The organism is Mycetocola sp. TRD_SC_2 (assembly GCF_055361225.1).
The window spans coordinates 1,756,126-2,675,370 of the sequence record NZ_CM143954.1 but is presented as its reverse complement, the minus strand read 5'-3'; the positions used below and the strand labels follow the sequence as shown (position 1 = coordinate 2,675,370).

The window sequence follows — 919,245 nt, the reverse complement described above, 5'->3', positions numbered from 1 at the left end:
TTCCGGCTCGGCTCCGACGAGGCATACGCCGCAGGATTCGCGGCGGGCACCGAGCGGTCGGTCTAGGTCGTGTCGAACGCGATCAACGGGCGCCCGGTCCGTGGGTGCTCGAGCACATCGGCTCGCACTCCGTAGACGTCGCTGATCAGGTCACCGGTGAGAACGGATGCCGCGGGCCCGGCAGCGACGACGGCACCCGCCTTGAGCACGATCACGGAGTCGGCGTACGCCGCCGCGATGTTGAGATCGTGGAGCGCGGCAAGCGCGGTGATCCCTGCCGCGGTCTGGGCACGGACGAGCGACAGCAGGCTGAGCTGGGCGCGCACGTCGAGGTGATTGGTCGGCTCGTCGAGGAGCAGGAGCCGGGGCTCCTGGGCGAGTGCACGAGCGAGGTGCACCCGCTGGCGTTCGCCGCCGGAGAGGGTGTCGAACGGGCGGTGCGAGAACTCCGTCATGCCGACGGCCGCCAGCGCGTCCGCAACGATTTGCCGGTCGACCGGCCCCTCTGACGCCCAGCGGGGAATATGCGGGGTCCTGCCGAGGAGTACGACGTCTGTCACCCGCAGACCCGTGTCACCGTCGCCGTGCTGTTCGCTGAGGGCGACGAGCCTTGCCCGGTCGCGTCGCTTCATCGCGAGCAGATCGTCGCCGTCGAACAGCACGGCGCCGGAATCCGCGGGGAGGGTTCCGACGAGCAGCTGGAGGAGCGTCGACTTGCCGGCACCGTTGGGCCCAATCACCGCACCGAACGACCCGACCGGCAGCGACACGTCGATACCGTCGATGACGAGCTTTCCGTCTCGCGCGAAGGTCAACCTGTTCGCGGTGAGAGCATCCTGCCCGGGGGCGGAGAGCGCGTCGCCGATCCCGGCGGCGGGGTTCGTCGTCGTCATCGAATCCTCCGGGCTTTCAGCAGCAACAGCGCGAAAACGGGCGCCCCGACGACGGCGGTGAGGATGCCGACGGGCAATTCGCGCGGATCGAACAGGGTGCGGGCCCCGGTGTCGATCCAGATCAGGAAGATGGCACCGGCGAGAGCGGACAGCGGGAGCACAACCCGGTTCCGCTGCCCGGCGACGAGCCGAACCGCGTGCGGCAGGATCAACCCGACGAAACCGATCGACCCGGAGACCGACACCATCGCCCCGGTGAGCAGCGCCGTCGCACTGAGCATCAGCCAACGGGTCGAATTCACCCCAACACCGAGAGCGGATGCTGCGTTGTCACCGAACGCGAACGCGTCGAGCGTGCGGCCGGTGAGCATGAGCGGGATCCCGACCAGCAGCAGCGCACCGAGCGCGATCGCGACGGCGGGCCAGCGCGCACCGCTCAGGGAGCCGAGCAGCCAACTGAGGATCTCGCGGTAGGTGTCACCGGTCGCCGACCAGAAGATGACGAGGCTCGTCAGCGCTCCCAGGAATGACGACACGGCGAGGCCGGCCAGAACGGTGCGGGTAGGGGTCAGCGCGCCGGCGGCTCCCGCAAGCAGGAGAGTCGCGAGCAGAGCGACAAGCGCGCCCGCAAACGCCGCGACGGGCAGGAGGACTCCGACGCTGAGAATGATGACCGCGACAGCACCGAGGGACGCTCCCGATGACAGTCCGAGGAGGTACGGGTCGGCGAGCGGGTTTCGGGTGATCGCCTGCATCACGGTGCCAGAGAGGGCGAGGCCCGCGCCGACCGCGGCGGCGGTGAGGATCCGTGGCATCCGCAGTTCCCAGATGATGCCGTCACGCAGCGGCGACAGTACGTTCCCGCCGAGCAGCGTTGGGTCGAATCCCAGGTGCCCGAGGATCGAACCCCAGACCTCGGCGGGGCGAATGTCTGCCGGGCCGAGCGTGACACTGAAGACGATCGACAGCAGCAGGATGCCGGAGAGCACGAGGACGAGCGCGACGGTGGGCACGCGCCCGCGCTCCCGCCGGGCGGATGCCGCCTCGGGTGCGCTCGTCGCCATCGTCACCGTCACAGTCCGAGTGCCTCCAGTTGTTCGACAAGAGCCTGTGCAGCTTCGACATTGCGGACGCCAGCCTCGGTCGCCGCGAACGGCACAGTGATGAACCGTTCGTTCACGACAGCGTCGAGCTTCGCCGTCGCCGGGTTCGACTGAAGCACGCCGATCTTCTTCTCAGCGCTGCCCCAATCCGACACGACGAGGATGATGACGTCGGGGTTCGCGTCGACGACGGCCTCCCAATTGAACGAGGTCCACGATTCGGGTACGTCAGCGGCGATGTTCTCGATACCGACGGCATCCATGATCATCTGTGGGGCCCCAGCGCCGGCACCGACATACGGGGTGTCGGAGCCGCTCGAGTACCACAGCGCGCTCGTTCCGGCAGCGGTGGTCAGTTCGCCCAGGGCGGCCCGCTGTTCGGCGACGAGTGTCGTGGCGGCGTCTTCCACGCCGAAGATCGAGCCGACCTCGGCGATCTGGTCGAAGACATCCTCGAACCGCAACTTGGCGGGTTTCCCTTCCGACTGGCAGGCGGCAGGGGAGACATAGGTGTTCACACCGAGGTCGGCGAGGGACTCACGATCGCCGGCACCGTCCGCCGAGAAGTTCGACTCCCAGCCCGCAAAAATGAAGTCGGGTTCGAGGGTCAGTACAGCTTCCTGCCCGGGCACCTTGTCGCTCACAACGGGAACGTCCTCACCGCCGAGATCTTCCGGGGTCGGACCGTCCGGGAACGCCTGGCCGATGAGCCGGTCTTCGAGGCCGAGTGCGAGCAGCATTTCCGTCGACGTGGACTTGATCGTCAGCACGCGCTCGGGCGCCTTCTCGATCGTGACCTCTGTGCCGCAATTGTCGACGGTGAGAGGATACGCGGATGCCGTCGGCGCGCGCGATTCGGTCGGCTCGGGGACCGGGCCGGCGGTGCATCCGGTCAGCGCGACGAGGCCGGCCAGAACGCCGGTGGCCGCCAGAGTACGACGGCGGGGCAGCATACGGCGGGGAGAAACGGGGGAACGGGAGATCGTCATGAGGCCTCGGATGGGGAGAAGTGGGCAGGGTGCAGCGCGAGATGCGGTACGACCTGCCACCCAAATCCGGGCAAGCTCACCCGGTCACAACCGACCGGTGGTCAGGTTCGAGAGTACACCTGTCGTGTTACGAGAGGATGTCCTTCGTCGTGAATCTGCTGTACGCCAGTGCGAAGAACACCACCGCATAGCCACCCTGCAGCAGCGCATTCGCGCCGAACGCGCTCGCGTCCATCGGCTGGCTCAGCAATCCGGCGAAGTCGAGCCAGGTGTCGGTGAACAGCCACGGATGCAGCCACTCCAGCTGAGGGAGGGCACCGAGAATCTGGGACACCACAGACACGACAACGGTCGCAGCCATCGCTCCGACAGGAACCGATGTCAGCGACGAGATGAACAGCCCGATCGCGCTGAGTCCGATCAGGGAGAGGCTGACGTACGCGGCGACGAGGAGGGCCCGAACCGCCGACTCGGGAACGCTGATCACGTCTCCGGAGAGCAGCGTCACCGGACCGATCGGAAACAGGAGAGCCCCGATGATCGTTCCCGCGAGCACGAGCGTGAGGGTGGCGACGATACAGAACGCGATGGCCCCGGCGAACTTCACGATCAGCAGGCGAAGCCGCCCTGCCGGGGCGACGAGCAGGTACCGCAGCGTGCCATGTGACGCCTCACCGGCGAGGGTGTCGCCGGCGACGACGCCGACGGTGAGCGGAAGGAACAGGGGGATCGCGACCACCATCGCGGTGAAGCTCACGAACAGGCCGTTCTGGGTCACCCGGTCGAGAAACGGTGGGCCCTGCCCCGGCTCGACACCGGCCGAGGTCAGCCGCAGCGCAACGGCGAGCAGGATCGGAATGAGCGCAACGGCGGCGAGCATCGCCCAGGTCCGGCGCCGGCCGAAGAGGATCCGAAGCTCGGAGGCGAGAAGTGAGAGCCCGGCGACTTGCCTCACTTTCGGTTCAACGGACGACATCGAAGCCCTCCCCGGTGAGGTCGACGAAGCGATCCTCGAGGCTCGGCTCCTCGATGGCGAATCCAGTAACGCGAACGTCCGCTGCGACCAGCGCGGCGACGATGTCGTTCGACGCGGCAAACCCGGGCGGGAGCAGGGCGGTGACGTCTGCGCTGGAGGCGTCATAGTCCTGTGAAGAGGGGTCGAGACCGAAACCGGCGAGGACGGATGCCGCGGGGCCGGGATCCGCTGTGCGCACGCGGACGTGCCGCTTCCCCGCGCCACGGAGCTCATCGAGTGAGCCCTGCGCGACGAGGGAACCGGCGCTCATGATCGCGGCGTGCGTGCACACCTGTTCCACCTCGGCGAGCAGGTGACTCGAGACGAACACCGTCGTGCCCTCGGCGGCGAAGGACCGGACGAGTGCGCGGACCTCCCGCGTTCCCTGCGGGTCGAGGCCGTTCGTCGGTTCATCGAGCACGAGGAGTTCTCGCGGCTGGAGGAGGGCGTTGGCGATCCCGAGGCGCTGCTTCATTCCGAGCGAATACGCCCCGGCCTTCTTTTTCGCCGCCGCGGTGAGGCCGACCCGCTCCAGCGCGCGGCGGACGCGCTCGGTGCGCGTGCGGGGCGAGGCGTGCCGGTCGGCGCTGTCGAGCCGTCGGAGATTGTCTTCACCGGAGAGAAACGGGTAGAAAGCGGGGCCCTCGACGAGAGCACCGACGCGAGGCAGGACGTCGAGGATCCGGCGGGGCATCGATTCGCCGAGAACCGACATGTCGCCGCTCGTGGCATCCGCGAGACCGAGGAGCATCCGGATGCTCGTCGTCTTGCCTGACCCGTTCGGCCCGAGGAACCCGAACACTGACCCGCGCGGCACCGCGAGGTCGATCCCCTGCACGGCCCTTTGGCGGCCGAAGTTCTTTGTCAGCGCCCGGGTTTCGATCGCGAGGTCAGGAGCGGTCATCCCTCGGCGGCCGCGGCCTGCAGTCGTTCGAGTGGAACGGACCCGGCCAGCACGCGGCCGTCATCGGTAAGCAGAACGGTGATGAGCGCGGTCGAGAACATGCGGCCCCCGTCGACCTTCGTGGTCAGCTGGTCGAGGAGCGGATCGGTTGTGGCGTCGCCGCTCGCGGTTTCCATGCTCACTTCGACGATGGCATCCCAGCCGGTTCCGATCACGCGAGGCTTCTCGCCGGAATCCACGTCCTCGGAATGCTTGTCGGAATGGTCCTTGTCGCTCGGCGCTGAGGGGAACGGCTTCTCTTCGACCGTGACTCCGTCGCCGGGGGTGAAAGTGAACAGGTCTGCAGACGGCTCGGCCAGATCGATCGAGGTGAAACCGACCGAGAACGCGGCGTCCTCCTGGCCATCCGCATGCACGGATACCCGGAGCGGAAGGCCGGTTTCGGAATCCACGGCGATCGACACGGACTCGGCGAGGGTCTCCGATGCCTTCGGTGTCAGCACGAGCTCGTACACCGTGCGGCCCGCCACCGTGGCATCCGTTCCGACGGAGAAGTTGGTGCTCGGCCCGAGTTCGTCGAGGAACCTGTCGGCAAGTTCGGCCGGGGTCGCCGTGTTCGCTGCACCCGTGAGCTTGTCGCGCATGGCGTCGCGGGCGTCGGCGGGAATCGCGACGTGTGTGGCGACGTTGGTTTCGGAGTCGTACAGCCAGGCATCCGTGGTGTTCATGATGGCGTTGCGTTCGGCAAGCTGGTCGGTGATCTGAACCCGGACGTTCTCCGAGCCGTTCACGAAGACACGCGCCTCGTGCGAGCCGCTCAGCATCTCGAAGGCGGAGCCGACGGTGTCGCCTGCGCCGGGCATTCCCTCCGGAAGCGTCGGCAGGCCGAGGTCAGCGTTTTTCTCGACCGTTCCCGAGAAGGAGTCTTCTGTGCTGGAGGCGATGAGCTCGAGAACCTCGTCAGCGGTCTTGTCCGGCAGATCGACGGATGCGCCGGCCGACAGCGGAACGAGGGCTATTCCTCCCACGACGAGGGCAGGAACAACGATGGCTGGGAGCCACTTACGGGATGAGCGCGACACGAGACATCCTTTGCCTGGAACGGATGCTGTCGATGCTACGCCGCGAAACCGCAAATGACACCCGGGTACGGCAAAGCCTCAGCGTCCCGGAGCTACGGTCGAGAGCGCCGCGGCGACGTCCGTCTGGCCCTCGCGGAGCATCCCGACCGTGACTCTGACGAACTGGCGCTCATCCGGCGCCGAGAGGTACGGCGTTCCACCCGTGACCCGGATGCCTGATGCGGCGAGCTGGACGAGGGCGTGGCGTTCGTCATCGACCTCGACCCAGGTGTTGAGGCCGTCCGTCTCGGCCGCAGGGCGGCCAATATCACGCATGGCCTCGGCGAACATTCGCTGCCGTGAGTAGTAGACGCTCCGGGCGGCAGACACGGTGCTCATGGCGTCGGAGCTCGTGAGCAGTTCGACGAGGATGGTCTGCACCATCCGGCTGGTCCAACCAGGGCCGAGCATCCGGCGGGCGACGACCTGGTTGATGAGGGCAACAGGACCGCCCAGGGCGGCAATCCGGAGATCGGGCCCATGTGACTTCGAATAACTGCGGATGTGGAGTACCCGCTCGGGGATCCACCGGCCGAGGCTGATCTCCGTCGACGCACTGATCCCCGCGGAGTGATCGTCCTCGATCACGATGAGCCCGCTCGCCTGGCGGCTGGCGGCGATGATGCGCGCGAGTTCCTTGCCGCGTTCGACGCTCATCGATATCCCGGTCGGGTTCTGGGCGCGCGGCTGAAGGAGCAGGGCGGCTGGACCGAGCTTCAGTGCCTGGTGGAGTGCAGCGGGCTCGAGGCCGTTCGCATCGACGGGAACCGGAATCCTGACAGCGCCGAGTTGGTCGAGAAGGTCGAAGAACGGCGGGAACGACGGATCCTCGACGATGACGCGGTCGCCGAACCGGATGACCTGCTCGAGCGACCGGGAGAGTCCGTCGAGTGCGCCGTCGACGACGGTGATCGCCTCGACGTCGTATGGCCACACCGTCTGCAGGTGTTTCAGCAGCGGCGAAATCACCGGTAACTCCTGATAGCTGAAGGTTCCGGCGTACTCGGAGACCCGGGAAAGTGCCAGGGTGAGATCGGGGAGAAGCAGCGGGTCCGGAGCCCCGCGGGAGAGATCGAGCCTCGCATCACCGAGATGCCCGGCCATGGACTGCACCCGCGGCGTCAGCCACGGCACCGGTGCGGACCGCACGAAGCTCCCGCTGCGGCCCTTTGAGATGATGAGCCCGACGCTGCCCATCGCCTGCCAGGCCTGGCTGACGGTCGCTGGGCTGACGCCGAGTTCCGCCCCGAGTTCTCGCACGGTCGGCAGCCGGTCGCCCGGCGCGAGGGTGCCCGCGGTGATGAGTCTCGCGATGGCCGCTGCGATTCCCTTGGGGGAGCGGTCGTCGATGATTTCTCCGTACGCCAGATCCATAAATCTGCCTTCCGCCCAAACTGGGTATTTACTCACGCGTCACGAAGGGAAACAATAGAGAAATGTTCAACTCAAATAATAACAAATGAGCGGAACAGTAAAACAGTCCCCGGACCGGGGTTTACCACTTCGGTAAGAGGACGCCACATCAGGCGTAATGCGCCCACCGCTCAATGACGATACGGAGGCTAGAGATGACGGTAGTTCGCGCCGCAATCACCCAGACAACCTGGACCGGCGACAAAGAATCCATGATCGCGAAACATGAACAGTTCGCCCGGGACGCTGCTGCTCAGGGAGCGCAGATCATTTGCTTCCAGGAGCTTTTCTACGGCCCATACTTCGGAATCACCGAAGACAAGAAGTACTACGAATTCGCAGAACCGGCCGACGGGCCCATCGTCCAGCGCTTCGCCACGCTCGCGAAGGAACTCAACCTCGTGATGGTTCTTCCCATTTACGAGGAAGACATGCCCGGTGTGTATTACAACACCGCCGTTGTCGTCGACAACGACGGAACCATCCTCGGCAAGTACCGCAAGCACCACATCCCCCACCTCGAGAAGTTCTACGAGAAGTTCTACTTCCGCCCCGGAAACATGGGGTACCCGGTGTTCGACACCGCTGTCGGCCCCGTCGGCGTCTACATCTGTTACGACCGCCACTTCCCGGAGGGCTGGCGTGAACTCGGACTCAACGGCGCGCAGATCGTCTTCAACCCGAACGCAACGAAGCCGGGTCTCTCCAACCGGTTGTGGGACCTCGAGCAGGCGACAGCAGCCGCGGCAAACGGCTACTTCGTCGCCGCGCCCAACCGCGTCGGCACGGAGGACAACGAATACGGCGACCTCGCCGTCACGTTCTACGGCACGAGCCAGTTCGCGGATCCCCAGGGCAACTTCGTCGGCGAACGCGGCAGTTCGGAACACGAGGACATCGTCATCCGCGACCTCGACCTCGACATGATCAAGAAAGTCCGCGACGACTGGCAGTTCTACCGCGACCGTCGCCCCGAGTCATACACGTCGATCCCCAAGCCATAACCGGTCGGTACTGAGAGGACAACCATGAAAACCCTCATCAAGAACGGCACCGTTGTGAACTCGACCGGCTCAGCCCCGGCCGACGTGCTCATCGACGGTGAAACGATCGCCGCCGTCCTCGCTCCCGGGTCGAACCTGCTCGGGTTCGACGTCGAGAACAACGTCGACACCGTGATCGACGCCGCCGGCAAGTACGTCATCCCCGGCGGGATCGACGCACACACCCACATGGAGATGCCGTTCGGCGGCACCTTCGCGAGCGACACCTTCGAAACCGGAACCCGCGCGGCTGCGCACGGCGGAACGACGAGCATCGTCGACTTCGTCGTGCAGTACGCCGGCGAGAACGTGCTCGACCAGTTCTCGCTCTGGCACGAGAAGGCACGCAGCAATTGCGCCATCGACTACGGGTTCCACCAGATCCTCAGCGACGTGCAGGATTCGTCGCTGACGGCGATGGACGAACTCGTCCGGGAGGGTGTGTCGAGCTTCAAGCTCTTCATGGCCTACAAGGGCGTATTCCTCTCCGACGACGGCCAGATCGTCAAGGCGATGCAGAGGGCGAGTGACAACGGCTCGATGATCATGATGCACGCCGAGAACGGCAGCGTCATCGACCTCCTCGTGCAGCAGTCCCTTCAAGCCGGCAACACAACGCCGTACTACCACGGCATGACGCGGCCCTGGCAGGCAGAAGAGGAAGCCACTCACCGGGCGATCATGCTCGCGAACCTCACCGGCGCTCCGCTCTACGTCGTTCACGTCAGTGCGAAGCAAGCGGTCGAACAAATCGCCCAGGCGAGGGACAACGGCCAGAACGTGTTCGGCGAGACCTGCCCGCAGTACCTCTACCTGTCGCTTGAAGACCAACTCGGTGCGTCGAGTGAGGAGTGGGGTGACTTCGAGGGTGCCAAGTGGGTGTGTTCGACGCCGCTTCGCTCGAAGCACGAGGGGCACCAGCACCACATGTGGCAAAGCCTCCGCACCAACGACATCCAGATGGTGTCGACCGACCACTGCCCGTTCTGCATGAAGGGGCAGAAGGACATGGGCCTCGGCGACTTCTCCAAGATCCCCAACGGGATCGGGAGCGTCGAGCACCGGATGGACCTGCTCTACCAGGGCGTCGTCGACAAGAAGATCTCGCTCGAACGCTGGGTCGAAATCACCTCGACGACTCCTGCCCGTATGTTCGGCATGTACGGCAAGAAGGGCGTGCTCCAGCCGGGTGCGGACGGCGACGTCGTCATCTACGACCCGAACGGCCACACCTCCATCGGAGTCGGCAAGACGCATCACATGAACATGGACTACTCCGCCTGGGAGGGGTACGAGATCGACGGCCACGTCGACACCGTGCTCTCGCGCGGCAAGGTCATCGTCGACGACAACCAGTACCTGGGAACGAAGGGTGACGGCAAGTACGTCCACCGCGGCCTCAGCCAGTACCTGATCTAAGGGCATCCATGGACTTCGGAGCAGTAATCCAAACCAACCCGCCCGCCTCGAGAACCGTCCACCTTGCCAAGCTTGCCGAGCAGTACGGCTTCAGCCACGTCTGGACGTTCGACTCTCACCTGCTGTGGCAGGAACCGTACGTCATCTACAGCCAGATCCTCAACGAAACGAAGAGGATCACTGTCGGCCCCATGGTCACGAACCCTGCCACCAGGGACTGGACGGTGACGGCATCCACCTACGCCACTCTCAACGAGATGTATGGCAACCGCACCATCTGTGGCATCGGCCGGGGCGATTCGGCGGTGCGCACCACCAATGGCGCACCGACGACGCTCAAGACACTGCGCGAATCGATCCACGTCATCCGCGAGCTCGGAAATTCCCGGCCGGTGGAGTACAACGGTGCCACCGTGCAGTTCCCGTGGAGCGTCGGGTCGACGCTCGACGTGTGGGTGGCGGCATACGGGCCGCTCGCCCTCAAGCTGACCGGTGAGGTCGGCGACGGTTTCATCCTGCAGCTCGCCGACATCGACATCGCCAAATGGATGATTCAGACGGTCCGGGATGCCGCGGAGAAGGTCGGTCGCGACCCGATGTCGATCAAATTCTGCGTCGCAGCGCCCATGTACATCGGCGATGACTGGGAGCACATGCGCGACCAGTGCCGGTGGTTCGGCGGCATGGTGGGAAACCACGTCGCCGACATCGTGGCGAAGTACGGCACGGGCGGGGCGATCCCCCAGGCCCTGACCGACTACATCAAAGGCCGGGAGTCGTACGACTACAACGAGCACGGAAAAGCCGGCAACACCCACGCGGCATTCGTCCCGGACGAGATCGTCGAACGGTTCTGCGTGATGGGCACGGCGAGCGACCACATCGCCAAGCTCGAAGAGCTCAAGAGCATCGGCGTCGACCAGTTCGCCGGCTACCTGCAGCACGACAACAAGGAAGAAACGCTGAGGGTCTACGGCGAGACCGTGATCCCAGCGCTCCGGGAAAAGATCGTGGCGACGGCATGACCGCTGAAACCCTGGCCCCAGCGATCCGGCGGCGCCGTGGTGCGCCCGCCCGGGAGCTGGCGCGCTGGGCGTACGGGGTGCTGGGCATCCTCGTTCTCGCGGCGGCCTGGGAGCTCTACAAGTTCCTCGGCCCGTCAGACGGGGTCGTGATTGGTGATGCCAGGATCCTTCCGCGAACCACCGATCTCGCGATGCCTCACACCTGGGAGATGCTCGCACGGCTGTTCGACCCGGTCACCCGTTCGGCGACGGCGAACCCGCTGTGGCTCGAAGTGGCGCTCGCCGCTCTCGTGACCCTCGGTATCGCTGCCGTCGGCTGGCTCGTCGGCATCGTCGTCGGGTTCGCGCTCGCGTTGATCATGCAGCGGTGGCGCCTCGCGGAGTGGGGACTCCTGCCCTGGATCATCCTCAGCCAGACCGTACCGCTCATTGCATTCGCCCCGGTCGTTCGCAGCTGGGGGTCCCGCATCGAGATCGGCGCATTCGAGTGGCAGGACTGGATGAGTGTCGCGGTCATCGCGTCATACCTTGCGTTCTTCCCGATCGCTGTCGGAGCTCTCAAGGGACTCCAGTCTCCCGACACCATCCACACCGAACTCATGCGAACGTACGGTGTCGGCTGGTGGAAGACCCTCGTCAAGCTGCGGGTCCCGGCATCCGTTCCCTACCTGCTCCCGGCTCTCCGCCTCGGTGCCGCGAACGCCGTCATCGGTGCCGTCGTCGCCGAAGTCTCGACCGGCATGCAGGGCGGAATCGGCCGCATCCTCATCCAGTACGCCGGCCAGGCCAGCGGCGACCCGGCGAAAGCATGGGGACCCATCTTCGGATCCATCGTGCTCGGCCTGGCAGCGGCAGGCTCGGTCGCCATCCTCGGCGCCATCCTCAGGAACTACCGACGTGTGGAGATCAACGCGTGACTCAGCTACCCGAAACCTCAGCAAGCCCGGCCCGAGCGGCCGACGCCGTCACCGTGACCGGTGTCGACAAAACCTTCGACACCCGCTCCGGCTCGGTCGACGCGCTCACCGGCATCGACCTCACCGTCTCGGCGGGAGAATTCATCTCGCTCATCGGCCCGTCCGGCTGCGGCAAGTCCACGCTGATGCGACTCATCGCCGACCTCGACCAGCCGACGGTGGGATCCGTGACGGTGTTCGGCAAGTCGGCGAAGCAAGCGCGACTCGACCAGGACTACGGCATCGCGTTCCAGCAGGCGGGTCTGCTGCCGTGGCGCACCGTCGCCGCGAACGTCGGGCTCCCACTCGAACTCCACGGGGCATCCGCTCGTGACAGGACCGCGAGGGTCGGTGAGCTCCTCGACATGGTCGGGCTGACTGACTTTGCCGACCGGTACCCCGACCAGCTCTCCGGTGGAATGCAGCAGCGCGTCGCCATCGCCCGAGCGCTCGCCGAGAAGCCCGATCTGCTGCTCATGGATGAACCGTTCGGGGCGCTCGACGAAATGACACGAGAGCGGATGCAGACCGAATTGCTGCGGATCTGTGCCGAAACCGGCGCAGCCGTTGTCTTCGTTACCCACTCGATTCCCGAGGCGGTCTACCTCTCCGACCGGGTCGTCGTCATGTCACCGCGACCAGGCCGCATCCAGGAGATCGTTCCGATGGCGCTCAACCGGGACCCGGCACACGCCGAAGCCCTCCGCGAGGAACGAGCGTTCTTCGACGGAGTGACCGCCGTGCGCGAAGCCCTGCACACCGGATCCCCGGTTCCTGCCGGGGCACGGGGAGTGGAGAACCGCTGATGGCCCTCACGCTTTCACCTCGATCGGCTCCCTCCGCCAAAACCGAGACGACACTGCGGATCGTCGCTCCTGTCGCCGTCGGTGTGTTCGTGCTCGGGGTGTGGCAGTTCCTCGTGAGCGTCGCCGGTGTCAGCGATTACCTGCTGCCGAGTCCCGCCGCGATCGTGGGCCAATTCGTCGAGTTCTTCCCGTCGATGGTTTCCGCGACCGCGATCACGGGACTCAACTCATTGCTGGGTCTCGTGATCGGGTCGATCCTCGGCATCCTGATCGCGGCGCTCGCGGCCGGCTGGCGCCCGATCGACCAGATGAGCGCCCCCATCGTCGCGTCTCTCGCGGTCATCCCGATCGTCGCCCTCGCCCCGGTACTGAACTCGATGTTCGGCGCGGACAGTCAGTTCGGCCGGCAGGCGATCGCCGGGCTCGCGTCGTTCGTGCCCGTCTTCATCAACACTCTCCGCGGGTTCCGGCAGACGCTGCCGGTGCACCGTGACCTCATGAAGGTCTACGCGGCGTCATCCGGACAGATCGTCCGGACCGTGACGCTGCCGACGGCGATCCCGTTCGTCTTCACCGGCATCCGTATCGCCTCCTCGCTTGCGGTGATCTCCGCGCTCGTCGCGGAATACTTCGGCGGCCCCCGCGGTGGCCTCGGTGGTCTCATCTCGACCTCTGCGGCATCGAGCGCATATCCGAGGGCGTGGGCGTACGTGCTCGCGTCAATCGCGCTCGGGCTGATTTTCTTCCTCGCCACTCTCGCCCTGGAACGCCTCGCAACGCGCGGCAGACAGAGCACATGAATGTCCCCGGCCCACCCGGACCGACGGTCAAACCCTCACCACGCACTCGCATGAAAGGACAGACCATGAAACACAGCACACGTCGCTTCGCGACAGTCGGTGCGCTCGCCGTCTCGGCAGCGCTCGTACTCTCCGCATGTTCAGGACCAGCCGACAACGGGTCAGGATCAAACACCGGTGGGGGTGACGACGAGCTCACCGAGGTGAAGCTGCAGTTGCAGTGGCTGCCCCAGGGTCAGTTCGCCGGCTACTTCGCCGCCCTCGACCAGGGCTACTTCGAAGAGGAGGGCCTCGACGTCGAAATCATCCCGTCCGGTGGTGACATCGTTCCGCAGGACGCCCTCGCCAACGGCGACGTCGACTACGCGATCGCCTGGGTTCCAAAGGTGCTCGGGTCGATCGAGGCCGGCGCGAACGTCACGAACATCGCGCAGATCTTCCAGCGGTCAGGAACTCTCCAGGTGTCGTGGGCCGATTCAGGTATCGACAGCGTCGCCGACTTCGAGGGCAAGAAAATCGGTTCCTGGGGTTTCGGTAACGAGTGGGAGATCTTCGCCGCCATGGCAGAAGAGGGTCTCGACTCCTCCACCGTTGAAATCATCACGCAGGACTTCAACATGAATGCGTTCCTGCAGGGCGACATCGACGCGGCACAGGCGATGACGTACAACGAATACGCGCAACTGCTCGAGACGGTGGACCCGGACACGGGTGAGCTGTACACCGAAGACGACTTCAACGTGATCAGCTACGAAGACACCGTTGGCGCCATGCTGCAGGATGCCATCTGGGCCGACTCCGAGAAGCTCGAGGGTGATGAGGACTACCAGGAGACCACCGTCTCGTTCCTCAAGGCCGTCATCAAAGGCTGGATCTTCGCGGCAGAGAACCCCGAAGATGCTGCCGAGATCACACTCGCCGAAGGCTCCGGCTGGGGCCCCAGCCACGAACTGTGGATGGTGAACGAAACGAACAAGCTCATCTGGCCGGCCGAGAACGGCATCGGCTTCATCGACCAGGCAGCCTTCGAGCGCACCGTCGCCGGCGCCCTCTCCGCCGTGAACGAAAGCGGCGCTGCCCTCATCACCGAAGAACCGCCAGCTGGCGTCTGGACGAACGACTACATCCAGCAGGCTCTCGATGCACTGGAGGAAGAGGGTGTCGACGTGACCGGCGAGAACTTCGAGCCCATCGAGGTCACCCTCAACGAGGGCGGCCAGTAGTTTCCCCCGGGTGGGCGGATACCGTTCGCCCACCCGGGATCCCATCGGTAACACGCAACAAAGGAGATGTCGTGGCACTTCCGCTCACGTCAGGCAACAATCAGCACACCCTCGACCTCGATCGCGCGCACGTCTTTCATTCCTGGTCAGCGCAGGGCTCGCTCAAACCGCTGGTCATCGCCGGTGGTCTCGGAACGAGGGTGTGGGACTTCGAGGGCACCGAGTACCTCGACTTCTCCAGCCAGCTGGTCAATCTGAATATCGGTCACCAACATCCGGCCGTCATCGCGGCCATCAAGGAGCAGGCAGATCAGCTCACCACCATCGCCCCGTCGACGGCGAACCTTACCCGCGGGGAAGCGGCGAAGCGCGTTACCGATCGCGCACCCGATGGCTTCAACAAGGTCTTCTTCACCAACGGCGGTGCGGATGCCAACGAAAACGCGATCCGGATGGCTCGCCTCCACACCGGGCGCGACAAGGTCCTGTCGACCTACCGTTCGTATCACGGCAACACCGGCGCGGCGATCGTCGCGACGGGGGACTGGCGCCGGCTGCCCAACGAATACGCACGCGGGCACGTGCACTTCTTCGGTCCGTACCTCTACCGTTCCGAGTTCTGGGCGACGACGCCCGAACAGGAGACCGAGCGCGCGCTGCACCACCTCGACCGGGTGATCCAGGGCGAGGGTGCGGCGACCATCGCGGCGATCCTGCTCGAGTCCGTTCCTGGGACCGCAGGCATCCTCGTGCCGCCACCCGGCTACCTCGCGGGCGTCCGCGCGCTCTGCGACCGTTACGGCATCGTGCTCATCCTCGACGAGGTGATGGCGGGGTTCGGGCGCACCGGTCGCTGGTTCGCGTTCGACGGGTACGACGTCGTTCCCGACCTCATCACCTTCGCGAAGGGTGTCAACTCCGGGTATGTGCCGGCTGGCGGCGTGGTCATCTCCGACCCGATCGCGGCGGACTTCGACGAAACGGTGTTCCCGGGCGGACTGACGTACTCGGGGCATCCGCTCGCCATGGCGTCGATTATCGGCGCCCTCGATGCCATGGCCGATGAGGGCATCATCGAGAACGCCGCGCGGATCGGCCGGGAGGCGATCGGCCCCGGCCTGGCCGCTCTCGCTGACAGGTACGACATCATCGGCGACGTGCGCGGTGAAGGCGTGTTCTGGGCGATGGAACTCGTCGCAGATCGAAGCACCCGCGAACCGCTTCCGGCGGCGACGATGGGGCAGATCAAGGCGGCCCTCGTCGGGCGCGGCCTGCTGCCGTTTGTGCAGGACAACAGAATTCACGTGGTGCCGCCGTGCACCGTCACCGACGACGAGGTAGCCGAGGCTCTGGCCGCCTACGACGCCGTCTTCACCACCGTCCAGGGAGGACACGCATGACCACATACATCGACCACTTCATCGGCGGATCGGCAACCAAGGGGAACTCCTCCCGCACGGCCCCCGTCTTCAACCCGGCGACGGGAGTCATCGAGAAGGAGGTGCGCCTCGGCAGCGTCGCCGATGTCGACAGCGCGGTTCAGGCTGCAGCCGCCGCCTTCCCGGCGTGGAGCGACGCGTCGCTGTCGAAGCGGCAGGCCGTCCTCTTCAACTTCCGTGAGCTCCTGAACTCCCGCAAGGGTGAGCTCGCCGAAATCCTCACCTCCGAGCACGGCAAGGTTCTGTCGGATGCCGGCGGGGAGATCGCGCGCGGCCTCGAAGTCGTGGACTTTGCCACCGGCATCCCTCACCTCCTCAAGGGCGAGTACTCCGAAAACGTCTCCACCGGCGTCGACGTGTACACGCTCAAGCAGGCGCTCGGTGTCGTCGGCATCATCAGCCCGTTCAACTTTCCGGCCATGGTGCCGCTGTGGTTCTTCCCGATCGCGATCGCAGCAGGAAACACCGTCGTGCTGAAGCCGAGCGAGAAGGACCCGTCCGCGGCCATCTGGATGGCCGAACTGCTCAAGGAGGCCGGGCTCCCTGATGGCGTGTTCAACGTCGTGCACGGCGACAAGGAAGCGGTGGATGCGCTGCTCGAGCACCCCGTTGTGCAGTCGATCTCGTTCGTCGGGTCGACCCCGATCGCCCGCTACATCTACGAGACAGCCGCCCACCACGGCAAGCGTGTCCAGGCCCTCGGCGGTGCGAAGAACCACATGCTCGTACTGCCAGATGCCGACCTCGACCTCGCGGCCGACGCGGCCGTCAACGCCGGCTTCGGTTCGGCGGGGGAGCGGTGCATGGCGATCAGCGTGCTGCTCGCCGTCGACACCATCGCAGACGACCTCGTCGCCCGCATTCAGGAACGGATGTCGTCACTCAGGACGGGAGACGGACGCCGCGGCTGCGACATGGGACCGCTCATCACCGAGGTGCACCGCGACAAGGTGGCGTCGTACGTCGATGTCGCGACAGCCGACGGCGCCACCGTCGTCGTCGATGGACGGAACCCGGAGGTCGACGGTGAGGACGGCGGCTTCTGGTTCGGCCCGACCCTGATCGACAACGTGCCGACATCATCGACGGTATACAGCGACGAGATCTTCGGTCCGATCCTGTCCGTCGTGCGCGTGTCGAGCTACGCAGAAGGACTCGGGATCATCAACGACAGCCAGTACGGCAACGGAACGGCGATCTTCACGAACGACGGTGGCGCCGCTCGCCGGTTCCAGCGTGAGGTGACCGTCGGCATGGTCGGCATCAACGTGCCGATCCCTGTTCCCGTCGCGTACCACTCGTTCGGTGGCTGGAAGAACTCGATGTTCGGTGACGCGAAGGCGTACGGACCGCACGGTGTCGAGTTCTACACGCGCGAGAAGGCGGTGACCAGCCGCTGGCTCGACCCGAGCCACGGTGGAATCAACCTCGGATTCCCCGAGCACGACTGATCGCTTGCTCGAGTTGCCCGGTTTCGCGGGTGTCCGGCGTTCCGGACCCGCGAAACCGGGCAACTCGCGTTTTTAGGTCCAGCGCGGTGACGTGAACGGCGCTGGATCTTCGACTGGGGCGTGTGCCCGCTGCAGCGCTGTCGCCTCGCGCTGCAGGGCTTCGGCGACCGTGCGCACGGCAAGGCGTTCGGCTTTGTCCGGCCGCATCAGCGCGACGATATGCCTCGACATATCGACACCGGTGAGCGGGCGAGTCACGATGCCGCGTTCGGGTCCGGATGCCGTGTAGCGCGGAATCATGCTGATCCCGATCCCGGCGGCAACGAGAGCTTCGGTGATGCGGCTGGAGGTGACCCGCTGCACAACGTCGAGCGACGCACCGGTCACCGCTTCGATCTCGTGCAGCAGCCGGTCGAAGGGATAGCCCTCCGGGACGCCGATCCACGGCTCGTCGACCAGGTGCTCCGGAGTAAGCACGCTCACTCCGGCGAGCCGGTGCCCGACCGGGAGCGCGATGTCGAGCGGTTCACTCAGCAGGTACAGGTTGCGCAGCCCGCGCCCACTCCATGACCGGCCGCCGGGTACGGAATGCGCGAGCACGATGTCGAAGTCGGTCGTGAGCGCGGGGAAGTCCTCGGCCTCCGGGTCACGATCCGCCATCGTCACGTCGAGGCCGGGGATGGAGCGCAGGGATGCAAGCACGTTCGGAACGAGCATCTGTCCTGCCGTCGGGAACGTCGCGACGCTCACCGTTCCCGTTGCGTCGTTGCGGTACTCATCCCAGACGGCGCCGGCGCGCTCCAGAGCGACCGCGATGTCGGTGGCGCTGCGGGCGAGCGCGCGACCGGCATCCGTCAGAAGGATGCCACGTCCGCTGCGTTCCGTGAGCGGAACGCCCGCCTCACGTTCGAGAACCTTGAGCTGCTGTGACACCGCCGACGGAGTCCGGTGCGTCGCTGCAGCGACGGCGGCGATGCTGCCGCGGTCTGCCAGTTCGCGCAGCAGGTCGAGACGTCGAACATCCATGTAGCAATGCTACTCAATCACTCAAGCTATCTGCGCTTGTCCTGAATAGTTGAAGCGTGCAGTATTGAGTTGTATCCAGCGGCACCCGCCGCATTTCACCCACGGAAAGGACTGGAATCCTCATGTTCGTATTCTTCGCAGGAATTGCAGCCTTGAGTGCTGCCGCCGCCGTCGGTAGCTTCGTTGTCGTGAAGCGCGACGGATACCGTCAGGTGCCTACGCGCACCTATGCTCTGCTGCCGTAAGGCAGTCCATCGATTTCGCGCCCTCCCGGGTGACCCGCAGCGCCAGATGCGAGAGTCCCCGGGGTGGGCGCGTTTTCGTTCTTAACGGCGCGGCATCATAGGGGTATTCGCTGCCCGCAACTGTGCGTCGCTAAACTGGCCAACGTGACCGACGCGCGCAAGCAACTTATCGAGTACATCACGGCGGATGCCGTGTTCCACGGGGACTTCACGCTCACGAGCGGCAAAAAGGCGAGCTATTACGTCGACCTGCGCCGGGTCAGCCTCGACCACCGCGTGGCCCCTCTCATCGGACAGGTCATGCTCGACCTCATCGCCGACGTTCCCGACGTCGTCGCCGTCGGCGGAATGACGATGGGCGCCGACCCGGTCGCCGCTGCCGTTCTGCACCAGGGTGCCGCACGAGGGCTCGCCTACGACGCGTTCGTCGTGCGCAAGGAGCCCAAGGATCACGGTCGCGGCAAGCAGGTCGAAGGACCTGAGCTCGCCGGCAAGCGCGTCATCGTTCTCGAGGACACCTCCACCACGGGCGGATCGCCGCTGGCCGCGATCGAGGCGCTCAAGAAGGTGGGCGCTGAAATCGCCGGGGTCGCCGTCGTGGTCGACCGCAACACGGGGGCCCGCGAGATCATCGAAAACGCCGGGTATCCGTATTTCGCCGCTATCGGCCTCTCTGACCTGGGACTCGAATAATGGCTGACGACTCCGGCCGCCGCGGTGACGACGACGAAACTCCGGTCGACCCGCCAACAGGTGAGGGAGATGTCGTCGGAGCCGACTGGCTGCTCTCTCAGCTCGACGGGGAACCGACCGGGCAGATGGATGCCGTCCGGCCCGCGTCCCACGACGCGGACGACGCCCAGCCGGAGAATACCGAAAAGACAGGCAAGGCCGACCGGCCCGTGATGGCATGGTGGCGCGAAAAACTCATCGCCGCTGAAGCAATTGTGAACCCCGAGGCCCGCACCCCCAAAGAGACGGACGGCGAGCCCACGGACTCCCCGGAGCAGAGCTCAAGCAACTCGGAGCAGGGCTCGAGCAACGAGCCCGACATGCCGGAGCCGGCGCAATTCGAGCCTCGACGTGCAGACCCCGTTATCGACGCCGAGCCGGCCGTCGAGGCCGAGCGGACCCAGGACGACGACTTCACCTTCGTGCCTGAACCCGCTTTCGCGCCACCGCCCGCGCCGGCACCTGCCCCGGTTTTTACCCCGGAACCGCTCATCGTCGAAAACGATGATGACGATGATGACGCCGAGACCCCGGCTGATGAGGCTGAGACGGGGCTCATTCCCTCGGCGGAACCGCCCCTCTTCAAGCCTCGATCTGCCCGTGAGCACATCGTCGAAGAAGAGGCGCAGTCGGACTACGTGATTCCCGCGTCCTCTCCCGCCCCGGAACTCACCGACGACGAACCGATCGCTGACGAACCAATCATCGATGAACCCATCGCTGACGAACCGATGGCAGGCAACTCCTTCGACGAACCCGAGAACCAGACAGAGGATCTCGACAACTTCAGCTGGAAGCTCTCCCCGAACGATGCGCTCGACCCGCTCGTCCACAAGGAGGGTTCCGCGACCAGCCCCGAGGACGCATCCGACTTCAGGTCCGACGAGGTCCCCGCACGCGACGCGACCGCTGTGCTTCCCGTCCAGGCCGCGCAACCAACAGATACAGACGAAGCAGACAGCTCCGACAACGACACGGACACCGGACTGCCCTCTCGCCGTCAGTTGCGCCAGGAGGCGGAGCAGCAGGCGCCTGAGCCCGTCATCATCCCACCAGTCGCTGGTCCCGCGATCACTCCGGGCCCGCGGAGAAAATCAGCCGTAGCGACACCAGCCGCCGCTGCTGCTGCCGCGGACAGCACAGGTGGGTCGGATGAGCCGCCAATGGATCGCCCCGCACGCCCCGCCGCAGCGCGCGCACCGCGAGCAGTGGTCATCGCTGCCATCGCCCTGGTCGCGATCCTGGTGCTTGGTGGTCTGTTCTTCCTCGGCTCGCAACTGCCGCGCCTCCTGGCTGGACCAGCACCGACCGAAACCGCTTCTCCCAGCCCCACCCCGACCGAAACGGCGACACCGACCCCCACCGCTCCCGCTGCTCCCGTCGGTCCCGCCGCTCCGGGCGAGCAGGACTGGACCGCTCTCGGCGGCGGCGAATGCCTCGAGCCCTACTCGACACCGTGGGCCGAGACCTTCACCGTCGTCGATTGCGGAGCAGGGCACACCGCCCAGATGGTGTTCACCGCACCGGTTGACGCCGACCCGGCCGCCGCCTATCCCGGTGAGGAGGCGATCCTCGCTCAGATCTCGCTGTGGTGCAGTGCGCCAGGAGTCCTGAATGCCGAGGCCGCTGGCGAGTACGACGACCTGCAGGTTCAGGGAACGTACCCGGTGACCGAAGAACAGTGGGCGAGCGGGGAGCGGAACTACTACTGCTTCGTCAGCCGTTCAAGCGGAGAACAGCTCACCGGCTCCCTCGCGACAGCACAGGGCTGAGCGAGGGGCAGCACTGTGCTGTCAGACGACCTCTGACTCGATCGGGTGCGGTTCGAGCAGATCCACCACGCCACCGAGAATCTCCGACGGCCGGAACGGGTACTTGTTGATCTCGGCCTCGTCGCTGATTCCGGTGAGCACGAGGATGGTGTGCAGCCCGGCCTCGATCCCGGCAACGACGTCGGTGTCCATCCGGTCACCGATCATTCCGGTGTTCTCCGAGTGTGCACCGATCTTGTTGAGCGCAGAGCGGAACATCATCGGGTTCGGTTTGCCGACGATGTAGGGCTCTTTGCCCGTCGCCTTCGTGATGAGCGCCGCAATGGCACCCGTGGCCGGCATCGGGCCGTCGGCGCTCGGCCCCGTGGCATCCGGGTTCGTTGCGATGAAACGGGCACCGTTGTTGATCAGGCGGATCGCCTTGGTGATGGCTTCGAACGAGTAGTTGCGGGTCTCGCCGACGACGACATAATCGGGCGCCGTCTCGGTCATGATGAATCCGGCCTCGTGGAGGGCTGTTGTAATGCCCGCCTCACCGATGACGAAGGCGGAACCACCCGGCATCTGGTCCTTGAGGAAAGCGGCCGTCGCGAGGGCGGAGGTCCAGATGAACTCCTCAGGAACATCGAGACCGGATGCCCGAAGCCGGGCGCTCAGGTCGCGCGGAGTGAAGATCGAGTTGTTCGTCAGCACCAGATACGGCTTGTTCTGGTCGCGCCACTGCTGCAGCAGATCCGCTGCTCCTGGAAGTGGACGGTTCTCGTGCACAAGCACGCCGTCCATGTCGGTCAGCCAGCATTCAACTTCATCGCGTCTCGTCATGCCGCAACTCCTTCGCTCGATGCCAGTTTAGGGTGGCGGGCTCAGGCGCTGAGCCAGATGGCCGTCGCCGCGTCCGCCGGCAGTTCCACGCGGGTCGAGCCCAGCACAATCGCACCCTCCTCGACGGACACCGTCGAACCTACATCGATTCCGGATGCCTCGAGGTCGCGCAACAACGCAGGGTCCCGGTCGCTGATTCGCAGCACGGTTCCGGTGTGTCCTGGTGCGGCCTCCTCGAGCAGAACGGCTCGTTCGCGTCGCACCGATCCGTTTGCCGATGGGATCGGGTCGCCGTGCGGGTCCCGATCCGGGTGCCCGAGCCGCTCGTCGATGCTCGCCAGCAGGCGGTCGCTGATCGCGTGTTCGAGCACCTCGGCTTCGTCATGTACCTCGTCCCAGCTGTATCCCATCTCCTGGACCAGCCAGGTCTCGACGAGACGGTGACGGCGGACCACCGCAACTGCCTCGGCCCGACCGGCGTCGGTGAGGCTGATCGCCCCGTACCGCACGTGGGAGACGAGGCCGGCGGCGGCGAGCTTCTTCACCATTTCTGTGACGGTGGACGGTGCGAGCCCGAGCCTCAGTGCGAGCGCGGACGGGGTGATGGCATCCGTCTGCCATTCGGTATGGGCATAGATGGTCTTGAGGTAGTCCTCAATGACAGGTTTCGACGGCTTCATGGAGTGACCAGCGTATCCGGGCTCACGCTGCTCCCGTGAAGAGCAGGAAGAGAAGAACCGCGTTGAGCGATACGAGCAAAACGGATGCCACGACCCCGGCCGCCGTGGTCAGCCAGCGGTTCGCGAACGTGCCGAGAACACTCGACCGGGCGGTGAGTATGACGAGGGGGATGAGGGCGAACGGGATCCCGAACGACAGCACCACCTGGCTCAGGACGAGGGCAGCGGTCGGATCGAACCCGATCGCGAGGATGACGAGCGCCGGAACCAGTGAAATGAGCCGGCGGGTGAGGAGAGCGATGCGCACTTTGAGGAGCCCCTGCATGATCTCAGCGCCCGCATAAGCACCGACTGAGGTCGACGCGAGTCCTGAGGCCAGCAGTCCGACGGCGAAGAGGGTCGCGATGACGGGGCCGATCGACGACTCGAGCGCGGCGTGGGCACCCTCGAGGCTGTCCGTCCCCGGCACGCCGGCCAAATTCGTCGCCGCGAGGAGCAGGATGGCGAGATTCACGCTCCCGGCGATGACCATCGCGATCGACACGTCCCAGCGGGTGACGGTGAGGAGCCTCGTCGTCGTCAGCCCTGCTGCACGGACGGCGAACCGGTCGCGGGTGAGCGCCGAGTGCGCGTAGATGGCGTGCGGCATGATCGTTGCGCCGAGGATCGATGCGGCGAGGAGCACGGAGTTGGTGTCTTCGAAGCGGGGGACAAGACCGGATGCGACGCCACCGGCATCCGGCGGATGGATGAAGACACCCGCGCTGAACCCGATCGCGATGATGATGAGCAGGCTCGCAATGACGAACTCGAATGCCCGCGGGCCGCGGCGGGACTGGATGGTGAGCATCACCATCGAGACGGCCCCGGTGATGATGCCGCCGACGACGAGCGGGAGGTCGAACAGGAGGTACAGCGCGACGGCGCCACCGATGACTTCGGCGACGTCGGTGGCCATGGCCACGAGCTCGGCCTGCAGCCAGTACGAGAGCCGGCCAGGGCGGGACTTGAGGCGCTCGCCGAGGATCTCGGGCAGGCTCTTGCCGGTGACGATGCCGAGTTTGGCCGACAGGTACTGGATCAGCCAGGCCATGATGTTGCCGGCGACGACGACCCAGACGAGCAAATAGCCGTACTGCGCCCCGGCGGTCATGTTGCTCGCGACATTGCCCGGGTCGAGATACGCGACCCCCGCGACGAGAGCCGGGCCGAGCAGCCAGAGCAGCCGTGGAGACTTCGCTTTTCGGAGCGGGGCCGACTCGGCGACCGCGACAGGTTTCGGCATGCCGAAACTGTAGCAATCTTTCGGTGTGCCGAAAAGGGTCCGCGATGGGAAAGGGCCGGCCGGCGACGACCGTAGGCTGGGGAGATGCCCAATCCTCCTGCCGAGAACCCGAGCCACGAGCTGTCAACGAACGGTGTCGGTCCATGGCAGGGCGAATGGCCGGAGGAGGACTACTTCGATCCGGATCTCCTCATCCACGGCGACACCCGCAACGTCATCGACCGCTACCGCTACTGGAAGCTCGAGGCGATCGTCGCTGACCTCGACGAGCACCGGCATCCATTCCATGTCGCCATCGAGAACTGGCAGCACGACATGAACATCGGCTCGATCGTGCGCACCGCGAATGCGTTCGGTGCCGATACCGTTCACATCGTTGGGCGAAGGCGCTGGAACAAACGCGGGGCGATGGTCACCGACCGCTACCAGCACGTCATGCATCACGCGGATGTCGCGGGGCTGGTCGAGTGGGCTCGCTCGGAGAACCTGCCCATCCTCGGCATCGACAACGTGCCAGGCTCTGTGCTGATCGAGACCTTCAGTCTGCCCAAGCGCTGCCTGATGCTCTTCGGCCAGGAGGGCCCGGGGTTGTCGCCAGAGGCGATCGAGGCATCCGACGCCGTGCTCGAGATCAGCCAGTTCGGCTCCACCAGGTCGATCAACGCCTCAGCGGCCGCGGCGGTGACGATGCACGCCTGGGTGATGCAGCACGTCAGTTTCGATGCAAACGGACCGGTGGCGCCCCCGACGCACTAGCGTGAAGCCATGACTGAGATCACTGACGATCTGCCCGCCATCCTTCTCCGTGAGGAGCACGCCGGTTGGAAAGCCATCCTCGAGGGCCGTGGCGGTGAACACTACGCACGGGCCATGACGCGCGACGCGCTCATGATCGTCGAGGGGGCATCGATCGGCCGGGACGACATCGCGGCTTCGTTTGCCGGAGTCGACCCGTGGGACTCATATGAGATCCACGAGCCGGCGATCATCCGCCTCGGCGACCGAGCCGGGATCGTCGCGTACCGCGCCGTCGCCACGCGGGGGAACACCACCGTAGAACTTCGGATGTCGACGACGTACCTCTATGGCGGCGGCAGCTGGCACATCGCCTTACACCAGCAGACCCCGGCGTAACAATGCTGGCGTTGTCCGCGCCGCTGTGTCTACGCTGACACCATGCGCAGTTCCCTCGAACGACGTCGCTCGAGGGGACAGTCATGATCGGATTCGATTCGGTATTCAAGAGGTTCCCCGACGGCACACTTGCGGTCGATGACTTCAGTCTGACGATTCCATCCCGCACCACGACGGTGCTGGTGGGATCGAGCGGCTCAGGTAAAACGACCCTGTTGCGGATGATCAACCGCATGGTCGACCCGAGCGCCGGCAGCATTACGATCGACGACGACGACATCTCCACGCTCGAACCGGTGAAGCTCCGGCGCAGTATCGGTTACGTCATGCAGAACTCGGGCCTGCTGCCGCACCGGACCGTCGCAGAGAACATCGCCACGGTTCCCCTGCTCTCCGGGGCGAAGCGGGCTGCCGCAAAGAGTCAGGCGCTCGAGTTGATGGACACCGTCGGCCTCGACCGATCGCTTGCCGAGCGTTACCCGTCCCAGCTCTCCGGAGGGCAGCAGCAGCGTGTGGGAGTCGCGCGCGGCCTCGCTGTCAATCCCAACATTCTCCTCATGGACGAACCGTTCGGCGCCGTCGACCCTCTCGTGCGGAGCGAACTGCAGCAAGAGCTGCTGCGCATCCAGAAGGACCTCGCCAAGACCATCGTGTTCGTCACCCACGACGTCGATGAAGCGTTTCTGCTCGGTGACCAGGTCGTCCTCCTCAAGACCGGCGGTAAGATCGCACAAGCTGGAACGCCGGCCGAGATCCTCGCCAACCCGGCCGATGACTTCGTGAACACGTTCGTCGGCGCTGACCGAGGTCGGCGGGCGCTCCGGATCGAAGAGGTCTCTGGTCGCCAGGTTGTGGTCGATGGAACCGGGCGGATCGCCGGCATCCTGAACGAGGGCTCACCGGCATGACCTGGGTGATCGCGAACATCGAGCAGATCTGGTCGCTCACCCTCGATCACATCATGCTCAGTGTTCCGCCGATCCTCGTCGGATTCCTCCTCGCCGTTCCGATCGGATGGCTCGCCCACCGCTACCGGGTATCGAGAGGCGTGCTCCTCACGGTGTGCGGCCTGCTCTACACGATCCCGTCGCTCGCCCTCATCGTGTCGATGCCGACCGTGCTCGGCACGAGAATCCTCAATCCGATGAATCTCATCGTCACTCTCACGATTTACGCGATCGCCCTCATGGTGCGAACGGCGACGGATGCTTTCGACGCTGTGTCGAAGGACGTGACGCAGTCCGCGACCGCTGTCGGTTTCGGCGGCTGGCGCCGGTTCTGGCAGGTCGAACTCCCGCTCGCCGGCCCCGTGCTGCTCGCCGGGCTTCGGGTCGTGTCGACGAGCACCGTCAGCCTCGTCACGCTCGGAGCCCTCGTCGGAATGTCCGGACTCGGGTATCTCTTCACCAACGGCTACCAGCGGAACTTCGCGACCGAAATTCTTACCGGTGTGGTCGGCACTGTCCTGATCGCCATCGTTTTCGACGTGTTGCTCGTTCTCCTCGGACGGATGCTGCTGCCGTGGGCGCGAGTCGATGCTGTGGCCCGCCGCAACGCCAGGACTGCGACAACCAAGGCGGTGACCGCGTGAACGCGATAGCCGAAGCGGTCGCGTGGATTGGCGACCCTGCCCATTGGACCGGGCCCGATGGCATCCCGACACGGATCACCGAGCATCTGGGCTACACGGGGCTGACCGTTCTCATTGCGGTGCTTCTCGCGGTCACGCTTGGACTGTACATCGGGCACACCGGACGATTCCGTGGTGTTTCGATCGCAGTGACGGGTGCGCTGCGAGCGCTCCCTACCCTTGGTCTCCTCACTCTTCTGGCGATCTTCTTCGGGTTCGGGATCCGTCTTGCCCTCATCCCGACGATCATCGTGCTCGTCGTCCTCGCTATCCCGCCTTTGCTGGCCGGCGCGTACTCGGGAGTGGAATCAGTCGATCCGCGAACCGTGGATGCGGCGCGCTCGATGGGAATGACCGAGTGGCAGATCCTGTGGAAGGTGGAGATCCCTCTCGCCCTGCCGCTGATCATCGGCGGCATCCGTTCTGCGGTTCTCCAGGTCGTCGCCACCGCGACGGTCGCCGCATACATCTCCCTCGGCGGTCTCGGCCGCTACATCATCGACGCACTGCCCGTGCGCGATTACACGAAGGTGCTCGTCGGCGCGCTGCTCGTCACCCTGCTCGCGCTGGCGCTCGAAGGCATCCTCATCCTGATCCAGCGACTCACCGTCCCCGCCGGCGTCCGGGCAACCCGCTCGGCCTGACGGCGACGTAGAAACCACACAGTAAGGAAGAACATGTTCACTTCACGACGCGGCCGCCTGGCCACAGGAATTCTCGCCGCGGGCACAGTGCTCGCCCTCACCGGCTGCGGCGGAGGGGGCGACCCGCTCGAGCCCGGCAGCGAGCCGTCCGGCGACAGCGAAACGATCATCGTCGGCTCCGCCGGTTTCGCCGAGTCAGAAATCATCGCCCAGATCTTCGCGCAGGCCCTCGAGGCCAATGACGTCACGGTCGAGTTCGCCGGCCAGATCGGCCAGCGGGATGTCTACATCACCGCACTCGAGGACGGCTCGATCGATCTCATCCCCGACTACAGCGGAAACCTGCTGCAGTTCTTCGACGAGGACTCAGACGCGAAGTCGAGCGAAGAGGTCTTCGCTGCCCTCCCCGATGCGCTCCCCGAAGGATTCGAGGTCCTCGACCAGGCCGAGGCCGAAGACAAGGACAGCTACAACGTCACCCAGGAGTTCAGTGAGACCAATGGCGTCACGAGCCTGGCGGATCTGGCGGATATCGACGTTCCGCTCATCGTCGGTGGCAACCCGGAACTGGCCGAGCGGCCCTATGGCCCGCAGGGACTCACCGAGGTCTACGGTGTCGACGCGGCGAACATCCAGTTCGTTCCGATCTCTGATTCGGGTGGACCTCTGACCACAGCTGCCCTGCTCGACGGCACCGTGAACATCGCGGACATCTTCTCGACGACCCCGTCGATCAAGGAGAACAACTTCGTGACCCTCGAGGATCCCGAGAACATGATCCTGCCGCAGAACGTGCTTCCGCTCATCAACTCGGAGAAGGCATCCGACACGGTGAAAGAGGTGCTGAACGCGGTTTCGACCGAACTGACCACCGAAGACCTCATCGAACTCAACGGGCGCAATCAGGGTGACGAGAAGGCCTCGCCCGAGGCTCTCGCCGCCGACTGGCTTGCTGAGAAGGACCTCTTCTAGGCGCGTCGGACCCGAAGCGGGCGAGGGGGGCCACCCGCTTTGGGTCCACGCGACTCACCCACCCCCACCAGACAGATCGCTCTTTTTCTGCCACCATGAAGAAATGCGTTTGCGTTTCCGATCCCTTGTCGCTGCCGTCTCACTCGCGGTCGTGGTGTCAGCGGTCGGTATCTCCGCACCAGCGGCAGCCGCGGTCAGCTACCCCAGCTGGGAGGACGTGAAGAACGCGCGTGCCAGCGAGTCCGCCAAGAAGGCGCAAATCGACTCCGTTAAGAAGCTGCTCGATGATCTTCGCAACGCGTCGGCGGCGGCCCAGGAGGCTGCAGCCACTGCCGCAGCCGAGTACCAGGATGCGCTGATCATCGCCGAAGCTGCCGAGCAGAAGTCCGCGGACCTCAAGACCCAGCTCGAAGAAGCCGAAGCATCGGCCGAGGCGTCAGCGAAGCAGGCTGGCTCGATGTTCGCCCGGATGGGCCGGACGAATTCGTTCGATGTCACCGCGAGCCTTCTCGTTGACTCAGAGAACGCCGATGACACCCTCTACAAGCTCGGCGCCATCGACAAGCTCACCGGGTTGTCTTCGCAGCTCCTCGACGATGCCAAGCAGGATGCCAACCAGGTCACGTCGCTGAGCGAGCAGGCCGTCGTTGCCGCCGAAGTTCTCGAAGCCGCCCGCGCGGAATCAGAGGTGAAACTGCAGGCCGCCGAGGACGCCGCCGCAGTCGCAGCGGCCGCGGTCGCCGAGCAGGAGAAGCACGAGGTGACCCTCCTCGGCCAGTTGTCTTATCTCGAAGGCCGAACAGCAAGCGTTGAAGCCGGCTATGCCGCCGGTGTCGCCGCCGCGAAGAAAGCCGCCGAGGAACGCGCCGCGCGCGAGCGCGCCGCCGCAGCCAAAGCAGCAGCAGAAGCAGCCAAGAACAACAGTGGTAGCGGAAGCGGCGGCGGCGGCGGCGGAGGAAGCAGCAGCGGCGGCGGCGGCGGCGGAGGCGGCGGGTCCAATGCGGGCGCGACCGGAACCTACTTCCAGCCGTCAGCCCAGGGCTGGTGGCGACCGCTGCCCGGCTACATCAGCTCCTGGTACGGCCCCCGCGCGATCAAGTGTGGCGGCACCGGTTGCTCCGTTCCGTTCCACGCGGGCATCGACTTCGCGAACCCCTGTGGCAAGGCCATCCGTGCGGTTGCCGGCGGTCGGGTCACCTTCGTCGGCAACGCCGGCGGGTTCGGTAACCGGGTCATCATCAACCACGGCGGCGGCGTCGAGACCGTGTACGGTCACCTCCAGTCCGGCTCCTACCGGGTCGGTGTCGGCAGTTACGTGAAGGCTGGTTCGTTCATCGCCAACGTCGGTCGCACTGGTGTCGCGACCGGGTGCCACCTCGACCTGAAAGTCCAGGTCAACGGCAGCCACACCAACCCGGCGCCGTTCCTCCGCGCCCGCGGCGTTTCGATCTAGAAGCACGGCCGCTGCCTGTGCATCGAGTGACGCGGTAGGCTGGTCGCGTGACTGGAGACAACCTGCTCGGAGTACCGGAGACACGCCTGCCGGCGGAACCGGAGGTCGTTGACGCCATCGACCGATCGTCAACGGTCGACGATCTCGCTGCCGTCGCAGCCGCGCACCCCACGTCGTCGCTGGCGTGGGCGCGTCTGGCTGAGGCATCCTTCGACTCTGCTCACCCGATTGCCGCATACGCGTACGCCCGGGTTGGGTACCACCGCGGGCTCGACGCGCTGCGCAAAGCTGGCTGGCGCGGACAGGGCCCCGTGCCGTGGTCGCACGAACCGAACCAGGGTTTCCTGCGGGCGCTGTACGCGCTGCGCAACGCTGCGGATGCCATCGGCGAAGTCGACGAAGTGGCCCGGCTGACCGAGTTTCTCCGTGGTGCTGACGAAACAGCAGCAGCCCGGATCGAAAACGAGGGTCTGCCTCTTGAGCCGCCGCCCTCGACTGAAGTTTTCTTCATCCGGGGCCAGGACTAGGCCGATTCGGCCGCCTGCCCGCCGGCGCCCCATAATTTTTTCCGCCAAGAAGGAGCATCCGCCATGCCAGCAATTGTGATCGTCGGCGCCCAGTGGGGCGACGAAGGCAAGGGGAAGGCAACCGACCTCCTCGGCAGCCGCATCGACTATGTCGTGAAGTTCAACGGTGGAAACAACGCCGGTCACACGGTTGTCGTGGGCAACGAGAAGTACGCGCTCCACCTGCTGCCATCTGGCATCCTGACTCCCGGCGTGACCCCGGTCATCTCGAATGGCGTCGTCATCGACCTCGAGGTGCTGTTCTCCGAGCTCGAAGCACTCAGCGCTCGCGGCGTGGATGTGTCGCGGCTGAAGGTGTCGGCCAACGCCCACGTGATCACGCAGTACCACCGCACGCTCGACAAGGTCACGGAGCGGTTCCTCGGCAAGCGCCAGATCGGAACCACCGGCCGTGGAATCGGGCCGGCGTACGCTGACAAGATCAACCGCGTCGGCATCCGGATCCAGGACCTGTTCGACGAGAACATCCTCCGGCAGAAGGTTGAGGGCGCCCTCGACGTCAAGAACCACATGCTGCTCAAGATTTACAACCGCCGCGCGATCTCGGCCGACGAGATCGTCGAGGACCTGCTCTCGTACACCGAGCGGCTGCGTCCGATGGTCGCCGACACTGCGCTCGAACTGCACCAGGCGCTCGAGCGCAACGAGACCGTTCTGTTCGAGGGCGGTCAGGCCACGATGCTCGACGTCGACCACGGCACGTACCCGTTCGTCACCTCCTCCAACGCCACCTCGGGTGGAGCGGCGACCGGTTCCGGTATCGCGCCGAACCGGATCGACCGGGTCATCGCCATCGTCAAGGCGTACACGACCCGTGTCGGGGCCGGCCCATTCCCGACCGAGCTGTTCGATGCATCCGGTGATCACTTGCGTTCGCGCGGGTTCGAGTTCGGAACCACGACCGGTCGCCCACGTCGCGTCGGTTGGTACGACGCCCCGATCGCCCGGTACTCGGCGCGGATCAACGGTGTGACCGACTTCGTGTTGACCAAGCTCGACATCCTCGATGAGCTCGACACCATCCCCGTGTGTGTTGCTTACGACGTCGACGGTGTGCGCCACGAAGAAGTGCCGGTGTCGCAGTCTGACTTCCACCACGCGACTCCCATCTATGAGGAGTTCCCGGGCTGGAAAGAAGACATCTCCGGATGCCGCCGCTTCGAAGACCTGCCGAAGAACGCGCAGGACTACGTGCTCGCGCTTGAAGCGATGAGCGGTTCGCGGATTTCCGCGATCGGTGTCGGCCCCGGCCGGGACGCCATCGTCGTGCGTCACGACCTGATCGGCTAGGCGTGGCGGAGCCGCTGGGCGAGGGAACAGGTAGCCCGGAGAAGGGTAACGCTGTCGCCACTCGGCGAGCGGCTCGAATTGCCCACGCAACGCAGACCGAACGACCCGAGAAGCGACCCTCTGCGATTCGCCGGATCGGGAGCGTCCTGCTGCAGAGTGTCAGCTGGATCGTCCTCATCGTGTGCGGCGCCCTGATCATCGGGTTTGTGCTGGTCCCGCGGTTGACCGGGTCGACGCCGTACACCGTGCTGACCGGCTCGATGCGGCCGACGATGCCCCCGGGTACGACCGTCGTGGTGAAACCGATCGACTTCGAGAACATCAGGGTCGGCGACGCGATCACGTACCAGATCCGGTCGGGTGAGCCGGATGTTGTCACGCACCGGGTGATCGGCGTCAACGTCACCCCCGACGGTGTGCGGCTCGAAACGCAGGGCGATGCGAACCCGAATCCCGATCCCGAACTGGTGCGCGAGGAACAGGTTCGCGGTAAGGCCTGGTACTGGCTCCCGCTGATCGGGTTCGTCACCAACGGTGTGACGAGTGACACTCGCACCTGGGTCGCCCAGGGCCTCGGGGTTGGGCTGATCGGCTATGCCGTTGTGACCCTCGTCGTTGTTGCTGTGCGAGGGAAGAAACGTGGCAAGGGTGCTGAGTCTGTTGCTACCGCTGAGCCAAGGTCGACGGATGCTGCTCCCGCTGAGGCAACTTCGGAAGACTCTTCAGAGCCATCAACCCGTTAGACCCTGACCAACGAGCTCGCGCGCCGTTTCGATGTCGATGGGGCCGAATCCGTCGAGGGCGGCCAGCTCGTCGCTCTTCCCGAGGAGGGAGAGCATCGGCACCGTCACCGTGACGTTCGGCTTGATCTTGCGGAAGGGGGCTACCGGTTCTGAGCCCGGCTTTGTGCCGGGCGATACCTCTGGCGTCGTTCGGGTGTTCTCGGTGTGGCAGTCGTCGGCTGAGAGACGGACGGTTCAGCCTCGCCTCTCTTGTCGATCAAGCCATCGAACAGAGCGTCGGCGCACACATCGGCATGGAGCTGCCCGAGCGTACGCGACTCCACCCGGCTCCGGAGGCTGACCGATTGGGTTCGGATCGCTGTGAACAACGCCCCGGCGACCGGCGCTGTTGTGTAGAGGTTGAGCCAGGCCATGCCATCGCGCGCCGGGATGAACTCGACCTTGCGATCGCTCGAGCACTTCTCCCGTCGGTCGACGGCGGACTCGGGCCGCAACTTCTCACGGAGGGTTCGTGCCTTCTGCCGGAACCGAGCCGGCGTCAGGTTGCGTGCGAAGGGGAGGGCACTGTCTTCGAGCTGCTCCGTGGCATCCGGATCGAGGGTTGCCGTCTCGTCGATGAGGTACTGGGCGTGACGATACGTGATCTCGCCCTCGCGGAGCGCGGCGAGAGTGAGCGGCAGGTGGTGCATCAGGGCTTCGCTTTCGTCGATCAGAGCGACGGCACTGCGCTCCGGGATCCGGAGTTCGCACGCAACCTCCGAGACGAAAGTGCGGCGGGCGAGGTCTTGACGTTGGGCGGGCGAGAAGTTCTTGCCAACAGTGATCACGGCCTCTTCGGTCATGAGCGCGATGCGACGGGCCTGGTCGATGAACGCCGCCTTCCAGGCCGACTGGCGGGCCTCGAGGCGATCGATCTGGGAGACGGCACCGAGCAGGGCGAGGGAGGTGTCGGCGATGATTGCCGCCGTGGCGGGCTCGATGTGAATGTCGAGCGTGGGCTCGTCGGGACTCTCGTCGGGGGAGTCGTCTGGGACAGCGTCGGTGCTTTCCATGCCCCCAGTAAACACCCGACCACCGACATTTGTTCGAGAGTCACACCTCTTGCGAATAACCGAAATAGGAACTGGTGTCTGGGGAGGACCGGAGCTCCAGATCCTCCCCAGCGATCACCACCGATGCGCGACGTCGATGACCAGGCGGCTCGTGTGAAGTGGCCCGTCCAGGATGAAAGCGCGGAACGGGAGACGCGCGCGAACTCCGAGCCCGAAGGTTGTTTGCCCTTCGAAACTTCCCGCATACGCAACCTGGCGGAACGTCGAGAACCCGGTCAGGGTGACGAGTTCGTTCGGGTTGCCTGGTCGCCAGATCTGCTGACCGGTCGAGGTGTAGTTCGCTATGAGAGCGATGACCTGGAGGTCGGCTGCGCCTCGCAGCGGCACTACGGTTCCCGAACCGTCCTGTTTGACTGCGCTGACGTATCGAATATCGAATCCGCGGACCTTTCCGTTGATGTCTATGACCATGCGGTCGAAGCATTCGTGTTGGCCGGCGCGGAGTCCGGTCGGATAGGCACCTGACGAGCCAATCCGCTGGGATTCGGCAAGCGAGCCCCAGGTGATGCCGCAGTACGGAGCAGCGGCGGCAGCAGGGCCGCTCGACGCAAGAAACACAGCGCCGAGCAGCATGCTGATGAGTAATGCAAAGGAACGCTTCATCGCGGTCCCCTCCTTCAAGGTTCAGCCCCCTCAGCGCAGATGGTACGCCTGCGGTTTCTGCTGTGGGAGAGCCTGAAGGTCACGAATTCGGCATCAATTGCGGATGCCGTCCGTTGCGTGATCGCGCTCTCATCGGCGCAGCGGCGCGAAATTGCGTCGATCTTGAGCAAGTCTTTCGCCTAGGGCCCGGAATTTTCCCAACCTTGCGGGTTCGCTGGTCGCATCTTGGGTTTCATTCGGAAGTATCAATCTTGTTCGAAGCGCAAGGCGAGAACATCACCGCAGCTCCTCCGCTGCCAGCCCAAGGGAAACACCATGAAGAAGTTCAACATGAAGAAGACCACCGCAGCAGCAGTCGCAGCAGCAGTCGGAGCAGCACTCCTCCTCGGTGGAGCCGGCACCCTCGCTTACTGGTCCGACACCGACACCAGCGCCGCGCAGATCATCTCGACCGGAACGCTCGACGTCTCGCCCACCACGGGCAGCGACTGGAAGTACGTAAGCGCAGCTGGCGTCGTCGGCGCCGCAGTCGACCAGATCGTCCCCGGCGACCGGGTGCAGACCACCATCAACGTCCCGGTCAAGCTCGTCGGAAAGAACCTCAAGGCGCAGCTCCAGGTCACTCGTGCCAACACCGAATCCCTCACCGGAGTAACCGTGACCACCAAGGTCGGCGACACGCTCGGAGCGGTGGACGCTCTCGTCGTCACCAGCCAGACGCTCACGACGCCGGCTGTCGCGCCGACCACTGCCGTCACCGTCCCGGTTGTCATCACAGTTGACTTTCCTTCCACGATCGCCGGCAAGGTCAACATGACGAACCCCGATGGCACCGTCTCGGCCAAGGCGCTCCAGTTCTCACTGACGTATCTCGTCAGCCAGGTCGCGTAACGCCAACTAGCTTCACCTTGCAGCGGAGGCGGGACCAGCTTTCGAGCTGATCCCACGGGCCCTGTCGTGTACCCGACACGGCAGGGCCCATTTTTCTGCCGCACCATCAACACCACCTGTACCCCAGAACGACCAGCAACACCAGCAGCCAAGCAGCGCACGGACGGAAGGAGCCACCATGAAGAAGTCAACCCGCACTCTTCTCGGCACCGCTACCGCAGCCGCACTTGGCGCCCTCCTGATCCTCGGCGGAACCGGCTCCCTTGCCTTCTGGTCTGACTCCTCGACCAGCGCGGCCCAGCAGATCCAGTCCGGATCCCTCGACTTGGGCACAGCCACCGGAATCAACCTCACGGCTGCCAAGATCGTCAATTGCGCCTCCACCTGCACGACAGCAGTGACCTACACAGGCTCCCCTCTCGTCCCAGGTGACACCATCACCGGAACAGCCACAGTCCCCGTCCGGCTCATCGGAGCGAACATGCGTGCAGCCCTCACCGTGACGCCGACGCTCACAGCGACGTCCAACGTTCCCGCAGACAATGCCCTTGCCTCGGCCATCTCGGTCACGGTCAAGAGCATCTACGGAGACAACGGGAGCGGAACCCCGAACGCAAGCCGCACGGTGAATCTCAGTCCGATGGATGCAACCATCCCGGTGGTCTTCGAAGTTTCCCTTCCCGCAAACGCCAGCAACGCCACCATGGGTGGCCAGGTCTCCATCGTCGCTTCATACGCCCTCACTCAGATCGCGGCAGCGTAGCCCGAGATGACGGAAGACTCGGGCGCTCGGAGCATCGACCAGACCAAGCGCAGCCACACCCTTTTCACCCGGATCGGTGCCGGCCTCGCCGCGACCGTACTTGCCTGCTCGATTTCGCTGGCCCGAGCTTCCGACGCCATCGCCGACACCACAGAGCGGTCGCTGAGCATCACCCGTCCGGACGGTTCACCCGTTGGCACCCTGTTCAGCGACTGGACGATGGTCCCGGGCGACCGGGTCACGACAACAGTTATCGCCCACCGCACCGGCGGCGGCGAATCGAGCCTGCTCATCACCCTCGGCGACAACCAGTCCGATCGAAAAGCGGCTCCGACGCCCGTCGAAGAAGACGTTGTCATCACCGTCGCCAGCAACGGGGTGGAACTTTCCTCGTCAGCAGCCACGCTCGTGCGAGGCGACGTCATGCTCGACCTCGGCCGCAGCGCAGCCGCAATGGTTCCCATTGATGTCACCTTCGAGCTGCCCTTCGAGTCAAACAACGCCACCCAGCAGCAGTCCATCGACCTGACACTCATGGTCGTTGCCGCCGACATCCCCACGTCGACAGACCCTGCTGACCCTGCTGACCCGGCCCTTCCTTCCGACCCGACACCGGCTCCCCTCCCCGGCTCCGACACTCCGACAGCGGATGACCCTGCCCTTCCTGCCCTGCCGTCCACCGGGGCATCGGTTCGTGACATCCTCATCGGCGCGGCCGTTGTCACCTGCATCGGACTCCTTCTTATCGGTATGCGCAATCGGCGTGACGAAGCGGTAGACCCCCACTAGAGTGACTGGTGGTCCGATGCCGTCGGATCATCGAGGGGCGCTCAACGGAGTGCACAGCACTTCCGGGGGGAACCGCAACACATGGCAGAAGACATCCGCCGCACCGCCGTCGTCATCGAAGACGACGCCGACATCCGAGGTCTCGTCGAAACAGTGCTGCGCCAGGCCGGTTTCGAAGTCACATCGACAGCGAGCGGCACAGAAGGCGTCGAGCTCGTACGCGAGAAGAAGCCAACCGTCGTCACACTCGACATCGGCCTCATCGATATCGACGGACTCGAAGTGGCACGCCGCATCCGCCTCTTCACCGACTGCTACATCGTCATGCTCACCGCCCAATCCGACGAAGCCGACCTCTTGTTCGGCCTCGAATCCGGCGCAGACGACTACGTCATCAAGCCATTCCGGCCCCGCGAACTGCGCGCCCGCATCGAAGCGATGCTGCGTCGCCCCCGCGCCGCGAGCCAGTTCGACACAGATGTTCCGGCACCCGCCACCGCTCCGGCTCCGGTCACGCAAACCCCGGCCCCCGTTCCAGCATCAGAAGCTCCCGCAAGCAATGACGAGCTCGTGTACACCCACAACGGCCTGAGCCTCAACGCAGACACCCGCACGGTCGAACTAGAGGGCAACGAGCTCGAACTCACCCGCACCGAGTTCGACCTCCTGCGTTCGCTGCTGCACAGCAAACGGCGCGTGCGGTCGAAGGCCGATCTCGTGCGGGAACTGCGCGACGAAGCGTACGTCGCCAACGATTTCGTCAGCGAATCCGAAGAACGGTCGATCGAAGTTCACTTCGCCAACCTGCGGCGCAAGCTGTCAGACGACCCGAAGCGTCCGCGCTGGATCGAAACTGTTCGCGGCGTCGGCTACCGGCTCTCACCGAACCGGGACTGAACGCCGGCTTCTCTGCCGCAGAACGCCTGCTCAGGCCGCGAGGTCGAGCTTGCGGAGGCTCGCCAGTTCGCGCAGCGTCGCATCTCCGACCGCCTGCAACGCAGGCAGGAACGGTTCGGCTTCGCTCAGCCGACCGGTCCGGGCCAGGCATTCCAGTGCGGCGCCGTAAGCGGATAGCTTCATCGCGCCGACCATCTGGGCGGCGACCTTGATGCTCAGTGCGCAGTCGTGGGCAGCAACGGTGTCAAGCGACCGGATGCTCAGTTCTGCGCGTTCCAGCCGCGCCGGCCAGTGTCCCATGAACCTCGCGACGAAACCGTCGAGCGCTGACTCATCGGATTCCAGCGAGTCGAGGAGCGCATCGAGGGCCGCAGGATCGAGAAGGGGCGGATGGCCGGTGTCGTCAGGATGAGTCGTGGTGAGGAGGGGGGTATTCACCACGTCTGCCAATCCTGAGTCGTATCACCGGGCATCCGCCCGTAGAGCGGCATTCGGGTTGCCGCTTAGTTAGATTCTGCAGCGCCACAATCAGGTTTGCAGGCCGTCCATGCTCAAGTTTCGCCTAAGTTCTGGCACACATTTCTGACACCCCTTCGGGGGCCGTGTTGAATTGGCGCAATCAGCGCGAGGTTACCTGCGAGAAACGACGGATGGCGAGCGGAATGAAGACCGCGAGAATCACGGCAACACCGATCAGTACGGCCAAAGCCGGGTTCTGCTGCACCCAGCTGTCGCCGATCGGTGTGCCGGCGGGAACGTTGCCGAACAACTCCCTGGCAGCCTGCACGAGGGAGGTCACCGGGTTCCATTCGGCGAACACGCGCAACGGAGTAGGGAGGGTCTCTGCAGGGACGAACGCATTCGAGATGAAGGTCAGCGGGAACAGGATGAGGAACGACACATTGTTGATGACCTCGGGGCTCCGCACCGTCATGCCGAGGAACGCCATCACCCACGACAGCGCGTAGGCGAAGAGCAGGAGGAGCGCGACGCCGGCAATCGCTTCGAGCAGGCTGGACCGGACCCGCCAGCCGACGATGAACCCCGTCGCCATCATCACAACCATCGAGATGCTGTTGATGAGGAGGTCACCGTTCGTCCGCCCGATCAGAACGGCCGACGGACTCATCGGCAGCGTCCGGAACCGGTCGATGATGCCGTCCTTCAGATCCTGTGCCATCGCTGAGCCGGAGTACGTGGATCCGAACACCACGGTCTGGGCGAAGATGCCCGCCATGATGAACTCGTTGTAGGTGCTGCCAGGGATGTCGATGACACCCGCGTAGACGTAGGTGAAGAGAAGGACGAACATTATCGGCTGAAGCGTCGTGAAGACGAGGATGTCCGGCACCCGCTTGATCTTGATCAGATTCCTGCGGGTAGTGATCCAGCCATCGTTGAACCAGCGGGCGGCGGGACCCGGCCTGGCTGCGGCATCCGGTTTCACCTCTGTCGCAGCGGTCATCGTGCCTTCTCCTTCGACTCCTCGACGTCGGCGTCTTCGGTGGTGCGACCGGTCAGGCGGAGGAAGACGTCATCGAGCGTCGGCCGCCGCATCCCGGCGTCGTAGAGGGCGACACTGCGTTGTTCCAGGTCGCGCAGGACGAGCTGCAGTGCTTCAGGTCCGCTCGAGACACTCACCGTCACCGTGCGGGAATCGTTCGACACCGCCGGTTCCGCGTTCCCGAAGCGCCTCAGCACCTCGACCGTCACCGCGGTATCGTCCGGCGTGACGAGATTCAGCTCGACGCGCTGCCCACCGACGGATGCCTTCAGCTCGTCGGCCGTTCCCCTCGCGATCACCTTTCCCTCGTCGATGACACTGATGTCGTCGGCGAGCTGGTCGGCCTCCTCGAGGTATTGGGTCGTGAGCAGCACGGTGGTTCCCTGGCTCACGAGCGACCGGATGATGTCCCACATGCCGAGCCGGGATCGCGGATCGAGTCCCGTCGTCGGTTCGTCGAGGAAGAGAACCTCGGGTTGGGTGACGAGCGCGCCGGCGAGGTCGATCCTGCGCCGCATGCCGCCGGAGAATCCTTTCACCGGCCGGTTCATCGCTTCGGTCAGATCGAAGAGTTCGATGAGTTCCTTCGCCCTGGCCCGTGATGCTTTCGCGCCGAGGTGGTAGAGCCTGCCCACCATGTCGAGGTTCTCGAACCCCGTGAGGTTCTCATCCACGGCGGCATACTGGCCAGACACCCCTATGATCGGGCGGATGTCATCCGGCCGCTTCACGACGTCGATGCCCCCGATCGTGGCAGTGCCGCTGTCGGGGATGATGAGCGTCGTCAGCACCTTCACCGCTGTCGTCTTGCCTGCCCCGTTCGGCCCGAGAATCGCGGTGATTGTTCCGCGAGGCACAGAGAGATCGAGCCCGTCCAGTGCGTGGACCGGCTCGGCGCCTTTGGGGGTGTACGTTTTTGTGAGGCCGACGGCCTCAACGAAATTCATCCTTCGACGGTACTCCTCGACCGCCAGCGGTCAAGAGGTAATTTCGACGGATTCAGACGACGCTGAAACCCTCCGGCAGCGTCTCGCGCCCGGTCAGCGCCATCAGCACCTGCTCACCGTCACCCTTGCGTGCAGCGATCCCGCCGGCGAGCGCCGCTGACTCCTCGATGAGATCCGGGTCGAGGAGGGGCTTCTGCCCGGTTGCCCTCGCGATATCGATGGAGTGAACCACCAGCTCGAACACCCGCGTACGCAGGTACTCGTCGAGCGGGATCCCCATGCCCCCGAGCGACACCAGCCGCGACGGTTCCTGCGCGAGGATCAGTTCGAGCGCCCGCGCCTTGAGCTCCTCGATCCGCCCGACCGGGTCGTCGCCGAGCGCGATGCCGGCGTCGATTCCGCGCTGGGCAATCGCCTGCGGATTCGTATAGATGAGGTAGATCTGCCCGTAGTAATCGCCGGCGGTCTCCATGTCGACCTGGTTCGCCGGGTCGAGCTCGAGATAGTCGCGAACGGTGATGAGCGCCCGGGTCGTATGCCCGACGAGCGAGCGCACATCCCACTCGCCCAGACCCGGTGCATCCCACTGGTCAGAACGGATGCCACGGACGAGGTCGACGAAAGCGTCGGCTGCGCGAGAGAAACTGGAGGCTGTGCCCATGCTTCATGCTGGCAGAAACTGCTGCCAGACTGAAGAGCATGGCTCAGCTTGACGTTCCCCACCCCCTGTTCTGGCTCGGCTCGTACACCGACGACGCCGGCGGAAGCGGGGCGGGGGTCACGGCTCTGCGCCAGGAAGAGCGCGGGACGCTGCATCCGTTGTCGTCGTCTGCCCTGGATTCGCCATCGTTCGTCGCCACCCACCCCACTCTTCCCGTCGTCTACGCCGCGCTCGAACCTTCTGGCACCGTCGAGGCTCTCGCCCGCCGCGGTGAGTTCGGGCTCGTGCCTCTCGGCAAACCGATCGAAGCGGGCGAATCGGTGTGCCAGCTCACCGTGACCCCCGATGGCTCCGCGCTCATCGCGAGTTGCTACGGCGACGGTCGTGTCGTCGTCTTCGCTCTCGCGGCAAACGGGTCGTTCGCCGCCGACGGCGTGGTCGCGGATGCTTCGCACGACCCGTACGGGAACCCTCTCGCCGCGAAGGCGGCATCTGACGAGCCGGTGGATTTCGGCGACGACCCGTTCGCGGAACTCGCGCTCGCCAAAGCGATCAGCGACGCCGCCGTCGACCGTCAGTCGCGGGCGCACGCGTCGCTCGTGTTGCCCGAGGGCAGGGTCGCGACCACTGATCTCGGACACGACACGGTGCGGATTTGGGCACGGGTGGGCACACGCCTGCTGCCAAGCGAGGAGATCGTCCTCCCGTTCGGCGTCGGGCCGCGCCACCTCGTGGCTCACCCGTCAGGCCACGTGCATCTCGTGACCGAATACTCCAATGAGGTCTTCACGCTGGGACGAAGCGACGATGGCAAGTGGCGTGTCGTCGCATCCGTTCTCGCGACAGCCGACTCGATCGAGGAGGGTGACAACGCCTCGGAGATCAGCCTCGCGGCGACGCGCGATTCGTTGCACGTGTCGATCCGCGGCAGCAACCGGATCGCAACCCTGGCGATTTCGGGCGACGGCTCGACGCTGCGCGCGGTCGGCGATGTCGAGAGTGGCGGCAACTGGCCGAGGCACCACGTCGAGTCGGGGGAGTACCTCCACGTCGCCAACGAGAGATCCGGCCACGTCTCAAGCTTCCGCCTCGATGGTCGAGGTGTTCCGTCGAAGCAGATCGGCGCCGTCGAGGTCGGTTCACCGACCTGCCTCGTTCGCGCTCGTCTCTAAACTGGCTGAGTGACAGCGACAATTCCGGAACCAGCACCACTCCTCGGCCGATTCGTGCGACTCGACCCGATGACGGTCGACGACTATCCGGGGCTCTTCGCCGCTATCGCGAAACCTGAGGTCTTCGCCGGCGGCTATGGCGGTGGCCCGGCCGGCCTGCCGCACGATCTCGAGCAGTTTGCCTCGTTCGCGGCCGGATATTACAACCGGGGAACGAACCAGTCCTTTACGATCCGGCTCGTCGGTGGCGAGTCGGACGGGCTCATCGTGGGCACATCGACACTCGGTGACTTCGACGAAGCGAGCGAACACGCCCATATCGGCTGGACAGCGTACGACCCGCGCGTCTGGGCAACGGCGGTGAATGCCGAAGCGAAACTCCTCCTGCTTGGCCTCGCTTTCGACTCCGGTTTCGGGAGGGTGAAGTTGCAGGCCGATGAGCGCAATGCGCGGTCCCGTGCCGCGATCGCGAAGATCGGCGCAACGTTCGAGGGGCTCATTCGCCGAGACAAGCGGCGGGCTGACGGAAGCTGGCGCACCACCGCGCTCTTCTCGATTCTGGTCGAGGAGTGGTCCGACGTCCGTGCGGGGCTCGAGGAGCGGCTCGCGAGCACCGACGGACCCGTCACGCTCCGAATCGAATAACGAGGGCAGGATTTCGTGGTGACGTGGCCGGAATCCGCCAGTACGAGGCATCCGCGGTCGTTAGATTGACTGAGTGACCACATCCACCACTCCCGGCCGACTCGGCACCGGCCCTGCGACCGCGCCTGTGCCAGCAGCGCAGCCACGAATCGTTCTGCAGTTCGTCGGTATGGGGCTGATCTGGGGATCCAGCTTTCTCTTCATGAAGGTCGCGCTGACCGGTGTCTCGTTCGGGCAGGTGGCCTGGACCCGGATCATGCTCGGCGCGCTCACCCTCGGCATCATCGCCCTCGTGACCAGGGCACGCCTGCCGCGGAAGCCGATCATCTGGTTCCACTTCACGGTCATCGCCGTCACATTCTGCGTCGTGCCGTACCTCCTGTTCGCCTGGGCGGAGCAATACATCTCGTCGAGCCTCGCCTCGATCCTCAATGCCGTCACCCCGATCACGACGGCGGTCCTCGCGACGCTCGCATTCCGGGTCGAGAAACTGAACCTCGGTCAGGTCCTCGGCGTGCTCCTCGGGATGGTGGGGGTGCTCGTCATCGTCGCTCCCTGGCAGGTCGGCACGCTCCTCGGCGATTGGCGCGGTCAGCTCGCCTGCCTGGGAGCCGTCACCTGCTACGGCTTCGCCCTCGGCTACCTGCGCAAATTCCTCGCGCCGCACAAGGTCCCATCGATCACCTCCGCATTCATGTACATCGGGCTCGCCGCCGCGATCATGGCGGTCCTCACACCGATCGTCGCGTGGCATCCGGTGTCCCTCGACCTGTGGGTGGTACTCAGCCTCGTCGGTCTCGGGGTGCTCGGCACCGGTGTCGTCTACATCTGGAACATGAACGTGCTCACCGCGTGGGGCCCAACGGCCACGAGCGGGGTCACCTACGTCACGCCAGTCGTCGGTGTAATCCTCGGGGTTCTTCTGTTGCAGGAATCGCTCAGCTGGCACGAGCCGCTCGGCGCCGTGCTCGTGTTTGTGGGAATCCTGCTCACCCAACAGCGCATCCGCCTGCACCGCCGTACCACCGTCTGACCGAACGTCACCCGGGAGGATGACGCCGGATCACCCGGGCGCACGATGTGCGGATGCCCCGGGCCGGGGAGGGTGGGAACATGAACTTTTATCCTCAGCCCACGAACGCCATGCCGCCCGCATCCTCCGCGCAGCGCCCGCCGATCCTCGCCGGCTCCGCTCTCGTGAAGACCTATGGGCCGAGCACAGCGCTCGCCGGAGTGGACATCTCCATTTCCGCGGGCGAATCGGTCGCCATTATGGGCGCCTCCGGCTCAGGCAAGACCACCCTTCTGCACACCCTCGCCGGCATCACCTCCCCGGACTCCGGGCACGTCGGCTTCTACTCCGCATCGGGCCTCGTAGACGTCACGGCGATGAACGAAAGCGAACGCTCGCGGTTGCGCCGTGAGTCATTCGGTTTTGTGTTCCAGCAGGGACTTCTCATTCCGGAACTCACCGCCCTCGAGAACGCGGCACTCCCGTTGATGCTCGCCGGCTACCCCCGCCGGGAGGCGGAGGGCCGGGCGCAGCACTGGCTGGCAGCGCTCGGGCTCGGCGGAATGGAAGCTCGCCGCATCGGCGAGCTCTCTGGCGGCCAGGCGCAACGCGTCGCGATCGCTCGCGCACAGGTCACCGGCGCAACGGTGATCTTCGCCGATGAGCCGACCGGTGCCCTCGACTCGACAACCGGCGAAGATGTCATGAGTGCACTTCTCAGATCCACGGTCGGGCAGGGGCACGCCCTCGTCGTCGTCACCCACGATGAGACCGTCGCCGCGCGGTGCTCTCGCGTCGTGCGGCTGCGTGATGGCCGAGTGGTGCCCACCACCCCAGCCGGTGCCGGCTTCGGATCGAACGCGGTGTCCGCATGACCGCCACGACCCTTGCGCCGCCACCAGCGGCATCCGCCTCTCGCTCTTCCGGGCGAGCTCCCATCGGCCGCCTGACCTGGTTGCTGTCACGACCGACGTCGCAGAGCGCTGCGGTTCTTGCGTTGCCTGCGATCGCTTTCGCCGTGACGACCGCGTTGCTGCTCATCGTGCTCGGCGGGGTCATGATGTTCTGGCGCTGGACCATCGCAGATGCTGGCCTGTACCAAATGCTGAGCGTGATCGCGCTCGTGCTCCTTGTTGTCCCGCTCGTCGCACTCGGTGGTGCGGCCGCACGTCTCTCCGCTCGCCGGCGTGACGACCGCCTTGCCACGCTGCGCCTGCTTGGTGCGACACCGGGCGTCGTCACCCGCATGACGGTACTCGAGTCCACGGCGGTTGCCGTGTGTGGTGCCGTCGCCGGCGTTGTGCTCTATCTCGTCGCGATACCGGTCGTCGGTCTCCTGCCATTCCAGGGGCAATCGATCGGTGCGGGCGCGCTGTGGGTGGGCCCCGGTGCAATCCTCCTCGTCATTCTCGCTGTGGCCGCCCTCGCCGCGATCAGCGCAGCCATCGGGCTGCGCCAGGTGACGATCTCCCCGCTCGGTGTTCGAACCCGGCAGTCGGCACCCCGGATGCACTGGTCGCGCGTCGTCATCAGCGTCGTCGCCGTTCTTGTCGCGTATGTGATGCTCGGTTCTCTCGGCTCGAGTGGCGACTGGATGCTCACGATCGTCGTGCTGGGGACAGGCCTCGGCATCGGTGTCGGCGTCCTCAACCTGATCGGGCCGTGGGCGATCGGCATCGCTGCACGACTTGCGCTCCGCCGTGCGAAGACGGCGTCGAAGCTCATCGCGGCGCGGTCCATCCTTGAGTCGCCGAAAGCGACATGGAGGCAGGTCTCCGGCGTCGCGATGACGAGCTTCATCGCGGTGGTTGCCGGCACAGGCGTCTCTTTCATGGACCAGTTCCAGGGTGACTATGACGCCCCCACCCGGATGCTCATGGCGGACATCCGCACCGGCATCCTCGTGACGGTTTTGATCTCGTTCCTCATGGTTGCGTGCTCGGTGGGTGTGAACCAGGCCGCAGGGATCCTTGACCGTCGCGACCTGTACGTGAGCCTCGACCGGCTCGGGATGCCACGAAGCGTCATCGAGCAGTCCCGGTCACGTGCGATCCTCGGACCGCTGCGCTTCACGACATTCGGGTCGGCACTCGTCGGCGGTGTTCTCGTCTTCCCGCTCACCTCCCTCGCGCTCATCTTCGCGCCTGTGTCGTTGCTGGTGATCGTCGGTTGCCTCGTCGCGGGCGTCCTGATGGTGTGGGGAACGATCAAGGCCACCGCGCCGGTGATGACGCGGGTTCTGTCGGAGCCGGAACGGATCTGATCAGTGGCAGTCGTCCGTTCCGAAGAATGAACCGTTCGTGCCGCTATTGGTGAAGCTCATCCCCGAAATCGGCACGAACTGCCACGAATACTCGCCGTCGCCGAGCACGAGCTTGAGAGGCCCGAACGCCACCCGGCTTCGGGCCTCCAGTGTTGGGATCAGTGGATCGGTCGTCGGCGTGAGGCCCTGAATGTTCGCGCCTCCGCCTCCCGCTGTGAACGCGCGGATTCCGTTCGGGTCCAAAACCGGGGTCGATCCGGACCCCGAGACCCCGATCGGCTTGAAAATCTCGCTGACGTGGTTGTGGCCGCTGATCGTGACGTCGACGCCGTTCGCGGCCATCAGATCCCACAGCGCAGACATCTGTGGGTAGGAGCCGTGACTCGCGCCGGTTGACCACCGGGGCCGGTGGGCCGCCACGACCGTGCACGAGTTCGATGACGCCAGCTGGTTCTGCAGCCACGTGTATTGCGGGCTGCCGACGCCGCACCCGCCTGTCACTCCACCGGTACCGCACTCGGTGTTCAGACCGATGAACGTCCACGCGCCGATCTGGGTTGAGTAGTAACCGTTCGGCCGGGTGCCGAGCGGGCCGGTCGACACGCCTGCCCCGTAGAAGTAGTCGAAGTACCCGTTTGTCGCGTCGAGATACTCGTGATTGCCGAGGACCGGCAGGGTGATCGGCTTGAGCGGACCGAAGGTGTCGTTATAGGCGCCGGGTGCCATAAATTGCGCGTAGGTGGCCTGCTGGTACTGCAGGTCTCCGAGCCCGATGAAGCGGTCGGGCCCTGCGGCCCGGATGAGCGATGCCACTTCTCCGTGTCTGCAGGCCGTCGATGTGGTCGGGACTCCTGACTGACAGGCGATATCACCCACCGCCATGACCGTTGCGCTTGCCGGTGGGGGTGGAGCTGCGTCGTCGGTGTAGGTGAGGTCGAGCACGGGGCGGGTGGCGCTCGCGGGGGCCTGGCGGGACCAGAGCCAGAGGCTGTCGGTGCCGGTGCCCTCGAGGGCGAGGGTGATCGAGCCGGCGGTCAGTGCCGACGGTGTGAGGGTCACCGCGTAGCGGGTGTTCGGGACGGTGCCGCCCGGCAGGGTGCCGAGTGCCGGGCCGGACACGGCGGGACGGTTGGTGTAGATCGTGCTCGCTTCGGACCAGTTGTCTGCGGCGGCGCGAACGTTGGCCGGGTTTGCCGACCCGGCCGAGGTGATGTTTGTTGTGCTCAGTCGCAGGATGGCGCCGGTCAGGGTCTGCCCCGACGGTGTCGGCGGAACGGTGAAGCGCAGAAGCGATGTGATCACCGGTGAGGAGTACGCGGCAAGCGACGCACTCGTGCCGTAGTTCGTCGACGGCGACGATGACGCCGTGTAGGTATCGGCGACCGCAGCGACACTCACCGTTGCGGGTTGCGCCGGGGGTGGAACTGTCGCGGTTGCCGGGGCAGACGGCGTGCTCGTGTTGCCCGCGGCATCGCGTGCCGTCACGCGGTAGTGCCAGGTCCCCGCCGGCCGATCGGGGTCCGAGGAACTCGTGCCCGATACGGTGGCGATGGCGGTGCCCACGGTGGGGGTGAAGTTCGCCGTGGACGAGCGGTGCACGGTGTAACCGGTCACGCCGATGTTGTCCGTTGACGCTTGCCAGCTCAGTGCGACGGTACTTCCGGTGGCGGATGCCGCAAGTGCGGCAGGCGAGCTGGGCGCGAACACGTCTGGGGGTGGAGCTGCGTCGTCGGTGTAGGTGAGGTCGAGCACGGGGCGGGTGGCGCTCGAGGGGGCCTGGCGGGACCAGAGCCAGAGGCTGTCGGTGCCGGTGCCCTCGAGGGCGAGGGTGATCGAGCCGGCGGTCAGTGCCGACGGTGTGAGGGTCACCGCGTAGCGGGTGTTCGGGACGGTGCCGCCCGGCAGGGTGCCGAGTACCGGGCCGGACACGGCGGGACGGTTGGTGTAGACCGTGCTCGCTTCGGACCAGTTGTCTGCGGCGGCGCGAACGTTGGCCGCGTTCGCCGACCCGGCCGAGGTGATGTTTGTTGTGCTCAGTCGCAGGATGGCGCCGGTCAGGGTCTGCCCCGACGGTGTCGGCGGAACGGTGAAACGCAGAAGCGATGTGATCACCGGTGAGGAGTACGCGGCAAGCGATGCACTCGTGCCGTAGTTCGTCGACGGTGACGATGACGCCGTGTAGGTATCAGCGACCGGTGACGCACTCACGACGGTGTCCGCTGCGGAGGCGGCTGGCGCTGTCAGCAGAACGGTCGCGACCACCATCGTGGTGACGGCAACAATGGCGCGGGATGTTTTCACGGGATGGCCTTTCTGAGAGCCGAAGCGGAACGCCGCGGCTGTAAACCCCCCTCTGAGAAGCATTTGTCCTCTCTTTGCCTTGCGCTGTAAACCCCCCGGGCGGGGGGTCCTCGCGATCGAAGGAGTGCTGGGTGTTCGAGCGGTAGATTGAGAGCATGGCCGACGACGAAGTAACCGCACAGCTCACCAGTCTCCGACGGAGTATCGACAACATCGATGCCGCCCTCATTCACATGCTGGCTGAGCGGTTCAAGGCGACCCAGCAGGTCGGAACCCTCAAAGCAGAGCACGGCCTGCCGCCGGCCGATCCCGATCGCGAGAAGCGCCAGATTGCCCGGCTGCGCGGCCTCGCCGAAGAGTCACACCTCGACCCCGCCTTCGCCGAGAAATGGTTCAACTTCGTCGTCGCCGAGGTCATTCATCACCACGAGCAGATCGCCAGCGGACACCGATGAACTGGGATCCGGTTCGGCTTCCTCGCCAAAACGGCCGCACTGTCGTCGTCACGGGAGCGAACGCGGGGATCGGATTCTGGACCTCGTACGCGCTCGCGGGCGCCGGAGCATCCGTCGTCCTTGCCTGCAGGGACGAGGGGCGAGCGGATGCCGCGGTGCGCGCGATCCGTGCTCACGTGCCCGATGCGGACCTGTCGGTGCTGCTCCTCGACACAGCGGATCTTGCGTCGGTGCGGTCAGCCGGCGAGCACCTCGCCGGGCTCGCCCGCCTCGATGCGCTCGTTCTCAATGCGGGCATCGTGCACCCGCCGAAGCGTCGTGCCGAAACCGGCGACGGACTTGAGCTCATCGCCGCAACGAACTTTTTGGGGCACTTTGCGTTGACGGCGGCCGCCCTGCCCGCTCTCGAGCGCACGCCGGGCTCGCGCGTCGTCTCGCTCGGGAGCATCGCCAGCATGCTGGTATCGCTGCGAACCGATGATCTTCAGCTGACGAGACGCTATTCGAGTTGGCAGGCCTATGCCCAGTCGAAGATCATGCTGTCGTCGTTTGGATTCGAGCTCGATCGTCGCTTGAGGGCGCAAGGGAGTGGCATCCGTTCTCTCGTCGCGCACCCCGGGTATTCGATCTCCGGGCGGACTCCGCGGGTGCCGGGCGTCAACGAGCCGAGCCGGCTCAAGCGCTTCGTCGACACGCTGCAGAGCCCGTTCACGCAGGGCAAGAATCAGGGAGCCGACCCGGTGCTCCGGGCGACCACCGACCCGGATGCCGCTGGTGGCTCCTTTGTCGGACCGCGCTTTCTTCTCAAGGGCGAGCCTCGCACCGTGAGGCCCGCTCCGATCACGACCGATGAGCGGGCAGCCCGGGCGATCTGGGCCGAAGCCGAGGTCGCGACGGGCACGACGCTGCTCTAGGTGCGGCGACTCTGACGCCGTCCTTACGCCTGGCGCGGGTCGAATGACGTTGCGCGGGTGCAATAACGCCCGCCCCGCGCCAAAAAACCAGCGCGACCACCCTCGGGTGGTCGCGCTGGTGCTCACTGCTGGGGCGGTGTGCTGCTACGCGGTCCGTGGCACCAGCTGTCGCACCGTCACCGTGCGGGACTTCGCAATGGCGATCGTCGTCGCGATGAGGGAACCTGCGGTCCACAAGACAAGTCCGACGATGGCGGCGCTCAGCCCGCCACCCGACGTGACCACCGCGTGGAACGCGTTCACCGCGGGTTGCACCGGCAGGAAGGTCAGCGCCTGATCGAGGGCTGCAGGCACCGTCGCGATGATGCTCGTCGCGATGAGCACGAGGGCCACGATCATGGACAGGAACCTGCCTGCTCCACCGAAGACGGCGTTGAGGGCCTGGTTCGCGGCCGAGAACGCGATACCGGTGAGGGCGGCGAGAGCGGCGAATCCGATCCATGCGCCGACCTCGAGCTCGAGGAGCGGTTGGAGGATGCCGGCGACAAGCACACCCTGCAACGCTCCGACACCGGCGGCGGGAGCCCAGGTGCGGAGGGCGAGCAGGATCGATGGCCGGGTGGATCCGAGCGACCGGACCGGCTTCGCGCGGAGGACGATGAGGCTGCCGAAGGCGCCGAGCCACAGCGCGAGAGCCGCATAGAACGGAACCCCGGCGGTGCCGAGCGAGAGGGCGTCTCCGCCGTCGGCGACCACGGGTTCGGCAACGACCTCAGCGAGGTTCTTGCGGTCCGACTCGGAGTAGCTCGGAATGGCGTCGACGGCCTCCGTAAGTCCGTCAGCGAGGCTGTTGACGCCTCCGGCGACACCGGTCACGCCCTCGGACAACCCGGTAGCTCCCTCGGCCAGGCCCGCGGCGCCCGTGCTCAGTTCGGTCACCCCGCTCGACAGCTGGGTCGCACCCGAGCTCAGGTCGGTACCGGCGGTGGAGAGGGTTGACGCGGCCGTTGCGAGTTGTGAGATACCACCGGTGAGGGCGGGAATGCCGTCGGCGAGAGACTGCGCACCGGATGCCACGGTGTCTGCTCCGGTCGCCAGCTCGCCGGGAGCGGCGATGGCTGCGATGGTGCCGGCAGAGATCGCTGCGTCCTCGGCTGCCTCGCTCAGCGCCTGGCACTGGTCAGGGTCGGTGATCGGCGGGGTGCACGCTGCCGTCGCGAGCCCGATGAGGGTCTCTGCTTGGGTCTGAAGCGACGTGGCCTGGCCGGCCAGGGCGAGCTGAAGCTGGTCGATGCCATCGGCGATACCGGCAGCACCGGTCGCGAGCCCCTGCACCTGCGTCGGAAGCGCGCTGGTCTGCCTGTTGAGATCGCCGAGTCCACCGGAGAGCTGCGAGACACCGCCTGCGTAAGAGGTGATTCCGGTTGCGAGGCTCGAGGCGCCCGTGGAGAGTTCGGCGGTTCCACCGGCGAGTTGCGTCGTTCCATCGGCGAGCGTGACCGCTCCGTCTGCGAGGGTGTTGGCGCCTTCACCGAGTTCGGCTGCACCATCCGCTGCCGTACCGAGCTGGTCGCCGAGGCTGTTGAATCCGACGTAGATGTTTTCGAGGTAGGTGGTGGTCAGTTCGCTGCCGACGAGCCCGGCGGCCGTCGTCGTGATGACCTGACTGACCGCGTCGTCGACGAGGCGGCTCTTGTCACTCGTTGTGACGTCGATGGTCGCCTTCTCGGCAGCCGAAGGCTCACCGGAGAACGAGGTGGCTGCGGCAGAGAAGTTCTCGGGAATGGTGACGACGGCGGCGAACTCCCCGGTGCTGAGGCCATCCGCCGCGTCTTCTTCGTCAGTGATCACCCAGGAGTAGTTGGTGTCGCTCGATTCGTCTCCTCCAACGAGGCCCGAGGCGAGCTGTCGCCCAAGCGGGACCGTCTGGCCGTCGAGCTCGACCGGGGAGTCGTTGTTGACGATCGCTCCGTTCACCTGCTCGAGCCGGTCCTGGGGGTTCCAGAACGCCCACACCAGCACGCCGGCGACGACGAGTGGAACGAGGATGATGCCGAGGATCGACAGCCAGGTCACCCGGCCTGAGGCGCGGGCGGATTCGAATCGTGCGAGTGGCGTGCTCATGCGGGTACCTCTGCTTCGTGCGACAGGTCTGAGAAAGTGAGGGCGACGTGGACGGCACCGGCTGCTCCGGGAACAACGTCGGCGAGTGCGTCGGGGAATGCGGTACCCACGACGACGGCAAGCGGTCGTTCATTCGCGGATGCCTCGGATTGCGCGTCGGAGATGGCGTCGCGGAGATTGCGCCGAGTGACGGCGTCGGTCACGGTGTCGATTCCGTCGAGAGTGAGAACCCGCGGCGACTCACGGATGGCGTCGGTGACGGCGAGAACAGGGTCGAGTGCTTCGCTCAGCGAGACGAACGCGACCCGTGCGCGAACGGATGTCGCACGCACCGGGAGGACGTAGCCGGCGACCTTGAGCTTTCCGTCGTCGGCCTTCATCCGTCCGGAGAGCGTCAGGAGCAGAGCGGTGACGCTCGCCTCCCGGTCTCCGGAGACGATGAGAGTGCCGCCATCGGGCAGTGAAGCGTCGACGTCAGCAAACAGCGGGTCGCGTGCGCCGGCGAGGGTAAGCCCCTCGGCGTTGAGAATGTCGGTCGAGGATGCCGTCGGCCACTCCCGCAATTCGATCTCGCGGTGCAGGCCCTCACCCTCGACGTCGAACGACGGGAGGCTGCGGTCGAGCCACCGGGGGATCCACCAGGCCTTGTCGCCGAGGAGTGCCAGCACAGCAGGCACGAGGGTCATCCGGACGATGAACGCGTCGACGAAGACACCGACGGCGAGGCCGAGTGCGATCGGTTTGATGTTGACGTCACCCTCGGGCACAAACGCGGCGAAGACGGCGAACATGATGACGGCTGCGGCGGTGACGACCTTGGCGGAGCCGACGAACCCGGTCTCGACAGATTCGCGCGCCTTGCCGGAGTGGACATAGTCCTCACGCATGCGGGCGACGAGGAAGACCTCGTAATCCATCGCGAGGCCGAACAGTACACCCATGAGGATGATCGGCATGAAGCTGATCACAGGGCCCTGCGAGACGTGCAGCGCGTCGGCGAACCAGCCGTACTCGAACACGAGCGCGACGACGCCGAAGGACGCGGCGACACTGAGCAGGTAGCCGAGGGTTGCCTTAATCGGCACCCAGATCGACCGGAACACCATTGTCAGCAGGATCAGCGAGAGTCCGACAACGATGAGACCGAATGGCAGCAGAGCGTTTCCGAGTTTGTCTGAGACGTCGATGCCGACGGCGGTGAACCCGGTGACCGAGAGGTCGACGTCGTATTCGTCGAGGAAGTAGTCGTGCATCTCACGGATCTCGGCGACGACGGCCTTGGTCTCCTCGGAGTCCGGGGCGCCGTCGGTGATCACCTGGATGATTCCGGTGTCTGCGGTCTCGTTCGGTGTCGCGAGGGGAACGGCGACGACCCCGTCGAGGTCTTCGATCTCGTTCTTGAGATCGTCCATGAGGCCAAGCGGGTCCGTTGAAGTGACGATGGAACCGGTGACGATGAGCGGTCCGTTGAACCCCTCACCGAAATTGTCTGAGACGAGGTCATAGGTGACGCGAGCCGGATCGTCCGCGGGCAACCCACCGGCATCCGGGAGGGCGAGTCGCAGGCCGAGAGCGGGGAGAGCCGCCATGCCAAGCACAGCGACGACGGCGAGGATCGTGACGATCGGGAACCGGGTGACGCCTCGAACCCAGCCGGTGAAGAACCGGTTGGGGCGATGCTCGGCCTTCGGAACGGCGACGGGCTGCTCGCCCGAAGCAGCGGCTGCAGCGTGGGCTTTGCGCTTCTGGCGCGACGGCTTCTTCGGCTTGGGCCGCAAGCGCTCGCCCGCGAATCCGAGCAGCGCGGGGATGAGTGTGACCGAAACGAGTACGGCAACCGCGACTCCCGCCGCGGCGGCGACGCCCATGGTCGTGAGGAAGGGGATGCCGGCGACACCCAGGCCGAGTAGCGCGATGATGACGGTCAGGCCGGCGAAGATAACTGCGGATCCGGCCGTGGCCGTCGAGCGTGCCGCCGATTCCTCGGCCGACATGTCCCCCCGGAGCTGTTCCTGGTGTCTCGCGATGATGAAGAGGGCGTAGTCGATCCCGACGGCGAGACCCAGCATGAGGGCGAGCATGGGAGTCGTCGAGTTGATCGAGCTGAACGCCGTGGCGAGGAAGATCAGGGCCATGGAGATGCCGACGCCGAGCAGGGCGGTGAGAAGCGGCATCCCGGCTGCGAGGAACGAACCGAAGGTGAGAATGAGCACGACGAGCGCGACAGCGACGCCGACGAGCTCGACGATGCTCAACACGGGCAGGTTGTTGCTGAACAGCTGACCGCCGAGCTCGGCGACCGCTCCTTCGGGCAGGGCGTCCTTGAGTTCGTCGATCTCGGCGCGCAGTGCGTCCTTGGTGCCAGCGGTGATGTCGGCGGTTTCACCGTCGAGCTGGATGCTGATGAGCCCCGCTGTTTCGTCCTCGTTGATGGCGCCGGACACGTTCTCGTCGAAGGGTGAGATGGCGCCGGCGACCTGGTCGACGTCGGAGAGGGCGTCGACGGATGCCTCGATCTGCGACTCGAGGTCGCTCACGCTCTCGCCGTCCGCCGCGACGACGATGACCTGTGCGCTCGCACCACTGACCTGCGGGAACGTCGTCGAGAGCGAGTCAAGCGCTGCCTGGGACTCGGTGCCGGGGATGGAGATCGCGTTGTCGAGGCCCTGGTTGAAGAGGAGGGCGCCGCCACCGATGAGGGCGAGGATGAGGATCCAGGCACCCACGACGATTCCTCGAGCGCGGAACGCCCATCGTCCGAGCGAATACAGCAGAGAGGACACAGGGGCTCCTGAAGTGAGGGATGGCGAGGCGTTTTGCGTTCGGGAAATACACCGTTGTATCCGCTTCACGAATGTATCCGATACACTGATGTATCGCAAAATGTTCCCAGTAAGGTGTCAGGATGCCCCCGGAGATTGAGACCGATGAGACCGCGCAGGTTGAGAGCGCCCGGCGCCGGAAGACGCGGGATCGGCTGATCGACGCTGCATACGAGGTGTTCGCAGAAACGGGGGTGCACGCGGCATCCGTCGAGATGATCAGTGAGCGTGCCGGGTTCACCCGGGGTGCGTTCTACTCGAACTTCGCCACGAAGGAAGAACTGTTCTTCGCGCTCGCGGAGCGGGAGAACCGCATTCGGCTCGAGCGCCTGCAGGAGGGTGTCGACGTCATCCTGCCCGAAGTCGGAGAGGCCGCGCTGACCGAGGAGAGCCTCGGTGAGCTCGTCACCCGGTTCCTCGAGCTGCAGTCCGACGACCGTCGCTGGTGCATCGTGCAGTCTGAGTTCAAGCTTCTCGCTATGAGGAACGCCCAGGTCGCGGCGAGTTACGTCGCGTACCAGCGGAACTTCCTTGAGCAGCTGACCGAACAGATCAATGCCGCTGTCGGCTCCGTCGGCCTGCGATTCACTATCGAGCCGATGGAGGCCATCGGCATCATCGTCAACCTCTACGAATCCGCCATGCAGGCCGCGATCCTTGAGGGCGAGGACGGCGACTCCGTCTCGGCACCACCGCTGGCGCGCGCGGCTCTGCCCGCGCTCGTTCACGCGCTGACCGAACCGATCAGCTGACGCGTCAGATCAGGCTGCCCGTCAAATCAGGGTGCGCAGGAGCTCCTCGGCGCTGATCCCGGCCTGGCGCGCTCGCTCGTGCAACCGCACGTGCTCGTCGTCGGTGAGCCACAGGGTGACCTCGTGAAGGTCGGGGTCATCGAGCGAGAACAGTGCGGGTGCCTCGGCGTCGATGTCGTCGTCGGCTGGAACGGTCTCCTGCACGGCAGGTTCGGCTGCGCGCGTGGCGGGCGGCGCGGCATCCGTCTCGTCATCGTCGCGGGGCCAGCCGGGGCCGTGCGGGATCGGGCGGCCTGCCTGGAACGCTTCGGAGACAGCGCGTGCGCGGGCATCGGCGGCTTCGTTCATCGGGTGCCCGGCATGGCCGCGAACCCATTCGAACGTGTAGCGGCGGCCGGCCATCGCTTCGTCGAGCTCTTTGACGAGTTCGAGGTTCATCACCGGTTTGCCGTCGCCCTTGCGCCAGCCCTTGGCCTTCCAGCCGTGCATCCACTTCGTGACGGTGTTGATCACGTACTGGCTGTCGCACAGCACGAGCAGGTCGTCGTCGAGGTGAGCGGTCGCGCGGAAGAGCTCGAGCACCGCTTTGAGCTCACCCTGGTTGTTGGTGGCGTGCTTCCAGCCGCCCGCCGCCCAGTGCAGGTCGTCGACGTACCAGGCCCAGCCCGCCGGGCCAGGGTTGCCGAGGGCGGAGCCGTCTGCGGCTGCGGTGATCGTCATGCGGGCCCTTCACTGTGAAAACTTCATCGTATCGGGGCGGCCCAGTGCCTTCGCGTTCGCGAGATCGCACTTGCGTACTGAAACTGCTCAATTCGCCGGCGTTTGGGTGTGCAATTGCTATCTCGGGTGCCAACCAGCTGCGAGGAGCGCGGCGCGGATGGTACGGATGCGACCGTGTGCACCATTGCGCATGTGCTCGCGATGGACGCGGATCACGCGCCATCCCTCGGCCATGACGAGTTCGAGTCGGTCCACGTCGTGGTGCCCCTGTTGTTCGGTGGCGAAGTGATGGGCGCCGTCGTATTCGATGAGGATCTTTTCCCTGGGATAGACGAGGTCGCCCAGAGCGATAAAGCGGCCGAAGCCGTCCCGAATCTCGACGTTAACCAACGGTTCGGGCAGCCCCGCGTTCACGATGCACAGGCGGAGACGCGTCTCCTGTCGAGAATCGGTTCCCGGACGGATGCGTGCATGGGCCGCCTGGAGAGCGCGGGAGCCGCGTCGTCCCGCCGAGCGCGCGACGGCATCCGCCAGTTGATCCGTCGTCGCGAGCGGCCGTACCCGCCGAACGAGGCCGTCGCCCATCTCGACGAGCTCGTCGACCGACAGGACCGATGCGAGTGCGCACCACGTGTCGACAGCGGATGCCACGGGGACTCCGTCGATCGAGACCACACGAACAGAACCGGGGTCAACGTGGTGCCCGACGATTCCCCGTGCACGCGGTGCGATGGCAGGCCGGACCGCCGTGATGTGGACGGTCTCCTCAGAGTCCGCGCGGGGTGGTAGGTAGAGCCCATGGATTCTCGCGGCGGTGACGTGCGAGAAGAACTGGCCGGGACGCAGACGCCGGGCGGTCGACGCAATGACGCCGATGTCGCGGTCCGCAGCACCATAGACGCCGCGCACGATGCGCGTCACATCCGCCCCGCGCAAACGGCCCCTGCTCACTCCTGCAGCCGCAGCATCCCGGCTCGTGAACGGACCGGAAGCGAGGTGATGGGGGAGAGGGACACGTCGTGGCATCCCGAGAGTGTGCCGTACCGCGGGCTCTTCTCGTGTTCCCTCTCCACAGCACAGGACGCGAAATGGCAGTTACGCACCCAAACGGAGCGAAAGGCTCGGTTTTGAGTGCGCAACTGCCATCTCGGCGGGGCTGCGTGGGCGGGGACTACCCGAACGCGGCCGGGAGGGTCGCCGTGTGCGTCGCGCGGAGCTCGTCGATCGTCGCGGTGAAGAGGTCCTGGATCTCGAGTGAGTTCGACGCCTTGTCGGTCACTCCCATGCGGAGGACGGGGTAGTTGCGACCCTCGCACAAACCACGGAACTTGACGTCGTCCTCACGCGGAACGGACACGAGCACGCGGCCGGTCGACTCAGAGAACAGCGCGGTGGCCACATCGACGCCGTCACGCTCGAGGATGTCACCGAGCCACACCCGTGCGCCGACGCCGAAACGCAGAACGCTCTCGGCGAGAGCCTGCGCGAGGCCGCCGTCGGAGAGGTCGTGGGCAGAGGCGATGATCGAGGACTGCGAGCCGGCGTGCAGAAGTGCGGCCAGGTCCTTCTCGCGGTCGAAGTCGACAGCGGGCGGGAGTCCGCCGAGGTGATCGTGGATCGTGCCTGCCCACGCCGAACCGGAGAGCTCTTCGCTCGTGACGCCGAGCAGGTAGATGTTGTCTCCGTCGTCCTGCCACCCGCTGGGAACCCGGCGGGCGACGTCGTCGATCACGCCGAGTACACCGACGACGGGCGTCGGGAAGATCGGGGTGTCGCCGGTCTGGTTGTAGAACGAGACGTTTCCACCGGTGACCGGCACCTCGAGTTCGAGGCACGCGTCGGAAAGGCCCTCGACGGCCTGCGAGAACTGCCACATCACCTCGGGGTTCTCGGGAGAACCGAAGTTGAGGCAGTCGGTGACGGCGGCGGGGACTGCGCCGGTGCAGGCGACGTTCCGGTACGCCTCGGCGAGAGCGAGCTTCGCGCCCTGCGACGGGTCGAGCTGGCAGTAGCGGCCGTTCGCGTCGGTCGCGATGGAGAAGCCGAGTCCGGACTCTTCGTCGACACGGATCATGCCGGCGTCATCGGGGAAAGCGAGCGCGGTGTTGCCCATGACGTAGTAGTCGTACTGGTCGGTGATCCAGCTCTTGTCGGCGAGGTTCGCAGAGCCGAGCAGCGAGAGGAACTGCGAACGGAGCGCCTGGGCATCCGTCGGCCGTTCGAGAGCGGATGCCGTGTCGGCCTGCAGTGCGTCGAGCCAGGTCGGGTACGCGACCGGGCGTTCGTAGACGGGGCCATCGACCGCGACCGTCGATGGGTCGACGTTCACGATCTCCTCGCCGTGCCAGTTGATGATCAGGCGACCCGTGTCGGTGACTTCACCGAGGACGGACGTTTCGACATCCCACTTGGCGGTGATTGCGAGGAAGCCCTCGAGCTTGTCGGGTTCGACGACGGCCATCATGCGTTCCTGCGACTCCGACATGAGGATTTCCTCAGGTGTGAGCGACGGGTCGCGGAGGAGGGTGTGCGACAGCTCGATGAACATGCCACCGTCGCCGTTCGCGGCGAGCTCACTCGTGGCACAGGAGATGCCGGCGGCACCGAGGTCCTGGATGCCCTCGACGAGCTTCTCCTTGTACAGCTCGAGGCAGCACTCGATGAGGACCTTCTCGGCGAACGGGTCGCCGACCTGCACGGCGGGGCGCTTGGTGGGGCCGGCGGCGTCGAATGAGTCCGAGGCGAGGATCGACGCCCCGCCGATGCCGTCGCCACCGGTGCGCGCACCGAACAGCACGATCTTGTTGCCGATGCCCGACGCGTTGGCGAGGTGCAGGTCCTCGTGGCGGAGCACGCCCACCGAGAGGGCGTTGACGAGCGGGTTGCCCTGGTAGACCTTGTCGAAGTAGGTCTCGCCACCGATGTTCGGGAGCCCGAGGCAGTTGCCGTAGAACGAGATGCCGCTCGTGACACCGTGCACGACTCGTGCGGTGTCCGGGTCGTCGATCGCGCCGAAACGGAGCTGGTCCATGACGGCGACCGGGCGTGCGCCCATCGAGATGATGTCGCGGACGATTCCGCCGACTCCGGTCGCAGCACCCTGGAACGGCTCGATGTAGCTCGGGTGGTTGTGGCTCTCAACCTTGAAGGTGACGGCCCAGCCCTCGCCGATGTCGACGACGCCGGCATTCTCGCCCATACCGACCATGAGGTTCTTCTTCATGGCGGGGGTGACCTTCTGGCCGAACTGCTTGAGGTAGATCTTGCTCGACTTGTAGGAGCAGTGCTCGCTCCACATCACGGAGTACATCGCGAGCTCGCCCGACGTGGGGCGGCGGCCGAGGATCTCCTTGATCTTCTCGTACTCGTCGGGCTTGAGCCCGAGTGCCGCGTACGGCTGCTCCTTTTCAGGAGTGGCGATGGCGTTGGAGACGGTGTCGGCGACCGAAGTTGCGGGGATGCTCACGGGGAAAGGGCTCCTAGATCGAGGGATGCCGGATGCCTCGATTCTATCCGTGCGAACGGATGCCGTCTGGCAACCCCCTTTCTCAGTGGTCGCCGCCGGGAGGGCCGATCACGAGAAGCGTCGCAAAGATGGCGACGAGCGCGACGGTAAAGATCACGGCGAGCAGCACCGGGTGGGTCAGGAACCAGCGCAGCAGGCGGTCGACCCACATCTTGTCGCGCGGGTCATCGGTTTCGACCCGGCGCCAGGACCCGTCGAGCCTTCCGGTGCGGTCTGCCCACAGATCGAACGGGATCGTCGCGTACGGCACGATCGCGGTGACGACGCCGAGTGCGATCGTCGAGATCTTCCAGCGCTGGTTGAGGCCGACGAGAACGACGGTCATGCCATAGGCGAGGAAGACGAACCCGTGAATCGTTCCGCCGATGCGCACACCCAGGTCGCCCAGTTCGCCGAGCTTCCAGACGTACTTCATCATCAGCCCGATGATCAGGAGCGTCCACGTCACCGCCTCAGCGATCGCGAGCGTGCGGAAGATGCGGCGGGGAGACACGGGAGAAACTCCAATGGGTGGGGCACAGCGGATGCCACAGGGCGCGGCAATCGGGATGGCCCCATTCTCTCAGGGCGGGGCGGGCGTCGCGTCGTCCGAAAGACTGAGCCAGCGGCATTCGCCGTCATCTCCACCGCGCGGGGGATGTTCGGGAGCGAAGAACCCTGCCAAGGTAGAAGCGCACCCCCGCCCATCTACTTCAGGAGCAGAATGCCAACGGGAGTCCCCATAGAATTCGCCGGAATCACGAAACGGTTCGGTCCGGTGGCCGCGGTCAACGACCTCAGCTTCACGGTTGAACCCGGCCGGGTCACCGGCTTCCTCGGGCCGAACGGCGCCGGGAAGACAACAACCCTCCGGATGCTGCTCGGTCTCGTCGCGCCGTCGTCCGGCTCAGCAACGATCGGTGGCGTCCGCTACAAGGACTTGCCGTCTCCGCTCGGATCCGTCGGTTCCGCCCTCGAAGCCGCGAGCTTCCACCCCGGCCGGACCGCTCACGATCACCTCGCCGTCTACGCGAAGGCCGCGCGAATCGACCCGAAGCGGGTGCCGCTCGTGCTCGACACCGTCGGGCTCAGCGAACACGACAAGCGTCGCGTCGGCGGTTACTCGCTCGGGATGCGCCAGAGGCTCGGTCTTGCCTTCGCCCTCCTCGGCGACCCCGGTGTGCTCGTGCTCGACGAGCCAATCAACGGCCTCGACCCCGAGGGCATCAAGTGGATCCGTGGATTCCTGCGGCAGCTCGCCAGCGAAGGACGCACCGTGCTCATCTCGTCGCACCTCCTCAGCGAAGTGCAGCAGAGCGTCGATGAGGTCGTCATCATTGCCCGAGGTGAACTCGTGCACCGCGGCACGCTCTCGAGCCTTGAGATCGAAGGAGCTGCGACCCGGGTGATCGTCGACTCCCCGAGTCGGGAGGCGCTGATGGCGGCGCTCGCCGCGGCATCCGTTACCTTCGAGGTCGCGCGTGCCGGAATCCTCGTCTCCGGTCTCGAACCGGGTCAGGTCGGCCATATCGCCTTTACAGCCGGAGTGGAGGTGAGTTCGCTGCACCGACAGAAGTCGGGACTCGAGGACTCATTCCTCGCGCTGGTCGGAGAGGGGGGATCGCTGTGAGCATGTTCTTCGCGGCCTTCCGTGCCGAAGTTTCCAAGCTTCTCACCACGAGGACCTGGTGGATTCTCGCCATTATCCTGTTCCTGTACATCGGTGCTGTATCCGGAGGGCTTGGGGCACTGTTCGGGTTCTTCACCACGTCGGAAGGATCCGGCATGGGGGATGAGGCGCCTCCGACGGAGTTCCTCGCTCCGATGCTCTACGGATCGGTCAGTACCTTCGGCTACGTCTTCCCTGTCCTGCTCGGCGCCCTGGCCGTCACGACCGAATACCGACACCAGCTTCTGACCCCGACCTTCCTCGCTACACCGAAGCGCGGCATGGTGCTGGGGGCGAAGTCGCTGGCGCTGTTTTTGTTCGGTCTGTTGTACGGGCTGATTGGTGTCATCGCCTCAGTGGGGCTCGGAGCGGGAGCGCTCGCGCTCTTCGACCTCGACACGCAGCTCGGCGACAGTGATACCTGGGCCATGATCGGCAGGGGAGTGCTCGCCCTCGCCCTGTGGGCGATCATCGGAGTCGGTCTCGGGGCACTCATCCCGAACCAGGTCGCTGCGATCGTTGTGATCCTCGCGTTCACGCAGTTCGTCGAGCCAACCCTACGGGCGGTCGTCATGTTCGCTGACTGGGCTGCGTCCCTCGGCCGCTTCCTGCCTGGTGCTGCGAGCGACGCGCTGGTCGGCGCGCCCAGCCTCTTCAACGCCGGCATGGCCGTCGGAGGCCCGGACCCGCTGGAGTGGTGGCAGGGTGGGCTTCTGCTCGGTGCCCTCGCCCTGGTGCTCACCGTGATCGGCTACTTCGTGTCGTGGAAGCGGGATGTGACCTAGGTCGCGTACCGCGACACCAAAAGGGCCCCTGCCCGCGCGAATGTCGCGGGCAGGGGCCCTTTTCGGTATCTCGGAACGAGAAAGCGTCTAAACCGTCTGCAGCGCAGCGATTGCGCTCGTGAACAGGGTGAGTCCGTCGACGCCTGAACGCATGGCATCCGTTGTGTCCGGTCCGAAACCGGGTTCGACAGCGTGCTCCGGGTGCGGCATGAGCCCCACGACGTTTCCGCGGGCGTTGGTGATACCGGCGATGTCGCGGAGCGATCCGTTGGGGTTTTTCTCGAGGTAGCGGAAGGCGACGAGGCCCTCGCCCTCGAGCCGGTCGAGTTCGTCTTCGGAGGCGATGAAGCCGCCCTCGCCGTTCTTCAGCGGGATGACGATCTCGTCGTTCGCGGCGAAGTTCGTCGTCCACGCGGTGTCGGCGTTCTCGACCCGCAGCTTCTGGTCGCGGCGCACGAAGTGGCCGCTCTCGTTGCGGATGAGTCCACCGGGCAGGAGGTGCGCCTCCGTGAGCATCTGGAAGCCGTTGCAGATGCCGAGCACCGGCATTCCCCTGTTGGCCGCGTCGATGACTTCGGCCATGATCGGGGAGACGGATGCGATCGCACCGGCACGCAGGTAGTCGCCGTAGCTGAAGCCACCGGGGAGGACGAGGGCGTCGACTCCGTGCAGGTCGTGCTCGCCGTGCCAGAGGGCGACGGGTTCGGCGCCGGCGATGCGGATCGCCCGCTGGGCGTCACGCTCGTCGAGCGAGCCCGGAAAAGTGATGACGCCGATGCGCATGACTACTCGGCCTCCGGGTAGGTGATCGCGACGACGTCTTCGATAACCGAGTTCGACAGGATTTCGTCGGCGATCTTCTGAACATCGGCACGGATCGCATCCGTGATCGGGCCATCGACGGTGAGTTCGAAGCGCTTGCCGATGCGCACATCGGTGAATTCGGACTTGCCGAGCCGGGTCAGAGCGCCCGAAACCGCCTTACCCTGCGGGTCCAGCAGTTCAGCCTTCGGCATGACTTCGACGAGAATTGTGGGCACGGCATGACTCCCGGGAGTTCGAGGTAGGGGGTTTTCCCATCCTACCGGCACCTCGAACTATCGATGGATGCCGCCTGGAGCGGCCAGACGTAGGCTTTCGGGGAAAGGGAGACCATGAACCACTCCGCCCTCACTCCCGTTTTCGCGGGCCTGCGCTGGTCGCTGCACTCGCTGCTGATCGCGCTCATCGCCGTTGTTCTCGTTCGTTCCGTTCTGACCGAGGCGCCGGGCAGTGCACAGATCCACGCCCTCGCCACGAGCCTTCTCGCCGTGTATCTCGGTGGCTCCCTCCTCGCTCACCTGCGGCCGGACAGCATCCGCTCGTCGCGATGGGTTCCCTGGCTTTGGGTCGGGTCGCTCAGCGTGCTGTGGCTCTGCCTGATGTGGCTGACACCGGATGCTGCGTTCATCGTCTTTCCGCTCTTCTTCCTCTATCTTCAGCTTCTTCCCTCCCGGGTGGCGCTCGGCGCCGTCGCGGTATCAACAGCGTTGTCGATCGTCGCGATCAGCCTTCACTCGGGGTTCACCGTCGGCGGTGTGATCGGCCCGATGATCGGAGCTGGTGTCGCCGTCGCGATCGGGTTCGGGTATCAGTCGCTCTACCGTGAGGCTGAGGAACGTCAGCAGCTCATCACGGAACTCGTCGAGACCCGGGGTGAGCTCGCAACGGCCGAGCGGGCGGCGGGGATGCTCGCCGAGCGTGAGCGACTTGCCCGTGAGATCCACGACACCGTCGCTCAGGGCCTGTCGAGCATCCAGCTCCTCCTGCACGCCGCCGAACGGCTTGACGGCGATCGGCCGGGTCTCGAACAACTCCAGCTCGCCCGGCAGACCGCAGCGGAATCGCTCGTCGACACCCGCAGGATCATCCGTGAACTCACCCCGCCGGCGCTCGACGATCGCACGTTGCCCGGTGCGCTGGCGCGACTGGCCGACTCCACCGCCGACACCCTCCGTGCCTCGGGAACACCTGCCGCCGTCAATTTCCAGCTCGAGGGTGACCCGGTGCCGTTGCCGATGAACGTCAACGCCACGCTGCTCCGAATCGCGCAGGGAGCGATCGCCAACGTCGTGCGGCACGCGCGAGCCAGCCGGGCTGACATCACACTGACCTACCAGTCCGACAGTGTGTCGCTCGACATCGTCGATGACGGTATCGGGTTCGACCCGGACGCTGCTCCGGTCGGCAACGCCGACGTTTCGTTCGGGCTGCGCGCCATCAGCCAGCGGGTCGCGTCGCTCCGCGGCGTTCTCAGCGTCGAGTCCGACCCCGGTGAGGGGACGGCCCTTGCCGTGACAATCCCGGTCCGCGAGGTCACCCCGGTTGACGCGTCGCGGCCAGGAGTTCGGGCATGATCCGCCTCCTGATCGCCGACGACCATCCGGTGGTGCGTGCCGGGCTCCGCGCGCTGTTCGCGACCGAATCCGACCTCGACGTCGTCGGTGAGGCAGCGACCGGTGAAAGCGCGGTCGAGCAAAGCGAGGCCGGTGTCGACATCGTCCTGATGGACCTGCAGTTCGGTGGCGGCATGCAGGGCGCCGAAGCCACCCGCCGGATTCGCGAGATGCCAGGAGCGCCGCACGTCCTCGTGCTCACGAACTACGACACGGATGCCGACATCCTCGGCGCGGTCGAGGCGGGCGCTTCGGGCTACCTGCTGAAGGATGCGCCCCCGGCCGAACTCATCGCCGCCGTGCGATCCGCTGCCCGGGGCGAAAGCGCACTCGCCCCCGCCGTCGCCGGACGGCTCGAAGCGCGGCAGAACTCCGCGGACGGAGCGCTCACCGGCCGCGAGGCAGAAGTGCTCGGCCTCGTCGCCGACGGGCGGTCCAATCGCGATATCGCCCGCACCCTGTTTTTGTCCGAGGCAACAGTGAAGAGCCACCTCGTACACATCTTCACGAAACTGCAGGTGTCGTCGCGAACTGCCGCCGTGGCATCCGCCCGCGAACGCGGCTACATCCGGCCCGCCTGAGGATCTATTCGTGCAGCGTGCGCAGGGCAGTAACGACGTCTGCGTGCCAGCGACGGGCGAGCGGCACCACCTTCGTGTACATCGCTGCCTCATGCGTTGCGCCCGAGTAGCGGACGGCGCTTGCCTCGACGCCGCTTGAGCGCAAGGCGAGTGCGTAGGCCTCGCCGTCCTTGCGGAGTGCGTCGTATTCGGAGGTGAGGATGACGGCGGGTGGCAAACCCGCGTGCGACGAGGCCCGAAGCGGCGAGGCGTACGGCTGCCGTGCGCGGGACCGGTCGCCGAGGTAGGCGTTCGCGACCTGGACCAGCTCGCGCCGCGCGAGAAACACAGGGATGCGCATCTCGCGGATCGGGCCGAGGTCGATGCTTTTCCCGGTGAGGTCGGTGACAGGAACCTCGAGGATCTGCAGTTGCAGCGGGTGGTTGGCGCGGTCGCGGTTGAGGAGCGTTACCGCGGCGGCGATGTTGCCTCCGGACGACGTGCCGTTGATCCCGATCCGGTCGGAGTCGATGCCGAAGTCGCTGGCCCTGCGGAACAACCAGTCGAGGGCGGCATAGCCCTGCTCGATCTGGGTCGGGTACCGGTGTTCGGGAGCGAGAGCGTAGTCAACGGCGACATGGATGACGTTCGCGTCGGCGGTTCGCATGCGGAACGTCGCGTCGACGCTCGTGTAGTCGACCCCGCCGAGCTGGAATGACCCACCGAAGAATGCCAGGACCGCCGGGAGCCCATCGTTTTCGCTGCCGAGCGGTCGGTAGATCCGCACCCGGGCCGCGGGATACCCGGGAACCTCCACCGTGACATCCGTCGTGTCGACGTCTGGAGGGGTGAGTCCGACGCGACCGTACAGTTTGGCGTCCCATTTCTTCGCGTTGCGTCTCTTCCACCCGGGAGTTTTGCGCTTCGCCTTCTCCTCCGGTGACAGCGGAGGTTTCGGTCCGATTGCAGCGGGGGCCCGGGATGCTTCGGCGCCCGCCACTGCCGTCCCGGCCGCTGTCGTTCCGACGGTGCGCGACGGGGATTCGACGAGCGCACGGCGGGAGCCGGCACGTCGCCACGGGAAGAGCTTCGCGATGATCCCGGTCAGGAATCCGGTGACGACGCCTCGCGTCTCAGCGATCATGTCGCGGCGCCGAGCCAGGTACATGTCGCGGAAGTACGGATCGAGTGGCACGGGGTCCCCTTCAGTCGTGGGGTACGACAGTACCAACTCGACTCGGTGTGGAAGCTCCGGGTTGACCCCAAGACGTTGCGCTCGGTTCACCGGCGCTTTACCCGATGACGAGTTGCCGTTGGGCCAGTCTCCCTAGCGTGAGGTGCAACGAGGGGGAGGACCGCAATGACGCGACAACTAATTTCTGAGGTAGGGCGTGATGTCCTTGTGCGCCCGTCACCGTTCGCGATGGTGTGGCAAGGCAAAGGTTCACCGCACGAGGCGCTCGCCGTTCCCGGTGTGTCGCTCGGGCAGGGCGAGTTGCTCGTCGAAGTGGAGCTCGCGACGATCTGCCGCTCCGACGTGCACACCGTGCTCGGCCAGAGGGAGGCACCGACGCCGGTGATTCTTGGGCACGAGCAGGTCGGCAGGGTCGTTGCGGTCGGTGAGGGCGCCGTTTCGTGGTCGGGAACGCCGATCGTCGCCGGGATGCGCGTGGCGTGGTCGGTGACGGTCAGTTGCGGCAACTGCGATCGCTGCTCTCGCGGCCTGACCCAGAAATGCCGCACCCTTGCCCGATATGGCCACGACCGCGTGCACCGTGGGTGGGAGCTGAGCGGAGGTTTCGCCAGCCACGTTCAGGTGCGTGCCGGATCAGCCGTTGTGCTCGTCGGGGAGAGCCTGCCCGCCCGTGTCGCAGCCCCTGCGTCGTGCGCGACCGCGACCGTCGCTGCTGCGCTGGAGGCGGCATCCGCTCACGTTGCTCTTGCCGGGGCGACGGTACTCGTGCTTGGCGCTGGGATGCCCGGGCTCACCGCGACCGCGATGGCGACGGATGCCGGTGCGCGCGTGATCGTGTCGGATCCGAATCCCCTGCGCAGGAGTGCCGCCTTTGACTTCGGGGCGGACGCCGTAGCCGACCCGGGTGTCGGCTACCTCGCGGTCACCGGCCTCGGGGGAGTGCTCGCCGCGTCTGCTGCTGCCGGTGCCGCCGAGCCGCTCGTCGTGCTCGAGACCTCGGGGTCGCCCACCGCAGTTCGCTCCGCGCTGCGAGCGGTAGGGGTCGGCGGGATCGTCGTGCTCGTCGGCAGCGTGTCACCCGGCGGTGAGGTCGCGCTCGACCCGGAGCTGCTCGTGCGGAATTCGCTGACGGTCCGGGGAGTGCACAACTACTCGGGCAGGCACCTGCAGCAGGCCATCGACTATCTGAGCGAGGCGTGGCACAGCCATCCGTTTGCGGAGCTCGTGGGAAAGACGTTCCCGCTCGCACAACTCGACGAGGCCTTCGAATGCGCGGGATCCGGCCTGTACCCGCGGGTCGGTATCGACCCACGGGTGTGAATCGCGGCTGGGGAAACTAGACGGTGACGCGGATGAGGTTCGCCCACGGGTCATCGAAGCTCAACGTTCGTCCGTCGTTGCGGGTCTGGATTCTGTGGTGCGTGAGCCGCTCGGAGAGCTCGCCCACGGCATCCGTCTCGCCGACCTGAATGTCGATGCGGCCGAGTCCGAGCGCCGGCATACGGGGGCCTGCGCCACGCGAGTTCCAGACGTTCATCGCCATGTGGTGGTGGTAGCCACCGGCGGAGACGAAGAGTGCCTGGTTACCGAGCGACGCCGTGGCGTCGAAGCCGAGCGTGTCCACGTAGAACGACCGGGCGGATGCCACGTCACCGACGGACAGGTGAACGTGGCCGATGCGGGCGCTACCGAAGACAGATTCGTCGCCCGGGATCGTCTGCCCCTGTTCGGTGAGATGCTCCGAGAGGTATTCGTTGGGATCGAGATACAGTGTGGCCATTTCGACCTGGCCGTGGACCCAGCTCCACTCGGTGCGATCGCGGTCCCAGTACAGCTCTACGCCGTTGCCCTCGGGGTCGGTGAAGTAGAACGCCTGGCTGACGAGGTGGTCGGCGCTGCCGGTGAAGGTGCCGGGTGCCTTGCGGGCGACCGAGTACAGCGCGGCGGCGAGTGCGGCCTGGGTCTCGAAAACGATGGCGGTGTGGAACAGGCCCGCGGAGCCGGGTGCGGCGTGCTTGAGGTCGGGTGCGTGCTCGAGGATCACGGCTGGCACTCCGCCGCGACCGAGCGTGACGGTGTTGCCGGTGAACGAGAGGGGACGCAGGGTGACGGCATCCGTGTAGTAGGTCGTCATCGCGTCGAGATCGGCCACGAGGAGGGTCACAGGACCCATGGCGGTGTCGGCGGCGAGCTTGTCTGCAGTCGGTGTCGTGTTCATGGTGTTATCTACAATAGTTGTAGCAACAACATTTAGCAAGTGCTCCCGTGCTGATCAGAGCTCCCGACCGAGCGAGACCGTTTTCAGATTGTTGGCGTAATGGCCGTAGTTCGGGATGTCGGAATACCCGGCCGAACGGTACAGCGCGATCGCTTCCGGATGGTTCTCGTTGGTTTCCAGGATCATGAACGTCACACCGTGCTCGCGCGCCGAATCCTCGAGCCAGCGCAGCATCGTGCGTGAGTAGCCATTGCCACGGTGACTGTCGTCGACGAACATACGTTTGAGCTCCCCATGATTCTCGCCAACTCGCCTCCAGAGACCCATGGCCACGGGTTCGTCGTCCACATACCCGACCGCGACCGCGCCGCGAGGTGGCACGAATTCGGCACCGTCGATCGGGCTGCGATCAGGGCCCCCGTAGACCCGGGTATAGAGGTCCTGAAGCTGGCCGATCAGCCGAACTGTGTCTGGGTCGGAGTACTCGCGGCGAACGATGACGAGGAGTGAATCGTCAGGCATGGCACACGTCAGGACGAAGCCTGTGCGCGCTTGCGCAGGTCGAGCAGGCTGAGGATCAAGGCGACCCCGAGCAGGGCGACGATGATCGTCGTGCCGCGCCCGTAGGCGTCCCGGTAGATCGTCACGGGGTTGGCGAGTCCCTGCTCGGCATAGAGCGTGGCGAAGAATGTGCTCGACGCGACGGCGACACCGATCGCGGTTCCCACGCGCTGGCCGACCTGTGCGACGGAGCCGGCGACGCCACCCTGGGTGATCGGCACGTCCTGCAGGGTGAGGGTCTGGTTCGGAGAGATGACGAAACCGCCACCGGCACCGGCGACGGTGAGCACGGCGGCCATGAGCCACGGCGTCCACTCTTCGGAGGCGAAAGCTGCGATGGGAAGAGTGGCGCCGATACCGATTCCGGCGAGTGCAACACCGAGGACGACGATGGGGCGGCCGTAGGTGTTCACGAGGCGTCCGCCGAGCCAGGAGGTGACGGCGGAGGCGAGTGCGAACGGGATGGAGACCATGCCGGCGAAGACTGCTTCGAGACCAAGGCCCTGCTGCAGGAACAGCGTGACGATGAGGAACATCGCCGGGATCGCTGCGAAGTACGCGGTGGCGATGAGGATCCCGTTCCGGTACGACGACAGGCGCAGCAGCCCGAAGTGCACGACGGGAGACTTGCCGATTCGCAGATACCGACGTTCCCACCAGACGAAGGCGGCCGCTGCGACGACGAAACCGATCAGCCAGAACCAGCGGTTCGGGTCGTCGTCCGGTCCTCCGGTGGTGAGCACGAACGGCAGCATGAGGCTGAACGTCGCGGTGCCGAGGAGCAGGATGCCCGTCACGTCGAGGCTCTTCACATCGGCGTCATGGATTTGCTTGCGCGGCAGAAGTCGCCACGCGAACCAGATCGCGATGAGGCCGAGCGGAATGTTCATCCAGAACAGGAGTCGCCAGCCGTTCTCCAGCCCTCCGACCGCGATCAATAGACCGCCGATCGTTGGCCCAAATGCCGTGGACAGTCCGATCGTTGCCCCGAAAAGCCCGAACGCTTTGCCGCGCTCCCTGCCCTGGAACAACTGCTGGATCAGGCCGAGGACCTGTGGCATTTGAATACCCGCGGCAACGCCCTGCAGGATACGGCCGATCACGAGGACTTCGATGGTGGGGGCGATCGCGCACAGAAGGCTCGCGAGCATGAACGAGGTCAGCCCGATGAGGAACATATTGCGACGGGAACGGATGTCACCCAATCGGCCGGCCGGGACAAGCGCGAGACCGAACGCGAGCGCATAGCCGGCGACGATGAGCTGCAGCTCGGTGGCACCGCCGCCGAGGGACTCCTCGATCGACGGCAGGCCGACGTTGACCTTGGACAGGTCGAGGATCGTGAGGCTGGCCACACCGGCGCAGACCCAGAAGCTCTCCCACTTGACGCGGGTGGCGGTGGATTCTTTGGGAGAGAGTTCAGACATCTCTCGAAACCTTACGCCGTCAGTCGCTCCAGCAATTCGCGGTAGCGCGCTGTCGTTTTTTCGACTATCTCTGTCGGCAGTCCAGGCGGGTCTCCGGCCTGGTCCCAGTTCGCCGCGAGCCAGTCGCGGACGATCTGCTTGTCGAAGCTCGCCATGCGCGCCTCTGCCGTCTCAGCGGTTGCGTAGGTGTTCGCGTCCCAGTACCGCGACGAGTCGGACGTCAGCACCTCGTCACCGAGGGTCAGGGCGCCATTGACCGGGTCTCGACCGAACTCGAATTTGGTGTCCGCGAGGATCACGCCCCGTTCTTCTGCAATGGCGGATGCCTGTGCGTAGATCGCGAGGGACGCGTCACGCAACGCCGTGGCATCCGCCTCACCGACCAGCTCGATGCTCTGCTCGAACGAGATGTTCTCGTCATGCTCACCCATCGGAGCCTTGTATGCCGGGGTGTAGAGCGGTTCGGGCAGGCGGTCACCGTTCTGTAGTCCGTCGGGGAGGGGGATGCCGCAGACGCTTCTGGACGCGACGTATTCCTTCCAGCCGGATCCGGTGAGGTAGCCGCGCACGACACATTCGACCGGGAACATGTCGAGCTTCTTCACGAGCATTGCCCGACCGGCGACCTCGGCAGGGATGAGGTCGGTCACCGTGCCGTCGTCGCCGAGCGCCTTCTCGGCGAGGAGGTGGTTGGGCACGTCGAGGCGGTCGAACCACCACAGGCTGAGCGTGGTGAGGAGTTCGCCCTTGCCGGGGATGCCGGGGGAGAGCACGTGGTCGAAGGCGCTGACCCGGTCGCTCGCGACGACGAGGAGGGAGTCCGAGTCGCCCGGGCGCTCGTAGAGGTCGCGGACCTTGCCTGAGTAGAGGTGGGTCCAGCCGGGCAGATTCGTCGATGTGCTCACCCGTCCATTATCGCGTCACGGGGTGCACGCGGTGTGCGGTCGTGATGACGGTTGTATCGACATGGCAGTTACGCACTCAAAACACCGAGTTTTTGGGATTTAGAGTGCGTAACTGCACTCTCGCGTCAGCGCGCGACGCGGGCCGCGATGTCGGTCCGGTACTGCGAACCCTCGAGGGAAATGTTGCCGATGACCCGATACGCACGGGCGCGAGCCTCAGTGAAGTCGTCGCCGAGCGCGACCACGCTGAGAACGCGACCACCGGTCGACACGAGCTGGTCGCCTGACTGCGCCGTAGCAGCATGGGCGAGGTGGACGCCGGGAACGGCATCCGCATCGGTGAACGTGCCGAGGGGGCGTCCGGTGACGGGAGTGCCCGGGTAGTTCTCGCTCGCGAGCACAACGGTGACGGCGGATGCCGCGGCGAACGTCGGGCGGTCTCTGTCGGCGAGCGTCCCGGTTGCCGCAGCGTAGAGCAGTGACGACAGGGGCGACGTGAGGCGGGGCAGAACGACCTGCGTCTCGGGATCGCCGAAGCGGGCATTGAATTCGATGACCCGGATGCCATGGTCAGCGTCGTTCTCGCGACGCGAGGTCAGGATGAGACCGGCGTAGAGCAGCCCGATGAACGGCGTCTGCTCCTCGGCGAGCTGGGCCACGACGGGCTTCGCGATGGTCTCGAGCACCTCGGTGATGAAGGCTTCTTCGCTGCCGAAGGTCTCGTCGAGCCAGGGGAGCGGTGAGTACGCACCCATGCCGCCGGTGTTCGGGCCTTCGTCGTTATCGGCGAGGCGCTTGTAGTCCTGCGCGGGGGAGAGTGGAACAACGGTGTGACCGTCGCTCACGAAGAACAGCGAAACCTCCTGGCCGTCGAGGAACTCCTCGACCAGGACGCTGCCGAAGTCGAGGTAGGTGCGGGCGTGTTCGATGGCTGCGTCGCGATCGGTGGTGACGAGAACGCCCTTGCCTGCGGCGAGGCCGTCGGCCTTGACGACGTAAGGGGAACCGAACTCGTCGATCGCCGTCTCGACCTCGGCGAGGGTTCCAGCGCGGCGGGCGCGTCCTGTCGGAACGCCGGCTTCGTCCATCACGCGCTTGGCGAACGTCTTCGAGCCCTCGAGCTCGGCGGCGGCCTTGCCGGGACCGAAGACGGGAATGCCCTGCTCACGCAATTCGTCGGCGACACCGGCAACGAGGGGAGCCTCCGGCCCGATCACGACGAGGGCGATGGCTTCGGCGATCGCGAAGTTCGCGACGGCGACGGGGTCGTTGGGATCGAGCGCTACGGTCTCGGTGACCTGCGCGATGCCCGCGTTACCCGGGGCCGCAACGATGTCGTGTTCTTCCTCTTCGCTGAGGAGGGACAGGATGATGGCGTGCTCTCGCGCGCCCGAACCGAGGACAAGGATCTTCACGAGTACTAGCCTAGAGCGCATGGCACGTGCCCGTATTCCTGATGACGTAGGGCGCGAAGCGGTCGACCTGGCCGTTCGCGAGGCGGCGTCGCGCGACGAGATCGCGACCGCCGTTCGCTACACCCTCCAGCTGCTCGCTGAGCGTTCGAGCGGCAACACCCTCGAAGTGCGGGTGCCCCCGTTCGGCGCCGTCCAGTGCATCGAGGGTCCTCGGCACACGCGAGGCACCCCGCCGAACGTGATCGAGACGGATGCCGAGACCTGGCTCGCACTCGCGACCGGAGCGTTGTCGTGGACCGACGCCGCGGCATCCGGAACCGTGCTGGCATCGGGGCAGCGTGCCGACCTCACCGGTCACATCCCGGTGGTCCGCGGAATCGGAACCTGACCGGGCGCGAACTCAGGGTTTGTGCGTTTCGCCCAGCGAACGGCGAGCGAGAAGCGTTGCTCCCGCCGCGGCCGCTGGCATGGTCACGAGGGCGCCGAGCGGCACCAGAAAGAGCAGGAACACGGCGATCCCGAAGCCGAGAGTTGTCGATCGCTGGGCACCGAGTGCCTTCCGGCGCTGTTTGAGTGCGAGGCCACGGCGCTCGAATGCCGGCGTCGACAACTCGAGCGCGAGGAACCAGCCGCCGGTGATCGCACCCAGGATCCAGGCGAGGATCGTGCCGATGAGCGGGATGAACCCGAGCACGAAGAGCCCGAGCCCGATCGCGACGGTGACAACAAGCAACCGGAGTGATTCTCCGATGCCCCGGGCGATCGAGGCGAGAAGCGGTGCCTCGACCTCGTGCGGCACGCCACCGAGCGACTGCTCGACCCGCTCGGAGATCTTCTCGAAGAACGGCTGGCCGATGAGCAGGGTGATTGCCGTGTAGCTGTAGACGAAGACAAGGAGGCCTGCGCCCACGAGGGCGGCCATGACGAGAAAACGGATGCCGTTCCGGTACACCTCGTCCCAGTTCTCGGCGAACGGCGTGACGGCAGTGGCGATGTTCTGGAGATTGAACGCGAGCACAATGGCCGCCGCGACGATGAGGATGAGGGTCACGAGTCCCGGGATCGCACCGATGAACATGAGCCGCGGTGACGTGCTCCACATCCGGAAGCCCCGCCCGAGGAGGCGGATGCCCATGCTGAAGCCGGCCAGAAACCCGGTCTTGGTCGTCGCGCCCATCATGGAATCAGGGTAGCGCCCGGCGGAGCGCACGCTCGGTTTCATGGGCGACAATAGGAGTATGAACACTGAGCCAGCCCGTCCTGCGCCAGACTCCCCACCCGCAGACACGAACACGTCCGCTTCGCCGGACGGTCGTCAGCGTGTGGCCGTGAGGCGCTCTCCGAAGTTCGCCAACTTCGCCATGCTCGGTGCGCTCCTCGGTGCTGTGGTGGCCTTCATCCTCACGGTGTCGATTCCACGCGACCTCGAATACGCCCGTGCCAACGGCTTCGCCGAATATTCGCAAATGCAGATCTTCGGTTTCCTCCTTCTCATCGGCGTCGTCGTCGGTATCGCCATCGCGCTGACGATCGCGATCCTGCTCGACCGTAGGAGCAGTAAGAAGAGGCGCTACCTCGAAGCGGATAAGGTGGACGTGCGCGAGGCTCCAGCCCCGTCCGCCGACATCGAAACGGATGCCGTCGACGCGGCATCCGCACCGGCTCTCGAGCAGAATCCCCCGCAGACTTCTCCCACCACGAACGAGGGCAAAGCGTGAGCACATCCACCCCGGCCGACGACTCCTCCTCGAGTTATCGGCAGGCTGGTGTTGATACCGCCGCCGGTGATCTCGCCGTCTCGCTGATGAAGTCCGCCGTGTCGAACACGCACGGTCCCGAGGTCCTCGGCGGAGTAGGCGGGTTCGCGGGTCTCTTCGACGTCTCCTTCCTCACGTCCTATCGCCGCCCGCTGCTCGCCACGTCGACAGATGGAGTCGGTACCAAGGTCGCGATCGCCCAAGCCATCGACAAGCACGACACCATCGGGCAGGATCTCGTCGGCATGGTCGTCGACGACATCGTCGTGGTCGGAGCGAAGCCCCTGTTCATGACCGACTACATCGCGTGCGGCAAAGTGGTTCCACAGCGCATCGCCGACATCGTCGCGGGCATCGCTCGCGCCTGCTCGGCCACCGGTACGGCACTCGTCGGCGGCGAAACGGCAGAGCACCCGGGCCTCCTCGGGCTGGATGACTACGACGTCGCCGGCGCAGCCACTGGTGTGATCGAAGCGGACGACCTTCTCGGCGCCCACCTCGTCCAGGATGGTGACGCGGTGATCGCGCTCGAGTCCTCCGGGCTCCACTCCAACGGCTACTCCCTCGTGCGGCACATCCTCGCCGAGCGGAACATCGCGTTCACAGACACGTCGGCCGAGCTCGGCGGTGTCGTCGGCGAAGTGCTCCTCGAGCCGACCCGCCTCTACACCTCACCGCTGCTCGAGCTGATCGGCCGCCACCCGGGCGCCGTTCACTCCCTCTCCCATGTCACCGGAGGTGGAATCGCCGCCAATCTGGCGCGCGTGCTTCCCGTCGGCAGCTGGGTCGAGGTCGATCGCACCACCTGGTCACCCGCTCCCGTGTTCCGTGCGCTCAGCGACCTGGCCGGCTCAACGCTCGAAAGCGCCGAGGGAACCTGGAACCTCGGCGTCGGATTCTTCGCCGTCGTGTCAGCGGATGCCGCGAGCGCCATCACTGCGGACCTCACCGCTGGCGGCATCCCCGCCTGGCAGGTCGGTACCGTACACACCTCGACCAGGGACCTCATCGGTTTTGAGCAGGGCGCGAAGGGTGTCGACGGCGGCGCCGTGCGCCTCGTCGGAAGCTACTCCCATTAAGATCACCACCACGCAAGGAGCCCGCTAGGTATGTGCGGCATCGTCGGCATCGTCTCACCGGAACCGGTCAACCAGCAGGTCTATGACGCATTGTTGCTGCTGCAGCACCGCGGGCAGGACTCCACGGGGATCGCGACCGCTGACGGCCCCACCTTCCACATCCACAAGGCCAAAGGTCAGGTGCGCGAGGCGTTCCGCACGCGCGACATGCGCTCGCTCCAGGGCAAAATGGGCCTCGGCCACGTGCGGTACGCCACCAAGGGCATCGCCGACAACGAGCAGGAAGCCCAGCCGTTCTACGTGAACGCGCCGTACGGCATCATCCTCGTGCACAACGGAAACCTCACGAACACTCGCGAGCTGGCCGATGACCTGTTCCACATCGACCGCCGCCACGTGAACTCCACGAGCGACACCGAAATGCTGCTGAATGTATTCGCCACCGAGCTGCAGGCACAGATCACCGGGCTCGAACTGGACCCAGACCAGGTCTTCACCGCTGTCTCGCAGGTGCACGAGCGCGTCGAGGGATCCTACGCCGCGATCGCCATGATCGCCGGTCACGGTCTGCTCGCCTTCCGTGACCCATACGGCATCCGCCCCCTCATCCTCGGCCGTCGTGCTGCCGGTCTGCTCGGTGACGAGTGGATCGTCACGTCGGAGTCCCTCGTGCTCGAGAGCGCCGGCTACGAGGTGGTTCGTGAGGTTGCACCGGGCGAAGCCATCTTCATCACCACGTCGGGAGAGATGTATTCCCGGCAGTGCGCCAAGAACCCGCGGCTTGTGCCGTGTTCGTTCGAGTACGTCTACCTCGCCCGCCCCGACTCGGTCATGAACGGTATCTCCGTCTACGAAGCTCGACTTCGCCTCGGCGACCGGCTCGCCGACACGATCGCCGAGTATACGCCGATGGGTGACATCGACGTCGTCATGCCGATCCCAGACTCCTCCCGGCCAGCGGCCATGCAGGTCGCCCAGAAGCTCGGCATCGAGTACCGCGAAGGCTTCTACAAGAACCGGTACGTGGGCCGCACCTTCATCATGCCCGGCCAGGCACAGCGCAAGAAGAGCGTGCGGCAGAAGCTCAACGCGATGTCGACGGAGTTCACGGGCAAAAACATCCTTATCGTCGATGATTCGATCGTGCGTGGGACGACGTCGAAGGAGATCGTCGACATGGCCCGTGCCGCCGGCGCCAATAAGGTGACGTTCACCTCGGCCGCCCCTCCCGTGCGCTACCCGCACGTGTACGGCATCAATATGCCGTCGCGGTCGGAGCTCGTCGCCCACAACCGCAAGATTCCGGAGATCGCGCGGGAACTGGGCGCTGACCGCCTCATCTACCAGGAGGTCGAGGACATGAAGCAGGCCATCATCCAGGGATCTTCCGTCACTGAACTCGAGATGAGCTGCTTCACCGGTGACTATGTCACCGGCACGGTGACCCCGGAATACCTCGAGTGGGTCGAGCGCAACCAGCTCTCGTAGCCGCGGGAGCGGCACCCGGCGAGCCGTATCGCACAAATCGCTCCACTGTCAATGCTGCGGCGTTGTCCCTCAATCGTGAAACAGTCGTTTACGAGGGAGTGAAGACAACATGAGCGTAATCACACGGCACAACGAACGGCGTACGAGCGTATTCAGCGAGGTACGCGAGGCGGCACGGGACGAACTCCTGATGGTCGTCGCTGGAGCAACGGGCATCGCCTCGGTGGCGACAGCCATCGCGTGGACCGTCGTCGCAACAGCCTGACTTCGCCGCAGAATCTCAGTTCCGGGCTCTACCGTGAATGCATGGTCTCCGAAGCCGAACTGAACGATGACATCGCCGCCGGCGAAAACCCGAACCGGCCTGTGCGCAGGATGCTTCGGAGCATCCGCTCCTGGATCGACACCCGCCCCAGACTCCGCACGATCCACCGGATCAGCGTCGGCATCCTCGGTGGGGTCATCGCGGTTCTCGGGCTCGTTCTCGTGCCGCTGCCAGGACCGGGATGGCTTGTCGTGTTCCTCGGCCTCGCGATCCTCGGAACGGAGTTCCGCTGGGCGAAGCGTGCGGCGAACGCCCTGAAGCGACTCCTCGCCCGATTCTGGGCATGGTGGAACGCCCGGAAAGCGGCGCGAGCATAGGTCGCCCCGGTGATCGTACTTCGACGGGCTCAGCAACCAAGCGACGTCGAGCTCAGGCCCGCTTGGGCTCTCCCGCTGGGAAGTCGTCGGTGTATTCCGACCACTTCGCCGCCTCGTCGCTGTAAGTGTCGTCGTGTGAATGACCCGTGAGCTCGCGCTCAAGAGCGTCGTAGTTCACATCAGGACTAAACGACTTCAGCTCACGCGCAATCTTGGTGTGCTTTGCCTTCTGACGGCCACGCCCCATGCGAGACCCCCTTACGAATTAGTAGCGGGGCGGTGAAGATCCGCCCTATGGTTTTCACCCACCAGGGAACGATAAAGACTAACGTCGATCTTAGCATGACGGCCCGGCTCGAAAGGCCGCAGCTGGACCGGCGCGCGGCGCAACAGGCTCAGGCCGGAACCCTCCCGGATCCCGGCCTGAGCGCGATGTCGCGCGGGTGCTATTCCGTTGTCGTGCCGAAGGTCGCGCGGATGCCGTTCCGCACGCGATCGAGATCGTCGCGCAACTGGCGCACGGTCGCATCCGTCAGTGCGCCGGTCTCGACCTGCTTGCGCAAATCGGATCGGAGCTGCTGACGGAACTCGGTGATCACCGTGTCGGCGTCGTGGAGGGCGATTCGGCTTGAGGTCCGGACGTCGGGCTGTTCGGTTGAAACAAACGGCGCACCGGATGCGGCCTGCTTGGCCTGCCGCGCGGCCGAGGCGAGGTCGGCCTTGAGGCTCCGCATCGCGTCCGTCACCCCGGTGCGCACCTCGTCGGCCAGTCGGCGCACCGAGTCGGTGAGTTCGAGTTCGATCGCGTCGAGGTCGCCGCGGCGTTCCTCAAGTTCCAGGCGACCGGCATCCGTGATCGAGTACACGGTCTTGCGGCCGTCGCTCTCCTTGGTGACGAGGCCGTCCTCTTCGAGCTTTGCAAGGCGGGGGTAAATCGTGCCGGCACTCGGCGAGTAGGTGCCGCCGAACCGTTCTGACAGCGACTGGATGAGCTCGTAGCCGTGCTTCGGGCCCTCCGCGAGGAGGCTCAACAGGTAGAGGCGGAGGCTGCCGTGGCTGAAGACGGGGCTCATGCCAGGCCCTCCGTCGAGAAAGCGTCGTCGGTGGACGTCGAGGGGGCTTCCGCCCGACGAATGACGGTTACGTTGCCCGAGACCGAATTGGCGACAACGTCGGTATAGAAGTTCCCGTCGCCCTCCGTGGTGCTCGTGAATCCGCGACCCCGCGTGCCCTTAATCACCGAGCTGTCGAGCTGCAGTTTTCCGGACACGGTATTGACGACGTAGCGGGTGCCGACGTCGGGCGACAACCGCGCGGTCAAGTGGCCCGAGACCGTATTGGTCGAGATTCGGTCACAGTGCCCGTGGGCGTCAACGAAAACATCTCCGGAGACCCCGTCGCTCGAGAATTTCGTGATGTTGCCGGATGCCGTGATGTCGCCGGAGACGGTGTGGGCGTTGATCGCGCCGGTGTGGGACTGCACGCTCATCTCGCCGGACACGCTGTTGAGATCGAGATCACCCGTCACGCCCTCGACTTGAAGCTCGCCGTTCACGGTCGAGAGGCGGGCGCTCGTGTTCAGCCCTGAGATGAGGGCACTCGCCGAAACCATGCCGAAGGTCAGTGCCACCCGGCGCGGAACGAGGACGCTGATTTCGGCTTTCGCGGAGTTCTGCCCGAACGACTTGAAGACGTCGAGAAAGTTCTCCCAGCCGAGTTGCGGGTGATCGATCTCGAGCACGTCGCCGTCGATGGAGATTTTCAGATCTTTGCCCGAGACGGTGTGCACTTCGACGCGGGCGGAGTCTTCGTCGTGGCCGATGATGTCGATCTGGCCGCCGATGAGTCCGACTTTGAGCTTGCGGACGAGTTCAACATCGATGACGCGCGACTCCCCGGGGAGTACGACCCATTTTTCCAATGCCATTGTTCTTCCTTCTCTGCCGGCCTCACGGCCGAATTCGACGTCGCGATATATCGCGACCTGCTCACACGATATATCGCGAGTGAGGGAAGATCAAGGAGTTTCGAGGAACACTCAGGAAGCGGCTCAACCCTGGGTGGTGGGGAGCCCGGCGTCCTGCCAGGCGTGGGTTCCGCCCTCCACATTGACGGCGCGATAGTCGCGTTCTTCGAGGTATTCGGCAACCCGGGCGCTGCGGGCGCCTGACGCGCAGATCAGATAGAGCGTCTCGTCGGCGGGAAGTTCGCCGATGCGCTCAACGAATTGGCTCATCGGGATGCTTGTGGCACCGACCGCCCGGACGGCGGCAAATTCGTCGGGCTCGCGCACGTCGATGATGGCCGCGTCCTTGAGCTTGGCGAGTTCGGCGACGGTGATGGTGTCCATGGTGTCCAATCTGCAGGGGTGTCCGTGTGATTATTCGTGAGCGGGCCAGCATCCGCAATTCGGATCTCGTTCTTGACCTTGACGCTACGTCAACCTCTATCGTTGGAGAGAAGTAAGGAGGGGTGTCATGGACTGGTCCATTCAGGAGATAGCCCGCCACGCGGGAACGACGAGCAGGGCGCTGCGGCATTACGGCGACATCGGATTGCTGGCGCCGAGTCGCATCGGAACCAACGGGTATCGGTATTACGACGAGCAGGCGCTCGTGCGGCTCCAGCGAATACTGCTCCTTCGGAATCTCGGGCTGGGGTTGCCGGCCATCGCCGACGCCCTCGCCGCGTCGACCGAACCGGTCGAGGCGCTCACCACCCATCTGGACTGGTTGGGCCGGGAGCGAGAGAGACTCGCGCTGCAGATCGCGACCGTCGAGGACACCCTCAACACCTTGAAAGGAGGTGAACAACTGATGGCAGAGAAAATGTTTGACGGGTTCGACCACGCTCAGTATCAGGACGAGGTCGAAGAGCGCTGGGGTAAGGATGCCTACGCCACGAGCGACGCGTGGTGGCGTTCGATGAGTGACGTCGAGAAGATTGAGTGGCAGGAGCGGGTCTCCGCTCTTGGCGCAGACTGGACCACGGCAGCCCAGTCCGGCATAGCCGCGGACAGCGATGAGGCTCAGGCCCTTGCGCGCCGCCACGTCGAGTGGCTCTCATCGGTCCCTGGAACGCCCGGCGAGATGAAGGAATACGTGACAGGCCTCGGCGACATGTACGTCGCCGACGAGCGATTCGCTGCGAATTACGGCGGGGTCGCCGGCGCTGAGTTCGTGCGGGGTGCCCTCGCGGTGTACGCGGACCGCAACCTGTAAGCCCTTCGTGGCGAGCGGCATCCGTTCTTCTTCGCGAAGATCGGATGCCGCGTCAGTTGGCGGGGGAGTCGACGAGCGGTTCGCTCGGCTCGACCGAACCTTCGAGCCCACGACGTGTGTCGTCACCGGGGAGCTCGATCCGGAACCACGGAATGGTGATGTTGCAGAGCGGCCCGACAAGGAGCGCGAAGAGAACGGTACCGACGCCGACATTGCCACCGAGGATCCACCCGGCGGCGAGGACCGATACCTCGATGAGCGTCCGCCCGACCCAGATCGGCCAGCCGGTGCGCTCGTGAATACCGGTCATGAGGCCGTCGCGCGGGCCGGCACCGAATCGGGCGCCGAGATAAAGGCTCGTGGCGAGGGCCAGCACGAACAGGCCCGCCGGGAACATCAGAATCCGGAGCCACAGGTCGAGGCCCTCGGGAATCAGCCACAGCCCGAGGTCCGCGGCCGGGCCGACGAGCAGCACGTTGAGCACTGTTCCCACCCCCGGCTTCTGCTTGAGCGGAATCCACAGCAGGAGGACGATCACCCCGATCGCGATGGTCAGCGTGCCGAAGCCCCAGCCGGTCTTAATCGAGAGCCCCTGGGTGAGGACGTCCCACGGGGCCACGCCGATGGCGGCACGGACGATCAGCGCGAGCGCGATGCCGTAGAGGAAAAGGCCAATCAGTAGTTGGAGGGAGCGTCGGAGCATAACCACAATCCAATTTTAGAATTGGCCTTTCGACAAGAGGCCAATCGATCTAGAGTGGCCCCATGTCTGAGGTCCACATCACGGCCCGAGCGCTCGCCGCCCTTCTGGGGAGGTGGCGCACCGACGATGAAGCCGCATATCGTTCGCTGGCCGATCGCATCCGTCTCCTCATCGTAGACGGGCGGATTCCCGCTGGCACCCGGATTCCCGCCGAGCGCGATCTGGCCGAACGCCTCAACGTCTCGAGGACGACGGTCACCGCCGCGTATCGCGAACTCCGCGACAGCGACTATCTGGAGAGCCTGCGTGGATCCGGCAGTGTCGCGCAGCTGCCCGGAGTGCGACCCGGCCCCGGGCCGTCGAGTGCCCTCGGATATCTGGATTTCAGCAAAGCGGCGCTCCCGGCCGAGCCCCGGCTGGTGGAAGCTGCACAACGTGCAGCCGCGAGGCTTCCGCACTACCTCGATCAATTCGACTACGACACGATCGGGCTCCCTGAACTGCGGGCGGCGATCGCCGACCGCTACATCGACGCGGGGCTTCCGACCTCACCCGACGAGATCCTCGTCACCCTCGGCGCCCAGCACGCAATCGGTTTGATCGCGAGGACGCACCTCTCGCGGGGTGACCGGGCCGTGATCGAGCACCCCACCTACCCGCACGCGCACGACGCGCTGCGGTCGGCGGGCGCCCGCCTCGTCCCCATCGCTGTGACGGCCGACGGCGGCTGGGACACCGATGAACTCGAGCAGGCGATCGACAGGTCCTCGCCGACGCTCGCGTACCTCATGCCCGATTTCCACAACCCCACCGGCGCGACGATGCCCGCAGAGACCCGCCGCCGGGTCTGCCAGGCGGCCGCACGCCAGGGCACCGTGCTCGTCGTCGACGAGACCACGGCAGAACTCGACATCGACCGGGGAACTCCGTTCGTGCCGTTCGCAGCCTCCGACGATGCCGGGGCGAAAATTCTCACCGTCGGATCCGTTGGCAAGACCATCTGGGGCGGACTCCGCGTCGGCTGGATTCGCGCGGACCGGGGTGTGATCCGCAAACTCGTCGCCGCCCGCAGCATCGGCGACCTCGGTACCCCGGTGCTCGAGCAACTCACCGTGCTCGAACTGCTGCCCGAGATGGATGCCATCCTGGCCGGGCGGCGCCAGCAGCTCGCGGCGACGAGGGACCGTGTCGAGGAGATCCTCGCCGACCGCTTGCCGCACTGGGAGGTTCCGCACGTGCAGGGCGGGCTTGCGATCTGGGCCAGCCTCGGCGCGCCGGTGAGTTCCCAGCTCGTGCTCGCGGCACGCAGCCAGGGACTCCTCATCGCAGCGGGCCCGCGATTCGGCGTAGACGGCGCGTTCGAGCGGTTCCTCCGCATCCCGATCACCTATGCCGTCGGCGACACGGAACGCGCCCTGGACGCCCTCGCGAGCGCCTGGCAATCGATCATGCGGGCGCCTGTTCCCGACGCCGCGCTGCTCGCCGAGATGGTCTGAACTGGGAGCATCCCCTGAGGTGCCGGATTCGCCGGGCAGTCGGTGATGGGGCAACCCGCCCCTGTGACAGACTTTTACTGGCTGAGCGGCCTAAAGATCGCTCGCTCCGTCGCGATCGCGGCATCCTTCGCTGGCCTTCAGGAGAATCGTGCACGCCCTCGCCGTTCTGAGCATGAAAAACCGTGCGCTCATCGCGCTCGTGACCATCGTCGCCGCCGTGTTCGGCGGTATCGCGTTGACGAGCCTCAAGCAGGAGCTCGCGCCGAGCGTGCAGTTCCCGCAGCTGGCCGTCATCACCAACTACCCGGGTGCTGCTCCCGCCGTGGTCAACGACGACGTCTCGACGCCGATTGAGACAGCGATCCAGGGTGTCGCCGGCCTCGAATCCACTGCGGCAACCTCGTCGACGAACCTCAGTCTGATTTCGGCGACCTTCACGTACGGCACGGACCTCGCGACCGCTGAGCAGAAGATCAACCAGGCGATCAACCGGATCAAGTCGCAGCTCCCCGCCGATATCGATCCGCAGGTTCTCTCGGGCAGCCTCGATGACCTCCCCGTGCTGCAGCTCGCTGCCACGGGTGCAGATGGCGACACCGACGCGCTTTCCGATGCCCTCGCCCGCACCGCCGTCCCGGACATCGAAGACGTCGAGGGTGTTCGCGAAGCCGCTGTCGTCGGAGATGTTGGCCAGCGCGTCACGATCACCCCGGATGCCGCCGAGCTGCAGGGCGCAGGCCTCACCACTGCGGCGATCAGCCGCACCCTTCAGCAGAACGGCGTCCTCCAGCCGGCCGGTGAAATCACTGAGAGCGACACCACCTTCGCCGTGCAGACCGGTTCGAATCTCGGCTCCGTCGAGGACATCGCCGCACTGCCTCTCGTCGGCCAGTCGGCCGGTGAGGTCCGCACTCTCGGCGACGTGGCATCCGTCGCCCTGACAGACAATCCCGTGACGAGCATCTCCCGCGTCGACGGGCAGCCAGCGCTCACCATCGCGGTGACCAAGCTGCCTGCCGCGAACACCGTCGATGTGTCGAACGGTGTTCGAGCCCTGATTCCCGGACTCGAAGAAGCCCTCGGGAGCGACGTCGAGCTCGCGATCGTCTTCGACCAGGCGCCGTACATCGAGGAATCGATCGAGGCGCTCGCGACCGAGGGACTGCTCGGTCTCGTGTTCGCGGTGCTCATCATCCTCGTGTTCCTGCTCGACGTGCGCGCGACGCTCGTCACCGCCATCTCGATCCCGACGTCGGTTCTCATCACCTTCATCGGCCTCCAGGCCAGCGGCTACACCCTCAACATCCTCACCCTCGGTGCGCTCACGATCGCCATCGGGCGCGTGGTTGACGACTCGATCGTCGTCATCGAGAACATCAAGCGGCACATGTCCACCGCTCGGGACCGCAGCCCTGACGGCCGCGCCTTCTCGATCCTCACCGCCGTGCGCGAGGTCGCCGGAGCGATCACGGCGTCGACGATCACTACCGTCGCCGTGTTCCTCCCGCTCGCGTTCGTGGGTGACATGACCGGAGAGCTGTTCCGTCCGTTCGCGCTCACCGTCAGCATCTCGCTGCTCGCATCACTCCTTGTGTCGCTCACCATCGTGCCGGTGCTCGCGTACTGGTTCCTCCGAGCGAAGGAGACGAAGGCCGACACCGGGAAGGCCCGCCCGGCGCGCGTCTCCCGTGCCGAGGCCCGAATGGCAGCGAAGGTTTCAGACAGCGCAGACGCAACCGCCCCCGAGGTTGTCGAGCCGGCCACGACGCCCGTGCGCGAACTCCCCGCCGGTGTCTTCGCCTCTCCGGCGATCGTCGGCGCCGAGCACCTCCAGGCACCGCAGCGCGCTGCTGTCGCCACGGACGCCGAGGCTGCGGGGATCGCGGCCACCGGCTCTGAGGCGCCGACCACCGTCGCCGTGCTTCCCGCCGAAGACGCGGTGCCCGCAACCGCCTCACCGGGCACCGTCACTCGCCGTGGCCGCAGGAACGGCGGTGAGATCGACGACGAACTCGACACCCCGACGCGGCTGCAGAAGGGTTACCTGCCGATCCTCAACTGGACGCTTCAGCACTCTGTGGTGACGATCCTCCTCGCCGTGCTCGTTCTCGGCGGAACTCTCGCCCTCGTGCCGTTCATGAAGACCAACTTCCTCGGAGACTCCGGCCAGAACACGCTCAACGTGTCGCAGACTCTCCCGGTTGGTGCGAGCCTCGAATCGCAGGATGCCGCCGCGACCCTCGTCGAGGACGCCTTGCGCGACATCGACGACATCGAGAGCGTCCAGCTCTCCATCGGGTCGTCCGGAAGTTCGATCCGAGACGCGTTCGTCGGCGGAGGATCGGGAAGCATCACCTACTCGATCACCACCAACGAAGACGCCGACCAGGAAGCCCTGCAGTCGCGCGTGCGCACTGAACTCGGCGACATCGAGGGAGCGGGCGAGATCGAGGTGGCGGCATCCGGTGGATTCGGTGCGTCGAGCGACATCGAGGTCGACATCACCGCTCCGGACGAGGAGACCCTGCGCGAGGCGACGGATGCCGTGACCGAGGCGGCGAGGGACCTCGACGGAATGCGTCAGGTCACCAACAACCTCAGCGATTCGCGGCCATACATCGCGGTGCAGGTCGACCGGCTCCGTGCGGCAGAGGCCGGCTACTCCGAGGTCGCCCTCGGCGGCCTCGTGTCCGGAGCAATGCAGCCGTCGACGATCGGTACCGTCGTCATCGACGAGACCACCGTGAGCATCTACCTCGCGAGCGAGGACCCGCCCGCGTCGGTCGAGGAACTGTCTGCCCTGACCGTTCCGACGGTGCTCGGCCCCGTGCGGCTGGACTCCCTCGCGACGGTCGGCGAGGTCGACGGACCGTCGTCGATCACGACGGTGCGCGGCCAGCGGTCAGCGACCGTGGCGATCACCCCGGCGAGCGACAACATCGGGACAGCGAGCGCCGAGGTCGCGACCGCGGTCGATGAGCTCGACCTCGATGGCGGAGCCACCGCAACCCTCGGAGGTGTGACGGCCGACCAGTCAACCGCGTTCGAGCAGCTCGGCCTCGCCCTGCTCGCCGCGATCCTCATCGTGTACGTCGTCATGGTCGCCACCTTCCGATCGCTGCGTCAGCCGTTGCTGCTGCTCGTGTCCGTGCCGTTCGCGGCAACTGGCGCGATCGGCCTGCAGGTGCTCACCGGTGTTCCGCTGGGCGTGGCCTCCCTCATCGGTGTGCTCATGCTCATCGGAATCGTCGTCACGAACGCGATCGTTCTCGTCGACCTCGTGAACCAGTACCGGGACAAGGGCATGGCCGTCGCCGACGCCGTGCGGCATGGCTCGAGCCGCAGGCTCCGCCCGATCCTCATGACGGCACTGGCGACGATCTTCGCGCTCGTGCCGATGGCCCTCGGTATCACCGGTCACGGCGGCTTCATCTCGCAGCCGCTCGCGATCGTGGTCATCGGCGGGCTCGTGTCGTCGACGTTCCTCACGCTCATCGTGCTCCCGACGCTCTACAACCTCGTCGAGGGTGCCCGCGAGCGGCGACTCGCGCGACGGGCCGCGGCCGACGCGTAGGCGGCATACGGGTCGCGCTACGGGTCGCTTCAGGGATCGATGAGGCCCGCGAGCAACTCCACGAGCAGGCGCTCGGTCAGCGGTGCCGGCAGGGATTCGAGCAGCGCGAGCAATGGCGCCATCCGCTCGGGGAGAGCGCCCCCCGTGCGAATCCCGATCCCGGCAAGCAGAGCGGATGCCTCGGCCGAGTCGATCGGACGGCCCCGGTTCCCGAGACTCCCCAGCACGTCGCCGAACCCGACCGGCAGGCCGCTGAGCACGTCGTCCGCCGCGGGGACGCCGCGGACCTCACCGGCTGCGGTTCGGAGGGCGGAGATCAGGTCGGGAAGCACCGACTCGGTCACTGGTGTGATGGTGAGGTGCGTCGTGTGGGGCAGACGGCTGCCGTCCGACTGCAGCAGCCCCGGCTGCAACTGCAGCAACCAGCCGTGCGACCGTACCCGGTCGGCCCAGTGGTGGGGGTCGACGCGTTGTGCCGCCGGGAGGGACTCGTCCGTCGCCACCGCACACAGCGGCCCGGCGGGGGAGCCGACCACACGGAGACCCTCAATCGCGTTGATCGCGATGGTGACGGCATCCGTCGACCGGCGACAGGAAGCGGCAAGGTCCGCGAACCCGGGCTCGCCGAGCCGCTCGACGATCGCCCACGCGGCGGCCAGCGCACCCGCCGACTTGGAGCCGAGCATCGTCGCGTTGACGACGGGGTAGCCAGGCCAGCGCCGGGTGGCGAAGTACTGGGCACGGTGGCGGTCGCGACCGCGGTGCAGGAGAACGGATGCCCCCTTCGGCGCGTATCCGAACTTGTGCAGGTCGGCAGAGATACTCGAGACTCCGGGGGCGGCGAAATCCCACGTCGGGAGCGGGTCGGCAGGCGACCACCACGGCAGCACCCAGCCGCCGATGCAGGCGTCGACGTGGCACGCGATGCCCGCCGCCTGGGCGGCCGCGGCCACCGCGGCGACCGGGTCGAGCGACGCATGGGGGTATGCGGGTGCGGACACGACGGCGAGCGCGACATCCGGACCAAACCGTGCCGTGAGGGCATCGGCGCTGACCTGTCCGTCCGGGCCGACCGGCACGAGGTCGAGGTCGAGGCCGAAGTAGTGCGCTGCCTTCGAGAACGCGGCGTGCACGGTGACGGGTGCGACCAGCCGTGGGATGCCGGCTCCTCCGGAGGCGCGCCACAGGTCCCGCGCCGTCTTCACGGCGAGCAGGCAACTCTCGGTGCCACCCGATGTGACGGAGCCGGTGACGTCGTCGCCCCCGTGCAGCATCCGCCGGGCGAAGCCGATCAGGTCGCGTTCCATGGCCGCGACCGACGGGAACGTGGTCGGGTCGAGCCCGTTCACGGGTTGCATGATGCGGATGGCCTCTGCCGCGAGTTCGTCCAGTTCGGCGAGTCCGGAGTCATAGACGTAGGAGAGGACCCGGCCGCCGTGGGTCGGGGCGTCTGCCTGCCTCAGTTCGGCGAGCCGGGCGAGGATCTCGGTGGATGAGGCGGTCAGGGCGGATGTCATTGGGCAGCTTTCCGGTCGCGGTGCGGCTGGGCAAGGGTGTCGATGTCTGTTCGTCGAAGGCGATACCGGCGGAGCGGGACCAGGCTGGCGACGATCAGCAGCGCGGGGACGACGCTGAAGCTCACGATGATCCCGGCGATCGCGGTGCCGGACTGTTCGACCGACTGGCCGGCGATCCGTTCGGTGTAGCCCGTGGCGGCGAGCACGAGGGTGAGTGCCGTCGCGCCGAACGCCATGCCCATCGTTTCACCGGCGGTCCACACCCCGCTGAAGGTCCCGGCGTGACCGTCGCCCGAGGTGCGGGCATCCGCGGAGATGACGTCGGGGAGCATCGCGAGCGGCAGCGATTGCATGCCGGCGTACGCGGCACCGGCGAGCGCGACCGGTGCGTAGACCCAGGCGCCTGGCGCCACCAGCATCCCGAGGAGGCAGAGCGCGGCGAATGCGAAGAGAGTGCTGGCGAGAGCGAACGCATGCTCCTTGCCGACTCGTCGGGCGAACCGGCCCCAGAGCGGCGCGCACAGCAGGGCGGGTGCGATGAGCGCGACGAACAGGAGGGTCACGGCTGCCTCGGATCGCAGCACCCACGTCGCGACGTACTGGGCTCCGGCGAGCATCATGCCTGTCGCGAGCGCCTGCAGCACGAAGGTCGCCAGCAGGGTGCGGAACGGCAGGCTGCGTCGCAGCGCCGCGACGGCGGCACGGTAGCTCTCGGCGAGAGGCGCGTTCGGCGACCGTCGGGCGATCGGCGGGTGCCGGGGAGCGACGGATGTCGAGACGAGAAGTCCGGTGCCGATCACGACGCCCGCCACGACGGCCATGAGCAGATACCCCGCGCGCGGGTCGTCGCCCAAGCCGCGAAGCACGGGCCCGCCCGCTCCGAACAGGAGGATCGCAACCGTCAGCACCACCACGCGCCAGGTGAGGAACCGGGTTCGGTCGTCGTACCGCCGGGTGAGTTCGGCGGGGAGCCCGATGTATGGCACCTGGAACAGGCTGAACACCGTCGCACAGCCGAGAAATGCGATCGCGACCCACGCCATCGACGCGGCCGGGTTGAGTACCGCGGGCACCGCGAAGGTGAGCACGAAGAACACCGGAAGGGTGAGGGAACCGATCAGCATGAACCGTCGCCGGGATCCGGTCGTCGCGAGGCTGTGGTCGCTGCGGCTCCCGATCACCGGGTCGATGACGACATCCCAGATCTTGGCGACGGCAACGAGTATCCCGGCGGCGAGGGCAGCCACACCGAGCGTGTCCGTCAGGTAATAGACGAGCACGAGCCCGGGAAGCGTCGCGAACCCTCCGGTTCCGAGCGAACCGATCGCATACCCGGCGAGGGTTCTCCGATCGAGCGGCTGCACCGTTGCGTCCATGACCGCAGCCTAGGGCCTGGCGCGCCACCGGCCGAGAACCGCGTTCGGGGGCAGAGGTTGATCCCGACGCATGTCCGGGATCGCAGACGCACGCGACGAACGGATGCTGTCGCGTCGCGGCATCCGCTTGCTAACGTTCCCCCATGGGTACTCCCGCGCTGCCGACCGATCCGCTCTGGCCGCGCGCGGGCGACTGGCCGGGCGACGTCGCCGGACCGATCGACCTCGCGCTCGTCGGCATCCCGACCTGGCGAACGTCGCTGTCTCCGACGTCGGCCCACGCCACCCCTGCCGCTGTGCGGGCGGCGCTCCGACGGTTCACCCCGTTCGCGGCGACGATGAGTGGGCGGAACGTCGATGAGCTGGTCCTCGCTGATCTCGGGGATGCGGCCGAACCGGACGGTCCGGATGGCGAGCCGGCTGCGCGCCGGTTCATGGCGGATGCCGTCGCCCGGTCGAGAATGACGGTCGCGCTCGGCGGCGACAACGCGGCCACCGTGCCCGCCGCTCTCGGGGCGTGGGGCGACGGCATCCGCTCGGCCGGGCTCGTGACGCTCGATGCCCACCATGACCTGCGGGACGGGATCTCGAACGGATCGCCGGTGCGCCGGCTGATCGAGGCTGGGCTCGACGGGCGACGGGTGGTGCAGGTCGGGATCGCCGACTTCGCGAACTCGCGGGCGTACACCGAGCGGGCGCGCGACCTCGGCATCACCGTGATCCCGCGCGATGCCCTGCATTCGCGTCCGATGGCTGACGTCATGGCCGAAGCCTTGGAGATCGCCGGGGCTGGGGAAGGACCGATCCATGTGGACCTCGACGTCGATGTCTGCGACCGGTCCGTCGCGCCGGGCTGCCCGGCATCCGTTCCCGGCGGTATCGCTGCCCACGAGTTGCGGGCGGCTGCCCGGGCGGCGGGCGCCGACCCGCGGGTGCGTGCGGTCGATATCACCGAGGTGGACGCTCTCGCCGACGCCCCCGATGGCCGCACTGTCCGGCTCGCAGCTTTGTGCGTCCTCGAGGTGGCGACGGGACTCGCGGCCCGCTGAGAGCGAATCAGCCGGCGACGCGTGCCCCGTCTTTCCAGACCCGGGCGACGAGCGGAACCCCCGGTCGATAGGCGAGGTACCCGGTGGTGGGGGCGCGCAGCTGCAGCAGGTCCGCCCGCGCACCGGTCACGATGCGCCCGACATCCGTCCGTCGCAGCGCCGCCGCTCCACCCGCAGTCGCCGCCCATACCGCTTCGTCCGGCGTCATCCCCATCTCGCGGACGGCGAGCGCGATGCAGAACGCCATCGACGAGGTGAAGCTTGAGCCGGGATTGCAGTCGCTCGCGAGTGCGACCGTCACGCCCGCGTCGATCAGCCGCCGGGCATCCGGATACGGCTGCTTCGTCGAGAATTCGACGCCGGGCAGCAACGTGCACACGGTGTCGGATGCCGCGAGTGCGGCTACGTCGCTCTCGCTCAGTACCGTGCAATGGTCGACACTCGCTGCGCCGAGTTCCACGGCGAGGAGCACCCCGCCACCCGCCCCGAGCTGGTTCGCGTGCACCCGTACGCCGAGCCCGCGCGCGGCTCCGGCTTCGAGCACGCGGCGGGACTGTTCCACCGAGAACGCCCCGGTTTCACAAAACACGTCGATCCACCGGGCATGTGGCGCACACGCGTCGAGCATGGCCTCGGTGACGAGGTCGACGTAGTCGTCGGCCCGGCCTGAATACTCCGGCGGAACCACATGCGCTCCGAGGAAGGTGACCTCGGGCGTGACCTCGGCGGCGAGCCGCACGAGCCGCTCTTCGTCGGCGACGCTGAGGCCGTAGCCGCTCTTGATCTCCATGGTCGTTGTGCCCTGGGCGTGCAGTTCGGCGACGAATCCCGCCAGGCGGGCGCGAAGTTCGTCGTCCGTCGCGGCGCGGGTCGCCGACACTGTGCTGCGGATGCCACCGGCCGAGTACCGCTGCCCGGTCATGCGGGCGTCGAACTCCGCCGAGCGGTCGCCGCCGAACACGAGGTGGGTGTGGCTGTCGACGTAACCGGGCAGGACCGCCGCGCCCTCGGCATCCGCTCGCGTGTCCGCGGCGGGAGCGTCGACCGCTCGCCCGACCCACGCGATGCGACCACCGTCGATCACCACAGCGGCGTCAGGAATCGCGCCGAGGAGTCCGTCTCGTTCGGGATCGTTCGTGACGAGCTGCCCGATGCCGATGAGGAGTTCGCTCATTCCGACTCCAGCATGGGCACCCGGAGCCCACGATCCCGCGCGACCTCGGCGGCGCGGTCGTAACCGGCGTCGACGTGGCGCATCACCCCGGTGCCCGGGTCGTTGACGAGAACCCGCGCGATCTTCTCCGCGGCGAGCGGGGTGCCGTCGGCGACGATCACCTGACCGGCGTGAATCGACCTGCCGATGCCGACGCCCCCACCGTGGTGAATCGACACCCAGGTCGCCCCGGATGCCGTGTTGAGCAGCGCGTTGAGAAGCGGCCAGTCGGCAATCGCATCCGAGCCGTCCGCCATGCCCTCGGTCTCCCGGTAAGGAGAGGCGACCGACCCGGAGTCGAGGTGGTCGCGACCGATCACGACCGGTGCGGAGAGCTCGCCCGATGCCACCATCTCGTTGAATCTCAGCCCCGCGAGGTGCCGTTCCTGGTAGCCGAGCCAGCAAATGCGGGCGGGCAGCCCCTCGAATCGCACCTTCTCCTGCGCCTTCGTGATCCAGCGGTGCAGGTGTTCGTCGTCTGGAAAGAGTTCGAGCACAGCCCTGTCGGTCGCGGCGATGTCGGCGGGGTCGCCTGAGAGCGCGGCCCAGCGGAACGGGCCTTTGCCCTCCGCGAAGAGCGGACGGATGTAGGCGGGCACGAACCCGGGAAAGTCGAACGCGCGTTCACACCCACCGAGCTGCGCTTCGGCACGGATCGAGTTGCCGTAGTCGAAGACCTCGGCACCGGCGTCCTGGAAGCCGACCATCGCGGCGACGTGTTTCGCCATCGACGCCCGGGCACGGTCGGTGAAAGCGGCCGGATCCTCGGCGGCGAGAGCGCGCCACTCGTCGACCGAGACGCCCTCCGGCAGGTACGAGAGAGGATCGTGGGCGCTCGTCTGGTCGGTCACGACATCGATCGGCACCCCGCGGTCCAGCAGCTCGGGAAAGACCGTCGCCGCATTGCCGACCACGCCGATCGACAGCGGGGTCCTGGATGCTTTCGCCTCGAGAGCGCGCTCGAGGCCAGCGTCGAGCGACGGGGCGAGTTCATCGAGATAGCCATGGTCGACGCGGCGCTGCAGCCGGGTGACGTCGACGTCGACGAGAAGCACGACGCCGTCGTTCATCGTGACGGCGAGGGGTTGGGCGCCGCCCATGCCGCCGGCACCGCCCGTGAGGGTGAGGGTGCCGGCGAGGCTGCCGCCGAACCGCTTGGCGGCGACGGCTGCGAAGGTCTCGTAGGTGCCCTGCAGGATTCCCTGCGTTCCGATGTAGATCCACGACCCGGCGGTCATCTGCCCGTACATGGTCAACCCGAGGGACTCCAGGCGCCGGAACTCCGGCCAGGTTGCCCAGTCGCCGACGAGGTTCGAGTTCGCGATGAGCACCCGCGGCGCCCACTCATGGGTGCGGAACACCCCGACCGGTTTGCCGGACTGCACCAGAAGAGTTTCATCGGACTCGAGCGACTCGAGCGTGCGCACGATGGCGTCGTACGCCTCCCAGTTACGCGCCGCCTTGCCCGTACCGCCGTAGACGACGAGGTCATCCGGGCGTTCGGCGACGTCCGGGTCGAGGTTGTTCATGAGCATCCGCAGCGGTCCCTCGGTCTGCCAGCTCTTGGCCGTGAGGGTGCTGCCGCGGGCGGCGCGGACGGGACGGGGCGTGCTCATGCGAGTCCTTTCGTGACGGATGCCGCGGCATCCGTTATCGATCCGGTGCAGACGAGGCCGTACACGGCCTCGATCTCGGGGGAGAGGTGGCGGTCGGGGCCGGGGCCGGCGGCGACAGTGCGAACGGCAGCCAGTGCGGCGGCGGTGGCCGGAGCAGGGGAGAGCGGAGCGCGCAGGTCGAGCGAGCGCGCCGCCGTCATCACTTCGATGGCGAGGACGCGGCCGAGCCCGTCGATCGAACGGCGCAGTTTGCGGGCCGCGGCCCAGCCCATCGAGACGTGGTCCTCCTGCATCGCCGACGAGGGAATCGAATCGACGGAGGCGGGAGCCGCGAGCCGCTTGAGTTCGGAGACGATCCCGGCGGCGGTGTACTGGGCGATCATCAGCCCGCTGTCGACGCCGGGCTCGTGGGCGAGGAACGGCGGAAGGCCCTTGTTGCGGGCGACGTCGAGGTGCCGGTCGGTGCGACGCTCGGACATCGACGCGACATCGGCCGCAGCGATCGCGAGAAAGTCGAGCACGTAGCCGATCGGGGCGCCGTGGAAGTTGCCGTTTGATTCGACCCGCCCATCGACGGTGACGACCGGGTTGTCGACGGCGCTCGCCAGTTCGCGGGTGGCAACGGATGCCGCGTGGTCGGCGGTATCCCGAGCAGCACCGTGCACCTGTGGGCTGCACCGCAGCGAGTATGCGTCCTGGATCGTCGTGCATTCCGGTCCGGCGTGCGAGGCGGTGATCGCGGAACCTCTGAGGAGTGCCCGAAGATTCGCCGCCGAGAGCGACTGCCCTGTCTGGGGTCGCAGTGCGTGCAGGTCTGCCGCGAAGACGGCATCCGTTCCGAGGAGCGCCTCGACGCTCATCGCTGCCGCGATGTCGGCGGTGGTGAGCAGCATCCGCAGGTCGGTGAGGGCGAGAACGAGCATGCCGAGCATGCCGTCGGTGCCATTGATGAGAGCGAGCCCCTCCTTCTCAGCGAGTTGCACGGGCGCCAGGCCGGCGGCGCGAAGAGCGTCTGCGGCGGGGAGAAGCGTGCCCGTCGCGTCGCGGACATCGCCCTCGCCCATGATCGCGAGCGCGCACGAGGCGAGCGGGGCGAGGTCTCCGGAGCATCCTAGTGATCCGTATTCGCGCACAACCGGGGTGATGCCCGTATTAAGCATCGCCGCGTACGCCTCGGCGGTCGTCGCGCGGACCCCGGTCCGTCCGGTCATCAGGGTCGACAGGCGCAGGAGCATGAGCGCGCGCACGACCTCACGTTCGACCTCGGGGCCCGAGCCAGCGGCATGCGAACGGATGAGGCTCTGCTGCAGTTGCGTTCGCTGATCGGCGTCGATGTAGGTGGTGGCAAGCGCACCGAAACCGGTCGAAATGCCGTAGTGCGGCTTTGGGTCAGCGGCGAGGTCGTCGATGATCGCGCGGGTGTCGCGCACGCCGTCGAGAGAGGTCCGGTCGAGTTCGACGCGCGCTCCGCCGCGTGCGACGGCGACGATGTCGCCGAACGAGACGCCGCCGACTCCGACGGAAACGGCATGCGCCGTGGTGGCAGGGATTGCGGTGTTGGGCATGATCCGAGTCGACCAGCCCGGCGGGTTCGCGGCAACAGCCGTATGCTCGGAGGCGTCCGGAATCCCAGACAAAGGGAGAGCCCCCATGACCGACTCGAAGGTCCCGGCCGCGGATGCCACGCTGCGCATTCTGAGTCACCTCGCGACCCAGCGGGGTCCGGTCGCGGCCGCATCCATCGCCGCGGCGCTCGACTTGCCGCGCTCCACGGTCTATCACCTGCTTGCTGTGCTCCAGGAGCACGGGTTCGTCGTGCACCTGCCCGAAGCGCGCCGCTACGGGCTCGGCGTCGCCGCGTTCGAGCTCTCCGGCGGCTTCGCCAGACAGCAACCGCTGAGCCGGCTCGGGCACCCCCTGCTCGCGGAGCTTGTCGACCGGGTCGGTGAAAGTGCTCACCTAGCGGTTCTCCACGGACGCGACGTGCTCTATCTCGTCGAGGAACGAGCTCCTCGCCGGCCCCACCTCGTCACCGACGTCGGGGTCCGCTTGCCGGCCCACCTCACGGCGTCCGGCCGGGCGATGCTCGCTCGCCTGCCCAAACAGCAGGTTCGGGCACTGTTCCCGGATGCCGCCGCGTTCGTCGACCGCACGGGTGTCGGCCCCAGCCGCTACCGCGAGTTGCGATCACTGCTCGACGCGGTCGGCGCGGGCGGGATCGCGACGGAAGATGGAGAGGTGACGGGAGGAATGGCGTCCGTCGCCGCTGCCGTCACCGACCACGTCGGCTGGCCGGCCGCTGCCATCGCGGTGACCTTCCCCTCGGGCCACGAACCGTCCGGGCTCGCCGGCGAGGTATCTGCGGCAGCAGTGGAGTTGTCTCGCCGGATCAGCGGCCGGTCCTGAGCTGCGCGCTCCTCGCGTTTGCGGGAGATCCTCATCGTGACCCGGTCGACCACAATTCCGAGCGCGATCGCGAGGACGACGCCGAGAGCGGCGCCGACGAGCGGCTGGTCCTTGACCCAATGACCGGCGAGGACACCGATGAGGACGGAATACACGGCCCACGTGAAACCGGCGATCAGCGTGAGCGGCCAGAACCGGCGGTGCGAAAAGCCGACGGCGCCGGCCGTCATGTTCACAGCGATCCGGCCGATCGGAATGTAGCGGGCGGTGAGGATGAGGGCGGCCGGGCGGCGACGGATGCCCCGCGCGGCCCAGTCGAATGCGCGCACGGTGCGCGGGTGCCGCATCCACGCAAACCGCTGAGTGCCGATCGAGCGGCCCAGCGCGAACGCGATGTTGTCACCGATCGCCGCGCCGACAGCGGCGATGCCGATGATGAGCCAGGGGTTCGGCGCTCCGGTCGACACGCCTATCGCAGCCGCAGCCACGACCACGGTCTCGCTCGGAACCGGCGGGAAGAAGCCGTCGATCACGACGACGGCGAAGACGATCGCGTAAATCCAGGGGGAGGCGACGGTCTGCAGGATGGCGTCGGAGATCAAGTCCATGTCATCGACGCTAGAGACGTGGCGGTTCATGTGAGTCCACCGCAGGTATCGCCGGTGTCAGACCAGCGGACGACATGCGGGCGTCGGGCTGTCCGAAAGTGCTGGCCGTCGCAAGCCACCCCGGCGCTGCCTGGGTCGCGTTCCGATCGCGGTCAGGGCGAGAGCGTCTTCGCCATGCAGTAGCTGTACTTTTCTCCGATGTACTGCCCGAACTGCGGGATGGGAGAGTAACCACAGCGCGTGTAGAGCGACTGGGCGTCGCTGTGAAGCGTGCCTGTCTCCAAAACGATCTGGCGCACGCCCCGTGCACGCGCGGAGTTCTCGATGCTGCCCAGCAAAGAGGTGGCCACGCCACGGCCACGAGCGTCCGGGTGGACGAACATGCGTTTCAACTCGTTGACAGCGCTGCCCCACGGAACGAGGGCGGCCATGCCGATCGCTTGGCCGCCCTCGTTCCTGGCGATGTGGACGCTGACGCCGGGGCGTTCGAGTTCATCGACGTCGAGCAGAAAGTTGCTCTCCGGCGGGTATAGCGCCGGGCGAACTCGGATCCGAGCCGGAGGAGGTCGACAACCTCGTCCTGGCGCGGGTTCTCGACCGTGATCGAGATTCGCGATGCCTGGTGCTCGACGGGAAAAGACTGTGTCATTCCATCAGTTCACCGCGGCACTGTTTCGGCGCCGTTACAGCGGGCTTAACTCTGGGCGGTCTGCTCACCGATCGCGAAGCGAACCGCGCCGGCTTCGTCAACATCGGCGTCGAGGATCTTGTCACCGAGCAGTGCTGCGGCGTTCTCCTCGAGGAAGATGCGGGCTCCGGCTGCTTCGACAACCTCGTCCTGCGGCTCGGGGGCAGGAGCGACAGCGACGGCCAGGTCGGTGCTTTCCGGTGCAGGACTGGAAATGCGCAGCCCGCCCTCTTCGGCTCCGGAAGTCTGGGTGGTGATGGTTCGGACGATGGTGCTTGCGTTCTCGGTGAGGGTGAGCATGTGCTTCCTTCCGGTTGGCGAATAGAAGTTTCCTACCCTTCCGCACCCCGCTGACGATCTCAACATTTGGGCCCGGTTCGGAGGCCTTTCACATGAAGACCCATCACATGAAAACCCGAAAAAAACGGATGCCTCCCCGCTGTGGGCGGGAAGGCATCCGACGTGCAGGTCGCGGGTTACGCGGCCTTGCGCGAGTTACGCGTGAAGAATCCGTAGATGAGTAGCACGATGATGGAACCGACGATGGCGGTAAGCCAGCTTTCGATGCTCCAGAACTCGTTGATGAGGTCCTTGTTGAAGATGAGACCGCCCAGCCAGCCGCCGAGCAACGCCCCAACAACGCCGAGAATGAGCGTCATGATCCAGCCGCCGCCCTGCTTGCCAGGAAGGATGGCCTTGGCGATCGCACCAGCGATCAGACCGAGTAAAAGAAAAGCGAGGAAGCCCACGGCTCCACCTCCATTTGTTCGGTACGTCGTCCCGAGCCCGGGACCCGGGTTCACCGCCTGGTTAGGCGGGTGTAACTGAATGATACCGCCGATCAAGCCCATTCTGGGGATTTGCCTCGAATATGTGATCTCATGGGCCAAATCTTCACTTTTGCGTGACATCCGGCTCGGACTCCGGTAATGTTGCCGGGTCGGCTCTGGACACCGCGGAATGTACCGCGGAAGGGTTTGTAAGTCTGGTGGGCCGGTTGTACGTCGCGATAACGCGTACGTATTCACACGATGTGAAACGGTCCCGGCCATCGACTGCTCGGGTATAAGAATGCCGCGGTTTTGCCGCGCGCGCTTTGCGATTCATGCATATTTAAAACCCGGAAAGTACTATGCCCAAAAATAACAAGCCAGCTGGCGGACGCCCCGCCAAGAACTTCGATCCCGGCTACGCCCGCAAGAGTGGCGGACCGGCTGGAGCGCCCGGCAGCCGTAGTGCCGGACACCGCGGCTACCGTCCCGTTGAGGGTGACGCCCCCAAGAAGGCTCGCTGGAACGCTGACGAGCGTGCCGCCCGCCGTCACTCCGACGAGCCGCGCGAACAGCGTGCCCCCCGCAACGAGCGCTACGACGCTCCTGCCGCGCGCAACTCCGAGCGCCCGTCGTACAACCGTGGTGAGAACCGCCCCGACCGCAACGAGCGCCCGTCGTACAACCGTGGCGAGAACCGTCCCGACCGGAACGAGCGTCCCGCCTACAACCGGGGCGAGAACCGTCCGGACCGCAACGAGCGCACTGAGCGTCCCGCCTACAACCGTGGCGAGCGGACCGAGCGTCCCGCGTACAACCGTGGTGAGAACCGTCCGGACCGCAACGAGCGTCCCGCCTATAACCGTGGGGAACGCGCTGAGCGTCCCGCGTACAACCGTGGTGAGAACCGTCCGGACCGCAACGAGCGTCCCGCCTATAACCGTGGGGAACGCGCTGAGCGTCCTGCCTACAACCGTGGTGAGAACCGTCCGGACCGCACCGAGCGTCCCGCGTACAACCGTGATGCCGAGCGCGCCGAGCGTCCCGCGTACAACGGCGGCCGCCCGAACTTCACACGTGGAGAGCGCATCGAGCGCCCCTCGACAGGCCGCACGTCGACCGGTCGCGACGACCGCCCGCAGCGTTCATTCAGCGATCGCCCCGAGCGCGGTTCCTACAACCGGGACGACCGTGGCCCCCGCAAGGACTTCGGCACCGACCGTCCCCGCCGCGACGCCGGCGAGAAGAACTTCTACCCGAACCGCGACGCCAAGGGTAACTTCACGCCCGAGGACGACGTGGTGCTCGAGCGGCTCGAAGCACAGGCGACCCTCGCGACTGACGTCGTCGGTGTGAGCTTCTCCGACCTCGGCCTCGGTGGCAACATCGTTGCCGCGCTCGCCGAGCTCGGCGCCCCGAGCCCGTTCCCGATCCAGGCAGCGACCATCCCCGATGTCATCGCCGGTCGGGACGTCCTTGGCCGTGGCCGTACCGGATCAGGCAAGACCATTGCCTTCGGTGCGCCGCTCGTCGAGAAGCTGATGGAGAACGGTGGAGGCAAGAAGCGCGCCATGGGCCGCAAGCCCCGCGCCCTCATCCTTGCTCCGACCCGTGAGCTGGCACTTCAGATCGACCGCACCGTTCAGCCGATCGCCCGCAGCGTCGGCCTGTTCACCACGCAGATCTACGGCGGTGTTCCGCAGGCCCGCCAGGTCGGTGCCCTCCAGCGTGGTGTCGACATCATCGTCGGAACACCCGGCCGCATCGAAGACCTCATCGAGCAGGGTCGCCTTGACCTCTCAGAGGTGACGGTCACCGTCCTGGACGAGGCCGACCACATGTGCGACCTTGGCTTCCTCGAGCCGGTCCAGCGGATCCTCCGCCTCACGGCTCCCCGTGGGCAGAAGCTGCTCTTCTCGGCAACGCTCGACAAGGGCGTCGCGTCACTCGTCAAGGAGTTCCTGCCGAACCCGTCCGTGCACGAGGTCGCCGGTGAAGACCAGGCCTCAGCAACGATCGACCACCGCGTCCTCGTTGTCGAGCACCGCGACAAAGACCGCCTCATCGAGGAACTCGCGAACCGCGACGAGAAGACCCTGATCTTCTCGCGCACCCGTGCGTACGCCGAGCGTCTCGCGGACCAGCTGGAAGATGCCGGCATCCGTGCTGTTTCACTCCATGGTGACCTCAACCAGGCCCGTCGTACCCGCAACCTCGCGCAGCTCACCTCCGGGCGAGTGAACGTGCTGGTCGCGACCGACGTCGCCGCGCGTGGCATCCACGTCGATGACATCACCCTGGTCATCCAGGCTGATGCGCCCGACGAGTACAAGACCTACCTCCACCGTTCGGGCCGCACCGGCCGCGCCGGCAAGGAAGGAATGGTCGTCACGCTCATTCCGAAGGCACGCCAGCGCCGGATGACCGACCTCCTCGGCCGCGCCGAGATCGAGGCGGACTACGTCAACGCTCGCCCCGGCGACGAGATCGTCGAAGAGATCGCCGGTCGCATGACCAACGCGAAGCTCACGCGATAACACCTGCTGTACCGGAACACCCGTTCCGGACGAACTCACCCGCTCCACCGGGTGCTTTCGTCCGGGGCGGGTGTTTTCGTTGGTCGAGCGGTTCGGGTCGCGGCCTCAGAACAACATCGGCTGTTCGGTCGCCGGCAGGATGCGGGCACCCGTCGACCCGTCGTCGCTGGCGAAGGCGACGCGCTCACCATCGTCGTTGCGCAGCATCCCGAGCGCTTTCGATCGGATGCCGCCCGTCGACGGGTCCTCGCGCCCCCGCTCCAGCCCATGGGCGCGGATGAGCGGTGAGATGCGGTCGGCCAGCCACTTGCGGTACTCCTTGGGGGCGTACTGGCCGCGGGAGTAGAGCTCGGTGTACTTCGGAACCAGTTCCGGATGCTGTCGCTCCAGCCAGTGCATGAACCACGGCTTCACTCCCGGCTTGAGGTACAGCGAGGTGAAGAGCACGCTCGTGCCTCCCGCCTGCTTCACCCGCCGCAGTGCCTCATCGAGGTGTGCTTTGGTGTCGGTGAGGTACGGCAGGATCGGCATGAGGAAGACGCTGCAGTCGAGCCCGGCGTCGCGCACGGCGGTCACGGTCGCGAGCCGGGCCTTCGCCGAGGGGGTACCTGGCTCGATCGACTTCTGCAGTTCGTCGTCGTAAATGGCGATCGACATCGCCAGGTCGACCGGGACCGTCTGGGCGACCTCGGCGAGCAGTGGCAGGTCACGCCGGAGCAGCGTGCCTTTCGTCAGGATCGACAGCGGAGTGCCCGACCGGGCGAGCGCCTCGATGATTCCGGGCATGAGGCTGTACTTGCCCTCAGCGCGCTGGTACGGGTCGGTGTTGGTTCCGAGCGCGACGGGGTGCCGGCCCCAGCTCGGCTTGGCGACCTCTTTGGCGAGCACATCGGCCACGTTGATCTTCACGACCACCTGGTTGTCGAAGTCGTCGCCGGCGTTGAAATCGAGGTATGTGTGGGTCGGTCGGGCAAAACAATAGGCGCACGCATGGCTGCAGCCACGGTACGGATTGATCGTCCATCCGAACGGCATTTGCGACTGCCGGGGCACCCGGTTGAGCGCAGACTTGGCCAGCACCTCGTGAAAGGTGACCCCGGCGAACTCGGGCGTCGATACGCTCCGCACGAGGTTGTTGAGCTTCGCAAGACCCGGCAGCGCCGACGGCTCTTCGGTGCCCAGCTGTTGTGCATCCCATCGCATCTCTTCATTAGAACATAGATTCGAACAGGCGGCGCGTTCATCACCGATCTGTGGACAATCTCCCCCTTGAAATCTGTCGAGAGCGGCGTAGCATTTCTCTTACGAAGCGCAATTTTGAAGCGAAGGCCCCGCAGGGATTCACACGAATCCCTGCGGGGCCATCGCCGCGAAGGTGCTGCTTGCTCCGAGTGGGATCACCCGAGGTAGCCCGCCAGCACGAGAAGCCCTGCGCCGCACAACCAGAACAGCCCGACGAAGACACCATCCCGCGCGCGCAACGGGAGTGAGTGCCGCTCGGTGCGAGAGTCGTGGGCACCGAAGGCGCGCGAATCCATCGCGAACGAGACCCGCTCAGCGTGCCGGATAGCCCCCGCGAGCAGCGGAACGATGTAGCCAAGAACCCGACGGATGCCGGCGACCGGCCCGCGTCCTCCCGATACTCCCCGCACGCGGTGAGCCTGCCGGATCAGGTCGAGGTCGTGGCGGAACCGCGGCACGAAGCGGTACGCGGCCAGAGCCGTGTAGCCAACCCGGTACGGCACTCGAAGGTGCTGAACCGATGCGCGGACCAGGTCGGGACCGGTCGTCGTCAGCCCGGGGATAAGCGCGAGCGTGAGCACGGCGCCGAGCCGTAGTGCCGTCGCAAGTCCGATCAGCCACGCGCCCTGGAAGAACCGGAACTCTCCGAGCTGGAAGACGAGCGGCGTCGTGTCGACGCGCGAGGCATCCGTCCACAGTCCGAAGCTCAGCGAGAGCACAAGTACGACGGCTGGCAGGCCCGCAACGAGGAGAAGCAGCGCGCGCCACGAGAGTCGTGCTCCGGCGAGGATCGTGACCATAGCGAAGACGAGAAAGAGAAGAGGAGTCCACACGTCCCGCACGAGCAGTAACCACAGCATGAACGGCAGTGGAGCGGCGAGCTTCGCCAGCGGGTTGAGCCCGGAGAGAAAGTACCCGGGCGTGACCGTTGGTGGCGCAAACGGGTCGGTCATGCCGGTGCTCCCGGGAGATCGGCAATGCGGGTGATCGATTGCCACTCGGGATGACGGGTGACGCCCCGGAGTGCCCGGGCAAGTGGCGGCGGGCGGAGTCCGGCTTGGGCGATGAGCTCGGCGTCCCCGAGGATCTCGGCCGCCGGGCCGTACGCCAGCAGCCTGCCCGCCGCAAGAACGGCGACCGACGTTGCGTGTTCGGCAACGAGCTGCAGGTCGTGGGTCGCCGTGACGATCGTTCGTCCCGCCCGGTTCAGGTCAGAGAGCAGATCGAGCAGCTCACCGGCGCGCTCCCGATCCTGCCCGAACGTCGGCTCGTCAAGCACGAGGACAGGAGCGCCTGTCACAAGAACGGTGCCGACCGAAAGCCGGCGTTTCTGGCCACCGGAGAGGAGGAACGGGTGAGCATCCCGCAGGCTGGCGAGCCCGAACCGCTCGAGCATCGCGCTCACTGTCGACTCAACTTCTGCGGCCGACAACGGAGAGCGTCCCCCGGCAAGCAGGAGACCCCGGGCAAGTTCGTCCTCCACCGTGTTCTCGACGAACTGGTGCTCGGGGTTCTGGAACACGAACCCGATTCGAGCGGCCAGAGCCCGTACATCTGTGGTTGCAGGGTCCAGACCGCCCACACGGATTCGTCCGCGCGGCGGTGGAACGACCCCGGCGATCGCCTGGACAAGGGTCGTCTTGCCCGCCCCGTTCGTGCCGATCACCGCCGTGAAGTCACCGTCCGGGATGTCAAGAGAGATCGCATCCAGCACTTGCGTCTTTGCCCGCGTCACGGAAAGATTCCGCACGGTGATCGCCGGTGTTTCGCTCCGCGGGCGTCGAGCCGGTGGGCCAAGCGGGGGGAGAGAGCGGATGCCGTCGAGCGCCGCCGTGAGCTCCCCGCCGGTCAGGGGAAGGGATTCGAATTCCACCCCGACCCGGCGCAGGCGCAGCGCCGCGAGAGTCACGACGGGTAGCCACACTCCGAGCGCCGCAACCTCGTCGGCGTGATCGGCGAGCACCTCCCGCGTCGGTCCGTCGAGCGCGATGCGTCCCTGCCGGTCGAGCACGATGACCCGGTCGACGAGGTCGATTGCGGCATCGAGGTTGTGTTCGATGAGCAGGATGGACAGGCGCGACGTCCGCGTGAGCTCCCGGAGAACGGCGTAGACCTCGTCGATCCCCGCCGGGTCAAGGTTTGCGGTCGGTTCATCCAGTACGAGGAGTGGGGACCTCATCGCGAGGGCGCAGGCGATGCTGAGCCGCTGGCGCCCACCGCCGGAGAGAACATCGGGGTTGTCGGCCCGCCGTTCCCACAGGCCTACCGCGCGCAGCGCTTCCTCGGCCCGTGCGAGCACGACGTCGACGGGCAGCAGCAGGTTCTCGGGGCCGAAGCACACCTCGTCGAGCACCGAGCCGGTCACGATCTGGGCGTCCGGGTCCTGGAACACCATCGCGACCTTTTCGGAAAGCCGCGCCACCGTGGCATCCGCCGTATCGAGTCCACCGGTGAGAACCGAACCGGACAGCCGTGCGGGAACCGCGTGCGGAATGAGCCCGTTGAGAGCGAGCGCGAGCGTGGACTTGCCGCACCCGGACGGACCGAGCAGAAGCGCGACTTCACCGGGCGCGATGTCGAAAGAGACGCCGTCCGGGGTGTTGCCCGGGCGCTGGTCGTGGCGGATGCGCACATCGCGCACGCTCACGGGAACCTCGAATCGCGTGTCCATCCCGGTCAGCGGCTCACGCCGCGACCATCAGCGCATTCGTCATTTCCCTGCGGCCTGCGCGGCGGTCGATCTCGAGCTGGAGACCACGCGCCACGCCCGTTTTATCGAGCCGGCCCGCGATGATCCTCCCCAGCCAGGTGACGACGACGGGGCTGATCGCGAACAGGGCGAAGTAGACGAGGTTGGCCCAGCCGGCGAAGTGCTCGAGGCCGATGAACACAAATACGCCGAGCCCGAACAGGAGGCCAGCGAAGGCCGCTGCGAGGTAGAAAATCCACGCCCGCCAGTAGCGGTAGCGGGTGACGAGGAACGGCAGCTCCTGGAGCAGACCGATGGCGAGCCCAGCGCCGAGGTAGCGGAAGAACCACTGCGGGCTGAACGCAGCGGCGACGAGACCGGCGAACAGTCCGGTAAGGAGGGCGACGCCGCCGCGACGGAGCAGGGACTGGGCGATGACGCCGGGGAAGAAGTAGATGCCGACGAGCGAGCCGTAGAGAATCGGCAGGGTGGCCGCCATGAGTCCCTGCACATAGCCGCTCGCCACGAACACGAGCCCGCCTCCGACACCGATCGCCGCGCAGGTGAGGAGGAGCCGGGTGCTGCTGTTTCGCATGGTCGCTCTCTACTGAAATGACGGGGATCGCGGAGCCGAAGCCTCCCCTCAATTTAGCTGAGGCTTGCCTAAACTGCTAATGCCGAGCGACCACCGATCCGAGACGGCGTCGGCTCCGAAGTACAGTGGATACGACGGGAGACTTTTATGCGAGAACGACGGATGCGGGTGGTGCGCGGGCTGACCGCCGCCGCCGTTTCGACGTTCGCCGCCGCGTTCTCCCACGGCGCCGCCGCCGGGACCGCGCCGAGCGTTGTGGCGCTCGCCGTGGCATCCGTTCTCGCTGTCAGCGTGTGCGTCGCTCTTGCCGGCCGGGTTTCGGTGCTGCGTCTCTCGCTCGCGGTCGTGCTCAGCCAGGGCGGCTTCCATGCTCTCTTCGCCGCGTTGCCCGCGAGCTCCGGCACGGCGACGATGGCGGGACACCACGGCATGGTGTCGCTCGCTACGGATGCTTCCGCCCACGTTCACGCGAGCGAGGGCGCCGCGATGTGGCTGGCACACGCGGCCGCGGCTCTCGTCACCGTCGCGGCGCTGCACAGCGGCGAGCGGGTGCTCCGCCAGTTCGCGACCACGCTTCTTCTCCCACTTCGCTCGATCCTCGCGGCAATCAGCCCCGTCCTCGTAACGACCGCGCCGCCCGCCGCGCCCGGCTGGCCGCCCGTTCTCGCCGTGTCGACGGCACTGCTGCCATCGACGGCCAGCCGCAGGGGCCCGCCGCTCGGCGCGCCCGCTTTCGCCTGACGGCCGGTATCGGCCCCGTTTTCTCTCCGGCATCCCGGCGCGCGTTGCCCGGAACCGCCGCATTCTCGTTCCCTTCTTTCGCAAGGACTTCTTTCGCATGACTCTTTCCCGTACCCGCCTGGCGGTGACCGGCATCCTCGCCGGCTCAGCCCTCGCTCTCGCCGTTCCCCTCGCCGCCGCCGCGCACGTCACCGTCTCGCCGTCGTCCACGACGGCCGGCTCGACAACCCAGCTCACGTTCTCCGTCGGGCACGGGTGTGATGGTTCCGCCACGACCGGGCTCACCTTCACGATCCCCGAAGAGATCGTCTCGGTGACGCCGACGGTTAACCCGAACTGGAGCGCCGAGAAGGTCCTCGTCGACCTCGCCGAACCGATCACAGACGCCCATGGCAACTCTCTCGTGCAGCGAGTCGGTGAAGTGGTCTACACCGCCGCCACGCCGCTCGAGGACGGGTTCCGCGACACCGTCACGCTGCAGCTCACCCTCCCGGCCGAAGCAGAAGGCACGACGCTCGTCTTCCCCGTTCTTCAGACGTGTGAGGCCGGCGAAACCAACTGGAACGAGATTGCCGAAGACGGTCAGGATCCGCACGACCTCGCCTCCCCAGCACCGACCATCGACGTGACAGCGGCCGAGAATTCTCATTCCGGAGAAGCGGCCGGTGTCGACCTCGCCGCCGGGCCGACGGCATCCGGCGCCGCAGTACAGTCGGAACCAGACCTCGTCGCCAGAACCCTCGGGCTCGGCGGCCTTGTCGTCGGCCTCGCTGGCATCGTTCTCGCGATTCTCGCCAGCCGCCGTCCCTCCGCGGCTGCATCCTCGAAAGGTTCGAACTCATGAAGCTCCGCACACTGACCGGTATCGGCACGATCGCCGGGATCGCCCTGGCGACTCTCGTCGGCCTCGCACCCGCGAACGCCCACAACGCGTTCGTGTCCTCGGCACCCGCGTCCGGAGCGGTGGTGACCGAGCAGCCCGGCATCGTGGTGATCACGACGAGTGACGCCCTGCTCGATTCCGGTCTTGACAGTCCCACCACCTTCCTGCAGGTGCGAGGCCCCGGCGCCGAGGAGCTGTACTACGGCGACGGCTGCGCCACCGTCGACGGGACGAGCATCACCATGCCGGTCTCGCTCGGCGAGCCGGGCGATTACACGATCGCCTGGGGAGTGGTCTCGGCCGACGGCCACCCGATCACGAGCGCCGACAGTGGCGGCGACATCGTCTTCACCTGGCAGCCGGCGGAGGGCCAGGAACTGGGCGACGGGTTCCCGGTTCCGCCGACCTGTGGCGAGGCACCGTCGGCATCAGGATCCCCGGCGCCGGACGAGGCAACGCCAGCACCGGCACCGGATGCCACGGACGAAGCGTCGACAACGCCGGCGGCCGATGCTGAGGACACCTCCACGACGGCCGCATCGGACATCGTGTGGATCGGTGTCGCGCTCGGCGTTCTTCTCCTCGCCGCCGTCGTCGTCTTCATCGTTGTCCGTCTCCGCCGTCCGGCAGCAGGCGCAGACGCGACCGACGACGACCCGGCGAACCCGACCGTGTAGCGCAGCATTCAAAACCGGCCGTCCCTGTTCTTCGGGGCGGCCGGTTTTTGTCGTTGGTCACCCCGGTGGAATTCGCCGGTTGTCAGGGGCGCAGGCTATCGTTCGTGAGGTGACAACCGCCCCGACCCCCAGTCCGACCGCCGTTCGCCCCACCGCGAGCGAGGTCCTGTCGCGTGTGTTCGGTTTCGACTCTTTCCGCAGCGAGCAGGAGGCGATCGTCGACCAGGTCGTTGCCGGCGGTGACGCTGTCGTGCTCATGCCCACCGGGGGCGGCAAGAGCCTCTGCTACCAGGTGCCGTCGATCGTGCGTGAGGGCACCGGCGTCGTTGTTTCTCCGCTCATCGCGCTCATGCAGGACCAGGTCGACGCGCTTCTCGCCGTCGGAGTGAGCGCCGCTTTCCTCAACTCGACGCAATCACCCGAGGAGCGTGACCGGGTGGAGCGCGCCTACCTCGCCGGCGAACTCGACCTCCTTTACGTCGCGCCGGAGCGGCTCGGCTCGGAGTCGACCAAACGGTTCCTCGCCAACGGAAAGATCGCCCTGTTCGCGATCGACGAGGCGCACTGCGTCTCCCAGTGGGGGCACGACTTCCGTCCCGACTACCTCACCCTCGGCGACCTCGCCGAGCGCTGGCCAGACGTTCCGCGGATCGCCCTCACCGCAACGGCGACGGATGCGACGCATCGCGAGATCACCGACCGGCTCCACCTTTCGAACGCCAGGCACTTCGTCGCGAGCTTCGACCGGCCGAACATCCAGTACAGGATCGTGCCGAAGAACGAACCCCGCAAGCAGCTCGTCGACTTCATTCGTAAAGAAGGAGCGGGGCAGGCCGGCATCGTCTACGCCCTGAGTCGCAACACCGTGGAGAAGACCGCCGCGCACCTGCAGGCCAACGGCATTACGGCACTCCCGTACCACGCCGGCCTCGATTCGTCGCTGCGCCAGCGCACCCAGTCCCGGTTCCTGCGTGAAGACGGAATCGTCATCGTGGCAACCATCGCCTTCGGAATGGGCATCGACAAACCCGACGTGCGGTTCGTCGCGCACATCGATCTTCCCAAGAGCGTTGAGGGTTACTACCAGGAGACCGGGCGAGCGGGGCGCGACGGAGAAGCATCCGTCGCCTGGCTTGCCTACGGGCTTCAGGACGTCGTTCAGTTGCGTCGGATGATCGATGAGTCGCCGGGCGACCTCGCGCATCGCCGCCGAATGGCCGCGCACCTCGACGCGATGCTCGCGCTCTGCGAGACGGTGGAGTGCCGCAGGCGTAATCTGCTCAGCTACTTCGGCCAGCCCTCCGAGCCGTGCGGTAACTGCGACACGTGCCTCGACCCGCCGGCGGTGTGGGACGGCACGATTCCGGCGCAAAAACTGCTGTCGACGATCGTTCGGCTCAAGCGGGAGCGCAACCAGGAGTTCGGTGCCGGGCACCTCATCGACATTCTCCGGGGAAAGACGACGGCCCGCACCACCCAGCACTCGCACGAAACGATCGCGACGTGGGGGATCGGCGCAGACTTGAGCGAACAGCAGTGGCGCGGAGTCGTGCGTCAGCTGCTCGCGAAGCGATTGCTCGCCACCCGTGGCGAGTACGGAACGCTCGGGCTCACCGAGGGGAGCGCGGAGGTGCTTTCCGGGTCGATGCCCGTTCCGATGCGGACCGAGCCGGAACGTCGAGCGTCATCCGGATCGGCGCGAAAGGCCGCCGTCGCGGACCTGGCACCTGCCGACCAGGAGCTGTTCGAGGCGCTCCGGGCCTGGCGTGCTGCCGAAGCGAAGGAGCAGGGCGTGCCCGCGTACATCGTGTTCGGGGATGCCACACTGCGCGAAATCGCGACGGCCCGCCCCGCGACGGTGGAGGACCTCGGCCGCATCAGCGGAATCGGTGAGAAGAAACGCTCGAGCTACGGTGCCGCACTCCTCGAAGTCGTCGCCGCGGCGTAACAGGCAAAAAGAAGGGCGCTGCACCGACCCGGGGGTCGGCACAGCGCCTACGTGTGTGGGAGGTTTAGCCCTTGCGGGCCTTGTCCTCGCCCTTCTGCTTTTTGTCGGCGCGCTTCTCCTTGAGGGACTTCGCGGGTTCCTTCTTCGCAGAGTTCTTCTGGGGTGACTTACTAGGCATCCGTTACTCCTTTGACCTGCCGGGCTGTACCGGCGTTGTTCCTCGACCATACGCTGTTATTCATGGCGGTGGTGAGGCGCGGCGTAATCGTTCGGTTCAAGCGTCGCCGGTTGCGCCGCCTTTGTGGACAGTAGCTGTAAATACGGGTCGCCCCCTGTAGGTTTCCTCAAGCGGGTTCGGCTCGTCGCCGGGAGCGTTTGTAGCCCGGGGACGGGGTATTTCTCCGGTGTGGCGAAGACTCGTACCGTGGAAGAACACGTGCTTGAAGACATCAAAGACGAAGGAATTCCCATGGTTGACACCACCATCAGGACCGCTGACACGGTCGACGACGGCATCCTCGACGACCACGCCGCTGAGGGGATCCGGATCAACACGGACGAGCTGAGTGAGAAGCTGCTCGGCAGCTGGCCTGAGCAGAGGCGTGCTGCACGTCGGCTCTCTGCCCGCCCGGAGTTCCACCGCATCGAGGGCCAGAACCTCGCCGAGCACCGCGAGCGCGTTTTCGGCCAGCTCAAACTGCTCGTAGAGAACGGCCAGGTGCACCGGGCCTTCCCGAAGCACCTCGGCGGTATGGACGACCACGGCGGGAACATCGCCGGTTTCGAAGAACTCGTCACCGCTGACCCGTCGCTCCAGATCAAGGCGGGCGTGCAGTGGGGACTCTTCGGTTCCGCCGTCGTGCACCTCGGCACGAAGGAACACCACGACAAGTGGCTCCCGGGCATCATGAACCTCGACATCCCGGGCGCCTTCGCGATGACCGAGATCGGTCACGGCTCAGACGTCGCCTCGATCGCCACAACCGCGACCTATGACGCCGACACCGAAGAGTTCGTCATCCACACGCCGTTCCGTGCCGCGTGGAAGGACTACCTCGGCAACGCGGCCGTGCACGGCAAGGCCGCGACCCTGTTCGCGCAGCTCATCACCAATGGCGTCAACCACGGTGTGCACTGCTTCTACGTACCGATCCGCGACGAAGACGGCAACTTCCTGCCCGGTGTTGGTGGAGAAGACGACGGCATCAAGGGCGGCCTCAACGGCATCGACAATGGCCGCCTTCACTTCACCGACGTGCGGATCCCGCGCACCAACCTGCTCAACCGGTACGGCGACGTCGCAGAAGACGGCACGTATTCGTCACCGATCGCAAGCCCGGGCCGCCGCTTCTTCACGATGCTCGGCACCCTCGTCCAGGGACGCGTGTCGCTCGATGGAGCCGCGGTCGCGGCATCCGCTCTCGCCCTTCAGATCGCGATCACTTACGGCAGCCAGCGCCGCCAGTTCAACGCGGCGAGCGATGTGCAGGAAGAAGTGATCCTCGACTACCAGCGCCACCAGCGCCGCCTGCTGCCGAAGCTCGCAACGACATACGCGCAGAACTTCGCGCACGACCAGTTGCTCGTGAAGTTCGACGGTGTGTTCAGCGGCAAGCGCGACACCGACGACGACAGGCAGGACCTTGAGACACTCGCCGCAGCGCTCAAATCGCTGTCGACGTGGCACGCGCTCGACACCCTGCAGGAAGCACGCGAGGCCTGCGGCGGTGCCGGCTTTATGGTGGGCAACCGCTTCACGAGCCTCCGCGCCGACCTCGATGTGTACGTCACGTTCGAGGGCGACAACAACGTGCTGCTGCAGCTCGTCGGGAAGCGTCTCCTCGGCGACTACGGCAAGCGGTTCAAGGGTGCGGATGCCACGACGCTCGCCAAGTTCGCGGCCGAGCAGGCCCGAGGAAAGGTCGTTCACGGCACCGGACTGCGGTCCCTCGCCCAGACGGTCGCCGACTTCGGCTCCACCGCCCGCTCCGTTGGCCGGATGCAGGAAGAAGACGCCCAGCGCGAGCTGCTGACTGACCGGGTCGAGAGCATGGTCGGCGCGATCGCCGGTCGGCTCCGCGCTGCGAGCAAGCTGTCGAAGGCCGAAGCTGCCGCTCTGTTCAACACCAACCAGAACGAGCTCATCGAAGCGGCCCGTGCGCACGCCGAGCTGCTGCAGTGGGAAGCGTTCACCGAGGCGCTCGCGTCGATCACCGATCCGGGCACGAAGAAGGTCCTGACCTGGCTCCGCGATCTGTTCGGTTTCGAACTGATCGAGAAGCATGCGGCCTGGTACCTCATCAACGGGCGCATGTCCGGCCAGCGCGCCCAGTCGGTCACGGCCTACATCGACCGGCTGCTCACGCGCCTGCGTCCCCACGCCGTCGACCTCGTCGAAGCGTTCGGGTACACGCCGGACCACCTGCGGGCACCGATCGCGACGGGCATCGAGGCTGAGCGTCAGGACGAAGCGGCGGCATACTTCGCTGCTCTCCGCGCGTCCGGTGAGATGCCGATCGACGAGAAGACGGCAAAGTCGTCGTTCGATGCGCTGAACCACAAGAAGTAACGCGAGACTCGCGAAACGGCGGCGGTTCCCTCCCGGGAGCCGCCGCCGTTTTTGTTTCCCGATCGATCGGTCCGAAAGGGTCGTTCAGCCTGCGAATGGGTCGCCCTTTCGGACTGATCGAATGCGGGAACAACCTTTTGGGCCCGATCGATGCGTCGAATCACCGCAAACTGCTGCAGAACGAACGAATCGCCACACTCTGTCGCTCGAGCGGTGCAGGAACGACACAGTGCGGCGATCCGATCGCACGCGTGGGGAATCAGCCCGCAGACACCGCCGCCGCGATGGCCGCGGGGATCGGAGTCTCACCCGAGATGAGGTCCCAGGAGTGACCGGCGGTCTCCGGGAACGTAAGCACCGCGGCGATGAACCCCGCGACGTCCGCGCGCGCAATCGAGTCGCGCTCGGTGTGCTCCCCGAGCGTGATGAGGTCGGTCGGCTCGTCGTCGGTCAACCCGCCCGGCCGGAGAATGGTCCAGTCGAGACCGGTGCGCCGCAAGGCGTCGTCCGCGTCCCGCTTCGCCTCGACGTACGCGGTCCACACCTCGTCGGCGTCAGGCGCAGGGCCCTCATCGACGCCGATCGCCGATACCTGCACGAACCGCTGCACGCCCGCCTGCTGGGCAGCATCCGCCGACTTCACGGAACCCTCGAAGTCCACGGTGCGCTTGCGGGCCGCACCGGAGTTCGGTCCGGCACCGGCGGCGAAGACGACAGCATCCGCCCCGGTCATCGCGGGAACCAGGTCCGACGCGGATGCCGTCTCGACGTCGCACACGAACGGCTCAGCCCCGAGGGCCTCGATGTCAGCGCGGTGGTCAGGGTTACGGAAAACACTCACCACGCTGTCGCCGCGGGCGACGAGCTGCTGGGTGAGCAGGCGGGCGATGGAACCATGCCCACCGATGATGACGACTCGACTCATGATCGGCCTTTCGTTCGGAGTGGGAAGAGGATTCAGGACGGGCGCGTCTCGGGCGACACCGTCTTGCGCGGGTCGGTCTCCGGGATCGACCCAAGGGCCTCATCGATGCGCGACAGGGTGTCGGCGTCAAGCTTCACTCCCGCTGCTTTCACGTTGTCGCGGACCTGTTCTGGTCGAGACGCACCGATGATGGCGGATGCGACGTTGTCGTTCGCGAGGACCCACGCGATCGCGAGCTGCGCGAGGGTGAGTCCCTGCTCGTCGGCGATCGGCTTGAGGGCCTGCACCGCGGTGAGAACGTCGTCGCGGAGGAAGCGCTTGACGGCATCCGCCCCGCCCTTCTCGTCGGAGGCCCTGCTGCCCTCTGGCAGCGGCTGCCCCGGCAGGTACTTGCCGGTCAGGATGCCCTGGGCGACGGGGGACCAGACGATCTGCGAGATGCCGAGGTCGAGTGAGGCAGGAACGACCTCTTCTTCGATCACACGCCACAGCATCGAGTACTGCGGCTGGTTCGAGATCAGGGAGATGCCGAGGTCCTTGGCGAGGGCGCTGCCGCGGCGCAGCTGGTCGGCGTCCCACTCGGAGACACCGATGTAGAGCGCTTTACCCTGGCGGACGACGTCGGCGAACGCCTGCATCGTCTCCTCGAGTGGCGTTTCGTGGTCGTAGCGGTGAGCCTGGTACAGGTCGACGTAGTCGGTACCGAGTCGCGTCAGGGACCCGTTGATCGACTCCAGAATGTGCTTGCGGCTGAGTCCTGAGTCGTTCGCGCCCTTCGGCCCGGTCGGCCAGTAGACCTTCGTGAAGATCTCGAGCGACTCACGCCGCTCGGAGGCGAGCGCCTCGCCCAGAACGGTCTCCGCCGCGGTGTTCGCGTAAGCATCCGCGGTGTCGAACGTGGTGATGCCGCTCTCGAGGGCGGCGGCGACGCACTGGCGCGCCGTGTCGTTTTCGACCTGCGAACCGTGGGTGAGCCAGTTGCCGTAGGTGATTTCGGTGATCTTGAGGCCTGAATTGCCGAGATAGCGATAGTCCATGACGCCACGCTATGCCCGATACCGGGCCAGATGCTAAAGGAGCCCGAGTGCTTGCACCTGCTCACGTTCTGTGGCAAGTTCCGCCACGGAGGCGTCGATCCGCTCGCGCGAGAAATCGTCGATCTCGAGGCCGTCGACGATGCGCCACGCCCCATCGATGCTCTCGGCCGGGAACGACGACACGAGGCCATCAGGTACGCCGTAGCTTCCGTCGCTGGGCAGTGCGACACTCGTCCACCGTCCGCGGTGCCCATTCACCCAATCGTGCACGTGATCGATGGTCGCGCTCGCCGCTGAGCCGACTGAACTCGATCCGCGGACCTCGATGATCTCCGCGCCGCGGTTCGCGACCCGCGGGATGAACTCGTCGCGAACCCAGCTCTCGTCGACGAGAGCCAGCACACGCTTGCCTGACGCGGTGGCATGCGACAGGTCCGGATACTGCGTCGCCGAGTGGTTGCCCCAGATCGCGACGCCGTCGATCTCGCCTGCGGGTACGGCGAGTTTGTCGGCGAGGAGCCCGACAGCGCGGTTGTGGTCAAGCCGGGTCAACGCGGTGAACCGCTCGCGCGGGATGTCCGGGGCGTGCGCCGCAGCGATGAGCGCGTTCGTGTTCGCCGGGTTGCCAACGACGACGACACGGATATCGGATGCCGCGCCGGCGTTGAGCGCTGCGCCCTGCGGCCCGAAGATGGCCCCGTTGGCTGCCAGCAGGTCGGCGCGCTCCATGCCGGGGCCGCGCGGCCGGGACCCGACGAGCAGCGCAACGTTGGCGCCATCGAATGCTGTGCCCGCGTGATCGGTGACGGACACGGCGTCGAGGAGCGGGAACGCGGCATCCGACAGCTCGAGGGCGGCCCCCTCTGCGGACGCCAGGCCGGCCGGGATCTCGAGGAGATTGAGGCGGATCCGTGTGTTCGGCCCGAGCAACTGGCCGGAGGCGATCCGGAAGAGCAGGGCATAGCCGATCTGGCCGCCAGCGCCGGTCAGCGTGACGGTTGCCGTTGTGGTCGCGTTCATGGGAACTCCTCGGTCTCGGTGGCACGATGGCGGCGGGCTCGATTTCGAGGGGCACAGCATCGATGGGCACAGCGTTGATGGGGCACAGCATACGCGCGGCACTGGATGGACGGGAGTACCGTCGAAGGATGCGCATGCTCTACCCCGAGATCGAACCGTTCGACGCCGGCCACCTCGACGTTGGTGACGGTCAGGCCGTCTATTGGGAGACCAGCGGGAACCCGGATGGCAAGCCGGTCGTGTTCCTGCACGGCGGACCCGGCGGTGGCACGAGTGCCACCCATCGCCGGCTGTTCGACCCTGCCCGGTACCGCATCGTCCTGTTCGACCAGCGCGGTTGCGGACGCAGCACGCCGCACGCGAGCGCGCCGGACGCCGATCTGTCTGCGAACACGAGCTGGCATCTCGTCTCCGATATCGAGAAGCTCCGCGAGCACCTCGGTGTCGACAGCTGGCAGGTGTTCGGTGGGTCATGGGGGAGTGCGCTCGCCCTCGCCTACGCCGAGACACACCCCGACCGCGTGAGTGAGCTCGTGCTCCGGGGTATCTTCACCCTGCGTCAGGTCGAGCTGGACTGGTTCTATGAAGGCGGCGCCTCCGCGATCTTCCCCGACCTGTGGGAGGGATTCGTCGCGCCGGTCCCCGTTGACCAGCGCGCCCACCTCATTCGTGCGTACTCACGATTGTTGAACGACCCCGACCCCGCGGTCCACGGCCCGGCCGCAGTCGCGTGGTCCCGCTGGGAGTCCTCCACCATCACGCTGCTGCCCAACGAGGCGAACATCGCGCGGTTCACGGAGCCGTCATACGCCGTTGCCTTCGCCCGGATCGAGAACCACTACTTCATGCACGGCGGCTGGTGGGAAGACGGGCAGCTGATTCGGGATGCCGGCCGGCTTCGTGGCATCCCCACCGTCATCGTGCAGGGACGATACGACATGTGCACCCCACCGATGACGGCCTGGGCGCTCGCCGCAGCGATGCCCCACGCCGAGCTGCGAATGATCCCGGACGCCGGGCACGCCTTCGACGAGCCGGGGATCCTCGATGCGCTGCTCGAGGCGACGGACCGCTTCGCGTCCTAGCCCGGATCACTGGCCCCGCGCAATCAGTGGCCCGGCCGCCGTCGCGGGGATAAATTGGGCCCGTGACTTTCAACCCGAACTCTGACATCTCCGGCAGCAACGTTCGCAAGCGCGGCCGCGGTCGTGGAACTGCCATCGGCGTCGGCGGTGGTGGTCTCGCCGTCGTTGCGGTGTTCCTCATCGCCCAGTTCACCGGTGTCGACCTGAGTGGATTCATCGGCGGGGGAGGCAGCGCGGGAGGACCGGCGCCCGACTCGACATCGCTCGCCGAATGTCAGACCGGGGAGGACGCGAACGAGAGCGTCGAGTGCCTCATGGTCGGAGCGGGAGCGTCGATCGACGATTTCTGGCTGGAGAATTACTCCGCGGTCGCGAGCAATGAGTACCGCACTCCGGAATTTGCCCTGTTTGAAGCGTCGACGACCACCGGGTGCGGGGCAGCGTCGAGCGCCACCGGCCCGTTCTATTGCCCCGGTGACGAGACGATCTACATCGACACCTCCTTCTTCCAGCAGTTGCGTGAGCCACCGTTTGCCACGACGGGTGGCCCGCTCGCTCAGCTCTACATCGCGGCGCACGAGTGGGGCCACCACATTCAGGCCATCTCAGGGATCATGGAATCCGCCGACCGCTCGGGTTCCGGCCCGGACTCAGACTCGGTCAGAATCGAGCTGCAGGCCGATTGCTTCGCCGGTGCCTGGGTTGCCGGCGCAAGCGAAACCGACGACGCCAGCGGGACCAATTACCTCGAGACGCCGACCCAGGCGCAAGTGACGGATGCCCTCGATGCGGCGGCAGCCGTCGGAGACGATCGCATCCAGGAGGGCTCAGGCCAGGGTGTGAATTCGGAGGCGTGGACCCACGGTTCGAGTGAGCAGCGCCAGCGCTGGTTCACCACCGGGTACGAACAGGGGCCTGGCGCCTGCGACACGTTCTCCGTCGACGGTTCGCGGCTGTAACTCTCAGCTCGAGGAGTACGCCCGCCGGTGCCACGGGTGACGGTACCGCGGTACGAGGAATCACCCGCAGTCATGCCCCGCGGGAGGACGCGACAGCACGTGTTTCGCTCGTAATCTCGCAGCATGATCGAAGCACAGAACCTCACCAAGACCTACGGTGCCAAGACCGCGGTGAACGACATCACGTTCACTGTGCGGCCTGGAATCGTCACCGGTTTCCTCGGCCCGAACGGAGCAGGAAAGTCCACGACGATGCGCATGATCGTCGGACTCGACCGCCCGACACACGGCTCGGTCACCGTCAACGGTCGGCCCTACGCCGACCACGCCTCACCCCTCCACGAGGTCGGAGCGCTGCTCGACGCGAAGGCGATGCACACGGGGCGGAGCGCCGAGAACCATCTTCTCGCTCTCGCCGCAACCCACAGCATCCCGAAACGCCGCGTGCGGGAGGTCATCGAACTTACCGGCCTCGAGTCCGTCGCGCGCAAGCGAGTCGGTGGCTTCTCGCTCGGTATGGGGCAGAGGCTCGGCATCGCCGCTGCCCTGCTCGGGGACCCGCAGACGCTCATCCTCGATGAGCCGATCAACGGACTCGACCCCGAAGGAGTGCGCTGGGTTCGCTCACTGGTCCGCAGCCTGGCCGCCGAAGGGCGCACCGTTTTGCTGTCGAGCCACCTGATGAGCGAGATGGCCGTCACCGCTGATCACCTGATCGTGCTCGGCAAGGGACGTGTAATTGCCGATGCCGCTGTGAAGGATGTGATCGGTGGGGCTGCCCGCGCGAGCGTCCGGGTTCGCTCACCACAGGCATCCGTTCTCGCGTCCGCACTCGCATCGCCCGATGTCACGGTCACCCATGTCGAACACGACCTGCTCACCGTCACCGGGCTCGACGCGGGCTCCGTCGGCGATCTTGCCGCGCTCGGCGGAATCGCCCTCCACGAACTCACTCCTATCCACGCCTCCCTCGAAGAGGCCTACCTGCAACTTACGAATGACGACGTGGAGTACCGCACCGGTGCCTCCGCACGAGACCTGGAGGTCACACGATGACTACCGAAACGCTGACCCCTGCGCCACAAGCGCCACACCTGCGGATACCGTCGGCCGCGTCCACGAATCCGGTCCGTTTCTCCGGCATCCTGCGTTCGGAGACGATCAAACTGCGCAGCCTGCGTTCGACCGTCTGGTCCTACGCCGTCCTCGTGCTGATCTCGATCGGACTCGCCGCGCTGATGGCTGGGACGCTGGCGAGCAGCATCGAGGGGCAGGTCCCGGCAGAAGCCCAGACCGCGATCGTCATGCAGGTGAGTTCGTTCCCCGTTGCGCTCGGACAGCTGGTTGCCGCTGTTCTCGGTGTGCTGTTCATCGCCGGCGAATACGGCACGGGCATGATCCGATCGACACTCACTTCGGTGCCCAGGCGGCTCCCGGTGCTGTGGGCGAAGAGCATCGTGCTGTTCGCGGCGACGTTCGTCGTCGGCCTCGTGTCGACGGTCGGCGCGTACCTGATCGGAAGCCCGTTCCTCGCGGCGAGTGACGTTGCCGCCCCGATCACCGATCCGGATGTTCTGCGTGCCGTCGTCGGCGGGGCGCTCTATCTCGCCCTCATCGCCGTCTTCGCCCTCGGAGTCGGTGCCGTGGTGCGCAGCTCGGCCGGTGGGATCGCCGTTGTGCTCGGCATCATCCTCATTCTTCCGACCGTCCTGCAGCTGATTCCCGCGGACTGGGCAGCGAACATGATCCCGTATCTTCTCTCCGATGCGGGGCTCGGCGGCCTCGGAATAGAATCGGGTATCCCCGGCGGCCTCGAGCCCTGGCAGCAGTTGCTTGTCGTGCTCGGCTGGGTGGTCGCCTCGCTGAGTGCTGGGGCCATCCTGATGAAGCGGAGGGACGCCTGACCGAGACGCCGAACAGCTCCCCGTCGCACACCCCTGAGGGTGTGGGCGGGGAGCTTCGTCTGCCTCGGGCACCCGGCGTCATCCGACTGTTCTGGGCGAGACACGCTCGCGCGGCCGATGTCCTCATCACGCTTCTTTACGCGATTCCTGAGGGGATCGCCCGTGTCATTGCCTACCTGGACGGGTCGACCCCTCCGGTAGCCAACACACTCGCGTTATTCCTGGGGGTGGTCACCAGCGTCGCTCTCTACAAGCGGCGGAGTGCGCCGGTCACCGCCCTCATCATCGCCATCTCGGTGACAGCGTTGTTCATCTGGGACGCGAACGGCATGGGCGGGATCGCGCTCGCCATCGCGCTCTACTCGGTCGCTGTGCACCACAGTGTCCGTGCGGCGTGGATCGGCCTCGGAGCGACCGCGTTGGCTGTCGCACTTGCCGGCCTGTCCACGATGGGGATGGCGACGGATCCGGCGGATGCCGATGTCTTCTCCACGATCGTCGTCGGACTGTTCGCGGTGCTCATCGGCATCAACATCGGCAACCGAAAGCGATACATCGGTGCGCTCGTCGACCGTGCCGGCCAGTTGGCTCGAGAACGTGACCAGCAGGCGCAGCTGGCCGCGGCATCCGAACGATCGAGAATCGCGCGGGAGATGCACGACATCGTTGCGCACAGCCTGTCGGTGATGATCCGCCTGGCCGACGGCGCCGAGGCGATGGTGGAGAAAGACCCCGACGCGTCGCTCACCGCGATCCGCAACGTCGGGTCGACCGGGCGCGCCTCGCTTGCCGAGATGCGGCGACTGCTCGGGGTGCTGCGCGACGAGGAGAACGAGCTCGCCGAGCGCACACCCCAACCCACCCTCGAAGAACTGCCTCAACTCGTCGAAAGTTATCGGGCAGCCGGGTTACCGGTCACGCTCTCCGTCACCGGAGTTCCCCCGGTGGGCCAGGGCGCTCAAGTCACGATCTATCGTGCCGTGCAGGAGGCGCTGACCAATGCTCTGCGTTATGCGCGGCAGCCGAGCCGCGTGGATGTCGTGCTCGAATGCTCCGGCGGCGCGGTCACCGTCACGGTGACCGACGACGGCGGACCGGGGGAGGCGCCGGCGTCGGAGGGGACGGGGCGCGGACTGATCGGAATGGCAGAGCGGGCCGCCCTCTTCGGTGGAACCGTCAAGAGTGGGCGGTTGCCGGGTGGAGGATGGCGCGTGCAGATGACTATGCCTGAAACAGGAGAGAACCCATGACAATCCGCGTGATGATCGTTGACGACCAGGACCTGTTGCGGATGGGTCTCGCCATGGTGCTCGCCGGTGAGAGCGATATGGAGGTTGTCGGGGAGGCGGCAGACGGAGCGACCGCGATCGAGCGGGCCGCTGCTCTGCGCCCCGATGTCATCCTCATGGATGTGCGGATGCCGTCCGTCGACGGCATTGAGGCGACGCGGCGAATTATCGCGGACCGCCCGGACGCGAAGGTCATCATCCTCACGACGTTCGACCTCGACGAGTATGCGTTCGGCGGGCTCAACGCCGGGGCGAGCGGATTCCTCCTCAAGGACGCGCCTCCGGCCGAGTTGCTGAGTGCCGTGCGTGCGGTCGCAACAGGTGAGGCGAGCGTTTCGCCCCGGATCACGCGACGGATGCTCGATCTCTTCGGTGGGAAACTCCCCGTTGCAGGAGCGACGGCTGGACCGGGGCGCCTCGCGGTACTGACCGAGAGAGAGCGGGAGGTCCTCGAGGCGATCGGCAAAGGGCTGTCGAACCCGGAGATCGCGCGAGCGTTGTTCCTCTCCGAATCGACGGTCAAAACCCACGTCGGGCGCATCCTGCAAAAGCTCGAGTTACGCGACCGGGTGCAGGCCGTGATTCTTGCCCATCAGGAGGGTCTGGCCTGATCAATCCGGATTCCCCACCTAGTGATACCCCCTAGGTGGGGGACACGGGTTGTCGTGTAGCGTGGCGCCGTAGGTCGTCGATGTGACACTGTCTCATTAATCACGTAGCATGGCCCACTTATGGGGGTCAACATACGTAAGGGAAATGTTATATAAATGCATAGTTTGAATACCGATGTCGCGCCCGAACCGCGACAGATCCCGCGCTGGCGGTTTTTAGCCGGCGCGGTTATTTTTGCCCTGGCGTCGTCCGTGATGATGCCGGTCGCGGCATCCGCAGCGGTGACGACGACGGAAGTGGTCCTCTCACCGACCGCAGCCACCTGGTCATCCGCACGAACCCCGAGCACTCCTCTCGGAGACAAGCCGTACCTGAGCGCATCGAGCTCGCAGGACACCGCGTACCTGAAGTTCAACGGCGCCGAGCTGGCGGGCAAGAAGGTCGTCAAGGCGTCCCTCGAATTGAACGTCTCGTACAGCACCGCGACGACCGGAGGAGTCGTCATCCGCCCCACGTCCACGACCTGGGCTGAGAAGACGCTGACTCACGCCAACAAGCCAGCCCTCGGCGGGACCGCGCTCAACACGGCTATGCCCGTCGCTAAGACCGGAGCACGCCTCACGGTTCCGCTCTCGAACCTGAGCGCTGTCACCTCCAAGGAGATGGCCTTCGGCCTGAACTACACGCAGAAGTACGTCAGCAACAACTTCTCAGCGGGCTCCAGTTCGCTGCCGAAGCTCCGCGTGACCGTCGAGAACGCGGCTGCGGTCGCCGCGCCGGCACCAGTACCTGCTCCTGTCGCCAAGCCGACGGGTTCCAACGGCAAGAAGGTGTTTGCTCACTACTTCCCGCCGTACCCGATCTCCATTGAGAATGCGGCACCGGCGAACGACTACTACGCGAAGAACTACCTCAAGGCTTCCGGCGAGAATGGGATCCACTCTGCATACGGCGGTCTCCTCCGTGACCGGCCGATCGGGCGCGCTCCGCTCAGCGGCTCGGACTGGAAGATTCAGGACCTCAAGACCGAGGTTCGCCAGGCCATGAACGCGGGAATCGACGGATTCACGCTGAACATCATGAGCACATCAGGTCGTAACTGGGAAGCCAGCGTCAACCTGATGAAAGCGGCAGCGGCCGTGAGCCCGAACTTCACGATCATCCCGATGATCGATGCGTCTGCCAACATCGGATCGCAGACGCCCGCGGCGATCGCCGCCAAACTGGCCGAGTTGTACGCGTACTCCTCCGTGGAGAAGGCAGACAACGGTGCGCCGGCACTGTCGTCCTTCAAGGCGGAGAACAAGAGTGTGTCGTGGTGGTCCTCGATCATTTCGGGCCTGAAGAGCCGGGGAATTACCGTCTCGTTCAGCGCGATTTTCCTCAACGCCAGTGACACCAACATGAAGGCGTTCGCGCCGATCAGTGACGGAGTCGGCAACTGGGGCACCCGGACCGTGTCCACGGTCACCAATGGTCCCAACAACGTTGCCCGTGCGCATGCACTTGGCCTGGAATGGATGGCGCCCATTGCCGTCCAGGACGTTCGGCCCCGAGCGGCGATCTATGACGAGTCCGCCAACACGGAAACTCTCCGTGCGATGTGGACCCGGGCCATTACCGATGGCGCAGACTCAGTGCAGATGGTGACGTGGAACGACTACAGCGAGTCGACGCAGTTCGCTCCGAGCGCCGCGCACGGTTCGACCTTCCTCGACATCAACGAGTACTACGTCAACCGCTTCAAGACGGGCAAGTCGACGACAACAGAGGACGCGATGTATGTGACTCACCGCATCCACGCCTACAACGCGAAGCCATCGACGTCGCACAAGCTTGCGTCGCCGACGCTGAGCGGCAGCTCGACGAGCCCGAGGAACACGGTCGAAGTCCTCACCATGCTCACGGCGCCCGCGAGCGTCACGGTCACCGTCGGTGGTTCGAAGACGACATATGACGCTCCTGCCGGTGTATACGCCAAGACCGTCCCGCTTGTTGTGGGTAAGGTATCGGCCAGCGCCACGCGGAGCGGGTCGACCATCGCTTCGGTCGCATCGCCGTACACCGTGGTTGCAACACCGCTGGTGCAGGACCTGCAGTACTACGGAGTGAGCAGCAAGCGCTGATCACCCGCCAGTGATAGAGGAGCCGTTCGTTTGGGCCGCGAGAGCATTCGCGAGCACAGCGAGCGGCTCCTTCAGCATTCCCTCCACCGTGCGGTAGGTGGACGCCGACTGCTGCCACGGGTCCATGACGTCATCGCCGTCACCCGCCGATGGCTGGTTCAACCCGCGACCCGCAGCAATCAGCCTGGTGAGCCTCGATACGGCATTCTCATCCGGAAGGGTCGGTGCATCCAGCGGTGCGAACTGAAGGAGCCTCGCGGCCTGGCGGAGCGTGAAGATCCGCGGAAGGGCGGGCGGATGCATCCGTGCCACCACCGACCGGTGACTTCGTTCCGCCGTGAGGATGAGATCGGCCGATCGCACCATCTGCCGCTCCAGTTGCCGCGAGCGGAACGTGTCTGTCCTGATGCCGACCTGCTCGAGGATGGCGGCCATCGGTGGCGCGACAGGTTGATGCAGAAGCGCCTCCGTGCCCGCAGAGCGCACGGCGATTGACGTGATGTGGCGCTGGGCCAGGTGGTTTCGCAGGACGAGTTCGAGGTACGGCGACCGGCAGACGTTACCGGTGCAGACGAAGAGGATCATTCCACCCGGGTGGGCAACAGGCGGCAGCACGTTTGCTGGCGTCATCGAACATCAACCCGGGGCTTTTTGGGTGCGGGGAGGGGTGGGTCGGCCGGAGGCGGGTTGAGGGGAATCGGCGCCGGTGCGGTGGTGGCCGGCCGGACTTTGTCTCGCGACGGGCGTGACGACGCTTTCGGGGCGGGTTGCGGCGAGTACGTCATTCGATACCGTCCCATGACGCTGGCCGGTGCGAGGTTGAGCACGGTTCCGAGGATGGGCGCATCAACGACGGACATGCGCTCGACGGCCCTGCGAAGTTCACGCGTCTCCACCTTCTTGGCGCCGACGACCAGGATCGCACCACCGAAGAGGCGAGCGAGAATGGTGGCATCAGTAACCGGAATCAGCGGAGGGCTGTCGATGATCGTGACATCGAAGCGGTCCCGGATCGACGTGAGAATCTCTTCTGCCCGAGCGGATCCGAGCAACTCGCTCGGGTTCGGCGGGATCTCCCCTGAGAGTAGGACGCGAAGTCCGTCTTTGCCCCACGGCTGGAGCACGTCGTCGAGGTCCGCTTCGCCGGCGAGTAGTGTCGTGAAGCCAATTCCGCCCTCCAGGTCGAGGATCCCTCCCAGGGTCGGCCGGCGGAGGTCCGCTTCGACGAGACAGACGGACGCTCCGGATGCCGCGATGGTGGCGGCGAGGTTGGCGGCCGTTGCGCTCTTTCCTTCTCCAGGGATGGATGACGTAAGCACGAAGACTTTGTGGTCATCGTCGGCCTGCAGAAAGCGCAGGTTGGTGCGGAGCTGACGAAACTCCTCCGCTCGAGGCGACAGTTTGTTCGATCGGAGAGCCATCGGATCTGCCGCCGTTGATTTGTCATAAACGATCGAGCCGAGAAGATTGGAGCCGGTCGCTGCCTTGATCTGCTCTGCGGTACGCACTTTCGCATTGACGTACTCCCTGATCGCAACTCCGCCGACGGCGAGGGCAAGTCCTGCAAGCAGACCGAGCGCCACCGAGAGGCTGATGCTGGGGGACGACGGAAATGCTGGCACTGTCGCGCTCTGCACTGTCTTGAGAGAGATGGGGAAGGTGCCGTCGGGGAGCTTCGGAACCAGCTTCTCGACGGAGCGCGAGAGGCTCGTGGCGATTGCGTTGGCGGTGGCAGCCGCGCGTTCAGCATCCGAGTCTCTGACCGAGATGGAGATGAGAGACGTGTTGAGTGGCACGGTCGTCGATATCCGTTTGCGGAGCGCCTTGACCGTTGTGTCAAGCGCGAGAGTGTTGATTACCGGCTGGAGCACGATCTCCCGCGTGGCAACCGCACTGTAATTGCGGGCCTGCTGCTGGGAGTAATTGCTCCCCTGAGCCAGCTCACCCGTGTTCTCACCAGTGGAGACAGCGACGAAGAGCTCGGTATCGGCGGTGTATTCGGGGCTGGCCAGCAACGTGTACCCGAATCCGAGCGCGCCACCGAGTGCGGTAACGAGGAGCACGCTGAGCCAGTGCAGCCTCAACAGGTTGAGAAGTCCCCGGTGTTCCACTGTTATTCCCCTCGAAAAGTTGGCGATTGCCAGCGTCTGGTTCCCGGCGTTCGCACTGCGTGATTTGCCCCGTTTCGGGGGCGAATCGGGCGTGGGCGCCTGCGCTGACGTATGTCATGATATGCACATGACACCCCCAGACGTGAGCGGATCTCAGCTTTGTGCCCTGTTATGGGTGTGCGCTGTGCCGAGTCTTTCTCCGGCGGGTTGCCGCTTGTGACTTCGACGGGAACGGTGAAGGCAGGTGGCGTTGCGGAGGTACCGCCCAACGGGCAGTGGGGGAGGTCAGCCGCTCTGGTTGCGGTTGCCGTCGTCCTGGCAGGGGTCGTCCCTGTCACTCTTGTTGCCCAGATCGACGACGTCGGTCGCAGTGACGCCTGGATCTTCACCTTGTCGATCATCGTGTGGGGCGGCATCCGGCTGGCCTGGCTCATCGTCACCGGCGCTCCGCGGCTCTTCGATTTTTTCTTCTGGATGTTCTGTTACATCTTCATGGGGATCGCGCCTACGGTTCAGATCCGCTCCGGCGTGACCTCACGGACGACCCCCGGGATCGACGAAGGCCTGTACGTGCCGACCGCCCTGGTCGTCTGCGCCGGGCTGCTGACCTACGAGGTGTTCCGGGCCGTGTGGATCGGTCGGGAGCGACGTCGCGCTGCACCGGGTTCTTCCGGTCTCATCGAGGGTGGGGCAGTGATTGCCCAGGTGGACCGATCGCGCACCCTGCTTCTGGTTGGGTTCGGTCTCCTGGCGAGTGCCTACTTCCTCGCGTCTGTCGGGCCTGCAGCGCTGCTCGGCAGCAGGGAGGCGTCGTTCGACGCACGAAACGCGGCATGGCCGGACCCGGCCGTGCGCTCGATCATGTATGCACTGGCCATCTATCCACTCCTCGTCGGTGCCGGAGCTCTCGCTCAGCTGCGTCGCGGTTCACGGGGGTTGCCCGTGGCGCGGTGGTACCTTGCCGGGCTTGTCGCCTGTGTCGTCGTGCTCCTGCTGATCGTCAACCCGGTTGGCAGCGCCCGGTACACGTTCGGAACTGTCGCTTTTGCGCTGATCTCATACGCGGGTGCGATGCTGACACCACAGCGAGTAAGGCTGGCGCTCGCCGGAACGCTTGGGGCATTCCTGTTCCTCTTCCCGCTCGCCGATGCCTTCCGCAGTGAGGAGGTCAACCTCACCAGGAACGGGTTCTTCGGTGAATACATGGGCAACCCTGACTACGACGCGTTCTGGCAGGTGGCGAACGCGTTCTCGTACTGGGTCGACGGGCTGGTCGTTCCGCTCCGCCAGATCCTGGGGAGTGCATTGTTCTGGGTTCCGCGCTCCTTGTGGGCTGACAAGCCGACGGACACGGGAATCCTGCTGGCCCAATACCGGGGCTACAGTTTCGACAACCTGTCGGCACCACTCTGGGCGGAGATGCTCGTCAACGGAGGTGTGATCGCGCTGATCGTCGGTTTCGCCCTCGTCGGGATTGGCCTGCGTTTCATGGACACGCGCCTGCTCCTGTCCTTCGCGTCCGGCGGGCTGTGGTCGATCGTCGGTGCGATCTTCCCCGTCTACATGACGATCCTCATGAGGGGGTCGCTGCTGCAGGCCACAGGAGCAATGGCGGTCGCCGTAGCCTGTGTCCTCGTGGTCAGGAGCCGCCCTCGGCAGCCGGACGCCGCTCAACTGGAATAGACAGCCTCGAGAGTGTCAGCGACGGCAGGCATGCTGAGCTCGTCGCGGGCGGTGCGTGCGCCCCGTTCCCCCATCTCCCAGGCCGATTCCGGGTCGGACAGGAGCCGGCGAACCGCCTCGTCGACGGCTTCCTGGCTCTCATCTGTGACGATGCCGCAGTCGGCACGAGTCACGATCGGTGCAAGACCGCAGGACTCTGTGATCACAACCGGAAGGCCATGCGCCATCGCCTCGAGCACGGACATCGGGAACGGCTCATCCACGGACGGAAGCACGTAGATCGAGGCCGACGACATCCGCCGGCCGGTCTCCTCGGGAGCGAGGGGGCCCTCCCATGTCAGATGGCCAGACGTGGCCTGCGACACCGCGCGCGCGACGCCCGGGCCCTCTCCCTCGTCTGGTCCGACAAGCGTGAACCGGACTCCGGGGTGTTCGGCGGCCAGGCGGTTCGCGGTCTCGACGAATACCATCGGGCGCTTTCGCGGGGCGAGGCGGGCCAGATACAGAACTTCGGTCGATCCGGGTCTTGCTGGTGCAGCGCCTGGAGTTGGTACACCGTTCGACAGCTCCTGGAGGGAAAGGTCGCTCCCGCCCACAGCAAGGAGTCCCCGTTTCTCTTCCGGGGTGAGATAGAAAACCCGTTTCGCTTCGCGGAGGAGCGGGCGAGTGAGAAAGGTGTCGAGCGGTCGTGACAGGGGGTTCGACGACGGATCGATCATGCCGTGGGTCTGGAGAATGAACGGAACACCCGCTCGGCGAGCGAGCCGTGCGGCGGGGAGCGTGACAAAGTCCCTGGCCGCATGGATATGCACGATGTCGAATCCCCCGATGTTACGTCGCAGCCAGCGATCGAGACCGGGAGACGCAAGACCGGCAAAGCCGACGCGCGGAATGATCGTTCGTCCCGGAAAGAGCGCGGTCGGAACCCCATCCAGCTCGTCGGGTACTGCGCCGGCGAAACCCCGGTGCGCGCCTGCGACCATGACGTCGTGCCCGCGTGCCATAAGCGCTTTCGCCTGGTTGAGGGCGACCCGCACCGGGCCGCCGTAATCACCGTTGGGTGTGATCAGGGTGACGATCGAGAGAATCCTCACGCGGCCCGCCCGCCCGGGAAGTGGTTCGTGGCAGTGGGGCCGAGAAGGACCGATCCGGGGGTGACGTTTCCCCGGACAAGGGCGGTTGCGCCAATGACCGAGTCATGCCCGATGACCGTTCCGCGAAGAATCGTCGCCCGTGCAGCAATCCACGCCCCGTCCTGGACGACGATGGGTGCGTTGTCGAACTCGAATGTCGGAGAGCGACGATCGTGGCTGCCGGTGCAGAGAAAGACGTCCTGTGAAATGCAGACATCGTCGCCGATGGTGACGGGCTCCAGATTGAGTATCCAGGTCTGCTCGCCGACCCAGCTGTTGTCGCCGATCGTCAGCTTCCACGGCCAGTGAATTCGCACCCCATGGCGGATGTTCACACCGCGCCCGATCGTGGCGCCGAAGCCGCGGAGTATCGCAGCGCGTACCGATGGTGGGCACCACCACCGCGACGTGACGAGACCCGACGTGAGCAGCCAGCCGATCTGCCACAGCGTGTTCCGTCCCCTGTCGTAACCTGCGCCGGTGAAGCCGGCGAGATGCCGGCGAGACACGGCGGGTGCTGGCGAATCCACTCGTTCCGCAGTGGCCGATTCGGGGTCAATGCCAAACGTCTCCATGCCGTCAGTGTACGCACGGTGCGAAGCGTCAGGCGCGCTTTCCGAAGGCCCCCTTATGGGGTATTTGAGGAATCCTCGCTAACGGCGGTAGCGTGGGTGGGCACGGATTTCCGTGCTGTTTGCTGGGTGGAACTCCCAGGAGGGGGAGTCGTGTCGCGAGGGGCAGGTCGGTTGGCCGGTGCCGCGTTTGGCGCGAACAAAATGGTCGGATACGGCGTCTCGATGCTGGTCCTCGCCATTGCCTCGCTTGCCATCATCCCGGTGATGATCGCGGCCGACGGGCCCCAGGCGTGGGCCTCCATCGCAGTCGGCCAATCGATCGGCGCTGTCGCGGCGGTGGCGATCGGCTACGGCTGGGGGCTGACGGGGCCAGCCGTCATCGCTCGTGCGACCGCGCCGGACAGGGTGCGCGCGTACACCGAATCACTGTGGGTGAAGTGCCTCCTGCTCGTGCCGTTCGCAGCAGTGGCCGCACTCGTCGCTCTACTCGTCGTGCCAGGGCGCCCGGAACTGGCCGTCGCTGGTGCGCTCTCCACAGCGACAGTCGGGCTGACGGCCGGGTGGTATTTCGTCGGGCTTTCGCGACCCTATGCGATGTTCGTCCTTGAGACTGTTCCCCGTGTGCTCGGAACGGGACTCGGCATCGTTCTCATGCTCCTGGGCAACGGCGCCCTCGTCGGCGTTCTGTGCCAACTCGGGGGAATGCTTGCCGCGTTCGTCATCGCATCCGTGTGGGTCTTCCGTTCGGCCAGTGTCCCGAGAGCGGCGCGGCTGCCTCGCCGCCGGACTCCTGTCGTCCTTCGTTCGCAGGGAATGGGAATGAGTTCGATGCTGATGTCGGCCGGCTATGTGGCAGCTCCCATCATCATCGTGTCGGCGGTCGCCCCGATAGCTCTTCCCGTTTACGCCATCGTCGACAAGGTGCAGCGTCAGGTCTCCGTGGCGCTGAACCCAATGGTCACCGTCTTTCAAGGCTGGGTGCCGCGAGCCAGCGGTGAGAGACTCCGGGGACGCGTCGGAAAGGCGTTGACGTACTCCGCCCTGTTCACGGCAGGACTCGGCATTCTCATGTACGTCGGCGCCCCGTACGTCATCCTCTGGCTGGGAGGAGCGCAGATCCGGCCGTCCCAGTTGACACTCGTCCTGATGAGCGTCTTCGTGGCTGTGAACATGTTCGAATCGGTGGTCAGCAAAGCGGTCATGGTCGCTATCGAGCGGGTCCACATTGTGGCGACGGCAACTCTCGCCGGCAGCATCGTCGGGTTGCCGCTCGTTGCGCTGGGTGCAGTCTTCTTCGGAGCGGGAGGTGCGCTCGCCGGGATACTGTCGGGACTGCTCGTCAGGCTCGGAATTCAATTGTTCAGCATCGCCCGATTCATGGGGCACCGAACGAGCACGCCGCTCGCAACGCACAACGAGGAGCCCGAACGTGAATACCTATAGAGCGGGTGCGCTTCTGGCGGCCTGGTTGCTGCCGGCCGGACGAAGCAAGAACCGGTTGCTGAGGCGGCTGGGGCATGACGTTCATGACACAGCGCGGGCGCGATCCAATTTCGTCTGGAGGGTCGACTCCGTCGTCATGGCCCCACGCAGCCGGGTCGGCAGGTGGAACCTCGTCAAGCACATGAAAATACTCTCGGTGGGCTCGGGCGCGTCAATTGGCCGGCTGAACGTCATCTCGTCGCATCCGGTCTACGCGAGGCTCTATCCGGGTGGGGCGTCTCTCACATTGGGATCCCACGCGAAGATCACCAGCCGGCATCAGCTCGACTGTTCCGGCTCCCTGGAGATCGGCGAGCTCTCGTCGATCGCGGGGCACGAGACACGTGTCCTGTCGCACAGCGTCGATCTGAGTCGAGATGCCCAGGTTGCGCATCCGATTACCATTGGGGAGCGCAGCTTCGTTGGAGCTCGATGCCTTCTGCTCGGGGGAGCTCACCTGCCGTCCAGGTCTGTTCTCGCAGCCGGGTCTGTCCTTCCGCACCGGAAAGCGGATGCGATGCCCGGACTGTGGGCGGGAGTCCCGGCTGAGTACAAGCGGCCAGTAAGCGGGGCGTGGTTCGAGAGAACGTCGACCTCCACGAGTCGCGTCTTCATTCCAGAGACCGGTGAGACAGTCGAGAATGCCCTCTGATTGATCGTTAGACGGCTCTGAGTTCGCGGAACCACTTCGCGAGGAGCAGGGCTGCAAGAATCGTGTTCGCGATGAGCAGCAACCCATACGCGCTCTGGAACAGCGACGGGATTCCCCACAGGACGAAACACAGTGCCAGAACTCCGTAGTCCGCGGGCAGGAGCGCGAGGGCGCGAGCGGTCGACGGTGCCGACGAAGCTTGCGAGGTGGAACCAGGTGGAAGGGTTCGTTTGAGCAGCTCCGTCAGGGTGCCGCCGGCGAACATGAGGGTCGCGACGATCTGGAAAGCGAGCGGTACAAGAAGCCATGCCGGCTCGTGGGGCGTCCGCAGCCACACGGCGACGAGGACAGCGCCATGCACGGCCACCATCTTCGCGGCATCCACGACGTGGTCGAGCCATTCACCCGCCGGTGAACTGCGGTTGGACAGTCGCGCTACCTGGCCATCCGCCGAATCGAGAGCGAAGCCAAGGACGAGCAGCGACGCCACTGCCACCCCGGTGAGCAGCGTCGGATCCTGGCTCACCAGGATTCCGAGTGCTGAAGCGGTCGCGATGGCGGAGAGGAGGGTCACCTGGTTGGGGCCAACGCCTGCGCGGTGCAGAGCGGCCGCAAGGACGCGGCCAAACGGCCGGTTGACGAACCGCGAGTAGAGCGAGACGCCCTTACGCGGCTTCTGCGCGCGCGAGAGCTCGGTGAGGGCTGAACGGAACGTCGTCACTGTGCGGTCCTGACGTCATGCCCGGAGCGCGGGCGGTGGAGTGTCTGTGTGTGCAATCTATCCCACCGATTCGAGGATCACTCAGCTTTACCCCTCACTTGGGGTAATTGTCACCCCCGTAGAAACGTGAGTAACCTTCACATGTTCCACCCGCGCTTTGGGTGTCTCTTCGACCCGAATCCGGAACCACCACTACCACCCTTGGGCCGGCCAGCGCCGGCACCGTCATCTGATCGGGGACTCCATGCGTTCACGCGTTCTGGGCAGCGTCATTGCCATTTTTGCCCTTGTCCTGGGGGCGGTCGTCGCCTCGCCATCGCTTCAGGGAGCATCAGCGCTCTCTCCCGGTGTGCATTTCAGTGCGGACGATCTCCCCACATGGCAGACGAATGGCGTGGTGTACGCGCTGGGCCAGTCGAACGGAAAGGTCGTCGCGGGCGGAACGTTCTCGCAGATCCGTCCCCCGACCGGCGGCTCGGGGACGGCTCAGAACCGAAACGCGCTCGCCGTATTCAACGCGGAGACGGGGCAGCCGGACAATTGCCAGTTCACCCTCGCGCTCAGCGGCGGGACTCCGACGGTGCGCGCCATCGTCACTTCGGATGACGGGAACACGGTCTACATCGGAGGCAACTTCTCGAGCATCTCCGGTGTCTCGGTCTTCCGCGCCGCTGCGTTGAACGTGAGCACCTGCACCGTCCTGCCCTTCCGGCCCAGCAGCATCTCCTCCTTCGTCTACGGGATGGCGATTCATGGGGAGACGCTCTACCTCGCAGGGGCGTTCCAGACCGTCGCCGGTCAGGAACGACTCCGTTTCGCGGCAGTGAACGCGACCACCGGCGCATTGCTCCCCTGGGTCGCCAACGCCGAACTGACCGGACGGGCCGTGGCAGTGTCGCCGGACGGCTCCAAGGTGGCCATCGGCGGGGACTTCTTCAACGTCAACGGACAGAATTCTCACTCCATCGCGGTTGTCGACGGCACGACGGGTGAAAACATCCGCAACTACCCGCTTGGATTCATCCCGCGGACATCGGTCACCAAGACCCTGTACTCGAGCGGCGACGCCTTCTACGGCGGCAACGAAGGGACCGGTGGCGGAGTCTTCGACGGCCGGTTCGCGATCGACTGGAACACGCTCAACCAGAAATGGCGGGACTCCTGCCTCGGTGCAACCCAAGCGGTTCTTGAATATCAGGGCACCCTGTACGCTGCGCACCACGCCCACGACTGCTCGTCCAATAACGCATTCCAGGATGGGCGCCGCATTTATTTCTCGGCGCAGAACACCGAGACGGCCGAGATGCTCGGCTGGTTGCCGGCAGGAAACGACGGCACAGGTGAGGGCATCGGTCCACGCGCTCTCGTGGTTGCGAACGGCAACTCCACCGGACAGCCCTATCTCTGGGCCGGCGGTGAGTTCACCCGCATCAACGGTGCCGCACAGCAGGGCCTCACACGATTCAGCCCGGTTGACACCGGCAACCCGCCAACCCCTGTCGCCACAGCACAGGCAACGAGTTCCGGGTCCATTCAGGTGCGATTCCGCAGCGTTGTCGATGCCGACGACAGCGTGCTGACCTATCGGGTCTACCGCAACAACTCGTCGACTCCGATCTGGGAGGGAACCGCCAGCTCGGTCTGGTGGAAGCGTCCACAGGTCACTTTCGTCGACACCGCAGTCACCCCGGGAACCCAGTACTCGTATCGAGTCACCGCGTCCGACGGCACCAACACCAGCGGTCTCTCAACTGCCGTGACGGCGCGCTCGACGGCCGCCGTGGCTGACTACCCGGCACAGGTTCGTGCCGACGGGGCGCAACTGTACTGGCAGTACGACGGAACCTCCGGCGCCTGGGTGCAGGACAAGAGCAGCTCCGCGTCGAAAACCGACGGCATGAGCGGTATCGCCGAGAACGCAGTTGGCAACTCCGCTGATGGCGCTTTCGACGGTGACACCACCGGTTCGGCTGTGTTCGACGGCGTCGATGACTACGTCTGGGAGGACAATTACGCCCCAGCTCCGACCACCTACACAATCGAAACGTGGGTCAAGACCACCTCGACGACCGGTGGGAAGATCATCGGATACGGCAACGGTCGCCCCCGGACCGACACCGGGGCCACCGTGAACAGCTCCAGCTATGACCGCCACATTTACATGGAAAACGGCGGGCGACTCAACTTCGGTGTTTACACCGGGACCCAGGTGAACATCCGCAGTGCCGAAGCGTACAACGACGGCGAGTGGCACCACATCGTCGCGACTCAGGGTGCAACCGGTATGGCGCTCTACGTTGACGGCGTCCGGGTGGGATCGAATGGAACCACCGCTGCGCAGTCGTACTCCGGAGTCTGGCGGATCGGTGGCGACAACCTTTCGAGATGGCCGAACCGACCTTCGTCCGATTTCTTCGCTGGTCAGATCGATGAGACAGCGATCTACGGTACCGTTCTCGACCGCCAGCAGGTCCTGAACCACTACACCGTCGCCGGGGGCACTGCCGAGATCAACCCTGCACCGGCCGACGGTTACGGCCAGGCCGTATACGAAAGTGACCCTGACCTGTACTGGCGACTTGCCGAGACCGATGGGACAACCGCCGCTGACTCATCGATGTTCGGTGCGACCCCCGGCGTCTACGGCGCTGCAGTAGAACGAGGCACAACCGGCATCGTCGGCGGAAACGCAGCGGCGACCACGAACGGCAGCCAAAGCGGCACGATCGCTACTGCGGTCGCCGGTGGCTCAGTGCGTACCTTCGCCACCGAGCTGTGGTTCAGGACGAACTCGACCACCGGTGGAAAACTGATTGGCTTCGAGAGCACCCAGACAGGGAACGGTTCCAACTACGACAAGCAGATCTACATGACCAACTCGGGAACGCTGATCTTCGGTGTCTACACGGGCCAGCAGGTCTACCTGCAGAGCCCGGCGACCTACAACGACGGATCATGGCACCACGTTGTTGGAGTTCAGGATCCGGCGGGCATGAAGCTGTACGTCGACGGATCGCTCGTCGGGTCGAACAGCACGACGGCAAACGAGTCGTTCACGGGCTTCTGGAGGGTCGGTGGGGGTAACCTCAACAGCTGGCCCTCGGCTCCGTCGAACTTCTACTTCACCGGGTCGATCGACGAGGTCGCTGTCTACTCTCACACACTGAGCGCAGCAGAGGTCGCGGGGCACTATGGCATCGGCCTGAACGACACAACGGCACCGACCGTGCCGGCCAACCTTGAGGGCTCCTTCACCGAAGGTGCCGTCGAGCTGGAGTGGGACGCGTCCGCGGACAATGTCTCCGTCGAGGGCTACCGCGTCTACCGCGGCGCTGACGCTGACTTCACCGCTGACGCTGCGAGCCTTGTGGATGAGGTCTCCGCGACGACGTGGGTCGACGAGGAGCCCGAGATCGGGACCTTCTTCTACCGCGTCACGGCTGTCGACGGCAGCGGAAACGCGAGCGCTGCCACTGGCGCCGTCGAGGTGACAGTCACCGACACCGTTGCACCCTCTGTGCCCGCGGATGTGACGGCAACAGTGAGCGGATCGAGTGCGGCTGTCACGTGGTCGGCTTCCACGGACAACGTGGGTGTCACCGGCTACACGGTCTACCGCGGGAATGCTGCCGGCTTCGAGGCTAACGAGTCCAGCAGAATCGCCGAGGTCACCGGTACCACCTACACCGACGCTGGTCTCGAACCAGGGGACTACTTCTACAAGGTGACGGCCGTTGACGCAGCGGGCAATGCCAGCGCGGCGTCCGACGCCTCGGCAGAAGTGACCGTCGTTGCGCCGGACGAGACGGCTCCATCGATCCCGACGGGCGTCAGCGCGACGGTCGATGAGTCGACGGTCGACGTCGACTGGAGTGCATCGACCGACAACGTCGGTGTCACCGGGTACGTGGTTTACCGCGGAACGACGAGTGGATTTACGGCGAATGCATCAAGCCTCGTCGCCGAAGCTACCGGCACGCAGTACACGGATGCGGGCCTCGCGGCCGGGAGCTACTACTACAAGGTCACCGCGGTCGACGCGGCGGGCAACGCCAGCGCTGCATCCGCCTCCTCGAACGTGGCGACGATCGTGATCGTCGACACCCAGGCCCCTACAGCTCCGTCGAATGTGACGGCGGCTGTTGACGGCTCGACCGTCGACCTGACCTGGACTCCCGCGACCGACGATGTCGGGGTCACGGGGTACGTCGTGTACCGGGGAACGACGGCCGGCTTCGCTGCAGACGCGGCGAGCAGGATCGGCGACTCCGACACCACGTCGTACTCCGACGCCGAGGTGGCGGACGGAACCTGGTTCTACCGGGTTACGGCGGTCGACGCCGCCGGTAACTCGAGTGCTCCGACAGCAGCGGTTTCCGCGACCGTCGGGGAGCCGGCCGGAGAGCCGGTCGTGATCCAGGTTCCGACGTTGGAAGACTCGATGGTCGTTCAGGCGGCGCCTTCGACGAACTACGGTTCCAGCAACCAGATCTCCGCCCGGGCGTCCAGCTCAGCAATCGAGTCGTACCTCAAGTTCGTGATTCCAGCCGCTCCTGCGGGAACGACCCTCAGCGGTGCGAGCCTTGCTGTTCGGACGTCCACTGATTCGACGGCAGGGTCGACGGACACGCACTCGTATTCGCTCGTTGCCCCCAGCTGGGAAGAAGGAGCGATCACCTGGAACAACCGGCCGACGGCGGGCGGAACGACGCTGGGAACGCTCTCGGGCGCAACAGCCACGAACACCGCTTACACGTCGACGCTCGCGCCGGGCGCTCTCGCCGGGCTGACCGGCCAGACGGCATCCCTGAGGCTCACGAGCTCGGGGGCGGACAACGTGCGGCTGTGGTCAAGTGAGGCAGCGAACGCCTCATACCGTCCGGTTCTGACGCTGACGTTCACCCCCGGTGCGGGCCCCGCGCCGGACGCGGCCGCCCCATCGGTGCCTGCCGGAGTATCGACGTCGGTCAACGGCTCGGCGGTCTCGGTGAGCTGGACGGCGTCAACCGACAACGTCGGCGTCACCGGCTACACCGTGTACAGGGGCACATCGAGCGGTTTCACGGCCGATGCGTCCAGCGCGATCGGCGAGGCGTCGGGGACAACGTTCACCAACACCTCCGTCGGTGTCGGAACGTGGTACTACCGGGTTGCGGCCAGGGACGCCGCAGGCAACGTGAGTGCGGCATCCGACGCGGCATCCGCCACCGTTGCCGCGCCCGCGGCTGAACCGATCACTGTGCAGGTGGCACCAACCGATGACGCGATGGTTCTCCAGGCGAGTGCAGGAACGAACTATGGCTCCAACACCCAGGTGTCTGCGCGTGGAACGGGAACGTCGTTGATCGAGGCGTTCTTCCGTTTCACCCTGCCGGCTGCGCCTGAGGGATACGCCCTCGTGGGTGCGACGATGGGCGTCAGGACATCAACGGACCCAACAGCGGGCTCGGTGGATACCTTCACCTTTGCGACCGTCGCCGGTGACTGGACCGAAGACGGGGTGACCTGGGCGAACCGGCCGACTGCCGGCGGCGCCACGCTCGGGACGCTCTCAGGGGCAGGCGCAACGAACACGCCGTACTCAAGTGTCCTCGACGCTTCGAGCGTGCAGTCGCTTCTTGGCCAGACCGTTTCAATCCGCCTCGCTGGGAACGGATCGGACAACCTGCGGTTGTGGTCGTCTGAAGCGGCAGCCGCCTATCGTCCCGTGCTCACACTCAACTACGAGCCGATCGGCTGACGAGATCGGGCTCACAGGGCCGATGCCGGGCTGGATCCGGTGTCGGCCCTGTGAGCGTATGCAGGTCGAGAATGCTCTTGCCCCTCTCTTGGGGTGGTTGCCGACCCCAGAAAAACGTGAGTAACTTTCACATGACAAACTCGCTTCCCCGGAGACGCTTCGCGCCGGCGATGGGATGACACAACACAACACAACACGACCGGCCGGAAGCGGCCACCACAATCTGATCGAGGCATTCATGCGTCCACGCATTCTGGGCAGCAGCGTCGCTGTCCTTGCCCTTGTCCTCGGAGCGATCATCGCCGCTCCGAGCGTGCCGACGGCATCCGCACTTTCTCCCGGTGTGCATTTCAGCGCAGACAATCTCCCGACCTGGCAGACGAACGGGGTTGTGCGTGGTCTCGCGCAGTCGCGCGGGAAAGTCGTCGCGGGAGGCACGTTCTCGCAGATCCGGCCACCGACGGGGGGCTCAGGGGCCGCTCAGACACGCAACGGGCTCGCGATATTCAATGCGGAGACCGGCCAGCCCGACAGCTGTCAATACTCGATCGCGCTCTCTGGCGGCACGCCCACCGTTCGCGCGGTTGTTGCATCCCCCGACGGCAACACGGTCTATGTCGGCGGAAACTTCTCGAACATCGGCGGCGTCAGCGTCGCCCGGGTGGCCGCGCTGGACGTACAGGCCTGCACCGTTCGCCCGTTCCGCGCCTCGAGCGTCTCATCGTTCGTCAACGGCATGGCGGTCTTCGGCAACACCCTGTACATCGCCGGAGAGTTCCAGAGCGTGGCCGGCCAGCAGAGGCTGCGCTTCGCAGCCCTGAACGCGACCACTGGCGCGCTCCTGCCCTGGGTAGCCAACGCGGACCGGATCGGTCGCGCCGTCTCCGTTTCACCCGATGGGTCGAGGGTTGCCCTCGGCGGTGACTTCTTCGCAGTCAACGGCCAGGCCTCGCACTCGATCGCGGTGGTCAACGGATCGTCAGGGACGAACATCCGCAACTACCCGGTGGGCTTCATTCACCAGAACTCCGTGACCAAGGGGCTTTACTCGAGTGGCAACACCTTCTACGGCGCGAACGAGGGATCCGGGGGTGGAGTTTTCGACGGGCGGTTTGCTATCGACTGGACCACGCTCGAACAGAAATGGCGGGACAACTGTCTCGGTGCCACGCAAGCGGTCCTGGAGTATCAGGGAACGCTGTACTCCGCGAACCATGCACACGACTGCTCGTCCATCGGTGCATTCCAGGATGGCAAGCGCTCGTACTTCATCGCTCAAAGGGCTGACAACGCGGCGCTCCTCGGCTGGAATCCTCTCGCGAACGACGGCACCGGTGAAGGCATCGGTCCCCGCGCGCTCACGGTAGCGACCGGCAGCGCGACCGGCCGCCCGTATCTGTGGGCCGGAGGTGAATTCACCCGAATCAACGGCGCTGGCCAGCAGGGTCTGACGCGCTTCAGCTCCACTGACACGGGGAACCCGCCCGTCCCGGTCGTGAGAGCAGAGGCGACCAGTTCCGGTTCGATTCAGGTTCGTTTCCGGACCGTGGTGGACCCCGACGACAGTGTGTTGACCTACCGTGTCTACCGAAACGGTTCCTCAACGCCCATCTGGACCGGCCAGGCGAACTCGGTCTGGTGGAAGCGCCCACAAGTCACGTTCGTCGACACGGCAGTCAGCGTGGGTAGCTCGTACTCATATCGGGTGACCGCCTCAGACGGCACGAACACCAGCGGGCTCTCCTCGGCGGTTTCTGCGCAGGCCACCGCCGCGACGAATAACTATCCGGCGCGCGTGCGCGCGGACAACCCGCAGTTCTACTGGCAGTACGACGGCACGACCGGCACGTGGATCCAGGACAAGAGTGCTGCCGCGACGAAGACGGACGGTCTGAGCGGCATCGCCGAGAATGGGCTCGGCCACGCAACCGACGGAGCGTTCTCCGGAGACACAAGTGGGTCAGCTCGATTCGACGACGTCGACGACTACGTCTGGGAGGACAACTACGCTCCAGCGCCCTCCACGTACACGATCGAGACGTGGTTCAAGACGACGACGACCACGGGCGGAAAGATCGTCGGCTATGGCAACGGCCGCCCGCGGACGGACACTGGCGCCACGAGAAACAGCGGAAGTTACGACCGCCACATCTACATGGACAACAGCGGGCGACTGACCTTCGGCGTCTACACCGGATCCCCGGTGACTCTTCGCACCGCAGCGTCGTATAACAACGGTGCCTGGCACCACGTCGTGGCCACTCAGGGCGCGAACGGAATGCGGCTATATGTCGACGGCACTCTTCTCGGGCAGAACACCACAACCGCAGCCCAGTCATACTGGGGTGTGTGGCGCATCGGTGGGGACAACCTCAACGGTTGGCCGGATCGCCCATCCTCCGACTTCTTCGGCGGTCAGATCGACGAAACAGCCGTCTATACCAACGCACTCAGTGCCCAGCAGGTGCAGAATCACTATGCGCCTGTTCCGGATGCTGTCGCTCCATCCGCCCCGACGGGCGTGACGGCTACCGGCAGCGGCACTTCCGCGTCGGTATCGTGGGCTGCCGCGACGGACAACGTCGGGGTCACGGGATACGCCGTGTACCGTGGCACGTCTCCCGGGTTCACGGCCAACGCCACCAGCAGGATCGCGCAAGTCACCGGTACCTCGTATACCGATGCCGGGCTGGCTCCTGGCGGCTACTACTACAGGGTCACGGCATCAGATGCGGCGGGCAACAACAGTGCTGCGTCGGCAGCCTCCAGTCTGGTGACCGTCGCCGCGGGGGCGGATTCCATCGCACCATCGGCCCCGACCGGCGTCGCGACCTCGGTCAACCAGTCCACCGTCACCATCAACTGGGCGGCGTCGACCGATAACGTCGGCGTGACCGGATACTCGGTCCACCGGGGCACGACGAGCGGCTTCGCCGTGGCAGCGGCAAACCGAATCGGTGATGCGACGGGTACGTCCTTCACCAACACCGGGGTGGCTGCCGGGACCTGGTATTACAAAGTGACGGCGCGAGACGCCGCTGGGAACGTGAGCGGAGCATCCGCTGCGGCTTCAGCGACAGTGACAGCGTCGACCGGGACACCGGTCACAGTGCAGGTTGCTCCGACGGATGATGCCATGGTGCTTCAGGCGGCCCCGTCGACGAATTACGGGACCAACACACAGCTGTCTGCGCGTGGTGCGGGTACATCACTCGTTGAGTCGTTCCTCCGGTTCACCCTTCCTGCCGCGCCGGCCGGCCACACCCTGAGCGGCGCAAGCCTCTCATTCCGGACATCGACGGATGCCGCCGCAGGCTCCGTTGACGCGTTCACCTTCGCGGTCGTCACCGGCAACTGGACCGAGGCGGGGGTGACATGGGCGAATCGGCCGACCGCCACCGGTCCGACGCTCGGTACGTTTACGGGGGCGACGGCCACCAACAGCCCATACTCGAGTGCACTTTCCGTCGGGGCGGTACAGGCCCTTCTCGGGCAAACCATATCGGTGCGGCTCGCTGGAAACGGCACGGACAACGTGCGGCTCTGGTCAAGCGAAGCCGCGACAGCGTCCTACCGCCCCGTGCTCACCCTCACCTACACACCGATCGGCTGACCGGATGACGTCAGTGGGGATTGGGCGACGACACCTCGTTCTGGGGGGAGCAGCAGTACTGCTGCTCTCCTCGTGCGCGCGGCCAGACGTTCGGCCGGCAGCCCCGAATCCGCCGACACCCGTCAGCCCCGCGGGAGTGGCGACCATTGCCCAGCTGTTCGATCTCGCTCCCTTCTACATCGCCCACCGAGGATCCGGTGATAACTGGCCGGAGCACACAGCGACCGCTTACCGGAGCGCCGCGGAGGCGGGCGCGCATGCCATTGAGATTTCGGTGAACGCGACATCCGACGGTGTGCTCGTTTGCCACCACGACCAGACCACGCAACGACTGACCGGGGTGGACCGCAAGATTGCAGACACGACCTGGAAAGAATTGTCAGGTCTGAAGAACAACGCCACTGCGTGGCTCGGCCCGAGCGTCGCCCCGGAACCCATACCGCTTCTGAAGGATGTACTGGACGAGCTCGCTGACGGCAGAGTTCTCTTCATCGAGGACAAGCAGGGGACGAACACGAAGGCGCTCCTCGACCTGCTCGACTCCTATCCAGACGCCACCAGCCACATGGTGTGGAAGCAATGGGCCGGCGGGCAACAACACAAGCTGGCACGCGAGCGTGGATACAAAGCGTGGGGGTACTTCACGTCGGAGATCCAGCCGACTCAGGATATCGTCGACAGCTTTGATTACCTGGGAGCTCACCACTCGGCAACCGACGAGTTCATCACAGATCTGGTCGCGACGAAGAAGCCCGTCATCGTCTGGGAGGTTCACTACCGGTCAGACCGGGACCGCCTCGCCGCGCTGGGGGTCGTCGGGATGATGTGCTCGAACATCCCCTATGTCATGTCGTCGTCGGCCCTGGCGATGCGCGACAGCTTTGCGGCCGGCGTGAGAGCGGCTGGTGACTTGCCGTGGACCGTCGATCTGGGCTGGAAGGTGCAACCGAAGATCACAGCGAAGACCGGCACGGTGCTCCTCGACTATCCCGACATCCAGAGCTACCTGATGGGGTCACTCTCACCCATCGATTCCACGAACTTCGAAATCTCCTTCCGGCTCCGCTGGCCCGAAGAGCTCCCCGCTAAAACCCAGCACGCCGGAATCGCGTTCGGGCTCGACAGTGACCTGCCATATCGGGTGGGTGTTCCGTCTCAGGTGAGCGGGTATCACGCCGTTTTGCTGGCGGACGGGTCTCTCGAGCTGTACGAACGCGAAGAGGGGTCAGCGGAGGGCCGCATGCTCAGTTTCGTGTCGACGCCCGCCCCGAAAGTTGGCGAATGGATCGACCTGGTCGTCTCCGTGAGTGAGTCGCGGGTCGCGATCAGCAGGGATCGGAACCTCGCGTGGGAGGCTGCGGCAAATGACACCAGCCACCGCGGAGGGTACTTCTGGCTCTGCAAGAACTACGCGGAACCGATCGCGGTCGAGTACTCGACGGTCGTCGTCGAATGATCAGAAGCCGCCAGTTCTGAAATGATGGCGGTGAATCGCGAGATCGAACTTTCGGCGGTCAGCATGTTCCGTCGGAACTCCTGCGCTGACAGGCCGTGACGCGCCGCCCGTTCGGGATCAGCGGCGAGTTCCTCGGCCGCGAGCAGGAGGTCGATCGGTCGCGTCGGATCGACGATGGGCCCGGCGTCGGCTGAGCGCAATTCCTCCGCAGTGGTGCTCCGTTCGTCGACGGATCCGATTACCGGAAGGCCGGTCGCGAAGTACGACGTCAGCTTGCTGGGAACCGACATTTCGGTCAGTCCGGGCAGTTCATTGACGAGCAGAATGTCGGCGGAGGCGAGCGCCGCCTCGAACGCGCCATCCGGCAGCGGGTCAAGGAACTGGAGCCTCGGATTGGGGCCTTCGGCCTCGAGGGTTTCCCTCATGTTCCCGTCGCCGAGGAGGACGAACCTGATGCGGGAGCCGCGTTCGTCCGCCAATTGCGAAGCACGAACGACGTTGAGAAGGCCCTGTTTGGCGCCCATGTTGCCCGCGTGCAACACGATGATGTCATCGGATTCCCAGCCGAAACGTTCGCGAATGGACTCGTCGTGGCGGAGGGCATCCGTGTCGATGTGGGACCAATTGCGAACGACGTCGATGGAATCCGCGTCGATCCCGAGGTTCGCTGACAGGTACCGACGGAACCGGTCATGGATCACGACGACTCTGCTTGCCGCCCGCAGTGACGAGCGCTCGATGAGGGCGACAGCACGGGCCGCCCTGCTTCCTGCTCCCGTCTCAGCGATGCCAAGGGAGTAGATGTCCTGGACCCACACGCACGTGGGGATGCGGGCGAGTCGTGCACGCAGTTGGATCAGTCGGGTAGCAAAGAGCGCCGGGGTGACGAGGATCACGACGTCTGGCGCTTCCCAGGGCGAAAAGAGGGCTCGCACACCGAAGTGCAGCTCCATCGCCAGCCGCTTCAGGCTCGTTGGCTTCCTCGGAACGTATGGCTTCACCCGCAGGACGGAGACGCCGTCGATCTCCTCTTCGTGGGTCTGCCCGGTGTAGCCGGCTGCAATCTCCCACTGGGGATAGTGCGGATACGCGGTCACCACATGGACAGCGTGCCCTCGCGAGACGAGTCCTTCCGCGAGGCCGGCAGTGTACGGGGCGATTCCGGTCGGTTCGGGAGAATAATTGAGCCCGACGATCGTCACCCGCATCGCGGGCTTGTCAGCGTCCACGGATATCAGCGCCTTCCGAAAGGAACCAGTCATAGGTGTCGCGGATGCCGTCGGCGAGGCCGATCTGCGCGCGCCATCCAAGAGCGTGAATGCGAGAGACATCGAGCAGTTTGCGCGCGGTCCCATCCGGTTTCGAGGTGTCAAACCGGAGGGGTCCGGAGTAGCCCACGATCGACGCAACCAACTCGGCGAGCTCACGGATGGAACAGTCGACGCCGGTTCCGACGTTCAGATGCGACAGCATCGGTTCGGTCACCGAGGCATAGGTCCCGTAATCCAGGTTCATCACGTGCACACTCGCTGCAGCCATGTCGTCGACGTGAAGGAACTCCCGACGGGGCGTCCCGCTTCCCCAGATCACGACTTCGTCGGCGTAGGACTGCTTCGCGTCGACGAACCGCCGCATGAGCGCCGGGAGAACGTGGCTGTCGGTCGGGTGAAAATTGTCGCCCGGGCCATAAAGGTTGGTCGGCATGACGCTGCGATAGTCACGACCGTACTGGCGGTTGAAACTTTCGCACAGCTTGATCCCCGCGATCTTCGCGATGGCGTATGGCTCGTTGGTTGGCTCGAGCGTGCCGGTGAGCATGCTCGCCTCATTCATTGGCTGCGGCGCATTCTTGGGATAGATGCACGATGACCCGAGGAACAGGAGTTTGTTCACATCGGCGTCGTGAGCCGCCTTGATGATGTTCGCCTCGATGAGGAGGTTGTCGAGGATGAAATCAGCCGGGAAGGTGTTGTTCGCGTGGATGCCTCCGACTCGTGCGGCAGCCAGGTAGATCTCATCGATCGCGCTGGACTGCACGAAGGCCGAGACCGCTCGTTGATCGGTCAGGTCGACGTCCTCCCTGCCGATCGTGAGCACCTCCGAGTTTGTGCCTTCGAGTTGCCGCACGATAGCCGATCCGACCATCCCGCGATGGCCGGCAACCCAGACGCGCTTACCGGCGGACATTACGACCCCAGGGCGACGGGAACCGCGTAGCCGTGCTTTTTCAGCAGAGCCACTCGCCGCATGGCATCGAGGTCGGCGTGAACCATTTCGGAGACCATCTCACGGATGCCCACCTGAGGGTGCCAGTCGAGGAGGAACTGCGCCTTCGTCGAGTCTCCCAGGAGGCTGTCGACCTCGGCGGGACGGAAATAGCGGGGGTCGACCCGCACGATGACGTCACCGGGGGAGAGGCATGCTGCCGCTTCGCCCTCGACCGAGTCGACGATGCCGACCTCGTTCACGCCAGACCCCTCGAAGCGAAGCGTGATGCCAAGTTCTGCTGCGCTCCATTCGACGAACTGCCGCACCGAGTACTGCTCGCCTGTCGCGATGACGAAATCCTGAGGAACGTCCTGCTGAAGCATCATCCACTGCAGGCGGACATAGTCTTTGGCGTGGCCCCAGTCACGGAGGGAATCCATGTTGCCCAGATACAGGCACGGGTCGAGTCCGAGTGCGATCTGGGCAAGCCCGCGCGTGATTTTCCTCGTGACGAATGTTTCGCCACGGCGGGGTGACTCGTGGTTGAAGAGAATCCCGTTGCAGGCATACATGCCGTAGGACTCGCGGTAGTTGATTGTGATCCAGTACGCGTACAGCTTGGCGACGGCGTAAGGCGACCGGGGGTAGAAGGGAGTCGATTCCGTCTGCGGTATCTGCTGGACGAGGCCATACAGCTCGCTCGTGGATGCCTGGTAAAAGCGGACGGACTCCGTGAGCCCGAGCAGGCGAATCGATTCCAGCAGCCGAAGCGTGCCCAGGCCGTCGACGTCAGCCGTGTACTCCGGTTCCTCGAAGCTGACGGCGACGTGGGATTGCGCGCCGAGGTTGTAGATCTCGTCGGGCTGCACGTCCTGGATGATGCGCGTCAGGTTCGTTCCATCGGTGAGATCGCCGTAGTGGAGCTGGAACCGTTGGTTCTCGGTGTGCGGGTCCTGATAAATGTGGTCGATCCTGCCGGTATTGAGCAGCGAAGAGCGGCGTTTGATGCCGTGCACTTCGTAGCCCTTCTCGAGGAGGAGTTCGGCCAGATACGAGCCGTCCTGTCCGGTCACTCCGGTGATGAGAGCGGTCTTTGCCATGATCGTTTCCTTTTGTTCTGGAGTCGTAGGTCAGCGACGTTCAACGCTGCTGTTGCTGTCGGAGTCGACGCCGGCGAGGCTGTCGAGGGCGCGGCGCAGAATCGTGCTCGAGGTGGACAGCGTGTAGGGAAAGTAGACGACTTCGACGCCGACGGCGGCGAATTCTCGTTCGAGGCGCATGCCACGCTCGGTTCCCTTCCAGTCGTCGCCTTTGAAATAGACGTTGAAGCCCACGTCGCGCCAGGTGTCGAGCTTGTCCGTGTGCACCTCAGCGATCGCCTCGTCGACGACGTCGATGCTGCGCACGATTTCGAGCCGTTCGACCAGCGGAACCACGGGTGTGATCCCTTTGTTCAACAGCAGCATCTCGTCAGAAACGACCCCCGCGATGAGATGGTCGCACTGGCTCTTCGCGTGGCGGAGGATATTGAGGTGTCCGATGTGGAAGAGGTCGAATGCTCCACCGGCGTATCCGATTCGCTGTGTCATAGGTGTTGTCTCCGGGTTGTGACATTCATGTCAGTAGGCGCCGACGGGCTTGAGCAGGACCTTGACCGTGCGCCAGACGATCATGAGGTCCCCGGTCAAAGACCAGTTCTCGACGTAGTACAGGTCGAGCCGGACGCTTTCGTCCCAGCTGAGGTCGCTTCGGCCGTTCACCTGCCACATGCCGGTCAGGCCGGGCTTGATGTACAGGCGGCGGTGGACGTGGCTTTCATAGGCCTCGACCTCCCGGGGGAGCGGCGGACGCGGCCCGACCAGGCTCATTTCGCCGACGAACACGTTCCACAGTTGGGGAAGTTCGTCGAGCGAGAACTTGCGGAGGACGCGACCGATCCGGGTGACGCGTGGGTCGTCCTTGATCTTGAACAGAAGACCGGATCCCTCGTTCTTCGCGATGAGGGCTTCGAGGTCGGTCTCGGCTGTGGTGACCATCGAGCGGAACTTGAGCATCATGAAGCGGTTTTCGTTGCGGCCGACACGTTCCTGGCTGAAGAGCACCGGCCCGTCATCGTCGAGCTTGATCGCCAGAGCGACGAAAGCAAAGATCGGAGCGAGCGCGATAATCCCGAGGCCCGAGGCCACGATGTCGAATGCGCGCTTGAGAACGTGCTTGCCGCCTTCGAACTGCGGGATCTCCACGTGGATGAGCGGCAGACCCTCGACCGGACGGAAGTGAATGCGGGGGCCTGCGACATCCGTGAGCCGCGAAGCAAGTACCAGGTCTGTTGCCGTTCCTTCGAGCCGCCAGCCAAGGCTGCGGATGAACTCGGCGCCGCCTTCCGGCTGGCCGGCGACGATCACGGCGTCGGCTCCGACCGCTTTCGCGGCGTCGGCCGGGTCAACTCCGGTGAGGACGGTGACGGGCTTGGGGCCCGTGGTGACGGTGTGCAGCTGTTCATCGGCATCTGACACGACTGCGCCAACCACGTTGTATGCGGCTCCCGATTTCTGCTGAATCTGACGGATGACGTACCCGACTTCGTCCAGCGTGCCGACGACGACAGCACGGCACAGGTAGTGATCGTGGTTTCTCTGCGAGATGAGCCACTTACGCCACAACCAGTGGGCAGCTAGGAGCCCCAGAGTCCCAACGGGGAGGGCGAGGAGGAAGTATCCACGCGCGACATCGATGTTGAAGATCAGGAAGAGAATCGCGAGCAAGCCGAACGTTGTCGCACTCGCGTTGACGATGCGCTTGTATTCGCTCGCTCCTGCGCCGATGACCCGGGAGTCCTGGGTGCGGAATGCAGCCAGGGCGACCAGCCACGCCACGATGATGGTGACGGAGATGAGACTGTATTGGGTCTCGACCCGAGCGAAGTCGTTGATCGACTCGTCAAGTCCGAACCGCACGAAGAACGCAAGGCCGACGGCTCCGAACACAGTGATGGCATCCGTCACCTGAAGACGGTGCCGGAAGTTGCGGGACCAGACGCGCTCGGTCGCTTGAGGGGCAGGCGTGGCGGTTCGCGGACTCGGCGCGGTGGCAAAGCGTTCGGAGTGCGCGCGGAAGCGAGGACGCACCGGGCTGGGCGCCACGAGGCGCTGCTTGACCTCCGTCATCGGATTGCCCCAGCGCCGGCGGCTGCGGCCTGGCAATCGGGGTGGGTGGTGGCGGGCATGCTGGCTCCTCTCGGCGGACAGTGAACCCGAGACCTCCCCCAGGGGGTACGGAGCCCGCTTCGAGATTAAAAGCGAGGTTGTCTCATGTTCGGCGTAGTCTCGACAGTAGCGGCCAACGCGAGCGCGGCGGTGCCCCCAGATATAGGGGTGAGGATTCCTCAGTTCTTAACATCGCGTTCATTTCATCCCGATATCCTGCGGGCGCGTAAGCAGAAAGTCAGCGACGGAGTCCGGCGCGAATCGTCAGCGTGCGGAGGCGTTAAATGAAGAAATCCCCGCAAGTAGAAGCCTTACGAGGATTTCAGTGGCTCCGACGGGCGTCGATCCCGTGACCTCACGATTTTCAGTCGTGCGCTCTACCAACTGAGCTACAGAGCCCAACGGCTTAATGCCGCTGGAAGGTGAAAAACCCCTCCTTTCGGAAGGGCTCTTCACTTCAGCGACCCTGACCGGACTTGAACCGGCGACCTCCGCCGTGACAGGGCGGCGCGCTAACCAACTGCGCTACAGGGCCTTACTTTTTTACTTGTACTTCAGTGTAGTAGCTATGTGACCCCAACGGGATTCGAACCCGTGCTACCGCCGTGAAAGGGCGGCGTCCTAGGCCACTAAACGATGGGGCCGAGAGCCTGTGAGGGCTCCGTAACTACCGAGAAGAAGCATACGGGTCTCAGCGCGATTTGCCAAAACGAGATCCGCTGAGCCGAAAAATCAGGGTGCCGGGAACGAAAAACCCCGCAGGCCGGCGTCGGCTGCGGGGTTCTTCGCACGAGAACGGATGCCTAGTGGCTGCCTTCTTCACGCAGCTTGACGATGCCGGCTTCGACAATGGCTTCCGCCTCTGCGGCGTCGCCCCAGCCCTCGATGGTGACCCACTTGTTGGGTTCGAGGTCCTTGTAGCGAGCGAAGAAGTGCTCGAGTTCCTTGCGCGTCTGCTCGGGAACATCGGTGATGTCCTGGATGTGTGCCCAGCGCGGGTCCTTGTGCTGAACGCAGACGACCTTGGCATCGGAGCCGGCTTCGTCGCTCATGTTGAGCACGCCGACCGGACGCACCTTGATGCCGACGCCGGGGAAGACCGGGTACTCGAGAAGCACGAGCGCGTCGACGGGGTCGCCGTCGAGCCCGAGTGTGTTCTCGAAGTAGCCGTAATCGACCGGGTAGCTGAAAGCGGTGAACAGAACCCGGTCCAGGTACACCCGGCCGGTTTCGTGATCGACCTCGTACTTGTTGCGGCTGCCCTTGGGGATCTCTACGACGACGTCATATTCGGCCATGAAGGTTGTGCTCCTTTGGTTCTGAAAGTCTGCAATAACGTTACTTGATGCCCAACAACAGTTCTCGCCGCCATCCGCCGCTCTCCCCGGCGGTCGCCGACGTGCGCCTCGGGGTCCGCCGAGCCCTCACCGCTGTCCGGAGCTCCGGGCTGGCGGAGGGGTCACTCGTGCTTGTGGCACTGAGCGGTGGCCCCGATTCCCTCGCCCTCGCTTCCGCGACGGCTTTCGAGGCCCCGAAACTCGGACTGCGGGCTGGCGCGGTGATCGTCGACCACGATCTGCAGGTCGCCTCGGGCGAGGTGGCGAACCGGGCGGCTGCGGCTGCAGAGCGTCTGGGCCTGGCGCCCGTCGTCGTTCGGCGCGTCGAGGTGTCGCGGGGGAGCGGGCCCGAGTCCGCGGCGCGCGATGCGCGGTATGGAGCACTTGTCGAGGTCGCGGGGGAGACGGATGCCGGTGCCGTTCTTCTCGGTCACACGCTCGACGATCAGGCAGAAACGGTGTTGCTTGGACTGGCCAGAGGCTCAGGCCCAGCCAGCCTCCGCGGCATGGCTCCGGTGAACGGCATCTACCTGCGGCCGCTCCTCGGCATCCGCCGCGAGACGACCCATGCCGCGTGTGCCGCGGAGGGGCTCGAGCCCTGGACGGATCCACACAATTCGGACTCCCGGTTCAGCCGGGTGCGGGTGCGCGACACCGTTCTCCCGACGCTCGAGCGTGAACTCGGACCGGGAATCGCCGACGCGCTCGCCCGCACAGCCGAGCAGCTGCGGGAGGACTCCGAAGCGCTCGACCGCATGGTTGAGGAGATAATCGAGGAGATCTGTGAGCCCGCGGAGGCGGGCATTGCGGTGTCGGTGAGCGCCCTCGCGGTGAACCCGGCGGCACTTCGCAACCGGATTGTGCGCCTCGTCGCGTCGAGCGAGTTCGGCCAGTCGCTTGATCGCGGCCACACTCTCGAGATTGCACGCCTCGTGACCGATTGGCGTGGGCAGGGACCGATCGATGTTCCCGGCATCCGGGTGAGGCGTGACGGGGCCCTGATCGTGTTCACCGCACGCGGGAACGATTCCGAGTCCCGGATAGGATGAGGACATGGAATCGAGCGACATTGCAGGCGACCTTACGACCATCCTCGTCACGGAACAGCAGATCCACGACAAGCTGGAGGAGCTCGCCGCTCAGATCGACTCGGATTACGAAGGCAAGGACCTCCTCCTCGTCGGCGTGCTGAAGGGCGCCGTCATGGTCATGGCTGACCTGTCGCGGGCGATGAAGAAGCACGTCTCCATCGACTGGATGGCTGTTTCCTCCTATGGGGCCGGAACAAAGTCGAGCGGCGTGGTTCAGATCCGCAAGGACCTCGACTCCGACCTCACCGACCGTCACGTGCTCATCGTGGAGGACATCATCGATTCAGGACTCACGCTGTCCTGGCTTCTCGACAACTTCGCGTCGCGTGGCGCGGCATCCATCGAGGTCTGCGCGTTGCTCCGCAAGCCGGAGGCTGCGAAGGTTGAGATCGACTGCAAGTACGTCGGATTCGACATCCCCACCGACTTCGTCGTCGGCTACGGACTCGACTTCGACGAGCGCTACAGGAACCTGCGAGATGTCGCTGTGCTCGCTCCGCACGTTTACGCCTGATCCGCGCGCCGTTCTCCCTTCGGCGAACATAGAGGGCTCGCCCAGCGTTCTGGGGATAGCCTTGAGTTCACGGGGCGTTCGCCGCCCCGCCGTACCTTCAGAAAGGGTGTTGGGCATCCGCTCATCCGAACTATGAACTTCAAGCGCATCTTCAAGGGCCCGCTCCCTTACATCCTGATCGCCATCATTGTTTTCTGGGTCGGGTCGAGCCTGCTCAACGTCAACGGCATGCGCGAAGTCACGACCGATCACGGTCTCGAGCTGCTCAACGACGGCAAGGTCACCGCGGTCACCCTCACCGAGGGCGACAACCGGGCGGACCTCACCCTCGCCAAGGCCGACGGCGACAACGGCAAGCTCGTGCAGTTCTACTACCTCACGGCCCGCGCTGAAGACGTCGTCGCAGCCGTCGATGCCGCAGCGCCCAGCGATGGATTCACCGACAAGGTTCCCCAGCCGAGCTGGTGGCTCTCAGCACTCGGCCTTCTTCTCCCGCTCCTTCTGATCGGTGTCTTCTTCTGGATCATGCTCTCGAGCATGCAGGGCGGCGGATCGAAGGTCATGCAGTTCGGCAAGTCGAAGGCGAAGCTCGTCTCGAAGGAGTCGCCGAAGGTCACTTTCGCGGATGTCGCGGGCAGCGACGAAGCGATCGAGGAGCTTGAAGAGATCAAGGACTTCCTCAAGGAGCCCGCCCGGTTCCAGGCCGTCGGTGCCCGCATCCCGAAGGGTGTCCTGCTCTATGGCCCTCCCGGAACAGGAAAGACCCTGCTCGCCCGCGCGGTCGCGGGTGAAGCCGGGGTTCCGTTCTACTCGATCTCGGGTTCGGACTTCGTCGAGATGTTCGTCGGTGTCGGTGCGAGCCGCGTGCGTGACCTCTTCACCCAGGCCAAGGAGAACGCCCCGGCCATCATCTTCGTCGATGAGATCGATGCCGTCGGTCGCCACCGTGGCGCAGGCATGGGCGGCGGGCACGACGAACGCGAGCAGACGCTCAACCAGTTGCTCGTCGAGATGGACGGCTTCGACCCCAAGGCGAACGTCATCATGATTGCCGCGACGAACCGTCCGGACATTCTCGACCCCGCTCTTCTCCGCCCCGGCCGCTTCGACCGCCAGATCGGCGTCGACGCCCCCGACCTCAAGGGACGCACCCGCATCCTGGAGGTTCACGCCAAGGGCAAGCCGATGGCTGAGAGCGTTGATCTCGACGTGCTCGCGCGCAAAACCCCTGGCTTCACCGGTGCTGATCTCGCCAACGTTCTGAACGAGGCAGCTCTACTGACCGCGCGGTCGAACGCACAGATCATCGACAACCGGGCTCTTGACGAGGCCGTCGATCGCGTCATGGCGGGCCCGCAGCGCCGCAGCCGCGTGATGAAGGACCAGGAAAAGCTCATCACCGCTTACCACGAGGGTGGTCACGCCCTCGCGGCATCAGCCATGCGCAACACCGACCCGGTGACCAAGGTCACGATCCTTCCGCGCGGCCGCGCCCTTGGTTACACCATGGTGCTTCCGCTCGAGGACAAGTACTCGGTCACGCGCAACGAGCTGCTCGACCAGCTCACCTACGCCATGGGCGGTCGAGTCGCCGAGGAGATGGTTTTCCACGACCCGACCACGGGAGCCTCGAACGACATCGAGAAGGCGACGGGCATCGCGCGCAAGATGGTCACCGAGTACGGCATGAGCGCGAACGTCGGAGCCATCAAGCTTGGTCAGTCCAGCGGTGAGGTCTTCCTCGGCCGCGACATGGGTCACCAGCGTGATTACTCGGAGGAGATGGCCGAGACGGTCGACGCGGAGGTCCGCGCGCTCATCGAGCAGGCGCACGACGAAGCGTGGCAGGTTCTCAACGACAACCGTGACATCCTCGACCGTCTGGCTGCCGAGCTCCTCGAGAAAGAGACGCTCGACCACAACCAGCTCGCCGAGATCTTCGCGAACATCCGCAAGCTCCCGCCGCGCCCGCAGTGGCTCTCGAGCTCGAAGCGCCCGGTCTCTGACCACCCGCCGATCGCCGTGCCGATTTCGAAGGCCCCGATCGACCCGGGTGTGACCGACGGAGGCGTCGAGAGTGGCACCCCGCCGGTCCGCGCACCGCAGGTCAACCCCCGACCGGCAACGGCGTAACCCGATGGGGGGCACCGGAGCCGGCCGGATGGACCCGGAACGCATCCGGCGCGCCGTGACGGAACTCCTCGTCGCGATCGGCGAGGACCCGGAACGCCCAGGGCTCGCGCGAACGCCGCAGCGGGTGGCCGAAGCGTACGGGGAGTTCTTCCATGGGCTGGGCGAGAACCCTCTGGATCTTCTGTCGGATGCCATTCCGGTCGGCAGCGACGGACCGGGTGAAGCCGTCGTGGTGCGTGACATCTCCTTCCGCTCCATCTGTGAACACCACCTGCTTCCCTTTCTCGGTGTCGCCCACATCGCTTACCTGCCCGACGAAAAGGTCGTCGGCCTCGGCGCGCTTCCGAGGGTCGTCGATGTGCTCGCCTCCCGACCGCAGGTCCAGGAACGGCTCACCGAAGAGATCGCCGATGCAATCGATCGCGGGCTGAGCGCGCGCGGCGTGCTCGTCGTCCTCGACGCCGTCCACGGCTGCGTCACCACTCGGGGATCGCGGCAGGAGAACTCGTCGACCCTCACCGTGGCGAGCCGCGGAGAACTCAGCGAACCCGCACGGCGGGCGGAGATCATCTCGCTTCTCGCGCGGCCGGGGTCATGACGACCGGTGCCTCGCGGATGCACGTCATGGGCATCCTCAACGTCACGCCGAACTCCTTCAGCGACGGCGGGCAGTACCTCGACCACGCGTCCGCGATCGCGCACGGCAGGGCGCTGGCCGCAGCGGGCGCGACTCTGATCGATGTCGGGGGCGAGTCGACGCGTCCCGGCGCCGAGCGTATTGGCAGCGAGGAAGAGCAACGGCGCATCCTGCCGGTGATCCGCGCTCTCGCTGCCGACGGTATCCGTCTCTCGGTCGACACGATGAACGCCGACACCGCCAGCGTCTCCGTCGACGCCGGAGTCGAGATCATCAACGATGTCTCCGGCGGGCTCGCCGACCCGGCGATGGCATCCGTCGCCGCGGCGACAAATGTGACGTTCGTACTCAGCCACTGGCGCGGTCACAGCGCCGAGATGGACTCGCGCTCCTCCTACGACGACGTGGTGAACGATGTCCGTTCGGAACTGCTCGACCGGCTCGCTGCAGTCGAAGCGGCTGGTGTTGCGCGCGACCGAATCGTTCTCGACCCGGGGCTCGGTTTCGCGAAAACGGCCGAGCACAACTGGGAACTCCTGTCACGGCTGGACGAACTCCAGTCGATCGGCATGCCCGTTCTCGTCGGTGCGTCGCGCAAGCGCTTCCTGGGCGCTCTGCTCGACGACGGGGCGCCCATGACAGACCGTGACCTTCCGACCGCCGTGCTGAGCGCCCTGCTCGCCGATGCGGGGATCTGGGGGGTTCGCGTGCACGATGTCGGTGCGACGACACTCGCGCTCGACGTGCACAAGCGACTCCGCTGCCGTTAGAGGTTTCCGTCACAGATTGTCGTTCCGGCTTGCGCCGACACAACAACCGGCGACCCCTCGATTACGGATAGTGTGTTCTGCAGTGCCGCCAACGCGGCATGTGCGCATCTGGGAGAACACATGACGACTGCAACCCTTGCCCCATCGAGACTGACCATCGCCGACCGCGTTGTGCCCCGCACCGTGGCGAACAACATCGCGCTCATGCTCGTCGGCGTCGCCGTTGTCAGCGCGACGGCCCTCATCGAGATCCCGATGTGGCCGGTTCCGGTCTCAGGGCAGACGCTCGGCGTCCTGCTCGTCGGTGCGTCGCTCGGCGCCTGGCGCGGCGCAGTGTCACTCGCCACCTACATGCTGCTCGGCCTCGCGGGCATGCCGATCTTCGCCGGTGCGACCGGCGGCATCGCAGCCCTCGCCAAGCCGTCGTTCGGATTCATCATCGGCTTCATCGCCGCCGCTGCCTTCATCGGCTGGCTCGCGGAGCGCAACTGGGACAAGCGCCCGGTGCTGTCGCTGTTCGCGTTCCTCGGAGCGAGCCTTGTGCCGTTCCTGTTCGGAATCCCGTACCTCGGCATGATCCTCGGCACGATGGGCCTCGCCAACGACATCGGAACCCTCCTTGCGGTCGGTTTCTACCCGTTCATCGCCGGTGGCGTCGTGAAATGGCTGCTCGCCGCGTCGATCCTTCCGGTCGCCTGGCGCCTGGTGAAGTCGGTCGACGACAAGCGCGACGCGAACCCGGCCTGAGAGCGCATGTCGCTCCGGGCGGCAAACCAGGAAGTGGCAACGTGACTACCGCCGACAGCATCATCCTGACCGGACTCCGCGTGCGGGCACACCACGGGGTCTACGACTTCGAGCGGGAGAACGGCCAGGACTTTTTGATCGACCTCACCGTGGGTGTCGACCTCTCGGCAGCGTCGACGTCGGATGATGTGGCACAGACCATTCACTACGGCGAACTTGCCGAGCGGGTGGCCGCCGCCGTGGCATCCGACCCGGTCGATCTCATCGAGACGGTCGCCGAGCGCGTTGCCGCCCTGGTGCTCTCCTATCCCGCAGCGAAGAGCGTGCGTGTCACCGTGCACAAACCGGATGCCCCGATCTCGGTCCCGTTTACCGACGTCGCCGTCAGCATTGAACGGTTCGCCCGCAACCCGCAGTCGGCTCGATGATGTCGCCCATTCCCCGCCCGAACATCCACCCCCCGGTTCGCCCGCCAGCTCCGGCGAAGGTCGTGCTCGCATTTGGGAGCAACCTTGGTGATCGTGCCGGCACCATCCGTGCCGCGATCGATGCGCTCCCCGCCCGCGGCGTCACCGTGACGGCCGTGTCGACTCTCGTCGAATCGACCGCTGTGAAGCCCGATGGCGAAGACGAGGCGGCGCCGCGATACCTCAACGGTGTCGCGCTTGCCGAAACCGCGTTGCCCCCGCACGCCCTTCTCCGGGCCGTTCACGCGATCGAGGCCGAGTTCGGACGTGTGCGGAAAGAGCACTGGGGCGATCGAACGCTCGACATCGACATCATCGCGTACGGTGACATCCGGCTCACTGATTCCGATCTCGTTCTCCCTCACCCGCGGGCTGCTGAGCGGGACTTTGTGCTCGGCCCCTGGCTCGAGATCGCCCCGGACGCGGTGCTGCCCGGTGCCGGACCGGTCGCCGGCCTTCTCCAGCGCCGCGGTTCGAGGAGCGACACGTGAACCGCACGCGAGCGACTCCGCTGATCGGCCTCGCCGCTCTCGGGTTCGTCGCCGGATTCCTGCTCGAGTACGGCCTCGAGGCGTTCGGGCGGGCACTGCTCGTGCCGCCGGTCACGATGCCACTCACCCTGGTGGCGATCGCCATCATTCTCCTCGGCTTTGCCATTCCGATCCGCCGCACGGTGACAGGCAAACGGCAGGCGCGAATCGACCCGTTCAAGGCCATGCGCGTCGTTGTGCTCGCGAAGGCCTGCAGCCTCGTCGGCTCGCTGCTCACCGGCTCTGCGCTCGGAGCACTCGTGTACTTCGCGACCCGCCCGGTACTGCCCGCGCTAGGCTCGATGTGGCTCGCGATTGCCTCCTGCATCGGTGCAGCGGCGCTCACGGCCGCCGGACTGATTGCCGAACACCTCTGCACGCTCCCGAAGGATGAAGATGATGACGCACCCGGAGCAACCCTGGACTCCTGACTCGACACTCCCTGAGCCGGTCGGCGAACAAGCGCCAGCGCGGCTGCAGACGGGGGAGATGGTTGCCGATCCCGACGAGAGCGAAGCCCCCGCACCGCGCCGTATCGATACGGCCGGCGAGTGGAGACGGGTGTCACCGAAGTACATTCTCGTCGACCTCATCGGCTCCGCCATCGCCGCCGTCTTCGTGATAGCCGCTGCCGTCGTTTTCTGGTTGATCTTCGAGCAAACCTGGTCATGGTGGGTCACGGGCGGTCTGCTCCTCGCCATCGTTCTCGGCGCGCTTTTCACGCCCCGTCGCATCCGCTCCATCGGGTACCAGTTGAGGCAGGACGACCTGCTGTTCCGTCGCGGCATCATGTGGACCCGCATGGTCGCTGTTCCCTACGGCCGGATGCAGCTCATCGACATCAACCGCGGCCCTGTCGCTCGCGCTTTCGGACTCGCAGAACTGAAGTTCGTCACGGCGTCTGCGGCGACGGCGATCGTGCTCCCGGGACTGCCCGCCGAAGAAGCTGAAGATCTGCGCGACCACCTCGTCGAGGTCGCCGAGAGCAGACGGACGGGCCTATGACCGACGAGACGGATGCTCCGCGCCCGCCACTCGGGAACCATCCTCCCCAGCAGCCCGGCTACGGGGCAGTACCGGAGCCCGCCTACGGGTCAGCACCGCAGCCCGGCTACGGGTTACCGCAGTCCGGCGACGGCACGGAACCGCAGCCGGGATATGCGCCGCAGCAAGCGTATGCGCCGCACCAGCAGCCGCAGAACCAGCGAAACCTCACCGACGGTGAGTGGCATCGCCTGCACCCCGCGACGCCTCTGCTCCGAGGCGGTATCGCGTTCCTCGCCATTACAGGTTTCGTCATTGCAAACCTGCGCGAGCGGCTGATCGAGCTGTTCCTGCCGGGCGCCGGCGACATCGATGAAGAGAACTACGACCCTCTGACCTATGTCTGGGAGCACGGCTACGTCGGTCTCGCACTGCTCGCGGTCTTCGTCGTCCTTCTCGTCGTGATGGCCGGTTTCTTCCTGTCGTGGCGCATGCACACCTTCCGGGTGACGGACGAAGCGGTCGAGGTGCGCAGTGGCATTCTGTTCCGCACGCACCGCAACGCCAAGCTCGACCGCATCCAGGGTGTCGGAATCTCCCGCCCGTTCCTGCCCCGCCTCTTCGGCGCGGCCAAGATGGAGGTGTCCGTCGCCGGAGCGGACGCGAGCGTGAAGCTCGAGTACCTGTACTCCCGCGACGCCGACAACCTCCGACGCGACGTCCTCACCCTCGCGTCCGGCGTGCGCCTCGCCGAAAAAGGTCTTGCCCCCGCGCCGACCGTCGGGCCGGATGGCATCGAGAACGAGCAGGTGATCAGCCGGATCGTCAACGAACGGGTCTCCGAGTTCCTCGCTCCCGAGCTCGACCCGGGTACCGCGCCGCCCGAATCCGTCGTGCGGATCCCGGTCGGCCGCCTCATCGGGTCGACGGTGCTCAGCATGGGTTCTGTACTGATCGTCGCCCTCGCCGTCGTGATGATTGTTTCGCTCGTCAACGGCCAGATCTGGTCACTGTTCTGGTTCATCCCCAGCGTGATCGGGCTCGGCAGCTACTTCTGGTCCACCATCACCAAATCGCTTCGGTACTCGATCGCCGGCACACCGTCCGGTGTGCGGATCGGATTCGGGCTGTTCTCGACGAGCAACGACACACTCCCTCCGGGGCGCGTGCACGCGATCGAGATCTCCCAGTCCATTCTGTGGCGCCCGTTCGGCTGGTGGCAGGTCAAGATCAACAAGGCTGGACTCTCGGCGGAAGACGCGATCGGAGGCAAGGGCAACACGACGGTCCTTCCGGTCGGCACCCTCACCGACGTCTCCCGCGTGGTCGAGCTCCTGCTCGGACTGCCGCCCACCGAAGACCTCCGCGACAAATTGCAGCTGGCGATCAACGAGCCATCACGCTCCGGTTTCACGCTTTCGCCCCGGCGCGCACGCTGGTTCGATCCGTTCGCGTGGAAGCGGACCGGCTACTCGCTGCGCGACGGCCTGCTCCTGTTCCGCAAGGGCGTCGTCTGGCGCAAGCTCGACATCCTTCCCCTCGCCCGCATGGTGAGTTTCTCCATCTCGCAGGGACCCGTCGAGCGGATGTTGCGCCTCGCTTCCGCTCGCGCCCACACCGTGCTCGGACCGATCACCCCCACGCTGCCCGTCATCGGCACGGCCGAGGCCGCGCGTCTCTACGAGGAAGTCTCGGCGGGAATTGTTGCCGCGTCACTCACTGACCGCAGCCACCGCTGGGCGCAGGTTTCGGCAGCTCAGGACACCCCGTCGTTGCCGGAAAGCTCATCGTGACGGCACGAGCCGGACGTCTGGGCATCGGGATCATCGGGGCAGGCAGGGTCGGTCCCGTCCTCGGCGCGGCACTCGCCGGTGCCGGTCACGCGATCACCGGGATCAGTGCCGTCTCCGACGAGAGCAGGGATCGCGCCGAAGCGATGCTTCCCGCTGTGCCGATCCTCGACATCCCGAGCATCGTCGAACGCAGTGAACTCGTCATCATCGCGGTGCCTGACTCCCAACTCGAGTCGCTCGTCGCCGGACTCGCGGCGACGTCGAGCTGGCTCCCCGGCCAACTGGTGATGCACACCGCCGCCGGTTTCGGAACTTCGGTGCTTGCCCCGGCGCAGGCCCAGGGAGCGATCCCGCTCGCGATTCACCCCGCCATGGACTTCACCGGTACGAGCATCGACATCACTCGCCTCGCCGAAAGCTGGTTCGCGGTGACCGCCCCGACGCCGGTTCAACCGATCGGGCAGGCACTTGTCGTTGAGATGGGCGGGGAACCTGTCCTCGTCGCCGAGACGGATCGTCCCGCCTACGCCGAAGCGATCGAAATCGCGACGGCGTTCTCCCGGTCCATCGTGACACAGGCCACCGGCATCCTCTCGCGGATCGGGGTCGAGCATCCCGGTGGGTTCCTGTCGTCGCTCGTGCGGTCTTCCGTCGACAATGCGCTGCAGCAGGCGGGTCGCCCGGACTCACTGGAAGAGGAGCTCGGCGATGGGCTGCCGCCACCTGCCGGTACCATCGGTGAGTGACAAACAGTATCGCTGACATCCGTTCCCGCATCGCCGACGCCCGTCAGGCAGCGATCGGCGCTGGGAACCCGCGACCGAAAGTGGTACTCGTACCCACGATGGGTGCGCTGCACGCCGGACACCTCGCGCTCGTGGATGAGGCATCACGGCTCGGCGACATCGTCGTCGTGTCGATCTTCGTGAATCCGCTGCAGTTCGGCCCCAGCGAGGACCTCGACAACTACCCCCGCACGCTCGAGCAGGACGTTGCCCAGCTCGCCGACCGCGGAATTTCGCTTGTTTTCGCTCCGACAGCCACTGAAATGTACCCGGACGGCGACGCCGGCATCCGGCTGACGGCGGGAGATATCGGCGCCAGTCTCGAAGGCGCGACACGGCCGGGCCACTTCGACGGAATGCTGACCGTCGTCGCCAAGCTGTTTCACATCGTCGGCCCCGATGTGGCCGTCTTCGGCGAGAAGGATCGCCAGCAGCTGTTCCTCGTGAAGCGGATGGCGAAGGACCTCAACTTCCCCGTGGAGGTCCGCGGCGTCGAAACGGTGCGCGCTGCAGACGGCCTCGCCCTGTCGAGCCGGAACGTCTACCTCGATGCGAGCGACCGCAGGGCGGCCCTTGCGCTGTCGGCAGCGCTCGCGGCGGCGGCACGCAGCGACAACGCCGCAGACGCCCTGCAGGCCGCAAACGCCGTTCTCGCCGCAGAGCCGCGGGTCGACCTCGACTACCTCGCTCTCGTCGACCCCACCTCTTTCACCCCCGTCGACCCCGAACACCGCGGCCGGGCGATCATGCTCGTCGCAGCCCGGGTGGGCAGCACCCGCCTGATCGACAACCGCACGATTTCGATCGGCTGAGGCCTGCGCCTCGAGACTCCGCTCGCACCGTAAACTGGGGCGACCCCACAAGGAGACGCTTTTTATGACTGCCCCCACGCCAGACCAGCCCGTCGAACCGACCGCTGAAGAAATTTCCGAGCAGAAAGCCGTTCGACTGGCGAAGCGGGCGCAGCTCATCGAGAACGCGAAGGATGCCGCCGGCGGCGCGTACCCGGTCTCGGTTCCGATCACGACCACCATCCCGGCGGTGCGCGAGAAGTATGGTCACCTCGCTGCAGACGAGACCTCCGGCGATGTCGTCGGGGTCGCCGGACGCATCGTGTTCCTCCGCAACACGGGCAAGCTGTGCTTCGCGAGCCTCCAGTCCGGTGACGGCAGCCGCATCCAGGCGATGGTGTCTCTCGCGGAAGTGGGCGAAGAGTCCCTCGCGTCGTGGAAGGAACTCGTCGACCTCGGCGACCACCTCTTCGTTTCAGGCGAAGTTATCTCCAGCCGACGTGGTGAACTGTCGATCATGGTGCGCGAGTGGACCATCGCATCGAAGGCGATCCTCCCGCTCCCGAACCTGCACAACGAGCTCAGCGAAGAGAGCCGCGTCCGCAGCCGATACCTCGACCTCATCGCCCGCGATCAGGCCCGACAGAACGTCATCCAGCGCTCCAAGGCTGTCGCCAGCCTGCGCCGCACCTTCACCGAGCGCGGCTATCTCGAGATCGAGACCCCGATGCTCCAGGTGATGCACGGCGGAGCATCCGCTCGCCCCTTCGTCACCACGTCGAACGCGTTCGACACCGAGCTCTTTCTGCGCATCGCTCCCGAGCTGTACCTCAAGCGAGCGGTCGTCGGCGGCATCGACCATGTCTTCGAGATCAACCGCAACTTCCGTAACGAGGGTGCGGACTCGACCCACAGCCCCGAGTTCGCGATGCTCGAGGCATACGAGGGCTACGGCGACTACAACTCGATCGCCGACCTCACTCAGACTCTGATTCAGGATGCCGCGCTCGCTGTCGCAGGATCCCACACGGTGACGTGGGCGGACGGCACCGAGTACGACCTCGGCGGCGACTGGGACCGGATCTCGATGTTCGACAGCCTCTCCGAAGCCGTCGGCCGCGAGATCACCCCCGACACCCCGATCGAGGAGCTCAAGGAGCTCGCCGATCGCGAGGGGATCGTCGTTCCTCACCCGATCCACGGCAAATACATCGAAGAGCTCTGGGAGCACTTCGTCAAGTCCGCTCTCGTTCGGCCGACCTTCGTGCGCGACTTCCCCGTCGACACGTCACCACTTGTGCGCGCTCACCGGTCAATCCCCGGTGTCGTCGAGAAATGGGACCTCTACATTCGGGGCTTCGAGCTCGCGACCGGGTATTCCGAGCTCGTCGACCCCGTCGTGCAGAGGGAACGTTTCGTCGAGCAGGCACGACTCGCCGCTGGCGGCGACGTCGAGGCGATGCGTCTCGACGAGGAGTTCCTCCGTGCCCTCGAGCACGGCATGCCCCCGACCGGAGGAATGGGAATGGGCATCGACCGACTGATGATGGCGCTGACCGGACTCGGTATCCGCGAGACCATCCTGTTCCCCCTCGTGAAATGAGCGAACGATGAGCGATTACCTTCCCAAGGAAGAACTGAACCCCAAGGATCCGCGGAAGCCATCGACGAACCGCGTCATCATCTGGATCATCGTCGGCGGCATCGGTGCGTACCTCGTGATCTCGGGTGTCATCGGCATCGTCTCCGGGGGCAGCTGAGCACGATCGGCGGGGTATCCTAGTCACAATGGACAACTACTGGGTCAACGCAATTTGGTCGCTCATTCCGACGGTTCTCGTCGGAGTGATCTTCTGGGCCGTTCTGCGCGGCATCATCCGCGCGGACCGCGTCGAGCGCGCTGCCTATGCTGATCTCGAAGCCTCCGAGCGAGCCAGGCTCGGCCTGCCGCCCGCGCCGTCGAACGCCCAGGGTGGGTCGGCAGAAAGCTCGGTCTGATCCGCCGGTAGGCTGGACGCACCCTTCCCGACGACAGGAGCCGGTGCGTGGACCTAGCGTCGCTGTGGGCGAGTATCGCCGATGACTGGACGCTCGTCCTTTTCTTCGTCATCGACTTCATCATCCGGGTCATCGCGATCATCGTTGTTCCCCGGAACCGCAGGCCATCGGCCGGCATGGCGTGGCTCCTCGCGATCTTCCTCATCCCCTATGTGGGCGTGATTGCCTTCATCGTCATCGGCCACCCCAAATTGCCGAGAAAGCGACGCGAGATCCAGGACGAGATCAACGATTTCATCCGGATCGCGGGGGAGAACCTGCCCAAGCAGGAACTGCAGCCGGGCCGCCCGCTGTGGTTCACGAACCTCGTCAAGCTGAACCAGAACCTCGGAGCCCTTCCGCTCCTCGGCGGTAACGAGGCCGAGCTGCTCGGCGACTACAACACCACGATCGCAGCGATGACCGCCGAGATCGATGCCGCTCAACGCCACGTCCACGTCGAGTTCTACATCCTCAGTTGCGATTCGACCACCGCGCCGTTCTTCGACGCTCTCGAGCGTGCGGTGAAGCGCGGTGTCACGGTGCGGGTCCTGCTCGACCACGTCGCCAACCTGCGTACCAAGGGTTACTCAAAGACCAAGCGTCGCCTGGACCGGACCGGTGCCGAGTGGCACCTCCTCCTTCCGCTCCAGCCGTGGCGCGGAAAGTTCCAGCGTCCTGACCTCCGGAACCACCGCAAGATCCTCGTTGTCGATGGGGTCGTGGCGTTCATGGGATCGCAGAACATCATCGACCGCAGTTACAACAAGCGCGGCAACCTCCGCAGGGGACTGCAATGGCAGGAGCTCGTTGCCCGGGTCGAAGGCCCCGTGGTCGGTGGCATCAACGCCATCTTCCTCAGTGACTGGTACAGCGAGACCGGCGAGCTCGTGAGTCGTGAGGTCGACGTGACGGACCCCGATCTCGAGAATGGTGACCTGGATTGCCAGGTGGTGCCGAGCGGTCCCGGTTTCGACGGTGAAAACAACCTCCGTCTCTTCCTCGGCCTCCTGTACGCAGCGCAGAAGCGCATCGTCATCACGAGCCCGTACTTCGTGCCGGACGAGTCGATGCTCTACGCCATCACCACCGCGGTTCACCGCGGAGTCCCTGTTGACCTCTTCGTCTCCGAGATCGGCGACCAGGCGCTCGTCTATCACGCGCAGCGCTCCTACTATGAGGCGCTACTCCGCGCCGGGGTCCGGATATACCTCTACCCGGATCCGTACATTTTGCACGCGAAGCACTTCACCATCGACGACGATGTCGCCGTGATCGGGTCGAGCAATATGGACATGCGGTCGTTCGGGCTCAACCTCGAGGTCTCGCTCATGGTCCGGGGAGAGTCCTTCGTCTCCGACATGCGCGCGGTCGAAGACGGTTACCGGCAGAAGAGCCGCGAACTGACCCTCGACGAATGGATGAAGCAGCCATTGCGCTCGACCGTTCTCGACAACCTCGCGAGGCTGACCTCAGCCCTCCAGTGACGACGCGCGCACGAGCAGGTCTCCGACCTCGCAGTCGAGGGCATCGCAGATCGCAACCAGCGTTGAGAAGCGAATCGCCCGCGCCCGGTCGTTCTTGAGCACGGACAGGTTGACGATGCTCACGCCGACCCGCTCACTCAGTTCGGTGAGGGTCATTGACCGCTCGGCGAGCAATTCGTCGAGCCGACACCGGATGCCGGTGGGCCCGTCATCTGCGCCGCTCACTAGACGAGGCCTCTCGTATCGCTTTGAATCCGTTCGCCCATGCGGAACGCCGCAGCAACGGCGACGAGGGCCAGCCCGATAAAGATCGGCCAGAATTCGATCGATGCCGCGAGTGACGGTTCCGGCAATCCGTGTGCGAGCGCGTCGGTCGGCTCGACCGCAGTGCTCGACGCCCATCCGTCGATGCGGAGTGTCTGCTCCGAGGCGAGGAAATCTCCGATCGCATTCAGGACTTGCCAGACGATCCCGCCGATTCCGAGTGTGATACCTGCGCCGGTCAGCGCGGTCGTGACCGACGATGCGAACGGAGCGTCGCTTCTGAGCTGACGGCAGAGCATCGCTACCACGGTAGCGAGGAGGACGAAAACCGCGCCTTCGACGAGGGTTCCCCCGGCGAGGAACAATCGTGCAGGCAGGTCGAGTCCCTCGACCCGAACGTCGGCGACAGTGAAGCCCCCGGCCACCACCTCCGCCGTCGGCCCCGTGATATCGAAGACGCCCGGACGAGGTTCCGGCCAAAAGGAGGACACAGGAATCGACACGTCGACCTGGGGCGCAACCAGGGTAGAGACGACGGACCAGAGTGTTCCGACGGTCACCAGAGCCGCGTAAACGATCGCGCCGACCATGGTGACGCGGAGGACGGATGAGTCACGAGCCACACGGTCGGAGGTCTTCCGTCCGGTCACAAGCGAGACAACGCCGATGCCGATGAGGACACCGATGATCGCGACGGCGAGGAGAAGGAGCGAGCCCATCAGACAAGTCCCTCGGTTTCGCGCTGCAACCGTTCTCCGATGGAGAAAGCCATCGAGACGAGAGCGAGGGCGAAGCCGACGATGAACGGAGTGGAGTCAATGTGCATCATCATCGGAAACTCGGTGCCGATGGGGTCGGTGTTGAGCTCGGTGGCGACCTGAAAGTTCCCGAAGCCGTACAGGGCCTGACCGAACATGCCTCCAGCGAGGACGGTGACGGCCAGCGCTGCGATGAGACGGCGGAGCGCCGTAACGAACGGACGGCCGTCGAGGAGCTGCCGGCAGAGCACGACGATGGCAATGGCGATCATGACCTGCACGAGGACGAGAAGAAGGGTGCCGCTGCCCAGGAGGAGGCGTGCGGTCATGGTCAGGCCCTCGACGGTCATCTCTGCGGTCGTGGTCTCTCCGCGCACGATGGCTGCCCGACCGTCGGTCTCAACGTCGGTCAGGAAGATGCTGACAGGCTGGGTGACTGCCACGCCTTCGCTGGTCAGCGTCTGGATGAACCCGAAGACGCCGATGATGAGCGCGCTGCCAGCGAAGAGGACGCCGAGCACGGAACATACCTGCAGGAGGCCGGTATCCATTCGGCCGAGAATCGGCTTGAGAGCCATGCGAAACCTCCAACGATTATCGATAACAACGAATATCGATAACTTATCGATAGTCGTTATGGCTGTCAATCATTTTGCTGCTTGCGTTTCGAGCGGAAGTCCGGCTCCTCAATCTTCCGGGCGCTGGGCTGCCGCCTTTCGCGCAGCTTCGCTGCGCGCACAGCGAACAAAGCACATTTCGCAACCAGCGGTGGTTACGCTCTTTCTAACGGTGTCCCCCACCCTGCCCGGACGCCCAAGGAGCGAATTATGTTTGAGAGATTTACCGACCGCGCTCGTCGCGTCGTTGTTTTGGCCCAGGAAGAGGCCAAGATGCTCAACCACAACTACATCGGAACCGAGCACATCCTGCTCGGTCTCATCCACGAGGGCGAAGGCGTCGCAGCCAAGGCACTCGAGTCCCTCGGAATCTCGCTGGACGCTGTCCGCGAGCAGGTCCAGGACATCATCGGCCAGGGCCAGCAGCAGCCGACCGGTCACATCCCCTTCACGCCGCGCGCCAAGAAGGTGCTCGAGCTGTCGCTCCGCGAGGCACTTCAGCTCGGCCACAACTACATCGGAACCGAGCACATCCTGCTCGGTCTCATCCGCGAGGGCGAGGGTGTCGCTGCTCAGGTACTCGTCAAGCTCGGTGCCGATCTCAACCGCGTTCGCCAGCAGGTCATTCAGCTCCTGAGCGGTTACCAGGGCAAAGAGACCGCTGCCGTCGGCGGCAACACGACGGAGACGACCGCGCAGGGCGGATCCCAGATCCTCGACCAGTTCGGACGCAACCTCACGCAGGCTGCCCGCGACAACAAGCTTGACCCGGTCATCGGCCGCGAGAAGGAAATCGAGCGGGTCATGCAGATCCTGTCCCGCCGATCGAAGAACAACCCTGTTCTCATCGGTGAGCCCGGCGTCGGCAAGACCGCGGTCGTCGAGGGACTCGCGCAGGCGATCGTCAAGGGCGAAGTGCCCGAGACGCTCAAGGACAAGCAGCTGTACTCGCTCGACCTCGGTTCGCTCATCGCGGGAAGCCGCTACCGCGGTGACTTCGAAGAGCGTCTGAAGAAGGTCACGAAGGAGATCCGCACCCGCGGTGACATCATCGTCTTCATCGACGAGATCCACACGCTCGTGGGAGCCGGTGCCGCTGAGGGCGCAATCGACGCCGCCAGCATCCTCAAGCCGCTCCTCGCCCGTGGTGAGCTGCAGACCGTCGGCGCGACAACGATTGACGAATACCGCAAGCACTTCGAGAAGGATGCCGCGCTCGAGCGCCGGTTCCAGCCGATCCAGGTCGCTGAGCCGTCGCTTCCGCACACGATCAACATCCTCAAGGGACTCCGCGACCGCTACGAGGCGCACCACAAGGTGTCCATCACGGACGGCGCACTCGTTGCCGCCGCGAACCTCGCCGACCGCTACGTTGCCGACCGGTTCCTTCCGGACAAGGCCATCGACCTGATCGACGAGGCCGGCGCCCGCCTGCGCCTCTCGATCCTGTCGAGCCCGCCCGAGCTCCGCGAGTTCGACGAGAAGATCTCGGTCGTTCGCGGTGCCAAGGAGACGGCAATCGAGGACCAGGACTTCGAGAAGGCGGCATCGCTCCGCGACGAGGAGAAGAATCTCCTCGGCGAGCGTCTTCGTCTCGAGAAGCAGTGGCGCTCAGGTGACGTCAAGACCACAGCGACGGTCGATGAGGGACTCATCGCCGAAGTCCTCGCGCAGGCCACCGGCATCCCGGTCTTCAAGCTCACCGAAGAAGAGTCGTCGCGACTCGTCTTCATGGAGAAGGCGCTGCACCAGCGCGTCATCGGCCAGGAAGAAGCGATCTCGGCCCTGTCGAAGACCATCCGCCGCACCCGTGCCGGTCTCAAGGACCCGAAGCGTCCGTCCGGTTCGTTCATCTTCGCCGGCCCGACCGGTGTCGGAAAGACCGAACTCGCCAAGGCGCTCGCGGAGTTCCTGTTCGACGACGAAGACGCGATCATCTCGCTCGACATGAGTGAGTACGGCGAGAAGCACACGGTCTCACGGCTGTTCGGTGCTCCTCCCGGATTCGTCGGCTTCGAAGAGGGCGGGCAGCTGACCGAAAAGGTCCGCCGCAAGCCGTTCAGCGTCGTGTTGTTCGATGAGATCGAGAAGGCTCACCCCGACATCTTCAACTCCCTCCTCCAGATTCTGGAAGAGGGACGGATGACGGATGGCCAGGGCCGCCTCGTTGACTTCAAGAACACCGTCATCATCATGACCACGAACCTCGGTTCGAAGGGCATCGCCGGCGGACCGGTCGGTTTCCAGGTCGAGGGTGACACCACCGCGACATACGAGATCATGAAGGCAAAGGTCACCGAAGAGCTCAAGAAGCACTTCAAGCCCGAGTTCCTCAACCGTGTGGACGACACCATTGTGTTCCCGCAGCTGTCGAAGCCGGAACTGCTGCAGATCGTCGACCTCTTCGCGAAGCGACTGAGCGAGCGCCTGCTCGACCGCGACATGACGATCGACCTCACCCTGTCGGCGAAGGAGCGCCTGATCGAGGTCGGGTTCGACCCGGCCCTCGGTGCGCGCCCGCTGCGTCGCGCCATGCAGAACGAGGTCGAGGACCGCCTGAGCGAGAAGATCCTGCACGGTGAACTCAATTCCGGCGACCACGTTCACGTGGACTTCGTGGACAACGCCTTCACGTTCCTCACCACCCAGCGTGAAGAAACCGTCGGAGCCGGCCTGAACTCGGGCCGCTCGCTCGGTACGGGTTCGGCCACGCCGGACCTCGCCATCACCAGCGAATAAGACGCAACGACGAAGGGCCGGGGAGAGATCCCCGGCCCTTCGTCGTTTGTTCGGTGTCAGACCATCCGGTCGAGATACCGCAGCAGCACACCCTCGCGAGTGGCCCACGGCGAGACATCGAGTTCGCGAACGCCGAAGGCCGCCATCGCCTCACTGAGCACGATGCCACCTGCCACGATCTGGAAGGTCCGGTCTGGCGTGATGCCGGGGAGGGCCGGCCGGGCGTCAGCCGGGATGCGGGCAAGTCGCGGTACTCAGTCGTCGAGCCGGTTGCGGCGAAGGGTGAGGCGGTCCTCGTCGCCGACGCCGTCGGACTCCGACCCCGCGAGCCGGGCCAGGGAACGGATCGTCTTCGACGACCCGACGATCTGGCCGGGCTTACCGAGCTGGGTGAACTCCGCTCGTGCGGCCTCGAGCACACCCCTCGCGTGCTCGCGCAGAGCGCTCTGCTGGGCAGGGGTCGGCGGATCGTTGTGCAGGAACCCGATCGTCGAGCGACCGGCGCCCAAAGGAAGCGACAGGGCGACATCCGGTTCTTCATTGTTCCCCAGCGCGATCTCGAGTGAACCGCCACCGATATCGAACAACAGGATGTTTCCGGCTGACCAGCCGTACCAGCGCCGCACGGCGAGGAAGGTCAGGCGTGCTTCGTCCTCCCCACTCAGGACCTGCAGATCAAGACCGGTCTCCCGTTCAATGAGGGCGAGCACCTCCGGCCCGTTGGACGCCTCGCGAATCGCGGACGTCGCCATCGGGAGAAGCTCGTCCAGATTGCTGACACGCGCGATCTCGGCTGCCGCGCCGATGGACTGCACGAGCGATGTGACGCCCTCGTCGGTGATCGACCCATCGGTGTCGATGTAGCGCATCAGGCGCAAAACCGACTTGTGCGACGCCTTCGCAACCGGACGGGCGCCGGTGTGTGCGTCGACGATCAGCAGATGGACGGTGTTTGAGCCCACATCGAGCACTCCGAGTCGCATAACGACAGGGTACCCCTCACTAAACTGAGACACATGACGACTCCGGGGGCCCGCGACTACACCGTGCGGCGTGCCCGCACCTCCGACGTTCCCGCCATCCGAACGCTCATCGAGCCCCTCGTTGCCGAGCGCATCCTCCTCGGCAAGGAACGTGTTGTCTTCTACGAAGCGGTCCAGGAATTCCGGGTCGCTGAGACGCCGGACGGCACCCTGATCGGATGCGGAGCGCTCCACGTCATGTGGGAGGACCTCGGAGAGGTTCGAACGCTCGCTGTCGCGAGCGACTGGCTCGGCGCTGGAGTCGGGTACGCGATTCTCGAGCGGCTTGAGTCGGATGCCCGTGAGCTGGGTCTGACGCGACTGTTCTGTCTGACGTTCGAAGTCGGGTTCTTCACCCGCAACGGGTACGGCGAGATCGGGGAAGGGGTCATCGACCCCGAGGTGTACTCCGAAATGGTCCGGTCGCCTGACGAGGGTGTGGCTGAGTTCCTCGACCTCGCGCGGGTGAAGCCCAACACCCTCGGGAACTCTCGCATGCTCAAGCTGCTCTGATTGCTCATTTGTTGATCCTCTTGTGAGGTTCCCTCACGGGCGGCTAGCTTTTACTCACTGTTTACCCCTCGGGTGAATCGACGACACACGGCGACCCTAGCCTTGCGGGTGTTGCTGCGTGACCTCTGGCCAGTGCCGCAATGACGCGCACTGCCGGTGCGCCGCATTCAGCCGTCGACGAAACTCGGGAGACCAATGTTGCTGTCCAAGCGCCTCTGGCGTACCACCGCCCTCGCATCCCTGGTCGGTCTCGCGGCCGCACCGCTCGCGGTACTACCCGCATCCGCCAGTGTCGACGGCACAGGGGTGGTGATCAACGAGGCGTACCTCTCCGGCGGCAGCGCCGGAGCGGCGTTCTCGAACAAGTTCGTCGAGCTCTACAACCCGACCGATGCCGAGATCGACATCAGTGACTGGTCGCTGCAGTACCGATCCGCGACGGGCGAAGGTGCGCCGTCGAGCGTGGTCGACCTCAACGGAACCATTCCGGCGAAGGGCTATTACCTCGTCGGCGGAGGCAGCAACGGAAACAACGGCAGCCCGCTGCCCGTCCCGGATACGTCTCTCGGCGGTTTCAACATCTCCGGCACGTCCGGCACGATCCTCCTCGCCAACGTGCCGACCGCGCTCACGCCGGACCAGCTCCCGGCGGGCTCGACCACCGGGAACACCTTCATCGTCGATGCGCTCGGCTACGGGACGTCGAACACCTTCGAAACGGCGTCGGCGACGGCACCCGCCGGAAACACTGACGTCAAGAGCCTGAACCGAACCGGCTTCGCCGACACCGACAACAACGCGTCGGACTTCACCCTCTCGACAACGATCACCCCGCAGAACATCGCGAGCAGCGACCCGAGCGTCCCGACGGATCCCACCGACCCGCCGACGGACCCGGAAGAACCGACCGACCCGACCGACCCTCCGGTCGAGCCTGGGACAGTGACGATCGCCGAGATCCAGGGCACAGGTGACGCGAGCCCACTCGTCGGTGACACGGTCACCACGTCGGGGATCGTCACCGCGGTCTATGAGACCGGCGGATTCGACGGCTTCTACCTCCAGACCCCGGGAACGGGCGCGAATGCAGCCGGCCAGGCGGCATCCGACGCGATCTTCGTCTACTCGCCGAGCACCGTCGCATCCGTCGACACGGGAGCCTACGTCGAAATCACCGGCGCGGTCTCCGAATACTTCGGCATGACGCAAGTGACTGTTGCCGACCCCGATGGGCTCACGCCACTCGATGCCACCACGGTGACAGCACCGGTGCCGGCAGCCGTCGCGTTCCCCGCCGATGACGCCGCGCGTGAGCGACTCGAAGGAATGCTGATCGCGCCGGCGGGCGACTACACCGTCACCGACGTGTACAGCACCAACCAGTACGGCGAAATCGGGCTCGTCGCCGCGACGACGCCGCTCGTCAACCCGACATCGCTCGGTGCCCCGGGAACCCCTGCCCACGACGCAGCGACTGCTCGGTTCGAGACAGAACTCGTCACGCTCGACGACGGGTCTACGGTCAACTTCCTGAGCTCGGCCAACAACGGCGCGAACAAAGATCTTCCCCTGCCGTACCTGTCGACGACCGCCCCCGTGCGCGTCGGAGCGCCGGTAACCTTCACCGACCCGGTGATCCTCGACTTCCGCAATAACAACTGGAAGTTCCAGCCGACTCGTCACCTCACCGGTGACAACGCAGACACCGTGCAGCCCGCCACCTTCGGCAACACGCGTACCGCTGCGCCCGCGAACGTCGGGGGCGACATCACACTTGCAACTTTCAACGTGCTCAACTACTTCGCGACGACCGGTGCCGAGCGCACCGGCTGCACCTTCTACACCGACCGCGACGGCATCCCGATCACGGTGAACAACTCGGATGCCGCCGGTTGCGGCGTTCGCGGCGCAGCGGATGCAGCGAACCTGGCTCGCCAGCAGGCCAAAATCGTCAACGCGATCAACGCGCTCGACGCCGATGTCGTCTCACTCGAGGAGATCGAAAACTCCGCTCGAGTCGGCAAGGATCGCGACTTCGCCCTCGGTGTCCTCGTGGACGCGCTCAACGCAGACGCCGGGAGCGACGTGTGGTCGTTCGTGCCGTCACCCGATGACGTCCCCGAGAACGAAGACGTCATTCGCACCGCCTACATCTACAAGGCGGATGCCGTCGAAACCGTCGGTTCGGGACGCATCCTTCTTGACTCTCCCGCCTTCGGCAACGCACGCGAACCCAACGCGCAGGCATTCCGGCCGGCAGGGGGAGCAGACTCCGGGACGTTCATCGTGATCGCCAACCACTTCAAGTCGAAGAGCAACTCCGGTGCCACGGGGGACAACGTCGACACGGGGGAGGGCGCGTACACGGGCGACCGGGTCCGCCAGGCTGAAGCGCTCGTCGCTTTTGCCGATGAGCTGGCTGCCGAGTGGGAGACGGAGCGCGTGTTCCTCACCGGCGACTTCAACTCCTACGCCCAGGAATCCCCGATCCAGGTGCTCGAAGACGCCGGCTACATCAGCCAGGGCGACAAGAGCGGCAAGTACACCTACCAGTTCGGCAAGGCCGTCGGTTCACTCGACTACATCTTCGCCTCGAACGAAGCCGACACCACGGTGACCGGCGCCGACGTCTGGAACATCAACTCGGTCGAATCGATCGCCCTGGAGTACTCGCGCTACAACTACAACGCGACGAATCTCTACGACGAAAGCCCGTACCGGTCGAGCGATCACGATCCCGTGCTCGTCGGCATCGACGCGGACTCGACCACGTCGACCCTCAACCTCCTGAACATCAACGACTTCCACGGACGGATCGACGCCAACACCGTGAAGTTCGCTGGAACGATCGAATCGCTGAAGGCACAGTTCGGCGCTGACCAGTCGCTGTTCCTCTCGGCGGGCGACAACATCGGAGCGTCCCTGTTCGCATCGTCGTCGTTGCTCGACCAGCCCACCATCGACGTGCTGAACGCGCTCGGCCTTGCTGCGGCAGCTGTTGGCAACCACGAGTTCGACCAGGGCTACGACGACCTCGTCGACCGGGTGATGAACGGCGGGCAGAACGCCCGCTTCGACTACCTCGGAGCGAACGTCTACCTGAAAGGCACCACGACCCCTGCGCTTGACGAGTACGCGATCTTCGAGGTCGACGGAGTCGACGTTGCGGTGATTGGTGCCGTTACGGAGGAGACACCAACCCTCGTTTCCCCTGCCGGAATCGCTGACCTCGACTTCGGGGACCCCGTCGAAGCAGTCAACCGCGTCGCCGCTCAGCTGAGCGATGGCGATGAGTCCAACGGAGAGGCAGACGTCATCGTCGCCGAATTCCACGAGGGCGCAGGTTTTGGCATCCCCGACGGATCAACCCTTGAAGAAGAGGTTCTCGCCGGCGGTGCCTTCGCCGACATCGTGTCGAAGACGTCGGCCGAAGTCGACGCCATCTTCACCGGGCACACCCACAAGCAGTACGCGTGGGACGCACCGATCCCCGGGGTAAGTGGCGAAACCCGGCCGATCCTCCAGACCGGAAGCTACGGCGAGAACATCGGACAGATCGTTCTCACCGTGGACACGGCCACGGGGGAGGTGACGTCCTACGAAGCGAGGAACGTCGCCCGTCTGGCCACCGACGACGCCGAATTGATCGCCACCTACCCGGCGGTCGCCGAGGTCGACCGGATCGTGCGTGCGGCCATCGCGGAGTCGGACATCATCGGAAACCAGGTGGTCGGAAGCGCCACGGCACCGATCACGACCGCTTTCGCCAATGGTGTGCGTGACGACAGATCGAGTGAATCCACGCTGGGAAACCTTGTGGCGAACTCGCTCGTCGAATCGCTCAGCTCGGCGGATCGAGGCGGTGCCGAAATCGGTGTTGTGAACCCCGGCGGACTTCGCGCCGACCTGGCAGCAGGCGACATCACCTATGCCCAGGCGAACGCAGTCCTGCCGTTCCTGAATAACCTTTGGACGACGACGCTCGATGGCGAACAGTTCAAGGAGATGCTCGAGCAGCAGTGGCAGCTCGACGAAGACGGCAACGTCCCGTCTCGCCCCTACCTGCAACTCGGACTCTCCGACAACGTCAGCTACACGTTCGACCCCGCGCGTGCGCAGGGTGACCGGATCACGAGCATCACTGTCAACGGCGCTCCGATCGATCCGGCAGCGGATTACCGGATCGGGTCGTTCAGCTTCCTGCTCCAGGGTGGTGACAACTTCCGCATCTTCAACGAGGGTGCCAACACGAGGGACTCCGGTCTCGTCGATCGCGATGCCTGGATCGACTACATCCGGACCAACAGCCCGCTGTCGCCGAGCTTCGACCGCCGCTCGGTCCAGGTGACCGGCATCCCCACCGGCCCGGTCGTCGAGGGCAGCACGCTCACGCTGAACCTCGCGAAGCTCGACCTCACGTCGACCGGAAGCCCGGTGAACACGACCGTTACCGCCGCGATCGACGGCACGACAGTTGCGACGGCCCCGGTAACCGGTGGGGCAGCGACAGTGTCGTTCACCGTGCCGGAGGGCGCGGGTGAGAAGACGCTGACGATCGTCGCCCAGGAGTCGGAGACGACGGTGACCCTGCCGCTGACCGTCACCTCGGGCGCGCCGACACCGGCGCCGGAAGACCAGCTGACCGAGGCGCTGAAGGACCTGATCACGGTGATCGGTGCATTCGTCCGGGGTGAGGATGTCGCCATCCAGCTCCTGCAGGAATGGATCGGAAAGTACGTGTCGATCTGGCTCTACTCCGAGCCGGTGATGCTCAGCGACGGTCTTGTGCAGGTCGGCGAAGACGGGCGTGTCATCGTGACCGTTCCCGAGGACGCCCCGCTCGGTGAACACCGGGTCGTTGCGCTGGACGAAAACGGCGACGTCATCGGCTGGACGGATGTCGAGGTCCTCGCCGCAGCCGCGGGGCCGGGCGACCCCGGAGAGCCGGGAGCTGGCGGAGGAGCCGCGGGCCCAGGTCGACCTGGCTCGTTGGGCAACACCGGTGGCGAGATCGCCCCTGCGGTCGCTTTCGCCCTCCTGTTGCTCATGGCCGGCGCAACCGCCGTGATCGTGAGCCGCCGCCGCAAGGCATAGCTGCTCAGAGGACGCGCGGAGGGACGCAATCGCGACCCTCCGCGCGTCCTGTGCGTGCGGCATCCGCCCGCTGGTTATCCTGAACCCATGTCGAGAACCGATGGCACCGGCCGCGCGCCACGCAGCGTGTACGTGCGCAGGCGGCTCTGGGTCCTTGCCGGCCTCGTCGCCGTCATCGCGATCATCGCACTCGTCATCTGGAAGCCGGGCTCGACGGGGGCTGAGCCCCGTGAAACGCCAGCGGCGAAAAGCGTGCCGACCGCGACATCGACACCCGCCGAGACGCCGGGGGCGATCGCCGACTGCGCTGACGGGGACGTTCTCGTCGAGGCACTCACCGACAAGAACACCTACGGTGCAGACGAGCGTCCGCAGTTGTCGCTGCAGATCACGAACACGACGGACGAAACCTGCAGCATCAATGTCGGCACGGCTGCCCAGGTGTTCACCATCAAGAGCGGAACCGACGTCTACTGGACGTCGACCGACTGCCAGATCGAGCCCGCGGACGCGGTCGTCGAACTTGAGGCCGGACAGGTGGTCGCCTCAACCGCCCCCATCGCCTGGGACCGGACCCGGTCAACCCCGTCGACGTGTGATGGGGAACGTCCCGCCGTCCCGGCCGCCGGCGCCTCGTACCACCTGTCGACATCGGTTGGCGGGTTCGAGAGTGAGACGTCGAAGCAGTTCATCCTCGCCGGATAAGCGACTCCTGCTGAGCGCGGACCCCACAGGCTCTGCAAGACTGGACACCATGTCGAAAAAGAAGAAGCAGCTGTCGTTTCGATCCGACACTCTCGCGGAGGCGCTGGCACAGCAGGACATGGCCGCTGTCGCTTTCGCGTTGCGCAACGACTGTGTTGTCGTACCGCTGATCAGCGCTGGTCAGCAGGACAAGCCGACCGACGCCGGCGAGGTCTGGACCTACCGTGAAGCCGACACCGGACGGATTGCATTGCTTCTGTTCTCCGATGCGGAGAACAAACCGGCAGCCTTGCCGCCGCTCGTCGGGCTGTACGATGGAGTCTGGTTGCACACCTTCTTGCGTACGCATCAGGAGCAGATCCACACGGTCTTTTTCGATATCGCCGGTCCTCACCCGATGCAGGCAGCACCGGACGAACTGCTTCGGGTTCTCGCCCTCTAACTCAGAAGATCGTTTAAAAAACGCTGTCGAGCTCTTTGTCGAACGACGACCCGGCGGCGTTCTTCGCCGAGGCGAGGGCTTCGCGGATGCTGCCGGCCCTGGCGTCGACGATCGTCCGGTAACCGAGACGAGTCGCCTCAGCCGTGCGTTGTTTCGCAGCGGCGACGGGCCGCACCTCACCGGCCAGGGAGATCTCACCGAAGGCAGCGAAATCGTGCGGTACCGGGTAGTCCGCGGCAGCCGATGCGATTGCGATGGCGATCGCGAGGTCTGCGCCGGGCTCGGTGAGTTTCACGCCGCCGACCGTTGAGACGTAGACATCTTTGTCGTGAAGCTTGATCCCGGCGCGCTGGGAGAGAACGGCGAGGAGCATCGCGACGCGCGACGAGTCGACGCCGTTCGTCACGCGGCGCGGGTTCGGCATCGGGGTGTCGAGCACGAGTGCCTGGATCTCAACCGGGATGGCGCGCTTGCCCTCCATCGACACAGTGACGCACGTGCCCGACACCGCTGCTCCGCGACTGAGGAACAGCGAACTCGGGTCCGGTACCTCAGCGATACCGTCGCCGGTCATCTCGAAGCACCCGACCTCGTCGGTCGGGCCGAACCGGTTCTTCAGCGCACGCACGAATCGCAACGACGTATGGCGGTCGCCTTCGAACTGGCAGACGACATCGACGAGGTGTTCGAGCAGGCGAGGACCCGCAATGCTGCCGTCTTTTGTGACGTGGCCGACGAGAAGCACAGGCAGCCCTCGCTCCTTGGCGACCCGGATCAGTGTCTGCGCGACTTCGCGCACCTGACTCGGTTGCCCGGCAATGCCGTCGGACAGTGGACTTGAGACGGTCTGGACCGAGTCAACGATGAGGAGCTGCGGTTTCACCGCGTCGATCTGGCCGAGGACCACACCGAGGTCGGTTTCGGCCGCGAGGAACAGGTTGTCGCTCAGCGCCCCCGTCCGGCGGGCGCGAAGCTTGACCTGGTTGACCGACTCCTCGGCGCTGACGTAGAGAACGCGCGACTTCGCCTTGGCAGCCTTGGCGGCGACCTCGAGAAGGAGGGTGGATTTGCCGACTCCCGGTTCACCGGAAAGCAGAATCGCTGCGCCAGGGACGATGCCCCCGCCGAGCACGCGATCGAACTCGTCGATCCCCGTCGGCCAGTGCGCGACATCCGCTTCGGTGAATTCGGTGATGGGGCGCGCCGACCGGTCCGCCGAGACGGGGGAGGAGGTGACGCGCGAGATGAGACCGGTTTCGGTCGCGACGTCGACAACGGTTCCCCACTGCTGGCACTCGCCGCACCGGCCCGCCCACTTAAGGGTCTGCCACCCGCACTCGGTGCACTTGAAGGTCGAGGTCGGTTTAGCCATGCTCCGAGCCTAACCGCGGGGTACGACACTGCTCGGTTCGCGCGCGCTCTGTTGATCCATTACACTCGACGGCGGTGGCGTGTCCGAGCGGCCGAAGGTGCAACTCTCGAAAAGTTGTGTGCGTCTAAAGCGCACCGTGGGTTCAAATCCCACCGCCACCGCCAACAAGAACCCCCGTGACCTCGGTCGCGGGGGTTCTTTCCTGTGCCGGAGGGATCGCCTCTAGACTGGCGCCGTGACTGATGCCGCTCCCGTACTTGGACTCCTGCTCGACGTCGATGGCCCGATCGCCAGCCCGGTCAGCCGGAGCGTCGCCATCCCCAGCATTGCCCGCGATCTGGTGGAACTCGCGAACGGGGGAGTGCCGATTGTCTTCAACACCGGCCGCTCCGACGCGTTCATTCGCGACGAGGTGGTCCCGCAGCTGCTGGCAGCCGGCCTGGGCGATGCCGCTCGCGTCTGGGCTATCTGCGAGAAGGGCGCTGTCGTGGTGAGGATCACCCCCGCCGGTTTCGGCGAAATCGACGTCGATGAGAAGCTCGCGGTTCCCCCTGCCTATGCCGACGCGATTCGTGAACTTGTCCTGGCGTCGTACGACGACGTGGTGTTCTTCGACGAGACGAAGCGCGCCATGGTGTCTGTCGAACAAAAGATCGACGTATCGGCCGATCATTTCAACGCCCGCCGGGACGCTTTCGATTCGGACGCCGCTCGAGAGCTCGAAGCACAGGGTCTTGGCTATGAGTGGGGGATGACCATCGTGACGGATGCCGCGGGCAACGTCCCGTTCCGTATCGACCCGACGATCATCTCCACCGACATCGAGTCGGTCAAGCTCGGCAAGGACCTCGGAGCGAGCAAGTTCCTCGCCCTGCTCGAGAAGGATGGCGCGGTACTTCCGTCTCGCTGGCGCACCATGGGAGATTCCCGTACCGACTACGCCATGGCGGACTGGCTTCACGAGCAGGGATATGACGTTGTTCATGTCGATGTTCGCCCCGCCGACGGAGTACCGGAGACGCCGTATCCCGTGCGGCACCACTCCACCCTGATCCACGACGAGGCCGGTGCTCTGTATCTGGGGGTTTGGGTCCGGATGCTCCGCGGCGAGCTCGGCGACGACGATTCCGTCTAGCCCGGCGAAACCCCCGGAATTTCGGGGTTGTCGGATGCGACACGCCCGGACCGCTCAGGCAATTTGCGGGGGTACCGGGATGTGCGTAAAGTAATCACTCGTCACCCCAAAGGTGCGGCAGAGCGAATAGCTCGCCGGCCTCATGCGGGACCAAATCCCAGGTAAAAGAACAGGCACTCTTGAGTGTCGGCGTTTACTGCCTTAGGATTAACAACCTCCACTCGAAGAAGCTGAAGAAATTCAGGCGATTGTTTGGTGCGCCGACTTTTACAGTCGGAGCCGAAAACACTCGATTTGACAAGAACTTCTAGAGTGGTAAGTTAGAGAAGTTGCCCTGCGGAGCAGCCCGGAAGGGTGAAAAGCAGGAGCATCCGATCCTTGAGAACTCAACAGCGTGCACAATGTCAAATGCCAAATACCCGTCGGCTTGATCTTTTGATCGAGTCGCGGATTCCTTTGGAAAACATTTAAACAACAAAGCAAGTCAGTAATGATTTGTTCTGTCAGTTTCAAACTCGCAGTGCTTTCACCTATTCCGGTGGGGTGCTGCAACTAATGTGCCGGCGCCTTCGGGTGTTGTGCAATTAAACATTTACGGAGAGTTTGATCCTGGCTCAGGACGAACGCTGGCGGCGTGCTTAACACATGCAAGTCGAACGATGATCCCCAGCTTGCTGGGGGGATTAGTGGCGAACGGGTGAGTAACACGTGAGTAACCTGCCCTTGACTCTGGGATAAGCGTTGGAAACGACGTCTAATACCGGATACGACCAGCCCCGGCATCGGGTGTTGGTGGAAAGAATTTTGGTCAAGGATGGACTCGCGGCCTATCAGGTAGTTGGTGAGGTAATGGCTCACCAAGCCTACGACGGGTAGCCGGCCTGAGAGGGTGACCGGCCACACTGGGACTGAGACACGGCCCAGACTCCTACGGGAGGCAGCAGTGGGGAATATTGCACAATGGGCGAAAGCCTGATGCAGCAACGCCGCGTGAGGGACGACGGCCTTCGGGTTGTAAACCTCTTTTAGCAGGGAAGAAGCGAAAGTGACGGTACCTGCAGAAAAAGCACCGGCTAACTACGTGCCAGCAGCCGCGGTAATACGTAGGGTGCAAGCGTTGTCCGGAATTATTGGGCGTAAAGAGCTCGTAGGCGGTTTGTCGCGTCTGCTGTGAAAACCCGAGGCTCAACCTCGGGCCTGCAGTGGGTACGGGCAGACTAGAGTGCGGTAGGGGAGATTGGAATTCCTGGTGTAGCGGTGGAATGCGCAGATATCAGGAGGAACACCGATGGCGAAGGCAGATCTCTGGGCCGTTACTGACGCTGAGGAGCGAAAGGGTGGGGAGCAAACAGGCTTAGATACCCTGGTAGTCCACCCCGTAAACGTTGGGAACTAGATGTGGGGACCATTCCACGGTCTCCGTGTCGCAGCTAACGCATTAAGTTCCCCGCCTGGGGAGTACGGCCGCAAGGCTAAAACTCAAAGGAATTGACGGGGGCCCGCACAAGCGGCGGAGCATGCGGATTAATTCGATGCAACGCGAAGAACCTTACCAAGGCTTGACATATACCGGAAACGGCGAGAGATCGTCGCCCCGCAAGGTCGGTATACAGGTGGTGCATGGTTGTCGTCAGCTCGTGTCGTGAGATGTTGGGTTAAGTCCCGCAACGAGCGCAACCCTCGTTCTATGTTGCCAGCACGTAATGGTGGGAACTCATGGGATACTGCCGGGGTCAACTCGGAGGAAGGTGGGGACGACGTCAAATCATCATGCCCCTTATGTCTTGGGCTTCACGCATGCTACAATGGCCAGTACAAAGGGCTGCAATACCGTAAGGTGGAGCGAATCCCAAAAAGCTGGTCCCAGTTCGGATTGAGGTCTGCAACTCGACCTCATGAAGTCGGAGTCGCTAGTAATCGCAGATCAGCAACGCTGCGGTGAATACGTTCCCGGGCCTTGTACACACCGCCCGTCAAGTCATGAAAGTCGGTAACACCCGACGCCGGTGGCCTAACCCTTTATTGGGAGGGAGCCGTCTAAGGTGGGATTGGTAATTAGGACTAAGTCGTAACAAGGTAGCCGTACCGGAAGGTGCGGCTGGATCACCTCCTTTCTAAGGAGCATGTGCCAGTCCGTCTGTCTACAGCGGAACAACTGGCCAAGTCAGATCAGGACGAACGTTCCTGGCTGGCGCTCATGGGTGGAACATTGACATTGATGCGGATTCGAAGAGTCCGGTATGAGTACACCTTCCCTTTACGGGGTCGGAAGGAAAGCACCGGGTTGGCCGGGTTCGTATATTGCACGCTGTTGGGTCCTGAGGGACCGGAACGGAACACGGAAGTGTTTCGGACTGTACCTCTGGACCTTCTCCTGTTGGCAGAACCGTTTGGTGGCCGGCAGGGTGGGTACCGCCCGTACTTTGAGAACTACACAGTGGACGCGAGCATCTTAGATTTGAACACGCAAGTGTTCAAATCATATTGACTCAGCGTATTTAGGCCGGCTCTTTGAGCTGGTGTGATGCGTTGGGTTATCAATTGATCTGATTTATCAGATTCATTGGTCAATTTTTCCGAAACGAAAAATCGATTCAAACTCATGTGATTGCAAGTTTTTAAGAGCAAACGGTGAATGCCTTGGCATCTGGAGCCGAAGAAGGACGTAGTAATCTGCGATAAGCCTCGGGGAGCTGATAAACAAGCTTCGATCCGAGGATTTCCGAATGGGGAAACCCCGCCAGGCGGAGCAATTCGACCTGGTGACTCCCGCCTGAATATATAGGGCGGGTAGAGGGAACGTGGGGAAGTGAAACATCTCAGTACCCACAGGAAGAGAAAACAACAGTGATTCCGTCAGTAGTGGCGAGCGAAATCGGAACAGGCTAAACCGAGCATGTGTGATACCCGGCAGGGGTTGCATGTTCGGGGTTGTGGGACTTTTCAGTACTGGCTGCCGCTGGTACGGCGTTACAGAGCGTTATAGACGAACAGGATTGAAAGCCTGGTCAGAGAGGGTGCGAACCCCGTAGTCGAAATGACGTGATGGCGCGAAGAGTATCCCAAGTATCACGGGGCCCGAGAAATCCCGTGTGAATCTGTCAGGACCACCTGATAAGCCTAAATACTCCCAGATGACCGATAGTGAACAAGTACCGTGAGGGAAAGGTGAAAAGTACCCCGGGAGGGGAGTGAAATAGTACCTGAAACCGTTTGCTTACAAACCGTTGGAGCCTCCTTGTAGGGGTGACAGCGTGCCTTTTGAAGAATGAGCCTGCGAGTTAGCGATATGTGGCGAGGTTAACCCGTGTGGGGTAGCCGTAGCGAAAGCGAGTCTGAATAGGGCGATTCAGTCGCATGTCCTAGACCCGAAGCGAAGTGATCTATCCATGGCCAGGTTGAAGCGCGTGTAAGAGCGCGTGGAGGACCGAACCCACTTAGGTTGAAAACTGAGGGGATGAGCTGTGGATAGGGGTGAAAGGCCAATCAAACTTCGTGATAGCTGGTTCTCTCCGAAATGCATTTAGGTGCAGCGTTGCGTGTTTCTTGCCGGAGGTAGAGCTACTGGATGGCTAATGGGCCCTAAAAGGTTACTGACGTCAGCCAAACTCCGAATGCCGGTAAGTGAGAGCGCAGCAGTGAGACGGTGGGGGATAAGCTTCATCGTCGAGAGGGAAACAACCCAGACCACCAACTAAGGTCCCCAAGCGCGTGCTAAGTGGGAAAGGATGTGGAGTTGCACAGACAACCAGGAGGTTGGCTTAGAAGCAGCCACCCTTGAAAGAGTGCGTAATAGCTCACTGGTCAAGTGATTCCGCGCCGACAATTTAACGGGGCTCAAGCACGCCACCGAAGTTGTGGCATTGACGTATTAGGTAGGCCGCACATTTAGTGTGTTGGTCCAGCCATGTTGATGGGTAGGAGAGCGTCGTGTGGCCAGCGAAGCGGCGGTGTAAACCAGCCGTGGAGGCCACACGAGTGAGAATGCAGGCATGAGTAGCGAAAGACGGGTGAGAAACCCGTCCTCCGAATGACCAAGGGTTCCAGGGCCAGGCTAATCCGCCCTGGGTAAGTCGGGACCTAAGGCGAGGCCGACAGGCGTAGTCGATGGACAACGGGTTGATATTCCCGTACTGACGAAGAACCGCCCAAACCAACCCAGTAATGCTAAGTGTCTGAATCCTTCTGATTGATCCCTTCGGGGTGAGACGGGAGGCCTAGCGCACGACCCTATGCTGGCACGGTTAGCGTATTAACAGGTGTGACGCAGGAAGGTAGTCGGTCCTGGGCGATGGTTGTCCCAGGCCAAGGTCGTAGGCCGAGAGATAGGCAAATCCGTCTCTCATACAGGCTGAGAACTGAAGGGGAGCCCGCAAGGGCATGATCCGATGATCCTATGCTGCCAAGAAAAGCATCGACGCGAGGTTCCAGTCACCCGTACCCCAAACCGACTCAGGTGGTCAGGTAGAGAATACCAAGGAGATCGAGAGAATCGTGGTTAAGGAACTCGGCAAAATGCCCCCGTAACTTCGGGAGAAGGGGGGCCTGACACGTCAACGGATTTACTCCGGGAAGCGTGGTAGGGCCGCAGAGACCAGTGGGAAGCGACTGTTTACTAAAAACACAGGTCCGTGCCAAGTCGCAAGACGATGTATACGGACTGACGCCTGCCCGGTGCTGGAAGGTTAAGAGGAACGGTTAGCCGCAAGGCGAAGCTGAGAATTTAAGCCCCAGTAAACGGCGGTGGTAACTATAACCATCCTAAGGTAGCGAAATTCCTTGTCGGGTAAGTTCCGACCTGCACGAATGGCGTAACGACTTCCCAGCTGTCTCAACCGCGAACTCGGCGAAATTGCACTACGAGTAAAGATGCTCGTTACGCGCAGCAGGACGGAAAGACCCCGTGACCTTTACTACAGCTTGGTATTGGTGTTCGGTGTGGCTTGTGTAGGATAGGTGGGAGACTGTGAAGCTGGCACGCTAGTGTCGGTGGAGTCATTGTTGAAATACCACTCTGGTCATATTGGATATCTAACTTCGAACCGTAATCCGGTTCAGGGACAGTGCCTGGTGGGTAGTTTAACTGGGGCGGTTGCCTCCTAAAAAGTAACGGAGGCGCCCAAAGGTTCCCTCAATCTGGTTGGCAATCAGATGTCGAGTGTAAGTGCACAAGGGAGCTTGACTGTGAGACTGACAAGTCGAGCAGGGACGAAAGTCGGGACTAGTGATCCGGCAGTGGCTTGTGGAAGCGCTGTCGCTCAACGGATAAAAGGTACCTCGGGGATAACAGGCTGATCTTGCCCAAGAGTCCATATCGACGGCATGGTTTGGCACCTCGATGTCGGCTCGTCGCATCCTGGGGCTGGAGTAGGTCCCAAGGGTTGGGCTGTTCGCCCATTAAAGCGGTACGCGAGCTGGGTTTAGAACGTCGTGAGACAGTTCGGTCCCTATCCGCTGCGCGCGCAGGAAATTTGAGAGGATCTGACCCTAGTACGAGAGGACCGGGTTGGACGAACCTCTGGTGTGTCAGTTGTTCCGCCAGGAGCACCGCTGATTAGCTACGTTCGGGATGGATAACCGCTGAAAGCATCTAAGCGGGAAGCCGGCCTCGAGATGAGATTTCCACGCCTTCGGGCGAGAGGCTCCCAGCTAGACTACTGGGTTGATAGGCCGGATGTGGAAGAGAGGACTAACGACTCTCGGAGCTGACCGGTACTAATAAGCCGATAACTTGATAATCAAACCCACCCTTGAGGTGGGAGCATGAAATTTGTTTCGATGTTTCGAAAAAATTGCATGATGCTCCGCGTCCACTATGTGGTTCTCGATGTACGGTCGAGAACCGAACAGACTTATGTTTGTTCGATTCAGTTTTGACTAACGTCAACAATTGTTTCGGCGGCCATAGCAAGAGGGAAACGCCCGGTCACATTCCGAACCCGGAAGCTAAGACTCTTTGCGCCGATGGTACTGCAGGGGGGACCCTGTGGGAGAGTAGGACACCGCCGGACTTAACTTAGATAGACCAGAAAAGCCACCCTTCGGGGTGGCTTTTCTGCGTTAACGCGCCGTTCTTCAGGAGCGGCCGAGGAACGACTACTCTCGGAGACACTAACGCTCACGAACGAAGGAGTTCCGTGGTCAGCAGGGTTTTCATCCGCGCCGAGAAAACACTCGGTGAGAGACGGGTTGCCGCAACGCCCGAGAGCGTCCGGAAGCTCCTGGCAGCTGGGCTCGAGGTTCACATCGAGACCGGTGCCGGACGCACGGCCGGAATTCCCGACGCCAGCTACCTGGCTGCGGGTGCCGAGGTCGGAGAGGTCCCGGCGCTCACCGCCGGCGATGTTCTCTTCCACGTTCGACCACTGTCGGTGGAGGACATACGCACACTGTCGAGCGGTGTGATCACCATTGGCACCGTGGACCCCTTCCGCCACCCCGACGTCCTGAAGGCATCCGCGTCCGCCGGAGTGACAGCATTTGCTCTCGACCTTCTTCCGCGGATCTCCCGCGCCCAATCGATGGACGTGTTGTCGTCGCAGGCTCTCATCGCCGGCTACAAGTGCGTACTCCTCGCAGCGGATGCCTTCGAGCGTATGTTCCCGATGACGATGACCGCTGCCGGAACTCTCGCTCCTGCGCGGGTCCTCGTGCTCGGCGCCGGAGTCGCCGGTCTGCAGGCGATCGCCACGGCGAAGCGGCTCGGCGGGGTCGTCAGCGCATACGACGTCCGCTCCTCATCGGCCGAGGAAGTCCGTTCGGTCGGAGGAACGTTCATCAGTCTCGACCTCGAGGCGGCGGACGCCAGCGGCGGTTACGCCAAGGAACTTGGCGAGGCACGTGCCCGGCGACAACAGGAACTCCTGACCCCGCATGTCGAAGCCGCAGACATCCTCATCACGACCGCTGCCGTTCCCGGCCGGCCGGCCCCGCGGCTGGTTACGTCCGCGATGATGACCCGGATGAGGGCGGGTTCGGTCGTCGTTGATCTCGCGGCGGAATCCGGCGGCAACGTCGAAGCATCCGTTCCAGGTGAGAGGGTGCCGTTCGCGGTGAACGGCGGGACGGTCACGGTCATCGGAATCCGCGACATCCACTCGGAACTCGCTGTCGACGCATCGAAGCTCCTGGGGATGAACTTCGCCAACTTCCTTGCGGTGCTGGCGGTGGACGGTGCCGTTGTTCCCGACTTCAGCGATGAGCTCGTGAGCGGGTCGTGTCTCACGCGCGGGGGAGCGATCGTGCACCCGCGCCTGGCCGACGTCGTGGCAGAGGAGGTGACCCGCTGATGGATGTCTTCGCCCTCGTCACGATCACCGTCCTCGCCGTGTTCCTCGGCTTCGAGGTCGTCTCGAAGGTCTCGAGTACGCTGCACACTCCGCTCATGTCCGAGGCGAACGCCATTCACGGGATCATCCTGCTCGGTGCGATCATGGTGGCCGGGCAGGCCGATGACCCACTTCTCCTCGCGGTGTCACTTCTCGCGGTCGTGCTCGCGACCATCAACATCGTCGGTGGCTTCGTGGTCACGGACCGGATGCTCGTCATGTTCGCTGCGAAACCTCGCCGGGCGCGCAAGAGGGATGGCTCATGAAACTCCTCAATGAGTCTGCGGTTCTCGCCGGCTACCTTCTCGCGGCGGTGCTCTTCATCCTCGCCCTGAAGGGCCTCAGTTCACCTCGGAGAGCTCGACGGGCCAACAGGCTCGGCGCCGCGGGCGCCATCGTCGCAATCGTCGTCTACGTGCTCGGGCACGACATCGCCAACGGAGTCTGGATCACCGCTGCGGTTCTCGTCGGCACCCTCATCGCCGTCCCAGCGGCACGTCGGGTACAGATGACGCAGATGCCGCAACTGGTGGCCGCGTTCAACGGGGTGGGTGGCGGTGCCGCCGCCCTCGTGGCCGTCGTCGAGTTCACCCACGCGCCCGACGGGTGGGCCAGTTCGGTGATCGCGTTCACGGTCTTCATCGGCGGACTGTCGCTCACCGGCTCTTTCATCACCTTCGGAAAGCTTCAGGGCATCATCACGTCGCGGGCGGTGATGTTCCCCGGGCTCGGTTTTCTCCTGGCGATCCTCGTGGCGGGGGCGGTGGCATCCGCCGTCGCAATGGTGCTCACGGGAAGCATGCTCTACGCGATCGTGCTGCTCGCCCTCGGCCTTGTCGTCGGGGTCCTGTTCGTGCTGCCGATCGGCGGCGCGGACGTGCCGATCGTCATCTCGCTGCTGAACGCCTTCACCGGGCTCGCCGTCGCGGGGTCCGGGCTGGTGCTCTCGAACGTTCTCCTGCTCATCGCCGGCACTCTTGTCGGCGCGAGCGGAACCATCCTCACCGTGTCGATGGCGACAGCGATGGGTCGCAGTGTTCCCGGCATCGTTTTCGGCGCGTTCAGATCGGTCGCATCGGGCGGGGCGGATGCCGGTGGCGCCGATCGCCCCGTTCGTACGGTGAGCGCGGAGGACGTCGCGATCCTGCTCGAGTACTCGAGCAAGATTGTGATCGTGCCCGGCTATGGTCTTGCGGTGGCCCAGGCTCACCACGCCGCAGCCGAGCTTGCCGAGGTCCTCACGGCCAAGGGCGCTGATGTCGTCTTCGGCATCCATCCCGTCGCGGGCCGGATGCCCGGCCACATGAACGTGCTGCTGGCCGAGGCCAACGTGCCGTACGAATCGCTCGTCGAGATGGATGTCGTGAACGGACAGTTCAAATCCACCGACCTCGTCCTCGTCATCGGCGCCAACGACGTGGTCAACCCTGCGGCGCAGTCCTCACCCGGCTCGCCGATCTACGGAATGCCAATCCTCCACGTCGCCGAAGCAAAGCAGGTTATCTTCCTCAAGCGCAGTCTCAAGCCCGGGTTCGCGGGAATCGAAAACGAGCTGTTCTTCGATCCGAAGGTGTCCATTGCTCTCGGTGACGCGAAGGCGACCCTGTCGGAACTGCTGACCGCAGTGAAAGCGGGCGTCTGACGGGAGTTGAAGCGGGCACTGTCGGACTCTAGGCTGGGAAACCGTTCGGACGAGGGAGGCGAGATGGAACGACTGACGGAAGTTCAGATCCGGGAATCGATGGTGAATTGTTCCCGGGAGGAAGCATCCGCCCTGTTCGTGCCGTCGGGACTGGCCTTTGCGCCGTGGGATGAACTCGACTACTTCGGGTGGGGCGATCCGAACTCTCCTGGCCGCTTCTCGCTTGTGTACTGGCGCGGAAACCGGCCGGTGGGAATCGTGCTCAGACGGGCTGATCGCAGGTCGTCCCGCCGGCCCCAGATCCACATGTGCAGCTTCTGTCATACGTCCCAACCGGCGGGGGAGGTCGCGCTGTTCACCGCCCCGCTTGCCGGGATCGCCGGGCGGAACGGCAGCACCGTCGGAACCTACATCTGCGCCGAGCTGACCTGCTCTGCCCATGTGCGGGCGCAGCCGGTCGCTGCGCCGATTCCAACGACCGCATCGACGATTCTGCGAGGAAGCAGGACCCAGCTGCTCGAGCGGCTCGATCGGTTCGTTGCCGACGTCGAACGCCCCCGGTAGCGCCGGTTCAGGTCTGGCAGCGTGCGCACCAATAGGTGACCCGCTCCTGCAGGTCAGTCGGGCCGAGTTCGCCGGTTCGGATGCGGGTGCCGCACCGACGACACGGTTGCCCGGCCCGGCCATACACCCAGGTGCGTCGCCCCGGCCGGGTGTCTCCGGTCGTCGTGCGCTCGGTCCGGTCCCGGTTGGCGAGGATGAGGCGCGTCGACAGCGCGACAAGAGCCGCGGCATCCGTCTCGCCGATCGGACGGGTCGGCAGGATGCCACGGACGAAACAGATCTCATTGGCATACACATTGCCGAGGCCGGCGAGGTTGCGCTGGTCGAGGAGCGCGACGGCCGTTGAGCGCTCCGGCGCAGCTTCGAGCCGCGCGAGAGCTTCGGCAGCGTTCCAGTCGTCGCCGAGCAGATCGGGCCCCAGATGCCCGACAACGGTGTGTTCATCTTCGCGGGCGATGAGCTCGACGATGCCCAGTTCAAATCCGACGCTGAGCCACTCGGCTGAACCCACGAGTGCCCGGGCCTGGAATGCCGGGCGCTTCCAGCGCGAACCCGGCTGGTAGAGGTGCCACGAGCCCTCCATTTTGAGGTGACTGTGCAGGCTGAACTCACCGACGCGGTGAAGAAGGTGCTTGCCGCGGCTGACGACACCCTCGATTCGCTCGCCGGTCAGGTCGCTCGTGGCGAAGGCGGGTACGCGGATGTCCCACGTCGTGACAACGGCACCCGCGAGCACGTCGTTGAGGTGGCGGGCAGCTCGCCAGACGGTATCGCCCTCAGGCATGCCGCATCCTCAGCCCGCGCGGGGTTTCAGTGAACCCCGCTTCGCGGAGAGCAGCGCCCGCTGGCGTGCCGAGCACAAAGCCGCCGTTCACCTTCTCGACGGCGAGCTTGTCGACTCGGCCCTGGCGGACCAGGCCGGCAAGGGATGCCGCAGCCACGGCGAGGACGGCCTCATCATCGGTGAACGCGAGCAGTGTCTTTCCTCCGCGCTCGACGTAAAGGATGAGCGCGCCGTCGACGAGGGTGACGAGGCTCCCCGCCTTGCGGCCGGGGCGGTGCTTCGTGCCTGGACTGTCGACCGCCGGCCAGCCCAGCGCCGCGCCGTACGGGTTCGCCGGGTCGGTGGCCGCGAGGCTCACAACGACCCGGTCTGCTGCGTCCGGAACGTCGTTGGCGTCGTTGCGCGCGAACGACCGCAGCCGGTCGATCGTGCCCGCGGTTGCGAACTGGGCGGCACCAAGTCCGTCGATGAAATATCCGCGCCGGGCCCTCCCGGTGTCTTCGAACGTGCTCAGCACACGATAGGTGAGGGCGAATCCGCCCGGAACGCCCTCGCTCATCACCGACCCGCGGGTCACGACGCCGTAGCGCTCGAGCAGGGTCTCGGCCGTCGCCGCGGTGCGCACCGTGGCATCCTGTTCGGCGAGGGGGAGGACCGACCAGCGTCCGCCGAGGGCGGGAGCGACTCGTGTCTTCATGCTGGGCCGGCTGAGCGGACGCCCGCGGTACATCCGCGATCGGGGTGCGGCGCGCTGGGTTCGGTGCGCTCCGCCCCCGTGACCGGTGAGGGTTCGCAACGGAGCGAGAGTGTCGTTGGTGATGAGACCGGCCCACACCAATTCCCAGAGTGCGGTGACGAGGGACGCGTCGTCGGCGGACCCGGTCACTTCGGCGAGCTGGGGGAAGAAGAACGCGCCACCGCCGCCGAGGGCGAGGAGCACCTCGCGCTGCAACTCGTCAGGCTGGTGCTCCGGTACGAGGGGAAGGGTGAGGTGGGCGGTCTCGGCGAGGTGCATCGCGACCCAGCCGTCGTTGCCCGGCAGGGATCCGGCGCCGGACCACAGCACCTCGCCGGTCGCCGTGAGCTCATCGAGCATCGCCGGTGAATAGTCCAAAACCCGCTGCGGGAGAATGAGCGACTCCCACGCCGATGCCGGAATATGGGCGCCAGCGAGCTGATCGATGACGGATGCCACACCGTCGACCCCCCGCAAGCGGCTGCCCACGTTCTGCCAGCTCGGCAGGAACCGTGCAAAGGCATGCTGCTCCACGGGTTCGACCTCATGCCGCAACGCTGCGAGGGAACGAACCCGGAGGCGGCGGAGGACCTCGGAGTCGCACCACTCGGTGTTGTCGCCGATCGACTCGCGACCGGTGGCGAGGAACTCACCGCGCATCACCCGGCGAGCATCCGCGAGCCGCACCAGCGTGTGCTGGGCGACGGCGCTGCCCAGGCCGAACCGGTCGGCAGCCTCCTGTGTCGTGAACGGCCCGTGGGTGCGGGCGTAGCGGGCGATGAGGTCACCGACCGGGTCGGCGACGGGTTCGATGAAGGCGTCGGGAACGCCGATCGGCAGCGGAACGCCGAGCGCGTCGCGAAGCCGGGAGGCGTCTTCGATCGCCGTCCACCAGTCACGGCCGGCAAAAGTCACATTGAGGACGCGTTTCGTGCGCACCAGTTCGGCGAGGTGCACCGTGGCATCCTCGAGCGGATGCTCCGACTCGAGCCGCTCGGCCGTCTCGTCGAGCGTGAGCGGACCAAGCATCCGCAACAGGTCGGCGACGCCCTCGACACCGCGGGCCTTGCGGGACTCCGCGAGTCGCTGCAGTTCGCTCTCGGTCTGCGTGATGACGCCGGGATCGAGCAGCTCGCGGAGTTCGACCTGGCCGAGCAGCTCCGCCAGCAGGGCGGAATCGATCGTGAGCGCCGCCGCCTTGCGTTCGGCGATCGGGCTGTCGCCCTCGTACATGAACGCCCCGACGTACCCGAACAGGAGCGACTTGGCGAACGGCGACGGCGTATCCGTCGTGGTTTCGACGATCCGGATGCCACGACTCGCGAGCTTCTTCGCGATCCCGAGCAGTGCGGGAAGATCGTAGGCGTCCTGCAGGCACTCGCGGACGGTCTCGAGAATGATCGGAAACGCCGGATACTTGCGGGCGACGTCGAGCAGCTGCGCCGACCGTTGGCGCTGTTGCCAGAGTGGGGCACGTTTGCCAGGTGAGTAATTGGGCAGGAGAAGCGCACGAGCGGCGCACTCGCGGAACCGTGAGGCAAACAACGCGGACCCACCGACCTGCTCGGTGACAACCGCTTCAAGTTCGTCGGCGTCGAAGACGAACAACTCGGCGCCCGGTGGCTCGAGTTCGGTGTCTGGAATGCGCACGATGATTCCGTCGTCGCTCGCGATCGACGCTCCGTCGATGCCGAATCGCTCCTGCACGCGCGCGCCGACGGCGAGAGCCCATGGCGCGTGCACCTGCATGCCATACGGGGAATGGAGGATGACCCGCCAGTCTCCGAGTTCGTCGCGGGAACGTTCGACGACGAGTACCTTGTCGCTCGGGATGTGTCCGGTGGCGGTGCGCTGCTCAGTGAGGTAGGCGAGGAGGTTGGTGGCGGCGCGCGAATCGAGGCCAGCCCGGGTGAGCCGGTCGGTGGCATCCGTCGCTGTTGCGGTGTCGATGTCGCGCCGGAACGCTCCGACCGCTTCGCCGAGTTCGGCTGGGCGGCCGAGTCCGTCGCCCTTCCAGAAAGGAAGCCGGCCGGGTTGCCCGTATGCCGGTGTCACGATGACGCGGTCGTGGGTGATCTCCTGGATCTTCCAGCTCGTTGCACCGAGGGCGAAGACGTCGCCGACGCGCGACTCGTACACCATCTCCTCGTCGAGCTCGCCGACCCGGGAACCGGCACCCGATGCGTCACCCGACGCCATGTACACGGCGAAGAGGCCACGATCGGGGATGGTTCCGCCGCTCGTCACGGCGAGGCGTTGCGCACCGGGCCGGCCGGTGAGGGTCCCGGCGTCGCGATCCCAGACGATGCGGGGGCGCAGCTCGGCGAATTCATCGCTCGGGTATCGTCCGGCGAGCAGGTCGAGGGTCGCCTCGAACGCCGAGCGTGGCAGCCGGGTGAATGGCGCGCTGCGCTGTACCTGCTCGAACCAGACCTCGACGTCGATGGGCTCGAGCGCCGTCGCGGCCACGGTCTGCTGGGCGAGGATGTCGAGCGGGTTGGTGGGGACGGCGAGGGATTCGATCTGCCCGGACACCATGCGCTCGGATGCCACGGCCGAGTTGACGAGGTCCGCCCGGTGCTTCGGGAACAGCACCCCACGGGAGATCTCGCCCACCTGGTGGCCGGCGCGCCCGACCCGCTGGAGCCCGCTCGCGACGGAGGGAGGCGACTCGACCTGCACGACGAGGTCGACCTCGCCCATGTCGATGCCCAGTTCGAGGCTCGAGGTGGCGACGACGCAGCGCAGGCGACCGGATTTGAGGTCGTCTTCGATGAATGCCCGCTGCTCTTTCGACACCGACCCGTGGTGGGCGCGGGCGAGCTGCGGGGCTGCTTCGTCGCGGGCGGCGGTCTGCCCGCTCGCTCCGATCAGGGCTGCTGGCGGCCGCGGGCCGCTCGACGCGCCCCCGCCGACAACGACGAGGTCATCGGCCGGCTGCTGCTCGGCCATGCGCTCGTCGTAGATCTCGTTGAACCGCGCGGTGAGACGCTCGGCGAGTCGCCGGGAGTTGCTGAACACGATCGTCGATCGGTGTTCGAGGATCCGGTCGACGATCGCTTCCTCGACGTGGGGCCAGATCGAGCCGGCCCGTTCACCGTCTGGAACGACGGCACCCGCTGCCGACCCTTCGCGCGGTTGGGCGGCTGAAGCGAGGTCGGTCATGTCGTCGACGGGAACGACGACGCGCAGGTCGAACCGTTTGGACGCCGGTGGAGCGACGATTTCGACCGGGGCGGTGCCGCCGAGGAACCGGGCGACCTCCTCGCGGGGGCGGACGGTAGCGGAGAGACCAATCCGCTGTGCAGGTGCCTCGAGCAGCGCGTCGAGTCTCTCGAGCGACAACGCCAGATGAGCGCCGCGCTTGGTTGCGGCGACGGCGTGAACCTCGTCGATGATCACCGTCTCGACGGAACGCAGGGTCTCGCGTGCCGCTGACGTGAGCATGAGGAACAGTGACTCAGGAGTCGTGATGAGGATGTCTGGTGGGTTCTTGGCGAGATTCCGCCGATCGGCGGCGGGAGTGTCGCCGGAACGGACGCCGACGGTGACGTTGGGGACGCTGGAGCCGTGACGGACAGCGGTTTGCGTGATGCCGACGAGGGGCGCCCGGAGGTTTCGTTCGACGTCGACGCCGAGCGCCTTGAGCGGCGAGATGTAGAGCACGCGAGTGCCCGTCTCCTCCGGCCGGGGTTCGGAGATCAAGCGGTCGATCGACCAGAGAAAGGCCGAGAGGGTCTTGCCTGACCCCGTCGGGGCGACGACGAGCGCGTGTGAGCCGCGGGAGATGGCATCCCACGCCCCGGTCTGGGCGTCGGTGGGCGCGGCGAACGCGCCCCGAAACCAGTCGCGGGTCGCGGGGGAGAACCGCTCGAGAACGTCGCTCACGTTCCCATCCTGCCGCACACCACCGACATCGATCAGGGGTAGCGGATGCTGCCGGTTCTAGAGCTGGCGCTCGATGAACCCACGCACGTCGGCGAGTTCCTGCTGGGAGATCGCGTGGGTCAGGCCCTCGTACACGCGGCCGACGAGTCGGGAATGGGCGGGCAGCCACTCGGTGGTGTGGGCGATCGCCCGCGCGGGGATGACATCGTCGAGTGTTCCGCGGCCCCAGAACACCGGCGGGCGGCGCTCGGCGAGGGCTTCGTCGCCGGGGTGGGAGCTGATGGCGCTGTAGCCGGAAAGGTTCACCGCGAACGAGAACCGCTCGGGAGCGGCGCGGAGAAGTTCGATCGACATCGCGCCTCCCTGCGAGAAGCCGAGCAGGCCGATGGAGTCCGGTGTGTACGGGAGGCTGTCGAGCCAGCTGAGCACGGCCTCGGTCGACGCGGCGAGCCCGGTTTCTTCGGGATGGCCGGGCTGGTCGATCGGGTACCAGGACCAGCCGTCGATTGGGAACGGTGCGACCAGCGGTGCGCGCAGTGCGGCGATGACCGGTTCGAGGGGCAGGAACGGAGCGAGCTGGAACAGGTCGGCTTCGTTCGATCCGTAACCGTGCAGAACGACCAGAAGCGAACGCCCCTCACGGTCGTCGCCTGCAGCCGACCAGAGGACGGCATCCTCATCGATGGTGTGCGTGGTCATGTATCCGTCTCCCTGAATTTCCGGCCAGCGACCAGCCTACCGAGGGCAAACCGGGTGTCCGCCGTGCCCGGTGTCAGGGAACCGGGTAAGAATGGAGCATGAGCGTTCGCACCCCAGACCCCGACCAGCCGCAGGACCCGTCACCGGACCCCACCCCCGGCTGGCTCAGCGACATCGAACTGGAAGAGGTGCGGAGGCGGCTCCCGCTCCTGTACGTGGAGGCGATCCCGGTGCGGGTGGATGGCCTCGGTGTCGTCACCGAAGTGGGCATCCTGCTCCGGGCGACAGCGACGGGACAGATGACCCGCACCCTCGTCTCTGGCCGGGTCATGTACGGCGAAACCCTGCGTGACGCTCTGTTCCGGCACCTCGAAAAGGATCTCGGGCCGATGGCGTTCCCGCTTCTGCCCGCATCGCCGACTCCGTTTCACGTCGCGGAGTACTTCCCGATGCCCGGTATCTCCGCGTACACCGATGATCGCCAGCACGCTGTTGCGCTCGCCTATGTTGTTCCCGTCACCGGGACCTGCGACCCCCGCCAGGACGCCCTCGAGATTACGTGGATGTCGCCCGAGGAAGCCCAGTCGGATGCTCTGAGTGCCGAGATGGAGGGTGGGCGGGGAACACTCCTGCGCCTCGCTCTCGCGTCGGTCGGTCGATTGCGTTAACGACGAAGAAGACGGATGCCGTGGCATCCGTCTTCTTCGTGAGCGTTCGTGGACCGCTAGCGAACGTAGCGGACTTCGTGAATCTCTTCGCCGAGGAACGGCTCGGTGTGCTCAGCGCCGTCGGCGACGAAACCATTCTTCTCGTAGAAGTGGCGGGCGCGACCGTTCGCCGATGAGACCCACAGGTAGGCGGGTTCGTCTTTGTCGATGGCTGCGTCGAAAAGCTTCTGCCCAGTGCCTGTGCTGCGGAATTCAGCGAGCATGTTGATGAAGTAGAGCTCACGGTCGCGCGGTGCATCGGCGTCACGGGCTGGACCGGAACCAGAGAAGCCGATGATCTCGCCATCCTTCACCGCGGCGAACTGGCGGTAGGCGGCGCCCTGGTTCATCCAGTGGGTCCAGAGTTCAGCCATCCGGCGGGGCGAGAGCCGCTCCAGCGCGGCTTTGGAGATCAGCTCGTCGTAGCTTTCGTGCCAGCACTGCGCATGAACACGGCCGAGCGACTCTGCGTCGACATCGCGTACGGGGCGAACAATGATCTCTGAAACGGAGGGAGCTGCAACATCGGTGTCCATACCGTGACCATACTCCCGGGTAGCGCGGGGTGTGAAATCGGCCGAAACACCCCTTGACACTTGTGCGGGAATCCACGGGGAGGCGCGAAAAAAGCCACCGTCCGGCTGGCGCACCCGGAGATGAGCCGGCGCGAACCGGTGGCTTCTTTTCGGGGTGCTTAGTGGCCGGTGGAGACGCGGCGGTTGGTCCGCTGTCCGCCGGTCGAGGCACCGCCAGACGTTGCCGGACGAGCCGAGCGCTCGGGGCGACCCTGTGCTGGGCGTCCCTGTGCCGGGCGGCCCGAGGCTGCACCCTCGTGGCGACGGGCCGACGAGCCTGCCGTCGATGTCGAGTAGTCGCGAGATCCGGAACCTGAACGGGTCCGTCCTGCGCCCTGGCCGTCGCGAGCCGAACGCTTGCGCTGGGCGTTGGCGCCCTGCGACCGTCCGCCGCCCTGTGCCTGGACGACGCGGGGGACGGGCTTGACGTACGCGGCGACCTCGCCGACGAGGGCGGTCACTTCGGCCGACTTCGCGGTGACGGAGACCGGGGTGACCTTGATCTCGGCCTTGCGGAGAAGAACGGCAAGGTCCTTCTTCTGGGTCGGAAGGCAAATGGTGACGACGTCACCGGCGCTGCCGGCGCGGGCGGTACGGCCCGAGCGGTGCAGGTACGCCTTGTGCTCCATGGGCGGGTCGACGTGGATGACGAGTTCGACGTCGTCCACGTGAACACCGCGAGCCGCGACATCCGTTGCCACGAGAACGCGCGCCGATCCGTCGCTGAAGGCGGCGAGGTTGCGGTCACGCTGCGGCTGCGACAGGTTGCCGTGCAGGTCGACCGAGGGGATGCCCGAGTCGGTGAGCTGCTTGGCAAGCTTCTTCGCGTGGTGCTTGGTGCGCATGAAGAGGATGCGGCGGCCGGTTCCGGAAGCGAGGGCCTCGATGAGGTCCTTCTTGGAGTCGGGGCCGTTGACCTCGAACACGTGGTGGGTCATGGCCGAGACGTGGCTCGTGACCTCGTCGACGGAGTGCATGACCTCGTTGTGCAGGAAGCGCTTGACGAGCTTGTCCACACCGTTGTCGAGCGTTGCCGAGAAGAGGAGGCGCTGTCCGTTGGACGGCGTCTTGTCGAGGATGCGTGTGACGACGGGGAGGAACCCGAGGTCGGCCATGTGGTCGGCCTCGTCGAGCACAGTGATCTCGACGGCGTCGAGGTTGACGAAGCCCTGCTTCATGAGGTCCTCGAGGCGGCCGGGGCAGGCAACGACGATGTCGACGCCGGCCTTGAGCGCAGTGACCTGGCGGGTCTGGTTGACGCCACCAAAGATGGTCGTGGTGTTGAGGCCGTATGCAGCCGCGAGCGGGGTGAGCACAGCGGAGATCTGCGTGGCGAGCTCGCGGGTCGGAGCGAGGATCAGGCCGAGCGGGCGACCCGGGCGGCGCTTTCCGCCGGCGAGCTTGCCGCCGAGGCGGGCAGCCATCGGAATGCTGAACGCGAGCGTCTTCCCCGAGCCCGTCTTTCCGCGGCCGAGGACGTCGCGTCCACCCAGGGTGTCCGGAAGGGTGTCGACCTGGATCGGGAAGGCGAGGGTCTTGCCGTCTGCGGCGAGGGCCGAGACGAGGGCTGCCGGGACGCCGAGGTCGGCGAAGGTGGTTTCTGGCATGGTTTCTGACAAAGTGGTGCCTTTCGGGGCATCAGCATCCCGTACGGATCTCGACAGGCGAAATCGCTGGAGCGGGAGAGAGTGGCGAAGGTGGCGAAGGCCACATCCGTTCGCCGTATGAAGAGTCATCGACCCGGAATCCTTATCGGATGTGCGGGGAGAGAGGAAGCGTTCTACGACGCAAGGGGCACAATGATGGGCCCGCAAGTACTCCCACCCTAGCGGATCAGCCTGCTCACTGCCTGACAGCGCCCCGTGAGCACGTCCGGTGACCCCAAATTCAGGAGATCCGGGCCGACACGCCGTCCAGACGCACCGCCACACGGCGTGTCGCGTCAGTTCTCCTGAATTCGATCAGTTCTCCTGAATTTGGTTGCGCGAGCCGAACTCCTCGGAGGTTTCCGGCTGCACCGGCTCGAAGCCCCAGTTCGGCGCCATCTCCTTCAGACGGATGCCGCGCCACTGCCACATCGTCCACATCGGCATCCACAGGGCGGCAGCAGCCGGGCCGCCGAAGTCGAGCCGGTCGCGATAGAGGGTGCGGGTCGGATCCCCCGGCTCCGGAGCTACGGCCATCTGGTGCTTCCAGTTCTCGAGCAGGCTGAGCGGGCCCGTGAGCGGGCGACCGGAGTCGACGAGGATCCGCACCCCGGGCATCCGGGTCAGATCGAAGTCGAGGTCGATGCGCTGCCGCCCCACCGGAACGACGCCGGCGCCACGCACGGTGACGTCCATGCTGCCCGGCTCCCACAGCGTTGGCACGGGCCCGCCGGGGTCGAGCTGGAGCAGTGGCGAGTAGAGCTCCCGCAGCACAGCAGGGGAGCGGAGTGCTCGCCAGGCGTCGAACGGATCGCAGTCGAGGATCATCTTGAGTTGCACGCGCATTCCCCCAGTCTCACCCGCCGTGCGCGGCGGCGTGCCGAAATGCGGATACTCGGACCGAACTCCCCGCAAACAGCACCGGATCAGTGCGGTGGGCGCCGAATCACCGAAGTTCGGAACACCACGTGCGCTAGACAGGGAGCATGGCGATTCGATTCTGGCTGGTGGTGGCGTCACGAGACCACGTGCGCAACGCCGTCGATCAGGGAATCGCGCAGGTCAACCATGGGTCACGTGCCGGGCTCGACTCGATGGGCGAATCAGACGGCATCGTCTACTACTCGCCGAAGACCGAGTACCCAGACGGCGAACCGCTCAAGCACTTCACCGCGATCGGACGCATCGCGAGCAATGAGCTGTATCAGGCACTCTCGCTCGACCGCCGGCCGTGGAGGCGCAAGGTCGACTGGGACCTCGGCGCCGAGCCCGCGCCGATCCGGCCTCTTCTCGGGGCCCTCGATTTCACGCGCAACGCGCCGAACTGGGGCTACCAGCTGCGCGGGGGACTGATCGAGCTTTCACGGCATGACTTCGAGATCGTTCGGGATGCCATGCGTCGCCCCTCTCCTGACGACCGCCGCTATCCGGAGGAACGTCACTGGCTGTAACACGAGGGGGCACGCGAAGCAGCCCTCGTTACCCTTGAACCATGTCGAACAGCACTGCCCCGTCAGCCCCGCCCGTCGTCTCACCGGCCGCGCAGGCGAAGTACCAGGTCCGCTTCGACGCCGGCACCGCCGGTCTCGAGCGGGTCGCTGACGTCGACCTGCTGATCTGGGTGGATGCGCTCGCGCTCGCCGATGCTGCCACCGCACTCGACACCCCAGCAGCCACCGTGGTTGCGGCCAACCTCACCAACCGGAGCGCCGTCGCCGCCTGGGCGCTCGAGCACCAGGTGCGCCTGGGCCGTCGCGTCTCGATCGCCGTCATCGCCGGCGGAACCGGCGCGGCCGACTCGCTCGCCGCCGGTGCCGTCATCGATGCGCTCGTCGTCCGTGGCATCGACTTCACCTCGCCCGAGGCGGCTGTCGCGTGTGCAGCGTTCGACAGCCTCAGGAACGCCGTCGGACACCTGTTTACGGCATCCGTCAATGGTCAGACGCTGATCACCGCTGGCGACCGCGAGCGCGTCGTCGCTGCCGCCCGGGTCGACTCCACAACCGAGGTTGCGATCCTCCGCGACTGAATCCTCAGGGCCCGAACCTGTGCGGTCGGGGGTTGCGCGCGTATGCTGCAGCCATGAAAGCCACACATCACGACACGGTTCTCGCCGAAGCGCCCGAGAGCGACCTCGTTAAAATCGAGGGCAACTGGTACTTCCCGCCGTCGAGCCTCTCGAGTGAGCTCTTCACCGAGAGCCCGACCCCCTACACCTGCCCCTGGAAGGGCGCTGCGCAGTACTTCACCGTGACCACCGGCGGAGAACCGCGGAAAGACCTGGCCTGGAGCTACCCGACGCCGTACCCCACAGCTTTCGACCGGGTCGGCAAAGACTTCTCCGGCTATGTCGCGTTCGATCGCTCGGTGACGATCAGCGAGTAACGGCGGCCTCGTCGCGGTTCGCGCGCGCCCGGTGCGAGCGAACCTTGTGCCGGTTGCCGCACCGTTGCATCGAGCACCAGCGGCGGTTCCCGGCACGTGACGTGTCGAGGTAGATGAGGTTGCAGTCCTCGGCGTCACAGCCACGGATGCGGCCGCTGGTTCTCCCCGAGAACAGCGCGACAGCATCCCGGGCGATCGTCGACAGCGCCTGTGCTGCCCGCGGTTCGGTGCGACCGGCCTGCAGGCTGCCGCCGGCGAGCCGGGGCGGGATGTCGGGGGTCGCCGCATACAGGTTGAGCAGGTCGATGTCGCGGCCGTCGCCGAGCGTGCCTGACAACGCTGCGAGCGCGAGGTTGCCGATCGCGGTGCGGAGGGTGAGGGCGTCGGCGAGGTCGCGGTCGCCCGCCGGTGTGCCCGGAAGCCGGTCGCCGAGCCACCCGGTCAGCCCGGCGGCGTCCTGCAGAATGTCTCCGGCATGCCCGGACGGGGCCTCGCCGCCGACCGGTCCTGTCCACGCGAAGTCGAGCGCGAGTGAGCCGGAGTCGAACCACCAGCGAGTTCCTTCGGCTGAAGTGAACTCCTGCCCGGTTGCCGGGCTCAGCCCGGTCGTGTCACTCATGCCTTCAACTGTATGCGGTCGTGCACGCGGGACTGTGCGGCACTGAGGGAGGCGCCCGTTCAGAGGAGCTTGCGCAGGGTGCGCAGGTTACGGGTCGTCGTCAAAATGCCCGGGGTCCGGGCCGTGCGTTTCGAGAAGGTGCTGTCGGTCGACAGCCCCTTCTTCACCTCCCAGTAGAGAACGCCGTCGCCTGCCTCAACCCGCTCGACGTTCTCGTCGAGATCGCCGGCCAGATCGGCCAGGGAACGGATGTCGCCCGAGTCCGACACGAAGATGACGTACGGCTGACGGTCGTCGACTTCATCGAACGGATAGGCGTCAACGATCCGCCGCACCGTGGCCTGGTCGGTGAGGATCACCCGGGCGGCATAGCCGAACCCCACCGAGAGGGCCTTCTCGATCGCTGTCGTCTGCTCGGCGCGGCTGCCGGCCCCGGAGAACAGGACGTTCCCGCTCGCGAGCACGGTCTTGACATCGGAGAAGCTGAGCCCGCGAAATACCTCGGCGAGGGCCTGCGATTTGACGGTCACCCCACCGACGTTAACGCCACGGAGGAGCGCGATGGTGAGGTTCGCGGAACTCATGACGCTTGAGCCGCCGCCCGCTGGCGCATGGCCGGGGTGATCACGCGGTGTTCCCACGAGAGTACGAAGCGGGGGTCGAAGCGGCGGGAACACACGCCACAGGAGGTATGGTTCTTGGGTTGGCGATACCGATAGAGGGTGTGGCCGTTCGGGCACGACCCGACCCACGGGGCGAGTTCGTCTGCGGTCTCGCCGTGGTGCACCCGGGAGCCCTCGTAGCCGAGGTCGGCGGCGATGCGCTTCCACGCCTGGCCATGCCCGGCGCGTGGGCCGGCCAGGGCGTGGGCGACCTCGTGCAGGAGGATCTGGTGGATCTCGTCGTCGTCGAACCGGGATGCGAGATACCGCGACACCGTGATCCGTTTGGTCGTGAAATTGCACAGCCCGGCACGCCGCTTCGCGTTGTCGAACCCGAACGACCACACGGCCGGATCGAGATGCAACTTAATCAGTGAGTCGGCCCACAACCGGACTCGGACCAGATCGGACATGGCAATACGCTAGCGCGTGCCTCAGACATTCGTCCGGAACCGCGCTCAGCGCCCGACGAACGACTCCGTGACGGCGACGGCGATAAGGGCGGATTCGAGCTGTTCATCGGTGGCGCCGAGGTCGGTCCGGAGACGCACGGCGGTGCGGAAGTCAGCGAGCGCAGCCGTGTACTCGCCCTGGTCGAAGTAGACCCGGCCGCGGTGCTGCAGAGCGAGCGCCTCGAGCAGGGTCCACTCGTGGGTGTGGGCTTCGTTGGCGAGCGACGAGAGTTCGTGTAGCGCCTCTTCATAGGCGCCGCGGAACTGCAGAACCTGGGCACGGAGCATCCGGGGCTGCATGAGTCCCTTGCGGTCGCCGGTGAACCGGGCGAGCCGCACGCACTGGTTGGCCACGTCGAGGGCTTCGTCGAGCTGGCCGGCGACCTTGAGCAGCCACGCCTTTTCGCACAGGGCGCTCAGGCTGCGCATGTCGCCCAGCTCGGAGAGTCGATCCCCAACAGCTTTGAGGTCGACTTTCTCACGCAGGGTTCCGGCGTCATAGCCAAGGATGATGCTCAGGGTGTACTCCAACGATGTCCGGAGCCCGGACGGCGGTTCGAACCCGGGCTCTCTCCGACTTTAACCCGCGGTCCCGGGAAGGGGTGTCAGCCGCGCGCGCCTGTCGTTATTCGGAGGCGGAAATCTCAGCCTTCGACGAGGGGTGTGAGCTCGACCTGGATCAGCCGGTCATCATCGGGGCTGGGTGAACCGCGGCCGTCGGTGTTGTTCGTGAGAAGCCACAAGGTGCCGTCCGGTCCCGGTGCCACGTCACGGATCCGGCCGAACTCACCCTCGAAGTACGCGGATGCTGTCACGACGCCCTCGAGACCGTGGCTGCCCTCGGGGACGTGGATGCCGTCGAGAATTCCCCACAGTCGTTCACCGCGCAGGGCGGCCATGAACAGTGTGTTGTCGACGATGGTCAGTCCGCTCGGGCTCGCCTCGCTTGTCGACCACTGGTAGGCGGGATCCACGAAATCTGCGTTGCCCGCCTCGCCCTCGACGATCGGCCAGCCATAGTTCTTGCCCGGTTCGATGAGGTTCAGTTCATCCCACGTGTTCTGCCCGAATTCGCTGGCCCAGAGCCGCCCGTCGGCATCCCACGCGAGACCCTGCGGATTGCGGTGGCCGAGAGAGAACACGGCTGAGCCCTCCACCGGGTTGTCCTGGGGCACGTCTCCTGTTGGAGTCACACGGAGGATCTTGCCGTTGAGCGAGCCGGGATCCTGAGCGGAGTCGGCGTCGCTCGCGTCGCCGACGGTGATGTACAGCATTCCGTCGGGGCCAAACGCGATCCGCCCGCCGTTGTGATTACTTGCTTTCGCGAGCCCGTCGAGGATGACCTCGGGTGTTCCCAGGGTGAGGCTTCCCGGGGAGCCGCCGAGCGGCATCCGTACGACACGGTTGTCGTCTCTCGCCGTGAGATAGGCGTAGACCCAGTGCTGCTCGTCCTGGGTGCGGGCGGCGAGGCCGAGCAGGCCGCCTTCACCGACGGCGTCGACACCGGGCACGACGGTGACCTCGCGGAGGTCGTCTGCGGGGGTGAGTTCCATGATCTGGCCGGTGTCGCGGTAGCTGAGCAGCGTGCTGTCGCCGAGGGGGAGGATCGACCAGGGAGCCTCGAGGCCGGTCGCGAGAACGGTCGTTTCGCCGGTCGGGTAGACCGGTGGCGTTCCCGTCGGCGACGGTGCTGGGGTGTCAGGCCCCGTCGGGCGTTCGTTCGGCATCGGGGCTGATGCGGTGCAGCCGGTCACGAGCAGAACGGCAGCGAGAGCTGCGATTACCGGGATGCGCCTCGACATCATTACTTCCCCGATCGGACCTGGAAGATGGTTTGGGCTGGTGTGGGTGATGGCACCGCGGTGTCATCGGTGACGACAGAGGCACCGGCGAGAAACTGGCGGAGCTCCTTCCCGGCCACGGCCTTGGCAGGGTGGGGGCCGCCGGCGAGCAGCCGCGGGATGAAGTGCATCGGAAGCTCGGAGGGAGAGCCGATCAGCACGACATTGCCGAAGCGCCTGCCCTTGAGGATCTGGGCCTCGGCGAGAACCGCGGCATGGCCGAGTACTTCCTGGACTGTTGCAGCCTGGCCGCGGGCGAAGGCGAGACCCGGGCCGTCGGCGATATTGACGACGAGGATGCCGTCGGGCGCGAGGAGCGCTGCCGCCTTGCGATAGAACTCGACACTCGTCACATGCGCGGGGGTGCGGGCGCCGGAGAAGATGTCGACGACGACGAGGTCGACGCTTCCAGCCAGCCCGGCGGGGAAGCGGCCGAGAACCTCGCGGGCGTCGCCGTATCGGACCCGGATCGCGGCGCGCTTCGACCACGGGATGTGCTCGCGGACGAAGTCGATGAGATCCTTCTCCAATTCGACGACCTGCTGCCTGCTGCCGGGGCGGGTGGCGTCGATGTAGCGAGGGAGCGTGAGCGCACCTGCGCCGAGGTGGACCGCGGTGATCGGTTGGCCCGGAGCACGGACCTCGTCGATGACGTGCCCGATCCGCTGGATGTACTCGAAGAACAGGTTCGTCGGGTCGTCGACGTTGACGTGCGACTGGGGTGTTCCGTCGACAACGAGCTGGAAGCTGCCCGGGACCCATTTGTCGGCCTCGATGACCGCCACCTGGCCGCTCGACGCGAGGCGGATCTGGGGGTTGTCTGTCTCTCGCGCTGCCATGCGTCGAGCCTACCTTCGGCGGTAGCCTGAGCGTATGCGCGTCGACCTCAACTGTGACCTCGGCGAGACGGTCGACGGCCGTCCGACCGCGGACGACGCCGCACTCTTTCCGCTTCTCTCAAGCGCGAACATCGCGTGCGGGTTCCACGCCGGCGACGCGGACTCGATGCTCTCGTCCTGCCTCCTCGCCGTGCAGCACCGTGTCGCCGTTGGCGCTCATGTCTCCTATCGCGACCGCGCCCACTTCGGCCGCGCCGACCTCGAGGTGTTGCCCGCCGTCCTCGCCGACGACGTGATCGAGCAGCTCACCGCCCTCGCGGCGATCGCCGACAAGGCGGGCACCGGCATCCGTTACGTGAAACCGCACGGAGCCCTCTATAACCGCATCGTCCACGACGATCGAAAAGCGGACGCCGTCGCGAGCGCCATCGCGCGGTTCTCGCCCGGTCTTCCCCTGATGGGTCTTGCCGGATCCCGGGTGGAGTCGGCCGCTGAGGCGCACGGGCTTCCGTTCCTGCGCGAGGCGTTCGTCGACCGGGCGTACCAGCACAACGGGTCGCTCGCGCCCCGGAAGTGGCCGGGCGCCGTGCTGCACAGCGTCGATGAGGTCGCGGATCGTGCTGCGCGGATGGTGACGGAGGGCACGGTGCGTGCGCTCGACGGCACGATGCTGCACCTCCAGGTGGACTCGTTGTGCGTCCATGGTGACACCCCGGATTCCGTTGCGATGGCGACAGCGGTGCGGGCGGCGCTCGCCGCAGCAGGCATCGACGTGCTGGCGGCGGTATGAGAGCGCTGCAGGCCGTCGGCGATCGTGCGGTGATCGTCGATTGTGCCGACCTCGACGCTGTACTCGCCCTGCACGCCGCGCTCGCCGTGTCGCCGCCAGCCGGTGTGATCGACCTCGTGCCTGCTGCCCGCACGGTGCTCGTCACGTTCGACCCGGCGGTTCTCGCACCGGACCAGGTTGCCGGGTGGATCCGTTCGACGCCGCCGGTGACCCGCGCCTCACTCAATGGCACCGGCGATGCCCTCGTTCTCGACGTGGAGTATTCGGGGGAGGACCTCACCGAGGTCGCCGCCCTTCTCTCCCTCACCGAGCAGGAGGTCGTCGACGCGCACACGGCATCCGTCTGGCGCGTTGCCTTCGTGGGATTCGCGCCGGGCTTCGGGTACCTCGTGACCGACTCCACGCGGCTCGCGGTGCCGAGGCGGTCGAGCCCGCGCACGAGCGTTCCCGCCGGTGCCGTCGGCCTCGCGGGGGAGTACACCGGTGTGTATCCGCGGTCCTCGCCCGGTGGCTGGCAGTTGATCGGGCGAACGGATGCTCCGCTCTGGAACGCGGACGCCTCACCTCCCGCTCTCCTCACCCCCGGCAGAGTTGTCCGGTTCCGGGAAGCATCATGACCGCGCTGACCGTGCTGCGCGCCGGGCCGCTGACGACGGTGCAGGACCTCGGGCGTCCCGGGTTCGCTGCGCTCGGCGTGAGCGCATCGGGTGCTCTCGACCGCGGCGCGCTCACGCTCGGCAACCGGCTCGTCGGGAACGATGAGGGTGCTGCCGGGCTCGAGATCACGGTGGGCGGGTTCTCGGGTGTCGTCGACCGTGATGTCTGGATCGCCGTGACGGGAGCGTGGGGCCCCGTGACGCTCGGTGGGCGCGCGATCGACCTGAACCATCCGGTTTTCGCCGCCGCGGGGACTCCGCTGGAGATCGGCGTTGCGGAGTCCGGGTTGCGGTACTACCTCGCGGTGAGCGGGGGTGTGGCGGTCTCTCCCGTCCTCGGGTCGCGCTCGAGCGACATCCTCTCCGGAATCGGGCCCGCCCCGCTGCGCGACGGCGACGTGCTGCCGATCGGGTCGCCGCGGACGGGAGCGATTCCCGCGCTCGACGTCGCGCCGTGGAGCCCGCCGGAGCAGGGGAGCGTGACCGTTCCGCTGCATGTCGGGCCGCGGGAGTCGTGGTTCACGCCGACGTCGCTCGAGCTCTTGTTCTCCGAGCCCTGGACGCTCAGCTCCGCGTCCAACAGGGTCGGTGCCCGGCTCGAGGGTCCGGCTCTCGAGCGTTCTGCCACCGGCGAGGGTGAGTTGCCGAGCGAGGGGATGGTCGCCGGGGCGCTGCAGGTGCCGCCGTCGGGGCAGCCGACGGTGCTGCTCGCCGACCACCCGACGACCGGCGGATATCCCGTGATCGGAGTCGTGGCATCCGCTGCCCTCGACGTGTTCGCGCAGGTACGCCCCGGTCAGCGCGTGCGCTTTCGGCATGCGCGCCCGCTCTGACCGCGAGTTGCCCACTTTCGCGGGTGTTTGCCGCTCATAACCCGCGAGACTGGGCAACTCGCGACGCAATGTGGCGACGGATACGCTCGATCAGGCAGCGAGGATCGCGCAAGTCCGCGGCGGTCACCCTGATGATGCGCCACCCCTCGTCCTCGAGCGCGTGAGTTCGGTCGATATCCCGCTGCCATTGCGCTCGGTCGGTGAGGTGTTGGAGTCCCTCATATTCGAGGATTAGTCCGAACTCTCGAAAGAGGAGGTCCGCGCGGGCAAGGAAAATCCCGCTGGAGTCGAAGAGTTCGACGTTCACTTCGGGGGCGGGCAATCCCGCGAGCATAATCTCGACCCGCAGTCGTGACTCGCGGGGCGATTCGGCATGGTCGTTGAGCAGGGCGGAGGCGAGTCGAAGCTTTTTGACACCTCGCTGGGCGGAGTATCCGGTGACCGCGGCGTCAAGCCGCTCCCGCTTCGTTCGGGCGGACCGCCAGAAGATGAGCCAGTCGCCCGCAGCGACGAGGTCACCGAGCGAGAGCGTCCGAGCGAGATCACACCAGGTGCGCTCAAGTGAGGTGAGTCGACAGTCGTCCCTTGTGACGACCTCGCCGGGGCGAATGTCGTAGCTGTGGCCGGAGACCCCAACAATATGTACAGCACGAGTGTTCTTCGGCAGGCCAACGTGCAGGGACGGCATCATCGACGGTCTGCTGGGTATGGGAATGCCGTGGAGGAGCGCGGCGGTCGAGCCGCAGAAGAACGCGTCCCGTGGCATCCGCAGTAAGTAAGCCCTGCAAAGTTGTCGGGTGAGATCGCGGTGCAGCTCGAAGGAGTCCAGTCCCTCGGGTGCCGCGGGAGTCGGCATCCGCACTCCCGAGAAGGGAGTGACGAGGTCGCTGGCCGAGAGACGGCCCGCGCTGACGCCGTGAGCGTGAGCTTCTGCCGTTGAGAACGCGCGGTCGGTGAGGGCGGTAGGGAGGGGAGTTCGTTGGGTCATCCCGTCAGCGTGCGACGGATGCCGATCCAAGCGGTCGCGAGTGTGGATACTGTGAATCGTCCCGATGATTTTTGGGCCTGTGAAGGGCTCGCAGGGTCGCGAGTTGCCCGGATTTACGGGTGTTCGGCGCCCGACACCCACGAGAGTGGGCAACTCGAGCCCCGGTTATACCGCAGCGAGCGGAGCTCGTCAAGGATTGTGCTGGACACGGCGCGTCAGAAGACCTATGATTGATCTTTGCGCTCCCAGACGTTCCCATGCCTTCATATTGCGGTCGGCCCAGTGTTTCTTTCTCAAGAAAGACGCACCATTTTTGATGGCGTTTGACGAGTTCTCCATTACTACCAGTAACTAGAGCCTGTACGAGGGCCCACGGAGGTTATTTCCTTGGCTGCTGCGCGCAACGCATCCACCAACTCACCCAAGAACGGCCGCGACGCATCGCGTCTGTCGTTCGCGAAGATCACCGACACCCTGACGGTTCCGGATCTGCTTGCTTTGCAGACCGAGAGCTTTGACTGGCTCGTGGGCAACGACGTGTGGAAATCACGCGTCGATGAAGCCACGAAGGCCGGACGCCAGGACCTGCCGACTCACTCCGGACTCGATGAGATCTTCGAGGAGATCTCACCCATCGAGGACCTCGGCGAGACGATGCAGCTGAGCTTCACCAGCCCCTTCCTGGAGCCGGAGAAGTACTCGATCGACGAGTGCAAGGAGCGTGGCAAGACCTACGCTGCTCCTCTCTACGTCGAGGCCGAGTTCATGAACCACCTCACCGGTGAGATCAAGACTCAGACCGTGTTCATGGGCGACTTCCCGCTCATGACCGAAAAGGGCACATTCATCATCAACGGCACCGAGCGTGTCGTCGTGTCCCAGCTCGTTCGTAGCCCCGGCGTCTACTTCGACCGCGCCCAGGAGAAGACCTCCGACAAGGACATCTTCTCTGCTCGCATCATCCCGAGCCGTGGTGCATGGCTCGAGTTCGAGATCGACAAGCGCGACCAGGTCGGCGTTCGCATCGACCGCAAGCGCAAGCAGTCGGTCACCGTGTTCCTCAAGGCCCTCGGCCTGACGAGCGAAGACATCCTTGAGAAGTTCAAGGGCTTCGAGTCGATCGAGCTCACCCTCGAGAAGGACACCATCCTCACGAAGGAAGACGCGCTTCGCGACATCTACCGCAAGCTCCGTCCGGGAGAGCAGGTCGCCGCTGAGGCTGCCCGCGCGCTCCTCGACAACTTCTACTTCAACGGCAAGCGCTACGACCTCGCGAAGGTCGGTCGTTACAAGATCAACAAGAAGCTCGGCCTCGACGCTCCGCTGAGCGACTCGGTCCTGACCGTCGACGACATCGTCGAGACGATCAAGTACCTGGTCCGCCTGCACTCGGGTGCGACCAGCTTCACCGGTCTGCGTGACGGCAAGAAGGCGGAGATCCGCCTCGACATCGACGACATCGACAACTTCGGTAACCGTCGCATCCGCGCCGTCGGCGAGCTCATCCAGAACCAGGTCCGCACCGGTCTGTCCCGCATGGAGCGCGTCGTTCGCGAGCGCATGACCACGCAGGACATCGAAGCGATCACCCCGCAGACCCTGATCAACGTGCGCCCCGTCGTCGCCGCGATCAAGGAGTTCTTCGGTACCTCGCAGCTGTCGCAGTTCATGGACCAGAACAACCCGCTCGCGGGCCTCACTCACAAGCGTCGCCTGTCGGCGCTTGGCCCCGGTGGTCTGTCGCGTGAGCGCGCAGGTGTCGAGGTTCGAGACGTTCACCCGTCCCACTACGGCCGCATGTGCCCGATCGAGACCCCTGAAGGCCCCAACATTGGTCTGATCGGTTCGCTCGCGTCGTTCGCACGCATCAACGCATTCGGTTTCATCGAGACCCCGTACCGTCGCGTTGTCGACGGACTGGTCACGAAGGACATCGACTACCTCACGGCGATGGAAGAGGACGACTACATCGTCGCCCAGGCCAACGCACCGCTGAAGGATGATGGCCGCTTCACCGAGGACCGCGTCCTTGCCCGCCGTAAGGGCGGAGAGGTCGACCTGTTCCCGGCTCAGGACATCGGCTACATGGATGTTTCGCCTCGCCAGATGGTGTCTGTCGCGACGAGCCTCATCCCGTTCCTCGAGCACGATGACGCGAACCGCGCACTCATGGGTGCGAACATGCAGCGTCAGGCTGTCCCGCTGCTCCGCTCGGAGTCGCCGATCGTCGGAACCGGTATGGAGGGCTACGCAGCCATCGACGCCGGCGACGTGATCACCGCCGACAAGCCCGGTGTCGTCATGGAGGTGTCGGCCGAGGTCGTCACCGTCCAGCTCGACGAGGGTGGAACACAGGACTACTACCTGCGCAAGTTCGACCGCTCCAACCAGGGCACGAGCTTCAACAACCGCGTCATCGTCTCCGCGGGTGACCGCATCGAGGCCGGCGAGGTCATCGCAGACGGTCCCGCAACGGAGAACGGCGAGCTCGCACTCGGAAAGAACCTCCTCGTGGCATTCATGTCATGGGAAGGCCACAACTTCGAGGACGCGATCATCCTGAGCCAGAACCTGGTGAAGGACGACACCCTCTCCTCGATTCACATCGAGGAGTACGAGGTCGACTCTCGCGACACCAAGCTGGGTAAGGAAGAGATCACCCGTGACCTTCCGAACGTCAGCCCGGAGCTCCTGAAGGACCTCGACGAGCGTGGAATCATCCGCATCGGCGCCGAAGTCCGCCCCGGTGACATCCTCGTCGGAAAGGTCACGCCGAAGGGCGAGACCGAGCTTTCCGCCGAAGAGCGTCTGCTCCGCGCGATCTTCAACGAAAAGAGCCGCGAAGTTCGCGACACGTCTCTGAAGGTTCCCCACGGTGAGCGCGGCACGATCATCGCCGTCAAGGAGTTCAACGCCGAAGACGGTGACGACGAGCTCGGCTCGGGCGTCAACCGCCGCGTCGTTGTCTACATCGCCCAGAAGCGCAAGATCACCGAGGGTGACAAGCTCTCCGGTCGTCACGGCAACAAGGGTGTCATCTCGAAGATTCTGCCGATCGAGGACATGCCGTTCCTCGAAGACGGAACCCCGGTCGACATCATCCTCAACCCGCTCGGTATTCCGGGTCGAATGAACTTCGGCCAGGTCCTCGAACTCCACCTCGGCTGGATCGCTCAGCAGGGCTGGAAGGTCGAAGGAAAGCCGACGTGGGCGAAGGGCCTCCCCGCCGAAGCACTCGAGGCTGCCCCGGGCACGAAGGTTGCAACGCCTGTGTTCGACGGCGCGTCAGAGATCGAGATCGCTGGTCTTCTGGACTCGACCACCGTCACCCGTGACGGCGACCGCCTCATCGGCTCAAGCGGAAAGGCCAACCTGTTCGACGGCCGCTCCGGCGAGCCGTTCCCGGAGCCGATCTCGGTCGGTTACATGTACATCCTGAAGCTGCACCACCTCGTCGACGACAAGATCCACGCTCGCTCGACCGGACCGTACTCGATGATCACCCAGCAGCCGCTCGGTGGTAAGGCGCAGTTCGGTGGCCAGCGGTTCGGAGAGATGGAAGTGTGGGCCCTCGAGGCCTACGGCGCGGCATACGCGCTCCAGGAACTCCTCACCATCAAGTCGGACGACATCCTCGGCCGCGTGAAGGTGTACGAGGCCATCGTCAAGGGTGAGAACATCCAGGAGCCGGGTATCCCCGAGTCCTTCAAGGTTCTGATCAAGGAAATGCAGTCCCTCTGCCTGAACGTGGAAGTGTTGTCTGCCGACGGCACCGCGGTCAGCCTCAAGGACACCGACGACGACGCCTTCCGCGCAGCGGAAGAACTCGGAATCAACATTTCCTCCAGGTTCGAGTCCTCGTCAATCGACGAGATCTAAGCCTGGCCAACCGAAGACTTCAGAGACCTTTCTTTAGGAGAGAAATTGCTCGACGTAACAACATTTGACGAGCTTCGCATTGGCCTGGCTACCGCTGACGACATCCGTCGTTGGTCGTACGGTGAGGTCAAGAAGCCCGAGACAATCAACTACCGCACCCTGAAGCCCGAGAAGGATGGTCTGTTCGGTGAACAGATCTTCGGACCGAGCCGTGACTGGGAATGCTCCTGTGGCAAATACAAGCGTGTCCGCTTCAAGGGCATCGTTTGTGAGCGCTGTGGCGTTGAGGTCACCAAGTCCTCCGTGCGCCGTGAGCGCATGGGGCACATTGAGCTGGCTGCGCCCGTCACCCACATCTGGTACTTCAAGGGCGTTCCGTCGCGCTTGGGTTACCTGCTCGACATGGCACCGAAGGACCTCGAAAAGGTCATCTACTTCGCTGCCTACATGGTCATCTCCGTTGACGAGGATGCTCGTCACCAGGACATGCCGGGGCTCGAGAACGAGATCCGCCTTGAAATCAAGACGCTCGGCGACCAGCGGGACTCCCGCATCGCCGACCGCCTGAAGAAGCTCGAAGACGACCTCGTCGCCCTCGAAGCCGAAGGTGCCAAGGCCGACCAGAAGCGTCGCACCAAGGACGCCGCTGAAAAGGAGATGAGCCAGGCCCGCAAGTCGTACGACGAGCAGATCGCTCACCTCGAGCGCGTGTGGGAAGACTTCCGCACCCTCAAGGTCGGCGACCTCAAGCCTGAGGATGCCGTCTTCCACGAACTGCAGGACCGGTTCGGTCTGTACTTCGAAGCGTTCATGGGCGCAGAGGCCATCAAGAAGCGTCTGCTGAGCTTCGACCTGGCCGCCGAGAGTGAGCTGCTGCACACGCAGATCGCCGAAGGCAAGGGTCAGAAGAAGATCCGCGCCATCAAGCGTCTTCGTGTCGTCAACTCGTTCCTGTCGACCGGCAACTCGCCGGCCGCCATGGTCCTCGACGTCGTCCCGGTGATCCCGCCCGAACTGCGCCCGATGGTGCAGCTCGACGGTGGCCGCTTCGCGACCTCTGACCTCAACGACCTCTACCGTCGTGTGATCAACCGCAACAACCGTCTGCGTCGACTGCTTGACCTCGGTGCCCCCGAGATCATCGTCAACAACGAGAAGCGCATGCTTCAGGAGGCCGTCGACGCACTGTTCGACAACGGCCGCCGCGGTCGTCCGGTGACAGGAACGGGAAACCGTGCCCTCAAGTCCCTGAGCGACATGCTCAAGGGTAAGCAGGGTCGATTCCGCCAGAACCTGCTCGGAAAGCGCGTCGACTACTCCGGTCGTTCGGTCATCATCGTTGGTCCTCAGCTCAAGCTGCACCAGTGTGGTCTGCCCAAGCAGATGGCTCTCGAGTTGTTCAAGCCGTTCGTGATCAAGCGCCTGATCGACCTGAGCCACGCTCAGAACATCAAGGCAGCGAAGCGTATGGTCGAGCGCAGCCGTCCCGAGGTCTGGGACGTTCTCGAAGAGATCATCCGCGAGCGCCCGGTCATGCTGAACCGTGCACCAACGCTGCACCGCCTGGGCATCCAGGCCTTCGAGCCTCAGCTCGTCGAAGGTAAGGCCATCCAGCTGCACCCGCTCGTCTGTGCTGCGTTCAACGCAGACTTCGACGGTGACCAGATGGCTGTCCACCTGCCGCTCTCCGTTGAGGCACAGGCCGAAGCTCGCATCCTGATGCTCGCTTCGAACAACATCCTCAAGCCCTCCGACGGCCGCCCGGTCACCCTGCCCACGCAGGACATGATCATCGGCCTGCACCACCTCACCACCCTCAAGGAGGGTGTCGAGGGCGAAGGCCGTGCGTTCTCCTCGATCGCGGAAGCAATTCTCGCGTTCGACCAGAAGTCGCTCGACCTCAACGCCAAGGTGCGGATCCGCCTGCACGACATCACCTTCGGCAAGGGCGAAGGCCCCGAAGGTTATGACGGCAGCGGAGTGGCACTCGTCACGACGACGCTCGGTCGGGCTCTCTTCAACGAGGCCCTCCCGGCGGACTACCCGTACGTCGAAGACGTTGCAGACAAGGGCAAGCTCTCGTCGATCGTCAACGACCTCGCCGAGCGGTACCCGAAGACCGTCGTCGCAGCAACGCTGGACAACATCAAGGATGCCGGTTTCCACTGGGCAACCCGCTCCGGTGTCACCGTCGCACTGAGTGACGTTCTCACCCCGCCGAACAAGCGCGAGATCGTCCAGGGCTACGAGAAGCTGGCAGCCAAGGTTCAGGGCCAGTTCGAGAAGGGACTCACGACCGACGCCGAGCGTCGCCAGGAGCTCATCAAGATCTGGACCGAAGCAACCGAAAAGGTTGCAGAGGCCATGAGGGCGAACTTCCCCGAGGACAACACGATCAACCGCATGGTGACATCGGGTGCTCGTGGTAACTGGCTGCAGATCCGCAACATTGCGGGTATGCGAGGCCTGGTGAACAACCCGAAGGGTGAGATCATCCCTCGCCCGATCATCTCCTCGTACCGCGAGGGCCTGAGTGTTGCGGAGTACTTCATCGCAACCCACGGTGCTCGTAAGGGACTGGCAGACACGGCGCTTCGTACGGCCGACTCGGGTTACCTCACACGTCGACTCGTCGACGTGTCGCAGGATGTCATCATCCGCGAAGACGACTGCGGAACGACCAAGGGCCTCGAGCTCGCGATCGCCGCTGTCGACTCGACCGGAACCCTCGTGCGTGACGCAAACGTGGAGAACTCCGTGTTCGCCCGTTCGCTCGCTGCCGAAGCCGTCGACCCGAAGGGCACGGTTGTTGCCGAGGCCGGTGCGGACGTCGGAGACGTTCTCATCGACAAGCTCGTCGAGGCCGGTGTCGAGAGCATCAAGGTGCGCTCGGTCCTGACCTGTGAGTCCTCCGTCGGAGTGTGTGCAGCCTGCTACGGCCGTTCACTCGCCACCGGACAGCTCGTCGACATCGGAGAGGCCGTCGGAATCATCGCGGCCCAGTCGATCGGTGAGCCCGGAACGCAGCTCACGATGCGTACGTTCCACACCGGTGGATCGGCATCCGCTGATGACATCACGCAGGGTCTTCCCCGTGTGCAGGAGCTCTTCGAGGCTCGTACCCCCAAGGGTGCGACTCCGATCGCCGAGGCCCCCGGCCGCGTCACGATCGAAGACACCGACCGGAGCCGCAAGATCATCCTCACGCCGGACAACGGCGACGAGGCAGTGATCTACCCGGTGCTCAAGCGTGCATCCCTCCTCATCGAGGACGGGCAGCACGTCGAGCTCGGTCAGCCGCTGCACCTCGGTGCCGTCGACCCGAAGGAAGTTCTCCGGGTTCTCGGTGTTCGCGAAGTTCAGAAGCACCTCGTCGGTGGCGTCCAGGGCGTTTACCGCTCGCAGGGCGTGCCGATCCACGACAAGCACATCGAAGTTATCGTGCGCCAGATGCTCCGTAAGGTGACCGTGGTTGACCACGGTGACACCGGACTCCTGCCGGGCGAGCTTGTCGACCGGATGAAGTACAACGAGCTGAACCGTGCCGCTCTCACCGAGGGCAAGAAGACCGCATCCGCCCGCCAGGAAGTCATGGGTATCACCAAGGCTTCTCTTGCGACCGAGTCGTGGCTCTCCGCCGCCTCGTTCCAGGAGACGACCCGCGTTCTCACGCAGGCCGCCATGGAAGGCAAGAGCGATCCTCTGCTCGGCCTCAAGGAAAACGTCATCATCGGAAAGCTCATCCCCGCTGGTACCGGCCTCGGCAAGTACCGCAACGTCACCGTTGAGGCGACGGAAGAGGCGAAGGCTGAGCGCTACCCGAACCGCATCTTCGCAACGGATGGTGTGTTCGACGAGTCCGACCTCGGATTCGTTGACTTCGACACCTTCTCGAACGACGATTTCACCCCGGGAACGTACAACTAGGTTGCTCTCCCGGCACAGTTACTGAGTAGCTGAGCGCGAAAGGCCCCGGCTTCGGCCGGGGCCTTTTTGCATTAATCGTTACCCGACTGCCGCGTGACCCGCTTCGCGCGCACGCCGCCGCCCGAGTAGGCTCGCGGGCGAACACCAGTACCGAAAGTAGAGAGACATGCGTCAAGCAGCATCACCCTCGACTGTGCGCGGGCGCATCCTGCGCCGCATCGCAACGGCGGGGACAGCAGCGTTCCTCACCGTCGCCTTCGTGAGCGGATGCTCCGGCGCGACAAATCCGGACGACACCGCCGAGCCGACTCCCACCGCGACAGAACCGGGCCCCCGCCCCACCCCGTCGACCGTTGAAGGTCCCACTCCCGTTGGCACGATCCTGCCCGGTGAGTGCGAGGACATTTACGGACCCGACATGTTCGCGGGGCTCCAGGAGGACGTGCCACCCCTCAACGATCCGTCGATGACGGACCCGAACTTCTCCAACATCGACGAGCTCGAAGAGCTGGTCCGTTCGGTCGAATACCTGCAGTGCACGTGGGGCGGTGCCGGCGAGATGGGCATCGTGACCGCGGTCACCAAGGTGTCCGAGGAGCAGTCCACCGAAGCCCAGGCCATCATGGAGTCGAGTGGATACGACTGCTATCAGCAGCTCCAGGGAACGCGCTGCGTCAACCGCGAAGAACTCGAGGGCAACGCCGTGGGCGAATCGCACTTTCTCCGCGACGATGTCTGGCTGTCGACGCTCTGGGTGAACGCGCCAATCCGCGGTTACACCGAGAACATGGTCAACGCCATTTGGGGATAGCCCAGCCAGCTTCTCGCGAACGACACCGGATCGTGATCTGGTGCTCCTATCGCCCCCCGATTTCCTTCGGTAGCTTGAGCAATATCAGGCAATAGGAGGAAACCTCATGTCGCACGACGGCCGGGACGGAGCGTTCCCACCATCTCAGTTCATCGGGAATTCTCCGAAGCACCGCCGCCGGGCAGTACTGACCGGATCCGTCATCACAGCGCTTCTTTTCGGAAGTGTGACTGCCGCCTACGCGCTCGGTACCGCGATGACGCCGCAACCGGACGCAGCGCCGTCGGCCGACGTCCCGATTGTGTCCGGTCCGAGCATCCCGTTGCCGCTCGCAGAGGACGACCGGCTGCCGGTGGCGGAGGATCCGCCCGTGGACGTGACGATCCCCGGCCCGCCTCCCGGGTCAGAAATGACGCCCGTTCCCGTGCTGCCCGTCGACTTCGAGACCACTGACGTTCCCGATGAGTGCTCAGGCCTGTACAGCGCGTCGATGTTCGAATACCTCGCGATCGACGAGAACCTTCCGCTCAATGACGGCACAACGTTCGACCCTCCGTTCTCGAAAATTGCGCCGGTCGCCGCGCTGCAGGAGGGCCTGCCCGGCCTGGTCTGCACGTGGGGCACCGCCGGGCACTTCGGGCTGCTGACTCAGGTGAACGAAGTCTCTGCCGAACAGGCCGACGTCGCGGAACAGACGCTCCGGGTCATCGGCTTCACCTGCGAGGACCGCGACGGCGGCACCCGGTGCGTGACGAGCGATACCGAGGAGGGTGAGGCATGGGGTGAGACCCACTTCCTCCGCGGCAACGTCTGGATCTGCACCTTCTGGGCAAACTTCACGCCTCCCGGCTACACCTCCGACATGGTCGACACTCTCTGGGAGTGACCGAGGGAAATAAGAGAGCGGATGCCACGGCATCCGCTCTCTTATTTGTGGCACGTACCGCGAATGGGGGCTATCGAATCCCCAACGGGGGACTGTGCCAGGGCACCGGGGCCCAAGTAGCTTTGCAAGGCTGCCTGTACCCGGAGGTGATCGATATGGCATCCATCATGGAAACCCTGATCCTTCAGGGCATCCTGCCGTTCGACCAGCTCGATCGCGTGAGCCGCAACCAGGCCGACGACGAGACGGCGCTGACCGGCCTTGTCACGCAGGGGCTCGTCACTCCCGTCCAGCTCGCTCGCGCGCGCGCGACGCAGGCCCGTATCGGGTTCGTGGAGCTCCTCGAGTATCCCATCGACCGTGCTGCCGTGAGCCTCGTGCCGCCCGTGCTGTGCCGTCGGCACGAACTTCTGCCGATCGGTATTGCGGATGGTGTGCTGCAGCTCGCCATGGTGGACCCGAACGATGTGTTCGCCGTCGATGATGTGCGAGCAGCCACGCACCTGCAGGTCGAGCGTGTGCAGGCGGAGCGAGCCGACCTTCTCAGCGCGATCGACCGGCTCCTTCGCGCCGACGATGAACTGAGCGATCTCACCTCGACGCTCGAGGAAGAATCCGCACCGCACGATAGCGGACTCGGGATCGCGGAGAACGGCGACGACGACGCGCCGATCGTGCGCTTCGTCAACCTTCTCGTCTCTCAGGCCATCCAGGACAGCGCCTCGGACATCCACATCGAGCCGGGAGAGTTCGAACTGCGGGTCCGATACCGGATCGACGGAGTGCTGCACGCCATGCAGAGCGCGCCGAAGAGCATCCAGAACGGTGTGGTCTCCCGATTGAAGATCATGGCTGAGATCGACATCGCCGAGCGACGCAAACCACAGGACGGCCGAATGTCCGTCATGCACGGCGGGCGCAAGATCGACCTCCGCGTCGCGACTTTGCCGACCGTGTGGGGCGAAAAAGTCGTCATGCGAATCCTGGACAACTCGAACACGAGCCTCGACCTGCGCGACCTGCAGTTGCTCGACCGCAACTTCGAGGCGTACAAGAAGTCATACACGAAGCCTTACGGCATGATTCTCGTGACTGGGCCGACGGGGTCCGGCAAGTCGACGACGCTCTACACGACCCTCAACACCGTCGCGAAGCCCGAGATCAACGTCATCACGGTTGAAGACCCCGTCGAGTACCGGATGGCGGGCATCAACCAGGTGCAGGTGAACCCCAAGGCGGGGCTCACCTTCGCGAGCGCGCTGCGGTCGATCCTGCGATCGGACCCGGATGTCGTTCTCCTGGGTGAGATCCGTGACCACGAGACCGCGCAGATCGCGATCGAAGCGTCGCTCACCGGCCACCTCGTGCTCTCGACCCTGCACACCAATGATGCGCCGAGCGCCGTCGTGCGGCTGACCGAGATGGACATCGAACCGTTCCTCGTCGGCTCTGCCCTCGATTGCGTCGTTGCCCAGCGGCTTGCCCGCCGGCTCTGCGACCGCTGCAAGGTTCCAGCCGAGTATTCGGAGGAGGACCTGCTGCGCATGAAGTTCCCGCTGGTCGAGGTGAGCCGGCGGATGCCCGGTATCTTCAAGCCGGTGGGGTGCACCCAGTGCTCCAACACCGGGTACCGCGGGCGCATTGCGATCCACGAGGTGATGAGCATCACCGAGGAGATCGAGCGCCTCGCGGTCGCCAGGGCATCGAGCGCCGAGATCGGGCGGATAGCGCGTGAGCAGGGGATGCTGACGCTCCGCGAGGACGGGTACACCAAAGCGACGATGGGCATGACATCACTCGAGGAAATCCTTCGGGTCGTGGTCTGAGCATCGCAACAGTTTTTCTTTCTGCCGAAACACAGCACACAGCACATTTGAGGGAGTGACGCGTGAGCGATCCGATTTATGAAATTCCGATACTGCCGCCAGGCGCGAATGTCGGCGGCTGGACGCCCGGAATCAAACCACGTTCGGATGCCGACGCGCTTATCCCCGAGGATTCGAACCCCCGGTTCGCTGCCAGAGGCGGATTCGACGACTTCAACAGGGGAATCGAGACGCGGGACCCAGCGACCGAGATCCTGACCACGCCGAACGACCCGGCAACCGAGGTGCTGAACCGGCAGAGCACGCTCTACTCGCCTCCGGCGCCGCCGGTGTACGACCTCCCGACGGTCGGCCAGCCGATGACCCGCGGCGAAGCGAACCGTTTGGCACAGCGTGCAGCGGCCGAGCGTGCCGCGCAGGACGCCCTGACCGTCGAGCCCGCCGAAGTGGCGCAGCAGGCCGCCGCCGCTCAGGCCCTGCCTCCGGCGACCGCACCCACAGTCCCGGTCGCCGCTCCTGAACCGCCTGCGTTCGCACCGTCTCAGTCGTGGCAGCCCCCTGTCGCGTCGCAGCGCCAGCCGGAGAACCACAACCCGACGTGGTCGTTTGCCGAGCCTGAGGCCGCGCCCCAGCCTCTCCGCGCTGTCACCCTGCGCGAGGCCCTCCAGGAGGTCGTGAGGCTGAACGCATCCGACCTGCACGTCACGGTCGACGCGCCTCCGATGGTCCGCGTGAACGGTGGCCTGCGGGCGATCGAGGGCGCGGCAGTGTGGTCGCGGGACACCATCGTCTCCGAACTGAGTGCCCTCCTCAACGAACGGCAGGCCACTGCCTTCGAGACCGAGCTGGAGCTCGACTTCGCTCACACGCTCTCTGAGGAGAGCCGCTTTCGTGTGAACTACTACCAGCAGCGCGGTGCCATCGGTGCGGCGTTCCGGTTGATCCCGACCGAGATCAAGAGGCTCAGCGACCTCGGCGTGCCCGACACGGTCAGCCGGTTCGCGACCCTGCCGCGAGGACTTGTGCTCGTCACCGGGCCCACCGGTTCGGGTAAGTCGACGACGCTCGCCGGCCTCATCGACCTCGTGAACCGCACCCGTGCCGACCACATCGTGACGGTCGAAGACCCGATCGAGTTCATGCACAAGAACCAGAAATCGATCGTCAACCAGCGTGAGGTCGGGTCGGACACCCACAGCTTCGCGAACGCGCTCAAGCATGTGCTGCGGCAGGACCCCGATGTCATCCTGATCGGCGAGCTCCGTGACCTCGAGACCATCTCGGTCGCACTCACCGCAGCGGAGACCGGGCACCTCGTCTTCGCCACGCTGCACACGCAGGATGCCGCCCAGACGATCGACCGCATCATCGACGTCTTCCCCTCGCACCAGCAGGACCAGGTGCGTACGCAGCTCGCCGGTACGTTGCAGGGTGTCGTGAGCCAGGCCCTCGTGCCCAAGGCCAGCGGTTCCGGGCGTGTCGTTGCCACCGAGGTCATGGTGATCACGCCCGCGCTCGCTAACCTCATCCGCGAGGGCAAGACGTACCAGATCCTCTCCGCCATGCAGGCGGGCAAGGAGCTCGGCATGCACACCATGGACCAGCACCTCGCCGAGCTGGTCAACTCGGGCCGCATCACGGCTGAGGCCGCGAAGGCCAAGGCGCACGATCCCGACGGATTCCAGCGGATGCTTCACGGCGTGCAGTCCCCGACGGAGCAAGCGGCGCGTGCGATGCAGGCATCCGGTATCGATTTCGGCGACTCGTTCTCGACCAAGCTGGAGCGATAGGTGGCTACCACCGTCGGCTACGCCTACAAGGGGCGTGACGCCGCTGGGAAGGTCGTCAAGGGCAAGGTGGATGCTTCGAGCGAGGCGGCCGTTGCGGCGCGGCTTCGCACGATGGGGCTTTCTCCCATCGCGATCACCGCTGCGCCGGACGGCACGGGGCTGAGCAAAGAGATCACCATCCCCGGGTTCTCGAAGGGTGTCACACTCAAGGACCTCGCGATCATGAGCCGGCAGATGTCGACCATGACGAGCGCCGGGCTGTCACTGATGAAGACGCTGTCGATTCTGGCGGAGCAGACGGAGTCGAAACCACTCGCGAAGATTCTGGTGAGGGTCCGTGACGACGTTGAGACGGGTTCGTCGCTGTCGGATGCCATGCGCAAGCATGACCGGGACTTCCCACCCATCATGATCAACATGGTGCGTGCGGGGGAGACGGGTGGATTCCTCGACAGTGCGCTCGAGACGATCGCGACGAACTTCGAGAAGGAAACGGAGTTGCGCAACAAGATCAAGAGCGCGATGACGTACCCGATCGTCGTGGTCGGCATGGTGGTGCTCGCGGTTGCCGGCATGCTGCTGTTCATTGTGCCGGTGTTCAAGGAGATGTTCGAGGGGATGGGCGGCAGCCTGCCGTTGCCCACCCAGGTGTTGGTAACACTGTCTGAGCAGATGATCTGGCTGGGACCGCTCACGCTTGTCGTATCCGTTCTCGGGTCGATCTGGTGGAAGAAGAACAAGCACACCGAGGCGGTGCGCAAGTTCCTCGACCCGCTCAAGCTCAAAATGCCGGTGTTCGGTGTGCTCATGACGAAGCTCGCCGTTGCCCGTTTCTCGCGCAACTTCTCGGACATGATCGGTGCCGGTGTGCCGATTCTGCAGGCGCTTCAGATCGTCGGCGAGACGTCGGGCAATTACGTCATCGAGGAATCGTTGAAGAAGGTGGCCGACTCCGTGCGCCAGGGCAAGTCGATTGCCGCTCCGCTGGCTGAGGAATCCGTGTTTCCGCCGATGGTCATCCAGATGGTCGCTGTGGGTGAGGACTCCGGAGCTTTGCAGCAGATGCTCGCGAAGATCGCCGACTTCTACGATCAGGAAGTAGCGACAATGACCGACGGACTCACGGCTCTGATCGAGCCGCTCCTGATCGCGTTCCTCGGGATCGTCGTCGGTGGCATGATCGTCGCGCTCTACTTGCCGGTCTTCAGCATCGCCACAGTGATGCAATAATCTGAGGTTTCTTCACGAATTGCTCAACTGCCCCCGCTCTGGGGTGGCGATTTGCTCAATTCACCCCCATTGGCGTGGCAAGTGGTGAGGGCGGACTCGCATACAGTCAGAGTTCCGGCAGCCAGGGGGCCGTCCGGATCCCCCCCACAGCACCAAGAATGAAGGTCAACCTCATGGTCTCTCGCATCACCGCCGCTCTCGCGGCACGCTCCAAGACAGCTCAGGACAAGGAAAAGGGCTTCACCCTGATCGAGCTCCTCGTCGTCGTCATCATCATCGGTGTGCTCGCCGCGATCGCGATCCCGGTCTACCTGGGCGTGCAGAACAACGCCAAAGAAAGTGCAGTCGTGGCCGACCTGACCAACGCGAAGGTGGCTGTAGTTGCTTATCAGACCGACAACAACGGCAAGCTTCCGTCCACGGCCGCAGAGATCGCCGCCGCTATCACTCAGCCGGATGCGGATAACTACAGCACAGGAACTCCGTTGAACTACCAGGCCGGTGGCACGGACAAGTTCTGCATTTCGGCGACGAGTAGCAACGGCATGGCAATTGCCGTAGACGCTTCGTCTTCCCCGCAGAAGGACTCGACCTGCACCGACGGAGAGATTGCTACCGCCCCGTAGTGGACTTGAGGGAAGTGGGCGGCCAGAGCGGTTGCCCACTTCCTCCGTCACTAGCGAGACAGGGATAGCGATGAGGAAACGGGCCGTACTGACCGCCGACGAACGCGGCCTCGGGCTCATCGAGATAGTCATCGCCATGTTTCTCATCGCGATCATGGCACTCGCTCTTCTCCCCGTATTCGCCAGTACCCTTCAGCTTTCACAAAAGAACATCGAGATCGGCCGCGCCGCCCAGATCGTCAACGCTCAGGTCGACCTCGCGGCGCAGCAGGCGTCGGCCACCGCAACCTGCAGTGCGATTCGAACGCTTGCAGTGGCATCCGGAACGCCGGTGCCCGGTAGTCAGAACGCCGACTTCCGCTACACGAGAGCCGTGTCGGCCTGTCCCAGCACTTACCCGGCGACAATGACGGTGACCATTTCGGTCACCCGATCGACGGATGGCGAGCAACTCGCCGGAGCGAAAACGCTCGTCTCAGTTATTTCAGATTAGATCGGCCATCATGACCCGGACCCGCTGGACGGAGATTTCCCGCAGCGAACGCGGGATGAGCCTTGTCGAGCTTCTCGTGTACATGGCCCTCCTCCTCATCGTGGTGGCGGTCGTCGGTAGTCTTCTGGCTTCTTCGGCTTCCGCGCAGAGAACAGTGCAGGAGTCCAGCTCTGTTGTGCAATCAGCGAAACTTGTCACCCAATCGGTGACCCAAGGCATCCGGAACTCGATCGGAGCAACGGTCCAGACCATCAGTGCGTCCGGCGACCAGGTTCTTCGAGCGAAGCATCTCGTGGTTCGGAAGAGCAGTCCCGCTCCCGTGCAGACCTGGGTCTGTTTGGCCTGGTACTTCGACCGCTCCACCGGTGACCTCTTCACGGCCCGCTCCGCCGGTGGAGCGCTCGCCGCTCCCACTGAGGCTGCGCTACAGGCGGCCCCCTGGGTGCAGCTCGGGTCTGGGCTCGCGCCCATCAACGGCGCCAGTGGAGTCTTCTCCGGTTCCGCTACGCAAATCGGCCTCAACTTCACCGCCTCGGCAGGCGACCGAAGCCCGAGCTCGTACTCAACGGAGATCATCCCGCTCAAGATTCCGCTCCCCACCGGCAACCCAACCGCAGAGGCCTTGACATGCTCATGAGAATGCTTCACACGCGTATCGCCTTTCGGGCTCGGGCTGTCACCCATGAATCCGAGCGCGGCGTCGCGCTCCCGTCGGCCATCGGGATCATGGTCGTGATCCTGATCATCGCCGGCGTCGTGCTCAGTGCCTCTGTGTCGGCCGCTGGATTCTCGACATCCACTCGCGCAGCGGTCGAATCGCGTGCCGCGGCTGGAGCTGGAATTGAGGCGGTGCGGGCAAAGATGCTCGGCGGTAACTTCGTGTGCAGTCTGAGTGGCAGCGAGCCCGCATTCACGGCGACGGTCACATACACAGACGAAGCTGGCACAGCGTTGCCATGCAGCGCCGGAGTCCTCACCGGCACCCCGGGAGGGGCCCGGATCGTGTCGGAAGGACTCGCGACAGCAAAGGGCGTCGCCGGAGTCAGCAGCGAAGACCGCGCGAGTGTCGGCGCCGACGTTGATCTTCAGGTCACCCCAGGCGGGGTATCCCTCGATCAGGCCATCTTCACCGAAGGCAAGCTGACACTGACGAACAACACGCAAGTGAACTCGTCAACTGTTGGAGCGCTCGATGGCAACGTCTACAGCAACGGCGCGGTCGACTGCCTGACGCAAAATATTATCCAGGGGACGATCTACGCGCGGGGTGGACTCACAATCGCCAACACGTGCCAAGCGCTCGGGACGGTCTGGGTCGAGGGTGATGTGGATCTCGCTGCATCAGCGGTGAACCTTGCCGGCAGTGTTTTTGCCACCGGCAAAGCGACTCTCGGGGTGGGCCACGTTGGCGGAAGCGTCATCGCCAACGGAGACGTGAGCATGACGGATGCGTCCTCGAAGGCGTGCTCGGCAGGCGGAGTGGCCAACGTCTGCGGGTCGATCTACTCGCTCAACGGCGGCATCGTCTTCGGCAACAACGGACCGATCGTGAAGGGCAGCGCGTACGCCCGACGAGATGTGGTCCTCGGCAACCGCACCCTGTCGCCTGGGCAAAATGTCATCTCCCTGCTCGGAAAACTCACCGGCGCCGGCAGCGCCAGCCTCGGTGGAACGGCGAAGGTCGCCCAGACGATCGCCCTCAACACGACGCCGCTGTCGAAGACCGGATGGTGCAGTTCGTCGTCAGGCTACACGGCCTGCCCGGCCGGTTCGCTGGTCCTTCCCTTGCCAACCGCCGCAGCACCGAGCTTCGCCGTCGAACTGCCGATGTTCAGCCCGCAAAATGCGCCCAACCTCGGAACGCCGACCGACATCGTCAAGGTCGTTGCTCCGGTTCGGCAGGGTATGCCAAAGATCCTCTCGTCGCCTGCGGCTATCCTCGCGAATTGGACCGGTTGGGTCCAGCCAGCCATATCGTCGAGCCAGTGTGCGTACAGCAATCAGTCGTTCTCGACCTTCGTCAACTCGACCATCGCAGCGCACCCGACCGGCACCAAGATCCTCTTCAACTTCAAGAACTGCTCCAACGCAATACAGCTGAGTGGAGAGACGCTCAAGCTCAAGGGCGACCTGGCTTTGATGGCTCCGCAGGGATTCGCATCGGCGAACGAACTGAGGATCACCTCGATCGCCGGCGCGAATCACCAGTTCATGATGATCGCGCCGTCTGACCACGTGACCGTTGGCTGGTCGACCTCTGACTCGACCAATTATCCGGGCCAGCTGTCGCCACACTGTCCCCAGAGTCCGCAGGCACCGGACATTGGGATCGACAAACTGGTTCCTGACCCCGGAATCAAGGTCTTCATCTACACGCCATGCGACGTGAAAATCCAGAACGGCGGCACCTTCGCGGGCCAGATCTATTCGGGGACGGCGAGCTATCCGGCCGGCATCACCATCACTCGAGCCGTCATGGCCGTCCCGGGTGTTGAGATTCCCGGAGGGCCGTCCAACTCAGCCTCCTATCGTGCAGACATCCTGTCGCGATACGACGTGAGCCGGTAGGTCATGGCAATACTGGTCGGCCTTTTCGGGTCCCTCATCGGTTCCTTCCTCAACGTGGTGATCTACCGCGTGCCGCGGAAGCTCTCCGTGGTGAGCCCGCCGAGCTCCTGCCCGGGGTGTGGGTCCGGCATTCGCGGGTTTGATAACGTCCCTGTGGTTTCGTGGCTCCTGCTTCGCGGCAAGTGCCGCTCGTGCAGCACCCGGATCTCTGCACGGTACCCGCTCGTTGAAGCCGGGGTTGGAGTGTTCTTCGGGGTTGTTGCTCTGTGGTGGGTGTCGGCTGCCGGGATTTCGCCAGACTTGATCACCGACTGGGGCTCAATCACTGGCTCAGTTCTCGTGTTGCTTGCCTTCCTGTGGCTCGCCGCCGTCAGCGTCGCGCTCGCGCTGATCGACCTCGACACTCACAAGCTTCCGAACGCGATCGTTCTCCCGAGCTACATCGTCGGCGGCGCGCTGCTGGCGACCGCCGGCATCCTGAACGGCAACTATGACGCCCTGATCCGTGCGGGGATCGGCCTCGCCGCTTTGTGGGTGGCCTACCTCGCGATGGCGTTCGCGTACCCGGGCGGCATGGGGTTCGGCGACGTCAAGCTCGCCGGCGTTCTCGGCATGTACCTCGGCTTTCTCGGCTGGGCCCCGCTCCTCGTCGGCGCCTTCGCCGCCTTCCTGCTCGGCGGACTCTTCGCGTTGGCTCTGATCCTCACGCGGAAGGCGAACCGCAAGAGCGGCATCCCGTTTGGGCCGTGGATGCTCGCCGGTGCGTGGGTCGGCATCTTCGCCGGGGAACCCCTCTGGACCTCATACCTGTCGCTCGTCGGCCTGTCGTAACCCGAAAGTAGTGATCATGTCTCGAAGCATTGTGGGAGTCGACATCGGCAGCGGAGCCGTTCGCGCCGTCGAACTGGAGGGCGCCACGACGAGCCGGCCGACGCTCGTCCGGTACTCGGAACTCGCACTCCCCGCAGGGGCGGTACACCGGGGTGAGGTCATCGAGCCACGCACCGTCTCTTCAGTCATCAAACGGTTGTGGTCAACGGGCGGATTTCGAAGCAAGCATGTCGTGATCGGCATGGGTAACCAACGCGTTCTCGCTCGCGACCTGACCCTCCCTCGGATGTCGCAGGCACGCATCCGTGAGGCGCTTCCGTATCAGGTGCAGGAACTTCTTCCGGTGCCCGTAAGCGAAGCAATGCTCGACTTCTACCCGGTCTCTGAAGAGGAGACATCGAGCGGACCGGTCGTCCACGGTCTTCTTATCGCAGCGATCAAGGAAGCTGTTCTCGGCAACGTGCGGGCCGTCGAAATGGCCGGCCTGAAGGCATCCGCTGTCGATCTGATTCCTTTCGCCCTCGCGCGAGTCATGCTTCGTGGAGAAGCCGCGACAGGAACCGTCGCCATCATGGACCTCGGCGCGACGGCGACATCCATCGTCATCGCGACCAACGGGGTACCGCAGTTCCTCCGCATCATCCCGGCCGGCGGTGATGACCTCACCGAAACCCTCGCACGGCGACTTGAGGTTCCTGCGGAGCACGCTGACGCGCTCAAACGCGGGATCGGCCTTCGTACGCGGGTCGATGATCCGACGCACGAGATGCCGATGCAGATCATCAACGAGAAGGCGACTGAACTCATCGTCTCGGCCCGCAACACGCTCGAATACTTCACCCAGGCCAGGCCGGACGCCCCGATCGAGCGAATCATCCTCACCGGCGGCGGAGCCAACCTCGAGGGGTTGCGGGATGCTCTCGAGGAGCTGACCCGCACGCCGGTCGTCGGCACCGACCCGTTCGCAACCATCGACGTCGGACGCTCGCTCAACCTCGATCAGCTCCGCGACCAGCAGTCATCGCTGCTGGTCGCGTTGGGCCTCGCGCTCGGAGGAATGTCATGAGCAAGGTTCACGAGGCTCTCGTCATCGGCGGAACGCCATCGGCCGACCTGCTTCCCCCTGAAATCCGGAAGGAGCACCGGGGTAGGAAGACAAGAGGAAAACTGCTGTGGGGCATCCTCGGAGTCGTCCTTCTCGTCTTCCTCGGCACCGGCGCCTCTTATTACTTTGCGCTGACCTCGCAGATGGCACTCACCGTTGCGCAAAATCGCACGAACGACCTCATGCTCGAGCAGCAGAAGTACTCCGAGGTCCGCGTCATCCAGGGTGACATCGCCACGATCGAAGCAGGGCAGCGCGTCGGAACCGGGACCGAGATCGACTGGAAGGCCTACCTCAACGCGCTCGAGGGCACTTTTCCCGATGGTGCTCTGGCTGGAGCGGTGACGGTCGACGCGGCATCCCCGTTGATCGACTACCCACAGGCCGATATTCCCTTGCAGGGTCCGCGGGTGGCGACGCTGAGCATGCAACTCACGACAAAGACAATTCCGGATGTCTCGACCTGGCTCGCCAAACTCCGCGAACTTCCCGGATTCGTCGATGCCGCTCCTGGGGCAGTCACCCGTGACGGCGCTGATTCATACGGTGTAACGATGACACTGCACATCAACGAGGATGCTTGGTCGCAACGCTTTGTTCCCGAAGAAGAAAAGGAAGCGGCTGAATCCGACGCTGCCGACGACACCGGCGTACCTGCGAAGGACGGTGAGTGATCATGGATAAGAACCGCATGTGGATCCTCGGGTCGGTGATCGTCATGGTCGGCGTTCTCGTTCTCGGCTGGTTCATCGGAATTCAGCCGCAGCTCGCCGCCAAGGCGCTCAGTGACGTGCAGCGCTACTCTGTCGAGGCAGAGAATGACGCTGCCGAAACGGCAATCACCGCGCTCAAGGCCGACTACGACAACATCGAGGCGCTACGCACCGAGCTCACCGCTCTTCGTGAGTCCATCCCAGCCGCAGCGGGGATCTCGTCATTCCTCACCGAGCTCGACGCGATCCAGGCTTCGAGTGACACGACAGTAATGTCGATCAGCGTGTCTGATCCCGTTCCGTATACGGTGCCCGTGACGGCAGTGGTTGTGCCTGAGGTGCCCGCAGAGGGCGCAGAGGGCGCGGAGGGTGCAGAGGGTTCCGTCGAAGGGGAGACCGACGAGCCGACGGATGCCGTTGCGCCCCCAGTCCCGACCGGACCCGTTGCGCCGCTGGTTCCCACCGACCCGGCCATCACCGAGAGCAACTTCGTCGCAATTCCGATTTCTCTGTCGATCGACGGCTCGTACGCAAACGCGCTCAACTTCGTCGAGAAGCTGCAGCACGGCAAACGGCTCTTCATGCTCACGCAATTCTCGTCGACGTCGGGCGAAGGCTCTGCTGCCCCTGAGGAAGGCGACGAATCGGCAACCTCCTCAGGGAGCGCGACGACCAGCATCAGCGGATACATCTACGTTCTGCTTGACGAGTAACTGTCCGTCCTGCGGGAGTTGCGCTGTCGCCGATCGAGTAGCCCTACGGAGCGTATCGAACGCCATGTTCCAGCCGGCGCAATGTCAGCGGCACGGTGTTCAATTGAGGTATGAACACGCAGCGGCAGGTACTCGGTAGATGCGACTTCTCTCGCCAACGAGCGTCGCTGCTGCCCTTCCCCGTTTCGAAGTTAGGTTCGACTATCTCTGTGGATAATCTCTCTTTGTTTCGAACACTTTGGTAAAATAAATCATGGCTAAAGTATCCGAGCAGATTCGAGAGGTTGCCTTGAAGGTGTGCGACCAACTCGCTCGGTATGAAGACGCCATCGAAGCAGCCGGCGCTGCAAGAGACGGCTTGAGCCAAGGCCCCGAAACCCGGGCACGCGACATCCGACCAACCGGCACCGCTCATCGCAGCGGTGCCGGTTCTTTGTTAATGGGGGCTGCATCGGAAGCAATTGCGGTCACGGGAGTGGGTAAGGATTTTGGGAATTCTGCTGACGCCGGAGAGCCTGCCGCTGCTCCACTTTCGATGATCCTTGACCAGGCAGTCAACGTGGAGCTCGAGGCGTTGCTGCGCGATGCGGCTCGGGCGAAGTCCGAGTTCGACGAGGTCATCGCTGCGGGCGCCGGCGTCGCTGCGAAGCGCTCGACTCGTGAGTTGGGGTACGCAGGGTGGGCGCAGTCCACGGGTGACCGTACGGCGGTCAATCTCGTTCAGCGGCTGACCGGGTCGACCAAGACTGAAGCGTTCCGGCAGGTGCGGCTCGGTGAGGCGATGGGCGAAGCAGATGCAGCATCCCATCCCGTCGCGTTTTCACCCGGCGCCTTGGGGAACGGTGGCCATGATCCTGACGGACTGCTGGATCTGAGCCCGGAGTCAGGTCAACATCAAGGCACAGACGAGACCACTGGCGGGGAGTGGGTGCGCCCGACCCCGATCATTCCCTGGCACGAGCCGTTGACGCGCGCCGCGCGCGACGGCGTCATCCGGTCTGAAGCGGTGACCATCATCATGCGAGGGCTCGGCGTGCCCAACGAACGCGTCGGCGCCGAGACACTGCGGGTGGCAGCCGAAGAGCTCGTGGCGGATGCGTCCGGCGTGCACGCCGACGAACTCGGCTTCCGCGCGCGGCAGATCCGGGACCGCATTGATCCAGCCGGCGTGCAATTGAGGTGGGATGAACGCCACGCCAACCGGAAGTGGCGCTTCGGCCGTACCGAAGACGGAACGAAGACCGCATATGTGACCTTCGAAGACGAGGGCGCGGCGTGGATGGAATCCATCGTCGGTGCGGCGATGCGAGCTCGACGGGGAGGCCCCAGAATGGTGGATCCCGTCGAGGCCGAACGAGCGGAGAAGCTTCGGCTCGATCCACGAACGAACGACCAAATCGTCTACGACACGTTGATGGCTGCCTTGCGTACCGGAGTGCAGGCAGACCCAACGACCACATTTGGTTCCAGGCAGCCGGGTGTGCGGCTTGTCATCACGCAGGAGCAACTGGATACCCGGATCCCAGACGACGACGGTATCGATCGTTCTGTCGGCACCGGCTATCTCGAAGACAACAAGGATGCCGTTCCTGCCAGCATGATCGAAAAGCAGATCTGCATCAGCGGGATTCGGCCAGTCTTGCTGGACTCCTCAGGCTCGCCGCTCGATGTGGGTCGAGAGCAGCGATTGTTCACGACGAAGCAGCGAATCGCGATGTCGGTTCGAGACGGTGGCTGCCGAATCGAAGACTGTGAAGCGCCACCGTCACAATGTGAGGCCCACCACATCGATGAGTGGGTCGCGCACGATGGGCTTACTGACCTTGCCGACGGACTGCTTCTCTGCCCGTTCCATCACCACCTCGTCCACAATCTGGGTTACCGGGTCGTGCGAATGGAGGGTGAGTACTGCCTGATCTCGCCACCGGGAGTTGACGGTGCACGAATACCGATTCGCATGCCGTCAAAGTCACCTCTCGAGAAGGAACGGCTGCGTCGCAAAGCGCTCGAGGCTGGGAAAGCCGCCGAGCAGGCTGCGGCTCGTGCTCTCGGGGAAGCGACCGGCGGAGTCCGGCAGAGAACGAGCAACCCGATCCCGGGGGAGAGCTCCGTCAATCCGCCGCCCCAAGTGGGGCGAGTGTTGATCGAGTAGCGACGAAGGAGCGTATCGAGATCGGGTCTCGATACGCGGCCTCGCTTCGCTCGGTCGCTACTCGACCAGCGCGGGTGTTGGGTGCGGTCTCGATACGCGGCCTCGCTTCGCTCGGTCGCTACTCGACCAGCGAGGGTGCAGTCGCTACTCGACCAGGGAGGGAGCGGTCACCACTCGACCAACGAAAGTGGTGGGCCAATTCGGCATAAAAGAGCGCGGACGAGCGTTATGAGAACCGTAACCGTGCGTCACCAAGTTTGGCGCGCGCCCACAGGCGGCTTACGCTCACTGAGGCATTCGCAGAGGTCCGATCGACCCGGATGCCACGTTCCACATCGAAAAGGAAACCCACCTATGTCTTCACGTTTCTCCACAATCGTCGCGGCTACCGTCGCAGCTGGACTCGCCGTCACGCTTGCCGGGTGCTCAACAGCATCCGAGTCAGGGGGAGGAGAAACACCGCCCAGCGCACTCGAGCGCGTCACCGAAGCCGGAGTTCTCGTCGTCGGAACCGAGGGAACCTACAAGCCATTCAGCTACCACGAGGGTGGGGCTGGCGAACTGACCGGATATGACATCGACGTCGTCACGGCCGTCGCCGAAAAGCTCGACCTCGAGCTGGAGTTCCAGGAGACCCAGTGGGACGGCATCTTCGCCGGCCTCGAAGCAGAACGCTTCGACATCATCGCCAACCAGGTCTCGATCAACGAAGAACGCCAGGAACAGTACACCCTGACCGACCCGTACACGGTCTCACCCGGCGTGCTCATCGTCGCCAAGGACAACACCGACATCACGTCGCTCGATGACCTCGAGGGCAAGACCACCGCTCAGTCGAACACGAGCAACTGGTACGGCGTCGCCGAAGAAGCCGGCGCGAACGTCGAAGCCGTCGAAGGCTGGGCCCAGGCGATCGAACTGCTCGAACAGGGCCGCGTCGACGCCACCGTCAACGACCAGCTGACCTACCTCGACTACCTCAAGACCAAACCGGATGCCGGCATCAAGGTCGTCGCCGAAACCGACGAAGCATCGCAGAGCGCTTTCGCCCTCAAGAAGGGCAGCGACGACCTCGCCGAGGCCATCAACGAAGCGCTCGCCGAACTGAGCGAAGACGGCACTCTCGCTGAGATCTCCGAGAAGTACTTCGGTGAGGACGTCAGCAAGTAGGGCTTCGGCTGCGATACTGCCCTCATGACCGAGTGGCATCTCTTTCCCACAGCGGTAACTGCCGCGGCTGACGGAGCAGGCACCAACTGGGAGCTTGCCCTCACCTCGCTCTGGCCGCTGATCTCGGGTGCGATCATGGGCACGATCCCGCTCGCGCTCAGTTCGTTCGCGCTCGGGCTCGTCCTGGCGCTCGTCGTCGCCCTCATGCGGCTCTCGCGCAACAGAATTGTGTCTGGCATCGCCCGCGCCTACGTGTCGGTGATCCGCGGAACACCGCTGCTCGTTCAGCTCTTCGTGATCTTCTACGGTCTGCCATCGATCGGCGTCAAACTCGACCCGTGGCCGAGCGCGATCATCGCGTTCTCGCTCAACGTCGGCGGTTACGCGGCTGAAGTCATCCGGGCGGCGATTCTCTCCGTCCCCAAGGGGCAGTGGGAAGCGGCGTACACAATCGGGATGTCACGCGCTCGCGCTCTCCGCCGCATCATCCTTCCGCAGGCCGCACGGGTATCCGTTCCTCCGCTGTCGAACACGTTCATCAGCCTCGTCAAGGACACCTCGCTCGCGTCGCTCATCCTCGTCACCGAGATGTTCAAACAGGCACAGAAGATCGCGGCGTTCTCGAGCGAATTCATGCTCGTCTACATTGAGGCCGCTTTGATTTACTGGGTTATCTGCCTCGTCCTGTCGTCGGGGCAAAGCGTCATCGAGAAGAGGCTGGACCGCTATGTCGCCCACTGACCCGCGCCCAACGACCGAGCCCCTCCTCACCGTCACCGGCCTGCACAAGGCATTCGGCGACCACGAAGTCCTCCGCGGCATCGACCTCTCCGTCGACCCGGGCAAGGTCCTCGTGCTCATCGGGCCATCGGGTTCCGGCAAGACCACGGTCCTGCGCTCGATCAACGGCCTCGAGATCCCGGATGCCGGTGTCGTCACCGCGACGAACAGCATCCGTGTCGATTACGGCGCCAAACCGCCGCGTAAAGACATCCTCGCCCTGCGCGACCGCACCGCGATGGTGTTCCAGCACAACAACCTCTTTCCGCACATGACCGTGCTCGAGAACATCATCGAGGGCCCGGTCCAGGTCAAGGGCATCACCAAGAAGGACGCGACAGCTGATGCGGTCGAGCTGCTCGGTCGCGTCGGTCTCGCTGAGAAACGCGACGCCTACCCGTTCCAGCTGTCGGGCGGACAGGCGCAGCGGGTCGGCATCGTCCGAGCGCTCGCTCTCAAACCCGAACTGCTGCTCTTCGACGAGCCGACAAGCGCGCTCGACCCCGAACTCGTCGGAGAAGTGCTCGCCGTCATGAAGGAGCTCGCCGACGAAGGCTGGACCATGGTCGTCGTGACCCACGAACTCGCCTTCGCGCGACAGGTCGCCGACGAAGTGCTCTTCATGGACGGCGGTGTCATCGTCGAACGTGGTGCTCCACGCGACATCTTCACCGCACCGAAGCAGGAACGCACCAAGCAGTTCCTGCACCGGATCCTCTCGCCGCTCGACTGAACGTTCTTCGCCGAGGACACATCGAGAAGCGGTCGGCTCACGCGCCGCCAGCCTGCGCAGAAATGCCCGCTCTCGCCGGTAATGTGACTCGAACGGGGCCGAACCAGGCCCTGATCGACGAGGAGTGTCACCATGAGCAACACCACCCCCGGCCCTGGCGAAGAGCACATCGACGGCACCGAGCCGACGACGGACTCCGCTGTGAACGAGGACTCCTCGCAGAACACCACCCGCGAGTACGACGCCCCGCTCGCCCCGGCGATCCCGGCTGACGAGTACGCGCAGTCCGAGGAGCCCCGAACGGATGCTTCCGCTCCCGTTCCCGAGGAGTTCGACCCTGAGGCGTTCCGCGACTCCGTTCCCGCCGACGAGGAATCCGCTGACCGTGCGCCCGCCGAGCCGGTCTTCTCCGACGCGACTGTCGACACCGACAGTGCGGCAGCGGAGCAGCACCACATTCCGGAGGTTGCCGACGAGGCGTACTCCGAACCCACAGACACCCATGTCGTCTCCTCCTCCGAGCCGACTGTCCTCACCCAGGCCGACCTGCGCGAAGAAGAGGTCCGTGCCGAAGAAGCCGACACCGCCGTGTATGCCGACTCGACCGCTCCCGTCGTGCCCACACCGGCCGCCGAGGAACGCCAGGCCCCTGAACCCGACCGTGAGCCCGCCCGACAGCCCGAGCCCGAGCGAGCACCCGAACCGCAGGCAGCGCCGGCGCCGGTCCGTCAGCCGGTCTATGTCCAGGCCCCGAGCGAACCGAAGCCCAAGGGAAACCGTGGTTTCGGCATCCTTGTCTCGCTTCTCGCGACCGTCGTCTTCGCCGTTCTCTACGCCGCCGTTCTCGCCCTGCTGCTTCTCGTCAATGTCGGCAACGTCGACATCGTCGGTGACGTCCTCGTCCAGGCTCCGTTCTGGATCCCGGTCATCTTCTTCTTCCTCGGCATGGTGCTTCTCGTCTCGGTCGTGAACCGTGGCGGCTGGTGGGCGTACGTGCTCGGCGGTTTCGTCGTGGCCGCCATCGTCTACGGCTCGTACCTCGGTGGTGTCCTGATCGAACAGGCCGCAGACATCGCTCCGAGCCAGGTCGGCGGGGTCGTGCAGCGCGCGTTGCTCTCACCGGCAGCGGTCATCTCGTTCGTCATCGCCCGTGAGGTCCCGATCTGGTTCGGCGCCTGGGTCGCCTCCCGCGGACGCAAGGTCAAGGAGCGCAACGCTGAGGCTCAGCGTGAGTACCAGCGGATCCTCGATCAGGGTCCCGTCCTCGCCTCATAACCCCGTGGCATCCGACCCTCTCAGCCTGCGCAGAGCCCTGCTCACCGCAGCTGGCCTGCTCGTCGCGCTCGCGATCGGGGCGGCGCTCGTCGGTTCGCTGACCTCCCTCACCGGTACGGATGCCGTCGGCTGGCTCCCGCCCGTCATGGTCGTCGCGTCTGTTGCCGGGTACCTGGCCGTCCTGCTCAGGCTGAGCGGAGCATCCGGAACTCTCAGCGCCCTTCTCCTGCCGACACTCGGCGCGGTCGCGGCGTTCGTGATCGCCGGGGGAGTGCTGTTCGGACTTGGCGGAGGGGACCCGTTACGCGGCCCTCTCTTCGCACTCGGGCTGTTCACCGCACCTGGCGTGTATCTCGTCGCCGTGCTTTCTCTGATCGCCGCGGCGATCTTCCGGATGGGTACTCCTCCACATCGCGGCGCGCCGCACCGCTCGATAGGGTAGGGGCATCCCGGTCCCGGCGACATTTCTCGCCGGGACCGACCTGTGAGCAAGGACGACGATGCGCCTCAAACTGACCTATGCCCGTCCGACGGGTACCCGCGATGACATCATCGTCACCACGGATGCCGGAGCCACCATCGCGGAGGTCGCATCGACGATCGCGCGGGTCGACCCGGCAGAGTCGTTTGCGGGGGATGGGAACTACACCTTGCAGGCAGCATTGCCTGGGCACTCGGAGTGGCTCGCCCTGCCACCGGACGCGCCCGTCGGCGAGTCCTGGATCGGCTCCGGTGCCACCGTGCACATCTCCGACGCCGGCAAGTATTTCTCCCGGGCGAAGACCGGGCATGCCCCAACCCTCGCGACCATCACCGTCCTCTCCGGCCCTGACGTCGGACGGAGCATCCCGCTGTCAGCCGGGAGCTACACGGTCGGTCGCGACGAGTCCTGTGAACTCGTGCTCAACGACAAGATGGTGTCGAAGAAGCACGCGCGCATCGAAGTCGGTGACGCGGTCGACGTCGTCGACCTGGGTTCGGCAAACGGTGTCGAGGTCGACGGCGGCATTGTTCCCCGGTTGCGGGTCACCGAGACAGAGACCGTGCGCCTCGGAGACACCGACCTGAAGATCGCCCTGCACGAGTCCGTTGCCGAGGCAGGAGTCGCTCCGAAAGCAGGACCGATCTTCTTCAACCGCTCCCCGCGAGTGGAGCAGCGATACGGCGGGCAGGAGTTCACCGCACCCGAGGTTCCTGCTGAAAAGGATCCGCCCCCCTTCCCGCTGCTGGCGATGCTGACGCCCATGCTCATGGGCGGTGCGCTGTTCATGCTCAGCGGAAATCCGATGTCGCTCATTTTCGTCGCGATGACGCCGATGATGCTCATCGGTAACTACATCACCAACAAGCGACGCGAGAAGAAGGCCCTGAAAAGGGCGATAGCGAAGTTCGATACCCGGCTCGCTGATCTCGACGAACTTCTGAAGAAGGAGAGCGTCACCGAACGTGCCCTGCGGCTCGCCGAGGCGCCGTCGACGGCGGAAGCGCTCGAGGGGGCGATGAGGCGCGGACAACTGCTCTGGACCCGGCGTCCAGAGCACTGGTCATTCCTCAACGTCCGCCTTGGCACCGGTTCGATGGTCTCCCGAAACACGATCAAGACGAGTGAGCACGGCGACCTGCTGCCCAAGTTCCAGGAACGTCTCGAAGAACTGATCGCCAGGACGAAGTACGTCTCCGGCGTTCCGATCATCGACAACCTCCACGACTCGGGCGCCCTCGGCATCGCCGGCACCCCCACGGGAGCGATCGGGTCGCTCAACTCGATCCTTGTGCAGCTCACCGCCCTCCACTCGCCGTCTGAACTCGCCGTCGCCGCCATGGTCACCCCGCAGTGGGCAGACCAGCTGGCCTGGCTCAAGTGGATTCCCCACACGTCATCGCCGCATTCACCGATCGAAGGCATCCACCTCGCCGACAGCGCCGGCAGCGCCGCCAACCTCATGTCGGCGCTCGAGGAAATCATCGAATCCCGTGTCGCCGAGAAGAAGGCGAAGCTGCAGCGCCGCGGCGCCATGGCGCAGAAGGCCGCAGCTCTTGAGCGGGGTGCCGAGGTGGGCGCATCGAACGATGAAGGATTCCTGGCCCCGCTGCCCGCAATCGTCGTGCTCATCGCCGACGACGTCTCGGTCGACAGGGCCCGACTCGTTCAGCTCGCCGAAACGGCAGCGGATGCCGGCGTCTACCCAATCTGGATCGCTCGCGAGGTTGCTGCCCTCCCCGCCGTCTGCCGCACCTGGCTCTCGGTGCCCGAAGACGACGGCTTCTCGACCGTTGGGTATGTCCGCATCGGTGAGACCATCACCGACGTGGTCACCGAGCTCATCGAACCGCAGACAGCACTCGACTACGCCCGGAGGATGGCGCCGGTCATCGACGCCGGTGCCCTGGTCTCGGACTCCAGCGATCTTCCCCGGTCCGTCTCCATGGTCGCTCTGCTCGGCCACGACCTCGTCGAGCAGAGCGACGCCGTCATCGACCGGTGGCGGCAGAACACGTCGATTCATGATCGAACCCCTGGCATCGAGCCGAAGAAGCGACGCGCGGGCAAGCTCAGGGCCACGATTGGCTCCGGTGGTGTCGACGCCATGCACCTCGACCTCCGAACGCAAGGTCCGCACGCGCTCGTCGGCGGAACGACCGGTTCGGGTAAAAGCGAGTTCCTCCAGGCCTGGGTACTTGGCATGGCCGCCGAATACAGCCCCGACAGGGTCACGTTCCTGTTTGTGGACTACAAGGGTGGTTCGGCGTTCGCCGATTGTGTCAGCCTTCCGCACTGTGTCGGGCTGGTCACCGACCTGAGCCCTCACCTCGTCCGCCGCGCGCTCACGAGCCTCCGCGCCGAACTTCATTTCCGCGAGCACCTGCTCAACCGCAAGAAGGCCAAAGACCTGCTCGAACTCGAGAAGCGTGGCGACCCAGACAGCCCGCCCGCTCTCGTGCTCGTGATCGACGAGTTCGCGGCGCTCGCCGGAGAGGTCCCCGAGTTCGTCGACGGCGTCGTCGACATCGCCCAACGCGGGCGGTCGCTCGGCATCCACCTCATCATGGCCACGCAGCGACCAGCCGGTGTCATCAAGGACAACCTGCGCGCCAACACCAATCTGCGGATCGCCCTGCGGATGGCGGACGAATCCGACAGCGTCGATGTTGTGGGTGTGAAGGATGCCGCCCACTTCGACCCGGCGATCCCGGGTCGTGGACTCGCCAAGACCGGCCCCGGCCGGCTGCAGACCTTCCAGTCCGCGTACGCCGGTGGCTGGACATCGAGAGAGCCCGAGCGACCGGGCATCGACGTCACCGAACTGCGCTTCGGGGCCCAGGGGCGATGGGAAGAGCCAGGGCGAGGTGATGTCGACGAATCCCGCGACCTCGGCCCGACCGACCAGCAGCGACTCGTGGCATCCATCGTCCAGGCCTCAGACGCGGCCGAGATCCCGCCCCCGCGCCGGCCGTGGCAGGACGAACTCGCGACCGCATACGACCTCGGTAAGCTGCGCCAGCGCACCGATTCACAGTTGCTGCTCGGGGTGAGCGACCTGCCCGAGAAGCAGCTTCAGCTCCCGGTCTACTTCTCACCGGATGTCGACGGTCACCTGGTCATTTACGGCACCGGCGGATCCGGCAAAAGCACCGTGCTCCGAACACTCGCGACAGCGGCGGCGATCACCCCTCGCGGGGGACCGGTTGAGGTTTATGGGCTCGACTTCGGCGGCGGCAGCCTGCGGATGCTGCAGGACCTGCCCCATGTCGGATCGATCATCAACGGCGATGACACAGAACGTGTGATCCGGCTGATGCGGCAGCTCAAACAGGAGTTGGAGTCTCGCGGTCCGCGTTTCGCGGAGGCGAACGCGTCGTCGATCGTCGATTACCGTCGCCTCGCCGACCGACCCAACGAGCGGCGGATTCTCCTCCTCATCGACGGATTCCAGAACTTCCGTTCAGAGTTCGAGATTCCAGCCGGCCGCTCGCAGTGGTACGGGGTGTTCTCCGACATCATCTCCGGCGGTCGCCAACTCGGAATGCACGTCGCGTTCACCGCGGACCGCACCGGGTCGGTGCCGAGCTCGATCAGCTCGAGCGTGCAGCGCCGCGTCGTTCTGCGGCTCGCAGACGAGACCGCGTACGCGATGCTCGACGTGCCCGGTGACATCCTGTCGACCACCTCTCCAGCAGGACGGGCCATCGTCGACGGCGAGGAGACCCAGATCGCGGTTCTCGGCGGTTCGTCATCGCTCACCGACCAGTCCGTCGCGACCAAGGGACTCGCGGCGGCGATGACGCGCGCCGGCGTGATTCCTGCGCAGCCCGTCCGGTCGCTCCCGAAGGAGTACCCGGTCAGCGAGCTGCCCACCCGGGTCGGTTCGTTCCCCGCGATCGGCGTCAGCGACGAAGATCTCGGCCCCATCGGGATCGAACTCGCCGGGACGTTTCTCATCTCCGGTCCACCAGCCAGTGGTCGAACCACCGCGCTTCGAGGTTTCGTTCAGTCAATCGCGCGCTTCGACCCCCAGGTGCGGCTGTACTACATCGGCAACAAGCGATCCGTCGTCTCGCGAGACCCGCGTTTCATCTCGGCAGCGGTCACGATCGAGGATGCTGCGACGCTCGCCAAGGAACTCCTCGCCGCGATCGTCGACCCCGACACGGAAGGCACCATCGCCGTCTTCGTCGAACAGATCGCCGACTTCCTCCAGACGGCGGCTGACAATCCGATCGTCGACATGATCCGGGCGATCAAACGCAGCGATCACTTCATCCTGGCCGAGGCCGAGTCGAGCTCCTGGTCCAGCTCGTGGCCGCTGCTCGGCGAGTTCAAGAATGCGCGGCGAGGCATGCTGCTTCAGCCCGAAACCATCGACGGCGACATCGTGCTCAAAACCAGCCTGCCGCGCATGCAAAGGGTGGAGTTCCCGCAGGGTCGTGGCGTGCTCGTCTCGGGCGGAAAGTTCTCGCGGGTGCAGTTGCCCCTCGTCCTCGACGACTAGCGACACGACATGGGGAGTGGTCCCCATCGACGTGCCCGCTTCTGCTCCGTTAGGTTGATCACGTGGGGGCGATCCATACGGGATCTCCAAACCAAGGATTGGACTATCACCATGGCAAACATCAACGTAACCTTCCAGGACCTCAAGACCGCTTCCGGCCAGATCATCACCGGCAAGGGCGCCCTCGAGGACAAGATCAACGAACTGCAGCGCCTCGTGACCGACCTCGTGTCGAGTGGCTTCGTCACCGACCAGGCATCGGGCGCCTTCCAGGAGTCCTTCACCACCTTCACCCAGGGCGCAACCCAGGCTGTCGGCGGCGCACAGGGCATGGCTGACTACCTCACCAAGGCCGCTGACTCGCTGCAGAGCGCAGACACCGAGCTCGCAGCAGCTATTCGGGGCTAAGCTCCACAGCTTCTTCGGGGAGGGTCGGCTTCGGCCGGCCCTCCCCGACATCTTCATCCGACATCTTCCTGGGGGGATCTCATGAGCGACCAACTCGTCGTCAACGGCCAACTGCTTGAGCAGACGCAGACGAATCTGCAGTCGATCCTGACCGAATTCGAGGGCGCGGAGGAATTCAGCCAGACCGTGGCAGATCTGACGGGGCATTCGCGCCTCGCAGCACGGGTCACGGATTTCGCCACCAGCTGGAACATCAAGCGCGAAGAGACCGTCGAATTGGTGAAAGCGCTCAAAGACAGCGTCGGTGGTATCGCCGACACCTTCGACAGTCTCGACGCTGATCTCGCCGCTGCGCTCGCCGAAACGTCCGGGCCGCTCATTCCCGGCGTGCCGAACGCCGTCTAACCGCCGTCCTTTCGTTCTCCGTCCTGACTAGTTAGGTCCTCACTCCATGTCGTTCCCTCAAATCACCGGCGACCCGACCCAGCTGAAGATATACGCCAACCGGTACCTCAACCTCGCGGACGCCATCCGAAGTGCATCCGACACGCTCACCGCCGTCGGGAACAATTCCGACGGGAACAGGTCAGAGGCTGTGGACGAGATCCGGGTCAAGGCCAAGAAGGGCGGCGAGAGCATCGGCCAGGCCGAAGCGCGATACCGCACGACCGCAACGGCTCTCAACACCTATGCCACGGCGCTCGAAGAAGCCCAGGAAAAGGCTGCGGAAGCGCGAACCGAACATGAGAGCGCAAGTTCGAGTCAGGCCACAGCGCAGGCTCGAGCTGATGAATTCGCCGACAAAGCTGGAGTTCCCGGGGAGGATCAAGCAGCCGACTCTCGCTCCCATGCGGTCTGGAGCGGTCAGGCGACTACCTTCGGCGGCGCGGTTTCGGCCGCCCAGACGAAGTATGACGAGGCGGTCGCCGCCAAGGAGGCCGCAGGCAATGTCGCAGCCGATGCCATCGAGGCGGTTGTCTCGGGCGACGATCTCAGCGACAGCTGGTGGGACAAGCTCGTCGACTTCGTTGAGAAGATCGGCGACTGGGTTGCGATCGCCGCTCTCCTGCTGTCGTGGGTACCCGTGCTCGGCCAGATCCTCCTCGCTGTTTCCGCGCTGATCAGCATCATCAAACTGATCGACTCACTGATCAAATTCGCCAATGGGGAGATGACGCTCGGCGAAGTCATCGGTGCGGCCGTGGGTGTCGTCCTCAGCCTCATCGGTGGCAAGATTCTGACCGTGGCCATCAAGGGGGTAAAAGCCGCACGCACGGGTCGAGCTCTGTCAACGGCAACGAGGGCCCAGCAGAACGTATTGCGAACTGCGACCGCGCAGACAAGGTCGAAGGGTGTCACTCGAACGCGGAATCTCGCCGACAAGGCACACCGAAAGAGCATGAACGAGCTCAAGGATACGTTCGCGCCGAGGACCCTGGCCAAGGAGCTGAAGGACGATGCGGTCAAGCCGTTCAAGGATCTGAAGGATGCTTTCAAAACCCCGCCAGAGGCATCCGAATTCCTGCGGTCGCTTACCGAAGGCAAAAACGGCAAGTTCATGGAGAAATTGCAGCAGGGAGACGTCACCGACTTCTCGGAACTGCTGCGGTCAGCGGACTGGTCCGATATGCCGGCCGATGTCCGAGCCGAGATCATCCTGGAGGGCACCAACGTGTTTGGGGGCGCCGCCGAGACTCTCACCGCGCCGTTCATTGATCTGCCTCTGTCAGAAGACTCACTGGTCTCCGCGGGCTCCGACGCCGTCACGTCGCGGATCAGTGACTCGGTCGATGCCCGCTAGCGGGAAACAGTCCCCTCACACGACGGATTCTGTAGGGTGGCGTAAATGACTGCAACAGAGATCGTCGGCGTGCGTCTCGACCTCCCGGACGACTGGTACGACGTAGACCTCGACGCGGAGGACGCGGCTGCATGGATCGACTCGCTTCCTGTCGTTTTCGACGACAACGTCGACAGGGATGTCTTCGCCGGGATGCTGACCTCTTTGCGCGACGCCCTGATCACCGACGAGGTCGACGTGGCAGCCATCCAGCTGAGATCACCGAACCGCGGAAGCATCGGCGCGGCCATGATGCTTGAACTCCTGCAACGCGGAGAGAACGACACACCAGAGAGCTTTCTTGCCTTTGCCGAGTCGCACCGGAACCTCCGGAGCCCCGAACTCAACATCAGTGCATTCTCGTCCTGGGCCGGCACACATCCGTTCGGCGATCTCGTCGGTTTCGCTTACCTCGCTCTGGTGACGGATGTCAGCAGTGGTGAAGGCACCCTCGAAGAACGTGCGGTCTTCACGATCTTCCCGGATTCGACCACTCAACTGGTGCAGATCACCTTCCGGACCGCTCGACTCGGCGTGTTCGAGGATCTCGCTGAGGAAACCTCGGCGATTGTCGACAACATTGAGCTGGAGATGGAACCGGCATGACGCGTCAAGTGAGTCTCACTGGGGCGGATCTCTCCCTGATCCTCCCGGGATCGTGGGCCGTGGTTCCGCTGACCGACACGGCCGCCGCTTCGGCTCGAATCGCTGCCCTCATCAAGAAGCAAGTAGGCAGGAATGATCGTCTTGCCCATGTGCGCCGCGAGCTGAAAGCGAGCCTCATCCAGTCGGCAGAAGAAGCCATCGCCATCGGCGCCGTCGGGTTCGCTATCTCGCTCGAGATACTTCCGGGTATCCCATTCCCTGCATCGCTCATCATTGTCCCCGGTGACTGGCCAGCGCCCGTCGAGAACGACGACCGAACCGAAACACAGCGTCTCCTTGCGGCGTATCCCGGATCGACCCTCGTCGATGACGAGGCAGAGCGGCCAATCGTTCGTCGGCACGAACTGGTGAGGACGACCTACGAGACAGAAACGTCGACGGACCTGCGCGTCAACTACTGGCTCCCCGCCGGGGACGGTTCACGGCTCGCCCGCGTGCACGTCAAAGCGCCGATGGCACACACACCCGCGCTGTGGCTCGAGTTATTCGACACCATCGTTGGCTCGCTGGGTTGGCTCAGTGAACCATCGCGCGAAAATGAAGGAGCAGGGGTTGTCTGACAATGTCTCAGAGGCCGGCACAGCAGACTCCGGAACACCCGGCAGCGGTGAGCGCACCCGCAAAGTGATCGCCGTCATCGGCAATACCGTCGGTGCCCTCGCCCTCGTTGTCGCCATCGCTGTCGTCGTCGCCATCCTGTGGTTCACCAACGCTGGAGTTTCGATCCGTGAGGTCATCGAAGACGACCGGTCCGGCACAACCACTATTGCGTTTCCGACGCTCATGCTGCTGCTCTCCCTCATCGGGTTCTTCTTTGGCCAGTTCGCGGCCCGCGGGCGCTGGGGAGTCGGTCCGAACACGTCCACCTGGAGCAGCGGTACCTTCCGGGTTGTCCTGAATCCGCTTGGCGTGCCGATGCACGCCGCTTTCCTTGTCCTCGCTCTGCTGGCCTGGGCGCTTGTTCTCCCGCTTCCGGTCTTCCTCGAGTCGTCCGGCCGGCTCACCCTCGACGAAGGGGGGACTCCGGCCGAACAGTTCTGGTTCACCGTCGTCGTCTACGGCGTCGTTTCCGGTGCCATCGCGGCGATTGTGGGCGTCTCGCTCCTCAAGAAGCTCAGCTACAACCGGAATCTCGACCGCGGACGTGCCTCGATCGTCGATGGCTCACCGTCTCAGGTGCTCTGGCGACGGTTCTCGCACATCTGGCGCGGTGAGCTCATGGTCGCCGCGCTCGGCGGAGCAGCTCTGGGCCTCGCGCCCCTCGGATTTCACCTGGACAGCGCCGCGTACGGGTTCTCCTGTGCGGCTGCCGGAGTCGTGCTGCTCATCGTCGCGATCGCGCTCGCACTCAACTCATGGCGGTCCGGCCTGCCCGTCGAGCGCGTCGAGTCGTACACCTAGATCCGCTCGGCGGGGGAGCCAATGGGTACGTGTACCCATTGGCTGTGCCCGCCGCCGCTCCTAGGGTGAGAGACGTGACCTTCCCCCAGCGCGATCCCCGGTGGCGACGTGTACGGCGACACTGAGCAGATTCGGCTCCGTGCCACAGAATTGCGCGGAGTGGCGAGTGACCTGCGGGAGAAAGCATCCGTCCTGATCCGTGCGGCCGACGCGGACTGGGTGTCGACCGCCGCAGCAAAGTACGCCGAAGAAGCCCGGCAGAAAGCCGTGAAGCTCGGTTCGCTGGCTGACGACGCGGATGCCGCTGCCCAGGCGGTCGAGGACCACGCCGCAGCCGTCGACGCGATGAAAGCCGCCATCGAGAGTGCAGCGGACTGGCTCTCCGACCGGTGGAACGATGCCAGCACGCTCGTCGGCAACACGGTCGAGACGCTCAAGGAGGGTGCAGGCAGAGTCTTTGAATTCTTCGGCAGAGAAGTCCCCGGCGCCCTCGTCAACCAGGCCAGAAACCTGGTCAGCGGCATTCCGCGCCTCCCCGAACCCGGCTCGATCGACTGGCTCGACGCGGCCGAAATCACCAAAAGAAACGGATGGGCCGAATGACGGTACCGCTCGCCGACGCCCGGCGCACCCGCTTCCTGCTCTCCGCCGACGAATGGCACGTTCTCACGTCCCGTATCGACGCGATCCGTGTTCCGGTCGAGTTCGTGTCGGAGTGGGACGACACCGTCTCGCCCGCTGAGCGGGAACACCGAGAAGCGGCGGCACTGGCCTCGCTCCAGCAGCGCAAGCTCGTCAATGCCGGAGTCCGCCCGGATGAGCCTGACCTGACGAGTTCCCTGCACACCGCCCTTGGCACGGTGCTCTCCCTGCCGCAGGTCGCGACGACCGTGATCGACATCGCCGCGTGGGGGTCGTCGAGAAGCGTTCTTCAGTCACTGTCCGTCGCCGGCGGGTTCTGTCTCGGTCTCGTCCGCACCCAGCGAGTGGTCGCGGCATCCGACGCGAACATCGAAACGGATGCCACGGGCCGCGTTCTCGACGAAGACGCGGTCGAGATTACCGCGTGCGCCACGACCGACCTGGTCGACGAAACCCTGCGGTCACTGGATCTCGTCGACGACCGGTCGTCGACCAGGGCCGGGCCGGTCACCGTGCTCAGCATCGCTGACGCGACAGCGATCGTTCTCGCCGCCCGGACGGGGAACCCGGCGCTGGTGCAGGAAGCGGCCCGGCGGGCAGAGCTGGGCGACGACGCCGCGGGCGTTGCCGCGCTTGCCGGCGCGATCGCCGGTGGATTTTCGCTGCGAATGCACGACACCTCGACCGGCGCGTCGTGGGCACCGGCCTGGTTGTTCACGGCCGAGGGCTGGGTCCGTCTCGGGGTCGATGTGGGCACCGGACCGGTAACCGCCCACGGGCTCGCCGAGAGCGGGCAAGTGAGCGTCAGCACATCGTCTCGAGCAGCCATCACCGCGGAGATCCTCGCCGTGGTCGCGACGAGACTGGGGTACTGACGTGGGTGATGTCACGGTCTCAGGAGGGGTCGGCGGGGTCGGCGCCAACCTCGAGGACATGCGCACCCAGGCTGCGAACCTTCGTGACCTCGGCGGGCACCTCGCCGGCAAAGGAGTGGACGCCGGTCGGGTCCTGCTCGACCCGAACTACCTCCAGTCCGTCGTGCTCTCACCGGTTACCGCGGGAGGCGTCGCTCTCCAGGTCGCGAACGTCACCGGTGGGCTCGCGCTGCTCGCGACCGAGGCCACCGTCATCGGGTTGTTCCTCGACGGCGCCGTCGTGACGTATGAACTGGTCGACTCAACACTCGCGGCGCTCGCCGAAGACCTCGCCAACGCAGCGACCTTCACCGTCGGAGTCTTCGCCGTTCCGCTGGTCGTCGTCACCGCTGCCGGTGCGCTGCTCTTTGCCGGTGCAGCGGGGGTGGACGCACTGATCGACGAGTCGGTCGATGCCGTGACCGCCGGTCTGGCCGGCACCGCCGCTGCACTGCTCCGGAACCCCTGGCTCGCAACGGACCCGTCAGCGTTGATGATCATCCTCGCCCAGCAAAGTGCGGCGAACTTCTCCGGCGATGATGTCGTCGCTGACTTCTCCGACACCATGACCGACGCGCTGCAGGACCTCAATGAACTTGCTGGTGAACAGAGCTGGTTCGTCGACGTCATCGCAAACGGCGCACCTGGTTTGCTCACCGGGCTTTCGTTCGACCTGACCGCACTCATGCCGGCGCACCTCGGAGCGATGACCGCGCCCGCAATCAATCAAGCTCTCTCGTCGCTCACCGGAGCCCCGTGGCCGCCGCGCACCTATGAAGAGGCGCTGCAGGCCATCATTGGCGGCGGGCAGAAATTCGGAGCATTCGACGACGGCGGGGTGGAGCTGTTCGACCTGGAGCCACCGAAAGGAGAAGCGATCAGTCCGCCGACCAGTATTGAGGACCTCATGCACTCCTCGCACAGCATCGATGCCCAAGACGGTGACAACACCTACGCACGTATTCGTGTGGTCTCAGCGGGAGGGGAGCCGCCGCACTGGATCGTGCAGATTCCCAGCACCCAGGCCTGGTCGCCCGAAGCCGGCTCCACCCCGAATGACCTCACCAGCGACCTGCACGCCATGGCGGGGAACCCGACGGTTCTCGCTGCAGCGGTTGAACAGGCGATGGTCGCAGCAGGGATCGACCCCACCGACCCGGTCATGCTCGAGGGTTTCAGCCTCGGGGGCATCACCGCCGGCCTCCTGGCGGCAGACGAGTCCCTGCCATTCAACGTCACCCACGTGGTGACCGCCGGCTCACCGATCGCGCGCTTTCCCATCCCGTCCGACATCGAGGTGCTCTCTCTTGAACACTCCGAAGACCCGGTCGCTCGACTCGATGGTCGAGGCAACCCGGTCGGCGCCAACTGGACGACCGTGCAAGCCGACGCTCCGCTCCTCGAGGGTGAGACGGCTGCCCCGGGGATTGCCGCCTCTCACAATGCTGAGCGCTACGCTGAGACGGCTGCCGCCGCGAGCGAGATGGGCGACCCGAGTTACGACCACTTCGTCGACTCGGCGTCTGACTTCTTCAGCGAGGAAGGCACAGTCATCGACCAGGGAGCGAGACGCCCATGACTTCTCGAACGCGTACACGATCGACCGTGATGCTCGGAACGACCGCGCTGCTCGCCGCCGGGATGCTCAGCGCCTGCTCGTTCGGCGGCGGCGCCGCGCGGCCGGGCGGCACGCCGAAAGCTGCTCACTCTCACAGCGACGCAGAGGATGCCATCTCCGGGCTGCCCGGGATCACGTCCGCCGAGATCGCCACGTCGACAGAGGGCACACCGAATCAGGTGCTCCTGCTCGCACGGGTCTCAGCGGAGTATGCGGCAGACCCCGCCGCTCTTCTCGACTACGTGCTTCAGGAAGCGTGGTCGACGACGGATCAGAAACCCACCACGACCGTGCGCGTGGAACTCGTCATCGACGGCCAGGATCTCGACCTCGAGGCGCTCGCCGAACAGATCGGACTGGCGGGGTCTGTCAACGCGAAGAACAAGTACGACGCGAGCGTGCGAATCCAGGTCGACGAGATGGCGACGGCCTACGGTCCGTGGCCTGGCGCGGTGCCGTCACCACCGAAATTCCTCACGAACCCGACCGAATGACGAATCGCTGTCGCGTCGGCCGCCTCGATGGGCACAACTCCCCATCGAGGCATCCAGCCCGGATCCATAGGATGGCATGAACATGGCTGCCCAGATAGAGATCATCACAACGTCACGCTCGGTCGTGACGGTCAGTGTCACCGGGCGGAGCGAGACGGGTCACGTCCGCGAGCACAACGAGGACAGCCTGATCGCATCGGCTCCGATCTTCGCCGTTGCCGACGGTATGGGCGGGCATTCCCGCGGCGACCTCGCGAGCCAGGCCATGGTTCACCAGTTGTCGCACAGCATCCGACCGGGCGAACCGACGACACCCGAAGCGGTCTTCACCGCCATCACGGCCGCCAACTCCTTCATCAGAAGCTGGGCGGCACAGTCAGGAATCGCGGGAACGACCGTCGCAGGACTCGCGCTCGTGAGCCTCTCGAGCCAGGCCGACTGCCACTGGATGGCGTTCAACATCGGTGACTCCCGCGTGTACCTGTGGGACGACAACATACTGCGCCAGGTCACCGTCGACCACTCCGCGATCCAGGAACTCCTCGACGCCGGCTCGATCACCGCCTTCGAGGCGCTCACCCATCCCGAGCGCAACGTCGTGACGCGCGCCGTCGGTGTCGAGGTGGATGCCGACCCGGACGTGTGGCTGCTGCCGGCCTCGGACCAGCAAACCTTCCTCATCTGCTCGGACGGACTCACCCGTGAGGTGTCGACCGAGCAAATCGAAGCCGTTCTCCGCTCCGGAGTCGACGACCCCGCCGACCGGCTCGTCGAGCTCGCGCTCGAAGCAGGCGCCCATGACAACGTCACCGTGCTGATTGTCGACTCCTCGACCGTCGACACGGCCGCGCCCCGCCCGGGATATCATGAAAACCGGTCGCTTGGTTATCTCGAGCAGACCCTGCCGAGAGTCTGAGGGGTGACATGAGCGGCTACAGCTACGAACCTGCGCAAGCTTCCGATTGGCTGGCCGTCGCGACGGCCGGCCGTCTTCTTGTTGCCCGTATCGATGAAACGTCGGACCGTGTGGCGCGACTTGCCGCCACCGCCGACCCCGAGGCATCCGTTCAGGACGTGCTCGACATCCTCACGGCAGACGGCCTCACTGCCACGGGTCCCTTCGCCCTCCTGTTCTGGGTCGACGGCGATCTCACGACGAACGGACTCGGGGTCATCCTGCGCGGCGACGCTGTTGTCATCGTCGACACCGCAGACGGAGAAGTGACGGTCTCGTCGCGGGGCGTCACCACCTGGACCGAACAACTCATCGAACACCCCACCGGATTCCGCGTCGACGTCGACCCGTCTGCCGCACCCAACCGGGCACGTCTCCCGCTGGAACAGGGTGCCGCCTGGGTAAGGCGGGTCAGCCTTGACGCTGCCAGGTCAGGCAAGCGAGCACGCTCAGCTCCCGCGCCGGAGAAAGCGCCCACGCCGGAGAAGGCTCAGCCGGCAGCGAGCCCGGCGCCCGTCGCACCGAACCTGGCAACGCCGGAGCCTGCACCGGTGCACGAGGAAACCCGGGTCTTCCACACGACAACGACGAACCACGACCCGGATGCTTCGGAGTCGGGCGAAAACGAAGCGAACGCCACCGGAGCAGCTGAACCCGAGGCAGACGGCTACGACTATCTCTTCGGGGCGACGGTGTTCCGCCCGGTCGGGGCGGCAGCGGTCCTCGCCGCCGAGAACGACGACGATGCGTCCCCGGCGGCCGACCCGACACCGGCGACGAGCGCCGAGAGCCCCGCACCGGCTGCTGCACCGGCACCGGCCGCTCCAGCGCCTGCCCCGGCCGCTCCGGCACCCGTCCTTGGTGACCATGACGGCAGGACCATGCTCGCGTCAGACATCCATGCTGCCCGGCAACGGGCAGGCTCTGCTCCCTCGACCCCGGCCGCGTCGGTCACTCCGCCGCAATCGGCGGGCTACACGCTCCAGCTCCCCGATGGGTCGACGAAAGCGCTCACCGCCCCGGTAATCCTGGGACGCGCGCCGAGCGTGTCGAACGTGCCGGCATCCGTTCTTCCTCATCTCGTCACGCTCACCGGTGACGACATCTCCCGCAGCCACGTGCGTGTCGCCGTCGAGGGAGACACCGTCGTCGTCACCGACCTGCACTCCTCCAACGGCACCCACGTGATCGCACCGGGCAAGCTGCCTCAACTGCTCCGCGCCGGTGAGCCGACACCCGTCATTGCGGGAACGAAGATCGACCTCGGCAGCGACGTGCTCCTGCACGTCACAGAGGCGTAAGCGTGGCCGCGCGCGGTGTCGCGACGCCTCCCGAACTGCCAGGCCTCCGGTACTCCCGGCTGCTCGGCTCGGGCGGATTCAGCGATGTGTATCTCTATGAGCAGGAGCTTCCCAAGCGCCTCGTCGCCGTGAAGGTCCTCGCATCCGACGACCTCAGTGACACGTCGCGGGCCGCGTTCGTTGCCGAAGCGAACCTCATGGCGCAGCTGTCCGCACACCCGTACATCGTCACGATCTACCATGCAGCCGTCGCTCCGGATGGTCGCCCGTACTTCGTCATGGAGTACTGCTCGGGCCCGAGCCTCGCCGAGCAATACAAGCGCGCACAATTCAACGTCGCCGATGCGCTCCGCACCGGGGTGCGTGTGTCGAGCGCCGTCGCGACCGCGCACGCCGCAGGCATCCTGCACCGCGACATCAAGCCGGCCAACGTTCTCACCAACAGCTACGGCTGGCCGGCCCTCACCGACTTCGGAATCTCGAGCGCCGTCGACATCGAGCTGCCCGTGAACGCAGCAACACGCGCGGCGAACAACGCCGGGGGAGCGACGGCAACGGGCAGCATCGGCATGTCGATTCCCTGGTCGCCACCCGAGATGTTCGACGACCACCCGCAGCCGGACGTACGCAGCGACGTCTTCTCGCTCGCGGCCACCCTCTACACGCTCCTCGTCGGGCACACGCCGTTCGAGGTTCCCGGAAAGCCCAACGGCACCGTCGACCTCATCGGCCGGATCGAACGCGGCACGATCACCCCGATCACGCGTGCCGACATCCCGCGTTCGCTCGTCTCGATCCTCAACAAGGGGATGGCCGTCTCCGCCGACGACCGGTTCGCGACGGCTGTGGACTTCGCCCGGGCCCTGCAGCGGGTCGAGATGGAACTCTCCTACGCGCCGACGGCGATCGACGTGCCGAACCTCACCGTGCTCGAGCGCGTGCACGACGAGGAAGCAGCAGACGCCGGCGACGTCACCCGCATCCGCGGCGTCTCCACCGTTCACGCCCAGCCGGTCGCGCCGGCCGCACCCCCGGCAGCGACGCCAGCTGCGCCAGCGCCATCGGACGGCGCCGACCCCACGGTCATCCGACGGATGCCTTCGGTCCAGCCCCACGAGTCGCCCTCCGGTTCTGCGGTCGGTGAGAACACGGTCATCCGGCCCCGTGCGTCGGCGGAACCCGAAGCCGAATCAACCGATCAGACCCCCGCCCCCCGCCGCAAGCTCTGGCCGATTCTCACCGGAGCAGCGGGCGTTCTCGTGATCGGGGGAGTCGTTGCCGCGGCCCTCGTCTTCGCGCCGGAGGGCGACGAACCGAAACCGACCCCCACCGCGACATCCGACATCATCACCGTCGGCGTTCCCACCCCAGACTCGGTCTCGGTCGCGCCGAACCAGGCAGGCACCAGTTTCACCTTCACCTGGGCGAACCCGGACCCGCAGGACGGCGACCGGTACATGTGGCACCGCAGCGACGGGTCAGACACCGGCAACCCGGTGTCGACCGAAGACGAGTCGGTGACCATCGACGGTGTGACGAACGGCGACGAGGTCTGCATCGAGGTGTCGATCCGCCGCAGTTCGGGCAAGACGTCCACCGAGCCACTGGAGATGTGCAGCCAATGAAAGCTCCCCGCGTCGAGTTCTGCGGTGAATGGTACGACCTGACCCCGGGCGAACCGTTCTTCGTCGGTCGTGAATCGGACCTCGTGATCGACGAGAACCCGTTCCTGCACCGCCGGTTCCTCTCCATCAGCCAGGAGAACGGGCTGTGGTGGCTGTCGAACGTCGGTAACCTGCTTGCGGCGACCGTGACAGACACCACCGGCCAGGTTCAGGCGTGGCTCGCGCCCGGTGCCCGGCTTCCCGTCGTCTTCCCTGAACTGCAGGTCATGTTCAGCGCCGGGTCGACCACATATGAGTTCACCATCCACTCGGAGTCCGAGTACTTCGGCACAACGTCGATGACAACGATGCAGGCGGGAACCACCACGGTCGGTCCGGTGCACCTCACGAGCAGCCAGCGACTGCTCATCGTCGCGCTCGCCGAAAACGTGCTCAAGCAGGACTCGCCCGGACGGGGAGAGATCCCGGCGTCAGCGGATGCCGCGGCGCGGCTCGGCTGGACGCAGACCGCCTTCAACCGCAAACTCGACAACGTGTGCGACAAGCTCGACCGCATCGGTGTCCGCGGGCTCCGAGGAGCCCGCGGCAAACTCGCGACCGGTCGCCGTGCCCGCCTCGTGGAATACGCGGTTTCCTCGCGCCTCGTCGATACCGCAGACCTCGTGCTCCTCGACCGCGAGGCATCCGCCCCACCCACGACCTGACCCCGTTTTGCACTCGAGATTGCAGTTGTGACCCCATAGACCCTCTCGTGGCGGTTTTTCGGGTCGCTAGTGCAATCTCGCGTGGCGCCGATCCCATGCATTGCCATGAAATGCCCGTTACCCCGGCGTGTTAGCGTAGAGCGCCGGACAGGGGTGTCCGCTTTTTACTGTGTAGTACTCGTGGGGGGACGACAGCGTGCTGAGCTGGCTCAAGGGACGCAAGGTCACGGCATCCGTCGTCGCACTCTCTGTCCTCGTAGCCGTCCCCGTCACCGTCGCCGTGCTGCACGAGGGGTTCCCGGTCACCGACGTCGACCTCAGCGCGCGGGATGTCTGGGTCACCAACGGCACCGAACTCATGGCCGGGCGCCTCAACCGTCAGATCGAAGAGCTCAACGCTTCGGTCGCCACTGTCTCCAACGACATCGACGTTCTGCAGAACGGTGAGAACGTGCTGCTCCACGACCGCTCGGCGTCGAGCGTCGAGCGCATCGACTCGGCATTCACGACCCTGATCGAGCGCGCAGACCTGCCGCCGAACGCCGAACTGTCGCTCGGAAACACCACCCTCTCGATCCTCGAGCCAGACAGCGGCGAGCTCTGGGTGACGCCGACGGCCGATGAGCTCCGCTTCTCGACCATCGACACGGAGCCGATCACGAAGCTTGGCGACAACGCGAAGGCGGTCGTTTCAAGCGAAGGCACCCTGTTCGCGGTATCCGCCGAGCGCAAGAAGCTCTACGCCTTCCCGCGTGCCGGTGGCGACCCCACCATCACCGACCTGCCCGCGCTGACCGAATACCAGTTGACGGCGGCGGGGGAGCAGGCCGTCATTCTCGACCTCGAGAAGAACCGCATCGTGACGGATGCCGAGAACTCCATCGCGCTCCCCGATCAGGGCCTCAAGATCCAGCAGGTGAGTGCGACCGGGGGTGAGGTGATCGTCGCCACCGGGTCCTCGCTCTTGCGTGCCCGGCTCAACAACGACACCCCGCAAACCATCAAGGCCAACATCACCAACGCCGTGACGAAGCCGCGCGAGATCTCCTCACCCGTGAACCTCAACGGCTGCGCCCACGGCGCCTGGTCGGGCGCGAGTGCCTATCTCGCCGTCTGTGGCGACGCATCCCCGTCGCGGCAGGCGATCGAGCCACTCGCCGAGGGTGCCACCCTCGAATTCCGGGTCAACCGCAACGTCATCGCGCTCAACAACCTGCAGACCGGCGAGGTGTGGCTCGTCGACGCCAACATGCGTCTCGTCAAGAACTGGGAAGAAGTCACTCCTCCCCAGGAGGAAGACGGCGAAGAGGGTGACGAGAAGGCGTCGACGCAGTCCTTCGAAGACACCCTCGCCGACCGCACCGAACAAAACCGTCCACCGATAGCGCGCGATGACGACCTCGGTGCGCGTCCAGGCAAGAGCACCATTCTCCCCGTGCTCGACAACGACACCGACCCGGACGGCGACGTCCTCACCATCGGGCGTAACCTCCAGGGCCTCGCGCCCGAGTCCGGCACCATCGAATTCATCGACGGCGGCCGTGCCCTTCAGTTCACCCCAAACCCGGAACAGAAAGCCGGAACCGTCTCGTTCCGCTACTCCGTCTCCGACGGGCGCCCGGGTGGCGTCGCCGAAGCCAACGTGAGCGTCACGATCATGCCCGCCGAGGCGAACAGCGCCCCGGTCGAGCAGCGCAAGGGTGCTGTCTCGGTCGAGGCGGGCCAGTTGATCACCTACAACCCGCTCATCGACTGGCGAGACCCCGACGGCGACGACGTCTTTCTGCAGTCAGCGGCATCCGACACCGGTGACCAGGTCCGGTTCTCCCACGACGGATTCGTCACGGTCACCCACACCTCAGGGCAGCTCGGCCCGCGCGACATCGTCTACGTCGTCTCTGACGGAACGGAGACGGCATCCGGAACCTTCACCGTCGACGTCAAACCGGCCGGGACCCTCAATCCGGTCGGTACCCCCGACCACGTCGAAACCTTTGTGGGCGAACCGGTCGAGGCATTCCCGATCGCGAACGACCTGTCGACCAACGGTGCGCAGCTCTCACTCCTTGGCGCTGAAGCGCTGGCCGGTGGGCTTTCGGTGACCATGAAGCCCGACACCAACTCGATGCAGATCGTCTCGGGCAAGACCGGTACCTATTACATCCAGTACACCGTCGGCGCCGGTCCGGCGACAAGCATCGGGATGCTCCGGGTCGACGTCAAGGACGTTCCCGAGAAGGTGCAACCCCCGATCGCGGTGCACGACACCGGGTATCTGCGCCCCAACGAGCCGACCGTGATCAACGTGCTCACCAACGACGTGTCACCGAGCGGCAAGGTCCTCGCCATCCGTTCCCTCGACATCCCCGAGGAAGCGCGTGTCCTCTCCATCGAGGTGCTCAACTCGTCCGTCGTTCGGGTGACCTCGAGCGCCGCGGTGACCGAACAGCTGCAGTTCAGCTACACCGTCTCCGACGGCGAAAACGAGACCGTCTCCACCGTCGCCATCGTTCCGGTTCCGCCGCTCACCCGGCACCAGGCTCCGATCGCCTCCGACGACTCGGTCACCGTCCGCGCCGGGGACATCGCGAGTGTGCCCGTACTCGACAACGATGTCCACCCCGACAACGCGGTCATGACTCTCGCACCGGAACTCGCTGAGCCCGTCACAGGCGGACTTGCTTTCGTCTCCGGTGACCGGGTGCGGTACCAGGCACCTCGCGAACCCGGCGTGTACACCGCCACATACGCGGTCACTGACGACTTCAAGCAGAAGGATGTCGCGACCGTCACGTTCACGGTCGTCGCAGCCGACGAGGACGACAATCAGGAGCCCGCTCCAAAGACGCTGACCGCACGCGTGTTCGCCGATTCCCAGGTCACCGTCAATGTGCCGCTCGACGGCCTGGACCCCAACGGTGACTCGGTCGTGTTCGACGGTCTCGCGAGCGCCCCGGCCTACGGCAGCGTCGTCGAATCCGACAGCACGAGCTTCACCTATCGGGCGGCTCCCGGATCAGCCGGCACCGACGTCTTCAGTTACAAAGTCAAGGACGTCTACGGCGCAACGGCCCTCGGGGTCGTCCGGATCGGTGTTATCGAGCGCCCGGATCAGGACTCCCCGCCGATCGCGGTCGACGACACGATCGAGGTCCAGCCTGGCCGGGTCGCGACGGTTCCGGTGCTCGGAAACGACTCCGACCCCAACGGCTACATGATCGAAGTGAGCAAGAAGCTCAAGGACGTGCCGGACGGCATCGTCGCCAAGGTTCGCAACAAGAATGCTGTCGAGATCGAGGCGCCTGACGAAGAGACCAGCTTCGTCGTCCGCTATGAGATCACCAACGGCCAGGGCGGATTCGACACCGCTTTCGTTCAGGTGCGGGTCACCGAGGACGCGACGATCGCCCCTCCAACGGCGATCGATCACCTCGTCGAACCCGAGGACGTCGTGGGTGAGAAGTCCATCGACATCGACGTCACCAAGGGTGCGAACAACTCGGGTGGCCGGGTCGATGACCTCGAGATCTCTGTCGAAGGTCCTAACGAGGGCAGTGCCCAGTTGCTTGACAACGGACTGGTGAGGGTGACGCTCGGGGATGCCCGGACGGCCATCGCCTACCGGCTCACCAACACTGCCGACGACCTCAGCACTGCTGCGTTCATCGTCGTGCCGCCGTTCTCCGATGGCCTTCCGCCGCGGATCAAACTCAACCTGCCCACGCAGTACGTCGACATGAACGAGACGAAGGCGTGGAAGCTTTCCGACATCGCCGAGTCTCCGTCCGGCAAAGACATCCAGATCACCGACGCCAACACGGTGAGTGCGATCAAGAGCGACGGAACCCCGAACTTCGTCGACGACCAGACGCTGACATTCACCCCGTTCCTCGACTACCGCGGACCGGCGAGCATCACGTTCGAAGCGTCAGACGGATCGAGCACGGGCGTCGCGATGCTCGTCCTGCCCATCATGGTCGGCGACCCGGAGCAGAAGGACGTCCCCCCGACGTTCACGCCTCCTGAGCTCACGGTTGAGGCAGGCGAGCCGGCCCAGACGATCGACCTGCGGCAGTCGAGCGACCACCCGAACCCCGACGTCCTGTCTGCATTGAGCTACAGCGGCCTCACTGCCGCAACCGGCGGGATCGAGGCGGGGCTCTCCGGCTCGACCCTGACCGTGTCAGCGCCGCTCGGTGTGCAGCCGGGAACCGCCACAACTCTCAACTTCACGATCACGTACAAAAAGTTCACTGTGCCTGGCACCGTCCACGTTCGGGTGGTGTCGTCCTCGCGGCCGATGCCCTCCGCCGTCGATGACTCCTTCCCCGACGGTCGCTCGAGCAAGCCCGTCACACTCAACGTGTTGCAGAACGACTTCAACCCGTTCCCTGACACGCCCCTCAAGATTCTCTCCGCCGACGTCAGCAACGGCGCGAACGCAACAGTGAGCATCAGCGGACCGAACCTCATCATCACGCCTGGCCCAAACAAAACACAGCAAATCAGCATCATTTACAAGATCGAGGATGCGACGAAAGATCCCAACCGGCACGCCCAGGGCCGTGCGGACGTCATGGTGACGAGCGCACCGGACCGTCCGCTGGCACCGACGCTGGTCGCAGAGGCGGATCGTATCCGAGTCACCATCAACCCGTCACCGTCGAGTAACGGCGCTGCGATCACCGGTTACACCGTGACGCGAACGGGAGGAGGCGGGAACGTCGTCCAGCAAGGGCAAGCCGGTAACGTCCTCTCCTTCGCCGGTACGAACGGCACCACATATACATTTACGGTGGTCGCGACGAACAAGGTCGGCGATAGCGAGACGTCGCCCTCTGCGTCGGCAACGTCCTACGGAAAGCCCAGTGCGCCGACGGGCGTCACCTTGGTGCATGACGGAAGCTACGCCAAAACAGCGCTCACTCTCCAGTGGGGACGCCCGGCAGATACCGGTGGAAGCATCACAAGCTACAACTGGGAGGTAAATGGTGCTGGGAGTGGGAACGTTACCGGTACCTCGACCAGAACGAACCAGGTTGACGCCGGAACGTACAACAAGGGGCGGGTGCAGGCCTGCGGGCAGGGCGGTTGCGGCGCGTGGGGACAGGTATCGAATAGCGTGACGGTCGAGAACGTACCACCGCCTCCGCCGCCGAACCCACGGATCACGGACGTCTACGGGACCGATGGCCCCCAGACGCGGAACGACCCCTCCGGTCGGCCGGTGTCCAACACCTACCTCGTGGCCTTCTCATGGGCTGACTACCAGGGGGGATCCTTCAACATCACCCCGCAGTACTGCAGCGGTGGCAACTGGTACGACGTCTCTCGCACCTACAGCGTTCCGATGAATGGCACCGGGTCACACAAACTCACCGCTTTCGCACAAGTGCAGCTTGCCTCGTGCGGTATCCGGGTCCTCGTCAACGGAACCCCCAGCGACGGATACTCCTTCCCCTGATCGGCTTCCGGTTCACCAGATTTCCTCCCCAACGAAAGAGACAGCAGTGTCAGTAACGCAAGAACAGACAGAGTGGTTCGCCGGGGCATTCGATTCCCTCGTGTCAAACGTCGGCCTGGCGATCCTGGGCAAGGAAGAAACGATCAAGCTCGTTCTCGCCTCCATGCTCTCCGAGGGTCACGTGCTGCTCGAGGACTTCCCCGGCACCGGTAAGACGGTGCTGGCGAAGGCACTCGCGAACACGCTCGAGGGAACGAACTCGCGCATCCAGTTCACCCCAGACCTGCTGCCGTCAGACGTCACCGGTGTCACCATCTACAACCAGTCGACCAACAAGTTCGAGTTCCACAAGGGCCCGATCTTCGCCTCGGTCGTGCTCGCCGACGAGATCAACCGCGCAAGCCCGAAGACACAGTCCGCTCTCCTCGAAGTGATGGAAGAGGGTGTCGTCACCGTCGACGGCGAAAGCTACCCGGTCGGCAAACCGTTCATGGTCATCGCCACCCAGAACCCGGTCGAGCAGGCCGGAACCTACAAGCTCCCCGAGGCGCAGCTCGACCGTTTCCTCATCAAGACGTCGCTCGGTTACCCCGACCGCACCACCGCCGTGGACCTGCTGCTCGATTCAGCGAACCGCTCGCGTGCCGCGCAGATCAACCCGATCATCGGCGGCGCGTCCCTCACCGCCATGTCGCAGCTGGCATCGGCTGTTCACGTCGACCGCTCGGTGATGGAGTACATCACCGACATCGTGCACGCCACCCGGGCCCACAAGGACATCGCTCTCGGCTCGAGCATGCGTGGCGGTCTCGCCCTTGCCCGCATGATCAAAACCTGGGCGCTCGCCCACGGTCGCGCATACGCCACCCCCGACGACGTCAACCAGCTCGCCGTTCCTGTGCTCGCACACCGGCTCATCGTCGACGCCGAGAGCGAATTCGCCGGCGTGCGTGCCGAGGATGTCGTCGCGGGCATCCTCGTCGACCTCCCCGTTCCCGCGTACCGCGCAGCCTGAAACCGAGCCCCCGAAACCCGATGACCACCGCAGTCACCAGCGAGCCCGATGAGGCGCTGCTTGTCGACCCGCAAACGGATGCGACGCCCGCCTCGCCGGAGCCGGTCGCGACACCTCGCGCCGGTCGCTCCGCGACCGTCGCTCGTCTGCGCCAGGTCGGGCGGAAGTCCGGTGCGCCGTTCACCTGGCTCTGGGGCATCGTTTCGTCGTGGGGTGTCTGGCTGGGGCGCACGATCTCGCCCTACCTCGCGGTCGTTTCCGGTCTGGGTGCTCTCGTGCTTGCAAGTGCGATCGTCGCACTCGTCGCCGGGCTCATCCTCGGCTGGGCAGAACTCACGGTCGTGTCGATCGCCCTGTTCGCCGCCCTCGCCGTTGCCGCGCTGTTCCTCATCGGACGCGCGACCTACGCAGTCGACATCGCGCTCAACCCGCGAAGGGTCACAGTGGGGGAGCGGGCGATCGGGCGCGTGCTCGTCACCAACACTGGCAAGAAGGTGTCGACCGCCACGACACTCGAGGTTCCCGTCGGTGAGGGTCTCGCCGAGTTCTCGATCGGGGCGCTTGCACCGGGGGCTGAGACCGAAGAGCTTTTCGCCGTTCCGACCAACCGCCGTGCCGTCATCCTCGCCGGCCCCGCGGTCTCCGTCCGTGGTGACCAGCTCGGCCTGTTCCGCCGTGCCGTGCGCTGGACCGACCGGATCGAACTGTTCGTGCACCCCGTCACCACCCGGCTGCACCCGACGGCCGCTGGCCTCGTCCGCGACCTCGAGGGCCAGGTCACCAAGAAGATCACGAACAACGACATCTCCTTCCACGCCCTCCGCGCCTACGTCACCGGTGACGATGTGCGATACGTGCACTGGAGGACCTCCGCCCGCACCGGGCAGCTCATGGTGCGTCAATTCGAGGAGTCGCGCCGCAGCCAGCTGACCATCATTCACTCGAGCGATGAGCGGTATTACGCCGACGACGCCGAGTTCGAACTGGCGGTGTCCGTCACGGCATCCATTGGGGCGCAGGTGATCCGCGACGGCACCCAGATCAGCGTCGTCACCGAGGGCAGGATCCTTAAGACCCACTCGGTCACCTCGCTCCTCGACGACAGCTGCCGCGTCGAGAAAATCGTCGCATCGACGGCGACGCCGCGCGAATTCGCCCGCGAGTCCACGAAACGCCTGCCGCCCCCCAGCGTCGTCGTCATCGTCGCAGGGTCGGCAATGGATGCTCCGGATTACCGGGCGATCCAGCGGTTGTTCGGCGGAGAGACGAACGTCATCGCGCTCCGCATCGAGCACGGCTCGCGGCCGCGCGTGCAGGATGTCGCCGGGCTGTCGATCGTGACGATCGGTGCACTCGGCGACCTGCCCCGCGTGATGGCGAGGGCGGTATGAGCGACGCCACCGGGCAGAAGCCGCCCCGCGCAGCGCGGCAGCCGAAGGAGCCGAAGGCAGCGAAGGCGCCCAAGGCAGCCAAGCAGCCGAAGGCACCGAAGCAACCGAGACAGCCGTCTCCGAAGCTCGAACGCGGCACAGTGACTCCCGCCAGCTGGCGCGACCTCGCCGTCATCACGGTGCTCTCCGCCCTCGGCATCTGGGGATTCGCACCCGCGTTCAGCGATAACGGGTACCTGCTCGCCGGGCTCGGCGGTCTGGTCGTCGGCACCGGCGCGGCCTACCTCTCGCACCTGTTCCGCCTCAATGCATTCTTCACCGGGCTCGGTGCGATCGCGCTGTACTTCCTCCTCGGCAGCGCGCTCGCGATGCCCGGGTACGCGCTGTTCGCCGTTCTGCCGAGCCTCACGACCCTTCGCGGTCTCGCTCTCGGCGCGGTGTTCGGCTGGAACGACATGCTCACCCTCGCCGCACCGGTCGGCGCTCCCGACTACATCACGGTGCTTCCGTACGCTGCGGCGTGGCTCGTCGGACTGGTGTCGACCGTTCTCGTGCTTCGCTGGCTCCCGCGCAAGGACCGCTCGGCCGGTCGCCTCGCCGTTCTGCTTCTCGGCCCCCTCGCGCTGTACCTGCTCAGCGTTCTCTACGGAACCGGCACGCCGTTCCTCGCCGTCGTGCGCGGCATCGCCTTCGCCGTTCTTGCCCTGCTCTGGCTGGGCTGGCGGCGCGGAACAGCGACCAACGCGAGCCTCCAGCAACGCCGCGGCATCAACCGGACCAAGCTGGTCGGGAGCGCCATTGTCGCGGTGGCAGCGATCCTCGTCGCAGCGGTCGCCGGCTCGATCCTCGTCCCCGCGCCCGAGTCGAGGTTCGTGCTCCGTGATGAGGTCGTGCCCCCGTTCGACCCCCAGGACTACCCGAGCCCGCTGAGCGGGTTCCGCAAGTACACGAAGGATCTGGGCGACACCGAGCTGTTCTCCGCGACCGGGCTGACGGCATCCGACCGAATTCGTCTCGCCGTCATGGACAGCTACGACGGGCGATTGTGGGATGTCTCCGGCGCCGCGCAACAGACGGACGGCTCCGGTTCCTTCCGCCTGGTCGGCGACGAGCTGCCCACACCGGACCTGCTCGATTCCTCCGCCGGGCGATCGGTGACCATCACCGTCGACGGCTACTCAGGGGTCTGGCTGCCGGTCGTCGGTTATCCGGAGACGATCAGCCTTCCGACGGAACCGACCGATACCACCCAGGACCTGCGCTATAACGCTGAGACTGCGACGACCGTCATCACGTCCGGTGTCGAAAAGGGCTACGGCTACAGCTTCACCTCGAACGTGCAGGATGAGTTCAGCGACGACGCGCTCGGTAACGTCCCCGTCGCAACAGTCGAATTGCCTCTCGTCGAGCGGGTGCCGGACGTCGTTGCGGCAAAGGCCGCCGAATACGTCGGCAGCGCCGCCAGCCCCATCGACCAGCTCCGTGCCATGGAGCAGGCCATCAAGATCAACGGCTTCCTCAGCCACGGACTCGCCTCAGACAGCGTGCCGTCCCGCGCCGGCCACGGGGCCGACCGGATCGAGGAACTCTTCACGCGCAATCAGATGATCGGCGACGAGGAGCAGTTCGCGGCGGCGTTCGCCCTCATGGCCCGGTCGCTCGGCTACCCCGCCCGAGTGGTGATGGGTTTCGCGCCTGAGGGTACGGAAGAGGGCGAGCCCGTCACCGTCACCGGCGACGACGTCACCGCCTGGGTCGAGGTTCCGTTCGACGGTGTCGGCTGGGTGAGCTTCACCCCGACTCCTGACGAGAAAGAGATCCCCCAGGATCAGAACCCCAAACCCAAGACGGAACCGCAGCCGCAGGTGCGTCAGCCACCGCGGGCGGAGAAGCCCGACGACGACCTGCTCACCGAGGTCGACATCAACGACAGTGAAGACGAGGAGAAGAACGACGACGCCTTCACCGTTCCGCTCTGGGTCTGGATCCTCGCCGGTGCCATCGGCATCCCGCTTCTCCTCTATTTCGTGCCGCTCGCCATCGTCGCCGCGATGAAGAGACGACGGATGCGACGCCGCCTCGAAGCGGGGACGGCCGACGCACGCGCAGCCGGTGCCTGGGACGAACTGCTCGACCGATACGCCGAGGTCGGCTACGTACTGCCGGAGACCGGAACCCGCCGGATGATCGCCCTGAGCCTCGGCGGCCAGGTCGAGTCCCTTCGAGCGCCAGGAAACGAGACGGATGCTTCCGTCGAGAGCCCGGGAGGGCTCGCCATTCTCACCCGCCTTGCTCGCGGCACGGACGAGGCCGTCTTCGCCGGCAGGGATGCCTCCGAGGAGCACATCGACGAGCTCTGGCAGACGACGACATCCTCGACCGGTGCCGCAGCCGCGGAGGTAGGCTGGTGGCGCCGACAGAAGAGCAGGTTCCGGATTCATTCGTCGAGAACGGTCACGGAACGGCTCACCGCTCCCGGCACCAAACAACGGGGTCGCGCGAGAACGCAAAGCCAGACGGACAGAGGGACGAAATGACCGACGACGGCGTCACCGAGTGGAATGGACACGCGGTTCCTCCGCGCCCCCCGCTTCCTGTTCCGCCGGCTGATCCAGCTCCTTCCATCCCGGCGCCGGAGCCGGCCCAGGCCCCGGACGCCACGGCGTCGGCTCGCCCGGCTCCGACGGTGCGCAAGATCGGCATGCCGCCGGGCATGGAACCTGCTCTCGACACCGTTCCGTCATCGGATCATGCCGTCCCCATTCCGGTAGCCAAACCGGAATTCGGGCTCGCCCCGATCCCGACGCCGACCGGCGGTATCCGGAACGAGCCGAGCGCTCCCGTCACCGCCCCCGCGCCGGTCGCAACCCCGCAGCGAAACCCGCGCCTCGTCCTGCCGGACGGGCAGGTCCTTCCGCTCGATCACGGCATCATCGTCGGCAGGGACCCGCAACACCAGGACGGGTACGGCGTGACCGAACGGGCAACACTCCACGATGTCGAACGCAGCGTCTCCAAGACCCACGCGGTGCTTGGCTTCTCGGACGGCCGGGTCTGGGTGCTCGACCTCAACTCGACGAACGGAACCGTCCTCATCGACGAGGACGGCGCCGAAACCCTCTGCACTCCCGAGGTCGCGACCCCCCTACCAGCGAACGCTGATGTGCGCTTCGGCGAGTATCGCGTGCGCATCACCTTCGACTGACCCATGTTGGATCCCAGCCAGGGAATGCGCGACCCGGGCCGGCCGGCATCCTTTCCCTACGTTCTGATCGCGTTCGCCGCCGTGCTCTACTTCGCCCTCGTGGTGTGCGCGTTCGGTTTCGTCAGCCTCCTGACAGACACCGACGTGGTGACCCAGGCGGATGCCGGCCCGCTCGTCGGCCCTTTCGCCACAGCTTCCGCCGTGGTGACCGTTCTTCTTTACCTGCTGGGAATCGCCCGGCGGTTCGAGCGGGAACAGCGCATCGCCATCCACTCACGGGCGGGAGACCCGGTGAAGCTGCCCCTCGGGCGGGCGGTCCTGATCGGATTCGTGACTTGCGTCGTCTACGTACTCGCTGGAGCGTTCGCCTACTCGGTGGCCACTGCGCAACTGTTCACGATCGTCATGTTCGCGGCCGGTTCCGCCGTGAGCTGGTACGGCCTGTCCGTCGGCGTCCTCGCGGCGGGAATCGCCGCCCTGTACATGCTCGTTCTCGCGAGCGGCGGGGAACATCCGGCGCGTCCCTTATGGCCGTGGGAGCGGTAGGGCGAGTACTCTCGGAGTCATGGACCGGTCGCTCGACACCCGAGTGAGCCAGGCAGTCGACGCGTGGCTGCGCTGGCTGCCACGCTGGCAACCCTCCACCCACAGGGGCAGGACGAGGCTCTGCCGGCGCTGCTTCGGCTCGCCCATCATGGCCGCCGTCGGGCTCGACCACGATGTGCCGCATGCCGTCCAGCACGGGCTGTCGACCCGGATCAAAGCCATCGTCGATGACATCGTCGACGATTACACCCAGCGGAATCTCCCGCTCCTCCAGCGCGAGCTGCACGAGGCCGACCTGCGGCGGGCACGCCAGTACCGGCCCGAGAAGGGGCTCGACCCCGAATTCGACGGGCTGCCGGTGGACCCCGAGCCTGTTCCGGGTGAACCGTACCTCTTCACCCTTGCCGGCCTCGCCGGTGACGAACCGGCCGACGACGAGGAGCTGCCGGTCCCTCTCACCGAAGACGAAAAGGCAGCTCTCCGCACCGAGATCCGGCTCGCTGACGAGTGCGCGATTCACGCGGGCAAACTCGTGTGCATCTCCGTTGAGACGCACCGGGAACGCATCCAGGCCGCCGTCGCCCTCTACGTCGAGCCGCAGATCGAGGCGCTGCTCGCCGATCTGACGCTCGAGCTGGACTCGCCGCCGTCGTGGTGACACGCGGCATCCGCTCCGGTGGGTAGTTCTGCCCCTATGGCTGGGGTCGGGCGGGTCGCTAGGGTATGGCTACAGCCTGCAAACCGACAACGGGGGACCGCATGACGAACGACAACGACGGACAGCAGCCCAACGGACCGTGGGGGGAACCCCCGGTGAACCCGCCAGCTGCCCCGCCGGTTCCCCCGAACCCGTTCTCGCAAGTGCCACCGGCCCAGCAGCCGCCGGAGAACCCGTACTCCCAGCCGCAGGTCGCGCCGGAGCAGCAAAACCCGTACACGCAGCAGCAGCAACAACAGCAGCCGCCATACGCCCAGACTCCGCCGAACCCGTACTCCCAGAACGCATCCGGCCAGCACCCGACGGGTGAGCAGCCGCCGGTCGCTCCGAACCCTTACAGTCAGGGCCAGCAGTCACCGGGTGCATACGGGCAGAACCAGCAGGCCGCCCAGCCGCAGAACCCATACAGCCAGGCGCAGCCGACGGCTTCATACCCGCCGTCCGCGCAGCCGACAGCCGCGTACCCTGCAGGAGGCTCGGCGCAGACCGAGGCCTACCCGCCCATGGGCGGTCAGCCCCCTCTCGGCCCGACTCCGCCGAAGAAGAAGCGCAGCAAAGCGCCCTGGATCGCCGGCGGCGTCGTTCTCCTGCTTCTCATCGTCGGCGGCATCGTCGGCATCAACCTCGGCAACGCCGCGCATGCCCCCCACCTCCCGGTGGCGGCTTACCTCGACGCCCTGAAAAAGGGCGACGCCGAGGGTGCGTTGAAGCTCGCGAAGGTCAAGGTTGACAAGACGGACCTGCTGCTCACAAACGAGGCGTACAAGAACGTCGAAGACAGGATCACCCGCTACACCATCGGCGAATCGAGCGTCTCGGATGAGACGGCAACCGTCGAAGCCTCGATCACGCAGGGCGGCGAGAAGTACGACACCGAGTTCACTCTCACCAAGACAGGTAAGGACGCCGTGCTCTTCGACGTCTGGGAGCTCGACGCACCCCCCATCGGGACCGTCGCGGTCAGCGTTGCCGCACCCGAGGACGCGGTGGTCGAGGTTGCCGGTCTGGATGCCACCTCGGCGCTGGCCGAGGGCGCGGCTGAGCTGCGCGCACTGCCAGGCACCTACTCCGTTGCCCTCGGCGGAGACGGCGAGTTCTTTGAGGCTGAGCCGGCCAGTGCCTCTGTCATCGGCTTCACAGCAGACACCGTCGAAGCGGAACAGCTCGCTGTGGCCCTCACTGAAGCCGGTACGACGGCGGCAACGGATGCCGTGAACACCTGGCTCGACGCCTGCATCGCCTCGAAGGAGCTCGCGCCTGAGGGCTGCCCGTTCTTCGCGACGAACCCGCGAAACTACAAGCTTTCCAACATCGTATGGACGGTCACGAAGCCGACGTTCACGGTCGGTGAGTACAGCGCAGGCGGATGGTCGGTCACGAGCGACACGGACGGAACCGCCAAGGCGACAGCCTCCGCTGAGGGAGCAGGCACGACCACCAGCGGCGAGCTGCCGTTCGACATCGCCGGAGTCGTCGAAGGATTCTCTGACAACGGGGCGATCTTCGTTCCCACCGTGTGACGCCATTTGACCGCGATCTACCCAGCGGATAGAATTCATGAGGTGTGTGCTTTGTCACGCTTCGGATTCGTGCCTTCGGGCGCGTCGAGGGGCTTGAGAACTTCACCACATCGGGCCGGATAGCTCATGCGCCGGCCCCCACGGCATACCCACCACTTTCAGCAACGCTCTTCTGCGCTGCCGGTGGGTCCAGATGAACTCGCCTCGCGCGAATGCTAGCAAAACATTGCAGCTGTCACCGTGCAGCAAAAACAAGGAGAAGTAGTGCCAACTATTCAGCAGTTGGTCCGTAAGGGACGCACGCCGAAGGTCGTCAAGACCAAGGCCCCCGCCCTGAAGGCCAACCCCCAGCAGCGTGGCGTATGCACCCGTGTGTACACCACCACCCCGAAGAAGCCGAACTCGGCGATGCGCAAGGTCGCTCGTGTGAAGCTCTCCAACGGCACCGAGGTCACCGCCTACATTCCCGGTGAAGGCCACAACCTGCAGGAGCACTCGATGGTCCTCGTCCGTGGCGGACGAGTGAAGGACCTCCCGGGTGTCCGTTACAAGATCATCCGCGGCGCGCTCGACACGCAGGCCGTGAAGAACCGCAAGCAGGCCCGGAGCCGCTACGGCGCCAAGATGGAGAAGAAGTAATGCCTCGTAAGGGACCAGCACCAAAGCGCCCCGTCGTCGCAGACCCCGTCTACGGCGCACCGATCGTCAGCCAGCTCGTCAACAAGATTCTTGTTGACGGCAAGAAGGGCCTCGCCGAGCGCATTGTTTACAACGCACTCGAAGGCGTCGCTGCCAAGAACGGCCAGGACGCCGTCGTCACCCTGAAGAAGGCACTCGACAACGTGCGCCCGACCCTCGAGGTCCGGTCGCGCCGCGTCGGTGGCTCCACCTACCAGGTGCCCGTCGAAGTCAAGCCTCACCGCGCCAACACCCTCGCGCTCCGCTGGCTCACCAGCTACGCCAAGGGTCGCCGCGAGAAGACGATGACCGAGCGTCTCACCAACGAGATCCTCGACGCATCAAACGGCCTCGGTGCCGCGGTCAAGCGCCGCGAGGACACCCACAAGATGGCCGAGTCGAACAAGGCCTTCGCTCACTACCGCTGGTAGCCGCGATCGGATGCTCCGGAGCGTTTACCCGTTTCGGAGCATCTGCGCCGCCTGTTCGACCAATCCACACTCAACTTCCTGGAGGAACCCGTGGCACTTGACGTGCTCACCGACCTGAACAAGGTCCGCAACATCGGCATCATGGCGCACATCGATGCCGGTAAGACCACCACGACTGAGCGCATCCTGTTCTACACCGGCGTCAACCACAAGATCGGCGAGACCCACGACGGTGCCTCCACGATGGACTGGATGGAGCAGGAGCAGGAGCGTGGCATCACGATCACCTCAGCTGCGACAACCTGTTTCTGGGGCGACAACCAAATCAACATCATCGACACCCCCGGTCACGTCGACTTCACCGTCGAGGTGGAGCGTTCGCTCCGCGTCCTCGACGGCGCTGTCGCAGTGTTCGACGGCAAGGAGGGCGTTGAGCCCCAGTCCGAGACCGTCTGGCGCCAGGCCGACAAGTACGACGTCCCGCGCATCTGCTTCGTCAACAAGATGGACAAGCTCGGCGCTGACTTCTACTTCACCGTCGACACCATCATCAAGCGACTCGGTGCCAAGCCCCTCGTGATCCAGCTCCCCATCGGTGCTGAGAGCGAGTTCGAGGGCGTCGTCGACCTCGTCGAGATGCGCGCGCTCACGTGGCGTGGCGACTCGAAGGGTGATGTCGAGATGGGTGCCAAGTACGCCATCGAAGAGATCCCCGCCGACCTCGTCGAAAAGGCAGCTGAGTACCGCAAGCTCCTCCTCGAGACCGTCGCCGAGACCGATGACGCACTGCTCGAGAAGTACTTCGGTGGAGAAGATCTCACCGTCGCCGAGATCAAGGGCGCAATTCGCAAGCTCACCGTGAACAGCGAGATCTACCCGGTCCTCTGTGGCTCGGCATTCAAGAACCGCGGTGTGCAGCCGATGCTCGACGCAGTCATCGACTACCTTCCGAACCCGCTCGACGTTCCGGCAACGGAAGCGCGCGACCCGCGTGACGAAGAGAAGATCATCCTCCGTCACCCCGACGCGGCCGAGCCGTTCGCTGCTCTCGCGTTCAAGGTTGCCGTTCACCCGTTCTTCGGTCGTCTGACCTATGTTCGGGTCTACTCGGGCCGTCTCGACTCCGGCGCTCAGGTCATCAACTCGACCAAGGGCAAGAAGGAGCGCATCGGCAAGATCTTCCAGATGCACGCGAACAAGGAGAACCCCGTTGATTTCGTGACCGCAGGTCACATCTACGCGGTTATCGGTCTCAAGGACACCACGACGGGTGACACTCTGTGCGACCCGAACGCACAGGTCGTCCTCGAGTCGATGACCTTCCCCGAGCCCGTCATCTCGGTTGCGATCGAGCCGAAGACGAAGCAGGACCAGGAGAAGCTGGGAACAGCCATCCAGAAGCTTGCAGAAGAAGACCCGACGTTCCGCGTCGAGCAGAACCAGGAGACCGGCCAGACCGTCATTCACGGTATGGGCGAGCTGCACCTCGACATCCTCGTCGACCGCATGAAGCGCGAATTCAAGGTTGAGGCGAACGTGGGCAAGCCCCAGGTCGCCTACCGTGAGACGATCCGTCGCGCGGTTCCGAAGCACGACTTCACTCACAAGAAGCAGACGGGTGGATCGGGACAGTTCGCGAAGATCCAGTTCGGCCTCGAGCCGATGGAAATGTCTTCAGACAAGATCTACGAATTCGACAACAAGGTCACGGGTGGTCGCATCCCCCGTGAGTACATCCCCTCCATCGATGCCGGATTCCAGGACGCACTCCAAGTCGGAATCCTCGCCGGTTACCCGCTCGTCGGTGTGAAGGCGATCCTGCTCGATGGAGCAGCCCACGATGTTGACTCGTCTGAAATGGCGTTCAAGATCGCTGGATCGATGGGCTTCAAGGAAGCCGCACGCAAGGCCGACCCGGTTCTTCTTGAGCCGCTCATGGCCGTCGAAGTGCGTACTCCCGAGGAGTACATGGGCGACGTCATCGGCGACATCAACTCTCGCCGGGGACAGATCCAGTCGATGGAGGATGCTTCCGGCGTCAAGGTGATTGCCGCGAAGGTCCCGCTGTCGGAGATGTTCGGTTACATCGGTGACCTGAGGAGCAAGACCTCCGGCCGCGCCGTGTACTCGATGACATTCGAAAGCTACGCGGAGGTTCCGAAGGCAGTAGCCGAGGAAATCATCCAGAAGAGCAAGGGCGAGTAATCGCCCTGCGGCGGGGGAGGGTCAGGAGCCTCTCCTGTGCAATCCCCTGCCGCAACCTAGTAACATAAACACACAAATCCCCGTAGCTGCCCGGTTGCAAACCAGTGCCCGGTTTCGCTACATCAGTCCTGAGGAGGACCATAGTGGCTAAGGCCAAGTTCGAGCGGACCAAGCCGCACGTAAACATCGGTACCATCGGTCACGTCGACCACGGCAAGACCACGCTGACCGCCGCCATCTCGAAGGTGCTTGCTGACAAGTACCCCTCGGCGACGAACGTCCAGCGTGACTTCGCGACGATCGACTCGGCACCGGAAGAGCGCCAGCGCGGTATCACGATCAACATCTCCCACGTCGAGTACGAGACGCCCAGCCGTCACTACGCTCACGTCGATGCACCCGGCCACGCCGACTACATCAAGAACATGATCACCGGTGCCGCACAGATGGACGGCGCAATCCTCGTGGTTGCAGCTACCGATGGCCCGATGGCCCAGACCCGTGAGCACGTTCTGCTCGCGAAGCAGGTCGGCGTTCCGTACCTCATGGTCGCGCTCAACAAGTCCGACATGGTCGAGGACGAAGAGATCCTTGAGCTCGTTGAGCTCGAGGTTCGCGAACTTCTCTCCAGCCAGGGCTTCGACGGCGACAACGCTCCCGTGGTTCGCGTTTCCGGCCTCAAGGCGCTCGAGGGCGACGAGAAGTGGGTCAACTCGGTTCTGGAGCTCATGCAGGCCGCAGACGACAGCATCCCGGACCCGGTCCGCGACAAGGACAAGCCGTTCCTTATGCCGATCGAGGACGTCTTCACGATCACCGGTCGTGGAACGGTCGTCACCGGTCGCGCCGAGCGTGGAACCCTCCCGATCAACTCCGAGGTCGAAATCGTTGGCATCCGCCCGACGCAGAAGACCATCGTCACGGGTATCGAGATGTTCCACAAGCAGCTCGACGAGGCATGGGCCGGCGAGAACTGTGGTCTCCTGCTCCGCGGCACCAAGCGTGAAGACGTTGAGCGCGGCCAGGTTGTCGTCAAGCCGGGTTCCGTTACCCCTCACACCAACTTCGAGGGCACGGCATACATCCTGTCCAAGGACGAGGGTGGGCGTCACAACCCGTTCTACGCGAACTACCGCCCGCAGTTCTACTTCCGCACCACGGACGTCACCGGCGTCATCACGCTGCCTGAGGGCACCGAGATGGTCATGCCTGGCGACACCACCGAAATGACCGTTGAGCTGATCCAGCCCATCGCCATGGAAGAGGGCCTCGGCTACGCAATTCGTGAGGGTGGCCGCACCGTCGGTGCAGGCACCGTCACCAAGGTTCTCAAGTAACTCCTGAACCTGTAGCTCCGTAAGAGGGCCCGGCCGAAAGGCCGGGCCCTTTTTCGCGCCTGCGTCACCACCCCGAACTGGGGGAGCGCGATGCCCCACAAAAGGATGTGAAGGATCCTCAGGTCTGGCAGGGTGGAGTCAGCCGTGACACACCCCCTCGGTCACGACCACCGGCGGCCCCACCCCCTCAGGGGCCGCCGGCTGGGGGAAGTCCAACCGGCGCGCTGTGGACGCCCAGGCAGAGCCAAGCAGCGAGAACAAGCGGGTCCGGCCTCAGGCCGGGCCCGTTTTTCTGTGAAGAGACTGCGCGCCGGTGGGGGCACCGCGCGCGACACGCCCGGGTTGCACAATGTCACTCTTTCTGTCAGACTCATCTAGTTCAACATTTCTCGTGCGTGCCATCGTGCCGCGTGGGAATCACTGCCAGGCAGTGCATAGGTCACGTTCGATATCGAGCAAGTAAACCTAGGCCGCGGGTAGCAGAACATCGACTTGGTCGACAATCCCCAACACTGGCGAAAGCCGCAAACGCAGGGTATCCCTGTGCGCGCGGAAGGACCCCGTGGGGGAGAGCGACAAAGACTTGACAGTAAAACAGTGGTGCGACAGCAAGTAGTGCCCAGCGTTGTTCTCAACGCTAAGAAGCGCGTCCAATGCGAAGGAATTCGTAAGACGCAAGACAGAGAGCGAGTCACAAATGGCGGGACAAAAGATCCGCATTCGACTTAAGTCATATGACCACGAGGTCATTGACACCTCGGCGCGGAAGATCGTCGACACGGTAACCCGCGCGGGTGCCACGGTTGTCGGCCCGGTGCCGCTTCCGACGGAGAAGAACGTGGTGTGTGTCATCCGTTCTCCCCACAAGTACAAGGACAGCCGGGAGCACTTCGAAATGCGCACCCACAAGCGTCTGATCGACATCATTGACCCGACGCCCAAGGCCGTCGACTCGCTCATGCGACTCGACCTGCCGGCCGACGTCAACATCGAGATCAAGCTCTAAGGGAACGCATGTCTACGCAGAACAAGACCAGCAAGGGTCTGCTCGGCAAGAAGCTTGGCATGACTCAGGTCTGGGACGAGAACAACAACCTCGTGCCCGTGACCGTAATCGAAATCACCCCGAACGTCGTGACTCAGGTCCGCACGCCCGAGGTCGACGGCTACAACGCGGTTCAGATCGCCTATGGCCAGATCGACCCGCGCAAGGTCAACAAGCCTGACGCAGGACACTTCGACAAGGCAGGCGTCACGCCTCGCCGTCACCTCACCGAGGTTCGCACCGCTGACGCTGGCGACTACACCGCCGGCCAGGAGCTCACCGTTGATGGAACGTTCGAAGCCGGCCAGAAGGTCGACGTCGTCGGAACCAGCAAGGGTAAGGGCTTCGCCGGTGTGATGAAGCGCCACAACTTCAAGGGTGTTTCCGCATCTCACGGTGCTCACCGCAACCACCGCAAGCCCGGTTCAATCGGTGCTTCGTCGACCCCGAGCCGTGTCTTCAAGGGCATGCGCATGGCCGGTCGCATGGGTGGAGAGCGCGTCACCGTGCTGAACCTGCACGTCCACTCGGTTGACGCCGAAAAGGGCCTGCTGCTCGTCAAGGGTGCCGTTCCCGGCGCTCGTGGCCGCATCGTTTTCGTCCGTAACGCAGTGAAGGGAGCGTAGTTAGATGGCCAACGCAACTAGCACCGCAACGCTCGACGTTCTCGACACGAAGGGCAAGAAGTCCGGCACTGTCGAACTGCCCGCCGAGTTGTTCGACGTTCAGACCAACGTTCCGCTGATCCACCAGGTCGTTGTCGCCCAGCTCGCTGCGGCACGCCAGGGAACCCACAAGACCAAGCGTCGTGGTGAAGTTTCCGGTGCAGGCCGCAAGCCGTTCAAGCAGAAGGGAACCGGCCGCGCCCGTCAGGGCTCGATCCGCGCACCTCAGATGACCGGTGGTGGCATCGTCCACGGACCGCAGCCGCGTGACTACTCGCAGCGCACCCCCAAGAAGATGATCGCCGCCGCCCTGCGCGGAGCGCTCTCAGACCGGGCCCGTGGCGAGCGGATCCACGTCGTCGAAACCCTCGTGATCGCTGAAGAGCGCGTCACCAAGGCCGCAGTCGACTACCTGGCAACCATCGCAACCTCTCCGCACGTCCTCGTCGTTCTCGAACGCGCTGACGTCGAGAGCTACAAGGCGGTTCGCAACATCCCAACCGTTCACGTCATCAACCATGACCAGCTGAACGCCTACGACGTGCTCGTGGCAGACGACATCGTCTTCACCAAGGCAGCTTTCGACGCTTTCGTCGCCGGCCCCGCCAAGGGCAAGTCGGTCACGGCTGTCGCTTCGTCCGCTGACGTCACTGAGGAGGCCTAGCCATGACCAACATCAACAAGGACCCGCGCGACGTCATCATTTCGCCGGTCGTTTCAGAGAAGAGCTACGGCTTGATCGATGAGGGTAAGTACACTTTCGTCGTCGACCCCCGTGCGAACAAGACCGAGATCAAGCTCGCTATCGAGAAGATCTTCAAGGTCGAGGTTGCATCGGTCAACACACTGAACCGCACCGGCAAGACCCGTCGTACCAAGTTCGGCATCGGCAAGCGCAAGGACACCAAGCGCGCCATTGTGACGCTCAAATCCGGTTCCATCGACATCTTCACGGCTGTCGGCTAGGAGCGTAAGGAAAAACTATGGCTATTCGTAAGTACAAGCCCACGACCCCTGGTCGCCGTGGATCGAGCGTCGCTGATTTCGCTGAAATCACGCGTTCGACTCCCGAGAAGTCGCTTCTGCGTCCCCTCTCGAAGACCGGTGGCCGTAACAACCAGGGCCGCATCACGACCCGTCACATCGGTGGTGGCCACAAGCGCCAGTACCGTGTCATCGACTTCCGTCGCAATGACAAGGACGGCGTCAACGCCCGCGTCGCTCACATCGAGTACGACCCCAACCGCACGGCACGCATTGCGCTCCTGCACTTCGTTGATGGCACCAAGCGTTACATCCTCGCTCCCAACAAGCTCTCACAGGGCGATGTTGTCGAGTCGGGTGCCGGCGCCGACATCAAGCCCGGCAACAACCTGCCGCTGAAGAACATCCCAACGGGTACCGTCATCCACGCAATCGAATTGCGTCCGGGTGGAGGCGCCAAGATGGCTCGCTCAGCTGGGGCATCGGTTCGTCTCGTCGCCAAGGACGGCATCTACGCGCAGCTTCGCCTGCCGTCGGGTGAAATCCGCAACGTCGACGCACGCTGCCGCGCCACGATCGGCGAGGTCGGCAACGCCGAGCAGTCGAACATCAACTGGGGAAAGGCCGGCCGCAAGCGCTGGAAGGGCGTTCGCCCGACCGTCCGCGGTGTCGCCATGAACCCGGTCGACCACCCACACGGTGGTGGTGAGGGCAAGACCTCCGGTGGACGCCACCCGGTCAGCCCGTGGGGCCAGAAAGAAGGCCGCACTCGCCACCCGAACAAGGAAAGCGACAAGCTCATCGTTCGTCGCCGTACCGCCACCAAGAAGCGTAAGTAGGAGTTGTAGAAGATGCCACGCAGTCTTAAGAAGGGCCCCTTCGTTGATGACCACCTGCTCCGCAAGGTGGTTCGCGCGAACGAGGCCAAGAGCAAGAACGTCATCAAGACCTGGTCGCGCCGTTCGATGATCGTACCGGCAATGCTCGGACACACCATCGCGGTGCACGACGGTCGCAAGCACATCCCGGTGTTCGTCACCGAGACCATGGTCGGGCACAAGCTCGGCGAGTTTGCACCCACCCGCACCTTCCGTGGACACGTGAAGGACGACAAGAAGGGTCGTCGCCGCTAACGCGGTGGCGAAAAGGAGGAGAGAAATGGTGGAGTCAGTCGCACGCTTGCGTCACATCCGCGTCACCCCCATGAAGGCCCGCCGCGTCGTCAACATGATCCGCGGCAAGCAGGCCGCTGAGGCCCTGGCCATTCTGAAGTTCGCGCCGCAGGGCGCGTCAGAGCCCGTCTACAAGCTGGTTGCCTCTGCTATCGCGAACGCTCGCGTCAAGGCAGACAAAGACAACCAGTTCCTGGACGAGCAGGACCTGTACATCGCCAAGGCATTCGTCGACGAGGGTGCAACCCTCAAGCGTTTCCAGCCGCGTGCCCAGGGCCGCGCATTCCAGATTCTGAAGCGCACCAGCCACATCACTGTTGTGCTCGCCACTCCTGAGGAGGGTACGAAGTAATGGGTCAGAAAGTAAACCCGTACGGCTTCCGCCTCGGCATCACCACCGACCACGTGTCGCGTTGGTTTGCCGACAGCACGAAGCCGGGCCAGCGCTACAGCGACTACGTTGCTGAAGACGTCAAGATCCGTCGACTGCTTGGCAAGTCGCTTGACCGCGCCGGTGTGTCACGCATCGAGATCGAGCGCACCCGTGACCGCGTTCGCGTCGACATTCACACTGCCCGTCCGGGCATCGTGATCGGTCGCCGTGGCGCCGAGGCGGAGCGCATTCGCACCGACCTCGAGAAGCTCACAGGCAAGCAGATCCAGCTGAACATCCTCGAGGTCAAGAACCCCGAGGCTGACGCTCAGCTGGTCGCGCAGGGAATCGCCGAGCAGCTCGCAGCACGTGTGGCCTTCCGCCGCGCGATGCGTAAGGGCCTGCAGGGCGCTCAGCGCACCTCAACAGTCAAGGGTGTCCGCATCCAGGTCTCCGGCCGCCTCGGCGGCGCCGAGATGAGCCGTTCGGAGTTCTACCGCGAAGGCCGTGTGCCACTGCACACCCTGCGCGCGAACATCGACTACGGCTTCTACGAGGCAAAGACCACCTTCGGCCGCATCGGCGTGAAGGTCTGGATCTACAAGGGTGACATCACCAACAAGGAGCTCGCACGCGAGCAGGCCAACGCCAAGTCGAGCCGCCCCGAGCGTAGCGACCGTCCGCGTCGTGCACCGCGCGCTGAGGCTCCCGTCGCAGAAGGGGCAAGCGCGTAACCATGCTTATTCCACGTCGAGTCAAGCACCGCAAGCAGCACCGTCCCCACCGCACTGGCCAGGCCACCGGTGGAACCGTTGTCAGCTTCGGCGAGTACGGCATCCAGGCCCTCACCCCCGCTTACGTGACCAACCGTCAGATCGAGTCCGCTCGTATTGCCATGACGCGTCACATCAAGCGTGGAGGAAAGGTGTGGATCAACATCTACCCCGACCGTCCGCTCACCAAGAAGCCCGCTGAAACCCGCATGGGTTCCGGTAAGGGTTCGCCCGAGTGGTGGGTCGCGAACGTCAAGCCCGGCCGTGTGCTGTTCGAGGTCGCCGGCGTCTCTGAGACGCTTGCCCGCGAAGCACTGACCCGTGCAATCCACAAGCTGCCTCTCAAGGCACGCATCATCAAGCGCGAGGAGGGCGACGCATAATGGCGATCGGTTCCAAGGAGCTCACCCCCGTTGAGCTCGACACATTTGAAGACGAACGTCTTGTCGACGAGCTGCGCAAGGCCAAGGAAGAGCTGTTCAACCTGCGCTTCCAGGCCGCTACCGGCCAGCTCGAGACCCACGGCCGCCTGCGTGCCGTGAAGCGTGACATCTCTCGCATCTACACGATCATTCGTGAGCGCGAGCTCGGCATCCGGGCAACCCCGGTCGCCGAAGAGGTGCCCGTCAAGGCTGCGAAGAAGACCAAGAAGAAGGATGCTGCGGCTGACGCAGCACCCGAAACCGAGACTGAGGAGGCCAAGTAATGGCTAAGTCTGACGCTAAAGGCGCAGCACCCGAGGTCGCCGCAGTAGAGGCCGAGGCCGTTGTTCGTGGCTACCGCAAAACCGCACGTGGTTATGTCCTCAGCGACCGCATGGACAAGACCATCGTCGTTGAGGTCGAAGACCGCGTAAAGCACCCGCTTTACGGCAAGGTCATCCGCCGCACCTCCAAGAGGAAGGTGCACGACGAGCTCAACGCCGCCGGCATCGGTGACCTCGTTCTGATCAGCGAGACCCGTCCGCTCAGCGCTACCAAGCGCTGGCGCCTGGTCGAGATCCTCGAGAAGGCCAAGTAAGCCTCGCGGCTTGCTTGTCATAAGGAGTAAGTAATGCTTCAGCAGGAATCCAGGGTCAAGGTCGCCGACAACAGCGGCGCCAAGGAACTTCTCACCATCCGTGTTCTCGGTGGATCAGGCCGTCGTTACGCCGGCCTCGGCGACACGATCGTCGCCACCGTGAAGGACGCGATCCCCGGTGGGAACGTCAAGAAGGGTGACGTCGTCAAAGCCGTCATCGTTCGCACCAAGAAGGAAGTCCGTCGTCCGGATGGCTCCTACATCAAGTTCGATGAGAACGCAGCAGTGATTTTGAAGAACGACGGCGACCCCCGCGGTACCCGTATCTTCGGACCGGTCGGTCGCGAGCTTCGCGACAAGAAGTTCATGAAGATCGTCTCGCTGGCACCGGAGGTAATTTAGTCATGGCGAAGATCAAAAAGGGCGACCTCGTCCAGGTCATCTCTGGCCCGACCCAGGCTCGCGGCGGTTCACGCGGCAAGCAGGGCAAGGTCATCGAGGTTCTGGTCGAGAAGAACCGCGTCATCGTCGAGGGCGTCAACTACGTCACGAAGCACGTGCGCCAGGGCCAGACCCAGCGCGGGACGAAGACGGGCGGCGTGGAGACCCACGAAGCTCCGATTCACATCTCGAACGTCGCGCTCGTTGACCCCGAGACCAAGAAGCCGACTCGCGTCGGTCACCGCAACGAGCAAGTAACGAAGAACGGCGTCACCAAGACGGTCCGCGTTCGTTACGCCAAGAAGTCAGGTAAGGACCTCTAATGACTGACACGGCAGTGGTGGCTGGCAAAATCCAGCCCCGCCTCAAAGAGAAGTACAAGGCAGAGATCCAGGAGCAGCTGCTCAAGGAACTCGGTCTGACCAACGTGCACCAGATCCCGACGCTCACCAAGATCGTCGTGAACATGGGTGTCGGCGAGGCAGCACGCGACGGCAAGATCATCGATGGCGCCGTCGCCGACCTCACCAAGATCACCGGTCAGAAGCCGCAGATCACGAAGGCACGCAAGTCGATCGCGCAGTTCAAACTGCGTGAAGGACAGCCCATTGGAACCCACGTCACGCTTCGTGGAGACCGCATGTGGGAGTTCCTCGACCGCCTGCTGAGCCTCGCGCTTCCTCGTATCCGCGACTTCCGCGGCCTGAGCCCGAAGCAGTTCGACGGCACTGGCAACTACACGTTCGGTCTCACGGAGCAGTCGATGTTCCACGAGATCGACCAGGACAAGATCGACCGCGTCCGCGGTATGGACATCACGGTCGTCACGACCGCGAAGTCCGACGACCAGGGTCGCGCGCTGCTCAAGGCGCTCGGTTTCCCGTTCCAGTCGGCCGACAAGTAGTAAGTATTCGGATTCCCCGGCGATGGCGCACAGCGCCGCCGCCGGGGCACCGTTCAAAGACTCAGCTAAGTAACGGTATATTGGGTCGGTTGCTTGCAGCCGATCTCGAGCCGCAACACAACTGAAGAACTTGATTGCCAGCGGCGCCGGTCGACCGATTTCCTCGCGAAATCGGTAGGCCGGCGCATCGCGGCGTCGAGATCAGGGGGGCGGAGCATCCGCTTCACCCCTAACCACCACAGGTCGTCATTCGTGTAACGGGTGAACGAAACCTGGTGATCAGAAGGACATCACATATGACAATGACAGATCCGGTCGCAGACATGCTGACCAGACTGCGCAACGCGAACTCGGCACACCACGAAACCGTGTCGATGCCGCACTCGAAGCTCAAGTCGCACATCGCCGACATCCTCACTTCTGAGGGCTACATCTCCGGCTGGGAAGTTGCAGACGCTCGCGTCGGCCAGACCCTGACGCTGAACCTCAAGTTCGGACCGAACCGTGAGCGCTCCATCGTGGGCATCAAGCGTGTTTCGAAGCCCGGCCTCCGTGTCTACGCAAAGTCGACGGAGATCCCTCAGGTTCTCGGTGGCCTCGGCGTCGCCATCCTGTCCACCTCCTCCGGTCTGCTCACTGACCGCCAGGCTGAGAAGAAGGGCGTAGGTGGGGAAGTCCTCGCCTACGTGTGGTAGCCACAAATGTCGCGAATTGGAAGACTCCCCATTGAGATCCCCGCAGGGGTCACCGTTGCGGTTGACAGCTCCGTCGTCACCGTCAAGGGCCCGAAGGGTGAGCTGACGCTCTCCGTCGCCAAGCCCATCGAGGTCGCTGTGGAGGATGGCCAGGTTCTGGTTACCCGCCCCGACGACGAGCGCGAATCGCGCTCCCTGCACGGGCTCACCCGTACCCTCATCAGCAACCAGATCATCGGCGTCACCCAGGGCTACACCAAGGGCCTTGAAGTTGTCGGCACCGGTTACCGAGTGGCACAGAAGGGCAGCTCCGTCGAGTTCGCCCTCGGTTTCTCCCACCCGGTCCTGATCGAGCCGCCCGCTGGCATCACGCTCACCGTCGAAGGCAACAACAAGCTCACGGTGTCCGGGATCGACAAGCAGGCCGTCGGCGAAGCTGCTGCCAACATCCGTAAGATTCGCAAGCCTGAGCCCTACAAGGGCAAGGGTGTGCGTTACGCCGGCGAGATCGTTCGCCGCAAGGCCGGAAAGGCTGGTAAGTAACCATGGCCGTAAAGTCCAAGTCGGCTGCCCGTGACCGTCGTCACGCGCGCCTCCGTAAGAAGATCGAGGGGACCGCGGTTCGCCCGCGTCTCGTCGTGACCCGTTCGGCTCGTCACGTATTCGTCCAGGTCGTTGACGACAGCAAGGGTTTCACCCTCGCGTCGGCATCCACCCTCGAAGCTGACCTCCGTACCTTTGACGGTGACAAGACCGCCAAAGCCAGGAAGGTCGGCGAGCTCGTTGCAGAACGTGCAAAGAGCGCCGGTATCGAAGAAGTCGTTTTTGACCGAGGTGGAAACCGTTACGCGGGTCGCGTTGCGGCAATCGCCGAAGGTGCTCGAGAGGGTGGGTTGAACCTGTGAGTGAAGCAAGCAAGGTTGAGGCCGTTACCGCGGACCAGCCAGTCGAAAAGCCGGTCGAGACCGCTGCAGGCACCGAGAGCTCCGGGCGCGTTGACGCTCGTGGCGACCGGGGCAGCCGCGGTGGACGTGGCGAGCGAAACCAGGGCCGCGAGCGTAACAGCCGCGACGCTGACAAGAACCAGTTCCTTGAGCGCGTCGTCACCATCAACCGTGTCTCCAAGGTCGTCAAGGGTGGTCGTCGCTTCAGCTTCACCGCTCTCGTCGTCGTCGGAGACGGAAACGGTCTCGTCGGCGTCGGCTACGGCAAGGCACGCGAAGTTCCGCTGGCCATCTCAAAGGGTGTCGAAGAAGCGAAGAAGAACTTCTTCCGCGTACCCCGCGTCGGCTCCAGCATCCCGCACCCCGTGCAGGGTGAAGCCGCTGCCGGAGTTGTCCTCCTGCGTCCGGCCGCTGCAGGTACCGGTGTTATCGCCGGTGGTCCTGTCCGCGCCGTACTCGAGTGCGCCGGCATCCACGATGTTCTGAGCAAGTCGCTCGGTTCCTCGAACACGATCAACATCGTTCACGCCACCGTTACGGCGCTGAAGATGCTCGAAGAGCCCCGCGCCGTTGCCGCTCGCCGTGGCAAGGAGTACTCCGAAATCGCTCCTGCCAAGCTGCTGCAGGTCGAGGCTCAGGCCGCTGCTGCTGCGGCTTCCGCAAAGGTAGGTGCCTGATGGCTCAGCTGAAGATCACGCAGACCAAGTCCAAAATTAGTGAGAAGCAGAACCAGCGCGACACATTGCGCAGCCTGGGATTGCGTCGCATCGGTGCTGTCGTTGTTCGTGAGGACAACGCCCAGAACCGTGGTTACGTCAATACTGTTGCTCACCTCGTAAAGGTTGAGGAGATCGACTAATGGCTGACGACAAGAAGGACGTCACCGAGGAGACCGCCAAGAAGGCTCCCGCGAAAAAGGCGCCTGCCAAGGCCGCAGCCGACAAGGCTCCTGCCAAGAAGGCTCCTGCCAAGGCCGCCGCCGACAAGGCACCTGCCAAGAAGGCGCCCGCCAAGAAGGACTCCGCCAAGGCTGAGACCGTCGCGGCTGACGCCCCGAAGGCCGCTGCGAAGGCTCCTGCCAAGAAGAAGGCTGAAGCCGAAGCGCCTCGCGCCCAGGTGCTCAAGGTCCACCACCTCCGTCCCGCTGAGGGTGCGAAGAAGTCCCGCATCCGTGTGGGCCGTGGTGAGGGTTCCAAGGGTAAGACTGCCGGTCGTGGTACCAAGGGAACGAAGGCTCGGAACACGGTTCGCCCCGGATTCCAGGGCGGACAGCTTCCCCTCCACATGCGTGCTCCGAAGCTGCGCGGGTTCAAGAACCCGTTCCGCGTCGAGTACCAGGTGGTCAACCTCGAGCGTCTCGCTGAGCTCTACCCGAAGGGCGGCGACGTCACTGTCTCCGACCTCGTGGCCAAGGGCGCCGTTCGAAAGAACGAGAAGGTCAAGGTCCTCGGAAACGGCGACATCGACGTCAAGCTGAACATCTCGGTAGACAAGATCTCCGGATCTGCTGTCGAGAAGATCGTTGCTGCCGGCGGTTCTGTCAAGTAATTTCACAGACGCCGGTCTGTCCCTCGCGAAAGCGAATGGTCGCCGATTGTTCGACAGGCCCGGTAATCGAGTAGATTCGATTGCCGGGCCTGTTTGACGACAGGGCCATTGACCGGCACCAAGAGCCGCATCAACCGGCTCGAAAACAGGAGGCCTTTTTTGTTTAGCGCCGTTGCGCGGATTTTCCGCACGCCAGACCTTCGCCGGAAGATCGGGTTCACCCTGGGCATCATGGCCCTGTACCGGCTCGGCTCGTTCGTGCCGGCCCCTTTCGTCGACTTCGGCAACGTTCAGGCCTGCCTCGAGCAGAACCAGGGCACGTCGGGCCTCTATGAGCTCGTCAACCTGTTCTCAGGTGGCGCGCTGCTCCAGTTGTCGATCTTCGCGCTGGGCATCATGCCGTACATCACGGCCTCGATCATCACGCAATTGCTGCGTGTGGTCATCCCTCACTTCGAAACGCTGCACAAGGAAGGGCAGGCGGGTCAGAGCAAGCTGACGCAGTACACGCGTTACCTGACGATCTTCCTCGGTATCCTGCAGTCCACGACGCTCATCACCGTGGCGCGAAGCGGCGCCCTCTTCGGTACCAACACGAGCGCCGAGTGCAGCCAGTTGCTGACAAACGACACCTGGTACGCAGTCCTCCTCATGGTCATCACGATGACCGCGGGAACAGGGCTCATCATGTGGTTCGGTGAAATGATCACCGAACGCGGTATCGGTAACGGGATGTCACTCCTCATCTTCACCTCCATCGCCGCGACCTTCCCCGGCTCGCTCGTCGCGATTGCACAGTCGAAGGGCTTCGAGACCTTCCTCCTCGTGCTCGGTGTCGGCCTGCTCATCATGATGGCCGTCGTTTTCGTCGAGCAGTCGCAGCGTCGCATCCCGGTGCAGTACGCCAAGCGGATGGTCGGACGCCGGACCTTCGGCGGCAACAACACGTACATCCCGATCAAGGTCAACATGGCCGGTGTCATCCCGGTGATCTTCGCGTCGTCGCTGCTGTACCTGCCCGCCCTGATCGCGCAGTTCAACACGCCGGCGGCCGGTCAGGAGCCCGCAGCCTGGGTCACCTGGATCACCACGTACCTCACGAGTGGGGACCACCCGCTGTACATGGCGCTGTACTTCCTGCTCAACGTCGGGTTCACCTACTTCTACGTCGCGATCACCTTCAACCCTGAAGAAGTCGCCGACAACATGAAGAAGTACGGCGGCTTCATCCCGGGCATCCGGGCCGGTCGTCCCACCGCCGAGTACCTCGACTACGTGCTCACCCGCATCACGCTCGCCGGCGCGCTGTACCTCGGCTGTGTCGCACTCATCCCGTTGATCGCTCTCGCCCTCGTCGGCGCGAACCAGAACTTCCCGTTCGGCGGCGCAAGCATCCTGATCATCGTCGGGGTCGGACTCGAGACCGTCAAGCAGATCGACGCGCAACTGCAGCAGCGCCACTACGAAGGGCTCCTGCGATGAGCGCACGTCTCCTGATTGTCGGACCTCCCGGAGCGGGAAAGGGAACCCAGGCAGCCGTGCTCGCGGACGCACTCGGTGTCCCCGCCATCTCGACGGGCGACATCTTCCGCGCGAACATCAAGGAGGGCACGGAACTGGGCCTGAAGGTGCAGGAGATCGTGTCATCCGGTGGCTACGTTCCTGATTCGCTCACGAACGCGATCGTGCGGGACCGGTTGCACCAGCCGGACGCCATCGACGGATTCCTCCTCGACGGCTACCCGCGCACCCGTGACCAGGTCACAGAGCTGGACAGCATCCTCGCCGAGACCGGATCTGAACTGAACGCTGTCGTGCAGCTTGTGGCCGACCCGGACGAGGTCGTCACCCGCCTGCTCAAGCGCGCTGAAGAGCAGGGGCGAGCAGACGACACCGAAGCCGTCATCCGGCACCGCCAGGACGTGTACCACGAGCAGACCGAGCCGGTCATCGCTGCGTACAAGTCGCGTGGCATCGTCGTGGAAGTCGACGGCCTCGGATCGGTCGACGAGGTCAGCGACCGCGTTCGCTCGGCTCTCGCCGAGATCAGCATCGCCTTCTGAGTTCGGTAATGCTGCGCAAATCCATCTACAAAACCCCGGCCCAGATGCGTCTGATGATCGAGCCGGGTCTGGCAACGGCCGCGTCGCTCGCGGCCGCGCGGAAGACCCTCCGGGTCGGCGGTACGACCCTTCAGGCCGATGCCGCTGCTGAATCAGCGATCGTTGCCCTCGGCGGGCAGCCGAACTTCAAGCTCGAACCCGGATACTCGCACACCGTTTGTGCGTCCGTGAACGAAGACGTCGTGCACGGCATCCCGAATGACCGACCGCTCGAGCCCGGCGATATCGTCTCCGTCGACAGCGGCGCGATCATCGGCGGCTGGAACGGCGATGCGGCGTTCAGCGTGGTGCTGCCGGACCCGTCGCGGCCGGAGCTCGTCGCCGAGCGCCAGAAGCTCTCCGACGTGACCGAGGGGTCACTGTGGGCCGGCATCGCGAGACTCGCAACGGCGAAGTACCTCAACGAGGTCGGCGACGCGGTGCAGGGGTACGTCGAGAAGCAGGGCAACTACGGCATCCTCACCGATTACGTCGGACACGGGATCGGCCGCTCCATGCACGAAGCACCGCCGGTGTTCAACTACCGGGTGCGGCCGAAAGGCCCGGAAGTGAAGCCGGGACTCGTCGTGGCGATCGAGCCGATGATCGTGCTCGGCGGCATTGACACGCACACCAAGGACGACGACTGGACCGTCGCGACCGATGACGGGCTCGCCTCAGCGCACTGGGAGCACAGCGTCGCCGTTCACAAGGACGGCATCTGGGTGCTCACGGCAGAAGACGGCGGAGCGAAAGGCCTCGCGCCGTTCGGAGTCACGCCCACGCCGCTGGCCTGAACGGGCCCTTGTCCGCGCTAGTGTCGTTCCCATGACGACGCCTGTTGTGCTTCTGGTCGACCCGATTCCCGCGGATGCCGCTGGCACCGTCCGGGAGGACTCCTTCCGGTTCGCGGAAGCAACCGACCCCATCCTCTCGGCGTTCGACGCGGGGGCGGGGCGGGGCGACGGCATCTTTGAGACGATCGGCGTGAATGACGGCCGAGCGCGTGGCGTCGATGCGCACCTGGACCGCTTTGCGGCATCCGCGTCGAAACTCGACCTGCCCCAGCCGAATCTCCCGCAGTGGCGCGGCGCGATCGACCGTGTGCTCGGGGTGCTACCCGACACAGGCCAGGCGTCGATCCGGCTCGTTCTCACCCGGGGGACCGGTTCGGGCACTCCGACGTGCTGGGTGACCGGCACGATCGTCGATGGCGACTTTCCCGAGCGGACCCGTGGCATCCGTGTCGTCACCCTCAGTCGCGGCTATGCGAATGATGTGGGGGAGCACGCACCGTGGCTGCTCGTCGGCGCGAAGACCCTGTCGTACGCAGTCAACATGGCGGCGCTGCGCGAAGCGAAACGGCGGGGTGCAGACGACGCTGTTTTCGTGTCGACCGACGGTTTTGCGCTCGAAGGGCCGACGTCGTCGCTTCTCCTCCGGCAGGGCAACACGATCGTGACGCCCGCGATCCAGCACGGAATCCTCGCCGGAACGACCCAGGCGGACCTGTTCGACATCCTCACCGCCGAGGGGTTCACGTGTGAGTCGCGTCGAATCGAGACTCGCGAGCTGCTGCGATCGGATGCCGCGTGGCTCGTCTCCAGCGTGCGGCTCGCGGCTCCGATCACCGCCGTCGACGGCTCGGATGTCGCGACCGACCCCGAGCTCACCGCCCGCATGAACGCTGCGCTGCTCGGCTGACCCGCTCGCGGTCGTGTTCGGCTGCGCGCGTGCATTGCTCGGCCACTTGTGGCTGGACCCGGCCCTGCTCGGCCGCTTTTGGCTGAAAATCCTCGACCGGAGCGACCGGAATCGACCGAGCAAGCGATCCCGGCTCACGGATGCCGCGGCATCCGCTCGCGCGCCCGTGCTGCACCTGCCAGCGCGGTGTGCGCGTCAGGAGTCCATCGTGTGCACGAGCTCGTCGATGAACGCCGTGAAGTCGGTCGACCGCCGCACGATCCGCTGCACGTCCTCGCGTTCGGAGAACACCTCGACGAACTGGTCGAACACGCGCTGGAAGTTCGCCCGCTCACTCGCGCTGAAGGCGATGAGCGCAACGACGTTCACCCGGTTCTCGCCCCACGGCATGCTCGACTCGTTCACGGCGATCGCGATCGACGTGCTGCGCGCCGTCATCTCCATGGCGTGCGGGACAGCGAGCGAATCGGTGAACGCTGTCGACGACATCCGTTCGCGTTCGATCGCCCCGTCGACGTAGTCCTCGTCGATGATGCCGCGCGCGACCATGAGGTCGCCGAGTCGCCGGATCATCGCCGCCTCGCTCGACGCGGTCTCGTTGCGGAGGAACAACGACGCGTCGAAGTACTGCAGCACCTCATCCTTGATGAGCGCACGGCGGTGCACCCGGCGGATCCGGCTGACGACCTGCCGTACGCGGTCGGCGTCGCCCTGGGTGAAGAACGGCTGGATGACGAGAACTCTCTCGTCGGGCACCGGCGGTTCGATCGTCGTCAGCACGATGTCGGCGTCGAGGTCGGCCCAGACCACATCGGAGCGCGTCACCACCCGCACCACCTCGATCGCGTCACCGAGCATGAGCGTCACCCGGTCACGCAGCAGCAGGTGCATGTCGTAGTAGTTCGGGCAGACGAGAACACAGCGCAGCACCTCATCCGACCGGGACTGCTGCTGTTGCAGGTGCGCCCCGACGTGCATCGCGATATACGCGATCTCGTCATCGTTGATCTCCACCGCGCCGTGCTGCTGCAACCTGCTGGCGATGTAGACGGCGAGCTCATAGATCATCGGATACGACGTCTTGATCGACCTGGCCATCGGGTTCCGGGAGTACGAGTGCTCGTGCGCCCGACGCAGCAGGTTCTGCACGTGCAGGGTGAGACGCGTGATGAAGTCCTCATCGGACAGGTCGACGAGGTACTCCTCGCCCGCGTTCTTCACGATGCTCCGCACGACATCGAGGTCGGCCCGGTTGAGGTACCCGGGGTCGGCGGCGTCCGGCGCCCGCATCACCGCCCGCGTGGTGAGCAGGTAGGAGAGGTAGTCGATGTCTGCGGCGCCGAGAGCCGTGTCGAAGTGGCGCGCGATGAGCGCCGACAGGTCAGAGGGGATGCCGTCGGCCGGCTCCGCGGCGGCAGCGGCGGTCTCCGGGACGTGACGGTCCTTCGACACCCGGTCGACGGCGATCGCGATGTGGAGGAGGACGTTGTCGATTCCGTAGTCGTTGAGCGAGTAGTTGCGCTCGGTGAGCATGTCGATGAGCGCTGTCTTGAATTCGCTGAGGCTCTGGAACGAGAACTCACGCTGGATCGCCTCGAGCTCGATCATGCCGCGCTCCGTCTCTTCGCGGAACATCCGCGACAGCAGCCGCCGCCTGGCGAGTTCCGTCCCGGTAAGCGCGACCGTGCCGCCACGCCTTGTGAGTGAGAGCTCGGCTTCGGAGAGCAGCAGGCGCACCCGGGCGAGGTCGGACTCGACCGTCGACTCCGACACGTGCAGGCTGTCGGCTAGGTCGAAGACGTCGAGCCCGTCCGGGCTGTCGACGAGCCGGCGCACGATGCCATACAGCCGGTCCCGCGGCGTCTCCGTCACATCGACGACGGCCGCTGACCGGAACGCGGCGTAGGCATCCGCGTCGACGCGATAGCCGTTCGGTCCCGCCTCCACCACGGGCTGACCGGCAGCGCGTGCCTTGATGGCGGTGACATAGCTGCGGATGCTGCGTGGCGTCACCCCGAGGACGTCGGCGAGTTCACCCGCTGTCACCCAGGTGCCCGCGCGCGAAAGGTAGGCAAGGATCCTGTCCTGTCGATCGCGGGTCATGGTGCGCTCTCCTTCTGTCACCGGCGCTGAAGCTCGTGCCGGCGGTGCGTCCATGTCGAGTCAACCATCGAAAGGGCGGCGCCGGTGGAGGAAACGGTTGCTTTCCGGGGAGGCGGAAGAGTTCATGGTGGCAGTCGGGCGGAGTTCAGCGGGAGAATCGGGGCAGCCCGCGAGCAGCAGCGGGATCAAGGACTGTTCGGGACGGCAATGGAGGCGGATCGATGAGAATCCTCGTGGTGTGTGGCGCAGGCGCGTCGAGTACCTTCGTCGCCCGTCGCATCCGCACGTCTGCCACCTCCCGGTCCCTGCCCGTGACGGCGGAGGCGTGCCCTCTCGATTCGATGCCCGAACGACTGCCGGGTTCGGACGTCGTGCTGCTCGGCCCGCACCTCGGGGATCGCCTCGACGACGTCCGCCGCAGCGCCGACTCCGCCGGAGTCGCCGTCGCGGTGCTTCCGGCCACCATCTTCTCGTCGCCATCCGGCGACGAAGCCCTCGACCTCGCCCTGGAAGCTGCAGGGGCGTTGTCGATGCAGGGGGAATCACAACGCAGCGACGGAGGACCCACCCATGGTTGAACGCACCGTTCGAATCGGATCGAGCCACGGGCTGCATGCGCGGCCCGCGAAACTCTTCACCCAGGCCGCGAGTGCATCAGGGTCGAAGGTCACCATCGCCAAGGGCAGCGGCAAGCCCGTGAACGCCGCGAGCATCCTCGGGGTGATCTCGCTCGGCGTCAACCACGGTGACTACGTCACCCTGACCGCAGATGGCGACAACGCCGAGACCGTTCTCGACGAGCTCGTCGAACTCCTGGTGACCGACCATGACGAGTGAGCCCGAGCGCACCCTCACCGGGACCGGCATTGGCCAGGGCGTGGCCGTCGGTGTTGTCGCACGCATGTCAGACCCACTCCCCGAACCGGCCGATACCCCGAGCGCGCGAACTCAGGCCGAGGAATCGGAGAGGGCGCGGGCATCCCTCGGCGTCGTCGCGAGGGAACTCGAAGCTCGAGGACAGTCCGCCGGTGGTGCCGCAAAGGACGTTCTCGAAGCCCAGGCCATGATGGCCGAGGACCCGATGCTCTCCGACGCGATCGACGAAGCGCTCGCCGCAGGAAAGACGGCGGAACGCGCCGTGTTCGAGGCGTTCGGGTCTTTCCGTGACCAGCTCGTCGCCATGGGCGGTTATCTCGCTGAACGCGCCGCCGACCTCGACGACGTGTCGCAGCGGGTCATCGCGGACCTCGGGGGAGTGGCCGCGCCCGGCGTGCCCAACCCGGAGCATCCGTTCATTCTCGTCGCCCGCGACCTCGCACCCGCCGACACCGCCATGCTCGATCTTGACAAGGTTCTCGGCCTCGTCACGAGCGACGGCGGCCCCACCTCACACACCGCGATCCTCGCCCGCGAGAAGTCCATCGTCGCCGTCGTCGGCGCAGCGGATGCCACGGGGCTGGCCGAAGGAACCCGCGTCATCATCGACGCCCCCGCCGGCGTCGTGATCGCGGACCCGAGCGATGAGCAGATCGCAGATGCCGAACGTCGCATCGCCGAACGTCAGGCTGCCGCTGTTGCGCCGGTCACACCGGGAGCGCTCGCCGACGGCACAGCCATTCCGCTGCTCGCGAACCTCGGTTCGTCCGCCGGCGCACAGGCGGCGGCCGATGCCGGAGCCGAAGGCGTCGGGCTGTTCCGCACCGAATTCCTCTTCCTCGACGCCGGTGGCTCGGCCCCAACCGTCGAGCAACAGAAGGAGCACTACACGCGGCTGCTCGAGGCGTTCGGCGGCAAGAAGGTTGTCGTTCGCGTCCTCGATGCCGGTGCAGACAAGCCACTCCAGTTCCTGAACGACGCTCACGAGGAGAATCCCGCCCTCGGTCTGCGTGGTCTCCGCGCACTCCGCGCGAGTGAAGACATCCTCCGGGAGCAGCTCACGGCGCTCGCCGAGGCGGATGCCGCGACGGACGCCGAACTCTGGGTGATGGCCCCGATGGTCTCGACCGTCGAGGAGACACAGTACTTCGTCGCGCTCGCCCGCGAATTCGGCATCAAGACCGCCGGAGTCATGGTCGAGGTTCCGTCGCTCGCTCTCCTCGCAGACAAGGTCGCGGCCGAGAGCGACTTCGCGTCGATCGGAACGAACGACCTCACGCAGTACACGCTCGCCGCCGACCGCATGCTCGGTTCCGTCGCGGCGTTCCAGGATCCGTGGCATCCTGCCGTGCTTCGCCTTGTCGGTGAGGTCGGCGCGGCTGGCGCAGCAGCGGGTAAACCCGTCGGGATCTGCGGCGAGGCTGCGGCAGACCCACTGCTCGCTGTCGTGCTCGTCGGGCTGGGAGCCACCAGCCTCTCCATGTCCACCCCGGCGCTCGTCGACGTCCGGGCTTCCCTCCTGAAATTCACTCTCGACGAGGCTCGACACCTCGCCGGCATCGCACTGGCCGCCGACGGGGCGGCCGAATCCCGCGCAGCGGTTGCCGCCGCTGCACTCACCCTGAAAGAGGCACGATCATGACGACGACGTCTACCCCCAACAAGCCGGGAGGTGCCCGGGTCCGCGTCCAGCGGTTCGGCACGTTCCTCTCCGGAATGGTGATGCCCAACATCGCAGCGTTCATTGCGTGGGGCCTCATCACCGCGTTCTTCATCGCCACCGGCTGGATGCCCAACGGCATCCTCGGCGGCTTCGGCGACGCGGATGTCATCGGCTGGCAGGGCGCGGCCACGACTCTCGCCCAGACCGATGAGGGCGTCACCTTTACCCAGTACGTCGGACTGGTCGGGCCGATGATCACCTATCTGCTCCCGCTCCTCATTGCGAACACCGGTGGCCGGATGATTTACGGCGAACGCGGTGGTGTGGTCGGAACGATCGCGACAATGGGTGTCATCGTCGGATCCTCGATCCCGATGTTCATCGGTGCGATGATCATGGGCCCGCTGGCCGCGTGGCTGATGAAGAAGGTCGACAGTATCTGGGACGGCAAGATCAAAGCCGGATTCGAGATGCTCGTCAACAACTTCTCCGCCGGTATTCTCGGTGCCATCCTTTCGGTTGTCGCGTTCTTCGGCATCGCCCCGATCATCACAACGCTGAGCTCCTGGCTTGAGGCGGCGGTCAACTGGCTCGTGAGCCTGTCGCTCCTCCCGCTCGTGAGCATCTTCGTTGAGCCGGGCAAGATCCTGTTCCTCAACAACGCGATCAACCACGGCGTCTTCACCCCGCTCGGTGTGCAGCAGGTGGAAGAAAGCGGAAAGAGCATTTTGTTCCTGATCGAGGCCAACCCCGGCCCCGGGCTCGGAATCCTCCTCGCCTACTCGTTCTTCGGACTCGGCATCGCCCGTGCGAGCGCCCCCGGGGCGATCATCATCCACTTCTTCGGCGGAATCCACGAGATCTACTTCCCGTACGTGCTGATGAAGCCGGCTCTCCTCCTCGCCGTCATCGCGGGTGGAATGTCCGGTGTCGCCACCAACGTGCTGTTCTCGAGCGGACTGCGTGCGCCGGCGTCCCCCGGAAGCATCATCGCCGTGCTGATCCAGACGGCGAACGACAGCTACCTCGGTGTGATCCTCTCGGTTCTTGTCGCGACCGCCGTGTCATTCCTCGTCGCCGCGATCATCCTGCGGGCATCACGCAAGCGTGACCTCGCTGCAGGCAACGCCGGTGACATGAGCGCCGCTGTCGCAGCCACCGAGGCGAACAAGGGCAAACAGAGCAGCGTGCTCGGCGGCCTCGTCAACGAGGGAACCACCGACACGGGTTCCGCGGGAGGCACCGCAACGACGACGCTCGTCAAGAACATCGTCTTCGCCTGCGACGCGGGAATGGGCTCGAGCGCGATGGGAGCATCCGTCCTGCGCAACAAGATCAAGAAGGCGGGGGTCGACGGCATCACGGTGACCAACCAGGCCATTGCGAACCTCACCGGCGACGCGGACCTCGTGATCACACACCAGGACCTGACCGACCGGGCGCGAGAGAAGTCGCCGAACTCGCAGCACGTCTCCGTCGACAACTTCATGAACAGCCCGAAGTACGATGACGTGGTCGAGATCGTCAAGCGCAACAACCAGGGGGGAACAGCATGACCGGAAATATCCTGACCGTCGACAACATCAAGGCAAAGGGGTCGGCCACAACGAGGGACGACGCCATCCGCGAAGCCGGAGAGCTCCTTGTCTCCGCGGGCGCGGTGAAGCCCGGGTACGTCGACGCCATGCTCGAACGCGAGGGATCCGTCTCCACCTACATGGGGAACTACCTCGCCATCCCGCACGGCACCAACGAGGCGAAGGACACGATCACCCGGTCGGCGCTCTCGATCGTGAGGTACGCCGAACCGATCGACTGGAACGGTGACGAGGTTCGCTTCGCCGTCGGCATCGCCGGACTCAACAACGAGCACCTGGAGATCCTCTCGAAGATCGCCATCGTGTTCTCAGACGAGGACGAGGTCCAGAAGCTCCTCAACGCGTCAGACGCGAACGAACTGTTCGCGCTGCTCGAGGAGGTCAACGCAGAATGAAAGCCGTTCACTTCGGCGCAGGCAACATCGGTCGCGGATTCGTCGGCCTGCTGCTTCACGACGCCGGCTACGAGGTTGTCTTCGCCGATGTGAACGCGGAGCTCATCGACGCGCTCGATGCGGCACCGAGCTATGACGTGCACGAGGTCGGTGAGGGTGGCCAGGTCCGCACCGTCACCGGCTTCCGTGCGATCAACAGCGCCAGCTCCGAAAACGAATTGATCTCCGAGATCCAGACGGCCGACGTCGTCACGACGGCCGTCGGCCCGAACATCCTGCGATTCGTCGCCCCGGTGATCGCCCGGGCACTCGCCCTGCGCGATTCCGGGCTTCCGCCACTCGCGGTCATGGCGTGTGAAAACGCCATCAACGCGACCGACGTGCTCAAGACCGAGGTGCAGGCAAGCGTTGCGCCGGAGGAGTGGGAGGCGCTGAGCCCCCGCGCGATCTTCGCCAACACGGCCGTCGATCGCATCGTCCCCGGCCAGGCGGGTTCAGCGGGGATCGACGTCACGGTCGAGACCTTCTACGAGTGGGTCATCGAGTCCGGCCCGTTCGGAGCGAACGCGCCGGACATCCCCGGCGCGACATTTGTCGACGCGCTCGGCCCGTACATCGAGCGGAAGCTCTTCACCGTCAACACCGGGCACGCCACCGCTGCGTACTACGGGTTCGCTGCAGGGATCGACAGGATCTCCGACGCGCTCGCCACGCCCCAGGTCGCGGATGCGGTCCGCCTGGTCCTCGAGGAAACGAGCGCGCTCCTCGTGGTCAAGCACGGCATCGACGCTGAGACGCAGGCCGCATACCGGGAGAAGATCCTCGGGCGGTTCGCCAACCCGCACCTGCCCGACACCGTACAGCGGGTCGGCCGGCAGCCGCTCCGCAAGCTGTCACGGAGCGAACGGTTCATCGGCCCGGCCGCGGAACTCGCCGAACGGGGGATGGGACACAGCGCCCTCCTCGACGCCATCGGGCAGGCGCTGCGCTTCGACGTGGCCGACGATGAGCAGAGTGCCGAAATGCGGCAGCTGCTGGCAGAACTCGACGCTCCGGCGTTTGTGGAGCGCGTCACCGGACTGGCGCCGGAGCATCCGTTGTTCGGTGAAATCGTCGACGTGGTGTCGAAGGCCAGAGCGTGAGAATCGATTGGCGAATCTGCGCCAATTAACATAGGATTGTCCGTTGGTGCTTTGTGCACGCTTTCTGTGTGTTCTCCAAACGGAGCAAGCAGCACCACAATCCATCCGCACGACCAGTGCGACCTACTTTGAGCGACAGTGAGTGTATGGCCAAAAAAGACGGTGTCATTGAGATCGAAGGCGCAGTAGTCGAAGCTCTGCCCAACGCGATGTTTCGCGTTGAGCTGACCAACGGCCACCGCGTTCTTGCCACGATTAGCGGCAAGATGCGTCAGCACTACATCCGCATCCTCCCCGAGGACCGCGTGATCGTTGAGCTCAGCCCATACGATCTGACCCGCGGCCGGATCGTTTACCGCTACAAGTAGGACGCGCTGTAAGTAACGGCCTCTATGCCCATACCGGGCATGCAGGCACGACGACAGCGAAAAGAGAGAATCACATGAAGGTCAACCCCAGCGTCAAGAAGATTTGTGACAAGTGCAAGGTCATTCGTCGCAACGGACGCGTCATGGTCATCTGCGACAACCCGCGCCACAAGCAGCGCCAGGGTTGATCACCCCGGACGCGCAGCGTTCGGAGTGATCAAGATCGAGTGTTCCGGGCACGCTTGCCCGGAACGTATCGAGATCTGATCTCGATAACTCACCGCACGACCAGCAACAACATATTCGGCAGTTCCAGATCTCATTCGAGTGACACCTCGGGTCGGAGGCCCGGGCACAGGAACTGCTCCACACCTCCACTAACTCCTAGGAGAAGCCACCATGGCACGTCTCGCCGGCGTAGATATTCCCCGCGATAAGCGCGTGGAAATCGCACTGACGTACATTTACGGTGTTGGACGCACGCGGTCTGTACAGACCCTCGCGGACACCGGAATTGACGGAAACATCCGCGTGAAGGACCTCAGCGACGACCAGCTGATCCAGCTCCGCGACTACATCGAAGGCAACTACAAGGTGGAGGGTGACCTCCGCCGTGAGGTTCAGGCCGACATCCGCCGCAAGGTCGAAATCGGAAGCTACGAGGGCATTCGCCACCGTCGCGGCCTGCCCGTCCGTGGTCAGCGCACCAAGACCAACGCTCGTACCCGCAAGGGCCCGAAGCGCACCGTAGCCGGCAAGAAGAAGGCTCGCTAGGCCATCGGCCTCGAGTCTCGCCAGAAGAATTTAGGAGTAATCAATGGCTGCACCCAAGTCGGCTGCTCGCAAGCCGCGTAAGAAAGAAAAGAAGAACATCGCAGTGGGCCAGGCCCACATCAAGTCGACGTTCAACAACACCATCGTCTCGATCACGGACCCCACGGGCGCCGTCATCAGCTGGGCTTCCTCCGGTGGAGTGGGCTTCAAGGGTTCGCGTAAGTCGACCCCGTTCGCCGCTCAGCTCGCCGCAGAATCGGCAGCACGCCAGGCGCAGGAACACGGCATGAAGAAGGTTGACGTCTTCGTCAAGGGACCCGGCTCCGGCCGCGAGACCGCGATCCGTTCACTTCAGGCTGCTGGCCTCGAAGTCGGTTCGATCAACGACGTCACCCCGCAGGCGCACAACGGCTGCCGTCCGCCCAAGCGTCGCCGCGTCTAAATCTCTACTCATGGTCGATTGAGCAGTGCCTGGCAGGCACTGCTCAATCGACCGTTGACGACACAACTTCATACCTCGCCATTGCAAGTGTCATATAGCGGACACTTAGCCGAAAGGAACACATAGTGCTTATTGCACAGCGCCCAACGCTCACCGAAGAGAACATCTCAGAGTTCCGCAGCCGGTTCGTGATTGAGCCACTGGAGCCTGGCTTCGGTTACACCCTCGGTAACTCACTTCGCCGCACCCTGCTTTCTTCCATCCCGGGCGCTGCTGTAACCAGCATCCGCATCGATGGCGTACTGCACGAGTTCAGCACCATCCCCGGTGTGAAGGAAGATGCAACCGAGATCATCCTGAACATCAAGGGCCTCGTTGTCTCGAGCGAGCACGACGAGCCGATCACCGCTTACCTCCGTAAGACCGGTGCCGGCCAGGTTACCGCCGCAGACATCTCGGCTCCTGCCGGTGTCGAGGTGCACAACCCGGAACTCGTCATCGCCACCCTGAACGACAAGGCGAAGTTCGAACTTGAACTGACGATCGAGCGTGGCCGTGGCTACGTTTCCGCCACGCAGAACCGCAACGAGTTCTCCGAGGCCGGCCAGATCCCGATCGACTCGATCTACTCACCCGTTCTCAAGGTCACCTACCGCGTCGAGGCAACTCGTGCCGGTGAGCGCACCGACTTCGACCGCCTGGTCGTCGATGTCGAGACGAAGGCGGCCATCACGCCGCGCGACGCCATCGCCTCCGCCGGTAAGACCCTCGTTGAACTGTTCGGCCTCGCCCGCGAGCTCAACAACGCCGCTGAAGGCATCGAGATCGGCCCCGCGCCGGTCGACGCTGTGCTCTCCAGTGAACTGTCGATCCCGATCGAAGACCTGGACCTCTCAGTTCGGTCATACAACTGCCTCAAGCGCGAGGGCATCAACACGGTGTCCGAGCTCGTCGCCCTGAGCGAGACGCAGCTGATGAACATCCGCAACTTCGGCCAGAAGTCGGTCGATGAGGTTCGCGACAAGCTCGTGGAAATGGGCCTCTCGCTCAAGGATTCGGTTCCCGGATTCGACGGCGCCCACTTCTACTCGGGTTACGAAGACGAGACAAGCAACTAAGGCTCGTCCTCGACGCCTTTTCATTATTGACACTGGAGATTAACGACAATGCCTACTCCCACTAAAGGCCCCCGCCTCGGAGGCGGCCCAGCGCACGAGCGTCTCATGCTCGCCAACCTGGCCGCAGCCCTGTTCACCCACAAGAGCATCAAGACGACCGAGACGAAGGCCAAGCGCCTCCGTCCGATCGCCGAGCGCCTCATCACCTTCGCGAAGCGTGGAGACCTCCACGCCCGTCGTCGCGTCATGCGAATCATCGGAGACACCTCGGTCGTCCACGAGCTCTTCACCGAAATCGCGCCCCTGGTCGCCGAGCGTGAGGGTGGATACACCCGCATCACGAAGCTTGGTTTCCGCAAGGGTGACAACGCATCGATGGTTCAGATCGAACTGGTTCTCGAGCCCGTCACCCCCAAGGTGAAGAAGTCGAAGACCACCACGGAGAAGGCTGCACCGGTCGTCGCCGAGGAGACCGCGGCTGACGAAGCTGTCGTCGAAGAAGCCCCTGAGGCCGAGGCTGTTGAAGCCGACACCGAAGCTGCTGACGCCGAGAAGGCCGAAGACAAGTAGGCATTTCGCGATCAGCGAAGCCCCCGGTATCCATACGGATACCGGGGGCTTCGTCTGTTTGCGCCCCATAGGCTTGAGGGATGGATTCAGACCGTGCCCCTCTCAGCCACCGAATCGATGCCCCGCGAGAACTGCCGCTGCCGAGTTCCCCTGACGTCGTTCTGTGGCGCCCGGCAACCCGCGAGGACATCGACGCGATTCATGCAACGCAGATTCTCTCGGACCGGCTCGACCACCCGGAATGGGCGGCAACGCGCGAGGACCTGGAGGACGACTTCCGCGCCGCCCACATCGACATGTCCCGTGACTCGCTGGTCGCGATCGACTCCGACGGCGCGGTTGCTGCGTACGGGTTCGTGATCCTCGGCCCAGGACAGGACAGCCGGGTGCAGTCATATCTGCCGGGAACCGTGCGGCCCGACCTGCGCGGACGGGGTATCGGCCGGCGCCTGCTCGACTGGCAGCGTGCGCGTTCACAGCAGCAGCTCGCCACGTCGGAGAAGACGGTGCCGGGCTGGTCGATGATCGACGTTGCACACGGCAACGACGCGGCCCTCGCGCTCGCCCAGGACATGGGCTTCGTGATCTCGCGCTACTTCACCACCATGAATCGCGTCGCGGCGGAACCTGTTCCCGTGGTGGCCGCGCCCGAAGGCATCCGTATCCTGCCCTGCACTCCGAACCTGTTCGAAGCGGCACGACTGGCGCGGAATGATGCATTTCGCGATCACTGGGGCAGCCAGCCACGGATACCGGAGGAGTGGGCGAAGTTCACCGGCAGCTCGAAGTTCCGGCCAGAGCTGTCGTGGGTCGCTGTCGATGGCGAAGGGGCGGATGCGCGCGTTGTCGCGTTCGCGCTGACCTCGCTCAACGAGCACGACTGGGAGGCCCAGGGCTTCAGCTCGGGATACATCGAACTCATCGGTGTCGTGCGCGACTGGCGTGGCAGGCGGCTTGCCCCCGCGCTCATCTCGCGCTTGCTCACGTCCTTCGGAGAGGCCGGACTGGAGCGAGCCGTTCTCGATGTCGACACCGCAAGCCCGACGGGCGCCAACAGCCTGTACGAACGGCTTGGATTCCGCGCGACAACCCAGGAGATCGCGCTCGTCATCGAGTACTGACGGCGACCGTAAACTGTGGGGGTGACCCAGATCCAGCGATTCCGCCTCGACATCGCGTACGACGGAACCGCGTTCTCCGGGTGGGCGAAGCAACCGGGCCTCCGCACGGTGCAGGGCGTTCTCGAGGACGCGATTACGACCATCCTCGGCCAGCAGGGCGAGAAGATCCTCGTGGCGGTGGCCGGACGAACAGACACCGGGGTCCACGCCACAGGTCAGGTAGCGCACCTCGACCTTGACGCTGACCGCGTCGAACGCGTTCGGCGCGGCCGGGTGACCCGCGATGGGTTACACCCGACCGGCAGCGCCCTCCGCCGCAAGGTGAACGGTGTCCTCGGCCAGTACCCCGATGTCGTGATCACGAACGCTGTTCCGGCCCCGCCGGGTTTCGACGCCCGTTTCTCCGCGGTCTGGCGGCGGTACGAGTACCGGATCGCTGACAGCCTGTCGTTCCGGAGTCCACTGGAGCGCGCCCAGACCACGTGGCATCCCGCCCCGCTCGACGTGGCGAGGATGGATGCCGCTGCCAGCAGTCTCACGGGACTGCGGGATTTCGCGACGTATTGCCGTCCGCGTGACGGGCGTACGACCATCCGCACCCTCCAGCGGTTCAGCTGGCGCAGGGACGCCCACGGAGTTCTCGTCGCTGACGTGCGTGCCGATGCGTTCTGCCACAGCATGGTGCGGGCGCTCGTCGGTGTGTGTGTCGCTGTGGGGGAGGGGAAGCTCGACGTGGAGGACGCCGAACGGTTGCGGGCGGAACTCGAGCGTTCCAACGAATTCGCGGTGATGCCCGCCCGGGGCCTCACCCTGGCCGAGGTCGGTTACCCCTCGGATGCCCTGCTGGGGCAGCGCGCCGAACTGACGAGACAGCGCCGGTCGCTCGGCGACGGCCCGGATCCGTTCGCCGAGTTTGACCCCGATGATGAGGCCGGGTAGGCTTACCCCTTGGTGTCTGCGCTCACTGCAGTGCGGCATCCGAAGTTGAGCCCTCCACCTGCGGCGTTCCAGTTCTGGAACTCCCAACGGAGCGGGATTCACGACCAACCAACTTACGACAAGAAAGCAGCACTACTGTGACGCGCACTTATACCCCCAAGGCATCTGAGATCCAGCGGGACTGGTTCATCATCGACGCCACCGACATCGTGCTCGGCCGCCTGGCCAGCCACGTCGCCATCCTCCTCCGTGGAAAGCACAAGGCAACTTTTGCGAACCACATGGACACCGGTGACTTCGTCATCATCATCAACGCCGACAAGGTTGCCCTCACCGGCCAGAAGCTCCTCCAGAAGAAGGCCTACCGTCACTCGGGTTACCCGGGCGGCATCAAGGCTGTGACTTACGCCGAACTGCTCGAGAAGAACCCGGGTCGTGCGGTGGAGAAGGCCGTTCGCGGCATGCTCCCCAAGAACTCCCTCGGCGCTGCGCAGCTGCGCAAGCTGAAGGTCTACACCGGTTCCGAGCACCCGCACGCCGCTCAGCAGCCCAAGACGTACACCCTCGACCAGGTCGCCCAGTAAGCGCCGAAGAGACATAAGGATTCCTACAGTGGCGAATATTTCAGATTCCATCGCATCGGCCCCGGAGAGCTTCTCCACCGAGACGCCCAACGAAGCAGCTCCCAAGGCAGCTCGCCCGGCACTCAGCGTTCCCGGAGCAGCCGTCGGCCGTCGCAAGCAGGCCATCGCCCGCGTGCGCCTCGTCCCCGGCTCGGGCACCATCACGGTCAACGGCCGTGAGCTCGCCGACTACTTCCCGAACAAGCTGCACCAGCAGCTCATCAACGACCCGTTCACGGTTCTCGACCTCGCAGGTGGATACGACGTCATCGCACGTATCTCCGGCGGCGGCCCCTCCGGCCAGGCCGGAGCCCTTCGTCTCGGTATCGCGCGTGCGCTCAACCAGATCGACGAAGAGAACAACCGCGCAACGCTGAAGGCAGCCGGCTTCCTCTCCCGTGACGCTCGCGTCAAGGAGCGCAAGAAGGCCGGACTCAAGAAGGCACGTAAGGCACCTCAGTTCTCGAAGCGCTAATCGCGCCTCGGTCCTGGACTGCTTGTCATGTCTCGCCTGTTTGGTACTGACGGTGTTCGCGGTCTCGCGAACGTCGACCTGACGGCAGACCTCGCTCTCGGCCTTGCCCAAGCCACCGCAGTGGTGCTTGGGCAAGGCCGTAGTGCTGAGGCCCGCCGCGCCGCCGGGAAACGTCCCGTCGCCGTTCTCGCCCGCGACCCCCGTGTCTCCGGCGACTTCCTCGCCGCCGCTGTTGCCGCCGGCCTCGCTTCCAGCGGAGTGGACGTTCTCGACGCCGGAGTCATCCCGACTCCCGCCGCGGCCTTCCTCATCGCCGACATCGACGCCGACTTCGGTGTCATGATCTCGGCGAGCCACAACCCTGCGCCCGACAACGGCATCAAGATCTTCGCCCGTGGCGGTCGCAAACTGCCGGACGACGTCGAGGCGCGGATCGAGCACTACCTCACCGAGCCGAACCTCGCGCCCACCGGGCCAGGCGTCGGCCGCATCCGCCGGTTCGCGGATGCTGAGGACCGCTACGTCGTGCATCTTCTCGGCAGCCTCCCGCATCGCCTCGACGGCATCCATGTCGTCCTCGACTGCGCCCACGGTGCCGCAGCGGGCGTCTCGCCCGAGGTGTTCCGCGACGCCGGTGCGACGCTCACCATCATCGGGAACGACCCCGACGGCATGAACATCAACGATGGCGTCGGATCGACCCACCTCGATCTGCTGGCGAAAGCCGTCATCGAGCACGGTGCCGACATCGGTATCGCGCACGACGGCGACGCTGACCGCTGCCTTGCTGTCGACGCCAATGGCACCGTCATCAACGGTGACCAGATCATGGCGATCCTCGCCGTCTCGATGAAGGAACGCGGCCACCTCACGGACAACACCCTCGTCGCCACGGTGATGAGCAACCTCGGTCTGACCATCGCGATGGAAGAGCACGGCATCGCCGTGGTGAAAACCAAGGTTGGTGACCGGTACGTTCTCGAAGCCATGAATGAGAACGGCTACGCCCTCGGTGGCGAGCAGTCCGGCCATGTGATCATGAGTGAATTCGCGACGACGGGAGACGGCATCCTGACCGGTCTCCACCTCGTCAGCGAGATGGCGCGTACCGGAAAGACCGCCGCTGAGCTGGCTGCGGTGATGGATGTGTACCCGCAGATCCTGGTCAACGTCAAGGACGTCGACCGCAACGGCATCCACACCGATGAGGTCCTCGCCGCAGCCGTGCTGTCGGCGCAGGAGGAACTCGGTGAGACCGGCCGGGTCCTGCTGCGGCCCAGTGGCACCGAACAGCTGGTCCGCGTGATGGTCGAAGCGGCTGATCAGCCGACCGCTGACCGCCTCGCTCATGCTCTGGCGGATGTCGTGCGGGAGCGTCTCGCCGTCTGACATTCCAGGTTACGAAAAAGCCCCGATCGCTCGAACGAGAGACCGGGGCTTTTTCGCTGGCTCAGACCTTCCGGAGAAGAACCTGGCTCACCGTGTGGTCTGACGCCTTCCGGAGCACGAGCTTGGCTCGTGCGCGGGTGGGACGGATGTTCTCGAGCAGGTTCGGTTCGTTGACCTCACGCCAGTAGAACCGCGCCTTCGCTCGGGCCTCATCCTCGGTGAGTGACGCATACACGTTGAAGAACGAGTTGGGGTTGGTGAACGCTCCACGCTGAAGCGCCATGAACCGTTCCTCGTACCAGGCGGCGATGTCGGAGGACCGGGCGTCGACGTAGACGCTGAAATCGAAGAGGTCACTCACCGTGAGGCGGTTTCCGTTCCCGGCGGGCTGCAGCACGTTGAGCCCCTCGACGATGAGCACATCCGGCCGGCGGACGACGACCTGGGCGTCCGGCACGATGTCGTACTTCAGGTGGGAGTAAAACGGCGCCCGGACCTCGTGCGCACCGCTTTTGACGGCGCTGACGAACCGGAGCAGGGCGCGACGGTCATAGGACTCGGGGAACCCCTTGCGATCCATGATCCCTCGGCGCTTGAGTTCAGCATTCGGGTAGAGGAACCCGTCCGTGGTGATCAGCTCGACCCGCGGGGTGTCCGGCCAGCGCGACATGAGCTCGCGGAGGAGTCTGGCCACCGTCGACTTGCCGACGGCAACGGAGCCGGCGACGCCGATGACGAATGGCGTGCGCTCCGTCTTTTCACCGAGAAATGCGCTCGTCGACTCGTGCAGCTTCTTTGCGTTGGCCACGTAGAGGCTCAGCAGGCGGCTGAGGGGCAGATAGACCTCTTCAACCTCCCGCAGGTCCAGGCGGTCACCCAGGCCACGCAGCTGGAATACCTCGGCGTCTGTGAGCGGGGATTCGGCGGTGGGGGCGAGTCTTGACCAGTCAGAACGGTCGATTTCCACGAACGGGGTGGGCTGGGCGGTCGCGGTTGAGCCGTGGGAGGGGTCCGACATAAGGTTCCCAGTCTATTGCCGCTATCGTTGAGCCCATGTGTGGAATCGTCGGTTACGTTGGCAGCAACGACAGTATTAATGTTCTTCTCAGCGGTCTCGGCCGTCTGGAGTATCGCGGGTATGACTCCGCCGGCGTCGCCGTTATCGACGAGACGGGTGCAATCCGTACCCGGAAGCGCGCTGGAAAGCTTGCCGTCCTCGCCGGAGACGTCAAGGGCAGCGCCATGGAAGTCAGCCACACCGGGATCGGACACACCCGCTGGGCCACCCACGGTGCCCCGACCGACCAGAACGCCCACCCTCACCTCGGTGATGACGGCAAGCTCGCACTGATCCACAACGGCATCATCGAGAACTTCGCTCCGCTCAAGAAGGAACTTGTCGCCGACGGCTACACGTTCATCAGCGAGACCGACTCCGAGGTTGCCGCGGTGCTCCTCGGCCGTGAATACCGCAAGACCAAGAACCTCCGCGAGGCGTTCCAGCACGTCGTCGCCCAGCTCGAGGGAGCCTTCACGCTCCTCGCTGTGCACGAAGAAGAGCCCGGCCTCGTCGTCGGAGCGCGCCGCAACTCGCCGCTCGTCATCGGCCTCGGCGACGGCGAGAACTTCCTCGCGTCCGACGTCGCCGCGTTCGTTGAATACACCCAGAGTGCCCTCGCCATCGGCCAGGACCAGATCGTCTCGATCACCCCGGACGCCGTCTCTGTGACGGACTTCTTCGGTGAGGCCGTCGAGGTCGAGCCGTTCGAGATCCAGTGGGATGCCTCGGCTGCCGAAAAGGGCGGCTGGTCGAGCTTCATGGCCAAGGAAATCGACGAAGAGCCGGATGCCGTCGCCAACACCCTGCGCGGCCGCATCGACGAAGAGGGCCGGGTCGTCATCCCCGAGCTCAACGGTCTTGACGAGCTGTTCGCCGATATCAACCGGATCGTCGTCGTCGCATGCGGAACGGCGTCCTACGCTGGCCAGGTCGGCAAGTACGCCCTCGAGAAGTGGGCCGGCATCCCGGTCGACGTCGAGCTCAGCCACGAGTTCCGCTACCGCGAACCCGTCATCACGCCGCAGACCCTCGTCGTCTCCATCAGCCAGTCCGGTGAGACCATGGACACACTCATGGCGGTCAAGTACGCAAGCGACGCCGGCGCCAAGACGCTGTCGATCTGCAACACGCAGGGTGCGACCATCCCGCGTGAATCGGACGCCGTCGTCTATACCCACGCCGGGCCAGAGGTCGCCGTCGCATCCACCAAGGCGTTCGTCGCCCAGATCACCGCGCTGTACCTGTTCGCGCTGCACCTCGCTCGCGTTCGCGGTGCCCAGTCGAGCGAGATGCTCGCGGAGCAGTCCGCCGAACTCCTCGCCATCCCGGAGAAGATCCGCACCATCCTCGGTGAGCAGGATGTCGTCGTGCAGCTTGCCCGATGGATGAGCGACTCCCGTGCCGTGCTGTTCCTCGGTCGCCACGTCGGCTTCCCGATCGCCCTCGAGGGTGCGCTCAAGCTCAAGGAACTCGCGTACATCCACGCTGAGGGCTTCGCCGCCGGTGAGCTCAAGCACGGCCCGATCGCGTTGATCGAACCAGGCCAGCCGGTCTTCGTCGTCGTTCCGAGCCCGCGTGCCTCCGCGACCATTCACTCGAAGGTCGTCTCCAACATCCAGGAGATCCGTGCCCGCGGCGCGAAGGTCATCGCGATCGCCGAAGAGGGCGACGCGTCGGTTCTGCCGTTCACCGACGTGGTGCTCCGCATCCCGCTGGCCGCGCCGCTGTTCGAGCCGCTCCTCGCCGTCATCCCGCTGCAGATCTTTGCGATGGAGCTGGCGAGCGCGAAGGGTCTCGACGTCGACCAGCCCCGCAACCTGGCCAAGTCCGTCACCGTCGAGTAGCAGGACTCCCGGCGGGGGAGAGAGGAACAGCGTGATCGTCGGCATCGGAGTCGACCTGGTTGATCTGGCGCGATTTGAACGCGCTGTCGACCGGACGCCCCGGTTGCGCGATCGTCTGTTCGCTCCCAGCGAACAGGATAAGCCTCTTCGCTCCCTTGCCGGCCGCTTCGCGGCGAAAGAAGCGCTCATCAAGGCCCTCGGGAGTTCGGATGGCGTGCACTGGCTCGAAATCATCGTGACCAACGACTCGCAGGGCGACCCGCGGTTCGAGCTGTCCGGTGAGACGGCGGAGGTGGTCGCCGCTCGCGGCATCACCTCGCTGCACCTCTCGATGAGCCACGACGCCGGGGCAGCGATCGCTTTCGTCCTCGCCGAGCGTGCAGAACCACTGCTGGTTGAGACCACGACGGATGCCGCATGACGGCGTTCCGTGAGGCGGTCGTCGACCTCGGGGCGGTGACCGCGAACATCCGCACCCTGCGCGCTCGAATCGGTACGCCGCACCTCGTCGCGGTGGTCAAGGCCGACGCATACGGCCACGGTGCCGTGCCCGTGGCCCGCGCCGCGCTCGCCGGCGGAGCTGACTGGCTCGGGACCGCCGACATTCCCGAGGCGCTGGCGCTGCGCTCCGCCGGTATCGACGCGCCCGTGCTCTGCTGGCTGCACGAGGAGGGAGCGAACTTCGCGGCAGCGGTGGACGCGGGGATCGACCTCGGCGCCTCATCGGCCGCCCAGCTCGATGCGATCGCCCGCGGCGCCGGAACGTCCCGTGCGGCTGTGCACCTCAAACTCGACACCGGTCTCAGCAGAAACGGCATCGCCGAAGCCGACTGGACTGACGTTTTTGATCACGCCCGCCGTCTCGAAGAGGAGGGGACGCTCACGATTCGGGGCATTTTCTCGCACCTCTCGAACGCGTCCGTCGACGACGACCTGGCCGCCGTCGCTGTTTTCCGCCGCGGGCTGGACCTCGCCGAAAAAGCGGGACTGGCGCCCGAACTCGTTCACCTCGCGGCGACGGCGGCGGCGATCGACCTGCCTGAGTCACGATTCAACACCGTGCGCATCGGCATCGGCATGTACGGCCTCTCGCCGTTCGACAATCGCAGCTCGGCAGATCTCGGGCTCGTGCCTGTGATGACGCTGAGGGGCAGGATCGCGGCTGTGCGCCGGGTTCCCGCTGGCAGCGGCGTCTCGTACAGCTACACCTACCGAACGACCGGTGAATCGACGCTCGCTCTCGTTCCGCTCGGATACGCAGACGGCGTTCCGCGCCAGGCCTCGGGCGCCGGGCAGGTCTCGATCGCCGGTTCCCGGTTTCGGGTCGCTGGCCGCATTGCCATGGACCAATTCGTCGTCGATATCGGAGACCTTGTCGTCGCCGTCGGAGACGATGTGATTCTTTTCGGTGATCCCACCTCTGGTGTGCCAAGTGCGACCGAGTGGGCCGAGGCCGCCAACACGATCAACTACGAGATCGTCACCCGGATCGGTGCACGCGTCGCGAGGCGGTACGTCCCGTGATCGAGTTGCCGTTCGAAGCGACGGTCGACACGTCGGACGACATGCACGAACTGGGAGTCCGGCTCGGCGCGTCGCTCCAGGCGGGAGACCTGCTCGTGCTCAGCGGCCCGCTTGGGGCAGGCAAGACCACGCTGACCCGAGGTATCGGAGAGGGGCTGGGCGTTCGCGGACCAGTGACGAGCCCCACCTTTGTGCTCGCCCGCACACACCCGAACCTCGTCGGGGGGCCACCACTTGTGCACGTCGACGCGTACCGGCTGAGCGAGGCCATCGAACTCGACGATCTCGACATCGATTTCGCCAGGAGCGTCGTCATTGTCGAGTGGGGCAGGGGGCTTGTCGACGCGATCGCCCCGGGATGGGTCAATGTCGAAATCGAGCGGCCGACCGGCGCGTCCGAAAGCGAACTGGACGCAGACGCGGCGGATGCCGGGGACGAGCCCCGTCGCATCCGCATCACCCGGGCGACGCCCGGCACCGTCTGACTGCCTGAGCGCGTAGGCTTGACTGCGTGCTTCTCGCCATAGATTCCTCCACCGGCACCTCCGTCGCCGTGGTCGACCGGGACGGCGGCATCCTCGCCGAACAGGCGATCGATGACACCATGAGCCACGCCGAGGTCGTCGGGGCGCTTCTGCGCGACACCCTCCGCGAGGCAGGTGTCGCACCCGCGGAACTCTCCGCGATCGCGTGCGGCATGGGCCCCGGACCGTTCACCGGGTTGAGGATCGGCATCGCCGCTGCGCGCGCATTCGCGTTCGGCGCCGGCAAACCCGTCGTGCCTCTCGTCAGCCACGATGCCGTGGCCTTCGCCTGGTACTCGGCGGGCAACAACGGCAACCTTCTCGTCGAGACCGACGCGAGGCGCAAAGAGCTGTACTGGTCGGCGTACACCGGCCTGTCCGCTGCGGGTCTTCCGGTCCGCGTCGGCGGCCCCGGGCTGGCAAAGCCCGAGGATGTACCGGCGTCTGCCGGCACTCGGCTCGAGGCCGCAGCCGTGTCAGCGGGAGCTCTCGGAATGCTCGCCGAACTGACCTGGGCGGCCGGGAAAGACTTCGCGGCGGACGAACCGCTGTATCTGCGGTCACCGGATGTCAGTATGTCGTCGCGCAAGCGGGTGACGTCATGACCTGGCAGTTGCGCCGCGCCGTCGTCGCCGACCTTCCCCAGATCCTCCGGATCGAGCGCAGCGTCTTCGCGACGGATGCCTGGTCCGAGTCGATGTTGCGCGACGAACTGGAATCGAAGAACACGTCGTACGTTGTCGCGACGCCGCTCGGCGCTCCGGAGATCATCCAGGGCTACGCCGGGCTGATGCTTTTGCCTGGCGCAACCGAAGCCGACGTCCAGACGATCGCGGTTGCCGCCGAGGCGCGCCGGATGGGACTCGGTCGCGTGCTCATGCACGCGCTGATCCGGACGGCCAGGGAGGCGGGTGCGCGCGAGGTGTTCCTTGAGGTGCGGGCTGACAACACCGCAGCGCAGGCGCTCTACGACTCCCTCGGCTTCGTCGGTATCGGCGTGCGCCCCGGCTACTACCAACCAGACGACGTGGATGCCATCGTGATGAAACTCGTCCTCGCCCGCCCGTCAACAGTGGTCGGCGCTCCATGAGCGGGCTGAATCGCGAGGCACCGCTCGTCCTCGGTATCGAGACGTCGTGTGATGAGACCGGGATCGGCATCGTCCGTGGACGATCCCTGCTCAGCAACACCATCGCATCGTCGATGGACGAACACGCCAGATACGGCGGCGTCGTGCCCGAGGTCGCCGCACGTGCTCACCTCGAGGCGCTCGTGCCCGCGCTCACCGCGGCCGTCGCCGAGGCGGGAATCACGCTCGATGACCTCGACGCCGTCGCCGTGACATCCGGCCCCGGCCTGTCCGGTGCGCTCATGGTCGGTGTCGGAGCGGCCAAAGCGCTCGCCGTGGCTCTCGACAAGCCGATCTATGCCGTGAACCACCTCGTCGGCCATGTCGGCGCTGACATTCTCGACGAGTCCGGCACACCGTTCGAGTACCCGACCATCGCCCTCCTCGTCTCGGGCGGACACACGTCGCTGCTTCTCGTCCGCGACCTCGTCAGCGACGTTGAACTCCTGGGCGAGACCATCGACGACGCGGCGGGGGAGGCCTTCGACAAGGTCGCACGACTGCTCGGTCTCCCGTACCCCGGCGGTCCCGAGATCGACCGGCTCGCCGCGCTCGGCGACCCGACGGCGATCCGGTTCCCCCGCGGGCTGACCCACCCCAAGGACATGGCGAAGCACCGCTACGACTTCTCGTTCTCCGGGCTCAAGACCTCGGTCGCGCGGTGGGTCGAGAAACAGCAGGACCTCGGCAACGAGGTACCGGTTGCGGATGTCGCGGCGAGCTTCCGCGAAGCGGTCGCCGACGTGCTCCTCACCAAAGCGATAGCGGCGTGTGCTGACCACGGGGTGCCGCGCCTTCTCCTCGGCGGTGGCGTGGTCGCCAACTCCCGCGTGCGTGAGCTTGCCGCCGAACGGGCCGCTGCAGCCGGAGTGGCGTTGCGTATTCCGCCGCTGTCGCTGTGCACGGACAACGGCGCGATGATCGCTGAACTCGGCGCCCAGCTGATCATGGCGGGCCACGCCCCGTCGACCCTCGACTTCCCGGCCGATTCCACGCTGCCGGTCACCGAAATCCAGGTGCGCTGAGAACACTCGCCGTTCTCCGTGGCCGGAAACCAGCCAGAGCCAACCGGGCAATATACCGGATGCGGCGCGCATGCGGATTCACTCGAATTCCCGCGATAGGGTGTCACTCTGGATGCCCGCTGACGCTGTCGGAGGGTTCCACCGCCCGCGTGCTTCGGCGACAGGAGAACCTTCGTGACAGACCCCCAGCGCCCCGAGGATCTGCCGGAGCGCCCACCGCTTCCGCCCCAGGCGACTCCTCCCGCAGCCGAACCGCAGCAGATGCCTCCGGCATCTCCTCCGCCGTACCGTAGCCAGACGCCGCCACCGAATCCGTACGCCCAGGCGCCAGCCGGGCGACACGCGCCGCAGGCGCCGTCCGCTCCGCAGAGGCACACGGAATTCGCGCCGCCCAGCTCGCCGGGCTTTGGGCCGCAGGGCTCACCGGTCGCACCGGCCACCCCTGCCACACCGCTTCCGTACGGACAGCAGCCAGCCCAGCCGCAGTACGGTCAGCAGCACCAGGGCTCGCCGTACGGGCAGCCCGCGTACCCGGGTGCCGGCACACCGACCGGAACCCAGCACCAGCCCTACTCATCCGCGGCCCCGGTTCCGGCTTCCAAGCCGGCCCGACCGGCATCCCGCCTGGCCACCACGGGAGTCGTTCTCGGCAGCATCGGCGTGCTCGGCGGCATCATCTTCGGCTGGACCCTGCCGCTGTCGATCGTCGCGATCGTGCTCGGGTTCATTGCTCGTTCGAAGGAATCCCACGCCAGGGGCATGGCGCTCGCCGCCATCGTCACCGGGATCGTCGGTCTCGTGTTGTCGGCGGGGTGGCTGGCGTACAGCATCATCACCTGGCTCGCCCTGACGTCGTCGTAGCAAGGAGCCGCACGTGAGCGTGAACCCTGCCGTCCTCTTCACCGCAGCGACGACGAGTTATGTCGCCAATTGCGCCCTCGGCGCGGCGGTCGCCACCGGCACCCTGAGAACCGGTCGCGCGCGCTGGGTGCACCACGCCCTCTATATCTCCACGGCCAGCCTCGCGGGCATCGCAGCGAGCTCCCTGTTCTGGAGCCGCAATCGCGCTGGCCTCCTGCTGCTCCCCGCCGCCGTGCCGCTCGTCCTCATTCCCGCTATCAGCTCACACTCACGCAGGCACATCGTCACAGCGCTGTCCGCAGCGCCGTTCTTCGTGGCGAGCCTCATCAAAGCCTGGAGATAACCGATGGATTTTCTCGACGTCGTCCGCCGCCGCAAGACCACGAACGGCCCGTTCCTGCCCGATCCCGTGCGGGAGGAACACCAGCGACTCCTGATGGAACTGGCCGGTCGCGCACCGTCCCAGCTCAACAGCCAGCCGTGGCGGTTCGTGATCGTCGAAGAAAAGGACACGATCGAGAAGATCGCAGCGATCAGCGGCGAGAGCATGACGGAGGCGATGTCGAACGGCACCTTCTTCGAGCGCTACAAACCGTACTTCCGGTTCAGCGCCGAAGAGATGGCGACCCGGCGCGACGGGATGCTGTTCGACAAGCTCCCCGCGGCCCTGCGGCCGTTCACGAGCCAGGTCTTCACCGCGCGCGGGCAGAAACTCATGAACACGATGCGCGTTCCGCAGAAGCTCGGTGAGGAGAACCGCAAGCTTGTCGCCGGGTCGCCTCTGCTCCTCGGCGTGATGCTCGACCGGTCCGAATACCGGCCGGGGGAGCTCTCATCGTTCTACTCGGTGTTCAGCATGGGTGCCGCAATGGAGAACGTCTGGCTCGCGACCGTGGAACTGGGCATGGGCATCCAGTTCGTGTCGTTCCCGATGGAGGTCCCCGGCAACTGGGCGAAGATCGAAAGCCTCCTGCAGGTACCGGACAGTCTCGAGCTCATGGCCGTGTACCGGCTCGGTTACCTGCCGCCGGAGCAGCGCCGCCCAGCGATCGACTGGTCGAGCCACGAACGCAAGTTGCCGTCGCAATACGTCTTCCGCGGCACATGCGAAACGCCCCAGACCGGGTGGGATACCTCCGTCGAAACGGGGAACCCGGTCTGAGGCGTTGCGAGAGCTCTAGCGTCCGGTTGCGTCCGGTGAGCGGTCGACCGATCCGCGCCATGCGCCGGTCTCAAAGCCGTTCGATTCGATCAGTTCCTTGAACTTTTTGAGGTCCTTCTTGATCTGCATGTCGTCGACCTGAAGCAGCGCGCCGGCAGACTCGACCACGCCCTGTGGTGTCCAGTCCATCCGCAGGGAGATCCGTGTTTCGGAGTCGCTCAAGCGGTGGAAAGTGACAACGCCGGCGTGATCTTCGCCGCTCGTGCTGTTCCAGGCGATCCGCTCGTCCGGAATCTGCTCGGTGATCTCAGCGTCGAACTCACGGGTGACCCCGGCGATCGAGACCTTCCAGTGCGTCTGGGTGTCAGACTTCTGGACGACCTCATCCACTCCGCCAAGGAACTGCGGGAAGGATTCGAACTGGGTCCACTGGTTGTAGACGCTGGAGATGGGAGCTGAGACGTCGATATCGGAGTTGACAGTTGCCATGGGGCATCCTTCTCTCTGTTCGTGTGGTGAGTTCTCAGGACATCACGCGCCCGAGAGAGATGTCGAGGGGTTGCGACGCCATGCCCCGACGTGCCACGCGAAATCGGATGTGCTGTGAGGTGCTCAGCTGCGTTCACACAGCAGCGCAGCATGCCTCCCGGCAACACGGGTGAGGAAGAGCGTCGCGCTGTTGGGGCCCTTGAGACTCATCCGGGTGCGGAACGCCGCGGGGTCGATGTCTGCCCCGCGCTTCTTCACCTCGAGGGTTCCGATGCCGCGCGCACGCAACTCCTTCTTGAGAGTGCGTTCGTCGAGCGAGAAGCGCTCGATCACCCGGAATCGGGTTGCGAACGGGCTGGAGCCGGTGTCGTTGCCGGTGAGGTACGCGATCCCGTCGCTGAGCATTCCGGCACCGAGCGCCCGCGCGACATCACCGATGAGACGGGCACGGATGACCGCGCCGTCCGGCTCCCAGAGGTAGTCGCCGAGCTCGACCGTGTCGACGTCGTCGCTGTCAGCGGCGGCGTGCAGCTCATGAGTCCCGTCGGCGTCGAGGACGAGGGCGGAACGACGGATGCCATCGCGAGCGACAGCGCCGAACCACAGACCCAGCTCCACCACCTGGCCGTCGACACTGACCCACTGCGCTTCCGCCTCATCCGTGATCAGGGACCGATCGAAACCAGGCCCGAGCTTCACCCCGGTAGGACGTGTCGCCGCCGAGGCGAAGACGAAGTCGAGCGACGGAGTGTAATCCGAAGGGTCGGTCAATCGCGCCGTGTTCTTGTGGCCCGCCGTGCGCCTCGCCGGGTCGAAGTACAGACCGTCAAACCGGTCCAGATCCACGTTCCCCGCTGAGGCGTGCTCCACCCGCGCCGACTCGAACGGTGCCAGGTTGTAGCTGGCGACCGTTGCTGTGACCTCGTCGACGTCGACGGCGGTCACGTCGAGTCCGAGCGCGGCGAACGCCATGGCATCCCCACCGATACCGCAGCCGAGGTCCGCGACCCGGGACACTCCGGCCGACTGGAACCGCCCGGCGTGCAGGGCGGCGACCCGGAGGCGCGTGGCCTGTTCGAGTCCCGCCTCGGTGAAGAGCATGCGAGCGGCGAAGTCGCCGAACTTCGCTCGTGCCTTGAGGCGCAGGCGCCCCTGTGTCAGGGCGGTTGCGACGAGTGTGGGGGAGTGGCCGGCCGCGCGCAGTCGTGACACGGTCGCGACGACATCGCTCCCGGCATCCGTTTCGGCGACCTCATCGACGAGCCTCAGTCCCTCCGGCGTCAGTAATTCGACAAGTTCGGCTCTCTCCATCCCGCAAACCTACCAAGCGAAAGCGCCGGAACTTCGCGGCGTTGGCACTCACGTTGCGAGAGTGCCAACGGATCCCTAGACTGGCGTTAGCACTCTCGATGTGAGGGTGCTAACTCAAGTCTTAGTTTCAGAAAGAGGTCAACCGTGTCGGTCTCCATCAAGCCGCTCGAAGATCGCATCGTCATCAAGCAGGTCGATGCGGAGCAGACAACTGCTTCCGGTCTTGTCATCCCTGACACCGCTAAGGAGAAGCCCCAGGAGGGCGTCGTCGAAGCAGTAGGCCCCGGCCGCATCGACGACAACGGCAACCGCGTTCCGCTCGACGTCGCCGTCGGCGACAAGGTCATCTACTCCAAGTACGGCGGAACCGAAGTGAAGTTCGACGGCCAGGACTACCTGGTTCTCTCGGCTCGCGACGTGCTCGCCGTGGTGGTTCGCTAACACCGCAAAGCACTCGAACCGATATCCCGGATGGTGAAAACCGTCCGGGATATCGTGTGTTAACGGCACCGTCGGAAGACGGGACTAGCATCAAGGGGTGCCAACAGCTTCCGACCCAGCAGACACCGGTGTCGTGACGGGCGGTGTCCTCGCGACGGCAGGTGCTGAGTCGTCGGATCGGCTCAACCGGTCCGGCCTCGCCTCCGCTGTCACCGCCTACGTGCTCTGGGGAACCCTGCCGCTGTACTTCCTGCTCGTCGCACCGACGGGGCCGTTCGAGCTGGTCGCCGCCCGGGTGGTTTTCTCCCTCCTCTTCTGCGCGCTGCTGCTCACGTGCACGCGCGCGTGGAAGCCGTTCCTCACCCTGCTTTTCACGCCCAGAATCAGCCTGACGCTGGCGCTCGCCGGAGCGCTGATCTTCGTCAACTGGCAGACCTATATCTATGGTGTGCTCACCGGCCACGTCGTCGAAGCGGCGCTCGGCTACTTCATCAATCCCATCGTCACCGTGTTCCTGGGCGTGTTCTTCCTTCGGGAGAAGCTGCGTCTCATCCAGTGGATCTCCGTGGGGATCAGTATCGTCGCCGTTCTCGTCCTCACGTTCGCCGGCAGCGGCGTGCCCTGGATCGCTCTCGTTCTCGCGTTCTCATTCGGCTTCTACGGTTACATCAAGAAACGGGTCGGGCCGCGGGTGGATGCCGTCTCCGGGCTCACCCTGGAGACCGCCTGGCTGATGCCCGTCGCCATTGTCCAGTTGATCGTCGTCGGACTGACGACGGGACTGACAATCGGCACGGTGAGCCCGATGCACACCGCCCTCCTCGCCGGGACCGGTGTGATCACCGCCGTCCCGCTCCTCTTCTTCGCCGCAGCGTCGAGGCGTCTCCCTCTCGTCTGGATGGGATTCATCCAGTTCTTCGCGCCCGTGATCCAGTTCCTCGTCGGGGTGCTCGTGCTGCGCGAAGAAATGCCCCCCGAACGGTGGGTAGGCTTCAGCCTCGTCTGGCTCGCACTCATCATCCTCACGACCGATATGGCGATGACGGCGCGGCGGTCGGCCGCACGACGCAAGAAAACGGCTTCTACGGCGCGCTGACCGCAGCGAATCATCACGAACTGTAACGATTGCGTCCCTCGTTACACGGATGTAATGCCGATGTATTGTTCCCTGACGATTGCTCGAATAGGTTGGCACAACGACAGTACAGAGCCTGTCGATCGGATACGACACACAGCAAGGAGCAACATGGGCGTTTTCACCCGGGCTACGGCCTCCCGCTCACGCACCCGCACAGCCACCCTCACCGGGCTGGCATTCCTCGGAGCCAGCGCGCTGGTTCTCACAGGATGCTCAAGCCCCGGCGGAGGCGAAGGCGGGGACAATGAAAGGCCGGAAGGCGACCTGACCATGAAGATCGGGACGCTCCTGCCACAGACAGGCCAGCTGGCCTTCCTGGGCCCGCCAGAAGAGGCAGGCGTCGGCCTCGCCGTCAAGGAAGTCAACGACGCAGGCCTTGGCATCGAGATCGACGTCACCTATGGCGACTCAGGCGACCCCGACAACAAGGCATTCGCCACCACTGTTCCCAAGCTGCTCGGTGAAGGCGTCTCCGCCATCGTCGGCGCTGCGTCCAGTGGTGTGACCAAGCTCGTCATCGACGAGGTGACGGGAGCAGGAGTCATCCAGTTCTCGCCGGCGAACACCTCGGCTGACTTCACCACCTGGGATGACAACAACCTGTTCTGGCGAACAGCCCCCAGTGATGTGCTCCAGGGCGAGGTTCTCGGCAACCTGATCGCCGAAGACGGTAACGAAACCCTCGGAATCCTGTACCTCAACGACTCCTACGGAACCGGTCTCACCAACTTCACCAAGGAAGCGTTCGAGAACGCCGGCGGTGAAGTGGTCGAAGAGGTGTCGTATAACGCTGGTGACACAACGTTCGACGCGCAGATCAGCTCGCTCAAGGCAGCCAACCCCGACGCGATCGCCCTGATCGCATTCGAGGAGACCAAGACGATCGTTCCTGGTCTGTCTGGCTACCCCGCCGAAAAGATGTACTTCGTCGACGGCAACCTTGCCGACTACTCGAAGGACTTCCCGGCAGGCACCCTGACCGGTGCAAAGGGAACCCTTCCCGGCCTCGACACCGACGAACTCGGAGACTTTACCGACCGTCTTCAGTCGTTCTGGCAGGACGAAGGAAACGACGAGCTGAGTGACTACAGCTACGCCGCTGAGTCGTACGACGCCGTCGTGCTTCTGGCGCTGGCCGCACTCCAGGCGGGCTCCGTCGAAGGTGCTGACATCGCCGCAGAACTGCAGAGCGTTTCAGGCGGTGGAGACGAGGAGGGTGAGAAGTGTGAGACCTTCGAAGACTGCGCCAAGCTGATCAACGAAGGCACCGCGATCGACTTCGACGGCTACTCGGGACCGGTCACGTTCGATGAGAACGGTGACCCCACCGAAGCGACCATCGGCATCCACCAGTACCAGGAAGACAACACCTACGAGCGGATCAACTAGTCCATTCGCAGAACACCTGAAGGTGGCCACGGGATTCGTCCCGTGGCCACCTTTTTCTGTTCCCAGCGCAGTCGCGGCATCGCCAGCTACGCAAAAGCCCCGCAGACGCCGTCTGCGGGGCTTTTGTGTGGATGTCGTCGCGTGTGCTCAGTCCTCGTCCTGTCCCAGTGTTCCGAGGTACAGGCCGATGACCTTCTCATCGTTGAGCAGTTCGCGCCCGGTGCCGGTGTAGGCATCCGTTCCCTGGTCGAGGACGTAACCCCGGTCGCAGATCTGCAGGCACCTGCGGGCGTTCTGCTCGACCATGATGGTCGTCACCCCCGCCTTGTTGATGTCGGAGACACGGATGAAAGCGTCGTCCTGGCGGACGGGGGAGAGGCCGGCACTGGGCTCATCGAGGAGGAGCACGTGCGGGTTCATCATGAGGGCGCGCGACATCGCCACCATCTGGCGCTCACCACCGGACAGGGAGCCCGCCCGCTGCTTGAGCCGCTTGCCCAGTTCGGCGAAGATCCCGGTGACGAACTCGAGTCGTTCCGAGTAGATCTTGGGGTTCTGGAAGAGCCCCATCTGCAGGTTCTCCTCGATCGTCAGGCTCGGGAAGACGTTGTTCGTCTGCGGCACGAAACCGACGCCTCGGGAGACGAGCTTGTCTGCCTTGAGGCCGGTGATGTCCTCTCCGTTCAGCCGAATCTCCCCACCACGAACCTTGACCTGCCCGAAGATGGCCTTGAGCAGCGTCGACTTACCTGCACCGTTGGGGCCGATGATGCCGATGAGTTCGCCTTTGGCGGCGACGAGGTTCGCCTCGTTGAGGATGTTGACGCCGGGGAGATATCCCGCCGTCAGGTTCTTCACTTCGACGACAGCCTCTGGGGCCAGTGTTGCGGTCACTTGGTGTCCTCGTCCTTCTGCGGGCCGGTATCCGGGGTGTGCGGAGTGCCGACTTCGGCGTCGATCTCCGCGAGGAGTTCTTCAGCCTCAGCGGTCTTCACGCCGGAGATCCGGCCGGTCACGACCCCGAGGTCGACATCCTGGTGGCTGCCGAGGTAGGCATCGATGACGGCGGGGTCCTCCATCACGGTGTGTGGATCACCCTCGGCGACGACACGACCCTCTGCCATGACAATGACCCAGTCTGCGATGTGGCGCACCATGTGCATGTCGTGCTCGACGAAGAGCACACTCATGCCCTCCTGCTTGAGGTTGAGGATGTGATCGAGGAGCGACTGCGTGAGGGCCGGGTTCACACCCGCCATCGGCTCGTCGAGCATGACCAGTTTGGGCGAGCTCATCAGGGCGCGCGCCATCTCGAGAAGCTTGCGCTGGCCACCGGAGAGGCTCGCGGCGAAGTCATCCTTCTTGGTGTCGAGCTTGAACCGGGCAAGGATTTCCATCGCCCGTTCCTCGATTTCGCCCTCCTGCTTGATCCAGAGCGGCTTGATGAGGCTCGAGAACATGTTCTCGCCGGTCTGCTTCTGCGCGCCGAGCTTCATGTTCTCGAGCACCGTGAGCAGGCCAAGGGCCTTCGTCAGCTGGAAGGTGCGAACCTGTCCCATCCGGGCCACACGGAACGCGGGGACACCGTTGAGGCGCTTGCCGTCGAAGGTCCACGTGCCGGTGTCCGGCTTGTCGAACCCGGTCAGCAGGTTGAACAGGGTCGTCTTGCCCGCACCGTTCGGCCCGATGAGCGCGGTGATCGCGCCGCGCGGGACCTCGAGGTGGTCGACGTCGACCGCCTTGAGACCACCGAAGGTTCGCGTGACGTTGTCGGCGATGATGATCGGATCGACCTTCGCGACGCCTGGCGCGGCATCCCCGATGTGCAGTCCGGTGCTCTTGACCGGTGATTGCGCTGAGCTATTGCTTGACAAAGGTCAGCTCCTTCTTGTTTCCGAGGATGCCCTGGGGCCTGAATATGACGATGAGCATCAGCGCGGCTCCGACGAGGATGAACCGGAGCGTCGCCGCCTGGGTCGTCGACATGAACGGAAGCAGTCCGCTGGAGGCCATTGCCGGCAGCACGTTGGAGAGGAAGCCCATGATCACCCAGAAGATCACCGCCCCGAGGATCGGCCCGAACACGGTGGCCGCGCCTCCGAGTAACAGGATCGTCCAGATGAAGAACGTGAGACTCGTCACGTAGACGCTTGGCACCACCGCCGACGGCAAGGCGAACACCACCCCGCCGAGAGCGCCGAAGAGGCCACCGACGATGAGAGCCTGCATCTTGTAGGCGAAGACGTTCTTGCCGAGCGCGCGGACGGCATCCTCATCCTCTCGGATCCCCTTGAGAACGCGACCCCACGGGCTGCGCATGAGGAGGAAGACGAGAAGGGCCGCGATGATGAGCAGGCCGATTCCGAAGACCCGGACCCACCATCCGTTCGCGTTGTATGTCCACGGGCCGAACCCGTATGTGCCCTCAGGGAACGGGTTGGCCGCACGGAAACCGGCGTGATAGTTGCCGAGGCCGTCAGCCGAGTTCGTGACCGAGTCGAAGACCTGCGTTGTGAAGAGCAGGCGCACGATCTCGGCCGCCGCGATTGTCACGATCGCCAGATAGTCGGCTCGAAGTCTCAGCGTCGGTATACCGAGGATGAACGCGAAAACGACGGATGCCAGCATCCCGACGATAATTCCGACCCACCACGGCAGACCGAACGTCAGGATCGAGATTGCGTAACCGTAGGCGCCGAGCGCCATGAATCCGGCCATGCCGAAGTTGAGCAGGCCGCCGTAACCGAAGTGCACGGCGAGGCCGAGTGCCGCGAGGGCGTATGCGATGGTCTCCGGGCTGATCAGCCAGGAGGCGGTGTTCGAGAGAATTGATTCCCAGTCCATGGCGTCCTCCTAACCGATTCGTTCTTTACGGCCGAGAAGGCCCTGGGGTTTGACGAGCAGGACGGCGATGAGCACGACGAGCGCTCCCACGTATTTGATGTCTGACGGGATCCACAGCGTCGAGACCTCGACGAGAAGTCCCACGATGATGGCGCCGAGGAGGGCGCCGAACGCCGTTCCCAGTCCACCGAGGACGATCGCGCCGAAGACGAGCAGCAGGATCTGTGTTCCCATGTCCCACTTGATGCCCGGGCGGAAGTACGCCCAGAGGATGCCGGCGAGACCCGCGAGTGCCGCGGCGAGGATCCAGACGATGCGGATGACCTTGTCGACGTCGATGCCGCTGGCTGCAGCGAGCGAGGGGTTGTCGGAGATCGCTCGCGTTGCCTTGCCGGTGCGGGTGTTGACGAGCCACCACGCGACACCGAGGAGGACGACGATCGACGTCGCCATGCTCACGATGTCGGTGACCGAAAGAGTGACCGACCCGAACAGCGCGATCTGCGCGCCACCGGCGCCGGGCAGCTGGAAGGTGCCACCGCCGATGAAGTAGAGGAAGACGTAGCGGACAAGGAGCGACAGGCCGATCGAAACGATCATCACCTGGACGATGCCGACGCCCTTCTTCCTCAGCGGGCGCCAGAGCCCGGTATCGAGGAAGTACCCGAACAGACCGCTCATCACCACCGCTGCCGGGAGTGCGACCCAGATCGGCAGCTGCAGGTTGGTGAACACGAGCGCCATCACGGCACCGAAGGTCACCATCTCACCGTGGGCGAAGTTCGACAGGCCCGTCGTTCCGAAGACGAGAGAGGCGCCGATCGCCGCGAGTGCGAGGAGCAGGCCGAAGTTCAGCCCGTTGACCGTGCGTTCGACCAGTTGATCGAAGAAGCTCGTGGTGACGCGTACCCCCTCACCGAGGAAGTAGTTCACGATCTTCGAGTTCGTGAGGGCGATCTCGGACTCGACCGACGCGGATCCCTCCGCGACGATGACGCCCTCAGGAAGGGTCTCCTCATCGAGGGTGACCGTGTACGTGCCTTTCTCGGGAACGCCGATCTTCCACTTGCCTTCAGCGTCTGTCTCGACCTCGGCGTTGTAACCATTGCCGTCGACGGTGATCGTGACGTCTTCGAGAGCTTCGCTCTCGTATTTCACGTTTCCGGCGAAGTAGTAGTCGTATTCCTCACCGACCTCGTCAGCCTGAGCGGGTGCCGCTGTCGCCGTCTGCAATATCAGCGCGCCGAACAGCAGTGCGAAGAACAGCAGGATCGAGCGCGCGCGGCGCGGGGCTTGGACTGAATGAGGGGAACTCACTGCACCTCCAGTGCGGGACCGCCAGGTCCCTCGGGCAGGAAACCGGGAGGTCCCCTGAAGTACTTTCGCCAAACGGCTCTGTTAGACGATACGACCCGATTATGACCTACATGTTTCGAACATGGGTATTCCTCACCTCAAAGTGCCCAGTTTCGGGGCATAATCGTTACCCTTCTGCGGTTAGCATTAACTACCGGTCGCGATGTTCTGTTTATCAGGCATCCGTCGCGCTGCTGACGCCGGTAATTTCACCGCGAAGGGAAGCAATGGAAACCTCAGACCCGTTCGGCTTTATCGGACTGACGTACGACGACGTTCTGCTGCTGCCCGGGCACACGGATGTCATCCCCAGCGAGGCCGAGACGTTCTCGCGGCTCACTCGCCGCATCACGGTGGCGACCCCGCTCCTCTCGAGCGCGATGGACACCGTCACCGAGTCACGCATGGCGATCGCCATGGCGCGCCAGGGCGGAATCGGCATTCTGCACCGCAATCTCTCCATCGGCGAGCAAGCCGAGCATGTCGACCTCGTCAAGCGCAGTGAATCCGGGATGATCACCAACCCGGTCACCACGACGCCGGATGCCACGGTCGCCGAGGTTGACGCGATTTGCGGCCAGTTCCGGGTTTCCGGGCTCCCCGTCATCGACAATGAGGGCGTGCTCGTCGGCATCATCACCAACCGCGACATGCGGTTCGTCGCGCCGTTCGAGAAGGCGACCACTCCCGTCCGCGACGTCATGAGCCGGATGCCGCTCATCACGGCCCCCGTCGGAATCGACCCCGACGACGCGATCGCGATCCTCGCCGAGCACCGGATCGAGAAGCTTCCGCTCGTCGACGGGGCGGGCAAGCTCAAGGGCCTCATTACCGTCAAGGACTTCGACAAGAGCGAGAAGTACCCGAACGCGACCAAGGACGACGAGGGCCGGCTCCGTGTCGGTGCCGCCATCGGCTTCTTCGGTGACGCCTGGCAGCGCGCCGGCGCCCTCGTCGACGCCGGTGTCGACGTGCTCGTCGTCGACACGGCCAACGGCGACTCCGCTGGGGTTCTCGACATCATCAGGAAGCTCAAGTCCGACAAAGCGTTCGCCGGGGTCGACATCATCGGTGGAAACGTCGCGACCCGGTCGGGCGCGAAGGCGATCGCCGAAGCAGGCGCTGACGCGGTGAAGGTCGGCGTCGGTCCAGGCTCGATCTGCACCACGCGCGTCGTCGCCGGTGTCGGCGTTCCCCAGGTGACCGCCGTGTACGAGGCATCCCTCGCCGCCCGCGAATACGGTGTGCCCGTCATCGCCGACGGCGGACTGCAGTACTCGGGCGACATCGCCAAGGCGCTCGTCGCCGGTGCTGACACCGTCATGCTCGGCTCGCTCCTCGCCGGGTGCGACGAAAGCCCGGGAGAACTCGTGTTCGTCAACGGGAAGCAGTTCAAGACCTACCGCGGCATGGGATCGCTCGGCGCACTTCAGACACGCGGTGAGAAGACCTCGTACTCGAAGGACCGCTACTTCCAGAACGACGTTCCGAGCGACGACAAGCTCATCCCCGAGGGCATCGAGGGCCAGGTTCCCTACCGCGGACCGCTCTCCGCCGTCGCGTACCAGCTCATCGGCGGGCTCCGCCAGTCGATGTTCTACGTCGGCGCCCGCACAATCGACGAGCTCAAGTCGAAGGGCAAGTTCGTGCGGATCACCTCCGCCGGGCTCAAGGAGTCGCACCCGCACGACGTGCAGATTGTCGTGGAGGCGCCGAACTACCGCCGCTGAGCTACTCGCTTCACGAATTCACCCGTTTCGGACGAATTCACCCGTTACACCGGGACGGGTGAATTCCTTCAACAGACGACTCCCGAAGACGGCTGGGAGTCGCCGTCTTGTTCCCGGGATTACCTTGGTTAGGGCTGCCGCCGTTCGCGGAGCTTCGCTCCGCGCCTTTCGCGGAGCTTCGCTCCGCGCGGGTAGGCTGGGGGAGTGAGTATGGAAACTGAGATCGGTGCATCCAAGCGTGCACGTCGCGCGTACGCCTTCGACGACATTGCTGTGGTGCCCTCCCGCCGGACCCGCGACCCCGAGGATGTCTCGGTCACGTGGGGCATCGACGCGTACCAGTTCGACATCCCGTTCCTCGCGGCTCCCATGGACTCGGTGGTCTCCCCGACGACCGCGATCATGATGGGCAAGCTCGGCGGCGTCGGCGTGCTCGACCTCGAGGGGCTCTGGACCCGATACGACGACCCCGAGCCCCTGCTCGCTGAAATCCGTTCACTGTCCGACGCTCAGTCGACCGCTCGGATGCAGGAAATCTACTCCGAGCCGATCAAACCCGAGCTCGTCACCCAGCGCCTAGCCGAGATCCGCGCCGCAGGAGTGACCGTCGCCGGGGCCCTCTCGCCGCAGCGCACGCAGGAACTGCACGAGACCGTGCTCGCGGCCGGAGTCGACCTCTTCGTCATCCGCGGAACCACCGTCTCGGCTGAGCACGTCTCCAAGAACCAGGAGCCGCTCAACCTCAAGGAGTTCATCTACGAACTCGACGTGCCCGTCATCGTGGGCGGCGCAGCTACCTACACCGCGGCACTGCACCTCATGCGCACGGGCGCAGCCGGCGTTCTCGTCGGATTCGGCGGGGGCGCAGCGTCGACCACCCGCGCGACCCTCGGCATCCATGCCCCGATGGCCACCGCCGTCGCAGACATCGCCGGCGCTCGCCGCGACTACATGGACGAGTCAGGCGGACGGTACGTCCACGTCATCGCCGACGGCGGCCTCGGCACGGCGGGCGACATCGTCAAGGCCGTGGCATGCGGAGCAGACGCCGTCATGCTCGGAACCACACTCGCACGGGCGACGGATGCTCCTGGCGGAGGCTTCCACTGGGGCACAGAGGCGTACCACTCCCAGCTGCCGCGCGGCCGCCGGGTCGAGGTCGGCCAGGTCGGCTCGCTCGAGGAGATCCTCTACGGTCCCGCGAGCGTCGCAGACGGGAAAGCGAACCTCGTCGGCGCCCTTCGCCGCTCGATGGCGACCACCGGATACTCGGACCTCAAGGAGTTCCAGCGGGTCGAGGTCGTCCTCGCCCCGTACCACTCCCGCTAATCGCTGATCGCGGGCGTCCTCAGTCGAAGATCCGGCGGAGGACGTTCGTGTTCGCGAGATCGATGAGCTCTTCGCCGCGACCGGAAAGCACGGTCCGGATGGCGTAGAGAGTGAATCCCTTGGCCTGCTCGGCAGTGATCGCCGGTGGAATCGACAGCTCCTGACGAGCGGTGACCACGTCGATGAGCGCGGGTCCGTCATGAGCGAACGCTTCGGCGAGTGCAGCGGGCAGGTCATCCGGACGCTCCACCCGGCTGCCGTGGATTCCCATAGCCGTCGCCATGTCGGCGAAGTTCGGGTTGACCAGGTCGGTACCGGCGTTCACGAGCCCAGCCGCTTTCATCTCGAGTTCGACGAAGTTGAGCGAGGAGTTGTTAAAAACGACGACCTTCACCGGCAACTTGTTCTGAACGAGGGTGAGCAGTTCGCCGAGCATCATGGTGAGGCCACCGTCACCGGCGAGTGCGACCACCTGACGAGAGGGGTGGGATGCCTGGGCGCCGATTCCCTGCGAGACCGCGTTTGCCATCGTGCCGTGGCTGAAGGACCCGATGAGCCGTCTGCGCCCGTTCATCGTCAGGTACCTGCTGGCCCAGACGACGGGAGATCCGACGTCGGGGAGGAAGACGGCGTCGTCGTCGGCAAGTTCATCGATCAGCCGGGTCAGGTACTGCGGGTGGATGGGTGCCCGGTTGCGGTCGTTGGTGGCGAGGTCATCGAGTCCTTTCCTGCTCTTCGAGTAGTGCTTGACCGACCGCTCCAGGTGCCCGCGGTCCTCCTTGCGCTCGACGAGGGGGAGCAGCACCTGTGCTGTTTCTCGCACGGTGCCCACAAGCCCGAGGTCGAGCGGTGTGCGTCGGCCGAGCTGTTCGCCGCGCACATCAATCTGGATGACCTTCGCGTTCTCAGGGAAGAACTGCGGGTACGGAAAGTCGGTGCCGAGCATGAGCAGCGTGTCACACGACAGCATGGCGGAATAACCCGAGGCGAAGCCGAGCAACCCGGTCATGCCGACGTCGAACGGGTTGTCGTACTCGATGTGCTCCTTGCCGCGCATCGCGTGGACGATCGGGGCGCCGAGGGCATCCGCGAGCGCGAGGACCTCGGAGTGTGCTCCGGCCACGCCGGCGCCGGCCAGGATTGTCACCTTGTCAGCGCCGTTCAGGAGCCGGGCGGCCTCCGCAAGTCCTTCGGCCGAGGGGAGGACGGAGCTCGACGTCGGACGGATGGCGACGGTGCGCGGGCTCTGGGCCGTCTTCTGCAGGATGTCTCCGGGAATCACGATGACGGCGACGCCCTTGCGTTCGATCGCTGTGCGCATGGCGATCTCGAGGATGCGCGGCATCTGCTCGGGTGAGCCGACCATTTCGCAATACACGCTGCACTCCCGGAACAGCTCCTGGGGGTGGGTCTCCTGAAAGTAGTTGGACCCGATCTCCGAGCTCGGGATGTGGCTCGCGATCGCGAGCACGGGCACACGCGATCGGTTGGCGTCGAAAAGACCGTTGATGAGGTGCAGGTTCCCAGGTCCGCAACTGGCCGCGCACACCGCGAGTTCACCGGTGAGAGCGGCTTCGGCCGATGCGGCGAGAGCGGCCGCCTCCTCGTGCCGGACATGCACCCAGTCCAGCTCTCCCCGAAGCGCGTCGGTGAGCCCGTTGAGGGAGTCCCCGGCGATCCCGTAGATGCGGGACACCCCGCTCGCTTTCAGCGTCTCGACCATGTTTTCGGCGATCGTGCCCATAGTTACTCCTCACGAGGCGGGGTGGATGTGCATGTCGAGTCCAGCACAGTCCGCACGGATATGTAAGAGCGCCGTGCGTCGGCGCAAGGCCGTTGTTCTGCTTGACACGGTGCGTTAGCGTCGAAAGACATGTGGTGGCGTAGCCTGTCGGTGCCATCTGAGCGGCAGTCCGGGAATCGTGACAGGTTCGATCCCGGTGGAGGCAAGAATGGCCAATAAAAACACCGTTTCACGTTCGACCAAACTCGGTATGGAGGAACGCTCGGCTGCGATCGAGGCACTCAAGACCAAAGAGCTCGACATCCTCGTCGTCGGCGGCGGGATCGTCGGCGCCGGCAGCGCACTGGATGCCGTCACTCGCGGACTCTCCACCGGCATTCTCGAGGCACGTGACTGGTCAAGCGGCACGTCGAGCCGGTCGTCGAAACTGGTGCATGGCGGCATCCGTTACCTAGAGCAGCTGGATTTCCGGCTCGTCCGCGAAGCGCTCATCGAGCGTGGACTTCTGCTCCAGCGGATCGCGCCCCACCTCGTCAAACCGGTCAAGTTCCTGTACCCGCTCAACCGCCCCGTCTTCGAGCGCCTCTACATCGGCGCGGGCATGCTGCTCTACGACCTCTTCAGTTACACCGGCGGACGCCCGCCCGGCGTACCCCACCACCGCCACCTGTCGAAGCGCCAGGTTCAGAAGTCGATCCCGTCGCTGCGCAACAACGCGTTCGTCGGCGGGCTGACCTACTACGACGCCCAGGTCGACGACGCCCGCTACGTGGCATCCCTCGTGCGTACCGCCTCGTCGTACGGCGCCCATGCGGCCAGCAGGGTGCGGGTCGAAGGGTTCCTCAAGGTCGGCCAGCGTGTGGTCGGTGTGAAGGCACACGACCTGCAGACCGGAGAACGGTTCGACGTCCGCGCTCGCCAGGTGGTCAATGCGACCGGTGTCTGGACCGACGACACCCAGGCGATGGTCGGCGAACGCGGGCAGTTCAAGGTGCGCGCGTCGAAGGGTATTCACCTTCTCGTGCCCCGTGACCGGTTCCAGTCGACGATGGGACTGCTGCTCCGCACGGAGAAGAGCGTGCTCTTCGTCATTCCGTGGGGACGCCACTGGATCGTCGGAACGACCGACACCGACTGGGATCTCGACAAGGCGCACCCGGCAGCGACCGCCGCCGACATCGACTACCTGCTTGAGCAGGTGAACAAGGTCCTCGCCATTCCGCTCACCCGCGACGACGTCGAAGGTGTCTATGCGGGACTCCGGCCCCTGCTCGCCGGCGAATCCGACCAGACTTCGAAGCTCTCGCGGGAGCACCTCGTCGCTCATTCGGTGCCGGGGCTCGTCGTGATCGCCGGCGGCAAGTGGACCACCTATCGGGTCATGGCGAAGGATGCCATCGACGCGGCCGCCGATGCCCTCGACGGCAAAATCCCCCAGTCCACCACCGACAACATAGCCCTCCTCGGGGCGGAGGGCTATCAGGCGGCGTGGAACAAACGCGGCAAAATCGCCCGCGCCTTCGGAGTGCACAAGGCGCGGATCGAGCACCTGCTCAACCGCTACGGTGTGCTCACCGACGAGCTGCTCGACCTGTTGAGGGACCGCCCCGAACTCGGCGAACCGCTCCCCGGCGCAGACGACTACATCGGCGCCGAGGTCGTATACGCGGCGACACACGAGGGAGCACTCCACCTCGAAGACGTGCTCGCCCGTCGCACACGCATCTCGATCGAGTCGTGGGATCGCGGTGCGTCTGCTGCGCCCGTCGCCGCGCGGCTCATGGCCGACGTGCTCGGCTGGGACGAGGAACGGGTCGACCATGAGGTCGCCACCTACCTCAAGCGAGTCGCAGCGGAGCGCGCATCGCAGGAGCAGCCCGACGACGAATCAGCGGACCGGGTGCGGCTCGAAGCCCCCGAGGTCGTTCCCGCGAAGTGACGTCTGGCCCGCCTTCCGCCCTCACGGCGGGAGGCGGGTGCCTCCGGTAGACTGGGGAGGACCTGCCGCACGTCCGTGACAAGCCCGGCGAGATTTCGCGCCCGGAGCACCTGTAAGCGTTGAACGCCGTGTCACAGGCGCCGGCGACGCAGTGACCAGAGCGAAGCGAGACGAACATTTCCAGCAGCCCCGCGGCATCCGACCCCCTCGCGCAGCCCACCCTCCGGCAGACCATGCTCCAGGCCCGCTGGATCGCGATGCTTGTGCTCGCCCTCGTCGTCTCCGGGGCCTTCGCCTGGCTCGGACAGTGGCAGTTCGAGCGCGCCGTCGTCTCAACCGAGAACGCCGAGCGGCCGACGGAAACCGTCGTCCCCCTCGACAGCGTTGCCACCGCGGGCGAGCCGCTCCGCGACGACGTCATCGGCCAGCTCGTTGAGGTCGAGGGCACGTGGGTACCGGGCGACTTTCTCGTCATCACCGAACGCGTGAACCTCGATGTGGTCGGCTACTGGGTGGCCGGACATCTGTCGACCGGACCCGATGCCGGCGCAGCGTCTGTCGCGATAGCCCTCGGCTGGACCGACGATCGCGCCGTCGCCGAGAGCGTGGCGGAGGACCTCAACGCGGATGCCCCAGCATCCGTCATCGAGGTCACCGGCCGTCTCAACGCGTCCCAGGGAGCAGAGCTGCCCGCCGACGGGGAGGACCCCTTCGACCTGAACCGCATGTCGGTCGCCGCCCTCGTCAACGTCTGGCCGGGAATGTCCGACCGGCCGGTGTACAACGCCTACGTCGTGGCGGGCGAGGCACCCGAAGCGCTCGTCACCATCGACGCGCCCGCGGTAGAAGGCGAGACCACCGTCAACTGGCTCAACATCTTTTATGCCATCGAGTGGGTCGTGTTCGCCGGCTTCGCGATCTTCCTCTGGTTCCGGCTGGTGAAGGACTCCTGGGAGCGCGACCAGGAGGAGCGGGAGATGCTCGCCGCCGGGATCGACCCCGAAGCCGGACGCGTAGAATAGAGTCATGCCCCTTCCTCCTCGTGAAAGAGACCTGCCGCGAATTCCCGGCGCTCTGAGGTTCTACAAAATCTCGTCGATCATCACCGGTGTGCTGCTTCTCCTGCTGTGCGCCGAGATGATCATGAAGTACTTCTTCGGCCTCGAACTCGAGCTCGGCGGGGCCTACGGGTTCCTCGCGTTCGTGCCGAGCGAGAGCCTGCAGGCGATCAACCTCTCGCTCGGGATCCTCATGGTCCACGGCTGGGGTTACGTGGTCTACCTCTTCGCCGACTTCCGGATCTGGAGCCTCATGCGCTGGTCGTTCCCCAAGTTCCTGCTCATCGCCCTCGGCGGCGTCATCCCGTTCCTCTCGTTCTTCCTCGAAGTCCGCATCGTCCGCGAAGTGAAGGCGTATCTCGCGTCTCGCACGGCATCCGCCAGCATCACCCCCGAATCAGTGGAGGCATCCCATTAGCGAGCAGGCAACCAGCGCCCGCCCCGTTCTCGTCGTCGACTTCGGCGCCCAGTACGCCCAGCTCATCGCACGGCGCGTGCGAGAGGCCGGCGTGTACTCCGAGATCGTTCCCTCCACGATCACCGCAGCAGAGGTGGCAGACAAGAACCCGGTCGGCATCGTCCTCTCTGGTGGGCCGTCGAGCGTGTACGAAGAGGGCGCCCCGTCACTCGACGCGCGAATCTTCGACCTCGAGGTTCCCACGCTCGGCATTTGCTACGGCTTCCAGGTCATGGCCCGCGCCCTCGGCGGCGAAGTCGCGAACACCGGCCTCCGTGAATACGGGTCGACGGATGCAGCGCTCTCGACCGACGGTGGCGTGCTCCTTTCCGGCCAGCCCACCGACCAGACCGTGTGGATGAGCCACGGCGACTCCGTCTCGCAGGCGCCCGAAGGATTCACGGTGCTCGCGTCGACAGCATCCACTCCCGTCGCAGCCTTCGGAAACGACGAGCGCAAGCTTTACGGCGTGCAGTGGCACCCCGAAGTGAAGCACTCCTCGTACGGGCAGGACGTTCTCGAGAACTTTCTCCACCGCGCTGCGGGGATCCCCGCCGACTGGAATCCGGGCAACGTCATTGCCGAGCAGGTCGGGCGCATCCGTGCGCAGATCGGCTCGGGCAAGGTCATCTGCGGTCTCTCCGGTGGAGTCGACTCGGCTGTCGCCGCTGCTCTCGTTCACGAAGCGGTCGGGGACCAGCTCGTCTGCGTCTTCGTCGATCACGGGCTCCTGCGGCAGGACGAACGCCGCCAGGTCGAAGAGGACTACGTCGCCGCAACCGGCGTGCGCCTCATCACCATCGACGCCCGTGAGCAGTTCCTCAACGCGCTCGCCGGGGTCAGCGACCCGGAGACCAAGCGCAAGATCATCGGCCGCGAATTCATCCGCACCTTCGAGAAGGCCCAGGCCGACCTCATCGCCGAGTCCCTCGAGGACGACGGTGACCCGATCGCGTTCCTCGTGCAGGGCACCCTGTATCCCGACGTCGTCGAATCCGGTGGCGGTTCAGGTACCGCGAACATCAAGAGCCACCACAACGTCGGCGGGCTCCCCGACGACCTCACCTTCGAGCTCGTCGAACCGCTCCGCACCCTGTTCAAAGACGAGGTCCGCGCGATCGGACGGGAGCTCGGTCTTCCTGAGGTCATCGTCGGCCGCCAGCCGTTCCCCGGCCCAGGTCTCGGCATCCGAATCGTCGGAGAAGTCACGGCTGAACGGCTCGACCTGCTGCGCAAAGCGGATGCCATCGCCCGCCACGAACTGACGGCCGCCGGTCTCGACAACGAGATCTGGCAGTGCCCGGTCGTGCTGCTCGCCGACGTGCGCTCCGTTGGAGTCCAGGGCGACGGCCGCACCTACGGTCACCCGATCGTTCTGCGTCCGGTCAGCTCAGAGGACGCGATGACCGCGGACTGGACACGGCTTCCGTACGACGTGCTCGCGAAGATCTCGAACCGGATCACCAACGAAGTGGACGGCGTCAACCGCGTCGTTCTCGACGTGACGTCGAAGCCACCGGGGACTATTGAGTGGGAGTAAGTGTTTGGGCTGAGGGTCGAGTATTTCGCTCCTCAGCTCGAACAATGACGAATTCCGGACCGGCTCACTCGAGCCGGTCCGTTTTCGTTGGTAGAAGGTCCAGCAAACCGGAGCCGGCCGGGAACTCGTCATAACTCGACACCCCGCACAACCCCCGACCCTCACCGCCGGGGTGGAGCGGTTGATCGGGCAGCCAAGGCGCCGCAAAGCATCTACTACTCCTCGCCCGCGGAGGTGGTGTCCGGCGTCAGGGCCGCGGCGAGGGTCGTCTCCGCCATCTCACGGGCCAGGGAGAAGGGGGTCGGGAACGTTCCCATCCCGACGGTGACGATCGCTCCCTCATAGAGGAGCATCAGCATCCGTGCCGTGCCGTCGGGATCACTCACACCCGCGTCGCGGCTCAGGTGAGCGAAGAGCCCCAGCAGCCACGTCTTCTGCCGCGAGACCTCCGGCAGCAGGGGTCCGCCGTTCGCGATGCCGATTTCGGCACGGGCGTTGATCGCGCTGCAGCCCTTGGGGCTGTTCTCGCCCGACCACGAGATCGCGGCGTCGAACACTGCCAGGATCCGCGCAGCACCCGCATCGGGAACCCGGTCGAGGGACGCATCGAGGTGTTCCCGCCAACGTTCGTCCCTTGCCTTCAGGTACGCGACGACGAGCGCCTCCTTGGAGCCGAACCGGTCGTAGAGCGTCTTCTTCGTGACGCCGGCCTCCTCTGCAATCGAATCCACCCCGACGGCGTGGATGCCTCGTTCGTAGAACAGCCGAGACGCCGCGTCGAGTACGCGCTGGGCGGCGGGGGTCAGGATCGGATCGGCCGTGGTCATAGCCTCGACTATACCAACCTGTATAGTCGAAAGCATGAGTAAACAGATCGGTATACTTCGGAGTGGTGTGACCGTGCTGGCTGCTGCCGCCTTCGTCGGTTCATGGAGTTCCGGATTCCTCATCGCTGCGGTCGCGACGGTCGACGTTGCGGCGACAACGTTGCTGCTTTGGCGGTTCGTGCCGGTGGCGCTTGTCCTCCTTGCTATTACGCTGACCACACACGCTGCCCGCGGAGTTTGCCCCGCCACGCTCCGGCGGCAGGCGATCGTCGGGATCTTCGCCCAGTTCGGATACTGCGCCTTTGTCTACGCGGCCATTGGCTCGGGGGTCGCGACGGGAACCACCGCGCTCGTCGACGCCGTCCAGCCGCTGGTGGTGGCCACGCTCGTCGGGCCGCTGCTCGGGCTCCGCGTCCGCGGTGCGCAATGGTGGGGCCTTGCCGTCGGTGCGCTCGGCGTTCTACTCGTGGTGAGGTCGCAGATTGGAGACTCGTCGGCCCCACCGATCGCGTACGCCCTTCCGGCCCTGGCCATGGCGTGCCTCATCATCGGGACCTTCCTCGACCGCCGGTCAACAAGCACGCTTCCCGTCATCGTGACCCTGACGATCCATGTCACGGTGACAACGATCGCGCTTCTCGGTGTGGCGGCTGCCACCGGGACGCTGGTCCCGCCCGCTGTGCCGATGTTCTGGGTGCAGGCCATCCTCGCCGCATTGTTCCCGACGGTTGCGGCGTACGGTCTCTACTGGTGGTTGCTCAGAAGGATCGGCATCACGGCACTCAACGCGCTCCTGTTTCTGGTCGCTCCGGTGACGGCGGCCGCTGGAGCCCTGTGGCTCAGCGAGCCGTTGACCGTTCTGACCGTCGTGGGTTTTGGGTTGTGCGGCGGGGGAGTGGCTCTCGTGCTGGTGAGCGAATCGCGTGGAAACCGGGCGGAGCAGGCCCGTGACGCGCAGAACCCTGGTGCGCATCCGCTTGCGGCCGACGTTCCCATCTCCTCGGGATAACGGCATCACGATGTCGAGGCACGATTTTCAGGGGATCACACAATTTGCAGGAGGGTTCAGGCGCTTTCATCCTGCAAATCGTGAGATCTCCTGTGAATGATCGCAGGTGGGGCTCAGGCGCCGGGTGCGTAACGGTCGGCCCGCACGAGAATGACGCCCGCGAGGATGCCGACGCCACCGACGAGCTGGAGCGGCCCGGGAAGCTCGGCGAGCAGGAGCCACGACGCGAGTACAGCGAAGACGACCTCCGAGAGCCCGACGAATGAGGCGATGCGGGTGCCGAGGCGCGCCGTCGCGACAATGCCGGTGACGTACGCGGCGACGGTGGAGATGAGTGCGAGGGCGAGGATGGGCACGAGCCACGATGTCCGCATCCCGATCATCGTGACATCAGCCGTCGAGAACTCCAGGGGGAGCAGGCCGATCACTCCGCAGATCGCGACGACGATGGTGCCGATCACGAGGCCGCCGCCGGCGAGGACGAGCGGGGGGAGGTCATCGCTGATGCGGGTACCGAGAACGAAGTAGGTCGCGAGCGATACCGCGGCGAGAAGCGCCCACGCGACCCCGAGGGGATGCACCGTCTGTGCGCCCGTGAGGTCGAGCACGAACACCATCCCGACCACCGCGATCACGGTGCCGAGGATCGTGCGGATGCCGGGGCGGCGTCTCGTTTGCGCCCAGACCAGGAGGACGAGAAGAACCGGTGCCAGGTATTCGATGAGGAGGGCGACGCCGACGGACATGTACGAAACGGCGTTGAAGAAGCCGACCTGCGCGCCCGCGATGGCGACGGCGCCGTACAGTGCGATCGTGGATCCGCTCGTGCGGAGTGTGCGCCAGCGCCCGCGCATCATCCACAGGGTCGGGATCAGCAGAACGAGCGCCGCTCCGCCGACCCGGACCAGAACAGCGGCGCCGGGCGACCAGCCCGCATCCATGAGCGCTTTCGCGAACGGACCACTGAGGGCGAAGGTGAACGCAGAGACGAGGGCAACGACGATACCCGCCGCCTGCGTGCGTGAGGCGGGCCGAACGGCATCCGACTCGGTCAGAGCTGTGGTCATGCTGGGATCCGCCCGGAACGCTGACAGCGACTGTCAGGAATGAAAAAGGTTATGCTCATGACAGTAAACCCGAATCGCGTCAGGAGTCAACATGCTTTTTGCACATGACACCGAGGTGTCGCTCGCCACGGCGGCCGCGCTCATCAACACCGAGCCACAAGCGTCGCACAGCGGGGACGATGAGTTGTCGACCCCGGAGCAGGTCGTGGCATTCCTCGACAGGTTTGGCTTCACCGGATCCCGGGCCGGCGACGAGCAGGAACTCGGCGAGATGCGTGCCCTGAGGCCGCGGCTGCGGGAATTGTGGACTCGCGACAGGGACAGCGTCGTCGAGCTGATCAATGAATTCCTGCGTGAGGCGAATGCTCTGCCGCAACTCGTGCGCCACGGTGACTGGGACTGGCACCTGCACGCGACGCCGCCGAGCGCCCCGGTCGCTCAGCGAACCCTGGTGGAGACGGCGATGGCGGTCATCGATCTTGTGCGTGCCGACGAACTCTCGCGATTGCGGCTGTGCGCCGCGGACGATTGTGACGCCGCCGTCGTCGATCTCTCGCGCAACCGGTCGCGCCGCTATTGCGACGTCGGCAATTGCGGTAACCGGATGAACGTCGCCGCGTATCGGCAGAGGCTGCGCGACGCGTAAGCCCGCTCACACGTGTGAGCCGGCTCAGCCCTCGACGATGATGCCGAGCTGAGCGGCGAAGAGCTGTGCGAGCTCCGTGACCTGCACGTCGTTGACCGTCGCGCCGGCGAGTCCCTCGAGACCGTGCACAGCCCGGAAGTCGAGCCCGCGCAGGTCGACATGCTTGAGTGTGGCCCGCGTGACATCCAGCGTCTTCACGGTCGTACCGGGGAAGGCGACCCGGGTCGCGGTCACACCACCGAGGTCGAGCTCATCGATGGTGCAGTCCTCGAAAACCACGTCGGTGAGCGACGATCCGCGCAGATTCACGTAGCCGAGCTTGCACCCGCGGATGCGGACGGAGTTCCAGGTCGTGTCGAAGAGTTCGGCTGAGCCCAGGCGCGACCGCTCGAGCACGACGTCTTGCCAGCTGGAGCGCGACATCCGGAGCACGGGAGCGTTCACGCCCGACAGCGTGGTCTCGATGAACCGGGCGCCGCGCAGGTTCGCGTCATCGAGGTCGACGCCATCGAGCGCGCACTCCCGCAGCGTCACGCCGGTGAGGTCGCGGCCGCTGAAGTCGGCGCCGGTGAACGACTCCAGTTCAAAGTCCCCGTCGGTGTCGACGGATGCCGCGTCGCCTTCCTCGCGCAAAACGGTGCGCAGCGCATCGATCCTGGGCGGGTGGGTGCGGGATTTCATGTCATGCGTCCTGACTCGCGTGGCTGGCGAAAGAAAAGCCCCCGCCGTGCCGGCTGAGCCGGTCGGCGGGGGTCGATTCCGAAACGAAACTAGTCGCGGGTGATGGCGATCATGCGAAGGATTTCGAGGTACAGCCAGATGACCGTGACCATGATGCCGAACGCTCCCGTCCAGCCGAACTTGCGCGGTGCGCGGTTCTGCACACCCTTCTGGATGAAGTCGAAGTCGAGCACGAGCGAGTACGCGCCGAGAACGACGCAAAGGAGGCCGAGCACAAGACCGAGCGGAATACCGGTGCCGAGGAAATCAGCGCTGCGGAGACCGAACGCGTTGTCGGTCAAGCCGAACATCTGCATTCCGACGTTGATGAGCGAGAAGACGAGGTAGCCGACCATCGCGATCATGAAGACCTTTGTGGCCTTCTTCGACGCGCGGATCTTGCCGCTGGCAAACAGCGCGAGGGTCACACCGACGACGGTGAGGGTGGCGAGAACCGCCTGGATGACGATGCCTGACCACATCTGCTCAAAGATGAACGAGATGCCTCCGACGAACACACCCTGAGCTGCAGCGTAGGCGAGGATCAGCGGAGCGGACGGCTCCTTTTTGAAGATGTTGACCATCGCGAGGATGAAGCCGATGATCGCCGCACCGAAGACGAGGGCGGGCATCACTGCGCCGAGTGCCCAGCCGGCGACAGCGCCGACCACGAGAACGCCGAAGGCGATCCCGCTCTTCATGATGGTGTCTTCGACGGTCATCCGGTCGGGCTGCGTCGCTCCGGCAGCCGGGCGGTTGTACATGTCCTGCAGCTCGGTCGCGCTTGCCGTCTGCACGGCGAGTGCGTTTGGCTGCGTGAATGCCGGGTTTTTGAACGCCGGGTTGTTCGTTGCCATGTCTTCGTTGTTTCCTTCTCAGTCGTAACGGCTGGAATGTGGAGGGACCGCGAAGCGGAACCTGTACCCAATCTAGCGGGTCTTAGCTGTGAAACGCTGAGTACACCGGGGCTATTCCAGACGTTCATTCTGTCTGCCCTGCTCTCGAACTAGGCTCGGAATCATGACAGTATCCGGCCGAGTTCCGCCGCTCATCATCGGCCACCGTGGTGCCCCCGGGTACCGCCCGGAGCACTCGGGGTCCTCATACGAGCTCGCCCTCACGCTGGGTGCGGATGCCGTGGAGCCCGATATCGTCGCGACGAAGGACGGAATCCTCGTTCTCCGTCACGAAAACGAGATTTCAAGCACCACCGACGTTGCCTTCCGGCCGGAGTTCTCCCACCTTCGCGCAACGAAATCCGTGGACGGCACAGAGCTGACGGGGTGGTTCACCGAAGACTTCACCTGGAACGAACTCGCGACGCTGCGGGCCAAAGAGCGAATTCCCGCGATTCGCGCGTCGAGCGCGAGCTTTGACGGTTCGTCAGGAATCCTTCGATTGCGTGACCTCATTGACATCCTTGACGGCGCGTCAACGGAGAGTGGCCGGGACATCGGCATGGTCGCAGAAATCAAACATGCGACCTATTTCGCGGACGCAGGCCTTCCGCTCGATGAGTTGCTGGTATCCGAACTGGCCGGCACCCGATACGCAGACGGAACCGGCCTCGTTGTCGAGGCGTTCGAGAAGACCGTGCTGCACCAGCTCGCCGCTCGAGGGACCCCCGCCACGTACATCTATCTCATCGAGAAGAAGGGACGGCCGTTCGATGCGGTCGCCGCTCTGGGCAGGAAGGCACCCAAGTATGCCGAGACACTGACCGACGCCGGCCTCGACGCCCTCGCTGCAGACACAGTCGTCGACGGGATCAGTGTTGCCAAGTCACTGTTGTTCTCGGCCGGCGGATCGACCAACGATCTCGTGGACCGTGTCCATGCCCGTGGGCTCACTGTCTTCGCCTGGACCCTCCGGCCCGAGAACAACTTCCTCCGCAAGCCATTCCGGTCCGATGGGCCGCAGGAGGCGTTCGGGAACTGGGAGGCGGAGTTCGACGCAATCCTCCGAACCGGTATCGACGGTGTGTTCTGCGACCACCCGGACCTCGGCATTGCGGCGAGGGACGCGCTGAAGAAGTGAGCGATGTCGGATGCCCGGCCTAAACTGGAAGGGATATGGCGAGCACTCCTACCCCAGACACGCATTCAGCGACCCCGGTCATCATGGACGGGTGGAAGACGGCCGCCATCCCCGGGGCGGGTGGCGAGAAGCAGCACGGCGGGAGCCGGCTCCTCGACGGGCTCAATCCGCAGCAGCGTGAGGCCGTCGAGTATCGCGGGCAGGCGCTCCTCATCGTCGCCGGCGCCGGTTCGGGCAAGACCAGCGTGCTCACCCGCCGCATCGCGGGCCTGCTCGAAAACCGCGAGGCCTGGCCGAGCCAGATCCTCGCCATCACCTTCACCAACAAGGCAGCGGCCGAGATGCGGGAGCGCGTTCGCGCGCTCGTCGGCGGGGCGGCCGAGGGCATGTGGATCTCGACCTTCCACTCCGCGTGTGTGCGGATCCTGCGGCGTGAGGCCGAGAACTTCGGCTTCACGAGGAACTTCACCATCTACGACTCGTCCGATTCGCGCGTGCTCATCAAGCGGATCATCAAGGAGCAGGGCGCAGACGTTCTCGGGTTCACTCCGTCGAATGTCTCGGCGAAGATCTCGAAGCTCAAGAACGAACTCGCCGATGTCGACAGCTATGCCCGCAACGCCAACATGGAAGACCCCAACGAGGCAGCGTTCCTCCAGATCTTCCGGGCATACACGCGAGCGCTGACCGCCGCGAACGCCTTCGACTTCGACGACCTCATCGGCCAGACCGTCTACCTGTTCCGGGCGTTCCCGCAGGTCGCCGCTGCGTACCGCAAGCGGTTCACCCACGTACTCGTCGACGAGTACCAGGACACCAACCACGCCCAGTACGCGCTCATCCGCGAACTGACCCGGCCGCCCACCCTCGAAGACGACGCCCTCGTCGCGTCCGGCAACGGGGCATCCCTCACCGTCGTCGGTGACTCGGACCAGTCGATCTACGCCTTCCGTGGCGCCGACATTCGGAACATCGTCGAATTCGAGCGGGACTTCCCCGGCGCGAAGGTCATTCTGCTCGAGCAGAACTACCGCTCGACCCAGAACATCCTCACCGCCGCGAACTCGGTCATCGCCAACAACTTCGATCGCAAAGACAAAAAGCTGTGGACCGCGGTCGGCGACGGAGAGAAGATCGTCGGATACACCGGGTATTCCGGGCACGACGAAGCCCAGTTCGTCGCCGACGAGATCGAGAAGCTTCACCTCGCCGGCACCGCGTACAGCGACATCGCCGTGTTCTACCGCACCAACTCCCAGACCCGTGCACTTGAAGAGATCTTCATCCGGTCGGCGCTGCCGTACCGGATCATGGGCGGCACCAAGTTCTACGAGCGTGCCGAAGTGAAGGACGCCATGGCGTACCTCATCTCCGTCGCGAACCCCGCAGACATGCTCGCACTCCGGCGCGTGCTCAACACCCCGAAGCGTGGCATCGGCCCGGCGACCGAGACCGCACTGTTCAGCTTCGCCGAAGACAACGGCTTGAGCTTCCGCGAGTCGATGCGGGAGGCAACGGGCCTTGGGCTCGGCCCCAAGGTAACGAACGCCATCCTGTCGCTCTCTGCGCTGCTCGACGAAGGCGAGAAGCTCGTCGCCGAGGGCAAGGTTTCCGACGTCCTCACCCTGCTCGTGACCAAGAGCGGCTTGATCGAGGCTCTTCGTGCATCCCGCGACCCCCAGGACGAGGCTCGCGCAGAAAATATCGAAGAGCTCATCGCCGTCGCGAAGGACTTCGAGCGGAACAACCCCGATGGTGAACTCGTCGACTTCCTGACCGAGGTGTCGCTGGTCGCCGCGGCAGACGACCTTGACGACTCCAGCGGAACTGTGTCACTCATGACGCTGCACACGGCGAAGGGCCTCGAGTACGACGCTGTCTTCCTCACCGGAATCGAAGAAGATTTGCTGCCACACCGGATGTCTGCTTCTGAACCAGGCGGACCCGCCGAAGAACGGCGCCTGTTCTACGTCGGCATCACCCGCGCGCGCAAGCGGCTCTTCCTCTCCCTTGCGATGACGCGCGCCCAGTACGGCGAGACCGCCGTCGCAATGCCCAGCAGGTACCTGCAGGAGATTCCCGCCGAACTCATCGAGTGGCGTCAGTCGCCCGGGACGGCGAACTCTCGCGGCGGCAGCCAGCCGCGCGCGCTCAACGCCAATCGCTCGAAGTGGACGAGCGGAACCGGTGACGCGCTGTCAAACCGCCCGCTGACCGAGAAGCGGGACTGGCCCAACCGGATCACGAACCAGGTCCGCAACAACGGGGACCTCGAACTCGCGTCAGGGGATCGCATCCGCCATACCGACTTCGGCGACGGGCGCGTGCAGTCCGTCACCGGTGAGGGGGCGAAGCGCATCGCTCACGTCGCCTTCGACTCCGCCGGGTTCAAGAAACTGCTCATCAAAATCGCACCGATTGAGAAAATCTGATGCTGCGCACCATGTTCACGGCCAAGATCCATCGGGCTACCGTCACCCACGCCGACCTGCACTATGTCGGGTCGATCACCGTCGACCTCGACCTTCTCGACGAGGCAGACATTCTGCCGGGTGAGTTGGTGTCGATCGTCGACGTGACGAACGGAAGCCGGCTCGAGACGTACACGATCGCGGGGGAGCGGGGCAGCGGCGTGATCGGCATCAACGGCGCCGCCGCGCGACTCGTGGCCGTCGGAGACACCGTCATCCTCATCGCCTACGGGCAGATGACGACAGAAGAGGCCCGCGAGCTCGTTCCCCGGGTCGTCCACGTCGACGCCAACAATCGCGTCGTCGCGGTCGGCAGTGACCCTGCCGAAGCCGTCACGAGCGGGCTCGAGACTCCGCCCCACGCGCTGCGGGCCTAGAAACGGAAACCGGCGAAGATGAGCGGTCCGACGAAACATCGCGGCGGACTGCTCCGGCCAGAGGAGGGCGACGCCGCCCACCGGGTCACGTTCGTCGAGCTGTTCTTCGACCTCGTCTTCGTCTTCGCCGTCACCCAGATCTCACACTCCCTGATCGAGCACCAGGATCTGCTGACCCTCGCGCAGACACTCATCCTCATCGGCGCCGTCTGGCGTGTCTGGGTCGACACCACGTGGGTGACGAACTGGCTCGACCCTGATCACGGCCGGGTGCGGGGGATGTTGTTCGTCCTGATGCTTCTCGGAGTGCTGATGTCGAGCGCGATCCCCGAAGCGTTCGGCGATCGCGCGCTCCTCTTCGCCGGAACGATGGTGACGCTCCAACTCGGTCGCAGTGTCTTCACAGCCCTCGCTTTCCGGCGCACGCGACCAGACAATTACCGCAACTACCTGCGGATCATCGTCTGGAATCTGGGCACGAGTGTGCTGTGGATCAGTGGCGCCTTCGTGCCGGAGGAGACGCGACTCTGGATCTGGCTGGCGGCCGTGATCATCGACATGGCCGGGCCCCGGCTTCGCTTCGCGGTTCCAGGATTCGGGCGATCCGATGTGGACTCGTGGAACGTCTCCGGGGAACACATGGCTGAACGGGTCAGCCTCTTCCTCATCATCGTCCTCGGCGAATCCATCCTCATCACCGGCGGCTCCTTCGCCGACGGCAACCTCGGGCCGCTCGACGCCCTCGCGTTCCTCGCCGCGTTCACGAGCACCGTGCTCATGTGGCTCCTCTACTTCAACCACGGCCAGGAACACGGAAGCGACTACATCAGCGAATCGTCACGGCCCGGTGCCGTTGCCCGTGCCGCATACACCTACATCCCGATCCTCCTCGTGGTCGGCATCCTCCTGACCGCCGTCGCCGACGAGATCGTGCTCGTCCACCCACTCGGTGGCGAGGAGGGCCCCGGCCTCGAACGCTGGACCGCCGGACTCATTTGCGGGTCGAGCATCGTCTACCTCCTCGGGAACCTTCTGTTCAAGCACGCCGTCGGGCTCCGGTGGCTGAAGTCGCACCTCGCGGGTGTCGCCGGCCTTCTCGTGCTCGCGCTCACGTTCTCGACGATCGCTCCTCTGCTCCTGAGCTGGCTCGCCAACCTGATCCTCGCGGCCGTTGTCGTCTCCGACCACATCAGCCATCGCAGGCACGCGCGTGAGAGCGTCAGCCCCGGAGCCGCCTGAGGTAGTAGCGCACGGGCAGAAAGCGGATGCCGCGGGGAACCGCCGGCCAGATCGCACGCGTGATGCGGAGCATCCGGTCGAACCGGCGCTGTTGCCGTGGTGTCCAGCGGAAGCCGAACGGCTCCCGGAGACGGGGAGGAAGAAGGCCCGCGGTCACGAGCCTCACCACGGGCAGAGCCACGCGCAACCAGAGGGGCGCTCGCCGAAGGGTGAGCAGCTGCGCGGCCACGCGGGAGGCTTCCGCGGTGACGTGGAGCCTGTCCACCTCCGCGTCGAACCAGGCACGGAAGTCAGCGCGGGTCTCCGGCCAGAGTTCGGCGGGCATCTGCAGGCCGGTGCCGAGAACGGCATACTCGCGGTACAGCTCGTCCGCCGCCGGAGCAGGAAGGGGGCCGAAGACGAGATCATGGACCTGCACTGCTGTGTCGTAGAGCGTCGCCGCAACCCAGAGCTGGAGAGCGGGATCGAAAGCGGAATAGCCGGGGGAGGGGGCGCTAGCCGAATCCGACACCGGTCCGTGCGCCGCATTGACCCGACGGGCGACGGCCTGACGGTCCGCGTCTGTGCCGTAAGCCTGCGCGTAGCAATACATCAGGGTCCCGTGCAGCCGGTCCAGGGGCCGCGCCGTGAAGTCGCTGTGCGCGGCGACGCCGGCGCCGACGGCGGGGTTCGCGATCTGGAGCAGAATGGCGCGAGCACCGCCGGCGACGAGGATGGCGTCGCCTCCGATCTCGCGCAGGGTACTCACCCGCGCCACTGTAGTCGACCGCACAGCGCCCGTGTTCGGGCCTGGCCGCGACGAAGTAGAGTGGAACCGGCCCATATTTCTCTCGGCGTCGAGATACCTCACGCCGGGATCGCCAACGCGAACACCAGCATCACACCCAGCGGAACGGAAACCCACGTGGATCTTTACGAGTACCAGGCACGAGACCTGTTCGAAAAATACGAGGTCCCGGTGCTCCCGGGTATCGTCGCGGAAACGGCGGAGGAGGTGCGCGCCGCTGCTGAGAAGCTCGGCGGTGTTGTCGTCGTCAAAGCCCAGGTGAAGGTCGGAGGCCGCGGCAAGGCCGGCGGCGTCAAGGTCGCCAAGAACCCGGACGAAGCCTTCGAAGCAGCGCAGACCATCCTCGGCCTCGACATCAAGGGCCACGTCGTCAAGCGCGTCATGGTTGCCGGCGGCGCCAGGATCGCCCAGGAGTTCTACTTCTCGGTGCTGCTCGACCGGGCCAACCGGTCCTACCTGTCGCTCACGAGCGTCGAAGGTGGAGTCGAGATCGAGGTCCTCGCCGTCGAACGCCCCGAGGCACTCGCGCGTATTGAAATCGACCCGCTCGAGGGCATCGACGCTGCGAAGGCGCGCGAAATCGCCGTTGCAGCGAACTTCCCGGCCGAGCTCGTCGACAAGGTCGCCGACGTCTTCGTCAAGCTCTACAACGTCTACAAGGGTGAGGACGCGACGCTCGTCGAGGTCAACCCCCTCGTGCTCACCGAGGAGGGCGACATCATCGCCCTCGACGGCAAGGTCACGCTCGATGAGAACGCAGACTTCCGTCACGCTGCCCACGCGAAGCTCGAAGACAAGGACGCAGCCGACCCGCTCGAGGCGAAGGCCAAGGCCGCCGAACTCAACTACGTCAAGCTCGACGGCGAAGTTGGTGTCATCGGAAACGGCGCAGGCCTCGTCATGTCGACCCTCGACGTCGTCGCATACGCCGGTGAGAACCACGGCGGCGTGAAGCCGGCCAACTTCCTCGACATCGGTGGCGGAGCATCCGCAGAGGTCATGGCCGCCGGACTCGACGTCATCCTCGGTGACCCGCAGGTCAAGAGCGTCTTCGTCAACGTTTTCGGTGGAATCACCGCGTGCGACGCTGTCGCCAAGGGCATCGTCGGCGCGCTCGCCGAACTCGGTTCAGCAGCCAACAAGCCCCTCGTTGTTCGTCTCGACGGCAACAACGTCGAAGAAGGCCGACGCATCCTCAACGAGGCAAACCACCCGCTGGTCACCCTCGCGGCAACCATGGACGAAGGCGCCGACAAGGCCGCCGAGCTGGCTTCGAAGTAAAAGGACGAACGAAAACATGTCAATTTTCCTCAACAAGGACTCCAAGGTCATCGTCCAGGGCATCACCGGCGGCGAAGGCACCAAGCACACCGCCCTCATGCTCAAGGCAGGCACCAATGTCGTCGGCGGCGTGAACGCACGCAAGGCAGGCACCACCGTTCTGCACGGTGACGTGGAACTGCCCGTCTTCGGCACAGTGGCTGAGGCCATCGAGAAGACCGGCGCCGATGTGTCGATCGCTTTCGTACCGCCCGCCTTCACCAAGGACGCGGTCATCGAAGCCATCGATGCCGAGATCCCGCTTCTCGTCATCATCACCGAGGGCGTGCCCGTCGGAGACTCCGCCGAGTTCTGGGCGTACGCGCAGAAGAAGGGCAACAAGACCCGGATCATCGGACCCAACTGCCCCGGCATCATCACACCGGGCGAAGCTCTCGTCGGCATCACCCCGGCGAACATCACCGGCAAGGGCCCGATCGGCCTCGTCTCGAAGTCGGGAACACTGACCTATCAGATGATGTACGAGCTGCGTGAGATCGGCTTCTCGACCGCCATCGGTATCGGCGGAGACCCCATCATCGGAACCACACACATCGACGCGCTCGCCGCGTTCGAAGCAGACCCCGAGACCAAGGCGATCGTCATGATCGGCGAAATCGGTGGCGACGCTGAAGAGCGCGCGGCCGACTACATCAAGGCACACGTCACCAAGCCGGTCGTCGGCTACGTTGCCGGCTTCACGGCTCCTGAGGGCAAGACCATGGGCCACGCCGGCGCCATCGTCTCCGGTTCCGCAGGAACAGCCGCCGCGAAGCAGGAGGCCCTCGAGGCCGCAGGCGTCAAGGTCGGCAAGACGCCTTCCGAGACCGCACGCCTGATGCGGGAGATCATCGCCGGGCTGTAACGAGCCAGCACGAAAACTACGCGAGGGCGGCAGGAAACTGCCGCCCTCGTCGTGTTCAACCCGGCTCCCCGCCCCTGGCCAGCTAAACTTCGAGTCGAATGAACCGCACAACAGTCGCCATGCTCGCCGCGCTCGAGGCGCTCATCACCGTCGCCATCGGCATCGGTATCTCTCTCGTCCCCCTCACCATCCTCTGGGCCGTCGAAGCGGGTTTCTCCCTCGACTGGATGCTGTTCTGGCAGGGGGCCGTCGACATCTGGCTCCTCGGAAACGGTGTCGACCTCTCGGTGACTCTTCCCGCCGGAGTCGTCGCAGCGACCGGCCTCGCTGCAGCGAGTGACCCGTTCCCCGTCACGATTGCTCCGCTCGCCCTGACCCTCTTCATCGTGATCATGGGAGCCCGCGCCGGCATCCGGGCGGCCGCGACGCGTTACTGGCAGACCGCCGTGCTTTCCGGCCTCGGCACCGTACTTGTGCTCAACGCCCTCGCGGCTCTCAGCGCGCAGGGTGAATTGCTGCGTCCTTCGGTGCTCCAGGCGCTTCTCCTGCCGATGCTCGTTTATGGCCTCGGCCTCACCATCGGTGTCGTGCGCGGAATGCACCGAATACCCGATGGCCGCGGTGGCGCGGTCGGCCGGCTCCTGACCGGTGTGCAGGACCGCCTCGACGAACGCTTCGACCGGACCGACCGGGCCGTGGCCGCCGCCGCATTCCGGGGTGGCTTCGCCGCCGTCACCGGAATCATCGGGGTCTCTGCCGTGCTCTTCGCCGTTCTGATCCTCGCCAATTTCGGTGTGGTGACGAGCCTGTACCAGGGCTCCCAGCTCGGAGGGATCGGGGGAGCGGCAATGACCATCGCGCAACTCGCGTTCATTCCGAACCTTGTTCTCTGGGTAGCGTCCTGGCTCGTCGGACCCGGGTTCGCGCTCGGCGCAGGCAGCGCGATCTCGCCGGTGAACACGGTCGTCGGCCCCGTGCCCGGGCTGCCGATCCTCGGCGCGATTCCCAGTGGCGACTTCGCGTTCGGGTTCGTCGGCCTGCTCGTGCCGGTGCTGATCGGCTTCTTCGCGGCGTCCCTCGTTCGGCCCCGCCTCGTCGCAGCTCTCGCGGGGCGGCCGCTCGTCGTCCGGCTGCTCATCGCAGCGGTGGGAATCGGCGTCATCGCCGGGCTGATCCTCGGTCTTCTGGCCTGGTTCTCCGGTGGAGCCATCGGCCCTGGCCGGCTCGCTGTCGTGGGTCCGAACCCGCTCCTGGTCGGTGTGTTCTGTGCCATCGAAGTGGCGATCGCCGCTGCGATCGGCATGGCATCCGGAAGCACTAAGCCTGAGACGGCCCCCGCCGCGTCCCGGTTGAGGACCGCGGAACGAGCACGGTAGCGCTCCGACATCTGGCCGGTGCGTGGCCTCGCCCACCGGTAGAATCGGCACGTGCTCTCAATCGTCGTGCTGATCTCGGGCACGGGGTCCAATCTCCGTGCTCTCCTCGAAGCTTCCGCAGACGCTGAGTACCCGGCGCGCGTGATCGCCGTCGGTGCGGACCGCGAAGCCCCGGGGCTCGCGCACGCCGAAGAGTTCGGAGTGCCGACTTTCCTCGTGCCATACAGCTCCTACGAATCGCGGGAGGCATGGGGTGCCGCCCTCCTCGAGCAGATCCGGGTCTGGAACCCGGACCTCGTCGTGCTCAGCGGCCTCATGCGGCTCCTGCCATCCGGCGTCGTCGACGCTCTCTCTCCCCACCTGATCAACACCCACCCGGCGTACCTGCCCGAATTTCCGGGGGCACACGGGGTGCGGGATGCCATCCGCGCCGGAGTCGACCAGTCCGGAGCATCCATCATCGTCGTCGACAACGGAGTCGACCAGGGACCGATCATCGTCCAGGAACGCGTCGCCGTTCTCCCGGGCGACACCGAACACGATCTCCACGAACGCATCAAACCCGTCGAACGTCGACTGCTCGTGCAGACGGTCCTCGACATCGCCAACGGACTCGACCTCGGCGCGCTGTCGACGAGACCCCTTCCCGCATCAATCAAGGAGTAGACCATGGCAGGCCCCAGCCACGACAGAAGCCTCTACCGCGAACGCGACATCGTTCCGATCCAGCGAGCGCTCATCTCGGTCAGCGACAAGACCGGACTGATCGATCTCGCCCGAGCACTCGCGGGTGCAGGTGTCGAGATCGTCTCGACCGGGTCCACCGCACAGACCATTCGGGATGCCGGATTCGACGTCACCGACGTGGCATCCGTCACCGGGTTCCCCGAGTCGCTCGACGGTCGCGTCAAGACGCTTCACCCGTCGGTCCACGCAGGCCTCCTCGCCGACCTGCGCCTCGCGTCACACGAACAGCAGCTCGATGAACTCGGAGTTGAGCCGTTCCAGCTCGTCGTCGTCAACCTGTACCCCTTCGTCGAGACCGTCGCGAGCGGGGCAGAGAATGACGATGTCGTCGAACAGATCGACATCGGCGGGCCGGCGATGGTTCGCGCCGCCGCAAAGAACCACCCGAACGTCGCCATCGTCGTCTCTCCCGAGAGCTACGGAGAGGTCATCGAAGCGGTCAAGGCAGGCGGCACCAGCCTTGTCCAGCGCCGGGAACTCGCCGCACGGGCGTTCTCGCACACCGCCGCGTACGACACAGCGGTTGCCGGCTGGTTCACCGACACCGCCGAGGGGTTCGGTGCTTCGCTCACCATCCAGGCCGAGCTCGCGCACGTGCTGCGGTACGGAGAGAACTCGCACCAGGAGGCAGCGCTGTACCTGCGGGCAGGTGGGCAGGGCATCGCCCAGGCGACACAACTCGGCGGCAAAGAGATGAGCTACAACAACTTCGTCGACGCCGACGCTGCTGTGCGGGCAGCATACGATTTCAGCGAACCGGCCGTCGCGATCATCAAGCACGCGAACCCCTGCGGGATCGCCGTCGCGGCCCCCAAGGCACCGGATGCCATCGCCTCGGCACACAGCCGCGCCCACGCCTGCGACCCGGTCTCGGCCTTCGGCGGAGTAATCGCCGCCAACCGCATGGTCACTCTCAAGATGGCCGAGACCATCCGGGAGATCTTCACCGAGGTGCTCGTCGCCCCCGGGTTCGATGAAGACGCGCTCGACGTGCTCCGCACGAAGAAGAACCTGCGACTTCTGCAGTTGCCTGACGGTTTCGCTCCCGAACCGCTCGAGGCGAAACAGGTCTCCGGCGGCATCCTCGTCCAGCAGGCCGACCGCTTCCCGCGCGAATCGGTCAGCTCCACCTGGACACTCGCATCCGGGGAAGCGGCAGACGCCGAGACGCTCGCCGACCTCGCCTTCGCGTGGAAGGCATGCCGGTCCGTGAAGTCGAATGCGATCCTGCTCGCCAACGCCGGGGCATCCGTCGGTGTGGGCATGGGACAGGTCAATCGGGTCGACTCGTGCCACCTCGCGGTCAACCGTGCCGGTGACAGGGCCGCCGGTTCCGTCGCGGCGTCTGACGCGTTCTTCCCGTTCGCCGACGGATTGCAGGTGCTCCTCGACGCCGGAGTGCGTGCCGTTGTTCAGCCGGGTGGGTCAGTGCGTGACCCCGAGGTCATCGCTGCGGCGCAGGCCGCAGGGGTGACGATGTACTTCACCGGAGAGCGCCACTTCTTCCACTGAGGCCGGTGAAGGGCTTCAGTCGCAGGCCGCTAGGCTGAAGCCCATGACACTTTCGTGGGGCCGCCGGCTCGTTTCCTCGTTCCTGGCCGCCCTCAGCGTTGCGGTCCTCACCCACGCCGCGAGCGTCTTCCTCTTCTTCGTCTCGCAGCAGTACCAGCCGACGACGCTGCCGCAGGTCAGCGACTTCTACTTCTTCTCGACGCTGTTCAGCATCGTGCTGCTCTTCGTCTTCGCGCTGGTCGGCGGCTTCACGCGCTGGTACACGGCGCTCGCCTCCGGGCTCTTCACCGCCATCGTGGCGTGCCTGATCGGCACAGGGATCTCGACCCTGGCCCAGGGGTTCGCGATCGACTCGGACACCATCTCCTACCTGTGGGGCACCTTCCTCACCCTCAACGGCGTCTATGTCATCGTCGCGTCGATCCTCGCCGCAACCGTGGGCCGCGCCGTCTATCACCGGGCCATCGCTTTCAGGACCGGAATCGAGGAGGGCGCGGAACGTCGCATCGCGCTCGTGCGGATGCCGGCCGGGAACCTCGCCGAGGGACAGCTCACCCACCTCGAACGCACTGATGTCGACACCGAACTGGCTGACAAGCAGTGGGACGGTTACGTCGCTGCCCTCGAGGACAACGGCTGGACGACGCGCGAGGTATCGTTCGCTGACACACTGCCGGACTCCGTCTTCGTCGAGGACACCCTCGTGCTGCTCGGGAGCACTGCCGTCGTCACACGCCCGGGAGCCAAGAGCCGCCGCGAAGAGAACGACGCCGCAGAGCAGACCGCTCAGGACCTCGGGCTCACGATCGAACGGATCATGAGCCCAGGCACCCTCGAGGGCGGCGATGTGCTGAAGGTCGGGACAACCCTCTACGTCGGCCGGTCCAGCAGGACCAATGCAGACGGCATCCGTCAGTTGCGCGCCATCGCCACCAAACTGGGCTACACGGTTGTCGTCGTTCCGGTGACCCGTGCGCTGCACCTCAAGTCGACGGTCACCGCTCTGCCGGACGGCACAATCCTCGGGCATCCTGACCTCGTTGAGGACCCCGCATTCTTCCCGCACTTCGTCGAGGTTCCGGAGCGGGAAGGCGTCGCCGTCGTCGTGCTCACCGAGGACACGCTCCTCGTGTCGGCGGCCGCGCCGAAGACCGCCAGCCTCCTCGAAGACCGTGGCTACACGGTCGTTCCCGTCGACATCAGCGAGTTCGAGAAGCTCGAGGGATGCGTGACCTGCCTCTCGGTGCGGGTTCGATAGCCCGAAAAAAGTTCTTGCCTCGCATGCGACGCCAGTAATAGGGTTGAGGGCTGTCGCGATGCGGTTCCTGCCGCTTGGCGAACGCAGTTGAGGACACACTCAACGGGCTCGAGGAGGATTGTCATGACGTATTCCAGCACGCCGGCACCAGTAGCGGCGATCACCGACGTCGCAATCCGAAGCGCCTCTCCCGGGCGCCGCCCGGCCGGATCCTAGGCCGGTACCGCTCCGCGCTGTGGCGCACCCTGTGTTCGATTCCTGAGATCAGGAATCCTCTCTCTCCGTTCCGCGTTCAGGCAAGGAACGTCTCCCCATTTCCGGGTATGTGCAGCGTTGTCCGCCGTGACCACGCAGGAAGACCAGTTTCCCCATGTCTCGTCAACCTGACGACAAGAAGTCCCACCAGTCCGAGCTGTCGACCGCTCGAGCACTCTGGCGAATTCTGCCCTACGCCCGTAAGGCACTGCCGCGGATCTCGCTCGGCATGGGCGCTGCCCTTGCGGCAGGCCTTGTGGCGCTCGGGATTCCGCTGATCCTCGAGAGCCTCGTCGACGGCCCGTTGTCGACGGGGGACACCTCCCAGATCTGGTGGGCGGTCCTCGCGGTGCTCGGGCTCGGTGTGCTCGAGGCGGCGATGATCGCGTTGCGGCGGTGGTTCGTGCTCAAGCCGGGCACATACGTCGAAGCCGGAATGCGGAACGCCCTGTACGCCCGCCTGCAGGACCTGCCGGTGTCATTCCATGACCGGTGGCAGTCCGGCCAGTTGCTGTCGCGTGCCGTCAGCGACCTGAACCTCATCCGGCGCTGGCTGTCGTTCGGTCTCGTGCTCCTCGTCGTCAACGCGGTGACCGTCGTCATCGGCGCCGTCGTGTTGTTCTACTGGCACTGGTTGCTCGGGCTGATCTTCCTCGTCCTCGCCGTGCCGATCTGGATCTACGGCTTCGTCTTCGAGAAGAAGTACTCGATCATCGCGCGTCGCAGCCAGGACCAGGCAGGTGACCTCGCGACCGCCGTCGAGGAATCGGTTCACGGCATCCGTGTGCTCAAGGCATTCGGCCGCGGCAAGTACGCTCTGCGCAATTTCGAGTCCCAGGCGGAGAGCCTGCGCGGAACCGAGATCGAGAAGGCAAAGGCGATCGCCGGGATCTGGCTGTGGCTGCTGTTGCTGCCTGACGTGGCGTTCGCCCTGTGTCTGCTCACCGGTGTCTGGCTCGCGTCCACGGGCGAGATCACCGTCGGGCAGTTGTTCGCGTTCTTCGCGACGGCGACGGTGCTGCGGTTCCCGATCGAGTCGATCGGGTTCCTGCTCTCGATGACGTTCGACACGCGCTCGGCCACCGACCGGTTCTTCGAGGTGCTCGACACTCCGAACACGATCACCGATCCCGAGAACCCCACAACGATCGCGGACGTTCGGGGCCGGCTCAGCTTCGAGAACACCCACTTCCGGTACCAGGACTCGCCCGCGGATGTCCCCGACCTCCTGAACGGCGTGACGCTGACGCTCGAGCCGGGGGAGACCATGGCCCTTGTCGGGCTCACGGGATCGGGCAAGTCCACCCTGACCGCGCTCACCACGCGCCTGTACGACGTCACCGGTGGCGCTGTGACGCTCGACGGTGTCGACGTCCGCGACCTCACGCGGGAAGAACTGCGCAGGCACATCGCGATGGCGTTCGAGGACGCGACGCTGTTCTCGGCATCCGTTCGCGAGAACATCCTCCTCGGGCGTGGCGATCTCGACCCGCACAGTGCTGAAGCGAACGCGGTGCTCGACGAAGCACTCGACATCGCGCAGGCGAATTTCGTGCGCGACCTCCCCGACGGCGTCGAAACGACGGTCGGCGAGGAGGGGCTGAGCCTCTCCGGCGGCCAGCGCCAGCGACTCGCTCTCGCCCGTGCGGTTGCGGCGAAACCTGCCGTGCTCGTGCTCGACGACCCGCTGTCGGCTCTGGACGTCGACACCGAGGCGCTCGTCGAGGCCGCGCTGCGGCGCGTTCTCGCCTCGACGACGGCGCTCATCGTCGCGCACAGGCCATCCACGGTGATGCTCGCCGACCGGGTCGCGCTCCTCGAGAACGGCGAAGTGACGGCCGTCGGGCGTCACAGCGACCTCCTCGTGAGCAGCGAGCACTACAAATTCGTGATCTCAAGCCTCGAAGACGAAGAACGGCGTGAGGCCGCCGAGAAGATCGACAAGACTCTCGACGAAGCGGCGAGCACAGACACAGTGGAGGCGGGAGCATGAGCACGAGCACAGTTTCTGGCGTCGAGGGTGAGGAACGCGACGACTTCACCAAGCAGGAGAGCGCACACATCCGGTCCCGGTCGCTGCGGCTCCTCGGGTCGCTCCTTCTGCCGCTGCGGCTGCGCGTCGTCCTCACGATGCTCGTCGTCGTGGTGTCGACCGCATCGCAAGTGGCGGGCCCAGCGCTCATCGCCTTCGGCATCGACCGCGGCCTGCCCGCCGTGCTCGAGCGCAACGACTGGATGCCGGCGTTCCTCATCGTCGGTCTCTACCTGATCACCGGTGTGATCGGTGCTGGTCTCATGGCCTGGTACACCGTTCTCAGCGCGAGGATCAGCCAGGCCATCCTGATCGACCTCCGCAAGCGTGTGTTCCTGCACACCCAGCGGCTGAGCCTCGAGTTCCACGAGAGCTACACCTCCGGGCGGATCATCTCGCGCCAGACGAGCGACCTCGACGCCATCAAGGAACTCCTCGACTCTGGCATCAACCAGCTCGTGTCCGGGTTCCTCTACATGCTGTTCACAGGCATCGCGCTGTTCCTCCTCGACGGCACCAGCGGACTCGTTCTGCTCGGCGCGCTCGTACCGCTGTACTTCCTCACCCGCTGGTTCCAGAAACGATCCCAGACGCTGTTCCGCCAGTCGCGCGTGGCATCCGCCAAGGTCATCGTGCAGTTCGTCGAGACGATGACCGGCATCCGTGCCGTGAAGGCGTTCCGCAAGGAGAAGCGCAACGAGAAGCAGTTCGGGCAGCTCGTCGAGGACTACCGCGACGTCAACGCCCGGGTGATCCAGCTCTTCGGCGTCTTCGACCCGGGGCTCGTGCTCATCGGCAACGTCGCGGTCGCCACCGTCCTCCTCGTCGGCGCCTTCCGCGTCGTCGACGGCTCGCTCGCCATCGGTGCGCTCCTCGCCGTCGTGCTCTACACCCGCCGGTTCTTCGACCCGATGGAGGAGATGGCGATGTTCTACAACTCGTACCAGTCGGCCGCCGCGGCACTCGAGAAGATCTCGGGTGTGCTCGAGGAGAAGCCCACGGTGCCTGACCCGGTCGAACCCGTCGACCTTTGGAAGGCACGCGGTCACGTGAACTTCGACAACGTGACGTTCGCATACAAGGGCGACCAGGTCGTGCTCCCGAACTTCACGCTCGATATGCCGGCAGGGCAGACCATCGCCCTCGTCGGGTCCACGGGCGCGGGCAAGTCCACGCTGGCGAAGCTCATCTCGCGGTTCTACGACCCGACGGAAGGTACCGTCACCCTCGACGGAGTCGACCTGCGCAAGCTGCACCCCAAGGACCTGCGCCGCGCGATCGTCATGGTCACGCAGGAGGCTTACCTGTTCTCCGGCTCGGTCGCCGACAACATCGCGATCGGCAAACCGGATGCCACTGCGGAGGAAATCACGGCGGCCGCGAAGGCGGTCGGTGCCGATGAGTTCATCCGTTCGCTTCCGAACGGGTACGACACCGACGTCAACAAGCGCGGAGGACGGGTGTCCGCTGGCCAGCGCCAGCTCATCTCGTTCGCCCGTGCTTTTCTCGCTGACCCGGCGGTCCTCATCCTGGACGAGGCGACGGCGTCGCTGGACATCCCCAGCGAGCGGCTCGTGCAGGAAGCGCTGCAGACACTTCTCGCCGACCGCACCGCGGTGATCATCGCGCACCGGCTCTCGACCGTCGCGATCGCCGACCGGGTGCTCGTGATGGAACACGGCCGGATCGTCGAAGACGGCACCCCGCGTGACCTCATCGCGGGAACCGGTCGGTTCGCCCAGCTGCACGCCGCCTGGCGGGACTCGCTGGTCTAGCGTTCGTGAACGTTTGCCTCAGGGGGACGCGACGATCTCACTCGCGTGCGCGATGGCATCCGGGGTGTCGGTGAAGATCCTGCCCTGCTCACGCAAGTGGGGAGCGGTCCCCAGCCTGCGCAGGATCTCGCCGTGGCCTGGCCTGACCCCGGAGACGAGCACGACGATGCCGCGGCGCTCGAGCCGGGCGATCGCGTCGTCGAGCATGAGACCGCCCGTCGCGTCGAGCGTTGTCACGCGGCTCATCCGGAGGATGACAACAGACACGTCACTGACGTCGGCGAGTTCGAGCAGAAAGCGGTGGGCGGCTCCGAAGAAGAGCGGACCGTCGAACCGGTAGGCGACGATGTTCTCGTCGGCAAGCGCTCGCTCTTCATCTGAGTGGTCCGTGGTGTCGAGCGGGACCTGTTCCAGTTGAGCGGACTGTGCCACTGCCCGGAGCGCGAGGATCGCTGCGGCGGCGAGGCCGACGACGACAGCGATGACGAGGTCGACGAGCACTGTGACGAGAAAGGTCAGCACGAGGACAACAGTGTCCGAGCGGGTGGACCGGAGGAGCGCGCGAACCGCTCCCACCTGAACCATCTGGACAGTCCTTGCCAGGAGCACACCGGCGAGGGCGGCGAGTGGGATGAGTCCGACAAGCGGGCTGATCGCCAGCACGACGATGAGCAGGATGGCCGAGTGGCTGATCGCCGACAGTCGCGACGCGGCCCCCGCGCGGGCGTTCACGGCGGTCCTGGCGATCGCCGCCGTCGCCGGGACGCCGCCGAAGAACGGGACCACCACGTTCGCGATGCCATGCCCGAACAGCTCCCTGTCCGGGTCGTGATCCTCGCCGACACGCATCCCGTCCGCGACCGTCGCGCACAGGAGACTCTCCAGCGCGCCGAGCGCTGCGACAGCGATCGCGCTCGGCAGCAGGGATGCCGCGTTGCCCCAGTCGAGGAAACCAGCAGACGGGTTGCCGATCGGTGCGGGGAGTTCACCGATCGACGGCAGCGCGAACCCGGCCGCGACCGCCGCCGCCGTCACAGCGACCACGGCAATGAGCGACACGGGAAGCGATGGCTTCAGCCGGGCAACGATCAGGATTGACGCTGCAACGACGACGGTGATGACGGGAGGGATCCAGGTGGGGTCAGCGAGAAAGCGAGCAGCGGCATCCGCGGCGAGGGGAAGAACCTGTTCCTGGTCGCCGGGGGCCACGCCGAGCATGTTCGGGACCTGCTGGAGGGCGATCACCACGGCGATGCCCACGGTGAAACCCTCGATGAGGGAAGCGGGGAGGTAGCGAACGAACTTTCCGACCCCGCTCACCGCGAGAATGATCAAAAGAACACCGGCCATCAGGCCGACCTGCAGCACGCCGCCGACGCCGAAGTTGTGCAGGACGGGAACGAGGACGACCGTCATCGCGCCGGTCGGGCCGGAGATCTGCAGGTTACTGTCGCCGAAAACGGCCGCGATCACGCCAGCGCGGATCGCGGTGGTGAGTCCGGCACCCGCGCCGGGGTTCTGACGGCCCGGCCGTCACGCTCGTCGGCTCTGGGCATCGTTCAATCGCTCGATCAGAGAAAAGCGGATGCCGCGACGCGGTAACCGCCGTCTGCACGCGTCACGAGAGGGGTGCCCTCCGCGCGGTAGTGCTGAAGGGCCTCGTCGTCATGGCACGACGGAGGCAACCCGCCGGCGCGAACCACACGCCACCACGCGACCTCGCCGCCGTGCAGGGACATCACGCGGCCGACGCCGCGTGCAGATCGCGAGCCGAGCGTTGCGGCGACCTGGCCGTACGCCATGACGCGCCCAGGGGGAATCGCCGCAACAACATCGAGGACGGCGTCGACGAATTCGTCGGGGCCCAGCCGATCGGGATCAGAGCTTGCGGACGGCGATGGTCTCGCCATACTGCGTCTCGCCGACCGGCTCGAATCCGACGTGGAGGAAGAATTGCTCCGGCCCGGATTCACCCGGCTCGAAGATGACATTGACGTGGTCGAAGCCACGCCTGGTGGCTTCCTCGCTGAGCGCCTTGACGGCGTAGGTGCCGACGCCGCGGCCTTGGTCGTCTGCGTCGACGTTGATCCGCCACAGGATGCTCGCGAACTCGTCGTCGCTGTCCTGGTCGAAGTTCGCCTGCACGAATCCGACGACCTCGTCACCGTCGAGAATCACCCGCTGCCAGCTCGTTTCGGGGTTCACAACCGCTGCAGCGACGGAGTACGACACCGGTGCAACGAACTGCTCCTGGCCTGGCTTGAGCGTCAGCGCATTGACCGCGACGATCGTTGAGGCGGACAGTTCTTCAAGTCTGAGCTCAGGCATGCAGCCAAGGGTATCGGCAAGTCGAGCCGGACGGGTAGCTCGATTACGGGGAGCGGCACATTTCACGCAGTGTTCATTCCCGGAATCGCAGGCAGGAACTAGCCGGCGAGATGTCTCGATATCAAGATAGTTGCGCGCCTCGGGTAAGCTGGACCGCGGCCGGTAAGGCCCCACAGACTAGGAGCTCTTCATTGTCAAAAATTAAGGTTGAAGGCACCGTCGTCGAACTCGACGGCGACGAGATGACCCGCATCATCTGGCAGTCCATCAAAGACACCCTGATCCACCCGTACCTCGACGTGAACCTCGAGTATTACGACCTCGGCATCCAGAAGCGTGACGAGACCGACGATCAGATCACGATCGACGCCGCACACGCCATCCAGAAGCACGGCGTCGGCGTCAAGTGCGCGACCATCACCCCCGACGAAGCACGTGTCGAGGAATTCGGCCTCAAGAAGATGTGGCGGAGCCCGAACGGGACCATCCGCAACATCCTCGGAGGCGTCATCTTCCGCGAGCCGATCATCATCTCGAACATCCCGCGCCTCGTGCCCGGCTGGAACAAGCCGATCATCATCGGCCGTCACGCGTTCGGTGACCAGTACCGCGCGACGGACTTCCTCTTCAAGGGCAAGGGAACCCTCACGGTGGAGTTCACCCCCGAGGACGGCTCTGAGCCCCAGAAGTTCGAGGTCTACCAGTCCCCGGGCGACGGCATCGCCCAGGTACAGTACAACCTCGACGAGTCCATCCGTGACTTCGCGCGTGCCAGCCTCAACTACGGCCTCACCCGCAACTACCCGGTGTACCTCTCGACCAAGAACACCATCCTCAAGGCATACGACGGCCGCTTCAAGGACATCTTCCAGGAGATCTTCGATGCAGAGTTCAAGGAGCAGTTCGACGCTGCCGGTCTGACCTACGAGCACCGCCTCATCGACGACATGGTGGCATCCGCCATGAAGTGGGAGGGCGGCTACGTCTGGGCCTGCAAGAACTACGACGGAGACGTCCAGTCCGACACCGTCGCGCAGGGCTTCGGCTCGCTCGGCCTCATGACGAGTGTTCTGGCTACGCCGGACGGGAAGATCGTCGAAGCTGAAGCAGCGCACGGCACCGTGACCCGTCACTACCGTCAGCACCAGCAGGGCAAGCCGACGTCGACCAACCCCATCGCGTCGATCTTCGCCTGGACCCGTGGACTGGCGCACCGCGGAAAGCTCGACAACAACGACGCGCTCATCGAGTTCGCCGCAACGCTCGAGGACGTCGTCATCAAGACGGTCGAGTCCGGCAAGATGACGAAGGACCTCGCGCTCCTCGTCGGCCCGGACCAGGCTTTCCAGACGACCGAGGAATTCCTCGCCGAAATCACGGCGAACCTCAAGACCCGCCTGGGCTAAACCCCGCACAAAACGGATGCCCCCGATCGTGTGATCGGGGGCATCCGTCGTTAACGCATGGTTGAGATCAGGGTTTGCAGACCGCCTGCACGTCGGCGAACGTCGTCTGGATGTCTCCGAGTGCGTCGGTCAGCGCCGTCGTCTCGATGTTGTCAGGGTCGTCCGCGGCAGTGCGCATCTCGACGGCGAAGGCATCGAGCGCCTTCTCGGCCGCGTTCGTGGTCTTCTTGACCTCTTCGTTGCTGATCTTGTCGTTTGCTCCGGAGAAAGACGCGGCCAGATCATCGACGGCGTCGGCACCGGCGGCGGGGTCGCTGCCGAATGAGGTCACGCTCTCCGAGAGGTCTTCCTGAGCCTTCTCCATGGTGGTCTGCACGATGGTGCAGGCGTCGGCCGTTGACTGGCCGCCGGCGCAGCCCGTCAGCAACAGGCCGGCGACGGCGACGATGCCGAGGGCTGAAACTCGGGCGGAACGGATTGTGGGCACAGGGGGATCCTCTGGTTTTTTCGTCGGGGGGATTTCGCACACACACTATCAGCCGCTCTCTGGAAAACACCGGGGGAGAGGTTCTGCCAAACTGGGAGACAGGAGCAAAGAAAGCAGGCGCTATGGCAGAGATCGTGATCGTCGAGAACGCACAAGCGGCCGGTGAACTCGTCGCCGATGCGATCGCATCCCTGATTGCGTCAAAGCCGGATGCCGTGCTCGGGCTCGCGACCGGGTCGACACCCCTTCCGGTGTACCAGGCACTTGCCGCGCGGGCATCGGAACTCGACCTCGGGCGGGTCTCCGGCTTCGCGCTCGATGAATATGTCGGGCTACCCGTATCGCACCCGGAGAGCTACCGCTCGGTCATCACGCGTGAGGTCGTCGAACCGATCGGGTTCGATCCGAAGCTCATCCATGTTCCCGACGGGACCGCCGAGACCATCCAGTCCGCCGGCGGTACGTACGAGAGTGCGATTCTTGCCGCGGGTGGCGTCGACCTGCAAATTCTCGGTGTCGGCACCGACGGCCACATCGGATTCAACGAACCCGGCTCATCGTTCGCCTCGCTCACCCGTGTGAAAACCCTGACCGAGCAGACCCGCCGCGACAACGCCCGCTTCTTCGACTCACCGGACCAGGTACCGATGCACTGCATCACGCAGGGCCTCGGAACCATTTCGCGCGCGCGTCACCTCGTTTTGCTCGCGTTCGGCGAGGGAAAGGCGGCCGCCGTCGCGGCATCCGTCGAGGGACCGGTGACGGCGATGGTTCCCGGCTCAGCAATCCAGTTGCACCCGCACGCGACGGTTGTCCTCGACGAGGCGGCTGCGTCGCAGCTCAGGCTCGCGGACTACTACCGGTACACCTGGGCCAACAAGCCCGAGTGGCAGGGGATCTAGCCGCGAGTTGCCGGGTTTCGTCGGTTTTCGGCGCTCTCAACCCGAAGAAGTGGGCAACTCGCGTCGCCTAGAACACCTTGCCGGGGTTCAGGATGCCCTGCGGGTCGAAAACCTGCTTGATCTGCCGCTGCAGATCGAGCTGGTCGTCGCCGAGCTCGAGCCCCAGCCAGCGCTTCTTGAGGATGCCGATCCCGTGCTCCCCTGTGAGGGTGCCGCCGAGCCGGAGGGCTGTCGCGAACAGTTCGTCGGCCGCCTGCCAGATCAGTTCTGGCACCTCGGTGCCCTCGAAAATGAAGTTCGGGTGGAGGTTGCCGTCTCCGGCGTGAGCGACGGTGGGAATGCGGATGCCGTACTGCTGCTCGATCCGGACGATCTCCGCGAACATCGCGGGCAGCGCCGTGCGCGGCACGGACACGTCCTCGATCAGGGTCGTCCCCAGGCGTTCCATCGCCGGGTGCATCGACCGGCGGACGGCGAGCAGGCGCTCGCCCTCAACGGGGTCGGTCGACAGCGACGCGCGACCGCCGAGGGAATGCAGGATCGCGAGGGCTGCGTCCGCTTCCTGCTGCGCGGCCGGTCCGTCGGTCTGGACGACGAGGTGCGCTTCGCCGGTGGTGATTCCCGGCAGGGCGAGGAGGGTGGAGACCGCCTCGAGTGAGGCGGAGTCCATCAGTTCCATGACGGAGGGCTGGATCCCCGCCGCGGTGATGGCGGCGGCCGCTGCCGCGGCATCCGTCACGCTCGGAAAGTAGGAGGCGATGGTCGCGATGACGCCGGGGACGGCCCTGCGGATGCGCACGGTCGCCTCGACGATGACCCCGAGGAGTCCCTCCGATCCGACCATGAGTGCGGTGAGGTCGAGCCCGGTGACGCCCTTGACGCTGCGGTGGCCGAGGTCGAGCAGGCGGCCGTCGGCGAGCACGACCTTGAGGCCGAGCACCGCGTCGCGGGTGACGCCGTACTTGGCACACAGCAGTCCGCCCGCGTTCGTGGCGATGTTGCCGCCGACCGTTGAGATCGCCTTCGAGGCAGGGTCGGGCGCGAACCAGAATCCGCGCTCGGCGAGGATCTCGTTGAACCGGCCGTTGAGGATGCCGGGTTCGACGACGGCGAGCTGGTCGGCTTCGTTGATCTCGAGGACGCGGTTCATCGCCATGGTGGAAAGCACGATCTCGCCGCCGGACGCGATCGCGCCGCCGGCGAGTCCGGTGCCCGCCCCGCGCGTGACGACCGGAGTGCCCGTGCCCGTCGCAATGCGCAGAACGGCCTGCACGTCGGCGATCGAACGCGCCTCGACGAGAGCGAGGGGAGCGGATGCCGACCGGTGGCCGGACTTGTCGGCCTGCGTGAGGGAGAGGGCTGCTGCATCCGTCACGACGGCGTCGCCGAGTTCGGCGACGAGCCTCGCGAGGGCGTCGGTCACGCCAGTTCCCGCCTGCCGTTCACGACGCCGCTGATGGTGGCGAGGAGCCCGAACGCGAGGGCGACGATCGGCACGCCGAGGTCCCACCAGGCGAGCGCTGCCGCACCCATGACGGCGATCTCGACGATCGCCTTGCCGTACACGTCGATGGAGAACACGGCCTTGGGAGAACGGAAGAGCGCCCAGAGCAGGATTGCGACGACGGGGAGCACGATGCCGATGACGATGTTCCACGGCAGGGGCCAGGACAGGAATCCCCAGATGCCGAGGCTGATCACCGCGAAGATTTCGAGGAAGAAACGGAGGATGTCGTTGGGGGTGACACTGACTTTGTCGCTGGATTCCGGCACCGGTCCAGTGTAGACGTTCGTCATTTGAAGATGATCGTACGGGCGCCGTCGAGGAGCACCCGATCCTCGGCGAACCACTTGACCGCCTGGGTCAGTGTCCGGCTTTCTTCGTCCTGGCCGATGGCGACGAGTTCGGATGCGCTGCGGGAGTGGTCGACCCGGACGACGTTCTGTTCGATGATCGGGCCCTCGTCGAGGTCGCTCGTGACGAAGTGCGCCGTCGCCCCGATGAGCTTCACACCGCGGGCATGTGCCTGCCGGTATGGGTTCGCGCCTTTGAAACCGGGGAGGAAGGAGTGGTGGATGTTGATGGCCCGGCCGGCGAGGCGTTCGCACAGCTCGGGGGAGAGGATCTGCATGTACCGGGCGAGCACGACCAGTTCGATGTCGAACTCTTCGACCGCTTCGAGGATGCGGGCTTCGAACGCGGACTTCGACGCGGCATCCGTCACCGGGCGGGACTCGAACGGTACACCGTAAAACGCGGCGATGTCGCGGAGGGTGCCGTGGTTCGAGAGCACGAGCGGGATCTCGACGCTCAACTGCCCCGCTCGCTGCCGGAACAGCAGGTCGTTGACGCAGTGGGCGGCCGTCGACGCGAGAACGAGCGTGCGCAGCGGGCGGCCGACGTCATCGAGCCGCCAGGTCATCTCGTACTTCTCTGCGATCGGAACGAGAACCGCCTCGAACTCGCCGCGATCGCCGGGGGATTCGACCTGCAGTCGCATGAAGAACCGGCCGGTGTCTGCGCTGGAGAACTGCTGGCTCTCGGTGATGTTGCCTCGAGCAGAGACGATCGCTCCGCTGATCGCGTGAACGATGCCCGGGCGGTCGGCGCAAACGAAGGTCAGAACCCAGTGGTTGAGGGGCTCGCGTGGGGCGTCGGGGATAGTCACGCTCCTAGGCTATTGCAGTCGGATGCCGCTGAACGCCCGGTCGGCCACCCTCGGTTAGACTGGTCGACGGTCAGCGCATTCCGCTCGGCCCTGGGCGCGCACATCGGCGCGTAGACGAACTCGGCTCTCGCTTCGGCGGCCGAGTGAACGCCGTCGTTGGAATTTCCCGATGACCACTTCCCCTCTCCCCGTTGTGCCGCTTTCTGTACGGCCACCCGCGGGTCCGCTCCCGTTCCCGTGGATCGGGCTCATCGCCCTCTCGGCGACCGTCTTCCTCTCGGTGTCGAGCGAGATGATTCCGACGGGCCTCCTCCCGGAGATGAGCTCGTCTCTGGGGGTCTCACCGTCACAGGTCGGACTCCTCGTGACCGTGTTCGCGTTCACCGTCGTGGTTTCGAGCGCTCCGCTCACCGCCCTGACGGTCCGGGTCCCGCGGCACGCCCTCATGCTCGGGATCCTCACCGTGCTCGGGCTGAGCAATCTCCTCACCGCCCTCGCACCGACCTACGAACTGATCGTCGCGACGCGTGTGTTCGGCGGGCTCGCGCACGGCCTGTTCTGGGCGATGGTTCCCGCGTACGCCGCGCACCTCGTCGACCGGGAGCACATCGCCAGGGCCGTCTCGATCACCCTTGCCGGCGGAACGCTCGCCCTCGTGCTCGGAGTGCCGCTCGGCACCGCACTCGGTCAGGCTGTCGGGTGGCGCTGGGCGTTCGCCGCGATCGCGGGGGCGCTCTTCCTCGGCGTCCTCGCGATGCTCCTCTGGCTGCCGCCGGTGGAACGCGACAGGACCGTTTCCCCGGATGCGGGTTCGCGCCGAGACCCGACGATCCTCGCCGTCGGGGTGCTGTGCGTCACCGTCGCGATCGTGATGATCGGCAACTACACCTTCTACACGTTCATCGCGCCGTTCCTCATCGACCGGATGGGAGTCGCGCCCGAATACCTCAGCGCCGTGCTCTTCTCGTACGGTGCGGCCGGCGCCGTCGGACTCGTGCTCGCCGGAACGATCTTCGGACGGCGGACAGGGCTGGGGCTCATGCTCGGCCTCGTGGCCACCGCCGTCGGCGTCGGTGTCGCAGCGGTCGCGTCGTCGACCCTCTGGCTGTCACTCGCGGGAATCGTGCTCTGGGGCCTCGCCTTCGGGCTCGTCCCTCCGCTCCTCCAGACACGGCTGCTGCACACGGCAAGCGCGAGGATCCGTGACACCGCCAGCGCGTTCTACACGACAGCGTTCAACATGGGAATCGGAGGAGGCGCACTGGTCGGCGCGCTCCTGCTCGACTGGAGAGGGCTCGGCGCATTGCCCGTTGCGACAATCGTTTTGGTGCTCGCCGGTCTCGTCGTGGTGGCTGCAACCCTCTTCGCCGGGCGTCGCCGAACCGGTAACGCGCACTAGCCGTCCTCGGCTGGGAAACTCCTGTGGTCTTTTCGGAGGCTCAGGCCGGTTAAACTGGGGAGTAACTCTCTGACGCAATCCGAAAGACCTCCATGGTGCTCATCCTGCTGGCCTTCTTCGTGGTTTCGTGCGCCACGGGATTGCTGACCAGATGGCTCTCGACCCGGGTCTTCTACCTGTTCTCGCTCCTGCCGTTCGGTACGTTCGTGTACACGCTGACGCAGACCCCCGCGGTCATCGCCGGGGGAGCGGTCACAGAGAGCCTCCCGTGGATTCCGCAACTGGGCATCGCCCTGTCGTTCCGGGTGGACACCCTGGCCTGGCTGCTCGCGCTCATCGTGACGGGCGTCGGCGGTCTCGTCCTGGTCTATTGCGCCAGGTACTTCGCCCACGATGAACCGGGGCTCGGACGATTCGCCGGGCTGCTCCTCGCATTCGCCGGCACCATGTATGGTCTGGTGACCGCCGACGACATCATCGTCATGTTCATGTTCTGGGAGATCACGAGTGTGCTCTCCTACCTGCTCATCGGGCACTACGTCGACCGTAAGGAGAGCAGGGGCGCCGCCCTTCAGGCTCTGCTCGTGACCACCTTCGGCGGCCTGATCATGCTTATCGGCGTCGTGATGATCTCGGTTCAAGCAGGGACGACGTCGATCGCGTCGATCGTCGACCAGGGACTCGAGGGACCGATGGCCACCGTCGCCATCCTGCTGATGCTCGTCGGCGCTCTGTCGAAGTCTGCGATCGTTCCGTTCCACTTCTGGCTTCCCGCTGCGATGGCCGCGCCGACCCCCGTCAGCGCCTACCTGCACGCCGCCGCCATGGTGAAGGCCGGAATCTACTTCGTCGCGCGATTCGCGCCGGGATACGTGGACACACCCGGTTGGACTCCCGTGCTCGTCGGGCTCGGCGTCTGGGCGATGCTTGTCGGAGCCTGGCGTTCATTGCGCCAGTATGATCTCAAACTCGTCCTCGCGTACGGGACGGTCAGCCAGCTCGGGTTCCTGATGGTGATCGTCGGGTTCGGCGGCCACGACGCGGCACTCGCAGGCGCGGCGTTGCTCCTTGCCCATGCCATGTACAAGGCGGCGCTCTTCCTCGTCGTCGGAATCATCGACCATCGAACAGGGACGAGGGACTGGCGGAAACTCTCCGCCGTCGGCCGGCAATCGAGGATGCTCGCCGTGATCTCGCTCGTCGCTGTCGCGTCTATGGCAGGCATCCCGCCGCTCTTGGGCTTCGTCGCGAAGGAAGCGGTGTTCACCGCGTTCCTCGAAGCCGGTCTCGCCGGGGACCCGTGGGGATGGATCGCCCTCATCGGCACAGCCATCGGTTCCGTCCTCACCGTCGCGTACAGCGCCCGCTTCTTCTGGGGCGCGTTCGCGACGAGGAAGAACGTCGAACCCACGAAACTGCACGCCGATGGCTGGGGAATTCTCATCGCCCCCGGCGTCCTGAGCGCAGCAACGATTCTGCTGGGGCTCGGAGCGAGCACGCTTGTCGACCCCGCTCTCCGGCCGTACGCCGAGACGATGCCTGGCCCTGGCGACTACCACCTTGCCCTCTGGCACGGCTTCGAACCGGCACTCGGGCTGTCTGCCCTCGTCATCGCACTCGGTCTCGTTCTGTTCTGGCAGCGTGCGCGGGTCGCCAAATTCCAGGACGCCCTCCCGGCGACCATGGACGCCTCACGGACCTACTGGCTCAGCGTTCGTCTCGTCGACCGGCTGGCCGCCCGCACGACGATCTTCGCGCAGCAGGGTGGACTGCCCCAGTACCTGGGCACGATCCTCATCGTGTACGTGCTCACCCTGGGGGTCGCGAGCTCCCTGAACCGGTCCTGGCCGGACAGCATCCGCCCCTGGGACTACCCGGAACAGGTGTTCATCGCGGTCGCCATCGCGATCGCCGCCATCATGGCGGGGCAGGCCAGGCAGAGGATGAGCGCCGTGCTGCTCGTCGGAATCACCGGATTCGGCATGGTCGCGATCTTCGCCCTGCACGGTGCCCCTGACCTCGCGTTGACCCAGGCGTTGATCGAGATGGTCACCCTCGTGGTGTTCGTTCTCGTCCTCCGTCGCCTGCCGACCAAGATCGCCCAGCGGAACAAGCCGGTCAAACGACTGCTCCGGGCCACCGTCGGCATCGCCGTCGGCGCGACCATGGCCGTGGTCGCGGTGATCGCCCTTGGTGCACGCCAGGAAGAAAGCATCGGCAAGGAATGGCCGAGGCTCGCCTCCGAAGAGGCACACGGCCTCAACATCGTCAACGCGGTGCTCGTCGACATCCGGGCCTGGGACACCATGGGCGAGATCTCGGTCCTCGTCGTCGTCGCGACCGGCATCGCGAGCCTGCTCTTCGTCACCGGCCGCGCCGGCCCGATTCCACGGCTCCGCGGCTCGCGAGAGCAGCGGAAGCGTGAGAACCGCAGGCGGGTCCTCGTCGACCCGCTGGCTCCAGGCCCCGAGCCCAGCTCGAGCCGGATGAGCTGGCTGCTCGCGGGGCGCACCCTCGCTCCCGATCACCGATCGGTCCTGCTCGAGGTCCTTGTGCGGCTGCTCTTCCACCCCGCGATCCTCGTCTCGGTGTACTTCCTCTTCGTCGGGCACAACCAGCCCGGTGGCGGTTTCGCCGGAGGGCTCCTCGCCGGACTCGCTCTTGTGGCCCGTTACCTCGCCGGAGGTCGCTACGAACTCGCCGAGGCAATTCCGGTCGACGCCGGAAAGATCCTCGGCGCGGGCATCGTGCTCGCCGCGGGGGCTGCGGCCGCTTCGCTCCTGTTCGGAGCTGAGGCGCTGACGTCCGCTTACTTCGAGGCCGATGTCCCATTCCTCGGCCATCTGTCCTTCGGAACGTCGACGATCTTCGACATCGGTGTGTATCTCGTGGTCGTTGGCCTTGTTCTCGACATTCTCCGAAGCCTCGGCGCCGAGATCGATCGCCAACAGGAAGAGGCCGACCTCGCCGAGGAATCACAGGACGACTTCTCCGAGAGCGAGGCAGCACGATGACCGCCTCAGCCACCCTCATCATTCTGATGGCGGTTCTCTACGCCGTCGGCATCACTGTGATGCTGGAGCGCAGCCTCACCCGGGTGCTCATCGGATTCATGCTCGTCGGTAACGCCACCAACCTGTTGATCCTGATCGTCTCAGGGCCCGCCGGAACGGCACCCATCGTCACGGGTACAGCCGCAGATGACGGCATGGCGGACCCGGTTCCCCAGGTCCTCATGCTTACGGCGATCGTGATCAACTTCGGAATCACCGCGTTCGTCCTCGCGTTGATCTATCGCTCCTGGTGGCTCGCTCAGCTCGGCGACCAGGGCGATGTTGTCCCCGACCAGCATGTCGGAGAGACCGAGCACACGACGGATGCCGCGTTCGATCCGGTAGACCACGACGACGCGGCCGTCAAGAAGTTGCTCGCAGACAGTGATGAACGCCCAGAGGAACCCAATCACGGACTGGAGGAAAACCGATGAGTGCCATCGTTCCCCTCCTCGTGCTTCTTCCCCTCCTGGGAGCCGCCGCCGCTCTCGTGCTCGGTGCCTATCGGCGCGCGCAGGTCGCCATCAGCGCGCTCACCCTGACAGCCGTCAGCGTCATGAGCGCCTTCCTGCTCGTTCACGTTGACCAGGAAGGTCCCGTTGTCGTCGACGTCGGCGGCTGGGACGCCCCATTCGGCATCGTGCTCGTCGCCGACCGGCTTGCCGTCATCATGGTTCTCATCGCCGCGCTCATGCTGCTCGGCGTTCTCGTCTTCGCGACTGGGCAGGGAATCGCGGACGGCGACCGTGAAACACCCGTCTCCATCTTCCACCCGACCTACCTCGTGCTCGCGGCTGGCCTGTTCGACGCCTTCATCGCCGGCGACCTGTTCAACCTGTATGTGGGTTTCGAGATGCTGCTCTCGGCGAGTTATGTGCTCCTGACGCTGGCAGGAACCGGCGCCAGGATCCGCGCCGGTGTCACTTACATCATCGTCAGCCTGACCTCGTCGATCCTCTTTCTCGCCGCTATCGCTTTCATCTACGGGGCGACAGGCACCGTGACGATGGCGCTCGTCGCGGAACGGGTCCGAGACCTGCCTGCAGACGTGCAGATGATTCTCTGCATCGCCCTGCTCGTCGCATTCTGTATCAAGGCGGCAGTGTTCCCGATGTCGTTCTGGCTACCCGACTCCTATCCGACCGCGCCAGCACCGGTCACCGCGGTCTTCGCCGGCCTCCTCACGAAGGTGGGTGTCTACGCGATCATCCGCACCGACACGGTGATGTTCACAGACGTGGACATCGATATGCCGCTGATGGTGATCGCGCTGCTCACCCTGATTGTCGGTATTCTCGGCGCACTCGCTCAAGCCGACATCAAGCGACTGTTGTCATTCACCCTCGTCAGCCATATCGGCTACATGATCTTCGGGATCGCGATCGGCAGCCAGGCCGCACTCGCTGCGACGATCTTCTACATCATCCACCACATCATCGTGCAGACGACGTTGTTCCTCGCCACGGGCCTCGTCGAGCGGGTCGGCGGGACGACGTCAATCAACCGTCTTGGCGGCATGCTCCGCGCATCCCCGTTCGTGTCGGTTCTCTTCTTCATCGGCGCCATGAATCTCGGTGGACTCCCGCCGTTCTCCGGTTTCCTCGGCAAGATCGGACTGTTCGACGCCGGCGTCGCCCTCGGGTCTCCGATGGCGTACGTGCTCATCGCGGCGGGAGTTGCGACCTCGCTTCTCACGTTGTACTCGCTCGTGAGAGTGTGGAACATGGTGTTCTGGCGGCCGAGCGGTGAGGTCGAGGGATACTCATCGCCGCTGCTCGATTCGCTCAGCGAGGGCCCGGAAGACCAGGGCGGGACCGTCCGGACGAAGAGCGTCCCCAAGCTCATGCTCACGGCGACCACCGGCATGGTGGCCCTCACCGTCGCGCTCACCATTTTCGCAGGCCCTTTGTTCGATCTCGCCAGCCGGACGGCGTCGGACTTCGAATCACCGTCCACCTATGTCGACGCCGTCTTCCCCGGAGGTGTGCAATGAGTCCCGAGTCCGGTGCTGACCGTATCTCCATACGCAGCCAGATCGTCCTGCTTCTCGGACTCGTCGCACTCTGGTGCCTGGTATGGGGGCAGTTCACTGTACTCAGCGTGACGACCGGCATCCTGCTCGCGGTGGGTATCTCGCTGCTCTTCTACCTTCCCGCCATCGATCTCAGCGGCAGGGTCAACGTTTGGTACACGGTCGTGTTCTTCGTGAAGCTCGTCATCGATATCGTCTCCGCGTCGCTCGAAGTCGCCTGGCTCGTCATCAACCCGCGTTTCAGACCGTCCAGTGCAGTGCTCGCCATCGCCCTCGACACCCGGTCCGACCTGATCATGACGTTCACGGCCGAGGCGATCTCGCTCGTCCCCGGATCGATCGTCGTCGATGTCGACAGGCAGGAGTCGGTTCTCTACGTGCACGTCATCAACGTGAGGACGGAGGAGGACCTCGAGACGGTTCGCTCCAAAGTGTTCGCCACCGAAAGACGGCTCGTCATGGCGATTGGATCGAAAGACGACGTGTGGCGCGTTCAGCAACCGAACGAGTTGACACGGTCACTGCGGCGGGGGAGGAACTGATGGGTATCGCGATCATCATCGCCGGCGTGCTCTTCAGCGCCGGCGCGGTCACCGCCCTGTACCGGGTGGTCACGGGGCCGAGTCTGCTCGACCGCGTTATCGCCACCGACGTCTTTGTCGTGACGATCATGTGTGTGCTCGCCGCCGAGATGGCTCTGAATCACCACACCGAGACACTTCCGGTGCTTCTCGTGCTCGCGGCGTTCGCCTTTCTCGGTTCGGTGAGCTTCGCGCGCTTCATGGCAAAGCAGGACCAGACATGACCGGTGAAGCGATTCGTGAGGCGATCACCGTCGCCCTCATCCTCCTGTCGGCTCTCATGTGTTTTGCTGCCGGCGTCGGGCTCATCCGTTTCCCTGATGTGCTCTCGCGTCTGCATGCCGCGACCAAACCTCAGATCCTCGGTCTGATGGCGGTCGCTGCGGCGATCGCGGTGAATAACCCGAGAATCGGAACGTTCGCCCTCCTGACCGCCATCATCATCTTCCAGGGGCTGACGGCGCCCATCACAGCGCACATGGTCGCGCGCGCGGCGTATCGTTCCGATCACCTGCGTCACGATCTGATGATCAAGGACGAACTGTCGGTCAGGGTCGACCGAGTCGAGCAGAGCGAGTCAGGCGCGGCCAACGACCAGGCAGACGCCGACGAGCGCTGAGCGACTAACAGACCCGGGCTCCGGCCGCCCAGACGGCGCTCGGCGTCAACGAACCGTCGAGCAGTACCGCGTCCGCCGCGAAACCAGGCTCCAGTCTCCCGAGGTCTGCTGACCGGCCGATCGCGCGGGCCGGGGTCTCGGTGAGTGCGGTCACGGCGACCGGAAGGGTGACCCCGACCTCGAGAACCGCACGGCGGAGCGCAGCGTCCTGCGTGAGGGTCGAACCGGCGATCGAACCTCCACCCGCCAGCCTGGCGACGCCGTCGACGACATCGACGTCGAGCGAACCGAGCCGGTACCTGCCTTCCGATGAACCGGCGGCTGCCATGGCATCCGTCACGAGGGCGATGCGCCCGGGGGCCGCACCGAACGCGATCCGCACCACGTCGGGGTGTACGTGCACTCCGTCGTTGATGATTTCGAGGATGACGGACGCCGATGACGTCGCCGCTGCGATCGGTCCTGGGTTCCGGTGATGAATGCCGTTCATCGCGTTGAAAGCATGGGTCAGGATGCTGGCACCCGCGTCGAACGCGCGTTCAGCGCCCTCGAAATCGACGTCGGTGTGACCGACCGCAACGGCGACCCCGGCTGACGTGAACTGCCGGATGGCGTCCATGCCGCCTGGCAACTCAGGCGCGAGGGTGACCTGCCGGATCGATCCGCGCCCTGAGGCGATCAACCGGTCGATCGAGATCGGGTCAGGGGCGCGGAGGAGGGACGGGTCATGTGCACCCTTGTGCCCGACGTCGAGGAACGGACCCTCGAGGTGCGAGCCGAGGATGGTCGGATCGGCGTCCGCCAGGTCCGCGATGAGCGCCACACGGCGCACGAGGTCGTCGATGGTTCCGGTGACGAGTGACAGGACGGAGCGGGTGGTGCCGTGTGCCCGGTGGACGGCAAGAGCGGTGCGGATGCTTTCGGCGTCGCCATCGAAGGAGCATCCGCCGCCGCCGTGGCCGTGGATGTCGATGAAGCCGGGAACGAGAATGGCGCCTGCTGTGTCGACAACGTCCGCCGCGTGCAGGGACTGCCAGTCGTCTCCCGTGCCTGTGGCAGTAATGACCCCGCCGGAGAACGCGACGTATCCGTCCGCGATCTCCTCCCCGCCGGAGACGACACGGGCCGAATGAAGGACGAGGTCAGTGCTGTTGGGGGGAGGAGTCACGTCGCCACGATAACGTCGATGCCCGCCTCGGCGAAAGCTCGGGTCTGCGCGGCGGTGATCCCTTCGTCGGTGATCAGTGTGCTGAACGTTTCGGCATCGCCCACCGTCGCGAACGCCCGCTGTCCGATTTTCGACGATTCGGCGACGACGATTGCGTGATCGGCGCGGGTTGCCATGAGCCGGTTGATGCGTGCTTCGCCCTCATCGTGGACGGTGGCTCCGATGTCCGGATCGATGCCATTCACACCGAGAAACGCGAGATCGAGCGTCACCTCGCGCAGCATGAGGTCGCTGTACGGCCCGACGAGTTCGTACGAGCGCGGGTGCACGACCCCACCCGTGACGACGACCTTGAACTGGGGCCTCACGGCGAGCTGAGCGGCGATGTTCACCGCGTTGGTCACGATGGTGAGGCTCGTCGCCGGGGACGGTTCGGTCAGGTCTGCGCGAGACGTCAGGAGACTCGCGATCGCCGTCGACGTGGTTCCACCGCACAGACCGACGACGGCACCCAGGGGAATGAGCGCGCTCGCCGCCCGCGCGATTCGTTCCTTCGGCGAGGTGGCCTGATCCTGCCGGTACCGGCGGGGGAGGTCGTAGGAGACGGAGTGCGCGACGGCGCCGCCGCGAGTCCTCGCCAGCAGCTGCTGCTGGGCGAGCGAGTCGAGGTCACGTCTCGCGGTTGCCGGCGAGATCCCCAGCCGGCCCACCAGGTCATCGACGTCGACCCGGCCATGTTCCGCCAGCAAATCGAGGATCGCGGTGAGACGTTCTGAGCGGTTCACTCCTCGCTCCCGGCGAAGAGCCGGAGCAGCCGCTCCGCCTCGATGGCAAGCGCGTCGCGACCCGCGGAGAGATAGCGCCGGGAATCGACAAGGCCCGGATCGGCGTCGAGGGCGGCGCGGACCGCGCGGGTGAAATGACCGTTGATATGGGTGGAGACATTGATCTTCGTCATTCCCGCCCGGATCGCGTGCCGGATCTCGTCGTCGGGCACGCCGCTCGAGCCGTGCAAGACGAGCGGAACCGTGATGGCGTCGCGGATTCGCCCGATGAGGTCGAGGTCGAGCCGTGCCGTCCGTTCCGCCATGGCGTGTGATGAGCCGACCGCGACAGCGAGAGCGTCGACCCCGGTCGCCGCGACGAATGCGGCGGCGTCAGCCGGATCGGTCCGCACACCGGGGGCATGCGCGCCGTCCTTGCCGCCGATCTCCCCGAGTTCGGCCTCGACGGAGATCCCGGCGGAGTGAGCGGCGTCGACGACGCGGCGGGTGGCAGCGACATTGTCTGCATAGTCAAGGGTGGCGCCGTCGTACATGACCGACGTGAAACCGAGATCGATGGCGGCCAGGGCGAGGGACTCGTCTGTCGCGTGGTCGAGGTGGACAGCGACATCGACAGTGGACGAATGGGCCAGGGCGAGCGTCGCGGCGGCGAGCGGCACAAGGCTGCCGTGGGAGCGCACGCAATTCTCGGAGATCTGCAGGATCACCGGTAACCCGGCGGACTCCGCCGCGGAGACGATACCTTCCGCGGTCTCCAGCGAAAGGACGTTGAAGGCACCGATCCCGGCCTGAGCTGACTGCGCGCTGCGAATCAGGTTCCCTGTTGGCGTGAGTGGCATGAGTCCTCGATCAGCTGGTTTCTACGGTGATGGTCAGGCGGCGTTCGATCGCATCGCAATCGGGGTGCACACTGCCGGCCTGGGGTTCCAGAACGGCTGCTGCACCCCAGGCGCACGCGCGGGACAGGATCCTCCGGATGTCGCGTTCACCCGCCGCGAGGAGGGATGCCGCGCCCGCGACGGCCGCATCACCTGCTCCGGTCGGATTTCCCGGCAGCACCGCGTCGAGTCGTGCGTAGAGGACGGGGCCTTCGCGAGGTACGGCCATCATGCCGTCCTCGCCGAGTGAGACGAGGATGAGGCTCGCACCCACCCGCTGGAGTGCGCGGGCGCCGGCGAGCGGATCCGCCTCCCCGGTGGCCTCGGCGAGCTCGCGTCGGTTCGGTTTCAGCAGCGTGGCGCCAGCGGCAGCGGCACTGAGGAGGTAAGCACCGGAGGCGTCGGCAATGCTTGGGATGTTCGCATCGGTCGCGAGGCGGACAAGGTCGGCGACGAGCGAGTTCGGGGAACCAGGCGGGACGCTCCCGGCTACGACGAGACAGTGGGTTTCGTCGAGTCTTGAGCGGACGGCATCCGCTACCCGCTTCCAGGTCTCCGCGGGAACCGGGCGGCCCGATTCGTTGAGCACCGTTGTGCGCCCCGCCTCGCTCTCGACGATCGCGGTCGATCGTCTGGCCGGTCCGGGGACGGGCACGAGGAGGGCGGGGATTCGGCCGAGGTCACGCTCGAACTCGTCGAGGTCGTCGCTCCCAACCGGGGCGACGGCGAGCGTGTCGTACCCCTGTTGCAGAAGGACCCTGGCGACATTGATCCCTTTGCCTCCGGCGCGCGTGACCGCTGGTGTCACGCGGTGGCTTTCGCCGACATCGAGTTCGTCCAGTGTGATGGTGCTGTCGAGCGCGGGGTTCGCGGTCACGGTGAGAATCATGGAGTCGGTCCTGAGAGACGTTCGCGGGCGCCGAGCGCTGCACCGACGAGGCCGGCGTTTTCCCCGACCGTCGCGGGCAGGAGCACGGGGCGTCGGTGGAAGGTGAGGAGGGAATTCAGGCGCCGCTCGACCGGTTCGAACAGGTCGGCTCCGGCCTGAGCGAGCCCGCCGCCGAGAACGATGGCCTCAGGGGCGAGCAGGGCCACGACCGACGAGAGAGCGAGGCCGAGAGCATCCGTCGCGGTGTTCCAGACCGAGACGGCGATGTCGTCTCCCGCCCGGGCACGGGCGAGGACCTCACGTGCACCAGCGACGGGAACCGGGGCTGAGGCGTTGTACTGCCGGGTGATGGCACCGGCGGAAGCGATGGCTTCGAGGCATCCGTTCCCGCCACACGCACACGCGATTCCACCGGGCTCGATGACCGCGTGTCCGATCTCCCCGGCATACCCGGAGGCCGAATACGGCACGCCGTCGAGAAAGATGGCACTCGCGATCCCGGTTCCGATGACCACGACGAGCACGTTGCCGTAGCGGCCAGCGGCGCCGAGCCGGTACTCGGCTGTCCCGGCCGCGCGAACGTCATGGGTGAAAGCGACCGGCAGGCCCAGCGCCGCGCTCGCCGCATCACGGAACGGCACGTCTCGCCAGCCGAGGTTCTCGGCGTATACGCCCGTTCCGGTCTCATCGTCGACGAGGCCGGGAACGATGAGTCCTGCTGCGGCCGGTTCGAGGTCAGGATGCCGCGTTGCGAATCCCTGCGCGAGGACGATCAGCTGGGCAAGAACCGCATCGCCGCTGCCATCGGTGCTGTACGGCGTCGGTACCCGGACGACCTCGCGGAGGGTGCCGTCGGAGTCGAAGAGTCCGGCTTTGGTGTCCGTCCCACCGACGTCGAAGGCGAGGACGGGCGAACCGGCGCCGAGGATTCCGGTCGGGGTCATGCGTCGAGGATGACGGAGCGGCTCAGGTTGCGCGGGGAGTCGGGGTTGAGGCCGGCGCGCAGCGAACGGTCGAGGGCGACGCGGTGTGCCCGGACGAGGTCGGCGAGAGGGTCGAGGGCCGAGTCCTCGAAGTGGGCACCGGTGGCGGCGACGTCTCCCGCGAGGCCGGATGGGGCATCCCCGAACATCCAGACGGCACGACCGGGCGCGGCGATCGCGAGCGGTCCGTGACGGTATTCCATGGCGGGATACGACTCCGTCCACGCCTGGCACGATTCGCGCATCTTGAGTGCCGCCTCGTGGGCGATGCCCACGCTCCAGCCGCGGCCGAGGAAGGTGACCTGTTCTGCGGAGAGCAGTTCGTCGCTGAGATCCTCGGTGAGCGCTGTTTCAGCGTCGCGGATGGACGCGGACACGTCCTCTCCGGTCGACGCGCGGAGGAACGTCAGTGCCGTCGTGGCGAACCGGGTCTGCACGACACTTCGCTCGTCGGCGAACGGCAGCCCGACGATGTCGTCGGCGAGATCGACGAGGGGGCTGCTCAGGTCTCCGACGATACCGATCGTGCGGGTTTTTCCCTTGAGCCCGGTGAGCAGCTCGAGGACTTCCGAGGTCGTTCCCGACCGGGTGATCGCGATCACAGCGTCGTAATCACGGTCGAGGAATGCTTCGGATGCCGCGAACGCGTCTGTCTGTCCCTGACCGGATTCCTCGCGGAGAGCCGCGTAGGACTGTGCCATGAACCAGCTCGTTCCGCATCCAACGACGGCGACGCGTTCGCCGGGCGCGGGCAACACCGCACGTTCCGCCGTCAGGTCGGCTGCCCGTGCCCAGACCTCGGGCTGGCTTCGAAGTTCTTCGTTCATCCATGCGCCTGCTGTGGTCATCGACAACGCTCCTGCCGGTTGGGCCGCCGTGCGGCCGGGTGATTGATCCTGATTGCTCGACTGCTCAATCGAGCAGTTTCGATCATTCCAGAGTTTCAGGTGGAAGACCAGCCGAGGCGGATTGGTCACGGTGGGCGGCGATGCCCAGCGCGGTGAAGCGCGGGTCCCAGAGGGCGAGCCGAGTCGAGAAATCCGCCCAGGTGCGGTTCTCCTTGTTGGACCAGCCGATCTCGGCGACGGCAGCGAGCCGCGGGAAGGCCAGGTAATCGATGTCTGCACTCGTGACGACCGTTTCGGTCCACAGCGGTGCTTCGACGCCGAGCATCCGGTCCTCCGGCACCCCGGGCAGCACGTCGGTGGGCTCCCACTCGTACGCCGATTGCACGCTCGTCGGGCCGCCGGCCCAGGCCTGCCCGATGGGCGTCGATTCGTCGTAGGTGATGTCGAGGTAGGCGACGTCGGCGGGGGAGAGAATGAGCGAACCGCCCTGCTCGACGAAAGAAGCGGCCAGTTGAGCGTGGTTGTCCTCGGGAGTGGCGTAGCCCCAGTACTGGCCGATCGTCCCCGCTGCGAGGTTTTCGGATCGGCCTGCTTCGTGCCACGCGATCGGGATCTTCCCGTGCGAGGCGACGAGGGCTGTGGCGCGGGCGATGAACTCGGGGAACTCTTCGGGGGGAGTGGTGTGCGACTCGTCGCCGCCGATGTGCAGGTAGGGCCCGGGGGTCTGGGATGCCACGGAACCAAAGACGTCGTCGAGGAACTGCCACGTGGCATCCGCGTGCACATCGAGGCTCGAGAAGCCGACCTCCATACCGGTGTACACGGCCGTCGACGAACCCTGAAGGCCGATCTCGGGGTAGGCGGCGATCGCCGCCTGGGTGTGGCCGGGAACATCGATCTCGGGAACGATCGTCACGAACCGGTCGGCGGCGTAGCGCACGATGCTCGCGAAGTCCTCGTCGGTGTAGAAACCGCCGGGGCCACCGCCGACGGCGGTCGATGCTCCGACCCCGGTCAGCTCTTCTCTGCCGTCGATCGAGATGCGCCAGCCCTGGTCGTCGGTGAGGTGCAGGTGCAGGGTATTGATCTTGAACAGCACGATCTTGTCGATGTAGTGCTCGACGGCTGCGACGTCGAAGAAATGCCTCGCGACGTCGAGCATCGCCCCGCGCCAGGCGAAGCGCGGCCGGTCGGTCACCGTTGCCGATGTCGCCTGCCAGGCCACGCTCTGGACCGAGTGCTTCTCGACCTCGGGTGGGAGCAACTGGCGGAACGACTGGACACCGTAGAACAGTCCAGCAGGGGTGGCGGCGGTGATCGACACGCCGGCTTCCGACGTGATGAGGGTGTACCCCTCCGCGCCGAGGTTCGCGCTGTCGGCGAGGTCGAGGTGCAGCGCGATGTCAGCGGGCCCGGCAACGTCGCCGTCGACCGGGCTCACCACGGGCAGCGGATAGCCGGTGGATGGCCGCAGGATCCCCGCCAGATAACCGGCGACGGATGCCGCGGCATCCGTCGCCAGAATCCGTGACGACACGATCAGGGTGAATGGCGCGGCACTGCTGGCGATGCGCTGTTCGGTGGGCTGCGGGATGATGCGGGTGGGACTCATACGAACTTCCTCGGTCGGGTTACGCCCCATCCAAGCACGGAAGCACCGCCGGTGCGGAGGGGGTTTACTCACGGTCACGCTGGCCTCGACCGGCTCCGCTGCTATGATCGGTCTGTCGTAACTGGCGTGCAGGCGGAAGGTAATTCCGCCTCGGATGGTCACCATCGGGGAGCGACTGACACGGATTCGGCCGAACGCCTGGGTTGATACGGATTACCTGAAATTTGTCCGCCGCTGTCTTAAGGAGCCAGTTTTGTCGTCAACATTCAATGCGCCTCTCTCCGAGGTCGACCCCGAAATCGCCGCCGTCCTCGAGCAGGAACTCGGTCGTCAGCGCGACTACCTCGAAATGATCGCGAGTGAGAACTTCGTTCCCGTCTCAGTTCTGCAGTCGCAGGGCAGCGTTCTCACCAACAAGTACGCCGAGGGCTACCCGGGCCGCCGGTACTACGGCGGCTGCGAGTACGTCGACATCGCCGAGTCGCTCGCGATCGAGCGGGCGAAGAGCCTGTTCGGCGCCGCGTACGCCAACGTTCAGCCGCACTCCGGTGCCACCGCCAATGCCGCCGTTCTCTCCGCGATCGCGACACCGGGCGACACGATCCTCGGCCTCGAACTCGCGCACGGTGGACACCTCACCCACGGCATGAAGCTCAACTTCTCGGGCAAGCTGTACAACGCCGTCTCCTACGGCGTCGACCCCGAGACCTTCCTCGTCGACATGAACGTCGTGCGCGAGAAGGCGCTCGAGCACAAGCCGCAGGTCATCATCGCCGGCTGGTCTGCCTACCCGCGCCAGCTCGACTTCGCCGCGTTCCGCGCCATCGCCGACGAGGTCGGTGCCAAGCTCTGGGTCGACATGGCGCACTTCGCCGGACTCGTCGCGGCCGGACTCCACCCGTCTCCCATCCCGTTCGCGGATGTCGTCTCGTCGACGGTGCACAAGACGCTCGCCGGCCCGCGCTCGGGCATCATCCTCAGCCGTGACATGGAGCTCGCCAAGAAGCTCAACTCGAACGTGTTCCCTGGCCAGCAGGGCGGACCGCTCATGCACGTCATCGCGGCGAAGGCCACGGCGTTCCTGCTCGCTTCGCAGCCTGAGTTCAAGGACCGTCAGGAGCGCACTCTTCGTGGCGCCCACATCCTCGCCGAGCGGCTCACAGCTGACGACTCCCGGGCAGCAGGCGTCGACGTGCTCACCGGCGGCACCGACGTGCACCTCGTGCTCGCCGACCTCCGTAACTCCGAGATCAACGGCCAGCAGGCCGAGGATGCCCTCCACGAAGTCGGGATCACGGTGAACCGCAACTCGGTTCCGTTCGACCCTCGCCCACCGATGGTCACCTCGGGGCTCCGCATCGGTACCCCTGCGCTCGCCACCCGAGGCTTCGACGACGTCGAGTTCACCGAGGTTGCCGACGTCATCGCGACCGCGCTCAAGCCTGGCGCCGACATCCAGGGTCTCCGTGCGCGCGTGAAGTCGCTCACCGACCGGTTCCCGCTGTACCCCGGCCTCTCCCAGTGACCGCGGAGATCCTCGACGGCAAGGCCGTTGCATCCGTCATCAAGTCCGAGCTCACAGAGCGCGTCACAGCACTGCGCGAGCGAGGGATCGTCCCCGGCCTCGGCACGGTTCTCGTCGGTTCTGACCCCGGTTCGCAGTGGTACGTCGCCGGCAAGCACAAGGATTGCGCCGAGGTCGGCATTGAGTCGATCCGCCGTGACCTGCCCGAGTCGATCAGCCAGGAAGAGCTCGAAGCGGTCCTCGACGAACTCAACGCGGATCCGGCCTGCACCGGCTACATCGTGCAGCTGCCGTTGCCCGCCCATCTCGACACGGACGCGATCCTCGAGCGGGTCGACCCGGAGAAGGACGCGGACGGCCTGCACCCGACGAACCTCGGGCGGCTCATCCTCAACGTCAACCGGCCGATCCACACGCCGTTGCCGTGCACGCCGCGTGGCGCGATCGAACTGATGCAGCGCCACGGCATCGAGCTCAGCGGTAAGCACGTCGTCGTCGTCGGCCGCGGTGTCACGGTCGGCCGCGCGATCGGACCGCTGCTCACCCGCCGCGAGTTCAACGCGACGGTGACGCTCACGCACACGGGCACCGTCGGACTCGACGACCTGCTCCGCAGCGCCGACGTGATCGTGGCTGCTGCCGGTGTTCCCGGAATCGTGAAGGCGTCCGCTGTGAAGCCTGGCGCTGTCGTGCTCGATGTCGGCGTCAGCCGGGAGACCGATCCGGAGACCGGCAAGAGCCGCGTCGTCGGCGACGTCGACCCCGCTGCTGCCGAGGTTGCCGGGTGGATCTCACCGAACCCCGGCGGGATCGGGCCGATGACCCGCGTGCAGCTGCTCACCAACGTGGTCGACACGGCGGAGCGACTGAACCCGTAAAGCCCTGCCCTCACCACATCAGGCAAACTCACCAAATTCAGGAGAAGCCACCAAATTCAGGAGATTCGCGCGACACGCCGGCGTGAGAGCGCTCCCGTACGGTGTGTCGCCCCGGATCTCCTGAATTTGGAGTGGGGTCACTAGGATTCCGGGCATGACCGAGACCCGTCACCCGTCCGTCGATCGTGTCGTCTCAGAACTGAAGGCAGGCGGGATCGGCGGCGACGTGCGCTGGTTCGACGACGCCACCCCCACGGCTGCCCACGCCGCAGAAGCCCTCGGCGTCGACGTCGGAGCGATCGCCAACTCACTCATCTTCACCCTCGATGGCGAACCGGTCCTCGTGCTCACCTCCGGCGCCCACCGCGTCGACACGGCCTGGCTGGGCGAGCAGCTCGGCGGCAGACTGAAACGAGCGGATGCCGCGACGGTCCGGTCTGCGACGGGGCAGGTGATCGGCGGGGTCGCCCCCGTCGGTCATCCCGCCCCCGTCCGCACCTACGTCGATACCGCGCTCGCCGCGTACCCGGAAGTGTGGGCCGCTGCGGGGCATCCGCACACCGTGTTCCCGACGACGTTCGACGAACTCGTGCGCCTCACCGGAGGAGCACCGACCGCGGTCGAGCCGGGCGGGAGCTGACGCGTCAGTCGACCCGGGAGGCTCCGTCGGCGGCGGTCACTGTGAACAGGTCCGGCTTCTCGAAACCGCGCTCGTCGAATGCCGCGAGGACGGCATCCGATACCGCCGCCTGGTCGGCTCGACGCACGAGAGCGATCGCCGCTCCACCGAAACCTCCGCCGGTCATCCGGGCGCCGATGGCACCGGCCGTGAGAGCGGTGTCGACGGCGACATCGAGTTCGGCAACCGAGATCTCGAAGTCGTCGCGCATCGAGGCGTGCGACGCGGTGAGCAGGTCGCCGATCGCCTCAGGGCCCTCGAGTCGCAACGTGCGCACGGTGTCGAGAACACGCTGGTTCTCAGTGAGGATGTGGCGGATGCGACGGAACGTCTCGTCATCGAGGACCTCGCGAGCACGCGCCAGGTCATCGACGTCGAGGTCCCGCAGCGATTGGACCCCCATCGCGTGGGCGCCGCGCTCGCACGACGCGCGACGGTCGGCGTAGCCGCCGGTGGCGTGGGCGTGCGAGACGTGGGTGTTGATGATGAGGAGCACGAGCCCGGCGGCTTCGAAGCCGAGCGGGATCACTTCGGCGTCGAGGCTGCGGCAGTCAAGGAAGACCGCGGCGTCCTTTTTGCCGAGCAGGGATGCCGACTGGTCCATGATGCCCGTCGGCGCACCGACCGCTCTGTTCTCGGCCAGCTGCCCGACGCGGGCGAGGGTCTCCCGGTTGAGGTCGAGCTGCCACACCTCGGTGAGGGCAGCGGAGACGGCGCACTCGATGGCCGCCGACGATGACAGGCCGGCACCGATCGGAACGTTCGATTCGATGTGTGCGTCGAAGCCCGTCGCCGCGGACAGATCGGCGCCGAACTCACCGAGCGCCCACACGACACCGAGGGGATACGCGGACCAGCCGGAGACGGCATCCGGGGTGACCTCGTCGAGGCTGATCCGGACGATGTCATCGGTGTGCGCCGTCGTGATCTGGATCGTGCGGTCCTCGCGTGGCGCGAGCGCCACAACGGTCGAGCGGTCGATCGCGAACGGAAAGACGAAACCGTCGTTGTAGTCGGTGTGCTCACCGATGAGGTTGACGCGGCCGGGAGCGCGCCAGACCCCGGCGGGTTCGCGCTGGAATCGTTCGGTGAACCCGGCACGGGCACTGCTGCTCAACTGGCTCATACGGGGTTCTCCTGGTCGGCGCGGGCGATGGCCTCACGCACTCGTTCTGCGGTCTGCTCGGGTGGGATATCGCCGATCCATGCCCCCATCGCTGCTTCTGACCCGGCGAGGTACTTCAGCTTGTCCGCGGCGCGGCGCGGCGACGTCAACTGCAGCATCAGGCGGATGTCGTCGCGACCGATCGAGACCGGCGCCTGGTGCCACGCGGCGATGTACGGTGTCGGCGCTTCGTAGAGCGCATCGATTCCGCGAAGCAGCCGCAGGTACAGCACCGACAGTTCGTCGCGCTCCTCGTCCGTGGTTCCGGCGAAGTCAGGCACGTGGCGGTGCGGAAGCAGGTGCACCTCGATCGGCCAGCGCGCCGCGAACGGCACGAATGCGGTCCAGTGCTCGCCGCGCAGGACGACGCGCTCGCCGTCCTGTTCGCTCGCGAGGATGTCGGCGAAGAGCGTCGGGCCATAGTTCTCGACGGATGCCAGCAACCGCTGGGTGCGTGGCGTCACGTACGGGTACGAATAGATCTGCCCGTGCGGATGATGCAGCGTCACGCCGATCTCCACACCGCGGTTCTCGAACGGGAAGACCTGCTCGATGCCGGGCAGGGAGGACAGGGCTTCGGTCCGCGACGCCCACGCTTCGATCACCGTGCGGGCGCGGGAGCGGCTGAGCGAGCCGAACGAGCCCTCGTGTTCCGGGCTGAAGCACACCACTTCGCATCGCCCGACCGAGGTGCGGGTGCGGCCGAGGCCGATCTCGGTGAGGTCGTCGAGGCCGCGGGGAGCATTGTCGTCTTCGAGCAGCGGCCCGAACGACGGCGAACGGTTCTCGAAGACGGCGACGTCGTAGTTGCTCGGCACCTCCGACGGGTTCGTCGGGCTCTGCGGCGCGAGGGGGTCGAGGTGCGCCGGCGGCAGGAACGCGCGGCTCTGACGTGCTGAGGCGATCGAGATCCACTCGCCGGTGAGTGGGTCCTGGCGCATGGATGCCGTGGCCGGCCGGTCGGGGAGGTTACGGGAGTCTGCGGAACGTTCGGGGCCGAGGGTGGAGTCGGCGTCATCGAAATAGATGATCTCGCGGCCGTCGGCGAGCACATCCGACTGGGAGGTGATGGAAGACATGCGGGGGTCGCCTTTCCGGCAAGAGCTTTCGATTACGAAACCAATTCTAGATCGCACCCGCTCCATTGACAACCAAATGAAAGTAAATGAAGATGTGGCCATGGCTTTGTCGAAACGACCCTCAGCGGGTGAGGATGCCGTTCCCGCGGTTGTCCGACGCCAGCGCATGACAGAGTTCGTCACTCGACGGGGCTTCGTGCGGGTCGCCGAACTCGCCGACGAATTCGCGGTCAGTGAGGTCACAGTGCGCAGCGACCTCGCGGCCCTCGACGACGACGGAGTTCTCCGCCGGGTGCACGGGGGAGGGATGCCACGCGAGGCGCGCGTTCGCGAGTCCAGTTTCGAGGAATCGCTCGAGGCATCCGCCTCGGGCAAGAAAGCGATCGGCCGGCTGGCGGCGTCGCTCGTGGCATCCGGCCAGAGCATTCTGCTCGATGTCGGTACGACTACGCTCGCCGTTGCGCAGGCGCTCAAGGAGCGTGCTGACCTCGAGGACCTCGTCATCATCACCAATGGCCTGCACATCGCGCTCGAGCTGGAATCGGAGATCCCGCGCTTCACGGTGATCGTCACCGGCGGAGCTCTTCGGCCGCTGCAGCACTCGCTCGTGCAGCCGCTCGCGCGAGCCGTTCTCGAGCAGGTGCATGCCGATGTCGCCATCCTGGGCTGCAACGGCGTCGATGTCGCCGGCGGTGTGACGAACGTGAACCTGCCCGAGGCCGAGGTGAAGCAGCTCATGGCCGCGGCGGCGGAGCGCGTGATCATCGTCGCAGACGCGTCGAAGCTCGGCCGGGTCAGCCTCGGCACGATTGCCCCGCTCGACAGGGTCGATCTGCTGGTGACGAACGACGGTGCGGACCCGGCGCTGGTCGCCGAGCTGTCGGCGGCCGGCGTCGAGGTCCTCACCGCGTAATGGCTACTCCAGGACGAAGGTGATCTCGAGGACGACGTGCCAGGCGGTGATCTTGCCGTCCTGCGCTTCGATCTTCTGATCCTTCACCCACGCGCCGGACACGTTGCGCAGGGTCTCGCTCGCGCGGGCGACCCCGACGCTCACGGCGTCATCGAAACTTGTCTCCGAACGAGCGCTGATGGTAGTGACGCGGGCAACTGAACTCATGTTCTCCTCCTTGAGTGGTCGAGTTTGGTCCGATTCTGCTCCCCGGGGCGTCTGAGCGATAGCCGTCGCCTGGAGATTGCGAAGAGGCTACGCTCGGGGAGGAAAACGTCTCGAGGAGCAAACCAGCCATGACCTTCGCCACCGGTGAGCAATTCGACCTTCGACTGGATACTCCCTCCGACGGCATCGTCGAGGCAACGATTACGCAAGTTGCCGCAGGCATCCGTCGGTTGAGGGTGCACGGGACCGACATCATGCCGCCGTATGACGTAAGCCGACCGCGACCGCTCGGCAGCGGAATGATCCTCGTGCCCTGGCCGAACCGCGTCAGGGATGGACGATGGATGCTCGACGGCAGCCCCCAGCAACTCGCCCTCACCGAGCCGGCGAAGAACAACGCCAGCCACGGTCTGCTGCGTTTCAGCGCATACTCGGTCGGTGCCCGTACCGACTCGACGCTGCGGCTCGAGGCCACGGTGTTCCCGCAGACCGGGTACCCCTTCCTTCTCGACACGGCCGTCACCTATCGGCTCGTCGACGCCGGCATCGAGATCACGCACACGATCACCAACCGGTCGGATGCCGCCGCGCCCGTCGCGATCGGCGCCCACCCCTTCTTCACGATCGGCGACGTCCAACCCGAGGAGCTGACGGTGCGGGTGAACGTCACGACCCGGTTCGAGTCCGACGACCGGTCGCTGCCGACAGGGGAGGTCCCGGTCGATGGCCGATATGACCTCCGGAAAGGAGTGCGGCTCGGTGAGCTCGACCTCGACGCCGGGTTCGGGGGAACGGTGATGCATGACGGCATCTCGGAGCATTCGGTGTCGGCGCCGGACGGACGCACCGTCACCGTGTGGGGCGACGACAACTTCGCCTACTGGCAGGTCTTCACCACCGAGCTGTACCCGGGCCAGTCGAAAGCGGTGGCAATCGAACCGATGACGGCACCCGCCGATGCTCTCAACTCGGGCACGGGCCTGCAGTGGCTCACCCCCGGTGCGACGTGGGAAGCCAGCTGGGGCGTGCGCGCAGACGGGTTCGCGCCAGACTGAGCCCTCGCCCGCTGGACGTTGCTCGGCCGATAATGGCTGGATCTCGCGCGAAAGTTCGACCATTATCGACCGAGCAACGGGAATAGCCCGATCAGGCCTCGTCGCCGGCCGTCACGTCTGCAAGGAACTTGCCTACACGCTCCCGCAACCCGTCGATCTGTTTGTCCCGCGCGGCGTACACATCGAAGCCGAGGTAGGCAACGGCAGGCAGTTTGCGGGCGTTGCGGGAGCACCCGAGTTCGGCGCACACGAGCGTGCCGACGGTGTTACCCCTCCGGCCGGCCGGCCCGGTGCGCTTTGCTCCGTAGAAGACGACATCGTCGGCGAGAGTGATGTCGTGGCACCAGGAGCACAGCACGCGAGCGGTCGGCCGCGCCTCGGCTTGTTGGAGCAGGATGCCGACGGGGACGTCGTCTTGCCGGAGCACGACGTACGCGCGCCGCGGCAGTTTGCGGTCGCGCCAGCCGAAGAAATCACGCTGCTCCCAGTCGACGGTGTCGAAATCTGGCGGAAGGGTGAGGTCAGCAACCTCCTTGCGGGAGGCATTGACGAAGGATGAACGAATGTCTTTTTCGGTAAGGGGAAGCATGTCCTGAGGTTTCGAGTGATCAAGCAAAAAGGATGGGTCAGGAAAGAGGAACTACCTCGTGCCGGCGAAGAAAACGCCGGCAACCTCCTGACGCCCCAGGGGCGAGATCTCGAAAAACAGCATGGGAAAAGTCTAGCGAGCGATCAGGCAGCGCCGAGCCGCCACAGCGACGTGACCTCGGCCGACCGTGCCGCGTGCAGCGGGTCGGAGCGGTCAGCGGCTCGCGCGTGCGTCGGGCGGGTGTCCATCCGGGCGATCACGCTCAGGCCGGCGTCATCGATGGCGTCGAGCAGGTCGCCCCGCGACCGCAGCCCGAGTCGTTCGGCGATGTCGGAGATCACGAGCCAGCCCTCTCCGCCGGGCGTGAGGTGGTCGGCCAGGCCCGAGAGGAAGCCCGCGAGCATCCGTCCGTCCTCGTCGTAGACCGCATAGTCGGTCGAGACCTTCGGGGTGGCGGGGATCCACGGCGGATTGCAGACGACGAGATCGGCGCGGCCGTCGGGGAACAGGTCGGCCTCGGCCACGACAGCGGCGTCGGCGAAACCGAGCCGGTCCAGGTTCTTCCGCGCGCAGGCGAGAGCCCGGGGGTCGAGATCCGTCGCGGTGATCGAACGGATGCCACGGCGAGCGAGAATCGCTGACAGAACGCCGGTTCCGGTTCCGATGTCGAACGCGGTGGCGGCATCCGCCGGGAGAGGGGCGGTGGCAACGAGGTCGAGGTACTCGCCGCGGACAGGAGCGAACACCCCGTAGTGCGGGTGGATTCGTGCACCCAGGGCAGGGACGTCGACGCCGGTGGTTCGCCACTGCTCGGCGCCGAGAACGCCGAGCAGTTCACGCAGTGAGACGACGGATGCTTCGGTGCTCTCGCCCCAGGCATGGGTCGCAGCGGCACGGATGTCTGGGGACCGGCGGAGGGGGATGGTGCCGTCCGCGTCGATCGGGATGAGAAGCATCCCGAGGATCGTCGCCCGCCTCAGTGCGTCCTCGCGGGAGCGGGCGAACGCGGCGGACATGGTGTCGTTCCTGGGCGGTCGGGTGTCGCCGAGCCGCCTGCCCATTGCGCTGAGCAGCTGTCTGGCGTTGTGGAAGTCATCGTTCCAGAGGATCGCTGTTCCGGCGGAGGCCAGCTGGAGCGCCGTCGCCGCGGTCATCGTGTCGTCGCCGGGAACGACGCGGGTGGGTGCCGGCCAGCCGCTCTCGGAGCGCCAGAGGGCGGAGCGGGGAGAGGAGTTCTCGATCCAGTCGATGCGAGCGGGGGCGGGAACGGGCGTCGGATCCTGGGCGGGAGTCCTCACGGACATACGGCTGCTTTCAGGGCATTTCTGCCGGTTCGCGGTGGGGTTTTCAGTATCGCACGGGCGTGGTTCGCCGACGCTTCGGGAGCAGCGGGAAGCTCTCAATTGGTGACTCTCCCGGGATGATCTGCCCGATTGACTTTATCGAACATGTGTTCGACTATTAATGCATGTCCCTGTCCGTCGCTTCTGCCAGACCCCTCTCCGGTGCGCCCGTCGCATCGGCGGTGAGCCAGGTCGCTGAACTGCAGGCACGGATCACAGGCATGCAACGTACCCGGATAGATTCGCACGGGCTACCGACATCGCCCGGCATCGCCGAGCTCCTGCCGGGAGGAGTGCTCCGCGCCGGTGCCACCTACTCCGTCCAGGAATCGACGAGTCTCGCGCTCGCCCTGCTGGCGGGTCCGAGCGCCGCAGGGCACTGGTGCGGTGTCGTCGGCCTGCCGGCGCTCGGCGTCGAAGCGGCAGCCGCTGCCGGTGTCGACCTCGACCGGCTCGTGCTCGTACCGCAACCGGGAGAACAGTGGCTGCAGGTCACCGCCGCGCTCGCCGATGTCGTCACCGTCGTGCTCGCCCGGCCACCGGCATCTCTCAGCGCTGCCGAGGTGGCGAGGCTTGCATCGCGGCTGCGGCAGAGGGGATCGACGCTCGTCGCGCTCGGCGACTGGCCGCAAAGCGAGGCCACACTACGAGTCTCGGACGACCGCTGGATGGGACTCGGTGACGGCCACGGTTACCTCGCCGCCCGCCGGGTCACGGTGTCGGTGACGGGGCGCACCCTCACCGGCAAGCCGAGGCGCAAACAACTGTGGCTCCCGGACAGCGAGCAGGCGATCCGCCCGGCCGGACTCGCCGGGGTGCCCGTCGCCCTGCCCGATCGCCTCCGCGAAGCGGCCGTCTCATGACCGGGCCGGTTCGCACCCTCCTGCTCTGGTGCCCGGACTGGCCGACCAACGCCGCCCTGGCCGAGCACGGGTTCGCCCCCGATGCCCCGATCGCGCTGATCGACCGGGGCGAGGTCTTCGCCTGCTCGGCCACCGCCCGCGCCGACGGCGTTCGCCGCGGCCTCCGGGTTCGTGAAGCGCAATCCCGGTGCACAAGCCTTGTCGCGCTGCCGTACGACCCGGTGCTCGACCACCGCGCGTTCGAACCCGTCATCGCCGCCGTCGAGCAGATCGTTCCCGGCGTGCAGCTCTCCCGCCCCGGCACGTGCGTGATGCGGGCGCGGGGGCCCAGCCGGTACTACGGCGGGGAACAGCAGGCGGCTGAGGCTTTGCTCGACACTCTCGCCGCGCTCGGCGTACGCGCGCAGGTCGGTATCGCCGACGGGCCGTTCGCCGCCGGGCAGGCCGCGAAGCTCCGGTCGTCGACCGCGTCGGATGCCATCCGCATCGTTCCCGCACACCGCTCGCCCGAGTTCCTCGCCCCGTTTCCCGTCGAACTGCTCGACCGCCCCGAGCTGGCAACCTTGCTCCGACGACTCGGCATCGCCACGCTCGGCGATTTCGCCGCCCTCGAGTCGATGCAGGTGCGTGACAGATTCGGACCGGACGGCGTGCTCGCCCACCGCCTTGCCTCCGGGTTCGACCCGAGCGACGTCGACGCCCGGGTGCCCCCGGCCGATCACTCGAGCGTTCTCGAATTCGAGCCGGCACTCGACCGCGTCGATCAGATCGCGTTCGCCTTCCGTACCGCAGCCGAGGAGTTCGTCACACGACTGCAGGCGTCGTCGCTCGTTGCGACAGCGATCCGGATCGACGTGTCGACCGAGAGCGGGGAATCCAGGTCCCGCACCTGGCTGCACCCCCGCTGGTTCACCGCCGGTGATGTGCTCGACCGGGTTCGCTGGCAGGTGCAGGGAGCGGGTCTCGCCGGGAGCGGACTGAACAGCGCCATCTCCAAGCTCCGCGTCGAACCGGAGAGTGTGGATCCGGCCGGCAGCCATGAAGCCGGGCTGTACGGCGGCGCGACCGATGAACATATCCACTCCGGGCTGTCTCGCGTGCAGAGCATGGTCGGCCACACCGGCGTGCTCACCGCGCGTATCTCGGGCGGCAGGCAGCCGTCGAGCCGCCGCGTTCTCGTGCCGTGGGGCGACCTGCCACCGGGCGGAGAGGCATCCGTTCGCGCGTCACACGAACTGCCGTGGCCGGGCAAGCTTCCCGGCCCTCCACCGGCCACCGTGTTCCCGGAACGCCAGCGCGTCGCCGTCACCGCTGCCGGTGGCAGGGAGGTCGTCGTCGACGAGCGGGGAGAGCTGTCGGATGTTCCGGTGGAGTTCACGCCGCCGGGCAGGAGCCCGGGACCGGTCGCAGCGTGGGCGGGGCCGTGGCCGGTGACCGAACGCTGGTGGGAGTCGGGAGGCTCGCGGCTGAACCGGTTCCAGTTCGTTGACGACGCCGGGGGAGCGTGGCTGCTCGTGCTCGACGACTCGGGCTGGTGGGCGGAGGCCCGCTATGACTGACATCGCCGCATGCACGAAAGGACGGAACCATGGGCTGGCATAACCCGCCGGTGCCCTGGTCCGAGTTCGAACGCGCGCTCTCGGACGCCAACCGCCCCGGTTCACCGCCGCCGGGAGCCGACGGTGGGGACAGCCCGGCGTGGTCACGCAAACGCTCGGCCTATGTTCCCAAGAGCCAGGACTTCCCGCCGGCCGAAGCGGTCGTGCCCTATGCCGAACTGCACGCCCACTCCAACTTCAGCTTTCTCGACGGTGCCTCCTCGCCCGAGAAGCTCGTCGAGGAGGCAGTGAGGCTCGGCCTCGACGGGCTCGCCCTCACCGACCACGACGGGTTGTACGGCATCGTCCGGCTGGCCGAAGCCGCCGAGGCGCACCCCGGTCTTCGCACGATCTTCGGTGCCGAACTCTCGCTCGGGCTCAGCAAACCGCAGAACGGCGAACCTGACCCTGAGGGCACCCACCTCGTCGTGCTCGCCCGGCGGGAGGAGGGGTACCACCGCCTCGCCGGAGCGATCACCGCCGCGCAACTCGCGCACGGCGCCGAGAAGGGCAAGCCCAGTTACGACATCGCCGACCTCGCTTCGGCGGCCGACGGCACCTGGCTGGTGCTGAGCGGATGCCGCAAGGGCGCCGTCCGCATGGCTCTCGCTCTCGACGGCGCGGCCGGGGCACGACGCGAGCTCGAGGAACTTGTGCGGCTGTTCGGGCACGACAACGTGGTGGTCGAACTGTACGACCACGGCAACCCCGGGGATTCAACAGCGAACGACACCCTCGCCGACCTGGCCGCTGAGCTGGGGTTGCCGGTCGTCGCGACGACAGGGGCTCACTACGCGACGCCGGCGCAGCATCCGCTCGCTTCGGCGCTCGCCGCTGTCCGCGCCCGCCGCAGTCTCGACGATCTCGATGGCTGGCTGCCGGCATCCGGGTCCGCCCACCTGCGCAGTGGTGCGGAGATGGCCCGCCGGTTCGCGCGGTATCCGGGCGCCGTCGAGCGCACCGTTGAGATCGCCGACGAGCTCGCGTTCCGGTTGCGGAGCGTCAAACCGGGTCTTCCGCTTCAGGAGGTACCGGAGGGGCACACGCCGATGACCTGGTTGCGCGAACTGACCTGGCAGGGTGCGGCGAGACGCTACCCGGGTGCGGACGCCTCCGTCACCGAACGGATTTCCCGCGAACTCGACGTGATCGAGCAGAAGGACTTTCCCGGCTACTTCCTCATCGTGCACGAGATCGTGCAGTTCGCCCGCAGCCGCGGCATCCTCTGCCAGGGTCGCGGCTCAGCCGCGAACTCGGCCGTCTGCTACCTGCTCGACATCACCGCCGTCGACTCGATCGCCTATGGACTGCCGTTCGAAAGGTTCCTGTCGAGCATGCGCGACGAGGAGCCGGATATCGATGTCGACTTCGACTCCGACCGGCGCGAAGAGGTCATCCAGCACGTCTACGAGAGGTATGGCCGGTTCAACGCCGCTCAAGTGGCGAACGTCATCACCTACCGGCCCAAGTTCGCGGTGCGTGACATGGCCAAGGCGCTCGGGCACAGCCCCGGGCAGCAGGATGCCTGGTCGAAGCAAGTGGAACGCTGGGGTTCGGTGACCTCGAGCGAGGACCACGACATTCCGGAACCGGTGGTCGACCTCGCCCAGCAGGTGCTCTCGTTCCCGCGCCACCTCGGCATCCATTCCGGCGGGATGGTGCTCACCGACCGACCCGTCGGAGAAGTATGCCCGATCGAGCATGCACGGATGGACGGCAGGACCGTGCTGCAGTGGGACAAGGACGACTGCGCGTGGATGGGGCTCGTCAAGTTCGACCTGCTCGGACTCGGCATGCTCGCCGCCCTGCAGTACTCGTTCGACCTCGCCGCCGAACACTGCGGTGAACGGTGGGACCTGCAGTCCATGCCGAAGGAGGAACAGGGGGTCTACGACCAGCTCTGCCGTGCAGACACCGTCGGGGTATTCCAGGTCGAAAGCAGGGCGCAGATGGGCATGCTGCCCAGGCTCCAGCCCCGCCGCTTCTACGACCTCGTGATCCAGATCGCGATGGTGCGGCCTGGCCCGATCCAGGGCGGGGCGGTGCACCCGTACATTCGCAGGCGCACCGGGGGAGAAGAGGTCACCTACCTGCACCCGGACCTCGAACCCGTGCTCAAGCGCACCCTCGGTGTTCCGTTGTTCCAGGAGCAGCTCATGCAGATGGCGATGGTCGTCGGCGGCTGCACCGGTGAGGACGCCGACCTGCTGCGGCGGGCGATGGGCTCCAAACGCGGGCAGGAGAAAATCGAGTCGCTCAAGGCCAAGCTGTACGAGGGAATGGCCGCCAACGGCATCACCGGCGATGACGCAGACACGATCTATCTGAAGATCCAGGCCTTCGCGAACTTCGGGTTCGCCGAGAGCCACTCGATCAGCTTCGCCCTGCTCGTCTACGCGAGCGCGTGGATGCGCCTGCACTACCCGGCAGCGTTCCTCGCTTCGCTGCTCCGCGCGCAGCCGATGGGGTTCTATTCACCGCAATCCCTCGTCGCGGATGCCGCGCGGCACGGCGTCGAGACACGGCGCCCTGACATCCAGCTCTCGGGTGTCGAGGCGGGGCTCGAACTCCTCGATCCCTCTCTCGGTGATCGAGTAGCGAGCGTATCTTTCGCTGATCGAGTAGCGAGCGAAGCGAGCGTATCGAGATCCACCGGACCGGACGCGTGCCTCGACCCGCACCAGCCGGAGGTGGAAGCGTTCGACCTCTCGGCTCCGTTCGATCCGGCTGAGCACCGGCGCGACGGCCGCTATGCGGTGCGGCTCGGTCTCGCCGCGGTGTCCTCGATCGGGGTGCGCAAAGCAGAGCAGATCGTCGCCGAGCGGGAACGCGGCGGTTGGTACCGCGACATGCGCGACCTCGCCCGGCGGGTTGGACTCAACTCCGCCCAGCTCGAAGCGCTTGCGGCGGCGGGTGCTTTCGACACGCTGGGCCTGTCGAGGCGGGGCGCCCTGTGGGACGCCGAGCAGGCATCCCAGGAACGCCCTGACCAGTTGCAGGGCAGCCACCTCACCGTGCAACCGCCGCTGTTCGCGATGCTCACCGGGGAGGAGCAGGTGATCAACGACCTGTGGTCGACCGGGGTCACGCCAGACGACCACCCGATCCGTTACGTCCGCCCGGCGCTCACCGAACGCGGGGTGAAGAGCGCAGCCGACCTGAAGACGGGCGAATCCGGGCGACGGGTCGAGGTGGGCGGGGTCGTCACCCACCGGCAGCGGCCGGCGACGGCGAGCGGGATCACCTTCGTGAACCTCGAGGACGAGACAGGGCTCGTGAACGTGATCTGCAGTGTCGGCGTGTGGGGACGCTACCGGAGGACGGCGCGGGAGGCCCCCGCGATGATCGTGCGTGGCATCCTCGAACGCTCCCCTGAGGGCATCGTCAACGTGATCGCCGATCGGCTCGAGCCGCTCCCGCTCAGCGCGCGAACCCGGTCGAGGGACTTCCAGTAATCTTCACCGCGATCGCGAACTGGACTTCGCCGGAACTTCGCTAGACTGGCGGCATGGCTTTCGTCGTCTCCTTCGCGCTGTTCCTGGCAGGCATCTTCCTCTTCTACTTCGCGTTCAACGTCGAAACCCTTCAGGCGCTCGTCTTTTTCGCCGGCATCATCGCGATCAGCCTGTCCTTCGGCATCCCCGCGCACGTCCTCGCCAAGCGCTAGAGGCACCCGCCCGGCCGCTCGCTGAGTTCACGCCCTCCAGCGCGCTTCGAGGGACGCAAACTGTTGTCACCAGTCGCTTGAGCGACATTTTGCGCCCCTTGAACGACGTCCGCGGCATCCGTTGTCCCTCTCGTTCGCTCCATGCCACCAGCGCACGTCGCGTTCACCTTTCGGCAACCTCTGAGCCCACCGGTGTCCCTATCGTCGGCACGTCATGCTTCCGACCGAAAGGTTCACCCGTTGAACTCGCACTCCTCCCGCCGACGCGCGGGCAGCATTCTCGCCGCCAGTACAGGACTCGGCATTCTCCTCACCGGAATGGGCGGCGGTGCCGCCCTGGCCGCCGAACCGTTCCCCGCTGACGACCTGACTCGCACCTACCCCTCGAACACCGCGTACCCGTACGAGTCGATCATGGACTCCTTCTCCGCGCTGCGGAACGATGAGGCGATCGTCGCACACAACGACGCGACCACCATTGCGATCAACCGCTCGGCGACCGCTGAGCAGGTGGATCGAGCAATTGTCGACCAGTACGCAGACATGTCGGTCTCCATGGCGGACGGGCTCGGAGTGAACCTGGGCGCACTCTATGCGGCAGGACGCGAGAACGGCGACCTGCCGAAGGTGGAGGCGCTCCTCGCCAAGAGCGGTGGACTCATCGGCTATCACTCATCGTCGAACCCGTCGAAGGAGTACTTCTCGTACGACCGCCCATACATCCGCTTCGGCGAGAAGCTGCAGTACCGTGACAAGCCGGACGGCGACGCGTGGAATTCGACGAGCGGGGCTTTCCCGAGCGGACACACCTCGCAGGCCTACTGGCAGGGCACAGCGCTGTCGGTGATGCTGCCGGAACTCGCGCCGCAGATCCTCGCCCGAACGGCTGAGGCAGGCCACAACCGCATTGTCATGGGGGCGCACTACCCACTCGATGTCATGAGTGGACGCATGATGGGTAACCACATCGTCGAACGCCGCCTCACCGACACCGAGTTCCGCCCGCTGATCGAGGCTGCCGCCGCCGAACTGCGCACGTATCTCGAGACCGGGTGTGGCGACACGCTGAACGCGTGCATCGCCGCGGACACGGCGTATCTCAGCGATGCGGATGCTGTCGACGTCTTCGAGGAACGGATGACGTACGGCTTCGAGCAGACCGGCGCGGCAGGGCAACCGGTTACCGTTCCGGTGAACGCTGAATCCCTCCTGCTCACCAGCCATCCCGACCTCACCGGCGAGCAGCGCCGGCGAGTGCTCGAACTCACCGCGATCGACTCCGGTTATCCACTCGATTCGGGGAACACTGTTGCCGGGTGGCAGCGACTCAATCTCGCCCGAGCGATGTCGGCGGACGTCGTCGTCAACGCCGACGGCACGGTGTCGCTGGCTGATGACGACGTGACGCCCGTCCCGGTGCCCGATCCGGCCGATCCCGGCACGTCTCCTGAGCCGACGGATCCGGGAACGTCTCCCGAGCCGACGGAACCGGGAACCGCTCCCGAACCGACAACCCCGGCAAGCCCGGTCGAGCCTGACGACACGACTCCGGCCGCCGACGCGAACTCATCGGCGGGAGAACTGGCTGACACCGGAGCCGACGCGCCCATCGCCGGGTTGATCGCGGGCATTGCCGCGCTGCTCGCCGGCGCTGTGCTGCTCGCCGTTCGCCGGAAAGCCGCGAGCCGGTAGAACTTGTACAGGAAGGGGATCCGGCGAAGCCGGGTCCCCTTTTTGGTGTTTCGCGAGGAAACACTTGTGCTCGTAGATGTAGTAGTTCTACTATCGTTCGTATCAGTTCTACGGAGGCACCATGTCGGCTGTGATTGAAGCAAGAGACCTGCAAATGAGTTACGGGAACCGGGTCGTTCTCGACGGGATCGACCTCACCGTCAACCTCGGGGAGCTCGTCGTCATGCTCGGCCCGAACGGCGCGGGCAAGACGACAACCATTGAGCTGCTCGAAGGTTTCCGCAAACGTAACGCCGGAGAGTTACGGGTGCTCGACGTTGATCCCGCGACAGGCGACGACCGTTGGCGGGCGCAAATCGGGGTCGTCCTGCAGTCGTGGCGGGATCACTCCCGCTGGACGGTCCGGCAACTGCTCGACCACATCGGCCAGTTCTACACGCCGTACTCGACCGCAGCGTCACCCCGGCCCCTCGACACCAGTGAGGTCGTCGAGATGGTGGGGCTGCGCGGCAGGGCGGATGCCCAGGTCCGTTCGTTGTCGGGCGGGCAGCGGCGCCGGCTGGACGTGGCCATGGGAATCATCGGGCGGCCTCGGGTACTCTTCCTCGACGAACCCACGGCGGGCTTCGATCCGCAGGCGCGACGGGACTTTCATGAGCTCATCCACCGACTGGTCGATTTTGACGAGACCACGGTGCTTCTGACCACCCATGACCTTGCCGAAGCCGAAATCCTCGCCGACCGCATCGCCATCCTCGACGGCGGCCGGATCCTGGCATCCGGAACCGCGGAGGAGCTCGCGCGCTCGGTCGCGGGAGCCACCGAGGTGAGCTGGGTCCTCGACGGCACACGCCACGTGCACAGCACGAGCGATGGAACAGCGTTCGTCCGCGACCTCATGGCCCGTCACGGCGACGCGGTGTCCGAACTCCGGGTGAAGGAACAGACACTCGAGGACACCTACCTGGCGATGGTTGCCCGACACGAAACTGCCGAAACGGAGACGGTCCGATGAACCCCCAATGGAATGCAACACGAATCGGCATCCGACGCGGATGGCGCGAGTGGATCATCTCGCTGCGGAATCCCGGCGACGTGACGTACACGATCGTCGGAATCGGGATCGCTGTCGTGGTGGTCTTCCTCTATCGCAACGACACCCTCATGCCCGGCGTCGCCACTCCCATGGCGGTGTACGTGCTGGCGAGCATCCTCGCGGTCCAGGTCACGTTCACGTCGGCCTATGCACTGGCCACCCTCATCTCGACGGAACGTGAGGACGGCACTCTCCTGCGGATGAAGTCCCTGCCGTTCGGTCTGCGCGCCTACGCCGTCGGACTGATCGCCCGATCGCTCTTCGAGTTCGCGGCGACGGCCGCGGTGACGATCCTCGCCGCCGCGATCATCCTGTGGCCGGGGCTGGCTCTCTCGGCCGTCGACGTCCTGGTCCTGTTCGGCGTCCTCAGCCTCGGTATCGCGGCGCTCACCTCGTTCGGCTTTGTGATCGGGTCGCTGTTCCGCAGCCCGCGCGCGGTCGGCGGGTGGGGTCTTGTCGTTGTCGGTGGTCTCGTATGGGTATCCGGGCTCATCCAACCGCTCAGTACGATGGCTGGATGGGCACAGGTTCTCGGGCAGGCATCCCCCCTCTACTGGATGGGATTGGGCATTCGCTCAGCCTTGCTTCCCGACGAATTCACGGTGATCGAGCTGGGCGACGAATGGCGGCTCGGGATGGTGTTCCTCGTTCTCGCCGGGTGGACAGCAGCGGGGCTCATCCTGGCACCGGTCCTGCTGTCGCGGATGGCGCGGCGTGAGACCGTCACCAGTGTCGAGCAGGGCAAACAGCGGGCCCTCCAGCGTGTCTGAGCCGACGCGGCCAGGCGAGCAGGTCGACGCGGTCTACAACAGGCTGGCGATGCTCCGGGCGGAGCGACGGGTGTCGCGGCGTGAACTGGCGGATGCTCTCGGCGTCCACTACCAGACCGTGGGCTACCTCGAACGGGGAGAGTACAACCCGAGCCTGCATCTCGCGCTCCGGATCGCAAGGTTCTTCGACGTGCCGCTTGAGTTCGTGTTCTCGACCGAGCCCTTCCCACGCATCGGGCCTGGTTCACAAGACGGATGACCACTCGGATGCCGGTGCGCTAGGGTTCGGGGCACCCACCGTTCCCACCCTCGAAGGGTTCCCCGCATGACTACCTGGTTTCTCACCGGATGCTCCACCGGCCTTGGCCGCGCGCTCGCCGAGGCGGTGCTCGCCCGGGGTGATTCCGCCGCCATCAGCGCTCGTGACCTCGACAGCATCCAGGACCTCGTCGATGCCTACCCCGATACGGCTCTCGGTCTGCCCCTCGACGTGACGGATGCGACGCAGGTCACGAGCGCCGTGCGGGCCGCGGAGGAACGGTTCGGATCGATCGACGTGCTCGTGAACAATGCGGGATACGGCTACCGTGCGGCCGTGGAGGAGGGCGACGACGGTGACGTCGAGCGCCTGTTCGCGACGAACTTCTTCGGACCGGTGGCGCTGATCAAAGAGGTCCTGCCGGGGATGCGCGCGCGGCGGTCTGGCGCGATCGTCAACATCTCGTCGATCGGCGCGCGGATCGCCCCTCCCGGCTCCGGGTACTATGCGGCATCGAAGGCGGCGCTCGAGGGAATGAGCGCGTCGCTTCGGAAAGAGCTCGAGCCGCTGGGGATCTCGGTCATGGCGGTGGAGCCCGGCGGGTTCCGCACCGACTTCGCCGGCCGCTCCCTCACCCAGTCGGCCGTCCCGATCGAGGACTACGCCGAGACGGCAGGCAGACGCCGCAAGGAAGCTGACACGGTGCACGGCACGCAACCCGGTGATCCGGCGAAGGCGGCCACGGCGATTCTCGCAGCGGTCGACTCGCCCGCGACGCCAGGGCTGCTCCTGCTCGGGAGCGACGCGGTCGACGGCTTCCGCGAGGTGGTCGATGCACAGCGTGCTGAACTCGACGAGTGGGAGACAGTCAGCCGGAGCACCACTCTCGAGAGCTGATCTCGATCGGTGTCCGTCCGTGGACGGTGGCTGCGAGGGTGGGCCCCGCCGGGCTCGAACCGGCGACCCGCGGATTAAAAGTCCGATGCTCTACCAACTGAGCTAGAGGCCCCAACACACTTAATCTACCGGTTCCCGCTGGACGATGTGACCACGCGCCCACACCGGGTGCGGGGTACCGTTAACCGTTGCGAATGCGAGAGGGGGAGAGCCATGGCTGAGGAGTTCCACAAGCCGACCAAGTTCCCCGGCAAGATTTTCGAATCCTTCCAGGGCGGAATCGACCCGGCCGAATCGAGCCGGATCGCCCATGAGACGGCGATGGCGCTGCTCGCGCGCGTGCGGCATGACCCTGACCCGGATGTCGTCGACCGGCTCATCGCCTACACCGACGAGAACGGCATCGACACCATCGCCGAGCTGTGGTCCCGCGCGACCGCGCGCAGCCTTCCGGGTGCCCTGTGGCGGATCTACCTGCTGCGGCTGATGATCCGCGAGGACCCGCACGAATCGAGCTATCTGTTCCAGCGCGGGAGCGAAGTGATCGGCACGATCGACCCCGTTGTCGCCGGGGCATCCATGCCGACGGGCCCAGATGAAATCCGGACCCTTGCCGACCGCATCCTCCGCGGCGTCTTCGAGGGGGACTTCGCCGTCGCACTCGAGCGAGCGGCGGCATTCTGCCGGGTGTCAGCCGCCGGTGCTGCGAGCGTCGCAGACGATTCGGATGCCACGGCGCCAGCCCGGTCGGCGGACCTCACCACGCGCGCGTCACGACTCTCGACCCTCGCCCAGGAGCTCGGCAGTTGCGCGAAACTGTGGCGCCACGAGTCACTCGACTGACCCTTCCCGCGGGAACCCGGTGCTGGCTACTGTGGGGGCATGAGCCCAAGCAGTGCGGCACACCCGATCCGGTTGCTCAGGCGCGCCGCCGTTCTGCCCGCCTGGGTCCGGAGGATCGACGCCGCCGTCGGCCGCCGGATCAACGCACGCCGCACGCATCCGCTCATCGATCGAGGATTCGTGCGGTTGTCGCACTCCGCCGACCGCAGCGTGCTGTGGTTCACCGCTGCGGCCGTGCTGGTGCTCCTCACTCGCCACCGGGCGGCGCTTCGCGGTGTGGCGTCACTCACCGTCGCGAGTGCGATCGCGAACCTCGTCGGCAAGCGGCTCTTCGGCGGGGACCGACCGATCCTCAAGGACATTCCCGTCGGGCGCAGGCTGGCGAAGCATCCGGAGTCCGGCTCATTCCCCTCCGGCCACGCCGCCAGTGCGGCGGCATTCGCCACCGGGGTGGCAATGGAGTCACCCCCGATCGGCGCCGTCACAGCTCCGGTAGCGGGTGCGGTGGCCTATTCCCGGCTGCACACCGGCGCGCACTGGCTCTCGGACGTTCTCGGCGGCATTGCGATCGGAGCCGGTGTTGCCCTGCTCGGCAAGATGCTTTTGCCGCTTCCCCCGCGGCGGGCACCTCGCGAAGGTGGCGTACCGGTCCGTCTTCCTCCGTCGGACGACGGCGAGGGGATTTTTCTTGTCGCGAACCCCGGTTCCGGCGCTGCCGTCGTTGGGCGCCAGGATCCACTGCCTGTCCTTCGGGACCGTCTCCCAGCGGCGCGCATCCACGTCCTCACCGAGGACGATGACGTTACCGCGATCCTGTCCGAGGCGCTCGAGGGGACGGATCCGCCCCGGATCCTCGGTGTCTGCGGCGGCGACGGAACCGTGTCGGCGACGGCGCAGATCGCACGCACGGCGAATCTGCCGCTGCTGATCGTTCCCGGAGGAACCTTCAACCACTTTGCCCGAACGGCGGGAGTCGAATCGGTCGACGACGCGCTCGCTGCCCTGCATGCAGGGGAAGGGCTCGTCGTCGATGTGGGCGAGCTTCGACTCAGCACGGGGGAGCCGGAAACGGTGCTCAACGCGGCATCCGTCGGAAGTTATCCAGACTTCGTGACCGAGAGGGAGAAGCACGAGGAACCGCTCGGCAAGTGGATCGCCGGGATTCTCGCTGCGACCCGGGTGCTGCGCAGAAGCGAGCCGGTCGAGCTCGTGGTCGATGGCCGGAACGTCCGCGCCTGGTCACTCTTCGTCGGGATCAATCGCAACCATCCGATCATCCCCGCACCGCTGCAGCGCCGCCGTCTCGATGATGGACTCCTCGACGTGCGTATCCTTCACGCTCGAAGCCGTGTCCATGCGATCGCATCTCTGTCGTTCGGCAGAAAAACCAGTGCGCTCATGCACTGGCTCCTCCCGGTGACGTCGGCGGTCGAGTCGTTCACCGTCCCGGAGCTTGCCGTGGCCGTTCTTCCGCGTGAGGGTCAGGCGCCCGGCTTCGCTCACGATGGAGAGGTCGACATCGCTGCGGACGACCGCGGGATGCCACAGGGCGGCTACCTTTCGACCGTACGGATCGTCGAGGGCGGGCTCCGCATCTACGCGCCGCACCGGTAGCGAACCGTAGCGGCTCACGCGCCCGTGAGCCAGTATGTTCGCGACCCGAGAACAGGGAACATTCCCGAGTGCGGGTTGTTACACTTGATCAGGCCGGGCCGCATAACCCCGGGCTCCAATTTTTGCCGCTGCGAGCGGCCTTCCGCCGAGAGGCGTTTTGCGGCCCGGTCCTTTTCTTTTAAGCCGCTCGTTCGATCGAGATCGCAGTAGTGGCCCTACCATCGGGACTTTTCGGGCGCGTACTGCAATCTCGATGACCGGCAGCCGCGAAGTCTGGCAGTTGGCTGAGATCAAAGAACCACGGCAAACCAATTCGCGAACCGCGCCGAACCATGAGCAACCCACCCGGTGACAATCACCACCAGGGCACCTTCCAAGGAGAACCTCATGAAAAAGGCAACACCCCTCGTCGGCGCAGCACTCGCCGCAGCCCTTCTTCTTTCCGGCTGCAGCATGGGCGCTGCAAGCGAAACCATGTCCAGTGACGAGAGCACCTCGTCGAGCACGGGCATGACAGACACCGTCAACAGCGACGGCGCAGCCCTCCGCGCAACCCTCACCTCGCAGTTCAGCGACCACGTCTATCTCGCCAGTGCAGCCCTTCATGCAGCGCTCGCCGCTGGTGGAGACCTGACCGAGCCGAAGACCGCTGGAGCCGTTGCAGCACTCGACGCGAACTCCGTCGACATCGCCGCATCCGTCGGGTCGGTTTACCCGGATGCCGAGGAGCCCTTCCTCGAGTCCTGGCGCGAGCACATCGGATTCTTCGTCGACTACACGCTGGGTGAAGCGACCGGTGACCAGGAAATGTCCGACATGGCAGTCGCCAGCCTCACCGAGTACTCGGCTGAATTCGGTGAACTGCTGAACTCGGTCGTTCCGACCCTGCCCGCTGAGGCTGTCGAAGAGGCACTGAAGATGCACGCCGAGACGCTCATCGCGGCGATCGACGCGGACATCGCCGGTGACCCCGAGTACTACACCCTCCTCAAGGACGCAGCGGGCCACATGCCGATGACGGCAACCGCCATCGCCAGCGCCATCGCTGAGGACCAGGAAATCGAGTAACATCCTTCGTTCTCGGGCGGGCGACGGTATCACATCCGTCGCCCGCCCGAGCGGCGTCACCCGAATGGCGATGAACCTGACATGCTAGTTCTCGTGGAGAATGCACCAGGTACCGAGAGCAACGTCGTGGCTCCCGGCGACCTCGACACCTTGCTCGGTCAGATTGCGACCGGCAACCAGCAGGCATTCGCGTCGCTGTATGACCTCGTCGCCCCGCGTGTTCTCGGCCTGATCCGCAAGGTCCTCATCGACCATGCTCAGTCCGAAGAAGTCGCCCAGGAGGTCTTCCTCGAGATTTGGCAGAACGCGACTCGGTTCGAATCGAGCAGGGGAGCGGCATCCTCCTGGATCATGACCATCGCCCACCGCCGGGCGATCGACCGGGTTCGAGCCTCACAGGCCGGCCGGGACCGCGACGTGAGAATCGGCATCCGTGACTTTCCCGATGCTTTTGACGAGGTCGCGGAATCGGCTGAAATCTCGATCGAACACGATCGCGTCAGCCGGGCCATGGCCGCACTCACCGAAATTCAGCGACAGGCTGTGTCGCTTGCCTACTACGGCGGATACAGTCAAAGCGAGGTTGCGGAGATTCTCTCCGTTCCCCTCGGAACCGTGAAAACCCGTCTGCGTGACGGAATGATGAAACTACGAGACGAAATGGGGGTGGCATCATGACCGAGAACCGGAACCCTTCCGAACTTGCCGGAGCGTACGCCCTCAACGCACTAAGTGCCGAGGAACGCGCCGAATACGAGGGCTACCTGGCCACATCCGCCGAAGCCCGCCGAGAAGCGGACAGCTTCGAGAGCACCGCGGCGGCTCTCGGCCTCGACGCCCCGCCAGTGCAGCCGTCGGCAGCCCTGCGCGCTAACGTGCTGGCAGCGATCGCATCGACCCCGCAGCGGCCGCGTGAAGACGCGCAGAAGGCGGATGCCGCCGGGCAGCCATCGACGACGCCTCGCGCCGCGGAAACTCCCGAGCCCGCGCAGCAGGCACAGCCCACGCGACTGACGTCGGTTCCAGCGACTCCAACGGCTCAGGGTCCAACAACTCAGGCCCCCACGACGAAGGCATCGATGCCGACGTCGACGAAGGCGCAGCGCAAAGCGACCAGGCGCTGGTACACCCAACCGCTTGCGGCCGCTGTTGCCGCCGTTGCGCTCGTCGTGACGCTGATCGGTGTCAATGGAATCACCACGGCGCTCAACAATGGGAACGGCCTGCCCGAGGCCCTGCAGCTCGCGCAGATCAACGCTCAGCCCGATTCGCAGCGTGAAACGGTCAAGCTGACGAACATCAACGACGGTGAGCAGGTTGTCGCCACCCTCGTCTGGTCCGGGCAGCTCGGACAGTCGGTTCTCCTCGTTGACGGCCTCGCGTCACTCACCGAAGAGCAAACCTACGAACTCTGGTACATCCGCGAGGACGGTCCGATCTCGGCTGGAACCTTCAACACGACCGGGTCCGGCGACAGCTGGCGCGTGCTCGACGGAGAGATGGGCGAAGGCGACGCCGTTGGCGTCACCGTCGAACCGGCTGGTGGATCTGAACAGCCGACGACCGACCCACTCATCGTGATCCCGACCGCGTAGGCGCTTAACGACACAAGCAGGAGGAACAGTAGTTCCTCCTGCTTTCGTTGCCCCCCGGCCGGTGCCTCGAACCGCGGATTGTTATCCGAAGCGACCCGAGACGTAGTCCTCAGTCGCCTGGACGGTCGGCTGAGTGAAGATGGTGTCTGTGTCGTTGTACTCGATGAGCTTGCCCGGCTTCCCGGTGCCGGCGATATTGAAGAACGCCGTCCGGTCGGACACCCGCGACGCCTGCTGCATGTTGTGGGTCACGATGACGATCGTGTACTCGTTCTTGAGTTCCTCGATCAGGTCTTCGATGGCGAGGGTGGAGATCGGGTCGAGTGCTGAACACGGCTCGTCCATGAGGAGAATGTCCGGTGACACGGCGATGGCCCGCGCGATGCAGAGGCGCTGCTGCTGACCGCCGGAGAGGCTGGAGCCGGGCTTGTCGAGACGGTCCTTGACCTCGTTCCACAGGTTCGCGCCCCGGAGGGACTTCTCGGCGAGGTCGTCAGCCGCCGACTTCGAGATGCGGCGGTTGTTGAGCGTCACCCCGGCGAGCACGTTCTCACGAATCGACATTGTCGGGAACGGGTTCGGCCGCTGGAACACCATGCCGATGTTGCGGCGCACGAGAACCGGGTCCACGCCGGTTCCGTAGAGGTTGTCACCGTCGATGAGCACTTCACCCTCGACCCTGGCGCCGGGGATGACCTCGTGCATGCGGTTGAGCGTGCGGAGGAACGTGGACTTGCCACAACCCGATGGGCCGATGAAGGCGGTGACGCTGCGGGGCTCGATGGTGAGCGAGACGTCTTCGACGGCGAGGAACTTGCTGTAGTAGACGTTGAGGTCTTTGACTTCGATGCGCTTGGACATGTTTTCCTTTGGAGCTAGCGGCCCAGTTTGGGCGAGAAGAGCCGGGCGACGATTCGGGCGATGAGGTTCAGCGCCATCACGATGAGAATGAGGGCGAGGGCAGCTGCCCACGCACGGTCCAGGTACGCCTGTGCGTCGGTGCCCTGGCTGACATATGAGCTGTAGACAAAGACGGGAAGGCTCTGCATCCGGCCCTCGAACGGGTTGTAATTCATGTTCTGGGTGAACCCAGCTGCAACGAGGAGTGGGGCCGTCTCGCCGATGACTCGAGCGATGGCGAGCATCACTCCCGTCGTGATTCCGGCGAGTGAGGTCGGAAGCACGACCTTGAGAATGGTCAGCCACTTCGGGACACCGAGCGCGAAAGCGGCCTCGCGCAGCTCGTTGGGAACAAGCCGCAGCATCTCTTCACTCGAGCGGACGACCACGGGGATCATGAGCACGCTGAGAGCCACAGCACCGGCGATACCCAGCCGGATGCCGGGACCGAAGACGAGGCTGAAGAGCGCGTAGGCGAACAGGCCGGCCACGATCGAGGGGATGCCGGTCATGACGTCGACGAAGAACGTGATCGCGCGGGCGAGTGCTCCGCGTCCGTACTCGACCAGGTAGATCGAGGTGAGCAAACCGACGGGGACCGAGATGACCGTTGCGATACCCGTCATGATGAGGGTTCCGATGATGGCGTGGAGGACTCCTCCGCCCTGGCCGACGACGTTCCGCATCGACTCGGAGAACAACTGAAGGTCGAATCGCTCCGTTCCCCTCGACAGCACAGTGATGAAGAGAGAGATCAAGGGTGCCAGCGCGATGATGAAAGCGCTCGAGACCAGCGTCGTGACCAGGCGGTCCTTGGCCTTGCGAATCCCCTCGACGAGAAGAGCCGTGACGTAGATGAGGACGCCGTTGAGGACACCGGTGAGCACGATGGCTCCCGCGACGTTGAAGTCGCCTCCGGATGCCGCCTGGAACAGCGCGAAGATAGCCAGGCTGACGAGGAGGGACACTCCGAGGATCGCCCACGGAACCCAGGGACCGAGGCGCCCGCTCGCGTAGACGTTCGACATCTGCCCGCGGGGAGGAGGGGTGGGGGCGCTCATGCGCACCGACGGAGCTGCTGTTGTCTGTGCCATTAGTTCGCTCCCGAGAATTCTTTGCGGCGGCTGATGACATACCGCGCAAGGGCGTTGATGACCAGAGTGATCGCGAAGAGCATGAGGCCGGTCGCGATGAGCAGGTTGACGTTGAGGCCGTATGCCTCAGGGAAGCTCAGCGCGATGTTCGCGGCGATCGTGCTCGGGTTGGATGAGGTCAGCAGCGCGACAGTGATGGCGCCGGACGACGAGAGCACCATGGCGACCGCCATTGTCTCGCCGAGCGCCCGGCCGAGGCCGAGCATTGCTGCTGAGATGATGCCGGCGCGACCGAACGGCAGCACTGCCACGCGGATCATCTCCCACCTGGTGGCACCGAGGGCAAGAGCGGCCTCTTCGTGGAGGACAGGGGTCTGGAGGAAAATCTCACGGCAGAGGGCGGTGATGATCGGCAGGATCATGACGGCGAGGACAACGGATGCCGTGAGAATGGTGCGGCCGGTGCCAGAAGCCTGCCCGGCGAACAGCGGGAACCAGCCGAGGTTCTCGGTCAGCCAGCTGTAGAACGGCTGCACCGCGGGGGCGAGGGTATTTGCACCCCACAGGCCGAAGACGACCGAAGGCACTGCGGCGAGAAGGTCGATGACGTAGCCGAGTCCCTGCGCCAGCCTGCGCGGGGCATAGTGCGAGATGAAGAGCGCGATGCCGATGGCAACGGGCACGGCCAGGACGAGGGCGATGGCGGCTGACCAGACGGTGCCGTAGACGAGGGGCCAGACGTACGACCAGAAGCTCTGCCCGGAGAGGATTGAGATGTCATTCGGGTCCGTGGTGACAGCGGGAACACTCTGCATCACCAGGAACGCGGCGACGGCGGCGAGGGTGGCGAGGATCAGACTTCCCGCGGTGAGTGCCGCGCCCGAGAAGACCCGGTCGGCGAGCCGTTGGACCGGCTTCGGGTGGGCGGCTGGCGCCTGGGCGACCGCTGGCGTCGACATCTGCTGGGTTACTCCTGTAGTCGATGGGGTGGGTGCGGAGGTACCGCAACCCGTTGTGACCCCGGGTGCGCCTGGAGAGGCGCACCCGGGGTCATCGTCGGTGTTACTTGATGAGTTCGATTGCCGCCTGTGCCTTTTCGGTCAGGTCTGCAGAGATCGGTGCGGAGCCCGCGGATTCCGCAGAAACAGTCTGACCCTCTTCGCTCACAATGTAGCTGAAGTATTCCTTGACGAGCTCGCCGGCTTCGGCGTCCTCGTACTCGGCGCAGCCGATGAGGTAGCTGATCAGGACGATCGGGTAGACACCTTCTGCAGTCGACGCACGGTCGAGTTCGATGGCGAGGTCGCCTTCGCCGCGGCCTTCGGCAGCGGGAGACGCGTCAACGATGGCCGCAGCGGCTTCTGCGGAGTACGGGACGTACTCTTCGCCGACCTTGACGGCGACAGTTCCGAGCTCGCCGGCGCGGGACGCGTCAGCGTAACCAATGGTTCCGGATCCGCCGGTCACGGCGTCGACGACGCCGGAGGTCTGCGATGCAGCCTCTCCGCCGTCAACCGGCCACACGCCGTCAGCTTCCCAGGTCCAGACGTCAGGTGCGGTGACGTTGAGGTAGTCGGTGAAGTTCTCGGTCGTTCCTGAGTCGTCCGCGCGGTGCACGGCGGTGATCGCCAGGTCGGGAAGCTCTGCATCGGCGTTCTGCGAAACGATGGCCTCATCGTTCCAGTTCGTGATGTCGCCGGTGAAGATGCCCGCGATCGTCGCAGGGTCGAGATTCAGCGTCTCGATGCCCTCGAGGTTGAAGATGACGGCGATGGGGGAGACGTATGCGGGCAACTCGACGATGCCGGTGCCGGGGACGCACGCTGCGAAGTTGTCCTCTGCGATTTCCTCATCGTTGAACGCACGGTCCGAACCTGCGAAGGAGCTGCCGCCGGCGATGAACGTGTCGCGCCCTGCGCCGGATCCGGCGGGGTCGTACTCGATGGTCACATCAGGGTTGGTCTTCTGGAATGCAGAAACCCAGGCTTCCTGGGCTGACTGCTGCGACGACGCGCCGCCGCCGACGAGGGTGCCGGTGAGCGTGCTCTCGGAGTCGGTGTTGTCTCCCGCGGATGCGCCTTCGTTCGCGGCACATGAGGTCAGGGTGAGAGCGGCAAGTGCTGCGACAGCCGCGACGCGGCCGAACTTGTTGAACTTCACGGATTTGTGTCCATTCATTGTGATTTCGGGACGGACCGGTGCAGGCCCACGAAGTACGTTAAGCGCGTGGCCTTACGAGAGTCCCTCACAATGGTGAACGGGAGGTTAACGACGACCGACCAGTGGGGTCGGCATCGCTCACGCCCGTGGCTCGTGCGTTTCGATCGAGATGATTCCCGAACTCGGATTCGTCGCAGAGAGATGCACGACGCTGAATGCGCCGGTCGGCAGATCCGCGGCGCTCGAGAGGTAGGAACCGCTCAGACTTCCCGTCGCGAGGGCGATCTCCCGCAGAATCTCCGGCAGCACCGGCCCGTGGCTGCACAACACGGCCGTCTTTCCGGACCGCACCCGTTTGCCGACCACTTTGCGCACGTCGGCTTCGCCGCGTTCGTAGGCGTCCTGGCTGATCAGATCCGTCCGGCGAAGATCCAGACCGGATGCCGCGGCGAGCGGAGCCGCCGTCGTCACGCAGCGAACGGCGGTGCTCGAGACGATGCGCTTGACGCCGAACGCCTGCAGCGTGGGGACGACGCTCGACGCCTGCTCGACTCCGCGCGCGGTCAGCGGACGCGTGGCGTCGGGCCCCGCCCACGACGACGCAGGGATTGCTTTCCCGTGCCGGAGAGCGATGATCGCGAAGGTTGACGAGATGCCGTCGTCGAGCAGGTCCGTGAAGGTCGACAGAATTTCGACATCCGGGGCGTGGCTCAGGTAACTGCGTGCCTTGCGCGGGGTCACCCACTCGAGTGCGGCGACTTCGTCGTTGGGCACGAAGGTCGAGGAGCGGACGGCGCCGTCGCTGACCTCAGCCGCCCAGTAATGCACGATCTTTTCCCGCCCGGATGACAGCGGGTAGCGGGATACCCCGAGCGGCACGCCGAGCGACACGGCCAGGCCGGTCTCCTCGAGGATTTCCCGTACAGCGGTCTGGGGGAGCGATTCGCCCGGGTCGACCTTGCCCTTCGGGAGGGAGACATCCGCATATTTGGTGCGGTGGATGACGAGCACGTGGATCTTGCCGTCGATCCTGCGCCAGCACACGGCGCCTGCGGCGTACACGGCCGTCGTCACCGTCGGGTCCTCGGCCGGCGGCGGAGGCTGGTCTTGAGCATCAGGCGGTCCTGCAGGTCGACGAGCGCAGCGCCGGATTCGTCCGTTGAGTGCCTCTCCCAGATCCCGTCCGCCCCGAGGTGCCACGTCGACGTCTTGTCGTCCATGGCGACGTCGAACAACGCCCCGATCTCGCTGAGGTGGGCGGGTGCAGTCAGGCGCACAAGCGCCTCGACCCTGCGGTCGAGGTTCCGGTGCATCATGTCCGCGCTGCCGATGAAGACGCGGGGATCGCCGTCGTTGACGAACGAGAAGACCCGCGAGTGCTCGAGGAACCGGCCGAGGATCGACCGGACCCGGATGTTCTCGCTCATTCCCGGCTGCCCCGGCCGCAGGCTGCAGATGCCGCGGACCCAGATGTCGACAGGAACTCCGGCCTGGCTTGCGCGGTACAGCCCGTCGATGATCGCCTCGTCGACGATCGAGTTCACCTTGATCCGGATGCCGCTCGGCTTGCCGGCCTCTGCGTTCCGTCGTTCCTGATCGATGTGCTTGAGCAGGCCCTTCCTGAGGTGGAGCGGGGCGACGAGGAGCCGCTTGAACTTCTTCTCGATCGCGTATCCGGAGAGTTCGTTGAACAGGCGGGTGAGGTCCTTGCCCACCTGCGCGTCAGCGGTGAACAGGCCCAGGTCCTCATAGATCCGGCTTGTCTTCGGGTTGTAGTTGCCGGTACCGATGTGGCTGTAGTGCTGCAGCGTGCCCTTCTCCTCGCGGATGACGAGGGCAAGCTTGCAGTGGGTCTTGAGGCCGACGAGGCCGTACACGACGTGTACACCCGCCTTCTCCAGTTTGCGCGCCCAGGTGATATTGGCCTGCTCATCGAATCGTGCCTTGATCTCGACGAGGGCGAGCACCTGCTTCCCTGCCTCGGCGGCATCGATGAGTGCCTCGACGATGGGGGAGTCACCGGAGGTGCGGTAAAGCGTCTGCTTGATCGCGAGCACCTGGGGGTCGGCGGCCGCCTGCTCGAGGAACGCCTGCACGCTCGTCGCAAAGGACTCGTACGGGTGGTGGACGAGAACATCCTGCCGGGCGATGGCGCCGAAGATGTCCGCCTTGGCGTTGGGCTCGGCCGGCTGGAACTGCACAACCGTCGTCGGCACGCGTGGCGGGTAGCGCAGGTCGGGGCGGTCGATCCCTGACAGGCTGAACAGGCCACCGAGGTCGAGCGGTGCCGGGAGCCGGTACACCTCCTGGTCGGTGACATCGAGTTCGCGAACGAGCAGGTCGAGAGTCACGTCGTCCATGTCCTCGGTGATCTCGAGGCGGATCGGCGGGCCGAACCGGCGGCGCAGCAACTCCTTCTCGAGGGCCTGGATGAGGTTCTCGGTTTCGTCCTCTTCGATTTCGACGTCTTCGTTGCGGGTGACGCGGAAGACGTGGTGCTCGATGATCTCCATGCCGGGGAAGAGGTCCCCGAGGTGATTGGCGATGAGGTCTTCGAGTGGAATGTACTGCACGTTCTCGAGTGATGCGTTGGGGTCGACCGGCACGAAGCGGGGGAGCATCTGCGGGACCTTGAGGCGGGCGAATTCCTGCCGGCCGGTCTTGGAGTTCCTCACGCGAACGGCGAGGTTGAGCGACAGGCCCGAGATATACGGGAACGGATGTGCCGGGTCGACGGCCAGGGGCATCAGGACCGGGAAGATCTGCTGGCCGAAGTAGTCGCGAAGTCGTTCGTGGTCGTCGTCGGTGAGGGAATCCCACGTCACGACATTGACACCCGCGGCGGTGAGATCGGGTTTGACGAGTTCGGACCACGCCCGGGCATGACGCGCCTGCAGCTCGTGCGCCGTCTGGGAGATGTCGCTCAGCACGTCGGCGGGAGCGCGACCCACGTTCGTCGGAACGGCGAGGCCGGTGAGCACGCGCCGCTTGAGCCCGGCGACACGCACCATGAAGAACTCGTCGAGGTTCGACGCGAAGATCGCGAGGAAGTTGGCGCGCTCGAGCGCCGGAACCGTTGGGTCCTCGGCGAGTTCGAGCACCCGCTGGTTGAACGCGAGCCAGCTCACTTCCCTGTCGAGATAGCGGCCTTCGGGGAGGGCGGGATCGTCGCGTTCGAATACCGGGTCGAAGTCGTCGTCGTCGCCGCCAAGGCCCGAGTCGAGCGCGATGCTGTCAGCTACCATGCAAACATCTTGTCACCTCGGGCGCGGCCGTGGAGCCAGCGCAAGCGAACAGTCGGCGACGGATCAGGCAGACGCGCGCCGACGGTACTGGATGTCGACCGTGTGGTCGGTGAACCCCAGCGACCGGTAGAGGGCCACTGCGCGCTCGTTGTCTCCCTCGACGTAGAGAGACGCCGTCGTCACTCCGGCCTCGCGCAGGCGATCGAGCCCGGCGATCATGAGCTGCCTGCCGAGGCCCCTGCCCGGTTCACCGACGCCGATCACGTAGATCTCCCCGGACTCTCCGTCGACCTTGAGCCAGTTGTAACCGATCAGGCGACCGGCGTCGTCGCGCGCAAGGAGAAAATCATCGGCGTTGAACCACCGCTCAGCGCGCCTTGCGCGCAGGTCTTCGATGGTGATGCGGCCCTGCTCCGGGTGGTCCAGGAACACCCGGGCGTTGAGTTCGACCCACTCGGCGTCGTCGACGTCTGGCCGAAAGGCGGAAATCCCCTGCGGGAGGGAACGGATGCGGTCGCTTGGTTCCAGCGGCATCCGCAGTTGAAGAAGGGTGCGCACCCGCTCGAAACCGAACCGGGCTGCGAGGGCACGGGAGGCGGGGTGGTCCCCGTGCGCCCAGGCGAGCAGGTCAGGCGGAGCATCATCGAGGATTCCTGCGAGCATCGTCGTGCCGACACCGGTACCGCGCCACTCGGGATCGACAACGAACTCGAGTTCTCCCTTGCCGATGAGGGCCGCGCCGACGAGGAGTTCCGCGGCGCTCGGGGACTCCGGCGGGTTGACGGCGAAGACGAGCGAACGGGACCCGTCGACGGCATCGATCAAAGCCTGGTCGTTGAACGGGGATGCCCCGTCACCGGCGACCGCGCGGCGAACGAGACGATCGAACGCGGCGCGTGGCGCAGCATCCGCGAGGTTACGGGAGCGGAGTACTGGTTTGCGCACTGTCATCCTCGTAGACGTTGAAGCGGTAGCCGACGTTGCGGACGGTGCCGATGAGCTGTTCGAGGTCGCCGAGCTTGGCTCGAAGCCGCCGCACATGCACGTCGACGGTGCGTGTGCCGCCGAAGTAGTCATAACCCCACACTTCGCTCAACAGCTGCTCACGTGTGAATACCCGGGACGGATGCCCCGCGAGGAATCGGAGGAGTTCGAATTCCTTGTAGGTGAGGTCGAGGGGTTTGCCCTGAACCTTCGCTGAGTAGCTTGCCTCGTCGATGACGACGCCTGACGTCTGGATCTTGGTGCTCGTCGTCTCGAGCGACTGGCGTCCGATGGCGAGACGGATGCGTGCGTCGATCTCGGCGGGGCCGGCCATCTCGACGATCACGTCGTCGACACCCCAGTCCGCGCTGACCGCACTGAGGCCGCCCTCGGTGAGAATGACGAGGAGGGGAACGGTCAGTCCGGTGGTCCGGAGAATCTTGCACAGGGCCTTCGCCCCGGCGAGGTCCGTCCGTGCGTCGATCAGGATCAGATCACTCGACGGCGCGTTGACGAGCTGGGCAGGCTGAGCGGGTATCTGACGCACCCGGTGACTGAGCAGCCCGAGTGAGGGCAACACCTCATTGTCGACCTGCGAGGTCAGAATCAACAGTTGCGCCACGAGCGTCCTCCAGTGATTACGTGGACTCATACTAGCTTTTGCGACGAGGGGCCTCTGACCGCAAGCGCTCCCACGTCCAACGCTGTCAGCGGGATTCAGGCAGAATAGGGGAATGACAGACGCTCCGATGACTCCCTCGCGCATCTGGCGCAGCATCTTCGGTGTCTGGGGAGCCGCCGTCCTCGGCGCGATTCTCGTCGCGATATTCGCTCCCGCCGGATTGCACTTCACCTGGCTGTCGCTCACCCTCGCCGCGTGCACCCTGCTCGCGTTCGTTCTGCAGCTGGCGACGCACCAGAAGGTCGGGTTCATCGATCGGTTGTCGATCACGATCGTGGGCGTTGTCGGTATTCTCACGGTTGCTGCCGCTGTTCTTGGCCTCGCCGCACTCTTCGCGGGATAGACTGCCGGTATGGATCTCGTCGCACTTGAACTCTTCTTCGTCGGCCTGCTTGCCCTTGCCAGCCTCGCCATCGGGGCAATCTCCGTCGTGGTGCTCGTCAACCTCTTCCGCGGCCAGCGCTGACACCTGGCGCGCCGATGATCGAAATCCCGACCGGCCTGCCCGCCGAGCTCGTCCCGCTGTCCTGGCTGATCGGTGTCTGGGAGGGGACAGGTGTCATCGATTACGCCGGCGCCGACGGTCCGGTGAGCGCGGAGTTCGGCCAGCGCGTCAGCTTCAGCCACGACGGGCTGCCGTACCTCAATTACACGTCGAGCAGCTGGCTCCTCGATGAGGAGCGCACGGCCCTCACCGCCGAGACCGGGTACTGGCGGCTGCACCGGCCGCAGCGCGCAGGAGACCCGGGTCCAGCGATGCTTCCCGGGATCGGTGACCGCCCGTTCCAGAACGCCGACGAGGTCGAGACCCTCCGCAACGCTGCCGGCGGGTTCGACATCGAGGTCGCGCTTGTTCACCCCGGCGGAGTGAGCGAGCTCTACCTTGGCCAGGTTCGCGGGCCGCGCATCGACCTCGCCACCGACGCCGTGCTGCGCACAGCCGGGGCAAAGGAATATGCGGCTGCAACCCGGTTGTACGGTCTCGTGGACAGCCACCTGCTCTGGGCGTGGGACATCGCCGCCCTCGGCCAGAACCTCCGTACCCACGCCTCAGGGCGTCTTTCTAAGGCCGACTAATGACCGCTCCCAGCCCGTTCCTCTCCCGCCAGGGAGCCGTCGTCCTTCCCGACGTCGCCGATCCGGGAGTTCCGTCCCACTACGGCAACCCGAATATCGAACAGCGGATGCTCCAGGCAGGCGAGGCGATCGTCGATCTGTCCTCCCGCGGCATCGTCTCCATCACCGGCGCAGACCGGCTGAGCTGGCTCAACTCCATGACATCCGCAGAACTCACCCGGCTCCCTGCCGGAGCGTCGAGTGAGACCCTGTTCCTCGATCCCAATGGCCGGCTCGAATACGCCGCGGGAATCGTCGACGACGGCGTCACGGCGTGGCTGCTCGTCGAAGCGGACGACGTCGAACCGCTCGTCGCATGGCTCAACCGGATGAAGTTCATGATGCGCGTGGAGATCGCCGACCGGTCCGCCGAGTTCGCCCGCATCGGGGTGATGCCGGCAGAGTCGCCGCTCGATCTTGCGGTCGCGTCGCCGAACGGTGTTCCGCTGGTGTGGACAGACCCGTGGCGGGAGGTCGTCGCTGGTGGCCACCAGTACGCGCGCGGCGAGCATCCGTCTGCCGAGTGGCGATGGACCGAAGTCCTCGTGCTGCGCGAAGAACTGACGGCGCTCGCCGCAGGCACGCTGCCCGCTGCCGGTTCGCTCGCCGCCGAAGCGCTGCGGATTGCCGCCTGGCGGCCACGGAAGTCCACGGAGACCGACGAAAAAACCATCCCCCACGAGCTCGACTGGCTGCGCAGCGCCGTCCACCTCACCAAGGGCTGCTACCGCGGCCAGGAGACCGTGGCGAAAGTGCACAACCTCGGACACCCGCCCAGGCGGCTCGTCCTGCTCCACCTCGACGGTTCTGACTCCGTTCTGCCTCGCCACGGCGCGAACGTTCTCGCCGACAAGAAGGGCGAGCTCACAGGGGTGGGGTCAGTGACGACGGCGGCGATGCACCACGAGCTCGGTCCGATCGCGCTCGCCGTGGTTCGCCGGAACGTCGATCCAGCCGCACGCCTGACCGTCGACGAAGACGGGACAGCCATCGCCGCCGCGCAGCAGGTCATCGTTCCGTCTGACGCGGGTGCCGTTGCCGATGTGCCGCGGTTGCCGCGGCTCGGCGCCGTCCGCCGCGACCAGTAGGCGCAAACGACGCATTCCGTGCCTCCACTCGGCGCATCGCTAGAGTGGAGGCATGTCTTCGCCATACACACTCATCCTGCTCCGCCACGGCAACAGCGACTGGAATCAGAAGAACCTGTTCACCGGCTGGGTCGACGTCCGTCTCAGCGAACAGGGCGTTGCTGAAGCTCACCGGGCGGGTGAGCTCTTGAACGAGTCGGGGCTTTCCCCTGACATCCAGTACACCTCGCTTCTGACCCGGGCGATCCAGACCGCCAACATCACCCTCGACGTCGCCGATCGCGCCTGGATCCCGGTGAAGCGCACCTGGCGTCTCAACGAACGCCACTACGGCGACCTTCAGGGCAAGGACAAAGCCCAGACTCTCGCCGAATACGGCCAGGAGCAGTTCCAGACCTGGCGCCGGTCTTTCGACGTGCCGCCGCCCCCGATCGCCGATGACAATGAGTACTCCCAGGCGAATGACCCCCGCTACGCCGGCATCGACGGCGAGGTGCCCAAGACTGAATGCCTGAAGGACGTCATCGACCGGATGCTTCCGTACTGGCACTCCGACATCACCGGCGACCTTGCCGAAGGAAAGACCGTCCTCGTCACCGCGCACGGGAACTCGCTGCGGGCGCTCGTGAAGCACCTCGACGGCATCTCCGATGACGAGATCGCTTCACTCAACATCCCGACAGGGATCCCGCTCGTCTACAAGCTCGACGAAAACTTCGTGCCGATCGAGCCGGCCGAATACCTCGACCCCGAGGCCGCAGCGGCCGGCGCCGCAGCGGTGGCATCGCAGGGTAAGAAGTCCGAAGGTTAGGAGCGGAGCTCCTAACCGAGGAGATTGAGCACCTATGCAGGAGCGCCACGGCGCTCCTGCACGGGTAGTCGAAATCCCCACTCCGACAGAGAAAGGGCGGGAACCGATTCGGTTCCCGCCCTTTCTCGTCAACTCAAGCTGTTGTCAGTCGTCGCTCTCCGCCGTCCAGTCGCCGGTGGCGAGGTACTGGACCTTTTTCGAGATCGACACGGCGTGGTCAGCGAAACGCTCGTGGTAGCGCGAAGCGAGTGTCGCGTCGACCGTTGCGACCGGCTTGCCCTTCCACGTTTCGCCGAGCACCTTGTCGAAGACCCTGACGTGCAGTTCGTCGACCTTGTCGTCCTCGTTGCGAATCTCTTCCGCAAGACGCACATCCTGGGTGCGCAGCAGCTCGGTGAGCTTGAGCGCGATCTCGACGTCGAGGCGACCCATCTCGGCGAAGGTCGAGCGGAGGCCCTTGGGCACCGCGCGCTCCGGGTAGCGGTAACGCGCGAGCTGGGCGATGTGCTCAGCCATGTCACCCATGCGCTCGAGGGACGAGCTGATGCGCAAGGCGCTGACGACGATGCGCAGGTCGCGGGCGACCGGCTGCTGCCGCGCGAGAATGTTGATCGCAAGTTCGTCGAGGGCGACCGTGAGCTCATCGATTCGTACGTCGTTCTCAATCACTTCTTCGGCGATGGAAACGTCCGACTCGCTGAACGCCTGCACCGCGTTGGTGATGGAGATCGACACGAGCTCGGAGATGGCGACGAGCCGTTCCTGCACCTCGGCCAGCTCCTGCTGGAATACTTCACGCATCTGATCTCCATTCGGATGTCGGGGGTCCGGCGCCCACATTTCAGGCGCCCGGGAACAAGCCCCGCCGCAACTGTGCCCGTCGCAGGTTAACGTTTGGTGGCGTACTCCTGAACAGGGGCCCAAATGCCCTGATGAGAGCACACCGCCCGGCGGGCGTCGTTCGGCTATGCCTCTAACCTAGTCGTATGGACTCTCCCTGGCTGGTGCTTGCAGCCCTCCTGCTCGGGCTCGTCGTCGGTTCCGGGTTCGCCATCGGACTCATCTCCGCAGCACGCCGTGGGGCTCGGGTCGCGACGGTCGTCGCCCCTTCTGTGCCCGACGGAGTCAGTCAGGTCCTCGACGCCCTCGAAAGCGCCGGGATCGTCGTCGATCCGTCGGGGAACGTGGTGAAAGCATCCCCGGGGGCGCTCGCCCTCGGACTGATCCGTGACGGTATGCTCGCTCACCCCGAATTCGTCGCCCTGGCCGACCGGGTTCGCGACAGTGGCGAGCCGGTGACCGAGGACATCGATATCGTCCGCGGCCGGTTCAGCGACGTCATCCTGCACCTCGGCGTGCGCGGTGCTCGTCTCGGCACGAGGTACGTCCTTCTCCTCGCGACGGATCACACCGAGTCCAGACGGCTCGACGAGGTGCGACGTGACTTCATCGCGAACATCAGTCATGAACTGAAAACTCCCATCGGAGCAGTTGGGCTTCTGGCCGAGGCACTCGAGCCGGCGGCGGACGACCCCGACCAGGTACGCAGGTTCGCGGCCCGGCTGGGCACCGAAGCGTCACGCCTCGCCCGTCTGACCGGTGAGATCATCGACCTGTCCCGGCTGCAGGCAGCCGACGCACTCAACCAGCCGGAGCTGCTCGACATGGACCGCATCGTCGCGGCAGCACTCGACCAGAACCGCGTGGCGGCAGATGCCGGTGGCGTCACGCTCGTGTCGGCCGGCGACAAAGGGGCGAAGGTATACGGGGATGAAGCGCTCCTCGTCGTCGCCGTGCACAACCTCATTTCGAACGCCATCACCTACTCACCGCCGCGCGGCCGGGTCGGGGTGGGAATCTCCCGCAAGAACGGCGTCATCGAGATTGCTGTTGCCGATCAGGGGCCTGGCATCCCCGAAGAGGACCGTGACCGCGTATTCGAGCGGTTCTTCCGGATCGACCAGGCCAGGTCTCGGAACACCGGCGGCACCGGCCTTGGGCTGTCGATCGTGAAGCACACCGTTCAGAACCACGGGGGCGAGGTGAAGGTCTGGTCGCTCGTCGGAAAAGGCTCGACGTTCACCATCCGGCTCCCCGAAGCCTCCGAAAAGCCCCTCACCGGGCCGATTCGGCTCCCCGTCGATACCGACGCCGTATCGAATCCAGACACCGTACGTGAGGAATCCATCAGATGACCCGCATTCTCCTTGTCGAAGACGAAGCAGCCCTGAGCGAGCCACTCGCGTACCTGCTCGGTCGTGAGGGATACGAGATCGACGTCGTTGAAGACGGGCCGAGTGCCGTGACAGCGTTCGCCGCCACTTCACCGGATCTCGTGCTTCTCGACCTCATGCTTCCCGGTATCCCGGGAACCGAGGTGTGCAGGCAGATTCGAGCGGTGTCCACGACCCCGATCATCATGCTGACGGCGAAGGATTCCGAGGTGGACATCGTCGTGGGGCTGGAGCTCGGAGCGGATGATTACGTGACGAAGCCGTACTCGAGCCGTGAACTTCTCGCCCGCATCCGTGCTGTGCTCCGTCGTCGCGGGACAGATGATGAGGTCGATGAGTCCGTGCTCGAGGCCGGCACCGTACGGATGGATCTCGAACGACACACGGTCGAGGTGAACAGCGTAGAAACGGGCATGCCGCTGAAGGAATTCGAGTTGCTCGAACTCCTGTTGCGAAACGCCGGTCGGGTGCTCACCCGCGGACAGCTCATCGACCGCGTGTGGGGGAGCGACTACTTCGGCGACACCAAGACACTCGATGTCCACATCAAGCGGATCCGTTCGCGCATCGAGGAGAATCCCTCCGAGCCGCGGATGCTGGTCACCGTTCGCGGGCTCGGCTATCGATTCGAAGCCTGATCAAGCAAAAAAGCGCGGTGCCCCAACCGGGGCGCCGCGCTTTTCTGAGGAACTGTTATTCGCCTTCGGGCGTAGCTTCAGGCGTGCTCGCCGGGGTCGCGACCGGGGTCGGCGACGCCGTCGGCACGAGGTCGCTGTACTCGGGCAGCGAGCCGTCGAGCACGGGGACAAGGATCTCCACACCGGTCTCGTTGCCGTACTGGAAGAACACCGTCGTGAGGGAACCGGGAAGGGCGTCGACACCCTCGAGCAGGATCGGGTCCTCAGCCGCTGTGCCGAACGACACGGTCGACGCTTCGGGGACCTGGACAGTTGCGGTTCCGTTCTCTCCGTCACCAAACTGGATGTCGAGAGACTGTGCATCGCCACCGTTGGTCAGGGACACGATGAGGTTCCCGTCAGTGCCCTCTTCGCCCATGATGATCAGGGCGTTGCGGATCTTCACGTCGCCGACGCGACCCGAGACACCATCGCTGGGGTCGTAATTCTTCGTCGTGGCCTGCGGGGCGACCAGGTTGCACGCGCTGGTGCCCAATACGACGGTGGCCGCCAGCACGACGGATGCGATCAAACGCGCCTTCACAGGTCCTCCAAGAACACAGGGGTGCGCACGCGGAAACAGCGTGCGGGAACGAGTCCGAGTTTAGTCTAGCCAGCCGCTCTGCCCGCCCAATGCTGAGCGAACTTTAGTGCATACCCCCTGTGGTATTCTGGTAGATGCTGAAGGGATACACATCCATGCTTTTTGAGGTTGGCGAAACCGTCGTATACCCCCACCACGGAGCCGCAACTATTGCGGAAGTGAAAACTCGGGTCATCAAGGGAGAAGAGAAGCTTTATCTGAAGCTTCGCGTCACCCAGGGTGACCTCGTTATCGAGGTGCCCGCTGAGAACGTCGACCTGGTCGGCGTTCGTGACGTCATTGGTAAAGAAGGTCTTGAGCGCGTCTTCGACGTGCTTCGTGCGCCGTTCACTGAAGAACCCACGAACTGGTCGCGCCGGTACAAGGCCAACCTTGAGAAGCTCGCCTCCGGCGATGTCATCAAGGTGAGCGAGGTCGTGCGCGATCTCTGGCGCCGTGACCAGGACCGCGGCCTCTCGGCCGGCGAGAAGCGCATGCTTGCAAAGGCACGCCAGATCCTCATCTCGGAACTCGCCCTCGCGGAGAAGACCGATGAAGAGAAGGCCTCGAACGTGCTTGATGAGGTTCTGGCTTCTTAGAGGCCTGATCTCTGATCTCGACAGGCTTGATCACCGGGTTTTTTGGTGGTCGAGCTTTTTGTCGTTTTCAAAGCGCCGTTCGACCGGGTTCCGATGGTCAAGCTTCGTCGTTCTCCGGTCGCTCAGAGCTGAGCTCGGCGGGTCGGTAGGCTCGGGAACATGAATACGCGCTCCCCGATCGTCGGCGTCATCGTCGTCGCCGCCGGCAGCGGAACGCGCCTCGGCGCCGCCCGCCCCAAAGCTTTCGTCGACTGCGCCGGACGCACCGTGCTCGAACGCTCCCTCGACTCCGTGTTCGGTATGCAACGGGAGGCGCAGGTCGTCGTCGTCGCACCGGCGGACCTCGTCACCGAGGCGGAAGGGATGGCGCGCCGGGCAGCCGGTCCTGCAGAAGCATCCATCTCGGTCGTCGCCGGCGGCGATACCCGGCAGCAGTCCGTGTCGAATGGTCTCGCCGCCCTCGATGACGGCATCCGGATTGTCCTCGTGCACGACGCTGCACGAGCGCTGACTCCCGCCGCCATCTTTGACGACGTCGTGACGGGTGTCGCCCAGACTGCATCCGGAATCGTGCCGGGGGTTCCCGTGCAGGACACCGTGAAGCGAGTCGACGATGATGACACGGTCGTCGAAACGATCGACCGGTCCGAATTGCGGTCGATCCAGACGCCGCAGGGGTTCCCGCGGGCATCGCTCGCCGCCGCGTACGTGGAAGCCGACGTCGAATACACCGACGATGCGGCCCTGTTCGCCGCCGCCGGGCACCCGGTCTCCGTGATCGACGGCGACGCGCTCTCGTTCAAGATCACGACCCCGTGGGACCTCAGGAGGGCCGAGGGGCTCCTCTCGAGCGTGCCAGCAGGCATCCGTGTCGGGATCGGAACCGACGTCCACGCCTATGACAGCGAGTCCGAGCTCTGGCTGGCCGGCTTGTCCTGGCCGGGCGAGCGTGGTCTCTCCGGTCACAGCGACGGAGACCCCGTCTGCCACGCAATCACCGATGCGCTGCTCTCAGCGGCTGGGCTGGGCGACATCGGCAGCGTCTTCGGCACGAGCGACCCGGTCTTCGCGGGCGCGCACGGCGAGACCTTCCTGACCGCCACGCGGTCGAAACTCGCCGCCGAGGGCTTCGCCATCGGAAACGTGGCTGTCCAGCTCATCGGCAACAGCCCGCGATTCGCCCCGCGTCGCCAGGAGGCCGAGTCCTTCCTCAGCGGTCTGCTCGGCGCGCCGGTGAGTATCTCAGCGACGACGACAGACGGGCTCGGCTTCACGGGCCGAGGCGAGGGTGTGTGCGCCATCGCGACCGCCACGGTGTCGCGCCAGTACTCTTGAGTCGTGGCAATCCAACTCTATGACTCCCGGGCACAGGCCCTCCGTGACTTCACCCCGCTCGTTCCCGGCAAGGTCGGAGTGTATGTCTGTGGACCCACCGTCCAGTCATCCCCGCACATCGGTCACTTGCGATCGGCGCTCGTCTACGACCAGATGCGCCGCTGGCTGAACTACTCCGGATACGACGTCACCCTCGTGCGCAACGTCACCGACATCGACGACAAGGTTCTCGTCAACGCGTCCGAGAGCGAGGAATGGTGGGCGTTGGCCTATCGCACCGAGCTGGAGTTCACTGCCGGGTACAGCGCCCTCGGCATTCTGCCCCCCACCTACGAACCGCGCGCGACAGCGAGCATCCAGCACATGCACACGATCATCGAACGGCTGATCGATCGCGGCCACGCCTACGTCGCCGAAGACGCCTCGGGCGACGTGTACTTCGACGTGCGCAGCTGGTCCGAATACGGCGCGCTGACACGGCAGAACATCGACAGCATGGACGCAGCAACGGATGCTGATCCCCGCGGCAAGCGGGACCCTCGCGACTTCGCCCTGTGGAAGGGACACAAGGCTGACGAACCCGTGTCGGCTGCGTGGCCCAGCCCGTGGGGCGACGGCAGGCCCGGCTGGCACATCGAATGCTCGGCCATGGCAAGCCGTTACCTGGGTGCCGCTTTCGATATCCACGGCGGCGGCCTCGACCTGCGCTTCCCGCACCACGAGAACGAGCTCGCGCAGTCGACGGCGGCCGGTGACCCGTTCGCGTCGTATTGGGTGCACAACGGTCTCGTCAACGTGAACGGGCAGAAGATGTCCAAGTCGCTGGGCAACTCCGTCTACGCGGCCGACCTCCTCGGTGCTGCACGCCCCATCGTCGTTCGCTACTATCTCGGGCAGGCGCACTATCGGTCGACAATCGATTACCACGACGGTGCCCTTCTCGAAGCCGAGGCAGCGCTCGATCGCATTGAGAGCTTCCTCGAGCGGGTCACCCGCAGGCTCACCGGGACGCGTTTCGCGGGGACGGGCACGGAGCAGATTCCGGATGCCTTCGCCGCCGCGATGAACGACGATCTGTCCCTTCCGCAGGCGCTCGCGGTATTGCATGACACAATAAGGCAAGGCAACGCGAGCATTGACGGGGAAGACCTCGCCTCAGCCGCCGTGGCGCAAGGGCAGGTGATGGCCATGACCGAGGTTCTCGGAATCAACCCTCTCTCGCCCGAATGGTCCCGCGGTCAGGACACAGCAGCATCCGCGGCGCTCGACACGCTCGTCGACAAACTGCTCGATGAGCGCCAGCAGGCCAGGGCGGCACGCGATTTCGCGGCCGCCGACAGGATCCGCGACGTCCTCACGACAGCGGGAATCACGATTGAAGACACCTCAACGGGTGCACATTGGAGTATTGATGGCCAGTAAGGATGGCCGCCCAGGGGCGGTTCGTAAGACGAAGAAGGGCCCGGCAAAGGGAACAGGTGGCCTTGGCCGCCGCTCCCTCGAGGGCAAGGGACCGACGCCGAAGGCTGAAGACCGTACCTACCACGCCGCTGGAAAGCGCAAGATCGCCAAGGAGCGGCTCAACCAGGCCCAGGCCAAGTCCGGTGGGCGACCGAGCACCGCGCCCGCCGCTGGTCGCAAGCCCAAGCAGAAGCAGGCTGACGACAGCGAGATCGTCACGGGTCGCAACTCGGTGCTCGAAGCGCTTCGGGCCAAGATCCCCGCTTCTGCGCTCTACATGGCCACACGGATCGAGTTCGACGACCGGGTGAAAGAAGTTCTTGCCCTGGCGACGGCTCGCGGTCTCCCGATCCTCGAGGTCATGCGGCCAGAGCTTGACCGTCTCGCCGGCTTCGACTCGGTGCACCAGGGCCTCGCGCTCAAGGTTCCGCCGTACTCATACGCCCACCCCACCGAGCTGCTCGAGCAAGTCGTCTCGCGCGGCCAGGTTCCACTCTTCGTTGCGCTCGACGGCGTCACCGATCCGCGTAACCTCGGCGCGATCATCCGCTCGACCGCGGCGTTCGGCGGCCAGGGTGTCATCGTTCCGCAGCGGCGTTCCGTCGGGCTGACAGCGTCGGCCTGGAAGACGTCCGCCGGCGCGGCGGCCCGCACGCCCGTCGCCATGGCGACGAACCTGACCCAGACGCTCAAGGCGTTCAAGGCCGCTGGCGTTTTCGTCGTCGGCCTCGACGGCGGCGGAACAGTCGATCTTCCTGACCTCGAACTCGCCGACCGGCCCCTCGTTGTCGTCGTCGGAAGCGAAGGCAAGGGACTGTCGCGCCTCGTCACCGAGACCTGTGACGCGATCGTGTCGATCCCGATCTCGGCAGCGACCGAGTCGCTGAATGCCGGCATCGCGGCATCCGTCACTCTCTACGAGATCTCGAAGCTGCGTTCATCGGGTAAGAAGGCGAAGAAGAAATAACGTCTGCTTGTGGGCGCTGGCGCGGCCGGGTCTCAGACCCGGTCGCGCCAGTTTTCGTCCGGGGCCGCGACCACAGCGGTCGGCAGGGTGATGGCGCCGGTCGGGGGAGTGATGACCGTTGCTTCGTCACGGCGGTGGCGCAGGATGTCGTTGATGTACGAGGTCAGTGCCTCGGAGAGCGGAACGTCCCTGGCCTGGTTCTGAGACATGAACCAGCGGTGTTCGAGCAACTGGTGGAACACTTCTGCCGGCTCGAGCTTGCCCTTGAGATCGCGGGGGATCGACTTGACCACGGGCTCGAAGACGCGAATGAGCCACTCGTGGGCCATCATCTCCTCGTCCATGTTCGCCTTTGCGAACGTGGCACCGTAGGAGTCGAGGTCGTTGAGCAGCCGTCGGGCCTGGTTCTCTCCAGCGTCGAGGCCGGTGAGCCGCAGAAGACGGCGCTGGTGGTGGCCGGCGTCGACGACCTTCGGCTGAATCCGCACACGGGAGCCGGTCTCGTCCGTTTTGATGGCGAGCTCCTCGATGTCGAAGCCGAGTTCATTGAGACGGTGCACCCGCTCGTTGATCCGCCAGCGTTCGCTCGATGAGAATGACTCGGAACCCGTGAGTTCGGTCCACAGGGACCGGTAGGCGGCGACGATGCCGTCAGAGAGCTTGATCGGGTCGAGGGCGTCGTCGACCCGTCCGCCCGCTTCGAGGTCCATGAGCTCGCCGGCGATGTTGACGCGAGCGATCTCGAGGTCGTTCTCCCTCTGACCGTTCGACAGTCCGCCACCGTACAGTTTTCCGGTCTCGGCGTCGACGAGGTAAGCGGCGAACGCGCCAGCGTCCCGACGGAAGAGAGTGTTCGACAGCGAGACGTCTCCCCAGAAGAAGCCCGCGATGTGGAGCCTGGCGAGCAGGACGGCGAGTGCGTCGACCAGCCGGCCGGCTGTGTCGGGACGCAACTGCTGAGAGAACAGGGCGCGGTAGGGGAGTGAGAACTTGAGGTGCCGCGTGACGAGCACGCTCGGCAGCGGGTCACCCGATTCGTCTGAGCGCCCGGTGATGACGGCAACGGGGTCAACGCACGGGATGTCCATGCGCTGAAGCGTGCGCAACATGTCATATTCGCCGCGCGCCATCTCGGCGGTGGTTTCCTTGACGGCGACGACATAGCCGGAGAGGTTCGCGAAGCGCACGAGGTGGCGCGAGATTCCCTTGGGAAGTGACGCGATGGTTTCGTTGGGCCAGTTCTCCAGCGGGAGGTCCCACGGCAGGTCGAGAAGCGCCGGGTCGACGGTGGCTGCGGTGATGTTGAGTGATGCGCTCATGGTGAGTTAAACAGTAGCGCCGGCTGGCGGGGTGAAACCCTGCCAGCCGGCGCGATGCTGTTATTCGGCCGAAACGGCTGCGTTCATGCGGAGTCCAGACTCGACGTCGAAGACGTGCAGGTGGCGCGGCGTGGGAATCAAGAAGACCTTCTCACCGGCGTGCGCGTGGGTGCGTCCGTCGACACGGGCGACGAGGTCGGTGCGCTTGCCGTTGACGTCTGCGTGCCCGTAGAGGTAACCGTCAGCGCCGAGCTCTTCGACGAGGTCGACGTGGACCTCGAGGCCGTTGCCTGGCTCTGTCGACACTTCGATGTCCTCGGGGCGGACACCGACGGTGACCTGCCTCGCGCTGGTCTGGCCGATGATGTCGCGGTCGACCGGAACGACGCGGGCACCGAACTGGATGCCGCCTTCTGCGAGGTCTGCGGTCAGCAGGTTCATCGCGGGAGAGCCGATGAAGCCGGCGACGAAAACGTTCTGCGGCTTCTCGTACAGGTCACGCGGTGTTCCGACCTGCTGCAGGACGCCATCCTTGAGCACGGCGATGCGGTCACCCATGGTGAGTGCCTCGGTCTGGTCGTGCGTGACGTAGACCGTGGTGACGCCGAGCCGACGCTGGAGCGACGCGATCTGCGTGCGGGTCTGCACGCGGAGCTTCGCATCGAGGTTCGACAGCGGCTCGTCCATGAGGAAGACCTGGGGCTGGCGGACGATCGCGCGACCCATGGCAACACGCTGACGCTGACCACCGGAGAGTGCCTTCGGCTTGCGGGTCAGGTACTCCTCGAGGTCGAGAAGTTTCGCTGCCTCGAGGACGCGGGTTGCCCGCTCGTCCTTGTTGACGCCGGCGATCTTCAAAGCGAAGCCCATGTTCTCGGCGACCGTCATGTGTGGGTACAGCGCGTAGTTCTGGAAGACCATCGCGATGTCACGGTCCTTCGGCGGCACGTCGGTGACGTCGCGGTCACCGATGAGGATGCGGCCGTCGTTGACCTCTTCGAGGCCGGCGAGCATGCGCAGGGAGGTGGACTTACCACAACCGGACGGGCCGACCAGAACGAGGAATTCGCCATCGGCGACCTCGAGGCTCAGCTGGTCAACAGCGGCGCGGGTACCACCTGGGTACATACGTGTGGCGTTGTCGAACGTTACGGATGACATGTTGTGCTCCTTCACCGGCAGGTACGTGCCGGACGATCCGAGTGAATGGATTCATGCATTGCGTGCTGCGCTGCATGCGCGCGGTCGTGCGGGTACACGATCGCGAAGCTTCAGTATGGCATGAAGTGAGGCGACCAGTGCAGTTTGGTGAGGTGCCCGTACCTGCGGCACGCAGCATCCGTTTGGGCATTTCCCAGACTGCGCAACTACGATCGGTGGGTGTTGGCCACGGCAACCCGACCCGCAACCGACCGAATACTCACCCCCGAAGCGAGGATTTATGCACGACGACGCACCAGAAGTTCTTCCGACGAAGAACGAGCGTCGCGAGGCGACCCGCGAGAAGGCAAAAGAGTTGCGGGAGTCGCAGAAGAAGCGCGACAAGCGCAATCGCGTGCTCCTGCAGGGTGGCATTGTCGTCGCAGTTGTGGCTGTCATCGTCGGTGTCGCGTTCATCATCACGAGCGCAATCCGCCCGCCGGCGCCAGGACCGGCGAACATGGCCAGCGACGGGATCGTCGTCGGATCAGCACTCGAGGTCGTGGAGACGCCGGCCCTCGCGGCCGGAGCGTCACCCGTCGCGACGAAGGTCGACCCGAAGGTTCCCAACATCCGGATCTACGTCGACTACCTGTGCCCGGTGTGCGGTGAGTTCGAGCGTGCGAACGCCAAGCAGCTGTCGACCTGGGCCGAGAAGGGTACGGCGACTGTCGAGTATCACCCCATCGCCCTCCTCACCGGACGGTCGGCCGGATCCCAGTACTCACTGCGTGCAGCGAACGCTGCCGCGTGCGTCGCCAACTACGCGCCGAACGGTTTTTTCGACTTCAACTCTCTCCTGTTCAAGAACCAGCCTGAGGTTGGCACAGCCGGACATTCCGACGAGGCCCTCATGGAACTCGCGGCGACGGCGATCGAGACCGAAGCCGGCACTGCTCCGGCCGGACCGGTTCAGTCGAATATCGATTCCTGCATCAGGGACGCCACCTTCACCCCGTGGGTGCAGTCGGCAACGGACCGCGCCACCACGGAGAAGGTGCCGTACTCTTCCCTCGACAAGGTCAAGGGAACCCCGACGGTTCTTGTGAACGACAAGCAGTACACCGGGTCGATCACCGACGACGAAGAGTTCCAGGCCTTCGTGCTTTCGGTTGCGAGCGAGACGTACGCGAAGTCGAGCCCGAGCCCGAGTCCCTCACCGTCCGCGCCTGCGGAGTAACGGCTAGATCTTCTCGTCGCGCTTGCGGCCCAGCCGCACCTGAACGCCCATGAGCGGGCCGACGAACCGGCGCTGGATCCGGCGTGCCGGGCCAAGCGCGTTCTGCACCAGGTATTGGCCCAGGATGGCGCCAGCGGCGAGGGCGACGGCGACAGAAGCTGCTTCCAGCATGCTGAGCAGCCCGTCGATCGAACCCGCGCTCAACTCCAGTAGGCCCCGAAAGAGGATCAGTCCGGGAACGAGCGGGACAAGTGCCGAGACGACGAGCGGCAGGGGAGGAGTCCGCACCAGCCGCGATGCGAGCGCAGACAAAACACCGACGGCAACGGCGGCGGCCGCGGCTGACCATGCAACACCGAAGCCAGCCTCCTGACCACTCGTGTAGACGAGGTAGGCGATGACCCCGAGCACGCTGACCGCCCAAATGGCCCGCGCAGGCACTTCGACCGCGAGCGCGAAACCGAGGATGATGACGACGGATGCCATCAGCAACAACCAGATGTTGGCGAACGACGGCGGCACGTAATCTGCGATGTCGAGCACGAGGCCGAACCGGGCGAGGAGCATGCTCGTCCCGGCGACACCGGCGACGAGCCCTCCGGTGATGAGGAGTGCCTCGAGGACGCGCGCTGTACCCGTGACGTAGAAGCCCGACAGGACGTCCTGCACGGCGCCGAACGACGTCACGCCGGCGAGCAGCACAATGATGGTCGCGACGACAACGAGAAATGGGCTGGCCGCTGGATCGAGAAAGTGAACGAGCGCGGCGACAACAGGCCCGACGGCTCCTCCGGCGAGGGTCTGGTAGAACACGCTCATCCGCGTTCGCGCGAGAGCGGTCGTGAGCGAATCGACGAAGAAGGTGGCAACGAACGCTGCACCGATGACGAGCGGCCCGCCGCCGAGGAGCAGGGCCGCTCCAGCGCCGACCAGGCTCCAGCCGAGCCGCCGGACGAGCACCGGATAGATCGGGCGGGCGGCGATGATGGTGTTGACTCGCGTCCGGGCTTCGCCGACCGACATCGGGGTGTGGAGCAGGTCGTCGACGAGGGTGGACATGTTCGTCAGCCGGGTGTAGTCAAGCGTTCGGTACTTGACGTTTCTCGAGCGGGTCACCGAGTCGCCCGTCGATGAATCGTCCCAGGTCAGCGTGATGACGGTGTGTGTGACATCCGCTTCACAGCCCTTGAGTCCGTATGCCCGCGTGACGGCGAGCATGGTCGCTGTCGCATCCTCCGCGCTGGCGCCGGAGGCGAAGATGACTTCCCCGCAACGAATGGCGAGGTCGAGGATGCCTCTGCCCGTTTGTTCTGTCGTGGCGGGTGCCTGGGACTGCTCGGGCATGCGTGTGTTCCTCGTCGTGGTGGTCTCTCAAGGATGTCATGGCAGGACAGGGCGCGCGGGTTCGTTATGATTGACGAGTCCACGCCGCCTTAGCTCAGTTGGCCAGAGCAGCGCACTTGTAATGCGCAGGTCGTCGGTTCGAATCCGACAGGCGGCTCCATGTGCAGATGCTCGATGTGTCCCCGGTGACCGCGGTGAACCCGCGGGCGGGAATTCCACCCTGGCTCGCCATCATCATCGCCGCGGCCTGCGGTGCGCTCGTCGCTGTGCAGACCCGACTCAACGGAGCCCTCGGCCTCGCGATCGGAGATGGCTTCGTCGCCGCGGTGATCTCGTTCGGGTCTGGCCTGATCATCCTCACCGTCTGTTTGATGTTCGTCCGCAACGGGCGAACCGGCCTCGGAACCATCGCCGCCGCACTCCGGGACGGAAGTATGCCGTGGTGGACGGTGCTCGGCGGTCTCTCCGGCGCATTCCTCGTCCTCGGTCAGGGCATCACCGGCGCGGTCGTCGGGGTTGCGCTGTTCAGTGTTGCCCTCGTCGCCGGCCAGACCGCCTCCGGCCTGATCCTCGACCGGATCGGTTTTGGACCGAACGGGCAGGTAGCCACCACGTGGCCACGGCTCCTCGGCGCCGCTCTCGCGATGATCGCCGTTTTGTGGTCTGTCTCCGGGCAGATTGGCGGGGATGTTCCACTGTGGATGCTCGGGATGCCATTGCTCGCCGGCTTCGGCACCGGCTGGCAGTCGGCAGTGAACGGCCGGGTCCGTGCTCGGGCTCACAGTGCACTCACCGCAACGTTTCTGAACTTCGTGGTGGGAACGCTCGCCCTCGTAGCTGTTCTGCTCGTTCGATCCTTCTTTGTCGGCTGGCCCGAGCATCTCCCAGCGGAACCTCTCCTCTACCTCGGCGGAGCGATCGGCTGCGTCTTCATCGGCGTCAATGCGTTCCTCGTCGCCCATACCGGTGTCCTGCTTCTCGGACTCGGAACCGTCGCTGGTCAGCTGGTCGGGTCGGTCGTCATCGACGCTGTCGCTCCGGGCGGCGCCGATCTCGGCTTCACCACGGTCAGCGGCGCGGCGCTGGCCCTCGTCGCCGTGAGTGTCGCGACATTCAGGCGGCCTAGAGCTCGCGGATGAGCGCTTCGGCGTCGATGGGCTTGCGGGATCCTGCTTTGGCGCCCTCGGGGATGCCACCGACGTAGAGCCAGCCGAGCAGATACTCGTTCTTGCCGAGCTTGTGCATCTTGCGAACCGGCTTCGATCGCGTGTAACTTCCCGTGCGCCACAGGACACCCCAGCCGGCATCGTGCAGCAACAGGCTGAGCGTGTGTGCGACGCCGGAGGCCACGGCCTCCTGCTCCCACGCGGGCACTTTCGAACTCTTCTTGAGCGACACGACGATCGCGATCAGAAGCGACGCCCGCAGAGGCTTGGATGACGGATGGTCGTCTCCCTCCGCCTTCGCTATCGCTTTACCGAGTTTTTCGCGCGCCGGACCGCGCAACTCGAGCAGGCGCCACGGTCGCAGGGCGCTGTGGTCCGCGACACGGGCGGATGCTGCGACGAGCGGAAGGAGGTCCTCGTGCGTCGGCGCATCCGCTGTCACGCGCGACCACGACCGGCGCGCCGCGACGATGTCGACCAGACGAACCACGTTACTCGACGGGCGCGAAATTGAGCGCGAGCGAGTTCATGCAGTACCGGTCACCGGTCGGGGTGCCGAATCCATCGTCGAAGACGTGGCCGAGGTGTGAGTCACACGTGGCGCACCGTACCTCTGTCCGCACCATCCCGAGCGAGTTGTCTTCGATGAGGTTCACAGCTTCGGGCCGCACGGACTCGTAGAAGCTGGGCCAGCCACAACCGGAGTCGAACTTGGTTCCGCTCTTGAACAGCTCTGCGCCGCAGGCTGCACAGGTGTACAGACCGGAACGGCTCTCGTCGAGCAGCTCACCGGTCCACGGACGCTCGGTTGCAGCTTCACGCAGCACCGCGTACTGCTCACTGGTCAGTTCCTCGCGCCACTCGTCATTGGTCTTGTTCACCGGGGTCTTGTCCACGGGCTGGGTCATACTGCTCCTAACGGATAATGCTTGCCTCTTATCTAACCCCTTCCCGGGCCATCATGTTCCCGTCTTACGTTCAGGCTGGGCAATACCTGAGCATCGTCCGCTCGCCTCCTCCGACGCGCCACGCGCGAAGCAAATGCGCGTCGGCCACGCCTTAGGATGGCGGCACGGTCTTCGAGCGCACAAGGACTTCGAGCGGTGGTGGATATGGGTGACAACGGTTCTCCGAACGAGACGAGCCCCGAGCTCAGCGAGCGTGACCTCGCGATCCTTGAGTTCGAGAGCCGGTGGTGGCAGCATGCCGGCCAGAAGGAAGAAGCGGTCCGTGCCGCGTTCGGTTTCTCTCCCACCCGGTACTATCAATTGCTGGGCGTGCTCATCGATTCGCCCGCAGCCCTCGTTCACGATCCGCTCCTCGTCAAGCGCCTGCACAGGCTGCGCGACACCCGGCAGGCCGCACGCCGGGCTCGAGCCAGGAACGCTGACTGAACAGCGATCGCTTCCGGGTTCGCCGATCGTCTCCCGAACGCAATCTGACCGAAAAGCCGTCTGACCGAACATCGTCTGACCGAAGAACACAGAGGACCTGACAGCAGCGACATGGCACAAAACTTCGCCAAGGACAGGTTCGACGAGATTCCTGAAGACCTTCAACGGGTCGGGGCGCATCGCGCGCCCGTGCCTGCTGGCAGGGGCTGGTTCCTTCTCATGTGGGCAGGGCTCGCGACTCTCGTTCTCGTGGCGGCAGGAATCCTTGGCCTGACACTGCTCGGTGACCGCGTCAACTTCGTCGAGGCGCCTTCTCCCGCTGCGACCGCGCCCGAGCCCACGGACACACCGGCGGCGGTCGCGACGATCGACCCGGACTCGATGGTCACGGTGCTGAACGGGACGTCTACAAGGGGCCTCGCCACCCGTGCGATCGAGAAGCTCAACTCGGAGGGCTGGACCCAGAGCATTACGCCGGGGAGCGCCTCGGCAGCCGACGTCGAAACCACGACCGTCTATTACGAGGACCCGTCGCAGGAAGGGGCTGCGCGTGGACTCGCTGAAGGCCTCGGAATCGGGAACATCCAGCTGTCGACGCAATTCCAGATCCCGGTCGACGATGGGGAGGAACCTCTCCTACAGCTCACGGTCGTTCTCGGGTCGGACTACGCTGCCCAGGAGTGAGAAAGCGCGATGCGTTCCACGACGGATAGGAGCATCGCGGTGCGGGTAGGAACTGCTTTTCCTCTGGTCAAACCCCTGTTCGGGCGACAGATCTTCTCGCTAGGATCTGGAACTGGTCATGATCGTGCCCTCGCCGGAGGCTGACGAGCCGGCACGATCGCCGGGCCCAGGCGCCGGCTGACCCGGGCTGGCGCCTGCCTGCACGGAGAACACTGCATTGGGAGTGACACATGGCGAATGGAACCGTGAAGTGGTTCAACGCTGAAAAAGGCTACGGCTTCATCACCGTCGACGGGGATGGGCAGGATGTCTTCGTCCACTATTCCGCGATCGACAGCACCGGATATCGCTCACTCGAAGAGGGCCAGCAGGTGAGCTTCGAAATCGGCACCGGCGCGAAGGGGCCTCAGGCCGAGGCCGTTCGCGCGGTCTGATCCTCGCTGCCGGGCGCCGTCCACCGGTGGTGGGCGGCGTCGCTTCGTTGGGGGCCCGGATGCGGCCTCTGTCTCACGCCCGGCAGCGAGCTTGCACTCACAGGGGCAGAGTGCCAGAATCGTGTTAGCACTCGCATTCGTAGAGTGCTAACTACGTTCATTACGTCCGGGAGGGACGAAAAACCACATGGCAAAAATCATTGCTTTTGACGAGGAAGCCCGCCGCGGCCTCGAACGCGGTCTGAACATTCTGGCCGACACCGTCAAGGTAACGCTCGGCCCACGCGGTCGCAACGTTGTCCTTGAGAAGAAGTGGGGCGCGCCCACGATCACCAACGATGGTGTCTCCATCGCCAAGGAGATCGAGCTCGACGACCCGTACGAGAAGATCGGTGCCGAGCTCGTCAAGGAGGTCGCCAAGAAGACTGACGACGTCGCAGGCGACGGCACCACCACCGCTACCGTTCTTGCCCAGGCACTCGTCCGCGAAGGCCTGCGCAACGTCGCTGCCGGCGCTGACCCGATCTCGCTCAAGCGCGGCATCGAGAAGGCCACCGCTGCGGTCATCGAAGAGCTCATCGCCAACGCGAAAGAGGTCGAGACCAAGGAAGAGATCGCGGCTACGGCATCCATCTCCGCCGGTGACGCCGAAATCGGCGCCATCATCGCCGAGGCCATCGACAAGGTCGGCAAGGAAGGCGTCGTCACCGTCGAGGAGTCGAACACGTTCGGCACCGAGCTCGAGCTGACCGAAGGTATGCGCTTCGACAAGGGATTCCTGTCGGCATACTTCGTCACCGACCCGGACCGCCAGGAAGCAGTGTTCGAGGACCCCTACGTCCTCATCGCCAACTCCAAGATCTCCAACATCAAGGACCTGCTCCCGATCGTTGACCAGGTCATCCAGTCGGGCAAGCAGCTCCTCATCATCGCGGAGGATGTCGACGGCGAAGCCCTCGCAACCCTCGTCGTGAACAAGATCCGTGGCATCTTCAAGTCGGTCGCCGTCAAGGCTCCCGGCTTCGGAGACCGTCGCAAGGCTCAGCTCCAGGACATCGCGATCCTCACGGGTGGACAGGTCATCTCGGAAGAGGTCGGCCTCAAGCTCGAGAACGTCACCCTTGACCTCCTGGGCCGTGCCCGCAAGGTCGTCATCACCAAGGACGAGACCACCATCGTCGAAGGTGCCGGCGACGTCGAGCAGATCGCGGGCCGCGTTGCCCAGATCCGCAAGGAGATCGAGAACACCGACAGCGACTACGACCGCGAGAAGCTGCAGGAGCGCCTGGCCAAGCTGGCCGGTGGCGTTGCAGTCATCAAGGCCGGAGCCGCGACCGAGGTCGAGCTCAAGGAGCGCAAGCACCGCATCGAGGACGCTGTCCGCAACGCGAAGGCTGCCGTCGAAGAGGGCATCGTCGCCGGTGGTGGCGTTGCGCTCATCCAGGCTGGCAAGACCGCATTCGAGAAGCTCTCGCTTTCGGGTGACGAAGCAACCGGGGCGAACATCGTCCGGGTCGCCATCGACGCTCCGCTCAAGCAGATCGCCCTCAACGCGGGTCTCGAGCCCGGCGTCGTTGCAGACAAGGTCCGCAACCTGCCCGTCGGACACGGCCTCAACGCCGCGACCGGTGAGTACGTCGACATGCTCCTCGCGGGCATCAACGACCCGGTGAAGGTCACCCGTTCGGCGCTGCTCAACGCATCGTCGATCGCGGGACTGTTCCTCACCACCGAGGCCGTCGTCGCCGACAAGCCGGAGAAGAACCCGGCTCCGGCCGGCGACCCGACCGGTGGCATGGACTTCTAAGTCCGAGCAACTCGCACGAACTGGCGGGGCGTCTCCTTCGGGAGGCGCCCCGCTTTCGTTGTCTTCACAAGCCGTGCCGATCGCATCCGTCACATGCGGAACATGTTGGCGTTGGTTCTTTCGATCTCCTGGTACTGGCTGCCGGCCCGCGCGAGCGCGGTGTTGATGTGCACGGCACTCTCTTCGACCCTCCGCTGGGTGCCGCGCCAGTCGGCAACGACCCCCTGAAACGCGTTCGACGCTTCTCCTGTCCACGTCGACTGCAACTCGGTCAGCTGGCGCATCATGGCGTCGACCTCCGACTGGATCGTCTCGATCCGCGCCCGGACGGAACCGGTCGTCCCCATCACAACATCGCTGTCCACCTGGTATCTGGTCATGACTCCTCCTCTGGATTCCGGACGCGCGGGGCGCGGCATCCGTTCTCCGACCGTACGGGCGCGTGGGCACGCTCCCGGTGGGGAACGGTCAGGCGTGGACGGCCTCCGGCGGTTCCTGCTCTGGGGAGGAATCACCGAGGCGGCGAGAGTCACCGAGTCTGCGGCGACTCAGCTCGGCGGCAGGGGAATCGCGGTGTCTGCGAGTGGGAAGCTGACGCGGAACGTCGCTCCGCCGCCCGGCGTCTCGGTCACGGACACGGTGCCGTGATGAGCGGCGACGATGGATGAGACGATGGCGAGCCCAAGGCCGGAACCACCGGTCTCCCGCGTGCGGGACGAATCGGCGCGCCAGAAGCGCTGGAAGATCTTCTCGCGAATCTGAGGGGGGATGCCGTCGCCGTGGTCGATCACGGCGATCGTTGCCGTGCGTGTCTTCAAGTCCGCGGACACTCCAATTTCAAGTGGACTGTCGTCGGGTGTGAATCGGAGGGCGTTGCCGACGAGGTTCGTGACGACTTGGCGCAGCTTGTTTTCTTCGCCCATCACGATCGCGGGAACCTCGGGTTCCGGATCCGGAACGACGGCGAGGTTCGACCGAATCGTCAGCGCGGGGCCCGTGTCAGTCTGCTTGCGCGGGCGCCGTTGGCGGAACCGGGCGAGCGTAGCGCCGGCGAACGCGATCGGTCCCGTCGCCGTCGATTCGTCGTCGGACGGCGTGGCACGAGTGACCGCGGATGCCGTCGGAACGGGTTCCGTCAAAGCCGGCGCCGGAGGGAGTGGCGGTGTCGGCGGGCAATCCACAACGACACTCACCGTGCGACGTGGCGATGATGCGTTCGCGTCCAGCGCTGCGTCTCTCGCAATCGGAGTGAGGTCGACCGGGGTCAGGACCATCGGCTTGGTCTCGTCGAGTCGAGCCAGTTCGAGCAGGTCCTCGACGAGGCCGCCCATCCGGATCGCTTCTTTCTCGATGCGGCTCATCGCCTGGGTCAGGTCGTCACTGTTCTGCAACGCCCCCATCCGGTACAGCTCGGCGTATCCGCGCACGGTGACGAGCGGTGTCCGCAGTTCATGACTGGCATCGCCGACGAAGCGGCGCATCTGGTCGATGGTGCGCGCCCGGTCCGCGAAAGCTTTGTCGATTCGCGCAAGCATGGTGTTGAGTGAGCGGTTCAGCCGCCCGACCTCTGTGTTCGGGGTCGCGACGGCGAGGCGCTGGCTGAAGTCTCCGTCGGCGATCGCCGCTGCCGTGTGTTCCACCTCTCGCAGGGGGTGGAACGTACTGGTGACGAGGAGACGCGTGAGCAGGGCGCCGATGATGATGACACCGAGCCCGAGGCCGAAGAAGATCGTCAGGTAGGTGGCGATGATTGTCTCGGTCTCCCGCATCGAGATCGCGACAAGAACAACGCCGATGGACCCCTGGTGGTCCCACTGGTAGGGAACGACGACGGCGTGGTACGTCGTCTTGCCGTCGATGCTCGCCAGCTGGAAGACGCCGGTCTGTTTGACGGCGTCTGACAACTCGAACGTTCGGCTGATGTTCGGCAGCATCCCCTCGGGGCGGTCCTGCCAGGTGGCGGCGCGAAGTTGACCGTCAGCGTCGTAGATCGCGGTGAAGTAGTCCGAGGACATCGCATCCTTGACCATGTCACCGGCGTTGTCAGCCTCTTGCTCCTCGACATTGAGGAATCCAGGAGGAACCGGGGATTGCGCCGCTGTAACGAGATCGGTGTTGACCTTGTCGACGAGGGCCGGCCGCAGCATGACGACGGTACCGACGCCGGCGACGAGCAGTCCGAAGGTGAGGACGAGCACGGTCACCCCGGTGATCTTCGTGCGCAGTGAAATCGCGTTCCACCACTCGGCTATGGGATCGTGCATGTACCCGTATTCGGTTTACGCCTTCGCTGTCTTCAGCATGTAGCCGAATCCACGCTTGGTCTGGATGAGCGGTTCAGTCGAGAACTGGTCCAGTTTGCGTCGCAAGTAGGAAATGTAGCTCTCGACGATGCCGGCGTCCCCATTGAAGTCGTACTCCCAGACGTGGTCGAGGATCTGCGCCTTGCTCAACACCCGGTTCGGGTTGAGCATGAGGTACCGCAGAAGCTTGAACTCGGTGGGGCTCAACTCGATGGGTGTCTCGCCGACGAGAACCTCATGGGTGTCCTGATCCATGGTGAGTTCGCCTGCGCGGATGACGGCATCCTCATCAGCATGCATGGTGCGTCTGAGGATTGCCTTGATGCGGGCCACGATTTCGTCGAGGCTGAATGGCTTGGTGACGTAGTCGTCGCCTCCGACGGTGAGGCCCATGATCTTGTCCTCTGTGTCGTCCTTCGCTGTGAGGAACAGGATCGGAGCGGTGTAGCCGGCCGATCGGAGGCGCTTCGTCACGCCGAATCCGTTCATATCGGGCAGCATGACGTCGAGGATGATGAGGTCGGGCTCTTCCTCGAGCACGGCGGAGATGGCCTGGGCGCCGTTTCCGACAGCTCGCACGGCGAAGCCGGCGAAGCGGAGGCTGGTGGTGAGCAGGTCGCGGATGTTCGGTTCGTCATCGACGATGAGAATTCGTGGTCCAGTCATGTGCCCAGTATCTGCGTGTTGGCTGCGTTCTTCCTGAACGTCTTCGGTGTGTCATCGATGCGTCCAACCGGACAGGATGCCGTGAGCCGCGGGAACGGCGACCAGGACAGTGTCGCGTGCGGCACGATGGGAGGATGACTGTTCCCCTGCAATCGTCCGACGATCGGATGTTCGTCCCGGCACTGCCGAGTCGCACTCTGGGAACGCGGACCTTCGACTTTTCCCGGCAGGTCGCGGTGATGGCCGTCGTGAACCGCACACCGGACTCGTTCTATGACAGGGGAAGCACCTTCGGGCTCGACGAGGCCGTGGCGGCAGCCCTCCAGGCGGTCGCGGACGGAGCAGACATCGTTGACATCGGTGGCGCACCGTTCGCGCCGGGCCCTGAAGTCGCCGTCGCTCGGGAAATCGAGCGGGTTGTTCCGGTAGTTGAGGCGGTTCGCGCCGAAGCGGATGTCGTCATTTCGATCGACACGTTCCAGCCTGAGGTGGCGCTTGCGAGCATTGCAGCAGGGGCGGACGTGATCAACGACACCACGGGACTGCGGAACCCGGCGATGATCACTGCGGTCGCGAACAGCCGCGCCAGCGTCGTGATCACCCACAGCCTCGCCGAGCCCCGGTCGCCGTTCGCCCGCCCGCAGTACCACGATGTTGTCGCCGAGGTCCGAGCGTTCCTCTCAGAGCGCGCTCGCGCGGCGCTCGACGCCGGTATTCCCGCCGAGCGGATCATCGTGGACCCCGGCCACGACCTGAACAAGAACACCCTGCATTCGCTCGAACTGACCAGACGCTTCGGCGAGATCGCCGCCCTGGGATTCACAACCCTCGCCGCGGTGTCGAACAAGGATTTCATCGGCGAGACCCTCGATCGCGATCGAGGGGAGCGCGTCTACGGGTCACTGGCCGCTGCGGTGGTCTCCATCCTCAACGGAGCGAGAATTCTCCGGATGCACAACGTGGGCCCTGCTGTAGAGGCGGTGAGGATGACAGAGGCCATCCTCGGATTCCGGCAGCCCGCTTACCTCCGTCACAACATGGGGGAGAGCAATGACTGAACCCGCTGTGTTCCCCCTCACGCCCGGCGACCCGCTCACCGACGACGAGATCACGGCTTTCTATTCCGTCGACGATCGCGCGTCGACCTGGTTCCGGGTGAACTTCGTGTCGAGCATCGACGGGGCAGGAACCCATGACGGTCTCACTGCTGGCCTGGGAACTCCCGCCGACCGCCGGGTGTTCGACATCCTCCGTCGGCTCTCGGACATCGTCCTCGTCGGGGCGGGCACCGTTCGGGCGGAGGGCTACGGGCCCATGCGCCTCGAAACCCCCGCCGTCGACTGGCGACTGGCACACGGGCTTTCCGAGCAACCTGTGTTCGGTATCGTCTCGGCTAGTCTTGACCTCGATCCCGGGCACCGCATCTTCACCGATGCCCCGGTCCGGCCGGTTGTCGTGACGGTCGAGGAAGCCCCAGAGGACAGGCGATCAGCGCTCAGCGAGGTCGCCGACCTTGTCGTTGCGGGCGAGTCCACCGTGAGCATCAGCACGGTGAAATCGGTCCTTGCCGAACGCGGGCTGACGCAAATCCATTCGGAGGGGGGTCCACGCCTCTTCGCAGACGCACTGGCACTCGACGCGGTCGACGAGGTCTGTTTGACGATCAGTCCGTTCATCGAGGGACCCGGCGCCGGGAGAATTGTCGCGGGTGATGCTGACGGCATCCAACGGAGCATGTCGCTCGCGTCGGTTCTCAGCTCCGAAGGAACGCTGCTGCTGCGATACCTCCGGCTGGACGCCTAAGCCGCGAGCGCGTGCGCGTCAAGGATGGTGTAGCTGTAACCCTGTTCTGCGAGGAACCTCTGCCGGTTTTGCGCGAAGTCCTGATCGACCGTGTCGCGGGCGACGAGCGTGTAGAAGTTCGCGCTGAGTCCCGATTCCTTCGGCCGGAGCAAGCGGCCGAGCCGTTGTGCCTCCTCCTGGCGGGACCCGAACGACCCTGAGACCTGGATTGCTACTGTTGCTTCGGGCAGGTCGACCGAGAAGTTCGCGACCTTCGACACCACGAGAACGGAGATCTCGCCGACCCGGAACGCCTGGAATAACCGCTCCCGTTCATCCACCGGCGTTGAGCCCGTCAGCTGGGGAGCGTCGAGGGCCTCGGCGAGGTCATCGATCTGGTCGAGGTATTGCCCGATGACCAGAATCCGCTCGCCGGGATGCCGCGCGACGAGGTCCCGCGCCACCTGGAGCTTGGCTGGTGCCGTTGCCGCGAGTCGGTACCGTTCGTCGTCGGATGCCGCGGCGTAGCTCAGGCGATCCTCCTGCGGGAGGTCGATGCGAACTTCGAAGCACGCGGCGGGCGAGATGAAGCCCTGGGCTTCGATCTCCTTCCACGGGGCATCGAAGCGCTTGGGCCCGATGAGGCTGAAGACATCGCCCTCGCGACCGTCCTCACGAACGAGGGTCGCCGTGAGTCCAAGGCGCCTGCGCGCCTGCAGCTCGGCCGTGAGCTTGAAAACGGGAGCGGGGAGAAGGTGTACTTCGTCGTAGATGACGAGGCCCCAGTCCATGGCGTCGAGGAGGGCAAGGTGAGCGTATTCACCCTTTCTCCTGGCCGTGAGGATCTGGTACGTCGCAATCGTGACCGGCTTGACCTCTTTGAGCTGCCCGGAGTACTCGCCGATCTCGTCGGCGGTCAGACTGGTCCTGCGCAGGAGTTCGTCGCGCCACTGCCGGGCGGACACGGTGTTCGTCACGAGGATGAGGGTGTTCGTTTTCGCCGTCGCCATCGCTCCGGCGCCGACGAGAGTCTTCCCGGCGCCACAGGGAAGGACGACAACGCCCGAGCCTCCCTCGAAGAAGTTGTCGACCGCCTTCTGCTGGTAATCGCGGAGATGCCAGTCCTCCTCGAGCAGGTCGATCGCGTGTGGGGTGCCGGGCGTGTATCCGGCGAGGTCCTCCGCCGGCCAGCCGATCTTCACCAGCTCCTGCTTGAGCGCTCCGCGAGCCCACGGCTCGACGAGGTAGGAATCCGAAGAAGGATGGCCGATCAACAGCGGTGCGATCTTGCGTGCACGAGAAATCTCGGAAAGCACGGCTTCGTCGCTGGACTGGAGGACCAGATCGCCGTCGTCGTTGCGCTCGATGACGAGGCGGCCGTATCGGCCGACGGTCTCGGTGATGTCGATCGAGACGGTGGGCGGAATCGGAAACTTCGAGTATTTCTCCAGCGTGGCGAGCATGTCGGCTGAGTCATGCCCGGCGGCGCGCGCGTTCCAGAGACCCAGGCGCGTGATCCGGTAGGTGTGGATGTGTTCGGGTGCGCGTTCGAGTTCCGCGAAAACCGCCAGGTCGTGTCGCGCGTCTTCCGCGAGCGGGTGCGCCACTTCGAGCAACACGGTGCGGTCACTTTGAACGATCAGGGGGCCATCAGACATAGCGGTTCAGCCTAGTCTCTTCGCCTGAATACGACGGGCCCTTGCCTACTTCAGGGCGAGGATGCTGGAGAGGGGCAGGGTGCGTTCGATGTCTGCCTTCTTGTCCCGCCCGCGGAGTCTGCCGCCGGCGACGCCCGTCGGTTCGAGCACGAAGTCGACCGGGCCTGACCGCGGAACGTCGACGGTGACGGTGACCGTTTGTTTTGCGCGGATGGCCGCGTCGAGCTGGCGGGCGATCCAGGCGAGATCGGTGTCGCCTGACACGTCTGCCTCGACCTCCCGGAGCCTGCTGATCAACGTGCCGTGATCGGGAACGGGCGGGGGTTCGACGGGCGGAGAAACGCGACGCCGGCGCAGGCTGATGGGTGTCCCATCGGCGGTTTCGGCGGCGACGGGGTAGCGCGCATCGCTGATCGCCCAGAAGACGACCTCGAACTCGAACCGGCTGAGCAAGCGGTTGTGCCCATCAGGGCGCAACCCGACAGACGCGAGGGCCTGGTCGACCTGGAGCAATCTGAGGAGGGCATCATCATCGGACCGGACGTAACTTCTCGCGTGAGGGGAGGCGTCGTGATCGGACTCGGGCAATGCTCCAACGCGAATAGCACCAAACCGTGCCGCCGCCTGTGAGATCAGGTAGTCGACGGGTTGCGGGATGCCGGTCAGCGAAATTCCCGCGAGGAACTCCAGCATTCCTCTGGCCGTCTCGCCGCCGGAGAGCGCGCGGTTGACGCTCTCGGGCGACAGCCGGTAACTGAAAGCCTGCGCCCGACCCTCGAGGTCAGCGAAGCTCCGCAGGCGCAGGTCCAGCTCGGGTTCGAGCGGACCGGGCGCAATGATCGTGAGGTCATGCTGCAGGTAGACCTGCCGGACGTGGGTGGGGAAGTGGGAGGACATCGCCGTTGCAGCGGCCGCGGCATCCGTCTCGAGAAGAATTCGTCCGGCGGTACTGGGCACCTGGGTCTCGGGGGAGGATCCGCTTGTGATCCCGAGCATCGCAGCCTGGTCTGTGACACGCGTCACCTGGTTGGAGATCCACTCGCCGCCTGCCGGGTACAGCCACCGGGCATAGTTCTGGAGTGCACTGCCCCACGTGCAGCGGGTCCGAGCGACGAGGACAGAGCGAACCTGTCGCGGCAGTGCGTCGAGCCACGCGGCAGCGAGCACCCGCCAGCGGTCGCCCGCGGTCAGAACCAGCCAGTCCTCACCCTCAGGGGAGGTGAGCCAGAGGCCCGGTTCGTGGCTGACGAGTCCCGCGCGAACGGTGAGGTCGAGGTACGCGTCGATGGTCGAGCCGGGCACATGCATCGCCAGTGAGAGCCGTTTGCGCTCAGGCTGCGCCGGCCCACCCTTGCCGAGCTCGCGCGCGGGGCTGGCGAGGAGTTCGCTCAGTAGTTCGGCGCTCGCCGAGGTGGTGGCGAAAGCCTGTTCTGCCGCGCTGAGATCGGTGAGAGCAGCGGATGCCTCGGACGGTGCCGGGGGGAGCAGAGGGGCGGGGTCAGATGCCAGGTGCACCGCGATCGGGGAGCCTGACGTCGGCCACGCGGCCAGAACCGATTCCACGGCGTCGATCGAGCTGAACCCGTTGTCTGCCCGGGTGAGAAGTCCCTTGTCGGCGGCGGAGGATGCACGGCTGGCAACGTCGTCGACGTCGGTGTCCTGCGATCCGAATGTGGCCAGGCGTTCGGCGATCCCCGCGGCGGGCAGTGCTTCCGGTGTCGCGGCAGCGATGACGCTGAGGATGTGGCGGTCGAGTCGCTGGAGTGCATTCCGGATGTTTGCCGGGTCGAGGAGCAGCTCGGCCAGATCGAAGAAATCCTGCGCCCGGGCGGCTGGCGTGATTCCGCGCTCCGTCAGGAGCTCCTCGAGCGCGGTGTCGGAGAGCGCCCGGAGGTTACCTGCGAGGGTGAGGATATCGGTCATGGCAGCCGGCTCCCCGGTCAGCGCTCCGGCTGGTCTCGGCGGGTTTCCCGAGCGCGCCGGACGGCGCTGGAGATCATCAGGGTGATGAGGAGCACGATCGCCAGCGGAAGGCCGATGTATGGCACCATCACGACGACGGGCCAGATGCCGGTCGCGAAGTCCTCGGATCCCATGCCCTGCGCGGTGCCGACCATGATCGCCACGAATGTGCCGACGGAGAGCAGGACCAGAGCGAGCAACATGAACGCGAGGATCCGCTCGAGGCGGCTGGCGTTGTGCGGAGAAGGATCGGTCACAGTTCTCAGGGTATCGCCACAGCGCTCCGGGACCGAACGCGTTGAAAGGTGCCGGGCTTGTCACCGACGCTCTAAGCTGGAAGAGCGGGTACCCTCCCGCTCGTTGGCGGCCTTTGCCGCAACGACAGCACCGCACGCTGGCCCAGAGCCGGCGTGTCCAGTTCACAGCGAGGTTCGTCCATGCCCACCGGCAAGGTTAAGTTCTACGACGACGAGAAGGGCTTCGGCTTTATCTCGAGCGACGATGGCCAGGAAGTCTTTCTTCACGCCTCGGCTCTGCCCGCGGGAGTGACCTCGGTCAAGGCTGGCACCCGGCTTGAGTTCGGCATCGCCGACGGAAAGCGCGGCGTCCAGGCGCTTTCTGTCCGGGTCCTCGACGCTCCGCCGAGCCTCGTCAAGATGAAGCGCAAGCCCGCTGACGACATGGCGATCATTGTCGAGGATCTGGTGAAGCTGCTCGACGGCCTTGGCGGAGACCTCCGCAGGGGTCGCTACCCCGATAACGCCCACAGCCGCAAGGTTGCACTGTTGCTGCGACGCGTGGCCGACGAACTGGACGCGTGATCGCCGCGCCAGGCTGGGCCCGCCGTCTTTTCCAGAGGAGCACTCCGATGACAACCGCCGAGAACTCCACCACCGAACCGACGGTCGAGGCAATGGTCGCCGACGCTCACGCGCCGGAAACCGAACGCGCACCCGAGACCTCTGCACCGGAGGCTTCCGCCGCCGAGGACGCAATGATCGACGCGGCCCGGGATGCGAACGAAACCGAGGCGGAAGCATCCGCCCCTGAGCCCGGAGACACACCGACCGCGGACAACGTCGCGGACGCGAAAACCGAACAGGCTGTTGCCGACGAGCCGGCCGACCGCCCGGCTCCGGTGACCGACGAGATCCTGCTCGCCTCTGTCGACATTGCGCGCGCAGCCTTGCTCGAGGTCACGCCGGCGGACACCATCGGTGAGCCCGTCGGTCATGCGGCCGAAGACGACCACGTGCTTTCGCTCTACTTCGACAGCAAGCTCAGGGGCTACCCGGGCTGGCACTGGACGGTTACCCTCGCTCGAACCGACGACGGCCCTGTCACGGTGCTCGAAACCGAGATGATGCCGGGCGACAACGCGCTGCTCGCTCCCGAGTGGGTGCCGTGGTCTGAGCGTCTCGCCGACTATCAGGCCGGCCAGGAGAGCGAGGCACGCGCTCTAGCCGAGGCAGCCGCCGTGCTCGACGAAGACGAGGACGATGACGACGAGGAAGAATTCAGCATCCTTCATGCCGGTGACGTCGACGGTGTCGACGTCGACGAGGTCGACGAATCTGATGACGACGAGTCGGTAGCCGACGACTCCGACGACGATGAGTCCGATGACGACGAGTCGGATAACGACGACTCGGATGATGACGACTCCGCCGACCAAGACGGACCCGAGCGCAGCTACTGAGCGTTCATTCGCGGATAGTACGAGAAAGGCCCCCTCCTCGGAGGGGGCCGTTCTCGTGCGGTTCTAGAGGGCGTCGACGACGAACTCGATGCAGCGCGTCAGCTGCCGTACCTCGTCTGGCTCGATGGCCGTGAACGTCGCGACCCGCAACTGGTTACGTCCGAGCTTGCGGTACGGCTCGGTGTCGACGATTCCATTGGCGCGGAGCACCTTTGCGATGGCGGAGGCGTCGATGGCGTCATCGAAATCGATGGTGACGACGACCTGTGACCGGTGCTCCGGGTTCGCAACGAACGGCGTCGTGTACGACGTCTTCTCGGCCCAGTCGTAGAGGTGCGACGACGACTCGAGAGTGCGTGCAGACGCCCAGTCGAGGCCGCCGCTGGCGTTCATCCACTCGATCTGGCTGTCGAGCATCACGAGCGTCGACACCGCAGGGGTGTTGAGGGTCTGGTTGAGGCGCGAATTGTCGACGGCGTTCTTCAGGCTGAGGAACTCGGGGATGTAGCGACCGGATGCCGCGACTCGCTCCACGCGCTCGATCGCGGCGGGGGAGAACAACGCGAACCACAGGCCGCCGTCCGACGCGAAGTTCTTCTGCGGTGCGAAGTAGTAGACATCCGTTTCGGATGCGTCGATCGAGACGCCACCCGCGGCACTGGTCGCATCGATCACGGTCAGTGCGCCATCGTCACCGGCGACCCTGCGGACGGGCGCCATGACTCCGGTCGATGTTTCGTTGTGCGGCCAGGCGTAGACGTCGATGCCTGCGGTGACCTCCACTTCGCTGCGCGATCCACCAGGAGCGTCAAGCACGAGGGGTGCGTCGAGCCACGGGGCCGCCGCCGCTTTTGCGAATTTCTGGCCGAACTCACCGAACGTCAGGTTCTCGCTGCGCTTCTCGATCAGCCCGAATGCGGCTGCGTCCCAGAACGCGGTCGATCCTCCGTTGCCGAGGATGACCTCGTAACCGTCGGGAAGGGAGAAGAGAGAGTCGAGTCCGGCGCGAACGCTGCCGACCAGGTTCTTCACTGGGGCCTGGCGGTGCGACGTGCCGAGAAGGGATGCTCCAGCGCGCGTGACAGCATCCACCTGCTCTGCGCGCACTTTGGAGGGTCCGCATCCGAAGCGGCCGTCGGCGGGCAGGAGTTCTTGGGGGAGGGAAATCTCAGGCATTCTCCGATTCTAGAAGCCTGCGCGCGCAGCCTCTCGCTCCGGTCGATGCGCGAGGCTGGCGCGGCACCGAGCTGTCGCGCCGGACCGCTAGGCTGGTCGGAACTGCGCTGAACCCTGGGAGACGTCAATGACTGACCTGATTGACACCACCGAGATGTACCTCCGTACCATCCTCGAGCTGGAGGAAGAGAACATCGTGCCACTGCGCGCGCGGATCTCGGAACGACTCGGTCACTCCGGTCCCACGGTGTCGCAGACGGTCGGTCGGATGGAACGCGACGGTCTTGTCGTCGTGTCAGGCGATCGCCACCTGGAACTCACGGTCACCGGCCGTCGCAAGGCTGTGCATGTCATGCGCAAGCACCGGCTCGCGGAGCGGCTGCTGAGCGATGTCATCGGACTCGAATGGGAGTTCGTGCACGAGGAAGCCTGTCGCTGGGAGCACGTCATGAGCGAACAGGTGGAGCGCAAGCTGCTCGCCATGCTCGACCACCCCACAGAGTCGCCATACGGTAACCCCATTCCCGGGCTCGACGAGCTGGGCGATACCCCCGCAGCGACGTTCTCGCACGGCGTGACGAACATCGTTGAACTGGTCCGCAGCAACACCACCCCCGTCACGGCAACCATTCGGCGCCTCGGTGAACCTGCGCAGGTCGACCCCGAACTCCTCCTGCAGCTCAAGCAAGCCGGTGTGATGCCAGGAAACGTCGGCGTCTTCTCCGCCGTGGGGTCTTACGTTCTGGTGCGGGTTGAAGGCTGCGGAGATGGGCTCGAGTTGCCCAATGAGGTCGCCGGACACATCTTCGTTCAGGACGCGTAACTCCGCGGATCCTGCTGGCCGTCCGATGGACCCGAGCTCGTTGGCGGGTAGCATCCGTGGCGACCGGTCGTTATGAATTTGTTAAAAACCTGTAAATGAAGGTGACAAATTGGTAACGGTCCCGTAACGTCGGGGAGGTCCGAAGGTCAGAAACCGACCGCAGGACCCGGCACAGGGCGCCTCTCTCGCTCGTTCCCCTGTGTTGTGAGACCCGATATTCACTGCGAACGAGACAGCAACTGCCCTAAACGCTGTGCGAGGCGCCGGAGGTTTTGACCTTGGCCACACGCTCTCATCCTGATTCTGTCGGGGACTCGTTGCAGCCCATGGGCTCCGGCACCGGCACGAACCAGGACGTCGCCTATTCGCGCCGCGCGGTCGCCGGGGCTGCCGCAACCTCCCGCGCAAGGCCCCGCGCCGCCGGGAAGCCCGGCACGTGGAAGACCTGGCGATCGACGGCCATCATGGCGCTCGTCGTTCCCGGGCTGTTCGCCACTGTCGCACTGCCGGCGTATGCCTTCACTCCGACCGCCGACGACACGGCCGGCAGCTCGACGCTTCAGTCGCAGAAGGAGTCCGGCGCACAGTCGCTCTCGGTCGACGCAGGTGTCACGGCCAACGCCGTCGCCCGCGACGGTTACTCCGCAACGACGGAGGCTGAGCTCGCAACCGCGCGGGCAGCAGCAGAGGCCGAGGCTCGACGCGCCACCTTCGTCAGCACCCAGCAGACCTTTGCCGGTCCCTCCGCTGAAGACCACCTCGCCGCCCCGTCCTACCCCAGCTTCAGCCTCGACCAGGTGTTCGCCGTCGCGCTGCAGTATCAGGGCGTTCCGTACGTCTATGGCGGCGCAACCCCGGCCGGCTTCGACTGCTCCGGTTTCGTGAAGTACGTCTACGCCCAGTTCGGTATCAGCATGCCGCACTCCTCAACGGCCCAGGGCAATATGGGTACCCGGATCTCCGTGGCAGACGCGGTTCCCGGTGACCTCGTCGTCAGCGCCGGGCACATCGGCTTCTACGCCGGCAACAACATGATCCTGCATGCATCACGTCCGGGAACACCGCTGCGCATCGGCCCGATCTACGCAGACAACTGGTGGGTCGTCCGGATCGGAATCTGATCGACCGGCTGCTGTCCACTTGGTGAACAGCACCCGCACCACCTGAGAATCGGCGTGCCTTCGGGAGAAGGCACGCCGATTGTGGGTTACATTAAAGCCCTGACCTTTGGAAAGTGCGGGAAGCTCATGGATCGAATACCCGGTATCCACACCACGGATGCATGCGGTTGTCTCGGTCACGGGCCTGCCGGCCACACATGTCACACCCTTATATCGGTTGTGAATAGGCGCTGTCTGTAAAGACAGCGCCTTTTTGTTTGCCCGGATCCTCACTTCTCCTCAGGTCGGAGAACACCGAATGACCGTGAAGCCGTCACGGCGATTTGAGAGGAACCGACATGCGCACACTGGTGTTGAACGCCGGGTACGAACCCCTTGCCATCGTTTCGTTTCGACGGGCTCTGGTGCTCGTCATGAATCAGAAGGCATCGATCGTCGAGATCGACACCGGCCACCCGGTGTGGGCGACCGATGGAGCGCATGACCGGCCTTCCGTTATCGTTCTGACGCGGTATGTGAAGATCCCGAACTCCCGACGGGTGCCAGTGACCAGGCGTGGGGTTCTCCGCCGGGATGCCAATCGGTGCGGCTACTGCGGCAACTCCGCGTCGACGATCGACCACATCCTTCCGCGCTCGCGAGGGGGAGCCGACACCTGGGAAAACCTCGTCGCCTGCTGTCTTCGGTGCAACAACGCGAAAAGTGACAGGACGCCGGCCGAGATGGGCTGGTCGCTGCGGACGAAACCGCGGATGCCGTACGGACCGACCTGGGCGGTCCGCGGCGCCGAACGAGCAACGGAGTCGTGGGATCAATACCTCACGCCCGCTGCCGCAGCCTAGGTATGTGAGGCGGAGCCGGTCGGGTGCCGTGCGGCGCGTCGGTCCGGCTCCGCTAAACTCTGAGAGTCAGCCTCTGTAGCTCAACGGAAGAGCACCTCCGTCCTAAGGAGTTGGTTGGGGGTTCGAATCCCTCCAGGGGCACCACAGGTTCGGCCCACAAGCCGACGGTCTTCGGCATCGATTTGCCCCAAAAGGTTCTCCAAAGTCGATGGAAACGACCTTTTGGGGCAACTCGATTCCCCCTCCTTCTCATCGCCCGACCTCATCGGAGGCGGGTGAGGCTGGCACCCCACAATTCATATGAGCTGCGGAGCTGTTCTCGCCGAACGTTTGCCTCGTGACGCTCGCTCGCCGACGGCGATCGGCGGCGGCTCGGCCGGACCGGTCGGCGTCCCCACGTGATGAGAGCGACTCCGAGGTAGAGGGCTGCCCGGTCCACGAGGCCGACGCGTCGCACGGGCCGCTGCTCGAGCTGCAGGGTGGGTTGGGGCGGGTGGTCAGAGCGACGCGGTGTGGTCGCCAGTTGCGTTTTCATGATGGTTTTCCTTGATACAGGCGGATCCGGGCGCGCCAGAGAGCGCGTTCGGGTCGCCGAAGAGAACGGTGGCCGCAAGAAATGCGACCGGGGAATGACGCGTCAAACCGCGTCATAACGGGGTGAGGTGACCTGAAGGCAAAGCATGAACATGCCTGCTGGTCCTTCTGGTCGAGCTTCGGAAGCGTCACCACCGTCTGGGCCGGTGGGGTTTCCTACTGGCCGATCAGGCGGTGAAGACGCCGACGAAGCCGGCGGTGTGAAATGCGATTGCATTGGCGATAATCATTACGCTGACTCCTTTCGTCATTGTGGCGCAGGCACGACAGTACTGGAAGGCAGGTTCGGAGCGCAACAACTTTTTTGGAGCGACGAATACCGCCGAATTGCAGGCAACTCAGCGAAAACCCGGTGGTGCTACCGGTGTTTGCCCCTCTCACCGCTTAGTGTGTGGGTTGTGTGGCGGCTAGACAAGAAACCAGATGAGCGCGATTTTGATATCGACGCCAATACTTCGCTTGCGCTCTCGGTCACCAGCCCGACTGACCTGAGCGCCGGCGATCCGAACTTTGCGGTGGGCAACGTGGCAGAAACCGAACGGCAGCGCTGGCGCAGCCAGCTCGCAGCAGTGGGAGGGCGCTCGCCCCTGCTCCACTTCGTCGACGAGCCCCGCACGCGCATTGAGCTGAGCTCGACCCACCCGGGAGGGCTGCCGCAATTCATCACCGGGCACTCGACGTTGCTGTCGAACCTGATCCGTGATGAGCTTGCCCTGCGGAGCGCCAAGGCGGCCGCCGACCAGATCACAGTCAAGGGCGTCGAGCTTCGCACCGTCCGCGGTATCGAGTCGGTCCACCTCGCGATCGGCCTCGCGCAGTGGCGCAACAATGGGGAGGACTTCTCGGCCCCCGTTCTGCTCCGCCCCGTCGCGATCCGCCGGTACGGCCGCGACTTCGAACTCAAGCTCAAGGGCGCTCCCTTCCTCAACCCGGAACTTGCCCGCGCGCTCCACGAGCAGTACAAGATCACCCTCGACGCAGACGCTTTCGAGGCACTCGCTGTCACGAACGGTGTGTTCAAGCCGCAACCGGTCATCGACCGTCTCCGCGGCCTGACCCAGCACCTCGAATGGTTCAGCGTTCAGCCCCGACTCGTTGTCTCGTCCTTCGCAGATGTCGGCAACGCCCTCGTGCGCGACGCCCGCGACCTCGAGCACCCCGTCCTCGACGCGCTCGCGGGAAACCCTGGCGCGCGACGACTGGTTGAGGGAATGTTCAGCCCGGTGGATGCCATCGGCCAGGACGAGCGCCCCCCGACAACTGACACCCTTCTCCTCGACGCAGACACCGAGCAAGAGAACGTGATCGCGCAGATCTCGGCCGGCCATTCCATCGTCGTCACCACCCTCCCGGGGACCGGCGGCACCCAGACCGTCGTCAACGCCATCGGCGCCCTCATCTCCCAGCACAAGCGCGTCCTCGTGGTCAGTGCTCGGCGTTCCAGCCTCGACGGCATCCGTCACCGCTTCAGCAAGGTCGGACTCCCTGGCTTCACCGTGAGTCCGGCGACCATCCGGCGTGACCTGATTCAGGCGATCTCGCGCAACGAGAAGGCGGTTGCCCCCAAGGTCGCCGAGGTCGATGACGCCCTGGTTCGACTGCGCAAGGTGCTCCTCGACTACCGGGGTTCCCTCCGCCGGATCGACAGCGGTCTTGGCGTGAGCGTGATCGATGCTCTCGAAGCGCTCACCCGGATCGGAAACCTCCAGGTCCCGCCGACGACGTCGGCCCGGCTTGACCTCGGCAGCCTCGAGAAGCTCGCAGGCAACCGTCAGATCGTCGCCCGCAAACTCGCGACGGCGGCTTCTCTCGGCGAATTCCAGTACGGGCCAGACGATTCTCCCTGGTACGGCGCGCATTTCGCCAGCACCAAACAGGCGAAGGCAACCCACGACCTGGCCAAGAAGCTTCACCGCACCGAATTGCCGCGGCTCCTCGAGCGCGGCTACGAGCTCATCGGGCAGACCCGCATGCGGGCATTCGAGTCCGTCGAAGAACTCGGCGTCTATCTGAGGCTCCTCCTCGACGTACGCGAGACCCTCGACAAGTTCCAGCCGAGCGTTTTCGACCGTTCCCTCGGCGAGCTCATCGCCGCGACGAGCAACCGGCGGGATGCCCCGGCCATGTCGGGTGCGAACCGTCGCCGCCTGAAGAAACTCGCCCGTGAGTACGTGCGCCCCGGCGTTCACGTTGCGGACATGAATGCCGCACTCCGTCGCATCCAGCAGCAGCGGACCCTCTGGCAGCGTTACGTCGCCGCCGGTGTCACCCCTGAGGTGCCACTCGGTATCGCCGACGTCCAGGTCGCCTACCAGCGTGTTGTCGAGGATCTCGGCAAGCTCGATGTTCCGCTGGGGCGCGACAAATCAGCCGCGCTGATCTCGCTCCCGGTGAAGGAACTCGTCCGGTTGCTCTCTGGCCTGGCCGCTGACTCCCAGGTGATGGAGAACCTGCAGGAACGCACCACTCTCATCGCTGAACTGCGTGAAAAGGGTCTTGCCCCGCTGATCACCGACCTGTCCGTCCGGCACGTGCCCGAGGACCAGGTCGCCGCTGAACTCGAACTCGCGTGGTGGCAGTCGGTGCTCGAGCACATGCTCGCAACCGACCGGGCACTGCTCGGTGCCAACACGAGCGTCATCGATCGCCTGGAGGCAGACTTCCGGCTGGTCGACGAGGCGCACGCGTCAGCATCCGGCGCCCTTCTCGGCGCCATGCTGGCCGACACCTGGAAGATCGGTCTCGTCGACTTCCCCGATGAGGCGACAGCACTCAAGAAGCTCCTCCGCGGGGAGGGCGCGACTCCGGCGAAGCTCGAAGCGACGGCGCCTCACCTGTCGCGAGTGCTCTCGCCAGTCTGGCTCGCGTCACCGTATGAGGTTCCCGTGCTTCCCGAGGGCGTGCGCTTCGACGCCGTTTTCCTCGTCGACGCCGGGGCGACAACGCTCGCCGAGAATGCCACGGCGATCCGCCGCGCCCGGCAGATCGTCGCAGTGGGTGACCCCGTCACGCAGAGCCCGACACCGTTCGAGATCGCGATCGGAAACGCCCCCGAACCGCATGCCGCCGACGACGTCGACGCGCGCCACGCCGATTCCGCGCTGGCTCACCTCTCGAACCTCCTTCCGACGCTCACGCTGACCCGCAGTTACCGGGCCGGCGGCGAAGACCTCGCCGAGCTCGTGAACCACCGGTTCTACGGCGGCGAGATCGAATCGCTTCCGTGGGCGGGATCATTCCTCGGGCACGGCAGCCTCACCCTCGACTACGTCCCCAACGGGCACGGGATGCCCGACCCGGAGACCGGGGGAGTCGAGAGTGTCGATGCCGAGGTTGCCCGCGTCGTGAACCTCGTTCTCGAACACGCCATCAACCGGCCGCGCGAGTCACTCATGGTGATCACGGCGAGTGAAAAGCACGCCACACGCGTGCACCAGTCGGTCATCTCGGCGTTCGCGACCCGGTCTGACCTGTCTGACTTCATTCTCAAGGAGCGCGCCGAGCCCTTCACGGTGCTCACTCTCGAACAGTCGGTCGCTGAGAGCCGTGACCGGGTCATCTTCTCGCTCGGCTACGGCGTCACACCGCACGGTCGAGTGCTGTCGAACTTCGGTTCACTCGGCGAGCCGGGGGGAGATCGCCTCCTCGCTGTCGGCATGACCCGCGCCCGCAGGTCCATGGTCATCGTGTCGTGCATCCGGCCCGAAGACATCGACGTCGACCGCATGCAGCACGGTATCGCTGCGCTCACCGAGATTCTCCGGCAGCCGGTACAGCACGAGCCGACGCCGCCGGCGACGGATGGCGCTGAGCCGATGCTGCTCGACCTCGCCGAGCGGCTGTACCGCACCGGACTGTCCGTCGAAGTCGGTTACCGCGGCAAGCTCGCGCTCGTCGCGTCATACGACGGTAAGGCAATCGCCGTGGAATCCGATCCCGAGGTCGGTTCGGACTCACTGCGCGAATCGCTGCGACTGCGCCCTGATGTTCTGCGCAGGCTGGGCTGGCATTACCTCCGAGTGCACAGCTTCGATCTGTTCAGCGACCCGGACGGTGTTGCAGCGAAGATCGTTTCCATGCTTGGCGCACCTGTATCGCACAAGGATGCCGCGTCCGACGACGCCTGACCCGCTGGCGCCGCTTAAACTGGGACCATGTCTGACGTCACCCCCTCCGCTGAGGCGACCGGTATTCCGGTGACGCGCCTTCGCGGGTCGCGGCGCGTGGTTCGGCCGGGAGCACCGGGTACCGACCTGACCCCCCAATCGACGAAGGATGCCGTCCGGGCGGCCGAAGACACCGACACGTCCTGGAGCACGCGACCCTCCGACAGCAACGACGACCAGTTGAAGCAGGACGTCCCGCCGCACTGGGGCTGACTTCGCGTTAACGAACGAACCGCGGGCGGCCGAAGCCACCCGCGGTTCGCGTTCGCCGGGTTACGGGCGCATATTGTTCTTGGCGAGCAGGTCGCGGATCTCGGTGAGCACGTCGATCTCGGTCGCGGGCGCATCCTCTTCGACGACTCCGGCCTTGCGGCGGGATTCGGCGTGCTCCTTCATCTTGTTGATGGGGAGAACGAAGATGAAGTAGACGACGGCGGCGACGATGATGAACGTGATGACCGCGCCGATGACCGCCCCGAACTTCAACTCAGCATCACCGATGGTGAGAATGAGCGAGTTGTCGAGGCTGTCCGCCTTGAACAGAGCCGCAATCAGCGGGTTGAAGATGTTCTCGACGATGGACGTGACAACCGCCGTGAAGGCCACACCAACGACGAAGGCGACGGCGAGGTCGATGACGTTGCCGCGGACGATGAAGTCCCTGAAGCCCTTGAGCATGCTGATGTCCTGCCGATCTGTTACGAGGATGTGGCGGCTGAAGCACCTGCCGAAGATCCGCCGGAACTACCAGCGGCTGAAGGCGACGATACCGTCTTCTCGGTCTTCTTGGCGGGCGTCTTCTCGGATTTCCGTGAGTCGTTGCGGTAGAAACCGGAGCCGTTGAATGTCACGCCGACGGCGCTGAAGAGCTTGCGCAGTTTTCCGTCACACGTCGGGCACTCGGTGAGTGACGAGTCGGTGAAGGACTGCTGGATGTCAAATGCGACGTCGCAGACGGTGCATTTGTACGAATACGTAGGCATGGTGGTTTCCTGGCTGATTGCGGCAGTGTGCCGGGTCTGGAGTGCTAAAAGTCGAAGATGCGTGATGGTGTGACGACGCCGTTGACCGGCTGGTCGTGAAGCTCACGCGGAATCGCGTCGAGAACCTCGTGGTCGTAGACGACGGCGTAGACCGGCGGGCACTTCTCCATCGAACCGAGCGTCTTGTCGTAGTATCCGCGGCCCCAGCCCAGTCGCGTCCCATCCGGGCTGATGGCAGCGGCGGGAACCAATATGAGGTCGACGTCATTGATCGCGATCGGTCCGAGGGCCTCGCCGACGGGCTCCGGCATCCCGAACATGCCCTGTTGTTCAGCATCGCCTTCCGGGCTTCCGACGGTCCAGTCGAGGAGCCCGTCTTCGCGGGTCACGGGGAAGAGGACCCGGACGTCGTTCGCGAGCGCCCAGTTGAGGAAGGGACGGGTGTCCGGCTCGTTAGGTGCGGAGAGATAGCAGGACACGCTCCGGGCGTCGAGCCCCGTGACGAGAGCGACGAGGTTGTTCGTCAGGCCGATGGTGGCGTGCTCCCGCTCATTCGCGGTGAGATGCTGTCGCCGTTCGCGGAGTTCGGCACGCAAAGCGCGCTTTTCATGATCCGCTGGGGTGGGCATAGACCCATTCTACCGAGCGGATGCAAACCAGACGGCATCCGTTCACTGCAAGCCTGTCCCGGTGAAAATCGCTGCCCACTACGATTGAGCCATGTCGTCATCAGTTCGCAAAGTTGTCATCCCCGCCGCAGGCCTCGGAACCCGGTTCCTCCCGGCCACGAAAGCAATGCCGAAGGAGATGCTTCCGGTTGTCGACAAGCCCGCGATCCAGTACGTGGTCGAGGAAGCAGTCAGCGCTGGACTCAACGATGTGCTGATGATCATCGGGCGCAACAAGAACGCGCTCGCGAACCACTTCGACAGTGTTGTAGAACTCGAACTCGCGCTCGAGGCAAAGGGAGACACGAAGCGCCTCGACCGCGTCGTCGAGTCGAGTGAGTTGGCCGACATTCACTTCCTCCGGCAGGGAGACCCCCGCGGCCTCGGTCACGCTGTCTCGCGTGCACGCCGCCACATCGGGAACGAGCCGTTTGCAGTTCTCCTCGGCGATGACCTCATCGACGCTCGTGACCCGTTGCTCACGACGATGATCGCCGAACAGGAGAAGCGCCAGGCGACCATCATCGCCCTCATGGAGGTCCCTGCATCCACCATCCAGATGTATGGTTGCGCCGCGGTCGAGCCGACCGACAACCCTGACGTCGTCCGGGTGACCGGCCTGGTCGAAAAGCCCGCTCCCGAGGATGCCCCGTCGAACCTCGCCATCATCGGCCGGTACGTGCTGACTCCCGAGGTCTTCGACATCCTCGACCGCACGGCACCGGGTAAGGGCGGCGAAATCCAGTTGACTGACGCGCTGCAGGAACTTGCGGCCGACGAGTCCATCGCCGGGGGAGTGTATGGAGTGATCTTCCGGGGGCGTCGTTACGACACGGGCGATCGCCTCGACTACATCAAAGCCATCGTGCAGCTCGCATCGGACCGTGAAGACCTCGGAGTCGAGCTCAAGCCCTGGCTCAAGGACTTCGCCGCGAACCTCGACTAGCTCGCTGCCCGAAGGAGAACCGCGGTGGCCCAACCCGTTCCCGTGCTGATCGACGGTCCTATCACCGTCCGTCCGGTCCGAATCCGCGATGCGAAGGCCATGGAGCACGAGCTTCTGAGCAACCGATCGTGGCTCCGACCGTGGGAGGCGACCAGCCCATACGCTCCGCGCTCTTTCGACATGCGGTCGAGCATCCGTTCGCTGCTTCAGAACGCCCGCGCCGGCGGAGGGCTGCCGCTCGTCATGGAATATGACGGAGAACTGGCCGGGCAGCTCAACGTCTCCGGTATCACCTACGGGTCCCTGTCATCAGCGACCCTCGGCTATTGGGTCTCGGAACGGTTCGCCGGTCGTTCGGTCACACCGACCTCAGTCGCTCTTGCGACCGACTACTGTTTCACCGAATTGGGACTGCACCGGATGGAGATCTGCATTCGTCCCGAAAACCGGCCGAGCCTGCGCGTCGTCGAGAAGCTGGGCTTCCGATACGAAGGTTTCCGCCGGCGGTACATCCATATCAATGGCGACTGGCGCGATCATTTCTGTTTCGCTCTCGTGCGGGAGGAAGTTCCCGAAGGAGTGCTGAACCGATGGAAGAGTGGGAAGGTTCCTTCGGATGCGGCTGAGGTTCCCGCCGTCGACCGGGTCGCCGCGCAGTCTCCGCTGGTGCCGCGACCGCCGCTGTTTTAACCTTCAACCTCAACTTTCGGGTGACACACCCAGCGCAATGAGAGCCGAAGTGCCGACGCGCTCGTAGTTTAGAGCCATGACTGGTGGCGGACTCCTGAGTGGCGGAATGGTCTTTGCTGTTGCCGCGGTGCTCTGGATCGTCTACCTGTTGCCGACCTGGATGCGGCGGAGCGAGTACGTAGCGACGGAACGTAATGCGATCCGGTTGCAGCAGACCCTCCGGATTCTCGCTCAGACGGCTGAAGCGCCCCAGGAAATCAGGGTGGAAGCGACAGCGCGCGACGTCGCCGAGCAGCAGAAAATTCTCAAGCGGCTCGAGGCGGAAGCCACCGAGCGGGCACGGCTCGAGGCGACCGTGTCAGCGGAGGCTGCACGAGCGAGCGCAGCTGCGGCCATCGCAAGCCTGCGGGCAGAACCCCGGGTTCGGATCGCACGTGCGCGTCGCCGAGCGCGGCTGGCAACGACAGGCGTCCTCGTTCTGTCTCTGGCAGTTGCAGCAGCCGGCGGCTGGACTTTCGCCACGGGGGGCTCCGTACTTCTTCTCAGCGCAGGTGGTGCGACCGCAGCCATCGCACTGGGCCTGATCGTCCGGATGGCGAAAGTGGGCGCGCGAAGCACCGGTATCACGGTCCAGCTTCCCGCCGTCCGGAATGCGGCGGTGTTCGAGCCCGTCGAGATGGAGGCAAGCGCTCCAGCCGCTGCCACCTGGACGCCAACGCCGCTCCCCAAACCGCTTCACCTGTCACAGGGCTCAATCGCAGCAGAAGCAATCGCTCAGGCGGACGCCCACGATGCCCTTCGCCGAGCCGCGCTCGCCCAGGTGATGGCTGCCCGCGCGGCCGAGAGCGCTCCTGCCGTCCCAACGATCATCGCAAAGCCCGTCGAACAGCCGGCCTCCACCTCGTCCGGGTCGCCGAGCAGGTTCGCTGGCATGGGAATCGTCGACGAATCCGAGCTTGCACCGACAGACATTTCTGCGATTCTCCAGCGCCGCCGCGTCGCGAGTTAGTGAATTCCACGCGGCCGATCGCGTGATAATCTTGACGACATCAGGGCCTATGGCGCAGTTGGTAGCGCGCCTCGTTCGCATCGAGGAGGTCAGGAGTTCGAATCTCCTTAGGTCCACCCTGAACAGCTGTTTCGATTTCCCCGTGCCACCACCGCCAGACGCACTGTCCGGCTCCGAGTTTGGAAGGGCACACGATGTCCGCTTCAAAAAAGAAGAAGAACAAGAAGCACAAACGGCTCGACAAAGGTCTGTATGAAGCTGAACTTGCGCGGCTGCAGATCGAGCTGGTGACGATGCAGCGGTGGATCTCAGCGAGCGGTGCACGCGTACTCGTCGTCTTCGAAGGCCGGGACGCCGCGGGCAAGGGCGGCGCAATCAAGCGAATCGTTCAATACCTCAACCCGCGAACGGCTCGAGTCGTCGCCCTTCCGACTCCGAGCGAGCGTGAACGCGGCCAGTGGTACTTCCAGCGTTACATCGAGCACCTGCCGACAGCGGGTGAGATCGTCCTCATGGACAGGTCCTGGTACAACCGTGCTGGAGTCGAGCGCGTGATGGGCTACTGCACTCCCGAAGAGTACGACAGGTTCGTCGCGCAGGTCCCGACCTTCGAGCGGCTCCTCGTCGAGGACGGCATCATTCTTCTCAAGTACTGGTTCTCGGTCTCCGATTCCGAGCAACAGTCGCGCTTCCGGTCCCGGCTGAAAGACCCCATGCGCCGGTGGAAGCTCTCTGACACCGACCTTGCGTCGATCACGCGGTGGGAGGACTACTCCCGGGCCAAGGACAGCATGTTCGAGGCGACGGATACGCCGGATGCGCCGTGGTGGACCATCGAGAGCGACGACAAGCGGTCAGCGCGGCTGAACACCATCGCCCACCTTCTCTCGCAGGTGCCGTACGAGGCGAGCGAACCACCGACGGTGAAAATCCCGGATCGACCAGACGCGACGGAGACCGCGCGGCCCAATCGGGACGACCAGCGTTTCGTGCCCGACGTGACGAAAGCGTTGTCAGCGAAGGCGTGACCATCGTCGCCTCGCGCGACCTTCTTCGCAACCGTTCACTTGAGCAGCCGCGACAGCACACGATCGGCGAGCGGTTTGCCTCCGGTCTGGCACGTCGCGCAATACTGGAATGTCGAGTCGCTGTAGATCACCTGCCGCACCATGTCTCCGCAGACGGGGCAGGCTTGTCCGGTGCGACCGTGCACCTGCATCGCGATCTTCTTCTCTTTCTTCAAGTCGGATGCCGCGACGCCGTCTGCGCGTTCGATCGCGTCGAGGAGCGTGGCGCGCATCGCGTGGAACAGACGCTCTGCCTCATCCGTGGTCATCGACGCCGGCTTGAAGGGTGACATCCGGGCCGTGTGGAGGATCTCATCGGAGTAGGCGTTGCCGATTCCCGCGATGAGGGACTGGTTGCGGAGAACACCCTTGATCTGCGAGCGCCCGGCCGCTGCCAGAATCCCGGCGAAGACATCGAAGGTGAAGCCGGGGGAGAGGGGGTCCGGGCCAAGCCTGGCGATCCCGGGCACCTCGAGAGGGTCGCGAACCACGTAAACCGCGAGGCTCTTCTTCGTGCCCGCTTCGGTGATGTCGAAGCCTGAGCCGTCGTCGAGCACCAGTCGCGCCGCCAGCGCTGTGCGGCCCGGCTTGCTCATCGCAGCGGGCGGATCGGGGCGCCAGCGCAGCCAGCCGGCTCGAGCAAGGTGGACGATGAGGTGCAGGTCACCGATTGTCAGGTCGAGGAACTTGCCGTGTCGGCCGACGGCCCCGACCGGCGCGCCGTTGAGGGCGCTGACGGGCGGATCGAACGTCTTGAGCGCGGCGAAAGAGATCAGGTCGAACCGGTCTATCGTGCGCCCGGTCAGGCGCGAACGCAGGTCGTCGACGAGCGCGTGGACCTCTGGCAGTTCTGGCACCGTCCCAGTCTGGGACAGACCGCTGACATCCGTCCAGCGGTTGTCAGCCGGTCTGCCTCGAGTACAGCCACGCGAGAAGGTACGTCCTGCTGTTGCCATCGTCGATCCGCTCCTCCGGCAGCGCTGCGACCGCCCCGAGAGCGCTCGTCGCGGCATCCGGTCCTGCGAGGGCGGAGTACATCAGCAGGTAGTCCCCGAAGAGTACGTCGAAGCCGTCCGGTGCTGCCTCGGCGACGTTGGCCTCGATTCGCTCCGGGTCGCCCGCCAGGTAACCGGCGACGGGGCTCATCGGCAGAACGAGAATCCCCAGCATCGCGCTGGGTTCCGCGGAGAACCAGGTCGCGTAGTCGCGTTTGCCTCCCCACACGAGAGAAGTGACGGTGTGGTCGAAACCGTCGTAGATCGCCGCGTCCAGCGGGAAGTCCGTCCAGTACGCTCGCGCGGATGCTGCCTCGGTCGACAGCATCCATACCGCTTCCTGGTGGAGCGTGGGCTGGTCGCTGGCCGCAGCCCACAGAGCAAGACCGTTCCAGGCCGTGACGGCCTCGGAGCTGGATTCCTGGTTGTTCCCGTCGGCGAAAGGAGACGTCCCGCTGGCCCAGGAGTGCCCCGCGTACGCGTCGAAGACGCGGCGTTCGGGGAACCACTTACTCCGTCCGCTCGTTGCGAGGTCTGCGGCGAGGAGGTTCATCACGGGCGCCCAGTCAGCGGCGAGTTCCGCGTTGTCCGCGGCCACCACTCCGGCGGCATAGAGAAAGTAGCCGTAGTGGAAATGATGGTCGTTGAACTCGTCGGAACCGAACGAGGGCTCCAGACCGACGATCCCGCGGGCCGCTGGGTCGTATACGAAACACCGTGACGAACGTCTCTCACAACCGGCAGGATCCATCCACTGGCCGAGTTCCGCAGTGAGCCGTTCCTCGAGAACGGTGACGGCGTCCGCGGCATCCAGCTGACGCGCAACACTCAGGAGGTTTGCCGCCCGGTACAGCGCCTTACCCCCGAAATACGTGTCAGTGGGGAACGGAGTGGTTGCAGCGACGTCGGCGCCGAGCGAAGCGAGAAGGTCGGTTCGTTCGCCAGCGGCCAGACCGGACAGCTCGACCGAGCCGGAAGGCTCGAGAAGCGGTACATCCCAGGTCAGGGTCGGTGTGCGGCAGAGACGGAGATCCCCGTAGATACTCGGGTACGTTCCCAGCGCGCAATCGATACCCGCCGGTTCCTGGTGTGGCATGACAGCCACGAGGGTCCCGGAGTCGCTGCTGGTCCGGTAGGTGATCGCTGTGGTCGCTGTTGTCGCACCCACTCGGTATTCGACGGAGGTCTCGATCACCGGATGCCGCGCGGCAGCGGCAAGGTCGTCGAGCGTCCCGTCCTCCGGCACCGCGAACCAGGTCACAGTGTCACCACCCGAGAGGGAGAGGGTTGTTCCGTCGGCCCCCAGCGTTCCGCCGGACACCAGCCCGTATTCGTCCCCGGCCACCACAGCGGTCGCAACCGAATCCGACGAGCCGGGCGTGAACTCGTTCGACAGAGTCACCGCGGTGTCGCTCGTCGCTGTGAACGACACGAACGGTGAGCCCTGCGCCACCACGGTGCGGCCGACCTCGGCGCCGTTGTCGCTGTGCGCGATTGTGACGGTTGCCGTGTCATAGGCGACCACGATGTGCTCATCCGCACCGACGTCGGCACGAATCGCGGCGAAGAAACCACCCATGATCACCGCTGGCGATGTCGATACCTGGGGAACGCCGAACGCCATTCCGCCGTCGACGAGCTGGAAGGACAGCGGAAGCGGGAAGACAGGCATCGACGGCTCTCCGAACACCAGCCCCGAGAACCAGCGGTTCGTGGGGGGAACGAGTCCGTCCGCCAGTCGTGCAGGGGGAAGAGGAGTCACGGTGCGCTGGGGGAGTACATCGACCAGTGGAGCCACCGCTTCTTCCGGAAAGATGGGTTCCCCGCCCCCTCGTGCTGCCGTTGAAGGGGAGGTGGCTGGTTGTGCCGACCAGGCGCATCCGGCGAGGAGGCTGATGACTGCCATCCCAACGAGAGTCTTGCGAAGCGTGTGTGATGGCATGTCAGACCCCGATCTTTCGGAGGAAATCGAACAGGTTGTCGCTCAGCCCGGCGAAGATGCCGTCGTTCCGCAGCTGGAGCATCGCGCTTACCGGTGTTCCGCGCGCCATGAGACCGTGGTGGCCGCCGTCGACGAGCGAGTTACTCGTCACGGTGACGGATGTCGTCGCCTTTCCGTCGTTTGTCGTGACGGTGATGGACGACACGCGGCCGGCGATGCGCTGGTTGTCGGGGAGAACGATTTCGACGTCGGCGCCGTCCTCGATTCGTGCGTAGTCACCGCTGGTGAGCTCGTATTCCGCGGCGACGAACAGCGAGCCCGCGCGATCGATCGTCGCGAGAACCTGCCCGGCCTGCACGAACGATCCCCGCTCCGTCGCGATGTCGTGGACCGTTCCCGCGACCGATGCCGTCAGCGTGATGGTTCCGTCTGACGTCACCGCATAGGCGATGGTCTCGGGTTTGAGCAGCCCTTCGGCAAGGTCGGCCTGCAACGTCGTACTCAGGATGACGAAGAGTGTGTCGCCTTCCCTGACCCGATCGCCGTTGTTCACCGTGCGCTCGACGACGGTGCCTCCGTAGTCCATGCCCACCGGGAACCGCTCGGCCTGGACCGATGCGGAGTCACTTGCGACCTGGGATTGGCGCTGGGTGAAAACGAGGGTCAGGACCGTGACCAGAGCGAACACGCTGAGGAGGCCGACGAGCAGTTTGAGCCTGCTCCGCCAGGTCATGATCCAACTCCTGCCGGCGTGGCCGACGTCGTAACCTGCGGTCGAGTCGCCGGTTGCATGGTGGGGAGTATCGCGGTGGCTGAGCGTTTACCTTCGCGGAGTGCCGTGGCAACGAAGCTGCCGAGGATCACCGTGTTCGTGACATTCCATGCTGTCGCGAGCGTGAGCATCCCGTGGCCGACATCACGCCAGATGGCGACGATCGAGGTGAGCAGGAGAAAGGTGAAGAACAGGACCTGCGGAATCATGACGTTGAACGCCGAACCTGCACGATTCCTGTCGCCGGTTGCCGTCCACGTCTGCTCCCGGTCGAGCAGGACGTTGAACAGCGCCGTCACGTAGATGGGGAACGAGGCCGTTGCGAGCATGAGGGTCTCCCACCGGAAGGAGCCCATCGTGTAAAAAGCGAGGACGATCTGCATCAGATAAAAGCCTGCATAGAACAGGAGCCAGGTCAGCACGGTGGTCGAAAGGTGCACGGGTCTCAGATCGAAGTAGATCTCGAGCGGCGGAACCAGCAGGAGAAGCAGGGGAGAGATCCCGGTGAGGTAGAACGACCCGGTGACGAGGTACTGCAGCCTCTGATCAAGGCTGAGTTTGCTCTTGCGGCTGAACAGATTGTGTCGGAGGAGAATTTCAAAACCGCCCGTTGCCCAGCGCAATTGTTGCTTCGTGTATGCCTCGATGGTGTCCGGAGCGTCACCGACAGCCAGAACGAGCGGGATGTACACCGTTCTCCAGCCGCGTTCGTGCAGCATGAGGGAGGTCCACACATCCTCCGACTTGGAGTCGGTGTACAGTCCGCCGATGTCGTCGACAGCGCTACGCCGGAACACCACGTTGGTGCCGACGCAGAAGGCAGCGTTGAACCTGTTGCGTCCCGGCTGGATGAACCGGTAGAACACGGACTGCATGTAGGCGGCTCCGCGCGAAATAACGTTGTGCAGGTTGCCGTAGCTCTGCGGGGTCTGCACGAAAGCGACGTGTTCGTCTGCGAAGAACGGGATCGTTTCGACGAGGAACTCGGGCTGCGGCGCGAAGTCAGCGTCGAAGATTGCGAAAAACTCCCCGTTCGAGAGCGCGACCGCATGGTTGACGTTCCCCGCCTTCGCGCCTGAGTTCCCGAGCCGGCGCACATATCGTGCTCCCAGCTCGGCGGCAAGAGCCTTCACGTCGTCGGACTTGCCATCATCAAGGACCCAGGTCACATGGGATCCGGTCATCGCCAGCGCCGCCGTCACGGTGCGCCGGATGGTGTCAAGGTCTTCACCGTACGTCGTGATGAACACATCGATCGAGACAGGGGAGTTGCCCAGGTGAACCGCCCAACGTTCCGGCGAATCGGCGTATCCATCGCGCATGATGTCCCGTGAACGAAACAGCGAACCGTGTGCCTGATGGAACGCAAAATCACGTGGGTCGTGGGCCGCCGACAGGATCGTCCACATCGAGAGGAAAGCCTGGGCGATCAGGATCGATTCCGCCGCGATCACCATGACGTACGGCAGCCAGTCGCCCCGGCTCTCAGGATTCAGCAGGAAGGCCGCGTAGGCGAGGATTCCGACGGTTGCCACGACGACGAGGAGGATCAGCGAGGGTGATTGGGGTCTACTGGCTCCTGCGGAGCGCGAGGGGAGGGCAGGTTCGGTGATGACAGATGAGGACAGGCGGGATCGGGATTCCAGGGACGTCATGCGGGCTCGATTCGGGTGAGAACTGACATGGCCTCGTCCGAAACAGCGGATCGCCGGTGTAACGGTCGAGGAATCGGCGCGACATCGTTGGCACTGGGCGGAACGGAGCCGGTGAGCCCCGCACTGGTCTCAACCTAAGAAGAGTGCCCCTAACGTGACAACCCCTCACGATTTCGGGCAGGTGAATAGTTCGTGTCGTTCGGGAGACGGCGACGTTCACTAAACTGGTATCCGACGCGGAGGAGACCATGTTCGAAGGTGGCAGCTGGATTTGGGGCATCGCACTCATCGCGATGCTCGTCGTGGTGATCGCGCTCTTCGGACGCCGACTCAAAGGTGCGTTCTCAGCTGAAGGGTCAGCGCGGTTCGACACGACCGAGATCCCGCCGGACGACCCGGGATCGCGCGAGTTCATCGTTCGTGACGACCAGACCGGATCCCGCATGCAGTTCGTCACCCTGCACGAGCAGGGGCGGGTCGTCAGCGTCGTCGTTCCGCAGAAACACCTGAGGAAGGGCGTCGAGGTCGACCTGTTCGAGGCGGTCGTGCCCACCGCTCCGCAGGTGCGTCGCTGGACCTGGCCGCAGACGACTCCCGACGGGTACGCGGCACTACAGATCATCGCGAGGCGGATGCCGGACCTCGAGTTCATCGACGCCCAGGGAAACCGCGTGTCCTGAAGCCGTCAGGTCGGCGGGGCCAGCGGCGTGCCGCACCGCCAGCACGAATCCGCCAGGCCCTCACGAAGCGCACCACAGGTGTCGCAGACGAGATTGAGCCAGCAGACCGGGTCGCCGGGAGGCTCGTCGTCTTCGGGCCTCATGGGGTCGCGTCGAGTGAGCCCTCGGCGTTCGAGTGCGCGTGGGCGATGAGTTCGCGCAGAACGTTCTCGTCAACGCTCTCCAGCTTCTTGATGTAGACGCAGCCCTTGCCGAGGGAGTGTGGACCGAGGCGCGCGAGCAGCTCCTCACTGGACGGGTGGCCCTGGAGGCCATAGAGGGTCAGTGAACTCTTTCGCGGCGCAAAACCGACCTTCATCGTGTCGCCCTCGTGTCCGCTGGCGTAGCGGTAGTGAAACGAACCGAACCCGATCATGCTCGGCCCCCACATCACCGCCTGTTCTCCGGTGACCTCAGCCATGAGCGTGCGTAAGCGCTCGGCATCCGTTCGCCGCTTCTCGTCCTCGATCGATGCGAGGAACGCGCCCGGATCGGATGTCGTCTGGACGTTCTTCTGCTCAGCCATGTGCCCATGATGGCACCGCGGCTGTGGCGACTCAACGCCGGCCGGAGAACTCCTGCGGTCGTCCGGCGGGCCGTGTGCGGCCGGTGGGCCAGCCCCAGGCGGGCCGCCCCGCATTCAGCTCCACCGCTTCGGAATAGTGGCCGATGAGAGCACCACACACGCTGCTCCACGTTCGCGGCTCGACGCTCGCCCTGGCAGCCGTCGCGAATGCCCTGCGTTTCGTCTCATCGCCAGCGAGATCGGTGACTCGGCTGCGCAACTCGTCCAGATCCCCGGGGCGATACAGCCAGCCGGTCCTGCTGGAGTCGACGAGGTCCAGTGGTCCGCCGCGGCCGGTTGCAACGACAGGGACACCGCTCGCCATCGCTTCCTGAATGGTCTGGCAGAACGTTTCTGACTCACCGGGGTGAATGAAGACGTCGAAGCAGGCGACAACCGTCGCGAGTTCGGTGCCGGAGAGGAATCCGAGAAACAGGGCGTCGGGAAGCAAGCGCTCCAGCCGCTCCCGCTCCGGCCCGTCCCCGACGATGACGACTCGTGTGTTCGGGATGCCCGCGAGCGCTTCGAGATCTTCGACCTGTTTCTCGGCGGCAAGCCTGCCGACGTAACCGAGGATCCGCTCGCCTGAGGGCGCAACACGCTGCCGCCAGTCCTCGTCGCGGTTAGCGGGAGAGAAACGCAGGGAATCGACGCCGCGGACCCACAGCCGAACCCGGTCGATGTCGTGGCTGTCGAGTTGGTCGAGTGCGTAGCGAGAAGGCGCGAGTGTGAGGGTCGAACGCTGGTGGATCCGCCGAACGTGATCCCAGAGGAGTGGTTCAGCCAAGGGATACCCGTAGCGCGCCGCGTACGCGGGCACATCGGTCTGGTACACGGCAACGGTAGGCAACCCGAGACGCTCCGACGCCCGCAACGCCCGCCAGCCCAGCACGAACGGTGAGGCGAGGTGCACGACGTCGGGACGAAAAGCGGCCAACAGGTGTGTCAGCTTCGCCACGCTACCCGTCGCAAGGCGCACGTTCGGGTATGAGGGCAGGCCGAAGGCCGGCAGCGAGGCCACAGGATATCCGTGGAGTTCGGACGGGGTGGCGGATGCCCTCGGTGCGATCACGAGAACGTCGTCGCCGCGATCGGCGAGGTGATCGAGGATTCGGAGGAGGGAGTGGGTGACGCCGTTCATGTGCGGCAGGAAAGACTCGGCAACCAGTGCGATTCTCATGGGCCCAGCTTCACTGGCGGAGGCCTACCCCTGTGGACGGGAGAGCGTCGAGAAGTTGACCGTTGGGTAACAGTTCTGGGTTAGCCGCCGAAGACGGTGGTCGCGATGGTGAAGATCACGAGCCCGGCGAGAGCCCCGACGACGGTTCCGTTGATGCGGATGAACTGCAGGTCCTTGCCCACCTGCAGTTCGATCTTGTCGCTCGTTTCCCTCGGGTCCCACCGTTCGATGGTCTCGGTGATCACCCCGGCGATCTCGTGACGGTGCTTGTCGACAAGCGCCACCGCGGCATCCGTCACCCAGTCGTCGACCTTGTCCGTGAGCCGGTCGTCGCGGCCGAGGCGCTCGCCGATGTCCATGAGCGTGGCGGTGATCTGACGCCGAAGGCCGCTCTCCGGGTCCTCGAGCGAGACGATGAGCGCCTCCCTGGTCGTGTTCCAGGCTCGGCTGGCGAGGTCGCGCACGCGCGGGCTGTCGAACATTTCGCTCTTGACCCGTTCGAACGCGGCAATGGTCTCCGGGTCGTCCTGCAGTTTGTGTGTCAGCTCCGAGAGGTAGCGGTCCAGCGCAACGCGGGCGGTGTGCTGGTCGTCCGTGCGCATCCGGTGCACAAAATCGACGGCTTCGCGGTAGATGCGTTCGTCGACGAGGCGATCGACGAACGAGGGCAGCCAGCCGGGGAGGCGCGCGGATACGAGGCGCGAGAACGCCGCGGGGTTGGTCGTGAGCCACTCCTCGAGCCCGTCGAGAAGGAGGTTGACGGCGTTCTGGTGTCCGCCATCCGCGACGAGGCGCTCACCCCAGGCCCCGAGATGCTCGCTCCAGCTGGGATCGATGATGTGGGTTCGGGCGAGTTGCTCGACCACGTCCTGCACGTCGTTGTCGTCGAGGAGTTCGAGCGTGCTGCGTGCGGCCGCTGCCGCGTCATCGGAGAGCCTGGTCGCGTTTTCGGGCCGCGCAAGCCAGGCGCCGACCGTGCGCCCGATGGCGACGGATTCAAGCTTCTCCCGCACGACGGCGGTCGAGAGGAAATTGGATTCGACGAATTCGCCGAGGCTCGCGCCGATTTCGTTCTTTCGCCGGGGAATGATCGCGGTGTGCGGAATTTTCAGGCCGAGCGGATGCCGGAACAGTGCGGTCACCGCGAACCAGTCGGCGATCGCACCGACCATCCCGCCTTCGCTCGCCGCGCGCACCCACGCCAGCCACGGGATATCGTCCTGAAGCGCGAAGGAAACAAAGAAGATGACGGCCATCACCGCGAGCAGGCCGGTCGCCGTCCGCTTCATCCGGACGAGGGCCACCCGGCGTTCGGCGTCGAGCGGGCTGTCGATCAGTAACGTCATTCGCCCATCGTATGTCGAGGGTTCGGTGAGTCAGACGGGCTTGCGATCAGCCGCAACCGCGCCTTCGGCTTCGGCGTCCGCCGGAGCGGCAGGCGGGTTCGCCGGCGCTGCCCCGGCCTCGGTCGGGAGCGGTGGGCGTGGCGGGAGGGCCTCATGCGGGTAACCGGAGGGACCTGGCGGGCGGGCGGCGCCGGCGGGGCGCTTGCGCCGCACGAGCCAGACGATGAGGACCGCGAGAAGGGCGAGCGGCACGAACCACGGAAGCACGATACCGAGGACGACAAGGAACCCGCCGAGAAAGGCCATCAGCGAGGTGAAGCCGACGACGACGCCACCCCAGAAATCTCCGGGAGCGGCCCCTGCTACCTCGCCGGGCATCGTGATGTACATCTCGACGGTCGCGAGATCGACGCGATCCCTGAGCGAATCTCGCTGAGCGGTCAGTCCGTCGAGTTCCGTCTGGCGTTCTGACAGCGCCGCCTCGAGGTCGATGAGGTCAGCGGTGGTCGTCGCCTGGGACATCATGGTGAGCAGGCGGTTGACGCTCGTCTGGAGTGCCTTGATTCGTGCGTCGAGGTCGGCGGCTTGTGTGGTGACATCCGTCTCATTCAGAGAGGACCGGAGGAGGTTCCCCAGCGTCTTCAACTCGATGAGGGTCGCATCGAGAGAGTCCGACGGCACCCGGAGGACAAGCTGGGCTGAGCCGTTGCGGGACTCCTCGGCGGGAGAATCGGTGCGGCTGTCGACGTGACCACCGACCTCGAGCACGACATTGACGGCGTCATCAGCGACCGCGACGGGATCCGATGAGGAGAGTGAAATGGACGCTGAGCTCACGACCTGACGGCCGGTCTCATCACCACCGAGGTCTTCCGATCCTTCGACCTGTGGCGCCTGAACGCCTCCTCCTTCGGAGGAGTCGCTGCCCGACATGCCGGCTGAGCATCCGGTGAGCAGAGCGAGAACGAGAAGCAGGGCCGTCACAGGAGCGGCACGGCGGCCGCTTTTTCCGATCGGTGAGGGGTTCATGGCATCACTCTAGGAGGAGGTTCTCGCCGGGCCGAGAGGTCGTAGCTTTCGGTACGGTCACGATTCGCGGAGGTGAAATGTGACGATTTGTCACATGCCCCCTCCCTTGGGGGACTTGCACGGTCCCCCAAACGGAGGATCCTAGAGATCACGCATTCCGGGTTGCCCCACCTGAAATGTTGCGTCATTGTCCTGAAAATTCCCGCGAGGACTGCTGCCCCCAGTATTCGCCTTTGCTGGAGAAATTCATCTATGTTTACAAGCTCTACTGACCGGGGACCCGAAACTCCTGTCAGGCTCATGGTTATCATCGGCAGTGTCCGTCCAGGTCGTCTCGGACTGTCCGTCGCTCTCTGGGTACACGAACACGTCACCGCACGCGGCGGATTCGACATCGATTTTGTCGACCTCGCCGAGCTCAACCTTCCCCCCGTCGATGAACACCGGCTGCCGAGAACCGGCCAGTACGGGCGCAGGCACACCGCGGCGTGGAGCGAGCGCGTGCAGAATGCGGATGCCTTCCTCTTCGTCTCCCCAGAAATCAACTCGAGCTTCGCTCCTGCTCTCAAGAACGCCCTCGACTTCCTGTTCCACGAGTGGAGCCGCAAGCCCGTCGGACTCGTGAGCTACGGAGGAAAGGGAGGTGGCGCCTTCGGCGTTGCCGCCCTGCGCCCTGTGCTGTCTGACCTTGGCCTCGTCGCGGCGAGCACACACCTTGATATCTCCCGTGTGTCCCAACAGGTCGACGACGGGTTCTTCCTACCGAGCGGCGACCAGACCACCCGGCTCGACGGTTTGCTCGACGAACTCCGTGCGCTCGCTCCGGCGTTGCGCTCGGTACGCGAGGCAACTCTCGTCGCGAGTTAGCTGACGATTGATCGGTCCAGGTTCTCCGTTAGCCGCGGGGAACCTGGATCGGTTCTGTGTCGGGGATCGGGCTGGCGTCCCGCCCCCGAAGGTCGGGGTGCCAGCGCTTGCCGAGGAGCGGAACGAGGAATCCGACGAAGGCCAGGGCTGCGGCGGCCCAGAACGCACCGACCGCTCCGTTCTGATCGATGAGCAGCCCGGCGACGGCTGAGCCCAAAGCGGCACCGATGAGCTGGCCGGTTCCGACCCAGCCGTACGCCTCAGCGGTGTCGCTGAACTTCACACTCGCCGACACCATCGCGAACAGCACGGTGAGGGCAGGCGCGATCCCGATTCCGGCAACGAAAAGCGTGATCGACAGCATGACGGCGCTGGAGAAGAACATAGAGATCGTGATGCCGGCGAACACGATGAACATGCGCCGGGCGAGCGCCCATGGACCGATGGGGATGTGCCCGAACGTGAGCCCCCCGGCCAGGCTGCCGAGAGAGAAGATGCCCAGGACGATTCCTGCGTCGAGTCCGTCGTGGCCGAACGTCGCCACGACGCCGGCCTCGAGGGCGGCGCACGCACCGATCAGGAGGAAGCCCACGACGGTCGCGAGGAGTACGGGAGGGCGTTTCAGAACCACCCCGATCTTGCGTTTGCTCCTGGGGATACGGACCCGGCTCACCTCGGGCGAGGCGATGAACCATAGACCGCCGAAGACCATAATCACGACGGCGGTGAGGATTCCCCAGTCAGTGCCGACCTGCGTCGAAATGAACGTGGTGATCACCGGGCCGAGAACCCAGATGATCTCCTGCGCCGAAGCATCCAGCGAGAACAGAGGGGTGAGCTGCTTGGAGTTCACCATTTTTGGATAGATCGTGCGCACCGCTGGCTGGACCGGGGGAGTTGCAAGCCCGGCGACGAGAGCGAACGCCATATAGCCGGGAACCGTCATGGGCACGATCGCAACGGTGGTGACCGTCACCGCGCACACCACGAGCGTGAGGATGAGGACGGGACGCATGCCCCAGACGCCCATCCACCGGCTGGTGAGGGGGCCTGCGGCGGCCTGCCCGACACTCGCCGCTGCGAGCACGAGTCCCGCGGCGCCATAGGAGCCCGTGACCTGCTCGACGTGCAGAAGGAACGCAAGCGACAGCATCCCGAAGGGGAACCGGGCGACGAGCTGGGCGGCAATGATTCGAGCGACGCCTGACGTTTTCAACAGGCTCGAATATCCGCTCATGGGTCACAATTCTACGGATGCGATGGGGCCCGGATGAACACCCGATCGGCCGGTTCGCGACACGCCGGGCAAGTGTCGTCCCGCCGAAAATTAATGTCGGACGTGCGGCGTAGCGTTCTATCTGTGGAGAAGCCGCCCGGGAGGGCCGCGAACCTGTGCCAATCCGCACTTTTCGTCCTTCAGGCCTCTGTGGATAAAAGGGTGGACAAACGGTGGAAAACGGAACAAAACGGTGGAATTGGTTGTTGATAACTACAGACGTGTAACTACTACTGGTTGGGGTTCGCCCCAAGTCGACCAACTATATGTAGTATTGGACCACCGGCAAGTCAGTGCCGCTCACCAACTTGTGGAAATACAGAAGAAGGGCCCCAGTTCGATGACAATCACGGTCTACACCAAGCCTTCGTGCGTTCAGTGCACCGCGACCTATCGTGCGCTCGACAACAAGGGCATCGAGTACGAAGTTCTCGACCTCTCAGCTGACGAGAACGCTCTCGAAGCGGTCAAGGCGCTCGGTTACCTCCAGGCCCCCGTGGTCATCACCGATGAAGACCACTGGTCCGGATTCCGTCCGGACAAGATCAACGAGTTGGCGTCGCGGCTTTCCTGAGGTTTCGACAAGCTCAACCACCGTTGAACCGAGGTTCGATCTCCTCGGTTGAGGACGTTGCAGTGAGGGGTGGACCCATGACGAAGCTGGTGTACTTTTCCAGCATTTCGGGGAACACCCGTCGCTTCATCGACAAGCTCGATGTGCCGGCGGCACGGATCCCTCTTCACTCGAAGGACCCTGCGCTCACGGTCGACGAGCCGTACGTGCTCGTCACTCCCACCTACGGCGGGGGAGACGGCAAGGGCGCGGTGCCCAAGCAGGTGATCCGGTTCCTCAATGATGAGCGCAACCGGAAACTGCTGCGAGGTGTGATCGCCGCTGGGAACACAAACTTTGGATCGGCATATGGGCTGGCCGGAGACATCATCTCCGCGAAGTGCCAGGTGCCGAACCTGTATCGCTTTGAAGTATTCGGAACACCGGACGACGTTCGAGTCGTCCACGAGGGATTGGAATCATTTTGGCTGGAACAGTAGTGACTGAGGTGCCCATGGACACCGGTATGGACTACCACTCGCTCAACGCGATGCTTAACCTGTACGGCCCGAACGGTGAGATCCAGTTCGAGAAGGACCAGGAGGCGGCGCGGGAGTTCTTCCTGCAGCACGTCAACCAGAACACCGTCTTCTTCCACTCGCTGCGTGAGCGCCTCGACTACCTGGTCGAGAAGGAGTACTACGAGAAGGCCGTTCTCGACGCGTACTCGTTCGAGTTCATCACGAAGCTCAACGACCTCGCCTACTCCAAGAAGTTCCGGTTCCAGACCTTCCTCGGCGCGTTCAAGTACTACACGTCATACACGCTCAAGACATTCGACGGCAAACGTTACCTCGAGCGTTTCGAAGACCGCGTGGTGATGACCGCCCTCGGTCTCGCCCAGGGCGATGAGAAGCTCGCTGTCGCGCTTGTCGAGGAGATCATCGCCGGGCGCTTCCAGCCCGCGACGCCGACCTTCCTCAACTCGGGCAAGGCCCAGCGTGGTGAGCTCGTGTCGTGCTTCCTGCTCCGCATCGAAGACAACATGGAGTCCATCTCACGCGGGATCAACTCCTCGCTGCAGTTGTCGAAGCGTGGCGGCGGCGTAGCCCTCCTGCTCTCGAACATTCGCGAAGCCGGTGCCCCGATCAAGCAGATCGAGAACCAGTCCAGCGGAATCATCCCCGTGATGAAGCTCCTCGAAGACTCTTTCAGCTACGCCAACCAGCTTGGTGCCCGTCAGGGCGCCGGCGCGGTGTACCTGCAGGCGCACCACCCCGACATCATGCGGTTCCTCGACACCAAGCGTGAGAACGCCGACGAGAAGATCCGGATCAAGACGCTGTCTCTCGGCGTCGTCGTCCCCGACATCACGTTCGAACTCGCCAAGAAGGGCGAGGACATGTACCTCTTCTCGCCGTACGACGTCGAAAAGGTCTACGGCGTTCCGTTCGGCGACATCTCCGTCACCGAGAAGTACCACGAGATGGTCGACGATGCGCGGATCAAGAAGACGAAGATCAAGGCCCGCGACTTCTTCCAGACGCTCGCCGAGATCCAGTTCGAGTCCGGTTACCCGTACATCATGTTCGAAGACACCGTCAACAAGGCGAACCCGATCGAGGGGCGCATCAACATGTCGAACCTCTGCTCCGAGATTCTCCAGGTCAACACCCCGACGACCTACAACGCCGACCTGTCGTACGACGTCATCGGCAAGGACATCTCCTGCAACCTCGGCTCGATGAACATCGCGCTGTCGATGGACTCACCGGACTTCGGCCGCACCGTCGAAACCGCGATCCGTGGCCTCAGCTCGGTGTCCGACCAGAGCCACATCGAATCCGTTCGGTCAATCGAAGACGGTAACGACAAGTCGCACGCCATCGGCCTCGGCCAGATGAACCTCCACGGTTACCTCGCCCGTGAGCGGGTTTACTACGGCTCCGAAGAGGGCATCGACTTCACGAACATTTACTTCTACACCGTGCTGTTCCACGCGCTCCGCGCCTCCAACCGGATCGCAATCGAGCGCGGCATCGCGTTTGACGGTTTCGAGAAGTCGACCTACGCGTCCGGCACGTTCTTCGACAAGTACACCGACCAGGTGTGGGAGCCGGCAACGGCCCGCGTCGCTGAGCTGTTCGAGAAGTCAGCCGTTTCGATTCCGACGCAGGCCGACTGGGCCGCGCTGAAGGCATCCGTCATGGAGCACGGGATCTACAACCAGAACCTCCAGGCCGTTCCTCCAACCGGCTCGATCTCGTACATCAACAACTCGACGTCATCGATTCACCCGATCGCGTCGAAGATCGAGATCCGCAAGGAAGGCAAGCTCGGCCGCGTCTACTACCCGGCACCGTTCATGACGAACGACAACCTGGACTACTACCAGGACGCGTACGAGATCGGTGCTGAAAAGATCATCGACACCTACGCTGCTGCGACGCAGCACGTCGACCAGGGCCTCTCGCTGACGCTGTTCTTCAAGGACACCGCCAGCACACGCGACATCAACAAGGCCCAGATCTACGCATGGCGCAAGGGCATCAAGACGATCTACTACATTCGTCTGCGCCAGCTCGCGCTCGAGGGTACCGAGGTTGACGGCTGCGTCAGCTGCATGCTCTGATCTCGGTCTCTTCGAAAACCTAAGGAACGCAAATGATTGAGAAGCTCAAGCTGGTCGACCAGGTCCAGGCGATCAACTGGAACAAGATCGAGGACGAGAAGGACGTCGAGGTGTGGAACCGCCTCGTCAACAACTTCTGGTTGCCCGAGAAGGTTCCGCTGTCGAACGACATTCAGTCGTGGAACACACTGACGCCTGAGGAGCAGCAGCTCACCATGCGGGTGTTCACGGGGCTCACGCTTCTCGACACTCTGCAGGGCACCGTCGGTGCCGTGTCGCTGATCCCGGATGCCATCACCCCACACGAAGAAGCGGTGTACACGAACATCGCCTTCATGGAGTCGGTGCACGCGAAGAGCTACTCCTCGATTTTCTCGACGCTGTGCTCCACGAAGGAGATCGACGAGGCATTCCGCTGGTCGATCGAGAACGAGAACCTTCAGAAGAAGGCCGCGATCGTCATGGGTTATTACATCGGTGACGACCCGATGAAGCGCAAGATCGCGTCGACGTTGCTCGAATCGTTCCTGTTCTACTCCGGGTTCTACCTTCCGATGTACTGGTCGAGCCGGGCGAAGCTCACCAACACGGCCGACATGATCCGCCTCATCATTCGCGACGAGGCTGTCCACGGTTACTACATCGGATACAAGTTCCAGAAGGGCCTCGAGAACGAGACCGAGGAGCGCCGCCAGGAGCTCAAGGACTACACGTTCAACCTGCTGTTCGAGCTCTACGACAACGAGGTGCAGTACACCCAGGACCTCTACGACACCGTCGGTCTGACCGAGGACGTCAAGAAGTTCCTGCACTACAACGCCAACAAGGCCCTCATGAACCTCGGCTACGAGCCGATGTTCCCGAAGACGGTCACCGATGTGAACCCGGCGATCCTGTCGGCTCTCTCACCGAACGCTGACGAGAACCACGACTTCTTCTCCGGGTCGGGTTCGTCGTACGTCATCGGTAAGGCTGTTGTCACCGAAGACGAGGACTGGGACTTCTAACCAGGTGTAGGTTCCGAGCGAGGTTTGCAATTCCGATTTACTGTGAGACGTCACGAAACATGAGCCAAGCCTCGAATTAGTTGAGCTAAAGCCACGAAAGTTGAGCCATTCACGGAAGTTGAGCCAAGGTCTTGTTTGTCGAAGTTGGAAGCGGTTTCGCGGAGTTAGTCGCGCAAGTCTCGGGCAACCTATCGACCAGCGTTCGGCGAGTGTGCGAACGGCAAGCTGATGGGTAGGACGTCCCGAGCGTCCCCGAAAGAGTTGACCAAGTCGTGGCCAGAGGGGAAGAGCGATGACCCAATCGGTGAGATTGCTCGGCTATTCGCGCAGAACCTCCGCGCTGGAATCGGTTCGAGAAGCGTCCGTTCGGTGGCAGCAGCTTCGGGTCTGAGCCACGTGACATTGCTTGCGATTCTAGACGGGCAGGTGTGGCCAGACCTGGCGACAATCGCTCGACTCGAGCGAGGGCTGGGCGCAGAGCTTTGGCCGCGGGACGTTGGCGGTTCGTCAATCTAGCGCTTGGGCTTCCTTGTGCTCGTAGAGGAGCTCGAGCCTCCTGTGTCGGCAAGTTTCGGGGTTAGATGCCCTGAGGGGACGAGATCGTCCACCTTCGTCAACTCGTCTCGAGGAAAGGCGCTCGAGAGAAACGAGAAAGAACCTCCGTCGTCCGCTGAAGGCCCATGTCGCTGCTCTTGGTTTCTCGAAGAACGACATCGAGATCACGATCACGATCACGGAGACTCCTCGCGTGAGTTGGGTAATCAGGGGAGTGCCTGCCGATGATCTGGAGTTGAACTACTCGGTCGACGTCTGACTTTCTCATGACCAAGCGGGTAGCCAGAGCGACGCTTCCCCCAAGCGGTCTTCGAGCCCTGCTTCTTTACGATGCCGCTGGCCAACGTGCGGCGTCCGCAAAAGGTGCGTCAGTGCGAATCTCGCGCGGGCGGGTGCGCTGGGCACCGGAATCGTGGGGGAGTGTCCGCTGAAGGTCCGGCTAGCGGTCCGGTTCTGAACACGCTGCAAGTGAGCATCGCTGAATATTGGCCGACGCCTTCCATGCCGTGGCATGGTCGAGAGCGCTCCCGCAACCATCGAGTAGCTTGACCATTGGTGAAAGAAGCCGCGCAGCATTCCGAAAGGTAGAGATCGTGCCATGGAACCCCGTCTATCAAGACGACCACTCTTACCCGTCGAGTCTCGCAACGTTCGAGAATACGATCGGACGCCTTCTGCACGACGGAAGACCGGTCGGGTATCTATCCTTTCGGGTGGGACAAAGGGCGGATCAGATAGCCGGAGCGCTGTGGTGGCGGCGATTCTCGGACCCCTACGACGTCGTCTATTACATGGAGTGGCTCCAGCCGGACACTCCCGACGAGCGAGTGGATGACGGGGAGTTTACTTCGTCTGAGGCGGAAGGAATCGATTTGGACAACTGGCCGGTCCCTGCCTGGCAGTTGGAAACCGATCCGGAACCCGCGGATGACTGGTTCGACAGAGCACCTGCCGTATTACGGGTCGAGTTTCTCACTGGGGACGCGCGCGGTGAGGCCTGGGAACGCTACGGGTGGGGGGACAGCTGACGGCTCTTGCGCTACCTCGACAATGCTGCCGCTCACCGGCCTACCTGGACTCGCCCCGCTGGGTGTTCCGCCAATCGGTCCGGTAGATGTTCCGTTCACAGTGGGGTCGATTATTGCTCTACTTCAGAGGCCTGCCGATCCTCCGATGATTGCTGTGCCGCGTCCTGCATCTGTCGACGCGCGCGGCGAGACGGTTTCTCGCGTGCGAGTGGATACTTCTCATCGAGATGGGGTTCCAGGTAGAGCCTGCGCATTGCGAGCAAGATCATCGTGCCGCCGATCCAGTAGCCCAGGAACAGGACCAGTCCCTGTGCGAAGGTGAAGCTGAGCAGGGTGAGAACGACGCCGATGCCGATGTAGAGCCATCGCCAGGCGCCGGTGATCCGGTCGCGGGCGACCTGCTGTTGATGGGTGCGGTCCTCGAGCGAGTCGACGCGGCTGCTGAGTCCGGCATCGTCGATAGCGGTGAAGAGGTCTCGGACGGAGACGCGCAAGGCTTCCGCGACGAGCGACAACGTTTCAAGGCTCGCGTCCTCTCCCGCTTCGAGGGGTTGGACCGTTCGGAGTCCGATACCGCTCTCGGTCGCGAGTCGTTCTTGGGTCCACCCCTGCGCTTGTCGAAGCTCGATAATTCGTGTCTTGTTCATAGAACCCATGTTTGCTCCGACCGTGTGCCAGCACCACGCCACGACGACGCCAATGGGCCGCCACACGACCGCCAGAAGGCCGCCACCCAATACTCGCAGCACGCGCTATTGAATGGCAGGCGCCACATCGAGTGAAGGTCGACCGCTCGGGGTTCCGTCCCGTAGAGGGTTCCCGATGAGAGTCCGACAGGTTCCGCTGTGGGAGTTTCAGGCGGACTTTGCGGCACCGTATGATGGAGGGGTGCATTTGTATTTCTTGTGACGGCTGAGTAAGGCCCACCGCGCTCGTTGAGTTATCCGAGCCTGCGGCGGCCGCTCGTTTTCGACCCCTCGTGGGTCGCCGTCATTTGCGCGCCGTCCTGCCCTCGCGGGTTCCTCTGGCGCGTCGTTCCGAAGGATTCGAATGCTCACCCCCACCAATCATCTACCGGCGCGCCAGCGCGCCCAGCTCATCGCTTCCGATATCTCCGTGATGCGCGGAGCCGCCCGTGTTCTCAACCACGTCGACCTCACAGTGGCGCCCACATCGCGCGTCGCGATCGTTGGAGAGAACGGGCGTGGGAAATCGACCCTTCTCCACGTGCTCGACGGCGCACTGGCTCCCGACGCCGGCACTGTGCAACGCATCGGGACACTGGGCATCGCTGAACAGGAGATGGCAGCAAGCGACGATCGCACCGTAGGGCAGGAAGTTGCGAAAGCGATAGCCGAGCCACTCGCGGCGCTGGCATCTCTCGATGACGCGGCACGTGCGCTGTCAATTGGCACGGCTGGCGCTGCTGAACGTTATGCCGCCGCGTTGGAGCATGCCGAACTTCTCGACGCGTGGGACGCCGAGCGACGGGTGAAGATCGCGCTCGAAGCGCTCGACGCAGAGACCGACCCTGCCCGGTTGCTCGGTGACCTCTCCGTGGGGCAGCGGTATCGAGTGCGCCTAGCATGCCTGCTCGGCGCGGATGGCGATTTCCTGTTGCTCGACGAGCCAACGAACCACCTCGACCGATCCGGGCTTGAGTTCTTGAGCGCGCAGTTACGGGCACGTGCTGGCGGTGTGGTCGTCGTCACGCACGATCGCGCGCTGCTCTCGGACGTCGCGGAGACCATCGTCGACCTCGACCCGACGCTCGACAATCGCGCCCGGGTATACGGCAGCGGGTACGCCGGGTATCGCGAGGGTCGGCAGGCCGAGCGCGAACGGTGGGAACAGGAGTACGAGCGGCAACAAGCCGAGCATTCTCGTCTCCAGGACAGCCTCAGCTCGGCGCAGAACCGTCTCGTCTCGGGTTGGCGGCCGGAGAAGGGCACCAACAAGCACGGTCGTGCCACCCACGCGGGTGGTCTCGTGCAGAGTGTCCATCGTCGACAGGAACAGCTTGAAGCGCACGCGGTGATCGTGCCGGAACCGCCACTGCAATTCCGTTTCCCTGACTTGCCGACCAGGACCGGCGCAGTGCTTCTAAGCGCGGAGCACATCAGCGTGGAGGGCCGGTTGGCCAGCCCTGTAACGTTCTCGCTCTCGCACCGCGGTCGCCTGGTGGTAACCGGTGCGAATGGTGTTGGCAAGTCGACCCTGCTGGGCGTGATTGCGGGCGAACTGCAACCCGATACCGGTTCGATTCGGGTGCCGCAGACCGCTCGCCTCGGATTCCTCCGACAGGAGACGGACTTACCTTTACAACGACGAGCGAGCGAGGTCTACGCCGCCCACGTCGACGCGCTCGTGGCGGCCGGGAAACTCCCCGCGTCGGAAGCGGTTGGCCTCTCTCAGCTCGGTATCCTGCGCGCTCGAGAATCGAGCAAGCGCATCGGTGAGCTGTCGATGGGACAGCAACGCCGCCTCGACCTCGCCCTGGTACTCGCGACGAAACCACACGTGCTGTTGCTCGATGAGCCCACCAACCATCTGTCGATCGCGCTCGTTGACGAACTCACCGACGCACTCAGCGCGACCCAGGCAGCCGTGGTGCTTTCCACCCACGATCGCCAACTCCTCCGCGACGTCGACGACTGGCCGGCGCTACGTCTAGGCGCGATAACGGAGAGCGAGGTGTTGGTATGGGAGGGGCGAAAGTGCCGCTTGGATTCCTCGCGTCGCTCATGACCTACCGCCACGTTTCACCAGAGGAGATGCGGATCCCAGTAACTGGCTCATCCGGCGAAGGACGCCTGGACGCCGGTAGAAGTCAGCACGCGATGGCTGAATCGGATCGCCGCTCCGGCAGAAATGGTCATGTTGCGCGAGTGCGGCCACTTCCCGATCGAGGACCCAGGACTGGCAGACCTGGTCAACGCGGTCGAACGAGCGGCCCGCCGCGCCCTGCGCGGCGACGCCTTACCGCCCCTCGCGTAGTGGCACCGCCCAGGCAGGGAACGCGCGCTGTCATGGTGAGCCATTCGCTTTCAGAGACGCCTCTACGTCCCGTTGAGGGTTTCCAGCTGACGCGGTCGTTGCGCGCTTTTCGACCGCGTTAGCTGGTGGGCGTGGAACGTCAGTGTTCTGATCGCAGTTGTCGTTCAATCGTTCGGTAGACCGTTGACCTTGCGACGTTGAAGAGCTCAGCTATTTCTGCGGTCGAATGGGTGCCAGCGTTGTGCACCTCCATGAGGTGCTTCTGCTACGTGTTGGAGAGTTTGGGCTGGTTTCCACGCAGCCGTCCTTTCGCCTTCGCAATCTGCATTCCTTCCCGTGTTCGCGCGCGTATGAGGTCCGATTCGAACTCGGCGACCATGGCTAGAACGTTGAAAAGCAGGCGGCCGACGGGGTCGTTCGGGTCATGGACGGATCCACCGATGCTGAGCTTGACATCTTTAGCCGTGAGCTCATCGATGATGTCCTTCGCATCGCGGAGGGAGCGGGCAAGCCGATCGAGTTTGGCGACGACCAGTGTGTCGCCGCTGCGGCACGCTGCCAAGGCTTCTCGTAAACCGGGGCGGGCACGGTTGGTGCCGGTGAGGCCGTGGTCGGTGTAAATCAATGCCGGCCTCACACCGAGGCGTTCTAGGGCGTTTGTTTGGGCGGTCAAATCTTGTTCATTAGTGGATACGCGTGCGTAGCCAATCAGTAATTCGGTCATGACGCGCAGACTGATATCTCAGCCCGTCAGGGTCAAGGACCGACGCGTTGAACGTCCGTATTGCGGACTCGCTGCTGAACGACGTTTTCAATAGAGAGGCGGCACGCCGCTTGCGCACATTCAGGGCTGGGGGGGGTATGCCACCATCTGGCTCGCCGTACACTTCGGAGCTTGGACGCTCTAACGAGGCGCCACTGGTCGAACGTTTCTGATCGGCACGCTGTGCTCGCCGCTTCGCGGCCAGAGCGCATGAACCCATCCGTCCTCTACTAGAGTCACCCGACCAACATCGCCAGGCTGAATGATCAGGTCAAAGACTGGCTCGGCAATGTACTCGACAAGTTCCCCAACTGAGTACGGCACGTTTCGATCATTTCACGACCGGATCGCTCCGGAAACACAAGCTCAACCTTTGCGCTTGTCGTTCCCGTTCAGCCTTCCCGTACAGCATTCCCAAGCGACTCCAAGGCTCGTTTCGCCAGGTTTGGCTGGAGGGTCCCCGATTCTACGTCCGTACGTCCGTGCAGGGCTGCGCAGCTAACTCTTATGGATCAGGAGATGTCACGGCGTGAGTTGTCGATCTTTGGAGCGAGGTCCCCGTTGTCATACATATCGACTGCTCCGGGTCTGCCCGAGTAAGCATGCCGGCAGCTGAGCTTCGTTGAATCCGTCTCCAGAAGAATCAAAGCCGCCACGTTTGGCTGGGGTCATCGTCCGTCAGGAACCCCCAGAGGACGATTCCGTTCAGAAGCGCCATCGCGAGAAGCGCCCATCCTCGATAGTCCGCCGCGTCAAGGATGAGGAACCAGACCCCAGCGATCACGAAGAACAGGCCAAGCACAATGCCGAGCCACGTCCGCATCCTCCGCATCGCCTTCATGGACCCCATGATACGCACGGTGGATTCGCGGGGTATAGGCGGCCACGCAACCGCAATGTGCTCAATGAACCTCTTACGGTTGCGGAACACCGACGTCAAGTGCAGTAAGGGTTCGCCTTATGGAGTTAGGTCGTGACCTGCTCACGATTTGAGCCCGTCCAGGTCCGGCCAGGACTTCGGCATCGCATCGTTAGCGCCGGAGGGCAACACCGCTTGCCAGGGAGTAATGGTGCGCCACTCGTCGCCTTCTGCGGTCAGGAAAAGCGTGACGCTCGCACCGATGTGTTGCTCAAGCGGATCGCCGGCCCGCGGGTATGGTGCGTCGCCAGGACGGCAGCCTTCGGGCGTTGAAGCCACCTCGATTTGTTGAGAGCTCTCGCCCTTCTGCCAACCGGTGATGTTCACGTTCCACACGTTCGCCACAACATCACTGATGACTCGCTCGCCGCTCACTCCGCTTATCGTCCCGGACACCACCAGGTCGGAGTCCTCGACGGTCTGTTCGGTCGTCTCGTACACTCGCCAAAAGCAGGGATCGCTGCTGTTGATCGAGCACGCGGGGAATGACCCAGCGATCAAAACGGCCGCTACCAGAGCGGCTGCGCTTCGGGCTGAACGAGCATGCTTCGGATCCACGGCCATAGCCTGCATGCTACGACCGATCCATGCCATTGGACAGAACCTGGAAAGGAGCGCGTCTTGAAGGGTGCCTTGATGGGGTTTATTTGGGACCAGGATGCATTAGCGTGACGCGTCTAGCGACGCGGCTCAGACCTAGACGAGACAAGGCCAAGGCAAAGCCACGCGGCTTCCGAGGTCACGGCCGACCTCGACACCCCTGTTCCGGAGGACGTCGGATCCCGCCGGGCCTCGCTGTCGGACTTGCCGCTGGCCGGTCGGTCGTGACCGGCCAGCGGGCAAGGACTCAGACGCCTGCGGCCGTCGCTACAGGTTCCGATGAAATCTCTCGGATTGCCAGGTAGGGGACCCGATAGTCGTGTGTTCCATGTCCGACTGTCTCGCGTGCCTCACTGAGAATGTCCACCTCCGCGGTCACTCCCACTGGAACCTGGACGCGAGCGACGAACGAGCCCCCCTCTATGTGCCACGCAACTTCGATGCGACCGTAAGGGGACTCGTGGACGGCGGTAGCTGACGTGAGTCGGGCATCGGGTTGAGGTTTGACGGCGATCCGTCGGTAGCCGGGGGAGATACTGCGCAACCCACCGATGGTTCGATGCATCCAATCAGCCACTGCGCCGAGGGCATAGTGGTTGAAGGAGGTCATGCCGCCTGGATTCACGGTGCCGTCAGGCAGCAAACTGTCCCAGCGCTCCCATATCGTCGTTCCGCCTTGCTTCACGGTGTAGAGCCACGAGGGGCATTCGTCCTCAAACAGGAGATCGTATGCAGAGGCGAGGTGACCGGAGGCCGTGAGCGCATCGGATATGACCGGCGTTCCGGCGAAACCGGTTGCGATCCGGTTACCAGCGGCGGCCACGAGTTGGGCGAGGCGATTACCCGCGAACTCTCGTTGTGATTGGGTTGGCAATAGGTCGAAAACGAGGGCAAGGGAATAGGCCGTTTGTGCGTCACTCGTGAGTTCACCGCTCGGGAGTACGTATTCACGCGCGAAAGCGTCCCTCACCTTCCGGGCGAGAACACGGTAGTGGTTTGCGTCCTCGTCAAATCCGAGCTCGGCTGCTGTTTGGGAGAGCCGTTTGGCAGACTCCGCGAAATACGCCGTCGCGACGAGGTAACGGTCAGTTGTCGCGTCGGCGGGGTCGTTCGGTGGTGCGGCGGGATCCAGCCAGTCGCCGAGTTGGAAGCCGTCATTCCACAGGTGGTCGTCACCCGCGAGTCGGTCGACGAGATCGAGCCACCGTTTCGCGCTGTCGTATTGTGTTGCGAGCACGCCGCGGTCGGCAAAGCGTTCAAACAGGACCCAGGGCGTTAGCACCGCGACGTCGCCCCATACAGCGCCGGGGCGGATTGGTGTCCACTCGTCGCCGCCTGGGATGACCGGTACGTACCAAGGGACCGTTCCATCCTCGAGTTGCTCGGCCTCGACATCTCGCAACCATGAACTCAGCAGTCCCGAGCAATCGTAGAGATAGGATGCCGTCGGCGCGAAGACCTGCAGGTCTCCGGTCCATCCAAGTCGCTCATCGCGCTGCGGGCAGTCGGTGGGGAGCCCGACGAAGTTGCCGCGCATTCCCCACACGACGTTCTCGTGCAGGCGGTTGAGGAGAGGGTCCGAGGTCTCGAACCATCCGGTCCGCTCCATATCGCTGTGGTAAACCAGCGCCTCGACTTGGGACGGGTCGAAATCGCCAGGCCAGCCGGTGATTTCCGCGTAGCGGAAACCGTGAAAGGTGAACCGCGGCTCCCACGATTCTTGCTGGGCTTGGCCTGTTGCGTCCTTTTTCCCGGCGAGTGTGTATCGGTCGGTGGAGAGTGCGCCACGCAGTGGTCGTGTGTAGATCTCTCCGTCCTGCATCACTTCCGCGTGCCTGAGCGTGACGGTGGCGCCGGCTTCTCCGGTAACGCGAATGCGAAGCCGGCCGACGAGGTTCTGACCGAAGTCCAGCACCGTCGCACCGGAAGGGGACGTCAGAACTTGCTGAGGTTGCACAATTTGCGTGTTGCGGACCGGGGGGCCTTGGGGCGCGACGAGAGTGGAGGAATCTCGGTGGGTCACTATGACTGGGCTGAATCCCGCAGCGTCGAACCCCGGACGCGACCAGCCTGGGCGCTCTTCTCTGGCGTCGTATGATTCGCCGAAGTAGAGGTTACTGGTCAAAATGGGGCCGAACCCCGCTGTCCAGGTGGGATCTGTCGCGATGGTGGTGCGGCGACCGTCAGAATGCGTGACTTCGAGTTGCGCGATGAGCGAGATGTCGGACCCGTAGAGGTTCGGATAGCCACCGTGGAATCCGATCCGACCGCGGTACCAGCCATCGCCAAGCCATGCCCCGATTGCATTCTCCCCGCTGACGAGAGCCTCAGTCACATCGTATGTTCGGTAGGTGAGTCGCTCGCCGTAGACAGTCCAGTCTGGTGCGAGCGCGTCTTCGCCAATGCGATTGCCGTTGATCTCGACCTCCGCCAGGCCGTGTGCGGTGACGTACAGCCGAGCCGACATGATGTCACGGACCAGCGGGAACTCTCGTCGTACCAGAGGCGGGCGGCGCTCCGCCTCTGGGTCTTCGGTCCATGCGGGACCGATGGGGACGGCGACCCAATCTTCCGGTTGGAGGAGTCCGGCCTCGACCGCTGTCGCCTCGCTCCAGCTGGACCAGCTGCCGTCGTTCCCTCTCACTCGGACGCGTACGGTGACCACATCACGTGAGGCAAGGTCTTCGAAGGGCCAGGGCACTAATACCTGTTCTGCTGATTCGACGATGTCCGAAAGTCGGATGTCGCTGTGGCGAGTCGATTCGAGCTGGTACGCCGTTTGCGTAAATTCCGGATCGAGTTCGCCGCTGATCTTCCACGACACTCGGGGGGTTGGGACACCGATGCCGAAAGGTTCTGCCAGGTGCTCGAAACGCGGTGCAGAGATCTGAGCGGACGAGACGACTGTGGTCTGCGACGGATCGGAGGGGAAAAAAGACATGGCGAGAGGCGCCTTTCTACGAGCCGCTCGCGGCTTGTTGTCGAGGGTGGTGCTGAGAATGAGGCTGAGACGGCCGGGATTAGCCCTTCACTGAGCCGGCGGTGAGACCCTTCATGACGCGCTGATTGAGCGCGAGGTAGAGCACGAGGGTCCCGAAAACGTTAATGCAAATGGCGGCGAACAGAGGGCCGTACTGCGTTGCACCGAACTCGCCTGTGAAGTTGAGCAGACCGACCTGAATGGTTCGGAGGTCAGAACTGTTGGTGAAGGTCAGGGCGATGAGAAGGTCGTTCCAGATGAAGAAGAACTGCACCAACGCAATGGTGAAGATGCCGTTGCGGACCATTGGGAAGCCGATGGTGAAGAAGGAACGGATGATTCCAGCTCCATCGAGTGTCGACGCTTCAAAGACTTCGCGAGGGATGGAGCGGAAGAACGTCGCCATCATGAAGACAGTGAGAGGGAGCCCGATTCCCGTGTAGGTGATGATCAACGGCCATAGTGAGCCGGACAGGCCGGTCTGGAAGTACACGGTGAACAGGGGCAGCAGAATCATCTGCCCAGGGACCATGATGCCGATAAGAAAAGCGAGCAAAACGCCGTTGCGCCCTTTCCAAACCATGACTTCGAGTGCAAACCCGGCGGCGGTGCCAAACAGGATAATCAGCGCGAGTGCTGGGAAGACCGCGAGGGCACTGTTAGCCAGGTATTGACCCATATTGCCGGTGGTCCACGCGTCGATGTAGTTCTGCCAGTTGATTGCCTGCGGCAGAGCGAACGTATCTCCGTTGATGAACTCGTCGTTTGTTTTGAACGAGCTCAAGAGCAGCCAGATCATCGGGTAGATCGTGACGACCAGAATGAGCGCGACGAGGATGTTCGCCGGCAACTTCATCAGGCCTCGTCTGAGGCGACGACTGGCTTGGGATGGGCGCATCTTCTGGTGCCCGGACTGAGATGTATCTGCGCCGGTGGGGGCGAGCGAGGTGGAGGTCATCGGGGTCACGCTTTCGTGAGGTCGCGACGCGAGGAACGGAAAATGAACACAGTCACGACGAGGCAGATCATTGTCAGGAGGAGAGCGATCGTGCTGCCGTACCCGTACTCGCCATAGGAGAAGGAAGTCTGGAACATGTACAGCGTGAGGGGACTGGTTGCGTTGCCAGGGCCGCCGTTCGTCAGGGCGATGATCGAGTCGAACACCTTGAGGGTGCCGTTAATGCTGAAGATGATCGCCGAGAGAAGCACCGGCAACGAAAGTGGAAGCACGATGTGCCGGACGAGGCTCCACCCGGTGGCTCCATCGAGTCGGGCGGACTCGAGCGTGTCTTCGGGAATCTCGACAATTCCGGCGTAGAGCAATACGCCGTAGAAGCCGATGGAGCGCCAGATGTCCATGATGGCGATGACGAGGAAGGCGTTTGCGCCGCTGCCGAACCAGTCGACAGAATCACCGCCGAAGCTGTTGATGACCGAGTTGACGACGCCAGTCGCAGGCGCCACCTCGAACATCTTCTGAAACAGCAAAGCAACCGCCACCGTCGGTAGGACGACGGGGAAGAACACCAATGTACGGATGATGTTCGATGATTTCTTCAGCACGAAGACGTACAGGAGGGACATCAGATAGCCGATGAATACCTGACCAACGGTGACGACGAATGCGTACTTCAGGGTGAAGAGCACAGCGTCCCACACTCTCGGGTCACCGACCATGCGTGTGAAGTTGTCAAAGCCAACGAACGAGAAGCCGACGATGGCGTTGCCCTCGAATACGGTGTACCCGAGAGACCAGATCACCGGAATCAGCATAACTGCGGTATAGACGAGCAGAGCTGGGCCAAGAAGGATCGCGATAGCCCTCTTATCGCCAAGAACATGTTTCATAATTCACTCATTCCTTGCCGAGAGGGATGTCGAAGTTCCGGGTCGGCGATGGGTGGGGTGAGGCAGTCAGTCGACCACCTCACCCCGGTCGATCAGTTGTCGAGGTCTGCCTGGACGAGAGACATGAATTCCTCTGGGCTGATAGCCCCAGTCACAAGCTGTGCGGCGTTCGTCTGGCTCGTAGTGGTCGCCTTAGTCGTGAACAGCGCCTCGAACCAGAGCACGCTTGAAGTGGACTCGGAAATGGTTGACTGGATCTCCTCCGTGAGTGGGGCAACTCCGGTCACTTCGCTATTGGTTTTGAAGCCCGAGATGGTGCCCTGATCCTGAAGCGCCGCACTGCCGTAGTTTTCTGCGATGCAACCGAGCCAATCGGCGACCCTGTCGTCATAAACCTTTGCGTTCATCGTCGTCGGCAAACCAACGTTCGCCGGGTACTCGTCGATGGAACCCTTGCCGCCCTCAACCGCGGGGAACGGCATGAATCCCACGTTGTCGATGCCGATCTGGTTGGCTTCCTCATCATTCATCGACTCTAGGATCCAGCTACCCATATAGAACATCGCGGCTTTGCCGGTGAGGAACTGTGAGGCCGCAGTGTCGTAGTCGATCGACCCGATTCCTTGACCGAAGTAGCCGTTCTTGCCGAGTTCGGCGACGGCTGCCGCAGCCTTCACGTACTCGGGATCGGTGAGCTTCGCCTCCCCGTCTGCCACCCTTTGAAGTGCGTCTGAGCCGAGATCACGGAAGATATAGTCGCCGACGAGGCGGGTGAGCGGCCATCCCTGTTCGCCGGAGGCCGCGAACGGAGTAACGCCTGTCTTTGAGATGACGTCTGCTGCGCTGACGAGGTCGTCCCAGGTCTCGGGAATCTCGACGCCGACGTCGGCGAAGAGCTGCTTGTTGTACCAAATTCCTTCGATGTTGTACTGAAATGGCAACACGTTGAATTTGCCGCCATAGAGCGCCTTGATGGTGCTGATTGCGGCCGGTTCGATGTTGTCGAGGGCGTCGAGATCCGCCAGTGCCTTTTCGAAGTCGACGACATTTCCAGACTCATCGAGGGTCTTGGTCAGGTCGGGGGCGTTTCCGGCGGCGAACATGGGCGGCAGCGAATTCTGGCCAGCAAGGAGTTGGAGCTTCTGGTCCAGGTTCGTCTGCGGCACTGTTTCCACTTTCAGGGGCAGCGCAGTGTTCTCGGTCTTGCACTGATCCTCGCTGAGCGCGGTGATTTGGCCCGGAATCATGGTGTTCTCTGAGTTGATCAGGTAGGTGAACTCTGTGGCAGCCTTGCTCGCGCCGCCACCTCCGCCGCAACCGGTGAGTAGAAGCGCGAGCGCGCCGGCGCTTGCAAGGATCGGCGCCGCTACGGCTTTCCGACTCATGTGTCGTGACATGTGCAATTCCTCCTTGAATGCAGGCGCCGTGTGGTGCCGAATGCGTACTTGATGCGCATCAATTGATGCGCATCAAGTACATTAGGTGCGATATCCTCAATTTGCAAGAGAATTTGTGTAACGATTCAATTGAGTCGGAATCTCCGGCCAAGATCGAGGAGTGGACATTGGTGTCAACCTCACGCATGCGTGCCCAAGGTGGGGACTCCCGGATGATGGACGTCGCACTACGTGCCGGTGTATCGCACGGCACCGTCTCCAATTTTTTCAACAGGCCGCACCTGCTGAGCGAACGTACGCGGCAGAAAGTAGCGTCGGCTGTGGACGAATTAGCCTTTGTCCCGAATGATGCCGCGCGTCGGTTAGCCAAGGGGACCGGAAACACCATCGGTGCAGTTCTGGTGGACATCGGGAACTCCTTCTTCGTCGACATTGCTCGAGGAATTGAAGTGGCTGCCGCAGCGAACAGCCTTAAGGTGCTGCTGGCCAATAGTGACGTGGATCGCACCCGTCAGAACGAGTATCTGGAGTTGTTTGATGAGACTCGCGTCCGAGGCATCATTCTTGCGCCGCTTGACGGCGAGCAAGCGGGTGCCGCTCGAGTTCGCAGTCACGGCCGCCCGGTTGTCTTTGTGAACTGGCCAGGGGTCGAGGGAGAAAGCTGCGGGGTCATCGTGGATGAGGAGTATGGCGGGTATCTTGCGGCACGTCATCTCATTGACGCTGGTCGCCAACGCTTACTCTTCGTGGGCGGCCCGTTTACGCTCCATGCGGTCGCCGACCGTTTGAAGGGTGTTAGCAAAGCGGTTGAAGAGTCCCCTGGGGTGGGGCTGGAAATCATCGAGACCACGGGCCTGGCGGTGCGCGTCGGACGCGGCGTTGGAGATGACATCGCGGCGCGGGCAAGCGCTGACCGCCCAGACGGGATTGTTTGCGCAGCTGACTCTCTCGCAATTGGCTGTATCGAGCGAGTGTTATCGGCCGGTATTGCTGTGCCGGGGTCCATCGCCTTTACGGGCTATGACAATAATCAGCACGCCTCTGAAAGCGCAGTACCGGTGACGACGATCGCGCAACCCGGACATGAAATGGGAGCTCTTGCGGCCGCACTGTTAGAGGAGGAAGTGGACAATTCGGAGGCGCATGTCCACCGGACCGTTGTCTTGAAGCCTGACTTGCTCGTTCGTCGGAGCTCCGTCTCGTGAGCACAACGGTTTCTGTCGATCACGGCAGGCTCGGACGCCATGGATGATCGACGGATAGGGCAAGTTGCAGTTGGCCCGATCGGCTTTGGTGCCGCAGCCCTCTCGTTGCGGGAAGACCTTGACGACGATCATGGCAAAAGGGTTCTTAGCGCCGCGCTTGACGCCGGGTTCTCCCTCATCGACACGGCACGCGCATACAGCCGAGCTGATGAAGACCATCACAACGAGCGCCTGATCCGCGAAGTGCTTTCGGATCGGGAAGATAGTGTGACCGTTGTAACGAAGGGGGGACACTACCGGTCCGGCCATCGCTTTGGCATTGACGCTTCGCCTCAGTCCCTTCGCTCTGACTGCGAGGCGAGTCTAAAAAAGCTTTCGATTGACTCGTTGCCGCTTTATTTCATTCACAAGCCGGATCCTCGCGTCCCAATCGAAGAAAGCGTCGGCGCTTTGGAGGAATTGCGCGCTGAAGGCAAAATACAGGCAATCGGGATATCGAACGTCACCGAGAAGGAACTAGCAATCGCTCGCAGAGTCGCGACGATTACCGCCGTGGAGAATCCACTCTCGCCCCTTGATCGAACTCACCAGAGGATGGCCGAGCGTTGTTCTTCAGACGGCATCGCATTCCTCGCATACTCGCCACTAGGCGGATCTGAGAAACTTTCAATGCTCGAGCAGTTGCTGCCTTTGTCTGTGGCGCGGGCGGCGGTACTCGGTGCAACGATCCAAACGATCGCCCTCGCGTGGGTTGGATCGATCGGACAGACGGTGATTCCGCTCAGCGGCGCCTCGCGGGTTTCAACAGCAATCTCGACCGCCAGGGCAGTGAACTTTGTCCTTGATGTCGAGACAGCGCTGTTGTTCGAGTCGGAGCTTGCGGGGTTAGCCCGCTGAGTGCAACTCGCAAATAGATTGGCCGTCCACACGTCTTGCTGACTCAAGAGTGACACGAACCTTCTCTGAAAGTTGTGGCGCGGACTCCACATATGAAGCTATCAGCGCTTCTCCTGGGTGCGGAGCTTCAAAGGACCACTGGACAAGAAAGAGCTGTCGCCCTTGAGCCCGCAGCGTGAAAACGACGGCCGCTGCGGCTCGGTTGCCGCGTTCTGAGTATTGGGTCCTAACCGAGCTAGTTACCTGCTCTTCGTGTGGACATGGGAAGAGTACAAAAGCATGCCAAACGACAGCAGAGGCCGCTTGGAACGTGACATTGAGGTGTCTACGATGTCCGCCGAGAAGATCCTTGAAATGGACCACGAGCATCCCTCTTATGAGACTCGCCACTCAGGTCGCCATTTTGGGGGCAACCGCGATCCAGGGAAGATTCGTGTTCACGCCCGCGGCGTTGGGGTTTCGCTTGCGCTGAAGGAACTATCCGCGGGTGGCCACTGGCACGAGTGTCGCGGCGCGTGGCGACCAATTCCGTTTCGAGATCAACGTTCGGTTCCTCCCAGCTGGCGCGCGGGGTATGCACGATCAATCCGTCGCCCTTAGGTGGTCCGCAGAGGGTTGCTCCGTGACGATGGGATAGTCGCCTCATCTGGTTTCCCACAGGTACGATTGCCTTCTGCTGTGGCTGGCCGTCGCGCTGTCCGGGCGACCGCGGCACGAAGCCTTCCAAAGTTGGAACCCACGTTTCGTGCGCCAACCGAACCAGATTCGAAGGGACACCATGGATCTCGACGATCTTCCGCGTTCGCTGAATGCCGGCCAGACCATCACCGGGGACTCACCACTGCACGAGGTCATGCACCGAGTCAGCCAAGATGCGCTTCGCATCACCGGAGACCTCAACAACGGATACCGTGAACCCGCCAGGGTTCGGGAGTTGCTGGCTCAGCTCACCGGCACACCGGTAGACGAATCTGTGACGGTGTTCCCGCCTTTCTACTCGGACTTCGGGAAGAACATCACGCTCGGGAAGCGAATCTTCATCAACTCCGGATGCAAATTCCAGGACCAGGGCGGTGTGGTCATAGGGGACGACTGCTTGATCGGGCACAACACGGTTATGGCCACGCTCAATCATGACCTTTCGTCCAGCCGACGCGCCGATATGCATCCGGCTCGGATCGTCATCGGCCGCAACGTGTGGATCGGCTCGAACGCGACCATTCTGGCGGGTGTGACGATCGGTGATAACGCCGTCGTTGCTGCTGCGTCCGTGGTCACGAAGGACGTACCAGAGAACGCCATTGTCGTGGGCTCTCCCGCGCGAGTGGTGCGCTCCGTGACCGATTGAACCGCGCTCGTCACTCCGCTGAGGGTTCCCGCTAACGACCGTCAATGATGGACATGAATCCGGCGAACGCAAACAGGCCGGGCACTACGTAGAGAAATGTGAGAAGACCGAGCCACCCAACGGCGCCGACCACGGAAACGAACCCGTTATGGCGCACACGCATGCCCAGTCGGCGGCCGTCCGGGCCGATCAGGGGACGAGGCGCCACCCATGGAACGTCGGGATGATCGAGCGCCGCCCGGATCGACGAGATCACCGGCGCAACCTGTTGCCCTGGCACCCGTTCATCTCGGTACCGCCGCGCGCTTGCCGCGATTCGTGACGCGATGTCGCCGAGAATCGCGTGAATGGACTCCCACGGTCCAGACGTCGTGAAGTTGACGGCTGACGGCGCGAACAACACAAGAGTGTCGTCGATGATCTCACCGTTGTAGCCGCTGGCCGTGTCAATGAGCGCAGCCATCGCATCGGGAGTGAGGAAGTACAGCGCGTCGGACCGGTACTTGACCGACGCGTACAACTGGAACCATCGGTCGAAATCCTTTTATGCCGATAACGGATGCTTCCGGCATCCGCGGTTGCCCACCCGATGTCGGTGACCCCGTCGAGGGCGCACTTTCGGCGAGTTGCTCGGTGTCCCGAACCAGTTGATCGACAGCGCCGCGTTCGTGGGCGCCGGCGTCGACGACCATCCGTGCGACTTGGCGCATTGCTTGGCCGGGTCTCAACCACCCTTGCCCGTTGGTTTGGCGTCCTTTCCGAACAGCGGCATGAAAGTGTCGGTTTCAACATGAGGGGCACCACGACGCAAGTTAGGGTCCGAGTCCTGGGGGGATTCAGTTTGACCGAGCGGACCCAGTTAGCGTCGCTTGAAGCGCTCGCCCCGGGTCAAGGGGTCTCTAGCTGGAGTTATGCCCGTACGCGGTTGGACCATGCTCGGGTCCGATACGACGGTGCTGCGGATGCGCGGCGGCAAAGCTTGCCGAGGAACGGAAACTGGTCATCGTGCTGCTGTTGCCCGCTCGTCACAACCGAGGCGACCGCTACGCCATCCCACCGCGCTGAACGTGGCGTTCGACGGCTCGCCGCAGTGCAGCGGTCCCTTGTGCGAGAGCGTGTAGCTCGTCGACAGACAGCTCGGTGAGGAACTCGTCTGCCTCATCGCGGAGCCCGAGTAGATCATCGTAGACCGCTCGACCTGCCTCCGTTACTGAGAGCCGTTTCACTCTCCTATCCAGCACGGAATCATCTCGCGCGACGAAACCTGACTCCACCAAACGTTCCACCATGACTGAGACAGTGGGGGCTGACACATGAAGGTGGTGCGCGATCTCTCGGCCGGTAGTGGCCTGTCCGGATGCGACGAGAAGCACGAATCGAAGCTGTTGAATCGTCAGGTCGAGTGCCAGGAGTGGATCTAGTCGGCGTCTTCCCAGCGCCTGCGCGATCGCAGTGCGGTCCTCGGCCAGCGCGGACATAAGCTCGGGTGCTTTGCGTCGGCTCACTATCGGCTCCCTCCCAGATAATAGTTGTTGACTAATTAATAGTTAGCCTAGATCAAACTAAGCAGGGAGGGGTTCGAGATGACTGATGTCTGGTGTGTCGTTGGTGGAGGCGATGGCAGGGATCGATACGTCGCCGAAGGACTGATCCGAGCGGGTAACACCGTCGCGGTGCTCAAACACAATGTCGCGCAGCTTGCAATGCTGGTAAACGAATACGGTGACTCCATCCTGTCGATCGAGGTTCGCGATGCGGAAGAGGAGACGTTGGAGGAGGCGCTGCGGAATGTTCGGCACTCATTCGGCCATGTGGACTCAATCGCTGTGATTCTCGAGCCCTGGGAAGATGGGCTCGGAGAGTTCAAAGATTCCGCCCGACGCCTCGCTCCAGGGGGCAGCGACTTCGCTCGCGCAGTGGGCCTCCTTACCGCTGGCTTGCCAGCATCGAACCTGGTCATCATCACGGGCGGGACGGATTCGAGCGCCGAAGACCGACTGACGTCTGGGATGTTGAATGCAGCTCTCGAGAGTCGGCTTCGCCGGGCTGCCTCCACACGACAGGGCAGTCGTGATGTCTCGGTGCATGAGATCACGGACTTCGTCGCTGGTCTCACGCCGACGTTGGCCGTGCCCGGGTAGCTACCGGAGCCGGAAAAGCCCATTTCTATTCGTCTCGTGGTTGCTGTGGGGCACACCGATTGCCTTGAGCTCCATGTACCCCCGAACCCTTTCGTGGTGGGGGTGTCCGGTTCGGGGAAGAGCACAATCGGAGCACTTCTCGCCGGCGCCCTCGGTGTTCCGTTCGTCGACGGCGATTCACTCCACCCGCAGTCCAACGTAGAGAAGATGGCTGGCGGTCATCCGTTGAACGATGGTGACCGCTGGCCGTGGCTCGAGACGGTAGGGAAGACGCTGGCGGATGCCGGCTGGCAGGGGAGCGGGATGGTCATCGCCTGCTCCGCTCTCCGCCGTGCGTACCAAGATGCAATCCTGAGCGCGGCTCCGAGCACCCGCTTCGTGCATCTCTCCGGGTCTCGTGAGGTCCTCGCTTCACGGCTCGAAGGGCGGAGCGATCACTTCATGCCCGCTGCGCTGCTCGACTCGCAGTTCGCCACTCTCGAACCACTGGCGGAGAATGAACCGGGAATCGTCGTCGACATCGACCAGTCCGTGACAGCCATTGTTGGTCAGGTCATCCCAGCGATCGGCGCAGCCACGACCGACCCGGTTGGGCACGCTCTCAACTCGAGCCAGTCGGAACTTCTTGTCTGAGCAAACAAAATCTCAATAACAGACGCTCCGGAAAAGGAGTGCTTGACTCAAGAGCCGTTCTTGGTCGACAAGTTGCGGCTCTTGTCGCTTACTGTCTGGGTGCCTGCCGAGTTTCAGTCTGGAGTTCGTGCGCAGCTCGACATCTCCGCCGTGCCGGTGGTCACGTTCGCACTCCATCGCTGGAGAATGCTTCCCGCGCCAGTTGGGCTTAGCAGCTCAGCGGGCAAGTACTGGGACTTCTCACCAGGGATTCCCGAGAAAGCGGTCGCCCAATGGGCGGCCGCTTTTCTTGTTCGCCGTTTCCCTCGCCGCGACCCTGTGACAATGGGAGGCGTGAGAGCGCATGCAGAACGGATGGAACGGCGCCAGGTGCCGCTCTATCTGGGTGCCCTCCTGGGCGGGGCCGCGATCGGCCTGTGGATGCCTGCGGTTGCGCGCCCCGCTGAACTCGCCATCACCCCGGTTCTCGGGTTGCTGCTCTATGCAACGTTCCTGGGGGTGCCGTTCGCGCACATCCGCCTGGCTTTTCGGGACCGTCGATTCCTCGCCGCCGTTCTCGTCGTGAACTTTGCTATCGCCCCCGCGATCGTGTTCCTGCTTTCCCGATTCGTTGCGCACGACGACGCGCTCCTCCTTGGAGTGCTCTTCGTCCTGCTCACCCCGTGCATCGACTACGTGATCGTGTTCACCGGGATCGCTGGCGGCGCGAGGGACCGGCTCGTGGCGGCGACGCCGCTCCTCATGCTGGGGCAGCTGCTCCTTCTGCCCGTGTACCTCTGGTTCATGGTGGGGCCGGCGTATGCCCGAACGGTCGATCCGGGACCCTTCATTCAGGCATTCCTGCTCCTGATCGCACTGCCGCTGGCCGCGGCCGCACTCACACACTTTGCCGCGCGCACCCAGATTGGGCAGATGGTTCGCGAGGTTGTGATGAGCGCCATGGTGCCGCTGATGATGCTCACGCTGGCGGTCGTCGTCGCGTCCCAGATCGGCGGGGTGAGTCAGGAACTTCCCCGGCTTCTCGCCGTGGTTCCGATTTTCGTTGCCTTCGCCGCGGTCATGACGCTGGTCGGCATCGGCGCGGGTCGCGTGGCAGCGCTCGATGTCCCGGCTCAGCGCGCCGTGGTGTTCAGCGGGGTGACCCGCAATTCCCTCGTCGTGCTTCCCCTCGTGCTTGCGTTGCCTGCCGCGTACGCCATGTCGCCGCTCGTTGTCGTCACTCAGACGCTCATCGAGCTGCTCCTCATGGTTGCCTTCGTCCGGGTCATCCCGCGCGTCGTCCGGATGCGTCGTGATCCGGTTGTGAGCTGACGTCGACTTCGTCGTCGTCGTCATCGGCGGAGAGCAGCTCGAACGGGGAGTCGACGTCTCCTCGCCAGGCTTCGATCCCTTCTCGGATCGCGAACGCGGCGATCACCAGCGCGGCGACAGCATCCGCCCATCCCCACCCGAGTACGGTGTTGAACAGAAGACCGAGAAGAACAGAGCCGGAGAGCCAGGCGCAAAGCAGAAGCTGCCGGGCATCAGCCATCACGCTGGCCGAGCCGAGTTCCTTGCCTGTTCGCCTCTCGAACCAGGCGAGGGCCGGCATGATCACGAGGCTGAGCGCCGCAATGGTGATCCCGAGCGGGCTGTCGTCGACTTCTTCGAGGCCTGCGAGCGAGAGGACCGAATCGACGATGACGTAGGCGGCGAGGGCGAAGAAGGCGATGGCGATGATCCGCACCGTGGGCTTCTCCCAGCGCTCCGGATCTTTTCGCGTGAATTGCCACGCGACAGCAGCTGCGGACAGCACCTCGATGATCGAGTCGAGACCGAACCCGATGAGCGCCGCCGACGAAGCGAGAGCGCCAGCGGTGATCGCAACGATCGCCTCGATGATGTTGTAGCCGATCGTGAACGCGACAATCCACCGCACTTGCCGGGAAAGAACGGCCCGGCGTTCTGCGGGAAGGACGGCGCTCACGCGCCGGCCTCGCAGCAGCCGGGGACGGTGCAGGCGTCGTCAACGCACGGAGCGTTTTCGTCGACCGCGAGCGTGACGCTGACCAAAGTGTTGAGAGCCTGCGCCAGGTGGGCATCCACAATCTCGTATCGGGTCTGCCGTCCCTCCGCCTCGCCGACGATGATGCCGCAGTCCCGCAGGCAGGTCAGGTGGTTCGAGACGTTGGATCGGGTGAGGTCGAGGTCACGCGCGAGATCCGCCGGGTAGCTCGGACCGTCGATGAGGGTCAGAAGTATTCGCGATCGGGTCGGATCTGCCATGGCGCGGCCGAGCCGGTTCATGATCTCGAGACGTGAGGCAATGGTCAGCATGGAATGACTATACAGCCAATACTGAACTGTTTTTGTGGCGTCCGTACTCCGTTGGCGCGGACGGTGAATGTCGGTGGTCGGGTGTTCACTTGAGGTATGGAAAGCAATGAGGCTCCTGACGAAATCGGTGGCGGCGACGCCGATGAGGTCGCCGGTGGCGACGAATCCGTCGCCGTCGTTAAGCCGGAGTTGCCCTTGTCGGCGCTGGTCGCTGAGACCTGCAGCGCGATGCTTGACGCAGTTGCGGTTATCGACCGGATCGAGGCGAAGCAGGACGCCTGGAAGGTCGAGTTCCTCGATCAGGCCCGACGCATCGCAGAGACCACGGAGCACGGGGTCATAACTCTCGGGTCGACGTTGACCGAGGTGCAGCGGCGGGAGATGGTTCGCCGGTCGTTCGTCGCCGAAGTGGCGGCAGTTCTCAGAATCCCGGAGGTCACCGCTGGCCGCCTGATCGGCGACAGCGAGGTGCTGCTGCATCGGTTGCCGTCGACGCATGCGGCGCTGAGAGAGGGTGACATCTCCCTCCGTCACGCGCGGGCCATCGTCGACCAGGTTGCAACCCTGTCCGACAGCCTCGCGCTCGAGCTCGAGCAGGCCTCGCTCGAATACGCGAAGAAGCTGACAGTGTCGAAATTCAGCCAGAAGGTACGCATGCTGCGCGAGCGAATCGACGCTGATTCGATCACCGAGCGCCGCGTGACGTCAGCGAAGGACCGGAGGGTCGAGTTCGTTCCGGCCCACGACGGAATGGCGTGGCTGAACCTGTATACGACGGCTCCCGAGGCAACTTCCCTGTACGCAAGCATCCGAGACGCGGCAAGAACGCTGCAATCCGCAGGAGATACGCGAACGCTTACTCAGCTTGGCGCTGACGTCTGCGCCGATGCGCTTGCGACAGGACTTGTCAGCGGGATGCAGGCCTCCGGACCCGCGAAGTCGAAAGCGCAGGTCCCGAGCAGCCCCGAATCGGATGCCACGGGGTTGGGTTCTTCAGGTCTGCGTCCGGCGACGGCCTTCAGTCGGATTTCCCCCACCGTTCTCGTGACCGTTCCAGCGATGACACTGCTCGGCAGAAGCGACGAACCGGGTGGCCTCGCCGGGTATGGTCCGATCGATCCTGACACGGCCCGCAAACTCGCCGGCCAGTCGGAGACCTGGTACCGGCTTCTGACCGATCCTGACACCGGCGCCCCGCTTTCACTGGGTCAGACGAGGTATCAGCCGACGAAGAGGATGCGGGCGTATCTCGAACTGCGTGACGGCACCTGCCGGTGGGAAGGCTGCAACCGGCAGGCGAAGCACTGTGACATCGACCACACCGAAGCTTGGGAGCACGGTGGGCGGACCGAATGCGAGAACCTCAGCCATCTGTGTCCTAAGCACCACCGTATGAAACACGAAACAACGTGGCATCCGCGGCAACTCGGGGGTGGGGTGATCGAGTGGACGTCACCCGACGGTCGCATCTACATCACGGAGCCGGAGGTGGCGCTTCCGCCGCCTGAAACAGTGAGCGTGTCTCGTGCAAGAGGGAGTTCTTCCCCTCCGGCGGCAGCGTCGCCGCATTCGCCGGAGTCGAATGAGCCCCCACCGTTCTGAGCGGACGCTCCAACCCGCCCGCGCGCCGCTACCAAGAGAATCTTCTGCCCGCCGCTAGCCTCGGTCTGGCGGCGCGAAGCGACTGGGAGGTGCGACTTGCCATCCCTGTTCTCAGACATCGACGAAGGATCTGTCCCCGACCGGTCCGCGGAGTTCGATCATCGGGCAGTCCGACGACGACGTCCGGTCGATGGCAAGCGCCGGTGGCTCTCGTTCGCCGTGGCTTTTGTCGGGATTCTGGTCACGGTTCGCGCGATTGGCGCCACGACGGAGTGGGAACTGGGCACGGCTGCACAGGATTTCGTCACACTGTCGAGCAGCGTCGTCATCGAATCCCTCCCGTTCGTGTTCCTCGGGATCGTTCTATCCATCGTCGTGCAGGTCTGGCTTCCCGAGAACTTTCTCCTTCGCCGTCTGCCGAAGGCCGCTGTTCCGCGCCGATTCGTGCTCTCTTTGCTTGGGGTCCTTTTTCCTGTGTGCGAATGCGGAAACATGCCACTCGCCAGGGGACTGATGCTCAAAGGGCTCTCGGTTTCTGACTCCATCACGTTCCTGCTTGCCGCCCCGATTCTCAACCCGGTGACGATCATCACGACGTACCAGGCTTTCGGCTGGGACAACGGCATCCTCGTGTCGCGAATCCTGGGTGGCCTCGTCATAGCGAACCTGCTGGGTGCCATGGTGAGCAGAAACCGGAATCCGGAACGTCTCCTGACCCGCACCTTCCAGGCGACGTGTGACGCACAGGGCCACGAGCACGGCACGGAATCGAAAAGCCGACGCAGTCTCCGCGCTTTCGCCGAGGAGACGTCGGCGATGCTCCCCGCTCTCTTCGTGGGTTCGGCGCTCGCCGGCGCGATCCAGGTCGGCGTGCCGCGGGAGGTTCTTATTTCGCTGGGCAGCGATCCGCTGGTGTCTGTTCTCGCGCTGATCCTCCTCGCCTTCATCATCTCCATTTGCTCCAGCGTCGACGCGTTCTTCATCCTGTCTTTCGGGTCTACGTTCATGCCCGGTGCGATCGTCGCCTTCCTCGTCTTCGGCCCGATGATCGACATCAAAATGCTCAGTTTGATGCGCACCACCTATTCGACGCGGCTCCTGATCTTCCTTACTGCCGTCGTCGGCGTGTGCAGCCTGCTCCTTGGCCTGGCGGTGAATCTTCTTGCTTAGGTCGTTTCTGGCGCGGTGGCAGGGGCTCGTGCTCACCCTGATCGGAGTTGTCGCGACTGCGTGGCTCACGCTGAGCGGCCAGCTCGGCCTGTACATCCATCCGCGATACGCGATCTTCACAGTGGTGATGTGCGCCATCGGCGGCCTTCTCGCGGTCGCTGCGTTCGCCGTGCCGCGGGAATCCGCCCCTGACCACGAAGACCAGCGCCCCGGATGGCATACGCCGCTGCGGGTCGCTGGATCCGTTGTGCTCGCCATGGGCGCGCTCTTTGCGCTACTGGTGCTGCCACCGGCAACCCTCACCGAGTCGACCGCGCAAAAGAGAGCGGTGAACAGTTCGTTTTCGAACGACGCCGTGGCAACGTCGAACTCGTACGAGGGGGAAGAGACGATCGGGGAAGGGACGGACGTCTCCGCGTTCACCGTGAAGGACTGGGCCATCGTGCTTCAGCTCGGGATGAGCGAGCAGTTCCTGTCGGCGAACCCCGCAGATCTCGTCGGCTTCATCAGTGCTGACGACGCTGACCCATCGAACGTCTTCTACGTCGCCCGGTTCGACATCGCCTGCTGTGCTGTCGACGCGACGCCGTATGGCGTGGCGGTGTACTCGCCCGGCTGGCAGGAGCGGCTCGAGGTCGGAGAATGGGTCCAGGTGCGCGGGATCCTTGTGCCGAACCCAAGCGCGACCAGTGCTGAAAGGTTCGCCATCGAGCCGGCAGAGGTCACACAGATAGCGGTTCCCACCGATCCATACCTGTACTAGCCCAGAGCCAGAAGTTATGCACGGCGGCATCGCCCCGTCGTTCTGGCAGGGCTGGCGGTGCGCCCCGGTTACAACTTGGTTTCGTGCGCGAAGCGCTTCCCATCAGTTGAGTTAGTCTCGATGTACCGTCTGGGTAGACGTAGCGACCTTTAAGGAACAGAACCATGCGCAGAAAATCTCTTCTTGCACCTTTCGCACTCGCGGCAGCAGCTGCCTTCGTGCTGACCGGATGCGTCAACAACGAGGAAGCCCCCACTGGCGGTTCGAGCGCCGGAGGCTCCGTCAGCGCTGACGAAGAGCTCGCCAACCTCGTCCCCGATGACATCGCGGAGGCCGGCGTGCTCAAGATCGGCGTCGACGCCAGCTACGCCCCCAACGAATTCGAAGCGGACGACGGATCGGTCACCGGCTGGGATGCAGAACTCGCCGAAGCCGTCGCAGCCAAGCTCGGCCTCGAGGTCGAGTGGGAGAAGTCGCTCTTCGACGCCATCCTCCCGAAGGTCGCGGGCGGAACTCTTGACCTCGGCTGGTCGAGCTTCACCGACAACGCTGAGCGCCAGGCTCAGGTCGACTTCGTCGACTACTACAACGCCGGATTGCAGTTCGCCAAGGGCGCGGATGCTCCTGACCTCACCGAATACTGCGGCGTGACAATCGCCATCCAGGCGTCCACCACCTCCGAGCAGTTCCTGCAGGCCGAAAGCGACGCGTGCGTCGCGGATGGCAAGGCCGCCGTCGACATGCTCAAGTCTGACGGACAGGACGAAGCGACGAACAACGCCGTCCTCGGTCGCGCCGACTACCTGCTCGGTGACTCGCCCATCATTCAGTACGGTGTCGCCCAGTCGGATGAGAAGCTCGTTCTGAGTGGAGACGTGTTCGACGCAGCACCGTACGGGGTTGTCATCGAAAAGGATGGCGAGCTGGTCGAAGCCATTCAGGCAGCGATGCAGGCTCTCATGGATGACGGCACCTACCTGGACATCCTCACCGAGTGGGGCGTCGAGGCTGGAGCCGTGACCGAGGCAACAGTCAACGCCGGCTGACGATAGTGGACCCCGCTACCGAACCGATCAAGGCGGTCAGGCTTCGGCACCCGATCCGTACGGCTCTTGCTGTCGTCATTCTGCTGCTGGTGGTCCTGTTCGTCTGGGATGCCGCCACCAGGGAGGCCTACCAGTGGCCGCTCGTCGCTCAGTACCTGTTTGATCGCCGGATCAGCCAGGCGGCAATCGTCACGCTCGCCCTGACCATCTTCGCGATGGTCCTGGCGATCGTGATGGGGCTGCTCCTCGCGGTCATGCGTCTGAGCGACAATCCGGTATTGAAAGCTGTCTCGTGGGCATACCTCTGGCTGTTCCGCGGCACGCCCGTGTACGTCCAGCTCGTGTTCTGGGGTCTGCTCGGCACGATTTATCGGTCGGTAAGCGTCGGGGTCCCGTTCACCGACATCGAGTTCTTCACGGTCTCACCGTTCGAAGCCATCGACCTGTTCTGGCTCGCCGTTCTTGGTCTCGCGTTCAACGAGGCCGCATATATGGCGGAGATCGTCCGTGGCGGCATCCTCAGCGTCCCGCGTGGACAGGATGAGGCGGCGCGCGCTCTCGGCATGAGCTGGCGTCAGACCATGCTTCGGATCGTCGTTCCGCAGTCGATGCGGGTGATCATCCCGCCGACAGGCAACGAAGTGATCTCGATGCTCAAGACGACGTCGCTCGTCACCGCACTCGGCTTCTCACTCGAGTTGTACGCGCGGACCCGAGCCATTTCGGCGCAGATCTACGCGACGGTTCCGCTGCTCATCGTCGCAAGCATCTGGTACCTGCTGGTCACGAGCGTCCTGATGATCGGTCAGCACTACCTCGAGAAGTACTACGGCCGCGGCGTCGCCCCGCAGCGGGCTCCGGAGACCGACCCGGTCGCCACCGGCTCGGTCACCACGGTGGCTGGTTCCGCAGCGCCCGGCACAGCGGGGCCCGACGCGACTACCGTTCCGCCGCCCACGAGGGAGCACCAATGACCGATGTCCCGATGGTCCACGCGGACCATATCGTCAAGAGCTACGGCACCCACGAGGTCCTCAAGGACATCTCCGTCACGGTCAAGCGCGGTGAGGTCGCGTGCCTCATCGGACCCAGTGGGTCCGGCAAGTCGACGTTCCTGCGGTGCATCAACCACCTCGAGGCCATCAACGGCGGCCGCCTCTCGGTCGACGGCGACCTGATCGGGTACCGGCAGCGTGGCGACAAGTTGTACGAGATGTCGCCGTCGGAGGTGTCGAAGCAGCGGGCGGACATCGGGATGGTCTTTCAGTCCTTCAACCTGTTCCCGCACATGACAGTCCTCGAGAACATCATCGAGGCGCCGACTCGGGTCAAAGGCATCAAGAAGTCAGAAGCGGTTGCGACAGCCTTCGAGCTGCTCGAGCGCGTCGGACTGTCGCACAAGTCCAAGGTTTATCCCGCTCACCTCTCCGGTGGTCAGCAGCAGCGCGTGGCCATCGCCCGTGCTCTCGCGATGAGCCCGAAACTGATGCTGTTCGACGAGCCGACGAGCGCGCTCGACCCCGAACTGGTCGGAGAGGTCCTCGACGTCATGAAGGGCCTGGCCGAGTCCGGAATGACCATGATCGTCGTGACCCACGAAATCGGCTTCGCCCGCGAGGTGGGTGATTCGTTGTTCTTCATGGACGGTGGCGTGATTGTCGAGTCCGGCGACCCGCGTGAGGTGCTGAGCAACCCGCAGCACGAGCGCACCAAGTCGTTCCTGTCGAAGGTCCTCTAGCCGGCCAGCACTTTGCGGATGCGCTGCAGGGAGACGGTCTCTGCAGCCCCGATGTTCTGTGCGAACAGGCTCAACCGGAGTTCCTCGAGCATCCAGCGCGCCTTCACGAGGTGTGGGGGAGCGAAGGGGTCGAGTGGAATGCTCCCACCAGCGGCCTCGTAAAGCTCGGTGGCGGCCTGGATCTCGTTCATCCAGACCCGGTCACGGCTCGGATTGTCCGGCAGCTTCTCCGCGCGGTGAGCGATACCCGCCAGATAGCGGCGCAGGGACGCCAGTCGGACGTTCCCGGTCGCCGAAACAAACCCCGCGAAGACGAGTCCGTTCAGTTGAGCCGTGGCATCCGAGAGAGCGGGAAGCAGGGTGAGGCTTGTCGCGCGTTTGAGCGCCTTCTCTGCCGTCCGTGCGGCGGTGAGAACCTTCGCGACGAGGGATACGGTGTCGAACATCGTATTCATCATCGCGCCCGATACCCGGTCGCGAACCATCTCGAACTCGGCGCGCATGAAGATGCATCCGTCGGTCGAGACCCGGAACAGGACGTCGTCGATACACGCGACGAGGCAGTCATCGAAGAGAGCCTGGGTTGACGGGTACGGGCTCGTCGCGAGGACGAGTTTCTCGGCTGAGGTGAGGTGCTGCTGCACGTACGTCACCGGCGACGGGACGGCGAGGAGCAGCAGGCGGCGAACCCCGCCCGGCATTGCCCGTCGCTGGTCTGCCTCGGTAGCCATGATCCGGATCGCGACGGACGTGCGCTCGTCGACGAGGGCCGGATAGCCGCGGATGGTGTTCCCGGCGTGGCGGGTGTCGACGTAGCGGGGGAGCTCGTCGAAGTCCCACCGGGTGATGCCGGAGCGCTCGAGGGCATTCGGCGTCGCCTCCGCGACCTTGGCGACGCTCTCCCGGGTGCGCGAAGCGAGCCGGCGCTGCAGGTCCTGGAGGTCTTTGCCTGCCGCGACCTGGCGGCCCTTCTCATCGACGACGCGGAAGGTCACGCGGAGGTGGCCGGGAATCCGCGACAGGTCGAAGTCGGATGCCTCGATCGGCATATAGGAGAGTCGCTTGATCGCGATGGCGAGGTGTGCAGCGAGCGTGTCGTTGTTCGTCGCCTGCGGCGCCGGTTGCGGCGGCGACGTCGGCAGCTCAGCCATGAGCTTGCGCGCCCAGTCGGCAGCCGGAACGACGTTACGGCGAATCGCCTTGGGCAGCGATTTGATCATGGCTGTGACGAGGTCCTGGCGAAGGCCGGGAACCTGCCAGTCGAACCCGGCGGGGGAGAGGCGCGGGAGCAGCGGAAGCGGCACCTGTACGGTGACGCCGTCGTCCTCGGCACCGGGTTCGAACCGGTATCGGAGACTGAGCTTCTGGTCGCCCTGCTTCCATATCGGCGGGAACTCGGTTTCGTCGACTTCAGGTGCGTCGTCGGGCAACAGGTCTTCCTGCCGCATGGTGAGCAGGTCCGGTGTTGCCTTTTTGGCGTCGCGCCACCATCCCTCGAAGCTGCGGGTCGAGAACACGTCGGCCGGGATGCGGGAGTTGTAGAAGTCGAAGACAGCCTCGTCGTCGAACAGGATGTCACGACGCCGGGTGCGCTCTTCCAGTTCGGCGAGTTCCTTCCGCAGTTTGCGGTTGGCGCGGTCGAACGCCTGGGGTGAATCCCATTCGCCCTCGACGAGCGCGTGCCGGATAAACAGTTCGCGGGAGAGCTCGGGGTCGATGCGGGAGTACTGCACGCGGCGGCGCGGAACGATAGCGAGTCCGAAGAGCATCACCTTCTCCCACGCGACGACGGCGCCCTGACCCTTCTCCCAGTGCGGCTCCGAGTAGCTGCGCTTGACGAGGTCACCGGCGATGGATTCAGCCCATGCGGGATCGATCGAGGCGTTGGTGCGGGCGAACAGACGGGAGGTCTCCACGAGCTCAGCGGCCATGATCGCGTTCGGCTGCTTCTTCGCGAGCGCGGAACCGGGGAAGATCACGAACCGGGTCTGCCTCGCGCCGATGTAGTCACCCTTTTTCGGCGGTGCAGGGCGAGCACCCTTTCCGCGAGCTGAATTCGCAGCCGCTGCCGCGGCATCCTTCAATCCGATGTGGGAGAGAAGGCCGGCGAGGAGCGACTTGTGAATGCCGTCGGGGTTGATCGTGCGGTCGCCGAGCGTGAGCCCGAGGGGCTTCGACAGCTGGCGAAGCTGGCGCACGACGTCCTGCCACTCGCGCACCCGCAGGTAGTTGAGGTACTCGTTCTTGCACAAGCGACGGAACGCGCTGGAGCCGAGCTCTTTCTGCTTGTCCTCCAGGTAGTTCCAGAGGTTGAGCAGCGTGAGGAAGTCACTCGTCGGGTCGACGAAGCGGGCGTGCTGCTCGTCGGCCTGGGCACGGCGTTCGAGCGGTCGTTCCCTCGGGTCCTGGATGGTGAGGGCGGCGACGATCGCCATCACCTCGCGGGAGACCCCGTGCCGTTTCGACTCGACGACCATGCGGGCGAAGCGGGGATCGATCGGCAGCCGCGAGAGGTCGCGGCCGACGCGCGTGAGCGTCGGCGTCTTGCCCTCTGCCACGGTGATCGCGTTGAGTTCGCGCAGAAGATCGATGCCGTCCTTGATGCCGCGCGAGTCCGGGGGCTGGAGGAACGGGAAGGCGGCGATGTCGCCCAGGCCGAGCGACACCATCTGCAGGATGACGGCGGCCAGGTTGGTGCGGAGGATCTCCGGTTCGGTGAATTCCGGCCGGGCTCCGAAGTCCTGCTCGGAGTAAAGCCGGATCGCGATGCCGTCGCTCGTACGGCCGGAACGACCCGAACGCTGGTTCGCGGATGCCTGCGAGATCGCCTCGATCGGGAGCCGCTGGATCTTGGAGCGGACGCTGTAGCGGGAGATCCTCGCCGTGCCGGCGTCGATGACGTACTTGATGCCGGGAACGGTAAGGCTCGTCTCGGCGACGTTGGTGGCGAGCACGATGCGGCGGCGAACGCCGGCGATCGAACTCGGCTGGAAGACCCGGTGCTGCTCGGCGCTTGTCAGCCGCCCATACAGCGGGAGGACCTCGGTGACCCCTGCCCCGCCGGAGGCATATCGGGCGCGGAGAGCGTCCGCGGTGTCGCGGATCTCGGTCTCGCCGCTGAGAAAGACGAGGACGTCACCCATCGACTCCTGTGCGAGTTCATCGAGCGCCGCGGTGATGCCGTCGATCGGGTCGCGGTCAGGTTCGGTGTCGGATGCCTCGTCCGGGTCAACGTCCTCGGCCGGCGCGTCGGCGACGAGTGGCCGGTACCGGATCTCGACGGGGAACGTCCGGCCGGACACCTCGACGATCGGCGCGTCGTTGAAGTGACGCGAGAAGCTCTGGGGGTCGATGGTCGCCGACGTGATGACGACCTTGAGGTCCGGGCGCTTCGGCAACAGCTGCTTGAGATATCCGAGAAGGAAGTCGATGTTGAGGCTGCGCTCGTGGGCCTCGTCGATGATGATCGTGTCGTAAGAGCGCAGCATCCGGTCGCGGTGAATGGCGTTGAGCAGGATGCCGTCGGTCATGAGCTTGACCTTCGTGTCCTTGCCCGCCTGGTCGGTGAACCGCACCTGGTAACCGACAACACCACCGAGTTCGACACCGAGTTCTTCGGCGATGCGCTCGGCGATCGTCCGGGCTGCGAGTCGCCTCGGCTGGGTGTGCGCTATCGACTCGCGGCCCAGTTCGAGAAGGATCTTCGGCAGCTGGGTGGTCTTGCCCGATCCGGTCGCGCCGGCAACGATGACGATCTGGTTATCGCGAAGAACCTCTTTGATCTCGTCCTTCATCTGGCTGACGGGCAGCTCGGGAGGGTAGGAGATCGTGAAAGACATAGCCCTCCATCGTAGGACACGCTGTCCGCGAGTTACCCGGTCTCGCTGCGGAGGCGCGGCGCAGATCGCGAAAGATCTGCAAAGCCATTGACACGGCAAACTACTTTGCGTTACAAAGTAGATATGGCACGATCACAAGGAGCCGCAATGACCGAGAACACAAGGAATGGCGCCGAGGCGCACGACGATGAAGAGGCGCTGGATCCGGCTGCCATGCTCGAGCTGATGCAGGCACAGCAGCGCAGTGTGACTACACAGATGGGAAGCTTCGTCGGTGCCATCACCGCAACGTGGGGACTGGCCTGGCTTCTCGGTTTCGGAGCGCTCTGGCTCATCGACGGACTGCGACCATCGTTCGGCATCCCCCTCCCCGTTGCCGCGTGGACCTTCGGCGGACTCATCGCCGTGGCGATCGTCATCTCGATCGTGCTCGGGGTGCGCAACACCGCCGGTGTCCGGAGTAGCCGGGCGTCCGCCTTCACCGGAGCCGTCTACGGCTCAACCTGGTCGGTCTCCATGATCGCCCTCTACATCTTCGGAGCGGGACTTATCGCCAACGGGATGTCGCCGTCGCTCGCGACGATCTACTTTCCCTCCGCGTTCGTTCTGATGACCGGAGTTCTCTTCATGATCTCCGGTGCGATCTGGCACGCGGTCCCCGCACTGGTGTGTGGGATCTGGCTCGTGCTCGTCGCTGTCGTCGCCCCGTTCTTCGGCTATCCGAACCACTACCTCTTCCTCGCCCTCGCCGGCGGTGGAGCGTTCCTCGCCCTCGCGGTCGGGGCCGGGCTCTACTCGCGGCGTGTGCGTCGGGTTGCGAGCGGGGTGGGTCGTCGTGGCTGATCTCGATCCGGTGATCCACGCGCAAGCCCGGCTGCGGATCACCTCTGCGCTGGCAATTCTCGAGCCGGGTGAAAGCATCTCCTTTCCCAGGCTCCAGGAGATTCTCGACATGACAGCGGGCAATCTCTCCACGCATCTCAAGAAGCTCGAGGATGCCGCCTACGTGCTCGTCACGAAGACACACCAGGGCAAGACGCCCGTCACCTATCTCGAATTGACCAGGACCGGGCGCCGCGCGTTCGAGGATTACACCGAAGCGCTGCGAGCGCTTCTGGGAGGTAGCTCATGAATCCCCTCGCACGATTCGAGTCCGTCACCCGGCGGTTTGGGCCTGTGACCGCGCTCGACAACGTCTCGCTCGAGATCGAACCAGGGCGCATCGTCGGGTTGCTCGGTCCGAACGGTGCAGGCAAGACGACGCTGCTCACCCTGTTGCAGGGACTCCGACGCCCCACCAGCGGAACGGTGGAACTTTTCGGCTCCAGCCCCTCGGACTACCGCACACGCCGTTCTCTCGGATCCACCCCGCAGGAAACGGCCCTCCCTCCCACCCTGCGTGTTGGTGAGGTGATCGACTTCGTCGGCAGGCATTTCGATGACCCCGTTCCAACCGGAGCGATTGCCGACGAGTTCGGACTCGGGACGATGCTCAGGAAACAGACCGGTGCTCTCTCCGGCGGGCAGAAACGCCGGTTGAGTGTGGCGCTGGCTTTCGTCGGCCGACCGAAGCTCGTTCTGCTCGACGAACCGACGACCGGCCTCGATGTCGACGCACGGCGCACCCTGTGGGATGCCGTCCGGCGGCAGCACGACGGCGGTGCAACGGTCGTCATCACCAGCCACTACCTGGAAGAAATTGAAGCGCTGGCGGAACGCGTGGTCGTGATGGGGGAGGGCCGGATTCTTGCCGATGACGACCTCGGCGCTGTGCTCGAGCAGGTCGGTCTCCGCATGGTGCGGATCACGACGCCGGACGTGTCTGCCGTCGAAGCTCTCTCCGGGGTCACCTCCTCTCGACAAGAGGATGACGGAAGCCACACATTCTTCGTGCGCGACGCCGACTCTGTCGTCACGAACCTCGTGCGATCCGGCATCCCCTTCACCGGGCTCGGTGTCCGTGGCGCCAGCCTCGAGGAGGCTTTCCTCACCCTGACCGGCGCGGTGGGCGCCGGTGTCCCTCTCGAGAAAAGTGCCCGATCATGAGCGTCCTCAGCCTCGCCCTCGTTCACACCAAGTACTCCCTCCTCGAAACGATGCGTGTACCCATTGCCGTCATCGGTTCCCTCGTCTTTCCGGCACTCGCCCTACTGTTCTTCGTCGTACCTCAGGAGGTCGTGGCGGCTGATCCGCTCTTCGCGACGCAGGCGGTCATCTCGCTCAGCGTCTTCGCCGTCATGAGCAATTCCCTGTTCAGCTTCGGCCTGTCGATCGCCGAAGACCGGGAGAAACCGTGGGATCCCTACCTGCGCACCCTCCCGGCACCCGGCATCTCGCGAGTGCTGTCGTACATTTTCTCGATCGGGCTGATGGGCCTCGTCGCGATTGTTCCGGTCATTGTCGTCGGGGGGCTCCTCACCGCGGCCGAAGCGCCCGCGTGGCGCATCCTCGTCGGGTTCGCCGCCCTGGCGGTATCGGCACTCCCGTTCATGCTCATCGGTATCGCCGTCGGGTACTCGATGCCGTCAAAAGCGGCGATCGCCGTCGTCCAGGTCGTCATGTTCGGGTTCGCCTTCGCCGGTGGGCTGTTTTTGCCGCCGATGCTCTTCGCGCCCTGGCTGAACATGCTGTCGATGTTCTTCCCCTCGCGGCAGGCACGTGAACTCGTGATCTGGGCCGTGCAGGGCGGCGACCTTGAACCGTGGGTGTGGATCGGGGTGCTGGTGTGGACGGCCGTGATGCTCGCTGTCGCCCTCCTCCTGTTTCGTCGCGACCAGGGCCGCCGATTCCGCTGATGGCGAAGAGGCACATCCACGGGTGCCACACACGCCGCAAGGGTGGTTAGCTGGAGCAATGACGACAACGTGGACCGGTCCGGTACTTTCCCTCAACTCGGGTGCAACCATCCCGCAGCTCGGCTTCGGCGTGTTCAAGGTCGACCCGGCAGAGACCGAGCGCATTGTGAGCGATGCCCTCGAACTTGGCTACCGCCACATCGACACCGCGGCGATCTACGGCAACGAAGAGGGAGTCGGGCGCGCGATCGCAGCCAGCGGCATCCCGCGCGAAGACCTGTTCATCACCACCAAGTTGTGGAACGACGACCAGGGCACCCAGTCGGCACACGATGCCATCGACGCGAGCCTCGAGAAGCTCGGCCTCGACGCCGTCGACCTCTACCTCATCCACTGGCCTACCCCCCAGCGCGACCTGTACCGCGAGAGCTGGAAGGCGATGCAGCAGATCCAGGCTGACGGAAAGGCGACATCGATCGGTGTCTCCAACTTCCTCGCCGAACACCTCGAGAAGCTCCTCGCCGACGGTGGCACAGTTCCGGCCGTCAACCAGATCGAGTTGCACCCCGCGCTCCAGCAGCGCGAGGTCGTCGAATTCTCGAGAGCGAACGGCATTCAGATCGAGTCGTGGGGGCCGCTCGGACAGGGCAAGTATCCCCTGTTCGACGAGCCCAGCGTGACGGATGCTGCGTCGGCACACGGCAAGACACCCGCTCAGGTCGTCCTCCGCTGGCACCTGCAGAACGGCATCATCGTGTTCCCGAAGTCGAACAGCCGGGCCAGGATTGCGGAGAACCTCGACCTCTTTGACTTCGAACTGACGGACGCCGAAATGGCCGCCATTACCGCTCTCGAGCGTGACGGCCGGGTCGGGTCACACCCGAACGACGTCAACTGACGGGAGATTCTTTCCATGGCGCTGCCTGACACTTTCGATTCGAGCACGGACAGCTTCGCCGCTGACTGGGCCACCTGGCATGAGGCGCGAGAGCGGGCGACCGGTTCACCGCTCGGTGTTGCCTCTCTCGTTGCGACCCACTGGCTCGCCGGAGCACCATCCGAACTCGAAGGTGTTCCGGGTCGATGGCACGCAGCACCCGAAGGGATTGTCGGTGCCGGGCACGAGCTCACGGGGCTCACTCTTCTGCAGGGCGGACGCCCGATTGACGTGATCGAGGGGAACACCGTTGCCCTGACCGCCGGTCAAGACGTCGAGTGGGGCGAGAAGCGTCTTCGCTATTTCGAACGCGACGGCGCGCTTGCATTGCGCCTCCTCGACCCCGAGGCACCGTCACGGTCGACTCTCAAGGGAATCGATGCTTTCGAGCCGAGTGAGGACTTTGTGATCGCCGGACGGTTCCGTCCGGCCGCGCCGGACGCGAGTGTTGAATTCACGACCATCGACGGACATCGTTCCGATGATGCTCCCGCTGGGTTCGTCGATCTCGACCTCGCCGACGGACCGGTCTCGCTCACCGTCACGCTCGAACGCGGGCGCCTGCACGCAGTCTTCGCCGACGGCACCAGTGGTGCCGAAAGCTACCGTTTCCGGTTCCTCGACCTCGCCCTGCCCGACGGGGACGGATCGGTCATCGCCGATTTCAACCGGGCCTACCTGCCTCCGTGCGCGTTCAGCGACTTCTATGTCTGCCCGCTTCCGCCGGCGGGCAACCGGTTCGGCACACCCGTCCGCGCGGGCGAGAAGAACCTCATCCGCGCCGCCTGAGTTCCGGTTACGCCGTGTTGCGCCCGTCTGGCACGGCACCCGCCAACCGGCGTAGCGTCGCAGCATGGTCGAGAACACCCGCAACCGCCCCCTGAGAGTCGTCGCCGTCAGCGGCAGCCTCCACGCCCCGTCGAAGACGAGCGTGCTGGTCACCGCCATCCTCGACGAGATCGCCGCACACCACGAGATCTCACGACATGTGATCGAGCTCAGTGACATCGGACCGGAGTTCGCCGGCGCGCTCACCCGGAACGACCTCTCTGAATCCGTCGAGGACGAACTGCGTCGCATCGAGGAAGCCGACCTTCTCGTCGTGGCCAGCCCCGTCTACCGCGGTTCTTTCACCGGCCTGTTCAAGCACCTGTTCGACTTCGTTGGCCAGTACGACCTCGTCGACAAGCCCGTCTTGCTCGCCGCGACCGGTGGCGGCGAACGTCACGCGCTCATGCTCGAGCACCAGTTTCGCCCACTGTTTGGCTTTTTCCAGGCGCTCACCCTGCCCATCGGTGTCTATGCGTCGAACACGGACTTCACCGAATACACCCTCACCTCCGAGGCCGTGAAAGCGCGCGTCGAACTTGCCGTGTTGCGGGGCCTGCCCTTCGTGCACGGGTCGGAGCGGGACAGCCGCGCCGTTTCCGCCTACGTCGGAGCCTGGTAACCGGGCCGATTCGGAGCCTAGGCTGGGCGCATGGTCAATCGGCTCGCAACCTCCCTCAGCCCGTATCTCCGTGCGCACGCCGACAACCCCGTCGACTGGCGCGAGTGGGGGCAGGACGCGTTCGACGAGGCATCCGTCCGCGACGTTCCCGTCTTCATCTCGATCGGGTACTCCACCTGCCACTGGTGCCACGTCATGGCCCGGGAGTCGTTCCGCGATCCCGAGATCGCGGCGATCCTCAACGACAACTTCGTGAGCATCAAGGTCGACCGGGAGGAGCATCCGGGAGTCGACGCGAGCTACATCGCCCAGGCGGCGGCATTCACCCGGCAGCTCGGCTGGCCGCTCAGCGTGTTCACGACGAGTTCTGGCGTGGCGTTCCACGCCGGTACGTACTATCCGCCGGTCCCCATCCAGGGGCATCCGTCATTCCGGCAACTGCTCACCGCCGTCCTCGACGCGTGGACGAACCGGCGCACCGAGGTTCTGCAGAACGCGCGCGCGATCGGTGACGCGATCGCGTCATCACCGGTTCCGGCGGGCGGGGCTCTGCCCGCCCCGGCGGACATCGACCTGGCCGTCAAGCGGATCGCCGATTCCGAAGACCTTCAGTTCGGCGGGTTCGGTGCCGCGCCGAAGTTCCCTGTCGCGCCGGCGGTGAACTTTCTGCTGGATACCGAGTCGGGGTCGGAACTCGGCGCACGAACACTCGAGCATATGGCGGCGTCGCCGTTGCGCGACCCGGTCGAGGGCGGCTTCTTCCGCTACGCCACTCAGCGCGACTGGAGCGATCCCCACTACGAGCGGATGCTGTACGACAACGCGATCCTCCTCGATGCGTACACGACGACGTGGGCTCACGACACCGCCAGGGACTGGGCGGCCGAAACCGCCGCCGGTATCGCGGGATTTCTCGGCAATGTCCTGCAACTGCCATCCGGCGGTTTTGCGAGCGCACAGGATTCCGAGTCCGTGATCGATGGCGCACGGTCCGAGGGTGGATACTATGCCCGCGACGCCGCGGGACGAAAAGAACTCGAGCCGCCCGCACTCGACGAGAAGGTCCTCGCCGGCTGGAACGGTCTGGCGATCGGCGCCCTCGCCCATGCGGCCGTCGTGTTTGACCGCACCGACTGGCTCAACTCGGCTCGCGAGGCAGCCGACCATGTTCTCGCCCACCATCGCGCGACGGACGGTCGGCTCGTCCGCGCCTCGGTCGCCGAGCGGTCCTCGAACGCACCGGCGGCGCTCGAGGACTACGGGATGCTCGCGGCGGGCCTGCTGACCCTGGCGGGGGCCAGCGGCGAAGCGTCCTATGCCGTCGAAGCGCGGGCACTCGTGGACGACGTCCTCGCCGCGGGGAAAGCGGCGGGTACCGTTTTCGCCGAGCCAGGAGGAGGCGACCCGATCCTCGCTGCCGCCGGAATCGTGCTCGCCGGGGATCCGTCTGAGGGCGCTTATCCGTCCGGCATCAGTTCCTGCGCCACCGCGGCCTGGCACCTTCACTCGCTCACCGGGGAGCGGCGCTACATCGATGCCGCGATCTCGGCCCTCGAACCGATCGCCGAGCTCGCGCTCGCCAATCCGCTGTCGTTCGGCACATCGCTCGCCCTGCTCTCCCGGCTCATCCGCACGCCGGTGCAGCTCGTTGTGGTGAGCCCGGATGGGTCGTCGCCGGGGGAGAGCCTCCCGACGACGATGCGAACGCGCTCCACTGACGTCACCGCACTCGTGACCGAGCGGCAGGCAGCGGTGTTCGCAGCAGCTGGGTTCGAGTTGTTCGACGCCAGGACCCCACAAAACGGCGCGAGAGTCGCCTACCTGTGCGAAAACTTCAGCTGCCGGCTTCCTGAAAAGGTCTGAGTCAGCACTCGATCACGTTGACGGCGAGACCGCCCTCGCTGGTTTCCTTGTACTTCGTCGACATGTCGATGCCGGTCTGCCGCATGGTCTCGATCACCTGGTCGAGAGAGACGAGGTGGGTTCCGTCGCCGTGAAGAGAGAGCCGTGCCGCACTCACCGCTGTGGTTGACGCGATCGCGTTGCGTTCGATGCACGGTACCTGCACGAGCCCACCGACCGGGTCGCAGGTGAGGCCGAGGTGGTGTTCCATCGCGATCTCTGCCGCGTTCTCGACTTGCCCGGGCGTGCCGCCGAGGACAGCACAGAGGGCGCCGGCAGCCATCGCGCAGGCCGAGCCGACCTCGGCCTGGCAACCACCTTCGGCACCGGATATCGACGCGTTCGCCTTGAACAGCGATCCGATCGCGGTGGCCGTGAGAAGAAAGCGACGGATGCCGTCGGCTGACGCCCCGGGAACGAACCGCAGGTAATACGATGCGACGGCGGGGAGAATACCCGCCGCCCCGTTCGTCGGTGCGGTGACGACACGTCCGCCAGCGGCGTTCTCCTCATTGACCGCGAGGGCGAACGAATGAAGCCACTCACTCGCGAGCTCGCGTCCGCTCTCGGCCTCGGCGGCCTCGAGGTGATCGCGAACCGCCGCCGCCCGGCGTTTCACGTTCAGCCCTCCCGGAAGGATGCCGCGCCCGGCCAAGCCGTTCCGGACCGACTGGTCCATCGCGGCCCAGATGGCATCGAGCCCGGCGTCGACCTCCCCGGGCGTGCGCACCGCCTCTTCGTTCCGCCTCGCGATCTCGTCGATTCGCAGGCCGTGTTCGGCGCACAACGCGAGAAGTGTCGCCGACGTCGCGAAGGGCATCGGGTAGGCCGGCGCGGGGCGGGCGGAGAGATCCTCCCCCTCCCGGCGGATGAAACCACCGCCGACCGAGTAATAGGTTTCGCTCGCCACCGGCTCAGCCGCTGACGACCACGCCGCCAGTGTCAGGGCGTTGGGGTGTCCGGGCAGGCGGGTGCGCGGCTCGAAGCTGATGTCCTCTCTCGAGAACGGGATCGGATGAGCTGCCTCAAGAAGGATCGTGCTCCCCACGGAGAGTTCTGACCAGGCGCTCTTCACGACGGCGGGATCGCACGTCTCGGGTCGCGCGCCAGCGAGTCCGGCGACGACAGCATCCGGTGTTCCGTGGCCGATGCCCGTCGACCCGAGTGACCCGTAGAGGACGCAGGTAATGCGTTCGACCTCGGCCAGACGGCCCGAAGAAGCCAGCCGCTCGGTGAAATCGAGGGCAGCCCGCATGGGTCCGACGGTGTGCGAACTCGACGGACCAATGCCGATCGAGAACAGGTCGAATGCCGAAACATACGCCGTCATGCCGCCTCCTCGCGCCGTCCAGAGCTCCCGGCTACTCTATGCCGGAAGCGAACGAATCGGGCAGTCTGCGTGGTTCAACCAACGCCGGTTGCACGAAAACGGCACTGACCGCGAGATGGACGCAGCAAATCAGCGGGCAACGCCGATTAGCGGAGGCCCTTCTTCGAGCTGATCTGGCCGGTGTCGAACCCGAACAGATTGAGCCCGCCGTGAAAACGGGCGTGCTCGACCTTGATGCAGCGATCCATGACCACCGTGAGACCGTTCTCTTCGCCGTATCGGGCGGCCTCTTCGTTCCAGATGCCGAGCTGCACCCAGACGGTCTTCGCTCCGACAGCGAGCACGTCGTCGATCACCGACGGGATGTCACTGGCCTTGCGGAAGACATCGACGATGTCCGGCACTTCGGGCAGCGAGGCCAGGTCCGGGTACGCCTTCTGCCCGAGGATCTCGTCGGCGTTCGGATTCACGAAATAGACCCGGTAGCCGCTCGACTGCAACAGGTAGGTGCCGACGAAGGAGCTCGATCGTGCCGGGTTGGGCGATGCGCCGACGATGGCCACCGACTTCGCAGCCCGCAGGATGCCGAGGCGCTCCTTCGCGTCAGGGCCGACCCACGTACGCTGCGTCTTGAGCAGCTTAGCGAGGGGGGAATTCGCCGGGAGCGAGCAGGTCAGACCGTTCTTCAACTGGGTGGTCACGAGATCCGACACGATTACACCTCCACTGCCTGGCCGAGTGCCTGATCGAGATCATAAATGATGTCGTCGACGTCTTCGATACCCACACTGAGCCGCACTACACCGGGAAGAACGCCCGCGTCGGTGAGCTGCTGCTCGGTGAGCTGGGCGTGCGTCGTCGACGCCGGGTGGATGATCAGGGTCTTCGTGTCGCCGATGTTCGCGACGTGGCTCGCAAGGTCGACGGACTCGATGAGCTTGCGTCCGACTGTGCGGCCGCCCTTGACGACGAAGCTGAACACGCTTCCGGCACCCTTGGGCAGGTACTTCTTCGCACGGTCGTGGTGCGGGTGCGACTCGAGGCCGGCCCAGTTCACCGCTTCGATCCGAGAGTCCTGTTCGAGCCAGGTCGCGACGGCGCGGGCGTTCTCGACGTGGGCCTGCATCCGGTAGGACAGGGTTTCAACGCCCTGTGCGAGAGCGGCTGCGGAGGTGGCGGAGAGCGCGGGGCCGATGTCGCGCAATTGCTCGGCGCGCAACCGGGTGAGGAACGCGTACTCGCCGAAGTTGCCCGACCACTGGAGGCCGCCGTAGCTCGGGACCGGCGCATCGAACAGCGGGAACTTCTCCCCGCTCCAGTCGAACCGGCCGCTCTCGACGACGACACCGCCGAGGGTCGTGCCGTGCCCGCCGAGGAACTTCGTCGCGGAGTGCGTGACGATGTCCGCTCCCCACTCGATCGGCCGGTTGAGGTAGGGCGTCGCAATGGTCGAGTCGATGATCAAGGGCAGGCCGTGGGCGTGCGCGACGTCGGCGAGGCCCTCGATGTCGGCGATCTCACCGGACGGGTTCGCGATCGTCTCGGCGAAAATGAGCTTGGTCTTGTCTGTGATCGCCGCCGCGTAGTCCTCGGGGTTCGAGGAACGGACGAACGTGGTCTCCACTCCGAACCGCCGCAGCGTCACGTCGAGTTGCGTGATCGATCCGCCGTACAGATTTGCGGATGCCACGATGTGGTCACCGGCACCGACGAGGCTCGCGAAGGTGATGTATTGCGCGGCGAGTCCGGATGCCGTCGCGACGGCGCCGAGCCCGCCTTCGAGGCTTGCTACCCGTTCCTCAAAGCTCGCGACGGTGGGGTTCGCGAGCCGGGAGTAGATGTTGCCGTACTTCTGGAGGGCGAACCGCGCGGCAGCATCCGTCGTGTCGTCGAAGACGAAAGCCGTTGACTGGTACACCGGGAGCGCGCGCGCACCGGTCGTCGAGTCGGGGATGTTGCCCGCATGGATTGCCCGGGTGCGGAAGCCGTATTCGCGATCTGCCATGTCATCGAGGCTATCTGCTCGGATCGGGCACCCATTCCGGCGTCGTAACACTGTGACGCGAATCCGGCCAGTCCCTCAGCCGACGAGGGAGACGGCCGCGAAAGCGAGTCCGGCGATCAGCAACCACGCCAGCAGGCCGACGAGGAGCGCGCGCCATCCGGTGGTGACGAGGCGGCGCAGGTTCACTGAGGCACCGAGCGCGAAGAGCGCGAAAGCGAGCAGGGTCGTCTGGATGCCGTCAGCCGTGTCAAGGACGGAACCCGGGATCGGAACGAACGTCCGGAGCAGGATCGCGGCGATAAAACCGGCGACGAACAGCGGAACGATCGGCGGGCGGCTCATTCCTTCGCCGACAGCCCTGCGGCGTTCAACGACCCCGGCGACGGTGACGATCGGGGCGAGGAGGAGGACGCGCGTGAGCTTGACGACGAGGGCGACGGCGAGTGCACCGCTCCCGGCGAGTTGCGCCGTGGCGACGACCTGGCCGACGTCGTGGACTCCGGCGCCCACCCAGTGCCCGAATCCGATGTCGGTGAGACCGAGCGGATGCCACAGGGCGGGGAGCACGAAGATGGCGAGCGTGCCGCAGAGCGTGACGAGAGCGATCGGCGGTGCCTGCTCCGAACTCTTCGCCCTGACGACGCCGGCCATCGCGCCGATGGCGCTGGCGCCGCAGATCGCGAACCCGGTGGCGAGGAGGAGTGGCTCGTGCCCGGGGAGCCGGAACAGTTTGCCGAGCGCCCAGGTTCCGGCGAAGCTCAGCAGCACGACGGCGACGGTCGAGACGAAGACGCCCCAGCCGAGCCCGGCGACGTCGATGAGGCTGAGCTTCAACCCCAGCAGGACGATGCCGATGCGCATGAGGCGCCTGGCGGAGAAAGCGATGCCGGGCGCGAGGATGCCGTCGAGCCCGCGGCGGAGCGACGGAACCTGACCGCAGGCGATTCCGAGCATTACACAGACGGTGAGGAGGGGGAGCGCGGGAACGAGCGTGTGCACGCCGGCGGCGACCAGCACGGCAGCGGCGGCGACGAGGAGTCCGGGGGCACGCGAGCGCCAGACGGAAGGCGCAGCCTCAGTGGCGGTCACACCCATGACGGCAACCAGGAGTGCAGCATCCAGAACCAGTACGGAACAGTTGTGGCGGACCACAGCGGGTACCAGAAGGCGCTGACGAGGGCGGCAGAGGCGACGAAGAGCACGGTGAGTGAAATGCCGCGGCTCCTGCGCCACGCTTCGTCGCCCGGCGAACCGAGGATCAGCCCGAGAACGTAGACGAGGCCGAGCACGAGGTACGGCAGAAAGACGATCGTGTAGAACTGGAACACGGTGCGTTCGGTGTACAGCAGCCACGGCAGATATCCGGCGACGATACCCATGAGAATCAAACCGACGCGCCACTCGCGGTGCCGTGCCAGTCGGTAGACGAGATAGAGGAGCGCTGCGACGCCTGCCCACCAGATCAGGGGGTTCGCGATCGAGGTGATCGCCTGGGAACAGGGTTCGACGGCGCAACCGGGAGTTCCGGCATCCGGGGAGGCGTACCACATGCTCGTCGGCCGGACCATGGTGAGCCAGCCGAGCGGGTTCGCCGCGTACGGGTGTGACTGGCTCAACCCGACGTGGAAGGTGTAGATCGACTGTTGGTAGTGCAGGAAGCTCTGCCAGGCAGGCGGCACCCAGGCGAATGCCCCGGTCCAGGCGTTCGAGGCCTGCTCCGCCCAGTTGCGGTAGTACGCATTGTCGGAGACGAACCAGTTGGTCCAGCTCGCGAGGTACACGACGAGCGCGGGCGGAACGAACAGGAGGAATGTCGCCGGGCCCTGCTTGAGCACCGACGCGCTCGTCCACAGCCCGAGGCCGAGGCGCCGGCGTGCGAGCGCGTCGACGGCGATGAGGTACAGCCCGAACGCGGCGAGGAAGTACAGACCGCTCCACTTGACGCTCGAGGCGAGACCGAAGAACAGCCCGGCGGCGAGCACCCATGGCCGCCACCAGATCACCGGTCCCCACGCCGGGTCCCTCCCGGCTGCGCGGAGGCGAGCCACGCGCTCGCCGAGGACGCGTTCGTGCCTCGACCGATCGAGCATGACACAGCCGAAGCCGAGCAGTGCGAACAGCATCACCGAGTTGTCGAGGATGGCGACACGGGACATCACGATCGCCTGGCCGTCGATCGCGAAGAGGAAGCCGGCAAGAACGGCGAGAAGCGTTGAGGCGAGAAGTTTGCGCGCAACGAGCATGAGCGCGACCACGGCGAGCGTTCCGATCAGGGCCGTCGAGATGCGCCAGCCGAAACTGTCACCGGCCCCGAACGCGGCGAGACCGAGTGCGATGAGCCACTTGCCGAGAGGCGGGTGCACGACGTACGACGGATCGTTCGAGTACCCCGAGGTCTCACCACGGTTGAACGCCTCATCGGAGTTCTCCGGCCACGATGACTCGTACCCGTTTTGCAGCAGAGTCCAGGCGTCTTTCACGTAGAAGGTCTCGTCGAAGACGAGGGAGCTCGGGTGCCCGAGATTCCAGATGCGCAGGATGCCGGCAAGCAGCGCGATGAGGAGGGGTGCTCCCCAGTACCACGCCGTCCGTCTGGCGGGAGTGGACAGCATCCGCTGGGACCAGTCGTAGAGTCGGGAGCCCCGTTCCCCGGGGGCCGTGTCGTCGATCGCGCTGGGTCCGGCTGCATCACCGGTCGCGCCGGGTTCTGCCGGGTCGCTGGTCGCGACCGGGGCGAAGGGGTCGCGATGCGGGACAGACACCCTGCAATGCTAACCATGCGAGCGGTCCACCCGATGGCGGGTGGGAGACTGGGGTCATGATCATCCTCGCAGCGACCCCGATCGGAAACCTCGGGGACGCCTCGAAGCGCCTCGTCGACGCACTCAGCTCGGCGGAGGTCGTCGCCGCCGAGGACACCCGGACGACGGTGAAGCTGCTCAAGGGACTCGGCATCGCCCACAAACCTCGACTGGTGAGCCTTCACGAGCACAACGAACGCGAGAAATCGGCCGAACTGATCGAATTCGCGCGCGAGGCAGATTTGCTCGTGCTCAGCGACGCCGGCATGCCGACCGTGTCGGATCCCGGCTACCACCTCGTGGTCGCCGCTGTCGACGCCGGCGTGGAGGTTACTGTCCTGCCCGGCCCGAGCGCCGTGATCACGGCACTTGCCGTCTCCGGCCTGCCGACGGACCGGTTCACGTTCGAGGGCTTCCTGCCCCGCAAGCACGGCGACCGGGTGACGTCGTTCCGGTTGCTGGAACACGAACGCCGCACGATGGTCTTTTTCGAATCCCCGAACCGTCTCGCCGATTCCCTCGCCGACGCGGCATCCGTTTTCGGAGCCGACAGGCGGGTGGTCGTCTGCCGTGAGCTCACGAAGATGTTCGAGGAGGTCAAACGCGGCACGGCGGCCGAACTCGCCGAGTGGGCTCAGGCGGGTGTGCGCGGCGAGATCTGTATCGTCGTCGCCGGTGCCGAGAAACGGGAGTTCGACCTGCACGACGGTGTCGTCCAGGTGCTCGAACTCGTCGCGGCGGGCGAACGGCTGAAGGATGCCACGGCGCAGGTCGCCGAGGCGACCGGGCTCAGCAGGCGCGAGCTCTATCAGGCGGCGCTCGCCGTGAAGAACTGACCCGGCGTCACACGCTGGGCAGCGGCTCTAGGATTGTCCCTATGGCCAGCGGCAATTCGTTCTACATCACCACGCCCATCTTCTATGTGAATGATGCGCCCCACATCGGTCACGCCTACACGGAGGTGGCCGCTGACGTGCTCGCCCGCTGGCACCGCCAGGCCGGAGATGACACCTGGTCGCTCACCGGCACAGACGAGCACGGTGAGAAGATCCTCCGCACGGCGACGGCCAACGGCAAGACGCCGAAGGAGTGGGCAGACAAACTCGTGAACGAGGCGTGGAAGCCGCTGCTGTCGACCATCAACATCAGGAACGATGATTTCATCCGCACGACGGAAGAACGCCACGAAACCAATGTGCAGCTCTTCCTCCAGCGGCTCTACGACGCCGGATTCGTTTACTCGGGGGAGTACGAGGCCCTGTATTGCGTCGGCTGTGAAGAGTTCAAGCCGCAGTCGGAGATCGTCGACGGCACCGGTCCGTTCGAGGGCCAGAAGGTGTGCGCGATCCATTCGAAGCCGCTCGAACTGCTCAAGGAGAAGAACTACTTCTTCCGCATGAGCGACTTCACCGACCGGTTGCTCGCTCTGTACGAGGAACGCCCGGACTTCATTCAGCCCGACTCCGCCCGCAACGAGGTCATCCAGTTCGTCAAGCAGGGGCTGTCCGACCTGTCCATCTCACGGTCGAGCTTCGACTGGGGTGTCAAGGTTCCGTGGGACGACTCGCACGTCGTCTACGTCTGGTTCGACGCGCTGCTCAACTACGTCACCGCCGTGGGCTACGGGCAGGACGACGAGGAGTTCGCCCGCCGCTGGCCGGCGACCCACATCGTCGGAAAAGACATCCTCCGTTTCCACGCCGTCATCTGGCCGGCGATGCTCATGGCCGCCGGGCTTGAGGTGCCCAAGCAGATTTTCGGCCACGGCTGGCTCCTCGTCGGGGGCGAGAAGATGTCGAAGTCGAAGCTCACCGGCATCGCGCCCACCGAGATCACCGACACCTTCGGTTCAGACGCCTTCCGTTATTACTTCATGCGTGCCATCGCCTTCGGGCAGGACGGCTCGTTCAGCTGGGAGGACCTGTCTGCCCGGTACCAGGCCGAACTCGCCAACGGCTTCGGCAACCTCGCGTCTCGCGTTGTCGCGATGGTCACCCGCTACTTCGACGGGGTCGTCCCGTCCGAGGGCGAACCAGACGACGCAGAGCGGGCGATCCACGCCGTCGTCTCCGCGGCATCCGACCTCGCTGACGCATCGATCGAGAAGCTTGCCGTGCACGACGCGCTCGCAGCGATCTGGCGGATCGTCGACGAGCTCAACGGTTATATCACCGACTCGGAGCCGTGGGCGCTGTCGAAGGACCCGGCGAACCGCGAACGGCTCGGCACCGTGCTGTACACGGCGGTCGACGGACTGCGCGCTCTCGCCGTGCTGCTCTCTCCGGTTCTGCCGGAGGCGACAGCCCGGCTGTGGACGGCTCTCGGCGGACCGGATGCTCTCGGCCCGCTCGAGGACCAGCCGCTCCGCGATGCCGGCCGATGGGGCCAGCTGCCGGCAGGCACCCAGGTGTCGGCGCTCGAAGCGTTGTTCCCGCGGATCGAAACCGCCGTCAGCTGAGCCGGTCGCGCCACCGGATTCGCGACGCAAGTGGGGTACCGTCGAAACCATGACTGATCCCGCTTCCGCGCGCCCGGAACTTCGGTACCCGCCGCTGCCGGAAGCGCTTCTGGTGCCGGTGTATGACAACCACACGCACCTCGACCCGTCCGTTACCTCGGGAAGGCCCGTCGCCGAGGGAGAACTCGGTTACCGGGAGCACCTCGACCGTGCGTCGAGCGTCGGTGTCCGCGGGATCGTGCAGGTCGGAACGGATGTCGACACCTCGATCTGGAGCGCCGAGACAGCGGCGATCGAGCCGCGCATGCTCGCTGCGGTCGCCATCCACCCGAACGAGACGCCCCTGCTCGAGGCCGAAGGCACCCTCGATGACGCACTCGCGATCATTGCTGAACTCGCAACACGGCCCCGCGTCCGCGCCATCGGTGAGACCGGCCTCGACTACTTCCGCACGGGGGAGGACGGGCGGTCGGCGCAGCAACGCGCATTCGAAGCGCACATCCAGATCGCCAAGGACAACGACCTCGCCCTGCAGATCCACGACCGTGACGCCCACGATGACGTCCTCGCCACCCTTCACCGGGTCGGTGCTCCCCGCAGGACCGTCTTCCACTGTTTCTCAGGTGACGCTGAACTCGCGCGCGAGTGCGCCGACAACGGCTGGTTCATGTCGTTTGCCGGGACGGCGACGTTCAAGAATGCGCAGAACCTCCGGGACGCGCTCGACGTCGCCCCGCGGAACCTCCTTCTCCTCGAGACGGATGCCCCGTACCTCACGCCCATGCCGCACCGCGGCAAACCCAACGCACCGTATCTCCTTCCCCACACCGTGCGCTGGATCGCCGGCTACCTCGGCACCGATCCCTCCATGCTCGCCGCCCAGGTGTCCTCGAACACCGAGTACGTCTACGGGCATTGGGACGACGAGCCCGTCACCTCTCCGCCGAATCCCTACGGCACCCCCGACCAGAAAGACGGCGAATGAGCCTCCTCGGCCCCGCAGAAATCCGTGACCTCGCCGAACTGCTCGACGTTCAGCCCACCAAAAAACTCGGACAGAACTTCGTCGTCGACGCCAACACCGTCCGCCGCATCGTCAAGGTGGCTCGGGTCACCGCCGGCGAGCACGTCGTCGAGGTCGGGCCGGGGCTCGGTTCTCTCACCCTCGGGCTCCTCGAGGCGGGCGCGAGCGTCATCGCCGTTGAGATCGACCACCGGCTCGCCGAGCAACTCCCGAAAACCGTCGAACTGATGCAGCCCGGTGCACCGCTCACCGTGGTGAGCGCCGACGCCATGCGGATCACCGAGCTCGAGGGCAACCCGTCCCGGCTCGTCGCCAACCTCCCGTACAACATCTCGGTGCCGGTGCTGCTGCACCTGCTCGAGCACTTCGAGTCGATCCGGGCCGGTGTCGTCATGGTGCAGGCAGAAGTCGGACACCGGCTCGCCGCCCAGCCCGGATCGAAGATCTACGGCAGCCCCAGCGTCAAAGCCAGCTGGTACGGCTCCTGGCGAACAGCGGGAACCGTCTCGAGGCAGGTCTTCTGGCCGGTACCGAATGTCGACTCGGTGCTCGTCGGCTTTGACCGCAGAGACGAGGCCATCGGTACGGAAGAGGAACGCGTTCTCACGTTCTCGATCGTCGACGCCGCTTTCCAGCAGCGCCGCAAGATGCTGCGCCAGTCGCTCGGCCAGCTGCTCGGCGGCTCCGCCGCTGCGACGGATGCCATGACGGCAGCCGGGATCGCCCCCACCGCTCGCGGAGAGGAACTCACGGTGCATGACTTCCTCGCGATCACTCGCCAGGTGGGCAGCCTCTGATGCTCGTTTTCCGCCGGCGAGCCCTGCCTGCCGCCCTGCGTTAGGTTTGTTGCATGACCGCTCCGCTCGCCCAGAAGTTCGCACACGCCCGGGCGCCTGGAAAGATCAACGTCTTTCTCAAGGTCGGCGAACTGATGGAGGACGGGTATCACGATCTCGCGACCGCGTTCCAGGCGGTCTCGCTCTATGAGGACGTGCGGGCATACCAGGCACCGGACTTCTCCGTGAGCTTCTCCGGCCCCATCGACACATCGTCACTCTCGGTCGACGGCAGCAACCTCGCCATCAAGGCGGCACGGATGCTCGCACGCAAGACCGGGTACCGGGGAGGTGTCCGGCTCGAGATCGAGAAGCACGTGCCCATCGCCGGAGGAATGGGTGGCGGGTCGGCCGACGCCGCGGCGACCCTCCTCGCCTGTGACGCGCTCTGGGGAACAGAGCTCTCCCGCGACGAACTTCTCGCCCTCGCCGCGAAGCTCGGAGCTGATGTTCCCTTCGCGATGACCGGAGGCACGGCCATCGGTACGGGGAAAGGCGACAGGCTGAGCCCGGCGCTCGCCAAGGGAACGTTCCACTGGGTTCTCGCCATCGCCGAGTTCGGGATGTCGACCCCTGATGTATACCGGGCGCTCGACGAGCACCGCGAACGTCACGCTCAGGACATCTTCCCCGCCTCGGTCCAGCCGACCGTCGACACCGAAGTGCTCCAGGCGCTCCGCGCCGGCGATGCCCGGCTGCTTGCCGATGCTCTTCATAACGACCTCCAGGCGGCCGCGCTCCACCTTGCTCCCGGTCTCGGCGGCATCCTCGAACTGGGTGAACAGATGGGCGCGCTTGCCGGGATCGTGTCCGGTTCCGGACCGACCGTCGCGTTCCTCGCACCGGATGCCGACACCGCCCTCGAACTGCAGGTCAGCCTCAGTGCATCCCGCCTTCATGTCCTCCGGGTCACCGGCCCCGTCCACGGGGCGCGGCTGCTTCACGACTGATGGTGAGGAGCCTCGCTCCCGGCGCTTAGGCTGGGAGAGTGGCCCATCTTCTCGGAGCGGAACAGCTCCACCTTGAATACCCAACCCGTGTGATCTTCGACTCCGTCACTGCGGGGGTGAACGAAGGCGACCGGATCGGCGTCGTCGGCAGGAACGGAGACGGCAAGTCAACGCTCCTCTCCCTCCTCGCCGGCAGGATCGAACCTGACGGCGGACGCGTCACGCGTCGCCGCGGCGTCACCGTCGGGATGCTCGACCAGCGTGACGAGCAGCCGGATGACCTCATCGTCTCGCAGGCGATCGTCGGAAACGCTGAAGACCACGAGTGGGCGGGAAGCGCCCTCATCCGTGATGTCATCGGCGGACTGATTCAGGACATCCCCTGGCACGCCACGATCGGTTCCCTCTCCGGTGGCCAGCGCCGCCGCGTCGCCCTCGCTGCTCTCCTCGTCGGTGACTGGGACGTCATCTTCCTCGACGAACCGACGAACCACCTCGACGTCGAAGGCATCGCCTGGCTGGCGAACCACCTCAAGAAGCGGTGGTCGCCGTCGAGCGGTGGCCTCATCGTCGTCACCCACGACCGGTGGTTCCTCGACGAGGTGTGCACGGCCACGTGGGAGGTCCACGACCGGCTGATTGAACCGTTCGAGGGCGGATACGCCGCGTACATCCTCCAGCGGGTGGAACGCGACCGGATGTCAGCGGCGAGCGAAGCGAAGCGCCAGAACCTCATGCGCAAGGAACTCGCGTGGCTCCGTCGTGGTGCCCCCGCGCGAACCACGAAGCCCAAGTTCCGGATGGATGCCGCGTACGAGCTGATCGAGAACGAACCGGAACCCCGCAACACCGTCGCGCTCGCGCAGATGGCGACATCGCGGCTCGGCAAGGACGTCGTCGATCTCCTCGATGTCGGTGTCGTGTACCCGGACCCGGAATCAGCAACCGGAACCAAGACGGTGCTCAAGGACATTGAGTGGAGGATCGCACCGGGGGAGCGGACCGGAATCCTCGGCGTCAACGGTGCAGGGAAGTCGACGCTGCTCGGTCTTGTCACCGGAACAGTTACGCCGACGAGTGGTCGGGTCAAGCGGGGAACGACGGTACGCATTGCGAGCCTGACCCAGCAGCTCGACGAACTGAAGGACGTTGAGCACGAGCGGGTCTCGACCGTTGTCGGAATGCAGAAGACCTCGTACGTCACCGGGGACAAGGAAATGACGCCAGGGCAAATGCTCGAAAGGCTCGGCTTCACGAGCGCTCAGCTCTCGACCCCGGTCAAGGACTTGTCCGGTGGACAGCGTCGCCGGCTGCAGTTGTTGCTCATCCTCCTCGACGAGCCCAACGTGCTCATCCTCGATGAGCCCACCAACGACCTCGATACCGACATGCTCGCCGCTATCGAGGATCTTCTCGACTCGTGGCCGGGCACGCTGCTCGTCGTCTCGCATGACCGGTACCTCGTGGAACGGGTCACCGACCAGCAATACGCCGTTCTCGACGGTCATCTCCGTCACCTCCCCGGTGGAGTGGACGAATACCTCGCCCTCCGCGCCGGGCAGGACTCTGCACCGCTCATCGCGCCGCTCGCGTCGGAGTCGTCCGGAGCGCCGCAGGCACAACCGAAACTCGGGGGAGCGGAGCTGCGCAACGCGCAGAAGGAGATCGCGTCGACGGATCGCAAGATCCAGAAGATGCGCCAGCGAATCGTCGACACCCACGAGATGCTCGCGGTTCACGACCAAAATGACTATGTCGGACTCGGCGAACTCAGCGACAAACTTCGCGGATTCGAGTCGGACCTCGTTGCACTCGAGACCCGCTGGCTCGAACTCTCCGAACTTCTCGAGTAGTCCAGGGGCACAAAAAAGCCGGCCTTCACGGTTTCCCGTGAAGGCCGGCTTCTCAAAGAATTACTGTCAGCCGAGGCCGACGGAGTAATAGTTTTGGTTACAGCGGGCGGATGTTCTCTGCCTGCAGGCCCTTGGGGCCCGTTGCGGTTTCGAATTCAACCTTCTGGTTCTCTTCGAGCGAGCGGAAGCCGCTGGAAGCGATGGCCGAGAAGTGAGCGAAAACGTCAGCGCTTCCGTCATCGGGAGCGATGAATCCGAAGCCTTTTTCTGCGTTGAACCACTTGACTGTTCCTGTTGCCATGATGATCTCCTTAGGAGTCTTGCGTGGATGACGACTGTCGTCATCCCAATTGCGGCGTACCTGTCCGCTCCTACAAGAAACGGCGGCTCTTCAGATGAAGGAACCGCCGTAAATCAATCACTGCGTAACACTACTACTGCGTTGACCACACTAACCCAGGCTGTGGCGAGATGCAAGCGAATCGCGCAATCGGCTGAGTATATGCCGTATCCCGTACTGTAATCGCTTCAGGGAATATGTCCTCACGTAGTCTCTGGAATATCCCGAGCATACGCTCGTCTTCATCACGGCTGGGAAGCCGGGCCTACCATTTTGGGAGGTGCCATGACGCTTACTGCGACTCTTGGCCCAGTACGAAAGACCACAACACGCATCAACGGGCTCGAAAACCCGACCACAACTTTCGCAGCGCTCCTCAAGACGGTTCGCGAGGCGGGCCTCCTCAAACGCCGCACCGGCTTCTACATGATGCTGCTCACGGGCCACGCGCTCGCTCTTGCCGGCCTCACGACCGGGTTCATCCTTCTCGGCGACTCCTGGTTCCAGCTGCTCATCGCCGCTGGCCTCGGCTACATCCTCACCCAGGTCGCCTTCGTTGCCCACGAAGCGTCGCACCGCCAGGTCTTCGAATCCGGCCCCGCGAACGACCGCCTCGGACGCATCCTCGCCGACGCCGTCGTTGGCATCAGTTACGCCTGGTGGATGACCAAGCACACACGTCACCACGCCAACCCGAACACGGTCGGCAAGGACCCCGACATCGAGATCGACACGATCTCCTTCATGGAGGAGGACGCGTCCAAGGCCAAGGGCTTCCTCGCTTTCATCACCCGCCGTCAGGGCTACCTGTTCTTCCCGCTCCTCACGCTCGAGGGTCTGAACCTTCACCGTCACGCGATCGTGAGTCTGATCACGACGGAGAAGGTCGACAAGCGCTGGCTCGAGCTCACGTTGATCACGCTCCGTCTCGGACTGTACGTCGCCGTTCTATTCACGTTCCTTCCCGTCGGACTCGCCTTCGCCTTCCTCGGCGTCCAGCTGGCAGTCTTCGGCGTCTACATGGGAGCGTCGTTCGCGCCGAACCACAAGGGGATGCCACTCATCGCCGAAGGCGCCAAGGTCGACTTCCTCTCGAAGCAGGTCCTCACGAGCCGCAACATCCGCGGCCGCGGAATGAGCTATTTCATGGGCGGACTCAACTACCAGATTGAGCACCACCTCTTTCCAAGCATGCCTCGCCCGCACCTCAAGAAGGCGCGTGAGATCACCATCGAGCACTGCAAGACAATCGGCGTCCCGTACACGGAGACCACCCTGGTTCGCTCCTATGCCATCGTCATCGATTACCTCAACCGGGTCGGGCTCTCAGCCCGCGATCCGTTCGATTGCCCGATGGTCAACCAGTTCCGCCGTCCATAACGGCACCGAAAACCCGCCGAATTCGGCACAGCGCCCGGTCTTTGACCGGGCGCTTTTTCGTGCCCAACCGGCGGTGGGGGCTTGTGCGCGCTCTACAACGCTGTAAAGATAATGCCGTCCACAAGGGAGTGAACATGAGCGACTTTCACCGTCTGTCCCGCCGCACCGTCCTGCTGGGCGGGGCCGCCGTCTTCGGAGGGGCCGTCCTCGGCCCCAGTCTCGTCGGCTGCTCTCCGCTCGGCGCCGAGGGTGCTCGACCGCTGAAGTTCTGGCATCTGCTCTCGGGCGGTGACGGCATCGTCATGGCAGGTCTCGTCGACGAGGCCAACGAAGCGAACCCGGAGTTCTACGCCGCCCAGACGGTGCTTGCGTGGGGAACGCCGTATTACACGAAGCTCGCGATGGCATCCGTCGGAGGCCGCGCGCCAGACGTGGCAATCATGCATGCGTCACGATTGCCCGGGTACGCGCCCGGCGGGCTCCTCGATCCGTGGGACCGCGACCTGCTCGAGGAGTTCGGCGTCTCGGAGTCCGACTTCCCCGAGAGGATCTGGGAGAAGGGGATCATCGACGGCGACCTGTTCTCGATCGCGCTCGACGCGCATCCGTTCATCATGATGTACAACACCGATGTCGCGGAGCAAGCCGGGGTTCTCGGTGACGACGGCCAGTTGGTGGAGATCACCTCGCCTGACCAGTTCCTCGAGGTCGCGCGGGCGATGCAGCAGGTCACCGGGCGACGAGGTCTGTCATACGGCTATCTCGGTGACGGTGCGCAGATGTGGCGATTGTTCTACACCTTCTACAAGCAACAGGGTGCGGAGATGAGCCTCGAGCCCGGTGAACCGGCACAGGTGGACGAAGAGGCAGCGGTCACCGCGCTCGACTTCATCAAGCAACTGCTCGACGGTGAGATCGCAGCGACGAACGGTGACTACGCCACTGCCGTTGCCGAATTCGTCAATGGCGAGAGCGGGATGTTCTTCACGGGAGTGTGGGAGCTGCCGACGGCAGTGAATGCCGGAATACCGTTCGATGCCCAGCCGATTCCCAACCTCTTCGGCACCCCAGCCGCGTACGCGGATTCCCACGCTTTCGTGCTGCCGCACCAGTCCGACCCCGATGAAGCCCAGAGGCGCGAGGTTTACCGGTTCGTGTCGAGCATCCTCAAGGGATCGTTCGACTGGGCCGGAGCCGGCCACATTCCCGCATACTTGCCGATCATCGAGTCCGACGGGTACGCGGACCTGCTCCCGCAGGCACATTACGCGTCAGCTGCCGACGTGCTCAACTACGACCCCCCAGCCTGGTTCACCGGGTCAGGGTCCGACTTCCAGACGTACTTCGCCGAAAACGTCCAGGGCGTCTTCCGCGGGGGAGACTCGCGGGAAGGCATCCAGGGCTTCGTCCGACGACTCAACGTTCTCCTCGCCAAACCCAACCCGGTCGCCTGAGTCAGGAGCCTGCCGTGTCAACATCCGCAGTTAGCAACCGCGCACAGGGAACCGGTGTCGCGCTCAAGGATTCCCGCCAGTCCAGGCGGCGAACAGACAACCTCGTGGGGTGGGCGTTCTTCGCCCCCTTCGGAGTGTTCTTCGGCCTGTTCCTCATTTGGCCGATCCTGTTCGGTCTCTACCTGAGCTTCACCGGCACGACCCTCACGGGGGCCGGTGGAGAGTTCGTCGGCTTCGACAACTATGCCGAAGCGCTCGGTGACGCCGACATGTGGCGCTCGATGCTCAACACTCTCTGGTTCACCGTGTTGTCGACGATCCCGCTCGTGCTCATCGCTCTGATCATGGCGTTGCTTGTCGATCTGGGACTGCCGGGGCAGTGGCTCTGGCGATTGTCGTTTTTCATGCCGTTCCTCCTGGCATCCACCGTCGTGTCGCTGTTCTGGATCTGGCTGTTCAACCCGCAGCTCGGCCTCATCAACGATATGCTCGCGCCATTCGGTGTCGAACCGATCGCCTGGCTGCAGGATCCGCAGTGGGCGATGCACGGCGTCGTCATCGCGACCGTCTGGTGGACGGTCGGCTTCAACTTCCTGCTCTATCTCGCCGCGCTCCAGAACATTCCGGAGCAGCAGTACGAAGCGGCGTCGATCGACGGAGCGGGCAAGTGGCGTCAGCTCTTCTCGATCACGATTCCGCAGCTTGCGCCGACCACAGCACTCATCGTGATCCTGCAGGTGCTTGCCTCGCTCAAGGTCTTCGACCAGATCTACCAGATGACCCAGGGCGGTCCGGCCGGAACGACTCGCTCCGCGGTCGTCTACATCTTCGAGACCGGCTTCACCGGATACCGCTTCGGATACTCGGCAGCGATCTCGTTCGTGTTCTTTGCCGTGATCATTCTCATCTCGATCATCCAGATACGCATCACCTCGAGAAGGGGGGCCCGGTCATGACCGCCGTCGACACCACCACCGCCCCGGTCGCCACAACCCCGGCGACGTCACGCAAGCCGGGGGAGCGTCGCTTCGGTGCGGGCAGGATCGCCGCGTTGATCGTGCTCATCCTGATGGCTGTGACCTGGTTGCTCCCGTTCGCGTGGGCCCTCGTCACATCGCTCAAGAGCGAAGCGGATGCCGGCGCGACGCCGATCTCGTGGCTCGCGCCCAACGGTTATACGATCGAGGCCTATGCGAACGTCCTCGGCGAGGGCAACATCCCGATCTGGGCGTTCAACAGCCTCATCAGTTCGGCCATCATCACCATCCTCACCGTCGGCACGTGCGCGCTTGCCGCCTACGCCTTCTCCCGGCTCGACTTCGCCGGGCGGAAGTGGCTGTTCTTCGTCGTCATCGCGTCGATCATCATTCCGCCCCAGGTGCTCATCATCCCGTTGTTCTACCAGATGCTCGCCTTCAACATGGTCGACACCTACTGGGGGCTCATCCTGCCGCAGGTGGTTGCACCGCCGATGGTGTTCATCCTCAAAAAGTTCTTCGATCAGATCCCGATCGAACTCGAGGATGCGGCCCGTGTCGACGGAGCGAACCGGCTCCGGATCTTCTGGACAATCGTTCTTCCGCTGTCCCGCCCGATCCTCTCCGCGGTCGCCATCTTCGTTTTCATCGCCGCGTGGAACAACTTCCTCTGGCCGTTCATCATCATCAACGACACGTCACTCATGACCTTGCCGGTTGGGCTTCAGACGGTGAAGAGCGCCTACGGAGTGCAGTACGCGCAGAACATGGCCATGGCTCTTCTCGCAGCGGCGCCGCTGATCATTCTCTTCCTCTTCTTCCAGCGACAAATCATCAAGGGAATCGCCACCACCGGTTTCGGCGGCCAGTAACAGGTGCCGGCTTTGGGCGGCACACGAAAGGACACCATGACATCGGCACGGATCACGCTCGCACGCGACTTCACGGTGGGCGATGTGCCCCGTCGGCTGTTCGGATCGTTCGTTGAACACATGGGCCGCTGTGTTTATACGGGTATCTTCGAACCCGGACATCCGGCGGCCGATGAGTCCGGATTCCGCACAGACGTGCTCGAGCTGGTTCGGGAGATGGGGCCGACCGTCGTTCGCTACCCCGGCGGAAACTTCGTCTCCGGGTACAACTGGGAAGACGGCGTCGGGCCGGTGGAATCGCGGCCACGCCGTCTCGACGGCGCGTGGCACACGCTCGAGACGAATGCCTTCGGCCTGCACGAGTTCATGGACTGGTCGCGTCTCGCTGATGTCGAGGTGATGCAGGCCATCAACCTCGGTACCCGGGGAGTGGACGCAGCCCGTGAACTGGTCGAATACGCCAACCATCCGAGTGGCACCTATCTGTCCGACCTGCGACGCAAGAACGGAGCGGAGGAACCATTCGACATCCGGCTGTGGTGCCTCGGCAACGAGCTCGACGGCCCCTGGCAGATCGGCCACAAGACGCCAGAGGAATACGGGCGGCTCGCCAAGGAAGCCGCGAAAGCCATGCGGTACGTCGACCCGACGATCGAGCTCGTCGCCGTCGGCAGCTCGAACTCCGGAATGCCGACCTTCGGTGAGTGGGAACACACCGTGCTCAGCCACACCTATGACGAAGTCGACTTCATCTCTCTGCACGCGTACTACCAGGAGCATGACGGTGACGCCGCGAGCTTCCTCGCCTGCGCCCTCGACATGGACTACTTCATCGAATCCGTGGTGGCGACGGCCGACGCCGTGCGTGCGAAAGGCCGGCACAAGAAGCGGATCAACCTCTCTTTCGACGAATGGAACGTCTGGTATCAGCGAGGCCTCAACACGGAAGACCAGCTGCACCGCGTCAGGGAATCCGGCTGGCGGGAGCATCCGCGCCTGATCGAAGATGAGTACACGATGACGGATGCCGTCGTCGTCGGCACCCTGCTCAACTCCCTTCTTCGTCACGGGGACCGCGTCCACATCGCGAACCAGGCCCAGCTCGTCAACGTCATCGCTCCCATCCGCAGCGAAGAAAATGGTCCCGCCTGGCGCCAGGCGATCTTCTGGCCGTTCGCGCGCATGGCGGAACTCGCGCGGGGGCGCATCCTCTCGGCATCCGTTTCGAGCGAAAAGATGTCAACCGCCCAGTTCGGTGATGCCGACATCGTCGACGTCAGTTCGACGTGGGACGAAGAAAACTCCCGCGTCGCGGTGTTCCTCGCCAACCGGAGTCTCGACGATGCGGCAGACGTCGACCTCGCGCTCCACGGGTTCACGGCGTCGGGGATTGCGCGCGCCGAAGTGCTGCAGGCACCGGATGGGGCGGACCGTCACGTGTCGAACGCGTCAGACGCTGAGCGCGTGCGGCTGCAAAAGCTGCCGGGCGTCTCCGTCGTCGATGGCGGCGTGAAGTTGAGCCTGCCCGCGCTGTCGTGGGCAGTCCTCGTCATCGACGTGACGGTGTAGTGCCCGTCCCCGACATATGTGGGGATTTCGTCGAAATGCGTTTGCCGAGGCGGGCGGCGGCGGGTCGTGTGGGCACGCGGTACTGATATCGAAGAATCCATGGATGCTTCATTCGTGCGCGAAATTTTCTGTTACGTGGCGTGACCCGACGCTTCGCGTTTGAAAGATTTCCCAGCTATTTTTGGAATGTGCCTGCGCAGACGCGGCGCAGCCTCCCTTCTCTCTCCGTTCTTGCGGATCGTTCGCTGTGCCCGCCCTCGCTCGCTTCCACAGCCGAGATATCACAAAGGATTCCCCGTGAAAAAGCACACTCTGAAGAAGCGCTTCCTTGCTTCTCTTGCCATCGTCCCGCTTGCCGCGCTGCTAGCCGGATGCGCCGGAAATGCCGGTACCGAGGCAGAAACCGAGACCGTACGCATCGGTGTCGCCGGCGCGAGCGACGAGTACTGGCAGACCTACGTCGAAGCGGCGGCAGAAGAAGGAATCACTGTCGAACTCGTCGACTTCTCGGACTACAACCAGCCGAACCCGGCACTGACCGAGGGCGAAATCGACCTCAACCAGTTCCAGCACACGATCTTCCTCGCGCAGTACAACGTGGCGAACAAGCAGGACCTCGTGCCGGTCGGCGCCACCGCGATCTACCCGCTCGGCCTGTACTCGACCAAGTACCAGGACGTGGAGGACATCCCTGACGGTGAGACCGTCGCCGTCCCGAACGACCCGACGAACCTGTCCCGCGGCCTTCTCGTCCTGCAGTCGGCCGGCCTGATCGAACTCGCAGACGGCGGAAGTGCCTACTCGACCCTCAACGACATCGACACTGACGCCTCGCGCGTGAAGGTGACCGAACTGGATGCCGCGTTGACCGCGACGTCGCTGCCCGACGTTGCCGCCGCGATCGTCAACAACGACTACATCCAGGACGCTGGTCTCGAGGCGACGGATGCTATCGCGCAGGACGATCCTTCGGACCCCAACGCGCTCCCGTACGCCAACATCTTTGCTGCCCGCGCCGAGGACAAGGACAATGAGACGTACAAGAAGCTCGTCGAGATCTACCAGAACACCAAGGCAGTGACCGACGGAGTGATCGAGAACTCGGGCGGAACCGCCGTCATGCTGACAACCCCGGTCGAGGAACTCGAGGAGTCGCTCGCGACCGTGCAGAAGCAGATCGAAGAGCAGGGCTAGAAGCACACCCAGCGAAAGTGCGAGCGGCGCCGGGGGAGACCCCGGCGCCCGTTCGCGTCTCTGCCCGTTCGCGTCTTCGCCCGTTCGCATCCATGGAGAAGAAATCCTATGAGCATCGTCACCCTCACCGACGTGGTGAAGTCATACCCGCCAGCCCAAAAGGGCGGCGCTCCCGTCGTCGCCATCGATTCAGTGAGCCTCGACGTTGGGAAAGGTGATGTCTACGGGATCATCGGCTACTCAGGGGCGGGGAAGTCCACCCTCGTCCGTCTCGTGAATGCACTGGAGAAGACGACCTCCGGAAGCATCGTGGTCGACGGTCGCGAGATCACCACGCTCCCGGAAAGTGAACTCCGCGCCGTTCGCGGCGACATCGGCATGATCTTCCAGCAGTTCAATCTGTTCAACTCCAAGACCGTTGCGAAGAACATCGCTTACCCGCTCGAAGTCGCGGGTCGGCCGAGGGCCGAGGTTCGCGCGCGGGTCGCCGAAATGCTCGACTTCGTCGGGCTGAGCGACAAGGCAAGGAACTACCCGGACCAGCTCTCGGGCGGCCAGAAACAGCGCGTGGGCATCGCACGGGCCCTCGCAACGTCGCCGTCGATCCTCCTCGCCGATGAAGCCACGAGCGCCCTCGACCCGGAGACCACCGGGGAGGTGCTCGCACTGCTCGAGCGGGTGAACCGCGAACTCGGCGTCACGATCATCCTCATCACCCACGAGATGGACGTGATCCGCAGCCTCGCGACGAAGGTCGCCGTGATGGACAGCGGGCGCATCGTCGAACGCGGTGACGTCTTCGACGTGTTCTCGAACCCGCAGAATGCGGCATCCGCCCGGTTCGTCCAGACCGTGGTGCAGGGCATACCCACCAGAGCCGAAGTCGATGCGCTTCGTGCCCGCCACGACGGCCGCATCGTCACGTTCTCTTTCCGTGACGGTGACAGCTCACAAGCCCAGGTCTTCCTCGACCTCGCAGCAGCCGGCGTCGGGTTCGAACTCGTCTACGGCGGCATCAACGACATCCGCGGGCGGGCCTTCGGCCACCTCACACTCGCACTCACCGGTACGGATGCCGCGATCGACAGTGTCATCGCGCGCATCTCCGAACGCTCTCTCGTCACGGAGGCCAACTGACATGGACCGGCTCCTCGAACTGCTGCCCGAACTGGGCGAAGCCACCGTTGAAACGCTCTACATCGTCGTCATCTCTCTCTTCTTCGGGGGGATCGGCGGTTTGCTCCTCGGCCTCGCGCTGTACACCACGCGGGCTGGGAGCCTTTTCGAGAACCGGGCGGCTTTCACCCTGCTGAACATTCTCGTGAACATCTTCCGGCCGATCCCGTTCATCATCTTCATCGCGGCGGTTCAGCCCCTCGCGCGTCTGGTGCTCGGAATCGGAATCGGAAACAGCGCGCTCATCTTCGCGATATCCCTCGGCGCGACGTTCGGAATCAGCCGCATCGTCGAACAAAACCTGCTGACTGTTTCTCCGGGCGTCATCGAAGCAGCACGGGCGGCGGGCGCGGGGCCGTTCCGCATCATCCGGACTGTCATCCTGCCCGAAGCGCTCGGTCCGCTGATCCTCGGTTATACCTTCGTGTTCGTCGCGATTGTCGATATGTCGGCGGTCGGTGGCTTCATCGGCGGCGGCGGAATCGGTAACTTCGCCATCCTCTTCGGTTACCGCCAGTACAACCCGGTGGTGACCTGGGCGGCGGTGCTCGTGATCATCCTGTTGGTCCAGCTCGTGCAATTCTCGGGCAACGCGCTGGCCCGCAAAATCCTGCGGCGGTAGACGGAATCCGGCCTCCCCGCGTTGCGTGGGAAGCCGGTTGCGCGACTACCATGGGTGGATTCCGACCGCAGAGAACGTGGAGACCATGTCTGCAGGCACCGATAAAACCCCCCTTTCAGAATCACCCGACGAACCGGCGAGCCGAAAAGTACGCCGGATCCTGGACGAGCTGACCGAAGCGAATACGACGGTTCACCCGGCGCTGATCCCGGGGATCGGCGTCGAAGACACGGGGCGCAAGTTCTCCACCAACTGGTGGGTCTTCGCGATCGCCGCGGCGTTCGTCGCTGGGTTCGTCGTCTGGGGAGCGCTTGACTCCGATGGGTTGAGCGCGGCCTCGAGCGCCTCGCTCTCGTGGGTATCGACGAACTTCGGCTGGTTGTTCTCCCTGCTGACGATCGCCGTCTTCGCCTTCATGATGGTCGTCGGCTATTCACACACCGGGCATATCCGCCTGGGCGCTGACGATGAAAAACCCGAGTACTCCTTCGTCTCCTGGGTCGCGATGCTCTTCAGCGCCGGAATGGGAATCGGCCTGCTGTTCTTCGGACCGTACGAACCGTTCGAGTACTTCATGAACGTGCCGTTCGGATTCGAGGTCGAACCGGGCAGCCGCGATGCGATGCACAGCGCGATGGCCCAGACGATGTTCCACTGGGGCCCCATGGCGTGGGCGTACTACGCCCTTGTCGGCGGCGCGATCGCCTACTCCGCGTACCGTCGCGGCCGTTCGCCCCTCATCTCCGCGATCTTCGACCCGATCTTCAGCCAGCGTACCAAGGGCGTCTTCGGTGCGATCATCGACATCTTCGCGATCATCGTCACCCTTTTTGGCACGGCTGTCTCACTCGGGATCGGCGCGCTCCAGATCGGCAGGGGAATCGAGGTTGTCGCCGGGATCGGCGAACTCGCGAACGGGATCATCGTCGGCATCATGGCCGTGCTCACCGTCGCTTTCATCATCTCCGCCGTCTCGGGAATCAAGCGCGGCATCCGGGCCCTGTCGAACGCGAACATGGTCCTCGCCCTGAGCCTCGGTTTGTTCGTGTTCATCACCGGTCCGACGTTGTTCCTCCTCAACTTCATCCCTGCCGCCGGCGTCACGTTCTTCGAAGAGCTCGGCACGATGCTGCAGCGGTCGGGTGCAGAAGGCGGCGACGCTGCGGCGTTCATGGAGACCTGGACGACCTATTACTGGGCATGGTGGGTGTCGTGGACACCCTTCGTCGGCATGTTCGTCGCGAAGATCTCGCGAGGGCGGACGCTTCGGGAGTTCGTGACCGTCGTCATCATCGTGCCCTCGTTCGTCTGCCTGATCTGGTTCGGGATCTTCGGTGGAACCTCCATGTGGCTCGAGCAGACGAACGGGGCGATCTCCGCTGCCGAAGAGAGCCAGGACATCCTCTTCGTCGTGCTCTCCGAGTTGCCGTTCGGTGCGATCACGTCGCTGATCGCGATGCTCTCGATCGTCATTTTCTTCATCACGAGCGCGGATTCAGCGTCGATCGTGATGGGATCGATGTCGCAGCGCGGGAAGCCGGCGCCTTCACACTGGGTGACGATCGTCTGGGGCTTGTCGCTGACAGGGATCGCGCTGACGCTCCTCCTGGCGGGCGGCTCAGGTTCGCTCAATGCGCTGCAGGCACTGGTCACTGTTTCGGCGCTGCCGTTCGCATTCGTGTTGATTCTCATGATGGTCGCCTGGTGGAAGGACCTGCGGACCGACCCGTACATGATCCGGCACCGATTCGCGCGCGTCGCGATCTCCGAGGGCGTGCGCGCCGGTATCGAGGAACACGGTGACGACTTCGTCTTCGCGGCCGGCGCCGTCGCGCCGGAACACGGAGCGGGCGCGTGGCTCGACACCGAGGACCCGGCGCTGTCTGAATGGTACGAGGACGCACGCACCGGAGCGATCGACACCATCGATGTCGACGCGGAGATCGCGCCGGGCTCGATCTCGAAAAAAGGTCCTGAGGACCCGAGCCGCACTGCATCGGGTGACGCGGCGACGACCGCCGAACCGAGGCAGGGCACCGAAAGCGGCGACGACAAACCCTGAGTGCGGTCAGCTCTGATCGAAACCCATGCTCAGCTTGCGGAGCAGCGACGCGAGTCGTTGCTGGTCGGCGGGCGACAGCGCTGCGAGCATGTCGGCTTCGGCGTCGACGAGCCGCGTGATCGCTGCGTCAACCCGCGTCAGCCCGGTCGCCGTCATGACGACGAGGATGCCGCGACCGTCACCCGGGTCCGCCTTGCGTTCAACGAGACCGGATGCCACGAGGCGGTCGATCCTGTTGGTCATCGTCCCGCTCGAGACAAGAGTCTGCTGGAGGAGTTGCTTCGGGCTCAGGGTGTAGGGGTCGCCTGCCCGGCGGAGTGCACTGAGAACGTCGAATTCCCACGACTCCAGTTTTGAGCGGGTGAAGGCGGTGCGACGCGCCCGATCGAGGTGCCGTGTCAGTCGTCCGACCCGCGAGAGAACCTGCAGCGGAGCGAAACTGAGATCGGGGCGCTCGCGCTGCCAGGCCTCGACGATTCGGTCGACTTCGTCGTTGTCTTCGGGCATGCGTCCATTATGGCGGCGAAGCGGCGGCGCGACGTGCGGTCACTATCTGGCAGACTTGACTACTGCACGCGAGTGCGGTCCGCCTTAGTGTAATGGCAGCACGGCAACCTTTGGAGTTGTTCGGTCCAGGTTCGAGTCCTGGAGGCGGAGCGGAACGAGACGGCTTCGAGCCGCGTCGTACTTCATGCGGGCTTCATGCCCGAGCACACTTCCTGGGGAGAACCGTGACAGACAACAACCTTGCCATCGTGATCCTGGCCGCCGGCCAGGGCACACGGATGAAGTCAGCGACTCCGAAGCTGCTCCACCCGATCGCCGGGGTTCCGCTCGTCGGCCATGTGCTCGCAACCGCGCGGGCTCTCGACGCCGCGCACGTCGTCGCGGTCGTGCGCCACGAACGCGATCGTCTGGTCGAGGTCATCTCCGCCGAGCTGCCCGACAGCATCATCGTCGATCAGGATGAGATCCCCGGCACGGGCCGCGCGGTCGAGCAGGCTGTCGACGCGCTTCCGCAGGACTTCGACGGCGACGTCCTCGTCGTCAACGGCGACGTTCCCCTGCTCGACGCCGAGACGCTGTCATCGCTCGTCGCGCGACACCGGGAGGCCAGGACGGCGGCGACACTGCTCTCCGCTTTCCTCGACGACGCCACCGGTTATGGCCGCATCATCCGTTCCGACAGCGGCGGGCTCGACCGGATCGTCGAGCAGAAGGATGCCACTGAAGAAGAGCGTGCCGTCCGGGAGATCAACGCGGGGGTCTACCTCTTCACCCTCGGCGCGCTGCGGGCCGAGCTCTCGCACCTCACGACGAACAACGCGCAGGGAGAGAAGTACCTGACCGACATGGTCGGGTTGCTCCGAGCCAGCGGGGGAGCGGTCGACGCCGTTCCCGTGGCCGAAGCCTGGCTCGTCGAGGGCGTCAACGACCGTGCGCAGCTCAGCGTCCAGGCCGCACGGCTCAACGCGCTCATCGTCCGCGGCTGGCAGATGGCCGGGGTCACCGTCGTCGATCCCGCTTCGACCTGGATCGACCTCAAAGCGACCCTCGCTCCTGACGTGACGGTGAAGCCCGGAACCCAGATTCTCGGCGCCTCAGCGATCGAGACCGGGGCCATCATCGGACCAGACACCACGCTTGTCGACTGCGAGGTCGGTGCCGGTGCCGAGGTGAAGCGCACAGACGCAACCCTCGCGGTGATCGGTGCCGGAGCATCCGTTGGCCCGTTCTCGTACCTGCGACCGGGAACCATCCTGGGGGCTGACGGCAAGATCGGAGCGTTCGTCGAGACGAAGAACGCGAAAATCGGAACCGGGAGCAAGGTCCCGCACCTGTCGTACGTCGGTGACGCCGAGATCGGCGAACAGTCGAACATCGGCGCCGGCAGCATCTTCGCCAACTACGACGGTGTGAAGAAGCACTCATCGGTTGTCGGCTCCCACGTACGCACCGGTTCACACGGCGTCTTCGTCGCTCCGGTTACAATTGGCGACGGGGCGTACACCGGAGCAGGAACCGTCGTCCGCAAGGATGTACCGGCCGGAGCGCTGGCGATCAACGTCGCCCCACAGCGAAACATGGATGGCTGGACCGAGTCCCGTCGACCAGGCACGCCGGCAGCAGAAGCTGTTGCCCGGGCCCGCAACACTTCCCACGAAGAAAACTAAGCACCAACGCCGATCAGATCGGCAGGAAGCAGGGCTCGTGTCGGGCATCAAAAGCAGCGGAGTAAAACGACTGGTCCTCGTCTCTGGACGAGCGCATCCGCAACTGGCCGTCGACATCGCTGCGGAGCTCGGATCCGAGCTCGTTCCAACCGACGCCCGCACCTTCGCGAACGGCGAGCTGTACGCACGGTTCGACGAGAGCGTTCGTGGCTGCGATGCCTTCGTGATCCAGTCGCACACCGCCCCCATCAACGAGTGGCTGATGGAACAGCTGATCATGGTCGACGCGTTGAAGCGCGCGTCGGCGAAGCGCATCACTGTCGTTGCGCCGTTCTATCCCTATGCCCGCCAGGACAAAAAGGGCCGCGGCCGCGAGCCGATCTCGGCCCGCCTCGTCGCCGACCTGTTCAAGGTTGCCGGCGCCGACCGGATCATGTCTGTCGACCTCCACGCCGCACAGATCCAGGGCTTCTTCGACGGGCCCGTCGACCACTTGTTCGCGATGCCTGTTCTCCTCAACCACTTCCGCGAGAAGCTCGACACCGAGACCCTCACCATTGTGTCTCCCGACATGGGGCGGGTTCGGGTCGCCGACATCTGGAGTGACAAGCTCGGCGTACCGTTGGCGATCATCCACAAGCGGCGTGACCCGCTCGTGCCGAACCAGGTCTCCGTGCACGAGATCGTCGGCCAGGTCGAGGGCCGGGTGTGCCTTCTCGTCGACGACCTCATCGACACCGGGCGCACCATTGTTCGCGCCGCTGAAGCGCTCAAGGCGGCCGGGGCGCTCGGCGTCATCGTCGCGGCCACCCACGCCGTCTTCAGCGATCCCGCTACGGAGATCCTCCAGAGCGACTTCATCGACTCTGTCGTGGTCACCGACACGCTTCCGATCCCGGAGGAGAAACGCTTCCCGAGCCTCACCGTGCTGCCGATCGCGCCGCTTCTGGGCCGCGCCATCCGCGAGGTCTTCGAGGACGGCTCTGTAACGAGCATGTTCGACGGAGCTGCATAAGGCGGATGCCGCCGGGCAGGGGAGAGGGCGGAATATCCCGACTATCCCGCCCTCGAAGGTCCTCCGGAATATCCCGTCGTCCGGGTACTCTCACTAGCACCTAAGCGGGGTAACTCGGGGGAGAACCTTGTATTGCTGAGCCTAGGTTTCCGGCGTCCCCCTGTACAGGGGCTTGACAGTTTCTCGCCTTGTGATCTCGCTCGGTCGACCCGTCAGCTGGAGAAGTTACCGGGCTCTGCACCGGCGATCCGGGTGCTCTGCTCGATCAGCTCGTCCTCCGAAATGGCGATGCCGGCATCAGCAAACCTCTGGCGGAGAGCCTCGAGAACGTCAGCCTGATCGTGGCCGGCGAGGTCTGCTTCTTCCTGGATCAGGATGCCGGCGACTTTGTCGTCGAGCGGCTGGGGGTGCTGATCTTCGATCGGTGCATCCTGCGTGTTGTCGGTCATGGGATTCTCCTCGCGGTCGGTGTTCCCATTGTCTCGCGCGGGGCACCGCCCACCTATGGACCTTGCACTTTGCCCGCTGGGTCAGTAGAGGAAGACCGCGAGCCAGTCCCGGTTGTGCGAGTGAAGCAGAACGAGGAACAGCACGAGGTCGAACAGGAGGTGCACGCTGACGATGTACGACAGCGATTTGGTCTGCTTGAAGATCCAGCCCTGCACGAGTGCGAACGGGAAGATGAGGAACGGTCCCCAGGAGTGGAAGCCCAGTTCCCAGAGGAACGAGGTGAAGAGGACCGCCTGGAGAAGGTTGGCTTGCCAGTCGGGGAAGTGCCTGCGCAACAGCGTGAAACAGGTACAGATGAAGAACAGTTCATCCCAGATACCGAGCGCGTTCGTTCCCAGGAACAGCCGCGCGATCGAGCCGGGATCGGACGCCGCCGGCCAGTTCTCGTAGACACCGGTCGGGATCATGTAGACCGGCAGGAGGAACCAGCCGAGCACGAGCACAGCGATGAGGTACCACAGCTCGACGCGCGTCCAGCGCTGGCCGGTCAGCACAGGGAAGCGGATGGCGTGATCGCGGTAGAGGTAGCGCGACGCGAGGTAGGGGACCAGGACGGCCGCGGCGAGGGCGATGCCCATCACGATCATGTGATCCCACGAGATGTCGGTGTTGATCTCGACGAGGCTGATGATGATGAGGCCCGCGGCGATGAGCGCCAGGTCCTTGGCGAGAGCCCGGTTGACGACGAAGGCGGCGATCAACGCAGCGGCGAGGACCACATAGCCGCCTGGGCGCCAGTGAAGGCCGAACAACAAGAGCCCGGATGCTGCAATCAAAACGCCGGGCAGGAGGTTCCAGCTGAGCGCACTGTGAGTCGTCGGTGCGCTCTGGGGCAACTTCGTCGTCATGGGACCTTCCGGGTTGGGAGCGTTCGAATTCGAGCGTAGCGTGCCGGATGCGCGAAACGCCCTGTCGGCCACTCCGGGGAGCAGCCGACAGGGCGTCGACGGATCAGTGGCTGTCTGTGGCCTGGATTTCGCTGCGGTCGCCAGACCAGAGGGTGTGGAACGTTCCCTCGGCATCGACGCGCTTGTAGGTGTGAGCACCGAAGAAGTCGCGCTGGCCCTGGACGAGTGCCGCCGGCAGACGATCGGCGCGCAGTCCGTCGTAGTACGACAACGACGAGGAGAACGCGGGCGCGGGGATGCCGGACTGGGCGGATGCGACGACGACGCGACGCCAGGCATCCTGCGCCCCCGCCATCGCCTCGGCGAAGTACGGAGCGGTGAGGAGGAGCTTGAGGTCGGGAACTTCGCTGTATGACTCGGCGATGCGGTTGAGGAACTGCGCGCGGATGATGCAGCCGCCGCGCCAGATCTTCGACACGGCGCCGAGGTCGATGTTCCAGCCGTGCTCGTCAGCACCGGCCGCGATGGCGTCGAAGCCCTGCGAGTACGCGACGATCTTCGACGCGTACAGGGCGAGCCTGACGTCCTCGATGAAGGCATCGTGGTCGTCGACGGTCCACGCGTCGCTCGGTCCGGGAAGGTCGGATGCCGCCTCCCGCTGCTCGGGGTGCGACGACAGGCCACGGGCGAACACTGCTTCGGCGATACCGGAGACGGGGACGCCGAGGTTGAGCGCGGTCTGCACGGTCCAGACGCCGGTGCCCTTGGAGCCGGCCTGGTCGACGATGACGTCCACGAGCGGCTTGCCCGTCTTCGCGTCGACCTGCCGGAGGACCTCCGCGGTGATTTCGATGAGGTAGCTCTCGAGCTCTCCCTGGTTCCATTCGGCGAAGACGTCGGCGATCTCGGCGGGGGACTTGCCCGTGCCGCGGCGGATGAGGTCGTATGCCTCGGCGATCAGCTGCATGTCGGCGTATTCGATGCCGTTGTGGATCATCTTGACGAAGTGGCCGGCGCCGTCGGTGCCGACGTGGGTGACACAGGGCTCGCCCTCGGCGATCGCGGCAATTGAGGACAGGATCGGACCGAGGGTCTCGTACGCTTCAGCGGAACCGCCCGGCATGATCGACGGGCCCTTGAGTGCGCCTTCTTCGCCGCCGGAAATTCCGGCGCCGACGAAGTTGATGCCGGTCTCACGAACGGCCTTCTCTCGGCGGATGGTGTCGGTGAAGAGCGCGTTGCCGCCGTCGACGATGATGTCGCCCGGCTCGAAGAGCTGGGTCAGCTGGTCGATGACCGCGTCTGTGCCCTTGCCGGCCTGGACCATGATGATCGCCGTGCGTGGCTTCTGCAGCGACGCGACGAAGTCTTCGATCTTCTCGGATGCGATGAAGCCCGCTTCGGGGTGCTCGCTGAGAAGGGTGTTCGTCTTCTCGACGGAGCGGTTGTACACCGCCACGGTGTTTCCTTCGCGGCTGGCGAGGTTGCGGGCGAGGTTGGAGCCCATCACCGCCAGACCGACGACGCCGATGTTGGCCTGGGCCGTTGTGGTTTGGGTCATGGGAATCTCCTCTTGTGGTTCGCGGTCAATAGTTCGGATGGTCCTCGAGAAGAGGAGGGATGCGATGGGGCGCTGACGCGGACTCCGAGTACACGCTAGCAAAACGGGCGAGCGCGTTCCGGCACATGACGCCGGGCAGGATCGCCGGGACCGTCGGGATGGCGTGCGCTACCGTTGACCGGAGCCAACCGAAGACGGCGAGCATCGCCGGGAGGATCGTGACATGTCGAGCGAGGACGTAGCCGAAGACAACGGGGCGCCTCGAAAAGCTCCTGCGCCACGGCGCTCGCCGTGAGGAACGGGCGAGCGGATGCTCCCGCTCCCGTCCGGATCGTTCACATCGGCCTCGGCTCCTTCCACCGCGCGCACCAGGTCCGGTACACAGCTCATGCGTCGGACGCGTCGGACGCGTCGGACGCGTCCGACTGGAGAATCGCCGCGTTCACCGGGCGGAACGCCACGGCAGCCGAAGAACTGGCGTCCCAGGTCGGGCTGTACACCCTTGTTGAGCGATCAGCCGACGGTGACGTCGCCTCGGTCATCACGAACATCGTCGAGGCTGTTGACGGCGCAAACCTTGCCAGGTTCGTCGAGCTTCTCGCCGCGCCCTCGACAGCGCTCGTGACGACGACCATCGACGAATTCAGTCACCATAGCGACGTTCACCTGCCAGGCACCAAGTAATCCACCCTCCACGATCAAGGAATCATCATGAAAATCGAGAAGGCCGAAGTCATCGTCACGAGTCCCGACCGGAACTTCGTCACGCTGAAGCTCACTACCGAGGACGGACTCACCGGCCTTGGCGACGCAACCCTCAATGGGCGCGAACTGTCTGTGGTCGCGTACCTGAAGGAGCACGTGGTTCCCCTGTTGATCGGCCGTGAGGCCCACAACATCGAGGACACCTGGCAGTTCCTGTACCGCAGTGCATACTGGCGTCGCGGCCCGGTCACGATGGCGGCGATCGCCGCCGTCGACGTCGCCCTCTGGGACATCAAGGCCAAGGCAGCGGGGATGCCGCTGTACCAGCTCCTCGGCGGGGCATCACGCACGGGTCTCATGGCCTACGGTCACGCCTCCGGCAAGACTCTTCCCGAGCTGTTCGACAGCGTGCGCGAGCACCAGGAGCAGGGGTACAAGTCGATCCGCATCCAGACCGGGGTGCCCGGACTGAAGTCGATCTACGGCATCGCCTCCAATGCCACCTACGAAGCGAACACCGGCGTCCGTTACGACCACGAACCCGCCCAGCGCGGTGCCCTGCCCAACGAAGAGGACTGGGACACCCGCAGCTACCTGCGTCACGTGCCCACGGTGTTCGAGGCGGTCCGCAACGAATTCGGCCCTGAGATCCCGCTGCTCCACGACGGCCACCATCGGATGACCCCGATCCAGGCCGCGAAGCTCGGCAAGTCGCTCGAGCCATACGACCTGTTCTGGCTCGAGGACTGCACGCCGGCCGAGAACCCCGAGGCGCTGCGGCTCGTCCGCCAGCACACCACGACGCCGCTCGCGATCGGGGAGATCTTCAACACGGTGTGGGACTACCAACAGATCATCCGTGAGCAGCTCATCGACTACGTGCGCAGCGCGGTCACGCACACCGGCGGAATCTCGCACCTCAAGAAGGTGCTCGACTATGCAGCCCAGTACCAGATCAAGTCGGGAATGCACGGTCCGACCGACATCTCGCCCGTCGGCATGGCCGCCGCGATGCACCTCGGCATGGCCATCCACAACTTCGGCATTCAGGAGTACATGCAGCACGGCGAGAAGACCAACAGTGTCTTCGAGCAGTCCTTCACCTGGAACGACGGCATGCTGCACCCGGGCAACAAGCCGGGCATCGGCGTGGAGCTCAACGTCGACGAAGCGGGCAAATACCCGTATGAAACCGCCTATCTGCCGTACAACCGGCTCGCGGACGGCACCGTTCACGACTGGTGACTGGAAGAATCGACGCATGACAACGAACAGCGGAACCTCCGAGGGCATCCAGATCATCGTGATGGGTGTGTCCGGATCGGGCAAGAGCACGATCGGGGCGCTCATCGCCGGTGCCCTCGGGGTTCCGTTCGTCGACGGTGATTCGCTGCACCCGCAATCCAACATCGAGAAGATGGCGGGCGGTCAGCCGCTGAACGACGACGACCGCTGGCCGTGGCTCGCAACCGTCGGGCGCACCCTTACGGATGCCGGTCGGCGGGGGACGGGGATGGTCATCGCCTGTTCAGCGCTGCGGCGCTCCTATCGGGAGGCCATCCTCGAGACAGCTCCGAAAACCCGGTTTGTGCATCTCGCCGGTGCCCGTGAGGTACTCGCCACCCGGGTCGAAGGGCGCAGCGACCACTTCATGCCGACCACGCTCCTGGACTCGCAGTTCGCAACGCTCGAGCCGCTCGGCGACGACGAACCGGGCATCGTCATCAACATCGACCAGACTGTCCCGGCCATCGTTGCCGAGGCCGCGGCGGCACTGACGGAGTCCTCGAGCGCCTGACTTCGGCCTCAGCGAGAGACGGGCTCCGACTGCCCGAGGGTTGCCAGCTCGCTCCGGCGGGGAAGACCTTCCCAATCGCCTTCGGACAGGCAGGCATACGCGCCCGCTGCGACAGCGGTACCGAGCCGTGCCTCCATGTCAGCGCCGGTGAGGTAATCGGCGAGATAACCCGCGACGAAGGCGTCGCCGGCCCCGACCGTGTCGACGGGGTCGATTCGAACGGCCTCGCGGGCGTACTCGTGCCCGTCGGCAACGGCGACAGCGCCGCGCGCACCGAGCTTGATGATGGCCTCGGTCGCACCGAGGTCGATGAGCCCCTGAGCGAGTTGGGTCGGCGTTCCCGCGGGAACAGCGAGGGAAGCCTCATCGTCTCCGGCGAAAACGACATCGACGAGGGGGAGGATCCTGCGATACGCGTCGCCCGCGGCATCCGCTGACCACAGCTTGGAACGGAAGTTGAGGTCGAATGACACGGGCACACCCACGTCGTTGGCCACCCTGGCCGCCTCGAAGACGACGTCGGACATGCCATCGGACAGCGCGAGCGAGATCCCGGTCAAGTGGAGGAGCGATGCGTTCTGGATGAGGTCGAAGTCGATATCGGTTACCGCCAGTCGTGACCCCGCGTGCCCGGACCGGTAGTACCAGACCCGCGTGTCCGTCCCCGTGCGCCGCTCCTTCACCATCAGCGCGGTCGGCGCTGAGGAGTCCCGCACGGCGAGAACCCGGACTCCTTCGGCACGGATCTCTCGCTCGACGAGATCGCCGAGGGCGTCGGAGCCGACCTTGCCGATCCAGGTGACGTCGATACCCAGCCGCCGCAGGCCGATGGCGACGTTGCTCTCCGCCCCACCGATTCCCAGGTCGAGTGACGCGTTGTGCTGCAGAGGCCCGAACCGCGGCGTCGACATCAGCGCCATAGTTTCGCCGATGGTGACCACGCCGGTTACCGGGGCGGGGATCGGACTGCTGGTCGTGGATACCATGAAATACGTGTCCTTCGAGAAGCGGAGTGTCCCTAAACCCTAGGGCCAGCGCCGGCTGGGCACCCTTCCGATCCCGTCGCATCCGCCCGCGAGAAGAGGCGGTGAAGCGATGGGGTAGACTGGCCACTGAACTTCGGCGAGGGATGCTGCGCGTTACGGCGCAGGCGGCATCCGTGATCGACGCGGTGGGCAAGGCACCCATGGTTTCCCTCAGGAACCGGCTTTTCCTCACGCTGACATGCGTTCGAGTTGACTGGAGTCCGGTTTGCCGGCCTCCTCCCAGACCATCCGGAGCCACCTCCGGTTTCACGCGAAAGAGCCCCGGCTCACCCAAGGAGAACACCATGGCTGACGACAACAAAGTAGTCGCAGAAACACGTACCAAGTTCGGCAAGGGCGCAGCCCGCAAGCTCCGTGCTGCCGGCAAGATCCCCGCCGTCATGTTCGGTCGTGGCACCGAGCCGCAGCACCTCGCGCTGCCCGCGCACCAGATCGGCCTCATCATCCGCAAGTCGAACGCGGTTCTCGAGCTCGACATCGATGGCAAGCAGAGCCTCGCCCTCGTCAAGGACGTTCAGAAGGACCCCGTGCTCCGCATCATCGAGCACCTCGACCTCATCGTCGTCATCAAGGGTGAGAAGGTCACCGTGGACATCCCCGTTCACATCGAGGGCGAGCCCGCTCCTGGTTCCGTCGTGAACCGCGACGCGACCACGCTGTCGATCGAGGCAGAGGCCACGCACATCCCCGAGTACGTCGTCGTGTCGATCGAAGGCCTCGAAGTTGGCACCCAGATCCTCGCCAAGGACGTCGTGCTGCCCTCGGGCTCCAGCCTGCTCAGCGAGCCCGACCTGCTCGTCGTCGCCATCGCAGAGCCGGAAGAGACCGAAGAAGAGGCCGAAGCTTCTGCAGAAGCAGAAGCAGAAGCCGCGGCACCCGCAGCCGAGTAATTTCGGTCGTAAGCCTGTCGAGCCTGTCCGGTTCGCGATTTCTCGAAAATCGCGAACCGGCGGGCTCGTCGCCTTAACAGCAGCATCACCGAATCGCTGAAGGAACACGTATGTGGTGGAACAGGAAGAAGGAGCCGATCGTGGCGGAGAACACCTGGCTCGTCGTCGGCCTCGGTAACCCCGGCCCTGCTTACGCGCGCAACCGTCACAACGTCGGCCAGATGGTCGTCGATGAACTCGCCGGCCGCATCGGTGCAGGATTCCGCAAGCACAAGACTCCCGCCATGGTCGCCGAGGGTTTCACCGCTCCTGGGGGCCCGAAGCTCGTTCTGGCCAAGCTCAACAGTTATATGAACGTCTCAGGTGGGCCCGTCGCGGCGCTCCTGAAGTTCTACTCCCTTGACGCCTCCCGGCTCATCGTCGTCCACGACGAACTCGATATTCCGTTCGACACCCTCAAGCTCAAGCAGGGCGGTGGGCATGGCGGCCACAACGGACTGCGCGATATCGCTAAGGCCACAGGGACCCCGGACTTCGTCCGGGTCCGGGTGGGAATCGGGCGTCCTCCTGGGCGCCAGGACGCGGCCGACTTCGTGCTCAAGGACTTCGCCGGCGCTGAACGTGACGCGCTCCCCAACCTCTTGAGCGACGCAGCGGATGCCGTCACCCTCGTCGCGGAGAGCGGGCTCTCGGCCGCGCAGCTCAAGGTGCACTCTCCGTCCTGACGCTCGGCCGAATCGCTCCTGTTGCCCTGTCAGGTTCGCTGTCGGAGGGGCCGCGTAGACTGTCCCGGTGATCCTTTCGGGCTTAATCGATGCGCTTTCGCGCGCCTCCACGTTTGACAACGCCCTCGGCTACGCCACGCGGGACGCGGATTTCTCCGTCACCGACGGCCTCCGCGCGCCACTTCTCGCCGGATTGCTCGGCGCGCGGCGCGCATCAGAGAAGCCGGGTGCGCTCTTCATCGTCACACCGACAGGCCGTGATTCCGAGTCCCTGCGCGGGGCGCTCGAGAGCGTTCTCCCGGATGCGATGATCATCGACTTTCCGGCGTGGGAGACCCTCCCGCACGAGCGGTTGAGCCCGAGCGCCGAGATCGTGGGAAAGCGGCTGGCCGCACTCCGGGTGATGGCAGACTGGGACGGCTCGAAGCCGCTCGTCGTCGTCGCATCGGTGCGTGCGGCACTCCAGCCCGTCGCCGACAACCTCACCGACGTCGAACCCGTCCGCCTCATCGCCGGCGGACGCGGTCACGACCTTCAGAAACTGTCGACGGAACTGGTCGAACTGGCCTACGTTCGCGTCGACATGGTCTCCCGTCGCGGGGAGTTCGCCGTGCGCGGCGGAATTCTCGATGTCTTCCCACCGGTGGCGGAGCATCCGTATCGCGTGGAGTTCTTCGGCGACGAAGTCGAGCAGATCCGTGAGTTCTCGGTCGCCGACCAGCGCTCCATTCCGGATGCCGTCGCCGAGATCTCGCTTCCGCCCAGCCGCGAACTGCTGCTGAACGCCGCCGTGCGCCAGCGCGCGGCCGAGATGCAGCACGAGTTCCCCAGCATGGCCGGCATGCTCGAGAAGATTGCCAACGGCATCCCGGTCGAGGGCATGGAGTCGCTCGCGCCTGCACTTCTCGAGCGGCTCGTCCCGGTCAGCCACTACTTCCCGGCCGGTACCGCCGTCGCCGTGATGTCGCCCGAGCGCGTTGCCACTCGCGCCATCAGCCTCTCCGAAACCAACCGGGAGTTCCTCTCTGCAGCGTGGAGCGCGGCGACCGCGGGAGCCCAGGCCCCGATCGACCTCGCGAGCGGGGAGTTCATCAGCCTCGGTGACCTCCGCGACGCCACCCGCTTCACCGCCCCGGGGCAGCCCGCCTCCGACCACCCGTGGTGGACGTTCAGCACTTTCCAGCAGGGGCCGGACGATGTTCTTCCCGAGGAGCGGGAGATGGACGAGCTTCTCACCGTCCGGGTCGCCGCCGATCCCGTCCCGAGCTTCTCGGGCAATGTCGACGGTGCGATCGCGCACGTCGCCGAACGGCTTCGCGACGGCTGGGTCGTGGGCATCGCTGCCCGTGGCTCCGGCCTCGTCGAGCGAGCTCGCGATGTCCTCGCTGAGCACGAGGTTCCTGCGCGGCTCGTTGCCGAGTTCCCCGCGGACCCCGAGCCGGGCGTCGCCTACCTGGTGCAGGCCACCGCCGAGAGCGGCTTCGAACTGACGGAGGCGAAGCTCGCGCTGATCAGCGAGAACGAATTCTATGGGCGCACGATCGGCTACGACTCGCGCCAGGTGAAGAAGCTCGCGTCGCGACGCAAGAACGTCGTCGACCCGCTCCAGCTCAAGGCGGGGGACTACGTCGTTCACCAGACCCATGGGATCGGGCGGTTCGTCGAGCTCAGCCAGCGCGAGGTGTCCAGCGGTGGCCGCAACCCCACGAAAACCCGCCGCGAATACCTGACCCTGGAGTATGCGCCGTCCAAGCGCGGGTACCCCGGCGACAAGCTTCTCGTACCCACCGACCAGCTCGACCTGCTGAGCCGCTACGTCGGTGGTGAGGCTCCCGCCCTGTCGAAGATGGGCGGCAGCGACTGGTCGCAGGCAAAGAGCAAGGCACGCCGGGCCGTTCGAGACATCGCCGTCGAACTCGTGAAGCTGTATTCGGCGCGGATGGCGTCGAAGGGTTTCGCATTCAGCAAAGACACTCCGTGGCAGCGAGAACTCGAGGAAGCATTCCCGTTTGCCGAGACACCCGACCAGCTCACGACGATCGACGAGGTCAAGGCCGACATGGAACGGCCGATCCCGATGGACCGGCTGCTCTCGGGAGACGTCGGTTTCGGTAAGACCGAGGTCGCGATCCGTGCCGCGTTCAAAGCGGTCCAGGATGGCAAGCAGGTCGCCATGCTCGTACCGACGACACTGCTCGTCAAGCAGCACTTCGAGACGTTCTCCGAGCGGTTCGCCGGATTCCCCGTGCACCTGCGCGCCCTCAGCCGGTTCCAGACGGCGAAGGAAGCGAAGGAAACCCGCGACGGGCTCGAGCGGGGAACCATCGACGTCGTCATCGGCACGCACCGCCTGCTGAGCGAGGGGATGAAGTTCAAGGACCTCGGACTCGTCATCATCGACGAGGAGCAGCGGTTCGGCGTCGAGCACAAGGACGCCCTTAAGAAGCTCAAGACGAACGTCGACATCCTCGCCATGAGCGCGACGCCGATTCCCCGCACACTCGAGATGGCGGTCACCGGCATCCGGGAGATGTCGACCCTCGCGACCCCACCCGAGGAACGGCATCCGATCCTCAGTTTTGTCGGACCGTACAACGAGAAGCAGGTCGGTGCGGCTATCCGTCGGGAGCTCCTGCGCGAGGGCCAGATCTTCTTCGTTCACAACCGGGTGTCGAGCATCAACCGCATCGCGGCGCAGATCGCCGAAATCGTGCCGGAGGCGCGAATCGCCGTTGCCCACGGACAGCTGTCCGAGAACGTGCTCGAACGAGTCGTCGTCGATTTCTGGGAGCGCAAGTTCGACGTTCTCGTCTGCACGACGATCATCGAGACCGGACTCGACATCCAGAACGCCAACACGATCATCATCGACCGCGCTGACAAGTATGGGCTGAGCCAGCTTCACCAGCTCCGGGGGCGTGTCGGCCGTGGGCGGGAGCGGGCGTACGCCTACTTCCTCTACGACGAGAACAAGCCGCTGTCGGAGACAGCGCACGACCGGCTCTCGACGATTGCCGCCAACAATGAGCTCGGCAGCGGTATGCAGGTGGCGCTCAAGGACCTTGAGATCCGCGGCGCGGGAAACCTCCTCGGTGGCGAACAGGCCGGACACATCGCCGGCGTCGGATTCGACCTGTACCTGCGCATGATCGGTGAGGCCGTCTCCGACTTCCGTGGCGACGTCGCCGAGGGGCAGACCGAGCTGCGGCTCGAGTTGCCGGTTCACGCGCACATCCCCGAGGATTACGTTGACAGCGAGCGGCTGCGCCTCGAGGCCTACCAGAAGCTCTCTGCGGCATCCGGCCCGGCTGCCGCAGACGACCAGATCGGCCTCGTTCTCGATGAACTCACCGACCGGTACGGTGAACCGCCGGCCCAGGTGCAGAACCTCATCGCGATCTCGAAGCTACGGCAGCGCGCACAGCGTGTCGGCCTCAGCGAGCTCGTGGCCATGGGAAGCAACCTGCGGGCGGCCCCTGCGAACCTTCCGGACTCGCTGCAGGCGCGCCTGCGCCGTATGTATCCGGGCGGCAAGTACCTCGCCCAGGCGAGCGCGCTGATCGTTCCCATGCCCCAAAAGCACGGCGAGGCCCTGACCGACGCCGAGCTCATCGCGTGGGTCGGCCAGTTCCTCGACGCTCTGTTCCCGTTGCCGCCCAAGGAGGCACAGGCCGCGTCCTGAGGTTGTCGGTTCTCTCTCGTCCACGGCATGGAATAGTGTGGGAATCCGCAGCATCCAATGGAGGTATCCGTGGTTTTCACCGTCGCACACGCCCGAGTCCTGGTTACCGGAGGAGCGTCGGGAATGGGGCGGCTCTATGCCCAGCGAGCGGTTCAGGAGCAAGCGGAGTCCGTCACCCTCTGGGACATCGACCCCCTCACGCTGGATGCCACGGCGAGCGCCCTCTCCGGGCACGGCACGATCATCCACACTCGCGTCGTCGACGTCTCACGGCTCGAGGACGTGCGGGCGGCTGCGGCTCACGAACTCGACGAGGGGCGCGTCCCCGACGTGCTCATCAACAACGCGGGGATCGTGCGCAGCAACGACTATTTCTGGAACACCGACTCCGAGCGCGACACCGAACCAACGATGCGGATCAACGCAATCGCACCGATGCACATCACGCGCGAGTTCCTCCCGGCGATGATCACCGACGCTCCCCGCGAAAAGCGGATCCTCAACGTGGCATCTGCTGCCGGTACCCTCTCGAACCCGCGAATGAGCGTCTACGCGGCGTCGAAGTGGGCTCTCATCGGGTGGAGCGACTCTGTCCGCCTCGAGCTCGAACGCTCGGGCAACAGGCACGTCCGGGTCACCACCTTTTGCCCGTCCTACGTCGCCACCGGCATGTTCGAGGGCGTTCGCGGCCCGCTCATGACACCGATCCTGCTGCCGGACATCGCCGTGGCGCGGGCATGGCAGGCGATGCTCGCCGGAAAACCACAGCGCATGACACCGTGGACAGTCGGCCTCGCCCGTACCCTCAAGGGCGTGCTGCCCCAGCGCGCCTGGGACGTCGTCGCCGACCGGGTGTTCCATGTGTACTCGAGCATGGATGAGTTCACCGGGCGTGCCGAGGACCGGCCGACGCACCAGAAGGAACGCGAAGCGGAGAACCGGGCATGACTGACGTGATGACCCCATCGACCATCGCCCGCGTCGCTGTGGTGCGGGACACGTTCCGCTCCGGTCGCACGAAACCGCTTGCCTGGCGCATCCGGCAGTTGCGCTCGATCCGGCGGATGCTCCTCGATGAGGGCGAAGCGTTCGAACGCGCACTCGCCGAAGACCTTGCGAAGAATGCGACCGAAGCGCAAATGACCGAGATCGGTGTTGTTCTCGGCGAGGTCGACAACACGCTGAGGCACCTGCGCCGCTGGCTTCGCCCGAAACGCGTGTCCATTCCGCTCGCCGTCGCACCGGCCGCAGCACGCGTCATCCGTGAACCGCTCGGCGTCGTGCTCGTGATCGCGCCGTGGAACTATCCCGTCCAGCTGGCACTTGTGCCGCTCGTCGGTGCGCTCGCAGCGGGGAACGCCGTCGTTCTCAAGCCCAGCGAACTCGCGCCGGCGACCTCGGCTCTTCTCGCCCGCATCCTCCCGGAGTATCTCGACACGTCGGCCGTTGCCGTCGTCGAGGGGGGAATCGAGGAGACGACCGAACTCCTCGCTGAGCGGTTCGATCACATTTTCTTCACCGGCAATGCGACCGTCGGCAGGATCGTCGCCCGCGCAGCCGCGGAGCACCTCACCCCGATCACGCTCGAGCTCGGCGGCAAGTCGCCCGCGTATGTTCACGATGACGCCGACCCGGTTTCGACCGCCGACCGCCTGGTCTGGGGCAAGTTCCTCAACGCCGGCCAGACCTGCGTCGCCCCCGACTACGTTCTCGCGACACCCGAGACGGCGCGGAGGCTTCTTCCCCACCTGCGGGATGCCGTCACGCGGCTTTACGGGGACGACCCCGAGTCGAGCGCTGATTACGGCCGCATCGTCAACGACCGCCAGTTCACCCGTCTCTCCGGGCTTCTCGACACCACGACACCCGACATCGGCGGCGAGCGGGATGCCGCGACGAGGTACCTCGCCCCGACGATTCTCAACGGTGTCGATCTGGATGCTCCACTCATGCAGGAGGAAATCTTCGGTCCGATCCTGCCGATCGTTCACGTGTCCGGACCGGACGAAGCGATCGACCTCATCTCGGGTCGTGAGAAACCACTCGCCCTCTATCTCTTCACGGAGTCGAGAAAGCTCGTGCGGCGGTTCCTCCGTGACACCTCCTCCGGCGCCCTCGGCGTCGGCATCCCTGCCGCCCATCTGCTCGTGCCCGGCCTTCCGTTCGGGGGAGTGGGAGAGAGTGGGATGGGCCGCTACCACGGTGAGTTCTCGATTGACACGTTCAGCCACCGCAAGGCTGTGCTCTCGAAACCGACCCGGCCAGACACGCTCAAACTCATCTACCCTCCCTTCAGCGCACAGCGGGACCTTTTGGTGCGCCTGTTCATCGCCCGGACCGGCCGTCGCCGCTCATCGTGACCGTGCCCGAGCTTTCCAACATGGACGCGCTCGCCGCGTCGATGAGCGCTGTGCTCGACACCTGCGTGTGGAGCCAGACGATGACGCACGCCTCACTCGTCACTTACCTGATCGAGGAGAGTTACGAGCTCATCGACGCCGTCGAGGCTGAGGACCGTGACGTCATGCTCGAGGAACTCGGCGATGTGTTGCTGCAGGTCGTCTTCCATGCCGAGATCGCGCGCAGGACGCCGGCAGAGCAGTTCTCCCTCGATGACATCGCGCGGGCCGCGAACGAGAAAATGATCCGAAGGCATCCGCATGTCTTCGGCGACGAAACCGCTCACACCGTCGAGGATGTCTGGCGTGTGTGGAGCGCCGCAAAAGCAGCCGAGAAATCGACGCGGACAAGCGCGCTCGACGGCATCCCGCAGAGCATGCCCGCCCTCGCACTTGCCGAGAAGGTTCTCACACGAGCCGAGCGGGCGGGTCTGCCGGATCCGCGGTCGCGCGGCACCGAGGCCCCGCGGTTCGCGGACGAGAAAGAACTCGGCGAGGTGCTGCTCGACATCTCGGCAGCAGCCCGTGCCCAGGGGCTCGACGCGGAGCGTGCTCTTCGCACCGCTCTTCGCGACCTGCAGGATGGCATCCGGGAACAGGAGCGCGGGGGAGCGCCGGCCTGAACCGGGCGTCAGGGGAGGCCATGCCAGAATTGAGGCATGGCCTCTCCTGTAACTCCGCCCCGTGGCATGCGCGATTTTCTTCCCCGGGACAAGGCCAGGCGGGAACACGCCCTGGGTGTCATCCGCTCCGTGTACTCGTCGTTCGGATTCGATGAGATCGAGACCCCCGTTGTCGAGGACTTCGCGCGGTTGCACTCCGGTCTCGGTGGCGACAACGAGAAGCTCGCCTTCAACGTCCTCAAGCGGGGACTGGCCCCGGCCGATGCCGTCGCGGCGGCTGACAGGGGGAACCTCGACTCCCTCGCGGACCTCGGCCTCCGCTTCGACCTCACTGTTCCGCTTGCCCGGTTCTACGCCACGCACCGTGCCGAACTGCCGCCCGTGTTCCGCGCCATCCAGATCGCTCCGGTGTGGCGTGCCGAGCGACCGCAGAAGGGCCGCTACCGCCAGTTCGTTCAGTGCGACATCGACATCATCGGCGAGGCGGGGCCTCTGGCCGAGATCGAGCTGATCACCGCCACCTCTGCCGTGCTCTCCGAGCTCGGCCTCACCGGCTGCCGCGTCCGGATCAATGACCGGCGCCTGCTCGTCGGAATGCTCGAGGCCTTAGGGTTCGCTGAGACCGAGCACGCGAGCGTTCTCATCACCGTCGACAAGCTCGACAAGGTGGGAACCGCAGGTGTCCTCGCTGAGCTTCGGGAGCGGGGTGCAACGGCTGCCGCCGTGAACCGCCTCGAAGAGTTCTTTGCGCGACCGAAACCGGAGGAGCAGCCGTTCGGCGAGGCGCAGATTCGCTCACAGCTCCCGTCCGGTGTCAGCGACGACGTCATCGCTGAGCTCGCGTTGATCGGCACCGCCGCCGCCGAGTCGGGGAGCGGCACGGCCACCCCCGTCATCTTCGACCCGTTCCTCGTGCGCGGCATGGGCTACTACACCGGCCCGATCTTTGAGATCGAGCACCCTGACCTGGGCTACTCGCTCGGCGGCGGCGGCCGCTACGACGGCATGATCGGCCGGTTCCTCGGGCAGGACGTTCCCGCCACGGGCTTCTCGATCGGCTTCGAACGCATCGTCGACCTGCTGGAACTGCCTGAGGATGCCGCGAGCGACTCGATCACGCTCGTCTACGACCGCGACGTCACACCGGGCACACTCATCGCGCTGAAGTCCGCCCTCGTAGCGTCGGGCACGAGGGTTCGGCTGGAGAAGCGTACGAAGAACCTCAAGGTTTTGCTGGACCGCGTGACCGGTGAGGGATTCCGCTCGTTCGCTTTCGTGACGAGCGGGACGGCATCCGTCTCTGACCTGGAGGTCAAGCCGCTGGGCTGACCTCTTGCAGGCGTCAGGTGATCAGGGAAACAAGAAACGGACCACGGATGCCTGTCGGCATCCGTGGTCCGTTCCCTTTCAGCTGGGTCAGACGGAGTCTGAAGCCTCTCGGCGGGTGGTCATGACCATCCGGCGGATGAGGAGACCCGCTACCGCGAGGACCACGAGCAGGAGAATCACCCAGAGCATCGGAGAGCTGGTGAGCTCTGCGAGGCTGAATGCCGCTGCGCCGCTGTGGAGCTCGGTGGTTCCGTCGCTGATCTCCGTGTTACCGGCGGCGAGGGTCTCGGCTCCGTCGGAGAGGGTGGTGGTTCCCTCGCTGAGCGTTCCAGCGCCCTCGGCCAGCTCGGTGGTTCCCTCGGCGAGCGAGGTGGATCCAGCTGAGAGTGTCGCAAGCCCGGCGTTGAGCGTTGAGGAGCCCTCCGCCAGAGTCTCAGTTCCCGTGGAGAGCGTTGAGGCGCCAACCGCGAGTTTGCTGTTGCCCTCGGAGAGACTTTGCGACCCCGCGAGGAGTGTGCTGAGTCCGGCGTTGAGCGTAGTGGAACCGGCGAACAGCTTGTTCACACCGGTGGAGAGGTTCCCGGCTCCGGTGGAGAGCGTTGCTGCACCGTTGCGGAGGAGAACCGATCCGGGGAGGAGCTCGGTGCGGATGCCACTGTCCAGCTGCGCTGCGCCATCGGAGAGTGCCGGCAGGTTGGCTGCGAAGAGCAGTCCACCGGTGGGGAGCACATCCTTGATCGGCGCTGTGGTTCCGAGTCCCGCCGCTACCTGGCCCGCGCCTGCACTCAGGGTGGGAAGGTTGGCCGCGTACAGCAGTCCGCCGGATTCGAGCCCCGCGGTCGGTGCGGTTGTTCCGAGTCCCGCCGCGATTTGGCCTGAGCCAGCGGTCAGGGCAGGAAGGTTGGCGGCGTACAGCAGTCCGCCGGATTCGAGCCCCGCGGTCGGTGCGGTCGTTCCGAGACCTGCAGCGAGCTGACCGGCGCCGGTCGCGAGTGCCGGAACGTTCGACGCGTACAGCAGTCCACCGTTCGGCAGGGCGCCTTCGATGGGGGCGGTTGCTCCGAGGCCAGCGGCGAGGTTCTGTGCACCGGTGTTCACCGCGGCGAAGTTCGCCATTCCCTCGGCTGCCGGCGCGAGCTGGGCGAGGCCACCGGAGACCTGGCCGGAACCGGCCGCGACCTTGTCAGCGCCATCCGAGATCTGCTCGAGCGTGCCGATGAGGAGAGGGCTGGCGCCCTGCACCTTCAGGCTCGCGATGACCGCGTCGAGCGAGGTGGCGACAGTTGTCGCGCCCTCTGTAACGTTGCCTGCTCCGGTCGTGATGGTGGGGAGGTTCGCGTTGAGTGCGGCAGCGGCGGGAGCGAGCTGACCCGTACCGGCGGCGAGAGTGTTCGCGCCGTCGCTCAATGCGACGACTCCGGTGTGCACGCGGGCGGTGCCGCCCGCCAGTTGTGCGGCACCGGGAGAGAGCTTCGTCTGTACCGCGTCGGTGATCTTCGCCACACCGCCGGCGACCTGGCTGGCACCGGGGAACAGCTTTTCTTCAACGGCTGCCTTGATCTTGTCGACACCGCCGGACACCTGTGCGGCACCGGGGGCGAGCTTGCCCTCGACCGCTGCCTTGATCTTGTCGACACCATTCGACACCTGGGTCGCACCCGGTGCGACCTTGCCGTTGAGACCCGTGTAGAGCGAGGAGGCTCCAGCGGAGAGGTCCGACGACCCTGCGGCGACGCGACCCGCGCCCGCCGAAGCAGAAGCGGCACCGTTGGCGAGAGTTGTTCCGCCTGTTGCTGCCTTCTCAGCGCCCGCTGCGAGCTTCTGTGCTCCCGCTGCGGCGCTGGTCGCTCCGGTGGAGAGAGTGAGCGCACCATCCGCTGCGCTCCGTGCACCGGTCGCGAGCTTGTCGCTGCCTTCAGCCGCGCTCACGGCGCCTGTCTCCAGCTTCTCGGCGCCGGCGGCAGCACTTTCGGCTCCCTCGGCGAGCTTCGCAGCTCCTTCGTCAACGGCGGTGGCGCCGTCGCTGAGATCGCCCGATCCTGCGGCGGCCAGGGACGCGCCGTCATCGAGTCGCTGCGCACCATCGCTGATCTTCTGCGTAAAGAAGAAGAAGAAGGCGATCGCGGCGATCATAAGGATGCTCAGGAAGATCGTGGCGATCTTCCACGCGAGAACGGGGGACTGGCCGTGTTGGGAACTGCTGCTCACGAAATTCTCCTGAAGTATTCCGAAGGAACCGTGGCATGACAAAGAAACCGTGCAGTCGCCGGTGCGGGCGAAGGCGGAACGCGAAAAGTCTTCTTTGACGTGCGTTAGTTCGTGGTGCCGGCGAACCGGCAGGGTGTCGGGCGGTGCTCGCAGGAGCCGGCTTGTGGCCGTTGACCTGGCGGCGCTGTCGACTTTGACCAGTGCTGCCGGGACACTCCCTGTGCAGGGCGAACGTAGCAGCGTTAGCGATGGTGAACGAGGAATCCTCCGTTTTGTTGGGGATCCCCACAAGAGGAATCCGAGCCCAATCACCCTTCTTTGTGCACGGGGTGCAAGAATCCGGCCCTTCGGGGGGTAGAGAGAAGGATGCACTCGTAACGCGGGTAATGCGGATGGCTAGACTGAACCCCGGGTCAACGTCGCTCCACACATTCCACCAGCACCACCCCTGAACAGGAGAAAAACTGTGGCACTCATTGACGCTGTAGGCGCTCGCGAAATTCTGGACTCACGCGGTAACCCCACCGTTGAGGTCGAGGTCCTCCTCGACGATGGAACGATGGAGCGCGCGGCCGTTCCCTCCGGTGCATCGACCGGAGCATTCGAAGCGTACGAACTCCGCGACGGCGACGCCGACCGCTACCAGGGCAAAGGCGTCCTGAAGGCTGTCGACGGCATCCTCGACGAGATCGGCGACGCGGTCGAAGGGCTCGAGGCCGACGACCAGCGCCTCGTCGACAAGACCCTGCGCGACCTCGACGGAACGCCCAACAAGGAGCGCCTCGGCGCCAACGCCATCCTCGGTGTGAGCCTCGCCGTCGCCAAGGCGGCAGCACAGGCCGCGAACCTTCCGCTCTACCGTTACCTCGGCGGACCGAACGCGCACGTGCTTCCCGTGCCGCTGCTCAACATCATCAACGGCGGATCGCACGCTGACAACGATGTCGACATCCAGGAATTCATGATCGTTCCGCTGGGCGCCGAGAGCTTCTCCGAGGGCCTGCGCTGGGGCGTTGAGACCTACCACGCGCTCAAGGCGCTGCTGAAGTCAAAGGGTCTTGCGACCGGCCTCGGCGACGAGGGTGGCTTTGCCCCCAACCTTCCGAGCAACCGCGCAGCGCTCGACCTCATCGTCGAAGCGATCACCAATGCGGGCTACACACCCGGTAAGGACATCGCGCTCGCGCTCGACGTTGCAGCCACCGAGTTCTTCAAGGACGGCGCCTACCACTTCGAGGGCAAGCAGCTCTCAGCCGAGGATCTCAGCGCGTACTACGCCGAGCTCGTCGAGGCGTACCCGCTCGTGTCGATCGAGGACCCGCTGGAGGAGGAAGACTGGGCCGGTTACCAGCACCTCACCGCCGAACTCGGCGACAAGGTCCAGATCGTCGGCGACGACCTCTTCGTCACCAACCCGGAGCGTCTCGCGAAGGGCCTTGAGCTCAAAGCGGGCAACTCGATTCTCGTCAAGGTGAACCAGATCGGAACACTTACCGAGACGCTCGATGCCGTCGCTCTCGCACAGCGCTCCAGCTACACCGCGATCCTCTCCCACCGTTCGGGTGAGACCGAGGACACCACCATTGCCGATCTCGCCGTTGCGACCAACGCCGGCCAGATCAAGACCGGTGCGCCTGCCCGGTCCGAGCGGGTTGCTAAGTACAATCAGCTGTTGAGGATCGAAGAAGAGCTGGGTGAATCCGCTGTCTACGCGGGTCGCTCCGCATTCCCGCGGTTCTCGGCGTAGACCGTTCGAACAACTCCCGGTACGCGTCGAATGACGCCTGCCGGGAGTTGTGCTTAACCGCCAGGCACCAACTGCCGAGACGACAGAGGGGAACGGCCCGTGAAGAAACGACCGGGACGCACCGAACCGACGTCGAAAGCGCGTCGGGTCGCAGCGCGGGAGACCGCCCCGGCCGAGGTCGAGGCGGGGAGCTGGATTCGCGGCATCCGTTTCTCCGGATTCGGGCTGCTGATGATGAGCCTCCTTGTGCTCGGGATCATCGTGATCGCGCCGAACCTCAAGGCCTATGTGGAGCAGCGCCAGCAGATCGCGCAATTGCAGGCATCCGTCGACGCCGCCGAGAAGGAGATCGACCGGTTGAGCGCCGAGCGGGAGCGCTGGAACGACAGCACCTATGTGAAAACCCAGGCGCGTGACCGTTTGTTTTACGTCAACCCGGGTGAGGTCAGCTTCATCGTGCTGAATGACGTGGATGCCGCGCTGTTCGGCGCGGACGAAGCGCCGGTGAGCACCGAGCTGACGCCGACCCGCGTCAACTGGGCCGAGTCCATGCTCGCGTCGTTGATCAGTGCGGGTCTCGCCGATGTGTCGACCGCCCCGGCGCCCGCAGAGACGCCGACGCCGGTACCCACACCCTGAGCAGGGATAATGGACGCATGACGACACCGCCCTTCGACCCTGTGACGGCTGACGACATCCGGGCAGTTTCTGCCCAGCTCGGCCGACCGGCTCGAAATGTTGTCGGCATCGCCGCGCGTTGCATCTGCGGGGCACCGACCGTCGTCTCCACGGCCCCGCGGCTCGATGACGGAACGCCGTTCCCCACGTTCTACTACCTGACCCACCCCGCGGCCACCGCCGCCGTCTCGACGCTCGAAGCCACCCAGGTGATGAACGAGTACAACGACGATCTGGCGACCGATGAGACCCTTCGCTCCGCCTACTCTGCGGCGCACGACGCGTACCTCGCGGACCGGGAGAGCGTCGCGGTCGTCCCTGAGCTGGCGAACATCTCCGCGGGCGGGATGCCGGTGCGCGTGAAATGCCTGCACGCTCTCGTCGGCCACGCCCTCGCTGCGGGGCCGGGCGTCAACCCGATCGGCGATCGGGCGCTCGAGCGGGCAGACTGGTCGCCGACGGTCTGCCAGTGCGTCGCTGAACAGACCGATCCAGCGGGGGAGTGAAACTGCGCATGCAGAAGCAACGGGGGATTTTCGCGGGAGGGCTCACGGCCCTGATCGTGCTCGGCACGGTGACGGCCGGCGTGACTCCCGCATTCGCCGACCCGGTTCGCGACGCACAGTACTGGCTCTCCGACTACGGGATTTCGGATGCCTGGGGATACAGCACCGGTGAAGGGGCAACGATCGCGGTCATCGACACCGGCATCGCAGAGGGGCCTGCCGAGTTCTCCGGCGCCGTCATCGCCGGGCACGACGCCTCGGGTGTCGGCAGCGCGGACGGGCGGACACCGGTCGGCAGCGCGGACGAGAACCCGCACGGCAGCTGGGTGGCGTCGCTCGCGGCTGGCCGTGGAAACGGTTCGGGGAACGGCGTCATCGGGGCCGCCCCCGGTGCCGATCTGATTTCCATCTCGGTCGGTTTCGGCTCGAGCGGCTCGACGATCCCGTTCCCGGACCAGATCGCCGACGCCATCCGGTTCGCCGTCGACAACGGCGCCGACGTCATCAACATGTCGCTCACAACCAACACGAAGGACTGGCCCGAGAGCTGGGACGAAGCCTTCACCTACGCCTATGAGAAAGACGTCATCGTCGTTGCTGCCGCGGGAAACCGCGGGAGCGGCACTGACGAAGTCGGGGCACCGGCGACCATCCCCGGTGTGCTCGTCGTCGCCGGTGTCGATCCCGCCGGAAAAGCCAGCTATGACGCGTCGAGCCAGGGCATCACCCTCTCGGTTGCAGCACCGAGTGAAGAACTCGTGGGTGTCTCGCCTGATGGAAGTTATGTCCAGTGGGCGGGCACCAGTGGCGCGTCACCGATCGTCGCCGGAGTCGCTGCCCTCGTGCGGTCCCGGTATCCCACGATGGACGCCGCGAACGTCATCAACCGGATCATTCGTACGGCCCGTCCGGTTGAGGGCGAGTCGCTCCCGAACGCGGTTTACGGGTACGGCTACCTGAACGCGGCCGCCGCCCTCACGGCCGAGGTCGCTCCCGTCGAGGAGAACCCGATGGGTGACCTCGCCGCGTGGATAACCCAGCACCGCAAAGCAGAGGCAACGCCCGAATCGGTGCCGCAGGACACCGGTTCGGTGCCCGAAGTGCCGCCGCTCGACGCCGCGCCCCCGGCGCCGAACCCGTTCCTGCCTACCCGGGAGACGCTGTTGTATGTCAGCCTCCCGCTCGCCCTGTTCCTTGGAACTGGTACCCTGATAGTGCTCGGTGCCATCGGCGCCACCCGGCACCTCAAGCGGGTGGCTCGCAGGTAGTAGTCTGTTTGAGTCCTTGCGACCCCACAGTAGGAGAATTCTCACCGTGCCAAAAATTTTGATCGTCGGCGGCGGCTATGCCGGTTTCTACACCGCATGGAAGCTCGAAAAGTGGCTTCGTAACGGTGAAGCCGAGGTCACCGTTGTTGACCCGCTTCCGTACATGACCTACCAGCCGTTCCTCCCCGAGGTCGCCGCAGGATCGATCGACCCGCGTCACGCGGTCGTCGCCCAGCGCCGTCACCTCAAGAAGACGAACGTGATCACCGCCAAGGTGACCAACATCAACCACGCCGAGAAGAAGGCGACCATCGTTCCCGCCGTCGGCGATTCGTACGACTTCGACTACGACATCGTCGTGGTCACCGCCGGCGCCGTGTCGCGTACGTTCCCGATCCCGGGCGTGGCTGACGAGGCCATCGGCCTGAAGACGATCGAAGAGGCCGTCGCGATTCGCGACCGCGTCCTCTCGAACTTCGACAAGGCATCCGGTCTTCCCGCCGGTCCCGAGCGCGACCGTCTGCTCAACTTCGTCGTCGTCGGTGGTGGATTCGCCGGTATCGAGGTGTTCGCCGAGCTGCGTTCGTTCGCGAGCGCACTGTTGAAGAACTACCCGCAGATCTCGTTCGACGACATCCAGTTCCACCTCATCGAGGCCATGGGTCGCATCATGCCCGAGGTCAGCGAGAAGACGAGCCACTGGGTTCTCAAGAACCTCGCCGAGCGCGGCGCACTCGTGCACCTCGACACCCAGCTTTCTTCTGCCGTCGGCGGCAAGATCGAGCTGTCGACCGGTGAGACGTTCGAGTCCGACCTCATCGTCTGGACCGCCGGCGTCATGGCGAACCCGCAGATCGTTCGCAACACCGACCTCCCCATCGAAGAGCGCGGCCGCCTCGTCGTTCGCCCCGACCTCCGCGTCGGTACCGACGACGAGATCATCCCGGACGCCTGGGGTGCCGGTGACGTGACCGCGATCCGCGACCTCTCCGGTGGCGGTGTCGGCGGCTTCTGCGTGCCGAACGCGCAGCACGCTGTTCGTCAGGGCAAGCTCATGGCGAAGAACATCGTCGCCGTCCTCCGCGGCGAAGAGCCCAAGGAGTACTTCCACAAGAACATGGGAGCCGTCGCCGGCCTCGGAATCGGTGTGGGTGTCTTCCAGTCCGGCAAGATCGCGATCAAGGGCTTCCCGGCCTGGGTCGCTCACCGCGGTTACCACGGTCTCGCCATGCCGAGCTGGGAGCGCAAGCTCCGGGTCGTCGCCGGCTGGGTCGGCAACGTCTTCCTCGGCCGCGACATCGTCAGCCTGAGCGCTGTGCAGAACCCGCGCGCTGCGTTCGAGGAGTTCGCCTCCCGGCCGAAGCCGCCGGCAGCTCCCGAGTCGGCGAAGCCGGTCGAGGCCAAGAAACCAGCGACCAAGAAGGCCGCGAAGCCCGCGGTCGAGAAGGAAGCCGTCACCGCTTCGAAGTAGTTTTTTGCGAGGAAGCCCGGTCCGATCTGGACCGGGCTTCCTTCGTTAACGCGAGTCGCGGCATCCGCTAGTCGTCTGGGCGGATGCCGCGACCGCAATAAGCTGGAACCGCACGCCCCCGTAGTCCAATGGCAGAGACAGGCGACTTAAAATCGCTCCAGTGTGGGTTCGAGTCCCACCGGGGGTACTTCTTTGGGTGCATCGGCGACCGTTTGATGCAACTCATTGCAGGTGACCGTGACCGTGACCGAGACCGTGACCGCCATGGGCAGCACAAAGCGGTGACCGGGTTGCGAAACCCGGACACCGCCTCGTAAATCACTCAGACGAATCAGCCCGCTGCGACCGCGATTTCGTTGGGTGTGCCTGGCAGCTCGGCTGAGGTGAGGACCTTACCCGTCTCAAGGTCCACCGCATGGATCGAATCGGACGCAGGCTCGGTCACGTAGGCGATGCCACCGTTCACGACGAGTGCGGGGTGCGGGTCCTGCCATTCAACTGGACTTTCCCACGGGTCGATAACGGGGTACGACGCGGTGATGTCGCCCGTCGTCTCGTCGAGGACGTGCAGGTTGCCGTCGCTGCCGAGCAGGTAGACGTCATCACCGGGCCCGCGGGCGACGTCGCGCCAGGTGTACCCGACGCCGTCCGGCAGTTCCACGACCGTCATCGATTTCGCTTCGGTGTCGATGAGGGCGAGCTCGGTGAGGAGGTAACCCTCGGAGTCGGGGTTCGAGTTGTAGTCACCCACGGCGATCGGGCTCGTGTCGGTGACATACGCGTTGCCCATGCGTCCGTACTCATCCGGCGCCGGGATCTTGGTGATCTCGCCGCCGTCGTATGCCAGCGCGCCGTCGCTGCAACCGAAGACGACGACCTCATTCGCCGCCGTACCCTCACCGTGGACCGACGGGCACTCATCGCTGATGGCGATTTCTTCGCGATCGGCGTCGAGAACACGGATGCCGGAGCGGCTCTCCTCGTTTCCGACGGTGGTCAGCAGCGTTCCGTCCTCCAGCTGGATCGACACACCGTGGTGAGCTTCGGGAGCAGGAACGACCTCGGTCTCTGGCAGTTCGCCATCAAGTTCCAGCAGGTCGTCGGTCTCGAAGATGGTGGTGTCGCTGGTGCCGTCGGCGTACAGGATCGTCTTGCCGCCGTGTTTGACGACATGCCCCGCGGCATCCGCTTCGAAGATGAGATCGGTGAGTTCGGGATCGGCGACATAGCTCGCCCCGTCGATGGTCCAGGTGCCGGCGTCAAGGATCTGGAATCCGCTCGGTACAGTGACGAGAACATGGCGTCCGTCGCCCGCGGAATTCACGCGCGTGAAACCGTCGATGGGCAGGTCCGCGGTTTGCTCGAGGCTTGTCCCGTCGAGCACGAGGATGCCACCGTCGTACGTCACGGTGACGCGGGGTGTCGTGGCATCGACCTGCTTGCCCTCCGCGGACGGTTGCGGGTCGCCGGATGCTGTCGGTGAGGCGCACGCGGTGGCGAGCATCGCCGTGCCGATCAGTGCGACGGCTGCGCGAGACAGCCGGGAGTGTCGTGGTGTCATGGTTTCTTTCTGTTGTGGCTCTCGATCACGAGAGCCCGGTGGCGATGCGCTCAGTGTTGATGCGCATCATGGTCAGGTAGGAGTCCGCACCCTCGCCCGGTTTGGTGAGAGATTCGGTGTACAACTCGACGACCGAGACGTCGACGCCCGCCTCATCGGCAAGCACCTGGGCAAGGCGGTCGGGTTGCGAGGACTCCGCAAAAATGGTTCGTACTCCCGCCTCGGTCACCGCGGACACGAGGTCGCGGAGGTCTGAAGCGCTCGGAGCGGCAAGGGTCGTTCCGCCGGGGATGATCGCCCCGATCACCCGAAAGCCGAACCGCTGAGCGAGGTAGCCGAAGACATGGTGGTTCGTGACCAGCGCGCGGCTCGACTCGGGGATGGCTGCGAATTCGGCCGTCATCTGTGCATCGAGCTCTGCCAGCGCTGCGAGATACCCGTCGGCGTTCGCTTCGATGGTTGCCGAGTCGGCGCTGTCGATACGTGACATCGCGGTCGTCAGGGCACGGACGACGTCGATCATACGCTTCGGGTCCGTCCAGAAATGGGAGTCCGGCATGCCCGCGGCATCGCCGACCGAGTAATCCAGAACGTCGATGTGGTCACCGGCAACCAGTGTCGGAACGCCGCCAGCCGATGCGCTGTCGAGGTGCTTCTGCAGGCCCTCCTCAAGACCCAGGCCATTCGAGACGACGAGGTCGGCATCGTGAAGCCGCGCCGCCTCCCTGGCCGAGATCTCGAAGGAATGGGGGTCGGCGTTCGGCTTCATCAGGGTCAACACGTCGACCTCGTCGCCGGCGATGTTCGAGACGACGTCGCCGAGGATGTTGGTGGTGACGACGACGAGGGGGCGATCCGAGGGAATGGGAGCACAACCGGCGGCGCCGAGCAGCACAGCACAAGCGCATACGGTGGCAAGAAAGCGGGATGCCATCGGGTCACCGTCCCGTTTCTGCGAGGAACAGCGGGATGCCCCGGGTTGGGAAGGTCCTCGCGATCCGCGCCGAATCGGCGAAGTCGATTTCGTAGAGTCGCTGCTCCGAAGGGGCGTTGAGATACGCGCGTTGCTGGTCGACCACGAGTCCGACCGACGCCAGCAGCGCCGGGTCGGCGATCGTCTCGGGAAGGAGCGGTTCTGTCGTCGCCAGGGTGGACCCATCCGCCGCGGAGATCACGGTGACGCGACCGTCGGCGGTCAGCCCCAGCAGGTGCCCCTCCTCGTCGTCGACGGCAACCACCTGAAGCAGCTGCGTCTCCGTCGGAATCAGGAGGAGGCTGCGCTCGCGGGTATCGAGCAGCCAGACGCCCGCGCCGCCCGCGAGGCCAGCGACACTCGGGCGGCCCTTTCGTGCGGCAAACGACGGGGCGGCAGGTGCCGCAGACTCCGGGTAACCAATGTGCTCGAATCGGATGCCGTCAGCGCTCGTCGAGGCAAGCAGCGCACCGTCGGTGCAGGGAAAAGCCACACCGACCGACGTCGTGACCGGGGCGCCGGCCTCTGCGCACGCGGCGGACGCACCGTCGATCGCGTGTCCGTCCGCGTCCAGTGCCTCGACCCCGGATGCCGTGCCAGCGGCATCCACCGTCGTCACGAGCGCACCTGACCCCAGCTGTACGAGGGAACCGTCGTGCGGGTCGAGTTGCACACGGGCGCGTTCGACGATCTCGCCATTCCCGAGCGCGGTGTTGTCGAGGAGCACAGCGACTCCGGTTTCGGGATAGAACAGCCCCGTCGCGGTACTGCCCGGACTCACCGTCGCCGGGCCCTCGCCGTCGACCGTTCCGACGACTCGCGGTGACGCCCGGTAATAGTGGAAGTGATCCTCGTGATTCCGGGTCCACATGCCACTGTCCACGACCGTGACCGTTCCGCTGTCCGAGTCGGAGGCAAAGACGAAGCGTCCGTCTGTGGTCGAGCCGGTGACCCTTCCGATCGCTCCGATGTCGTCCCAGCTCTCGTCGAGCAGGTCCATCTGGTCGACGGAGCCGTCGGCTCCCAGCGTGAGGAGATGAAGCGGTGGCTCCGCAACTTCTTCTGCGCCGGCGATGTACCCGTGACCGTCTCCAACATCGCTCGTGGGAGCGGGGGAAGCCGCCTGCGGGCCGGGTTCCGAGCAGGCCGAGAGAGCGAGTGAACTGAGAAGGACGACGGGGACGATTCGGTTAATTCGAGGAAGCAACAGCATCTTTCAGGGTGAGGGCGGGGCGATCAGGTGCAGGGGAGGGGAGCCAAGACGCGGATAACGCGCTGCGAAGCGCAGCGGACAGGAACGCGGTGCCGACCGCGGCGGCGGCGATAGACGCGCCCGCAGCAGTTCCGGTGTGCCAGGAGACCAACAGGCCGGCGACGACAGCGCCTGCCCCGACAGCAGCCGCGAGCATCATGGTCGGCACGATCCTCGTCGTCCAGCGGCCCGCGGCCACGGCGGGGGCGAGCAGCAGGCCCACGACGAGGAGTGAGCCCACGGCCTGGTACGACGCGACGACCGCGATCGTCACCAGGCCGACGAGCATCACCTGGGCGAGATGAGGGCGCAGACCGAGCATGCGCGCCACCCGCTCATCGAACGCGAGGGCGACGAACGCGCGGTGGAACACCGTGGCGACGATGAGGGTGATCGAAAGGGCGATGCCGAGCGTCGCGATTTCCGGCCACGAGATCGCGAGCACGTCGCCGAACAACACCGCGGTTGCGTCCGTGGCGAAGCTGCCCGAGTGCGAAATCACGATGACACCGAGCGCGAGCATCCCCACGAACAGGAGGCCGATGCTTGTGTCGTGTGAGAGGCGGCCCGAGCGCCGGATGAAACCGATGCCCGCGCTCATCACAACGGCGCTGAGCACCGCCCCAGCGAGAACCGGGGCTCCGATCAACGTGGCGACCGCGACCCCGGGCAGCATGCCGTGGGCCATCGCTTCGCCCAGGAACGCCATGCCTCGCAGAACAACCCAGACGCCGACGACGCCGCAGATCATTGCCACGAGAATGCCGCCGAGCAGCGCCCGCTGCATGAATTCGACGCTGAAGGGATCGGTGAACCAGGACATGGTTCGAAACCCTAGCGTTAACGATAATGATTATCAATTGCTACAGTCGAGACTATGACCGCCTCCCCTGACCTCGTTGTCCTGACCGCCGCGCGCATCGAACGCGAGGGAAGAACCCTCCTCGATCACGTGAATTTCCCCATCCGGCGCGGATCACTGACCGTGGTCACCGGAGCGAACGGAAGCGGAAAATCCACTCTCCTATCGGTTCTCGCCGGGCTCCACGCCCTCGCCGAGGGGGAGCTCAGGGTGGCACCTGGCGTCCGCCGCGCTCTCGTGCCACAGCGCAGCGAAGCGGTCGATTCCCTGCCCCTGACTGTCGCGGATGTCGTCGGCATGGGGCGGTGGTTCGGGCCGAGGAAACGTTCACGAGCTGAGGATCGCTCCGTCACCGTGAGATGCGTCGAGGCGGTTGGCCTGACCGGCCTGGAGGGGCGGCGGCTCGGTGAGCTCTCCGGAGGGCAACGGCAACGGGCGCTCCTCGGCCAGGGCCTGGCGCAGTGCGCAGACATCCTTCTCCTTGACGAGCCGACGACCGGTCTCGACGACGGGGCCATTGAGCTTCTCTCAGCGTGCATCTCCAACGAGAGGAGGCGCGGTGCCGCCGTTGTCCTGGTGAGCCACGACAGGAACCACGTTTTCGCATCCGCACGCAGGCTGCACGTGAGCAGCGGAACCGTGTTCGTCGCCCCGGCGCGACACGGCCAGCAACACCCTGAGCAGCCCCTGACGGCGCACACCTCCCGGGCGTAAGCTTTTCGCCCTCGGCAAAGGATCGGACATGACGATCGAAAACGCCGTTTCCCGTCATTACGGCAACCCGGAGCTCGAGGAGCGAATCCTCGACGCGATCCGCGACAGCGGCCTGGATCCGGAGCGCCTCGACCCGGATGCCCTCCACGGGGTAGACCAGTTTCACGTGGGCGGTGCCCAGGCCACACGTGATCTCGTTGGCGCCGCGGGAATCACGCGAGGGTGTTCCGTGCTCGACATCGGGTCGGGAATCGGTGGGCCCGCGCGGTTCTTCGCGCATCACCATGGTGCGACGGTCGTCGGAATCGACCTCACTCCGGAATTCGTGCAGACAGCGACGAGCCTCACCGCTCGCACCGGACTCAGTGAGAGCGTTGCGTTCGTCGAGGGGAGCGCGCTCGCACTGCCTTTCGCCGACGACGAATTCGACGTCGCGACGGTGCTCCACGTGGGCATGAACATCCCCAACAAAGACGCACTGGTGATGCAGGCCGCTCGCGTTCTCCGGCCTGGAGGCGTCCTGGCGGTGTACGACATCATGAGGATCGGCGATGGCGAGCCGGCCTTCCCGCTGCCGTGGGCGGCATCCGCCGATATCTCGTTCCCCGCAACGCCGGATGCCTACCGGCACGCACTCGAGGCAACAGGATTCTCGGTCGAACTCACCCGCAAGCTTCGCTCGAAAGGTATCGACTTCGCGAGTCGACGATCGACTGGTGCGCCGCCGCCGCTGGGAATGCACCTCGTGATTGGCCCGGACGGTCCGCTTCGGATGAAGAACCTTCTCGAGGCCATGATCGCCGGAATTCTCGCGCCGGTCCAGATGATCGCGCGCCTCGACTAGGAGCTCGGAACGGCCCGCACGTTATTTCGCCTGGTCATAACTCGAGACAGTGGCGACTGAGAGTGCGAAGTCGACAGGAAACGTTCCGAACAGCAGTTTTCCGACGTCGTTCGCCGCATCGACGATCGCGGTACTGACGGCATCCGCAAGATGCGCTGGCGTGTGAACCATCACTTCATCGTGCAGGAAGAGGACGAGGTGCGGTTGCGCGCCCTTCTCGCCGAGTACGCTGAGCCGTTGCCGGAGCCCCGCCATCCAGCACATCGCCCACTCTGCAGCGGTGCCCTGAGCGACGAAGTTGCGGGTGAACCGCCCCCAGTCACGGGCCGCCTGCCTGGCCGCCCGGCCGTCCGTCGCCGGGGCATCCGTTGACGGCACCGCGTCGGCACCCTGCCAGTCGTCGCCGGGAAGGGGAGAACTTCGGCCGAGCCACGTGCTGACCTGTTCGCCGCGCTCGCCCGTGCGGGCAGCCGCCTCAACCAGCCCGATGGCGCGGGGAAACGCGCGGGTCAGCCGGGGCATGAGGCGGGCGCTCTCACCGCTCGTCGCACCGTAGAGCGCACCGAGCATGGCCATCTTTGCGTGCGCACGGGTATCGACAACGCCCGCGTCGACAAGTCCCTGGTACAGGTCCTTCTTTCGGCCAGCCTCGGCCATCGCCTCATCGCGCGACATCGCCGCGATGATCCGTGGTTCCAGTTGCGCGGCATCCGCCACGACGAGGGACCACCCGTCATCGGCCATCACCGCGCCGCGGATCTCGGACGGCAGCTGGAGGGCGCCTCCGCCACGTGTCGCCCAGCGACCGGTGACGACCCCGCCGACGACGTATTCAGGATGGAACCGGCCGTTGCGCACCCACGCGTCCATCCATGCCCAGCCGTTCGCCGAGAGCAGCCGAGCGCCCTTCTTATACTCGAGGAGAGGTTCGATTGCCGGATGCCGCAACTCGCGTAACTCCCATTTGCTCGTTCCGTTGACGGGAAGGCCCGACCGTCGGAGCGCGCGGAGGAGATCCGGCTGGGAGTCGGGGTTGAGGTCCGGGGCGTCGAGTGCCGAACGGATTCGTTCGGCGAGAGCCTCGAGCTTGCCGGGTCTTCCGCCGAATTGCGGACGCGGTCCCAGCAGTTCAGCCAGTTTTGCGGAGTGCACCTCTGCCCGCCATGGCATGCCCGCGAATCGCATCTCCTCCGCGATGAGCGCCCCACAGGACTCCGCAGCGAGAAGCAGGTGCAATCGAGACGCACGGGCGGCATCGCGCACTGCTACCTCGTCGAGGGTCTTTCTCTGCAGGAGGAATTCGGCCACGGCATCTGCGCCCTGTTCGGCGCTGTGATCGTCGAACAGGGTGTTGACGTTGTCGGCGGCGGGAACGGGAGCTTCATCCCACGCATTCGGGGCTGCGTCGCGAAGCAAGGTGCCGCGTGTGGCATCCGATAACCGGAGTACCCGGTGCGCGAGCCGCAGGTCATGGGACCGCTCGACCCGCACACCGGATTCGAGAAGCACCGGATACCAGAGAGTGGTGTCTGCCCACACCCAGCGCGGGCGCGCCGGCTCGCGTTCGGCCACGGCCTGGGCGAGACCACCCGGACGAAGGACAACGGGCGCCGCAACGGTTCCGTTCTGCTCTACCTCGGTGAGGGCGACCCGACTGCGGGGGGAGCCGGTGAGAACAATGAACACCACCCCATTCTCCCGGCAACCGCCGACATCGACCGCCGCAGCTCAGTCCGCGCTGAGGTGCGGCTGAACGACCCGGCGCCAGATCCACAGCGAGAGTCCCAGAGCCCCGAATGCGAGAAGGATGAGGAATCCCACCAGAACAGCACTGTTGGTTTGCCAGACGTCGACAACGGGGGCGAGGAGGGCGAATAGCACGGTGAGTACCACGAACGCCGTCGCGAACCAGATCGGCCGTGACCAGACCAGCAGGGCGCGGCCGTCGAGCCTTCCGAGCGGTACCAGCAGAATCGCGGCCGACCCGATTCCGGCCACTGCGGCGATGTTCGCCACCTCGGTGAGAAGGGTGTCGACGAATCCCGAGGGTGCGCCGAGCAGAGTTGACGCCAGCCACGCCACGAGGCCAAAGACGAAGAGGGTGGCAATCCGGATGCCGGCGAGAGCACCGCGGGCAGCGCGCGTTCCCGCCAGCGCGCTGACGGTGAAGACCACGCCGAACAGGAGCGCCGGCTGAAGATCAAGAATCCGTGAGAGGAGCGCAACGGCGGCGACAGTCAGGAGGAACCTCGGGAACAGGCGGACATGCGCTGAACCGATGCCCAGTCGAGGTGCGAGGGACTTCGGGATGAGCGTCGCAGACACGTTGAGGAGCGCTATCGCGATCACCGAAGCGAGGAAGACGCGCAGGTACTCAGGCTGGCCATGCACCGGGTTGGCGAAGAGGATAATGCCACCCGCGATGACCACGAGCGAAATCGCGGTCACCAGCGCTCCTGGTGCGGGCGCTATCGGGGCCGGGTCGTCGTGCGTCGGAAGTCGGTTGCGTCCGGTGACGCTGATGGGTGAAGCCGCGACGCGGCGGGCGCCGACCGTGGTGGCGAGCATCCGGGCGGGAACGAGCAGCAACAGCACGGCAAGCACGGCGAGGACGAGGGCCCGAAGCCACGACGGGTCACCGGTACCGAGAGCGGAGGGAACTCCGGTGGTGAACGGCGTGACGGCCTCCCACGGGCCTGTCGGAGGTGGAGGGGATGCCGCTCCGGGCGGAGCCGGGGTGGTCTCGCTCGGTTCGGGCGAGGCCGCTGGGGGATCGACCGGGGCTGCAGGATTTGCCGGAGTCGCGTCGTCGGCATCCCTGGTGGGAGCCGGGTCGGGTTTTCCGGTGGGCGGCGCGGTGACCGTGAGTGCGCGAGGAGCGCTTCCGGGGCCAACGTTACCGGCAGCATCCGTCTGGAACGCGGTGATCCTGGCCGAACCAGGCGGCAGGGAGGAGCCCGAGCAGCTCCAGATGCCCCCGGAGACAGCGGTGGAACACAGCTGGAGGTCGCGCCCGGCCGAGGTCACTGCGAACACCTCGACGGTCGAGCCGTTTTCGCCGGTGCCCGAGTACACGGCGCCCGTCGCCGGCACGGTACTTCCGCCGCGGGGAGCGGTCATGGTCGGCGCTTCCGGTGGCTCCGCGTCGAGACGAATGGTGAGTGGGGCGCTGGGGTTGGATGTATTCGGCGCGCTGAACGGTGTCGACTGGGTGGCTGAGACGGCGTACGTTCCGCTGCCGACCGAGCGGGGAAGCACGTACGCCCAGTTCCCGTCAGGTCCGGCGGGGAACCTCCAGCTCGAGCCGCCGCCGATCGTCAGGGTGATGGTCGCGTTCGGGTACCCGCGGCCCTGCATGAAGCCGTTGGTCAACATCCCCTCGCTCCCGCTGATCGCGGGAGGGGCGAGGACGTCCAGCGTCACAGGCTCGGACCGGAGATCGTCGTCTCCGTCAACCAACTGGACGGCGATGAGGGGGATGTCCGGACCGCTCGGCAGCCGCGAAACGGAACAGGAGAACGACGTACTCTCGCCTCTCACCGTGCAGACATTGGTGCGCGACGCCCCGGCGAGGATCTGGACCTCAGACCCTGCGGCCTTGGTACCCGTGATCACGGTGCTCGCCGAGCCGAGGAACGCGCCGCTCGTGGGGGAGGTGATCGTTGGCCCGGGTGCGACGAGCGACGGCGGAGGAGTTTCCGGTGCAGCGTGTGCCACAGTCGGAAGTCCGAGAGCGAGGAGAACCGCGACGGATGCCACGGCGAGAGTCACGAGCGCGCGCGAACTTCGCCGGGTCAGCAGCGCCGACCGGCCCCCCATGTGTCGCGCAGAACTGAGAATCCCCACCGTGTTTCCATTTACGATGGCGCCTCGACCGAAGTCAAACCGCCACGCCCGTTTGGGGGTCTTTCACAGCCGCCCGAGCCAGTATCGGGCCCGCGGAAACCGCTAACGTGGAGAGGGACGAGAGGAGTTCCGATGGCGGTCGTGCTCTCTGCTGTCGGTACTGCCGACCAGACTCCGGCTCCATGGCTCGATCCGGCTCGATACTGGGCATCGCTTGCGACGGCCACCGAGGGTCTGGAAAGTCCCCTCGGAGTTCTCGAACTCGGAGCCCTGCGTTTCAATACTCACGACCTTGTCCGTCGCGCGGCAGGAAAGCCGATTCGGGTCGCGAGCAAATCGATCCGTATTCGTGGGCTGACCGAATCGCTGCTCGCCACCGATGGGTATGCGGGCGTCCTCGCCTTCACACTTCCAGAGGCGCTCTGGCTCGCCGCGACGGTCGACGACGTCGTTGTTGGCTACCCGACCGCCGATGCCGCAGCCATCCGCCAGCTTGCGTCGGATCCCGTCGCCGCAGCCCGGGTCACCCTCATGGTCGACTCGGTCGAGCACCTCGACTTCATCGATGCGTGCATCGCACCCAACCAGCGCGAGACCCTGCGTCTCTGCATCGAACTCGATGTCTCCTGGAGTTCACGGGTGCCGGTCGGGCACGTCGGCGTCTGGCGCTCGCCGCTTCGCACGCCGGAGGACGCCGCTGAGCTTGCCCAGACGGTCGACAGTCGGCCAAAATTCCGGCTGGTCGGGATGATGGCGTATGAGGCGCAAATCGCCGGCCTCGGGGACCGGGACAGCCCGGCGGCCGCCTGGTCGAAGTCGAAGAGCTGGATCAAGCGCCGGTCGGTTCCCGAGCTCACCGAACGACGGGGGCGCGCGGTCGAGAGCGTCAGGAACGTGGCGGAACTGGAATTCGTCAACGGGGGCGGCACCGGTTCGCTCGAGACGACATCCCAGGACGACTCGGTCACCGAAGTCGCCGCGGGCAGCGGGATCCTCGGCGGGCACCTGTTCGATCTCTACCGTTCGTTCCACCCGGCCCCTGCGGCATCCTTTGCCCTGTCCGTCGTTCGAAAACCGACGCCAACGATGGCGGTCATTCTCGGTGGGGGATGGGTGGCATCCGGGCCCCCTGGCGACGATCGGATGCCGCAACTCGCCTGGCCGGCTGACCTCCATTTCGTGAGACGCGAGATGGCGGGCGAAGTGCAGACGCCGGTGCACGGGAACGGTGCTGCAGCACTGCAAACCGGGGACCGGGTCTGGCTTCGCCACGCGAAGTCCGGTGAACTGAGTGAACGGATCAACGAGTTCGCGGTGGTGGACGGGGATCGGGTCGTCGATCAGCTGACCACATACCGCGGCGAAGGAAAGGCATTTCTGTGACAGCGACCGGAGCGGTCTGGCGAAACTGGGCCCGAACCGAGCACGCAACACCGTTGCGGGTTGAACGCCCACGATCGACGGCGGCGGTGCAGCGCGCCGTTCGCGCGGCCGCGGGGTCCGGTATCCCGATCAAGGCGGTCGGCGCGGGCCACTCGTTCACCGGCATCGCCGTGACGACCGGTGTTCAGCTCGCGCTTGACGACCTCTCGGGAATGATCGGCCGGCCAACAGCGGATGGCCGGGCGTCCTTCTATGCGGGGACTCGGCTCCACGAGATCCCGCGACTGCTTGCACCGTACGGGCTCGCCATGACGAATCTCGGCGACATCGACCGGCAGAGCATCAGCGGAGCGATCTCGACCGGCACCCACGGAACAGGAGCCGGATTCGGGGGGCTCGCCACTCAGATTCGCGGGGTTACCCTGATCACCGGCGACGGCGAGATCATGCGCATCGACGAGGACGACAATTCCGAGTTGCTTCCCGCCGTCGTGCTCGGTCTCGGCGCCCTCGGCATTCTCGCGGAGGTCACAATCGCTTGCGTTCCCCGATTCCTGATCGAGGCGGTCGAACGATCGGAACCCCTCGAGGACGTTCTCGACACGGTGGCAGAGCGCGCGGCATCCGTCGATCATTTCGAATTCTTCTGGTTCCCGCACACGTCGACGGCTCTGACCAAGACCAATACGCGACTGCCGCTCACCACACGGCGCAAACCGCTACCGGTCCTCAAACGCTGGGTCGATGACACCCTCCTCGCCAACGGTCTCTACCGGGCGACGTGCTTCGCCGGGACAGTCTTGCCCCCGGTGATCCCCCCGGTGAACCGGCTCGTCGAGAAACTGACCGGCAACCGCAGCTTCACCGACATCTCGCACCGGGTCTTCACGACGAAGCGCACGGTGCGCTTTCGGGAAATGGAGTACGCGCTTCCGGCAGAGAACGTCGAAGCGGCCGTGCGTGAAATCGAGGCCCTGATCGCCAGGAAGCGCTGGCGGATCAGCTTTCCCATCGAAGTCCGATTCGCCGCTGCGGATGACCTGTGGCTGTCGACGGCGTACGAGCGCGCTACCGGATACATCGCCGTTCACCGCTACGTGCACGAGAACCCTGCTCGCTACTTCCAGGCGGTGGAGGAAATCCTCCTGGGCCTCGGCGGTCGGCCGCACTGGGGCAAGATGCACACTCTGGATTCCGCGTCGCTGCGGGGACTGTACCCGCGCTTCGACGATTTCCTCGCGGCCCGCGACCGCCTCGACCCCCGCAGGCTCCTCACCAACACCTACCTGAACCGCGTGCTCGGGCCCTGAGGCCGAGCATTTGCCTTGAGACAACCGCCGCCCACGGGAGGCCGTCTGTGCTCACTTGTAGACTGAAGCCGATCAACCGCACGCACAGCACGCAAACTTAGGGAGCTCTCGCAATGGAATGGCTCATTCCGGTACTCATCATCGTCGCACTGGCGGTCATCGTCGGTATCTACTTCTGGGTGACGTACAACTCCCTGGTATCGCTCAACGTGCGGGTGGATGAGGCGTGGAGCGACATCACCGTCCAGCTCAAACGACGTGCTGACCTGATCCCGAACCTCATCGAATCGGTCAAGGGCTACGCTGCCCACGAACGAGCGGTGTTCGAGAACGTGACGCGCGCCCGCGCTGAAACCCTCGGCGCGCAGGGCCCGGCAGAGGCGTCAGCGGCAGAAAACCACATGCAGCAGGCACTCAAGTCGATCTTCGCCGTTGCTGAGGCATACCCGCAGTTGCAGGCGAGCCAGAACTACCTCCAGCTGCAGGGCGAACTCGTCGACACCGAAGACAAGATCCAGGCCTCACGCCGCTTCTACAACGGTGGTGTCCGCGAGCTCAACACCAAGATCAAGATCTTCCCCAACAACCTCATCGCGAAGAACCTCGGCTTCAGCGAGCGTGACTTCTTCGAGGTCACCGACAACGCGGCGATCGCTGAACCGCCACGCGTGCAGTTCTAATATTTCTGTGATGGGCTCGGGCGCGCTGGTTGCGCCCGGGCCTTTGCTGTCTCACCCGAAAGGACGTTGAATGTACAGGGCCATCCGCCGGAACAAAATCAACACGGTGGTGATCATCGCGTTCTTCCTGCTCATCATTGGCGGGCTCGGAGCCCTGGCCGGGTACATCTACAACAGCCCGACGATCGTCATCTTCACCATCGTCGGCGCCACCCTGTACGCGATCTTCCAGTACTACTTCGCCGCGAGCCAGACCCTGGCCGTCAGCGGCGGACGGGAGATCGAGAAGCGCGACAACCCGCGCCTGTACCGCGTCGTCGAGAACCTCGCCATCACGACGGGCATGCCGATGCCGAAGGTCTACCTCATCGACGATCCCGCGCCCAACGCGTTCGCTACCGGGCGCGACCCGCAGCACGCCTCCGTCGCCGCGACGACCGGGCTGCTCGACATTCTCACGGACTCCGAACTCGAGGGCGTGATGGCCCACGAGATGGGCCACGTGCGCAACTACGACATCCGGGTGTCGATGATCGTCTTCGGACTCGTCGTCGCGGTCGGCTTCCTCGCGGACATGTTCCTCCGCATGGCCTGGTTCGGTGGGGGGAACCGCAACAACAACGGAGGAAGCCCCATCGTTCTGGTCTTCGGTCTCGTCGCGATGATCATCGCCCCGCTCCTCGCCAGCATGGTCCAGCTCGCCGTCTCACGCCAGCGTGAGTACCTGGCGGACGCGACGGGTGCGATGACCACGCGGCATCCGGATGCCCTCGCGAGCGCCCTGTTGAAGCTGCAGGCCTACGGCCGGCCGATGCGGCGGCAGAACTCGTCGATGGCCCACCTCTGGATTGCGGACCCGCTGAAGCCGGGCGCCGTCGCCCGCCTCTTCGCCACGCACCCGCCGATCGAGGAACGTGTCGCCCGTCTCCGCAAGATCGGTGGCGGTTTCTAGCCTGCCGCCGGTGGAACGAGAAAGCGGAGCGGGCCAGAAGGCCCGCTCCGCTTTTGTGGTCCTGCCGACGGGGCAGGTCCTGAGTGTTTAGTAACCGCTGAGGTCTTCGACCGTGACCTTGTCACCATCGATGACGACGTTCCCGGAGATTCCCCAGTCATCCCAGGTGTAGGTGCCGGTTCCCTGGCCACCCGGGTAAGAGAGCTCGCCGGTGGCCGTAGCCGAGACCTGTCCGTCCTCGGCTTCGAACCGGGTGCCGGTGTCGTTCAGCGTGATCACCGGGTACTTGACGACCTTGTACGCGAACTTCGGCTCACCGCTGAAGTTGATGTAGTAGTTACTGCGAAGGTTGCAGTCCTCGGGGTTCGGAGTGGTCTCCTTGGCGCAGGTGTCGAGGAACGCGTTGACCTGCTTCTGGATGCCTTCGGTGAGAGCGTCCGTCGGCGTCATTTCGAGTTCGACCGAGTCGTAGCTCGCCTTAGAGCCTGTCGCCGCGATGAACGTCTGGGGTTCAGCTTCGAAGAAGTCGCTCTTCGGCGCGCCGACCTCGTAGGCAGCCGGGTAGGCAGCCATCTCGTATTCCTTGCCGAAGTCGACATCCTTGCCGTTGATCGATACCGAGGTGCCCTGGTTCGAGTACACGTAGACCGCGCCGAGCAGCGGCTTGTCGATCTTCCAGTTGTCGAAGAAGACGGCCTGCTTGCCGTCCTTTGACAGGTCGATCGAGCCGTCGTATGCCGTTCCGTCGATGCTGTAGGAGATTTCGACGCGCGCGGCGTCGCCACGGGTCTGAACGTCGGTAACCTTCGCGTTCTTCATGAGAGCCTTCGACTCCTTGAGAACGTCGTTGGTCAGGAGAGCGCCGCCATCCTTGCCAACGCCAGGCTCGACGAGCTTGTTGGCTTCAGAGGCGTTTCCATTGCTGATGGCGCTCAGGTACGCCTTGACCTTGGCCTCGGGGCCGTACTGCGTGCTCCCAACCACGTTGATGACGATCGAACCGATGATGAGCAGAAGCACCAGACCAGCGGCAATCGCCGAGATGAGGATGATCTTCTTCTTTTTCTTCGGGTCCATCGGGGTCCGCTGAGCCGCGGGCGGGTAACCGGCGGGGGTCGCGCCCTGCGGGTAACCGGGCTGCTGGGCGCCCTGCGGGTAACCGGGCTGCTGGGCACCCTGGTCGTACGCTCCGGGCTGCTGAGCGCCCGGCGTGTACGCGCCCTGCTGCGGTGCCTGGCTGTAGGCGTCCTGCGGAGCGCCGGGGGTGTACGCACCCTGCGTGTATGCGCCCTGCGTGTATGCACCGGCCGCCTGAGCGCCCTGGTTGCCGCCGGTCTGCGGCTGGCCCTGGGTGTACGGGTTCTGCGCGGGGGACTGGCCATACGGGTTCTGTGCGGCGTTCGGGTCCTGGACGTACGCGCCCTGCGAGTAAGCAGCTCCCTGGGTGTAGGCCTGCTGGTCAGGCGTACCCGGCTGTGTCACGTCGGTAGAACCGCCCTCAGGCACCGTTCCCTCCGGATTGTTCGGGTCTGGTGTCTTATCGTCCGTGGCCATGTAAGTAGTCCCCTTCGTCGAGCGTGATCGATGCAAACCTAGCATTGAACGTCCCCCGTCCGTGGGCGCGGGAAGCCCGGAAACGCGCGGATCTATGGGTAGTTCTGCCCATCGGCGTCTGGCGTCACTCCCAGAGCGCCGGCAAGCTCGCGCGCAAGGGTCCCCCGACCGGACACCGTGATGCGGTCGTTCTGCTGCCACGCGGCGGCGTCTCGGACGAGCGCCGCGACCCGCTCCACGGCGTCCGACGGGGCTCCGGGTTCCGCCCATGCCGCCTGCACCCGCAGCGTTCGGGCGGCCCGGTCATTCTTGAGGTCGAGGCGGGCCGACAGGTGATCATCGAGAAGGACCGGGAGCACGTAGTACCCATGTACCCGCTTGTGTTTCGGTGTGTAAATCTCGATCCGGTAGTGAAAGTCGAACATCCGAAGCGCGCGGTTCCGCGCCCAGACGACCGGGTCGAACGGGGAGAGGAGCGCGGATGCCTCGATGCGGCGCGGGCGGCGGGCGTCGCGGTGAAGCCAGGCCTCGCGCGGCTGGGACCCCCGCATCCATCCCGGAACTGTGACGGGGAGAAGCTCGCCGGCGTCCTCCAGATCGCGCACTGCTATCCGAGCGTCTGAGGCAGGCAACCGATAGTAATCGGCGAGGTCGTCGAGAGTTCCGATTCCCGATGAGACGGCAGCCCGGCGGACCAGCTCACGGACGGCATCCGGCCGGAGGACCTGACGGTCGAGAACCTCGCTCGGCAGCACCTGTTCCGGGAGAGCGTACCGCCGTTCGAAACCGGAGCGGCCAGCGGAGACGATCTCACCCCAGCGGAACAGGGTCTCCAACCCGATCTTGACGTCTGACCACCCCCACCACGGACCCACCCGTTTGTTCTGGTCATGCTCGATGTCGCTCGCGGGCATCGGACCGTTCGCAGCCAGCTCGTCACGCAACGACTGCAGGAAAGGCGCGTTCGCATTCGCCCAGCTCTGGGGGTCGGCCAGGCTCTTCTGCCGGTAGGCGTCCATTCGCCAACGGAACAACGGCCAGCTTTCACGAGGCATGATCGTGGCCTCGTGACCCCAATACTCAACGTATCGGCCGGAGCGGGCGAAGGTGAGCCGGTCGAGCGCCGCCTTGTCATAAGCTCCGAGCCGCGCGAAAACGGGAAGGTAATGGCTGCGCTCGAACACGTTGACCGAATCGATCTGTAAAACACCCAGCCGGTCGATCAGAGCGTTCAGCTGGCGAGTCCCCGGATTGTCGTGCCGCGGCACGCCGAAGCCCTGAGCCGCGAGAGCGATCCGCCGGGCGAGAGCCGGGGAAACAGTGTTCGTCATACCGACAGACGTTAGCGCGTGGGTCCGACACCCTGCGGCATAGACTGTTCCGGTGGCGAAATCGACTGAGAAAACGTGGTTCGGCCGGGTATTCCGCCCAACGGAGTCCAGCGCGCCGGAGCATGTGAGCTCGAGTGAGATCACCGATGACGTACCCCGGGCAATGCGCATCGCCGGAGCCTGGTCGTGGCGCCTTCTCGTCATCGGCGCAGCGCTCGCAGCTGTGGTGTTCCTCGTCGTACAGTTGCGGCTGATCGTCATTCCTCTGCTCATCGGTGTGCTGATTTCTGCACTCCTCACGCCCTTCATCACTTTTCTCACGCGGCATCACTGGCCACGGGGGCTCGCCATCGCCACCGGGATCCTCGGTACCGTTGCGATCGTCGGGGGACTGCTGTGGCTCGCGATCTGGCAGATCACGAGTGATTTCAGCGAGGTGCGCGCACGAACGATCACCTCGTTCGAAGATCTGAAGACCGCTCTGCTCGAATCGCCCCTGCACCTGACCGAGACCCAGATCAACGATTTCATCTCGGATGCCGTCTCCGCGGTCCAGAATGACGGCCAGGCTCTTCTCAGTGGAGCGCTCTCGCTCGGATCAACGCTGGGACATGTCGCAACCGGGTTGTTCCTGGCACTGTTCTGCCTTCTGTTCGTTCTCATCGACGGGCGCAGCATCTGGGCCTGGCTCGTGCGCCTCATGCCGAAAAAGGCCCAGCCCGCGATCGATGGAGCGGGGAAGGCGGGCTGGTTCACGCTGACGAACTACGCGCGCACGCAGATCCTCGTCGCGTCGATTGATGCGGTCGGCATCGGACTGGGTGCGTTCCTCCTCGGCGTCCCTCTCGCCATCCCCATCGGCGTCTTCGTCTTCCTCGGCGCGTTCGTGCCGATCGTCGGTGCAGTGGTCACCGGGATCGTCGCCGTCTTCATCGCGCTCGTCTACAACGGCTGGGTCGTCGCCCTCCTCATGCTCGGTGTCGTCCTTCTCGTGCAGCAGCTCGAGGGCCATGTTCTGCAGCCCCTCCTCATGGGGGCCGCCGTCAAGGTCCACCCGCTCGCTGTGGTTCTCGTCGTCGCAGCGGGAACGCTCGTCGCCGGCATCCCCGGCGCATTGTTCGCTGTGCCGGTCGCCGCCGTCATCAACGTGATGTTCCGCTACATCTCGTCTGGTGCCTGGCGTGCTGTCGGGCCACCATCGCAACAGGCGATCGGCGACGTGATCTGGCGAACCGTTCCGAGTGCCCGATACACCCAGAAAACCGGGGGAACTACGCCCGCCCCGCTGAGCCCCGACCCTAAGGGAACACCGAATGACTGATGCCGCGCCCTCGGGCCCCACTCTGGAGCAGTTCGAGACGGCGAGAATCGTCGTGTCCCGAGTCGCCCAGGAGACCCCGACCGAGAGTTCGCGCTACCTCGCGGAACTCCTCGGCGCTGATGTCTACCTGAAGTGCGAGAACCTGCAACGGACGGGTTCCTACAAGATTCGCGGGGCATACAACCGCATGGCGCAACTCACCGACGCTGAACGGGCACGCGGCGTCGTCGCCGCTTCGGCTGGAAACCATGCACAGGGCGTGGCCTTCGCAGCGCGGGAACTCGGCATCGCGTCGACCATTTTCATGCCGATCGGCGTGCCGCTGCCCAAGCTGCAGGCGACGAAGGCGTATGGCGCGCAGGTCGTGCTCCGCGGGCACACTGTCGCCGAACCCCTCCTCGCCGCCGCCGCGTACGCCGAGGAAACCGGTGCAATCTTCATTCCGCCGTTCGATCACGAAGACGTCATCGTCGGGCAGGGCACCCTCGGGCTCGAGATCTGGGATGCCGTTCCCGATGTCGAGACGGTCATCGTTCCCATCGGTGGCGGTGGCCTCATCGCCGGGGTGGCTTCGGCCATGAAGCTGCGTGCGGCAGCGGCCGGGCGCACGATCCGGGTGATCGGAGTGCAAGCGGCGAATGCGGCTGCCTACCCGGCGTCACTTGCGTCGGGCGTTGCGACCGAGGTCCCCGTGCAGGCAACCATCGCCGACGGGATCGCCGTCGGCAAGCCAGGCACACTGAACTTCGAGATCATCCGGGATGTCGTCGATGACGTCGTCACCGTGTCTGAAGACGACATCGCCAAGGCGCTGCTGGTCCTCCTCGAACGCGCAAAACTCGTCGTCGAACCGGCGGGTGCCGTCGGTGTCGCGGCCATTCTCGCCGGTGAAATCGAGCCGAGCGGCCCGACGGTGGTCATCCTGTCTGGCGGCAACATCGACCCTCTCCTGATGCAGCGGGTGATCAGCCACGGCCTGGCGGCATCCGACCGGTACCTCACTCTCCGTGTTCCGCTCCCTGACCGCCCAGGGCAGCTTGCGCGCACGGCTGAGCTCGTCGCCCAGGCCAACGCGAACGTTATCGAGGTACTCCACACCCGTCACGGCCACGGCCTCAAGATCGGAGAAGTGGAGCTCGAGCTCAGCGTCGAAACGCGCGGGCCTGAGCACCGCGACCTCGTCGTTGAGACGCTTCGTGCGGGAGGATACGACCCTCGCATCGTCGAGGACTGACGCTCAACGCACGAACGGCCCGGCGAAAAACTCGCCGGGCCGTGTTGTGCTGCTGAGATTTACTGACCGGTGTAGGTCTCAACCTTGGTGATCTTCACCGTGATCTCCTTGCCATTCGGAGCGGTGTACTTCGTGCTCGCGCCGACCTTGAGGCCGAGGATCGCAGCACCGAGCGGGCTCTGCTCGCTGTACACGTCCAGATCCGAGTTGGAAGCGATCTCGCGGTTGCCGAGGAGGAAGACTTCTTCGCCACCGGCGACGGTCGCGGTGATGACGGTTCCGGATTCGACGACTCCGTGGCTTTCGGGAGCGACACCGACGGTGGCATCCCGGAGAAGCTGGGTCAGGGTGCGGATGCGTGCCTCCTGCTTGCCCTGCTCGTCCTTCGCAGCGTGGTAACCGCCGTTTTCCTTGAGATCGCCCTCTTCACGAGCCGATTCGATCTTCTTCGCGATCTCCTCGCGCCCGACAGTGGACAGCATCTCAAGTTCGCCGGCGAGTCTGTCATAAGCATCCTGGGTCAGGAACGTGACCTGAGTGTCAACAGCCATGGCGAACTCCTTACATAAACGGACGCCCTGACGAGGTGCGTCAGGGCGTATCAAAGCGACCCGGCGTTCGGGTATCAGAGGAGCTTATGCCAACCAGCAGCGATAAATCAAACCCGTCGAGGCGAGTTCTGTTGTTGTGAGCGTCTCGGTGAAGGTGCGGGTTCGCTGTTCCGAGCCCGGGATTTCGACGACTTTCCATCCCACGATCGCGAAGGTGTCATTGAGTGCCTGAACAGCGCAATAGCTCGTCGTGCCGGGTTCAACGGACAGTTCGAAGGTGACCTCGACCGTGCGGTCGTCGACGACAACGTGAGCGGTATCGCGGACGTCAAGTGCCGCGGGTCCGACCGCGTCGAGCGCCGCCCACATCACCCAGGCGCAGAAGATAGCCGCGAAGACGCCCCCGACGATCCAGGCCAGACGGCGCTGGCGCTTTTTGGAGTTCGGTGACCGCCCGTATCGTTCGTCAAGAACGGATGTGTCGTGCCCCGTGTTCGAAACCATCAACCCTCATCCTGCGAACGTTAGTCTGTATGGACAAGGCTAATCGCTCCCAGCCTCCGCTCTCTCACCGGAAGACCAGATCACCGTGACCCTTCGCATGCTCTCGGTCCACGCACACCCGGACGACGAGTCCAGTAAAGGTGCAGCGACGAACGCCTACTACCGCTCACGCGGTGTTGAAGTGATGGTCGTCAGTTGCACCGGCGGCGAACGTGGCGACATCCTCAACCCCGAACTCGAAGCCAAAGCGATGGGCGAGCGAGACCTCGCCGGATTGCGTCGCCGTGAGATGGCCGAAGCCGCCCGCATCATGGACATCCAGCACCGCTGGCTGGGATATACCGATTCGGGAATGCGGCGCGAAGACGGAACCCTGCCGCTCAACGCCTTCGCCGCTATTCCCGTCGCCGTGTCTGCCGAACCCCTCGTCCGGATCATCCGCGAGTTCAAGCCGCAGGTCATGGTGACGTACGACGAGAACGGCGGCTATCCGCACCCGGACCACGTGCGTTGCCACGAGGTATCGGTTGCCGCGTACGAGGCCGCCGCCGATGCATCCGCTTACCCCGAGGCCGGCCCGGCCTGGCAGGTCTCCAAGCTGTACTACGACCACATCTTCAACGCTGAGCGCATGCAGGCCAACTTCGATCAGCTGCTCAAGCAGGAGCCGGACTCGCCGCTCGTGGAGCAAATGTCCGAGATGCTTTCCTGGATGAAGGATCGCCCCATCCGCTCGACAACTCATGTGCCTGCCGGAGAGTTCTTCGAGGTTCGCGACGCAGCACTCCGCGCGCACGCCAGCCAGGTGGCCGCTGACTCCAGCTTTTTCTTCTGGTCCAACGACCTGCAGCGAGCGGCGTGGCCGTATGAGGATTTCGAACGGGCGCGCAGCATCGTGCCACCCATTGCGAACGAGAGCGACTTGTTCGCCGGAATTGAGGACACTGAATGAGCGCCAGCTGGAACACCGTGACGGATGCCGCGTGGCGCCTGGCCACGACACCGTCACCGACACCGTCACTTCAGATCGACCCCAACGACGTGACACCCGGTCCGGCAGGCTTCTTCATCATCGCGCTCATCGCGGTGGCCGTCTTCCTCATCGTGTTCGACATGCAGCGCCGGATCCGTCGCGTCAATCATCGCGCCGAGATTCGTGACCGGCTGCAGGCCGAGCTGGACGAGCGTGACGGCGTCACGCCAAGCGCCGAGTCCGACACCGACGCGGGTCCTTCCACCGATCCGCGCCCGGGAGACCGTCCGCTCTAGCGACGGTCCGCCAGCGAGCGGCGCATCTCCAGCTCGTCCCGCGTTGGATCGAGGTTGTACGGAATCCTGCGCCCGGTCAGTTGGTACCCACGGCGTCGGTAGTACGCGATCGCGCGGGAGTTGTCCTCATGCACGTGGAGAGTGAGGGTATCCGCCTGCCCGCGCGCCCAGTCCTCGATCCCGTCGAGGAGAGCATCCGTCACGCCGGCAGACCTGCCGCGAAACCCGGGCGAGACGAAGACACCGACGAGAAGCGGGCCACCGACATCCACGCGATCGACGAACCCGCTCATCGTGCCCACCCAGACACCGGACGTATCGACGGCCACCAGCTGGATACTGTCGGGAGTCGAGCCGCGGTTGGCGCGCATTCGCCACGTCTCATCTGGCAGCGCCTCGGCTTCCTCGATCGTCTCCATGAACGCGTGGGGTGTGTCCCTGAGCATCTCGAGCCGGAGATCCCGAACCCGGTGCCAGTCGTCCACGGTTGGGGAGAGAATCGTCACTGTGCTCACCCGGAAACTCTACGACGCTTCGTCAGGGCACCCCGGCCGCGTCGAGCGTGCGGCGGAACACCGTGGCAGCTTCGCGACCCGCGGATTCCGCGGCGACGAATCCATCGGGGCGGATGAGGTAGAACCGCCCCGGGACCAGCCGGCTGTTCCCTGTGGTCGGGAAATGGTGGAACGGCAGGGACAAGAAGCCGCGCACGCGGACGGCGTCGCGGGGAGAGACCGCACCGTACGCGTGCACCTGCCAGTCGAGGCTTCGGAGAACGTCGAAGTTTGTTCCGGTCCACGGCAGTCGCCTGCCGACCACGGATCCCCGTCGCCCGGTACGCCGTGCCTTCTCGCTCATCCAGTAGTGGATCCGGACCTGTGACACATACTCGAAGAGCCTCGGGGAACCCGGAAGACGCGGCAGGAGACGTACAGCGATCGGGAGGACGAGTGGTACGAGGCGGCGGCGGAGAAACACCGCCGGCCGCGACCTGCTCGTGACCGCCCCGAAGGCACGGTCCGTCGTCGAGATGAGGCGCGATGCGACCGGTCGCCGCTCAGGTTCGTACCGGTCGAGCGTTGATGGTAAATAGCCACGCCTCAGGACTCCCGTGAGTGTGAGCGCGAGGTTGTGGGCATCCTGAAGGCCGGTGTTCATACCTTGTGCCCCGACCGGCGAATGAACGTGCCCCGCATCGCCAGCCAGGAACACGCGGCCCTGTCGGAAGGAGGCCGCCACCCGGTGCGAAATCCGGTAGGTCGAGAACCACGAGGTCGTGTCGTACGTCACCCCGAAGACGGCGGTCAATCTCTCGCGAGCCTCCTTCTCGGTCACAGCCTCTTCGGAACCGGTCAACCGGATCGTCCCCAACAGGCGGACATGCCCGCCCGGACCCATGGGAAAGGTGACGAGAAAGTCGTCCGTGCCCAAACGGACGTTGATTCGGTCGGCGGAGAGTCCGCTCACCCCGTGAGCGTCCGCCACGTAAAACATGTGCTCGTTGGTGACTCCCTCGAAGGGGATGCCGCTGCGTTTGCGCACGAACGACGACGCGCCGTCTGCACCGACACAATACGCGGCGGTAATCGCTCCACGGCCTCCCGGCCCCTCAACGACAGCGTCGATACCGGAGGGTGTGTGGGCAAGGTCCGTCATCGTGTGTCCCCAGAGCACCGTCACGCCGAGTGCCGTCAGCCGGTCAGTGAGAATGCGCTCGGTCCGGGACTGTTCCAGCATATGGATGCCGGGGAACGGTGAGATCCCGGTGCCGAGCTGGCCGATCGGCACCGTGCCGAACGAGCGGCGTTCGAAACCCGGGCTCACGACGGTCGCCGTGGTGGACTGGGAGAGAAATGCATCGGCGATGCCGAGCTGGTCGAGAATCTCGAGCGTCCGTGCCTGGATGCCGAGAGCGCGGGACTCGCGAGTCGGGCCGAGTTTGCGATCCACCACGAGCACATCCACACCGAGTGTTGCGAGCGCGACGGCGAGCAGGAGGCCGGTCGGACCGGCTCCTGCCACGAGTACCTCGGTCGATCGTGCAGGTGGCGCATTCACGCCCCCATGCTGGCACGCTGTGGCGAGGGGCGATAGGCGTCTCATCGTCTTAAACTGATCCTGTCGGTGCAGGTGCACCGGCAGGAAGAAGTGAACGATGCCACTGACCGGCGAATACGAACCGAGTACGAGCACCTGGGCACGGAACCAGGTCGAAGAGTACGAAGCATCCGGGGGCACGAAGGCCACGACGCTGCACGGCCGACCCGTCATCGTCCTCACCACTGTCGGAGCGAAGAGCGGCAAGCTGCGCAAGACGGCACTCATGCGGGTGGAGCACGACGGCGAGTACGCGATCGTTGCGTCGCTGGGAGGCTCACCGAAGCATCCGGTCTGGTACTTCAACGTTCTGGCGAATCCGCACGTCGAGCTGCAGGACAAAACCGAGAAGCACGACTACACGGCGCGTGAAGTATTCGGCGAGGAGAAGGCCACGTGGTGGGAACGCGCAGTCGAGGCGTACCCGCCCTACGCGGACTACCAGGAGAAGACGACGCGGGAGATTCCGGTTTTCGTCCTGACCCGCAGGGACTGACCGGGACTTAGCCGACCGGGTAGGTGGGGTCGATCGCGAGCAACAGGATGCCGATCCAGTGGCATCCGAAAGCGAGCACCGTGCAGGTGTGGAAGATCTCATGGAATCCGAAGTGCCCTGGCACCGGATTCGGCCGCTTCATCGCGTAAACAACGGCACCCCCGGTGTAGAGGAGCCCGCCGACCATGATGAGGATCATCGTCGTCGGGTTCACCAGGAGGATGTCGAAGAGATACATGACCGCGGCCCAGCCGAGGACGATGTACAGCAACACATAGAGCCAGCGAGGCGCGTGCAGCCAGAACATCCGGAACGTGATTCCGATAATCGTGCCTCCCCACACCAGGACCAGCAGCAGGGTGCCCTTCTCCGGGGGAAGCGCGAGCACGGCGACGGGTGTGTAACTTCCCGCGATCAGAAGGAAGATGTTGGCGTGGTCCATCCGCTTGAGCAGAACCTTGGACCGGGGTGACCAGTTGATCCGGTGGTAGAGCGCTGAGATCCCGAAGAGGAGAAGCGAGCTCAGGGCGAAGACCGCTGTGCTCCACTTCGCTGCTGCCCCGTCCGCGAGCGAGATGAGGACAATCCCGCCGACGATGGTGAGGGGGAAAGTGCCCGCGTGGATCCAGCCGCGCCAGGTCGGCTTCGACTCCTCGGGCCGCGCGATGGTGTCATCGAGCAGCGGGATGTTCGGGAGATCCGGACCGGCGGCGTCGTCGCGGGCGACAGCCGCATCCACCTCGGGATCCGGCCCCGCTGACGCCTTTCCTCGAGAGGGATCCGGGCGTGAGGAAGGGAACGACGACTGGGGCATAGATCACAGGATACGCGGCACCCCCGGCTCAAACTGCACTAACGTAACGGTGTGATGAACAGCCAGTCAGAGCCGGGACCCGGGTTTCTCTACAACCTGTACCAGAAGCGGCTTCGCCGCGCCCTCAGCTCGGAGACGCTGCCCCACCACGTCGCCATGATCATCGACGGCAACCGTCGGTGGGCGAAGCAGCTCGGCTACGAAACGGCCGCCCACGGGCACCGTGCCGGCGCCGCAAAGATGCGCGAATTCCTCGAGTGGTGCGACGACCTCGGTGTCAAGGTTGTCACGCTGTATCTGCTCTCGAGCGACAACCTCACCTCCCGCTCACCCGAGGAATTGCACGACCTCATCGAGATCATCGCCGACCTCGCCGAAGAGCTCTCGCACTACCGCAACTGGCGAGTCAAACAGGTCGGCGCAACGGCCGGCTTGCCTGAGCCTCTCGTCGCCGCGCTGAATGCAGCCGACTCCCGCACCGCCCAGAAAAAAGGCATGCACATCAACCTCGCCGTCGGTTACGGAGGACGCACCGAGATCGTGCACGCCATGCGGAGCATCGTCGAAAAACACCACCTCACCGGCGGCAACCTCGAATCCCTCGCGGAGCTCCTTACTCCCGATCTCATCGGCGAGCACCTGTACACGAGTGGCCAGCCGGACCCGGACCTCGTCATCCGGACGTCGGGCGAACAGCGGCTCAGCGACTTCATGCTCTGGCAGAGTGCCCACAGCGAGTTCTACTTCGTTGAAGCCCTCGGGCCCGACCTCCGCGAGGTCGATTTTCTGCGTGCACTCCGCGACTACTCGAGAAGACAACGCCGCTTCGGAGGATGAGAATGACCGGGATCGACGACTACCTGAGCGGATTCGGAGAGGAATCCGGGTATCTCGACTACGGCAGGGTCGGGCCCCTCGCCGGAGCGGTGCAGGCTGAGATCCGTTCGCAGGTCGACCTCCTCGGCCGGGCGCGATACGGCGTGATCGACCAGCTTCACGGGCAGGACGAGCGCATGCGCACCGCAGTCTCCGCTCTCCTCGGATTCCCGCCGGGCAACATCGTCAGCCAGCCCAACACGAGCATGGGGCTCATGCACACGATGTTCGGGATGACCGGCTCGGTGCTGCTGTCTGCGGGGGAGTTCCCCAGCCTCACCGTCGCAGCGGCTCGCGCAGCCGAATCGATGCAGGCGCTCACCCCGACGTGGCTCGAGACCGACCACGGCCGGGTCACCCCACACACCATCCGCGAACAACTGACCCCGTCGATCACAGCCGTTGCCGTGAGCCTCGTCGACACCCGCACCGGGTACCTCGCCGACCTCGATGGCATCCGACAGGTCATCGGTGACCGTCTGCTGATCGTCGACGCGATCCAGGGATTCGGGGTCGCGGACGCTCCGTTCGAGGCGGCGGATGTCGTGGCATCCGGTGGGCAGAAATGGGTGCGGGCGGGCTGGGGAACAGGTTTCCTTGCGCTCAGCGATCGTGCGCTCGAACACCTCGAACCGGTCGTTAGCGGCTACACCGGAACAGATGGGCCCGAACCGTGGGATGTCGTGCCTCCACCGTCGGCGACGGCGCGCGCATACAGTGTCGCCAATCCGGACTTTTCGGCCGAGGCCCGGCTGGCGGCGGCGCTCGAGGAAGTCGTCGGCGCCGGAATGAGGAACATCAGCGCGGCCGTCGCCGACCGCGTCGATGAAGCGCTCAGCCTTGCCGACGAGTTCGCCATCGGTGTCGTCTCGCCCCGCGCCGAACACGAGCGCGCGGGGATCGTCATTCTCGACCCGCCAGAAGACCAGGTGGGGTTGCTCAGTGCATCCCTGCACAACCACGGTGTGACGACCACGATCCGGCAGAACCGGATCCGGCTGAGTGTGCACGCCGGGACCACGAGCGAAACTCTCGGGATGCTCCGCGATTCGTTCGTGTCGTTCTCGACCGCGATTGCATACTGACGCCCGTTCAACTGGCACACAGGGAATGTTTACCTTTCCGCAATGTCAACCCTGCGTGTCGTCGTGGAAACTCCCTGCACCGAGTCGTAACGTCTGAGTTACCAGGCACGGCGCCTGGTCGAGACGGCCACATAAGTTCGACTCGGAACGTACGTGGTCGCACTCGCTGGAGAACCGAACCGAAAGGTTCGGCTGGGAGTGGCAATGACCGCGACACGTACCCACGCACTGCAGCACAACACAGAAGGGCAGCACCAGACCACAACGTCACAATCAGCACCTCAGAAGCAAACCGAGCGTACCTATGTTTTGGATACCTCGGTTTTGTTGTCTGACCCGAAGGCGCTGTTCCGGTTCGCCGAACACAGTGTCGTCATTCCCGTCATCGTCATTTCCGAGCTCGAGAAGAAGCGGAACGATCCGGAGATTGGGTATTTCGCCCGCCAGGCTCTGCGTCTACTCGACGAGTTGCGGGTCGAACATGAACGTCTCGACTTCCCGGTGCCGGTCGGTGACGGCGGGTCCCTCCGCGTGGAACTCAACCACTCCAACATGTCGGTGCTTCCGAGTGGGCTCCAGCTGGGTGACAACGACTCCCGGATTCTCGCCGTGGCGCAAAACCTCGCGAACGATGGGCTCGCCGTGACCGTGGTCTCGAAGGACCTGCCGTTGCGGGTGAAGGCCGCGTCGATCGGGCTGATGGCCGAGGAGTACCTCGCCGAGCAAGCCATCGATTCCGGCTGGACCGGTATGGCCGACATCACGATCTCCGCGAACGCCATGAGCGATCTGTACGAGACGGAAGTCGGGCTCTCGAAAGAGGTCGAGAATCTGCCGGTGAACACGGGTCTCGTGATCCACTCCGACCGAGGATCCGCACTCGGCCGGGTCACCGGCAAACGCGAATTCAAGCTCGTTCGCGGGGACCGGGATGTTTTCGGACTGCACGGCAGGAGCGCAGAACAGCGTCTCGCGATCGAGATGCTGCTTGACCCCGAGATCGGCATTGTCTCTCTGGGAGGTCGAGCCGGGACGGGGAAGTCTGCGCTCGCCCTCTGCGCGGGACTCGAGGCGGTACTCGAACGCCAGCAGCACCGCAAGATCATGGTGTTCCGGCCGCTCTACGCGGTCGGCGGCCAGGAGCTCGGCTACCTGCCAGGGGACCAGGGCGACAAGATGAGCCCGTGGGGCCAGGCGGTGTTCGACACCCTCGGATCGGTCGTGTCGCAGAACGTCCTCGAAGAGGTGATCGACCGCGGCATCCTCGAGGTGCTGCCGCTGACCCACATCCGTGGCCGGTCGCTGCACGATGCCTACGTGATCGTCGACGAGGCACAGTCCCTCGAACGCAACGTGCTGCTGACCGTGCTCTCGCGGATCGGTCAGAACTCCCGCGTCATCCTCACCCACGACGTCGCCCAGCGGGACAATCTCCGGGTGGGTCGCCACGACGGCGTCGCATCCGTCATCGAAACGCTCAAGGGACACGGTCTCTTCGGGCACGTCACCCTGACCCGGTCCGAGCGGAGCTCCATCGCGGCGCTCGTCACCGAACTCCTGGAGGGCAACGAACTCGCCTGACCCGCCGACCGGGCTGTGGATAACCGCCTTCGGGCGCCACAGCCCGGTTAGCGTGTCGGCATGGCGATCGGGACTGAACCGCAGATCACGACGGATGCCGGTGAGCGGCGTGCGCGTCGCACCGGGCGTATCGCGGTCGCCGCGGTGCTCGGGATCCTCGCGATCGTCGCAATCGGTCCGGACGCGCGGCTCCTCGGACCGGGATATCTGGCCTGGGTGAGCGCCGACCTTGCCAGGATCGACATCGAGTCGCATCGGCTGCCGAACCGGCTCGTGCTGCCCGGGTATCCTCTCGCACTCGCCGGGATGGCCGTGCACGGACTGGTCACGGGCTTCGGACCCGCCGCCGCACTCGCGTGCGGTGCCGGGTGGTTCCTGTTCTTCCTGCTGCTGAATCTCGGCGGCGGAATGGGGATGGGAGATGTGAAACTCTCCGGTCTGCTCGGACTGTGCCTCGGCTCGATCGGTGTCGTGCCTGCGGTCGTCGGGATCGCGCTCGCTTTTCTGTTCGGCGGAATCGGCGGCCTGCTCGTGCTCGCGAGGCGGGTTGGCGGGCGTGGAACGCACATTCCTTTCGGACCCTTCTTGCTCGCCGGGTTCTGGGTCACCGTTGCGATTCTGCCGGCACTCGCAACCCCTGTGCACTGAACCGTGGATTGCGCAGCCGCACCCCTAGGCTGGAGCAATGGAACAGCGCACTCTCGGCCGCACCGGCCGCCCCGTCTCAATCATCGGCCTCGGCACCTGGCAGCTCGGCTCGGACTGGGGAACGGTCTCCGAGACCGACGCCCTCGCCGTGCTCGACGCAGCCGTGGCATCCGGGGTCACTCTCTTCGACACCGCCGACGTTTACGGCGACGGCCGCAGCGAGCAGGTCATCGGCAAGTTCCTCGCCGCTAATCCCGGTGTCGACGTGTTCACCGCGACGAAGATGGGTCGGCGTGAAGCGCAGGACCCCGCGAACTTCACCCTCGCCAAGTTCCGGGAGTGGACCGACCGGTCCCGGAAGAACCTCGGTGTCGACCAGCTCGACCTCGTTCAGCTGCACTGCCCGCCCACCCCGGTGTTCTCGACCGATGCTGTGTACGATGCGCTCGACACCCTTGTCGCTGACGGGGTGATCGCCAACTACGGTGTGAGCGTTGAGACCTGCGACGAAGCACTCGCTGCTATCGCGCGTCCGGGAACCGCAAGCGTCCAGATCATCCTCAACGCCTTCCGGCTCAAGCCGCTGGAGCAGGTGCTTCCCGCCGCGAGGGAAGCAGGCGTCGGCATCATCGCGCGCGTGCCGCTGGCTTCAGGTCTGCTCAGCAACCGCTACACGCCGACGACGGAGTTCGCGGCAGACGACCACCGCACCTACAACCGTGACGGCAGCGCCTTCGACGTCGGCGAGACGTTCGCGGGTGTCGACTTCTCGACCGGCGTGCGTGCGGCTGCTGAGCTCGCGGCGTTCGTGCCCGAAGGACTGACTCCAGCGCAGGCTGCCATCGCGTGGGTCAGCCAGCAGGACGGTGTCACGTCGGTGATCCCGGGGGCACGGTCGATCGAGCAGGCGCGGGCCAATGCTGCAGCCGGCGACACCGGTCCGCTGCCCGCTGAATACTTCGACGCCGTCCGCTCGATCTACGACGCTGACATCAAGTCCCAGGTGCACAACCGCTGGTAGCCCTTAACGCGAAATGCCCGGTATCTTGGGTTCTGTGTGAACAGAACCCAAGAAACCGGGCATTTCGATGTGCGGCCTAGCCGGGGTGCGTCATCGACAGGAGGTCGAGCGCGCTGTCGAGCTGCTCCTCGGTGATGTCGCCGCGTTCAACGAACCCGAGGGCCACGACGGCCTCGCGGACGGTGATGCCTTCGGCGACGGAGTGCTTGGCGATCTTGGCCGCCTTCTCGTAGCCGATGATCTTGTTGAGCGGGGTCACGATCGACGGCGACATGCCGGCGAGCGCTTCGGCACGCTCGAGGTTCGCCTCGAGCCCGTCGATCGTTTTGTCAGCGAGCACGCGCGACGCGTTGGACAGCAGGCGGATCGACTCGAGCAGCGCCGTGCCCATCACGGGGATCTGGACGTTGAGTTCGAAGGATCCGGATGCTCCGCCCCAGGCGATCGTCGCGTCGTTGCCGATGACTCGCGAGCAGACCATGAGCACGGCCTCCGGGATGACCGGGTTGACCTTGCCCGGCATGATTGACGAACCGGGCTGCAGGTCGGGAATGTGAAGTTCGCCGAGGCCGGTGTTGGGGCCTGAGGCCATCCAGCGCAGGTCGTTGCAAATCTTCGTGAGGCTCACAGCGATCGTGCGAAGGGCACCGGATGCCTCGACGAGGCCGTCGCGGTTGGCCTGCGCCTCGAAGTGGTCGGCCGCCTCGGTGATCGGGAGCTCGGTGTCGTTCACCAGCAGCTGAATGACGAGCTGTGGGAAGCCGGCGGGGGTGTTGATGCCGGTGCCGACGGCGGTGCCGCCGAGCGGCACCTCGGAGACGCGGGGGAGTGCCGAGCGGACCCTCTCGATGCCGAGACGGACCTGGCGGGCATAGCCGCCGAATTCCTGGCCAAGGGTGACGGGAGTGGCATCCATGAGGTGCGTGCGGCCGCTCTTGACGGCGCTCTTCCACAGCTCGGCCTTGGCCTCGAGGGCAACCGCGAGGTGGTCGAGGGAGGGGATGAGGTCGTCGATGAGAGCGCTGGTCACCGCGATGTGCACCGAGGTGGGGAACACGTCGTTCGAGGACTGTGAGCAGTTCACGTGGTCATTGGGGTGCACCGGCGAGCCGAGCCGCGTCGTCGCGAGGTTGGCGAGGACTTCGTTCATGTTCATGTTCGACGAGGTACCCGAGCCGGTCTGGTAGACGTCGATCGGGAACTGACCGTCGTGACGGCCGGAGATGACCTCGTCGGCTGCTCCACCGATCGCTTCAGCAATGGCGGCGTCGAGAACACCGAGCTGCGCGTTGGCCGCTGCTGCAGCCTTCTTGATCCGCGCCAGCGACGCGATCTGGGCTGACTCGAGCCCGGCACCGGAGATCGGGAAGTTCTCGACAGCGCGCTGCGTCTGGGCGCTGTACAGCGCTGAGGCCGGGACCCGGACCTCGCCCATCGTGTCGTGCTCGATGCGGTACTCGGTTGTGTCTGACACTGTTCGTCTTCTCCTCGTGTGGTGGCGCTACGCTGCGCCGGCGGCCTGTTTGTCGATGTTTCCGATGATGATGTCCGGCACCGCTGTGCCCTCCAGCAGTTTGTAGTTCGCTCCGACGATACCGAGGATTCCGGCGGCGACGGCGTCGCTGATCATCTCTGATCGCTCGAGTAGTTCGGCGACGGTGTCGCGCAGGTGCTCCCGGCCGACTTCGAGTGGGTCGGCGGTCCACGGTTCGACGGCCCGGGCTTTGCCCACGCGCTTCACCGCCGGCACGATCTGCTCGATCAGCGCGTTGATGTGCGGGGGCAGCGGAGTGGCATCCGGGGCGACGGAATCGATCGCGGCGCGGACGGCACCGCACTCGTCGTGGCCGAGCACGACGATGAGTGGCACGTGGAGGATTCCAACGGCGTACTCGAGCGAACCGACGACCGAGTCAGAGATCACCTGGCCGGCGTTGCGGACGACGAACAGGTCGCCGAGGCCCTTGTCGAAGATGATCTCAGCGGCGAGGCGAGAGTCGGAACAGCCGAACAGAACCACATCGGGGTTCTGGATGTGTGCGAGCGACTCACGGCGTTCGACGTCCTGACGAGGATGCCGCGGTTCGCCGGCAACGAAGCGCGCGTTCCCGCGCATCATCACTGACCACGCTTTGTTGGGCCGCAGAGTGGGCATCAGTCGGTTCCTTCCGTCTGGTTGGCAAGAATCTGGTCGGTGAGGGCGGATGCCACGGTGAGGAACTCATCGTCGGATGCTGTCCCAAAGAGAACGAACGTGGAAACACCGGATTCGGTCGCCATCGCGTACTCGACGTTGCCGACGTTCTCCCGGGCACGATTGTCGTAGACCGTCCATTCGACGCCGTCGACCGTGACGGTGGTCGAAGCGGCAGACTGCCGAAGCTGCCCCGCGAGCCAGGTCTCGTTGGCGTCGAAGCCCTGCGTGATCCCGAGGTACTCGTTCGACGGAGTGAGAAGGCCGATGTTCCAGGACGAGACGCCGCCGGAGGAGTCGGTCTCCGCCCGGTTGGCGCTCCAGCTGTCCGGCAATTCGGGGCTCGCGAGCGTGTACTCGGACGTCGCCTGGGCGTCGGAGGCAACCGACCGGTAATCAACCTCGGTCAGGAGGGAACTGTCAGCACGGGGTACGGCCAGCGCAATGATGAGAACGAGGCCGACGCACACCAGAAGAGAGTAGACGAGGTTGTTGATCGTCTTTCTCTTGCGATAGTTACGGGAGTTCTCGGCCTTGCGGTCGGCTGTCTCCTGGGGAGTTTCGGGGCGGCCGAGCTCGGCGACGACCCGCGGCTGTCGACGGAGGGAACTCATTCGGTCTGTTGCGCCTCGCTCGATTGGGTGGCCGCGCGTGCTGCGTCGAGCCGGGCCTTGGCCCCGATCAGCCAGTCCTCGCACCGGCGGGCCAGCGCCTCACCGCGCTCCCAGAGCGCGAGTGACTGCTCGAGGGTGGGTGCTCCCTGCTCGAGTTCCGAGACGACGCGGACGAGTTCATCGCGTGCGTCTTCGTAGCTGAGGCTGGCCACCTCACGGGTTTCTGGCATGGTCCAATCCTATCTAGGGTCGGTGGGCGACGAATCTGCCTGACCATCGGAGTGGGCAGCGATCCTGCCCGACGCAAGGGTGAGGGTGAATGCTGTGCCGGCCGGGGCATCTGTTGCTTCACGGAGGATGTGCCCGTCGGCGCCCTGCGCGATCGCGTAACCGCGATCGAGTGTGCGCTGGGGAGAAAGAGCACGGAGGTGCGAACGCAAGTCCTGAACCTCACGGCCCGAGCGCTCGAGGATCCGGTCGACAAGTTCGGTGCCGCGGGCGACGTATCGCGTGAGCTCCTCCGCACGGGAGTCGATGATCCACGTCGCCGACGCAAGCGCAGGGCGGGATCGCAACTGTCCGATCCGAGCGGTTTCGGTGTGCAGGTACGTCGCGAGCCGTGTGCCGAGGCGCGCGCGGGCCTGGTGGACCCGGGAGAGCTCTTCGGTGACGTCGGGGACGACGCGCTTCGCGGCATCCGTCGGGGTCGATGCCCGCAGGTCGGCGACATCATCGAGCAGGGGTCGGTCGGCTTCGTGCCCGATCGCGCTCACGAGAGGGGTGGTACAGGCGGCAGCGGCGCGCACGAGGCGTTCGTCGCTGAATCCGAGGAGGTTCTGGAAGTCGCCTCCGCCTCGCGCGACGATGATGACATCGACCTCGGGGTCGGCGTCGAGCCGCTTGAGCGCCGAAATGACCTCCGGCACCGTGCGGTCACCCTGAACAGCGGCGTGAATCACGCGGAAATCGACGGCAGGCCAGCGCAACTGCGCGTTGCGGAGCACGTCTTTCTCGGCGTCGGAGTCCCTGGCCGTGATGAGGCCGATGCAGTGGGGGAGGAACGGGAGCCGCTTCTTGCGGGAGAGTTCGAACAGTCCTTCTCCGGCGAGCTGGGTGCGCAACCTCTCGAGCCGCTCGAGGAGGTCGCCGATGCCCACATGCTTCATCTGCAGCACCTGCATCGTGAGCGAACCGCCCTTGACCCAGTAGTTCGGTTTGAGCAGGGCGACGACGTGGTCCCCGTGCTTGAGATCTGCGGGGATACGGGCCTTCACCGATGACCAGATGGTGAAACTCACCGTGGCGTCGCCGCCCAGGTCCTTGAGCTTGCCGTAGACGTTTCCGGCCGAAGTGCCCCACTGGGCGAGTTCACCCTCGACCCACACGGTTCCGAGGCGGTCGATGTAGTCACGGAGCTTCGCACCGAGGAGCCCGACCGGCCACGGATTCTCGACTGTGGCGGGGGAATCCGGCATCCGTTTGCTCGCTCCTTGGTCGTCCAGCATGTGCACAGAGGCAACAGCCTAGAATTGAGGTGTGAGTGACACGACAATCAGCCTGCCCATGCCGAGAATTCCCGGCGTGCGTTCGAGGCTCAAGGATACCCCGGTGGTCGGACATAAGCGGGTGCTGCTAGCTGCACCCCGTGGCTACTGCGCCGGTGTTGACCGTGCCGTCATAGCCGTCGAGAAGGCGATCGAGCACTACGGTGCTCCCGTGTATGTGCGCAAGCAAATCGTGCACAACATCCACGTCGTCTCCGAGCTCGAAAGCAAAGGCGCGATCTTTGTTGAGGAGGTCGATGAGGTCCCCGAGGGGTCTCACATCGTCTTCAGCGCCCACGGTGTTTCGCCCGCCGTGGTCAACGCCGCCTCTGATCGCGGGCTTCAGGCCATCGACGCGACCTGCCCGCTCGTGACCAAGGTTCACCGGGAGGCCGTCCGGTTCGCCCGCGACGACTTCGAGATTCTTCTCATCGGCCACGAAGGCCACGAGGAAGTCGAGGGAACCGCAGGAGAGGCCCCCGAGCACACGACGCTCGTCGGCAGCCCCGACGAAGCCGACACCGTCCAGGTGAAGAACCCCGACAAGGTCGTCTGGCTGTCGCAGACGACGCTCAGCGTCGACGAGACGATGGAGACCGTGCGCCGGCTGCGCACCCGGTTCCCGAATCTGCAGGACCCGCCGAGCGACGACATTTGCTACGCCACGCAGAACCGTCAGGTGGCGATCAAGAAGGTGGCGCAGGATGCCGACCTCGTGATCGTCGTCGGTTCCGCGAACTCGTCCAACTCCGTCCGCCTCGTCGAGGTCGCCCTCGAATACGGCGCGAAAGCCGCATACAGGGTCGACTACGCGAGTGAGATCCGACAGGAATGGATCGAGGGTGTCGAAACCGTGGGTGTGACGAGTGGTGCTTCCGTACCCGAGGTTCTCGTCGACGAGGTCCTCGAGAGCCTTGCTTCGGCGGGATACATGGACGTGCAGGAAGTGAAGACGGCGGAGGAGGACCTGATGTTCTCGCTGCCCAAGGAACTTCGCACCAACCTGAAGGGCGCCAAGAACAAGCAGGCGTCCGGTTGCAACGCGTGAGCGACCCGCAGCGCCCTCGCCCGCAGTTCGGCGAATACGCCACTCCTGAGGAGCAGCGCAACGCGATCAAAGTGCCGCTCGACGACGCCGAGTCGGTGCCCGTTGAGTCGCAGGAGTCCACGTCGAGCCACATCAGTGTGCAAGGCGGGCGAGATGCTTCAGCGACAACGCCGACAGCCGGTCCGAGCGGCGACCGCATCGCGACGATGATCCTTCTCGGGGTCGGGCTGATGACCGTCGTCTTGTCGGCTGCCGCCCTGATGGATCTGCCCACCGCGATCCGCACGACATTCGTTCAACTCGATGTGGGCAATTACACGACCGAGTCGCTCGGATCGGCCATGGGATGGACAGCGCTTCTCGTGCAGGTTGCCCTCTGGATCACGGCGCTCTGGTTGTCGTTGCGTACCCTGCGCAGAGGCCGCAAGGCGTGGTGGATCCCGCTTGTTTTCGGTGTCGCCGCCAACATCGTGATGTTCGGCTGCATCGCGATCGCGATGACCGGTGACCCGGCGTTCGGCGAGTACGTCAGCCGCATGAGCTGACCAGCACCACGAACAAAGACGGATGCCCCGACCACTCGGTCGGGGCATCCGTCATTTTCACAACCGGCTGGCTAGCCCTTCGAGTGGCCAGCGGAACCGAGCTGGCGGGTCGACTCGACGACACGAGCGGCCATGGCGGACTCTGCGACCTTGCCCCAGGCGCGGGGGTCGTAGATCTTCTTGTTTCCGACTTCACCGTCGACCTTGAGCACGCTGTCGTAGTTCTTCAGCATGTAGTCGGCGATCGCGCGGGTGTAGGCGTACTGGGTGTCGGTGTCGATGTTCATCTTGATGACACCGTTCGCGACAGCTTCGGCGATCTCGGCGTCGGTCGAGCCTGATCCGCCGTGGAAGACGAGGTCGAGCGGTTTGGCGCTCGTGCCGTACTTGGCGGCGATGCCTTCCTGGATCTCCTTGAGCAGTTCCGGCTTGAGCTTGACGTTGCCCGGCTTGTAGACGCCGTGCACGTTACCGAAGGTCAGTGCGGCCATGTAGCGGCCCTGGTCGCCGAGGCCGAGAGCCTCAACCGTGGCGATCGCGTCGTCGAGGGTCGTGTAGAGGTGCTCGTTGATGTCGTGGCTGACACCGTCTTCTTCGCCGCCGACGACGCCGATCTCGACCTCGAGGATGGCGTTGATCGCGCGGGTGCGCTTGATCATGTCCTTCGCGATGTCGAGGTTCTCGTCGAGGGGAACAGCCGATCCATCCCACATGTGCGACTGGAAGAGCGGGTTGCGGCCGGCCTTGACTTCTTCTTCGGAGGCGGCGATGAGCGGCATGACGAAGCCGTCGAGCGCGTCCTTCGGGCAGTGGTCCGTGTGCAGTGCAACGGTGATGGGGTAGTTCTTCGCAACCTCGGTGGCGAACTTCGCGAAGGCGATGGCGCCCGCTGCACGGTTCTTCACCGTGTGGCCGGCGAAGTAGTCGGCGCCGCCGGTGGTGACCTGGATGATGCCGTCAGAGCCGGCTTCAGTCAGTCCCTGCAGTACGGAGTTGATGGTCTGTGAGCTCGACACGTTGAACGCGGGGTAGGCGAAGCCCTTCGCCTTTGCGGTGTTCAGCATTTCGGCGTACTGCTCTGGGGTTGCGACGGGCATAGCTTCTCCTTGACGAGATGGATGTCTTCGCCAATCAGTGTAGCGATGCCCCTTCTCGCCGGTTCTCGTGTGTCGGACAGGGCAGGATGGACGAATGACCTCACCCAGCCTGCCCGCGGACGTCCTCGAGGGCTTCGCCCGTGCCACCCGGGATGCTGCCGTCGCAACGCTGGGCCTTTTGGGATCGGGCGACAAGAACGAGGTCGACCGGGTCGCCGTCACCGCGCTGCGCGATGCTCTCGCCGGGATCGACGTCGACGGGCTCGTGCTGGTCGGTGAGGGGGAGAAGGACGAAGCGCCCATGCTTCACCTGGGGGAGAGGTTCGGGAGCGGCACCGGCCCGGCGGTCGACATCGCCGTCGACCCGGTCGACGGCACGCGCCTCGCCGCCGAGAACCTGCCCGGTTCCCTCGCCGTCCTGGCGGTCGCCGCCCGGGGCACTCTCTTCGACATCGGCCCCGCCCACTACATGGAGAAGCTCGTGACGGATGCCTCGGGTGCGTTCCTCGACCTCGATGCGCCGCTCGCAGAGAACCTGTCGAGGCTCGCGTCGGCGCGGGGCACCGCGGTGGGCGATCTCGTCGTCGCGGTGCAGGACCGGCCCAGAAACGACCAGTACGTCGCAGCGGCACGTGCGGCGGGTGCGCGGGTGGACCTCTTCGCCGACGGTGACGTCGAGCGATGCCTGCTCGCCGCGCAGCCCCGCACCGCCATCGACCTTGTCGTCGGCATCGGGGGCGCCCCAGAGGGGGTGCTGACCGCTGCAGCTATCCGGGCTCTCGGCGGCCACATGCAGGGCCGGCTCGCGCCGCAGCGTCGCCGTGAAGCAGCCCGGGTGAGGGACGCCGGGCTGGACCCGTCGCGCGTGCTCGCACTTGATGACCTCTGCTCCGGCGATGCCTGGCTCTTCCTCACCGCGATCACCGACTGCCGGCTGGACTCCGGGCGTCTGCTCCCCGGCGTCCGCCTCGACGGATCCCACGTGGTCACGGCATCGTGGAGCGCAGGTCCGGGGATTCTCCTGCGGAGGACGTCCGCGCGCACATCCGTGCAGTGACGTGACCGGACCGGCATCCCGCCGATAGGGTGGAAATGTCCACGCGAACCCGCCATCGCAACCAACGACGTTCTCGATAGGACCATTGTGAGCCCAGACACCTCTTCCCTGCTGACCCATCCCGACCGCAACCTCGCTCTCGAACTCGTGCGAGCGACCGAGGCGGCCGCGATTCGGGCTGTTCCATACATCGGGCGGGGTGACAAGCTCGCAGCGGACGGCGCCGCCGTTGACGCGATGCGGGCCTTCCTCGGCACGGTGAACTTCGACGGTGTCGTGGTTATCGGCGAGGGCGAGAAGGACGAAGCGCCCATGCTCTATAACGGGGAGCGGGTCGGCAACGGGCGTGGCCCGTCGTGTGACATCGCCGTCGATCCGATCGACGGCACGAGCCTCACCGCTGCCGGGCGTCAGAACGCGTTGTCGATGATCGCGGTCTCGGATCGCGGGACGATGCTCGACGCTTCGAGCGTGTTCTACATGGACAAGATCGTCACGGGGCCCGAGGGAATCGGGATCGTCGACATCCGGAATCCGATTGGTGACAACATCCGTGCGCTCGCGAAAGCGAAGGGCAAGGAGGTCGGGGACATGACGATTGCGATCCTTGACCGCCCGCGCCACGCGCAACTGATCGACGAGGTGCGTGCTGCTGGTGCTGGAACGCGACTGATGCTCGACGGTGATGTCGCGGGTGGGATCAACGCGGTTCGGTACGGAACCCGCATCGACATGTGTGTCGGCATCGGCGGAAGCCCCGAGGGGATCGTCACGGCGTGTGCGGTGAAGGCCCTGGGCGGGTTCATCCAGGGTGTGCTCGCGCCGAAGGATGACGTCGAACGCCAGCGCGGAATCGACGCCGGACTCAAGATGGATCACGTGTACGAAGCAGACGAGCTCGTCAGCAGCGACAACACCTTCTTCGTTGCCACAGGTGTCACCGACGGTGGACTTGTTGCCGGGGTGCGCCGGATGGGCCCGATCATCCGGACCGAGAGCGTCGTTCTGCGGTCGAAGTCGGGCACGATCCGCCGGATCAGTGCCGACCACCTCGCCGCGAAGTGGTTGTAGCCGCGGCGGTCACTGCCTGACGGCGCCGTTCGTGCCCGGCAGGGGGTTGCTCGGCCACTTTTGGCTGTGGTGGCCCGCTGCTCGGTCACTTTCGGCTGGAGTTTGTTGAGTGTTTCGACCATTTGTGACCGGGCAGCGGGAGGGCGACCACTGCTAACCGAGCAGCGCGGCGCGTGACCGCGAGGCGTGTGACGGCTGCTACTTCTCGTCGGCGACCGGCGCCGGCCGCGCCGACTCGGCCGCCGCACGATCGCGCACGTGCGGTGGGATGACGCTGTCGTGCACGGACGCTGCATCGAGCACCGTGGAGGGGTCGACGTGGAGCCCGCCGCCGGCATCCAGCTCGGAGACGAGTTCGATAGCCGCGAGGTCACGCGCCGTGTCTTCGAGCGGAGCGAGTGCGGGAATCGTCTTCGACTCATCGAGAACGTTGAGCTTGCGCGCCGACGGCAAGACCTGGCGTTCGAGCGACCCGACGAAGCGGTTGTAGTCGGTCACCGTCGCCTTCACCGAACGACCGAGCTTGTCGATGTGCCCGGCCATCGTCGAGAGTCGGCCGTACAGTTCGCGGCTGAGATCGAAGAGAGTCTTCGCCTCCTGCGAGACGACGTCCTGCTGCCAGCTGAACGCCACAGTCTTGAGCACCGACCACAGGGTGACGGGGGAGGAGAGGGCAACGCGCTTGCTGAACGCGAACTCCATGATGGTGGGGTCGGCTTCGAGGGCGCTCGAGACGAGCGACTCGCTCGGGATGAACGCGATGACCATCTCAGGGCTGGCATCCAGGCCGTCCCAATAGGTCTTGCTGCCGAGCGCGACGATGTGGTTGCGCACCGCCTTCACGTGGTCCTTCATCAGCTGGGCACGCCGCGCGAGTTCGGGTTCGGATGCCGTCAGCGGGATGGCGCTCGCCTCGATGTACGAGCTGAACGGAACTTTGGCATCCACGGCGATACTCTTGCCGCCGGGCAGGTACACGACCATGTCTGGCCGGCCGGCCCCGCTGTCGCTCGTGATGCTCGACTGCACGTCGAAGTTGACCCGCTCGAGGAGCCCCGCTGCTTCAACAACGCTGCGGAGTTGGGTCTCTCCCCAGACACCGCGCGTCGAGTTGTTGTTGAGGGCAGCGGCCAGAGACTCGGCAGTGGACCGCAGCCGTTCCTCGGACTCGGTCGCGCTCCGCAGCTGCTGCGCGAGCTCACCGTGCTGACGAGTGCGCTGCGTCTCGAGTTCGGCGACCTTCTGTTGCATCTCCTGCAGGCTCTCGCGTACCGGTGCCAGCGCCTGCAGCACGAGGCTCTCGGAGCGGACGCGCTCGGCCTCCTGTTCGCGTTCACTCCGGTGCCGGTCGACGAGATCCTGGTATTGCTCGCGCTGGGCATCGACCCGCTCCTGCAGGGCGTCGGCCCGTGTCTCCGCACGGGCGAGGAGTTCGGAGAGCTGCGCGTGCCGCTCGGCCTCGACGGCGCGGAGCCGGGCCAGCTCGGATTCGTGCCGTGCTTCTGCCACGGGACCCGTGGCATCCGCCCCGGACCGGCGGGAACGCACGACGACGAGCGTCGCGAGTGCACCGAGGACGGCGCCGAGCAGTAGTCCGAGCACGAGGGTGAGGAGAGGGTCCATGCCCCCAGTGTGTACCCGACCGCCGACACGGTGCGGGCACCGCTGCCCGCGCGCCACAATCCGTGCCTTGGAGGGACGCAACCTGCTCCCACGCGCGCGTTTGGCAGCGTTTTGCGTCCCTCGAACGGTGCCGCAACATCCGCACGGCGCCATGAAGGACTCGATACGATCGAGCAATGGCTTCGTGGCGCGTGTACCTCTTCCTCGTGCTGGCCACCCTGTTCTGGTCGGGCAATTACGTCGTCGGCAATCTCCTCGCCGGCGACATCACACCGCTGCAGCTCACGGCGATCCGCTGGGCCGTCGCCGCGCCCCTGCTCATCGTGTTCGCCACCATGCTCGAGCGGCCGAACTGGCGCGAAGCCTTTCGGGAGTGGCCGATGCATCTGCTGCAGGCATCGCTCGGCCTGGTCGCATTCTGCCTGTTCAGCTACGAAGCCCTCGCGCGCACAACAGCTCTCGATACCGCGCTCGTCGGCGCCACCAATCCGGTGGTCATCGCCGTCGTCGCCGCGCTGATCATCCGGCAGCGGATGCGCCGCAGCAGCATCGCGGGACTCCTCATCTCCCTGCTCGGCGTCCTCCTCATCCTCACCCACGGCCGGTTGCTCGAGGTGTTCACGACGGAGTACAACGTCGGCGGGCTGTTCATGCTCGGCGCTGTCGCCGTGTGGAGCGCATACACGATCATCGGACGGACGCTCAAGACCAGCCCCGTGACATCCGCTGCGGTCCAGGCGGTGATGGCGGCCGTCGCGCTCGCCCCGATCGCGCTCGCCATCGGCGGACCGGTCACCCTCGACACCGCCGGCTGGTGGGGCGTGTTGTACATCTGTATCTTCCCGTCGGTGCTGAGCCTCATGCTCTGGAACATCTCGGTCAAGAGAATCGGCGCAGCGCGAGCCGGGATCTACCTCAACCTGATGCCCGTGTTCACCGCCCTGATCGCTCTCGCCATGGGCACGCCGATTACCCTGGTGCAGCTGCTCGGCGGCGCTCTCGTGATCACCGGGGTGTGGTTGACGAGCCGTCCTGCGCGAGGGGAGCGAAGCATCCCGACGCCGTCGACCGCCGCTGGCGCAGGGATCTCGGAGTCCGGGCCGGTACGATAGACCCTTGTGGCTCTAACTATCGGAATCGTCGGTCTCCCCAACGTCGGCAAGTCAACCCTTTTCAACGCGCTCACCAAGAACTCGGTGCTCGCGGCAAACTACCCGTTTGCCACGATCGAACCGAACGTGGGTGTCGTGAACCTCCCCGACTCCCGCCTGCCGGTTCTCGCTGAGATCTTCGGCAGCGAACGCATCCTGCCCGCCGCTGTGTCGTTCGTCGACATCGCCGGCATCGTGCGTGGCGCGAGTGAGGGGGAGGGGCTCGGCAACAAGTTCCTCGCCAACATCCGAGAAGCGGATGCCATCGCCCAGGTCGTTCGCGGATTCTCCGACGAAGACGTCATCCACGTCGACGGCGCGGTCAACCCGGCCGGCGACATGGAGACCATCAACACCGAACTGATCCTCGCCGACCTCGAGACGATCGAGAAGGCGCTGCCGCGCTTCGAGAAGGATGTCAAGGGCAAGCGACTCGACCCGGCCGTGCTGTCGACAGCTCTGGCAGCGAAGGAGTACCTCGACACCGGGAAGCCCCTGTCGAGCTCCGGTCTCGACCTCGAGCCGATCAAAGAACTCGGGCTGCTGACCTCGAAGCCGTTCATTTACGTCTTCAACATCGACGAGGGTGTGCTGCAGGACGACGTGAAGCTTGCCGAGCTCGCCGCTCTCGTCGCGCCCGCGCAGGCAATCTTCCTCGACGCCAAGCTCGAATCCGAGCTCATCGACCTCGACGCCGCTGAAGCCGCTGAACTTCTCGAGTCGACCGGCCAGGCCGAGTCCGGTCTCGACCAGCTAGCGCGGATCGGATTCGACACGCTGGGGCTCCAGACCTACCTCACGGCGGGCCCGAAAGAGACCCGTGCCTGGACGATCCCCAAGGGCGCCAAGGCGCCTCAGGCAGCCGGCGTCATCCACACGGACTTCGAGCGTGGCTTCATCAAGGCCGAAATCATTTCGTTCGAGGACCTTGTCGCCACCGGTTCCGTCGCCGAAGCTCGGGCCAAGGGTAAGGCCCGCATGGAGGGCAAGGACTACGTCATGGCCGATGGCGACGTGGTGGAGTTCCGGCATGGAGGGGCATCAGGCTCCGGAGCCAAAAAGGCGAACTAAGCGCCCCGCAACGCTCAGATCATCCTTCACTTAAAAACGACAATCTGAACGTTCGCCAGAGACGGAAATGTGCGACGTCACTGACGTGTGTGTCCGTATGGGGCTCCAAAGTGGGAATCCGTTTCGGGCGGGTCTTGCGGGACTGGGCTGGCCTGACGGTCCAAGGGTCCACCGTGCATGGTCGGGGCGAGCCGGATGAGGTCCGTGTACCGGTGGGCGTCCCAACATGTCACCTAGGGCGATCGGTCTTATCTACCCCGACCGCTGACAACTACGGCCGCCCTCAGGGCCGTGGTAGCGCGCCCACGATGTACATCACCTTCCACGCACTCATCGTTAACCCACGATCCTTCACGCACTCATCGTCAGCCCACGACCCTTCGACACCCGTTCCTCCTCCACCGCCGATCATCATGGGTTCCCCGGAACGTGCCACGACCATCCCTGTAGCGTCGAGGACCTCGAAGTCATCGCTATCGCCTCTGACCGTGTAGCCGCGCGGCCAGACGAGCGCGGTTGAACCTTCAGCCCACGCGGAGTGCACGCACCCATCCTCATCAGCCGTCAGCGTGATTCTCATCGCAGCGTCCATCCCACTCAGATTGGGGTCCTGGGACGTGATGAGCTTGAGGGATAAAGGCGCCGCAGGCGAGGGTGACGCCGGCGGGAAGGGTGAGGGTGGAGGAGAAGAGGAAGTGCAGCCGGTCGCCGCGAACAGCACCACCGAGCAAAAGGTGAGGACGGAGACGAGTCGGGTCTGCATAGGGCGAACTTTACCCCTCGGCCGGCGGGCGGCCTAGTGCCCTTATGGGCTCGCTGCTGCTCCGGTGACGGCCCGCGAACTCGGCCAACACGTCAATGGAAGTCGGCTGGTCGCGGCCTGCCCCCGAAGACTGAGTGATTTACAACCTTGTCCTGATGCGCGAGAACTTGGACGGCGGACTGACGTCCGATGAAGGTCCGGCTAGCAGACCGGCGCGAGACGCTCGAGAACCCCGCCCCAGCATCCGGACGTAACCGTCGTCCAACAAAAATGCACGCGCACGCCATCTCAAGGCAAAAGCCGCATCCTCAACCACACTGACCCGCGATTTTGTCGAACGTCAGACGCGACTCTCCTTAGCTTTGGTGGATTGAGTCGACGACGTCCTCTGCGCTCTCGTCTGGCGAGAGAATGATCTGAACATAATCGCCCTCCAACGCTTCCATCACCCTGACGGCAGCTAGTACCTCGTCGCCGACTTTCATGACGAGGAGCGTCTTGTCTCCGGCCTGGGCGGCCTTCTTCGTTAGCTTGTGGAGAATCTCCGCGCCGTCCTCGTTGAACGTCACGTCGACCGCAGTCTGCCCCTGACCTTTGGCGACAGCGGCGTCCTTAACGCCCGCTCCTTCAAACTCAGGTGGAAGAACAACATTCTCACCATTGACCGAAATGCACTCTGGGTCAGACCCTTCAACGCATGTTTCTGATACCGCCAACTCGATCATGCCCCCGGAACCAGATGATGTTTCGCCGGTGTTATCGGGAGCGGAACACGCGCTGAGCGTTAACGCCACTAATAGGACCAGAGACCACCTAGTCGTTCGAGAAGTCATGAAGATCCTTTCTCAGGCGCGGAGTCGATTGCATAGCTCTCCGCGCCACTCTATTGGAGAAGACAGTCACGATTGGAGAAGACAGTCACGGTCCGATGTTGAGAAATCAGACAAGCTCCAGCTATCCAGCCAGAATTTCGTTTGCTCGCCGGCGCACTCGCGTCCATGCCTCGAAGACTACGAGACCTGGGACTCGCGCCTAGAAACCACACCTTCAACTAGGAGTAATACAAGCGACGGCCTGTTCCGCAGAGAGGGTTCCTTCACCGAATCACTCGCGGCGGGACGACAATGTCGCGTCATGGCCGCAGCAATCGAGCGACGATTTGGTGGAGTTCCGCTTCAACGTCTGACCTCGGACGCGGTATCTGGGCCTTCAATGAGACTCGGCAGTAGCGAGCACTTGGCTGGGAGCGCCTGTTGTATCAGTGGAGGAAACCACTCGCCGTGGGCGTCCGAAGCTCGTCATTACCGACCATCGTCCTGCGGAATAGATTTGCCGCATGGAGCAACGACAAGCGCGTGCGTCGGTAGCGATTCCAATAGCTGCCCTTGCTCTGTCGGTGGGGGCAGCGATTTCGCTGTCGATCGGTGATGTCGTCGGGTTCCTCAGCGCCGCCGCCGAGGAGCTGTTTGTTCTTACGTGGCTGCTGGGTTGGGTGCTTCTGGCGTGGGCCGTAATCATCGGGGGAGGATATGCGGTTCCCCTCGGCATCCGTTGGTATTCGCGACAGCAGGTATCCGGTGTTGAGGCTGCGCTTATCGCCGCATCCCTCGTTCTCGTGGTGGGCGTGATCGCGACTCACCCCCTGTGGGGAAGTGGCTCTGGCGCAGGTAGCTCGCCGCCGGAGAGCGCCAGGGTGAATAGTTCGTCGACGTCTCAGGCAGTTGGGGGATTCACGTCAGCACCAGCCGGTTCCCACAGTTGGACGGGGTTCCCTTCCGGGTCGTGAAGGTCGGCGAACCGACCGTTCGGGTAGCTTGCTGAATCGACCTCGACGTCGATGCCCGCGTCCTCGAGTTGACGCACCATGGCATCCAGATCGAGGACCCGGAAATTGACGGCCCACGAGTGTTCGGCGCTGCCGAAGTGGGAAGAATCGGCTTCCATGGCTGTGAACACGGTCGGTCCCGCCTCCTGCCGCCACGATGACACGTCGTAGGACTCGGGTGCCGGGTCAACGCCCAGATGCGCCGCGTACCAGCGGCTCAGACTTTCGGGGTTTCGGGCACGGAAGAAAAGCCCACCAATGCCGGTCACGCGCTCCATTTCGCCTCCTGCGTCGAAGGTTGATTTCTCGATTATGCACGCCCGGCATCGTACCCGCGCCCCTCTTCACAGGAGAGTGTTGCCTTGCGAGGAGTTCACCGCCATGGGCCGCTCATCGAGGACAGCTGCCGCATCAAGCTGAGTCAGTCTCGCGGCGTCCGCGAGGACGTCGAGGCGGACGATTTTTCCCTCCGCGATCGTGAACGCCATGATCGAAATGACCCGACCGTTGAGAACCGCTGCAACGCCCGGATGTCCGTCGATCAGCACAGGCACCGCGTGCGCAGCGAGACGCGCGGTAAGGACCGCCTGCTCCGCGATGGCCCTCGCGCCTTCGACGATCTGGTTGCTGGCACCGTAGTCGGCCCGCAAGACGGCACCGTCATCGAGCAGCCCGAGCAGCGCCGGGAAATCTCCGTGCTGCGCTGCGCGCAGCCAGGCGTCGACAAGTGCGCGGGCATGACGCGGCCGCGTTGGGGGATCACCGGGTGCATTTCGAAGGCGCCGCCGGGCACGCGAGGCAAGCTGGCGGGCCGCTTCCGGCGATCGGTCGAGCGCCTCAGCGACCTCCTCGAAGGGAATACCGAAGACATCATGCAAGACGAAGGCCACGCGTTCGGCCGGGCTGAGTGTCTCGAGCACGACGAGAAGAGCAACACTTACCTGGTCGCTGCGCTCGAGGTCGACCGCGGGGTCGGCCGTTTGTGCGATGGGTTCATCTCGCCACGGCTCGACCTGCCATGAGCGCTCGCGGGTGCGGCGCGGCGCGCGCAACAAGTCAAGGCTGACCCGGGAAACCACGGTGGTCAGCCAGGCATCGACGTTGTCGATGTCGTCGGCATTGGCGCGCGACAGGCGCAGCCAGGTCTCCTGAACCATATCCTCGGCATCTGCATGCGAGGAGAGCAGTCTTCGGGCGATCGCGACCAGCCGCGGTCGCGCGTTCTCGAAGTGCTGAGCCAGGATGTGTTGATCTGCCATGTCACATTCTCCCCGTTTTGATCGTCTCCATACCGACGAGGCAGCCAGCCTCGATGTGACGTCGAACAAGGAGACGAACTATGAATACACCCATTCTCGTTACCGGAGGCACGGGCACGATAGGAAGTCGAGTCGTCCCCCTCCTTCGGGAGGCGGGCAGAAACATCCGCATCCTGAGCCGAAACCCGCGCCAAAACGAGCCAGGCATCGAATACGTGACGGGCGACACCGTCACGGGCGCGGGCGTACCGGACGCGCTCAGAGGAGTGGACACGGTGGTACACCTCGCCGGTGGCGCGAAGGGCGACGGCATTGCGGCCCGCCGTCTGGCAGGCGCAGCACGCGCTGCACGGATCGGGCACCTTCTTCTCATCTCGGTGGTCGGCGCCGACAGGATGCCGATCGGATACTTTCGCGCAAAACACGATGCGGAACGAGCCATCGCGGAATCCGGAGTTCCTTACACCGTGGTTCGTGCGGCTCAATTGCATGACTTCGTTCTCCCCGTGGTCAGGACTCTCGCCCGGATGCCGGTCAGCCCGGTACCGCGCGGCTCCGCTTCGAGCCGGTACACGTTGACGAGGTAGCTTTCCGCCTGACCGAACTTGCCCTCGCGGCACCGGCCGGTCGCGTGACAGATTTTGTCGGACCGGAGGTGCTCGACGTCCCGCAACTACTCGCCACCTACTGGGACTTCTACGGCCACCGCCGCCGGAAGCTGCCAATCCATGTGCCGGGCACGATCGGGCGCGCCTACCGGGAAGGCGACAACCTCGCCGGTTCCACGGCGACGCGTGCGACGATCAGCTGGGCGAAATTCATCGCCGAGCGATGTGCCGCAGCGACTCCGGCCGTCTCCGTGGGTAATGACGGTGCAGCAAGCTGAAAGGTGCGCGACTGGGCCCGAGGAACAACATCAGGCTGAGCCTTCCGGGAGTCTTCGTTGCCTGGGGTCGCTTCGAGCCGCTCCCCGTGGGATGAGGTCAGGCTGCGGGCGGTGTTTTGCCCGCCCACGGGTCATAGTCGACCTCGAGTTCTGCCTGCTCCGGCCGCTTCTTTTCCGGCACATGCTGCAGGTTGACCCGGATCCGATACCAGAGCGAACTCGAGCCTCGCATCCCGTCGACGAGAATATCGGCGGGTTCGAGCAGGCTCACCACATCAGAGTGCCGCGACTTCCACCGCTCGAGCGCCTCCAGCGCTTCAGGCTTCGTCTTCGCCCGGGCGATCTCGATGAGGGGCATCGTCGATGCTCGCCGGCCAGACCCGTCCGACGACTTCGGTGGTTTCTCTGCCGGGCCCATCTCCTCGGCGAGGGCCAGCAGAGAATCGAGACTGCCGACTGCGTCATCGATTCCGGATGCCGCGTCGCCCCTCTCCGCGTACCGCCCGGTCACGGTGCGCACCGTGAACTGCTCGGGACGGCAGCCCGGCACCTCATCCCAGTCGAGCGGTGTCGACACTCGTGCGTCGGGCAGGGGTCGCACCGAGTACGCGGATGCCACGGTGCGGTCCTTCGCGTTCTGGTTGAAATCGACGAAGACGCTTTCGCCGCGCTCCTCTTTCCACCAGCGCGCGGTCGCGAGCCCCGGCGCCCGCCGTTCGACCTCGCGGGCCAGCGTCTCTGCAGCCAGTCGCACCTGACGGAAGTCCCAGCGAGGCTCGATCCGCGCGTAGATGTGGATGCCACGAGAGCCGGACGTTTTCGGCCATCCGACGAGGCCGTGATCGGTGAGAACCTCTCGGGCGATCATGGCGACGTCGACGATCTGGCGCCAGTCGACTCCGGGCATCGGATCGAGGTCCACCCGAAGTTCGTCGGGGTGCTCGAGGTCCTCTGCCCGCACCGGATGCGGATTGAGGTCGACACAACCGAGGTTCACGACCCACGCGAGGGCCGCGGCATCCCGGACCACCACCTCCTCGGCGGAATTTCCCGACGCGTAGTGCAGAGTGGCGGTGTCGATCCACTCGGGGCGTTTCTCCGGCGCGCGCTTCTGGAAGAAAGCTTCCTGGTCGATGCCCTTGACGAAGCGTTTGAGGACCATGGGCCTTCCCGCAGCGCCCCGAAGCGCGCCGTCCGACACCGCGAGGTAGTACCGAACCAGATCGAGCTTGGTGATCCCGGGCGCGGGGAAGACGACTTTGCCGGGGTTGGAGATGGGCACCTCGTGACCGGCTACCTCCAGCGTCGTCGTCGGACTTTTCGGACTCATGATGACCCATTCCGTCGGGATGCGAGGAGGCGAGGGCTGCCGCACCGGCAGAGACCGGTCCGACAGCCCTCGGCCCGGTCTTACGTGAGTGCGTCCTTCACAGCAGCGGCGGCCTTGCCGACCGGCCCGGGAACGGGCATCGTGCCGTAGAGGTCGACATCCGGCTGCGTCGGTGGCGGCATCGGCACGCTCGACCCGGGCCCTTCGGCATAACTGAACTCGCCAAGACCATCGGGAGTCGGCCCGGACGCCCACGATCCGTTCGCCGCCTCCTTGCCGTCGGAGAAGTTGAGATAGGTGTACGCCACGTCCCTCTCCTCGTTCTTGAGTGGGAACTTGTTCGGCACCGGCAGGCCCTCCAACCCTTCCTCCTGCAGCTCGCGAGCTGCTGCGATCCACTGGTTCTGATGCATCGTGTCCCGGGCGAGCAGGAACGACAGCAGGTCGCGCACGCCATGGTCATCGGTCATGTGCCACAACCGGGCTACCTGAACGCGGCCCTGCATCTCGGCGTTGGCGTTGGCGGTGAAATCTGCCAGGAGGTTACCGCTCGCGGTGATGAACGAGCCCTGCCAGGGGTTTCCGTTGCTGTCGACCGGTCGCGCACCGGCACCGGCGACGATCGCGTGCTGCACGTCCATGCCACCGATCACTGCGGCGAGCGTGGGGTCCGAGTTCACCGCGGACTCCATGTCTTCGGCAGGTGCCTTTTCGAGAAGCTGGGCGATCATGATCGCGAGCATCTCGACGTGGCCGAATTCCTCGGCGCCGATCCCATAGAGGAGATCGCGATACTTGCCGGGCAGATGTGAGTTCCACGCCTGGAAGCCATATTGCATGGCCACCGTGATCTCGCCGTACTGGCCGCCGAGTACTTCCTGGAGCCTTCGCGCGAATTGTGGATCTGCCTTGTCTGGTGATGCTTTGTGCTGGAGTTCCTGCCTGTGAAAGAACATTGACCTGCCCCACTTGTCGAACTCGTCCTCGGGAGTGGCCGGTCCGGATGACCCGCCGGGCGAGTGAGTTGATCCACACGCTATTCGGGAGAAAAAAGACCGTCTAGGGGGAAGTAATCACGCGACCGGGCCTATAACATCCGCCTCATCACGATACGTGGGAACCCGCCGGAGACGGACGTCGTGTCGGCCGCCTTGGTGAAGCCCGCCTTCTCGAACATGCTCCGCGTGCCGACGAATGCCATGGTCTGATCGACCTTCTCGCCCCTGTTGTCGACCGGATAGCTTTCGACGATGGGGGCGCCCCTTGCCTTCGCGTACTCGACGGCACCGGCGATGAGAGCCCCCGTGACACCGTGCTTGCGGAACCCCGGCCGCACCCGAATGCACCACAGGGACCACACCGGAGAATCGTCGAGGTGCGGAATCCTGCGGGAATTCTGGATGGGGTGCAACTCGGAGCGCGGAGCAATTCCGGCCCAGCCAACGACTTCGCCGTCGAGATATGCGAGAACTCCCGGCGCGAGATCGCGCGCGCACAGTTCCCGCACCTTGTCTCGGCGAGCCGGTCCCGTCAGCGCACGGTTCTCCTTCGAGCTGAGCCGCCAGGAGAGGCACCAACACACAGACGACTCTGGATTCTTCGGCCCCAGCATGGTGGCCAGGTCGTCGAAATCGTGGGCCGGCCTCACCTCGAGAGTCATGACATCCGCCTTCGCATCCCGTTAGTGCGTCCATCGTGCCATTCGGACGCGCGAGCCGGAAGCGGTCGTGCTCTACGCGGAGGCCGGCGGGGCCGAGCTTTCCCGTACGACAAGCCTGGTCGCAAGGTCCATGCGCGGGATCGACTCAAGCGGGCTGTCGCTCATGCGGATGACGAGCCTCGCCGCCTCCTCGGCCATCGCCGTCAGCGGCTGGTGCACCGTCGTAAGGGCAGGGCTGGACCACTTCGCCAGCTGAAGGTCGTCGTAACCGACGATGGACAGGTCATCCGGCACGCGAAGCCCGAGCGTGCGTGCCGCCTCAATCACGCCTAGTGCCTGGAGGTCACTTCCGGCGAAAATCGCCGTCGGCCGGTCCGGAGCATCGAGTAGCTCGAGGGCAATAGTTCTGCCTCCGTCCACCTGGAAGTTACCGAACCGGACGAATCGTTCGTCGATTTCGATGCCGGCCGAGTTCATCGCTGAGCGATAACCGTCGACCCGGGCGAACGAACACATCATGTCATCGCGCCCGGTGATCGCTGCGATCCGGGTGTGGCCCAGTTCGATGAGGTGGCGCGTTGCGGCGAGCCCACCGGCCCAGTTCGCGGATCCCACGGAGGGGACGTCGGATGCCGGGTCCCCCGCAGGGTCGATGATGACGAACGGGATCGCTCGCGAGCGCAGCTTTGCTTTCGCTTCTTCGGCGAGATCCGAGAAGACGAGCACGACGCCGACGGGGCGGCGGCGAAGAACTCCGTCGATCCAGCTTGCTGAGGGGGAGTGGCGGTCGCCTGACTCGGTGAGGACGATGCTGAGGCCGTGAGCGCGTGCGACGTTCTCGACACCGCGAATGATCTCCATCGCCCACGCCGTTTCGAGTTCGGGAAAGACGAGTTCGATGAGGGTGCCGCGGCCGGGGAGACCGGCGCGACGCTGATAACCCTGCGCGTCGAGAATTGCTTCGACCTTGGCCCGCGTGGAGGCGGAAACGTCCGGCCTGCCGTTGAGAACTTTGGAGACCGTGGAGAGCGAGACGCCCGCATCCTCGGCGAGTTGGGCCAGTTTGACCTTGGAGTCGACGTCGACCATGGGAACCGTTTCCTATTTGTTGTAAGGGACAACTTGCGCCAAGCCCCGCTGATGCATAGGCTCACATCATCCTAATCATTTTCGACGTGGATGTCGAAACTTTCGAGAGGCGTTCAAGGATGAACAATCGCACCATGAGGAAGCTGCTCGCGGTAGGAGCTGTCACGGCAGTCTCCCTCGCCGGCCTTGCAGCCTGCAGCCCGAGCGAAGCCGGAAGTGAGGGTGGCGATGTCACCATGACTTTCTGGCACAACTCAACAACCGGCGCCGGTAAGGAATTCTGGGACTCAACAGTCGCCGATTTCGAAGAGGCAAACCCCGGTGTCACCATCAAGACGCAGTCCATCCAGAACGAAGAAATGGATGGAAAGCTTCAGACGGCGCTGAACTCCGGCGACGCTCCTGACATCTTCATGGCACGCGGCGGCGGCAAGCTCGCCGACGTTGTTGCAGCGGGTCAGGCAATGGACATCACTGATCTCATTGATGACGAAACCAAAGCCGCTGTGCCCGAGGGTGTGCTGAGTGCCTTCGCAATCGACGGCAAGATTTACGGAATGCCGACCGCTGTGCTTCCTGGCGGTATCTACTACAGCGGAGATCTCTTCACTGAAGCAGGCATCGAAGAGACGCCGGAAACCCTGGACGAGCTCGGCGAGGCCGTTGACAAGCTCAAGGGTGCCGGAGTCGACCCGATCGCCGTCGGCGCGAAGGACGCATGGCCCGCAGCACACTGGTACTACTTCTTCGCGGTCCGCGCCTGCTCGCAGGACACGCTCAACACGGCAGCCGAGACCATGAAGTTCGACGACCCGTGCTGGCTTGAGGCCGGCCAGAACCTGTCGGACTTCGTCGACACGGAGCCGTTCAACAACGGATTCCTCACCACGTCGGCACAGCAGGGCGCAGGTAGCTCGGCTGGACTCCTTGCAAACAAGCAGGCAGCCATGGAGCTCATGGGCGCCTGGAACCCGGGCGTCATCGCTTCGCTGACTCCGGACGAGAAGCCGCTGCCCGACCTGGGCTGGTTCCCGTTCCCTGAGGTTGAGGGTGGCGAGGGCGAGCCTGGCGCAATGATGGGCGGCGTCGACGGATTCACCTGCTCCGCGGAAGCCCCGCAGGAGGAGTGCTCCGCGTTCCTGAACTTCTTCATGCAGAAGGAATACCAGGAAGGCTACGCACAGGCGTTCCAGACGATCCCCGCAAACCAGGATGCCCAGGAAGTTGTTGAAGACGAGGCGCTTCTCGCCATCATCGAGTCCTACAACGAGGCACCGTACGTCACGGTCTGGCTCGACACGCTGTTCGGACAGAACGTCGGAAACGCCCTCAACACGGGCGTCGTCGACCTGTTCGCCGGTCAGGGCTCAGCAGAAGACATCGTCTCTGCGGTCAACGACGCAGCAGCAAAGGGATAGCACCACATAATGACTAATCCTGCAGGGGGTGCTACGTCGATGTCTGACCAGCAACCGCCGCAGGGCACGGTAACGGCAGGGGATGGCGCTCGCGCGGCATCCCCTGCCGCACCGCGGCCCCGACGGCGCAAAACGGACTGGCGCAAGCGCCTCGAAATCACGCTTCTGGCCGGGCCCGCGATTGTCGTCTTCGTCGGCTTCGTTATCTACCCGGTCTTCCTCGCCGGCTACTACGGCTTCTTCCGCTGGAAGGGCTACGGGCCGGCCACCGACTTCGTCGGTTTGGACAACTACCTGATCATCCTCCAGGACAGTGCGTTCCATGACGTGCTGCGCCACAACGGATTCATCCTGGTGATGTCACTCGTCATCCAGGGCCCGATCGCCATCGTTCTCGCCCTTCTTCTGAACCAGAAGATCCGCGGCCGGTCGCTGATCCGCGTGCTCATCTTCGTGCCGTACATCATCTCCGAGGTCATCGTCGGCATCGGCTGGGGCCTTATGCTTCAGACCTCCGGCTCGGTCAACGGACTGCTTGAGAACATCGGGCTGGGGCAATTCCAAGCCGACTGGCTCTCGGATCCGAGGATCGCCATTTGGTCGCTCATGGTGATCATCTCGTGGAAGTACATCGGCTTCGCCGTGATCCTCTTCCTTGCCGGTCTTCAGAGCATCCCCGAAGAACTCTTCGAGGCCGCCGCAATCGACGGAGCGAGCTACTGGCAGATCCAGCGCAACATCACGCTGCCGTTGCTTGGACCGACCGTGCGAATCTGGGCGTTCCTCTCCATCATCGGCTCGCTGCAACTGTTCGACCTGGTGTTCATCATCTGGGGCCAATACGTCGCGTCGACCGCCGGAACCTCAACGATGGCGACCTACATGGTCGCCAATGGCCGCACATCGGGCAACTTCGGCTACGGCAGCGCTGTCGCCGTCGTCATGTTCCTGATCTCGCTGACGATTGCGCTGATTTACCAGCGCTTCATTCTTCGACGTGACACCGAGGGCGCTCTCACAGAAGGAAAGAAGTGATGACTGCAACTATCACGAAAGCGCCGCTGAAGCGGGGCAACCGATCCGCGACGGATCGGCAGCAGTGGGGCAGCCCGGCCACCTATTTCATCGCGTTCGTCTTCATCGCGCTGTGCCTCGGACCCGTCATTTACATCATCCTCGGCGGCTTCCGCGACAACTCGCAGATCACCGCGGATCCTGCTGGCCTCCCGGGCCCGTGGCGACTCGATAACTACCAGGAGGTCCTCGCCAGTTCGACCTTCTGGCGGCAAGTCGGGAACTCCGCCATCGCCGGTATCGCAACGACACTCGGCGTGGTCATCCTCGGTCTGATGGCGAGCTACATCCTTGCCCGCTACAAGTTCGCGGGCCGAGGCGCCATGTACTCGCTGTTCGCAGCGGGTCTCATGTTCCCCATGACCGTCGCGATCACGCCCCTCTACATCGTGATCAAGGACCTGGGGCTCATGAACAGCCTCACCGGGGTGATTCTTCCGCAGATCGCCTTCGGCCTGCCGGTGACGGTCATCATTCTGGTGCCGTTCCTCAAGGCGATTCCTGATGAGATCGAAGAGGCCGCGGCGATCGACGGCACCAGCCGGCTCGGATTCTTCTTCCGGATGGTCGTGCCGCTGTCTCTTCCCGGCGTCGTGACAACCGGCATCCTCGCGTTCGTCGCGAGCTGGAACAGCTACCTTCTGCCGTTGTTCATCCTGGGAGACCAGGACATGTACACCCTTCCGCTCGGTGTGCAGGCGTTCGCGTCACAATACTCGGTCGATACGGCGAAGGTTCTCGCGTTCACATCGCTCTCGATGATTCCGGCTCTCATATTCTTCACGCTGTTCGAGCGCCGCATCGTCGGTGGTCTGACCGGCGCCGTCAAAGGTTAGGTACACCCCGTGAGCACCACCACAACTACAGCCCTGCCCGTGTGGCGGGACACCACCGTTCCGCTTCATGATCGTGTCGATGCGCTCGTGGCAGAGCTGACACTCGAAGAGAAGATCGCTCAGCTCTTCGGAGTCTGGGTCGGAGCATCGAGCGAGGGCGGAGACGTCGCGCCACACCAGCACGACATGGACGACCTCATCGACCTCGATGCACTCCTCCCGAACGGCCTGGGTCAACTGACCCGGCCGTTCGGGTCGGCACCCGTCGATCCGGCGCTGGGGGCGTTGTCGCTGCTTCGCAGCCAGCGCCGGATCGTCGCGGCCAGTCGCCTCGGCATCCCTGCGGTCGCTCACGAAGAATGCCTTGCCGGTTTCGCCACCTGGGGCGCCACCGCCTACCCGGTTCCCCTGGCCTGGGGAGCCTCGTTCAACCCCGCTCTCGTCGAACGGATGTCCTACCGCATCGGAACCGACATGCGTTCCGTCGGGATCCACCAGGGACTCGCTCCCGTCCTCGATGTTGTGCGTGACGCACGGTGGGGCCGCGTCGAAGAAACCATCGGTGAAGACCCGTACCTCGTTGGAACCGTCGGCGCTGCGTACGTGCGAGGGCTCGAAGCTTCGGGAATCGTCTCGACGCTCAAGCATTTCGTCGGCTACTCGGCATCGAAGGCGGGGCGGAACCTCGCCCCGGTGTCGATCGGACGACGGGAACTCGCCGACGTTCTCCTCACCCCGTTCGAGATGGTGATGCGCGATGGCAAGCCACGTTCGGTGATGCACGCGTACACCGATATTGACGGCATCCCATCCGTCGCAGACGAAGAGTTGCTCACGGGTCTGCTGCGCGACACCTGGGGCTTCGACGGCACCGTCGTCGCCGACTATTTCGGAATCGCGTTCCTCAAAATGTTGCACGGTCTCGCCGGCTCCTGGGGGGAAGCCGCTGCGCTCGCGCTCACCGCCGGCGTCGACGTCGAGCTCCCGACGGTGAAGACCTTCGGTGCGCCGCTCGTCGACGCGGTGCGCTCGGGCGACCTCGATGAGGCCATCATCGATCGGGCTCTCCGCCGGGTGCTCGCCCAGAAAATCGAACTCGGCCTGCTCGATCCTGAATGGGATGCCGTCCCCGAGGCCCTCCGCGGAGCGAACCTCGACGACGCCGAAAGCCTGCGCGGGTCAGTCAACCTCGACGGGGCCGGCAACCGCTCCCTCGCACGGGAGATCGCGGAACAGTCGATCGTGCTGCTCACCAACGATGGCGTACTTCCCCTCGCTGCGCCCCGCCGCATCGCCGTGGTCGGCCCGACCGCTGGAGACCCGTTCGCTGTGCTCGGGTGCTATTCCTTCCCGGCCCACGTGGGCGTGCGGCATCCTGAAATCCCTCTGGGGATCGAATTGCCAACGCTTCTCGAGAGCCTGCGAGCCGAGTTCCCGGATGCGGAGATCGAGTACGCCGCCGGGACAACGATCGACGGTGGAGAGACCGACGGATTCGATGCCGCCGTCTCCGTAGCCCAGGCAGCGGATGTCGTCATCGTCGCCCTTGGCGATCGGGCCGGACTGTTCGGCCGGGGCACGAGTGGCGAAGGCTGTGATGCTGAATCCCTGCGCCTCCCCGGCGCACAGCAGGACCTGCTCGAAGCGGTCCTCGCCTCGGGAACGCCTGCCGTCGTCACGCTTCTCGCTGGACGGCCCTACGCGCTCGGTTCGGCAACAACCGCGGCAGGAGCGATCGTGCAGACGTTCTTCGCCGGTGAAGAGGGCACCACGGCGCTCGCCGGAGTACTCGCGGGCAAGATCAACCCGAGCGGGCGTCTGCCAGTCAGCATCCCGGCCACGGAAGGCACGCAGCCGTCGACGTACCTCGCGGCACCCCTCGCGCGCTCGAGCGGCGTGTCGAACATCGACCCGACCGCCGCATTCGCGTTCGGGCACGGCATCGGCTACTCGACGTTCGAGTGGACTGCCCTCGAGCACGGACCGGCGTCGATTCCCAGCGACGGAACGGCTACTCTCAGCGTGCGCGTCCGCAACACGGGAACCCGCGCAGGAACCGACGTCGTGCAGGTCTACCTGGCCGACCCGGTGGCATCCGTCGTCCGTCCGGTGCAGAGACTTCTGGGCTACGCACGCGTCGACCTGGAGCCGGGGGAAAGCGTCGACCTGTCGATCGCCGTACCCGCTGATCTCACCAGCTTCACCGGGCGCGCCGGCGAAAGAATCGTGGAGACGGGCGACATCGTTCTCGGACTCGGTGCCTCAAGCTCCGACATCCGGTCGACCCACACCGTTCGACTCACCGGCACGACACGGACGGTGGGTTTCGATCGTGAGCTCCACCCGCGGATCGAACAAACCGGTAGGGGAGTCGCGTGAGCGTCGACCACCGAAAGGTATCAGCGCAGGTCACGGTTCTCGACGCTCGCGGCGAACCGCTCCGCGATGCCGACGTAACCGTTGAACAGCGTCGGCATGCATTCGCCTTCGGCAACATCGGTTTCGACCTCATCCCGCTCGCAAACGCCGAGACGACAGAGGATGCCGCGTCTCGGGCTGCATTCGGCGGCGCGTCGCTCGAGGGACTGACCTCGCTTTCCGAACACTGGCTGGAGCTGTTCAACACCGCGACGCTTCCGTTTTACTGGCGAGGTTTCGAACCAGCCGAAGGGGCGCCGGATACCGAGCGACTTCTCACCACGGCGCACTGGTTTGCCGATCGCGGCGTGACGGTGAAGGGGCATCCGCTCACCTGGCACACGCTGGCTCCCGAGTGGCTGCTCAATCGACCCGACGCTGAGGTCGAAAAGCTCCAGCGCCAGCGGATCCGCAGGGAGGTGTCGAACTTCGCCGGCGTCATCGACACGTGGGACGCCATCAACGAGGTCGTCATCATGCCGGTGTTCGCCGCAGAGGAGAACGCGATCACCCGGCTCGCCCGTCGGATCGGCCGAATCCCGATGATTCGCCTCGCCTTCACCGAGGCACGGCAAGCGAACCCCTCAGCCACGCTCATCCTCAACGATTTCGACCTCTCGAGTGCATACGAGTGTCTCATCGAAGGAGTCCTCGAAGCGGGGATCCAGGTGGATGCCATCGGACTGCAGACACACATGCACCAGGGCTACTGGGGCGAGGAGAAGATGCTCGCGATGGTGGACCGGTTCGCCCGCTACGGCCTTCCGCTTCACCTCACCGAGACGACCCTGCTGTCCGGTGATCTGATGCCACCGGAGATCGTCGACCTCAACGACTACCAGATCCCTTCGTGGCCATCGACGCCAGAGGGCGAAGCACGGCAGGCAGACGAGATCGAGCGGCACTACCGCTCCCTCGTTGGCCACCCGGCGGTTCAGGCCATCAACTACTGGGGAATCACCGACGACGGCGCCTGGCTCGGTGCCCCAGGTGGGCTAATTCGCTCCGATGGGACACCGAAGCCGTCGTTCGACGCCCTCAAGTCCCTGATCAAGGGCGAGTGGTGGCTGCCGCTCACCCAGGCGCGGACGGACTCCGAGGGTCGGGTAGCGGTGAGCGGTTTCTTCGGCGACTATGCGATCGACACGCACGGATCGACGGCATCCGTCACTTTGGCTGCCGGGACAACAGACCTCGAGGCTCGTCTCAGCTGATTCGGGCTGACCGGATCAGCGGACTCCTTAGGCGGCGGCCGTCGAGCCGCCGTCTGTCTTGTCGGTCGTGCCCTCAGCGAGAGCGGCGTTGAGGGCGGCTTCTGCAGCGTCGAAGGCGATGTCGAGAGACAGGGCGATCTCGGTGACGAGCGGCCCCTGGGCGTGACGCAGCAGGTCGCGCTCGGCGAGCGAGAGCCCCTTGTCGTCGTTGCGGCGGCTGAGGTCACGGACAACACCGGCGATGGTGAAGATGTCGCCAACCTTGATCTTCTCCTGGTTGTCCTTCATCCGTCGCGACCACTTCTCTTCTTCGTCGACGGTGGGTGCACGAAGAACGTCGAAGAGAGCGTCCATCTTGGCTGAGTCGAGAACAGCGCGGATCCCGACCTGATCCGCCTTCGAAACGGGGACGCTGACGGAAAGCTTCGATTCGTGAACCTCGAGCTTCAGATACTCGATGACGTTGCCCTTCACCGTACGGCTGAAGATCTCGGTGACGGTGGCGGGGCCGTGGTGGGGGTAAACGACGGTCTGGCCTTGTGTGAACTGCATGGAATGTTCCTCCGGGTGCGCGGGAAGCGCACGCGGACGGAGCGTTTCAGAGAGGTGAGTGCGCCCCGGAGCCGCGAGCTTGGCTTCACTCCATTGTCTCACAGGGGCCTGACACGTTGCCTGAACCGGCGACAGGGGGAGGGCACGGCCTGTCGGAACCGGCATCCGTGCACAGGGGAGTGGCAGCTGGTTTTGCTATTCTGTTCGCAGGTTGTGCAGAGCAGCCCCGGACGACGGATCAGTACCCGGAACGCGACAAGACTGGCCAGAAAGTTCACTCATGTCCTGGGTCATCCTCATCGTGTCCGGTGTTCTCGAAGCGGTCTGGGCCACAGCGCTCGGCAAGTCTGAAGGGTTCACGAAACTCTGGCCGAGCATACTCTTCCTCGTCGCCCTCGCCTTCAGCATGGGAGGTCTCGCCTGGGCGATGCGTGACATCCCCATCGGAACCGCGTATGCGGTCTGGGTAGGCATCGGAGCGTCGCTCACCGTTGTGTGGTCGATGATCACCGGGGACACGGATGTCTCGTGGGTCAAGATTGCGCTCCTGCTGGGTCTCATCGGCTGCATCGTCGGTCTCAAGCTCGTCGACGACGTCCACTAGGGTCGCGTCGGTTAAAGTGGACTCGCTCCACCGTTCAGGTTCCGCCGGCCCTCGACGACATCTTTCCCAGAGGAGGCACCGGGCATGAGCCTGATCCGACTGAACGACGTACACATTCGCTTCGAAAACACACCCGTTCTGCGGGAGGCGTTCTTCCGCCTCGAGACCGGTGATCGCGTGGGCCTCATCGGTCGTAACGGATCCGGCAAGACAACGCTCATCAAGCTCATCCTGGGACAGATCGAAGCGGATGCCGGAACGCTCACGCTCGACGACGGCATCCGGATCGGGTACTTCTCGCAGTTCTCCGAACTCGACGGAACCGCCTCGATCACCGAGGTCCTCGACGACGTCTTCGGTGAGATCAAGGCGGTTGAGGCGGAACTGGCGTCGATCGACGCATCCATCGCCGCCGACCCGACCGCGAATCTCGACGCTCTCATCGGGCGGCAGGCTAAGTTGTTCGAGGAGATGGACCGGCTGGATGGGTGGGACTACCCGCGCAGGATCGATGAGGCGCTCACCCGGCTCGGGTTCGAAGAGGCCCATCGCGTGTGCCCGATTGACGACCTTTCCGGGGGTTGGAGGAACCGCGCGGCGCTCGCGAAGATTGTTCTCGAACGCCCCGACGTGCTGCTGCTCGATGAGCCGACGAACTTCCTCGACGTCGCCGGCGTCGAATGGCTCGAATCCTGGTTCCGTGACTTCCGCGGCGCCGCGATCATCGTCTCGCACGACCGGACCTTCCTCGATTCTGTCGTCACCCGGATTGTTGAGCTCGAGAACTTCCATCTGCACGAATACCCGGGCAATTTCGCCGAGTACGTTGTGCAGAAGCAGTTCCGGCTCAAGACGCTCGAGCAGCAGTATGTGCATGAGTCCGAACTGCTGGCGTTCGAGGCCGAGGGCATCGCCGACCGGCGTGCCGCGGCGAAAGCGGCGAGCAGGGGACTCGACAAGAAGCTTTCCGGCATCAAGAAGTCACGAGCGCCTCGCCCGGTGGACCAGATCATCACGGAGATCTACGGCGGACTGCACGTCAAGGATGTGCTCTGCAGGGTGACCGGGTTGTCGAAGTCCTACGGGGAGAAAACCCTGTTCTCGGGTCTGACCTTCGAGATCCGGCGTGGCAATCGCATCGTCGTACTCGGGGCGAACGGAAGCGGAAAGTCCACCCTGCTGCGCGTGCTGACGGGCGAGGAGAAGGCTGACTCCGGTGAAGCGGTCTGGGCAAAGGGTTCGGGTGTCGTCTCCTACAACCAGATGCTCGCTGACCTCGACAACGACGACACGATCACGCACGCGGTGAATGCTGCGCCCGGCAGTCTCGCGTTCTCGGCAACCCGTAAATCGGTCGGACGCTTCCTCGCGATGTTCCAGTTCTCCGAGGCCGAACTGAAGCAGCGGATCGGCACGCTCTCGGGCGGTCAGCGTGCCCGGGTGGCGATGGCGCAGTGTCTGCTCTCGGGAGCATCCGTATTGATTCTCGATGAACCGACGAACCACCTCGACATGCCCAGCACCCAGGTGATGGAACGCGCCCTCGTGCACTTCCCGGGTGCCGTTGTCGTGGTCAGTCACGACCGGTTCTTCAGTGACAAGGTCGCGAACCGCAAGATCATCTTCGGCAGTGACGGTGCTGCGGCGGGCGAGCTCGAGGTTCGCGCGGCCTGAAGCGGGCGCGGGCGCTGTCTAGTGGAAGTAGGGGCGGCGGGTGAGCCAGTCGGGGACGTTGATGGCGGGTTTTCCGTTACTCATGGTGATGGTGAAGATTCCGGTGTCGACCATGTGGTGGTGGAACCAGCAGAGCAGGATGCCGTTGTCGACGTGGGTGGGTCCACCGTTGTGGTATTCCGTGATGTGGTGGGCTTCGCAGGCGGTGGCGGGGATCTGGCAGTCGGGGATGGCGCAGGTGGGTCCGTCGCGGGCGATCATTCCTGCGCGTTGGGTCCGGTTGAATTTTCGTTTCTCGGTGCCGATCGCGGCGATACCGCCGTCGGGTTTCAGGTAGACGGGGATGGTGCTGCTGTCGCAGAGGATTTGTTTGATCGCGGAGTAGGGGATCGGGTCGGGGATCCCGACGATTTGCCCGGTGCCGTGTTCTTGTTCGAGGACGTTGGCGGTGACGCGGACGATCACGGTGGGGGAGGCGCCGGAGACGGTGGGGGTGTCGGTGGAGCGGGCGAGGGAGTCGATCATCGCGGCGAACACGTCGGCGCGTTGCTGGCCGGGGGTGCGGGGGTCCCGCACCCGCCCCGGTGGTGGTGATTCCGGTTGCTCTGCGCTCTCGCCGGTGGTCTGTGTGACGTCGTGCTGGGTGAAGTCGTCGAACAGGGTGGCGTCGCTGCCGTTCCCGTTCGCGAACGAACCAGCTGCCCCGGTGTCGTCGATCTCAACACCGTCACCAGTGGTGGTGGTGGGTTGGTAGCGGGCGGTGGTGCGGGGGCTGAGGACGGCGTTGAGGAGGGCGTGGAGTTTGCCGCCGACGTCGGGGGTGACCTGGCCGCCGAACTTCATCACACCGTTTCTGACACGGCGGGAGATCCAGAAGTCCCGGTTGTGGAACGCTTTCTCGGCTCGGGGTTCGATTCCGTCGGCGTCGAGCCGGTCCCGCCACTGCCGAGCCTGGATCGCGACCAGATCGGTTGGCAGAGCGATACCGGTGTGGCCGGTTCGGCCGGTGGCCTGACCGACCAGGAACTGTTCCGCCGCGGTCAAATGCTCAACATCGGCGCGGGGAGCGGCGGTGGCGAGTTCCCTGGTGATCACGTCGGCGGTTTCGATCCCGATCAACCCGCCCTGCAGGGCAACTTTCACCACGGGGAACAACGCCGGTAACGGTTGGCCGACCCGAACCCTGGGGCTGGTGCGGGCGCCGACCCGGATCAGCCGGGCCGCTGCCGCAGCTGACATTCCGGTGACCTGCTCCACCAGGTGTGATGGGCGGGCGTAGTTCAACCGGGCCGCGAGCCCCTCACTGCCCAGCACCGGGTCTGAGCGCACCGCGACATCATTCGCCGCCGCGGCGAGGATCGCATCCACCCCACGGCCCAGCGTCGCGGTTTTGGACAGGATCGACAGCACCGACTGTGCCGGCAACCGGGACAGCTGGTCCAACCCGATCGACTCGACCGCGACCGCCAACGCGGCGATCACCCCATCCAGCACACCCTCAACCCCCGGCACCTCTGCGCCCAGCACATTCTCAACACCCGGCGCCTCGAAGGCCGGGGGAGCTGTGCTGGCGGAGGTTTTCATGAGTCCAGTACACACCCGACCACTGACATGAACCCACCCACAACCAGCCTCACCGGGAGGCTGTGGATAACCGATGTGACCGGGAACTTCATACCCCCAGTACACACCCGACCACTGACATTACGGCGGCTGAGTAACGCTAGCCGAGAACCCCATCAACGAAGTCCGCAACGGATGCTGTCACGAGCGTCGCGACGTCCCTCGCGGTGAGAGGCGACGACGCGAGAACCTTCATGCTGTGATCCGCACCGGCAACGGGTATCACCCGGACCGACGAGTGCGACTCGAGTTCGCGAGTGATGTCGGCGGCGGTCCCGAACGTGTCACGATCACCCTGAAGGACGAGAGCGGGAACGGGCGGAAGCAGGAGCTCGGGCAGTCGCGACGACTCGGGCTTGCCGGGCGGGTGCAGCGGGAATGCGAGGCACACGACAGCGGAAGCGCCGAGGTTCTCCGCGGTTCGGCAGGCGACCCGGGCTCCGGCGCTCCTGCCACCGACGACAATGGGCAGCCCTGCGGCAAGTTCGGCTATCGCCGTGGCGGTCTCACGCCACGCCACGTCGAGAGTCGCAGGCCGCGGCGCGATTTTCTTGCCGGCGACGCGCCACGGCTGTTCGTAGCGCGCGACGGTGTATCCCAACTCCGGCAGGTGGGTGGCAAGGGCCGCCAGATCGACGGCACCGATCCCGCCACCGGCGCCATGCCCCAGCCACACCACAGCACGAGGGTCGGTCGCGGCGCTCACGGTGAGCCGGCCTGGGCCGAGGCTTGTCGGCACGTCGATGATCATGGCTCCGAGGTTACTCGCGACACGAGTCGTCGGCAGGGCAGCGACGACGAGAACTACGCTTGGACGCTGTGGTTCGCGTTCTCGCGCTGGGCACGCCATGCGCGCCAGGCTTTCCACGCGCCCGTCGACCACAGTGCCCAAAGCACGAGCAACGGTTGGAAGAGCAGACGGATGCCCCGGCTCAGGTCGTCATTCAGCCCGAATGAGTCGGTGCCGGTTGTGAACTGCGAGATGTTCCCCGGGAAGATCGCGACGAAGAATGCGGCGGCGACCAATCCGACCCACGGGCGCCAGCGCCACAAAATGAGAAGGGACAAGCCGAGAACGATTTCGACCACCCCGGATGCGACAACGACGAAGTCAACGTCGATCGGGAGCCACGTGGGCACCTGGGCCTGGAACGCGTCCCGTGCAACGGTGAGGTGTCCTATTCCGGCGAAGAGCAGGAAGAGGCCGAGTACCACTTGGGCAATGATGGCCGCCACGGAGGTGCGTCGAGCAGGTCGGGCGTTCTCCGGAGGAGTCATGCCCGCCAGCCTAGGGCTGGCGTCAGAGTCCATCTGCCCGGAACACGCAGACGGTGGCCCTTTTCACAGCCACGGCGATGGTGCCCGTTCCGCGGAATCAGCGGGACTGACGTCGTTTGCCCGGGCGCGGCTGGCCTTTCACTGCGGGCGCGCGACCCTTGCCCTTCGACGCCTTCGCTTTGCCACCCGCCGGTTGCGGACGATTTTGCACCGAGGCGGCGGTCGCATCCGCTTTTTTCTGCTCTTCGGCCAGGAGCTCCCGCCCGGCCTGGGTGAGGGTTGTTGTCGACGCGTTCATGTCGAACAGGGGAGTCCCCAGTTCGTTCTCCAGTTCACGAACGGAGGCGATAACCGACGAGCGCGGAATGTTGAGGTACTTGGCGGCGCGTGCGAAGTGAAGTTCTTCGGCAGCGACCACGAAGCGTCGCAGTGCGATGGTGTCCATGACCGGCCTTCCGTCGGCCGCGAGAAAGCGGCTCCGAGTTCAGGGTACGCGCTCTGAGTTCCGCGGGTCGTATCGGGCGAAGACCGGGCCGCCGATCGACACCTCTTGCCTTTGGGGCCGAGGTGGCCCACGATGGGGTCCTTGTGACTTCCTCCTCCGCATCAGCGATCACCGGCGTCTGGGCCTGGGGCAACTCGGTCGACCCAGCCATCGACGAGCGCGGGCGTGGACAGGCAGACCTCGACCCGGCCGCGATCGCGCGGGTCGCCCGCGCCCGCGGGCTGCAGCGCGTGTTTCTCAACGCCCCGTGGGCCACGAACGTCGGGCCGATGGCCGTCTGGTTCTCGGATGCCGTGTCAGCACTGTCCGAGGCAGGCATCGATGTCTCCGTCCTCGGTGGCGACGCAGGCTGGTTCGAGCGGCCGGACCTCGCCGCAACCTGGCTTATCGCCGCGCGAGCCGCGGCCGAGGTCGACTCCGTTCAGCTCGACGTCGAACCGTGGGCCGGCCGGCCGGAACCCATTGACCCGGTGCTGCTCGCCGAGGGATACCTCCGGCTCATCGAAGTAGTACGGGGCGCGGCTGGCGCGCTCCCGATCGGCGCAGACCTGCCGTGGTGGCTCGCCCGCACGTCGTACGGCGACGGATCGGTGTTCGACGCTCTCGTCCCCGCACTCGACTCGGTCGCGATCATCGCCTTTTCAGATACCGCCGATGGCCCGGCAGGGATTCTGGAACTGGCCGGTCCCGCGGTTCGTGCGGCCGCGGCATCCGGTACCCCGTTCACGATTGGAGTCGAAACCGACACCCCCGAGGTCGCCGGCGGAGCCCAATACACGTTCTTCGACGAAGGCAGCGCGGTACTCGAGGCCGAGACGGCGAAGGTGCGCGCGGCACTCGGGGGAACTCCGGGGTATCAGGGTGTGACCGTCGAGCACCTGCTCGCGTGGAACATCCTGCGCCCCTGACCCGGGCCCAGGTGCATCCGGGCAGGGCGAGCGGTTCAGCCGAACGTGCCGACAGCGGTGACGGATGCCGCGACCGCGTCGATCACGGATGCCACGCCCTCACCGGTCAGGCCGCTCCCGAAGGTGAATCGCACGGCGGTCTGCGCGATTTCAGCGGGCATGCCGAGCGCCGTGAGGACGTGTGACGCCTCGTCGCTTCCGGCGGCACAGGCCGAGCCACTCGATGAAACGACGCCGCGCCGTTCCAGTTCGAGCAGTACCGCCTCACCGCTCGTGCCCGGAAAGCAGAACGAGGCCGAGTTCGGCAGACGCGACGTGGCCGAACCGGTCAGCAGGGCACCGGGGACGCGATCGAGAACCCCGGCGATGAGGTCGTTCCGGAGTTCGGAGACGCGCCGAGCGGCATCCGCCCTCTCGCTTTCGGCGAGTTCGAGCGCGGTCGCCAGACCGACCGCTGCCGCCACGTTCTCGGTTCCCGACCGGCGTCCGCGTTCCTGCCCGCCGCCGTGCACGAGCGGCTCCACCGGGATCCGGCCCTGCAGCCAGGCCAGTCCGATGCCCTTCGGCGCGCCGATCTTGTGCCCGGCGAGCGAGAGGGCGTCGACGCCGAGAGCAGCGACGCGGAGGTCGAGCCAACCGGCGGCCTGCACGGCGTCGGTGTGGAACGGGATCCCGTGCTCGGAGGTAATCCCGCCGAGGGCGGCCAGATCCTGCACGGTGCCGATCTCGTTGTTGGCGTACATGAGGGTGACGAGTGCGGTGTCTGGTCGAAGCACGGAGTCGAGAGCCTCGGCGGTCACAATTCCGTCGGGCTCGAGCGGAACGAAGCTGACCTCGAAGCCGTGAAGACGCTGCAGGTAGTCGATCGATTCGAGCACGGCCTCATGTTCGGTTGCCGCGGTTACGATGCGCCTGCCGCGGCTCGATCCGAGGGCGATGCCCTTGACGGCGAGGTTGTCTGCTTCGGTGCCGCCCGACGTGAACACGACATCACCGGCCCGGACCCCGAGCACCGCGGCGACGCGTGCACGGGCGTCGGTGAGGGCGTCGGCGGCACGCTCGCCGAGGGTGTGCGAACTCGACGGGTTGCCGAACTCCGCGGTCAGGTACGGCCACATCGCTTCAAGCACCTCGCGGCGCACGGGTGTGGTCGCGGCCGAGTCGAGGTACAGCACGTCAGTGCTCCCGGTGCTCGATCGACAGATCGAGCCCGAGGTCGAGGGAGCGGACGCTGTGGGTCAGTGCTCCCGACGAGATGACGTCGACCCCGGTTGCCGCGATCGCCCCGACGGTGTCGAGCGTCACGTTGCCGCTGGCCTCGATGATCGCCCGGCCGGCAACGAGCTCGACGCCAGCGCGCAGGTCGGCGAGACTGAAGTTGTCGAGCATGATCGTGTCGACTCCGGCGGCTAGCACAGCTTCGACCTGGTCGAGCCGGTCGACCTCGACCTCGAGGTGGGTGGTGTGCGACAGCTGTGCCCGCACACCGAGAAGTGCCTCAGTCACCGACAGGCCGCCCGCCGTGAGCACGGCGAGGTGGTTGTCCTTCGCCATGACGGCATCCGACAGCGAGAACCGGTGGTTGAAACCGCCACCGGAGCGAACGGCGTGCCGTTCGAAGGCGCGGAGCAACGGGGTCGTCTTGCGGGTGTCGACGATGCGGGCGCGGGTGCCGGCCACGGCGGCGACGTATCGCGCTGTCTGGGTGGCGATGCCCGACATCCGCTGGGTGAAGTTCAGTCCGATTCGTTCCGCCTGCAGGATGCCACGGGCAGGCCCCGTGATGGTCGCCAGGGTGTCACCGCGGCTGAAGCGCTCGCCGTCGGTGACGTGGAGCACCACGGTGATCGCGGGGTCGGTGAGACGGAATGCGGTGGCGAACACCTCGCCACCGCTGAAGACGCCGTCTTCGCGAGCGGAGAGCTCGGCGGTCGCGGTTGCATTCGCCGGGATCAGGGTTCCGCTCGTGAGGTCGCCCCACGGCGCGTCCTCCTCGAGTGCTGCGCCGACGACGTGGTCAATGTGTGATGTCGTCAGCATGATGCGGCGACCTCCCGGGTAGCGGCGGCGGGCGCCTGGGTGGGGGAGTCGGAGCGGGCATGGGCCCCGACCGATTCGGTGCGGACGAGTGCCGCGAGAACGAGCTCCCGGCCAAGCGCGAGCAGGTTCCTGTCCTCGAGGTCGCGGATGCTCTCGGTCGGCAAAGAAGCGGCAGACCAGGCATCGAGGATGCCGGCCGCGTGCGTGAGTCCGGCGTCGTCGCGGAGCAGGCCGGCGGCATCCCACATGACCCGCTGGAGGGTGTCGCGAGCGAATGGCGGAGCATCCGCTGTCGGTGTGCGCACCGGGGCCGGGGCAAGCGGTGGCGGAGCGACAGGCCAGGATGCCGCGTCGTCGACGTCGAGCGCGGCGGCGGCTCGGGCACCGAACACAGCCCCCTCGAGCAGCGAGTTCGAGGCGAGGCGGTTGGCGCCGTGCACACCGGTGCGCGCGACCTCGCCGATGGCGTAGAGGCCAGGAACCGTTGTGCGCCCGTCGAGGTCAGTGACGACGCCGCCCATCCAGTAGTGCGCTGCCGGGCTCACCGAAACCGGTTCGCGCGACCAGTCGATTCCGGATGCCCGCATCGCACGATCGATGACCGGGAACCTCTGGGCAAGGAATTCGGCGCCGAGCCCGGTCGCGTCGAGTACGACCGGCAGGCCACCCTGCGAAGCCATCTCGGCGGCAATTCCCCGGGCGACCACATCGCGCGGGGCGAGTTCGGCGTCCGGGTGAAGGGCAGGAAGGAAGCGCTCGCCGAGGGCGTTGCGCAGCACAGCCCCTTCACCGCGAACGGCTTCTGACACCAGGAAGTGGTCGCCCGTCGTCAGTGCCGTGGGGTGGAACTGGTAGAACTCAAGGTCGGCGAGGAGCGCGCCCGCGCGAAGTGCAGCGGCAGCACCGTCTCCTGTTGCCACCGACGGGTTCGTCGTGAACGGATACAGCTGGCCGGCGCCCCCGGTGGCGAGGAGAACGGCATCCGCCGGCTCTTCGCGCTGTGTCCCGTCTGAGTCGCGGAGCAGGGCACCACTCACGGTGCCGTGGGTGAGGATCACGTCGACGAGGAAGGTGTTCTCGGCGATCCGCACGCCGCTCTCCCGAACGCGGGCGACGAGTGCCTGTTCGATTCTGGCTCCGGTCGCGTCGCCTCCTGCGTGAAGTACGCGAGGGTAGGAATGTGCGGCCTCGCGACCGCGGGCGAACAGTCCGTCAGTCCGGTCGAACTCGACGCCGATCGCGACGAGCTCCCGGATGCGCGCTGGCCCCTCGGAACAGAGCACCCGCACCGCTGTCTCATCACACAGACCCGCTCCGGCGGAAAGTGTGTCAGCGATGTGCGCGTCGACACTGTCGTCGGCGAACATCACCCCGGCGATCCCACCCTGCGCATACCGGGTATTGCTCTGGCCGAGCGTGGACTTGGTAACGAGAAGCACCTCGTGCCGTCGTGCTGCGTGCAGTGCAGCGGTCAGGCCGGCGATCCCGCTGCCGACGACGATCACGCGCTTCATGTCAGGCACCCGCTGCGATCGGGGGCCTGGCGGCAAGCATCCGCTCGAGGGCGATCCGTGCCGGGAGGGCGACGTCGTCGGAGACGGTGATCTGGTTGAGCACCTGCCCCTCGAGGAGTCCGTCGAGAACCCACGCGAGGTAGCCCGGGTGGATGCGGTACATGGTCGAGCACGGGCAGATGACCGGGTCGAGGCAGAAGATCGTGTGCTCGGGGTGGTCGGCTGCGAGCCTCTGCACGAGGTTGATCTCGGTGCCGATCGCGAAGGTGGATCCGGCGGGGGCCGCTTCGATCGCCTTGCGGATGTAGTCGGTCGAGCCCGCTTCGTCAGCGGCGTCGACGACGGGCATCGGGCACTCAGGGTGGACGATCACCCGTATGCCCGGGAACTCCGCGCGGGCCTTCGCGATCTGGTCGACCGTGAAGCGCTTGTGCACCGAGCAGAACCCGTGCCAGAGGATCACGCGGGAGCCGTCGAGCGCCGCAGCGTCGTTCCCTCCGAGCGGTTTGTTCGGGTTCCACATCGGCATCTGCTCGAGTGGAACGCCCATGGCCTTGGCGGTGTTCCGTCCGAGGTGCTGGTCGGGGAAGAACAGCACACGCTGCCCGCGTTCGAACGCCCACTCGAGAACGGTCTGCGCGTTCGACGACGTGCAGACGATGCCGCCGTTGCGGCCGCAGAATCCTTTCAGGGCGGCCGAGGAGTTCATGTAGGTGACCGGGATGACGGGAACACGGCCCGAGGCATCCGGTTCGGTGCCGTAGAGCTCCGTCAGCTGTTCCCAGCATTCCTCGACCTGGTCGATGTTCGCCATGTCGGCCATGGAGCATCCGGCGGCGAGGTTGGGCAGGATGACGGACTGCTCAGCGGTGGAGAGCAGGTCAGCAGTCTCGGCCATGAAGTGCACGCCGCAGAAGACGATGGCTTCGGCGTCGGTGCGCTCGCGCGCTGCCGTGGCGAGCTGGAACGAGTCACCCACGTAGTCGGCGTACGCGAGGACTTCGTCGCGCTGGTAGAAGTGGCCGAGAATGACGAGCCGGTCACCGAGAGCAGCCTTGGCGGCACGGATGCGACGGTCGAGCTCCTCCGCGCCGGCCTCACGATAGAAGGCGGGGAGGGCGCCCTGGCGCGGAGAGCCCGTTGGCAGGACGTCGCCCATCGATGAGCCGGGGCCATAGCTCGGTGGCTGCAGGTCGAAGACCCACGGTTTTTCGACGAGCTCGGGACTGCAGGATGATCCCTGCTCGGTTCCGGCGGAAATCCGCGTGAGTGTCGTGTCGACGGATGCAGTGAGAGTCATGATGTTCCTTGGGCGGGAGCGGTGGGCCTGGCGAGGGGACCGGAGGTTCCATCAACGGCGTCGCGGTTGTATCGGTAGAGGCGGGCGGGGCGGTGTCGCCCGCCGGTCTGGACGTCACCGGTGGGGACGACCTGGCCGGAGCCCTCGATCTGGCGCCGGAAGTTGGCCGGGTCCAGTGGTTTCTGCAGCACGGCCTCGTGGACCTCGCGCAGTTCGGACAGGGTGAAGGTTTCGCCGAGGAAGGCGTGCGCGATGGAGCTGTATTCGAGCTTGTTGCGCAGCCGCCAGAGCGCGTAGTCCACGATCAGGTTGTGGTCGAAGGCGAGTTCGGGGATGGAGTCCGCTTCGAACCAGCGCACGTTTTCGGTTTCGACCGCGACGGCCGCTTCGTCTGAGCGCACGAGGGCCCAGTAGACGATGGAGACGACGCGCTCGCCGGGGGAGCGGTCGGTGTTCCCGAAGGCGTAGAGCTGTTCGAGGTACTGGGGGGTGAGGAGGGTCGTCTCCGCGAGGGTGCGTGCCGCTGATTCAGCAAGGTCTTCATCGGGTTCGAGCGGCCCGCCCGGGAGCGCCCACCGGCCGACGAACGGGTCGCGGATGCGGCGCACGAGCGGAAGCCACACGGTCATGCGCCCGGTGTCGTCGTGCGGACGGAGAGCGAAGATGACCGTGGAGACGGCGACCTGAACGGCGGCAGCGTGTGCGGTCATGGCATCCGTCCGTTCGCTCGTTGTTAAAGTCACCGTGACCCTAACTGCATTTCCATCTTAGTGTCATCCTGACTCGAACAGGAAGAGAAAGTTTCACGGGAGGAACTGGATGTCACGGTAAGCTGGGCGCAAATCGAATATCGGGCCGCAACACGCGATGCGGGAGAGCCGGGCTAGCCCGGCACCGAAGGAGCAAGCCTCCCTGCCAATCTCTCAGGTCTATGTACCGCATCGAACTGGCCACTCTGGAAAGCGAACGCGCTTCGCGCGTTCGGATCGGGTAGGCGCGAAGCGCCGTATCGAGATCTGGGCGCTCTGCGCATTCCGCCGACGGTGAAAGCCACCCTTCTCACTCGGGTGTGTGAAACTCTCAGGCCAATGACAGAGGGGGAGTTCCCAAGGCACCTCGCGTGCCGCAGCCGCTTTTGCGACCGTCGCCCCGGCGACACCTGGAGAACTCGTGTCAGATCCCGTCCCCGAACGCACCAGCCCGCTTTTCGACGTCCACACCCAACTCGGTGCGAGCTTCACCGATTTCGCCGGTTGGCAGATGCCGGTCCGCTACACCAGCGACCTCGCCGAGCACGCCGCCGTTCGTACCGCCGCCGGCCTGTTCGACCTCTCCCACATGGCGGAGATCCTCGTCTACGGCCGTGACGCCGGAACCTTCCTCGATGCCGCCCTCGCCGGCAAGCTGTCGGCGATCGAGCTGATGCAGGCGAAGTACAGTCTCATCCTCACCGAGAGTGGCGGCATCCTCGACGATGTCGTCGTCTACCGCCTCGGCGACACGACGTTCCTCGTCGTCGCCAACGCGGGCAACCGGGAGGCAGCATTCACCGCCCTCCGCGATCGCTCCAGCGGATTCGAGGTCACCGTCGACGACCAGAGCGACGACTACGCCCTTCTCGCCGTGCAGGGCCCGAACTCCCGGGCGATCCTCGAAGCGACAGCCGGCATCACCGAACTCGGGCTCCCGCTCGATGAACTCAAGTACTACCGCGCCACCGACGCGTTCTTCGAGGGCGTTCCCCTCCTCGTCGCTCGCACGGGCTACACCGGCGAAGACGGCTTCGAACTGTACCTGCGCACCACCTCGGCCGTTCCGCTCTGGCGTGCGCTTGACAAGGCGGGCGAAAATCACGGGCTCGTTCCCGCGGGTCTCGCAAGCCGCGACACCCTCCGGCTCGAAGCAGGGATGCCGCTCTACGGTCACGAACTCGGCCTCGACACCCAGCCGGCCCAGGCGGGACTCCGCCGCGTCGTCGCGCTCACGAAAGAAAACGACTTCCCGGGGCGTGCGGCCGTCGAAGCCGGCCCTGACGAAAACGCTCGCGTGCTCGTCGGACTGGCGTCTGAGGGCCGCCGGGCAGGGCGAGCCGGATATTCCGTTCTCTCCGGCGACACCGTCGTTGGAACCGTGACGAGCGGCGCCTTGTCGCCGACCCTCGGGCATCCGATCATGATGGCCTTCGTCGACCCGACCCTCACCGATCCCGGCACTGAACTGGCGGTGGACCTGCGAGGCACGCCCATCCCCGCGACCGTCACACCTCTCCCGTTCTACAGAAGAAAGAAGTAAGCCATGACCGACAAGACCGCGCTCAAGTACACCCCCGAGCACGAATGGCTCGACATCGACGGCAACTCAGCAACCGTGGGCATCACCGCTTTCGCCGCTGACAAGCTCGGCGACGTCGTCTTCGTCGAACTCCCCGGGGAAGGAACCGCGATCACCGCCGGTACCGTCGTCGGCGAGATCGAATCGACCAAGTCGGTCGGCGAACTTTTCGCACCCGTCGACGGCACCATCACCGAGAGCAACTCCGCCGTTGTTGACGACCCGTCACTCGTCAACAGTGACCCGCTCGGCGAAGGCTGGCTCGTCAAGGTGTCGTTCGACGCGGCACCGGACGGCCTGCTCAGCTGGGACGAGTACTCAGCGCTGGTCGGCGAGTAATGGCAGAACTGTTCTCCGAGCGGCACATCGGAACGGATGCTGCCGCGCAAGCTAGCATGCTGGCATCCGTCGGCTACGACAGCGTCGACGCTCTCGTCGAAGCCGCCGTTCCCGAATCGATCCACGTCGCCGACCTCGTCGACTCGGTCATCCCGTCGGCGGCATCGGAGCGCGAGGCACTCGCCGAATTGCGCGAGCTCGCCGACCGGAACACCGTGCGCACGTCGATGATCGGCCTCGGCTACTACGGCACGATCACGCCCGCCGTCATCAAGCGGAATGTGCTCGAGAATCCGTCCTGGTACACCGCGTATACGCCGTACCAGCCGGAGATCTCCCAGGGTCGCCTCGAAGCCCTGATCAACTTCCAGACGATGGTCACCGACCTCACCGGTCTCGACACGGCGAACGCGTCGATGCTCGATGAGGGCACTGCCGTCGTCGAGGGCATGCTCCTCGCCCGCCGTGCCTCGAAGCTCACCAGCAACGTCTTCGTCGTCGATGCCGACGCTTTCCCCCAGACCAAGGCCCTGCTCGCGAGCCGTGCCGAAGCTGTGGGCATCGAACTCGCCGAGGTCGACTTCGCCGCCGGCGCACCGCTGCCCGAAGCGTCGTTCGGAATCTTCGTGCAGTACCCGGGAGCATCCGGTCGCGTCTGGAACCCGGCATCCGTTCTCGAAACGGTGAAGGATGCCGGCGGTCTCGCCGTCGTCGCTGCCGATCTGCTCGCGCTCGCACTGCTCACCTCACCCGGTGAACTCGGCGCGGACATCGCCGTCGGTACGACGCAGCGCTTCGGGGTCCCCATGGGCTTCGGCGGACCGCACGCCGGTTACATGGCCGTGCGCAAGGGACTCGAACGGCAGCTGCCCGGTCGCCTCGTCGGTGTGAGTCAGGATGCCGCTGGTCACCCCGCGTACCGGCTTACGCTGCAGACGCGCGAACAGCACATCCGGCGGGAGAAAGCGACGTCGAACATCTGCACGGCGCAGGTGCTCCTCGCTGTGATGGCGTCGATGTACGCCGTCTATCACGGGCCACGTGGCATCCGCCGAATCGCAACAGAGACGGCGGCGCGAGCCGACGCGCTCGCGACTGTTCTCGCCGCGCAGGGCCTGGCGCTCGCGAGCGAGTCGTTCTTCGACACGCTTCGCGTCTCGGTGTCCGGTGCTGCTGCGATCGTGGAGAAGGCGCGGGAGCAGGGAATCAACCTGCACCTCATCGACGACAACACCATCGGTATCTCCGTCGACGAAACCACCACGGCGGCGGAGCTTCAGGCTGTCGTCTCCGCGTTCGGAGTCGACGCTTCCGGCGCGTTCGAGGAACTCGATGAGGCTCGAACCACCCGGCTCCCGGGCGAACTCGAGCGTTCGAGCGAGTACCTGACGCACCCGGTGTTCAACACGCACCACTCCGAGACCGCCATGATGCGCTACCTCAAGCAACTCGCCGACCGTGACTACGCGCTCGACCGCGGCATGATCCCGCTCGGCTCCTGCACGATGAAGCTCAACGCGGCGACCGAGATGGAAGCCATCACGTGGCCCGAGTTCGCCGGCCTGCACCCGTACGCCCCCGAGGCCGACGTACTCGGTTACCTCGGCCTCATCGACCAGCTCGAAAGCTGGCTCGCCGAGGTCACGGGGTACGACTCCGTGTCCCTGCAGCCGAACGCCGGCAGCCAGGGCGAACTCGCCGGACTGCTCGCGATCCGCGGATACCACCGGGCGAACGGCGATGCCGACCGCACCGTCTGCCTGATTCCGTCGAGTGCACACGGCACCAACGCGGCATCCGCTGTTCTCGCCGGAATGAAGGTCGTCGTCGTGGCGTGCGACGAACTCGGCAACGTTGACCTCGATGACCTCCGGGCGAAAATCGAGCAGCACGCCGAGACGCTTGCCGCGTTGATGATCACGTACCCGTCGACGCACGGCGTCTACGAGCACGAAGTGACCGCGATTACGCAGGCTGTTCATGACGCCGGCGGACAGGTCTATGTCGACGGCGCGAACCTCAACGCGCTGCTCGGGTATGCGCGATTCGGCGACTTCGGTGGCGACGTGTCGCACCTCAACCTGCACAAGACGTTCTGCATCCCGCACGGTGGGGGCGGTCCCGGTGTCGGGCCCGTCGCCGCGAAGGCGCACCTCGCCCCGTTCCTGCCGGGGCACCCGCTTGCGCAGCGCGACGAGCACGGCGACTTCACCCACGGGGGCGGACCGGTCTCGGCAGCTCCATACGGCAGCCCGAGCATCCTGCCCATCTCGTGGGCGTACGTGCGCATGATGGGAGCCGAGGGTCTCAAGCAGGTTACCGGCGCCGCGGTTCTCGCCGCGAACTACATCGCCGTGCGACTGCGCGATTCCTTCCCGGTTCTCTACACGGGCGACAACGGTCTGGTCGCACACGAGTGCATCCTCGACCTGCGTCCGCTGCGGGAAGCAACGGGAGTGACCGTCGACGACGTCGCCAAGCGGCTCATCGACTACGGCTTCCACGCGCCGACGATGTCGTTCCCGGTCGCCGGCACGCTCATGGTCGAGCCGACCGAGAGCGAGGACCTCGCCGAGATCGACCGCTTCATCGACGCGATGATCGCGATCAAGGCGGAAGCGGATGCCGTCGGCTCAGGAACCTGGCCGGCGAACGACAACCCGCTGGTGCACGCACCGCACACCGCCCAGTCGGTCATCGCGGGGGAGTGGGATCACGCCTACACCCGTGAAGAAGCGGTGTACCCGGTCAAGTCCCTGGTTCGCACGAAGTACTGGCCGCCGGTGCGTCGCGTCGACAACGCGTTCGGTGACCGCAATCTGGTCTGCGCGTGCCCGCCTCCGGAGGCTTTCGAGTCCTGAGTCGCTCCGGGCTCGCTCACCGCGCCACAGGCATCCGTCACACCGACCTCAAATTCAGGAGATCTTGCGCGACACGCCGTATTTCGCTGCGGCTGTACGGCGTGTCGCGGCAGTTCTCCTGAATTTGGAGCCGTCTCCTGAATTTGGGGTGGGGTCGGCAGGGAGTGCTAGTTGTTGCTCAGTTGCATCGGCGTCCAACCGCCGTTGCCGATGGTCTGCCGTACCCCGAACTTTCCGCCGGCGATCGGGTAGTAGTAGAGGCGCCCGGCAGAGTCTTTCGCGATCAGCCCGGTCGACCCTGAGCCGGCGAAGCCTGTCAGCACGACGGAGGTGTAACCCGCCCAGCCCGATCCGATCTGCTTGCGCGGCTCGGAGATGAAACGTCCTGCACCGTTCGTGCGGTTCAACAGAATCGCGCCCGCGGCGTTGGTCGCGAGGACGTCCTGTTTGCCGTCGGCATCGAAATCGGCGATCTTGATGCTGAGTTGACCCCAGTCGGTGCCGATCGCCGTTCGGGCGGAGAGGGTCGTACCTTTCGTGTTCGGGTAGAGCCAGAGCTTGCCCGCGGCATCCTTCATGATGACGGAGGGGTACCTATCTCCCGTTGCCCACGTGGCCATGTCGACGTCGACGGAACCCCACCCGCTTGACCCGATGAGCAAGCGGCTGCCGAAGCCCCCTGCCGGTTGTCCGGGGTAGACGTGCATGGCTCCGCTCTTCCACTGGACGACGAGGTCCTGAGTTCCGTCGGCGTTCCAGTCGTTGACATGCAGTTCCTTGACCCCGGTCCAGCCGCTTCCGATGAGCGTTCGTGCGCTGATACCGATTTGTCCCTGCTTGCCATAGTTCCAGAGGCGGCCCGAGGTGTCTGCCGCGATCACGTCACCGGCGGTGCGGATCGATGGGCCAGTGGGAGCAGCAAGTGGAGTGGGAGCCGGCGGTGCCGGGACCGACGAGGCCGGATAGGTCGCGAAATTCTGGGTGTAATACAGGCTGCCGTTGCTGGAAGCGGCGACGCCGATCCCGAGAACATTCGCGGATGCCTGGGTGATGTTCCGGTAGTGACCCGGTGAGTTCTTCCACCCGGTGACAACCGCGGTAACGGAGTACCCGTATGCGACGTTCTCGCTTGCGGTCGACCACCCGGATGGATACTGTGCCGAATAGGACGGGTTGTGTGACATCGCCCTGGCGCTGGCCTGCTTGACCGACCAGTTCTGTGCCACGGTGTCCAGGGCTGCGCTCGCCGAGACAGGTTTGAGACCGACACTCTTCCGGATGGCGTTGGTGTCGTCGAGGATGATCTTCCTCGCCTGGGTCAGTGTGTAGCCGCCGACGACAGGTTCGGCTGCCTGTGCGGCAACCGGTCCGGCAACGAGAGCGGATGCCAGGAGTGCGGTAGCGAGAGTGGCGACCGTGAACCGGTGGCGCTTTCTGGGTGCGGTGATCGTGCTCACAGTGTTCCCCTCAGAACAGGCGTCCCGGAACGCCGAATGAAAAAGCGACTCTACACACACCTCCATGCCCAGCTGCCTTCAGCCCCAGCGAGCGCAACGCCACGGTGTGAAGTACCCACGCCTCAACTTGCGGGTGGGGAGGTGTTTTCGGGGTGTCGAGTTATGAAGGGATCGCCCCCGGCCGGTGCAACGAATGAGATTCGTATGCAACGTTGGCCGGGGGCGATCCCTTCATTGTCTGAGCTGAGGAGAAAATACCTCCCCACCCGCTATACCAATCAGTGCGAAGAAGCCTTCTCCGCACCGTGGCCGGTGAGCGAGCGCACCTCCATTTCGGCAGCAATCTGCGGGCTCTCCTTGACGGATGACGTGACGGTTCCGAGCCAGCCCAGGAAGAAGCCGAGGGGGATCGACACGATGCCGGGGTTGCTGAGCGGGAACCACGAGAAGTCGACGTTCGAGAACATCGAGGTCTCCGCGCCGGAGATGACCGGCGAGAAGATGATCAGGAGGAGTGCCGAGCCGAGTCCTCCGTACATGCTCCAGAGCGCACCACGCGTGGTGAATTTGCGCCAGAACAGGGAGTACAGGATCGTCGGCAGGTTTGCGCTCGCCGCGATGGCGAATGCGAGGGCGACGAGGAACGCGATGTTCTGACCCTGCACTCCGATTCCGCCGACGATCGAGAGCACGCCGATCACCACGACGGTGATCCGAGCGACCCTCACTTCGCCGTTCGGCGGTACCGAGCCCTTCTTGATCACGTTGGCGTAGACGTCGTGTGCAAATGACGTCGCCGCCGTGATGGTGAGGCCGGCGACAACCGCGAGGATGGTCGCGAACGCCACGGCCGAGATCACGGCGAGCAGAATGGACCCACCGAGCTCGAAGGCGAGCAGCGGTGCCGCCGAGTTCACTCCACCGGGTGCGGCGAGGATGGTGTCCTTGCCGACGAGGTACGCGGCGCCATAGCCGAGGACGAGCGTGAACAGGTAGAACAGTCCGATGAGCCAGATCGCCCACACAACGCTTCGGCGGGCTTCCTTCGCGGTCGGCACCGTGTAGAACCGCATGAGCACGTGGGGGAGTCCGGCGGTTCCGAGCACGAGCGCCAGAGCAAGCGAGACGAAGTCGAGCCTCGACAGTCCGGTCAGTCCGTACTGTGCGCCCGGGTTCAGGATGCCTTCACCAGCGACGGATGCCGCCTGACCGAGGAGCGTGGAGAGGTTGAATCCGTTGAGCGCGAGCACCCAGACCGTCATGACGCCGGCGCCGGCGATGAGGAGGACGGCCTTGATGATCTGTACCCAGGTCGTGCCCTTCATTCCACCGATGAGTACGTAGAAGATCATGATGAAGCCGACGACCGCGATGACCACGGACTGACCCAGCCGGTCGTTCACTCCGAGGAGGAGCGAGACGAGCCCGCCGGCTCCCGCCATCTGTGCGAGCAGATAGAAGAAGCAGACCGCGAGTGTTGCGGTTGCGGCCGCGAGGCGGACCGGGCGTTCCTTGAGACGGAACGAAAGAACATCCGCCATCGTGAACTTGCCTGTGTTGCGGAGCAGCTCAGCGACAAGCAGAAGTGCGACGAGCCAGGCGACGAGGAATCCGATGGAGTACAGGAATCCGTCGTAGCCGTTGATGGCGATCGCACCACAGATGCCGAGGAACGATGCCGCAGACAGATAGTCGCCCGCGATCGCTGTTCCGTTCTGGCCACCACTGAACGAGCGTCCTGCGGCGTAGAAATCGTTGGCGGTTTTGTTCGTGCGCGAGACCCTCAGCACGATGATGAGGGTCACGACGACGAACGCGCCGAAAATGGAGATGTTCAGGATGGGGTCGCCGACGTTCATGCGCGCTCAGCCTCCTCGAGCTCGTTGCGGAACTTCTCGGCAGCCGGGTCGAGCTTGCGGTTGGCGAAGGAGACGTACCAGGTGGTGATGGCAAAAGTGGTGACGAACTGGCTCAGACCGAGCAGCAGGCCGATGTTGATGTTTCCGATCACCTTGATCGACATGAATTCGTGAGCGTAGTCCGCGAGGAACACGTAGAGGAAGTACCAGAGCAGGAACGCTATCGCGAGGGGAAATACGAAACTTCGATGCCTCCGTTTGTGCTCAACGAACGCGGGGGATTCTTCGATTGCTACATAGTCGATGGCGGAACTGGGGACGTGCGTCCCCGTGTCGTCGTGGGCCATGATCCTCCTGAGAGTTCGCGCAACGTGTTGCGCGACGCACAGCTCTGTGCGCTGGGGGAAACCCTAGTGGGCTGAGCTCACGTGCAACAAGGTTTCTGAAGTCATTTTGTTGCGACGAACAACCCGGGCCACAAGCCGACGGCAAGCGGGTATCCCACGAAGGAGGCCACGTCGAGCAGCGTGTGGGCGATCACGAGTGGCATCACCCGCCCCCAGCGCCGGTAACACCAGCCAAAAAGAATGCCCATCAGAACGTTGCCGACGAAAGGTCCGAAGCCCTGGTACAGGTGATAGGTGCCACGGAGAAGCGACGTGGACAGGATGATTGTCCAGTCGGACCAGCCGCGCTCACGAAGCCGCGTGAAGAGGTACCCGACGACGATGACCTCTTCGACGAGACCCGCGCGAATGGCAGACAGAATCAAAACGGGGATGGTCCACCAGTACGTCTCGAGGGGAGAAGCCTCCACCGCGACGGTGATTCCGGCGAGGCGCCCGACCGCGTACAGGGCGATCCCGGGAACGCCGATGGTGAGGAACAGGAGGATGCCGCGCCCCGCGTCCCGGCCACCACCCGCGAAATCGAGTCCGATCCTGCTGAGACCACTCTGCCCGCGCTGCCACAGCAGGTAGATCACGAGAGCGACAACAAACAGTTCGAAGAAGACGCCGAGGAACTGATAGCTGAAATCGAGCCACTCCCGTTCGCTCCTCGACGTGTTGAGCCGGGCAGATTGATTCGCGAGGGGTGTGTCGTCTGTCACTCGCGCGACGAGCGACACCACCGAGTACACAGCGGATGCCCCGAGGCTCAGACCGAGGACGATGGCGATCTCCCACCACGCTCGCGCTCGACTGGTCTCGGGCATTCTCACTCCTGGGCGTGTTCTCGACTGTTTTAGCGCAATAGGCGACTCCGCACGCAGCAAAGCGCGGTATTCGCGTATCGGGTGCAAGATTCTTCAGATTGAGTTACCGGTATGTAACGATTGCCCGAGTAATTTTGCGGATGCGCTCAACGATACTTATGGTTTGTGTATCCAGCGCGGTAGATGGGGCACGATTCTGCCTGCCGTGCTCACTTGCACAGGAGGAAAATTGAAGAAATCACGCATTGGCCTCGGCGCCCTTGCGCTGCTGTCTGCCAGCGCACTTGCGCTGACCGGCTGCGCGTCGGGCAACGAGCCGGCCGCTGAAGAGCCAACGGGTGACGCTTCGGCGATCATCACCACGAACGGTAGCGAACCCCAGAACCCGCTGATCCCGACCAACACCACCGAAACCGGTGGCGGCAAGATCATCGACTCGCTGTTCTCGGGCCTCGTGTCCTACACCGCAGAGGGCGAAATCGAGAACGAGGTCGCTGAGTCGATCGAGTCCGACGACGCCACCAACTGGACCGTCACCCTCGAGGAGGGCTGGACGTTCACGAACGACGAGCCCGTCACCGCGAACTCGTTCGTCGATGCCTGGAACTACGGTGCGCTGTTCAGCAACGCGCAGGGTTCCTCGTACTTCTTCGACAACATCGTCGGCTTCGACTACGAGGCTGACTCCGAGCTGACCGGCCTCGAGGTCGTTGACGAGCAGACCTTCACGGTCGAGCTCTCGGCGCCTGAGGCTGACTGGCCGCTGCGTCTGGGTTACTCGGCATACTCGCCGCTGCCCGAGGCAGCGTTCGAGGACATGGAAGCCTTCGGTGAGAACCCGATCGGCAACGGTCCGTACATGCTCGCTGAAGAAGGCGCATGGGTTCACGAAGAGAAGATCTCCCTCGTGACCAACCCCGACTACGACGGTGTTCGCAAGCCCGCCAACGGCGGCCTCGAGATCATCTTCTACGCCACTCAGGATGCCGCATACGCGGACATCGAGGGTGGAAACCTCGACGTGCTCGACGCTGTTCCGGACTCGGCATTCGAAACCTATGAAGACGCTTTCGGCGACCGCGCTGTCAACCAGCCGGCCGCTATTTTCCAGGGCTTCAACATGCCGTACTACCTCGAGCACTGGTCTGGTGAGGAAGGCGTTCTTCGCCGCGCAGCCATCTCCATGGCGATCAACCGCGACGAGATCACCGACGTCATCTTCCAGGGCACCCGGACCCCGGCCACCGACTTCACCTCTCCGGTGATCGACGGCTGGACCGACGAGCTCGATGGCGCTGAGGTTCTCGAATTCAACCCGGACGAAGCCAAGAAGCTGTGGGCTGAAGCCGACGCGATCGCCCCGTACGGCGACACCGTGTTCGACCTCGCGTACAACTCCGACGGAGGCCACCAGGCCTGGGTCGACGCAGTCGTCAACAGCATCGCCAACACGCTCGACATCGAAGCCGTTGGCAAGCCGTACGCGACCTTCGCTGCTGCTCTCGAAGACCGCGACGCTGACAAGCTGACCGGTGGAACCCGTGCAGGATGGCAGGCGGACTACCCGTCGATGTACAACTTCCTCGCTCCGCTGTACCAGACCGGTGCCGGATCGAACTACGAGGACTACTCGAGCGAAGAGTTCGACAACCTCCTCAAGGAAGGCGCACAGTCGTCCAGCGTTGAAGACGCGACCGCGAAGTACCAGGAAGCCCAGGAAGTCCTGCTCAAGGACCTCCCGTCCATTCCGCTGTGGTACTCCAACGTCACCGGTGTCTCTGCTGACACCGTCGACAACGTGGTCTTCGGCTGGAACTCCGTTCCGCTGTATCACCAGATCACCAAGGGCTAAGCTCCACCAGCCCAGTAAATACACCGAGTGAGATGTCCGGGGCGGAAACGCCCCGGACATTTCATTGATTAGACTTCTTCAGTGATTGCGACGTTAATGCACATTCGACCCGGTGAGACCGCCTGATGCTTTGGTATACAGGCAAGCGCATCCTTCAAATGATCCCCGTGTTCTTCGGGGCGACATTCCTGATCTACTTCATGGTCTTCTCGCTACCGGGCGACCCGATTGCCGCACTCTACGGTGACCGACCGCCCGCGCCGGGCGTGATCGAGATCATTCGTGCTGAGTACAATCTCGACAAGCCGTTCATCGTGCAGTACTTCCTGTACATCGCCGGCCTCTTCCAGGGCGACTTCGGAACGACATACTCTGGCCAGCCTGTCGCAGACGTGATGGCCCGGGCATTCCCCATCACGCTCCGCCTCGCCATGCTCGCCCTCGCCTTCGAGGCCTTCGCGGGAATCCTGGTCGGCCTCATCGCAGGCCTCCGCAAGGGAAAGCTCTTCGACGCCAGCGCGCTCGTCGTCAGCCTTCTCCTCATCTCGGTTCCGACCTTCGTCGTCGGTTTCGTGTTGCAGCTCGTCTTCGGTGTCCAGTTGGGCTGGGCTCGGACCACGGTGTCCGGTGACGCTCCCTGGGGCGAATTGATCCTGCCTGCGCTGGTGCTGGCATCCGTGTCGTTTGCCTACATCGTCCGCCTCACGCGAGCGAGCGTCGCTGACAACCTCAACGCTGACTTCGTCCGTACAGCAACGGCAAAGGGCCTTTCCCGTCCGCGCGTCGTCACGGTCCACGTGCTCCGCAACTCGCTCGTGCCCGTCGTGACGTACCTCGGTGTCGACCTGGGCTCCCTCATGGTCGGCGCGATCGTCACCGAGGGTATCTTCAACATCAACGGAGTCGGCGGAACCGTCTATCGTGCAGTCACCCTCGGTGAGGGTCCGACAGTCGTTTCATTCATCGCAGTGATGGTCATCATCTTCGTGCTCGCCAACCTGCTCGTCGATCTGCTCTACGCGGCGCTTGACCCAAGGATTCGCTATGCCAAGTAAGAACTACACGCCCCAGGAACATTACGTCGCCTCGATCGAAGACACCCCTGTCGCCCCGGTCGACAAGCTGGATGAGTCGCAGAAGGCGCGCAGTACGTGGGCGGATGCCTGGGATGCGATGCGTCGTCGGCCAAGCTTCTGGATCTCGTCGATCCTGATCCTCCTCATCATCATCGTGGCCCTGGCCCCGGGTCTGTTCACCCAGGTCGACCCGGCCAGGGGCTGCCAGCTGGCCGACAGCAACGGTGCGCCTTCTGCCGGCCACCCGTTCGGGTTCACTCGCCAGGGTTGCGACGTCTTCTCGCGCGTCATCCACGGTACGCAGGCTTCCGTCACGGTTGGCCTGATGGCCACCCTGCTTGTGACCCTCATCGGCACCATCGTCGGAGCGCTTGCCGGCTTCTACGGCGGAATTCTCGACACCCTGGTCTCGCGACTCGGCGACATCTTCTTCGCCGTACCGACCGTCCTCGGCGCCATCGTCCTCATGTCGGTCCTTCCGGTCCGCACACCGATCACCGTGGCCATCGTGCTCGCGATCTTCGCCTGGCCCCAGATCGCGAGAATCATGCGTGGTGCCGTGTTGAGTGCGAAGAACTCGGACTACGTCATGGCATCGGTCGCCCTCGGCGTCTCGCGGTTCAAAATCCTGCTTCGGCACGTGATCCCCAACGCGATCGCTCCCGTGATCGTCATCGCGACGGTCTCACTCGGAACGTTCATCGTTGCCGAGGCGACCCTGTCCTTCCTCGGTATCGGCCTGCCGGGAACGATCATGTCGTGGGGCAACGACATCGGGCAGGCGCGCACGTCGATCCGCACGAGCCCGCAAGTCCTGCTCTACCCGGCAGCCGCGCTGTCGATCACCGTTCTCTCATTCCTCATGCTTGGCGACGTTGTTCGCGACGCACTCGACCCGAAGGCGAGGGCACGTCGATGAGCCAGCCAGTTCCTGAAACCGTCTCCATGCTCGATAGCGGGCCCAACGCACCATTGCTTCAGATTCGCGACCTCGAGGTCGGTTTCCAGACGCAGCGGGGCATCGTCCCGGCGGTTCGTGGCGTCGACCTGACGCTGTACGCGGGCCAGACCCTCGCGATCGTCGGGGAATCCGGTTCCGGAAAGACGACGACCGCTCAGTCGATCATCAACCTGCTGCCGGGAACCGGAAAGGTCACCGGGGGACAGATCCTCTTCGAGGGCCGTGACCTGACCCAGCTGTCCGCGCGCGAGATCCAGGCCGTCCGCGGCAACGAGATCGGGTATGTCCCCCAGGACCCGATGTCGAACCTTAACCCGGTCTGGTCGATCGGCTTCCAGGTCGAGGAGGCTATCAAGGCCAACAACATCGCCCAGGGCAAAGAGGCGCGCCTGCGCACCATTCAGGTGCTGCAGGAGGCGGGGCTCTCGGACGCCGCCGACCGGCTCAAGCAGTTCCCGCACCAGTTCTCGGGCGGCATGCGCCAGCGCGTGCTCATCGGTATCGGTCTCTCTTCGCGGCCGAAGCTGCTCATCGCTGACGAGCCCACTTCTGCTCTTGACGTCACCGTCCAGCGTCAGATCCTCGACCACCTCGCCACGCTCACGCGCGACTACGGCACGAGCGTTCTCTTCATCACGCACGACCTCGGCCTCGCCGCGGAGCGGGCCGAGCAGCTCGTCGTCATGTACCAGGGCAAGGTCGTCGAGTCCGGGCCGTCGCAGGAGATTCTCGCCAACCCGAGGCACCCGTACACGCAGCGCCTTGTCGCTGCGGCTCCGAGCCTCGCGTCGCGGCGGATCCAGTCGGTGAAGCACCGGGCGCCCGAAGAGGCGGGCATCTTCTCCGAAGGTTCGCTCGACGACACTCTCCTGGCACGCGCAGCAGAGCGCGAGCACGCCGCGCCGGCGAAGGATCTCATCTCGGTCAAAAACGTGTCGAAGATGTACCGCATCCGCAAGCAGGGCTTCCGCCACGATGAACTGCTCGCCGTCGACAACGTGTCATTCGGCGTTCACAAGGGCACGACGACCGCCATCGTCGGCGAATCCGGATCAGGCAAGTCGACTGTCGCAAAGCTCATCCTCCAGCTCGAAAGCATCACGAGCGGAGAGATCGAATTCGACGGACACGATGTCGCCGGCTTGCGCGGCTCAGAGCTGCTCAAGTTCCGCCGCCGGGTGCAGCCTGTGTTCCAGGACCCGTACGGTTCTCTCGACCCGCAGTACAGCGTCGGCAACACAATCGCCGAACCGCTTCTCGCACACAAGATCGGTACAGCCAAAGAGCGGGAGGCCCGTGTCCGCGAGCTCCTCGACCAGGTGTCGCTGCCGTCAGCGACCCGTTTCCGCTACCCGAGCGAGCTGTCGGGCGGCCAGCGGCAGCGCATCGCGATCGCACGCGCCCTCGCGTTGAAGCCCGACGTCCTCGTGCTCGACGAGGCTGTCTCAGCTCTCGACGTTCTCGTGCAGGGCCAGATCCTCAACCTGCTCACTGAGCTGCAAACCGAACTCGGCCTGACCTACCTCTTCATCACCCACGACCTCGCCGTCGTCCGCCTCGTGGCCGACAACGTCTGTGTCATGCAGAAGGGCAAGATCGTCGAGGCAGCGACAACCGACGAGGTCTTCGACAATCCGAAGGAGCTGTACACGCAGGAGCTGCTCGCAGCGATCCCTGGCGGCGACTTCGAGTTCGGCCGGTAGCCCAGCGATCGATGAACAGAAAGGGGCGGCTCCTTTGGAGTCGCCCCTTTTTCGTATCTGGATGCCTCCCAGCAAACGGGTCCATCGAGTGCGGTAGGATAATCTGTTGGGTCGGACTCTGATCCGATCTATCCCTTTTCCGCCGCGACCGAAACGACCCGCGGCATCCATTTTCTGTAAGGAATTTTTTCATGGCGCTTGCTTCGCGCGACGACCTCCGAAACGTAGCGATTGTTGCTCACGTTGACCACGGCAAGACGACGCTGGTTGACGCCATGCTTCGGCAGACGGACTCATTCGCCGAGCACTCACACCTCGAAGAACGCGCGATGGACTCCAACGAGCTCGAGCGCGAAAAAGGCATCACGATCCTCGCGAAGAACACCGCGGTGTCCTACAAAGGCAAGCACGCGACAAACGGTCCGATCACGATCAACGTGATCGACACCCCCGGCCACGCCGACTTCGGTGGAGAGGTCGAGCGCGGCCTGTCCATGGTCGACGGCGTTGTACTCCTCGTCGACGCGAGTGAGGGCCCGCTGCCTCAGACCCGTTTCGTGCTGCGTAAGGCACTCGAGGCAAAGCTTCCTGTGATCCTTCTGGTCAACAAGACCGACCGCCCCGACGCTCGCATCGACGAGGTCGTTGCCGAGAGCCAGGACCTCCTGCTCGGGCTTGCGAGCGACATGGCCGACGACGTTCCCGACCTCGATCTCGACGCCGTCCTCGACGTTCCCGTCGTGTACGCGTCTGGCCGTAACGGTGCCGCGAGCTGGAACAAGCCCGAGAACGGCACGCTGCCGGACAACGATGACCTTGAGCCGCTGTTCGACGCGATCATCAAGCACATCCCCGCGCCCGTCTACGATGACGAACACCCCCTCCAGGCCCACGTCACCAACCTTGACGCATCGCCCTTCCTCGGCCGCCTTGCGCTGCTTCGCGTCTTCCAGGGCACGATCAATAAGGGCCAGACGGTCGCCTGGGTCAAGCACGACGGATCCGTCCACAACGTTCGCGTCACCGAGCTCTTCATCACCAAGGCTCTCGACCGCTACCCCGCCGAGAGTGCAAGCCCCGGTGACATCGTCGTGGTTGCCGGCTTCCCCGACATCACCATCGGTGAGACCCTCGCAGACCCGGATGACGTTCGCCCGCTTCCGACGATCACCGTCGACGAGCCAGCCATCTCGATGACCATCGGAACGAACACCTCGCCGCTCGTCGGCAAGGTCAAGGGCCACAAGCTCACCGCCCGCATGGTCAAAGACCGTCTCGACCGCGAACTCGTTGGTAACGTCTCGCTTCGCGTTCTCGACGTCGGCTCGCCCGACAAGTGGGAGGTGCAGGGTCGAGGCGAACTCGCCCTGTCGATCCTCGTCGAGCAGATGCGCCGCGAAGGCTTCGAACTGACCGTCGGCAAGCCGCAGGTTGTGACCAAAAAGGTCGACGGCAAGACCCACGAGCCGTACGAGCACCTCACCATCGACGTGCCGGAGGAGTACCTCGGCGCGATCACGCAACTGCTCGCCGCCCGCAAGGGACGCATGGACAACATGGCGAACCACGGTACCGGCTGGGTCCGGATGGAATTCATCGTTCCGTCGCGAGGCCTCATCGGATTCCGTACCGAGTTCATGACACTGACGCGCGGTACCGGTATCGCCAACGCGATCTCACACGGCTACGACGAGTGGGCCGGTTCGATCGTCACGCGAAACAACGGATCCATCGTTGCCGACCGCGCCGGTGTGGTCACCCCCTTCGCCATCATCGCGCTTCAGGAGCGGATGACGTTCTTCGTCAACCCGACCGAAGAGGTCTACGAGGGCATGGTCATCGGCGAGAACTCGCGCGCCGATGACATGGACGTCAACATCACCAAGGAAAAGAAGCTGACGAACATGCGCCAGTCGACCTCGGATACGTTCGAGTCGATGACGCCGTCTCGCCAGCTCTCGCTCGAGGAGTGCCTCGAGTTCGCGCGCGAAGACGAGTGCGTCGAGGTCACCCCTGCCATCGTGCGCATCCGCAAGGTCGAGCTCGACGCCAACGCCCGTGCGCGTATGACGAGCCGCCTCAAGAAGCAGAACGAGTAGCACCACCGCTCGCACGAAGCGCCCGGAATCCACGGATTCCGGGCGCTTCGTCGTTGGCGCTACTCTGGATCTCATGTTCCGCCCGTGTCCCGCGTCCGGTCGCGTTGCGCCGGCATCCCGCCCCTCGTGACAGCGGCACCCCGAGCGGGCCGTTCTCCGATTCAGGCAGCTACCCGTCAGGGAATCGCCGTCGGTGTCGCAACGGCCGCGTACGGCGTCTCGTTCGGGGCCCTCGCCGTCGCCGCGGGTCTGGACGTGTGGCAGGCATGCGTGCTCAGCCTGCTCATGTTCACCGGCGGATCACAATTTGCCCTCGTCGGGATCCTCGCGTCCGGGGGAGCGGCCGCCGGAGCGACGGCCATCGCCAGCGCTGTTCTCCTCGGGGTGAGGAACGCTGCGTATGGCATGCGGATGAAACCCGTTGTCGGCGTGACGGGCTGGTGGCGCAATGCGACAGCCGCATGGCTGACGATCGACGAGTCGACCGCTGTCGCTCTTGCCCAGGACGACCCCGCGGCGCGCAAACGAGGCTTCTGGGTCACCGGAATCGTCGTCTACGTGGGCTGGAACCTCACGACGCTTCTCGGTGCTCTCATTGGCGATCTGATGGGCGACACGCGCGCGTATGGTCTGGATGCGGCTGCGGCCGCGGCGTTCCTCGGTTTGATCTGGCCCCGGTTGAAGAGTCACCAGACAATCGCCGTTGCGTCAGCCGCCGCCGTGATCGCCGCTGCTCTTACGCCGGTCGTCGCTCCCGGCGTGCCGGTGATCGCCGCCGCCGTTGTCGCCGTGGTCTTCGGACTGACGAACTGGCTCGGTTCAACACGGCGGGAGGAACGGTTGTCATGACGCTCTGGCACATCGTCCTCCTCGCATCCATCGCGTGCGTCGCGATCAAACTGACCGGGTACGCCGTACCCGCCTCCTGGCTCGAAAAGCCTGCGGCGGCCCGGACCGCCGATCTGCTCACGGTCGCATTGCTCGCCGCGCTCATTGCGGTGCAGACCCTCGGCGCAGGGCAGCAGCTCGTCGTCGACGCTCGCGTGCCGGCCCTGGCCGTCGCTGGCCTGCTCTACTGGCTCCGGGCACCGTTTCTCGTTGTGGTGATCGCCGCCGCCGTGGTGGCGGCGCTTCTGAGGCTCTGGACGGGCATGGCCTGAGCGGCGGCGAAGGCAGCACTGGGCGCGCGGGTAAACTTGGGGCGTGACCCTCGACAACAGCCAGCCCGCTCCGGCAACAGAGGGCACTCCGCTTTCGACCCGGCTGACCGGTGCCGCGCTCTCCCTTCTCGTTGGTGCCATTTACGGAACCGTCGGAACGGTGGCGCACCAGAACGTCGTGACGGTCGGCGAGACCGACCTGCCGGTAGGCCTTACCCTCGCTGTTCTCGGCAGCCTCGCCCTCCTCCTCGGCTTCCGGCTTCTCTTCGACGACCGCCTGGCCGTGCTCTGTGCCGCGATCGGTCTCGTCGGCGTGATCGCACTCTTCTCGCTGGCCAGTGCCGGAGGTTCGGTCCTCATCCCGCAGGGTCTCATCGGCTTGTTCTGGTCGGTAGCCCCCGTTCTGATTGCCACCATCATCGTCGCGTGGCCGCGACTTCCGCAGCGTTCTCCTACCACAAAGCCCGTGAGTGCACCGCGACTGGACCTGCCCCGTCAGCCTGAGGCGTAGACTGAAGTTTCCTGTCGTCGAAGGGAACCGAGTCAACTGTGACCTACGTCATCGCCCTCCCGTGTGTGGATGTCAAAGATCGAGCGTGCATCGATGAATGCCCCGTCGATTGCATTTACGAGGGTGAACGCGCGCTGTACATCCAGCCGGACGAATGTGTGGACTGCGGTGCCTGCGAACCGGTCTGCCCCGTCGAAGCGATCTACTACGAAGACGACCTGCCCGAGGAATGGGCGGACTACTACAAGGCCAACGTCGAATTCTTCAACGAAATCGGCTCCCCGGGCGGAGCAGCCAAGGTCGGCGTCATCAAGTACGACCACCCCGTCGTCGCCGCCCTGCCTCCGCAGGCCTGACCGGTGGCACTGCAACAGCTTCCCGACTACCCGTGGGATGCCATGGTGCCGTATGCCCAGCGCGCCAGGACCCACCCGGACGGCATAGCCGACCTCTCGATCGGGTCACCGGTCGACGCCACTCCTGAGGTCGTCCGGGCGGCGCTGTCTCACGCGACCGATGCCCACGCCTACCCCACGACAGCGGGAACGCCCGCACTGCGTGAAGCGATCGTGGAATGGTACTCCCGGCGCAGGGGAGTGACCGGCCTGACCGTCGATTCGGTGCTTCCGAGCATCGGTTCCAAGGAACTCGTCGCCCTGCTCCCGTTCATGATCGGCGTCGGCGCTGGTGACACGATCGTGCACCCGACGGCCGCTTACCCGACCTATGCGATCGGTGCGGCACTGTGCGGGGCGGATGCGATGGCATCCGATCGTCCGGAGGATTGGCCGGAGGGCACGAAGCTCATCTGGCTGAACTCCCCGGGGAACCCGGACGGCCGGGTTCTCGACATCGAGTTCCTGCGCACCGCAGTCGACCGGGCCCGCGTGCTCGGCGCACTCATCGTGAACGATGAGTGCTACGCCGAGTTGGGCTGGACCGGACCGTGGGCGACAGAGCCTATCCCGAGCATCCTGGACCCCAGGGTAACCGGCGGGAGCACGGCGGGAATCCTCTCGATCTACTCGCTCAGCAAGCAATCGAACATGGCAGGATATCGTGCCGCGTTCGCCGCTGGATGCGAGGACACCCTTGCCCGCCTTCTCACCGTCCGCAAGCACGCGGGGCTCATGCTGCCGGCACCGCTCCAGTCCGCGATGGTCGCCGCCCTCGGGGATGATGATCATGTCGCCGAGCAGAAGGAACGGTACCGCGCGCGGCGCGATGTTCTCGTCCCGGCGCTCGAAGCCGCCGGATTCCGGATCGATTCGAGCGAAGCGGGGCTCTATCTCTGGGCGACAGAGGGCCGCGACGCCTGGGCGTCCATCGACCGTCTCGCCGACCTCGGGATCCTCGCCGGTCCCGGAGTTTTCTATGGCGATTTCTACCCGGAGCACGTTCGTCTGTCGCTGACAGCGACAGACGAACGCATCGCCGCAGCGGCCGCCCGCCTCCGGGCATCCGTCGTGTAGGAGAAATCCTCCAACCAACGCTCGCCCTCGTTGACGATGGCGACGATAGGCTGTCAACCCGATTAGGCTGTATCCGGACCGACCATCGCCACCAGCGGTTTTCGCGTCTGGTCCGACGAATATATCTCAGTACAAGGAGGCGCCGTGGGCGACGTCGAGCAGGACTTCCGTGCAGGAAACCACAAAGCGACCCTGACCTACCCCGGCGGCACAGCCGAATTCCCGATCCTGGGATCGAGCCAGGGTGCATCGAGCATCGACGTGTCAACGCTGACTCGCCAGACCGGCCTCACCGCGCTCGATTACGGATTCGTGAACACCGCAGCGACGAAGTCGGACATCACCTACATCGACGGCGATGCCGGAATCCTGCGTTACCGCGGCTTCCCGATCGAGCAGCTGGCAAAAAACTCCAGCTACCTCGAGGTCGCGTGGCTGCTGATCCACGGTGAGCTCCCGACAGCGGACCAGCTCGGTGAATTCGACGAGAAGATCCGTCGTCACACCCTCCTGCACGAGGACCTCAAGCACTTCTTCTCCGCCCTGCCGCACACCGCCCACCCGATGGCGGTCATCTCCAGCGCACTCTCTGCACTGTCGACGTATTACGAGAGCGCCGCGGACCCCAACGACCCCGAGCAGGTCGAGCTGACCACCATCCGCCTCCTCGCTAAGCTCCCCGTCATCGCGGCATACGCCCACAAGAAGGCTCTCGGGCAGGCGTTCCTGTATCCGGACAACAGCCTGAGCTTTGTCGACAACTTCCTGCGCCTCAACTTCGGCAACATGGCCGAGCCGTACGAGATCGACCCGGTTCTCTCCACAGCTCTCGAGCAGCTGCTCATCCTGCACGCCGATCACGAACAGAACGCGTCCACGTCGACCGTCCGGCTCGTCGGTTCGACCGGTGCAAACCTTTACGCCTCTGTCTCCGCCGGCATCAACGCACTGTCCGGCCCGCTCCACGGTGGAGCGAACGAAGCAGTCCTCGAGATGCTCGGCCGCATCCGTGACTCCGGTGAGGGTGTTCAGCGCTTCGTCGACCGGGTGAAGAACAAAGAAGACGGCGTCAAGCTCATGGGCTTCGGACACCGCGTCTACAAGAATTACGACCCGCGGGCGAAGATCGTCAAGGAGAGCGCCGACCAGGTGCTCGCGCAGCTCGGTATCAGCGACCCACTGCTCGACCTCGCGAAGGAGCTCGAGCAGATCGCCCTCGAGGACGACTACTTCAAGGAACGTCGCCTGTACCCGAACGTCGATTTCTACACCGGCGTGATCTACAAGGCGATGGGCTTCCCGACGCGCATGTTCACGGTGCTGTTCGCCATCGGTCGCCTGCCGGGCTGGATCGCACACTGGCGCGAGATGAACGAAGACCCGCAGACCAAGATCGGCCGTCCGCAGCAGTTGTACATGGGTGCAGCCGAGCGCGACCTGCCGCAGCGCTGATCCCGTGGCAACTCCGGCCTCAACACGGCTTGTAAAGAATCTGGTCGACCCCGTACGGATCGAATACGGCATTGCATCGAGCATTGTCGCCGGGGCCTTCTGTCTCGTTGACCCCGCGGGCCTTCGACCAGGGAGCCGTCTGGCCTTTCGCGGCCTCACGGCGGGCATCGTCGGCGGGCTCATGCTGCTCGAACTGAAACGGACTCCTTTTCTCAAGCACAATCCGATCGCCCTCGTTGGTGTCGCCGCAGGTGTCGCAGGGACCGTGTTCGGCCTCTCCGAGGTGAGTGAAAACCTCGATGCCCGGATCATGGCCGGGCTGCGTCGCGTCGGCATCCGCCATCCGCGGGCGCTCATCGCCGTCGTGTCAACCGTTGCCTCGATCGCCTCATTCCGTTCCAGTGCACAGCCCGAGGAAAATACCAGCGAGGAGAACGCCGACGGCCCGTTCCACGCCGAGGTCGATCCTGCGGTCCGCTCCCTCGTCGACGGCATGCTTGCCGCGACCCCTGAGCACTCGTCAGCGGCTCTCAGCGCCCAGTGGGCGACGGCACAGACCGAACACTGGGCGCAGCCCGAACCGGGCGAGTTCGACCGGTGGCTGGAGCTCTCGGTGGATGAGAGCACGCCGCGCGTCGTCCCTCACACGTTTACGTTCCCGGTGAAGGCACACTTCCGGGCCCCGTCCGGAGTCGTCGCAGAAGCATCCCTCCTCGTGTCAGAGGGGCGACTGCGATCCCTCATGATCGACGTCGTGCCGGGGACAAATGAACTTGAGAGGTTCGACGACGGCGACCCGCTCGAGAGCCTCACGTCCTGGCCCGCCCTCGAGGACGTCACGTTCGTCCTCGACACGCCCTGATTTGCGCTGCGCGGGTGAAATTGCGCCCGCGCGACGCCGGAACACCCGCTCCAACTGCACGGCTGACGGATGCCGCCCTCGCGGCTACGGGAGGAGCGTCAGGGTGTCGCGCGCGGCTTTCTCCACAGCATCCGGGGTGAACGGCCACGGGCGGGTCTCCTGCTTCTGCCACAGCGGTGTCTGGTCGACGTAGTTCGCGTGGAACGCGTGACCTGACGCGCCGGTGAGGTTGATCCAGGTGGACGAGTCGATGTCGGCGAGGTCGATCACCTGGCGCATCGAGGGAACCCAGTCGACCACGTAACCAGCTGGCGCATACCAGCCGACCGCGTTGACGACAGATGAACCGCCGGCGAGTTGGAACGGCCCGCGGTTGAAGAGCATTTCGATCGGGGCGATACCGGACTCACCGAAGCTGCCGTTGCGGATCGTGAGCGTGTGAAGCTCGCCCCAGGTCCAATCCTCGGGATTCGATCCCATCAGCTCTTCAGCTTCTGTCCACGCCTCGCTGAGAGTGAGCGTCAGGGCGTCGTCCCGCGTGACGATGTTGTCGTCGGGACCGTTCCACCAGTCAGAGCCGGGGTCATCGAGAAGCGACCCGACCACCTGGAACCACTGCGACCCGCCCGCTGGAGGGACGGAATCCGGCAGCTTCGGCGCGAAGGTGTTCTCGAGCAGGTTTCGCCAGAAGATGTTGAAGTACGCGGCTTCGGCGCTGTCGGCGTCGTCGGCATGATCCCAGCCGTCCAGCAACTGCTTACCCAGTCGCGCATTGCTGGAGGGCGCCAGGTCGGCGATGTACGGCGCGATTCGTTCGGCGATGGCGTTGGCGTTGTCGGCCTGGATCTCGCTCATGTCCTCGCTTGTGAGCCCACCGCCGACTATTGCTTCATCGAGGAGTTCCACGATGCGCTCGGCACGGTAGCCGGCATCCCAGTCCCGGGTGAGGAACGTCGACGCTCCACTGGGCTGCACGGCGTTGTTCGCCGTGACGATGTATCCGGACGGCGGGTTGTACAGGGTTGGCAGGGATTCGAAGGGGATGTAACCCGACCAGCCCGACGCGCTCGTCCAGCCCGGCTGGGGGATCGTGCCGTCTCCGCTCGCCCGGATCGGGATCCGGCCCGGCGCCTGATAACCGATGTTGCCGTCGACGTCGGCATAGACGAGGTTCTGCGACGGCACCTCGAACAGGGTGGCTCCCGCGCGGAAGCTCTCCCAGTCCGTTGCCCGGTTGACGGCGAAAATCGCGCCGGGGGTCTTCCCGGGCGTCAGGGCCGTCCACTGAAGCGACAGTTCATACTCGCCCTCGGGCAACTCCGCGGTCGCCGGGTACTCGGATGCGACGGTGCCGAGATCAGGACTGATCCCGGTGACGAGTGGTCCCCGCGACGTCGAGCGGATGCGAATCGGCACGTCGTCGCCACCGGCAACCTTGACCGTTTCTTCGCGGATGGTGAGCGGTTCGGCCACGCCGTCGAGTTCGACAGAGTCTCCTGACACCTTCTCGAGATAGAGGTCGGCGACATCCGGCCCGAGGTTGGTGAACCCCCACGCGATGCGGTCGTTGTGCCCGATGATGATGCCGGGCATCCCGGAGAAGCTGAACCCGGCGACGTCGAAGGGGCACTCCTCGGAAACCGTGGAGCAGCGCAGGCCCATCTGGTACCAGACCGATGGAAGGGCAGGACCCAGGTGCGGGTCGTTGGCCAGGAGCGGCTTGCCGGACTCGGTATGGTCGCCTGAGACGACCCAGGAGTTCGACCCGATGTCGGACCCTGCGCGGCCGAGAAGCGCGGGCATGTCGGCGAGCACCTTTTTGAGCTCGACGAGTGATTCTGCGGATCCGCCGTCCGCCGGCTCGAGGGGCGCTGCTGAACCGACGGATGCGGGCGCCGGAGTCGCGGTCTCGCCCGGAACGATTGTGGGATTTTCGGAGTAGGGGTACGGGGGATACACCTGCGCCAGTTGCTCCGGGGTCAGTTCGGTGGCGAGCAGTGCCCGGTCGATCTCATCCTCGAGGTTCGACCGGAGGTCCCAGGCCATCGCTTTCAGCCACGCCACCGAGTCGGCTGGTGTCCACTTCTCCGGTTCATATCCTGGATTCTGCAGGCCAAGAACGGCGTATTCGAGCGACAGGTCCGCCCCGCTGCGCTCGGCGAGGTAGGCGTTCACCCCGTCGGCGTATGCCTGGTACCAGGCAAGTGTCTGCTCGTCGAGGAGTTTGACTTCCTCCTCCGCGACGGCCCGCCAGCCCAGGGTGCGCACAAATGTATCCGTGCCGACCTGCGCCTCACCGAAGAGTTCAGACAAGCGCCCACTCGTCACGTGGCGACGAAAGTCCATCTCCCAGAAGCGGTCCTGTGCGTGCACGAAACCCTGCGCCTGGAACAGGTCAACGGCGCTGTCGGCCTCGATCGTGGGGATACCGGCGTCGTCACGCTGGACGGTGACCTCGTTCTCGAGCCCGGGAACCGTCAGTTCCCCCGAGAGTTGAGGAAACGAACGCTGAACGGTCCAGATGCCGATTCCTCCGCCGACGAGTACAACGACGACGAATACTCCGACGATGCTGAGAAAGACGGTGAAAGCACGGGACCGCCGGGGGCGGGCTTCAGAACGGACCACATCACTCCTTCGTGAGGGTTGGGGGAATGAACTCAGGCGTGGAGCGCCTGGTTGAGCTGGATACCGGCACCGGTGCGGGGGAGTACCTCGACAGCGCCAGAAACGGAGTTGCGGCGGAACAGAATGTTGGGCACACCGGACAACTCGACAGCCTTAGCCGTGCGGGGGTTGTCTCCGTCGAGGACGAGCACCTTGGTTCCGGCCGTCACGTACAGACCCGCTTCGACGACGCTGTCGTCGCCGATGGAGATACCGATCCCGGAGTTGGCGCCGAGAAGCGCCCTGGCGCCGATGGCGATCCGCTGGGTTCCGCCTCCCGAGAGAGTTCCCATGATCGACGCGCCACCACCGATGTCGGAGCCGTCGCCGACGACGACTCCCTGTGAGATGCGGCCCTCGACCATGGAGGAGCCGAGCGTGCCCGCGTTGAAATTCACGAATCCCTCGTGCATGACCGTGGTGCCCGGGGCGAGGTGTGCTCCGAGTCGAACGCGCGACGCATCCGCAATCCGCACCTTGCGCGGGGTGACGTAGTCGAGGAGTCGGGGAAACTTGTCGACTCCCGTCGCGTGGATTCCCTGACGCGCGAGCGCCGGGCGGAGGCGGTCGAAGTCGTCGGGGTGGACGGGGCCGGCGTTGGTCCAGACCGTGATCGGGAGGTGGCCGAAGATGCCGTCGAGGTTGATCGAATTCGGCTGCACGAGAAGGTGACTGAGCAGGTGGAGCCGCAGGTAGGCATCCGGTGTGTCCTTGGGCGCCTCGCTCAGGTCGATCTCGACGGTCACGATGTCGACACGGACACGGCGTCGCTCGTCGGGAATCGCGAGGGCCTCGATCTCAGCGGGGGCGATCCATCGTTCACGACCGGCCGGGAGTGTCCCGAGGCGGGGCTCCGGGTACCAGGTGTCAAGCACCGTTCCATTCGCGCTCACCGTTGCGAGGCCGTAGCCCCAGGCGGATGTCGGGGCGGTCGAGGTTCCTGAGGTGCTGGTCATACCTCAAGGCTAGCGAAGACGGGCAGTTCGGAGCGCACGCCCGGCCGGGCAGGACACCCGCCTCTAGACTGGGGCCATGCCGGATTCGCGCCTCGACGTCCCCCCGCTCGACCTCTCCGCCGGTTCGGTGGAAATCACGAGGGCTCTCTGCGATATCGAATCGGTCTCCGGGAACGAGAAACCCATCGCGGATGCCATCGAAACCGCACTCGCGGCATCCACCCATCTCGAAGTCCTCCGCCACGGCAACACGATCGTCGCTCGCACGCGCCTGGGCCGTGACCGGCGCGTGGTTATCGCCGGGCACATCGACACGGTCCCGCTCAACGACAACCTCCCCACCCGGTTCGAGACGCTCGACGGCCGCGACTACCTCTGGGGAAGAGGCACCGTCGACATGAAGGGCGGAGTCGCCGTCCAGCTGAAGCTCGCAGCGGAGATCACCGACCCGGCAGTCGACGTCACGTGGATGTGGTACGACAACGAAGAGGTGGCGAGCGAGGTCAACGGCCTCCGGCTCCTCGCCGAAGAACGCCCGGACCTCTTCGTCGGGGACTTCGCGATTCTCGGTGAGCCGACCCGTGGCGACATCGAAGGCGGGTGCAACGGCACCCTGCGGGTGAACGTTACAACGACCGGGCTCCGAGCCCACTCGGCGCGCAGCTGGGTCGGGGAGAACGCCATCCACAAAGCGGCGCCGATTCTTGACATCCTCGCCGCGTACGAGCCGCGCACAATCGAGGTCGACGGCCTGGCCTACCGCGAGGGCCTCAACGCGGTGGGGATTTCCGGCGGCATCGCGGGCAACGTGATCCCGGATGAGTGCGTTGTGCAAGTGAACTACCGATTCGCGCCGGACAAGAATGCCGCCGAAGCGGAGGCGGAGATCCGTGCTCTCTTCGACGGTTTCGACGTCACGCTGACGGATGCCGCTGACGGCGCCAGACCGGGACTCGATGCTCCGATCGCCGAGGAGTTCCTCGCCGCCGTCGGCGGCACAGCGCTGCCGAAGTACGGCTGGACCGACGTCGCACGCTTCTCGGCACTCGGCATCCCGTCCGTCAACTACGGCCCGGGGGACCCGCTCAAAGCCCACGCCGATGACGAGCGCGTCGCTCTCGACGAGATCACCGGGTGCGAGACCGCTCTCCGCACCTGGCTGACCGGCGGGCGTGGCTGACACGCGAGTCCGCTCGGTCGCCGACCTGTGGCGGAGCGTCCCGTGGTGGGCCCAGGCGCTGCTGATCTTCGGCGCCGCCCGACTGGTGACGACCGGGATCCTGCTCGTTGTCGCCGCAGGACAGCCAGCGAATGCCTGGACGGGCGCGAGCCCCGGGTACGCCGATTTCGCATCGATCTGGGACGGTCGCTGGTACAACATCATCGCCGAATCCGGCTACCCGAGCGTTCTTCCGCTCACGGACGACGGCTACGTAGGCGAGAACGCGTGGGCATTCATGCCGGTGTATCCCGCTGTCGTGAAGTTGCTCATGGTGCTCACCGGGCTGCCGTGGGCGCCCGTCGCCGTTGTCGTCTCCCTCGCCTGCGGCTTCGCCTCCGCTGTCGTCGTGGCGAAACTGTTCCGCCTCGTCCTCTCGCCTGGCACCGCGATGTTCGCCGTCGTCTGCTATTCGGTGTCACCGTTGTCTCCGGTGATGCAGGTCGCGTATGCGGAGTCGATGCACCTGTTGTTGCTCGCCAGTGCCCTCTACCTCGTGATGCGCCGGAGATACTGGCTGGTCCTGCCCGTTCTCGCGGTTGCGTCCTTCACCCGGCCGAGCGGGCTCGCCTTCGCTCTGTTTTTGCTGCTCCACGTCGTGCACCGCTGGTGGACCCGCGAACGGGATCCTTTTCCTCGGAAGGAAGCGATAGCGGCATCCGTTACCGCCGTTGCGAGCGGCGTTCTCGGTTTCGGCTGGCTGCTGATCGCGTGGGCCGTGACCGGCTCACTCACCGCGTACACCGACACCGAGCTCGCCTGGCGGTCGGCGTACATCGGTCACAACCCGCTCGTGCCGTTCGCCGGATGGTTCCAGGGCCTCGGCTGGTGGGCCGAGAACGGGCTCGGGCTGCCCGCGCCGATGTGGTGGGGAGCCGCGGGCGTTCTGCTGCTCGTCGCTTGCGGCGTCGCCCTCCTCTCCTCTCAGCCAGCCAGGCGCATCGGTGTGGACCTCCGCCTCTGGGTCGCGAGCTACCTGCTCTACCTCTTCGCAGTCTTCTTTCCGCAGTCGAGTACGTTCCGGTTGCTCATGCCGGTGTTCCCGCTGGCCGGAGTGGTCGCGCAACCACGATCGGTCGTGTATCGGTGGGCCGTTGTCGGCCTCAGCATCGCCGCGCAAGTGGGCTGGATTCTCATCGCCTGGAGGGTCGATGGTTACGACTGGACACCACCGTGATGATGCCCCCAATCCGGGACCCTAATGTCATCGATTTCGCTGGTCCCGCCTGAATGCGGGATAATAGAGTTCAAAGCCACGAAAGGGGAGCCGAATGGCCGCGATGAAGCCGAGGACTGGGGATGGGCCGATGGAGGCCGTAAAGGAGGGTCGGCTGATCATCGTGCGGGTTCCGCTCGAAGGCGGCGGACGACTCGTCGTCTCCGTGAACGATGCTGAAGCCAAGGAACTCCACGATGCACTGGCCGGGGTTGTTTCCCCGAGCTAGTCTCTTCTTGTGAAAGACGCGAATGCTGGTGGTCACTCGACCACACGCATCCGCGTCTTTCTTTTTGTGTTTGTGAGCCCGCTCAGCCGAGCTTGGTGATCTGAAGCAGGCCATCGCCGACGGGGGAGAGGGCACTGACGACAGCGTTCGACGAGGCGATCTCCTGCACGAGAGTGCGGAATGCGCTCGTGACATCATCGCGCTGGGCCGGATCGGCGACCCGACCGCGCCACAGTGCGTGGGGGACCAGCACGGTGCCACCGGCGCGAGCCAGCCGCAGGCCATGCTCGACGTTCTCGATCACCTGGGAGGGGTCGGCGTCGACGTAGACCACGTCGTAGGAGTTCTCGTTCATGCGGGGAAGAACCTCGAGGGCCTTGCCCGTGATGAGACGGATGCGGTTGGGAGCGATCCGGGCGTCGGAGAAAGCCTGGCGGGCGTAACCCAGGTGCTCGACCTCGGAGTCGATGGAGGTCAGCACGGAACGGGGAGACGAGTGCAGCAGCCACAGCCCTGACACGCCGGCACCGGTTCCGATCTCGACGATGCTCTGCGCGCTCGTTGCCGCGGTCAGAACGGCGACCTGGGCGCCCATCGCGGGCGACAGCGGTTCGATGCCGAGCTCGAGCGATTGCGCCCGAGCTTTCGCGATCGCCTCAGATTCGGTGACGATGTAGTCGGCGTACTTCCAGTTCGAATCTTGTTCAGACACTTGCAGCTCCCGGTGGTGGTTGGCATAAGAGTACCGGCGCAGCCTGCGGCGTTTTGCGAGGCGCGGCGCGATAGTCTGAACTCGTGTTCTTTGGCCTGACGTTTGAGAAGCTCCTCCTGATCGGGGTGATCGCTGTCTTTCTGCTGGGCCCGGACCGGCTTCCGGGATACGCTGCCAAACTCGCGCAGCTGATCCGGTCGCTGCGTGACATGGCACGCGGTGCCAAGGACCGCATGCGCGACGAGATGGGCCCGGAGTTCGATGACGTCGACTGGCAAAAGCTCGACCCGCGCCAGTACGACCCGCGCCGCATCATCCGCGAAGCCCTGCTCGACGACTCGCCGGACCCAGCTCCCGTGATCAAACCGCCGTCGAGTGACGCCGGGGCGGCCGCCTCGGAAGCTGCCGTGGCTGGCGCTGCCGCTGCGACAACGGCGGCATCGGATTCCCCCGTCGGCACGTCGTCGAATCCCTTCATCTCCTCCGGGGCTGTCGATCGGTCGCGCCGTATCGCGGCGGGCGAGACGGTCGATCCGCCCCCGTTCGACGCAGAGTCGACCTGACGTCAGGGCATTCCGCAGGCGTCATGAACGAACGCCAGCAGAGCGTCCGTCACATCCGTCGGTGGAACGAGGCGGTACGTGCCCGTTCGATTTCCGGTGTCGACGCTGAGCAGAAGAACCGTGCCGACCTTGTCTTCGGCGATGGCGTGAGGGTCGCATCGGGCGGGAATCACCTGGAGTCGCTCGGTCACGGCGTTGCCTGAGCCGGGCAGCGCGACAGTTAACGACCAGTCGGTCAGCTCAGTCCCCGTCGCCGATGTGGCCGGCTTGAGCAGGGGAGTGGATGCCGCGCCCGTCACGGTGAGAGTTCCGTCTGCACCGGTCGGGGTGAAGGTGACCGGGAGCATGGCAACCGAGTCCGCTCCGGTCCCGGTCACCTGTGGTGCGCCAACCGTGATCGTCGCCAGCCGCCCGACCTCCTCCGCGAGGCAGACCTCGTCGTGAAGCCTCGTGAGGGTGCCCAGCGGGTCGGATGCCCCGATCGCAACGGTTCCCTGACCGTTCCGGGAACGGAACTCGAGCGACACCTGGGGCGCGTCGGTCGAGGCGGCACAGTCCGGCTCGGGGAGAGGGGTTCGCAGGTCGACCGTCGTCCCCGCCCGCACCGTCGTGCCCCGTTCCCAGGGTGCGGTGTCGGGAAACGCCGGTGTGACGAGGGCCACCTGCCGCAGACCGATATCGTTGTCGGACTCGTTCACGACCCGGATGACGATGGTCCCGCTGGTGTAGTCCGTCCTGCCCTGCTGGATCTCCACTCGCAGTTCACCGGACAACGACGCGGACTGCTGTCCGCTGCATCCCGCTAGACCCGTGAGCAGAAGAACCGCGCCGACGGCGGTCAGCAGTGAGGCCCGGCGGTTCATGGTCCGCTACACCGGGGCGAGGCCGAGCTTGCGACCGGCGAGTCCACGCCCGGCTTGCGCGACCCGGTCGGCGACGCTGCGAATGGCAACGCTGGCCGGGTCGGCCGGATCCGACAGGACGACGGGCAGACCCGTGTCGCCGCCTGTTCTCAACGGCACGCTGATCGGTACCGAGGCGAGCAGCGGGACCGAGGGGACATCGCCGTCGCTCAAGCGCCGAGCGACCTCGGCGCCGCCTCCCTCACCGAAGAGGGAGAGGACAGTGCCATCCTGCTGGACGAGCCCAGCCATGTTCTCGACGACTCCCATCACCCGCTGTCCGGTCTGGCGGGCGACAATCCCGCTGCGCTCGGCGACATCGGCGGCGGCTGGTTGCGGAGTGGTGACGACGAGCACATCGGCGTGAGGCAGGATCTGCCCGATCGAGATCGCTACATCGCCGGTGCCGGGAGGCAGGTCGAGCAGCAGAACGTCGAGGTCGCCGAAATAGACGTCGGTGAGGAACTGGGTGATCGTCCGGTGAAGCATCGGACCGCGCCACGCGACAGCGGAGGAGGCGCCGGGTTCGACGAACATGCCGATGGAAATGACCTTCACCCCGTGGGCGATCGGCGGGAGGATCATGTCGCCCACTTGCGTGGGGCGCGTGATCGCGCCGGCCCGAGCGGCGGCATCCGTCAGCCCGAGGAGCCCTGGGATCGAGAACCCGTGGACGTCCGCGTCGACGATGCCGACGGAGAGACCGCGCGACGCGAGTTCGACGGCGAGGTTCGCGGTGAGGGTGGATTTGCCGACACCGCCCTTACCGCTCGTGACCGCGATCACGCGCGTGAGTGAATCCGGACCGAACGGCATCACTCTGGCCGCCTTCGAACCACGTAGCCGGTCAGTGAGAGCCTTGCGTTCCCCGGGCGTCATCACCCCGACGGCGATGCTCGTCGACGTGACACCGGGAACGGACGCAACGGCCGCGGTCACGTCGCGTTCGATCGCGCTCGCTGCGGGGCAGCCGACGATCGTGAGCACGATACCGACGGATGCCGCACCGCCGTCATCGACGAATACGTCCTTCACCATGCCGAGCTCGGTGATCGGTTTGCGGATCTCCGGGTCGATCACGCCGGCGAGAGCCGCCGTGATGCGGGCTTCGAGATCAGCGCCGGGCATCATCAGAGCCTTTGTCTTTGTCGAGCTCCTCCAGCAGCCCACGGAGTTCCTGGCGGATGAAGTCCTTCGACGCCATGTCCTTCATCGCGAGCCGGAGCGCGACGACCTCGCGGGCGAGATACTCGGTGTCATTGAGGTTTCGCTCGGAACGCTGGCGATCCTGCTCGATCTGCACGCGGTCGCGGTCGTCCTGTCGGTTCTGCGCGAGCAGGATGAGGGGAGCCGCGTACGACGCCTGGAGCGAGAGCATGAGGGTGAGTGCTGTGAACCCGCGCGCGGCAGAGTCGAAGCGGAAATCCTGAGGGCCCCAGGTGTTGTAGGCAATCCAGGCGGCGCAGAACAGGGTCAGGCCGGCGAGGAACGTTGGAGTGCCCATCGCCCGCGCGACCCACTCGGTGAACCGGCCGAACCGGTCGCTCGACTCACGGTTGCGGTCGGGGAGCAGTCCGGCACGGCGGCCCTTGGGAGCGTCGAGGCGGACCCCGCTCTTGCGCGTCTTAGGCACGAGCTGCCCTCCTTCCCTGTGGTCTGTGTGTGGTCACCGGTTCGTCGTCGTTCTGACTTCGCCAGTCTTCCGGCAGCAGGTAGTCGAGGACATCATCAATCGTCACCACCCCGACGAGTCGGTGGTTGTCGTCGACGACGGGTACCGAGACGAGGTCGTAGCTCGCGAGGATGCGCGACACTTCGGCGGCGGATGCTTTCGCCGTGACCGGGTCGAGGCTCTGGTCCATGATCGAACCGAGTCGTTCATGGGGCGGGTAGCGGAGCATCCGCTGGAAGTGAACGATCCCGAGGTATCGGCCGGTCGGCGGTTCGTACGGCGGCAGGGTTACGCACACCGCCGCGCCGAGGGCTGGGGGAAGCTCTGGGCGCCGGATGAGGGCGAGCGCTTCGGCGACGGTGGAGTCAGCGGAGAGGATGACAGGTTCTGTCGTCATCAGACCGCCGGCGGTGTCCGGCGCGAACGCGAGGAGCATCCGGACATCTTCTGCTTCTTCGGGCTCCATCAGCTGCAGGAGGCGTTCGCCGCGGTCGGCGGGCAGCTGCGCGATGAGGTCCGCGGCGTCGTCCGGCTGCATGTGGTCGAGAACGTCAGCCGCGCGCTCGTCACCGAGCTCGGCGAGGATGTGGACCTGGTCGGACTCGGGCATCTCCTCGAGTGCGTCGGCGAGGCGCGCATCGGGGAGTTCTTCGGCGACTTCGATCATGCGGTCCTGGGGCAGGTCGAGGAGGGTGTTCGCGAGGTCGGCGGGTTTGAGGTCCGAGTATGTGGCGATGAGCTGCTCGGCCGACTGGGCTTCGCTGCCGGTCTGCTTTTCACGGATCTCGCGCCAGGTCGCGAAGGTCGTCGCTCCCTTCGCGAACGGGCTCGGCGACAGTTTGGGCCTGCGGACGAAGTACTGGCTGACTGACCATGCCCCAGGGCCGACCTCTTCGATCGCGATGTCTTCGATGGTGGCTTCGCCCGAACCATCGACGAATTCCACCTTGCGGCCGAGGAGTTCGGCGATGACGCGAACTTCGCCACCACGCTGCTCGAAGCGGCGCACGTTGATGAGGCCCGTGGTGATGATCTGCCCCGAGGCGATGGAGGTGACCCGACCGATGGAGACGAACACCCGACGTTTGCCCGGGATCTCGACGATCAGGCCGACAACCCGTGGCGGGTCGTTCTTGCGGTAGACGACGAGGACGTCGCGCACCTTGCCCACGCGGTCACCCGCGGGGTCGAAGACGGTGCACCCGGCCAGCCGGGCGACGAAAACTCTTGTGCCACTCACCCCCCTAACTTAGCGCGCGAACCCGTGAGCGGGGTGGAGCGCTGCCGTTCCGGGCGAATTTGCCGCGTGGGTGGGAGAATAGGCGTGTGAGCAACCAACAGCAGCGTCGCGGCATGTCCCGCGGGCCCCTCGATATCGTGATTCCCCGCGGCGAGACCGTCGCGAGCTTTGAGACGTACAGCGAGGCACAGAAGGCCGTCGATCTCCTTGCTCAGGCCGACTTTCCGGTCAAACAGGTGTCGATCGTCGGCGACGGGCTCAAGAGCGTCGAGCGGGTCACCGGCAAGCTCAGCTACGGACGCGCTGCCGGCGCCGGAGCGCTCAGCGGCGCCTGGCTCGGTCTGTTCTTCGGTTTGCTGCTTGTGATCATCAACCCGGCGTCCGACCTCGTCTTCGTCGGTGCCGCCATTCTCATCGGTGCCGCGTTCGGCATGATGTTCACCATCGTTTCGTACGCCATGAACCGCAGGCGCCGTGACTTCACGTCGGTCATGCAGGTGATCGCGACGAGTTACACCGTTCTCGTCGCGCCCGACCTGGCCAACCGCGCACGCAACGTGCTCAACGGCGGAACACCCGAGTAGCGTTCGTTCGTCAGCTGTTCAGCCGGGCAATCCACGCTTCGACCTCGTCCGCGCTGCGGGGGATTGCCGATGACAGGTTCTCGGCACCGGTCTCGGTGACGAGGATGTCATCCTCGATGCGCACGCCGATCCCGCGGAATTCCTCGGGAACGGTGAGGTCGTCCGGCTGGAAGTAGAGACCTGGCTCGATGGTGAAGACCATTCCGGCTTTCACTTCGCCGTCGTGGTACATGTCACGGCGGGCCGCGGCACAGTCGTGAACGTCGATACCGAGGTGGTGGCTCGTTCCGTGCACCATGTAACGACGGTGGAACTGGTTCGCCGGGTCGAGTGACTCCTCGGCGGTGCCGGGCAACAGCCCCCACGCCGCCGTGTGCTTCGCGATGACCTTCATCGCCTCGGCGTGAACATCGCGGAAGATGATGCCGGGCCTGACGATGGCGAATGCGGCATCCGCTGCCTCGCGGACGGCTTCGTAGACGGCTCGTTGTACCTCGGTGAACTTTCCGTTGGCCGGGAGGGTTCTCGTGATGTCGGCGGTGTACAGGCTGTCGACCTCGACGCCGGCGTCGAGGAGCATGAGGTCGCCCGGCGACACCGGTCCGTCATTCCGCGTCCAGTGCAGGATGCACGCGTGCGGGCCGGAGGCGGCGATGGTGTCGTAGCCGACTGCGTTGCCGTCGAGTCGCGCGCGAGTGTAGAAGACACCCTCGACGGCCCGCTCGCCTCGCTCGTGGGTGGTGATGCGGGGGAAGTCGGCGATGACGTCGTCGAATCCGCGTGCCGTGGCATTCACGGCGAGGCGGAGCTGCGCGATCTCGTAGTCGTCCTTCACGAGCCGGAGTTCGGAGAGGAACGTCGTGAGTTCGTCGTGCTCGTCGACCGTGACATCCGCCTCTGTCGGAGCGAAGGAGTCGATGTGGTCGGTCTTGACGCCGAGGTCGGAGGCGACCTGGGCGAGAGACGGGCGTGCGCCGATCCAGAATTCGCCGATCGCCGGGTTGGCGTAGAACTCGTTGGATGTGCGGTCGGCGCGCTCGCGGAAGTACAGCGTCGCGTCGTGACCGTCCTGGGTCGGGTCGAGGACGAGGACCGCGTCTGGTTCTGAATCGGAGCCCCAGCCGGTGAGGTGCGAGAAGGCCGAGTGGGCACGGAACGGGTAGTCAGTGTCGTTGGAGCGCTGCTTGAGCGCTCCGGCGGGGACCACGATGCGCTGGCCACCGAACGCGGCTGAGACCCGGGCGCGGCGCTCCGCGGCGTAGCGGGCCTGCTCGCGCGGTGCCGGGAGTTCGTCGACGCGATCGGCCCAGTTGGAGCCGATAAAGTCCTGGAACTGCGTCGACGCCGGGGTGGTCGACCGGTTTGATGTGCCGCGCGGTTCTTCGCTCGTTGTCTCTTCGCTGGCCGGCGCGATGCCGGTGCTTGCCGTTGTTGTGGTGTCGCTCGGAGTTCCCATGCTCCCATTGTCCCACCGATCGGCGGTGTCGGCCCGGATCAGCCTGTCGGGGCCGCCCGGCTGAGCTGGACGAGCACGGGGCGGTGATCGCTCCCGCTGTCGTCTGTTTCGGTGATCACCCTCATGCCGGTCACAGCCCAGTCCGGCGTTGCCATAACGTGGTCGATCGGTGCACCGACGAGGGCCGGGATGCCGGTCGGCCACGTTCCGACCGCACCGTTGCCTGAGGCTTCCCCCGCGTCGACGCACTCGCCGAGCGTCGCAGCATCCGTTGCGCCGAGCCCCGCCATGTTGTCGAGCGTGGCGTTGAAATCTCCGGCCATGATGACGCTGCCGCCTGCACACTGCTCGGCAAGCCAGCTCAGGTCGTTCCGCCAGTTCTCCATCTGTCCCGTGATGGGAGCGACGGCGTGCGCCGCGATGAAGGTGGGGCCCTCACCGTTCACGGGCTCGACGATGATCGTCGGGAGCACGGTGGTGTTCTCCTCGCGTTCCTCGTTGCTCGTGACCTTGACGTAGTCACCGAGATCCGGGCTGATCAGAACGGTGGTCGACCTGGCGGGGGAGATCTGGTCGAACCACTCGGTCAGTACCCACATCGGGCGGCCGAGGTCACGCATCCGCTCGGCGATCTCGATCCCGGTCTCCTGCGTGGTTTCTGGAAGCGAGAGAACGTCAGCGCCGGAGTCCACCGCAAGCTGGGCGACGGCATCCGCCCCTGGCGCGTCGCCGAGGGTGTTCCAGCTGAGCACGGTGATGGAGTCCGGCGTCTTCTCGGCGAACGCTGTGTCGCCCAGCCCGCGATTCACGGTGATGGCCGCGTTCGCGCCGGCGAAGACGAGCAGCAGGAGCACGATCGTTCCGGCGAAGGCACGGAGTGGGCGGGCAAGCGCGAGGAGGGCGAACACAATGGCCGCGAGGACCGCTGCGACGATGACGAGCGATCGCATCGAGGCGATCTGAGCGATGATCCACGTGGTCTGCAGGCCGAAGAATTGCGGCCAGGTCAGCACGAGGAGAAGTACGGCGACCGCAACGGTGGCGAGAGCGCCGAGGACTTTGAGCATGGTCCAGCAAGACTATCGACTCGCAACTGGGAGGAGGCCGGAAACACGCGCCCTCGGCCATACACTGTGAGGATGCCAGCTCGACCCCTCTTCACCGGGCCCGCGGACCTGCACACGCACTCCCGGGTGTCCGACGGCACGCAGTCACCGTCCCGCGTGATCCGTGAAGCGGCGGCAGCCGGGCTGGGAGTCGTAGCGCTGACCGACCACGACTCGACGGCCGGCTGGCAGGAGGCATCCGTCGCCGCGACCGAGGCGGGCATCACGCTCATTCCCGGCATGGAATTCAGTGCGCGGCTCGGTTACAGAAGCGTGCACCTTCTGGCATACCTCTTCGACCCGGACAACGGTGACCTCAACACCGAGACCGCGCGGATCCGCGAGTCGCGGCTGCGGCGTGCCGAATCGATCGTGCAGAAGATTGCGGCCGACTACAGCCTGAGCTGGGACGACGTCGTCGCACAGACCACTCCGGGAGCCACGGTGGGGCGGCCGCACATCGCCGACGCCCTCGTCGCTCGTGGACACGTGCCCACTCGGTCGGAGGCGTTCGCCGGCATCCTGCACCCCCGCACCGGGTACTACCTGCCGCACTATGCCCCCGACCCGCTCAAGGCGGTGCGGCTGGTGAAGGCAGCGGGGGGAGTGCCCGTGATCGCGCACCCGGCAACTCGCGGGCGTGACGCCATGATCAGCGAGAGGGAGCTCGGGCAACTCGTCGACGCCGGCCTGTTCGGGCTCGAGATCGACCACCGCGAGAACACCGAGGACGGCAAGGTTAGACTCCGCGAACTCGCGGAGCGGTTCGACCTCGTGCTCACCGGATCGAGCGACTACCACGGTGAGGGAAAACCCAACCGGCTGGGCGAGAACACCACCCCGGATGCCGTCGTGCAGGCAATCATCGACGCCGGCACGGGGTCGCAGCCGACGTATCCGTCACACTGACACGCTGCTCGGTCGGTAATGGCGGTACGCACCGCCGCTCGGTCACGTGCGGCTGAAAAACTCGAGAATCCTCGACCAAAACTGACCGAGCAACGCGCGTGCGCAGCGAAAAGGCCCGCTCGAACCGAGGTTCGGGCGGGCCTTTGCTGTGTCGGACTACTCCGGGCGGTTCGTGCGACGGCGGGTGCGGCTGCGGCGACGCGGCGCGCTGTTTCCGTCGTGGTGCTCTGGGCCCTGACCGTCGTGCGTGCCAGCGGCGACGACCGGTGTCTCGTCGCGCGGAGCATCCGTCGACGGGGTGCGCGTGCGGCCACGACCGCGCGACGAGTCACGCGATCCACCGTCGGTCCGAGAGCGTCCACCGTCGCGGGATCCGCTCTCACGCGCACCGCGGCTCGGGGGAGCCACGATCGACGTGGGACGGAGGCGACCCTTGGTGCCCTCAGGAATGTCGAGGTCGGTGAACAGATGAGGGCTCGACGAGTACGTCTCGGTCGGCTCTGGCTGTCCGAAGTCGAGCGCCTTGTTGATGAGCGCCCACTTGTGCAGGTCGTCCCAGTCCACGAAAGTCACGGCGATACCGGTCTTGCCTGCGCGGCCGGTGCGGCCGACGCGGTGCAGGTACGTCTTCTCATCCTCGGGGATGGTGTGGTTGATCACGTGGGTGACGTCGTTGACGTCGATTCCGCGAGCAGCGACATCCGTGGCGATGAGAACGTCCTTCTTGCCCGCCTTGAACGCAGCCATCGCTCGCTCACGCTGCTCCTGGCCGAGGTCGCCGTGCACCGCAGCCGCGTTGAAGCCGCGATCGGTGAGCTCTTCGACGAGCTTGGCGGCCGAACGCTTCGTGCGCGTGAAGATGACGGTCTTGCCGCGGCCTTCTGACTGAAGGATGCGGGCGATGACCTCGTCCTTGTCCATGTTGTGCGCGCGGTAGACGAGGTGCTTGATGTTGGCCTGCATGAGGCCCTCATCGGGGTCAGAGGCACGGATGTGAATCGGCTTCGACATGAAGCGGCGTGCGAGGGCGACGATCGGGCCGGGCATGGTCGCCGAGAACAGCATTGTGTGCCGGTCCGTCGGGGTCTTGGAGAAAAGCTTCTCGATGTCGGCGAGGAAGCCGAGGTCGAGCATCTTGTCAGCCTCGTCGAGCACCATTTCGCGCACGTTCGACAGGTCGAGCAGGCGCTGATTGTTGAGGTCGATCAGGCGGCCGGGGGTTCCGACGACGACCTGAGCGCCAGCCTTGAGCTGTTCGATCTGGCCCTCATACGCCTTGCCGCCATAGATCGAAACGATCTTCGTGGGGCGGTTCGACGCTGCCAGTTCGATGTCCTCGGTCACCTGGACGCAGAGTTCGCGGGTCGGGACGACGATGAGCGCGACGACGCCGGGAGCCGGGTCGTTTCCGATGCGCTGCAGAACGGGCAGGCCGAAACCGAAGGTCTTGCCGGTTCCGGTCTTCGCCTGTCCGATGATGTCCTGGCCGTCAAGGGCGAGGGGGATGGTCTGTTCCTGAATGGGGAAGGGTTCGAGGATGCCCTTTGTTGCGAGAGCGTCTGCTATGTCCTGGTCGACGCCGAGATCCGTAAAAGTCACGTGTGTGCTTGCCTGTCAATGCATATAAGCGGTCTACGCCCTGCATATTTTTGAGGCGTAGCGTCCCGATCCGATGCCGGGGACAAGGCCTAGCCTACCGAACATCTACACTGGAGCCGTGGTTTCATGGTTTAGCGCGTCCAGGTCCCGAGCACCGCTCCCGCGCCTTCGCGTCCGAGCGGGCACGATTGAGGCCACCAAGGTGGACTTCGCCGAACTCGCCCCTGACACGTCCAGCTACCTTGGGCAGGTCGCGTACCTGCAGCTGTGCTTCTTCCAGTCGATTTCGAACATCAGCGCTACGTCCAAGGATCTCGACGCCACCCAGACGCTGTCTGCCGCCGCTGGTTTCGCCCTGGCCAAGCACCAGGGGCTCGTCGCCGAGATCCGCCGTCGCGGTGAAGACCCGACCGAGGTGATGGCGCCGTTCGTGCCAGGGATCGATCGATTCCTCGAGCTGACGCGCGGAGCATCCGTCAACGAAAGCTTGCTGACCCTGTACATCACGCAGGGATTCCTCGACGACTTCTTCATCCGGCTCTCGGACGGTCTGCCCTCTGAGATCGGCTCCCGGTACGCAAGCCTTCTCGGTGCGGATTCCGGTTCAGCCGGCATCGTGGACCTGCTGACGGATGCCATCGCTGTCGACCCGAAACGCGCCCACTTCTTCGCGATGTGCGGCAGGCGGCTCGTCGGAGACACCCTTCTTCTCGCTCAGTCGGCACTGAACCTCGAAGGTCACAGCAAATCCGACGAAGAGCGGATCGAGCCGGTGTTCACCGAACTCATCGCGACCCACACCCGCCGGATGGATGCACTCGGGCTGACGGCCTGACTCGTCGAGGCGGCTACCTCGTTGTGAGGGCGTCGACGGACGCGACCGCGACGCGCCCGGAGAGCCGGTGCGCCAGTTCGGCGTCGAGCGTGATGAATGCATCCGCCTGCAGCTGGGCCAGCGCGACATATTCCGCCTGATACGTCGAAGCCCACCCGAACTCATCGGCAATTCGCCAGGCGTGGCGTCTCAGCACGGAATCGCCGAGAATCCTGATCTTCACGCTCGCGATGCGAGCGAGCCTGCCCTGGGCGGTTCTTGCGTCAAGGTCCCCGGCGGCCACGGACTCGTGCAGGAGCGACAGCGTCTGTGAGCGGATCAGCGTCGGGGCGAGCAGCTCATGTTCGACTGCGATCTGCGTGTCGGCCGCTGCCAGATGAAGGAGAACGCCGGCGTCGATCACGAACCTCGTCATCGCAACCTCCGTTGGTCGATGACAGACTATCCAGCTCCGCCGCGTGCGGCCAGAGGTAAGCCGCGTCAGCCTCCGAGCGCGACCAGTCGCTTCTGGTCGGAAACCTTGCGCGAGCGGCCGAGAGTCACATCAACGATCGCTGCGACCACGAGAGCTGCGACGAGGGTGACGGCCCAGATCCAGCCGCCGTCCCATGCCCAGCCGAGCCAGGTGAGCCCGACCCAGACGATCGCCGCGACGATTCCGCCGACAGCGGGGATCAGTGCGACGCCGTGGGTGCCGCGCCACGGCAATGCGTAATGAACACCCAGGCCTGCGGCGATGCCGAACAGGATGATGAAAAGGAGTTCCACAGAGGGATCCTTAGCCGACGAAACCGATACGGCGGGTCTCTTCGCTGCCGATTTCGACGTAAGCGAGCCCGGCGGACGGAACGATGTACAGGCGGCCCTTGTCATCGGCGAGGGTGAAGTAGCTCTTGTCCGAGCCCAGCGCGTCAGAGATCGTCTGTTCGATCTCGGTGGCGGTCTGTGCGGACTCGAAGCTGAGCTCGCGCCCGCTGTTGGTAATACCGATTCGGATCTCCACGTAAAGCACCTTTCCTTGCGTTACCAGCAACATTACGGCAGTTGCTCCACCCGTCTCGACCGCCGGCGAGCGCCGAGAGCGAACAGGGGCGGCACGGCATCCCGGCAGTGTCGGTGGCGCCCGGTAGCTTGACTGTCGTGGCGATACGCGGATTTCAGAGCACACGACGTGTGACGGTGGCAGGAGAACTGCTGGTTCCGGATGCTTCGCAGCAGGCGGTCCTGGACGTCGCGGACGGTGCGAGCGCGGCGGTCAGCGGGGCACCAGGCACAGGCAAGACGTCGACGGTGGTTGAGCTCGTTGCCGAGCGCATTCTCGCCCGCGGGTACAGCCCTGCCGAGGTGCTCGTTCTCGCCCCCAATCGCCGCGCCGCCGCAGCGCTTCGTGATCGGCTCGCGCTGCGAGTCGGCGTCCCGACCGAAGGCCCGCTCGCCCGCACCCTCAGTTCCGTCGCGTTCTCGATCGTCAGCGCGCGGGCTTCCCTCGAGGGCAGGGAGCAGCCCCGGCTTCTGACCGGCGCCGAGCAGGACACAGTCATTGCGGAACTCCTCGCCTGGCACGAAACCGACGGCAGCGGGCCGGACTGGCCCGAACCGCTCGTTGCCGATGTGCGCCGCCTCAAGGGTTTCCGGACCGAGTTGCGCGAGCTCATGATGCGAACCGTCGAGGCAGGCCTGCGCCCGGAGTCTCTCGCGAGGCTCGGCCGTCAGCACGGGCGACCCGAATGGGTCGCAGCTGCCCGGTTCATCGCCGAGTACGAGGGAGTGGTCGACAGCTTCGGTGGTGACTATCTGGACTCGGCCGAGATCGTCGCTCAGGCGACAACCGAGATTTCGCGAGGCTTCGGTCTCGAATCGCTGCGCCTCGTCGTGATCGATGACTTCCAGGAGCAGGGGCCGTCTGCGCTCGCTCTTCTGCGCGCCCTGGCCCGCCGGGGTGTCGCTGTCGTCGCATTCGGAGATCCGGATGTCACGTCGAGCACCTTCAGGGGATCCGATCCGGCGGCACTCGCCAGCCTGGGGAGTGCGCTCGGCGTCCCGGTGGAGCGGCACACGCTCTCCACGTCGTACCGTCATGGCGACGACATCCGTTCGCTTGTCCGGCAGGTGACCGAGCGGGTAGGCACAGCGGGGGCGATCGCGCACCGCAGCGCTCTGGCAGTCGAGCGTGACGAGTTCACCATTGATCAGGTGCCCGCCATCGTGCGCCTTGAGGCCACGTCGACAGCCGCCGAGCACCAGCAGATCGCCCGAGTGCTACGCGAACACCACTTGTTCGGGAACATCCCGTGGTCGCGCCTGGCCGTGATCGTCCGGTCGGGCGCAACGATTCCGGTTCTCGCGCGTGCGCTCGCGCTCGCCGAGGTTCCAGCGGCGGCCCCGGCAGGAGGCCGCACCATCCGGGCCGAGTATGCCTCCGCCCAGCTGATCTCCGCAGTCGCGTTCGTGCTCGGCCGCACCGAGCCCTCGGCAGAACTGGCCACATCGCTTCTGACCGGGCCTCTGTGCGGCCTCGATGGAATCTCGCTGCGGCGGATCCGCCGCGCGCTCCGGCACGAAGAGCTGGCGGGTGCCGGCACCCGATCAGGAGATGACCTCCTCGTCGATGCGCTCGAGCAGCCAGGGCGTTTCACGACCATTGACTCCGCAGCGGCACGGGCAGCGGGGAGGTTCGCCAGGACACTCGCAGAGGCCCGGGGAGCCGCTGACGCCGGAGCGAGCATCGAAGAACTGCTCTGGCTGTTCTGGGAACGCAGTTCCCTCGCCTCGACCTGGTCGGCGCAGGCGCTCGGATCCGGTCTCGCCGCCGACGAAGCGAACCGCAACCTCGACAGCGTCATGGCGCTGTTCACCGCCGCGAAGCGGTTCGTCGAAAGACACCCGGCCGAGCCCGCGGGCCGGTTCGTCGACGAAATCCTCGCGTCCGAAGTACCCGAGGATTCCCTCACCCCGCAGTCGGCGGCAGACGCTGTCTTTCTCGGAACCCCGAGCTCGGTCGTCGGGAGCGAGTTCGACGTCGTCGTGGTCGCCGGACTGCAGGACGGAGCCTGGCCCAACCCGCAGTTGCGGGGATCGTTGCTCTACCCGCATCACCTCAGCCAGCTCGCCGCCGGGCTCCCGGTCGCCGACCTCGACGCCAGGGCCGAGGTCCTGTCCGATGAATTGCGGATGTTCGCTCTCGCGATCTCGAGGGCACGAACGCAGGTCGTGCTCTCGGCTACGGTCAACGACGACGAGCAGCCGTCAGCCTTTCTCCGCTTCCCGGCCATCCGGGCGGTCGAGCCTGTGCGCCGTGCCGACGGTGAGCATCCGCTGTCTCTCCGGGGCATGGTCGGAAGCCTGCGCAGACGGCTGGTCACGTCGGGTGACCCGCACGCGGCATCGGCTCTCGCCCGCCTCGCCGCCGAGGGAGTGCCCGGAGCGGACCCGGAGGAGTGGTACGGCCTGCTCGAACCGTCGACGACAGCTCCGCTGGTCGACCTGACCGACCCGGAGTCGGTTGTGCCGGTGTCTCCGTCCAAACTCGAGACGTTCGAGAAGTCCGGCCTCGCCTGGTTCATCGACACCATGGCGGCAGCGCCGTCAGGACTCGCCGCCGGTATTGGCACGGTCGTGCATGCTGCCATGGAGAAGGCGGGCCGGATACCTGCGGCTGAACTCACCGACGACGACGTCAGCGTCGAACGGCTCTGGCAACACATCGACGAACACTGGTCCGAACTGTATTTCGAAGCGCCATGGCTCGCGGAGCGGCAGCGCCGGCTCACTTACCGGCTGGTCGAGGGACTGTCCGACTACCTCACCGACTTCCATCGGGCAGGAAGCGAGGCCATCGGCGCGGAGGGAAAGTTCAGCGTGACGCTCGGCCAGGTGCGGCTATCTGGGACCATCGACCGCGTCGAGCGGCTTCCCAGCGGAGAAATCGTGATCGTCGACCTGAAGACAGGCAAGACGGCTCCGTCGAAATCGAAGGTCGACGAGAACCCGCAGCTCGGCGGGTACCAGCTCGCGCTCGCGGCAGGGGCGATCGAGGGGACGACTCCGGACGACCCGTCAGGAGGAGCAACCCTGCTGTATGTTTCCGGTGGTACCCGCGGCAAGAACTACAAGGTGCTGGCCCAGCAGCCCATGACCGACGACGAGCGAGACGCGTTCACCACGAGGGTCGTCACCGCCGGCCATGGCATGGCCGCCGCAGAGTTCACCGGCAACCCGAATCTCGACGAACGGGACCCGAAGGCAGATCCGATGTACCGCATTCACCTTGTCGCGGCGGTGAGTGCATGACCGGCGTCACTCTGTCTGCACGCGACATCGCCGAGAAGCTCGGCCTTCCCCAGCCCACGGCCGAGCAGGTCGCCGTGATCGAGGCCGACCTGAGCCCGGCGCTCGTCGTCGCGGGTGCCGGCAGTGGCAAGACCGAGACCATGGCCAACCGCATCGTCTGGCTTCTCGCGAACGGCAAAGTACGCGTGCCCGAGATCCTCGGCCTGACCTTCACCCGCAAGGCCGCAGGAGAACTGGCCGAGCGCGTCGGCAAACGGATCGGTCAGTTGCAGGATCTTCAGCGAGAGGAGAACCCGAGCCTCGGCATCGATGTGCTCGAGGCGCCCACGATCGCCACCTACAACTCGTTCGCAAGCGGACTTTTCCGTGAGTATGCCCGGCTCATCGGGCGCGAACCGGACGCGACAGTCATCACCGAGGCGTCGGCATGGCGCCTGGCCCGGCAGATCGTCGTCGACAGCGCAGACGATCGCCTCGTTGGCATCGACAAGAGTGTCGATCAGGTGACGGCAGCAGTGGTCGCGCTCAGCCACGCGCTCAGCGACAACGATGCCACCGGCCGCACCGATGACATCCGTTCGTTCGCGGCGGATTTCCTCCGCCTCGGCGAGCTTCCCCTCCACGACGGCTCGTCAACGAAACGCGTGCCGTACAAGTCGGTGACCGACGCGGTCGCCGACATCGGCTCTCTCGGGCTGATCCTCGACCTCGCCGAACGATTCGCGGCCGAAAAGCAGCGTCTTGGTTTCGTCGAGTTCAGCGACCAGGTCGCCCTGGCACTCGAGATCTGCCGCCGCGTGCCGCGAGTGGTGGAGGAGTACCGCTCACGCTTCGGGGTCATCATTCTCGATGAGTACCAGGACACCTCGGTCGTGCAAACCGATCTACTCTCGCGCCTCTTCGCCGGGCACGCGGTCATGGCTGTCGGTGACCCCAACCAGTCCATTTACGGCTGGCGCGGCGCGAGCGCTGCGAACCTCGCCCGCTTCTCCGCCGACTTCGCACCGGCCGGCACGGCAGATGCGTTTGCGCTGTCGACGAGCTGGCGAAACTCGGGTCGGGTGCTCGACGCCGCCAACGCCATCGTGGGGCCGCTCCCTGCGACTCCGGGCGTGCCCGTGCGTCGTCTGGCCAGCGCACCGCACGCTGGCCCCGGCGACATCTCCGTCGTCTTCGCCGAGACGGTCGTCGAGGAGGCAGACGCCGTCGCACGCTGGCTCGCCACCGAAATCACCCGCGAGTCGGCCAGGGGCGGGCAGCGAAGCGCCGCACTCCTCTGCCGCTCCCTTAAGAAGGTCGACGTCTTCACCGAGGCGCTCCGGCGCAATAACGTTCCCTTCCACATCCTCGGCGTCGCGGGATTGCTCGAGCAGCCCGTCGTCGTCGACCTCGTCGCTGCCCTCCGGGTTCTCCACGACCCGACAGCGGGCTCAGAACTGGTGCGGCTTCTCACTGGCGCCCGATGGCGCATCGGGCCGCGTGACATCAAGGCGCTCAGTGGCCTGGCCCGGTGGCTCGCCGATCGAGACCTGTCCCAGCGGCTCATCGCCGAAGACGTCCGCGAGAAGATCGCAGCCTCGGCGGCCCACGACGACGGCAAATCCATCGTCGATGCCCTCGACTTCCTTCAGACCGCACCGGCGAACCACACGGCGCTCCGCGAATTCAGCGCCGAAGGCATCCGTCGGATGCGACTCGTTGCCCGTCAACTCGCCGCTCTCCGCCGGCGCTCCGGTCTGGACCTGTACGACCTCGTGAACCTCGTGGTGCAGGAACTCCTGCTCGACATCGAGGTCGCTGCGAACGACCAGAACCCGCTCGGACAAGCGAGTCTCGACGCGTTTTCGGAGCAGATTGCCTCGTACCTCGCCGTCGATGAGGGTGGCACCCTCGGGCCGTTCCTGTCGTGGCTGGCCGAGGCGGAACGCCGCGAGAATCTCAGTCCGCGCGGTGAAGACCCCGAGCCCGGAACCGTGCAGATCCTCACGATCCACGGCTCGAAGGGGCTCGAATGGGACAGCGTCGCCGTCCCGCGCATGGTTCGCGACGAACTTCCCGGCACCCTCCGCAGCAAGCGGGGCTGGACCGCATTCGGTGAGCTCCCGTACGAGTTCCGCGGTGACCGCGCCGAGCTGCCGACCCTCGCCTGGCGTTCGGCGTCCACGCAGAGCGACTTCGACGCCGCCTACGCCGCGTTCGGCGACGGGCTCGAGGACCGCAACGCGGCAGAGCAGCGGCGGCTCGCCTACGTCGCTGTCACCCGTGCGAAAGACGCACTCCTCGCGAGCGGCTCATTCTGGGCAACCCAGTCGAAGCCGCGCGGGCCAGGTCGATTCCTCCAGGAGATCGTCGCCGCTGTGCCGTCGAGCTGTGACGGGCTGCCCGACGAGTCACAGTTCGAGGAGAACCCGCTCGCCGACGTCCAGAACGAGGTGTCCTGGCCGCTCGACCCGCTCGGGGCACGCGCACCAACCGTCGTGGCGGCGGCCGATGCCGTCCGCAGCGCCGACCCGACCCTGCCGACCGTCTGGTCGAATGACATCGCGCTGCTCCTCGCCGAACGCGAGGCCCGGCTCTCCTCCGACGAATACGTGGCGATGCCCGACCGGGTGCCGGCCTCCCGGTTCAAGGAATTCGTCACGGATGCCCCGGGGCTGGCCACCCGCATGCGCCGTCCTCTCCCGGAACGGCCCTACCGCCAGACCCGCCTCGGCACCCTGTTCCACAGTTGGGTCGAGCAGCGCTCCGGCATCGCAGGCGGGCAGGAGTCGCTCGACTCCAGCCTTCTGGAGCAGGACCTGGACGATGCATCAGGCACGCTGCTGCCCCTCGAGCAACGTGAACTCGAGGAGCTTTCGGTCCTGCAGCGCACCTTTGAAGCCTCCGAGTGGGCGAACCTTCGCCCGGTCGAGGTCGAGCGGGAAATCAATTTTGTGCTCGGCGAGCAGATCATCATCTGCAAGCTCGACGCCGTCTACGAACGCTATGGGCGCTACCAGATCGTGGACTGGAAAACGGGAAAAGCGCCGAAGACCGCTGCCGAGCTCGAGGAGCGACAGTATCAGCTCGCGCTGTACCGCCTCGCGTTCGCCCAGTGGAAGAACGTGCCGACTGAGCTCATCGACGCTGTGTTCTACTACGTCACCGACGACCGGGTGATCCGCCCGGCGACTCTCTACTCGGCCGAAGAGTTGGGCCGGCGCTGGGTCAGGGGAGTGACCTCACCGGACTCGGCCAGCTCGAGTGCCGAGAAGTCGAGTTCGGCGGTATAGCCCGCGTCTCCCCGGTCGCCCCGAGCGGCGATGATGTCGGACGCGGCGTCCTCGGACGAGACGACGTTGATCGGTCCGGTCTCGACCGCATCCGGGTGAGCATCGCGCTTCCCGGCGACGGCAGGGCCTTTTGCCGCACCACGCTCACCGTGCTCACCGGAGGTGTCATCGTCTGAGACGTTGGCGTCGGCCTCGTCGTCGACACGCTCGGCATCCCGTCCGAATACCGCCTCGAGCTCGGAGCGGTCGTAGCTGTCGGTCTGCATACCGATGCCGGTGGAACCTGCCGGTGCGCTCGACTGGGGCGTGCGGCTCAGCATGTCCTCGACATCTGAGACGGCGAGGATCGGGCCGGTGGTGTTGGAGAGCGGATTCATGAGATCGCCAAGTACATGGTCGACAAGTCCGTCGAGCAACCCGACCGCGTCGTCGATGATCGTCTGATCCCTCGCGTCGACCCCGTGCAGGAGCCAGCGGGCGAGCTCAAGTTCGGCGTGGAGCATCGACCGCTGAACGAGCAGCCGATCTGGTGACCGTGTCGCAGACGACCGGTAGGCGGCGAGTACGCTCTCCGCTGCTTCTCCCGCTCCGCTGAGCCAGTGCAGGTCGCGAGCGGGGTCACCGACGCGGAGTGAACCCCAGCCGAGGACACCGGTGACGATCGGACCGACATCGTGGTCGGTGAGGATGAACGAGTCGGCGCTGAGCGATCCATGGATCACGGTCGGCTGGAACTGCCACAGGCCGTCATCGGCGGCAGCATCCGTCCACCGCTTGCGGACCGCGGTCGGCAACAGTCGCGTCGACGCTGCGCGTTCGATGACACTGCGCGCTTCGTTCCGGCATTCCTCGGCGGTGAGGTGAGGCAGCCCGACCTCGGCGACGAACGAACCGGGGAGGGTGTGGATGGCCGCGATCGCGGCGCCGATCGACGTCGCGGCGCCGTCACCGGCGGGAATGTCCGTGGCCTCCACGTTGTAGCCGGGCAGGTAGTTGTAGACCACCACGCGTGTTCCTCGCGTCGAGCCCTGGCCGACGACGCTGGGTACATCGAACGGGAGACGGCTGCGGATGCCCGCGGTCATGGCCTGAAGGGCGATGAGCTCCACCGACTGCTCGCTCGCGGCGCGCTCGTTCGCGGGAACCCGAACCACCAGTTCGCGGTTGTCTCCGGTGCGGAGCAGCGCTGAGTCGAAGTCCCCGGTCGTCCCATGTCCGAACGGACCTGCGCCGAGGATCTGCAGGTCCGCGACAGCTGAAGTAGCCAACGCGGCTAGAGTTAGATGCGATCTGGCCATGGCATCTAGGTTAGGTTGCCCGGCCCTGTGGCAGCTATTCGCCACGCCCTTGCAGGTGGGAGTGCTTTTGTTCGTTCTTGGTGCGCTCACGGACCTTCCGCTCGCTCGAAGTGCCGTCAATCGTGATGCTGACGTGCGCATCCGGCCCGATCTGTTCGCGGAATTGGAAGACGATCCGTCCTGCCGCGTCCTGCCACTGTGGAACGGCAAGACCCTGATGAGCGGAGACCGTCTCGCTCTCGCCGGTGCATCCGCCGCCGATGGCGCCACGTCCCTGTTCTACCTCGGCAGGACAGTCGAGGAGGGCCCGGCAGCGGAGTCAGGTGCGCCCGTTATCGCCGCGCTGGTGACGGATGCCGGCGCCACGGCTCTCGAAGCGGACCCCGATCGCTGGGTCTCACTTCGAGACTCGGGCGCTGCGCTGGAACCGGGGGACTCGGCCCTGATGACGGCTGCTGTGGCGCTGGCGAACTGGCACGGATCGACAACCCACTGTCACCGCTGCGGGACAGAAACCCGAATCGAACTCGCCGGCTGGGCGCGGCGCTGCCCCGCCTGCAAGACACAGATTTTTCCGCGCACGGATCCCGCCGTCATCGTGCTCGTTCTCGACAACGACGACCGGCTCCTGCTCGGCTCTAACGTGCTCTGGCCAGAGGGCCGCTATTCGCTCCTCGCCGGTTTCGTCGAGGCGGGCGAGTCCCTGGAGAGCGCCGTCTGCCGGGAGATCGCGGAAGAATCCGGGGTGCGCGTCGAGAACCCGCAATACCTGGGCTCACAGCCGTGGCCGTTTCCGCGATCGATGATGTTCGGCTTCTCTGCTCGCGTCGCTCAGGGAGAAGATCCCGATGCGCTCCTGCCAGACGGGGAGGAGATCGTGGACCTGCGCTGGCTCAGCCGGGAACAACTCCGCAGCGAAGTCGGCACACTCCTTCTTCCAGGGTCGACATCGATTGCCCGACATCTCATCGACCTGTGGCTCGTCGCGGACGGTGGACCGGACCTCGCCGAAACAGCACGCCTCGCCGTGACCGAATCGGCTGACACGCGGGCATGAGCGGAATCGAACCAGGCGACCTGCTCGCAGGACTCGACGACGACCAGCGAGTCGCGGCCGAAGCGCTCCGCGGGCCGGTCTGCGTGCTTGCCGGCGCCGGCACCGGAAAGACCCGCGCGATCACCCACAGGATCGCCCACGGCGTCGCGACCGGGACGTACGCGGCCAACCGCGTCATGGCGCTGACCTTCACCAACCGCGCCGCGGCCGAACTCCGCTCGAGGCTTCGCCATCTCGGTGCCGGGGGAGTTGCTGCGCGCACCTTCCACGCAGCAGCGCTCAGCCAGCTCAACTACTTCTGGCCGCACACCGTTGGCGGCATCATGCCGGCGCTCATTACGAGCAAAGGCAAGATGCTCGGTCATGCCGCCGAGCGGCTCCACCTCAAGCTCGACACCGCCACCCTGCGTGACATCGCGGCGGAGGTCGAGTGGCGGAAGGTGTCAGGGCTGAGCATCGACGAGTACGCTTCAGCGAATCGTCCGACGCCGCAAAACCTCGCGATCGATCAGGTCGCCGACATGCTCAGAACGTACGAGGACCTCAAGGACGAACGCAGGCAACTGGACTTCGAGGACGTGCTCCTGGCCTGCGCCGGCATGATCCAGACCGAACCAGCGGTGGCGATGCAGGTCCACGAGCAGTACCGGTTCTTCGTGGTCGACGAGTACCAGGACGTGTCACCCCTCCAGCAACAACTCCTCGAGCTGTGGATCGGCGGCAGGAACGACGTGTGCGTCGTGGGAGACGCCAGCCAGACCATCTATTCCTTCGCCGGTGCACGCAGTGACTTTCTGCTCGATTTCCCGGCGCGCCATCCGGATGCCACGGTGGTGCGGCTCGAACAGAACTATCGCTCGACTCCGCAAATCGTCGACACTGCCAACCGGCTCATGCGCGGTCGTCCCGGGGCGCTCAGCCTCCACGCCAGCCGCAGTGCCGAGAATGCGCCGTTGCCGGAAATCACAAGTTACCCGAATGACATGGCCGAAGCGCGCGCCATCGCGCAGTCGGTTCTCGAGCAGATTGAAGCGGGAACGAAACCCGAACACATCGCCATCCTGTACCGGGTGAACGTGCAGGCCGCGATTCTCGAAACGGCACTCGGCGACGCCGGTATCTCGTACCTGTTGCGGGGCAGCAAGCGGTTCTTCGACCTGCCCGAGGTCCGTCAGGCGATCATGGCGCTTCGCGGAGCATCCGTCTCGGTCACCGGCGAGCCGCTGTTCAAATCAGTCAGCGACGTCCTGCGCTCTCTCGGCTGGACCCAGGTCGCGCCGGAGACCGCTGGGGCCGTTCGCGACAAGTGGGAGTCACTCAACGCGATCATGGCCCTCGTCGATCAGGCGCCCCCCGACACGACGTTCCGTCAGTTCACCGATGAGTTGCTCGAACGGCAGGCGGGGCAGCATGAACCGACGGTGTCCGCTGTCACCCTCGCTACCCTGCACTCGGCCAAGGGACTCGAGTGGGATGTCGTCTACCTCCTCGGCCTGAGCGAAGGCCTTGTGCCGATCAGCTACGCCAAGACCTTCGATCAGGTGGATGAAGAACGACGGCTCATGTACGTCGGCATCACGCGTGCGCGATCGAAGCTCTTCATGTCATGGTCGGAGCGTTCGGTGCGGTCACCCCAGCCCAGGGAGCGCTCACGTTTTCTGGCAGAGATCGGCATCCGCACTCCGGGTGCGGCCGGTGCTCGGTCCGGCTCCCTGACACACGGAACGCGTCGATCCTGAGCGACGCAGACACGAGGTCGTTCGAGCCGTCCTCCAGCCGTGCCGTCACTATCCGGGCAACGCGGGCGCACACTTCGCTGATCAGAGGCTCGCGCTCCGCGAACGACGGTTGACCGAGCAACTGTGACGCCATCGCCGGCCACGCGGCATCCGTGTCGGTGCGTTCGCGGGCGAGGCAGTGCAGGCAAGGTCCCGAACCCGGTTCGACCATTGGGCCGATCTGCACGCCGATATCGGTATAGATCACGGCCAGGTGCGGCACGTCGAGGCTGAGCCAGCGCACATACCGGCGAGGGTCGATGACGTGAGTCGAGACGAGTACAGCGACGGCGGGCGGGCCCGTCTCCGGAGACGCTTCCGGAAAACCGGATGCCACGAGAAGTGAGCGGATGCCGTCGGCCGTCTTCCCCTCCCCGTCGACGACCCACCCCGGCGCCTCCCTGTGCCGCTCCTCGGGGAGTAAAGCGGGGGCGACGGCGGCGAGGAAGGAATCCACAACGGCCGGTTCCGCGCCCACCCGCTCAGCCAGCCGGTCAAGTTGCAGGCGACTGGTTCCCGCCATCAGCGCTCCGAGAAGATGTTCGATCGCTGGAGTTACCTCCTCGAGGCGTGCGACCGGATGTTCTGCCCCGATCTGCAGAGACGTGGTGTTCCGCCAGACGATCGGGTAGCGGGGGTCGAGTCTGTAAAGCATGCCGGGAATCCTTCCGCACCCGCCGATACGGCGCGCGGATTATCCACAGGCTCCGCGTCAGTACCGGTTGCCAAGTCCTGAACTGTTGATGTAGCCGTACTGTGAGCCGACCCGAACCCGGTACCAGGTGCGCACGCTGTCGATGGCCTCGACCTGGGTCCCATACGCGAGTGTGCGGATTGTGCCGCTGCCAGGACGCGAATAGAGCACCACCGGTTGCTTCGCGTACATGTTGAGCACGGGGTATGACGCCGCCGCGCCAAAGCCTCCGTTGAAGTGCTCGTAGACAACGCGCGAGATACGTGCGATCCCGGATTTGGTGGCGTTTCGGCTGCCGAGAACCGAGAGGACGTAGGTTCCATTTGGTGCATAGACGATCGCCGAGTCGTTCTCGACGAGACCTGACGAGACCCAGAGAAGGCCGATCTTTGAACCGTGGACAACCTTCGCAGGCAGTCCGACCGCGATGCGGTTCTTCCACAGTTGTGTCTTCATGAGCGTGAGCATGTAGTTGGTAGAAGAAGCACTCAGCAGGGTGCCGTTGTGCAGCCTGGTGAGGAGTTGGTTGAGATCATTGGTGCTGCTTGTCTTACTGGAATAGTAAGTACCGTTGACCCGGCCTGCGTAGTGGGTCCGGCTGTATCCCTCCGCTGCGAACTGAGAGTTCATGCTCGTTGTGCCGACGAGTGCCATCAGTTCGTGGTGGCACGGATTATCGGAAATATGGATGGCAACTCGCATGCAATCTGCAACGGTTGTGCCCGAAGACGTTCGGCTTGAGTAGTACAGGCGTCCCTGATCGATTCGCTTGAGCGCCGCGTACACGGCGAACAGCTTCATGGTGCTCGCCGGCTCCTTCGCATCGGCGCCTCGGATGCTCACGGCAGTGCCGACGCCTGACAGTTCCCGCACAGACACAGCGTAGGACCCAGCAAGTTTGGGAAGTTCGGAATTGAGCCGTGCGCTCAACGCCGCGTTTGAACTGGCGCGAGCGGTCGCGCAGTCGACGAGGGTTCCCACGCGGTTGTGGAGGACCAGCGGCCCACCAAGCAGGGTCACTTCGGTGGCCCGCAGGCGAGTGGTGATGTCCGTCGAGACTGGTGAGCTCAGGCATCCCTGGGGCGAGAGGTAGAGCGGATCACCGCGATTGCCCGCGAGTGATGCTCCAGCAAGAGCGTCGGCGAACGACGACCCGTTGGCGATGTGGATGCGCGTGGCCGTGGGGAACGCGGCCTTGTTGATGGCAAGCGCGGTGAGATACCGATCCGCTCCCGCGTCACGGCGAACCGTTTTGCCTGCCTGCTTGAGGGCGTTTTCGATTCCGGTTGAGATGACAGCAGCGCCACCGGCGATGATCGCCGTGGTCACGGTCGACAACGCCTCGACGGTGGGGGTAGCGACGGTGGGTTTCTTCCCGTCGACGAGTACCACTGGTGCGTCCACAGCGCCAGCGGCAGCGGAAGCCGCCAACGCGTCTGGATAGTCGGTTCCCGTCGCAATGTACGCGGTGGTCGCCTCAGGAAAGGCGTGCTCGGCGAGCTGGCGGGATGTCTCATATCGGTCTGCGCCAGCGATCCGTGTGACGACGGCACCGAGGGAAGTCACATCCGCTACGACGGCATCAGAGACGACGGTTGTTCCACCCAGGAGAACGACCGATGTCGGTTTCAGTCTGAGGATCTCTGACCGGACAGTGGCAGGAAGGCGGTCAGCCGGCGTGAGCAGCAGGGGGGCATCAGCCGCGGCTGCGGCTGGCGCCGCGGACAGGGCGTCGGGATAGTTCGCACCGGTGGCGAGATAGACGGTCCCGGCACCTGACGCAAACCCTGCCTTGGAGATCTCTACTGCGGTGGCATAGCGATCGAGACCGGATAACCTCGTGACGACCGGTGCTGTCGCCGCGTGAGCCTCCGGTGAAGAAGAGGGTGCGACGCTCGGTGCCACAACCAGGGCCAATGCCACAAGGACACCGACACCGGTTCGACGATGCCGACCGATCACTCGCGCACGCTTCAGCTCAGTGTTGTCGACCTCGACCACGGTGTCTCCCCTCAGACGTCCCCATCCTAGGGTTGCCGAAGCCAGACCCCTGACCGACCCCCGAATGACGCCCTTGCGCGCCGCCCCTTTCGCGGGTCCCGGCCGATCATCCGTACAGGGTGGATGCCGTCAGCACAGGTCCGGAGCTCGACCGGTCAGACCGACGGAGGCGTGTCCTCGTCTGAGCTCGAGCCCGAAGCGGATCCGTCTTCGCCGCGGAGCAGGTTCTCGAGGGCGGTGTCCATGTCGTCCGGCTCAGGGACCTCGCCACGGGCGCGAGCCTCAAGGCGGGCGATGAGCGCGGCCGGGTCGTCGATGTCGCCGCCGGTCGGGATCACGTCGGGGTGCGACCAGAGATCGTCCCGCGCGTCGTCACCGACGGCATCCGTGATCTGCTGCCACATCGCGGCAGCTTCACGGAGCCGGCGCGGACGGAGTTCGAGGCCAACGAGGGTCGAGAACGCCGATTCAGCGGGACCACCCGTCGCGCGGCGACGGCGGACCATCTCGGCGATGGCATCCGCCTTGGGCAGGCGCGAGGTCGCCCGGGCCGTGACCACGTCGACCCAGCCCTCGACGAGCGCGAGGGTCGTCTCCAGACGGGCGAGGGTGGCGAGCTGGGCGTCGCTCTTCGGCGGGATGAGCGAGCCGTCGACCATGGCCTGGCGGAGTTCCTCGGGATTCGAGGGGTCAAATCCTTCGGCGAGGCTCTCGAGGCGGTCGGTGTCGATCCGGATGCCACGGGCGAACTCTGTGATCGATGAGATGAGGTGAAGGCGAAGCCAGCGGGCGTGCCGGAAGAGCCGCGCGTGTGCGATCTCTCGCACAGCAAGATAGAGGTGAATCTGGTCCTCGGGAATGTCGAGACCCTCGCCGAACGCCGTGACGTTCTGGGGGAGGATTGCGGCCTGGTTGTCGTCGAGGAGGGGAATCCCGATGTCTCCACCCGACACGACCTCGGTCGACAGCTGTCCGACGACCTGGCCGAGCTGCATGGCGAACAGCGCGCCGCCGATGCTGCGGAGCAGAGCACCCGCATTCTCGACCATGCCCTGGAACTCCTCGGGCGCCTGATCCCGGAGGACACCGGTGAGAGCGTCGGAGATGCTCGTCGCGACGGGCTCGGCGAGTTGCGTCCACACGGGCATCGTTGCGCGCACCCACTCGGCGCGGCTAACCAGCCGGGGCACGCTCGTGAGCTCACTGATACCGGTGACGTCATCGAGCCACAGAGCGGCGATGGAGAAGGCCTGGTCGAGTGCTGTGCGCTGCTCAGGCGACGTCGGAACGGCGCCGGTGGTTGCGAGAGTCACAGCCTGGTCCGTCGCCGCCTTCCAGTTGATGGAGCCGTCGCCAGCGCCCTGCAGAGCGTTGCGGAGTTGGCTGATCATGGCGTTGACGGCTGCAGGATCACCGGGGAGCCCGGCAGCTCCCGCGAGCTGGCTGGGATCGATACCGGCGTTCCCGGCCAGGAACTGCCGCAGCATGTCACGGAAGTCGTCCTCAGGGTTCTTGTCGGATTCGTCGGGCACAGAGGCCACCTTTCAGACAGCATTCGGTTGCGGGATCTACGCTAGTCGGTGAACCCTTGAGATTCGCGTGGCTGCCCCGGGCAGGTGTCCGCCCGTCGCGAACAGACGAAAGGCACGATGAGTCTCTTCACTGAAAACCCCGCCGGCACTCCACCGCAGGCGCTGTACTCCGAGGCAGAGCTGGCAAGCATGGAGCGCGTACGCCGACGGCGAAATCGAGGCTGGCTGGCACTCGCCATTTCGTTTGTTCTGCTTCTGGGCCTCGCGCTCTGGCCCACCTCGTACGTGATCCAGCAGCCAGGACCCGTGTTCAACACGCTCGGGTCGGTCGAGATCAAGGACGATGAGGTTCCAATGGTCACCGTCGAAGGGGCCCGCACTTACGAGACCGCAGGTTCGCTCGACATGCTCACCGTGCAGGCGGTCGGCAATCGTGAACAGCGACCGAGCTGGTTCGAAGTTGCGATGGCCTGGTTCTCGCCGAGCAAAGCGATCGTGCCGGTCGACGCTCTGTTCCCCGAAGGGGTGACCACCGAACAACGCGAGGCAGAGAACGCCGCGCTCATGGTCGATTCGCAACAGGATGCCGTCGCTGCGGCCCTCTCCGAACTCGATTTCGAGTTCCCTTCCCAGCTCGCGGTCGGTCAGGTCGCTGATGGTGCGCCGGCGGAGGGCAAGCTCGAGGTTGACGACGAGATACTCGCCGTCAATGGCACGAAGGTAACCGACCTCAACTCGCTCCGCGACGCGATCGCGGCGAACGGCAGCGGTTCTCCGGCGGACTTCGAGGTCCGCCGCGGCGGCGACCTGGAGACTGTCGCCATCACCCCGGTTTCCGCGGAGTCGGCTGACGGCGAAGAGACGTCGATCATCGGTATCGCGACGAAGGTGCTCTACGAGTTTCCTGTCGACGTCACCATCCAGCTCGACAACGTCGGTGGTCCGAGCGCCGGGATGATGTTCGCCCTCGGCATCATCGACAAGATGACACCCGGCGAACTCAACGGAGGCAAGAACGTCGCGGGCACGGGAACGATCGACGCGCAGGGCGTCGTCGGTCCAATCGGAGGCATCCGCCAGAAGCTCTTCGGCGCGGTCGACGCGGGAGCGGGATACTTCCTCGCGCCGGAGGCCAACTGCAACGAAGTAGTCGGGCACGTCCCCGACGGGCTCCGCGTTCTCAGCGTCGCGACGCTCGACGACGCACTCACGGCTCTCGAAGCGGTCGCAAGAGATAACGGGATTGACGCGCTGCCCACCTGCGAGCGCCCTGAGGGCAGAGGCTAGCTCACAGCTTCCACCGTGCGGATCCCCGTAGACTTGATGTCGAACCCCGAAAACTGACAGAGGCCACACGTGACATCCGCATCATCAGCCAGTTCCACTCCCAACCGCAGCCGAGCCCCGCTCGCCATCACCGCGGCCGTCGTCGGCGTGCTGGTGGTCGCGTTCTTCATCTTCGCGGGGTTATATACCGACTTCCTCTGGTTTGCCCAACTGGGCTTCGCCAACGTTCTGACCACGCAGTGGATCGCCTCCTCAGTGATGTTCGTCATCGGCTTCGTCGGCATGGCGCTTCCGGTCTGGGCGAGCATCATGCTCGCGTACCGCCTCCGGCCGGTCTACGCGAAGCTGAGCAGCCAGCTCGACCGTTACCAGGAGCTCGTCGAGCCTCTCCGTCGCCTCGCGACCTACGGCATCCCCGTCGTGTTGGGCCTGTTCGCTGGTTTCGCCGCAGCCACGCGCTGGGAAGTCGTCCTCATGTGGCTGAACCGGACGCCGGTTGGCAAGACCGACCCCCAGTTCGGACTCGACGTATCGTTCTACTTCTTCGAGCTTCCGTTCTTCCGCGGCGTCGTCGGGTTCGCCTCCGCCGTGGTCCTCCTCGCAACGCTGCTCACCATCGCCGTGAGCTACCTGTACGGGTCGATCCGTGTCTCTGGTCGTGACCTGCGTATCTCCAAGGCGGCGCGGATCCAGATCGCGATCCTCGCCGGTCTCTACATCGCGCTTCAGGCTGTGTCGATCTGGCTCGACCAGTACGTGACGCTCAACCAGACCGGTGATCTGATCACCGGTGCGAACTACACCGACGACAACGCGACCATCCCCGGACGGGTCATCCTCGCCGGCATCGCGGCTCTCGTCGCAGTGCTCTTCCTCGTCACCGCTTTCATCGGGCGCTGGCGCCTCCCCGTTGTGGGAACAGCCCTTCTTCTCGTCGCTGGGCTTCTCGTCGGCACCGCCTACCCGTGGGTCGTCCAGCGCTTCCAGGTCGACCCGAACGCGAAGACGCTCGAGACGCCGTACATTCAGCGCAACATCGACCTCACCCGAGATGCATACGACGTCGCGGATGTCGAGGAGATTCCGTACAACGCAACGACGGATGCCGCTGAAGGCGCACTGCGTCAGGACGCTGAGACCACGGCATCCATCCGTATCATCGACCCCGCGCTCGTCAGCCCGTCGATCTCCCAGCTTGAGCGGTTCAAGAACTACTACTCCTTCTCGCCGGACCTCGACGTCGACAGGTACCAGATCGATGGTGAAAGCCAGGATGCGGTCGTCGCGCTTCGTGAACTCCGGCAGGATCCCGAAGACACCTGGGTGAACAACACCTTCGTCTACACCCACGGTTATGGCCTCGTCGCCGCTTACGGAAACCAGCGTTCCGTCGACGGCCAGCCTGTCTTCCTCGAATCCGGGATCCCGACATCCGGCGCCCTCGGTGACTTCGAGCCGCGTATCTACTTCGGCGAGGCGTCGCCTGAGTACTCGATCATCGGTGCCCCGAAGGGGAACAAGCCGGTGGAGTTGGACTACCCGTCCGGTGAAGAGGGCGAGTCGGAGACCTACAACACCTTCAAGGGTGACGGTGGGCCGAAGCTCGACACGATTCTCAACAAGCTTGTCTTCGCACTCAAGTTCCAGTCGGAGCAGATCTTCCTCTCGGATGACGTCACGAGCGAGTCGCAGATCATCTACGACCGTGACCCCGCCACGCGTGTGAAGAAGGTCGCGCCGTACCTGACGCTCGACTCTGACCCGTACCCCAGCGTGGTCGACGGGCGCGTCGTCTGGATCGTCGACGGCTACACGACGTCTGACGCCTACCCGTACTCGCGCACGGTCGGCCTGTCGACGGCGATCAGCGATTCGGCGACCAACAACCAGCGGTTCGCGCTCGACGACATCAACTACATCCGCAACTCGGTCAAGGCGACGGTCGACGCCTACGACGGTTCGGTGACCCTGTACGCCTGGGACACCGAAGACGCCATCCTCAAGACCTGGCAGAAGATCTACCCGTCGTCTCTCGAGCCGATTTCGAAGATGAGTGGCGACCTGATGAGCCACGTCCGGTACCCGTCGGACCTCTTCAAGGTGCAGCGCCAGATCCTCGGTCAGTACCACGTGACCGACGCTGGCAAGTTCTACTCGAAGACCGACGCCTGGTCGACTCCGGCCGACCCGCAGTCCGACGCGGCTGAAGCCGAGCTTCAGCCGCCGTACTACCTGACCATGCAGATGCCGGGCCAGGATTCACCGTCGTTCTCGCTGTACTCCACCTTCGTACCCCGAGGAACGGGAGACAGCGCATCGAGCGTGCTCACGGGGTACCTCGCGGTGGACGCCGATGCTGGTGCAGAGGACGGCAAACCAGGAGACGATTACGGCAAGCTGCGACTCCTGACCCTGCCGAAGGACGTCACCGTTCCAGGCCCGGGCCAGGTGCAGAACGCGTTCAACACCGACACCGAAGTGTCATCTCTGATCAACCTGTTGAAGCAGGGACAGTCGAAGGTGCTCAACGGTAACCTGCTGACCCTGCCTGTCGGTGGCGGACTGCTCTACGTCCAGCCCGTCTATGTCCAGTCGACCGGTGAAACGAGCTACCCGCTGCTGCAGAAGGTGCTCGTCGCGTTCGGTGACCAGATCGCGTTCGAGGACACCCTCGACGAAGCCCTGGACTCCCTCTTCGGTGGAGACTCCGGTGCAAGCGCTGGTGATGGCAACACGCCTGACACTGAGGGCCCGGATACTCCGGATGCTCCGACCGAACCGGACGCAGGCGAGGGTGAAGATCCCGGTACCACAGACCCTGTTGCCGACCAGGAGTTGCGCGACGCACTTGCCGCTGCGAAGACAGCAATGGACGAAAAGGCAGCAGCATTGGCCGAGGGTGACTGGGCTGCATATGGCGAGGCTGACGCTCGCCTGAGCGATGCACTCGCGAGGGCCCTGGCTCTGCTCAACCCGTAACCGACGCGATACTGTGGGGCGCATGACCGAGAAATCGTCAAGCGCCCCACTTCGCGTTAACCTGCGTTCGGGAGAGTGGCTCGAGGCCAACCGGGCACAGTGGGACGAGCGCGTTCCCATCCATATCCACAGCGATTTCTACGATCAGGATCCGCTTCGGGCGGGAGCCGGAACGCTGACGCCCGTCGATGAGGCCGAGCTCCAGTTGCTGTTTCCCGGCGACGATGGTCGGTTCGACCTCACTGGGAAACGGGTGCTGCACCTTCAGTGCCATTTCGGGGCCGACACGTTGACGCTCGCCCAGCGGGGGGCATCCGTCATTGGCCTGGACTTCTCGATGGCAGCAGTCCGTGAGGCACGCAGCCTGGCTGACGAGATCGGCCTCGCCGACCGCTCGCGCTTCGTCGCTGCGAACATCTATGACGCCAGGCACGCGCTGCCCGAGCCTGACTCGTTCGATCTCGTCTTCACGACGTGGGGAACGATCGGCTGGCTGCCTGACGTGGGGGAGTGGGCGCGCATCGTTGAGTGGTTCCTCAAACCCGGTGGGTCGTTGTACTTCGCCGACAGCCACCCGTCCGCACAGGTGTTCGATGCCGATCCCGACGAAGCGATAGCGCTGCCGGTGTTCAGGTATCCGTACGCTCAGACCGAACCGGATATCTTCGACGACGTCACGGACTATGCCGACGAGTCGGCGGTGCTGGAGAACACCCGGACGTGGGAGTGGATGCATCCGCTATCCGAGGTGATGACCTCACTTCTCGACGCCGGCCTGCGAATCGATCGTCTGGCCGAGCACGATCAACTTCCGTGGCGGATGTTTCCGTACCTGGTTCCCATCGGGAACGGGATGTACGGGTGGCCAGAGGATCGCTGGCTGCCTCTCGCGCTGAGCCTGGTGGCCGCCAAGCCCACCTCGTGATGAAGTCGCGAGGTCTTGCGTCAATGGATCGACGGCGCCGATTGGCGCCCTTCATTTATCCGTGCTAGAGTCATTTCTTGTGCCGCGGGGTGGAGCAGTTCGGTAGCTCGCTGGGCTCATAACCCAGAGGTCGTAGGTTCAAATCCTGCCCCCGCAACAGAGAAGGCCCGGAATCGTTGAGATTCCGGGCCTTTTGCTTTGTCCGCGTCAGCCTCGCTCGTATCTCAGGCCTCCTGTCTTCTCAGCTCCGAAGGTACGAAGCACCATTGGCATCGAGGATGGCGCCTGAAGACCACGCCGCTTCGGGCGAGGCAAGCCAGAAGACGGCCGCAGCGATCTCCTCTGGGGTGCCCACGCGCCCGAAAGGGCTTTGCGCGCGGAGCACGTCACCATCTTCGCCGTCGAGTTTGCTGAGTTGGCGGGGAGTGGCCACGAAGCCGGGGGCGACCGAGGTGACGGAGATCCCGTGCGGTGCAAGTGCGACGGCCAGTGACTGCCCCAGTGCGTGCAGGCCGGCCTTGCTGGCGGCGTAGGCGGGGAACTCGGGTTCGCCTCGGAAGGCACCCCGCGACCCTACGTTGACGATTGCGCCAGGTGTCTGGCGTTCGATGAGTTGCGTCGCGAACGCCCACGCCAGATCAGCGGCACCGATGAGGTTCACGTCCACCATCCTCCGGAAGGTGGCAGCCCAGTCGTCGTACGCGACTTCTCCGATGACGTGCCGGTTGGCCGGAGTCGGCGCGACGCCGGCATTGCACACGAGAACGTCCAGCGGGCCGACCGCAGCAGCCGCTGCGGTCACGACGTTCACAGCTTCGCCGGGCACACTCAGGTCGCCTTCGATCGCAGCGTGCCCGTCGCCCGGGAGAGAACGAAGCGTCTCTTCCGCTGCGTCCTGATTGCTCGCGTAGTGAACAACGACCCGATCGCCGGCCTCGGCAAAGCGGAGCGCGACCGCTGCTCCGATCCCGGTCGAGGCGCCGGTGACCAGAACCGCTCTCAACTACGCCGCTCGATTGCCCGCTTGGCCTCCAAGAGGCTCGAAAACGTGCCGACCGTTTCGCTTCGCCCGTTTTGGGCTGCGTAGGCTCGAGCGGAAACCTTCTCGATCATCCCGATGAAGTCACCCGCAGTGTTGCCCACCCACAGCCCGGTCGCTACGGGCACCCAGACGGCACTGTCGGGCTTTTGCGATCGCGAAGAGGTGCGGACAGCTTCGATGGTCATTCGTCGCTCCAGAGATGAACCCATCCACCAGCGCAGTCGTGGGTGACCGGTGATTCAGTGAATGGTTACTTACAGCAAACGCGATTTCGCTGACGTTAACAAGGGCTTGACTTCACGGCGACGTACGACGCATCAGTGCTCATGAGGCCGCTGGTCCGGGTGTGGCGATGGATGTTGGGCATTGTTTTCGGGGGCGCGGCCGGCCGTCGGTTGGTGCGACCCATCCTCGCCGAAGACGACAAGGCCATGAGCGCTGTTCGCAGAGGCGGTGAGTTCTGCGATCCACTGCCGGTTGATCGTCGGCGGTCTGCTGCCCCAGAACTTGAAATACAGGGGGATGGAGGGATGCAGCCAGACGGAACTTCGGCCGTTCCCGATGCTGACGGCATCCTTCCACGACAGCAGGAAGCTCTCGCCGCAGCGCAGCTTTTGCACGATCACGATTTGGAGGTGTGCGAGGAGCCGGTCGTCGAACTCAACAATGACGCCGTCGTAGGTCAGGGTGCCCATATCCGCAGCTTTCGTCGGTTTCCCGATCGGCGACCTCGCGAGCGGGTCGCAATCGACCCGTCGCTGTCAACGGGTAGTGCGATCCTTGCGGTTTCGTTCGCCGATGGCAAGCGAAATGCACCGAGCGCGCACTTCGCACCCAGAAGCTGGTTGAAACTAGACCGTAACGCCGCGCTCGCGCAGGAACGGTGCGGGGTTTGTGTGTTCCCCGTTCACCGCAACCTTGAGGTCGAGGTGGCATCCGCTGACGACGCCAGTGGCGCCGACCTCTGCGATAACGGTCCCGCCTTCGACGACGTCACCGACGGACACGGAGTACGAGCCGCTGAGGAGGTGACCGTAGATTGTCTGGAGTCCGTCGCCGTGGTCGATGATGACGCGGTTACCGAAGGCGCCTGCGTTGCCGGTGAAGCTCACTGTGCCTGTCGCGGCGGCTTTGATCGGCGTGCCACAGGCGCCGCCGAAGTCCATTCCCTCGTGGAACGAGCTTGAGCACCCGGCGCCATTGCAGATGAGGCCGCGAGGACCGTACTTGGACGTGATCTCGCCCGGCAGGGGACGCCACCAGCCGCTGGTCGATGGCGCCAGGTAGCCGGCAAGGGCTGAGGCGCTGTCGTAGATGTAACCGGCCGCCGCGTAGGTCTGCTCGAGCTCTTCTGCGCTGGTTGCGGAATACCCATCACGTTCAACCTCAGCCAGGGTCACGTCATCGCTGACGGTGAATGACTGGGCTGCCGTCGCATCGGTGGTGAGCGCGGCGTTTGCGTTGGTGATTTGCGCGGTCGAACCAGTGCCGGGTGAGAATGCGTAAGCGGGCAGGGCGACAGTGCCGAGCAACGCGGGTATAGCCAGAGCGATGATGGCGGGTGAGCGAAGCGAACGCCAGCGAGCGGGCCGGGGCACCGAGGAGTGGGCGCGGAAGGCGGAGGCAGGCACGGGGGTGGAGTCAGCTGCTGTGGCCTCGCGGAAATGCGGACGGTGAGCGCCGCTGGTCGGGGCGATGAAAGCCGCGGCGACCGAAGAGGGGTCGGCGTCGAACGGCACCGAAGCGACGGCATCCGCTGGGGTCCGGTGCGAATCTGCTTCGGGAGATTCGGGGAGGGCCGGTTCGGTCTGCTCGACGGATTCGTCCATCGGGTCAGCCCAGACGGGAACGGGGGCGATCGGCTCTTCGATAACCGGTACGTCTTCGGGTGCAATGGGCCGCTCGGCCTGAACGGCAGCGCGGGCGTCGCGGCGGCGACGAAGAGGGGTTGGTTCGGGAACCACAATGTGTGTCGCCTCTGCCGATGACTCCGCCTGAGCAGCTGCGGCGCGTTCACGCAAACTCCGGCGGGTGAGGGGGGCGGGCGCTGTTGTGGCGCTTTCGCGGATGGTTCGCCTGTCGCGTCGGGTCAAATGACCGTTTTCTGACAGGGAGTCACCAGCGTTCGCCAAAGTACATTCTCCGAAAGCCCGCAGCGACATGCGTCATGACGCTGCCTCGTCCTCAGCAAGAGGGGAAACCGCGTAAGTGACGAGGGGGGCACCTTACGCGTGTCCTTCGGCTCTGGGTCGAGCCAATGGGACTCCCTAGACACTACGCGAATTGAACCGATTTTTCACCTCGAACTGAGGGAAGTTAACAGATTGGTAACGGTCAGGGACACAAAAAGCTGGCGTCATTCGATTATGAATGCTCGAAAAGCCACCCAGAACACGGGCACACGCAGGATTGTGACGATTCCCCGCGAAAATGCTTGCTTGTGTGCGATCTCGTCCGCGAGCGAATGCACAGGGTTTTCCAAGCCCTCACGGGCCCAGCGAACGGAGTCAGGCCTTCCGCGCGCCCGCCTGCTTGGTCGCATCTGCCTCGCTCATGAGGTGAAGACCGCGGGGGCCGAAGGAGGAGTCGGCAAGCACTTCGAGCCACTGCCGGTTCAGCTCTGGAGTTTTGCTCCCGACGAACCTGAACTGGATCGGAATCGACGGCGAGACCCACACCGAGACACGGCCGGAGCCTTCTTCAGGGGTGTGCTCCCAGCTGACGAAGAATCCCTCCTGTCGCCGAAGCTTCGAGCCAATGACGATCTTGAGGTGCGCGAGGGCCCTGTCGTCAATTTCATATTCCGTGCCATCGCCGTAGACCAGGTATCCCATGCACTCATTCTGCACGAGAACCGAGCACTCGCGTGCCACGCCGGGCCGACAATTCTTTTCGCATGTTGCCTAAGCTGGGGCAATGACCGAACATGCTCCCGTCGGAATCGCTGTCGCACAGTTCGCACCGGAGGCTGATGCCGAGGCGAATCTGTTCGCCATTCGCGTCCTCGCCGAACGAGCCGTCGAACGCGGAGCATCTGTCGTGGTGTTCCCGGAGTACTCGAGTTACTTCAGCAACCCCATGGGGCAGGACCTGGTTGATCATGCAGAACCGATCGACGGAACCTTCGTCGAGACGCTGGCGGGACTCGCTCAGGAGCTCGGGGTCCATCTGGTCGCTGGGCTCGTGGAACGCACCGAAGACGCATCGAAGTTCGCCAACACGATCGTTGTGTTGTCGCCGGAGGCCGAATTGGTTGCCCGGTACCGCAAGCAGCATCTGTACGACGCGTTCGGGCAGAAGGAAAGCGACTGGGTCGTGTTTGGCGGTCTCGATGAGCCACAGCTCTTCGAGGTCGGTGGTCTCTCGTTCGGGATCCAAACCTGTTACGACATCCGTTTCCCTGAGGTGACGCGGCGCATCGTCGATGCAGGTGCCGACGTCGTGCTTGTGCCTGCTGAGTGGGTGCGCGGACCGCTCAAGGAGCACCACTGGCGCACGCTCGTGAGCGCACGGGCCATCGAGAACACGATTTATGTTGCCGCCGCCGATCACACACCGCCGATCGGAGTCGGAAACAGTATGGTGATCGACCCCACCGGCACCCAGCTCGCCGGGATCGGAACAGAAACGGATGTTGTGGTGGGCTTCGCATCCGCCTCGACAATCGCTGACGTGCGCGTCGTGAACCCGGCGTTGCGCTTGCGCCGGTTCGCCGTGGTGCCGCGCGACGCCCAGCACACCTAGGGCCGGTTGCGTCAGGCGCGTAGAGCCGAGAGTCGACCCGCTGCCTCTTCCAGCACGGGCCGCTTCTTGCAGAAGGCGAACCGTACAAGGGAACCGTAGTTCTCATGCCGGTCAGGATGCACGAACGCCGTAACGGGCACGCCCACAACGCCGGTGAGGTGGGGGAGCTGTCTGCAGAAATCCGCTGCGTCCGTGATCCCGAGCGCCGAGGCATCCGCCACGATGAAATACGAGGCGCTGGGAAGTGAAAGCGGAAAACCTGCTTCGCGCAGACCGCTCGCAAGGATGTCGCGTTTCGACTGGAGCTCGGCCGCGGCGCCGAAGAAGTACTCGTCGGGAAGACGCAACCCGGTAGCCATCGCCGGCTGGAATGGTGCTCCGTTGACGTAGGTGAGGTACTGCTTGACGGTTGTGACCGCTGTGATGAGGGCTGCGGGACCGGTTGCCCAGCCGATCTTCCACCCGGTGGTGTTGAACGTCTTACCGCCTGAGGAGAGAGTGAGGGTCCGCTCCCATGCGCCGGGCAGTGCGGCGATCGGGATGTGCGTGGCGTCGTAGATCAGGTGTTCATAGACCTCGTCTGTGACGATGATCGCGTCGTGGCGGTGGGCGAGCTCGACGATCAGTTCGAGAGTTACCCGGTCGAAAACGGCGCCCGTCGGGTTGTGCGGATTGTTGATCAGGATGATCCGAGTGCGGTCCGAAACGGCAGCACGGAGGTCATCGTGGTCGGGCTGGAAGTCCGGCCACCGGAGCGGAACCGTCCGATGCTCGGCACCGGCGAGACCGATGAGCGCGCCGTACGCGTCGTAAAACGGCTCGAAGGTCAGAACCTCGTCGCCCGGCTGGGCAAGGGCGAGGATGGCGGCCGCGAGGCCTTCGGTAGCGCCGGCGGTGACGAGTACGTCTGTATCCGGGTCAATCGTGATTCCGTAGAACCGCTGCTGGTGCTCGGCGACGGCGAGACGCAGGTCAGGGAATCCGCGTCCGGGTGGGTACTGATTCACGCCATCCGTGATCGCCCGGCGGGCAGCGTCGAGAACCGCTGCCGGGCCGTCCTCGTCCGGGAACCCCTGACCCAGGTTGATCGCGCCTGTCTGTAAGGCGAGAGCGCTCATCTCCGCGAAGATTGTTGCGGCAATTGAGCCGTCTGGCCGGAGGAGCCCTGCTCCCGCAGCGGTTTTCCGCCAGCCTCCGTGCTCGAGCATCCGCGCTCCCTCCGATCCGGCGTCACCGCCTGAGTATCCAAGGCTAGTCGCGAGCTGCACCGATCTGTGGATAACCCACCCGCAACAGCACCGGACTGTTCTACTCTGTCGCCATGAGTGCTCGGTCGGCACAGCCCCGACGGATGCTGCGGCGCAGCACCGCGGTCGCCGTCACCTGCCTGCTGGCCGCGCTCCTCGCAGGCTGCACTCCGCCCGCAGCCGCCCCTCCCAGCCCGACACCGACGGCGATCTTCGCATCGGAGGAGGAGGCGCTCGCCGCGGCGACGGATGTCTATCAGCAGTACACGGCTGCGTTAGATGCAGTGTTCGCTTCCGGTGGCGCTGGTGACGAAGACTTGGCGGCCTTTGTAACTGAGGAGTACCTAGTCGAGTTGAGCAAGGAAGGCATGCTCGAACGTAACGGCTGGCACACCGAGGGCAGCACCTCATTCGACACAATCTCGGTGGAAGATTTTATCGCCGAGGAGAATGACGCAGCCGTGAAGCTCAAGTTGTGTCGGGACGTTAGCAAAGTGCGTTTTCTCGACGCATCCGGTGCTGATGTGACGCCTGAGAGTCGGATGGAGCGATTCCCTGTTCTGGTGAGCTTCATCACAGTGAAAAGCGAGCCATTGTCTTTGAAGATTGCAGAAAGCGATTCATGGTCCGGCAAAGATTTTTGTGTGTGATTCTTGCGCTCGTGCTTCTCGGGAGCACACCGATTGACGCGGTAGCCGCCAGCAATTGCACTGAAGCTGACAAAGAAAGTGGTGTCTGCGCCGAGGGCGGCATCGAGGGCGGCGAGGCTGTCATTCGCGGTGACGGGATCGTCGACGGCGACAACGGCGGTGGGGGAGGCGGCAACACCGACGGTCGAGATGGGGGAGGCGACACCGACGGCGGTGACGATGGCGGCGACGACGCCATCGACACGTCGATGCGTTGCACGTCCTGTACCGAAGTCAGCGACGCGATCACCTTGAGCGATCTTGCATCCTTCCGCCCGCTGGCACCGAGCCTGAGCATGGAGCCAGACGGCTGGATGCTCGTCGGGCTCCCGGCCAACTTCATCGTCGGCACCCGCACGCACGTGATATCCGGGACACTTTTCGATCACGCGGTGGATGTGCGCTTCACCCCGTCGAGCTACTCCTGGTCGTGGGGCGATGGCTCCTCAACGCGATCGAGCGTGCCCGGCGCCACCTGGGCATCGCTCGGGCTGCCGGAGTTCTCACCGACCGCCACGAGCCACGTGTTCGAAACGAAAGGTCTGTACAGGGTCTCAGTGACCGTGTCGTACACCGTCGAATTCCGGGTCGCGACCCTGGGGTGGCGCAGTATTGCGGGCACGCTCCCCGGACCGGCAGCAGTTGTCGCCGCCGTCGCAGGCACAGCAAAGACCGTGCTCGTGGACCGCGAATGTACACGAAATCCGAGCGGCCCCGGATGTTGACCGGATCTGGCTACGCTGGATGGTGACCGCGGTGCAGAGCGCCGGCCGCGGGTAACGGCAAGAACCCGGTCGCGCCCTAGTTCGCTCACAGAGTGCGCATAGTCAACGCCCAGCTTGACCGTGAAAGCTGGCTTTGCTTGGAAGGAGCACCCCATGAACGAAACCCCGCAGGACTCCAACGACGCTCGGGACCCCAACGAGTCCGCTGCTCCGCGCCCCGAGGCTGACGCAGCATCCGGCTCCTGGCAAGCTCCGCCGCCGTTCGTTCCTCCCGTTCCGACATACTTCCCCGGCGTGGAGTCCGCTCACCGCACCGACACGGCACCGACGGATGCGCAACCACACGCATCGGGTTCGGCTTTCGGTGTGGGGTCGGCTGACCACGGTGCAGAGCAGCGCACCGGCGCATACCCCACCCAGAATTACCCGGCATTCGCCGACCAGAACTCCCACTTCTCGAGCCAGCACCACCCGGGCGACAGCCAGAAGACGGACGCATACGGGGCATCGTTCGGCTCGGCAGTGAACGGGTCATCCGAACACGGACAGGCGCCGAAGAAGCGCCGGTCCACAGCAGGCCTTCTGATCGCGGGTCTGGCCATCGGTGCTCTCGTCGGCGGTGCGACCGGTGCGGGCACCGCTGCTCTCCTCGTCGAGAACTCGGGCACCACGGTGACTGCGGGTGCCGGCGGCTCTCAGAACATCACCATTAACGACACCTCGGATGTCACCAGGGCGACCGCCATCGCTGCGACCGCCTCGCCCAGCGTCGTGACGCTCGCGGTGCAAAGCTCGAACAGCGGCGGAAGCGGCTCAGGCATTGTCCTCAGCGAAGACGGTTACGTGCTCACCAACAACCACGTCGTCACGCTCGACGGCAAGATCCCCGATCCTCAGATTCAGGTGACGGCGAACGACGGCAAGCTGTACTCAGCCTCGATCGTCGGCACAGACCCCGTCTACGACCTCGCCGTAATCAAGCTCGAGGACGCCAGCGGCATGACCCCGATGGAGTTCGCCGACTCTGACAAGCTCAACGTCGGTGACATGGCCGTCGCGATCGGTGCTCCGCTCGGTCTTGCCGGAACCGTCACCGACGGAATCGTGAGCGCCCTCAATCGGAGCATCACCGTCGCATCCTCGGCCGTACCCGAGGACTCGACGCAGGAGGACGGATCCGACAGCCCATACGACGTGTGGGGCTTCAACCTCCCCGGCGAAGAAAACAGTGACCCCCAGACGCAGTCAGTGATCTCACTCGCCGTCATCCAGACGGATGCCGCCATCAACCCGGGAAACTCCGGAGGCGCACTGGTCGACGATCAGGGCAAGCTCATCGGGGTCAACGTCGCCATCGCGAGTGCCGGCAGCACACAAGGCTCCGACCAGAGCGGAAGCATCGGCGTCGGCTTCGCGATCACCGCGAACATCGCCAAGCGCATCGCCGATGAGATCATCGAGAACGGCGAGGCGACCCACGGACTTCTCGGTGCAAGCGTCGGCGACGCGTCGAGCGCTCAGGACAGCCCCGTGGTTGGCGCGCTGATCAGCGACATCAGTTCAGGCGGTGCCGCAGCTGACGCCGGTCTCCAAAAGGGTGACATCGTCACCAACTTCGACGGGCACCCCATCACAGGTGCGACCGACCTCACCGCACAGGTTCGGGCACTCGCGGCTGGGGCAACGGCCGAAGTGACCTACGTCCGGGACGGCGACACGAGGACCGTCGATGTGACTCTGGGAGAACTCGTACTCTGATCGCACTCCAGAAACGCTCGCGGGCTTCGGCTCGCGGGCGTTTCTGCGTTGGCGCGCGAAGACCGTTCCGCGGCCCCACTGATAGGCTCAACCGACTAATTCATCGAGTGGAGACCATGGCCGAGAGCACATCGACTGGCGCAAGCGCCGAACTTGTCGGGGTCTCGTATGTCATGCCCGTCCTCAACGATGTCACCCACGTGCGCGCCGCGGTCGACAGCCTGCTTCGGCAGGACTACCAGGGCCCGTTCGAGGTAGCCATCGCAGTCGGCCCGTCCATTGACGGCACGAATGAACTCGTCGAAGAACTCTCCCGCGCTGACCCGCGTATCCGGGTCCTTTCCAACCCGGTCGGCTCAACTCCTGCCGGGCTCAACATTGCGATTTCCGCAACCCGGTACCCCGTGGTCATCCGCGTCGACGCGCATTCCGTCCTTCCCAGTGATTACGCCCGGATCGCCGTCGAGACCATGCAGCGCACCGGCGCAGACAACGTTGGCGGCATCATGGACGCTCAGGGAACCACGCCGTTCGAGCGTGCTGTTGCGCGGGCGTACGGCAGCAGGGTCGGCCTCGGCGGAACCCCACTCCACGTCGGCGGAGCCGAAGGGCCGGCCGACACGGTGTACCTCGGTGTGTTCCGACGCGGGCCGCTCGAACGAGTCGGCATGTTCGACGAACGCATCAAACGCGGTCAGGACTGGGAGCTCAACCGGCGCATCCGGTTGGCCGGTGGTGTTGTCTGGTTTACACCGGAGCTCAAGGTCACCTACCGGCCACGGCCGAGTTTTGGTGCGCTCGCACGGCAGTTCTTCTCGACTGGACTCTGGCGAGGAGAGTTGACCCGCCGGTTTCCCAGCGCCAACAACCTCCGCTACTTCGCCCCACCCGTTATGGTGGTCGGCGTCAGCCTGGGTATCCTGCTTGGCTTGATCGGCGTGGTCCAGGCTCTCGTCGGGGCGCCGAGCCTGCTTCTACTCGGCTGGGTGGCGCCTGCGGTGTACCTCCTCCTCGTGCTCGCGGCGACCATCCTCGTCGCCAGGCGGGACGGCATCCGCTCGCAACTGTGGTTTCTCGTAGTGTTGCCCTGTATCCATTTCTGCTGGGGAGTCGGATTCGTGCTCGGCTTCCTCTCGCTGGCGAGCAACATCTCAGCGTTGAAGAACGAAAGAACCGGAGGCACGAGTGTCGGACCCGTCGACTGATCGACCCCTCAAGCCCCGCACGATCGCGGAGCTGAGAGAGGTCGCCCAACCGCCCGAGGTCCGTGGGCGCCGCAACGCGGAGCACTGGACGGCATCGCTGTACCTTCGTGACATCTCGCCGTACCTGACCTGGTTGCTGCTGCGCACCCGCATCTCAGCGAACGGTGTCACCGGTCTGATGATCCTCACCGGATGGTCAGTCGCCGGCGCATTGCTCATCCCCGGTATCTGGGGAGCGCTGCTCGGGCTCGTTCTCGGCCAGTTGCAGATGCTCGTCGATTGCAGCGACGGTGAGGTTGCACGGTGGCGCCGGACGTCATCTCCTGCGGGGGCGTTCCTCGACGCCGTCGGGCACTACTCGACCGAGTCGCTCATTCCGCTCGCGCTGGCGATTCGCGCCGCTGGGTACCCCTTCGAGGCGCCAGAGGATTACCTCTACACAACCCTGGGAGCGCTCCTCGCGCTCGTGATCGTGCTCAACAAGGCGCTCAACGACATGGTCCGTGTGGCCCGAGCGAACTATGGTGCACCGAAACTGACATACACCGAGGGGGAATCGGCACCGCGCGGGGGAGCGCTCGCCGCGGCACGCAGGATCGCGAAGTTCCTGCCCTTCCACCGCATCTTCCACTCGGTCGAACTGACGATGGTCATCTTCGCTGCTGCTGTTGTCGGACTGTTCATCGGAGAGCTCGCCGCTATGCGTGGAGTACTCGTCATTCTTCTGGTCCTCGGCGTCATCACGCTCTTTGGTCACTTCGTTGCGATCATGTCGTCGAAGCGTGTCCGTGCCTGAGCTCACACCTCGCGTCGGCGTCGTGATCCTTACCCAGGGATCCCGCCCAGAGGACCTTGCCCGCGGCATCCGTAGTGTGCTCGACCAGCGAGACGTAGATCTCGACGTCGTTGTCGTCGGCAACGGATGGCAGCCGGAAGGCCTGCCTGAGGGCGTCCGCGGTCTCGCTCTGCCCGAGAACGTCGGCATCCCGGCGGGTCGCAACAGCGGTGCTGAGGTCGTGTCAGGCGAGTACATCTTCTTCCTCGACGACGATGCATTCCTCCCGGATGCCGGGTTCCTGGCATCCTGCATCGCTCTCGTCGCGCGCGACCCGGGGATCGGACTCATCCAGCCCCGGCTGACCGACCCCACTGGCACCCCTGCACCACGGCGCTGGATCCCGCGTATCCGCAAAGGCGACGCGAGAGATCCCGGCAACGTCTTCTCCTGCCTAGAGGCTGTGGTGTTTTTGCCGCGTGCGGTCTTCAACGCCACCGGTGGCTGGGCAGCACCGTTCTTCTACGCTCACGAGGGCATCGAGCTGGCATGGCGGGTGTGGGACCAGGGCAAGCGAGCCTGGTACGCCGGCGACCTCGAAGCACACCACCCCGTTGTGGTGCAGACGCGGCACCCTGAGTACTACCGGCTCAACGCCCGGAACCGGGTCTGGCTGGCCCGTCGGAATCTCCCCGCACCCTTCGTCCCGATCTATGTCGGAGCGTGGACCGGCGTCCACGTGCTTCGGTGGTGGCGACAGCCTGTGGCGCTCCGAGCCTGGTTCGGAGGCTGGCGCGAAGGCTGGACGACGAACCCAGGTGAACGGCGTCCGATTCGCTGGTCGACCGTGTGGCGGATGGCTCGAGCTGGCCGACCGCCGGTGATTTGAGTGGTTAAGCTGGTACCCATGGGTGTATTGCAGGACGCGCGAAAAGCGGTGAAGATCGGGCGGGACCTGCTCGCGAACCGACGCGCACGGGCCGCCCTGTCGGGTCGTCTCGCACAGCTCCCACCTCTCGAACCGAACAAGTACAAGATCGCCGTCTATTTTGCTGACGGCCAGGTAAACATGTACCAGCTTCGTCAGTGGTACAAGCCGCTGGAGGTGCTCGGTCGGACCTGGCCCGTCGTTGTCCTGAGCCGCGGCGCAACCGCCGCGACGAAGCTGTTCGAGGAATCCCCGCTTCCTGTCGCGTATGTCCGCACCGTCTCCGCTCTCGAGCGGACGCTCGCCGAGCAGGACATCCGCATCGTCTTCTACGTCAACCAGAACACCAAGAACTTCCAGATGTTCCGTTACGGCCAGCGCTGGCACGTTTTCATCAACCACGGTGAGAGCGACAAGATGTACATGACGACGAACCAGTTCAAGGCCTACGACTACAGTTTCATCGCCGGTGACGCGGCTCGCGCGCGACTCGACAAGGTCCTTTGGGACTACGACTTCGACAAGCGCGCCATCCCGATCGGCAGGCCTCAGGCCGACCACTACTCCGGCACACTCCCGTACACCCCCGACGAGCGCACCGTCGTGCTCTATGCCCCGACATGGGAAGGCGATCGGAGCGCCGCAGCGTACGGATCGATCGCCACCCACGGTGTTGATCTCGTTCGCGCCCTCGTCGCCACCGGTAGCCACCGGGTGATCTACCGGCCGCACCCGCGCAGCGGCGTCGTCGATCACGAATACGGGGCAGCTAACCGCGAGATCGTTGCGATGCTCAGCGCCGCTAACGCGGCGGATCCTGGGGCGCACCACATCCACGACACCGGGTCAGAATTGGGCTGGCAGCTGTCTGCAGCGGACGTCGCCATCGTAGACATCTCGGCCATGGTCTACGACCGGCTTGCGAGCGGAAAGCCGCTGCTCATTACCCGCCCGGCCGACCCCGAAGCGCAAGTCGATCTCACGGGTTACCTGTCGGCGTGCGAGTGGCTCGACGCAGCGGATGCCTCGTCCATCATCGCGGAAACGGATCGCGTTCTCCACGACCCCGAAACGGTCGGACGGCTCGACTACTGGGTTCGACGCTACTTCGGCGACCCAACTCCCGGCGCAGCGACGGAGCGCTTCCACAGCGCGGTCGAGCATCTCATGGACGAGTGGGAACGCTACGCGGCTCTCCACGCGGGTGACGAGCCGGCGCAAGCGACAGCATCCGTTCCTGTCGCGGTTCCCACCACGGCGACGGGCGGACACGACGACCAGTCGCACGAGACCGGCGAAGACGACGACGAACTGCGCTAGCTAGAGCGTGGGGTCGCCGGACTCGCGGCGGCGTGCCTTGCGCGGCAAGGGCAGGCGTTCCCGCAACTGCCGGATGGTCGGGAGCGCCTTGCGGTCGCGGGGTTCGAGTTCGAGCGGCAGCCAGACTGGGGGCGGGCCGAATGCGTTTCGCGATGCTGTGACGACCTGGCGGCCGGCGAAGTTGTTCCCGGCACCGCCGATCACGGCGCCGACGCCGAAGGGCATTGCCTTGCCGACCAGTGATGTTCCCTGGTTCTTGATGAAATGCTTGAGGAACCGGCGTTTGAGTTCGTCGGCGACGGGGCCCATCACGGCCTGAGGAACCTTGCTGGTGACCATCTCTCCCCAGAATACTTTGCGCGGCGGGCCACCGTGGAAGGCCTGTCCGGTGAACTGGCGGACAAGGTCCGTTCCGGCTTTACCGAGCATGAGGGTCATGACGAGTGCGCGAGCCCGCACAGGGTCATCCACGGTGATGCCGTGTACTTCAGCGACCGACTGTGCGAAGAGTGCGGTGGTCTCAAGGAATCCGGCTGTCTCTGCTCCGGCAAGAGTGAGGGTGAGGCCCGTTCCGAACCCGGGAACCATGGCGGTTGCGCCGACGGCAGCGCCTCCGGTCGTGATCGCGGTGAGGTAGCGGCGCTCGAGGATGCGCACGAGTTGCGCCGGCGTAGCGTTCGGATGAGCGCGTCGCAGGACCCGGATGTGGGCGACGACGACGGGCCGCTGTACAGAGAGGGCTCGGTCGATGCTGCGGAGCCAGAGTGGCGACTTCTCGGGTGCAGTTTCCTGCGTTGCAGCATCCAGAATCCTCATACGTTCATCTGATGCGGTCAAAGGGTCCCCCTGGGGAATCGGTGGTGCCGCACCAGTTTAGGTTTCGGCGCTGGGAAGACGCAGGGCAACGCCGAGGGTTCCGTTGTCGCCTCAGCGGTGGTATTCAGCGTTGTAGCGGTCGAGCACATCCGAGATCGGGCCGTCGAGCTGAAGCGCACCCTTGTCCAGGTAAAGACCGCGGGTGCAGAACCGCCGCAGGTCTTTCTCATTGTGCGAGACGAAAAACAGGGTGCGGCCGCCCTCGAGAAGCTCCTCGATGCGGCGGTAGCACTTCTCCCGGAATCCCTTGTCGCCAACCGCGAGGACCTCGTCGACCAGGATGATCGGTTCTTCGAGCATGGAGATGACGCTGAAGGCGATGCGGACTTTCATTCCGCTCGAGAGGTGTTTGTACGGGGTATCGACGAAGTCGTTGATTTCGGCGAAGTCGATGATCTCGTCGAATCTGGCTTCGATTTCTGACTTGGTCATGCCGTGCAGCCCGGCAGTGAGGAACACATTGTCGCGCACAGTGAGGTCGTTGACGAAGCCACCGGTGATCTCGATCAGCGGCGCAACTCCGCCGTTGACCTCGACGCTGCCTTCGTCGGTCAGCACGACGCCGGCGACAAGTTTGAGAAGCGTCGACTTGCCCTGCCCGTTGCGGCCAACGACACCGATCGCCTCGCCCGCCTGTACATCGAACGAAACGTTACGGAAGGCCCAGAACTCATTCGGCCGTGAGCGCCGGTCGCGACTCGAGAACAGATCCTTGAAGTTCCGTCGCCCACCACGATTACGGCGAAAACGGATGCCGACATTGTCGACGCGAATGACGGGTTCCGGCATCACAGTTCCTTCAGCACGGTGCGCTCCGAGCGCTTGAACACCCAGATGCCGATTGCGAGGAAGAGGAGCGACATTCCTGCGGAAACGACGACGGCGTACCAGTCGAGTTGTTCAGGGAAGAACGCGGACCGGTACAGCGAGAAGATCCCGGTGAGCGGGTTGAATACCGCGAACGGCTGCAGTTCGGCGGGCAAGTCCCTCAGCCCGTAGATGATGGGGGAGGCGTAGAAGAGGAATCTGAGAATGAGTTTCACTGCTCGCTCGAGGTCGCGGAAGAACACGACGATGGGTGCGACCAGCAGCCCGATTCCCACGGTGAGAACGCACTGGATGAGAATGGCGAGCGGGAAAAACACTACTTCCCAACTCAGGCCAGCGCCGTACACGATTGCGAAGAGGGCGAGGACGGGGAGGGCCGCTACAAACTCGATCCCTTTGGAGAGCACCAGTCGGTTGACCCAGATGGTTCGCGGAATGGAGGTGGATCGCACAAGTTTCGCTTCACGAAGGAACGCTCGGGTGCTGTCGGAGACTGCGCCGTTGAACCACATCCACGGCAGGAGACCGACGAGGAGGAAGACGATATACGGCTGTTGCCCGATATTGTCACCGCGGTTGAAGACAACCGCGAACACAAACCAGTAGATCCCCGCCATAACCAGGGGATCGAGTATCGACCAGACGTAGCCCAGCACGCTCGTCGAGTACCGCACACGCAGGTCGCGCTTGGTCAGCAGCCAGAGGGCGTGGCGGTAGCGAGTGACGTACGAGCGCTTCGGCGGTCGTACGTTGGCGGGTGAACTCACGACCACAAACCTATCGGCAAACAAAGACCGGCACGGTCAGGCGACACGTGCCGGTTTTTGTTGCTGTGTGTTCTAGACGAAAAGGTTGGCTCGCTCAAGGTCTTCGGCGAAGTCGACCTCGACCGCGTAGAGATCCGAGATGTCTACGGGTTCGATCAGGAGATTGTCCTGCTCGATGGCCAGTTCGAGCCCGCGCTCGAAGTAGTCCTGGTCGCCGACGCGGGCGAGCTGGCGAAGCAGGATCGCCTTGTCGTCGCGCGAGATGTAGTTGATGCCGACTGCCTCGCCGAGTCCGTTCTTGACGGTCTTCGACAGTTCCTTGATGTAACCCTCGGCGCTCGTGGTGTACTTGACTTCTTCGTCGGAAACCTTCGAGGTGTTAACGGTCACGAACGACTGGTCGCGCGCCATCATAGTTGCGGCACGGTCGAGAACAGCGGGGTCGAAGACGACGTCGCCGTTCATCCACAGCACGCCACCGGGCTGCGAGGCGCTGAGCGCCCGCATCAGGCTCTTCGACGTGTTGGTCTGGTCGTACTGTTCGTTGTAAACGAAGGATGCCTCGGGGAACGCCTCGATGATGTGCTCGAGCTTGTAGCCGACGACGATCGTCACCTTGACGTTCTTGCCGAACGCGTGGTGGATGTTGTCGAACTGCTGCTGCATGATCGTGCGGCCGTCGGCCAGCTCGGTGAGTGGCTTTGGAAGGGAGCGGCCCAGTCGGCTGCCCATGCCCGCTGCAAGTATTACTACCTGGGTCGTCACGAGATTCTCCTCAAGATTGTTCAGGCCTGTCCGATTGCCGTTTTCGGCGGTGTTACTGCGGAATTTACCTGTAAGTCGATGAAATGACACCCCGTTATGCCATCGTCTACGTTATCGCGACACCCCTACTGGGGGCCTAGTGGATTCCGTCTCTGTTGTCGGATCGTAATAAGGCGTACGGGCTATTAACAGGTTCATCAACGGCCAGAAGTAGGCTTCGGCCTCGAATAGACAGTGGTCACTTGGTAGGTTGGACCAGTGACTCCAGCGCTCGATTCTCCCCAGGACGTGCCCGACCGGAAGATGCAGAACGCATCAACTGTCGGGCCGTCGATGGATGCCTCTGCTCCATTGACCGAATCGACCGACGAGAGCGCCGCTGCAGCTGAATCCGGAGAGGAAACCTCCGTTCACGACGCTGTCTCGGTTCCCAGCGCTGGCACACCTGCGAAACCGAAGCGCAAGCCAGCGGCCAGAAAACCGGCCGCCCCACGGAAGACCGCCGCTGCGTCTGCGGCAGAACCGTCATCCTCAGATCCGGCGGGTGACGAACCCGCTGGCGACGCACCCGCGGCAACCCCGCGGAAGACTCCCGCGAAACGTTCAGCGGGGAAATCCGCAGCTGGCCGGACGACCGCGCAGCCGCGTGCCAAGTCCACAACAAGTAAGACCACCACAGCCAAAGCGGCCGCTGCCAAGTCGGGAACCGCGAAGAAAGCAAGCGCGCCCGCTGACCCAGCCCCGACGACTGCAGGAGTGACACCCGAGGAGGCCCTCGAGGATGAAGCCGGCGTGACGCCACCCGCTCCGAAGCCAGCCGCACGTAAACCGGCAGCCCGTAAGCCCGCCGCCTCCATAGCAACCCCTCCCAAATCGACTGCGTCCGGGACGCCTGCGGCGAAGACGGCTGCGGCGAAGACGGCTGCGCGCAAGGCGGCTGCGGCTAAAACGGCTGCGCCGAAAAGTGCCCCAAAGCCCGCCGGATCCACGTCAGAGCCTGATCCGGAAAACCGTTCGACGGAGGTTTCCCCCTTCGTGTCGGACGACGCACCTGCGAGCCCGGAGGGCGACGTGACCGTGGTCGCCCCTGCAGCTGCCGCTCCTGCTGCTCAAGAATCCGAAGAAGGGCCTTTCACGACGGCCGACACGACAACCACGGACGATTCGGCTGATGACCGCCCAAGCGTTGCAGGGACAGCGGTCGCTGAACTGCACGCACTCTTTGCGGCCGATGCCAGGCCAATGAGCCCTGCCGCCGAGGACACGTCGACGAGCCCGACAGAAAAGTCGGCCGACGCCGGAACAACGGCCGCACCAGGGGTGCGCAAGGTCCCTTCCAAGCGTCCCTCCTCGAAACGGCCAGCACTCACGCTCGCTTCTCAGATATCCGGAGATTTCGCGATCACCGCGCCCACAGGAACCGAGCCGACAGCGGTCGAGGATCCGACAGGGGAGCAGCAGGGTGCAGCCACTACGACGGCGCCGATGTCAGACGTGACGCCGCCGCTGCCGACGCTGAGTCCCGACGACGCAGCGCTCAAGTTCGAAGCGATGCCGCAGGCCCCCGAGACACGCTCGGTGCTCGATGACCAGGAACCGATGAGGTTCGTCTGGACCAAACGTTGGCCGTTCCTGACGCTTGTTCCCGCCTCGCAGCAGACGGCAGCCGCGGTGACCGCTGATCGCGCGCCGGCTGAAAGCTCCCAGGAAGCGGATGAATCAGCACTCGTCGACGAGGCGACCACCGTTGTCCAGAGTTCCGACGATACGCCGTCTCCTGTTGAGCCAGAGGGCCGAACCGACCTCGACGTAGAGCCCGACGCCGAGGCTGATCTTCGGATTGAGTCCGAACCCGCGGCCTTGGTGGAGCCTGCAGTCGCGGTAGAGCCGGAACCCGAGGCCGAACCTCTGGCTGAGGCGCCGGCTGAGCCAGCCGTGGACCCCGTCACGTCCGGAACTGCTGTTCTCGCCGAGCCTTCTGCTGCTGAACGCGAAGCGTCCGTCGTTGAGACCGCCCCGGCCGTCGATGCGATGGCCGACGTGGCGACCGCGACACCAGCCCCCGTCGCAGACGCCGTGCCCGATCATGAGGAGACCGAGGTCCGCTTCGAACCGCGGCTGACCGCCGTCGATCCGGAAACCTCGCCTGTCGTGCTCAGCATCTCAGGACTCTCACGCCGTTTTGGGGACACCATCGCCGTCGACGGCATCGACCTTGAAGTTCACGAAGGGTCCTTCTACGGAATCGTCGGTCCGAACGGTGCAGGCAAGACGACCACACTCTCGATGGTGACAGGACTGCTCCGTCCCGATGCCGGGAATATCACCGTCCACGGGATCGACGTGTGGAGCGATCCGGATGCTGCGAAGCGTTCGATCGGCGTTCTGCCCGACCGGCTGCGGCTCTTCGACCGGCTGACCGGCGCGCAATTGCTCTACTACGCGGGAGTTCTCCGCGGGCTCGACAGCGCGACGGTACGTGCGCGGGTCAAGGACTTGGCCCGAGCCTTCGGTCTGGAGGATGCGCTCAACCGCCTCGTGACGGACTACTCGGCAGGGATGACCAAGAAGGTCGCTCTTGCGGCAGCCATGATCCACTCGCCACGCTTGCTCGTTCTCGACGAACCGTTCGAGTCCGTTGACCCTGTGTCGGCGGCCAACGTCATCGAGATCCTGCAGAAGTACGTTGCGCACGGCGGCACGGTCGTCCTGTCGAGCCACGGGATGGACCTCATCCAGCGGGTCTGCGACCACGTCGCCATCATCGTCAACGGCCAGGTCCTTGCATCCGGAGCCGTCGACGACGTTCGCGGTGCCGGGACACTCGAGGAACGCTTCGTCGAACTTGCGGGCGGTCGTAAGGCCGCAGAAGGAATGGAATGGTTGCACAGCTTCTCGGACTAAGGCTGCGATTGCTGGCCAACGGGTTCCGGCGGAGCGTGTGGCAACTCGTCGGCATCGTCTTCGGAACGGCCGCCGGTGTCGCGATGGTCGTCTTGATCGGTAGCGGCCTCATCGCGTTGCGATTCGCGCCCGATGAGCTGGCGCGCAACCTCCTCGTCATCGTTGGTTCTTTCGTCGTGCTCGGTTTTGTGTTGCTTCCTCTGGTGTTCGGCATCGATGACGATATGGATCCGCGCCGGTTCGCCCTCGTCGGGTTCCCGCAACAGCGGTTGTCAGCGGGTCTGCTCCTCGCAGCGCTCGTCAGTGTGCCGTCGGCGGTCATCCTGATACTGAGCGTCCTGACCGTTGTCACCTGGTCCCGCGGGCTGTTCACGGTCATTCTGGCTGCGATCTGTGCCCTCCTTGCGGTGGCCACGTGCGTTCTCGCGGCCCGCGTCACCACCGCTCTCGCGTCGCTCCTGCTCGCCACCAGGCGTTCACGTGAGCTCACCGGAGTGATCGGCACTCTCGTCCTCGTGCTCCTCGCGCCCGCCATCATCCTTTTATCGAGCGTGGACTGGACCCGTGACGGACTTGGCGTGCTCGGCGACGCGGCAGACGTGGTGAGCTGGACGCCGTTCGGTGCCGTCTGGTCCGTCCCGGGCGATGTTGCGATGGGCAACATCGGCGCAGCCCTGCTCAAGCTCGTCATCGCCGCCGCGACCGCCGCCTTGCTCTGGCTGGCCTGGGACCGACTCGTTGCACACATGCTCGTCACTCCCGAACGCGAGCAGGTCGTGCGGACGTATGGAGGCATGGGCTGGTTCGACGTGCTTCCCGGCCGACCGGCATCCGTCATCGCTGCCCGCAGCATGGCTTACTGGGCGCGCGACCCCCGTTATCTCATGTCGATTCTGATCATCCCGATCGTGCCAGTCATCATGATTCTTCCGTTCCTCGTCATCGGGGTACCGATCGAGACCCTCGCGCTCCTTCCGCTGCCGGTGATGGCGATCTTCCTCGGCTGGTCGCTGCACAATGACCTTGCCTTCGACTCCACAGCGGTCTGGCTGCACATCGTCTCAGGAGTCCAGGGATGGGCGGATCGAGTCGGGCGGATGTTCCCGGTGCTGCTCATCGGCATCCCCCTCATCGTCATCGGGTCGATGATCAGCATTCAGTTCTATGGGGACTGGGCTGCGCTGCCGTCGATGATCGGCGTCTCGACCGCGCTCTTCCTCGGTGGGGTCGGGCTGTCGAGCTACATTTCCGTGCGATTGCCGTACCCGGCAGCGCTTCCTGGGGACAGTCCTTTCCAGCAGCCTCAGTCGTCGGGAACGCTCGGAGGACTCTCTCAGGCCGTCGGTCTCGCCGGATCCCTGATCGTCGCTTCGCCGGCACTCGCCTTTGCCTGGTTCGGTATCACCGGCGATCCGGGCTGGCACCTCCCGGCCCTGATCGCAGGCGTCGGTGCCGGCGTTGTCGCGCTCGTCGTCGGGGTGTGGGGCGGCGGACGCGTCTTCGACCGTCGGGGCCCAGAGATTATGGAGTTCGCTCTCAGTCACTGACCGCCTCGGTCGGTGCCCGGCGCGGGTAGAATCGACGCATGATTGACGCACGTGTGAGCATTGCAGACCCGGGATCGACCCCGGATGCCGGTGGTACCTCCGTTCTCGACCGCGAGCTCGAGGAGCTCCTCAATAACGAGGGTGTCGAACCCGGAGACCATGAACGCTTCTCCCACTACGTGAAGAAAGACAAGATCATGGAGTCCGCGCTGAGCGGGAAGCCGGTCCGCGCGCTCTGCGGCAAGAAGTGGACGCCGGGCCGTGACCCGGAGAAATTCCCGGTTTGCCCGAGTTGCAAAGCCATCTACGAGAAGATGAAGTCCGAATAGTCCCTCAGTTTGAGAAGGTCGTCGGAAGCGTCGGATCCCCGCGGCCGAGCCGCGCGGCATCCGCTGGCAGCTCTCTCAGGATTTTCGCACGGTGTTCACGCGCGCGCCGCGTGCCCTCAGCGCCGGTGAACTGTTCGTCGATCTTCCCGGCATCGACGAGCTGAACGAGCAGGGGCCGTTCGGCCTCTGAGCGAGAGCCGCTGTCCTCGGGCCCATCACCGACATAGATGAGTTCCTCGACGGCGATCTGCGCAGCGTTGAGCCGGCGGACCGGGTATTTGCGGCCACCAACGCTGATCTTGTCTGCCGATTTCTTCGCGACCGAGATCCACTGCCCATCCTCACCGCGTCGGGCGACAAGTTTGTAGACCATGCCGGCGGCGGGTGAGCCGGAGCCGGTGACGACGGATGTTCCGACACCGTAGGAATCCACCGGCGAGGCAGCGAGAGCCGCGATCGCGTGTTCGTCGAGATCGTTGGTCACGGTGATCTTCGTGTTCGTCGCACCGAGCGAATCGAGCAGCTCACGCACCTCGACAACGAGGGTGGGGAGGTCGCCCGAATCAAGACGGACTGCCCCGAGTTCGGTGCCAGCGACCCGAACAGCGGTGCGGATGCCCTCTTCGACGTCGTACGTGTCGACGAGGAGGGTCGTTGAGGCGCCCAGTGAGGCGACCTGCGCGCGGAACGCCTCTTCTTCGCTGTCGTGCAGGAGCGTAAAGGCGTGCGCAGCGGTGCCCATCGTGGGGATTCCCCAGGTGCGGCCGGCTTCGAGGTTGCTCGTCGCGTCGAACCCGGCGATGTATGCAGCGCGGGCCGCGGCGACGGCACTCTGCTCGTGGGCACGGCGGGAACCCATTTCGGCGAGGGGACGTCGGCGGGCGGCGGTCACCATGCGGGTCGCTGCGTTGGCCACGGCGCTGTCGTAGTTGAGCACGCTGAGGACGAGAGTTTCGAGCAGCACACCTTCGGCGAAGCCCGACTCAACGACCAGGAGCGGCGAGTTGGGGAAGTAGGCCTCGCCCTCCCGGTATCCCCAGATGTCACCGGAGAAGCGGTAATTCGCGAGCCAGTCGAGTGTCTTCGTCGTGACTACGCGGTTTTCCCGCAGCCATTCGAGCTCGGGCTCGTCGAAACGGAAATCCCGGATGAGGTCGAGAAGCCGGCCGGTTCCGGCGACGACGCCGTAGCGCCGTGCCCCCGGCAGCCGGCGGGCGAACACCTCGAACATGCACTCGGTGTCGGCTGTGCCGTGTTCAATGGCCGCGTCAACCATCGTGAGCTCGTAGCGGTCGGTGTGCAGTGCGGTCGAGGCCCGCGGAAGCGACGTTGGGTTCACCCCGTCAGCATAGCGACGAGGGTGGGGCGGTAGGCTGGGCGAGTGAATGACGCGCCAATCGGAATCTTCGACTCAGGCGTCGGCGGGCTCACGGTGGCTCGCGCCATCCAGGACCAGCTCCCCAATGAGGAGATCCTGTACATCGGCGACACCGCCCATTCGCCGTACGGTCCAAAGCCCATTGCCGACGTTCGCCGTTTTGCTCTCGAGGTGCTCGACGATCTCGTCGCCCAGGGCGTGAAGATGATCGTGATCGCCTGCAATACGGCATCCGCTGCCATGCTGCGAGACGCTCGTGAGCGCTACACGGTGCCGGTGATCGAAGTGATCCAGCCCGCCGTTCGCACCGCCGTCTCGAGCACGAGGAACGCACGGGTCGGGGTCATCGGGACCGAGGGAACGATCAACTCCCGCGCGTATGAAGACGCCTTCGCCGCCGCTCCGGACCTGGAGCTGTTCAGCGAAGCCTGCCCGCGCTTCGTCGAGTTCGTCGAAAAGGGAATCACCACCGGCCCCGATGTCCTGGCTACCGCGCAGCAGTACCTGCAGCCGCTGAAGGACGCCGGCGTCGACACCGTTGTGCTCGGATGCACCCACTACCCGTTCCTCAAGGGTGCGATTTCGTACGTCATGGGACCGAACGTGACCCTGGTGTCGAGTGACACCGAAACCGCGAACGACGTATACCGGGAACTCGTCTCGAGAGGGCTCGAACGCACGAGCGATGTGCCGCCGTCCCACCGCTACGAGGCGACAGGAGCGAGCGAGGAGGAGTTCCTCGAGCTCGCGCACCGGCTGATCGGTCGCGAGATCTCGCACGTCGACCTCGTCCAGACGGGTGTGATCGACCTCGCGGCCATCCGCGCGCACGCCGATTTCCGAAACATCTAGCCTTTCCGACACCAGCGCCGACGGCGCCCACTAGGGAGAACCACATGACAGATATCACCCGCAAAGACGGCCGTACCCCGAGCGAACTCCGCGAGGTGACGATTGAACGCGGCTGGAGCGACCAGGCGGAGGGTTCTGCCCTCATCTCATTCGGCAAGACGAAGGTCCTCTGCACCGCTTCCTTCACCAACGGCGTGCCGCGCTGGCTGGCCGGAAAGGGCAAGGGCTGGGTCACCGCCGAGTACTCGATGCTTCCTCGCTCTACCAACAGCCGCATGGATCGCGAGTCGGTTAAGGGCCGGATCGGCGGCCGCACCCACGAGATCTCACGACTGATCGGGCGCAGCCTCCGCGCTGTGATCGACACGAAGGCGCTCGGCGAAAACACCATCGTCATCGACTGCGACGTGCTTCAGGCCGACGGTGGAACACGCACCGCCGCGATCACCGGTGCGTATGTCGCACTCGCGGATGCCATCGAGTGGGCTCGCGAGAAGAAATTCATCGGCCAGAAGGCTGTTCCGCTGATCGACAGCGTCGCCGCCGTGTCGGTGGGCATCATTGACGGTGCCCCGATGCTCGACCTCGCCTACGTCGAGGACGTGCGAGCCGAAACCGACATGAACGTCGTCGTCACCGGTCGCGGTCTCTTCGTCGAGGTGCAGGGCACAGCCGAAGGTGCACCGTTCGACCGCAGCGAGCTCGACTCGCTGCTCGACCTCGCTCTCGGTGGAGCAGTCGACCTGACCAAGCTGCAGGTCGCCGCACTGGGGCGCGACTCGGCATGACCATCGAGGTCGTGCTCGCCACCCACAACCAGCACAAGGTCGGTGAGTTCCAGCGGATTCTGGGCGCCGCCATGCCCGAGCTCACCGTGGTCGCGTACGACGGGCCCGAGCCGGTCGAGGACGGCGTCAGCTTCGCAGAGAACGCCCTGATCAAGGCACGGACGGCCGCAGCACACACCGGCCGGATTGCACTCGCCGACGACAGTGGGATCTCGGTCGACGTGCTCGGTGGCGCGCCAGGCATCTTCTCCGCGCGCTGGGCTGGCCCGAAGGCCGGCGACCGCGCGAACCTCGAGCTGTTGCTCGCCCAGCTCGCCGATATCGCTCCTGAGCACCGTGCCGCGAGCTTCCGGTGCACGATCGCCCTCGTAGTCCCCGACGGTTTCCCGAAGACGGGCTTCGAGCACGTCTCCGAGGGGATCTGGCCCGGGCACCTCGCAACGGCACCGAGCGGGGAGAACGGCTTCGGCTACGACCCGATCTTCGTGCCGGACGGCTACGACGTCTCGGCAGCCGAGCTGCCGCCGGAGACGAAGAATGAGATCAGCCACCGCGCGCGAGCGTTCGGCGACCTGATCCCCACGCTGCGTTCGCTGATCTGATCGCGAGTCGCCGGGTTTCTCGGGTGTTGCGGCATATGTACCCGAGAAACCGGGCGACTCGACTCAGCGCGCACGGAATACCCACGGCTCCACGTGCGCTGCACCCGGTATGACGCGCATCGGTTTTCTCTCGTTCGGCCATTGGCAGCCCGTTCCCGGATCGCAGGTACGAACCGCACGTGACGCACTGCTCCAGTCGATCGACCTCGCGGTCGCGGCTGAAGAGGTGGGCGTCGACGGGGCCTACTTCCGGGTGCACCACTTCGCGCGGCAGCTCGCGTCACCGTTCCCGCTGCTCGCGGCGATCGCAGCTCGAACCAGCACCATCGACATCGGTACCGGTGTCATCGACATGCGTTACGAGAACCCTCTGTACATGGCCGAGGAGGCCGCGGCATCCGACCTCATCAGCGGCGGACGACTCCAGCTCGGCATCAGTAGGGGGTCACCCGAGACAGCGCTCCGCGGGGCGGAGTCGTTCGGGTTCGTTCCCCGCGATGGAGAGACGGATGCCGACCTGGCACGCAGGCACACCGCCCTCTTCCGTGCAGCTATCGCGGGCGACGCCGTCGCAACCTCGGATCCGAAAATGACCGGGTTTGCGCAGCCTCTCGCTGTGGAACCACGCTCTTCGGGACTGGAAGACCGCATCTGGTGGGGCGCTGGGTCGCGCCGCACGGCGGTGTGGGCAGCGGAGGAAGGCATGAACCTCATGAGTTCAACGCTCCTCACCGAGGACACCGGAGTGCCGTTCGACCAGCTTCAGGCGGAACAGATCCGGATGTACCGGGATGCGTGGCGGGACGCCGGTCACGCGAGGGAACCGCTTGTCTCTGTGAGCCGCAGCATCATTCCCCTCATCGATGACGAGACCCGGCACTATTTCGGTATCCGGGCGCAGGCGGAGGCGAAAGACCAGGTTGGCATTCTTGACGGGGGACTCGCACGCTTCGGCCGGAGCTACGTCGGCGAGCCCGACCAGATCGCTGCGGAACTGGCGCAGGACGAGGCCGTCGCTGCCGCCGACACTCTCCTTGTGACGGTGCCGAACCAGCTCGGCGTCGAGTTCAACGCCCGGATCCTCGAGTCGATCGTGCGCGATGTGAAGCCCGCTCTCCTCGAGCCTGCGCAGGATTGAGAATGGCCATCATTCCTATCTGAGCGCTCAACTGGGCCACAACGCCCTGCCGGGCTTAGCGTGGAAGAACCATGACACACGATCACGCCCAGCACACCACCGACCGGCGCAAACTCGGTGTCGTCATCACCATCGTCGCCGTCGTCCTCGTCGCCGAGGTGATCGGCGGCATCCTCACGGGGTCGCTGGCGCTTCTCGCAGACGCCGGGCACATGCTGAGCGACCTCACCGGTCTCGTCATCGCTCTCGTCGCCCTCGGCATCGCCTTGCGCCCAGCGACTCAGAGGCATACGTACGGCTATCGCCGGGTCGAGGTCCTCGCAGCGCTGCTCAACGGGCTTATCCTGCTCGCAGTTGCCGTGGCAGTCGGCATCAGCGGCGTCTCCCGCCTGCTCGATCCGTCGGGGATCGAGGTGCTCGGCGTTCCGATGCTTCTCGTCGCCGTCATTGGACTCGTGGCCAATGTCGTGTCGATGATGATCCTCCGTGCGTCGGCGAAGACGTCGATCAACATGCGCGGCGCCTATTTCGAGGTGCTCGGTGACCTGTTCGGCTCGATCGGGGTCATCGTCGCAGCCCTCGTCATCCTCGCCACGGGATTCGTGCAGGCGGATGCCATCGCCTCGCTGGTGATCGCCGCCGGCATCCTTCCCCGCGCGTGGGTCCTGCTTCGCGACGTCTGGCGTGTGCTCAACCAGTCAACGCCCGTCGAGACCGATGTCGATCTGATCCGGCGCCACATCCGTGACGCTCCCGGCGTACTCGACGTACATGATGTGCACGTCTGGTCGATCACGAGCGGGCAGCACGTGTTCACCGCTCACGTCGTCGTCGAGGCGGCGGTCTTCGCCGAGGGACGCACCGGACGGATGCTCGACACGCTTTCCGAATGTCTGGCCGACCATTTCGACGTCGACCATTCGACGTTCCAGCTCGAGCCGGCGCAACACGCGGGGCACGAGCACCAGCAGCACTCGTAGAAGCGGCGGTCTACAGCTCCGGTTTCTTCTCGAACGTCTCGGCGTCGAGAACCATCTGCCGGGCTTCATCAGGATCCGTGATGACATCCTCACCGGCGGCCTCTGCGCGCTTCGCCTTGCGGCTCGACTGGACGTAGTGCCAGATCGTCGGGATGAGGGTGAGGACAACGGCACCGATGAGAATGACGTCGATGTACTCCTGAACGAACGTGGCGACGGGCGGGATATAGCCGAGGAAGTAGCCGAAGTAGGTCAGGCCGACACCCCAGATGATCGCGCCGACGAGGTTGTAGAAGGTGTACTTCTTGTAGTTCATATGGCCGACGCCCGCAGCAACGGGTGCGAACGTTCTCACGATCGGCACGAAGCGCGCCAGGATGACGGCGAGTCCGCCGAAGCGGGTGAAGAACGCGTTCGTGCGCTCAACGTTCTTGATGCTGAAGACGCCCGATTCCTTGCGTTCGAATATCCGGGGGCCGGCTTTGTGCCCAATCAGATATCCGACTTCGCCTCCGACGAAGGCGGATAGACCGATTGCCAGCGCCACCCACCAGATGTCGAGGTCGAGTCCGCCGTCACCCGCCGTGTGCATCCCATGGAAGGTCAGAATTCCCGTGATGACGAGAAGGGTGTCGCCAGGCAGGAGGAATCCGACGAGGAGCCCGGTCTCCGCGAAGACGATGAAGCACACCACGACGAGGGCCCACGGCCCCGCGGCGCTGATGATGCTCTCGGGGTCGAGCCAGGGGATGAGTCCTGTCGAAATCATGGGCAGCCGCTACTCCGTCGGTCGTCACTCTGCGTGGCCGGACGGCCACCATTTGTGCGGAAGGTGGGACTTGAACCCACACGCTCGAAAGCACAGGAACCTAAATCCTGCGTGTCTGCCAATTTCACCACTCCCGCGAACGATAACCAGTTTAGGGGCAGCACCCTCAGCAACCTGTGACCCAAAACTGGGGACCACCCTGCCCTGTGGATAACCCGAACGGACGGCGGATGCTTTCGGCAGACTTTTCCCATGACGTCGGCCGCCGAGATCATCACCAACCGCGTCCGCGACCGGGTGCGGCGCGAGGGCGTCGATCTCGCAGGTCCCAACGGTCTCGCAGAGCACTATGTGCAGGAGGAAGTTCGGCGTTACAGCGAGAGAGCCCTCGGCAGTGCTCTGCCTCTCCTGAGCGATGAGGCAGGAACCGAACGTGAGGTGGTGGCATCCCTCACCGGGTTCGGGCCGCTGCAGCCCTACCTCGATGATCCCGAAATCGAGGAGATCTGGATCAATGGACCCACTCGTGTGTTCGTCGCGAGGAACGGCATCCCGGAGTTGACGAACACCGTTCTCACCGAGAGCAGCGTGCGTGATCTCGTCGAGCGGATGCTGCAGACTACCGGCAGGCGGGTGGACCTCAGTTCTCCGTTCGTCGACGCTTCGCTGCCCGACGGGTCCCGGCTGCACGTCGTCATTCCGGATGTCACACGACGCCACATGGCGGTCAACATCCGCAAGTTCAGCAGGAGAGTACGCGATCTCGCCAGCCTCGTCGAGGGTGGGTCGCTGAGCGTGCAGGCCGCCGAGTTCCTCAGGTGCTGCGTGCTCGCCGGGCAGAACATCCTCATCTCCGGAGCCACGCAGGCCGGCAAGACAACCCTGCTCGGCGCACTGCTCTCGAGCGTGCGCACCGAGCGCATCGTCACCGTGGAGGAGACCTTTGAACTCGACCTCACCGCGTCCGACGTCGTCGCGATGCAGTGCCGGCAGCCGAGTCTGGAGGGCACAGGCGAGATCACCCTTCGGAGGTTGATCAAGGAGGCGCTGCGGATGCGACCTGACCGGCTCATCGTCGGGGAGGTCCGTGAGGCAGAAAGCCTCGACCTGCTGATCGCCCTGAACAGCGGCATCCCGGGCATGTGCTCCATCCACGCCAACTCTGCTCGAGATGCCCTCGTCAAGCTGTGCACCCTGCCGCTCCTCGCCGGCCGAAACATCGACGCTTCCTTCGTGCAACCGACTGTGGCGGGATGCATCGACATCGTCGTGCACTGCGAGATGGACCGCTCCGGTGCCAGACGTGTCACCCAGATCCTCGCGCTCAGCGGGACGCTCAACGGTTCGGTGATCGAGGCGAGCGCGCTCTTCACCATGCAGAACGGGCTACTCGAGGCGACCGGCAGCCACCCGACACGGCTCGTCAAGTTCGAGAATGCCGGTCTCAACCCGGCCGCGATCCTTCGGAGATCGCGATGATCGCTCTCGCTCTGGGAGGCCTGCTCGCTGCGGGAAGCCTGCTCGTTGCCTCGCCCTGGCTGTTCCCGCGGAGGAGCAGCGGCGCAGCGCGCGTGCGGCCACGGAACGACAGGTTTCGGTCTGCACTCGCGCTCGCTGGCCTCGGACGTGTCCCTCCAGCGGTGTTCGTCGTGGTGTCTCTGGTTCTGGCAGTCGTCGGCGGATCGTTGACCCAGGCGCTGCTCAGCGTCGGCGCTCTGTCGCTCTGTGTCGCGCTGGTGGGCGCGACCGCTCCCGCCCTTCTCGTGGCATGGAGAGCGAGGACAAGAAGATCAGCGAACCGGGCGCTGTGGCCGGATGTGGTCGATCACCTGGTTGGGGCTGTACGGTCTGGTCTGGCACTCCCGGACGCGGTGGTGAGTCTGGCGGCGAGCGGTCCTGAAGCACTCCGCTCCGACTTCAGCGCATTCGAAGCCGACTACCGTCGGACCGGGTCCTTCGGTGGCTGTCTCGATCGGCTGAAAGAGTCGCTCGCTGACCCCGTTCCCGACCGCATTCTGGAAACCCTCCGGATGGCTCGCGATGTCGGGGGCACAGATCTCACCGTTGTGTTGCGGAGCCTCGCTGCCTACCTGAGGGAAGACCTCGCGATCCGCGCGGAGGTCGAGGCGCGTCAATCGTGGATCCGGAATGCTGCCAAGCTCGGCGTCGCCGCGCCGTGGTGCATCCTCCTCTTGCTTGCGACCCGACCCGAGGCGGCCCTTGCGTACAACTCATCCGGCGGCGCTCTCCTCATCGCCGGGGGAGCAGCCGTCTCCGTCGTCGCATATCGCGTCATGCTGTCTGTCGGCCGGTTGCCGCAGGAGAAACGGTGGTTCCAGTGAGCGCAACGGTTGCGTGGGGGATTGTCTTCGGGGTGCTCTTCGGTGTCGGGGTCTGGTCGGTGCTCGCTGTCCTGCCGAGGATGGGAGGTCCAACGCTCGCCGACCGGGTTGCGCCATACATCGTCGATGTCTCGGAAGCGGCTCGGCTGTTCACCGTCAAGAGAATGGTGGACCCGCTCCCAATCCTCGGCACACTGCTTGCGCCGACCGCCCACCGGATGATCGAACTGCTGGCGCGCTTTCTCGGCGGAAATGCGGTAATCGAGCACCGGCTCGCGCAAGCAGGAAGCAACGCGAGCGTCCACCGGTTCCGGGGAGAGCAACTCGCCTGGGCCCTGGGGGGAGGGGCGGTCGGCGCCCTCGTCTCCACCCTCGGAGCGGTGAACGGCACACTCCCGGGTGCTGTCATCGCGACCGCTCCTGTTCTGGGCGGGTTGCTGGGAGCCGTCGCACGCGAAAGCCTGTTGAAGCGTGCTGCGAGGGCCCGGCTGAGCCGGATCTCGGCCGAGCTTCCCACCGTCCTCGAATTCCTGAGCTTGAGCCTGTCTGCCGGTGAGGGCATCCTCGATTCGCTCCGCCGCGTCGGAAGAGTCAGTTCCGGCGAACTGAGCGGAGAGTTCCGTGACGTCGTCGGGGCCGTGAACACCGGCATCCCCGTCGCAACTGCGCTCGCCGAACTCGCGCGGCGGGTCGACCTTCCTGCGCTGACCCGCTGCGTCGAGCAACTGGCGGCGGCCCTCGAACGTGGCTCCCCCCTCGCCGAAGTGCTGCGCGCGCAAGCGCAGGACGCCCGCGACGAAGCGAAGCGAAGCCTGCTCGAAGTCGCCGGAAAGAAGGAGGTCGCCATGCTCGTGCCGCTCGTTTTTCTCATCCTCCCGCTGTCCATCCTGTTCGCGATCTACCCCGGCGTGTTCGTCCTCCAATCCGGCTTTTGAAAGCGACTTGTGTCCCACAACGAAAAGGAGCATTCCATGAACACCCTCACCACCTGGCGCCGGTCGATGACCTCCCGGCTGAGCGATGACGAAGGAGACGTACCCGGCTGGGTGCTGATCACGCTCATGACCGCGGGTCTTGTCGTGTTGATCTGGAGCCTCGCGGGTCCGGCCCTCAGCCAGATCTTCGAGCAGGCCATCGCGAGGGTCTCGGGGATGTAACGGATGCCCCGGGAGCGCTGGGCAAGGGACGACGGGTCCGCCGTCGTCGAATTCACCTTCGTTGCCGTGCTCCTCACCGCGCTCACCCTCTCCGTGCTCCAGCTTGGGTTGGCGCTGCACATCCGGAACACGGTCATCGACGCCGCCGCGGAGGGTGCCCGGTTCGCGGCGCTCGCCGACAACGAGCCAGCCGACGGGGTCGCACGAACGAGAGAGCTCATCACGACCGCGATTGGCGCAGACTATGCGCGAGACGTGACGGCACGATCCGGGACGTTCCTCGGCCACCCGAGCATCAACATCCGCGTCGTTACCCGGCTTCCGGTGCTCGGACTGATCGGTGTGGAGAATGCCCTGGAGGTGAGCGGCCATGCCGCAGTCGAAACGCTCGACGACTGAGTGGTGCGGGCTCGTTCGCCGATATACCGATGACGAGACCGGGTCGGCTGCCCTGGAGTTCGTGACCGCGGGTCTCATTCTTCTCGTTCCCCTCGTGTACCTCGTTCTCACGCTCGCCGCAGTCCAGGGCGGCGCCCTCGCCGTCGAGGGAGCAGCGAGGCAGGCCGCTCGGGTCTTCGTCCAGGCGCCGAACCCGGAGGAAGCGGCGGAACGTGCGGCTCGGGCGATTGATTTCGGTCTCTCCGACTACGGAATCTCGCCTGACACGGCGTCGGTTGTGGTCTCCTGCAGCGGAGCAGCCGGCGACTGCCCCGCACGAAACGCCGTCGTCACCGTCACGGTGAGAGTCGATGTGCCGCTGCCGCTCGTTCCCGACGTCCTCGATCTGGCCCAGGCAGCGAGCATCCCGGTTCAGGCGACGGCGCGGCAGCAGGTGTCCCGGTTCTGGGCGGAGCAATGAACCGGATGCTGCCGCGCGCGAGGGACGAGGAGGGCTCGACCCTGCTGCTCGCTATCTTCTACGGTGCGCTGTCGCTCCTGCTGATTCTGATGGTCACGGCCGCGACGTCGCTCTATCTTGAGCGGAAGCGTCTCTACAGCCTCGCCGACGCCGCAGCCCTCGTCGGGGCCGAAGCGTTCGAGTTGTCGTCGGTCGCGATTGACTCGGGTGAGCCGACGCTCACACTCCGGTCACCTGCGGTACGGGCATCGGTCAGCGACTTCCTCGAGGAGAACCCCGTCGGAACCTTCGATGCGCTCAAGCTCGAGGACGCCGCTTCATCCGACGGCAGAAGCGCCACCGTCACCGTGTCGTCAGCGTGGCGCCCACCGGTTCTCGCGCTCTTCGTCCCCGACGGCATCCGCCTCGAAGTGACGGCCGTGGCGCGTTCGGTGTTCCAGTGATTGCCGCGCGGCGGCGTGCCTCGCTAGGCTCCGGTCACGAGACGTTCCGGGGGAGTGAGCGGGGGCGGGATAGTGGGCGGGCAGGGACCGACGTCGCCGCGGGCGAGCGAGATCCGGATTGGGATTCGATGCGCCACAAGGCCGGCTGGAAACAGCCCCCTCGCCGGCATCCTTAACGATGTGCTCCCCGGATGGACAGCCGCTCCGCTCTTCGCAGATGCAGACGGAACGTGGCTCGTTTCCGGTCGTGTCCAGGAGCGGGTGGGTACGCCGGAGTATGCGCGCCGAGCTCACTCCTTGGCGCAGGACCTGATCGACTCCGGTCGAGTCGAGCACGCTGAGGCGGACGTCCCGCTCATCGTCTGCGGCCCCACATGGGAGCAGCGTGAGCCGGTAACTCTCGGCCTCTCTGATTGCCCGCCTGGGAGCGAGCAGGCGCGGTGGGCACGGGATGCGATCCGGTGCGATGCGGCCTGGCGCATCTCGCCGGAGCGAGGAGCAGGCATCCGTATTGCACACCCGGACACGGGATACACGCTGCACCCGAATCTCGGCGTCGATGCGCTTGACCTCACGATCGACCGGGACTTTCTGGACGATGATGACGACGCTCTCGACCCCCTTCTCGACCCCGGCACCCTTCCGCTGCCATCGTCGTTCCCCGGGCACGGTACGTCGACGGCGAGTGTCATGGTCGGGCGGGGGAGCGAACAGACCGGGATCGTCGGGGTAGCGCCGGGCGCGAAGGTTGTGCCGTTGCGAGCGGTCGAGAGCGTCGTGCAGTTCTTCGACAGCGACGTCGCGCGAGCGGTGGAGCATGCTCGGGTCTCCGGATGCCACGTGGTGTCGATCAGCGTCGGCGGTCTCGGATTCTTCGGCCTCCGCGCCGCCATCGATCGGGCGGTGGCCGACGGCATGATCGTGATCGGGGCGGCGGGCAATAACGTGCGCATCGTCGTCGCCCCGGCGTCCTATGCGAATTGCCTCGCTGCCGCAGCAATCGGCCCCGGCGACCGGACCTGGCCACTGTCGTCGCGGGGGCGAGCGGTCGACGTCAGCGCTCCCGGGTGGGGCGTTCACGTCGCGGACTTCACATGGGAGGACGGCATCCCGACGCCGCAGGTAAAGCGGTCGTCCGGAACGTCGTATGCCGCCACCCACCTCGCCGGGGTGGCGGCTCTCTGGCTCGCGCACCACGGCCCGGCGGCACTGAAGGAACGCTACGGAGCGCGAGTGCAGGAGGTGTTCCTGTTTCTTCTGAGAAACGGTGGCTCCCGCATCCCGGAGGGATGGGATGCCGCCGCATATGGCACGGGGATCGTCGACGCGGCGTCGCTGCTCGCGGCCCCGCTTCCCGCCGAGCGTGAGCTCGAGCAGAGCGCGCGGCGCGGGGAGTCTCCGCTGACACGACTCAGCACGATGGTGGGTTCGAACGCGGGTGAGTTGGAGCGACGATTCGCCGGGCGACTGGGAATCCCCGAGGCCGAGATCGACTCGGTGGTCGGACGCTTCGAGCGGGAGCTGGCGTTTCACCTCGTTGACTCGCCAGCGTTCTCCGACCACCTTCTCGCTGGTGAGAGGGCGACGGCCCAGACGGCGGCACAGGCGGCGGCCCTCGGCATGCCAACCTGTTCGCCGCAGTTCGCGTCGAGGTTCCTGCCTGACTGTCAAGGGACTTGAGACGGGTCACCGGCTGGTGTTGCGTGGAGGAACCGACTCAATCTGGAGGTTTCGCATGACATTCGACCCGAAGTTCGCCATCGTCACCGGTTCCGATTCAGGGATCGGCCGAGCGACGGCAGTGGCGCTCGCCGAAGCAGGGATGGACATCGGCATCACGTGGCACACCGATCAGGAGGGCGCGGAGGACACGGCGAAGGAAGTTCGCGCCTTGGGCCGGAACGCTGTCGTGGCGCAGCTCGACACGACAGACCTGGACGGTTGCGGAGACGCGCTTGACCGGCTGACGGACGAACTCGGAGGCCTCGACGTCTTTGTCAACAATGCGGGGACCGGTGACAATGTTCCCCTCGTTGACATGACCCTGGACCAGTGGCGTCACACGGTGGCCGCAGACCTCGACGGCGCGTTCGTCTGCATCCAGCGAGCGGCGAGGCGGATGATCGCGGCAGGCAATGGTGGCCGGATCATCGCCGTGACAAGCGTGCACGAACACCAGCCCCGCTACGGATCGAGCGCGTACGACGCTGCGAAGCACGGACTCGGCGGGCTGATCAAGACCGCGGCTCTGGAACTCGGCGAACACCAGATCACGGCGAACTCGGTGGCTCCCGGCGAGATCGCCACACCGATGACCGGCCAGACCGATGAGGACCCGCGGAACGAGGATCGCCCCGGTGTTCCGCTTGGACGGCCGGGGGATGCCCGTGAGGTCGCGGCTGTCATCGCGTTCCTTGCCTCGACGGCATCCGCCTACGTCACCGGCGCATCGTGGGTGGTCGACGGTGGCATGCTGCAAATGGGCCCGCAGGGCGGTTCACACATCACGAGCAATGACTGGCGGGAAGGATGACGACAGGCGGCAAGGACACAGACCCGACCCGGGTACGCAACCAACCGGCCCTCACCACCTCGAACGGTCTGGTCTGGATCGTTCTCGGTGCCATCCTCACGGTCATCTGTGTCGGAGTCCTGCTCGCCCTGGTGCCGCTGAATCCGACGGTCGCCTGGGTCGGCCTCGTTCTTGTTGGATTGCTCTTCGTGGCACTCGTCGTGGCCCGGTTCACGGCATCCGCCGGTCGTGGCCGACTGGTGGCGATGGCCAGCTGTTTCGCCGGAATCGCTGGAGTCACCCTGATCTGCGTCGTGATCCTCAGCGGGACGGCGTGGGGGTCGCAGCGCTAACGGCCCGGACGAGCCGGGATGTACCGCGGGATCATCCGGGCGAGGTGAATGGCGCCGAGGATGCCAAGAACCCCGACTGCTCCGGCCGCGAACGACACGGACACGAGCGCTGTGAGACCCGACACCACGAGGGGGGCCGTCGCTGAACCGGCGTCACCGGTGAATCGCCACGCGCCGAGGAACGGTGCCGGGCGACCGGGAGGCGCGAGGTCTGCGCCGAGAGTCATGAGGATGCCGCTCCCGAGTCCGTTCGCGACAGAGAGCACTCCGGCCGCGACGATGAACCACACCACGGCGTTCTGTGCGTCGTGCGTGAAGGCGAGCAGCAGCATCCCGAGACCGAGTCCGAGCGTCGACGGTACGGCACTCCAGATCCGGCCGAACCGGTCCATCACCTGCCCGCTCACGTAGAACAGCGCGAAGTCGAGAGCGCCGGCCAGGCCGATGATGAGTGCCGTGTTCGCTTCGCTCACCCCGAGGCTCACCGCCCAGAGCGGGAGGATCAGCGTCCTCGCGGCGCGCATTCCTCCGATGAGAGCGGCACCGGACCCCATCCGGGCGAGTACCCCGCGGAACGACCACAGGGTCCGGAACAGACCGTGCGGGTCGTCGGCGGACTGCGCCGCTTTCGCGCCGCGGCGGGAACGATCGACACGGCCGAACAATGACTCGGGGTCGGGCATGAGCACGAGGATCAGCACCGCGGCCAGGCATGTGATCGCCATGATCCAGAAGGCGCCCTGGGCACCGCCGGTGAGGTGGATCACGGGGACTGAGATCAGCGGTCCGATGAACAACCCGGCCCGGAACACGCCGCCGAGGGTGGAGAGCGCGCGTGCCCGGTACCGGATGGGCACGTAACTGGTCATGAACGCGTGGCGCGCGAGGGCGAAGACCGCCGTCGCGAGCCCGAGGACGAAGACGGATGCTCCGAGTACCCACGGATTCGGGGCGAGGACCGCACCGAGGGCGGCGAGGATCGAGAGGAAAGCCGCTCCGATCATCGCGGTGCGTTCGCCGATCCGGCTGACGAGCCAGCCGCTCGGGATGTCGCCGACGAGTTCACCGATCATGAGCATGCCGGCGATCACACCGGCGATGGCGAGGCTCGCTCCGAGGTTCGTTGCCGCGATCGGAATCAGCGGAATGAGCGCGCCCTCCCCGATGGAGAACAACAGCGTCGGAACGAAGACGACGATGGCAACGGAGCGGATGCTGAAGTCCTGTTTGCCGTCTGCCATGGTGGCTTCGAGTCTATTCCGACCCGCGGGGGCAACGCGCCGGACGGTAAGCTGGAGGAGACATGTTAGATCTAGACCTGAACGACCAGATCGCAGCCATCCGCACCACTTTCGCTGACATTCGCGAAGTCGTCGGCATTGACCGGCTGCGTGCAGAGATCGCCGACCTCAGCGAGCAGGCGGGTGTGCCGGACCTCTGGGACGACACCGACAAAGCGCAGAAGATCACCAGTGACCTGAGCCACCGTCAGTCTGAGCTCGCCCGAATCACCTCGATCGAGAACCAGCTCGACGACCTCGAAGTTCTTGTCGGGCTCGCGATCTCCGAGGGAGACGAGGACTCAGCAGCCGAGGCTCGATCCGAGCTGATCGACCTGCAGAAGCAGATCGGTGACCTCGAGGTACAGACCCTCCTCAATGGTGAGTACGATCCGATGGCTGCCGTCGTCACTATCCGTGCGGGAGCCGGCGGCGTTGATGCTGCTGATTTCGCCGACATGCTCTTTCGGATGTACCTGCGGTGGGCGGAGCAGCACAAGTACAAGGCGAAGGTGCTCGACACGAGCTACGCCGAAGAAGCCGGCATCAAATCGGCGACGTTTGAGATCGACGCGCCGTATGCCTTCGGAACCCTCAGCGTTGAGGCAGGCACCCATCGCCTCGTGCGGATGAGCCCGTTCAACTCCGCGGGCAAGCGCCAGACCAGTTTTGCCGCGGTCGAGGTCGTTCCGCTCATGCCCGAGACCGAAGAGGTCGACATCCCCGACAACGACATCCGGGTCGACGTGTTCCGCTCGTCGGGTCCCGGAGGCCAGTCGGTCAACACGACGGACTCCGCCGTGCGCATCACCCACCTGCCGACGGGCATCGTCGTCAGCTGCCAGAACGAGAAAAGCCAGATCCAGAACCGTGCCGCGGCCATGCGCGTGTTGAAATCGAGGCTCCTTCTCGTCCAGCGCGAGCAGGAGAACGCGAAGAAGAAAGAGCTCGCCGGAAACATCACCGCGAGCTGGGGCGACCAGATGCGCTCCTACGTTCTCGCCCCGTACCAGATGGTGAAAGACCTCCGCACGGAGCACGAAGTAAACAACCCGCAGAACGTCTTCGACGGCGACATCGACGGATTCATCTCCGCCGGCATCCGCTGGCGGAAACAGCCGACCGACGACTGAGACCGGTCCAACCCTGCGGGCGTAGGCGTGTCACGGCCAGAACACAGCCGCTGCTGCCTAGGCTCGGATCGTCATGATTCGGTTTGAGAACGTCACGAAAAAATACTCCGGCACCAAGCGCCCGGCGATCAACGAAATGAACCTGGAGGTAGCCAGGGGAGAGTTCGTGTTCCTCGTCGGCGCGTCAGGGTCAGGAAAGTCGACCTGCCTCCGGTTGATCCTCAAAGAGGAGAAGCCGTCGAAGGGGTCGATCTTCGTGCTCGGAAACGACCTCGGGTCGATTTCCAGCCGCAAGATTCCGTATTTTCGCCGGAATCTCGGGGTCGTGTTCCAGGACTTCCGTCTTCTCCCGAACAAGACGGTGTTCGAGAACGTGGCGTTCACACTCCAGGTGATCGGAAAATCCCGTGGCTACGTGCAGGAGGCCGTTCCCGACGTCCTGAAGATGGTCGGACTTGAGAACAAAGCCGACCGGTTGCCCCACGAACTCTCCGGCGGCGAGCAGCAGCGCGTTGCGATCGCGCGCGCCGTCGTCAACAAGCCCCAGATCCTTCTCGCCGACGAACCGACGGGTAACCTCGACCCGGCGACGAGCGCGGGGATCATGCAGATCCTTGAGCGCATCAACGCCGGAGGAACAACGGTTCTCATGGCCACCCACGAGGCCGGCATCGTCGACAAGATGCAGCGCCGCGTGATCGAACTCGTCGACGGCATCATCGTGCGCGACGAGCTCGAGGGTGGTTACGGCACCACGGGAATCGTGCCGGAACTCAAGCCGGCGGTCGCGAAGGGCCAATCCGCGAAGGCGGCACGGGAAGAAGTCGCCGAAGTCGCTGCACAGGCGGATGCCGAAACCCAGGCCCACCAGATCCTCATCGCCACCCCCGCCCCGCGATCGGAGCCCACTCCGACGTCGCGACGGACCCTGCCGGTTCCCACCGGTGAAGTCGAGCCTCTCCCCACAGGAGCAACGGGCGCCATTTCTCTTCCGTCGTCCGGCGAGCTCGGCGATGTCACCGACCACCTGTCGCTGGCCGAGCGCCTCGGCCTGCGAGCCGCCGATGACCAACCGGATTCCGACGATGAGCAGAGTGTGGGGCCGGTTCGATGAGGTTGTCACTGATCTGGCAGGAAGCCACCACGGGCCTCCGCCGCAACGTCTCGATGGTGATCTCGGTCATCCTCGTCACCTTCATCTCGCTGACCTTCGTCGGCACCGCCGTTTTGCTGCAGATGCAGATCGGGGAGATGAAGAACTACTGGTACGACCGCGCGCAGGTGGCTATTTATCTGTGCACGGCTGACTCGCCGACCGAAACGTGTACCGCAGGAGCGGCGACGGACGACCAGAAGGCCAGCATCACCAGCCAGCTGGAGGGCGAGACTCTCGCCCCGTTTATTGACGAGTTCTACTTCGAGGACCACCAGCTCGCCTACGAGAATTTCCAGAAGCAGTTTGAGGGCAACGAACTGGCAAGCCTCGTCGTTCCTGAACAGCTGAACGAAACCTACTGGGTCAACCTCGTCAACCCGTCACAATCCGAAGTGCTCGTCGAAGCGTTCTCCGCGACCCCGGGCGTTGAAGAAGTGACAGACCAGCGTCAATACCTCGACGCGATCTTCCAGGTGCTGAGCGTGGCCAGTTACACGGCCATCGGCATCGCCGGACTCATGCTCGTGGCCGCAGTTCTCCTCATAGCGACGACCATTCGCCTCTCGGCATACTCGAGGCGGAAGGAGATCGGGATCATGCGACTGGTGGGAGCATCGAACCGCTTCATCCAGACCCCGTTCATCCTCGAGGGTGTCTTCTCGGCGGTGATCGGTTCGATCCTTGCCGGGGCCGCGGTGATCGGTATCGTTCACTACTTCATCACCGGATACCTCGCCCCACGGATGCCGTTCGTCAACTTCGTGAACATCTCGGACGCATTCATCGTGGTGCCGGTTCTCATTCTCGTCGGGATGATCCTCGCTGCGTTCTCGGCGAACTTCGCCATCAAGCGCTACCTGAAGATCTAGACCGGCCGCGCGCGCGGCATCCGCCCTGTTGTTAGACTGATGGGCTGCCGCGCCACCGGTGCGGTATTCCATTCGAGCGGCACAGAGCCGCGAAGTCGACCGTCGGAGTGAAACCGTGCCCAGGGAACGTGGCGAGAACGTCGTAGCGACCAACCGTAAAGCGCGCCACGATTACATCATCGAAGACACCTACGAAGCGGGACTTGTGCTGAGTGGGTCCGAGGTCAAATCACTTCGTGCTGGCCGTGCATCCCTCGTGGACGGCTACGCGTTCATCGAGAGTGGCGAAGCCTGGCTCGACGCCGTGCACATTCCCGAGTACACCGGCGCGACGTGGAACAACCACCCGCCGAGACGCAAACGCAAGCTTCTGCTGCACAAAGCGCAGATCCTCAAGATCAGCCACAAGGTCGCCCCCGGCGGCTACACGATCATCCCGCTCAAGCTGTACTTCAGTGACGGCAAGGCCAAGGTCGAAATCGCCGTCGCGAAGGGTAAGAAGGAGTACGACAAGCGGCAGACTTTGCGCGAGCGCGAGGCAACCCGTGAGGCGGCTCGCGCGGTCTCCGCGAGGAACCACCTCGGCGAATAGCGGATCAGCGGCTCCCGGGGGTCACGCCGGTGGAGCAGACGCGCGCAGGTGAACCTCAACGGTGATCCGCACGGGTGACGGCGAGAGGTCCACGGGGGCGCCACCCGCCATGGCGAACATCCGGGCGTCTTCCTGCGCTGCGGGCGCGCCGCTGAGGACCGACGGTTCAGTCAACTCGAGCGGCCGGGGAGCGGCGCGTCCGAGCGAGGCCGCGTACACGGATGCTTTCTCAACGGCGTGAGCGACGGCATCCCTCTGGGCGCGCGACTCGAGTTCCCGACGCGTCAGATCCGACACCGCCCACTCGATCCCGCCGATCGTCGTCCCCTCCTGGCCCGCGGCTTCCTCCAGCCACGCGCTCAACCGGGGCACATCGATGAATGTCACGGACACCGACGCCCGGGAATGGTAGACGAGCGGCAGCCGTGCACCATCGTTGCTCCACGGACGGTCCGCCCAGACCTGCACGTCGTTCGCGCTCCACTCGATCACCGGCCCATCCGCCGCATCGTGCAGGCTCGTGATCGTGGCGACACAGGTGGCGAGGGCAGCGGTCGTCCGGTTCCGGATGTCTTTTCTGTCGCCCCCGTCGAAAGCGATCGCCAGCGACACGGTCGCCTTTTCTGCGGGGGCTTCTGCGTACGCAAGCCCTCGGACGGAGATCACCACATCATTGGCGGGAGAATGTTCGGTCATGGTGAGACCCTAGGGGATGCGACCTCCCGCCGGGGAGCTGCTCTGGTGGAAGAGCCGTCGACCGCGTATACTGGAAAGCTGGGCCGCGAGGCCCGGATGCCGGTTCGCCGGTTTGGTAACTTCACAGTGTGTGACAGCAACTCACTCTCTCAAGGGTGTGCATGGGGATGATCGGTTTCGACACTGCCTGCGCAACTGTGAGAAGCGGGTCGAGGATCCAGGGTTATCTCGTTAACGATCTCTGGAAAACAATAAGTGCCAATTCAAAGCGCACTGACTTCGCCCTCGCTGCCTAAGCGAGCGCACTAAAGAAGTCCGTCAGGCCGGGAATGCTCTCTACCCGGACCCTGGCGCCATTTAGAGAGATTGCTTCTACGTTGTGTCTGAGGGCGTAGAGGGACTTCAACTCGGGCTGGGCTTGTCGGAGTAGGTGCCAGTGGCAAATTCCGGAGCCGAGTAGAACGTCTGCACTGGCTACACCCGTAGAAGGCACATGACCACAGCAGTGGACCGGGGTTCAATTCCCCGCATCTCCACCATCAGTTGCTGTCACACCGTGAAGTTCGAGAGAGGCCGCCCGATGGGCGGCCTCTCTGCGTTTCTGCACGGTGGCGATTTCGTGGTTAGCTGGGGCGATGGCCGAATCCACGCGACTCGAACTCACTCTGGTGAAGCCGCCTCTCGGCTGGTTCCCGAAACCCACAGTGGTTTTCGGTGGCCGCGGACAGCCGGCGCAGTGGGGGACAGGCACGTGGCAGGCGCCACCTGGCGAAACAACCGTCGTCTCCGTCTTCCTGTTCAATCGGCTCTGGAAATTCGGCTATGCGGAGATCACCCTTGAGCCGGGAACACCCGTGTCATTGCGCTACCGCGCGCCGTGGCTTCCGCTCGGACCCGGCAGGCTCTCGAGCGTTCCTCTCTGATCCGGCGGATGCCGTTCCGTCAGCCCTCGAACGACGTCACCCAGTCGCGGAATGACTCGGCGAGCTGACGACGAACATCGGTGTCGTCAGCGCGGGACTTCCCGTCACCGGGCTGTACGCCGTAGTTCCCGAAATCGGCGTGGTTCGCGCCGGGAAGACGGACCGTGACGGTGCTGTCAGGAAGTGAGCCGGAGGCATCAGCGATCTTCTCGGGGGTGCTCAGCCTGTCATTGGTTGCGACGATGCTCAGGACGGGAATGCCGGTTGCTGAGAGGTCGGTGGCGCAATAGCTCCCGAACAGCGCGAGGCCGGCGACGTCATTCTCACTCGCGTACTGGCAGGCCTTGACGCCGCCGAGGGAATGACCGCCAACGACCCAGCGGGAGATTCCAGAAACGGAACTCGTGAAGTCCTCCAGCGGGCGGAGATCCGCGAGCGCGAGGTTGAGCGTTGGTTTGGTGATCACGACGGTGTGCCCGTCTTCGACAATGGCAGACAGTTTGTACATGTAGGCGTACGGATCGACCTTCGCACCCGGCACGTAGACCAGACCCGTGTCCGTGGAGCCGGTTACCGGTTGCAGGACGACGGCGTTCCCGGTGTCGGACACCGTGATGGCATCGTTTCGCCATACCTTCAGAGCAGCCTCGCGGTTCCCCGGCAGAACCTGATTCACCCACATCGCCCCCGCGATAAGGATCAGGAGAACGATCGACACTACCCAAAGCAGGGCTGCGCGGGTGCGCCGGTGGCGACTCACTTCGATTCGGCTTCAGCAGCCTTCCGGTGCTGACGCTCCGCTTCCATGGCCGCTGCCTCTTCGGGCGTCGGGGCGGCGCCGCCCAGGTGCGCAGGCTGCCACCATTTGCCGGAACCATCGACGGGATACGCGGCTTGCGCCGATTCGAGCAGAGACTCGAGTGTCTTTCGGAGGGCGAGCGTGCTCTCCTTCGCGTCCGCCGCTGCGTCGACGAAGAAAGCTGATCCAACGGCGAAACTCACCGGCGTTCGAAATGCCTCACGGAGTGATGGCTTGCGGCCCTTTGTCAGCAGGCGATGTCCACCCCACACCGCGATCGGAATGACGGGGACACCGGCTTCGGCCGCCATCCGCACGGTGCCGGTCTTCAGTTCGCGTACGGTGAACGACCGGTTCACTCCCGCCTCAGGAAATACGCCGAGCATCTCTCCCTTGCGCAGCGCGACGATCGCCTGGGAGAACGCTTCAGCGCCGGCTTTCATATCGACGGAGATGTGACGCATGCCCCGGAGGAGCCAGCCGACAACAGGCTTGTCGAACGCGCCCTTCTTCGCCATGAACCGGATCCGGCGGCGGTTGCGCCCCCACACCATCCACTCCGTCAGGGCGAAGTCCATATAACCGAAGTGTGTGATCGCGAGAACGGCACCGCCTGTCGCGGGAATGTTCTCCGCGCCGGTGACGATCTGCTTGATGCCGAGACCACCGAAGAGGGTGCGACCCGCCGCGATGGCGGTGCTGTAGACGGGTTCACTCGGGCGTGTTCTCATACAGGAATGCTAGAGGGGGTCGCTGTGAGGTTTGGGCATATGTTGCCGTGTGGTAAGGGAGGTCAGCGGGAGAGAGCTCCAAGAACCTGGTCGTGCAGGATGCCGTTTGTCGCGAGCGAACTCCGGCCGGCGATGGTGTCCGTGCCGTCGATTGCGCTGAATCGGCCACCGGCCTCACGCACGAGGATGACGAAAGGCGCGATGTCGTACTCCTTGACGTCGAACTCGCCGACGATGTCGATAAGCCCCTCCGCGAGGAGTCCGTACGACCACATGTCTCCGTAGGCGCGGTCACGCCAGACCGAGCGCGAGAGACCGATGAGGCGGTCGAGATAGCCGGCTTCGTCCCACTGGGCGATGCTCTGGAAGCTCAGCGACGCATCCTGCAATTTCTCCACGCCGGATACCCGCAGGCGCCGCGCTTGGAGACCGTCCTCCACCAGCCACGCCCCGGCACCCTCGGCAGCCCACCATCGTTTGCCGAAGGCAGGGGCGCTCGCGACACCCACAACGGGAACACCGTCGACGGCGAGGCTGATGAGCGTTGCCCAGTTCGGCACACCGCGAAGAAAGTTCGCTGTTCCGTCAATGGGATCGAGAATCCACTGTCGTTGAGTCGACCCGCCGGTACCGTATTCCTCGCCGAGAATGCCATCGCTCGGACGCTCCGCCTGCAGAATGTCGCGAAGTGCCCGCTCGACCGCGAGGTCCGCGTCGGTGACGTGCGTGGCATCCGGTTTCGTCGAAATCTCGAGGTTTCCCGCACGGAATCGGGCAAGTGAGATCGCGTCGGCCGCATCGGCCAGGCGGAGGGCGAGAGCGAGGTCATCCGCCAGGGGAGAAGGGGGCGTCGTCATGCTTTCCACGATAGTGCCGCTGGTCCGGCGGGCTGGCCCTGCGGGCGGCGTCTCGATTCGCGATTCCGGCAGGACGCATGCTAAAGTTTTCCACGGTTCACCGCGCGGTCGGTCGGCCAGGAAACGCACCTCTAGCTCAATCGGCAGAGCAACTGACTCTTAATCAGTGGGTTCCGAGTTCAAGTCTCGGGGGGTGCACCACATTCTCAGTCAACACGAGAAGAACTCCCCGAGTAGCTCGGGGAGTTTTTTGTGTCAGCGCTCCCCGTTACCCTCCCCATGTCCGGATGGGCCGGGGTGACTCGACGGACGTGTCATCCATATACTCGGCTCGTCGGGCTTCAGAGAAGAGGCAGCCATGATCCGAGGCGTCGCGCAACTGCGCACCGGCGTGTCTGTGCCGTACTATCGCGCCGGTGAGGCCGGGGGACTTCCCGTCGTTCTCCTGCACGGCTGGGGAGAATCCGCGCGAGCCTTCGATCGCCTGTTGCTGGAGCTCCCAGCCCACCGCCCCGTCTTCGCGTTCGATCAACGCGGCCACGGCGGTGCCGAGGAACCGCCTCAGGGGTACGGACTCGATGACGCTGCGCTCGATGTGATCGCCTTCCTCGATGCCATGGCCATTCGCTCAGCGGTCTTGCTCGGTTCATCAAGCGGTGGATACGTCGCCCAACAAGCAGCGGTTCTTCATCCTCATCGAGTGTCGGGGCTGATCCTGATCGGCGCGCCGCTGAGCCTGCACGGCCGGGCTCCTTTCGCCGACGAGGTCGAAGCGCTTGCCGACCCGGTCTCCCCGGACTGGGCGAAGCGGACTCTGGAACTGTTTCCCGTCCTCAATCCCGTTCCCTCGTGGTACCTCGCGGATCGAGAGAACGACGCGAGAGGGATGACAGCACGGTCGTGGCAGCGGACGCTGACGGCGCTGACCAGTGCCCGACCGCCGACCATGGCGGGACGAATCCGATGCCCAACCCTCATTCTCCGAGGTGAGGGCGACGGCCTCGTGCCGGTGCATGATCACGAGGCACTCGCGGCTGCGATACCGGGCGCGTGTCTGCTGGTCTACAAGCGGACCGGGCATCTGGTGCTGTGGGAGCGCCCGGAGCAATGCGGCGCCGACGTCTCTCAGTTCCTCAACTCCGTGGCCTGAGTCGTAGAGTCGAGCCATGATCGCCGATGATGCGAGTGGGGCCCGCCGTGAATCAACGCCCGAAGATGATGAACGCTGGCTCGTGATCAATGGTCGCCGATGGCGCCGAACCGATCCGTCGCTCCCGGCCGATGTCGTCGCCCATTTGACGTCGCATCTCGGCAGGGGACGGTCCGGTGTCCGCACAGCGAAGCAGGCTGGAGATGACGATGCCGTGGCTGCGGCGCGAAAGCGAGTAGGTCTGGCCAAAGCAGGACTCGGCGAACGCGGACCGTACTGGTGGGATAGCAGCGAAGCTAAGCGTCTCGCGCGAGCGCGGGACGCCTTGAGCGCTCTGGAAGCACTCGACGCGGACGAGGGGTGACGCCGCCAACCCACGCGGGGATCCGCATCGTCGGCGTTGCAGGAGATCGCACGATAACCAGGACGACATGAGCGAAAGCACCCTGTGAACCGTGAAATCTCCTGTATCGACTAGGCCAGGAGGAGGCGCTCTCTGCGCGCCGGGCCGACGCCGGGATCGTCATCTCCACGGACACAGCGTTCCTCGTCGGGGCGCTTGCCCTCATCGGCCCGGAGGCACCGGGTCGGTTGCGGGTGTTCCTGCGGCGCTCGCGGTGGTCGATGACATCGAGGCCCTCAACATCATCGCCCTTGTCTATATCGAGACCTTCACCCCGCTGCTGCTGGTCATCGCGGCCGTCGGTCTTGCCGCCGTCTACTTCACGCGGTATCTGCCCAACGGGCGCGGTCCCGTCTACGGGACTCTCTCGATCCTCGTGCGGCAATTCCAGTCGGACCAGAGGTCCGCTGCCGTCGCGGCCGCGTTCGGGACGACATGCTCGATGCCGAAGCCATGGACATCACCGCGGTGCCCACGTTCTTCGTGAATGGCGTACGGCACACCGGCCCCTACGACGCACAGTCCCTGATTTCGGCGCTCGAGTCAACCGCCGGGCGCCGTTCCGGGAACTGAGGCAGCCCTGGCGTAGTGTCGGAGCATGACGCGGCCTACGACGACCCTGTTCCTGCTCGGCGGCGGGGGCGACCTCTCCGCGAGGCTCCTTCTCCCGGCACTCGGCCAGCTCCTCACCAGCCAGAGCGAGCGACGGGTGCGGCTCGTGGGAGTCGGGGTGGACGAATTGACGGATGCCGCGTGGCGCGCGATCGTGACGACCTCGTTCGCGACGGTGGAGGCGGCGGGTCCTGCCATCGATGCGCTGCTGAAGAGCACGACCTTCCGTCGCGCCGACGTCACCGACACAGCGGCTCTCGCCGAACTCCTGAGCGATACCGAGGGGACAGCTGCACTGTACTTCGCCCTTCCTCCCGCTGTCACCGTGCAAGCGTGCGCAGCATTGGAGGGGGTCGACCTGCCCGAAGGAACGGTTCTCGCCCTCGAGAAGCCGTTCGGGACTGACAGCGACAGTGCGGCAGCTCTCAACGAGCAGCTCGCTCGGCTCGTGCCGGAGAATCGCGTCCACCGCGTCGACCACTTCCTCGGCCGGTCGACCGTCTTCAACCTCCTCGGCTTCCGTTTCGCCAACCGGATCTTTGAACCACTCTGGAACTCCGAGCACATTGAACGCGTCGATATCGTCTACGACGAGCAACTTGGCCTCGAGGGTCGTGCCGGTTACTACGACAAGGCCGGTGCGCTCGTCGACATGATCCAGAGCCACCTGTTGCAGGTGCTCGCGGTGTTCGCCATGGAACCGCCGGCGACCCTCGACGCCGCAGATCTTCGCGATGCCAAGGGCCTCGTGCTGCGTGCGACCCGTGCGTGGGCGGGCGACCCGGTCGCGTCGAGTTCCCGGGCAAGGTACACCGCGGGAAGCGTCGACGACCGACCCTATCCGTCGTATGTCGACGAAGAGGGAGTCCACCCGGAGCGCGCCACAGAGACTCTTGCCGAGGTCACGCTTGAAGTGGATAACTGGCGCTGGGCCGGCGTGCCGTTCACGCTTCGCTCGGGCAAGGCACTCGCTGCACGCCGCCGTGAGATCGTCGTGCGCTTCAAGCCCGCGAACCATGTGCCCATCGGCTTCGACGGGAAGACGAGCCCGACGGTGCTTCGGCTGTTCCTCGCCCCCGACAAGATGTCGCTGTCGATCAACATCAACGGTCCGGCCGACCCACACAATCTCGAGCGCACGACCTTCGAGGCAGACTTTGGTCCGGGTCAGTTCAACGCTTATGGCGAAGTCCTCGAGGGCATCCTCGACGACGACCCAGCGCTGTCGGTCCGTGGTGACACCGCTGAGCAGAGCTGGCGGATCGTTGAACCCGTGCTCGCGGCCTGGCGCGCGAACGATGTCGCTCTCGATGAGTACCCCGTTGGTTCGACTGGACCCGACGGCTGGCAGCCGATCGGTGCCGTGCAGTAGCCGCAACTCCGAGCTGTCATCGCCCGTTCACCGGGCTGTTCCCGCATGGCCACCCGCGCGGGCAGAAGCGTTCCTAGCCTGAGGGAATGACCGAGACTCCGCTTACGCAGGTCCTCGCGGTGATCCCCGCACGCGGTGGATCCCGCGGTGTGCCCGGCAAGAATCTCCGGCGAGTAGGTGGAGTTCCCCTCGTCGCCCGTGCCGTCCTCTCGGCGCGGGAGTCCCGCCTCATCGACGCAGTCCTCGTCTCAACGGATTCTCCCGAAATCGCAACTGTCGCTCGCGACCATGGCGCCGATGTGATCGAGCGGCCCGCCGACCTCGCGAGCGATGTGGCATCGAGCGAGAGTGCCCTGCTGCACGTGCTGGAGGAGCTCGAAGCCGACGGAATGCTCCCTGACCTCCTCGTCTTTCTTCAGGCGACATCCCCATTCATCCGCGCGGATGATCTCGACGATGCGATTGAGCGGGTGGCGTCCGGCGAGTCCGACGTGATCTTCGCCGCCGTCGAAACCCACGCCTTCCTCTGGAGCGACAGTGCGACCGGCGCCGTGGCTGTGAATCACGATGCGGCTGCGCGGCCGCGGCGGCAGGATCGGGAGCCGCAGTACCGAGAAACAGGCGCGTTCTACGTGATGCGGGTCGACGGATTCCTCAAGGCGCGCCACCGGTTTTTCGGTCGCATCGGCCTGGCGCTCGTCGACCCGGCGAAAGCTATCGACATCGACACCGAAGAGGACATCGCCGTCGCGAATCGGGTACCGGCCGAACCAGCGACGCTCCGTGTCGACGTGGACGCCGTCGTCACTGATTTCGATGGTGTCCATACCGACAACCGGGTGCTCGTTGCCCAGGATGGCTCCGAGTCTGTGGTGACGCATCGGGGCGACGGGATGGGCATTGCCCACCTGCGGGCTGCAGGGATCCCGGTGCTCATCCTCTCGACCGAAGAGAACCCCGTGGTCGCTGCGAGGGCGCGGAAGCTTCGGGTGGATGTTCGTCAGGGAGTCCAGGACAAAGCGTCGGCTTTGCGCGACTGGGCCGCCGACGCCGGGATCCCGCTCGCGCGGATCGCCTACCTCGGCAACGACGTCAACGACTCGGGATGCCTCGACATCGTCGGCTGGCCCGTGGTCGTCGCTGACGCCCACCCTGACGTGGCTGCATCCGCTCGCGTCATCCTCACCGCGAGCGGTGGTCACGGCGCCGTGCGTGAACTCACCGATCTTATTCTTCGTACCCGAAAGGACATCAGTCATGACGCTCACCATCGGATCCAACCCCATCGGCCCAGGGCAGCCCGTTTACGTGATCGCGGAGATCGGACTCAATCACAACGGTGACGTCGCGCTGGCGAAGGAGCTCATCGATGTTGCCGCAGACGCTGGTGCCCAGGCCGTCAAGTTCCAGAAGCGAACCCCGGCGATCTCCACTCCCGAGCACATGAAGGAGGTGCTGCGGAGTACGCCATGGGGAGAGATGACGTATCTCGATTACCGGTACCGCGTCGAGTTCGACCGCGAGCAGTACATCGAGATCGGTGACCACGCCACAATTCGCGGGCTCGATTGGTTCGCGTCCCCCTGGGACGAACCGAGTGTGGACTTTCTCGAGGATCTCAGCGTCTCTGCTTACAAGGTGGCGTCGGCATCCGTCACGGACGACGCTTTGCTCTCCCGGATCGCTGCGACCGGCAAGCCCGTACTTCTTTCAACGGGCATGTCGACTCTCGAGCAGATCGACCGTGCCGTTTCACTGCTCGACCCGACTCTGCTGGCCATCCTTCATGCCACGTCGACATATCCGCTACCGCCCGAAGAAGCGAACCTGCGCATGATTCCCGCCCTGGCCGAGCGTTTCGCCGGGATCCCCGTCGGATACTCGGGCCATGAACGTGGTCTCCAGATCTCTGTCGCAGCGGTCGCACTCGGGGCGTGTGTTGTGGAGCGCCACATCACCCTCGACCGGGCCATGTGGGGATCCGACCACGCCGCCTCACTGGAACCGCACGGATTCGCCACACTCGTCCGTGACATCCGCATTCTCGAGGAGGCGCTCGGCGACGGAGTGAAACGCGTCTTCCCAGGAGAACTCGCCCCCCTCGCGAAGCTGAGACGGGTTCTCGCGTAAATGGTGAAAAGGATCGTCGGGATCGCCGACTCCGACTCGTTCGTCAAGTGGGGTGCTTCACTCCTCGACTCCTTTCCTGAGGATTGGCACGTCTCTCTCGTTGTCGTCGCCAGCGCATTGACCGCGAGTCCGCGGCAGGTCGACGACGCGGTCGCGAGAACCCGCTTCAGCCGACAGGGGGTTCGGTTCCTGACCGTGCACGACATTCTGGCTGATGAAGCGATCTCGCGAGCGGATGCCGTCGTCGTCGCCTGTCGGGGACCGGTCGCGGAGGTCCTGCTCGACGCGATCGGTCGCTGGGACAACCGCCCCGCCCTCGTCAGCGGGCTGCCGGGCATCTCCATACCGGCGAAATGGAAGGGCATTTTCTACCGGGCACAGGCAGACCTTTTCGTGCTGCACAGCTCGCGTGAGGTCCGCGCGTACCGTCGGCTCGCCGCTGAACAGAACACCGACGTCGAATTCGTGCTGGCAACGCTGCCGTTCGCGCGCGTGCCGGCGCATCCGGGGCAAACGGAGAGGCGGCGCGACACGATCGTCTTTGCCGGACAGGCGATCGTTCCCCGCGAACACGCGGAGCGCCAGTTCGTTGTCGACAGGCTGTGCGAGGTCGCGATCGCGAACCCTCACCTGCGGGTCGTGCTCAAGGTCCGGGCACTGCCAGGGGAGGAGCAGACCCACTCCGAGTTGTATCCGCTGCCGGACCTTCTGCCCGCTGTCCCACCGGTGAATCTTCTCGTGGAAGCCGGACCGATGGGTGAACACCTCGACCGCGCGGTCGGATTCGCCACCATCAGTTCGACCGCCGTGCTCGAAGCGGTGGCCCGCGGCATCCCGAGCATTCTCTTCGATGACTTCGGTGTCGCCCCGCCGCTCATCAATGAGGTCTTCGCCGACAGCGGCTTGCTGGCTCCGTCGAGCGATCTTGTTGAGCTCCGATTCCCGGAAGTCAACTCGGGCTGGCTCGCAGAGAATTACGCCCACCCCGCGTCTCACAACACGTTGCAGCCAAGGCTGGTAGCCCTGCTCGACGAGCGCGACACCATGCCGCTTCGGGTTCCGCGCCCGGCGAGGAGGAGCAGAGGGGGAGCGTTGAGACGCGCATGGGATCGGCGGAACGCGCTTGGCCGACACGACAGGTCAGCCCTCGGGTTGGTCGCTCTCATTATCGGATGGCCGATTTATGCCCTGAGGAGGATGCGACGTGAGCGCCTGGTCGCTGCGACCCTGGCAGCCGGGCCGGTCGGCTCAGGAGACCCGGGTTCCGTTCCAGCGCCTCTTCGACGCTGAGCGGGATGGCGTGACCATCTCCTGATCTACGTGTGAAGGATCATGACGCTGTGGATCTGCCCAGACGGCGACGGTGTTTAGCTCGAACATGACGTGCTCGGAAGCCGAGGTTTCTGTCGAGGTCGCGACCTCGGATGGAACAATCCATGCTTCCGGGTCGACGTCGACAGCGGTCCCTGATGCGGTCGCCGCGACGGTTTGCACGGTGATTGTCGGCACGATGTCAGGTGTTTCGTTTTCATCGGTGCGTGCGGCGACGGGCGCTCGAACGATCGCTGACGTGATCTGCCGTGCGAGCGAGAAGGCAGCCATCTCGTGGAAGAAATTGTCGGTGTCTGCGTCACTCCGGCGCACGAGAGTCCAATCGCCCGTTGCGCCCATGTGAGCGTCGAGCTTTGCCCGTACCTTCTCAAAGAGCTGCTCCTCGGAGAGCTCGACTCCTGGAACCGGTACCGGTGCCGGTGGGGCAACGATGACCGGTGCGCGGTGACGGCGGCGACCAAACATGTCCGGAGCTCCCTGCTACTGGTGACGTGGCTCCAGTGTGGCGCACTGCCCCAGACACGGGGGCGTTGACACGCCGACTCGCGCAGGATGGCGCGGCAAACGGGCGTTGGTTCAGCGGGGGAGCTTCTTCTTTTGTTCGGCCTGCTCGGATGCCTGCGCGACGGCGTTCGCGACGGTGACGAGCCAGCCGATCCAGAGCAGGGCGAGTCGCCAGTCGCGGGGCGCGGCCTTGCTGGTCCGGATGAGAGTGAAAGCACCGGCGATGGCACTGATGACCGTGAAATTCAGAACGTACTTGCGCATGTGGGTGCACCTTTCGAGGAATCGACGCTATCGGCAAAGGGTGTCCGAGTTACTGCGGGCTCCTGCTTACCACAATCGCCAGGCCCCGGTAAGGCGTGGAAGCTGGCTGATAGCCTGTGAGCGCCGATCAACCGTGGCCGAGGGAGCTCAACCGTGACGACATCCAGCGCTGGCGAAAAGTACGATTTCGTCGTTGTCGCCAACCGCCTTCCCGTTGACAGCGTCACCCGGCCCGACGGATCGACCGGCTGGCGGATGTCTCCTGGCGGTCTCGTCGCTGCCCTTGAGCCCCTCATGAAAGCGTCCGATGGGGCCTGGATCGGGTGGCCTGGCGCCCCCGACGTCGAGGTGGATCCGTTCGAACACGAGGGCATCCGCATGGTGCCGATTGCGCTGAACGAACAGGAAATCGAGTTCTACTACGAGGGATTCTCGAACGACACCCTGTGGCCGCTCTATCATGACGTCATTGCGCAGCCGAGCTACCACCGCGAATGGTGGGAGGCCTATGTAGACGTAAACCGTCGATTCGCCGAAGCTGCTGCGCGAGTGGCAGACCACGGCGCGACGGTCTGGGTCCACGATTATCAGCTGCAGCTCGTGCCCGGGATGCTTCGCGAATCCCGTCCCGACCTCACCATCGGATTCTTCAATCACATCCCGTTCCCCGCGTACGGCATCTTCTCGCAGCTGCCGTGGAGGCAGCAGATCATCTCCGGCCTTCTCGGCGCAGACGTCATCGGCTTCCAGCGTGTCGCGGACGCCGGTAACTTCACACGCGCCGTGCGGCGGCTGTTCGGGTACGAGACGAAGGGAACTCGCGTCTGGGTTCCCGTCGGTGACTCCTCCGACGCGACCACCGGTGACCGGTCTCACGTGCGTGGCGCACCAGTTCGCCGGGTGATCGCCCGCGCGTTCCCCATCTCCATCGATGCGACGAGCTACGTCGAGCTCGCCAGGGACCCCGCAGTGCAGGCCCGGGCGAAGCAAATCCGAGAAGAGCTGGGCAACCCCAAGACCATCATGCTCGGGGTGGACCGGCTCGACTACACCAAGGGAATCGGTCACCGGCTCAAAGCGTTCGGCGAACTTCTCGCCGAGCAGCGTGTTCGGGTCGAGGACGTCACTCTCGTTCAAGTTGCGAGCCCCAGCCGCGAGCGCGTTGCCAGGTACATGCAGTTGCGCGACGAGATCGAACTGACCGTCGGCCGGGTCAACGGCGATTACGGATCGATCGGGCACACAGCGATCAGCTATCTTCACCAGGGGTATCCCCGTGAGGAGATGGTCGCCCTTTACCTGGCCGCAGACGTCATGCTCGTCACCGCCCTTCGCGACGGAATGAACCTCGTGGCGAAGGAATACGTGGCCACCCGGGCGGATCTGGGCGGCGTACTCATTCTCAGCGAGTTCACCGGGGCGTCCGATGACCTGCGCCAGGCGCTTCTCATCAACCCGCACGACATCGAGGGCGTCAAGGATGCCATCGTGCAGGCAATCGAGATGTCTGAACCTGAAAAGCGCCGACGAATGCGAGCTCTCCGCAAGCGGGTCCTCGAGAACGACGTCGTGAAGTGGTCGCGGGTGTTCCTCGAGGAGCTGGCGAACGCGACCACGTCGCATCCGGTGTCGCACGAGCACCCGGACGGCCGCAAGTGAGCGCTCTCGACAGTGCCCTCGACGCGGCGCTCGCGCAGCTCGCCGAGGTGGAACACCTGCTTGTCGCGCTGGACTTCGATGGCACCCTCGCGCCGTTCGTTGACCGTCCCGAAGACGCACGCGCCCTTCCTGAGGCCCGGCTCGCGGTTGACCGGCTGCTCGAGGTGTCGCACACCACGGTTGCGTACGTCTCCGGTCGTGCCGTCGACAGCCTCCAGCTCGCGACCGACGCTCAGCCGGGAGTGCTGCTGGTCGGCTCGCACGGCGCCGAGTACCGGTTCGACGGGGTCGACGCTCACCCTCCGCTGGACGCCGAAGACAGCGAACGTGTGACCGCCCTCGCCCAGGCGTTCGCCGGGTTCCCCGACGCCCACCCCGGCGCGAAGATCGAACGCAAACCAGCCGGGTTCGCCGTTCACACCCGTGGCCTCGATGCTGACGCGGTGTTTCTCGCCGAGGATGACGCCCGCCGGATCGTTGCGGACGTCGCCCCGGATGCCACGGTGCGTGACGGCAAGGACGTCCTCGAGTTCTCGGTCCTCACCGCGACAAAGGGCGATGGGATCGTGCACCTGCGGGACTACACCGGTGCAACCGCGGTGCTCTACGCCGGTGACGATGTGACCGACGAGGACGCGTTTGCCGTACTCGGCGACGGCGACCTCCCGCTCAAGAGCGGCGACGGCCCGACGATCGCGCTGTACCGGGTCAGGGGTCCGGAAGAGGTGGCCCAGGTGCTCGATCGCCTCGCAACGTTGCGGGCGGCAACCGGTCGATGAAAACCGGAGCATGCTCGAGGTTCTAGACTCGATACATGTCAGAGATCGACCTGAAGCCTCGCAGTAGAGCAGTCACCGACGGAATCGAAGCCACGACCTCGCGCGGAATGCTCCGCGCCGTCGGAATGGGCGACGAGGACTGGGACAAGCCCCAGATCGGTATCGCGTCGAGCTGGAACGAGATCACTCCATGCAACCTGTCGCTGGACAGGCTCGCGCAGGGCGCCAAGGAAGGCGTCCACTCCGGCGGGGGATATCCGCTGCAGTTCGGAACGATCTCCGTCTCTGACGGAATCTCAATGGGTCACGAGGGAATGCACTTCTCGCTCGTCTCCCGCGAGGTCATCGCCGACTCCGTCGAGACCGTCGTCATGGCGGAGCGTCTCGACGGCACCGTACTCCTCGCCGGATGCGACAAGTCGCTGCCAGGCATGCTCATGGCGGCCGCCCGGCTCGACCTCGCAAGCGTGTTCCTCTACGCCGGATCGATCGCCCCCGGCTGGGTCAAGCTCAGCGACGGCACCGAGAAGGATGTCACGATCATCGACTCGTTCGAGGCTGTCGGCGCCTGCAAGGCCGGCACCATGAGCGAAGAAGACCTCAAGCGCATCGAGTGCGCGATCGCACCGGGTGAGGGTGCGTGCGGCGGAATGTACACGGCCAACACCATGGCATCCGTCGCCGAAGCGCTGGGCATGAGCCTTCCCGGTTCTGCAGCGCCACCATCGGCCGACCGTCGCCGCGACTACTTCGCCCACCGCTCAGGTGAGGCCGTCGTCAACATGCTGCGCCTCGGAATCACCGCCCGTGACATCCTCACGAAGAAGGCGTTCGAGAACGCGATCGCCGTCGCCATGGCTTTCGGCGGATCGACCAACGTCGTTCTGCACCTGCTCGCGATCGCTCGCGAAGCGGAGGTCGACCTGACCCTCGAGGACTTCAACCGGATCGGTGACAAGGTTCCGCACATCGGTGACCTCAAGCCTTTCGGCAAGTACGTCATGAACGACGTCGACCGTCACGGCGGAGTTCCCGTCGTCATGAAGGCCCTCCTCGACGCCGGACTGATCCACGGAGACTGCCTGACCGTGACGGGGAAGACCGTCGCCGAGAACCTCGCCGACCTCAACCCGATGCCGCTCGACGGCGAGGTCATCCGCACCCTCGACAACCCGATCCACGCAACCGGCGGGATCACCGTGCTGCACGGAACGTTCGCCCCCGAGGGCGCCGTCGTGAAGACCGCCGGTTTCGACGCCGACATCTTCGAAGGCCCCGCTCGCGTCTTCGAACGTGAACGCGCTGCCATGGATGCCCTCACTGAGGGAGCCATCTCGGCCGGCGACGTCATCGTCATCCGCTACGAGGGTCCGAAGGGTGGCCCAGGCATGCGTGAGATGCTCGCCATCACCGCCGCCATCAAGGGCGCTGGCCTCGGAAAAGATGTACTACTATTGACGGACGGTCGATTCTCAGGCGGCACAACCGGCCTCTGCATCGGCCACATAGCACCCGAAGCCGTGGACGCAGGTCCCATCGCCTTCGTGCGCGATGGTGATCTGATACGGGTCGATATCGCAGCTCGGTCGCTCGACCTACTTGTCGACGAAGAAGAGTTGGCCGCCCGCCGCCAAGGCTGGGCACCGCTTCCCCCGCGCTACACCCGTGGAGTTCTCGCAAAATACGCCAAGCTCGTGCACTCCGCCGCGGAGGGCGCGATCACGGGGTAGTTCTGCGCCCAACATTCAGATCCAACCATCGATTAGGGAATCCATACGATGCCTGCGGAACCACGCACCGCCATATCGCCCGCCGATCTCAAGGCCGCCCAGCCCGGCCCGGACAACATCTCCGGAGCCGAAGCAGTCGTCCGAACGCTGGAGCTTCTCGGTATTACCGACGTCTTCGGTCTGCCCGGCGGCGCAATCCTGCCCGTCTACGACCCGCTCATGGATACCTCGAAGATCCGTCACATCCTCGTACGCCACGAACAGGGCGCCGGCCACGCAGCCGAGGGCTACGCGGCATCCACCGGAAAGGTCGGGGTCGCCATCGCGACTTCCGGTCCCGGTGCGACCAACCTCGTAACCGCGATCATGGACGCGCACATGGACTCCGTTCCGCTCCTCGCCATCACCGGCCAGGTGTTCTCGAACCTGATGGGAACGGATGCCTTCCAGGAGGCAGACATCGTCGGAATCACGATGCCGATCACGAAGCACTCGTTCCTCGTGACGGATGCCAATGACATCCCGTCGACGATCGCCGCCGCCTACCACATCGCCTCGACAGGGCGACCGGGTCCGGTACTCGTGGACATCACCAAGGACGCGCAGCAGCAGGAAGCACCTTTCATCTGGCCACCCAAGATTGACCTGCCCGGATACCGTCCGGTGACGAAGGCGCACGGCAAGCAGATCCAGGCCGCCGCGCAGTTGCTCGTCGACGCGAAGAAGCCGGTTCTCTACGTCGGTGGCGGCGTCATCCGCGCCCACGCCTCGGAGGAACTGCTCGCACTCGCCGAGCTCATCGGAGCGCCGGTCGTGACCACGCTCATGGCGCGCGGGGCATTTCCCGACTCGCACGAGCAGCACCTCGGAATGCCCGGGATGCACGGAACGGTTCCCGCGGTGCTCGCGCTGCAGGAGTCTGACCTCATCGTGTCCCTCGGCGCGCGGTTCGACGACCGCGTGACGGGTAAGACCGCTTTATTCGCCCCGAATGCCAAGATTGTGCATGTCGACGTCGACCCCGCGGAGATCTCGAAGATCCGCACGGCAGACGTTCCCATCGTCGGCGATGCCAAGGACGTCATCGCCGACCTCACCGTCGCGCTGGGCTCAGCCCTCGCCACCACCACGCCGGACACCGAAGCCTGGTGGACGTACCTGAACGGTCTCCGCGAGGAGTTCCCGCTGGGTTACACCGAGCCGACCGACGGTCTGCTCGCCCCCCAGTTCGTCATCAAGCGCATCGGCGAACTGACCGGACCGGAGGGCGTCTATGCCTCCGGCGTCGGCCAGCACCAGATGTGGGCGGCCCAGTTCATCAAGTACGAACGCCCGAACTCCTGGCTCAACTCCGGGGGAGCTGGAACAATGGGTTACGCCGTTCCTGCCGCGATGGGTGCGAAGGTTGCCGAACCGGACCGCGTGGTCTGGGCGATCGACGGTGACGGATGCTTCCAGATGACGAATCAGGAACTGGCGACGTGCGCGATCAACAAGATCCCGATCAAGGTCGCCGTGATCAACAACTCGTCTCTCGGTATGGTTCGCCAGTGGCAGACGCTGTTCTACGACGGCCGCTACTCGAACACCGACCTCAACACAGGGCACGACACCGTCCGGATTCCGGACTTCCTCAAGCTCGCTGAAGCGTACGGATGCCTCGGCATCCGCGTGACGACGGCCGACGAGGTCGACGCGGCCATTCAACTGGCACTCGAAACCAACGATCGCCCCGTCGTCATCGACTTCGTCGTAAGCGCTGACGCGATGGTGTGGCCGATGGTGCCGCAGGGAGTCAGCAACAGTTACGTCCAGTACGCGCGGGACCACAGCCCGTCGTTCGATGAGGAGGCCTGAGAATGAGCAGACATGTTTTGAGCCTGCTTGTCGAGAACAAGCCCGGCCTTCTGACCCGCGTTGCCGGCCTGTTCGCGCGCCGTGGCTTCAACATCGAATCCCTCGCCGTCGGCACGAGCGAAGTGCCCGGCCTCAGCCGGATCACCGTGGTCGTGACGGTGGAGGGGCTTCCCCTCGAGCAGATCACGAAGCAGCTGAACAAGCTCGTCAACGTGATCAAGATCGTCGAACTCGATCTGGATCAGTCTGTGCAGCGCGAACACCTGCTCATCAAGGTGCGCGTCGACAACACCACCCGGTCGCAAGTGCTCGAGGCTGTCAACCTGTTCCGCGCCCGGGTCGTCGACGTGGCAACGGATGCCGTCGTGATCGAGGTCACGGGGGATTCAGGAAAGACCAACGCGCTTCTCAAGGTGCTCGAGCCGTACGGCATCAAGGAGATGGCGCAGTCCGGCCTCCTCGCCATCGGCCGCGGCTCCAAGTCCATTAGCGAACGCGTTTTCAAGAACTAGCAGCGCCGGCTTCAACCGGGGCCGCCCACCAACCTCAACAACAAGGAGAAACAACATTGTCTGAGATTTTCTACGACGCAGATGCCGACATCTCGATCATCCAGGGTAAGAAAGTGGCCGTCGTCGGCTACGGCTCGCAGGGCCACGCCCACGCGCTGAACCTTCGGGACTCCGGCGTCGAGGTTGTCATCGGTCTCAAGGAAGGCTCCAACTCCATCGCCAAGGCCGAGGAGCAGGGCTTCACTGTCAAGACCGTCGCCGAGGCAGCAGCCTGGGCTGACGTCATCGTCATCCTCGCACCCGACCAGTTCCAGCGCACCATCTACGCAGAGTCGATCAAGGACCAGCTCTCCGAGGGCAAGGCGCTCGTCTTCGGCCACGGCTTCAACATCCGTTTCGGCTACATCGAAGCACCCGAGGGCGTCGACGTTCTCATGGTCGCTCCGAAGGGACCTGGCCACACCGTTCGCCGCGAGTACGAGGCCGGGCGTGGAGTGCCCGTCATCGTCGCTGTCGAGAAGGATGCCACCGGCAACGCCTGGCCGCTCACCCTCAGCTACGCGAAGGCCATCGGCGGCCTCCGCGCAGGCGGAATCAAGACCACGTTCACCGAAGAGACCGAGACCGACCTGTTCGGTGAGCAGGCTGTCCTCTGCGGTGGCGCTTCGCAGCTCGTCCAGTACGGCTTCGAGGTTCTGACCGAGGCCGGTTACCAGCCGCAGGTTGCCTACTTCGAGGTTCTCCACGAGCTCAAGCTCATCGTCGACCTTATGTGGGAGGGCGGCATCGCCAAGCAGCGCTGGAGCGTCTCCGACACCGCTGAGTACGGCGACTACGTCTCCGGCCCCCGCGTCATCGACCCGTCGGTCAAGGAAAACATGAAGGCCGTTCTCGCTGACATCCAGTCCGGCGCGTTTGCCAAGCGGTTCATCGACGACCAGGACGCCGGAGCACCCGAGTTCCTCGAACTGCGCGCCAAGGGCGAGGCTCACCCGATCGAGGAGACCGGCCGCGAACTGCGCAAGCTCTTCGCCTGGAACGCCTCGAACGACGACGACTACACCGACGGTTCAGTCGCGCGCTAGTCTCCCGCGCCATCACACGAACGGCTCCCGCCTCAGGCGGGAGCCGTTCGTCGTTCGGTCTGAGGCGAGATCGCAGTTGCGTACCCAAAGTCCCGCGTGTCGGCGTTTTTGAGTACGAAACTGCGATCTCGCGAGGGTTCAGCTCTCGGTGAGAAAGATCTCGATCACCGGGAGCGGGGTGTTCGGTTCACGCACAGGGAGGTGCAGGGTGACGGTGTCCGCACCGAGCCCCTTCGGCTGCGTGTGCTGGTTCGGCTGATCATGCTCGGGCAGGTGCACCTGGAACGGCACCTCGGAGCCGTCAGCGAGAAGCTGAGCGTATCGGACCCGGCCGCCGAGGCCGGGCAGGTGCAGATGCACGAACGGCCACGAGAAGATGTGCACGTACAGGCGGTTGCCGTTCTGCGTGTAACGAACGTCTGTCGGCGCTTCGAACTCACTGGGACCAGCACCATAGATGGAGCGCGAGTGGAGGTGGAACCAGGCGGCGAGTTCCGACATCCGCTCCCTTGTCCTCGCGTCGATGGATCCTCGAGCGTCAGGCCCGATGTTGAGCAGCATGTTGCCGTTCTTCGACACCGTATCGACGAGCATCTTGAGGAGAAGCTCGCTCGACTTGTCGTTGAGATTGTCTCTGTCGTACCCCCAGCTGCCGTTGATCGTCTGACACGCCTCCCACCGCACCGGACTCCCCGCGTCGTCGGTGGGCGTGACTACCGGCTGGTACTGCTCAGGAGTGGAGACATCTCCACCGAGCTCGAGTCGGTCGTTCACGATGCAGCCAGGCTGGAGTTCGCGGATCATCGTGAGGATCTCTTCTGAGCCCCAGTCTGCGGCACCCTTGCCCGGTAGCTCACCGACTCCCTGCGAATAGCTGAAGTCGAAGAAGAGATAGTCCACCTGGCCGTATCCGGTCAGAAGTTCCTTCACCTGACCGTGAAGGTACCGCCGGTACTCATCCATGTTCCGCTCCGGATTGCGGGCGATCGCCTCCGCATCGTTCCGTAGCGGGTGGACACCGTCGATGGTGAACTCCGGGTGACGCCAGTCGATGAGCGAATGGTAGAAACCGATACGGAGACCTTCAGCCCGGAATGCATCCACGAACTCCCGGACGAGGTCCCGTCCGGCTCGCGTCTTGACCGCGGTGTAGTCCGTCAGTTGCGAGTCCCAGAGGCAGAAGCCGTCGTGGTGCTTCGTCGTGAGAACCGCGTAGGTGAATCCGGCCTCGCGCGCCTCGCGGGCCCAGGTCTTCGCGTCGAACAAGTCGGGATCGAAATGCTCGCTGTAGATCGCATAGCGGTCCGCGGGTATCTCCTCGCGGTTCTGGACCCACTCATGGCGGGCGGGAAGGGCGTACACGCCCCAGTGGACGAACAGGCCGAATCGGCCGTGGTCGAACCAGGAAAAATCGGTGGACACTGGGGTAGTGCTCATTTGGTGCTTTCCATGCGTTTCGTGAGGAGCAAAGGCTCAGGCCGGATTCGCAGTGCGTCGACCGCTATCTCCGTCGCGGGAGCTTTATCGTCGGATCCTACCGGTTCCGTATTGACGCCGCTGAAGTATGCTTCGCTCCTGCGCCCTCGAAATCATGCCAGTATGACGGCCATGGTGAACAGACCGCCCACGGATTCGAGGACCGCACCTCTCGAGGTCGAAATTGCTATCCAGAGTGCGGACGGTGCCCGGGTCGCCCGGACGAATGGTGCCACCAGGCTCGAACTCTGTACAGCTCTGTCGCTCGGCGGGCTCACTCCCTCGATCGGGACGGTCGAGGCTGTGGTCGCTGGGGGCTCTGGGGACGTCCACGTGCTGGTCCGTTCCCGGCCAGGCGACTTCGTCTACGGGTCCGATGACATCGACGTCATGGTGCGGGATATCCAGGCGATGATCTCGGCGGGAGCGGCCGGCGTCGTCGTCGGAGCGCTCACCCCCGCCGGGGCGCCGGACCAGGTGGCGCTCCGGGAATTCGTGGCGGCAGCGGGCGTCGGAACCGTGACCTTCCACCGGGCGATCGACATCTGCAACGACAGCGTGGCGGCGATTGATACTCTTGTCGACCTCGGGGTCCACCGAGTCCTGACGTCAGGGCGCGCAGAATCGAGCGTCGACGGTATCGCGGTTCTCCGGCAGATGGTGGACGCATCGGCTAGCCGTCTGGAGGTCATGGCAGGTGGGGGAGTGACCCCGGATTCCGTTGCGATGCTCGCCGAGACAGGAATCGACGCCGTTCACCTGTCCGCGCGGGTTCCCGGTCCGGCTTCCTTCGGCAGCGGCCCCGGAGGTGGAGACGACAGCTACGACGTGACGGATGCCGCGATTGTCGAGGCCACCGTGAGAGCGGCATCCGGGCTGATCCGATCGCGGGTACGCTGACAGGCATGAGTTCGGATTCCCCAGATGATGACGCACTGACCTGGGCGGGCGACACCGAACCGGCCGACCAGGCGACGCGTCCGGCTGGGCCGGCCCCATCATCGGAGCCCGCCGTCTCCAGCGGGTGGAAAGTCGTCGGCAAGCCGGGACGTGTCGCAATGTCCCCCCAGGATCAGCGCGCGGTGCAGATGAGTTCCGTCGCCCTCGTGACCCACGGTGTCATCGCCGGCGTCTATCTCCTGTACACGATCGGCTGGCTCATCGCCGCCCAGCGAGCCTCCGGCGCCCCCTCCGACATCGTCGGTTCCGTGATGTTCACCGTCGGGCTCTGGCTCGCGGTGCTCGCGCCCGCCCTGTGGACGGCCGCCACCTCCTGGCTGACGCGCGGCGCAGCATCCCTCCGCGGCCGAATGATCGCGCTCCTCGTCGGAGCGCTTGTTCTTGCACCGTGGCCGTTCATCGTGGGAGCCAGTTGATGACAACCGAAACCCCCGCGGAACCCCGCACCCAGACTCCGGCCTGGCTGGGGGTCACCCTCGCCGTGCTTTTCGGGCTGTTCTACGCCTATGACGTGTGGGAAGCCGTCGGCAACCTCGTCGGCGTAAGTGTCGTGGCATCCGGTCTCGGAACGAGCATCACCGTTGTCGGCTGGGTCGTCCTGATACTGGGGGTCCTCCTGCCTCTCGGCGTCTTCGGCCTCGCCTACTGGATGGGCAGACGCCGCAGCCCGCTCGCCCAGGTTCTTCTCTACCTCGCGGGACTCGGGACGGTCGCCGCGATCTCCCTCAGCCTCCTCGCGGTCTTCGGCCTGGGAACCGTCCTGACGTAACACGCCACGTACGTCCAGTAAAGTTGGAGCACGTGCGTCCCGACGACTGCGACGCCCGGCCTCCCCGTTGCCAGCAAAGGATGTCCCCTGTGTCAAAACCGGTCGTACTGATCGCCGAAGAACTCTCACCAGCAACCGTGGATGCCCTTGGCCCCGACTTCGACATCCGCCAGGTGGACGGGACCGATCGACCGGCTCTCCTCGCCTCGCTCGCTGATGCCCACGCGATCCTCGTTCGCTCCGCAACGCAGGTCGACGCCGAAGCACTGGCCTCGGCCCCGCAGCTGAAGGTCATCGCTCGCGCCGGTGTCGGGCTCGACAACGTCGACATCAAGGCAGCGACTGCCGCCGGCGTGATGGTCGTGAACGCGCCGACCTCCAACATCATTTCCGCTGCCGAGCTGACCGTCGGTCACATCCTGAGCCTGGCCCGCCACATTCCGCAGGCGCACAACGCGCTCGCCCAGGGGCAGTGGAAGCGCTCGAAGTACACCGGTACCGAGCTGTACGAGAAGACCATCGGCATCATCGGCCTCGGCCGCATCGGCGCCCTCATCACCGCTCGCCTGCAGGCGTTCGGAACGACCATCGTCGCCTACGACCCCTACGTCACCAGCGCACGGGCTCAGCAGCTGGGCGTTCAGCTCGTGACCCTCGACGAACTTCTCGAGCGATCGGACTTCGTCACCATCCACATGCCGAAGACCCCAGAGACCACGGGCATGATCAGCACCGAGCAGTTCGCCTTCATGAAGCCGACGGCGTACATCGTCAACGTCGCCCGCGGTGGCCTCATCGACGAGGACGCTCTGCACGACGCTCTTGTCTCCGGCACGATCGCCGGTGCCGGGCTCGATGTCTTCGTCTCCGAGCCACCGACCAACGAGGCGCTCCTTGGCCTCCCCAACATCATCGTCACCCCTCACCTCGGCGCCTCGACGGATGAAGCGCAGGAGAAGGCCGGCGTCTCCGTTGCCCGTTCGGTACGACTCGCCCTTGGCGGCGAACTGGTGCCAGACGCGGTCAACGTCGCAGGCGGCGTCATTGATCCCTACGTGCGCCCCGGCATCCCCCTTGTCGAGAAGCTCGGCCAGGTCTTCGCCTCGCTCGCGCACTCGCCGCTCACGAGCGTCGACGTCGAGGTCCACGGTGAACTCAGCGACTACGACGTCAGCGTGCTCAAGCTCGCGGCGCTCAAGGGCATCTTCACGAACATCGTCAGCGAGACGGTTTCGTACGTCAACGCTCCGCTCCTTGCCGAGCAGCGTGGCATCGTCGTCCGCCTTCTGACGGATGCCGAGAGCGAGGAATACCGGAACATCATCACCTTGCGCGGTGCGCTGAGCGACGGGTCGCAGATCTCGGTCTCGGGAACGCTCACCGGAACCAAGCAGATCGAGAAGCTCGTCGAGATCAACGGCTACGACGTCGAGGTGCCGATCGCACAGCACCACATCGTCATGCTTTACACCGACCGCCCCGGAATCGTCGCTGTCTACGGCCGCCGGTTCGGCGAGGCCGGCATCAACATCGCCGGCATGCAGGTTGCCCGCCGGGCAGCCGGTGGACAGGCACTGAGCGTGCTCACCGTCGATTCACCGGTCCCTGACGCCATCCTCGACGCCGTGCGTTCCGACATCGACGCGACCGTGCTGCGCGCCATCGAGGTCACCGAGCAGTAGAACTTGCAGACACAAGAAGGGCCACCGCGGTTGCGGTGGCCCTTCTGTCGTTCGTGTAGCGGGTTTACAGTCGCTCGTCGCGCTCCGCCGTGTTGACGCGCGCTCCGGTCGCGGGGTCGATGCCGCTCCTCGTCGTGGTGACGGAGCTGCGCTTGCGCGCGAGCAGAGCGATACCGATGATGACCACGACGACGCCGGCACCCATGAGGATGTAACCGACCAGGTCGAGGTCGATCCAGTCGACGGTGATGTTCAACGCGAACGTCAGGACGGCCCCGATCGCAAACAGGAAAATTCCCAATCCAATACTCATGGTGATAGCTCCCTTTCCGGTGCTGATGGAATCACCCTAGGGCCGGATAGCACCGCAAGGCTAGGGATGCCTGTACCCCCGCGCGCGGGAGGGGCCGTGTGCTATGGGCGCGGATCGGCGCCGAGACGGGCAATGACCTCGAGCAGGCGGTCGAGCCGTTCGTCTGTTGGCTCTTTCGGCCCGGCCGCTCCCTCGCCCATGAGCGCGGAGTTGTAATAGAGACCGTCACTGATGAGCACGATGGCTCTCGCGACCGTCGCATCCCCGACCACACCGGTCACGACGTCGAGCCAGCGATCGTGGATGCGCGCGAGCGCCACCCCGGCACGGGGATCCGACGTCTGGGCGAGGCGGGCAGCCGCGATGAGTGCTCGGTCGAAAGGTGTTCCCTCATCCACCGATGTGCGGATCAGATAGTCGACAACGCCTTCGGGCGCCGAGGTCATGATGTCGACGTCTTCTTCGGTGAGTTCCAGCAAGCGCTCGATGAAACCCTCGGTAAGCGCGTCCTTCGAGCCGAAGTGGTAGAGCAGCCCGCCCTTCGAGACGCCGGCACGGGCGGCGACGGCGTCGAGCGTCGCGCCCCGCTCTCCCGATTCGATCAGCAGGTCTTCATAGGCGGTGAGCACGCGCTCGCGCGCGGAAGCGGGGCGCGGCATCCCCTCGTCGGTGGTCGATGAAGAAGAGGTCATGTTGCCACTATACCGTCCAGTCGGTATAGTAAACTTTCCCCCCAAATCGCAAGGACATTTCATGGCTACCCCTGTGCTCGAAACCGGCTCGACTCCGACATCGCTTCGCGTCGGCGCGCGCGGTTGGGCCGCGCTTGCCGTGCTCATGCTGCCGGTGCTGCTGGTGTCCGTCGACAACACGGTGCTGAACTTCGCGCTGCCCGCGATCTCGGAGTCATTGACGCCGAGCGGCACAGCGCTTCTGTGGATGATCGATATTTACCCGCTCGTTCTCGCCGGTTTGCTCGTCGCGATGGGAAGCCTCGGCGACCGGGTCGGTCGCAAGAAACTGCTGCTCATCGGTTCAGCGGGTTTCGGTGTCGTGTCGGTCCTGGCCGCCTTCGCACCATCCATCGAGCTGCTCATCGCGGCGCGTGCGGCGCTCGGTTTCTTCGGCGCCATGCTCATGCCATCGACGCTGTCGCTCATCCGCAGCATTTTCCGTGATCGGGAGCAACGGCGGCTCGCGATCGCGGTGTGGGCCAGCGGATTCGCGGCCGGAAGCGCACTCGGACCGGTGATCGGCGGCATCCTGCTCGAAAACCTGTGGTGGGGATCGGTGTTCCTCATCGCCGTGCCGGTGCTCCTGCCCCTGTTCATCCTTGCGCCGATCCTCGTACCCGAGTCGCGGGATCCCGCCCCCGGAAAGTTCGACCTCACCAGCATCGCGCTGTCGCTCCTGACCATGCTGCCCGTCGTCTATGGCATCAAGCACATGGCGACCGAGGGTTTTGACGTACTTGGCGTCGCTGCAATCGTGATCGGGCTGACCGCGGGAACGCTCTTCGTTCGCCGGCAGAACCGGCTCGAGACTCCCATGCTCGACATGGCCCTCTTCCGCATCCCGGCCTTCAGCGGCGCGATCCTCATCAACCTGATGAGCGTGATCGCGCTCGTCGGCGGACTCTTCTTCGTCTCCCAGCACCTGCAGCTCGTGCTCGGCCTCTCGCCGCTCACCGCGGGCCTCGTGCTCGTTCCCGGACTCGTGGTCATGATCCTTTCCGGGCTTCTCGTTGTGCCCATCGCGGCACGGGTGCGGCCGTCGATCGTCGTCCCGATCGCCCTGACGATCTCGGCCGTCGGTTATGCCGCCATTGCGGTGACCGGTGGCGCTGTCGATGCCACCGGAATCGCCATCTGCTTCCTGCTGCTCGGTCTGGGAATCGGCGCGGCGGAAACCGTCTCGAACGAACTGGTGCTTGCGAACGCTCCCGTCGACAAGGCAGGCGCTGCCTCCGCGGTGTCGGAGACCGCATACGAACTGGGTGCCGTGCTCGGCACGGCCATCCTCGGCACGATCCTCACTGCCTCGTACCGAAACTCCGTGGTGCTGCCGGACGGACTCGACGCCGCCCAGCAGAACGCCGCGGGAGAGACGCTCGGGGGAGCGGTGCATGTCGCCGGTGAGCTTCCCCTCGGCGCTGCCGAGCAGCTCCTCGATTCGGCGCGTCATGCCTTCGACAGCGGCGTCGGCGTTGCCGCGTGGCTGGGCTGTGGTCTGATGATCGCCGCGGCGGTCCTCGCGCTCACCTCCCTCCGCCGCGTGCGATGAGGGATGTCACGCGGCGATAGGCTGGACGGGTCGGAGTAGATCCCCCAGGATGGAGCGTTCATGTCGCGTCAGGTCAAGCTAGCGGTCATCCCGGGTGACGGAATCGGTCCCGAAGTCATCGCCGAGGCCGTCAAGGTCCTGACCGCTGTCACGCGCGACAGCGACGTGAGCTTCGACACGACGGAATTCTCCCTCGGAGCGACACGCTTCCTCGAGACCGGCGACGTGCTCACCGACGACGACCTCGACGCGATCCGGAGCCACGACGCCATCCTGCTCGGCGCGGTTGGCGGAGTTCCCGGCGACCCCCGGCTTGCCAACGCGAACATCGAGCGCGGGCTGCTGCTCAAGCTCCGTTTCTCGCTCGACCACTACGCCAACCTGCGCCCCACCAGGGTCTACCCCGGTGTGCCGAGCCCGCTCGCTAACCCGGGCGATGTTGACTTCCTCGTCGTCCGTGAGGGAACAGAGGGACCGTACGTCGGCAACGGTGGAACGATCCGCCAGGGCACACCGCAGGAGATCGCCAGCGAAGTGTCCGTGAACACCGCCTACGGGGTGGAGCGGGTCGTCCGGTTCGCGTTCGAGAAGGCATCCGCCCGCCGGAACAAGCTGACCCTCGTGCACAAGACCAACGTCCTGACGTTCTCGGGAAAGCTCTGGCAGCGCACCGTGGATGCCGTCGCGACCGAGTACCCCGATGTCGCGGTGGACTACCTCCACGTCGATGCGGCGACGATCTTCCTCGTCACGGACCCTGCTAGATTTGACGTCATCGTCACGGACAACCTCTTCGGCGACATTCTCACCGACCTGGCCGGCGCAATCAGCGGGGGCATCGGTCTGGCGGCCTCGGGCAACATCAACCCGGACGGCACCTTCCCGAGCATGTTCGAACCGGTCCATGGATCGGCCCCTGACATCGCCGGCAAACAGGTGGCTGACCCGACCGCCGCCATCCTCTCCGTGGCCCTCCTGCTCGAGCACCTGGGCCTCGCCGCCGAAGCCGCGGCTGTCACGGCCGCAGTGACCGCTGACATCGACGCCCGCACGGGCGAGAAGCGATCGACCTCCGCCGTCGGGGATGCGATCGTCGCCTCACTCGGCGCACACTAGATTTCAGCACCCAAAGGAACGCACATGACACTTGCAGCAGGAACCGGCACCGAGTCCTTCCCCCTCGCGTGGGAGCACCGTCCGTCAGAGTCCGCTATCGCCGAGGCTCGCCGCGAGGAGATCCTCGCGAACCCCGGCTTCGGCAAGCACTTCACCGACCACATGGTCGCCATCGACTGGACGCTCGAGGACGGCTGGCACGACGCGCGCGTGCAGCCGTACGGTCCGTTGCTCCTCGACCCCGCGGCATCCGTTCTGCACTACGCACAGGAGATCTTCGAGGGCCTCAAGGCCTACCGTCACGACGACGGGTCGGTCTGGACGTTCCGCCCGGAGAAGAACGCCGAACGGTTCCAGCGGTCCGCACGACGGCTCGCTCTCCCGGAGTTGAGCACGGAAGACTTCCTGGAGTCGCTCCGCCGCCTCGTCGCGGTCGACAAGGACTGGGTGCCATCGGGAGAGGACACGAGCCTGTACCTGCGCCCGTTCATGATCGCAAACGAATCCTTCCTCGGCGTGCGTGCCGCCCAGAAAGTCGGCTACTACGTGATCGCGAGCCCGGCAGGAGCGTACTTCTCCGGGGGAGTGAAGCCGGTATCGATCTGGCTGTCGACCACGTACACGCGTGCGGGCCGCGGTGGAACCGGAGCCGCAAAGTGCGGTGGCAACTACGCCGCTTCGCTGCTCCCGCAGCAGGAAGCCGCCGAGAACGGCTGCGCGCAGGTGCTCTTCCTCGACGCCGAGACCGGCACCCACATCGAAGAACTCGGTGGCATGAACATCTTCTTCGTGCACGAAGGCAACCGGGTCGTCACGCCCGAGCTGACCGGAAGCATCCTCGAGGGTGTCACCCGCGACAGCATCATCCAGCTCGTCCGCGATCGCGGATACGAGGTCGAAGAGCGCGCTGTGAGCGTCGAGGACTGGCGCGCCGGCGTCGAGTCCGGCGACATCACCGAGGTGTTCGCGTGCGGCACCGCCGCTGTGATCACCCCGATCGCCGAACTGAAGACGGCGGAATTCTCGATCGGATCAGCAGATGCCGAGGCCGGCGAGTTGACGATGTCGATCCGCGAAGAACTCACCGATATCCAGTACGGGCGTCGCGAGGACCGGCACAACTGGCTGTACCGACTCGACGCCTGAGCATCGACGCTGGTTCCCGGCTAGGCTCGACTCGTGAAAATCGCGCGATTCAGCCATGACGGTGCCATCAACTTCGGAATACTCGACGAGACCGACCTGGTCGTGCTCGCCGCTGACCCCATGTTCGGTGGGTTCGAGACCACGGGGGAGCGGGTTCCGCTCGCCGACGCGATCCTTCTCGCGCCGGTAATCCCTCGATCCAAGGTGGTCTGCGTCGGCAAGAACTACGCCGACCATGCCAAGGAGATGGGTGGAGAGGCACCGGCAGAGCCGCTCCTCTTCCTCAAGCCCAACACCTCCGTCGTCGGACCGAACGACCGCATCGTGCTTCCAGGCCTGTCCAATCAGATCGAGCACGAGGGTGAGCTTGCCGTCGTCATCGGATCCGTTGCACGGAACGTCCGGGCCGAGGACGCCGAGAGCGTGATCTTCGGCTACACGATCGGGAACGACGTCACCGCCCGTGACCTCCAGAAGAAGGACGGCCAGTGGACTCGTGCGAAGGGCTTCGACACGTTCTGCCCGCTCGGCCCAGTGATCGACACCGAGTTCTCCTTCGACGGAGCCACGATCGAAACCCGGGTCAACGGTGATGTGCGCCAGCAGGCGCCGCTGTCCGACATGATCCACTCGGTCGCTGAAATCATCGCTTACGCCTCAGCGGTATTCACGCTCCTTCCCGGCGACGTGATTCTCACGGGAACACCGGCCGGGGTCGGCCCGATCGTTTCCGGCGACACCGTCGAGGTCGCCGTCACCGGCCTCGGCATCCTGCGCAACACCGCGGCCTGACGTCGGCATGAGCAGCACGGTGACGGGAGACGACCGGATCGCCGCGCTGCAGCGGCGGACCGTCTGGTTCCTCTCCGCCGGCCAGGTCCTCGGCGGCTTCGCCATCGGAGCCACTCTGTCGCTCGGTGCGCTTCTCGCCGCCGATATTTCCGGATCCGACGCCTGGTCAGGAATGGCCGCAACGATGTCGACGCTGGGTGCGGCGATCGCCGCAATCCCGCTGGCGCGATTGGCCGTCCGCCACGGCCGAAGGGTCGCCCTGAGCGGCGGGGCGCTCGTCTCGGCGTCCGGTGCGGTGCTCACGATCGTCGCGGCATCCGTTCGCAGTTTTCCGCTCCTACTGATCGCACTCGCCCTCGTCGGCACCGGCGCAGCGGTCGGACTTCAGGCGCGGTTCGCCGCCACCGACCTTGCCAGCGACCGCACCCGAGGCAGAGACCTGTCCGTCGTGGTCTGGGCCACAACCCTCGGTGCCGTCGCCGGGCCGAATCTGCTCGAACCCGGTGACGCCGTCGGGCGGCTGTTCGGCCTCGTCCCGCTGACCGGACCCTTCCTGTTCGGAATCGTGGCCCAGCTTCTCGCCGCAGCGGTTTACCTCCTCGCTCTTCGCCCTGACCCACTCCTCACCGCCCGCGCTCTCGGTGCGGTAACGGATGCCACGGCGCGGCCCGCACCGACGGCATCCGAATCCCGCTCCCGGGAGCGCTTCGCGATCCTTACGGTTGCGCTCAGCCACGCGACGATGGTGTCGGTGATGTCGATGACCCCCGTGCATCTGCAGCATCACGGCGCCAGCCTGACGATCATCGGGCTGACCATCAGCCTGCACGTTGCCGGGATGTTCGCCCTGTCTCCCGTGTTCGGGATGCTCGCCGACCGGCTCGGTCGCATGCCCGTCATCCTTCTGGGACAGGGCCTGTTCGTTGCCGCCCTCACGACACTCACCATCGGTGCGGAGACATCGTCGGCGGTGACGGTGGGGCTCGTGCTTCTCGGTCTTGGCTGGAGTGCGTCGACGGTGGCCGGTTCCGCGCTCGTGACAGAGTCAACCGCTCCACTGCGCCGGCCCCGGGTGCAGGGCATCACCGACACCCTCATGAATCTGTCCGGCGCCGCCGGGGGAGCGCTCGCCGGGCCGACTCTCGCCCTGCTCGGTTTCGACGGGCTGTCACTGGTTGCGTGTGCCCTCGTCGCCGCCGTACTCGTCGCGGCGATTCTCGTCACCCGCATGCCCACGCTCGCGCTCAGGCGCAACGACTAGGATTGCGGGTGATGTCAAGCGATAATTCCCCCCTCTTCTCAACGGCAACCGGCACGGACGTTCGCGTCCGATTCTGCCCGTCGCCGACCGGCACGCCCCACGTGGGTCTCATCCGCACGGCCCTGTTCAACTGGGCCTATGCGCGGCACACCGGCGGCAAGCTCGTGTTCCGGATCGAAGACACGGATGCCGCCCGCGACAGCGAAGAGAGCTACGAGCTCATTCTCGAGGCCCTTCGCTGGCTGAAGCTCGACTGGGACGAGGGTGAAGGCGCCGGGGGAGATCACGGTCCGTACCGCCAGTCGCAGCGCGCCGACGTCTACCGCGACGTGATCGAGAAGCTCACCGCCGCCGGCCACGTCTACGAGAGCTACTCGAACGCCGAGGAGATCGACGAGCGCAACGCCGCTGCCGGCCGCCCCAAGCAGTTCGGCTACGATAACTTCGACCGCGACCTCACCGACGAGCAGCGCGCAGCCTTCCGCGCCGAGGGTCGCCTTCCTGCCCTCCGGCTCCGAGTCCCGGACACCGACCTCAGCTTTGACGACCTGGTCCGCGGCGAGATCACGTTCCCCGCCGGTTCGTTCACCGACTTCGTCGTTGTCCGGCCCAACGGACACCCGCTCTACCCGTTCGTGAACCCCGTCGACGACGCACTCATGGGAATCACCCACGTGCTCCGCGGCGAGGACCTGCTCCCGTCGACACCACGGCAGATCGCGCTGTACCACGCGCTCGTCGACATCGGGCTGACGACGTTCATTCCCCGCTTCGGCCACCTTCCGTACGTCATGGGTGACGGCAACAAGAAGCTCTCGAAGCGCGACCCCGAGTCGAACCTGTTCCACCACCGCGACCGCGGCTTCATTCCCGAGGGTCTCGTCAACTACCTCGCGCTTCTCGGCTGGGGACTCTCCGCCGACCGCGACGTCTTCTCGCTCGACGAGATGGTTGCCGCGTTCGACGTGGTCAACGTCAACCCGAGCCCCGCTCGATTCGACCTCAAGAAGGCTGAGTCGATCAACGGAGACCACATCCGGATGCTTGACGCCGCCGACTTCGCTGAGCGCACCATCCCGTATCTCGTGCGTGACGGCATCCTCACGGAGCCGCTCAGTGATGAACAGCGTGCCATCCTCAACCAGGCGGCACCGCTCGTCCAGGAGCGCATCGGTCTTCTCGGTGAGGCACCGGGCATGCTCGGGTTCCTCTTCACGGATGCCGCAGGCATCGACTTCCAGGAGGACGCGCTGAAGAGCCTTCCGCAGAACGCGGGCGATGTTCTTGCGGCGTCGGTTGAGGCCCTCAACGGCATTTCCGAGACCGAGTGGAACACCGAGAAGCTGCAGGCGACGCTTGCTGGCGCCCTTATCGAAGGACTCGGGCTCAAGCCGCGGATTGCCTACGGGCCGCTGCGTGTCGCTGTCTCGGGTCGCCGCGTGTCACCGCCGTTGTTCGAATCGATGGAGATCCTCGGCAAGTCCGACACCCTCGACCGGCTCGACCGGCTTTCGGCTCACCTGTCAGCATGACCGCCGGGCTCGATGTCGATGTCGTCGTGGTCGGCGGGGGACCGGCGGGCCTGTCGGCAGCGCTGAACCTTGTTCGGGCGCGCCAGCGCGTGCTCGTGCTCGACGGCAATCGGCCTCGCAACGCGGCGACGCTTCACTCCCACGGTTTCCTCACTCGTGACGGGATCTCCCCGCTTGAGCTTCGCAAACTCGGCCGTGAGGAGGTCGCCAGTTACGATGACGCCGAGGTGCAGTTCGCTCTCGTCGACGGCGTGACGGCGATCGATGGAGGCTTCCGTGTCACGGCGACCGGTGTCCGGGGTGCTCCCGACCAGAACGTCACTGCCACGCGAGTGCTCGTCGCCGCCGGGCTCCGGGAGACGCTGCCGTCGATCGGAAATCTGCGTGCCTTCTACGGCACCGCATTGCACAGTTGCTACGAGTGTGACGGCTACGAAAAGGCGGGGGAGGCCCTCGCCGTCGTCGGTGAGTCCGATGACCTCGCCGAGCGAGCCCTTCACGCCTCCGTGTGGAGCGACGACATCATCGTCTTCACCAATGGCGTCGGTGTGATTCCCGAACCCGACGAGCGGATGCTGGCGAGTCACGGCATCCGGGTCGAACGTCGCGTCGTGTCGGAGTTCGTCGGTGAACGCGCTCAACTCACCGGGCTGAAGCTTGCTGACGGCGAGATCATCGCTCGTACGGCCGGCTTCGTCCGCCCACTGTGGAGTGGCGCGCTGAGGTTTGTCGAGGGTCTGGGCGCCGAGACCGACGAGCTCGGGCTGCTCGTCGTCGATGCGGGTGGACGCACCACGGTGCCCGGTCTATATGCCGCCGGAGACATAACCCCGCCAGGCCCGGAGCAGCTCATTGTTGCGGCTGGCACGGGGGCGCAGGTGTCGGCGACGATCGTGCGCGATACGGTCGCCGCAAGGGTCCGCTCAATTTGAGAGTGAGCCAGCGGTAGGGTACTGTTGACAACCGGCCCAAGCAATGCTTTTGGCCTTTGGGGTATGGTGTAATTGGCAACACGGATGATTCTGGTTCATTTGTTCTTGGTTCGAGTCCAGGTACCCCAGCAGTAGAAACCCTCGCTCAGGCGGGGGTTTTTTTGTTGCCTACTTTGCCCACGGTGCTGCCCAGCTGGCGCAACGCCGAGCGTTCGGGAGACCGACAAGACCATCACGTGTGTCGACGACGGGACAACAAATGAGCCGCCAAAGCGGCGACCATGACGCCGACCCCGATCGTGCCCCACGGAATGCCGGGCCGCGGACCGACGCGAGTTGAGGGAGCTTCACCGCGGCGCATGATCGGCAGCTGCTCGACAGCATGTGCCGCCCTGGTCAGGGCCGCGCTGGTGGAGCGGAGCGAGGCATCCGCTGGCCCTGCCCCTCGATGGACCAGCATGTCGATGCGATCACGGGCACGATCCAGAAGGGTGAGGGGCAGTGCCGCCACGACGTTGCCCGGTGGTCTTCGCGCCACCACGGGGTGAGCACGGGTTGGAGCTACCCGCCGGACGACTTCCCAGGCGAGCCCGAGAAGCCGAAGGCGCGAAACAGAGACTCTGGTCTGGAGGCGGGGAAACAGTTCGTCCTCTTCATCACGGACGTCCTCGCGGAGCACCTCGACGAGGCGGTCCAGAACTGACCGTCGCTCCAGGGAGTCCCCACCCAAATGTTCAAGGCGGGTCACGAGTTCATTGACCTCCTGATGCTCGCGCTCCACCTGCAGCGTGAGCTCTTCACCGTCGGGCAGGACCCGTCGCATAACCGGCCAGAGAACAGACTCTTCGGCGAACGCGTGCGGGAACACCAATCGATAGATATTCAGGAGCACTCGGCCCTGTTCCTCGGCTGACGTTGTGCCGAGTTCCTCCAATAGGCGGTTGAGAGTGACGTGATCCTCTTTCTGCCGGGCGAGCACGCTCAAGCGACCGCCCAACTCCGCGACACTCTGTTCTGCGACCGACTTCATCGAAACTCCTTCACTGCGAATGCTTCCGACCGCGACTGTGCGAATCGGCTGAATGATCAGTCGGACGCGTTGGAAATGAGATCCCACAGCAGTTGCGCTGCGGATGCCGCCTCGACGAAGGTTCGGTACGGCCCGGTCGTTGGGGCTCCCTCGAAGATGTCGACATCGAAAGGAAGATCAACGACGTACTCGGTGCCTGTCGTTGCCCGGTTCCGCATGACGGCAATATCGCCGACGGTCGTCGCGACGGCCGGTGTGGTGATCACGGTGCGAACCCTTCAGCCATTTCGGGCTGAAGTGCATCGAGAGCGGCATCGAACGTGCTGTATTCCTCCGACCGCGGCCAGGGGTTCAGACGAACAAGCTCGAATGAGCGTCCCGTCTTATCGATGAAGGCAAGTACGCGTGTCGCGTCGGATGCTCCCAGCCTGCCATCGCATACCCGCCACTCGTGATCGCTCAGCGCCATGACCTCCAGAAGCAATCGCGAGGGTGATTCTTCCCGTACCGACATGACTCATCCCTTCCGACGTCCATCCACCGGCATGTGCCCCATATGAAGCTCATATTCAGGCTACGTCAGCGAAAAACTTGCCCAGCGGGACTTGACTGAGCGACCTTTCGGTGTTCGCCGCCGAAGGCAGAGTGGACCACCGAACGGGGCCGGTGGGCTCACATCTCTCAGGCGGAGCGCGTTTCCCCAGCCCGATCCTCGTACGCGGCTTCGACGTTTCCGTCGATCGCCAGACGTACTCTTGCAGCGAGATCTCGCACGTCATTCGTGTCGGTGGCGATCAGGCCGGGCTCCATGTTCTCGAGGATCAGGTCGACCTGCCGAAGGGTTTCTTCGCGTTGTTCGCCGCTCGTGCTGTTTGAAGCGCAGTCCCGGAGCATTCGCAGAAGCGCGATAAGGACGATCGGCTCGCTCTTTCCGTAGCGTCGCAGAGGCGCACACACCTGATCGAGGTAGTAGCGGTAGTCGCGGTCGGGGGTGATGACCCGGGGAGTTCCGGCCTCGTCGACGTGCTGCTGTGACCCAAGTTTGCGGCCGATCAAAGTCACAAGCAGATCGGCGCAAAAGCTGACCGCATGTGCGGCAGTGACTGGGTCATTGACGCTCGGCGAGATCGCCTTGACTGCAATATCGGTGAGCTGGCGCAGACCCAATGCAGCATCCTGCTCCGCCGTGCGCTCAAAACCAATCTCCAGTCCGGCGGCAAGTTCGCCGTCGATCATGCGGGTTTCGCGGTCCTCTGAGCTCTCCTCCCACCAGCACGTTGCGAGCGGCGCTCCGACAACGATCTGGTCGCCTGGACGAATACCGAGCCGGAGGAACATTTTGCGTTCTGCCGCCACTCGGACGAGGAGCCCCGGGTGGACAACTTTCACAAAGCCGCTTCGTGAAGCTGTCAAGACAGTGCCACCCGATGGTCCCGGGAAGTCCTTATCCGGGTCCTTTGAACGGTCATCGATCGGCGGGTAGGTGCGCAGTATGGAGTGCACGGTCTCCTGGTGGACAGCAACCATCATGGAATCGACCCGGATGGACCTCACCATATGGCCCACGAAGCCGACGAGCGCGGCCGCCGAGGCCAGTCCCATAACCAGGACGAGCCCCGGCACGAAAACCGAAGTCGGTTCGTCAGGATTCATTCCCCTGAGTCCGGTGACGGACACGACGAACGTCGAAATCAGCAAGGCCAGAACGGCCTGGATCTTTTTATCCCGTGCGAACTCGCGCAACAGTCGCGGCGAGAATTGTTGAGAAGCCAACTGGAGAGCGACAACGGTGATGGAGAACGTCAAGGTTGTCGCCGTCATGATCGCCGTTGCTACCACTTGCAGGAGAGTGCTCGCGCTGTCGCTTCCGGCCGGCCACACGGCGAGAGCCCACGCCTCATCGGGGGAGGGGCGGATGGACAGCAAGCCCAGCGTCAGCAACACCGATGCCGCGGCGGCAGCCACCGGCCAGACCCAGAGGCTGGCCCGCAACGCCTCAAGCTTGCCCCGCAGAGCCAGATTGGCTGAAGTTGGTCTCGCGTTGGTCGTCTTGCGGCGTTTCACGCTAGCGATGGCGGGCATGACGCCGAGCATAATCCCGTCCCGACCTTCGACGGCCGGAGTGCCTAAACCGTTGACAATCGACAGTGATTTTGCTTCCCGTGACGGCCGTCTCATACCGCGCGTTCTGGGTCAAGTCCCTCCGGGGTTCTTCTCAACCGCGGATAGCGTTTCAGTCAGGAGGGGTCATGGGGAAACTGTTTTATGGCTCGGAGTTGAGCGTGGACTTCGAGGACCGTGCTCTCATCCATCTGCAGATCGTCATTGGCGCGAAGCTCAGGCGCGGGGAGTCGTTTCATTTCAGCTGGCAGGACAGCCAGGCACAGGGGGGCGGTCGCAGCACACTGTGGCTTGCCCCCGAGATACCGCTGCGCTACAAGTACTTTGGGTCGAGGGCTCCAGCCATCAACCGCGCATGGATCGATCTACTCACCGCCTCGTCGAACTCGGCCTACGGGTTGCAACTCGTCCCCGAGCCCCCACCGTCGTTCCCTGGGGCGGGAGAGGAATCGGAGCTCAGGTAATCGGGCCTCAGCCAGCCACGCCGTGTCGCTGGAGCCACATCTCGAGCACGACGAGTGACCACAACATATTGCCGTTCGCCGGCGTGACAGCCCTATTCGGCGACTCGAAAAGGCCGTCGATGTATGACCGCTGGAAGAGGCCCCGATGGGATGCTTCGGGGGAGTACATGACATCACGGGCGAGATCAAGAACGTTGCCATCGAGCGTGTGCAATCCGGGGACCGGGAAGTACCCCTTCGGTCGGTCGACGACCGAGCGTGGCAGCATCCGTCTTCCCAATGCTTTGAGAATCCCCTTGCCCTCGTCTTTCGACTTCAGCCGCGGAGGGCAGTGTGCTGCGAGTTCGACGAGATCCTGGTCGAGGAAAGGGACCCGCGCTTCGAGGCCCCACGCCATGGTCATGCTGTCCACGCGCTTGACGGGGTCGTCGATCATCAGAAGGTGAGTGTCGAGCCTCAACACCGCGTCGAGCGCCGAGGAGGCGCCAGACTGGTTCAGGTTGCGTTGAAGTACCTCGCGACTGACGTCTGCCATGGGGACCGCGTTTCCACTCACCATCTCCAGAACCTCGGCATGGCAGCGATCCGCGAAAGAGGCCGTGAACGACTCAAGGGCAGCATCCCGGGCGGCGGAAGCGGCGGGCTGATGGTACGCGTATCCGGCAAAGACCTCATCGGCGCCCTGGCCCGATTGCACCACCTTGACGTGTTCTGACACCGCCTCAGACAGGAGGTAGAACGCGGTCACATCATGGGATGCCATAGGCTCAGTCATCGCATCGACGGCTCCGATCACTGCTGGAGCGAGTTCCTGCGCCGGAATGTGCAACCGGTGGTGGTCGGTGCCGAACCTCTGCGCGACGGCATCCGAGTACTCGAACTCGTCACCCGCCTGCTCCTTTGAACTGTCGAAACCGATGCTGAATGTCTTGACGTTGTCTTGCCCTGCGTCATCGAGGAGACTGACGAGCAGGCTGGAGTCCAGTCCTCCCGAAAGAAGTACTCCTACCGGAACGTCCGCCACAGTCCGTCGTTTCACCGACGTTCGAAGTGCGTCATGAATCGCGTCGACCCAGTCCGGCTCCGACCACCCGTCATGATCAGGATCGCGGGAGTAGTCCACGCGCCAGTACTGGTGGTCCCGCTCACTTCCATCGGACTCGATGATCCTCACCGTCGCTGCCGGCAGTTTACGGATGCCGCGGAGGATGGTTCGGGGAGCAGGGACGATGGAGTGCCAACTGAGGTAGTGGTGCAGCGCGACGGGGTCGATCGTGGTGTCCACATCTCCAGCGGCAAGCAGGGCAGGCACAGTGGACGCGAATCGCAGCCGACCGGGGGCGGCCGACAGGTAGAGCGGTTTGATCCCCAGACGGTCCCGCGCGAGGACGACACGGTTGCGGCGTTCGTCGAAGATCGCGATCGCGAACATCCCTACCAGGTGGTCGACGAAGTGTTCACCCCAGCGGGCGTATGCCTTCAGCACCACCTCGGTGTCGCTCGTCGACGAAAACCGGTGTGTACTCTGCAATTCCTTGCGGAGGTCCTCGTGATTGTAGATGCACCCGTTGAAAACAAGGGTGAGACCGAGCTCATCGTTTCTCATCGGCTGTGCGCCGGCCTCCGACAGGTCGATCACGCTGAGCCGACGATGCGCGAGCGCGACCCATTTCGAGTTCCAGACGCCGTGCCCGTCCGGCCCCCTTGCACGCATCGCATCAGCCATTCTTCCCACGGCCGTTGTGCCCGCGAGCTGACCGGTGAAGGTCAGTTCGCCAGCTATGCCACACATGATCGCGACTTACGCTGGGACCGTCTCGGCGGCCGAGGACGCATCGTGATGGGTATGCTCGATCGCCTCCATGACGACCGCTCGGGGACTTCGCGTGCGCTGAAGCGTTCTCCGCTGTCTGGCAGCACCGGTGCCCCGGGAGAAGATCTCCTCGGTCGCGCGTGCGATTGTGGTGGCGTCTCCGCTGTCGAGAAGGGCCTGGCCTACGTGTGCCAACATCGCGTCGACAGCGTCGCGGGCGGGGCACGGCTCTCCCGTCAGCGGATGAAGGAGCGTCCCATCGATGGAGAACCGACTTGCTTGCCACATGGCCAGCCGCATCTGTGCCGTCGGCGTGCACATCGGTGGGATGCCGGCGCGCCACTCTCGAGCGGACGTTTCGACGAGGCCCCGAACCAGTCCAGCAATGGTCACTGCATCGATGGCATCCATGCAGATATCCGCGACACGGACTTCGACAGTGGGATAGTGCGAGCACAGTCGCGCATCGAAATAGACCATGCCTTCATCGAGGAGCACCCCGGTGTTCACCATTAACTGGACCCGGCGGCGATACTCCTCGGCGGAGCCGAAGATCCCGTAAGCGCCGGCTGACGGCCAGCGGCTCCACGCCTGATAGCGATAACTCGAGTAGGCGGTGTCCTCACCCATCCACATGGGGGAGTTGCTGCTGAGCGCCAGGAGCAGGGGCAGCCACGGGCGCAGGCGGTCGAGAACGGCGACGCCCTCGGTCGGGCTGTCAATCCCGACATGTACGTGGAAGCCACAGGTGAGCTGGTCCTTCATAGTCAACCCGAACTGCGCCTGCATCTCACGGTAGCGGGCACCGTCCGCAAGATGCGAGGTCAGCGGAAAGACGCTCGTTCCGAGAGCAACAGCCCGTGCGCCAACTCGTCTGGCGGCGTCATCGGCGATCCGGCGCCCGGTCACGATCGACTCCGCGACCGCGGTCAGGGAGGCCGACGGAGGAGAGACGACCTCGATCTGCTCCTGTTTGGCCTCGGCTTCCAACACCGCCCTCCAGGGTGAAGGCGCCGCTCCCGCGACGAGCGGCTTCTCAATTGCCAGCGATTCCCGCGCCGCCGCGAGGAGCGGCTGCGCAGCCGCTATCGGGCGTCCCGTGCGCGGGCTGACCAGGAGGTACTCTTCCTCGACCCCGACGGTCCTGACGCCGGAGTAAATTTTCATGCCGGTCATTGTCATCCCGTCCCCATAGCCTCTTCAAGATTCCGCTTCACTGCAAGTTCGAAATCTGTCGCCGCTTCTTCCCAGAACGCTCCAAGCGTCGCCGCACCAGCCGTAAGCATCCCAACACTGATGCTCTCGTCACTGCTGTGCCAGTGATCTTCGACAAGACCGGTCCCATAGAAGACCACTGGAGCGTGCAGGGTGCGGGCCAGCAGCTCAGCCGGCCCCCCTCCGGCATTTCCCATCCGCCCGATCTGGTCGACACCGTGCCCGCCCTGCATCGCGCGATCCAAGGCGGCGACCGCCGGATGATCCGGTGTCACATACGGTTCCTGTGCCGTCTCCTCAGCGACCTCGAGTTCATAGAGCGCCGGATCGGCGAAACGGCTTGCCATGAACTTACGGAGTTGATCGGCAACCGCAGCGCACGTCTGCCCCTCGACGATGCGAATGCTGAGTTGTGCCTGGGCCACGGCGGGAATGACGGCTCGTGCAAGTCCGTCTTCGTCTCCCGCCGACACAGAGATCACCTCGAGGGAGGGGCGCAGCCACAGCCGTTCCAACGGTGTATAGCCCGCCTCGCCATCGATCCGACCGGTGTCGGAGCGACGGAGCCAGTCCTTCTCATCGAAGTTCAGATCCGCCAGTTCCTGCCTCCGGTGCGATGACGGTTCCTTGACGTCGTCGTAGAAGCCCGGCAGCGTTATCCGGCCCTCATCGTCATGAAGGTTTGCGAGAACGCGAGTGAGATGGTGGATCGCGTTCGACGCCGCCCCCGACGTCGCTCCGCTGTGGACATCTCGAGGCGCGCCGTGGACGGTGAGCGTCGCACTGATCATCCCGCGAACGCTTGTACACAGCGCTGGTTGGTCAGCGCTCCACTGCAGAGTGTCGGAGAAAATGATGACATCGGCATTCAGACGGTCGCGGTGCTCGTCGAGCAGTTCGGCAAGAGAAGGAGAACCAAGTTCTTCTTCGCCTTCGATGAGGAACTTCAGGTTCACCGCGGGTGCCGGGGAGTCTGATGTCGCGAGATGAGCACGCACCCCCCACAGATGCGCGAGTATCTGGCCCTTGGCATCTGAGCTGCCGCGACCATAGAGCCGTCCGTCGCGAAGCAAGGGCGCAAACGGGTCTGTGATGTCCCAGTTGCTTTCCTTCGCCGCGCGGACGTCGTGGTGGCTGTAGACGAGCACCGTCGGTGCCAACGGCTCGGGGCACCATTCAGCGAACACAGCGCACGACGATCCAGTCCTCAACACCTCGGTGACCGGAAATCCAATGGCGGCGAGCCGGTCTGCGAGCCAGACCGCGGATGACGTCATTTGTCCGGCACACTCGGGATCCCCAGCGACGGAGCGCAACCGGATCCACTCGGTCAGGTCGACGAGCATCTCCGAGAGATGGTCATCCACGAAAGACCGGATGCTCTCGGTGCGGTCGTGCTCGCTCGTCGACTTCACGAGTTCTGCGGGAGAGTTCCGGCGCGAGGTGTCTTGCTTGTAAATCGTCATGTCAGCCCCTTTTGATGGTTTCCCCGACGCCGAAACGATGAGGAAGAAGTCCTTTTCAGGCTAGGCAGGATAAAGATTCTGCGATTTGCCCTTGACTAAACGGGAAGCGTGAGCATGGGGAAAGAGCGGTCAGACGCTGGGGGCGAAAGGTCAGCTGACAGGCAGGTTGTCAACGCCTGCCTCGGCTGCAGACATCGATTTAGCGTAGACACGCCGCCAGCGCCGAACCCGGAGGAGAGAACCATGGGGGTGTTCCACGCCTGAAATCTTTGGACAGTAGCCTTGCGTTCCTGGCGGATGGATATCTGTTCGGCCTGCGACGATTCGCAACCGTCGATACAGACGCATTTCGTACCCGCATCATGGGTCGCTCAGCAACGGTCATCTACGGCGCGGATGCCGCGCGCATCTTTTCGAAGGCGATCGGTTCGGTCGTGAGCGCGCGATGCCGACATCCGTTCTGCACCTGCTTCAGGACGAGGGAAGCGTCGAGACTCTCGAAGGGGATAGCCACCGGCACCGCAAGAGCATGGATGTCAGCGCTCTCGGAAACCAGCTTGCGGCGATGATCGAAAATTCCGGCCCATTCGGTCCGCCGAACTGGGCAGCTCCGGCGCGCAGGGTTCGCACTGAGAAGTGGGCTCAATCGGTGATACGTGAAGCCCGCGAGAACGCTGATGGGATGGTCGGCGAACTGGCCAACCACCGTGACGAGAACGGAAACCGGTTGAGCGTGGCCGATGCTGCCGTCGAACTCATCAATGTGTTGCGGCCAACAGTGGCTGTTGCCCGATTCATCGTCTTCTCGGCGCATGCGTTACACCGTCAGCCGCAGTGGCGGGAGCGGTTCGACGGTGGAGCGGCATCCGATTTGGGAGGTTTCATCCATCAGTCTTCGTGGCTTCCCGGCGTTGCCGGCGAGCAAGTTCGTCATGTCCGACGTCAGACCGCGCGGCAGCTGACCGCCGCGCATGGTGCTTCCGGAGCCCGCGAGTCGGCTCTCCTTATGATGCACCGATCACCGACTGATGCACCACTCACCGAGCAGCTTGTTCCCAGAAGCCCGGCTGTATGATGGCAACTCCTGTACCTTCAAGCGCACACCGAGAGGCGTTGACCGCGACTGTGGCTCACCAGCCGTGGCCCCACGGGGCCATCGACCGACTCAGCACGATTACACAACACACGCGAATGTTTCCTTCGCCCTGTAGCGGGGTGATGTCCTCGTGATTGAAACTCTTCTCCTCCTCCTGCTCGGCATCGTCATCACCCTGACGATCATCGCGGCAAACGGCTATTTCGTCGCCCAGGAATTCGCGTACATGTCGGTCGACCGAAACCGGCTCGGGGCGAGCGCCGCGGCTGGCGACCCCGCAGCAAAACGGGCACTCGCAGTGACCAAGCGGACGTCGTTCATGCTCTCGGGAGCACAACTGGGGATCACGGTCACCGGGCTGCTCGTCGGTTTCGTCGCCGAACCCCTCATCGGTGAGTCCCTTGGAGGCCTGCTGGGCGGGGTGGGCGTTCCGGCGGCGCTCAGCGTCACCGTTGGCACCATTCTCGCTCTCGTGCTCGCGACCGTTGTGCAAATGATCTTTGGTGAGCTTTACCCCAAGAACCTGGCCATCGCGAGCCCGGAGCCCCTCGCCCGCGCGCTGGCCCGATCCACAACCATTTACCTCGCGGTCTTCGGATGGCTTATCGCTATCTTCGATTTTGCGGCCAACGCGCTGCTCCGCCTGCTGCGCATCGAACCCGTGCACGACGTCGAATCCAGCGCCACAGCTCAAGACCTCGAGCGCATCCTCTCGGACTCGCGCGACAGCGGCGACCTGCCCGTCGAGTTGTCCCTGATGCTTGACCGCATCCTCGAATTCCCCGAGCAGGATGTCGAGCATGCAATGATTCCCCGGTCGCTTGTCGACACCGTCCGCCCCGACACCACGATCGGTGAGGTGCGCGAGCTGATGGCTCGGGCACACACCCGATATCCGGTCGTGGACGACGAAAGCCAGCCCCTCGGCGTGGTGCAACTCGCGGACGTGCTCGGTTCGACTCTTTCCCCGGAGCGCCCCGTCACAGAATTGATGAGGCCGACCGTCGTGCTGTCGACGCTGATGAAACTGCCGAATGCCCTAAGCAAGATCACAAGTTCCCGCAACGAGCTCGCCTGCGTGATCGACGAGTACGGCGGCTTTGCCGGTGTGCTCACCCTCGAAGACCTGGCAGAGGAAATCGTCGGCGAAATAACCGATGAACACGACGAGGATGCCGCGCCATCCGTCAATCCCGACGGCGACGCAGTCTGGCTCATGAGCGGTGACGTACACGTCGACGAGATGCACCGCGCCGTCGGATTCGAATTGCCCGAAGGCGATTACGAGACTGTCTCGGGGCTCATCATCGCCGAGCACGGAGGCCTTCCCTCCGCAGGCGACACCGTCGAGGTGGCGCTGCCCGATGACCCCGCCGATCTCGTCCGAGATGTAGAAGTGCACAGGAAGCTCGAGATAGAGGTGCTCAGCATCGAGCGCCACGTTCCCAACGATGTGCGAGTCACGCTCATCGAAACGGTGGGTGACGATGGGGAGCCTGACAAGCGACTCAGGCCGGAAGCTGACGACGCTCGGGGGTTGACCAATGAGTAACGGTGTCGTCGTGGCAATCGTCACTCTTGCCCTGATCGCGCTCAGTGCGTTCTTCGTGATCATCGAATTCGCGTTGCTGGGCGCGCGACGACACCGCCTCGAGGCGACCGCGGCGACGGATCGCTCCGCCCGTGCTGCCCTCAAGGGCGTCAACGAACTGACCCTGATGCTCGCCGGTGCGCAACTGGGTATCACGGCGTGCACGTTCGCCCTCGGTGCCGTCACCAAACCTGCGCTGGACTCCTGGCTCGGACCCGTTTTCTCGACCTGGGGCCTCCCGCAGGAGGCCGCTGGTGTACTCGCCTTCGCCCTGTCGCTGCTCATCGTCACCTTCCTGCACCTCGTGGTGGGGGAGATGGCACCGAAGTCATGGGCCATCGCTCACCCGGAGACGGCAGCCAAGCTGATCGGCATCCCCTCCCGCATCTTCATTTGGCCTTTCCGCCCGTTGCTCATGTGGATCAACAGCATCGCCAATAGGTTGGTAAGCGCATCAGGTGTTGTCCCCGTGGAAAGTGCCGCGGTGGGCGGCCAGAACGCCGAGACGATTCGCCACCTTGTCGAACTCTCAGCCCGATCGGGCATGCTCGACAGCGCCTTCCAGGAGCAGCTAACCGGGGCGATCGAGCTCGAGACACTGCGGCTGGACGAGCTCGTGAACGACAGTGCAATACCTACCTTCGTCGCTCGGAATGCCACTGTGGCGGCTGTGCAGCAAGCGGCTGCTCAGTCAGGCCATATGCGCATCCTTGTTGGCGACCCGAAGACAGACGTGCCAGGCGTAGTGCATGTGAGGGATACCCTGCTTGACGCACTGGATTCTCCCGCCGGTCCATTCGTGCGCTCCGCCCTGGTGCTGTCGGGGGAGACCCCGGTGTACGAGGCACTCGCTCAGATGCGGACGACGAGCCAGCAGCTCGTCGTCGTGGTCGAGAACGGCCGGTTCCGAGGGGTCGCGACCCTGTCGGACGTGCTCCCGCGATTGCTTCCTCATGCCGACGGGACAGTGCCGGCGGCCAGGTGACCGTCCACGTCGGAGCCGCCGCACCGGCGCGCGGGGGCTGGTTTGAAACCAGACTAGTTGCGTTTCCGACTAGATGCTGACACTATCGGTTCTGTCACAATCGGTGACGCCATAACGCGCCGCTGACCACCTCGGTCGCGGCAACGCAAAGGCGGAGATGAGTACATTCAACGAAGACGCATGGGTGCGACCAGAGGACGAACGGTGGGGAGACGCGGTTCGGTGGCGACTGGCGGTCACGCACTCTGCCGCCACACTGGAGCTGATCGAGGAGGTACTGACCGAAGCGCAGCAGGCGTGCGCGGAGTCCGGTCTGCCCGCCAAGGAACTCTTCGGAGAAGCCGAAAAGTTCGCAGACCAAGTGGCTGACGAGCGGATTTCGGACGAGGCTCGTGCCGCCGTCGACATGGACGGCATCGCTCCCTCCGAACAACTGCACGGAGCAGCCTTAGCGGTCGGTTTCATCGGAGTCGCAATGAGCGTCCTTCTTCTGGTGGCCGTGCGCGCGTGGGTCGTTGAGGTGTCTGCCTGGCAGCTGGTGGTTCTTGCCGGCGGCAATGTTGCCTGTGCCGCCGCCGTGGGCGCAGTAATGGCGCGTCGCGCTGGGCAGATCCGGCGCAGTTGGACTCTCGTTGCTTTGACCGTCGCGGCCCTCGGGCTCGGAGCCGGCATCGCTATTCCACTTGAGGGGAATCGACCCATCGGCGAACTGCCGACGTTCGTGCCGTTGGTCGTCTACCTGACCATTTTCATCGTTGCGTGGAACATACCCCGCGCAACTCCCAGACTCGCGGACCAGCAAGATTCCCCCGCCGACCAGTGGTTCACCCAGCTCGACGGGCTGCTCCGTGGGCGCTACTACCTCACCGGTGGTGAGGCTTCCCGTTACGTTGCTGAGGCCCGTGCCATGTGGCAGGAAAGCGCCACCGAGCATCCGCAGGACGAGTTCAGCTCGCCTCAGGTGTACGCGCTCCGCGTGCTGGACGGCTCACAGCAACCTCACCGCGCCCAGCGTCGATTCCTGGCGTGGGCGGCAACGGTCATCGCCGCCGTCTGGATCGGGCTGACCGTTGTGTACCTGTTGACGGGAGCAGAGCCCGGGGAACTCCTCTGGCGTGTGATCCCGATAATAGTCTTCGTGATCGGCGCTGTGATTGCCTGGCGGCGGCACCTGCGCGATCGAAAGCGACGTTCTACCTGGACGCCGTGATCGTGTTGCGCCGACCTGAGCGCGTCGGCAACACATTGGCGGTATCCGCATCTCTGACGAGTGCGTGGCAGGATTAGCCGTATGAGGGATCCGGATCCATCGCGGGAGTGGCAGCGCGGCCTACTACCCACGTGCGCACTGGCAGTCCTGGCGCAAGGCAGTGCTCACGGTTACGCCGTTGCTCAGCGACTGCAGAAGGTGGGTATCGGCCCGGTGAAGGGTGGCGCGCTGTACCCCGTCCTCAACCGTCTGGAAGACGAGGGCGCGTTGACTTCCGAGTGGCTGGAGGGAGAGGGCGGCCCCGGCCGCAAGGTCTTCACAGTGACCCTCGAAGGACTGGAACGTCTAGCGCAGCTCCAACGGGAGTGGCATCCCTTCGCGTCTACTGTCACGGACCTGCTTGCCTCAATGCCCAGCCGGGAGAATCGCGTCCAGCGGGGCTGAGCGTGTTCGGTCCCCGTCGTCTATGGCGTGGGGCAGAGCATCAGTTGCAGTTCAAGGTCGATGCTGGTGAACACCCCGGTGAAGATCGGCGTTCCCGGTTGAAAGGCAGCGCCGGTGCGCAAAGGCCCCGAGTGGATGGCATCGAACCCGAGTCGGACCAGGAAGCGCATGACCTCCTGAGCAGCATCTCCGTCATCGCTTGCCACGGCGAGAGCGCGGCGATCGGGGGAACCGATTGGTTTGGCGTGCGATTCCAGCTCGTGGTAGCCAACATGGTTGAGCGTCTTGACTACTCGAGAGCCGAGTAAATGTCGGGCCGTTACTTCGCTGCTGGTCAGCCCGTCCTTCTCGAATTCCGCTAGAAGTCCATCGATCGGAGCCCAGTAGTTCATCGCGTCGACGACCACCTTCCCGACGAGGGTGGCGGGGTCGATGCTTCGAAATTTGTGGAGGGGTATCGCGATGACAACGATGTCGGCGTCCTGAACCGCGTCGACGGCGGTCATGGCTTGAGCACCGGGCATGACGACGTCGGTGAGGAGTGATATTTCCTCCGCTGACCTGGACCCTGCGACATGAACGTCATAACCCGAGAGCAGCGCGGCTCGTGCGACGGCGGCGCCGACGCGCCCAACTCCAAGTACGGCGATTGTGACCATTTTTTGCTCCTAAATTTCGGATAGTTGGTTTTGCCTGCTGCGGTGAGCAAGCAGGTGGACGGCGGCGAGCGTTGGCAAGAGGACGGCGACGAGTGCGGTCATCGCGACGGTGGGCGGTATGGCCAGGGTGGCGATGCCGATTGCGAGGGCCGGGATGCTGAGACCGAGGTAGGAGACGAGGAATAGCCCGGCGAGAGCCCCTCCGCGTTTTTCCGGTGTGGCCATGGTTGCGACAGCACCGATTGCTGCCTTGAAGAGCATTCCGGCTCCGACACCCGTGGCCAACCCGCCGATGACGAAACCGCCGAGGTTCGACCCCATCATCCCGACCACGAGCACCACGAGTCCGAGGGCCATAGCGAGAAGTCCAGTGCTCTGACGCGCCGCGAGGGTCATGCGGGTGGTCGCAGTCTGAGCGCTCGCGGCAGCTCCGAACACGGCGAACACGACAGTCCCGGAAATCGCCGGGGAGGGGTGCTCGACCATTCCAGCCACGAACGCTGGGGCAACCGAGGTGAAGACACCGAAGACAGCGAAAGCGGCGAAACCTGAGGCGAGAGCAGCAACGTAGCCGGCCCGATCGCCATGGTTGGCGCTGAGGCGTTGCGGTCGATATGTCGGTTTGGGCAGACGCGCCTCAACGGTCTCCGGTGTGAGGAGCACGGCGATGATGCTGGCGGCGATCAGAATTCCGAAAACCAGGTAAGGGGTCCGCAGCGGTTCAGCGGCGTAGTGCGCCAGTAGCCCGCTGACGAACGGGCCGAAACCGATGCCACCGATATTCGCCGCGGTGGACACTATCTCAAAACGCTGCCGTGACGCGGCGGGGTGGCAGCGCTTGTGCAAGTCAAGGAGGTGAGCTGTTGCAGTGGCCGTCAACATTCCGATACCAAGGCCGGATACGAATCTCGCCGAGAGCAGAGCCCACAGCTCGGGCACCAGTGCGAACAGTGCGGCGGCCGCAAGTTCGAGCACAAGCGCCGGGATAAGAACTTTCTTCCGTCCCACCCAGTCGGAGATGTGTCCGGCAAGGAGCAGGCTGATGACTACACCGATGGCATACGCGGCGAAGATCATCGTGGTCATGAACGTCGAGAACCCGTCGCGCTCCTGATAGAGCGGATAGAGGGGAGCCGGCGCCGCGGAGAAAGCCATCGCGACGAGGAATGCGAACGCCACCATCCAGAATCCGATGTGGTGACGACGGAGCGATGGCCCGAGGACGGGTGTCGCTATTTCTCGTGGGCTGGGCAGGACTGACATACAAATACTCCAGAGATTGAGGTGATCGATAGGCGAGCGTTCCCGTCCGCTGGCTATCTTGTTCAACGAACGTTGTGACGAGTACTTATCGACTTGCGAAATGATGAGGAAAAGGAATTGCGTCAGCGTGAGTCCAGACCGCTGCACACGCTCGGGATGCTGTCGCTGCTGAGCGCGGGGTACGAGTCTGCGGATCCGATCGCACCCCGCACCGTTCAGCCGCCTGCCGTCTCCCGTCGGAGCACGGGCGCTACCTCCGTCAGATAGAGCTCAAGGCTCTCCCCAGCGAGTGAGCGGGGGAGCGAGCCGGTATCGAACTGGCCGATGTATCTGTCGATACCGAGTGCATTGCGGTGGGTGAGTATGACGTCGATGACCTGTTGTGGGCTCCCTACCGCGAGTCCGTTGTCGGCCCAATGGTCGAAAACGTCGCGTGACATACCGGCTTCACCGAACCGCGGATTGAACCGGAAGTAGGCGCTGTAATAAGGGAAGAACTGGTCCCTGGCTCCCTGCGACGTCCGCCCGATGAACATGTGGCCGCCACTGGCGACGCTGAGCTGATCGACCGCGTGGCCGGAATCGGCTGCTGATCGTCGGTACAGATCGACGAGCCGTCTGCCCGACGAAGGATTCGTCCAGAGAGCGAGGAACATTGGTGCCCCGAGGCGGCCGGCTCGCATGGCCGACGATGGTGTTCCGCCGACTCCGATCCACACCGGGAGTGGTCCATCGTGTGCAGTCGGGACGGCGATCGCATCCTGGAGGGGGGCGCGCGTACGTCCGTTCCACGACAGTGGGTCACCGTCGGAGTCCCGCAGTTGGAGAAGCAAATCGATGCGATCGTCGAAGAGCTCCTCGTACTCTTCAAGGGCGTATCCGAATAATGGAAACGACTCGACGAAGGCGCCTCTGCCGGCGAGGATCTCTGCTCGCCCCCGCGACAGCTGGTCGAGCGTGGCGTATTGTTCCCACACGCGCACCGGATCCTGGGTTGATAGCACGGTCACGGCGCTGCTGAGCCGAATCTTCTCGGTTCGAGATGCGATCGCGGCGAGGAGCATCTCCGGTGCCGATACCGGAAAGTCGTGCCGATGGTGCTCACCGATCGCGAACACATCCAGACCGCCCTGCTCCGCCATGACGGCGTACTCGAGCAGCTCGGCGTAGCGATCAGCGACCGTGGGGGTGGTACCGGTGTGAGGGTCAGGGAGAACGTCACCGAAGGTGTAAACCCCAAGTTCCATGCTCACCACCGGTCCGACGCCGCACGAGTGAGCTGGTCGAGGTTCGATCGCTCCAACCGGGAAGAATCCCACATCGACCGAAGCGCTTCGATTCGACCTTCGGCGTCCAACTCGATGCTGACGACACCGTGGGTGACAGCACCCGTCGACCGCCATTCGTAGCCCCCGCCCATGGCTCCGCCGACGGTGTGCACCCGCTCTGCGCCCGTCACCCACGGCAGCTCTCGACCCGCCCGATCCAACCATCGCTTGATCGCCGAGCGACCGCGAAGCGTCGTGCGCAGCGCCATGTCCTCGAGCTCTCCGTCATAGGAGAAAAGGCCCGCGACCGTGTCGAAGTCGCCACTTCGAAGAGCAATGTGCAGGGCGTCCGCAACCTTCTCCAGCTCCGGGCTGGCGCTCGACTTGATCCGGCTCTCGCCGAACTCTTTGGGGAACTGGCCGTCGGGAGTGCGCATCTGTGCCACCGAAGCCTCAGGCCAGAATCGTCCGTCCCAGTAGTCAACCCAACGCGTGATCCCGGCTTCGCTGAAATCGACCAGCGCAAGGGCGCGGATCTCAGAACCGAATAATTCGGCGGTGTCGGTCATGTGGACGATTGCGCCCCTCTCATCACCGACGACCCGCGTGAAATACGAGTGCGCGTCCTCGGACCAACCCGGCATGTACTCGTCCCAGACAGCGCGCAGTTTGGCATTCGAATCCCAGACCCAGCCGAGGGTGGCGTCCGAGTAGTACGTGCTCGTGGCGTCGAAGAACGCATGGGTTGCGTCAGCATGCGCGGCGCTCTTGGACACGAAGTACCGGTAGAGCCTGTCTGCAACGGATCGAGGCGCATGGGTGGCGTCCGCTGTCACGGGGAGGGTCGTGCGCGCGAGTCGGTTAGCGTCGGTGGTCATAGTGTTCCTCTCGGGAGCCCAAACGGGCGGTTCTGAGCCCAGGCGGGCTCATCCTCAGGCACAACCGGAGCGGCGATGGCAACGATTCCTTCTTTTCTGCCGCTATTTGAGTCACTTTCCATCTATTTGACAGATACTTCTCCTATGGAGATCAAACAGTTGCGGCATTTCACTGCACTCGCCGAAGAAAAGAGCTTCTCTGCGGCCGCGCGACGAGAGCACATTGTTCAATCGGGACTCTCCACATCCATCCGCGCGCTGGAACGGTCTGTCGGCGCGGAGCTCTTCGCACGCGGATCCCGTCCGGTGCGTTTGTCTTCGGCAGGCGAGGTGTTGTTGGCGTCGGCATACCGGCTCCTCCGCGAAGCGGACCTCGGAGCGCAGCGAGTGCAGGACGTCGTCGGCCTGCGCGGTGGATCTTTCCGGCTCGGGATGATGCAAGTGAACGCCCTGGATGGGGCTTGTCCATTCATGGGCTGGCTATCTGAGTTCTCAGCTGAACACCCGGGTTTGGATATTTCGGTGAACCAGCTGGTGGGACCAGCCGCTTCCCACCTCGTGGCTGACGGCCGTCTGGACTGTGCGATCGTCGCCAACCCTAAGTCGGCAGGTGGAATCGAACTCCTCACGCTTGTCGATGAGGAACTGGTACTCGTGAGTAGTGGGACTTCCGCAGCCGCCATGCCGGACCGCGTACAGATCAGTGATCTCGCCGAGGCTCGATTCGTCGACACCATCCCTGGCCACGAGAGCCGGGACGAGGTGGACGAGCACTTTCTCGCACACGGCATCCGCAGGCAGGTTCCGTGCGAAGCCCTCGAGCTATCGATGGTGGTAGAGCTCGCCGCCGCCGGATTGGGGGTCGCTCTCGTGCCGCGGAGCGTTGCGAAGGATCCCCGGCTGAAGGTCTCCGAGGTGGAAGACCTCACAGTGCGATACAAACTCGTGTTCATTCATCATGGCGCGGCGGACGCGTCACCCGCGGCCCGCGCGTTCACTCGCCACGTGACGGGCCGGGTTGCTCAGATGTAAGGGCTACCGGACCGGCTCGTCGACGTATTCGTCGACCTCGGAATGGTTTCGCAGATAGTCCCGGATGAACACGCAACCGGGACGATGCGTTTGCCTCGCCCGATGGCATCCGAAATAGCGAATGCAGCGAGGCGCGTGCCGACATCGTGCCCGCTGGACGCGTCGTCCACGATGGTGTGGGTGAAGGTGACTGTGCTCTCGGTCTCCCGGTAGGTGGTGTCCTTCGGCGTGGTAGCGCCACATCGGCGTTCCGGGCCCGCTGCGCCGGAATTCGCTCAGCGGGCTGTCGGGACGCCGTTGCTGGCGGGCGCGCTCGCCGCGATCCTCGGTGCTGTGGCCTCTCGGAACTCTGCGGCAGCGGCACTGAGTGTTGCTCAGGGCGTGAGGCAGTCGGGCGACTACCTCACGAACCCTGAGCGTCAGCTTCTGTGATGGACTTGCGGACCTCGTCCATATCGAGACCCTTCACCGCCTCGATCACCTGGTCAAGCTGCGGTGGGGCCAGCGCGCCCGGCTGGGAGAAAACGAGAATCTGGTCCCTGAAGACCATCAGGGTGGGAATCGACGTGATGCCGGCGGCCGCGGACAGTTCTTGCTCGGCCTCGGTGTCGACCTTGCCGAAGGCGATGTCCGGGTGGGCTTCGGATGCCGCCTGGAATGTCGGCGCGAACGCCCGGCACGGTCCGCACCACGCGGCCCAGAAGTCGACGAAGAGGATGCCGTTATCTTCGACGGCGGAGTTGAACGAGGTAGATGTCAGGTCGATGGTGGTCATCGGGGTCCTTTCGGGGTGTTGGAGTTCCGGTCGCGCTGGCGCTCAGGCGAGGGTGAGGAAGAGCTTCTCCAGCTCGTCGACGGTGAGTGGGTCGCTCGTGTCGTCTGGGGAGCTGAGGCAGTCCCTCATCGCCGATGAGACGATCGTGAAGCCGGCGCGATCCAGCGCCTTCGAAACGGCGGCAAGCTGCGTGACGACGTCGCGACACTCTGCACCCGATTCGACGGCGGTAATCACCGATGCCAGCTGCCCCTGGGCGCGGCGCAGGCGGTTGAGGATCTTCTTCTGGCTGTCCGCGGCGGACTCGATGGGGGCTGCGGCTGGAGTCGGCATGTCGTGGTCCTTAAGCGATGATGTGAGCTGGAGAAGTGTCGGGGAGGTTGCCGGTCGCGGCGGTCCCGGCGAGCCAGGTTCGGTATCCACCGTCGAGGTTACGCACGTCGCGGCCCAATTGGGTAAGCAGTCGTGCTGCGGTGTGACCGCGCTGCCCGACCTGGCAGTGAACAACGAGCGGTGTTTCCGGGAGATCGGAGAACCGGGCGCGGATCTCGTCGAGCGGCAGGTTGATCGCGCCTGGGATGGCGCCACGCGCGAATTCGTCGGCAGAGCGAACGTCGACGAGGGTCGCACCGGAGGTGATGGCGTCGTCGAGCTCATGCCATTGGATACTCCGGGTCGCCCCCGTTGCGAGGTTGTCGGCGACGTATCCGGCCATGTTGACGGCATCCTTCGCTGATCCGAACTGCGGTGCATAGGCGAGCTCGAGTCGCGACAGCTGTGAGGCGGTCAGGCTTCCGGCCATGGCGGTGGCGATGACGTCGATCCGTTTGTCGACGCCCGCACCGCCGACGATCTGGGCGCCGAGGATGGCGTCCGTTTGCGAGTCGATGAGCAGCTTCATCGACATCTGCTCCGCGCCCGGGTAGTAGCCGGCGTGGGAGGACGGATGCGTGTGGACGGCCAGATGCGGACGACCGGAAGCCGCGAGACGGGTCTCGCTCCAGCCGACCATGGCGATGGTGATGCCGAAAAGACCGACGATCGCTGTGCCCAGTGCCGGAACGCTGGGTTCAGCGATTCCGGCGATGGCGTCTGCGGCGGTGCGGCCGTGTCTGTTGGCGAGACCCGCCATGGTGACGAGCGTTGCCGCCGCGTCGATGGCATCTGTCTTTTCGACCGCGTCGCCGACCGCATAGATCGAAGGATCGTTGGTGCGCTGATATTCGTCGACGGTGATGCCGCCGGTTGCGCCGATGGTGAGGCCTGCCGAGCGCGCGAGGTGCGTGTCGGGGCGGACGCCCCGGGCTTCAATGATGAGGTCGGTCTCGATGACGGACCCGTCGTCGAGGTGGACCCGGCCCTCGCGCACGTCGGCGACCGTGCTGTTGACGCGCACATCGACGCCGTGGCTGAGGAGGGTGTCGAGAACAGGGCCGGCCATCTCGGGGTCGAGAGGGGAGAGGGGGCGTGGACCGCGCTGCACGAGCGTGACGGTCACGCCACGGGTGACGAGGTTCTCGACGGCTTCGAGGCCGATGAATCCGGCGCCCACGACGACCGCCCTGGCATCCGTTCCGACGCTGTCGAGCACAGAGGTGATGGCGTCGACGTCGTCGACGGTTCGGAGGGTGCGGACCGGAACGCCGTGCCCGGGAAGAGCCGGCCCTGTGGTCGCTCCGGCGGCGAGGATCAGGACGTCATAACCTTCGGTGGTGTTGGTGCCATCGAAGACGTCGGTCACCTGCACGGTCTTCGCTTCGCGATCGATCCGGACGACCTCCTGGTTGACGCGCACATCGAGGCGGAAGCGAGCGGAGAGGGAGTCGGGTGTCTGCAGCAGCAGGCTGTCGCGATTTTCGATGACTCCGCCGACGTAGTAGGGCAGGCCGCAGTTCGCGAAGGAGACGTATGGCCCGCGTTCGAAGACGACGATCTCGGCCGTTTCATCGAGCCGACGGAGGCGTGTTGCCGCCGACATTCCGCCGGCGACACCGCCGATGATGATGGTTTTCATGTCGTTCCTCTCCTGGTTCAGACGCTCAGCGGGAAAACAGGCGAGAGAAGAACCCGCCCGTGCGTGGCTCGCTGTCATGGCCCTGGCAGCGGTCGGGCCGTGGCACCCCGCGCATCACGTCATCGACATGCTGGCCACAGCCCGCCCACGTCGTTTTTCCGCAGGTCTTGCAGGTCGCGGCTCGGCACATTCGGTTGTTTCCTCCATTGATAAAATACCCCGGGGGGTATCTGGTGCTCCCATCGTAAGATACCCCCGGGGGTATAGCAAATCGCTGCCGATGTCGCTCACCGAGCTGCCGTCACGTTCACGAAACGGGGCCGGCTCGGTCGCGCCGCGGATAGAGTCGGGGAATGGCTCGAACAATCGCTACCGCTACGTCCGTCAACCGCGATGAGGTTCTCGACTTTGTCCGCCCGCGACACCGGATGCTCCTCGCCACCACGCGCGCGGACGGTCGGCCGCAGATGTCTCCCGTGACCGGGGGAGTCGACGCCGAAGGGCGGATCGTCATTTCCACCTATCCGACTCGAAGCAAGACGCGAAATGTTGCGAGGAATCAGCACACCTCCGTCGTGGTCTTCTCGGACGACTGGGACGGCCCGTGGGTGCAGATCGACGGCGATGCCGAGGTCCTGCACATGCCAGAGGCCGCTGACGGGCTCGTCGACTACTTCCGGTGCATCGCAGGCGAGCACTCGGATTGGGACGAGTACCGTGCGGCGATGGCCATTCAGGACAAGTCGCTGATCCGAATCACGCCGACTCGCTGGGGTCCGATCGCGACGGGTGGCTTCCCGCCTGAGGTCGCTACGCGGCTCGACGCGCAGTAACGCGTCGTCGCCGGGCTCGACGGCCGTACTGTCGCGTATGGTCAATCTGGCCATCGGTGGTCATGCGTTCTCAGCTGACGATGCCGCTCGTGATTCCTCAACTCCAGGGAGCATTCACGTCGGTCACAGGACTCGTGATGGCGGGCGTCTTCCTCGTCGCGGCTCCGCTCCTCATCGTGCTCGCGATCGCGGGCAAGCAGCTCATCGCCGGCGTCATGGAAGGTGCGGTCAAAGGCTGACCGAAGATCAGCTCACCTCGACCGTGTGGTGGCGGCCGAGTGGGAGCATCAGGGGCTTGTCTGAGGTGGGGTCGAGGATAACCCTGCTGTTCAGCCCAAAAACGACGCGAATGTTCTCTTCGGTCAACACCTGTGAGGCGTCGCCGGAGGCATGGACCTTCCCTCCGGCGAGCGCGATCAAATGGTCGGCGTAGCGCGCAGCAAGGTTGAGATCGTGCAGCACCATCACGATCGTTGTCGCCCGCCTGCGATTGAGGTCGGTGAGCAGATCGAGCACTTCGATCTGGTGGCTGACGTCGAGAAAGGTCGTTGGTTCGTCGAGCAGGAGCACATCGGTCTCCTGAGCCAGAGCCATGGCGATCCAGACCCGCTGGCGCTGGCCGCCCGACAACTCGTCGACCGGGCGGTCCGCCAATGCAACGGTGTCCGTCGCTTCGAGAGCGGATGCCACGGCAATGTCATCCTCGGTGCTCCAGCGGGCGAACATCCCCTGGTGGGGATGGCGGCCGCGGCCGACCAGGTCTGCGACAGTGATGCCCTCCGGGGCGATCGGCGACTGAGGCAGCAAGCCGAGCGTCCGCGCCAGTTGTTTCGCCGGCATGCTGTGTACTGCCTTCCCGTCGAGCAGAACACTGCCCGCGCGTGGAGGCAGTAGACGTGACATCGACCGGAGCAGGGTCGACTTGCCGCAGGCGTTCGCCCCGACGATCGCCGTGACTTTGCCCGGAGGGACGACGAGATCGAGGTTGTCGATCACCGACCGGTCACCGTAGCTGAGAGTGAGCTTCTCGATGAGAAGCGAATGGTCGGTGGTCATAGTGAGCCTCCCGCGCGGTTGGTGCGGATGATCAGGTAAATGAGGAACGGAGCGCCGAGAACGCCGGTGACGACGCCGACAGGAAATCGGGAACCGAACGCGTACTGGCCGCAGAAGTCGGCGACGAGTACGAGCAATCCTCCGACGAACGCGGCAGGGATGAGGAGCGAACCGTTCTGTCCGACGACGCGGGCAGCGATCGGCCCCGAGAGAAACGCGACGAACGCTATCGGACCGGCAGCGGCGGTGGCGAAGGCGATCAATCCGACCGCCGTAATGATCACCAGAAGACGAGTTCTGCCCACCCGGACGCCAAGAGCCGATGCCGTGTCGTCGCCCAGCTGCGTCATCGACAGGTTGCGCGACTGGCCGAGGAGCACGGGAGCGAGAACGAGAATCGCGGTGAGTACAGGGAGGACCTGCCCCCAGTTCGTGCCGTTGAGGCTGCCGGTCAGCCAGCGTTCCGCCGCCTGGAGGTCCCAGTCGGCGGCCTGCGAGAGCACATACGCGGTGACGCTGTTGAGCATCGCCGCGATGCCGATGAGGATGAGGCGGGTGCCCACGACGCCTCCTTTGAACGACAAGCCGTAGATGAGAAGCGCGACAGCGAGCCCGACGACGATGGCGAAAACGGAGACGCCTGTTTCCCCGAGCGAGAGGGTCACGATGGCGAAGGCCGCGGCCGCACTCGCTCCGGAAGTGATACCGATGATGTCGGGGCTGGCAAGCGGATTACGCAGCATCGTCTGGAAGGTGACGCCGCCGAGCCCGAAACAGACCCCTACCAGCACGGCGAGGACCGCCCTGGGCAGACGCAGCCGGCCAACGGTGAACGTCGCTCCCTGAATTTGCTCGCCGAGAATCACGCCGATCACATCCGTGGGCGGGTAGAAGGTCTGCCCGACCATCAGGCTGACGGCGAAGACGATGACGATCAGTGCAGCCAGAACGGCGACGACCCAGGACCGGCGAGACGCGCGGCGTCGCCTGCCGCGAGCGACGGCATCCGCTGTGATCAGGGTTCGGGCGGTCACAGGGCGCGAACTTTCTGGCGGCGGACGATGTAAATGAAGAACGGGGCACCGATGAGCGCAGTGATGATGCCGACGTCGATCTCCGCCGGGCGGGCGACGATCCGCCCCAGAACATCGGATCCGGTCAGGAGGGCGGCGCCGACGACGGCGGAGAACGGCAGCAGCCATCGGTGGTCGGTGCCGACGAGCAGCCGGCACGCGTGCGGAACGACGAGTCCGACGAAAGCGATGGGACCAGTTACGGCGGTGGCTGCTCCACAGAGGACGACTGCTCCCAGCGCGGCGATTCCGCGGACAAGGGCCACGCGCTCGCCGAGACCCGCTGCGAGGTCATCGCCAAGGGCGAGGGAGTTGAGGCTTCGGGCGGAGAGCAAGCAGAGCACGAATCCGGCGAGAAGGAACGGGGCGACGTGCGTGAGGCTGTCTGCTGTGCCGCCGCCCACGCCGCCGATCTGCCACGACAGTGCGCTGCCCGCGATGTCATTGCGACCCAGGACGACCGCGCTGACGAAACTCGCGAGCGCGGCCGCTGTCGCCGCACCGGCCAACGCGAGTTTCAGCGGGGTAGCGCCCCCGCGACCGAGCGAACCGACGGCGTAGACGAACAGCGCTGTGACCGACGCTCCCGCGATCGCCACCCAGATGAAGCTCGTGGCAGAGGTGAGCCCGAAGTAAGCGATTCCCGAGACGACGGCGAGGGATGCTCCGGTGTTGATTCCGAGGATGCCCGGGTCCGCGAGCGGGTTGCGGGTGACACCCTGCAGAACAGCTCCGGAGACCGCGAGTGCAGCACCAGCCGCAACGGCGAGGAGTGTGCGCGGAATGCGCTTTGCCACCGCGGCTTCGTCGAACCCGTTGGTCGACCCGCCCATCGCCGCGAGGATGTCTGCCACGTCGACCGATCGTGATCCGACGACGACGGATGCAACGCAGAGCCCGACAAGCACGGCGAACGCCGCTATCAGCCAGGCACCCCGCAGCCGCCTCGGGCGCCGCACGAGTGCGGCAGTGCCCGAGATGGCTACGGGGAGTGTCGCTGTCACTCGGAAGAGTCGGCTGCTGCGGCGAGCAGATCCAGGTAGTCGGAGAGGACCCAGGAGATGGAGAGGGGAGTCGGGTTGGCGGCGGTACCCAGTGGGCTGGTGCCAGGGAGCAGGACGATCGATCCGTTCTTCACCGCGGGGATCTGGGACAGCAGCGGATCACCCTCGAGGGTGGAGACCAGCTTCTCGTCGCCGTAGGTGACGATGATATCGACGTCGCTGAAGGCATCCGCTTGCTCGGCACTCTGGGTCAGCGAGAACTTCTCGGTTTCAGCCGAAGCATCGGCGATGCTCGCCGGGAACGACAGCCCGATGTCCTCGAAGAACATGGCGCGCGTGTCGTGGGTTGTGTAAAAGCTGACCTGGCTCAGGTCGGAAGCATCGACGTGTGTAAGGAACATCGCTGTCTTGCCTTCGAGCTGCGGGTATTCGGCTGCGGTGTCTGTGACCTCTTGCTCGAGCTCGGCGATGAGCGTCTCGCCCTCATCTGCCATGCCCATGGCCTGGCTGTTGAGCGAGATCATGTCCCGCCACGACGTTCCCCAAGCGGTCTCGGGATACGCAACGACGGGTGCGATCTCGGTCAGAGTGTCATAGTCCTCCTGCGTGAGGCCTGAATAGGCGGCGAGGATGACATCCGGTTTGGTGTCGGCGACAGCCTCGAAGTCAATGCCGTCGGCCTCATCGAAAAGGACGGGGGTCTCTGCGTCGAGCTCTTCGAGCTTCTCGCTCACCCAGGGAAGAACGCCGTCGCCGTCATCGTCACCGAAATTCGCTGCGGCCATCCCGACCGGCACGACGCCGAGGGCGAGGGGGACCTCGTGGTTGGCCCAGTTCACCGTGGCGACACGTTCGGGTTTCGCGGTGATCTCTGTGGTGCCGAGAGCGTGCTCGATCGTGATCGGCGTGAAGCTATCGCTTTCGGCCGCGGGCTCGCCCGTTGCCGGCGTCGCGCACGAAGCGAGACCGACGGTGAGGAGGACAGCCGCGGCGAGAGCAGCGGATCGGGACAAATGGGACATGAGGTCCTTTCGATTGCGGAGCAGGAGGGGGCGGTAACGGTCAGCTTTCGGCGCGACCGACGCGCCAGTAGCCCATGAACGCCACGCGGCTACGGTCGAACCCGGCGTCCCGTACGAGGTGGCGGCGGAGGCCGGTGATCACGCCGGCTTCGCCGGCAAGCCAGGCGTAGGAGCCGTCTTCGGGGGTCGACGATACGGGTGCCTCGGCCGGAACCTCCCAGATTGGGAAGTCCGATACCGGTTCCTCCAGTTCGACGGTGCCTGGTTCGATCATGGCTCCGGACGTGCGCACATAGTCCTTCACGGCGACGGTGAGCCGCTCGCCGGGAGGTGCGCCGTCTCGCGGTAACCAGGTGACGCGCACGTCGGAGCTCGTCCTGATGGGAAGAGTGTCCGCCGGGAGCGGAATTTCAATGAAGGCGTGGCCGCTGATGCCGGCGGGTAGCGATTCGACGATGGCGCACATTGCGGGCAACGCGGTTTCATCGCCGGCCAGGAGAACCCGGGTGGCGTCGCCTGGGTTCCATTCGATGCCGCCACGCACGCCCGAGCGGGCGTCCGGGCCCACAATCACGATCTCGTCGCCGGGTTCGGCTCGAAGCGCCCATGCTGACGCGGGCCCAGCGTCGCCGTGAAGGACGAAGTCGATATCGACCTCGGCACGAGTCGGCCGGGGATTCCGTACGGTGTAGGTACGCATGGGGTTGCGCTCAGCATCGGGCAGACTGCGCCAGCGGCTATACCATTCGCGGGCAGGGCGCGGCGGTTCGTCGAACATTCCGATGTCGGTGAAACCCGTGCCCTCGATCGGCAGCAGGATCTTGACGCGCTGATCGAGTCCGTCGCTGGCGATGTGCCTCAGGGCGGCGCCGGCGAAGGTGACGCGGAGAATGCTCGGGCTGAATCGATGAGTGCGGGAGACGTGGACGCGATAGGCGCGCTGCGGCTGAACGGTGATGTCGACTCCCGGAAGGCTAAGGGTTGCCTAACCTTAGCAGGGGAGGTGAGGGTTGCCTTACCTAATCTGGCGGTCGTCGGTTCCATCGCGCGGCGATTGGCGGGTCGGTTGCCAGCGTGCTCGGCCACGAACGGCTGAACTTCGTGAAAAAGTCCAGCTGTCTGTGGCCGAGCAGCGGAGGTTGGCCCGTGGGATCAACGGATCAGGCGGGTGTCTCCGCGGTCGCAGCGTCCTCATCCTCGGAGTCGCGCCCCAGCAGGCACAGCCCCGCGTACGGCGCCAGTTTTACCGTGAAGCTCTGCAGGTCATCGACCCGGCCGATCTCCTCACCCGTCTGGGCGTCGTAGACCGTGCGGCGGGGAGTGAGCTCGGAGGAACGGACGGTTCCCTCGATCTCCTCGCCGGTGAAGTTCAGCACCGTGACCTGGAGCGGAGCGTCCTCGAGCGTGGTATCGCCACCATCGAGCCGGTGAACCATGACGAGCATGCCCGGGTGAGCGACGTCGGGAATGTCGAGCTGGGTACCGATGTCGAGACCGATCTCGGTGCGGATCTTGAGGATTTGCGACACCCGGGTCGCGAATGAGTCGTCCTGTTCGAGCTGGTGCGGGAGTGATCCGTAGAGGGACCGGCCGCGTGGCATCCCAGAACTGGACACCGTTGCATCGGGGTCGACGTCCATGAGGTCGTGGGCGCCGCGGTGAACCCAGCGGGTATCGCCCTCGGCGATCAATTCGCTGACCTCGCTCGAGGGGAGCGGCAACATCCCAAGCAGGTCCCACGCCGAGAGGGCGAAGACGCCCGGCTGCCACGCGTTGAACATGACGAGGAGCAGGTGCGCCTTGCGGATGTCGTCGATGTGCTCGTCGGTGATGGCGTCGAGAGTGGTGAGGCCCTGGGTCGCCGCGATGACGGATGCCGTTGTGCAGGCGATTCCGTTGGTCGTGAACACGAGGTTGTAGTCAGCAGCATCGCCGGTGAGCTTCTCGACCAGGTCGGCGCGGATGGTCTCGGCGAGCTGCGCGCCGGGGATCTCCTCGTCGCGGAACGGGTACAGGTCGGCTCGGTGAAGTGTCGCCCAGTGTACGAGTTCGTAGGTGAGCTCATCATGGTTCTGCAGGGCGTGGACGAGGCCGACCGGCTGGACACCGGTCGACAGCGACGTGCGCAGGGTCAGCCGGAGGAACTCGGTGTCGCCCATCGCGAGGGCGTGCTGATACGCGGGCCGGTTGATGAAGTCGTACGAGAGGTCGGCTCCGACGCGACCGGTGTCGCGAATGTCCTCCATCGTGAGGTTGAGCTCCTGGAACGAGAAACCACCGACCTTCCGCACCATGCCGGCAATGAGGTGGTTCGCCGCTTCGGAGAGCGGGTGACCCTCAGACCACGCGGGTGTTCCTTCGGCGCTTTTCTCGACCCCGAGGAAGCCGTTCGCGTCGAGACGAAGGGCGCTCGAACCGAGGTCGCCGAGGGAGTGCAGGGCGTCACCGATCACGAGGCGCATGCCCGCGAACGTCGGGTCGAGCCAGTTGATCGAGGGCTGGCCCTGCTTGAAGTAATGGAGGTATACCCAGCGACGGGTCTTGCCGTCCGCGCCGAGCACCGGCGCTGTGACGCTCCAGTTCGTCTCCTTGGTGCCGGGGGAGTAGAAGATGACACGCTGCAGCTGGCCGATGATGTAGCCAAGGTCTGCTAGTCGCTTCTCGGTGGCAGCGTCGAGGTTCACGGAGTCCCGGTGGTCGGGCACCTCCGGAAGCTCGTGCCAGTCCTCCTCCGGGATTTCGATCATGTGGTAAATACCGGGGTAGTCCTTGTAGCCCATCTCGGCCAGGCGGAAGTCGGCGCCCTTGCCCGTGTGCCCGGGGACGATGTCGTCGATGACACTGCCACCGTGATTGTCTGCGACATCCGACAACTGCCGGAAGTCATCGTCGGAGCCGAAAGCCGGGTCGATCTGGGTGCTGATCCGGTCGAAGTGTCCGTCAACGCTTGCCGTGCTCGACCAGCCCGTGATTCCACCAGCGAGCTTCACCGGACCGGTGTGGACAGCTGTGATGCCGATCTTCTCGAAGGCGTCCCAGAGGGCGTCATTGCCGAGTGCTGCCAGGTAGGACTGGCTGCCGGTGATCAGCGAGATCGGGTAGGCGGTGAACCAGACGGATGTCACGCCGATGGCCCTGCGGGCGTCGGGGCGGGCGTATGGGTGGCGCCACATGCTCGGCTGGCCCGAGAGGCCACGGCCGAGAATCTCTGCGTCCCTCAGCATCGACTGGCGGATGAGCCATTCGACGTAGGAGGGGTTGGACGCGTCAGCCGACCGCGGGTCTGAGAACGACCGGCGGATGTTGCTGGTGCGCATGTTCGTGCGTGGGCGAAGCTTCCGCGGTCGTGCAGGGTACCGGTCCTCGTCGTAGGTGATCTCGATCGGCTCGATTTCCGGTTCGTCAGTCATCCTGTCGGGCTCCTCTTGTTGATCAGCACGGGGAACGGTCCAAAAGTCCCATACTCGGTAGCACGAGTATCCCCCGGAATGGGGAGCGAACGGTAAAGCAAGCGCAACTGTGGTGCCCGGCGGGGGTTGTGGTGTATCGCCTGCTCCATTTTGACCCGCGAACGTGGCGTCGTGAGAACTCGCCGGAGGTGCAACACTTGAGAGTTGCCGCTGCCATACCACCGACAGGATCCGACCATGACCACCCGCGCCCGCCGGATCTCCCTCCGTTCCCTCCTGGTGTTGGCGATCGCCGTTCCCGCCATGGTTGCAACCGCGGCGCTCCCGGCATCCGCCGCGACGATCGATATCAAGAGCTTCGTCAACGTGGCGTCGAGCCCAGGCAACTACATGCATGATGCCAACGCCGCGTGGGTGCGCCCGGTTACAGCCAAGGTGACGTCGCCGTACGGTCCGCGGCGGGTCATCTGTAACCCGGTCGGATGCTCGAACTCCTTTCACGATGGAATCGACTTCGGTTCCGCCTGCGGCTCCCCGATCAAGGCCGTCTCTGCCGGACGTGTCACCGCGGCCGCCAATGCCGGGTCATTCGGGCAGCGGATCATCATCGACCACGGGTCAGGACTCCAGTCGATCTATGGACACATTCAGACAGGCTCTTTCACCGTCGCAGCGGGCGACCAGGTCAGCGCAGGCACGGTCATCGCCAAAGTGGGAGCCACGGGTGTGGTGACCGGCTGCCACCTTGATCTCAAGATTCGCGTCGGCGGCGTGTACGTAGATCCCAAACCCTTCATGGCACTCCGCAAAATAACGCTCTGAGCAACGTATGCCGGATCGGTTCCGGCGAGCATTTAGAGTAGGTCCCAGGCTCTGAGGGGGGACTGTGGAAAACGCATATCGAGTTTTGGTTGTCGAAGACGACCTTGACGTTCTTTTCTATGTACAAACGATTCTGACCAGGAAGGGCTTTGAGGTTCGCGCGCTGTCCGATCCTCTCGCCGCTCGACAGAGCACCGTCGAGTTCGCCCCTGACGTGGTGATCACAGACATCGAGATGCCCGGGATGACCGGCCTCGACCTCATCGCGGAGGTTCGTGAGGCGCAGCCGGGTACGCCCGTCGTGGTGATGACCGCGCACGTCTCCGTCAGCTACGCGGTCTCCGCTTTGCGCAACGCGGCGGATGAGTTCCTCACCAAACCCATCTCTTCGGCAGAGATGGTGAGCGTGGCGACGCGACTGGCGGACGGATTCCGCCGTGCACAGGCATCCGTTCCCCGCAACATCGTGCTCGCCATCGGCGCCCACCCGGACGACGTCGAGATCGGCGTCGGTGGCCTCCTCGCCGCTCACCGTGCTGCCGGAGATTCGGTGGCGATCCTCACCCTGTCGCGGGGTTCGCGCGGCGGCGAAGCAGACGGACGCCAGCACGAATCGCTGGCGGCGGCAGAGATGCTCGGCGCCCGGCTGTTTCTCGAGGACCTCCCCGACACAGCGATCAGCAATTCGGACCCAACAGTCGGGATCATTGAACGCGTCGTCGCCGAGGTCAAGCCCACGATCGTGTACACGCACAGTGACCACGACCGCCACCAGGACCATCGCGCCGTTCACGCAGCTGCTCTCGTCGCCACCCGGCGGGTGAACACGGTGGCGTGCTTCCAGAGCCCATCCGCGACCGTCGATTTTCGGCCAACGCGATTCGTCTCCATCGACGGCTTCACCGAGACCAAGCTCGACCTCCTGGCGAGCTTTGCGTCACAGACGGGAATCCGCGACTACCTCGAGCCGGATTTCGTCCTCGCCACAGCGAGGTACTGGAGCCGCTACGGCTCCGGGAAGAACTGTGAACCGCTTGAGATCGTCCGGGAAGCCACCGAGCTGGCCGCGACGCACCGCGATATCGAAACCGCGGTCCGCGCGGTCAAACACGGCAATTATGAGCAGGGAGCACAACGATGACACGAGTACTGGTGACGGGAACCGGGGGACCGGCGGGAGTCGCTGTACTCCGTTCGCTGTTGAAGCGCGCTGACGTCGACCTCTTTTCGGCCGACATGGACGGCTGGGCAAGCGGACTGTACCTCGTGCCGGCGGATCGCCGCCGGATCGTTCCTCGCGGCGACGCTCCCGACTTCGTCGACGCCATTCTCGACCTCTGCCGCACGGATGAGATCGATGTCGTTTTCTCAACGGTCGACGCCGAGCTCCCAGCCCTTGCGGCTCGTCGCACCGAGCTGAAGACCGCCGGCGCGGTTCTCGCCGCTCCTTCTGTCGAGACGCTCGACGTCACGCTCGACAAGTACCTGCTCGCCGAGCGGGTGACCGGGGTTACTCGCGTGCCCGCGACGCACCTCCTCACCGCCGAGGGAACCTCCGAACCGTGGGAGTTTCCTGTCATCGTCAAACCGCGGCGTGGTGCAGGTTCCCGTGGCGTCCGCATTGTGGACAGCCGGGAGGATCTCCTCGCGATCGGTTTCGACGACGCGCTCATCATTCAGGAGTTCCTGCCCGGCGACGAGTTCTCCGTCGACGTCTTCGCGGATGCCTCCGGTCGGGTTCTCGCTGCCGTTCCGCGAACCCGCACGCGCGTCGACTCCGGGGTCTCGATTGCCGGCCGGACCGTTCGCGACACCGCACTCGAACAGACGGCCGCGACCGTTGCAACCGCCATCGGGCTCACCGGCGTAGCCAACGTTCAACTGCGCCTCGACCGTGACGGGATCCCCGCCCTCCTCGAGGTGAACCCGCGGTTCCCTGGCGCGATGCCCCTCACCATCGCTGCCGGTGTCGACATGCCCTCGCTCGCCCTCGATCTCGCGCTGGACACCCAACTCCCTGAGCGGATCGAGTTCGCCGAGATCGCCAACGTCCGCTACCTCGAAGATGTCTTCGTTCCGACATCCGAGATCCTGATCTCCGAAAACGCGGCGCACGACGACGGACTCGAGCAGTGACCGTCGCCCGTCTCCTCACCGGAGATCACCACGTCCACTCCACGTTCTCCGACGACGCGACCAGCACGCTTGCCGAGAACGTCGCTGCCGCCGATGCTCGTGGTCTCACCCGGCTTCGGCTCGTCGATCACGTCCGGGAGTCCACTTCCTGGCTTCCGGAATTTCTGCAGGCAACGCGCGAACTGACGGTGCCGGAGGGCATGACGATCCTGACCGGGGTTGAGGCCAAGATTCTGGATGCCAGCGGCCGACTCGACGTTCCCCCCGGCCTCCGTTTCGGACCCGGCGGCATCGACGCCATACTCATCGCCGACCACCAGTTCCCGGGAACGGACGGCCCGTGGTCGCCCCGTGAGACCCGCGAACGTATCGGAGCAGGCCTGACGGCGACGGATGCCGTCGATCTGCTCATCGGCGCACTCGTCGCGTCAATGGAATCGGTGCCGGCCGCACAGCTCGCGCACTGTTTCTCGATTCTGCCGAAGGTCGGGCTCTCTGAGGACGACCTCAGTGACGAGCACCTGTCGGCGTGGGCGCAGGCCGCTGCCAGGAGGGGAACCCTCATCGAAGTGAACGAGAAGTGGCTGTGCCCCGGACCCCGGGCTCTCAAGGCGGCTCTCGCTGCCGGTGCGGAGCTCGTCGCATCGACCGACAGCCATACGGCGAGCGACGTCGGCGTGTATCGCGGCGTTCAGCAGCTCTTTAGTGACGCGGGAATCTCATGAACGCAGACAACATTTTCGCGGTGCTCAATGGCATCCTCGCGGTGATCCTTCTCGTCTTCGTCTTCACCGGCGCAGTACCTGTCGTATCAGCTGCATACACGTTCCTCGCTATCCCGGTCCACGCTGTCGTCAATCATTACCGCAAGGCCGCGCCGTACACGCCGAGAGTGGCCATCGTGATCCCGGCGTGGAATGAAGGTGCTGTGATCGGGGCGTCGATCGACCGTCTCATGGCGCTCGAATATCCACTCGAGTCGCTGCGCCTGTACGTCGTCGACGATGCGAGCACCGATGACACGCCCGACGTCATCCGGCGCAAGGCCGAACAGTATCCCAGCAACGTCTTCCATCTGCGGCGGGAGAAGGGCGGCGAAGGTAAAGCGCACACTCTCAACCACGGGATCCGCGTCATCCTCGAGGACGACTGGATGCAGGCGCTGCTCGTGATGGATGCCGATGTCATCTACTCTCCGAACTCCCTTCGCCGGATGACCAGGCACCTTGCCGACCCCGCCGTCGGAGCGGTGTCGGCATACATCCGCGAGGGCAGCAAAGACAAGAACTACCTCACGCGGTTCATCGCCCTGGAATACGTTCTCTCCCAGCCCGCGGCTCGCCGCGCCCAGAATGTGCTCGGCGCCCAGGCATGTCTGGCAGGTGGCGCCCAATTGCACTCTCGCGAGAACCTCCTCGCCATCGGCGGACAGATTGACACGTCTTCTCTTGCGGAAGACACGATCACCACGTTCGAGACACAGCTCAAGGGACGCACCGTGGTTTTCGAGCCGCTCGCCGTGGTTCTCGCCGAGGAGCCCGGCTCCATCGATGCCCTGTGGAAGCAGCGGCTCCGTTGGGCGAGGGGCAATGTCACCGTCACGTCGCGATACCGCAAGATCTGGTTCCGGCCGTCGAAGGACCACAAACTCGGCACGATCTCGTTCGGCATCGTCTGGTTCAGCCTGTGGTTGCTTCCGATCGCGATGGTTTTGTCATCGATCGGCCTCGTCGGACTCCTGCTGCTCGAGAGCGACCTGGCAACGGTACTGTTCCGGGCTCTCTGGATCACGGCGGCGTGCACGTTCACGTTCACGCTGGCTCTCGCTGTTCAGCTCGACGGGGAACTGACCAGAAAGACCTGGCGCGAGGTACTGACATTCCCCGGGATCGTCTCCATGCTCGTGATGCTCACGGCGTTCTTCCCCGGGCTGCTGCTCGAATGGCTGCCATCACTCTTCGGAGCACAATTGTCTGAAACCGCCCTCTTCTGGATCACCCTGTCGATCTACGTCTGGATTTCAGTATCGATGCTCGGCGCATGGCTTGCGCGCAAAATCGAGAAGACCGCGATCGGGCGCGTGCTTTCGCCCGCGCTCATCTACCTCGTGGGTTATGGTTCACTTCTGTGCGCGATCACCTTCGACTCGTACATCAAGGAACTCCGTCACGCTGAGGCCAAGTGGGACAAGACAGAAAAAACGGGAAGAGTCACCGCATGATCGACCAAACGACGCCCGCGGGTGACCCGAGGCATCCCGGCGATGCCTTTCTCCAAGCCGAGATCGAAGAAAACCGTGCGGGGGAGCGGGCACTCGTGCCCAAGACCGTGATCGCAATCGCTTTCGTCGTGCTTCTCGTCGTGCTGCGCGAAGTGTTCTTCGCGTGACCGGGGCCATGCCCCGCGTCCTCGTCGTTGAAGACAACATCGACCAGCTGGACCTGCTCCGGCGGAACTTCGAACGTGCAGGCTGCGCTGTCGTTCTCGCCAAATCGGCCGAAGAAGCGATCCTCGTCTATCGTGAGACCCCGCCCGACCTTGCGGTCGTCGACCTCATGCTGCCAGGCATGGACGGCTCGACCTTCATCGAACAGTTGCGAGCGGAACAGCCTGGGTGCGCCATCGTCGTCACGAGCGTGCTCGACCCGGCCGAGTTCCCTGAGTCCGACGGCGTACTTCCGAAACCATTTACCAGACAGAACGTCGTGCAGGTGCTCGAAAGCTGCCTTCCCAACTGGAGGAACGATGGCTGAAGCGCCAGTTCGCGTTGTCATCGCCGATGACGACCCCGATATGCGGATGCTCGTGGAGATCGCCGTGCGCAAGGCCGGTCTTGACCTCGCCGCCGTCGCAACCGACGGCACCGAAGCATGGCAGCTCATTCGTGATGAGGCCCCTGATCTGGTCGTCCTGGATGTTTCGATGCCGGGCATGAGCGGCCTCGATGTGTGTCGGCTGGTGCGCAACGACCCGGCGCTCAAGCAGGTACCCGTGCTTCTGCTGTCCGCTGGGGTCAGTGGTGCCTCGCGCGATGCCGGCATCGAAGCAGGTGCGAACGATTTCATGCCGAAACCCTTCAGCCCACGGATCCTCGCAGCAAAGCTCGCTGAGCTCGCTCGTGGACGCGAGCTGGCCCAGTGAGGTTCGACATCGGCAGGCTCGATCAGCCGAGTCCGGTGCTCAAGCATGCACCGACCACGATCGCGCTCATCACCGCGTTTCTGATTTCGCTGTACGCCCCCGGTGTGCCGATCACTCAGCCGATTGCTTTTCTCTCATCCATCATCGTCACCGCATTCTCCGTCCTCCTTGCGGTCTGGTTCACCCGCCGCGGGACCTTCACCGGGTGGGTCATCGCCGTTCCGCTCGCCGCACTCTTCGCCATCGCTTTGCTTCGAGTCGGCACGGGCGGTGCGGGGTCGCTTTTCTCTTCGCTCATCATCCTGCCTGTGGTCTGGATCGCGGCCGAGAAGGGGCGGCGCTGGATCCTCGTTGCCGGTGTCGGAACGGCAGCAGCGATCATGCTTCCTTTCTTCGTCGAGGGCGTGGTACCCAGTTCCGCGCCCGAGTGGCTTCGGGGAGTCGTCGCGCCCCTGGTTTTCGCCGTCGTCGCTGGGATCGTCAACGAGATGTCGCGGCAGTCGAGAGTGCAGGTCGACGCGATCCGCTCACTCGCTGAGGCGAGGGAGGCCAGCCACGCCGAGCTGAGGGAGTCAGAGTTCGAGCTGCGGACCGCCAACCAGTTCACGTCGAGTGTGCTCAACGCTGTCACGATCCAGGCCATCATCGGCACGGACCTCGTCGGCCGGATCGATGTATTCAATCCGGGTGCGGAAGCGATGCTCGGGCGCAGCGCGACGGACGTGATCGGCCGCGCGTCGATTCTCGACTTCCACCTCGAGGACGAACTCGAAAACCGGTCTCGCGAACTGAACTACCCGACCGGCGCCACCGTGCTCAACCCCGGGTTCTCAGCACTCGTCGAATCGGCACGCCTCGGCGTGCCCGAGCTTCACGACTGGACCTACTGCCGGTCCGGCGGAACAGAGTTCCCCGTCGAGGTCGCGGTCAGTCCCCGTATGGATGCTTCAGGGTCGCCCACCGGATATATCTTCGTTGCCACCGACATCACCCACGCGGTCGAAGTGTCGAAGCTCAAGGACGAGTTCGTCGGGCTCGTATCGCACGAACTTCGCACCCCGCTGAGCTCAATTCTCGGGTACCTCGAATTGATGAAGGACGACGAGGACGCACCCCTCTCCGAGGAGCAGCAGTTGTACCTCGGCGTGGCGGAACGGAACGCGCACCGGCTGCTCGGTCTCGTCGGTGATCTTCTCTTCACGGCGCAGGCTGACTCCGGTGGCTTCCCGCTGACAATCGAGGACGTGTCCCCGGAGGACCTCATCCAGGGTGCCGTTGATTCGGCGCGCCCTGTCGCGGAGGGGAGCGGCATTCTTCTGGAGGCAGACATCGCGCCGGGGGCAACGTCATTCCCCGGCGACCGGCGCAGGCTCGGTCAGGCCGTGGACAACCTCGTCTCGAACGCGATCAAGTTCACCCCGCGAGGAGGGAGCGTTCACGTCGGGTTCTCGGTCTCCCCGGGTTCGGTGGAGATCACCGTTCGCGATACCGGCATGGGTATTGCCGCCGATGAGCTCGACAAGCTCGCCACCCGGTTCTTCCGCGCGTCGACAGCGACGGCGAACGCGGTGCCGGGTGTCGGCCTCGGTCTGGTTATCACGAAAGCAATCGTTCGTTCACACGGCGGCGAGCTCGACGTCTCGAGCGTCGAGGGGGAGGGAACGGTGTTCACACTCCGGCTACCCCAGAACGCGGCGGTCACTGTTGGCTAAATGTCGAGGGAATCACCGGGCATGAGCGGAAAGAATTCGCCGCCGTTCTGCTCCGTCGCCCATTGGATCCGCGCATTCGACATCTCCTTGCCCGCCTTCGCGAGGGTCATCTCGTGCGTCGGGAAAGAGCGTTTCGGCTTCACCTGAAGCACGTAGTCCATGACGTCGCCGATTTTCAGCCACGGGGCTCCTGCGGGAACCGCGTGGACGTCGACCTCGACATCCTCGGGCACGGTATATGAGTCGCCGCCGTAGAACAACGTCCCGTTCACGAGTACGCCGACATTGTCGACGACCGGAATCGATTCGTGGATGACGTTGTGCTTGTCGCCGAAGAACCGGAGGGTGAAGGGGCCGACCTCGACCTCGTCACCGGCCTGGACGACCTCGATGGGCAGGTTGCTCGCTGCCGCCGCCACGCCTGCGGGCCCGAAGATCCGGGCATCGGGGCTTTTGCTGAGGATGCGGTCGATTTGCTCGGGCGTCCAGTGATCGGGGTGTTCGTGGGTGATGACGATCCCGACACACAGCGCGCCCTCGGTGATGGCGGTCGTGAAGGAACCCGGATCGATGAACAGCTTTCTCCCGGAGTCTTCGAGGAGCAGGGCAGCGTGTTCGAGCTTTGTCAGTCGCATAGGTTGAGCTAATACCCTCACAGGCTGGCTTTCAAGCGGACGCGCCCGACTTGACAGCCCGGATGATCGGGCACATTACCCGGCTTACACATCCGCATCTGTCGAGGTGTGGGGAGGCCGCTGCGCGAATTTGTTCGATGTGAATTCGTGTGTCATACTCGAACTCGTTGTTTCCGGCCCCATCGTTTAGCGGCCTAGGACACCGCCCTCTCACGGCGGCAGCACGGGTTCAAATCCCGTTGGGGTCACAACCGACAAAACCCTCGTAACAGTCAGTCTGTTGCGAGGGTTTCGTGTTTAACCGGGTGCTCATTTTCTCCGCGCATCAGGCGGGCACGATTCGGCACCGACCGGCATCCGTCGCAGCTTCTTCGGCGTAATGTTGCGAATGCGTAAATCCGGCGCGGTATTGCCCGGACAGGGACACCTGCTGCACCCTCCTGTGCTAGTAAAGGAACACACCAAGCACTGCGACTCCGCAGGCTCTCGTCTGCCCGGCCGCGTGTCCATTCATATTTCAGAGAAGGGGAGACGGATATGGCATCCGCATCCACCACCGGCAAACGCGTCGCAACAGCGACCGCAGCGTTCGCCGTCACAGCGCTGGCACTCTCAGGATGTGCCGGAACGTCGGGAAGCAATTCTTCCGGCGATGGCGCTGCGAAGTCGATCACCATTGGAACAACCGACAAGGTCACCACCCTCGACCCCGCAGGTTCGTACGACAACGGCTCATTCGCCGTGATGAACCAGGTGTTCCCGTTCCTCATGAACACGCCTTACGGCAGCCCTGACGTCGAACCGGACATCGCCGAGTCGGCTGAGTTCACGACGCCGTCCGAGTACACGGTCACGCTCAAGGAAGGGCTGACCTGGGCGAACGGTAACGAACTCACATCTTCGGACGTGAAGTTCTCCTTCGATCGCCAGCTCGCCATCAACGACGTCAACGGTCCGGCATCGCTGCTGTACAACCTTGACAGCGTCGAGACACCTGACGAACTCACCGTGGTGTTCAAGCTCAAGCAGGAGAACGACCAGGTCTTCGCTCAGATCCTCTCGAGCCCGGCCGGCCCGATTGTCGATGAAGAGGTCTTCTCAGCCGACGCTCTGACGCCCGATGACGAGATCGTCGACGGCGAAGCATTCGCCGGTCAGTACACGATCGCGAGCTACGACTTCAACAACCTCATCTCGTACAAGGCAAACCCTGAGTACCAGGGTTTGCTCGGTGAGGCGGAGACGGAGACCGTCAACGTCAGGTACTACGCGGAGTCGTCGAACCTCAAGCTCGCCGTGCAGGAGGGCGACATCGACGTGGCATTCCGCAGCCTCAGCGCTACCGACACTGCGGACCTCGAGGGCAACGACGACGTCACGGTCCACCAGGGCCCCGGTGGAGAGATCCGCTACATCGTCTTCAACTTCAACACGCAGCCGTTTGGTGCGTCGACGCCCGAGGCTGACCCGGCCAAGGCACTTGCCGTCCGCCAGGCCGTCGCCGACCTGATCGACCGTGACGAGATCGCTGAAGAGGTTTACAAGGGCACATACACGCCGCTGTACTCGTACATGCCAGAGGGCCTGACCGGTGCAACGACGGTGCTCAAGGACCTGTACGGCGACGGTGCCGGAGCTCCGTCCGAGGAGAAGGCCGCCGAGCGGCTCGAAGCAGCGGGAATCACCGAGCCGGTCGTTCTCAACCTGCAGTACTCGAACGACCACTACGGTCCATCCTCGGGCGACGAGTACGCGCTGATCAAGTCGCAGCTCGAGGCCTCTGGCCTGTTCACCGTCAACCTGCAGACCACCGAGTGGGTTCAGTACTCGGAGGACCGCTCCAGCGACGTGTACCCGGCGTACCAGCTGGGCTGGTTCCCGGACTACTCAGACGGTGACAACTACCTGACCCCGTTCTTCCTGAATGAGAACTTCCTCGCGAACCACTACGCGGATCAGGAAGTCAACGATCTCATCCTCGAGCAGGCGTCGACCGTCGACGCTGACGAGCGAGCGGGTATCTTCGAGGAGATCCAGGCGAAGGTGGCCGAGGACCTCTCGACCGTGCCGTACCTCCAGGGTTCGCAGGTCGCCGTGGCCGGATCGGACGTCGACGGAGTCACCCTCGACGCATCGTTCAAGTTCCGCTACGCACCACTGAGCAAGTAACCACCCGCCGGAGAATGTCTCCGGCTCCTGTGCAGGGCGACCGAACCCGGTCGCCCTGCACAATCTTTGTGATTGGCAGGTCGACCGCTGAGTACTCTCACCATCCCGGCATCCGACGAGAGCGGCCACCCCGCTTCGGCGCCGGTCTCTCCACGCAGGCGTAAAGCACCGGGAAGCAGCCTGTGGCGCTACCTCATTGTGCGGTTCCTGCTCATCATCCCGACGGTATTCATCCTCGTCACCCTCGTCTTCATCCTCATGCGGACGACCGGCGACCCGATCACCGCAGCCCTGGGTGACCGGCTCACCGCCGATCAGCTCGCCGAGCGCATCACCGCCGCCGGATACGACCGGCCCATCTTCGTGCAGTACCTCGAGTACATCGGCCAGATTTTCACCGGCGACTTCGGCACAACCCTCAGCGACAACCGCCCTGTCATCGAGGTGCTCTTCACCTATGGTGCAGCGACGCTCGAGCTGGCGTTCTACGCGCTCATCGTTGCGTTCATCGTCGGTATCCCGCTCGGCATGGTCGCCGCGTACTTCCGCGACAAGGCGCCGGATGCCGTCCTCCGCATCGTCGCAATTCTCTTCTACGCGACCCCGGTGTTCTTTGCCGGCATGTTGCTCAAGCTGGTCTTCTCGGTCTGGCTCAAGGTGCTCCCTGTGTCAGGCAGAGGCACGACGAACACCGAACTCGAGATGCAGCTCCTCGAGGGCAAGACCGGCATTTACCTCTGGGACGCCCTCCGCATCGGTGACCCGGGCATTCTCGGCGACGTCCTTGCCCACGCGATCCTCCCCGGGCTCACGCTCGGGCTGTTGACTGCGGGTATCTTCCTGCGGCTGGTCCGCACGAACGTCATCGGCACTCTGTCGACCGACTACGTGGATGCCGGCCGGTCGCGCGGAGTGAGCGAGTTCCGTCTCGTCACCAAGCATGCATACCGCCCCGCCCTCATCCCGATCATCACCGTCATCGGGCTCCAGATCGCCCTGTTGCTCGGTGGAGCCGTTCTGACCGAGACGACCTTCGAGTGGAAGGGACTCGGTTTCCAGCTGACCGAGTACCTGCAGGCACGAGACTTCGTTGCGGTTCAGGGCATCGTCGTGCTCCTCGCCGTCATCGTCGCCCTGACCAACTTCATCGTCGATGTCATCGCGGCGATCATCGACCCCCGAGTGAGGTACTGATCATGGCGACAACAAAAACTCCCGTGACCGGTTCGAGGCGCCGGAGCCTCTGGCGCCGGCTTCCCGTTGTGCACCACCTCTCGCAGAGCGTCGGCATTCAGCGAGGGATGCTCATCGCCGGCCTCGTTCTCACGTCGATCTTCGTGCTGACAGCACTCTTCGCCCCGCTGCTTGCCCCGTACGGGTTCAGCCAACTGCGCGACGACGACGGTTCGTTCGGCGCGCAGCGCCCGCCGAGCGCCGAGCACCTGCTCGGAACCACCGTCGGCGGGTATGACGTGCTCTCCCGCGTGATCTGGGGCGCGCAGACGGGACTCAGCGTCATCGTCGTGGCCGTTCTGCTGTCGATCTTCGCGGGTGTCGCACTCGGCCTCGTCTCCGGATACTTTGGGGGCTGGCTCGACCGCATCCTCGTCGTCATCTGTGACGCGATCTATGCCTTCCCGACACTCCTTCTCGCCATCGTCATGTCGATCGCGATCTCGGGCGGACAGTCGAGCCTGTGGGGTGGCATCTTCGCCGCGGCCATCTCCATCACCGTCGTGTTCATCCCGCAGTACTTCCGCGTCATCCGTGCCGAGACGGTCCGGATCAAATCGGAGGCCTACGTCGAGAGCGCCAAGGTCGTCGGCACGAGCAACGTACGGATCATGTTCCGCCACGTCCTGCGGAACGCCACCAGGACCCTCCCGCTCATCTTCACTCTCAACGCCTCCGAAGCGATCCTGACTCTCGCCGGCCTCGGCTTCCTCGGATTCGGCATCGAGCCGACCTCGGCGAGCGAGTGGGGCATCGACCTCAACAAGGCACTCTCCGACGTATCGAGCGGTATCTGGTGGACATCGATTCCACCCGGGCTCGCGATCGTGCTGACCGTTCTTGGTGTCACGCTCGTCGGTGAAAGCCTCAACGACCTCGCCGATCCGCGACTGCGCGGACGTCGCGCTGTGAGCGCCGCCTCGGGAACCGTCGCCGAGACATCCGTCGTTCCCGGAGGTACCCTGACCGCAGGCCCCGGCGGACTCGCCGGCCTCGAGAATGAAGGACGATGATGAGCGACGTTCTACAGATCCGAAACCTCGACGTCTCGTTCGCGACGGATGCCGGGTCGGTCAAGGCTGTCGACAAAGTCAGCCTTTCGGTGGCACCGGGTGAAGTCCTCGCCATCGTGGGGGAGTCGGGCAGTGGCAAGACGGTCACCGCGAAGTCGATCCTCGGCCTGCTTCCCGACACCGCCACCCGTGCCGGCGCCATCGTGCTCCGCAGCAAGGACGGCGCGAGCGAGAACGACGTCGTCTCCGTGTCGAAGGAGGACCTCCGCCGCATCCGTGGGGCAGATGTCTCAATGGTGTTCCAGGAGCCGTCGACGGCGCTCAACCCGGTCTACACCGTCGGCTGGCAGATCGCGGAGGGCCTCCGCGCGCACGATCCCAAGCTCAGCCGTAAGGCGGGCAGGGCTCGCGCCGTTGAGATCCTCACAAAGGTCGGCATCCCGGATCCTGAGACCCGCGTCGACTACTACCCGCACCAGTTCTCGGGCGGGCAGAAGCAGCGCGTCGTCATCGCGATGGCCCTTGTTCTCGACCCGGGCCTCATCGTCGCCGATGAGCCGACGACAGCACTCGATGTCACGGTGCAGGCCGAGATCCTCGACCTGCTCCGGCGCTGTCGCGACGAGTTCGGCGCGTCCATCGTTCTCATCACCCACAACATGGGAGTCGTCGCCGACCTCGCCGACCGTGTCGCGGTGATGTATCAGGGACAAGTCGTTGAAGAAGCGGATGCCCTCACCCTCTTCACGAACCCCCAGAACGACTACACGAAGAAGCTCCTCGCGGCCGTACCGAGGATCGGCTCACGGATCGAGGCGGCCGAGCGCAAAGCCCCCATCGACCGCGCAGCCACTCCTGTCGTACAGGCACGGGACCTGCGCATCGAGTACCCGGGACGGTTGGGGCGCCCCGGTTTCGTCGCGGTCGACGGGGTGAGCTTCGATATTGCTCCGGGCGAGGTCGTCGGTCTCGTCGGTGAATCCGGCTCGGGCAAGACAACCATCGGCCGGGCCATCGCGGGCCTGACTCCGGTCACCGGTGGTTCACTGACGGTTCTCGGAACCGAGATGAACGGCGTACGGGAACGGAAGTTCCGGCCCCTGCGCAGTTCGATCGGCTTCGTGTTCCAGGACCCGGCGTCGAGCTTCAACCCACTCCTGACGATCGCCGAGTGTGTCGCTGAGCCGCTCCGGGTGCACCGGAAAAACCTCGACCAGCGGGCGGTCTCGACCCGCGTCGGTGAACTTCTCGAGGCCGTGCAATTGCCGAAGGCTTACGGAGCTCGGTACCCGCACGAACTCAGCGGCGGCCAGCGCCAGCGGGCGAGCCTCGCCCGTGCGCTCGCACTCGACCCGACGCTGCTTATCGCCGACGAGCCGACCTCTGCACTCGACGTCTCCGTGCAGGCGCGAGTGCTCGAGCTGTTCGCCGAGCTGCAGAAGGAACTCGGGTTCGCGGCACTCTTCATCAGCCACGACCTCGCCGTTGTCGACATCCTCTCGGATCGGATCGCCGTGCTGTATCGCGGCAAGCTGATCGAAGAAGGAACGGGTGCAGAAGTGCTCGGCGCACCGAAAGATCCGTACACCCAGCGGTTGCTCGCATCCCTCCCCGTGCCGGACCCGATCGCTCAGGCTGAACGCCGTCGGGTTCTCGCGGACCTGCGATCCGCCGACCTGCCTGCCTGACCGGGATTTCGGGATAACGACATGTCCGGCCGGGGGATCGACACACCCGGCCGGATCGATGCCGTCGACATCGCTCGCGGGCTCGCGATCCTCGGGATGTTCGCTGCCCACGCGATGCCGAGGGCAGACGAAACCGAACTCCTCGTCGACGGTCGCTCATCAATCCTGTTCGCGACCCTCGCCGGAGTCTCGATGGGGTTGCTCTCCGGAGGGACACATCCTCCCGCTCGAGGCTCCCGGAGCCGGATCGTGCAGGTGGTGCTGATCCGGACGTTGTTCGTGTTTCTCCTTGGCCTCCTGCTCTGGACGCTCGGAAGCGAGATTGCGATCATTCTCGATTACTACGCGGTCATGTTTCTCCTCGTACTTCCCCTGCTGTTTGCCTCCCGTGCGGTGCTCGCGGGTGTGGCGGTCCTCGTGTTGTTCGGGGCGCCTGTGCTCGCAGACGCGGTCGACCAGGGGGAGAGGCCTCCGGCATCCGTTCCCGACGTGCTTCGTGAGTATCTGCTGACCGGCTCGTACCCGGCCCTCGTGTGGCTTCCGTTGCTTCTTGCCGGGCTGATCGCTGCCCGGTCAGGGCTGGACCGTCGCCGAACCCAGGTCTGGCTGCTCGCTGGCGGTGTTTCCGCGGCGGTTGCGGGATACGGGGGTGCGGCGCTGCTCATCGGCGTCACGGCGACGGCGCATACCGGGTCGACGGCCGAAATCCTCGGGTCGGGCGGGCTCGCGCTCGCCATCCTCGGCCTTCTTCTCCTGATCACCTCTGCGGGTCCGTTCGCTGGAACGGTTCGCATCGTGCTCTGGCCGGTGGGGTCAGCGGGTGCCCTGGCCCTCACGGTCTACACCGCCCAGATCGTCGTGCTCGCCATGGCGGCGGGCGCCCGCGACTCCGGTGGCCTGGACTATCCCGGCTGGCCACTTCTGATCGGTCTCACCGTCACCTCACTCGTCGGCGCGAGTGTGTGGCGTGCTGTTGCCGGTCGTGGACCACTCGAGCGGGTGCTCTCACTCGCGGCTGGTCGGCGCTGAAGCGCCGCCGGAGCTTTCAGCGTGGCACTGCGCGACGACAACCGTTCAGTGCTGAAAGTGCAGTCACCTTCTTATCGACGGACGCTCGGCGGCGCGAGCGATGGTGTCCTTTTCGATGTGGGTGTCGGTGAGTCTCTGTTCGAGTGCTCCTGCCACCGGCGCATCGTGTCGGCTGGTCCCCGCGAGCGCAGCTCCGGGGGGCGCAATCGTGTGTTTTGACATGCGGTCGATCGCGGCGAGGGCGAGGGCCGAAACAATGAAGACCATGTGAATGACAACCTGCCAGAAGACACCGAGCGAGGTGTAGTTCTCGTCCGTGACCTCCTGACCGCTTCCGGCATCCGTCATGTTGCCAACCTCGATGAAGGTCTTGAGAAGGTGGATCGACGAGATGCCGATAATGGCCATCGCGAGTTTGACCTTGAGGACGTTGGCGTTCACGTGCGACAGCCATTCGGGCTGATCGGGGTGACCATTGAGGTTGATCTTCGACACGAAGGTTTCGTACCCGCCGATGATCACCATGATCAGCAGGTTCGCAATCATGACGACGTCGATCAGCCCGAGTACAGCGAGCATGACGCTCGCCTCGGTCACTGCAGCCGAGTGATTGATCACCTCGTCACCGAGGTGCCACAACTCCTGCACGAAGACCCACACATAGATGACCTGAGCGACGATGAGGCCGAGATACAGCGGCGCCTGCAGCCAGCGGCTGAGGAAGATCATGTAACCGATGCTCGTGATGGCGAGGCTGCGGGACGGCGGGGTCGGAAGAGAGGACACGGAGCTCCTGGGGCAGGGGGACGGGAAGGAAGCGCGGGGTAAATCTTAGGGCCGCGAAGCTGCGAGTTAGCGCGCACCCGGTTCTTGCCCTTCAGGAATCGACGTCCGCCTCCTAAACGGTGCTCGATCTCACTCCGCGGTTGAGCGTCGAGTCTCTGCGGTCGTGTTCGTGCTTGATTGGTGTCAGTGGAAGTAGGGGCGGCGGGTGAGCCAGTCGGGGACGTCGATGACGGGTTTTCCGTTACTGATGGTGATGGTGAAGATTCCGGTGTCGACCATGTGGTGGTGGAACCAGCAGAGCAGGATGCCGTTGTCGACGTGGGTGGGTCCACCGTTGTGGTATTCCGTGATGTGGTGGGCTTCGCAGGCGGTGCCGGGGATCTGGCAGTCGGGGATGGCGCAGGTGGGTCCGTCGCGGGCGATCATTCCTGCGCGTTGGGTCCGGTTGAATTTTCGTTTCTCGATGCCGATCGCGGCGATACCGCCGTCGGGTTTCAGGTAGATGGGGATGGTGCTGCTGTCGCAGAGGATTTGTTTGATCGCGGAGTAGGCGATCGGGTCGGGGATCCCGACGATTTGCCCGGTGCCGTGTTCTTGTTCGAGGACGTTGGCGGTGACGCGGACGATCACGGTGGGGGAGGCGCCGGAGACGGTGGGGGTGTCGGTGGAGCGGGCGAGGGAGTCGATCATCGCGGCGAACACGTCGGCGCGCTGCTGGCCGGGGGTGCGGGGATCCCGCACCCGCCCCGCCTGTTCGCTCTGCCCGGTGGCTCCACCTGTGCTGCCTTCTTCGGCGTCGTCGCTGGGACCGGTGGGGCGGTCGATTGCAAACAGGGTGCCGTCGGTCGCGTCAACGGCTTCCGTGTCGGTATCAGGGGCGGTGGGTTGGTAGCGGGCGGTGGTGCGGGGGCTGAGGACGGCGTCGAGGAGGGCGTGGAGTTTACCGCCGACGTCGGGGGTGACCTGGCCGCCGAACTTCATCACACCGTTTCTGACACGGCGGGAGATCCAGAAGTCCCGGTTGTGGAACGCTTTCTCGGCTCGGGGTTCGATTCCGTCGGCGTCGAGCCGGTCCCGCCACTGCCGAGCCTGGATCGCGACCAGATCGGTTGGCAGAGCGATACCGGTGTGGCCGGTTCGGCCGGTGGCCTGACCGACCAGGAACTGTTCCGCCGCGGTCAAATGCTCAACATCGGCGCGGGGTGCGGCGGTGGCGAGTTCCCTGGTGATCACGTCGGCGGTTTCGATCCCGATCAACCCGCCCTGCAGGGCATCTTTCACTACCGGGAACAATGCCGGTAACGGTTGGCCGACCCGAACCCTGGGGCTGGTGCGGGCGCCGACCCGGATCAGCCGGGCCGCTGCCGCAGCTGACATTCCGGTGACCTGCTCCACCAGGTGTGATGGGCGGGCGTAGTTCAACCGGGCCGCGAGCCCCTCACTGCCGAACACCGGGTCTGAGCGCACCGCGACATCATTCGCCGCCGCGGCGAGGATCGCATCCACCCCACGGCCCAGCGCCGCGGTTTTGGACAGGATCGACAGCACCGACTGTGCCGGCAACCGGGACAGCTGGTCCAACCCGATCGACTCGACCGCGACCGCCAACGCGGCGATCACCCCATCCAGCACACCCTCAACCCCCGGCACCTCTGCGCCCAGCACATTCTCAACACCCGGCGCCTCGAAGGCCGGGGGAGCAGTGCTGGCGGAGGTTTTCATGAGTCCAGTACACACCCGACCACTGACATGAACCCACCCACACCCAGCCTCACCGGGAGGCTGTGGATAACCGATGTGACCGGGAACTTCATACCCCCAGTACACACCCGACCACTGACATTACGGTGCCCGCCCGCAGGCCGCATATGACGTCGGTCCCCGTCGAATGTGACCGCGAGTGATAATCTGGGTCTCGTGCTGTTCGGTCTGCTTCTTAGTTGCCGCGACGGGGCCTAACTTCCAGGCCTCCCCGTCGCGGGGTTCGTCTTGCCTGATCCATCCATTCTTGCGAGGACACTGATGCAACAGAACACAACCCCGACCGCTGACAGCGCGCCGTCGACAGGTCACCCGAAACATGCCGCACCTGCCCGCCAGCCACGCACGCTGGCTGAGAAGCTGTGGGAAGACCACCTCGTCGCCAAGGGTGAGGACGGAACTCCCGACCTCATCTACATCGACCTTCACCTTGTCCACGAGGTCACGAGCCCGCAGGCGTTCGACGGGCTCCGGCTCGCCGGCCGGCCGGTACGCCGACCAGACCTGACGATCGCGACCGAAGACCACAACACTCCGACGCTCGCGATCGACAAGCCGATCGCGGACCTCACGAGCCGCACGCAGATCGAGACTCTCCGCAGAAACGCTCAAGAGTTCGGCGTACGGCTCCACTCCCTCGGTGACGTCGAGCAGGGCATCGTCCACGTCGTCGGGCCGCAGCTCGGCCTGACCATGCCGGGCATCACCGTCGTCTGCGGAGACTCACACACCTCCACTCACGGTGCTTTCGGCGCGATGGCATTCGGTATCGGTACCAGCGAGGTCGAGCACGTCCTCGCGACCCAGACGCTTCCGTTGAAGGCCTTCAAGACCATGGCGATCAATGTCGAGGGCACCCTCCGCCCCGGCGTCACGGCCAAGGACATCATCCTCGCGGTCATCGCCAAGATCGGGACAGGCGGAGGGCAGGGCTACGTTCTCGAATACCGCGGCTCCGCCATTCGTGCGCTCTCGATGGAGGGCCGCATGACGATCTGCAACATGTCGATCGAAGCCGGCGCACGCGCCGGCATGGTCGCTCCGGATGAGACGACATACGCCTACCTCAAGGGTCGCCCCCACGCGCCGGAAGGCGATGACTGGGATGCCGCTGTCGAGTACTGGAACACGCTCGCGACAGACGAGGGTGCCTCGTTCGACGCCGAAGTCTTCCTCGATGCAGACACTCTCGATCCGTTCGTCACCTGGGGAACGAATCCCGGCCAGGGAGTGTCGCTCAGCGACTCGGTCCCTGACCCTCACGGGATTACGGACCCCAACGAAAGGGCAGCCGCTGAGCGTGCCCTCGAGTACATGGACCTCACTGCTGGTATGCCAATGAAGCAGATCCCCGTCGACGCCGTGTTCATGGGTTCATGCACCAACAGCCGGATCGAAGACCTCCGCGCGTTCGCATCCGTCATCGAAGGCAAGAAGAAGGCCGACGGCGTCCGCGTCATGGTCGTCCCGGGATCCGCACGCGTTCGGCTCGAAGCTGAGGCAGAAGGCCTCGACAAGATCATCACCGCGTTCGGGGCCGAGTGGCGCTTCGCCGGATGCTCGATGTGCCTCGGGATGAACCCGGACCAGCTCGCGCCAGGGGAACGTTGCGCGTCAACGAGTAACCGCAACTTCGAAGGTCGCCAGGGCAAGGGCGGACGCACGCACCTCGTGTCACCGCTCGTCGCGGCAGCCACCGCCATCCGCGGAACCCTGTCCAGCCCCGCTGACCTCGAAGGAGCGCACTGACCATGGAGAAATTCACCACAGTCACCGGAATCGCCGCGCCGCTCACGCGGTCCAACGTCGACACCGACCAGATCATCCCGGCTGTCTACCTGAAGCGCGTCACAAAGACCGGATTCGAAGATGCCCTTTTCGCCGGCTGGCGCCAGGACCCGGACTTCGTGCTCAACAGGCCCGAGTTCAAGGGGGCGAAGGTACTCGTCGCCGGGCCGGACTTCGGAACCGGATCGTCGCGGGAACACGCCGTGTGGGCTCTTCGCGACTTCGGTTTCCAGGTGGTGCTCAGCGCACGATTCGGCGACATCTTCCGCGGCAACTCCGGTAAGCAGGGTTTGCTCGCCGCGCAGATCTCCGAGGACGACACGAAAAAGATCTGGGCCCTCATCGAAAAACAGCCGGGAATAGAGATCACGGTGGATCTGGTTGCACAAACTGCCGCTATCGGTGACCTCACGGTTTCTTTCGAAATCGATGATTACACTAGGTGGCGGCTCCTCGAAGGGCTCGATGACATCGGCCTCACCCTGCGCAACGAAGCACAGATCACCCAATTCGAGGGCTCAAGGGAGTCATGGCGACCCACGACTCTTCCCATCAAGTAAGGCAGCGCAGGTACCACTTTTGACTTCACTTCTTCAGGATGCATCACGGGCAGGAGCCAGCGTGGGCCTCACCGGCGACACCATCACCATCCAGGGCGGGCGTCCTCTCCGCGGCCGCATCGAACTCAAGGGTGCCAAGAACCTGGTTACGAAGGCCATGGTTGCGGCGATCCTGGGCGAGACCCCCAGCATCCTGCGTGATGTTCCTGACATCAGTGACGTCCGGGTAGTCCGCGGCCTTCTCGACGTCCACGGCGTCAAGGTCACGAGCGACGAAGAGGGTGTACTCCACCTCGACCCGTCCAACGTCGAGAGCGCCCACATGGCCGATATCGACGCCCACGCCGGCTCCAGCAGGATCCCGATCCTGTTCTGTGGCCCGCTGCTCCACCGTCTCGGCGAAGCCTTCATCCCCGACCTCGGCGGATGCCGCATCGGTGACCGCCCGATCGACTTCCACCTCGAGGTACTCCGCCAGTTCGGTGCCATCGTCGAGAAGCTGCCAAGCGGCATCCGGATGTCTGCCCCCAACGGTCTCAAGGGCACGAAGGTGCACCTGCCGTACCCGAGCGTCGGCGCCACCGAGCAGGTTCTCCTGACCGCTGTTCGTGCCGACGGAATCACCGAGCTTCGCGGTGCAGCGATCGAGCCCGAGATCATGGACCTCATCAACATCCTGCAGAAGATGGGTGCGATCATCACGGTCGACACCGACCGGGTCATCCGGATCGAGGGTGTCGAGCGGCTCGAGGGCTACTCGCACACAGCACTGTTCGACCGCAACGAGGCCGCCAGCTGGGCTGCCGCGGCTCTTGCGACCGAGGGCGACATTTTCGTCGGCGGCGCACGCCAGCCCGAGATGCTCACCTTCCTCAACGTTTACCGCAAGGTCGGCGGCAAGTTCGACATCGCTGATGACGGCATCCGTTTCTACCACCCGGGCACGCAGCTGAACCCCGTCATCATCGAGACGGATGTTCACCCCGGCTTCATGACGGACTGGCAGCAGCCGCTCGTGGTCGCCCTCACCAAGGCGAAGGGTGTGTCGATCGTTCACGAGACCGTGTACGAACAGCGCTTCGGCTTTGTCGACGCCCTCGTCGAGATGGGTGCGACGATCCAGGTTCACAAGGAATGCCTCGGCGGGCAGGCCTGCCGGTTCGGCCAGCGGAACTTCAACCACTCCGCCGTCATCTCCGGACCGACGCACCTGCGCGGTGCCGACATCGTTGTGCCGGACCTTCGCGGCGGATTCTCGCACCTCATCGCAGCTCTCAGCGCGGAGGGAACGTCCAGGGTCTCCAACGTCGGCATCATCAGCCGCGGTTACGAGAAATTCATCACCAAGCTGGAGCAGCTGGGAGCCGACTTCGTTCTCGAAGGCTGATCGGCCCGTGACGAAATCTGAGAAGCACCGACGGGCGAGTCCCGAAAAAACCAAACCGTCGATCTACTGGCTCCTGGCCTCGATCGCGCTCCCGCCAGCCGGACTGATGATGAAGATCCGGATCCGGGATGGGCACAAGCTGCCCATCTCGGGCCCGTTCATCCTCGCCCCGAACCATTTCAGCGAAATCGACCCGATCGTCATCGGTGTCGCCGTCTGGAAGATGGGACGAGCGCCGAGGTTCATGGCAAAGGCCGGATTGTTCAAGGTGCCCGTCATCGGTACCCTGCTCACCAAGTCCGGGCAGATCCCGGTCGAACGCGCCGGATCCACTCGCGGGAACGACCCGGTTCAAGCCGGAGGCGTGCTCGTCGAACGCGGGCAGGGCGTTGTCATCTATCCCGAGGGCTCGCTTACGCGTGATCCCGATCTGTGGCCGATGCGAGGAAAGACCGGAGCCGTCCGGGTCGCTTTGGCCCAAGGCATCCCGATCATTCCGATCGCTCACTGGGGCACGGACAAGGTCATGGCGAGGTACTCGCGCAAGATCAGCTTCTTCCCGCCCAAGCCGATCGACGTCAAGGTCGGAGACCCGGTCGACCTGTCCGCGTTCACGGACCTGCCTCTGAACTCATCCACTCTCGCTGAGGCAACAGCCGTTGTCATGAAAGACATCACGACCCTGCTCGAGGATCTCCGGGGAGAGAAAGCCCCGCGCGAGCCGTGGGATCCCAGCAAACACAATCAGAAGGACACAGGCCGATTTTGAGCCGACGACTCACCGCCCCGGCACGCGTGACGGTGCTCGGCACCGGTAGCTGGGGAACCACATTCGGCAAGATCCTCGCCGACGGCGGCGCCGACGTCACCATGTGGGCGCGTCGCCCCGAACTCGCTCGCGAGATCGCGAAGCAGCACCGCAACAGCGACTACCTGCCCGGGGTCCAGTTGCCGCCCAACCTCACGGCGACGTCCAACCTCGCCGAGGCCCTTCGCGGTGCTCAGCAGGTGTTCATCGCCGTTCCCAGCCAGACGCTGCGAGACAATCTCGTTGCCATCCGGCCCTTCCTCGAGCCTGAGACGATCGTCGTGTCGCTCATGAAGGGCGTCGAGAAACGCTCCGGTCTGCGGATGAGCGAGGTGATCCGCCAGGGACTGGAGATCGACCCGAGTCGCATCGCCGTGGCATCCGGGCCGAACCTCGCCCTCGAGATCGCGCGGGAACAGCCGACGGCCGCCGTCATCTCCTCCGTCAGTCTCGAGACCGCCCAGGCCGTCGCACTCCTCGCTCGTAACCGCTACTTCCGGACGTTCGTGAACACGGATGTCATCGGTACCGAATTCGGCGGCGTTCTGAAGAACCTCATCGCGGTCGCGATCGGCATCGTCGACGGTGTCGGCTACGGCGAGAACACCAAGGCGTCGATCATCACCCGCGGCCTCGTCGAGATGACGGACTTCGCTGTGGCCCAGGGCGCCCAGGCCGAAACGCTCTCCGGCCTTGCCGGACTCGGTGACCTCATCGCCACCTGCCAGTCGCCGCTCTCACGGAACAACACGGCCGGGCGACTGCTCGGTCAGGGATATAGTTTCTCGGCGGTGGTCAAGCAGATGCAGCAGACCGCTGAGGGCCTCGCCTCGGTGGCGCCCGTGCTCGAACTGGCCCGGTCCATCGGTGTGGAAATGCCGATCGTGGAGCAGGTCAAGCAGGTTCTCGACGGCACGCTCGACCCCAAAGACATTGCACCTCACCTCACGACAGACAGCGACGAGCCCCAGGGCGAAAGGATCAACGATGACGCAGAAGCGCCTGGTGGTGGTGTTGTTTGGAGGTCGATCAAGCGAGCATTCGATCAGCTGCGCGACGGCGGGCGGAGTCCTCGCGGCGATTGACCGTAACCTTTTTGATGTGATCCCGGTAGGGATTACCCGCGACGGCGCGTTTGTCCTCGAGGAGGACGAGCCGGAGAAGTTCGCACTCGATCCCACCCGGCTTCCTGAAGTCGTCGACAACGGATCGCGCGTGCGCTGGCCAGACAGCATCCGCACCCGCGAGTTGCGCGTCGTCGACGCCGATGGAACCGAGCGGTCGCTCGGCAACCCCGACATCGTCTTTCCGATCCTGCACGGACCGTACGGCGAGGACGGCACGCTGCAAGGCATGCTCGAGCTCGTCGGCTACCCGTACGTCGGCAGTGGCGTGCTCGCCTCTGCCCTCGGCATGGACAAGCACTTCACCAAGACCGTTCTCGAGCACGCTGGAATCACCGTCGCGCCGTGGCGCACGGTGACCGACATCGAGTACCGCTCCAACCCGCAGCTCGCTGTGGAGGCGCTTTCGGTGCTCGGTTCTCCCGTGTTCGTCAAGCCGGCCCGCGCCGGGTCCAGCGTCGGCGTCAGCCGCGTGTCCACGGCGTCGGAGATGGATGCCGCCATGCGCGTCGCCCTCGCCGAGGACTCGAAGGTTCTCATCGAGGCCGGTGTTCCTGGTCGCGAGGTCGAGATCGCGGTTCTCGGAGGCCGTCCGGGGCAGCCCGCCCGGGCATCCGTCGCCGGTGAGATTGTGATCTCGGGTCGCGAGTTCTACGACTTCGACGCCAAGTACCTCGATGCTCCGGGCATCGACCTGATCTGCCCGGCTGACCTGCCACCCGAGATGCTCGAAAAGCTGCAGTGGATCGCCGTTCGCGCATTCGAGGCGATCGGTGCAGAGGGGCTCGCCCGCGTCGATTTCTTTCTCCAGCCGGACGGTTCGATTATCGTCAACGAGGTCAACACGATGCCGGGCTTCACCCCGATCTCGATGTTCCCGAGCTGCTGGATCGCGTCTGGCCTCAGCTACGGCGACCTCATCACCGAGCTTCTCGACGTTGCAGCTGCGCGTCGCGGCGCCTGACGACGAGTTTCACTCGATACGGACGGGATTCACCCGGCGCGCTGGATGAATCCGTCCGTCGTGAGTGAATTCGTGGCGTGTGACGCCAGGATTCAGTCGAGAACGTCGTCGGGTGAGATGCACGCCGACGTGGCCGGGATCGCCTGCACGGCAGAGGTCAGGTCGATGAGAGCCGTCGTCCCCGAGACGCCGCCGGTCTCGGCATCCGCGTTGATGACGACCTCGATCGCCGGCTCGCGCCCGTAGGTGGTGTACCGGTAGGTGTCGTCCGCGGCATCCGACTCATCGGCGATCCAGTCGACACCGTTGAGCGCGATGCAGGCATCGGTGGTCGGACCCGGCACGGCGACACCGCAGTGCAGGATGACGGCGGCGGGGGTTCCCCACGCACCCGTTGCCTGGGCGGACGTTTCGCGCTTCGGCTTGTCAGCAACGGTGTCCGGAAGCCGCACGGTCACGTCGGCACACGCCGGGTCGTTGGCGTTGTCGGCCGGTTCGAGGGGAACGGCCTGGACACAACCGGTGAGCAGGGTCGTCGCGAGGACGACGAGCAACGAAGTGCCGGTGAGGGAGCGGAGCGCGGTGCGGGAGATCATCCCTCTCAGGCTACCGTTGAACGCATGAGCGAACGCGGAGAGAACGCCGGTCCTGGCGAGAGCACTGACACTGTCGGCGACGTGCACGAGCTCGCGGTGCTCGACAGGATTTTCCCTCTGCTCCCGGTGTCCGACAGCCAGTTGCTCGGACCCGGCGACGACGCCGCTGTCCTCGCGGCCCCTGACGGCCGGTTCGTCGCGACGACCGACATGATGGTGCACGGCCCCGACTTCCGCGTGGCCTGGTCTACGCCCCACGACCTCGGCTGGAAAGCCGCCGCATCCAACCTTGCCGACGTCGCCGCCATGGGCGCCAGGCCGACGGGACTCCTCGTCGCCATCGCCGCACCGCGCGGCACTGCGGTGAGCGTCCTCGAGGGCATCTCGATGGGGCTGCGGGATGCCTGCGCACAGCTCGCTCCCGGATGTGGCGTTGTCGGGGGCGACATGTCCGTCTCCGACACCCTGACTCTTGCCATCACAGCGTTCGGCGACCTCGAGGGGCGACCCCCGGTGCTGCGGAGCGGTGCGCGATCGGGCGACGTCCTCGCTCTCGCGGGGGACGCCGGCCGGGCCGCAACCGGATTACGTCTGCTGTTCGAACAGGCCGTCGATTCGGACGGCGGTCCGGATGCCGCGGCGGCTGTAGCGCTGCGCGCCCGCGAGCCGGACCTCGTTGGGGCGCAACTCGCTCCGTCGCCCCCGATTGTCTCTGGTGTCGATGCGGCCGTCGCCGGAGCATCCGCCATGCTCGACGTCTCGGACGGGCTCGCGCTCGATGCTGCTCGGATTGCCAAGGCCAGCGGGGTGCGCGTCGATGTGTTCCGGAGTGCCCTCGGCGACAACCCGGAGGCTGCGCTGCGCGGGGGAGAGGACCACGCACTGCTCGCGACGTTCCCGCCGGAGGTGACCCTGCCTCGGGGCTTCCGGCCCATCGGGCGGATCGAGAGCGGGAGCGGTGTCACCCTCGATGGGGCGGATGTCGGCGGCGTGCTCGGCTGGGACCCCTACGTCGGCTGGGACGGGCACGCCGGCTGAGCCGGCGTGAGGCGCCCGGTTCGTTGCTCGGCCGCTTTTGGTCCGAGTTGGAGCTAACTTTCAGCCATTACTGACCGAGCAATGCGGTTGTCCAGCGATTAGTGGCCGAGCAACGCCCGGCGGGAGCGCGGCGAGGCCTGGAGACTACGCGGCGGGCGCTGGTTCCGCCCACCAGACGAGGGTCTCGCCGTACTTCTTCGAGCGGATCGGGACGAGCCCGTCCGGCCAGGTGGGTTCGGGAGTACGTTTGCTGCGCTCGACCACGACGAGTGCATCGGCGCCGAGAACGCGGGGGAGCAGGGCAAGGTTCGCCGTCAGCTCGGACTCCGGCAAATCGTACGGCGGGTCCAGAAAGACGAGGTCGAAGGTACCGACGGCGGACTCGAGGTAGCTCTGAACCGACCGTGCCGCGACCGTCACCGTGAGGGGGGTCGGCGCCGCCTTCTGCACTGCGCGAGCGTTGTCCTTGCAGACCGCAGCTGCCGAGGCAGCCCGTTCGACCAGCACGACCTCGACGGCTCCGCGGCTCGCAGCTTCGAGGCCGAGCGCACCTGAACCGGCGTAGAGATCGAGCACCTGGGCCCCGTCGACGGCATCGCGGGCGTCGAGAGCGGAGAACATCGCCTCGCGCACCTGATCGCTCGTGGGCCGGGTGCCCGACTTCGGCACCTTGAGGGGCAGGGAACCGGCAAACCCGGACACGATTCTCGTCACCCGCCAACAGTACCCTCGGTGTGGGCGGGGAAGCGTCGGTGCCGGTGCCTAGACTCGGAGTATGCCGACCGACCCGACCGCCACGAAACTCGACGGAGTTCTCGGCGGCCGCACGGCAGCAGCATTCAAGCGAGCGTTCGGCATCGTCACGATCGGTGACTTCCTCGAGCACTACCCGCGTCGGTACGCAACCCGGGGAGAGCTGACCGCGCTCAGCCGCATCCCCGTCGGCGAAAACGTGACGATCGTGGCCGAAGTATTCGATGTGCGCGAACGCCCCATGAAGGCCCGCCGCGGATCGATCCTCGAGGTCCGGATCACCGACGGCCAGGGCATCCTCATCCTCACCTTCTTCAACCAGTCCTGGCGCACCAAAGAGCTCGCGCCCGGCGTGCGCGGTATTTTCGCCGGCAAGGTCGGCGACTACAAGGGTGCGCTGCAGCTCGCTCACCCCGACTACGAACTCTTCGACGCGGCAGCGCAGGGCACGGGTTCCGACGCAGCCCGCAAATGGGCGATGACGCCCATTCCGATCTACCCCGCGACAGCTAGTGTCGCGAGCTGGCAACTGGCCAAGGCCATGTCGCTCGTGCTCGACAGCCTCGATCCACTTCCTGACCCTCTGCCGGAGGAGGTCCGCGAGCGCGAGAACCTTCTCGGATACAGCGAAGCGATCGAAAAGATCCACCGCCCACAAACGGATGCCGACTGGCACGTCGCGCGCGACACCCTGCGCCACCGGGAGGCATTCCTCCTGCAGGCCGCTCTCCTGCAGCAGCGGCAGATCGCCCGCTTTGAGGAGACCGAACCGAGGGTTCCAGCCGCGGGCGGATTGCTCGAACGCTTCGACGCCGCGCTCCCATTCACTCTGACCGGCGACCAGCAGGACGTCGGTCGCGAGATCGCCGACGACCTCGCAAGCGCCGTTCCGATGAACCGGCTGGTGCAGGGCGAAGTGGGCTCGGGCAAAACGCTCGTTGCCCTGCGGGCGATGCTCACCGTCGCCGAGTCCGGCGGTCAGGCGGCGCTCCTCGCCCCGACCGAGGTACTCGCGGGCCAGCACCTGCGCTCCATCGTCAAGTCGCTCGGCCCCGATCTCTCGGCGACACTCATGCCCACGCTCCTGACCGGGCAGATGCCCGCCGCAGAGCGCAGGAAGGCGATGCTCCGCATCGTCAGCGGGCAGGCAAAGATCGTCATCGGCACCCACGCCCTGCTGAGCGAGAACGTGACCTTCTACGACCTCGGGCTCGTGGTCGTCGATGAGCAGCACCGGTTCGGCGTCGAACAGCGCGAGACGCTCCGGCAGAAGGGGCACCGACCGCCGCACGTCCTCGTGCTCACGGCGACCCCGATCCCACGCACCGTCGCCATGACGGTCTTCGGCGACCTCGACGTCAGCACGATCCGGGAACTGCCCGTTGGCCGGGCCGGCATCGAAACCTTCGTGGTCGGCCTCGTCGACCACCCAGCCTGGATCCACCGCGTCTGGACGCGCGTCGCCGAAGAAGTCGCAGCAGGCAGGCAGGCGTTCGTGGTCTGCCCGGCGATCGACGTCGGCGAGCCGGAGGACGACGGTGAACCGCCCGTCAACGTCGAGCCCGCGGAGCCGGAAGGCAAACCGGAGCGCCCCCGTGCAACCGTCGTCGGGACCCTCGCCGAACTCACAGCTACTGAAGCCACCACGTCTCTCCGGCTTGCGGCGCTTCACGGACGGATGCCGAGCGACGAGAAGGATGCCATCATGCGCCTCTTCGCGGCGGGCGGCATCGACGTTCTCGTGGCGACGACCGTGATCGAGGTCGGCGTCGACGTACCCAACGCCGCGGCCATGGTCGTGCTCGACGCCGACAGGTTCGGTGTGTCCCAGCTGCACCAGCTGCGCGGCCGCGTCGGCCGTGGCGGGCTGCCGGGCCTCTGCCTGCTCGTCACCGCAGCCGAGCCGGGCAGCATTGCACGGGAACGTGTCGACGCGGTTGCGGCGACCCTCGACGGCTTCGAACTCGCCCAGGTCGACCTCGAACTCCGGCAGGAGGGCGACGTCCTCGGCAGCGCGCAGTCCGGCGGCCGGTCATCGCTGAAACTTCTCCGGGTCGTGCACGACGGGGATCTCATCGCCCTGGCGCGGTCCGAGGCAGCAGCGGTCCTCGACTCGGACCCGGCGCTGTCGGAGCATCCCGTCCTTCGCGCGGCCCTCGAGCAGCGCGTGGACGCCGTCACCCGGGCAGCGCTCTCGAAGAACTAGCGGCGTCCGGCGGCTCGAACGGGGGTCGCTCTCTCCCTGACGGTTTTCTGATGACCGTGGCCGGGTGGCAAACCTCCCCGGTAGGCTGAAAACATGAAGAGGATCGCTGTCGTTCCCGGCTCGTTTGACCCCGTCACCCTCGGTCACATGGATGTGATCCAGCGGGCAGCCGGCCTGTTCGACGAGCTCCATGTCCTCGTTGTGCACAACCCAGGCAAGACAGCACTGTTGCCGATCTCCGAGCGGGTGTCTCTCCTCGAACGATCGATCACGGATGCCGGCGACCCCGGAAACATCACGGTCGCCTCGTGGAGCATGGGACTTCTCGTGGACTACGCGACGGATGTCGGGGCATCTGTGCTCGTGAAAGGTATCCGGTCGCAGGTGGACGTCGCGTACGAAACACCGATGGCCATCGTGAACCGCCACCTCGCCGGTGTTGAGACGATCTTCATGCTCCCCGACCCGGCACATGCCCACGTATCCAGTTCCCTGGTCCGCCAGGTGTCCGGTCTCGGCGGTGACGTCAGCCCGTATGTCCCGCCAGCCGTTGCCCGATTCCTGCAGGCATCATGACCAGCCTGCCGACGCACGCACCGACCGACGGTTCACCCGTGCTTGACGCCGACGTCGAGGGGATGCCGACCGCTGAGGCACATCGGCTCGCGTCTGACATCATCCGCAACGTCGAATCGGTCATCGACGGCAAGCACGCTGCCGTGCGCACCGCGCTCACCGTTCTCCTCGCCGAAGGCCACCTGCTCATCGAAGACGTTCCGGGTGTCGGCAAGACAATGCTCGCGAAGGCGCTTGCCCGGTCGGTGCACGCAACGGTCAGCCGGATCCAGTTCACCCCCGACCTCCTGCCGAGCGACGTGACGGGAATCTCGGTCTACAACCAGGCTGATCGCCGGTTCGAATTCAAGCCGGGCGCGGTCTTCGCGAACATCGTCATCGGTGACGAAATCAACCGAGCGTCACCGAAGACGCAATCGGCTCTCCTCGAGTGCATGGAGGAACGCCAGGTCACCGTCGACGGCTCCACGTACCCGCTGTCGAGTCCGTTCACCGTCATCGCCACCCAGAACCCGATCGAAATGGAGGGCACGTATGCCCTCCCAGAAGCGCAGCGTGACCGATTCATGGCCCGGATTTCGATGGGGTACCCAGACGAGGGCGCCGAATTGAGCATGCTCTCCACCCGCGACATCTCGAATCCGCTGGCCGCACTCGAGCCCGTCGTTTCTGCCGCATCCCTCCGGCGCATGATGGTGTCCGTCCGGAACGTCTACGTCTCGCCGAGCGTCAAAGAGTATGCGGTCGGCATCGTTCGTCAAACGCGGACGCACCCCGACCTCCGGCTGGGCGCCAGCCCTCGGGCAACTCTTCAGCTGGTTCGTGCGGCAAAGGGCCTCGCTCTCGTCTCCGGCCGCGACTTCGTGCTGCCCGACGACATCGATGAACTCGCCCTTCCCGTCCTCGGCCATCGCCTCATGCCCACCAGCCGGGCGCTCGGCCACCACCAGCACGGTGACGAACTGATCGCCGACCTCGTCGGCAGAATCGTCGACACCGCCGTCGTTCCGCCGTCCAACACGAGGTAGCCGACGTGGCATCCCAGTCAGGCCGGTTCCGTGCCGTCCGTCCGACGGTGCGAGGCTGGGGTGTGCTGTTCGTGGGGAGCGCCGTCCTTGTCGCCGCCACAGTGGTCGACCGGCGCGAGGGCATCTTTCTGTTCCTCTTCCCGATTCTCCTGTTCACCGGATCCGCCGTGTACGTGAGAACACATCGCCCGCGGATGTCCGCCGTGCGAACCTTCACCCCAGCCTCCGTCTCGGTGGGAGAGCCCGCGCTCGTCCGCACCGTCGTCGAGACCCGGGACGAAGACATCGCCGCGATCGCCTCCTGGCGTGACGAAGTGCCGCCCGTCTTCGCGCGGACCCCGAGCGGCGAGCTCCCGCGCCGGCTCCCGGGTAGTGTCCGCGGGTACCGGGCACTTCTCGAGTACGAATTGCGCTCCGGTTCGCGCGGACGATACTCCGTCGGGCCGTTTCGAGTGCGCCATGGTGACCCGTTCGGCCTCGTCACGACGGAGCGGAGGATCGCTGACCCCCAGCCCCTCATCGTGACCCCGCGGGTGACCGATCTCTCCGACGCGGGGCTGCGATCCGCGAGCGGAGACGGTGCCCAGCATGACCTGAGCCACCTTGCCACCCAACGCGCCGACGAGCTCATCGCTCGTGAGTACCGCCCCGGCGACCCGCTGCGCCGTGTGCACTGGCGGCAGACAGCGCGACGCGGTGAACTCATGGTCCGGCAGGAGGAGCAGGAGGGCGACCCCGAAGCGACGCTCCTCCTCGATAGCGCTCTGGCGACCAAAGGCTCGGCAGCGGGCGCAACATCGAGCCTTCACTTCGAACGGATGGTGGAACTCACCGCGTCGATCGGCATCCACCTTCTCGATTCCGGTTATGCGATCTCCCTCGTCGAAAGCGCAACGGATGCCGTCCCTCTCGCGGACGGCACGGTTCCGTTCCGCATCTCCCGCTTCTCCTCCGGCGACTCCGGCGGTTTTCTCGAGACCCTCGCCGACGCCGAACGGTTCCCGGTGCCCGAGCTCTACGACGTCAGCGCAGGCCTCCACCGGGTCATCGGGCGCACCGGAACGGTCATGCCCGTGTTCGCTGTCCTCGGGCGGGTGTCGCCGCTCGGTGCCCGACGTCTCGCCACTGCGAAGGTCAATGCTTCGCCGGCGGTGGTGTTCCTCACCCGTGCGGCCGAGAGTTCCCGGGCACGGGATGTCGACGAGCTGACCACACTCTCGGACGCCGGCTGGAGAGCCGTGCTCGCCGACGAACAGACGAGCGTCGAAGCAGCCTGGACCCGCGTCGCCTTCGGGGATGCGACCGTTGCCGCACGGGGTGGTGACCATGTCCGTCGTTAGTCCGCCCAGGCCGGACGCGCGGCCGTCGGCGACGCCGCCACGTCGCATCCGTACCCGGGCCCAGGCCGAACTGGCCGAGCGCCGATCCTCAGCTCACCGCCTCTGGCCGCTCAGCTGGGCGCTCGTCCTGCTCTACGTCATGAGTGTGTCGACGCTGAGCCCGCTTCTCGACGGAGCGTCCTGGTGGCTGGGCATCGCCCTCATGGGCACGATCGTTCTGACATCAGCGGCGGCCGCGCGATCGATCGGGGCGCGAACATGGATCGCGACGCTCATCGCCTCCGGGGTCTGGCTGGCGCTGCTCGTGCTGTTCTTCGCGCCCGACGAATCGTTCGCGCTCGTTGTGCCGACGTTCGAGACGGCCGGTGCATTCGTTGACCTGGGCCGCCAGGGTCTGCAATCCATCGCGAGTCAGGGCACCCCGGCGGATGCCGATATCGGCATCCGTTTCGTCCTCGCCGTTGGAGCGGGAGCGTTCGCGATCCTCCTCGACGCGGTCGCGATCGGCGCCCGGATTCCCGCGTTCGTCGGTGTTCCCGCCGTCGCCATTGCCTTGATCCCGGGTTTCGTCAGCGGTGACATCAACCTTGTCGCCCTCGCCCTGTGCGGTGCCGCCTACCTCGTCGTTCTCTGGTCGGATACGCGAGTTCGACGCATGTACTCCCGCCGCCCGGGCGGAATGCTCAGCATCGGTGCACTCGCCGTCGTGGGCTCGCTCGTCTTCGCTGCCGCGGCGCCCGGCTACAACGGCGAGAGCCTGCTCCCGTCGAGCGGGGGATCGGTGTTCGGGCGCGGGGTGAGCCCGCTCGCCGACCTCGGCAAGGATCTGCGTCGCCCCGGCGGCGCCGAGCAGTTCTCCTACGTGACCACGACCGACGAGTCTCTGTACTTCCGACTCCTGACGCTCGACCAGTTCAACGGCACCACCTGGTCCGCCGGCGACGAGCGGGTCCGTCAGCTCAACGAGCCGAGCACGATGATCGCTGTTCCGGGTCTCTCCGATGACATCGTCACCGAGCCCACGACGACCACGATCCAGGTGAACGCGATGATCGCACCGTGGCTGCCGGTGCCGTTCCCCAGCGTGCGCGTGCTCGGCGCGGACGGACGATGGATGTGGGACACCGAGGGCCTCACGCTGTCGAGCCGGCTGGCGAGCGCTGCAGGTCAGAGTTACATCGCCGAGAGCGTCTTGATTCAACCGACCCGTGAGCAGCTCATCGCAGCGCAGCCCGCGATCCCCCCGAACGTCCAGCGCTTTCTCGAAGTCCCCGAGGAGATCCCGGCGATTCTCGGTGAAACGCTCGCCGAGGTGACCGCGAACACCTCCAACGCGTATGACACCGCGTTCGCGATCCAGCAGTACCTGCGAAGCACCGAATTCCTGTACTCCGTCGAAGCGCCCGTTGAGGACGGCTATGACGGCGACGGATTCGACGTGATTGCCGAGTTCCTCGAGAAGAAGAGCGGATACTGCGTGCACTTCTCCTCGGCGATGGCCATTCTCTCCCGGATGGCTGGGATCCCCGCCCGGATCTCACTGGGATACCTGCCGGGAGACCGCGTCGTCGGCGCAGAGACCCGGCGCACCTACACCGTCGGAACAGATGACCTGCACGCCTGGCCGGAGCTCTACTTCGCCGGTGTCGGCTGGGTCCCCTTCGAACCGACGCCTGGTCGAGGGGTCGTGCCGGACTACGCACGCGCCGAGACGAGCAGCAACGACGGCCGGGACGTGCAGGACGCGCGGCAGGCAGAGCGGCAGCAGACCGACGAAGCTCCAGTCGCACCGCAATCGCCCACGGAGGCAGCCGGAGGTGGCGTCGTCGGACCTCCGTCGACGGCGGCGATGGTTGGCGCCGCAGCGGTTCTGATGCTGATCCTCGGATCTCCCGCTCTTCTCCGTGCGTTCCGCAGACGATCACGGGTCGCGAACGTCCGTTCCGGTAAAGCGGGGGCACTCACCGCCTGGCGCGAGGTGTCGGATGCCGCACAGGATTGGGGGCTCCCGGTCAGCGACGCCGACACGCCGCGAGCCTTCTCTGCGGTCCTCGCCGGTAAGGCAGGTTTCAGCAGTAGTGAGCGCGAGGCCCTCAACGCCCTCCTCGACGCGGTCGAACGGGCGCGTTTTGCCGACCCGGATACGACAGCCCGTCGGCTCAGCGGGCCGGCCCTTGCCGAGAACACCGAGATGGTGACGGATGCTCTCCGTCGCCAGGCGGGGATCGCCGACCGGGTGCGCGGAACGCTCGCACCGGCATCCATTCTCTCCCCGGTGTACCGCGGTCCCGTACCCGAGCCCGCCTGAGGCTCCTCACTCAGGGGGCACCCAGACCACGCGGTGTGTGCCCGATACAATCATGGGTGTGAGTAAAAACAAGAAATCGCCGTTCGCGGTCAATATCCGCGACCTGGTCCGCCAGCCGGGCGAAATGCGCGAACACGACCTCGTCGTGAACACGCCCGAACAATTTGGCGAGGGCCTGATCGCTGTTCAGGCGGGCACGCCGGTGCATGAACGCATCCGGCTCGAGTCCGTGCACGAGGGCGTTCTCGTGACCGCTGAGATCGAAACCGTGGCCGTCGGAGAGTGCGGCCGATGCCTGACTGACATCAAGCAGGGTGTCCAAGTCGAGTTTCAGGAACTTTTCGCGTACTCTGGGAGCGAAGCCTCTGACTACGAGGTTCACGATGACCACGTGGATCTTGAACCTCTCATCAGGGACGCAGTGGTTTTGTCGCTGCCGTTTCAGCCGGTATGCCAGCCAGATTGCCCAGGACTCGACCCCGAGACCGGCGAGCGGCTGGCCGAAATCCCGGACAATGAACCCCAAGAGACCGTCGATCCTCGCTGGTCTGCGCTCGCCGGGTTCTCCTCAGACCCAGGCTCCGACAACTCGGATGCTGTAAGCAAAGAAGAGAGATAAGACATGGCTGTTCCGAAGCGCAAAATGTCACGAGCCTCTACCCGTGCACGCCGTGCACAGTGGAAGGCCACGCCCCCGACCCTGGTGAAGACCGTCGAAAACGGCAAGACCACCTACAGCCTCCCGCACCGCGCGAAGGTTGTCGAAGACTCCGCAGGCACCGCACTCTTCATGGAGTACAAGGGCCGCAAGGTCGCCGACGTATAGTCTGCGACCAGCACCACTGCATCGCATTTAGATGGCAGAGAGCTTGACAGACCGAGGGCCGCTTCTTGCGACCCTCGGTGTGTCGCTTAACCCGGACATTCTCGAGCACGCACTCACGCACCGGTCTTTCGCGTACGAAAACGGCGGCATCCCGCACAACGAGCGCCTCGAGTTTCTCGGCGACTCCGTTCTGGGCCTGTCCGTCACGCAAAAGCTCTATCGCGAGCATCCGGATCTTCCCGAGGGAGCGCTCGCGAAGATGCGGGCGAGTGTCGTGTCGACGGTTGCGCTTGCCGAGATAGCCAACACCATCGGCCTCGGTCAGTATCTGCGGCTGGGCCGTGGTGAAGAGCTCACGGGCGGTCGCGAGAAAGCATCGATCCTCGCCGACACCATGGAAGCCCTCATCGGCGCCATCTACATCGACCAGGGGCTCGAGACCGCGAGTGCGCTCGTGCTGCGGCTCGTCGAACCGCTCCTCGCGGACCCCGCACGGTTTGGCGCTGCCATGGACCCGAAGACGAGCTTGCAGGAAGCCGCCGCTGCCCACAACGCACCGTCGCCCGTTTACACGATGGAGAGTTCAGGACCCGACCACGATCGCGTCTTCGTCGCAACGGTCACGGTCGGCGACCTCGTCACCGCCGTCGGCAAGGGCACGAGCAAGAAACACGCCGAGATGGCCGCTGCTCTCACGGCGTGGACTGAGCTGAGTGCCCGAGCTTCCTGAGGTCGAGGTCGTTCGTGCCGGCCTCGAACCCGCCGTCAGCGGTGCTCTCATCACCGGAGTCGAGGTTCTCGATTCCCGGTCTCTGAAACGCCACGACGTGGCATCCGGCCCGTTTCTCGCCGCTCTTGAAGGCCGGACGATTCGTGCGGCCGCGCGACGGGGAAAGTTTCTCTGGTTTCCGCTCGACAACGGCACCGCGCTCGTCACCCATCTGGGCATGAGCGGCCAGATGCTGTTGAGGAGCCCTGGCACCATCGACCCGCTCACCCGCGTTCGCCTCGCGATCGAGTCACCGGATCACGGCGAGCTGCTGATCAACTTCGTCGACCAGCGCATCTTCGGCGGGATGGCGGTGGATACCCTGCTGCCAACGCCCGACGAGTTCCCCGGCGGATACACCGGTGCTGTTGCCGGAGATCCGCTCGTTCCGAGCCAGGTCGCCCACATCGCCCGTGACCCGATCGACCCTGCCTTCGACGAAGCACGCTTTCTGATGTTGCTCGGGCGCAAGGCCACCGGCACGAAGCGGGCCCTGCTCGACCAGACGCTCATCTCCGGAATCGGAAACATCTACGCCGACGAAGCGCTGTGGGCGGCAAAGATCCACTACGAGCAGCCCGCTGCGTCGCTGTCCACGCGTCGCGCCGCGCTTCTGCTCGCCGAGGTGCGTGCCGTGCTGGCGAAGGCCCTGGCCGAGGGTGGCACGAGTTTCGATGCCCAATACGTGAACGTGAACGGGGCGTCCGGGTACTTCGCGCACAGCCTCAACGCTTACGGCAGGCAGGGGCAGCCGTGCCCGCGCTGCGGCACGGTGATCCGGCGCGAGAAGTTCATGAATCGGTCGTCGCACTTCTGCCCGAGGTGCCAGCGCCGGCGCTGAGGCGCTTCAACTCCGCGCTGCACCGCATCGAATTGCCCCAAAGTGCTGTTCGCGCTGCCGCGACGAGCTGATTCGCCACGAACTGCTCTTCATTTGAGCTGTTGGCGACATAGTGTGGCGATTCACGCTCGTGGGCCATCGACGGATGCCATCGATCGGTCCCGAAGGGCGGTTCACGCATTCGATCGGTCCTGAAGGGTCGTTCGTGTCGTTTCGGAACAACCCTTTCGGCCCGATCGACCCAACCTCGCACCCGAGCGGATGCCGCGGCCCGCGTCCGGGTCGTCGACTACGGTCGCACGGTCTTCTTCCACGCCGCCTCGCACCCGATGGCGACGAATCCGACCGCTTCGTTCACGTCGAGCATCGGGCGGTTCTCTTCGGCATTGAACGTCGTGATCCGGGGTGTCTCCGGGGATACCCGCATCAGCTGTTCGAGGTTCGCGAGTTTGAGGAGCATGCCCAGGCGGTGTCCCCGGTGCTCTTTGAGTACGAGTGTGTCTTCCTGGACCGCCGGGCGCCCTTCGATCTCGGGCAGCGCGAGGTCGGTGTATCCGACGAGGTGCCCCGACTCGAGGTGCAGCGCCGCAGACGTGAGGTTGACGCGACCTCCCGCCTCATTCATATCGTCGAGGTTGCCCATGCGCTTCTCATCCCACTGCTCTTCTGTGAACTCGATGCCGGCGGAGGGGGCATCCGTCGACATCCTCTGGTGAAGACGTGCCATGTCGGTGAGCCACCGCTCGGGGCACCGCCCGATCCACTGGACGACCGCGTACCCGGACGCGTGCTGTTCAGCGGCATTCCGTCGCTCGGCCAGTTCACGATGGTCGACCGGCAGATCGATGCGCGAGATCCGGTCGACCTGCTCGAGCGAATAGCCATGCGCGAGGGCGAAGCGGACGGTCGGGTCGTCGCGCTCGACAGCGCCGAACCCGGTGGGGGAGCGGAGAAGGTTCGTCGAGGCAGGGAGCCGGTGTTCACTCCACGACTGCAGGATGTCCCGGTGCTCCGATGCCGCCGTCGACTCGATCTTCTCGAGAAGGGTGGTGCCGATGCCTCGCCGCCGCACATCTGACGCGACCTGGATCTCGAAGAAGACGGCGCGAACGCCTTCCTCGATTTGCCACTCGTACACGGCTCGACCGGCGATCCGCCCGTCGACACGGGCGAGGAAGATCCGCTTGGGAGCGAAGGGATCGGAGTACTTCGGCAGCAGTTCCTTCGCCGTCGGCGCGAGATCATCGTTCCCGAGGATCTCGGCCTCGACCTTATTGCGCATCTCGACCATCTCGACGAAATCCGCTCCGGCGGCCTCATCGAGGCTGGTCGGAATATCGAGTTCATCGATGGTGAGGGATTCGGTGCCTGCGTCCATGAAAGCTCCCGCGGTTTCTGGTGCCCCGATCCGGGCAGCGGACCAGTTTAGCCAGCCGACGGCACCCGTACCAGTGGATTCCACCCCGAAAAAGCGGGTCGATCACTGGGCTGTGAGGATTCCTTCGGTACGGTAGTGCAGAGCTTCGCCCGGGAACGAACAGGAAGGGACACGCGGTGTATTTGAAGAGCCTCACGCTGAAGGGCTTCAAATCGTTCGCGCAACCCACCACCTTCGCTTTCGAGCCGGGAGTCACCTGTGTCGTTGGGCCGAACGGGTCGGGCAAATCCAACGTCGTCGATGCGCTCGCGTGGGTGATGGGGGAGCAGGGGGCGAAAACCCTGCGTGGCGGCAAGATGGAAGACGTCATCTTCGCCGGCACGTCGACCCGTGGCCCGCTCGGCCGGGCCCAGGTGATCCTCACCATTGACAACTCCGACGGCGCACTGCCGATCGAGTACACCGAGGTCACCATCTCGCGCACGCTGTTCCGCAACGGCGGCAGCGATTACGCCATCAATGGAGAGAACTGCCGTCTCCTCGACGTGCAGGAGCTTCTGAGTGACTCCGGTCTCGGACGCGAGATGCACGTCATCGTCGGTCAGGGTCAGCTCGACGCCGTTCTCCGCGCGAGCCCCGAAGAGCGGCGCGGCTTCATCGAGGAAGCCGCCGGAATCCTCAAGCACCGTCGCCGCAAGGAGAAGACCCTCCGCAAGCTCGATGCGATGCAGACCAACCTCACACGTCTCAGCGATCTGGCCGGGGAGATCCGTCGCCAGCTCAAGCCGCTCGGGCACCAGGCCGAGATCGCCCGCGAGGCCCAGAGCATTGCCGCGATCGTTCGGGATGCCCGCGCCCGCATCCTTGCCGACGATGTCGTCGCCCTGCGCCGCGCGCTCGACGACCACGGTCGCACCGAGAGCGAACGGCACACCGAACGCATCGTGCTGCAGGAGCAGCTCGAGCAAAAGCAACTCCGCATTTCTCGTATCGAACAGGCGCAAGTCGGCGACGCCGTCGACGGTGCCAGGCGGACGAGTTTCGCCCTCGAATCCGCGCAGGAGCGACTTCGCAACCTGTACACGCTGGCCAACCAGCGGCTCGCGCTTCTCGGTTCGCAGGACGACGCCCACGATTCGGGCCCGAGCGTTACGCGCTCGATGGTCGACGACGCGCGAGCCGAGGTCGCGAGGCTCACCGAGGCGATCGGCACCGCGGATGCCGCGTGGCAGCGCGCGCAGGCCGACACAGCATCCGCGCGCAGTCGGCTCGATGCCGTCGATGTCGAGATCGCGGCGCAGAGCGCTCTCGTCTCGAAGCACGACCTCGAAATCACGAAACTCGCCGGCCAGGCCGAGACGGCAGCCTCCCGGCTCGCCGCCGTGCGGGGGGAGCGGCTTCGCCAGGAGAACGCCCTCGATGCGGCAACCGACCGGCGAACGGCCGCCCAGCGTCAGCTCGACGAGGTCGAGGAGTCCGCGGGAGACGTCGACGCCGGCGAGAGCGGACTCGACGAGGGATACGAGCTCGCGCAGGCAGCGGTGTTCGAAGCCGAGGCCGAGATCGAACGCCTCCGCGACCTCGTTCACGGTCACGAACGCGAGCGCGACGCCCTCGCCGCCCAAACGAGCGCCCTGACGCGCGCCCTCGACATCAAGGACGGGTCAGCCGACCTCGTTGCCGCCAAGCTCGCCGGTGTGCGTGGGGTCGTCGCCGAGTCGGTCTCGGTGAAGCCCGGCTTCGAAACGGCGATCGCCGCTGCGCTCGGCACTCTCGCGGACGCCGTCCTCGCCGAGGATCGCGAGTCCGCGGAACGCGCCATCGACCACGCACGCACCGCCGATCTCGGACGGGTCGAGGTCGTCATCGCCGACGCCATCGGCCCAGCGATCGACTGGCCCGAGCTTGTGGGAGTCCGCCCTGCGGCATCCGTCGTCACCGCTCCGGCGGGAGTGCTCGGGATCCTCAACTTCCTGGCCATTGCCGACGATGTCGACGCAGCCCGTTCCGCGCGGTCCGCTCTCGCTGCCGCACAGCTCGGTGGCCCGATCACGGTCGTCACACGCGCGGGCGAAGTGCTCACGGACTTCATCCTGCGGGGCGGGTCCGGAGGCAAGCAGGGCCGCATCGAGCTCCTCGCCGAACGTGACACCGCCGCCGAGAGGCTCACCGAGGTCTCGGCGCTCCTCGATACCGTCCGGTTCGAGCTCGCCGAGCAACGGGGTCTTCTGAGCGCGGCCAGGGAACAGTCGAAACGCGCTCTCGGTGCGCTCCGCGAATTCGATTCCCAGGTGGCGGCGCAGGCGGAGCGGCTCAACCGTGCCCGCGTGCAGGTTGAAGCTTCGACTGCTGAGTACGAGCGGTTGAGCGCGGCGTTCACCGCGTCGCGCGACACCGTCACCGAGGCGGAGAACGCCGCCGTGAAGGCGAAGTCCGAACTGGAGACGGCGCGGTCGCGGCCGCGACCGATCCTCGATATCTCGGCGCGCGAGTCTCTCCTGGTCGAACTCGAAGCAGCCCGCGAACGCGAACTCGAGGCACGCCTGCAGCTCGAGACGGCGCGGGAACGGGTGCGCGCCGAAGAGCAGCGCACGAAGAACCTCGTCACCCAGATGGAAGCTGACCGCGTCGCCGCCGAGGCCGCCGCCCGCCGCGCCGTGATCCGCGCCCGTCAGGTCGAGGCTGCGACAGGGGTCGCCGAAGCACTGCCCGCTGTCCTTGCCTCCGTCGACAGGTCCGTCTCCGAAGCGAAGCTCGTGCTCGAACGGGCCGAACAGGAACGCGCGAGCCAGAACGAGGAGCTCGTTGCTCTCCGCCGCGACGAAGCCGCGTTGCGTGAACGGCTCCAGGCGATCACCGAGAACGTCCACGGCCTCGAACTGCAGATCTACGAGAAGAAGCTCCACCTGTCGAGCCTGCTCGAGCGTGCCGGGTCCGAACTCGGTCTCGTCGAGGACGTGCTCGTGGCCGAGTACGGCCCGGACGTTCCCGTTCCACCGGATGCTGCTGAAACCACCCCCGCGAGCGACGTCGAGACATCCGATTCGGATGCCGCGCCAGGCATCCCGTTCAACCGGTCCGCCCAGCAGAAGCGACTCGAGAAGGCCGAACGTAAGTTCGCGCAGCTCGGCCGGGTGAACCCGCTCGCCCTCGAGGAGTTCGCCGCGCTGGAGCAACGCCATATTTTCCTCACCGAGCAGCTCACCGACCTCACGAACACCCGCAAGGATTTGCTCGGCATCATCGACGAGCTCGACGAGAAGATGCAGGTCATCTTCGGCGACGCATTCGACGACACCCAGGCGGCCTTCGCCGAGGTGTTCCCGATCCTGTTCCCCGGCGGCACAGGGAGCATTTCGCTGACCAACCCGGACGATCTCCTCACCACCGGCATCGAGGTCAGCGTCAAACCGGCCGGCAAGAAGATCGAGCGCCTGTCGCTGCTCTCCGGCGGCGAACGCTCGCTCGCCGCCGTTGCCCTGCTCATCGCGATCTTCAAAGCGCGGCCGAGCCCGTTCTACATCATGGACGAGGTCGAAGCGGCGCTCGACGACGCCAACCTGGGCCGTCTGCTCACCATTTTCGAAGACCTCCGCCGCACCAGCCAGCTCATCGTCATCACCCACCAGAAGCGCACGATGGAGATCGCCGACGCCCTCTACGGCGTGTCGATGCGCCAGGACGGTGTCTCCGCCGTGGTCGGCCAGCGCGTCGCCGCACCCGAGGAGAAAGCCGGCTGAACCGGCGACACCTCTCTCGCTCGGTAGGCTGGGCACATGGCAGAACGCACGCCCTGGTCACTCTCTGGCGCCCTCAAGGGCATGTTCCAGAAGCCGACCATCGATGAGACCACCTGGGACGACCTCGAAACCGCGCTGCTGAGCGCCGACTTCGGGCCCGACGTCACCGAGGCGGTGCTCGCTGACCTCCACGCCAAGGTCGACCGGTATCGCACCACGGATCCTCGAGACCTGCAGCGGATGCTCCGCGAATCGATCGAAGAGCGTCTCTCGAAATACGACACCACCCTCAAACTTTCCGAGCGACCGGCCGTTGTACTCGTGGTCGGCGTCAACGGCGTCGGCAAGACGACGACCATTGGCAAGTTCTCGAAGTTCCTCGGAACCTACGGCCGCAGCGTCGTCGTCGGCGCAGCCGACACCTTCCGCGCAGCCGCCGTTGAGCAGCTCGCGACGTGGGCTGAGCGCGGGGGAGCGCAGATCATCCGCCCGCAGCAGCAGGGCCAGGACCCCGCGTCCGTCGCGTTCCAGACCGTCGACTTCGCGAAGCGCAACGGCATCGAGATCGTGCTCATCGACACCGCCGGCCGGCTCCAGACCAAGAGCGGCCTCATGGACGAACTCTCCAAGATCCGCCGTGTGATCGAGAAGCAGGCACCGATCTCGGAGGTGCTGCTCGTGCTCGACGCGACCACCGGGCAGAACGGGCTCGCGCAGGCTGAAGCGTTCATCGAGCACGCCGGGGTCACCGGACTCGTCCTCACCAAACTCGACGGCTCCGCCCGCGGTGGATTCGTCCTCGCCGTGCAGGAGCGCACAGGCATCCCGATCAAACTCGTCGGGCAGGGTGAGGGAATCAACGACCTCACCGGATTCACCCCGCACGTCTTTGCACAGAAACTGGTGGGCTGATGATCGAGCATGACTTCTTCGGGGCGATCGAGACGGATGCCTCGGGTGGGCTCTACTGGTCCGAGAGCGTCGAGGTCGGTGACCAGAACGTCGACGTGTCGCTCAGCGCTCCTGGCGGCGAAGCTCTCTCACCGGATGCACTCGACACCGCAGCAGGTGTCGTCAGTTCGCTCGAGGGCCTCGATGTCCGTGCCCGTGAGGCCATGCTCTCCGACGTCGACGACCGGAACTCCGACGTCACCCAGTTCATCGAACAAACTCTCGAAGAGGTCGGCGACGACCTCGTCGATCTCCTCGTCGACCACTCCGGTGACAACGACGTCGACATCATCCGCTCGCTCCAGCTCATCCGCGTCGCGATAGCGCCGCACCAGGCAGGTGAGAGCGCCCCGTTCGCGTCGTTCGAGTTCGCGTTTGACCCGGACAACTCTGACCTCGCCCTCGTCGTGTATCTGTCTATTCGCGGCGAATCCGTCGGTATCGAGCTGCTGAGCTAGTCAGCCCGAAACCGCTTGAGCGAACCCCAGCTCTGAATCGGCAAGATGCTCGAGCTGGGCCGGAAGTGTCCTGCCCTTGCTTCGCATGGATTGCGCCCAGAGCCGGCCGGCCCGGTACGAGGACCTGACCAGAGGGCCGGCGAGCACACCGAGGAACCCGATGTCCTCGGCCTGCTGTTTGAACCCGACGAACTCCTCAGGGCGAACCCACCGTGCGACCGGCAGGTGCCGGGGAGTCGGCCGCAGGTATTGCGTGATGGTGATGATGTCGGTTCCGGCGGCATGGAGGTCCCGTAACGCCTCCGTGACCTCGGCATCCGTTTCTCCCATGCCGAGAATAAGGTTCGACTTCGTGATGAGGCCGGCAGCGCGCGCCTGGGAGAGGACGTTCAGCGAACGCTCGTAGGTGAAGGCGGGGCGGATGCGTTTGAAGATGCGCGGCACGGTCTCTACGTTGTGGGCGAACACCTCCGGTTTCGACGAGAAGACTTCACCGAGCAGGTCGGGATTCCCGGAGAAGTCGGTGGCCAGAATCTCGACTCCAGTGCCAGGGTTATCTGCGTGGATGCGACGCACTGTCTCGGCGTGGAGCCACGCGCCTTCATCAGGGAGATCGTCACGGGCGACGCCGGTGACGGTGGCGTACCGCAACTGCATCGCCGACACCGATTCGGCGACGCGGCGAGGTTCGTCGGTGTCGTAGTCGGCCGGTTTCCCGGTATCGATCTGGCAGAAGTCGCAACGTCTCGTGCATTGCGAACCGCCGATAAGGAAGGTCGCCTCACGATCCTCCCAGCATTCGAAAATGTTCGGGCAGGCAGCCTCCTGACACACCGTATGGAGTCCGTCGCTGGCGACAAGCTTCTGCAGCTGCCGGTACTCCGGACCCATCCGTGCTTTCGTTTTGATCCAGTCCGGCTTCTTCTCGATCGGTGTTTGGGCGTTTCGAACCTCCAGGCGGAGCAGTTTGCGCCCGTTACTCGGCAGCTGTGGCGCCGCACTGCTCCCGCACGCGCTCACGCCGCGTCCTCGTCATTCGCTTCGCGCAGAAAAGAAGACACGAGAACATCGAGGACGGAAGCTGGTGTGATCTCCCGGCCGGTCTCGGCACTCAGCGTTGTGACTCCAGCGTCAGTGATCCCGCACGGCACAATGCGGCTGAACGGCTCGAGGGAATTGCTGCAGTTGAGCGCGAAACCGTGCATGGTCACACCGTCGGCAACGCGCACTCCGACGGCGCCGAGCTTGCTGAGCCCCTGCACGCCATCGACCCAGACTCCCGAGCGTCCCGGAACTCGTTTCCCTCTCACCCTGACAGACGCCGCAACTTCGATCATCACGTGCTCCAGTCGCCGAACGTGCGCGATCACGTCGACCGGTCCAGGCAGGCGGACGATCGGGTACGCCGTCAGCTGGCCGGGACCATGCCACGTGATCTTGCCGCCGCGATCGACGTCGACGACCGGTGTGCCGTCGGTGGGCCGCTCGGACGCCGACGTCCGGGTTCCGGCCGTGAACACTGGCGCGTGTTCACACAGGATGAGCGTGTCGGGAGCCGAGCCGTCGACGACGGCACGGTGCGTTTGACGTTGGAGTTCCCAGCCGTCGATGTATGGCAGGAACGAGGGCGCCTTTCCGGCGATGAGAACGGCAGTCATGGGGCGAGTTTAGTATTAATTGGACGCAGTACAAGAACTCTCCGCCTGGCTTTCTGGCGAAGCGGCACCGGGAAGCACGGCGGCTCGGTAAACTGATAGCCAAATGGCTACTTTTGGAAACCTCTCAGACCGGCTCTCCGAGACTTTTAAGAACCTGCGCAAGAAGGGTTCGCTCTCGGCGTCCGACGTTGACGGCACCGTGCGCGAGATTCGCCGGGCTCTTCTCGAGGCAGACGTCTCGCTCGACGTGGTGAAGGACTTCACCGGCAAGGTACGCGAGCGCGCCCTCGGTGACGAGGTCAACAAGGCGCTCAATCCCGCCCAGCAGGTGGTGCAGATTGTCAACGAGGAGCTCGTTGCGATCCTCGGTGGTTCGCAGCGCCGGCTCGAGTTCGCGAAGAACCCGCCGACGGTGATCATGCTCGCCGGCCTCCAGGGTGCCGGTAAGACGACGCTCGCCGGCAAGCTCGCCAAGTGGCTCGCCAAAGAAGGCCACACGCCGCTTCTCGTCGCCGCCGACCTCCAGCGCCCCAACGCCGTCACCCAGCTCAGCGTCGTCGCTCAGCAGGCAGGTGTCGCGGTCTATGCGCCCGAGCCCGGCAACGGAGTCGGAGATCCTGTCCGTGTCGCGAAGGACTCGATCACCTACGCCCGCACCAAGCAGTACGACACCGTCATCGTTGACACCGCGGGCCGGCTGGGTGTCGACGCCGAGCTCATGAAGCAGGCGTCCAACATCCGTAACGCCGTGAACCCCGACGAAGTGCTGTTCGTCATCGACGCGATGATCGGTCAGGATGCCGTCGCGACAGCGAAGGCGTTCCAGGAGGGTGTCGACTTCACGGGTGTCGTGCTCACCAAGCTCGACGGTGACGCGAGGGGTGGAGCCGCGCTGTCCGTGGCATCCGTCACCGGGCGACCGATCATCTTCGCGTCGACGGGCGAGGGGCTCGATGAGTTCGAGCCGTTCCACCCCGACCGTATGGCGAGCCGAATCCTCGACCTCGGTGACATCCTCACGCTCATCGAGCAGGCGCAGCAGGCCTTCGACGAAGAAGAAGCCATGGCGATGGCCGAGAAGTTCTCGACCGACAGCTTTACGCTCGAGGACTTCCTCAAGCAGATGCAGCAGTTGCGCAACATGGGCTCCATCAAGAAGATGATGGGCATGCTTCCCGGCATGGGCCAGATGAAGCAGCAGCTCGACGCGTTCGACGAGAACGAGATCGTGCGCACCGAGGCCATCATCCAGTCGATGACCCTCGCTGAGCGCCGCAACTCCAAGCTTCTCAACGGCTCACGCCGACTGCGCATCGCGCGTGGTTCCGGCTCGACGGTGACCGAGGTCAACGCCCTGGTCAACCGGTTCGAGCAGGCCGCGAAAATGATGAAGACCGTCGCAAAGGGCGGCGTTCCGCAGATTCCCGGGATGGGCCCCATCCCTGGTGGCGGTGGCGGCTCGCGCAAGCAGCAGCAGCCGAAGAAGAAGGGCTCGAAGTCGGGTAACCCGGCGAAGCGTGCGTCCGAGAACGCGGCTCTGGCGGCCGGAAAGCCCGCGGCAGCACCTGCGGGCGGCACCGGCTTCGGCCTCGGTTCTCCCACCGGCGGAACTCCGACCCCGACCGAAGAAGAGCTCGCGAGCCTGCAGAAGTTCCTCGGGCGCTAGCCTCCTCGATTCGCCACGAAACGTCGCTCAGCCTCGGCTGGGAGTGCGTTTTGTGACGACTCGGGCTCGTGACGCGTGCGTGGTGAGCGTCGATCGGTCCGAAAGGGTCGTTCGCAGGAACGATCGGTCCGAAGGGGTCGTTCCGCGTCCATTCGGGCAGCCCTTTGGGCCGGATCGATACGTTCGGATGCTCACGGCGCTCGGCGTGGCAACCGCGGCAGCTTCAGTTGTCGCGAACGCAGGTAAAAGCGCCGGAGAAGGTGCGTTAGTGACAACTGAACGGCCGCGACGTTCCTTACATGCCGCAAGCGCCTCGAGTCGCCGCTTCATGACCGCCGGTCGCGTCGTGAACGTCGATCGGTCCCAAAGGGACGTTCACCGTCGATTTGGGCAACCCTTCGGGACCGGTCGATGAACCGCGGATGCCGCTGTGTGCGCCACGTGGCATCCGTCCGGCGGCAACCCCGCCCGAAGCTAGCGTCCGAGCGGCGTCGAGCCCTCGCGGAGCTCTTGCGCGAGCGCCTTGACGACGGTCGTCAGGTCTCCGTCGTTCGCCTCAGCGACCCGCAACTGACGGATGTAGCTCGCTCCGTCGTCGAGGATCGTCGCGATCGACGCGAGCTCCGCGGAGCAGCGGAGGCGCTCGGCGACCGGGGCCAGCGTGACGAGCAGGTCACGGATGTCATCGGTCACGGCGCGCTCGTTGCCGTCGCCGTCGAGGATGATCTCGGCGTCCAGTCCGTAGCGGGCCGCACGCCACTTGTTCTCGCGCACGAACCACGGCGGCAGCACCGGGAGGGTCTCACCGGCATCGAGCCGGCTGGAGAGATGTTCCACCAGGCAGTGGATGAGGGCAGCAACGGCCGCGAGCTCGCGGTGTGTGGACGCACCATCGCAGAACCTCACCTCGAGGGTGCCCCAGTGCGGCGATGGACGGATGTCCCAGCGCACCTCGGTGTAGTCGTCGATGATGCCAGGCCGTGTCATGTCGGCGACGTAGCCCTCGAAGGCTTCCCAATCGGGAAGCTGGTAGGGCAGACCAGCCGTCGGCAACTGCTGGAACATGAGCGAGCGGTTGGAGGCGTAGCCGGTGTCGATCCCGGTCCAGTACGGGCTCGATGCTGATATCGCCTGCAGGTGGGGAATGTAGCTGAGCATGGCGTTGAGGATCGGCATGACCTTGTCACGGTCCTCGATGCCGACGTGCACGTGCACGCCCCAGATCATCATGTTCCTGCCCCACCACTTCGTACGCTCGATCAGCTTGTGGTAGCGCTCCTTGTTGGCGACGGGCTGGTCGTACCACTGCCCGAACGGATGGGATCCGCTCCCGATGATGTCGATGCCCCGAGGAAGGGTGACCGAGCGCAGTTCCTGCAGTTGCCCGTCGAGGTCTTCCACGGCAGCACCGACGGTGGTGTGGACACCACTCACCAGCTCCACGGTATTGAGCAGCAGTTCGCCGGTGATCTTGGGGTGCGGTCGACCGTCGAGGGAATGCAGGGCGAGGAGGACCTCATCGGCGGCCGAGACGAGCTCACCGCTGTCCCTGTCGACGAGGGCGAGTTCCCACTCGATACCGACGGTCGATCGCTCTGACCTCGCGAAGTCGATGCCCATGCTGGAGTCCGTCCGATCCCGCCGGAACCGCCCGGCACCGTTCATCTTTCCATGCCGAGCCTAAGCTTGGACAATGACAGTCGAGAGAAAACGTCCCGTCCGCATCGGTGTCCAGATCGCGCCCCAACACGCGCCATACGCAGCCATCCGCGACACGGTCGCCCGCCTTGAGGACCTCGGTGTCGACATCCTCTTCAACTGGGACCACTTTTTCCCGCTCAGCGGTGAGCCCGACGGCCTGCACTTCGAAGCCTGGACGATGCTCGGCGCCTGGGCCGAGCAGACAAGTCGCGTCGAATTCGGCACGCTCGTCAACTGCAACAGCTACCGCAACGCGAACCTGCAGGCCGACATGGCGAGAACCCTCGACCACATCTCGGACGGGCGTTTCATCTTCGGTACCGGCGCGGGCTGGTTCGAGCGGGACTACGACGAGTACGGCTACGAATTCGGAACCCCCGGTTCGCGAATCGCCGCGCTCGGTGACGCGCTCCCGGTGATCACCGACCGTTGGGCCAAGCTCAACCCGCCGCCGACCCGCAAAATCCCGATCATGATCGGCGGGGGAGGCGTGAAGAAGACGCTGCGTCTTGTCGCTCAGCACGCCGACATCTGGCACAGCTTCAGCTCGCCATCGGTGCTCACCGAAAAGCTCGAAATTCTTCAGGGTCACGCGGATGCCGTGGGTCGCGACGTCTCGGAAATTGAGATCTCAACCGAGCTGAAGGGCAGGGATGAAGCGACGGCGGATGAGCTGCTTGCGCTCGGCACGACGATGTTTACCCTCGGGATCAGCGGGCCAGACCATGACCTCGATTCAGTGAAACGATGGCTCGCCTGGCGCGACGGTGTGACGGCCTGAAACCCGCCTCAAACTGCTGGTCACGCTGCCCGCAAATATCTGACAGAATAGTTAGTCGAGTCTGCACTCGCCCGACCCTCTAATCAGGCGCTGCAGCAATAAGAGCTTTCGGACCGAGTGTGCCCCCACGCAGCCGGTGACGAGCACAATCACACAACTAATAACTTTCAGGAGAATTGTGTCTGTCAAGATTCGTTTGAAGCGCCTGGGCAAGATCCGCGCACCGTACTACCGCATCGTCGTCGCCGACTCACGCACCAAGCGCGACGGCCGCGTCATCGAGGAGATCGGTCAGTACCACCCCACCGAAGAGCCTTCGTTCATCGAGGTCAAGTCGGAGCGGGCTCAGTACTGGCTGTCCGTCGGCGCCCAGCCGACCCCTCAGGTCGAAGCCATCCTCAAGCTCACGGGCGACTGGGGCAAGTTCAAGGGTGACAAGGACGCTGTCTCCACCGTCAAGACCAAGGAGCCGAAGGTTCCTTTCGTCGCTGACGAGAAGAAGAAGCCTGTCCTCAAGCCCAAGGCTGATAAGCCGGCCGTCAAGGACGAGGCTCCTGCCGAGACCGAAGCAGCTCCGGCTGTTGAAGAAGACAAGGCGTAACAATTGCTCGCACCTGCTCTCGAACACCTCGTCAAGGGGATTGTTGACAATCCGGACGACGTGACCGTCGTAGCGCAGAGCTCACCACGCGGTGAGGTCCTCGAGGTTCGCGTGAACCCCGAGGACCTCGGCCGTGTGATCGGCCGTTCAGGCCGCACGGCAAAGGCGCTCCGCACTCTCGTCTCCGCTCTCGCCGATGGTCGCCGCGTTCGCGTCGACGTCGTCGACACCGATTCCTGACGTGAGCGCCGCCGAAACACCCAAGACCCAATTGCGGGTCGGACGGCTCACGAAGGCCCACGGGCTCAAGGGAGCCCTCAAGCTCGAACTCTTCACCGATGACCCGGCCCGCCGGTTCGTGCCAGGGGCGGTCTTCACCCTCCAGGTTCCGACCGGTTCGCCGTGGCACGGCAAGTCCCTCACCCTGACCGAGTTGCGCTGGTACAACGGCCACCCGGTTGGTTTCTTCGAGGGCGTTCCCGACCGGTCCGCCGCTGAGACTCTCGTCAAGGCGATCCTCTGGATCGAACAGGACTCGGCGGAGGCATCCCCCGAGGAAGACGCCTGGTACGACCACCAGCTCGTCGGACTTGCGGTACACCGCGACGGCCAGAAGGTCGGAACCGTCGCACGGGTCGACCACTTCCCGGCTCAGGACCTCCTCATCGTCACAACGGCGACCGGCGACGTGATGGTTCCGTTCGTGAAGGCGATCGTGCCCGCTGTCGACATCAACGCAGGCATCGTCACCGTGACGCCACCCGCCGGGCTCTTCGAAGAACTGCCGGACGACGAAGAGTCGGATGACGACACAGCTTCGGAACCGACGGATGCCGCGAGCACCGTCTCCGAGAGCACGGATGCTGCTGCGGATACACAGGGCGACACGGCGGACGACAAGAACTGACTCCGTCGCACTCGGCTGACGAATTCGCGCCGGTTGCCTCGGAACTTCTCAGACGTCGATGCGATACCCGCGCTTGATGACCGTCTGCACGAGGGCGCTCGTCGGGAGCGATTGACGTAACCGGCTGAGCGCCACTTCGAGCGCGTGGTCGTCGACGCTTCCCGGAAGCTGCGCGGCGAGCTCCGCGCGAGACACGACAGCGCCTTCTGCAGCGAGCAACGCCCGCAACAACGCGAGTGCCGAGGGCGGAAGCGGCGTACGAACGCCGTCGATATCGACGACGCTGCCGCGGAGAGTGACGCGCCCGTGGGCGGTGTCGAGAGTCCGGATCCGCTGGGTTTCCAGATGCTCGCAGACGAGCCGGATCAATGCGCCCATGCGGAACCGCTCCGGCTGAATGGGTTCGATTCCCGCAGCCAGGAGCGGTGCGGCGGTCACAGGTCCGACGGCGGCAGCGAGTACATCCGTGCGAAACGCGTCGACGAGCGCGTCGGAGCAGCCGAGGAACTGGGCAGCACCGAACAGGGCGTCAACGGCGGGAGCACTCGTGAACGTCACCGCGTCCAGCTGGCCCGTCACGATGGCATCCACGAGACGGTGGACCCGCTCGTCGTTCTCGTCGGGGGTTCGCCACCGGTACGGGGCGACGGTCAGTACCGTATGACCGGCATCCCTCAACCGGGTCAACTGGCCTTCGTCGGTGTAGCCGTGAAGTTGCACCGCAACGGTCGCTCCCGGAGGGAATCGCTCGAGCGCGAGGGAGACAAGTGACGCCGTTGTCTCCTCCTCGCTCATGCCGACATCGTTGAGGCCTGCGGCGCGAATTCCTCCGCGAGCTTTCGGGCCTCGCACCAGAATGGCGGTCTCGCCGAGTGCGTCGACCAGGTCCTGGCCGAGGCCGGCAGCGTCGGCAACCTCGAACCAGCGACGGATGCCGTATGAGGTCGTCCCGAGAAGAACGTCGGGCCGCGTGGCAATGATCGCTCGCGTATCGTCGATCAGTTCGCCGTCGTGCTCAGACGGGGCGATGCGCAGCGTAGGGGCATGAAGAACTGTGGCGCCACGACGCTCGAGCGCGTCGATCAGATCTTCGGCGCGGCGGTCACTCGTGACCCCGATGCGGAAGCCCTCGAGCTGATCGGGCCGGAATCCGGGAACCGGCGGCGTCGCATCCGTCATCTCACTCAATCCGACAGGGCAGCCGCGGTGTCGAGCAGGCGGGAGGCGGCCGCATCGCCCGAGTCGGCGAGGCCGACGACCTCACCGATGACGAGGACGGCGGGGGAGCGCACGGCTGCCCCGGATGCTACGTGGAGCGCCGAAGCGAGAGTCGCGGTCGTTGTGCGCTGGGTCGGAGTGAATCCGCGTTCGATGATCGCGACGGGCAGCTCGGGCGAGAGGCCGTGCTTGAGCAATCCCTGCGTCAGGGTGGGTAGCGTCGCGACGCCCATGAGGACGACGATCGTTCCGCCGAGACCGGCAAGGTGGCGGTGCTCATCGTCGGTGAGCGGGGCGTGGCCGGAGACAACCGTGAACATGTGGGTGACCCCGCGGGCGGTGACCGGGATGCCTGCCGCCGCGGGAACCGAGATCGCGCTCGTCACCCCGGGGATCACATCGACCGGGATGCCGGCGGCACGGCAAGCCGCGACTTCTTCGGCTCCGCGACCGAAGACATACGGGTCGCCGCCCTTGAGCCGCACGACCCGGGAGCCGGCCCGCGCGTGCTCCACGAGGAGCTCTTCGATCTCGGTCTGCCCGATCGGGTGATGCCCGGGCGTCTTGCCCACGTTGATGAGCTGAGCGTGGGGAGCCAGTTCTGAGAGGGTGTCGTGCGGGGCGAGACGGTCGTACAGCACGACGTCAGCGCTTCGAAGCGCCTCGACAGCGGCGACGGTCAGCAACTTCTCGTCGCCTGGCCCTCCGCCGACCAGCGTGACGGAACCCGCGGTGGATGTCGTCATGTCTCGCTCCGAACCGGGATGGTTGTCCCCGACAGAAGAATAGCCTTTCCGCTCCTCCGTTCTTCTTGTGTTGCGGGACGTAACTGTCCACGCTCCTCGACGCGCGCCAAGCCGGGGTCCGCGCTATCCGGTGCATTGACGAATGAGCGGAACTTCTTGAGCCGTTCCGGGTCGGCGAGGGTTGCTGCCCACTCGTCCTCGTAGTTGTCCACGTGAGCGGCCATCGCCTGTTCCAGCTCCTCGGCAAGGCCGAGCGAGTCCTCGACGACGACGGCGTGGACGTGGTCGATCCCGCCGTCGAGGTCTTCCATCCACCGCGCCGTGCGCTGCAGCCGATCGGCGGTGCGGATGTAATACATCATGTACCGGTCGATGTAACGGATCAGCGTCTCGTCATCGAGGTCGGATGCCAGGAGCTGACCGTGGCTGGGCTGGAAGCCGCCGTTTCCACCGACGTACAGGTTCCAGCCTCCATCGGTTGCGATGACACCGATGTCCTTGCCTCGTGCTTCGGCACACTCCCGAGCACAGCCGGAGACACCGAACTTGAACTTGTGCGGCGCCCGGAGCCCCCGAAAACGGAGCTCGAGGCGGATCGCCATGCTCACGGAGTCCTGCACGCCGAACCGGCACCACGTCGAGCCGACGCAACTCTTGACGTTGCGTAGCGCTTTTCCGTAGGCCTGTCCGGACTCGAAACCGGCGTCGACGAGGATCTTCCAGATCTCAGGGAGCTGGTCGAGCCTCGCACCGAACATGTCGATGCGCTGGCCACCGGTGATCTTCGTGTAGAGCCCGAAGTCGGTCGCGACCTGTGCGATCACGGCCAGCTTCTGCGGCGTGATCTCGCCCCCCGGAATGCGGGGGACGACCGAATAGCTTCCGTCCTTCTGCATGTTGGCCATGGCCCGGTCGTTGGTGTCCTGGAGCGTGCCGCGACCCGAGTCGAGGATGTACCCATCGGTCTGGCTGGCGAGGATTGACGCTATGACCGGTTTGCAGACGTCGCAGCCGCGTCCCGTTCCGAAGCGGGAGACGATTTCGTCGAACGAGCGAAGCTCGAGGACCCGCACGGATTCGAACAGCTCCTGCCGCGAGAGCGCGAAGTGCTCGCAGAGAGCCCGCGAGATGGCGACGCCGGACTTCGTCAGTTCGGTTTCAAGAATCTTCTTGACGAGGGGAACGCACGATCCACACTGGGTCCCTGCGCGGGAGCAGGTCTTGAGGTCCGGGAGAGTGGTGCACGCCTCGCCGTTCACGCCGTGGACGGCGTCGCGAACCTGCCCGACGCTCACGTTGTTGCACGAGCAGGCGAGCGCGGTGTCCGGCAGATCGTCTCCCGCAGGGGCATCAACCCCGGCAGCGCTGAGGTACGCAGCGGGCTCGCTGGCGAGCACGGATCCGAGCAGGGGGCGCAATGACGCGTACGGCGAGGCGTCTCCGACGAAGATGCCGCCGAGCAGGGTCTTCGCATCGTTCGTCGTGACGATCTTTTGGTACAGGCCGCGCGCCGGGTCGGCGTAGACGATCTCGAGCGCGTTCTCGGTCGTGGCGAGGGCATCCCCGAAGCTTGCGACATCGACTCCGGACAACTTGAGTTTGGTGGCGTCGTCGACGGAGGTGAACTCGGCGGCTCCACCGAGCAGGCGATCAGCGACGACCTCGGCCATGGCGTTGGCGGGGGCGACGAGACCGGTGCACACGCCGCCGAACGACGCGACCTCACCGATCGCCCAGACCGACGCGGCGCTCGTCGCACAATCGGTGCCGATGGCGATTCCTCCGCGCGGGCCGAGGGTGATGCCGGCGGAGGCAGCCAGTTCGTCGCGCGGCCGGATGCCGATGGCGATGACGACGATGTCAGCGGGCACCGACTGGCCGTTGCTGAACTTCACACCCGTGATGGATGCTCCGTCTTCGCTGGTCACAAGGGCCCGCGGCCGGGTGCCGAGATGGAGCGCAATGCCCTGACCTGCGATGATCCGGCCGAGCGCCTGCCCGGCACCTTCATCCAGCTGGGCGGACATGAGCCACGAGCCCGAATGCACGATCGCGGTCTCGGCGCCGAGTCGGGCGAGGCCCCCCGCCGCCTCCAGCCCGAGCAGTCCGCCGCCTGCGACGAGAACGCGGGCGGGCCTGCCGTGCTCGGCGGTGATCCTCCCGACGTCTGCAATCAGGTGATCGACGTCATCGATCGTCCGGTACACGCGAGCCAGGTGTGAGCCCGGAATGTCGGGGACCGGAGCGGACGAACCGGTTGCGAAGACGAGCGCGTCGTAGTGGAGGATCTCGCCATTCGCGGTCGTGACGGTTCTGGCGACGGTGTCGACAGCATCCGCTCTCGTGTTGCGGTGGAGCACGACGTGGTCGCTGTCCCACACGCCGGTAGGAGCGAGTGTGAGGTCGACCGGGCCATCGAGCCGCGTGCTCAAAGCAACGCGGTCATATGGCAGGTGCTGCTCCTCGGAGATCACGCGCACCCGCAGCGTGCGGTCGGAGTCCCGCGCATTCAAAGCGTCAGCCAGTCGGTGGGCGGCGGGGCCGCCGCCGAGAACGACGACCTCCCTCACCTGAGGATCTGGCTCGTGCGTTGTCGATGTCATGTGCCGTCCTTACTCTCGCAGCGCCGGTGTCGTGGCGATGCCTGAAGCGTATGCAGTCGCAATTTCTTCGCGGTGTCTCCCGTGTAACCCCCGGTCACCATCCGCGCACACGGTTGGAGAAACGCTGTGAGGTCGGTTTCACACGGGCGAAACACAACGACAACCGTCACCGAAACATGGGACGCCTAGCGTCGAACCCGACAGAAAGGCCCAGCCGGGCCGGGGAATGAGGAGCCGACATGACACTTCTTCTGGAAGACCGCGACGTTCGCACCACGAAAACCGAGTGGGTCCCTGCGTGCCCTGTAACCGAACTCGAACCGTCCTGGGGCGAAGCTGCGTTGATCAAGGCACGGCAGATCGCGCTCTTCCTGCTGTCGCCTCGAGAGGTCTACGCCGTCAGCCACCGTGACCCGTCCACATCGGCCCACGTCATGGCGCGCGGGATCGTGGGCTCGAGGGGCGACCGGCCGACGATCGCTTCGCCTCTGCACAAAGAGGTCTACGACCTTGGGAGCGGAGAGTGCTTCACCGACCCGACCCTACTTCTCGAGACGTTCCGCACACGCATCGTTGGCGGCATGATCGAGGTCGAGGTTCTGTCGTGACGATGGTCGCGTCGGCTCGGACGGCCACGCGCGCCGCGCTCGTCGCGATCTCGCACGGTACCAGTTCTCCCTTGGGACAGTCGGCGGTGGCGAGGCTCGTCGCTGCGGCGGCCGAGAGCCTCGAGTCCACGACGGTCGAGGGTGGCTTCGTCGACGTCCAGCAGCCGGATGTGCCTGCCACACTCGATCGGCTCCACCCGGACCAGCCTGCCGTCGTGGTGCCTTTGCTGTTGTCCGCCGGGTTCCACGTTCACGTCGACCTCGTCGAGGCGGCGGCGGGATCGGAGCGGGTCTCGGTGATTGCTCCAGCGCTTGGGCCGGATGACCGCCTCGTCGCCCTGCTTGCACACCGCCTGCACGAAGCGGGTCTCTCCGAGTCTGATGCCGTTGTGCTCTGCGCCGCCGGATCAACGGATGCCCGCGCTGTCGCCGACTGCCGGGAGACCGCGGAGCGGCTGTCGGTCGTGCTGAACCGCGACGTGTCCGTCGGTTTCATCTCGGCAGCCTCGCCGCCGATCGAAACCGCCGTCTCCGCTGCGAGGGCCGCTCACCCCGCTGCGCGCGTCGTGGTCTCCACCTATCTTCTTGCTCCCGGATACTTCGCGGACCTCGCGAACCAGACGTCGGCTGATATTGCTACCGCGCCCCTTCTCACCGAGTTCGGCGAGGTGCCGCTCGAGCTCGTCTCCATCGTGCGAGACCGATACCTCGACATCCTCGCCGGACCGGATCCCGTTGCTGTGGGTGATACGAAGCAACGCACCGGAAGTCGCTGACCTCGGCGTCGGTCCGGTTCCGCCGCCTAGAGTGGACGGAACCCGGAAGGACCGACCGTGCAGAAGACGTCACTCACAGCCCTCGCCAGAACCGAACTCGAGGCCGCGCGCTCCGCCTCAAGCGGTCGCAGCGCCACAACCATCTACGGCGGACACGAGCACTCGCTCCGGCAGACGCTCATCGCCCTCAAAGCCGGTGAGGAGCTGGCGGAGCACGCGAACCCCGGCGAGGCGACACTTCAGGTGATCGCCGGCCGGGTCAGACTTATCGCGGGAGAAGACAGCTGGGGTTGCTGGATCGGTGATCTGATCACTACTCCGGACCGCTCCCACAGCCTTGAAGCCGAGGAGGACTCGGTCATTCTGCTGACCGTGGTCAAATCGGTCTAAGCGCTTCGCGCACCCGCATAGGCTTTCAGCATGCGCATTGATATCGTCACGATTTTTCCGGAGTTCTTCGACGTTCTCGATATCTCGCTCCTCGGCAAGGCCCGCCAGACCGGACTCCTCGATCTCGAGGTTCATAACCTTCGTGATGCGACGACTGACCGTCACCGGACGGTTGATGACACGCCCTATGGCGGAGGCGCTGGCATGGTGATGAAGCCGGAGCCGTGGGGTCAGACGCTTGACAGCATCCTCGAGGAAAAAGACGAGACGGATGCCGATCCTCTCGTCATTTTCCCGTCACCGGCCGGCGAGGTCTTCACCCAGGCGATGGCACGGGAACTCGTCGATGAGGAGCACCTGGTCTTCGGTTGCGGTCGGTACGAAGGCATCGACCAGCGTGTGTTCGACCACACGGCAACTCGCGCGCGCGTGCGGCTGGTGAGCCTCGGCGACTATGTGCTCAACGGGGGAGAGGTCGCCGTGATGGCGATGATCGAGGCGATCGGCCGCCTCATCCCCGGCGTCGTCGGCAACCCGCACTCCCTCGTCGAGGAATCACACGAGGATGGTCTGCTCGAAGCTCCGAGCTACACCAAGCCGTCGACCTGGCGGGGCCTCGAGGTGCCGCCCATCCTGCTCAGCGGAAACCATGGTGCGATCGCGGCCTGGCGGCGCGAACAGCAACTCGAACGCACCCGCCGGGTGCGCCCCGACCTCCTGGATCGAGCCGGGGATGAAGGGGATTCTCCCAGTGCCCGGCCCTAGGCTTGACCCATGATTCTTCGCCGGTTTTTTCGCAGCTGGATGTTCATCGCTGCGGTCGCGCTTCCCATCTGGCCACTGATCGGCTGGGGTATCTTCGGTGGTGGTGGGTGGGAGTTCCTCGTCCTGATCATCGCAATGCCGGTCCTCTTCGTTGCAATGCTCACGGTCGCCGGCCTGATCTGGGCGCGGCCGACGGTCCGGCGCGAGAAGGCTGTCTCCTGGTACGACGTCGGAGCGCTCACCCTCTGGCAAGCGTCCGTGATCGGTTTCGGTTTGTTCGGCCCCGCGTCCAACGCGTTCGCTGTACTCGGTGTTCTTGCCGGCATCGCCACGTTCTGGCTCGTCCTGTGGGAGTTCTTCACGGATGCCAGAAAGCGCGCGCGAGAGACGATCGCGGAGTTCGAGCAGATGGCGGCCCGGCCGACTATTCGCCCCAACCGGCCCCGCGGGAACGCGGAGGAGATCATCGTCATTCGGGAAACCAGGGACCGCCCCGAGGACTGAGCCTCGCTTTTGCGCGGAGCATACACTTCGTGGCACAATAGACGATTGTGCCGCGGCCAGACTCTGCCACAGGGGAGCCAGCGCTTTTGTCCCGGATTTCCGGGGCGGCGGACACACCCCCATCATCCCTGAATTCGTAGTCGACCTGTGGCGGTTACAGAGAGCGAAGTAACATGCACATCCTCGACAGCGTCGATGCAGCATCCCTCAAGTCCGACATCCCCGCATTCCGCGCAGGCGACACCGTCAAGGTGCACGTCAACATCGTTGAGGGCACCCGTTCTCGAGTCCAGATTTTCCAGGGCATCGTCATCGGCCGACAGGGCGAGGGTGTCCGTGAGACCTTCGCCGTCCGCAAGGTCAGCTTCGGTGTCGGCGTCGAGCGCAAGTTCCCGGTGCACTCCCCGGTGATCGAGCAGATCGAGGTCATCACCCGCGGAGACGTTCGCCGCGCCAAGCTGTACTTCCTCCGCGAACTGCGCGGCAAGAAGGCAAAGATCAAGGAGAAGCGCGACAACTAAGTCCCGCGACTTCCGTTCCACGTGAACGAACACCGAGCTCCCCACCCATAAACTGGTGGGGAGCTCGGGCGGTTAAATGACAGAAACAACAATGCCGGCGGACGACGTGTCCGCCGCACCACGACGGCACTCCCGGCGACGGGGAGCACTGCTTTTCCTTCGCGACATCGTCATCATCTTCGTCGTCGCCCTGCTGGTGTCGTTCCTCGTGAAGACCTTCCTCGTTCGCTCGTTCTACATTCCCTCCGCGTCGATGGAAGAGACCCTCCAGATCGATGACCGTATTCTCGTCAACCAGCTCGTGCCCGACCTCGTCGGCCTCGAGCGAGGCGATGTCGTTGTGTTCCGTGACCCGGGCGGGTGGCTGCCGCCGAGTCCCGAACCCGACGTTCCTCCGCTCACCGCCGCTGTCGACTGGGTACTCTCGCTGGTCGGTCTGTCGGCATCCGACAGCGACAACCACCTCATCAAACGCCTGATCGGGATGCCGGGGGATCACGTGGTCTGCTGCAACACTCTCGGGCAGATGACCGTCAACGACGTTCCGCTCAGCGAACCGTACGTCACCCTCCCCGCTGGAACGACGCATACCTCGGAGCTGGCCTTCGACGTCGTCGTCCCAGACAACTCGGTCTGGGTGATGGGCGACAACCGCTACAACTCGCGGGACTCCCGGTACAACCGGGAGCAGCCAGGCAACGGATTCGTCCCCGTCGACAACGTCGTCGGCCGCGCGTTCGTGATCAGCTGGCCCACCGCCAACTGGGGCTGGCTCGACAATCATCCCGAGGTGTTCGCGGGCATTCCCGGGCCGAAGGCGTCCGAATGATGGCCGTCGCGGACCCGTCCGACCTCGTCGAACAGGAATTTTTCGGCACCGGCACCCGCTTCGTGATCGGATGCGACGAGGTCGGCCGCGGCGCGATCGCCGGCCCCGTCGCCGTCGGGATGGCCGTTGTCGCCGCCGACTGCGGGCCGCATCCAGCCGGGCTTCGCGACTCCAAACTACTCAGCGAAAAACGCCGGGTGGAACTCGACCCCCTCGTGCGTAACTGGGTTCTGTTCTCCGCCGTCGGCATGGCAGACGCGCAGGAGGTCGACGAACTCGGCATTACGCACTGTCTCGGTCTTGCCGGCAAGCGGGCGCTTCGGCTGCTTCACGACCAGGGCGCAGACATCGCCGCGAGCATCATCCTTCTCGATGGGAACTCCGACTGGCTCAACCCCGTGCTCGCCAGTCCCCTCGACGTGCGGACGCGGATCAAGGCCGACCGGGATTGTGTGTCGGTTGCCGCGGCATCCGTCATTGCGAAGGTCCACCGCGACAACATGATGATCGCCTCCGACAGCGTGTCGCCCGGCTACGGCTGGAGTGGCAACAAAGGTTACGGGAGTGAGAACCATCGCGAAGCGATCAAGTCGCTCGGTGTCACCTCGATGCACCGGAAAAGCTGGCTCGTCGCCTACGCGTAGGATGGGGGCACCATGGAAGAAGACGAGTTCGAGGACTACGACCGCGAGGTCGAGCTTGCCCTGTATCGGGAGTATCGCGACGTTGTGTCGCAGTTCAAGTTCGTGATCGAGACCGAACGACGGTTCTATCTCGCGAACAGTGTCGACCTCGTCCGCCGTGACACCGAGCACGATTTCTACTTCGAGATCACCATGAACGATGTGTGGGTCTGGGATGTCTACCGTTCCGACCGTTTCGTGAAGTCCGTGCGCGTGCTGACCTTCAAGGACGTCAACATCGAAGAGCTGTCGACGCGCGACTTCGAACTGCCCAAGGAACTCGCCCTCGACGAGTAGTCCGGTTCAGTCCTGCTGGAGCGCGTACCCGACGGCGTCGTCCATCGACAGCGCCTCGCCGTCAGCGCGGGCCCGGCCGAGTGCTTCTGCATCGTCGCCGTTGAGGAGCGGTGCCAGGTAGCGTTCGTGGAATGAGAACCGGTTCGCGCCGTACAGGCCCGATTGCTTTCTCAGCTCGTCTGCTGTGCGGAACAACCGGGCGGCGCGATCCACATGCCTTGTGATCGCCGCGATGGCCGTGAGCCCCTCCAGACCATAGACGACGCCTTCGGCGTGACCGATGTGAGCGGCCGTCGCGAGGCTCTGCTCGAACAGCGCCCGGGACTCTGCCGTCTTCCCGGCCACGAAATTCGCCCAGCCCAGGTGCTGCAGCGCCACCGTCGAACCGAGCTCGTCGTTCGACTCCTCGGTCAGGGCGAGGCTCTGTTCGAAGTGGTTGATCGCGCGGGGCACGTCGTTTTTCAGGAGGGCGACGCGGCCGAGTGTGACCAGCGCCATGGCCTCGCCCCAGCGGTATTGGGCTGAACGCAGCAATTCGACGCTGCGCTCGAGCGATTCCTCGGCGTGGTGGGTGTCTGGATCCCGGTCGGCCAGGATCGCGAGCGCGAGAAAGATCAGCGCGAAGCCTTCGCCGATGCGATCGCTCGAACGTCGGAAGAGCTCGACACTCTCGGTCAGTCCGGGCACGACCCGATCACTCGCCTCATGCCACAGGGTGATCGACCGCGTGAAGTACAGGGCAATGGCGCGCGTGCGGTCGGGGAGCGGCGCAGGTGCGTCGAGGACTTCATCCATCCATGCCCGCACCTCGCCGAGCAGGCCGCCGACCCACCAGTAGATCAGGAGACACCACGAGAACCGTGCCACGGCGACCTGTTCACCCGAATCGAGCAGATAGCGTGCCGCTGCCCGCAGGTTGTCGCGGTCGTCGTTGAGCATCGTGATCACCTCGCGTTGTCGGGTGGCCTCGAGGTCGTCCTCGACCGCCTCGGCGATGGAGACGAAGTGCCTGGCGTGGGCCTCCCGGGCCGGGGGCAGTTCCCCCGATGCCTCGAGTTGCTCGAGCGCGTATTCGCGCACCGTCGCAAGCATTGAGAAGTAGGGACGGTTCGATCGGTCGAGCTCCCGGACGAGGCTGTTGTCGACGAGAACGCCGAGCGCGGTCAGAATGTCGAACTCGTCGCTGGTGTCGGTTCCGGCAACGGATTCAACGGCGTCGAGGGAAAACCCGCCGGCGAACACGCCGAGTCGCGCGAGTAACCGTTTCTCGTCGTCTCCGAGGAGCTGGGTGCTCCATTCGATCGTGCTCCGCAGCGCCCGCTGGCGCTGCGGGAGATCCCGCGCGCCGCCGGAGAGGAGGGAGAGTCGACGATCGAGCCGGGCGAGGATCGCCGCAGGGGGAAGCATCCGGATTCTTGCCGCGGCGAGCTCGAGGGCGAGGGGGACGCCCTCGAGGGCGACACAGATTGCGGAGATAGCGTCGATGTTTTCCGGGGTGGCATCGAAGTCGGGTTTGACCGCGCGCGCCCGCTCGACGAACAGCTGGACGGCAGCCGTCCGTCTCGCCTCCGAGGGGCTGACCGCGCGGCGGGTGTTCGGAAGCGCCAGCGGGCCGACGTCGACCGCGTGCTCACCGGAGACCCGCAGAAGCGACCTGCTCGTGACGAGGAAGGTGACGCCAGGCGCCGCTGACAGGAGCGAGACAAGCACGGGCGCTGCATCCAGAACCTGTTCGAAGTTGTCGATGACGATCAGCATGCGTCTTTGTTGAAGTGCCGTTCTGAGTTTGTCGAGAACGGGCTCGTCGCCGGTGTCGAGGACCCCGATCGCCGCGGCGATGGCGTTGGGCACGAGAGAAGGATCCTGCACGGCTGACAGGTCAGCAAACGCGACAGCGCAGTCCGGCTCCGCGGCCAGACGATTCGCGAGTTCCACGGCGAGTCGGGTCTTGCCGATTCCGCCTGAACCGAGGAGGGTGACGAGACGGATGGCATCGTCGTGGAGCAGACGGCTCGCCGTCTCCAGTTCGGCGTCGCGGCCGATCAGCTGGGTCAGCGCCACGGGAAGGCGCGCCAACTTGTGGGGCGGCATAACGACGGGCTCGGTTGGCGTGCCGGCGGGAACAGGCCGGCTTTGGTCGAACCGCTCAGCAAGGAGGGTGGCGAGATCTGCTTCGATGAGCTTGCGAAGTTCTTGCGGCGTCGAGAACGCTTTGTAGGCGGCGCGGTCGTCGTCGCGGATCCGGTTCAGGAGGTCACTGAGGCGCTCCTCGCGTTCAGACGCCGGCTCACGGATGTAGATGAGTTTGGGAAAGTCTGGGGCGAGGTTGTATTCGTCTTCGAGCCCGGAGACCGTCTCGCCCGGTGCGACCCAGCCGTACCGCTCGGCGTAGATTCCGACGAAAACGTCGCTTTGCTCGAGATACGCGCGATAGAGCTCGCGTGGCGGGTGCGGGCGTGCGCCGAGTTCGAACATGACCGGCGCGAGATGGAGGCGTTCGATGGCGAGGCGTGCGAACTTACGCTCGAGGGCGAGTTCCTTCAGGGTGGAGCTGACGAAGACTCGCAACCGTGAATCGGGTGTTCGGATCGCACCCGTGGTGTGCGTCATGAGGGCATTCTCTCTCTTTGACGAGAAACGGTCCAGACCATAAATGAGGGTCACTCAGCTCTCGTTGCGCGGGTGGTGCTGAGCGGTCGACGAAATCCACAGGACGAGGCCGCTCGACGCACTCTCCACAGTTCGAAACTGCCCCTCTCCCCACCCGTCGGTGTGGCCCACGATCGACAGGTGGAGGCGATCATGGCTGCAAAGGACGAACTCGGCCGGCGAGGAGAGGACCTCGCCGCTCGTTTTCTCGAGGATGCCGGTTACCGGCTTCTCGAAAGGAACTGGCGGTGCAGGCAGGGCGAGATCGATATCGTCGCGCGAACAGCAGACACGCTGGTTTTCGTCGAGGTGAAGACCCGCTCCGGTCTCGCGTTCGGGCATCCGTTCGAGGCGATCACCGCGGCGAAACTGGCGCGGCTGCGGGGACTGGCTGCGGCGTGGTGCGCGGATCATGCACCGTCGGCGGCGCGGATCCGTCTCGATGCGATCGCCGTGATCGTGCCGAGCTCGGGTCAGCCGGTCGTCGAGCACCTGCTCGGGGTGTACTGATGGCGGTCGGTCGAACCTGGTCAGTCGCGCTGCTCGGACTCGAAGGGTCACTCATCGAGGTTGAAGCCGACATCTCGGCCCAACTGCCGCGGTTCGTGATCATCGGTCTCGCCGACAAATCGCTGGGTGAGGCAGAAGGGCGGGTGCGACAGGCCGCCACGAACTCCGGATGCCGCCTCTCCGGTCAGAGGATTACCGTCAACCTCTCGCCGGCCAGTCTCCCCAAGAACGGGTCAGGATTCGACCTCGCCATCGCGCTCTCCTGCCTTGCGGCTGACGCCGTGGTCTCCAACGACTCGATTGACAGGGTCGTTCACCTGGGCGAGCTGGGACTCGACGGGCGTTTACGGCCGACCCCCGGCATCCTGCCCGCTGTTCTCGCCGCGATGCGAGCTGGCCGCACGACCGTGATGGTGCCAGCGGGCAATGAGGACGAAGCGAGGCTCGTGCCCGGCATCCGGGTCGTCGGGGTCGCGTCGCTTCGTGAAGCCGCGATATGGCACGGTGCCGATCTCGAACGGTATACGGTCGAGCCGATCGTGCAGCCGGAGCCGGGCGAGATCACGGAACCCGAGCTGGACCTCGCCGATGTCGTCGGCCAGAACGACGCGGTGCAGGCACTCCTCGTCGCTGCGGCAGGGGGACACCACCTGATGATGCTGGGTCCTCCGGGTGCAGGCAAAACAATGCTCGCCGCGAGGTTGCCGGGGATCCTTCCCGACCTGACGGTCGGCGAGGCGCTCGACGTCGCCTCGATCCGGTCGCTCGGCGGAACGGGCGTTGGTCGCACCCTCGCCGTAAGGCCACCGTTCGAGAATCCGCATCACACCGCAACGGCCGCGGCCATCCTGGGCGGCGGCTCGCGGACGATCCGGCCGGGAGCGGCGGCACGAGCCGCGCACGGCGTTCTGTTCCTCGATGAGGCACCTGAGTTCCAGGCCAACGTCCTCGACGCACTCAGGCAGCCCCTCGAATCAGGAAAGATCAGCATTCATCGGGCGAACGCTGTTGCGCACTTTCCGGGGCGCTTCCAGCTGGTCCTCGCAGCCAACCCCTGCCCGTGCGGTCAGTACGGCGCCAAGGAGAACACGTGCGTGTGCCCGCCGAACGCGATTCGGCGCTACCTCGGCCGGGTGTCCGGACCGCTGATGGACCGGATCGACATTCAGCTCCGGGTGCGGCGCATCACCGCCGCTGAGCTGGCAGTGTCCGGGACCGGTGAGCGCCTCACCAGTGAGACGGCGCGGATGGTCGTGGCCGAGGCGCGCGCGAGAACAGCCGTGCGACTCGCGCATACTCCGTGGACGACGAACGGGCAAGTGCCGGGGCCGTGGTTGCGTTCCGGGGATCGGAAGCTTCCTCGGGACGTGACCGCTCCACTCGACCGCGCTTTGGAGCGGGGCAGCATCACCATGCGCGGGTACGACCGCGTGCTGCGTGTCGCCTGGACGCTCACCGACCTCGACGGGGCGAAAACCCCGGATGCGCCCCGGATCGGGCGAGCACTGTTCCTCAGGAAGGGGATCTGACATGACACTTTTCGGACTCGGCCGGGGAGACGTCCGAACGGCACTCGTCAGACTCGGCGGCGAGGTGACCGATGATAACGTCGCCGAAATCTTCGCCCGGGCCGCGTGGAGCGGGATCGCTGAGCCCGGCGACAGCATGGCGGGATTCCTCGTGTCGCACGTGGGGGCATCCGACGCCCTGACCATGCTCATCGAGCACTGGTCAACTGCCCGGATTGTGGATGCTGTCGCCAACGGCACCGCAGGGAGCGACCTGCAGGCGATCGCCACCCAGGTGGAGAACGCCACGGCCCGGTGGCGGCCGCGGCTCGACTCTCGATCGACACTGCAGCAACTGTCACTCGCCGCCGCGTGTCATGCGACGCTTCTCACGCCCGGGCATCCTGCGTGGCCCGATCGGATCGATGATCTCGGGCTGCACGCCCCCATCGCCCTGTGGGTACGGGGAAACCCGGCTGCGCTCGAGTCCACCACGCGATCTCTCGCGCTGGTTGGCGCTCGTGCAGCGACCGGGTACGGCGAACACGTCGCAACAGAGGCCGCGAGCGGACTCGCCAGTCGCGGGTTCACCGTCGTGTCGGGCGCCGCCTACGGAATCGACGGCATGGCGCACCGGGCCGCGCTCGCCACCCAGGGCACGACCGTCGCTTTTCTAGCCGGGGGAGTCGATCGGCCGTATCCCAGCGGGCATTCCGTTCTGATCAGCAGGATCATCGAGACCGGGGCGGTTGTCTCCGAGATACCGTGTGGAGGAGCCCCGTCGAAATGGCGCTTTCTGCAACGAAATCGGTTGATTGCAGCGGTGAGCGAAGCGACCATCGTGCTTGAGGCCGGCTGGAGATCCGGATCGCTGAATACCGCCGGGCACGCTGCGGCGCTCGGGCGCCCGCTCGGGGCTGTTCCCGGTCCGGTGACGAGTGCCGCGTCGGCCGGATGCCATCGGCTGATTCGCGAGTACGGTGCTGTCTGCGTCACGACGGTCGACGAAATGGTCGAGCTTGTCGGCGAAAACACTGCCGGAGGTGCGCCGGCAGAAAGCGGCCGAAGCTCGGACGAGATTCGGGTGCTCGATGCCCTCAGCGTCCGCTCGGTGCGCACACCGGAAGACATCGCCGTGCGAACCGGGCTCCCCGTCGACACGGTCCAATCGGTGTTGGGAATCCTCGAACTCGACGTGCTCGTCGCTGAACGGCCCGGCGGGTGGGTTTACCTGCCGCAGGCGCGATGAGCTCTCCAAACCCTCCACAAGCGAGAGCCGTAGAGTCATTCCCATGGCCCTCATCTATAACGCTGACATCCGTCCCTCCAAGCATGAGCTGGTTGAAGCATGGGCACCGACGCAGCCGTGGTTCCCCAGCGGCGGAGGCGATGCTCTCAGCAATGTGGGTGCTTACCGCTTCGACGACCCTGCGGGCGAGGTCGGTATTGAGACCCTGCTTCTGTCGGTGGGCGACGGCGCGGTGATACAGATTCCCCTCACCTACCGGGGAGCGCCACTCGAGGGAGCGGAGAAGTATCTCATCACGACCATGGAGCACTCGGTTCTTGGCGACCGGTGGGTGTACGACGGCGCCGGCGATCCCGCCTACATCGCCGCCACCGCGACCGCCGCTTTCACCGGCGGTGTGCAGGCAGAGCTCCTCGTCTCCGCTGACGGGTCGGATTCCGTCGTGCGCCGCGAACCGACCGTGCTCATCTCCGGAAGCGGCGCCGAAGCATCCGCCGTGGCTGCGCCCTCGGCTGCGGACGTCGTCGTGCGCAATGACGGCGGTGTGACGCTCGTCGAAACGGGCGAGATCCGGCTCGCGATCGCCCGGGTGATCTCGGGGTCAGCGCTCGCCGCGTTCACGGATGCTCAGACGCTCGATGGATCATGGGCCGGCCAGGACGACGCCGTGTCGCTCGTCGCTGCCTGGCGCGCTTGACGGTTCCCGCGGAACCAGCAGCGCCCATTACGGGTGAGTCTGCCGGACAACGCCGAGGGAATGCTGGATTCTAGGAGTGTGAAGATTCCCCTGGCCGTCGCACGCTACATCGACCATGTGTCGGTCGAGCGTCAGTACTCCGAGGCGACCAGCCGTGCGTACGAATCCGATCTCGCTGCGTTCACCGCCTTCGCCGGGGAACGAGACGTCGAGGACGTCAGCGCTGTTGACCTCGAATTGTTGCGGGACTGGCTGTGGCAGTCATCGCAGGCCGGCCTCGGGCATGCCACGATCGCGAGGCGCTCTGCTTCGGCGCGCGGCTGGTCTGCGTGGCTCGCTCGAAACGGTCATATTCCGGTCGACACCGCCGCCCGGCTGCGTTCGCCGAAGACCGCGCGGTCTCTGCCCCACGTGGTGCAGCGCCCGCAGATGGACGGGCTCCTCGACGCGCTCGCGGAAAAGGCGGGAAGTGGTGGTCCGATCGCAATGCGGGACTCGGCGCTCATCGAACTCCTCTACGCCAGCGGCCTGCGGGTATCGGAATTGTGCGGGCTCGATGTCGATGACGTCGACCTCGACCGGCTCACCGTGCGCGTGCTCGGCAAGGGATCGAAGGAGAGAGTCGTGCCGTTCGGGGTGCCGGCGCACTCCGCGCTTGCCGACTACCTCCGGGGTGCCCGCCCCGCCCTCCTTGCCCGCACGGCCTCGCCACCGCCAGCCGTCTTCCTCGGTGCCCGCGGTGCCCGGCTGAATCCCCGCAGCGTCTACAACGTCGTGAGCAAACTCCTTGCCGCGGTTCCCGGCGGATCCTCGGCCGGCCCCCACGCTCTGCGGCACACCGCTGCGACTCACCTTCTCGATGGGGGAGCGGACCTCCGGGCCGTTCAGGAACTGCTCGGGCACGCCTCGCTCGGGACCACCCAGATCTATACCCATGTGTCGATGGAGAGGCTGAAGGAGAGCTACCGCACCGCACACCCCCGGGCGTAACGGCCGTCACCGCCCGAGAGGAAGCAGAACAGCCCGCTGCACCGCCGCCAGCAAGGCGAGGGGATTCACGTACTCGCCGTGGAGACGGACCCCGAAATGGACGCACCTCCCGTCGCAATGCCCACCGGACGCTACGATGCCGACATGGTCTCCCGCTCGAACGAAATCACCCGCTGAGACCGTCGCAGTGACCGGCTCGATGCTCGACACGAGCCCGTCGTCGTGCTTCACCGACAGCACCGGGCGGTCGACCACCGGTCCCGAGAAGGAGACGACGCCGTCGGCGGCAGCGAGGACCGGTGACCCGCCGACCGCGGCGACGTCGATACCCCGGTGGCCGGCCGAGTACCGTGTCAGCGGCGCCTCGAATGGGCGTAAGACCTGATGGGGAGGCGCCGTCGGCCATTCCCACAGCGACGGTTCCCCGCGGGGTGCGGCAGCGAGGTTCTCGCCAGCGGCAGGGGCGGGAGCGCACAGCACGAGAGCAGCCACCGCGACCAACGTGACGGCGACGCGCACCGCGCCAGACGGCATCCTCATGGAAGACCATCCTTCCCACCGCTTACCGACGCGTCTGATCCCCGGTCGATCCGTGGAGGGCGACACGAACGGATGCCTCTGGGGAGGAGCGAGGAGCGCCCCTCGTTCCTGTATGCTGAAGGAAGCATCCCGCGTGTCGGGGTGACTACGCGTGCCCATTCGGCCAACACATCCACTCGGTCCTTTCTCTTCGGAGCAGGGCGGAAGTGCGCCGGGCACCAGGACCAGGGGCCATTCGGCTCCCTGGAAAAACCGATCGACGCTTGCCCGGAACGGGCGCGTCAGAACAGGAGAACGGCTCATGGCCGTCGTAACCATTCGCCAGCTGCTCGACAGCGGCGTGCACTTCGGGCACCAGACCCGCCGTTGGAACCCGAAGATGAAGCGGTTCATCTTCACGGAGCGTTCCGGCATCTACATCATCGACCTCCAGCAGTCGCTTGGCTTCATTGACAAGGCGTACGACTTCGTCAAGGAGACCGTTGCCCACGGTGGCACCGTCCTCTTCGTCGGAACGAAGAAGCAGGCACAGGAAGCGATCGCCGAGCAGGCGACCCGCGTCGGCCAGCCCTACGTCAACCAGCGCTGGCTCGGTGGACTTCTCACCAACTTCCAGACGGTGTCGAAGCGTCTTGCCCGTATGAAGGAGCTTGAGGAGCTCGACTTCGACGACGCCTCGAAGTCCGGTTTCACCAAGAAGGAACTCCTCATCAAGAAGCGCGAGCTCGACAAGCTTCACAAGTCGCTCGGCGGAATCCGCAACCTCACCAAGACGCCGTCGGCTCTGTGGGTTGTTGACACCAAGAAGGAGCACCTCGCCATCGACGAGGCACGCAAGCTCGGCATCCCCGTCATCGGTATCCTCGACACGAACTGTGACCCCGACGAAGTCACCTACCCGATCCCGGGTAACGACGACGCCATCCGGTCGGTCGGCCTGCTCACCCGCATCATCGCGGACGCAGCTGCTGAGGGCCTGATCCAGCGCCACCAGAAGCCCGAAGAGGGTGCAGCTCCCGTCGAGCCTCTCGCCGCATGGGAAGCTGAGCTTCTCGGTGCCGAGGCCGACAAGACCGAAGCCACCGAAGCTACCGAGGCACCGGTCGAGCAGAACGACGCCGACGCTGAGGTTGCAGAGAAGAACGCAGCCAAGGGCGAAGACGCACCCGTCGAGACCGTCGCCGTTGAAAGCGACGAGAAGACCGAAGAGCGCCTCGAAGCTGAAGCGACCGACGCTGAGAAGCAGCCGGCCGCCGACAACAACTAACCCGAACGAGGAGTGCAATAACCATGGCAAATTTCAATCTTGCTGACGTCAAGGCTCTTCGTGAGCAGCTTGGCACCGGAATGGTCGACACCAAGAACGCCCTCGTAGAAGCCGAAGGCGACCTGGAGAAGGCCACTGAGATCCTGCGTCTCAAGGGTGCGAAAGGCAACGCGAAGCGTGCCGACCGCTCCACGAGCGAGGGTCTCGTTGCCGCCAAGGACAACGGTTCATCGACGACGCTGATCGAGCTCGCGTGCGAGACCGACTTCGTCGCGAAGAACGACAAGTTCGTCGCTCTCGCCGAGAAGGTTCTCGAGGCTGTTGCAGCTTCGGGCGCCGCGTCGGTCGAGGAAGCTCTCGCCGCGTCCGCTGGAGACAAGACCGTCGCCCAGCTGATCGACGACGAAGCAGCGATCCTCGGCGAAAAGGTCGAGCTTCGCCGCGTTTCGCTCGTCACCGGTGAGAACTTCGCCGTGTACCTGCACAAGACGTCGAAGGACCTGCCCCCGCAGATCGGAGTCGTCGTCAGCTACACCGGAGACGACGCCGAGACCGCTCGGGCTGTCGCCCAGCACATCGCCATGTTCGACCCGCAGTACCTCACCCGCGAAGACGTGCCCTCCGAGGTCGTCGACAAGGAACGTGAGATCGTCACCGAGATTTCGAAGAACGAGGGCAAGCCTGAGGCTGCACTGCCCAAGATCGTCGAAGGTCGGCTGACCGGGTTCTTCAAGCAGGTCGCCCTGCTCGAGCAGGACTACGCTCGCGACAGCAAGATGCAGGTCAAGAAGGTTCTGGCAGACGCCAACCTGACCGTGACGGGCTTCGCCCGCTTCAAGGTCGGCGCGTAGGTTTGCCCTGGGAGTCCGGATCACATTGTGATCCGGACTCCTTTTTCATGAGCGCTCGTTGAGCGCACACAGTAGTTTTGTCAGGGATCCACGAAAGGACGACGACGGATGTCAACACCCACGAAGAAACGCAGGGTTCTCCTCAAATTGTCGGGAGAGTCCTTTGGGGCCGGTTCGCTTGGTGTGAACCCCGATGTCGTCAGTGAAATCGCGCGCGAGATCGCCGAGGCTGCGAAGACGGTCGAAGTCGCCATCGTCGTCGGTGGAGGCAACTTCTTCCGCGGCGCTGAACTCTCGCAGCGGGGAATGGACCGTGGACGTGCCGACTACATGGGAATGCTCGGCACCGTGATGAACGCACTCGCCCTCCAGGACTTCCTCGAGCAGGCCGGCGCAGAAACACGAGTGCAGTCAGCCATCTCCATGACCCAGGTCGCCGAACCGTACATCCCTCGTCGCGCCGAGCGTCACCTCGAAAAGGGTCGTGTCGTCATCTTCGGTGCCGGGGCTGGGCTGCCCTACTTCTCCACCGACACGGTTGCCGCCCAGCGGGCACTCGAGATCGACGCCGACATCGTGCTCGTCGCCAAGAACGGCGTCGACGGGGTGTACACGGCAGACCCGAAGCTCGACGCGAACGCCACGCGGATCGACTCGATCACCTACCAGGAAGCGCTCCAGACCGGCCTCAAAGTCGTCGACTCCACAGCATTCAGTCTGTGCATGGACAACGCCATGCCCATGCAGGTGTTCGGCATGGCACCGGCAGGCAACGTCACCAAAGCGATCCTCGGAGCGAGCATCGGCACACTCGTCAGCAACTGACCTGACACAAGTTTCCTGTATCGGCCCGTCTAGAATGGGTGCGGTACTACACGCAACAAGAAGGAGTCGCCGTGATCGCGGATGTATTGACTGACGCAGGAACCCGTATGGGAAAGGCCGTCGATGTGGCCAAGGAAGACTTCGCAACGGTGCGCACTGGCCGAGCCAATCCGCAGATGTTCCAGAAGACGCTGGTCAACTACTACGGCACGCCCACGCCACTTGAGCAGCTGGCATCCCTTCAGAACCAGGAAGCACGCACCCTGATCGTCGCGCCGTACGACAAAGGTGCGCTGAAAGACATCGAGCAGGCTATCCGCGACATCCCCAACCTCGGCGCGAACCCGACGAACGACGGCACCATCGTGCGCGTCACTCTGCCCGAGCTGACCGCTGATCGGCGCAAGGAGTACGTCAAGATCGTTCGCAACAAGGGCGAAGACGCCAAGGTCGCGGTGCGTAACGTTCGCCGTAAGGCGAAGGACGAGCTTGACGCACTCAAAAGCGAGGTCGGAGACGACGACGTCGCGCGCGGGGAAAAAGAACTCGAATTGCTCACCAAAACGCACATCGACCAGATCGATGAGGCCCTGAAGCGCAAAGAGTCAGAGCTTCTCGAGATCTAGGACCAACGGTTGTGATCGGAAAAAACGGGTGCATCAGTGCCTGACACTGACGAGGACGCTGGCGCAAAGGGGCGAAAGCCCCGGCGCAGTTCCCGCGACGAATTTTCCGCTCAATTCGCGTCCCGTCGCGCCGATATCGAACGGCAGGTTCGGGCGACGCGTGCCACCCTCGACGAGGCGAACGCTCGCATAGAGGCACGGGCAGGGCGCAACCTGCTCCTCGCGACACTCATCGGCCTCGGCCTGGGGCTCGCGATGATCTTCAGCCTCGTCTTCGTCAAAGAGATTTTCGTCTTCTTCGCCGCTGCGGTGGTCGCTTTCACCGTCTTCGAACTGACGCATGCGTTCCGGCGAGCGGGACGCGCCATCGATGTCTGGCCGGCCGTCATCGGCGCGCTCGGCATCGTGGTGTCCGGCTATTTCTTCGACCCGGCGGCACGATGGGCAGTGCTGGTCGGAGTGATCGTCTTCATTCTCGTCTGGCGTCTCGTCGCGCAAATGGCGCAACAGACGCCACGGCGGGTCGCCGAGGTCCTCCGCGACCTTGCGTCGGCCGTGTTCGTTCAGATCTACGTGTCGTTCCTCGCGAGCTTCGCTGTTGTACTTGTGCGGCAGCCGGAGGGCCAGTGGTGGACGCTCGCCTTTCTCATCATCGTCGTCGCGGTCGACATCGGCGCATACGCGAGCGGTCTCAATTTCGGCAAACACCCGATGGCACCGCTCATCAGCCCGAAGAAGACGTGGGAGGGTCTGGCGGGAGCCGCCGTCGCCGCCGTCACGGCCGGCATCCTTCTCGCCATTTTCATGCTCGACAGCCCGTGGTGGGTAGGTCTCATTCTCGGCATCGCGCTGCTCGGCACTGCGACAATGGGCGACCTGACCGAGTCGCTGATCAAGCGCGACCTCGGGATCAAAGACATGAGTTCATGGCTGCCAGGCCACGGAGGATTCCTCGACCGCCTCGACTCGATCCTCCCGTCGGCGCCGATCGCTTTCGCCATGTTCCTCCTCTTCAGCGGCGCCCCGATCGCCGGATGACAGCCCGTCGACCTGTCTCGATCGAGGCGGAAAGGACATCCGTGTGACCAGCACGTTCCCCACCGCGCCCAAGCGCTCCCGCGGCTATGCCCGTGAAGAAGTCGACGCGTTCCTTCAGGACGCTCGAGCGGCATACGACGTCGACGAAGACGAAACGCCGACGATGACTTCCGCCGACATCCGCCGGGCGTCGTTCAAGCTGGTGCGCGGGGGATATGCCACACCTGCGGTGGATGCCGCGCTCGAGCGCCTTGAGGATGCATTCGCCCTGCGGGAGCGGGATCAGGTCCTCGCGAACAAAGGCAAGCGCGAGTGGCTGGCGTCAGCGCGCGAGACCGCCCAGGTCATTCTCAACCGCCTCGCACGCCCCGAGGGTCAGCGCTTCTCCCGCACCAGTTTCCTCGCTCAGGGATATCGCACCGAAGATGTCGACGCCCTCGCCGACAAACTGGTGGCCTACTTCGAAAAGGGCACACCGCTGAGCGCTGACGCCGTGCGGACAGCTGTTTTCCGAGCCCAGCGCGGTGGCTATGTCGAGTCCCAGGTCGATGTCCTCCTCGACGCCGTGACCGAAGTCATGCTGGCCGTTCGCTGATCAACACCCGACAAACTGGCTAATAGCCCCGAACTGGGCTAAATTGGACGAATCGTGGCTAAATACGTAACGCAAGTCGAGTCCTCTGTGCCAGTTACCAAGGCCGGAAGGGCATTCGAGCGACCCCGATCCCGCAGCCCGTTTACGCTGTTCCTTTTTGCTTTCACTGCGGCTGTCGCCGTCGTTGCGGTGAACGTCGTCGACCCGTACTCGGGCGCAACAGCATCCCCGTACTTCCAGGTCGCCGAGCGTTATGACGGCCAGGACACCCAGACGCTCGCCGTCGCTGCGTCTTACGACAACACCTTCACCCGGGACGGCTACTCGGTCATCGCGCCGCCACCCCCACCCCCGCCTCCTGTTGTCGAAGAAGCCGAAGAAGAATCGAAGAAGAGCGGTGGCAGCTCGAAGAAGAGCAGCGGATCGCTCCCGAAGGTCACGGCAGATCCGGGTTCTGCGCAGGCGATTGCTCACTCGATGGTTCTCGCTCGCGGTTGGGGCGAAGACCAGTTCTCCTGCCTCGTCGCATTGTGGAACAAAGAGTCAGGCTGGCGTGTGAACGCGGCCAACCCGTCGAGCGGTGCGTACGGCATCCCTCAGGCGCTTCCCGGCAGCAAAATGGGCAGCGCAGGCAGCGACTGGGCCACGAACCCCGCAACCCAGATCAGCTGGGGGCTCGGTTACATCAGCGGCCGGTACGGAACTCCGTGCGGTGCGTGGGGTCACTCCCAGGCAAAGAACTGGTACTGACCCAGCCTGACTGCCCTTCACCCGGCTGGTCTCCGGTGCGCGTGCACAGATCTGCCTAGGATGAAACCATGCCCAGAAGCAATCGTCCCCGCGGCGCCCGCCGAGATCGGGATGATGAGGGCGACGACCTGTCGCACCTGATGAGCGGCGCAAAACGCACAGAAACACGGCGTGGTTCGGAATGGTACGTGCAGCCCGTCAACTCGGTGAGGGCTGTCAAGGACTACCTGTGCCCGGCCTGTTCCCTCACGGTCGCTCGCGGTACCGCCCATCTCGTGGTGTGGCGGGCGGACGGGGTCCTCGGTGACGCAGCGGACCTCGCGTCACGCAGGCACTGGCACACCCACTGCTGGCGAATCGGTTAGGAAAGGATGCCATGACCCTGGAAATCCGAGGCGGCGTCGAGTTGCCCGCTCGGCGCGAAGAGATCGAACTGGAGACCGCAGACGGGCTGACCCTTGTCGGGGAGCTTGCGACGCCGCTCGACTCAGAGCCGACAGCAACCCTCGTCACGCTGCATCCGCTGCCCACCGCAGGTGGATTCATGGACTCCCACATCCTGCGAAAGGCTGCCGGTCGGCTCCCGGCGCTCGCAAACCTCGCTGTGCTCCGGTTCAACACCCGTGGCACGACGTCGCCGCGCGGAACGAGCGACGGCGCGTTCGGCGAGGGAGTCACTGAGGAGCACGATCTCGACGCGGCCATGGCATTCGTCGCCGAACGCGGGCTGCCGACACCGTGGCTCGTCGGCTGGTCGTTCGGCACCGAGGTCGTTCTCAAGTTCGGGCGGTCGCACCCCATCGCGGGAGCGATCCTGCTCTCACCTCCGCTGCACCGTGCCGAACCGCATCATGTCGCCTCATGGGGCGACGACGACCGGCCGCTGGTGGCTCTCATTCCTGAGTTCGACGACTTCCTTCGCCCTGAGGAGGCCCGCGAGCGGTTCTCGAGCGTACCGGGTATGACGCTCATTCCCGTTGAGGGCGGCAAGCACCTATGGGTGGGGGAGAACCAGACCCGGCGCGTGCTCGACGAGATCGTGCGAGCGGTCAACCCGTCGGCGCTGCCGTTGCCGACGGAGTGGGCTGAGTAGGCCTCACAGCTCGTTCGCGCGGGGGATGACGACCTGCTTAATGATGAGCAGGATCGACGCCGCCGTTGGAATGGCGATCAGTGCGCCGAGGAGACCCATGAGGGATCCACCGGCGAGGGCTGCGATCACGACGAGCGCGCCGGGAACCGCGACGGCCCGTCGCATGACGTTCGGGCTGATCACGTACGCTTCGATCTGCATGTAGATGAGGTAGTAGATCCCCGCGATCAGGGCGGTGACGGGCGAGCCGAGACCGGGGATCAGGCAGACCAGGGTGATGATGATGGACCCGGTCAGCGTTCCGACGAGGGGAATCATCGAGAAGAAGAATGCGATACAGGCGAGGACCGGGGGGAACGGAGCGTCGATGATCGAGAGGAAAATGAACGACAGGATGCCGTTGCACGCGGCGGTCCCGACCTGGCCGATGACGTACCTGCCGACGGAGTCGGTGATCTGCTCGGCGAGGTCCGCGAATCGTTCCCGCTTGGTCGCGGGGACCAGCTGGTAGAGACCGCGCTTGATCGAGCCGAGGGACGCCGTGAAGTAGATGGTCAGGATGAGAATGATCAGGGCGCCGAAGAACGCGGAACCGATCGCGAACGCCAGCTGGATCGCACCCGAGCCGATGTTCGTGATGTTGTCGGTGAGGAAGTTGCCCGCGTCGTCGATGATGGTGCGGATGTCGAGCCCCGGGAACTGGTCGGAAAGCACGTCAACGAGGGGATAGTCCTGGAACTGCGCCTGCAGGCCGGGGATGAGGCGAACGAGCTGGGAGATCTGGTCGATGATGATCGGAACGACCATCCAGATCAGGCCGGCGAAGAGGGCGAGCAGCCCGAGGATCACGACGATGAGCGCCGCCCACCGGGGAACGCGTTTCTTCTCCAGGAAGGAGACGAGCGGGTCGAGCCCGAGTGAGATGAAGATCGCCGCTCCGATGTAGCTGAGGATCGTCTGCAGCGTCACGACCGAGAGCAGGATCATCAAGCCGAGGCCCACACCGAGCGTGCCGACGAGGCCCACTCGGAACGGGTTTGAAATCTTCACTGCGCTCCCTCTCTCGGACCACGTCAGAACATCGTACTGTCCGGCGGATCAGACGCCGCATCGAGGTGAGGCGGGTACCGCTTTAAGCGCCTTCTCAGGGATTTCCACTAGTCTGAAACGTCTGTCCTGTTGCGACCGGCCCGGAATTCTGTCGGAATCCGGGTGCTCAGCCCCTGCGGCCGCGGCACCGAAGGAGATCTAGTGCGCTTCGTTTTCGCGATATTGGCGTTTGTGGTCGCAGCGACCATGATCGTTCTCGGCATCGCCCAACGTACGGTGTTTCTCGGCCCGTCCACCTATGCCGTGGAGACAACGGTCCCAGGGGACCTGCCGTACACCGTGATCAGTGGCGAGGAGCTCGCGGCCCAGACCGGACAGCAATCGCTGACCGTCTCCGGGTCTGACGAGGTGTTCCTCGCCTACGGCAAGACCGGTGATGTGCTTGCCTGGCTCGGCAGCTCGCAATACAACGAGCTTGACGTCGACACCGAGACGAACACCCTCGAAGCAGACGTTGTGACGCCGGCGCCGGTCGAGTCTGATCAACCGGCCCCAGAGGAGAATGACGCGCCTCTGACCGAAGACGAGCAGGCGGCTGCCGATGCCCTCGCCAACCCCGCCGGAAGCGACCTGTGGCTCGCGGAGTACACCGAAGAAGGCGCCGTCGTGCAGACGATCAGCGTTCCCGAAGACGTCAGTGTCCTCATTGCGTCGAATGGTGTCGACCCCGCGCCTGACCGCGTCGAGGTCTCCTGGCCCCTCAACAATGCGACTCCGTGGGCCGGACCGCTCATCGCGGGCGGCATCCTGCTTCTCCTCGTCGGCCTCGCGCTCTACCTGCTCGGCATCCACCACATGCGTAAATCCCGTGGTCCCCGTCGCAAGGGCATCACAGCCGGACCTGGAATGGAAAAGATGCCGAAGGTGCCCAAGCCGACGCGCTACAAGTCCGACAAGAAGCACGGCAGCGCACCGAAGCGGCAGCGATCAGCGCGCAAGTCGATGATCGCGATCGTGCCCGTCGCCCTCGTCTCGACCCTCGTCCTCACCGGATGCTCCGCGAGCTTCTGGCCGGATTTCTCGAGTCCTGAAGAAGCGACCGCGACACCGACACCGACCGGCGAAGTCCTTCCTGAAGAGGAACAGCCGCCGCCCGCCGTCTCGGCCCCTCAGCTGGAGCGCATCGTCTCCCGCATCTCGGGAGTCACCCTTGAGGCGGATGCCGCACGCGACGCCGCTCTTATCGCCACACGCTTCGCTGGCCCGGCCCTGGCCGAGCGCACGGCGAATTACACGATCCGGGGCAAGATCGCGGACTACGCACTTCCCACCCCGATCCCGGCGTCACCGGGTGGGCTGACACTGCCCCAGGCCACGGAGACCTGGCCACGCACCGTTCTGACGGTCGTTCATGACGACGCCGACGCCACGGTGGCCCCCACGGCTCTCGTGCTCGTGCAGCAGGACCCCAGGTCCAACTACCTGGTTCAGTCGGCGGTTCGGCTCGAGCCTGAGGCCCGGATCCCGGATGTCGCCCCGTCGACGATCGGGACGGCTCAGCTTCCGCCCGACTCCACCTTCCAGATCCTGCAACCGGACCAGGTCGCCGCGGCATACGCCGACATCGTGACCAAGGGCGAGGAGAGCGAGTTCTACGAGTTGTTCGACGCGGAGGCTGACTCACTGCGCGCCGGTATCGTCGAGGCACGGGCGAAGACCGAAGAGGGTCTCCCCGGCACCGCGACGATCGAGTTCTCGACAGCGGCGGGGGAGACGGTTCCCGTCGCGCTCGCGACGAATGAGTCCGGCGCCATCGTGGCCGTCAATATCGTCGAGACCGAGGTCGTCAAACCGGTCGACACGGGAGCCAAGATCAAACCCGCCGGCGTCATTTCGGCGCTCAGCGGCGTAACAGAAACGGAGAAGGGTGTGCAGTCCACCTACACGGACCAGCTGTTGTTCTATGTCCCGCCAGCGGGCAGCTCTGAGACGATCCGCTTGCTCGGCTTCAGCCAGGCACTGACGAAGGCGGCCGAGCTCTGATGAGCGGAATGCAGCCAGCCGCTGAGCACCTTCGTGGTGCCATCGACCTCTCGAGCCTCGTCAACCGGAATGCGCCAGCAGCACCGGGCGCTCCAGCGGCGCCCGCCGCGGGCGCTGCCGCTGCACCTGCCGCTCCAGGAGCATCCGCCGACCTCCCCGGTCTCGTCCTCGAGGGAACCGACGCGAACTTCAGCCAGTTCCTCGACCTGTCGGCCCAGATCCCGATCCTCGTCGACCTCTACGCGGGCTCGCCCACGCCGGGCTTTGACGCGATCGTCAAGAGCTACGGCGGCAGGCTCGTTCTCGTCACGGTGGATGTCACGACGAACGTGCAGTTGCGCCAGGCGTTCCAGGTGCAGTCTGTTCCGGCAGCCGTCGCCCTCATCGGTGGCCGGCCGCTCCAGCTCTTCGCGGGAGCTCTCCCGGAGGATCAGGTGCGACAGGTGCTCGAGCAGGTGCTGCAGGCCGCTGCGCAGAGCGGCGTGACGGGAACAGCATCCGTCTCGGACGCCGCGGATGCCGAACCGGTCGAACCGCCACTGCCCCCGTTGCACGCTGAGGCGTATGACGCGATCGAGCAGGGCGACTACCCGAGGGCGATCACCGCGTACAAGACGGCAATCGCGCAGAACCCGACAGACAAGATGGCGGTGGCTGGACTCGCTCAGGTGAGCCTCCTGCACCGGCTGCAGGGCAAGACGATCGAGCAGATCCGCTCGGCAGGAGCAGACTCGTCGAATCTCGACGCCCAGCTCGACGTCTCCGATCTTGACCTTTCCGGCGGCCATGTCGAGGACGCTTTCGACCGATTGCTCACGCGGTTTGAGACCTCTGACGCCGATGACCGCAACGTCATCCGCACACGGCTGCTCGAGCTCTTCGAAGTCGCGGGTCTCGACGACCCGCGTGTCGTCCGCGCCCGCGCCCGGTTGACCAACCTGCTCTTCTGACAGCACACAGAAAAACACCCGGTGTGGCCGGGGCAACTCGTGTCGAGAAGCCCCAGCCATACCGGGTGTTTTCGTTACTTCCTGTTCTTATTGCTTACTGAGACGAAGCCAGACGGCGCCGAGCGGCGGAACGGTGAGTTCGGCGGATGCCGGACGTCCCGCCCACGGCTCACTGGCGGCGACGACCGCGCCAAAGTTGCCGACGCCTGACCCGCCGAATTCGGCGGCATCCGTGTTGAGGATCTCTTCCCACCGGCCGGCTGCTGGCAGTCCGACGCGGTACGGCCCCACCGGGACCCCGGAGAAGTTGAACAGGGCGGCGATCTGGTTGCCCTCGTGGTCGCGGCGCAGGAACGCAACGACGCTGTTGGCGGAGTCACCTGCGTCGAGGATCTCGAACCCGCTCGCGTCGTTGTCGCGTGCCCACAGGGGAGGGTTGTCGCGGTAAACGGCGTTGAGCTGACCGACGAGGTTGAAGAGGCCCTGGTGGCTCGGCTGGTCGAGGATCCACCAGTCCAGTCCGCGTGCCTCCGACCACTCCGACGGCTGGCCGAACTCTTGCCCCATGAACAGGAGTTGCTTGCCCGGGTGCGCCCACTGGAAGGCGAGGAAGGCGCGAACGTTCGCCAGCTTCTGCCAGTGGTCGCCAGGCATCCTGGCCAGAAGCGAGCCCTTGCCGTGCACGACCTCGTCGTGGCTGACCGGCAGGAGGAAGTTCTCGCTGAACGCGTAGACGAAGCTGAACGTCAGTTCGCCCTGGTGGTGGGAACGGTACATCGGGTCGTGCTTCATGTACTGGAGGGTGTCGTTCATCCAGCCCATGTTCCACTTGATGCCGAAGCCAAGGCCGCCGCTCGAGGTGGGAGCGGTGACGCCCGGCCAGCTCGTGGATTCCTCGGCGATCATGACCACACCGGGGTTGCGCTTGTACGCTGTCGCGTTCGCCTCCTGCAGCAGGCTGATGGCTTCGAGGTTCTCCCGGCCGCCGTCCTTGTTCGGAAGCCATTCACCCGGTTCGCGGGAGTAGTCGAGGTACAGCATCGAGGCCACGGCGTCGACACGAAGCCCGTCGACGTGGAACTCCTCGAGCCAGTACAGCGCGTTCGCAACGAGGAAGTTGCGCACCTGGCTGTTGCCGAAGTCGAAGATGTAGGTGCCCCAGTCCTTGTGCTCACCACGGCGCGGGTCGGCGTGCTCGTAGAGTGCCTGCCCGTCGAAGCGGGCAAGCGCCCATTCGTCGGTCGCGAAGTGCCCGGGGACCCAGTCCATGAGCACACCGATCCCGGCCTGGTGCAACCGGTCGATGAGGTACTTGAGGTCGTCGGGGTGCCCGAACCGGCTGGTCGGAGCGAAGTAGCCGGTGATCTGGTAACCCCACGAACCGCCGTACGGATGCTCCGCCAGCGGCATGAATTCCACGTGGGTGTATCCGAGGGCGCGAACGTATTCGATGAGCGGGTCGGCGACGTCACGGTAGCCGAGCCCCGGCCGCCACGAGCCGAGGTGCATCTCGTAGATGCTCATCGGGCCCTCGTGCGGGTTCGTCGCCGCGCGGTGTTCCATCCACGCGGCATCCGCCCACTCGTGGCTCGATTCGCCGACGACGGATGCCGTCAGCGGCGGGATCTCGGTGAATCGCGCCATCGGGTCCGCGCGGGTGACCCAGCGGCCATCGGCGCTGAGCAACTCGTATTTGTAGAGCGAGCCGGCTTCGAGGCCGGGAACGAAGAGTTCCCAGACCCCGGTCGGACCCATGTTGCGCAGCGAGTGCAGCCGGCCGTCCCAGTTGTTGAACTCGCCGATGACGCGGACGGCCTGGGCGTGGGGAGCCCACACGCTGAACGCCGTGCCGCGCACCGCCGTTCCGCCGAATGCGGAATGGTCGACGAGATGGGCGCCGAGCGCCTGCCACAGCTGCTCGTGCCTGCCTTCACCTATCAGGTGCAGGTCGAGTTCGCCGATGCTTGGTGGGAACCGGTACGGATCCTCGGTCTTCCACACCTTGTCGTCGCCGTACGTGGCTTCGAGCGTGTAGTCGGGATACCCGGCGGTGTGCTCGGCCTCCCAGATGCCGTGGGCGAGGTGGCTCAGCTCGAGTCGTGTGCCATCTCCGAGGACCGCTGTCACCGTTTCGGCGAGCGGACGCAGGGCGCGGAGAAGGGTTGCGTCACCCGAAGGGTGCTGTCCGAGCACCGAGTGCGGGTCGAAATACGAACCGGTCGCAACAGACTCGAGCACGTGAGCTGAGGGCGTCTCCGCGCGTGGTGCTTTCGTTGGGACCGCCGGGGGAGTCTGTGCTTCCGTCGGCGTCTGTCCTACGGACGTCGACGGCGATCTGGTGTCGGCGTCCTTCGACGGGGTGGGCTTTGCAGGTCGGGTGGGGTCGGTCACGCGGTGGCCTCCTGAACGTGGAATATGTGCACGGGTTCGGTGAACGCGTCGAGGCGCACAAAGTTGTGTTCGCCCCACGTCCAGTTCGACCCGGTGATGAGGTCGGTGACCTGGTAGTGGGTCCCCGGTTCGAGTCCGAATGCCGTGCTGTCGATGTGGACGGTGGTCTCCCGCACCGAGTGCGGGTCGACGTTCGCGACGACGAGGATGGTGTCGGCGACGCCGTCCTCGGTGAACGCGCCGTCGAGGTGCTTGCTGTAAACGAGGATCGAGTCGTCGTCGCTCGTGTGCAGGTGCAGGTTGCGCAACTGTCGGAGCGCGGGGTGGTCCCGGCGGATCTGGTTGAGCATGCCGAGGTAGAGCGACAGCGAAGTGCCCGCGGCATCGGCAGCAGCGAAGTCACGGGGCTTGAACTCGTACTTCTCGTTGTCGATGTTCTCCTCGGCGCCGGGGCGCGCGACGTTCTCGAACAGCTCGAAGCCCGAGTAGACGCCCCAGACCGGTGCCGCGGTTGCGGCGAGGGCGGCGCGGATGGTGAATGCGGCCGGCCCACCGAACTGCAGGTATTCGGTGAGGATGTCCGGGGTGTTGACGAAGAGGTTCGGGCGGAGGAAGTCGGCGGTCTCCGAGCTGATGCTGGTGAAGAACTCCTCCAGCTCCTCCTTCGTGTTCCGCCAGGTGAAGTAGGTGTAGCTCTGCTGGAAACCGACGCGGGCGAGAGCCTGCATCATGGCCGGGCGGGTGAACGCCTCGGCGAGGAAGATGGCATCCGGCTCTTCAGCATTGACCGTGGCGATGAGCCACTCCCAGAACTCGACGGTTTTGGTGTGCGGGTTGTCGACCCGGAAGATCTTCACGCCGACCGAAATCCAGTACCGCACGATACGTAGCACTTCGGCGCGGATGCCCTCGGGATCGTTGTCGAAGTTGATCGGGTAGATGTCCTGATACTTCTTCGGCGGGTTCTCGGCATACGCGATCGAACCGTCGGGGAGCGTCGTGAACCACTCGGGGTGTTCGGTCACCCACGGGTGATCGGGAGACGCCTGCAGGGCAAGGTCGATGGCGATCTCGATGTCGTTCTTCGCCGCCTGCGCGAGGAAGAACCTGAAATCGTCGACGGTACCGAGTTCCGGATGGATGGCATCGTGTCCGCCATCGGCAGAGCCGATCGCCCACGGTGATCCGGGGTCGTTGGGGCCCGGGTTCAGGGTGTTGTTCGGTCCCTTGCGGAACGCCGTGCCGATGGGGTGAATCGGAGGCAGGTAGACGACGTCGAACCCCATCGCTGACACGGCCGGGAGTCGCTTCGACGCGGTACGGAACGTGCCGGACGTCCACGACCCGTCCTCGTGCTGCTTGGCGCCCTCGGAGCGCGGGAAGAACTCGTACCAGGAGCCGACGCCGGCGCGGGCGCGCTCCACCCGGATCGTCGCTGGCTCGGATTCGCTCGACAGTGTCGTCATCGGCCGGAGTTTGGCGATGTCATGCAGGCGCGCGTCATCGAGCACCGCCGTGCGGGCGTCGAGCGGAGAATCTGTCGCCGCCAGCTCAGCGGCCTTGGCTGACAGGTACGCGCGCTCGTCTGCTGAGCGCGAAGTCTCGCTCGCCGCACGCTCGAGGAGCTGGGCGCCGATCGTGAACATCAGCTCGACGTCGAGGCCGGCAGGAATTTTGATCGAGGCATTGTGGTGCCAGGTTTCGAAGTCGTCTGAGTAGGCCCGTACCCGGAACGTCCAGGTGCCTGGCGCTGTGACCTGGGCAAGGACGCGGTAGTCGTCGAGGCCGACGGTGATGAGGTGCATCGGATGCCGCTGAGTCGCGCCGGCGGGATCGGTGAGCAGGAGCTCCACCCCGATCGCGTCGTGCCCTTCGCGGAACGCGGTGGCCTGAAACGGGATAACTTCGCCGACGAATCCCTTCGCTGGCCATCGCCCGCAGGAGACTACGGGTGAGAGGCCGAGCACAGGAAACCTGCCGATGCCTCGTGTTGTCGTGCTGGAGTCGGACTGCGCCGCGGCGGCCTTTACTGGCCTGGACGTTGCGCTGGATGCTTTCTTCGCCACGGTCCGACCGTACCGCGAATTGACCGGGTTCGCCGGTGCCTTGATTAATATGGCCGAGGCCAATAGAGCCCGAGGATCGCACAACGCGCTGTCGCTCGCCTAGGCTGAACGCGTGAAGGCCATCCGACGTTTTACTGTGCGCCCTGCTCTACCCGAACGGCTGAATGCCCTGGAGCAGTTGGCGGGAAATCTGCGCTGGGCGTGGCATGGCCCGACTCAGGAACTGTTCGCCGAGATAGCTCCTGAGGCGTGGCGTGAGTTCCAGCACGATCCAATCAGCCTGTTCGGGCAGATCACCCAGGAACGCATCGACGAGCTGGCGGCGAACGACGATTTCGTGAATCGTGCGAATGCCCTCGGCGAGGACCTGAACCGCTATCTCACCGAGCCACGCTGGTACCAGCAACTCGAGGGCGACAAACCGGCATCCATCGCGTATTTCTCACCGGAGTACGGCATCGCCGCTGCGCTCCCGCAGTATTCAGGCGGGCTCGGGATCCTTGCCGGGGATCACCTCAAGAGTGCATCCGACCTCGGTGTGCCCCTCGTCGCCGTCGGTCTGTTCTACCGTTCCGGCTACTTCAGCCAGGCACTCTCGCCCGACGGCTGGCAGCAGGAGACCTACCCGGTGCTCGACCCGGACGGTCTCCCGCTGCGGGTGTTGCGTCATTCGGACGGGAGTCCGGTCATCATCACGCTGTGCCTGCCAGACGATCAGGTCCTCAGCGCGAGAATCTGGCAGGCACGAGTAGGCCGGGTGACGCTCCTCCTACTCGACTCCGACATTCCGGAGAACAGCGAGGAGCTGTGCCACGTCACCGACCGCCTGTATGGCGGGGCCGAGGAGCACCGCTTGCGGCAGGAGATTCTGCTGGGGATCGGCGGAGTCCGCGCGATCAGCGCATGGGCAGAACGCGCCGGCGTGCAACCACCCCTTGTCTTCCACACCAATGAAGGTCATGCCGGGTTCCTGGGCGTGGAACGCATCGGTGCGCTCATTCGCGGTGGCCTGACGTTCACCGAGGCACTCCAGGTCGTTCGGGCCGGCACTGTCTTCACGACGCATACTCCCGTACCGGCTGGGATCGACCGTTTCGACTCCGGGCTCATCCGGCGATACTTCGAAACCGAGTTGCTGCCGGGCGTCGAGACCGGCGACGTACTTGCGCTCGGACGCGAACCGGGCGACGACTCCGGGGGCGTCTTCAACATGGCCCTGATGGGACTTCGCCTCGGCCAGCGGGCCAACGGCGTGTCCCAACTCCACGGCGAGGTGAGCAGGCGCATGTTCAGCGAACTGTGGCCCGGCTTTGACGCCGACGACGTTCCCATCGGGTCGGTCACCAATGGAGTGCACCCGGCGAGCTGGACGGCTCCGCAGCTCACCGAGCTGGCTATGAGGAACCTCGGGACGTCAGACACCGCCACCGCCGACTGGGCCTCGCCCGCCGTGAGCGACGCGGAACTCTGGGCCGCCCGAACCGAGATGAAGCAGGAACTCGTCCACGACGCGCGCAAGCGTCTCGAACGCGCGTGGATCGCGCAGAACCCCGGAGGAGTCGCGCCGGAATGGGTGCGGAAGGTGCTCGACGCGAACGTGCTGACGATCGGCTTCGCTCGCCGGGTTCCCACCTACAAACGTCTCACCCTGATGCTTCACGACACCGAGCGACTGCGGCGCATTTTGCTGCATCCGGATCGCCCGGTCCAGATCGTCGTCGCCGGCAAGTCACACCCGGCGGACCTCGAGGGCAAGCGGCTTATCCAGAAGTTCGCCGAGTTTGCCCGTGAACCCGATGTGCGGGAGCGCATCGTCTTCCTTCCCAATTACGACATCTCGATGGCCCAGAAGCTGTATCCGGGAACCGACGTCTGGCTGAACAACCCGCTCCGTCCGCTTGAAGCGTGCGGCACATCGGGTATGAAGGCAGCGCTCAACGGAGTGCTCAACCTGTCGATCGTCGACGGCTGGTGGAACGAGTTCTTCGACGGCGAGAACGGCTGGGCCATCCCGTCAGCGGTCACCGCCGACGCAGCGGAACGGGACCGGCTCGAAGCCGAGTCGATGTACGACCTGATCGAGCATCAGATCGCGCCTCGCTTCTATGACCGCGATTCCGATGGTGTCCCCGTCGACTGGATGCGAAGCATCCGGCACACGCTCTCCACCCTGTCGCCGCGACTGAGCGCCGACAGAATGGTGAGTGAATACGTCAACACCCTCTACCGACCGGCCTTCGGCAGCACGTCCGAGCTCCGTCACGACGGCTTCCGGGCGGCGCGTCGCCTCGCGGACTGGAAGAGACGGGTGACGGATGCCTGGAGCGGGGTGGCGATCGCACACGTCGAATCGGGCGGGCTGGACCTGACACCGCAGGTCGGAGACGAGCTGCACCTGCGTGCATCCGTCCGTCTCGGATCCCTCACCCCTGACGACGTTTCGGTTCAGGTTGTCTACGGCAGAAGCGCGGCTAACGGCGATGACCTGCGTGACGTGCAGACCGCCGATCTCGAACCTGAAGGGGACTTCGCGGAGGCGTCAGACACCGGTGAATGGCTGTTCGCTGGAACAGTGAGCCTCGGACGCCCGGGAGCGTTCGGGTACACCGTGCGCGTGGTTCCGAAGAACGCGCTTCTCGACAACGCGGCGGAACTGGGGCTCATCGCCGTCGCCTGAACGAGCGAGGACCGTTCGCGTGATCTCAGGATCGGGCGATGGCAGCGAGAGTTCCTGCCGTCACGGTGAGAAGATCCGCCGGTGCCAGTTCGATATCGAAGCCGCGGCGCCCGCCGGAGACGAATACCGTTGGATGCGAAACGAGGGAGTCGTCGAGCACGGTGCGAAGCCGTGTCTTCTGGCCGATCGGGCTGATGCCGCCGACGACGTAACCGGTCTTCCGTTCGGCGAGCGCCGGATCAGCCATCGACGCCCGCTTGGCACCGACGGCAGCGGCGAGTGCCTTGAGATCGAGCTGCGCCGTCACCGGGACGACGGCGACGACGAGAGCGCCGTCGATGTCGGCGAGCAGCGTCTTGAACACCCGGTCCGGGTCCACTCCAAGAGCGTCGGCCGCCTCGAGGCCATAGCTTGCCGCTCCTGCCTGATGGGCATACGGATGCTCGGTGAACGCGACTCCGCGCGCCGACAGCGCTGCCGTCGCCGGCGTACCCGCACCGTTCTTCTTCGCCACGACCGTGCCCCCGGTTTCAGTCCCCGGACACAGCCCGGAACAACAGCATCGATGTGGACTGCACTGCCAGGGTGTCGCCGGGAGCGAACGACCTGATCTCGGCGAGCGGAGTCTCGTCGTCACTGCGCCAGAGCAACTCGTAGCGCTCGACCCCGTCATGTGCGGGCAGGGTCACCGTGAGGGTCGACTCGACGCCGTGGACGATGAGCAGGATCCGGTTGAACTCCTCGACCTCCGGTGTGCTCGCCGCGACGTACTGGAGGGTTCGGTTTCGCGCACTCGTCCAGTCGTGGTCACTCATGGTGTTGCCGGACTGGTCATACCAGTCCATCTGGCTCGAGCTCGGCACTGTCTCACCCGGGCGGCCGAACCGCACGGGCCGAAGGGCAGGGTTCTCACGACGCAGCTGGAGAAGCCTTCGCGCGTGCGCATGGAGGTTGTGCTGCCACTTGTCGACCGCGAAACTCAGCCACGTCAGTTCGGAGTCGTGGCAGTACGCATTGTTGTTCCCGCGCTGGGTCCTGCCGTATTCATCTCCTGCGGTCATCATGGGCACGCCGGCAGACAGGAGGAGGGTTCCGAGGAGGTTCCTCATCGCCTTGCGGCGCGTGGCGAGGATGAACTCATCGGCGGTGGGACCTTCCGCGCCGTGATTGAACGACCGGTTATTGTCGGTGCCGTCGCGGTTCGACTCGCCGTTGCCGACGTTGTGCTTCACGTCGTAGGAGACGAGGTCGGCGAGGGTGAAACCGTCGTGCGCGGTGACGAGGTTGACGGATGCCAGGGGCCCGCGCTCAGCAGAGAACGTGTTCGACGACCCGGCGAGTCGGGTGGCGAAGCCGCCGACGCCGACGGGCGCTGTGCTTGCCCTGCGGGCGTAGTCCACGTCGGAGAGCCAGAAGTTCCTCACCCTGTCGCGGTAACGGTCGTTCCAGTCGATCCAGCCGACGGGAAAGTTTCCGGTCTGCCACCCGCCCATCCCGACATCCCACGGTTCCGAAATCATCTTCACTCCGGCGAGCTCCGGGTCCGAGATGATCTCGGTGAGCAGCGGGTGCTCCGGGGTGAACTCGTGGGTGGCGTCACGCCCGAGGGTCACGGCAAGGTCGAACCGGAATCCATCAACCTGAACCTCATTGGCCCAATAGCGCAGGGAGTCCATCACGAGGCGATGGGCGGCGGGATGCGACGTGTCGAGGCTGTTTCCACAGCCAGTGACATCGATGTAGTCGCCACTCTCGGTCTGGCGGTAGTAGGCGTCGTTGTCGAGCCCGCGGAGGCTCGTGGTCGGCCCGCCCCTGCCCTCTTCAGCCGTGTGGTTGTAGACGACATCGAGGATGACCTCGAGCCCGGCTTCGTGGAGCAGCCGCACCATTCCCTTGAATTCGCGGAGGATGGCATCCGGTCCCGCCGCCTGCGCGGCCTTCGACGCATACGGCGCGTGAGGGGTGAAGAAGTTGAGGGTGTTGTATCCCCAGTAGTTTGTGAGCCCCTGCCGGATGAGCCGTTGTTCCGAAACGAACGCGTGCACGGGCAGCAACTCAACCGTCGTGACCCCGAGGTCCTTCAGATAGCCGATGGTCGATTCGTGGGCGAGACCCGCGTAGCTGCCGCGGAGTGCCTCGGGAACGTGCCGGTTGAGCTTCGATAAGCCCTTGGCATGGGCTTCGTAAATGACCGTTCGGTCGAGGGGAACCGCCGGCTTCGCGACATTGCCCCAGTCGAAGCTCGTGTCGGCGACGGCGGAACGGAACTGCCCGGCGGCGACCCGCACGAGTCCCTTCGCGTAAGGGTCGATGAGCAGGTTGCCTGGATTGAACGCCGAGGTCGGCGTCGATTCGCCCGACGCCTTGATCGCGTACCGGGTTCCTGTCTTGAGAGAGCGCGACCGGCCGATCCAGATCGAACCCTGCGTCTTCTGCATGGTCACTGTTTTGGTGACCCAGTTCGGGTCGGTGTCGTCAAAGATCACCAGCTCCATCGCATCGGCACTGGCCGAGTAGACCCGGAGTTCACCACCGTGCGAGGTGAGCCGTACGCCGAGGTCGTGCAGGGAATCGGCAGGGGTCATGCGTTCTAGAGTAGTTTGTGCGCAGATCGCGCGTTGACAGGCACGAGAGGAGCACGATGGCCGTCTATCTGGACCACGCGGCGACGACTCCGATGCTGCCGGAAGCGATCACCGCGTATGCCGACGCACTCAGCGTCGTCGGCAACCCGGCATCGATCCACTCGCAGGGGCAGGCCTCGAAACGGATGCTGGAGGAGGCACGCGAGCAGATCGCAGCGACCCTCGGGTGCGACCCAATCGAGGTCGTCCTCACGTCGGGAGGCACCGAAGCGGTCAACCTCGCGCTCAAGGGACTGTGGTGGTCGCGCAACCGCGACGCCACCCGGCCGGTGATCCTCGCTCCCGGCGGAGAGCACCACGCCACCCTCGACACGCTCGAGTGGCTGGAGCAGCACGAGGGTGCCGAGATCGGCTGGCTCCCTCTCGACGAGAACGGGCTGCTCCACCCGGGTGTTGTTGATTCGGCGCTCCAGGCCTACGGCGACCGCGTGGCGCTCGTCACCCTGTTGTGGGCGAACAACGAAGTGGGCACGATCGAGCCGGTCACCGAGATCTCGGCGCTCGCCGCAAAGCACGGCGTTCCCGTGCACGTTGACGCTGTCGCCGCCTACGGCTATCTCGAGACGGATTTCGGGGCGGTGCGCGCCGAATCCGGGAGCACGGGTGCCGCCGGTCTCGTCGCGATGAGCGTCTCCGCCCACAAGGTCGGCGGCCCGGTCGGTGTCGGGGCCCTCGTCCTCTCGCGATCCGCCAAGGTCGAGCCCCTCCTGCACGGTGGCGGCCAGCAGCGACAGGTGAGATCCGGAACCCAGGACGTCGCTGGCGCGGTGTCGTTCGCTGTCGCCGCTCGGCATGCGGCAGCGCATCGGAAGGCAGAAGCCGTTCGCCTCGCGAATCTCCGCGACCGCCTGATCAACGGCATCCTCTCGACGGTTCCCGCGGCCCGGCTGAGCGGCCCCGCCGGCGACGGGAGGCTCCCCGGCAATGTTCACGTCGCCGTCGCCGGATGCGAGGGAGACTCGCTCCTGTTCCTGCTCGACATGGCCGGTGTCTCGGTCTCGACCGGGTCGGCCTGCCAGGCCGGGATCCCAGAACCGTCGCACGTGCTCCGGGCGATGGGCAGAAGCGAGATCGAAGCGAGGGGAGCGCTGCGCGTCACCCTGGGCCACACGACGACCGACGAGGACGTCGACGCCTTGCTTGCCGCCCTTCCTGCAGCGTACGAGCAGGCATCCCGGGCCGGCTTCGCCGACCGAACGACAACGCTCGGCCACTAAAGACGCAGAGAGCGTACAGCCAGCGGCGCGTACACTTCTCGGGTGAAGGTTTTAGCAGCAATGTCAGGCGGAGTCGACTCCGCGGTCGCCGCAGCACGAGCGGTCGAAGCGGGGCACGAGGTCGTCGGAGTGCACCTCGCCCTCAGCCGGATGCCGGGCACCCTCCGCACCGGCAGTCGAGGCTGCTGCACGATCGAGGATTCGATGGACGCGCAACGCGCGGCAAACATCATCGGGATCCCGTACTACGTCTGGGACTTCTCGGAGCGGTTCAAGCTCGACGTCGTCGACGACTTCATCGCGGAATATGCGGCGGGCCGCACACCGAACCCGTGCATGCGCTGCAACGAGAAGATCAAGTTCGCCGCCCTGCTCGAGAAGGCGATCGACCTCGGTTTCGACGCGGTCTGCACCGGTCACTATGCGACGATCGAGACGGATGCCGCCGGAAACCGCGAACTGCACCGCGCGAGTGCGTGGGCCAAGGACCAGAGTTACGTGCTCGGTGTGCTGACGGCGGAGCAGATCGCGCACTCCATGTTCCCGCTCGGCGCAACGCCGTCGAAGGCCGAGGTACGGGCCGAGGCGGCCGAGCGCGGCTTCAGCGTCGCCAACAAGCCCGACAGTCACGACATCTGCTTCATCCCCGACGGCGACACCCGCGGCTGGCTCGCGGAACGCGTCGGCGCCGAGAAGGGCCAGATCCTCGACCGTGAGGGGTCCGTTGTCGGATCCCACGAGGGCGCGGCAGCGTTCACCGTCGGCCAGCGCCGCGGCCTGAATCTCGGCGTGCCGGACCCGGGCGGGCGCCCCCGGTTCGTGCTCGAGGTACGGCCGAAGACCAATGAGGTCGTCGTTGGACCCAAGGAAGCCCTCGCCATCGATGAGATCGCCGGTTCCCGGTTCACCTGGGCAGGACTCGCGCCGGAGCGTCCTGACGTCCCGTTCGATTGCGACGTGCAGATCCGTGCCCACGCCGACCCCGTTCCTGCCGTCGCTGTGGTCCAGCCTCACGCTGAGACCGGGGAACCCGAGCTCATGATCCGCCCGGGCACCCCGCTCGACGGTGTCGCACCCGGCCAGACCGCCGTCGTCTACGTCGGCACGCGCGTTCTCGGACAGTGCACCATCGACCGCACCGTCAGCGCCGTTCCCGTCTCCGCCTGAACTCACGCAACCCCTCCGATCGTGTCGGAGGGGTTCCCTAGACTGAGCGAGTGACAGAGAGCATCGAGAGCACCGCACAGTCAACTCCGAAAGACCTCGAGAAGGCTGCCGCAGAGGCGGACACCCTGACCACCCGCATCCTCGAGCTGCGCGACGCGTACTACGAGCAGGATGCCTCGCTCGTCTCGGACGCCGAGTATGACGCCATGATGCGCCGGCTCGAACTTCTCGAGCACCACTTTCCCGAGCTTCAGAGCCAGGACAGCCCGACCCAGACCGTCGGCGGCCGGGCACAGGCGACACTGTTCGACCCGGTCGTCCACGCCGAGCGGATGCTCAGCCTCGACAACGTCTTCTCGGCCGAAGAACTGAGGGGGTGGAGCGAGCGTGTCGAACGGTCGTCCGGTCGCTCGGTGCACTACCTGACCGAGCTGAAGATCGACGGGCTCGCCGTGAACCTGCGCTACGAGAACGGCAGGCTGGTCAGCGCAGCGACGCGGGGCGACGGTGTCGTCGGTGAAGACGTGACCGAGAACGTCGCGGCCATCAAGTCGATCCCGAAGAAGCTCGCCGGTTCCGGCCACCCGGCGCGAGTCGAAGTGCGGGGCGAGATCTTCTTTCCTGTCGAATCTTTCCGAGAGCTCAACGAACAGCAACTCGCTGCGGGCGAGAAGGTTTTCGCCAACCCCAGGAACGCTGCGAGCGGCAGCCTCCGCCAGAAGGCCGAGAGTAAGAATGCCGCGCAGTTGAAACTCATGGAGAACCGGCTCAGCCGGCTCCGGATGCTCGTCCACGGAATCGGCGCCTGGCCCGACCCGCCCGTCGCCGCCCAGTCCGAGGTCTACGAACTCCTCGCCGGATGGGGGCTTCCGACCTCGAGCCATTACCGCGTCTTCGAGGACATCGATGGCGTTCTCGGATTCATCGAGCACTTCGGCGAGAACCGGGCGAGCGTCGAGCACGAGATCGACGGCATCGTCATCAAGATCGACGAACTCGCCCTCCACGACGAACTCGGCGCGACCAGCAGGGCACCCCGATGGGCGACAGCATTCAAGTATCCGCCCGAGCAGGTGAACACCAAGCTCCTCGACATCGTGGTGAGCGTCGGCCGTACCGGCCGCGCAACACCGTTCGCGCAGGTCGAGCCCGTGCGGGTCGCCGGATCAACGGTGAGCCAGGCGACGCTGCACAACCAGGACGTCGTCAAGGCCAAGGGAGTGCTCATCGGTGACACGGTCGTTCTGCGTAAGGCAGGCGACGTCATCCCCGAGATCCTTGGCCCCGTCGTCGAACTTCGAGACGGCACAGAGCGGGCTTTCGTGATGCCAGAAGGCTGCCCGTCCTGTGGAACGACGCTGCGCCCGGCGAAAGAGGGCGACAAGGACCTCCGCTGCCCGAATTCCCGGTCCTGCCCCGCGCAGGTGCGTGGCCGAGTCGAACACGTCGGCTCCCGGGGAGCGCTCGATATCGAGGGACTCGGCGAGGTCGCCGCCGCTGCGCTCACCCAGCCGCTCGGGCCAGCGCCGGCCCCGCTCGCCGACGAGAACGGCGATGTGTCCGAAGCCGGGTTGTTCGACCTCACGATCGAAGATCTCTTCCCGGTGACGGTGACGGTGATCGACGTCGAAACCGGGATGCCGAAGGTCGGGCCAGAGGGCGAACCGAAGCGCGTGACGCCCTTCCGCCGACGCCGCAACGCCAGAACCGATGGCGCGTTCGACCCCGAAGCCGCGGAGTTCACCGGCGACGAGACATCCGTCCCGTCCAAGGGAGCGATCGAACTTCTCCAGAACCTGCAGGGCGCGAAGACCAAGCCGCTCTGGCGGATTCTTGTCTCGCTCAACATCCGGCACGTCGGTCCCGTCGCCGCACGAGCACTCGCCGACTACTTCGGGTCGCTCGACGCGATCCGCTCCGCCACCCGCGAGCAGCTCGCCGAGACAGAGGGCGTCGGTGCGATCATCGCCGACGCCGTGCTGGATTGGTTCGAGGTCGACTGGCATCGCGACATCGTCGGCCGGTGGGAGCGGGCCGGTGTGCAGTTCGCCACCCCGGGGCATCCGGGTCCCGGCGCCGCCGCGCAGGCGGGCGGCGTGCTCGCGGGCATCACCGTCGTCGCTACCGGATCACTCGAGGGATTCACCCGGGAGGGTGCCCAGGAGGCCATCCTCGCTGCCGGCGGCAAAGCGGCGTCGAGCGTATCGAAGAAGACGGACTTCGTCGCAGCGGGGCCGGGCGCCGGATCGAAACTCGGCAAGGCCGAAGAGCTGGGCCTGCGGATCATCGACGCAGCACAGTTCGCGCTCCTCGTGACACAGGGGCCGGCGGCGCTCGACGACACGGAGTGATCCGTTCGCGCCGTGCTCGTTCGCTAACGGTTGCGCGATCGCGTCGACTGCAGCCGGAAACGACCGCGCAAGCGTTCGGGGTCAGCGCGTGAGGTCTCCTGTGCGACCGGTCTCTTTCTGCAGGAGCTGGTCGCGCACCTGCTTGCGGAGAACCTTGCCGATGAGGGAGGTGGGCAGCGCCTCAATGGCGACGATGCGGCGAGGAACCTTGTACGGCGTCAGGTTGTCTCGCGCAAACTGGCGAATCGACTCGCGGTCGAGTTTCTCACCCGGCTCCAGCACGACGGCGGCGACCACGTCCTCGCCGGAGTGGGCGCTCGGCATCCCAACGACGGCAACGTCCCGAATCGCGGGGTGCTGCCGCAGGGCGTTCTCCACCTCGGTCGGAGCAACGTTGAAACCGCCGGTGATGATGAGTTCCTTGATCCTGTCGACGATGCTGACGAAGCCGTCGCCATCCATCGTCACGATGTCGCCGGTGCGGAACCAGCCGCCGTCGACGAACACCTCGCTCGTCTCGTCAGGCTTGCGGTAGTACCCGGAGAACACCTGCGGTCCACGCACGATCAGCTCACCCGGAGATCCCTGCTCGACGTCGACGGTCGGGCTCTCGGGGTCGACGACTCGCGCCTCGGTGCTGGGGAGCGGCAAGCCGACCGTTCCGGGCTTGCGCTGATCCGACACCGGGTTCGCCATGAGAACCGGCGAGCACTCGCTCAGGCCATAGCCCTCGATGAGGTAACCACCGGTCGCTTCTTCGAATGGCACGACCAACTCGTGGGGGAGTGCCATAGCACCCGTGATCCCGATCTCGAGCCCCTGAAGTGAGACGCCGGTCTCTTTCGCCCGGGCGAGCAGTCGATCGGCGATGGGAGGGACGGCCGGCAGGAACGTCGGTGGATTCTTCTTTGCTGCTTTGAGGACGAGGTCCGGATCGAACTTGGGGAACAGCACGAGTCTCGCCCCGAGGCTCATCGCGAATGTGACGCACAGGGTGAGGCCGTAGGCGTGGAACATCGGGAGCACTGCGTGCACCGTGCAGCCGGCGTGCTTGATGGTCGGCGTCCAGGCCCGTGCCTGAACGGCGTTCGCGAGCAGGTTTGCGTGGGTGAGCACTGCACCCTTGGGGGAGCCCGTCGTGCCGGACGTGTACTGCAGGATCGCGACATCCGTCGATTCGGGACCCGGATGAGCCGGATCGAGCGTCCGCGACGAGCTCAGGGTCGACCAGGGAATCGTGTTCCGAACCGGGGCGGTGAGTGCTTCGCGGGACTCGCGTGCCTTCGCGATCGGCAGGGTGAGAGCGACGCGCATACCGAACGGCATCGAGCGCGTGATGTCGACCGAGATGAGAGAGGAAACAGCGATGTCCTCGGGGAAGTCCTGAACTGTCGCGATGACCTTGTTCCACACGATGGCGACCTGGGCGCCGTGGTCCTCGAACTGGTGGCGCAGTTCGCGCGGCGTGTAGAGAGGGTTGTGTTCGACGACGATTGCGCCGAGCCGGAGGATCGCGTAGAACGCAACGATGTGTTCCGGGCAGTTCGGGAGGACGATGGCGACGCGGTCGCCCTTGGACACTCCACGGGCCCGCAGGCCCTCGGCGACCCGGAGGATGGCGTGCTGCAGCTGGCGGTACGTCGTGGTCGCACCGAAGAATTCGAGTGCCACCTGGCCCGGGTAGTGTTCCGCCGACCCGTCCACGAGATCACCGAGCGTCCCGTGTTGTTCCGGAATGTCGGTCGGGACGTTTGCTGCATAGCTGGCCAGCCAGGGACGCGGAGAAGTGTCGGTCACTTGTCCCACTCTAATCCCGCGCCCGGGAGCCCGGTGAGCGCCCAATAGAATGGGGGCACACCCCAGTACTTAACGACGGAGACCTATGTCTGAAATTTCTGAGGAGCAGGTGGCGCATCTGGCGAACCTCGCCCGCATTGCCCTCACTCCCCAAGAGATCTCGAGTCTGACGACCGAGCTTGACCAAATCGTCGACAGCATCGCCAAGGTGCAGCAGGTCGCGACACCGGACGTTCCGGCGACGAGCCACCCGGTTCCGCTCGCGAACGTCTTCCGCCCCGACGTCGTCGGCGAGACGCTGACCATCGAAGAGGCGCTGAAGAACGCCCCCGAGCACGCCGACAACCGGTTCAAGGTCTCGGCGATCCTGGGGGAGGAGCAGTAATGGTTGACATCATCCGGCTCACCGCCGCCGAGCTGTCCGAGAAGCTCAGCTCCCGTGAGATCAGCGCCGTCGAAGCGACACAGGCGCACCTCGACCGGATCGCCGACGTCGACACCGACGTCCACGCTTTCCTCCACGTCTCCGATTCCGCGCTCGACACCGCGCGGAGCATCGATGAACGCCGTGCCTCCGGCGAAGAGCTCGGCCCGCTCGCCGGCATCCCGCTCGCCGTCAAGGACGTGCTCGTCACGACCGACATGCCATCGACATCCGGCAGCCGGATCCTCGAGGGGTACATGTCCCCGTTCGACGCGACGGTCGTGAAGCGCTCCCGCGAAGCCGGGCTCGTCCTCATCGGCAAGACCAACATGGACGAGTTCGCGATGGGCTCATCCACCGAACACTCCGCGTACGGTCCCACTCGTAACCCCTGGGACCTCGGCCGGATCCCCGGCGGTTCCGGCGGAGGCTCCGCCGCCGCCGTCGCCGCGTTTGAGGCGCCCCTCGCGCTCGGCAGCGACACCGGCGGATCGATCCGTCAGCCCGCCCACGTCACCGGAACGGTCGGGGTGAAGCCCACCTACGGCGCCGTCAGCCGCTACGGTGCGATCGCCCTCGCGTCGAGCCTCGACCAGGTCGGTCCGGTCACCCGCACCGTGCTCGACGCCGGGCTTCTGCAGGACGTCATCGGCGGGCACGACCCGTTCGACTCCACGTCGCTCACCGACATCTGGCCATCGATGGCGGATGCCGCCCGCGAGGGTGCCCGAGGCGACGTGCTCAAGGGACTCAAGGTCGGCGTCGTACGCGAACTGTCCGGCGAGGGATTCCAGGCGGGAGTGCAGAGCCGGTTCGATGAGACCGTCGCGCTGCTCCAGAAGCAGGGCGCCGAAGTCGTCGAGGTCAGTGCCCCGCACTTCGAGTACGCCGTCTCGGCCTACTACCTCATCCTCCCCGCCGAGGCGTCGTCCAACCTCGCCAAGTTCGACTCCGTACGCTTCGGCATGCGCGTGCAGCCCGAGGGCGGCGGAACGGTCGAGCAAGTCATGGCGGCGACGCGCGAGGCCGGATTCGGCCCCGAGGTCAAGCGCCGGATCATCCTCGGCACCTACGCGCTCAGCGCCGGTTACTACGACGCCTACTACGGCAGCGCCCAGAAGGTCCGCACGCTCATCCAGCGCGACTTCGACGCCGCATTCGCGCAGGTCGACGTGCTGATCAGCCCGAGCGCGCCGACAACGGCATTCAAGTTCGGCGAGAAGCTCGAAGACCCGATGGCGATGTACCTCAACGACATCGCGACGATCCCGGCGAACCTCGCCGGAATCCCCGGCATCAGCGTTCCGATCGGGCTCGCTCCCGAGGACGGGCTGCCGGTTGGTCTGCAGATCATGGCGCCGGTGCGTGAAGACGCCAGGCTCTACCGCGTCGGCGCGGCAATCGAAGCACTGCTCGAAGCGCAGTGGGGCTCCACCCTGATTTCGCGCGCTCCAGCCCTGGGAGGCAAATAATGGCTAAAGACGCCCTGATGGACTACGACAAGGCGCTCGAGCTTTTCGAGCCGGTACTCGGTTTCGAGGTCCACGTCGAACTCAACACCAAGACCAAGATGTTCTCGCACGCACCGAACGGGTTCGGTTCGGACGCCAACACGAACGTTTCACCGGTGTGCCTCGGTCTCCCTGGAGCGCTCCCGGTGGTCAACGAACAGGCCGTGCGGTACTCGATCAGCCTCGGGCTCGCTCTCGGCTGTTCAATCGCCCCGTCGTCCCGCTTCGCCCGCAAGAACTACTTCTACCCGGACCTGGCGAAGAACTACCAAATCTCGCAGTACGACGAGCCGATCGCGTTCGGCGGTTCCGTCGATGTCGAGCTGCCGAACGGGCGCCTCGTCACGGTGTCGATCGAACGCGCCCACATGGAGGAGGACGCGGGCAAGCTGACCCACGTCGGCGGATCGACCGGGCGTATCCAGGGCGCGGAATACTCGCTCGTCGACTACAACCGCGCCGGTGTGCCCCTCGTCGAGATCGTTACCGACATCATCTACGGCGCAGAAGCGGATGCTCCGGAGCTCGCGAAAGCGTACGTCGCGACCATCCGTGACATCGTGACGAGCCTCGGGATCTCCGACGCGAAAATGGAGCGCGGCAACCTGCGCTGCGACGCCAACATCTCGCTCCGCCCGCGGACGCCGGAGGGTCAGCCGTCTGCCCCGCTCGGAACCAGGACGGAAACGAAGAATGTGAACTCACTGCGTTCCGTTGAACGTGCCATCCGTTACGAGATCCAGCGCCAGGCCGCGATCCTCGCCGACGGTGGAACAATCACCCAGGAGACTCGCCACTGGCACGAAGACACCGGTCGCACGAGTGCCGGGCGCCCCAAGAGCGATGCAGACGACTACCGGTACTTTCCGGAACCCGACCTGCTGCCCGTCCAGCCGAGTCTTGAGCTCATCGAGGAACTGCGCGCCGCGCTTCCCGAGCCGCCCGCCGCGCGCCGCCGCAGGCTCAAGGCAGAGTGGGGCTTCACCGACCTCGAGTTCCAGGACGTCGTCAACGGCGGACTGCTCGTCGAGATCAGCGAAACGGTCGCCGCCGGTGCCTCACCCGCCGCTGCCCGCAAGTGGTGGACCGGTGAAATCAGCCGGGTCGCGAACGTGCAGGGAGTCGAGGCGTCCGCTCTCGTGTCTCCCGAGAACGTCGCTGCCCTTGCCGGGCTCGTCGAAGACGGCACCCTGACCGACAAGCTCGCCCGCCAGGTCCTCGAAGGAGTCATCGCCGGCGAAGGAACACCGCAGGAGGTCGTTGACGCCCGCGGTCTCGCCGTTGTCTCTGACGACGGAGCCCTCGTCGCCGCGATCGACGACGCCCTCGCCTCCCAGCCGGATGTCCTCGCAAAGATCCGCGATGGCAAGGTCCAGGCTGCCGGTGCCGTCATCGGTGCTGTCATGAAGGCCATGAAGGGGCAGGCGGACGCAGCTCGCGTCCGTGAGCTCGTCCTGGAGCGCGCGAACAGCTGACCAGGTACGGATGCGACCGCGTGGCTGAGTAGTCGCCGAGCGGTCGCATCCGTTCTCTTCTCAGTTCCTGCGCTCGGCGGTACGATGCTGCCATGCTCGTGGAGGGCTCGATCCGCTGGCAGATCACTGAGGACTGTCCCTGGGATCTGCTCCTCGCGCTTGCCTTCCGCGACCTCGCCGGCCTGGCTGACGACTGTGCCGAACAAATTCCCCCGATCGAGCCCGCGCTCCCGCCGGTGGATCTTGCCGGGATAAACAGGGAAGCCCTCGCCGCTCAATGGCGCGGCTGGTGGACGGGTATCGTTCCCCGAGCCACCCGACCCTTCATCAGTCAGGTCCGTCCGCCCCACTTCGAGGTCTTCGACCGTGCCCTCGACCTTCAGGAACTCGTCTATCGCAGTTACGACCAGGCGATGAACTGGGCCGAGCAACGCCACAAGGAGTACCTCCGCGCTGTCGCCGCCCGGGAGCATCCACTCGCTGATGCCTACTCGCTTGTCCAGCGGCGGCAGTTCGAACTCCGGAGGCAAACCGGGTCTTTCCGCCTCGACCTCGAGGTTCTGCCCGTGCAGGGGAGAGGTGCGTGGGTGGTTGCACCAGACACCGTGATCATCAGCGAGAACCTGCGTGACGATCCAGAGGCATTCCGGGAGTGGCTGAAGCCCGTCGTCATCGCGCTCGTCTGATCCGCCGGATTTAGCTCAAACCTTCGAACCATACGACGCGGCAGCCGTCGGAACACTCGAACGCGCATCGCGACTGCGGTGCCGGGCTGTGGGAGAATCGATGTCATGAGCAAACAGGACGGCAGCGGGCGACAAGTCTCCGCCGTCAACGACGAGGGCGCGTCGATCCTGCACATCGATATGGACGCGTTCTTCGCATCGGTGGAATTGCTCGATCATCCCGAACTGCGAGGTAAGCCGGTCATCATCGGGCATGCCGAAGGTCGTTCCGTCGTGACCAGCGCCACCTATGAGGCCCGCCGGTTCGGAGTCTCCGCGGCCATGCCTGTGTCGAAGGCTCTGCGGCTGTGCCCGCAGGCCATCGTTCTTCCTCCGCACCACGAGCGGTACACCCACTACTCGCGCCAGGTCATCGGCATCTTCCGTGATGCAACACCGCTTGTCGAACCGCTCAGCATCGACGAAGCATTTCTCGACGTCTCCGGCGCCCGTCGACTGCTCGGCTCGCCTGCCCAGGTCGGCCAGCTGATCCGGGAACGAGTGCAGCGGGAGACAGGGCTCACCTGTTCCGTTGGAGCCGCGGCGACGAAGTTCGTCGCGAAGGTCGCATCCGGCCGGGCGAAGCCCGATGGGTTGCTCGTGATCCCGCCCGCCGAGACGCTCGCCTTCCTGCACCCGCTGCCGATCCGCGCGTTGTGGGGTGTCGGAGCCAAGACCGAGGAATCGCTGCTGCGGATCGGCCTGCACACCGTCGGCGATGTCGCCGACGCCCCGCTCGCGACACTGCGCAAATCGGTGGGGGATGCCACGGCGGTGAAACTGCACGAACTGGCGCACGGTCGCGACGCCCGATCCGTCGTGACCGCGACGGCTGAGAAGAGCATCGGCCACGAGGTCACCTTCCACGATGACGTCACAGATGCAGCGCGGTTGCGGCTGGAACTGCTTCGCCTCTCCGACCAGGTCGCCGTTCGCCTGCGGAAGGCCGGCTTCCTCGCGCGCACGGTCGCCATCAAAGTACGTTTCGATGACTTCACCACTCTGACGCGGTCGCACACTCTGTCCGAGCCGTCGAACGTCGGGCGCAGGCTCTACGAGGAGGCGAACGACCTGTTCACCGCGCTTCGGGTCGACGGGCGTCCGGTACGCCTGGTCGGCGTGCGCGCTGAACAGCTCGTCGACGGCGACGAGCGGATGGCAGCCCTGTGGGATCCGGATGAGGAATGGCGAGACGCCGAGACCACCATCGACTCTCTTCGCGCACGCTTTGGCGGTGCTGCGGTGCGTCGCGCGTCGATGCTGACCCGCCGTAGCGGTGAGACAGCGGGCGGTACGCGCGCACCGCGGGACTAGGGATCGCGACAACCCCGTGGCGCGGCCCGGCGAAGGCCGATAGCGTTGCGGCATGACAAAACTTGCGCTGGAACTTGCTGACTCATTCAAAGCTGTCGGGGTGACGACCGTGTACGGCGACCCGGTAGACGTCGACGGCGAGAAGCTCGTACCCGTTGCGCTCGCCTGGTACGGCTTCGGTGCCGGTGAGGCGGAGGGCGAGGGCGACACGTCGTCCAAGACCGTCTCCGGCAACGGCGCCGGCTCAGGCGGTGGCGGCGGTGGCTTCGCGCTTCCGATCGGCGCATACATCAAGACGCGGGAAGGGCTTCGCTTCGAACCGAACATCGTCTCGCTCGTCGCGGTCGGGATTCCTTTCGTCTGGGTCGTCGGCAAAGCGTTGTCTTTCGTCATCCGTGCGCTGAAGAAGTAGTTCTCGCCTAGACTGGCGGTAGTAACACGGGAGTCCGGTGAACCGGGCTGAGAGGAAGATTCCGTAATCTTCGACCGTCGAACCTGATCTGGATAATGCCAGCGCAGGGAGGCAAACTATCTCACTACCCGTGCCCAATCGAAAGGGCGCGTTTCGTGCATTCATCAACTACAACAACTGACTCCGATTCATCCACCACAGCGACAAAGCCGCGAACAAAGCGGAACCTCCGCTGGCGGGTCGTCGACATCGTCGTTGCCAGCGTCATCGGCGTGGCATCCGGAGTCATCTTCTGGGCGTGGGGGCTCGCCTGGGGTCCGCTCAGTGCAGCTCTGTCCTTCACCCCGGGCCTCGGCGGTCTACTGGCCGGCGGTTGGCTCTTCGCCGGTGTTCTCGGCGGACTCATCATCCGCAAGCCGGGAGCCGCGATCTACACGGAGCTGGTCGCTGCCGCCGTCTCCGCCCTGATCGGTACGGTCTGGGGCTTTGAAACCCTGATCTGGGGTCTCGTGCAGGGCATCGGAGCGGAGATCATCTTCGCTCTCTTCTTCTACGCCAACTGGCGGATTGGGGTCGCGCTGCTCGCTGGCGCCGGCACCGGCCTCGCGGTCGGTCTTCTCGACACGACGTTCACCAGCTACGCCGCCCTCGACGTCGCTGCGAAAACGACGTACATCGTCAGCGCCATCGTGTCTGGCACCGTCATCGCCGGACTGCTCTCGTGGTTCGCTGTTCGCGGTCTTGCCGCGACCGGCGCGCTCAGCCGGTTCGCCTCGGGCCGTTCGGCCAAGACGGTCTCAGCAGCCGGGAACCCATGACCGACGGATTCGGCTCCGGCTCAGTCCCTGGCGCGCGCATCCGCGCCAGGGGCTGGGGTTGGCGTCACGCCGGCCGCGGAACACCCGCGGTATCGTCGCTCGACCTCGACATCGAACCGGGGGAGCGAGTGCTGCTTCTCGGTGCATCCGGAGCCGGCAAATCAACGTTGATGCAGGCGATGGCCGGCGTTCTCGGCGGTGACGAAGAGGGAGATGAATTCGGTTCGCTTCTCCTCGACGGGCGGCGGCCAGCGGATGCCCGTGGCCGGGCTGGTCTGGTGCTGCAGGACCCGGACTCGCAGATCGTCCTGGCACGAATCGGTGACGATGTCGCCTTCGCGCCGGAGAACCTCGGTGTGCCCCGCGACGAGATCTGGAGACGCGTGCGGTGGGCGCTCTCAGCCGTCGGACTCGACCTGCCCCTCGACCATTCGTCGTCCGAACTGTCCGGTGGGCAGAAACAGAGACTCGCCCTGGCGAGCGTTCTCGCCATGCAGCCCGGACTACTCCTCCTCGATGAGCCGACGGCCAACCTCGACCCTGATGGTGTCCGCGAAATCCGTGACACCGTCGATCGCGTGGTTGCAAACACCGGGGCGACCCTCGTCGTTGTCGAACATCGGGTGGCGGTGTGGCGCGACATCGTCGACCGCGTGGTCGTCCTCGATCCGTCGGGAGGGGTCCTCGCCGACGGCACACCGCACGTGGTTCTCGAGCGTGAGGGCCCGCGGCTTGCTGCCGCAGGAGTGTGGGTTCCCGGAATCCCGCCGCGTGTTGCCGACCGACCGCACCGCACGACGGGCGGTGCGGATCTCCTCGTCGCTTCTGACCTCACGGTTGGCAGGACGCCGTTCGCATCGAAACAGCCGTTCGTCGCGGCATCCGGGATCGACGTCACGCTCGCGGAGGGAACCGGTCTCGCCCTCACCGGGCCGAATGGAGCGGGCAAATCGACGCTGGCTCTGACCCTCGCCGGACTGCTGGAACCCGTCGACGGCTCGCTTCGGGCGACAGGCCCTCTCGCTCGCGGCCTCACCGGGGCGCCGTTCCGGTGGAAATCACGGGACCTGCTCACCCGGCTCGGCACGGTCTTCCAAGACCCCGAACACCAGTTCCTGGCCGCCACAGTTCGCCGTGAGTTGGCCATCGGCCCTCACGCTCTCAAACTGCCGCTGCGCGACGTCGACGCACGCGTCGACGAGCTTTTGCAGCGGCTGCGGCTCGATCACCTCGCCGACGCCAATCCCTTCACACTCTCCGGCGGAGAAAAGAGGCGATTGTCGGTCGCGACGGTACTCGCTGCGCGCCCGCAGGTCCTTCTTCTCGACGAGCCGACGTTCGGACAGGACGCCGTCACCTGGGGTGAACTCGTCTCGCTCCTGGGTGAACTCGTGGACGAGGGCCGTTCGGTCGTCACGGTTACCCACGACCGTGCGCTCGTCACGGCGTTCGCCGACCGGGAGCTGGCTCTCGGGTCGACCTCCGGGGTTCCGGCATGACCGCGCTGATGCCGGAGATCCGGGATTCCGCGGTCGCCCGCGTGAATCCGATCGCCAAGTTGGCCGTTGCGGTATTCCTCAGCATCACTCTGCTGCTCTCGATCGACGTGGTCTCGGCATCCGTCGCTCTCGTGCTCGTGGGAATCCTCCTGTTCTGGTCGGGCCTCGACGCCCGCCAGTTCTGGCTGCGGACGTCACCGCTCTGGCTTGCAGCGCCGTTCGCCGGGCTCACCACGGTGCTCTACGGGGAGGATTCCGGGGCCCTGCTGTTCGAGTGGGGGTTGGTGTCGATCACCGAGGGGTCGCTCGGCCTCGGACTGTCGATCACACTTCGCGTGCTCGCGATCGGGTTGCCGAGCATCGTGTTGTTCGCGACGACCGATCCGACGGACCTCGCCGATGGTCTCGGGCAGGTCCTGAGGCTGCCGTCGCGTTTCGTTCTCGGGGGACTGGCCGGGATGCGCATGATCGGGCTCTTCATCGACGACTGGCGCGCGCTCGGCCAAGCGAGACGGGCACGGGGTGTGGGTGACGCTCACGTCCTCGTTCGGCTGGGTACGCAGGCGTTCGCACTGCTCGTACTCGCGATCCGCCGCGGCAGCAAACTGGCGACCGCCATGGAGGCGAAAGGCTTCGGCTCGGATACGCCGAGAACCTGGGCCCGGCCGTCGACGTTCGGTGGGCCGGAGATCGTCCTCATCGGCATCGGCCTGATCATCGCAGCGGCATCCGTCACGGCGGCTGTCCTCGCTGGAACCTGGAACTTCATTCTTGACTGACGAAACCGGTGCAGAGCCAGACGCAATCGGCGTGAGCATCGAGGATGCCGTCGGTCGCATTCTCGAACTGTGCACCCGCGAAATCGAAACGGTTATCGTCGACGGGCCAAGCGGTGCAGGCAAATCCACGCTGGCGAACGCCCTGGTGCTCGCGTGGCCGGGGGCGCTCAGCCTGGTTCGGATGGACAACGTGTATCCCGGCTGGGGCGGGCTGGCTGCAGGGAGCCGTCACGTGCATGACGCCCTGCTCGAACCGAGACAGCGTTCGGCGCCTTCTCGCTGGCAGCGACACGATTGGGAGAGTGGAAAAGCAGCGGAGTGGCACTCCGTGCCCGCGGACCATTCGCTTCTCCTCGAAGGATGTGGCGCGCTGTCTCGGCGCAACGCGTCGCTCGCGACGGTGCGGATCTGGCTGGACGCCGATGACGAGGAACGCAAGCGGCGGGCGCTCGCTCGCGACGAGGGGGGCTTCGACGCCCACTGGGATGAATGGCAGGAGCAGTTCGAGCAGTTCGTGGCCGCAGAAGACCCGGCGTCGGGTGCAGACGTGCGGCTAAGGTTACCGTAGCGGGAGTGGCATCAGCTCAGAACGAGTCGATCAGGGCGCCGATGACCGCGCCGGGATTCGAGAGCCGCCAGAACACCCCTGGGTCGTGCAGACTGGCGCCGAGTTTGAGCGAGATCGGTCGTTTATCTCCCGACCCGTCGTCGACGAGGATCGTCCCGACCCGGGTACCGGCTCCCGCGATCGTCACGGGGTCGGTGTCAACGGTGATGTCTGGAGTCACCTGACCCCAGCGCGGCTTTTCCGGCGAGAGCCCTGCCAGTCCGTCGGCGGTGTCACCCCACGCGGTTGTGAACGTCACAACCGGTGTTCCCTCAGTGAGCGCCGGCGCCGCGGAGACACCCGCCGTCGCGCTGTCGACGAAGGCGTTCATGGCAGCATCCAGGCTGTCCCAGTCGGGCTGCCCCACGATCGCGCCATACGCCCGGAAGGGTTCATCGGCACCCTCGACCGGGATGTCGAGTCCGAACTGGAGGCAGATGCCGGCCGCATCCGTGTAGCTCCGCGAAATGCCGGTCACACCGCGCTCGGGCAGGTAGGTGGTCGTGTTCTCGATGCCTCGGCGGCTGGGGAGTCCGGTCACCGGCTCGGCGAGCACCGAGGCGATGGCGGGGGTTTCGAGGGCGATGGCCGAGAGCCGGGCAAGATCAGCCGCTGTTCCGACGCTCCCATCGCTCAGGCCGGTGGTGTCGACCACGGTGGTGTCGGTGAGACCTTGTTCGGCCAGCCACGCGTTCGCGGCGACGAGGTAGTCGTCGACGGATCCGAACGCCCAGCGGGCGAGAGTGTCGGCATGATTGTTGCTGGAGCCGAGCAGCATCGCCTGGAGCATTTCGCGCTCTGACCAGGCGTCAGCGGTATACGCGCTGACCGTTCGGGTACCGGCCCTCTGGTATTCGAGGTAGGCCAGATAGTCCTCGCTCGTGATCGGGACGGTCTGCCCCGGAGAGTCTGCACCGAGCGGATGCTTATCGAGCACCACGAGAGCCGTGATCGTTTTCGTGATGCTCGCCATGGGAACAGGGTCCGTACTGCCCGAGGTCGCGAAAGGAGCGGCTGTTGCCGACTCGGTCACGGCACTGGCACCGTCGGCAGGCAGCGCTGGTGGAACGGCCGGGTCTGTCTCGGCGAGGGCAACGCGAGTGACGGATACCGCCGGTAACGGACCCACGAGCGTGGCAGGTCCGTAGACCCCGACTCCGAGGATGACGATGGTCCCGGCGACGATACCAATTCCGCGAGCTACACCCATTGCCTGCCCTCGAAATTCGTCACGGCCTCAGGCTAACCCGGGGAAGGGGAAACGCCCGTCAGCCCCAGCCGAGTGCGTGTAATTCGTCGTCGTCGATTCCGTAGAAGTGAGCGATCTCGTGCACAAGGGTTACGTGAATCTGCTCACGGAGGTGGTCGGCATCCTCTGCCATCGCGAGAAGAGGGTCGCGGTAGATGCTGATCATGTCGGGAAGCTCACCGAAACCGTACTGGTCGCGGTCGGTGAGGGCGACTCCGTGGTACAGACCGAGCAAATCAAGCGACCCGTCCTCGGGGAGATCCTCGATGACGATCGCGACGTTGACCAGTCCCTCGACCATGTTGTCCGGGAGCGCATCGAATACTTCGCCGACGAGCGCTTCGAAGGTGTCGGCATCCATGTCGATCATGTGAGGGAACCGATCTGCTACTTGGGGTGAGTAACGGGGCTTGAACCCGCGACCTTGCCTTGGGCTCCGCACCACAACCAGGCGCTCATTCTACTTGGGGTGAGTAACGGGGCTTGAACCCGCGACCTTGCCTTTGGGCTCCGCACCACAACCAGGCGCTCATTCTACTTGGGGTGAGTAACGGGGCTTGAACCCGCGACCTTGCCTTGGGCTCCGCACCACAACCAGGCGCTCATTCTACTTGGGGTGAGTAACGGGGCTTGAACCCGCGACCTCCTGGACCACAACCAGGCGCTCTACCAACTGAGCTATACCCACCATGCGCAACTCTCGGCCGGGGCCGAACATTGCAACCCTGAAAGTCTATTACAAAGTTTGGCTGTAGTTGTCCACCACGGTCGCGGCAACGATCTTCGCTTCGTCGGAGCTCGGGCCGGGCAGCGGGACGAACGCAGCCTGCCGGTAGTACGCGAGCTCCCGGATGGACTCGAGGATATCGGCGAGGGCACGGTGGCCGCCGTCTTTCGCCGGAGCGTTGAAGTAGATGCGCGGGTACCAGCGGCGTGCCAGCTCTTTGATCGACGACACGTCGACGTTGCGGTAGTGCAAATGAGCGTCCAGGCGAGGCATGAACTTGGCGAGGAACGCCCGGTCGGTGCCGATCGAGTTACCAGCGAGCGGAGCCTTCTGCTCATCCGGGACGTGGCTGAGGATGTACTCGAGAGCCTGGAACTCAGCGTCAGCGAGGCTGACACCATTCGGGATCTCCTCCAGAAGGCCCGACGAGCGGTGCATGTTCGTCACGAAATCGCCCATGTTCTCCAGCGCGGAGGCATCCGGCTTGATGACGATGCTGATTCCCTCGTCGACGGGTTTCAGATCGAAATCGGTGACGACGACGGCGATCTCCACCAGCTCATCGACAGCGAGGTCGAGCCCGGTCATTTCGCAGTCGATCCATACCAGGCGGTCGCTCACATTACTCATGCCCCCAATGCTACTGGCGACCAGCGACGCTCCAGCCCGCCCCTGCGGCTGCGGTATCCTGAAAGCTGCCCGCCTCCGTAGCTCAGGGGATAGAGCAGGAGCCTTCTAATCTCTTGGTCGCAGGTTCGAATCCTGCCGGGGGCACTCTGTCAGCGGTCTCGCGGTGCTTCTCATCTCTTGGTCGCAGGTTCGAATCCTGCCGGGGGCACCTCATAAACACAAAGGAATGCGTAACAGCGACAGCCGCGCTCATAGCAACAGTCATAGCAGCGCCCATGGGAATCGGGCCGGGCATACCCGATTCTGTCTGGGCATTCTCATCCACTCCCAGCGGCTGTTCTCCAGCCTGAACGGTGAGGATGGTGAGATGAACCCATCTTCTGGCCGCCGCCATCCCGCTCCGATCCCCGCAGGACCCGGGCAGGAGTCGGTCTGGGACTATCCGCGGCCGCCCCGGGTGGAGTCGTCGCCAGATCGCATCACCATCCGGTTCGGAGGTGCCGTGATCGCGCAGTCCGAGCGCGCGGTGCGAGTCCTGGAGACAAGCCATCCGCCGGTGTACTACGTTCCCATCGATGACTTCGTTGCTGGCACGCTCACACCAGTGAGCCGGTCGACGTGGTGTGAATTCAAGGGGGAGGCGGCGTACTTCACCGTGACCTCAGGTGATTCAGCGGTGGAGCGCGGCGCATGGAACTACCCGTCGCCGCGCCCGGGCTTCGAATCTCTGGCCGGAATGGTCGCGGTGTATCCCGGACTGATGGACTCCTGCGAGGCCGGGGACGAGACTGTCCAGCCGCAAGAGGGCGACTTCTACGGAGGCTGGGTGACCTCGCGGATCGTTGGTCCGTTCAAGGGCGCTCCGGGAACGATGGGCTGGTAGGAGCAGTTCCGCGGTGAGGAAACACCGTCGTCATATGGTCACGGTAGGTTAACGCCATGCGACAGCTTCAGAAGCAGATCATCGAAGAACTGGGTGTCCAGTCGAGTATCGACGCAGCCGCAGAGGTCTCGCGGCGCGTCGACTTCCTCGCCGACTATGTCCGGACCACGAGAACCAAGGGACTTGTGCTCGGAATCAGCGGCGGCCAGGATTCGACCCTCGCTGGCCGGTTGTGCCAGCTCGCGGTCGAAAAGCTCGCGGCGGAAGGAACGGACGCAACCTTCATCGCCGTTCGACTGCCATACGCGGTGCAGCACGACGAGAAGGATGCACAGCTTGCCCTGGACTTCATTCATCCCAGCCGGACGATCACCTTCAACGTGCACTCAGCTGTTGACGCCGTCGAAGACGAATACGCCGCCGTCGCTGGTGGGCCGCTGACCGACTTCCATAAAGGCAACGTCAAAGCTCGAACCCGGATGATCGCGCAATACGCCATCGCGGGCGAAGAAGGATGCCTCGTCGTCGGCACCGATCACGCGGCCGAAGCGGTGACCGGCTTCTACACGAAGTACGGTGACGGCGGAGCCGACCTGCTGCCTCTGAGCGGGCTATCCAAGCGACAGGGACGGCAGGTGCTCGAGTACCTCGATTGCCCGGAGTGGTTGCGCGAGAAGCCGCCGACAGCAGACCTGCTCGATCACAAGCCGGGTCAAACCGACGAGACGGACCTCGGGCTGGAGTACGAGGACATCGATGACTATCTCGAGGGGAAAGACCCCGACGATGGCGTCGCCGCTGCGATCGAATCACGCTTCCTGGCGACGCGGCACAAGCGGACCATGCCGGTCACTCCGACAGACACCTGGTGGCGGGACTGACCCATCCCGACCAAGAAAGAAGCGGTGCCGCATATATGCGGCACCGCTTCTTTCATCTGTGGTTCTGCTAGGCCAGCTTCTTCTCTTCCGGCTGCTCGCCGGCCGCGCGCTTGACATCCATTGCTGCGACGTCGTCGATGAGCTTTTGGGTCGTGGTGTCGGGGCCGGAGAACGTGGCCGGCGTGACCGAGGGCTCTGCGGCATCCGTCGCGGTGTACTGCTCGCGGTGCTCGCGAGCAGCCCAGGCATCCTGCTCGGCGACGAGAGTTTTCTCGTTGGCGGTGGTTTCGAACTTCCAGCGCTCGAGGTCGCTCTCGAAGACCTTGCGGGTACGAGACGGGCGGGCCTGCCACTCGAGCAGCCGGTCGCGGAACTCGGTGCGAGCGGCGCCGAGCTCGAAACCGAAAGTTGCTGAGTCGCGCTTCATTTCGGCGAGCTGGTGTGCCGCCCAGTTCGCCGCGGTCGCTGCGCCCTTGATCGGCAGCAGCCGCAACTGAACGTCGGCCTGTGCGACAGCACGGTCGGCGAAGGACTGTTCCTGAGGTGTCAGAGAATTCCACGAGGCTGCTTCGCTTGACGCATCGACGAGCGCAGCAATCGCGGCGGTCTTGAGGTCCCGATCGCGCTGGTCGACAAGACGCCGAACAGCGGCCTTGGTCACAGCGGCGGCGATCAGGGCCGACACGAGGATTGCGACAGCGACGACAGCGGCGATAAACAGCACCGGTCGGGTGTCAGGTGCGGTCAGCCAGGCTACGAACTCATTCCACAATTCCATGTGCCGAAGATTACCCGCGAACCGGCGGGGAACAGCGGAGCTCAGGCCGTGTCGTGAAAATGTGGTCGGGCGTCGTCATGGCTATCAGAGCGCGTGCAAGCAATCCATGGCGTCGTCCATGCGCCAGAATTCGCCGAGCGTGTGGAATCGAGCCTGGCCGGGAGACAGGCGCTTGGCGACGTATTCCGTGCCGTCGACGCCGTCCCGGCGCTCGATATGCCCGACGATACGACCGTCGGCGAGGATGGCTCGCCACAGGTCATCCTTCACGCGCACGAGGCTCAGCCCGCTCCGGTGACGCGCCATGTCTGGCGCTGCCGGCTCTTGTGCTGAGAATCGCGTCGCGATTGACGCCGTTGAACTTGTTCTGCTCGTCGTGGATGTCATGGTTTCCTCCTCGCGCGTGGCCGGCCCCGGTTGTCTTCGTAATCCGAGGCTATGGCGCACCACTGACATCGTCGGCGGTTTCACGCGAGGAGGTGAGGCTTCTACTTCAGTCCGGTACCGTCCACTGCGAATGGCTCGATAGCGGCCAGCTCGTCTGCGCTGAGCGGAGGGGCTTCGAGCGCTCGGACGTTCTGCTCCAGTTGCTCCACGGAACTTGCCCCGATGAGCGCCGACGTGACCTGCGGCCAGCGCAACACCCATGTGAGGGCGAGCTGCGCGAGTGTTTGCCCGCGTTCCTGAGCGATGGTGTTGAGCGCCCGCGCCCGTTTCAGGTAGGCCTCATTCAACCGGTCCTGCGATAGGAAATGACTCGTCGCAGCGCGGGACGACGAGGGAACGTTCCCGTCGAGGTAACGGTCGGTGAGCATGCCCTGGGCGAGAGGGGAAAAGACAATGGAGCCGGCGCCGACCTCGTCGAGGACGTCAAGAAGCCCGTTCTCCACGTGCCGGTTGAACATCGAATAGCTCGGCTGGTGGATGAGCAAGGGAACTTTGTACTCGGCAAGCGCTGCCGCGGCCTGCAGGGTCTGTTCGGGCGAATAGTTCGAGATCCCGGCGTACAGGGCGCGTCCGGAGTGCACGGCGGTGGCAAGGGCCCCCATCGTCTCTTCGATCGGGGTGTCCGGGTCGGGTCGGTGCGAGTAGAAGATGTCGACGTAGTCGAGCCCGAGCCGGCTAAGGCTGGCGTCGAGTGAGGACAGAAGCGTTTTGCGCGATCCCCATTCGCCGTATGGACCGGGCGCCATGTCGTATCCCGCCTTGGACGAGACGATGATCTCGTCACGATGGGAGGCGAAATCCTCGGACAGGATGCGGCCGAAGTTCGTCTCGGCCGAGCCAGGGGGCGGGCCATAGTTGTTCGCGAGGTCGAAGTGGGTGATGCCGAGGTCGAACGCCTTGCGCACGATCGCGCGCTGGGTTTCGCTGTCCTTGCCGTCACCGAAGTTGTGCCAGAACCCAAGGCTCACTCGAGGCAGAAGCAGTCCGCTTCTACCCGTCCTGGCGTATTGCATGGTGTCGTAACGGGTCGGGTCGGCAACGTAGCTCATGAGGCAATGCTAGTGAGCCAGCTGAGGCCCCACATTCCCTCCACAGCGGATGCCGCCGCGCACGTCATCCACCGATCGGTTGCTGCGCGGGCCACTCCGGCGCCAGCGGAACACACTCGGAGTGTGGTTCCGGAGTCGGCAGTCCGGCACGAGGGCCGACTCCGGAACCATGCGGCGCCACCACCCGGTGTGCTCGACGACAGAAAAGGAGCAACCTCATGACCGACACCATCACCCTGACCGGGCTGGTCGCCACCGTGCCCTACGTGGTGAACCAGGATGACAAAGTGCCTTTCACCAGCTTCAGGCTGGCGTCCAACCAGCGTTACTTCGATCGGCGAACGTCGCAATGGGTCGCCGGTGACACCAACTGGTACACCGTGACCGCATTCCGAGCGCTTGCTGTCAATGCCGCGGCGTCGGTCCACAAAGGGGATCGGGTGCTGGTGACGGGGCGGCTCAAGGTCCGACGGTGGGAAGCGGGGGAGAAGAGCGGGCTTGCTGTCGATGTCGAGGCGGAGAGCATCGGCCACGACCTCGCCTGGGGAACGACGCGATACGAACGAACCGCCCAGCGAGAGCCGGCTTCGACACACGCACACACTGGTGTCTCCGACGCATCGGAGTCTGATACGGACTACTCCGGTCTCTCAGGCTCAAGCTCCGAAAACCCCCCGAATGGAACTGTCTGGTCTGCGACGACGCCGGTTAACAACGGCAACCTCGTGTCAGCGTCCACGGACTCAGAAACTCCTTTCTGACCTGAGAAGGGCAACCTCGCCTACTATCGACTCGGGCGCGGGCGACACAGCCGGGACCCGGATCAAGGAGTTCAGGCATGCGCGGCACCATGGGCAACGTCTCTCGGGGTGCCATCGCGACGGCTCTCGCAGCCCTTTTGCTGACGGGCTGCACGGCGCAACCGGAGCCGGGCTCCGCGACATCCGCTCCCGGGCCACAGGGCAGTTCGACCGTGACACCGGCACCTATGCCAACCTTTGACCCGGCCGCTCCCGCCGACGAGGCCAGGATTTTCTTCGACAGCGTCAACACGGCTACTCTCACCAGCACCCCGGATGCTACGGGCCGGGACTTCGTCGACGCCCTCTCTGCAGCCGGTTTCGACAAGGCAGCGATGGAGCTCACCGCCGATGAGACGACGATCGGGAACGCAGCCGACTCGATTCAGTTCTCGGTGCGATGGGGGGAGTCCTGCCTCATCGGGCAGAACGGGCCAGCGGTCGGCGGGTACCACTCCACAATCGCTCCTGTGCTCGGAACAGGGCGATGCCTCATTGGGAGCACTCGGCCGATAGACTGGTAGCAATATGGCTGAATACATTTACTCAATGGTTCGCGCCCGTAAAGCGGTCGGCGACAAGCTCATCCTCGACGACGTCACGATGTCGTTCTACCCCGGCGCCAAGATCGGTGTGGTTGGCCCGAACGGTGCCGGTAAGTCAACGATCCTCAAGATCATGGCCGGCCTCGACACTCCCAGCAACGGTGAAGCCAAGCTCACTCCCGGCTACACCGTCGGCATCCTCATGCAGGAGCCAGAGCTCGACGAGAGCAAGACCGTTCTCGAGAACGTCCAGGAGGGTGTCGGCCCGATCAAGGACAAGGTCGACCGGTTCAACGAGATCTCCGCTGCGATGGCCGAGCCCGATGCCGACTTCGACGCCTTGCTGGCCGAGATGGGCACGCTGCAGGAAGAGATCGACCACGCTGACGCCTGGGACCTCGACTCGCAGCTCGAGCAGGCCATGGACGCTCTCCGTACCCCGCCGGGAGATTCCCCGGTCGCCAATCTCTCCGGTGGAGAGAAGCGCCGCGTCGCACTGTGCAAGCTCCTTCTGCAGAAGCCCGACCTCCTGCTCCTCGACGAGCCCACTAACCACCTCGACGCCGAAAGCGTTCTTTGGCTCGAGCAGCACCTCGCCAAGTACCCAGGCGCTGTGCTGGCCGTGACTCACGACCGGTACTTCCTCGACCACGTCGCCGAGTGGATCGCTGAAGTCGACCGCGGTCACCTGTACCCGTACGAAGGCAACTATTCCACCTACCTGGAGAAGAAGCAGGAACGACTGCAGGTCCAGGGCAAGAAGGACCAGAAGCTCTCCAAGCGCCTTGCCGAGGAACTCGACTGGGTGCGCTCCAACGCGAAGGGTCGTCAGGCGAAGTCGAAGGCCCGTCTCGCCCGCTACGAAGAGATGGTCACGGAGGCCGAGCGCACACGGAAGCTCGACTTCGAAGAGATCGTGATCCCCGTCGGGCCTCGCCTCGGTGCGCAGGTCATCGACGCCAAGAAGCTGCAGAAGGGCTTCGGCGAGCGGATCCTCATCAGCGACCTCAGCTTCACGCTCCCGCGGAACGGCATCGTCGGAGTCATCGGCCCCAACGGTGTCGGTAAGACAACACTGTTCAAGACCATCGTCGGCCTCGAGCCGCTCGATGGTGGAGAACTGAAGATCGGCGACACCGTCGACGTCTCCTACGTCGACCAGAGCCGTGGCGGTATCGACCCGAACAAGAACCTGTGGGAGGTCGTGTCAGACGGCCAGGACTACATCCAGGTCGGCAAGACCGAGATCCCATCGCGCGCCTACGTGTCGCAGTTCGGGTTCAAGGGCCCCGACCAGCAGAAGAAGGCCGGTGTCCTCTCCGGTGGAGAGCGCAACCGCCTCAACCTGGCGCTCACCCTCAAGCAGGGCGGAAACCTGCTCCTCCTCGACGAACCGACAAACGACCTCGACGTCGAAACCCTCGGCAGCCTCGAGAACGCACTTCTCGAGTTCCCCGGTTGTGCGGTTGTCATCACTCACGACCGGTGGTTCCTCGACCGCACTGCGACTCACATCCTCTCCTACGAGGGCACCGAAGAAGACCCGGGCAACTGGTACTGGTTCGAGGGCAACTTCGAATCGTACGAGCAGAACAAGATCGAACGTCTCGGTCCGGATGCCGCGAAGCCTCACCGCTCCGCGTACCGCAAGCTCACGAGAGACTGATGCGGGTCCACGTCCCGATCCACCTGCGCTGGGGCGACCTCGACGCGTACAACCACGTCAACAACGTGGAACTCATGCGACTACTCGAGGAAGCCCGCGTGCGGGTGTTCTGGCGTGACGAGAGCGAAGGCGGCGACGTCGATGCCGGCATGGCGCTGATCGAAGCGGAAGCCGGGTCGGACACGATCACCCTTATCGCCAGGCACGAGGTCGAGTACCTGTTGCCGATCCCGTACCAGCGCCAGCCGCTCGACGTGCAGGTCTGGATCGGGAACCTCGGCGGCGCAAGCCTCGAGGTGGACTATGAGGTGTACGGTCCGGTCGGCGGCGACCAGCCGTTGTACGCCCGCGCCTCGAGCACCATCGTGCTCGTCGACGCGGCGACATCGCGTCCCCGCCGGATCACCGACGAGGAACGCACCGCGTGGACTCGATACCTCGAAGACCCGGTTCCGTTCGTCAAACGACGCTAGACGAGGCCGCCGGCCGACAGTGCCGGCGGCACCCGAACCATGCCCTCCTGGGCGACGCTCGCGACGAGAACACCGTCGCGCGAGTAGAACCGGCCCTGCGCGAGTCCGCGTCCCCCTGAAGCGCTCGGCGACTCCTGGACGTACAGAAGCCACTGGTCGACACGTACCGGCCGGTGCCACCACATCGCGTGATCGAGGCTTGCCGCCTTCAGGTCGCGCGTCATCCACGGCAAACCGTGGCGGCGCATGATCGACTCCAGGAGCGGGTAGTCACTGGCATAAGCGAGCGCCGCCCGGTGCAGGTTCTCGTCATCGGGCAGATCGCCGATCGATTTGATCCACACGGCGTTTGTCGCCGTCCGCTCTCCGTCGACCGACAGGTAGATCGGTGAAGGCACGTGACGGATGTCGAACGGCCGGTCGCCTGCCCATGACCGGGCAACGGGGTGGTCGATGTGGGCGAGGACTTCGGCGGTCGTTGGAAGGTTTTCCGGGTCCGGGTACCCCTCGGGCATCGGCGCCTGGTGGTCGAGGCCCTCGTCGATGTCCTGAAACGAAGCGATCATCGACAGGATGGGCAGACCGTTCTGGTAGGCCTGTGTGCGTCGGGTTGAGAACGACCGGCCGTCATGAATCCGGTCGACGCTGAACGTGATCGGCTGGTTCACATCCCCCGGCCGCAGAAAGTATCCGTGCATCGAGTGGATGACGCGGTGTTCCTCGGTGGTTCGAGACGCCGCCATCACCGACTGCGCGAGGACCTGACCGCCGTACACCCGGCCTCCCGGCATCCATTGGGACGGCCCCGTGAAGATATCCTCACTCGTGCGGGCGCCTGTGTCTGACAGGTCGAGGGCGCGAAGCAGGGAATCGAGGGGGTCGGTCATGAGTCTCCGATCGAAGGTGGGGCGCGGTCGGGATTTCCCGCCCTGTCAGTTAGTTTAGACAGCAGATGACGAACACATTTTCGCTTGAAGATTCCGCCGCGATGGCCGATCTCCGCACCTACCTCGCCCGGGCGCGAGTGGTCGACGACACCGCCGTTCGGCTGATCGCCGGAGGGGGAGTGCTCGCCGTCTACGCGGCTGTTCTGTACCCGCGCGGGCTGCTCGACGCGAGCCCGACGATCCTCGGCCTGCGGACGTTCGCTGAAACGTCCGGGGCTGTTTTCGACCGCGTTGTCCCGCCCGCCGCGATTTCCGATCGGCTAGCTGCCCTGGAAAGCTCTGCCGACGCTGTTCCGGTATCCCTTCCTGACAGTGATGTCCGCACGAGCTGGTCGGGGATCGCACCGCCCCGAGGTGAATGGGAAGGAATCGGCTCCGTCAGTTCCGTCGCCCTCGAACTCGTGGCGCGTGACGGCGCCGGAGAAGTTGCACGCGCCGTTCCGGAGAACACCGGCGACCTTCTCGTTCAGCGGGTCCGTTCGGACGTATGGTCACGTCCACTCAGCGACTCCCAGCCTGTACCTGCCGGACTCGCCTTCGCCGCCGCAAGCCTTGGCTTCCTCGTCGGTGAAGAAGAGGTGCCGCTCTACGCATCGGGACAGTGGCTCCGAGCTAGCGCTGTTCGCGGCCACATCCTCGTCCGCAGCGGGCGCGGCATCTGACTCGTCAGGCTAACTGGGTGTCGATCGCCCGGCCGACCGTTCGACCGGTGAAGAGGCATCCGCCGAGGAAGGTTCCCTCGAGCGCACGGTATCCGTGCATGCCGCCACCGCCGAAACCGGATGCTTCTCCCGCCGCGTAGAGGCCGGGAACCGGTGTGCCGGAGGCGTCGAGCGCTCGGCCGGACAGGTCGGTCTGGATGCCTCCGAGGCTCTTGCGGGTGAGGATGTGGAGCTTCACAGCGATGAGCGGTCCGGCTTTCGGATCGAGCAGCTTGTGCGGCGTCGCTACCCGGAGGAGTTTGTCGCCCCGTGATGCGCGGGCTCCCCGCACAGCGGTGATCTGCGCGTCCTTCGAGAAGTCGTTGTCGAGCTGGGCGTCGCGCCAGCGGATCTCCTGCTCCACCCGTGCGACGTCGAGCGGTGCATCTCCGGAGAGCCTCCGCATTCCCTCAAGCAGACCGGAGAGGTTCGGCGCGACGACGAAGTCTTCGCCGTGCTGCTTGAACGCTTCCACCGGGCCGGGAGCTCCCGGCCCGACACGCTTGAGCAGCAGGCGCAGGTCCTTGCCGGTGAGGTCCGGGTTCTGTTCGCTCCCAGACAGGGCGAATTCCTTCTCGATGATCTTCTGGGTGAGAACGAACCAGCTGTGGTCGTAGCCGGTGGAGACGATGTGCTTGAGCGTGCCGAGGGTATCGAACCCGGGAAACAGCGGTGCCGGCAGCCGCGTGCCCGTGGCATCCAGCCAGAGAGATGACGGTCCGGGGAGGATCCGGATGCCGTGGGCCGGCCACACGGGGTCCCAGTTGGTGATGCCCTCGGTGTAATGCCACATCCGGTCGGCGTGAACGAGGCGCGCCCCGGCGCGCTCAGCGATCCCGAGGCCGCGACCGTCGACATGGGCGGGTACGCCGGACAGCATGGATTTCGGCGGTGTCCCAAGCCGGCCGGGCCAGTTCTCGCGAACGAGATCGAGGTTGCCGCCGATCCCGCCGGTCGTGATGACGACAGCACCCGCCGTCAGCTCGAATTCTCCGTCGACGTCGCGCGAGCTGGCTTCGCCACGTGCCGCATCCGACGGCGAGAGGATGCTGCCGCGAACGCCGGTGACGGTGTCGCCGGTGCGCACCAGTTCATCGACCCGGTGGCGGAGAAGGAGATGCACCCGGCCGGCGGAGACGCCCTCCAGGACCCGGCGGAGAAATGGCTCGACGATGGCGGGTCCTGTGCCCCAGACAATGTGGAACCGGGGGACCGAGTTGCCGTGTCCGTTGGCCGTGTAGCCGCCCCGTTCGGCCCAGCCGACGACGGGGAAGAAGTTGATACCCAGTGCGTTCAGCCACGCCCGTTTGTCACCGGCGGCGAAGTCCACGTAGGCCTCAGCACATCGCTTTCCCCAGTCGTCGTCCGGCCGGTCGAACGCGGCAGCGCCGTGCCAGTCCTGCCAGGCGAGGGCGTGAGAGTCACGGATGCCCATCCGCCTCTGCTCGGGGGTGTCGACGAGAAAGAGTCCGCCGAAGGACCAGTGCGCCTGGCCACCGAGATTGCTGCGTGGCTCCTGGTCGACGAGGAGAACGTGCCGGCCGGCATCCGACAATTCAGCGGCGGCAACGAGACCTGCGAGTCCTGCGCCGACGATGATGACGTCGGCCGAGGTCGGCGTGGGTGCTGGCATCCGGATCTCCTTCGGCCCGTCAGCTCCGTCGCGGGCGGGTTGCCCCCATCGTAGGAGATGGGCGAGGGCGGGGCGCTACTCCTCGAAGGTGTTGACCATCGCCTGGGCGGCACGCTCGAGATAGTCCCACAGGGTCGCCTCGTGGAGTGGCGACAACCCGAGGGTGTCGACGGCGGCGCGCATGTGGAGGAGCCAGCGGTCCCTGGCATCCGGATTGACCTTGAACGGCATGTGACGCATGCGCAGTCGCGGGTGCCCGCGCTGCTCACTGTAGGTCGACGGACCACCCCAGTACTGTTCGAGGAACATCAGGAGCCGCTCGGTCGCGGGCCCGAGGTCGTCTTCCGGGTACATCGGTTTGAGCACGGGGTCAGCAGCGACGCCCTTGTAGAACTCGACGCACAGCTTCTCGAACGTGGGCCGGCCACCCACCTCTGCGTAGAAGGTGGATGCCATCGCGTCACTTGCCATCGGGGTCCTCCCGACCGGTCGATGTCGTGCCAGGGTCGGGCTCGGCCTTGGCAGCGGGCTTTTTGGGCCGGCGTGGCGCCTTTGGGCGTCGCGCCGGGACCTGGGCCTCGAATGGAGCGGTGTCGATGACGGGCACAGCTGCGGCGGCTTCGGCCGCTGCGTCGGGTACGGCGCCGCCAGTGGCTGCAGCAGCACCATCCGGGTTCGTGCTTCCGGCGGAAACGGGACCGTCTCCCGAAGCCATGACGACACTGTTGAGCGGGGTGAGCCCTGAACCCATGCCGTCGAGAGCCTTCTTGAGATGGAGTCGAAGGTCGCGGGCGAAGTCCCAGCGGGCGCCGACCCGGGTGCGGACGACGAGTCGAACAACGAGGGCCTCTGCCGAGATGGACTCCAGCCCCCAGACCTCCGGCTTGCCGAGCATCGCCGAGCGCCACTTCTTGCTCGACGCGAGGGCGCGCGCGACCCTGAGCAGCTCGGCCTGGACCTCTTCGACGTCGGAGGTATAGGGAATGGCGAGGTCGACGATGACCCGGGCCCAGCCCTGCGACATGTTTCCGGTGCGCAGGATTTCTCCGTTGCGCACGAACCACAGGGTTCCCTCGATGTCGCGCACCTGGGTGATGCGGATCCCGACCGTCTCGACGACACCGGTCGCCTGGCCGAGGTCGACGACGTCACCGACGCCGAGCTGGTCCTCCATCACCATGAAGAGCCCGTTGAGCACATCCTTGACGATGTTCTGGGCGCCGAAACCGAGACCGGCGCCGAGGGCAGCGGTGAGCAGCGCAAACGAGCCGAGGATCGCGTCGTCGATCACGTTGACGATGAGCAGCACCGCCACCACGACAATGGTCACGTTGATGATGTTCGTGAGCACGGAACCCAGCGTCCGGGTGCGCTGGACGACGCGAGCCGTCGTCACCGGCGAGATCGTCAGCGACTGCGTGTCGTCGACGTTCTGGCCCTTCTTCACCCCCGACACGATCTGAGCCACCACGCGGCGGATCGCGAAAAGCAGAAGCCAGCGCACCACGAAGGCGAACACGATGATCAGCGCGATCTTGACGATCTTCAAGCTGAGGATGCCGGTAACGATTGCTGTGAAGGATTCCCAA

At 65.0% G+C, this 919,245-nt stretch carries 851 protein-coding genes, 17 tRNA genes, 3 rRNA genes, 1 other RNA gene, 6 pseudogenes and 4 riboswitches (2 of these 882 cut by a window edge); of the genes and pseudogenes, 564 read left to right on the top strand and 314 right to left on the bottom strand.

The genetic code is table 11. From position 1 onward, the window contains the following. Positions 1-66 carry the 3' end of a coenzyme F420-0:L-glutamate ligase gene (locus ACWA1Q_RS12805; RefSeq protein WP_463757852.1) on the top strand. Its footprint begins 690 nt before the window's first position, so the window shows 66 of its 756 coding nt (coding positions 691-756); the start codon falls outside the window, past its left edge; its stop codon occupies positions 64-66. Here ACWA1Q_RS12805 and ACWA1Q_RS12800 read toward each other — a convergent pair. From ACWA1Q_RS12800 to ACWA1Q_RS12770, 7 genes are all read right to left on the bottom strand, one after another. Continuing rightward, the gene (locus ACWA1Q_RS12800) at positions 63-893 is read right to left on the bottom strand and encodes an ABC transporter ATP-binding protein (RefSeq protein ID WP_463757850.1); all 831 of its coding nucleotides are present in this window, start codon (positions 891-893) and stop codon (positions 63-65) included. The genes ACWA1Q_RS12805 and ACWA1Q_RS12800 overlap by 4 nt on opposite strands. Continuing rightward, on the bottom strand, positions 890-1,957 hold the full coding sequence (locus ACWA1Q_RS12795; RefSeq protein WP_463760866.1) for a putative F420-0 ABC transporter permease subunit: 1,068 nt from the start codon (positions 1,955-1,957) through the stop codon (positions 890-892). Before ACWA1Q_RS12795 ends, ACWA1Q_RS12800 begins: the two co-directional genes overlap by 4 nt. Positions 1,958-1,965: 8 nt before the next feature. Then, positions 1,966-2,985, bottom strand: coding sequence for a putative F420-0 ABC transporter substrate-binding protein (locus ACWA1Q_RS12790; RefSeq protein WP_463757849.1), 1,020 nt, complete (start codon positions 2,983-2,985; stop codon positions 1,966-1,968). 127 nt (positions 2,986-3,112) lie between these two features. Further along, positions 3,113-3,961 carry an ABC transporter permease gene (locus tag ACWA1Q_RS12785; RefSeq protein WP_463757847.1) on the bottom strand — a complete coding sequence of 283 codons (849 nt, stop codon included), beginning with the start codon at positions 3,959-3,961 and terminating at the stop codon, positions 3,113-3,115. Beyond that, positions 3,948-4,904: an ABC transporter ATP-binding protein gene (locus ACWA1Q_RS12780; RefSeq protein WP_463757845.1), complete on the bottom strand. Its 957-nt coding sequence runs from the start codon at positions 4,902-4,904 to the stop codon at positions 3,948-3,950. The genes ACWA1Q_RS12785 and ACWA1Q_RS12780 overlap by 14 nt, the downstream gene beginning before the upstream one ends. Continuing rightward, positions 4,901-5,986, bottom strand: coding sequence for a LolA family protein (locus ACWA1Q_RS12775; protein WP_463757843.1), 1,086 nt, complete (start codon positions 5,984-5,986; stop codon positions 4,901-4,903). Before ACWA1Q_RS12775 ends, ACWA1Q_RS12780 begins: the two co-directional genes overlap by 4 nt. A gap of 78 nt (positions 5,987-6,064) precedes the next feature. After that, complete coding sequence (locus ACWA1Q_RS12770) at positions 6,065-7,399, bottom strand: aminotransferase-like domain-containing protein (protein ID WP_463757842.1); 1,335 nt, start codon at positions 7,397-7,399, stop codon at positions 6,065-6,067. A gap of 194 nt (positions 7,400-7,593) precedes the next feature. Here ACWA1Q_RS12770 and ACWA1Q_RS12765 point away from each other — a divergent pair, with 194 nt between their 5' ends. From ACWA1Q_RS12765 to ACWA1Q_RS12725, 9 genes are all read left to right on the top strand, one after another. Then, positions 7,594-8,442: a nitrilase-related carbon-nitrogen hydrolase gene (locus ACWA1Q_RS12765; RefSeq protein ID WP_463757840.1), complete on the top strand. Its 849-nt coding sequence runs from the start codon at positions 7,594-7,596 to the stop codon at positions 8,440-8,442. Positions 8,443-8,466: 24 nt separating this feature from the next. Further along, positions 8,467-9,900 (top strand): dihydropyrimidinase, encoded by a 1,434-nt coding sequence (gene hydA, locus ACWA1Q_RS12760; RefSeq protein ID WP_463757839.1) that lies wholly within the window; start codon positions 8,467-8,469, stop codon positions 9,898-9,900. 8 nt (positions 9,901-9,908) lie between these two features. Beyond that, positions 9,909-10,925, top strand: coding sequence for a TIGR03842 family LLM class F420-dependent oxidoreductase (locus tag ACWA1Q_RS12755; RefSeq protein ID WP_463757838.1), 1,017 nt, complete (start codon positions 9,909-9,911; stop codon positions 10,923-10,925). Further along, positions 10,922-11,842 carry an ABC transporter permease gene (locus ACWA1Q_RS12750; RefSeq protein ID WP_463757836.1) on the top strand — a complete coding sequence of 307 codons (921 nt, stop codon included), beginning with the start codon at positions 10,922-10,924 and terminating at the stop codon, positions 11,840-11,842. Before ACWA1Q_RS12755 ends, ACWA1Q_RS12750 begins: the two co-directional genes overlap by 4 nt. Beyond that, on the top strand, positions 11,839-12,687 hold the full coding sequence (locus ACWA1Q_RS12745) for an ABC transporter ATP-binding protein (RefSeq protein ID WP_463757835.1): 849 nt from the start codon (positions 11,839-11,841) through the stop codon (positions 12,685-12,687). Before ACWA1Q_RS12750 ends, ACWA1Q_RS12745 begins: the two co-directional genes overlap by 4 nt. Next, positions 12,687-13,487 (top strand): ABC transporter permease, encoded by an 801-nt coding sequence (locus tag ACWA1Q_RS12740; RefSeq protein WP_463757833.1) that lies wholly within the window; start codon positions 12,687-12,689, stop codon positions 13,485-13,487. The genes ACWA1Q_RS12745 and ACWA1Q_RS12740 overlap by 1 nt, the downstream gene beginning before the upstream one ends. A gap of 65 nt (positions 13,488-13,552) precedes the next feature. Continuing rightward, positions 13,553-14,710: an ABC transporter substrate-binding protein gene (locus ACWA1Q_RS12735; RefSeq protein WP_463757832.1), complete on the top strand. Its 1,158-nt coding sequence runs from the start codon at positions 13,553-13,555 to the stop codon at positions 14,708-14,710. Positions 14,711-14,781: 71 nt separating this feature from the next. Further along, the gene (locus ACWA1Q_RS12730; protein WP_463757830.1) at positions 14,782-16,110 is read left to right on the top strand and encodes an aminotransferase class III-fold pyridoxal phosphate-dependent enzyme; all 1,329 of its coding nucleotides are present in this window, start codon (positions 14,782-14,784) and stop codon (positions 16,108-16,110) included. Then, the gene (locus ACWA1Q_RS12725) at positions 16,107-17,600 is read left to right on the top strand and encodes a CoA-acylating methylmalonate-semialdehyde dehydrogenase (protein ID WP_463757829.1); all 1,494 of its coding nucleotides are present in this window, start codon (positions 16,107-16,109) and stop codon (positions 17,598-17,600) included. Before ACWA1Q_RS12730 ends, ACWA1Q_RS12725 begins: the two co-directional genes overlap by 4 nt. A gap of 72 nt (positions 17,601-17,672) precedes the next feature. Here ACWA1Q_RS12725 and ACWA1Q_RS12720 read toward each other — a convergent pair whose 3' ends face one another. Beyond that, positions 17,673-18,626, bottom strand: coding sequence for a LysR family transcriptional regulator (locus ACWA1Q_RS12720; protein WP_463757827.1), 954 nt, complete (start codon positions 18,624-18,626; stop codon positions 17,673-17,675). A 389-nt stretch (positions 18,627-19,015) separates the two neighbouring features. Here ACWA1Q_RS12720 and pyrE point away from each other — a divergent pair, with 389 nt between their 5' ends. Next, positions 19,016-19,564, top strand: coding sequence for an orotate phosphoribosyltransferase (gene pyrE, locus ACWA1Q_RS12715; RefSeq protein ID WP_121671791.1), 549 nt, complete (start codon positions 19,016-19,018; stop codon positions 19,562-19,564). Next, positions 19,564-21,375: a hypothetical protein gene (locus ACWA1Q_RS12710; RefSeq protein WP_463757826.1), complete on the top strand. Its 1,812-nt coding sequence runs from the start codon at positions 19,564-19,566 to the stop codon at positions 21,373-21,375. Before pyrE ends, ACWA1Q_RS12710 begins: the two co-directional genes overlap by 1 nt. Positions 21,376-21,396: 21 nt before the next feature. Here the strand turns inward: ACWA1Q_RS12710 and ACWA1Q_RS12705 are convergent, their stop codons facing one another. Genes ACWA1Q_RS12705 through ACWA1Q_RS12695 form a run of 3 tightly spaced genes read right to left on the bottom strand, consistent with a single transcriptional unit; the run spans position 21,397 to position 24,162 of the window. Next, positions 21,397-22,197 carry an HAD-IIA family hydrolase gene (locus ACWA1Q_RS12705; protein WP_121671789.1) on the bottom strand — a complete coding sequence of 267 codons (801 nt, stop codon included), beginning with the start codon at positions 22,195-22,197 and terminating at the stop codon, positions 21,397-21,399. Between the two features lie 41 nt (positions 22,198-22,238). Beyond that, on the bottom strand, positions 22,239-22,877 hold the full coding sequence (locus ACWA1Q_RS12700; RefSeq protein WP_463757824.1) for a metal-dependent transcriptional regulator: 639 nt from the start codon (positions 22,875-22,877) through the stop codon (positions 22,239-22,241). Between the two features lie 22 nt (positions 22,878-22,899). Then, positions 22,900-24,162, bottom strand: a complete 1,263-nt coding sequence (locus ACWA1Q_RS12695; RefSeq protein WP_463757823.1) for an Nramp family divalent metal transporter — start codon at positions 24,160-24,162, stop codon at positions 22,900-22,902. 84 nt (positions 24,163-24,246) lie between these two features. Here ACWA1Q_RS12695 and ACWA1Q_RS12690 point away from each other — a divergent pair, with 84 nt between their 5' ends. The 10 genes from ACWA1Q_RS12690 (at position 24,247) to ACWA1Q_RS12645 (ending at position 32,615) form a co-directional block, all read left to right on the top strand. Beyond that, on the top strand, positions 24,247-24,918 hold the full coding sequence (locus ACWA1Q_RS12690) for a TrmH family RNA methyltransferase (protein WP_463757821.1): 672 nt from the start codon (positions 24,247-24,249) through the stop codon (positions 24,916-24,918). A 9-nt stretch (positions 24,919-24,927) separates the two neighbouring features. Then, positions 24,928-25,296 (top strand): DUF4440 domain-containing protein, encoded by a 369-nt coding sequence (locus tag ACWA1Q_RS12685; protein WP_463757820.1) that lies wholly within the window; start codon positions 24,928-24,930, stop codon positions 25,294-25,296. Positions 25,297-25,379: 83 nt separating this feature from the next. After that, positions 25,380-26,204, top strand: coding sequence for an ABC transporter ATP-binding protein (locus ACWA1Q_RS12680; RefSeq protein ID WP_463757818.1), 825 nt, complete (start codon positions 25,380-25,382; stop codon positions 26,202-26,204). Next, positions 26,201-26,887: an ABC transporter permease gene (locus ACWA1Q_RS12675; RefSeq protein WP_463757817.1), complete on the top strand. Its 687-nt coding sequence runs from the start codon at positions 26,201-26,203 to the stop codon at positions 26,885-26,887. Before ACWA1Q_RS12680 ends, ACWA1Q_RS12675 begins: the two co-directional genes overlap by 4 nt. Next, the gene (locus tag ACWA1Q_RS12670; protein WP_463757816.1) at positions 26,884-27,570 is read left to right on the top strand and encodes an ABC transporter permease; all 687 of its coding nucleotides are present in this window, start codon (positions 26,884-26,886) and stop codon (positions 27,568-27,570) included. Before ACWA1Q_RS12675 ends, ACWA1Q_RS12670 begins: the two co-directional genes overlap by 4 nt. A 33-nt stretch (positions 27,571-27,603) precedes the next feature. Further along, entirely contained in the window at positions 27,604-28,542 is a 939-nt protein-coding gene (locus tag ACWA1Q_RS12665; RefSeq protein WP_463757814.1) for an ABC transporter substrate-binding protein, read from the top strand. A 103-nt stretch (positions 28,543-28,645) separates the two neighbouring features. Beyond that, positions 28,646-29,995, top strand: a complete 1,350-nt coding sequence (locus ACWA1Q_RS12660; RefSeq protein ID WP_463757813.1) for a peptidoglycan DD-metalloendopeptidase family protein — start codon at positions 28,646-28,648, stop codon at positions 29,993-29,995. Between the two features lie 47 nt (positions 29,996-30,042). Then, positions 30,043-30,522: a DUF3151 domain-containing protein gene (locus ACWA1Q_RS12655; RefSeq protein ID WP_463757812.1), complete on the top strand. Its 480-nt coding sequence runs from the start codon at positions 30,043-30,045 to the stop codon at positions 30,520-30,522. 63 nt (positions 30,523-30,585) lie between these two features. After that, entirely contained in the window at positions 30,586-31,872 is a 1,287-nt protein-coding gene (locus ACWA1Q_RS12650) for an adenylosuccinate synthase (protein WP_463757810.1), read from the top strand. Positions 31,873-31,874: 2 nt separating this feature from the next. Continuing rightward, a complete protein-coding gene (locus ACWA1Q_RS12645) occupies positions 31,875-32,615 on the top strand; it encodes a signal peptidase I (RefSeq protein ID WP_463757808.1) in 741 nt (246 codons plus the stop codon). A 140-nt stretch (positions 32,616-32,755) separates the two neighbouring features. Here ACWA1Q_RS12645 and ACWA1Q_RS12640 read toward each other — a convergent pair whose 3' ends face one another. Both ACWA1Q_RS12640 and ACWA1Q_RS12635 read right to left on the bottom strand, forming a co-directional pair. Further along, a complete protein-coding gene (locus ACWA1Q_RS12640; RefSeq protein ID WP_463757806.1) occupies positions 32,756-33,667 on the bottom strand; it encodes a DUF222 domain-containing protein in 912 nt (303 codons plus the stop codon). A gap of 114 nt (positions 33,668-33,781) precedes the next feature. Then, positions 33,782-34,330: an AMIN-like domain-containing (lipo)protein gene (locus tag ACWA1Q_RS12635; protein WP_463757804.1), complete on the bottom strand. Its 549-nt coding sequence runs from the start codon at positions 34,328-34,330 to the stop codon at positions 33,782-33,784. 315 nt (positions 34,331-34,645) lie between these two features. Between ACWA1Q_RS12635 and ACWA1Q_RS12630 the strand changes: the two genes are divergently transcribed. From ACWA1Q_RS12630 to ACWA1Q_RS12615, 4 genes are all read left to right on the top strand, one after another. Next, positions 34,646-35,221 carry an alternate-type signal peptide domain-containing protein gene (locus tag ACWA1Q_RS12630; RefSeq protein WP_463757802.1) on the top strand — a complete coding sequence of 192 codons (576 nt, stop codon included), beginning with the start codon at positions 34,646-34,648 and terminating at the stop codon, positions 35,219-35,221. Positions 35,222-35,399: 178 nt separating this feature from the next. Then, complete coding sequence (locus tag ACWA1Q_RS12625; protein WP_463757801.1) at positions 35,400-35,984, top strand: alternate-type signal peptide domain-containing protein; 585 nt, start codon at positions 35,400-35,402, stop codon at positions 35,982-35,984. A gap of 6 nt (positions 35,985-35,990) precedes the next feature. After that, positions 35,991-36,773 (top strand): hypothetical protein, encoded by a 783-nt coding sequence (locus tag ACWA1Q_RS12620; RefSeq protein WP_463757799.1) that lies wholly within the window; start codon positions 35,991-35,993, stop codon positions 36,771-36,773. A gap of 81 nt (positions 36,774-36,854) precedes the next feature. Next, positions 36,855-37,670: a response regulator transcription factor gene (locus ACWA1Q_RS12615; RefSeq protein ID WP_463757796.1), complete on the top strand. Its 816-nt coding sequence runs from the start codon at positions 36,855-36,857 to the stop codon at positions 37,668-37,670. Between the two features lie 30 nt (positions 37,671-37,700). Here the strand turns inward: ACWA1Q_RS12615 and ACWA1Q_RS12610 are convergent, their stop codons facing one another. From ACWA1Q_RS12610 to ACWA1Q_RS12595, 4 genes are all read right to left on the bottom strand, one after another. Beyond that, the gene (locus tag ACWA1Q_RS12610; RefSeq protein ID WP_463757795.1) at positions 37,701-38,111 is read right to left on the bottom strand and encodes a hypothetical protein; all 411 of its coding nucleotides are present in this window, start codon (positions 38,109-38,111) and stop codon (positions 37,701-37,703) included. A 178-nt stretch (positions 38,112-38,289) separates the two neighbouring features. Continuing rightward, a complete protein-coding gene (locus ACWA1Q_RS12605; protein ID WP_463757793.1) occupies positions 38,290-39,135 on the bottom strand; it encodes an ABC transporter permease in 846 nt (281 codons plus the stop codon). Continuing rightward, positions 39,132-40,121 (bottom strand): ATP-binding cassette domain-containing protein, encoded by a 990-nt coding sequence (locus tag ACWA1Q_RS12600; RefSeq protein WP_463757791.1) that lies wholly within the window; start codon positions 40,119-40,121, stop codon positions 39,132-39,134. The genes ACWA1Q_RS12605 and ACWA1Q_RS12600 overlap by 4 nt, the downstream gene beginning before the upstream one ends. Positions 40,122-40,173: 52 nt before the next feature. Beyond that, positions 40,174-40,782, bottom strand: a complete 609-nt coding sequence (locus ACWA1Q_RS12595; RefSeq protein ID WP_463757790.1) for a maleylpyruvate isomerase family mycothiol-dependent enzyme — start codon at positions 40,780-40,782, stop codon at positions 40,174-40,176. 38 nt (positions 40,783-40,820) lie between these two features. Here ACWA1Q_RS12595 and ACWA1Q_RS12590 point away from each other — a divergent pair, with 38 nt between their 5' ends. The 5 genes from ACWA1Q_RS12590 to ACWA1Q_RS12570 all read left to right on the top strand — a co-directional run bounded on the left by ACWA1Q_RS12590 (position 40,821) and on the right by ACWA1Q_RS12570 (position 45,874). Beyond that, entirely contained in the window at positions 40,821-41,954 is a 1,134-nt protein-coding gene (locus ACWA1Q_RS12590; RefSeq protein ID WP_463757787.1) for a lactonase family protein, read from the top strand. A gap of 9 nt (positions 41,955-41,963) precedes the next feature. Continuing rightward, a complete protein-coding gene (locus ACWA1Q_RS12585) occupies positions 41,964-42,599 on the top strand; it encodes a GNAT family N-acetyltransferase (RefSeq protein WP_463757786.1) in 636 nt (211 codons plus the stop codon). Positions 42,600-42,768: 169 nt separating this feature from the next. Beyond that, positions 42,769-43,632: a DMT family transporter gene (locus tag ACWA1Q_RS12580; protein ID WP_463760864.1), complete on the top strand. Its 864-nt coding sequence runs from the start codon at positions 42,769-42,771 to the stop codon at positions 43,630-43,632. Between the two features lie 80 nt (positions 43,633-43,712). Next, the gene (locus ACWA1Q_RS12575) at positions 43,713-44,486 is read left to right on the top strand and encodes an ABC transporter ATP-binding protein (protein ID WP_463757784.1); all 774 of its coding nucleotides are present in this window, start codon (positions 43,713-43,715) and stop codon (positions 44,484-44,486) included. Continuing rightward, positions 44,483-45,874 (top strand): FtsX-like permease family protein, encoded by a 1,392-nt coding sequence (locus ACWA1Q_RS12570; RefSeq protein ID WP_463757783.1) that lies wholly within the window; start codon positions 44,483-44,485, stop codon positions 45,872-45,874. Before ACWA1Q_RS12575 ends, ACWA1Q_RS12570 begins: the two co-directional genes overlap by 4 nt. Here the strand turns inward: ACWA1Q_RS12570 and ACWA1Q_RS12565 are convergent, their stop codons facing one another. Further along, positions 45,875-48,175 (bottom strand): CBM96 family carbohydrate-binding protein, encoded by a 2,301-nt coding sequence (locus ACWA1Q_RS12565; RefSeq protein WP_463757781.1) that lies wholly within the window; start codon positions 48,173-48,175, stop codon positions 45,875-45,877. 155 nt (positions 48,176-48,330) lie between these two features. Between ACWA1Q_RS12565 and ACWA1Q_RS12560 the strand changes: the two genes are divergently transcribed. Beyond that, entirely contained in the window at positions 48,331-48,630 is a 300-nt protein-coding gene (locus ACWA1Q_RS12560; protein ID WP_463757780.1) for a chorismate mutase, read from the top strand. Beyond that, positions 48,627-49,544: an SDR family NAD(P)-dependent oxidoreductase gene (locus ACWA1Q_RS12555; protein ID WP_463757779.1), complete on the top strand. Its 918-nt coding sequence runs from the start codon at positions 48,627-48,629 to the stop codon at positions 49,542-49,544. Before ACWA1Q_RS12560 ends, ACWA1Q_RS12555 begins: the two co-directional genes overlap by 4 nt. A 144-nt stretch (positions 49,545-49,688) precedes the next feature. Here ACWA1Q_RS12555 and ACWA1Q_RS12550 read toward each other — a convergent pair whose 3' ends face one another. Next, a complete protein-coding gene (locus ACWA1Q_RS12550; protein WP_463757776.1) occupies positions 49,689-51,668 on the bottom strand; it encodes a YhgE/Pip family protein in 1,980 nt (659 codons plus the stop codon). After that, positions 51,665-54,451, bottom strand: a complete 2,787-nt coding sequence (locus tag ACWA1Q_RS12545) for an MMPL family transporter (protein ID WP_463757775.1) — start codon at positions 54,449-54,451, stop codon at positions 51,665-51,667. The genes ACWA1Q_RS12550 and ACWA1Q_RS12545 overlap by 4 nt, the downstream gene beginning before the upstream one ends. Before the next feature lie 122 nt (positions 54,452-54,573). Between ACWA1Q_RS12545 and ACWA1Q_RS12540 the strand changes: the two genes are divergently transcribed. Beyond that, positions 54,574-55,242, top strand: a complete 669-nt coding sequence (locus tag ACWA1Q_RS12540; RefSeq protein WP_463757774.1) for a TetR/AcrR family transcriptional regulator — start codon at positions 54,574-54,576, stop codon at positions 55,240-55,242. A gap of 21 nt (positions 55,243-55,263) precedes the next feature. Here the strand turns inward: ACWA1Q_RS12540 and ACWA1Q_RS12535 are convergent, their stop codons facing one another. From ACWA1Q_RS12535 to ACWA1Q_RS12520, 4 genes are all read right to left on the bottom strand, one after another. Next, a complete protein-coding gene (locus tag ACWA1Q_RS12535) occupies positions 55,264-55,962 on the bottom strand; it encodes an RNase H family protein (protein WP_463757772.1) in 699 nt (232 codons plus the stop codon). A 117-nt stretch (positions 55,963-56,079) separates the two neighbouring features. Continuing rightward, on the bottom strand, positions 56,080-56,988 hold the full coding sequence (locus ACWA1Q_RS12530; protein ID WP_463757771.1) for a DUF559 domain-containing protein: 909 nt from the start codon (positions 56,986-56,988) through the stop codon (positions 56,080-56,082). 145 nt (positions 56,989-57,133) lie between these two features. Then, positions 57,134-59,428: a phosphoribosylformylglycinamidine synthase subunit PurL gene (purL, locus tag ACWA1Q_RS12525; RefSeq protein WP_463757770.1), complete on the bottom strand. Its 2,295-nt coding sequence runs from the start codon at positions 59,426-59,428 to the stop codon at positions 57,134-57,136. Between the two features lie 82 nt (positions 59,429-59,510). Beyond that, positions 59,511-59,981 (bottom strand): DUF3817 domain-containing protein, encoded by a 471-nt coding sequence (locus ACWA1Q_RS12520; RefSeq protein WP_463757768.1) that lies wholly within the window; start codon positions 59,979-59,981, stop codon positions 59,511-59,513. A gap of 210 nt (positions 59,982-60,191) precedes the next feature. Between ACWA1Q_RS12520 and ACWA1Q_RS12515 the strand changes: the two genes are divergently transcribed. Next, positions 60,192-61,097: an ATP-binding cassette domain-containing protein gene (locus tag ACWA1Q_RS12515; protein ID WP_463757766.1), complete on the top strand. Its 906-nt coding sequence runs from the start codon at positions 60,192-60,194 to the stop codon at positions 61,095-61,097. Between the two features lie 2 nt (positions 61,098-61,099). Next, positions 61,100-61,921 carry an ABC transporter permease gene (locus ACWA1Q_RS12510; protein ID WP_463760863.1) on the top strand — a complete coding sequence of 274 codons (822 nt, stop codon included), beginning with the start codon at positions 61,100-61,102 and terminating at the stop codon, positions 61,919-61,921. An 87-nt stretch (positions 61,922-62,008) separates the two neighbouring features. Here the strand turns inward: ACWA1Q_RS12510 and purQ are convergent, their stop codons facing one another. Next, the gene (gene purQ, locus ACWA1Q_RS12505; RefSeq protein WP_463757764.1) at positions 62,009-62,704 is read right to left on the bottom strand and encodes a phosphoribosylformylglycinamidine synthase subunit PurQ; all 696 of its coding nucleotides are present in this window, start codon (positions 62,702-62,704) and stop codon (positions 62,009-62,011) included. 2 nt (positions 62,705-62,706) lie between these two features. Then, complete coding sequence (gene purS / locus ACWA1Q_RS12500) at positions 62,707-62,961, bottom strand: phosphoribosylformylglycinamidine synthase subunit PurS (protein WP_463757762.1); 255 nt, start codon at positions 62,959-62,961, stop codon at positions 62,707-62,709. A gap of 114 nt (positions 62,962-63,075) precedes the next feature. Here purS and ACWA1Q_RS12495 point away from each other — a divergent pair, with 114 nt between their 5' ends. Then, complete coding sequence (locus ACWA1Q_RS12495; protein WP_463757760.1) at positions 63,076-64,317, top strand: sensor histidine kinase; 1,242 nt, start codon at positions 63,076-63,078, stop codon at positions 64,315-64,317. Beyond that, positions 64,314-64,937, top strand: coding sequence for a response regulator (locus ACWA1Q_RS12490; protein WP_463757759.1), 624 nt, complete (start codon positions 64,314-64,316; stop codon positions 64,935-64,937). The genes ACWA1Q_RS12495 and ACWA1Q_RS12490 overlap by 4 nt, the downstream gene beginning before the upstream one ends. Positions 64,938-64,941: 4 nt before the next feature. Here ACWA1Q_RS12490 and ACWA1Q_RS12485 read toward each other — a convergent pair whose 3' ends face one another. Then, positions 64,942-66,111, bottom strand: a complete 1,170-nt coding sequence (locus tag ACWA1Q_RS12485; RefSeq protein WP_463757757.1) for an alpha/beta hydrolase — start codon at positions 66,109-66,111, stop codon at positions 64,942-64,944. A gap of 165 nt (positions 66,112-66,276) precedes the next feature. On the opposite strand from ACWA1Q_RS12485, the gene ACWA1Q_RS12480 reads away from it, so the two are divergent. Beyond that, positions 66,277-67,431, top strand: coding sequence for an alcohol dehydrogenase catalytic domain-containing protein (locus ACWA1Q_RS12480; RefSeq protein WP_463757756.1), 1,155 nt, complete (start codon positions 66,277-66,279; stop codon positions 67,429-67,431). A gap of 16 nt (positions 67,432-67,447) precedes the next feature. Here ACWA1Q_RS12480 and ACWA1Q_RS12475 read toward each other — a convergent pair whose 3' ends face one another. The 5 genes from ACWA1Q_RS12475 to purD form a co-directional block, all read right to left on the bottom strand. Beyond that, positions 67,448-68,329 carry a VOC family protein gene (locus ACWA1Q_RS12475; protein ID WP_463757754.1) on the bottom strand — a complete coding sequence of 294 codons (882 nt, stop codon included), beginning with the start codon at positions 68,327-68,329 and terminating at the stop codon, positions 67,448-67,450. A 54-nt stretch (positions 68,330-68,383) separates the two neighbouring features. Further along, the gene (locus tag ACWA1Q_RS12470) at positions 68,384-68,851 is read right to left on the bottom strand and encodes a GNAT family N-acetyltransferase (protein WP_463757753.1); all 468 of its coding nucleotides are present in this window, start codon (positions 68,849-68,851) and stop codon (positions 68,384-68,386) included. Positions 68,852-68,859: 8 nt separating this feature from the next. Continuing rightward, positions 68,860-70,317, bottom strand: a complete 1,458-nt coding sequence (locus ACWA1Q_RS12465; protein ID WP_463757751.1) for an MFS transporter — start codon at positions 70,315-70,317, stop codon at positions 68,860-68,862. Between the two features lie 11 nt (positions 70,318-70,328). Then, the gene (locus ACWA1Q_RS12460; RefSeq protein ID WP_463757749.1) at positions 70,329-71,222 is read right to left on the bottom strand and encodes a phosphoribosylaminoimidazolesuccinocarboxamide synthase; all 894 of its coding nucleotides are present in this window, start codon (positions 71,220-71,222) and stop codon (positions 70,329-70,331) included. A gap of 125 nt (positions 71,223-71,347) precedes the next feature. Then, entirely contained in the window at positions 71,348-72,637 is a 1,290-nt protein-coding gene (purD, locus tag ACWA1Q_RS12455) for a phosphoribosylamine--glycine ligase (protein ID WP_463757748.1), read from the bottom strand. Between the two features lie 19 nt (positions 72,638-72,656). Here purD and ACWA1Q_RS12450 point away from each other — a divergent pair, with 19 nt between their 5' ends. After that, positions 72,657-73,025, top strand: coding sequence for a sterol carrier family protein (locus ACWA1Q_RS12450; RefSeq protein WP_463757747.1), 369 nt, complete (start codon positions 72,657-72,659; stop codon positions 73,023-73,025). Between the two features lie 12 nt (positions 73,026-73,037). Here the strand turns inward: ACWA1Q_RS12450 and ACWA1Q_RS12445 are convergent, their stop codons facing one another. After that, complete coding sequence (locus ACWA1Q_RS12445; protein ID WP_463757745.1) at positions 73,038-73,817, bottom strand: EI24 domain-containing protein; 780 nt, start codon at positions 73,815-73,817, stop codon at positions 73,038-73,040. 148 nt (positions 73,818-73,965) lie between these two features. Here ACWA1Q_RS12445 and ACWA1Q_RS12440 point away from each other — a divergent pair, with 148 nt between their 5' ends. From ACWA1Q_RS12440 to ACWA1Q_RS12420, 5 genes are all read left to right on the top strand, one after another. Further along, positions 73,966-74,355 (top strand): potassium transporter Trk, encoded by a 390-nt coding sequence (locus ACWA1Q_RS12440; RefSeq protein ID WP_463757744.1) that lies wholly within the window; start codon positions 73,966-73,968, stop codon positions 74,353-74,355. Then, on the top strand, positions 74,352-75,473 hold the full coding sequence (gene purM, locus ACWA1Q_RS12435; RefSeq protein ID WP_463757742.1) for a phosphoribosylformylglycinamidine cyclo-ligase: 1,122 nt from the start codon (positions 74,352-74,354) through the stop codon (positions 75,471-75,473). Before ACWA1Q_RS12440 ends, purM begins: the two co-directional genes overlap by 4 nt. Before the next feature lie 30 nt (positions 75,474-75,503). Next, positions 75,504-76,961, top strand: coding sequence for an amidophosphoribosyltransferase (gene purF, locus ACWA1Q_RS12430; RefSeq protein ID WP_463757741.1), 1,458 nt, complete (start codon positions 75,504-75,506; stop codon positions 76,959-76,961). A gap of 109 nt (positions 76,962-77,070) precedes the next feature. Next, complete coding sequence (locus ACWA1Q_RS12425; protein ID WP_463757739.1) at positions 77,071-77,226, top strand: hypothetical protein; 156 nt, start codon at positions 77,071-77,073, stop codon at positions 77,224-77,226. Between the two features lie 41 nt (positions 77,227-77,267). Continuing rightward, positions 77,268-77,603 (top strand): TIGR02611 family protein, encoded by a 336-nt coding sequence (locus ACWA1Q_RS12420; RefSeq protein WP_463757737.1) that lies wholly within the window; start codon positions 77,268-77,270, stop codon positions 77,601-77,603. A 52-nt stretch (positions 77,604-77,655) separates the two neighbouring features. Here the strand turns inward: ACWA1Q_RS12420 and ACWA1Q_RS12415 are convergent, their stop codons facing one another. From ACWA1Q_RS12415 to ACWA1Q_RS12400, 4 genes are all read right to left on the bottom strand, one after another. Continuing rightward, a complete protein-coding gene (locus ACWA1Q_RS12415; protein ID WP_121671734.1) occupies positions 77,656-77,850 on the bottom strand; it encodes a DUF3073 domain-containing protein in 195 nt (64 codons plus the stop codon). A 199-nt stretch (positions 77,851-78,049) separates the two neighbouring features. Then, positions 78,050-78,676: a helix-turn-helix transcriptional regulator gene (locus tag ACWA1Q_RS12410; RefSeq protein WP_463757736.1), complete on the bottom strand. Its 627-nt coding sequence runs from the start codon at positions 78,674-78,676 to the stop codon at positions 78,050-78,052. Further along, on the bottom strand, positions 78,673-79,530 hold the full coding sequence (locus ACWA1Q_RS12405; RefSeq protein WP_463757734.1) for a DUF4097 family beta strand repeat-containing protein: 858 nt from the start codon (positions 79,528-79,530) through the stop codon (positions 78,673-78,675). The genes ACWA1Q_RS12410 and ACWA1Q_RS12405 overlap by 4 nt, the downstream gene beginning before the upstream one ends. A gap of 123 nt (positions 79,531-79,653) precedes the next feature. Continuing rightward, a complete protein-coding gene (locus ACWA1Q_RS12400) occupies positions 79,654-79,953 on the bottom strand; it encodes a rhodanese-like domain-containing protein (RefSeq protein ID WP_463757732.1) in 300 nt (99 codons plus the stop codon). Positions 79,954-80,080: 127 nt separating this feature from the next. Here ACWA1Q_RS12400 and ACWA1Q_RS12395 point away from each other — a divergent pair, with 127 nt between their 5' ends. After that, positions 80,081-80,824 (top strand): MerR family transcriptional regulator, encoded by a 744-nt coding sequence (locus ACWA1Q_RS12395; protein ID WP_463757730.1) that lies wholly within the window; start codon positions 80,081-80,083, stop codon positions 80,822-80,824. Between the two features lie 52 nt (positions 80,825-80,876). Here ACWA1Q_RS12395 and yczE read toward each other — a convergent pair whose 3' ends face one another. Continuing rightward, complete coding sequence (gene yczE, locus ACWA1Q_RS12390; RefSeq protein WP_463760862.1) at positions 80,877-81,527, bottom strand: membrane protein YczE; 651 nt, start codon at positions 81,525-81,527, stop codon at positions 80,877-80,879. Between the two features lie 62 nt (positions 81,528-81,589). Between yczE and yczR the strand changes: the two genes are divergently transcribed. Both yczR and ACWA1Q_RS12380 read left to right on the top strand, forming a co-directional pair. Further along, positions 81,590-83,023 carry a MocR-like transcription factor YczR gene (gene yczR, locus ACWA1Q_RS12385; RefSeq protein WP_463757729.1) on the top strand — a complete coding sequence of 478 codons (1,434 nt, stop codon included), beginning with the start codon at positions 81,590-81,592 and terminating at the stop codon, positions 83,021-83,023. Positions 83,024-83,171: 148 nt separating this feature from the next. After that, positions 83,172-86,597 carry an efflux RND transporter permease subunit gene (locus tag ACWA1Q_RS12380; RefSeq protein WP_463757727.1) on the top strand — a complete coding sequence of 1,142 codons (3,426 nt, stop codon included), beginning with the start codon at positions 83,172-83,174 and terminating at the stop codon, positions 86,595-86,597. Between the two features lie 29 nt (positions 86,598-86,626). Here the strand turns inward: ACWA1Q_RS12380 and ACWA1Q_RS12375 are convergent, their stop codons facing one another. Together ACWA1Q_RS12375 and ACWA1Q_RS12370 are read right to left on the bottom strand one after the other, a co-directional pair. Beyond that, entirely contained in the window at positions 86,627-88,114 is a 1,488-nt protein-coding gene (locus tag ACWA1Q_RS12375; RefSeq protein ID WP_463757726.1) for a pyridoxal phosphate-dependent decarboxylase family protein, read from the bottom strand. After that, a complete protein-coding gene (locus tag ACWA1Q_RS12370; protein ID WP_463757724.1) occupies positions 88,111-89,490 on the bottom strand; it encodes an MFS transporter in 1,380 nt (459 codons plus the stop codon). The genes ACWA1Q_RS12375 and ACWA1Q_RS12370 overlap by 4 nt, the downstream gene beginning before the upstream one ends. A gap of 143 nt (positions 89,491-89,633) precedes the next feature. On the opposite strand from ACWA1Q_RS12370, the gene ACWA1Q_RS12365 reads away from it, so the two are divergent. Continuing rightward, a complete protein-coding gene (locus tag ACWA1Q_RS12365; RefSeq protein ID WP_463757723.1) occupies positions 89,634-90,539 on the top strand; it encodes an arginase family protein in 906 nt (301 codons plus the stop codon). Positions 90,540-90,546: 7 nt separating this feature from the next. Here the strand turns inward: ACWA1Q_RS12365 and hutI are convergent, their stop codons facing one another. From hutI to hutH, 3 genes are read right to left on the bottom strand one after another with little or no spacing between them, the layout of a single operon-like run. After that, positions 90,547-91,713 carry an imidazolonepropionase gene (gene hutI / locus ACWA1Q_RS12360; protein ID WP_463757722.1) on the bottom strand — a complete coding sequence of 389 codons (1,167 nt, stop codon included), beginning with the start codon at positions 91,711-91,713 and terminating at the stop codon, positions 90,547-90,549. Next, positions 91,710-93,368: a urocanate hydratase gene (gene hutU, locus ACWA1Q_RS12355; RefSeq protein ID WP_463757720.1), complete on the bottom strand. Its 1,659-nt coding sequence runs from the start codon at positions 93,366-93,368 to the stop codon at positions 91,710-91,712. Before hutU ends, hutI begins: the two co-directional genes overlap by 4 nt. Next, positions 93,365-94,933: a histidine ammonia-lyase gene (gene hutH / locus ACWA1Q_RS12350; protein WP_463757719.1), complete on the bottom strand. Its 1,569-nt coding sequence runs from the start codon at positions 94,931-94,933 to the stop codon at positions 93,365-93,367. Before hutH ends, hutU begins: the two co-directional genes overlap by 4 nt. Before the next feature lie 85 nt (positions 94,934-95,018). Here hutH and ACWA1Q_RS12345 point away from each other — a divergent pair, with 85 nt between their 5' ends. Further along, positions 95,019-95,774: an IclR family transcriptional regulator gene (locus ACWA1Q_RS12345; RefSeq protein ID WP_463757717.1), complete on the top strand. Its 756-nt coding sequence runs from the start codon at positions 95,019-95,021 to the stop codon at positions 95,772-95,774. 194 nt (positions 95,775-95,968) lie between these two features. Here the strand turns inward: ACWA1Q_RS12345 and ACWA1Q_RS12340 are convergent. The 4 genes and pseudogenes from ACWA1Q_RS12340 to ACWA1Q_RS12325 all read right to left on the bottom strand — a co-directional run. Then, a pseudogene (locus tag ACWA1Q_RS12340) lies at positions 95,969-96,382 on the bottom strand (DedA family protein); the annotation flags it as partial. A gap of 152 nt (positions 96,383-96,534) precedes the next feature. Beyond that, positions 96,535-96,846 (bottom strand): GNAT family N-acetyltransferase, encoded by a 312-nt coding sequence (locus ACWA1Q_RS12335; protein WP_463760860.1) that lies wholly within the window; start codon positions 96,844-96,846, stop codon positions 96,535-96,537. A 230-nt stretch (positions 96,847-97,076) separates the two neighbouring features. After that, positions 97,077-97,370, bottom strand: coding sequence for a Fe-S cluster assembly protein HesB (locus tag ACWA1Q_RS12330; RefSeq protein ID WP_463757715.1), 294 nt, complete (start codon positions 97,368-97,370; stop codon positions 97,077-97,079). 176 nt (positions 97,371-97,546) lie between these two features. Then, on the bottom strand, positions 97,547-97,819 hold the full coding sequence (locus tag ACWA1Q_RS12325) for a GlsB/YeaQ/YmgE family stress response membrane protein (RefSeq protein ID WP_463757714.1): 273 nt from the start codon (positions 97,817-97,819) through the stop codon (positions 97,547-97,549). Positions 97,820-98,202: 383 nt separating this feature from the next. On the opposite strand from ACWA1Q_RS12325, the gene ACWA1Q_RS12320 reads away from it, so the two are divergent. Next, positions 98,203-100,377, top strand: coding sequence for a DEAD/DEAH box helicase (locus ACWA1Q_RS12320; RefSeq protein WP_463757712.1), 2,175 nt, complete (start codon positions 98,203-98,205; stop codon positions 100,375-100,377). Between the two features lie 105 nt (positions 100,378-100,482). Here ACWA1Q_RS12320 and ACWA1Q_RS12315 read toward each other — a convergent pair whose 3' ends face one another. From ACWA1Q_RS12315 to ACWA1Q_RS12300, 4 genes are all read right to left on the bottom strand, one after another. Then, complete coding sequence (locus ACWA1Q_RS12315) at positions 100,483-101,580, bottom strand: Rv2578c family radical SAM protein (protein ID WP_463757711.1); 1,098 nt, start codon at positions 101,578-101,580, stop codon at positions 100,483-100,485. A 194-nt stretch (positions 101,581-101,774) separates the two neighbouring features. Beyond that, a complete protein-coding gene (locus tag ACWA1Q_RS12310; protein ID WP_463757710.1) occupies positions 101,775-102,572 on the bottom strand; it encodes an energy-coupling factor transporter transmembrane component T family protein in 798 nt (265 codons plus the stop codon). Then, a complete protein-coding gene (locus ACWA1Q_RS12305) occupies positions 102,569-104,290 on the bottom strand; it encodes an ABC transporter ATP-binding protein (protein WP_463757708.1) in 1,722 nt (573 codons plus the stop codon). Before ACWA1Q_RS12305 ends, ACWA1Q_RS12310 begins: the two co-directional genes overlap by 4 nt. Positions 104,291-104,303: 13 nt before the next feature. Beyond that, on the bottom strand, positions 104,304-104,903 hold the full coding sequence (locus ACWA1Q_RS12300; RefSeq protein WP_463757706.1) for an ECF transporter S component: 600 nt from the start codon (positions 104,901-104,903) through the stop codon (positions 104,304-104,306). Between the two features lie 147 nt (positions 104,904-105,050). Here ACWA1Q_RS12300 and ACWA1Q_RS12295 point away from each other — a divergent pair, with 147 nt between their 5' ends. The 5 genes from ACWA1Q_RS12295 (at position 105,051) to ACWA1Q_RS12275 (ending at position 111,721) form a co-directional block, all read left to right on the top strand. Further along, positions 105,051-105,644 (top strand): hypothetical protein, encoded by a 594-nt coding sequence (locus tag ACWA1Q_RS12295; protein WP_463757705.1) that lies wholly within the window; start codon positions 105,051-105,053, stop codon positions 105,642-105,644. 97 nt (positions 105,645-105,741) lie between these two features. Beyond that, positions 105,742-106,488 (top strand): YcnI family protein, encoded by a 747-nt coding sequence (locus ACWA1Q_RS12290; protein WP_463757703.1) that lies wholly within the window; start codon positions 105,742-105,744, stop codon positions 106,486-106,488. Then, on the top strand, positions 106,485-107,204 hold the full coding sequence (locus ACWA1Q_RS12285; protein ID WP_463757702.1) for a copper resistance CopC family protein: 720 nt from the start codon (positions 106,485-106,487) through the stop codon (positions 107,202-107,204). The genes ACWA1Q_RS12290 and ACWA1Q_RS12285 overlap by 4 nt, the downstream gene beginning before the upstream one ends. 109 nt (positions 107,205-107,313) lie before the next feature. Further along, complete coding sequence (recQ, locus tag ACWA1Q_RS12280) at positions 107,314-109,152, top strand: DNA helicase RecQ (protein ID WP_463757700.1); 1,839 nt, start codon at positions 107,314-107,316, stop codon at positions 109,150-109,152. A 469-nt stretch (positions 109,153-109,621) separates the two neighbouring features. Then, positions 109,622-111,721 (top strand): acyl-CoA dehydrogenase family protein, encoded by a 2,100-nt coding sequence (locus ACWA1Q_RS12275; protein WP_463757699.1) that lies wholly within the window; start codon positions 109,622-109,624, stop codon positions 111,719-111,721. 259 nt (positions 111,722-111,980) lie between these two features. Here ACWA1Q_RS12275 and ACWA1Q_RS12270 read toward each other — a convergent pair whose 3' ends face one another. From ACWA1Q_RS12270 to ACWA1Q_RS12260, 3 genes are read right to left on the bottom strand one after another with little or no spacing between them, the layout of a single operon-like run. Continuing rightward, positions 111,981-112,646 (bottom strand): SDR family oxidoreductase, encoded by a 666-nt coding sequence (locus ACWA1Q_RS12270; protein ID WP_463757697.1) that lies wholly within the window; start codon positions 112,644-112,646, stop codon positions 111,981-111,983. A gap of 32 nt (positions 112,647-112,678) precedes the next feature. Then, positions 112,679-113,683 (bottom strand): aldo/keto reductase family protein, encoded by a 1,005-nt coding sequence (locus ACWA1Q_RS12265; RefSeq protein WP_463757696.1) that lies wholly within the window; start codon positions 113,681-113,683, stop codon positions 112,679-112,681. A 33-nt stretch (positions 113,684-113,716) separates the two neighbouring features. Then, complete coding sequence (locus tag ACWA1Q_RS12260; RefSeq protein WP_463757694.1) at positions 113,717-114,703, bottom strand: malate dehydrogenase; 987 nt, start codon at positions 114,701-114,703, stop codon at positions 113,717-113,719. Positions 114,704-114,831: 128 nt separating this feature from the next. On the opposite strand from ACWA1Q_RS12260, the gene pip reads away from it, so the two are divergent. From pip to ACWA1Q_RS12225, 7 genes are all read left to right on the top strand, one after another. Continuing rightward, positions 114,832-115,788 carry a prolyl aminopeptidase gene (pip, locus tag ACWA1Q_RS12255; RefSeq protein WP_463757692.1) on the top strand — a complete coding sequence of 319 codons (957 nt, stop codon included), beginning with the start codon at positions 114,832-114,834 and terminating at the stop codon, positions 115,786-115,788. 62 nt (positions 115,789-115,850) lie between these two features. Then, positions 115,851-116,747 (top strand): KPN_02809 family neutral zinc metallopeptidase, encoded by an 897-nt coding sequence (gene ypfJ / locus ACWA1Q_RS12250; protein WP_463757691.1) that lies wholly within the window; start codon positions 115,851-115,853, stop codon positions 116,745-116,747. Positions 116,748-116,870: 123 nt separating this feature from the next. Continuing rightward, positions 116,871-117,803, top strand: coding sequence for an ABC transporter ATP-binding protein (locus tag ACWA1Q_RS12245; protein WP_463757690.1), 933 nt, complete (start codon positions 116,871-116,873; stop codon positions 117,801-117,803). Further along, on the top strand, positions 117,800-118,651 hold the full coding sequence (locus ACWA1Q_RS12240) for an ABC transporter permease (RefSeq protein ID WP_463757688.1): 852 nt from the start codon (positions 117,800-117,802) through the stop codon (positions 118,649-118,651). Before ACWA1Q_RS12245 ends, ACWA1Q_RS12240 begins: the two co-directional genes overlap by 4 nt. A 41-nt stretch (positions 118,652-118,692) precedes the next feature. Then, the gene (locus tag ACWA1Q_RS12235; protein WP_463757687.1) at positions 118,693-119,901 is read left to right on the top strand and encodes a sensor histidine kinase; all 1,209 of its coding nucleotides are present in this window, start codon (positions 118,693-118,695) and stop codon (positions 119,899-119,901) included. Beyond that, positions 119,898-120,551: a response regulator gene (locus ACWA1Q_RS12230; protein WP_463757685.1), complete on the top strand. Its 654-nt coding sequence runs from the start codon at positions 119,898-119,900 to the stop codon at positions 120,549-120,551. The genes ACWA1Q_RS12235 and ACWA1Q_RS12230 overlap by 4 nt, the downstream gene beginning before the upstream one ends. 156 nt (positions 120,552-120,707) lie before the next feature. After that, complete coding sequence (locus ACWA1Q_RS12225) at positions 120,708-122,678, top strand: endo-1,3-alpha-glucanase family glycosylhydrolase (RefSeq protein WP_463757684.1); 1,971 nt, start codon at positions 120,708-120,710, stop codon at positions 122,676-122,678. Here ACWA1Q_RS12225 and ACWA1Q_RS12220 read toward each other — a convergent pair whose 3' ends face one another. Together ACWA1Q_RS12220 and ACWA1Q_RS12215 are read right to left on the bottom strand one after the other, a co-directional pair. Continuing rightward, entirely contained in the window at positions 122,679-123,308 is a 630-nt protein-coding gene (locus ACWA1Q_RS12220) for an arsenate reductase/protein-tyrosine-phosphatase family protein (protein WP_463757682.1), read from the bottom strand. Then, positions 123,305-124,789, bottom strand: coding sequence for a tyrosine-protein kinase domain-containing protein (locus ACWA1Q_RS12215; protein WP_463757680.1), 1,485 nt, complete (start codon positions 124,787-124,789; stop codon positions 123,305-123,307). Before ACWA1Q_RS12215 ends, ACWA1Q_RS12220 begins: the two co-directional genes overlap by 4 nt. Positions 124,790-125,005: 216 nt before the next feature. On the opposite strand from ACWA1Q_RS12215, the gene ACWA1Q_RS12210 reads away from it, so the two are divergent. Next, positions 125,006-126,472: a hypothetical protein gene (locus ACWA1Q_RS12210; RefSeq protein WP_463757679.1), complete on the top strand. Its 1,467-nt coding sequence runs from the start codon at positions 125,006-125,008 to the stop codon at positions 126,470-126,472. Here ACWA1Q_RS12210 and ACWA1Q_RS12205 read toward each other — a convergent pair. Continuing rightward, positions 126,460-127,566, bottom strand: a complete 1,107-nt coding sequence (locus ACWA1Q_RS12205; protein ID WP_463757677.1) for a glycosyltransferase — start codon at positions 127,564-127,566, stop codon at positions 126,460-126,462. The genes ACWA1Q_RS12210 and ACWA1Q_RS12205 overlap by 13 nt on opposite strands. Further along, the gene (locus ACWA1Q_RS12200; protein ID WP_463757676.1) at positions 127,563-128,180 is read right to left on the bottom strand and encodes an LbetaH domain-containing protein; all 618 of its coding nucleotides are present in this window, start codon (positions 128,178-128,180) and stop codon (positions 127,563-127,565) included. Before ACWA1Q_RS12200 ends, ACWA1Q_RS12205 begins: the two co-directional genes overlap by 4 nt. 150 nt (positions 128,181-128,330) lie before the next feature. Between ACWA1Q_RS12200 and ACWA1Q_RS12195 the strand changes: the two genes are divergently transcribed. Both ACWA1Q_RS12195 and ACWA1Q_RS12190 read left to right on the top strand, forming a co-directional pair. Then, positions 128,331-129,623: a lipopolysaccharide biosynthesis protein gene (locus tag ACWA1Q_RS12195; RefSeq protein WP_463757675.1), complete on the top strand. Its 1,293-nt coding sequence runs from the start codon at positions 128,331-128,333 to the stop codon at positions 129,621-129,623. Continuing rightward, positions 129,610-130,314 (top strand): acyltransferase, encoded by a 705-nt coding sequence (locus ACWA1Q_RS12190; RefSeq protein WP_463757673.1) that lies wholly within the window; start codon positions 129,610-129,612, stop codon positions 130,312-130,314. Before ACWA1Q_RS12195 ends, ACWA1Q_RS12190 begins: the two co-directional genes overlap by 14 nt. A 7-nt stretch (positions 130,315-130,321) precedes the next feature. Here the strand turns inward: ACWA1Q_RS12190 and ACWA1Q_RS12185 are convergent, their stop codons facing one another. Beyond that, on the bottom strand, positions 130,322-131,035 hold the full coding sequence (locus ACWA1Q_RS12185) for a CDP-alcohol phosphatidyltransferase family protein (RefSeq protein ID WP_463757672.1): 714 nt from the start codon (positions 131,033-131,035) through the stop codon (positions 130,322-130,324). 244 nt (positions 131,036-131,279) lie between these two features. Between ACWA1Q_RS12185 and ACWA1Q_RS12180 the strand changes: the two genes are divergently transcribed. The 3 genes from ACWA1Q_RS12180 (at position 131,280) to ACWA1Q_RS12170 (ending at position 141,844) form a co-directional block, all read left to right on the top strand. After that, the gene (locus tag ACWA1Q_RS12180) at positions 131,280-136,775 is read left to right on the top strand and encodes a LamG-like jellyroll fold domain-containing protein (protein WP_463757670.1); all 5,496 of its coding nucleotides are present in this window, start codon (positions 131,280-131,282) and stop codon (positions 136,773-136,775) included. Positions 136,776-137,013: 238 nt separating this feature from the next. Continuing rightward, positions 137,014-140,388, top strand: coding sequence for a LamG-like jellyroll fold domain-containing protein (locus tag ACWA1Q_RS12175; protein ID WP_463757669.1), 3,375 nt, complete (start codon positions 137,014-137,016; stop codon positions 140,386-140,388). Between the two features lie 4 nt (positions 140,389-140,392). After that, positions 140,393-141,844 (top strand): glycerophosphodiester phosphodiesterase, encoded by a 1,452-nt coding sequence (locus ACWA1Q_RS12170; RefSeq protein ID WP_463757667.1) that lies wholly within the window; start codon positions 140,393-140,395, stop codon positions 141,842-141,844. Here the strand turns inward: ACWA1Q_RS12170 and ACWA1Q_RS12165 are convergent. From ACWA1Q_RS12165 to ACWA1Q_RS12125, 9 genes are all read right to left on the bottom strand, one after another. Then, positions 141,796-143,073, bottom strand: coding sequence for a glycosyltransferase (locus tag ACWA1Q_RS12165; protein WP_463757665.1), 1,278 nt, complete (start codon positions 143,071-143,073; stop codon positions 141,796-141,798). The two genes, ACWA1Q_RS12170 and ACWA1Q_RS12165, sit on opposite strands and share 49 nt — an antisense overlap. Continuing rightward, on the bottom strand, positions 143,063-144,031 hold the full coding sequence (gene fcl, locus ACWA1Q_RS12160) for a GDP-L-fucose synthase (protein WP_463757664.1): 969 nt from the start codon (positions 144,029-144,031) through the stop codon (positions 143,063-143,065). The genes ACWA1Q_RS12165 and fcl overlap by 11 nt, the downstream gene beginning before the upstream one ends. Then, entirely contained in the window at positions 144,031-145,152 is a 1,122-nt protein-coding gene (gene gmd / locus ACWA1Q_RS12155; protein WP_463757662.1) for a GDP-mannose 4,6-dehydratase, read from the bottom strand. Before gmd ends, fcl begins: the two co-directional genes overlap by 1 nt. Positions 145,153-145,182: 30 nt before the next feature. Beyond that, positions 145,183-145,641, bottom strand: coding sequence for an FAD synthase family protein (locus tag ACWA1Q_RS12150; protein WP_463757661.1), 459 nt, complete (start codon positions 145,639-145,641; stop codon positions 145,183-145,185). Between the two features lie 30 nt (positions 145,642-145,671). After that, positions 145,672-147,219, bottom strand: a complete 1,548-nt coding sequence (locus ACWA1Q_RS12145; RefSeq protein WP_463757659.1) for a sugar transferase — start codon at positions 147,217-147,219, stop codon at positions 145,672-145,674. 365 nt (positions 147,220-147,584) lie between these two features. Continuing rightward, positions 147,585-147,657, bottom strand: a tRNA-Phe gene (locus ACWA1Q_RS12140). A gap of 62 nt (positions 147,658-147,719) precedes the next feature. Continuing rightward, a tRNA-Asp gene (locus ACWA1Q_RS12135) sits at positions 147,720-147,793 on the bottom strand. Between the two features lie 36 nt (positions 147,794-147,829). Beyond that, positions 147,830-147,902 (bottom strand) — tRNA-Glu (locus ACWA1Q_RS12130). 159 nt (positions 147,903-148,061) lie between these two features. Then, positions 148,062-148,556: an inorganic diphosphatase gene (locus ACWA1Q_RS12125; RefSeq protein WP_121673784.1), complete on the bottom strand. Its 495-nt coding sequence runs from the start codon at positions 148,554-148,556 to the stop codon at positions 148,062-148,064. 47 nt (positions 148,557-148,603) lie between these two features. Between ACWA1Q_RS12125 and tilS the strand changes: the two genes are divergently transcribed. The 17 genes from tilS (at position 148,604) to cls (ending at position 163,361) form a co-directional block, all read left to right on the top strand. Continuing rightward, positions 148,604-149,644 carry a tRNA lysidine(34) synthetase TilS gene (gene tilS, locus ACWA1Q_RS12120; protein WP_463757657.1) on the top strand — a complete coding sequence of 347 codons (1,041 nt, stop codon included), beginning with the start codon at positions 148,604-148,606 and terminating at the stop codon, positions 149,642-149,644. Positions 149,645-149,648: 4 nt separating this feature from the next. Next, complete coding sequence (hpt, locus tag ACWA1Q_RS12115) at positions 149,649-150,200, top strand: hypoxanthine phosphoribosyltransferase (protein WP_121673782.1); 552 nt, start codon at positions 149,649-149,651, stop codon at positions 150,198-150,200. 132 nt (positions 150,201-150,332) lie between these two features. Beyond that, positions 150,333-152,333: an ATP-dependent zinc metalloprotease FtsH gene (ftsH, locus tag ACWA1Q_RS12110; protein ID WP_463757656.1), complete on the top strand. Its 2,001-nt coding sequence runs from the start codon at positions 150,333-150,335 to the stop codon at positions 152,331-152,333. A 4-nt stretch (positions 152,334-152,337) separates the two neighbouring features. Further along, complete coding sequence (gene folE / locus ACWA1Q_RS12105) at positions 152,338-152,931, top strand: GTP cyclohydrolase I (protein WP_463757654.1); 594 nt, start codon at positions 152,338-152,340, stop codon at positions 152,929-152,931. Continuing rightward, positions 152,928-153,740, top strand: a complete 813-nt coding sequence (gene folP, locus ACWA1Q_RS12100; protein ID WP_463757653.1) for a dihydropteroate synthase — start codon at positions 152,928-152,930, stop codon at positions 153,738-153,740. The genes folE and folP (ACWA1Q_RS12100) overlap by 4 nt, the downstream gene beginning before the upstream one ends. Before the next feature lie 120 nt (positions 153,741-153,860). Next, positions 153,861-154,487, top strand: coding sequence for a biotin transporter BioY (locus ACWA1Q_RS12095; RefSeq protein WP_463757651.1), 627 nt, complete (start codon positions 153,861-153,863; stop codon positions 154,485-154,487). A gap of 41 nt (positions 154,488-154,528) precedes the next feature. Continuing rightward, the gene (folB, locus tag ACWA1Q_RS12090; protein WP_463757650.1) at positions 154,529-154,915 is read left to right on the top strand and encodes a dihydroneopterin aldolase; all 387 of its coding nucleotides are present in this window, start codon (positions 154,529-154,531) and stop codon (positions 154,913-154,915) included. Then, positions 154,912-155,445, top strand: coding sequence for a 2-amino-4-hydroxy-6-hydroxymethyldihydropteridine diphosphokinase (gene folK / locus ACWA1Q_RS12085; protein WP_463757648.1), 534 nt, complete (start codon positions 154,912-154,914; stop codon positions 155,443-155,445). Before folB ends, folK begins: the two co-directional genes overlap by 4 nt. After that, complete coding sequence (locus ACWA1Q_RS12080; RefSeq protein ID WP_463757646.1) at positions 155,442-155,915, top strand: DUF3180 domain-containing protein; 474 nt, start codon at positions 155,442-155,444, stop codon at positions 155,913-155,915. Before folK ends, ACWA1Q_RS12080 begins: the two co-directional genes overlap by 4 nt. Next, the gene (locus tag ACWA1Q_RS12075; RefSeq protein ID WP_463760858.1) at positions 155,884-156,489 is read left to right on the top strand and encodes a PH domain-containing protein; all 606 of its coding nucleotides are present in this window, start codon (positions 155,884-155,886) and stop codon (positions 156,487-156,489) included. Before ACWA1Q_RS12080 ends, ACWA1Q_RS12075 begins: the two co-directional genes overlap by 32 nt. Continuing rightward, positions 156,486-158,261: a PH domain-containing protein gene (locus tag ACWA1Q_RS12070; protein WP_463757645.1), complete on the top strand. Its 1,776-nt coding sequence runs from the start codon at positions 156,486-156,488 to the stop codon at positions 158,259-158,261. Before ACWA1Q_RS12075 ends, ACWA1Q_RS12070 begins: the two co-directional genes overlap by 4 nt. Then, a complete protein-coding gene (locus ACWA1Q_RS12065; protein WP_463757643.1) occupies positions 158,258-159,007 on the top strand; it encodes a Rossmann-like and DUF2520 domain-containing protein in 750 nt (249 codons plus the stop codon). Before ACWA1Q_RS12070 ends, ACWA1Q_RS12065 begins: the two co-directional genes overlap by 4 nt. Further along, entirely contained in the window at positions 159,004-159,858 is an 855-nt protein-coding gene (panC, locus tag ACWA1Q_RS12060) for a pantoate--beta-alanine ligase (RefSeq protein WP_463757641.1), read from the top strand. The genes ACWA1Q_RS12065 and panC overlap by 4 nt, the downstream gene beginning before the upstream one ends. 64 nt (positions 159,859-159,922) lie before the next feature. Next, a complete protein-coding gene (lysS, locus tag ACWA1Q_RS12055; RefSeq protein WP_463757638.1) occupies positions 159,923-161,440 on the top strand; it encodes a lysine--tRNA ligase in 1,518 nt (505 codons plus the stop codon). Positions 161,441-161,447: 7 nt separating this feature from the next. Further along, entirely contained in the window at positions 161,448-161,597 is a 150-nt protein-coding gene (locus ACWA1Q_RS12050) for a hypothetical protein (protein ID WP_463757636.1), read from the top strand. A gap of 28 nt (positions 161,598-161,625) precedes the next feature. Next, entirely contained in the window at positions 161,626-161,835 is a 210-nt protein-coding gene (locus ACWA1Q_RS12045) for a hypothetical protein (protein ID WP_463757634.1), read from the top strand. A 47-nt stretch (positions 161,836-161,882) separates the two neighbouring features. Continuing rightward, on the top strand, positions 161,883-163,361 hold the full coding sequence (cls, locus tag ACWA1Q_RS12040; RefSeq protein ID WP_463757633.1) for a cardiolipin synthase: 1,479 nt from the start codon (positions 161,883-161,885) through the stop codon (positions 163,359-163,361). Here cls and ACWA1Q_RS12035 read toward each other — a convergent pair. The 3 genes from ACWA1Q_RS12035 to ACWA1Q_RS12025 are packed head-to-tail and all read right to left on the bottom strand — an operon-like array spanning position 163,347 to position 164,961. Further along, a complete protein-coding gene (locus ACWA1Q_RS12035) occupies positions 163,347-163,586 on the bottom strand; it encodes a helix-turn-helix domain-containing protein (RefSeq protein ID WP_463757632.1) in 240 nt (79 codons plus the stop codon). The two genes, cls and ACWA1Q_RS12035, sit on opposite strands and share 15 nt — an antisense overlap. After that, on the bottom strand, positions 163,586-164,344 hold the full coding sequence (locus ACWA1Q_RS12030) for a hypothetical protein (RefSeq protein ID WP_463757630.1): 759 nt from the start codon (positions 164,342-164,344) through the stop codon (positions 163,586-163,588). The genes ACWA1Q_RS12035 and ACWA1Q_RS12030 overlap by 1 nt, the downstream gene beginning before the upstream one ends. Then, positions 164,344-164,961 carry a hypothetical protein gene (locus tag ACWA1Q_RS12025; protein ID WP_463757629.1) on the bottom strand — a complete coding sequence of 206 codons (618 nt, stop codon included), beginning with the start codon at positions 164,959-164,961 and terminating at the stop codon, positions 164,344-164,346. Before ACWA1Q_RS12025 ends, ACWA1Q_RS12030 begins: the two co-directional genes overlap by 1 nt. A 249-nt stretch (positions 164,962-165,210) precedes the next feature. On the opposite strand from ACWA1Q_RS12025, the gene ACWA1Q_RS12020 reads away from it, so the two are divergent. Next, positions 165,211-167,739, top strand: coding sequence for an ATP-dependent Clp protease ATP-binding subunit (locus tag ACWA1Q_RS12020; RefSeq protein WP_463757627.1), 2,529 nt, complete (start codon positions 165,211-165,213; stop codon positions 167,737-167,739). Positions 167,740-167,795: 56 nt separating this feature from the next. Here the strand turns inward: ACWA1Q_RS12020 and ACWA1Q_RS12015 are convergent. Continuing rightward, a pseudogene (locus tag ACWA1Q_RS12015) lies at positions 167,796-168,608 on the bottom strand (Ppx/GppA phosphatase family protein). 147 nt (positions 168,609-168,755) lie between these two features. On the opposite strand from ACWA1Q_RS12015, the gene ACWA1Q_RS12010 reads away from it, so the two are divergent. The 4 genes from ACWA1Q_RS12010 to ACWA1Q_RS11995 all read left to right on the top strand — a co-directional run bounded on the left by ACWA1Q_RS12010 (position 168,756) and on the right by ACWA1Q_RS11995 (position 175,515). Beyond that, positions 168,756-169,274 (top strand): amino-acid N-acetyltransferase, encoded by a 519-nt coding sequence (locus tag ACWA1Q_RS12010; protein WP_463757625.1) that lies wholly within the window; start codon positions 168,756-168,758, stop codon positions 169,272-169,274. A 195-nt stretch (positions 169,275-169,469) separates the two neighbouring features. Beyond that, entirely contained in the window at positions 169,470-174,368 is a 4,899-nt protein-coding gene (locus ACWA1Q_RS12005) for an ExeM/NucH family extracellular endonuclease (RefSeq protein WP_463757623.1), read from the top strand. Between the two features lie 87 nt (positions 174,369-174,455). Then, positions 174,456-175,073 carry a hypothetical protein gene (locus tag ACWA1Q_RS12000; protein ID WP_463757622.1) on the top strand — a complete coding sequence of 206 codons (618 nt, stop codon included), beginning with the start codon at positions 174,456-174,458 and terminating at the stop codon, positions 175,071-175,073. A gap of 49 nt (positions 175,074-175,122) precedes the next feature. Next, positions 175,123-175,515, top strand: coding sequence for an SseB family protein (locus tag ACWA1Q_RS11995; protein ID WP_463757621.1), 393 nt, complete (start codon positions 175,123-175,125; stop codon positions 175,513-175,515). A 13-nt stretch (positions 175,516-175,528) separates the two neighbouring features. Here ACWA1Q_RS11995 and radA read toward each other — a convergent pair whose 3' ends face one another. Next, a complete protein-coding gene (gene radA, locus ACWA1Q_RS11990) occupies positions 175,529-176,887 on the bottom strand; it encodes a DNA repair protein RadA (protein WP_463757619.1) in 1,359 nt (452 codons plus the stop codon). A 73-nt stretch (positions 176,888-176,960) separates the two neighbouring features. Between radA and ACWA1Q_RS11985 the strand changes: the two genes are divergently transcribed. The 9 genes from ACWA1Q_RS11985 to ACWA1Q_RS11945 all read left to right on the top strand — a co-directional run bounded on the left by ACWA1Q_RS11985 (position 176,961) and on the right by ACWA1Q_RS11945 (position 187,556). Further along, a tRNA-Ser gene (locus tag ACWA1Q_RS11985) sits at positions 176,961-177,051 on the top strand. Positions 177,052-177,122: 71 nt separating this feature from the next. After that, entirely contained in the window at positions 177,123-178,022 is a 900-nt protein-coding gene (locus tag ACWA1Q_RS11980) for a hypothetical protein (RefSeq protein ID WP_463757618.1), read from the top strand. Positions 178,023-178,613: 591 nt separating this feature from the next. Beyond that, positions 178,614-180,136 (top strand): 16S ribosomal RNA (locus ACWA1Q_RS11975). Positions 180,137-180,630: 494 nt separating this feature from the next. Next, positions 180,631-183,761: ribosomal RNA gene (locus tag ACWA1Q_RS11970) — 23S ribosomal RNA — on the top strand. Positions 183,762-183,916: 155 nt separating this feature from the next. Continuing rightward, positions 183,917-184,033 (top strand): 5S ribosomal RNA (rrf, locus tag ACWA1Q_RS11965). Together the 16S, 23S and 5S rRNA genes form the textbook arrangement of a ribosomal RNA operon. Positions 184,034-184,159: 126 nt before the next feature. Further along, a complete protein-coding gene (locus ACWA1Q_RS11960) occupies positions 184,160-185,311 on the top strand; it encodes an NAD(P) transhydrogenase subunit alpha (protein ID WP_463757616.1) in 1,152 nt (383 codons plus the stop codon). Then, complete coding sequence (locus tag ACWA1Q_RS11955; RefSeq protein ID WP_463757614.1) at positions 185,311-185,616, top strand: NAD(P) transhydrogenase subunit alpha part 2; 306 nt, start codon at positions 185,311-185,313, stop codon at positions 185,614-185,616. Before ACWA1Q_RS11960 ends, ACWA1Q_RS11955 begins: the two co-directional genes overlap by 1 nt. Further along, positions 185,613-186,992 (top strand): NAD(P)(+) transhydrogenase (Re/Si-specific) subunit beta, encoded by a 1,380-nt coding sequence (locus ACWA1Q_RS11950; RefSeq protein WP_463757613.1) that lies wholly within the window; start codon positions 185,613-185,615, stop codon positions 186,990-186,992. The genes ACWA1Q_RS11955 and ACWA1Q_RS11950 overlap by 4 nt, the downstream gene beginning before the upstream one ends. Positions 186,993-187,055: 63 nt before the next feature. Then, the gene (locus tag ACWA1Q_RS11945; RefSeq protein ID WP_463757611.1) at positions 187,056-187,556 is read left to right on the top strand and encodes an FBP domain-containing protein; all 501 of its coding nucleotides are present in this window, start codon (positions 187,056-187,058) and stop codon (positions 187,554-187,556) included. A gap of 7 nt (positions 187,557-187,563) precedes the next feature. Here ACWA1Q_RS11945 and ACWA1Q_RS11940 read toward each other — a convergent pair whose 3' ends face one another. The 3 genes from ACWA1Q_RS11940 to ACWA1Q_RS11930 are packed head-to-tail and all read right to left on the bottom strand — an operon-like array spanning position 187,564 to position 193,663. Further along, positions 187,564-188,340 carry a DNA-formamidopyrimidine glycosylase family protein gene (locus ACWA1Q_RS11940; RefSeq protein WP_463757610.1) on the bottom strand — a complete coding sequence of 259 codons (777 nt, stop codon included), beginning with the start codon at positions 188,338-188,340 and terminating at the stop codon, positions 187,564-187,566. Next, positions 188,333-192,964 carry an ATP-dependent helicase gene (locus tag ACWA1Q_RS11935; protein ID WP_463757608.1) on the bottom strand — a complete coding sequence of 1,544 codons (4,632 nt, stop codon included), beginning with the start codon at positions 192,962-192,964 and terminating at the stop codon, positions 188,333-188,335. The genes ACWA1Q_RS11940 and ACWA1Q_RS11935 overlap by 8 nt, the downstream gene beginning before the upstream one ends. 57 nt (positions 192,965-193,021) lie before the next feature. Then, the gene (locus ACWA1Q_RS11930; protein ID WP_463757606.1) at positions 193,022-193,663 is read right to left on the bottom strand and encodes an alpha/beta hydrolase; all 642 of its coding nucleotides are present in this window, start codon (positions 193,661-193,663) and stop codon (positions 193,022-193,024) included. 98 nt (positions 193,664-193,761) lie between these two features. Between ACWA1Q_RS11930 and ACWA1Q_RS11925 the strand changes: the two genes are divergently transcribed. Next, entirely contained in the window at positions 193,762-194,331 is a 570-nt protein-coding gene (locus tag ACWA1Q_RS11925; RefSeq protein ID WP_463757604.1) for an NUDIX hydrolase family protein, read from the top strand. Between the two features lie 56 nt (positions 194,332-194,387). Here ACWA1Q_RS11925 and ACWA1Q_RS11920 read toward each other — a convergent pair whose 3' ends face one another. From ACWA1Q_RS11920 to ACWA1Q_RS11910, 3 genes are all read right to left on the bottom strand, one after another. Further along, the gene (locus ACWA1Q_RS11920) at positions 194,388-194,906 is read right to left on the bottom strand and encodes an N-acetyltransferase family protein (RefSeq protein WP_463757603.1); all 519 of its coding nucleotides are present in this window, start codon (positions 194,904-194,906) and stop codon (positions 194,388-194,390) included. A gap of 158 nt (positions 194,907-195,064) precedes the next feature. Then, on the bottom strand, positions 195,065-196,552 hold the full coding sequence (locus ACWA1Q_RS11915) for a DEAD/DEAH box helicase (protein WP_463757601.1): 1,488 nt from the start codon (positions 196,550-196,552) through the stop codon (positions 195,065-195,067). A gap of 354 nt (positions 196,553-196,906) precedes the next feature. Further along, a complete protein-coding gene (locus tag ACWA1Q_RS11910; protein WP_463757600.1) occupies positions 196,907-197,437 on the bottom strand; it encodes a hypothetical protein in 531 nt (176 codons plus the stop codon). Between the two features lie 140 nt (positions 197,438-197,577). Between ACWA1Q_RS11910 and ACWA1Q_RS11905 the strand changes: the two genes are divergently transcribed. The 3 genes from ACWA1Q_RS11905 to ACWA1Q_RS11895 are packed head-to-tail and all read left to right on the top strand — an operon-like array spanning position 197,578 to position 198,976. Further along, a complete protein-coding gene (locus ACWA1Q_RS11905) occupies positions 197,578-198,042 on the top strand; it encodes an EVE domain-containing protein (protein ID WP_463757599.1) in 465 nt (154 codons plus the stop codon). Between the two features lie 41 nt (positions 198,043-198,083). Next, positions 198,084-198,620 (top strand): 2-phosphosulfolactate phosphatase, encoded by a 537-nt coding sequence (locus tag ACWA1Q_RS11900; protein WP_463757597.1) that lies wholly within the window; start codon positions 198,084-198,086, stop codon positions 198,618-198,620. Between the two features lie 53 nt (positions 198,621-198,673). Continuing rightward, positions 198,674-198,976: a DUF427 domain-containing protein gene (locus ACWA1Q_RS11895; RefSeq protein ID WP_463757596.1), complete on the top strand. Its 303-nt coding sequence runs from the start codon at positions 198,674-198,676 to the stop codon at positions 198,974-198,976. On the opposite strand, the gene ACWA1Q_RS11890 is transcribed toward ACWA1Q_RS11895, so the two are convergent. The 6 genes from ACWA1Q_RS11890 to ACWA1Q_RS11865 form a co-directional block, all read right to left on the bottom strand. Beyond that, entirely contained in the window at positions 198,966-199,595 is a 630-nt protein-coding gene (locus tag ACWA1Q_RS11890) for a CGNR zinc finger domain-containing protein (protein ID WP_463757595.1), read from the bottom strand. The genes ACWA1Q_RS11895 and ACWA1Q_RS11890 overlap by 11 nt on opposite strands. A 59-nt stretch (positions 199,596-199,654) precedes the next feature. Beyond that, entirely contained in the window at positions 199,655-200,179 is a 525-nt protein-coding gene (locus tag ACWA1Q_RS11885) for a DUF1697 domain-containing protein (RefSeq protein WP_463757593.1), read from the bottom strand. Continuing rightward, positions 200,176-200,670, bottom strand: coding sequence for a SprT-like domain-containing protein (locus tag ACWA1Q_RS11880; RefSeq protein ID WP_463757591.1), 495 nt, complete (start codon positions 200,668-200,670; stop codon positions 200,176-200,178). The genes ACWA1Q_RS11885 and ACWA1Q_RS11880 overlap by 4 nt, the downstream gene beginning before the upstream one ends. 45 nt (positions 200,671-200,715) lie before the next feature. After that, positions 200,716-201,240 (bottom strand): tetratricopeptide repeat protein, encoded by a 525-nt coding sequence (locus ACWA1Q_RS11875; RefSeq protein WP_463757589.1) that lies wholly within the window; start codon positions 201,238-201,240, stop codon positions 200,716-200,718. Positions 201,241-201,353: 113 nt separating this feature from the next. Continuing rightward, the gene (locus ACWA1Q_RS11870) at positions 201,354-202,511 is read right to left on the bottom strand and encodes a PQQ-dependent sugar dehydrogenase (RefSeq protein ID WP_463757587.1); all 1,158 of its coding nucleotides are present in this window, start codon (positions 202,509-202,511) and stop codon (positions 201,354-201,356) included. Between the two features lie 2 nt (positions 202,512-202,513). Beyond that, complete coding sequence (locus ACWA1Q_RS11865; RefSeq protein WP_463757585.1) at positions 202,514-203,389, bottom strand: spermidine synthase; 876 nt, start codon at positions 203,387-203,389, stop codon at positions 202,514-202,516. 34 nt (positions 203,390-203,423) lie between these two features. On the opposite strand from ACWA1Q_RS11865, the gene ACWA1Q_RS11860 reads away from it, so the two are divergent. Genes ACWA1Q_RS11860 through ACWA1Q_RS11850 form a run of 3 tightly spaced genes read left to right on the top strand, consistent with a single transcriptional unit; the run spans position 203,424 to position 205,668 of the window. Beyond that, positions 203,424-204,179, top strand: a complete 756-nt coding sequence (locus ACWA1Q_RS11860; protein WP_463757584.1) for a 5-oxoprolinase subunit PxpA — start codon at positions 203,424-203,426, stop codon at positions 204,177-204,179. Further along, positions 204,176-204,796: a 5-oxoprolinase subunit B family protein gene (locus tag ACWA1Q_RS11855; RefSeq protein WP_463757581.1), complete on the top strand. Its 621-nt coding sequence runs from the start codon at positions 204,176-204,178 to the stop codon at positions 204,794-204,796. Before ACWA1Q_RS11860 ends, ACWA1Q_RS11855 begins: the two co-directional genes overlap by 4 nt. After that, positions 204,793-205,668, top strand: coding sequence for a 5-oxoprolinase subunit C family protein (locus ACWA1Q_RS11850; RefSeq protein WP_463757579.1), 876 nt, complete (start codon positions 204,793-204,795; stop codon positions 205,666-205,668). The genes ACWA1Q_RS11855 and ACWA1Q_RS11850 overlap by 4 nt, the downstream gene beginning before the upstream one ends. Positions 205,669-205,702: 34 nt before the next feature. Here ACWA1Q_RS11850 and ACWA1Q_RS11845 read toward each other — a convergent pair whose 3' ends face one another. Next, a complete protein-coding gene (locus ACWA1Q_RS11845) occupies positions 205,703-206,656 on the bottom strand; it encodes an endonuclease domain-containing protein (RefSeq protein WP_463757578.1) in 954 nt (317 codons plus the stop codon). 387 nt (positions 206,657-207,043) lie between these two features. On the opposite strand from ACWA1Q_RS11845, the gene rpoB reads away from it, so the two are divergent. The 72 genes from rpoB (at position 207,044) to ACWA1Q_RS11485 (ending at position 284,603) form a co-directional block, all read left to right on the top strand. Beyond that, positions 207,044-210,535: a DNA-directed RNA polymerase subunit beta gene (gene rpoB / locus ACWA1Q_RS11840; protein ID WP_463757576.1), complete on the top strand. Its 3,492-nt coding sequence runs from the start codon at positions 207,044-207,046 to the stop codon at positions 210,533-210,535. Between the two features lie 45 nt (positions 210,536-210,580). Beyond that, entirely contained in the window at positions 210,581-214,462 is a 3,882-nt protein-coding gene (locus ACWA1Q_RS11835; RefSeq protein WP_463757574.1) for a DNA-directed RNA polymerase subunit beta', read from the top strand. A gap of 166 nt (positions 214,463-214,628) precedes the next feature. Further along, positions 214,629-215,273, top strand: coding sequence for a hypothetical protein (locus tag ACWA1Q_RS11830; RefSeq protein ID WP_463757572.1), 645 nt, complete (start codon positions 214,629-214,631; stop codon positions 215,271-215,273). Between the two features lie 106 nt (positions 215,274-215,379). After that, positions 215,380-216,159, top strand: a complete 780-nt coding sequence (locus tag ACWA1Q_RS11825) for a hypothetical protein (RefSeq protein ID WP_463757571.1) — start codon at positions 215,380-215,382, stop codon at positions 216,157-216,159. Between the two features lie 155 nt (positions 216,160-216,314). Beyond that, positions 216,315-217,985: a GspE/PulE family protein gene (locus ACWA1Q_RS11820; RefSeq protein WP_463757569.1), complete on the top strand. Its 1,671-nt coding sequence runs from the start codon at positions 216,315-216,317 to the stop codon at positions 217,983-217,985. Between the two features lie 62 nt (positions 217,986-218,047). After that, the gene (locus ACWA1Q_RS11815; RefSeq protein WP_463757567.1) at positions 218,048-219,775 is read left to right on the top strand and encodes a type IV pilus twitching motility protein PilT; all 1,728 of its coding nucleotides are present in this window, start codon (positions 218,048-218,050) and stop codon (positions 219,773-219,775) included. Then, entirely contained in the window at positions 219,776-221,005 is a 1,230-nt protein-coding gene (locus ACWA1Q_RS11810; protein WP_463757566.1) for a type II secretion system F family protein, read from the top strand. Between the two features lie 173 nt (positions 221,006-221,178). Further along, complete coding sequence (locus ACWA1Q_RS11805; protein WP_463757564.1) at positions 221,179-221,631, top strand: type IV pilin protein; 453 nt, start codon at positions 221,179-221,181, stop codon at positions 221,629-221,631. A 70-nt stretch (positions 221,632-221,701) separates the two neighbouring features. Next, positions 221,702-222,124 (top strand): type IV pilus modification PilV family protein, encoded by a 423-nt coding sequence (locus ACWA1Q_RS11800; protein WP_463757563.1) that lies wholly within the window; start codon positions 221,702-221,704, stop codon positions 222,122-222,124. Positions 222,125-222,134: 10 nt separating this feature from the next. Then, entirely contained in the window at positions 222,135-222,761 is a 627-nt protein-coding gene (locus tag ACWA1Q_RS11795) for a PilW family protein (protein ID WP_463757561.1), read from the top strand. Between the two features lie 2 nt (positions 222,762-222,763). Continuing rightward, the gene (locus ACWA1Q_RS11790; RefSeq protein WP_463757559.1) at positions 222,764-224,692 is read left to right on the top strand and encodes a hypothetical protein; all 1,929 of its coding nucleotides are present in this window, start codon (positions 222,764-222,766) and stop codon (positions 224,690-224,692) included. A gap of 3 nt (positions 224,693-224,695) precedes the next feature. After that, a complete protein-coding gene (locus tag ACWA1Q_RS11785) occupies positions 224,696-225,523 on the top strand; it encodes a prepilin peptidase (RefSeq protein ID WP_463757557.1) in 828 nt (275 codons plus the stop codon). A 16-nt stretch (positions 225,524-225,539) separates the two neighbouring features. Further along, positions 225,540-226,589, top strand: a complete 1,050-nt coding sequence (pilM, locus tag ACWA1Q_RS11780; RefSeq protein WP_463757556.1) for a type IV pilus assembly protein PilM — start codon at positions 225,540-225,542, stop codon at positions 226,587-226,589. Next, complete coding sequence (locus ACWA1Q_RS11775) at positions 226,586-227,302, top strand: hypothetical protein (protein WP_463757554.1); 717 nt, start codon at positions 226,586-226,588, stop codon at positions 227,300-227,302. The genes pilM and ACWA1Q_RS11775 overlap by 4 nt, the downstream gene beginning before the upstream one ends. A gap of 2 nt (positions 227,303-227,304) precedes the next feature. Beyond that, positions 227,305-228,054 (top strand): hypothetical protein, encoded by a 750-nt coding sequence (locus tag ACWA1Q_RS11770; RefSeq protein ID WP_463757553.1) that lies wholly within the window; start codon positions 227,305-227,307, stop codon positions 228,052-228,054. Between the two features lie 535 nt (positions 228,055-228,589). After that, complete coding sequence (locus ACWA1Q_RS11765; protein WP_463757551.1) at positions 228,590-230,206, top strand: DUF222 domain-containing protein; 1,617 nt, start codon at positions 228,590-228,592, stop codon at positions 230,204-230,206. Positions 230,207-230,560: 354 nt separating this feature from the next. Continuing rightward, on the top strand, positions 230,561-231,376 hold the full coding sequence (locus ACWA1Q_RS11760; RefSeq protein WP_463757549.1) for an amino acid ABC transporter substrate-binding protein: 816 nt from the start codon (positions 230,561-230,563) through the stop codon (positions 231,374-231,376). 135 nt (positions 231,377-231,511) lie between these two features. Then, a complete protein-coding gene (locus ACWA1Q_RS11755) occupies positions 231,512-232,117 on the top strand; it encodes an amino acid ABC transporter permease (RefSeq protein WP_463760856.1) in 606 nt (201 codons plus the stop codon). Then, on the top strand, positions 232,104-232,889 hold the full coding sequence (locus ACWA1Q_RS11750; RefSeq protein ID WP_463757548.1) for an amino acid ABC transporter ATP-binding protein: 786 nt from the start codon (positions 232,104-232,106) through the stop codon (positions 232,887-232,889). Before ACWA1Q_RS11755 ends, ACWA1Q_RS11750 begins: the two co-directional genes overlap by 14 nt. Positions 232,890-233,021: 132 nt before the next feature. Continuing rightward, a complete protein-coding gene (locus ACWA1Q_RS11745) occupies positions 233,022-234,164 on the top strand; it encodes a hypothetical protein (protein ID WP_463757547.1) in 1,143 nt (380 codons plus the stop codon). A gap of 4 nt (positions 234,165-234,168) precedes the next feature. Then, on the top strand, positions 234,169-234,606 hold the full coding sequence (locus ACWA1Q_RS11740) for a hypothetical protein (protein ID WP_463757546.1): 438 nt from the start codon (positions 234,169-234,171) through the stop codon (positions 234,604-234,606). Between the two features lie 58 nt (positions 234,607-234,664). Beyond that, positions 234,665-239,155 (top strand): FtsK/SpoIIIE domain-containing protein, encoded by a 4,491-nt coding sequence (locus tag ACWA1Q_RS11735; protein WP_463757545.1) that lies wholly within the window; start codon positions 234,665-234,667, stop codon positions 239,153-239,155. 111 nt (positions 239,156-239,266) lie between these two features. Beyond that, positions 239,267-239,563, top strand: a complete 297-nt coding sequence (locus ACWA1Q_RS11730) for a WXG100 family type VII secretion target (protein WP_463757544.1) — start codon at positions 239,267-239,269, stop codon at positions 239,561-239,563. 81 nt (positions 239,564-239,644) lie between these two features. Then, complete coding sequence (locus ACWA1Q_RS11725; RefSeq protein WP_463757543.1) at positions 239,645-239,968, top strand: hypothetical protein; 324 nt, start codon at positions 239,645-239,647, stop codon at positions 239,966-239,968. A gap of 46 nt (positions 239,969-240,014) precedes the next feature. After that, a complete protein-coding gene (locus tag ACWA1Q_RS11720) occupies positions 240,015-241,364 on the top strand; it encodes a hypothetical protein (protein ID WP_463757541.1) in 1,350 nt (449 codons plus the stop codon). Between the two features lie 45 nt (positions 241,365-241,409). Then, the gene (locus ACWA1Q_RS11715; protein ID WP_463757540.1) at positions 241,410-242,009 is read left to right on the top strand and encodes a hypothetical protein; all 600 of its coding nucleotides are present in this window, start codon (positions 241,410-241,412) and stop codon (positions 242,007-242,009) included. Beyond that, positions 242,006-242,629: a hypothetical protein gene (locus tag ACWA1Q_RS11710; protein WP_463757538.1), complete on the top strand. Its 624-nt coding sequence runs from the start codon at positions 242,006-242,008 to the stop codon at positions 242,627-242,629. The genes ACWA1Q_RS11715 and ACWA1Q_RS11710 overlap by 4 nt, the downstream gene beginning before the upstream one ends. Then, entirely contained in the window at positions 242,622-243,470 is an 849-nt protein-coding gene (locus ACWA1Q_RS11705; protein ID WP_463757536.1) for a hypothetical protein, read from the top strand. The genes ACWA1Q_RS11710 and ACWA1Q_RS11705 overlap by 8 nt, the downstream gene beginning before the upstream one ends. Before the next feature lie 108 nt (positions 243,471-243,578). After that, positions 243,579-244,073: a hypothetical protein gene (locus ACWA1Q_RS11700; protein WP_463757535.1), complete on the top strand. Its 495-nt coding sequence runs from the start codon at positions 243,579-243,581 to the stop codon at positions 244,071-244,073. Next, the gene (locus ACWA1Q_RS11695; protein WP_463757534.1) at positions 244,070-244,987 is read left to right on the top strand and encodes a hypothetical protein; all 918 of its coding nucleotides are present in this window, start codon (positions 244,070-244,072) and stop codon (positions 244,985-244,987) included. Before ACWA1Q_RS11700 ends, ACWA1Q_RS11695 begins: the two co-directional genes overlap by 4 nt. A gap of 1 nt (position 244,988) precedes the next feature. Beyond that, positions 244,989-246,605 (top strand): lipase family protein, encoded by a 1,617-nt coding sequence (locus ACWA1Q_RS11690; protein ID WP_463757532.1) that lies wholly within the window; start codon positions 244,989-244,991, stop codon positions 246,603-246,605. Beyond that, complete coding sequence (locus ACWA1Q_RS11685) at positions 246,602-247,138, top strand: hypothetical protein (RefSeq protein WP_463757531.1); 537 nt, start codon at positions 246,602-246,604, stop codon at positions 247,136-247,138. Before ACWA1Q_RS11690 ends, ACWA1Q_RS11685 begins: the two co-directional genes overlap by 4 nt. An 82-nt stretch (positions 247,139-247,220) precedes the next feature. Then, positions 247,221-248,054, top strand: a complete 834-nt coding sequence (locus tag ACWA1Q_RS11680) for a PP2C family protein-serine/threonine phosphatase (protein WP_463757529.1) — start codon at positions 247,221-247,223, stop codon at positions 248,052-248,054. 8 nt (positions 248,055-248,062) lie between these two features. Then, positions 248,063-249,394 carry an FHA domain-containing protein gene (locus ACWA1Q_RS11675; RefSeq protein ID WP_463757528.1) on the top strand — a complete coding sequence of 444 codons (1,332 nt, stop codon included), beginning with the start codon at positions 248,063-248,065 and terminating at the stop codon, positions 249,392-249,394. Between the two features lie 2 nt (positions 249,395-249,396). Further along, positions 249,397-251,019 carry a protein kinase domain-containing protein gene (locus tag ACWA1Q_RS11670; protein ID WP_463757526.1) on the top strand — a complete coding sequence of 541 codons (1,623 nt, stop codon included), beginning with the start codon at positions 249,397-249,399 and terminating at the stop codon, positions 251,017-251,019. Beyond that, on the top strand, positions 251,016-251,723 hold the full coding sequence (locus ACWA1Q_RS11665; RefSeq protein ID WP_463757525.1) for a hypothetical protein: 708 nt from the start codon (positions 251,016-251,018) through the stop codon (positions 251,721-251,723). The genes ACWA1Q_RS11670 and ACWA1Q_RS11665 overlap by 4 nt, the downstream gene beginning before the upstream one ends. 196 nt (positions 251,724-251,919) lie before the next feature. Then, positions 251,920-257,187 (top strand): Ig-like domain-containing protein, encoded by a 5,268-nt coding sequence (locus ACWA1Q_RS11660; RefSeq protein ID WP_463757523.1) that lies wholly within the window; start codon positions 251,920-251,922, stop codon positions 257,185-257,187. A 46-nt stretch (positions 257,188-257,233) separates the two neighbouring features. Further along, on the top strand, positions 257,234-258,202 hold the full coding sequence (locus ACWA1Q_RS11655) for an AAA family ATPase (RefSeq protein WP_463757522.1): 969 nt from the start codon (positions 257,234-257,236) through the stop codon (positions 258,200-258,202). A 20-nt stretch (positions 258,203-258,222) separates the two neighbouring features. Continuing rightward, positions 258,223-259,593: a DUF58 domain-containing protein gene (locus tag ACWA1Q_RS11650; protein ID WP_463757521.1), complete on the top strand. Its 1,371-nt coding sequence runs from the start codon at positions 258,223-258,225 to the stop codon at positions 259,591-259,593. Continuing rightward, on the top strand, positions 259,590-262,130 hold the full coding sequence (locus ACWA1Q_RS11645; protein WP_463757520.1) for a transglutaminase TgpA family protein: 2,541 nt from the start codon (positions 259,590-259,592) through the stop codon (positions 262,128-262,130). The genes ACWA1Q_RS11650 and ACWA1Q_RS11645 overlap by 4 nt, the downstream gene beginning before the upstream one ends. After that, positions 262,127-262,798 carry an FHA domain-containing protein gene (locus ACWA1Q_RS11640; protein WP_463757518.1) on the top strand — a complete coding sequence of 224 codons (672 nt, stop codon included), beginning with the start codon at positions 262,127-262,129 and terminating at the stop codon, positions 262,796-262,798. The genes ACWA1Q_RS11645 and ACWA1Q_RS11640 overlap by 4 nt, the downstream gene beginning before the upstream one ends. A gap of 3 nt (positions 262,799-262,801) precedes the next feature. Beyond that, on the top strand, positions 262,802-263,344 hold the full coding sequence (locus ACWA1Q_RS11635) for a hypothetical protein (RefSeq protein ID WP_463757517.1): 543 nt from the start codon (positions 262,802-262,804) through the stop codon (positions 263,342-263,344). Positions 263,345-263,363: 19 nt separating this feature from the next. Next, a complete protein-coding gene (locus ACWA1Q_RS11630; protein ID WP_463757516.1) occupies positions 263,364-264,002 on the top strand; it encodes a spermidine/putrescine ABC transporter substrate-binding protein in 639 nt (212 codons plus the stop codon). Positions 264,003-264,103: 101 nt separating this feature from the next. Continuing rightward, complete coding sequence (locus ACWA1Q_RS11625) at positions 264,104-265,582, top strand: hypothetical protein (RefSeq protein WP_463757514.1); 1,479 nt, start codon at positions 264,104-264,106, stop codon at positions 265,580-265,582. Positions 265,583-265,846: 264 nt separating this feature from the next. After that, a complete protein-coding gene (rpsL, locus tag ACWA1Q_RS11620) occupies positions 265,847-266,221 on the top strand; it encodes a 30S ribosomal protein S12 (RefSeq protein WP_090712265.1) in 375 nt (124 codons plus the stop codon). Continuing rightward, positions 266,221-266,691: a 30S ribosomal protein S7 gene (rpsG, locus tag ACWA1Q_RS11615; protein ID WP_121672420.1), complete on the top strand. Its 471-nt coding sequence runs from the start codon at positions 266,221-266,223 to the stop codon at positions 266,689-266,691. Before rpsL ends, rpsG begins: the two co-directional genes overlap by 1 nt. Positions 266,692-266,781: 90 nt before the next feature. Continuing rightward, positions 266,782-268,896, top strand: a complete 2,115-nt coding sequence (gene fusA, locus ACWA1Q_RS11610) for an elongation factor G (protein ID WP_463757513.1) — start codon at positions 266,782-266,784, stop codon at positions 268,894-268,896. 143 nt (positions 268,897-269,039) lie between these two features. Continuing rightward, a complete protein-coding gene (gene tuf / locus ACWA1Q_RS11605) occupies positions 269,040-270,233 on the top strand; it encodes an elongation factor Tu (RefSeq protein ID WP_463757511.1) in 1,194 nt (397 codons plus the stop codon). A gap of 697 nt (positions 270,234-270,930) precedes the next feature. Continuing rightward, positions 270,931-271,239, top strand: coding sequence for a 30S ribosomal protein S10 (gene rpsJ, locus ACWA1Q_RS11600; protein ID WP_005050520.1), 309 nt, complete (start codon positions 270,931-270,933; stop codon positions 271,237-271,239). A gap of 8 nt (positions 271,240-271,247) precedes the next feature. Then, positions 271,248-271,904 (top strand): 50S ribosomal protein L3, encoded by a 657-nt coding sequence (gene rplC, locus ACWA1Q_RS11595; protein WP_121672423.1) that lies wholly within the window; start codon positions 271,248-271,250, stop codon positions 271,902-271,904. Between the two features lie 4 nt (positions 271,905-271,908). Further along, positions 271,909-272,607, top strand: a complete 699-nt coding sequence (rplD, locus tag ACWA1Q_RS11590) for a 50S ribosomal protein L4 (RefSeq protein ID WP_121672424.1) — start codon at positions 271,909-271,911, stop codon at positions 272,605-272,607. Positions 272,608-272,609: 2 nt separating this feature from the next. Beyond that, positions 272,610-272,909, top strand: coding sequence for a 50S ribosomal protein L23 (rplW, locus tag ACWA1Q_RS11585; RefSeq protein ID WP_121672425.1), 300 nt, complete (start codon positions 272,610-272,612; stop codon positions 272,907-272,909). Between the two features lie 17 nt (positions 272,910-272,926). Then, positions 272,927-273,766 (top strand): 50S ribosomal protein L2, encoded by an 840-nt coding sequence (gene rplB / locus ACWA1Q_RS11580; RefSeq protein WP_090712280.1) that lies wholly within the window; start codon positions 272,927-272,929, stop codon positions 273,764-273,766. A 12-nt stretch (positions 273,767-273,778) separates the two neighbouring features. Next, positions 273,779-274,060: a 30S ribosomal protein S19 gene (gene rpsS, locus ACWA1Q_RS11575; protein ID WP_090712282.1), complete on the top strand. Its 282-nt coding sequence runs from the start codon at positions 273,779-273,781 to the stop codon at positions 274,058-274,060. Between the two features lie 25 nt (positions 274,061-274,085). Then, positions 274,086-274,451 carry a 50S ribosomal protein L22 gene (gene rplV, locus ACWA1Q_RS11570; RefSeq protein ID WP_463757510.1) on the top strand — a complete coding sequence of 122 codons (366 nt, stop codon included), beginning with the start codon at positions 274,086-274,088 and terminating at the stop codon, positions 274,449-274,451. Further along, positions 274,451-275,206: a 30S ribosomal protein S3 gene (gene rpsC / locus ACWA1Q_RS11565; RefSeq protein WP_121672427.1), complete on the top strand. Its 756-nt coding sequence runs from the start codon at positions 274,451-274,453 to the stop codon at positions 275,204-275,206. The genes rplV and rpsC overlap by 1 nt, the downstream gene beginning before the upstream one ends. Before the next feature lie 2 nt (positions 275,207-275,208). Continuing rightward, a complete protein-coding gene (rplP, locus tag ACWA1Q_RS11560; protein ID WP_090712289.1) occupies positions 275,209-275,628 on the top strand; it encodes a 50S ribosomal protein L16 in 420 nt (139 codons plus the stop codon). Further along, positions 275,628-275,951 (top strand): 50S ribosomal protein L29, encoded by a 324-nt coding sequence (gene rpmC, locus ACWA1Q_RS11555; RefSeq protein ID WP_463757509.1) that lies wholly within the window; start codon positions 275,628-275,630, stop codon positions 275,949-275,951. Before rplP ends, rpmC begins: the two co-directional genes overlap by 1 nt. Then, positions 275,951-276,265, top strand: a complete 315-nt coding sequence (gene rpsQ, locus ACWA1Q_RS11550) for a 30S ribosomal protein S17 (protein WP_121672430.1) — start codon at positions 275,951-275,953, stop codon at positions 276,263-276,265. Before rpmC ends, rpsQ begins: the two co-directional genes overlap by 1 nt. 33 nt (positions 276,266-276,298) lie before the next feature. Continuing rightward, positions 276,299-276,667 carry a 50S ribosomal protein L14 gene (rplN, locus tag ACWA1Q_RS11545; protein ID WP_121672431.1) on the top strand — a complete coding sequence of 123 codons (369 nt, stop codon included), beginning with the start codon at positions 276,299-276,301 and terminating at the stop codon, positions 276,665-276,667. A gap of 2 nt (positions 276,668-276,669) precedes the next feature. After that, a complete protein-coding gene (rplX, locus tag ACWA1Q_RS11540) occupies positions 276,670-277,029 on the top strand; it encodes a 50S ribosomal protein L24 (protein ID WP_121672432.1) in 360 nt (119 codons plus the stop codon). Further along, positions 277,029-277,610 carry a 50S ribosomal protein L5 gene (gene rplE / locus ACWA1Q_RS11535; RefSeq protein WP_463757507.1) on the top strand — a complete coding sequence of 194 codons (582 nt, stop codon included), beginning with the start codon at positions 277,029-277,031 and terminating at the stop codon, positions 277,608-277,610. The genes rplX and rplE overlap by 1 nt, the downstream gene beginning before the upstream one ends. Positions 277,611-277,906: 296 nt before the next feature. Then, entirely contained in the window at positions 277,907-278,305 is a 399-nt protein-coding gene (gene rpsH / locus ACWA1Q_RS11530; RefSeq protein ID WP_121672434.1) for a 30S ribosomal protein S8, read from the top strand. 6 nt (positions 278,306-278,311) lie between these two features. After that, complete coding sequence (gene rplF, locus ACWA1Q_RS11525) at positions 278,312-278,848, top strand: 50S ribosomal protein L6 (protein ID WP_121672435.1); 537 nt, start codon at positions 278,312-278,314, stop codon at positions 278,846-278,848. A 2-nt stretch (positions 278,849-278,850) separates the two neighbouring features. Continuing rightward, on the top strand, positions 278,851-279,210 hold the full coding sequence (rplR, locus tag ACWA1Q_RS11520) for a 50S ribosomal protein L18 (RefSeq protein WP_121672436.1): 360 nt from the start codon (positions 278,851-278,853) through the stop codon (positions 279,208-279,210). Then, a complete protein-coding gene (gene rpsE / locus ACWA1Q_RS11515; RefSeq protein ID WP_463757506.1) occupies positions 279,207-279,926 on the top strand; it encodes a 30S ribosomal protein S5 in 720 nt (239 codons plus the stop codon). The genes rplR and rpsE overlap by 4 nt, the downstream gene beginning before the upstream one ends. Beyond that, the gene (gene rpmD / locus ACWA1Q_RS11510; protein ID WP_183084932.1) at positions 279,926-280,108 is read left to right on the top strand and encodes a 50S ribosomal protein L30; all 183 of its coding nucleotides are present in this window, start codon (positions 279,926-279,928) and stop codon (positions 280,106-280,108) included. Before rpsE ends, rpmD begins: the two co-directional genes overlap by 1 nt. Beyond that, the gene (gene rplO / locus ACWA1Q_RS11505; protein ID WP_463757504.1) at positions 280,108-280,797 is read left to right on the top strand and encodes a 50S ribosomal protein L15; all 690 of its coding nucleotides are present in this window, start codon (positions 280,108-280,110) and stop codon (positions 280,795-280,797) included. Before rpmD ends, rplO begins: the two co-directional genes overlap by 1 nt. A gap of 159 nt (positions 280,798-280,956) precedes the next feature. Beyond that, positions 280,957-282,279 carry a preprotein translocase subunit SecY gene (gene secY, locus ACWA1Q_RS11500; RefSeq protein ID WP_463757502.1) on the top strand — a complete coding sequence of 441 codons (1,323 nt, stop codon included), beginning with the start codon at positions 280,957-280,959 and terminating at the stop codon, positions 282,277-282,279. Further along, complete coding sequence (locus ACWA1Q_RS11495) at positions 282,276-282,860, top strand: adenylate kinase (protein ID WP_463757501.1); 585 nt, start codon at positions 282,276-282,278, stop codon at positions 282,858-282,860. The genes secY and ACWA1Q_RS11495 overlap by 4 nt, the downstream gene beginning before the upstream one ends. Before the next feature lie 8 nt (positions 282,861-282,868). After that, positions 282,869-283,696, top strand: a complete 828-nt coding sequence (gene map / locus ACWA1Q_RS11490; protein ID WP_463757499.1) for a type I methionyl aminopeptidase — start codon at positions 282,869-282,871, stop codon at positions 283,694-283,696. A gap of 31 nt (positions 283,697-283,727) precedes the next feature. Beyond that, complete coding sequence (locus tag ACWA1Q_RS11485; RefSeq protein WP_463757498.1) at positions 283,728-284,603, top strand: aminodeoxychorismate lyase; 876 nt, start codon at positions 283,728-283,730, stop codon at positions 284,601-284,603. Between the two features lie 195 nt (positions 284,604-284,798). Here the strand turns inward: ACWA1Q_RS11485 and ACWA1Q_RS11480 are convergent, their stop codons facing one another. Next, positions 284,799-286,706, bottom strand: coding sequence for a BglG family transcription antiterminator (locus ACWA1Q_RS11480; protein ID WP_463757495.1), 1,908 nt, complete (start codon positions 286,704-286,706; stop codon positions 284,799-284,801). 221 nt (positions 286,707-286,927) lie between these two features. On the opposite strand from ACWA1Q_RS11480, the gene ACWA1Q_RS11475 reads away from it, so the two are divergent. The 17 genes from ACWA1Q_RS11475 to glmM all read left to right on the top strand — a co-directional run bounded on the left by ACWA1Q_RS11475 (position 286,928) and on the right by glmM (position 300,199). Beyond that, complete coding sequence (locus ACWA1Q_RS11475) at positions 286,928-287,284, top strand: PTS sugar transporter (RefSeq protein WP_463757493.1); 357 nt, start codon at positions 286,928-286,930, stop codon at positions 287,282-287,284. Then, on the top strand, positions 287,277-287,543 hold the full coding sequence (locus ACWA1Q_RS11470) for an HPr family phosphocarrier protein (protein ID WP_463757491.1): 267 nt from the start codon (positions 287,277-287,279) through the stop codon (positions 287,541-287,543). Before ACWA1Q_RS11475 ends, ACWA1Q_RS11470 begins: the two co-directional genes overlap by 8 nt. A 64-nt stretch (positions 287,544-287,607) precedes the next feature. Further along, positions 287,608-289,224 (top strand): phosphoenolpyruvate--protein phosphotransferase, encoded by a 1,617-nt coding sequence (gene ptsP, locus ACWA1Q_RS11465; RefSeq protein WP_463760854.1) that lies wholly within the window; start codon positions 287,608-287,610, stop codon positions 289,222-289,224. Next, on the top strand, positions 289,221-290,801 hold the full coding sequence (locus ACWA1Q_RS11460) for a PTS mannitol transporter subunit IICB (protein WP_463757489.1): 1,581 nt from the start codon (positions 289,221-289,223) through the stop codon (positions 290,799-290,801). The genes ptsP and ACWA1Q_RS11460 overlap by 4 nt, the downstream gene beginning before the upstream one ends. Beyond that, positions 290,798-291,238, top strand: a complete 441-nt coding sequence (locus tag ACWA1Q_RS11455; protein WP_463757487.1) for a PTS sugar transporter subunit IIA — start codon at positions 290,798-290,800, stop codon at positions 291,236-291,238. The genes ACWA1Q_RS11460 and ACWA1Q_RS11455 overlap by 4 nt, the downstream gene beginning before the upstream one ends. Then, complete coding sequence (locus ACWA1Q_RS11450) at positions 291,235-292,380, top strand: mannitol-1-phosphate 5-dehydrogenase (RefSeq protein ID WP_463757485.1); 1,146 nt, start codon at positions 291,235-291,237, stop codon at positions 292,378-292,380. The genes ACWA1Q_RS11455 and ACWA1Q_RS11450 overlap by 4 nt, the downstream gene beginning before the upstream one ends. 146 nt (positions 292,381-292,526) lie before the next feature. Beyond that, on the top strand, positions 292,527-292,748 hold the full coding sequence (gene infA / locus ACWA1Q_RS11445; protein ID WP_111720612.1) for a translation initiation factor IF-1: 222 nt from the start codon (positions 292,527-292,529) through the stop codon (positions 292,746-292,748). A gap of 74 nt (positions 292,749-292,822) precedes the next feature. Then, positions 292,823-292,936, top strand: coding sequence for a 50S ribosomal protein L36 (rpmJ, locus tag ACWA1Q_RS11440; protein ID WP_090712353.1), 114 nt, complete (start codon positions 292,823-292,825; stop codon positions 292,934-292,936). 211 nt (positions 292,937-293,147) lie between these two features. Next, the gene (gene rpsM / locus ACWA1Q_RS11435) at positions 293,148-293,522 is read left to right on the top strand and encodes a 30S ribosomal protein S13 (protein ID WP_121672449.1); all 375 of its coding nucleotides are present in this window, start codon (positions 293,148-293,150) and stop codon (positions 293,520-293,522) included. Positions 293,523-293,565: 43 nt separating this feature from the next. Next, entirely contained in the window at positions 293,566-293,964 is a 399-nt protein-coding gene (gene rpsK / locus ACWA1Q_RS11430) for a 30S ribosomal protein S11 (RefSeq protein WP_121672450.1), read from the top strand. Between the two features lie 125 nt (positions 293,965-294,089). After that, positions 294,090-295,082 (top strand): DNA-directed RNA polymerase subunit alpha, encoded by a 993-nt coding sequence (locus tag ACWA1Q_RS11425; RefSeq protein WP_463757483.1) that lies wholly within the window; start codon positions 294,090-294,092, stop codon positions 295,080-295,082. A gap of 48 nt (positions 295,083-295,130) precedes the next feature. Further along, positions 295,131-295,652 (top strand): 50S ribosomal protein L17, encoded by a 522-nt coding sequence (gene rplQ, locus ACWA1Q_RS11420; protein ID WP_463757481.1) that lies wholly within the window; start codon positions 295,131-295,133, stop codon positions 295,650-295,652. An 80-nt stretch (positions 295,653-295,732) separates the two neighbouring features. After that, on the top strand, positions 295,733-296,773 hold the full coding sequence (locus ACWA1Q_RS11415) for a GNAT family N-acetyltransferase (RefSeq protein WP_463757479.1): 1,041 nt from the start codon (positions 295,733-295,735) through the stop codon (positions 296,771-296,773). A gap of 15 nt (positions 296,774-296,788) precedes the next feature. Beyond that, on the top strand, positions 296,789-297,712 hold the full coding sequence (gene truA, locus ACWA1Q_RS11410) for a tRNA pseudouridine(38-40) synthase TruA (RefSeq protein WP_463757477.1): 924 nt from the start codon (positions 296,789-296,791) through the stop codon (positions 297,710-297,712). A 137-nt stretch (positions 297,713-297,849) separates the two neighbouring features. After that, positions 297,850-298,296, top strand: a complete 447-nt coding sequence (gene rplM / locus ACWA1Q_RS11405; protein ID WP_297362743.1) for a 50S ribosomal protein L13 — start codon at positions 297,850-297,852, stop codon at positions 298,294-298,296. A gap of 28 nt (positions 298,297-298,324) precedes the next feature. Beyond that, positions 298,325-298,810, top strand: coding sequence for a 30S ribosomal protein S9 (gene rpsI / locus ACWA1Q_RS11400; RefSeq protein ID WP_121672456.1), 486 nt, complete (start codon positions 298,325-298,327; stop codon positions 298,808-298,810). A gap of 27 nt (positions 298,811-298,837) precedes the next feature. Continuing rightward, positions 298,838-300,199: a phosphoglucosamine mutase gene (gene glmM / locus ACWA1Q_RS11395; RefSeq protein WP_463757475.1), complete on the top strand. Its 1,362-nt coding sequence runs from the start codon at positions 298,838-298,840 to the stop codon at positions 300,197-300,199. Between the two features lie 61 nt (positions 300,200-300,260). Here glmM and coaA read toward each other — a convergent pair whose 3' ends face one another. Continuing rightward, positions 300,261-301,217, bottom strand: a complete 957-nt coding sequence (coaA, locus tag ACWA1Q_RS11390) for a type I pantothenate kinase (RefSeq protein ID WP_463757473.1) — start codon at positions 301,215-301,217, stop codon at positions 300,261-300,263. A gap of 35 nt (positions 301,218-301,252) precedes the next feature. Between coaA and glmS the strand changes: the two genes are divergently transcribed. The 10 genes from glmS to ACWA1Q_RS11340 all read left to right on the top strand — a co-directional run bounded on the left by glmS (position 301,253) and on the right by ACWA1Q_RS11340 (position 309,328). Continuing rightward, positions 301,253-303,103 (top strand): glutamine--fructose-6-phosphate transaminase (isomerizing), encoded by a 1,851-nt coding sequence (gene glmS, locus ACWA1Q_RS11385; RefSeq protein ID WP_463757472.1) that lies wholly within the window; start codon positions 301,253-301,255, stop codon positions 303,101-303,103. Between the two features lie 31 nt (positions 303,104-303,134). Further along, the gene (locus ACWA1Q_RS11380) at positions 303,135-303,524 is read left to right on the top strand and encodes a holo-ACP synthase (RefSeq protein WP_463757470.1); all 390 of its coding nucleotides are present in this window, start codon (positions 303,135-303,137) and stop codon (positions 303,522-303,524) included. Next, positions 303,521-304,627 (top strand): alanine racemase, encoded by a 1,107-nt coding sequence (gene alr, locus ACWA1Q_RS11375; protein WP_463757469.1) that lies wholly within the window; start codon positions 303,521-303,523, stop codon positions 304,625-304,627. The genes ACWA1Q_RS11380 and alr overlap by 4 nt, the downstream gene beginning before the upstream one ends. Before the next feature lie 41 nt (positions 304,628-304,668). Continuing rightward, positions 304,669-305,112 carry a tRNA (adenosine(37)-N6)-threonylcarbamoyltransferase complex ATPase subunit type 1 TsaE gene (gene tsaE / locus ACWA1Q_RS11370; RefSeq protein WP_463760853.1) on the top strand — a complete coding sequence of 148 codons (444 nt, stop codon included), beginning with the start codon at positions 304,669-304,671 and terminating at the stop codon, positions 305,110-305,112. A 26-nt stretch (positions 305,113-305,138) separates the two neighbouring features. Beyond that, positions 305,139-305,756, top strand: a complete 618-nt coding sequence (tsaB, locus tag ACWA1Q_RS11365) for a tRNA (adenosine(37)-N6)-threonylcarbamoyltransferase complex dimerization subunit type 1 TsaB (RefSeq protein ID WP_463757468.1) — start codon at positions 305,139-305,141, stop codon at positions 305,754-305,756. Next, positions 305,753-306,241, top strand: a complete 489-nt coding sequence (gene rimI / locus ACWA1Q_RS11360; protein ID WP_463757466.1) for a ribosomal protein S18-alanine N-acetyltransferase — start codon at positions 305,753-305,755, stop codon at positions 306,239-306,241. Before tsaB ends, rimI begins: the two co-directional genes overlap by 4 nt. Then, positions 306,238-307,305: a tRNA (adenosine(37)-N6)-threonylcarbamoyltransferase complex transferase subunit TsaD gene (gene tsaD, locus ACWA1Q_RS11355; RefSeq protein ID WP_463757465.1), complete on the top strand. Its 1,068-nt coding sequence runs from the start codon at positions 306,238-306,240 to the stop codon at positions 307,303-307,305. Before rimI ends, tsaD begins: the two co-directional genes overlap by 4 nt. A gap of 174 nt (positions 307,306-307,479) precedes the next feature. After that, complete coding sequence (locus ACWA1Q_RS11350) at positions 307,480-308,166, top strand: DUF4190 domain-containing protein (RefSeq protein WP_463757463.1); 687 nt, start codon at positions 307,480-307,482, stop codon at positions 308,164-308,166. 13 nt (positions 308,167-308,179) lie between these two features. Further along, a complete protein-coding gene (locus tag ACWA1Q_RS11345) occupies positions 308,180-308,509 on the top strand; it encodes a hypothetical protein (protein WP_463757462.1) in 330 nt (109 codons plus the stop codon). 3 nt (positions 308,510-308,512) lie between these two features. Then, a complete protein-coding gene (locus tag ACWA1Q_RS11340) occupies positions 308,513-309,328 on the top strand; it encodes a nitroreductase family protein (RefSeq protein ID WP_463757461.1) in 816 nt (271 codons plus the stop codon). Positions 309,329-309,343: 15 nt separating this feature from the next. Here ACWA1Q_RS11340 and ACWA1Q_RS11335 read toward each other — a convergent pair whose 3' ends face one another. Then, positions 309,344-309,817, bottom strand: coding sequence for an SRPBCC family protein (locus ACWA1Q_RS11335; protein WP_463757459.1), 474 nt, complete (start codon positions 309,815-309,817; stop codon positions 309,344-309,346). A gap of 123 nt (positions 309,818-309,940) precedes the next feature. Next, positions 309,941-311,128, bottom strand: a complete 1,188-nt coding sequence (locus tag ACWA1Q_RS11330; RefSeq protein ID WP_463757458.1) for a class I SAM-dependent methyltransferase — start codon at positions 311,126-311,128, stop codon at positions 309,941-309,943. A 144-nt stretch (positions 311,129-311,272) separates the two neighbouring features. Between ACWA1Q_RS11330 and groES the strand changes: the two genes are divergently transcribed. From groES to ACWA1Q_RS11315, 3 genes are all read left to right on the top strand, one after another. Then, a complete protein-coding gene (groES, locus tag ACWA1Q_RS11325; protein ID WP_121672470.1) occupies positions 311,273-311,569 on the top strand; it encodes a co-chaperone GroES in 297 nt (98 codons plus the stop codon). Positions 311,570-311,666: 97 nt separating this feature from the next. Continuing rightward, positions 311,667-312,665: an EamA family transporter RarD gene (gene rarD, locus ACWA1Q_RS11320; protein WP_463757456.1), complete on the top strand. Its 999-nt coding sequence runs from the start codon at positions 311,667-311,669 to the stop codon at positions 312,663-312,665. A gap of 150 nt (positions 312,666-312,815) precedes the next feature. Continuing rightward, a complete protein-coding gene (locus ACWA1Q_RS11315; RefSeq protein ID WP_463757455.1) occupies positions 312,816-314,096 on the top strand; it encodes an ABC transporter substrate-binding protein in 1,281 nt (426 codons plus the stop codon). A 147-nt stretch (positions 314,097-314,243) separates the two neighbouring features. On the opposite strand, the gene ACWA1Q_RS11310 is transcribed toward ACWA1Q_RS11315, so the two are convergent. From ACWA1Q_RS11310 to ACWA1Q_RS11295, 4 genes are read right to left on the bottom strand one after another with little or no spacing between them, the layout of a single operon-like run. Next, positions 314,244-314,990 (bottom strand): ABC transporter ATP-binding protein, encoded by a 747-nt coding sequence (locus ACWA1Q_RS11310; protein WP_463757453.1) that lies wholly within the window; start codon positions 314,988-314,990, stop codon positions 314,244-314,246. Next, a complete protein-coding gene (locus tag ACWA1Q_RS11305) occupies positions 314,987-315,970 on the bottom strand; it encodes an ABC transporter ATP-binding protein (RefSeq protein WP_463757451.1) in 984 nt (327 codons plus the stop codon). Before ACWA1Q_RS11305 ends, ACWA1Q_RS11310 begins: the two co-directional genes overlap by 4 nt. Then, positions 315,957-316,940 carry a branched-chain amino acid ABC transporter permease gene (locus tag ACWA1Q_RS11300; protein ID WP_463757449.1) on the bottom strand — a complete coding sequence of 328 codons (984 nt, stop codon included), beginning with the start codon at positions 316,938-316,940 and terminating at the stop codon, positions 315,957-315,959. The genes ACWA1Q_RS11305 and ACWA1Q_RS11300 overlap by 14 nt, the downstream gene beginning before the upstream one ends. Before the next feature lie 9 nt (positions 316,941-316,949). Beyond that, positions 316,950-318,257: a branched-chain amino acid ABC transporter permease gene (locus ACWA1Q_RS11295; RefSeq protein ID WP_463757447.1), complete on the bottom strand. Its 1,308-nt coding sequence runs from the start codon at positions 318,255-318,257 to the stop codon at positions 316,950-316,952. A 266-nt stretch (positions 318,258-318,523) separates the two neighbouring features. Here ACWA1Q_RS11295 and guaB point away from each other — a divergent pair, with 266 nt between their 5' ends. Together guaB and ACWA1Q_RS11285 are read left to right on the top strand one after the other, a co-directional pair. After that, positions 318,524-320,026 (top strand): IMP dehydrogenase, encoded by a 1,503-nt coding sequence (gene guaB, locus ACWA1Q_RS11290; protein ID WP_463757445.1) that lies wholly within the window; start codon positions 318,524-318,526, stop codon positions 320,024-320,026. Between the two features lie 210 nt (positions 320,027-320,236). Next, a complete protein-coding gene (locus ACWA1Q_RS11285; RefSeq protein WP_463760851.1) occupies positions 320,237-321,355 on the top strand; it encodes a GuaB3 family IMP dehydrogenase-related protein in 1,119 nt (372 codons plus the stop codon). A gap of 19 nt (positions 321,356-321,374) precedes the next feature. Here ACWA1Q_RS11285 and poxB read toward each other — a convergent pair whose 3' ends face one another. Continuing rightward, entirely contained in the window at positions 321,375-323,099 is a 1,725-nt protein-coding gene (gene poxB / locus ACWA1Q_RS11280) for a ubiquinone-dependent pyruvate dehydrogenase (protein ID WP_463757444.1), read from the bottom strand. Between the two features lie 208 nt (positions 323,100-323,307). Between poxB and ACWA1Q_RS11275 the strand changes: the two genes are divergently transcribed. From ACWA1Q_RS11275 to guaA, 4 genes are all read left to right on the top strand, one after another. After that, on the top strand, positions 323,308-325,038 hold the full coding sequence (locus ACWA1Q_RS11275; protein WP_463757443.1) for a glycerol-3-phosphate dehydrogenase/oxidase: 1,731 nt from the start codon (positions 323,308-323,310) through the stop codon (positions 325,036-325,038). A gap of 233 nt (positions 325,039-325,271) precedes the next feature. Then, positions 325,272-326,060 (top strand): SURF1 family protein, encoded by a 789-nt coding sequence (locus tag ACWA1Q_RS11270; RefSeq protein WP_463757441.1) that lies wholly within the window; start codon positions 325,272-325,274, stop codon positions 326,058-326,060. Positions 326,061-326,064: 4 nt separating this feature from the next. Beyond that, entirely contained in the window at positions 326,065-326,514 is a 450-nt protein-coding gene (locus tag ACWA1Q_RS11265) for a DUF3817 domain-containing protein (protein WP_463757439.1), read from the top strand. Beyond that, positions 326,510-328,093: a glutamine-hydrolyzing GMP synthase gene (guaA, locus tag ACWA1Q_RS11260; RefSeq protein ID WP_463760849.1), complete on the top strand. Its 1,584-nt coding sequence runs from the start codon at positions 326,510-326,512 to the stop codon at positions 328,091-328,093. The genes ACWA1Q_RS11265 and guaA overlap by 5 nt, the downstream gene beginning before the upstream one ends. 215 nt (positions 328,094-328,308) lie before the next feature. Here guaA and ACWA1Q_RS11255 read toward each other — a convergent pair whose 3' ends face one another. Next, positions 328,309-328,920 (bottom strand): TetR/AcrR family transcriptional regulator, encoded by a 612-nt coding sequence (locus tag ACWA1Q_RS11255; RefSeq protein ID WP_463757437.1) that lies wholly within the window; start codon positions 328,918-328,920, stop codon positions 328,309-328,311. 34 nt (positions 328,921-328,954) lie between these two features. On the opposite strand from ACWA1Q_RS11255, the gene ACWA1Q_RS11250 reads away from it, so the two are divergent. Beyond that, a complete protein-coding gene (locus tag ACWA1Q_RS11250) occupies positions 328,955-329,929 on the top strand; it encodes a DMT family transporter (protein ID WP_463757435.1) in 975 nt (324 codons plus the stop codon). A 113-nt stretch (positions 329,930-330,042) separates the two neighbouring features. Here ACWA1Q_RS11250 and ACWA1Q_RS11245 read toward each other — a convergent pair whose 3' ends face one another. Next, the gene (locus tag ACWA1Q_RS11245; RefSeq protein ID WP_463757433.1) at positions 330,043-330,996 is read right to left on the bottom strand and encodes an EamA family transporter; all 954 of its coding nucleotides are present in this window, start codon (positions 330,994-330,996) and stop codon (positions 330,043-330,045) included. A 91-nt stretch (positions 330,997-331,087) separates the two neighbouring features. Here ACWA1Q_RS11245 and ACWA1Q_RS11240 point away from each other — a divergent pair, with 91 nt between their 5' ends. Beyond that, positions 331,088-331,642, top strand: coding sequence for a CGNR zinc finger domain-containing protein (locus ACWA1Q_RS11240; protein ID WP_463757431.1), 555 nt, complete (start codon positions 331,088-331,090; stop codon positions 331,640-331,642). A 24-nt stretch (positions 331,643-331,666) separates the two neighbouring features. Here ACWA1Q_RS11240 and ACWA1Q_RS11235 read toward each other — a convergent pair whose 3' ends face one another. Both ACWA1Q_RS11235 and ACWA1Q_RS11230 read right to left on the bottom strand, forming a co-directional pair. Further along, positions 331,667-332,323: a pentapeptide repeat-containing protein gene (locus ACWA1Q_RS11235; RefSeq protein ID WP_463757430.1), complete on the bottom strand. Its 657-nt coding sequence runs from the start codon at positions 332,321-332,323 to the stop codon at positions 331,667-331,669. 89 nt (positions 332,324-332,412) lie between these two features. After that, positions 332,413-333,219 carry a Bax inhibitor-1/YccA family protein gene (locus tag ACWA1Q_RS11230; RefSeq protein WP_463757428.1) on the bottom strand — a complete coding sequence of 269 codons (807 nt, stop codon included), beginning with the start codon at positions 333,217-333,219 and terminating at the stop codon, positions 332,413-332,415. Between the two features lie 163 nt (positions 333,220-333,382). Here ACWA1Q_RS11230 and ACWA1Q_RS11225 point away from each other — a divergent pair, with 163 nt between their 5' ends. From ACWA1Q_RS11225 to ACWA1Q_RS11210, 4 genes are read left to right on the top strand one after another with little or no spacing between them, the layout of a single operon-like run. Further along, complete coding sequence (locus tag ACWA1Q_RS11225) at positions 333,383-334,399, top strand: glycerophosphodiester phosphodiesterase family protein (protein WP_463757426.1); 1,017 nt, start codon at positions 333,383-333,385, stop codon at positions 334,397-334,399. Positions 334,400-334,434: 35 nt separating this feature from the next. Beyond that, entirely contained in the window at positions 334,435-336,831 is a 2,397-nt protein-coding gene (locus ACWA1Q_RS11220) for an ATP-dependent helicase (RefSeq protein ID WP_463757424.1), read from the top strand. Next, positions 336,831-337,247 carry an aspartate 1-decarboxylase gene (panD, locus tag ACWA1Q_RS11215; protein WP_463757422.1) on the top strand — a complete coding sequence of 139 codons (417 nt, stop codon included), beginning with the start codon at positions 336,831-336,833 and terminating at the stop codon, positions 337,245-337,247. Before ACWA1Q_RS11220 ends, panD begins: the two co-directional genes overlap by 1 nt. 18 nt (positions 337,248-337,265) lie before the next feature. After that, a complete protein-coding gene (locus ACWA1Q_RS11210; RefSeq protein WP_463757420.1) occupies positions 337,266-338,486 on the top strand; it encodes a low temperature requirement protein A in 1,221 nt (406 codons plus the stop codon). Here ACWA1Q_RS11210 and ACWA1Q_RS11205 read toward each other — a convergent pair. Next, positions 338,467-339,234, bottom strand: coding sequence for an oxygenase MpaB family protein (locus tag ACWA1Q_RS11205; protein ID WP_463757418.1), 768 nt, complete (start codon positions 339,232-339,234; stop codon positions 338,467-338,469). The two genes, ACWA1Q_RS11210 and ACWA1Q_RS11205, sit on opposite strands and share 20 nt — an antisense overlap. 156 nt (positions 339,235-339,390) lie before the next feature. Between ACWA1Q_RS11205 and sucC the strand changes: the two genes are divergently transcribed. From sucC to ACWA1Q_RS11165, 8 genes are all read left to right on the top strand, one after another. After that, on the top strand, positions 339,391-340,554 hold the full coding sequence (gene sucC, locus ACWA1Q_RS11200; RefSeq protein ID WP_463757417.1) for an ADP-forming succinate--CoA ligase subunit beta: 1,164 nt from the start codon (positions 339,391-339,393) through the stop codon (positions 340,552-340,554). A gap of 16 nt (positions 340,555-340,570) precedes the next feature. Further along, positions 340,571-341,458 (top strand): succinate--CoA ligase subunit alpha, encoded by an 888-nt coding sequence (gene sucD, locus ACWA1Q_RS11195; protein ID WP_463757415.1) that lies wholly within the window; start codon positions 340,571-340,573, stop codon positions 341,456-341,458. Positions 341,459-341,556: 98 nt separating this feature from the next. Continuing rightward, the gene (locus ACWA1Q_RS11190; protein ID WP_463757414.1) at positions 341,557-342,834 is read left to right on the top strand and encodes a cell division protein PerM; all 1,278 of its coding nucleotides are present in this window, start codon (positions 341,557-341,559) and stop codon (positions 342,832-342,834) included. A 51-nt stretch (positions 342,835-342,885) separates the two neighbouring features. Then, a complete protein-coding gene (gene purN, locus ACWA1Q_RS11185; RefSeq protein ID WP_463757413.1) occupies positions 342,886-343,500 on the top strand; it encodes a phosphoribosylglycinamide formyltransferase in 615 nt (204 codons plus the stop codon). A gap of 3 nt (positions 343,501-343,503) precedes the next feature. Continuing rightward, the gene (gene purH, locus ACWA1Q_RS11180; RefSeq protein ID WP_463757411.1) at positions 343,504-345,093 is read left to right on the top strand and encodes a bifunctional phosphoribosylaminoimidazolecarboxamide formyltransferase/IMP cyclohydrolase; all 1,590 of its coding nucleotides are present in this window, start codon (positions 343,504-343,506) and stop codon (positions 345,091-345,093) included. Between the two features lie 43 nt (positions 345,094-345,136). Continuing rightward, positions 345,137-346,351, top strand: coding sequence for a dimethylargininase (gene ddaH, locus ACWA1Q_RS11175; protein ID WP_463757410.1), 1,215 nt, complete (start codon positions 345,137-345,139; stop codon positions 346,349-346,351). A 370-nt stretch (positions 346,352-346,721) separates the two neighbouring features. Then, positions 346,722-348,599 carry an ABC transporter ATP-binding protein gene (locus tag ACWA1Q_RS11170; protein WP_463757408.1) on the top strand — a complete coding sequence of 626 codons (1,878 nt, stop codon included), beginning with the start codon at positions 346,722-346,724 and terminating at the stop codon, positions 348,597-348,599. Beyond that, on the top strand, positions 348,596-350,413 hold the full coding sequence (locus ACWA1Q_RS11165; protein WP_463757406.1) for an ABC transporter ATP-binding protein: 1,818 nt from the start codon (positions 348,596-348,598) through the stop codon (positions 350,411-350,413). Before ACWA1Q_RS11170 ends, ACWA1Q_RS11165 begins: the two co-directional genes overlap by 4 nt. 18 nt (positions 350,414-350,431) lie before the next feature. On the opposite strand, the gene ACWA1Q_RS11160 is transcribed toward ACWA1Q_RS11165, so the two are convergent. The 3 genes from ACWA1Q_RS11160 to ACWA1Q_RS11150 all read right to left on the bottom strand — a co-directional run bounded on the left by ACWA1Q_RS11160 (position 350,432) and on the right by ACWA1Q_RS11150 (position 352,741). After that, positions 350,432-351,886 carry a SulP family inorganic anion transporter gene (locus tag ACWA1Q_RS11160; RefSeq protein ID WP_463757405.1) on the bottom strand — a complete coding sequence of 485 codons (1,455 nt, stop codon included), beginning with the start codon at positions 351,884-351,886 and terminating at the stop codon, positions 350,432-350,434. A 98-nt stretch (positions 351,887-351,984) separates the two neighbouring features. Further along, positions 351,985-352,323 carry an MGMT family protein gene (locus tag ACWA1Q_RS11155; protein ID WP_463757403.1) on the bottom strand — a complete coding sequence of 113 codons (339 nt, stop codon included), beginning with the start codon at positions 352,321-352,323 and terminating at the stop codon, positions 351,985-351,987. Beyond that, positions 352,292-352,741 (bottom strand): GNAT family N-acetyltransferase, encoded by a 450-nt coding sequence (locus ACWA1Q_RS11150; RefSeq protein WP_463757402.1) that lies wholly within the window; start codon positions 352,739-352,741, stop codon positions 352,292-352,294. Before ACWA1Q_RS11150 ends, ACWA1Q_RS11155 begins: the two co-directional genes overlap by 32 nt. 191 nt (positions 352,742-352,932) lie before the next feature. Between ACWA1Q_RS11150 and ACWA1Q_RS11145 the strand changes: the two genes are divergently transcribed. Beyond that, a complete protein-coding gene (locus ACWA1Q_RS11145) occupies positions 352,933-354,147 on the top strand; it encodes an NADP-dependent isocitrate dehydrogenase (protein WP_121672505.1) in 1,215 nt (404 codons plus the stop codon). Between the two features lie 67 nt (positions 354,148-354,214). On the opposite strand, the gene ACWA1Q_RS11140 is transcribed toward ACWA1Q_RS11145, so the two are convergent. Then, positions 354,215-354,634 carry a hypothetical protein gene (locus tag ACWA1Q_RS11140; protein ID WP_463757400.1) on the bottom strand — a complete coding sequence of 140 codons (420 nt, stop codon included), beginning with the start codon at positions 354,632-354,634 and terminating at the stop codon, positions 354,215-354,217. A 122-nt stretch (positions 354,635-354,756) separates the two neighbouring features. Here ACWA1Q_RS11140 and nagB point away from each other — a divergent pair, with 122 nt between their 5' ends. Beyond that, positions 354,757-355,536 (top strand): glucosamine-6-phosphate deaminase, encoded by a 780-nt coding sequence (gene nagB, locus ACWA1Q_RS11135; protein ID WP_463757399.1) that lies wholly within the window; start codon positions 354,757-354,759, stop codon positions 355,534-355,536. A gap of 67 nt (positions 355,537-355,603) precedes the next feature. Here nagB and ACWA1Q_RS11130 read toward each other — a convergent pair whose 3' ends face one another. Genes ACWA1Q_RS11130 through purU form a run of 3 tightly spaced genes read right to left on the bottom strand, consistent with a single transcriptional unit; the run spans position 355,604 to position 358,205 of the window. Beyond that, positions 355,604-356,959 carry an FAD-binding oxidoreductase gene (locus tag ACWA1Q_RS11130; RefSeq protein ID WP_463757397.1) on the bottom strand — a complete coding sequence of 452 codons (1,356 nt, stop codon included), beginning with the start codon at positions 356,957-356,959 and terminating at the stop codon, positions 355,604-355,606. Beyond that, entirely contained in the window at positions 356,956-357,333 is a 378-nt protein-coding gene (locus ACWA1Q_RS11125) for a YrdB family protein (protein WP_463757396.1), read from the bottom strand. Before ACWA1Q_RS11125 ends, ACWA1Q_RS11130 begins: the two co-directional genes overlap by 4 nt. Beyond that, positions 357,330-358,205: a formyltetrahydrofolate deformylase gene (gene purU, locus ACWA1Q_RS11120; RefSeq protein WP_463757394.1), complete on the bottom strand. Its 876-nt coding sequence runs from the start codon at positions 358,203-358,205 to the stop codon at positions 357,330-357,332. Before purU ends, ACWA1Q_RS11125 begins: the two co-directional genes overlap by 4 nt. Positions 358,206-358,374: 169 nt before the next feature. Here purU and ACWA1Q_RS11115 point away from each other — a divergent pair, with 169 nt between their 5' ends. The 7 genes from ACWA1Q_RS11115 (at position 358,375) to mnhG (ending at position 365,889) form a co-directional block, all read left to right on the top strand. Beyond that, complete coding sequence (locus ACWA1Q_RS11115; protein WP_463757393.1) at positions 358,375-359,604, top strand: MFS transporter; 1,230 nt, start codon at positions 358,375-358,377, stop codon at positions 359,602-359,604. A 92-nt stretch (positions 359,605-359,696) separates the two neighbouring features. Next, positions 359,697-362,618: a Na+/H+ antiporter subunit A gene (locus ACWA1Q_RS11110; RefSeq protein WP_463757391.1), complete on the top strand. Its 2,922-nt coding sequence runs from the start codon at positions 359,697-359,699 to the stop codon at positions 362,616-362,618. Beyond that, positions 362,615-363,091, top strand: a complete 477-nt coding sequence (locus ACWA1Q_RS11105; protein ID WP_463757390.1) for an NADH-quinone oxidoreductase subunit K — start codon at positions 362,615-362,617, stop codon at positions 363,089-363,091. Before ACWA1Q_RS11110 ends, ACWA1Q_RS11105 begins: the two co-directional genes overlap by 4 nt. Beyond that, complete coding sequence (locus tag ACWA1Q_RS11100) at positions 363,088-364,650, top strand: Na+/H+ antiporter subunit D (protein WP_463757387.1); 1,563 nt, start codon at positions 363,088-363,090, stop codon at positions 364,648-364,650. The genes ACWA1Q_RS11105 and ACWA1Q_RS11100 overlap by 4 nt, the downstream gene beginning before the upstream one ends. Beyond that, complete coding sequence (locus ACWA1Q_RS11095; RefSeq protein ID WP_463757384.1) at positions 364,647-365,231, top strand: Na+/H+ antiporter subunit E; 585 nt, start codon at positions 364,647-364,649, stop codon at positions 365,229-365,231. The genes ACWA1Q_RS11100 and ACWA1Q_RS11095 overlap by 4 nt, the downstream gene beginning before the upstream one ends. After that, a complete protein-coding gene (locus ACWA1Q_RS11090; protein ID WP_463757382.1) occupies positions 365,231-365,494 on the top strand; it encodes an MrpF/PhaF family protein in 264 nt (87 codons plus the stop codon). The genes ACWA1Q_RS11095 and ACWA1Q_RS11090 overlap by 1 nt, the downstream gene beginning before the upstream one ends. After that, positions 365,491-365,889, top strand: a complete 399-nt coding sequence (mnhG, locus tag ACWA1Q_RS11085) for a monovalent cation/H(+) antiporter subunit G (protein WP_463757380.1) — start codon at positions 365,491-365,493, stop codon at positions 365,887-365,889. Before ACWA1Q_RS11090 ends, mnhG begins: the two co-directional genes overlap by 4 nt. A 4-nt stretch (positions 365,890-365,893) precedes the next feature. Here mnhG and nagA read toward each other — a convergent pair whose 3' ends face one another. The 7 genes from nagA to ACWA1Q_RS11050 all read right to left on the bottom strand — a co-directional run bounded on the left by nagA (position 365,894) and on the right by ACWA1Q_RS11050 (position 373,052). Then, complete coding sequence (gene nagA, locus ACWA1Q_RS11080; RefSeq protein ID WP_463757378.1) at positions 365,894-367,057, bottom strand: N-acetylglucosamine-6-phosphate deacetylase; 1,164 nt, start codon at positions 367,055-367,057, stop codon at positions 365,894-365,896. Then, positions 367,054-367,842, bottom strand: a complete 789-nt coding sequence (locus ACWA1Q_RS11075; RefSeq protein WP_463757377.1) for a DeoR/GlpR family DNA-binding transcription regulator — start codon at positions 367,840-367,842, stop codon at positions 367,054-367,056. The genes nagA and ACWA1Q_RS11075 overlap by 4 nt, the downstream gene beginning before the upstream one ends. After that, complete coding sequence (locus tag ACWA1Q_RS11070) at positions 367,839-368,681, bottom strand: class II fructose-bisphosphate aldolase (RefSeq protein ID WP_463757375.1); 843 nt, start codon at positions 368,679-368,681, stop codon at positions 367,839-367,841. The genes ACWA1Q_RS11075 and ACWA1Q_RS11070 overlap by 4 nt, the downstream gene beginning before the upstream one ends. 10 nt (positions 368,682-368,691) lie before the next feature. Beyond that, on the bottom strand, positions 368,692-369,609 hold the full coding sequence (locus tag ACWA1Q_RS11065; RefSeq protein WP_463757373.1) for a 1-phosphofructokinase family hexose kinase: 918 nt from the start codon (positions 369,607-369,609) through the stop codon (positions 368,692-368,694). Next, entirely contained in the window at positions 369,606-370,553 is a 948-nt protein-coding gene (locus tag ACWA1Q_RS11060) for an ROK family protein (protein WP_463757371.1), read from the bottom strand. The genes ACWA1Q_RS11065 and ACWA1Q_RS11060 overlap by 4 nt, the downstream gene beginning before the upstream one ends. After that, positions 370,550-371,446, bottom strand: a complete 897-nt coding sequence (locus ACWA1Q_RS11055) for an SIS domain-containing protein (RefSeq protein WP_463757370.1) — start codon at positions 371,444-371,446, stop codon at positions 370,550-370,552. The genes ACWA1Q_RS11060 and ACWA1Q_RS11055 overlap by 4 nt, the downstream gene beginning before the upstream one ends. 76 nt (positions 371,447-371,522) lie before the next feature. Beyond that, positions 371,523-373,052: a beta-N-acetylhexosaminidase gene (locus tag ACWA1Q_RS11050; RefSeq protein WP_463757368.1), complete on the bottom strand. Its 1,530-nt coding sequence runs from the start codon at positions 373,050-373,052 to the stop codon at positions 371,523-371,525. A gap of 107 nt (positions 373,053-373,159) precedes the next feature. Then, positions 373,160-373,263: riboswitch (ZMP/ZTP riboswitch) on the top strand. A gap of 42 nt (positions 373,264-373,305) precedes the next feature. Here ACWA1Q_RS11050 and glyA point away from each other — a divergent pair. From glyA to ACWA1Q_RS11035, 3 genes are all read left to right on the top strand, one after another. Continuing rightward, entirely contained in the window at positions 373,306-374,577 is a 1,272-nt protein-coding gene (gene glyA, locus ACWA1Q_RS11045; RefSeq protein WP_463757367.1) for a serine hydroxymethyltransferase, read from the top strand. Then, the gene (locus ACWA1Q_RS11040) at positions 374,574-375,455 is read left to right on the top strand and encodes a bifunctional methylenetetrahydrofolate dehydrogenase/methenyltetrahydrofolate cyclohydrolase (protein ID WP_463757365.1); all 882 of its coding nucleotides are present in this window, start codon (positions 374,574-374,576) and stop codon (positions 375,453-375,455) included. The genes glyA and ACWA1Q_RS11040 overlap by 4 nt, the downstream gene beginning before the upstream one ends. A 154-nt stretch (positions 375,456-375,609) precedes the next feature. Next, on the top strand, positions 375,610-376,095 hold the full coding sequence (locus ACWA1Q_RS11035) for a YbaK/EbsC family protein (protein WP_463757364.1): 486 nt from the start codon (positions 375,610-375,612) through the stop codon (positions 376,093-376,095). A 4-nt stretch (positions 376,096-376,099) separates the two neighbouring features. On the opposite strand, the gene galK is transcribed toward ACWA1Q_RS11035, so the two are convergent. Together galK and galT are read right to left on the bottom strand one after the other, a co-directional pair. Further along, a complete protein-coding gene (gene galK / locus ACWA1Q_RS11030; RefSeq protein ID WP_463757362.1) occupies positions 376,100-377,260 on the bottom strand; it encodes a galactokinase in 1,161 nt (386 codons plus the stop codon). After that, a complete protein-coding gene (galT, locus tag ACWA1Q_RS11025) occupies positions 377,257-378,378 on the bottom strand; it encodes a galactose-1-phosphate uridylyltransferase (RefSeq protein ID WP_463757361.1) in 1,122 nt (373 codons plus the stop codon). Before galT ends, galK begins: the two co-directional genes overlap by 4 nt. A 100-nt stretch (positions 378,379-378,478) precedes the next feature. Here galT and ACWA1Q_RS11020 point away from each other — a divergent pair, with 100 nt between their 5' ends. Next, positions 378,479-379,291, top strand: coding sequence for a DeoR/GlpR family DNA-binding transcription regulator (locus ACWA1Q_RS11020; RefSeq protein ID WP_463757359.1), 813 nt, complete (start codon positions 378,479-378,481; stop codon positions 379,289-379,291). 3 nt (positions 379,292-379,294) lie between these two features. On the opposite strand, the gene ACWA1Q_RS11015 is transcribed toward ACWA1Q_RS11020, so the two are convergent. Continuing rightward, on the bottom strand, positions 379,295-379,498 hold the full coding sequence (locus ACWA1Q_RS11015) for a dodecin family protein (protein ID WP_463757358.1): 204 nt from the start codon (positions 379,496-379,498) through the stop codon (positions 379,295-379,297). 128 nt (positions 379,499-379,626) lie between these two features. On the opposite strand from ACWA1Q_RS11015, the gene ACWA1Q_RS11010 reads away from it, so the two are divergent. Continuing rightward, positions 379,627-380,553: an aldose 1-epimerase family protein gene (locus tag ACWA1Q_RS11010; protein ID WP_463757357.1), complete on the top strand. Its 927-nt coding sequence runs from the start codon at positions 379,627-379,629 to the stop codon at positions 380,551-380,553. Between the two features lie 91 nt (positions 380,554-380,644). On the opposite strand, the gene ACWA1Q_RS11005 is transcribed toward ACWA1Q_RS11010, so the two are convergent. Both ACWA1Q_RS11005 and ACWA1Q_RS11000 read right to left on the bottom strand, forming a co-directional pair. Next, complete coding sequence (locus ACWA1Q_RS11005; RefSeq protein ID WP_463757355.1) at positions 380,645-381,142, bottom strand: FBP domain-containing protein; 498 nt, start codon at positions 381,140-381,142, stop codon at positions 380,645-380,647. Positions 381,143-381,285: 143 nt separating this feature from the next. Then, positions 381,286-382,446, bottom strand: coding sequence for a methyltransferase (locus tag ACWA1Q_RS11000; protein ID WP_463757354.1), 1,161 nt, complete (start codon positions 382,444-382,446; stop codon positions 381,286-381,288). A 164-nt stretch (positions 382,447-382,610) separates the two neighbouring features. On the opposite strand from ACWA1Q_RS11000, the gene ACWA1Q_RS10995 reads away from it, so the two are divergent. The 9 genes from ACWA1Q_RS10995 to ACWA1Q_RS10955 all read left to right on the top strand — a co-directional run bounded on the left by ACWA1Q_RS10995 (position 382,611) and on the right by ACWA1Q_RS10955 (position 393,327). Then, positions 382,611-383,348: a hypothetical protein gene (locus ACWA1Q_RS10995; protein WP_463757352.1), complete on the top strand. Its 738-nt coding sequence runs from the start codon at positions 382,611-382,613 to the stop codon at positions 383,346-383,348. Continuing rightward, entirely contained in the window at positions 383,345-384,907 is a 1,563-nt protein-coding gene (locus tag ACWA1Q_RS10990; RefSeq protein WP_463757351.1) for a DNA polymerase Y family protein, read from the top strand. The genes ACWA1Q_RS10995 and ACWA1Q_RS10990 overlap by 4 nt, the downstream gene beginning before the upstream one ends. 29 nt (positions 384,908-384,936) lie before the next feature. Continuing rightward, on the top strand, positions 384,937-388,401 hold the full coding sequence (locus tag ACWA1Q_RS10985) for an error-prone DNA polymerase (protein WP_463757349.1): 3,465 nt from the start codon (positions 384,937-384,939) through the stop codon (positions 388,399-388,401). A gap of 53 nt (positions 388,402-388,454) precedes the next feature. Continuing rightward, positions 388,455-388,613, top strand: a complete 159-nt coding sequence (locus ACWA1Q_RS10980; protein WP_463757347.1) for a hypothetical protein — start codon at positions 388,455-388,457, stop codon at positions 388,611-388,613. Positions 388,614-388,853: 240 nt separating this feature from the next. Continuing rightward, positions 388,854-390,305: an acid phosphatase gene (locus ACWA1Q_RS10975; RefSeq protein ID WP_463757345.1), complete on the top strand. Its 1,452-nt coding sequence runs from the start codon at positions 388,854-388,856 to the stop codon at positions 390,303-390,305. Positions 390,306-390,459: 154 nt separating this feature from the next. Beyond that, complete coding sequence (locus tag ACWA1Q_RS10970) at positions 390,460-391,320, top strand: ABC transporter ATP-binding protein (protein ID WP_463757343.1); 861 nt, start codon at positions 390,460-390,462, stop codon at positions 391,318-391,320. Further along, the gene (locus ACWA1Q_RS10965; protein WP_463757341.1) at positions 391,317-392,171 is read left to right on the top strand and encodes an ABC transporter permease; all 855 of its coding nucleotides are present in this window, start codon (positions 391,317-391,319) and stop codon (positions 392,169-392,171) included. Before ACWA1Q_RS10970 ends, ACWA1Q_RS10965 begins: the two co-directional genes overlap by 4 nt. After that, positions 392,164-392,430 carry a helix-turn-helix transcriptional regulator gene (locus tag ACWA1Q_RS10960; RefSeq protein WP_463757340.1) on the top strand — a complete coding sequence of 89 codons (267 nt, stop codon included), beginning with the start codon at positions 392,164-392,166 and terminating at the stop codon, positions 392,428-392,430. Before ACWA1Q_RS10965 ends, ACWA1Q_RS10960 begins: the two co-directional genes overlap by 8 nt. A 66-nt stretch (positions 392,431-392,496) precedes the next feature. After that, entirely contained in the window at positions 392,497-393,327 is an 831-nt protein-coding gene (locus ACWA1Q_RS10955; protein WP_463757339.1) for an oxidoreductase, read from the top strand. Between the two features lie 39 nt (positions 393,328-393,366). Here ACWA1Q_RS10955 and ACWA1Q_RS10950 read toward each other — a convergent pair. Next, positions 393,367-393,439, bottom strand: a tRNA-Lys gene (locus ACWA1Q_RS10950). Positions 393,440-393,540: 101 nt separating this feature from the next. On the opposite strand from ACWA1Q_RS10950, the gene ACWA1Q_RS10945 reads away from it, so the two are divergent. The 5 genes from ACWA1Q_RS10945 (at position 393,541) to ACWA1Q_RS10925 (ending at position 398,447) form a co-directional block, all read left to right on the top strand. Continuing rightward, positions 393,541-394,170, top strand: coding sequence for a DNA-directed RNA polymerase subunit beta (locus ACWA1Q_RS10945; RefSeq protein ID WP_463757337.1), 630 nt, complete (start codon positions 393,541-393,543; stop codon positions 394,168-394,170). Positions 394,171-394,209: 39 nt separating this feature from the next. Continuing rightward, positions 394,210-395,784, top strand: coding sequence for a phosphatase PAP2 family protein (locus ACWA1Q_RS10940; protein WP_463757336.1), 1,575 nt, complete (start codon positions 394,210-394,212; stop codon positions 395,782-395,784). A gap of 387 nt (positions 395,785-396,171) precedes the next feature. After that, entirely contained in the window at positions 396,172-396,852 is a 681-nt protein-coding gene (locus tag ACWA1Q_RS10935; RefSeq protein ID WP_463757335.1) for a hypothetical protein, read from the top strand. An 81-nt stretch (positions 396,853-396,933) separates the two neighbouring features. Continuing rightward, entirely contained in the window at positions 396,934-397,530 is a 597-nt protein-coding gene (locus tag ACWA1Q_RS10930) for a sigma-70 family RNA polymerase sigma factor (RefSeq protein WP_463757333.1), read from the top strand. Continuing rightward, on the top strand, positions 397,527-398,447 hold the full coding sequence (locus tag ACWA1Q_RS10925) for an anti-sigma factor (RefSeq protein WP_463757332.1): 921 nt from the start codon (positions 397,527-397,529) through the stop codon (positions 398,445-398,447). The genes ACWA1Q_RS10930 and ACWA1Q_RS10925 overlap by 4 nt, the downstream gene beginning before the upstream one ends. 81 nt (positions 398,448-398,528) lie before the next feature. On the opposite strand, the gene pstB is transcribed toward ACWA1Q_RS10925, so the two are convergent. The 8 genes from pstB to ACWA1Q_RS10885 all read right to left on the bottom strand — a co-directional run bounded on the left by pstB (position 398,529) and on the right by ACWA1Q_RS10885 (position 407,452). Further along, positions 398,529-399,308, bottom strand: a complete 780-nt coding sequence (gene pstB, locus ACWA1Q_RS10920; protein ID WP_463757331.1) for a phosphate ABC transporter ATP-binding protein PstB — start codon at positions 399,306-399,308, stop codon at positions 398,529-398,531. Positions 399,309-399,322: 14 nt separating this feature from the next. Beyond that, a complete protein-coding gene (gene pstA, locus ACWA1Q_RS10915; protein ID WP_463757329.1) occupies positions 399,323-400,441 on the bottom strand; it encodes a phosphate ABC transporter permease PstA in 1,119 nt (372 codons plus the stop codon). Further along, positions 400,441-401,400, bottom strand: coding sequence for a phosphate ABC transporter permease subunit PstC (gene pstC / locus ACWA1Q_RS10910; RefSeq protein WP_463757327.1), 960 nt, complete (start codon positions 401,398-401,400; stop codon positions 400,441-400,443). The genes pstA and pstC overlap by 1 nt, the downstream gene beginning before the upstream one ends. A gap of 103 nt (positions 401,401-401,503) precedes the next feature. After that, positions 401,504-402,601, bottom strand: a complete 1,098-nt coding sequence (locus tag ACWA1Q_RS10905) for a phosphate ABC transporter substrate-binding protein PstS (RefSeq protein WP_463757326.1) — start codon at positions 402,599-402,601, stop codon at positions 401,504-401,506. A 138-nt stretch (positions 402,602-402,739) separates the two neighbouring features. Next, on the bottom strand, positions 402,740-403,675 hold the full coding sequence (locus ACWA1Q_RS10900; protein ID WP_463757324.1) for an NUDIX hydrolase: 936 nt from the start codon (positions 403,673-403,675) through the stop codon (positions 402,740-402,742). Then, the gene (locus tag ACWA1Q_RS10895; RefSeq protein WP_463757322.1) at positions 403,672-405,846 is read right to left on the bottom strand and encodes an RNA degradosome polyphosphate kinase; all 2,175 of its coding nucleotides are present in this window, start codon (positions 405,844-405,846) and stop codon (positions 403,672-403,674) included. The genes ACWA1Q_RS10900 and ACWA1Q_RS10895 overlap by 4 nt, the downstream gene beginning before the upstream one ends. A gap of 63 nt (positions 405,847-405,909) precedes the next feature. Beyond that, a complete protein-coding gene (gene mshD / locus ACWA1Q_RS10890; protein ID WP_463757320.1) occupies positions 405,910-406,791 on the bottom strand; it encodes a mycothiol synthase in 882 nt (293 codons plus the stop codon). Beyond that, positions 406,763-407,452, bottom strand: coding sequence for a winged helix-turn-helix domain-containing protein (locus ACWA1Q_RS10885; RefSeq protein WP_463760847.1), 690 nt, complete (start codon positions 407,450-407,452; stop codon positions 406,763-406,765). Before ACWA1Q_RS10885 ends, mshD begins: the two co-directional genes overlap by 29 nt. 112 nt (positions 407,453-407,564) lie before the next feature. Here ACWA1Q_RS10885 and ACWA1Q_RS10880 point away from each other — a divergent pair, with 112 nt between their 5' ends. The 4 genes from ACWA1Q_RS10880 to ACWA1Q_RS10865 all read left to right on the top strand — a co-directional run bounded on the left by ACWA1Q_RS10880 (position 407,565) and on the right by ACWA1Q_RS10865 (position 410,527). Beyond that, positions 407,565-407,855, top strand: a complete 291-nt coding sequence (locus tag ACWA1Q_RS10880; RefSeq protein ID WP_463757318.1) for a hypothetical protein — start codon at positions 407,565-407,567, stop codon at positions 407,853-407,855. Between the two features lie 137 nt (positions 407,856-407,992). Beyond that, the gene (locus ACWA1Q_RS10875) at positions 407,993-408,589 is read left to right on the top strand and encodes a heme-binding beta-barrel domain-containing protein (RefSeq protein ID WP_463757316.1); all 597 of its coding nucleotides are present in this window, start codon (positions 407,993-407,995) and stop codon (positions 408,587-408,589) included. Further along, the gene (gene ygfZ / locus ACWA1Q_RS10870) at positions 408,589-409,716 is read left to right on the top strand and encodes a CAF17-like 4Fe-4S cluster assembly/insertion protein YgfZ (RefSeq protein ID WP_463757314.1); all 1,128 of its coding nucleotides are present in this window, start codon (positions 408,589-408,591) and stop codon (positions 409,714-409,716) included. Before ACWA1Q_RS10875 ends, ygfZ begins: the two co-directional genes overlap by 1 nt. 52 nt (positions 409,717-409,768) lie before the next feature. After that, positions 409,769-410,527, top strand: a complete 759-nt coding sequence (locus ACWA1Q_RS10865; protein ID WP_463757313.1) for a phosphoglyceromutase — start codon at positions 409,769-409,771, stop codon at positions 410,525-410,527. A gap of 144 nt (positions 410,528-410,671) precedes the next feature. Here the strand turns inward: ACWA1Q_RS10865 and phoU are convergent, their stop codons facing one another. Next, positions 410,672-411,328: a phosphate signaling complex protein PhoU gene (gene phoU, locus ACWA1Q_RS10860; protein WP_463757311.1), complete on the bottom strand. Its 657-nt coding sequence runs from the start codon at positions 411,326-411,328 to the stop codon at positions 410,672-410,674. 185 nt (positions 411,329-411,513) lie between these two features. Between phoU and ACWA1Q_RS10855 the strand changes: the two genes are divergently transcribed. After that, a complete protein-coding gene (locus tag ACWA1Q_RS10855) occupies positions 411,514-412,722 on the top strand; it encodes a sensor histidine kinase (RefSeq protein WP_463757310.1) in 1,209 nt (402 codons plus the stop codon). Continuing rightward, on the top strand, positions 412,719-413,399 hold the full coding sequence (locus ACWA1Q_RS10850) for a response regulator (protein WP_463757309.1): 681 nt from the start codon (positions 412,719-412,721) through the stop codon (positions 413,397-413,399). The genes ACWA1Q_RS10855 and ACWA1Q_RS10850 overlap by 4 nt, the downstream gene beginning before the upstream one ends. A 55-nt stretch (positions 413,400-413,454) precedes the next feature. Here the strand turns inward: ACWA1Q_RS10850 and ACWA1Q_RS10845 are convergent, their stop codons facing one another. After that, a complete protein-coding gene (locus tag ACWA1Q_RS10845) occupies positions 413,455-413,982 on the bottom strand; it encodes a hypothetical protein (protein ID WP_463757307.1) in 528 nt (175 codons plus the stop codon). 155 nt (positions 413,983-414,137) lie between these two features. Here ACWA1Q_RS10845 and ACWA1Q_RS10840 point away from each other — a divergent pair, with 155 nt between their 5' ends. The 4 genes from ACWA1Q_RS10840 (at position 414,138) to rlmB (ending at position 418,383) form a co-directional block, all read left to right on the top strand. Further along, the gene (locus ACWA1Q_RS10840) at positions 414,138-414,620 is read left to right on the top strand and encodes a CarD family transcriptional regulator (RefSeq protein WP_090713134.1); all 483 of its coding nucleotides are present in this window, start codon (positions 414,138-414,140) and stop codon (positions 414,618-414,620) included. 159 nt (positions 414,621-414,779) lie between these two features. Next, the gene (gene ispD, locus ACWA1Q_RS10835) at positions 414,780-415,955 is read left to right on the top strand and encodes a 2-C-methyl-D-erythritol 4-phosphate cytidylyltransferase (protein WP_463757305.1); all 1,176 of its coding nucleotides are present in this window, start codon (positions 414,780-414,782) and stop codon (positions 415,953-415,955) included. A 3-nt stretch (positions 415,956-415,958) separates the two neighbouring features. Further along, entirely contained in the window at positions 415,959-417,377 is a 1,419-nt protein-coding gene (gene cysS, locus ACWA1Q_RS10830; RefSeq protein WP_463757303.1) for a cysteine--tRNA ligase, read from the top strand. Next, entirely contained in the window at positions 417,367-418,383 is a 1,017-nt protein-coding gene (gene rlmB, locus ACWA1Q_RS10825; protein ID WP_463757302.1) for a 23S rRNA (guanosine(2251)-2'-O)-methyltransferase RlmB, read from the top strand. The genes cysS and rlmB overlap by 11 nt, the downstream gene beginning before the upstream one ends. Positions 418,384-418,415: 32 nt before the next feature. On the opposite strand, the gene ACWA1Q_RS10820 is transcribed toward rlmB, so the two are convergent. Both ACWA1Q_RS10820 and ACWA1Q_RS10815 read right to left on the bottom strand, forming a co-directional pair. Further along, entirely contained in the window at positions 418,416-419,702 is a 1,287-nt protein-coding gene (locus tag ACWA1Q_RS10820) for a DUF4032 domain-containing protein (RefSeq protein ID WP_463757301.1), read from the bottom strand. A 60-nt stretch (positions 419,703-419,762) separates the two neighbouring features. Continuing rightward, entirely contained in the window at positions 419,763-420,863 is a 1,101-nt protein-coding gene (locus ACWA1Q_RS10815) for an ABC transporter ATP-binding protein (RefSeq protein ID WP_463757299.1), read from the bottom strand. Between the two features lie 280 nt (positions 420,864-421,143). Here ACWA1Q_RS10815 and ACWA1Q_RS10810 point away from each other — a divergent pair, with 280 nt between their 5' ends. Beyond that, on the top strand, positions 421,144-422,082 hold the full coding sequence (locus ACWA1Q_RS10810) for a DsbA family protein (RefSeq protein ID WP_463757297.1): 939 nt from the start codon (positions 421,144-421,146) through the stop codon (positions 422,080-422,082). Positions 422,083-422,085: 3 nt separating this feature from the next. Here ACWA1Q_RS10810 and ACWA1Q_RS10805 read toward each other — a convergent pair whose 3' ends face one another. After that, positions 422,086-423,426: a threonine/serine exporter family protein gene (locus tag ACWA1Q_RS10805; RefSeq protein WP_463757296.1), complete on the bottom strand. Its 1,341-nt coding sequence runs from the start codon at positions 423,424-423,426 to the stop codon at positions 422,086-422,088. Positions 423,427-423,509: 83 nt separating this feature from the next. On the opposite strand from ACWA1Q_RS10805, the gene ACWA1Q_RS10800 reads away from it, so the two are divergent. Both ACWA1Q_RS10800 and ACWA1Q_RS10795 read left to right on the top strand, forming a co-directional pair. Next, positions 423,510-423,586: transfer RNA gene (locus ACWA1Q_RS10800), tRNA-Thr, on the top strand. A 7-nt stretch (positions 423,587-423,593) separates the two neighbouring features. Beyond that, on the top strand, positions 423,594-424,565 hold the full coding sequence (locus ACWA1Q_RS10795) for a DMT family transporter (protein ID WP_463757293.1): 972 nt from the start codon (positions 423,594-423,596) through the stop codon (positions 424,563-424,565). Here ACWA1Q_RS10795 and ACWA1Q_RS10790 read toward each other — a convergent pair. Further along, positions 424,549-425,082, bottom strand: a complete 534-nt coding sequence (locus ACWA1Q_RS10790; RefSeq protein ID WP_463757291.1) for a nitroreductase family protein — start codon at positions 425,080-425,082, stop codon at positions 424,549-424,551. The two genes, ACWA1Q_RS10795 and ACWA1Q_RS10790, sit on opposite strands and share 17 nt — an antisense overlap. 1 nt (position 425,083) lies before the next feature. Next, positions 425,084-425,500 carry a peptide-methionine (R)-S-oxide reductase MsrB gene (gene msrB / locus ACWA1Q_RS10785; protein WP_463757290.1) on the bottom strand — a complete coding sequence of 139 codons (417 nt, stop codon included), beginning with the start codon at positions 425,498-425,500 and terminating at the stop codon, positions 425,084-425,086. A gap of 204 nt (positions 425,501-425,704) precedes the next feature. On the opposite strand from msrB, the gene ACWA1Q_RS10780 reads away from it, so the two are divergent. The 4 genes from ACWA1Q_RS10780 (at position 425,705) to groL (ending at position 428,911) form a co-directional block, all read left to right on the top strand. Then, positions 425,705-425,986, top strand: a complete 282-nt coding sequence (locus ACWA1Q_RS10780) for a DUF3263 domain-containing protein (RefSeq protein ID WP_463757288.1) — start codon at positions 425,705-425,707, stop codon at positions 425,984-425,986. A 111-nt stretch (positions 425,987-426,097) separates the two neighbouring features. After that, positions 426,098-426,670 (top strand): LytR C-terminal domain-containing protein, encoded by a 573-nt coding sequence (locus ACWA1Q_RS10775; protein ID WP_463757287.1) that lies wholly within the window; start codon positions 426,098-426,100, stop codon positions 426,668-426,670. Positions 426,671-426,900: 230 nt separating this feature from the next. Then, a complete protein-coding gene (locus ACWA1Q_RS10770) occupies positions 426,901-427,104 on the top strand; it encodes a cold-shock protein (RefSeq protein ID WP_121672567.1) in 204 nt (67 codons plus the stop codon). A 187-nt stretch (positions 427,105-427,291) separates the two neighbouring features. Beyond that, entirely contained in the window at positions 427,292-428,911 is a 1,620-nt protein-coding gene (gene groL, locus ACWA1Q_RS10765; protein WP_463757286.1) for a chaperonin GroEL, read from the top strand. An 89-nt stretch (positions 428,912-429,000) separates the two neighbouring features. Here groL and ACWA1Q_RS10760 read toward each other — a convergent pair whose 3' ends face one another. From ACWA1Q_RS10760 to ACWA1Q_RS10750, 3 genes are all read right to left on the bottom strand, one after another. Then, entirely contained in the window at positions 429,001-429,291 is a 291-nt protein-coding gene (locus tag ACWA1Q_RS10760; RefSeq protein ID WP_463757284.1) for a WXG100 family type VII secretion target, read from the bottom strand. Positions 429,292-429,459: 168 nt separating this feature from the next. Next, on the bottom strand, positions 429,460-431,175 hold the full coding sequence (locus ACWA1Q_RS10755) for a sensor histidine kinase (protein WP_463757283.1): 1,716 nt from the start codon (positions 431,173-431,175) through the stop codon (positions 429,460-429,462). Between the two features lie 15 nt (positions 431,176-431,190). Next, positions 431,191-431,880: a response regulator transcription factor gene (locus ACWA1Q_RS10750; protein ID WP_108391630.1), complete on the bottom strand. Its 690-nt coding sequence runs from the start codon at positions 431,878-431,880 to the stop codon at positions 431,191-431,193. A 134-nt stretch (positions 431,881-432,014) separates the two neighbouring features. Here ACWA1Q_RS10750 and folP (ACWA1Q_RS10745) point away from each other — a divergent pair, with 134 nt between their 5' ends. Beyond that, positions 432,015-432,938 carry a dihydropteroate synthase gene (folP, locus tag ACWA1Q_RS10745; RefSeq protein ID WP_463757281.1) on the top strand — a complete coding sequence of 308 codons (924 nt, stop codon included), beginning with the start codon at positions 432,015-432,017 and terminating at the stop codon, positions 432,936-432,938. Next, entirely contained in the window at positions 432,931-433,683 is a 753-nt protein-coding gene (locus ACWA1Q_RS10740) for a pyrimidine reductase family protein (protein WP_463757279.1), read from the top strand. Before folP (ACWA1Q_RS10745) ends, ACWA1Q_RS10740 begins: the two co-directional genes overlap by 8 nt. On the opposite strand, the gene ACWA1Q_RS10735 is transcribed toward ACWA1Q_RS10740, so the two are convergent. The 3 genes from ACWA1Q_RS10735 to ACWA1Q_RS10725 are packed head-to-tail and all read right to left on the bottom strand — an operon-like array spanning position 433,680 to position 437,539. Next, positions 433,680-435,320, bottom strand: a complete 1,641-nt coding sequence (locus ACWA1Q_RS10735; protein ID WP_463757278.1) for a DNA repair helicase XPB — start codon at positions 435,318-435,320, stop codon at positions 433,680-433,682. The two genes, ACWA1Q_RS10740 and ACWA1Q_RS10735, sit on opposite strands and share 4 nt — an antisense overlap. Positions 435,321-435,365: 45 nt before the next feature. Continuing rightward, positions 435,366-437,243 carry a helicase-associated domain-containing protein gene (locus ACWA1Q_RS10730; RefSeq protein WP_463757276.1) on the bottom strand — a complete coding sequence of 626 codons (1,878 nt, stop codon included), beginning with the start codon at positions 437,241-437,243 and terminating at the stop codon, positions 435,366-435,368. A gap of 17 nt (positions 437,244-437,260) precedes the next feature. Next, positions 437,261-437,539 (bottom strand): multidrug ABC transporter ATPase, encoded by a 279-nt coding sequence (locus tag ACWA1Q_RS10725; protein ID WP_463757275.1) that lies wholly within the window; start codon positions 437,537-437,539, stop codon positions 437,261-437,263. A gap of 180 nt (positions 437,540-437,719) precedes the next feature. Here ACWA1Q_RS10725 and ACWA1Q_RS10720 point away from each other — a divergent pair, with 180 nt between their 5' ends. Together ACWA1Q_RS10720 and ACWA1Q_RS10715 are read left to right on the top strand one after the other, a co-directional pair. Next, the gene (locus tag ACWA1Q_RS10720) at positions 437,720-438,103 is read left to right on the top strand and encodes a cold-shock protein (protein ID WP_121672606.1); all 384 of its coding nucleotides are present in this window, start codon (positions 437,720-437,722) and stop codon (positions 438,101-438,103) included. Between the two features lie 47 nt (positions 438,104-438,150). Further along, positions 438,151-438,981 (top strand): DUF3027 domain-containing protein, encoded by an 831-nt coding sequence (locus ACWA1Q_RS10715; RefSeq protein WP_463757273.1) that lies wholly within the window; start codon positions 438,151-438,153, stop codon positions 438,979-438,981. Between the two features lie 63 nt (positions 438,982-439,044). Here the strand turns inward: ACWA1Q_RS10715 and serC are convergent, their stop codons facing one another. Continuing rightward, a complete protein-coding gene (serC, locus tag ACWA1Q_RS10710; protein ID WP_463757271.1) occupies positions 439,045-440,157 on the bottom strand; it encodes a phosphoserine transaminase in 1,113 nt (370 codons plus the stop codon). Between the two features lie 127 nt (positions 440,158-440,284). Between serC and ACWA1Q_RS10705 the strand changes: the two genes are divergently transcribed. From ACWA1Q_RS10705 to ACWA1Q_RS10690, 4 genes are all read left to right on the top strand, one after another. Beyond that, positions 440,285-440,980, top strand: a complete 696-nt coding sequence (locus tag ACWA1Q_RS10705; RefSeq protein ID WP_463757269.1) for a metal-dependent transcriptional regulator — start codon at positions 440,285-440,287, stop codon at positions 440,978-440,980. A 278-nt stretch (positions 440,981-441,258) separates the two neighbouring features. Next, on the top strand, positions 441,259-442,101 hold the full coding sequence (locus ACWA1Q_RS10700; RefSeq protein ID WP_463757267.1) for a C40 family peptidase: 843 nt from the start codon (positions 441,259-441,261) through the stop codon (positions 442,099-442,101). 338 nt (positions 442,102-442,439) lie between these two features. Continuing rightward, entirely contained in the window at positions 442,440-442,943 is a 504-nt protein-coding gene (locus tag ACWA1Q_RS10695; RefSeq protein WP_463757266.1) for an HNH endonuclease, read from the top strand. A gap of 69 nt (positions 442,944-443,012) precedes the next feature. Beyond that, positions 443,013-443,087, top strand: a tRNA-Arg gene (locus tag ACWA1Q_RS10690). 118 nt (positions 443,088-443,205) lie between these two features. On the opposite strand, the gene ACWA1Q_RS10685 is transcribed toward ACWA1Q_RS10690, so the two are convergent. Then, positions 443,206-443,478, bottom strand: coding sequence for a hypothetical protein (locus ACWA1Q_RS10685; protein ID WP_463757264.1), 273 nt, complete (start codon positions 443,476-443,478; stop codon positions 443,206-443,208). A 457-nt stretch (positions 443,479-443,935) separates the two neighbouring features. On the opposite strand from ACWA1Q_RS10685, the gene ACWA1Q_RS10680 reads away from it, so the two are divergent. Both ACWA1Q_RS10680 and ACWA1Q_RS10675 read left to right on the top strand, forming a co-directional pair. Further along, complete coding sequence (locus ACWA1Q_RS10680; RefSeq protein WP_463757263.1) at positions 443,936-447,664, top strand: AAA family ATPase; 3,729 nt, start codon at positions 443,936-443,938, stop codon at positions 447,662-447,664. A gap of 27 nt (positions 447,665-447,691) precedes the next feature. Continuing rightward, the gene (locus ACWA1Q_RS10675) at positions 447,692-447,916 is read left to right on the top strand and encodes a hypothetical protein (protein ID WP_463757261.1); all 225 of its coding nucleotides are present in this window, start codon (positions 447,692-447,694) and stop codon (positions 447,914-447,916) included. A gap of 60 nt (positions 447,917-447,976) precedes the next feature. Here the strand turns inward: ACWA1Q_RS10675 and mscL are convergent, their stop codons facing one another. Genes mscL through ACWA1Q_RS10660 form a run of 3 tightly spaced genes read right to left on the bottom strand, consistent with a single transcriptional unit; the run spans position 447,977 to position 449,315 of the window. Beyond that, complete coding sequence (gene mscL, locus ACWA1Q_RS10670; protein WP_463757259.1) at positions 447,977-448,381, bottom strand: large conductance mechanosensitive channel protein MscL; 405 nt, start codon at positions 448,379-448,381, stop codon at positions 447,977-447,979. Positions 448,382-448,401: 20 nt separating this feature from the next. Next, positions 448,402-448,686 (bottom strand): FmdB family zinc ribbon protein, encoded by a 285-nt coding sequence (locus tag ACWA1Q_RS10665; RefSeq protein WP_463757258.1) that lies wholly within the window; start codon positions 448,684-448,686, stop codon positions 448,402-448,404. Between the two features lie 44 nt (positions 448,687-448,730). Then, entirely contained in the window at positions 448,731-449,315 is a 585-nt protein-coding gene (locus ACWA1Q_RS10660; RefSeq protein WP_463757256.1) for a 5-formyltetrahydrofolate cyclo-ligase, read from the bottom strand. Between the two features lie 91 nt (positions 449,316-449,406). Between ACWA1Q_RS10660 and galU the strand changes: the two genes are divergently transcribed. From galU to ppk2, 5 genes are all read left to right on the top strand, one after another. Beyond that, positions 449,407-450,300, top strand: coding sequence for a UTP--glucose-1-phosphate uridylyltransferase GalU (galU, locus tag ACWA1Q_RS10655; RefSeq protein ID WP_463757255.1), 894 nt, complete (start codon positions 449,407-449,409; stop codon positions 450,298-450,300). Positions 450,301-450,324: 24 nt separating this feature from the next. Next, entirely contained in the window at positions 450,325-450,990 is a 666-nt protein-coding gene (locus ACWA1Q_RS10650; RefSeq protein WP_463757252.1) for a GNAT family N-acetyltransferase, read from the top strand. 76 nt (positions 450,991-451,066) lie between these two features. Then, positions 451,067-451,999 carry a large exoprotein gene (locus tag ACWA1Q_RS10645; protein WP_463757251.1) on the top strand — a complete coding sequence of 311 codons (933 nt, stop codon included), beginning with the start codon at positions 451,067-451,069 and terminating at the stop codon, positions 451,997-451,999. A 43-nt stretch (positions 452,000-452,042) separates the two neighbouring features. Next, positions 452,043-452,115, top strand: a tRNA-Ala gene (locus ACWA1Q_RS10640). A gap of 78 nt (positions 452,116-452,193) precedes the next feature. Beyond that, positions 452,194-453,027 carry a polyphosphate kinase 2 gene (gene ppk2, locus ACWA1Q_RS10635; RefSeq protein ID WP_463757249.1) on the top strand — a complete coding sequence of 278 codons (834 nt, stop codon included), beginning with the start codon at positions 452,194-452,196 and terminating at the stop codon, positions 453,025-453,027. A 35-nt stretch (positions 453,028-453,062) separates the two neighbouring features. Here ppk2 and ACWA1Q_RS10630 read toward each other — a convergent pair whose 3' ends face one another. The 4 genes from ACWA1Q_RS10630 to ACWA1Q_RS10615 form a co-directional block, all read right to left on the bottom strand. Beyond that, the gene (locus ACWA1Q_RS10630) at positions 453,063-453,923 is read right to left on the bottom strand and encodes an Fpg/Nei family DNA glycosylase (protein ID WP_463757248.1); all 861 of its coding nucleotides are present in this window, start codon (positions 453,921-453,923) and stop codon (positions 453,063-453,065) included. A 43-nt stretch (positions 453,924-453,966) separates the two neighbouring features. Further along, positions 453,967-455,859 carry a glycosyl hydrolase gene (locus ACWA1Q_RS10625; RefSeq protein WP_463757246.1) on the bottom strand — a complete coding sequence of 631 codons (1,893 nt, stop codon included), beginning with the start codon at positions 455,857-455,859 and terminating at the stop codon, positions 453,967-453,969. 145 nt (positions 455,860-456,004) lie between these two features. Then, positions 456,005-456,736: an efflux RND transporter periplasmic adaptor subunit gene (locus tag ACWA1Q_RS10620; RefSeq protein WP_463757244.1), complete on the bottom strand. Its 732-nt coding sequence runs from the start codon at positions 456,734-456,736 to the stop codon at positions 456,005-456,007. Then, complete coding sequence (locus ACWA1Q_RS10615) at positions 456,733-458,430, bottom strand: glycosyltransferase family 2 protein (protein WP_463757243.1); 1,698 nt, start codon at positions 458,428-458,430, stop codon at positions 456,733-456,735. The genes ACWA1Q_RS10620 and ACWA1Q_RS10615 overlap by 4 nt, the downstream gene beginning before the upstream one ends. Positions 458,431-458,678: 248 nt before the next feature. Between ACWA1Q_RS10615 and ACWA1Q_RS10610 the strand changes: the two genes are divergently transcribed. Further along, a complete protein-coding gene (locus ACWA1Q_RS10610) occupies positions 458,679-459,110 on the top strand; it encodes a hypothetical protein (RefSeq protein ID WP_463757241.1) in 432 nt (143 codons plus the stop codon). A gap of 139 nt (positions 459,111-459,249) precedes the next feature. Here ACWA1Q_RS10610 and ACWA1Q_RS10605 read toward each other — a convergent pair whose 3' ends face one another. The 4 genes from ACWA1Q_RS10605 to ACWA1Q_RS10590 all read right to left on the bottom strand — a co-directional run bounded on the left by ACWA1Q_RS10605 (position 459,250) and on the right by ACWA1Q_RS10590 (position 463,269). Beyond that, the gene (locus ACWA1Q_RS10605) at positions 459,250-459,675 is read right to left on the bottom strand and encodes a DUF1801 domain-containing protein (RefSeq protein ID WP_463757240.1); all 426 of its coding nucleotides are present in this window, start codon (positions 459,673-459,675) and stop codon (positions 459,250-459,252) included. Between the two features lie 31 nt (positions 459,676-459,706). Continuing rightward, positions 459,707-460,894 (bottom strand): glycosyltransferase family 4 protein, encoded by a 1,188-nt coding sequence (locus tag ACWA1Q_RS10600; RefSeq protein WP_463757239.1) that lies wholly within the window; start codon positions 460,892-460,894, stop codon positions 459,707-459,709. Between the two features lie 80 nt (positions 460,895-460,974). Further along, positions 460,975-462,240 carry a DUF445 domain-containing protein gene (locus ACWA1Q_RS10595; RefSeq protein ID WP_463757237.1) on the bottom strand — a complete coding sequence of 422 codons (1,266 nt, stop codon included), beginning with the start codon at positions 462,238-462,240 and terminating at the stop codon, positions 460,975-460,977. Positions 462,241-462,270: 30 nt separating this feature from the next. Beyond that, positions 462,271-463,269 (bottom strand): DUF4349 domain-containing protein, encoded by a 999-nt coding sequence (locus ACWA1Q_RS10590; protein ID WP_463757236.1) that lies wholly within the window; start codon positions 463,267-463,269, stop codon positions 462,271-462,273. A 300-nt stretch (positions 463,270-463,569) separates the two neighbouring features. Between ACWA1Q_RS10590 and ACWA1Q_RS10585 the strand changes: the two genes are divergently transcribed. After that, positions 463,570-464,136, top strand: a complete 567-nt coding sequence (locus ACWA1Q_RS10585; protein WP_463757234.1) for an NADPH-dependent FMN reductase — start codon at positions 463,570-463,572, stop codon at positions 464,134-464,136. Positions 464,137-464,164: 28 nt separating this feature from the next. Here the strand turns inward: ACWA1Q_RS10585 and ACWA1Q_RS10580 are convergent, their stop codons facing one another. Beyond that, on the bottom strand, positions 464,165-465,373 hold the full coding sequence (locus ACWA1Q_RS10580; protein ID WP_463757233.1) for an MFS transporter: 1,209 nt from the start codon (positions 465,371-465,373) through the stop codon (positions 464,165-464,167). A 379-nt stretch (positions 465,374-465,752) separates the two neighbouring features. On the opposite strand from ACWA1Q_RS10580, the gene nrdH reads away from it, so the two are divergent. The 4 genes from nrdH (at position 465,753) to nrdF (ending at position 469,604) form a co-directional block, all read left to right on the top strand. Continuing rightward, on the top strand, positions 465,753-465,986 hold the full coding sequence (gene nrdH / locus ACWA1Q_RS10575; RefSeq protein ID WP_463757231.1) for a glutaredoxin-like protein NrdH: 234 nt from the start codon (positions 465,753-465,755) through the stop codon (positions 465,984-465,986). A gap of 77 nt (positions 465,987-466,063) precedes the next feature. Further along, entirely contained in the window at positions 466,064-466,465 is a 402-nt protein-coding gene (nrdI, locus tag ACWA1Q_RS10570; RefSeq protein ID WP_463757229.1) for a class Ib ribonucleoside-diphosphate reductase assembly flavoprotein NrdI, read from the top strand. Between the two features lie 14 nt (positions 466,466-466,479). Further along, positions 466,480-468,597, top strand: coding sequence for a class 1b ribonucleoside-diphosphate reductase subunit alpha (nrdE, locus tag ACWA1Q_RS10565; RefSeq protein WP_463760845.1), 2,118 nt, complete (start codon positions 466,480-466,482; stop codon positions 468,595-468,597). A 32-nt stretch (positions 468,598-468,629) separates the two neighbouring features. Next, positions 468,630-469,604: a class 1b ribonucleoside-diphosphate reductase subunit beta gene (gene nrdF / locus ACWA1Q_RS10560; RefSeq protein WP_463757228.1), complete on the top strand. Its 975-nt coding sequence runs from the start codon at positions 468,630-468,632 to the stop codon at positions 469,602-469,604. Between the two features lie 1,693 nt (positions 469,605-471,297). Here nrdF and ACWA1Q_RS10555 read toward each other — a convergent pair. After that, positions 471,298-471,834 (bottom strand): helix-turn-helix domain-containing protein, encoded by a 537-nt coding sequence (locus ACWA1Q_RS10555; RefSeq protein ID WP_463757226.1) that lies wholly within the window; start codon positions 471,832-471,834, stop codon positions 471,298-471,300. A gap of 403 nt (positions 471,835-472,237) precedes the next feature. Between ACWA1Q_RS10555 and ACWA1Q_RS10550 the strand changes: the two genes are divergently transcribed. Next, positions 472,238-473,935 (top strand): ABC-F family ATP-binding cassette domain-containing protein, encoded by a 1,698-nt coding sequence (locus ACWA1Q_RS10550; protein WP_463757225.1) that lies wholly within the window; start codon positions 472,238-472,240, stop codon positions 473,933-473,935. Between the two features lie 388 nt (positions 473,936-474,323). On the opposite strand, the pseudogene ACWA1Q_RS10545 reads toward ACWA1Q_RS10550, so the two are convergent. From ACWA1Q_RS10545 to ACWA1Q_RS10515, 7 genes and pseudogenes are all read right to left on the bottom strand, one after another. Next, a pseudogene (locus ACWA1Q_RS10545) lies at positions 474,324-474,908 on the bottom strand (recombinase family protein). 682 nt (positions 474,909-475,590) lie between these two features. Continuing rightward, positions 475,591-475,797 (bottom strand): hypothetical protein, encoded by a 207-nt coding sequence (locus tag ACWA1Q_RS10540; protein ID WP_463757223.1) that lies wholly within the window; start codon positions 475,795-475,797, stop codon positions 475,591-475,593. A gap of 132 nt (positions 475,798-475,929) precedes the next feature. Continuing rightward, positions 475,930-476,307 carry a hypothetical protein gene (locus tag ACWA1Q_RS10535; RefSeq protein WP_463757222.1) on the bottom strand — a complete coding sequence of 126 codons (378 nt, stop codon included), beginning with the start codon at positions 476,305-476,307 and terminating at the stop codon, positions 475,930-475,932. Positions 476,308-476,713: 406 nt separating this feature from the next. Next, complete coding sequence (locus ACWA1Q_RS10530; protein ID WP_463757220.1) at positions 476,714-479,407, bottom strand: glycoside hydrolase family 78 protein; 2,694 nt, start codon at positions 479,405-479,407, stop codon at positions 476,714-476,716. Positions 479,408-479,486: 79 nt separating this feature from the next. Further along, complete coding sequence (locus ACWA1Q_RS10525) at positions 479,487-480,302, bottom strand: carbohydrate ABC transporter permease (protein ID WP_463757219.1); 816 nt, start codon at positions 480,300-480,302, stop codon at positions 479,487-479,489. A 107-nt stretch (positions 480,303-480,409) separates the two neighbouring features. Then, positions 480,410-481,294: a carbohydrate ABC transporter permease gene (locus ACWA1Q_RS10520; RefSeq protein WP_463757217.1), complete on the bottom strand. Its 885-nt coding sequence runs from the start codon at positions 481,292-481,294 to the stop codon at positions 480,410-480,412. 92 nt (positions 481,295-481,386) lie between these two features. Continuing rightward, complete coding sequence (locus ACWA1Q_RS10515) at positions 481,387-482,691, bottom strand: ABC transporter substrate-binding protein (RefSeq protein ID WP_463757215.1); 1,305 nt, start codon at positions 482,689-482,691, stop codon at positions 481,387-481,389. Between the two features lie 65 nt (positions 482,692-482,756). On the opposite strand from ACWA1Q_RS10515, the gene ACWA1Q_RS10510 reads away from it, so the two are divergent. The 3 genes from ACWA1Q_RS10510 to ACWA1Q_RS10500 all read left to right on the top strand — a co-directional run bounded on the left by ACWA1Q_RS10510 (position 482,757) and on the right by ACWA1Q_RS10500 (position 486,141). Then, complete coding sequence (locus ACWA1Q_RS10510; RefSeq protein WP_463760844.1) at positions 482,757-483,896, top strand: LacI family DNA-binding transcriptional regulator; 1,140 nt, start codon at positions 482,757-482,759, stop codon at positions 483,894-483,896. Positions 483,897-483,935: 39 nt separating this feature from the next. Beyond that, positions 483,936-484,793, top strand: coding sequence for an aldo/keto reductase (locus tag ACWA1Q_RS10505; protein ID WP_463757214.1), 858 nt, complete (start codon positions 483,936-483,938; stop codon positions 484,791-484,793). 778 nt (positions 484,794-485,571) lie between these two features. Continuing rightward, positions 485,572-486,141: a DapH/DapD/GlmU-related protein gene (locus ACWA1Q_RS10500; protein ID WP_463757212.1), complete on the top strand. Its 570-nt coding sequence runs from the start codon at positions 485,572-485,574 to the stop codon at positions 486,139-486,141. Between the two features lie 31 nt (positions 486,142-486,172). On the opposite strand, the gene ACWA1Q_RS10495 is transcribed toward ACWA1Q_RS10500, so the two are convergent. The 3 genes and pseudogenes from ACWA1Q_RS10495 to ACWA1Q_RS10485 all read right to left on the bottom strand — a co-directional run. Next, positions 486,173-486,661: a hypothetical protein gene (locus ACWA1Q_RS10495; protein ID WP_463757210.1), complete on the bottom strand. Its 489-nt coding sequence runs from the start codon at positions 486,659-486,661 to the stop codon at positions 486,173-486,175. Between the two features lie 523 nt (positions 486,662-487,184). Further along, complete coding sequence (locus tag ACWA1Q_RS10490; protein ID WP_463760913.1) at positions 487,185-487,367, bottom strand: hypothetical protein; 183 nt, start codon at positions 487,365-487,367, stop codon at positions 487,185-487,187. A 57-nt stretch (positions 487,368-487,424) separates the two neighbouring features. Next, a pseudogene (locus tag ACWA1Q_RS10485) lies at positions 487,425-487,619 on the bottom strand (hypothetical protein); the annotation flags it as partial. Between the two features lie 105 nt (positions 487,620-487,724). Between ACWA1Q_RS10485 and ACWA1Q_RS10480 the strand changes: the two are divergent. The 3 genes from ACWA1Q_RS10480 to ACWA1Q_RS10470 all read left to right on the top strand — a co-directional run bounded on the left by ACWA1Q_RS10480 (position 487,725) and on the right by ACWA1Q_RS10470 (position 490,226). After that, positions 487,725-488,282, top strand: a complete 558-nt coding sequence (locus ACWA1Q_RS10480; RefSeq protein WP_463757208.1) for a hypothetical protein — start codon at positions 487,725-487,727, stop codon at positions 488,280-488,282. Between the two features lie 96 nt (positions 488,283-488,378). Continuing rightward, positions 488,379-488,915 carry a gluconokinase gene (locus ACWA1Q_RS10475; protein ID WP_463757207.1) on the top strand — a complete coding sequence of 179 codons (537 nt, stop codon included), beginning with the start codon at positions 488,379-488,381 and terminating at the stop codon, positions 488,913-488,915. Between the two features lie 333 nt (positions 488,916-489,248). Then, on the top strand, positions 489,249-490,226 hold the full coding sequence (locus ACWA1Q_RS10470; protein WP_463757205.1) for an arsenic resistance protein: 978 nt from the start codon (positions 489,249-489,251) through the stop codon (positions 490,224-490,226). Here the strand turns inward: ACWA1Q_RS10470 and ACWA1Q_RS10465 are convergent. Both ACWA1Q_RS10465 and cmtR read right to left on the bottom strand, forming a co-directional pair. Next, entirely contained in the window at positions 490,180-490,881 is a 702-nt protein-coding gene (locus ACWA1Q_RS10465) for a cation efflux transmembrane domain-containing protein (protein WP_463757204.1), read from the bottom strand. The genes ACWA1Q_RS10470 and ACWA1Q_RS10465 overlap by 47 nt on opposite strands. After that, the gene (gene cmtR, locus ACWA1Q_RS10460; RefSeq protein ID WP_463757202.1) at positions 490,878-491,231 is read right to left on the bottom strand and encodes a Cd(II)/Pb(II)-sensing metalloregulatory transcriptional regulator CmtR; all 354 of its coding nucleotides are present in this window, start codon (positions 491,229-491,231) and stop codon (positions 490,878-490,880) included. The genes ACWA1Q_RS10465 and cmtR overlap by 4 nt, the downstream gene beginning before the upstream one ends. Before the next feature lie 96 nt (positions 491,232-491,327). Between cmtR and ACWA1Q_RS10455 the strand changes: the two genes are divergently transcribed. From ACWA1Q_RS10455 to ACWA1Q_RS10430, 6 genes are all read left to right on the top strand, one after another. After that, positions 491,328-492,833: an HNH endonuclease signature motif containing protein gene (locus tag ACWA1Q_RS10455; protein ID WP_463757199.1), complete on the top strand. Its 1,506-nt coding sequence runs from the start codon at positions 491,328-491,330 to the stop codon at positions 492,831-492,833. Positions 492,834-492,929: 96 nt separating this feature from the next. Then, entirely contained in the window at positions 492,930-494,003 is a 1,074-nt protein-coding gene (locus ACWA1Q_RS10450; protein ID WP_463757197.1) for a permease, read from the top strand. A gap of 28 nt (positions 494,004-494,031) precedes the next feature. Further along, on the top strand, positions 494,032-494,766 hold the full coding sequence (locus ACWA1Q_RS10445; RefSeq protein WP_463757195.1) for a TIGR03943 family putative permease subunit: 735 nt from the start codon (positions 494,032-494,034) through the stop codon (positions 494,764-494,766). Between the two features lie 164 nt (positions 494,767-494,930). After that, entirely contained in the window at positions 494,931-495,812 is an 882-nt protein-coding gene (locus ACWA1Q_RS10440) for an ABC transporter substrate-binding protein (protein WP_463757193.1), read from the top strand. A gap of 2 nt (positions 495,813-495,814) precedes the next feature. Continuing rightward, positions 495,815-496,786, top strand: coding sequence for an amino acid ABC transporter permease (locus ACWA1Q_RS10435; RefSeq protein ID WP_463760842.1), 972 nt, complete (start codon positions 495,815-495,817; stop codon positions 496,784-496,786). Then, positions 496,783-497,550 (top strand): amino acid ABC transporter ATP-binding protein, encoded by a 768-nt coding sequence (locus tag ACWA1Q_RS10430; RefSeq protein WP_463757192.1) that lies wholly within the window; start codon positions 496,783-496,785, stop codon positions 497,548-497,550. Before ACWA1Q_RS10435 ends, ACWA1Q_RS10430 begins: the two co-directional genes overlap by 4 nt. On the opposite strand, the gene hrpA is transcribed toward ACWA1Q_RS10430, so the two are convergent. Then, positions 497,547-501,389, bottom strand: coding sequence for an ATP-dependent RNA helicase HrpA (gene hrpA / locus ACWA1Q_RS10425; protein WP_463757190.1), 3,843 nt, complete (start codon positions 501,387-501,389; stop codon positions 497,547-497,549). The two genes, ACWA1Q_RS10430 and hrpA, sit on opposite strands and share 4 nt — an antisense overlap. Before the next feature lie 147 nt (positions 501,390-501,536). Here hrpA and ACWA1Q_RS10420 point away from each other — a divergent pair, with 147 nt between their 5' ends. The 8 genes from ACWA1Q_RS10420 (at position 501,537) to ACWA1Q_RS10385 (ending at position 508,434) form a co-directional block, all read left to right on the top strand. Then, entirely contained in the window at positions 501,537-502,232 is a 696-nt protein-coding gene (locus ACWA1Q_RS10420; protein ID WP_463757189.1) for a hypothetical protein, read from the top strand. Next, positions 502,225-502,521: a transcriptional regulator gene (locus tag ACWA1Q_RS10415; RefSeq protein WP_463757187.1), complete on the top strand. Its 297-nt coding sequence runs from the start codon at positions 502,225-502,227 to the stop codon at positions 502,519-502,521. The genes ACWA1Q_RS10420 and ACWA1Q_RS10415 overlap by 8 nt, the downstream gene beginning before the upstream one ends. Then, on the top strand, positions 502,518-503,435 hold the full coding sequence (locus ACWA1Q_RS10410; RefSeq protein WP_463757185.1) for an ABC transporter ATP-binding protein: 918 nt from the start codon (positions 502,518-502,520) through the stop codon (positions 503,433-503,435). The genes ACWA1Q_RS10415 and ACWA1Q_RS10410 overlap by 4 nt, the downstream gene beginning before the upstream one ends. Continuing rightward, the gene (locus tag ACWA1Q_RS10405) at positions 503,432-504,184 is read left to right on the top strand and encodes an ABC transporter permease (protein WP_463757183.1); all 753 of its coding nucleotides are present in this window, start codon (positions 503,432-503,434) and stop codon (positions 504,182-504,184) included. The genes ACWA1Q_RS10410 and ACWA1Q_RS10405 overlap by 4 nt, the downstream gene beginning before the upstream one ends. Before the next feature lie 58 nt (positions 504,185-504,242). Further along, positions 504,243-505,082, top strand: a complete 840-nt coding sequence (locus ACWA1Q_RS10400) for an aldo/keto reductase (protein WP_463757182.1) — start codon at positions 504,243-504,245, stop codon at positions 505,080-505,082. Positions 505,083-505,097: 15 nt separating this feature from the next. Next, the gene (locus tag ACWA1Q_RS10395) at positions 505,098-505,910 is read left to right on the top strand and encodes a DUF1684 domain-containing protein (protein ID WP_463757180.1); all 813 of its coding nucleotides are present in this window, start codon (positions 505,098-505,100) and stop codon (positions 505,908-505,910) included. 64 nt (positions 505,911-505,974) lie between these two features. Next, on the top strand, positions 505,975-506,571 hold the full coding sequence (msuE, locus tag ACWA1Q_RS10390) for an FMN reductase (protein ID WP_463757179.1): 597 nt from the start codon (positions 505,975-505,977) through the stop codon (positions 506,569-506,571). A gap of 30 nt (positions 506,572-506,601) precedes the next feature. After that, the gene (locus tag ACWA1Q_RS10385; RefSeq protein WP_463757177.1) at positions 506,602-508,434 is read left to right on the top strand and encodes a thioredoxin domain-containing protein; all 1,833 of its coding nucleotides are present in this window, start codon (positions 506,602-506,604) and stop codon (positions 508,432-508,434) included. Between the two features lies 1 nt (position 508,435). On the opposite strand, the gene ACWA1Q_RS10380 is transcribed toward ACWA1Q_RS10385, so the two are convergent. From ACWA1Q_RS10380 to ACWA1Q_RS10360, 5 genes are all read right to left on the bottom strand, one after another. Then, the gene (locus ACWA1Q_RS10380; protein ID WP_463757175.1) at positions 508,436-509,803 is read right to left on the bottom strand and encodes an L-serine ammonia-lyase; all 1,368 of its coding nucleotides are present in this window, start codon (positions 509,801-509,803) and stop codon (positions 508,436-508,438) included. A 146-nt stretch (positions 509,804-509,949) separates the two neighbouring features. Next, on the bottom strand, positions 509,950-510,516 hold the full coding sequence (locus ACWA1Q_RS10375) for a CoA-binding protein (RefSeq protein WP_463757174.1): 567 nt from the start codon (positions 510,514-510,516) through the stop codon (positions 509,950-509,952). 2 nt (positions 510,517-510,518) lie between these two features. After that, positions 510,519-511,808, bottom strand: a complete 1,290-nt coding sequence (locus ACWA1Q_RS10370) for an O-acetylhomoserine aminocarboxypropyltransferase/cysteine synthase family protein (RefSeq protein ID WP_463757173.1) — start codon at positions 511,806-511,808, stop codon at positions 510,519-510,521. Positions 511,809-511,883: 75 nt separating this feature from the next. Continuing rightward, a complete protein-coding gene (locus ACWA1Q_RS10365; protein WP_463757172.1) occupies positions 511,884-512,903 on the bottom strand; it encodes a YeiH family protein in 1,020 nt (339 codons plus the stop codon). After that, positions 512,894-514,570, bottom strand: a complete 1,677-nt coding sequence (locus ACWA1Q_RS10360; protein WP_463757171.1) for a dolichyl-phosphate-mannose--protein mannosyltransferase — start codon at positions 514,568-514,570, stop codon at positions 512,894-512,896. Before ACWA1Q_RS10360 ends, ACWA1Q_RS10365 begins: the two co-directional genes overlap by 10 nt. Before the next feature lie 56 nt (positions 514,571-514,626). Here ACWA1Q_RS10360 and rsmI point away from each other — a divergent pair, with 56 nt between their 5' ends. Genes rsmI through ACWA1Q_RS10330 form a run of 6 tightly spaced genes read left to right on the top strand, consistent with a single transcriptional unit; the run spans position 514,627 to position 521,730 of the window. Continuing rightward, positions 514,627-515,445 carry a 16S rRNA (cytidine(1402)-2'-O)-methyltransferase gene (rsmI, locus tag ACWA1Q_RS10355; protein ID WP_463757169.1) on the top strand — a complete coding sequence of 273 codons (819 nt, stop codon included), beginning with the start codon at positions 514,627-514,629 and terminating at the stop codon, positions 515,443-515,445. A gap of 41 nt (positions 515,446-515,486) precedes the next feature. Next, positions 515,487-517,067: a methionine--tRNA ligase gene (metG, locus tag ACWA1Q_RS10350; RefSeq protein WP_463757167.1), complete on the top strand. Its 1,581-nt coding sequence runs from the start codon at positions 515,487-515,489 to the stop codon at positions 517,065-517,067. A gap of 49 nt (positions 517,068-517,116) precedes the next feature. Continuing rightward, entirely contained in the window at positions 517,117-518,052 is a 936-nt protein-coding gene (locus ACWA1Q_RS10345) for a TatD family hydrolase (RefSeq protein WP_463757165.1), read from the top strand. Then, entirely contained in the window at positions 518,049-518,888 is an 840-nt protein-coding gene (rsmA, locus tag ACWA1Q_RS10340; RefSeq protein ID WP_463757164.1) for a 16S rRNA (adenine(1518)-N(6)/adenine(1519)-N(6))-dimethyltransferase RsmA, read from the top strand. Before ACWA1Q_RS10345 ends, rsmA begins: the two co-directional genes overlap by 4 nt. Before the next feature lie 53 nt (positions 518,889-518,941). Further along, positions 518,942-519,877: a 4-(cytidine 5'-diphospho)-2-C-methyl-D-erythritol kinase gene (locus tag ACWA1Q_RS10335; RefSeq protein WP_463757163.1), complete on the top strand. Its 936-nt coding sequence runs from the start codon at positions 518,942-518,944 to the stop codon at positions 519,875-519,877. A 38-nt stretch (positions 519,878-519,915) separates the two neighbouring features. Beyond that, entirely contained in the window at positions 519,916-521,730 is a 1,815-nt protein-coding gene (locus ACWA1Q_RS10330; protein ID WP_463757161.1) for an ABC-F family ATP-binding cassette domain-containing protein, read from the top strand. Positions 521,731-521,827: 97 nt separating this feature from the next. Here the strand turns inward: ACWA1Q_RS10330 and ACWA1Q_RS10325 are convergent, their stop codons facing one another. After that, positions 521,828-522,031 carry a cold-shock protein gene (locus ACWA1Q_RS10325; RefSeq protein ID WP_090712708.1) on the bottom strand — a complete coding sequence of 68 codons (204 nt, stop codon included), beginning with the start codon at positions 522,029-522,031 and terminating at the stop codon, positions 521,828-521,830. A gap of 324 nt (positions 522,032-522,355) precedes the next feature. Between ACWA1Q_RS10325 and ACWA1Q_RS10320 the strand changes: the two genes are divergently transcribed. From ACWA1Q_RS10320 to ACWA1Q_RS10280, 9 genes are all read left to right on the top strand, one after another. Next, positions 522,356-523,450 carry a fatty acid desaturase family protein gene (locus ACWA1Q_RS10320; RefSeq protein ID WP_463757160.1) on the top strand — a complete coding sequence of 365 codons (1,095 nt, stop codon included), beginning with the start codon at positions 522,356-522,358 and terminating at the stop codon, positions 523,448-523,450. A gap of 134 nt (positions 523,451-523,584) precedes the next feature. Next, on the top strand, positions 523,585-524,904 hold the full coding sequence (locus tag ACWA1Q_RS10315; RefSeq protein WP_463757158.1) for an extracellular solute-binding protein: 1,320 nt from the start codon (positions 523,585-523,587) through the stop codon (positions 524,902-524,904). Between the two features lie 14 nt (positions 524,905-524,918). Then, the gene (locus tag ACWA1Q_RS10310) at positions 524,919-525,860 is read left to right on the top strand and encodes a carbohydrate ABC transporter permease (protein WP_463757156.1); all 942 of its coding nucleotides are present in this window, start codon (positions 524,919-524,921) and stop codon (positions 525,858-525,860) included. Further along, positions 525,857-526,753, top strand: a complete 897-nt coding sequence (locus ACWA1Q_RS10305) for a carbohydrate ABC transporter permease (protein WP_463757154.1) — start codon at positions 525,857-525,859, stop codon at positions 526,751-526,753. Before ACWA1Q_RS10310 ends, ACWA1Q_RS10305 begins: the two co-directional genes overlap by 4 nt. A gap of 36 nt (positions 526,754-526,789) precedes the next feature. Beyond that, complete coding sequence (gene arfA / locus ACWA1Q_RS10300) at positions 526,790-528,322, top strand: arabinosylfuranosidase ArfA (RefSeq protein WP_463757153.1); 1,533 nt, start codon at positions 526,790-526,792, stop codon at positions 528,320-528,322. A 297-nt stretch (positions 528,323-528,619) separates the two neighbouring features. Then, positions 528,620-529,516: a MetQ/NlpA family ABC transporter substrate-binding protein gene (locus ACWA1Q_RS10295; protein WP_463757151.1), complete on the top strand. Its 897-nt coding sequence runs from the start codon at positions 528,620-528,622 to the stop codon at positions 529,514-529,516. A gap of 108 nt (positions 529,517-529,624) precedes the next feature. Then, positions 529,625-530,653 (top strand): methionine ABC transporter ATP-binding protein, encoded by a 1,029-nt coding sequence (locus ACWA1Q_RS10290; protein WP_463757149.1) that lies wholly within the window; start codon positions 529,625-529,627, stop codon positions 530,651-530,653. A gap of 1 nt (position 530,654) precedes the next feature. Further along, a complete protein-coding gene (locus tag ACWA1Q_RS10285; protein WP_463757147.1) occupies positions 530,655-531,314 on the top strand; it encodes a methionine ABC transporter permease in 660 nt (219 codons plus the stop codon). Positions 531,315-531,399: 85 nt separating this feature from the next. Continuing rightward, positions 531,400-533,376 carry a BCCT family transporter gene (locus ACWA1Q_RS10280; RefSeq protein ID WP_463757145.1) on the top strand — a complete coding sequence of 659 codons (1,977 nt, stop codon included), beginning with the start codon at positions 531,400-531,402 and terminating at the stop codon, positions 533,374-533,376. Positions 533,377-533,382: 6 nt separating this feature from the next. Here the strand turns inward: ACWA1Q_RS10280 and ACWA1Q_RS10275 are convergent, their stop codons facing one another. Then, positions 533,383-533,883, bottom strand: coding sequence for a MarR family winged helix-turn-helix transcriptional regulator (locus ACWA1Q_RS10275; RefSeq protein WP_463757143.1), 501 nt, complete (start codon positions 533,881-533,883; stop codon positions 533,383-533,385). Positions 533,884-533,961: 78 nt separating this feature from the next. Here ACWA1Q_RS10275 and ACWA1Q_RS10270 point away from each other — a divergent pair. The 3 genes from ACWA1Q_RS10270 to ACWA1Q_RS10260 all read left to right on the top strand — a co-directional run bounded on the left by ACWA1Q_RS10270 (position 533,962) and on the right by ACWA1Q_RS10260 (position 536,565). Then, positions 533,962-534,033 (top strand) — tRNA-Gln (locus tag ACWA1Q_RS10270). A 74-nt stretch (positions 534,034-534,107) separates the two neighbouring features. Then, positions 534,108-535,550, top strand: a complete 1,443-nt coding sequence (glmU, locus tag ACWA1Q_RS10265) for a bifunctional UDP-N-acetylglucosamine diphosphorylase/glucosamine-1-phosphate N-acetyltransferase GlmU (protein WP_463757141.1) — start codon at positions 534,108-534,110, stop codon at positions 535,548-535,550. A 37-nt stretch (positions 535,551-535,587) separates the two neighbouring features. Continuing rightward, entirely contained in the window at positions 535,588-536,565 is a 978-nt protein-coding gene (locus tag ACWA1Q_RS10260; protein ID WP_463757140.1) for a ribose-phosphate diphosphokinase, read from the top strand. A 212-nt stretch (positions 536,566-536,777) separates the two neighbouring features. Here ACWA1Q_RS10260 and ACWA1Q_RS10255 read toward each other — a convergent pair whose 3' ends face one another. The 3 genes from ACWA1Q_RS10255 to gndA all read right to left on the bottom strand — a co-directional run bounded on the left by ACWA1Q_RS10255 (position 536,778) and on the right by gndA (position 539,484). Continuing rightward, the gene (locus ACWA1Q_RS10255; protein WP_463757138.1) at positions 536,778-537,014 is read right to left on the bottom strand and encodes a hypothetical protein; all 237 of its coding nucleotides are present in this window, start codon (positions 537,012-537,014) and stop codon (positions 536,778-536,780) included. 81 nt (positions 537,015-537,095) lie between these two features. Further along, positions 537,096-537,923 (bottom strand): CPBP family glutamic-type intramembrane protease, encoded by an 828-nt coding sequence (locus ACWA1Q_RS10250; RefSeq protein WP_463757136.1) that lies wholly within the window; start codon positions 537,921-537,923, stop codon positions 537,096-537,098. Positions 537,924-538,026: 103 nt separating this feature from the next. Then, entirely contained in the window at positions 538,027-539,484 is a 1,458-nt protein-coding gene (gndA, locus tag ACWA1Q_RS10245; protein ID WP_463757134.1) for an NADP-dependent phosphogluconate dehydrogenase, read from the bottom strand. A 291-nt stretch (positions 539,485-539,775) separates the two neighbouring features. Between gndA and ACWA1Q_RS10240 the strand changes: the two genes are divergently transcribed. The 3 genes from ACWA1Q_RS10240 to ACWA1Q_RS10230 are packed head-to-tail and all read left to right on the top strand — an operon-like array spanning position 539,776 to position 541,987. After that, the gene (locus ACWA1Q_RS10240; protein ID WP_463757133.1) at positions 539,776-540,168 is read left to right on the top strand and encodes a mannitol dehydrogenase family protein; all 393 of its coding nucleotides are present in this window, start codon (positions 539,776-539,778) and stop codon (positions 540,166-540,168) included. 27 nt (positions 540,169-540,195) lie between these two features. After that, positions 540,196-541,434 (top strand): D-mannonate dehydratase ManD, encoded by a 1,239-nt coding sequence (gene manD / locus ACWA1Q_RS10235; protein ID WP_463757131.1) that lies wholly within the window; start codon positions 540,196-540,198, stop codon positions 541,432-541,434. 16 nt (positions 541,435-541,450) lie between these two features. Beyond that, positions 541,451-541,987, top strand: coding sequence for a gluconokinase (locus tag ACWA1Q_RS10230; RefSeq protein WP_463757129.1), 537 nt, complete (start codon positions 541,451-541,453; stop codon positions 541,985-541,987). A gap of 8 nt (positions 541,988-541,995) precedes the next feature. On the opposite strand, the gene ACWA1Q_RS10225 is transcribed toward ACWA1Q_RS10230, so the two are convergent. After that, positions 541,996-542,973, bottom strand: a complete 978-nt coding sequence (locus ACWA1Q_RS10225; protein WP_463757128.1) for a sugar kinase — start codon at positions 542,971-542,973, stop codon at positions 541,996-541,998. A gap of 344 nt (positions 542,974-543,317) precedes the next feature. On the opposite strand from ACWA1Q_RS10225, the gene ACWA1Q_RS10220 reads away from it, so the two are divergent. The 7 genes from ACWA1Q_RS10220 to hisS all read left to right on the top strand — a co-directional run bounded on the left by ACWA1Q_RS10220 (position 543,318) and on the right by hisS (position 552,681). Beyond that, positions 543,318-543,923, top strand: a complete 606-nt coding sequence (locus tag ACWA1Q_RS10220) for a 50S ribosomal protein L25/general stress protein Ctc (RefSeq protein ID WP_463757127.1) — start codon at positions 543,318-543,320, stop codon at positions 543,921-543,923. Between the two features lie 110 nt (positions 543,924-544,033). After that, the gene (gene pth, locus ACWA1Q_RS10215; protein WP_463757125.1) at positions 544,034-544,648 is read left to right on the top strand and encodes an aminoacyl-tRNA hydrolase; all 615 of its coding nucleotides are present in this window, start codon (positions 544,034-544,036) and stop codon (positions 544,646-544,648) included. A 67-nt stretch (positions 544,649-544,715) separates the two neighbouring features. Continuing rightward, positions 544,716-548,330: a transcription-repair coupling factor gene (gene mfd, locus ACWA1Q_RS10210; RefSeq protein WP_463757124.1), complete on the top strand. Its 3,615-nt coding sequence runs from the start codon at positions 544,716-544,718 to the stop codon at positions 548,328-548,330. A gap of 69 nt (positions 548,331-548,399) precedes the next feature. Then, the gene (locus ACWA1Q_RS10205) at positions 548,400-549,278 is read left to right on the top strand and encodes an SDR family NAD(P)-dependent oxidoreductase (RefSeq protein WP_463757122.1); all 879 of its coding nucleotides are present in this window, start codon (positions 548,400-548,402) and stop codon (positions 549,276-549,278) included. Further along, on the top strand, positions 549,275-550,690 hold the full coding sequence (locus tag ACWA1Q_RS10200) for an aldehyde dehydrogenase family protein (RefSeq protein WP_463757121.1): 1,416 nt from the start codon (positions 549,275-549,277) through the stop codon (positions 550,688-550,690). The genes ACWA1Q_RS10205 and ACWA1Q_RS10200 overlap by 4 nt, the downstream gene beginning before the upstream one ends. A gap of 20 nt (positions 550,691-550,710) precedes the next feature. Continuing rightward, positions 550,711-551,352 carry a nucleoside triphosphate pyrophosphohydrolase gene (locus tag ACWA1Q_RS10195; RefSeq protein WP_463757119.1) on the top strand — a complete coding sequence of 214 codons (642 nt, stop codon included), beginning with the start codon at positions 550,711-550,713 and terminating at the stop codon, positions 551,350-551,352. Between the two features lie 36 nt (positions 551,353-551,388). Further along, positions 551,389-552,681, top strand: coding sequence for a histidine--tRNA ligase (gene hisS / locus ACWA1Q_RS10190; RefSeq protein WP_463757118.1), 1,293 nt, complete (start codon positions 551,389-551,391; stop codon positions 552,679-552,681). Between the two features lie 87 nt (positions 552,682-552,768). Here the strand turns inward: hisS and ACWA1Q_RS10185 are convergent, their stop codons facing one another. Beyond that, positions 552,769-554,889, bottom strand: coding sequence for a hypothetical protein (locus tag ACWA1Q_RS10185; protein ID WP_463757116.1), 2,121 nt, complete (start codon positions 554,887-554,889; stop codon positions 552,769-552,771). 466 nt (positions 554,890-555,355) lie between these two features. Between ACWA1Q_RS10185 and eno the strand changes: the two genes are divergently transcribed. The 6 genes from eno to ACWA1Q_RS10155 all read left to right on the top strand — a co-directional run bounded on the left by eno (position 555,356) and on the right by ACWA1Q_RS10155 (position 560,746). Then, positions 555,356-556,636, top strand: a complete 1,281-nt coding sequence (eno, locus tag ACWA1Q_RS10180) for a phosphopyruvate hydratase (protein WP_463757114.1) — start codon at positions 555,356-555,358, stop codon at positions 556,634-556,636. A gap of 99 nt (positions 556,637-556,735) precedes the next feature. Beyond that, complete coding sequence (locus ACWA1Q_RS10175; protein ID WP_463757112.1) at positions 556,736-557,275, top strand: FtsB family cell division protein; 540 nt, start codon at positions 556,736-556,738, stop codon at positions 557,273-557,275. A gap of 17 nt (positions 557,276-557,292) precedes the next feature. Then, positions 557,293-557,820, top strand: coding sequence for a DUF501 domain-containing protein (locus ACWA1Q_RS10170; protein WP_463757110.1), 528 nt, complete (start codon positions 557,293-557,295; stop codon positions 557,818-557,820). A gap of 8 nt (positions 557,821-557,828) precedes the next feature. Then, on the top strand, positions 557,829-559,088 hold the full coding sequence (locus ACWA1Q_RS10165; protein WP_463757108.1) for a S8 family peptidase: 1,260 nt from the start codon (positions 557,829-557,831) through the stop codon (positions 559,086-559,088). A gap of 46 nt (positions 559,089-559,134) precedes the next feature. Further along, entirely contained in the window at positions 559,135-560,559 is a 1,425-nt protein-coding gene (locus tag ACWA1Q_RS10160) for an NAD(P)/FAD-dependent oxidoreductase (RefSeq protein ID WP_463757106.1), read from the top strand. A 114-nt stretch (positions 560,560-560,673) separates the two neighbouring features. After that, positions 560,674-560,746: transfer RNA gene (locus ACWA1Q_RS10155), tRNA-Leu, on the top strand. Between the two features lie 144 nt (positions 560,747-560,890). Here ACWA1Q_RS10155 and aztD read toward each other — a convergent pair. Genes aztD through aztB form a run of 4 tightly spaced genes read right to left on the bottom strand, consistent with a single transcriptional unit; the run spans position 560,891 to position 565,168 of the window. Then, positions 560,891-562,120 (bottom strand): zinc metallochaperone AztD, encoded by a 1,230-nt coding sequence (gene aztD / locus ACWA1Q_RS10150; protein ID WP_463757105.1) that lies wholly within the window; start codon positions 562,118-562,120, stop codon positions 560,891-560,893. 25 nt (positions 562,121-562,145) lie between these two features. Further along, a complete protein-coding gene (gene aztC, locus ACWA1Q_RS10145) occupies positions 562,146-563,054 on the bottom strand; it encodes a zinc ABC transporter substrate-binding protein AztC (RefSeq protein ID WP_463757103.1) in 909 nt (302 codons plus the stop codon). Between the two features lie 4 nt (positions 563,055-563,058). Continuing rightward, the gene (locus ACWA1Q_RS10140) at positions 563,059-564,300 is read right to left on the bottom strand and encodes an ABC transporter (RefSeq protein ID WP_463757102.1); all 1,242 of its coding nucleotides are present in this window, start codon (positions 564,298-564,300) and stop codon (positions 563,059-563,061) included. Next, on the bottom strand, positions 564,284-565,168 hold the full coding sequence (gene aztB / locus ACWA1Q_RS10135) for a zinc ABC transporter permease AztB (RefSeq protein ID WP_463757100.1): 885 nt from the start codon (positions 565,166-565,168) through the stop codon (positions 564,284-564,286). The genes ACWA1Q_RS10140 and aztB overlap by 17 nt, the downstream gene beginning before the upstream one ends. 54 nt (positions 565,169-565,222) lie before the next feature. Between aztB and ACWA1Q_RS10130 the strand changes: the two genes are divergently transcribed. Continuing rightward, a complete protein-coding gene (locus ACWA1Q_RS10130) occupies positions 565,223-565,921 on the top strand; it encodes an ATP-binding cassette domain-containing protein (protein ID WP_463757098.1) in 699 nt (232 codons plus the stop codon). A 28-nt stretch (positions 565,922-565,949) separates the two neighbouring features. Continuing rightward, positions 565,950-566,765 carry a class I SAM-dependent methyltransferase gene (locus ACWA1Q_RS10125; RefSeq protein ID WP_463757097.1) on the top strand — a complete coding sequence of 272 codons (816 nt, stop codon included), beginning with the start codon at positions 565,950-565,952 and terminating at the stop codon, positions 566,763-566,765. Between the two features lie 21 nt (positions 566,766-566,786). Here ACWA1Q_RS10125 and ACWA1Q_RS10120 read toward each other — a convergent pair whose 3' ends face one another. Continuing rightward, positions 566,787-568,451 carry a bifunctional 3'-5' exonuclease/DNA polymerase gene (locus ACWA1Q_RS10120; RefSeq protein WP_463757095.1) on the bottom strand — a complete coding sequence of 555 codons (1,665 nt, stop codon included), beginning with the start codon at positions 568,449-568,451 and terminating at the stop codon, positions 566,787-566,789. A gap of 42 nt (positions 568,452-568,493) precedes the next feature. After that, complete coding sequence (locus ACWA1Q_RS10115; protein WP_463757093.1) at positions 568,494-570,584, bottom strand: hypothetical protein; 2,091 nt, start codon at positions 570,582-570,584, stop codon at positions 568,494-568,496. Between the two features lie 159 nt (positions 570,585-570,743). Between ACWA1Q_RS10115 and ACWA1Q_RS10110 the strand changes: the two genes are divergently transcribed. The 4 genes from ACWA1Q_RS10110 to ACWA1Q_RS10095 all read left to right on the top strand — a co-directional run bounded on the left by ACWA1Q_RS10110 (position 570,744) and on the right by ACWA1Q_RS10095 (position 574,936). Next, entirely contained in the window at positions 570,744-571,994 is a 1,251-nt protein-coding gene (locus ACWA1Q_RS10110) for an amino acid deaminase/aldolase (protein ID WP_463757092.1), read from the top strand. Continuing rightward, positions 571,991-573,304, top strand: coding sequence for a D-arabinono-1,4-lactone oxidase (locus ACWA1Q_RS10105; protein WP_463757090.1), 1,314 nt, complete (start codon positions 571,991-571,993; stop codon positions 573,302-573,304). The genes ACWA1Q_RS10110 and ACWA1Q_RS10105 overlap by 4 nt, the downstream gene beginning before the upstream one ends. Before the next feature lie 113 nt (positions 573,305-573,417). After that, positions 573,418-573,984, top strand: a complete 567-nt coding sequence (locus tag ACWA1Q_RS10100; protein WP_463757088.1) for a LemA family protein — start codon at positions 573,418-573,420, stop codon at positions 573,982-573,984. A 70-nt stretch (positions 573,985-574,054) separates the two neighbouring features. Next, entirely contained in the window at positions 574,055-574,936 is an 882-nt protein-coding gene (locus tag ACWA1Q_RS10095) for a M48 family metalloprotease (RefSeq protein ID WP_463757087.1), read from the top strand. An 87-nt stretch (positions 574,937-575,023) separates the two neighbouring features. Here the strand turns inward: ACWA1Q_RS10095 and ACWA1Q_RS10090 are convergent, their stop codons facing one another. Beyond that, positions 575,024-576,490, bottom strand: coding sequence for a hypothetical protein (locus tag ACWA1Q_RS10090; RefSeq protein WP_463757085.1), 1,467 nt, complete (start codon positions 576,488-576,490; stop codon positions 575,024-575,026). 92 nt (positions 576,491-576,582) lie between these two features. Next, positions 576,583-577,821 (bottom strand): winged helix-turn-helix domain-containing protein, encoded by a 1,239-nt coding sequence (locus ACWA1Q_RS10085; RefSeq protein WP_463757083.1) that lies wholly within the window; start codon positions 577,819-577,821, stop codon positions 576,583-576,585. Positions 577,822-577,873: 52 nt separating this feature from the next. On the opposite strand from ACWA1Q_RS10085, the gene ACWA1Q_RS10080 reads away from it, so the two are divergent. Both ACWA1Q_RS10080 and ilvA read left to right on the top strand, forming a co-directional pair. Beyond that, entirely contained in the window at positions 577,874-579,142 is a 1,269-nt protein-coding gene (locus ACWA1Q_RS10080) for an AI-2E family transporter (RefSeq protein WP_463757081.1), read from the top strand. Beyond that, on the top strand, positions 579,135-580,376 hold the full coding sequence (gene ilvA / locus ACWA1Q_RS10075) for a threonine ammonia-lyase (RefSeq protein WP_463757079.1): 1,242 nt from the start codon (positions 579,135-579,137) through the stop codon (positions 580,374-580,376). Before ACWA1Q_RS10080 ends, ilvA begins: the two co-directional genes overlap by 8 nt. A gap of 59 nt (positions 580,377-580,435) precedes the next feature. Here the strand turns inward: ilvA and greA are convergent, their stop codons facing one another. Then, the gene (greA, locus tag ACWA1Q_RS10070) at positions 580,436-580,927 is read right to left on the bottom strand and encodes a transcription elongation factor GreA (protein ID WP_121673511.1); all 492 of its coding nucleotides are present in this window, start codon (positions 580,925-580,927) and stop codon (positions 580,436-580,438) included. Between the two features lie 84 nt (positions 580,928-581,011). Continuing rightward, entirely contained in the window at positions 581,012-581,431 is a 420-nt protein-coding gene (locus tag ACWA1Q_RS10065) for a DUF4307 domain-containing protein (RefSeq protein WP_463757077.1), read from the bottom strand. A gap of 85 nt (positions 581,432-581,516) precedes the next feature. Here ACWA1Q_RS10065 and mca point away from each other — a divergent pair, with 85 nt between their 5' ends. Then, positions 581,517-582,383 (top strand): mycothiol conjugate amidase Mca, encoded by an 867-nt coding sequence (gene mca / locus ACWA1Q_RS10060; RefSeq protein ID WP_463757075.1) that lies wholly within the window; start codon positions 581,517-581,519, stop codon positions 582,381-582,383. Then, positions 582,380-582,700, top strand: coding sequence for a hypothetical protein (locus tag ACWA1Q_RS10055; RefSeq protein WP_463757074.1), 321 nt, complete (start codon positions 582,380-582,382; stop codon positions 582,698-582,700). The genes mca and ACWA1Q_RS10055 overlap by 4 nt, the downstream gene beginning before the upstream one ends. Here the strand turns inward: ACWA1Q_RS10055 and ACWA1Q_RS10050 are convergent. Together ACWA1Q_RS10050 and ACWA1Q_RS10045 are read right to left on the bottom strand one after the other, a co-directional pair. Continuing rightward, positions 582,697-583,215: a GNAT family N-acetyltransferase gene (locus ACWA1Q_RS10050; RefSeq protein ID WP_463757072.1), complete on the bottom strand. Its 519-nt coding sequence runs from the start codon at positions 583,213-583,215 to the stop codon at positions 582,697-582,699. The genes ACWA1Q_RS10055 and ACWA1Q_RS10050 overlap by 4 nt on opposite strands. 22 nt (positions 583,216-583,237) lie before the next feature. Continuing rightward, positions 583,238-584,758, bottom strand: a complete 1,521-nt coding sequence (locus tag ACWA1Q_RS10045; RefSeq protein ID WP_463757071.1) for an FAD-dependent monooxygenase — start codon at positions 584,756-584,758, stop codon at positions 583,238-583,240. A 97-nt stretch (positions 584,759-584,855) separates the two neighbouring features. Between ACWA1Q_RS10045 and ACWA1Q_RS10040 the strand changes: the two genes are divergently transcribed. After that, positions 584,856-585,293, top strand: a complete 438-nt coding sequence (locus tag ACWA1Q_RS10040) for a nitroreductase family deazaflavin-dependent oxidoreductase (RefSeq protein ID WP_463757070.1) — start codon at positions 584,856-584,858, stop codon at positions 585,291-585,293. A 7-nt stretch (positions 585,294-585,300) separates the two neighbouring features. Here the strand turns inward: ACWA1Q_RS10040 and trhA are convergent, their stop codons facing one another. Then, positions 585,301-586,107: a PAQR family membrane homeostasis protein TrhA gene (gene trhA, locus ACWA1Q_RS10035; protein WP_463757068.1), complete on the bottom strand. Its 807-nt coding sequence runs from the start codon at positions 586,105-586,107 to the stop codon at positions 585,301-585,303. A gap of 54 nt (positions 586,108-586,161) precedes the next feature. On the opposite strand from trhA, the gene ACWA1Q_RS10030 reads away from it, so the two are divergent. The 5 genes from ACWA1Q_RS10030 to ACWA1Q_RS10010 all read left to right on the top strand — a co-directional run bounded on the left by ACWA1Q_RS10030 (position 586,162) and on the right by ACWA1Q_RS10010 (position 591,318). Further along, positions 586,162-586,944, top strand: a complete 783-nt coding sequence (locus ACWA1Q_RS10030) for an isoprenyl transferase (RefSeq protein WP_463760840.1) — start codon at positions 586,162-586,164, stop codon at positions 586,942-586,944. A 2-nt stretch (positions 586,945-586,946) separates the two neighbouring features. Continuing rightward, positions 586,947-588,068, top strand: a complete 1,122-nt coding sequence (locus tag ACWA1Q_RS10025) for an aminotransferase class V-fold PLP-dependent enzyme (protein ID WP_463757067.1) — start codon at positions 586,947-586,949, stop codon at positions 588,066-588,068. A gap of 204 nt (positions 588,069-588,272) precedes the next feature. Continuing rightward, on the top strand, positions 588,273-589,649 hold the full coding sequence (locus ACWA1Q_RS10020) for a PhoH family protein (RefSeq protein ID WP_463757065.1): 1,377 nt from the start codon (positions 588,273-588,275) through the stop codon (positions 589,647-589,649). A gap of 60 nt (positions 589,650-589,709) precedes the next feature. Continuing rightward, a complete protein-coding gene (locus ACWA1Q_RS10015; protein WP_463757064.1) occupies positions 589,710-590,297 on the top strand; it encodes a prepilin peptidase in 588 nt (195 codons plus the stop codon). 37 nt (positions 590,298-590,334) lie between these two features. Next, on the top strand, positions 590,335-591,318 hold the full coding sequence (locus tag ACWA1Q_RS10010) for an aldo/keto reductase (RefSeq protein WP_463757062.1): 984 nt from the start codon (positions 590,335-590,337) through the stop codon (positions 591,316-591,318). 76 nt (positions 591,319-591,394) lie between these two features. On the opposite strand, the gene ACWA1Q_RS10005 is transcribed toward ACWA1Q_RS10010, so the two are convergent. From ACWA1Q_RS10005 to xseA, 5 genes are all read right to left on the bottom strand, one after another. Further along, positions 591,395-592,753 carry a class II fumarate hydratase gene (locus ACWA1Q_RS10005; protein ID WP_463760839.1) on the bottom strand — a complete coding sequence of 453 codons (1,359 nt, stop codon included), beginning with the start codon at positions 592,751-592,753 and terminating at the stop codon, positions 591,395-591,397. Between the two features lie 66 nt (positions 592,754-592,819). Continuing rightward, the gene (locus tag ACWA1Q_RS10000; RefSeq protein ID WP_463757060.1) at positions 592,820-593,473 is read right to left on the bottom strand and encodes a carbonic anhydrase; all 654 of its coding nucleotides are present in this window, start codon (positions 593,471-593,473) and stop codon (positions 592,820-592,822) included. Further along, the gene (locus tag ACWA1Q_RS09995) at positions 593,473-594,126 is read right to left on the bottom strand and encodes a DUF4245 domain-containing protein (protein WP_463757058.1); all 654 of its coding nucleotides are present in this window, start codon (positions 594,124-594,126) and stop codon (positions 593,473-593,475) included. Before ACWA1Q_RS09995 ends, ACWA1Q_RS10000 begins: the two co-directional genes overlap by 1 nt. Continuing rightward, on the bottom strand, positions 594,123-594,356 hold the full coding sequence (locus tag ACWA1Q_RS09990) for an exodeoxyribonuclease VII small subunit (RefSeq protein WP_463757057.1): 234 nt from the start codon (positions 594,354-594,356) through the stop codon (positions 594,123-594,125). Before ACWA1Q_RS09990 ends, ACWA1Q_RS09995 begins: the two co-directional genes overlap by 4 nt. Positions 594,357-594,365: 9 nt before the next feature. Next, complete coding sequence (gene xseA, locus ACWA1Q_RS09985; RefSeq protein WP_463757055.1) at positions 594,366-595,631, bottom strand: exodeoxyribonuclease VII large subunit; 1,266 nt, start codon at positions 595,629-595,631, stop codon at positions 594,366-594,368. 58 nt (positions 595,632-595,689) lie between these two features. Here xseA and ACWA1Q_RS09980 point away from each other — a divergent pair, with 58 nt between their 5' ends. Further along, positions 595,690-596,718 carry a 4-hydroxy-3-methylbut-2-enyl diphosphate reductase gene (locus ACWA1Q_RS09980; protein WP_463760837.1) on the top strand — a complete coding sequence of 343 codons (1,029 nt, stop codon included), beginning with the start codon at positions 595,690-595,692 and terminating at the stop codon, positions 596,716-596,718. Further along, positions 596,715-597,263 (top strand): DUF6264 family protein, encoded by a 549-nt coding sequence (locus ACWA1Q_RS09975; RefSeq protein WP_463757054.1) that lies wholly within the window; start codon positions 596,715-596,717, stop codon positions 597,261-597,263. The genes ACWA1Q_RS09980 and ACWA1Q_RS09975 overlap by 4 nt, the downstream gene beginning before the upstream one ends. A 71-nt stretch (positions 597,264-597,334) precedes the next feature. Here the strand turns inward: ACWA1Q_RS09975 and fbaA are convergent, their stop codons facing one another. Continuing rightward, a complete protein-coding gene (gene fbaA / locus ACWA1Q_RS09970; protein WP_463757053.1) occupies positions 597,335-598,360 on the bottom strand; it encodes a class II fructose-bisphosphate aldolase in 1,026 nt (341 codons plus the stop codon). A 94-nt stretch (positions 598,361-598,454) separates the two neighbouring features. On the opposite strand from fbaA, the gene glpX (ACWA1Q_RS09965) reads away from it, so the two are divergent. Beyond that, entirely contained in the window at positions 598,455-599,417 is a 963-nt protein-coding gene (gene glpX / locus ACWA1Q_RS09965) for a class II fructose-bisphosphatase (protein WP_463757051.1), read from the top strand. 84 nt (positions 599,418-599,501) lie between these two features. Beyond that, positions 599,502-600,488 carry a class II fructose-bisphosphatase gene (gene glpX / locus ACWA1Q_RS09960; protein ID WP_463760835.1) on the top strand — a complete coding sequence of 329 codons (987 nt, stop codon included), beginning with the start codon at positions 599,502-599,504 and terminating at the stop codon, positions 600,486-600,488. Between the two features lie 198 nt (positions 600,489-600,686). Here the strand turns inward: glpX (ACWA1Q_RS09960) and ACWA1Q_RS09955 are convergent, their stop codons facing one another. Next, positions 600,687-602,111, bottom strand: a complete 1,425-nt coding sequence (locus tag ACWA1Q_RS09955; RefSeq protein ID WP_463757050.1) for a DNA recombination protein RmuC — start codon at positions 602,109-602,111, stop codon at positions 600,687-600,689. Between the two features lie 176 nt (positions 602,112-602,287). Here ACWA1Q_RS09955 and ACWA1Q_RS09950 point away from each other — a divergent pair, with 176 nt between their 5' ends. Together ACWA1Q_RS09950 and ychF are read left to right on the top strand one after the other, a co-directional pair. Further along, entirely contained in the window at positions 602,288-603,223 is a 936-nt protein-coding gene (locus ACWA1Q_RS09950) for a DMT family transporter (RefSeq protein ID WP_463757049.1), read from the top strand. 6 nt (positions 603,224-603,229) lie between these two features. Then, complete coding sequence (ychF, locus tag ACWA1Q_RS09945; protein ID WP_463757047.1) at positions 603,230-604,333, top strand: redox-regulated ATPase YchF; 1,104 nt, start codon at positions 603,230-603,232, stop codon at positions 604,331-604,333. A 1,119-nt stretch (positions 604,334-605,452) separates the two neighbouring features. Here the strand turns inward: ychF and ACWA1Q_RS09940 are convergent. The 3 genes from ACWA1Q_RS09940 to ACWA1Q_RS09930 form a co-directional block, all read right to left on the bottom strand. Next, the gene (locus tag ACWA1Q_RS09940; RefSeq protein WP_463757046.1) at positions 605,453-605,929 is read right to left on the bottom strand and encodes a SecDF P1 head subdomain-containing protein; all 477 of its coding nucleotides are present in this window, start codon (positions 605,927-605,929) and stop codon (positions 605,453-605,455) included. Positions 605,930-606,809: 880 nt separating this feature from the next. Continuing rightward, positions 606,810-607,199: a VOC family protein gene (locus ACWA1Q_RS09935; RefSeq protein WP_463757044.1), complete on the bottom strand. Its 390-nt coding sequence runs from the start codon at positions 607,197-607,199 to the stop codon at positions 606,810-606,812. A gap of 66 nt (positions 607,200-607,265) precedes the next feature. Continuing rightward, a complete protein-coding gene (locus ACWA1Q_RS09930) occupies positions 607,266-608,249 on the bottom strand; it encodes a sigma-70 family RNA polymerase sigma factor (protein ID WP_463757043.1) in 984 nt (327 codons plus the stop codon). Between the two features lie 11 nt (positions 608,250-608,260). Between ACWA1Q_RS09930 and ACWA1Q_RS09925 the strand changes: the two genes are divergently transcribed. Both ACWA1Q_RS09925 and ACWA1Q_RS09920 read left to right on the top strand, forming a co-directional pair. Continuing rightward, positions 608,261-608,767 carry an SDR family oxidoreductase gene (locus ACWA1Q_RS09925; protein ID WP_463757041.1) on the top strand — a complete coding sequence of 169 codons (507 nt, stop codon included), beginning with the start codon at positions 608,261-608,263 and terminating at the stop codon, positions 608,765-608,767. Positions 608,768-608,811: 44 nt separating this feature from the next. Continuing rightward, a complete protein-coding gene (locus tag ACWA1Q_RS09920) occupies positions 608,812-609,066 on the top strand; it encodes a hypothetical protein (protein WP_463757040.1) in 255 nt (84 codons plus the stop codon). A 97-nt stretch (positions 609,067-609,163) separates the two neighbouring features. Here ACWA1Q_RS09920 and ligD read toward each other — a convergent pair whose 3' ends face one another. The 4 genes from ligD to ACWA1Q_RS09900 form a co-directional block, all read right to left on the bottom strand. Next, positions 609,164-610,396 (bottom strand): non-homologous end-joining DNA ligase, encoded by a 1,233-nt coding sequence (ligD, locus tag ACWA1Q_RS09915; protein ID WP_463757038.1) that lies wholly within the window; start codon positions 610,394-610,396, stop codon positions 609,164-609,166. Positions 610,397-610,476: 80 nt separating this feature from the next. Beyond that, a complete protein-coding gene (locus tag ACWA1Q_RS09910) occupies positions 610,477-611,352 on the bottom strand; it encodes a manganese catalase (RefSeq protein WP_463757036.1) in 876 nt (291 codons plus the stop codon). Positions 611,353-611,483: 131 nt separating this feature from the next. Next, positions 611,484-612,056, bottom strand: a complete 573-nt coding sequence (locus ACWA1Q_RS09905) for a GNAT family N-acetyltransferase (RefSeq protein ID WP_463757035.1) — start codon at positions 612,054-612,056, stop codon at positions 611,484-611,486. Between the two features lie 72 nt (positions 612,057-612,128). Continuing rightward, entirely contained in the window at positions 612,129-613,145 is a 1,017-nt protein-coding gene (locus tag ACWA1Q_RS09900) for a LacI family DNA-binding transcriptional regulator (RefSeq protein ID WP_463757033.1), read from the bottom strand. 134 nt (positions 613,146-613,279) lie between these two features. Here ACWA1Q_RS09900 and ACWA1Q_RS09895 point away from each other — a divergent pair, with 134 nt between their 5' ends. Genes ACWA1Q_RS09895 through ACWA1Q_RS09875 form a run of 5 tightly spaced genes read left to right on the top strand, consistent with a single transcriptional unit; the run spans position 613,280 to position 620,105 of the window. After that, positions 613,280-614,563, top strand: a complete 1,284-nt coding sequence (locus ACWA1Q_RS09895) for an ABC transporter substrate-binding protein (protein ID WP_463757032.1) — start codon at positions 613,280-613,282, stop codon at positions 614,561-614,563. A 39-nt stretch (positions 614,564-614,602) separates the two neighbouring features. Further along, entirely contained in the window at positions 614,603-615,598 is a 996-nt protein-coding gene (locus ACWA1Q_RS09890) for a carbohydrate ABC transporter permease (RefSeq protein WP_463760833.1), read from the top strand. After that, positions 615,598-616,473: a carbohydrate ABC transporter permease gene (locus ACWA1Q_RS09885; protein ID WP_463757030.1), complete on the top strand. Its 876-nt coding sequence runs from the start codon at positions 615,598-615,600 to the stop codon at positions 616,471-616,473. The genes ACWA1Q_RS09890 and ACWA1Q_RS09885 overlap by 1 nt, the downstream gene beginning before the upstream one ends. A 9-nt stretch (positions 616,474-616,482) precedes the next feature. Further along, positions 616,483-618,852 (top strand): beta-xylosidase/alpha-l-arabinosidase, encoded by a 2,370-nt coding sequence (locus ACWA1Q_RS09880; RefSeq protein ID WP_463757029.1) that lies wholly within the window; start codon positions 616,483-616,485, stop codon positions 618,850-618,852. Continuing rightward, positions 618,849-620,105 carry an endo-1,4-beta-xylanase gene (locus tag ACWA1Q_RS09875; protein ID WP_463757027.1) on the top strand — a complete coding sequence of 419 codons (1,257 nt, stop codon included), beginning with the start codon at positions 618,849-618,851 and terminating at the stop codon, positions 620,103-620,105. Before ACWA1Q_RS09880 ends, ACWA1Q_RS09875 begins: the two co-directional genes overlap by 4 nt. A gap of 27 nt (positions 620,106-620,132) precedes the next feature. On the opposite strand, the gene ACWA1Q_RS09870 is transcribed toward ACWA1Q_RS09875, so the two are convergent. After that, complete coding sequence (locus ACWA1Q_RS09870) at positions 620,133-620,657, bottom strand: CarD family transcriptional regulator (protein WP_463757025.1); 525 nt, start codon at positions 620,655-620,657, stop codon at positions 620,133-620,135. 205 nt (positions 620,658-620,862) lie between these two features. Then, positions 620,863-620,927, top strand: a riboswitch (guanidine-III (ykkC-III) riboswitch). A 10-nt stretch (positions 620,928-620,937) separates the two neighbouring features. Between ACWA1Q_RS09870 and ACWA1Q_RS09865 the strand changes: the two genes are divergently transcribed. Together ACWA1Q_RS09865 and ACWA1Q_RS09860 are read left to right on the top strand one after the other, a co-directional pair. Beyond that, positions 620,938-621,261 carry a DMT family transporter gene (locus tag ACWA1Q_RS09865; protein ID WP_463757024.1) on the top strand — a complete coding sequence of 108 codons (324 nt, stop codon included), beginning with the start codon at positions 620,938-620,940 and terminating at the stop codon, positions 621,259-621,261. An 84-nt stretch (positions 621,262-621,345) separates the two neighbouring features. After that, positions 621,346-622,935, top strand: a complete 1,590-nt coding sequence (locus ACWA1Q_RS09860; protein WP_463757022.1) for an ABC-F family ATP-binding cassette domain-containing protein — start codon at positions 621,346-621,348, stop codon at positions 622,933-622,935. Positions 622,936-622,953: 18 nt separating this feature from the next. Here the strand turns inward: ACWA1Q_RS09860 and ACWA1Q_RS09855 are convergent, their stop codons facing one another. The 4 genes from ACWA1Q_RS09855 to ACWA1Q_RS09840 form a co-directional block, all read right to left on the bottom strand. Further along, positions 622,954-624,519, bottom strand: coding sequence for an HNH endonuclease signature motif containing protein (locus tag ACWA1Q_RS09855; RefSeq protein ID WP_463757020.1), 1,566 nt, complete (start codon positions 624,517-624,519; stop codon positions 622,954-622,956). A gap of 139 nt (positions 624,520-624,658) precedes the next feature. Then, the gene (locus tag ACWA1Q_RS09850) at positions 624,659-625,309 is read right to left on the bottom strand and encodes an alpha/beta hydrolase family protein (RefSeq protein WP_463757019.1); all 651 of its coding nucleotides are present in this window, start codon (positions 625,307-625,309) and stop codon (positions 624,659-624,661) included. Between the two features lie 53 nt (positions 625,310-625,362). After that, positions 625,363-625,836, bottom strand: coding sequence for a DoxX family protein (locus ACWA1Q_RS09845; RefSeq protein ID WP_463757017.1), 474 nt, complete (start codon positions 625,834-625,836; stop codon positions 625,363-625,365). Between the two features lie 97 nt (positions 625,837-625,933). Further along, positions 625,934-626,281: a LysR family transcriptional regulator gene (locus tag ACWA1Q_RS09840; protein WP_463757015.1), complete on the bottom strand. Its 348-nt coding sequence runs from the start codon at positions 626,279-626,281 to the stop codon at positions 625,934-625,936. Positions 626,282-626,424: 143 nt separating this feature from the next. Here ACWA1Q_RS09840 and ACWA1Q_RS09835 point away from each other — a divergent pair, with 143 nt between their 5' ends. Further along, the gene (locus ACWA1Q_RS09835) at positions 626,425-627,249 is read left to right on the top strand and encodes a hypothetical protein (protein WP_463757013.1); all 825 of its coding nucleotides are present in this window, start codon (positions 626,425-626,427) and stop codon (positions 627,247-627,249) included. A 35-nt stretch (positions 627,250-627,284) separates the two neighbouring features. Here ACWA1Q_RS09835 and ACWA1Q_RS09830 read toward each other — a convergent pair whose 3' ends face one another. From ACWA1Q_RS09830 to ACWA1Q_RS09810, 5 genes are read right to left on the bottom strand one after another with little or no spacing between them, the layout of a single operon-like run. Further along, positions 627,285-628,424 (bottom strand): cysteine desulfurase family protein, encoded by a 1,140-nt coding sequence (locus ACWA1Q_RS09830; protein WP_463757012.1) that lies wholly within the window; start codon positions 628,422-628,424, stop codon positions 627,285-627,287. 1 nt (position 628,425) lies between these two features. Next, positions 628,426-629,289 (bottom strand): carboxylating nicotinate-nucleotide diphosphorylase, encoded by an 864-nt coding sequence (nadC, locus tag ACWA1Q_RS09825; protein WP_463757011.1) that lies wholly within the window; start codon positions 629,287-629,289, stop codon positions 628,426-628,428. Further along, positions 629,283-630,803, bottom strand: coding sequence for an L-aspartate oxidase (gene nadB / locus ACWA1Q_RS09820; RefSeq protein ID WP_463757009.1), 1,521 nt, complete (start codon positions 630,801-630,803; stop codon positions 629,283-629,285). Before nadB ends, nadC begins: the two co-directional genes overlap by 7 nt. Before the next feature lies 1 nt (position 630,804). Then, positions 630,805-632,103, bottom strand: a complete 1,299-nt coding sequence (gene nadA / locus ACWA1Q_RS09815; protein ID WP_463757008.1) for a quinolinate synthase NadA — start codon at positions 632,101-632,103, stop codon at positions 630,805-630,807. Further along, positions 632,100-632,813, bottom strand: a complete 714-nt coding sequence (locus tag ACWA1Q_RS09810) for an NUDIX hydrolase (RefSeq protein WP_463760831.1) — start codon at positions 632,811-632,813, stop codon at positions 632,100-632,102. Before ACWA1Q_RS09810 ends, nadA begins: the two co-directional genes overlap by 4 nt. 150 nt (positions 632,814-632,963) lie before the next feature. Beyond that, positions 632,964-633,052: riboswitch (glycine riboswitch) on the top strand. A 221-nt stretch (positions 633,053-633,273) separates the two neighbouring features. Here ACWA1Q_RS09810 and gcvT point away from each other — a divergent pair. From gcvT to gcvP, 3 genes are read left to right on the top strand one after another with little or no spacing between them, the layout of a single operon-like run. Further along, entirely contained in the window at positions 633,274-634,395 is a 1,122-nt protein-coding gene (gcvT, locus tag ACWA1Q_RS09805; protein ID WP_463757006.1) for a glycine cleavage system aminomethyltransferase GcvT, read from the top strand. A gap of 3 nt (positions 634,396-634,398) precedes the next feature. Then, on the top strand, positions 634,399-634,773 hold the full coding sequence (gene gcvH / locus ACWA1Q_RS09800; RefSeq protein WP_463757004.1) for a glycine cleavage system protein GcvH: 375 nt from the start codon (positions 634,399-634,401) through the stop codon (positions 634,771-634,773). Next, entirely contained in the window at positions 634,773-637,634 is a 2,862-nt protein-coding gene (gene gcvP / locus ACWA1Q_RS09795) for an aminomethyl-transferring glycine dehydrogenase (protein ID WP_463757003.1), read from the top strand. The genes gcvH and gcvP overlap by 1 nt, the downstream gene beginning before the upstream one ends. 167 nt (positions 637,635-637,801) lie before the next feature. Here gcvP and ACWA1Q_RS09790 read toward each other — a convergent pair whose 3' ends face one another. The 4 genes from ACWA1Q_RS09790 to ACWA1Q_RS09775 all read right to left on the bottom strand — a co-directional run bounded on the left by ACWA1Q_RS09790 (position 637,802) and on the right by ACWA1Q_RS09775 (position 642,166). Beyond that, positions 637,802-639,091, bottom strand: a complete 1,290-nt coding sequence (locus tag ACWA1Q_RS09790) for a CAP domain-containing protein (RefSeq protein ID WP_463757001.1) — start codon at positions 639,089-639,091, stop codon at positions 637,802-637,804. A 278-nt stretch (positions 639,092-639,369) separates the two neighbouring features. Next, complete coding sequence (locus ACWA1Q_RS09785; RefSeq protein ID WP_463757000.1) at positions 639,370-640,950, bottom strand: solute symporter family protein; 1,581 nt, start codon at positions 640,948-640,950, stop codon at positions 639,370-639,372. Continuing rightward, positions 640,947-641,297 (bottom strand): DUF485 domain-containing protein, encoded by a 351-nt coding sequence (locus ACWA1Q_RS09780; RefSeq protein ID WP_463756999.1) that lies wholly within the window; start codon positions 641,295-641,297, stop codon positions 640,947-640,949. Before ACWA1Q_RS09780 ends, ACWA1Q_RS09785 begins: the two co-directional genes overlap by 4 nt. 101 nt (positions 641,298-641,398) lie before the next feature. Further along, positions 641,399-642,166: a CPBP family intramembrane glutamic endopeptidase gene (locus tag ACWA1Q_RS09775; RefSeq protein WP_463756998.1), complete on the bottom strand. Its 768-nt coding sequence runs from the start codon at positions 642,164-642,166 to the stop codon at positions 641,399-641,401. Between the two features lie 229 nt (positions 642,167-642,395). Between ACWA1Q_RS09775 and ACWA1Q_RS09770 the strand changes: the two genes are divergently transcribed. The 12 genes from ACWA1Q_RS09770 (at position 642,396) to ACWA1Q_RS09715 (ending at position 655,314) form a co-directional block, all read left to right on the top strand. Further along, positions 642,396-644,018: a peptide ABC transporter substrate-binding protein gene (locus ACWA1Q_RS09770; RefSeq protein WP_463756996.1), complete on the top strand. Its 1,623-nt coding sequence runs from the start codon at positions 642,396-642,398 to the stop codon at positions 644,016-644,018. Between the two features lie 125 nt (positions 644,019-644,143). Then, complete coding sequence (locus tag ACWA1Q_RS09765; protein ID WP_463756994.1) at positions 644,144-645,073, top strand: ABC transporter permease; 930 nt, start codon at positions 644,144-644,146, stop codon at positions 645,071-645,073. Then, on the top strand, positions 645,063-646,013 hold the full coding sequence (locus ACWA1Q_RS09760) for an ABC transporter permease (RefSeq protein ID WP_463756992.1): 951 nt from the start codon (positions 645,063-645,065) through the stop codon (positions 646,011-646,013). Before ACWA1Q_RS09765 ends, ACWA1Q_RS09760 begins: the two co-directional genes overlap by 11 nt. Then, complete coding sequence (locus tag ACWA1Q_RS09755; RefSeq protein ID WP_463756991.1) at positions 646,010-647,758, top strand: ABC transporter ATP-binding protein; 1,749 nt, start codon at positions 646,010-646,012, stop codon at positions 647,756-647,758. Before ACWA1Q_RS09760 ends, ACWA1Q_RS09755 begins: the two co-directional genes overlap by 4 nt. Positions 647,759-647,949: 191 nt before the next feature. After that, entirely contained in the window at positions 647,950-649,857 is a 1,908-nt protein-coding gene (typA, locus tag ACWA1Q_RS09750; protein WP_463756990.1) for a translational GTPase TypA, read from the top strand. Between the two features lie 159 nt (positions 649,858-650,016). Continuing rightward, positions 650,017-650,706 carry an AzlC family ABC transporter permease gene (locus ACWA1Q_RS09745; protein ID WP_463760829.1) on the top strand — a complete coding sequence of 230 codons (690 nt, stop codon included), beginning with the start codon at positions 650,017-650,019 and terminating at the stop codon, positions 650,704-650,706. Beyond that, the gene (locus ACWA1Q_RS09740; protein WP_463756988.1) at positions 650,703-651,017 is read left to right on the top strand and encodes an AzlD domain-containing protein; all 315 of its coding nucleotides are present in this window, start codon (positions 650,703-650,705) and stop codon (positions 651,015-651,017) included. Before ACWA1Q_RS09745 ends, ACWA1Q_RS09740 begins: the two co-directional genes overlap by 4 nt. 43 nt (positions 651,018-651,060) lie before the next feature. Next, on the top strand, positions 651,061-651,528 hold the full coding sequence (locus tag ACWA1Q_RS09735) for a hypothetical protein (protein WP_463756987.1): 468 nt from the start codon (positions 651,061-651,063) through the stop codon (positions 651,526-651,528). Positions 651,529-651,566: 38 nt separating this feature from the next. Next, positions 651,567-651,884 (top strand): ferredoxin, encoded by a 318-nt coding sequence (gene fdxA / locus ACWA1Q_RS09730; RefSeq protein WP_463756986.1) that lies wholly within the window; start codon positions 651,567-651,569, stop codon positions 651,882-651,884. A 3-nt stretch (positions 651,885-651,887) separates the two neighbouring features. Then, positions 651,888-653,000 carry a succinyldiaminopimelate transaminase gene (gene dapC / locus ACWA1Q_RS09725; RefSeq protein WP_463756984.1) on the top strand — a complete coding sequence of 371 codons (1,113 nt, stop codon included), beginning with the start codon at positions 651,888-651,890 and terminating at the stop codon, positions 652,998-653,000. Positions 653,001-653,144: 144 nt separating this feature from the next. Beyond that, positions 653,145-654,452, top strand: a complete 1,308-nt coding sequence (locus tag ACWA1Q_RS09720) for a citrate synthase (protein WP_463756983.1) — start codon at positions 653,145-653,147, stop codon at positions 654,450-654,452. 4 nt (positions 654,453-654,456) lie between these two features. Beyond that, positions 654,457-655,314 (top strand): hypothetical protein, encoded by an 858-nt coding sequence (locus ACWA1Q_RS09715; RefSeq protein WP_463756981.1) that lies wholly within the window; start codon positions 654,457-654,459, stop codon positions 655,312-655,314. 84 nt (positions 655,315-655,398) lie between these two features. Here the strand turns inward: ACWA1Q_RS09715 and ACWA1Q_RS09710 are convergent, their stop codons facing one another. Both ACWA1Q_RS09710 and dapD read right to left on the bottom strand, forming a co-directional pair. Beyond that, positions 655,399-657,942: a penicillin acylase family protein gene (locus ACWA1Q_RS09710; RefSeq protein WP_463756980.1), complete on the bottom strand. Its 2,544-nt coding sequence runs from the start codon at positions 657,940-657,942 to the stop codon at positions 655,399-655,401. A gap of 32 nt (positions 657,943-657,974) precedes the next feature. Beyond that, complete coding sequence (gene dapD / locus ACWA1Q_RS09705) at positions 657,975-658,937, bottom strand: 2,3,4,5-tetrahydropyridine-2,6-dicarboxylate N-succinyltransferase (RefSeq protein WP_463756978.1); 963 nt, start codon at positions 658,935-658,937, stop codon at positions 657,975-657,977. A gap of 76 nt (positions 658,938-659,013) precedes the next feature. On the opposite strand from dapD, the gene dapE reads away from it, so the two are divergent. The 3 genes from dapE to ACWA1Q_RS09690 all read left to right on the top strand — a co-directional run bounded on the left by dapE (position 659,014) and on the right by ACWA1Q_RS09690 (position 661,601). Next, positions 659,014-660,117 (top strand): succinyl-diaminopimelate desuccinylase, encoded by a 1,104-nt coding sequence (gene dapE / locus ACWA1Q_RS09700; RefSeq protein WP_463756977.1) that lies wholly within the window; start codon positions 659,014-659,016, stop codon positions 660,115-660,117. Next, a complete protein-coding gene (locus tag ACWA1Q_RS09695; RefSeq protein WP_463756975.1) occupies positions 660,110-661,333 on the top strand; it encodes a hypothetical protein in 1,224 nt (407 codons plus the stop codon). Before dapE ends, ACWA1Q_RS09695 begins: the two co-directional genes overlap by 8 nt. 94 nt (positions 661,334-661,427) lie before the next feature. Continuing rightward, positions 661,428-661,601, top strand: a complete 174-nt coding sequence (locus tag ACWA1Q_RS09690) for a DUF3117 domain-containing protein (protein ID WP_090712530.1) — start codon at positions 661,428-661,430, stop codon at positions 661,599-661,601. A gap of 82 nt (positions 661,602-661,683) precedes the next feature. Here the strand turns inward: ACWA1Q_RS09690 and ACWA1Q_RS09685 are convergent, their stop codons facing one another. Continuing rightward, on the bottom strand, positions 661,684-662,313 hold the full coding sequence (locus ACWA1Q_RS09685; RefSeq protein WP_463756973.1) for an O-methyltransferase: 630 nt from the start codon (positions 662,311-662,313) through the stop codon (positions 661,684-661,686). 83 nt (positions 662,314-662,396) lie between these two features. Between ACWA1Q_RS09685 and ACWA1Q_RS09680 the strand changes: the two genes are divergently transcribed. Continuing rightward, a complete protein-coding gene (locus ACWA1Q_RS09680) occupies positions 662,397-662,876 on the top strand; it encodes a twin-arginine translocase TatA/TatE family subunit (RefSeq protein WP_463756971.1) in 480 nt (159 codons plus the stop codon). 2 nt (positions 662,877-662,878) lie between these two features. Here the strand turns inward: ACWA1Q_RS09680 and ACWA1Q_RS09675 are convergent, their stop codons facing one another. Genes ACWA1Q_RS09675 through ACWA1Q_RS09660 form a run of 4 tightly spaced genes read right to left on the bottom strand, consistent with a single transcriptional unit; the run spans position 662,879 to position 666,690 of the window. Then, entirely contained in the window at positions 662,879-663,739 is an 861-nt protein-coding gene (locus ACWA1Q_RS09675) for a hypothetical protein (RefSeq protein WP_463756969.1), read from the bottom strand. 6 nt (positions 663,740-663,745) lie between these two features. Next, positions 663,746-664,906 carry a P-loop NTPase gene (locus tag ACWA1Q_RS09670; RefSeq protein ID WP_463756967.1) on the bottom strand — a complete coding sequence of 387 codons (1,161 nt, stop codon included), beginning with the start codon at positions 664,904-664,906 and terminating at the stop codon, positions 663,746-663,748. Further along, the gene (locus tag ACWA1Q_RS09665) at positions 664,893-665,411 is read right to left on the bottom strand and encodes a DUF1003 domain-containing protein (RefSeq protein WP_463756966.1); all 519 of its coding nucleotides are present in this window, start codon (positions 665,409-665,411) and stop codon (positions 664,893-664,895) included. The genes ACWA1Q_RS09670 and ACWA1Q_RS09665 overlap by 14 nt, the downstream gene beginning before the upstream one ends. Continuing rightward, a complete protein-coding gene (locus ACWA1Q_RS09660) occupies positions 665,404-666,690 on the bottom strand; it encodes a magnesium transporter MgtE N-terminal domain-containing protein (RefSeq protein WP_463756964.1) in 1,287 nt (428 codons plus the stop codon). Before ACWA1Q_RS09660 ends, ACWA1Q_RS09665 begins: the two co-directional genes overlap by 8 nt. 86 nt (positions 666,691-666,776) lie before the next feature. On the opposite strand from ACWA1Q_RS09660, the gene ACWA1Q_RS09655 reads away from it, so the two are divergent. Beyond that, positions 666,777-667,274 carry a YflT domain-containing protein gene (locus tag ACWA1Q_RS09655; RefSeq protein WP_463756962.1) on the top strand — a complete coding sequence of 166 codons (498 nt, stop codon included), beginning with the start codon at positions 666,777-666,779 and terminating at the stop codon, positions 667,272-667,274. Positions 667,275-667,284: 10 nt separating this feature from the next. On the opposite strand, the gene ACWA1Q_RS09650 is transcribed toward ACWA1Q_RS09655, so the two are convergent. Then, on the bottom strand, positions 667,285-668,730 hold the full coding sequence (locus tag ACWA1Q_RS09650; RefSeq protein ID WP_463756961.1) for an aminopeptidase P family protein: 1,446 nt from the start codon (positions 668,728-668,730) through the stop codon (positions 667,285-667,287). Between the two features lie 38 nt (positions 668,731-668,768). Next, complete coding sequence (locus ACWA1Q_RS09645; protein ID WP_463756959.1) at positions 668,769-669,797, bottom strand: endonuclease/exonuclease/phosphatase family protein; 1,029 nt, start codon at positions 669,795-669,797, stop codon at positions 668,769-668,771. A gap of 72 nt (positions 669,798-669,869) precedes the next feature. Here ACWA1Q_RS09645 and ACWA1Q_RS09640 point away from each other — a divergent pair, with 72 nt between their 5' ends. Continuing rightward, a complete protein-coding gene (locus tag ACWA1Q_RS09640) occupies positions 669,870-670,745 on the top strand; it encodes a PHP domain-containing protein (RefSeq protein ID WP_463756957.1) in 876 nt (291 codons plus the stop codon). A gap of 156 nt (positions 670,746-670,901) precedes the next feature. Here the strand turns inward: ACWA1Q_RS09640 and ACWA1Q_RS09635 are convergent, their stop codons facing one another. Further along, on the bottom strand, positions 670,902-672,344 hold the full coding sequence (locus ACWA1Q_RS09635; RefSeq protein ID WP_463756955.1) for a DEAD/DEAH box helicase: 1,443 nt from the start codon (positions 672,342-672,344) through the stop codon (positions 670,902-670,904). A gap of 118 nt (positions 672,345-672,462) precedes the next feature. On the opposite strand from ACWA1Q_RS09635, the gene ACWA1Q_RS09630 reads away from it, so the two are divergent. Continuing rightward, a complete protein-coding gene (locus ACWA1Q_RS09630; RefSeq protein WP_463756953.1) occupies positions 672,463-673,179 on the top strand; it encodes a ferritin-like fold-containing protein in 717 nt (238 codons plus the stop codon). 13 nt (positions 673,180-673,192) lie between these two features. On the opposite strand, the gene ACWA1Q_RS09625 is transcribed toward ACWA1Q_RS09630, so the two are convergent. The 3 genes from ACWA1Q_RS09625 to ACWA1Q_RS09615 all read right to left on the bottom strand — a co-directional run bounded on the left by ACWA1Q_RS09625 (position 673,193) and on the right by ACWA1Q_RS09615 (position 674,182). Then, on the bottom strand, positions 673,193-673,594 hold the full coding sequence (locus tag ACWA1Q_RS09625; protein WP_463756952.1) for a type II toxin-antitoxin system VapC family toxin: 402 nt from the start codon (positions 673,592-673,594) through the stop codon (positions 673,193-673,195). Positions 673,595-673,659: 65 nt separating this feature from the next. Beyond that, positions 673,660-673,947 carry a hypothetical protein gene (locus tag ACWA1Q_RS09620; RefSeq protein ID WP_463756950.1) on the bottom strand — a complete coding sequence of 96 codons (288 nt, stop codon included), beginning with the start codon at positions 673,945-673,947 and terminating at the stop codon, positions 673,660-673,662. Between the two features lie 10 nt (positions 673,948-673,957). Continuing rightward, positions 673,958-674,182 (bottom strand): DUF3107 domain-containing protein, encoded by a 225-nt coding sequence (locus tag ACWA1Q_RS09615; RefSeq protein ID WP_463756948.1) that lies wholly within the window; start codon positions 674,180-674,182, stop codon positions 673,958-673,960. Between the two features lie 137 nt (positions 674,183-674,319). On the opposite strand from ACWA1Q_RS09615, the gene ACWA1Q_RS09610 reads away from it, so the two are divergent. Together ACWA1Q_RS09610 and ACWA1Q_RS09605 are read left to right on the top strand one after the other, a co-directional pair. After that, entirely contained in the window at positions 674,320-677,469 is a 3,150-nt protein-coding gene (locus tag ACWA1Q_RS09610; protein ID WP_463756947.1) for a PD-(D/E)XK nuclease family protein, read from the top strand. Beyond that, entirely contained in the window at positions 677,466-680,741 is a 3,276-nt protein-coding gene (locus tag ACWA1Q_RS09605) for an ATP-dependent DNA helicase (RefSeq protein WP_463756946.1), read from the top strand. The genes ACWA1Q_RS09610 and ACWA1Q_RS09605 overlap by 4 nt, the downstream gene beginning before the upstream one ends. Here the strand turns inward: ACWA1Q_RS09605 and ACWA1Q_RS09600 are convergent. Next, a complete protein-coding gene (locus ACWA1Q_RS09600) occupies positions 680,645-682,009 on the bottom strand; it encodes a phosphotransferase (protein ID WP_463756944.1) in 1,365 nt (454 codons plus the stop codon). The two genes, ACWA1Q_RS09605 and ACWA1Q_RS09600, sit on opposite strands and share 97 nt — an antisense overlap. A 91-nt stretch (positions 682,010-682,100) precedes the next feature. On the opposite strand from ACWA1Q_RS09600, the gene nudC reads away from it, so the two are divergent. Together nudC and ACWA1Q_RS09590 are read left to right on the top strand one after the other, a co-directional pair. Continuing rightward, the gene (gene nudC / locus ACWA1Q_RS09595) at positions 682,101-683,096 is read left to right on the top strand and encodes an NAD(+) diphosphatase (RefSeq protein WP_463756943.1); all 996 of its coding nucleotides are present in this window, start codon (positions 682,101-682,103) and stop codon (positions 683,094-683,096) included. After that, positions 683,093-684,835: an ATP-dependent helicase gene (locus ACWA1Q_RS09590; RefSeq protein ID WP_463756941.1), complete on the top strand. Its 1,743-nt coding sequence runs from the start codon at positions 683,093-683,095 to the stop codon at positions 684,833-684,835. Before nudC ends, ACWA1Q_RS09590 begins: the two co-directional genes overlap by 4 nt. On the opposite strand, the pseudogene ACWA1Q_RS09585 reads toward ACWA1Q_RS09590, so the two are convergent. The 3 genes and pseudogenes from ACWA1Q_RS09585 to ACWA1Q_RS09575 all read right to left on the bottom strand — a co-directional run. Further along, positions 684,792-685,046 (bottom strand): annotated as a pseudogene (locus ACWA1Q_RS09585) (hypothetical protein); the annotation flags it as partial. The gene ACWA1Q_RS09590 and the pseudogene ACWA1Q_RS09585 overlap by 44 nt on opposite strands. Positions 685,047-685,586: 540 nt before the next feature. Then, complete coding sequence (locus ACWA1Q_RS09580; protein ID WP_463756940.1) at positions 685,587-687,569, bottom strand: cell wall-binding repeat-containing protein; 1,983 nt, start codon at positions 687,567-687,569, stop codon at positions 685,587-685,589. A 155-nt stretch (positions 687,570-687,724) separates the two neighbouring features. After that, a complete protein-coding gene (locus ACWA1Q_RS09575; protein WP_463756938.1) occupies positions 687,725-689,101 on the bottom strand; it encodes a zinc-dependent metalloprotease in 1,377 nt (458 codons plus the stop codon). Positions 689,102-689,218: 117 nt separating this feature from the next. On the opposite strand from ACWA1Q_RS09575, the gene ACWA1Q_RS09570 reads away from it, so the two are divergent. The 4 genes from ACWA1Q_RS09570 (at position 689,219) to ACWA1Q_RS09555 (ending at position 694,449) form a co-directional block, all read left to right on the top strand. Next, positions 689,219-690,388, top strand: coding sequence for a YlbL family protein (locus ACWA1Q_RS09570; protein ID WP_463756937.1), 1,170 nt, complete (start codon positions 689,219-689,221; stop codon positions 690,386-690,388). A gap of 69 nt (positions 690,389-690,457) precedes the next feature. Beyond that, positions 690,458-693,367, top strand: coding sequence for a UPF0182 family membrane protein (locus ACWA1Q_RS09565; RefSeq protein WP_463756935.1), 2,910 nt, complete (start codon positions 690,458-690,460; stop codon positions 693,365-693,367). 22 nt (positions 693,368-693,389) lie between these two features. Then, complete coding sequence (locus ACWA1Q_RS09560) at positions 693,390-694,292, top strand: class I SAM-dependent methyltransferase (RefSeq protein ID WP_463756934.1); 903 nt, start codon at positions 693,390-693,392, stop codon at positions 694,290-694,292. Between the two features lie 83 nt (positions 694,293-694,375). Further along, positions 694,376-694,449, top strand: a tRNA-Met gene (locus tag ACWA1Q_RS09555). An 84-nt stretch (positions 694,450-694,533) separates the two neighbouring features. On the opposite strand, the gene ACWA1Q_RS09550 is transcribed toward ACWA1Q_RS09555, so the two are convergent. The 5 genes from ACWA1Q_RS09550 to ACWA1Q_RS09530 all read right to left on the bottom strand — a co-directional run bounded on the left by ACWA1Q_RS09550 (position 694,534) and on the right by ACWA1Q_RS09530 (position 698,168). After that, positions 694,534-695,295 (bottom strand): SDR family NAD(P)-dependent oxidoreductase, encoded by a 762-nt coding sequence (locus ACWA1Q_RS09550; RefSeq protein ID WP_463756933.1) that lies wholly within the window; start codon positions 695,293-695,295, stop codon positions 694,534-694,536. Continuing rightward, on the bottom strand, positions 695,292-695,519 hold the full coding sequence (locus ACWA1Q_RS09545; protein WP_463756931.1) for a hypothetical protein: 228 nt from the start codon (positions 695,517-695,519) through the stop codon (positions 695,292-695,294). Before ACWA1Q_RS09545 ends, ACWA1Q_RS09550 begins: the two co-directional genes overlap by 4 nt. 132 nt (positions 695,520-695,651) lie before the next feature. Further along, positions 695,652-696,029, bottom strand: coding sequence for a DUF7882 family protein (locus tag ACWA1Q_RS09540; protein ID WP_463756929.1), 378 nt, complete (start codon positions 696,027-696,029; stop codon positions 695,652-695,654). Positions 696,030-696,185: 156 nt separating this feature from the next. Beyond that, a complete protein-coding gene (locus ACWA1Q_RS09535; RefSeq protein ID WP_463756927.1) occupies positions 696,186-697,298 on the bottom strand; it encodes a M23 family metallopeptidase in 1,113 nt (370 codons plus the stop codon). A gap of 543 nt (positions 697,299-697,841) precedes the next feature. After that, positions 697,842-698,168 (bottom strand): DUF7882 family protein, encoded by a 327-nt coding sequence (locus ACWA1Q_RS09530; RefSeq protein ID WP_463756926.1) that lies wholly within the window; start codon positions 698,166-698,168, stop codon positions 697,842-697,844. Positions 698,169-698,250: 82 nt separating this feature from the next. Between ACWA1Q_RS09530 and ACWA1Q_RS09525 the strand changes: the two genes are divergently transcribed. Next, positions 698,251-699,078, top strand: coding sequence for a carbon-nitrogen hydrolase family protein (locus ACWA1Q_RS09525; protein WP_463756924.1), 828 nt, complete (start codon positions 698,251-698,253; stop codon positions 699,076-699,078). 11 nt (positions 699,079-699,089) lie between these two features. Here the strand turns inward: ACWA1Q_RS09525 and ACWA1Q_RS09520 are convergent, their stop codons facing one another. Then, positions 699,090-700,286, bottom strand: coding sequence for an aminotransferase class I/II-fold pyridoxal phosphate-dependent enzyme (locus ACWA1Q_RS09520; protein WP_463760827.1), 1,197 nt, complete (start codon positions 700,284-700,286; stop codon positions 699,090-699,092). A gap of 113 nt (positions 700,287-700,399) precedes the next feature. On the opposite strand from ACWA1Q_RS09520, the gene ACWA1Q_RS09515 reads away from it, so the two are divergent. The 7 genes from ACWA1Q_RS09515 (at position 700,400) to ACWA1Q_RS09485 (ending at position 707,725) form a co-directional block, all read left to right on the top strand. After that, entirely contained in the window at positions 700,400-700,975 is a 576-nt protein-coding gene (locus ACWA1Q_RS09515) for a hypothetical protein (RefSeq protein WP_463756922.1), read from the top strand. Further along, a complete protein-coding gene (locus ACWA1Q_RS09510) occupies positions 700,972-701,739 on the top strand; it encodes a hypothetical protein (RefSeq protein WP_463756920.1) in 768 nt (255 codons plus the stop codon). The genes ACWA1Q_RS09515 and ACWA1Q_RS09510 overlap by 4 nt, the downstream gene beginning before the upstream one ends. A 153-nt stretch (positions 701,740-701,892) precedes the next feature. Beyond that, the gene (locus ACWA1Q_RS09505) at positions 701,893-703,497 is read left to right on the top strand and encodes a S1C family serine protease (protein WP_463756919.1); all 1,605 of its coding nucleotides are present in this window, start codon (positions 701,893-701,895) and stop codon (positions 703,495-703,497) included. A 116-nt stretch (positions 703,498-703,613) separates the two neighbouring features. After that, positions 703,614-704,702: a glycosyltransferase family 2 protein gene (locus ACWA1Q_RS09500; RefSeq protein WP_463756917.1), complete on the top strand. Its 1,089-nt coding sequence runs from the start codon at positions 703,614-703,616 to the stop codon at positions 704,700-704,702. Next, a complete protein-coding gene (locus ACWA1Q_RS09495) occupies positions 704,683-705,498 on the top strand; it encodes a CDP-alcohol phosphatidyltransferase family protein (RefSeq protein ID WP_463756916.1) in 816 nt (271 codons plus the stop codon). The genes ACWA1Q_RS09500 and ACWA1Q_RS09495 overlap by 20 nt, the downstream gene beginning before the upstream one ends. Next, positions 705,491-706,366: a glycosyltransferase family 2 protein gene (locus tag ACWA1Q_RS09490; protein WP_463756914.1), complete on the top strand. Its 876-nt coding sequence runs from the start codon at positions 705,491-705,493 to the stop codon at positions 706,364-706,366. The genes ACWA1Q_RS09495 and ACWA1Q_RS09490 overlap by 8 nt, the downstream gene beginning before the upstream one ends. 18 nt (positions 706,367-706,384) lie before the next feature. Beyond that, positions 706,385-707,725 (top strand): CDP-glycerol glycerophosphotransferase family protein, encoded by a 1,341-nt coding sequence (locus ACWA1Q_RS09485; RefSeq protein WP_463756912.1) that lies wholly within the window; start codon positions 706,385-706,387, stop codon positions 707,723-707,725. On the opposite strand, the gene ACWA1Q_RS09480 is transcribed toward ACWA1Q_RS09485, so the two are convergent. The 4 genes from ACWA1Q_RS09480 to ACWA1Q_RS09465 form a co-directional block, all read right to left on the bottom strand. Continuing rightward, entirely contained in the window at positions 707,726-708,562 is an 837-nt protein-coding gene (locus tag ACWA1Q_RS09480) for a hypothetical protein (protein WP_463756910.1), read from the bottom strand. 90 nt (positions 708,563-708,652) lie between these two features. Continuing rightward, positions 708,653-709,390: an ABC transporter ATP-binding protein gene (locus ACWA1Q_RS09475; protein ID WP_463756908.1), complete on the bottom strand. Its 738-nt coding sequence runs from the start codon at positions 709,388-709,390 to the stop codon at positions 708,653-708,655. After that, positions 709,390-710,202, bottom strand: coding sequence for an ABC transporter permease (locus tag ACWA1Q_RS09470; protein ID WP_463756906.1), 813 nt, complete (start codon positions 710,200-710,202; stop codon positions 709,390-709,392). The genes ACWA1Q_RS09475 and ACWA1Q_RS09470 overlap by 1 nt, the downstream gene beginning before the upstream one ends. 66 nt (positions 710,203-710,268) lie before the next feature. After that, the gene (locus ACWA1Q_RS09465; protein WP_463756905.1) at positions 710,269-710,961 is read right to left on the bottom strand and encodes a phosphocholine cytidylyltransferase family protein; all 693 of its coding nucleotides are present in this window, start codon (positions 710,959-710,961) and stop codon (positions 710,269-710,271) included. Between the two features lie 1,035 nt (positions 710,962-711,996). Between ACWA1Q_RS09465 and ACWA1Q_RS09460 the strand changes: the two genes are divergently transcribed. The 3 genes from ACWA1Q_RS09460 to ACWA1Q_RS09450 are packed head-to-tail and all read left to right on the top strand — an operon-like array spanning position 711,997 to position 715,741. After that, complete coding sequence (locus tag ACWA1Q_RS09460) at positions 711,997-713,865, top strand: ABC transporter ATP-binding protein (protein WP_463756904.1); 1,869 nt, start codon at positions 711,997-711,999, stop codon at positions 713,863-713,865. Continuing rightward, entirely contained in the window at positions 713,841-715,412 is a 1,572-nt protein-coding gene (locus ACWA1Q_RS09455) for a hypothetical protein (RefSeq protein WP_463756902.1), read from the top strand. The genes ACWA1Q_RS09460 and ACWA1Q_RS09455 overlap by 25 nt, the downstream gene beginning before the upstream one ends. 38 nt (positions 715,413-715,450) lie before the next feature. Beyond that, the gene (locus tag ACWA1Q_RS09450; protein ID WP_463756901.1) at positions 715,451-715,741 is read left to right on the top strand and encodes a DUF3039 domain-containing protein; all 291 of its coding nucleotides are present in this window, start codon (positions 715,451-715,453) and stop codon (positions 715,739-715,741) included. 4 nt (positions 715,742-715,745) lie between these two features. On the opposite strand, the gene ACWA1Q_RS09445 is transcribed toward ACWA1Q_RS09450, so the two are convergent. After that, complete coding sequence (locus ACWA1Q_RS09445) at positions 715,746-717,017, bottom strand: nicotinate phosphoribosyltransferase (RefSeq protein WP_463760826.1); 1,272 nt, start codon at positions 717,015-717,017, stop codon at positions 715,746-715,748. 105 nt (positions 717,018-717,122) lie between these two features. On the opposite strand from ACWA1Q_RS09445, the gene murI reads away from it, so the two are divergent. The 5 genes from murI (at position 717,123) to ACWA1Q_RS09420 (ending at position 721,479) form a co-directional block, all read left to right on the top strand. Continuing rightward, positions 717,123-717,971 carry a glutamate racemase gene (gene murI / locus ACWA1Q_RS09440; RefSeq protein ID WP_463756899.1) on the top strand — a complete coding sequence of 283 codons (849 nt, stop codon included), beginning with the start codon at positions 717,123-717,125 and terminating at the stop codon, positions 717,969-717,971. A 44-nt stretch (positions 717,972-718,015) separates the two neighbouring features. Then, positions 718,016-718,759 carry a ribonuclease PH gene (gene rph, locus ACWA1Q_RS09435; protein WP_463756898.1) on the top strand — a complete coding sequence of 248 codons (744 nt, stop codon included), beginning with the start codon at positions 718,016-718,018 and terminating at the stop codon, positions 718,757-718,759. Next, a complete protein-coding gene (rdgB, locus tag ACWA1Q_RS09430) occupies positions 718,756-719,361 on the top strand; it encodes an RdgB/HAM1 family non-canonical purine NTP pyrophosphatase (protein ID WP_463756897.1) in 606 nt (201 codons plus the stop codon). The genes rph and rdgB overlap by 4 nt, the downstream gene beginning before the upstream one ends. A 109-nt stretch (positions 719,362-719,470) precedes the next feature. Beyond that, positions 719,471-720,499 carry an LLM class flavin-dependent oxidoreductase gene (locus ACWA1Q_RS09425; protein WP_463756895.1) on the top strand — a complete coding sequence of 343 codons (1,029 nt, stop codon included), beginning with the start codon at positions 719,471-719,473 and terminating at the stop codon, positions 720,497-720,499. A gap of 71 nt (positions 720,500-720,570) precedes the next feature. Further along, a complete protein-coding gene (locus ACWA1Q_RS09420) occupies positions 720,571-721,479 on the top strand; it encodes a cation diffusion facilitator family transporter (protein WP_463756894.1) in 909 nt (302 codons plus the stop codon). Between the two features lie 10 nt (positions 721,480-721,489). Here the strand turns inward: ACWA1Q_RS09420 and ACWA1Q_RS09415 are convergent, their stop codons facing one another. Together ACWA1Q_RS09415 and ACWA1Q_RS09410 are read right to left on the bottom strand one after the other, a co-directional pair. Continuing rightward, entirely contained in the window at positions 721,490-722,248 is a 759-nt protein-coding gene (locus ACWA1Q_RS09415) for a DedA family protein (RefSeq protein WP_463756892.1), read from the bottom strand. Positions 722,249-722,303: 55 nt separating this feature from the next. Continuing rightward, positions 722,304-722,385 (bottom strand) — tRNA-Leu (locus ACWA1Q_RS09410). A 115-nt stretch (positions 722,386-722,500) separates the two neighbouring features. Here ACWA1Q_RS09410 and ACWA1Q_RS09405 point away from each other — a divergent pair. The 10 genes from ACWA1Q_RS09405 to ACWA1Q_RS09360 all read left to right on the top strand — a co-directional run bounded on the left by ACWA1Q_RS09405 (position 722,501) and on the right by ACWA1Q_RS09360 (position 729,914). Next, positions 722,501-723,727 carry a CpaF family protein gene (locus ACWA1Q_RS09405; RefSeq protein WP_463756890.1) on the top strand — a complete coding sequence of 409 codons (1,227 nt, stop codon included), beginning with the start codon at positions 722,501-722,503 and terminating at the stop codon, positions 723,725-723,727. Further along, positions 723,724-724,590, top strand: a complete 867-nt coding sequence (locus ACWA1Q_RS09400) for a type II secretion system F family protein (RefSeq protein ID WP_463756888.1) — start codon at positions 723,724-723,726, stop codon at positions 724,588-724,590. The genes ACWA1Q_RS09405 and ACWA1Q_RS09400 overlap by 4 nt, the downstream gene beginning before the upstream one ends. Next, entirely contained in the window at positions 724,587-725,525 is a 939-nt protein-coding gene (locus tag ACWA1Q_RS09395) for a type II secretion system F family protein (RefSeq protein ID WP_463756887.1), read from the top strand. The genes ACWA1Q_RS09400 and ACWA1Q_RS09395 overlap by 4 nt, the downstream gene beginning before the upstream one ends. A gap of 36 nt (positions 725,526-725,561) precedes the next feature. Beyond that, positions 725,562-725,747 (top strand): hypothetical protein, encoded by a 186-nt coding sequence (locus tag ACWA1Q_RS09390; RefSeq protein ID WP_463756885.1) that lies wholly within the window; start codon positions 725,562-725,564, stop codon positions 725,745-725,747. A 3-nt stretch (positions 725,748-725,750) separates the two neighbouring features. Next, positions 725,751-726,146 carry a TadE family protein gene (locus tag ACWA1Q_RS09385; RefSeq protein ID WP_463756884.1) on the top strand — a complete coding sequence of 132 codons (396 nt, stop codon included), beginning with the start codon at positions 725,751-725,753 and terminating at the stop codon, positions 726,144-726,146. Next, positions 726,118-726,606, top strand: coding sequence for a hypothetical protein (locus ACWA1Q_RS09380; RefSeq protein WP_463756882.1), 489 nt, complete (start codon positions 726,118-726,120; stop codon positions 726,604-726,606). The genes ACWA1Q_RS09385 and ACWA1Q_RS09380 overlap by 29 nt, the downstream gene beginning before the upstream one ends. After that, complete coding sequence (locus ACWA1Q_RS09375) at positions 726,603-727,049, top strand: pilus assembly protein TadG-related protein (RefSeq protein ID WP_463756881.1); 447 nt, start codon at positions 726,603-726,605, stop codon at positions 727,047-727,049. Before ACWA1Q_RS09380 ends, ACWA1Q_RS09375 begins: the two co-directional genes overlap by 4 nt. Before the next feature lie 180 nt (positions 727,050-727,229). Continuing rightward, positions 727,230-728,729, top strand: coding sequence for a S8 family peptidase (locus tag ACWA1Q_RS09370; protein ID WP_463756880.1), 1,500 nt, complete (start codon positions 727,230-727,232; stop codon positions 728,727-728,729). A 55-nt stretch (positions 728,730-728,784) separates the two neighbouring features. Next, positions 728,785-729,582 (top strand): SDR family oxidoreductase, encoded by a 798-nt coding sequence (locus ACWA1Q_RS09365; protein WP_463756878.1) that lies wholly within the window; start codon positions 728,785-728,787, stop codon positions 729,580-729,582. Continuing rightward, positions 729,579-729,914, top strand: a complete 336-nt coding sequence (locus ACWA1Q_RS09360; protein WP_463756877.1) for a hypothetical protein — start codon at positions 729,579-729,581, stop codon at positions 729,912-729,914. The genes ACWA1Q_RS09365 and ACWA1Q_RS09360 overlap by 4 nt, the downstream gene beginning before the upstream one ends. Here the strand turns inward: ACWA1Q_RS09360 and ACWA1Q_RS09355 are convergent. Next, positions 729,911-731,155: an MFS transporter gene (locus ACWA1Q_RS09355; protein ID WP_463756875.1), complete on the bottom strand. Its 1,245-nt coding sequence runs from the start codon at positions 731,153-731,155 to the stop codon at positions 729,911-729,913. The two genes, ACWA1Q_RS09360 and ACWA1Q_RS09355, sit on opposite strands and share 4 nt — an antisense overlap. Before the next feature lie 62 nt (positions 731,156-731,217). Between ACWA1Q_RS09355 and prfB the strand changes: the two genes are divergently transcribed. The 4 genes from prfB (at position 731,218) to smpB (ending at position 734,944) form a co-directional block, all read left to right on the top strand. After that, positions 731,218-732,327 (top strand): peptide chain release factor 2, encoded by a 1,110-nt coding sequence (gene prfB / locus ACWA1Q_RS09350; protein WP_463756874.1) that lies wholly within the window; start codon positions 731,218-731,220, stop codon positions 732,325-732,327. Between the two features lie 73 nt (positions 732,328-732,400). Then, the gene (gene ftsE / locus ACWA1Q_RS09345; RefSeq protein ID WP_463756873.1) at positions 732,401-733,441 is read left to right on the top strand and encodes a cell division ATP-binding protein FtsE; all 1,041 of its coding nucleotides are present in this window, start codon (positions 732,401-732,403) and stop codon (positions 733,439-733,441) included. Beyond that, a complete protein-coding gene (gene ftsX / locus ACWA1Q_RS09340; protein WP_463756871.1) occupies positions 733,438-734,352 on the top strand; it encodes a permease-like cell division protein FtsX in 915 nt (304 codons plus the stop codon). Before ftsE ends, ftsX begins: the two co-directional genes overlap by 4 nt. A gap of 115 nt (positions 734,353-734,467) precedes the next feature. After that, a complete protein-coding gene (gene smpB / locus ACWA1Q_RS09335; protein ID WP_463756870.1) occupies positions 734,468-734,944 on the top strand; it encodes an SsrA-binding protein SmpB in 477 nt (158 codons plus the stop codon). 21 nt (positions 734,945-734,965) lie between these two features. Here the strand turns inward: smpB and ACWA1Q_RS09330 are convergent, their stop codons facing one another. Then, positions 734,966-735,640, bottom strand: a complete 675-nt coding sequence (locus ACWA1Q_RS09330; protein ID WP_463756868.1) for an SIMPL domain-containing protein — start codon at positions 735,638-735,640, stop codon at positions 734,966-734,968. Positions 735,641-735,803: 163 nt separating this feature from the next. On the opposite strand from ACWA1Q_RS09330, the gene ssrA reads away from it, so the two are divergent. Next, positions 735,804-736,179: a transfer-messenger RNA gene (gene ssrA, locus ACWA1Q_RS09325) on the top strand. Between the two features lie 96 nt (positions 736,180-736,275). After that, positions 736,276-736,563, top strand: coding sequence for a hypothetical protein (locus ACWA1Q_RS09320; protein ID WP_463756866.1), 288 nt, complete (start codon positions 736,276-736,278; stop codon positions 736,561-736,563). Positions 736,564-736,582: 19 nt separating this feature from the next. Here the strand turns inward: ACWA1Q_RS09320 and ACWA1Q_RS09315 are convergent, their stop codons facing one another. From ACWA1Q_RS09315 to ACWA1Q_RS09305, 3 genes are all read right to left on the bottom strand, one after another. Beyond that, positions 736,583-737,281, bottom strand: a complete 699-nt coding sequence (locus ACWA1Q_RS09315; protein WP_463756865.1) for an alpha/beta hydrolase — start codon at positions 737,279-737,281, stop codon at positions 736,583-736,585. Positions 737,282-737,319: 38 nt separating this feature from the next. After that, a complete protein-coding gene (locus ACWA1Q_RS09310) occupies positions 737,320-738,093 on the bottom strand; it encodes a lysophospholipid acyltransferase family protein (RefSeq protein ID WP_463756863.1) in 774 nt (257 codons plus the stop codon). Positions 738,094-738,155: 62 nt separating this feature from the next. Next, the gene (locus ACWA1Q_RS09305; RefSeq protein WP_463756861.1) at positions 738,156-738,950 is read right to left on the bottom strand and encodes an inositol monophosphatase family protein; all 795 of its coding nucleotides are present in this window, start codon (positions 738,948-738,950) and stop codon (positions 738,156-738,158) included. Between the two features lie 125 nt (positions 738,951-739,075). On the opposite strand from ACWA1Q_RS09305, the gene ACWA1Q_RS09300 reads away from it, so the two are divergent. The 8 genes and pseudogenes from ACWA1Q_RS09300 (at position 739,076) to ACWA1Q_RS09265 (ending at position 745,907) form a co-directional block, all read left to right on the top strand. After that, positions 739,076-739,151 (top strand) — tRNA-Lys (locus ACWA1Q_RS09300). Positions 739,152-739,308: 157 nt separating this feature from the next. Then, complete coding sequence (locus tag ACWA1Q_RS09295; protein WP_463756859.1) at positions 739,309-740,100, top strand: alpha/beta fold hydrolase; 792 nt, start codon at positions 739,309-739,311, stop codon at positions 740,098-740,100. 16 nt (positions 740,101-740,116) lie between these two features. Next, positions 740,117-740,464, top strand: coding sequence for a biopolymer transporter Tol (locus tag ACWA1Q_RS09290; protein WP_463756857.1), 348 nt, complete (start codon positions 740,117-740,119; stop codon positions 740,462-740,464). 152 nt (positions 740,465-740,616) lie between these two features. Next, positions 740,617-740,882: pseudogene (locus ACWA1Q_RS09285) on the top strand (Na+/H+ antiporter NhaA); the annotation flags it as partial. A gap of 219 nt (positions 740,883-741,101) precedes the next feature. Further along, complete coding sequence (locus tag ACWA1Q_RS09280) at positions 741,102-742,487, top strand: glucose-6-phosphate dehydrogenase (RefSeq protein ID WP_463756856.1); 1,386 nt, start codon at positions 741,102-741,104, stop codon at positions 742,485-742,487. Positions 742,488-742,573: 86 nt separating this feature from the next. Further along, positions 742,574-743,830 (top strand): cytidylyltransferase domain-containing protein, encoded by a 1,257-nt coding sequence (locus ACWA1Q_RS09275; protein WP_463756854.1) that lies wholly within the window; start codon positions 742,574-742,576, stop codon positions 743,828-743,830. Next, entirely contained in the window at positions 743,745-744,617 is an 873-nt protein-coding gene (locus tag ACWA1Q_RS09270) for an N-acetylneuraminate synthase family protein (protein WP_463756853.1), read from the top strand. The genes ACWA1Q_RS09275 and ACWA1Q_RS09270 overlap by 86 nt, the downstream gene beginning before the upstream one ends. Continuing rightward, positions 744,618-745,907 (top strand): DUF6716 putative glycosyltransferase, encoded by a 1,290-nt coding sequence (locus ACWA1Q_RS09265; RefSeq protein WP_463756851.1) that lies wholly within the window; start codon positions 744,618-744,620, stop codon positions 745,905-745,907. Here the strand turns inward: ACWA1Q_RS09265 and ACWA1Q_RS09260 are convergent. Together ACWA1Q_RS09260 and ACWA1Q_RS09255 are read right to left on the bottom strand one after the other, a co-directional pair. Further along, on the bottom strand, positions 745,866-746,414 hold the full coding sequence (locus ACWA1Q_RS09260) for a hypothetical protein (protein ID WP_463756850.1): 549 nt from the start codon (positions 746,412-746,414) through the stop codon (positions 745,866-745,868). The genes ACWA1Q_RS09265 and ACWA1Q_RS09260 overlap by 42 nt on opposite strands. Before the next feature lie 111 nt (positions 746,415-746,525). Beyond that, positions 746,526-746,717: a hypothetical protein gene (locus ACWA1Q_RS09255; RefSeq protein WP_121673094.1), complete on the bottom strand. Its 192-nt coding sequence runs from the start codon at positions 746,715-746,717 to the stop codon at positions 746,526-746,528. Between the two features lie 153 nt (positions 746,718-746,870). Here ACWA1Q_RS09255 and otsA point away from each other — a divergent pair, with 153 nt between their 5' ends. From otsA to ilvC, 6 genes are read left to right on the top strand one after another with little or no spacing between them, the layout of a single operon-like run. Further along, positions 746,871-748,376 carry an alpha,alpha-trehalose-phosphate synthase (UDP-forming) gene (otsA, locus tag ACWA1Q_RS09250; RefSeq protein WP_463756848.1) on the top strand — a complete coding sequence of 502 codons (1,506 nt, stop codon included), beginning with the start codon at positions 746,871-746,873 and terminating at the stop codon, positions 748,374-748,376. Beyond that, on the top strand, positions 748,373-749,155 hold the full coding sequence (otsB, locus tag ACWA1Q_RS09245; RefSeq protein ID WP_463756847.1) for a trehalose-phosphatase: 783 nt from the start codon (positions 748,373-748,375) through the stop codon (positions 749,153-749,155). The genes otsA and otsB overlap by 4 nt, the downstream gene beginning before the upstream one ends. Positions 749,156-749,190: 35 nt before the next feature. Continuing rightward, the gene (ilvD, locus tag ACWA1Q_RS09240; RefSeq protein WP_121673091.1) at positions 749,191-750,885 is read left to right on the top strand and encodes a dihydroxy-acid dehydratase; all 1,695 of its coding nucleotides are present in this window, start codon (positions 749,191-749,193) and stop codon (positions 750,883-750,885) included. A 48-nt stretch (positions 750,886-750,933) separates the two neighbouring features. Continuing rightward, positions 750,934-752,742 (top strand): acetolactate synthase large subunit, encoded by a 1,809-nt coding sequence (locus ACWA1Q_RS09235; protein WP_463756846.1) that lies wholly within the window; start codon positions 750,934-750,936, stop codon positions 752,740-752,742. A gap of 2 nt (positions 752,743-752,744) precedes the next feature. After that, a complete protein-coding gene (gene ilvN, locus ACWA1Q_RS09230; RefSeq protein WP_121673089.1) occupies positions 752,745-753,254 on the top strand; it encodes an acetolactate synthase small subunit in 510 nt (169 codons plus the stop codon). A gap of 56 nt (positions 753,255-753,310) precedes the next feature. After that, positions 753,311-754,339, top strand: a complete 1,029-nt coding sequence (gene ilvC / locus ACWA1Q_RS09225; RefSeq protein ID WP_121673088.1) for a ketol-acid reductoisomerase — start codon at positions 753,311-753,313, stop codon at positions 754,337-754,339. 138 nt (positions 754,340-754,477) lie between these two features. Here ilvC and ACWA1Q_RS09220 read toward each other — a convergent pair whose 3' ends face one another. Next, positions 754,478-755,776, bottom strand: a complete 1,299-nt coding sequence (locus tag ACWA1Q_RS09220) for an alpha-L-fucosidase (RefSeq protein WP_463756844.1) — start codon at positions 755,774-755,776, stop codon at positions 754,478-754,480. 171 nt (positions 755,777-755,947) lie between these two features. Here ACWA1Q_RS09220 and ACWA1Q_RS09215 point away from each other — a divergent pair, with 171 nt between their 5' ends. The 4 genes from ACWA1Q_RS09215 to serA all read left to right on the top strand — a co-directional run bounded on the left by ACWA1Q_RS09215 (position 755,948) and on the right by serA (position 759,226). Then, positions 755,948-756,715, top strand: a complete 768-nt coding sequence (locus ACWA1Q_RS09215; RefSeq protein WP_463756843.1) for a copper homeostasis protein CutC — start codon at positions 755,948-755,950, stop codon at positions 756,713-756,715. 5 nt (positions 756,716-756,720) lie between these two features. Then, positions 756,721-757,191, top strand: coding sequence for a hypothetical protein (locus ACWA1Q_RS09210; RefSeq protein ID WP_463756842.1), 471 nt, complete (start codon positions 756,721-756,723; stop codon positions 757,189-757,191). Further along, positions 757,191-757,544 carry a hypothetical protein gene (locus ACWA1Q_RS09205; RefSeq protein WP_463756840.1) on the top strand — a complete coding sequence of 118 codons (354 nt, stop codon included), beginning with the start codon at positions 757,191-757,193 and terminating at the stop codon, positions 757,542-757,544. Before ACWA1Q_RS09210 ends, ACWA1Q_RS09205 begins: the two co-directional genes overlap by 1 nt. An 89-nt stretch (positions 757,545-757,633) precedes the next feature. Further along, the gene (gene serA, locus ACWA1Q_RS09200; protein ID WP_463756838.1) at positions 757,634-759,226 is read left to right on the top strand and encodes a phosphoglycerate dehydrogenase; all 1,593 of its coding nucleotides are present in this window, start codon (positions 757,634-757,636) and stop codon (positions 759,224-759,226) included. A gap of 64 nt (positions 759,227-759,290) precedes the next feature. On the opposite strand, the gene ACWA1Q_RS09195 is transcribed toward serA, so the two are convergent. Together ACWA1Q_RS09195 and ACWA1Q_RS09190 are read right to left on the bottom strand one after the other, a co-directional pair. Next, the gene (locus ACWA1Q_RS09195) at positions 759,291-759,539 is read right to left on the bottom strand and encodes a DUF6458 family protein (protein WP_463756837.1); all 249 of its coding nucleotides are present in this window, start codon (positions 759,537-759,539) and stop codon (positions 759,291-759,293) included. 101 nt (positions 759,540-759,640) lie between these two features. Next, a complete protein-coding gene (locus ACWA1Q_RS09190; protein ID WP_463756835.1) occupies positions 759,641-760,231 on the bottom strand; it encodes a TetR/AcrR family transcriptional regulator in 591 nt (196 codons plus the stop codon). 61 nt (positions 760,232-760,292) lie between these two features. Here ACWA1Q_RS09190 and ACWA1Q_RS09185 point away from each other — a divergent pair, with 61 nt between their 5' ends. The 8 genes from ACWA1Q_RS09185 to ACWA1Q_RS09150 all read left to right on the top strand — a co-directional run bounded on the left by ACWA1Q_RS09185 (position 760,293) and on the right by ACWA1Q_RS09150 (position 768,730). Beyond that, positions 760,293-761,822, top strand: a complete 1,530-nt coding sequence (locus ACWA1Q_RS09185; RefSeq protein WP_463756834.1) for an MFS transporter — start codon at positions 760,293-760,295, stop codon at positions 761,820-761,822. A 60-nt stretch (positions 761,823-761,882) separates the two neighbouring features. Beyond that, positions 761,883-762,938 carry a 3-isopropylmalate dehydrogenase gene (locus ACWA1Q_RS09180; protein WP_463756833.1) on the top strand — a complete coding sequence of 352 codons (1,056 nt, stop codon included), beginning with the start codon at positions 761,883-761,885 and terminating at the stop codon, positions 762,936-762,938. A 24-nt stretch (positions 762,939-762,962) separates the two neighbouring features. Beyond that, the gene (locus tag ACWA1Q_RS09175; protein ID WP_463756831.1) at positions 762,963-764,084 is read left to right on the top strand and encodes a branched-chain amino acid aminotransferase; all 1,122 of its coding nucleotides are present in this window, start codon (positions 762,963-762,965) and stop codon (positions 764,082-764,084) included. A gap of 33 nt (positions 764,085-764,117) precedes the next feature. After that, complete coding sequence (locus ACWA1Q_RS09170) at positions 764,118-764,876, top strand: fumarylacetoacetate hydrolase family protein (protein ID WP_463756829.1); 759 nt, start codon at positions 764,118-764,120, stop codon at positions 764,874-764,876. A gap of 7 nt (positions 764,877-764,883) precedes the next feature. Continuing rightward, positions 764,884-766,137, top strand: a complete 1,254-nt coding sequence (locus ACWA1Q_RS09165) for an MFS transporter (protein ID WP_463756827.1) — start codon at positions 764,884-764,886, stop codon at positions 766,135-766,137. 11 nt (positions 766,138-766,148) lie between these two features. Next, entirely contained in the window at positions 766,149-767,669 is a 1,521-nt protein-coding gene (gltX, locus tag ACWA1Q_RS09160) for a glutamate--tRNA ligase (RefSeq protein ID WP_463756825.1), read from the top strand. Further along, complete coding sequence (locus ACWA1Q_RS09155; protein WP_463756823.1) at positions 767,666-768,601, top strand: NAD(P)/FAD-dependent oxidoreductase; 936 nt, start codon at positions 767,666-767,668, stop codon at positions 768,599-768,601. Before gltX ends, ACWA1Q_RS09155 begins: the two co-directional genes overlap by 4 nt. Positions 768,602-768,658: 57 nt before the next feature. Continuing rightward, positions 768,659-768,730, top strand: a tRNA-Gln gene (locus ACWA1Q_RS09150). A gap of 103 nt (positions 768,731-768,833) precedes the next feature. On the opposite strand, the gene ACWA1Q_RS09145 is transcribed toward ACWA1Q_RS09150, so the two are convergent. The 3 genes from ACWA1Q_RS09145 to ACWA1Q_RS09135 form a co-directional block, all read right to left on the bottom strand. Continuing rightward, on the bottom strand, positions 768,834-769,631 hold the full coding sequence (locus ACWA1Q_RS09145) for a hemerythrin domain-containing protein (protein ID WP_463756821.1): 798 nt from the start codon (positions 769,629-769,631) through the stop codon (positions 768,834-768,836). A gap of 56 nt (positions 769,632-769,687) precedes the next feature. Then, positions 769,688-769,897 carry a hypothetical protein gene (locus ACWA1Q_RS09140; protein WP_463756819.1) on the bottom strand — a complete coding sequence of 70 codons (210 nt, stop codon included), beginning with the start codon at positions 769,895-769,897 and terminating at the stop codon, positions 769,688-769,690. Positions 769,898-770,312: 415 nt separating this feature from the next. Further along, positions 770,313-771,713, bottom strand: a complete 1,401-nt coding sequence (locus ACWA1Q_RS09135) for a DUF2254 domain-containing protein (protein WP_463756818.1) — start codon at positions 771,711-771,713, stop codon at positions 770,313-770,315. 167 nt (positions 771,714-771,880) lie between these two features. Here ACWA1Q_RS09135 and ACWA1Q_RS09130 point away from each other — a divergent pair, with 167 nt between their 5' ends. Then, on the top strand, positions 771,881-772,216 hold the full coding sequence (locus tag ACWA1Q_RS09130) for a DUF7882 family protein (RefSeq protein WP_463756817.1): 336 nt from the start codon (positions 771,881-771,883) through the stop codon (positions 772,214-772,216). 7 nt (positions 772,217-772,223) lie between these two features. Here ACWA1Q_RS09130 and ACWA1Q_RS09125 read toward each other — a convergent pair whose 3' ends face one another. The 4 genes from ACWA1Q_RS09125 to ACWA1Q_RS09110 all read right to left on the bottom strand — a co-directional run bounded on the left by ACWA1Q_RS09125 (position 772,224) and on the right by ACWA1Q_RS09110 (position 777,524). Next, entirely contained in the window at positions 772,224-774,008 is a 1,785-nt protein-coding gene (locus tag ACWA1Q_RS09125; RefSeq protein WP_463756815.1) for an N-acetylglutaminylglutamine amidotransferase, read from the bottom strand. 9 nt (positions 774,009-774,017) lie between these two features. Then, the gene (locus ACWA1Q_RS09120; RefSeq protein ID WP_463756813.1) at positions 774,018-775,196 is read right to left on the bottom strand and encodes a carboxylate-amine ligase; all 1,179 of its coding nucleotides are present in this window, start codon (positions 775,194-775,196) and stop codon (positions 774,018-774,020) included. Between the two features lie 11 nt (positions 775,197-775,207). Then, positions 775,208-776,710: a M20/M25/M40 family metallo-hydrolase gene (locus ACWA1Q_RS09115; protein ID WP_463756811.1), complete on the bottom strand. Its 1,503-nt coding sequence runs from the start codon at positions 776,708-776,710 to the stop codon at positions 775,208-775,210. A gap of 385 nt (positions 776,711-777,095) precedes the next feature. After that, positions 777,096-777,524 (bottom strand): hypothetical protein, encoded by a 429-nt coding sequence (locus tag ACWA1Q_RS09110; RefSeq protein WP_463756809.1) that lies wholly within the window; start codon positions 777,522-777,524, stop codon positions 777,096-777,098. A 412-nt stretch (positions 777,525-777,936) separates the two neighbouring features. Here ACWA1Q_RS09110 and ACWA1Q_RS09105 point away from each other — a divergent pair, with 412 nt between their 5' ends. The 4 genes from ACWA1Q_RS09105 (at position 777,937) to ACWA1Q_RS09090 (ending at position 782,036) form a co-directional block, all read left to right on the top strand. Further along, a complete protein-coding gene (locus ACWA1Q_RS09105) occupies positions 777,937-779,358 on the top strand; it encodes a hemolysin family protein (RefSeq protein WP_463756807.1) in 1,422 nt (473 codons plus the stop codon). Next, the gene (locus tag ACWA1Q_RS09100; protein WP_463756805.1) at positions 779,351-780,382 is read left to right on the top strand and encodes a CNNM domain-containing protein; all 1,032 of its coding nucleotides are present in this window, start codon (positions 779,351-779,353) and stop codon (positions 780,380-780,382) included. The genes ACWA1Q_RS09105 and ACWA1Q_RS09100 overlap by 8 nt, the downstream gene beginning before the upstream one ends. Before the next feature lie 157 nt (positions 780,383-780,539). Further along, positions 780,540-781,592: a hypothetical protein gene (locus ACWA1Q_RS09095; RefSeq protein WP_463756804.1), complete on the top strand. Its 1,053-nt coding sequence runs from the start codon at positions 780,540-780,542 to the stop codon at positions 781,590-781,592. A gap of 81 nt (positions 781,593-781,673) precedes the next feature. Then, complete coding sequence (locus tag ACWA1Q_RS09090) at positions 781,674-782,036, top strand: PadR family transcriptional regulator (protein ID WP_463756802.1); 363 nt, start codon at positions 781,674-781,676, stop codon at positions 782,034-782,036. A gap of 20 nt (positions 782,037-782,056) precedes the next feature. Here the strand turns inward: ACWA1Q_RS09090 and ACWA1Q_RS09085 are convergent, their stop codons facing one another. From ACWA1Q_RS09085 to ACWA1Q_RS09070, 4 genes are all read right to left on the bottom strand, one after another. Continuing rightward, a complete protein-coding gene (locus tag ACWA1Q_RS09085; protein WP_463756800.1) occupies positions 782,057-782,695 on the bottom strand; it encodes an NADPH-dependent F420 reductase in 639 nt (212 codons plus the stop codon). Between the two features lie 9 nt (positions 782,696-782,704). Continuing rightward, the gene (locus ACWA1Q_RS09080; protein WP_463756798.1) at positions 782,705-783,958 is read right to left on the bottom strand and encodes an MFS transporter; all 1,254 of its coding nucleotides are present in this window, start codon (positions 783,956-783,958) and stop codon (positions 782,705-782,707) included. Between the two features lie 215 nt (positions 783,959-784,173). Next, positions 784,174-785,205, bottom strand: a complete 1,032-nt coding sequence (locus ACWA1Q_RS09075; RefSeq protein ID WP_463756797.1) for an LLM class flavin-dependent oxidoreductase — start codon at positions 785,203-785,205, stop codon at positions 784,174-784,176. 2 nt (positions 785,206-785,207) lie between these two features. Continuing rightward, on the bottom strand, positions 785,208-786,104 hold the full coding sequence (locus ACWA1Q_RS09070; RefSeq protein ID WP_463756795.1) for a nuclear transport factor 2-like protein: 897 nt from the start codon (positions 786,102-786,104) through the stop codon (positions 785,208-785,210). Positions 786,105-786,179: 75 nt separating this feature from the next. Here ACWA1Q_RS09070 and ACWA1Q_RS09065 point away from each other — a divergent pair, with 75 nt between their 5' ends. Next, positions 786,180-787,136: a LysR family transcriptional regulator gene (locus ACWA1Q_RS09065; RefSeq protein WP_463756794.1), complete on the top strand. Its 957-nt coding sequence runs from the start codon at positions 786,180-786,182 to the stop codon at positions 787,134-787,136. On the opposite strand, the gene ACWA1Q_RS09060 is transcribed toward ACWA1Q_RS09065, so the two are convergent. The 4 genes from ACWA1Q_RS09060 to ACWA1Q_RS09045 all read right to left on the bottom strand — a co-directional run bounded on the left by ACWA1Q_RS09060 (position 787,127) and on the right by ACWA1Q_RS09045 (position 789,925). Next, entirely contained in the window at positions 787,127-787,306 is a 180-nt protein-coding gene (locus ACWA1Q_RS09060; protein WP_463756792.1) for a GNAT family protein, read from the bottom strand. The genes ACWA1Q_RS09065 and ACWA1Q_RS09060 overlap by 10 nt on opposite strands. 233 nt (positions 787,307-787,539) lie before the next feature. Then, complete coding sequence (locus ACWA1Q_RS09055) at positions 787,540-787,911, bottom strand: thioredoxin family protein (protein WP_463756790.1); 372 nt, start codon at positions 787,909-787,911, stop codon at positions 787,540-787,542. A 42-nt stretch (positions 787,912-787,953) separates the two neighbouring features. Continuing rightward, the gene (locus ACWA1Q_RS09050; RefSeq protein ID WP_463756789.1) at positions 787,954-788,244 is read right to left on the bottom strand and encodes a metal-sensitive transcriptional regulator; all 291 of its coding nucleotides are present in this window, start codon (positions 788,242-788,244) and stop codon (positions 787,954-787,956) included. A 10-nt stretch (positions 788,245-788,254) separates the two neighbouring features. Further along, positions 788,255-789,925 carry an FAD-dependent oxidoreductase gene (locus tag ACWA1Q_RS09045; protein WP_463756787.1) on the bottom strand — a complete coding sequence of 557 codons (1,671 nt, stop codon included), beginning with the start codon at positions 789,923-789,925 and terminating at the stop codon, positions 788,255-788,257. A 353-nt stretch (positions 789,926-790,278) separates the two neighbouring features. On the opposite strand from ACWA1Q_RS09045, the gene ACWA1Q_RS09040 reads away from it, so the two are divergent. Then, positions 790,279-790,758, top strand: coding sequence for a PPOX class F420-dependent oxidoreductase (locus ACWA1Q_RS09040; protein ID WP_463756785.1), 480 nt, complete (start codon positions 790,279-790,281; stop codon positions 790,756-790,758). An 89-nt stretch (positions 790,759-790,847) separates the two neighbouring features. Continuing rightward, positions 790,848-790,997: a hypothetical protein gene (locus tag ACWA1Q_RS09035; protein ID WP_463756783.1), complete on the top strand. Its 150-nt coding sequence runs from the start codon at positions 790,848-790,850 to the stop codon at positions 790,995-790,997. A 7-nt stretch (positions 790,998-791,004) separates the two neighbouring features. On the opposite strand, the gene ACWA1Q_RS09030 is transcribed toward ACWA1Q_RS09035, so the two are convergent. The 6 genes from ACWA1Q_RS09030 to treS form a co-directional block, all read right to left on the bottom strand. After that, entirely contained in the window at positions 791,005-791,814 is an 810-nt protein-coding gene (locus ACWA1Q_RS09030; protein ID WP_463756782.1) for an ABC transporter ATP-binding protein, read from the bottom strand. Then, positions 791,811-792,848 carry a FecCD family ABC transporter permease gene (locus ACWA1Q_RS09025; protein ID WP_463756780.1) on the bottom strand — a complete coding sequence of 346 codons (1,038 nt, stop codon included), beginning with the start codon at positions 792,846-792,848 and terminating at the stop codon, positions 791,811-791,813. The genes ACWA1Q_RS09030 and ACWA1Q_RS09025 overlap by 4 nt, the downstream gene beginning before the upstream one ends. Then, positions 792,845-793,891 carry a FecCD family ABC transporter permease gene (locus ACWA1Q_RS09020; protein ID WP_463756778.1) on the bottom strand — a complete coding sequence of 349 codons (1,047 nt, stop codon included), beginning with the start codon at positions 793,889-793,891 and terminating at the stop codon, positions 792,845-792,847. The genes ACWA1Q_RS09025 and ACWA1Q_RS09020 overlap by 4 nt, the downstream gene beginning before the upstream one ends. After that, complete coding sequence (locus ACWA1Q_RS09015) at positions 793,888-794,913, bottom strand: iron-siderophore ABC transporter substrate-binding protein (protein WP_463756777.1); 1,026 nt, start codon at positions 794,911-794,913, stop codon at positions 793,888-793,890. Before ACWA1Q_RS09015 ends, ACWA1Q_RS09020 begins: the two co-directional genes overlap by 4 nt. A gap of 40 nt (positions 794,914-794,953) precedes the next feature. Next, entirely contained in the window at positions 794,954-795,775 is an 822-nt protein-coding gene (locus ACWA1Q_RS09010) for a siderophore-interacting protein (RefSeq protein WP_463760824.1), read from the bottom strand. A 298-nt stretch (positions 795,776-796,073) separates the two neighbouring features. Further along, on the bottom strand, positions 796,074-798,323 hold the full coding sequence (gene treS / locus ACWA1Q_RS09005) for a maltose alpha-D-glucosyltransferase (RefSeq protein ID WP_463756775.1): 2,250 nt from the start codon (positions 798,321-798,323) through the stop codon (positions 796,074-796,076). Positions 798,324-798,560: 237 nt separating this feature from the next. Here treS and ACWA1Q_RS09000 point away from each other — a divergent pair, with 237 nt between their 5' ends. The 9 genes from ACWA1Q_RS09000 to ACWA1Q_RS08960 all read left to right on the top strand — a co-directional run bounded on the left by ACWA1Q_RS09000 (position 798,561) and on the right by ACWA1Q_RS08960 (position 806,134). Further along, the gene (locus tag ACWA1Q_RS09000) at positions 798,561-799,145 is read left to right on the top strand and encodes a M23 family metallopeptidase (RefSeq protein WP_463756774.1); all 585 of its coding nucleotides are present in this window, start codon (positions 798,561-798,563) and stop codon (positions 799,143-799,145) included. A gap of 64 nt (positions 799,146-799,209) precedes the next feature. Beyond that, entirely contained in the window at positions 799,210-800,286 is a 1,077-nt protein-coding gene (locus tag ACWA1Q_RS08995) for a PIG-L deacetylase family protein (RefSeq protein ID WP_463756772.1), read from the top strand. Next, on the top strand, positions 800,283-801,281 hold the full coding sequence (locus ACWA1Q_RS08990) for an ATP-grasp domain-containing protein (protein ID WP_463756770.1): 999 nt from the start codon (positions 800,283-800,285) through the stop codon (positions 801,279-801,281). Before ACWA1Q_RS08995 ends, ACWA1Q_RS08990 begins: the two co-directional genes overlap by 4 nt. Further along, a complete protein-coding gene (locus tag ACWA1Q_RS08985) occupies positions 801,278-802,006 on the top strand; it encodes a PHP domain-containing protein (RefSeq protein ID WP_463756769.1) in 729 nt (242 codons plus the stop codon). Before ACWA1Q_RS08990 ends, ACWA1Q_RS08985 begins: the two co-directional genes overlap by 4 nt. After that, positions 802,003-803,502, top strand: coding sequence for a glycosyltransferase family 2 protein (locus tag ACWA1Q_RS08980; RefSeq protein ID WP_463756767.1), 1,500 nt, complete (start codon positions 802,003-802,005; stop codon positions 803,500-803,502). The genes ACWA1Q_RS08985 and ACWA1Q_RS08980 overlap by 4 nt, the downstream gene beginning before the upstream one ends. Then, positions 803,499-803,669 carry a hypothetical protein gene (locus tag ACWA1Q_RS08975; protein ID WP_463756765.1) on the top strand — a complete coding sequence of 57 codons (171 nt, stop codon included), beginning with the start codon at positions 803,499-803,501 and terminating at the stop codon, positions 803,667-803,669. The genes ACWA1Q_RS08980 and ACWA1Q_RS08975 overlap by 4 nt, the downstream gene beginning before the upstream one ends. After that, complete coding sequence (locus ACWA1Q_RS08970) at positions 803,666-804,034, top strand: response regulator (protein WP_463756764.1); 369 nt, start codon at positions 803,666-803,668, stop codon at positions 804,032-804,034. The genes ACWA1Q_RS08975 and ACWA1Q_RS08970 overlap by 4 nt, the downstream gene beginning before the upstream one ends. Next, positions 804,027-804,422: a response regulator gene (locus ACWA1Q_RS08965; RefSeq protein WP_463756762.1), complete on the top strand. Its 396-nt coding sequence runs from the start codon at positions 804,027-804,029 to the stop codon at positions 804,420-804,422. The genes ACWA1Q_RS08970 and ACWA1Q_RS08965 overlap by 8 nt, the downstream gene beginning before the upstream one ends. Further along, positions 804,419-806,134: a sensor histidine kinase gene (locus tag ACWA1Q_RS08960; protein WP_463756761.1), complete on the top strand. Its 1,716-nt coding sequence runs from the start codon at positions 804,419-804,421 to the stop codon at positions 806,132-806,134. The genes ACWA1Q_RS08965 and ACWA1Q_RS08960 overlap by 4 nt, the downstream gene beginning before the upstream one ends. Here ACWA1Q_RS08960 and ACWA1Q_RS08955 read toward each other — a convergent pair. Continuing rightward, positions 806,131-806,769, bottom strand: a complete 639-nt coding sequence (locus tag ACWA1Q_RS08955) for an MBL fold metallo-hydrolase (RefSeq protein WP_463756759.1) — start codon at positions 806,767-806,769, stop codon at positions 806,131-806,133. The genes ACWA1Q_RS08960 and ACWA1Q_RS08955 overlap by 4 nt on opposite strands. A 175-nt stretch (positions 806,770-806,944) precedes the next feature. On the opposite strand from ACWA1Q_RS08955, the gene ACWA1Q_RS08950 reads away from it, so the two are divergent. From ACWA1Q_RS08950 to ACWA1Q_RS08925, 6 genes are all read left to right on the top strand, one after another. Beyond that, positions 806,945-807,017: transfer RNA gene (locus tag ACWA1Q_RS08950), tRNA-Glu, on the top strand. 289 nt (positions 807,018-807,306) lie between these two features. After that, a complete protein-coding gene (locus ACWA1Q_RS08945; RefSeq protein WP_463756757.1) occupies positions 807,307-808,938 on the top strand; it encodes an ABC transporter substrate-binding protein in 1,632 nt (543 codons plus the stop codon). Positions 808,939-809,025: 87 nt separating this feature from the next. Beyond that, a complete protein-coding gene (locus ACWA1Q_RS08940) occupies positions 809,026-810,132 on the top strand; it encodes an ABC transporter permease (protein WP_463760822.1) in 1,107 nt (368 codons plus the stop codon). A gap of 2 nt (positions 810,133-810,134) precedes the next feature. Beyond that, positions 810,135-811,184 carry an ABC transporter permease gene (locus ACWA1Q_RS08935; protein WP_463756756.1) on the top strand — a complete coding sequence of 350 codons (1,050 nt, stop codon included), beginning with the start codon at positions 810,135-810,137 and terminating at the stop codon, positions 811,182-811,184. Continuing rightward, the gene (locus ACWA1Q_RS08930; protein WP_463756754.1) at positions 811,184-812,872 is read left to right on the top strand and encodes an ABC transporter ATP-binding protein; all 1,689 of its coding nucleotides are present in this window, start codon (positions 811,184-811,186) and stop codon (positions 812,870-812,872) included. The genes ACWA1Q_RS08935 and ACWA1Q_RS08930 overlap by 1 nt, the downstream gene beginning before the upstream one ends. A 21-nt stretch (positions 812,873-812,893) precedes the next feature. Continuing rightward, positions 812,894-813,901 (top strand): DUF418 domain-containing protein, encoded by a 1,008-nt coding sequence (locus ACWA1Q_RS08925; protein ID WP_463756753.1) that lies wholly within the window; start codon positions 812,894-812,896, stop codon positions 813,899-813,901. A 63-nt stretch (positions 813,902-813,964) separates the two neighbouring features. Here ACWA1Q_RS08925 and ACWA1Q_RS08920 read toward each other — a convergent pair whose 3' ends face one another. After that, entirely contained in the window at positions 813,965-814,687 is a 723-nt protein-coding gene (locus tag ACWA1Q_RS08920) for a TIGR00645 family protein (RefSeq protein ID WP_463756751.1), read from the bottom strand. Between the two features lie 183 nt (positions 814,688-814,870). Continuing rightward, positions 814,871-816,409, bottom strand: a complete 1,539-nt coding sequence (locus tag ACWA1Q_RS08915) for an HNH endonuclease signature motif containing protein (protein ID WP_463756750.1) — start codon at positions 816,407-816,409, stop codon at positions 814,871-814,873. A gap of 300 nt (positions 816,410-816,709) precedes the next feature. Between ACWA1Q_RS08915 and leuC the strand changes: the two genes are divergently transcribed. From leuC to ACWA1Q_RS08885, 6 genes are read left to right on the top strand one after another with little or no spacing between them, the layout of a single operon-like run. Further along, positions 816,710-818,197 (top strand): 3-isopropylmalate dehydratase large subunit, encoded by a 1,488-nt coding sequence (gene leuC, locus ACWA1Q_RS08910; protein WP_463756749.1) that lies wholly within the window; start codon positions 816,710-816,712, stop codon positions 818,195-818,197. 2 nt (positions 818,198-818,199) lie between these two features. Then, positions 818,200-818,796 carry a 3-isopropylmalate dehydratase small subunit gene (gene leuD / locus ACWA1Q_RS08905; RefSeq protein ID WP_463756747.1) on the top strand — a complete coding sequence of 199 codons (597 nt, stop codon included), beginning with the start codon at positions 818,200-818,202 and terminating at the stop codon, positions 818,794-818,796. 19 nt (positions 818,797-818,815) lie between these two features. After that, positions 818,816-820,183 carry a UDP-N-acetylglucosamine 1-carboxyvinyltransferase gene (gene murA / locus ACWA1Q_RS08900; protein ID WP_463756745.1) on the top strand — a complete coding sequence of 456 codons (1,368 nt, stop codon included), beginning with the start codon at positions 818,816-818,818 and terminating at the stop codon, positions 820,181-820,183. 7 nt (positions 820,184-820,190) lie between these two features. Beyond that, the gene (locus ACWA1Q_RS08895) at positions 820,191-820,952 is read left to right on the top strand and encodes a lysophospholipid acyltransferase family protein (protein ID WP_463756743.1); all 762 of its coding nucleotides are present in this window, start codon (positions 820,191-820,193) and stop codon (positions 820,950-820,952) included. Beyond that, a complete protein-coding gene (locus tag ACWA1Q_RS08890; protein WP_463756741.1) occupies positions 820,949-822,076 on the top strand; it encodes an NAD(P)H-dependent glycerol-3-phosphate dehydrogenase in 1,128 nt (375 codons plus the stop codon). The genes ACWA1Q_RS08895 and ACWA1Q_RS08890 overlap by 4 nt, the downstream gene beginning before the upstream one ends. Further along, positions 821,979-823,079 carry a D-alanine--D-alanine ligase family protein gene (locus ACWA1Q_RS08885; protein ID WP_463756740.1) on the top strand — a complete coding sequence of 367 codons (1,101 nt, stop codon included), beginning with the start codon at positions 821,979-821,981 and terminating at the stop codon, positions 823,077-823,079. The genes ACWA1Q_RS08890 and ACWA1Q_RS08885 overlap by 98 nt, the downstream gene beginning before the upstream one ends. A 92-nt stretch (positions 823,080-823,171) precedes the next feature. On the opposite strand, the gene ACWA1Q_RS08880 is transcribed toward ACWA1Q_RS08885, so the two are convergent. Next, positions 823,172-823,675: a DUF3515 family protein gene (locus tag ACWA1Q_RS08880; RefSeq protein WP_463756738.1), complete on the bottom strand. Its 504-nt coding sequence runs from the start codon at positions 823,673-823,675 to the stop codon at positions 823,172-823,174. 24 nt (positions 823,676-823,699) lie between these two features. Between ACWA1Q_RS08880 and thiL the strand changes: the two genes are divergently transcribed. After that, the gene (gene thiL, locus ACWA1Q_RS08875; RefSeq protein ID WP_463756736.1) at positions 823,700-824,713 is read left to right on the top strand and encodes a thiamine-phosphate kinase; all 1,014 of its coding nucleotides are present in this window, start codon (positions 823,700-823,702) and stop codon (positions 824,711-824,713) included. Between the two features lie 144 nt (positions 824,714-824,857). Here thiL and rsmD read toward each other — a convergent pair whose 3' ends face one another. Beyond that, positions 824,858-825,427, bottom strand: coding sequence for a 16S rRNA (guanine(966)-N(2))-methyltransferase RsmD (gene rsmD, locus ACWA1Q_RS08870; RefSeq protein WP_463756735.1), 570 nt, complete (start codon positions 825,425-825,427; stop codon positions 824,858-824,860). A gap of 61 nt (positions 825,428-825,488) precedes the next feature. Between rsmD and ACWA1Q_RS08865 the strand changes: the two genes are divergently transcribed. The 9 genes from ACWA1Q_RS08865 (at position 825,489) to mutM (ending at position 835,360) form a co-directional block, all read left to right on the top strand. Continuing rightward, a complete protein-coding gene (locus ACWA1Q_RS08865; RefSeq protein ID WP_463756733.1) occupies positions 825,489-827,672 on the top strand; it encodes an ATP-dependent DNA helicase RecG in 2,184 nt (727 codons plus the stop codon). 93 nt (positions 827,673-827,765) lie between these two features. Continuing rightward, a complete protein-coding gene (coaD, locus tag ACWA1Q_RS08860; protein ID WP_463756731.1) occupies positions 827,766-828,248 on the top strand; it encodes a pantetheine-phosphate adenylyltransferase in 483 nt (160 codons plus the stop codon). Beyond that, positions 828,245-829,276 (top strand): AAA family ATPase, encoded by a 1,032-nt coding sequence (locus ACWA1Q_RS08855; protein ID WP_463756730.1) that lies wholly within the window; start codon positions 828,245-828,247, stop codon positions 829,274-829,276. Before coaD ends, ACWA1Q_RS08855 begins: the two co-directional genes overlap by 4 nt. Before the next feature lie 5 nt (positions 829,277-829,281). After that, positions 829,282-830,616, top strand: a complete 1,335-nt coding sequence (locus ACWA1Q_RS08850) for a DUF58 domain-containing protein (protein WP_463756728.1) — start codon at positions 829,282-829,284, stop codon at positions 830,614-830,616. Beyond that, positions 830,603-832,924, top strand: coding sequence for a transglutaminase TgpA family protein (locus ACWA1Q_RS08845; protein ID WP_463756726.1), 2,322 nt, complete (start codon positions 830,603-830,605; stop codon positions 832,922-832,924). Before ACWA1Q_RS08850 ends, ACWA1Q_RS08845 begins: the two co-directional genes overlap by 14 nt. 52 nt (positions 832,925-832,976) lie before the next feature. Continuing rightward, a complete protein-coding gene (locus tag ACWA1Q_RS08840) occupies positions 832,977-833,543 on the top strand; it encodes a YceD family protein (RefSeq protein ID WP_463760821.1) in 567 nt (188 codons plus the stop codon). A gap of 3 nt (positions 833,544-833,546) precedes the next feature. Further along, positions 833,547-833,750 (top strand): 50S ribosomal protein L32, encoded by a 204-nt coding sequence (gene rpmF / locus ACWA1Q_RS08835; protein WP_121674044.1) that lies wholly within the window; start codon positions 833,547-833,549, stop codon positions 833,748-833,750. A 31-nt stretch (positions 833,751-833,781) separates the two neighbouring features. Beyond that, positions 833,782-834,480, top strand: a complete 699-nt coding sequence (gene rnc / locus ACWA1Q_RS08830) for a ribonuclease III (RefSeq protein WP_463756725.1) — start codon at positions 833,782-833,784, stop codon at positions 834,478-834,480. Then, positions 834,464-835,360, top strand: coding sequence for a bifunctional DNA-formamidopyrimidine glycosylase/DNA-(apurinic or apyrimidinic site) lyase (mutM, locus tag ACWA1Q_RS08825; protein WP_463756723.1), 897 nt, complete (start codon positions 834,464-834,466; stop codon positions 835,358-835,360). The genes rnc and mutM overlap by 17 nt, the downstream gene beginning before the upstream one ends. A 289-nt stretch (positions 835,361-835,649) precedes the next feature. Here the strand turns inward: mutM and ACWA1Q_RS08820 are convergent, their stop codons facing one another. Beyond that, on the bottom strand, positions 835,650-836,738 hold the full coding sequence (locus ACWA1Q_RS08820; RefSeq protein WP_463756722.1) for a GNAT family N-acetyltransferase: 1,089 nt from the start codon (positions 836,736-836,738) through the stop codon (positions 835,650-835,652). Between the two features lie 176 nt (positions 836,739-836,914). Here ACWA1Q_RS08820 and smc point away from each other — a divergent pair, with 176 nt between their 5' ends. The 3 genes from smc to ACWA1Q_RS08805 are packed head-to-tail and all read left to right on the top strand — an operon-like array spanning position 836,915 to position 841,887. Continuing rightward, the gene (gene smc / locus ACWA1Q_RS08815) at positions 836,915-840,478 is read left to right on the top strand and encodes a chromosome segregation protein SMC (RefSeq protein WP_463756721.1); all 3,564 of its coding nucleotides are present in this window, start codon (positions 836,915-836,917) and stop codon (positions 840,476-840,478) included. A 36-nt stretch (positions 840,479-840,514) separates the two neighbouring features. Continuing rightward, positions 840,515-841,390 (top strand): signal recognition particle-docking protein FtsY, encoded by an 876-nt coding sequence (gene ftsY / locus ACWA1Q_RS08810; protein WP_463756719.1) that lies wholly within the window; start codon positions 840,515-840,517, stop codon positions 841,388-841,390. Then, positions 841,390-841,887, top strand: coding sequence for a DUF2004 domain-containing protein (locus tag ACWA1Q_RS08805; RefSeq protein WP_463756717.1), 498 nt, complete (start codon positions 841,390-841,392; stop codon positions 841,885-841,887). Before ftsY ends, ACWA1Q_RS08805 begins: the two co-directional genes overlap by 1 nt. On the opposite strand, the gene lipA is transcribed toward ACWA1Q_RS08805, so the two are convergent. Further along, positions 841,888-842,907, bottom strand: coding sequence for a lipoyl synthase (lipA, locus tag ACWA1Q_RS08800; RefSeq protein ID WP_463756715.1), 1,020 nt, complete (start codon positions 842,905-842,907; stop codon positions 841,888-841,890). Then, a complete protein-coding gene (gene lipB, locus ACWA1Q_RS08795) occupies positions 842,904-843,545 on the bottom strand; it encodes a lipoyl(octanoyl) transferase LipB (protein WP_463756713.1) in 642 nt (213 codons plus the stop codon). The genes lipA and lipB overlap by 4 nt, the downstream gene beginning before the upstream one ends. Positions 843,546-843,648: 103 nt before the next feature. Here lipB and ffh point away from each other — a divergent pair, with 103 nt between their 5' ends. Further along, positions 843,649-845,211 (top strand): signal recognition particle protein, encoded by a 1,563-nt coding sequence (gene ffh / locus ACWA1Q_RS08790; RefSeq protein WP_463756709.1) that lies wholly within the window; start codon positions 843,649-843,651, stop codon positions 845,209-845,211. Positions 845,212-845,685: 474 nt separating this feature from the next. On the opposite strand, the gene ACWA1Q_RS08785 is transcribed toward ffh, so the two are convergent. After that, positions 845,686-846,831: a glutamate--cysteine ligase gene (locus ACWA1Q_RS08785; protein ID WP_463756707.1), complete on the bottom strand. Its 1,146-nt coding sequence runs from the start codon at positions 846,829-846,831 to the stop codon at positions 845,686-845,688. Between the two features lie 73 nt (positions 846,832-846,904). Between ACWA1Q_RS08785 and ACWA1Q_RS08780 the strand changes: the two genes are divergently transcribed. From ACWA1Q_RS08780 to rimM, 4 genes are all read left to right on the top strand, one after another. Beyond that, the gene (locus ACWA1Q_RS08780; RefSeq protein WP_463756706.1) at positions 846,905-847,693 is read left to right on the top strand and encodes an LLM class F420-dependent oxidoreductase; all 789 of its coding nucleotides are present in this window, start codon (positions 846,905-846,907) and stop codon (positions 847,691-847,693) included. Positions 847,694-847,871: 178 nt separating this feature from the next. Then, entirely contained in the window at positions 847,872-848,294 is a 423-nt protein-coding gene (rpsP, locus tag ACWA1Q_RS08775) for a 30S ribosomal protein S16 (RefSeq protein ID WP_463756705.1), read from the top strand. Between the two features lie 3 nt (positions 848,295-848,297). After that, positions 848,298-848,534, top strand: coding sequence for an RNA-binding protein (locus ACWA1Q_RS08770; protein WP_090709355.1), 237 nt, complete (start codon positions 848,298-848,300; stop codon positions 848,532-848,534). Beyond that, positions 848,491-849,201: a ribosome maturation factor RimM gene (gene rimM / locus ACWA1Q_RS08765; RefSeq protein ID WP_463756703.1), complete on the top strand. Its 711-nt coding sequence runs from the start codon at positions 848,491-848,493 to the stop codon at positions 849,199-849,201. Before ACWA1Q_RS08770 ends, rimM begins: the two co-directional genes overlap by 44 nt. A gap of 48 nt (positions 849,202-849,249) precedes the next feature. On the opposite strand, the gene ACWA1Q_RS08760 is transcribed toward rimM, so the two are convergent. The 3 genes from ACWA1Q_RS08760 to nirB are packed head-to-tail and all read right to left on the bottom strand — an operon-like array spanning position 849,250 to position 853,768. After that, positions 849,250-850,380 carry a uroporphyrinogen-III synthase gene (locus tag ACWA1Q_RS08760; RefSeq protein ID WP_463756701.1) on the bottom strand — a complete coding sequence of 377 codons (1,131 nt, stop codon included), beginning with the start codon at positions 850,378-850,380 and terminating at the stop codon, positions 849,250-849,252. Positions 850,381-850,385: 5 nt separating this feature from the next. Further along, positions 850,386-851,165: a uroporphyrinogen-III C-methyltransferase gene (gene cobA / locus ACWA1Q_RS08755; protein WP_463756700.1), complete on the bottom strand. Its 780-nt coding sequence runs from the start codon at positions 851,163-851,165 to the stop codon at positions 850,386-850,388. After that, positions 851,162-853,768 carry a nitrite reductase large subunit NirB gene (gene nirB, locus ACWA1Q_RS08750; protein ID WP_463756698.1) on the bottom strand — a complete coding sequence of 869 codons (2,607 nt, stop codon included), beginning with the start codon at positions 853,766-853,768 and terminating at the stop codon, positions 851,162-851,164. The genes cobA and nirB overlap by 4 nt, the downstream gene beginning before the upstream one ends. A gap of 239 nt (positions 853,769-854,007) precedes the next feature. On the opposite strand from nirB, the gene nirD reads away from it, so the two are divergent. From nirD to ACWA1Q_RS08705, 9 genes are all read left to right on the top strand, one after another. Next, entirely contained in the window at positions 854,008-854,376 is a 369-nt protein-coding gene (gene nirD, locus ACWA1Q_RS08745; RefSeq protein WP_463756697.1) for a nitrite reductase small subunit NirD, read from the top strand. 2 nt (positions 854,377-854,378) lie between these two features. Next, the gene (locus ACWA1Q_RS08740; RefSeq protein WP_463760819.1) at positions 854,379-855,152 is read left to right on the top strand and encodes a sirohydrochlorin chelatase; all 774 of its coding nucleotides are present in this window, start codon (positions 854,379-854,381) and stop codon (positions 855,150-855,152) included. 57 nt (positions 855,153-855,209) lie between these two features. Next, entirely contained in the window at positions 855,210-855,542 is a 333-nt protein-coding gene (locus ACWA1Q_RS08735) for a cupin domain-containing protein (RefSeq protein WP_463756696.1), read from the top strand. Between the two features lie 30 nt (positions 855,543-855,572). Further along, the gene (gene trmD, locus ACWA1Q_RS08730) at positions 855,573-856,307 is read left to right on the top strand and encodes a tRNA (guanosine(37)-N1)-methyltransferase TrmD (RefSeq protein ID WP_463756694.1); all 735 of its coding nucleotides are present in this window, start codon (positions 855,573-855,575) and stop codon (positions 856,305-856,307) included. 9 nt (positions 856,308-856,316) lie between these two features. Beyond that, positions 856,317-856,811, top strand: a complete 495-nt coding sequence (locus ACWA1Q_RS08725; RefSeq protein ID WP_463756693.1) for a hypothetical protein — start codon at positions 856,317-856,319, stop codon at positions 856,809-856,811. Between the two features lie 173 nt (positions 856,812-856,984). Then, a complete protein-coding gene (gene rplS, locus ACWA1Q_RS08720) occupies positions 856,985-857,332 on the top strand; it encodes a 50S ribosomal protein L19 (protein WP_121672620.1) in 348 nt (115 codons plus the stop codon). A 76-nt stretch (positions 857,333-857,408) separates the two neighbouring features. After that, on the top strand, positions 857,409-858,161 hold the full coding sequence (lepB, locus tag ACWA1Q_RS08715) for a signal peptidase I (RefSeq protein WP_463756692.1): 753 nt from the start codon (positions 857,409-857,411) through the stop codon (positions 858,159-858,161). After that, positions 858,158-858,805: a ribonuclease HII gene (locus tag ACWA1Q_RS08710; protein ID WP_463756690.1), complete on the top strand. Its 648-nt coding sequence runs from the start codon at positions 858,158-858,160 to the stop codon at positions 858,803-858,805. The genes lepB and ACWA1Q_RS08710 overlap by 4 nt, the downstream gene beginning before the upstream one ends. A gap of 12 nt (positions 858,806-858,817) precedes the next feature. Then, the gene (locus tag ACWA1Q_RS08705; protein ID WP_463756688.1) at positions 858,818-859,141 is read left to right on the top strand and encodes a DUF2469 domain-containing protein; all 324 of its coding nucleotides are present in this window, start codon (positions 858,818-858,820) and stop codon (positions 859,139-859,141) included. A gap of 6 nt (positions 859,142-859,147) precedes the next feature. Here the strand turns inward: ACWA1Q_RS08705 and ACWA1Q_RS08700 are convergent, their stop codons facing one another. Continuing rightward, on the bottom strand, positions 859,148-861,751 hold the full coding sequence (locus ACWA1Q_RS08700) for a DUF4062 domain-containing protein (protein ID WP_463756687.1): 2,604 nt from the start codon (positions 861,749-861,751) through the stop codon (positions 859,148-859,150). A 192-nt stretch (positions 861,752-861,943) separates the two neighbouring features. Here ACWA1Q_RS08700 and ACWA1Q_RS08695 point away from each other — a divergent pair, with 192 nt between their 5' ends. From ACWA1Q_RS08695 to ACWA1Q_RS08675, 5 genes are all read left to right on the top strand, one after another. After that, positions 861,944-862,300 (top strand): YraN family protein, encoded by a 357-nt coding sequence (locus tag ACWA1Q_RS08695; RefSeq protein ID WP_463756685.1) that lies wholly within the window; start codon positions 861,944-861,946, stop codon positions 862,298-862,300. Continuing rightward, a complete protein-coding gene (locus tag ACWA1Q_RS08690) occupies positions 862,300-863,829 on the top strand; it encodes a YifB family Mg chelatase-like AAA ATPase (protein ID WP_463756683.1) in 1,530 nt (509 codons plus the stop codon). The genes ACWA1Q_RS08695 and ACWA1Q_RS08690 overlap by 1 nt, the downstream gene beginning before the upstream one ends. 1 nt (position 863,830) lies before the next feature. Continuing rightward, the gene (gene dprA, locus ACWA1Q_RS08685) at positions 863,831-865,057 is read left to right on the top strand and encodes a DNA-processing protein DprA (RefSeq protein WP_463756682.1); all 1,227 of its coding nucleotides are present in this window, start codon (positions 863,831-863,833) and stop codon (positions 865,055-865,057) included. Between the two features lie 43 nt (positions 865,058-865,100). Further along, positions 865,101-865,754, top strand: a complete 654-nt coding sequence (locus ACWA1Q_RS08680; protein WP_463756680.1) for a CG0192-related protein — start codon at positions 865,101-865,103, stop codon at positions 865,752-865,754. Positions 865,755-865,832: 78 nt separating this feature from the next. Then, a complete protein-coding gene (locus ACWA1Q_RS08675) occupies positions 865,833-866,744 on the top strand; it encodes a tyrosine recombinase XerC (RefSeq protein WP_463756679.1) in 912 nt (303 codons plus the stop codon). A 6-nt stretch (positions 866,745-866,750) separates the two neighbouring features. On the opposite strand, the gene ACWA1Q_RS08670 is transcribed toward ACWA1Q_RS08675, so the two are convergent. Further along, on the bottom strand, positions 866,751-867,284 hold the full coding sequence (locus ACWA1Q_RS08670) for a M23 family metallopeptidase (RefSeq protein WP_463756678.1): 534 nt from the start codon (positions 867,282-867,284) through the stop codon (positions 866,751-866,753). 301 nt (positions 867,285-867,585) lie between these two features. On the opposite strand from ACWA1Q_RS08670, the gene rpsB reads away from it, so the two are divergent. The 9 genes from rpsB to ACWA1Q_RS08625 all read left to right on the top strand — a co-directional run bounded on the left by rpsB (position 867,586) and on the right by ACWA1Q_RS08625 (position 874,329). Further along, positions 867,586-868,551 carry a 30S ribosomal protein S2 gene (rpsB, locus tag ACWA1Q_RS08665; RefSeq protein ID WP_463756676.1) on the top strand — a complete coding sequence of 322 codons (966 nt, stop codon included), beginning with the start codon at positions 867,586-867,588 and terminating at the stop codon, positions 868,549-868,551. 23 nt (positions 868,552-868,574) lie between these two features. Beyond that, a complete protein-coding gene (tsf, locus tag ACWA1Q_RS08660; protein ID WP_463756674.1) occupies positions 868,575-869,402 on the top strand; it encodes a translation elongation factor Ts in 828 nt (275 codons plus the stop codon). 108 nt (positions 869,403-869,510) lie between these two features. Beyond that, on the top strand, positions 869,511-870,227 hold the full coding sequence (gene pyrH, locus ACWA1Q_RS08655; protein ID WP_463756672.1) for a UMP kinase: 717 nt from the start codon (positions 869,511-869,513) through the stop codon (positions 870,225-870,227). 71 nt (positions 870,228-870,298) lie between these two features. Then, entirely contained in the window at positions 870,299-870,853 is a 555-nt protein-coding gene (frr, locus tag ACWA1Q_RS08650) for a ribosome recycling factor (protein WP_463756670.1), read from the top strand. Positions 870,854-870,889: 36 nt separating this feature from the next. Then, positions 870,890-871,891 (top strand): phosphatidate cytidylyltransferase, encoded by a 1,002-nt coding sequence (locus ACWA1Q_RS08645; RefSeq protein WP_463756668.1) that lies wholly within the window; start codon positions 870,890-870,892, stop codon positions 871,889-871,891. Positions 871,892-871,934: 43 nt separating this feature from the next. Then, on the top strand, positions 871,935-872,486 hold the full coding sequence (locus tag ACWA1Q_RS08640; RefSeq protein WP_463756666.1) for a DivIVA domain-containing protein: 552 nt from the start codon (positions 871,935-871,937) through the stop codon (positions 872,484-872,486). Between the two features lie 54 nt (positions 872,487-872,540). Continuing rightward, positions 872,541-873,236 (top strand): aggregation-promoting factor C-terminal-like domain-containing protein, encoded by a 696-nt coding sequence (locus tag ACWA1Q_RS08635; protein WP_463756664.1) that lies wholly within the window; start codon positions 872,541-872,543, stop codon positions 873,234-873,236. 68 nt (positions 873,237-873,304) lie between these two features. After that, positions 873,305-873,601 (top strand): hypothetical protein, encoded by a 297-nt coding sequence (locus tag ACWA1Q_RS08630; protein ID WP_463756662.1) that lies wholly within the window; start codon positions 873,305-873,307, stop codon positions 873,599-873,601. An 11-nt stretch (positions 873,602-873,612) separates the two neighbouring features. Then, positions 873,613-874,329 (top strand): alpha/beta hydrolase, encoded by a 717-nt coding sequence (locus tag ACWA1Q_RS08625; RefSeq protein ID WP_463756660.1) that lies wholly within the window; start codon positions 873,613-873,615, stop codon positions 874,327-874,329. Between the two features lie 3 nt (positions 874,330-874,332). Here the strand turns inward: ACWA1Q_RS08625 and ACWA1Q_RS08620 are convergent, their stop codons facing one another. Beyond that, positions 874,333-875,379, bottom strand: a complete 1,047-nt coding sequence (locus ACWA1Q_RS08620; RefSeq protein ID WP_463756659.1) for an AI-2E family transporter — start codon at positions 875,377-875,379, stop codon at positions 874,333-874,335. Between the two features lie 201 nt (positions 875,380-875,580). On the opposite strand from ACWA1Q_RS08620, the gene ACWA1Q_RS08615 reads away from it, so the two are divergent. After that, the gene (locus ACWA1Q_RS08615; RefSeq protein ID WP_463756657.1) at positions 875,581-877,422 is read left to right on the top strand and encodes a DUF8094 domain-containing protein; all 1,842 of its coding nucleotides are present in this window, start codon (positions 875,581-875,583) and stop codon (positions 877,420-877,422) included. Then, positions 877,422-878,372: a co-chaperone YbbN gene (locus ACWA1Q_RS08610; protein ID WP_463756655.1), complete on the top strand. Its 951-nt coding sequence runs from the start codon at positions 877,422-877,424 to the stop codon at positions 878,370-878,372. The genes ACWA1Q_RS08615 and ACWA1Q_RS08610 overlap by 1 nt, the downstream gene beginning before the upstream one ends. An 87-nt stretch (positions 878,373-878,459) precedes the next feature. Here ACWA1Q_RS08610 and glgB read toward each other — a convergent pair whose 3' ends face one another. Then, a complete protein-coding gene (glgB, locus tag ACWA1Q_RS08605) occupies positions 878,460-880,610 on the bottom strand; it encodes a 1,4-alpha-glucan branching protein GlgB (protein WP_463760818.1) in 2,151 nt (716 codons plus the stop codon). Positions 880,611-880,759: 149 nt separating this feature from the next. Continuing rightward, entirely contained in the window at positions 880,760-882,829 is a 2,070-nt protein-coding gene (locus ACWA1Q_RS08600) for an alpha-1,4-glucan--maltose-1-phosphate maltosyltransferase (protein ID WP_463756653.1), read from the bottom strand. 112 nt (positions 882,830-882,941) lie between these two features. Here ACWA1Q_RS08600 and glgP point away from each other — a divergent pair, with 112 nt between their 5' ends. Continuing rightward, entirely contained in the window at positions 882,942-885,506 is a 2,565-nt protein-coding gene (gene glgP, locus ACWA1Q_RS08595; protein ID WP_463756651.1) for an alpha-glucan family phosphorylase, read from the top strand. A 25-nt stretch (positions 885,507-885,531) separates the two neighbouring features. Here glgP and ybaK read toward each other — a convergent pair whose 3' ends face one another. Beyond that, entirely contained in the window at positions 885,532-886,020 is a 489-nt protein-coding gene (ybaK, locus tag ACWA1Q_RS08590) for a Cys-tRNA(Pro) deacylase (RefSeq protein ID WP_463756649.1), read from the bottom strand. A gap of 16 nt (positions 886,021-886,036) precedes the next feature. Next, a complete protein-coding gene (gene glgX, locus ACWA1Q_RS08585; protein ID WP_463756648.1) occupies positions 886,037-888,091 on the bottom strand; it encodes a glycogen debranching protein GlgX in 2,055 nt (684 codons plus the stop codon). 56 nt (positions 888,092-888,147) lie between these two features. On the opposite strand from glgX, the gene ACWA1Q_RS08580 reads away from it, so the two are divergent. The 3 genes from ACWA1Q_RS08580 to ligA are packed head-to-tail and all read left to right on the top strand — an operon-like array spanning position 888,148 to position 892,886. After that, positions 888,148-889,368 (top strand): cysteine desulfurase family protein, encoded by a 1,221-nt coding sequence (locus tag ACWA1Q_RS08580; RefSeq protein ID WP_463756647.1) that lies wholly within the window; start codon positions 888,148-888,150, stop codon positions 889,366-889,368. A 42-nt stretch (positions 889,369-889,410) separates the two neighbouring features. Continuing rightward, on the top strand, positions 889,411-890,535 hold the full coding sequence (gene mnmA, locus ACWA1Q_RS08575) for a tRNA 2-thiouridine(34) synthase MnmA (RefSeq protein ID WP_463756645.1): 1,125 nt from the start codon (positions 889,411-889,413) through the stop codon (positions 890,533-890,535). Between the two features lie 50 nt (positions 890,536-890,585). Further along, complete coding sequence (gene ligA, locus ACWA1Q_RS08570) at positions 890,586-892,886, top strand: NAD-dependent DNA ligase LigA (RefSeq protein ID WP_463756643.1); 2,301 nt, start codon at positions 890,586-890,588, stop codon at positions 892,884-892,886. An 81-nt stretch (positions 892,887-892,967) separates the two neighbouring features. On the opposite strand, the gene ACWA1Q_RS08565 is transcribed toward ligA, so the two are convergent. Then, positions 892,968-894,683 carry a long-chain-fatty-acid--CoA ligase gene (locus ACWA1Q_RS08565; RefSeq protein WP_463756641.1) on the bottom strand — a complete coding sequence of 572 codons (1,716 nt, stop codon included), beginning with the start codon at positions 894,681-894,683 and terminating at the stop codon, positions 892,968-892,970. A gap of 85 nt (positions 894,684-894,768) precedes the next feature. On the opposite strand from ACWA1Q_RS08565, the gene gatC reads away from it, so the two are divergent. The 10 genes from gatC to ACWA1Q_RS08515 all read left to right on the top strand — a co-directional run bounded on the left by gatC (position 894,769) and on the right by ACWA1Q_RS08515 (position 904,208). Beyond that, complete coding sequence (gene gatC, locus ACWA1Q_RS08560) at positions 894,769-895,068, top strand: Asp-tRNA(Asn)/Glu-tRNA(Gln) amidotransferase subunit GatC (RefSeq protein WP_463756639.1); 300 nt, start codon at positions 894,769-894,771, stop codon at positions 895,066-895,068. Next, complete coding sequence (gene gatA, locus ACWA1Q_RS08555) at positions 895,068-896,579, top strand: Asp-tRNA(Asn)/Glu-tRNA(Gln) amidotransferase subunit GatA (protein ID WP_463756637.1); 1,512 nt, start codon at positions 895,068-895,070, stop codon at positions 896,577-896,579. The genes gatC and gatA overlap by 1 nt, the downstream gene beginning before the upstream one ends. Next, positions 896,579-898,093, top strand: a complete 1,515-nt coding sequence (gene gatB / locus ACWA1Q_RS08550; protein WP_463756635.1) for an Asp-tRNA(Asn)/Glu-tRNA(Gln) amidotransferase subunit GatB — start codon at positions 896,579-896,581, stop codon at positions 898,091-898,093. The genes gatA and gatB overlap by 1 nt, the downstream gene beginning before the upstream one ends. Positions 898,094-898,185: 92 nt before the next feature. Continuing rightward, positions 898,186-898,779, top strand: coding sequence for a hypothetical protein (locus ACWA1Q_RS08545; protein ID WP_463756634.1), 594 nt, complete (start codon positions 898,186-898,188; stop codon positions 898,777-898,779). Between the two features lie 105 nt (positions 898,780-898,884). Continuing rightward, positions 898,885-900,132 (top strand): DNA polymerase IV, encoded by a 1,248-nt coding sequence (locus ACWA1Q_RS08540; protein ID WP_463756632.1) that lies wholly within the window; start codon positions 898,885-898,887, stop codon positions 900,130-900,132. A gap of 52 nt (positions 900,133-900,184) precedes the next feature. Further along, positions 900,185-900,544, top strand: a complete 360-nt coding sequence (locus ACWA1Q_RS08535) for a hypothetical protein (RefSeq protein WP_463756631.1) — start codon at positions 900,185-900,187, stop codon at positions 900,542-900,544. 16 nt (positions 900,545-900,560) lie between these two features. Next, positions 900,561-900,671: riboswitch (TPP riboswitch) on the top strand. Between the two features lie 28 nt (positions 900,672-900,699). Next, on the top strand, positions 900,700-901,362 hold the full coding sequence (locus ACWA1Q_RS08530; RefSeq protein WP_463756629.1) for an ECF transporter S component: 663 nt from the start codon (positions 900,700-900,702) through the stop codon (positions 901,360-901,362). Further along, positions 901,359-902,861: an ABC transporter ATP-binding protein gene (locus tag ACWA1Q_RS08525; protein ID WP_463756628.1), complete on the top strand. Its 1,503-nt coding sequence runs from the start codon at positions 901,359-901,361 to the stop codon at positions 902,859-902,861. Before ACWA1Q_RS08530 ends, ACWA1Q_RS08525 begins: the two co-directional genes overlap by 4 nt. Beyond that, a complete protein-coding gene (locus tag ACWA1Q_RS08520) occupies positions 902,858-903,640 on the top strand; it encodes an energy-coupling factor transporter transmembrane component T family protein (protein WP_463756626.1) in 783 nt (260 codons plus the stop codon). Before ACWA1Q_RS08525 ends, ACWA1Q_RS08520 begins: the two co-directional genes overlap by 4 nt. Next, positions 903,633-904,208, top strand: coding sequence for a nucleoside/nucleotide kinase family protein (locus ACWA1Q_RS08515; protein WP_463756624.1), 576 nt, complete (start codon positions 903,633-903,635; stop codon positions 904,206-904,208). Before ACWA1Q_RS08520 ends, ACWA1Q_RS08515 begins: the two co-directional genes overlap by 8 nt. Positions 904,209-904,224: 16 nt before the next feature. Here the strand turns inward: ACWA1Q_RS08515 and ACWA1Q_RS08510 are convergent, their stop codons facing one another. The 4 genes from ACWA1Q_RS08510 to orn all read right to left on the bottom strand — a co-directional run bounded on the left by ACWA1Q_RS08510 (position 904,225) and on the right by orn (position 906,853). Continuing rightward, on the bottom strand, positions 904,225-905,457 hold the full coding sequence (locus ACWA1Q_RS08510; RefSeq protein WP_463756622.1) for a D-alanyl-D-alanine carboxypeptidase family protein: 1,233 nt from the start codon (positions 905,455-905,457) through the stop codon (positions 904,225-904,227). A 58-nt stretch (positions 905,458-905,515) separates the two neighbouring features. Further along, complete coding sequence (locus ACWA1Q_RS08505; RefSeq protein WP_463756621.1) at positions 905,516-905,866, bottom strand: metallopeptidase family protein; 351 nt, start codon at positions 905,864-905,866, stop codon at positions 905,516-905,518. Between the two features lie 242 nt (positions 905,867-906,108). Next, positions 906,109-906,184, bottom strand: a tRNA-His gene (locus tag ACWA1Q_RS08500). Between the two features lie 48 nt (positions 906,185-906,232). Further along, positions 906,233-906,853 carry an oligoribonuclease gene (gene orn / locus ACWA1Q_RS08495; RefSeq protein WP_463756619.1) on the bottom strand — a complete coding sequence of 207 codons (621 nt, stop codon included), beginning with the start codon at positions 906,851-906,853 and terminating at the stop codon, positions 906,233-906,235. Positions 906,854-906,924: 71 nt separating this feature from the next. On the opposite strand from orn, the gene ACWA1Q_RS08490 reads away from it, so the two are divergent. The 3 genes from ACWA1Q_RS08490 (at position 906,925) to nadE (ending at position 908,617) form a co-directional block, all read left to right on the top strand. Then, positions 906,925-906,997, top strand: a tRNA-Arg gene (locus ACWA1Q_RS08490). Between the two features lie 223 nt (positions 906,998-907,220). Continuing rightward, positions 907,221-907,736 (top strand): DUF427 domain-containing protein, encoded by a 516-nt coding sequence (locus ACWA1Q_RS08485; RefSeq protein ID WP_463756618.1) that lies wholly within the window; start codon positions 907,221-907,223, stop codon positions 907,734-907,736. A gap of 56 nt (positions 907,737-907,792) precedes the next feature. Further along, positions 907,793-908,617 carry an ammonia-dependent NAD(+) synthetase gene (gene nadE / locus ACWA1Q_RS08480; protein ID WP_463756616.1) on the top strand — a complete coding sequence of 275 codons (825 nt, stop codon included), beginning with the start codon at positions 907,793-907,795 and terminating at the stop codon, positions 908,615-908,617. Positions 908,618-908,684: 67 nt separating this feature from the next. On the opposite strand, the gene ACWA1Q_RS08475 is transcribed toward nadE, so the two are convergent. From ACWA1Q_RS08475 to mgrA, 3 genes are all read right to left on the bottom strand, one after another. Beyond that, positions 908,685-909,395 (bottom strand): hypothetical protein, encoded by a 711-nt coding sequence (locus ACWA1Q_RS08475; RefSeq protein ID WP_463756615.1) that lies wholly within the window; start codon positions 909,393-909,395, stop codon positions 908,685-908,687. 84 nt (positions 909,396-909,479) lie between these two features. Next, positions 909,480-909,782, bottom strand: a complete 303-nt coding sequence (locus ACWA1Q_RS08470) for a hypothetical protein (protein WP_463756614.1) — start codon at positions 909,780-909,782, stop codon at positions 909,480-909,482. 101 nt (positions 909,783-909,883) lie between these two features. After that, positions 909,884-910,891, bottom strand: a complete 1,008-nt coding sequence (gene mgrA / locus ACWA1Q_RS08465; RefSeq protein WP_463756612.1) for an L-glyceraldehyde 3-phosphate reductase — start codon at positions 910,889-910,891, stop codon at positions 909,884-909,886. Between the two features lie 218 nt (positions 910,892-911,109). Here mgrA and ACWA1Q_RS08460 point away from each other — a divergent pair, with 218 nt between their 5' ends. The 4 genes from ACWA1Q_RS08460 (at position 911,110) to ACWA1Q_RS08445 (ending at position 914,375) form a co-directional block, all read left to right on the top strand. Next, positions 911,110-911,652 carry a single-stranded DNA-binding protein gene (locus ACWA1Q_RS08460; protein ID WP_463756610.1) on the top strand — a complete coding sequence of 181 codons (543 nt, stop codon included), beginning with the start codon at positions 911,110-911,112 and terminating at the stop codon, positions 911,650-911,652. A gap of 77 nt (positions 911,653-911,729) precedes the next feature. Beyond that, positions 911,730-912,215, top strand: coding sequence for a DUF6993 domain-containing protein (locus tag ACWA1Q_RS08455; protein ID WP_463756609.1), 486 nt, complete (start codon positions 911,730-911,732; stop codon positions 912,213-912,215). A gap of 4 nt (positions 912,216-912,219) precedes the next feature. After that, entirely contained in the window at positions 912,220-913,902 is a 1,683-nt protein-coding gene (gene ettA, locus ACWA1Q_RS08450; RefSeq protein WP_463756607.1) for an energy-dependent translational throttle protein EttA, read from the top strand. Continuing rightward, positions 913,902-914,375: an acyl-CoA thioesterase gene (locus tag ACWA1Q_RS08445; protein ID WP_463756606.1), complete on the top strand. Its 474-nt coding sequence runs from the start codon at positions 913,902-913,904 to the stop codon at positions 914,373-914,375. The genes ettA and ACWA1Q_RS08445 overlap by 1 nt, the downstream gene beginning before the upstream one ends. Here the strand turns inward: ACWA1Q_RS08445 and ACWA1Q_RS08440 are convergent. Continuing rightward, positions 914,372-915,262 (bottom strand): acyl-CoA thioesterase, encoded by an 891-nt coding sequence (locus ACWA1Q_RS08440; RefSeq protein ID WP_463756604.1) that lies wholly within the window; start codon positions 915,260-915,262, stop codon positions 914,372-914,374. The two genes, ACWA1Q_RS08445 and ACWA1Q_RS08440, sit on opposite strands and share 4 nt — an antisense overlap. Positions 915,263-915,327: 65 nt before the next feature. Here ACWA1Q_RS08440 and ACWA1Q_RS08435 point away from each other — a divergent pair, with 65 nt between their 5' ends. Next, positions 915,328-915,984, top strand: a complete 657-nt coding sequence (locus tag ACWA1Q_RS08435; RefSeq protein WP_463756603.1) for a DUF8185 domain-containing protein — start codon at positions 915,328-915,330, stop codon at positions 915,982-915,984. Between the two features lie 4 nt (positions 915,985-915,988). Here ACWA1Q_RS08435 and ACWA1Q_RS08430 read toward each other — a convergent pair whose 3' ends face one another. From ACWA1Q_RS08430 to ACWA1Q_RS08420, 3 genes are all read right to left on the bottom strand, one after another. Then, entirely contained in the window at positions 915,989-917,656 is a 1,668-nt protein-coding gene (locus ACWA1Q_RS08430) for an FAD-binding dehydrogenase (protein WP_463756602.1), read from the bottom strand. A gap of 75 nt (positions 917,657-917,731) precedes the next feature. Continuing rightward, positions 917,732-918,127 (bottom strand): globin, encoded by a 396-nt coding sequence (locus ACWA1Q_RS08425; protein ID WP_463756601.1) that lies wholly within the window; start codon positions 918,125-918,127, stop codon positions 917,732-917,734. Further along, on the bottom strand, positions 918,117-919,245 hold the 3' portion of the coding sequence (locus tag ACWA1Q_RS08420) for a mechanosensitive ion channel family protein (protein ID WP_463756599.1). 5 nt of this gene lie beyond the right edge of the window; only the last 1,129 of its 1,134 coding nucleotides appear in the window; its start codon lies beyond the right edge, outside the window — the gene reads right to left on this strand; it ends in the stop codon at positions 918,117-918,119. Before ACWA1Q_RS08420 ends, ACWA1Q_RS08425 begins: the two co-directional genes overlap by 11 nt.

Coding starts and splice junctions, on each gene's coding strand:
- ACWA1Q_RS12005 (WP_463757623.1), top strand. CDS start 169,470: ATGTTGCTGTCCAAGCGCCTCTGGCGTACCACCGCCCTCGCATCCCTG.
- rplR (WP_121672436.1), top strand. CDS start 278,851: ATGGCCGTAAAGTCCAAGTCGGCTGCCCGTGACCGTCGTCACGCGCGC.
- ACWA1Q_RS12530 (WP_463757771.1), bottom strand. CDS start 56,988: ATGCCACGACGTGTCCCTCTCCCCCATCACCTCGCTTCCGGTCCGTTC.
- ACWA1Q_RS12780 (WP_463757845.1), bottom strand. CDS start 4,904: ATGACCGCTCCTGACCTCGCGATCGAAACCCGGGCGCTGACAAAGAAC.
- ACWA1Q_RS11125 (WP_463757396.1), bottom strand. CDS start 357,333: ATGACGAACGTCTACACTGGACCGGTGCCGGAATCCAGCGACAAAGTC.
- ACWA1Q_RS08510 (WP_463756622.1), bottom strand. CDS start 905,457: ATGGGTGTAGCTCGCGGAATTGGTATCGTCGCCGGGACCATCGTCATC.
- ACWA1Q_RS10170 (WP_463757110.1), top strand. CDS start 557,293: ATGACGACACCGCCCTTCGACCCTGTGACGGCTGACGACATCCGGGCA.
- ilvD (WP_121673091.1), top strand. CDS start 749,191: ATGTCAGAGATCGACCTGAAGCCTCGCAGTAGAGCAGTCACCGACGGA.
- ACWA1Q_RS11000 (WP_463757354.1), bottom strand. CDS start 382,446: ATGTCCGTGAGGACTCCCGCCCAGGATCCGACGCCCGTTCCCGCCCCC.
- ACWA1Q_RS08805 (WP_463756717.1), top strand. CDS start 841,390: ATGATCGAGCATGACTTCTTCGGGGCGATCGAGACGGATGCCTCGGGT.
- ACWA1Q_RS12240 (WP_463757688.1), top strand. CDS start 117,800: ATGACTACCGAAACGCTGACCCCTGCGCCACAAGCGCCACACCTGCGG.
- ACWA1Q_RS11005 (WP_463757355.1), bottom strand. CDS start 381,142: ATGCTTCCCCTTACCGAAAAAGACATTCGTTCATCCTTCGTCAATGCC.
- ACWA1Q_RS08705 (WP_463756688.1), top strand. CDS start 858,818: ATGGAAGAAGACGAGTTCGAGGACTACGACCGCGAGGTCGAGCTTGCC.
- ACWA1Q_RS12735 (WP_463757832.1), top strand. CDS start 13,553: ATGAAACACAGCACACGTCGCTTCGCGACAGTCGGTGCGCTCGCCGTC.
- ACWA1Q_RS11450 (WP_463757485.1), top strand. CDS start 291,235: ATGAAAGCCGTTCACTTCGGCGCAGGCAACATCGGTCGCGGATTCGTC.
- gatC (WP_463756639.1), top strand. CDS start 894,769: ATGTCTGAAATTTCTGAGGAGCAGGTGGCGCATCTGGCGAACCTCGCC.
- ACWA1Q_RS10600 (WP_463757239.1), bottom strand. CDS start 460,894: ATGAGAATCGCACTGGTTGCCGAGTCTTTCCTGCCGCACATGAACGGC.
- ACWA1Q_RS09235 (WP_463756846.1), top strand. CDS start 750,934: ATGCCTGCGGAACCACGCACCGCCATATCGCCCGCCGATCTCAAGGCC.
- nadC (WP_463757011.1), bottom strand. CDS start 629,289: ATGCTGACGACATCACACATTGACCACGTCGTCGGCGCAGCACTCGAG.
- ddaH (WP_463757410.1), top strand. CDS start 345,137: ATGACACTTTCGTGGGGCCGCCGGCTCGTTTCCTCGTTCCTGGCCGCC.
- tsaE (WP_463760853.1), top strand. CDS start 304,669: ATGCACGAACTGGGAGTCCGGCTCGGCGCGTCGCTCCAGGCGGGAGAC.
- ACWA1Q_RS09090 (WP_463756802.1), top strand. CDS start 781,674: ATGAGGGATCCGGATCCATCGCGGGAGTGGCAGCGCGGCCTACTACCC.
- pilM (WP_463757556.1), top strand. CDS start 225,540: ATGTCTCGAAGCATTGTGGGAGTCGACATCGGCAGCGGAGCCGTTCGC.
- ACWA1Q_RS10095 (WP_463757087.1), top strand. CDS start 574,055: ATGTACAGGGCCATCCGCCGGAACAAAATCAACACGGTGGTGATCATC.
- prfB (WP_463756874.1), top strand. CDS start 731,218: ATGTTAGATCTAGACCTGAACGACCAGATCGCAGCCATCCGCACCACT.
- ACWA1Q_RS10000 (WP_463757060.1), bottom strand. CDS start 593,473: ATGCCCACTCTGCGGCCCAACAAAGCGTGGTCAGTGATGATGCGCGGG.
- ACWA1Q_RS11230 (WP_463757428.1), bottom strand. CDS start 333,219: ATGGCAACGAACAACCCGGCGTTCAAAAACCCGGCATTCACGCAGCCA.
- ACWA1Q_RS09540 (WP_463756929.1), bottom strand. CDS start 696,029: ATGGGCACCCTGACCTACGACGGCGTCATTGTTGAGTTCGACGACCGG.
- ACWA1Q_RS11825 (WP_463757571.1), top strand. CDS start 215,380: ATGTCGCACGACGGCCGGGACGGAGCGTTCCCACCATCTCAGTTCATC.
- ACWA1Q_RS11020 (WP_463757359.1), top strand. CDS start 378,479: ATGGCTTTGTCGAAACGACCCTCAGCGGGTGAGGATGCCGTTCCCGCG.
- ilvA (WP_463757079.1), top strand. CDS start 579,135: ATGACTGATGCCGCGCCCTCGGGCCCCACTCTGGAGCAGTTCGAGACG.
- ACWA1Q_RS12755 (WP_463757838.1), top strand. CDS start 9,909: ATGGACTTCGGAGCAGTAATCCAAACCAACCCGCCCGCCTCGAGAACC.
- ACWA1Q_RS11110 (WP_463757391.1), top strand. CDS start 359,697: ATGGTGCTCATCCTGCTGGCCTTCTTCGTGGTTTCGTGCGCCACGGGA.
- nrdI (WP_463757229.1), top strand. CDS start 466,064: ATGACGAAGCTGGTGTACTTTTCCAGCATTTCGGGGAACACCCGTCGC.
- ACWA1Q_RS10720 (WP_121672606.1), top strand. CDS start 437,720: ATGCCCACCGGCAAGGTTAAGTTCTACGACGACGAGAAGGGCTTCGGC.
- ACWA1Q_RS11915 (WP_463757601.1), bottom strand. CDS start 196,552: ATGCCAGAAACCACCTTCGCCGACCTCGGCGTCCCGGCAGCCCTCGTC.
- ACWA1Q_RS10675 (WP_463757261.1), top strand. CDS start 447,692: ATGTCTGACGTCACCCCCTCCGCTGAGGCGACCGGTATTCCGGTGACG.
- ACWA1Q_RS12560 (WP_463757780.1), top strand. CDS start 48,331: ATGGCCGACGACGAAGTAACCGCACAGCTCACCAGTCTCCGACGGAGT.
- treS (WP_463756775.1), bottom strand. CDS start 798,323: ATGACTGACGAACCGGAAATCGAGCCGATCGAGATCACCTACGACGAG.
- ACWA1Q_RS09860 (WP_463757022.1), top strand. CDS start 621,346: ATGAGCCTGATCCGACTGAACGACGTACACATTCGCTTCGAAAACACA.
- ACWA1Q_RS11865 (WP_463757585.1), bottom strand. CDS start 203,389: ATGGCAGCGCGAGAGACAGACAACCCCCAGATCCGCCTCGCGTCGAGC.
- ilvN (WP_121673089.1), top strand. CDS start 752,745: ATGAGCAGACATGTTTTGAGCCTGCTTGTCGAGAACAAGCCCGGCCTT.
- ACWA1Q_RS12770 (WP_463757842.1), bottom strand. CDS start 7,399: ATGGATCTGGCGTACGGAGAAATCATCGACGACCGCTCCCCCAAGGGA.
- ACWA1Q_RS12695 (WP_463757823.1), bottom strand. CDS start 24,162: ATGCCGAAACCTGTCGCGGTCGCCGAGTCGGCCCCGCTCCGAAAAGCG.
- ACWA1Q_RS11635 (WP_463757517.1), top strand. CDS start 262,802: ATGTTGGATCCCAGCCAGGGAATGCGCGACCCGGGCCGGCCGGCATCC.
- ACWA1Q_RS10345 (WP_463757165.1), top strand. CDS start 517,117: ATGACTGATCCCGCTTCCGCGCGCCCGGAACTTCGGTACCCGCCGCTG.
- ACWA1Q_RS09305 (WP_463756861.1), bottom strand. CDS start 738,950: ATGACGACGCCCCCTTCTCCCCTGGCGGATGACCTCGCTCTCGCCCTC.
- ACWA1Q_RS09100 (WP_463756805.1), top strand. CDS start 779,351: ATGAGTAACGGTGTCGTCGTGGCAATCGTCACTCTTGCCCTGATCGCG.
- ACWA1Q_RS08540 (WP_463756632.1), top strand. CDS start 898,885: ATGAGCAAACAGGACGGCAGCGGGCGACAAGTCTCCGCCGTCAACGAC.
- ACWA1Q_RS09560 (WP_463756934.1), top strand. CDS start 693,390: ATGACCGAGAAATCGTCAAGCGCCCCACTTCGCGTTAACCTGCGTTCG.
- ACWA1Q_RS12395 (WP_463757730.1), top strand. CDS start 80,081: ATGGACTGGTCCATTCAGGAGATAGCCCGCCACGCGGGAACGACGAGC.
- ACWA1Q_RS11890 (WP_463757595.1), bottom strand. CDS start 199,595: ATGAGTGACACGACCGGGCTGAGCCCGGCAACCGGGCAGGAGTTCACT.
- ACWA1Q_RS12070 (WP_463757645.1), top strand. CDS start 156,486: ATGACCGACGAGACGGATGCTCCGCGCCCGCCACTCGGGAACCATCCT.
- ACWA1Q_RS09110 (WP_463756809.1), bottom strand. CDS start 777,524: ATGCGCCGAGAAGACGATGAATCGGGCAACAGCCACTGTTGGCCGCAA.
- ACWA1Q_RS09165 (WP_463756827.1), top strand. CDS start 764,884: ATGAGCAGCACGGTGACGGGAGACGACCGGATCGCCGCGCTGCAGCGG.
- ACWA1Q_RS09645 (WP_463756959.1), bottom strand. CDS start 669,797: ATGCTCAAAGTCCTCGGCGCTCTCGCCACCGTTGCGGTCGCCGTACTT.
- rplP (WP_090712289.1), top strand. CDS start 275,209: ATGCTTATTCCACGTCGAGTCAAGCACCGCAAGCAGCACCGTCCCCAC.
- ACWA1Q_RS12790 (WP_463757849.1), bottom strand. CDS start 2,985: ATGACGATCTCCCGTTCCCCCGTTTCTCCCCGCCGTATGCTGCCCCGC.
- ACWA1Q_RS10085 (WP_463757083.1), bottom strand. CDS start 577,821: ATGACGAACACTGTTTCCCCGGCTCTCGCCCGGCGGATCGCTCTCGCG.
- ACWA1Q_RS11225 (WP_463757426.1), top strand. CDS start 333,383: ATGACAGTATCCGGCCGAGTTCCGCCGCTCATCATCGGCCACCGTGGT.
- ACWA1Q_RS08470 (WP_463756614.1), bottom strand. CDS start 909,782: ATGACATCCACGACGAGCAGAACAAGTTCAACGGCGTCAATCGCGACG.
- ACWA1Q_RS11275 (WP_463757443.1), top strand. CDS start 323,308: ATGGCCAATAAAAACACCGTTTCACGTTCGACCAAACTCGGTATGGAG.
- nrdF (WP_463757228.1), top strand. CDS start 468,630: ATGATTGAGAAGCTCAAGCTGGTCGACCAGGTCCAGGCGATCAACTGG.
- gatA (WP_463756637.1), top strand. CDS start 895,068: ATGGTTGACATCATCCGGCTCACCGCCGCCGAGCTGTCCGAGAAGCTC.
- ACWA1Q_RS11645 (WP_463757520.1), top strand. CDS start 259,590: ATGAGCGACGCCACCGGGCAGAAGCCGCCCCGCGCAGCGCGGCAGCCG.
- ACWA1Q_RS09475 (WP_463756908.1), bottom strand. CDS start 709,390: ATGCCGGAACCCGTCATTCGCGTCGACAATGTCGGCATCCGTTTTCGC.
- ACWA1Q_RS09650 (WP_463756961.1), bottom strand. CDS start 668,730: ATGGGAACTCCGAGCGACACCACAACAACGGCAAGCACCGGCATCGCG.
- ACWA1Q_RS09390 (WP_463756885.1), top strand. CDS start 725,562: ATGAACACCCTCACCACCTGGCGCCGGTCGATGACCTCCCGGCTGAGC.
- ACWA1Q_RS09545 (WP_463756931.1), bottom strand. CDS start 695,519: ATGACCATCGAAGCTGTCCGCACCTCTTCGCGATCGCAAAAGCCCGAC.
- ACWA1Q_RS10605 (WP_463757240.1), bottom strand. CDS start 459,675: ATGGCTGAGCAGAAGAACGTCCAGACGACATCCGATCCGGGCGCGTTC.
- ACWA1Q_RS11150 (WP_463757402.1), bottom strand. CDS start 352,741: ATGCCTGAGCTCAGACTTGAAGAACTGTCCGCCTCAACGATCGTCGCG.
- rpmD (WP_183084932.1), top strand. CDS start 279,926: ATGGCTCAGCTGAAGATCACGCAGACCAAGTCCAAAATTAGTGAGAAG.
- nagB (WP_463757399.1), top strand. CDS start 354,757: ATGGCAGAGATCGTGATCGTCGAGAACGCACAAGCGGCCGGTGAACTC.
- folP (WP_463757281.1), top strand. CDS start 432,015: ATGACTGTTCCCCTGCAATCGTCCGACGATCGGATGTTCGTCCCGGCA.
- ACWA1Q_RS09175 (WP_463756831.1), top strand. CDS start 762,963: ATGACACTTGCAGCAGGAACCGGCACCGAGTCCTTCCCCCTCGCGTGG.
- ACWA1Q_RS12230 (WP_463757685.1), top strand. CDS start 119,898: ATGACAATCCGCGTGATGATCGTTGACGACCAGGACCTGTTGCGGATG.
- ACWA1Q_RS11760 (WP_463757549.1), top strand. CDS start 230,561: ATGTCTTCACGTTTCTCCACAATCGTCGCGGCTACCGTCGCAGCTGGA.
- ACWA1Q_RS12400 (WP_463757732.1), bottom strand. CDS start 79,953: ATGGACACCATCACCGTCGCCGAACTCGCCAAGCTCAAGGACGCGGCC.
- ACWA1Q_RS12725 (WP_463757829.1), top strand. CDS start 16,107: ATGACCACATACATCGACCACTTCATCGGCGGATCGGCAACCAAGGGG.
- ACWA1Q_RS09085 (WP_463756800.1), bottom strand. CDS start 782,695: ATGGTCACAATCGCCGTACTTGGAGTTGGGCGCGTCGGCGCCGCCGTC.
- ACWA1Q_RS11770 (WP_463757553.1), top strand. CDS start 227,305: ATGGATAAGAACCGCATGTGGATCCTCGGGTCGGTGATCGTCATGGTC.
- ACWA1Q_RS09740 (WP_463756988.1), top strand. CDS start 650,703: ATGACGCTCTGGCACATCGTCCTCCTCGCATCCATCGCGTGCGTCGCG.
- ACWA1Q_RS08965 (WP_463756762.1), top strand. CDS start 804,027: ATGGCTGAAGCGCCAGTTCGCGTTGTCATCGCCGATGACGACCCCGAT.
- ACWA1Q_RS08980 (WP_463756767.1), top strand. CDS start 802,003: ATGAACGCAGACAACATTTTCGCGGTGCTCAATGGCATCCTCGCGGTG.
- ACWA1Q_RS11735 (WP_463757545.1), top strand. CDS start 234,665: ATGCGCCTCAAACTGACCTATGCCCGTCCGACGGGTACCCGCGATGAC.
- ACWA1Q_RS11895 (WP_463757596.1), top strand. CDS start 198,674: ATGAAAGCCACACATCACGACACGGTTCTCGCCGAAGCGCCCGAGAGC.
- ACWA1Q_RS09365 (WP_463756878.1), top strand. CDS start 728,785: ATGACATTCGACCCGAAGTTCGCCATCGTCACCGGTTCCGATTCAGGG.
- glpX (WP_463757051.1), top strand. CDS start 598,455: ATGACCTCACCCAGCCTGCCCGCGGACGTCCTCGAGGGCTTCGCCCGT.
- rplX (WP_121672432.1), top strand. CDS start 276,670: ATGGCGAAGATCAAAAAGGGCGACCTCGTCCAGGTCATCTCTGGCCCG.
- ACWA1Q_RS10250 (WP_463757136.1), bottom strand. CDS start 537,923: ATGACGACGAAGTTGCCCCAGAGCGCACCGACGACTCACAGTGCGCTC.
- ACWA1Q_RS11785 (WP_463757557.1), top strand. CDS start 224,696: ATGGCAATACTGGTCGGCCTTTTCGGGTCCCTCATCGGTTCCTTCCTC.
- arfA (WP_463757153.1), top strand. CDS start 526,790: ATGACATCGGCACGGATCACGCTCGCACGCGACTTCACGGTGGGCGAT.
- rplF (WP_121672435.1), top strand. CDS start 278,312: ATGTCGCGAATTGGAAGACTCCCCATTGAGATCCCCGCAGGGGTCACC.
- ACWA1Q_RS12535 (WP_463757772.1), bottom strand. CDS start 55,962: ATGACGATCACCGCAGCCGCAGACGGCTCCGCCCTCGGCAACCCTGGC.
- mscL (WP_463757259.1), bottom strand. CDS start 448,381: ATGCTCAAGGGCTTCAGGGACTTCATCGTCCGCGGCAACGTCATCGAC.
- ACWA1Q_RS08930 (WP_463756754.1), top strand. CDS start 811,184: ATGAGCGACGTTCTACAGATCCGAAACCTCGACGTCTCGTTCGCGACG.
- ACWA1Q_RS11940 (WP_463757610.1), bottom strand. CDS start 188,340: ATGCCTGAGGGCGATACCGTCTGGCGAGCTGCCCGCCACCTCAACGAC.
- ACWA1Q_RS08670 (WP_463756678.1), bottom strand. CDS start 867,284: ATGAGGATGCCGTCTGGCGCGGTGCGCGTCGCCGTCACGTTGGTCGCG.
- ACWA1Q_RS12225 (WP_463757684.1), top strand. CDS start 120,708: ATGCATAGTTTGAATACCGATGTCGCGCCCGAACCGCGACAGATCCCG.
- ACWA1Q_RS12315 (WP_463757711.1), bottom strand. CDS start 101,580: ATGCGATGGGATGCACAACAGCTGGGCACCGAAGAGCCGTCGGCGCTG.
- ACWA1Q_RS09265 (WP_463756851.1), top strand. CDS start 744,618: ATGGTGAAAAGGATCGTCGGGATCGCCGACTCCGACTCGTTCGTCAAG.
- ACWA1Q_RS10400 (WP_463757182.1), top strand. CDS start 504,243: ATGACGACAACGTGGACCGGTCCGGTACTTTCCCTCAACTCGGGTGCA.
- aztC (WP_463757103.1), bottom strand. CDS start 563,054: ATGGCATCCCGCTTTCTTGCCACCGTATGCGCTTGTGCTGTGCTGCTC.
- hydA (WP_463757839.1), top strand. CDS start 8,467: ATGAAAACCCTCATCAAGAACGGCACCGTTGTGAACTCGACCGGCTCA.
- ACWA1Q_RS11795 (WP_463757561.1), top strand. CDS start 222,135: ATGACCCGGACCCGCTGGACGGAGATTTCCCGCAGCGAACGCGGGATG.
- ACWA1Q_RS09190 (WP_463756835.1), bottom strand. CDS start 760,231: ATGACCTCTTCTTCATCGACCACCGACGAGGGGATGCCGCGCCCCGCT.
- ACWA1Q_RS10865 (WP_463757313.1), top strand. CDS start 409,769: ATGTCTTCGCCATACACACTCATCCTGCTCCGCCACGGCAACAGCGAC.
- ACWA1Q_RS11115 (WP_463757393.1), top strand. CDS start 358,375: ATGACCACTTCCCCTCTCCCCGTTGTGCCGCTTTCTGTACGGCCACCC.
- ACWA1Q_RS09145 (WP_463756821.1), bottom strand. CDS start 769,631: ATGAAGTCGGTCGCAGAACAGAGTGTCGCGGAGTTGGGCGGTCGCTTG.
- ACWA1Q_RS10320 (WP_463757160.1), top strand. CDS start 522,356: ATGACGCTTACTGCGACTCTTGGCCCAGTACGAAAGACCACAACACGC.
- aztD (WP_463757105.1), bottom strand. CDS start 562,120: ATGACACCACGACACTCCCGGCTGTCTCGCGCAGCCGTCGCACTGATC.
- ACWA1Q_RS10220 (WP_463757127.1), top strand. CDS start 543,318: ATGGCTGACGACAACAAAGTAGTCGCAGAAACACGTACCAAGTTCGGC.
- ACWA1Q_RS10395 (WP_463757180.1), top strand. CDS start 505,098: ATGGCGCTGCCTGACACTTTCGATTCGAGCACGGACAGCTTCGCCGCT.
- ACWA1Q_RS08840 (WP_463760821.1), top strand. CDS start 832,977: ATGGGTGTGAGTAAAAACAAGAAATCGCCGTTCGCGGTCAATATCCGC.
- nirB (WP_463756698.1), bottom strand. CDS start 853,768: ATGACATCGACAACGCACGAGCCAGATCCTCAGGTGAGGGAGGTCGTC.
- ACWA1Q_RS09445 (WP_463760826.1), bottom strand. CDS start 717,017: ATGGTTGACGCGGCCATTGAACACGGCACAGCCGACACCGAGTGCATG.
- ACWA1Q_RS10115 (WP_463757093.1), bottom strand. CDS start 570,584: ATGGGGGGCCGGTCGGCGCTGCTGACCCGGCGAAGTTCGCGCGCGCTC.
- tsaD (WP_463757465.1), top strand. CDS start 306,238: ATGAGCGGGCTGAATCGCGAGGCACCGCTCGTCCTCGGTATCGAGACG.
- ACWA1Q_RS09785 (WP_463757000.1), bottom strand. CDS start 640,950: ATGAACGTCGGCGACCCCATCCTGAACATCTCCATTTTCGGCGCGTTC.
- serC (WP_463757271.1), bottom strand. CDS start 440,157: ATGCCTGAGATTTCCCTCCCCCAAGAACTCCTGCCCGCCGACGGCCGC.
- ACWA1Q_RS09115 (WP_463756811.1), bottom strand. CDS start 776,710: ATGACGATTTACAAGCAAGACACCTCGCGCCGGAACTCTCCCGCAGAA.
- ACWA1Q_RS11285 (WP_463760851.1), top strand. CDS start 320,237: ATGGAAACTGAGATCGGTGCATCCAAGCGTGCACGTCGCGCGTACGCC.
- ACWA1Q_RS11725 (WP_463757543.1), top strand. CDS start 239,645: ATGAGCGACCAACTCGTCGTCAACGGCCAACTGCTTGAGCAGACGCAG.
- ACWA1Q_RS12470 (WP_463757753.1), bottom strand. CDS start 68,851: ATGCCTGACGATTCACTCCTCGTCATCGTTCGCCGCGAGTACTCCGAC.
- ACWA1Q_RS09940 (WP_463757046.1), bottom strand. CDS start 605,929: ATGACTTCTCGAACGACTAGGTGGTCTCTGGTCCTATTAGTGGCGTTA.
- ACWA1Q_RS09640 (WP_463756957.1), top strand. CDS start 669,870: ATGCCAGCTCGACCCCTCTTCACCGGGCCCGCGGACCTGCACACGCAC.
- ACWA1Q_RS10840 (WP_090713134.1), top strand. CDS start 414,138: ATGCTTTTTGAGGTTGGCGAAACCGTCGTATACCCCCACCACGGAGCC.
- ACWA1Q_RS10970 (WP_463757343.1), top strand. CDS start 390,460: ATGAGTTACGGGAACCGGGTCGTTCTCGACGGGATCGACCTCACCGTC.
- ACWA1Q_RS10875 (WP_463757316.1), top strand. CDS start 407,993: ATGATCGAAATCCCGACCGGCCTGCCCGCCGAGCTCGTCCCGCTGTCC.
- ACWA1Q_RS09095 (WP_463756804.1), top strand. CDS start 780,540: ATGAGTACATTCAACGAAGACGCATGGGTGCGACCAGAGGACGAACGG.
- ACWA1Q_RS12575 (WP_463757784.1), top strand. CDS start 43,713: ATGAACTTTTATCCTCAGCCCACGAACGCCATGCCGCCCGCATCCTCC.
- ACWA1Q_RS12330 (WP_463757715.1), bottom strand. CDS start 97,370: ATGCTCACCCTCACCGAGAACGCAAGCACCATCGTCCGAACCATCACC.
- ACWA1Q_RS12010 (WP_463757625.1), top strand. CDS start 168,756: ATGACGACTCCGGGGGCCCGCGACTACACCGTGCGGCGTGCCCGCACC.
- ACWA1Q_RS10705 (WP_463757269.1), top strand. CDS start 440,285: ATGACTGACCTGATTGACACCACCGAGATGTACCTCCGTACCATCCTC.
- ACWA1Q_RS08440 (WP_463756604.1), bottom strand. CDS start 915,262: ATGACCGACCCCCTCGATTCCCTGCTTCGCGCCCTCGACCTGTCAGAC.
- ACWA1Q_RS10855 (WP_463757310.1), top strand. CDS start 411,514: ATGGACTCTCCCTGGCTGGTGCTTGCAGCCCTCCTGCTCGGGCTCGTC.
- ACWA1Q_RS10660 (WP_463757256.1), bottom strand. CDS start 449,315: ATGCCCACCCCAGCGGATCATGAAAAGCGCGCTTTGCGTGCCGAACTC.
- ACWA1Q_RS11630 (WP_463757516.1), top strand. CDS start 263,364: ATGGACCGGTCGCTCGACACCCGAGTGAGCCAGGCAGTCGACGCGTGG.
- pyrH (WP_463756672.1), top strand. CDS start 869,511: ATGTCAACACCCACGAAGAAACGCAGGGTTCTCCTCAAATTGTCGGGA.
- ACWA1Q_RS10520 (WP_463757217.1), bottom strand. CDS start 481,294: ATGAAACATGTTCTTGGCGATAAGAGGGCTATCGCGATCCTTCTTGGC.
- mnhG (WP_463757380.1), top strand. CDS start 365,491: ATGACCGGTGAAGCGATTCGTGAGGCGATCACCGTCGCCCTCATCCTC.
- ACWA1Q_RS12050 (WP_463757636.1), top strand. CDS start 161,448: ATGAGCGATTACCTTCCCAAGGAAGAACTGAACCCCAAGGATCCGCGG.
- ACWA1Q_RS08780 (WP_463756706.1), top strand. CDS start 846,905: ATGACAGTCGAGAGAAAACGTCCCGTCCGCATCGGTGTCCAGATCGCG.
- ACWA1Q_RS10550 (WP_463757225.1), top strand. CDS start 472,238: ATGCTCACCCCCACCAATCATCTACCGGCGCGCCAGCGCGCCCAGCTC.
- ACWA1Q_RS12570 (WP_463757783.1), top strand. CDS start 44,483: ATGACCGCCACGACCCTTGCGCCGCCACCAGCGGCATCCGCCTCTCGC.
- nadB (WP_463757009.1), bottom strand. CDS start 630,803: ATGAAGCGCGTGATCGTCGTCGGCAGCGGGATCGCCGGCCTGACCGCT.
- nadA (WP_463757008.1), bottom strand. CDS start 632,103: ATGACTCTCACTGCATCCGTCGACACGACACTCACGCGGATTTCCGCC.
- tsf (WP_463756674.1), top strand. CDS start 868,575: ATGGCAAATTTCAATCTTGCTGACGTCAAGGCTCTTCGTGAGCAGCTT.
- cmtR (WP_463757202.1), bottom strand. CDS start 491,231: ATGCTGACCATTGCCTCACGTCTCGAGATCATGAACCGGCTCGGCCGC.
- ACWA1Q_RS08975 (WP_463756765.1), top strand. CDS start 803,499: ATGATCGACCAAACGACGCCCGCGGGTGACCCGAGGCATCCCGGCGAT.
- ACWA1Q_RS11680 (WP_463757529.1), top strand. CDS start 247,221: ATGGCTGCCCAGATAGAGATCATCACAACGTCACGCTCGGTCGTGACG.
- ACWA1Q_RS10695 (WP_463757266.1), top strand. CDS start 442,440: ATGCGCACACTGGTGTTGAACGCCGGGTACGAACCCCTTGCCATCGTT.
- ACWA1Q_RS08475 (WP_463756615.1), bottom strand. CDS start 909,395: ATGGAATTGTGGAATGAGTTCGTAGCCTGGCTGACCGCACCTGACACC.
- ACWA1Q_RS09955 (WP_463757050.1), bottom strand. CDS start 602,111: ATGGACCCTCTCCTCACCCTCGTGCTCGGACTACTGCTCGGCGCCGTC.
- ACWA1Q_RS09765 (WP_463756994.1), top strand. CDS start 644,144: ATGCTTTGGTATACAGGCAAGCGCATCCTTCAAATGATCCCCGTGTTC.
- ACWA1Q_RS10335 (WP_463757163.1), top strand. CDS start 518,942: ATGACCGCTCCGCTCGCCCAGAAGTTCGCACACGCCCGGGCGCCTGGA.
- ACWA1Q_RS12640 (WP_463757806.1), bottom strand. CDS start 33,667: ATGGAAAGCACCGACGCTGTCCCAGACGACTCCCCCGACGAGAGTCCC.
- pstC (WP_463757327.1), bottom strand. CDS start 401,400: ATGTCGACGCCAGCGGTCGCCCAGGCGCCAGCCGCCCACCCGAAGCCG.
- yczR (WP_463757729.1), top strand. CDS start 81,590: ATGTCTGAGGTCCACATCACGGCCCGAGCGCTCGCCGCCCTTCTGGGG.
- rlmB (WP_463757302.1), top strand. CDS start 417,367: ATGGCCAGTAAGGATGGCCGCCCAGGGGCGGTTCGTAAGACGAAGAAG.
- ACWA1Q_RS08725 (WP_463756693.1), top strand. CDS start 856,317: ATGATTCTTCGCCGGTTTTTTCGCAGCTGGATGTTCATCGCTGCGGTC.
- ACWA1Q_RS08820 (WP_463756722.1), bottom strand. CDS start 836,738: ATGGACGCAGGCACCGAATCCCTCACCATCGATGAACTCGATATTCCG.
- ACWA1Q_RS12020 (WP_463757627.1), top strand. CDS start 165,211: ATGTTTGAGAGATTTACCGACCGCGCTCGTCGCGTCGTTGTTTTGGCC.
- ftsE (WP_463756873.1), top strand. CDS start 732,401: ATGATTCGGTTTGAGAACGTCACGAAAAAATACTCCGGCACCAAGCGC.
- ACWA1Q_RS10665 (WP_463757258.1), bottom strand. CDS start 448,686: ATGCCTACGTATTCGTACAAATGCACCGTCTGCGACGTCGCATTTGAC.
- ACWA1Q_RS10585 (WP_463757234.1), top strand. CDS start 463,570: ATGGTTATCATCGGCAGTGTCCGTCCAGGTCGTCTCGGACTGTCCGTC.
- ligD (WP_463757038.1), bottom strand. CDS start 610,396: ATGAGTCCGAAAAGTCCGACGACGACGCTGGAGGTAGCCGGTCACGAG.
- dprA (WP_463756682.1), top strand. CDS start 863,831: ATGACACTTTTCGGACTCGGCCGGGGAGACGTCCGAACGGCACTCGTC.
- ACWA1Q_RS09455 (WP_463756902.1), top strand. CDS start 713,841: ATGGTTGCACAGCTTCTCGGACTAAGGCTGCGATTGCTGGCCAACGGG.
- ACWA1Q_RS12405 (WP_463757734.1), bottom strand. CDS start 79,530: ATGGCATTGGAAAAATGGGTCGTACTCCCCGGGGAGTCGCGCGTCATC.
- rpsM (WP_121672449.1), top strand. CDS start 293,148: ATGGCACGTCTCGCCGGCGTAGATATTCCCCGCGATAAGCGCGTGGAA.
- ACWA1Q_RS11255 (WP_463757437.1), bottom strand. CDS start 328,920: ATGACCACGGCCGATCCGATCCTGACCCCCGCCGCCCAGCGCGTACTC.
- ACWA1Q_RS11855 (WP_463757581.1), top strand. CDS start 204,176: ATGAGAGCGCTGCAGGCCGTCGGCGATCGTGCGGTGATCGTCGATTGT.
- ACWA1Q_RS10405 (WP_463757183.1), top strand. CDS start 503,432: ATGAGCGTCCTCAGCCTCGCCCTCGTTCACACCAAGTACTCCCTCCTC.
- ACWA1Q_RS10130 (WP_463757098.1), top strand. CDS start 565,223: ATGACCGCCTCCCCTGACCTCGTTGTCCTGACCGCCGCGCGCATCGAA.
- ACWA1Q_RS11900 (WP_463757597.1), top strand. CDS start 198,084: ATGTCGAACAGCACTGCCCCGTCAGCCCCGCCCGTCGTCTCACCGGCC.
- ACWA1Q_RS11860 (WP_463757584.1), top strand. CDS start 203,424: ATGCGCGTCGACCTCAACTGTGACCTCGGCGAGACGGTCGACGGCCGT.
- ACWA1Q_RS10280 (WP_463757145.1), top strand. CDS start 531,400: ATGTCTGCAGGCACCGATAAAACCCCCCTTTCAGAATCACCCGACGAA.
- ACWA1Q_RS10715 (WP_463757273.1), top strand. CDS start 438,151: ATGACAACCGCCGAGAACTCCACCACCGAACCGACGGTCGAGGCAATG.
- rpsJ (WP_005050520.1), top strand. CDS start 270,931: ATGGCGGGACAAAAGATCCGCATTCGACTTAAGTCATATGACCACGAG.
- ACWA1Q_RS12260 (WP_463757694.1), bottom strand. CDS start 114,703: ATGAACGCGACCACAACGGCAACCGTCACGCTGACCGGCGCTGGCGGC.
- gcvP (WP_463757003.1), top strand. CDS start 634,773: ATGGCAGAACTGTTCTCCGAGCGGCACATCGGAACGGATGCTGCCGCG.
- ACWA1Q_RS12150 (WP_463757661.1), bottom strand. CDS start 145,641: ATGACACAGCGAATCGGATACGCCGGTGGAGCATTCGACCTCTTCCAC.
- poxB (WP_463757444.1), bottom strand. CDS start 323,099: ATGGGCACGATCGCCGAAAACATGGTCGAGACGCTGAAAGCGAGCGGG.
- rplS (WP_121672620.1), top strand. CDS start 856,985: ATGCACATCCTCGACAGCGTCGATGCAGCATCCCTCAAGTCCGACATC.
- ACWA1Q_RS09405 (WP_463756890.1), top strand. CDS start 722,501: ATGACGTCGGCCGCCGAGATCATCACCAACCGCGTCCGCGACCGGGTG.
- ACWA1Q_RS11870 (WP_463757587.1), bottom strand. CDS start 202,511: ATGTCGAGGCGCATCCCGGTAATCGCAGCTCTCGCTGCCGTTCTGCTC.
- rimI (WP_463757466.1), top strand. CDS start 305,753: ATGACCTGGCAGTTGCGCCGCGCCGTCGTCGCCGACCTTCCCCAGATC.
- ACWA1Q_RS09420 (WP_463756894.1), top strand. CDS start 720,571: ATGACACACGATCACGCCCAGCACACCACCGACCGGCGCAAACTCGGT.
- ACWA1Q_RS09375 (WP_463756881.1), top strand. CDS start 726,603: ATGAACCGGATGCTGCCGCGCGCGAGGGACGAGGAGGGCTCGACCCTG.
- ACWA1Q_RS11095 (WP_463757384.1), top strand. CDS start 364,647: ATGAGTCCCGAGTCCGGTGCTGACCGTATCTCCATACGCAGCCAGATC.
- ACWA1Q_RS12495 (WP_463757760.1), top strand. CDS start 63,076: ATGAACCACTCCGCCCTCACTCCCGTTTTCGCGGGCCTGCGCTGGTCG.
- ACWA1Q_RS10455 (WP_463757199.1), top strand. CDS start 491,328: ATGGAAAGCAATGAGGCTCCTGACGAAATCGGTGGCGGCGACGCCGAT.
- rpsB (WP_463756676.1), top strand. CDS start 867,586: ATGGCCGTCGTAACCATTCGCCAGCTGCTCGACAGCGGCGTGCACTTC.
- rplD (WP_121672424.1), top strand. CDS start 271,909: ATGGCCAACGCAACTAGCACCGCAACGCTCGACGTTCTCGACACGAAG.
- ACWA1Q_RS11905 (WP_463757599.1), top strand. CDS start 197,578: ATGGCGATTCGATTCTGGCTGGTGGTGGCGTCACGAGACCACGTGCGC.
- ACWA1Q_RS11765 (WP_463757551.1), top strand. CDS start 228,590: ATGATCCTTGACCAGGCAGTCAACGTGGAGCTCGAGGCGTTGCTGCGC.
- rnc (WP_463756725.1), top strand. CDS start 833,782: ATGGCAGAGAGCTTGACAGACCGAGGGCCGCTTCTTGCGACCCTCGGT.
- ACWA1Q_RS10810 (WP_463757297.1), top strand. CDS start 421,144: ATGCACGACGACGCACCAGAAGTTCTTCCGACGAAGAACGAGCGTCGC.
- rph (WP_463756898.1), top strand. CDS start 718,016: ATGACAGATATCACCCGCAAAGACGGCCGTACCCCGAGCGAACTCCGC.
- ACWA1Q_RS09760 (WP_463756992.1), top strand. CDS start 645,063: ATGCCAAGTAAGAACTACACGCCCCAGGAACATTACGTCGCCTCGATC.
- ACWA1Q_RS09895 (WP_463757032.1), top strand. CDS start 613,280: ATGAGGAAGCTGCTCGCGGTAGGAGCTGTCACGGCAGTCTCCCTCGCC.
- ACWA1Q_RS09525 (WP_463756924.1), top strand. CDS start 698,251: ATGACCGAACATGCTCCCGTCGGAATCGCTGTCGCACAGTTCGCACCG.
- ACWA1Q_RS09690 (WP_090712530.1), top strand. CDS start 661,428: ATGGCCGCGATGAAGCCGAGGACTGGGGATGGGCCGATGGAGGCCGTA.
- ACWA1Q_RS09625 (WP_463756952.1), bottom strand. CDS start 673,594: ATGACGAGGTTCGTGATCGACGCCGGCGTTCTCCTTCATCTGGCAGCG.
- ACWA1Q_RS12410 (WP_463757736.1), bottom strand. CDS start 78,676: ATGAGCCCCGTCTTCAGCCACGGCAGCCTCCGCCTCTACCTGTTGAGC.
- ACWA1Q_RS12320 (WP_463757712.1), top strand. CDS start 98,203: ATGCCCAAAAATAACAAGCCAGCTGGCGGACGCCCCGCCAAGAACTTC.
- pstA (WP_463757329.1), bottom strand. CDS start 400,441: ATGGCACAGACAACAGCAGCTCCGTCGGTGCGCATGAGCGCCCCCACC.
- ACWA1Q_RS12665 (WP_463757814.1), top strand. CDS start 27,604: ATGTTCACTTCACGACGCGGCCGCCTGGCCACAGGAATTCTCGCCGCG.
- ACWA1Q_RS11220 (WP_463757424.1), top strand. CDS start 334,435: ATGGCGAGCACTCCTACCCCAGACACGCATTCAGCGACCCCGGTCATC.
- ACWA1Q_RS12510 (WP_463760863.1), top strand. CDS start 61,100: ATGTTCTTCGCGGCCTTCCGTGCCGAAGTTTCCAAGCTTCTCACCACG.
- ACWA1Q_RS08945 (WP_463756757.1), top strand. CDS start 807,307: ATGGCATCCGCATCCACCACCGGCAAACGCGTCGCAACAGCGACCGCA.
- ACWA1Q_RS09810 (WP_463760831.1), bottom strand. CDS start 632,813: ATGACCGCACACGCTGCCGCCGTTCAGGTCGCCGTCTCCACGGTCATC.
- ACWA1Q_RS11755 (WP_463760856.1), top strand. CDS start 231,512: ATGGGCACGATCCCGCTCGCGCTCAGTTCGTTCGCGCTCGGGCTCGTC.
- ACWA1Q_RS10615 (WP_463757243.1), bottom strand. CDS start 458,430: ATGACGTCCCTGGAATCCCGATCCCGCCTGTCCTCATCTGTCATCACC.
- ACWA1Q_RS10505 (WP_463757214.1), top strand. CDS start 483,936: ATGGATGATCGACGGATAGGGCAAGTTGCAGTTGGCCCGATCGGCTTT.
- ACWA1Q_RS09675 (WP_463756969.1), bottom strand. CDS start 663,739: ATGAACCGCCGGGCCTCACTGCTGACCGCCGTCGGCGCGGTTCTTCTG.
- ACWA1Q_RS08435 (WP_463756603.1), top strand. CDS start 915,328: ATGACGAACACATTTTCGCTTGAAGATTCCGCCGCGATGGCCGATCTC.
- ACWA1Q_RS10685 (WP_463757264.1), bottom strand. CDS start 443,478: ATGAAAACGCAACTGGCGACCACACCGCGTCGCTCTGACCACCCGCCC.
- ACWA1Q_RS12615 (WP_463757796.1), top strand. CDS start 36,855: ATGGCAGAAGACATCCGCCGCACCGCCGTCGTCATCGAAGACGACGCC.
- ACWA1Q_RS12420 (WP_463757737.1), top strand. CDS start 77,268: ATGGTCTCCGAAGCCGAACTGAACGATGACATCGCCGCCGGCGAAAAC.
- ACWA1Q_RS12345 (WP_463757717.1), top strand. CDS start 95,019: ATGACCGACTCGAAGGTCCCGGCCGCGGATGCCACGCTGCGCATTCTG.
- rpsK (WP_121672450.1), top strand. CDS start 293,566: ATGGCTGCACCCAAGTCGGCTGCTCGCAAGCCGCGTAAGAAAGAAAAG.
- ACWA1Q_RS09360 (WP_463756877.1), top strand. CDS start 729,579: ATGACGACAGGCGGCAAGGACACAGACCCGACCCGGGTACGCAACCAA.
- ACWA1Q_RS11820 (WP_463757569.1), top strand. CDS start 216,315: ATGGCATCCATCATGGAAACCCTGATCCTTCAGGGCATCCTGCCGTTC.
- ACWA1Q_RS10275 (WP_463757143.1), bottom strand. CDS start 533,883: ATGCCCGAAGACAACGACGAAGTCGACCGAATCGTCGAGGCCTGGCAG.
- folK (WP_463757648.1), top strand. CDS start 154,912: ATGATGTCGCCCATTCCCCGCCCGAACATCCACCCCCCGGTTCGCCCG.
- ACWA1Q_RS10380 (WP_463757175.1), bottom strand. CDS start 509,803: ATGACGGCGTATGTTTCGGCATTCGACCTGTTCTCGATCGGCATTGGT.
- ACWA1Q_RS10755 (WP_463757283.1), bottom strand. CDS start 431,175: ATGCACGATCCCATAGCCGAGTGGTGGAACGCGATTTCACTGCGCACG.
- ACWA1Q_RS09075 (WP_463756797.1), bottom strand. CDS start 785,205: ATGGAACTTGGGGTTTACACCTTCGGTGACGTTCTCCCTGACCCTCAC.
- ACWA1Q_RS08880 (WP_463756738.1), bottom strand. CDS start 823,675: ATGATCTCCCGCACCGCGCTCCGCTCCCTCACCGGCACTTCGTTGCTC.
- infA (WP_111720612.1), top strand. CDS start 292,527: ATGGCCAAAAAAGACGGTGTCATTGAGATCGAAGGCGCAGTAGTCGAA.
- ACWA1Q_RS08760 (WP_463756701.1), bottom strand. CDS start 850,380: ATGACGGATGCGACGCCGCCGGTTCCCGGATTCCGGCCCGATCAGCTC.
- ACWA1Q_RS10040 (WP_463757070.1), top strand. CDS start 584,856: ATGCCACTGACCGGCGAATACGAACCGAGTACGAGCACCTGGGCACGG.
- ACWA1Q_RS09925 (WP_463757041.1), top strand. CDS start 608,261: ATGAATACACCCATTCTCGTTACCGGAGGCACGGGCACGATAGGAAGT.
- ACWA1Q_RS09280 (WP_463756856.1), top strand. CDS start 741,102: ATGACGCGGCCTACGACGACCCTGTTCCTGCTCGGCGGCGGGGGCGAC.
- rsmI (WP_463757169.1), top strand. CDS start 514,627: ATGATCATCCTCGCAGCGACCCCGATCGGAAACCTCGGGGACGCCTCG.
- ACWA1Q_RS09045 (WP_463756787.1), bottom strand. CDS start 789,925: ATGAAAACCATCATCATCGGCGGTGTCGCCGGCGGAATGTCGGCGGCA.
- ACWA1Q_RS10540 (WP_463757223.1), bottom strand. CDS start 475,797: ATGGGGTCCATGAAGGCGATGCGGAGGATGCGGACGTGGCTCGGCATT.
- ACWA1Q_RS09890 (WP_463760833.1), top strand. CDS start 614,603: ATGTCTGACCAGCAACCGCCGCAGGGCACGGTAACGGCAGGGGATGGC.
- ACWA1Q_RS09015 (WP_463756777.1), bottom strand. CDS start 794,913: ATGTCCCATTTGTCCCGATCCGCTGCTCTCGCCGCGGCTGTCCTCCTC.
- ACWA1Q_RS08710 (WP_463756690.1), top strand. CDS start 858,158: ATGATGGCCGTCGCGGACCCGTCCGACCTCGTCGAACAGGAATTTTTC.
- ACWA1Q_RS12025 (WP_463757629.1), bottom strand. CDS start 164,961: ATGGCTCTCAAGCCGATTCTCGGCCGAATGGATACCGGCCTCCTGCAG.
- ACWA1Q_RS11010 (WP_463757357.1), top strand. CDS start 379,627: ATGACCTTCGCCACCGGTGAGCAATTCGACCTTCGACTGGATACTCCC.
- trhA (WP_463757068.1), bottom strand. CDS start 586,107: ATGCCCCAGTCGTCGTTCCCTTCCTCACGCCCGGATCCCTCTCGAGGA.
- ACWA1Q_RS12180 (WP_463757670.1), top strand. CDS start 131,280: ATGCGTTCACGCGTTCTGGGCAGCGTCATTGCCATTTTTGCCCTTGTC.
- rpsS (WP_090712282.1), top strand. CDS start 273,779: ATGCCACGCAGTCTTAAGAAGGGCCCCTTCGTTGATGACCACCTGCTC.
- ACWA1Q_RS08845 (WP_463756726.1), top strand. CDS start 830,603: ATGTCCGTCGTTAGTCCGCCCAGGCCGGACGCGCGGCCGTCGGCGACG.
- ACWA1Q_RS11640 (WP_463757518.1), top strand. CDS start 262,127: ATGACCGACGACGGCGTCACCGAGTGGAATGGACACGCGGTTCCTCCG.
- ACWA1Q_RS09450 (WP_463756901.1), top strand. CDS start 715,451: ATGATTGACGCACGTGTGAGCATTGCAGACCCGGGATCGACCCCGGAT.
- galK (WP_463757362.1), bottom strand. CDS start 377,260: ATGAGCCAGTTGAGCAGCAGTGCCCGTGCCGGGTTCACCGAACGATTC.
- ACWA1Q_RS10065 (WP_463757077.1), bottom strand. CDS start 581,431: ATGGTTTCGAACACGGGGCACGACACATCCGTTCTTGACGAACGATAC.
- ACWA1Q_RS09775 (WP_463756998.1), bottom strand. CDS start 642,166: ATGCCCGAGACCAGTCGAGCGCGAGCGTGGTGGGAGATCGCCATCGTC.
- ACWA1Q_RS10980 (WP_463757347.1), top strand. CDS start 388,455: ATGGCTTTCGTCGTCTCCTTCGCGCTGTTCCTGGCAGGCATCTTCCTC.
- ACWA1Q_RS12415 (WP_121671734.1), bottom strand. CDS start 77,850: ATGGGGCGTGGCCGTCAGAAGGCAAAGCACACCAAGATTGCGCGTGAG.
- ACWA1Q_RS12270 (WP_463757697.1), bottom strand. CDS start 112,646: ATGAGTCGAGTCGTCATCATCGGTGGGCATGGTTCCATCGCCCGCCTG.
- ACWA1Q_RS12540 (WP_463757774.1), top strand. CDS start 54,574: ATGCCCCCGGAGATTGAGACCGATGAGACCGCGCAGGTTGAGAGCGCC.
- ACWA1Q_RS09080 (WP_463756798.1), bottom strand. CDS start 783,958: ATGTCAGTCCTGCCCAGCCCACGAGAAATAGCGACACCCGTCCTCGGG.
- ACWA1Q_RS10410 (WP_463757185.1), top strand. CDS start 502,518: ATGAATCCCCTCGCACGATTCGAGTCCGTCACCCGGCGGTTTGGGCCT.
- ACWA1Q_RS10025 (WP_463757067.1), top strand. CDS start 586,947: ATGACCGGGATCGACGACTACCTGAGCGGATTCGGAGAGGAATCCGGG.
- manD (WP_463757131.1), top strand. CDS start 540,196: ATGAAAATCGAGAAGGCCGAAGTCATCGTCACGAGTCCCGACCGGAAC.
- map (WP_463757499.1), top strand. CDS start 282,869: ATGCTGCGCAAATCCATCTACAAAACCCCGGCCCAGATGCGTCTGATG.
- ACWA1Q_RS09320 (WP_463756866.1), top strand. CDS start 736,276: ATGGCCGAATCCACGCGACTCGAACTCACTCTGGTGAAGCCGCCTCTC.
- ACWA1Q_RS10985 (WP_463757349.1), top strand. CDS start 384,937: ATGGGCTGGCATAACCCGCCGGTGCCCTGGTCCGAGTTCGAACGCGCG.
- hutI (WP_463757722.1), bottom strand. CDS start 91,713: ATGAGCGAACTCCTCATCGGCATCGGGCAGCTCGTCACGAACGATCCC.
- ACWA1Q_RS09030 (WP_463756782.1), bottom strand. CDS start 791,814: ATGACCACCGACCATTCGCTTCTCATCGAGAAGCTCACTCTCAGCTAC.
- ftsX (WP_463756871.1), top strand. CDS start 733,438: ATGAGGTTGTCACTGATCTGGCAGGAAGCCACCACGGGCCTCCGCCGC.
- ACWA1Q_RS09935 (WP_463757044.1), bottom strand. CDS start 607,199: ATGGAGCGCGTGACCGGCATTGGTGGGCTTTTCTTCCGTGCCCGAAAC.
- ispD (WP_463757305.1), top strand. CDS start 414,780: ATGAATACGCGCTCCCCGATCGTCGGCGTCATCGTCGTCGCCGCCGGC.
- ACWA1Q_RS08700 (WP_463756687.1), bottom strand. CDS start 861,751: ATGACGCACACCACGGGTGCGATCCGAACACCCGATTCACGGTTGCGA.
- ACWA1Q_RS11240 (WP_463757431.1), top strand. CDS start 331,088: ATGCTTTTTGCACATGACACCGAGGTGTCGCTCGCCACGGCGGCCGCG.
- ACWA1Q_RS08935 (WP_463756756.1), top strand. CDS start 810,135: ATGGCGACAACAAAAACTCCCGTGACCGGTTCGAGGCGCCGGAGCCTC.
- msrB (WP_463757290.1), bottom strand. CDS start 425,500: ATGACCCAGCCCGTGGACAAGACCCCGGTGAACAAGACCAATGACGAG.
- ACWA1Q_RS08430 (WP_463756602.1), bottom strand. CDS start 917,656: ATGCCAGCACCCACGCCGACCTCGGCCGACGTCATCATCGTCGGCGCA.
- ACWA1Q_RS09070 (WP_463756795.1), bottom strand. CDS start 786,104: ATGACCACCGACGCTAACCGACTCGCGCGCACGACCCTCCCCGTGACA.
- ACWA1Q_RS09990 (WP_463757057.1), bottom strand. CDS start 594,356: ATGCCAGAAACCCGTGAGGTGGCCAGCCTCAGCTACGAAGACGCACGC.
- gcvH (WP_463757004.1), top strand. CDS start 634,399: ATGACCGACAAGACCGCGCTCAAGTACACCCCCGAGCACGAATGGCTC.
- ACWA1Q_RS08690 (WP_463756683.1), top strand. CDS start 862,300: ATGGCGGTCGGTCGAACCTGGTCAGTCGCGCTGCTCGGACTCGAAGGG.
- ACWA1Q_RS11455 (WP_463757487.1), top strand. CDS start 290,798: ATGACCGGAAATATCCTGACCGTCGACAACATCAAGGCAAAGGGGTCG.
- ACWA1Q_RS12685 (WP_463757820.1), top strand. CDS start 24,928: ATGACTGAGATCACTGACGATCTGCCCGCCATCCTTCTCCGTGAGGAG.
- ACWA1Q_RS11315 (WP_463757455.1), top strand. CDS start 312,816: ATGGGCGTTTTCACCCGGGCTACGGCCTCCCGCTCACGCACCCGCACA.
- ACWA1Q_RS10420 (WP_463757189.1), top strand. CDS start 501,537: ATGACCGAGAACACAAGGAATGGCGCCGAGGCGCACGACGATGAAGAG.
- dapD (WP_463756978.1), bottom strand. CDS start 658,937: ATGACCAGCACCTCAGGAACCTCGACCGCCCCGACATCCGCCTGGGGC.
- thiL (WP_463756736.1), top strand. CDS start 823,700: ATGAGCGAACGCGGAGAGAACGCCGGTCCTGGCGAGAGCACTGACACT.
- ACWA1Q_RS12740 (WP_463757833.1), top strand. CDS start 12,687: ATGGCCCTCACGCTTTCACCTCGATCGGCTCCCTCCGCCAAAACCGAG.
- ACWA1Q_RS10815 (WP_463757299.1), bottom strand. CDS start 420,863: ATGTCATCCGTAACGTTCGACAACGCCACACGTATGTACCCAGGTGGT.
- lepB (WP_463756692.1), top strand. CDS start 857,409: ATGACAGAAACAACAATGCCGGCGGACGACGTGTCCGCCGCACCACGA.
- ACWA1Q_RS09275 (WP_463756854.1), top strand. CDS start 742,574: ATGACCGAGACTCCGCTTACGCAGGTCCTCGCGGTGATCCCCGCACGC.
- ACWA1Q_RS08915 (WP_463756750.1), bottom strand. CDS start 816,409: ATGAAAACCTCCGCCAGCACTGCTCCCCCGGCCTTCGAGGCGCCGGGT.
- ACWA1Q_RS08785 (WP_463756707.1), bottom strand. CDS start 846,831: ATGGGCATCGACTTCGCGAGGTCAGAGCGATCGACCGTCGGTATCGAG.
- rpmF (WP_121674044.1), top strand. CDS start 833,547: ATGGCTGTTCCGAAGCGCAAAATGTCACGAGCCTCTACCCGTGCACGC.
- ACWA1Q_RS12200 (WP_463757676.1), bottom strand. CDS start 128,180: ATGGAGACGTTTGGCATTGACCCCGAATCGGCCACTGCGGAACGAGTG.
- ACWA1Q_RS10995 (WP_463757352.1), top strand. CDS start 382,611: ATGTCCCTGTCCGTCGCTTCTGCCAGACCCCTCTCCGGTGCGCCCGTC.
- ACWA1Q_RS12765 (WP_463757840.1), top strand. CDS start 7,594: ATGACGGTAGTTCGCGCCGCAATCACCCAGACAACCTGGACCGGCGAC.
- glmS (WP_463757472.1), top strand. CDS start 301,253: ATGTGTGGAATCGTCGGTTACGTTGGCAGCAACGACAGTATTAATGTT.
- ACWA1Q_RS09520 (WP_463760827.1), bottom strand. CDS start 700,286: ATGCTCGAGCACGGAGGCTGGCGGAAAACCGCTGCGGGAGCAGGGCTC.
- purF (WP_463757741.1), top strand. CDS start 75,504: ATGTGCGGCATCGTCGGCATCGTCTCACCGGAACCGGTCAACCAGCAG.
- ACWA1Q_RS11625 (WP_463757514.1), top strand. CDS start 264,104: ATGACGAACGACAACGACGGACAGCAGCCCAACGGACCGTGGGGGGAA.
- ACWA1Q_RS12785 (WP_463757847.1), bottom strand. CDS start 3,961: ATGTCGTCCGTTGAACCGAAAGTGAGGCAAGTCGCCGGGCTCTCACTT.
- ACWA1Q_RS11250 (WP_463757435.1), top strand. CDS start 328,955: ATGAGTAAACAGATCGGTATACTTCGGAGTGGTGTGACCGTGCTGGCT.
- ACWA1Q_RS08425 (WP_463756601.1), bottom strand. CDS start 918,127: ATGGCAAGTGACGCGATGGCATCCACCTTCTACGCAGAGGTGGGTGGC.
- ACWA1Q_RS12425 (WP_463757739.1), top strand. CDS start 77,071: ATGAGCGTAATCACACGGCACAACGAACGGCGTACGAGCGTATTCAGC.
- ACWA1Q_RS12650 (WP_463757810.1), top strand. CDS start 30,586: ATGCCAGCAATTGTGATCGTCGGCGCCCAGTGGGGCGACGAAGGCAAG.
- ACWA1Q_RS10195 (WP_463757119.1), top strand. CDS start 550,711: ATGGACGCGCTCGCCGCGTCGATGAGCGCTGTGCTCGACACCTGCGTG.
- rpsH (WP_121672434.1), top strand. CDS start 277,907: ATGACAATGACAGATCCGGTCGCAGACATGCTGACCAGACTGCGCAAC.
- ACWA1Q_RS11210 (WP_463757420.1), top strand. CDS start 337,266: ATGAGCGGTCCGACGAAACATCGCGGCGGACTGCTCCGGCCAGAGGAG.
- ACWA1Q_RS10305 (WP_463757154.1), top strand. CDS start 525,857: ATGACCGCCGTCGACACCACCACCGCCCCGGTCGCCACAACCCCGGCG.
- ACWA1Q_RS09290 (WP_463756857.1), top strand. CDS start 740,117: ATGATCGCCGATGATGCGAGTGGGGCCCGCCGTGAATCAACGCCCGAA.
- ACWA1Q_RS11750 (WP_463757548.1), top strand. CDS start 232,104: ATGTCGCCCACTGACCCGCGCCCAACGACCGAGCCCCTCCTCACCGTC.
- ACWA1Q_RS11920 (WP_463757603.1), bottom strand. CDS start 194,906: ATGGACACCGATGTTGCAGCTCCCTCCGTTTCAGAGATCATTGTTCGC.
- aztB (WP_463757100.1), bottom strand. CDS start 565,168: ATGTCCTGGTTCACCGATCCCTTCAGCGTCGAATTCATGCAGCGGGCG.
- ACWA1Q_RS10775 (WP_463757287.1), top strand. CDS start 426,098: ATGGCACAAAACTTCGCCAAGGACAGGTTCGACGAGATTCCTGAAGAC.
- ACWA1Q_RS11480 (WP_463757495.1), bottom strand. CDS start 286,706: ATGACCCGCGATCGACAGGACAGGATCCTTGCCTACCTTTCGCGCGCG.
- ACWA1Q_RS11880 (WP_463757591.1), bottom strand. CDS start 200,670: ATGTCCGATCTGGTCCGAGTCCGGTTGTGGGCCGACTCACTGATTAAG.
- ACWA1Q_RS08630 (WP_463756662.1), top strand. CDS start 873,305: ATGCCCAGAAGCAATCGTCCCCGCGGCGCCCGCCGAGATCGGGATGAT.
- ACWA1Q_RS12690 (WP_463757821.1), top strand. CDS start 24,247: ATGCCCAATCCTCCTGCCGAGAACCCGAGCCACGAGCTGTCAACGAAC.
- ACWA1Q_RS09505 (WP_463756919.1), top strand. CDS start 701,893: ATGAACGAAACCCCGCAGGACTCCAACGACGCTCGGGACCCCAACGAG.
- ACWA1Q_RS10645 (WP_463757251.1), top strand. CDS start 451,067: ATGACTGGTGGCGGACTCCTGAGTGGCGGAATGGTCTTTGCTGTTGCC.
- ACWA1Q_RS10850 (WP_463757309.1), top strand. CDS start 412,719: ATGACCCGCATTCTCCTTGTCGAAGACGAAGCAGCCCTGAGCGAGCCA.
- ACWA1Q_RS10610 (WP_463757241.1), top strand. CDS start 458,679: ATGTTCGAAGGTGGCAGCTGGATTTGGGGCATCGCACTCATCGCGATG.
- ACWA1Q_RS11235 (WP_463757430.1), bottom strand. CDS start 332,323: ATGAAATCCCGCACCCACCCGCCCAGGATCGATGCGCTGCGCACCGTT.
- ACWA1Q_RS11800 (WP_463757563.1), top strand. CDS start 221,702: ATGAGGAAACGGGCCGTACTGACCGCCGACGAACGCGGCCTCGGGCTC.
- coaD (WP_463756731.1), top strand. CDS start 827,766: ATGAAGAGGATCGCTGTCGTTCCCGGCTCGTTTGACCCCGTCACCCTC.
- ACWA1Q_RS11015 (WP_463757358.1), bottom strand. CDS start 379,498: ATGAGTTCAGTTGCCCGCGTCACTACCATCAGCGCTCGTTCGGAGACA.
- ACWA1Q_RS09425 (WP_463756895.1), top strand. CDS start 719,471: ATGACGCGCATCGGTTTTCTCTCGTTCGGCCATTGGCAGCCCGTTCCC.
- ACWA1Q_RS11910 (WP_463757600.1), bottom strand. CDS start 197,437: ATGCGCGTGCAACTCAAGATGATCCTCGACTGCGATCCGTTCGACGCC.
- glgX (WP_463756648.1), bottom strand. CDS start 888,091: ATGACCCCTGCCGATTCCCTGCACGACCTCGGCGTACGGCTCACCTCG.
- ACWA1Q_RS08460 (WP_463756610.1), top strand. CDS start 911,110: ATGACCGACACCATCACCCTGACCGGGCTGGTCGCCACCGTGCCCTAC.
- ACWA1Q_RS11665 (WP_463757525.1), top strand. CDS start 251,016: ATGAAAGCTCCCCGCGTCGAGTTCTGCGGTGAATGGTACGACCTGACC.
- ACWA1Q_RS09605 (WP_463756946.1), top strand. CDS start 677,466: ATGACCGGCGTCACTCTGTCTGCACGCGACATCGCCGAGAAGCTCGGC.
- ACWA1Q_RS10015 (WP_463757064.1), top strand. CDS start 589,710: ATGGCGATCGGGACTGAACCGCAGATCACGACGGATGCCGGTGAGCGG.
- ACWA1Q_RS09065 (WP_463756794.1), top strand. CDS start 786,180: ATGGCAACGATTCCTTCTTTTCTGCCGCTATTTGAGTCACTTTCCATC.
- ACWA1Q_RS08885 (WP_463756740.1), top strand. CDS start 821,979: ATGACGCAGAAGCGCCTGGTGGTGGTGTTGTTTGGAGGTCGATCAAGC.
- ACWA1Q_RS10010 (WP_463757062.1), top strand. CDS start 590,335: ATGGAACAGCGCACTCTCGGCCGCACCGGCCGCCCCGTCTCAATCATC.
- ACWA1Q_RS10230 (WP_463757129.1), top strand. CDS start 541,451: ATGACAACGAACAGCGGAACCTCCGAGGGCATCCAGATCATCGTGATG.
- groL (WP_463757286.1), top strand. CDS start 427,292: ATGGCAAAAATCATTGCTTTTGACGAGGAAGCCCGCCGCGGCCTCGAA.
- mgrA (WP_463756612.1), bottom strand. CDS start 910,891: ATGAGCTACGTTGCCGACCCGACCCGTTACGACACCATGCAATACGCC.
- ACWA1Q_RS08955 (WP_463756759.1), bottom strand. CDS start 806,769: ATGCGACTGACAAAGCTCGAACACGCTGCCCTGCTCCTCGAAGACTCC.
- ACWA1Q_RS10440 (WP_463757193.1), top strand. CDS start 494,931: ATGCGCAGAAAATCTCTTCTTGCACCTTTCGCACTCGCGGCAGCAGCT.
- ACWA1Q_RS09055 (WP_463756790.1), bottom strand. CDS start 787,911: ATGACCACCATCGACCTGACATCTACCTCGTTCAACTCCGCCGTCGAA.
- ftsH (WP_463757656.1), top strand. CDS start 150,333: ATGAACTTCAAGCGCATCTTCAAGGGCCCGCTCCCTTACATCCTGATC.
- ACWA1Q_RS12490 (WP_463757759.1), top strand. CDS start 64,314: ATGATCCGCCTCCTGATCGCCGACGACCATCCGGTGGTGCGTGCCGGG.
- ACWA1Q_RS11190 (WP_463757414.1), top strand. CDS start 341,557: ATGAACCGCACAACAGTCGCCATGCTCGCCGCGCTCGAGGCGCTCATC.
- ACWA1Q_RS12475 (WP_463757754.1), bottom strand. CDS start 68,329: ATGAACACGACACCGACTGCAGACAAGCTCGCCGCCGACACCGCCATG.
- ACWA1Q_RS10165 (WP_463757108.1), top strand. CDS start 557,829: ATGCAGAAGCAACGGGGGATTTTCGCGGGAGGGCTCACGGCCCTGATC.
- ACWA1Q_RS09135 (WP_463756818.1), bottom strand. CDS start 771,713: ATGCCCGCCATCGCTAGCGTGAAACGCCGCAAGACGACCAACGCGAGA.
- rplO (WP_463757504.1), top strand. CDS start 280,108: ATGGCTGACGACAAGAAGGACGTCACCGAGGAGACCGCCAAGAAGGCT.
- glmM (WP_463757475.1), top strand. CDS start 298,838: ATGTCTCGCCTGTTTGGTACTGACGGTGTTCGCGGTCTCGCGAACGTC.
- ACWA1Q_RS09950 (WP_463757049.1), top strand. CDS start 602,288: ATGGCTTCGTGGCGCGTGTACCTCTTCCTCGTGCTGGCCACCCTGTTC.
- ACWA1Q_RS12590 (WP_463757787.1), top strand. CDS start 40,821: ATGGCTCAGCTTGACGTTCCCCACCCCCTGTTCTGGCTCGGCTCGTAC.
- nrdH (WP_463757231.1), top strand. CDS start 465,753: ATGACAATCACGGTCTACACCAAGCCTTCGTGCGTTCAGTGCACCGCG.
- folP (WP_463757653.1), top strand. CDS start 152,928: ATGACGACCGGTGCCTCGCGGATGCACGTCATGGGCATCCTCAACGTC.
- ACWA1Q_RS12370 (WP_463757724.1), bottom strand. CDS start 89,490: ATGGACGCAACGGTGCAGCCGCTCGATCGGAGAACCCTCGCCGGGTAT.
- ACWA1Q_RS09415 (WP_463756892.1), bottom strand. CDS start 722,248: ATGATTTCGACAGGACTCATCCCCTGGCTCGACCCCGAGAGCATCATC.
- ACWA1Q_RS10055 (WP_463757074.1), top strand. CDS start 582,380: ATGAGCGCCAGCTGGAACACCGTGACGGATGCCGCGTGGCGCCTGGCC.
- hutU (WP_463757720.1), bottom strand. CDS start 93,368: ATGAGCACGCCCCGTCCCGTCCGCGCCGCCCGCGGCAGCACCCTCACG.
- ACWA1Q_RS10820 (WP_463757301.1), bottom strand. CDS start 419,702: ATGAGCGCATCACTCAACATCACCGCAGCCACCGTCGACCCGGCGCTT.
- lysS (WP_463757638.1), top strand. CDS start 159,923: ATGACTGCCCCCACGCCAGACCAGCCCGTCGAACCGACCGCTGAAGAA.
- rplN (WP_121672431.1), top strand. CDS start 276,299: ATGCTTCAGCAGGAATCCAGGGTCAAGGTCGCCGACAACAGCGGCGCC.
- leuD (WP_463756747.1), top strand. CDS start 818,200: ATGGAGAAATTCACCACAGTCACCGGAATCGCCGCGCCGCTCACGCGG.
- ACWA1Q_RS10580 (WP_463757233.1), bottom strand. CDS start 465,373: ATGAGCGGATATTCGAGCCTGTTGAAAACGTCAGGCGTCGCTCGAATC.
- pth (WP_463757125.1), top strand. CDS start 544,034: ATGTGGTGGAACAGGAAGAAGGAGCCGATCGTGGCGGAGAACACCTGG.
- ACWA1Q_RS12600 (WP_463757791.1), bottom strand. CDS start 40,121: ATGAATTTCGTTGAGGCCGTCGGCCTCACAAAAACGTACACCCCCAAA.
- rdgB (WP_463756897.1), top strand. CDS start 718,756: ATGACCATCGAGGTCGTGCTCGCCACCCACAACCAGCACAAGGTCGGT.
- tilS (WP_463757657.1), top strand. CDS start 148,604: ATGCCCAACAACAGTTCTCGCCGCCATCCGCCGCTCTCCCCGGCGGTC.
- ACWA1Q_RS11070 (WP_463757375.1), bottom strand. CDS start 368,681: ATGCCACTCACGCCAACAGGGAACCTGATTCGCAGCGCGCAGTCAGCT.
- ACWA1Q_RS12800 (WP_463757850.1), bottom strand. CDS start 893: ATGACGACGACGAACCCCGCCGCCGGGATCGGCGACGCGCTCTCCGCC.
- ACWA1Q_RS09400 (WP_463756888.1), top strand. CDS start 723,724: ATGATCGCTCTCGCTCTGGGAGGCCTGCTCGCTGCGGGAAGCCTGCTC.
- ACWA1Q_RS11300 (WP_463757449.1), bottom strand. CDS start 316,940: ATGGACTGGGAATCAATTCTCTCGAACACCGCCTCCTGGCTGATCAGC.
- ACWA1Q_RS12375 (WP_463757726.1), bottom strand. CDS start 88,114: ATGACATCCGCCCTGACCGCCTCATCCACCGAGATCCTCGCCCGGCTC.
- ACWA1Q_RS10365 (WP_463757172.1), bottom strand. CDS start 512,903: ATGGGTGTGACCGCCACTGAGGCTGCGCCTTCCGTCTGGCGCTCGCGT.
- ACWA1Q_RS11265 (WP_463757439.1), top strand. CDS start 326,065: ATGCCCCTTCCTCCTCGTGAAAGAGACCTGCCGCGAATTCCCGGCGCT.
- rplV (WP_463757510.1), top strand. CDS start 274,086: ATGGTGGAGTCAGTCGCACGCTTGCGTCACATCCGCGTCACCCCCATG.
- ACWA1Q_RS10005 (WP_463760839.1), bottom strand. CDS start 592,753: ATGGGCGAGGTCCGGGTCCCGGCCTCAGCGCTGTACAGCGCCCAGACG.
- ACWA1Q_RS11335 (WP_463757459.1), bottom strand. CDS start 309,817: ATGGCAACTGTCAACTCCGATATCGACGTCTCAGCTCCCATCTCCAGC.
- ACWA1Q_RS09000 (WP_463756774.1), top strand. CDS start 798,561: ATGACCACCCGCGCCCGCCGGATCTCCCTCCGTTCCCTCCTGGTGTTG.
- yczE (WP_463760862.1), bottom strand. CDS start 81,527: ATGCTCCGACGCTCCCTCCAACTACTGATTGGCCTTTTCCTCTACGGC.
- ACWA1Q_RS11460 (WP_463757489.1), top strand. CDS start 289,221: ATGACGACGACGTCTACCCCCAACAAGCCGGGAGGTGCCCGGGTCCGC.
- ACWA1Q_RS11170 (WP_463757408.1), top strand. CDS start 346,722: ATGTCTCGTCAACCTGACGACAAGAAGTCCCACCAGTCCGAGCTGTCG.
- ACWA1Q_RS11995 (WP_463757621.1), top strand. CDS start 175,123: ATGTCGAAAAAGAAGAAGCAGCTGTCGTTTCGATCCGACACTCTCGCG.
- nadE (WP_463756616.1), top strand. CDS start 907,793: ATGCGACAGCTTCAGAAGCAGATCATCGAAGAACTGGGTGTCCAGTCG.
- ACWA1Q_RS10935 (WP_463757335.1), top strand. CDS start 396,172: ATGAAAAAGGCAACACCCCTCGTCGGCGCAGCACTCGCCGCAGCCCTT.
- ACWA1Q_RS11745 (WP_463757547.1), top strand. CDS start 233,022: ATGAGCAACACCACCCCCGGCCCTGGCGAAGAGCACATCGACGGCACC.
- ACWA1Q_RS11475 (WP_463757493.1), top strand. CDS start 286,928: ATGAGAATCCTCGTGGTGTGTGGCGCAGGCGCGTCGAGTACCTTCGTC.
- ACWA1Q_RS12550 (WP_463757776.1), bottom strand. CDS start 51,668: ATGAGCACGCCACTCGCACGATTCGAATCCGCCCGCGCCTCAGGCCGG.
- rplE (WP_463757507.1), top strand. CDS start 277,029: ATGACTGACACGGCAGTGGTGGCTGGCAAAATCCAGCCCCGCCTCAAA.
- ACWA1Q_RS09310 (WP_463756863.1), bottom strand. CDS start 738,093: ATGAGAACACGCCCGAGTGAACCCGTCTACAGCACCGCCATCGCGGCG.
- rpmJ (WP_090712353.1), top strand. CDS start 292,823: ATGAAGGTCAACCCCAGCGTCAAGAAGATTTGTGACAAGTGCAAGGTC.
- ACWA1Q_RS10110 (WP_463757092.1), top strand. CDS start 570,744: ATGGCGGTCGTGCTCTCTGCTGTCGGTACTGCCGACCAGACTCCGGCT.
- ACWA1Q_RS09155 (WP_463756823.1), top strand. CDS start 767,666: ATGACCGCCGGGCTCGATGTCGATGTCGTCGTGGTCGGCGGGGGACCG.
- ACWA1Q_RS10315 (WP_463757158.1), top strand. CDS start 523,585: ATGAGCGACTTTCACCGTCTGTCCCGCCGCACCGTCCTGCTGGGCGGG.
- ACWA1Q_RS09255 (WP_121673094.1), bottom strand. CDS start 746,717: ATGCGCAAGTACGTTCTGAATTTCACGGTCATCAGTGCCATCGCCGGT.
- ACWA1Q_RS09215 (WP_463756843.1), top strand. CDS start 755,948: ATGGTGAACAGACCGCCCACGGATTCGAGGACCGCACCTCTCGAGGTC.
- rplQ (WP_463757481.1), top strand. CDS start 295,131: ATGCCTACTCCCACTAAAGGCCCCCGCCTCGGAGGCGGCCCAGCGCAC.
- ACWA1Q_RS10945 (WP_463757337.1), top strand. CDS start 393,541: ATGGCTGAGGAGTTCCACAAGCCGACCAAGTTCCCCGGCAAGATTTTC.
- ACWA1Q_RS11830 (WP_463757572.1), top strand. CDS start 214,629: ATGCGTCAAGCAGCATCACCCTCGACTGTGCGCGGGCGCATCCTGCGC.
- hpt (WP_121673782.1), top strand. CDS start 149,649: ATGGAATCGAGCGACATTGCAGGCGACCTTACGACCATCCTCGTCACG.
- ACWA1Q_RS11930 (WP_463757606.1), bottom strand. CDS start 193,663: ATGACCACGCACACCATCGATGAGGATGCCGTCCTCTGGTCGGCTGCA.
- ACWA1Q_RS10200 (WP_463757121.1), top strand. CDS start 549,275: ATGACTGACGTGATGACCCCATCGACCATCGCCCGCGTCGCTGTGGTG.
- ACWA1Q_RS09040 (WP_463756785.1), top strand. CDS start 790,279: ATGGCTCGAACAATCGCTACCGCTACGTCCGTCAACCGCGATGAGGTT.
- gltX (WP_463756825.1), top strand. CDS start 766,149: ATGTCAAGCGATAATTCCCCCCTCTTCTCAACGGCAACCGGCACGGAC.
- ACWA1Q_RS10750 (WP_108391630.1), bottom strand. CDS start 431,880: ATGACTGGACCACGAATTCTCATCGTCGATGACGAACCGAACATCCGC.
- ACWA1Q_RS09295 (WP_463756859.1), top strand. CDS start 739,309: ATGATCCGAGGCGTCGCGCAACTGCGCACCGGCGTGTCTGTGCCGTAC.
- phoU (WP_463757311.1), bottom strand. CDS start 411,328: ATGCGTGAAGTATTCCAGCAGGAGCTGGCCGAGGTGCAGGAACGGCTC.
- ACWA1Q_RS09845 (WP_463757017.1), bottom strand. CDS start 625,836: ATGACTCCTCCGGAGAACGCCCGACCTGCTCGACGCACCTCCGTGGCG.
- rpsC (WP_121672427.1), top strand. CDS start 274,451: ATGGGTCAGAAAGTAAACCCGTACGGCTTCCGCCTCGGCATCACCACC.
- ACWA1Q_RS12300 (WP_463757706.1), bottom strand. CDS start 104,903: ATGCGAAACAGCAGCACCCGGCTCCTCCTCACCTGCGCGGCGATCGGT.
- galT (WP_463757361.1), bottom strand. CDS start 378,378: ATGTCTTCCATCACCTCCCAGTCGGATGTGCTCGCCGACGGCCGCGAG.
- ACWA1Q_RS12245 (WP_463757690.1), top strand. CDS start 116,871: ATGATCGAAGCACAGAACCTCACCAAGACCTACGGTGCCAAGACCGCG.
- ACWA1Q_RS08695 (WP_463756685.1), top strand. CDS start 861,944: ATGGCTGCAAAGGACGAACTCGGCCGGCGAGGAGAGGACCTCGCCGCT.
- xseA (WP_463757055.1), bottom strand. CDS start 595,631: ATGCTGGACGACCAAGGAGCGAGCAAACGGATGCCGGATTCCCCCGCC.
- rpsG (WP_121672420.1), top strand. CDS start 266,221: ATGCCTCGTAAGGGACCAGCACCAAAGCGCCCCGTCGTCGCAGACCCC.
- ACWA1Q_RS08580 (WP_463756647.1), top strand. CDS start 888,148: ATGGCCGTCTATCTGGACCACGCGGCGACGACTCCGATGCTGCCGGAA.
- ACWA1Q_RS12045 (WP_463757634.1), top strand. CDS start 161,626: ATGGACAACTACTGGGTCAACGCAATTTGGTCGCTCATTCCGACGGTT.
- ACWA1Q_RS11845 (WP_463757578.1), bottom strand. CDS start 206,656: ATGACCCAACGAACTCCCCTCCCTACCGCCCTCACCGACCGCGCGTTC.
- hutH (WP_463757719.1), bottom strand. CDS start 94,933: ATGCCCAACACCGCAATCCCTGCCACCACGGCGCATGCCGTTTCCGTC.
- ACWA1Q_RS11035 (WP_463757364.1), top strand. CDS start 375,610: ATGACCGAGACCCGTCACCCGTCCGTCGATCGTGTCGTCTCAGAACTG.
- ACWA1Q_RS08520 (WP_463756626.1), top strand. CDS start 902,858: ATGACCGCGCTGATGCCGGAGATCCGGGATTCCGCGGTCGCCCGCGTG.
- ACWA1Q_RS09670 (WP_463756967.1), bottom strand. CDS start 664,906: ATGCCCGGCGCTGATCTCGAAGCCCGCATCACGGCGGCTCTCGCCGGC.
- ACWA1Q_RS09355 (WP_463756875.1), bottom strand. CDS start 731,155: ATGGCAGACGGCAAACAGGACTTCAGCATCCGCTCCGTTGCCATCGTC.
- ACWA1Q_RS09980 (WP_463760837.1), top strand. CDS start 595,690: ATGCCGAGAATTCCCGGCGTGCGTTCGAGGCTCAAGGATACCCCGGTG.
- ACWA1Q_RS10020 (WP_463757065.1), top strand. CDS start 588,273: ATGACCGCGACACGTACCCACGCACTGCAGCACAACACAGAAGGGCAG.
- ACWA1Q_RS10740 (WP_463757279.1), top strand. CDS start 432,931: ATGACTGAACCCGCTGTGTTCCCCCTCACGCCCGGCGACCCGCTCACC.
- ACWA1Q_RS11245 (WP_463757433.1), bottom strand. CDS start 330,996: ATGACCACAGCTCTGACCGAGTCGGATGCCGTTCGGCCCGCCTCACGC.
- ACWA1Q_RS12125 (WP_121673784.1), bottom strand. CDS start 148,556: ATGGCCGAATATGACGTCGTCGTAGAGATCCCCAAGGGCAGCCGCAAC.
- ACWA1Q_RS11885 (WP_463757593.1), bottom strand. CDS start 200,179: ATGAGTTCCGCGAACCTCACCATCGCGCTCCTCCGTGGCGTTAACGTC.
- ACWA1Q_RS11495 (WP_463757501.1), top strand. CDS start 282,276: ATGAGCGCACGTCTCCTGATTGTCGGACCTCCCGGAGCGGGAAAGGGA.
- ACWA1Q_RS11485 (WP_463757498.1), top strand. CDS start 283,728: ATGACGACGCCTGTTGTGCTTCTGGTCGACCCGATTCCCGCGGATGCC.
- msuE (WP_463757179.1), top strand. CDS start 505,975: ATGGTCGAGAACACCCGCAACCGCCCCCTGAGAGTCGTCGCCGTCAGC.
- ACWA1Q_RS09180 (WP_463756833.1), top strand. CDS start 761,883: ATGTCGCGTCAGGTCAAGCTAGCGGTCATCCCGGGTGACGGAATCGGT.
- ACWA1Q_RS08680 (WP_463756680.1), top strand. CDS start 865,101: ATGGCCCTCATCTATAACGCTGACATCCGTCCCTCCAAGCATGAGCTG.
- ACWA1Q_RS09530 (WP_463756926.1), bottom strand. CDS start 698,168: ATGGGATACCTGGTCTACGGCGATGGCACGGAATATGAAATTGACGAC.
- ACWA1Q_RS09855 (WP_463757020.1), bottom strand. CDS start 624,519: ATGAAAACCTCCGCCAGCACAGCTCCCCCGGCCTTCGAGGCGCCGGGT.
- ACWA1Q_RS10620 (WP_463757244.1), bottom strand. CDS start 456,736: ATGACCTGGCGGAGCAGGCTCAAACTGCTCGTCGGCCTCCTCAGCGTG.
- ACWA1Q_RS10760 (WP_463757284.1), bottom strand. CDS start 429,291: ATGACCAGATACCAGGTGGACAGCGATGTTGTGATGGGGACGACCGGT.
- ACWA1Q_RS12170 (WP_463757667.1), top strand. CDS start 140,393: ATGACGTCAGTGGGGATTGGGCGACGACACCTCGTTCTGGGGGGAGCA.
- fbaA (WP_463757053.1), bottom strand. CDS start 598,360: ATGCCCGTCGCAACCCCAGAGCAGTACGCCGAAATGCTGAACACCGCA.
- ACWA1Q_RS12305 (WP_463757708.1), bottom strand. CDS start 104,290: ATGGACACGCGATTCGAGGTTCCCGTGAGCGTGCGCGATGTGCGCATC.
- fcl (WP_463757664.1), bottom strand. CDS start 144,031: ATGTCCGCCGGTAAGCGCGTCTGGGTTGCCGGCCATCGCGGGATGGTC.
- ACWA1Q_RS09995 (WP_463757058.1), bottom strand. CDS start 594,126: ATGAGTTCCCTCCGTCGACAGCCGCGGGTCGTCGCCGAGCTCGGCCGC.
- ACWA1Q_RS11270 (WP_463757441.1), top strand. CDS start 325,272: ATGCTCCAGGCCCGCTGGATCGCGATGCTTGTGCTCGCCCTCGTCGTC.
- guaB (WP_463757445.1), top strand. CDS start 318,524: ATGGAAACCTCAGACCCGTTCGGCTTTATCGGACTGACGTACGACGAC.
- ACWA1Q_RS12275 (WP_463757699.1), top strand. CDS start 109,622: ATGGTTGACACCACCATCAGGACCGCTGACACGGTCGACGACGGCATC.
- ACWA1Q_RS09870 (WP_463757025.1), bottom strand. CDS start 620,657: ATGCAGTTCACACAAGGCCAGACCGTCGTTTACCCCCACCACGGCCCC.
- pip (WP_463757692.1), top strand. CDS start 114,832: ATGCGCATGCTCTACCCCGAGATCGAACCGTTCGACGCCGGCCACCTC.
- ACWA1Q_RS12145 (WP_463757659.1), bottom strand. CDS start 147,219: ATGACGGAGGTCAAGCAGCGCCTCGTGGCGCCCAGCCCGGTGCGTCCT.
- ACWA1Q_RS08505 (WP_463756621.1), bottom strand. CDS start 905,866: ATGATCGACATGGATGCCGACACCTTCGAAGCGCTCGTCGGCGAAGTA.
- ACWA1Q_RS11050 (WP_463757368.1), bottom strand. CDS start 373,052: ATGAGTCCCACCCGCATCATCCCGCAGCCCACCGAACAGCGCATCGCC.
- ACWA1Q_RS11710 (WP_463757538.1), top strand. CDS start 242,006: ATGACGCGTCAAGTGAGTCTCACTGGGGCGGATCTCTCCCTGATCCTC.
- ACWA1Q_RS10895 (WP_463757322.1), bottom strand. CDS start 405,846: ATGGTAGCTGACAGCATCGCGCTCGACTCGGGCCTTGGCGGCGACGAC.
- ACWA1Q_RS10940 (WP_463757336.1), top strand. CDS start 394,210: ATGAGCCCAAGCAGTGCGGCACACCCGATCCGGTTGCTCAGGCGCGCC.
- purH (WP_463757411.1), top strand. CDS start 343,504: ATGGCAGGCCCCAGCCACGACAGAAGCCTCTACCGCGAACGCGACATC.
- ACWA1Q_RS09330 (WP_463756868.1), bottom strand. CDS start 735,640: ATGACCGAACATTCTCCCGCCAATGATGTGGTGATCTCCGTCCGAGGG.
- ACWA1Q_RS09755 (WP_463756991.1), top strand. CDS start 646,010: ATGAGCCAGCCAGTTCCTGAAACCGTCTCCATGCTCGATAGCGGGCCC.
- ACWA1Q_RS09125 (WP_463756815.1), bottom strand. CDS start 774,008: ATGTGTGGCATAGCTGGCGAACTGACCTTCACCGGTCAGCTCGCGGGC.
- ACWA1Q_RS12220 (WP_463757682.1), bottom strand. CDS start 123,308: ATGACGCCAGCAAACGTGCTGCCGCCTGTTGCCCACCCGGGTGGAATG.
- ACWA1Q_RS12605 (WP_463757793.1), bottom strand. CDS start 39,135: ATGACCGCTGCGACAGAGGTGAAACCGGATGCCGCAGCCAGGCCGGGT.
- ACWA1Q_RS09485 (WP_463756912.1), top strand. CDS start 706,385: ATGGGTGTATTGCAGGACGCGCGAAAAGCGGTGAAGATCGGGCGGGAC.
- ACWA1Q_RS09905 (WP_463757035.1), bottom strand. CDS start 612,056: ATGACTCTCGAGGTGAGGCCGGCCCACGATTTCGACGACCTGGCCACC.
- rplB (WP_090712280.1), top strand. CDS start 272,927: ATGGCTATTCGTAAGTACAAGCCCACGACCCCTGGTCGCCGTGGATCG.
- ffh (WP_463756709.1), top strand. CDS start 843,649: ATGGCTACTTTTGGAAACCTCTCAGACCGGCTCTCCGAGACTTTTAAG.
- ACWA1Q_RS11945 (WP_463757611.1), top strand. CDS start 187,056: ATGGAACGACTGACGGAAGTTCAGATCCGGGAATCGATGGTGAATTGT.
- ACWA1Q_RS12095 (WP_463757651.1), top strand. CDS start 153,861: ATGACGACTGCAACCCTTGCCCCATCGAGACTGACCATCGCCGACCGC.
- purQ (WP_463757764.1), bottom strand. CDS start 62,704: ATGCGCATCGGCGTCATCACTTTTCCGGGCTCGCTCGACGAGCGTGAC.
- ACWA1Q_RS09500 (WP_463756917.1), top strand. CDS start 703,614: ATGGCCGAGAGCACATCGACTGGCGCAAGCGCCGAACTTGTCGGGGTC.
- ACWA1Q_RS12620 (WP_463757799.1), top strand. CDS start 35,991: ATGACGGAAGACTCGGGCGCTCGGAGCATCGACCAGACCAAGCGCAGC.
- ACWA1Q_RS09205 (WP_463756840.1), top strand. CDS start 757,191: ATGACAACCGAAACCCCCGCGGAACCCCGCACCCAGACTCCGGCCTGG.
- ACWA1Q_RS12710 (WP_463757826.1), top strand. CDS start 19,564: ATGGCTGACGACTCCGGCCGCCGCGGTGACGACGACGAAACTCCGGTC.
- ACWA1Q_RS12290 (WP_463757703.1), top strand. CDS start 105,742: ATGACTCTTTCCCGTACCCGCCTGGCGGTGACCGGCATCCTCGCCGGC.
- ACWA1Q_RS11105 (WP_463757390.1), top strand. CDS start 362,615: ATGACCGCCTCAGCCACCCTCATCATTCTGATGGCGGTTCTCTACGCC.
- ACWA1Q_RS11955 (WP_463757614.1), top strand. CDS start 185,311: ATGGATGTCTTCGCCCTCGTCACGATCACCGTCCTCGCCGTGTTCCTC.
- ACWA1Q_RS12595 (WP_463757790.1), bottom strand. CDS start 40,782: ATGGGCACAGCCTCCAGTTTCTCTCGCGCAGCCGACGCTTTCGTCGAC.
- ACWA1Q_RS12750 (WP_463757836.1), top strand. CDS start 10,922: ATGACCGCTGAAACCCTGGCCCCAGCGATCCGGCGGCGCCGTGGTGCG.
- ACWA1Q_RS10100 (WP_463757088.1), top strand. CDS start 573,418: ATGGAATGGCTCATTCCGGTACTCATCATCGTCGCACTGGCGGTCATC.
- rpsQ (WP_121672430.1), top strand. CDS start 275,951: ATGGCTAAGTCTGACGCTAAAGGCGCAGCACCCGAGGTCGCCGCAGTA.
- ACWA1Q_RS12295 (WP_463757705.1), top strand. CDS start 105,051: ATGCGAGAACGACGGATGCGGGTGGTGCGCGGGCTGACCGCCGCCGCC.
- ACWA1Q_RS11340 (WP_463757461.1), top strand. CDS start 308,513: ATGGATTTTCTCGACGTCGTCCGCCGCCGCAAGACCACGAACGGCCCG.
- coaA (WP_463757473.1), bottom strand. CDS start 301,217: ATGTCGGACCCCTCCCACGGCTCAACCGCGACCGCCCAGCCCACCCCG.
- ACWA1Q_RS08925 (WP_463756753.1), top strand. CDS start 812,894: ATGTCCGGCCGGGGGATCGACACACCCGGCCGGATCGATGCCGTCGAC.
- ACWA1Q_RS08610 (WP_463756655.1), top strand. CDS start 877,422: ATGAGCGGAATGCAGCCAGCCGCTGAGCACCTTCGTGGTGCCATCGAC.
- ACWA1Q_RS12175 (WP_463757669.1), top strand. CDS start 137,014: ATGCGTCCACGCATTCTGGGCAGCAGCGTCGCTGTCCTTGCCCTTGTC.
- ACWA1Q_RS09850 (WP_463757019.1), bottom strand. CDS start 625,309: ATGATCATCGACGTGCCGACAAGCCTCGGCCCAGGCCGGCTCACCGTG.
- alr (WP_463757469.1), top strand. CDS start 303,521: ATGACGGCGTTCCGTGAGGCGGTCGTCGACCTCGGGGCGGTGACCGCG.
- ACWA1Q_RS11650 (WP_463757521.1), top strand. CDS start 258,223: ATGACCACCGCAGTCACCAGCGAGCCCGATGAGGCGCTGCTTGTCGAC.
- hisS (WP_463757118.1), top strand. CDS start 551,389: ATGGCCTCTCCTGTAACTCCGCCCCGTGGCATGCGCGATTTTCTTCCC.
- ACWA1Q_RS09910 (WP_463757036.1), bottom strand. CDS start 611,352: ATGTTCTTTCACAGGCAGGAACTCCAGCACAAAGCATCACCAGACAAG.
- ACWA1Q_RS10530 (WP_463757220.1), bottom strand. CDS start 479,407: ATGTCTTTTTTCCCCTCCGATCCGTCGCAGACCACAGTCGTCTCGTCC.
- ACWA1Q_RS11730 (WP_463757544.1), top strand. CDS start 239,267: ATGGCAAACATCAACGTAACCTTCCAGGACCTCAAGACCGCTTCCGGC.
- ACWA1Q_RS10325 (WP_090712708.1), bottom strand. CDS start 522,031: ATGGCAACAGGAACAGTCAAGTGGTTCAACGCAGAAAAAGGCTTCGGA.
- folE (WP_463757654.1), top strand. CDS start 152,338: ATGGGGGGCACCGGAGCCGGCCGGATGGACCCGGAACGCATCCGGCGC.
- ACWA1Q_RS12465 (WP_463757751.1), bottom strand. CDS start 70,317: ATGTCTGAACTCTCTCCCAAAGAATCCACCGCCACCCGCGTCAAGTGG.
- ACWA1Q_RS08855 (WP_463756730.1), top strand. CDS start 828,245: ATGACCAGCCTGCCGACGCACGCACCGACCGACGGTTCACCCGTGCTT.
- trmD (WP_463756694.1), top strand. CDS start 855,573: ATGCGCATTGATATCGTCACGATTTTTCCGGAGTTCTTCGACGTTCTC.
- ACWA1Q_RS12705 (WP_121671789.1), bottom strand. CDS start 22,197: ATGACGAGACGCGATGAAGTTGAATGCTGGCTGACCGACATGGACGGC.
- ACWA1Q_RS10090 (WP_463757085.1), bottom strand. CDS start 576,490: ATGGCCACGGACGATAAGACACCAGACCCGAACAATCCGGAGGGAACG.
- ACWA1Q_RS09120 (WP_463756813.1), bottom strand. CDS start 775,196: ATGAAAATTTACTCCGGCGTCAGGACCGTCGGGGTCGAGGAAGAGTAC.
- radA (WP_463757619.1), bottom strand. CDS start 176,887: ATGGCTAAACCGACCTCGACCTTCAAGTGCACCGAGTGCGGGTGGCAG.
- ACWA1Q_RS12675 (WP_463757817.1), top strand. CDS start 26,201: ATGACCTGGGTGATCGCGAACATCGAGCAGATCTGGTCGCTCACCCTC.
- ACWA1Q_RS10590 (WP_463757236.1), bottom strand. CDS start 463,269: ATGAACCCCTCACCGATCGGAAAAAGCGGCCGCCGTGCCGCTCCTGTG.
- ACWA1Q_RS09840 (WP_463757015.1), bottom strand. CDS start 626,281: ATGGACACCATCGCACTGCGACGCTTCGTGGTCGCTGCCGAAGAACTT.
- ACWA1Q_RS12000 (WP_463757622.1), top strand. CDS start 174,456: ATGTCGAGAACCGATGGCACCGGCCGCGCGCCACGCAGCGTGTACGTG.
- ACWA1Q_RS09195 (WP_463756837.1), bottom strand. CDS start 759,539: ATGAGTATTGGATTGGGAATTTTCCTGTTTGCGATCGGGGCCGTCCTG.
- ACWA1Q_RS08535 (WP_463756631.1), top strand. CDS start 900,185: ATGACAAAACTTGCGCTGGAACTTGCTGACTCATTCAAAGCTGTCGGG.
- ACWA1Q_RS11675 (WP_463757528.1), top strand. CDS start 248,063: ATGAGCGGCTACAGCTACGAACCTGCGCAAGCTTCCGATTGGCTGGCC.
- ACWA1Q_RS12700 (WP_463757824.1), bottom strand. CDS start 22,877: ATGAAGCCGTCGAAACCTGTCATTGAGGACTACCTCAAGACCATCTAT.
- nirD (WP_463756697.1), top strand. CDS start 854,008: ATGACACTTCTTCTGGAAGACCGCGACGTTCGCACCACGAAAACCGAG.
- pstB (WP_463757331.1), bottom strand. CDS start 399,308: ATGTCCAAGCGCATCGAAGTCAAAGACCTCAACGTCTACTACAGCAAG.
- ACWA1Q_RS11715 (WP_463757540.1), top strand. CDS start 241,410: ATGACTGCAACAGAGATCGTCGGCGTGCGTCTCGACCTCCCGGACGAC.
- ACWA1Q_RS10525 (WP_463757219.1), bottom strand. CDS start 480,302: ATGAAGTTGCCGGCGAACATCCTCGTCGCGCTCATTCTGGTCGTCACG.
- ACWA1Q_RS12030 (WP_463757630.1), bottom strand. CDS start 164,344: ATGGGCTCGCTCCTTCTCCTCGCCGTCGCGATCATCGGTGTCCTCATC.
- ACWA1Q_RS10255 (WP_463757138.1), bottom strand. CDS start 537,014: ATGACCGACAACACGCAGGATGCACCGATCGAAGATCAGCACCCCCAG.
- ACWA1Q_RS11165 (WP_463757406.1), top strand. CDS start 348,596: ATGAGCACGAGCACAGTTTCTGGCGTCGAGGGTGAGGAACGCGACGAC.
- ACWA1Q_RS12580 (WP_463760864.1), top strand. CDS start 42,769: ATGGGGCTGATCTGGGGATCCAGCTTTCTCTTCATGAAGGTCGCGCTG.
- ACWA1Q_RS09515 (WP_463756922.1), top strand. CDS start 700,400: ATGAGTGCTCGGTCGGCACAGCCCCGACGGATGCTGCGGCGCAGCACC.
- ACWA1Q_RS12555 (WP_463757779.1), top strand. CDS start 48,627: ATGAACTGGGATCCGGTTCGGCTTCCTCGCCAAAACGGCCGCACTGTC.
- ACWA1Q_RS11065 (WP_463757373.1), bottom strand. CDS start 369,609: ATGATTCTCACCGTGACCGCGAACCCCGCGCTCGACAGCACCATCACA.
- ACWA1Q_RS08625 (WP_463756660.1), top strand. CDS start 873,613: ATGACCCTGGAAATCCGAGGCGGCGTCGAGTTGCCCGCTCGGCGCGAA.
- ACWA1Q_RS11060 (WP_463757371.1), bottom strand. CDS start 370,553: ATGACCCCGACCGGAATCCTCGGCGCCGGTTCGCCCGTCCTCGCCTTC.
- ptsP (WP_463760854.1), top strand. CDS start 287,608: ATGTCAGACCCACTCCCCGAACCGGCCGATACCCCGAGCGCGCGAACT.
- gndA (WP_463757134.1), bottom strand. CDS start 539,484: ATGACCCAAACCACAACGGCCCAGGCCAACATCGGCGTCGTCGGTCTG.
- ACWA1Q_RS09865 (WP_463757024.1), top strand. CDS start 620,938: ATGTCCTGGGTCATCCTCATCGTGTCCGGTGTTCTCGAAGCGGTCTGG.
- rimM (WP_463756703.1), top strand. CDS start 848,491: ATGGTCGCCGCGTTCGCGTCGACGTCGTCGACACCGATTCCTGACGTG.
- ACWA1Q_RS12310 (WP_463757710.1), bottom strand. CDS start 102,572: ATGACCGACCCGTTTGCGCCACCAACGGTCACGCCCGGGTACTTTCTC.
- ACWA1Q_RS10430 (WP_463757192.1), top strand. CDS start 496,783: ATGACCGATGTCCCGATGGTCCACGCGGACCATATCGTCAAGAGCTAC.
- ACWA1Q_RS10555 (WP_463757226.1), bottom strand. CDS start 471,834: ATGAACAAGACACGAATTATCGAGCTTCGACAAGCGCAGGGGTGGACC.
- ACWA1Q_RS10370 (WP_463757173.1), bottom strand. CDS start 511,808: ATGGCAGATCGCGAATACGGCTTCCGCACCCGGGCAATCCATGCGGGC.
- ACWA1Q_RS11155 (WP_463757403.1), bottom strand. CDS start 352,323: ATGGCGAGACCATCGCCGTCCGCAAGCTCTGATCCCGATCGGCTGGGC.
- ftsY (WP_463756719.1), top strand. CDS start 840,515: ATGGCAGAACGCACGCCCTGGTCACTCTCTGGCGCCCTCAAGGGCATG.
- ACWA1Q_RS11470 (WP_463757491.1), top strand. CDS start 287,277: ATGGTTGAACGCACCGTTCGAATCGGATCGAGCCACGGGCTGCATGCG.
- ACWA1Q_RS12075 (WP_463760858.1), top strand. CDS start 155,884: ATGACGCACCCGGAGCAACCCTGGACTCCTGACTCGACACTCCCTGAG.
- ACWA1Q_RS10955 (WP_463757339.1), top strand. CDS start 392,497: ATGACTACCTGGTTTCTCACCGGATGCTCCACCGGCCTTGGCCGCGCG.
- ACWA1Q_RS12720 (WP_463757827.1), bottom strand. CDS start 18,626: ATGGATGTTCGACGTCTCGACCTGCTGCGCGAACTGGCAGACCGCGGC.
- ACWA1Q_RS10500 (WP_463757212.1), top strand. CDS start 485,572: ATGGATCTCGACGATCTTCCGCGTTCGCTGAATGCCGGCCAGACCATC.
- ACWA1Q_RS10805 (WP_463757296.1), bottom strand. CDS start 423,426: ATGCCCGAGCAGTCCCAGGCACCCGCCACGACAGAACAAACGGGCAGA.
- ACWA1Q_RS10030 (WP_463760840.1), top strand. CDS start 586,162: ATGAACAGCCAGTCAGAGCCGGGACCCGGGTTTCTCTACAACCTGTAC.
- ACWA1Q_RS09130 (WP_463756817.1), top strand. CDS start 771,881: ATGGGGAAACTGTTTTATGGCTCGGAGTTGAGCGTGGACTTCGAGGAC.
- ACWA1Q_RS10285 (WP_463757147.1), top strand. CDS start 530,655: ATGGACCGGCTCCTCGAACTGCTGCCCGAACTGGGCGAAGCCACCGTT.
- rsmA (WP_463757164.1), top strand. CDS start 518,049: ATGAGCCTCCTCGGCCCCGCAGAAATCCGTGACCTCGCCGAACTGCTC.
- ACWA1Q_RS12450 (WP_463757747.1), top strand. CDS start 72,657: ATGGCACGTGCCCGTATTCCTGATGACGTAGGGCGCGAAGCGGTCGAC.
- ACWA1Q_RS10385 (WP_463757177.1), top strand. CDS start 506,602: ATGGTCAATCGGCTCGCAACCTCCCTCAGCCCGTATCTCCGTGCGCAC.
- ACWA1Q_RS10990 (WP_463757351.1), top strand. CDS start 383,345: ATGACCGGGCCGGTTCGCACCCTCCTGCTCTGGTGCCCGGACTGGCCG.
- ppk2 (WP_463757249.1), top strand. CDS start 452,194: ATGTCCGCTTCAAAAAAGAAGAAGAACAAGAAGCACAAACGGCTCGAC.
- ACWA1Q_RS11775 (WP_463757554.1), top strand. CDS start 226,586: ATGAGCAAGGTTCACGAGGCTCTCGTCATCGGCGGAACGCCATCGGCC.
- ACWA1Q_RS10770 (WP_121672567.1), top strand. CDS start 426,901: ATGGCGAATGGAACCGTGAAGTGGTTCAACGCTGAAAAAGGCTACGGC.
- ACWA1Q_RS11720 (WP_463757541.1), top strand. CDS start 240,015: ATGTCGTTCCCTCAAATCACCGGCGACCCGACCCAGCTGAAGATATAC.
- sucD (WP_463757415.1), top strand. CDS start 340,571: ATGTCAATTTTCCTCAACAAGGACTCCAAGGTCATCGTCCAGGGCATC.
- ACWA1Q_RS09885 (WP_463757030.1), top strand. CDS start 615,598: ATGACTGCAACTATCACGAAAGCGCCGCTGAAGCGGGGCAACCGATCC.
- ACWA1Q_RS11695 (WP_463757534.1), top strand. CDS start 244,070: ATGACGGTACCGCTCGCCGACGCCCGGCGCACCCGCTTCCTGCTCTCC.
- lipB (WP_463756713.1), bottom strand. CDS start 843,545: ATGACTGCCGTTCTCATCGCCGGAAAGGCGCCCTCGTTCCTGCCATAC.
- ACWA1Q_RS11090 (WP_463757382.1), top strand. CDS start 365,231: ATGGGTATCGCGATCATCATCGCCGGCGTGCTCTTCAGCGCCGGCGCG.
- ACWA1Q_RS08865 (WP_463756733.1), top strand. CDS start 825,489: ATGCCGACCGACCCGACCGCCACGAAACTCGACGGAGTTCTCGGCGGC.
- ACWA1Q_RS09260 (WP_463756850.1), bottom strand. CDS start 746,414: ATGTTTGGTCGCCGCCGTCACCGCGCACCGGTCATCGTTGCCCCACCG.
- ettA (WP_463756607.1), top strand. CDS start 912,220: ATGGCTGAATACATTTACTCAATGGTTCGCGCCCGTAAAGCGGTCGGC.
- ACWA1Q_RS12515 (WP_463757766.1), top strand. CDS start 60,192: ATGCCAACGGGAGTCCCCATAGAATTCGCCGGAATCACGAAACGGTTC.
- ACWA1Q_RS09780 (WP_463756999.1), bottom strand. CDS start 641,297: ATGGCCCACGACGACACGGGGACGCACGTCCCCAGTTCCGCCATCGAC.
- ACWA1Q_RS09270 (WP_463756853.1), top strand. CDS start 743,745: ATGACGCTCACCATCGGATCCAACCCCATCGGCCCAGGGCAGCCCGTT.
- ACWA1Q_RS12660 (WP_463757813.1), top strand. CDS start 28,646: ATGCGTTTGCGTTTCCGATCCCTTGTCGCTGCCGTCTCACTCGCGGTC.
- ACWA1Q_RS09590 (WP_463756941.1), top strand. CDS start 683,093: ATGAGCGGAATCGAACCAGGCGACCTGCTCGCAGGACTCGACGACGAC.
- ACWA1Q_RS09380 (WP_463756882.1), top strand. CDS start 726,118: ATGCCGCAGTCGAAACGCTCGACGACTGAGTGGTGCGGGCTCGTTCGC.
- ACWA1Q_RS10595 (WP_463757237.1), bottom strand. CDS start 462,240: ATGACGTTACTGATCGACAGCCCGCTCGACGCCGAACGCCGGGTGGCC.
- metG (WP_463757167.1), top strand. CDS start 515,487: ATGGCCAGCGGCAATTCGTTCTACATCACCACGCCCATCTTCTATGTG.
- ACWA1Q_RS10730 (WP_463757276.1), bottom strand. CDS start 437,243: ATGACCGATATCCTCACCCTCGCAGGTAACCTCCGGGCGCTCTCCGAC.
- ACWA1Q_RS10795 (WP_463757293.1), top strand. CDS start 423,594: ATGCTCGATGTGTCCCCGGTGACCGCGGTGAACCCGCGGGCGGGAATT.
- ACWA1Q_RS10880 (WP_463757318.1), top strand. CDS start 407,565: ATGACAGACGCTCCGATGACTCCCTCGCGCATCTGGCGCAGCATCTTC.
- ACWA1Q_RS11805 (WP_463757564.1), top strand. CDS start 221,179: ATGGTCTCTCGCATCACCGCCGCTCTCGCGGCACGCTCCAAGACAGCT.
- nrdE (WP_463760845.1), top strand. CDS start 466,480: ATGGACACCGGTATGGACTACCACTCGCTCAACGCGATGCTTAACCTG.
- galU (WP_463757255.1), top strand. CDS start 449,407: ATGTCGTCATCAGTTCGCAAAGTTGTCATCCCCGCCGCAGGCCTCGGA.
- ACWA1Q_RS09220 (WP_463756844.1), bottom strand. CDS start 755,776: ATGAGCACTACCCCAGTGTCCACCGATTTTTCCTGGTTCGACCACGGC.
- ACWA1Q_RS10515 (WP_463757215.1), bottom strand. CDS start 482,691: ATGTCACGACACATGAGTCGGAAAGCCGTAGCGGCGCCGATCCTTGCA.
- ACWA1Q_RS10510 (WP_463760844.1), top strand. CDS start 482,757: ATGCGCATCAAGTACATTAGGTGCGATATCCTCAATTTGCAAGAGAAT.
- ACWA1Q_RS08455 (WP_463756609.1), top strand. CDS start 911,730: ATGCGCGGCACCATGGGCAACGTCTCTCGGGGTGCCATCGCGACGGCT.
- panD (WP_463757422.1), top strand. CDS start 336,831: ATGCTGCGCACCATGTTCACGGCCAAGATCCATCGGGCTACCGTCACC.
- ACWA1Q_RS11415 (WP_463757479.1), top strand. CDS start 295,733: ATGGATTCAGACCGTGCCCCTCTCAGCCACCGAATCGATGCCCCGCGA.
- ACWA1Q_RS10780 (WP_463757288.1), top strand. CDS start 425,705: ATGGGTGACAACGGTTCTCCGAACGAGACGAGCCCCGAGCTCAGCGAG.
- ACWA1Q_RS09900 (WP_463757033.1), bottom strand. CDS start 613,145: ATGGTCGACGTCGACTCCAAGGTCAAACTGGCCCAACTCGCCGAGGAT.
- ACWA1Q_RS11100 (WP_463757387.1), top strand. CDS start 363,088: ATGAGTGCCATCGTTCCCCTCCTCGTGCTTCTTCCCCTCCTGGGAGCC.
- ACWA1Q_RS09050 (WP_463756789.1), bottom strand. CDS start 788,244: ATGCCGACTCCAGCCGCAGCCCCCATCGAGTCCGCCGCGGACAGCCAG.
- orn (WP_463756619.1), bottom strand. CDS start 906,853: ATGAGTAATGTGAGCGACCGCCTGGTATGGATCGACTGCGAAATGACC.
- ACWA1Q_RS09185 (WP_463756834.1), top strand. CDS start 760,293: ATGGCTACCCCTGTGCTCGAAACCGGCTCGACTCCGACATCGCTTCGC.
- ACWA1Q_RS10225 (WP_463757128.1), bottom strand. CDS start 542,973: ATGGTATCCACGACCAGCAGTCCGATCCCCGCCCCGGTAACCGGCGTG.
- ACWA1Q_RS12480 (WP_463757756.1), top strand. CDS start 66,277: ATGACGCGACAACTAATTTCTGAGGTAGGGCGTGATGTCCTTGTGCGC.
- ACWA1Q_RS12625 (WP_463757801.1), top strand. CDS start 35,400: ATGAAGAAGTCAACCCGCACTCTTCTCGGCACCGCTACCGCAGCCGCA.
- ACWA1Q_RS10125 (WP_463757097.1), top strand. CDS start 565,950: ATGACGATCGAAAACGCCGTTTCCCGTCATTACGGCAACCCGGAGCTC.
- ACWA1Q_RS11925 (WP_463757604.1), top strand. CDS start 193,762: ATGAGCGTTCGCACCCCAGACCCCGACCAGCCGCAGGACCCGTCACCG.
- ACWA1Q_RS12680 (WP_463757818.1), top strand. CDS start 25,380: ATGATCGGATTCGATTCGGTATTCAAGAGGTTCCCCGACGGCACACTT.
- ACWA1Q_RS09570 (WP_463756937.1), top strand. CDS start 689,219: ATGAGTCTCTTCACTGAAAACCCCGCCGGCACTCCACCGCAGGCGCTG.
- ACWA1Q_RS11850 (WP_463757579.1), top strand. CDS start 204,793: ATGACCGCGCTGACCGTGCTGCGCGCCGGGCCGCTGACGACGGTGCAG.
- ACWA1Q_RS10930 (WP_463757333.1), top strand. CDS start 396,934: ATGCTAGTTCTCGTGGAGAATGCACCAGGTACCGAGAGCAACGTCGTG.
- ACWA1Q_RS12365 (WP_463757723.1), top strand. CDS start 89,634: ATGGGTACTCCCGCGCTGCCGACCGATCCGCTCTGGCCGCGCGCGGGC.
- typA (WP_463756990.1), top strand. CDS start 647,950: ATGGCGCTTGCTTCGCGCGACGACCTCCGAAACGTAGCGATTGTTGCT.
- ACWA1Q_RS12285 (WP_463757702.1), top strand. CDS start 106,485: ATGAAGCTCCGCACACTGACCGGTATCGGCACGATCGCCGGGATCGCC.
- rplC (WP_121672423.1), top strand. CDS start 271,248: ATGTCTACGCAGAACAAGACCAGCAAGGGTCTGCTCGGCAAGAAGCTT.
- ACWA1Q_RS11330 (WP_463757458.1), bottom strand. CDS start 311,128: ATGGAGAGAGCCGAACTTGTCGAATTACTGACGCCGGAGGGACTGAGG.
- ACWA1Q_RS09210 (WP_463756842.1), top strand. CDS start 756,721: ATGAGTTCGGATTCCCCAGATGATGACGCACTGACCTGGGCGGGCGAC.
- gmd (WP_463757662.1), bottom strand. CDS start 145,152: ATGGCAAAGACCGCTCTCATCACCGGAGTGACCGGACAGGACGGCTCG.
- ACWA1Q_RS08740 (WP_463760819.1), top strand. CDS start 854,379: ATGGTCGCGTCGGCTCGGACGGCCACGCGCGCCGCGCTCGTCGCGATC.
- dapE (WP_463756977.1), top strand. CDS start 659,014: ATGCCGGATTCGCGCCTCGACGTCCCCCCGCTCGACCTCTCCGCCGGT.
- ygfZ (WP_463757314.1), top strand. CDS start 408,589: ATGACCGCTCCCAGCCCGTTCCTCTCCCGCCAGGGAGCCGTCGTCCTT.
- ACWA1Q_RS08545 (WP_463756634.1), top strand. CDS start 898,186: ATGCTCGTGGAGGGCTCGATCCGCTGGCAGATCACTGAGGACTGTCCC.
- greA (WP_121673511.1), bottom strand. CDS start 580,927: ATGGCTGTTGACACTCAGGTCACGTTCCTGACCCAGGATGCTTATGAC.
- leuC (WP_463756749.1), top strand. CDS start 816,710: ATGCAACAGAACACAACCCCGACCGCTGACAGCGCGCCGTCGACAGGT.
- ACWA1Q_RS08525 (WP_463756628.1), top strand. CDS start 901,359: ATGACCGACGGATTCGGCTCCGGCTCAGTCCCTGGCGCGCGCATCCGC.
- ACWA1Q_RS10925 (WP_463757332.1), top strand. CDS start 397,527: ATGACCGAGAACCGGAACCCTTCCGAACTTGCCGGAGCGTACGCCCTC.
- ACWA1Q_RS10735 (WP_463757278.1), bottom strand. CDS start 435,320: ATGTCTGATGGCCCCCTGATCGTTCAAAGTGACCGCACCGTGTTGCTC.
- ACWA1Q_RS10480 (WP_463757208.1), top strand. CDS start 487,725: ATGACTGATGTCTGGTGTGTCGTTGGTGGAGGCGATGGCAGGGATCGA.
- ACWA1Q_RS12630 (WP_463757802.1), top strand. CDS start 34,646: ATGAAGAAGTTCAACATGAAGAAGACCACCGCAGCAGCAGTCGCAGCA.
- ACWA1Q_RS11685 (WP_463757531.1), top strand. CDS start 246,602: ATGACTTCTCGAACGCGTACACGATCGACCGTGATGCTCGGAACGACC.
- cobA (WP_463756700.1), bottom strand. CDS start 851,165: ATGACGACATCCACCGCGGGTTCCGTCACGCTGGTCGGCGGAGGGCCA.
- ACWA1Q_RS12635 (WP_463757804.1), bottom strand. CDS start 34,330: ATGAAGCGTTCCTTTGCATTACTCATCAGCATGCTGCTCGGCGCTGTG.
- ACWA1Q_RS10965 (WP_463757341.1), top strand. CDS start 391,317: ATGAACCCCCAATGGAATGCAACACGAATCGGCATCCGACGCGGATGG.
- ACWA1Q_RS09385 (WP_463756884.1), top strand. CDS start 725,751: ATGCCCCGGGAGCGCTGGGCAAGGGACGACGGGTCCGCCGTCGTCGAA.
- ACWA1Q_RS08990 (WP_463756770.1), top strand. CDS start 800,283: ATGACACGAGTACTGGTGACGGGAACCGGGGGACCGGCGGGAGTCGCT.
- ACWA1Q_RS12795 (WP_463760866.1), bottom strand. CDS start 1,957: ATGGCGACGAGCGCACCCGAGGCGGCATCCGCCCGGCGGGAGCGCGGG.
- ACWA1Q_RS10290 (WP_463757149.1), top strand. CDS start 529,625: ATGAGCATCGTCACCCTCACCGACGTGGTGAAGTCATACCCGCCAGCC.
- ACWA1Q_RS11790 (WP_463757559.1), top strand. CDS start 222,764: ATGCTTCACACGCGTATCGCCTTTCGGGCTCGGGCTGTCACCCATGAA.
- hrpA (WP_463757190.1), bottom strand. CDS start 501,389: ATGTCTTTCACGATCTCCTACCCTCCCGAGCTGCCCGTCAGCCAGATG.
- ACWA1Q_RS08445 (WP_463756606.1), top strand. CDS start 913,902: ATGCGGGTCCACGTCCCGATCCACCTGCGCTGGGGCGACCTCGACGCG.
- gatB (WP_463756635.1), top strand. CDS start 896,579: ATGGCTAAAGACGCCCTGATGGACTACGACAAGGCGCTCGAGCTTTTC.
- rpmC (WP_463757509.1), top strand. CDS start 275,628: ATGGCGATCGGTTCCAAGGAGCTCACCCCCGTTGAGCTCGACACATTT.
- ACWA1Q_RS08485 (WP_463756618.1), top strand. CDS start 907,221: ATGAACCCATCTTCTGGCCGCCGCCATCCCGCTCCGATCCCCGCAGGA.
- ACWA1Q_RS11950 (WP_463757613.1), top strand. CDS start 185,613: ATGAAACTCCTCAATGAGTCTGCGGTTCTCGCCGGCTACCTTCTCGCG.
- ACWA1Q_RS12445 (WP_463757745.1), bottom strand. CDS start 73,817: ATGATGGGCGCGACGACCAAGACCGGGTTTCTGGCCGGCTTCAGCATG.
- ACWA1Q_RS12265 (WP_463757696.1), bottom strand. CDS start 113,683: ATGGACTATCGCTATCTCGGCAATTCAGGCCTCAAGATCACCGAAATC.
- rplW (WP_121672425.1), top strand. CDS start 272,610: ATGACCAACATCAACAAGGACCCGCGCGACGTCATCATTTCGCCGGTC.